We start from the raw sequence: 922,746 nt of genomic DNA on the forward strand, positions 1-922,746 counted from the left end.
TGTTATAGTTAGAACAACACAACCAATAAGAAGACAAGATGGATCATATATAAGATTTGATGATAACGCAGCAGTTATCGTAAAAGAAGATAAAAATCCTGTTGGAACTCGTATATTTGGACCTGTAACTAGAGAACTAAGAACTGGTGGTTATATGAAGATAATATCACTAGCTCCAGAAGTTCTTTAATGAAGGGAGGTTAAATTATGCACGTTAAAGTAGGCGACAAGGTAATTGTTATTGCCGGTAAAGATAAAGGAAAAACAGGTAAAGTTTTAAAAGCATTACCAAAGAAAGACCGTGTTGTTGTTGAAGGAATAAACATTCAAACAAGACACCAAAAAGCTCGTGGACCTCAAGAACCAGGTGGAATTATTAAATCAGAAGGAGCAATACATGTTTCTAACGTAATGGTTTATAATGAATCACTTAAAAAAGGTACAAGAGTAGGCTATAAAGTTTTGGAAGACGGCAAGAAAGTTAGATACATGAAAGCCGACGGAGAAACATTAGACAAATAAGGGAGGTAGAACGGATGGCTTCCAGACTGGAAACAAGGTACAAAGAAGAAATTGTGCCTCAAATGATGGAAAAATTAGGATATGATAATATAATGCAAGTTCCTAAGCTAGATAAAGTTGTTATCAACATCGGTTTAGGACACGCTAAAGAAAATCCAAAAGTTCTTGAAAGTGCCTTAAAAGAATTAGAGTTAATAACTGGACAAAAACCTGTTATTACACACGCTAAGAAATCTATAGCTAACTTTAAGCTAAGAGAAGGCATGAAGATCGGATGTAAAGTAACATTAAGAAGAGACAAAATGTACTACTTCTTAGATAAGTTAATGAACATCGCTCTTCCAAGAGTAAGAGACTTTAGAGGTGTCAGCAGCACTTCATTCGACGGTAGAGGAAACTATGCATTAGGTATTAAAGAACAATTAATCTTCCCTGAAATCATATACGATGAAGTAGATGAAATCAGAGGTATGGATATCATAATTGTTACTACAGCAAATACTGATAAAGAAGCAAAATTATTCTTAGAGCTTCTTGGTATGCCTTTTAGAAAGTAAAAGGAGGAAGTAGATGGCTAAAAAATCAATGGTTGCTAAGCAACAAAGTAAACAAAAATACAAGGTAAGAGAGTATAACAGATGCAAGATTTGCGGAAGACCTCATGGTTACCTTAGAAAATATGGAATTTGCCGTATATGCTTCAGAAAATTAGCATATAAGGGAGAAATTCCTGGCGTAAGAAAAGCAAGCTGGTAGAAGGAGGAGTGATGTAATATGATGACGGATCCAATCGCGGATATGCTTACAAGAATCAGAAATTCTAACTCACAAAAACACGATTCAGTAGATATTCCGAAGTCAAGAATTAAACAAGAAATCGCTCAAATACTTTTAGATGAAGGATATATAAAAGGCTTTGAAATCGTAGATGACAAAAAGCAAGGCATAATAAGAGTTGAACTAAAATACCTTCCAAACAAAGAAAGAGTAATTTCCGGTATAAAGAGAATTTCTAAACCCGGACTTAGAATATATGTAAATTCAAACGAAGTGCCTAAAGTATTAGGTGGATTAGGTATAGCAATACTTTCTACATCCCATGGTCTTATGACAGACAAAAAAGCTAGAGAAGACAAAGTGGGCGGAGAAGTAATCTGCTATGTATGGTAAAATTAGCTAGGAGGAGTAATAATGTCAAGAATAGGTCTTAAACCTATTACAGTACCTCAAGGCGTTGAAATTAAAGTTAATGACGGAGTAGTTACTGTAAAAGGACCAAAGGGCGAACTTAAAGAAAACATCTGTAAAGATCTTACAATCAAGATTGAAGATGGTATCTTACATGTTGAACGTCCAAATGATGAAAAGAAAATAAAAGCTCTACACGGCCTAACTAGATCACTAATCCATAATATGGTTACAGGTGTAACAGAAGGTTTCTCAAAAGAACTTACTATTATAGGTACAGGTTATAGAGCACAAAAGAATGGAAATAAATTAGCCTTAACACTTGGCTTTTCACATCCACTTGAACTAGAAGATCCAGAAGGAATCACAGTTGAAGTGCCAGAACAAGACAAGATAGTTGTTAAAGGACTAGACAAACAAAAAGTAGGACAATACGCTGCATACATCAGAACATTCAGAATGCCAGAACCATACAAAGGAAAAGGTATTAGATACACTGACGAGTATGTAAGACGTAAAGTTGGTAAGACTGGTAAGTAGGAGGATAATTAGATGATAAACAAAGAAGCAAAAAAAGTAAGTCGTCAAAAAAGACACTTAAGAATCAGATCTAAGATTTCCGGTACTCAAGAAAGACCAAGACTATGTGTATTTAGAAGTGATAAACATATATATGCACAACTAATAGATGACGTTAATGGTGTGACACTTGCTCAAAGCTCAACACTTGATAAGTCTTTAAATTTAGAGAAAACATCAAACATTGAAGCAGCTAAAGCTGTTGGAACAAAAATTGGTGAAATCGCTAAAGAAAAAGGCATAGAAGAAGTAGTATTTGACAGAGCAGGTTATATCTACCATGGTAGAATTAAAGAACTAGCTGAAGCAGCTAGATCAGCAGGTCTTAAATTTTAACGAAGGAGGGGAATTAATGGAACACTTAATTATTGATGCAGCAACTCTTGATCTTGAAGAACAAGTAGTTTCTATAAACAGAGTTGCAAAAGTAGTAAAGGGTGGTAGAAACTTTAGATTCTCGGCCTTAGTTGTTGTTGGAGACAGACAAGGACACGTTGGTGTTGGTATGAGTAAAGCACTTGAAGTACCTGAAGCTATTAGAAAAGCAGTACAAGACGCTAAGAAACACCTAATCGAAGTTTCGATAGTTGATACAACTATCCCACACGAAATTAAAGGCGTTTATGGCGCAGGTAAAGTATTCTTAAAGCCAGCTCCTAAGGGATCAGGTGTTAAGGCATCTTCTGCTATCCGTGCCGTATGTGAACTTGCAGGTATTGAAAATATTTCTGCTAAACGTCTTGGATCAAACAATCCTCGTAACATTGTAAACGCTACAATCAACGGACTTATGAACTTAAAGAAGGCCGAAGATGTTGCTAGAGCAAGAGGAAAATCAGTAGAAGAATTATTAGGATAGGAGGTTTAAGTATGAACACAATTAAAATTAAACTTAAGAGAAGTTTTATAGGTAAACCTTCTGATCATATAAAGGTAGTTAAAGCTATTGGTCTTAGAAAGATAGGACAAGTAGTAGAAAAGAACGATACCCCACAAATTAGAGGGATGATACACAAAGTAGACTACATGCTTGAAATCGTAGACTAATTAAGGAGGTGTAAAGATGAAGCTAAATAATTTACAAGCTCAAGAAGGCGGAAAGATCGGTAAAAAAGCTGCTCGTAGAGGTAGAGGTATTGGATCAGGCCTAGGTAAAACTGCTGGTCGTGGTACAAAAGGACAAAAGTCTAGATCCGGTGGAGGAGTAAGACCAGGATTCGAAGGTGGTCAAATGCCATTATTCAGAAGATTACCTAAGAGGGGCTTTACAAACATATTCAGAAAAGAATATGCTATAGTTAACATCTCCAGCTTAAATGTCTTTGATGATGGTGAGACTGTAGATACACAAAAACTTATCGAAAGAGGCTTAGTTAAGAAGAGCTTAGCAACAGCTAACGGCGTTAAGGTTTTAGGTAACGGAGAACTAGAAAAGAAAATCAATCTAAACGTTGAAAGAATAAGTGAAAGTGCTAAAGAAAAGGTTGAGGCAAAGGGCGGAAAGGTAGAGGTGAAATAATATGTTTAAGACTCTAAAGAACGCATGGGCAGTTAAAGAGATCAGAATAAAGATTTTATTCACTCTTGCTATGCTTTTCATTTATAGACTTGGAAACTTTATTCCACTTCCATTTGTAAACAGAGATGCTCTACAAAGCTTTTTCGCTGCAAATGACTCAAGCCTTTTAGGCTTTCTAGATATGATGGCTGGTGGAGCGTTATCAAGATTAAGTATATTTGCATCAAACATATATCCTTATATCAACGCATCTATCATCATACAACTTTTAACAGTAGCTATACCAAAGCTAGAAGAACTAGCTAAGGAAGGCGAAACTGGTAGAAAGAAAATTAACAGATACACAAGATACCTAACTATAATATTAGCTATAATTCAAGGTATCGGTACAGTATTTGGACTATTAAGAGGAACAATCACTGGCGGAACTTGGGCAAAATTACTTATGGTACTTTGCTTAGTAGCTGGTACACAATTCTTAGTATTCCTAGGTGATCAAATCACTGAAAAAGGCGTTGGTAATGGTATTTCCCTTATCATCTTCCTAGGAATCATCGCAAGACTTCCTGATACAGTAGGACAATACTTTAAATTAACTAAAGCTGGACAATATAGTCTAATCAACGTTATAGTTATGGTTATCGCTATGATAGCTATAGTTGCTTTCGTTGTAGCAATACAAGAAGGCGAAAGAAGAATTGGCGTTCAATATGCCAAAAGAGTAGTTGGTAGAAAGATGTATGGCGGACAATCAACACACATCCCTATCAAAGTAAACATGGCAGGCGTTATGCCAGTTATCTTCTCAACATCATTCCTTGGAGCTTTCCAAACAATCGGAATGATTACAGGAGGTTCATTTGGTAAGTTTATGGAAACATATTTAGGATATAATTCAGTAGCATTTGCTATATTAAACATCTTACTAATTATATTCTTCACATTCTTCTATAACGAAATTCAATTTAATCCAATTGAATACTCTAAAAATTTACAACAAAACGGTGGATTCATCCCTGGTATTAGACCAGGTAGACCAACTAGCGACTTCTTAGCAAAGATCGTTAGAAGAATTGGTCTTGTTGGAGCTATATCACTTGCAATACTTGCTACACTACCAATAGTGCTTGGAGCAATCTTAAAGATGCAAACACACTTTACTGGTACAGGTATCATAATCGTTGTAGGTGTTGTTATTGAAACAATCAAGCAAATCGAAGCTCAAATGATGATGAGACATTACAAGGGTTTCTTAAGCTAGGAGGTAGTAAATGAGATTATTAATTTTAGGACCTCCAGGAGCTGGAAAAGGAACTCAAAGTGATAAGATAGTTGAACATTATAAAGTAAAACACATCTCTACAGGAGATATGTTTAGAGAGAATATTAAAGGCGGTACAGAACTTGGTAAGAAGGCAACTGAGTACATGGATAAGGGACTTTTAGTTCCAGACTCACTTGTTAATGACATGGTTATGGATAGATTATCAAAAGATGATCTTAAAGAACATGGCTTCTTACTAGACGGTTACCCAAGAAATATAAGCCAAGCAGAAGCACTTAAAGACATGCTTACTAAGCTTGATATGCCGCTAGATGCAGTTATCAACATAGAAGTACCTTCTAAATTCTTAATCGATAGAATCACTGGAAGAAGAGTGTGCCCTAAGTGCCAAAGAAGCTATCACATTGCCAACAATCCTCCAAAGGAAGAAGGCATTTGTGATTATGATGGCGAAGCTCTTATTACTAGAAAGGACGACAACGAAGAAACTGTTAAAAACAGAATCGATGTTTACGACAACGAAACAAAGCCTTTAGTAGATTTCTACACAAAAGAAGGTATTATATTGAATATCGATGGAACTCTTTCTATTGATGAGACTTTTGAATCGATAAAATCTAAATTGGGTAAATAGGTGAAACGATGGAATCTACAAAAGATATTGTAGTAGGACAGCTGGTTAAATCTAAATCCGGAAGAGATATGATGAGACTGTTTTTAGTATACGATGTTGTTGATGATGAGCACGTGCTTTTAGTTGACGGCAAACTAAGAAGGCTAGAGAAGCCAAAGCTTAAGAAAATTAAGCACTTAATCGTATATCATACAATAGTTGAAGATTTTCAAAAGAAAGTTGAAGAAAATTCAAGATTAACAAACAGTCAAATAAGAAAGTATCTAGAACCTTTCTTGATAGAGGAACATTAGGAGGACAAAATGGCTAAAAAAGACATTATAGAGCTTGAAGGCGTAGTAGTCGATGCACTACCAAACGCTATATTCAAGGTGAAGCTTCAAAATGAACATATAATTACATGTCATATCTCTGGAAAATTAAGAATGAATTATATAAGGATTTTACCCGGAGATACAGTAAATGTCGAACTTTCTCCATACGATTTGGAGAGAGGTCGTATAACTTGGCGTAAGAAGTAAGGAGAGATAAAATGAAGGTAAGACCATCAGTTAAAAAAATTTGTGATAAATGCAAAATTATCAAAAGACACGGAAAAGTTATGGTAATTTGCGAAAATCCAAAACATAAACAAGTACAAGGTTAATAGGAGGTGTAGCTTAATGGCAAGAATTGCAGGTGTTGATATCCCTAGAGATAAAAGAGTTGAAATATCATTAACATATATATTCGGTATAGGTCTTTCAACTTCACAAAAAATATTAAGTGAATGCGGTATAAATCCTGATACAAGAGTTAAGGATTTAACAGAAGCAGAAGTAAATCAAATCAGAGACAAGATTGATCACATTAAGGTTGAAGGTGACCTAAGACGTGATGTTGCTCTAAATATAAAGAGACTTCGTGAAATAAACTCATACAGAGGAATTAGACATAAAAGAAATCTTCCTGTAAGAGGACAAAGAACAAAGACTAATGCTAGGACTAGAAAAGGCCCTAACGCAGGTAATAAGTAAGGAGGTAGAGTAAATGGCAGTTAAAAAAGGTACAAAAACTAAAACTAAAAGAAGAGTTAAAAAGAACATAGAAAAAGGCCAAGCTCATATTTCTTCATCTTTCAACAACACAATGGTAACTATTTCCGATATGCAAGGAAATGTATTATCATGGGCTAGTGCTGGACAATTAGGCTTTAGAGGTTCAAGAAAATCAACTCCATTCGCAGCACAAGAAGCAGCTGAAACAGCAGCTAAAAAAGCTATGGAACACGGTCTAAAAACTGTAGAAGTTTACGTAAAAGGACCAGGAGCTGGTAGAGAAGCAGCTATAAGAAGTCTGCAAGCAACAGGACTTGAAGTTAACATGATCAAAGATGTTACGCCTATACCTCATAACGGTTGCAGACCACCTAAGAGAAGAAGAGTATAATTATATATATACTTTTAGTCTAAGGAGGGGTTAATTGTGATTGAAATAGAAAAGCCACATGTACAAGTACAAAGTGCTACAAGTGACGGAACTTATGTAAAGATGATTATAGAACCTCTTGAAAGAGGCTACGGAGAAACACTTGGTAACTCATTAAGAAGAGTACTTCTTTCTTTATTACCAGGTGCAGCTATAAACAAAATCAAGATAGAAAACGTTTTACACGAATTTTCTACTATTGATGGAGTATTAGAGGATGTAAGCGAAATAATATTAAATATTAAGAGCTTAGTTCTTAAATACACAGGAGATGAACCGCAAAAACTACTTATCGATCAAAAAGGACCGAAAGAAGTAACTGCAAAAGACATAGTCGCATCACCTGAAGTTGAAGTTATAAATCCAGATCATCACATAGCAACTATAAATGAAGATGGAAAATTAAGTATTGAAATGGACCTTGTAAGAGGCAGAGGCTATGAACTAACAGATATATACAGAACTGGCGACGAAACAGAGGCTGAAATAGGCATTATCCCTATAGACGCATCATTCTCACCAGTAAAGAAAGTTAATATATCGATTGACAATACAAGAGTTGGACAAATAACAGACTTTGATAAATTAACACTCGAAGTATGGACTAACGGAACTATAAAAGCAGTAGACGCTGTAAGTTATGCAGCAAAGATCATTACAGAACACATGGGACTACTAATGGAATTATCCGACGGTATTGAAGATGTTGAAGTTATGATAGATGTTCCTAACAAGAAGAAAGATAAAGCGCTTGATATGCAAGTAGAAGAACTTGATCTTTCAGTTAGAAGCTACAACTGCTTAAAGAGAGCTAATATTAACACAGTTCAAGAGCTTGTTAGCAAGACTGATTCAGAAATGATGAAGGTAAGAAACCTTGGAAAGAAATCACTTGAAGAGGTAAAGAATAAGCTTGCAGAACTCAACTTATTTTTAAAGGAAGAAGAATAGGAGGAAGCTTATGGCACAATACAGAAAATTAGGCCGTAGAACTGACCATAGAAATGCTATGCTTCGTAACTTGGTAACATCACTTATAAAAGAGGGAGAAATAAAGACTACAGTTACACGTGCAAAAGAAACAAAGAGAATGGCTGATAAGATGATCACTCTTGCTAAAAGAGGCGATATGCATGCAATCAGACAAGCACAAAGCTACATCTATGACAAAGAAGTAAGTAAAAAATTATTTACAGAAATCGCGCCTAAGTACGCAGACAGACAAGGCGGCTACACAAGAATATTTAAACTTGAACCAAGAATTGGTGATGGCGCCGAAATCGCGTTATTAAGATTAATATAAGTTAAAGATGTATATAAAGTGGGCTTAACTAGTCCACTTTTTTACGCTTAAATTTTTAGAATATGAAAGATTTAAACAAAAAAAGAATAGTTTCCACTTGGAAAGGTGGTAAAACAACACAGCTTTGCATAGTACCAGAAAATGCCTCACTTCAAGAGAGAAACTTTGATTTAAGGATATCATCAGCGACGATTGATCTAGAGCGCTCAGAGTTTTCAGACTTTAGAGGCTATAGAAGATATTTAATGAAACTTGAAGGAGATATAACACTTTTAATAGATGATAAAACCATCATCATAAAGAGAGATGAAGCCTTTGAATTTATGGGAGATGAAAAAGTCATCTCCATCAGCAAAGAGCCATCACGCGACTTCAACGTCATCATTAAAAAAGATAAAAAAGCAGATATATCCATAAAAGAGAATGAAAAATTGAATACAAATAAGGGAGAATATATATTTTCCCTTGAAAAAGCTAAAATAAATGGCAAAGACGTAGATAAATATGCCCTATATGAAAGTGAAGAAGAGAACATTGAATTACAAGGCAAATTTATCTACATCAGATTACATCAATAGGAGAACTAATATGAAAAAATATAAACAAATACTAGCGTTAGTACTAGTTTTAATGCTAACAATAACATTATTCGCATGCAATAAAACAGAAAATAAAGAAGAAAACAAAGAGACAACAGAAACAACAGAAACAGAAAAGACAGAAGAAACAAAAACAGAAGATAAAGACGCCGAAGCAAAAGAAGGCGACGCTGAGCTTCCTCAAGATGCACTAAAATTAGAAACAAAAAAAGCAGAAAATTTAGACGAAAAATATAACAACGCATACGCACTTATGGACACAGAGAATCAAGACAACAAGGCAAAGTACGATGCCTTATATCCAAACGATCCATACAAGATAGACGTAAACGTTAAAGAAGCGGACGAAGCAAACAAGGCAAACTATCTAGGACTTCTAGAAAATTTAATCTATATGGATAGAAAATTAGATGAAGTGACAGAAGATAAACCTTACGATACAAATAGAAATAAAGGCGAAGCTGTTTTAACATATGTACTTTCAAACGAAGATGGCAAAGATTCAGTATTTTTCGCAAATAGAGACCTATATAACTTCTTAAAACTTGATTTAGAAACAGGCGACAAACTAAGAATTAAAGATTGGTCACTATTAATTGATGAAGCAACACACGTAATCTTAGGATACAATCAAAAAGACAGATACGAATTAGGCAAAACATACGAAATCGACTACTTCGGATCAAAGCTAAAAATTATGCCAGTTGGAGTAGCTAAAGAAGGCACAAGCTATGTTAATGGTAAAGGTGAAGAAATATCATTAGATAACACAATCATCGCTCCACTTAAATATGGTGATTCAAAAGAAATGCTTAACGAAGAACAATATAAAGAAATAATCGACAATGCATTGATATTATCACCAGAAGCTGATAAGGCAATGTATTTAGGTAATTATATTAGAGGTGCATATAAAGCAGTACACTTAAGTGATCTAATTTTGCGTTAAAATTGCCCCTAACACTTGTTCGCTTTTCGGTAATGCTCGAGTATCTTATATACGCTCCGCTTACCTCAAAGCTCCACTTCGTGTTATGAATCAATTTTTCCAGCAAAATTTGGATAGAGATGAATAAATAAAATTCAATCAAATAGTAAAAAAGCATGTGGGCTATATCTCACATGCTTTTTATTGCTTACTACATGTTTATCACTCATTTTAGATATAGCTAATTAGCCACCCGTAACACAATTTAGCGTATTATACTGTTTTAATATTTCTTGCAATGGGTATTTATACATAGGTGATTTTATGAATTTTGAATCTATTATAGATGAAGGTATAAATAATAATAAGGCGATGCAAGGCTGATTTTCGGGGCCGTTGAATAAAGACGGATCTAAAATTAAATTTAAGACTATAATCATGAAGGGCGAGGAGCATTTACAAATTGAAAAATTTATTGATAAAAAAGCTCTTCATGAGAATATTGCGATGAATGAAGCAAAAGAAAAAATTATCGCTCTAATGAATGATTACAAGCAGCTCTTTATAACGGTTGGTTCTGAGTCTTATCAAGTTTTTAATAACAAAGGGAAAATAAAGGCTTTAAGCACAAAAACTGATAAAAAAGCGAAGGCGCTTAGCCATGATAAAAAGAAAAATTACATAATTAATGAGGGCGACAGGGTCGATTTTCTAATTTATTTAAAGGTTATGAGCGAGGACGGCAAGGTCTACAATAGCTACTACGATAAATTTAAGCAAATTAATAAATATCTTGAAATTTTTGACAAGGCGCTCGATAAGATTGATACGTCCAAAAAGATACGCATCTTAGATTTTGGCTGTGGCAAGGCATATCTGACTTTTGCGGTTTATTATTATCTTAAGAATATCAGAAAACTTGATTTTTACATCGAAGGACTTGATTTAAAGGCTGATGTTGTCCGTGATTTAAATAAAATTAAGGACGCTCTTCATTATGATGAAATAAATTTTGTGTGCAAGGACATCAAAGATTATGATAAAAAAGACAATATCGACATCATGCTTACTTTGCACGCTTGCGATATAGCGACTGACATCGCTCTTAAGAAGGCGGTAGAGCTAAATGCGTCACTTATACTATCGGTTCCGTGCTGCCAAAAAGAGCTTTTCTCAAAGATTAAATCTGATGAATTAAATGGAATCCTTAAGCACGGCATACTCAAGGAGAGAGTCGCAGCCATTGTTACTGACTCACTTAGAAGCCTTTACTTAGAAAAGCATGGCTACAAATCTGAAATTATTGAATTCATAGACATGGATCACACACCAAAAAATCTTATGATTAGAGCATTTAAGGACAAGGTAAATCCACTCGCGATAGATGAATACGAAAAAATAAAGCATTTATTCGGCTTAGAAAATATTTTTATAGAAGGTTAGAAAATGATAGAAAATTTAATTTATTTTATAAATAGACCAAACAAAAACGCGCGAGATGCTCTATTTAGAAAGAAGACAGGCTACTTCGTTTCGATAACAGGAATTGTTTTTAACATAATTTTAAGTGTGGCGAAGGTACTTATTGGCCTCTTCGTTCACTCCATCGCCATCATGGCGGATGCGGTTAATAACATTTTTGATACGATTTCATCAGTGGTTACACTGCTTGGATTTAAATTATCAGAAAAGCCCGCTGACAAAGATCATCCTTACGGACATGGTAGGATTGAGTACATATCAGGACTTTTGATATCCATCATAGTTATCATCATAGGACTTCAATTCATAAAGTCATCTGTTTTAAGAATTTTAAATCCAGATATAGTTAAGTTCGACCACCTAAGCTTTTTCATCATGATTTTATCAATACTTGTTAAGGTTTTCATAACAATTTTGAATAAAAAGGCAGGAGATATGATAGACTCTAAAGCGATGAAGGCAACTAGCATTGACTCACTTGGTGACGTTTTTACAACCATGGTTGTTATAGTGCCTATGATCAGCTCATTGTTTACAAAGGTTCAAATCGATGGCTACTTTGGTGTTATCGTTTCACTTATGATTATTAAGAATGGTATTGAGATGATAAAGGAAACTATTGGCCCGATTCTTGGTGAGGAGCCAGATAAGGAACTTGTTGAAATGATACATAAAGACCTTGATGCAGAGCCACTTATCAAGAACGTACACGATTTTCACGCACATAACTATGGTCCTGACAATGTTTATATCTCTTTTGATGTTGAGATGCCAGCGCATCTAACAATTGAAGAAGCTCACAATGTCATAGATACTTGGGAGAGAATTCTTGAGGAAAAATATAACATTACCATAATTATACATGTCGATCCATATTTGGAAGAGGACAATTGCAATGAAATTTACAAAAAAATAGAAGAAGCAGTCAAATCTGATGGCAGTGTAGTTGCTCTACATGATTTTAGGATAGTTAGCAGCAAGTCTGGCAAAGATTTATTACTTTTGGATCTTGTTTTAAATGATATGCAAGGCAAGGACAAGGAGGCGCTTGCCGATGAGATGAAAAAACGTTTTGAAAAGGAGGTTTCAAAGGATTTCGACTACAGATTAAGAATAGTACCGAATTTTACTAATATAGGGGATGAGTAAATGATTAGAGATAAAATTATTGATTATATACGAAGTGGAGAAAAGTCTGAGAAGGACTACGCTATAGGTTTTGAGATAGAAAATTTTATAGTTGATAAGGACAATAGGGCTGTAACATACTGGGACGAAGGCGGTGTGAAGGACATCTTAGAGGATTTAATAGCTCTTGGCTACGAAGCGGTTTATCTAGATGGTGTTTTGCTTGGCGCGAAAAAAGGCAAAACTGAAATTAGTTTAGAGCCGGGCAGTCAATTTGAGTTATCCATAAAAAAGGCTTGGCGTATCAAAGATCTTGAAAGTGAGTATTTTGCGCGCATGGAAGAGATAAAGGACGTGGTAGAAAAAAGGGGCTATCATATCTTACAAAGAGGCTACCATGTAAAAACTAAGATTGATGAGATAAAGATACTTCCTAAGCAGCGCTACGACCTTATGTATAAGTATTTCTCAGAGACAGGGACTATGGGCCACAATATGATGAAGGGCACAGCAGCTTCCCAATCGTCAATCGATTACAAAGACGAAGAAGATTTTAGACGCAAGATGAGAGTATACAATGCACTCAGCCCAGTTTTTTACGCAATTTTTGAAAACGCAAATATTTTCGAAGGAAAGCCCTATAATGAAAACGGTTTAAGAATGAGTATATGGAAAAACACTGACAAAGACCGCTGTTCAATCATAAAAGAAGCTTTTGGCGATGATTTTTCATACGCTTCATACGCTGACTACATTGTGAATAGACCATGTATTTTTATACATAAGAACGGCAAAGACATTTACACAGGACATACTAAGATTAAAGACATAGAAGGGATAGACGAGGCAGATAAGGACCTTGTTGAACATGTACTCAGCATGTTCTTCCCTGACACTCGCGCGAAAAAATATATCGAGATTAGGATGATGGACGCAGTTCAAATTGAGTATCTACTTGCTTTAGTTGCACTAATCAAGGCTACAAGCTATCAAAATTTGGATGAAGTCTATGAAATGATTAAGGATGTGACTTATGAAGACGCTTTAAGGGCGCTTGGTTCATTCAAAGAGCACGGCATAAGAGGCAAATTAAAAGAAAAAAGCTTTTTAGATATAGCAAAAAAATTAATTTCACTTGCTAAATCATCTCTAGGAGATGAAGCACATTATTTAGACGCACTTGAAAAAGTGATTAATTCAGATAAATCGATAAGGGAGGTAAATTTTGAAAAATATGGATTATAATACCATTGGCAAAAGATACATTGACATAGTTAAAGAAGACCCTGAGAAATATTATGAAGATTATAAAAAATTATTAGCGAAGGTCGCAAAATCAACTGCGAAGTATAAAGGCGAGCCGGTTCCTGCCATTTATCAGCCATTTTTCGTATCAGAAGAGGACGAAGAAACTTTTAAATATATTTCTGATATGATGATGAGAATTTCTGACAAAATTACTAAAGCATACGTTGCCATATCTGCATTTAGAAATACTTTTGATTTTGACAATAAAATGAAGCAATTGCTTATACACAAGCCGCTTCTAGCTACATTCGTACCAATTTGTCGCTACGATATATTCTATAAATCGCGCGATGAATTTAAATTTTGCGAGCTAAATACCGATGGCTCCTCAGCCATGAATGAAGATAACGAGGTCGCTCCATTCATGCTTGAGCTTGAAGCGATGAAAGAGATGGAAAAGCGCTACGGATACGAATTTTCTTATTATGAACTTTTTGATTCGTGGGTAGATGAGTTCAAGGAGCTTTATAAAGAAACTACTGGCAAAGAAGATTTTAATCTTGCCATCGTCGATATCATGGAGAGCGCATCGCATGAAGAATTTGAAAAATTTAAAAAAGCCTTCGAAAAGAAAGGCATTAAGACAATCATTTGCGATGTGAGAGATATTAAGCGTAAAGATGGCCACATATATGCGGGCGATTTTAGAATAGATGCTGTTTATAGAAGATTAGTTACTTTTGAAGCGGTACAGCATTGGGACGAGATACAAGAATTTATAGATGGCTATTTAAACGATGAATTCGTGATGATAGGCTCATTTAAGAGTCAAGTTATGCACGACAAGAGGATATTTATCAAGCTTTTTGAAGATAGAGTAAAGAAATTTTTATCAAAGGATGAGCTTGAATTTATTGAAAAACACATTCCTTATACAGCCATGCTAACAAGTGAAACTTTTGACGAAGTTTTAAAGAACAAGGATAAGTACATCATTAAACCAGTTGATAACAATGCATCAAAGGGCGTTTACGTCGGCAAGGATCACTCGAAAAAAGAATTTGAGGCTATTTTGAAAAAATTTGTAGGCACAGGATACATTTATCAAGAATATATCGAACCATACAAAAGAGATGTCATTCTTTTTGATGAAAAAGGCAATTTAGAAGTGAAAAAGCTTAAATCCATTGTTGGTCTATTCATATATAATAAGAAGTTTAAGGGCCTATACACTAGATATGGTGAAGAAAACATCATTTCGAGCTTGCACCAATATTATCTTGGCGTAAATATTAAAGCAAAGGAGTCTTAAGATGAAAAAGAAAATAATTTTAATAATATCTATGCTAATGGTTTTGGCAATGATATTTACAGGATGCAATAAGCCTAAAACTGATGAGACAAAAGAAAATACAGCTCAAGACAATGGCGAGATAAGTGAAGAAGATAAGAAAAATGATGAGTATGTTGAACTTGTTAAAAAAACTAAGGGTGTTTCAGACCTTATAGAAGGCGATATAATTGCTCAATACGTCAAGATTGCAAAAGCAGAGGAAGAAGCTGATAAACTTACGCTAATACTGTCTTATACTGAGCTTGCTTATATTTATGAAGATCACGTTTTTACAAACACAGCTGGTATGCAAATGCCTTTAAAACTTGTTTATGAGAAGAACGGGGACGATTACGAGCTAAAAGAAAAAATCAGCCCAGAAGATGGAGACGGGTTTTATGATTCTTTAATGAAAATGGTGGACTCGGATAAAGAACTTGCTCAAGAGATTACTAGTCACAGCATGAGCGAAAGTTTTGGCGATATTATGAAAGATTTATACAAAAAAGCTGAAGAGGCAGGCTTAAAGGACTTTACGCTAGACCTTGACAATGTTCCTGGCTATCCAAAGGACGAGTCACTATTCTTAGAAGAGGTTCCTAATGAGCCTAAGAACAGCATTGTTATAGTTAATAAGGAAGAATACGAAAAAGCAAAGAAGAATGAGGAAAAAGAGAACTGGCCTCATGTAGAAGGCTTAGTTTACGATAAAGAAACAAAGATTGCGATAAAAGAAATTATCGATGATTTTACTAAATAATAAATAATTTTAGCCTTTCTAATTGAAGGGCTAAAAAAATTTATTGAAACCCTTGTATTTTTATTGACATTGGGGTATAATAAAAAGAAAGTCAAATACAAAGACTAAAAGAAAGGAGCGCAAGATGAAAGAATTTGAGTTAAAAGTCATGAGATCTGAGTCATCTAATGGTTTGTACATAGAGCTAGGTCAAGGGGTAATTGATTTTACTCGAGCTATCAAGGCAAAGATATACTTATCTGTTGATGACAAGAAAGTTGAAGCAAGCATGATTAAATTTCCAAAGGATAAATATGTAGTACCACTTAAAGAAAGACAATTAAAAGTACTTAAGGTCGAAGAGGGTAAGACATATAAGTTCACTATTGAAAATAGAAGATAATTTAATAAATTAAGTCCATAGAAATGTCTATGGACTTTTTCTTTTCAAAAATATAAATAAATTTAAAATGATTTGATTTAAATAATTCAAAAATATTTTCATAAACAAAAAATATTTTAAAGTATTTATAAAAAATCGCAAGAAAAAAGGCCTCACCTATGTGAGACCTTGAGATTCCCCTATGTCTAGTTTGGTTGTGGGGCATCTACTGGACAAACGCTGTTACATTGTCCGCAGTCGATGCATTTGTCTGCATCTATTATGTAGATTTCGCCTTCAGCGATAGCGTCAACTGGACACTCAGGTAAACATTGTCCGCATGCTATGCATTCTTCGCTAATTTTGTAAGCCATTCATTATCCCTCCCTTGTATTTTAATTATAATTTATATATGTCCATTTGTCAAGTGATTAGTATCACATCAGATACTTTTTGTAAATAAATAGCCACAGCACTGCCATGGTAGGCATGAGAGTTAAAAATTTAATCTTTTGCGTCTTATGTCTAAAGACTAGCATAGAGACCACTCCAAGTGGCGCTCCGCCAATCAGAGATAGTCCTAAAAGTACTTTCTCAGGCGTTCTGTGCTTGTAATCACCACTTGCCGCCTTGAATTTATCGAATCCAAATGCCAAGAAGCAAATTACGTTTATGCCATAGAATAAATATTTAAGCATCTTATCACCATTATTTATATACCCAAAATTGTTTGTTTTTAATCACAATAAATGATATAATATTTATAAGGAGGCTTTTATGGATCAAGTATCAGGCACAAATTTTTACATATATCAGGACAAAGATGATTTTTCTTTTGGTATAGACGCAGTGCTTTTATCTGATTTTACCAAGGCTAAGAAAAATCACATAGACCTTTGCACTGGTAATGGCATAGTCGCTTTAAGGCTTGCCTATTTATATGGTGATGCCAAGATCGTCGGAGCTGATATTGATCATAAGGCGATAGAACTTTTTAAAAAATCTATTGAGATAAATAAGCTTGATGAAAGAGTCAAGGCTATGGAAGTGGATATAAGAGAAATAGAAAAATATTTTAAAAAAAATACTTTTGATAGCCTCTCAGTTAATCCGCCATATTTAAATCCAAAGGATAACATAGCTTCTGGCGATTACAAAAGGCAAGAGCTTTTACTAAATTTGGACGATATAGCAAGAGCTGCGAGCTATTTACTTAAGCCATATAGCAAAATATTTATGGTTCACAGACCAGCAAGGCTTGTGGATATAATTTTAAGTTTTAAAAAATATGACATTAATCTTAGAAAATTAAGAGCGATAAAACCATTTGCAGAGAAAAAGTCGAACATGATACTTTTAGAGCTGGAAAAGTCAGAAAAAGAGGGCTTTGATTACATGAAGGAGCTAATCGTTTATAACAATGATGGCTCTTACACTGACGAGGTAAAGGAGATTTACTATGGAAATGAATAAAGGTACTTTATATATAGTCGCGACACCCATAGGTAACTACGAGGACATAACTTTGCGTGCGCTAAACGTACTAAAGTCTGTTGATTACATTGCTTGCGAGGACACAAGGCACACAGGAGTTTTACTTAAGCACTATGAAATAAAAAAGCCGCTCTTTGCTTATCACAAATTTAACGAAATTGACAAATCATCATATATAATCGAACTTTTGAGCGAAGGAAAGAGCATTGCCATAGTCTCAGATGCGGGAGCACCTGGCATATCTGACCCTGGAGTGATTGCGGCACGTGCTGCAAGAGAGGCTGGATACACCGTTACAGCCATACCGGGAGCGACAGCCTTTGTCACATCGCTGATGGCGAGTGGCCTAGACCTTAGTCACTTTGCTTTTATTGGTTTTGCACCTCAAAAGGACGCTAAGCGCAAAAAATTTATGGAAATCTACAAATCATATACCATGCCGCTCATTTACTACGAAGCGCCTCACAGGCTCATTGCCTTTCTAAATACTGCGCTTGAAGTTTATGGCGATAGAATGATTTTTATAAGTCGCGAGCTAACAAAAGTTTTTGAAGAAAATTTATATATGCGCATAAGCGAGGCCATAGCCCATTTTACAGAGAATGAGCCTCGTGGCGAATTTGTCATCACTATTACAGGTCTTGATAGTGATGATGATGGCGAGACAATTGACATAAACGAAGCTGCAAGAGCACTTATAGACGAAGGCCTAAGCATGAAGGATGCGACACACAAGTTAAAGGAACTAGGTTTTAAGAAGAATGACGCCTACAAGGCGCTGCTTGAGATAAAGGAAGAGTAAGATGTACGAAGAATTGCTCATAAAGATGAGAGATTTAAATAATTTAATAAAAGAAAAGTCCATGGACATAGATAAGAGGGGTAGAGAAGGTCTTAAGAAAGATATTTATAACGGTCTTGCAGATAAATACATGATAGAAGACGATATAGACCTTGAAAAGCTTGCTGATGAAGGCGGTCTCTGGGCTGTGGATGGCTCGCTGGGTAGGATAGGCTCACTTTATCCGCACTACATCAGCGTTATAGACGCTCTTGTGATATCGACAAAAAAGGGTTTTGAGCACAGAAAGAGCACTATATACTCGCCAATGCAAGGACAAGTGCAAGAGGAGGACGAATTTTCATTTGAGTCTGAAATGTATGTTAAAAAAGAGATGGCAAGACTTGAGGTGCGCGTCACAATTGAGGCTCTAGAAAAAGAAACGCCTAAGATGATATTCATGGATGGCGGTTTTATCCGCTACATCATCAGCTGTAAAGAAGATTTTGAAGAGCTTAAAAAAATTTGCATAGAGCGCGGAATAATTTTAGCTGGGGTCATCGAGGAGATAAAGACCTCAATACTTGGAAAAGAGCTTGATTTGAAGGCCTACGATAGAGAGATACTCTTTTCGCTACTTGATTATAAAGAGGCGATGCTTATAAAGGATGAGATCAATAACAAGGCTGAAGAAGGCATAACGAGTGCCTTTGTTCGAACATCGATGAAGCCTTATGCCATCGGCGTAGATATATCGACTGAGCAAAAAGATGCTATGAAGGATGTACTCAAAACTATGATAATGCTGACGCCAAAGGATTCAAGAGGCATACCTATAATCTTAGATATAGTTGACAAGAAGGTCAAAATTACAGATGAACTTAAACAGAGGGTTCTAGTCAAGGAGCTTGACAAGGACGTTTACGATAGATATTTTAACGAAGTGAGGAATTTTAGATGAAAGTCTTAGGTTTAACAGGCACAAGCGAGGTTTATTTGGCCTCGAATGAGAGAAATTTTAGAATAAATGAGTTTTTGCTCGTTGAAGACAAGGTTAAAAATTATATAGGCGAGGTAGTTGAAGCAAATACCTTCAATCGCTTTATGCCATTTGAAAAAGAAAATGATTTTGTTGATCAAAGCGTGATTGATTCCTTGTATAAATTGGGCTATGATGTGAATAACGAAGTCATCTACTTAGCTAAGCTTAGGCTTTTAGAGGAAGCGATGTACCCAATCATGGCAGGCTCTTCCGTTAGAGTGCCAAAATTTGACGAGATCAAGAATCTTATCATCAAGTCATCACCTAAAGATGGCTTAGTTCTCGGAGTTATCAAGAATACTGATGACCTTTATGAACATGCAGACGAAGAGCTAAAAAATATTGTATATACATTTGAAAATGGCGAGAGAAAAAATCAAAATGATCTTCCATACATCTTCAATGTGAGTGAATTCAGTCAATACCCACACATAGGTGTATTTGGAGGCTCTGGTTCGGGTAAATCATTTGCACTAAGAGTAATCATCGAAGAGCTTATGAAAAAGAGGATACCGACTATAGTTTTAGACCCTCACTATGAGATGGATTTTAAGCTAAAGACTTATGACGAAGCGCCTGACTACAGTAATTTATATCAAAGCTTTTTACTTGGTAAGGACGTTGGAGTTGATTTTAAGGACCTAAACGTGGGCGAGTTTAAAAATTTATTAAACGCAGCTGGCGCAATGACAGATGCGATGGATACCTCAGTTGATGAAGTTTTTAAGAGGGGCGAGAGCCTTGACTCATTTAGACTTAGACTAAGCGAAATACTTGAAGCGCTTGATAGAACTGAGGATGCTCTTAAGATGGATATGCAGACAGCTGAGCTTAATGGCGATGCAGCCGAAGCTGATAGGATAAAAAGATTACAAGGCTACCAAAATAAATATAGCCGCAAATTAAATGCATCGAGCTTAAAAGGAATTAGCTGGAGATTTAGAAGACTTGTTCAGGACAATGTATTTAGCAGCGATTCTGAAGCTTTAGAGGCAGCGCTTAGAAGCGGTAAACTTATTTCATTAAAGGGATCGACAAGATTACTAGAAGTTTATTCATCATATATACTTAAGAAATTTTATTATAAGAGAAGAGCCTATATGGACGCGAAATTACTCGGAACAAACGATGAAGACTACTTCCCACCATTTATAATAATCACAGACGAAGCACATAATTTTGCTCCGAAGGCCTTTGAGAGTGCATCAAAGCCTATTCTCAAGGAAGTTGCTCAAGAGGGAAGAAAATACGGTGTCTTCTTAATTTTGGCAACACAAAGGATAACACTGCTTGATGACACTATCACAGCTCAGCTCAATACAAAATTTATACTAAGAACAGTTAGAGAATCAGACATCAGTACCATAAAAGAGGAGACAGACATCAGTTCAGACGATGCAAAGAGGCTTCCTTACTTGACTACAGGCGATGCCTTTATATCAGAAGCCTCCTTTGGTAGAACCATATTCACAAGATTTCGTTTTGCCGACACCAAAGCCATAGACAAAGTAAATCCATTCTTAGAACTAAAGGGTGAGACAGAAGATAGGATGCTGGCTGTATTTGAAGAGATAAAAGACATTCTTCCAATAAGCGATTTTAATCTAACTCGTGAAGCGGCTAGACTTGAAAAGACAGTCGGCACCATGAGCACAGAAGAATTTAAGGATATACTTGAACGACTAGCACAAGACGGATATATAAATAAAAGAACAAATCCATTCGGACAAAATGAATATATAGAGAAGGAATAAATATGAGAATATTTTTTTTAGCAGCAGAAGTGAGTCCTTTCGTTAAAACAAGAGGACTTGCCGAGACAATGAGGTGCCTTCCACAAGAAGTCGCCAAAGAGGGCAACGACGTATACGTTTTCATTCCCTTACACAAGCCAATAAAGAGAGAATATCAAGAAAAAGTCGAGTTCATGTCATCCTACGGAGTCATGATGGGCGACGGCATTATTTACGCAAGCGTTTTTAAATACGAAGAAGCAGGCGTTAAATATATTTTTATAGCCAACGAAGATTATTTTGAAAGAGACAGGATATATGGCGAATTTGACGACGCCAAGCGCTACATCTTCTTTACAAAGGCAGTTTTGGAATTTATCAAGACCTATAGCATTAAGCCAGACATAATTCACGCGAACGACTGGCATACAGGGCTTGTGCCAATACTCTTAAAGCAGTACAAGAAAAGCGACAGCTATTACAAAGGGATTAGAACAGTTTTCACAGTTCATAATCTAAAATATCAGGGAGTTTTCAATCAAAATATCATAGCTGGCATAGTCGATACAGACCTTGAAGTACTAAAGGATCAAAATTATGAGTTCATCGACTCAATCAATATGCTTAAGGCAGGCATCGTCTCATCCGATATAGTTACTACCATAAGTAAGTCTTTTAGAGACGAGCTAATGGATCCACATTTCGGAGAGGGACTTGAAGAAGTTTTTAAGGAGTATAGCTATAAATTTCATGGCATTGTCAATGGTATAGACAACGAAAAATATAATCCGATGACAGATGAAGCCTTATTTAAAAATTACGATGTAAATGCTTTTAAATTAAAAAGATATAATAAGGAAGAAGTTCAAAACTATTATGGACTTAAAAAAGATGGAGACAAGCCTCTAGTTATTATGATCAGCCGTATGAAGCGTTCAAAAGGAATTAAGCTTGTAATTGGTGCGATTGAAGAGATGATGAAGCTTGATTGTAATTTCATCATCATGGGAACTGGATTTAAGAGCTACGAAGAAAAATTTAGAGAGCTTGAAGAAAAGTATCCAGACAAGATGGCGGCAAGAATTTATTATAATGAGAACGAAGCGAGAAGATTATACGCAGCATCGGACATACTCTTGATGCCGTCAGAGCTTGAGCCTTGCGGATCAGCACAAATGATTGCCATGCGATATGGATCACTTCCTTTAGTTAGAAAAGTTGGCGGACTCAAAGACACCGTCATTGCGTATAACGATGATAAAGACCATGCCAATGGCTTTGCTTTTGAAAATATCGACCAAAATGAAATGTATGAGGCACTGAATAGAGCCTTGAAATTATATTATCAAGATGAAGATGAGTTTAATAGGATTTTGAAAAACGCGATGAGAGTTGATAATGACTGGAAAAAGACAGCGGAGGAGTATATTGGGTTGTATCAAAATCTTTGCGACGAATAAATTTTGCTTTGGGCAAATAAATAAGAATAAAAAATCACAAACCTCTTTGCTTTAAGTAAAGAGGTTTTTTGTTTTATGCTATACGTTTGCTGAAGTAAAATTGCTAAACGTCTGACGAGCCCTTGAAGAAGTGAATTTACTTATCATATGTTAGGCGATTAAGTGAGCAAAACTATTATCGTGGCAAAACTATTAGCGTGGCAAGACCATTAGCAAAAAAATTTATAAAATATTTTTGAAGAGATAAAAATATTTCTTTCATATTTATCAAATTAAAGACTGTGATTCAAGTCACAATGAATTATATTTTCACTTAGCTTGCAAATACTTTAACGGATTAAAAAATTTAGTCTATAATCCCAGACTTAAGCGCTTGCAAGCTTTTCGATTATGTGTTAAAATGATGATGTAATTAAAATTCGGGAGGTAAGTCATGGAAGAAATCAAAAAAAGAATAGAAGCAGACTCTATTGGTGAGAAGGAAGTACCAGTAGACGCTTATTATGGCGTTCAAAGTCTAAGAGGTAAAGAAAACTTTCATATAACTGGCAGACACATTCATCCAGAGATGATTGTTGCTCTTGCTGAAATTAAAAAGGCTTGCGCAATCACTAACCAACAATCACGCCTTATGTCAAAAGAAAAAGAAGAAGCCATTGCCAAGGCTTGTGATATGGTTATCGAAGGAAAATATCACGACCAATTCATTTGCGATGCAATTCAAGGCGGAGCTGGAACTACAGCCAACATGAACGCTAACGAAGTTATCGCTAACCTTGCTAATGAGCTTATGGGCGGAGACCTAGGTACATATGACCACGTTCATCCAAATGATGACGTTAACATGTGCCAATCAACTAACGACGTTTATCCAACAGCTGGTAAGATAGCTGCTGTTAAGCTTGTTAACAAGACTATAGACCAATTAATGGACTTAATTAATGCTCTTGAAAAGAAATCAATTGAGTTTGACGACGTTATTAAGATGGGTAGAACACAGTTACAAGATGCAGTACCTATCAGACTTGGTCAAGAATTTCACGCATATCAAAGCGCTCTTCGCCGTGACGTTAGAAGAATTAAAAAGGCAAGAGACGTTCTAAAAGTTATAAACATGGGATCAACAGCCATCGGCACAGGCATAAACGTTGATGTTAACTATTATGTAAATATTACAGAAACACTTGCGAGAGTGACAGGACTTTCACTTAAACAAGCAGATGACATGATAGACGGCACACAAAATCTTGACGGAGTGGCTTTCCTATCAGCAACAATCAAGACTTGCGCAATAACATTGTCAAAGATGAGTAACGACCTAAGACTTATGAGCTCAGGACCAAGAACTGGTTTTGGCGAAATAATTTTACCGGCTAGACAAAACGGCTCATCCATCATGCCAGGAAAGGTTAACCCAGTTATTCCAGAAGTGGCTAGTCAAGTTGCTTTCTCAATCATCGGTAATGACATGTGCATCACTATGGCAGCTGAAGCAGGCCAACTTGAGCTAAACGCATTCGAACCAGTTATGTTCTACAAGCTTTTCGAATCAATCGAAACACTTGGAAACGCTTGCGAAACACTTAGAGTAAACTGCGTTGAAGGCATCGTTGCTGACAAGGACAGATGCAAGGCGCTACTTGACAACTCAGTAGGCATGGTAACAGCACTTGTACCACACATCGGCTACAAAAAATCAGCAGCCATCGCTAAGGAAGCACTTAAGACAGGTGAATCAGTTACTTCAATCATACTAAGAGACAATATACTTGATCAAAAAGAAATAGATGAAATCTTCAACCCATTCCAATTGACTAAACCGGGAATTGCAGCGAGGGAATTGATCCAAGAAAAAGGCGACAAGGAAGACGAATAAAATTTTGCGTTAAAATGCGCCCTTACGCTCATTCGCTTGTTCGGCAATGCTCGAGTATGACTAATACGCTCCGCTTGCTTCGTCAGTCCACGTCGCCCAATCATCTCGCTTGCTCTACGAAATTAACTCGGGGTATTAGATTATTTTATAGATCGCTTGCTTCGTCAGTCCACTTCGTCTTATCCATCGCAAGTGCGAAGCACCAAGGTTCTGGGGCACCCATTCAAAGCGAAGCTTTGCAAATGGGTCGGGTTCTTCCTTGATCTGCGAAATTTGTTTGGCAAATGTGAACAGTGATAATTGAAGGACAAAATTAGTTCGGAGTAAATAAACTATTTTAATAAATAAAACAAAATAAAAAAATTTATGGGGAGCAAATGCATTAAAAATTTGATGCAAATGCTCCCCATTTTTATTTGCAAATTTGTGCTATAATATAAGTATAAAAAACATAGGAGTAGATTTAGATGAATAAAAATAATAAAATCACTGCAATAATTTGCGCGATATTAGCAGCCGTCTTTTATGCACTTAATACACCATTTTCAAAAGTTTTATTAAAAAACATCTCGCCGACATTCATGGCGGCCTTCCTTTATCTTGGAGCGGGCATTGGCGTTGGTATCATGTATTTATTTAAATACAAAAACGAGGATAAGGACATGAGGCTGACAAAAAATGATTTGACATACACTATACTTATGGTGGTCTTAGATGTAATTGCGCCCATATTTTTAATGATAGGTATATCAATAGGTTCATCAGCAAACGCATCACTTTTAGGAAACTTCGAGATAGTTGCAACAAGCATCATCGCTCTAGTGATTTTTAAAGAAGATGTGTCGAAAAATTTATGGATTGCCATAGTATTTATCACGCTTTCAAGCATTATACTTTCATTTGAGGGTCAAGAATCTTTTAGATTTTCATATGGATCGCTTTTTGTAATACTAGCAACTATGTCTTGGGGTCTTGAAAATAACTGCACTAGAAAAATTTCAAACAAATCCTCTTATCAAATCGTGACCATAAAAGGACTTTGTTCAGGAATTGCTTCCTTAATTATATCTATAATCTTAGGAGAGAAATTTCCTGAGATCCGCTACACTATTTATGCACTTTTGCTTGGCTATGTGGCTTATGGACTAAGCATATTTTTGTACGTGCGCAGTCAAAGAGATTTAGGCGCAGCAAAGACCAGTGCTTATTACGCAATCGCCCCATTTATTGGAACGTTTTTGTGTTTTCTGGTCAATGGTGAAGCTTTAAGTGCTTCATATTTTGTTGGACTTATCTTGATGATAGTGGGAACAGTTTTTGTAGTTATTGACACTTGCTTAATTAAGCATACGCACTTGCACACACATACTATCACTCACACACATGATGGTTATACGCATACACATGTCTTGACACATGAGCACGAGCACAAACACTTTTTGAATGAAGACAAGCAAGGTCACAATGACTTTTTGAGCAGTGAAGAGCACATGAGATTGCATAAGAACAATTTATAGACATCATTGGGGAGCAAATGCATTAAAAATTTGTGCAAATGCTCCCCATTTTATTTTTTGATTTATGCTATAATATAATTATAAAATAAAAAGGAGTTAATTATGAACTGGATCAACGCATTTGAAATAATTTGTTACATAATCGTCGCAATATTTTTATTTGACGTTATCAAGAAGAAAAATTGGAACGAGCTATACATGTTTATATCTGCGGCAATAGCGGGATTTTCGCTTGAGCTACTTGCGGTGCGCCTAACAGAAATTTATCACTACTCAAACCTTTATTACATAATGATAGGCGTAGAGCCATATCAATTCCCATTCTTTGGCGGACTTATGTGGGGTGCAGTAGCCGTCTGTGCCTATAAACTTGCCAAGAAATTTAAACTCAGCCCAATAATGACAGCGCTTCTGTCAGGCTTTTTCGTCGTATCGATGGACCTCCTACTAGATGTAGCAGCCATAAGGCTTTCAGGCGGATTTTGGGTTTGGGAAGGAAGAGAGATAAATTTATCAGTAAATCACCATACCTTCATGTCAGTCATCTGGGTAAATTTCTTAGGATATATCTTCGAAACGCCATCGATAATTTATTATTCAGAAGCGTATTGGCACCGCAATGAAAAATCCATAATCAAAAATATAATTGCCGCCATAATCATAGGCCTTATGTCAGTCGCAACAGTTGGCGTTTTAAGCTTTATTTCACTTAAGCTAAACGATATAACAGACGAATGGTTTTCATTCATCGCATTTTTAATTTTGTGGATATATATATTTATAAGGCTGATTAGAGAAATATTTTTGAAAAGAAAAGATATAAAGATAAAATTTTTTGACCCAGCACTGACAATATTTTGGCTTGCTATCTACACTTACTGCATCGCAGGACTTGCACATTTAGGAGTTTTAAGTGCAATGCTAGTATATGCAGTCTTTGCAGCGTTTTTATTCATAGGAACTATTATGCTAACATTGATTAATTTTGAAAAAAATTATGAAGACAAGAAAGAAGGCTTGAGCAGGTAAGAAGATATAAGGCTGCATAAAAATAATTTATAAGTATTAATATAACATATAGAATATTTTAAATATGTTCTGGGTATATATACTATGGTGATGATATGAAAAAAATAGATACAAAACAATATGTTGATGAATTTTATAAAAAGATAGCCGAGGACAATCAGGTTTCGGACGAGGAAAGGCAAAGGGCGGTCGCCTATTCACTCGGCTACACTGATGAGGACATTGAGCTTGGTGGTGATTTAGGGCTTGGTTGTGGCAATCCCATACAAAATGCTAAACTAAAGGATGGCGAGTGGCTACTTGACCTTGGCTGCGGCAAAGGGGTCGATGTATTCAAGGCGGCTCGTGAGATGCACGGAACTGGCAAGGCTGTGGGTATTGACAGGCTTCCAGAGATGATTGAGCGTGCAAATTTCATTCGTGACAAGAGAGGCTTTGACAATGCCGACTTTTTAGTCTCAGACATTGACGATATTAATTTGCCTGACAATACATTCGACGTCGTTATATCAAACTGCGTTATTAATCTACTTGAAGACAAGGAAAAGGTCTATAAAGAGATATTCCGCGTGCTTAAACCAGGCGGACGTGTATCAATAAGTGATATCATTCAGATAAAAAAGCTTCCTGACGATATCATAGCCGATCCCATCTTTCACGCGACATGAGTAGGTGGATCCATCACTTCAGAGGCTCTGAAGAAAATTTTAGAAAAGGTTGGCTTCATGCCATTTACCATAGTAGAAGAGGACTTGACAGAGGAGTACTTAAACAAGTGGGGACACGAAGGCCTTGATGAATTTATCAAGCGTGGCAAAATACTTGCGATAAAACCATTTAATTAATTTAATAATCATGCTCTTGGATGTCTTTTATTAATGACATCCATTTTTTCGCATAATATTTATCTCTTTAGCAAAGTGACTTGACAATTAGATTATAAAGTGATAAGATTAATGTAGTGAATAGTTTATTATATTAACCCTCCCTCAACCTTTTTCTCCTTCGTTTGAGGGGGGGTATTTTAATTATTTTATAAATTTTATTTAGGAGGTGTTAATATGAGAGCAATTTTTAACACATACAAACTTGTACGTAAGCACACAGGCTCCACATACATATTTATTCTAATTGAATCTTTAATCACAGCGCTTGTTAGTCCAGCGATAATTTACGCTACAGCTATGGCTGTCGACTCGATTCTTAATTATGTACATGGAGAACGTAATTTATTTCCAGTCATTCTTTTGATACTTTTATTTGCTTGGGGAGAAGTATCTAAGTTCATTAGAAATATTTTAGACATAAAGCTTGAGCAAAAGCTTGAACTCAATTTAAACACGACAATCATGAATAAACTAGATAAAATATCTTTGGAAGAGATTGAAAAGTCTGGTTTTCAAGATAAGCTAAACAAGGTGAAGGACAGTCCTCACATGGCAGTGATTGAACTTTTTAACTCATCCATTGCCATAGCAGCTATTGTGGTGAAGGTAGTGGGTATTGCCTTTGTGTTCTTTACAATCTCTATTTATCTTGGCCTTGCTTATATGATAAGTGCTGCGCTTGATGTATTCTTCAGTTTTAAAGCAGTTAATAATATGAATCAGATGTTTGAGTACACCTCACATAATGAGCGTGAGATGGAAAATATTTTAAGGATACTTAAGGACAAGAACGCCATCTATGAGATAAAAGTTTTTCAAATGAAATCTTTATTTCTTAAGAAGTTTAAAAAATATTCCGAGGCTGTTTTTGATGAGAGACTTAAAACGACTATTGCAAGTCAAAAATATCTTTTGCTTAGCTCTTTTATAAACATAATTTGGATGGGCCTTGCAATACTTTTTGTAATATTAAAACTAATTCAAAGAGCAATTACTGTCGGTTCACTTACAGCTGTTATCACATCTGCGTCGACTACCTTAGATATGGCGGAGGACTTTGTTTATGAAGCCTCTAGCGTAGCTAATTCTGGCTACATCGCAGAAACTCTTTTATATATTCTTGATTATGACGAAAAAGAAATTATAGTACAAAACAAGAGTGATGAGAAAATCGTTTTTGATAAATTAAGCTTTAAATATCCACAAAGCGAAAATATCGTTTTAGATGATTTATCTTTAGCTATTGACAAGAATAAAGTTACTGCCATAGTTGGTGAAAACGGAGCTGGTAAGTCAACTATAATCAAGCTGATAGCTGGACTTTACAAGCCAAGTAGCGGGACTGTCAAGATCAACGGTACTGAGCCATACTATTTATCGAAAAAAGAATTGGCAGATAGCTTAGCAATAGTTTATCAAGACTTTCAAAACTATGAACTTAGTATAAAGGATAACATTTTACTTGGCGATGATAAGGATATTTCAGGCGATTTAGATTTAATGGAGCTTGATAAATACGATGCAAATACTAATTTAGGTAAACTTGAAGACGACGGCGTATACCTATCTGGCGGCGAAAGCCAAAGGCTTGCAATAGCTAGAGCCATCTCAAAGTCTTCTGATTTTCTAATCTTTGATGAGCCAACTGCATCCATGGATCCGATGATGGAAGCTAAAATGTATGAGGGCATAATCAAAGTGCTTAAGATGCGCGGTGCTATAATTATCACTCACAGACTTGTTTTATCAAAGCTTGCAGATGAGGTTTTAGTAATTGATAAGGGAAGGCTTATTGAACGAGGCACGCATGAAACGCTTATGGAAAAGGGCGGTAAATATGCAAAGATGTTCACTGAACAAGCGGCTTGGTATAAGGAGGCAAAAAATGACTAAGGTAATTAAAAAAGTTTTTAGCGTAACACCAATCGCGACCATATATGTCTTCATCTATCATATAATTTCAGGCTTCTTTGTCGCAGCAAAGTTATATGCCTCGATGCATATCATACAAAGCGGCTATGAATACATTAAAAATGTTAATGATATAGATGCTTTTATAAAATATGGCCTTATACTTTTAATCATCATAGCACTTGAAAGACTTCTTGAGTACTTATATGCGATAGCAATGAATGGATATTTGTTTGAAAAAACTGGCAGCTACTTAAATAGAGAGATGGCGGCAAAATTATCAAGGGTAGACTTAATTAATTTTGAGGATAGAGATTTTTTAACTATAGAAGAAAGAGCGGGGGCAGCAGTTGATGACGAAAGGCTAAGTAATTCAGTTAGGTTACTTGCTATGGCGCTAGGTCAAGGACTTGAAGTTATCTTTATACTAGCAACGCTTTGGACTTATAGCTCGTACTTAGTTGCACTAGCAGCATTAACAGTAGTGCCGTACCTAATAACAAGGCTTATACGTGGCAAAGCCTTTTATGATTTAAAGAGCATAGAAACCTTTGACGAGAGAAAACTAAATTATTTCTATAGCATATTTACAGATACTAAGACTAATAGAGAAATAAAATCATATAACAGCTCAAATTTTTTCTTAAGTAAATATACAAACGTATTTAAAGATACAAGTAAAAAATATTTTGATGAGAGACTAAAAGATGCTAAGTCACTACTTTTCTGCGACATACTAAGCGTCATAGCTTTCTCTATCGCCATAATTATAACGATAAAGCTTGCCTTTGATGGCAAGATACTCATCGGCATGATGGGTGCGGCTCTCATGGCTTATCAAAATATGCAAAACTCAAGTAAAGAGATGATAGTCACTGTCGGCAATTTACCGAGAAACATTTCCTTCGCAAGCGATTACTTTACTTTTATGGGCAGCAGTGAAGAGAAAAAAGCTTATGATGTAAATTTTGGCAAAATCGATGTCAATGAACTTACATTTACTTATCCAAAAACTGACAATGGTCTTCACGATATAAGCCTAAGTATAGATGAGGGCGAGAGCGTGGCAATAGTTGGCTACAATGGCTCGGGCAAGACTACATTTACAAAGGCTTTGACAGGAGTCTATGATGCCGTGGGCGAAATATCTTTTGGCGGAGTAAATATAAAGGGAAGAGGATTAAGTTTTGATGGTTACACAATAGTTCCTCAAGAAAGGACAGAGACTAATTTAAGTATAGCTGAGCATATCGCATCGCAAGAAACTTATGACGAAGCAAAAGTGAAGTCGCTACTTGATTATGTAGGATTAGACAAATTATATAAAGAGCATTCACTTGATACAAGGCTTGGCAAAGACTTTGACGGAGTAGAGCTATCTGGCGGCGAAAGGCAAAGGCTTGATATAGCGAGATCCATGTATAAGGATGCTAAACTAATTATACTTGATGAAGCAACATCGGCTCTTGACCCGATGCAAGAGAGCGAAATCTTAAAGAAGTTTTTAGACATATCAAAGGGAAGGACATCCATCATCGTTACGCATAGACTTGGAATTTGCAAAAGCGTTGATAAGATAGTAGTTTTTAAAGATGGTATAGTGGATAGCGTTGGCACAAATGATGAGCTATTAAAAAATTCGCCATATTATAGAGAGATGTATGAAGCACAAGCAAAATTTTATAAATAATAAATTAAATTAATCAAAGATTATATATAAATGGTCTTTGATTTTTTTGTCTCTTTATGCTATAATTAAGGGAAAAGGAGTTGAAAGAATGGAAAAATATTATTTGAGTACACCAATTTATTATCCAAGTGGTTACTTACACATAGGAAATACGTATACGACTATAGTTGCGGACATGCTTAAGAGGTATAAAGAACTTCAAGGCATGGATGTATATTTTGTTACAGGCTCCGACGAACACGGCGAAAAGATTCAAAAGAACGCTGAAAAGGCTGGCGTTACTCCACTAGAATTTGTTACTAATATTAATAAAGAAATATATAAGCTATGGGATTTACTTGACATTAGATATGATAAGTATATCAGAACTTCAGATAAATCTCATGATGAGATGGTTAAGAAGATATTTACAAGGCTTTACGAGCAAGGCGACATCTACAAGGGCGAGTATGAAGGTCTTTACTGCACTCCATGTGAGTCGTTCTGGACTGAGTCTCAACTTGTTGATGGCAAGTGCCCTGACTGCGGTAGAGAAGTGCATCCAGCTCATGAAGAAGCGTATTTCTTCAGACTAAGTAATTACAAGGACAGACTATTAAAATATTATGAAGAGCACCCAGAATTTATTGAACCAGAGTCTAAAAAGACTGAGATGATCAATAACTTCTTTAAAGAAGGCCTTCAAGATTTGTGCGTTTCAAGAACTTCATTTGATTGGGGCGTTCAAGTGCCGTTCGATCCAAAGCATGTTGTTTACGTATGGATAGACGCTTTGTCATCATACATTGACGCAGCAGGATATTTACAAGACGATGAAAAGTTCAAAAAACTTTGGCCAGCTGATATTCACTTGGTTGGTAAGGATATTTTACGTTTCCACGTAATTATATGGCCAGCACTACTTATGGCTCTAGACCTTCCACTACCTAAGAAAGTCTTTGCTCATGGCTGGATACTTTTTGAAAGTGACAAGATGAGTAAGAGTAAAGGCAATGTCATTTATCCTGAGCCAATAGTTAAGCTATATGGCAGAGATGCGCTTAAGTACTACGTTATGAGAGAGTTTAACTTTGGTAGCGATGGTAATTTCCAAAGCAAAAAGTTTATGGAAAGAGTTAACTCTGACCTTGCAAATGATCTTGGCAACTTGGTTTCAAGAACTATTGCCATGGCGGAAAAGTACTTTGGCGGAACTGTTAATAAAAAGAATTCTGATGATGCAATCGATAAGGATTTAATAGACGTGGCTCTAACAAGAAAAGCTGTTCTTGATGAAAAGATGGAACATCTTAACCTATCGGTAGCAATTGACGAAGTATTTAAGCTAATTAGAAGGTCCAATAAGTACATCGATGAAACATGCCCATGGACTTTAAACGATAACGAACACAAGGAAAGACTTGAAACTATCATATATAATTTACTTGAAGCATTAAGAATATCATCTGTATTACTTAGCCCATTCATCCCTGATACTGCTAAGAAGATCAGGGAAGCACTTGGTTTAAGTGAAGAAATGAAATATGAAGAATGCGACGAATTTGGTTTAGTTGATAAATATACTGTAAAGAAGATAGATACACTATTCCCAAGACTTGACGTTGATAAAGAAGTAGAGAGACTACTTGCAGAAAACGAAAATTTAATTAAGTCAAGAGAAGAAAAAGATGGCAAGGCAAAGGCAGAAGAACAAGACGCTAAGCCAGCTATAGAGTTTGATGACTTTGCAAAGCTTGATCTAAGACTAGGTGAAGTAATTGATTCAAAGGAACATCCTGAAGCTGACAAGCTTTTGATCAATACTGTAAAAATTGGTGATGAGACAAGAACTATTGTTAGTGGCATCAAAAAGTGGTATAAGCCTGAGGACATCATCGGCAAGAAGGTTGTCGTTGTATGTAATTTAAAGCCTAGAAAGCTTAGAGGCGTTGAATCTCAAGGCATGATACTTGCTTGCGAAAACGGCGATGACTTATCATTAGTTACATCGCTTGAAGATATGCCAAGTGGCTCAGTGATTGCGTAATGATATTCGTTGATTCACACGCTCATCTTGATGATGAGGCCTTTGATGAGGACAGAGACCAGGTCATAGCCGATATTTTATCGGGCGGAAACTATTTTTTCAATATAGCATCTGACCTTAAAACAAGCTACTCGAGCTATGAACTTGCCAAAAAATACGATCACGTCTACGCAGTTGTAGGAGTGCATCCGCATGAGGCAAAGGATTACACAGCAGAGACACGTGAGGCACTTAAAGAGCTATTGAAAAAAGATAAGGTTATGGCGATAGGCGAGATTGGTCTTGACTATCACTATGATTTTTCGCCAAGAGATGTACAAAGAAAAGTTTTTATTGACCAGATAGATTTGGCTAGAGAGATGGATGTTCCTATCGTTATTCACACGCGTGAAGCGATGGAAGAAACTTATGAAATACTTGAAAAATACGCTCAAGATATGAAAGTTCTTATTCACTGCTATACAGGATCCATAGAGATGGCGAGAAAATTTTTAAAATTAGGCTACAAACTAGCTTTAGGTGGAGCGCTAACTTTTAAAAATGCAAAAAACACAGTGGACGTCGCAAGGGAAGTTGATTTGAAAGACCTCCTTATAGAGACAGACTCACCATATATGACGCCAGTACCTTTTAGGGGCAAGAGAAATGACCCGAGAAAAGTAGTCTTGGTCGCAGAAAAACTTGCCGAGATCAAAGGCATCAGCACAGAAGAAGTATTAGAAGCGACAAAGAAGAACGCATTTGAATTTTTTGGAGTAGAAAATGATTAAAGAACTCATAGTTGTCGAGGGCATGGACGACATTGCCCAGATAAAAAATGCTATAGATGCCGACATAGTCGCGACACATGGATATAAAATTAAAAAAACACTCTTTGATGAGCTGAGAAAGGCCGTTAAAACGAGGGGAGTAATTGTATTTACTGACCCTGATTACGCCGGCAAGATGATTAGACGCACTATAAATGAAAATGTTAAGGGCTGCAAAAATGCTTATCTAAAGCAGTCAGATGCGATTAAGAAAGATGATATAGGTGTTGAAAATGCTTCAAAGGAAGCAATTATCGATGCCTTGATGAATGCAAGAGCCTCAACAGAGGAGAGAAAAGTTTTATACACAACGAAAGATTTGTATGAGACAGGTCTTATAGGAGCAGACGGTTCAAGCGAGAGACGCGAAAAACTTGCGAGCCTACTAAAAATTTCTAATTCAAACGCAAAAAAAATGCTCGACGCACTAAACTATTATCAAATTTCGAGAGAAGATTTCGAGGAGGCTATGAAAAAAATTGACTGAAAAAGGTTTATATAGCATAGCAAGACTCAAAGAGCTGCAAGAGAGCTTCGGTTTTGAATTTAAAAAAGCGCTTGGACAAAACTTTTTGATCGATGGCAATATAATAAGAAAGATTGCTGAAGAGAGCGGAATTACAAAGGATACTACTGTGATGGAGATAGGCCCTGGCATAGGCACTTTGACCGAAGAGCTAGCGAAGCACGCGAAAAAAGTCATTGCCTTTGAACTTGATGAATCACTTAGAGAAATTCACAAGGAGACACTCGGCCCGTATGACAATGCCCATGTAATTTATAAAGATTTTATGGACGCGAGTGAGGACGAGATAAAATCCTTGACAGGCGGAGCGTTCAAAGTGTGCGCAAATCTTCCGTATTATGTTACGACACCCATACTAACATTTTTGCTTGAATCAAAACTTGAGATAGATTCAATCACAGTTATGGTGCAAAAAGAAGTTGCTCAAAGGATAGTCGCCGATGAAAAATCAAAAGACTACGGCAGCATATCAGTCTTTACAAGGGCTTATGGAGATGCGCGCATTGCGTTTAATGTGTCAAAGGACTGTTTTTATCCAAAGCCAAAAGTTGATTCAGCAGTATTATATATAAAAAAGAAGAAAAAAGATTTAGCAAATGAAGAGCTATTCTTAAAAATAATTAGAGCTTCTTTTATGAAGAGAAGGAAAACACTTGCGAATGCTTTATTTAATAGCGAAGTGGGTATAGATAAAAAAGATACAGTGGATGCACTTAAGGCCATTGGTAAAGGTGAAAATGCAAGGGCGGAGGAGCTAAGCTTCGATGACTTTGTAAATATAACGAAAGACTTGGAGGGAATATATGGAAAATAAAGAATTAACTCAAGAAGAATTAGACGCGATTAAAAATGATACCATCGATTATAAGATAGTTGAAAGACTTGCAGATATCATGAAAGCGCTTAGCGAGCCTTCAAGAATACAAATCATACATGCGCTAAGCCTAAGTGAGATGTGTGTTACAGACCTTTCATACGCGCTAAACATGACACAGCCACTTGTTAGTCACCACCTAAGAATATTAAGAAACCTTGGCCTAGTTAAATACGAAAGAGACGGCAAGGCGCTGATATACTCACTTGATGACGAGCACGTTTTGATGCTGTATAAACAAGGCTTGGAGCACGCAAAAGAAAAAGTTCAATAAAGTATATATTATCTGTCACTTAGGTGGCAGATTTTTTTGTGTATTTGTTTATGCTTTTACCAATAATGAGATAATGAAACTAATAATTTATCTAAATAATGAAAAAGCACAAAAGACTTGTATTATTATGGGGGAGAGTGTATAAGTCTCTCCTTTTTTATACCTCGAACACTCTTATCATTTATAAAATTACACTTAACTATATTATTTATATGTGCTTATTGCCTTGCATTTTGCCATTCATAGTGATATAATTATATTGATACTGTTTAAGGGAAGTTTAAAAGACGCAGTCGCCGCTGCCGTTGGCGCACACTAAGTAAACACTTATGTCACTGTTATTCGTTTAATAATGGGAAGGCGTTTACAAGGGCTTAAAACGCTAGCCGGAAAACCTTACTTTATCAAGAAATACCTTCGGCAAAGAGAGGTTCTTTTCTAAATCAATCTGATTTTTAAAAGGAGTCTTTGCGTAGGAAAATAAAAGGAGGAATAATTTATGAGAAAGAAAAATTTCATTCTCATGGGTCTTTCACTAATTTTATTGTCCGCAGACGCTTATGCAATGCACATCATGGAAGGTTACCTTCCTAAAGAATGGTGCTTAATCTGGGGACTAATATCACTACCATTTATTATACTTGGTATTAGAAAAATTGCTAAAGACTCTGATTCAAACGAAAAGAAGGTTTTACTTGCACTTGCAGGTGGATTTATCTTCGTTTTATCTGCTATGAAGATCCCTTCAGTAGTAGGTAGTTGTTCACACCCAACAGGTACTGGTCTAGGTGCTATACTATTTGGACCTCTTCAAACATCTGTTTTAGGTTTAATTGTTTTAATTTTCCAAGCTTTGTTATTAGCTCACGGTGGTTTAACTACTTTAGGTGCTAATACATTCTCTATGGCTATAGCTGGACCTTTTGTCGCTTTTGCCATCTATCACTTATTGAAAAAACAAAATAGAAGTTTAGCAGTTTTCTGTGCAGCAACTATCGGTGACTTATTCACTTATGTTGTTACAGCTACTCAACTTGCTGTTGTTTACCATGAAGGCATAGGCTTTGCGGCTGCTTTAGGAAAGTTCTTATCAATCTTTGCTGTAACTCAAATCCCTATAGCTATAGTTGAAGGTTTATTAACTGTAGTTATAGTTAACCTTATGCTTAGATACAAAGGTGAGGGGGTACTTAATAATGAAAGACTATAAGAAAAGCAACTTAATCTTAATTATACTTGCGATTTTACTAGTAGTTTTACCTCTAGTTTTCGTACAAGGCGAATATGGCGGCTCTGATGACGCTGCAAGTGAACAGATAGAAGCATTAAAGCCAGGTTATGAACCATGGTTCGAATCCCTTTGGGAACCACCATCGGGCGAAGTTGAATCCTTGTTATTTGGTCTTCAAGCAGCTATCGGTGCTGGAGCTATTGGCTACATCATTGGCAGCTGGAAGGGCGCTGCAAGTAAGAAGGAAAAAGATAAATAAAGGAGCTAATACAAATTGCTACTCATTGATCAGTTCGCATATACGAACGGTTTAAGGCATGTTAAAGCTGGATATAAATTTTTATTTACATTAATTATGCTAGTTTTAGCACTTGGCCTTGACAATATTTACGTAAATTTATCCATATTTATATTAATAATAATTCTGGAACTCGCATTTGCAAAGTTTAAAGTGAGAAACGTCATATCATTTATCAAAATTCCTATAATTTTCATATTTTTAGGAACAGTGTTCTTGATAATTGGTTTTTCTAAGGAAAATCATTTTGTTTACTCAATAAATATTTTCGGTGTATACTTTGGTGTGATTGAAGGGCAAGAGATGCTATTTCTAAATGTTTTTTTTAGATCTCTTGCGGCGACCTCTTCGGTCATCTTCTTAAGTGTAACGACACCTATGGTCGATATTATCAGAGTTTTTAAGAGCTTGCACTTGCCAAATGTGTTTATTGAGCTGTTTATGCTGATATACCGCTTCATCTTTATAATTATAGAAGAAGCTCAGACAAATATAAACTGTCTTGAGATAAAATTTGGTTTTATCAATACGAAGACATCGTTTAAGTCAGTCAAAATTTTTGTTGAGAATATGATTTTAGGCATATTAAAGAGAAATGAAGAGATGATAAATGCACTAAATATCAAGCTTTACAATGGAGAATTCCCAGTTAGGTGATTATATGTTAGAAGTTAAAAATTTAGAATATACTTATGAGAGTGGAAAAAAAGTTTTGGATGGGATAAGTCTTTCGACTAAAAACGGTGCCATCACCATGGTAATTGGTGAGAACGGCGCTGGAAAGACTACTTTATTCAAAAACATCCTTGGTCTATTAAAAAGAGACAAAGGGGATATAATTGTCGATGGCGAAGAACTTCGCTATGACAAAAAAAGTCTTTTGAATTACAGAAAAAACGTGACTATGGTCTTTCAAGACCCGGATAATCAAATTTTTTACTCGAATGTTTTTGATGACACTGCTTTTACGCTTAGAAATCTTGGCTATGACGAAGAAACTGTCAAGGAAAGGGTTGACAATGCTTTAAGAAGTGCCAATGCATACGAACTAAAGGAGATGCCTGTTCACTTTTTGAGTTATGGACAAAAAAAGAGGGTTGCCATCGCTTCAGCGATTGCTTTGGGCGCTCAATACATCCTTATGGATGAGCCAACAGCTGGTCTTGACCCTGTTTCTATCGGTATACTTAAAAAGACTATCAGCTCTATTGCCAAAAACAGTTCACTCTTAATATCTACTCACGATATGGAGTTTTGCTATGAAATGGCAGATTACATTTATGTAGTAAAGGATGCTAAGATTATCAAAGAAGGAAGCAAATATGAAATTTTCAAGGATGAAGATGTCATTAAACGCGCCAATCAAGAGCTTCCTCTATGTGTTAGAGTGGCTAATGCATTGGGAGTTGATTTCTTTGATAATAATGATCAAATGATAGAGGAGTTAAAGGCTTATGCTAAGCATAGCTCTTAATATAAAGGATAGACCTGTTACCATAATTGGTGGCGGGTCTGTCGCTTTAAGAAAGTTTAAAACACTTATAAGTGAAGGCGCTAAAGTGAAAGTTGTTGCTAAAGACTTTATTGACGGCTTTATGGACCAAGGCGCTGAATTAATTAAGGACATTTATAAAAAAGAATACATAGAAGGAGCCTATTTAATTTTTATTGCAAGTGACGATGAAGAGCTCAATGCTCAGATTGAGATGGATGCAAAAGCTTTAGGAGTTTTGTATAATAGATGCGATAAAAGCTCTAGCAGTGATTTTATCTCCATAAACATGAAAAAGATTGGCGGGATAGACGTGTCTATATCAACTAGTGGAAGGCTTCCTGATTTAAACAAAACTATCATGGATGATTTAAAAAAGTATGACTCTTATGACGATGAATATTTAGATTTAGCGTCTAAACTTAGATCATACTATATCCATTATCAAAAACAAGATATGATAAAAAAGATAAAAAATTATACTAAGGAAGAAATTTTATCTTACATAAAGGAGTTTGAAGACTTTGAAAATAAGAGTGGGAACGAGAACGAGTAGGCTTGCTTTGAAGCAAGTTGAACTTGTTTTTAATAAACTTAAAGAATTTTATGATATTGATTACGAAGTAGTGGGCATAAATACGCTTGGCGACATCGACAAGAAGACGTCAATCAGTCAGATGGGCGGTAAAGGTGTCTTCGTTAGAGCGATTGAGGACGCTCTTAAAGACGGAAGGATAGATATTGCCGTTCACTCCTTAAAGGACATGACTTCTGAGATTGAAGAAGGTCTTGAAATAATTTATTTTGGAGAGAGAGCTAAAAGAAATGATATTATCGTTCTAAATGAAAAGCATAAGGGCAAGAATGAGCTTAGAAATGGCATGAGAGTCGCAACTGGCTCGCTTCGTAGGAAGTTTTTACTCGCTATGGAAGAAAAAAAGTTTAGCATTGCCGAAATACGTGGCAATATCGAGTCAAGGATAGCAAAGCTTGATACAGAGGGCTTTGACGCGATTATATTATCAAGAGCGGCTATTGATAGACTTGATTTAAGCGGTGGACTTGAGGGAAGAATCATAGACCTAGAGGAAGATGAGTTTTTGCCATCGCCTTGTCAAGGGGTTATTGCTCTTGAAATAAATAAAAATAACCACGAGCTTAAACAGATGCTTAAATCGATAAGAGATGAAAAAACTGATTTTGAGGTCGGCGTTGAAAGAGCATTTTTAAGCGAATCTGGTGCTTCGTGCAACAAACCATTAGGCATACATGTAGTTTCAGATGATAATAAGGCACATGTAAATGCTTTTATGGCGTCGGATGATTTAAAAAGATATAGATTTATAAATTTTGACACGGATAAAGAAAATTATTTAAAAGATGTAAAAAAATATACAGAGAGTATTAAAGGTGATATAGATGTCTAAGGTATACTTAGTAGGAGCAGGCCCTGGTGATGAGGGCCTAATTACTGTCAAGGGACTGAGACTTATACAAAAGGCTGACTACATAATTTATGACAGGCTCATCAATTATAATTTACTTAATGAAAAAAAATCAGACGCAAAATTATTTTATGTGGGCAAAGAGGGGATGAAGTCCTCTTGGAAGCAAGAAGAAATTAATAATTTGCTTCTTAAATGCGCTAGCGAAGAAGGAAAGATTACTCTTAGACTTAAAGGCGGCGATCCGCTTGTTTTTGGACGCGGCTCAGAAGAAGCACTTTTCTTGAAAGAGCATGGAATAGACTCAGAGATAGTTCCTGGTATCTCTTCGTCAATCGGCGGACTTATTTATGGGGGAGTGCCAACAACTCACAGAGAAGTCTCAAGAAGCTTTCATGTATTTACCGGTCACACTATGGATGGCCCAGCTGAGCTTGATTGGGAGAACTTAGCTAAGATGGAAGGAACACTAATCTTTCTTATGGCTATGAGCAATATCGAGACTATAGCAAATAAATTAATCGCGGCTGGCAAAGATCCAGATACAAAGGCAGCCTTTATATATAAGGCGACTAGATCAGATCAAAGGCGCTTTATTACTACACTTAAGGACGCTTACGAATGCAAATGCAATAATGATATAAAAAATCCATCGGTCTTTGTTATTGGAGACGTTGTCCAATTTGCTGATGATATAGACTTTTTTGCAGGTAGGCCACTTAAGGACAGAACATTTATTTTACTTAGAAAAAAAGAATTTAATCAAGATTTTAAAGATTTTCTTATAGATAATAAGGCAGAATTTTTAGAGTTAGAGACAATTAAGTACACGCCAATACATGATGATGATTTTGATAAGGCACTAAAAAATATCGAAGCTTATAAATATTTGATATTAACAAGCCGAAACGCAGTAGAATTCTTTTTCAAAAGAGCTCTTGAGCTTGGCATAGATTTTAGAAGATTTTATAATATTAGGATAGTTTCTATTGGCCAAAAAACTATGAAAGACATTGAGACTTATGGCTTTAAGGCGGACTACGTTTCTGAAAAATACACTTCAGATGAAATGATTAAAAATATCACATCAAAATTTGAAAAAGGCGCACAAGTACTTTATCCTCACTCAGATAAGGCAAAGGGCAATATCAGAGCTGCTCTTAGTGATTATGATGTGGATGCATTTGAAATATATAAAAACAGCGATGAAGCTTATGAAAAGATGTATTTAGAAGATAAGGTATATGATATATTTTTCTTCTCGTCATCAGAGGTCATTAGCTTTAATAAATTTTATCCAGAGCTAATGTCAAAGGCAAGGATATATTCAATAGGACCATATACAACAAAAAGTATAGAGGCCTTGGGATATAAAGTATATAAGGAAGCAAAGGTACATGACTCAGAAGGAATGATAGATTTAGTGAAAGAGGAGATTAATTATGAAGAATAGAATGAGAAGACTTAGATTAAATAGCAATATTAGAGAAGTTTTCGCCGAAACAGCATTAAGAAAAGAAGATTTAATATATCCGATTTTTGTAAAAGATGGAGCAAATGAGGTAGAAGAGATAAAAAGTTTAAAAGGACAAAAACAATACACAGTCGATAGGCTTGATGAAGTCATCAAAGAGCTAAAGGACTTGGGCATACGTTCTGTAATTTTATTTGGCGTGCCAGATCATAAGGACGCATGCGGTTCAGGCGCTTATGCAAAAGACGGCGTCGTTCAAAGAGCGATTAGAAAAATTAAAGAGATAGATAAAGATTTCCTAGTTATAGGCGATGTTTGCATGTGCGAATACACTGATCATGGTCACTGCGGCATACTTCACGGGGATTATGTTGATAACGACGAAACCGTTTCCTATTTACAAAAGATAGCCGTATCCATGGCAGAAGCAGGTGTTGACATAGTCGCTCCATCTGATATGATGGATGGACGCGTTGCAAAAATCAGAGAAGCACTTGATGAGGCGGGATATATAAATGTATCAATAATGAGCTATGCATCAAAATTTGCTTCGAATTATTACGGACCATTTAGAGATGCGGCTGGCAGCGCACCAAGTTTTGGTGACAGAAAACAATATCAAATGGATTATAGAAATAAAAAAGAAGCTCTTAGAGAAATACTTTCAGATGTAGACGAAGGCGCTGACATGCTTATAGTTAAGCCAGCTATGGCTTATGGAGATATAATTAAACTTGCTAGTGAAGAAACAAATTTACCTATAGTTGCTTACTCAGTTAGTGGCGAGTACGCTATGCTCTACGATGCTGTTAAAAACGGCCTTGTCAAAGAAGATATCATTATGGAGACAATGCTTTCATTCAAAAGAGCTGGAGCGAATTTAATCATAACATACTTTGCTAAATATTTGGCGGAAAGATTATAATGGCGAAGAAATATTATGCGGTTAAAGCTGGCCGAAATACAGGCATCTTCGAGACATGGGATGAGGCAAAAGAAGAGGTACATGGCTTTAAGAACGCAATTTATAAATCATTTAAAACTATGGAAGAAGCAGAAAATTACATGATGGGCGATGATTTTGAGGCAAATCACGACTTAGATGGCAAATTACTCGCTTATGTCGATGGAAGTTTTAGTAATATTTTAAAAAAATATTCTGCGGCAGCTGTTTTTGTAATGGACGGAGAAATTATTCACAAAGAATCAATGGCTTATGACGATAAAGAACATTTAGCGATTCGAAATGTGGCTGGCGAGATAAAAGCTTCGATGATGGCTATCAATTATGCGATTGAAAATAATTATAAAGAGATAAATATTTTTTATGATTATGAAGGCATTCGTAGCTGGGCGATGGGCTATTGGAAGACTAATAAAGACGAGACAAAGGCATATAAAAAATTTTTTGATGAAAAAAAAGAAAAAATTTTTATAAATTTTCATAAGGTTGAAGCCCACACAGGCGATAAATTCAACGAGATGGTTGATTCGCTTGCGAAGGAAGCACTTATAAAAATGTCTTGACATTTATATGTCCATAGTATATAATAAAAGTACTTGAATGACAAAATAAAATTATAGGAAAGGTGATTTTATGAATTTTGCAAAAAAATTAAGAAGATTAAGAGCAATGGAAGGCATGACACAATCTGACCTTGCTGAAAAACTTGGCGTATCACTAAAGACAATATCAAGATACGAAGTAGATGGTATGAGACCACGTAGTAGAGATATTTATAACCAATTGGCTAACTTATTTAGAGTGGACGCATCATATTTATTAGTTGATGATGACGACTACAAAGTTCCAGTAGAAGATAGAAATTATGATATGCTTGTTAATGGTGTGATGGGCCTATTTGCAGGTGGCACTCTTAGCGATGAAGACAAAAAGGCTGTAGTTGAAGCCATCACAGATGCTTATTATAAATCAAAATATCAAGGAACAGATAAAAAAGAGCAAGATTAGTGAGTGAAAAATATTTAGATGATGCACTCGCTTTAATTGAAGAACACGGGACTAACGATCCATACGAAATACTAGAAAACCTTGGCGTTGTGGTCATACCTATACACATAGGTGCGGCCTTCTTAGGCATGTTTAGAATTTTGGATGGCGTTAGTTATGTGATATATAACACTCATGCGGATGAGATTGTGATTAGGGAAGTGCTAGCTCATGAGCTAGGACACTTTCTTTATCATAAAGAATACGCAAGTGAGGCAGAGCTTGCGGATTTTGGATTAACTCAAGAGTCTTCCATCATCGAAGCCCAGGCCAATACTTTCGCGGCGCATCTACTTATTGATGAGGAAGAACTTTTAGACACTATGGAAGAAGGAATGAGCTATATGGAGCTTGCTCAAAGGCTCATGGTTGACGAGAATCTTCTTCTTTATAAGCTTAAGTCCATGAAAAAGAGAGGGCTTAAGATTAATTTAAGCGAGGCTCCAAGAAGCCAGTTCTTTCAAAATCTTGCGGAGCAAGCTAAAAAATATGATATCAACTAGTGGAGGATACTATGAAAAAGAAAATATTAAGCGTTGTAGCATTATTTATCCTAGCAAGCTTATTTTTATTTGCGTGCAATGGAAAAGATGCTGCTAAATTTACTATAAAAGAACATTACACAACAGCAGGAACAAACGGTGTATTAACATCTTATGATATTGATGGCAAAGAATATGTCATCTTCGACCAATTTTTAGAATTACTTAATCCAACAACACATAGAGTGGGCAATGTTTATGAGATGGTTGACGGCATTCCTACACCAAAAAAGTCAGAAGATGGATATTATTACCTTGACGATGGTATGTTATATAGCTCAGAAAAGCCTATAGAAGCATTTAGACTTGACAGCGAAACTTATAATAAGATGGAAGACGTAAAATTTCCTATATATTATAAGGACAAAACTATCGATCTAGAAAGCGGAGCTAAAAAACTTAATGATACAGTTCTTTATCCACTAGAAAAATTAGCAGAGGCATTTAGCTTTAAGATAGAAAATGGCGAATTTGTTTTTGCAGAAAAGGACGATAATGAATTAGAAGTTCTTAATCAAAAGGATTATGATTGGTATATAGACCAAAAAGAAACTGGTAAATACGCTGATAACAACTGCGGCCCAAGCTGCGCTGTAATGAGTTTGTATTTCCAAAAAGGATATGATAAAGCTGTAACAGCTGAAACTGCTAGAAACACTCGTGTCAACGATGGTGGTTGGTGGTTTACTAACGATGTTAGTGACTTTTTAAAAGATTCAGGCGTTAAGCATAGAATGAAATTTTACAAAAATCCAGACAGCTTATTAAAACCACTTAGAGAAGGTAAAATTTGCATAATCTGTATTGATTCATCAACACTTCGTTACAATCCAGATGCAAATTCACATTTTAACAAGTATTATACAGGTGGCGGCGGTCACTTCATCGTTGTTAACGGATATAAAGTTGTTGACGGAAGACTTTATTATATAGTAAACGATCCTAACTCTTGGGGTATGAAGTATGCTGACGGCTCATACATGGGTAAGGACAGATATTATGATGCCATTGACATAGACAAAACAGTTAGACAATGGTCAAAAGAATATTACGTTGTAGATAATAACTAGAGATAGACGGCTTAGGTCGTCTATTTTTTTGACTAAAAAAGGAGTGAGGTAGAAGTGGATATACTTGATAAACTTAAAAATAGAGAAGAAATATATTGCCCCATAAAAAGAAATAAAGATATAAATCTGCGTTTTAATTTATATGATGCATTTCTTGCGAAAAAAAGATTCGAGCGTTTTGCGCCTCTCTTTATGGAAGCTTTTGACGAGATAGATGGTCCTTGCTATTATAAAAGTGATTTATTAAAATCAAAGCTTGGTGATGAGCTTTATTTAAAACTTGATTCAGAGCTAAAAGTTGCTCACAGCGTCAAGGCAAGAGGCGGCTTCAATGAGGTCATGTGCAAGGTAGAGGACGTTCTTAAGAAAAATAATATGCTAGATAAATTTAATGAGCTAAGCCTTGATGATATAAGAAAAATTATGAGTGAGTATACAATTGAAGTAAGCTCGACTGGAAATTTAGGCTTATCCATAGGGCTTTGCGCTAAGGCTTTTGGATTTAAAGCCAAAGTTCACATGAGCCGCGATGCAAAAGATTGGAAGAAAAAATTACTCAGAGAAGCGGGCGCTGAAGTTATTGAGTATGACAATGATTATACTTACGCGGTTAAGATGGGTAGAGCTAGCGCAGAGAAAAATCCTATGAGCTATTTCGTTGATGATGAGATGAGTGAAAAGCTTTTTTTGGGATACGCTGCATCAATTTTTGAAACTACTGAAGAGGTAGAAGCGAGTGGAATGATTATAAATAGTGACGAGCCCCTTCATGTGTTTTTGCCATGCGGTGTAGGAGGCGCGCCTGGCGGCATTGCTTTTGCCTTGAGAAGCTTTTTTAGAGAAAATGTCCGCATTTATTTTATTGAGCCGACTGAATATCCATGTATGCTATATAGCTATACAATTGGCGAGGCGGCATCCGTCAATGATATTGGTCTTGGAGGGAAAACTGTTGCAGATGGACTTGCGTGTAGCGTGCCATCAAAACTTGTTTTTCCTATGCTAAACTCACTTGTAGATGGATTTTTCACTTTTAATGATGAGAGCATTTTGAGAGTAAAAAAAGCTATAGAAGAGAGTGACAAGAAAATTGTCGAAGCATCAAGCGCATCAGCTTTATTAGCTTATGAAAAATTAGGAAGACCAAAACATTCTGTGCTTTGGATTACTGGATCAAATGTTGATAAATAGTACTTAAACACTTGAATAAAACGAATATTAGTGATATAATTAAAATTTGGAGGGATATTATGAATTTATTAGTTGTTATTTTAAATGAAATGGATAAGCTTGATGAATTATTACTTGAGCTTTCTAAAAAATCAATCACAGGAGGAACTATACTTGACAGTCAAGGTATGGCCTCAACACTAGCTGATTGGCACAAAGAAATCGGTGCCTTCGGAGGACTTAGACAAATACTTAACGGTCAAAGACCATTCAACAAAACTTTACTTATGGTGCTTGACGATGAAAAACTTGTCGTTGCCAAAGAAGTTGTTAAGAGCGTTATGGGCAATATCAATAACGAAAACACAGGAATTATGTTTACTCTTGATGTAAAGAGCGTGGAAGGATTGACTAAATAGTATGAATTTCGAAATTTTATTACATCTTGGAACAATTTTACTAGTAGGCTTTATAGTAGCTAAAATACTAGGCTTATTCAAATTTCCAGAAGTTACTGGCTATTTGATAGCAGGTATACTTATAGGCCCATCGGTTTTGGGACTAATACCAGAAGAAGCAGTTAAGAGCTTCGATATAATCAGTGAAGTTGCTTTAGCTTTCATTGCCTTTTCTATAGGCGCTGAGCTAAAATTTGAAGATTTGAAAAAAGTGGGTACAGCAATCTTTGTAATAACAGTGCTAGAAGCATTAGTTGCATTTTTCATAGTAACAGTAGTTATGCTTTTACTTGGACAATCATTCCCATTCTCACTTGCAATAGGCTCAATCGCATGCGCAACAGCGCCAGCTGCAACACTTATGGTTATCAAGCAATATAAGGCCGAAGGACCACTAGTTAGAACACTTATACCAGTCGTTGCACTTGATGATGGTGTTTGTATCATCGCATTCGGTGTTGCTTCAACACTTGCTCAAAACATGATACAAGGCGGAGCTTTTTCAATGATGAACATGGTTGGAAAACCTATAATACAAATACTGGCAGCACTTGCACTTGGTGTTGTAGCAGGCATCATCATGGTTAAGTCCATGAGATTCATGAAAAATCAAGGACAAATACAAGTTGCTTTTATAGGCGTTATATTCTTACTTGCAGCTATATCACTACGTTTTGACCTATCAAGCCTTCTTACTATGATGGCTTTTGGTACAACAATCTGTAACACATCAAGAGAAGAAGTTAAAGTATTTAATGCAATCGAAGTTATCACGCCAGCCATCTTCCTATGCTTCTTCGTACTATCAGGCGCAGACCTTGATTTAGCAAGCTTAACAAAGGTAGGCCTTTTAGGAGGAGCCTATGTTGTGGCTAGAGTTATAGGTAAAGCCTTAGGCGCAGGAATTGGCGCGAAGATCGGCAAATTACCAAGTACTGTTCAACAAAACCTTGGTTTTTGTCTTGTTCCACAAGCCGGTGTTGCCATAGGTCTTTCACTTATAGCAAAAAGAATTATACCAGCACCACACGGAGCAGTAATCAGAGACATAATACTTTCAGCTACAGTTATCTATGAACTAGTAGGACCACTATTAACTAAGATGGCGCTACTTAGAGCTGGAGAAATCAAAAAGGAGAACTTATAATGAATATAAAAATTAAGTATTTTGACGAACTAAACACAACTGAGCTATATGAAATACTTAAGCTAAGACAAGCTGTCTTTGTAGTTGAGCAAAACTGCCCATATCACGATATAGATGAGTTCGATCCAGTCTCAGTTCATCTTATGATGATAGAGGGAGACGAACTTATTGGCTATGCAAGAATAACTGAGAAGGGTACTCGCTATCCAGAAGTTTCTATTGGCCGCTTCTTAGTGAAGAAGGACTTTAGAAAAGATGGCTATGGAGACAAATTATTTACAAGAGCGATTGATTTCATCAAAGACGACATGAAAGAGGATACTATCAAGATACAAGCGCAAACATATATGAAAAATTATTATGTGAAGAAAGGTTTTAAAGAGACATTCGAGCCTTATCTTGAAGATGATATAGAGCACGTGGATATGCTTTACAAAAAAGATTAGTATGTATAAAAAAATATTGGCCATGCTTATGGTTTTATGCCTAGCTTTAACAGGATGCGCTAAAGATGAAAAAACTAGTAAAGATGATAAAAAAGATTTAAGTATACTTTTACTTATCAATGGCACACTTGGCGATAAAAGTTTTTTCGATAGCGCTGAGGCAGGCATGAACTTAATCAAGGAAAAGTATCCAGAAATTACTACTAAAACTATAGAGATGGGTGTTGACGAGACAAAGTACAATGCGATAATCGAAGAAAATGTCAGCTCAAAGTCTTATGACATCATTGTAGTGGGCACTTGGCAGCTTAAGGATAAGGTGCAAAAAATTTCTGAAAAATATCCAGAGCAAAATTTTATACTTTTTGACGACAATGCCAACGACGGCGAGAAAAAGTATGATAATATCTACTCGATTCTTTATAAGCAAAATGAAGGCGGCTTCTTAGCTGGAGCACTTGCAGGACTTGTAGAGAATGGCGAGGGATATGACTTTGCTAAAAAAAGCAAAAATATCGGCCTAATTGGCGGCATGGATAATAAGATAGTTAAGGACTTTTTACTTGGCTTTGAAGATGGAGCAAAATACATTGACAAAGACATCAAAGTCTTGACAAGCTACGTTGGTAATTTTACTGATGCGATTAAGGCAAAAGATTTGGCTAATATCTTATACAAGGAGAAAAATGTTGACGTAATTTTCAATGCCGCATCCATAGCTGGTCTTGGCATAATTGATTCGGCAGCTGAGACAGAGCACTACGTCATAGGCGTTGACTCAGATCAAGCAGCTTTACTTGGCGAAGAAAAAGCAAAATACATCTTGACATCAATATTAAAAAGAGTTGATACATCATTATTAAGAGCGATTGACAAGTATAAAGCAGGTGAAAAGATATTCGGCACAACAGAATTTTTAGGCATAAAAGATGACGCCATCGGCATAGCTGACAATGATTTTTATAAAAACACAGTCAGCGAGGCAGATAGAGCCAAGATAAATGAGATTATTGAAGAGTTAAAAGCTGATAAAATTACTATCAGGAGCGAATTTAATGATTAAGATAAAAGATTTGAGCTTTGCTTATGGCGAAAATAAAATTTTTAATAATTTTAGCCTAGAGATTAATGAAAGACTTGCCTTTCTTGTGGGTAAGAACGGCGCAGGCAAAACGACTCTTCTAAAGCTCATTCATGGCGATTTAAAAAATTACACTGGCGAGATAATTTCTGACGATGCTTTCGTGGTGAGTCAAAGTTTTATGCTTTTTGATGAACTTAATGGCTATGACAATATCGCCATCGCCATAGGCCTAGCGGAAAAAGAAGTAAAAAATTTAGTGAAGACATCGCCATTTTATATAAATGGTCTTGAGCGCAAATTAAAATTTATGACGACTATAGAAAAACAAACGCTTGAGCTAATTGCGATGAGCCTAAGCGAAAAAAAGCTGATACTTCTTGATGAGGTGAGTGCACCGCTTGATGCTATAAGTACTGAAAAACTTATTGATTACATCAAGTCATCGAATAAGAGCTTTTTAATGGTTTCGCATGATGAGGATTTTATTCAAAATTTTGATGCTAGAAAAATTTTCTTAGATAAGCAAAAAGATATACTTGATCAAAAAAATGAGGTTCTAGAAAATAATACAAACAAAAAAATTATTGGCATATATATAAAAGATGATGCTAAAATAAACGAAGTACTTAAAAAATTCAAGCAATTTGCTTACGTTCCAAAGGATGTTAGAATGGCGCTCCTTATGGACGAAGCGGCATATAAGAACATCTTTATATATGATATATTAAAAAATATTAAGACTGATTATATAAAAAAAGCCGAGGATTTTATTGCAAAATACAAATTAAAGTTCAAGGCAAATGACATCACCAATACTCTCTCTGGAGGCAATTTACAAAAACTTGTCTTCTTTAGAGAGCTTGAGCGTGATGAGGACGTATACATTTTATATAATTACAAAAAGGGCATGGACTTCGAAGCGAAGGCCCTTGCTCAAGAGGCGATAATTAAGAGACGAGACGAGGGCAAAGAGATTTACATCATCTCGGACGATTACGAAGAATTAAAGGAGGATATAGTTGATGAAATCAAGATCATTTAAGAGATATTTCATTTTACTATATCCTTTTTTGATGCTTCTAACACTTTTTTTGGTGGCAATAGTCTCTCATATATCAATAAGCGAAATATTTATAGCGGCTGTAAAGCCATTCACTTCGCCTTTTTACAGAATAAGTTTTATCAAAGAATTTCTTATAGTCGGACTTTTGTCTCTTGCGATGAACCTTTCCTTGTCAATGGGCGAGATGAACTTTTCGCTTGAAGGCATTTTTCACATGGGTGTATTTTTATCAGCACTAGCTGCGATTTATTTAGGAAAAGCTTTTGCAGCTATAATTTTTTTGCCACTAATTTTATTTTTACTTTGGCAAGTGCCTAAAAAAGTTTCAAGAGGCGATGCGAATAAACTTATAATCTCATCACTTATATTTAACTATCTAATTTTAGGCCTTGTAAATTATTTGGTCTATACATTTTTCTCGGATGAAAATATTTCTTCAGCTGTTACGAAAAAATTTAGCTTTGCTCTTAATCTAAGATTAGGCATGCTTATAGCTGTAGCTGCTCTTGTTATTTTTATAATTTTTGCAATAAAATTCTCTCTAATAAATAAATTAAAAATAATTAAGGACGCGCCAAGCATCTTAGTATCGACTGGAACTGATATAAATAAAGAAAAGAGAGCAATTGACCTTTGCCTTGCTACGCTTACATCTGTGGCATCATTTTTATATTTATTTTTAAATTACGAGCGCTTTTCGCTTCAAGGCTTCACAGGCTACGGCTTTGACGCGATAACTGTGTCTTTACTTGCTCGCGGCGACTTTAAAAAACTTGCCTATCCAGCTATATTAATTACATACATAAGACTTTTAAGCCTTGTCATGCAGACCGAATTTTCATTCATCTCGTCTGTGATGTACTTAATGCAAGGCGTACTCATCTTTATATCGATATTGGAGGCGCGCGATGACAGAAATTCTTAGAGCATTTATACGCATATTTTTATTGTGCCTAGCCATCAATGCGATGCGAAACATTGGTCTTTGCCTTTTACACGCGGACGGCCTTGTCAATATCTCGGCAATAACTGCGCTTATAGTTTATAGTGAAACGCATTCTTTTGCTTTGACAATTTTTGCCGCGATATTCGTAACGCTTGCGATAGATACAAGTTTTATTTATTTAACAAAAAAGAAAGGCGCTTCAGATATTGTTTATGGCATAGCGATGAACCTTATTCTTCGCGGTCTATCTGGCTTTATGCTTTATCTATATGCTGGTGATCTCGCCATGTCGAGTTCTGTAAAGATTGATTTTAACGTAAATATTTTTGGCGTAGACATATTTATAGTTTTGGGATTATTACTAAGCCTTATCTATTATATATTTTTATATAAAACAAAATCAGGACTTGAGCTAAGAGCCGTGGGTCTTGACGAAAAAAAGGCTTTATTTAGAAAAATAGATATTGGAAGGGCAAATTTTACTGCCAATCTATTTGCTTCAGTTTTTGCAGCACTTGTGGGAAGCTTTTTATCGTTATCTTATTTTTCATACTTCACAGAAAATATTTCGCAAAACATGGGATTTATCTCTCTGGCGCTTGAAGGTTTCTCCACTATACATCCAGTATTAACGCCAATCGCAAGCCTTGTATACGCTGTATTTAATTATCTCGCGGGCTCTTTACAAAGCCTAGGTTTTATAAATTACAAACTTTTAGATTTAATTCCATACCTTGTGATTTTGCTTTTTTTATATTTTACAAAATATAGCAAAAAAATAGTCCAGTAAATACTTTTATGTAGATTTACTGGACTATTTTAAATTAAATTATAATTATTTAATTTCGTTTTCCTTTTTTACTTGTAACTCATCTTTCCCATACTTATACATTAAATATAATTCTCTTGCCATAGCAACATAAAAAGCTATCATAAGTATATTAGCTATTATTGATAAAGTGGGAATTGGAGATATAAGTTGCCTTTCAGCGTGAAGATATCCTGAGTCACCTAAAGGAACAGCGTTTGGATTATTAATCCTATCATTTATTATTTGTATTATCGTACTTATATCTTGTACTTTGCCAAAAATGAAACTATTAAATATTTCAAATGTAAAACACTTCATTATATAAATTGCGATAAACCTTTGGAATGATTTCATCATATTAAATACCTCCTCATAGTTAAATTAACAGTATACCCATACTTATATAGAGTTTAATTGCTGTTAAATTTTCAATCAATTTAGTTCATTAAATTAATACCCATGTAATAAAATTTTAAAACGAAAATTATAATAATTTTAAAATTGCTAAGAAAAAATTTTTATGGTATAATAAAAAAAGAGGTGAAAGAATGAAAAAGCTAATTAGAAATTTATTTATACTATCGATACTGCTTTTAGGCCTTATGAATATGAGCTCAAAGGCGGCATCACTTAATTTAATTATAGACGGAAATAACGTGACAAGGAACGCTAGTCCTATTGTTAAGAACAGAAGGACCTTAGTTCCACTACGTTTCATCGGGGAAGCTTTAGGCAAGGAAGTTCAGTGGAACAACGACGAAAAGAGCGTTACAGTTAGTGATAGTAGCAATAGTTTTAAGCTATATATCGATTCAAAGATTATTGATAATAGTGATGGCTCGCTTAAGTTTACTGACGCCAGTCCTTGCATTGTTAATCGCAAAACTTATTTACCATTAAGAGCCATAGCTGAGCTTATGAACATAGGTGTCGGCTACGATAAAGCTACAAGCACTGTTACTATTGATTCTAATAATTTTGATACAGTTTCGCCAAGTACTACAATAGTCGGTCTTGTGCCAAATCAAACAATATCAACTAAGATGAATTTTAATTTTATCACTAGTAAAAATTTTGCAAAGGCAAAGCTATTGTTATTAAATGACAAAAACGAAGGCTATATACAAGACGTAAAGACAAGTGCAGCTGAAACACTTGAGTTTATACCAAGCCTTAAGGACGAGGGAAGCAAAAAATTAGTTCTTGCTCTTTATGATGAAAAGGGCAGAGTAATTGACGCAGCAGGAGCAAAAATTAATTTAAATGTACTTCCAAGAGTAACTTACTCAGGCGTTGAAAACGGCGGCTTTGTTCAAGATGAGTTAAAGATTACACCAGATATAAACTTTATCGCATCAAAGATGAAGGCGACTGTAACTAATCTAACAACAGGCAAGACTGAAACAAAGGACAATCTTGATCCAGAGGGGGAATTTTTATTCAAGCCAAGTTATCTAGACGCTGGCAGCTACTCTATCATGCTATCTGCCTTCGATGAACTAGGCAATGAACACTTTGGCGAGACAAAAACTTTCACCATGAGCATAAATCCATACTTAAATATAACAGGCGTACCTAAAGATGGCATCATCGCAGGACAAGTAACGCTTAATGCGCAAAGAAATTTTGACGTAATGAGAACTGATTATGTTTTGAGAGACCCAGTGACAGGGGCTGAAGAAGTCGTTGAATCAAAATCCTATGGTGCTTGCAAGTTTTTCCCAAATATTAAAAATGCTGGTCAAAAAGAAGTTTTTGTAAGATGCATTGATGCGAGCGGAAAGACTATGGAGAGTGAACACAAACTTGTGATGATTAAGGGCGATTCAAAGCTTTTATTGCAAGGCGTTGCTCCAGGCAGCATAATCCACAAGTATATAGACTTAAATGCTGTGGCAAATGTTGGAGTGAACAGCGTTAACTACTATATCAAAAATCTTAGAACAGGAAAATCTAAGACCATAGCAGAAAATGTGCCTTATGGTGAAAAATATAGATACAATGTTAGCGCAGAAGATGAGGGCGAGAACGAAATTTATGCTACAGGCAATCAAATTGACGCTTTTATCAAGGGCGAGAGCATAAAATTTAGGATATACACAGGAAAAATTTATACAAAGCAGCCACTAATGGCAAAAGATAAATTCCTTGACTATACTAAAAAAGTGGCTAGACGCGAATTTTTAAGAACCGACCTAAGCGGCGCAATCACTACAGCGCAAGCTATACTTGAGTCGGGCTGGGGCCAATCAGTACCAGTTGATAAATACACAGGAAAATTTTCGAACAATCTATTTGGTATAAAAGGATCATCTTCAAACGGTTCTGTAACCATCACTACATCGGAAGTTTATAACAATGTCAAGGTGACTATTGATGACAAGTTTAGAGCGTATAAATCTGCGGACGAGTCCTTTACTGATCACACTGAATTATTCTTCGCAAAGAAATGGTACACACCTTTTAGAAAAGTTATGTTTAGCGATCAAAGAGGTGTATACGCAATCAAGAGATGCGGTTACGCAACTGACCCTAAGTATCCAGCAAAGCTTAAAGCTATCATCGATAAATATAATTTAAAAGAGCTAGATAAAGTTAATTTATAAAATATAGAGCAGGGCAGAAGCCTTGCTCTTTTTTGCTGCAGCATGAGGGAGTCGAACCCCCGACCTTCTGGTTCGTAGCCAGACACTTTATATAAGTTATTGACATCAAAAATCCTCTGGATTACACCAGAGGATTTATTTATATTATTCAGTAATTCTATAAGCTTTATAGCCTTTTGTTCTTAGCTTTGTTATTCTTACACCAGTTGTTTCAATTGATTCAGCGACCATACCATTACCAATATAGAGCATCATGTGCTGACCAGCATTATTTAGAATATCTCCTTTTTGTAATTGATTCATAGGTATTTCGACGAAAGATTCTGGATACCAATCAAGCGTCCACGAATAAAGTCCATCAGCTGGCACATCAAAGCCCGCTACTTGTATAGCTGACGACACAAGACCTGAGCAGTCTACAGCCGAATAAGGCGCTCCTAAAACTGAGTACACATAATCAATCATAGTCTCGATCTTTTCAGCTCTTGGTGGACTTTGATAAACAAATTCATTTGCGCTATCTATGATTATAGTTTTGCTTGGCACATCATAGCCGATTGAAAAATTCGCCGCACAAGCAATATCTCTAAGGCTCATGTAATTATAGTTATTAATATTATATGATTTAACTATCAAAGACGTATAGCTTGGTCTCATGCCTAAGTATTTAAATTTTGGGCTAACTTTAATTTTTTTGGCGCCAAGTTTAGCAAGCTCGCTGCCGTTCTCTTGATAAGTGCCTTCTCTTACAACAACGGGAGTGCCTTCATCAATCTCAACTGCAAAACCCTTTTGAGTACCCATCATAAGTTTAGCCACGTCCCTTAATTTGAAATAGCTATATCCCTTGATATTGTAGCAGCTAACGCTTTGAACATTGCCGTCAACACTTATATTTACATCTTTAACAGTGGCTACGTTACGCGCACTAGCTTTGCTTGTTAGTAAAAATATGCCTATCAGCAAAATAAAAATCTTTTTTCTCATAATAACCTCCCATAACTATTTTCCTATTACAATTATATATGTAAATGGTTTTTATAGCAAGTGCGAAATTTGTAAAAAAATAATTAAATTTAGTGTATTAATAGTTTAAATATGGTATAATTTAAAAAAGGAGGTATATATATGAATTACTTAGTTTTAATAGGCGTACTGCTAATAGTTGTCGGCTTTGCACTAAAGCTTGATGTTGTAGCAGTTGTTTTGATATCTGGCCTAGTAACTGGCTTGGTATCAGGTATGTCATTAGTAGAAGTTTTAGACTTGATTGGAAAGGGCTTTGTAACAAACAGATACATGTCACTATTCTTCTTAAGTCTACCACTAATCGCTATTATGGAAAGGTACGGACTTAAAGACAGAGCAGCTGAAGCCATTAGGAAGATTAAATCAGCAAGCGCAGGTGGCGTTGTTGGCTTATACATCTTAATTAGATGGGTGGCAGCTATATTATCTTTAAGACTAGGTGGACACGTTCAATTCGTTAGACCACTTATACTACCTATGGCTGAAGGTGCTGCAGCAAAAACTGTTAATCTTTCAGAAAAGAAATTAGAAGAGCTTAAGGGACTTGCAGGTGCCGCAGAAAACTACGGAAACTTCTTCGGACAAAACATATTCCCAGTTGCGAGCGGCGTTTTATTAATACAAGGTACACTAGCAGGAGCTGGCTACCAAGTAACAAACGCAGAAATCGCTCAAGGATCAATACTAGCCGGCGTTGCAATGGTGATTTTATCACTAGTACAATGCTACCTATTTGAAAGAAGTTTAAGAAAGGAGCTAAAGAATGTTTAAATTTATATATGCTAATTCAGCTATAATCGATGAAGTCATCTACATTTTATGTGGTATCGTCTGCATTATGACTGGAATTAGAGGATTAAAGAATAAAAAAGCTCCTATCGGTACATTTCTTTTCTGGACACTTTTAGGTATACTTTTTGGAGCAGGTAAGTTTATTATCGATAGCAATGAACATGGCGGAGCAATCGTTGGTGGCTGCTTAATGCTATTAGGCGCACTAACACTTACAAAACAAGTGCAAATAGGCGAGTTCAAGGCACAAGATGAAGAACAAAAAGAAGCTTATGGTAAGAAAGTTGGCAACAAGATATTTATTCCAGCACTTGCAATAGGAGTCATCGCCATGATTATGGCGCAATTCAAGAGCTTTAAATTAGCTGTTGACGTAAAAGATGGCGCAGATGTATTCTTCGGATTCACATCAGCTCAAACACTTGGTATTTCATCAGTACTTGCCATCATCATCGCACTTATCATAACAAAAGCAAAATACTCTGAAACAAAGGAAGATACAAGTAAGATGCTTATGCAAATAGGCAGTTCATCATTACTTCCTCAATTACTTGGAGCACTAGGAACAGTATTTGCAGCAGCAGGCGTTGGCGAAATCATTGGCTCAGGCGTTTCAGCTGTAGTTCCAGCTGAAGCAAAAGTTTTAGGCGTAATCGCTTATTGCGTTGGTATGGTAGTCTTTACTATGATTATGGGTAATGCTTTCGCGGCGTTTACAGTTATTACACTAGGAGTTGGCGTTCCATTTGTTATTGCCAATGGCGGTAATCCTGCCATCATAGGCGCACTTGGTATGACTTGCGGCTACTGTGGTACACTACTAACACCGATGGCTGCAAACTTCAATATAGTTCCAGGAGCAATACTTGAAACAAAAGATAAATACACTATAATAAAGGCACAAGCACCAGTTGCTATACCTTTAATCGTAGTACACATTATATTAATGTTATTAATAGGATTTAGATAAAATTTAGAAAAAAGAGAAAGAACTTGAAAGGAGACGATATTTTGAAGATATTAGTAACAGGCTTTGACCCCTTTGGCGGAGAAAAGATCAACCCAGCGATTGAATCAGTAAAGAAACTACCTGATACAATTGCCGGAGCTGAAATAATTAAGTTAGAGATACCTACTGTAATAGGTAAATCAGTAGATAAAATTAGAGAGAAGATTGAAGAAGTGCATCCAGATGTTGTTTTATCAATTGGACAAGCAGGCGGCAGACCTGACATCACTGTTGAAAGAGTCGGCATCAACTGCGACGACTGCAGAATAAAGGACAACGAGGGCAATCAACCTATAGATGAAAAAGTTGCTGAAGATGGACCAGCGGCATATTTCTCGACACTTCCAATCAAGGCCATGGTTAAAAATATACAAGATGGCGGAGTGCCAGCGAGCGTATCAAACACAGCAGGTACCTTTATCTGCAATCACGTACTATACGGTGTAGCACATATACAAGCTACTAAGCACAATGAAATGAGAACAGGCTTTATACACATTCCATTCCTACCAGAACAAGTTGTAGATAAGAAGAACATGCCATCGATGGCGCTTGATACTATTGTCAAAGGCTTGACACTAGCTATAGAAGCGATTGTAAATAATAAGGATGACATAAAAATAACAGGCGGCAAAACTCATTAATAAAAATAAAGAGATATTTATGATAATTAGAAAAATCGAAGAAAAAGATATTCAAAAACTGGCTAAGCTTATGAAGTCAGTTTATAACGAAGCGCCTTGGAACGACGAGTGGACAGAAGAGAGCGCTAGCGAAGCAATAAAGTGCCTTTTAGCCTTTCCAAACTTTTTTGGCCTTATCGCTTGTGATGAGGGTGATGCGCTCGGAGCCATCTTGGGAGATATTAGACCATATTCAAAGCAAAAAACTTATTATATAGATGAACTCTTTGTTTCTAGCGCCCATAGAAGACAAGGCATAGCAAAAAAATTATATGAGGGAGCAAGGGACGAATTAAAAAATATTGGTGTGAGCGGCGCATTTTTCACTACACTAAAAAATTCTGATGCATATAAATTTTATATAAAGGAAGGCGCTTTTGATTTAGATGATTCAGCAGTTTTCTATCATCCATTTAATTAAAGACAAAGACTAGATGAACTCTAGTCTTTTTTATGCGAAAACTATTGACAAAAAAATTAATCAATGCTATAATAATATTGAACATGGTTCAGTTAGGAGGACGCATGAACAATTCTCATACAACAAAGGATGCTATCTTAGCAAAAATTAGAGAAATAGTCGCAAGAGATGGTCTTAATGCACTTAGCATTAGAGGTCTTGCAAAAGAGCTTGATTCATCAGTTGGAATTATTTATTATTATTTTCCATCGAAGGACGAGCTTATAGTTGAAGCGATAGAAAGCGTATGGGAAGATATTTTTCAAATATCTGATGAAATACAAAATCTAAGTTTTTCAGCTTATATGAGTAAGATTTTTGAAAATATAATCAGTGGCACAAAGAAATATCCAAACTTTTTTACACTTCACACTATCATGCTTCAAACAGATGAAAAATCTAGAGCAAAGTCCATGATGCATATATATATGAATAAGCTAAAAAATAAGATGAGAGAAGTTCTGGATGGCGATAAAACCGTTAAAGACAGTGCTTTTACAGACAGCTTCACAGAAGATGATTTTATAAGCTTTATTATGTCAAACATCATGAGCCTTATACTCGATCCATCGTATAAAAAAGATTTTTTTATTAAACTTATAGATAAAATATTATATTAAAACCCGTCATTTTGTGACGGGTATATATGAAAGCTAGATTGAACATTGTTCAGTAACAAGGAGATGATATTATGCGAGCAATTTTTGAAAGTTTATTCGATGCAATTTATTTAATTACAGTTATTAGCATAGGCATAATCATGGTGAGAGAGGCAAAAGGCAGAAAAGAGTATCATCTCTTTGGGCTTATGGCATTAGTACTAGGATTTGGCGACGCTTTTCACCTAATCCCGAGGATGATAGCTTTACTAACAACAGGTGAAGAAAATTATGTGGCGCTTCTTGGCCTTGGTAAGCTCATCACATCCATCACCATGACAGTCTTTTACGTGATTCTTTATTATGTTTGGCGCCTTCGCTACAAAATTAGTGGTAGAGGCGAATTAACTATAACAATATATGGCCTAGCTTTGCTTAGAGTGCTTCTTTGTCTTTGCCCGATAAATGATTTTTTATCGCTTAATCCGCCATTGTCCTGGGCAATATATAGAAATTTACCATTTTTAATTCTAGGAATTATAATTATGATAATTTTTTATAAATCACAAAAGGAGCATAAGGACAAAAACTTTAGATATATGTGGCTAACTATAGTTTTAAGTTTTGCCTTTTATGCACCAGTTGTTTTATTCGCAGGTGAGCATCCAAACGTGGGACTGCTGATGATACCAAAGACTTGCGCTTATGTTTGGACAGTTTTGATTGGGTATTTTGACATGAAAGGAGAAAAGTATGAAAAAAAGATTAATTAATACAGCTTTTATATATGGTATATTAGGACTAGTCGCTGGAGCGTTCTATAGAGAATTCACTAAATTTATGGATTTTACTGGATTTACAAGACTTAGCTTAGTTCATCCTCATTTATTAGTTTTAGGCACGCTAGTCTTTTTGATAGCGGCATCATTTGCACTAAACATTGATTTTGCAGGCGATAAAAAATTCAGACGCTTTTACTGCTATTACAATACAGGACTTATAATAACAGCATCAACGCTATTTCTAAGAGGCATCTATGAAATTTTAGCACTTTCTAATAATACGTTTAGTGCAGCAATATCAGGCGTAGCAGGATTTGGACACGTTATTATCACAGTGGGAGTGGTATTTTTCTTCTTATCCTTGAAAGAGAAATAATTATTATATTTTGATAAATATTTAATAAGTATATAAGAACTCATAAATACAGAATATACTTTATTCTACCCCTCATTTCTTTTTTTAGCCTCATCAATTGATGGGGCTTTCCTTTTGATTAAATTTGTGTTACAAGGTGAAATTTTCATCTAAATGGTGGTATAATTATATCAAAGGAAGTGAGAACATGAATAAAAAACAATTTATGATACTTATAATATGTGTACTGCTTATTGCTTTAGCTGTAGTTTCTTTCTTATATATAAGACAGACAAACTTGCTTATAGAAAAAGAAAGGCGCATTAGATATCTTGAAGATCAATTAAGAGAAACAGAGAGAGAAAAAAATGAGCTAGAAGAAGCTAAAAGAAAAGACGAAAAAGACGATGAAGAGAGTAAAAAATATTCTGATTTATATGTGGCTATGGCAGAAAAATTAGGCATTAGTCTTAAGAATGATACGAAAAAAGCTATGGTAGTCCCTTTGGGCAGCGCTTATGACGAAGAGACTTTAAAAGAAGTTTTATCAAAGCTAAAGCTATGGAGCTCAGAGTACTACGATGTCAATGACATAAATAAGTTATTAGTTCTTGCCAAGGACGAAGGGGCTAATAATACTTATCTTATGGCTCAAGAGTTTTATATAGTGATCCCAAAGTACAGAGCAGCAAAAGTTTCACTCAAAGAGCTAGAACTTTTGGACACAGGAAAACTTTCACCAGTTAAAAATGATTTTTTAGATGGAAAATCCTTTACTGGCCCTGTTCTTATCTGTCAAAACATTTCAGATATAGCGCCAAATGGAGAAATTTGCATTGATGATGAAGAAAGAGAACTTAAGTTTAGTCCCTTTGTAAGTTTAAAGGACGGAGAATTAATACTTCCAGATGAAGTCTACAACGCATACGGAGCGCTTGATATGAAAAAATACGATAAAAATAATTATGATAAAGATTTATTTAATGAGATCAGTTCTTATTTTTATAGTTACGATTAAGAATAATTATTTTTATGAAATATAATGTTTAAAGTTTATAGGCGGCTAGAAAAGGTCGTCTATAAACTTTTTTATCTCAATAAAATTTAAAAAATTCTTGACATTTTCTTTTCGTTATTGTATAATATTCGTTGTTGGGACCTTTAGCTCAGTTGGTTAGAGCGTCCGGCTCATAACCGGCAGGTCCGGGGTTCGAGTCCCTGAAGGTCCACCAATTTGCCCAGATAGCTCAGTCGGTAGAGCAGTAGACTGAAAATCTACGTGTGGCTGGTTCGATCCCGGCTCTGGGCACCACGCTTAAGTTTTTACTTAAGCTTATTTTTTTGTCTGAATTTTTCATAGCTATTATAATAAGAAAATAAATGTTTATTTTAAATCTTTAGTGGGTATATTTATGACAGATGATACTTAGTGTAAAGAAAGGATGAATATTATGAATGACGTTCTTCTTATTAATAGGATAGATGTGCAGAAAGAATTCGACAAGAAAAAGAAGATCTTTTTTATTGTCGATTACAAGAGTGAAGATTATTCAGAATATAATATAGTCAAGCTATTATCTAGTTTAGAGAACATTAGATCTGAAGATATAGTCTTTAGATACAACGGTTTTCAAATACAAACTGAGATAAGGAACATACCAGCCATATTAAAGGCACTTATGGATGAAAAAGTTCCTGTATATAGCGTTTTTGAAATGTATACACCGGTGGTTTAGTATGACAAGGATAAATCAAAGGCAGAGGAGACTGCGTTTTTATAGAATTTTAGTATTTTTACTTATAGCTTTGATTGCGGTATATTTTTTCTTTTTCAGAAAGAAATTTATAGGTCTAAATAAAGAAGAAAGAGTTGACAATCTAAAGGCTTCCATCGAAGACATAGGAGACTTAGTAACGGTCGAGTACAATTACACAGACATATTAACATACAAAGACAGTTTAACTCTTATGGATATGAAGATACCTTTCACTGATAAAAGCTACATCATAAAGTACAATGGATACATCAAAGCAGGTGTTGACCTTAGTAAAGCTGTTGTTAAGGACATAAAAGAGACAAGTGTTGAGCTTGATGTGCCGGTTGCAACAATCACAGACAGTGTTTTAGATGAAAAGTCCATGGTCATACTTGATCAAAAGAACAATATATTTAATCCTTTAGACTTGGGTGATTACCAAGACACACTTAAAAAAGAATTGAACGCTCGAGAGCTAAAGGCTAAGAAAGATGGTTTACTTGAGAGAGCACAAGATAATGCTGATAAAATCTTAAGAAAATTGCTTCAAGGCCTTGGCTTTAAAGATATAAAAATTAATTACATTTAGGGGGGTATTTTGATATGAAAATTAGTAAGAAAGTTGTAGATGCTCTAGTAGAACAATACAATTTTGAATTGGAAAGTGGCTATGTATACTTAGCTATGGTACATGATTTAAAGGACAAAGCTTGGGATGGCTTCTCTCATTTCATGGATAAACAAGCTCATGAAGAATATGAACATGCTACTAAATTTAAAAATTTCATCGAAGAAATTGGTGAAAGAGTTGAATTAAAAGCTATTCCTGAACCAATGAAGGAATACAAATCAGTTCTTGAAATCTTTAAGACAGCTTACGCTCATGAACAAGAAGTTACAAAGAGAATCGAAAACATCTTTGATTTAGCACTTAAAGAAAAGAACTATGTAGTTGTAGAGTTCTTAAATTGGTTCTTAAAAGAACAAGTTGAAGAAGAAGACAACATGAGAACTATAGTTGAAGTATTAGAAAACTTAAAAGATGGCTACACTGGCTTATATCTATATGATAAGGAACTAGGTAGAAGAGAATAATCAAAGGTATTTAAGAGGGTGCTTAAGTGCACCCTTTAAATTGTATATAGCAAAGCTATAGAATATATATTAGGGGGAAAAATTATGAGAGCAATGACACAAACAAACCTTCAATCAGCATTTGGAGGAGAATCACAAGCGCACATGCGTTATCTTTATTGGGCAGGTGCAGCAGAAAAAGAAGGCTATAAGAACGTAGCTAGACTTTTTGAAGCAACAGCAGAAGCAGAAAGAGTTCACGCTCATCTACACTTTAGAGCAATGAAAGATCTTTCAGGAGACTTCTCAGTAACATCAGGCGCAGGATTTGGTGACCACGGTACATCCAAAAACCTAGAAGCAGCCGCAGGTGGAGAACATTTTGAACATACAGAAATGTATCCAAGCTACATATTAGTCGCTGAAGAGCAAGGCGAAAAAGCCGCTGTATCAGCAATGAAATTCGCAATTGAAGCAGAAAAAGTTCATGAAAAACTATTCTTAAAAGCAAAAGAATATGTTGACGCAGGAAAAGACCTAGACGTAGAAAAGATTTATCTATGTCCGGTATGCGGATTCATCTCATTAACAGGCGAAGAAGAAAAGTGCCCAATCTGTAGTGCACCAGCATCCAAATTCGTTGAATATTAATGAAAAAATTAAAAAAATATTTAAAAAATTCCTATACCATAAGCGTATAGGAATTTTTTTATAAAAATAGTAGAAATATTTGTTCATATGTGATAAAATAGTACTGATTAAATTAGAAAGAGGTATTTAATTGGCAAAATTACTTATAAAAGAATCGAGCCCTTTATTAGGAAAAGTTAGAGTCAGCGGCGCGAAAAATGCTGCACTACCAATACTTGCTGCGACTATACTTGGCACTGAAGACATCATCTTAGAAGATTTACCTAAGCTAAAAGATGTTGAGGTCATGTGTGAAGTACTTGAGTCACTTGGGGCAACGGTTGAGAAATTAGATGAACATAGAGTAAAAATAAATTCAAATACTATAAATAAATACGAAGTTGATTATCAATTGATGCATAAGATGAGAGCATCATTCATAGTTATGGGCGCTCTTATCGGCAGGATGGGTAAGGCAAGGTCATCAATGCCGGGCGGATGCGCTATCGGCGCAAGACCAGTTGATTTGCACTTAAAAGGTTTTAGATCACTTGGCGTAAACGTTGATGTTGAAGAGGCTGATGAGTACACAGATATATTTGCTCATGCAGATAATTTAGCTGGTAATAAGATATATCTTGACTTTCCATCGGTTGGCGCTACACAAAACATTATCTTAGCGGCAGTTCTTGCTCAAGGCGAGACAGTCATCGATAACGCAGCTATGGAGCCAGAAATCGTTGACATGGTAAACTTCTTAAACAAGATGGGTGCAAAGATATATGGCGCAGGCACTTCAACTATCCGTATAAGAGGCGTTGAAAAACTTTTAGGAGCGACTCATCAAATCATGCCAGATAGGATAGAGGCAGGCACCTTTATGGTCGCTGCAGCTGCAACACATGGAGACATCATACTAAATAATGTTATTGTTAGTCACATGAGACCGGTTATAGCTAAGCTTCGTGAAGCAGGCTGCGAAATATATGAAGAGGCTGACTCATTAAGAATCATAGCGACTAAAAAACTTAAGCCAATCAAGGTAAAAACGCTACCATATCCAGGATTTCCAACAGATATGCAAGCTCAATTCATGGCGCTTGAAACACTTATCGAAGGAAAGTCAGAGGTAATCGAAACTGTTTTTGAAAACAGATTTATGCACGTAGAAGAGCTAAGAAAGCTTGGTGCAGACATCGATGTAGAGGACAGAACAGCAACGATTAGAGGAGTAGAAAAACTTCACGCAGCAGAAGTGAAGGCAACAGACCTTAGAGCAGGAGCCGCGCTTGTCATAGCAGCGCTATGTGCTGAGGGAGAGACAACACTTTCAGATATATATCATATCGATAGAGGATATGAAGATTTTGAAGAGAAATTTAGATCATTAGGCGCAAAAGTCTATAGAGTAGAGGAATAAGGAGGATACGCATGGGATTAAGATCTGATGTAGGCATAGACTTAGGTACAGCTAGTGTACTTGTTTATGTAAAAGGCAAAGGTATAGTACTTAAAGAACCGTCTGTCGTAGCGATAGACCAATATACAAATAAATTCTTAGCAGTTGGCGAAGAAGCAAGAAAGATGCTTGGCAGAACACCGGGCAACATCGTTGCGATTAGACCACTTAGAGAAGGAGTTATCTCAGACTACAGTGTTACACAAAGAATGCTTAAGTATTTTATACAAAAGGCACTTGGCAGAATGCTTTTCAAGCCAAGACTTATTGTTTGCGTTCCAAGCGGCTGTACAGAAGTTGAGAAGAGAGCAGTTATTGAGGCTGCGAACGAAGCAGGCGCAATAAAAACTTATCTTATCGAGGAACCAATCGCGGCAGCTATCGGCGCTGGACTAGATATCACTCAGCCTAATGGTAACATGATTATAGATATAGGCGGAGGAACAACAGACATCGCAGTTATTTCACTTGGAGGCATCGTTGTAAGTAAGTCAATCAAAGTAGCTGGTGACAATTGTGACGAAGCAATAACTAAGTTTATTAGAAAGAAATTCAAGATGATGATAGGCGAAAGATCATCTGAAGAGCTTAAGGTAACTATAGGCTGCGCTTATCCACTTGAAGAAGAACAATACATGGAAGTAAAGGGCAGAAACCTAATGAGCGGTCTACCAATGAACGTGGTAGTATCTTCCTCAGATATGCTTGAAGCACTTAAAGAGCCAGTTCAAGAGATTATCGAAGCAGTTCATACAGTACTTGAAAGAACACCGCCAGAACTAGCAGCCGACATCTCTGGTAGAGGCATAATACTTACAGGCGGCGGAGCCTTACTAAAAGGCCTTGATACACTTGTTACAGAAAAAACAGGTATACCATGTAGAGTCGCTGAAGACCCTGTCGAATGCGTTGCCATCGGTACAGGAAAGTCACTTGATTGGGTAGAAATACTTGAAAAATCAAACAATAAGAGCGGAGCAAGCGTAAGATTTAGATAAATTTTTCTATAATTACAGCATAAACTATTGATATTATTTATACAAGAGCGGTTATGATATATCCGCTCTTTTTTTGGGTAAATAGCCTTAAAGACCATAATAATATTTAAGGAGGAATAAAAATGAGTCAATATTTTGAAAGAAAAGATTTACAAGAATTTGGTAGAGGTGCTTTAGGTGAAATAAATAAGGAACTATGGGATAATTTCATGGCTTATTACGGAAGTGTTTATCAAGATGGCAAGCTAAGCGGCAGAGAAAAATCACTTATCGCACTAGCAGTTGCACACGCAATTCATTGTCCATACTGCATAGAAGCTTACACAACAGCTTGTTTAGACCAAGGATACACTAAAGAAGAAATGATGGAAGCAGTTCACGTAGCTAGCTCTATAACTGGCGGAGCAGTCCTTGCTTACTCAACTCAAATGAAAAAACTTGCTGATGAGATGGAGATGTAATTGTCTTATCTAAAGAGTTTACAAGAAGCGGTTCAGCCATTTGCAAAGACAGTAGGCCATGATATACTTGCAAAAAACCCGAAGACACTTCAGTTAAATATAACGAGGAAGTGCAATTTGGCGTGTAAGCATTGTCACGTTGAGTGTTCACCTGCAAGAATAGAGGATATGCAGATGCGTACAGCCGAAAGAGCTATGAAGCTTCTTAGGGAGTGGGACTTTACTACGCTTGATATAACAGGCGGAGCGCCAGAGATGAGCAGGGTTTATAAATATCTTATCGATACAGCCTCATCCATGGGCAAAAAAATTATGACTAGATCAAATTTAACTATTTTTAATGATGATGAGTATAAAGATATACCAGAATTTTTAAAAGAGAGAAAAGTAGAGATAGTCGCTTCACTTCCGTTCTATGAAGAAGTAAAGACAGATAAAGTAAGAGGCATAGGCGTTTTTCACGACTCAATCGATGCACTTCAAAGGCTTTGTACACTTGGTTATGGAAGAGATGAGGCGCTTCAGCTAAATCTTGTATATAACCCCAGCGGTGCGATGATACCATCTAGTCAAGAAGAGCTTGAGGCAATATACAGAACAAAGCTTAAGGACGAGTACGACATAGACTTTAATAATTTATTCAGCATGACCAATTCGCCTATAGGACGCTTTGGCGAGTGGCTAGAGAGGTCAAACAACATGCAAAGGTATTTAACAAGGCTTTGTACAGCTTTTAATCCAGCTACAGTTGATGAGCTTATGTGCCTTGACACGCTATCGGTTGATTACGACGGCACTCTTCACGATTGCGATTTTAATTTAGCGCTCGGCATGAGCATAGCTGGTCCTCACAAAACCATTTTCGATATAGAAAAAAATGATATATTTGGACGAAAAATCAGAACTATGAACCACTGCTACACATGTACAGCCGGTAGCGGCTCGTCATGAGGCGGAGCATTGGAGTAGTTACTCACACGGGACTTCCTGTCATTGACGGGAAGTTTTTTTATAATTATATTTACTCAAATAAATATATGATTATAAATATAGTTTACAATTTATAAAAATATTTATAAAATACTCTTGCTTTTTATAAAAATATATTGTATAATGAATTCAGTTAGCAATGACTAACAAAAGGAGGTTTTTTATGAAAGCGAGCGTAATATACTGGTCAGGCACAGGTAACACAGAAGCCATGGCAAATGAAATTGCTGCAAAGCTAAAAGAGCTTGGAGCAGATACAAAGCTTGTATCAGTAGAAGAAGCAAGCCTTGATGATGCGAAAGAGGCAGAACTTCTAGCACTTGGATGCCCAGCTATGGGAGCAGAAGAACTTGAAGAGGACTATTTCAGGCCGTACTTTGATAGCATTAAAGACATAATCAAAGACAAAAAAGTTGCCATCTTCGGTTCATACGAGTGGAACAGTGGAGAGTGGATGGATCTTTGGAAAAACGAATGCGCTGATAGTGGCATATCAGTTGTAGACGCACTTATAGCATACGACCATCCAGATGCAGAAGCACTAGCAAAGTGTAGAGAGCTAGCAGAAAAATTAATGAATTAATTATCAAGGAGTGCTAAGCCCCCTTGGCGCCCCTTGTACATATATATAAAAACTGCCCACCAAGGCAGTTTTAATATTTAATCAATATTTAAAAATTATCCTAATAATATATCCAGTACCATCATTATGACAAAACCAAAGATGATACCATAAGTCGCTTCCCTCTCATAACCTTTTGAGTGCGTTTCAGGAATTATTTCATCACAGATAACGAAAAGCATAGCGCCCGCAGCCGAAGCAAGCACAACCGGTAGGACAGGTTTAAAAATATTAACAAGGCCAAAGCCAAGTACAGCGCCCACAGGCTCAACTAGTCCAGTTAGAGCCGCCACGATGAAAGCGTATTTCACAGAGTACTTTTCACGCATAAGACTTAAGGCAACAGCTAGACCCTCAGGCATATTTTGAATGCCGATACCAAGAGCAAGTGCAAGACCATCACCAATGTTTTCAGTACCAAAGCCAACACCAGTCGCCATACCTTCAGGGAAATTGTGAATAGTGATGGCTATGATAAATAGCCAGATTTGGCTAAGAGATGACGAGACACCCTCACGCCTTTTGTCAATAAGATGCTCATGCGGAGAGAATTTATCAATCATATCAATGATAAAAGCCCCCAAAATAATTCCAGCCGAAGTGATCATAACCGCCTTGAAGTCACCGCCGCCATATTCAATCGATGGCATAACAAGCGAGAAGCAAGTCGCCGACAGCATTATACCAGCAGCAAAGCCAAGCATAACGTCAAGAAGCTTTTGCGAAACATTTTTCGTGAAAAACACAGGGACAGCGCCTAAAGCAGTCATTAGACCCGGAAAAACGAGTCCGATAGCTATGATGGTCTCCCTAGTAAAATATTTATCCATTACATATCTCCTTTTTCAATAAATATAAAAAGATTATATTATATAGGCATTTAAAAGTCAAGAAAAGGGTAAAATGTAAAAGTGAAGGAGTTGATCAAATGTATTATATAAATACACTTATGAGCGAGCACGAGTACATAATTAAGCTCACAGACCATATATTAGCCGTTTCAAAAGAAATTTTACATGGCAATGTCAATGCAAGCGCCATAAAAACCATAACAGATGTGATTAAAAATTATGCCGATGGGTATCATCATAAAAAAGAAGAAGATTTAGTTTTTAAAGCTATGCTTGACAATCTTGGCGAGCTAGCAGAAAAACTTGTTACAAGCGGCATGTTAGTTGAGCACGACCTAGCTCGTTACGAACGAATGATGATAGAATTAAGTTTAGAAAATTATGAAAAAGATCATACAGACGAGGCACGCCTTGAACTTATCGGTCATCTTATGAGTTATCGCTCACTATTAATTCGTCATGCAGATAAAGAAAATAAAGTCGTTTATCCATTTGCCATGAAAAATCTTCCAGAAGAAATTCAAAAACATTTAGACGAAGAAACAAAAGTTTTTGAAGAAGAAAATAAAGAGCAAAGAGAGAAATATATTGACATTATAAATAAATTTTAATTATGACAAAATTGTAAAAATTTCAATACAATAAATCAAAAACGCTACTTAATGAGCACAAAGCTCCAAAGTAGTGTTTTTTTGAGCTTATATTGGTATTGAGCGCATTGCAATTAATTTCTAATAGTGATATAATATCTACTATTATAATAGGGATATTATAAAATATAAAAAAGGAAGGAGGGGAGAAAATGAACAGAAAAATAAGAGTAATAATACTCACTTTGGTTCTAACTGTTCTTATGTTTGGAGGCACTCGTTTGATGGCGCAAAATGAAAATAATGCAGTGAACCCTCAAACAACTCCCACAGAAGAAAATTTAGAATCAAATAACGAAGGTGAAAAAGGAGCATCTTTAGTTGAAGAAAGTAAAAATACTGATATAGATAGTAATGAAGCAGAAGCTAAAGAAGATGCAGGTAAAACTGAAAGTACAGAGGCAGAAGCTAATAAAAACACAAATACTGAAGTAAGTGAGCCTAAAGCAAATGAAGATGCACCTAAGGCAAAACAAGAGGAGAAAAAGACTGAAGCTAAAGAAGCTGAAAAGCCAGCTGCTAAAGAAGCTGAAAAACCAGCTGAAAAGCAAGCAGTAAAACCAGTAGAAACACAAGATGTAAAAGCAGCAGAAAAAACAGCAGCAGGAAATGGTCCAGAAGATGGTGCAAAGCCACAAGCAGCACCAGCAAAGGCACCAGAAGCACAAGGCACACCAGCAGGTGAAGGCAATGGTGAAGGCACTGGCACTGGTAAAGGCAATGATCCTAAAACACCAGCACCACCAACACCAGAAGTGGATACAAGCAAAGATGAAGAGCTAAAAGCTTTACAAGATCAAATCAATGCTGAACAAGACCAAAAGAAAAAAGCTGATCTTCAAAAAAAATACAATGAAAAGTATTTAGAAAAAGTTGAAGCAGCTGGAGCTGATAAGACTGACCCTAATATCCAAGAACGTTTAACTAAAGATGAAGATATAAAAAATTATAATATCATCAAAGCTAAACAAGAAGAGCTTAAGCAAAAAAAGGAAGCTCTTGAAAAGAAGATTGCTGAAGGCAAAGCTTCTGAAGAGGATATTGAAGCTTTTAAAAAGTCTATAGAAGAATACAACAATCTTTTAGGAGCTTTTAAACCACCTAGGGCATTGACTGATGAAGAAGCAAGGATCAAAAGCGAAATTTCCGCTAAGCCATATATCAATATTGACAAAGATAAGTCTTCAAATTATGGTAAGGATCAGTACGAAAAATACCTTGCAGCCAAAGAAAAACTAATGAAAGCTTTAGATCCTAAGAAGGATGGATTAACTGAAGCAGATTATAAGGAACTTCGGGAAAAGGGAATAAAAGTAAACAATCTTGCAGACCTGGAAAAAGAATTCTTAGCTTTAAATGATGAAGTGTTAAGATTAATTAAATCAACAAATGATAAAGAGAAAATCGTTCCAAAATTTACAAATGAAGACGGTTCACCAAAGATTGATATTTTCCCATATGACTTTACAGGATCTATAGACCTAGGAAAAAATCTTAATAAAGAAGGTGAAGACTATTACTATCTTCCAGATGGAACTCCACTTAAACTCTTTGTTCAAGTTGGTAGAGATAATCCAGAAAAAGGCAAAGAAGCCACTGAGATTACTTTTACTTTAACACCAAAGAAAATTGGAAATCCAACTGGCGGAGATGCAAGTCCAGATACTCAAGTTATAGTTCTAAATGGAGAGCCAATAGAGCTTAGTAAAGATAAAAATGGAAATTATACTTTTACAACTAAACAAGCTTTTGGCGTAGGACAATTTAAAATCGATATGTCATCTATGTATGGGGAACTTCACGAAGGTTTTACTCTTACGATGGAAGCTACAGGTGATGGAAAGACAACAAAAGTTGAAAAGAATTTCCTGATAACCAAAAAAGGTTATGACGAAAATCCAGAAACTGGAAATATCGGTAACACTGATAAAGAAAAACCACAAAAAGAAGATCCAGGCAAGATTGAAGATGGCAAAGTAAGTGATTATACTGAAAAGGTATTTGATATCTTTGCACTTCTTAAAAAATCCAATGGGTACATCGACAAGGTTTTAGTTAACTCAGTAAATGGTAAGGCACTTCCACTTTCTCATGTGAAAATTACTATGAATATTCCAAAAAATTCTGATGGTAAATTTGCAGAATATATTCATAAATCTGATCTTAAATATGAAGACCAAGGTAATGGAGTATATGTACTTGAACTAGAGAGAAAAGAATTTGAAAATAATCTTGTAGAAGAAAATGGCAAATTTTATCTGAAGAATAAAGATGGGGAAAAAGGAACTGAACTTACAAAAGCTGATGACCTTAACAATGCAGTCCTTGAAGGAAAAGACGGCAAAACTTATGTTGATAGTAATGGAGATGTTCATGAAGGCGTAAAAACTGTAGAAGTTAATGACGGAAAAGCAAATGATACAGAAGAGACTGAGTACAGACTAATTGGTGATCAACTCTCTAAAAAAGTTGTTGACCAAGACGGAAATATTTCCTATACAGATGTAATTAACTTTAATGGGAAGAAAATTGTAACCGAAGGTAATACAACCTATGAACTTCGTGGCGACACACTTCTTATCTACACTGATATAAAGGATGTCTACGACGGCCATGTATCAAACAAAAAAGATACTAAAGATGGAGATAAATTCAAAGCTGACAAACTAGTAACACCTACTGATAAAGGTAAACAAGTTACCGTAACAGAAGATGGCAAAACTGAAAAATCCTACGGTGGAACTATAGTTGAAAAAGGAATCTTTGATAAGACCACAAAAAAATATGTTGGCAAGTCAGGTACTACATTAGAAGGTGTAGCAGGAGATCAAGTTATTGACTCTGAAGGGAAAAAATCAACGGTAAAAAAACCAACTGATACTAGTAAAATTAAGTTTGAAAAAGATGGCGAAAAAGTACTTTATAAATACTTCCAAGATGATAAAGGAAATGTTTATCACATAGTTACTAATGCTGTATTTAATGGAGAATACATTGTTGATGGCTTAGAGTATAAAAAAGATGCTGTCCTTTTAGATAAATTTGGAAGTACAATGAAAGATATTACCGTAACAAAAGAAAAAGACGGCAGTTATACTTTCACTAAAAAAATTGTTGATAAGAATGGAAATCCAAAGGCTGATTTAGAAACCAAAACCACTAAACAACCAGATAATAGTTGCTCTGTAAATTATGATGGTAGAACTATAAAAGTTGATGGAAAAGTTAGACAAATTTTTGTCGATGAAAAGAACTATGTAATTGTCGATAATAATAATCAAATAATCACAAGCGATATGACCAGTGCTTACAATCCTATAATTGGCAAATACTATTACGATAAAGAAAATAAAAAGTTTGAATCTATTGAAGATAAGAAAGACAAAATTATCGATGATAAGTATTATGTTGGTCTAGTAAAAGCTAAGTTAAAAAAGAAAAGCTTTGAAACCTATACAAAGGATGGAAATACTCTTGTAGTTCCAGATACTGCACAAAGATATTTCGGTAGTGACAAAGTAGATGATTATTTTAAAGCTGGCAAAAAATACTATGCTAAACAAACAATTGGTTATGGCGAAGATGCAAAAACTATCTTTGTAAGTGGAGATGAAGTTTTAACTACAGAATCAATTACAAAAATTCTTCAAATTTTTAAAGACGGAAGTAAAAAAATTGTCGATGGAAAGGATATTTTTGAGGAAGTCAACAAGGCTAAATTTGGATTAAAATTCCCAGGATATTTGACAGGAAAAAATATAGTTTACAATCTAAAAACTGAAATTGCAGCAGACTATATCAGATACAATCCTTTAAAGAATGAGTCTGAGGAAGTTTCTATCTATACAGATGATAAAGGCAACCATAAAGAAGCTAGAGAATCTTTTAAAACAATTGATAAATATTTTTACTTTGAAAATAAAGAAGATAAAGACTTTGGATTCTTTAAAGAACATCCAGAAGCCTTAGAAAAAGTCTTAGACTATAGTTTCTTTAATATATTCTTTAGGGATGGATCCGATAGACTTAGAGATGCTTATGTAAAAGACTTATTAAAAAATGATAAGAATGGTAAGTATACTGACGAGGCTATAAAAAAGGCTACAGATGAAAAAGATAAGATTAAACTTATCGAAGAAAGAGATTTCTTAAATCTTTTAAAAGCTGAACTCAAAAAATTTAATGAGAATGCAGAATTTAAAATAGAAGATGATAATCTTAAAGTTGTTTACACAAAAGATGGTAAAACAGTTGAAGTAGATAGGACGCTTCTTTGGAAGGTAGGATTTACGTCAGATGGAAAATTATTCCCAGAAGATACTGATTCTGAAATCACAATCGAAGACCACAATATGGATAATCGTTTAGTTTATGATGAAATCATCATAAACGATAAAAAAGATGATTGGGAAGCAGCTAAAAAAGCTTGGGAAGAAGATAAAAACAATGCAGGCAAAAAATTTGCCGGCACTGATGAATATTTCTTCTTAGACCAATTAAAGAGAATCTTCTTAGGCGTAAACCCATATTATATTGATGAAGCTTTTGTACCAGCAGGAGAAAACTTTGTAATCACAAAGGAAGATATTGAGACTGCTCTTGGTCATAAAGTAGATACAAATAAATCAGTAGTTGATAGTAAGGGCAATGTTACAACTTATATATTCAAAAACAATGAACACTTTATTAAAAAAGGCGATATAGAATATAAAGTGACATACGATCCAAATACAGCTCAAATCAGAATCAAGGTTTTAAATGCATTCCACAAGTCACACAAACCAACTGGTGATGACAAGAATCATTTTGAAAGCCCAGTTCAAAAAGCTTATCAAGCTAGACTTGATAAAGTTAAAGGTGAAGTTAATGGACTTAACACAAGTGATCTTACTAAATTTAAAGATGGTTTTGATGGAATACTAAAAACAACATATACTGAAAACTCAGATTGCTACAAGACATTAAAGCACAAATTTGACAAGATGATGCAAAATGTTAAAAAGTTAAAAGCTGATGAGCAAAAAACTAAAATTGCTGAAATAACTCAAAAAATGCTTGCTGAAATGGCTAAGCAAAAGCTTGAATATCTTGATAAGGCTAAGGGTGAATACAAGTACGATGATATGCGTTTCAACGCTTTGAGATTTGAACTTGCACCTGGCCAATCAATTGGCGGCCCAATAGACGATGCAAAAAAGAAATATATCGGTATCAGCTCAGTTTTAGTTCCAGAAGTCGACATTCCATTTACAGATGAATTTGGAGACCTATTAACCAATAGGGATATGTATCTAAAAGAAGCCATTGAAGAGATTCTAGAAAATGGTATTAAAGTAGATGAAAATACGACTATAAATTTTGATAAGACTTGGAACACCAAAGAAGAAACTTATAAACAGGTTATGAAAGAAGCCTATGCAAGAGTAAACAAAAAAGAAATTGCTGAAAAAATAAAAACACTTGTAACAGTAAATGAAGACAAAAATAAAGTTGGCGTTGAAAAGTACACTGTTAAAAATGGTAGTGACTTTAAATATGAAGACTTTGCTATTGGCCAAGGAAAAGAGAGAAAGAGTCTGAAAGACAAGTCAGACAATCCTGTTAACCCATACTGGATTGGCGATGGTGAAAATTTTAAAACCATTGACAAAAATATTGACGCTCTTATGGAAAAGTATAAATATTCAAAAGAAAAGATGGAAGAATTTAAGAACTCTGAAGAATATAAGAGACTTACAAATCCTAAGATTTCAATTGGTGCATATTATATGCATGTAAAGGGTTATGATAGGGCAACTTTTGCCAATAAAGCAAACTACAAATTAAACAAGGTCCACCAAGGTCCTGGCGTATTTGGCGATGAAAGTCACTGGAAAAACAAAGTTTGTTATCCAGGCCCTATTGGCAAGTGTTTAGAAGAAGCTGGCGGAGACAAATTCCCAGATGAAGATGGCGCTAGCGTTAAAGATCAATTTAAGGGAAATAAAAATGATAAGTTTACAATAACTTATCCATCAACTGGCTACACACCTGATGGTGAATTTCCTAAATTTACTAAAACAGGAACTGAAAATGTTGAACTTTCTGGTCACGATTCAAAAGCTGAAGTTAATTATCAAGTTGACCTAACAGTCGACAAAGTAAAGTCTGATCAAAAGATCGGTGCAGGAGCAACTAAACCTGTCGATGATAAAACTGATGAAGATTCTAAAAATTACAATGAACGTGGTTACTTTGAATACAAAAATTCTTTAATTATCGACTTCTTACCAGAAATATTTAAATTCAAAACTGGTACAATAATGAAGCTAGATATTGATGAGGATGCATTAAAAGCAAATGGAGCTAATGAAAAACTTGATTTTGATAAATTCAAAAAAGATGCAAAACCAATCTATGTTGAAAATGTCTATGAATATTTAGAAAAATTAGACAAAACTAGTGCTCAATACAAAGCTCTTAAAGCAGCCATTGAAGTTGCTGAAAAACAAGGCAAGATTGACAAAGAAGCTAATAAACATGCAGTTCTTGCTTGGCTACCTGATTTTGAAGCACCTCACGGATCAAAGGGTCCACAATTTAGCTTAAAGCTTGAAAAGCTAGAAGTTGATAAGAAGAAATTTAAAGAATATGAAGAAAACAAGGGTAAGGGTGAAATTTTTACCAACCATGCAGTTTTTGATATATTCTATGCTAAGGTGCCAACAACCATCACCGATAAACCAGGCGGATCTGTTGACAAGACCATGAGAATCTATGATAAAGACGGCAATATTGTCAATGATAAGACTGCTAAAGAATGGTTTAGAGGTTATGTTGAACTTAAATTTGGTGATCAATATGATTACAAAATTAAATTCAAATATAACAAAGCTGGCTATGAAGACATCAACTCATCTAAAAGAGATGTGGATGCTTTCATTGTAGATATGTTTGGAAGTAAAGATAAAACTCACGGCTTTAGACCAGTACTCAGAGAATTACCAGATTTTAAGGGTAAATATGAAGGCTATATTGCAGAATATGCCCTTAACATTAAAGAAACTGACAAATTCTACTCAGAAGAAGAAATAGAAAAATTGTTGGCTGAAAAAGAAATCACTCTTGGTAATATAATTGGTGTTAAGATTAAACACAAAGCTGGTTTTGAAATCGGTGGCGATGTTGAATTTGTTTTACCGATGATGATTCCAAATCTTGATGCAAAAGTAGAAAACGGAGAAGTTTACTATATTGGTCAAGATGGCAAGAGAGTTGAACTTGGTAAGGCTGAAGATTTCTTTAAGCTAGATCAACTTAAAAAATCAGATAAAGACTCTGAAATGTATGCATTAAATAGTGTTGAAGGCTCTAATACCGTTACTGTATATCTTGATAAGGAAAGATTCATCAGAGTGTTCAAGGAATTTTTTGAATATGATGGTAAGACTGAAATCAAGAAGGACAGACCTGAAGTTAGATTTGAAATCAAGCAAATTGAAAAAGATGAAAACGGTAAGGTTGTTAAAGAAGTAATTCTTGTCGATAAAGATGGCAAGCCAATACAACTTGTAGTTAACGAAAAGAACAACTTCACAGACATGGTTGACCATTTACCAATCTTTAAGAAGACTACTAAGGTTGATGAAAAAGGAAATGTTACTGTCAAAAAAGTTGAATATGAATACAAGCTTGTAGAAAAGAATGCAGACGGCTATGATGTTGAGTATGAAATTCTTGATAATGGTAAAGACCAATTAGGTTTTGTAATCAAGGCCAAGAACACTGAAAAGCCTGAAACTCCTCCAGGAACTCCACCAGGAGAACCAGGGGACAATCCTAAGAATGTTAAGGTTAAAATTAGCGTTAACAAGGTATGGAAGGTTCTTAACAATGGTGAAACACCAAGTATTCAAGTTGAGCTATATGCTAACGGAAAGGCTACTGGCAAGATCATCACTTTAGGAGTTGACGGCTCATGGAGCGCAAGCTTTGAAAATCTTCCAGCTAAGGATAAAGATGGCAAGGACATCATCTACTCTGTTAGAGAAGTAGGCGAAGCTAAGGGCCTTACTAAGATTGGCGATAGATCATTTGAAGTAAGCTACAGTGATGCAGATGGCGTCTTCACTATAATCAATAAAGAAGTGCCACCAGAAAACCCTGAGCATCCTACACCTGAAGAGCCTGAACATCCTGAAGAACCTGAACATCCTGAAGAACCAGAACACCCAGAAGACAATCACGTCATTCCAAAGACTGGCGTTGCTGAAGATTTAGGCGCTATATACTTTGCCTTCGTATTATTACTCGGCTTAGTATTTATCAAAAAGAGATATCTTGTAAAATAAGGAGATTATATGAAAAGATCAAAGATATTAATCAATATACTGATTTTAATAACAAGTTTATTTTTAATATATAAGGTCTATTCATACATTGACTTGAAAAGGCAAGAGAAAGAGTCTGTGGATATCTATAAGGAGATTGAAGAAAAAGTTTCTAAAAAGGATAAAAAGGATGAGGACGATGCCAATGGTGATGCTGATGAAGCTGAAGAAGCGAAAAAAGTTGATTTTGATGCACTTGAAGCCATTAACAAAGATATAGTTTGCTGGCTAGAGTCTGACGAGGGAAGTATTGACTACCCTGTCGTTAAGGGCAAGGACAACTACTACTACCTTTATCGAGCTGCCAATGGCAAAAGGAATTTGGTCGGATCCATCTTTATGGACTACAGAAACGAATCGATTGAGGACCCCATGGTCATGATCTACGGACACATGATTAAAAATGGAACGATGTTCGCTTCGCTTCACAAGTTTAAAGATAATCCAAGTGAGACGGGCTTTACTATTTACACAAGAGAGCAAGATATTAGAACCACTTGCGTTCTTGCAGCCAGGATCTCGGGCGAAACTTATATCAATCCTAGGGATTACAAGACTTTTGAACAAAGAAAAAAATTCTACAATTTTCTCAAAAAACACGCAGTCTATGATACAGACTACGAGCTAAAAGAGGACGACAAGATTATTAATTTTGTTACTTGCACTTATGAAGCCAGAAATCAAAGGCTGATCGTGCTAACTATTGTAGATAGATAAAAGATGCCTCTATGTAGAGATACATAGGGGTATTTTTATGTCAATTGACAATAAAATTTATTTGATATAAAATATATTATAGAAATAAAATTATAATGATATAAGGAGTGATATACATGGGAGAATATAAAGAGACGCTTAAAATGGTTCTTGATGAATTTCAAGCTGAGGCGAATTTAAAAGAAGGCGAAATACTTGTAGTTGGCTGCTCGACTAGTGAGGTTGTTGGCGGACACATAGGCAAGGCATCGTCGATGGATGTCGCTAAAGAATTTATCGATGTTTTTATGGATTTTGCAAAAGAACATAAAATTTTCCTTGCTTTTCAATGCTGCGAGCACTTAAACAGGGCCATCGTCACTACAAGGGAGTGTATGGAAAAATATTTTCTTGAAGAGGTAAGTGTTGTGCCTAAGATGCATGCGGGTGGCTCTATGGCGACTATCGCTTATAAAAAATTAGCTGATCCTGTTGTGGTTGAAGCTATTCAAGCACACGCGGGTCTTGACATCGGAGACACTTTTATTGGTATGCACATAAAACCGGTTGCTGTTCCAGTTAGAGTCAGCGTGAAAGAGATTGGCGATGCGCACTTAACTCTTGTTAGAAGAAGACCAAAACTTATAGGCGGCGAAAGAGCACAATATAAATAAATGACGAGGAGCGATGCGCTCCTCTATTTTATATGATAAATTAATAAAATTTAATTAAATAATATTTTTTGATAAGTTTATCTACATAGAAAAATATTTTCTGGAAGAAATTATCACGGATAAAATTATTAAAATAATCATGCTCATTGCTTTACAAATAGCTAAATTTGTGATAAAATGATAGGAGAATAATTTTAATTATTATCAAAGGAGGATAAAATGTACGATATAATTGTAGTGGGCGCCGGCCCTGCAGGTGTTTCTGCTGCTCTATATGCTAAGAGCCGTGGCTTCAGTGTGCTTTTGTTAGAGAAGGATGAAGTTGGAGGTCTTATTAAAAGTGTTTCACATGTAACTCATTATGTGGGTTTATCTGAGGGCGAATCAGGTGAAACTTTCAGGGAAAAATTAGAAAATCAAATCGCAGAAGCTGATATTGAGCTAAAATATGAAGAGGTCATCGAACTTGACTTAAAATATGAGTTAAAAAAGGTAAAAACTAGACAAAACTCATACAATGCAAAGGCAGTAATCATCGCTATGGGATCTACTCCAAAGGATTTAGGACTTGAGAATGAAAAAGATATTGGAGTTGAACACTCAGCTTTAGGTCTTGATGATGAGATTGAAGACAGAATCATCTTCGTTGCGGGCGGTTCGGACGGAGCAGCTAAGGAAGCTCTATATCTTTCAAAGCTTGCTAAGAAGGTTTATTTAATCGAAGAAAAGGATGAGCTTGGCATGATTGACGAGTTCAAGGAAAAGATTGAAAATTCTGACAATATCGAGGCGATGACATCGTCTAAGATTGTTAGCGCAAGCGGAACAAGAGATAAAATAACTGAAGTTTGTGTATATGACTCAAATGAAAAGGAAGAAAAGATTTTTGAGAATGGCGAGGACGAATTCCTTATATTTGCCTACATTGGTCAAGCGCCAAACACTGAGCTAGTTAAGGACAGCCTTGAAATGTCAGGAGCATATATAAAGACTGATGGAGTTAAGACATCAATCCCAGGTGTATTCGCTTGTGGAGATATTATTGACAAGAAGATTAGACAGATAGCAACTGCTGTAGCTGAGGGCTGCACTTGCGCTATCGAAGCTCAAAAATATTTAGGATATTAAAAAATACAAAGAAGGGGTGTAAAGATGGAGTTTATTGGAAATGCATTAACATTTGACGATATACTGCTAGTACCAAATTTTTCGGAAATTTTGCCAAAAGAAACTAATACTGAAACTAGATTAACTAAAAAAATTAAGCTAAATATACCGATGATGAGTGCTGGCATGGATACTGTAACTGAATCAAAGATGGCTATTGCGATGGCGAGAGAAGGCGGTATTGGTATAATTCATAAGAATATGTCAATTGAGGACCAAGCTATCGAAGTTGACAGAGTTAAGAGAAGTGAACACGGTGTAATCACTGATCCGTTCTATCTATCTGCTGAACACAAGATTGCTGATGCTGAAGCTATTATGAAAAAGTACAAAATTTCTGGTGTGCCTATAACTGATGAAGACGGCAAACTTGTTGGTATCATCACTAACAGAGACATGAGATTTGAAACTAACATGGAAAAGAAAATTGCTGAGGTTATGACTAAGGATAATCTTGTAACTGGCAGAGAAGGTGTTTCCATGGACGAAGCTTTGGAAGTTATGAAGGTTCATAAGATTGAAAAGCTTCCAATTGTTGACGAAAACTTCCATCTAAGAGGACTTATCACTATTAAGGATATAGAAAAGTCTATCGAATTCCCTAATTCTGCTAAAGATGATCAAGGAAGACTTCTTTGCGGAGCAGCTGTTGGTATAACTGAGGATATGCTTGTAAGAGTTAAGGCTCTATATGATGCAAAAGTTGACGTTATCGTTCTAGATACTGCTCACGGTCATTCAAAGGGAGTGCTTGACGCTGTTAGAAGCATTAAAAAGGAATTCCCTGATTTACAAGTAATAGCAGGTAACGTAGCAACTTACGAAGGAACTAAGGCTCTTATGGATGCTGGTGCTGACTGCGTTAAAGTTGGTATAGGACCTGGATCTATCTGTACAACAAGAGTTGTAACAGGTATTGGCGTTCCTCAAGTAAGCGCTATCATGGAAGCTTATAGAGCATCTCAAGAAACTGGCGTACCTATAATTGCTGACGGCGGTATAAAATATTCTGGAGACGTTACTAAGGCGATAGCTGCTGGTGCTGACGTTGTTATGATGGGTTCATTATTCGCAGGTACTGACGAATCACCAGGAGAAGAAGTTATTTTCGAAGGCAGAAGATATAAAGAATACAGAGGCATGGGCTCACTAGCAGCGATGAAGGCTGGTTCATCTGACAGATATTTCCAATCAAAGGCTAAGAAGTATGTACCAGAAGGTGTTGAAGGAAGAGTTCATTATAAAGGAAAAGTAGGCGAAGTTATTTATCAATTACTTGGCGGATTAAAATCAGGTATGGGCTACCTTGGATGCAAGGACATTCCTACACTTAAGACAAATTCAAGATACGTTCAAATTACAAGCGCATCACTAATTGAAAACCATCCACATGATATCACTATAACTAAGGAAACTCCTAACTATTCACCAAAGAATAACAGGGACTAAGCCATGGATAAAATGAAAAAAGTTTTAGACAAAGGTTATGTAAGGCTTGTAAACCACTTAGGTAGCGACCTTACTGTAGTTAATGCGGCAAGAGTTTCTTATCAAAAAGAATCTTTTGAATTAGATCAAAATGACGAGAAATTAATTAGCTTTTTAGCTAAACATGATCACACATCGCCATTTAGACACGCTATGCTACAATTTGAAGTGTATGCACCGCTTATGGTAGCTAGACAATGGTGGAAATACATCGTTGGTTCATCTCACATGGAAGGCATTGGCGATACTATGAACGGCTGGAATGAATCTTCTAGACGCTATGTTACTGAAGAGCCAGTATTTTATGTGCCAAATGAAAATGAATGGAGAAGCATGCCTGACAATAAAAAGCAAGGCAGCGGCGAACCAGTTGCTACTGAATTAGGCAAAGAATATACAAAAGATTTACTTGAACTTATTGAAAAAGGTCAAGGATTATATGAAAAAGCTATGGAAGATGGCATTTGCTCTGAACAAGCAAGACTTTTCCTACCAGCTTATGGTTTATATGTAAGATGGTACTGGACAGCGTCACTTCAATCAGTTGCTCACTTTATTAAGCAAAGGATGGATGGACACGCTCAAAAAGAAATCAGAGATTACGCAAAAGTTGTTTATGACTTAAGCTTAGAGGATTTCCCAGTAGCAATGAAGGCTCTTATCGAGCACATGAATTAATGAAAATATATTTTACAAGACACGGTTTAACAGAATACAATAAGGAGAGGAGAATTCAAGGCTTACTTGATTCTCCTCTTACACTTGAAGGCAAAGAGAAAGCGAAGGAACTTGGTGCTAGATTAAAGGATGAAGGTATTGAAATCATATACTCATCTGATCAAAAGAGAGCTATGGATAGCGCTAAAATCATTAACGAGGCATTAAAGCAAGACATCATCCCAGATAGAAGACTTAGAGAGGTGTCTATGCTTAGCCATGAGGGCATGACTTGGGCGGAAAGCGTTGCTACTGACCCAGATAGAGAAGATTTAATCATGCAAAGGCCAGACCTTTTTAACGAAGGCGGCATATATCCATACAGAGATGCACTTGAAGACGCCATTGCTTTTATTTTTGAACTTATAAAAACTAATTATGAGAAAGTTCTTGTTATGACTCACGGAAGCAAGCTAAGAGTGATAACAACTGTCTTAGAAGGACTTGATTTAAAAGATACTAACAAGGTAGAGCTTATTAAAGGCTTGAGCCTTAAGATATATGATTATAATGAAGGAAAATTTAAGCTCCTTCATGATGATGAAGATTATGACAACTTTGTATAGGAGGCAAAATGACAGAAGATAGATATAATAATCCCTTGGTAAGAAAACCAATTTATCAATTATTAATAAAATATGCTGTGCCATCGATATTAGCATTTTTAGTTAGTGCTCTATACAATATTGTCGATCAAATTTTTATAGGCAACATTGTCGGTCACTTAGGTAACGCAGCTACAACAGTTAGCTTCCCCATATCTACCATATCCACAGCGATAGCTTTACTTTTAGGCATAGGAACAGCGTCAAACTACAGTATATATAAGGGCAGAGGCGATGATGAAAGAGCCGAAAGGACAGTTGCAACAGGAATTACGGGGCTACTTTTCTTTGCTGGGCTTGAACTCGCTTTAGTTATGACGTTCATAAATCCGCTTCTAAAGTTATTTGGAGCGAGTGAGAACATATTTCAATACGCTTATGATTACACATCGATCACATCCATGGCAATAGTATTTATAGTGTTTTCAATAGCTCTCTCACATATAATCAGAGCTGATGGATCACCAAAATACGCTATGATGCTGAATGTAGTAGGAGCAATACTTAACATTGTTTTAGACTACATATTCATGGTTCACTTAAATATGGGTATAAAAGGCGCTGCATGGGCGACATTCATAGGACAAGCGGTGAGCTTTTTATTAGCACTATATTATATATTCTTCTTGAAAGATAATCCAATCCGTAAAAAAGATTTCAAGATACATAAAGAAGAATTAGCCGCCATACTTAAACTTGGCTCAGCAGCCTGCATTAATCAATTGGCAATGGTTGTTGTGCAGATAGTTATGAACAATGTCATGACTCATTACGGGGCGATGAGTAAGTATGGACCAGATATACCGCTAGCTGCAGTCGGCATCGCGTCAAAGCTCTACATCGTGCTTATTGGCTTTAACATAGGTCTTGCTCAAGGCGGACAGCCAATCATCGGATACAATTATGGCGCCAAAATTTATAGACGTGTTAAGGACACATATCTAACAACAATTAAGATTTCAGTCATCTATAGTACAATATTCTTCTTGCTTGTTGAGATATGGCCACAAATTTTTGTAAATATCTTTGGTAAAGGCAATGATCTTTATATGGAGTTTACTACTATATTACTACGTATAACACTGATAATGACAGCCTTAAACGGTCTTCAACCAATTACAGCAAACTTTTACACATCCATCGGCAAGGCGCGTTTAGGAATATTCGTCTCATTAACAAGACAAGTATTATTCTATCTACCACTGATTATAGTTTTGCCACAATTCTTTGGCATATTAGGAGCGCTTTACGCAACACCAATCGCAGACTTCATAGCTTTTGTGCTAGCAATGTATTTTGTTGTTAGAGAGTTCAAAGCCATGAGCAAGGCGGGAGATGAGGTAATTTTAGATGCAGAAATTCATTAAGTATTTTAAAATAATATTAATATCGCTACTAGTTTTAATTTTATTCTTTGGACTTTATTATTACAATAAGCTTTCTAAAAAGGATAATAAATTAGTTATAGTCGATGAAACAAAGATAAATCAAAAGACTCAGGAGAAGCTTGAGGGTGAATTAGTCTTTGCCTTTTTTGGTATAGACGGGGAGAATGGTCTTGGATATATCAAGAAAAAACTTGCGAAGCTTGAAGGCAAAACTGGCGAAGACAGGTATTTTACTACAGGTAACCCATCTGACACCATGATGCTTGTTAAGATTGATAAAAAAACGGGCAAAGTTAATGTAGTGAGCGTACCGAGAGATACTAGAGTTAAGATAGTGGGCCACGAAGGTATGAGAAAGATCAATGCATCATTTGCAAAAGATGGTCCTTATGCAGCCATTGACACGCTTAGAGAATTTTCTAACGTTGATGTAACAAATTATATCGCAGTTGACTACAAAGGTGTTAAGGCCATAGTCGATATTATCGGCGGAATCGAGATAGATGTGCCATTTGATATGGACTACGATGACCCGACAGACTCGCCTCCTCTACACATTCACTTAAAGAAAGGTAAGCAAAAACTTGATGGCAAGGGAGCTATGGAGTTTCTTAGATTTAGAAAATCAAATCATGGCCAAGGCGATAAATTCTTAGGAGACGTAGGAAGAGTCACTCATCAACAGTATTTCATTAAAGAACTTATGAAACAAACACTTAGCGCAAATAACGTGACAAAGCTTCCACGTATGATACAAGCGGGACTTGAACACGTACTAACAAACATTAGCATAGATGAAATGCTTGAGCTAGCAAAAGTATTTACATCATATTCACAAGATAAGCTTACGATTGAGACAATACCAGGCACAGATAAATACGAGGGCGGCGCTTCTTATTTCATCGCAGATGAGGAAGAGACTGCTAAACTATTCACAAAGATATTTAAATAAGGGGAGGACGAAAGATGGACGCATTTTATTTTTATAATCCAGTAAAAATTCATTTTGGAGAAGGAGCAATTAGAGCACTAAAGGACGAGATGAAGCCATATAAGAAGGTTTTGCTTACTTATGGTAAAGGCAGCATCAAGAAAAACGGCATTTACGATAAAGTTATGGAAGCACTTGAAGGCAAAGAAGTTTATGAACTTTCAGAAATAATGCCAAACCCAAGAGTTGAGAAAGTTTATGAAGGCATCAAACTTGTAAAAGATCATGACATTGATTTCATCCTAGCAGTTGGCGGCGGCTCAACTATAGACTGCTCTAAGGCAATAGCTGCTGGCGCAAAAACTGACGAAGATTTTTGGAAGAAATATTTTATCAACAAAGACGAAGTTTTAGACGCAACACCATTAGGAAGTGTATTGACAATGGCTGGAACAGGCAGTGAAATGGATAACGGCGGCGTTATCACTAACTGGGAAGAACAATTGAAGCTAAGCTTCGGAGGTGACCCATGCTATCCAAAATTCTCAATCCTTGACCCAACATACACATACTCATTACCAAAGCATCACTTAATCAGCGGTACAGTAGATATGTTTAGCCATGTTATGGAAGAATATTTCTCAATGCCAGACGAAGAGAATACTACAGACGAAATAAGCGAAGCACTTATGAGAACCATAATCGAAAATATTTATATAGCCTTAGATGACCCAAGAAATTATAGAGCAAGAGCAAATCTTATGTGGGCATCAACACTTGCAATCAACGGACTTACATCACTTAGCAAACGTTCAGACTGGCTAAGCCACAGACTTGAACATACAGTATCAGCCTTCTATGACGTTTCACATGGCATGGGACTTGCAGTAATGCATCCAAATTATTTAAAATACGTATACAAAGGACATGAAAAGAAATTTAGAAGATGGGCAGAAAATGTTTGGAAGATGGACACATCAAAGATGACAGACGACGAAGCCGCAATCAAGTCCATAGAAAGATTACAAGAGTTCTTCAAATCCATCGGCGCGCCAACAACACTTAAAGAATTAGGAGTGCAAAGGGATAAAATTGAAGACATGGCAAAGAAGACAGGCGTTTACAAGACAAGCTATTCAGATTTAAAATTACAAGACGTAATTAAAATTTACGAACAAGCATACGAATAAAATATATAAAAATATATAAAAATATATAAAGGAAGATAATTTTAATTGAAAGACATTATTACACAGAGACTAATCTTAAGAGACGCAAGCGTAAGCGATGCCGAAGATATGTTTGAATACGCAAAGCTAGAAGAAGTGACAAAACATCTTTCTTGGAAGCCGCATCAAACAGTCAAAGACTCAGAAAAAATCCTTGATGCACTAAGCAAAGAAGCAAAGGAAAAAGACTCCTACGTATTAAAAGCCATAGTCCTAAAAGAAAATAATAAAATGATAGGAACCATAGACGCGAGAATCTTTGACGAGGGACAAAAAGATGCCGAGTTCGGTTACTGCCTAAATCCAAAGTATTGGAACAAAGGCTACACGAGCGAAGCACTTAAAGCCTTTATGCAAGCACTTCACAAAGAATGCAGCATTGAAAATATATTCGGCTCATTTGAAAGAGAAAATATAGCTTCAAAGAGAGTAATGCAAAAGAATGAAATGTATTATTACGAAACAGTGAAGAGGAACTTTAAAAACAAGGGGGAAGTGGAGCTCATACGCTATAAGGAACTTAATATTTCTTGCTAAGTGTGAAGCACTAAGGTTCTCGTACATTTATGTACGAGGTTCTTCTTTTATCTAAGAAATTAATGTGCATTGTATACAAAGTATAATAAAAATAAATAAGAAAATCATAGTAAGAAGCAGTGGACCAATGGCTCACTGCTTTTTTATGCTCATTTAAAAGCTATGTATCAAAGATAAATATCAATAAAAACTATTGTTAAGAAAAAAATAAATTTATTTAAAAAAAGTACTTGACAAAGTAAAAAATAAATGGTAGAATGGATAAGTCATCTGGAAAGACTCCAGAAGGCAAGCAAAACTGAATAAAAGTGAAAAGAACGATTTAAACCAATCAATTTTTTTATTGATTAAAAATAATTTCGAATTTAAGAGCCAAGGTTAACTTGGGATTAAATAAACCATTTAATCGAGAGTTTGATCCTGGCTCAGGACGAACGCTGGCGGCGTGCTTAACACATGCAAGTCGAACGATGAAAGAGAATCCGATCTCTTCGGAGTGAAGAATCTCTGGATTAGTGGCGGACGGGTGAGTAACGCGTGAGCAATCTGCCTTACACAAAGGGATAGCCTCGGGAAACCGGGATTAATACCATATGATATCTATTAACCGCATGGTTTATAGATTAAGGAATTTCGGTGTAAGATGAGCTCGCGTCCCATTAATTAGTTGGTGAGGGTAACGGCCCACCAAGATAGCGATGGGTAGCCGATCTAAGAGGATGACCGGCCACATTGGAACTGAGAAACGGTCCAAACTCCTACGGGAGGCAGCAGTGGGGAATATTGCACAATGGGGGAAACCCTGATGCAGCGACGCCGCGTGAGCGATGAAGGCTTTCGAGTCGTAAAGCTCTGTCCTATGGGAAGATAATGACGGTACCATAGAAGAAAGCCCCGGCTAATTACGTGCCAGCAGCCGCGGTAATACGTAAGGGGCGAGCGTTGTCCGGAATTATTGGGCGTAAAGAGTGCGTAGGCGGCAAATTAAGTCAGATGTGAAAACTAAGGGCTCAACCCATAGATTGCATCTGAAACTGATATGCTTGAGTCAAGGAGAGGAAAGTGGAATTCCTAGTGTAGCGGTGGAATGCGTAGATATTAGGAGGAATACCGGTGGCGAAGGCGACTTTCTGGACTTGAACTGACGCTGAGGCACGAAAGCGTGGGGAGCAAACAGGATTAGATACCCTGGTAGTCCACGCCGTAAACGATGAGTGCTAGGTGTCTGCTCATACGAGTAGGTGCCGTACGTTAACACATTAAGCACTCCGCCTGGGGAGTACGTACGCAAGTATGAAACTCAAAGGAATTGACGGGGACCCGCACAAGCAGCGGAGCATGTGGTTTAATTCGAGGCTACGCGAAGAACCTTACCAGGACTTGACATACCAAGGAAAGTTTTTAGAGATAAAAGCCCTAGATTTATCTACCTTGGATACAGGTGGTGCATGGTTGTCGTCAGCTCGTGTCGTGAGATGTTGGGTTAAGTCCCGCAACGAGCGCAACCCTTACATTTAGTTACTAACAGGTAGTGCTGAGGACTCTAGATGGACTGCCGATGACAAATCGGAGGAAGGTGGGGATGACGTCAAATCATCATGCCCTTTATGTCCTGGGCTACACACGTGCTACAATGGTCGGTACAAAGAGAAGCGAAATAGCGATATCAAGCAAACCTCAAAAAACCGATCCCAGTTCGGATTGATCTCTGCAACTCGAGATCATGAAGCCGGAGTTGCTAGTAATCGCAGATCAGAATGCTGCGGTGAATGCGTTCCCGGGTCTTGTACACACCGCCCGTCACACCATGGGAGTAGGCAATACCCGAAGCCTGTGAGCTAACCGTAAGGAGGCAGCAGTCGAAGGTAGGGTCAATGACTGGGGTGAAGTCGTAACAAGGTAGCCGTATCGGAAGGTGCGGCTGGATCACCTCCTTTCTAAGGAGAACATTAGTTCTTTTCACTTTGGGCTTTGCTTAAATAAAATATCCAAACAAAAGAAGATATGAAAAATATCTATTTATCCATGGGGGTGTAGCTCAGTTGGGAGAGCACCTGCCTTGCAAGCAGGGGGTCAGGAGTTCGAATCTCCTCATCTCCACCATGGCATTTCAAAAGAAAAGCCAAAACCAAATAAAACTTAATAACCATAATCAAATGAAAACGAAACGACATTTATAAAGAAAATAAATACAGTAAATTTTAACAATAAGCGTTAAAGGATTTTATAAAAAATAGGTCAAGTTACTAAGAGCGCAGGGCGAATGCCTTGGCACCAAGAGGCGAAGAAGGACGTAGAAAGCTGCGAAAAGCTCCCTAGATCTGCAAACAAGAAACGAAAGGGAGATATCCGAATGGGGCAACCCACTTAAGCAAACCTTAAGTATCTATATATGAATAAAATAGTATATAGAAGCAATACCGGGAGAACTGAAACATCTAAGTACCCCGAGGAAAAGAAAGAAACATCGATTTTCAAAGTAGCGGCGAGCGAAATGGAAAGAGCCCGCTTAAAGAAATACTAAAAAGATATCCGAATGATCTTGGAAAAATCATCCAAAGAAAGTGAAAGACTTGTAGGAAAAGATATTAGAATTTCAATAAGCTTAACGAGTACCACAAGGCACGAGAAACCTGGTGGGAACACGGGAGGACCACCTCCCAAGGCTAAATACTACTTGGTGACCGATAGAGAACAGTACCGTGAGGGAAAGGTAAAAAGAACCCCGAAAGGGGAGTGAAATAGAACCTGAAACCCTGCGTTTACAAGCAAAGAAAGCACGTGAAAAGTGCAATCTTGTACTTTTTGTAGAACGGGCCAGCGAGTTACTTTTGTAAGCAAGGTTAAGAAGTTAAGCTTCGAAGCCGAAGAGAAATCAAGTCTTAATAGGGCGAAATAGTTTACAGGAGTAGACCCGAAACCAGGTGACCTATCCATGAGCAGAGTGAAGTTAAAGTAAAATTTAATGGAGGCTCGAACCGGGTGTGGTTTAAAACACATCGGATGACTTGTGGATAGGGGTGAAAAGCCAATCGAACCTGGAGATAGCTGGTTCTCCTCGAAATAGCTTTAGGGCTAGCCTTTAGGATGTTTAATGGAGGTAGAGCTACTGACTGGTTGCGGGGTGTTTATACATTACCAAAACCTATCAAACTCCGAATGCCAAGAAAACAAACCTAAGGAGTCAGACATAGTGGGATAAGCTTCTATGTCAAAAGGGAAAGAGCCCAGACCATCAGCTAAGGTCCCCAAATACCGATTAAGTGGTAAAGGATGTGAAGTTACCCAAACAACTAGGATGTTGGCTTAGAAGCAGCCATACATTTAAAGAGTGCGTAATAGCTCACTAGTCGAGTGACCTTGCGCCGAAGATTTCCGGGGCTAAATCGGATACCGAAGCTGTGGACTCGTAAGAGTGGTAGAGGAGCATTGTGTAATAGATAGAAGCAGTATCGAAAGGCGCTGTGGACGAAACACAAGAGAGAATGCTGGCATAAGTAGCGAGAAGGAGTGTGAGAATCACTCCCGTCGAAAACCTAAGGGTTCCTGAGCAAGGCTCGTCCCCTCAGGGTAAGTCGGGACCTAAGGCGAGGCCGAAAGGAGTAGCCGATGGACAACTAGTAAAAATTCTAGTACTATCAAATATCGTATAAATGAAGCGGGGACACAGAAGGATAAGCTAAGCGTACCAGATGGACGAGTACGCTCAAATAAAAAGGCATGCCAGGACTAATAACCAGGCTAAGCTAATTTATGATGAGGATCGAAAACAAGTAGAGAAGTAGCCGATTTCACACTGTCAAGAAAAGCCGCTAAATAGATAAATGATACCCGTACCGTAAACCGACACAGGTAGGAAAGGAGAGAATCCTAAGACGCGCGGAAGAACCTTTGTTAAGGAACTCGGCAAAATGACCCCGTAAGTTAGCGAGAAGGGGAGCCAGAGCGATCTGGCCGCAGTGAATAGGCCCAAGCGACTGTTTACCAAAAACACAAGTTTCTGCTAAGTCGAAAGACGACGTATAGGAGCTGACACCTGCCCGGTGCTGGAAGGTTAAGGGGAAATGTTAGCAATAGCGAAGCATAGAACTTAAGCCCCAGTAAACGGCGGCCGTAACTATAACGGTCCTAAGGTAGCGAAATTCCTTGTCGGGTAAGTTCCGACCCGCACGAAAGGTGTAACGATTTGGGCACTGTCTCAACAAAGGATCCGGTGAAATTGAAGTAATGGTAAAGATGCCATTTACCCGCGACAGGACGGAAAGACCCCATGGAGCTTTACTGTAGGCTGACATTGGATTTCGGTAGTACATGTACAGAATAGGTGGGAGGCTTAGATCCTGGTACGCCAGTATCAGAGGAGCCGAAAAGTGGGATACCACTCCTGTAGTGCTGGAATTCTAACCTTGAGCCGTAATCCGGTTTAGGGACACTGTCAGTTGGGCAGTTTGACTGGGGCGGTCGCCTCCCAAACAGTAACGGAGGCGTTCAAAGGTTCCCTCAGCACGGACGGAAATCGTGCAAAGAGTACAAAGGCAGAAGGGAGCTTAACTGCGAGATAAACAGATCGAGCAGATGAGAAATCAGGACTTAGTGATCCGGTGGTACCACGTGGAAGGGCCATCGCTCAACGGATAAAAGCTACCCTGGGGATAACAGGCTTATCTCCCCCAAGAGTTCATATCGACGGGGAGGTTTGGCACCTCGATGTCGGCTCGTCTCATCCTGGGGCTGAAGTAGGTCCCAAGGGTTGGGCTGTTCGCCCATTAAAGAGGCACGCGAGCTGGGTTCAGAACGTCGCGAGACAGTTCGGTCCCTATCCGTCGTGGGCGTAGGAAATTTGAAAGGAGCTGTCCTTAGTACGAGAGGACCGGGATGGACAAACCAATGGTTTATGAGTTGTAACGCCAGTTGCATAGCTCAGTAGCTACGTTTGGAAAGGATAAGAGCTGAAAGCATCTAAGCACGAAGCCCCCCTTAAGATAAGATTTCCTTTAAGTAAGACACCTTGAAGACCACAAGGTAGATAGGCAGTAAGTGTAAGAGTAGTAATACTTTGAGCCTAACTGTACTAATATGTCGAAAACTTGATCAAAAGACGCTTATTTAAAGAATTATGGTTATTAAGAAATGTGGCAGCAATAGCAAGAGGGAAACACCCGTAACCATACCGAACACGGAAGTTAAGGCTCTTAACGCTGAAGGTACTTGGTTGGAGACGACCTGGGATAATAGGTAGCCGCCACTTAAAAATGCTTGTGTAGCTCAATGGCAGAGCAACCGGCTGTTAACCGGTAGGTTGTAAGTTCGAGTCTTACCACAAGCGCCAGATAAGCCGGGGTGGCGGAACTGGCAGACGCACAGGACTTAAAATCCTGCGACCCTTAAAGGTCGTATCGGTTCGATTCCGATCCTCGGCACCAAAAAAGAAAAGACATCGCGGGATGGAGCAGCTGGCAGCTCGTCGGGCTCATAACCCGAAGGTCGCAGGTTCAAATCCTGCTCCCGCAACCATAATTATTTGTATAATTTAGTTGCCTTAAAAATTAATACATGCTATAATACATTTACATGGCCCTATGGTCAAGCGGTTCAAGACACCGCCCTTTCACGGCGGTTACCCGGGTTCGAATCCCGGTAGGGTCACCATTTTTATTCAAGTTTAAGAATTTATTAATTTTATATTGACAAATTCTTAAAAATGTATTAATATAGAAGTGTAGTCAGTCAAGAGAAAACATTAACTCACGCACTTGATTACGCTGTATCATGGCGGAGTAGCTCAGTTGGCTAGAGCATTCGGTTCATACCCGAAGTGTCAGGAGTTCAAATCTCTTCTCCGCTACCAAGTTCTTTTTAGAACTAAAGTTAATAGATTTATAATCATGCATGGACGATTAGCTCAGCTGGGAGAGCATCTGCCTTACAAGCAGGGGGTCACAGGTTCGAGCCCTGTATCGTCCACCATGCATGGCCCGGTAGTTCAGTTGGTTTAGAATGCTAGCCTGTCACGCTAGAGGTCGTGGGTTCGAGCCCCATCCGGGTCGCCATAAAAGATTAGGCGACAAATATCGCCTAAGTTGCCGGCGTAGCTCAATTGGTAGAGCAACTGACTTGTAATCAGTAGGTTAGGGGTTCAAGTCCTCCCGCCGGCTCCATATCTTTTAGCATTTAGGAAGAGTACCCAAGTGGCTAAAGGGGGCGGACTGTAAATCCGTTAGCTAAGCTTTCAGTGGTTCAAATCCACTCTCTTCCACCATATGCGGGTGTAGCTCAGTGGTAGAGCCCCAGCCTTCCAAGCTGGTTGCGAGGGTCCGATTCCCTTCACCCGCTCCATAATTCAATATATGCGACTATAGCTCAGCTGGATAGAGCAACGGACTTCTAATCCGTGTGCCGGGGGTTCGACTCCTCCTAGTCGCGCCATTGTTGGGATGTAGCCAAGTCGGTAAGGCACCAGACTTTGACTCTGGCATTCCGTAGGTTCGAGTCCTACCATCCCAGCCATGCGGAGAGGTATCGAAGCGGTCATAACGAGGCGGTCTTGAAAACCGTTTGGGTGCAAGCCCACGTGGGTTCGAATCCCACTCTCTCCGCCATTTTTTTTATTTAAAATGGCTTATGCCGAATAATTTAATAAATATTGGAGAAGTACTCAAGTGGCTGAAGAGGCTCCCCTGCTAAGGGAGTAGGTCCTAATTTACGGGGCGCGAGGGTTCAAATCCCTCCTTCTCCGCCACAATGTGGACCTTTAGCTCAGTTGGTTAGAGCGTCCGGCTCATAACCGGCAGGTCCGGGGTTCGAGTCCCTGAAGGTCCACCAATTTAGGGGTTTAGCTCAGCTGGTAGAGCAACGGTCTCCAAAACCGTGTGCCGAGGGTTCGAAACCTTCAACCCCTGCCATAAGCCTTTTATAGGCTTATTTTTTTAGCTTTTTTATAATTTACTATAAAAATTATTTAGAATGGATGTGTTTTCATGAAGGCGCACGCTTTTTTTGAAACAATTGAAGAAATATTATTAGAGTCTTTAAAAGATGAACTTGATTTAACTCCTAAGCCTGGCTGTGTTGATAGAGATGACTGTGGTCCGCACTCAGACATGGATTATGATGTGTTTTTAAAAAGTATTTCATCTCTTAAAGGCTATTTTTTTGAGATAATGGAGGCATCAAATACAGAAAAAAGTTTTTCTGATACTTTCAATGCGATTAGACCCATTGGCATAAAATATGAAAAGAAGATGTATGAGGCAAGTGGGGGAGTCAATACACATAAGGGCGCAATATTCACTCTTGGCGTGATTGCTTCTGCTATTGGTAAAATTTATTATGACAACAAATACATTAGCGTAAATCTAATTAGTGAATATGTAAAAAAATTGTGTGCGAATATTTTTGACGATTTTAATAAAAAAGAAATGCTGGACTCGAATGGCGCTCGTATTTATAAAAATAATGCTAAGCACTCTGGCATTAGATATGAGGCGAAGCATGGCTTCATGACTGCTCTTGATGCTTATGATTTTTATAAAAACACGAAAGACTTCTTAAAGACTTATGTCTACATCATTTCAATTCTTGATGATACGACAACTATTAATAGAGTAGGTGAATCTGGCCTTAATTTTTCTAAAGATTATGCAAAAAAAGTATTAAATAGTGATAATTTTGATTATGAAATAAAGCTTATGAATAAAGTTTACACTAAGAAAAACATTTCAACTGGAGGCTGCGCTGACACCATTGAACTTGTTTACTTTTTTAAGCACATGGACGAATTTTTAGAAATCTATATGAATAATTTTTTAAATAACAAGGAAGATAGATGGAAAATTATTACAAAAGTTATTGAAGACTATAAAAAACCTATTATCACTCTTAATCTAAATATAAAGGGAATGCATAAGGATAAGGCTGAGTTTGAGCCTATTTACAAGGCTGCGAAAATGTTTTTATCTAATTATAAATTAATTTATGAGGATGAGGATAATTATTCAGCCATTTATCTAGCGAAAAATGATGGGGCTCATGAAAAGAAAAAATTTGTGAACTTAGAGGAAGAATATGATTTTATGCGCTTTGTTGATATTGATGTGATTGATACATCTCTTAAACCTATATCGAGATCTGATTTTGGTCTTCATAAAAGGTCTTGTATTGTTTGCGGAGGCGATAGATTTATTTGTATGCGTGAAGATAGGCATTCGCAAGAGGATTTCAACGCACGATTAGACAAAACTTTATTGAATCTTGACAAATAGGCTCATTTACTATATAATATTATCTATGGAAAAAAGGTTTATGAACATGGCAATCAGGGAGGCAATCAAGGCTTACAAGTTAGGCGAGGTGCCTGTTGGGGCTGTCGTTGTTAAGGATGGAGAAGTGATTTCTAAGGCCTTTAACGAGACCATCACCATGATTGATGCATCTGGTCATGCGGAGATGCTTGCTATAAGACGGGCATGTGAAAAGCTTGAAAACTACAGGCTCACAGGCTGCGATCTCTATGTAACGCTTGAGCCATGCATGATGTGCCTAGGAGCAATTTTGGAAGCGCGTATAAAAAATTTATACATTGGTCTACTTGATTATAAGAAGGGCGCTTGTATTAGCAAAATGCAGCTTCACAACTCATCTCTTAGCTATCACAAGTTAAATGTGTTTTATGAGGAGAGCAAAATTTATAAATTTCTTTTGCAAAACTTTTTCAAGACCTTAAGAAACAAATAGGGAGTGGTATCGAAGAGGTCATAACGGGGCGCACTCGAAATGCGTTAGGGGCCTTGCTCCACGTGGGTTCGAATCCCACCCACTCCGCCAATATAATATATGTGCACTAGTAGCTCAGTTGGATAGAGCAGCGCCCTCCTAAGGCGTGTGCCGGGGGTTCGATTCCTCTCTAGTGCGCCATTTTATTTTTTTTACAAGGAGGTACTTTAGTGAACTTTAAGATAAAAAAGCTTGGCATCATCGCAAGTGTGGCATTTATAGCTCTTGCCATGATCATACTTTTTGTATATAAGAATTTTTTCTCAAGGGTGGAAGTTTTTTCTTCTGGTAAATCTTTGGGTGTATACGCAAGTGTACATAAATTTAATGAAGCTATTGATAATTATAAATCCAAATATGAAGATAGATATGGAGTAGACCTTATAAAGGCAAAATATGAGTTTAATTCAAGTGACAAAGAGCTCAGAAACACTATATCTGAAGACGCTTTTGACATAGACGCTTATTCTATTTTAAAAAATGGTAGAAGCATTTATGCACTTAAGAATGAAGATGCTGCAAATGAGTTTTTGACAGATCTTGAAAACCATTACTATAGTGACAACACCGTGAGCGTAAAAATTAAGGACAATGTTGAAATAAAAAGAGAAAAGATGCCTCTAAGAGCTGTAAAGACTGTAAAAGCAGCGCTTGAAGAGGTATTAGAGAACAATAAATTAAAAAATGAAAACGCTATAAATGTATTACTAACTAAGAAGGAAAATACTGAAGAGGTCATCACTATGCCGGTTGAAAGCCAAGATGATCCATCTCTTCCAAGAGGTGAGACTGTTCTTTCAATGGATGGTGAGGACGGACTTAAAACTGTTAAGAGCATTTCTTATTACGAAAACGACGAGCTTATAAGCAAGGTTGTTTTAGAGGAGAATGTTAAGAAAAAGGCTGCTCCGAAGCTTGTTCTTGTTGGAACTAGAAAGGCTTTGGCTGATGGCAGCTTCATAAAACCTACCAGAGGTGGCTACTCATCAGGCTTTGGAAGAAGATGGGGAAGAATGCACCAAGGCGTTGACATAGACGCTGATTATGGCGACGATGTCTTCTCAGCTGATGGCGGCGTTGTAAGCTTTGCTGGAACTTTAGGTACTTACGGTAATCTTATCGAGATAGACCACCAAAACGGCTACAAGACTAGATATGCTCACCTAAGCAGTATAAATGTTTCCAAGGGAGACACTTTAACTAAGGGTGAGTTTATAGGCAAGGTTGGCGCGACTGGTAGAGTAACTGGTCCGCATCTACATTTTGAAGTTATTGTCAATGGCAAGGCTCAAGACCCAATGAATTACTTAAGAGGCAATTAAAATGAAGAAATTTATATTATTAGCACTTGTTCTTTTAATGAGCCTAAGTTTATTCTCGTGCACAAAGAAGATAGAATACAACGAAGCAAAGGACATAGCTCATAAGTATATGGAAGCACTTAGAAGTGCTGATGGTGACGTGCTTTTTGAAGCAGCTAAGCTTAAAAATCAAAAGCAAATTGAAAAAGAAGCTTTTCAAAGATCTTTGACTCAAACTCTTAAAAAGATAGGCGAGTTCAAAGAGGGCAAGGACGAAAAATTTGATTATATTGAAAATACTTATGTATTGTCAAGTGAAGACAGATTTACTTATAGGATGACTACATCCATTATAGAGCTTAACAAGTCAGGCGGCTTAAATAACGCATACTTTATGCTTAAAGAGCCAATTTGTGAAGATAATGACATTTTCAAAGAAGAAAGTTTTATTTTAGACAACGATGGAGCGAAGATGTATGGCGCTCTTACCATTCCAAAGGATTTTACTTCTAAGAAAGTTGTATTTATGATGCAAGGCTCTGGCCCACAAGATATGGACGAAACAGTTGGTCTAAACGGCAACAAGCCATTTAGAGATCTTGCGCATGGTCTTGCAAAGCTGGGTGTAGCAACGCTTAGAATTGACAAGAGATACGTAAATAACGCGCCCAAGGAATACACAGTTGATGAAGAAGTTTTATCGGACGCAAAACTTGCTATAGAGGAGCTTAAGAAAGACTCTAGATTTGATGATGTTTATGTACTTGGCCACTCACTTGGAGCGATGCTTGCACCAAGAGTTGCCAAAGAAGAGGGCTTGAATAAGGTAGCAATGCTTTCTGCATCGACTATGAAGTTTACTGACATAATTTATACGCAGCAAATGGAGTATCTTGACTCGGGCGAAGTAAGCCAATCTGTTGCTGATTTTCAAAAGAAAGAGATCACTAAGATTAAAGAGCAAATCGATGCGATGACAGAAAAGACTAAGGGTAACTTCTTTAGTATGCCTGCTTCTTATGTTTATTCAGTTAACCAAGTGAGTCCAGTAGATGACATAAAATCATCAAACTTTGACGTATTTATAGCGCATGGCTCAAAGGACTTCCAAGTGAAGAAAGATGAGCTTGATAAGTTTGAAAAAGCCTTGAATGGTAGAGAGCATGTCATATACAAGCTATACGAGGGGCTTAATCATCTTATGATGCCAGAGGATTCAGATGAGCTTTCAGTAGAAATATATGACAAAGAAAATCACATAAGTCAAGACGTAATCAATGATTTAGCAGAATTTTTTAAATAAGAGATTTTGGCGAATAGAGATATTCGCCTTTTTTAATAAGGAGGTCACATGTTAAAGGCGATTGCATTTGCATTAATATTCTTAGGAACATCCTTGCAGCTTCCTAGCAAGATTGAATCATATAAGAAAGAAAGAAACGCAGAAAATTTATTGGAGATGCTAGCTTATCTACTAATAGCGCTAGGATCGTTCTTACTAGCGCTTGGATATTGCTTTGGATAAAATTAATATATGTATATGAGAGACTATTGATGAGTCTCTTTTTAATGTCTTTGGGTATATATAAATAGCTTAGTATAAGAAGAGGTGTATTATTATGAAAACTGTAGAGAGACCTTGGTTTAAAGCATTTAAATTCTTAGGCATATGTTTCGGAATTCCATTAACAATAATTGGATTATTTACTTATATATATTGGAAGAATATTGCATTTTTAATAAATGGATTCATATGGTTATTTATTTCTATGGCCTTTTTGTGCAAAGCACTTATTGAATATTATAAATTAAAAAAATTAAAAGATAGTGGAGTTAAGTATAAGTGCACGATTAATAAAGTAATCCCTCTTAACTATATAAGATTTGTTCCATATATAGTATCAAAAGTTGAATGCACATATGAGATCGATGGAATTACATATGAAATTTTGGATGGACCATATCTTTTCCTTCCATTTGAAAAAGAAGAAAAACTATCAGCTTTTGCCTACATAGGAAAAAATAAAAGTATGCTTGTTTTGTCAAGGATATAGCGTAAGAAGCAATTTGCTTTTTACGCTTTTTCTTAACTATTAATAGCTTTTGGGTATATATAATTTAGGTGATTGTATGAAAAATATGAATGAAAATATAAATTTAGCTGATGAACTATACGATAAAATCGAGAAGGAACTTGGCAAGCTTAAGAAGGTGAAGATACTTGTACTAGGCAAAACTGGTGCAGGTAAATCGACTCTTATCAATGCCTTGTTCCGTGAGGATATATTAAGGACAGGCGTTGGATATCCCATGACTAAAAACATTGTCAAGGTAGAGAAGGACGGCGTGCCTCTTACTTTATATGACACACGTGGACTTGAGCTTGATAACGACTCGCGCCTTGAAGTATACAAGGAAGTCGCAAAATTCGCCCGTGAAATGCAAATGAAGGGTGATGAGGAAAAACTTAATCTCATCTACTTTTGCATCAATGCCCAAGGACTTAGGATAGAGAAGGAAGAGGAAGAGCTCATACGTACGCTTAGTAAAGAGAATAAAGTCATCATAGTGCTTACAAAATTCTTCTCTGAAGAGGCGAAAGATTTTTACTCTTTTATTAAAAATATGAATATGGGTGAGTTTGCCATAGCTCCAGTACTTGCAAAGAACCTTAAGATTAACCATGATAATATTATTTTAGCACATGGGCTTGATGACCTTGTTAAAATGAGTATGGACGCGCTTGAAGAGGAGTACCAAATATCTTTTAACAATGCCCAACATGCAGATTTAAAGCTAAAAGCAGAAAAGGCGCGCAGTTGGGCGAAAAAATACATTGCCTCAAGCTTTGGAGTTGGCTTCGTTCCAATACCATTCTCCGATGCATCGGTGCTGGTACCCATGGAGCTAACCATGCTTGCTCATATCACAGCCATATTTGGAGTGCCTGTTAATAAAAAGAGACTCGCTTCATTAGTCGCAGGTATCGGCGGAACCATGGGCGCAACCTATCTTGGTCGCTTCATAGTAAGTAACGCATTAAAATTCTTTCCAGGTGCGGGAACCGTTGTCGCTGGTCTAATAAGCGGCACAACTGCTTCAGCTATCATGGCTTCCCTTGCCTTTGCCTATATCGAAGTACTTACAGTTCTTCTTAAAAAAGCAAAGTCGGGTGACGACATAGATGATAAAGAATTAGAAGAACTATTAAAAAAGCTCTATAAAAATAATTTAAAGAATCACAAAAAGCTTAAATAAATTAAGACCTTAAGAGTTAATTCTCCTAAGGTCTTTTACTTTGCTTATAAAACTAATTATCTATAAATGAACCAAACTAAAACGTATCCGACTAAGACTGCTGTCAATGTGAACGGCACGCTCATCTTCATAAAGTCTTTGTTCTCAACAGTGTAGCCCGCTTCCTTAAGTATGCCAAGTGAAGCGATGTTTGCTGAAGCACCTATTGGCGTGATGTTTCCTCCAAGTGTCGCGCCGCTTAGTAGCCCGAAATAAAATACTGTCATGTCAAATGGCACGTGCGTTGAAATTACTGAAAGAACTGGCAGCATTGTCGCAACATAAGGGATGTTATCAACGAAGGCACTGATCAAGACGCTGCCCCAAACAAGTGCTGTATATAATAAAAGCGGTCTGTCTGCTAGCTTTATGAATAGCTTTGCGATTTCATCGATAACTCCAGCGTTTTCAATACCAGATATAATTATGAATAGTCCTGCAAGTAAGCCAAGTGTGTTGAAGTCGATTTCGCTTGCAACAGTCTTTATTATGGATGAATCTCTATGTCTTAGTAGGTGATAAATTACACCAAACACAGCTACGCCAACGCAGATAAGGCCGTTTAGTATATCTATCTTTTCTTCTTGCGGAATAAATGATGCGAAAATCAATAAAACTATCATAAGTATAACTAAGTATGTTGGCATCATGTCTTTAACTTTGGTTACTTCGATCGCATCAACCTTGCCCTTCATGTCTCTAATTGCAAAATAAATGAAGGCAGTAGCAACTATTGCCGAGATTTGAACTATCCAGAACATACCCATGTGTCCATGATATACGAAGAAGTCGAAGAAAGTCATGTTTAATGCACTTCCTAAAAGTATTGAAGATGTATCGCCAACCAAAGTTGCCGCACCTTGTAAATTTGATGAAATCGATATTGCTATAATCATTTTAACTGGCGATATCTTTAATTTTTTCGCTAAGCTCATCGCAACGGGTGCTATCATTAAAACGGTAGCAACGTTGTCGATGAAGGCTGATACAAAGCCAGCGAACAAGGATAAGAAAAGTATTATTAGCCTTATGTCCTTAACCTTGTTTATGATAAGGTCCGCAAGTCTTGTTGGCATCAAGCTTTCGGAGAACAAGGATACAAGCATCATAGTTCCACCTATCATTAAAAGTACGTTGAAATCGATAGCACCCCAAATTGTATTAACAGGCACTATATTTAAAATTATAAAAACAAGCGCACTTATGCCGACAACGAGCGGCCTATGATTAACAAATTTAATCATGAATATGTAAGTTATGATGAAAAGTGCAGCTGCGAGTATGAGTTTATCCATATTGTCCTCCTTTATATATATTAACTAGATTATTATATATATAATTATAAAAAATGTCAAGGAGTTCGCAGCTCATATTGATTTTTTCATGCATTTGCTGTATTATATTTATAGGTGAAATTATGTTAGAAGAATTAATTTATGAAGATATAGAAAATTTGAATAATATCGTCTTGGTCGATGTGAGAAGCGAAATTGAGTATAAAAACGCTCACATACCAGGCGCCATCAATATACCGATACTTGATAATGATGAGAGATGCGAGGTAGGCACACTATATGATAGGGTGTCTTATGAACTTGCTAAAATAAAGGCCGTTGAATACGTATCGAAAAAACTTCCTGAGCTTTATAAAAAATATTTAGATTTAGAAAAAAATTATGAAGAAATTGTCATATATTGTGATAGAGGTGGATATAGATCGACTGTGCTTGAGAAGACTTTTCGTGCACTTGGCATGCACATCTCAAAGCTTGGCGGTGGTTACAAAGCATACAGAAAATATATAACAAAAAAACTTGACGAATACCTAGATAGGATAAAGGTCCTTAGCTTATACGGTTTAACTGGTACGCATAAGACATATATAATTAGAAGACTTGAGGAAGATGGCATAAAAGTTTTGGATTTAGAAAAGTATGCGAATCATAGAGGATCCATCTTTGGATCAGTTGGCTTAAAGGAAAAAGTTTCGCAAAAAATGTTTGACTCATACATCTATGAAGCGATTAAAAAAGATCCTGATGCGACATACATTACAGAGGGCGAATCAAGAAGGATAGGAGACATCATTTTAGATGAAAAACTATATGCCAAGATGCTCAGCTCAGATAAAATACTTATAGAAGCGTCTCTTGATGAAAGAGCAAAAAACATTAGCGAAGATTATTTGCCAAAGGATAATGAAGAAGAAATACTAGAGACTTTTGAAGAATTTAAAAAATTCATTAGCAAGGAAAGATATGAAAAATACAAGGAGATGCTCCTAGCTAAGGATTACATAGAACTTATCAAAGATATGATGAAGAGCTACTACGATCCGAAGTATTCATATAAGAATTACGAGTACATCAAAACATTTAAAGACGCTAGCTACGAGGATATTAAAGAATTTGTCAAAAAGCACTTGACATTGTAATCTAGTTATGCTAAACTATGGATGTAGTATTAAATACTAAGTGGAGGCAATATGAGAGTTAAAATATTAAACAGTCTTAGCGAACTAAAGCTTCCAAGATACAAGGACTTGCCTGACTTTGGTATATATTCAGAGCAGCTAGTCGAGATAGTTAACAAAGCTTTGGAAGCAATGTTTGATGAGGATAACAAACTAACGAAGTCCATGGTCAATAATTATGTCAAGCACAAAATTATGCCGAGCCCAATCAAAAAGCGTTACTTTCGTAATCACATCGTTTATTGCATAGTGATTACTGTTTTGAAAAACATTTTGAGCATAGCAGAGATTGATGAAGGGATTTTGCATGAGCTTAATAAAAGCCCTATAGAAGAATCATACAATTATTTCTGCAATAAAATGGAAGAAGTGATGAGACTCGTTATAAGCATCTTGGATAGGCAAAGCAGCCCTGAAATTAAAGGCAGAGCATCTATTGATATAGATCTTGACAAGAGAAATGGCTTAACACTTGCCATAGTAAGCGTTTGCACCAAAGTTATTACACAAAAACTATTAAAATACGAGCTTTTAAATGCTAAGGAGGACAAATGAGTAAAGTAGGATTAATTATAGATACAGCCTGCGATGTACCTAAGGAAGCGTACGAAAAATTAAATGTAGCTATGCTACCTTTATGGGTTCATTTCTCAGACAAATCATATAGAGATATCTTAGATATAGAAAAAGGCGAGTTTTATGAGCTTCTTGATAAGGAGTTTCCTAAGACAAGTACACCATCGCCAGTAGAGATAAAAGATATAGTTGACAAAGAATTTGCAGACGGCGCAGATGAAGTCATAATCATCACACTATCGTCAAAGCTTAGCGGTGCTAATAACTTAGCAAACCTTATAGCTATGGACTACGATGGAAAGGTAAAAGTTTTTGATACAAAAAATATTGCAATCGGTGCAGGTTTTTACGCATATAGAGCAGCTGAGCTAAGAGATGAAGGCCACAGTGCTGATGAAATCATCAAGATAATGACAGATGATAGAGATAATATGAAGTCAAAGACATACTTTGCTATACCAGAATTAACTAATCTAATCAATGGCGGAAGGATAGGCAAGGTTCAAGGCGTTATCGGTCAATTTTTAAATATAAAACCAATAATCACATGCAATATGGACGGCGTTTACTATGCAATCGATAAAGTGAGAGGCTTTTCAAAGGCACAAAAGAAACTTATTGAGAGGATAAAAGAAGAGCTAAGTGGTGTAAAAGACTACTACCTAGCTATTTGCCATGGAGCAAATCCAGAAGCATTTAATTTAGTTAAGGAAGCGCTTAAAGACGAAGTAGCTAAGGCAAAAGTATATGTTGAAGAACAAATCGCGCCAACACTAGCAGTACACACAGGCAGAGGCCTTGTAGGCGTTGCATATTATAAATTATAGTTATTAAGCTTAGGAGATAAGTCTCTTAAGCTTTTTTGTTAATATTTTGTAAGATTTAAGTACTTGTATATGGCTTTTATAAGATATATAATATACTTAACGATATATCAGACGAAAGCACAAGGAAGGTGGTTTTATGAAAGCTATTAAGAAAAATATGTTTTTTGTTTTATGCTTACTAGTATCAAGCTTATTATTTATCAGCGCGTGCTCAAGTAATATCGCTTCAAAATTCCCAAAAGATGAGGACGGCTATCCAGAACAAAATTACGCAATGATTGATGGCGAAGTTTATGAGGTGGAAAAGAAAGAAGATATGTATGGAAAAGATGAAAGTGATAATCCAGATGAAAAGGTCATAGACATAAGCACAAATAAAGATGAAGTAGAAGTAGTCTTGCCAGCAGGAAATTGCTTTGACGAGTGGGTTATATCACCAAAGAACGAAGTAGCCGAAAAAACCTTAGTGGAATTTAAAGTAAAGGACGAATTAAAAGAAGGAGGCCCAGCGAATTTTGTAGACGTATATAAAGTTAAACTCAATGGCGATGAGACTATAGAGTTAAAGAAAGTAAACGTTATGAACGAAGAAGAGTATGAGGCGAAAAAGGCTTACTTTGTATTAAAAATTAGGGTAAAAAAAGAAAAGTAAATAGATTATATATAAGGGCTTATTGATTAAGTCCTTATATTTTTGTAAAAATATTTCTATAATGATTGAAAAATATTTTTCTTAGTGATATAATTAGAATGTAATTTTTAAGGAGGATGACGACATGGAAAAGTTAGAACAAGTTTATGAAGGTAAGGCAAAAAAGGTTTTCAAAACTGATGACCCTAAAAAGTTTATCTTATCTTACAAGGATGACGCTACTGCATTTAACGGCAAGAAGAAAGGCACTATAGTTGGTAAAGGTGTTGTCAACAACAAGATGAGTAACTTCTTCTTCCAAAAGCTTGAAAAAGAAGGTATACCAACTATATACCTAGAAGAACTAAACGACAGAGACACTTTAGTTAAGGCTGTTGAGATAGTTCCACTAGAAGTTATTGTTAGAAATGTAACTGCTGGAAGCTTCTCAAAGAGGATGGGTATTGAAGAAGGTAAGGAATTACTTCACCCAATAGTTGAGTTCTCATACAAGTCAGATCCACTTGATGACCCATTCATCAACGATGATTATGCAACAGCACTTGGTCTTGCTACTAAAGAAGAAGTAGAAACTATAAAAGATTATGCAAGAAAGGTAAATGAATACCTTTGCAAGCATTTTAAATCTGTTGGCATAAGATTAGTTGACTTCAAGCTTGAATTTGGTAGATATGATGGCAAGATCATCTTAGCTGATGAAATTAGTCCAGATACTATGAGACTTTGGGACTACGAAACTAACGAAAAGCTTGATAAAGACAGGTTCAGACGTGACCTTGGTAATGTTGAAGATGCATACCACGAAGTCATGAGAAGACTTGGACTAGAAAAGTAATGTTTGATAAAATACATGAGGAGTGTGGCGTTTTCGGAGCTTATTCGATTAAGCACGAAGACGTCTCGACTCTGATTTACTACGGACTATTCGCTTTGCAGCACAGAGGCCAAGAATCTTGCGGTATTGCTGTAACAGATACGCATAAGAGCCAAAATATCCAGGTTTATAAAAACATGGGTCTAGTTAATGATGTTTTTAATAAAGAAAATTTAGCTAAACTCAATGGCAATCTTGGCGTTGGCCACGTTAGATACTCAACTTCAGGGAATTCTACCGTTACTAATGCTCAGCCACTAGTTATAAACTATTGGAAAGGTACTTTAGCCATCGCTCATAACGGCAATATTGTTAATCAAAAATCACTTAAGGATGAACTTTCACAAACAGGAGCCATATTTCAAACGACTTCTGATTCTGAAATCATTCCTTATCTTATAGCAAGAGCTAGACTTGAGTCAAAATCTGTTGAAGAGGCAGTTGTCAAGGCTATGCCAAAGATAGTTGGAGCCTACTCACTAGCAATAGCAAGCCCACAAAAGCTTATCGCTGCAAGAGATCCAAACGGTTTTCATCCGCTTTGTATAGGTCAAAAAGAAGATACATACTTCGTATCGAGCGAATCATGCGCTCTTGATGCAGTTGGAGCAAAGTTCATAAGAGATGTTGAACCAGGTGAAGTCGTTATAATTACTGAAGAAGGCATTAAATCTGTATATAAATATGAAGCTAAAAAATCCACTTGTATATTTGAATACATTTATTTTGCAAGACCTGACTCAGCCATTGACGGTATCAGCGTTTACGAAGCAAGATTAAATGCAGGTAGGATGCTTCACAAGAGATATCCAGTCGATGCTGACGTAGTCGTTGGAGTTCCAGACTCAGGTACACCAGCAGCTTATGGCTATGCACAAGAGGCTAATATACCATTCTCAATCGCTTTCATCAAGAATAATTATGTTGGTAGAACATTTATCAAGCCTAGTCAAGATCAAAGATCACAAGGTGTTTCAATCAAGCTAAATATTCTTAAAGATGAGGTTAAAGATAAGAAGATAGTTTTAGTTGATGATTCAATCGTTAGAGGAACAACTATGAAAAATATTGTAAAGCAGCTTAAGGAGCTTGGCGCTAAGGAAGTTCATGTCAGAATATCCTCACCACCATTCTTACATCCGTGCTTCTATGGTACTGACGTGCCGACAAATAAGGAGCTAATCGCGTTTAAGTATACACAAGACGAAATCAGGGACTACATTGGCTGTGATACGCTTGGTTACTTAAAGGTAGAGGATCTTAAGGAACTTGTAGATGGCAGGTGTGATTATTGCAACGCTTGCTTTACTGGTAATTATCCAACAGAGGTGGAAGATGGACAAATATAATAAATATATATCGCCGTTCTCAGAAAGATATTCTTCAAAAGAGATGCAATATATATTTTCAGAAGAATATAAATTTAAAACTTGGAGAAAGATGTGGATAGCCCTTGCTGAAGCAGAAAAAGAGATGGGTCTAGACATATCAGATGAAGCTATCGAAGAGATGAAGGCTAATAAGGACAATCTTAACATCGAAGTCGCAAAAGAAAGAGAAAAGCTTGTGCGTCACGATGTTATGAGTCATGTCTACGCCTATGGTCTTCAAGCACCAAAGGCAAAGGCAATCATTCACTTAGGAGCAACTAGCTGCTATGTTGGTGATAACACTGACCTTATCACTATGCACGAGGCTCTTAAGCTTATCAGAAAAAAAGTTCTTACTGTTATGAAAAATCTAAGAGACTTTGCCATGAAGTATAAGGACCTTGATACGCTTGGCTACACTCACTATCAAGCGGCTCAACCAACAACAGTTGGCAAGAGAGCATGTCTATGGCTTCAAGACATATACATGGACCTAGAAGAGCTAGATAAATTATTAGCAGATTACAAATTACTTGGATCAAAAGGAACTACGGGCACACAAGCCTCCTTCATGGAACTTTTTGACAATGACGAAGAAAAAGTAAAGAAAGTCGATGAACTTATAGTTAAAAAACTTGGTTTCGATAAAGTTTTAACTATAAGCGGACAAACATATACAAGAAAGATAGATGCCAAGATACTTAATGTACTTAGCCTAATAGCTCAAAGTGCATATAAGTTCTCAGGCGACTTAAGATTACTTGCTAATTTAAAGGAAATAGAAGAGCCACTAGAAAAAAATCAAATCGGTTCATCTGCCATGCCATACAAGAGAAATCCTATGCGTGCAGAAAGAATCGCATCCATTTCACGCTACATCATAGTAAACTCACTTAATCCGCAAATAACTGCCGCAACACAATGGTTTGAAAGAACACTTGATGACTCGGCTAACAAGAGGATTGCTGTGAGCGAGGCCTTCCTAGCACTTGATGGTGTACTTGATATATACATCAACGTTAGCGACGGACTTATAGTTTATGAGAATGTTATCAAAAAGCACTTAAACGAAGAGCTTCCATTTATGATAACAGAAAATATCCTTATGGAATGCGTTAAACGTGGCGGAGACAGACAAGCCCTTCATGACAAGATCAGAGTTCATTCGAGAGAAGCTCAAAAGAGGATCAAAGAAGAGGGCAAGGATAATAATTTATTAAAGCTAATTTCTGAGGACAAAGACTTTAACTTAACTATGGATGACATAGAAGAGATAAAGTCTGATTCAAAGATTAGTGGTAGAGCATCTTCACAAGTTGAAGAATTCGTAAGTGAAACCATTGACCCGATACTTGAAAAGAACAAAGACAGCATCGGTATCAAGGTTGAACTCAATGTTTAGGAGGTATATATGATTACAGCTATAGTAGGAGCTAACTGGGGCGACGAAGGCAAGGGCAAAGTAACTGATATGCTAGCATGTGATGCAGATTATGTCGTTAGATTTCAAGGTGGAGCCAACGCTGGCCACACTATTATCAATAATTATGGTAGATTTGCACTTCATCTATTGCCATCAGGAATATTTAATGAAAACACTGTCAACATACTTGCAAACGGTGTTGCACTAAACATACCATTCTTCATAAACGAGCTTAAATCAATCATTGACGCAGGCGTTAAAGAGCCAAAAGTTTATGTATCTGACAGAGCACAAATAGTTATGCCATATCATATAGACTTTGATAAGTACGAAGAAGAAAGACTTAGCAAGGCATCCTTTGGCTCGACTAAATCAGGCATAGCATATATTTTTGCAGATAAATATCAAAAGATAGGCTTTGAAGTGAATGAGCTTTATGACGAAGAATATCTTTCAGAAAAATTAGATTTGATACTACCAATTAAAAATGCCATTCTTAAGGAGCTTTATCATAAAGAGCCGCTTAAGAAGGAAGATGTATTAAAGACACTTCTTGAATATGGCGAAATGATTAAGCCATATGTTAAAAACACATCCAAGATGCTTAGAAAAGCTATCAAAGATGGCAAGAAAATCTTATTTGAAGGCCAATTAGGTACACTTAAAGATACAGATCACGGCATATACCCAATGGTAACAAGCTCATCAACACTAGCTGGCTACGCAGCCATAGGAGCTGGAGTGCCACCGTATGAAATTAAAAACATCATCGCAGTAACAAAGGCATATTCATCAGCAGTAGGCGCAGGCGAGTTCGTTAGCGAAATCTTTGATGAAGAAGCAAATGGGTTGAGGACTCATGGCGGCGACAAGGGCGAGTTCGGCGCAACAACAGGTAGACCAAGAAGAGTTGGCTGGTTTGACGTAGTCGCAACAAAGTATGGCATAGAAATGCAAGGCGCAACAGATATCGCCTTCATGGTAGTAGACGCACTTAGTTACCTAGACGAGATACCAGTTTGTGTTAGCTACGACATAGACGGCGAGATAACAGATGAGTTTCCTAACACATCCAAGCTTAAAAAAGCAAAACCAGTTCTAGAAAGACTAAAGGGCTGGAAATGCGACATAAGAGGCATAACTAAGTATGAAGAGCTTCCAAAAGAAGCAAGGGACTACATCGAGTTCATCGAAGAAAAACTTGGCAAAAAATTCAAATACATTTCTACAGGACCAAAGAGAGAAGAAATGATAATTAGATAAAGATTAACTACGCTTGTGTATATGAGCGTAGTTTTTTGTTGCAAAAAATTGCATTTGTGATATAATAATTATGTTAAACTACAAGGGAGTACTTAATATGGAACTAAAAAAATCGAAAAAAGAAATGTTAAAGCTTGTTAATATACCTAGCTTTATCTTACTACTTGCACTTTGCTTATTATCAGCAATATTATTTGTAATAGCACCAATCACCTTAAACACGGTTATTGAAAATGTTGGCAAGATTGGTGTTTATGATATACTTAAAGTTATATCAATACTAGCACTTGGATACATAGTTGATTTTATCTCTGTTTTTACAAAGAATCAGCTGGTACAAGATTATCATACAAAAGGCGCTGGTCTTATATATAGCGATATATTTAAATTAGACTACGATAAATACATAAACGAGGGACCAACAGCACTTCGCGAGCTTGCTTATAACGCGGTTGAAGCATATGCTAGTTTTTATTTTGACGTCATACCAAATCTTCTTGTCAATATTGTAACTATAGTTGTAACGATAGCAGTTGCTTGGTCATTTAATTATATTGCAGCTCTATTTATGCTTGCAATCATCCCAATTCACTACTTCGGCTTTAAGGCACTTAATAAAAAACTATCTAAGCTATCAATAAATTTGCAAAGTACAAGTAGTGAATCATTCAAAAATATTAATTCACTTATTTCACAAGTTGATTTTATCAAACAAAACGCTGAGAATGAAAACTTATTACCAGCGATTGAAGATAATATTCATAAATCAGAGGGAGTTAGAAAGAAAGTTAACTACGTTGCTAACGGTGCATCAGGCTTACTTATTGGTTTAAATCAAATCATACAAAATTTGGTAATCATCTTCTTAGCCGCTCTTGCACTTAATGATAAGAACAATTTTGGATCAGTAATATTTGTTATGCTTGTATTTCCTTACTTTTCTAATGCTATTAGAGGTTTATCTTTTACAAATTTAGGCTTTGCTAATGTAAAAGCAGCTGATAATTTTTTAAAGACACTTATAGATTTTAAAGCAAAAGATGGTTCAAAGCCTATGCCAGAGAAAATTGAAAGCATAAAATTTGACATCGACAAGGTCAATATACTTGATAAAAATTTACTTAATAATGTAAAGATGGAGTTTAAAAAAGGAGATATAGTTGGCGTTATGGGCGAGAGTGGTACTGGTAAGAGCACTCTATTAAAACTTATACCAAAGTTTAGAGAAACAGATGGTATATATATAAATGATATTCCTATAAGTGAGATAAAAAATAAAGATTATCTAAGAAAAGTTTCTTATTACTCACAAAACACACCAATTATTACAGATACTTTATATAATAATTTAAATTTTGGACGCAAAAAAGTTTCTAAAGCAATATATGAAGCAATGCCGTTCTTAACTAAGTTTATAAATCTAGATGAAATGATAGTTGAGAATGGAGCGAATTTATCAGGTGGAGACAAACAAAGGATAGCTCTTTCTAGATATTTTACAGAAGATGCTGACATAGTTATACTTGATGAGCCTACATCTTCATTAGATAAAGAAACTGAAGAAGAGCTCATGAAAGAGATACTAAAAGATACTAAGGATAAGATTGTGTTTATAATTAGTCATAACAAAGAAATTATGAAGTATTGTTCACATCTTGTTGAAATAAAAAATAAAACAGCAACAGTTTTATAAAGATTAACTACGCTTGTGTATATGAGCGTAGTTTTTTTGTTGCAAATGGGGGGGGGGTACTTGTGATATAATAAAAAAAAGGGGTTGATAAAATGAAGAAGAAAATAGTTTTATTTCTTTTAGTGCTTTGTTTACTAATGAGTTTTGGCTGCACAAAAACAAAAAAAGAAAATAAAAATGATATTGAAACTAAGAATGAAACGACTGAAGAATCAAGAATAAGTGAATTAGAAGAAGAAAACAAAAAGCTTAAGGATAATCTTGCAAGCTTTTCACTATCACTTGAGGAAAATGAAGAGATACTTAAGTTTTATAGAAGCATATTTTCAAATATGAGCAAAAGAGATGATGAAGACTTAAAAAATAAAGTTAATGCAGATGTGCTTACACCAATGTTTTCATTTAAAGAAAGATTGCTTAATGAAGAAGAAGCTATATCTATAAGTAATCTCGATGACAAAGCGTTGACAATACACTTTACATATAAGAACTTGCCAATAAGTTTAAGACATGAGTATCAATTAGCATTCCAAGATGAGCTAATTAAGATAGATCCTGAAAAGATGCTTGAGATTAAAACTACTCATGATTATGATATTGTGAATAATAATGCTTACGGATTAAATGATGCAGCGATTACGATTAAAGACGTAAAAGCTGGTGACAGCATAAGCATAGTACTTAGTGATGAACTTGATAAGCTATGTGATTATAAGAGCGGCAGCATCACCATAAACATAATTGAGTAATATAAATTAAGGGGAAGTAGTCTCACTTTTCTAATCTATAAAGAAATCTTATTAAAAGAGAGAAGAAATGATAATAAGATAAAAATTAACTACGCTTGTGTATATGAGCGTAGTTTTTTATTGCGCATGGATGGATTAGAAAAAGTGAGCAAAGGACTAAAAAAATCTTGCAAGCTTTTATTTAAGATAAAGTGATTCTTAAGTTTTGATATACACATAGAAATCTTAGCATATCAATATTAGTATAATATATTAATATTAGTATAATATATTAATAAACCAAATACAAGTTTGATATTAATTTAACTTGATATAATAGTTAACATATGGTATACTATCAGTATAGAGAGGGTGTAAGTAAGAAAGAAAATGATATGGAGGTATGAAGATGAAAAAAATCGCTTTATTTCTTTGTTTATTATTAATGATTTTTAATATAAATATTAATGCTCAAAACGAACTTATAACTGAGACAACTAAGGGTAGGCTTTCATATAACTTATATCAGGCAAGACCAGTATCTATTACTGATGATAGTATATATTTTTACATAATTTACAAGCCTATATTTAAAACAAATCCTTATGCATTTTCCCCTAAAATCTTTAAATATGATTTAAAAACAAGTGGTGTTGAAAGCATATTTGCATTGGACAGAAATGAGACTGTTTTGAACTTGATAAGTGATGAAAGAAAAACTTTATTACTAAGTTATGATGGAGCTAGTATAATAATTAGAACAAGATCTAAAAAAGGGATTATAAAAAAAGAAATACTTTCGAGATCTAATTCTAAACCTTATACATTTACTACTGAAAAGAAAATATGTATTTGCTATGAAGACTCAAATAATAAAGAGAATATAGTTACAAAGTTTACAATATTAGATATTGATGCTAATCAATCAATCGTTAAAACTTGCGAATTAATAGGAAGCGATGAAGCTTATAATGGAGAGTATTTATCAGTTGTAGGTGGTAGTGATGGCGCAATATACGTATCTATAATAAGTATGAAAAACGGCAATTTCAAAGGTAAAAATGTTATAAGCAAAATATATGAATATGATGATAAGAGGAATGAGTTGGTAAAAACTGAAGCAGAATATAAGTTTTTAGTAAATGCTATATGTGGAGATTCTAAGTATATCATTATAGATGAGTATAATGAGGAAGATCCTAGTTCTCAAACCTTAAATATTTTTTGCATTAAAGAAAATAAAAATATTAATTTAGCTGAAAAGACTAATAAGATGAGAATTAAAAATATACTAAAAACAGAAAATAAATTTATAATTGAAGCCGATAAAGGTATATATGAACTTAATTTAACCCAATCCGTGCTAAAAACTATATACGACGAAGAATTAGATAGCTTATTATATCATCGTAATAAAATTTATTTATACAATTATGATTCTAATTATGAACAATTTATATTGAGGTTGATAAAATGAAAAGGAAATATGCATTAATTATTTTATTAGTTTTTTCTTTATTTTTAATTTCTTGCAACAAAGTCCAAGACAAAGAAATTAGTGATAATAATGAAAAAATGATAGCAAAAGAAGATGAAATTAAGAATTTAGAGGATAATATATTTAGTCTAAATATGGAAAAAGAAGAATATAGAAAGAATTATGAAGATATTGCAGAAAAATATATCGATTTAGAAGAAGTAACAAATTTTTATAAAAGAATTGCTTGTGAATTTACAGGAAAAGATGCTATAAGAAATAAATTTGCCTCAAATCTACTTGGCATAAGCTTGGGCATTGGCGACAATGAACTTGAAGATGGATATAAGGTGTCTTTAAGTGGACTTTATGGTCAGCCGTTAAGAATTGGTGTTTCATACAATATAATCTCAAATAAAGTAAGACATGAATATTCAAGTTATTTTGGAGAGTCTTTGCCGGCAATTAATTTAGCTTCTATGCTTGATATTAAGACAAGTGGAGACTACGTGATAGAAGGCACCAGCATTGATAAAATACAAAGCGATAAAATTATATTCAAAAATTTAAAAGCTGGTGACAAAGTAATTATTAAAATGAATAAGACTTTACAAGATCTTACTGATTATAAGTCGGATACCATCACCATAAACATAGTAGAGTAATTAAAATTAAGCGAGGCACTTGTCTCGCTTTTTACTTATCTATAAAGAAATCTTATAATAATATACACTTTTTTATAAAAAAATCTATATTTGTGATTCAAATCACATATTTAATATAAAATGACCTGTATAATTTAAACACAATATAATTCATCCAGAGAGGCGGAGGGACTGGCCCTATGAAGCCCGGCAACCTGTTTAAACAAGGTGCTAATTCCAGCGGTTATACCGAGAGATGACGATTTTTCATGATACTCTTTATCTTTTGGTAAAGAGTTTTTTTATTGGATTTATCCAAGGAAGGAGGAGCTTATGATAGAAGCAAAAAATTTAATTAAGACTTACAAGGTGGACGGCAAAGAATTTAACGCTGTTGATGGTGTAAGTTTTAAAGCAGAAAAGAAAGACATCTTAGCCATCATAGGTTTATCTGGTGCAGGTAAGTCTACTTTAGTTAGACTGCTCAATAGACTTGAGGAAGCTGACGGTGGCGAAGTAATCATAGATGGAGTGAACATATTTAACTTAAAGCAAAAAGAGCTCTTAGCTTTAAGAAAGAAAATCGCTTTTATCTTTCAAACTTTTAATCTTTTTAGTCAATACACAGTTCTAGACAATGTGATTTTTCCTTTAAACTTAAATGGATTTAAGGGTGACAAAAAGGTTGAAGCGAGAAAGTTTCTTGATTACGTTGGCTTACTTAATAAAGAGAAGGCATATCCAAGTGAATTATCTGGTGGACAAAGACAAAGAGTTGCCATAGCAAGAGCCCTTGTATCTAAGCCTGAAATTATACTTTCAGACGAAGCAACGAGCGCACTTGATCCAGAAAGCACTAGGATGGTCATAGATTTATACAAAAGAGCAAGAGATGACTTTGATACGACTACCATCATGATAACGCATCAAATGGAAGCGGCAAAGGATGCTTCGAACAAAATTGCTCTTATGGAAAATGGAAGAATTATAGAAGAAAACACTACTACAGAGCTTTTTAAAAATCCAAAGACAAAGCTTGCACAAAGCTTTATCAAAAAGGCGGCTCCTGATATTGAGCTTGATTACAGCGCTTTCACTGGCAAACTAATAAGACTTTCTTATTCAAAAGACACAGTTAAAACCCCTGTATTAAGTAACGCGATGAAAAACTTTAATGTTGATATCAACATCATTGACGGTAACATCAGTAACGTTTTGGATGAAGAGCTTGGTTACATGGTCGTTGAGCTTCGCGGCTCAGACGAAGAGGCGCAAAAAGTAATTTCTTATTTAAAAGCTAATTGCGCAGAGGTATCGGAGGTGATAGCATGAGATTCAAGGAAATAATGGACATAGTTTTACCAGCACTTCCTGAAACTATAATCATGATTTTGGTTCCGGCGCTCATCGCACTAATTATAGGACTTCCATGGGGCATATTAAGTTTTGTGACTAGACCAAAGGGACTAAGAGAAAATAAATTTATTTATACCATAACAAACGGTCTTATCAATATTTTTAGAAGTATGCCAGCCATCATATTAATTATAGTTCTAGCGCCATTATCAAGATTTATAATTGGTAAGGCAATAGGAACTGAGGCGGCTTTAGTGCCACTAACCTTTGCTGCAGCGCCTTTCATAGCAAGATTATATGAAGGATACTTCCTAGAAGTTGATTCAGGCGTCATAGAAGCAGCCAAATCAATGGGTGCAAGCAACTTTGATATAGTAAAGGTACTATTAAAAGAGACGGTACCAGCAGCTATACTTGGCGTAACAACTACAATCATTAACTTAGTTGGCTATTCAGCAATGGCTGGAGCACTTGGCGGAGGCGGTCTTGGAGACATCGCAATCAGATACGGCTACCAAAGAAATCAACTTGATATACTTTGGATATCAGTCGCACTCATAGTTATAATCGTACAAATTGTACAATTCACAGGAAACACTATTTACAAAAAAGTAAACAAAAAATAAATTTACAAATTTAAGGAGAGAATAAAATGAAAAATATATTTAAATTATTATTAGCATTAACTTTAGTAGCAACACTTGTAGCTTGCAATAATTCTACAGGAAATACAAATAAAGATAAGGCAGAGACAGGCTCTGAAACAAGTACAGAAACAAAGACAGACGATGATAACAAGATTATCATAGGTGTATCACCAGTGCCTCACGCAGAGATAACTGAAGCACTTAAAGATGAATTTGCAAAAGGAGGCCTAGACGTTGAAGTAAAGGTATTTGACGACTATGTTCAACCAAATCTTGCACTTGATCAAGGCGACATCGATGCAAACTATTTCCAACACATACCATATCTAGAAAATTTTGCTAAAGAAAGAGGACTTAGCTTAGAAAATCTTGGCTCAGTACACATCGAACCAATGGGATTATACTCAGACAAGATAAAATCACTTGATGAATTAAAGGACGGAGACGAAGTTTTAATTCCAAGCGATCCATCAAACGGACGTAGAGCTTTACTATTACTTGAAAAGAATGGTTTAATCACACTAAAAGACGATACTACAGAAGATATAACTGAAAAAGATATTGATCAAAACACAAAGAATCTAAAGTTTACACCAATTGAAGCAGCTAATATACCAAACGTTTATAAAGATGCAGCACTTGCAGCTATCAACACAAACTTCGCACTTGGCGCAGGACTTAACCCATCAGCTGATGCTTTAGCTCTTGAAGACAAGAACAGCCCTTACGCAAACATCATCGCTGTTAGAAAAGGTGACGAAACAAAAGATAAGTTCCAGAAGCTTATCAAAGTATTCCAATCAGAAGCTTGCAAGAAATTTATTGAAGAAAAATACAAGGGTGAAATATATCCTGCTTTTTAATTTTTAATGACAAGAGAAGTGATGGCTACGGCTATCACTTTTCTTTTGTAAAAATTTTATATTTTTTTCATAAATATATGTTATAATTAGTATAGATGTTTATGCGCGAAAATATTCACGCACTATGAATATTATAAATGCTTTTTTGAAAGGAAGATATTATGTGTGGTATAGTTGGATACTATGGCAAGAATGATGCGATAAATTATGCAATCAAGGGACTTTATAGTCTTGAGTATAGGGGCTATGACTCGTCAGGAATTGCTTTTATTAAAGATAATGATTTAAAAATATATAAAAGAGTTGGCAGGATAAAGGAGCTTGACAAGGTTTGTCCGAAGGAAGCTTCTGACATAGCTATTGCTCATACGAGATGGGCGACACATGGAGGCGTGAGCGAAACAAACGCGCATCCGCACCTTGATACGAGCGCTTCATACGCTATAGTTCATAACGGCGTCATAGAAAATTATCTTGAGCTAAAAAGATCTATGCCTGACTTTACTCCGAAGGGTGAGACTGACACAGAAGTTCTTGTTGAATACATCGCAAGAAATATGAAAGAAAACAATGTAAGTAGCTTTATGAAAGCACTTGAGGGAGTAAAAGGCAGTTATGCGATATTAATTTTGGATAAAAAGACAAAAAATTTATACTTTGCTAAGAATGGCTGCCCATTATTAATGAGCGTGAAAAATGATGAATATCTATTTGCAAGCGATATCTCAGCTGCAATTGAGCTAAGTAATGAAATTATTTATTTTGAAGATGGTGACATGGGCGTTTTAAATAGTGATGGCATCAAGATTTATAACTCAGGTAAAGAAGTTCATAGAGAAATTCAAAAATCAAATGTAAATATAGAAGAAACTCAAAAAGATGGCTACGAGCACTTTATGCTTAAGGAAATACACGAAGAGCCAAAGAAGTTCAAAGAATTACTTGATAGACACATTCGTGACGGCAAGGTATATTTCGATGAATTAGATGGGCTTAATCTAAATGATTTTGATAACATCTATGTCACAGGCTGTGGAACTGCTTATCACGCAAGTCTACTTGCGAAAAACTATCTTGAAAGGTTCTTAGAAAGGCCGATAATTGCTGAAACATCGAGCGAATTAAGATATTCATATAATTTCATTGGTAAGAAAACACTTCTTATAGCAATCAGTCAATCAGGTGAAACAGCTGATGTCATGGGCCTTGTGAAAGAAGCGAAAAAAAGCGGTGCGACAGTACTTGCCATTACAAATGTGATTAATTCATCGCTTGATAGGATTGCTGACTACAAGGTACACATCTTTGCTGGACCAGAAATTTCAGTTGCATCGACAAAAGCTTTTATGATGCAAATACTATGCATATATTTACTAGGAATATATTTTAGAGAAGGCCTTGCTGGCTACGACTGCGGTATGTATAGTCAAATTGTTGATGAACTTATTAAGATATCAAAAGAAATGGATTCAGAAATCACAAGACTTGAGCCTATTGCCAAAGAAGTCGCTAGCAAAATTAAAGATAAGGAAAAAATATTTTTCATCGGTCGTGACCTTGATTATATCGCGGCTCTTGAAGTTTCACTTAAGCTTAAGGAGATTAGCTACATCAATTCGATCGCTTTCAAAGCAGGCGAGCTAAAACACGGAAGCATAGCACTTATAGATGAAAAATCATCGGCCATTGCCTTTGCAAATGAAGGACAAATTTATGAAAAGACTAGAACTACTTTAGAAGAGCTAGTTGCTAGAGGCGCTGAGACTATACTCGTGACAAATCAAGACGAGGGCGAGGGTATAGTGACGCTAAAGAGAACGTTCACAATTTTTACGCCAATTTACAGCGTTTTATTTGGTCAACTTATGAGCTACTATACAGCGATGGTTTTAGGACGAGACATTGACAAACCAAGAAACTTGGCTAAGAGCGTAACAGTAGAGTAGGAGGATATATGATTAGAAAAGCAATAATACCCGCGGCTGGCTTGGGAACGAGGATGCTTCCTCAGACTAAAGCATCGCCAAAGGAGATGATACCAATCTTTGATAAGCCGACCCTGCAATATATAGTTGAAGAGGCTTATGAATCAGGCATCACGGACATACTGATTATAACTGGAAGAAATAAAAATTCTATAGAGGATCACTTTGATAGAAATATAGAGCTTGAGAAATCTCTTGAGGATTCGGGGAAATTCGAGATACTTAAGGAGATTAACAAAATATCTGACATGGTCAATATTTATTACATTAGGCAAAAGGCGCCGCTTGGTCTTGGACACGCGATTTTGTGTGCAGAGAGCTTTGCTGGCGGGGAAGATGTCGCAGTGCTTTTAGGCGACGACATCGTTTATTCAAAAGAGCCCTGCTTAAAGCAGCTGATGAACGCTTATGACGAGACGGGCAAATCCATCTTAGGTGTTGGCCTTGTAAATAAAGAAGATACATCAAAGTATGGCATCATAGCTTATGATGAGAAAGTGAATGAAAGATTATATAAGCTTAAGTCCATAGTCGAAAAGCCAGATATTGACAAGGCTCCGTCCAATATAGCTGTGCTTGGTAGATACATACTAAAAAATGATATCTTTAGCTTGCTTAAAAAGACTAAGCCGGGCAAAAACGGCGAGATACAGCTAACTGATGCTATTGATATGCTTTTAAAACAAGACGATATCTACGCTTATGTATTTGAAGGTCACAGATATGACTTAGGTAGCAAACTTGGATTTATACAGGCAAATCTTGATTTTGCTCTAAGAAGTGATATTCGTGAAGATGTTTTAAAATATATCAAGGATATAGTGAAAGATGATGCTTAAGGACTTTGAGGCAGCCATCTTTGACTTGGATGGAACTGTCTTTGACTCGATGAATGTTTGGAAGAACGTTGACCTAAGATTTTTCAATAGGCACTCGCTTTTCTTAACTGACGACTACTTTGATAATATCATGCACAAAACGCTCACGGACTCTGCAAAATACACAATAGAGCGTTACGCACTTAATATGACGACCGAAGAAGTCGTTAATGAGTGGACTCATCTAGCAAAGGAAGAGTTCGAGAACAATGTAGTGCCTAAGAAGGGCATCATTGATTATCTGAAGAAAATTAGAAAAAAAGGCGTAAAAACTTCGATTGCGACAGCAAATGAGAAGGACATATTTATTACTACGCTTAAAAAGTTTGATATGCACACGCTTTTTGATGACATAGTGACTCTATCTGAAGTCGGTTCAGATAAATCGTCGCCAATCATTTATTTAAAGTGCATTGCAAAATATAATATCATGCCGCAAAACACCTTAGTCTTCGAAGATTTGCCGAAAAATTTAAAAACTGCGAAAAAAGCAGGTTTTGTAACAGTTGGCGTACTTGATAACGAGGACTATCTGTCACATATTTCTAAATATAGCGACATCATCATTAGAGATTTTACAGAAATTTAGGAGGACATTATGAAAAAATTTATTTTAACACTAATTATTCTATCTATGCTTATGGCTTTAGTATCTTGTAAGCCAAAGGAAAAGGAAGAGCTTAAACTAGGCTTTGTGCCTTTAGTTGACCAAGATAAACTAGAAGATTTAACAGAACCACTAACAAATATACTTACAGACAAGCTTGGAACAAAAGTTTCTATGTTTACATCAACAAACTATGTTGGCGTAGTTGAAGCGCTTGGCTCAGGCAAGGTAGATTTTGCAATCATCCCACCATTTGCATATGTACTTGCAAATAAGAATGGCGGAGCACAAGTACTTTTATCAGCACTTAACAAGGATGGCAAAAATTATTATAGAAGTGAATTATTAGTTAGAAAAGATTCTGGCATCAAGGAAGCTTATGAAAAAGACGGCTACGAAGCACTTAAGGGTAAAAAGATTGCCTTCGTTGACCCAGAGAGCGCTTCAGGCTACATCTATCCAGGTGCTATGCTTGTCAAAGGCGGACTTGATCTTGAAAAAGATATCGAGTATATGTTTGCTGGCGGACATGATAAGGCTGTTCAAATGCTTTTAAATGGCGACGTTGACGTGTGTGCTACTTATGAAGGCGCTGAAAAGAAGCTTATGAAGGACTTTGATGGACTTGAAGGACTAGAAGTGCTTGAATATACTGACAAGATCCCATACGTATGCGTAGCAGCAAGCAAGGACCTTTCAGATGATATGAAGAAAAAGATAAAAGAAGTATTTCAAAATGATTTATCAAGCGGCGAAGGCAAAGAAGCCTGCGAAAAGATATTTAATTTAACAGGTTTTGTCGAAGCAACAAACGATGATTTCCGAAATGTTATCGATACAGCTAAGATTATGAATGTTGATTTAAGTAAATGATATTAGAATTAAAAGATATATCAGTACAATACGAAAAAAATATAGACGCAATCAAGGACGCCTCCTTTAATGTAGAGGGAGGCGACTTTGTCGCGCTTATAGGCCCATCAGGTGCAGGCAAATCAACTCTTTTAAAAGCAATTAACGCGCTTAATCCTCTTAGCAAGGGAAGCGTTATATATAAGGGCGAGGACGTTCATAGACTTCGCGCAAAAGATTTAAGAAGGCTTAGAAGAAATATTGCCTTCATTTTTCAGGATACAAGCATTATTGAAAATATTTCAGTTCTTGATAATGTTTTATTAGCACGTCTCGGCGAGAAGAATTTTTTTGAGGCAATGCTATCAAAGTTTACAAACGACGAGTATATGGATGCCCTCAAAGCCATCGAGATGGTTGGGCTTAAAGAAAAAACTTATGCACTTGCAAAAGATTTATCTGGTGGACAAAAGCAAAGAGTTGCCATAGCTCGCTCACTTTTTCAAAAGTCAGACCTTATCTTAGCAGACGAGCCTATATCTTCCCTTGATATAGAAACAAAGAGGTCAATCATGGATATTTTTAAAATGCTTAATACTGATTACAAAAAGACAATTATCATAAGCATGCATGACCTTGATTTATCGCTTGAATACGCAAAGAGAGTGATTGCAATCAAGGACCACAGAGTATATTTTGACAGGAGTGCAAATGAACTAAATTATGACTCAGTTAAAGACTTATTTATCTAAAAAGAGAAAAAAGAAAATTTTATTAGCAATGGCTTTTTTAGTCATGCTAGTGGCATCAGGCTTAGGATCACAAGTTTCCTTAAGCTCTTTTTTGCGTGGGCTGCCAGATATGCTTGACCTAGTCAGAAGGATGTTTACACTTGATTTTTCATATATAGTCTCGGTTATGGACCTAGTTTTCGAAACCTTTCTTATAGCTTTCGTTTCATCAGCCTTTGGCGTTTTTTTGGCGTGCATCATAACCTTCTTCCTTCCGTACAACACAAGCCCTTCACAAATAGTTTCAAAAGTATTAAGCGCAGTATTTTCAGTTTTTAGAACGCTTCCATCACTTATATGGGCAGCGCTACTTGTGAGTTTTTTCTCTGCTGGCCGCTTTTCAGGACTATTGGCACTAAGCATAATTTCATTTTTCATGTCAACAAAACTTATAAAAGAATACATAGAGGCCATGGACAAGGACGATTTTGATTTTTACAAGTCGCTTGGCATTGGCAAGGGCAAAATTTATTATAAAATAATACTTACTAAGATGAGAAAATTTATTGTATCGACTTTTTTACTTTGCTTAGAAAGTAACATAAGAAGCGCGTCAATACTTGGACTTGTTGGCGCAGGCGGCATAGGACAAAGACTTTGGCTTGAGTTAAATCACATGAACTACGATAGAGTCTCCTCAATAATCTTTATGCTGCTTATATTAATTTTCCTTATAGACTTAGTGAGTCAGAAGATAAGAGAAATAGATATAAAAAGTCCGATCAATGTTAATAATTTAGCTTCATACAAAAAAAACAATATACTTAGGGAGATATTATTCATAATTTTTTTGATAGCACTTTTCCTTATAATTAAATTTTCAATCAATATTACCTATGAACGCTTTACACTTGGTCTTAAACAAGGCAGTGTAATAATTAGAAAGATCCTAAGCCCAGATTTTGCTTATTTATCAAGGGCAGTGCCAGCAGCCTTTGAATCAGCTGCCATCGCCATATTTGCTTCACTTATGGGAGCCATCGTATCATTTATATTTACACCATTTACTGCGGTGAACATCGCTCCATCAAAAAAAGTTTCAGTTTTATTTAAAGTACTCATCAATGTAATCAGGACCTTCCCAGCCATCATCTCTGCTATAATTTTCTTCAGAGGCTTAGGACCGGGCCCCTTTGCAGGCGCACTCGCACTAAGCGTTTATACATCGGGTATGCTTAGTAAACTTTATTTTGAATACATCGAAGACATTCCAGCTGAAACAATCATGTCCATGAAGGCACTAGGCTTAAGTCCATTCACCATGTATGCGAAAATTATTTATCCAAAGACATATAGAAGTTTTTTAGGTTTTGTGCTATATAGACTCGAATCAAACGTTAGAAACTCGTCGATACTCGGACTTATCGGGGCAGGCGGTATCGGTACACTTCTTTCTATGAACATAGCGTGGCGCAATTGGAACAGAGTTGGCTCACTTTTATTAGTCAGCTCAATCATGATTATATTTTTTGATTATTTATCATCAACAATTAGAAAAAAATTATTATAATTAAGTGGGCAGACGCTCACTTTTTTTATTTTATATAAATTCAATGATATAAAAATATTTTTATAGGTTTATTAAAAAAGGTATTGACTTTAAATTATTTAAATAGTATAATTAGCTATAGCTAATAAAAGTTAGTTAAAGCTAATGATATATTGGCTGAGAAGGTTTATTTAATGGCGATTATATTTGCCAAATATTTTCGAAAGGAGGAACTATGAAAAAACTAAGCATTTTATTGGTGACAGCATTAATTTTTTTGATGTCCGTTACTAGTGTTTTTGCAGGTAATGCAGATAAAATATACAAAGACTGGGAAGACGTAAGTAAGGACATGGAAGTGGTTTTAAGGGATGCCCTTAAAATTTATGAAGCAGGCGGTCCAGATGCTGGCAAGGAAGGCTATGACAAAATTAACGAAGCTTATTTTAGATATTATGAAAAATTAGGCTTTGAAAAAATTGTTATGGGAACCATTTCTGGAAAGCGTGGATCAACTGTTGAGAACCAATTTTATTTGGCAAGAAAATCTATGCGTCAAAATGAAGATATCGATGTTGTTAAAGATGAAGTTGAAGTACTAATTAGATATCTACACGAAGATGCAAAGACACTTGACGGTATGAGAGGTAAAACCGGTTCTGGCTGGGGCGTTTTCTTTAGCGTTTTAGGACTAACTTTAAGAGAAGGTCTCGAAGCAATCCTAATTGTCGCAGCACTTATTGCTTATCTTGTAAAGACAAACAATTTAAAATACGTAAAAGGCGTCTATGTCGGCGCAATTTTAGGTATTGTTGCTTCAATAATTCTTGCGATTATTTTCAATATGATTGCTCAGAAATTTGGCGAAGACAGCAGTGGTGTTAGCCAAGAGATTTTTGAAGGATGCGGAATGTTTTTGGCTGTTATTGTTTTATTCTATGTATCAAACTGGATGCTATCAAAATCTGAAGTTGAAGTTTGGAATCATTACATCCAATCAAAGGTCGAAAGTTCAATTACAAAAGGAAGTGCTATGGCTTTAGCATTCAGCTCATTCTTAGCAGTTGCCCGTGAAGGCGCGGAATTGATTATTTTCTTCCAAGGTATGAGAGAAAATATTTCAAACAATCCAGCATACATGTGGGGCGGCTTAGCATGCGCAATCGTAGTACTTGCAATTGTATATGTATTAATTACAAAGATGAGCGTAAAGCTTCCATTAAAACCATTCTTCACAGTTACATCAATCTTGATGTTTGTACTTTGTATCTCATTTATGGGAAAAGGAGTCGCCGAACTTCAAGAAGCTGATCTTATCGGAAGGACAATAATTCCATGGATGAATGGATTTACGATTGAGATCTTAGGAATTTATGATAGGGTAGAAACTCTATTGCCACAAGTTATTTTAATAGTAATAACTATTGTAACAGTTATCGTTCAAATTAAACGTAACAAAATTAAAAGAGCAGAGCTCGAAAGAGATTATGCAAATAAGAACTAATAGGAGGTTTATTATGAGTTCAAAATTAAAAAAATTATTAGCACTAGCACTTGCAATTATGACAGTTGCAGCTTACGGATGTAATCAAGCATCAAAACCAGCTGATGACAACACAGCTAAGGTTGAAGACAAAAAAGACGAAGACACAAAAACTGAAGACACAAAAGCTGATGACAGCAAAGACGTTGCAGCTCCTGGTGAAGACGCAGGATTCGACGAATTCCCAATTGGCGACGAACAAGAATCAGGTCCTCTAGCAGTATCTGGTGTTTATTTCCAACCAGTAGATATGGAACCAGCAGGTAATTCATTATCAAAAGAAGAAGCTGACTGCCATATCGAAGCTGACATTTCAGCAACAGAAGAAGGTACAACTCTTGGTTACGGCGCAGGCGACTTTGTTCCTTGGTTAAATGTTAAAGCATATATCCAAAAGAAAGGTTCAGACAAGGTTCAAGAAATTGCTTTCATGCCAATGAACGCATCAGACGGTCCACACTATGGTGCAAATATAAAATTTGAAGAAGGTCTTGGCACATATGATGTTAAGTTTGAAATTTCTGCTCCAGGAAACGACTATCTATTACACGTTGACAAAGAAACAGGTGTAACAGGAAGATTCTGGACAGAGCCAATCGTTATTGAATGGCCAGAATTTGAATGGACAGGTCCAAAGTGGTAGAAAATAGTGGAAATGGCTTTTAGCCATTTCCTCCTTGTACATAGGAGGAATTATGTTAAAGATATTTATTAAAGTAATGGAAGCTGGCGTAGGATTCTCATTTATAATGGGTCTGGCGCTTGGATATCTAAGTACAGAAAACTTCAAAAGCAAATATAAAATTATTTTTGGTACAGTCTTTGTAGGCACTCTTGCGGCAATTATCTCTTCAATCATTAGAGAAATTCCAAATTTTGTCAACAGAAGCGCTTTGTCATTTTGGTCAATGGTACCAATAGTAATTGCTTTTATTGGAATTATCATTTTTTATTTTTTAAAAGAAAAATCCAGTATATATAAAAATATTTTTGTTAGTTTTTTGTCCCTTTATATCATAGCGTCATTTTTCTATTATATGCCGGCTCTTTTTGTTCAGCTAAACAATTTTGTTTATTATGGAGAATCTGCTGTATCTACCATGGTTCTATATAGAATCATTGGTTATGTATTTGCAGTTGTTCTGATGATTTTATCGAGTATTGCAATTTTCAAAATCGTTAGACGAGTTGACAAAATTTATAGGGATAAAATTTTAATGATCTCATTATCAATTTGGGGAATAAATCAAATATTTATTGTTCTTCAAAGACTATACGCAGTTGACCTTATACCGAGAAGTGCAAGTGTATTTAACACAATTGCTTGGGTAATAAACCATGCGCACTACATCGGATTTAGCCTAATGATTTTTTTAATAATCCTGCCAATAATCTTATATTTAAATAATATGAAGGTTAAGGAAACTTTTAAAAATCCTGCAGAATTGAGAAAAAAGAAATATCATATGAGATGCAATAGAAATTTAGCAAAATTTTTATTAATTTTAATCGTTATTAACGTTTTTAGTTTAACTTATTTAAGGGCTTATTCTGGACGCGAAATTCAGCTTTCAGAACCCGAAGAGTATGAAATTGAAGGCGATATGATTGTTATCCCACTGTCAGAACTTGAAGATATGAAACTCCACCGTTATCAATACACGGCATCTGATGGAGTTCACATGAGATTTTTCTTAATTAAAAAATCTCAGGGTTCATATGGAGTTGTGCTTGATGCTTGTGAAATTTGCGGGCCATCAGGTTATTATGAGCGTGGCAACGATGTCATTTGTAAATTGTGTGATGTTATTATGAATCGTGGTACAATTGGTTTTAAGGGCGGATGTAATCCAATCCCTATACCATACATTGTTCACGATGAAAAAATAAAAATCAACACGCAAGATCTTGATGCCAACAGCTTTGTATTTAAGTAGGTGACATATGTTTTTTAGAATGATTAAAGGTGCAATCTTTAGGCAAAAGAAAAAAATGGTCTTGATTGCATTTGTAGTAATGCTTGGCACTTGTCTTTCAACCGGCATGCTTAACACAATGCTTGGCATTGGTGACAAGGTCAACAGAGAATTAAAAGCTTATGGGGCGAATATAAATGTTGTCCCAAAAGAATCTTCCATGCTTGATGATATTTATGGAATTGGCGAGGATAGTCAAAAAAATTATTTGAAAGAAGATGAACTTGGTATGATAAAAACCATATTCTGGTCTTTCAATATCGTTGATTACACACCATATTTAAATATCAATGCGAAAGTTGATGGAGAATCTACAAGAGTTGTAGGAACATGGTTTTATTATCACATGGATCTTCCAACTGGTGAGTCTGTCGATACAGGTATGAGAAAATTAAAAACTTGGTGGAATATCGATGGCGAGTGGATTGAAGACAAAGATACAGACAAAGTCATGGTTGGTACTGTCTTTGCTCTTAGAAATAATTATAAGCTTGGCGATAAAATTAAAATCGAAGGTTCTTCTAAAACAAAAGAATTTACAATCGCAGGTATTTTTGATTCAGGTAGTGATGAAGACTCACACATTTATCTACCATTAAAAATTGCTCAAGAATTGGATGGGGTATCAAATGTAGTTTCTCGCGTAGAAGTTTCAGCCCTAACAACTCCTGACAACGATTTGGCAAGAAAAGCCGCAAGAAATCCAAAGTCTCTTACAATTAAAGAATGGGAGGTTTGGTACTGTACAGCTTATGTAAGTGCGATTTGTTATCAAATTCAAGAAGTTATGACTGATTCGATCGCAAAGCCTATTAGACAGGTGGCAGAAAGCGAAGGCGATATTTTAAATAAGACTACTTTGTTAATGGTTTTAATTACCGCACTAAGCTTAATTGGCGCAGCACTTGCAATTTCAAATCTGGTAACAGCATCTGTCATGGAAAGGCGTGCTGAGATTGGTCTGCAAAAAGCAATTGGTGCAAATAACACGAGAATTATTTCGAGAATTTTAGTTGAAAATATTAGCACAGGTATTATGGGTGGAACCGTCGGATATTTTATTGGACTTGGTCTTACTCAAATCATTGGTATAACAGTTTTTGGCTCTGGTATCCCGCCTACACCGATGGTAATACCTATTGTAATTATTTTGATTTTACTGGTAATTGTTTTAGGCTCCATACCAGCCATTAGATATTTGCTAAAACTTAATCCAACGGAGGTGCTTCATGGAAAAGGCTAAAAGAAAAAATGTACAATTCTTTTGGAAGATGGTTGAGTCATCGATAGCAAGAAGAAAGGCTCGTATGCTAACTGCGCTTCTAGCAATTGCAATGGGCGCAACGATTTTATCAGGTCTTGTTACAATCTATTACGATATTCCAAGACAATTGGGAAAAGAATTTAGAAGTTATGGAGCAAATATGATTGTTATTCCAAAATCTCAAGACGATAAGATTGGAGATAGTCATATTGATGAAATAAAAAAACTTGCAGGCGACAAACTTGTGGGAATTGCTCCTTATATTTATCAAAACGCAAAAATCAATGAGCAACCTTTTGTAATTGCAGCTACAAATTTTGAAGGCTTAAAAAAGAACAGTCCATTCTGGCTGGTCGATGGTGATTGGCCGAGCGAAAAAAGGACAGTTATGCTTGGTCACGAGATTTCAAAAAAACTTGGTTTAAAAATCGGCGATCCTTTTGTACTGAGCACTCCAAAAGAAAATTCACAAGAAATGAGAGACAGTGATTTTAAAGTTGCTTCAATTGTAACGACTGGCGGAAAAGAAGAAGATTTAATATTTATGTCTATTGAAGATATTAGATCTATTATGGGCGATTTAAATATCAATATCATCGAATGTTCAATTGATGCAAACAGTGAAGAGCTTCAAGCAATTGCAAATAAAATAAATGAAATCGATAGCACTGTTAGTGCCAGACTTGTTAAAAGAGTTACAGAATCACAAGGCGTGGTACTTGAAAAGCTTCAAGCCCTTGTATGGATTGTTACAATTATTGTTTTATTTATCATGATGATATGCGTTAGTACAACAATGATGGCTGTTGTAACTGAAAGAAGAAAAGAAATTGGTCTTAAAAAAGCCTTGGGCGCACACAATAAATCAATAATTTATGATTTCTTAGGCGAAGGATTTTTACTTGGACTAATGGGCGGAGCCCTTGGTTCTTTACTTGGATATTTATTTGCAAGTGAAGTATCAAGACGAGTTTTTGCAAGAGGCGTAAATTTTTTATGGGCTCTAGTTCCAATTACAATCATTGTATCAATAGCAATTACAATTGTGGCTTGTATTATACCAGTTAAAACTGCAACTGCAGTTGATCCAGCACTTGTATTGAGGGGGGAATAATGAATATATTAGAATTAAAAGATATCTCAAAGATATACGGAGATTTAAAGGCACTAGATAAAATAAACTTAAATGTGGAAAAAGGCGAATGGGTTTCAATCATGGGTCCATCAGGTAGCGGTAAAACAACAATGATGAACATCATCGGCTGTATGGATAAGCCTTCTATAGGTGAAGTTTTACTTGAGGGAATTGATGTTTCAAAATTAAATCAAAAGGAATTAACCGAGATTAGAAGAGATAAGATTGGACTAATTTTTCAACAATTCCACTTGGTAAACTATTTAACTGCCTTAGAAAATGTTATGATGGCCCAATACTATCACTCAATGGTAGATAAGGAAGAAGCCTTACAAGCCCTTGAAAGCGTTGGATTAAAAGATAGGCACAATCACTTACCTAATCAGCTTTCAGGTGGTGAACAACAACGTGTTTGTATCGCCCGTGCTCTCATCAACCATCCTTCACTCATCTTAGCAGACGAGCCGACAGGAAATTTGGACGAAAAGAATGAAATGCTTGTTTTGGATATTTTAGAAAGACTTCATAACAGCGGATCAACAATTGTAGTTGTTACTCACGACCAAGAGGTTGGTGTTGAGGCAGAAAGAATCGTTTTTCTAGAGCATGGAAGAATTGCTAGAGAAGAAAAACAAAAAAGACAAAGACCAATTTTGGAGGTTTAATATGAAAAAGACTTTATTATTACTATTGGCGCTTAGTTTACTGTTGACAGCATGCGCCAAGAAGCCTGACGATGCTTGTGCTGATGGCTCATGTAGTGATGCATATAAAGATGGCACATACCATGGAGAAAGCCAAGCTGATGAATGGGGCGGAAAGGTTACAACAGATATTACCATCAAGGATGGAAAAATTGTTGAAGCAAATTTAAAAAACTTGCTAGCTGATGGAAGTGAAAAAGACGAAAACTATGGAAAGGCCAAAGAAGGCGCAACAAACCAAGGCCTTTACAAGATTGCACAAGAAGCAGTTAAAAATTCGAAGGAATATCCAAAGCTTTTAATTGAAAAAGGTAAGATCGAAGATGTCGAAGCTATCTCTGGTGCGACTGTTACATTTAAATCTTTCACAGAAGCTGTAAATGATGCATTGAAGGATGCAAAATAAAATCTATTAAAAAAACCAGGAGGTCAATTATGAATAAAAATAAAATTTTTGGAATTCTATTTATAATATTTGGCGTATTAATTTTCTTAACACCAGGTACACTTGCTCCGGTATGCCCAGCAATGCCAGATGGAAAATTTATGAAATGTCATTGGATGGGACAAGCTATTAAAGGCATTGGCGGAGTTATGACTGTTCTAGGCCTTATTTATACAGCTATTAAATCTAAGAAGCAAATGTTTTTTACCCTAGCCATATCTAATGTAATAGTTGGTATTTATGCAATATTATTACCTGCAAAATTAATTGGTGGCTGCATGAAACCTGAAATGGCTTGTAGAGCAAAAACTATGCCTATGATTTATATTTTAGTAGGACTTTATATTCTTGTTAGCATTGTTGCTATAATTTTAAATAGGCCTTGCAATGAATCTAATCAATGTAAATAATTTATCCAAATCATTTAGACGTGGTGAGAGGGATTTTTTTGCAATTGATAATGTAAGTTTTGATGTTAACGAAAAAGATTTTATAAATATTATTGGTAAGAGTGGAAGCGGAAAAACAACGCTTCTTACTCTTTTATCTGCAATTATTGAACCAACATCTGGAGATATCTTTGTGGAAGGAAAAGATCTATCTAAGATGGATGATGAAGAAAAAAGTGGATATAGGAATGAATTTATAGGTTATGTCCCTCAATCACTTGGAACTTTACCAACCCTAAATGTACTTGACAATGTAAGGCTTCCTTACTTTTTTAAAAAACGCGAGGGAAATGGAGTAGAAAGAGCTAGGATGCTACTAGATATGTGCGGCATTTTAGATTTGGAAAATGATTTTTGCAAAAATTTATCTGGTGGCGAATTAAAAAGAGTTTTAATCGCAAGGGCTCTCATGAACGAACCAAAAATTTTAATTGCAGATGAACCAACTTCTGATTTGGACTCAAAAACTACAATTGAAATTATGAATATGCTAAAAGAAATTAATGAAAAAGGCACAACTATCATTATAGTAACCCATGACAATGATTTATTGAAATATGGGTCTCGCCTTCTTGAAATGACAGACGGTAAATTAAATGAGGTGAGCATATGAGATTAGACTCTAAACAAATTGCCTTTAAAAATATTCAAAACAAAAGCGTAAGAAGTGCTTTGCTAATAATCTTAACAGCAATTTTAACCCTTGTTTTATTTTTGTCAAGCTTTTTGATTTTGTCACTTAGAAATGGAATGAGCTCACTTGCCAATCGTATGGGTGCGGATATTATCGTTGTACCTGAGGGATATGATTCAAAGATTAGAGGCGCAATACTTCGCGGAGAACCAAACACTTTCTTTTTAGACAAGTCAGTTGTTGAAAAAATCAGAACAATCGATGGCGTTGAAATTGCAAGCCCACAATTATTTATTGCCACTCTTTCAGCTGGTTGCTGCTCATTTCCAATACAAGTTATTGGTTTTGATTCGGATACAGATTTTGTAGTAAAACCTTGGCTAGAGACTCAAGCAAAACTTCCTCTAGGAAAAGGAGAAATTTTGGTTGGTAACAATATTGTTGGCGATATGCACAAACACGTTAAATTTTTCAACCAAGAATTTATTATAAGAGGTAGACTTGCAAAAACAGGCATGGGATTTGACAATACTGTATTTGTAAATTTTGATGAAGCTAGAAGACTTGCCAAGGAATACGAAAAAATCCTTAAGCTTGAAGACAAGGACCATGAAAATATGATTTCATGTGTAATGATTAAGCTTAAAAAAAGCGTTGATCCAGTTGAAATTCAAAATAAAATTAGAAGCGAATTTAAGGGCGAGGGCGTTTATCCACTACTTTCACAATCAATGATGAACGAGGTCAGCACATCAACTCAAGATATGATTAAATATGTTTATATTTTAATCGCTCTAGTATGGCTCTTGGTCTTCCTTGTACTCACACTTGTTTATTCAATTACAATCAAAGAACGTAAGAGAGAATTTGCCACACTAAGAATTTTAGGAGCAAGCAAAAAACATTTGAGAAATATTATTTTATGGGAAATATTTACCATAAATCTTGCAGGATCTGCATGCGGAAGTGCACTAGGCTTGGTTATTTCAATTTTATTTGGAACTTGGTTTAGTCTAAGCTTTAAAATGCCTTTCCTTGCGCCAAAAGTTTTAACACTTGCAATAATATTTATTGCTGTATTTGCAATTGGCACAGTGATGGGACCACTTTCATCACTTAGCGCAATTAAAAAGATGAATGAAGAAGAACTGGGACTTTTATTAAGGCAAAACGATTAATATGTAATTTTAGATGTAAAATATTTATTGAATAATATCTATGGGGGAGCAAAAACCTCCATAGATATTTTTGTATGAAAATTTGTCAAAAAAAGCTCAAGATATGTCTTTGCAAAAAGAAAAAATTACTATTTAATTTATCTTGCTATTGACTAAGGATTTTATCTTGTGATATAATTATGTAGATCTTTACATAGGGGGTAATCTTATTGGCTAAACTAATTAAAAAGAAATTCACAAAAGAAGAGATCACTAAGATGGTCAAAGAGTACATATTAATATTATTTGGTGCTTTCATAGTCGCAGCGGGCATGTTTTTCTTCTTCAATCCGGCTCATTTATCAGTTGGCGGTGCCAATGGTCTTGCAATAGTACTAAACCACTACTTAGAGCTAGGCGTTGGTAACTGGATGTATGTGATTAACATTGGACTATTTATACTAGCCTTTTTAACAATCGGCTCACAATTTGGCGTTAAGACAATCATTGCATCGCTACTTACATCAGGCTTTTTCGATTTACTAGAAAAGCTAATGCCGCACTTCCAACCATTGACAGGAGATACCTTTGTTGAGCTATTCTTCGGCGTTTTTGTAACAGCGCTTGGCATGGCTATAGTATTTAATCAAGGCGCATCAACGGGCGGCACAGACATCATCGCAAAAATACTAAATAAATTTATCGGTATTGATTTAGGAAAAGGCGTTTTAATCTCAGACGTAGTAATCACACTTCTTGCAGGAAGCGCATTTGGAGCGAGAATCGGTATTTATTCATTATTTGGGGTTATTGTTAATGGATTCTTGATTGACTTTGTCATTGAAGGGATGAACATGAATAAAGAAGTCAAAATCATTGCCGAAGACACAAAACCGATAGAAGAATTCATAATAAAAGAGCTAGACAGAGGCGCAACCATTTACAAAGCTTACGGCATGTACACTAAGGAGCCAAAAGACATCATCATGGTTTTACTTGACAGAAAAGACTTCCTTAGACTTAAAAACTTCTTGAGAGATCTTGATCAAAAGACTTTCATTTCAGTTTCAAACGCATCAGAAGTTTTAGGATATGGATTTAAAAATTTAAAAGACTGATATATGAGAAAAGCCTTTCAAGTGAAGGGCTTTTTGCTTTTTTTAAAAAAAATATTACATACTTTACAATTTCTTAACAAAGAAGTATTACAATGATTATTATAAGGAGATAAAAATGAAATACGCACTAATTGATATAGGCAGTAACTCAATACGCCTAAATGTTTACAACAAAGACAATATTCAAAAGGAAGTCTTCTCAAAGAAGTACATGGCAGGTCTTGCAGGCTTAGTCGAAGACGGTAAGCTTAGCGACAAGGGCATCAAAAAGCTGATGAAGGTTTTATCCGCGCAAAAGATGCTGCTTGATTACCTACCGATTGACGAGATATATGTTTTTGCTTCGGCTTCGCTTCGTAACGTGGACAATGGCAAGGAGATTGTGAAAAAAGTCAAGAAAGAGCTCGATCTAAACATCGATTTAATATCGGCAGACGATGAGGCTTTTTATGGAGCTGAAGGTATGAAGATGGCATACGATTTTGATGATTACTACACCATAGACATAGGAGGCGGCTCGGCAGAGCTTTGCTATCTAAAGAATAAAGAGATTAAAGACATGGCATTTTTAAAGGCAGGATCCTTATCATTGTTCCGTGACTACGTTGAAAACACTATACCGAGCGTTAGAGAGTACGATGAGATGATAAACGCTATCGACAAGATGCTGGCTGAAAACGTTTCCACATACAAATGCACAAAACTAGTCGCTTCAGGCGGAACAGCAAGAGCACTTGGCAATATCTTCGAAGAGCTTTATGACAGTGATGACAAAGAATATACTATTGACGATGTAAAAAATTATATCTATGAGATGATAGACAGAAATAAAAAAATTATACGCACGACTGTAATGGTTGTGCCTGAAAGACTTCACAGCATAGTGCCAGGAGCTATCATGCTATATAGACTCTTAAAGCACCTTGGCATAGAAAAGGTCAATGTCTCAAAGCTTGGTGTGCGCGAGGGATATTTAAAGGATAAGATAATTAAGGAGTGAAATTATGGAAGAGTTCATGCAAAACCGCGAGTTGAGCTGGCTAAAATTTAATCAAAGGGTACTTGAAGAGGCGAGCGACGAGAGCGTGCCGCCACTTGAGAGATTCAAGTTCATATCGATATTCACATCGAACTTGGACGAATTTTTCATGGTTAGAGTCGGATCTTTGTTTGATTTGATGAAGTCTAAGAAGGAGTTCATCGACAAAAAATCGGGTATGACAGCTAAGGAGCAGCTTGATGCCATATACAAGACAATGCCCTACTACTACGAGATGAGGGACAAGATCTACAAGGATGTCATCAAAGAGCTAGATAAGTACAATATGCACAATAAAAACATGAAGTCTTTAAACGATGAGGAGCTAAGTTATGTAAAAAGCTTCTACCTTAGTAAGATTGAGCCATTAATTTCCGCGCAAATAGTTGACGCAGCACATCCACTTCCATTCTTAGAGAATAAAAAGTTATATATAGTGACTGAGATGTGGGACGCTGAAGGCAATATTGCGCATGGACTTGTAGCCATCTCAGACATATTCGAGCGCTATCTATCGCTGCCAGGCGATGAATTTAACTACATCAGAGTCGAAAAAGTGATTGAGCATTACGTTCCAACCATGTTCCTAGGCTATACAATTAAGGAGCAATCACTTGTTGCGGTCACTAGAAACTTTGATTTCGAAACAAATACTGAGATCGAAGAGGAGATTGCCGACTACAAAGACTTTATGAAGAAGGTCATCAAAAAGAGGACACGTCAAGAGGTTCTTCGCCTTGAAATTTCTAACACAAAGTCAAAGAGCATTACTGATTTTCTTAAGGCCGAGCTTGGTATTACGGATGAGATGATACTTGTGACAAAGAGTCCCATCAATATGAAGTACGTCTATGGTCTTGAGGACATCATTCCGAGCTCCGTTATCAAAAAAGTTTCTTACGAAGACTTTACTCCATTTAAAAAATATTCCTTAGAGCGCGGCTCTATCATTAAAAGAATAGAAGAGAAGGATCTTTTACTAAGCTACCCATACGACGATATCGACACCTTCCTCGATTTGATTAAGGAAGCGGCCGAGAGTGACAAAACCATATCCATAAAGATAACTATATATAGACTTGCCAAGCACTCGAAGCTTGTCGAATACCTAAAGAAAGCCTGTGACAATGGGATCGAAGTCACTGCACTTATGGAGCTAAAGGCGCGTTTTGACGAAGAGAATAACATTAATTATTCAGAAGAATTGTTTAAGGCGGGATGCAATATAATGTACGGCTTTGAAGAGTACAAGACGCACTCCAAGCTTTGCTTAATCACATACAAAGACGATAGGGAGAATATCAAGCACATCACGCAAATAGGTACCGGTAACTATAATGAAAACACATCGAAGATTTACACTGACTTTTCACTGATGACATCTAATGAAGAGATAGGACTCGATGCAAATGACTTTTTCAGAAATATGTCGCTAGCTAAGCTCAATGGCAAGTACCTACACCTACTACAATCGCCATCGACACTTAAGGCGAGACTACTTAAGGAGATGGACAAGGAGATAGCCAAGGGCAAGGACGGCTACATTAGATGTAAGATGAACTCACTAACCGATTATGAGTTTTTGGAAAAGTTTGCCGAAGCCTCACAAAATTCTGCCACTGTCGACTTGATTATACGCGGTATATGCTGCATAGTACCTAATGTGACTGGCTATACAGACAATGTTCATGTCTCGTCCATAGTCGGACGCTTCCTAGAGCATTCGAGGGTCTACCAATTTGGAAGAGGCAGTGATATGAGGATATATATCTCAAGCGCAGACCTTATGACTAGAAACACAGAGAAGAGAGTTGAGATAGCCTGTCCAGTACACGATGAAGAAGCAAGGGCAAGACTTGTAAGCTACTTAGATACACAGCTTAAGGATAATATTAAGAGAAGGATACTTGTTAACTCGGGTGACTACATCAAACCAGAGGTACAAGGCGAAGCGCTTATCGCTCAAGATTATTTCATGCATAAAGCAAATGAAAAGAGAGAAAAGTTTTACGAAGAGCTTGAGAGAGCTGAATCAGACGAAGCGCCTAAAGAAAACTTTTTTACTAAGATTAAAAAGATATTTACAAAGTAATATAATATTAAAGAGCCTTTCATTTTGAGAGGCTTTTACTTTGCCAAATTCATAGTGATTGAAAAATACGCTCAGCTGTGATATAATTAAAAAAGAGGTGATTATATGCATTATTTTGACAACGCATCGACAACATTCCCAAAACCAGAAAGCGTATATAAAAAATTTAATGAAGCTTTTAGAGAATATGGAGCCAATCCTGGAAGGAGCGGTCACAAGCTAGCTCTTAAAGCGATGGAAGAGATCATGAAGACAAGATTAAGTCTTGCAAAGCTATTTAACGTAGATAATCCACTAAATATAAGCTTTCATATGAACACAACATACGCTTTAAATACAGCCATCAAGGGTGCGCTTAAGAAGGGAGATCATGTAATCACAACATCTATGGAGCATAACTCAGTCTTAAGACCATTATTCGCACTTAAAGAAATGGGCATCATTGATTTAACAGTAGTTAAGGCAGACAAAACAGGTGAGGTAGGTAAAGATAAGATAGCCAAAGCTATAAAAGATAATACTAGAATGCTTGTAATGACACACTCATCTAACCTATTAGGAACGGTTGAAAACATAGATGAAATTTCAAAAGCAGTTAAAGCTATTAATAAAGATATAATTATATTAATCGATGCAGCTCAATCAGCTGGCATCATAGACATAGACCTAAAAAAGCTAGATATAGATATGCTAGCAACAGCTGGACACAAATCATTATTCGGCCCACAAGGCACAGGCGTTTTATATTTAAGAAATCCAGAGCTTGTTATGCACACGATTGAGGGCGGAACAGGATCTAGATCAAATGAAGTTTATCAGCCAATGGATATGCCGGATAAATTAGAGCCGGGCACTCCAAATGGCCACGGAATCATAGCATTGGGAGCAGGTGCTGAATATATTCTTGAAGAAGGTATAGACAATATAAGAAAACATGAAGAAACTCTAACAAAAACATTTATCGACGGACTAAAAACTATTGATGGAGTAGAAATATATGGCCTACTTGATGAAAAGAGAAAAACTCCAGTCGTTTCAATGAACATGGAAGGAGTAGACTCATCCATATTAAGCTATGTGCTTGATGATGAATATGACATACAAACTCGCCCAGGCCTTCATTGTGCGCCACTTGCACACGAAACCATTGGCACAATAAAAAAAGGTGCAGTTAGATTTAGTTTTTCTTGCTTTAATAAAGAAGATGAAATCATCTACGCAATAGAAACTTTAAAAAATATTAAAAAAGAGGCGAAAGATGGAAAATATCAATAAAATTATAAGCGCTAACTCCTTTATCATAGTTATGGTGCTCTCAGTAATTACAATTGTAGCCATTGTCTTAATAGTTATGCAAATGATTAAGCTAAAAAAACTTAAAGAAAGAGTAGATACATTTACACAAGGTATGGACGGAATTAGCGTGGAAAAGCTTTTAGCTACCTTTGGTAAAGACATCAAAGACATTCATAGAGACATGATACTTAATGAAGACAGATTCACAAGACTTGAGACAAATTTAAGTTTTTGTGTACAAAAAGTCGGCTACGTTAAATACAACGCCTTTCAAGATAGTGCTTCAGAGCTAAGTTTTTCAATTTGTTTTTTAGATAAATTTAACAACGGAGTTTTGCTTTCAGTTATACATGGAAGAGAGCAAAGTGTTAGCTATGGCAAGATGATTAAGAATGGCGAGAGCGTTGTGCCTATTTCAGAAGAAGAGCAAAGCGCGGTAGAAAAAGCAATCACAGGACTTTAGAATATTTATGCATATAGACTTGTTTAGGCAAGTCTATTTTTATGCGTGAAATTAGTTGAAAATAATTTTTAATTAATTTTATTTAAAAAAGATATTTTCTTCATAATTTTATATTATTTACATAAAGCCTCGTGATTGTAGTATAATATAGACAAAGCAATATTTTCACGAGGAGGGGATGTTCTTGAAACACAGTAAAAAAATTTTTGCTTTAATACTAGCTCTAATGATGTTATGCACAAGTTTTTCACAAAACACTTTTGCTAAAAAAGATGTGAATACTACTGAGGCTATGATTAAGGCAATACACACAAGAAAAAGACCTATTAATCAAAAAAGGGTCCTTAGCAAGAGCATAAATGCTAAAAGGGCAAAGAGCGATGCTAAGTCTATGAATGAAAGCGTAAGGCTTGTAGTTGAGCTTGACGAGGCGCCTCTTGTAATGCAAGAGAAGGGCGCTAAGGTTCTTGCCAACACTCGCAAAACAAAGGATGCGCTTAATAAGATTAAAAAATCTGAGGACAATGTTAAGGCTCTTATGCGTAAGGCTAAGATTGATTTTAAGGAATTGTACTCACTTGATACTTTTGTGAGCGGTTTTTCTATTTATACAAAGAGAAAAAATATCGCTGCTATTGAAAAGATTAAGGGCGTTAAGAGGGTTCATATATCTGAAAAATATACTTTGCCTAAGACTAATAAGGGCGACAAGCCACAAATGTATGCGTCTTTATCAATGATATCAGCTCCAAATGTTTGGGCTTCTAAAAAATATAAGGGCGAAGGACAAGTTGTAGCTGTGCTTGATACTGGTTTTGATATGAACAATCTTGAGAGCTTCAGACTTGATGACGATGCAAAAAAAGAGATTGCTCTTACAAAGAATAAAGTTAATGAACTTGAAGAAAAGTATGGCTTAAAGGGCAAATACATCTGTGAAAAGATTCCTTATGTTTATAATTATCATGATGAGACAGCTGATTTAGATGCTTTGCAAGATAGATACGGCTCAAGACATGGTCTTCACGTTGCCGGAACTATTGGCGCGAATGAAGCTGATGATTATAAGAATGCAAATAATCTTGCTAAAACACCAATCAAGGGTGTTGCACCAAATGCACAGCTAATAATTATGAAGGTTTTCTCTACATCTTTAACTGATTTAAACACTTATTCAGACGCTCAATGCAAGGCAATTGAAGACGCTTATAAGCTTGGTGCTGATGTTATGAACCTTTCACTTGGTTCACCTGCAGGCTTTATCACTGATGATGACATCGTTCAAGTCGCTATGCAAAATGCCATCAAAGCAGGCTGCTTAGTTGCTGTTGCCAATGGTAATGAAGGCACTTCATATTTTGATGCTGACGGCGCTATGAAGGCTCTTGAAGGTAACCCTGATTATGGTATGGCTGGTGCTCCTGCTACTGGCTGGGCGTCTACATCTGTTGCTGCCATAACAAATACTAAGTATTTAGTTTGTTCTTTAGATTCAAATAATGATAAGATAAAGAACATTAAATACACTTGGGGCTCTGAAATTACTCCTGAGAACTATACATTTAATAAATTTGTTTATGCCAATAAGGGCAAAGCAAGTGATATAAATAAGATTGAACCTGAAAAAATAAAGGACGCTTTAGTTTTAGTTGACAGAGGTGAATGCACTTTCAACGAAAAGGCAAGTAATGCTAGAGATGCTGGAGCGAAGGGTGTAATCGTTATCAATACTGATGATGAGCCTATGACTATGGTTGGATTTAACGATGTAAATTTCCCAGCTGTCATTGTTGGCAATACTGATGGTAAAAAAATTCTAAAATATATTGATGATAGTGGTCTAAGCATTTCATTTAATAAAGAGATGAGTGTTCAAGACAATCCAAAAGCTGGACAGATGGCGGACTTCACAAGCTGGGGACCAACACCTGATCTTACTATGAAGCCTGAAATCACTGCTCCAGGCGCTGATATATATTCAATCGACCAAGATTATAAATATCAAGTTATGAGCGGTACATCGATGGCAACACCTCATGTAGCTGGTGCGGCTGCGATAGTTATGCAATTTATCAAGGATAGAGACTCAATCTTTTATGAAGAAGCAAAAGATGCTTCTAAGAGAGAGGCTTTAACAAAGACTCTTCTTATGAACACTGCAATTCCTCAAAAGGACGAAGAAACATACTATCCAGTAAGGAGACAAGGCGCTGGCCTTATTGATTTAGCTAATCTAATGAAAGCAAAAGCAACTGTTAAGGCGACAGCTAAAAATGACAGAATGCTTGATGCTAAGGCTGAATTAAAGAGTTTTGCAGATAAAGAGTTCACTATTGACTACACTTTGAAAAATTATTCTGATGAGGACATTGCTTATACTCTTGAGCCAGCTATGCTTACAGAAAAATTTGTTAACGATAAAGATTTTGGTTCTGTATCAACAGAGACTGACAGAGATATGAACTTTAGTATTGACAAAAAATCTGTAATTGCAAAGGCTTCTAGCACTATCAAGTTTAGTGTTAAATTTAATTTTGCTAACGATGATATCAATTTAAATAATTATGTAGAAGGTTTCTTAAGATTTGTTCCAGAAGATACTGAAAAAGATGCGACTCTTACAGTTCCTTATCTTGGTTTCTATGGCGATTGGTCTAAACCAAGACTATTTGACGTATTTAGTCACGAATGGAGAGATGATTTAAAACCAAATATTTTAAATAAAGATACTAATGACGCTATGGGCGATGTTTTTGATTTTACAGAAGAAAGCGATGAGGCTGCTGGCGTTGATAACAAGGTAAACTCATTTGAATACAAGGGCAAGATGACTTATATCACAAATCATGATTCATCTGAACAAATCAAGATAAGATTTGGTCTCCTAAGAAACGCTGAATACATCAAGGCTAGAATTGAAGATGCATCTAATAAAATTCTTATGGACAATCTTATTGATTTAAGCAACTTTGCTAAATCAAGACTAGCTGAGAATGGCGGAGAAAATTGGATTAGCTTATTTAAGGAAGATTTTGCTGAAAATGATTTTGCCAAGGTAATTTTAAAGGGCAAGCTTAATACTGAAAAAGAAAATATTCAAGAAGTTTCAGTACCTATCTACTTTGATGATAATAAACCTATAATCAAGTCAGCTGAAATAATCAGCGAAGGCGATGCTAAATATGTTAAGCTAAGCGTCTCAGATGATATAGGCATAGATACTATAGGTGTTCAGCAAGTAAAAGAAACTGGCAAAGATGATGATGGCGAGCCTATATACAACAATCACAAGTATAATGAAGTGAGCGGACTTTATTATGGAAACATTGATTTTTACACTGAAGATGAAGCGAGAGTGACTGAACAAGATGAAAAAGTTACTAAGTCATTTGAAAAGCTTAAAGATTCTAAAAAATTAAATACAGTTTATGTAAAAGTTGATGACATTTGTGATATTGAAAAATTATGCGTATATGTTAAAGATATTGCAGGCAACTGGGCTGAAGAGAAGGTTCTTGACACTAATTACAAATCAAATGAAACTGTTAAGCTTAAGCTTATAGGCGAGAGCGCTGCTTTTTGGACAGAAACAACAAGTTCTGACAAGAGCAAGTGGAATGACAATATTTATAATATTCAAAAAGGTTCTTATGGTGAAGTTCAAATACAATTGCCAGATAATGACAAGGAATATGCCATCGGATCAGCTATAATCAATGGCGAAGAGTATGCCGATAAATTTGAATATGATCAAGATGCGAGACTTTATTACATGCCATATAGATTTGAAGATGATACTACATTTACTTCAAGAATATATGAGGTAAAACCAGCTGATGCAAAAGGCCTTCCTCAAGGCAATGGATATCCTTCCATATATCTAACACAACCAGAAAACGCATGGACTGTTAGTGAGAACGGACCTCTTAACGATCAAGGCGATGCGCCTGAGATTGAAGATGGCAAGCTAAATGTTATAGGAGCTGTGGCTTTCACTGATAAGAGCGATTTAGCTAAATTAACTCTTAGAATAATAGACGATGTAAATAAAAAAGTTTTATCAGAAAAAGATATTACAAATGAAGTTAAGCTTGAACAAACTGGCGAAATTAGCAATGCTGATGGCGTTATCTACGATGGACTTGCACTTGTATTCAAAACTTCCATCGATATGGTTAAGGGCTATAGCAATCTAAAATTACAAGTAGAAGCTGAAAATAAATCTGGCAAGAAAACTATCACAGCTGCTACAATTGCAGTTGATGAGAGTCCTGCTACATTTAACTACACTATTGACAAAAGAGGCATAGCTAGCGATAAAGCTACTATCAAGTACACTCTTGCTGATGATAACAAATCTACAGAGATTATTGTTGATAGAGTTACAAATGATGACAAGAATGAATTTATAGAAACAGTTTATAGAAAACTTTATGATAAGTTTGATATAGACAGGATAGATGCAGTTAGATACATTAACAAGGATAAGTTTACAGTAAAACTTAAACCAGGTTATAACAAATTTAAAGTTTCTATAAGTGAAGTGGGCACAGCTAGAGTAAATGAAAAATATATAATTATTTACAGACTAGACCCAAGTATCAAGCTTAAGAAGCTTAAATAAGGAGGCAGGGCATGAAAAAGAAATTAGCTATAATTATTTCACTAATCTTAGTCGCTATCTTTTCTGTAAATTTAGTTGCAGCCTCATATAAGGACCTTGATGGACACTGGGCAAAGGACTATATAGACGATGGCGGAGCGCTAGAATTATTTGATAAGCGTGAAGATGGAAGCTTTGGCGCAAATGAAAAGCTTAGCAAAGCTGAAGTAATTGGGGCGATAAACAGATTAACAGGAGTTATTGAAGAAAGTGATATTAGCTTTACTGACATAAAAGAGGATGACCCTTATTACAAAGAATATAAAAAGGCTGTTTACACAGGTTTTATTGAAGATAAAGCTGATAAGGCTGAGCCAAAGAAGTTAGTAAGTAGAAGTGAAGCAGTTGCAATGCTTGCCATTGTTTATGGTATAGACGCAAAAGAAGATAAAGGTGCTTTCACTGATCTTGAAGGAGTAAAGGAAGCTGGCTATATAAACGCATTGAATGAACTTGGCCTTCTTATCGGCTACCCTGACGGAACATTTAAGCCGAATGACAATATTACAAGAGCTGAGTTTATATCGCTTGTAGCAGTTATTTATAAAAGACTTGGTACACCAGTTAGATATCCAGCTAATTACAAAGACGCTGACAAGTCCGAGCTTAAGAAGCTATTAATGAATGGCATGGGCTATGCAAAGAAGGCAAGTGATGAGCTAGCAAAGGCTTATGAATTTGCTTATGCAAACGCAAAACTTGTTTTAAATAATAAAAAGGCAATAGTAAGTGAAATTGAAAGTGCTTGTGAAAAGCTTTCAGACGCGATAGATGCTATAAAAGAAGAAAATGCTGAGACTAAGAGTGATGAGGCTAAAGTTGAAGAGGCAAGTAGTGATAAAGATGAGCTTAAAGATTTAATCAAGATGGCAGACGCTATGATTAAGATGGATGATAGTGATTATTACAAGGATAATTACGAAAGAGCTCTAGAAAATTTAAAAACTGTTCTTAAAAATGCAAAAGAAATTTTAAAATATGACGAAATAAGTGAAGAGGACCTAGAAGGAGCAAAGACTGCTCTTGAAGATGGCATAAATGCTCTTTACGCAGATCAAAATGCAATTGACGAGATAAAGGATGCTATTAATTATCTAAAAGATCTTAATAAGGATATTAAAAATGCTGATGTAGATGGATTGATTGAAGAAGCTGAAAAGCTTATCGTATCAAAGCCAATGCATGATGAAGCTGACGCTATGGTCTATAAGCTTGATGACGCTATAAACATGCTTCTTAATACAATGGATGAAAATTCAAAATTAGCTGAGATGATGAAGGAAGCTCTAAAGAATTTAAAAGCCATCACTCAAAGCAGAATCAGTGATCTTGAAGATAAATCATATACTTTAATAAGACTTATCAATAGAAATAAAAATCATAAGGATGAGGACGAAAAAGAAAAGCTTTACAAGGCTTTAGATGATGCAAGCAAAGTTAAAGAAGCTTATGATAACGCAGTTCAAGACCTAAAAGATATGTCTGAAGAAGTAAAATACTACGAAGGACTTATTGAGGACTTTGGCCTAAATGAAAAAAATGAAGAAAGATTAGCCGTAGAAGAAATTTTAGCTCTTGCTAAAACAGCTTCAAGGGGCTATGGCAAGATAAGTACAGCTAAAATAAGTGAAATTTGGGATAAATTAGACAGCATTCAAGAAACACTTGCATCAGAAATTGATTTAGACACACAAATTTCAAAAGCAGAAGATTTTATTAAGTCAAATAAAATTAAGCTAAATAAAGATGACGCAGCTTTAATTGATTCAGCACCTGATATATTAACACAAGAAAAGCTAGTTAAGGAAGATATCGATACTAAGAAAAAAGCTCTTGAAGAATTAGTAACAAGATTGTACAAAGACATTAAAGACGTTAAAGATGCTAAAGAAAGTATAAAGACAGCTGATGATATACTAAAATATGATTCAAGTCTTAAGAATCTTATAAATAAAAAGAAGGCTCTTCAAGGCGCAATCGCAAGTAAAAATAATGCTGCCATCAAAAAAGCTAATAAAGAACTTAATTCTGAAATAGCAAAAATTTTACCAATCAAGTTTATTTACAATTCTAGAGATATTGAAGGACAAATAGTAAGCTTTGATATGAAGGGCGACATGACGATGGATGAGGTAAAAAGACTTGTTTACGCTATATATCCATGTGGCACAGGACTTAATTCACACGCTATGAAAATAAATGTAACAAGCGAAACAAATCAAGATCTTGCTGTTAGAGACGCTTCTAAAAAGATAGTTAAGTTTAGAAAGCCAAGCAACAAAGAAAAGATAAGAATTAAATTCTCTTATGATTTCGCTGGTAGGACTTATTCAGCAACACTTGAGTATAGACCAGAAGAAAAAGCAAAAAGATTTAAAAATATCTTAGGTATATATAGAGCGCTTGAGGGCGAAGCAATTGATGAAGAATTCTTCAAGACTTATGAAGGATCCGAGGCAGCCCTATTTGACACAGTTACATCAAAAGATGTAAGCGATGAACTTAAAGTTAAGGTAATGAAGGACGGAAAAGAAATAGAATTAAACGAAGAGACAAATAAGCTTAAAAAAGGCGAGTACGATTTAATATTCTATTATCTAGATGGTAAAGAAGAGATTGTCTACGAAGCAAGTTCAAAACTTATAGTTGATAAAACTCTTAACACAAAAGAATTACTTTATATATTCAATCCAGATGATGCATCTTACTTTGTTCCAATGAGGAATGCTGATGGAAGACTTGTCTTTGCTTTTAATATTAAGGACAAAAACTTTAAATTGCCAAGTACAGTTAAGATATTTAATCAAGATAGCGGAGAAGCTTTCTTAAACAAAGATGGCAAGAGCGATATCAAGATTAAATTCATCGACGCAGCTACTAAGGACATCAATAAAAAAGAAGATATTAAGGGACAAATATATCTAATGCTTCTTGAAGATGTTGAGGGCAGCTTAGGCGATAGAAAGATAACGCTTAAGACTGGAGATATAGCCGAAGTATCAGTAATTAAATAATTTAATATTAATTTATATGAGAGAGGCTTTTATAAGTCTCTCTTTTATTTTGCCTTGTGATGCATAAATATTTTTCATTGAAAGGGGTCAATCGATTTATATTTTTATTTTAGAAAAAAAATTTTGTAAACATTTTGTATAAATAATAATATCAATTTCACTTGCCTTTGTATTGATAAATCATCATTTTTGTGGTAAAATTAAGTTTAGAGGTTGATATAATGACAGAGCTTTTAAAAATTACTGATGATAATATAAAATTATGCGCTGAAGAGATCAAAAGAGGCGGTCTCGTTGCTTTTCCGACTGAAACTGTTTATGGTCTTGGTGCAGATGGATTAAATGCCGAGGCTGTTAAAAAAATTTATGAAGCAAAGGGAAGACAATCGGATAACCCTCTGATACTTCATATAGCGTCAAGAGAAATGATAGAGCCACTTGCTTATTATGAGAGTAAATATGATGATTTGCTTGATGCCTTTTGGCCAGGACCTATGACTATAATTTTAAAGAAAAAGGAAATTGTTCCAAGCGTTATCACTGCTGGACTTGATAGCGTCGCTATACGTATGCCATCAAGCGATGTGGCGAGAAAATTAATTGAGTATGCAGGCACACCTATAGCTGCGCCAAGCGCGAATATATCTGGCTATCCATCGCCAACCTGCGCTGAGCATGTATATAAGGACCTTCACGGCAAGCTTAATTACATACTAGATGGCGAAATGAGTGAAGTAGGCATCGAATCAACTGTCATTGACCTAAGTAGAGACAAGGTACGCATCTTAAGACCTGGAAAAATCTCATTAGAGGATTTACAAAAAATTCTTCCTGAATCTGAGTACGACGAGGCTATCACTGACGATAAAGAAGTGAAAAAACCAATCAGCCCAGGACAAAAATACACGCATTACAAGCCAAATGCAAAAGTAGTCATCATCATGGGCGAGGGCGAAGAGCTTATAAATAAGATGAAGGCCGAGTATGAAGTAAATCTTGATAAAAAACCAGTTATTTTTACGCTTAAGGAATATGAAGATGAGTTTAAGAATTTTAATACTATGCACTTAGGCTCAATCAAAGAGCCCATCAGTATATCGCACAATATATTTAACTTATTAAGAACTGCCGATGACAAAGGTTTTGGCTATATAATTTTGCAAGGATATGAGCGCAAAGGCATCTTCATGGCGATTATGAATAGAATCATCAAGTCGTCGGGCCACAATATAAAGTATTGAAAATAAAAATTTTATATGATAAAATTGTAAAGGAGAGGTATCATGAGAAAGATAGGCATAGCATCAGATCATGGAGGATTTGAATTAAAAGAAAAGTTAAAGAGCTACCTTAAGGAAAAAGGTATTGAAGTTATTGATTATGGAACTAATTCAACTGAATCAGTTGATTATCCAGTTTATGGCAAGAAGGCTGCAAATGGCGTTGTAGCTGGCGAAGTAGAAAAGGCTGTCGTTATCTGCGGCACAGGCATAGGTATTTCACTTGCTGCAAACAAGGTTGAAGGCATTAGATGCGCTCTTTGCACTAACGAATACATGGCGAAGATGTCTAGAAATCATAATGATGCGAACATGCTAGCTCTTGGTGCAAGAGTAATCGGTGACGAGCTTGCTAAGTCTATACTTGATACATTTTTAGCTGAAGAATTTTTAGCAGGAAGACATAAAAGGAGAGTCGATTTAATCGAAAATTGTTAGGAGGGTATTATGGTAACTGTATTTGATCATCCACTTATTAAACACAAACTAAGCATATTAAGAATGAAGCAAACTGGCACAAAGCAATTTAAGGAGATAGTTACAGAGCTATCTATGCTTATGGGCTACGAAGTAACTAGAGATTTACAATTAGAAGAGATGCCTATAGAGACACCTATATGCAAAACTACTGGCTATAGCTTAGCTGGCAAGAAGATAGCACTAGTACCAATACTTAGAGCTGGTCTTGGTATGGTAGACGGCATGTTAAGCCTACTTCCAGCAGCAAAGGTTGGCCACATAGGCCTATATAGAGATCCAAAGACTTATGAACCAGTTGAATACTATTGCAAGCTTCCTTCAGATATTGATAAAAGAGAGGTTATAGTACTTGACCCAATGCTAGCAACTGGCGGAAGTGCCACAGCTGCTATAGATTTCTTAAAGAAGAGAGGCGCAAAGCACATCAAGCTTGTAAACATCATCGCTGCTCCAGAAGGAGTTGAATACGTAAAGAGCCATCACCCAGATGTTGACATCTATGTAGCGAATGTTGATGAAAAGCTTAATGAACACAAATACATCGTTCCAGGACTTGGAGACGCAGGAGACAGACTTTTCGGAACTAAGTAGGTGAATTAATTGAGGAGAATATATTTTGCGGCATTTGTAAGTTTAGTTCTTGGACTAATATTTACAAAGCTTCAAATACGTTTGTCTAAAAAATTTGGCTTTATAGACGTTCCTAAGGATCAAAGACGCATGCATACTGATTCTATCCCGACTTGTGGGGGATTTGCTATGTATTTCGCAATCTTTATCCCATATATGATACTTTATAAGTTTACGCCAAGGAACACAGCTATATTCATAGGTGCTACGATCATCATGCTATCTGGATTTTATGATGACATTCATGACCTTAAACCGAAATATAAAGTATTATTTCAACTCATAGCTGCACTTATCGTTTATTTTTTAGGCAATATCAGGATAATGAACATAGGTAACCCATTTATAGATAATAATTTATTGAGCTTGGGCTTACTTTCTCTGCCTGTAACACTATTTTGGATAGTTGGCGTAACTAACATTATAAATTTAATAGACGGACTCGATGGTCTAGCGGGCGGCATTGTCTTTATCTCGTCAATGACTTTAGCTGTGGTATCTGTTTCGTATGAACAGTACTCACTTACAGCACTTTGCTTATGCGTAGGATTAAGCTACTTAGCCTTTTTAAAATATAATTTTGCTCCAGCAAAAATATTTATGGGCGATACAGGCGCTTTACTCGCTGGATTCATGCTTGCTGTAATCACAATACAAGGAGCAATGAAGGCAGTCGCAGCCATAGGTATCATAGTACCAATCATGATTCTTGGTCTACCTGTCTTTGATACAACATTTGCAATGATTAGAAGACTTCTTAGCGGAAGATCCATTGCTTCGGCTGATAAAGGCCACTTGCATCATAGACTTTTAAGAAAATATTCGACAAAAAAGACAGTTTTGATACTATATACGATATCAGCGATATTTTCAATCTTTGGCATACTTGTGATGAAGCTTAGAAATACTGTGTCTGTGCTTATGTCTGGAATTATATTTATGATAATAGTTTTTTTAGCATATAAGATTGGATTATTTAAGGATGGTGAAAATTGAAAGCTTTAGTAATATTTGGAACAAGGCCTGAAGGTATAAAGATGGCACCTATTATTAAAGAGCTTAAAAAAGCTGATGGCGTTGAGCTTGTAACATGCATAACAAGTCAGCACAGAGAGCTTTTGGACTCGGTAATAAAGGTTTTTGATCTTGAAATTGATTATGATTTGAATATATTTGAAAAAGGACAGACTTTGACTGATATAACTGTAAGATCCTTAAAGGGTTTGGAAGAAGTTATCAAGAAGGAAAAGCCTGATGTTGTCTTGGTTCAAGGCGATACAACAACTGTGTTTGCTGGAGCACTTGAGGCTTTTTATAATGGTGTTAAGATTGGTCACGTTGAAGCTGGTCTTCGTAGCGGCAATATTTTAAGCCCTTTCCCAGAAGAAGCGAATAGGAAGCTAACTGGCATCATGACTGACTTTCATTTCTGTCCAACACAGAGGGCAAAGGAAAACCTTATCAAGGAAGGCTATGACGAAAAAAAGCTTTACATAACTGGTAATACTGTCATAGACGCACTTTTAATGACTGCAGATAAGGTCGACTCATTTACAAGAGATGATTTAAAGAAGATAGATTTAAATAAAAGATTAATTCTTCTTACTTCACATAGAAGAGAGAATCAAGGCGAGCCCATGGAAAATATCTTCGGAGCTGTAAGGAAAATTGCTGATGAGTTTAACGATGTTAACATTGTTTTTCCTATGCATCCAAATCCAAGGGTTAGAGAGCTTGCTAAAAAGCATTTAGACGGAGCAGATAATGTAATTTTAACTGAACCGGTTGAGTATGAAGACATGGCTTATATACTTAAACATGCTTACATGGTAGTGACTGACTCGGGTGGACTTCAAGAGGAAGCACCAGCACTAGGTGTACCAGTTCTTGTTATTAGACGTGAGACTGAAAGGCCAGAAGGTATTGAGTACGGCACTGCAAGGCTTGTCGGAACTGAATTTGATAGCGTTTATGAAAATATGAAGACGCTACTAACAGATAAAGACGAGTACACTAAGATGCATAAGGCCATAAACCCTTATGGTGACGGCAATAGCGCCAAAATGATTAAAGATATATTAATAAGAGAGGTAAAATAATGAAATTAGGTTTAGTAGGACTACCAAACGTAGGTAAGTCAACACTTTTCAATGCCATCACAAAGGCGGGAGCAGAGGTAGCAAACTACCCTTTCTGCACCATAGATCCTAACGTTGGCGTCGTTGAAGTGCCAGATGAGAGACTAAAAATATTAACAGAAGTAAATAAATCAAAAAAAACTATACCAGCAGTGATTGAATTTTATGATATAGCTGGTCTAGTTAAGGGCGCATCAAAGGGCGAGGGCCTTGGCAATAAATTTTTATCACATATAAGGGAAGTAGAAGCCATAGTTCACGTGCTAAGAGTTTTTGAAGACGAAAACATCGTTCATGTTGATGGAAGCATTGACCCACTAAGAGACATAGAGACTATTAACCTAGAATTAATCTTCTCTGACCTTGATATGGTTGAAGCAAGAATACAAAAATTAACAAAGCAAGTGAAGGGCGATAAGTCTTTGCAAAGTGAACTTGATTTATTAAATGAAGTGAAAAAAGTTCTTGAACAAGGAAAGTCAGCGAGAGTGCTTGATCTGAATGATGATCAAAAGGCTATGCTTAGAGGTTTTAATTTGCTTAGCCAAAAACCTATAATTTATGTTTTAAATGTATCTGAAGATGATTACATCAATGATTTAAAGGACAATAAGTACGTTGATAAACTAAAAGCATTCGCTGCTGAAGAAGGCTCCGAGATAGTTCCTATCTCTGTTAAGATTGAAGAAGAGATGAGTGAACTTGATGATGAAGAAAGAAAAGCATTTTTAGAGGACATGGGCATAAAAGAATCGGGTCTAGATAAATTAATCAAAAAGAGCTACGAGCTTCTTGGTTTAATGAGCTTTTTAACAACTGGTGAAGATGAGACAAGGGCGTGGACTATTAAAAAAGGCACTAAAGCTGTTGATGCAGCTGCCAAAATTCACTCAGATATCGCTAGAGGCTTTATACGCGCGGAAGTTGTTAGCTACGATGACCTTGTTGCGAACGATATGTCCATGAACAAAGTAAAAGAAAAGGGTCTTATGAGACTAGAAGGCAAGGACTATATTATGCAAGAAGGAGATATAGTTTACTTTAGGTTTAATGTATAATGAAAATTTTAGAATATGATGAAAAATTAACTTTTAAGTCAAAGTACTACGATGAGGAAGCTGTTTTTCTTGATATTGAAACGACAGGACTTAGCCCCATGAGAAGCTTTATCTACCTCATTGGGCTAGTTTTTATTGATTTAAAGAGAAGGACAATGCATATAACTCAGCTCATAGCTGAGAATAAGGATGAGGAAGAAGAGATTCTTAAGCTGATGAACGAAAGGCTAGAGGGCTACAAGACGGTAGTTACCTACAATGGAAACTCTTTTGATTTGCCCTTCATCAGTAAAAGAGCTGAGCGCTACGGCATAGACGTCACTGAGCCAAAGTCCTTTGATATGTACGAAAAACTTAGGCTGCACAAGGACACCCTAAATCTCGATGGACTTAAGCAAAAGAATATTGAAAAGAAGCTTGGCATTACTAGAGAAGACCGTTACAATGGCGGCGAGTGCATCAGTTTTTACAAAGATTATGCAAAAAATAAAAATCAAGAAAGTTTTGATAGATTTGTACTTCATAACTACGATGACCTTTTATATATGCCAGCAACTATGTCTATACTAGACCTTTTAGATGAGAAGATCACCATCGACATAGACGGACGCAAATACAAATTCGATAAGCACAGCATAAAAAAAGATCTTTTGATGATTGATTTTACTACGGATATGGGTATCAATACCTATGTAGAGGAAGCGGATTATTTCATTGAAGAAAATGAAAGTCAAAGACACCTTGAGTTTACGCTAAAGACTGGCTATATGAAGGACGCACGTAAAGTTAAATACCTTGATAAGAGCTCCTTAGGCAGACTAGAAGGCGAGGACTTTGATGGAGAAGATTCACTTGAAGATGGCATAGTTCCTATACGCATACAAAATAAATTATTTATTCGAAATATAATTAAATTAGGTAGTATTTAGGAGGTTAAGATGAAATTAGAACTTTATTACAAGGCTGAGTGCCCATACTGTCAAAAGGTATTAAATTACATGATGGACAATTGTCAAATAAAGGATGTTCAATTAGTTGACATCAAAGAAGGAAACAATAACGAAGACTTAATTAAAAGAGGCGGAAAAGACCAAGTACCATGCTTATTCATAGATGGTAAGGCACTTTATGAATCGGATGATATAATTAAATATTTTAAAGAAAATTTTTAGGAGGTAAAATTATGGACTACAAAGATTTACCAGCACAAGAGGTTTTTCATTGGTTTAGAGAAATTAACCAAATTCCAAGAGGATCGGGCGACGAAAAAAGAATTTCCGATTTCCTATACAATTGGGCTAAGGAAAGGAATTTAGATGTATGGCAAGATAAGGCACTAAACATCGTTATACACAAGGGTGCTACTAAGGGTTATGAAAATGCTCCAAAAGTTATTTTACAAGGACACATGGATATGGTTTGCGAAAAAACTTTAGATAGTGATCATGACTTTTCAAAAGATCCAATCGAGATGATAGTTGACGGCGACTACCTAAGAGCAAATAATACAACACTTGGCGCTGACGATGGTATAGCAGTTGCTATGGCACTTGCAGTACTTGATGCAGATGATATCGAGCATCCAGCACTCGAAGCAGTATTTACAACAGCTGAAGAAACTTCCATGGTTGGAGCGCTTAATTTAACAAACGAACACTTAAGTGGAGACTACTTATTCAACATAGACTCTGAAGAAGAAGGCATATTCTTATCTTCAAGCTCAGGTGGAGTTAATAGTGAATCCAAATTCAAAGTAGAATACAAAGATAACGACAAAAAAGCTTTAGAAATAACACTTAAAGGCTTTACAGGCGGACACAGCGGCATGGAAATCATCAAGCAAAGAGCAAACGCTATCAAAGTTTTAGCAAGACTTTTAAATGAATGCAACTGCGATAAATTAAAATTAGTTTCAATCGAAGGCGGTACTAAGCACAATGCAATTGCCAACGTCTCAAAGGCTACTATAGTTCATACAGATTACGCTAAAGTTAAAGAAGCGATGAATGAATTATTCGGCCATATCAAAAAAGATTATCATGTAGAAGATCCAAATATGACGCTTGAATTTAAAGAAGTCAAAGCAGATAAACGCATGACAAAGAAAGATACAGATAGAATTATAAACTTCTTAATGCTTGCTCCACACGGCGTTATCTACATGTCTAAGGACATAGAAGGCCTTGTAATGACAAGCTGCAACGCAGCTATATTAAGAACTGAAGGTAATAGCGTGAACTATCTATGCTCAATCAGAAGCTCATCAGATGCAGCACTTGTTGAAGTAAGAGAACAAGTTAGAATCATGACAGAAGTACTTGGCGGCAAAGTTGAACTTTCGGAAAGCTATCCATCTTGGGAATTTGATGAAGACCCAGTACTAAGAGATTTAGTAAGTAAAGTATATAAGGAAGAAACAGGCAAAGACGCAGAAGTAAGCGCTATACACGCAGGACTTGAATGCGGTCTACTAAAACAAATCTTACCAGATACTAAGATGATAAGCTTTGGACCAAACATCTACGACGTTCATACAGCTAGAGAGCATCTAGATATTAAGTCAACTGAAAGAATGTGGAAGTTCTTAAAGGCGCTACTAAAAGCCGTTAAATAAGCTTATTCTTATCAAAATTGCGCCTAAGGCTCGTAACGAATGCCTCTATATCCTCGACGTGCAACAGCACGACTCCGGTATATCGCATTCTAGACTTCGCCTTTTGCATCATGGCGCAAAGGTTATCGTACATTTATGTACGATGCCTTCTTTTGCCTACAGAATACTTTCAAATTAAAACAGGCAAATCCATCTGTTTTCTCTTTGAAATAAGCAGGATAGATATATATAGAAAATATTTCCTAAGCAATTAGAGAAAAACTAAAATTAAATTATACGAAGGTAGTATGAAAAACATATTACCTTCTTTTTTTATTTGTGCTATAATATATTCAAGAAAGGAGTCAATATGAACTATATTACTTATGGAGATAAAAATAATGAGTCCTTAGTCTTTATTCATGGCCTTGCATCGACTGCTGAGCTATGTTTTGGAGCGCTTTTGCCATACTTAAGTGATTATTATGTAGTCTTATGCGAACTTGATTGTCATTATGATGAGAGCAAAAAAGATATTTTCTCAATGAATGATTGTATAGAAGACATTGAAAATTACATAATAAATAATTTATCAGGCGAAGTTTATGGTTTATGCGGTTTTTCAATGGGCGCGACCATGGCAGTTGATCTTGTTTCAAGAGCAAGTATAAGAGCAGAGAGACTTTTTCTTGACGCAGCCATCACCATAGAAATGGGTCTTGCGGCAAAACCATTCGCCTATGCTTTTGCTATAGGAACGGATAGGATTAAAAAAGGAAAATTTATACCAAAGTTCATGCTTGACTACTTTATGGGCAAGGGCAATGATAGCGCAAGTGAAATGATGTATACAAATATCACTAAGAAGACCATTTTAAACGCTTGTAAGACTTTGTATCACTATCATGTTTCAGATAATCTGAAAAATTTTAATAAGCCAGTTTCATTTTTGATGGGCAGCGAAGAAGCTATACCCAAAAAGAGCGAGGCAGTTTTGAAAAAATATTTACCGCAAATGAAGACCGAAGTTTTCGAAGGCAAGGGACACGGACAATTCTTGCACGAAGAACCTAAATTATACGCAGAAAAATTATTAGATTTTCTTAAATAAAAATATTATATATACAAAGAAATGCACCTCTCATGAAGTGCATTTTAAAATTTACTTTTTAATTTTCATAAGCTGCGATGGAAGGCAGCCTTTATATCTTTTGTAAAGTGTTGAGAACCTGCTTTGAGATGCATATCCAACAGATTTTGCGATAGATTTGGCATCAAGATCAGTAGTTAGTATCAGGTTTTCAGCGACATTCATCCTTTTTCTTTGAGTGAACTCAGTTATGCTCATACCGTATTTCTTTTTAAAAGTGTATTTAAGCTTAGTCGGGCTCATCATTGCAATTTTTGACAAAAGATCTTCTTTTAAATTCATGGAGAAGTGATCCTCGATATATTTTGCAACGCTGGTGATGGCTCTGTCATCGTCTTGAGGGAGTTTTACATTATCTTTTTCATCAGCTATAGCACTTAAAGATATTGCTATCCACTCCTTAGCTTTTTTTTCGAAAAATAATTTTGCGTCTTCCGCATCCAGCTTGCACTTAAGTATCTCCATCGCTATCTTTTCAATCTTTTTTGATACTTTTCCTTTATTTTCTACAAATATTGAAGCAATTTTTGTTTTATTAAGATTATTCCTTTTAAAAAATTCATCATCTAGAAAACTTTCTTTAATCTTTAAGCTCACAGCGCTATATCTAGAATTTTTATGCAAAACATATTTCATAACAGGCTTTGTCCTATCTATTATATATAAAGTTTTTGGCTCAACAACTTGATAAGGGTAGAAGGTTTCGCCCGAAGCAGATATGATGTATATAGATGAAATATAGAAAAAATTAAAAATATCAGGCACATCCTTATAAACAACATCATCAAGCATTGTTAAATCATTTATATCAAAAATAAAATCATCAGTTTCGTAGAACCAGTAGTAGCCCTTGATATCTTCTTCGTTTATCAAATAAGTTTCGCCAAGCTTTGGAAATTGCTTAGGATTTTCAATCCTTTCCTTAGCGTATAATTTAATTAAGTCTTTAAATTTATTCATAGCTTCAACTCCATTATCACAATTAGCCAATATATCAAAAAGATATATCTTTTAAATCTATTGTAGCACAGTTTGAATTATAGTACAATAGATACACATAAAAAAGTTAGCTATATATAACAAAAGTTTTACTTATTTATTTTTATATCTTATATGTCTAAATAAGATAGATAATGAAAGTTTTTTAAATCTCATAAAAATACCCTCCTTACTGGTTTGTCCAGTAAAGAGGGTACATATCATTACGAAGTGCATTTATTTTATATAAATTATTTAGTTTTTATGTCAATACCTTTTTCCTTAAGTTTTTTGTCCTTGTATATGCCAAGCAGTGTATATATAGTTGAAAATAACGGAACAAAGAGTATCATGCCTATGATACCAAAGAGTGCGCCGCCGACTGTGATTGCGACGATTACAAACATCGCTGGCAAACCAACCTTATTACCAACAATTCTTGGATAAGTGACGTTGCCATCAAATTGTTGTAAGCATAACATAAAGACCACAAACATCAAAGCCTTGAATGGCGATTGTAAAAGTATTAGAAGTGCGCCAGTTATAACCCCGATGTAGGCTCCAAGTATTGGCACTAAAGCGCCAAGACCCACGATTATGGATATGGCTGGAGCAAATGGGAACTTAAATATTAGCATGCCGACGAAACACATTGATCCTAATACAAGCGCCTCTATAAATTGTCCTGTGAAGAAATTGAAGAAGTTATCAAAAACTATTTCTCCAAATCTAACTAATTTATCAGCCCAAGTCTCAGAAAAGGCAGAGTATAGAAGCTCCTTAGTCTTTCTAGCCAAATCCTCTTTGGACGATAGAGCATATATAGCAAAGGTAAAGCCCATAAACACGGCAAATAGAGTATTTAAAACTGATCCAACCCTTGCGACTATAGTGTTAAATAAATCAGAGTTAGCGTTTTGAACGTAATTAATTAGCGCTCTTTGTGCGTTATAGATATTTAATTTAGAGAAAAATTCATGAATATTTTCCTCGTACTCCTTTAGTATAGGTAGCTTAACAAGCTGATCCTCAAACTCAGGAAGTTTTTGCGCAACACTTATAATTGATTCTTGCACACGAGGCGCAACGATGTAGCCAAGAAGGAACATAATCGCAATCAGTATGCATATAGTAAGAAGCATGCATATAGCGCGCTTAAAACCAATTTTTTTAGGCTTCCACTTGCCAAAAATTTTCTCCTCGAATAGTTTTAGCGGAATATTTAGTATAAAAGCCACAAAACCACCCGCTAAGAATGGCGTGATTATACCTAAGAAAATGTTTAGATATGACCAAAGCGACTTTAAATTAGAGAGTGCCACGTATAAAATGACACCAAAGGCAACTATTTTAAAATAAAAGAATAATGACTTTTTATTGTATTTTTCGTCCATATTTCTGCCTCCTTCATAATTTAATTATACAATAGAAAAAAATTTTATTCAAGGAAAAAGTAAAATTTACACAAATTTTACAAAGACTTAACCACAAAAAACACGATATGACTTATAATATAGTTGTAGAAATTTTCAAATCAACAAAAGGAGTGTGTTAAATGAGATTAATGTCACTAGCATTTTCACTTATTAAGTATCCGAATATTTATAAGAATGCGGACAAAATACACTTCAAGAAACCTCCAAATTAAAATTTACCTGGGAAAGAAGAGCTCGGCAGAGCTTTTCTTTTTTTATACATGATAATTTGTCAAATCAAGTGCAACATTCATACAAATACTCATCAAATAACTCTTGAGGTGTTTTATAGTTAATGCATTTTCTTGGTCTGTTATTGAGAAGTTTGAGGACATCTTAAACTTCTTTTTCGTTTGTCTTAAATAAATCCATATGTTTAGGATAAAACTCTCTTAGTAATCCGTTAGAATTTTCATTTCTTCCTTTCTGCCAAACACAATACGGATCCGCAAAGTATATTTTAGTATTTAATTCTTCTTTAATTCGTTTACATCCAGCAAATTCTTTTCCTAGATCGCAGGTTATTGTTTTTACAGCTCCGTTTGGCAAATCTTTTAGTAATTCTATTATGGCATTAGTAACTGTTTCTTCTTTTTAATCTGGAATCAATTTAATTAGATAAAGTCTTGCCTTTCTCTCTGCAAGAGAAACAAAACAGTACTTGCTTTTTAAAGTATAGTTGTTTATTTTACCTGAAACAACTGTATCTGCTTCCCAATATCCTAATGTATTTCTTTTAAACTCATATTCATTTCTTTAAAATTTGCTATACAAGCGCCTCCTTCTATGGTAATGTGTATAGTTCACATTTATTACTCCTTAATGTATGATTGGACACATACATTATATCATGAGTAGTAAATATGAACTCTTTTTTTTAATTTGCTGTGTGTTGCCCTTGTTATTATAAAATATCTTGACAAAAAAACCAAAAAGTGATAATATAATTATCAAAGATAATATAATTATCAAAACTTAAAAAACGAGAGGAGAAAATACATGTCGTATTGCTCAGATATAACGAAAAATAGAATTTTAGAATGTGCGAAAGAGGAGTTTTTAGATAAGGGCTTTGAGAAAGCACAGGTAGCTGAAATTGCTAAATTGGCAAATGTAACTACAGGAGCGATTTATCGTCATTTCAAAAACAAGGAAGCATTATTTTTTGCTCTAATTGAAGAGGAATATAATTATACGCTAGCTATTGTTTCTGATGTTGAAAAAAGGAGTGAACATAAAACTATTCAAATAGATTCTGATTCAGTCGATGATGAAGCGATTATAGAAAATTTATTTCTGGAAACAATGTTATTTGTTGATTATATGTATGCACATTTTGATAACTTTAAGCTGATCTTTGCATGTAGCAAAGGGTCTAAAGTGGAAAACTTTATTGAGGATATTACTGAAAGATATACAGCTAAAAACATGAAGCTTATTCATTTTAATGCTAAACAAGAGCAAATCAACACAGAAATTAAAGAGTTTGAAGTTCATATTATTACAAAAGGATATATCACATCCTTATGCGAGTGTGTTCTTCACGATATACCACATGATAATGTTAGTGAATATATTAAAAGCATTGTTGTTTTTCAATATTATGGTTGGCAAGGTTTAATGAAGAAATGCAATGAATAATTTTTAGCCTTGAGGTTAGCAAACGCTAACTTAATGGTCGAATGAAGGAGGCTTTATTCTTGGAAAATAAAAATAAAAGTGCTATTTCAGAGTTATTTAATTACGCTGGTAGCGAGAAAACACAATTATACAAATCAATTTTGTTAGCAATCATAGGGGAAGTATTTGGAATGATTCCCTTTTTAGCCATAGCAAAGTTGATAGAAAAAATATATCAATCTGAAGTGTCATTTAGAACAGTATTGTGTTTAACACTTATAGCTTTGTGTGGGCAAGTTTTAAAAGGTATTTTTACTTTATATTCAACAATAACCTCACACAAAGCAACATTTCATATTTTAAAAAACATACGAAGTTTATTAGCTGAAAAAATGCTAAAAGTACCTATGGGTATAATGATAGATACTCCCATAGGTAAATTTAAAAATTTAATTGTAGATACAGTGTCGAAGTTGGAAGATTCAATGGCTCATTTTATGCCGGAGATAACATCAAGTATAGTATCTCCTGTTTTATTTTTAGTTTTGATTTTTGCTTTGGATTATAGGATGGGGTTGGCTTCGTTACTTACAATTCCTTTAGGAATGCTTGGATATATAGGTATGATGAAGGATTATGAGTTTAGAAGCAAAACATATACTACAGCTCAAAATAATATGAATAGTACTTTGGTTGAATATGTTAATGGCATTGAGGTCATAAAAGCTTTTAATCATAGTACATCTTCATATGAAAAATTTACGAACGCAATTAACTTCTTTCATGATAGTACACTTGCTTGGTGGAAGCAAAGTTGGTTATGGTCAGCATTTGTTCAAGCAGTTATGCCATCCACACTTTTAGGAACTTTGCCGATAGGTGCATATCTGTATATGAATTCAGAAATATCGTTATCAAGCTTTATTGTGTGCATTATACTGCCTATTGGTTTTATTGCACATTTAATGAAAATTGGTAAATATTCTGAACAATTCAACATGGTTAAGGCAAGTTTAGACGCAATAGAGGAATTTCTATCGAAAGAGGAACTTAAAAGACCAAAAGAGAAGGTAATCTTTGATGACACTCTTTATCGTTTTGAAAATGTTTCATTTGCATATGATAAGGAACTTGTGCTAAAAAATATCAACTTTGAATTAAAACCAAATACAGTAACCGCATTGGTAGGAAATTCAGGTTCTGGAAAATCTACAATAGCAAAACTTATGGCTGGTTTTTGGAATCCGTCAAATGGGAGTATCTATTATGGTGGAAAGAAAATACCCGAAATTCCATTTGAACAACTAACAAATGAGATAAGCTATGTTGCTCAAGACAATTTCTTGTTTAATACAAGTATAAAAGAAAATATAAAAATGGGAAACCCAACTGCAAGTGATGAGGAGGTTATTGAGGTGGCTAAAGCTGCATCTTGCCATGATTTTATTATGGAACTTGAAGATGGATATGACACAAAGGTAGGTGATGCAGGAGGTTCTTTGTCGGGTGGAGAAAGGCAAAGAATTACCATTGCAAGAGCAATGTTAAAACAATCTAAGGTAATAATTTTAGATGAGGCAACTGCATTTGCGGATCCAGAAAATGAATATCTCATTCAAAGTGCAATTAACAATCTTATTAAAGGAAAGACTCTTATAGTGGTTGCTCACAGACTTTCTACTATTAAAAATGCTGATACAATCCTTGTTATGAAAGATGGAGAAATTGTAGAGAATGGAACTCATGAAAATCTTGTGAAAAAAGATGGAGTATATGCTTCCTTGTGGAAAAATTATGTGGGCAGACTAGATGACGGAAAGGAGGCGATTTAAGTGATTGCGATTGTAAAACGAATATTAAAAATATCAGGGGAATATCGAAAAAATGTAATCCTTGGTCTTATATTTAGTGGATTAAAATCATTTTTCGTTTCTTTGATGTTGTTGGCGGTTTTATTGATTATGATTAATCTTAAACAATTGAACATGACTATTATTATGCAGGCAACAGCGATTATAGTTGTGAGTATATTCGGCAGATTCATATTTCAGTATCTTTGCGATAGAAAACTTAGTGCTTCAGGCTACGAGATTTTTAAGGATAAAAGAATTGAAATAGGCGAAAAATTAAAGAAAGCTCCGATGGGATATTTTTCAGAAAAAAACTTAGGGACAATTCAAGCGGTTCTAACGACAACTATTTCCGACTTAGAAGCTATGGCAATGCTTGCGATGAACTTTATTGTTGGCGGATTTTTCCAAGCTCTAACTATGACAATCATGTTATTAATCTTTTGTTTCCCGGTAGGGATGGTGTCTTTAATTGCGATAATCCTTGGAATAGTTGTTCTTAAATTAATCACAAAGAAGACTGAAAAGTATTCTCCTATTATGCAAGATTCGCAGGAAATATTAGTTACAGAAGCAATTGAATATATCAGAGGAATTTCAGTGCTTCGTTCATTTAAGAAAGGGACTGATGGAAAAAATAAAGTTGAAAAAGCTTTTATGAGGAAATGCGAAGTTGATATAGAGGTCAATGAAGGTTCAGCTTATTTAATGAAATTATATGAAATGATTTTCAAGGTAGCAAGTTGTGCCTTAGTGTTTGTTGCTACGAGTTTATATATGAATTCACAAATTCCACTTTCATATGCACTGATGTTTATAGTATCTGCCTTTCTGATTTTTTTGGAATTGGAGTTGGTCAGCGATGGAGCTTTTTTAAGTAGGATGCTTGCAACACAACTTAATAGACTGGAATATATTTCGGATATACCTTCACTTGATGATGGTGGAAAAGAGATTGATTTGGATTCCTATGATATTGAATTGAAAGATGTTTGTTTCGGCTATGGAGAAAGGGAGATTTTGAATAATATAAACTTGCAAATAAAGTCTAATAGCAGTTTAGCCATTGTGGGTGCTTCAGGTTCCGGGAAAACAACGCTATGTAATCTGATAGCAAGATTTTGGGATGTAAAAAAAGGTGAAGTTCTTATTGGTGGACATAATGTTAAGGATTTTACTTCTGAAAGCCTTTTAAAAAATATCAGTATGGTATTTCAGAAGGTGTATTTGTTTAATGACACGATCGAAAACAATATAAAATTTGGAAATCCTAATGCTACACACCAAGAGGTGGTAGAGGCTTGCAAGAAAGCATGCTGTCATGAATTTATAACAAGCCTTAGTGATGGGTACGATACTGTTGTTGGTGAGGGTGGTTCTACTCTGTCAGGGGGAGAAAAACAAAGAATATCTATTGCAAGAGCAATTCTTAAGGATGCTCCAATTATTATACTTGATGAGGCAACATCAAGCGTAGATCCTGAAAACGAGTATATGTTAATCAGTGCAATTAAGGAATTAACAAAAAATAAAACGCTTATTAGTATTGCACATAGACTATCTACAGTAAGAGAAGCAGATCAAATTATTGTCATTGATAAAGGTAGAATTGTGCAACGAGGCAATCATAAGGAACTAATTGGTCAAGATGGAGTATATAAACATTTCATTGAAATTAAAAAACAATCTATTGGCTGGCAAATATAGGTGATGAAATGGAAAATGTAGTTATTGATTTTGAGAATGTGAGCTTCAGCTATGGGACACAAAAAGAAGGGTGTCTAAAGAATATAAATCTTAAAATTAAAGAAGGAGAATTTGTATTGCTTACTGGTCAGTCTGGTTCAGGGAAAACAACGGTTACAAGATTGATAAACGGCTTGATTCCTCATTTCTTTGAAGGAATTTTGACTGGAAGCGTGAAAGTAATAGGAGATGATATAAGGACTGTTACTCCCGGAGAAATGGGTAAAAATATTGCTTCTATATTTCAAAATCCACGAAGTCAATTTTTTACGACGAATAGTACCAATGAAGTGGCATTTGCTCTTGAGAATTATGGAGTAGATAGAGATGAAATGATAGATAGAGTAAATTGTTCGTTTCACGATTTTGAAGCTGAAAATCTTATGGATAGGGATATGTTTTCTTTATCTAGTGGTGAAAAACAGAAGATAGCGATTATAGCTGCAAAAACCTTGAGTCCTAAGATTTATGTTTTCGATGAGCCATCTGCAAATTTAGATATTCCTTCGATTCTTAAATTGAAGGAAATAATGGAAAGCTTAAAGAAACAAGGACATACAGTGATTGTTTCAGAGCATAGATTGTTCTACTTAAAAAATTTGGTAGATAAATGCTTGATAATGAAAGATGGAGAAATTGATAGGCAACTAAATCACGATGATATTGAAAATTTGGATGAAACGGATCTTCAAACATATAAACTTAGAACATTTAATTTGAGCAATATCAAGTATGGCTTAAAGAACAATGCACCTATTAGTAAGCAACAATCAGACTTTAAGGTGGAGAATTTATCATTTTCGTATAATGCAAATAATTCGATTTTAAATAATTGTAATTTAGAAGGAAATTTTGGTGAAACAGTAGCTATAGTTGGACACAATGGAAATGGCAAAACGACATTAGGAAAAATAATGTCGGGTTTACTAAAAGCAAAAAGTGGACAATTTTACATTGATGGTAAATTTGTAAAGCAAAAAGAATTATACAAAAATGTATATTTTGTGATGCAGGATGCAGATTATCAACTTTACTCTGATTCTGTCGTTTCCGAACTGATGCTTAGTTCTATGAATAGTATTAAGCAAAATGATGAAAAAATAGAAAATGCCATGACTTTATTGAATATTTCATCATTCAGAAATAGACATCCGCAAAGTTTATCAGGAGGGCAAAAGCAGCGAGTTACTATTGCAGCTGCTATAGCTTCAAATAAAAAAATTCTGATTTTTGATGAGCCAACCAGTGGACTTGATTATGAGAACATGAAAGGTGTATCGGAAGCAATAAATTATCTTCGCAAAAAGGGAAAACTGATTTTTGTTATTTCTCATGATTTAGAGTTTTTAAGTAAAGTAGCAAGTAAAGCAGTGTTTATAGAGAACAATACTATCATTAAAAGCATCAGCTTAAAGAGTAGTGATGATTTTGAAACGGTAAAAAAATTTTTATTACAGAATGAGAGATATGAAGAATGAATAAATCTTGCAAACAAAATGGAATAAGATATGATCCGAGGATTAAGTTGTTACAAGTTTTAATTATAGGGATTTTAGTATTTACATTGGCTGGTAAAAAGTATGAAGTTCTACTTTTTTTGTCAGTATTTGCATATGGAATGATAAGTGGAATTTACAAAACTTGTTTTAAATTCTTAGTTTTATATGTAGTGTTGTTTATGCTAGCAGAAATAAGTCCTTTATTTATTTCAACAACAATACACTACTTTATCCTTCCCTTTGCAACATTGACATTTGCGGCTATTAATATGAGTAGGACAAGTGATGTATCTGAAGTATTAGCTTCCTTGCAAAATATGAAAATCCCATACTATATCAACATTCCATTGGCTGTTATATTAAGATTTTTTCCTACCTTGAAACATGATTTTATTTGTATAAGGCAGGGAATTAAAACGAGAGGGATTGATATTTCCTTCCTTGGATTTTTAAAACATCCATTTAAAATTTATGAAATGATGTTGATTCCTATGTTAATGCGAATGTTATGTACTGCAACTGAGTTGTCGGCATCTGTTGAGACACGAGGACTTGGAGTTTCGTGCAAAAAAACTAGTTATACAGAAGTCAAATTTCGTATGCTTGATATGTTATTGCTAGTAATAATGATTGTATTTTATATAACTATCATCATTATGAAAATAAAAAATATTTAAAAATAAGGAGAATGATTATGGAAGAAAAAAAGAAATTTCAAATTAAAGATTTAATTATTACAGCACTAATGGTGTTATGCTCACAGGTTTTATACAGAGTATTAACCTTTTTGTTTGTAACGCCATATACAATGTTATTGGCTGTTCCAATATGGGCAATTATTGGAGCTATTGCTTATTTCTTAGTACCTTTTAAAACAAAAAATCCGTGGATGATTTTATTGTTCTGCATACTTACAGGAATTATAAGCTTTTATCCACCATATATAATTAGTTTGATAATCGCAGGAATTATTGCGATGGTAATTGCACAAACAAAGGGAATACAAAATTATAAAGGATTAACAATCGGTTATATAATATTTTGTATTCTTGCTGGTTTTGGTGGAATGTGTGTTCCATTTCTTTTCTATGCAGAGCAAACGATTAAATCTTATGAAAAAATGTTTGGCAGTGAATATATGGAAACTCTAACTAAACTTGTTTCCCCTATGACCTCAGTAATATTTCTTGTTGTTATAGCGATTTGTGCCTTGATTGGAGCAATAATCTCCAAGAAACTAATGAAGAAACATTTTGAAAAAGCAGGAATGATTTAGGATTTTTAATAGAAGAAATTGTGGAGGGATAATAATGGAAATGACAAGATATGACATTACGATCATTTAAGTTATTTCACCCTTCCTAAATTCAGAAATGCTTTTATATAGCAATAGTTTTTAAAAAACAGCTAAATAGAAAAAATAATAAAACATTAGTTTTTAAACCGAGAGGACTTTTTACGCCAAAGTGTAGGAGTCCTCCTTTTTTATTCAAGAAAAATCCATGAGACTTAACTCACGGATTCTTGTTTTATATTTCTGAAGCCACTTGGCAAGGTTACTACGCTTGGTTTTTCTGGCATCTTATTATTGAGCTTAAGGCCTAGGTAGCCAATTTTGTCTTTGCCAAATTTATTTCTAATTTCATTAAAAACTTTTTCGAGTCTATCGTCTTTAACAATTTGTTTTGGCACGAAGAGACTTATTTGCTCTGATTTTGTGTTTCTTGTAAGATTTATCGCGGATATTGTAAGGCTTCTTATACCTTCTTTGAAATCGTAGCGCTCTTCAAATAGTTCCATGGCTTTGTCGTTTAGTCTAAGCGCGCTGATGCTTGTCTCTGTAAAAACTTTTTGAAAGCTAAGTGTTTCAAGATTTTTATCTCTTATGGATATTCTCACGCCGCCTGCCTTAAGATTTTCTTCGATTAATTTTTTGCTCACGTCAATGGCGAGCTCCTCGAATATTTTTTTAACTTCATCGTATGAGTTTAAATCCGCCTTGGTGGTTACACCTCTGGATATGGACTTGATTTTATCGTGGTGGTAGTAGTCATAAACCTCACTATTATCGTATCCGTTGGCGTATTGCCATAGATATAGTCCTCTTAGTCCAAGCTTTCTTTTTAATAAATTTACATCTGTTTTAGCAAGTTCACCAAGTGTATTTATGTTCATATACATAAGTTTTTTCTTTGTTTTATTGCCTATGCCAATGATTTTATCTGTATCAAGTGGCCAAACTATCTCTTTAAAATGCTCTTTAGGAATGAGCGTCACCGCATCTGGCTTTTTAAGGTCGCTACCAAGCTTTGCGAATATCTTGTTGAAACTCACACCGATACTAACTGTGATGCCAAGCTCTTTTTTGATGCGCTCTTTGATCTCGTGAGCAATTTTTTCTCCGCTACCAAAGAGTTTCTCAGAACCGGTCACATCTAGCCAGCACTCATCTAAGCCGAAGGGTTCGACTTGATTGGTGTAGCTGTAATAAATTTTGTGCGCAAGTTTTGAGAACTTTAAGTACTCATCGTAATGAGGCCTAACAGCTACTAAATCGGGGCATTTCATTTTCGCTTCATAAAGGCTATCTCCTGTCTTGACTCCAAAAGCTTTTGCTTCGTAGCTCTTTGCTAAAACTATGGAGTGTCTGTCTTCGACTGAACCACAGACTACAAGCCGTTTTCCAACGAGAGATGGATCTAGTTTTCTCTCGATGGATGCGTAGCAGTTGTTCATGTCTGAATGAAGTATTGTTCTTGTCATCTTATCACCTGTCTTTCATCTACCTTCTTAAATATTATTACTACTTGAATGACTAAGACAATTATAGACTATTTACATGGGCTTGTCAATACTACTTTTGTAGTATTTTGACATTTTTTGTCATAAATATTTTGTTAATTTATATTCATTAATTTATTTTCGATTTATAAAAATTATAAAACTACTTAAATTATAATTAAGATAATCAAGCTAAATACCTTGTAAAATCGCGCCAAATATGGTATTATTAAATTTAGGTGATAGCATGATTAAATTTGAAAATGTAAGTTTTGCTTACGATAAAAATGAAAAAGAAAAAAAAGCTCTGGACGATGTGAGCTTTGAGATAAAGAAGGGTGAGTTTGTATCCATACTTGGCATGAACGGCAGTGGCAAGTCGACCATAGCGAAAATTATGGACGGAATTTTGCTTCCTACTGAAGGCGACGCGACTGTCATGGGCATGAACACGAAGAACGAAGAGAACCTTCTTGAGATAAGACAAAACTTAGGACTTGTTTTTCAAAATCCAGATAATCAAATCATAGCGACTATAGTCGAAGAGGACGTTGCCTTTGGCCCAGAAAATCTTGGCCTACCAACACCTGAGATTAGAAAAAGGGTTGACGATGCTTTGGAGATAGTTTCGATGACGGAATACAAAAAGCACGCGCCAAACCTATTGAGCGGTGGACAAAAACAAAGGCTTGCCATCGCTGGTATACTTGCTATCAACCCGAACATAATTGTATTTGACGAACCAACTGCCATGCTTGATCCGCTTGGCAGAAAAGAAGTCATGGATACTATTATCAAACTAAATAGACAATACGAAAAAACTATAGTGCTTATCACGCACTTTATGAGTGAAGCGGTTTTATCAGACAGGCTCATGGTTATGCATGAGGGCAAGCTGGTTTGGGACGATACACCTAGAAATATATTTTCCAATGTAAGAAAGGTGCACTCGCTTGGACTTGACGTGCCACAAGTGACTGAATTAAGTAATTTGCTTAAAGAGGACGGCTTCAATGTTACTGGTGATGAGCTTAGTATAGATGAATTGGTGGCAAAATTATGATTGAAATAAAAAATTTATCATTTATATATAATAAGGACACGCCATTTGAGGTGAAGGCGCTTGACGATATATCGCTTACTATCAAAGATCACAGCTTTATCGGTATCATTGGCCACACAGGCTCTGGCAAATCAACATTTATGCAGCAATTAAATGGTCTACTTAGGCCTTCATCAGGCAATATAATTATAGATGGGGTAGACATAACTCAAAAGGACATCAAGCTAAACAAGCTTCGCGAGAGCGTTGGGATGGTATTTCAATATCCTGAGTATCAGCTATTTGAAGAGACTGTTGCGAAAGACGTTGCCTTTGGACCAAAAAATCTTGGACTAAGCGATGAAGAAGTAGCTGAGAGAGTTAAAGGCGCAATTGAAGACGTTAGACTTGATTACGAATGGGTTAAGGATAGGTCTCCATTTGAATTATCAGGCGGACAAAAAAGGCGCGTTGCCATAGCTGGTATACTTGCTATGAGACCTAAGGTGCTTATACTTGATGAGCCAACTGCTGGACTGGATCCAAGAGCTAGAGAAGAAATTCTTAATGAGATATATGATATATATGAAAAAACGAAAATTACAGTAGTTTTAGTATCTCACTCAATGGAAGACGTTTTTACTTACGCAAATGAGATAGTTGTTCTAAGCAAGGGCAAACTTATAATGCATAAAAGTACTGATGAAGCAGTTAAGGAGCGCGAACTTCTTAAGAAATATGATGTTGGCGTGCCTGAGATAACTGAGTTTATGTTTACTTTGCAGGAGAAATATCCGGGTCTAAACCCTTATGTAAAAACTGTTGAAGAGGCGAGACGCAATATACTTGAGTATTTCGAGGTGAAGAAAAATGTTTAATAACGTATCCATAGGACAATATTTTCCGACAGATAGTTTTGTTCATAGACTAGACCCAAGAGTTAAACTTATCTTTGTCTTCGTATTTATGATAGCGATCTTCTTTGTTGATTCATATAGTATACTTGCTCTTGTTGGCATCACTATAATTTTACTTATACTAATGAGCAAGGTACCGCTAAAAATAATATTAAGAGGGCTTAAGCCGATGCGCGCGATTATCATAATGACACTCATCTTTAACATATTTTTTACACCAGGCACACAAATATTTCCAAATATTAAGTGGCCACAAATGTCATATGAAGGACTAAATACAGGTCTTTTCATGTCATTTAGACTACTCTTATTAATACTTGGTTCATCTCTACTAACATTAACTACATCACCAATAAGACTAACTGATGGACTTGAGTCACTTATGAGTCCACTGAAGCTTATTAAAGTGCCAACTCATGAACTAGCAATGATGATGACCATAGCACTAAGATTTATACCGACACTAGCTGAAGAGGCAAATAAGATAAAGATGGCGCAAGAATCAAGAGGCGCAAGCTTTGATGGCAAAAATATTATAGAGACGGCTAAAAAGATGCTTCCTTTAATGATACCGCTTTTCTTAAACGCACTTAAGAGAGCAGATGAACTAGCCATCGCCATGGATGCTAGATGCTACTCAGGTGGAGAGCACAGAGGCAAGCTAAATCCACTTATTTACACTACTGTAGATAGATTAGCTATACTTGTAATAATTATATACTTTGGATTTATAATATCAACAAAGTATTTATTTAATTTAATATGAAGAACATAAAATTAATTATAGATTTTGACGGAACAAATTATTCAGGCTTTCAAGCGCAAGACAATGCACACACAGTTGAGGACGCTCTGAACGCATCCATTAGCAAGGCTTTGGGTGAAGACATCAAAGTTATTGGCTGCTCGAGGACTGATAAGGGCGTTAGTGCTCATGGTTTTGTTTTGAATTTCAAGACTGAATCGGTTTGTCCGGCTGAAAAAATGATTTATCCAATCAATGACAAGCTTCCCGAAGATATTAGAGTACTTAAGAGTGAAGAGGCAGCGGATGATTTTCACGCGCGCTTCTCATCAAAGGGCAAGTACTATAGATATACGCTTGAGCACAGAAAATTTGGAAGAGCGACAGCTAGGCACTTTGCATATAATTTCCCATATAAGCTTGATTTAGATTTAATGCGTGAAGCAGCGAAATACATGGTCGGCGAAAAAGACTACAGAGCCTTTATGGCTATAGGAAGCGCTGTTGATACGACAGTTAGAACTATTCATTCAGTCGATATCATCAGAGATGGCGATTTTGTTTACATCGATGTAAAAGGAAGAAGCTTTCTATATAATATGGTAAGGATCATGTCTGGCACACTTGTTTTTGTTGGAACAGGAATTTTAGATATAGATTCTATGGCTAGAGCGATTGAAGATGGCGATAGAAGGGGACTTGCACCAACTTTGCCAGCAAAAGGACTTGTCTTAGAAGAAGTTTATTATTAATATGTATCTCTTGCCTAGAGCGAGAGATATTTTTTCGCCTAAACCACAAGAATCGCCTAAAATATGGAGTGAATTAGTCGATTTGAAATAAATTACACAAAAACCCAGCTCATTTGAACTGGGTTTCATATTTGATATATTATTTTTATAATTTTAAAAATTGTCTCCGCCTTTAAAGCCTCTACCTTTTACTTCGTTTGTGTCTTGTATAGTTATAAAGGCATTTCTATCGATGGAGTTAGTTATTTTTTTGACATCAACTATCTCTCTTGGTTTAACTAGCATGAATATAATCTTTAAATCGCTCTTTGACCAAGCACCGTACGAGTCGATGATGGTTGCTCCACGCTCAAGTTTATTCATAAGCTCATAAGAAAGTTTTTCGTAGTCCTTTGATATAATTAAAACACTCTTTGTCGCGTCGAAGCCTGTTTGCACCTTGTCAAGCACTTGATATGCAACAAACATCGATAAAACTGTGTAAAGTCCTTTTAACACACCAAATTTTATGCTCGCTAAACTTATTATAATGCCATTCATCGCCATAAGAGCACTTCCGATATTGATATTGTAGCGCTTTTTACATACTGCAGCAACTATGTCAAGACCGCCTTGACAAGCACCGTGCCTAAATAAAACACCCATGCCTATACCATTAAGCACACCACCAAAGATGGCGCTGATAAGTATGTCATCAAAAGTATTAAGCTTTTGCATTGGTCTAAAGAGTACCATAGTCGCGGATAAAACAAAAGTTGTTATAAATGCGTAAACTAAAAATTTCTTGTCAAGCTCTTTTAATCCAAACAAAAATATTGGTAAGTTAATCACGAATAGCATGATACCTGCAGGTAAGCCAGTAAGTAGTTCTATGATGATGGAGATACCACCGACACCGCCGGCAAGTAATTTATTTGGTATGAAGAAAAAGTTTATCGCAAAACTTGATAGCATACAGCCGATGATGATGGCTGTGATCGTTGTGAAGATTTCTTCGTTGTCGCCAAAGTATTCGTATCTGTCAAATTTCTTTTTCATTTTAATTTTATAAACTCCTTAAATATATTTATTGCTTCTCCATTATTATTCACAGCCATGGCTTCTGGATGAAACTGCACTAGATAGATATTTCTATGAGCATCATCCATTGCCTCGATAATTCCATCGGAAGACTTTGCTGTGACTTTAAAACCTTCCGCCACGTCCTTAACTGCTTGATGATGCTCTGAATTAACAAGCATCTTCTTTAATCCAGTCGCTCTGTGTAAAAAGCTTTGTTCTTTGATTGTGATGTAGTGAGCACCAGTCGCTATGGTATCGAAGTTTACGTGTTCTAGCTTAGCCTGATTGTCCTTGTATATATCTTGATATAGAGTTCCCCCTAAGCATGCATTTATCAGCTGCATTCCTCTACATATACCAAGCATTGGCTTTTTTAATCTGATTGCTTCTTCAATCAGTCTCATATCAAAAGCATCTCTTTCAGTCGATATACCTAATATGCCTTTTTGAAGTTCTTCGCCATATATAAGCGGATTTACATCGTGACCGCCTGTAAGTATGATTGCATCAGACATTTCAACGAGTTCACTTACTCCTTCAAGGTCAGTGTATGGAGCGATGAAAGGTACTGCGCCAGCTAATCTTACAGCTTCGGCGTAATTTCTATTGATTTGTACATAATTTCTCTTGCCATCTGAATATGGCTGAGAGCTTATCAAAATTTTTTTCATTTTATTCTCCAATCTATTTCTTTAATATTATGTGCTTTTAAATATGCATTCGTCTTTGAGAATGGCCTTGACCCGAAAAATCCTCTATATGCTGACAATGGCGATGGGTGAGCTGAAGTGATTACAAGATTTTTACTTGTATCGATGTAGTGCATCTTGCTTCTTGCATAAGCGCCCCATAGGATATAGACGACATTTTCTTTATTTTTGCAAAGCGTTTCTATAATTTTATCAGTAAAAATTTGCCAGCCAATGTCTTTATGTGAATTAGCATAGCCCTTGCGAACCGTTAATGTTGAGTTAAGTAGGAGTACTCCTTGCTTTGCCCACGCATCTAAATCACCAGTTTTATTAAGAATGCCTAAATCATCATAAAGCTCCTTATATATATTTCTTAAAGATGGCGGGAGAGCCACTCCGTCATTAACAGAGAAGGCAAGTCCATTGGCTTGATTTACTTCATGATATGGATCTTGACCCAAGATGAAAACTTTTGTATCTTTTAGTGGCGATAGCTCAAGCGCCTTAAATATTTCATAGTATTTTGGATATATAGTGTGCTCCTTGTACTCGCGGCGAAGCGCATCACGCATCTTGATGAAGTAGTCCTTAGTGTATTCATTTTGTAAAAATTCTTCCCAATCGCTATTTATGATCATGTTTCTTCATTTCCTTATATCTTGCGAGCTGCACCTCATCTTCTACCTCTAAGTCCCTGTAATTTGCGAGACCTTCCATGTGATGAGTGAACTCATGTTTTAAAACGTGGTAAATCATGTCCTTAATTTCACGCTCTGACCAGTCCCCATACATCTTCATAAAAGAGCCGTAGTAGATGTATATAGCTTTGCCCATGGCTGAGCGCTCATATTGACCTAAAATAAATAAGTCATCGTCAATTGCATCTGGAGAAATTTTTAAATCTTCTGAGACGACTACACCTAAATTTAAATCTCTAAAGAATATTTCAGGTAGTCTCTCGCAAGCTTCATCAGTCCAAGCTGTGAATGTATCAATGTCTGGCATCATAGGAATTTCGCTCCATCATTAAAGTCTAGTCCATTTTTGAAAATATCAAGAACCACATGAGCTGCCTTTAAAGCTATATTTTCTTGTTCATTAGTGATTTCAACGTGCTTATCAGTAACGCCTGTACCGTAGTTACCAACAACGTTTAAAGATGCGTATTTGATGCCTAGTTCGTTCATTAAAATAACTTCGGGTGAACCAGTCATGCCAACGACGTCTCCGCCGATTGATTTATAAAATTTATTTTCGATTTTGGTCTCAAATTTTGGCCCTTCAGTAGTTACCAAAACACCTGTACTAATCTTGCCATCGTATTTTTCTTCAAATAATCTATTCATCTCTAATGAATAAGGCTCATCCATGGCAATGAATTTAACGCCTTTATCAAGACCAGTAAAGAATGTGTAGTCCCTTTTTTTAGTAAAATCAAAAAAATCATTCGCCATAACTATAGTAAGAGGCTCTATCTCTTCTCTAAGCGAGCCAACTGAGTTGATGGCGTAGGCATACTCCACACCTAAGTCCTTCATCGCCTTAACATTGGCTCTGTAATTTATAAAAGTAGGGGGAACTGAGTAATTCATTCCATGTCTTGGAACAAAGATGGTATCTTCATTAAGAACGTTGTATTCGCAAACGCCATATTCATTCTCAATGCTTTTCGTTTCAATGCTCTTCATGCTTTTAAGAGCAGTTCCACCAATTATTGCGTATTTAAACATTTTTACCTCCTTGAGCACAGGATGAGACCAAAAATCTTCTCAAAGCCAGCGTCTTTCATAACGCGAGCCGAGTCCTTCATAGTCGTTCCTGTAGTTATTATATCATCAATTATTAGTACATTGCCACTTGCATCAGCACTTTTTTTAAAAATATTTTTCATATTAGCTCTTTCAGAGAAAGAAAGCTTGTGCATATCACGCTTTTGTAGCTTTTCATAATTATATATTTTTATACCCATGTCCTTAGAAATTATTTTTAAAATTTCACCCATGTGATCAAAACCTTTTTTTCTTAGTTTTTCTGTATTCATAGGGACACTTGTGATGTAATCAATTTTTTCATTTTGCATAATATTTTTTAACTCTTCTTCATATAAATAGGCGAGTGCAGATAAATATTTTTTCTGCATGCCAAACTTGTAGTTAAATAGATGCTCTCTAAAAAAGTCATTGTAGTAGACTATTGAGTGAAGCTCATCAAAACCATCGACATAAAAAGTTTTTCTGATTATCTCAATGTTAGCGCCGCAGCTAGAACAGTAGGGCATACCGCCGTCAAAATCTTCATTGCAAAATGGGCAGATTTTCATTTGAATACCTTCTTTAAATCACGAATTCTTTTTTCAAGGCTAGTGTATCTCTTCATGATGAAATTATTATCAATCATGAGTTTTAAATATTTTTCCCTGCCAACCAAGATAAGAAGTTTTTTTGCTCTAGTTATGGCAGTGTATAATAAATTTCTAGTTAGTAGCTTTTCATTAGCATAGGTAATGGGCATGACAACGCAGTCAAACTCACTTCCTTGAGATTTATGAACGGTTAGTGCATAGCTAAGTGAAAGCTCTCCAAGCAAGGAGAAATCATAAGTAGCGCTCTTACCGTCATCAAAATCTATATCTAGGGTCTCGTTATCTTTGTCAACGCTTTTAATTATACCTGTGTCGCCATTAAAAACGCCAGTAACTTCTTCGTATTTGCCGTTCTTGTATTCATGAGAAATTATATCATAATTATTTTTAGTTTGAATCACTTTGTCGCCAACACGAAATTCCTTGCCCATGGCTCTGACAGTTTCGCTATCAGCGCGTGAATTAAGTAAGTTTTGCAACATGTAATTTAGATTAACTGTGCCAAGCTTACCTTTTTTAGTTGGAGTAAGTATTTGCACGTCTTTGAACGGGTCGAGACCGAAGTAATTTATCAGCCTTTCATTTAAAAGATCAAGTATTTCTTCAAGTATATCATCATCAGAGTCTTTGCTAATGAAGAAAAAATCACTATCTTTTTTATTTACCTCAGGCATATTGCCTAAGCGTATCTCTTGTGAGTTAATAGCTATCATGCTGTTTTCACTTTGTCTATAAATATGCTCAAGCTCAGTTGTTTCAACCTCGCCAGAATTGATTAGATCTTCTAAAACATTGCCTGCACCAACGCTTGGGAGCTGATCTTTATCACCTAAAAGTAAAAGTGTCTTACCTGGCTCAATAGCTGCCAAGAGCTCACTAAATAACAGCGTATCCATCATAGAGACTTCATCCACGATAATGAAGTCAGCATCAATCTCTTCTGAGCTTTCAAAAAAATCCGCGCCATCGATAGGGGCGATATTTAAAAGTCTATGGAGCGTCATAGCCGCTTCACCAGTTTTTTCTTCCATACGCTTAGCGGCCTTGCCAGTTGGCGCCGCAAGTGCAAAAGATATATTAAAATTTTTAAGTATATTTATGATAGCTTCTATGATAGATGTTTTTCCGGTACCCGGTCCACCAGTGATGATGGAGATGTTATTGACAAAGGCTTTTTTTATAGCAAGTTTTTGTTTTTCATCAAAAATAATATTTTCAGCTGCTTCATATTTTTCTATAAGTTCGTCACAATCAAATACATAAGTCTCTTTAGCAGCATTTTTTATGTCATAAAGCCTCTTTGCACATTCAAGTTCTTTCTCGTAATAAAGACTTAAGTATACATTATATTCTTTACTGCGCTCCTTCTTAACAGCGATGCTGCCAGTCGTTGCGAGCTCTTTTATAGCTAAATTAAATTTATCTTCGTCCATAGTCATAAGAAATTTTAGTTCTTCATAAAGTCTATCCTTTGGTATGTAGGTAGAGCCTTGAGCAAGATATATGTTTAAAAGATAGATGATGGCTGCTTTTAACCTTTCAAGTCCATTGGCATCGACGCCTTCTTCTAAAGCAATCTTATCCGCAGTTTTAAAGCCTACACCGATTTTGTCATATATCAATCTATATGGATTATTTTTTAATATATTTATGGCCTCATCACCATAAATATTATATATTTTTAATAGTGTAGCCGTAGGTAAATTATATTTTGCAAGCTTTTGAAGTATTTCTTCACGCTCTTTATTTGATTTTATGTACTCTTTTATATCGGCAAGGGCTTTTTTTCCTATGCCTCTTACTTGAAGAAGTTTATCTGTTTCATTAAAAATTACTTTAATAGAATCAAGGCCGAAGAGGTCAATTATCTCTTCGGCTCTTTTTTCACCAATTTTAGGAATGCCACTTTTAATCAAGTAGCTTCTAATAGATTCAATTGTGTCTCTCTCTTTAAAAGAAAGCTTAGTAAAATTAATTTGCTCGCCATACTTTTCATGAAAGACAAGTTCGCCTTCAAGCTCAACATAGTCATGCTCCTTAACAGTCAGAGCAGTGCCAACGCAAGTAATAAGCTCACCATCAGAGTTAACTTGCATAACGGTGTACGCGTTTAAATCATTTCTATATACAATTTTAATTACTTCACCGTCTATAATCATATTAACTCCTTTAATAATTTTAATTATTCTTCAGTATTTTTTTCTTCGATTGAATTATTTTCTTCTTTTTTCGAATTTTCTATAAGTTCTTTTTCTTCCTTAGTAATAAGTCTTGTGCCAGCCTTTGACATCTTAGGGATATTGTTAATCTTATTTTTAAGTGCGTCAAATTTTTCATTAGTCTCTTTCATTAGATCCATGAATTTGTCATCAATATTTTTTGCCATATTATCACTTCCTTAAATTGTATTTGCTAATTACACCTAGTGAATAGAGAAGCTTTGTCAGTAAAAATCCAATAAATGATGTGATAGCGTTTACTGGTATGAAAAAACTTTTCAAAATTAGGTACATAGCTTGATTAATTATATTGAATATAAAATATTTCTCTGTAAATAGCTCTGCTTTTATATAAAATTTTGAAAAAATCAGCGAGGCTATAAATATGATTAGGCCTATAAATATGATTAAGTTGTACGATTTAAGCGCTTTATTTTTTCTATATTTTGTATTTACTAAAAATCCTGATAAATAGAATAGTATCAGTATTATTAATGAATAAAGTATCATTACTATCCTTAAAACTAAGGGACTAGTAAGCTTTTTTAGTGAAAGCATCATAAATACTGCCACTACTGTGATTAAAATATATGATAAAAGTGCTTTTATTGTGTTCTTAATCATTAGTTTGTTGCTCCTAAAGATTTGGAGTAGTGCTTAAGTCCATCTGTATAAAATTCAGTATTATCAAAGTTTATCCACAATGCTTCAGTGTCAGGGAAGTCCTTAATTGTTTCAGCGCCTTCTTCATAAGTCATTGTAAATAGTAGTGTTGATAAAAAATCAGCTATGCCTGAGTCTTTAGTGATTACAGTGACAGCTCTAAAATTTCTTGCGCTAGATAAAGTTCTTGTATCAATGATGTGATTGTATTTAACGTTGTCAAGTCCATAGAAATATCTTTGATAATCACCAGATGTAACTATTGATTTATCCATAGTATATAAAATATCATAAATTTCTGAGTCGCCTTCCTTCATCTCTGAAGCAGAGTAAGGATTTTCAACGCCTACAGTCCATTTTCTCTTAGTTTCTCCGTTAGGGTGGCCGATAGTTTTAACGTTACCACCAGCACTGATGACTACTGAATCAAAGCCTTCGTCTTTAAGCTCGTTACATATAAGTTCAACAGCGTAGCCCTTGGCAACTGAGCCAAGATTTATTTTAGTTCTCTCATCTGTTATATATACAGTACTTTCTTCTTTATCAATGATAATATTATTTAATGAAGCGTATTTTGCTCTCTCTTTTAGCTCGTCTATATCTGGTGTAGCTGCCTTTAATTCGTCATTTTCATAAGCTTCGGTCATACTCTTTTCCCAAAGCTCGATTATAGCGCCAAAAGCAATGTTTACGCGAGAATCATATTTTAAGCCAAGAGTTTTTGATTGAGATATAAGATTAATTAGTGCTTCATCAACCTTAACTTTTTCTTTGCCAGCCATCTTATTTATAGTATAGACATTGTTTAAGCCTTCATGTTCCTTGTGGCAGTCAAATAAATTATCATAATATTTTAATTTTTCAGCTAATTTTTTATCAAATTTATCTGCTTCTTCTTGAGTAAAGAAGTAGCCAGTCGCCTTAACTAAAGTATCGAAGCTATCGAAATAATCAAATGAAAATTTCATTCTTACCTTTGGTTTGCACGATGCTAGTAAGCTAAATAATAAAACTAGTGCTATCATTAACGATATTCTTCTTTTATTCATAGTTTCACCTCTAAGTATATAATACAACAAAAAGCTCGATTTTTCAAGATTTAATTAAGTCCGTTCACGCTGCCAAGAACTAAACATGTGTCAATTTCTTTTTCATGAACAAAATCATTGATATTTTGATTAAAGAAACGTTTGTCAATCATGTATATAGTTTTGAAATCATTTGTGAATAGACTTGCAACTGCGTTTGCGAATGAGTCCTTTATAATAAGTAGAGTTTTTGAAGAGGCTTCGTTGCCACTTATTTCAACAAGACCATAGTTACCACTAAAAAGTGCTTTGTATTTATCTTTGTTTTTGAATTCATCCTTGTTAAGCACTTTTATATCTTTATCGTCGCCTTTAACCTTGATCTCGTCATAATTTATTGGCAAGTAAAATAATATTTCATCTAGAGCGCTATTATAATAAGAAGACTTTGAATCAAGTGAGCCTCTAAAATTTTCACAAGTGACTTTTTCAATTGTCTTCATCTCATCAAGACCCATGGATTTAGCTATATCTTTATAAGCAAGGTAAGCGCCTTCACGCCAGTGGTGATCAGACTTGTAGAAGATGTATTCCTCTTTGTGATCCATCATAAGCTTATATAAATCGATGTAATTGCCTTTGATTTCATTTTTGTATCTATTTAGAACCATTGTTTCATCGCTAAATGTAGCGCCTTTCGGAAGATTTTCTCTATAAACTTCGCCTTTATCGGGGCAGATGGCTATGAATTTATTTTTTACATCGATATCGTTTATATACTTAATAAATTTATTCACTTTATTTGCATCATAAATATATTTTTCATAATAATTTTTGTCCGTGCCGATATAAACGCCGTTAAATTCTCTTTTGCCAAGAGCGTAGTCAAGTCTTGATCTTGCACCAACTAGAGCATCTTTCATTATAAATTGATCCTTGCAATAGGCCTCGAATTTTTTAGTGAAGTCACCATTTTTAAGTGAAAAAAATGAAAATTTTGGAAGTTCTTCTAAAACTCTATTTTCATTTTGGCTAAAAGTTTTATCTTTAGCAAAAATATTTGCGATTAAAACTGAGCTTATAAATATAAAGAATAATATTTTTAATAATTTATCTTTCATATATATCACCTAAAATCTAAAATACAAGAATGGGTTGTAGGACTCGCTAATTAGTGACATTGTCACAAGTATTAAAAGGATGAATAAAAAAGCAATTTCTAAATAAGATGTTTTTCTATCCTTATCAATAAGTTTTTTGCATACGCCAAGCGATAAAAGCGCACCAACGATTAGATAAAAACCATACTCTTTTAAGTAAAAATACGCTTCTAAGGATGAGAAATTTTTAAAATTGAACATTGCCTTTATAAATGGACCTATCTCAGTCACTTTAAACTCAAATATTACCCAGCCAATAATTATAAACAGAATTGCATATATATGTTTTATAAAATTTGGTGCCTTATCAAGTGCTTTTGCATAAACAAATTTTTCTAAAACTAGCAAAATAAAATAGTATAGACCCCATAAAATGAAGTTAAAGTCCGCTCCATGCCAAAAACCTGTTAAAAACCACGTGATAAATAAGTTTAGTATCTGTCTTGGTAATTTTACTCTGTTACCGCCAAGTGGTATGTAGACATAGTTTCTGAACCATAGTGATAAACTCATGTGCCAGCGTCTCCAAAACTCAGTTATTGACTTGGAAATGTATGGGAAATTAAAGTTTTCTAAAAAGTCAAAGCCAAGCATGCGGCCCAAACCTATTGCCATGTCTGAGTAGCCACTAAAGTCAAAATAAATTTGCAAGGTGAAGGCGATGATGCCAAGCCAAGCCATTGACGATGGTAGAGATGCTATCTCTTTCGCAAGAATTATTTTATATAGCTCACCAAGTTTATTTGCAATCAAAACTTTTTTAGCAAGACCATAAACAAACCTCTTTATGCCATAGGCGATGGAATTGTCAGAAAAGTCTCTATTTTTTAGTTGATTAAATATATCGATGTATCTAACTATAGGTCCAGCGACAAGCTGAGGAAACATCGCAACATAAGCGCTGTAGTCAAAAAAGCTGTTTGACGCTTCGACCTCGCCTCTATATACATCTATTGTGTAGCTAAGCGTTTGGAATGTATAGAAGGATATACCAAGAGGCAGACTTAAATTATTTGCGCTAATATTTAAATTAAATAAATAATTTAAATTATCAATCACAAAATTGTAGTACTTAAAGAAAAAAAGCAGACCAATATTGACAATTACACTCAATATAAGGACTGCTTTGCGTTTCCATTCATCTTTAAATTTATTTAAAAGTCTTCCATTGCAGTAATCAAATACACTGGAAAAAAGCATTATCCCTACATATATCGGCTCGCCCCACGCATAAAAGATGAGTGAGAGTATAAAGAGCGTGAAGTTCTTTATCTTTTTTGGCGATATATAGTATAAGAATAATGCAATTGGTAAGAATACGTATAAGAATAAAAGTGAAGAGAATACCATTACTTATAAAGCTCTGCTAAAGCCTTCTTAACATCTTCAGACTTTTCTGAAATTACTAGTACGATAGTCTTGCCATGTTCTTCATATACGCTGTCTTCAACAAGCTTTGCTTGATCAGGAGCGTAGTCTTTATAAATTTTTATAAGATTTTCTTTATATGCATCAATTTTTTCTTTAAATTCACTTGCATCACTTGCATTTTTTAGTCTTAACAATAGCACTGCGTTTGTATTTAAATTAGTTTGAGGACCATACATCTCATAAGAATCGATTTTTTCCGTATCAAAATCAAAAGTGTCCTTTAGATAAGAATCTTCTTCTTCCTTAGAAAAAGTAGAAAAATCAATAGTATCTTTAAGTTTGTCCTTAATATCATTAAGGCTTACGTCCTTACTAGAGCATCCCACCATAAATATCATAAGTGCTACGCTTAAAATTATTAATATCTTTTTCATAATAAACCTGCCTTTAACTGTTTATATTTTTAACTTCATTTAACCAAACCTTGTGGAATTTACTCTTTAAGTGCATTCCATCAGGTTCAAAGTAATTTTGATTCTCATTTAATAGATAAGAAAAATCTAAAAAGTCAAGTCCTCTCTCACTTGCTATAGATTTAATAACACTATTAAATGAATTTATCTTAGTATTATTTACCCTTGCATCTTCTTTCTCATCCAAAGCCTTGCTCACAGGGAAGATCGCTTGAAGATAAATTTTGGCATTAGGAAACTTAGCTTGAAGTGCATCAAGCATAGCCACATATCTTTCTTTAAACTTTTCCTCAGTTTTAACAAAGACAGAGTCATTAAGACCCATCATTAGATAAATATTTTTTGGCTCAATACCAAATTTTTCATTTGGAAGAAGCTTTCTAAGAGTATCAGTATTTAAACCAATCTTAGAAAAAACATTGTTTTCGTAAAGAAATTTATAGTATTTAAGCTCTTCAGTGATGGAGTCACCGATGAAAAGGTCATTTTTAAAGAATTCTGTATAAACCGATATAGGAACAGTATTTACAGAAGATTTAGCAACCTTAACATTTTTAAATGCCTTAGGATCAATTTCTTTACCCTTTTCAAGTAGCTTTGCAAGTTCTTCTTCCTTGACTTTTTTTCTATAAGCTAAAAGTTCTTTTTCTCTAATTGAAAAATTATAGTTATAAATTTCTTTATCTACTAAATTTTTAACAATATCTGCTTGTTTAATACCTTCAAAAACTTCATCAAGATTTATTTTTTCTTTTTTATTATTTAATTTATGATTATTATATAAAAAATATATTGCACCCAATATAATAAGAATAAATATTATTGAAGAAAATATTCTTCTTGATTTTCTTTTTTTTCTTCTATATTCAAAATTATCTCTCATTAATTACACCCCTATTTATTTCGAAATGATTTTTATGAAACAAAATTATATAATTTCATTTTTTTGAAATAATTTTATGCATAAAAATAAAGTTTTCATTCGAAATATCTCTTTCAATATTATATAATGTAAATGTAGAAAATTCAATACTCTTTGCCCAAATTATTGAAAAATGATATGAAGAATTTGTCATAAGTTGTAACATTTATGTCATAATTTAATTAAAAAACTTTAACTAGACATTTGTTAAAAATTTTGTTAAAATAAGACATACAATTTAGGAGGGACAAAATGAATAGGAAAAAATTTATTATTACATTTTTACTATTGTTTGTTTTTCTTTGTGGATATTTTTTAAATAGTACAGGAACTATGGCGCAAAGGGAAGATGAAAACAATCAAAACAATAATCAAGAAGATATAGATATGATTATTAACTACAATGAAGATGATATGGTAAATAAAAGAGATGGTGAGATGATTGCTAACATAGACGAACTAGTTTTAGTTATGGTAGAAGAAGAAAAGAATCTTACATACGATGTTTATCAAAAAACAAATTTAAGTGTAGAAGAGTTTAATAAAGTATTAGCAAAGACAGCACTTGCTGGACAAGGCGAAAGCTTTAAGGCACTTGAAGATGAGTTTGGAGTTAATGGCATATTTGCTATAGCTGTTTCAATCGCTGAAGCGGGCTGGGATGGCAGACAAGCTAATAAGAACAATTTTTACGGTATGAGAGGAGCCAACGGCTACCTAAGCTTTAATACACCAAAGGATAATATTTTATACTTTGGAGAATTAATTACAAAAAGCACATACAAGGGAAAAACATTAAAAACATTTGCAAAGATATATTGCCCACCACGTCACAAGAAGTGGCACTCAGACGTTGTTTGGATCATGGGTAAGTTAATGGAAGAAATTAAATAAGATTTAGAAGAAATTTATAAATATTAAATTAAATAGTAAAATAGTAAAATAGTAAAATGTAATAGATAAGCTTGCAATTATTTGCAGGCTTATTTTTTATGTGTAATTATATTTTAATCATGAAACTATATTTAATTATTAAAAAATTATTTTAAGATAATCATGATTAACTCATTATAAAAAAATTATTTAAAAGTCATGAATCATTAGTAAGAAATATATATTCGTTTTAAAAATTATAAATATATTAGTAATTTTTTAATGTATAATTATTATTGATAAATATAATTCATATGTGATATAATATCTAAAGAGGTGTGAGTATGAACGGAAAATATTTAATCAAAGCAGCATTTATAATTCTACTAGCATTTACAATAGCTAATGTAGTACATAAACCCATAGCGGGTTATACAGTTCCAGCACTAGCTATAGTTGATGTACTTTTGATCGTAGGCTTATGTACAAGTAAACCTGAGAGAAAGGAGAAAAAGACTGATGAAAAATAAATTATCACAGTTCTTAGTAGATGCAAAGGAATGCCTTTTAAAGACAGTTGACTTGCTTAGCAAGGACTTTGACTATGTATCGATACTTGCTACTGATACTGACTCTACTAATTATATGGTATCAAAGAGCATAACACGTGTCGGTGAAGGCATGGACAGCGAGAGAGGCTTCGTAGCACGTGTATATAACAATGATTATTACGGTGAAGTATCTTTTGATAAAATTCAAAGCCCAGAAGAGCTCTCCAAGAAGATAAAAAAAGAAATTACTGAAAATTATAATTTTTATAAGAAGAATAATTTTTCTATGAGAAAATACTCTTTAATAGATGAGGAAGAATTCGTAAAGGATTTTTCATCTGATTTAGAAATTTCTCTTGATGATATGAGTGTTCAAGAGAAAATAAATTATTTAACAGAAATTAAGGACAAGATGCTTAAAGAGTCTGATCTAGTTGTTTCTGCGAGAGCTATGTACATAGAAACTGAAGTTAGAAAGCTTTTTGTTTCTAAGAAGATGTGTTTAAATCAAGCATATACTTTTACTAGCGTCATGGCTGAAGCTGACGTTCAAAAGGACGACGACTTTAGATATGATTACAAGGGCGTAAGTAGATTAGGAGGTTTGGAAGTACTTAAGGAGCTTGACAAGATATATAAAGAAGTGGTTCATAATGCAATTGAACTTCTTGGATCAGAACTTGTTAAACCTGGTTACTATGATTTAATTAGTGCACCAGACATAACTGGACTACTTGCTCACGAAGCTTTTGGTCACGGAGTAGAGATGGATATGTTTGTTAAGGACAGAGCTTTGGCAAAGGACTATGTCAATAAAAGAGTGGCAAGTGACATAACTACAATGCATGACGGCGCCACAGCCATTGGCGAATGCTCAAGCTATAGCTTTGACGATGAAGGCACTTTAGCGTCTGATACTGTTATTATTGAAAATGGTATACTTAGAAGAGGTATGGCGGATAAGCTATCTGCAATGTCTTTAGGCGTAAAGCCAACAGGCAATGGCAAGAGAGAGTCTTTCAGAAGAAAGGCTTATACAAGAATGACAAATACTTTCTTTGAAGGCGGCAAGGACAGCGTTGACGATATGATTAGGTCCATTGACTACGGATTTTTGCTTGATGGCATGAACAATGGTATGGAAGACCCTAAGAACTGGGGAATTCAATGCACTGCAATGAAGGCGAGAGAGATAAAGGACGGTAAATTAACCGGAAAAGTATTTAGTCCAGCAACACTAACAGGCTATGTGCCTGATGTGCTTGAGTCTATATCTATGGTTTCTGGCGAAATCGAAATGAATGGCGCTGGTTACTGCGGCAAAGGATATAAGGAATGGGTTAAGACTTCAACTGGTGGTAGCTACTTAAAATTTAAGGGGAGATTAAGCTAATGGACAGAATTAAAAATATTATTGATATAATAAAAGAAAATAAAGAAATCTCTGATTTTAAGTTAATTAGAAAGAAAACATCTAGCAAGGAGCTTTTCTTAATAAGAGATCAGGTAGATATGGACAGAAGCGTTGAGACTGATGACGTGAGTGTGACTATATATGCTGATACTGAAGAAGATGGCAAAAAATTTAGAGGAGACTCTTCATTTAATACAGCTCCATCAGATAGTGATGAAGAAATTGCAAGAAAAGTAGCTCTTGCTTATGAAAGAGCAAAATTCATTAAGAATAAATATTTTCCTTTAGCTGAAGGAACTATATTGACAGATGAAAAAGATTATATAAACGAGCTTGAGACTATAAAAAAGGTGAAGGACATAGTATACAAGGATTATGGAACAAAATCCAAGATAAACTCATGCGAAATCTTTGTTAATAATATAGAAGAAAATCTTGTGAACTCAAAGAGCTGCGACTGCAAGTCTAAAAAGAGCGAGATAATCGTTGAATCAATTGCAGATGCATGTGGTGAAGCGGGCTCAATCGAGGTTTATAGAATGTTTACTTTTTCTAAGCTAAATGAAAAAGAATTTGAAGAAAATATTTATGAAGAGCTTAAAGAGGCAGAGGATAGAGCTATGTCTAAGCCAGCTGAGCCAATTGAATCAGTTGATGTAATCATCACTGGTCTAGATGTTCCAGCCTTCTTTAACTTTTATGATTATCAAGCAAGCGGCTCAACTCATTATATGAAGCTAAATAAATTAAAATTAAATGAAGAGGCTCATAAAGGAGCCAAGGGTGATCTTGTAAATATCACTTTAAAGCCTGAGATTGAAGGTTCCGTGCATAATAGCAAGTATGACAGCGATGGTGTTAAACTAAAAGAAACACAAATATTTAAGGACGGCAAGATGATAAATTTATCTGCTGGACAAAGATTCGCGTCATACATGGGCATTGAGCCTACAGGTAATTTAGTAAATATCGAAGTAGCTCCTGGATCTATGTCAATCGATGAGATGAGAAAGAATAGACACCTTGAGATAAAGAGTTTCTCAAGTTTCCAAGCAGATGCTTCCATCGGTATATTTGGCGGTGAGTTTAGACTTGCCAAGTATTTTGACGGCAAAGAAACAAAAATCATTAACAACGGTGCTTTTTCAGCTAATATCATGGAAAAAGGTTTGGATATGTATTTTTCTAAAGAGATGATTCATATAGATAATTACTATGGACCAAAATATATTTTAATTAAGGATGTGAACATAGGATAATGTCATACAAAGAAGATTTTATACATTTAATGCTTAAATCAGATGTTTTAAAGTTTGGCGATTTCAAGACTAAGTCTGGAAGGATGAGTCCATATTTCATAAACACTGGATTTTTTAATAATTCTGAAGAGATAGCTAAGCTTGGCGACTTTTATGCAAAAGCTTACATGGACAATATTAAATTAGATAAGCCATTGCTATTCGGCCCAGCATATAAGGGAATACCGCTAGTGGTTTCTTGTGCTGTAAGTCTTTACAAAAACTATGGCCTTGAGATTGGCTACTCATTTAATAGAAAAGAAGCAAAGGATCACGGCGAAAAAGGAATTTTTGTTGGAGAGACTCCAAATGCTGATTCAGATGTAGTTATCATCGAAGATGTAATCACTGCAGGAACTGCTGTTAGAGAGTCCATTGATATACTTAAACACTATGATGCAAAGGTCAAGGCTCTAATCGTCTCTGTTAATAGGATGGAGAGAGGTAGTGGCGATAAGTCAGCTATTCACGAGCTTGAAGACGATTATGGCGTTAAAGTTTATTCGATACTTGATATAAAATTTATCGCTGACTACTTAAGAAATAAAGAAATTGATGGTAAAGTATATATAGACGAAGAGATGTACGCAAAGATTATGAAGCATCTCGATACTTATAAGGAAAGATAATGCAAATAGAGAATAAAAATCTTGAGACGGCTATAAGTTTTGTAGTCTTAACGCTAACCATGTTTATAACAAGGTACTTAGGCATCTTTGCGATGCCATTCGTACTTGGAGCTTATCTAATGAATTCGATTGAGAATAAAGATTACAGCTCAATATATTTATACATGGCTTCACTTGGCGTCTTGGCAATATTTTTAGAGCCAGCGTTTATATTTGAAAAGGCCATATTAGGTTTGCCATTCTTAATAATAGCTGTCACTTTAATCAAAATGAAAATGAGAGGCGATAAGCTGCTTTTAGCGATGACGCTTACTTTGGTGGTCTCAAGTATAGTTTATATAATTTTCTTAAGAGATATTTTCAATATAAATCTCATAGAAGTTTTTAATAAAAGTTTAGACAAGCAAATGGAGCTCGTTAAATCTTATGAGGGCGAACTTATTTTTGACAAGGACATGGTGAGTCTAGCGTATCAAGAGTTTAAAAAGTACTTAGCAAGCACTGTCTTTTTTCTAGCATTTATAGCCTCTTTCATAGCTTTAAAACTGCCTCATTATATAATAAGAAAAAGAGGCGATGTCAATATAACAGAGCCATTTATTGAAGCATTAAAATTTAAAAGATCAGCATTTTATTTAATGCTAACAATTCTTTTGATTTTTATGCTAACAGATTTAGGAATAAATGAGCTTATAATTGACAATATATCTTTAATGATATTTATGAGCTTAGCTGTACAAGGACTTTCTTTTGTGATGTTTACATTAAAAATACGCTACAAAAAAACAGTCGCGGCAAATTTATATTTTGCCATATCCATATTTTTCTTAGGAATAATGTTTTTTATAAATATAATATTTGGCTTCATAGACGGTACTACAAGGATAAGGGGTGCATAAGATGTTTAAAAAAATCGAAGCATATGTAAAAGAAAATTTAATAGAAGTGATTTTTGAGCTTGCTTTAGTTATAATGCTTATGATATTAAATATCATCATAGGTTTTATTGCACTTGTAATCTTTGTTTCGCTACACATAAGATTCTTGCAAGATTTTGAAGACCAAACTACACTTATGCAAAAGAATTTTGAAAATATAGAGGAAACTATTGACTCGTTAACAAAACAAGCTGTATTTAAGATGCCATTTCCTATGGTTATCATTAATCAAGATGGTGAAATTAACTGGTATAACAGTAAATTTATCAAAATGCTTGAAATTGATGGCGAGCCTGAAGATAACATTCTTGACGCTATATCATCAATTAATCTAAATGAAATTTTAAGCGCAGGCGATGAGCCACTTAAAATTTTATATAGAGATAACTACTATCAAGTTTATGTTAATAAAGTTAAATCAAAAGACAGCAAAGACAGAGAAATGCTTCTTCTTTACTGGATTAACAGAACTGATTTAAAAGAAGCAAAGGACACTATTGACAAGGAAAAGATTGCGACTATACTATTATATATAGATAACCTTGATGAAGTTAAAAGCAGTGTTGAGGACAGTGCTAGAGCGACTATTACTGGTAATGTTGAGACTGAGATCATAAATTATTTTAATGCTTATGAAGCAACTGTTAGAAAATATGATGATGATAGGTATTTAATCATTGCAAATAATGAAAATCTTCAAAAGATTATACAAAAGAAATTTGATATTCTTGATAGGGTTCGTGATTTAAAAGTACAAAGTATAATACCACTAACTCTATCAATTTCAGCGACAACTGATGGAGAAACACCTCTTAAGCAATACGAGATTGCTAGAAACACTATGGATATAGCTTTAGGTAGAGGCGGTGACCAAGCAGTTCTTAGAAGAGGACACAATTACGAGTATTTTGGCGGAAAATCAAAAGCAGTTGAAAAAACTACCAAGGTTAAGGCCAGAGTTGTTGGTGGTGCACTAAGATCACTTATAGATGACGCATCAAACGTAGTTATCATGCCTCATAAAAACGCTGATATGGACGCAATCGGCTCAGCTATCGGCGTAGTAAAGCTTGTTAGAATGAGAGGTAAGACTGCCTATATCGCACTTAACTCAGTTAATATGAGTATTAGAAATATCATGGCTAGACTTAAAGAAGAAGAAAGTCTTAATGGTGTTGTAAGGACTGAGGCTGAACTTAGCTCACTAATTGATGATAAAACTTTACTTATAGTTGTCGATCATCATAAAAAATCAATCTCTGAGGCACCAGATTTAGTTGATCAAATTAGAGACAGGGTAGTTATAGACCACCACAGAAGAAGCGGTGAATTTATTGAATCGACTGAACTTGTATTTTTAGAGCCTTATGCATCTAGTACAGCGGAGCTTGTAACAGAGCTATTCACATATATGACTGACAATGTTGTTTTAAGCAAGTTTGAGGCAGAGGCATTACTTGCAGGAATTACAGTTGATACAAAGAATTTTACTGTTCAAACTGGTGTAAGGACATTTGAGGCAGCATCAATGCTTAGAAGGTTTGGAGCTGATCCTGAAGTAGTTAAGAAATACTTTAAAGAAGATTACATGGTTATTAAGAATAGGGCTGACATAGTCAGACAGTCAGAAATATTTATGGATGATACTATTATTGGTATACTTGAAGATAAGGTTGATAACTCAATACTTATAGCAGCACAAGCAGCAGATGAGATGCTAAGCATCAATGGCATGAAGGCTTCCTTCGTTGCGGTTAAGATCTCAAATAACGAAACACATGTATCAGCTAGATCACTTGGCGAGATAAGCGTGCAATTAATTATGGAAAAGCTTGGAGGCGGCGGCCACTTAAATCAAGCAGCTACTAGGATAGATTTATCAGTTGATTTGGCTGTTGAAGAATTAAAGAGAAAAATTAAAGAATATAAAGACGAAGAAAAAGAATCTAAGAAAGAAGAAGGTGTTAAATAATGAAAGTTATACTAATTGAAGACGTTAAAGGCCTTGGCAAAAAAGGTGAGATGGTTAATAGTAAGGACGGTTACGCAAGAAATTTCTTGTTTCCAAAAAAACTTGCTTTAGAAGCTACTGATGAAAACATAAAGCAATGGAAAGAAGAGCAAGCCGAACTAAAAGCTAAAATCGAAAAAGAAACTAAAGAAGCAAATGCGATCAAAGCAGATATAGAAAAGAAAGTTCTTAAGATGAAAGCTGAAGGCGGCGCGACTGGCAAATTATTTGGCGCAGTTACATCACAAGATATACAAAAGGCTTTGCTTGAAGAATTTGGTTTAGATATTGATAAAAGAAAGATAGAGATGAAGGAAAATATTAAACAAGCAGGTGTATATACTGTAGTTTTAAGACTTTATCCACAAATCACAGCTAATTTAAGAGTAAATATAAGTATATAGGGGAGTAATATGGAAGTTTTAAGAGAATTACCTAACAACTTAATAGTTGAGCAGGAAGTTTTAGCAAATGCAATGCAAAATAAAACTGCTGCTGTCAAAGCTATTGAAGGACTTTATGAAGCTGATTTTTATAACGAGCTTCATAGAAAGATTTTCAATGCGATTAGGACTTTATTCTCTTTAAACAAGCCCATAGACCTATTGACAGTAACAGAAACACTTGAAAGAAATGAAAAAATTGATGCTGATACAATAACTTATATTGCAAATATTTATGCAAATAACGAAGGACTTAGCTCAAATCAAGATGCTTATATAGATATACTTAAGGAAAAATCTATACTTAGGAGTCTTGCAGAATTTTCTGACGAGATAAAAGCCTTATCGCTTGAAGATAAATCGCCAGCTAAGAATGTGCTTGAAAAGGCTGAAAAAGAACTTTTTGAAATTTCTCAAGGAGGTCTTAGAAACTCATTAACTGCTCTTGAAGATATTATGAGCGAAACAGTTCAAACTATAATGAAGAGGGTACAAAACAGAGGCGAGCTTAGCGGTGTAACTACAGGCTTTACTGATCTTAACTCACTTTTAGGCGGTTTTCAAAAATCAGACCTAGTGTTATTAGCGGCGAGACCATCCATGGGTAAGACTGCTCTTGCGGTTAACCTTGCAGTAAACGCAGCCAAGGCGGGCAAAAAAGTTGCCATGTTCTCTCTTGAAATGAGTAAGACACAAATCGGTCAAAGAATTTTAGCGGCATTCGCTCAAATGAACTTATCTAGCTTATTCAAGGGTGAGCTTGAAGGTACAGACCTTGTCAATCTGATTACTGCTTCAAATGAATTATCAAATTATAATCTTCATATAGATGATACAGCAGCCATTTCTTTAATAGAGCTTAAAGCAAAATTAAGAAGGCTTAAGATGGAAGAAGGCTTAGATTTAGTTGTTATTGACTATTTACAACTTATGACAACTGGCGAAAGAATTGAAAACAGAGTTCAAGAAATTTCACAAATATCAAGAGGCCTTAAGGCTATTGCTAAAGAGCTAGACGTACCTGTTTTAGCACTTTCACAGCTATCAAGAGCACTTGAACAAAGACCAGATAAAAGACCAAAACTTTCGGACTTAAGAGAATCAGGAGCCATAGAACAAGATGCGGACATAGTTATGTTCTTATATAGAGACTATGTTTACAACAAAGAAACTGAAAATCCAAATTTAGCAGAAGTAATCGTTTCAAAGCACAGAAACGGTCCTATTGGCGTGGTTAACTTAATTTGGAAAGATGAATACACAAGGTTCTTTGACGTTTCAAAGAATGCGTATGAATAATAATAAATACAGGATAAAGCCTTTAGAGCTTGAAGACGCATACAAGTTTAGTGGCTGGGAGAGAGGCAATTACTATCTTTTAAATGATTATGACTTCATTTATGAAGAGGATTGGGAAATAAAAGAGTGGCTTAAAACTAAGAAGGGCATATTTAAGCGCTATTTTGCAATTTATTATGAAGATAAGGCTATTGCCTACATTGGACTGAAAGAGATAAATATTTTAAAAAAATCTGCTGAGTTATCTATAGTCATGGACGTACGCTATCAAAATCAAGGCCATGGCTATAAAATACTTGTAGAATTTTTAAATTTTGTCTTTACTGAACTAAAATTTAAAAGAATATGGCTCGATGTTAATGCGTTTAACGAGAGAGCCATACATTTATATAAAAAATTAGGTTTTACTAAGAAGGCATATTATCTAGATACATTTAATATTCAAGATATTGATAAAACTAGAGAGGAATACATAGAAAATGAAGAAGAGTTTATACAAAATGGCAGGGAGCTGCTTTCTTATGTATATACTTATGAGATAAAGAGAGGTGAGTTTTTTGAGCTTCACGCTAGAGAAAATTAATTCAAATTTATTAGACACATCAGTTAATAATATATTTATCAGTGAGTTTATGCCTCAAGCGGACGGAACCTTCGTTAAAGTTTATCTTTTAGCGCTAAGATTTGCGCAAGATGATGACATAGAGGCGAGCAACGAGAAGATAGCCGAAGTTTTAAAAATTCCTGTTATAGATGTCGTATCAGCTTGGAGATTTTGGAAATCAGTAGGTATAGTTGATTTCGATGACGATGGTGATAGCTTGAGTTTTAGTGTCTTATTTAAAGATTTAAGAGCTCTTTATCTTAGCGGCTCATCTCTTGATAAGAACAGCGCAAATATTGCTACTAGTCAAAATACTTATGATGACGAGCTTGATATAGATGAAGGAGACTTAAGTAGCGACACTAAATTAATTATTGAAGTAAATAAGGACGACGGCGTAAAAAAGATGTTCCAAGACGTCGCCCACATAGTCAGAAGGCCCCTTAATACACAAGAGAAGATTAAGATTATCAAGTGGCTTCGTGATTACAATATCAGCTGCGAAATGATATCGCACGCTTATTCATACGCTTATGATATACTTAAGAAGAAGTCACCAGCTTATGTTGAGACCATCATCATGAATTGGTACGATAAGGGTTTTACAAATCTTTCTCAAGTTATGAGTGATTTTAACGTGATGAACGATAGCCAAAGAAATTACAATAAACTTATGCAGTCACTAGCAATGCCATTTAAAAATGTATCTGATTTTGAAAAGAAAATCATAGACAAGTGGTACGACGATTTTAATTATGGCAATGATATAATTTTAAAAGCTGCTGAAAACTTTATATACACAGCTAAGCCTTCTATCGCATATCTTGATGCAATCTTAGAAGCTTGGCACAAAGAAGGCATAAAGACAGTTGAAGACGCTGAAAGAACGAATGAGCTTTATAGGTCCGATAGAAAAAATAATAATACTAAGAAGCCAAAGGCGAGAGTAAAGGACTTTGATGAGAGAGAGTACCCAGATGATTATCTAAGCGATACCTATGAAGGCAATTGGAGGAAGTAGCATGACTTTGTTAGATGATGTTTATAGACAAAAAGCGAATATTAAGAACATTAGAGAGAGGGAGAGAAGCGAGAGGATAGAAGCTATTTATAAAAAATATCCTGAGTTTTTAAGCCTTGAGAACGAAAAAAATTCTGTGCTTAATGATTTTGCGTCTATGAATTTTACAAATTATGAAGATATTAATAAAAAGATACTTGATATAGAAGCTAAAAAACAAAAACTTATAGAGACTTATGGTCTTAATGATGCTTTCAAAGTTCATTATGACTGTGAGAAATGTGAAGACACAGGCATTTATCAATCAAAGAGATGCTCTTGCATTGACGATATGCTAAGAGAAAAAATGCTTGAGACGAATGAACTAAATACTGAGATGAGAGAAAAAAGTTTTGAAAATTTTGATGCCAATATATTTTCAGATGATGTAAGAGATGAAATGATTGAGATAAAAAAGAGTCTTGAGTCTTATGCGGATAATTTTAATAAAGAGCACAGATCCATATTTTTCTTTGGAGACGTTGGTACAGGTAAATCATTTATGGCGGTATCACTTGCAAAGAGACTTATAGAAAAGCTTATCAATGTTACATACGTGGGCTCTTATGAAATGTGCCAAACCATTAACGAAGCTATATTTAAGGCCGATGGCGACGCTGTAACGAAGAGAGATTTATTTTATAACACAGACTTTTTAATCATTGATGACCTTGGAACCGAGATAGATACACAGGTTAGCTCGAAATCTATACTTGATTTGATAAATTATAGACTAAGTAAAAATTTAAAGACGCTAATCACAAGCAATTTAAATGTTGACGCAATAAAAGAAAAGTATGGAGAGAGACTATCGTCAAGGATATTATCAAATTATTATATATATCGCTTTAAAGGACGCGATTTAAGATTAAGATAAGGAGTGATTTTATGCTAGATATAAAAAGAATTAGAAAAAATCCAGAAGAAGTATTAGAAGCTTTAAAAAAGAGACACGGAAGTTTCCCAATTGAAGAACTTCTTGAAGAAGATAAGAAGAGAAGAGAGCTTTTAACTGTTGTTGAAACAATGAAGCAAAAGCAAAATGCCATTTCAAAAGAAGTACCTAAGCTAAAGAAGGCTGGGGAAGATGTCACTCACATTTTTGAAGAGATGAAAGAGCTTTCAAACGAGATCAAGGAGTATGACCAAAAAGTTAAGGAAATAGATGACAAAATATCTGAGTACCTACTAAGTATACCAAACGTTCCTAATAAAGATGTTGTTTTTGGCAAGGATGATAGTGATAACGTTGAAGTAAAGAAGTATGGCACACCAACTGAGTTTGATTTCGAGCCAAAAGCTCACTGGGACCTTGGAACAGACCTTGATATACTTGATTTTGATAGAGCTGGTAAGATAGCTGGATCAAGATTCTCTATATTTAAAGGCGACGGAGCAAGACTTGAAAGAAGCTTAATTCAATTCATGCTTGATCTTCATACGCTTGAACAAGATTATACTGAGATGAGCACTCCATTCATGGTTAATAGAGCGTCTATGCTAGGCACAGGACAATTACCAAAGTTTGAAGATGATATGTTTTATTTACCATCAAAAGACTTTTTCTTAGTGCCAACAGCAGAAGTACCTCTAACAAATATGCTTAGAGACGAAATTGTTGATGAGAGCGATTTGCCTATCAATATAACTGAGTACACACCATGCTTCAGACAAGAAGCGGGCGCAGCAGGTAGAGACAACAGAGGACTTATTCGTAACCATCAATTTGATAAAGTTGAACTTGTTAAGTTTGTTAAACCAGAAACAAGCTATGATGAATTACAAAAATTGTTATCAGATGCTGAGGCGGTTCTTCAAAAGCTTGAAATACCATACAGAGTTGTTCAATTATCAACAGGCGACTTAGGTTTTTCATCAGCAATGACTTATGACATAGAAGTTTGGATGCCAAGCTATGGTAGATACGTTGAAATATCAAGCTGTTCGAACTTTGAGGACTTCCAAGCAAGAAGAGCCAACATTAGATATAGAAACGAAGAAGGCAAATTAAACTTCGTTCACACACTTAATGGTTCAGGACTTGCAGTTGGTAGAACATTTGCAGCACTTGTAGAAAATTATCAAAATAAAGATGGCTCAATCACTATACCAAAAGCTTTACAAAAATATTTTGGCAAGGACCGCATCGAAAAAAAATAAATCAAAAATAAAATCAAAAAATTAATTTAAATAAAAATATTAGAGCTATGCATATCAATCGATGCGCATAGCTCTTTTTATAATTATATTTTATTCTTCATTCACATAAGCCTTTACTATTTCACCTATATAAACATAGTGAAAATCACGCTCTGGGTAGTTTTTCTTAAGTATGGATTGATCGATGAAGCCTTCCTCGTGCAAAACGCCCTTATAAACTTTTCTGCATACCAAAACCATTTTAGCTTCTTTAAAATAAACGCTTTTATCGCTAAAAACAGGTGTTAGAGATGTTCTAGCAAGTTTATCTTCATTGCGGCCACTATGAGTACCTAGATATAATAAATCAGTTTTATAATAAGGATCAAAAAAACTTAATGTGTAGTAATCATTCTTGTCAACAAATTCCCTCGTATATCTTTGTGGCCTTAAGTAAATAACTGACGTTGGCATATCGCCGTTCCATATTGCACCCAAGTGACCCCACTGAGCAGTCATTGTGTTAAACGCCTTCTCATTACCGGCGCTAACAAGCATCCATTCCTTGCCAATCAGCGTCATCGGATTAAAATTTAATTCTTTAATATCAATAGCTTTTAAGCTCATACCATCACCCCTTAGATAAATTATATCACAAAGACTATAAATTTATTACTTAAAATTTACCTTGCGAGTCTAGAAAAATATGTCTCTTTGTGATATAATAGTTTTTGGTGAGTATATGAATTTTTTAATCAAAATATTTTTAGTGTTTTTCAAGATAGGCCTCTTTAGTTTCGGCGGAGGCTATGCTATGATGCCACTTTTTGAAAAAGAAATCATAAATGGTCTTCACTGGATAAGCTACTCAGATTTTATAGATATAGTTGCCATCGCACAAACAACACCTGGCCCATTCGCAGTTAACTCAGCAACTTTCATCGGCAATAAATTAGCAGGTTTTTTAGGAAGCGTTGTTGCTACACTTGGAGTGACACTACCAAGCTTTATTATAATGAGTATAATATTTTTAACAATAAATAAATTTAGAGAATCAAATGCTGTAAAAGTCTCAATCAGAGGTATAAGACCAGTTGTTTTAGCGCTTGTATTAGCAGCTGTTGTAACCATTGGCAAGGGAGCGATAATTGATTACAAATCAGTAATTATAGCGATAATTGCCTTCATACTAGTTAGAGTGAAAAAACTAAACCCAATACTTATCATGGCTATAGGTTTTGTGGTCGGCATATTTATTTATAGGTGATGAGATGAAGATACTTAATTTATTTATAACATTTTTTAAAATAGGTGCCTTCACCTTAGGAGGCGGCTTTCCCATGCTTCCAATTATCGAGCGTGAGATAGTTACTAAGAAAAAATTAATGACAGACGAAGAGTACATAGACTCGATAAGCCTTGCGCAAACAGCACCAGGACCTATCGCAGCAAACATTTCCATACTAGTTGGCTACAGAATATATGGCTTTTTAGGCGCACTCGCTGCATTTTTAGGCGCAGTTTTGCCAAGCTTTATCATAATACTAGTTATATCGCACTTTTTTATGGGCGTTCAAGATAATACTTATGTGCAAGCGGCCTTCAAAGGCGTTAGACCAGTCGTATGCGCACTAGTGTTTGCAGCACTTGTAGGCTTAGTTGAAAAGGCACATTTAAATAAATTTGAATACGCAATAAGCGCTTTAGCTTTTTTAATAGTAGTATTTTTAGATGTCAATCCCATCTTCGTAATTATTGGCGGAGTTGTGATTGCACTTAGCAAGGATAAATTTATCAAGAATAAATAGGAGGTTATTATGGATTTATTTGAAGAATTAAAAGTTGAAGTAAAAGAAAAACATCCATCAATTGTTTTTCCAGAAGGTGAAGATGAAAGAGTTTTAAAGGCTGCTTTCAGATTAAAAGAAGAAAATATTTTAGAACCAATAGTTCTAGGTAAGAGAAGTGAGGTAGAGGGGGCTGCTAAAGCTATAGGCAAAGACCTAGCTAATATCAATTTCATCGACCCAGCTGAAGCTAAGGACATAGATGAGATGGCTCAAACATTTTTTGAAAGAAGAAAGGGTAAGATTACTTTAGAAGACGCTAAAGCATTACTTCTAAAGGACGTTAACTATTTCGGAACTATCTTAGTATATATGAAAAAGGCAGATGGACTTGTATCAGGCGCTGCACATGCAACAAGCGATACAGTTAGACCTGCACTTCAAATCATTAAGATGAAGGAAGGATACAAAAAAACTTCAGGCGTATTCGTAATGGTTAAAGGCGCTGAAAGATACATCTTCGCTGACTGCGCTATCAACATAGCACCTGACTCAAACGATATCGCAGAAACAGCAATTCTTTCAAACATGACAGCAAAGAGCTTTGGCGTTGATCCAAAGATAGCTCTACTAAGCTTCTCAACAAAGGGCAGCGCTAAATCAGATGAAACAGAAAAAGTTATAAATGCACTTGAAATAGTTAAAGAAAGAGATGCATCCATCGCTGTAGATGGTGAGCTTCAATTTGACGCAGCTTTTGTACCAACAGTTGCTGAAAAGAAGGCAAAAGGCTCAGCTATCGCAGGTCATGCTAATGTATTTATATTCCCATCACTAGAAGCAGGTAACATTGGTTACAAGATTGCTCAAAGACTTGGCGGATACGATGCTATAGGACCTATACTTCAAGGATTAAACAGCCCAGTTAACGATTTATCAAGAGGCTGTAACTCAGACGACGTTTACAAACTAGCTCTAATCACAGCAAAACAAGCAATATAATGATACTCGTAATGGCAGTCGACGCCAAATGGGCGATTGGCTACAAAGGGGACATGCTTACACGGATACCCGAGGACTTAAAGCGCTTTAAAGAGATGACCATGGGCGGAGTTTTACTCATGGGCAGAAAAACTTTTGACGCGACAGGCGCGCTTCCTGGCAGAGAAACTATTATCGTCTCGCGCTCACTCAAAGATGTGGATGGCGCTCACATTGCCCATGACCTTGACGAGTTAAAAAAGATTATAAAAGAAAAATTTTCTGACAAGAAAATATTTTTAGTTGGCGGAGCAAGTCTCATCGATCAGCTCATAGGCGAGGTGGACGAGGCAGAAATAACTTTTATCAAAAAAGATTTCAAGCCTTATGATACTGTTATGAGAAACTTGGATGAGGATGAAGCATTTGAGTTAGTTCAAACGAGCGAAGAACATACTTATCAAGATATGAAATTTGAGTATCGAAAGTATATTAGAAAGAAATAAAATTATCAATATAAACCCTCTTTACTAAATAAGTAGAGAGGGTTTTATTTTGCATATAGATTATTTACGAAGTGCATATTATTTAAAATAATTTATTAAAAAGTCACTTCTTATTTTGAATTATATAAAAAACTCTCAAGTATTACACTTAAGAGTTTTGATGAGAAATCTTAATTATCTACGATAAGTAAGATTGTATATGTTCATATCTTCATCGTAAAAAAAGTCATAATAAAGTATTGGTTTAGTAGCATCGCCCAAATACTTAATTAGTATCTCGATAGCTTTGCCTTGCATACTTTTATCAGCAAAAACATCCTTTGCTTCTTTTTCTGCAATATTAATTTGAGGCTTTGAGGAATTGCTATTTAATGAATCGATATCATTAAGAATCATATCATATAGATTTTTAATGTCTTCTTCTTTTGCACCTACATTACCAAAGTATGCTTTGAATGCTTCGTAGTCTTTAGACTTGACTGTGCCAATGACCTCAAGCGATTTATTTATAAATGCCTTGTATTTTTCTTTTAGCTCATCTTGATTTTCTTCAAAGTCTGCCGTACTTAGCTGGAAACTTATAAGCTGATTAGCAATATTTCTTGCAAGATTAAAATATATCTTTTTCTTTTCGCCTTGGCATAGCGCTTGGTAGATGTAAGCCTTGCTACCATCTCCATCTTGACCTGACTCCATTGATACCTTTTCAATCTTTACAATATCGCCAGAGATTTCTAGCGGCTTTAGCGCCTCTATAATTAGATTTGGATCTTTATCTACCGCAGTTTTTGCACTGCCGGCTAGGCTTGACTTTATCTTGTCAATATCCTTAGAACAAAGCAGTTTAACATTTTTTTCTATCCACTCTTTATCATTATCAGTCATTTCAACTTGCCATACAGTATCTTTGACTAGACTATCGTCATTTGCTTCATCATTTAAGCTTTCTTCAGATGTTTCATTTTTTTCGGTACTTGAGCTAGCTTCTTTTTTATCTTCACTCGCTATCTTTGTTTCACTATTTGTTTTAGCTTTGTCATTAGGCTTATCACTTGAGCAGGATGCGCAGATAAGCAACATAATAGTTAAGCTCATACATAAAAAAATTTTTTTCATAGATTTACACCTCCTATGATTGATTCATTATACATATATATTGTAAAGAAAAAGGCTAAAATATATTAATTAAGTGTAAAATTCATATATATATTTTTTATCTGCTCCTTATGGGGCAGATTTTTTATGTTTTAAGCCTTATTTATGATATAATTAATAAAAAGGGGGTCATCTTATGTCAAAATTAAACATTGATCAAAAGACTATTAAAGATTTATTTTCTGATAAAAAGAGCGATTTTTTAATACCTGATTATCAAAGGCCATACGCATGGGAAGAAAGTGAATGCCAAACTTTATGGGATGATATATTTGCATTTTCATTTCCTGATGGTAACGCCGATAATTTTGATTCAGAGAATGATGAATATTTTTTAGGCCCTATAGTTACCTTTAAGAATCAAGATACTGGCAAGAGTGAAATTATTGATGGTCAACAAAGAATTACTACGCTAATGTTATTATTGAGAGCGTTTTATGTAAAGCTTTTAAATATGAAGGATAATAATACTATTAAGACTAGAGATGCGATTGCTTCATGTATTTGGAAGGCTGATGAATTTGACAACCCTGATAAGACAAGACTAAAAATAGATTCTGAAGTCGCATCTGATGATGACAAGGAAGAATTTTATTATATCTTAATAAATGGAGAAGTAAAGAAAGATATGAAAAGCCGTTATGCAAATGCATTTAGGTTCTTTGAAGAAAAGATTCAAGTATTTTTAAACGAATTTCCATCTTATTTTGCCTTTTTACCAAATAGAGTTTTGAAAAATTGTATATTGCTTCCTATTGAGGCTGAGTCGCAAGATACAGCTCTGAGGATATTTTCAACATTAAATGACAGAGGAAAGTCACTATCTGATACAGACATATTTAAAGCTCAATTTTATAAATATTATGCATCAAAATCTGAGAAAGATGATTTTATTGCTAGATGGAAGGATCTTGAAACTTTATCTGAAAAGATTTTTAGTTCTCAATCAGGATCTGCCATGGATGAATTATTTACCGAGTACATGTATTATTTAAGAGCTAAACAAGGTATAAAATTATCTACAACAGAAGCTTTAAGAAAGTTTTTTGAGAAAAATAATTATTCGCTTCTTAAAAATGATGAAGCGCTTAATGATTTAGAAAAACTTGCAGATTTTTGGAGCGCGATAGAAACTCAAGATGAAGCCTTTTCTGAAAGGGTTTTAAAACAATTATTCATTTTAAATTACGCTCCAAATGGCATGTGGAGATACTTTCTTTCGGTTTATTATATGTCAAGAGGCGTTGATATAGTTAATTTGGATGAGGAAAAGCTTTATAATTTTTTAAATAAGACTATAGCGTTTATTTGGTCATATAATTTTATACGTCCAGGTGTCAATGCTCTTAGAACGCCTATTTATCCAGAGATGGTTAATCTTGTGAACGGAGAAGAAATTGATTTTAGAGAGTATTTATTTGATAAAAATGAACTTGAAACGAATATTAAAAGCTTTACTTATACAAATGGTAGACCAATTACAAAGTCAATGCTTGCTTGGTGGCTGTATCAAAATCCAGAGCAGAGCCTTATTAGTTTAGGGGAAAAACTTGAGGTGGAACATATATTTTCACGCAAGAGGCAAGAGATTGAAAATTCATTGTCACATAAAAATATTTTGGAAAAGTTAGGTAATAAAGCTTTATTAGAAAAAAATATAAATATAAGAGCCGCTGATTATCGTTTAGAAGATAAGAAAAAATATTATGAAGGATATACGAACGATAAGAATGTCAAAAAACATGGCACTAAAAACAAAGATTTATTAAACATTTCTAAAAACTATAAAAAATTTGATGAGGATGAAATTTTATCTAGAACTAATGATATATTTAGGGAATTTATAGACTTTGTCAGAAAACAAGACTTATTGAAATAGTGATAGTTAAATAAAAAGGGGGTCATATTATGAAAATCAATCTTATGTCTTTAGCGTTTAAGACTAAGGACCTTGAACATAACAAAAACATTATTATAAAATCTATGCGCGAATATGCTCAAAAGGCGGATCTACTTGTTTTTGGTGAGTCTTTTTTACATGGTTTTGAGGCTCTGTCTTGGGATTATGAAAAGGACAAGGCGATTGCCATAGATATAAATGATGATATTATTAATGAAATAAAAATTGCTGCGAAGGAAAATTCTATCGCTGTTAGCTTTGGCATGATTGAAAAATCTGATGACGCTCTTTATTCATCGATGATCACCATTGGCAAAACTGGCGAGATAATGGACGTTTTTAGACGCGTATCTGATGGTTGGAAAGAGCCAATTGCGGGACATCAATACAAGGAAGGCGATGGTTTTCACGCTTTTGATTTTGATGATAAAAAAATTCTAGTCGGCATCTGCGGTGATTTTTGGCACGATGAACTTATTCAAAAAGCGGCTGATATTGAAAAGGATTTAGTTCTTTGGCCTGTTTATACTGATTTCGAGCCGCGTGTTTGGAATGAAGAAGAAAAGTTTGAGTATGCAGTGCAAGCCGAGAAATTAAAATCACCTGTACTATATGTGAATTCTGTTTGCTACGATTTTGATGAGCCATACATATCTAAGGGCGGCGCTTGTTATTTTGATGGTGGCAAAATTATTAAAGAGGTGCCATCGGGCGCTGAAGCGGTACTTAAAATTGAAATTAATTAAGGAGGAAAATTATGAGAAGAGCAGATAGAGAAGTTACGGATATAAATGAAATACTTAGAATAATGAAAGACTGCGACGATGTAGTTCTTGCCTTTAACGATGAGAGCTCGCCATATATCTTAGCTGTTAATTTTGGCGTGAGCGAAGCCCAAGGCGAAATCACTTTATTCATTCACGGAGCAAGAGAAGGAAAGAAGTATGATTATTTAAAAGATGGCGCTGCTGTGAGCTTTCAAATGAGTGCAAATCATAAGCTTATTATGGACAAAGAGCGCGGCTACTGCACTATGAATTACGAATCAATTATAGGCAGGGGCGAAGTTTATGAAATTAATGATTATGACGAAAAAGAGGCGGCACTTGAAGTTTTAGTGCAAAAGTATCATATTCCGAGCGAAAAATTTGTTTATGCAAGAGCTGCTATACCTAGAACGCGTGTATTTAAAATTTGCGTGAAAGAATTAACATGCAAGGCAAAGGCATAAAATTATGATTTATAAAGATGTACTTTTTGAGCTAAAAGAAAATTCTGATGCAAAGTACAAGGATTTTATAGCTAAGCTCGTTCCAAATATTAATAAAGATACTATCATTGGTGTACGCATGGGAGCTTTAAGGCGTCTTTCTAAAAAAATCAAAAAAACTTGCAGTATTGAAATTTTTAACGAGGCAAAATTTTATTATAGAGAGGAAAAACTTTTATATGCGCTTTGCATATTTAAGATGAGTAGAAGCTTTGATGAAGCTATGGACACGCTTGATAAGTTTCTTCCATACATCGATAATTGGGAAGTAACGGACTTAATCGCAGGTGAAATAATTATTGATGAAGCGCATCGCGAAGAGATTTTTCAAAAGGCACTAAGCTATGTGCACAGTGAAGATGAATACAGCATTCGCCTTGGACTAGTTATATTAAATAAAAAATTTAATGACGAGGCTCACATAGAAAAAATTTTAGATGCAATAAAAATAATTAAGATTAATACCTATTATGTAAATATGGCGGCGGCGTGGCTACTTTGTGAAATTTATTTCAAAAATAAGGATAAGATAAATAAATATTTATCAAGTGCAAGTCTTAATGAAGATATAAAAAAGATGACTCAGCAAAAAATTCGTGAGTCACTCAAAAAATAATATATATTATATAGAAGAAGCCAGAGAATTATCTCTGGCTTTTATCTTATTTCTTAATTTGTGCGATAATCTTAACGACATCATCAAGGCTTGCTCCCTTATTTATTGTGAACTTACCTGATTTTAATTTTGTATCAAGTTTTAGCTCAACGCACTTGTTTACAAAGTCTGTTGCGCTTGATACAACGCCTTGTTGCTCAAGTATCTTACCTATCTCACCTGGTAAAGACTTAGCAGGTATATTAACCTCAACTGTTCCTGTTTGAACTGGCTTTTCTTCTGCCTTTTCAGCAGGTTTTTCCTCAGCTGGCTTTTCTTCAGTATCTTTTGCATCGCCTGCTGTTTCAACAGGAGCTTCTTCATCAGCTGGTTTTTTCTCTCCAGCTGTTTCTGCAGGAGCTTCACTATCTGCACCTTCTTTAACTTTTTCCCCGTTGTCTTCGTTAGTAGCTTCGTTATCTTGGTCGCCGTCTATATTTTCAACCACTTTATTATCTTCGTTATTATTCTCAATGTTTTTAGTTAGAGTTGAGTTAGCACCGTTGTTAACAAACAAGATGTCAAGTCTCCAACTGATTATGCATACAACAGCTATGATTACTATGAGCATGATTATGTAATCAATCGAGTTATACAAAAAGTCTTTAAATTTTTCCCAAAAATTCATTATTACACCTCTTATTATTAAACTTTCTTTTTTTTATACTTTGTATTATAATTATATCATATATTATAGAAAAATAAAAGGTGAAAATGATGAAAGAGATAAAAATTAATGAAAATGATAATGATCAAAGACTTGATCGCTTCTTAGTGAAATTTTTTCCAAATGCGACAAAGTCCTTTCTCATGAAAATGCTTAGAAAGAAAAATATAGTTTTAAACGGCAAAAAAGCGAGCGGTGACGAGAGGATTTTAACTGGCGACGTGATAAAAGTATTTTTCTCAGACGAAACTTTTGAAAAATTTAGCGAAGCGCCAAAAAAGTTTAACCCAAATATCATTGATTTGAATATAGTTTATGAGGACGAAAACATTGCCATCATTGATAAGGATGAAGGCGTCTTAAGTCACGCTACTAAGGAAGGCTTTGAGAAAAATGTTGTCGATAGCTTTATAAAGTATCTTATAGACAAGAAAGAATTCTCTCCACGTAATGAAAATACTTTTAGGCCAGCCCTTGCCAATAGGCTTGATAGGAACACTAAAGGCCTTTTGATTGGCTGTAAAAATTACGAAGCGCTTAAAGAGATGACTAAGCTTATTAAAGATAGAAAGATAAATAAATATTACAAAACTATTGTCAAAGGAAAATTTGATGTTGACGAAACTTTTGAAGTGAATTATGAAAAGAACGAAAAGAAAAATATGATGAAGCTATCTGATGACGGCTCTGAGATGATAACTCATTTTAAGTCCATTTACATGAAAAATAATTTTACTGAGCTCGAGGTACTTTTATTAACGGGTAAGACTCATCAAATACGTTTTCACCTAAAAACTTTAAAGCATCCAATTGTTGGCGATAGAAAGTACGGAGATGCCGCTATTAACGCAAGACTTGCAAATATAATAAATAATCAGCTTTTATATTCATATAAAATTTCTTTTCCAGAGCTAGATGGATTTTTTAATTATTTATCCAATAAAGAATTTTATGCGCATAACTGGGCTACTTACGATAAAGTCAAGGAGGTTTTGCTCAAGTGATATCCGTATATGAAATAAAGAAAGACGCTGCGAACCTCTTTAGCGCCATGCAAATGGATGAGGGCGGCAAAATATTAATTATAACAAAAAACACTGAGTATAAAGACTTTATTGTTCAAGAGGGTTTGAAAAATCTTGGAATGCTCCTAAACACAAGCGTTTTAAGCATAGATGAATTTTATTTAAGATATGCCAAGGGAAGCTACAAATTTTTATCTGATTTAAGCATGCGCCTTATAATTAAAAAAATTATTGAGATGAATAAAAGCGAGATGGAATTTTTATCTTATCCGTCGTATATGGATTTAATTTTCGAAGCGATTAAGGACGCTAGCAAAAAAGATATTGATTTAATTGTGCATGGCGGCGAATACAAGAAAATTTACGAAGACTACGAGTCTTTAATCAAGGAGGGTGGCTATCTTGGCATGAACGATACTGCTGAGCTTGACCCTTTAAAGATAAAAAATGCAGACGCCATATACTTTATTGGCTTTAATGAAATAAATAAAAAGCTAAGTTATTTGATTGATATGGCAAAGAAACTTGATAAAAAAACTAAAATTTTCATTGAAGAAGACTTTGCTTCAGATGATCTAATGGCTTATTTAAAAGAAAATGCTGATGAAGTTCATCTTGATGAGGATAATAGTGGCTATTTTGAAAAATTAGCAAAAAAATTATTTAATGAAGAAATTATTGATACAGATGGAATAAATTTTGTGCGTGCAGACTCAGTTGAGGCTGAGCTTGACTACGCTTTGACCGATATAAAAGAAAAAGTTTTAAAAGAAGGCTACGCTTATGGCGATGCACTCATCTATCTTATGGATAAATCAGAAGAAAGATCTCTTACTGAAATGCTTAATTCTTATGAGATACCCATAAATAAAAACAGCGTATTTAATCTTAAAGATATAGTTTGGCAAGAAAAACTTTATGCTGATATATTGGCAAATGAGTTTGAGACAAACGGTGTAACTCTTTTAGAAATGATAAATAAATACACAGCTGATGAGATGCTTTTAGATAAATTTGAAAAAATAATTGCAGCAATTGAAGAGATTTATGGCAAAACAATTAGCAATGAAAAGTGGATAGATTTATTAAAGATAGCTTTTAAATATGAAGTCTATAGAGAAAAAGACAGAGTGCCTTTTGGCGTATCTATATACACAGCTGATTTTGACACGCTTAGGCATTATAAACTAATCTACATAGTCGGAGCAAATATGGACAATTTTCCAAAGACCATGAGCGAAAACTTTTTGCTTGACAATATTTATAATGAGATTGGCTACGATAAAAGCGAGTACATGTCAAAGCTGTCGAAGAATTTGATGAAAAAACTGATTAAGGCGACTGATGAAAAGCTCACTATATCGTACTCAGCGAAGACTTTGTCTGATTCGGATCAAGGCGCTTCGTCTTTATTTAATGAGTTTTATATATTTGATGAAGAGAATAAAATTAATAAATGGATTGTACTTGATAGTCTTAATTCGATTAAAAAAAGCACTTCGCTTGCTACAAATCCTGAGCAAAAGAAATATATAGAAGCTTACAAAGGATTAAGCAAAACTAAATATCCTGATTACGACGAGATAAATAAGCTTAGAAATGAAGGCGAAGCATCAAAATACAACGGAAAGTTTGAAAATTATTCTACCATGGCAAAGGTTGATGAATTTTTGAATAATGGTTTTAGCGTTTCTTTCTTAGGTGCTTATGACACTTGTCCGTACTCTGCTCTTTTAGGCTACATCTACTGTATAGAGCCGGCTGAGGTCGATATGAAGGCAAGAAACATTGGCACTTACATGCATAAAGTTTTAGAAATTTATTATAGTAATTTTATTGGTAAAAAAGTTATATACGATGAGGCTCTGCTTGAAAAAACTATGGAATTAATCAAAAAGACTAACGAATATGCCGATGTTTATGGTTTTGAGCTTGAAAATATCGAGACATATATAAAAGATTTTATTATTTATGATGAAGAAAGAATGAAAAAATCAAACTATGTTGTTAAAGAGCTTGAGAAAAAAATAAAAATTTATGTCGATGGCTATGAAATTAGAGGAAAGATAGATAGGGTCGACGAGGATACTTTATCTGGAAAACTTTTATTAATCGATTATAAAAAAAGCTCTAGCACAAAGACACATGATTCGCAGCTCATCTCTTATTCCTTATATTACAAGCCAAGTGGCGTAGATATAGATGCAGCCTTTATAGGCATATCCAAATTTGATGATCAAATAGAAACTATGGCGCCAATACAAGATGACGCTGAAGAAGTTATTAGTGAGATAATATCAGGCGTGAAGAGCTATAATTTCCCTATAATCAAGAGCGGAAAGAAAAGTGATTGTCCTGCGTTTTGTGAGTTTAAAAATATTTGTAAGAGGGGGAGAGAGTGATGAAATTAAATGAAAAGCAAGCTTTGGCTGCTAATACCATAGATAAAAACGTTTTACTCGATGCCTCTGCAGGTACTGGAAAAACTACTGTCCTTGTCAATAGATATGTAAACATCTTAGACAAGGGGAAATTTGACGGAATAAAAAATGAGGATGTACTTTCTTCGGTAGTGGCTATAACATTTACAAAGAAGGCAAGTAATGAGCTTAAAGAAAGAATCTCAAAACTTATTTATGAAAAAGCAAAAACAGATGAAAGATTTAAAGCTTATTATAATAATATGCCTTTCGCAAGCATTTCGACCGTGCATCAATTTGCACTAAAGATGCTTAAATCACTGCCTTTGCTTGCAAAGATCGATCCGCGCGCCAAGGTAGCTGAAGAGGATGAGGCAAAATTATTACTTGATAGAGCGATAAGAGAAGCACTTGAAGAAAAAAATTATGATGATTTTTTTAAGGCGCTTGGAAAAAATTATGACGATGATTTTGTCTCTAGTCTTAATGCTATTGCAAATAAAACTATGGGCATGGATATAGCTAAATTATGCGATAACACAAAAGCTTTTCTTAAAGAAATAAACAACGAAGAAAAGATAAATGAAGCCATTAATACTATGCTAAATACAATCGCTGAGGTGAAGGGCAAATTAACAGATAGAGCTACTTTATTTAAAATGATTAAAAAGCATGAGGCCGCCTTAAATAATTTAAAGAACAATGGCGTAAGTGATAGCGATATTAATCTTATAAAGATTTTTGCTTATGAGATAGGACAAAATAAAAAATTAGAAGATAAGTACGATATCATTACAAATAGCGCAATTTATATACTCAGCGCACTTGAGATAGCTAAGCTAGACTATTATGATGAATTTTTTAATTTGCTTGAGTCTATTCACGAAAAATATAAAAGCATTAAAAAAGAAGAAGCGGTTCTTGATTTTAATGACCTAGAGATATTATTTAGAAATTTATTAAAGCAAAGAGAGCTACGCGAATTTATCAAATCAAAAATTAGCTACATCATGGTTGATGAATTTCAAGATACATCGCCTATACAAAAAGAAATTTATTATTTATTAAATGATATACTTGGCAAAAACAGACTTTTCGTCGTTGGTGATTTTAAGCAGTCAATATATGCATTTAGAGGAGCTGACGTGAGTCTATATAACTCAGTTAGAGAAGATTTTGAGAAAGATGATAAAAATTCCACTTGTATATTGATGAACGATAATTATAGGACTGGTAAAGAAATTATTTCAAGTGTAAATAAGCTATTTAATGCTAAAATGCCAGGCTATGTAGATCTTGAAGCAAAGGGAGATATTGTAAATAGTGAAGTTAAAATAATTAATTATATAAAGGACAGAGAAAGGGACGATGAGGCGCGAGCTATAGCAAATGAAATTATTGATTTGCACGAGAAGGGAGAGGCTTTTAAGGATATAGTTATACTAGTTCGTAACAATAACAGCTCAGAAGCCATAGAAAAGATGCTAAAGTTTGTGAATATCCCTGTTTATAACAATGCGAGCATATCGCTTAACTCAAGAGACGAGATTGAAGATATATATAATTTTATTCATTATTTAAGATATGAAGATGAACTTTCATTGATTGCGCTTTTAAGAAGCAGCGTCTACGCGCTCGATGATGACGAGATTTTCACGATTAAAGATAGAGATGAGTTTAAAAATTATAAAGAAGAACTAAATTTATATATATCGATGAAAGATGATGAAAGACTTGATGAAGTCATTAAGACTTTTATCAAAAATACTAATTACACCGAAAAAATTTTGCATAGAAATAGAGCTCCACAAGCTTATGCCAATATCCGCAGTTTTATAAATAAAATTTCTACTTATTATGACAGTGGCATTACAAATTTTGAAAATATTGCCGATGCTCTGCTTGCATCAAGAAATAGAAGTGCATCAGAGGCATCATATATCAGTGAAAATGATGATTTAGTGAGAATAATGACCATTCACAAGGCAAAGGGTCTTGAAGCAAAAGTAGTTATATGCGCAAAAACAAATTTTAGAAAGAATTTTGACAACGGTTTTGCAAAACTATCTGGAGACAAAATATTTTTAAGATTCAAAGATCTTTATGCAAATTTTAAATCTTCTCAAGAAGAAGATAATCTTCTTGATGAAGAAGAAAAGAAAAGAAATCTTTATGTTATGTTAACAAGAGCTAAAGAAAAGCTAATTATATTCAAATCTAAGGGCAGTGCTGGATTTACGCTACTTCTTGAGGGCATGGATGGCAAATATGAAGAAGCAAATATTGAAGAGAGAGTGCTTGAAGCAAAAAAATTAGATATAGAAGAGTCAATGGATGATCTCATTACTAAAGAAAAGCTTCAGTGGCAAAGCTTATATGCACCGCTACCATCTAGGGCTGCCTACGCTTATGACTTTAATTCCAACAGCTTTAAGGTGTATGATGACGAGAGAGATATTTTAGAAGAGGGTAGCGATAGAAAATCTCTTGGATCTGCTGCTCACAGATTTTGTGAGGCTTATGAGGGAAAAAACTTTGATGAGATTTTAAATGAATCAGCCGAAAGCTATAAACTTAGTGAAAAAGAAAAAGAACTACTAAATATATGCGCAAAAAATTATGAAAAGTTTTACAAAACAGTTACAAATGCAAAAACATATAAGGAATTCGAGTATTATTACATTAAAGATGATATAATATACACAGGAGTTATTGATAGATTAGATGAATACGAAGATCATGTAGAAATAATTGACTACAAGGTCACTAGCCTTGATGAAGATACTGTGAAAAATATTTATAAAACGCAGATGAAAATGTATGTGGATGCTGTAAAAAATATTTTCAAAAAAGAGGCGAAAGCAAAAATATTTATTCTATCAAGAGATAAATTAATCGATATGGAGTAGATTATATGAGTTACAGAGTACTTTTAGTCGAAGACGAAGCGGCTATACGCAAATTTGTTAAGATAAACTTAGTTAAGGAGGGCTACATCGTTAGTGATTTTCCAAGCGCAGAAGAGGCTCTCGAAGCGTGCAAAGAGGAAAGTTTCGATATAGCAGTTCTTGATATAATGCTTGAAAAGATGGATGGAGTCACACTTCTTAAGATACTTAGGGAAGTTTATCCAAACATGGCAATAATTATGCTAACTGCAAAGAGCGAAGACATTGACAAGATAAATGCTTTTGAATCAGGCGCTGATGATTACTTGTCAAAACCATTCAACCCGAAGGAATTAATTTTAAGAATTAAATCAATCAGCAGAAGGCTCATCGCTGATAAAAAAGAAGAAAAAGAAATTGTTCTAGGCAAGTTTAAGCTGGATTTGAATTTAAAAGATTTTTATCTTGATGATGAGCTTATTGAGCTAACACCAACTGAGTTTGGCATAATCAAATATTTAATCGAAAATGCTAATAAGCTTGTAAAGAGAAAAGAAATTGTCAAAACAGTTTGGGGCTACGATTATCTTATGGATACAAAGCTAGTTGATGTCAATATATCAAGGCTTAGAAAAAAGATAGAGAAGGATCCATCAAATCCTGAGCATCTAAAAACTATTTGGGGAGAGGGATTTACTTTTGAATACAAGGAATAGCTTAAAGAAGAGCTTGATGCAAAATTTCATCTTGCTTGTCTTTATTTCGCTTGTGCTTATAAATATTTTCTCGTCTTACATGTTCAAAAGATTTTATTATAATCAAACTATTAAAAATGCTAAGGATACCTTGAATATGTATGTTGATTACGATAGAAAATTTTATGGTTTTACAAGCAATGATAAAATAAAGGAAGCAATTAATCAGCATCCAAACCTCTTCTATAACAATATTGATCAAAGGCTCGAAATTTTGGACACGGATGGCACAGTGCTATTTGATTCGGAAGGCTATAAGTACACAACGGCTCCTGAGATGGAGGCTCTTATTAAGAACGGCAGCGCGACTTGGATAGGACGCGATGCGGCATCTGGCGAGAGGGTATTAACTGTTAGTACAGCTGTTAAACATAAAGATGAGCCTATATATTATTTAAGATTATTTTTCGGCTTAGGGCAAGTTGATGAATTTACTAGCAAACTATCTATCATCATAGCGGCAATAAGCCTTTTAGTCTTGCTTGTTTGTATTTTTATTTCAAATTTTGTAAGTGATTCAATTGTAAATCCAATAAAATATTTAACAAGGATAGCCATGCGCATGTCGAAAGGTAATTATAAAGAAAAATCAAAGCTTGAATTAAAAAATGAAATAGGAGCTCTATCTAACGCGATGAACACGCTATCTGACGAGATAATCAAGCATGATGAGTTAAAGAATGAATTCATCGCCAATATTTCGCATGAGTTAAGAACGCCTCTTACATCGTTAACTGGCTGGGCATATACACTTAAAGATGGAGGCCTTGATCAAGAGACGACAGAGCTTGCTCATGATATATTAATTAGTGAGAGCGAAAGACTTAGCTCACTTTTGGAAGAGCTTCTTGATTTTTCAAGACTCATCTCAGGAAAAATTTCTCTTAACAAAGATTATTTCGATTTAAAAATATGCGTTGAAAACATCACTAAGCAAGTATTTCCAAAGCTTGAGAAGAATAAAGAGACGATTGAGCTTAATGTTTCACCAGCTTCATATATTTATTATGGCGATGAGAACAGAATTAAGCAGGTCATGATAAATTTACTTGATAACGCGGTTAAATTTAATAAAGAGCGAGGTCTTATCACTGTTAATCTTTATCAAGATAAGGATAATTTCTTCATCGATGTTATTGACCAAGGTGTTGGCATTGATGACGATGAAATTAAATACATTTTCGAAAAGTTTTATGCGGGCAAAAAATCTAAATCACATACGGGTATTGGTCTTGCCATAGTTAAGGAGATAGTCACGCTTCACAAAGGAAGCGTTGAAATTGAGTCGAAGCCGGGAGAAGGCACTAAATTTACGGTAAGATTAGCTAAGGAGCTTAAAGATGAAAAAAATTCTTAGTTTTATCTCACTTATCATAATCATAATGACATTAGCTTCGTGCTCACCAAAAAAAAATATATCAAATCCAGACCTATATGGCGTTTGGCAAGTAAAAGAGATAAAAGATGTTGAAGAAAAACAAAAAGAGGTCGATGCTGCACTTAGAGTTGATGACTACATCTACATAAGTGAAGATGACTACATCATAGGTAACGACGTAATTAAAGGGGCAGATGTAAAATATAGAAAAGTATCTTTAAAAGATTATCTTTTCTTTAATTATAAGATAGAGCTAAATAATATTGATGGCGCAGATGCTGATGTTTACTCGATTTATGAAAATGGCAATTTTAGATACGACCTCATCATTAACGATGGCAAAATGATGATTAAACTTGGCAAATATCTTTACACGCTAACAAAAACTGATAAAAAACTTGACGAGATGCATCTTAAGGAGCTAGTTACACTTGTTGAAAGCACTCAAGACCTTGAAGGAGAAGTCATAGATGAAAATATCGGATTTTTGATGGGCGTGAGAGAAGATAACGGAGGTACTTATAAGTACAAAACCATATACATGCAGCCATATAAGGGCGAGGCATACGAGCTTGATTATTTATTAGTGCCAAGGCGCGACGGATTTGCAAGGATTGAAAATGTTAGCATTGACAAGGACGGCGTATATCAAGAGGACTTTTTAGTTATCAATGACCATGTCAATACTTTTAAATCTATAATTTTATATGATGCCGAAAAAGAAAAGAAACTTGATAGACTAAGAAAAATTTTATTCGTTGGCAATGATTATTTTTCTTACGAAATAGAGTCAAAATTTAATGACAACGGAGATATAGGTGTATATTTTCTTGATAATTACAGTCAAAACAACAAAGCCTCTCTACGTGAGTTAATTGAAGATGACGAAGCAGACAATACCAAGACCTATAGCATGGATGAGTTTAAAAATATTTTAAATGACGAAAGAAATTTAGCTGTTGAGAGAAACAACGGTTACTGGATACTTAAGAAGAGGGACTATGATATTAATCATCCTAGACTTTATAAGGATAGTTATGTTATGAAGAGGCCAAATAAAAATCTTGTGCGCTTTGATGAGCTTTATTTTAATTACGAAAGTCTTAAAGAAAAATTCCCTAAGCTTAAGGATGCCTTCAGTGCGCCTAACAAATCCATGGTCATGATATATAAGGACAAAACTTTCTCTGCCTATGAAGTTTTTAAAGATCATATATATGATGAAATCTTTTCGATAGATTTAAATTCAAATATAATTATGAATGAGTGGGCACTTGGTCAATACGGTGACATGTGGAAGGAAAAATTTATCTCGCTTGGTGCAAAAAAGATAAAATAATTAGGCTTGCAAATAGAGTCTGTATGTAGTATAATTAGTAATCATGGCGAGGGTGAAGTAATGGGTACTATAAAATCGATTTTAGAAAAAATACTTACAGAAGTAAAACCATATATGACAGAAACGTCACTTATATTTATAGTGGCACTTGTTTTTGCGGTTTTAGTTTTATTTTTGCATATAGCTTTTATGAAGTATAAATTTGTTAAATATATACCGACTATAAGCTTAATAATATTTGCTGTTTTTGTTTTATTGAAGGGTAATAAGAGAAGTATACTTCAAGCATCAATCATTGATATGAAGCTTGCAATCATTTCATTGACGGCTGCTTTTACCTCACTTTTTGTAGCTATAGCTATGGGTTCCATGGCAAAGAGAAGAAAGTCAAGAAAGACTAGAGTAAAAAGAAGTAAAAGTGAAGAAACAGATAAAGAAACAAGTAAATAAAATATAGAAAGAGTAGATATTTAAACCATCTACTCTTTTTTTGCGTCTTCTTCTATTAATTTTAATTTTGCTTCTTTATTAAGCTTTTTTATCGCTGCCTCTCTTTGCATTGCCTCTTCCTTGGTAAAAAAGCTCTCGTAGTGAACTAGCTCAAAGGGTCCGCGCCCTCTAGTGTATTTCGCACCTTTACCGCTTCTATGCTTTTCTATGCGCTTATAAATATTATCGGTGTAGCCAGTATAGATGGACCCGTCCTTGCACCTAAGCATGTATATATAATAAATCTTATTCATTATATATCGACTATGTTCTTTATGTCTGAGTAATCAAAGCCTCTGCTTATTAAAAAACGAATAATTTTATTTTTTCTCTTATACTCATCGGTCTCGCTCTTAGTTGCTTCAAGTTTTCTCTCGTAAGCTTCTTTAAGCGCATCATATTGCATATCACTTGCTTCTTCTATCGCTTCATTTATTTTATCGTCATCTATCCCTCTTTGTTTTAACTCGTAGACAATTTTTCTAGCGCCTTTATTTTTTATACGAAAACTATCTTCAACGAAAAATTTTACATACAAATCATCATCAACAAGGCCCACTTCTTCAATGTAGTCACAAACTTCACTCGTTTCTTCATCAGTAAAACCCTTTCTGATTAGATAATCATAGACATCTTTCTTCGTCTTAATGTTCTTTAAATATTTAATTGCATAATTATAAGCTTTTTCGTTCATAATACACCTCTAAATTAATTCTAACAGATTAGTAAATTTTTTTCAATATCCATGGCAAAAACTCTTCATTTGTGATAAAATAAAGATGAGGTGAAAGCTGTGGACTTTTTTTCAATATTGTCAATGATATTAAAATATATTTTTATAATAATTATATATCTTTTCGTTTTTCAAATAGCGAAGATGATTTTCCAAGATATAAAGTCTACTCAAGCTTCGAGGAAGGGCGCGTACTTAATGCTTTTAGGCGATGAAGAAAAAGATAAGATATATCCAATCAGAGAGAGCTTAAGCGTTGGCCGCGATAGATATTCAGATATAAGGCTTGATTATAATTTTGTATCAAAAAATCATTTTACAATTGAAGAAGATAGCGGAGAATATTATTTAAGTGATCTTGGTAGTAAAAACGGCACTTATGTCAATGGAACTAAGATTGATGATGAGGTCATCTTAGAGGACGGAGACATAATTGAGCTTAATGACATAAAATTTGTTTTTGTAAATAGGGAGCAATAAATGAGAAAAAAAGTAAAGATATCAAGTTCCTTATTGTTGGTCTTTATGTTTGTAATACTTGAACTTAGTTTATTTTTCTTCTACAAGGACATGAAGCCAACACAAAATTTTATATATTATACAGCTGGAGTACTTGTACTTATTTATCTATTAAATATTTTACTTATAAAGATATCACCAAAGGCGGATCGATATTTAAACCTTATCGTTTCAATGTTATTTTCAATAGGAACTTTTGAGATACTAAGGCTTGATGAGACGAGTGGCTTTAGACAAATTATTTGGATAAGTATAGGCATAATTGTATTTTATCTCGCCATATTTATATTAACGGCGATGAAAAATAAATTCAATAAGATGTTTTTTATAGTATTATCACTTATATACATACTATTTATAATTACACTTGTATTAGGCAAGACAAAGTATGGAGCAAGAAACTGGATCAGGCTTGGACCAATTAGATTTCAGCCGGGCGAGTTCATCAAGATATTATATATATTCTTGCAGGCGATTTATTATAAAAATTATAAGAGATACGCGTCAATTAAGTTTGGACCAGAGATATTTACTCTTATCTCATATAGCTTCATAATGTTTTTCTTCTTGCAAAAAGATCTTGGCTCAGCAGTTATCATCTACGGTATGATGATGTTTAGCGAATTTGTATTTGAGAAGAAAAAATATTTAAAGTATGTAAATTTACTTTTAGCAGTTGTGATGAGCGTCGCGAGCTATTATTTATTTAGTCACGTAAGAGTTAGGGTTTTAAGCTTTATCAATCCATGGGACTACATGGACGGTATTGGCCTACAAATAACACAGTCGCTCTTCGCCATCAGTTCAGGTGGTTTCGTCGGAACAGGAATTGGATTAGGACTTCCAAATACAATACCAGTTGCGACAAGCGATTTTATCTTCTCAGCTATATGTGAAGAGATGGGCACACTTGTAGGCATTGCAGTTATCATGCTATTTATAATGCTTATATCGAGAATGTTTAAAATATCACTAAAATCGAACGACACTTTTTATAAAGTTTTGAGCTTTAATTGTGCGGTATTATTTTCAATTCAATCGCTATTAATATTAGGCGGCGTTTTAAAATTGATACCACTAACAGGCGTTACGCTTCCTTTTGTTGCCTATGGAGGAACGTCAATTTTGGCGTCATTCATAGTACTAGCCATGGTGCAGCTTTCAAGTATAGAGGGTGAAGTCGATGGATAGAACGAATAAGAGAATTATAATTTCTTTAATAATATTTTTGGCGGCATTTTTTGGAATAATATTTTATTTAACATATTTCCAACTATTCTTGGCTAAGGACATAAAAAATAATCCTTACAACAGAAGAAATAGGGTCGACGAAGAAAATGTAATTAGAGGAACAATTTATGATAGGAAGGGTACGATCCTTGCTGAAACAAAAGTTAAAGGCGAAGAAAAGACCAGAATATATCCATTTGGACAAAGATACTCACACGTAATTGGTTACACTAGCAAAAAATATGGCAAGCAGGGTCTTGAAAGTACTTTCAACGATGTTTTGACGGGTACCGACAAAGACGATTATTTCAAAGATATAAGAAAGATTTTTAACGATAGAGCAGGTAAATCATTAGTTTTATCTATAGACAATGATTTAGAAGGCCTAATCGAGAAAAATTTTGCTAAAGATAAAGGCGCTGTCATTGTCATGGACAACAGGACTGGAGAGATACTTGCTATGCACTCAAACCCAGGATTTAATCCATCTACTATTGACCAAAACTGGGACGACTTTGTAAATTCAAATAACGGCGAGCTTTTAAATAGAGCAGCCCAAGGACTATATCAACCGGGCTCAACTTTTAAACTCGTGAGCGCTATGGCGATTTTAAAGTCAAAACAAGATTTAAATTATACAGATACAGGTAAAGAGTCGGTCGACTCATATATATTTAAAAATTCTGGCGGTAAAAAATATGGTAACATAGATTTAAACACAGCCATGAGCAATTCCATAAACACTTATTTTATTAATAAGATTATGAATATGGATAAAGATAAATTTTTTGATACGATTGAAGAATTTTATATCGATAAAGATTTTGATTTTGATTTAGTTTTTGCCAAATCAAAATTCAATAGAGATGCTGGCAAGACCGAGATAGCCTCTGACGCCATAGGTCAAGGCTCAATACTTGTTAGTCCACTCAATATGCTTATGATGACGAGCGCCATCGCTAAGGAAGGCGTTATGATTAAGCCATACATTGTTAAGATGGTCAAGGACAATAAAGGCACTTTGCTTGAATCGACTAAGAGTGAAATTTATAAAACTATTAGCAATAAAGAGGATGCAGATAAAGTTAAAGAGGCGATGATAGAGACAGCAAAGAGAGGTACTGCAAGCTCTTTACAAAGAAAAGGCTTTACAATTGGCGCAAAAACTGGTACAGCTGAGCTTGGCAAGGGCAAGTACAACGCATGGCTCGTAAGTTTCATTCAGTCGGATAAGCTTGATTATAGCATCTGCGTTGTGAGTGAAGACCAAAGAAAGATGGGTTACCAAATGCAAGGCATTGTTAAACTGATAAATAATTATTTAATAAAAAACTATAATAAATAGAAAGGGATGTTAACATGGACGAATTAAAAACAAGGGATCAAATTGAGGAACAATTTAAGTGGGATCTTACAAAAATCTTTGAAAGTGATGAAAAATGGCTTGAAGAGTACGAAAAGTTCTCTAAGGACTTTTTAAAGCTAAGTGATTATGAAGGAAAACTTGGTGAAAGCGCAAAGACTTTATTTGAATTTACTAAATTAAAATATGATCTTATTCATAGACTTGAATTAATTTATGTTTATGCAAGCTTAAAATTTTCACAAGACACTACAGATACAAAGAGCCAAGAGCTTGCTGACAAGGCACAATCAGTAGAAGTTAAGTTTTCAACAGTACTTGCTTTTGAATCACCTGAAATTTTAAAGATAGGAAGAAAGAAAATTGAAGAATTTATCTCTGAAGAAAAAGGCCTTGAAGAGTACAGAAAGACTTTTGAAGACATACTTAGATATGAAGCTCACACACTAAGTGAAAAAGAAGAGGCATTATTATCAAAAGCAGGCGATTTATATAGTGCACCAGATGATATCTACCAAATGTTCTCTTATGCTGATCTAAAATTTGATTCAGTTGCAGATAAAGATGGCAAAATGCATCCACTTAGCTCAGGTGTATTCACTAAGCTTCTTTCATCAGATGATGAAGTTTTAAGAAAAAATACATTTAACACATACTATGACAATTATGCTGATCATATCAATATGCTTGCAGCTACATTAAAGGCAGCTGTTAAGAAAAACATTTTTAGAGCAGAAGTTAGAAATTTCAAGAGCGCTAGAGAAGCGGCACTTTTTGCAAATGCTGTTGATGAAAAGATTTATGACAATCTAATCGAATCAGTTCATGATAAAATTCACTATCTTCATAGATATATGAAGCTTAGAAAGAAATACATGGGGCTAAAAGAACAACACATGTATGATATATACATGCCAATGCTTAGCAGCTTAAAATTTGAGATAGATTATCCAGAAGCAACTGAAATTATAAAAGAAGCAATTGCTCCACTTGGCAAAGAATATCAAGACATTGCTTATAAGGGATATCACTCAAGATGGGTTGACGTTTATGAAACAAAGGGCAAAAGAGGCGGAGCCTTCTCATCAGGTGTTAAGGGCACTTATCCATACATCTTATTAAATCATAATAAATCAGTTGACTCATTATTTACATGCTGTCACGAAATGGGTCACTCAATGCACTCGTACTTAACAAACACAAATCAACCTATTCAATATGCTAACTATAGTATATTCTTAGCAGAGATAGCTTCAACAATGAACGAAACACTATTAACTCATTACATGATTGACAATGCTAAGACTAAAGAAGAAAAATTATATTTCATAGATAATTATCTTGAATCATTTAGAACAACACTATATAGACAAGCGATGTTTGCTGAATTTGAAAATATAATTCACAAGTACGCTCAAGAGGGCGGCACATTAAACGCTGATTTCTTAAATAAAACTTACTATGACTTAAATAAATTTTATTATGGTGAAGATGTAGTTGTTGATGACAAAATCAAATACGAATGGGCAAGAATACCTCATTTCTACTACAATTTCTACGTGTTCCAATACTCAACAGGTATCAGCTGTGCTACAGAATTTGCTAGAAAAGTTCTTTCTAAAGAAGAAGGAGCAGTTGAAAAATATCTTGGCTTCTTATCAAAGGGATCAAGCGAGTACCCAATTGACATACTTAAAGAAGCTGGAGTAGATATGACTAAGAAGGACCCAATACTAAACAGTTTAGATACATTTAATGAATTTATGGATAAGTTTGAAGAACTTATGTAGGAGGACCTATGTTCGAACAAGTTAAGGATGTATTAGTAAATTTTAAACTAAGCTACCTTGTCGACATCACAATCATTGCCTTAATAATATATCAACTATATAAGCTTGTTAAGCAAACAAGAGCCGAGCAGCTAACAAAAGGCTTCTTGGCCTTGCTTATAGTTACCAAGCTAAGCGACGTTTTTCACCTATATACACTTAGGTGGTTAATCGAAAACCTATTCAATGTAGGTCTTATCGCTTTAGTTGTTGTGTTTCAGCCAGAATTGAGACGTGGACTAGAGTATATAGGAAGGATGAAGTTTTTTTCTAAATCCATTTCCGAGTTTAAAAAAGAAAATTTTTCAAGAACAGTTAATGAGATAGTTGACGCCTGCCTATCATTATCAAGGCAAAAGATAGGCGCACTTATAGTAATCGAGAGAAAAACTGGTCTTAACGAGATAGTTGATACAGGTACTGATATAGACGGACTTGTATCAAGTGACTTACTTATCAATATATTTATACCAAACACACCTCTACATGATGGTGCAGTAGTTATTAAGAGCGATAAGATTAGAGCTGCTGCTTGTTTTTTACCATTAACAGATAATCAAAACGTTCCAAGAGAATTAGGTACAAGACATAGAGCGGCACTTGGCGTAACAGAGATGAGTGATGCACTTGCAGTTATAGTATCAGAAGAGACAGGATCCATATCCACAGCAGAAGAAGGCGTTATTTCAAGATACTTAGACGAAAATACACTTAGAGAAAAATTATTAAGCGTTTATTTACCAGAAAGTAGCGAAGAAAAAGCATTATTTAAATGGAGGGCAAAAGATGAAGTTCAAGATGAAGAAGTTCAAGATCAAGAACAAGAGTAATATCATTGCAAAAGTAGTCTCAGTCATCGTTGCTATCTTCCTTTGGTACTATGTTATGGGACTTGTCAATCCAGAAGAAACAAGGACATATAGAAATATTAACGTAGCATTTAAAAATATTGAATACCTTAATAACACTAAACTTGTTAATCTTGGACCAAATGAGGCAAAAGTTTCAGTTCAAGTAAAAGGTAAAAAGAGTGAGCTTGATAATATTAACGAAAACAATATCAAAGCAGCCATAGACTTTAGAGGCTACGATTCAGGTCAAGTTAGGATACCAGTTAAAGCTGAAATTATCGGTCAATACAATACACTACAAGTAACATCAGTTGGACCATCAGAGGTAATTTTTAATCTTGACAGCGTTGAATCATATAAGAAGCCTATAGAAGTAAGACAAAAAGGCGAAGTTAAAGAAAATTGCGCCTTGTCAGACATATCCATGGACGTGGAAAATGTTAAATTGACAGGACCAGAAAGCTATTTAGCAAAAGTTGATAAAGTTATAGCCGAGATTGATTTAACAAATAAGGATAAACCATTTACAATATCAAGTAAATTATATGCAGTTGATATAAAAGATAATCAAATCGATCAAGTGAGTCTATATCCACAAGTGGTTAATATCAATGTACAGATAGATAAAACAAAATCGGTTCCTATAGAAACAGACTTTGTAAGTCATTTGCCAAGCAATTACAAAATTGTTAATATCAAAACTAATCCACAAAAGCTAGTTATCAAAGGACAAGACGATATCGATAGTGTTAATTCAATCAAGACAGAAAAGATAGAGGTAAGCGATGCAGTTGAGCCAAAAGATGGCGAATTAGTAGTTAAACCAATACTCCCACAAGGCGTTTCACTTCTTGATGATAGTGTAAAAATCACGGTGACATATGAAGTAGAAGAAGAGGCAGAAAAAGAAATTAAAGTGCCTATAGAAAATTTTGAGCTAGTTAATCTAAAAGATGATATGGAGCTAAGAGATACAAATGAAAAATTTATCACAATAAAATTAAAAGGATACAAATCCGTCTTAGACAAGATAGACGAAGAAACATTCAAGCTTAGGGCAGACGCATCAAACGTAACAATAGAGGGCAAACAACAACTTAGACTTGAGCTAGTAACAGACAAAGAGTATCTGGATTTAATTAACGACACTATTAGCCTAGACTTTGCAATGAAAAACAATTAAAAAAATAATATGAAGAAAAACTGAGTAAGATCTTACTCAGTTTTCTTTTTATATAAGAAAAATTTATAATAAACGAATAAAGTATAAAATTTACAAATATATATAATATTGCTTGCAAATTTTTAGGAGGGTGGTATAATGGATATAATAAGAATTTATTTTGATAAATCATTATAAGGGAGGGTCTTATGAAGTACAAGAAATTTTTTATAATCATGTTTATCTTGATACTGTGTTCATCGATATCAGCACTACTTGCGCCGATATTTATACAGCTATGGAAGGCAAATGGCACGTCACTTGATACAAAGAAGATAGTATTTATAGTCTTACTTATACTTGCATCAAAAGTGCTTACTATATTATTTACAATATTTAGAGAAAAGTTTGCAAAAGAGTATAATAAAGGCAATTTTATTTCTTACATAAAAAACATTTTCAATATGAACTACGATAGCATCATAGAAAAAGGCGCTATGAACTTACTAGAGAGGGCATCGATATCTGTTAACAGCATCTACTCCTTCATGATGAGTGGCTACATACAGATATTCTCCTCACTTTTAGTTGCCTTAGTATGTTTAATTTTAATTGCTAATGTAAATTTGTATTTAGCATTGATAATGCTTTTAGCGCTACCTATAAATTATTTTGGCTATAAATTATTAAATAAGAAGCTAAAGAAAAAGTCTGAAGAGATGCAAAAGAGCACGGGCATGGGATTTCAAGAAATACTTTCTTATGTACAAGAGGTTGACTATGTAAAGCAGCTATCTGATAGATCTGTGATATATAACAAATTAGAGCCAGCGACTGAAAAAGTTTATGGCAGCATGGCAAGGGTCAATGAGTACGCTCAGTCAATGACTGTAGTTTTAGAAGGTATTAACGAGATCATCAAAACACTTTTACTGCTAATAGTTGTTTATGATTACATGGCAAACAGCAGCAGCATTTACTCAATTATACTAGTTACACTAATCTTCCCTTTATATTTTGCTAATGTATCGACAATAACTAATTCAAATATTGAGAAGAGAAATTTTGATATAGCAAAAGATTTTGAAAAAGAACTTATTGCGAATAAAGAGGCCGATGGCAGTGAAGCAATTGACATGATTAATGATATAGAGCTTGATATCAGTAGCATAAATATTAAGGATATGAAGCTTGATTTTAATGCAAATGCAAAGCTTAAGAAGGGAGACATCGTTAGAATCAACGGAGCAAACGGTAGCGGTAAGAGTACTTTTGCCAAGGGACTAGTAAAGTTTAGAGACGTTAAGATAATTAAAGTGAATGGCATAGACATTGATAAGTGTAAAAATGAAGACATAAGAGATCGTATTGAATATGTTGTTCAAAACGCACCTATAGTCAACGGTTCACTAAGAAAAAATCTTCTACTTGATTTTGATGACGGAAGCCACATAGATTTAACACAAAACCAATTTATTAGATCCATACTTGAAAAGAAATCACTTGACGACGAGATACTTATTGGCGGCACAAACTTATCCGGAGGCGAAAAGCAAAAGATATCATTTGCAAGGTCTTTACTAAAAAATCCTGACGTACTCGTTTTGGATGAGATATGCTCAAACATTGACAAGGAATCGACGAAAGAGATATATGATTACTTAGATAAGACTAGAGAGGAAAGGATATGCTTCATCATTAGTCACGACGACTTGACAAGTGGCTTAATTAATGTTAATATAAACGCATAGTATGACTCTAATACCATTGTCATAGTAAAATATTTTTGCAAAATCAAAAAAAGTACTTGACAAATAATCTATATGAGTATATACTATATGAGTAATGAATAATAAAACAAGAAGAAAAATGCTTTCTCACCTTATAACCGGTTGTTCATAAGGTTAATTAATTGTATTGTACGGGCATTTTTTATGCCCGTTTTTTTAATGGAGGTGTAAACAATTAAAGAGCTACTAATCAACGAAGAGATTAGAAATCCGAAGATAAGACTTATTGGTGAAGATGGAACACAATATGGTATTGTCGATAACAGCAAGGCTTTAGAGATAGCAGAAGCTGCTAAGCTTGACCTTGTAATGGTTTCTCCAAATGCTGACCCTGTTGTTTGCAAGGTCATGGACTACGGTAAGTACAGATATGAACTGCAAAAGAAGAACAAGGAAGCTAAAAAGAAACAAAAGGTTATCAATATCAAAGAGATCAGAATGACTCCAAACATTGAAGAGCATGACTTAAATGTCAAGGTTAGAACTACACAAAAGTTTATTCAAAATGGGGACAAGGTTAAGGTATCCGTTCGCTTTAGAGGTAGAGAGATGGGACACACTGAGCTTGGTAAAGAAGTTCTTGATCAATTTCTTGAACTATTAGGTCCTGAAGCTATGGTTGAAAAAGCACCAAAGTTAGAAGGAAGAAACATGTCTATGACTGTTATTCAAAATAATAAAAATTAGGAGGAATACAAATGGCAAAGATGAAAACACACAGAGCGTCTGCTAAGAGATTTAAAAGAACTGCTTCTGGTAAATTAAAAAGATTTAAAGCATACAAGGGTCACTTAACAGGAAAGAAATCTGCTAAGAGAGTAAGAAATTTAAGAAAAGGATCATTAGTATCAAAGGGCGATCAAAAGAGAATCGACTCTATGGTAATGTAGTAGGAGGATAAATATGGCTAGAGTTAAAAGAGCAGTAAATGCTAAAAAGAATCATAAAAAAGTTTTAAAACAAGCTAAAGGATATTTTGGCGCAAAGAGCAAGCTATTTAGAACTGCTAACGAAGCAGTTATGAAGTCACTTAGCTACGCATATATTGGTAGAAAGAACAGAAAGAGAGACTTCAGAAAACTTTGGATAGCTAGAATTAACGCTGAATGCAGAGTAAACGATATGAGCTATAGCAAATTTATCGGTGGTTTAAAGAAATTAAATATTGACATAAACAGAAAAATGCTTTCCGAAATGGCTATTCATGATAAAGAAAGCTTTAAGAATTTAGTTGATATGGCAAAGAATGCTTAAAGTTCTCAATTTTGGGAACTTTTTCTTTTCTATATGGCAAAAATTCTTGATTTGTAGTAAAATATACTTATGGAAATAAGAAAAAAATTATTTAAAGACAAATTGAACCCGCCACAAGTTTTGGCGCTAGGTTTTCTATCCTTAATACTTATAGGTAGTATACTTTTAAATCTACCTATAGCTTCATCAAGCGGCAGCTCTATTGGCTATGTAAACAGTTTATTCACATCAGCATCGGCTGTGTGCGTAACTGGCTTAACAGTTCTTAATACTGCTAGGGACTTCACGCCTTTTGGTCAAGTCATCATCATCACTTTGATACAATTTGGTGGACTTGGTATAATGACTTTAGCTACTGTTGGCTATATCATTATGGGCAAGAAGATATCTTTCAAAGAAAGGCTTATGATTAAGGAGCAATTAAATACTGAATCAATACAAGGTATAGTTAAGCTAACCAAAAAGGTTATCGGCTACACTTTCTTTCTTGAGATGATGGGATCATTACTATTAGCCCTTCGCTTTGTTCCTATGTTTGGCTTTGAAAAGGGCTTAGCCTTTAGCATATTTCATGCGATAAGTGCCTATTGTAATGCTGGCTTCGATATATTTGGCGATTCTTTAATTATATTTCAAAATGATTATTATGTTTTGCTTATACTATCGCTACTAATTATATTAGGAGGCTTAGGCTTTACTGTTTATGCGGATTTATTAGCAAAAGATAAGCTAAGAAAGTTAACGCTTCATTCGAAGGTAGTGCTTATCATGACTGGATCGCTTTTAATCATAGGTACACTTAGCTTTTTATTATTTGAAAGCTCAAATCCTGGCACTTTGGGTTCTATGAACTTTCCATCAAGACTTGCAAACTCATTTTTCCAAAGCGTTTCGCCAAGAACAGCAGGATTTTATTCTGTAGATATGTCTAAGATTAGAGAAACAACCATATTCTCAACTATAATGCTTATGTTTATAGGCGGATCACCTGGATCAACAGCAGGTGGTATTAAGACAACAACATTTGCCTGTCTACTCCTTACGACTATATCTGTAGTAAAGGGAGAGGAAGATGTTAACTGCTTGAATAGAAGGTTACCATTCGAAACGATTAAGAGAGCTGTATCAATATTTTTAATTGGCTTAGCTATAGTTTTTTCAACAGCTATCATACTAACAATTACCGATAGCTCTTTAAAGTTTATCAACCTACTTTTTGAGTCAACATCGGCCTTTGGCACAGTTGGCTTAAGCGCAGGCATAACTGATAAACTTAGCACTCTAGGAAGGCTTGTAATCACTCTAACTATGTATATAGGTAGGGTTGGACCGCTTACTATGGCATACGCTTTTGCCAAGAGAAACAAAAAGAGAGACTTTAGAAACGCACCAGGCAACCTAATGGTTGGATAGGAGGATATATGAAATCATTTGTAATAATTGGACTTGGAAGATTTGGTATGGCTCTTTCGAAGGAGCTTTCGAGGATAGGTCACGAGGTCTTAGCGATAGACTATGACCCGGCTTTAGTAAGTGAAGTGGCTGACTATGTTACTCATGCTGTTGAAGCTGACGCAAAAAATGAGATGGCACTTAAAGAGATAGGTTTATCAAATTTTGATGTTGCTATCATAAGCATAGGCTCTGACCTTGAAGCGAGCATCATCGCTACGCTTACTTGCAAAGAGCTTGGTATCAAGACTATAATTGCTAAAGCTACTAGCGAGTCACATGGTAAAGTATTATCAAAGATAGGTGCAAACAAGATTATATTCCCAGAAAGAGACATGGGTACAAGGCTTGCACATAACTTGACATTCAAAAACATTATTGATTACATCGAACTTTCTAGTGAGTACTCAATCGCTGAAGTTAAGATACTTAAGTCATGGATAGGTAAGTCCCTACTTGACCTTAAGCTTAGAAATATTTATGGCGTCAACGTCATTGCTATTAAGAACGATGACAATATCGATGTGTCACCAAAACCAGATAAGGGTCTTGAACAAGGAGATGTTTTAGTTCTTCTTGGTCAAGTTGACGATATAAGTGCCTTGGAAAAGGACTCTCAAAATGAGCAATAGTCTGATCACATCCAAGGACAACAAAATTTATAAATTAATCAATTCCTTAAAGAAGCCCAAATATAGAAAGAAAAATTCTATGTTTATTCTTGAAGGAAAAAGATTGGTTTATGAGGCTATAGAACGCTCTGCGTCTATAGTGTACATAGTTATTAATGAAGACTTTGATGATGAAATCATATCTGATAAGTCTTATGAAATTGTTAAAATCGAGAATAATTTATTTAAAAATATACAAGATACAGTTACATCTCAAGGCATAATCGCAATTTGCAGAGAAAAATTAGATGAAGCTTATGATTTTGATGAAAAAACAGTTTTATACTTAGAAGATATTCAGGATCCGGGCAATTTAGGGACAATAATTAGAAGTGCGGCATCATTTGATGTGAAAACATTAATATTATCAAAAAATTCCTGCGATGTGTATAACGAAAAAGTTTTACGCGCATCCATGGGAGCCATATTTTTAGTTGATGTTCACTATGAAGATTTAAATATAATAAATACATTCAAAGAGCATGGCTACAAAGTTTACTCAACATCGCCAAGAGGCAAGGCCATAAGCTATACTGACGAAAAGGCTTTTATACTCATGGGTAATGAGGGCAATGGCTTAACAGAAGAAGCGTTTAAGATGAGCGACGAGACCATCACTATTGCTAACACTGGCAAGCTTGAATCACTTAATTTAGCTGTAGCAAGCTCAATTATCATATATGAAAGATATTTAATGCAATAGTAGCAATATGTGGTATAATATAAGTATCGGAGGAAGCATATGAAAGAAGAACTATTAAAAATTAAAGACGAAGCCAAAGCTTTGATTGAAAAAGCTGAGGATTTAAAGAGTTTAGAAGATTTAAGAGTTAAATTTTTAGGCAAGAAAGGTGATTTAACAGCCATACTTAAGATGATGGGCTCTCTATCAGCTGAAGAAAGACCTGTTATGGGCCAACTTGCTAACGAAGTAAGAGAAGACATTGAAGCTCTTCTAAAGAATAAATTTGACGACTTAAATGCTCTTGAAAGAGAAAAAAGATTAGATGAAGAGACTTTGGACATAAGTATTGATAAGGATTTAGTTTCACTAGGCCATGAGCATCCGCTAATCAAGGTTAAGGAAAAACTTGAAGATTTATTTATGAGGATGGGCTTTAAGGTTATAGAAGGACCTGAGATTGAAACTGTTGAAAATAACTTTGATCTACTTAACGCACCACAAGATCACCCATCAAGAGATATGTCTGATACTTTTTATATTGATAAAGAAAATTTGCTTAGAACACAAACATCGCCAGTACAAATTAGAGCGATGAAAAAGTATGGAGCACCGCTAAAGATGGTTTCTTGCGGAAGAACATTTAGGTTTGATGACGTTGATAACACTCACTCACCAATGTTTTATCAAATGGAAGGACTTGTAGTAGGCGAAAATATTTCTTTAGCGAATTTAAAATTTACTATAGATCAATTTGTTAGAGAACTTTTAGGTGAAAAGATACAAACTAGATATAGACCGCATCACTTCCCATTCACAGAGCCAAGCATGGAGGTTGACGTTACTTGTCACAAGTGTGCAGGAGAAGGCTGTGAATTTTGCGGAGGAACTGGCTGGTCCATGGAATTACTAGGCTGCGGCATGGTACACCCAAATGTGCTTAGAAACTGCGGCATAGATCCAAAGAAATACTCTGGCTTTGCCTTTGGTTTCGGAGTTGACAGAATCACTATGGTTTCGTATGGCATCAATGATATAAGATTGCTTTATGAAAACGATCAAAGATTTTTAGATGAGTTTTAGGAGGACGATATGTTATTACCAATTAGATGGCTAAAAGATTATGTAAATATTGATTGCGACAATAAAAAACTAGCTGAAGACATCACTTTAACAGGTTCTCACGTAGATGGCATCGTTGACTCATTTAAGGGCCTTGAAGGTGTTATAACTGTTAAGATTAAGCGCATAGAAAAGCATCCAGATGCTGATAAATTAAGAGTTTGCTATGTTGATGATGGCAAGAGCGAGATTGTTATAGTAACTGCTGCACCAAATGTTAAAGAAGGCGACATAGTGCCACTTGCTACAGTTGGAGCAATAATTGCTGGCGGAAACAAGATTGAGGAGCATGACTTTAGAGGAGTGGTTTCTTATGGTATGTTCTGCTCGTTAGCTGAGCTTGGATACGATACAAACGTAATCAACAAAAAAGTAGCTGAAGGAGTTTTAATTCTTGATGAAGATACTCCTATAGGCAAGGATATAAGAGAAATACTTAATTTAGAAGAAAAGGTTTTAGATATTGAGATTACACCAAACAGACCTGACTGCTTAAGCGTTTTAGGCATGGCAAGAGAAGCGAAGGCAACATTTAATAAAGATTTAAAAGAACCTGAGTATAAAGAAGCAAAAGACTCTGATGAAATTAAAAAATATATTAAAAATATATCTATCGATACAAAAGACTGTTTAAGATATTATGCAAGAGTCGTAAAAGATGTAAAGATAGCTCTTTCTCCACTTTGGATACAACAAAGACTTATGGAGTCGGGTGTTAGACCTATTAACAATATAGTCGACATTACAAATTATGTTATGCTTGAACTTGGCGAGCCGCTTCACGCTTTTGATGTAAATACTATTAAAACAAAAGAAATTCATATAAAAAATGCTAAAGAAGAAAAATTCACTACACTTGATGAAATCGAAAGAGATTTAAAGCCTGAAGATATCGTTATAACAGATGGAAGTGAAAATCTTGCTCTAGGAGGCATCATGGGCGGACTTGACTCTTCCATTACAGATGCTACTGAAACTATCATGCTTGAAGGAGCTAGTTTTAATAGATCTCAAATCAGATACACATCAAAGAGACTTGGCCTTAGAACAGAAGCTTCGAATAGATTTGAAAAAGGCATTTCTCCTTTAATGTCGAAAAAGGCAGTTGATAGAGCTGCTTATCTAATTGAGCTATTAGGCGTAGGTACTGTGGTTGATGGCTACTATGATATTGTTAACTACGAAGAAAAAGACGAAGTGATTAAGTCTGATCCAGCTAGAATCAATAATTTACTTGGTAGCGATTTAAGTGTTGAGACAATGCTTGATAATTTATCAAGACTTGGCATTGAAACAAAATATGAAGACGGCCTTTTAATTTCAAAGTCACCATATTACAGAACTGACCTTGCAATTGAAGAAGATATAGCTGAAGAAGTTGGCCGTATCTATGGTTTCCACAATATCGAAGCAAAACCTATCAAGTCTGAAACATCAGTTGGTATGCTTGATTACAAGAGACAAATCGATAAGCACATCAAGACATTGCTTATAGGACAAGGCATGGATGAGATACTAACTTATTCATTCATCAGTCCAAAGAATTATGATGCACTTAATTTAAAAGAAAATCATGAATTTAGAAAATATATTGAATTAATCAATCCACTTGGAGAAGACTTTAGAGCGATGAGAACAACACTTATTGCTAATATGCTTAAAGTTTTATCGCTAAATATCAACAACATGAACGAAAAAGGTGCTTTCTTTGAATTTGGAAATACATTTGAAAAAGAAGGAAGTAAATATATTGAAAACAAGACTATGTCCGTAGGTTTCTACGGATATGGTGACTTCTATATGATTAAGGATATCTTAGTAAAAATACTAGAAGGACTTGCTATAGAAGGATATGAAGTAAAGAGAAGCACAGAAACAAGCATATTCCACAAGGGTAGAAGCGCTGATTTTTACATCGGTGGCGAGAAATTTGCAAGCCTTGGTCAAATTGATTACGCTGTTTGCGATAATTTCTCCATAAAAACAGATGTTTATGTAATGGAGCTTGATTTAGAAAAGATATATCCACTAGTTAATCTAGAGAGAAAATATGTTAAGATAAATAAATTCCCAGCAGTTAAGAGGGATTACGCCATAGTTTTAGATGATAAAGTGCCATTTGGAGACGTTAAGAATGAAATTTTATCACATGGCTTTGAAATTGTTAAAGACGTACAAATATTTGATATTTACAAATCAGATAAGCTTGGAGCTGACAAAAAATCATTAGCTTTCAAGATTAAGTATCAAGGCGAAAAAACTCTTAAAGATAAAGATATACAAAAGGTTGAGAGCGAAATTTTGGCTTCACTTGAAGAAAAATTCGCTGCCATCTTAAGAAAGTAAGGAGGTAGGAAATGCCAGAGAGAGTAACCGTTCATATAAACGGCAGAGATTTTAATATTCGTTCGGAGTATGATGAAAAGTATGTTTCAGACATCGCATACTATGTTAATAAGTTAATAAAGGATCTTTTAGCTAATAATCCAAGGCTTGACTCGCTTATGGCAACAACCCTTGCGACTGTCAATGTTACAGATGAATTATTTAAAGCACAAAAAAAGCTTAGCGAGTATGAAAACACTCCTATAAATAAGTCGGCGGAATACATGGACCTTAATGAAGCTTATCAAGAAGCTCTTAAAAAGATAGAAAAGCTTCAAGAAGAGCTTAATAACAAGGCGGACGAACTTGTTAAGACTAAGCTAAATACAGAAGATCTTTATCAACAGCTTAGCCGCATCAAAGAAGGAACAAGTCAAGACAGTGACTCAAAAACAATAAAAAATAATAACAAGAAAAACAATAACAATAATAATGTTAAATAAAAAGACAAAAGTACTAAGCCCTGTCGGCACCTACGAAGCGTTCATTGCAGCGCTTAAAGCAGGTGCTGATGAGGTTTATTTTGGAAGTGAAAAATTTAACGCAAGGCGCTTTGCAAAGGGCATTACAGATGAAGAAATAAAATCTATGATAGAGCTAGCAAAGCTTTATGATATCAAACTTTGCATGACAGTAAACATTATTTTAGATGATAAAGAAGTAGTCGACGCACTTTTTTTGATAGAAGAGTATAGAAACATGGGTGTCGATGCCTTTATCATTACTGATCTTGGTTTAATATCGCTTGTGAAAAAATATTTGCCAGATGTCGAGGTGCATGCGTCAACACAGCTAAATATAGCGAATCTATCGAGCCTTGACTGGGCTATTGAGAATGGATTTCAAAGAGCGGTTATAGCGCGTGAAAAGGACTATAGATTTTTAGAAAAAGCATCTGAAAAAGATATAGAGCTCGAAGCCTTTGTTCATGGAGCACTTTGTTACGCAGTTTCGGGTCAATGTCTAATGAGCTCACTCATAGGCGAAAGGTCTGGTAACCGCGGCACATGCGCACAGCCATGCCGTAAGATGTATGATGTTTATAGCGAAGGAAAATTATTAAGAGAAAAAATTTATGCTATATCTGAGTACGATTTAAACACTTTAGATTCAATCGATAAACTTGTGGGCCGTGTTGATAGCTTAAAGATAGAGGGCCGCATGAAAAATCCGTCTTATGTTTATCTTATAACTAAGCTATACAAGGATAAAATTTTAGGCGTAGAAAATACTCATAGACCTGACGAAGTCTTTAATAGAGGCTTTACAAAGGGTCATATATTAAAAGATGGCATGAACAAAATGCTGGTCAAAGAGAAAAAGCACTTTGAAGGCGGTTTTGAGCTAGAAGATTTTTCATTTACAAAAAAAGATATAAGTTTCGATTTAAAAGCAAAAATTGGTGAAAAAATAATTTTAACCCTTAATTATATGGATGAAGAATATATTAAAGAGTCTGAATACATAGTTCAAAAAGCAAAGACAGCTTCAATTGATAGAGAAAAAATTATTGATCCAATCATTAAGACTGGAAAAGAATTTTTTAATGTTAGAGAAGTGAGATTAGATGTAGATGAAGATGCCTTTATACCGGTTAAAGAGCTTAAATCCTTAAGAAGAGAGCTTATAGACGAGCTTCTTAAAAAAGATTTTAAGGGCGTTAACATTAATACCAAGAAAAAAGATATCTTGGCTCCTTATGATAATAAAAAGAATAATAAGCAAAAAATTATTCTTAGAGCCTCATCTTATAAAGACCTTAATGGAATTGATATAAACAAGGCTGATACGATTAGCTTATATCTAAATAAAGATAATATTAAATTTTTAAGTAAAATAAATATCAATAAAGAAGTTTATACATCAAACGCAGCGAGCGACGAAGACCTAGACGAGTACTATGATTTAATTAATGAGTATGGTAAAAATATTGACTCAATCGAAATAAGTGAGCTAGGTGCATATCAAAAGTTAAAAGACTTTAATAAAAAAATTTATGCTTCATATATGATGAATATTTTTAATTCAGAAGCCGCTAAATACATGAGTGAAAGCCATTTCTCGGGCTTTACATACTCACTTGAGATGAGCTTAGCACAGATGGAAAAAATCATGAACTATGGTCTTGAAACAAGGCTATTTACTTACGGATATCCGGTCGTGATGATGAGCAAGGCTTGTCCACTAGCAAATATTAGGACTGATTGCAATCAAAGATGCGAGACTTGTCCTATAAACAAGGTAAATGAACTAGTTTATGAGGATAAAGAGCGTTTTATCTTTACTCGTAAAAATAATTACACAAAGATTTATAACTCGCAAAAAATTTTTATGCTAGACAAGATGGACGATGCTAAAAAATTAGGGTCAACAAGCATTATCATAGACCTTGACAATGAAAATGATAAGAAAAAAATTAATGAATATATTGATAGAATTAATAATGGAGATGGAATAGACGCGATAGAAAGTTTTACTAGAGCGCATTACTACAAAAAAGTTTTATAGGTGAATAAATGGACAAAGCACTCAAAGTTTTAGAATATGACAAAATAATAGAAATGCTACTAGACTTGACTCAAGGGGAGCTTGCAAGAGACTTGGTAGAAAATCTTGAGCCGTCAAATGACATAGATGAGATAAGGAGCATGCAAGAGGAAACATCAGAAGCCTACAGGGTTTTAGTGAGGTACGGAGACATAGATTACTCGGCTGCATCACATATAAAGCATCTTGTCTCAAAGGCAAGTCTTGGATCCATGTTATTTATAGAAGATTTATACGATATAATGCAAAACATCTTCTTAGTAAGCTCAATTAAGAGATATTTAAAAACATGTATAGAAGATGAAAATTTAAATTTAAATCACTTAAGAAATCTTTATGATAGTCTAGCTTCACTTGATGATCTTAAGAAAAAGCTTAGCATGACCATAGTATCAAGAGATGAAGTTGCGGACAGCGCTTCGAGCACTTTAAGAAGCATAAGGCGTAGCAAAAAACTTAAGAATCAAGCGATAGAAGATAAATTAAACTCATATATAACTAGTGATAAAACAAAAAAATATTTACAAGATGCCATAGTTACTATGCGTGAAGGAAGGTATGTAATTCCTGTTAAAAATGAGTACCGATCAAGCGTTGAGGGTATGATTCACGACATATCTCAAAAGGGATCAACAGTTTTTATCGAGCCGATGGCAGTCGTTAAACTAAATAACGAGCTAAGAGAGCTTGAAAACGAAGAGAAAAAAGAGATAGAAAGGATACTTTATGAGCTATCAAGCGAGGTCTCTGAGTACAAGGCCTATCTTGAAACGAATGAAGAAGCTTTAAAAAGCATTTCATTTATATTCGCAAGAGCAAGGCTTGCTAGAGAGATGAGGGCGACAGAACCGATACTTAACGATAAAGGCTATGTCAATCTAAAAAATGCAAGGCACCCATTGATACCGAGAGATAAGGTAGTACCAACAACAGTTGAACTAGGAGATGAGTATACATCACTTATAATCACAGGACCAAACACAGGCGGCAAGACAGTTAGCTTAAAGACAGTTGGACTTATTACGCTGATGGCAAAGTCTGGATTAAACATACCATGCGATAATAATTCATCGGTAGCGGTCTTTGATAGAGTCTTTGCTGATATAGGCGATGAACAATCTATAGAGCAGTCACTATCAACATTTTCTTCGCATATGAAAAATATTGTTCATATAGTTGAAAATGCTGAGTATAATGATTTAGTTTTATTTGACGAACTAGGTGCAGGCACAGACCCAACTGAGGGAGCGGCCCTTGCCATATCCATATTAAAGCTCTTTAGAGAGAGAAGAATCAGGACCATGGCGACGACACATTACTCGCAAATCAAATTTTATGCACTTACGAGCGAAGGAGTGAAAAACGCGTCGATGGAGTTTAATGTTGATACCCTTTCGCCAACATATAGGCTCATCATAGGCATACCGGGTAAGTCAAACGCTTTTGAAATATCAAAAAGGCTTGGATTAGATCAAAAGATTATTGATAGTGCAAAAGAGCTTCTTAATGAGAATGATACTCGCTTTGAAGATGTTCTTAAGGCTATCGAAGAAGATAGAACTGAGATTGAAAACAAAAGAATTAAAATAAATGAAGAGAATGAAGAGATAGAAAAGCTTAGGGAAAAGCTTGAGAATAAAAATAAAAAACTTGAAGAAAGACAAGAAGCCATCATAAACAAGGCGAAGGAAGAAGCAAGAGAGATAGTTAAGAAGGCAAAAAGCGAGAGCGCTTTCATTATTGATGAACTAAAAGATATATCATCTTTATCGAAAAAAGAGGACAGACGAAGGCTTCAAGAGGCGAAGGACTATCTAAGAGACCTTGAAGATGAAAACAGATTAAAGATAAAAGATAATAAAAAGCGTACAAAAGAAATTCCAAAGGATATTAAGCTCGGCGAAAGCGTCAGAATCATTAGCATAGACAAATTTGGCGAAGTAGAAACGCTTCCTGATGAGAAGGGTGACTTAAATATTCAAGTAGGAATTATGAGTGTTAGAAGTAATATTAACGACATAGAACGAAGTGAATCGAAAGAAGAAGTAAAGGCTGAGAAAAAAACTAGGTCCATTAACAAAGCTAAGTCAAAAAATATAAGTTCAGAAATAAATTTAATTGGAAGAACAGTTGATGAAGCGATAATTTTACTAGACAAATATCTTGATGATGCCTACCTTGCAAGGCTTAAGGAAGTTAGAATAATTCACGGAAAAGGTACAGGCACACTTAGAGATGCAATAAGAAAGTATTTACAAAATAGCAAACATGTTATAGAATATAGAGAAGCAGATTATACGGAAGGCGGTTCGGGAGCTACCGTAGCTGTTATTAAATAGGAGGTAATTATGATAAATTTTAAGGAAAAAGTAAGAGATGCGTTAAGCACAGTAATTGAGGGACTATCTAAAGAAGAGATAGAAAACCTAATTGAAACACCGCCATCGTTAGATATGGGCGATTACGCCTTCCCAGTATTTAGACTAGCAAAAACATATAAGAAGGCACCTAATTTAATCGCTGAAGAGATTAAAGAAAAACTATCACACAATGAATATTTTGACAAAGTAGAAAATGCAGGACCTTATGTAAATTTCTTTATCTGTAAAGAAAAACTTCTAGAAACAGTTTATAAAGAGATAGAAGAAAAAGGCGATATGTACGGTTCATCAGACATGGGTAAGGGCAAAAACGTTATCGTTGAGTTCTCGTCACCTAACATTGCAAAACCAATGCACATAGGTCACATAAGATCTACAGTTATTGGTAACGCTCTTTATCATATATTCAAGCACCTTGGCTATAACACAATCGCCATCAACCACTTAGGTGACTATGGTACTCAATTTGGTATGCTTATAGCAGCTTATAAATTATGGGGCGACAGAGAAGCTATCGAAAAGAATCCTATTGATGAACTTCTTGATTTATATGTAAGATACAATAAGCTTCAAGAGCTTGATCCAGCTGCAAGAGACACAGCTAGAGACTGGTTTAAAAAGCTTGAACAAGGCGATGAAGAAGCAACTGAAATATGGACTTGGATGAAGAAACTTTCTATAGTTGAGTTCGAAAAAGTATATGATATGCTTGGAATAAAATATGACTCATACAAGGGAGAGGCATTCTACTCAGACAAGATGCCAGCAGTTATCGAAGAGATAAAAGAAAAGAACATAGGCAAGATGGACGACGGCGCATACATTGTTGACTTAAAACCTTATGGACTAACTCCACTAATCATAGTTAAGTCCAACGGAACAACAACTTATGCGACAAGAGACATAGCTGCAGCAAGATACAGAAAGAAAACTTATGATTTCTACAAAAACATCTACGTAGTTGCCAGCGAACAAAATCTTCACTTCCAACAATGGAAGCAAGTTCTTAAGCTTATGGGAGACGAGTGGGCAGATGATTGTATACACGTTAACTTTGGCTTAATCTCATTAAAGGACGGCGCTTTATCAACTAGACAAGGAAGAGTATTAAAACTTGAAGACGTTTTAAACAAGGCAATAGAAAAAACTAGAGAAATTATTGAAAAGAGAAATCCAAATCTTGAAAATAAAGAAGAAGTTGCTAAGATGGTTGGTACTGGAGCAATAGTTTTCCAAGAGCTATTTAACCAAAGAATTAAAGATTATGTATTTGATTGGGATAAAACACTTTCATTCGAGGGAGAAACAGGTCCTTACGCTCAATACACTTATGCTAGATGCAAATCATTAATCGAAAAGAACGGCGGATTCGATCCAGCTAAAGTTGATTTTAATCTAGTTAAAGATGAAGCATACGAAATTTTAAAATATGTTTACGATTTACCAAGAACTATAGTTTTAGCTATGGAAAAATACGAAGCATTCTATATCACAAGAAACATCATCGACATAGCAAAAGCATTTAACAAGTATTACGCAGCAAATCAAATAATTACAGATGACGAAAAGCTTACAAATTCAAGACTTGCTATAGTTGACATAGTTCAAAAAGCAATTAAAGTAGGCATGAACTTAATAGGAGTACAAACTCCAGATAGAATGTAATGAAAGTCGTATTTGTAGGTATTAACGCAAAGTTTTCACATACAAATATTGCTATAAGATATTTAAACAATGAGCTTAAAGATATGGTGGATTCTTCATTTGAGGAATTTACCATAAACGAGCCTTTGGAGAAGATTGTCTATGAGCTTCATAAGAAAGACGCTGATGTACTTATGTTTTCGTCATACATCTGGAACATTGATCATATAAGAAAAGTAATTAATTCACTTAAAAAGATTAAGCCAAGCTACACTATAGTCCTAGGCGGACCTGAGGTAAGCTTTGAAAAAGAAAGCTTTCTTAGAACAAATCCAGACTGTGACTACATAATTTATGGCGAGGGCGAGAGAGCTATGAAAGAATTTATTCTTTATAAGCAAGGCGAGCTAAGCATTGATGAAGTTCACAATCTAGCCTATATTAATGATAATAGATACATTAAAACTGAAGAAGCACCCCTTATCGACATGAAGGATTTAAGCTTTCCTTATGAAGATGAAGAGGCTTTGGAGCATAGAACACTCTATTATGAAGCACAAAGAGGCTGTCCATATAGGTGTTCTTTTTGTTTATCTTCAGCAATAAAAGGTCTTAGATATAAGCCTATAGATTTAGTGAAGATGGATTTAGATAGGCTAATAGCTATGAAGCCGTCCATAGTTAAGTTTATAGACAGAACCTTTAACTCAAACGAAGACTTTGCCATAAATATAATCGAACACATTTTAGAAAATAATAAAACCAATACAAAATTTCATTTTGAAATCACTCTCGATAGGATGAGTGATAGATTTTACGAGACTTTAAAGAAACTTCCTAAGGATATGATTCAGTTTGAGATTGGCCTTCAGTCGATAAACCCGAAAACCCTTAAAGCGATTCAAAGGCACAATGACCTTGAAAAGATAAAAGAGCATTCACAAAAGATTAAGGATTTAGGTACTATACATCAGCATATAGATCTTATAGCTGGACTTCCTTACGAGGATTTTGAAAGCTTTAAAGAGTCTTTTAATTATCTTTATGATTTTAAGATAGAAAAAATTCAGCTAGGCTTTTTGAAAATGCTTAAAGGCTCTTTAGTTCGCTCGCAAGAGTTGATTTTTGACTACAAGTATACTGATTATGCGCCTTATGAAGTTTTGAAGAATGAATTTTTATCGACAGATGAAATAATTGAGCTAAAGAAAATTGATTATGTAGTTGACAAAATTTATAACGAAGGAAGCTTTAAAAGGACGTTTGACATACTTGAATCAAAGTATACAAGCCCATTTGCAATGTTTGAAGATCTAGCAAATTTTATAGATGAAAAATATGGCGTGGATAAAACTATTAAAAAAGAAAATTTATATAGACTAGTCTATGAATTTTTAAAAGCAAAAGACATTCTTTCAGATAAACTAATTGAGGCTTTAAGCCTTGATTATGCAGCAAACGTTAAATCACAGGCACCGCTAGATTTTATGCCATTTACAAAGCTTAGAGGCGACAAGCTTCATAGCCTTTTAAGAGATGAAGAGTTTAGAAAAACTTATTTATGGCAATATATAGAAGAGAAGAATAAAGATATTGTCAATAAAGTCGCTATCATACTTATGGATGGAGCGGCCTACCTTGTTGACGAGGACGTAGAAAGGATCAGTGATGATTATGTTCAAAGATATAATTTATACAAACACAGAAGCGTTTAAAAGGCTATTTGTAACAATTAAAGATAATTTTTTAGTTTTAATCATAACAATGCTTGGACTATTTGCCTTTGATTATGTGACAAATATAATAAGCATGGCACTTGCTATGGCTTTTGGCGGCGGTTTTACCATTATGCTTATAAGTTTATTTATGTATGTACTTATGCTCTTGAAATTTTCATTTATTGCGAGTCTTTTGTCAAGAATAGTGGAAGGCGAAAAAATAAGTTTAAATAGTATTTTTTATGGATATAAATACTACCTAACAAAGTTAATTAACTACGTTTTTATAACATATTTGTTTGGCTTAGCCTTAGATATGATTTTTAAAACAGGCTCATTTTACGATCCGTACCAAATAGACCATACTTTATTAATTCAAAAAATGATAGTGAATTTAATCGTTGTTTTCATTTTTAATGCATCGTTTGAAACGCTTTATCAAACAGGGAACAATAGCTTTGCCATCTTTACTTATGGAGCGAAATTTTTTGCAAAGAACTTTCTTCAATGGTTATTAGCGGCAATACTATTGATGCTTGCACTTAATAGTGATATATATGCAGATACAATTACATTGAGATATCTAGTGAGCTACATTATATTGCCAATCATCTTCATATATAGAGGTCACCTATTCAAATTACTTGACAATTCATCCATGAGGATGAGAGCATTCAGAAGGAGAATGAACTAATGAATATAGATAGCTTTAAATATTTATTAAGCGAAATATTTTTCATAGACTTAAAAGACGAAAGAGGCGCGTTTAAGAAAAATGTTGATTATCCAGTGCTTATCAAGGACATGAGAAATATTGTAAAAGAGAATAAAGAAGACATAGACGCAAAATTATTTTTAAAAGCCATGCCCATAGTTTTGGCACTTGATAATAGTTTTAAGCACAAAGCTGTTTATGAAGATGTAATCAAAAATGTGAAGGACTTTGACAAATTTTTATTACATGAAGCCTTAAATGAAGATACAGACATAGAGATAAGACTTATTTATGCCCATTATCTTAAAGAAAATTATGACGATATAAATTATGTATATTTATATGTCTCACTACTTGAAGAAAAATACAAAGACAAGGCCATTGACGAAGCTATAGAAATTTTTGAAAAGATATATCTTAATAATAAAGAAGCAAAATACGCTTTATACAAGCTAGGCTATTACTATAGATTTAAAAAAGATTATATCAGAAGCAAGGCATACTTTGAAAAATATCTGAAGCTTGAGAACGAGCTTGAGAAAAAAGAAGAAGTAGAGGGCATTTTGAGTCTTGACTATGAAGAGTATAAAATAGAACTAGCAGAGTACTTTATAGGCGTGAAAAAATTTAGAGAAGCATATGATATATTGATAGAAAACATTGATAATGCTAAGGACGACAGAGTGTTTTACTACTTAAGTGTTGTAATGACTATGACGGGCAATTTCAAAGAAGCACTTGACTATGCGATAGAGGCGAGCAAAGACAGACAAAGCGCTCAGTACATGGATCAGCTTGCGATATCAAACTACAATAGCGGCAATCTAGACAGCGCCATTGCTATACTTGAAAAGCAGATGAAGAAAGAAGACTATACTCCGAGCACCAAAGAGTACTTAGAGAAGATGAAAGAACAAAGAGATATGATGAATAAATAGATGAATAAATAATAGATGAACCCTCATTGACGAGTAAGCCAGTGAGGGCGTTTTTTTAGATTTATAAATAAAAATTGAAAATTTATTGCAAAAGATAATAATAGCTTATACTAAACAATACTATAGATAGTGGTAACAGAAACGTATTTACACAATTTTAAAAAAATTTTAAAAATTGTGTAAAAATATTCGCAAAAACCCTTGACAAAGTAAAAAATAAATGGTAGAATGGATAAGTCATCTGGAAAGACTCCAGAAGGCAAGCAAAACTGAATAAAAGTGAAAAGAACGATTTAAACCAATCAATTTTTTTATTGATTAAAAATAATTTCGAATTTAAGAGCCAAGGTTAACTTGGGATTAAATAAACCATTTAATCGAGAGTTTGATCCTGGCTCAGGACGAACGCTGGCGGCGTGCTTAACACATGCAAGTCGAACGATGAAAGAGAATCCGATCTCTTCGGAGTGAAGAATCTCTGGATTAGTGGCGGACGGGTGAGTAACGCGTGAGCAATCTGCCTTACACAAAGGGATAGCCTCGGGAAACCGGGATTAATACCATATGATATCTATTCACCGCATGGTTTATAGATTAAAGAATTTCGGTGTAAGATGAGCTCGCGTCCCATTAATTAGTTGGTGAGGGTAACGGCCCACCAAGATAGCGATGGGTAGCCGATCTAAGAGGATGACCGGCCACATTGGAACTGAGAAACGGTCCAAACTCCTACGGGAGGCAGCAGTGGGGAATATTGCACAATGGGGGAAACCCTGATGCAGCGACGCCGCGTGAGCGATGAAGGCTTTCGAGTCGTAAAGCTCTGTCCTATGGGAAGATAATGACGGTACCATAGAAGAAAGCCCCGGCTAATTACGTGCCAGCAGCCGCGGTAATACGTAAGGGGCGAGCGTTGTCCGGAATTATTGGGCGTAAAGAGTGCGTAGGCGGCAAATTAAGTCAGATGTGAAAACTAAGGGCTCAACCCATAGATTGCATCTGAAACTGATATGCTTGAGTCAAGGAGAGGAAAGTGGAATTCCTAGTGTAGCGGTGGAATGCGTAGATATTAGGAGGAATACCGGTGGCGAAGGCGACTTTCTGGACTTGAACTGACGCTGAGGCACGAAAGCGTGGGGAGCAAACAGGATTAGATACCCTGGTAGTCCACGCCGTAAACGATGAGTGCTAGGTGTCTGCTCATACGAGTAGGTGCCGTACGTTAACACATTAAGCACTCCGCCTGGGGAGTACGTACGCAAGTATGAAACTCAAAGGAATTGACGGGGACCCGCACAAGCAGCGGAGCATGTGGTTTAATTCGAGGCTACGCGAAGAACCTTACCAGGACTTGACATACCAAGGAAAGTTTTTAGAGATAAAAACCCTAGATTTATCTACCTTGGATACAGGTGGTGCATGGTTGTCGTCAGCTCGTGTCGTGAGATGTTGGGTTAAGTCCCGCAACGAGCGCAACCCTTACATTTAGTTACTAACAGACTTAAGCTGAGGACTCTAGATGGACTGCCGATGACAAATCGGAGGAAGGTGGGGATGACGTCAAATCATCATGCCCTTTATGTCCTGGGCTACACACGTGCTACAATGGTCGGTACAAAGAGAAGCGAAATAGCGATATCAAGCAAACCTCAAAAAACCGATCCCAGTTCGGATTGATCTCTGCAACTCGAGATCATGAAGCCGGAGTTGCTAGTAATCGCAGATCAGAATGCTGCGGTGAATGCGTTCCCGGGTCTTGTACACACCGCCCGTCACACCATGGGAGTAGGCAATACCCGAAGCCTGTGAGCTAACCGTAAGGAGGCAGCAGTCGAAGGTAGGGTCAATGACTGGGGTGAAGTCGTAACAAGGTAGCCGTATCGGAAGGTGCGGCTGGATCACCTCCTTTCTAAGGAGAACATTAGTTCTTTTCACTTTGGGCTTTGCTTAAATAAAATATCCAAACAAAAGAAGATATGAAAAATATCTATTTATCCATGGGGGTGTAGCTCAGTTGGGAGAGCACCTGCCTTGCAAGCAGGGGGTCAGGAGTTCGAATCTCCTCATCTCCACCATGGCATTTCAAAAGAAAAGCCAAAACCAAATAAAACTTAATAACCATAATCAAATGAAAACGAAACGACATTTATAAAGAAAATAAATACAGTAAATTTTAACAATAAGCGTTAAAGGATTTTATAAAAAATAGGTCAAGTTACTAAGAGCGCAGGGCGAATGCCTTGGCACCAAGAGGCGAAGAAGGACGTAGAAAGCTGCGAAAAGCTCCCTAGATCTGCAAACAAGAAACGAAAGGGAGATATCCGAATGGGGCAACCCACTTAAGCAAACCTTAAGTATCTATATATGAATAAAATAGTATATAGAAGCAATACCGGGAGAACTGAAACATCTAAGTACCCCGAGGAAAAGAAAGAAACATCGATTTTCAAAGTAGCGGCGAGCGAAATGGAAAGAGCCCGCTTAAAGAAATACTAAAAAGATATCCGAATGATCTTGGAAAAATCATCCAAAGAAAGTGAAAGACTTGTAGGAAAAGATATTAGAATTTCAATAAGCTTAACGAGTACCACAAGGCACGAGAAACCTGGTGGGAACACGGGAGGACCACCTCCCAAGGCTAAATACTACTTGGTGACCGATAGAGAACAGTACCGTGAGGGAAAGGTAAAAAGAACCCCGAAAGGGGAGTGAAATAGAACCTGAAACCCTGCGTTTACAAGCAAAGAAAGCACGTGAAAAGTGCAATCTTGTACTTTTTGTAGAACGGGCCAGCGAGTTACTTTTGTAAGCAAGGTTAAGAAGTTAAGCTTCGAAGCCGAAGAGAAATCAAGTCTTAATAGGGCGAAATAGTTTACAGGAGTAGACCCGAAACCAGGTGACCTATCCATGAGCAGAGTGAAGTTAAAGTAAAATTTAATGGAGGCTCGAACCGGGTGTGGTTTAAAACACATCGGATGACTTGTGGATAGGGGTGAAAAGCCAATCGAACCTGGAGATAGCTGGTTCTCCTCGAAATAGCTTTAGGGCTAGCCTTTAGGATGTTTAATGGAGGTAGAGCTACTGACTGGTTGCGGGGTGTTTATACATTACCAAAACCTATCAAACTCCGAATGCCAAGAAAACAAACCTAAGGAGTCAGACATAGTGGGATAAGCTTCTATGTCAAAAGGGAAAGAGCCCAGACCATCAGCTAAGGTCCCCAAATACCGATTAAGTGGTAAAGGATGTGAAGTTACCCAAACAACTAGGATGTTGGCTTAGAAGCAGCCATACATTTAAAGAGTGCGTAATAGCTCACTAGTCGAGTGACCTTGCGCCGAAGATTTCCGGGGCTAAATCGGATACCGAAGCTGTGGACTCGTAAGAGTGGTAGAGGAGCATTGTGTAATAGGCTGAAGCAGTATCGAAAGGCGCTGTGGACGAAACACAAGAGAGAATGCTGGCATAAGTAGCGAGAAGGAGTGTGAGAATCACTCCCGTCGAAAACCTAAGGGTTCCTGAGCAAGGCTCGTCCCCTCAGGGTAAGTCGGGACCTAAGGCGAGGCCGAAAGGAGTAGCCGATGGACAACTAGTAAAAATTCTAGTACTATCAAATATCGTATAAATGAAGCGGGGACACAGAAGGATAAGCTAAGCGTACCAGATGGACGAGTACGCTCAAATAAAAAGGCATGCCAGGACTAATAACCAGGCTAAGCTAATTTATGATGAGGATCGAAAACAAGTAGAGAAGTAGCCGATTTCACACTGTCAAGAAAAGCCGCTAAATAGATAAATGATACCCGTACCGTAAACCGACACAGGTAGGAAAGGAGAGAATCCTAAGACGCGCGGAAGAACCTTTGTTAAGGAACTCGGCAAAATGACCCCGTAAGTTAGCGAGAAGGGGAGCCAGAGCGATCTGGCCGCAGTGAATAGGCCCAAGCGACTGTTTACCAAAAACACAAGTTTCTGCTAAGTCGAAAGACGACGTATAGGAGCTGACACCTGCCCGGTGCTGGAAGGTTAAGGGGAAATGTTAGCAATAGCGAAGCATAGAACTTAAGCCCCAGTAAACGGCGGCCGTAACTATAACGGTCCTAAGGTAGCGAAATTCCTTGTCGGGTAAGTTCCGACCCGCACGAAAGGTGTAACGATTTGGGCACTGTCTCAACAAAGGATCCGGTGAAATTGAAGTAATGGTAAAGATGCCATTTACCCGCGACAGGACGGAAAGACCCCATGGAGCTTTACTGTAGGCTGACATTGGATTTCGGTAGTACATGTACAGAATAGGTGGGAGGCTTAGATCCTGGTACGCCAGTATCAGAGGAGCCGAAAAGTGGGATACCACTCCTGTAGTGCTGGAATTCTAACCTTGAGCCGTAATCCGGTTTAGGGACACTGTCAGTTGGGCAGTTTGACTGGGGCGGTCGCCTCCCAAACAGTAACGGAGGCGTTCAAAGGTTCCCTCAGCACGGACGGAAATCGTGCAAAGAGTACAAAGGCAGAAGGGAGCTTAACTGCGAGATAAACAGATCGAGCAGATGAGAAATCAGGACTTAGTGATCCGGTGGTACCACGTGGAAGGGCCATCGCTCAACGGATAAAAGCTACCCTGGGGATAACAGGCTTATCTCCCCCAAGAGTTCATATCGACGGGGAGGTTTGGCACCTCGATGTCGGCTCGTCTCATCCTGGGGCTGAAGTAGGTCCCAAGGGTTGGGCTGTTCGCCCATTAAAGAGGCACGCGAGCTGGGTTCAGAACGTCGCGAGACAGTTCGGTCCCTATCCGTCGTGGGCGTAGGAAATTTGAAAGGAGCTGTCCTTAGTACGAGAGGACCGGGATGGACAAACCAATGGTTTATGAGTTGTAACGCCAGTTGCATAGCTCAGTAGCTACGTTTGGAAAGGATAAGAGCTGAAAGCATCTAAGCACGAAGCCCCCCTTAAGATAAGATTTCCTTTAAGTAAGACACCTTGAAGACCACAAGGTAGATAGGCAGTAAGTGTAAGAGTAGTAATACTTTGAGCCTAACTGTACTAATATGTCGAAAACTTGATCAAAGACGCTTATTTAAAGAATTATGGTTATTAAGAAATGTGGCAGCAATAGCAAGAGGGAAACACCCGTAACCATACCGAACACGGAAGTTAAGGCTCTTAACGCTGAAGGTACTTGGTTGGAGACGACCTGGGATAATAGGTAGCCGCCACTTAAAAATGCTTGTGTAGCTCAATGGCAGAGCAACCGGCTGTTAACCGGTAGGTTGTAAGTTCGAGTCTTACCACAAGCGCCAGATAAGCCGGGGTGGCGGAACTGGCAGACGCACAGGACTTAAAATCCTGCGACCCTTAAAGGTCGTATCGGTTCGATTCCGATCCTCGGCACCAAAAAAGAAAAGACATCGCGGGATGGAGCAGCTGGCAGCTCGTCGGGCTCATAACCCGAAGGTCGCAGGTTCAAATCCTGCTCCCGCAACCATAATTATTTATATAATTTAGTTGCCTTAAAATTAATATATGCTATAATACATATAATATGGCCCTATGGTCAAGCGGTTCAAGACACATGCCGTTTTAATGACCTAAGCACATGAGAAGCGAGCATAGCGAGCTTACGAATGTCAGCTAGGTCAGATGCCAGTCTCGTTTCATTTTCCGTAGGAAAATGTCAGAAGCAGGCCACGGCGGAGCCGTGAAAGCACACAATTTAATATATAAATAAAAAATACATATAATATGGCCCTATGGTCAAGCGGTTCAAGACACCGCCCTTTCACGGCGGTTACCCGGGTTCGAATCCCGGTAGGGTCACCATTTTTATTTTTTAATAAAATTTTATGCATGGACGATTAGCTCAGCTGGGAGAGCATCTGCCTTACAAGCAGGGGGTCATAGGTTCGAGCCCTATATCGTCCACCATGTTGGCCCGGTAGTTCAGTTGGTTTAGAATGCTAGCCTGTCACGCTAGAGGTCGTGGGTTCGAGCCCCATCCGGGTCGCCATAAAAGATTGGCGACAGATATCGCCTAAGTTGCCGGCGTAGCTCAATTGGTAGAGCAACTGACTTGTAATCAGTAGGTTAGGGGTTCAAGTCCTCCTGCCGGCTCCAAATCTTTTATTATATAGCCTTATGGAAGAGTACCCAAGTGGCTAAAGGGGGCGGACTGTAAATCCGTTAGCTAAGCTTTCAGTGGTTCAAATCCACTCTCTTCCACCATATGCGGAAATGGCTCAGTGGTAGAGCATCGCCTTGCCAAGGCGAGGGTCGCGAGTTCGAATCTCGTTTTCCGCTCCATATTCTTTTTTAATACCGCAAAATTTGCGGGTGTAGCTCAGTGGTAGAGCCCCAGCCTTCCAAGCTGGTTGCGAGGGTCCGATTCCCTTCACCCGCTCCATACGTTACATGCGACTATAGCTCAGCTGGATAGAGCAACGGACTTCTAATCCGTGTGCCGGGGGTTCGACTCCTCCTAGTCGCGCCATAGCAGCAAAACTTAATATTCTTTTGCTGCTTTTTTTACATAAATATTATAACTCTATAGACCATCTGGCTACAAACCAGGCACCTTAGTTATGATATTACAATTAAATAAAATAATATGCGACTATAGCTCAGCTGGATAGAGCAACGGACTTCTAATCCGTGTGCCGGGGGTTCGACTCCTCCTAGTCGCGCCATTTAGTAAAATTTTAATAATTTTATTTACATGCATCATTAGCTCAGCTGGATAGAGTGTCTGGCTACGAACCAGAAGGTCGGGGGTTCGACTCCCTCATGATGCGCCACTTTAGGACTAAGTATTTTCAACTACTTGGTCCTTTTTCATATATAAATAACTATGATTATGGAGGGGGATTTATGTCAAAATTAAGATCAGCTATATAGGGTCTTAACTCTATACCAAAAGAGTGGATAGATAAGTTAAAGAATAAAGAATTGATTGAAGATTGTTTATTTGAATAGATTGTATTATGCTACTAAGTATTGTTACTTAGTAGCTTTTTTGTGTTTTAGCAAAATAAACAATATAATATAAAAGAAACTTAACAAAATATAATTTAACGTTAAAAAATACTTGACAGTTGAATTATTTTATGTTATCATATATTTAAAGATGGTAAGTGAGGTGAGAAAATGAAAGAAGTTCATATATTAAACACACTAGAAGAAATTAATTTAGTAAGTGATCCTATAAGACTAAAAATAATTACAACGCTTGGAACTACAGCAAAGACTGCGCAAGATCTTTCGGATGCCCTTGGAGTTAGCCGCTCGAAAATTCATTATCACTTAAGGCTGCTTGAAGACAATGGTATTGTAGAGGTTGTTCATACAGAGCTAATAAATGGAATAACGCAAAAATATTTTCTACCAGTAGCTAAAGCTTTTATACCTAAGAGCGATATTTTTAATAAGGAATCAAACGAAAATATTTTTAGCTTTAAAATTAATAAAGAAAAGTATAAAGAATTTAGTGAAGACTTAGATAAACTCATAAAAAAATATGGCGCTGGAGAAGGAGATAAGGAAACACTTCAAGTAGAAGTTTATAAATTAGATTAGTTAATGCCGGTAAGTAATATGCTTACCGGAAAAAAATAAGTAAACTGTAAAATAAAACTGAACGATAAATAAAAGGAGAATGTTAAAATGTTTAAAAAAGATAAAGAAAAAAAGAAATTTATAAGAAGTAAAGATTTTTATATCTTATTATTAGGTAGACTCATAACCAACTTTGGAGACAGCTTGTATGCGATAGCATCTACACTTCTTGTTTATAAGATGAGTGGCTCAACGTTTTATTCTGGTCTAACACTATTTCTCACATCATCCACGGCTATAGTGCAGCTACTTTTAAGTCCAATACTTGACAGAATAAATATGAAGAAATTTTTAATCAATAGTCAAATTATACAAGCTGTCTTAATTTTATTAATACCATTATTACACTCATTAAATGCACTTGAAGTATATCATATAATGATTATAATGCCTATTATATCACTGATAAATCAGTTAGTTTATCCTGGACAAATATCATTATTACCTAAGATACTTAGTGAAGACGAGCTAGTTACAGCAAATTCCTTAATGACAATGGCATATCAAGGGTCAAATGCAATATTTGATACCTTAGCCGGAATTACTATTTCGTCTTTTGGATTTATGGCGGCATTTTATACTGATTCTGTCACTTTTATAATAACTGCTATACTATTTACATTTTTATCTAGAAGCTTGAGCGAATACAATATAAACAAAAAGAAAGATAATGAAAACTTTATTAAAAATCATTTTGCAGAACTAAAGGAAGGCTTAGCACTATTTAAAGATTCTAGGATATATGCTTTAGTATTTGGAGTTGTCTTTATTAATTTTGCTGCAACAAGCATAAGCGCAGTATTACCTGCTTTTGCTAGTGATGAAATTTATTATTCACTTATGCTTGCGGCGATGGGAGCTGGCGTCTTAATAGGATCATTATTTTCAAGCTTTTCAATATTTAAAAAGTGCCCACTTGGTAAACTTTATATTTGTGGTATGCTAATTCTTAGTATATTTTGGTCAGATGTTTCATATTTTTCGAATAATATGATTCTAGCTGTTATATTATATGGACTTGGATGGTTTGTTGTTGGAGTTGTTAATGTATATGCTCAAACTATGGTGCAAATTTTAGTTCCAAGAGATAAATTAGGAAGTGCAATGGGAGCAATGGTTGGTATATCAACATTCATGGCACCTCTTGGTGCACTTATGGGCGGAGCCTTAGGTGAATACTTAGGAAGTCCTATGACAATTTTATTAGCTAGCTTTATAATACTGGCAGTAGCAGTATATTGGATATTTAATAATAGTATTAGAAAATTGCCTTCAGTTAATAATTTTCACGAAGTATTTTAATGTTATGTGGTATAACATATGTTACAAAAACAAATAAAATAAGAGAGGTATTCTGGTATAATAGGTTTGACAAATTATCGTGCCTATAAAAAATATTATAAAATACAAAATATGATTTAATGTTAAAAAATACTTGACTGTTGAATTAATTTATGCTATTTTATATTCAAAGATGGTAAGTAGGATGTGAAAATGAATGAGGTTCACATATTAAGCACACTAAAAGAGATTAATTTAGTAAGTAATCCTGCAAGATTGAAAATAATTACAACATTGGCACTACAGCAAAGACGGCACAAGACCTTTTAGATGCTTTATGAGTTAGCGGCTTAAAATACATTATCATTTAAGGCTTTTTGAAGAGAATGGAATTATTGAGTTTGTTTATACTGAGTTAATAAATGGAATAATGCAAAAATACTATAATTACCTGAAAAAAATCTAAATTATAAAAGGAGATAATAAAATGGGCTTGTTTAATTTATTTGGTGGCAAAAAAACAGTTGAGTTAGATAATGTAAAAAGCAATGAAAACAAAAATCGCATGAGAGAAATCTTTGATAATAAAGTAGATAATGGTTCGGAATATAAAATAGTTTATGCTTATTCAGAAGATATTGGTGGTGCGAATTTCGTAGTGCTTCGTACCGTTTCCTATAAATACAGAAGTTTTATACTTGGCTATAAGGAAGATGATTTAAGTTTAGTTTTTCTTGAAGTAAGCCCTGATTTAAATCAGGTTGGAGAAGCACTTTTGTATAAACCACAAGATGTAAAGAAAACCAATTTTACGAAAATGGTAGGTGCATATTATTTACAGTATGGAAGTTCGTTCAAGAAAGAATTTTTCAACTTTTTTGTTCCTGAGACTATTGACGATATAGTTAACCATGATTGGTATGATGAAGATACTTTTACTTACATTGACCAAAGAGAAGTACATGGCAGCTGGGTGGATTTTTGGAATAAATTTTGCAAATAAAAGGTAATTTATTATGAAATTAAAGCAAGCTTACACTGTTATTTACATCAAGGACAAGACTACTAATAAGTTTTTGTTCTTATACAGAAATAAAAAGAAAAATGATATTAATCACGGTAAATACATTGGCATTGGCGGCAAGATTGAGCCGGGAGAGTCGAAGGATGAGTGCATTATGCGTGAGGTGTATGAAGAGACGAATCTTACACTTAAGACTTTTTATTACATGGGCGAGGTTCGCTACATCGACATAGGTTCTAGTACTTATGAAAAAATGTATGTATATTACAGCGACGATTATAAAGGCGAGATAAAAGAATGTTCTGAAGGCACTCTTAAGTTTATGAGTGAAGAGGAATTTTACGCTAGTCCTCATTGGGAGGGGGATAAAATATTTCTTGATTATGCTCTAAAAAATAATGCATTTAAATCAATAAATTATTATTATAAAAATGGTCTTAATTTTAAAACTATATTATTAAATAGACAGGTGTAACAAAAATCAAGGGATAGACGTTTAGTCTATCCCTTTTATATTAGCAAAATCTCATTCTATTTGGATCATCTCTTACGATGTCTTCCCAAAATCTATCTATCTTTATAGAATTTTTCTCAGCGAGTATCGCTATCTTTTCTTTATCTTGTGCTTCATATATGATGCACAAACCACAGCAATGGTCTGCATTTCTTGGCGTTGGTGCTATGGTTACTTCAAATCCATTATCTTTAAGTAGATAGTATAGTTTTGTAGCCGAAGCTGAGTCGCCTAAAAGAATATAATTTCTTAGCTCTTTCATTTTATTAGTCAAGCATTTCTATGAAGGCACCGATTCTTGTCTTTAATTGTTCTGCGTCTTCATCTGTGTAGTCTGTTTCTATGCCCATAACTGGTATACCTAGCTTGTTAAGTTCTTTTTCTACGAAGTAGCCTTCTGTGTCATATAGGTTACAGAACTTAAGGTTAAGGTCGATAACGCCGTCTGCCTTATATTCTTTAGCTAGTCTTACGATATCGTCGATTCTTGCATGGTTTGGTGTGAAGCAAGCGCAGTTAATGCTGCCAAGGTATCTTTGTGCAAGATTATGAACCATAGTATCCATATCAGCGCCATCATCTTCTTCAACAAGTTTGTAGCTGTAACGAATTCCTGTACACATTTCTTCACAAACAACAGCTGCGCCTAGTGATTCGATGATGTGGTGCATCTTCCAGTTAGGTATTGAAAGTGGTGTACCTGTAAGAAGTATTCTCTTTGCGCCTGGTTTGTAAACTGACACTTTATTCTTAACTCTTTCTTCAAGTTCGTCACAAAGCTTATTAATCATTTGTGTAGTTCTTTCTGGATCGTCATAGAAAGCAACTTGAGTGATAATTAAAACGTCTTTACCGCTTATTGGAACTAAATCGTTCTTTCTAAATTCATTAAGTCTCTTTAATGCTTTTCTTTTATTGTTGACAATATGTATAGCCTTTCTTAGACCTTCTTCAGTAACTTTGTTACCTGTTAGTTCTTCGATTCTCTTGATGTAGCGTTTTATTTCTGCTTCCCATTTTTCGAAGTCTTCGTCTCTTTTCATTTGAGGTATGTCCATGATAAACATTGGTGCGTCTTCTGCAAGTATTTCCCAAGCTTTTTTCTTACCGTCACAAGTTGTTTCACCAACGAATAAGTCGGCTATTCTGAAGAATGGGCAAGTTCTATCAAATCTTGCACCTAGTGATGCTTTGATTAGTGGGCAAGTTGCTGTAGGAAGCTTCTTTTCTCCTCCTGGTACCCAGAATTGTGATCCACTGCAAAGTCCTGTAACTATTGCTCCTGCAGCTATAGGCACTTCATCTGGTACGTGTATACAGAATGTTCCAACTACTTTGCCACCGTTTTTTTGATGTTCGATTAATTCAGCTGGTCTAATACCGTGGATATCGCCAACTACCATGTTCCAGTAGTCCATACCCTTTGGTCTGTTTTCTTGGCTTAGGAATACGTCTCCAAAAGCTCCTGGTAAAACTTCACATAGCATATCATGTTTTTCAACGTCCATGCCTAGTTTGTTCCACATTTCATGATTCTTATCCATTTTGTCCTCCTTTTAATATACAGCCCTTGGGAGCTAGATCGATTTTTTTGTAGCTCTCACAAATTGGGCTCTTTAATGTATCCAGAATTATTTCTGGACAGGCTACATTAATACATTTATATTTAGTTTTATTAATGCCGTTAATATTATCCTCTAAAACCTTTTCTAAGATTTTAACCCTTTTTTGAGGTTCAGCCACATATCTAATATAGTATTTAACAATGTTATACTCATACGGCTCAATCTTTTTTTCTATCGTCTCTAAAAGTTCATCGATTTTAGAAAATGTTTTTTTATATTCTTTATATTTTTTCTCGTCAAAATTAAATCCATAAACAGATTTTATTATGCCGTCAATGTCTGTTCCTGCAATATCACCACTATATTCATAAATATATCTATCGCAATTAGCACTAAAGACTTCTGTAAATTTTTTACAAATATCTTCAATAAGAAAAATTTTTGATGAATAGATGAGTGGACACTTTTTTGTAGTCATGTAAATGGTAGTCGTGCTTATCATATCGCAGGTGTTATACTCGCCATATTGTAAAATCTCAGTGTCAGTCGATTCGATTGGGTAGGGAACGAGGCCGTAGCTCATTAAAAATGCTTCGTCGATGTCTTTGGCAAAGTAGCCAATGACGTTATTCTCGCTCATCTTAAAAGTGACGGCTTCGACATAGGCATTACGCCTTAATTCTTTAAAGAATTCTACGTCTATCATTATTTTGCGAGTAGTGCAGCGCCTATGGCTCCAGCAAATCTTGCGTCTTTATGAGTTTTTACTGGTCCACCAAGTTTTTGGCTAAGTAGTTCAACTGTAAATTCTGAGTCACAGAAACCACCAGTTAAGAAATAATTGTTTGAAGCATTTTTTCTATTGGCAAGTGCAGCTACTTTCTTAACTATTGAGTCAACAACGCCTCTTGCGATGTCTTCACGAGGAGTTCCTTTGCCCATAAGTGAAATTACTTCTGATTCGGCAAATACTGTACAAACAGATGATATGTTAACAGATTGGCCTCTTTTAGCAAATTCAAACATTTCTTGCAATGAAAGTCCAAGTCTATTAGCCATGACTTCTAAGAACTTTCCAGTACCTGCTGAGCACTTGTCATTCATGATAAAATCCATAACGTTTGAGTTTTGCACAATAATTACTTTAGTATCTTGTCCACCGATATCGATAACTGTCATGTCCTCAGGATTTAAGAAGTGAGCTCCTTTTGCGTGGCACGTAATTTCGGTAACAGTTCTGTCAGCATAAGGCACACTGATTCTGCCGTAGCCAGTCGCAGTGATTTTAACATCATCTTCGCCGTATCCTAGTGATTTGATCCATCTTTTAATCTCTTCACCAGTTTCTTTACTATTCCAGCCGCTCGGCATAATTTTTTCGTGCAATATGTTCTTTTTTTCTTCGTCTAGGATAACAGCTTTAGAAGCGGTTGATCCTATGTCAATTCCTATGTAATGCATAATACACCTCACTTAATATAGTTAATTTGATTATATCTCATTAAGAAGCCATATTCAATAAGTATAAAATAATTTAATACTTAGAGGCTTTATTATAAATATTTTTAATAATAATTTTTTATAATAAAGACTTAAACTATAAAATTTTCTTATAATAACGAAAAAGTCTTATAATTATGATATACTCATACAAAGGAGGAATATTATGAAGAAAAAACAAAACTTAATGATCTTTATTGGAGGCGCCATTATCGGTATAATCGGAGCCTTATTAATGCACTTCGGCAACCCTGGCAACATGGGTATCTGCGTTGCATGTTTCTTTAGAGACATAGCTGGAGCTTTAGGCTTACACGGAGCAAAGGGAGTTCAATATATAAGACCAGAAATTATCGGTTTTATATTAGGAGCTTTTATCATTTCCATGGCTACAGGCGAATTTAGAGCAAAGGGTGGCTCAAACCCAGCACTTCGTTTCGTTTACGGCTTCTTAATGATGATAGGCGCTCTAGTATTCTTAGGCTGCCCACTTAGAATGCTTCTAAGAATTGGCGCTGGAGACCTAAACGCTGTAGTTGGTTTACTAGGCTTTATAGGTGGTATATTAGTAGGTATTTTATTTATTAAAAAAGGTTATTCACTTGGTAGAAACCATGATCAATCAAAATTATCAGGACTTATTATGCCAATATTTGCTGTAATCCTTTTAGTTCTAGCACTAGCTAAACCTATGTTTATAAACCTCTCAGCAAAGGGACCTGGCTCAATGCACGCACCATTTGCGATGTCATTAGCAGCTGGACTTATAGTTGGAGCTATCTTACAAAGAACAAGACTTTGTACAGCAGCTGGCTTTAGAGATGCAGTTTTAATTAAAGACTACCATTTTTTATATGGCATCATTGGTATAGTTCTTGCAAACGCTGTATTAAACATGGCTTTAGGACAATTCAAACTAGGTTTTGCTGAACAACCGATCGCTCACTCAGAACACTTATGGAACTTCTTGTCAATGGGCTTAGTTGGATTAACAGCAGTTTTATTAGGCGGTTGCCCAATCAGACAAACAATACTTGCTTCACAAGGCGACACAGACGCATTCATGACAGTTATCGGTCTTATCTGCGGAGCTGCTGCATCACACAACTTCAACCTAGCTTCATCAGGTAAAGGCACTACACCATCAGGAAGAGTAGCTGTCATAGTTGGACTTGTACTAGTAGCTATCGCTGCTTGCTACATCATAGCTGAAAGAAAGAAAGGAGCTCACAATGGCAAATAATGTTATAGATGCAAGAGGACTTTCTTGTCCAGAACCAGTTATATTAACAAAAAATGAAGCTGATAAAGGCACAAAAAGCATCACAGTACTAGTTGATATAGAAGTTGCTAAAGAAAATGTATCGAGATTTCTTGAAAATGCTGGCTACAAAGTAGCAGTTAAGGAAAGTGGAGAAGATTTTGAAATCACAGCAACAAAATAATGTTGTCATAGTAACATTTTATTCAATATCATCGTGCCTTATGCTAAATAATAAACTCAAAGAGATTGGCATTGAATCGCTGATAATACCAACACCGAGAGATCTTTCTTCATCCTGTGGCAATAGTTTAGCCACTTCGATTAAAAATAGAGAAGCTCTTGAAAAACTTATAGATGAATTTGATTATGAAGTCGATAGAGTAGAGGATTATTGTTTATACGAAAGCGAAAAATTAAAAGAAATTTTATAATGGATTAACAGCTACATTATGTGGCTGTTTTTCTTTTACATATTTTTGATTTTTTCTTATGAATATGATATAATTTATTGTATATTATGGAAAATTTAGATTACGCTATTGATATCTTGAAAAGATTAGGAAGTTCCTCATACATTGTTGGAGGTGCTGTGAGGGACTATTTGCTATGCAAGGATGTCTACGACATAGACATTTGCACGGCAAAGAGGCCTGATGAGATAATAAATCTTTTAAGTGATTATGAGCTTGATACTAAATTTATGAAATATGGCTCTGTCAAGATTAAGGGCGAGAATGCGATTGAGATAACTACTTTTAGGCGTGAGGATGATTACGCTGATGGAAGGCACCCGAGCACTTTAAGTTTTACGAGTGATGTCAAAGAAGACCTTATTAGGCGCGACTTCACCATAAACACCATGCTAATGGATGAGAATAAAAATATTTATGATTTTCTTCAGTCAAAAAAGGATCTTGATGCGAAAATTTTAAGAACGGTGATTGATCCTTATGAAAGTTTTGCTAAGGACTACTTGAGAATACTGCGTTTAGTGCGCTTTGCGGCGAAGCTAGGTTTTGAGATAGAGGAAGAGACTTTTAAGGCAGCGAAAAAATATGCGCCTTTCATAAAAACTCTTTCGAAGGACAAATTTCGTGAAGAATTCAACAAGATTTTGCTTCTTGACAATGCCCAATACGCTTTTACTCTTATGCACGAGCTGGGCATTTTGAAGGAAGTGCTTCCTGAGATTGACAATGAATTTGACTACGACCAAAACAATCCTTATCATAGCTACGATTTATTTACTCATACGATGAAGGCAGTTGAAGCGACTGAAAAAGATTTGCCGACGCGTCTTGCAGCTTTATTTCATGACGTTGCAAAACCATTGACACGCTCTGAAGATGGGGACATCTCGCACTACTACGATCACGACAAGGTCGGCGCCGAGATGGCAGTAGATATTTTAAAAAAATTTAATTATGATAAGAAGACTATAAATTTGGTTCATGACCTTATTTTAAAGCACATGAAGCAGGATCCGAACTTTGGCATCAAGGCTGTGAGAAGGCTTTATAATTATTATGGCAAGGACAATATCTATCGCTATCTTGATTTAATTAGAGCAGATACTATTGCGACTAGACCTGGCAGAGAACTTGATAATATCGCAAAATTCGAGACTTACATAAAAGAGATTGAAGATAGTCTTGATAAAAGCGGCGAGCTGAAACTTGCTGTTAGCGGCGATGATTTGATTGCGATGGGCTATGCGCCAGGCAAAAAATTTGCACACGCACTTGGAAAAATTAAAGAAATGGTGAGTTTAGGCGAGCTTGAGAACGACAGAGAAACTTTGCTCCCACTTCTTAAAGAATATATGGAGGAAGAATAATGAAGAAATTATTTGGTACAGACGGCGTTAGAGGCGTCGCTGGCGAGTTTTTAACTAGTGAATTTTCATACAAATTAGGTAAATATATAGCAGACTACTTTATTGGCGGTGAGGGCAAAAAAGTTTTTATAGCGAGTGACACAAGAGAGTCAAAGGACATGATAAAACTATCGCTTGCAGCAGCCATCACATCTATGGGACTTGATGTATATGATTTAAACGTAACATCGACGCCAGAAGCAAGCTACATCATTAGCAAAAACGATTCTTTATTCGGCATCGTTGTCTCAGCATCTCATAACCCTTATGAATACAACGGCATAAAGGTTTTTAACAAGGACGGCTACAAGCTAGCTGACGAAGTTGAAGAAGCGATTGAAACGAATATGCTAAATGACAAAGAGCTAAAAAAGCCAGAACGCTTTGGTAATTTCATCACTGATGAGATTGATAAAACTGAGTACGTAAGCTATTTACGCACGCTTATGAAGGACTACAGCGGCCTTAAAATTGTTTGCGATATGTCAAATGGAGCAAACTATGTGACTGCGAAAGAAGTTTTAAACGCATCAGGCGCTGAGATGATATACATTCACGACGAGCCAAACGGCAGAAACATCAATAAAAACTGTGGTTCAACTCATCTGGAATCACTTACAGAAACTGTCAAAAACAATAAGGCAGATATAGGCATAGCCTTTGACGGCGATGCGGATAGATTATTAGTAGTTGATAATGAAGGCAAGATTATGGACGGAGACCATATATTAGCAGCGCTTGCGACATATTTGAAAAAACATGATAAGCTTAAGAAGAATAAACTTGTTGCGACTATCATGTCAAACATTGGCCTAAAGAAGTATCTTGATACTATTGGCGTAGAGCTTGATGTGACTAGCGTTGGCGATAGATATGTACTAGCTGAATTAATTAAGGATGAATTATCACTTGGCGGCGAACAATCGGGTCATATAATATTAAAGGATTATCAAAATACTGGAGATGGTCTTTTAAGTGCGATATTTTTAATAAATTCCATGGTAGAGCTTAAAAAGACAGCCGCTGAATTAAACGGACTTATGAAAACATATCCACAAGTACTTTTAAACGCAAAAGTTACTAACGAAATAAAAAATAAAGTTTTAGAGATTGAAAGCGTTAAAAACGCTATAGATGATTTAACAAAGAATAACCCCGACATGAGGGTAGTCATCAGACCATCAGGCACTGAGCCGCTTCTAAGGGTCATGCTTGAAGGTGAGGATGAAGATGAATTGAAAAGATTAGCTAAAGATTTAGTTGATTTGATAGAAAGAGAGACGAAATAGTTTGAAGAGAGTTTTAATAGCTTTATCGGGCGGGGTAGATAGCTCCGTCAGCGCATATTTACTAAAAAAGCAAGGATACGATGTAGTAGCTATCACATTTAACTTGTGCGACGATATTATTAAAGACAATTACACAAAGATGATAGAGGACGCAAAGAGAGTATCTGACTTCCTTGGCATAGAACATCACGTGGTTGATTACAAGGAAGATTTCAAAGAGAAGGTCATTGAGCCATTCATCCGCGAGTACGAGTTAGGCCATACGCCAAACCCTTGTATCTTTTGTAATAAAAATATCAAGTTCAAAAGATTTCACGATGAGATGAAAAATTTTGATGCTGATTTTATTGCAACTGGTCATTATGTTGAAAAATATGAAGAAAATGGCATTCATTATCTAGAAAAATCTTCAAACATCAGAAAAGACCAAAGCTATTTTTTATATAATATCAAGCAAAATCAATTAAAAGACGCGATATTCCCTGTTGGTGCTATGGACAAGGATAAAACTAGAGCCATTGCCAAGGAAGCCGGCATACCTGTTTATAATAAGAAGGATTCGCAAGAGATTTGCTTTATTGCAAATGATGATTATAAGGCATTTTTAAATAAATATTCAGAAAATATTAGCAAGAAGGGTCTTATTAAAGATAAAAGTGGTAAAGTTTTAGGTGAGCACGATGGTATTAGGAACTACACAATAGGCCAAAGGCGTGGACTAAATGTTGCTTTAGGTCAAAGAGCTTTTGTGACTAAGATAGATCCAATCCATAACGAGATTATTCTTGGGCCAGAAGAGGATTTATTTAAAAAGACTGCTATAATTAAAGACGTAAACTGGATTTCAATCGATGAGATTGATGAAGATAAGGTATATACAGCAAAAGTTAGATATAGATCGAATGATGAAAAAGCAAAAATAAAGAAAAATGAAGACGGTACTTACACGGTTACTTTTGAAGAGCCACAAAGAGCTATAACTCTTTCACAAAGCCTAGTTGTATACGATGGCAGAACTGTTGTAGGCGGCGGCGTTATATTGGATTAGCTATGTTTTATGTAGATAAAATAATTAAAGGCTCATCGAGCGAAAAGGCTCTTGAAGAATTTTTATTAGATAAAGAAGTTATCTATGAAGATGTTGATGCGAGCTACGTTATAAGAGATGCTGGTGATATAATCGCAACAGTATCAGTAAAGAAGAATCTAATCAAATTCTTCTACATCGATGAAGCGTATCAAGGCGAAGGACTAGCCATAGAGCTGATCAATAGTGCGCTTGAAGACATCATTTCCAAGGGATACAGAACTTATTTTGTGTTCACCAAGGCAAAAAATGAAAACATTTTCACTTCATTATCCATGGATGTTATTGAAAAAACTGAAGATGTCGTGCTATTAGAAGGCGGCTTCTTTAAATATGCTGATTGGATTCAAAATATTAAGAAAGACCTTGATAAAGATGAATATAGCGCAATCGTCATGAATGCAAATCCACTCACACTTGGTCACGAATATCTAGTAGATAAAGCCTTAGAAGAGGCTCGTGACTTAATAATTTTCGTTTTAGAAGAGGATGCATCATACTTTAGTACTAAGGATAGATATGAGATAGTTAAAAATCATTATCATAATAATGGCCGTGTACATGTGTATAAATCAGGCCCTTACATTATTTCAAGAGCGACATTCCCAACATATTTTTTAAAGAAGGATACAGATAAACTCAAGGTATATACAGAGCTTGACGCAAAGATATTTGCAAAGCGCATAGCTAAGGACTTAAATATAAAAAAAAGATATTTTGGCACAGAACCCATTGACAAAGTTACTGAAAAATACAATGAGATGATGAAGAAGATACTTTTTGAATATGGTGTTGAGAGCGAATTTATTGAGAGAAAAAAGATAAATGACGAGTATATAAGCGCATCAAAGCTTAGAGAAGGCATAGAAACTGATTTTGAAAGCATTAAAAAATACTTAAGCCAAGATGTTTATGAATATTTAAAAGAGAGGTGCTTGCATTGATAAGTATAAAAGAAGTCAATGACAAAAAAACACTAAATGATTTCGTAGATTTTATTTATGAAAATTATAAAGGAGATAAAAATTTTGTTCCGCCACTAAGAAGTGACTATATTAAGTACGTTCAAGGTGTTGACAACGACCTAAATGAAGCCGGACCAAATGCTAAGTACATCTGTTATGATGATGATAAAGTAGTTGGAAGACTTTTAGTTGGTGTGAATAATATTATTAATAATTATCACGGCTTTAAAGAAGGGTACATCTCTTTGTTTGAGTGCGTGGAAAATTATGAGTACGCTGAAAAACTTCTTGATAAGGCGATAGAATTTTTAAAATCTCATGGCATGACAAAGGTCAAGGGGCCTCTATCACTTCCAGGCGGCGAGGACAACAGAGGTTTTATCGTAGATAATTTTGATGCACAGCCATTTATCATGAACACATACAATAAAAAATATTATAATGACTTTTTTATAAAGTATGGATTTGAAAAGTATTTTGACTGCTATGCATACAAGGACACCATTGGAAATGCCGATATAGAGAGATATGAAAAGCTAGTTCCTTATGCAATGAAGAAATTTGATTTTAGAGTGGATAATATTGATCTTTCTAATGTAGATAAGGACGCCATGGATATTATGAACGTTCTAGAAAGAGCACTGCCACGTGAGTGGGACGACTTTGCTCCACCAAGAGAAGAAGAGATAAGAAAGATAGTTAAGCAGCTAGTACCATTTGCCGATTCAGATCTTATATTTATAGCGAGAGACAATAAAACAAACGAGCCAATCGGCTTCAATATAACACTTCCAGATTATAATCAAGCAATTAAAAAGATGAATGGAAAAATGTTCCCATTTGGATTTTTAAAATTCTTGTATTATAAGAGAAAGATCAATAGAATTAGATTTTTCGTTTTATTTGTAGTGCCAGAGTATAGAAAAAAAGGCGTTACAAGCGTAATGTACTTAAAAACTTATCTTAATGCACTAAAGAAGGGTTATACAGAGCTTGAAGGATCAACAATTTGGGAGTACAACAGAGATATGATGAACGACGTTGAAAGCTTTGGAGCAAAAATTAACATAACATATAGAATTTATCAAAAAGATATATAGTTTAGGGTGCCTAGCGCACCTTAAATTATTATCAAAGTTATATTTAGAGATATTCTGGGTAAAAATAATAAGTACGGGGATGAATTTTGGTTTCGACGGGGGTTTGGAATTTAGAATAGCGAGCCGGATCGATGGATACGTTACATCTGTCAAAAAAATATAAACGCAGAAAACAATAATTTTGCATACGCTGCCTAGTTAGGCATCTCTCAATATAGAGTTTTCTCGTACGGCTTTATATTGGGTCAACTTAGACGAGAAAATCTTTTAGCCAAGCTTAAAAGTTAAAAGATTATCTTAAAGCTAGCTAAGACTTTATTTTGCTTTTTAAATTGGTCTTAGTGAAAATTTATAAAAAGCTGCGCTCGGAGAAGTTCTTTAGGAAGGGCTTTCGGACAGGGGTTCGAATCCCCTCATCTCCACCATTGATATAAAACAGCTTGTAGAATAGATATACTACAAGCTGTTTTTATATGCTTATTTATAATCAAAAAGTTTTATTATTAGTAAATAACAAAAATCGTTAAGGATTTTTTATTGTCTTTCGCTTTTTTACTTCCTAAAATTTCCTTGACTTTTTATCTTTTAAGTGGTATTATAAAAATACAACCTCTTAAAAAGATAGAGTCTTTTTAAATGTGTTTGTTGTTTTGAGGACGCCTGTGCGGTTTGGTCATTGCTTGTGGGCGTTCTTTTTTTATCTTTACATGTATGCAACATCATAAGGTTCGAGTTTTGCCAATAGTTTTTTATTATATTTTATCTTTGTACTTGTCATCTTTTCTTAGGTCTTTTATTATTAATAAATAAATATAATCTGATAAGCTTCTTAGTTCATCTTTAGCTTTTTCTTGTGCTAATTTTTTTATATTTGGTGTGCTTGTAATTTGGATTAGTTCGCTTCTTAATTCTTCCACTTTTGTCACCTCCTGAAAATGTTCTTGATTTTACTCTTTTTGTGCGCTATAATATGTATGACTTAGGAAGAGAGCAAGAACTCCTTAAGCCTGTAATCTTGTTTGAAGAGTTATTATAATAACTCTTCTATTTTTTTGATTGCATCTTCTTTGTTGTCGCTGTCTTTGATAATTTGAATTATCATTTTTAATATTGTTGTTAGCTGTTTATCTGTCATGTTTTCGTCCATTTTGTACTCCTTTCTTTTGTTATTCTCGTCACCTAATTTCAACTATATTATATCATAGTATGATTAACATAACTAGTGGCTATTAATTATTTTTTAAATATTTTTATTTTTTTATATGTATAAGCAAGCTGTGGTAAGATTTTTGAAATACGACTTATGGAGTATTGATGCCTAGAAGTGGTGATCACAAAATCAAACTTAAAAATAAAAAGACTAAATATCTGTTGATATTGTAAACACTATATGCTATACTATAATCACATAAGAAAGTAATTATAGCATGCAAGTATGAAGGGAGGATTACTATGGCATATGTAAAGAAAAATAATATGGTTAGAAGTGAAAGAATTATGTTTAGATGCCCTAAGGAATTTAAAGAAAAATTAGAAATGCTCTCTAGGGAAGATAATAGATCACTTAGTGAATTTGTTTTAGTATCACTAATGAAATATTTTAAAGAAAAAGAAGCTGTAAATAATGACTAAAAATGTGATTGCATATATTAGTGATTTTATTTTCAAACAAGATAAGAGAAATAAATATAGTTTGGAAAAGCAAAAGGAAAAAATTATAAATTATTGCGAAAAATATGAGTTAAATATTTTAAAATGGTATTCAGATGAGTGTAATGCGCGTGTTGAAGAAAGAAGCGGATTAGAAGAAATAGTTTATGAAAATAATAATCCGCCTTATGAGGCTGTAATTGTAGCTTATTCAGATATAATAGACAGAGATATAAATATTTACTTTTATTACAAAAGCGCATTATTAAAAAAAGACATAGAGCTAATAAGCGTTTGTAAGGGATTTCACAAATTTAGAAAATATGTTCATATCTTAAATGATTTTATATCAATTTCAGCAGAGATGGATAGAATTGCTATAACAAAGAGAACTATGTCGGCACGCGAGGTTAAGTCTTCTAATGGCGGCTATAGTGGTGGTAGACCTGCTTATGGATATAGGTCTGTAGGTGGTAAGCTTGTAGTAGTACCAGAGGAGGCTGAGATAGTAAGAGAGGTATTTAATCTTAAGAATGATGGATTAACTTATAGAGCTATAGCCGAAATATTTAAAGATAAGGGATATAAAACTAGAAAGGATAAAGATTTTGCCGCAAGCACTATACAAGTAATTTATAATAACCAGAAACTATATTTAGGTTATTATAAATATGGTGATAATGATTGGGTATTGGGGGTACATGAAAGCATTTTATGATTGAAGCGATTATATTATTTATTATATGGGTGATTTACAAGTTTTTCAGACTTATTTACTTGATGATGAAAGGCTGTTTTATATTTATGTGTTTTTCTATAATATTTGGTATAGGTTTTATTTATAATTTTGTATATGTAATTTATAGCGTTATAACTCATAAAAAGATAGATTTTAAGAACAATGGATTTTTCAAATGGGTAAGAAAAAGACTAGAAATAAGAAGACAAAGAAAAATGAATACTGTGACTGTAGAAGAAACTTATTTTTTCTTCTAGTGAATTAAATTAAGACAATCAATATATTCCTGAAGCTGTGAGACAACGGCTTCTTTTTTATTAGTAAAGTTGCAAAACTAAAGTATATTTACAATGGACAGTGACTGCATATAAGAATAAGCAATTGCAAGCATCATAAAGCTTTATGAATAAAAGTTCATAAAGTTGTTTCATTTTTATCAAATTTGTGTTATAATATATTTGGTGATTCTATGGACATCGATAAAATCAAAAAAGGAATAAAAATATTTCTTATAATATTACTAATAATATTCTTTATAAATATGATGAATAAAGACTTTTTTAATCAAAATGAAAAAGATGTAAAAGTAGATAAGGCCTTTGATACGGGCTCTAAAGACTCTTTGGATGAAAGTGACGATGCTGATGCATATATTTATGCTCACATCACTGGCGAGATTAAAAAGCCTGGCGTATATAAGATGAAGTCTGGTACTCGTATAGATGATCTTGTGAAAGAAGCGGGCGGCCTTACTGAAGATGCTGACATAGACCAAATCAATCTATCTGAAAAGCTAGTTGATGAGGAGAGAATAATTGTCCCTGCTAAAGGTGAAGCTAATGAAACAGATGAGACAAGTCATGCAGCAAGCGCTGTACAGTCTAAGAAGATTAACATTAACAAGGCTGATTTATTTGAGCTAACTTCAATACCGGGTGTTGGCGAGAAGACTGCGCAAAAAATTATTGACTATAGAGAGAAGAAAAAGTTTAAAAAGATTGAAGATGTCATGAACATAGATGGAATCGGTGAAAATAAATTTAAAAATATGAAAGATTATATATGTGTAAATGGAAGGTGATTTTATGATTAATGATGCAGATGTAAAATTAACAAGTTTCGCTAAGACATCTGGTTGAGCGGCTAAAGTAAAACCGGAGGTTTTAGATCAAATATTAAAAGGGCTAGAAAAAAGTACACCAGATTCAAATCTATTGGTAGGGCTAGAAACAAGTGATGACGCAGCTGTATACAAGGTTAGCGAGGACAGAGCCATCATAGAAACATTAGACTTCTTTACGCCAATAGTTGACGATCCATATACATTTGGTCAGATAGCAGCAGCAAATTCACTTTCAGACGTTTACGCCATGGGCGGTGAGCCAATACTTGCGATGAATATCTCATGCTTCCCAAATTGTTTATCGCCAAATATATTAAAATTAATATTGAAGGGTGGTTTTGACAAGGTCAAGGAAGCAGGCGCCTTGCTTATAGGTGGACACACTGTTCAAGACGACGAGCTTAAATACGGCATGAGCGTTACAGGTTTTGTTCATCCTGATAAAGTGCTTAGAAATACTGGCGTTAAGGATGGAGACGTGCTTATATTAACTAAGCCTCTTGGACTTGGTATAATAAATACAGCTGTCAAGGGCGGCATCTGCGATAAAGACTCCTTAGATGAGGCGGTTTTAGTTATGAAGACTCTTAATAAGAAGGCAAAGGACGCTATGGATGGCCTTGATGTACACGCATGCACAGACATAACAGGATTTGGACTTATGGGCCACGTATACGAAATGCTTAGAAATACTGATGTAACAGTAGAAATTTATACAGAAAAACTTCCTGTGCTAAAAGGAGCACTTGATTATGCGATGATGGGCCTTGTTCCGGCAGGTGCTTATGACAACAGAGTTTTTGTTGGAGATAATTTTAGAATAGACGGTAAAATTAAAAGAGAGATGGAAGATCTTTTATTTGACCCACAAACTTCTGGAGGACTATTGATTTCACTATCAGAAGAGGACGCAAAGACATATATGGAAAGGATAGACCTTCCATTTGGTGTAAATATTATTGCAAAGGCAAAAAAATTCGACGATAAATATATTTTAATTAAGTAGGTGTGATATGAATTTATTTAGAATGATCCCAGGCGTTGATCAAGTCATGGAAAATGAAGAGATCAAGAAGCTTTTCGAGCTTCACGACGCTGGACTTATTAACGATACTATAAGAAATATCTTAGATGAGATGAGAGATGACATTAAGAAAGGACTTGATGAGGACTCACTTAGAGCTAGACTTAAAAATATTGATAAGACTGTTATAGAAAGACTAGCTGATGAGCTTAATTATAGTCTTAGACCCGTGATAAATGCTACAGGTGTCATCATTCATACTAATCTTGGCAGATCAAAATTACCTAAAACAGCTCAAGAAAATATTATGAGGCTATTATCAAGCTACTCAAATCTTGAATATGACCTTGAAAGAGGCGAAAGAGGACTAAGATATTCTCATATAGAAGAAAAGCTTAAGAAAATTACTGGAGCAGAGGCGGCACTTGTAGTAAATAACAACGCTGCAGCTGTTATGCTTGTACTTGATACACTTAGCAAGAACAAAGAAGTAATCACTTCAAGAGGCGAACTTATCGAGATAGGCGGATCATTTAGAATACCTGACGTTTGCGAGAGAAGCTTAGCGACACTTAGAGAGGTCGGCACAACAAATAAGACTCATCTAAGAGATTATGAAAACGCTATAAATGAAGAGACTGGCGCGATTTTAAAGGTACACACATCAAATTACAAAATTTTAGGTTTTACTGAAAGCGTTAGCGCGAGTGAACTTGCGACTATAAAGGGCGATTTACCTCTTATAGAAGACCTTGGCTCAGGCGTTTTAATTAATCTTGAGGATTATGGTCTTGAGCACGAACCTACTGTTATGGAATCAGTTGCAAGTGGCGTTGATGTAGTTACTTTCAGTGGGGACAAGCTTTTAGGCGGCCCACAAGCGGGCATCATTGTCGGCAAGGAAAAATACATCAGCCAAATTAAGAAAAATCAATTACTTAGAGCGCTTCGTGTAGACAAGATGACTATAGCAGCGCTTGAAACAATACTAAACTATTATATTGACAAGAACAAAACATTTGAGATACCGACTATAAAGATGATTACAGAGTCTTACGAATCAATAGAAAAGAGAGCAAAAAAACTATTCTCAATGCTTGAAGGCGTGAATGGAGCTGAATTAAGTATAGTTGAAACAGCTTCAGAAGTAGGCGGCGGCTCACTTCCAAACCAATTTATCAAGTCAAAAGCAATTGAAATCGATCCAAAAAATATATCGGCTGCAAAGCTTGAAGAAAAACTTAGACACCTTGAAATACCAATAATTGTAAGGATATACAAGGATAAGATACTGCTTGATTTAAGGACTATTGACGAAGAAGAATACGAAATTATTGTAAATGAAATTAGAGGGATTTTAGGAGAGTAATAGTGAAACATTTAATACTTGGAACTGCGGGTCACGTAGACCACGGGAAAACTTCTTTAATACGCGCGTTAACTGGCAGACAAACAGACAGGCTTAAGGAAGAACAAAAAAGAGGGATATCGATAGAGCTTGGCTTTACTTATTTTGATCTTGAAAAAGATTTAAGAGTAGGTATAGTCGATGTGCCGGGCCATGAGAAATTTATCAGAAACATGGTTCAAGGCGTTAGTGGCATGGATCTTGTTATGCTTGTTATAGCAGCTGACGAGGGCATAATGCCTCAAACGATAGAGCACTTAAACATACTTAAAATGCTTGGCGTTGAACACGGCTTTGTTGCTTTAACCAAGACTGATTTAGTTGATGAAGAGTGGATAGAATTAGTTACTTCAGATATCAGAGACGCTTTGAAAGGCACTTTTCTTGAAAATTCTGAGATAGTTAGAGTTTCTAACAAAACTTTAGAGGGCATAGATGATATTAAAAATATTTTAAGAAAACATGCCGATAGCTTTGAAAAAGAAGAAAAGAATGATACACCAAGACTTCCTATAGACAGAGTTTTTGTTATATCAGGCTTTGGAACCATAGTTACTGGCACGCTTATGGATGGCAAGCTATCTCTACAAGATGAGATCGAGATATATCCAGAGAGAATCAAGACTAAGATCAGATCCATTCAGGTGCATCAAGAGTCACAAGATGTGGCTTATGATTCACAAAGATGTGCTCTAAACATTCCTGGCGTTAAAAAAGAAGATATACATAGGGGCAGCGTAATAAGCCTTCCTGATGCACTTAAAAACACTAATCTTATTGACGTAAAGATCGAGTGTATTAAGGATCAAGAAAGAGCTATTAAGAATGGCTCAAGAGTCTTCTTATATATAGGCACAGAAGAAATTCTAGCTAGAGTTGTACTTTTAGATAGAGATGTGCTTAATCCTGGCGAAGAAGGCTACGCTCAACTAATTCTTGAGAGCGAAACAGTTTGCAAGAGGATGGATAGATTTATACTAAGATTTTACTCACCAATGTCGACAATAGCGGGTGGCATCATACTTGAAACTAATCCAAAGAAGAAAAAACGTTTCGATGAAGATGCTGTTGAAGAATTTAAAATAAATGAAAGCGGCTCAGATACAGATGTTCTTAACAATCTTATCTACACAAGACAAGATGATTTCTTAAATAAAAAAGAAATTGCTAAATTATTAAGTAAATCAGAAGATTTAGTAGATAAAGAGCTAAATGACTTAGTTAATGAAGGCACAATAAAAGTTTACGAGCTAAAGAACGGACTTTATCCTATATCCTTAAGATATATACAAAATGTGAACGAAGAACTTATAGTTCACCTAAATAAATACTATGAAAAATATCCACTTAGAAGAGGAATTTTTAAAGAAGAGATTAAGAATAGATTTTTCAAAAAACTTAATAACAATCAGAAGCTTTATGAATATGTTCTTGGACTTATACTTGATGAAGCAAGCCTAGAATTAAATGGCGAGCTAGTCTCAATCAAAGGATACGCACCAAGTTTATCGGATGAAGACAAAAAATCCATGGACATGGTATTAAACATGATAGAAGAAGCAAAATATGATGGCATCACAAAAGAAGAAATTCAAGAAAAAATTAAGATCAATCCAGAATTTTTAAATGAAGCACTACAAGATTTACAAGCTAGCAAGAGCATTTACAGGCTTCAAGATGACTATATAAGCTACAAAGCCTTCTTAAATGCAAGAGAAGATCTAATTAAGTTTTTAAATAATAATCAAGAGATAAGTTTAGCTGAGTTCAGAGACCTTATTTCGTCAAATAGAAAAATATCGCTTGCTTTGCTTGAAGATTTTGACAAAGCCAATTTAACTAAGAGGCTTGGCGATAAGAGAGTATTAAAAAGGTAGGAGTATATATGCAAAAGATTTTATTAATAGATAGTGATGAAACCTTTGTTCAGGGGCTCAAATACAGTCTAGAACAAGATGAGTATCTTATAGATACAGCATATAGCGCTGAAGAGGCACAAAAGCTTCTTAGGCCAAATGAGTACAATTTAATAATTATGGAGATAGACTTGCCAGACAAAAGCGGTCTAAACCTATGTCAAGACATTAGAAGAGACTCAAATGTCGGCATAATCATATCAACAAATAATAAGGAAGAAATAAAAAAGATACTTGCGCTTGAATATGGTGCAGATGACTTTTTAGTTAAGCCTTATAATATACTTGAGCTTAAAGCTAGGATGAAGTCCTTGTTTAGAAGAGTTCAAGGCGCAAGTGATGATTCAAAGAACAGTATACTTGAGTTTAATCACTTTACTATAAACACCATTGGCAGAAAACTTTTCAAAGATGGCGTTGAAATTTCATTAACAGGTAAAGAATTTGATTTACTATATATACTTGCTTCGAATAAAGAAGTTGTTTTCTCAAGAAAAGACCTTTTAGAAAAGGTTTGGGGCTATCAATTCTATGGAGATGAAAGAACCGTTGACGTTCATGTAAGAAGACTTAGAAACAAGATAGAAGAGAGCAGCAAGAGACCAAAATTTTTAAAGACTAAATGGGGGGTAGGCTACTACTTCGTAGATTAATATATGGAAAAGAAAAAAACAAATAAATTTTTTAAGAATACCTTTATTCTTGTTATAGCAGGAATTTTAGTTAAGATTATAGGCGCTGTATATAGAATACCTATAACAAATATCATCATGGATACAGGGATTGGCTACTATCAAGCGGCTTATCCTGTGTATCAAATACTCTTAACAATATCAACAGCAGGTCTACCTATAGCGGTTGCAAAGCTCGTTTCAGAAAATTATGCACTAGGCAGGATAAAGGCAGCTCATAAAGTATTCAGAGAGTCGACAAAGCTAATGTTCATCTTGGGCATAGCGAGTGCACTCTTTGTTTATGTGTTCAGTCACCAAATTGTTGGCTTTTTACAAAATGAAAACAGCTGGTACTCATTAGTTGCACTAATACCAGCACTTGTATTTGCGCCACTTATGTCATCATTTAGAGGCTTTTATCAAGGTAAGGACAATATGGTGCCGACAGCCATCTCACAAGTTATTGAACAGTTATTTAAATTAATATTTGGGCTTATACTAACAAAATATGCACTAAGTATGTATGGCGTAGCCGTTGCAGCAGGCGCAGCACAATCAGGCGGCTCAATCGGTGCCTTCTTTGGCTTTTTATTTTTGCTTATAGTATTTTTATTTAATTTTAAATCATATAAAGCAGAAGAAAAACTAGACGAAAGCGGCTTTATTTATGCAGATAAAGAAGTTATAAGAAATATCTTATCAATCGCAGTACCCATCACCATCGGCGCATCAATCAATCCTCTTATGGATTTTATCGATACAAAATTAGTTTTTATGAGACTAACAGATATCGGCTACACAATGAGCCAAGCAAATGATATGTTTGGATGGCTAAAGGGCATGGCGACAACACTTATTAATATGCCACAAGCTATATCCATAGCTTTGTCAATGAGTATAGTACCACTAGTTTCAGCGTACATGGTTAAAAAAGATAACGAAAAAATGCATCAAACAATATTTACAGGACTTAAGTTCACTTGTCTTTTTGCATTTCCTTGTGCACTTGGATTTATTGCCTTAAGTAAGCCTATAATATCATTAATTTATTATAATAATTCACCAGAAGCAATCAATGGAACGGCTGAATTATTAAGTATTTTATCGATAAGCCTTATCTTTCTATGCTTAATACAAATACTAACAGCTATACTTCAAGCGGTTGGTAAACCTGAAAAGCCAGTTAAAAACCTTGTAATTGGATCAATTGTAAAGATAATTTTAACATATATACTAACAGGAATTACATTCTTCAATGTAAAGGGCGCGGCTATAAGTACAAATGCTGCATTTTTAGTGGCGATGATACTAAATTATATCGATTTGGAAAAAATACTTGATAAAAAATATAATTTATTGTTCTATACATTAAAAGTTTTAGCTGTAAGCATATTTATGGCAATTTCGGTTAAGGTAGCTTATGAACTTTTAAGCATGAGATTTTCACTTTTAATATCAACATCGCTATCGATTTCATTAGGCATAATAGTTTATGGTGGCCTCGCACTTTTACTAAAATTGGTAAAAATTGAAGATTTTATATCAAAATAGCAAAAAAATCGCTATTTTTTCATAAAAATTTAAAAAAAATGCAAAAAAACCTTGATTTTTAGAGAAAATAGGTTATAATATAAGTATAGAAGAGCCACGAATGGCTTTTCAAGCACTTTTTAAAAGGAGGATTTATTATGAACAAATCTCAATTAGTTGCAGCTATGGCTGAAAAAACTGAAATGACAAAAAAAGACGTTGAAGCTTGTCTTAACGCTTTCACAGGTGTTGTTACTGAAACACTTAAGAGCGGTGAAAAGGTTCAACTAGTAGGCTTTGGTACTTTCGAAGTAAAGGACAGAAAAGCTAGAGAAGGAAGAAACCCTAGAGATCCTAAACAAAAAATAAAAATTCCTGCATCTAAAGCACCTGTTTTCAAAGCTGGTAAGACTTTAAAGGAAACTGTAAACACTAAAGGTAAAAAGAGAGCAAAATAGTCCCAAAAGGATATTTTCTTAAAACACAATAAGTAAAAAGTCAGGCTATGCCTGACTTTCTACGATGTACATAAGGGTGATTTCATGAGACTTGATAAGTTTTTAAAACTATCGAGAATTATTAAAAGAAGAACAGTAGCTAATGATGCTGCGAAGAGCGGCAAGATACTTATAAATTCAAAAGTAGCTAAACCGGGTGATGATTTAAAAGTTGGCGACATTATAACGACAACGTTTAATGAAGACCACAGAAGCTATGAAGTAGTATCCTTGCTTGAAAGTCCAAACAAGGATCAAGCTAAGCTGATGTATAAAGAGCTATGATTTGTAAGGAGTGATGATTATGAAGAAAAATAAAAAAGGTGGCATTACTGCATTTAAATTAGGAATTATATCTTTATTTTTAATTGTATCAATCCATTTTTATAATCAAATAGCAACTTACAATAAATTAGTGAAAGAAGATAAGGCAAAGCAAGAAGAGATTGCAGAACTTAAGGACGAAATATCAAACGTAAAGGTATTGCTTTCTAAGTCTAAAACTCAAGAATTTATTGAACTAATAGCTAGAGATGAATTAGGCATGATTAAGCCTAAAGAAATAAAAGTTGTTGACAAAGTCGACACAGATATATTTAAAGAAAACAAATAATAATTAAGGAGGATTTTGTTTTTTATGACGCTTTCAGTTGGAGACATCGTGAGTGGAAAAGTTGTTAATATAACTAATTTTGGAGCATTTATCGAGATAGAGGGTGGACAGAATGGTCTTGTGCATATCTCGGAGATATCAAATGATTACGTAGAAAATGTTTCAGATGTTTTAAAAAAGGGACAAGAGGTTAAAGCTAAAGTTTTGTCGAATGACAACGGAAAACTAAGTTTGTCAATTAAGCAAACTCTTCCAAAAAAGGAATTTGTTAAACAAAAAGATTTTAATAATAAAAAAGATTTTAATAATAAAAAAGATTTCTCAAAACCAAGAAGAGATTTTTCTAAGCCACAAGCAAGAAAAGCTTATACATGGGAAGGAGAAAGGACAGAATCTCAAGATTTAAGCTTCGAAGATAAAATTTCAAGGTTTTTGAAAGAAAGCACTGAAAAGATGGATCAAATGAAGTTTAAAGAAAACAGAAGAAGCAGTTATCATTCAAAAAAAGGTGACTATAGAAATTAATTGCTTCTGAGTCTAATAAGTATTTAGCAAGGTTGAACAATTGTTCAGCCTTTAATTTTCTTTATATTTTATCTATGGTAGAGGTTAGTATGAATAGTATAGAAAAATTTAGAAATTTCATCAAAGAAAATAATTTAATAAATAAATCAGATACCATAGTCAGCGCTGTATCTGGTGGCTCTGACTCTGTTTTTATGCTTGAAATGCTGCTTAGTATTAAAGAAGAATATAACCTTCACATTATAGTTTGTCACGTTAACCATGGTCTTAGAGGAGCAGAGGCACAAAGAGATGAGGATTTTGTAAAAAATCTTTCTGAAAAATATGGCCTTATATATGAAGTAGAGCACATTGACATGGCGGGCTATGCCAAGGAGCATTCATTAACTTGTGAAGAAGCAGGTAGAAAGTTAAGATATATCTTCTTTGAAGAGCTTAAAAATAAATACAAGGCAAATTCAGTTGCCATAGCTCACAATGAAAACGATGTAGCAGAGACCATGATGCTAAATATATTTAGAGGCACAGGACTTGACGGACTTGAATCAATTCCACTAAGAAGAGATTTTTACATAAGACCAATACTTTGCTTTGAGAAATCAGAAATTCTTGAATATTTAAAAGAAAATAATATTAATTACGTTGATGACTCGACTAATTTTACCAACGATTATAAGAGAAATCTTATTCGTAACGAGATGATACCATTTATTGAAAAGAATTTTAATGAGAATGTAATTGCATCTATGGCTAGACTTGCAGCCATCTCTAAAGAGAACAATGAATATATTGAAATTATTATAAATGATAAGTATAAAAGCATAGTCAAGGCGGGTAGCATTGACAGAGATGGTTTTAATAAGCTTCATCACTACGAAAAAACTATTATTTTAAGAAAATTTTTAAAAGAAAATTTAAAATATTTAAATAATATTAGCAAAGAAAATATTGAAGAGATGATCAATTTAATTTTGCTCGATTCGGGTAAAAGGTATGATATAGATAATAAACATTATCTTGTAAATGATTTTGATAAAACCACATTCAAAGTGCTTGATAACAATGAGTTTTCAGAAGAAATATCGCTTGACTTTAAATTAGATAAAGTATACAATATTTATGGAAGAAAATTTAAATTTGTCTTAAGTGATAAAATTCTTAGCAAAAAATATCTCGACTATGATTTATTAAATGGAAAGCTTAGTCTTAGAAATAGAAGAAGTGGCGACAGATTCAACCCCTTCGGCATGAGTGGCTCAAAAAAGATTAAGGACTACTTTATTGATAAAAAAATTTCTTCAGATGAAAGAGCTAAAATTTTATTTTTGACAAATGATGAGGACATAGCTTGTGTTATTGGCTACGACATAGCTAATAAATACAGAGCAAGCACAAAAACAAAGAACTATCTTAACATTATAATGGAGGATAATTATGGCTTATAGAATTAAAGAAATTATGTTCACTGAAGAACAAATTCAAGAAAAAGTTTTAGAACTAGCAAAACAATTAACAGAGGATTATAAAGGAAAGAGCCCAATCTTTGTTGGGATATTAAAAGGATCCTTTGTGTTTATGGCTGACCTTATTAAAAATGTTGACAATCACGAGCTTAGAGTTGATTTCATGAGAGCATCAAGCTATGGAAACAAAACTAAATCCGATGGCCAGGTCAATATCAAGTTAGATATGGAGTTTGATCCAAAGGGTGAGGATATACTTATCATTGAAGATATCATCGATTCAGGCTACACTCTTAAGTGTCTTCACGAGTACCTTTTAAACAAGGGTGCAAAATCAGTTAAGATAGTTACACTGCTTAATAAGAGTGAAAGAAGAGTTGTAGATATAAAGGTTGATTACGTTGGTTTCGAAATACCAGATAAGTTTATCATCGGCTACGGACTTGATTTTAACGAGCACTTAAGAAATTTACCATACATAGGAGTTTTAGATGAAACTTGTTTAGGTGAGGAGGAATAATTTGAAAAGATCTTCAATTAGAAATATAATTGTTTATGCATTTATATTGATACTTGTCTTTTTCTCTTTGAGATTTTTCTCGGGAAGTTTTTTCTCGGAGGATAGAGCCAATGTCAATACTTTCATAAACGATATTAAAGATGGAAAAGTAAAGAGAATTAGCCAAGAAGGCTATGGATTTAAATATACAAAAAATGACGGTAAAAGTGATTATGTTGAGGTAGATCCAAATGTTTGGCAGTCTATATATGATGATTATGTTAAAGATAGAGTTATAGCAAACAAGCTTCAATACGATGTGAGCATGCCTAAGGATAATTCCATGATGATAAATATACTTATGATGGCAGGATCTATGCTATTCTTCATATTTATCATGCGTGCGTTAATTGCACCGAGAGGACAAGATGGAACAAGTCCACAAAATTTTGGCAGATCTAGAGCGAGAGAATCAAAAACTGTCAATGGTAAGGTCATTAAATTTGCAGATGTTGCAGGACTTGTAGAAGAAAAAGAAGAATTATTTGAAATAGTTGACTTCTTAAAAAATCCTATGAAATATATAAAGCTTGGCGCAAGAATACCAAAGGGTGTTTTGCTTGTTGGCGAGCCAGGTACAGGTAAAACATATCTATCAAAGGCAGTTGCTGGCGAAGCAGGAGTACCATTTTATACTATATCCGGTTCTGACTTTGTAGAAATGTTTGTCGGCGTTGGTGCTTCAAGAGTTAGAGACCTATTCCAAACAGCAAAGAAGAATGCACCATGCATAGTATTTATAGATGAGATTGATGCAGTTGGTAGACAAAGAGGCGCAGGCCTTGGCGGCGGCAACGATGAAAGAGAGCAAACACTTAATCAATTACTTGTAGAGATGGACGGTTTCACTCAAAATGAAGGTATTATCGTTATGGCGGCAACCAATAGACCAGATATACTTGATAAGGCTTTATTAAGACCAGGTAGATTCGATAGAAATATATATGTTTCACTTCCTGATGTTAAGGCTAGAGAGGCAATACTTGAAGTTCATGCAAAGAATAAAAAGCTTGATGAAGATGTTGATTTAGAAAATATTGCTAAGAAAACAGTAGGATTCTCACCAGCTGACCTTGAAAATCTTCTTAATGAAGCAGCGCTATTAACAGCTAGAGAAAATCTTGACAAGATACCTATGAGACTTGTTCAAGAAGCGTCAATCAAGGTAGTTGCTGGACCAGAAAAGAAATCACAAACTGTTATAGAAAAAGAAAGAAAGATAGTTGCTTATCATGAAGCGGGTCACGCTATAGTTAGTCACTACACAGATGAATTATATCCAGTTAACATGATAACTATAGTTCCAAGAGGAAGAGCAGGCGGCTTCACAGAATATCTTCCAAAAGAAGATTTTAATTATACAACTAAGTCCATGATGGAGAATATGCTTAAATCACTACTTGGCGGTAGAATAGCTGAAGAGATTATATTTAAAGATATATCTACAGGCGCATCAAACGACATTGAAAGAGCAACAGATCTTGCGAAAAACATGGTTACTGTCTATGGTATGAGCGATAAGCTTGGACCAGTTTGCTATGACAATGAAGGCGAAAACGTTTTCATAGGCAGGGACTACGGAAGAACAAAAGTTTATTCAGAAGAAGTTCAATATGCTATAGATCAAGAAATAAAAGATTTTATCTTAAAAGCAAAAGAAGAAGCAACTCAAATACTTTTAGAGCATAAGGATAAGCTTGAAAAATTAGCTCAAACACTTCTTGAAAAAGAAACAATTAATAGAAAAGAATTCTTAGAAGTTCTTGGAGAAAATCAATAAGATTATTAAGCGGCTATAAATTTAGTCGCTTTTCTTATGCAAAAATATTATATTATCACAAAGAGACAAAATTATTACGATAACGAAAATAATTTACAATAAAAATTATAATAAACTTGAAAAAAACTTTCTAAAATGATATAATAACTATTGTAATAGTTTACTATAAAGGAGTGATTTTATGTTTTTAGCAAGTTTTATTTCGCCTGAAAACACTTGGGCTCTTTGGTCAGTTCTAGCATGTTCAGCTGCTTTAGCAATATTCCTAGAACAAAAATACAAATGGGCTAACAAAGTAACAGGCTGTATCTTAGCGTTAACTATCACTATGATACTTTCAAACGTTAACTTTATTCCAGCAGATGCACCAGTTTATAATGCTGTTTGGGACTATGTAGTACCTCTAGCAGTACCTATGCTATTATTCAAAGCTAATATTAAGAAAATTGCTAAGGAATCAGGAAGAGTATTTATTATTTATCTATTAAGTTCAGTAGGAACAATACTTGGTTCTTTCGCAGCATTCTATATCTTAAGAGGCGCTATAAATGACCTTGGTAGAATTATCCCTATGTTCACAGGAACATACACAGGCGGAAGCGTTAACTTCGTAGCTATGGCTGACAACTATGCAGTTGATCAATCAGTTACAAGCGCCGCTCTAGTTGCAGATAACTTATTAATGGCTATCTACTTCTTCGTTTTAATAGCTTTACCAGGAATTTCATTCATCAAAAAAGCTTACAAGCATCCATACATTGATGAACTTGAAAAGAACGCAGATCTTAAAGACAGCAGCAAGACTATGGCAGCTCAATATTGGGGAGCAAAGAATATATCATTACTTGATATAGCAACAGTAGTTGCAAGTGCCTTCCTAATCGTTACAGTATCTGACCTTATTGCTTCATTCTTAGGATCAGTTATACCAACAGGCAACTTTGTAATGCAATTATTCAACGGATTACTTGGTAACAAGTATCTAATCATGACAACTATCACTATGATACTTGCATCAGTATTTAGCTCTTTCTTCGAAAAGATTAACGGTAGCCAAGAAATCGGTACTTTCTTAATTTATCTGTTCTTCGCAGTAATCGGTGCACCAGCATCATTAAAGTTAATCATCGAACAATCTCCACTACTATTATTACTAGCAGCAATCATAGTATTCACAAACTTAATCGTATCACTTATATTTGGAAAGATTTTCAAATTCTCTATCGAAGAAATCATTATTTCTTCAAACGCAAACGTTGGTGGACCTACAACAGCAGCAGCTATGGCTGTATCTAAGGGCTGGCAAGCACTTATTGTTCCAGCACTATTAGTTGGTACACTTGGATACGTTCTAGGCAACTGGTACGGTATTTTAGTAGGTACAATACTTCAATAATTTTATTAATTAGTAAACTATAATTATTACAGGGTAAGCAGTCAGAAATGGCTGCTTATTTTGTTTAACTCTTGTTTAAGAATATGGTATAATAGTATTAATATATCTTTGATAATATATAGGAGGTATTATATGGTAGAAACAAGACAAACGATTTATAAAGACGGATGGCCAGTATTTAAGAACAATTTTAATGAAAGAATTAGTGGACAAGCCAATATTAATGGTAGAAAACAGACTATTTTTTTAGGACCTAATGAATATGCAAAGGAAGATGGTTTAACATATACACCACTAGATTCGAATCGCGAGCCAATGTTTTTATCACATGGCCGCTATGTTAATCGCGAGGGCAGTGAATATCATGAGGTGGTATCGGATTTGACTATAATACCGAAAGACAGCTACGGCAATCCTATGTATGAATTTTTCGGCCAATTTGTAAGTCCTCAGACAAGTGAGGTATTTATTAACTTTCAAGGACAAAACATAATCGATTCACATGGAAAACCAATGTATCTTGTTGGTGATATGTTTATAAGTGAAGATATGACTGAGTGTGTTTATTTTGATCAAAATGGTTTTAGCGAGCGCATCAGTCCACATGACAGTGACGGCAACCCTATGGAGTATGTTCCACCAGTATTTGTTTCAAGAAAGACTAACGAGTACTTTCATAGAGGCAGCATGAGAAAATTCGTTTTTCCAATAGCTGACAATGATTTATTGTTTACTGATAGAGATTTTTTAGGTGAGTTTATGAGCTATACTAGGAGAGACACAAGAAAGATATATCACTCAGCTGATTATGACCATTATGTTTTAGGACAAGAGCTTACTTGTGGAAGTATGTGGAAGGATGGGCCAAAGGACTCGAGGGGCTATAATATGCTTAAGTATGGCGACCTTATTTTTAGCTCGGATAAAACAGAATTTATCTTTGAAGAAAAGTTAAGACCAGCTATGGATGAAGATGGAACACCGTATGAATTTGTTTGTGGAGCCTTTTATGATAGGAGAAGAAACACTTTATACACAAGTCTTGGTGCATATGAACTAAAAAAGAACCCTGGCTTAAATGACATCTATATCGATCCTAGTGATTTTGATAATGAAGAGGACGTATCATTTTTTGAAATTTCATATAATAACGCAATTAATCATGGCATTGACGCACTTGATCCAGATGATGATCCTGAATACAGATTTAAAAGAGCATCGATAAGCGAGGACTTTTTGAGATATTATATGGATTACTGTGATCGCACGATTAAATCTATAAAAGCAAGACCTGTTTCTGGACCTTGTGACAAAAGAATTTATGATTATAATGAAGAGATGAATCTCGATTTAAGAGAAAAACTACTTGCAAGGCCATGGGATTCGCTTCATCCGCATGAAAAGTGGTTTATTAATAACAATGGTGGACTGCCAATGGATCACATAGATAACCCAAATCTATACAATATTGAATTTGCTAAAACATATACTTATACAGACAAGGACGGAACTCGTTATGAAAGAGGTCCAAGCGAGGAGCAGCTCGAAGCTATAAGAAGGGAAGATGAGTATCAAGACAATCTTAGTAGCTGGTCAAGCTATAGTGACGATGACGACGAAGAATGCATATATCATTTTAAAGATGAGAACAGATATGAAGATCTTAATGACGATGAAGAGGAAGAAAAAGATGATTTCGATGATATAAATTTCTGGCTAACGCTAGAATACGGAGACGATTGGGCTGACAAGATATAATAAAGAGAAATGCCAAGATATATTGGCATTTTTTATGTATTAAGCATAAATCATTGCAATGGATTTGTCTTTGTGCTATAATATTTAGCGTAAATCAAACGGTATCCTTAGTGAACCGGAATGGAGGTAATTTAATGAACATGAGCAAGAACTCGAAAAGAGTCGCTTTCGCAGCTATTTACATAGCTATAGTACTATTATTTGCATTTACACCGATAGGCTTCGTGCCAGTTGGTCTAACTAATGCAACAACACTACATATACCAGTTATATTGGCGGGCATACTAGAAGGTCCACTTATTGGGGCCATTGTTGGTTTTGTTTTTGGAATAACAAGCATAATCAATGCAATAATCAAGCCAAATCCTATATCACTAGTATTTTTAAATCCAATTATAGCTGTTGTGCCAAGAATTTTGATAGGATTAGTATCTGGTCTTGTCTTTAAATTTATGAACAAAAGAGATGAAAAAACAAATAAGGCAATCACTTTAACAGTATTTGCACTAATTTTTATCTATTATTTAAGATGGGTCATCCTTTTTATCGCAAGTCCTGAGATTAAAGTCATAAACAAGCTAGTTAACGTAGGATTTTTATTAATTACGCTAATGATACTCATCTTTATCATTAAAGGCTCAAAAAAGTATAGACTTGATCTAGTAGTGCCAGCATTTATTGGGACGCTTGCAAACACTGGACTTGTATTATCATTTATGTATTTAATTTATGGAAGCTTCATTGAAGGAGCGCTTGGACTAGAAGCAGGCGCTGCAAAGGGCTATATACTTGCAATTGCAACAACAAACGCAATACCTGAGCTCATCATAGCGATTGTGGCTGTGACAGTAATCGCTTCAAGAGTATTATCAATTGAGAGGAGATAATTATGCTATTAGCAATGGATGTCGGCAATACTAACATAGTTTTAGGCTTGTTCGACGATAATAATATGATAGAAAGCTTTAGACTATCCACAGATAAGGATAAAACTTTGGATGAATATGGCATTATTTTTCATGATTTTTTGAATTTTGCAAAAGTTGATGCAAAAGAAGTGAATGCAGCCATCATCTCATCGGTTGTGCCTCCTGTGACAGGACCACTTATTGATTCAATTAAAAAATATTTTAATGTTGATGCTGAACTTGTTGGCAAAAACTTAAAGACAAAGATCAACATTGTCATGGATAATCCAAAGGAGGTTGGCTCAGATAACATAGTAAACTCAGTAGCTGTAAGAGCCATCACAAATAAACCAGCTATAGTCATAGACCTAGGTACAGCAAATACTTATCACTACTTAAATGAAAAAGGTGACTACCTTGGAGGCATCATCACACCAGGCTTTAAGATATCGATGGACGCTCTATCCGAGAGAACATCAAAGCTTCCGCGCGTTGAGCTTGAAATGCCTGAGCACGTTCTTGGCAAAAATACTGTTGAGAGCATTAAAAGCGGTATTATGAACTCAAAAATCGGTGAGATGGACTACATTATAAAAAAGATTTTGGAAGAGATAGGTAAGACTAAGGAGGAGCTTCTAATCGTTGCAACTGGTGGACTTTCAGAAAAAGTTGCCAAATACAGCGAATATGTTAATTTAATCGAGCCAAATCTAACTCTTCTAGGTCTTTACGAAATATATAAGATGAATCATGCTTAAAATATCGAATTTTGAAATAAAAAATTCATTAGTCTTAGCACCGATGGCAGGTTTTACTGACTATGCATTTAGGCATATAGCTTGTGAACTTGGTGCTGGCATGACAGTCTCTGAGATGGTTAATGTCAAAGGCCTTGTTCATGATGACAAAAAAACTTTAGATTTAACTAAGAGAATAAAAGATGAAGCCATATATGCAGTACAAATTTTTGGAAGCAATGAAGATGACTATAAAAGAGCGATAGAGGAGCATCTAAACGCTATGGACGCGGGCATCATAGACATCAACATGGGCTGCCCTATGCCAAAAATTACGAAAAATGGCGATGGCAGTGCGCTTCTAAGAGATACAGAAAAAGTATATAAGGTAGTCAAAGCTGCAAAAAGTGCTTCAGCTAAACCAATTACCGTAAAAATACGTATTGGCTGGGACGATGATAACTTAAATGGCGTAGAGAATGCTAAGGCGATAGAAGAGGCAGGAGCAGATGCAATCACCGTTCACGGAAGGACTAGAGAAGCCTTCTACACAGGAAGCGCTAATTGGGATTACATCAAAAAGATTGTAGACGCAGTTGATATACCAGTCATTGCCAATGGCGATGTGGCGAGTCTTGATGATTACAAGAAGATACTTGAAGTGACAGGTGCAAGTGGAGTTGCCATAGGCAGAGGAGCGCTTGCAAATCCATTTTTATTTAAAGAGATAGACAGCTACTTAAAAGGCGAAGAGTATATTTCGGAAGAATACCAAAAGATAGACGTCGCACTAAGGCACATGGACTTAGATCTAGAGCTATATCCCAAGGAGCTATTAAAAAACAATATGAAGAAGCAGCTCTTACAGTACATCAAGGGACTAAGAAACGCTGCAAAAGTTAAGAACGCCATCTGCGAGAGCAAAGACTTTGATGAGATATATGAAATTTTATTAAAGTATAGAGAATATTTAAAAGATAATATTGAGTAATAATATATGCCAAGAGAAATCTTGGCTTTTCTCTTGCAATTATTTTCTATTTCTTATATAATAGAATAAAGTAAACGAAGAGGGGTAGATTTTATGAAGAAGAAAATATTCGCACTAGGCATGGCTATAATGCTTTTAGCTAGTCAAGTGAATATACTTGCCAAAACTGAGGTAAAACAAGTTAAGCTTAGAAATAGAAGCTGCAATGTAATTACTGTTACATCTGATAATACTACTGCTTTTAAGGTAGTTAAGCCAAATATGAAGCAAGTTGGTGTTACGAATTTTAAAAATTTTATTGCTTCATATAAGCCAAGAGCAGCGATAAACGCAAATTATTTTGAAGCGTACAAGGGCGGATTTTACCCTTATGGAACGCAAATGACTGAGGGCAAAATGATAAACATGTCAGGTAATCACGCGAGTCTACTTGTTTTTGATAAAAATAAATTTAAGATAGTACAAGGCTTTCTTCGTTACAATGGTTTTCTTGATGGACAAAGAGAAAATGACTGGATAAATAAAAAAGCAAACACTTTTGAAATTTGGAATGTAAATGGCAATCTAACAAGCGAAAAGACTGCTTACGTATACAATTCACACAGAAACGCTCCTACTAAGTTTGGCGGTGGAACTGTCATAGAAGTTGTTGATAATAAAGTAAGTAAAGTATATAAATCATCTGAGAACATGGTTTTGCCAAAGAATGGCTACATAATTTATTATGGTAAAGAAGCTTGTGACGATAAATACATTAATGATAGATTCCAAGAGGGAAGAACAGTTGAACTTGAATTAGTTTTGTCAAAGAAAACTAACGATGGCTTCGTGACTGAAACTGAGTTTGATTACAATGGAGAAAAAATTTCATATACAAAAGTTACTGAGATAATATCAGCTGGACCACTACTAATAGAAAACTCTAAGAGCGTGTACGAAACTTATGTTAAAGGCATGGAAGCGAAGATGACAACTGGCGCAGGAGCAAGAACACTAATAGGTATCAATAAATCAAATCAATTAGTCATGGTAACTACTTCAGGAACTATGGCGCAAGTCACAGGTATAATGCAAGACCTTGGCTGCACAGATGCTTTTAACCTTGATGGAGGTGCATCGAGCGCTATGTATGCTAACGGCAAGTACTTTAGAAATGCAGGTAGAGCGCTTAATACAGTATTTTTAGTACAAGATGTAAAGCCAGCTAAATAATTAAAGAAAAAATAATTTATTAAAAACATGGCGATGGCTTAGTCCATCGCCTTTACTATGCAAAAAAAGAGTGGGCATTAATTTGCTCACTCTTTTCTGATTTATATTTAGTTTTGTCTCATCGCTTCAAGTGCACTTAGCTTAGTTGCTTTCTTAGCAGGGAAGTAACCTGATACTATACCTATAAGTGCTGAGAAGACAAGGGATGCTAGTGCAAGCCAAACTGGTATGATTGACATCTTTAACTGAGATGGATCAAAGTCTGGTGAGAAGCCTCCTCCTGACATATTTCCTGCAAAACCATATTTCACGCCCAAGTAGTTTAAGAGTGTGCTTATCGCGTAGCTGAGGACTATACCTACCAAGCCACCAAGTAGACCGATGAAGGCTGATTCAGTTAAAAACATTTTCTTTATATCAGAGACGCTCGCACCTATAACCTTCATGACACCAATCTCTTTTGTTCTTTCATATATACTCATGACCATGGTGTTCGAGATACCGATAGCTGCGACTAGTAATGATACGGCACCGATGCCGCCAAGTATTAGTCTTTGTGTTTTAGATGAGTTATTGATTTCGACTAAGATATCGTTAAGCGAGCGAGGCTTAAGTCCCATCGCTTCGATTTGCTCTTGAACAATTTGAACATTGTCAACGTTATCGACCTTTACCTTGATGTTATTGTATTTATTGTCTTTATCTTCACGTCCGCCCATCATATATCCGCCATACATATTTTGATTGGCACCAGATTGTAATTTTTTGGCATCTTTTTTAATTTTTCTTAAATATTCTATCGGCATGACGATGTAATAATTATTTTCATAGTCGTCATCTCTAAATACACCAACTGCTTCGATAGGATATTTTACATTAGGCTTATTAGGCTCAGTACTTTGACCTTCTGGATCGTAGCTACCACCTGTATCTAAAGTAAGAAACATCTTAGTTGTAAGTGGATCTCTTTCTTGATCCTTCGAAGGACCGTTCATACGAGGCCTTTGCGGATTGCTTAGCCATCTAAGAACATCTCTTCCCATGACAACTTTGTTCATATCGCCTTCTTGAAGAAGTCTACCGCTATCTAGCTTTATATCAAATTTAGCGTACTCAGCAGGGTCTACACCGACTATTGAAGCATATCCTTGTAAATTTTTTACATTTATCTTCGCGTCAAATTGTTCAGTTGCTAAAACCGCATCAACATGAGGAATTTTTTTAAGCTGCTCAACGGTTGCATCATCAAGCTTAGCGACTTTATCAGTTTTTTTCTTCTTCTGATTGCCATCTTCATCCATATCGCCGCCATATCTATTAGCAGGGTAGATGTCAATCTGAGTTAAAGATCCCGCTGAAGCAAGTTGCTTTTTAGTTGAGTCTGTCATACCAAAGCCTAAGGATATCATCATGATGATGGATATAGAACCAATAACTACACCTAATACTGTTAAGAAGGTTCTTAATTTACGTCTATTAAGATTTCTTAAACTCATCAATATTAGATCTTTAGTCTTCATCTATCTTCAAATCCTTTTCTTTCTTTTTATTTTTAAGCTTTTTAAATACTACAAAGCCTATAGCTCCTAAAATTACAAGTGCCACTGGAATTATAAATAAAGGTTTTTTATACCAAGGAGCTTCTCCCATAGCTCCATCTGGCATTGGCATGCCGTCTGGTCCAGCGTTTTCATCTACTGGAGGAGCCTCTTCAACAGTTATATTGATATCTTCTTCTTTTTCTTTTACTTCACCAGTTGAGTCCTCATAAGTAAATTTAAGCTTACCTTTTATTTCACCTGGTTCATTTGGCATGATTGAGCCTTCATAAACGTCTTGTCCACCAGAGTTAAAGTTACCGATATAGTATGTGCCATTGTTAACAGTAGCATTATCAGCAGTTAGAGTTACTTTGAAGTTATATAGAGTAACCTTACCTGTGTTATAGAAATTTGCAGTAATTGGAATACTATCTCCAACCATGGCGTTTGTTTGATAATTTATTGGGTCTATATCAAGTTTTGATTCTTGATAAACTGGTACGCCAATGTTTTCACTTGATTTGTACTCGTTATTTTCATCGTCTTCATATTCAAAATTAGCTGTGATATTGTAAGTTTTTGCTGTTGCATCTGGAACGACAAACATTTTGATAGTTTTTTCAACTTTGCCGCTCGGAGCAATTCTACCGATATAGAATGTATTTGAACTATCAACAGGAGTGAATACTGATGAGCCAGCTGTGTTTGAGTCGCTTTTACTTGTGTCTTGACTTGTTAGGTCTATCTTAATATTCTTAACAGCTTTTTTAGCGTTTGTATTGTAGAATGATAGATTCATTTCAAATTCATTTCCAGCAAGTGGAAGTTTTGGCTCAAATTCGTATCTGTCAATGATTAGCTTAGGAGTTGATTTCTTAGCATCTTTGCCATCGCCAACATTTTCAGGATTATTTAAGAAAATGCCAACAATTTGTTCAACAGTTTTTGGTTCTTTGCCTTCAGTAAAATCATCAAGATATTCTATCTTAATATTGATAGGATAGTTCTTAGTCGAGCCGCCCTTTGTTGTAAAGAACTTGTAGCTAACTGTTTCTTCTTCGCCAGGAGCTAGATCTCTAACAAGTATGTCTGATACTGTTCTTGACACAACGCCCGATGGGTCATCGCTCTTAGCGCTTGCTCTGATCCTCTTAGCAACGGATTGACCTTGGTTTCTGATTTTAAAGCTTACATCGAATGTTTTGTTTACGCCAAGTGTTGCTGAAGGGAATTTTAAGTCTTGTATAATTAATTGTGAGTCTTGTGAAGCATCTCCGCCAATATTGATAAAGGCAGTTGTTTCTTCTTTGATTGGCTCTTTATTGAATTCACTTTCATAGCTTAGGTCAGTTTTTATCTCATAAGAACCAAATTTAGCAGTTTTTGCTACATTTAATTCATAGTATAAATAAATTTTCTTTCCTGATTCTATAGTTTTAACTTTTTGAGTAGTAGTGCCGCCTTTAACTGATAAGCCAGCTGCAGCAAGACCAGATATGTTTAATTCAACATTTTTAGCTAAAACATCGGAAATATTTTCAATTTCATAACCAAAGGCTACATAAGAGCCAGGAACTACGTTTGCTTCTGGAAGTATGTCAACTCTAGTAATTTTTAGCTGAGCTTTGTTTTGGCTGCCTCCGTTAACTCTTACATAAGCTTCACCCTCAACCTTAACAGGTGCACCATCACTAGCACCTCTGCGCTTTGCTTTACCAACAAGGCTAATCCTATAAGTACCTGCTTCTGCACTTTGTGGGATTCTAACTCTTACTTCAGCACCATTCATTCCGCCATATGAGTTAATAACATAGCAGTTATTGGGGCTATCGCTAGTAGCTCTTACTGAATAGATTTCATAATCACCAGCATAATTGTAATATCTACGATAACCAGGATTATCTTGTTCAAAATATATTGTAGTTTCATCACCAGGTTTTAATTCTTCAGTAGATGTTGATACCAAAAATAAATCATCCTCAACTACTGATGGCTCTGTGCTTGGTGGTGTTTGTGCACCTGGATTGGATGGGTTAGTTGGTTTACTTGGATTAGTAGGGCTACCCGCATACATATTTACACTCAAGGTGCTTATCATCATTATAGCAATTAATAAAATGCTAAATATCTTCTTCACTTAATTGTGCCTCCTTTTTATCTGTGTTCATCTCGTCTTTCTCAATCAGTCCGTCACGCACGTGAACTATCCTGTCCGAGTAGACTGCTGTTTCTAAGTCATGAGTTACTATGATAAGCGTTTGCTTGTCTTTTTTCGTCATAGTAGTCATTAGTTCCATAATCTCGACACTAGTCTTAGTATCAAGGTTACCTGTTGGTTCGTCTGCAAAGACTATCTTCGGTTTGTTTACAAAAGCTCTAGCTATACTTACTCTTTGCTGTTGACCACCACTCATCTCGCTTGGTTTGTGCTTCATTCTATCCTTTAGGCCTACCTTTTCGAGTAGATACGCGCTTCGTTCATCTCTTTCTTTTTTAGAAATGCCTTTAAATATTAAACCTAAACCTACATTTTCAAGTGCAGTTAGGGTAGGGATGAGGTTATACGACTGAAACACAAAACCAATGTTTAGCTGCCTAAACTTAGTTAGGTCATCCTCATTAAGATTCTCAATGTGTATGCCGCCGACAATTATCTCTCCCGACGTTGGCTTTTCAAGTCCAGCCATCATATTTAAAAGAGTAGATTTACCTGAACCAGATGGTCCAACAATGCATATCGCTTGCTCCTTATATAGAGTGAGGTCTATGCCTTTAAGTACAAGAAGACTTTCTTTACCGATCTTAAATGCTTTTTTTAATTTTTTTAGTTCGATAATTTCTTGCATGTTTCCTCCTTTATTATATATCTTGATTATAACATATAGAATCTAATAAATGTATACAAAAGTGTTAAAATAAATAAAAATATTTTAAAAAAAGTCTTGCATTTTAAATTAATTTGTGTTATATTATTATTAACATATAAATATATGTTTATGTGTTCATATTTATATATGGATGCAAAATAAAAATATTATAAAAATATATAGGAGGCGGCCATGGAAAAATTAATTTTAAATGGACTTAATTGCGCTAATTGCGCACAAAAGATAGAAAGTTTTGCAAAAAATCAAAAGTCTGTTGAAAGCGCAAGCTTAGACTTTATCAATTCTATTTTAACGATTGAGATGAAAGACGAAGCTGATGCTGAAAGCACTTTAAGAGAAATTACAAAATATGTTAATGACTTAGAGCCAGATGTTTTAGTTACACGCGGTGAAGCTGAGAGCGAAGAAGAGGAAGAAGGCTTTTCAAAAATATTTTTACTTAGGATAGCTTTATCACTTCTAGGACTTGCGGCATATTTATTCATTGACAGCCCATATAAGATGGTCTTTTTTGGACTATCATACATCATTATTTCATACGATATAATCATACACGGTGTTAAAGGTGCTCTTCGTGGCATACTTGCTGAAGAATTCTTGATGACGGTAGCAACAGTCGGCGCTATATTTATAGGCGAGTATCTAGAAGCGGTTTTAGTTGCACTTTTATATCAAATTGGTGAAATCATTAGTGACATTGCAGTTGACAAGTCAAAAGATAAAATTAAAGAGCTTATAGTTAAGACTCCAGTTTTTGCTACTCTTATTAATAATGGCAAAGAAATTCAAAGCGAACCATCTGAAGTAGCTGTTGGCTCTAAGATTATAGTTCGTGAGGGCGAGTCCATCGCCATAGACGGCATAGTCGTTGAAGGAAACGCAAAAGTTGATAACGCTCACATAAGCGGCGAGTCAGAACCAGTTTATGTAGATATCAATAGTGAGGTTTACTCAGGCGCTATAGTTAAGGAAGGCTACTTAATTATAGAAACTACTAAACTTGCTAAAAATTCGACAGCAGCTAGAATACAAGAACTTGTTAGAATCTCACAAAGCGATAAAGCTAATCTTGAGACAAGCGTTTCAAAATTTGCAAGAGTTTATACACCAATTGTCGTTTTCATCGCAGCACTTATTGCGCTTCTTGCACCAGTACTAAAAATAATGCCTCTTAAGGAAGCTCTTCACACTTGCTTTGCCTTTCTAATAGTTTCGTGCCCATGCGCAATCATCATTTCAGTACCACTAGCATATTTCTCTGGTATAGGTAAGATGAGCAAGAACGGTATTCTTTTCAAAGGAACAAAATACCTAGATCAATTTAGAAATATAAAAACTTTCTGCTTTGATAAGACTGGTACTTTAACTAGCGGTAAATTTAAACTAGTTCGTGTTGAAGCTATAGACATGGATGAAGAAAAGGCTCTTCACCTAGCTAGACTTGCTGAGTATCATTCAAAGCATCCTATAGCAAGTGCTATACTTGATAGTAGAGAGACAATAGGCAAAGAAGAGATAATTTCTTACACAAGCCTTAAGAATGGTGTTGCAGCTGAAACAAAATTTGGCAGCGTTAAGGTTATTACAAGTGAAAAGGAAAGTGAATACAAAGTTCTTGACACTTATCTTGACGATAAACTTATCGGTCATCTATATATAGAAGATGAAATTAAGGACGAGACTAAGAAACTTCTTAGTGAATTAAAAGAAAGAAATGTTAAGCCAGTTATGCTTACAGGCGATACTAAGATATATGCTGAGAAAGTTGCTCATGACTTAGGTATAGATTCATTCGAGGCAGAACTACTTCCTCAGGATAAGATAAAGTTTTTTGAGAAAGAGCAAGGTAAGGACGGTTTGGTAGCTTTTGTTGGTGACGGTATCAATGACTCGCCAGTTATTAAGAGAGCAGACATCGGTCTAAGCATGGGAGCACTTGGCTCAGACGCAGCCATAGAAGCATCGGATATAGTTATCATGGACGACAGAATTGAAAAGATAGTAAACATTTTCGATACATCGCACTTTGTTAATAAAATTATAAAAGAAAACTTATTTTTCACTGGTTTTGTTAAGGCGGCCATCATCATACTAGCTTTGTTCATACAATTACCTCTATGGTTAGCGGTTTTTGGCGATGTTGGCGTAACACTTATATCAGTTATAAACACACTAAGAATTAGATAATTTAATAAAATATTTAAGAAGTTCACAGTTAAGAGATAAATTCTCTATATGACTGTGAACTTCTTGACATATTGGCGTAAAATATATATAATAATAGAATAGACTTAAAAGGAGTGTTATATGATTTATTTAAAGACAAAGGATCAAATTAATAAAATGATTGATGCAGGCAAGATACTTATCAGCGTGCATCACGCCTTGAGAGACAAGGTTAAAGAGGGCGTAACAACTATGGAGTTAAACGATTTTGTTGATAATTTCATAGTAAGTCAAGGCGCTTATCCAGAGCAAAAAGGATACGAAGGTTTTCCTTATGCTATATGCGCATCAGTTAATGACGAGATATGCCACGGTTTTCCAAGCAAGGACGTAATTCTTAAGAATGGCGACATCATCTCCATCGATATGGTTGTTAATTACAAAGGATGGATGGCTGATTCATGTTGGTCATATCCAGTAGGAAAACTTTCTGAAGAGGATCAAAAACTTTTTGATCACACAAGAGAGGCAATGTACAAAGCCATCAGCATAGTTGATGAAAACGTTAGGATAGGCGAGATTGGTAAGTGCATCGAAGCTTTTACTAAACCAAAGGGATATTCAATAGTAAAAGAATTTATTGGTCATGGTATTGGCAAGAACATGCATGAAGACCCACAAGTTTTTCATTATGATGCTGGTATAAAAGGGCCAAGAATAGTTAAGGGCATGGCATTTACGATTGAGCCAATGATTTGTATGGGCTCAGCAGCTATGAAACTTGACAAGAACGGTTGGACTGCTAGAACAAAAGATGGTAGCAAATGCGTTCAATTCGAGCATACTTTAGCTTTAACTGACAACGGAGTAATAATTACGACTGATCAAGGAGATGTTTAGATGAGAGATACGAGAGACTTAACACAAGGAGAAATATCACCAATACTATTTAAACTTGCAATTCCTTTGATGGGTACCTCGCTCTTGCAAATGTCATATCAAATCACAGACATGTTCTGGCTTGGCAAAGTTGGTACACAGGCGGTTGCGGCCGTCGGCATAGTTGGTCAATACCTTTGGCTGATTAGCTCACTAATAATACTGTGCCAAGTTGGACTATCTGTTGGTGTTTCACAAAGCTTTGGTAAATCAGATTTAGAAAAAACTAAAGATTATATAAGCGGCGGTTTTAGATTAGGCCTTATAATTGCCATGACGATCACAGCTATATTTATAATTTTTCACAATGAGCTCATAGGACTATATTCATTCAAAGAGGGTGACGCAGCTGTTCAAGAGCTAGCAAGTGAATACATGGTAGCAATTGCCTTTGGTTTAGGATTTATGTTCTTAAATCCACTCTTTGCAGCAACATTTAATAGCATGGGTAACAGCAAGACGCCATTTATGATAAGCTCAATCGGTTTATTAGTAAACATGGTTTTAGACCCAGTCTTTATATTTGTATTTCACATGGGAGCTATGGGTACAGCAATCGCCTCAGTTATAGCAACTTTAGTAATATTCTTAATATATATTTACATAGGCTTTAAAAATGATTTAATTTATGTTAGAGTGAATTATCTTAAAAAAGTGCCAAGTGAAATAACAAATCACATACTTAAACTTGGCATACCAATGACGCTTATGGAAGCGTGTCACGCAGCGGTATCTATGGTATTAACAGGCTATTTAACAAAGCTTGGTGCTTATGCAGTTTCAGCTATGTCGATAGGCTCGCAGATAGAGTCAATATCTTGGATGACAGCAAATGGCTTCTCAGTTGCAAACACAGCTTTCACTGGACAAAACTTTGGTAAAGGTACTTATGACAGGATAGTTCTTGGTTTTAAGAAATCCATGAGAATTATGGCAACTCTTGGAACAGCTACATCTCTATTACTTATAGTATTTGCAACTCCGATATTCTCAGCGTTTTTACCAAATGACCCAGTTGCGATGCAGGCTGGAGCTGATTACTTAAGAATACTTGGCTATTCACAATTATTCATGGTTATAGAGATAGGCGTAACAGGATTTTTCAATGGCATAGGTAGAACGAAGGAGCCATCATACTCTGGAGTTATACTAAATTTAATGCGTATACCATTTGCAATATTCTTTATGAAATACTATGGACTAGATGGCGTTTGGATAGCAATTTCACTATCGTCAATATTAAAGGGGATAGTTGCTTATGTTTGGTTTAAGATTATACTTAAAAAAGAGATAGAACCGAGGGTGATAGCATGATGGTACAATGCGTCTGCTGCCCAGTTTGCTGCAGAATAAAAATTGATGGCGAAGAAATTTCTGGTAATCGCTGCGGAAGAGGATATAATTACGCAAAAAGCCTTCTTCAAGAAGAGGACGACTACGTTTATGGCAAGATTAGGATAGATAGTCTGATGGTTTCAGGTCTGCCAGTAAAAACTGATAAAAAAGTGAAGAAAATTTATCATCAAGCAATATTAAAAGAAATATTTAATTTGCGAGCAAAGGCACCTATAAACGTAGGTGATGTAATAAAGAAAAATATTTTAGGCTTGGATGTAAATATAGTTAGCCAAAAAAGAATACTTAAGTAGGAGGAATTATGAAAAAGATAATTTTATTATTATTAATGATGGCTATGTGCTTTAGTTTAACTGCATGTAGCAAAAAAAATGACAATGGTGGTGAGGGAGAAATGAAAAAAGAAAGAAGCGAAAGCGAAGTAACTACAGATGATGCAGAACTTGTTCAACTACAAAATCCTAAAGCAGGTGACAAGGTAGCAACTATAAAGACAAATAAGGGCGAAATCAAGGTAAAATTATTTCCTGAAGTAGCTCCAAAGGCAGTAGAGAACTTTACTAAGCACGCAGAAGATAAATATTATGACAATTTAATCTTCCATAGAGTTATAAATGGTTTTATGATTCAAGGCGGCGACCCAAATGGTAACGGAACTGGCGGAGAAAGCATATTTGGCGGACCATTTGAAGATGAATTTGATATAAATACAAGAAACTTCAGAGGCGCTCTATGCATGGCCAATGCTGGTCCTAACACTAACGGATCACAATTCTTTATCGTACAAGGCCAAGCTGTTCAAGATGATATCATTAAGCAAATGGAAGAAGCTGGTGAAGAAAAAGGATATCCAAAGGCTGTTGTTGACGCTTACAAAAAGATCGGCGGAGCATTCTGGCTTGATTATAAGCACACAGTATTTGGCGAAGTATATGAGGGTATGGACGTTGTTGACGAGATTGCAAAATCACAAGTTAACGAAAACGACAAACCTCTAGAAGACGTTGTAATTGAAAGTATTACAGTAGAAGATTATAAATAGGAGTGAGGGTATGGATATTAGAGAACTTTATAAGAGCTACAAGGAGCTTGACGGAAAAACTGTTGAGGTTCAAGCTTGGATAAAAAATTTAAGAGCACAAAAAGAATTTGGTTTTATCGAAATTAATGATGGATCCTTCTTTAGTAGTGTTCAAGTTGTTTATGATAACACACTAGAAAACTTTGAAAGAGTTTCAAAGCTATATCTAAGCGCATCAATCAGAGTAAAGGGCAAGCTAGTTCTTACACCAAACAATAAACAGGCTTTTGAGATAAAGGCAGAAGAGATTGAAGTCTTAGGTGATTCAACAGCTGATTACCCACTACAAAATAAGAGACACTCTATGGAATTCTTAAGAAGCATAGCTCACTTAAGACCAAGAGCTAACCTATTTAGAGCAGCTTATAGAATTAGATCACTAGCAGCCTTTGCTATACACAAATTTTTCAACGAACAAGACTTCATTTATGTGCACACACCAATACTTACAGCATCAGATGCTGAAGGCGCAGGAGAAATGTTCCAAGTAACTACACTTGACATAGATAATCCGCCAAGAACAGAAGATGGTGCAGTTGACTACAGCAAAGACTTTTTTGATAAGCCAACACATTTAACAGTATCAGGTCAATTAGAGGGCGAAACATTTGCCATGGCTTTCTCAAAAATATATACATTTGGACCAACATTTAGAGCAGAAAATTCAAATACAACTAGACATGCGGCAGAATTTTGGATGATAGAGCCAGAGATGGCATTCATGGATAACAATCAAAACATGGATGTAGCTGAAGCAATGCTTAAATACGTAATTAACTATGTTATGGAAAATGCCAAGGAAGAAATTGATTTTTGCAATCAATTCGTTGACAAAGGTCTAATCGATAGACTAAATCACGTTAGAAACTCTAATTTTGAAAGAGTTACTTACACTAGAGCTATAGAAATATTAAAAGAACATGAAGAAAAATTTGATGTTAAAGTTGAGTGGGGCATGGACCTACAAACTGAACACGAAAGATATTTAACTGAACAAATATTTAAAAAACCAATCTTCGTAACTGATTATCCAAAGGACATCAAGGCATTCTATATGAAGCTCAACCCAGACAATAAGACAGTTGCTGCTATGGACTGCTTAGTTCCTGGAATTGGCGAGATTGTTGGCGGTTCACAAAGAGAAGAAGACTATGCTAAACTTGAAAAGAGAATAAATGAGCTAGGACTTGATATGGACTCATACACTTGGTATATGGATCTAAGAAAATATGGCAGCGTAGTTCACTCTGGTTATGGTCTTGGTTTTGAAAGACTTATCATGTATATAACTGGTATTGAAAATATCAGAGACGTCCTACCATTCCCAAGAACAGTTCATCACTGTGAATTCTAGGAGGACACTATGAAAGAATATAACCATAAAGATATAGAAGGCAAGTGGCAAAAGATTTGGGCAGACAATAAAGCGTTTCATGCAGAAAACGATTCAGACAAGCCAAAATACTTTTTGATGGTTGAGTTCCCATATCCATCAGGAGAGGGTCTACACGTTGGTCACCCAAGGAGCTATACAGCACTTGATATAGTTGCTAGAAAGAGAAGACTTGAGGGATACAACGTTTTGTACCCAATGGGCTGGGATGCTTTTGGACTACCAACAGAAAATTATGCCATAAAGCACAAAATGAATCCAAAGGATGTTACTAAGAGAAATGTTGCTCACTTCAAGCATCAATTAACATCACTAGGACTTTCATTTGACTGGGACAGAGAGATAAACACAACTGATCCAGAATATTACAAGTGGACTCAATGGATATTTATACAATTATTCAAAAAAGGTCTTGCTTATAAAAAGGAAATGAATATTAACTGGTGCCCAAGCTGTAAGATTGGTCTTGCAAACGAAGAAGTTATTCAAGGACACTGCGAAAGATGCGGCCATACAGTAGAACACAGAGTTAAGACTCAATGGATGCTAGCTATAACTAAGTATGCTGACAGACTTATAGATGACCTTGACACAGTTGATTTCATCGAAAGAGTTAAGACACAACAAGTTAACTGGATAGGCAGAAGCCACGGTATGGAGCTTGATTTTGATATAGATGAAGTAGATGACAAGCTAAAAGTTTATACAACTAGACCAGATACCATCTTTGGTGTATCATACATGGTTATCTCACCAGAGCATCCGCTTATAGAAAAGTATAAAGATATTATCAAAAATATTGACGAAGTTCATGAATATCAAAATAAGGCAAAATTAAAATCTGATTTTGAAAGAACTGAGCTTGTTAAAGAAAAAACTGGCGTTAAGATTGATGGACTTACAGCAATTAACCCAGCTAATGGAGAAAAAATTGCCATATACGTATCAGACTACGTATTAATGACTTATGGCACAGGCGCAATCATGGCAGTACCTGGTCATGATCAAAGAGATTATGATTTTGCAAAAGCCTTTGGAGAAGAGATTAAGGAAGTTATTTCTGGTGGCGATATCAGTAAAGAAGCTTATACTGATACACAAAAAGGCATTTTAGTTAACTCAGACTTTTTAAATGGTCTTTCAGTTGACGAAGCAAAGAAAAAAATAATTAAATATTTTGAAGATAAAAAAGTAGGCGTAGTTAAGACAAACTACAAGCTAAGAGACTGGGTATTCTCAAGACAAAGATATTGGGGAGAGCCTATCCCTATGGTATACTGCGAAAAATGCGGTTGGGTGCCACTTAATGAAGAGGATCTGCCATTAACATTACCAGACGTTGAAGCGTACGAACCAACAGATACAGGTGAGTCACCTCTAGCTAAGATTGATAGCTTTGTTAATACAACTTGTCCTCATTGCGGCGGCCCTGCTAAGAGAGAGACAGATACTATGCCTAACTGGGCTGGATCAAGCTGGTACTTCTTAAGATATACTGATCCAAAGTGCAGTACAGCACCAGCATCTATGGATGCACTTAAGTACTGGATGCCAGTTGATTGGTACAACGGAGGTATGGAGCACACTACACTTCATTTACTTTACTCAAGATTTTGGAATAAATTCTTATACGACATCGGCGTAGTGCCAACAAGCGAACCATATCAAAAGAGAACATCACATGGTATGCTACTTGCTCAAGACGGAGAAAAGATGAGTAAGTCAAGAGGCAACGTAATAAATACAGATGACATAGTTGAAGAGTATGGCGCAGACACACTTAGAGTTTTTGAAATGTTTATGGGCGACTACGAAAAAGTTGCTATGTGGTCAGAGACAGGTATACAAGGCTCAAGAAAGTTCCTTGAAAGAGTTTATCGTTTGATGGACATATTAAATGACGACGAAAACTATTCTAAAGACTTAGAACAAGATTTTCATATCACTATCAAAAAAGTTTCAGAAGACTTTGAAAACTTAAAGTTTAACACAGCAGTTGCTAAACTTATGGAGCTACTTAACAAAATTACTTCAAAGGGAAGCATCACAAGAAAAGAGCTTAAGACATATATCACACTTCTTTATCCAATCGCACCACACATCACAGAAGAAATCAATGAGATGGTGGGCTTCGATACAGAGCTTTATAAATCAACTTGGCCAAGCTTTGATGAGGACAAAACCATCATCAAAACTATAGAGATACCAGTTCAATTCAACGGCAAAGTTAGATATACTGTTGAGATCGATAGAGATGCCTCTGAAGACGAAGTAAAAGAAAAAGTTTATTCACACGAACTTTTTGAAAAGTCAAAGCAAGGCAAAAATATCGTTAAAGAAATATATGTAAAGAACAAAATATTTACAGTAGTAATTAAATAATTTATAAAGAAAGATCTATTAGCTTAGGTCTTTCTTTTTTCGCGCAAATATTTCTAAATGTGATATAATTATCTTAAGTAAGGAGGCGTTCAATATGAAAAAGAAAACAATAATACTTATAATCATATTGGCAATAATCTTTTTTATTAGATTTGGAGTACTTAGCTTTCCATATACAAGTGATGTGAAAGCATTTGTATATAGAGATGGTAAGTGGAGCGAATCAACTTTGCACATGGATTTAAATTATAGGCACAAGTTTTTTGCTGCCGATGAATTTACTGGTAGCATCTACATTGATGATGTAGATATAATGAAGTATTGGAAAGATTATTCAAGAATTAGCTCATCAGCTAAGAGTGGCGCTTGGAATGTTAAAGAGCTTGTGTATAACGTCAAGAATACTTATCTTGATGGTGAGTATCAAAACTCTAGCTTTAATAAAAACTATACAAAGAGCATAGGAAAGATTTATTATAAAGACTTTCTTAAGTCTATAGTGATAGCAGTTAATGATTACAAGCTTGAAAGAAAAGCTGGAATTAATTATGTCGATACAAGTGAGATGAAGCCTATCATAATTACGGCGGGCAATGTGAGCTTGGATGATATTAAGAAGATTAAAGAGAACGATATAGTTTTAGATAATGTCGATAGAGATGCTATAGATGATATTAGCATAGAAAATAATATTAAGATGCCTATATTTAAAATTGAATTGACAAGGTGGAATGAAGGCAAAGAATATGCCCTTGAAAAAGAATATAAAGACTTTGATTGGAAAGCACCAAGCTCATTCGTCTCTGATGAAGACTTTAATAAAACTTTTGATGAAGTATATGACGAAGAGTACATCAAAGAAAAGATTGCAGAGCTTGAAAACTTTAAGTCTGGCTTCGTTAACGAGGTTAAACTTAATAAAAAGTCAGCACACAAAGAAGATGATATGATACTTACAGAAGTCACTTATGATATTAAAGATGGCCAATTATACTCCGTTCTACTTATGAATAGAGGCGGTAGTGACAAGGGCTACATCGTTCAAAGCGTTTATACCATAAAGATAGATGAAGATGGCAAGCAAGAATTTATTTCGGATAAGCTTGGTATATTTAGTAAGTAATATTGATATGAAGAAAGATCTTTTATAGGTCTTTCTTTTTTGATACAATTACTATTATATAAATAAAATTAAAATAAATTTTACTATTGACTTTAATAATGTTAAATGATATACTTAATATAGTCAAAGAAGAGGTGATCTTATGGCAATAAATATTGTTCCTGAATGGATGGCAAATCTTGAAGATGAAGACATTTCTTTCATAAAAAGATTTATACTAGCATCTGGATCATTAAAAGAGATTGCAAAACAATATGATGTTACTTATCCAACGGTTAGGCTTAGGCTTGACAGGCTTATACAAAAGATACAAATTAGTGAGGATGCTGAGAGAGAGCCATACATTTCTTTAATTAAGAGATTAGCTTTGGACGATAAAATTGATTTTGAAACAGCTAAGATATTAGTTTCAGAGTATAAGAAAGAAAAAGGGGTTGATTAATATGAAAAACATTTTGACTACTATGACAATAATTTTATTTGCTTTAATATTGTCGATATTCTTACAGGTATATTTATCAAAGCAAAAAAGTAAGTATTTTGGTTTAATTCTTCCTCTAATAAGTTTTGTATTTTCTTTGATTGTATTAGCAAATTATGTAGTGCCTAATGGATTGAAAATTGGACCATTTTTAATGAGCGTTTTAGGTATATTTTTATTCGCTAATACATTTACGTTAATTTACTTAGTAATTTATTTTACATTTAAACATAAAAAGAATTCAAGTTCCGAAATTGATAAGATGAATATTAAAGATTTGTAAAGTACTTTATAAAGAAAGATCTATTAGCTTAGGTCTTTCTTTTTTCTTGACAAAAATAGCCATTACCATTACAATGAAGATAAGATAAATTGCAAATATATCTGTAAAGGAGAAATGAAATGAGTAAAGTACAAAAGAAAATAGTTTTCGGTAGCTCTATGTGTCCAGGTTGTCCACCATTTAAAAAAGTTATGGATGAATCAGGGGTACGCTTCCTATATCTAGACATAACAGAAAACCTTGCTAACATGAAAAAATTTTTAGCAGCAAGAGACAGTATGAAGGAATTTGATGAGACTAAGAGAATAGGTAACATTGGTATACCATCTCTTATACTTGGTGACAACGAAAGAGCCATCCTAGATATAGATGAGCTAAAAGATTATCTAGACAGTTTAAAATAATTATTTGGGCCTTGTTAATGCAAGGCTCTGATTACATAAAGCGTTTAAAAAGATTATTATCGGGTAAAAATTGATAGAGGTGATGATATGGGGGCTATACTTATAGCTGATGACGATGAAAATATAAGAAACGTGCTCAAGGAGTACTCAGTCATTAATGGCTATGAGGTGATCGAGGCAGTTGACGGCATCGACGCTCTTAACAAAGTTAATAATAACGATATAGACCTTATCATCTTAGATATAATGATGCCAAAGCTTGATGGTTTCTCGGCTTATAAGAGGATTAAGGAAGTAAAGGACGTGCCAGTTCTTGTTCTTAGCGCAAAAGGCGAGGAGTATGACAAGCTTTATGGATTTGAGATAGGCATCGATGATTATGTTGTCAAGCCATTTAGCCCGCGTGAAGTTATGGCGAGGGTCAAAGCTATACTTGCGAGACACACAAGTGATGCAAGGGCAAATATTTATCATAACGGCAGCTTAAAAATAGATTTTGATGCGAGAGAAGCTTATCTTAATAACAAAAAATTAGATTTAACACCAAAGGAGTATGAACTACTTGTTTATCTAGCTCAAAATGAAGGCATAGCTCTATCGCGTGAGACTATACTTGAAAATGTTTGGGGGTATGATTTCTTCGGAGACAATAGAACTGTTGATACACACATAAAGATGCTTAGAAACTCACTTGGCTCTGAGAAGGAGATAATCAGTACAGTTCGCGGCTATGGCTATAAACTGGAGAAAAAAGATGAAGAATAAATCATTATTCACAAAGTTAATCAGCTATTTTTTAATATTCACTGTGCTGATACTATCAACAATGTGGCTATTTAACATAGTTTTCTTCAAAGAGATATACACGCAAAAGAAGAGGGAGCTAATTCAAAACACTGAAAAAGAAATTTCATCTTATTCAGGAAGAGATCTCGTCTCGTTTTTAAATAGTGTTGCAAGCAAAACTAGACTCGGCATAATTATTTTCGATGAGAATGGTTTGGTCTTGTACCCAAATTATCTACTTGAGCTTGATAAGGAAGACCTTGACTTTGTTAAAAGTAATGAAGATAGTGTAGACTATATCAAAAAGCATGACGATAGAGAATACCTTGTATTTTTAAAGAGATACGAAACAGTTAACGCAAAATTATATATGAAGCTTATTGACAATCTCGATGAAGATGGCTCGGTTAAGAAGATGCTAAAGGAAGAGCTTTTATACATAAGTCTCGTTGCAATAGTTTTGGCACTTGCTCTTTCATATTTTTCAGCAAAAAAACTTACTAAGCCAATCAAAAATCTTTCAGAAGCGTCCAAATTTTTGGGCACAAAGAGCTTTTCTGTAGAAGAAGAGGGCGGCTACGAAGAGATTGAGGAGTTAAAGAAGAGCCTTGAGAGTGCAAATGAAGATTTAAAGAGGACTATGGACTTTCGTGAGAATATCATTGCCAATGTATCTCATGACTTCAAAACGCCTCTAAGCGTGATTAAGTCTTACGCTGAGATGATTAAGGACATAACAGGAGATAATAAAGAAAAGCGTGGAGAGAATCTCGACACCATCATCGCAGAGGCAGACAGACTTAACGGCATGATTAACGAGATGCTTGAAGCGTCAAAGAACGTAAGCGCCCTTGGTGAACTTGAATTAAAAAGAGTTTCGCTCGAAGCTATTTCCAAGGAGATTATAGATAAATTAAATACTGCTGAAAATAGAGAAAGAATTAAATTAGACGTAAGTGGCTCTAGTATGGTCATGGCTGATGAGAAGAAGATTAGAAGCGTTATATATAATTACTTATCAAACGCACTGAACTACTCAAATGAGGATGAGGACGTTCTTGTAAGAATAACTGAAGAAGAAAAAGGCGTTAGATACGAGGTTATTGATCACGGCATGGGCATCAAAGAAGAGGACATCAAGAGGGTTTGGGACCGCTATTACATCTCGAGCGCGAACCATGAGCTTAAAAAGTACTCGACAGGCCTCGGCTTATACATCGCACGCGAAGTGCTTTTGCTTCACAAGGCAGAGTTTGGCGTAGAGAGCAGCTACGGAAAAGGATCGAATTTTTATTTTGTATTAAAAAAGGGAGTGTAGATATGAACTTTGATTTTTTAAAAGACATGAACATTGGTAATTTCAATAAGGATGAAGCCATGAACAAGATTGGTGACATCGGTGAAGCCATCAAAACAAATACTGATTTAGCAAAGTATCAAGACCTAATTAATGATTTTTTGGACCTTGTTAAAGATTATTACAATGGCCATTATAAAGGCATTGAAAAGAAAAATATGCTATTTATCATCTCAGGGCTACTTATAGTTTTGTATCCAAATTCATACAAGCAAAACGCTTTCTTCATCATAGCGTCGAAAATATTTGGTATATCAATATTAATAAAGGCGATAAGCGAAGAAGTGGCTAAATATAGAGAATGGAAGAAAAATTTAATTTCTATAGAGACTGATTTAGGAACTATTGAATACAACGAAGAGGAATTTTAAATGGCAAAGATAATGATATACGGCACGACATCGTCCGCAGGTAAATCGACGATAGCGACTGCTATGTGCAGGTATTATAAAGATAAGGGCTACAAGGTTTGCCCGTTTAAATCGCAAAATATGTCGAGAAACTCATTTAAGCTTCAAGACGGAAAACTTATTAGTAACGCTCAAGCGATACAAGCCTACGCCGCTGGAATCAAGGCTGACGAGTACATGAACCCAATACTTCTAGTGCCATCGTCTGACACAGGTAGCGACGTCTATGTGCTTGGCAAATTATATAAGCACATGAATACAAAGGAGTATTACTCGATTAAAAAAGAGCTAAAAGCGAAAGTAAAAGAAGTTTTTGAAAAACTTGAGAAAAAATATGACATCATGATTATAGAAGGAGCCGGCTCGCCAGCTGAGATAAATCTACTTGAAGATGACTTTGTAAATACTGGCATGGCTGAACTTGCCGATACTAATGCCGTCATCGTCGCAGACATTGACAAGGGCGGCGTCTTTGCTTCAATCTATGGCACTTACATGATACTTGATGAAAAAGATAGATTAAGAATAAAGGGTTACATCATCAACAAGTTTAGAGGCGATGCGAGCCTATTAGATGAAGGCATAAAAAAACTTCATGAGCTAACTGGCCTTGACTGCCTTGGCATAGTACCATACACAAAGCTTGAGATAGCAGACGAAGACTCGCTTCACGACTACGAGAAAAAAGTCAACGCCCACATGTCAGAGCACGATGCGATGAATAACGAGATCGATAGACTCGCTAAAGTATTTGAAGAAGCCATCGATATAGATAAGTTAAATGCAATACTTGGCTTATAAACTCATCGCCATACTTATAGGCGTTTTGCTTGATTTAATCTTAGGGGACCCTTATAACTTTTTTCATCCAGTTAAAGTCATGGGCAATATTATTAGCTTTGAAGAAAAATTAATTCGAAGGACAGGGGCGAGAGGCGGCTTTTTGAAAGTACTTGGCTTAGCTGCAGTATTATTCAACATTAGCCTTGCATTTTTGTTCGGCTACTTGGCAATAATATTATTTAAAATCAATAAATATTTGTATCTAATATACACTTCATACATGGTCTATGTGTGCTTAGCCGCACGATCACTTCACTTCGAGGCAGATATGGTCGTAAAAGAGCTAGACCATTCGCTAGAAAGAGGTCGAAAGAGGCTTTCCTACATAGTTGGCCGTGACACAAGTGAATTAAGCGAAGAAGAGATACTTAAGGCAACCATCGAGACAGTCGCTGAAAATACTTCAGATGGTGTCATAGCGCCGCTTATCTACATCGCGATATATACACCACTTGGACTAGTTTATAAATTTATAAATACCATGGACTCAATGTGGGGCTACAAGAATGAAAAGTATGGTGATCTTGGTTTTTTCGCGGCAAAGATAGATGACCTAGTCAATCTAGTGCCAGCAAGATTAAGTGCGCTTCTTATATTAATCACGAACATCTTTAATAAAAATATTTTCTACGCATGCAAAACATTTTTTAAGTATAGATATGCACACGCAAGCCCAAATAGTGCCTTCCTTGAAGCGCCCATAGCAGGTCTTTTAAAAATTCGTTTAGGTGGACCACACAAATATTTTTCTAAAATTGTCGATAAACCATATATTGGCGACTTAGATGAGAAAGTGAATAAAAATGGCGTTTATTTCACCATAAAAGCGATGTATAAGGCACTTGCCTTATTGATATTAGCAATCGTAGCTATATATTTAAAATTAATATTAAAATAAAAAAATGCAGTTATGTCAAAACAATTGTTTTACATCTCTGCATTTTTTTGTAAGCTAAATTTTTAGGAAATTATTTTTGAAAAAGTATGCACATATTATATAGCTCTAATTAAGTCATGTCCGTGTTTTGAATCACAAATAATAAAATTTATAAAAATTTATTATTACACTTGAAAAAAATTTTTATATATGATATTATATAGGTGTAATTTTTGAATGTTCAATATAAAGGGAAGCTGGTGTAAATCCAGCACAGCCCCCGCTACTGTAAATAGTGACGAGTCTATGTATACCACTGGGAAACTGGGAAGGTTTAGATGAGGTTGATCTATAAGTCAGGATATCTTTAGAACGTTCGTATAAAGTTACTTCTTCGGTGGGAAGGAAAAACTTACTAAATATGTATGTTTTATATCCTTGATACCCCTATTCAAGGATTTTTATTTTCCAAAAAACCGGCGAGAGAAAAGGCGCGCTTCTCCTATTTTTCCTTTTCTCTCGAGTACATATTATGGAGGTTCATATGAAAAAGGCAATATTACTTAGTTTTTTTGGCACAACAAGGCTTAGGGAACACGAAAGAGTCATTGATAAATTTCTTAATGGCTTTAAAAATGAATTTAAGGACTGCGATATAAAGATATGCTTCACTTCAAGGATAGTAAAGAAGATACTTGAAAAGAAGGGCATGTCTTTTGATGATGAGTGCGAGGCCATAAAGGCATTGAAAGAAGCTGGATACAAAGACATAAGAGTAGTTTCGACAAACATCATCCCAGGAGAAGAGTATAAGAAGCTTAAAAATGTTTCAAATAGACTGACTACGCCATTTATCAGTAATAGCAAGGATATAGCTAAGCTTATAGATGGAATGACTGCCTTTAAATTAAACGAAGGCGAAGAATTTATTTATGTGGGTCACGGTACTTATCATGTGGCTGATAGGATATACGAAGACATTGACAATGCTTTTAGAGAAAAGAACAATAAATATCACATGATGAGCATTGAGGGTGAACTTGATCTTGATAGCGTTGTAGAAAATTTATCTAAAGATACAAAAACAATTTATCTAAGACCATTTATGCTAGTTTCTGGTGTTCACATGCTTGAAGACATCGCTTCTGATGATGAGGATTCAATTAAATCAAGACTAGAAAAGCTTGGCTACGAAGTAAAACTTATTGACAAAGGTCTTGGAGAAGAAGATTATATCTTAAACGACTCTATAGAAAAAGTTAAGGCAATGGAAGAGCCGCAACTAAACATAGTTGGCGTTGGGCCTGGAGATGAAGATTTATTAACTGTCAAGGCTATACTTACTTTAAAAAATACAAACGCTGTATTTGTTCTTGACAACAGAGGTCGTAATCTTGCTCTTGACACAGTTATGAGCTATGTTAAAGATAAGCCAATCATCAAGATGCCTTTTGATATGAAAAGTGCTAACGAAGCTTTATATAATGAATTAAAAGTTAAACTGGAAGAGGCTTTAGCTGAGTATAGAGACGTGAGCTTTGTAACTATAGGCGATGCGGCAGTTTTCTCAACACCTATGAATCTAAGTAAGATACTTGATAAAAAGATAAATATAAATCTAATTAATGGTATGCCATCTTTCGTTGCACTGACTGCCATGAATAAAGAGCCGCTTATTGAAAAGGGCGAAAGTCTTGTGATAAGCGATAATACAGAACTTGTTGAGGCGGCAAAGCCTGACAGAGCTGTTATACTTAAGGGAACTCTTAACAAAGAAGCCGTTTTAAAGCTTAAAGATACTTACGAGGCTGAATATTTTAAGAGGATATCGATGCCGAATGAAATGTATCTTACAGATGAGGAAGAAATACGCAAGGATAACGATTATATATCGCTATTCTACTTAAAGAAAAGGAAGTAAATTATGCACGGAGCCAATTTTTATGATTACGACAAAAAACTCATAGATTTCAGCTCTAACATAAACGTATTTAATATGAACGAAAGACTTTTCTCAATTATCAGGGAAGATTTTGACCATGTCAATGTTTATCCTGACATAAAGGCGAGAGAAGCGATAGATAATGTAGCCACTTACTTGGCTTGTGATGCGTCTAATATTATCCTGGGCAATGGGTCTATAGAGATAATTGATAAGGCGATACACAGGGCGAGTCGAGTGGTTATTTTTGACCCTTCGTTTTACGAGTACGAGCTTAGAGCGAGTGTTTACAAAAAAGAACTGATTAGAATAAAATATAAGGATTTTAAAATAAATTTTGATGAATTAAATATTTTGAAGAAGGGTGACCTACTTATACTCACTAACCCAAATAATCCTAATGGCAGATTATTAAAAAAAGAAGAACTAATTAAGGCGCAAGAAATTTGCAAAGAGCATGGTGCGACACTTTTACTTGATGAGGCATTTATTGAGTTTACTTTGCATGATTATGACAGTATAAAACTATTTAAGGATGAAGACGTGATTATTGTAAGAGCTATGACAAAGACATTTGCTTTGCCAGGCGTGCGCTTTGGCTTTGCCTATGCGTTAAAAGACTTCAAAGACTACTACGATGAATTGAGTCTTGCTTGGTCGACTGGCTTTATACAAAATGAAGCAGCAAAATTATTGGCGGGTAGCGAAGAATATTTAAGTCAAACAAAAAAATATTATCAAGAAGAAAGAAATAGATTAAAAAATTTATACAAAGATTTTAAAAATTTTGAGATGATAGATAGTGATGCAAATTTCTATTTAATTAAATTAAAAAAACATAATGACGAAGAAATGTATATGATTATGCTAGAAAAGGGTATATTAATAAGAAGGATGCAAGGTTACAAGAATATCGGCAAAAATTATATTCGCCTTGCGATAAGAACTCGTGAAGAAAATGATTATTTAATCGAAAAACTAAGGGAGATAGAAAATTGAAAGGTATATGTATAGCCGCAATGAACTCAAATAGCGGCAAGACAACTATAAGTTTAGCTTTGGCAAGACTGCTTGCGAATAAAAATAATAAAGTGAAGTACCTTAAGAGTGGACCCGATTTTATCGATTCAAGGCTCGGCTCATTCGCATCTAAAGGTGATTATGGCAATGTTGACATCTTCATGCAAAAGAGTGGCGCGACTGAAGTAGGTGCAAGTGATGCGGACTACTGTGTTCTAGAAGGTGTTATGGGCTACTTAGACGGCATATATAATACGATGAAGGCATCAACTTATGCTAATGCAAAAGCTTTGGGACTAAAGACAGTTTTAGTACTTACACCAAAGGGCGAGATGTTTTCACTAATTGCTAAGCTAAAGGGATTCATGGACTACGCTGATAATATTGTTGGCGTCATATTTAATAAAACACATGCAAAATTATATACGATATATAAGGATCTAGTAGAAAAAGAACTTGGCTTAGAAGTTTTTGGCAATATCGAAATGGACGAGGACTTTCTTATAGAGGACAAGGACCTTGGACTAGAACTGCCAAGCGATATCAAGGCTTTTGATGAGAAGCTTGACAGAATAGCTGCAAAATTAGAAAAAGAGATAGATTTTGAAAAACTTTTAAAATATTTCGAAGCGGCAAAGACAGAAGAGAAAAAAGATTTTCCAAAATCAAAAACTAGAGTAGCGATAGCCTATGACAAGGCATTTAATTTCTATTACAAAGAGAATATTGATTTTCTAGAAAAATATTTTAATGTGAAATATTTTTCTGTGCTAGACGAGGAAGAAGTTCCTGAAGCTGATTTACTCTACATTGGCGGAGGCAATTTAAAAGATTATTTAGAGATAATCGAAAAATCAAAATCATTAGAAAGCATAAAAAAATATTATGATAATGGCGGAAAAATATTTACCGAAGGAGAAGCGACTTACTTTTTAGCTGAAAGCTTTAATGAGCACAAGATGCTTAGCCTTATAAAAGGTAAGGCTGTTAGTGAAAATAGGCTGCATAATTTTGGTTACGCTTATCTAAAAGCACTTAGAAAGAATTTTTTATTTGATCAAGACAAAATTTTCCATTCGCAAGAATTTCATAAGAGCAGCTTAAGTGATAACGAATTTAATTTATTTAAAGTTGAAAAACCATATAGAGATGACACTTGGACGAGCTCTTTTGCAAATGAAAGAGTCGTTGCGATTGAGCAAAACATTTCCTTTGTTCAAGATGAAGAATATTTTTATAAAAAGATAGATAGTTTAAGAGGTGAAAATGATGTATAATTACGACAACAACCCCATGAATATTGAAAACACAAGTATGGACATAATCGATAAGGAGCTTGAAGGAACAAAATTTACTGATACCGAAAAGCTTATAGTGAAGAGAATGATTCACTCGACAGGCGATTTTGATTATAAAAACATAATTGATATAAGAAATAATTTTCTTGATGAAGCACTTGATGCACTTAAAAAAGGTGCCAAGATTTATACTGATACAAGGATGACTATGGCAGGCGTGAATGAAACTAGCTTAAAGAAGCTAAACTGCGAAATTATTAATCACATTAAGGACGACGACGTAAGGGAGCTTGCTAAAGAAAAAGGAACAACAAGAAGCTACCAAGCGATAGAGAAGACTATAGGTGAAGACATCGCCATATACTCAGTAGGCAACGCGCCAACCGCTCTATATAGAATCATAGAACTGATTAAAGAAGAAAAAATTCATCCAAAGGCTGTTATTGGTGTGCCAGTCGGCTTTGTTGGAGCTGCTGAATCAAAGGAAGCGCTTAGAGAAGTAGGCATAGCACAAATCTCGACAGTGGGCAACAAAGGCGGTTCAAACGTAGCAGCATCAATAATTAATGCACTTTTATATATTTTATACAGAAAATGAATAAATACGATATAGTTGATGGCAAAAGCCTTAGATATGGCTACACAACTGGCACATGCGCGGCTGTTGCAACACATGCAGCGCTTATAAATCTATTGGATGCTCCAGTTAGTGAATATGATATAGACCTTCCTTGCAATGAGACTATTAACGTTGCTATCAACTCTAATGAAAAAGAGGGTGGCTACGCTATAAGCTCGGTTATAAAAGACGCTGGTGATGACCCAGATCAAACTAATGGTATAGAGATCTTTTCAAAAGTTTCTTTAAGAGATGATGGCAAGGTCATTATCAAAGGTGGCGAAGGCGTTGGCATTTATACAAATGATTCAATCTTCGGCAAGAAAGGCGAGTACGCTATAAATAAGGTGCCAAGAGAGATGATTACAAAAGAAGTCGAGCTTTTAACTGATAAAGGCGCTGACGTTACTATATTTACGCCCATGGGTGTAGAGATTGGCAAAAAGACTTTTAATCCAAACATTGGCATTGAAGGAGGCATCTCAATAATCGGCTCTACTGGGCTAGTTAAGCCTATGAGCGAAGATGCTCTTCTTAAAACTATAAATTTAGAGATAAAAACGCTTTATCTTGATAAATGTTCGAGAGAAATCGTTCTTACGCCAGGCAGTCACGGTCTTAAAGAGGCTAATAGCATAGGCATAAAAGAAAATGTCGTTTTAACTAGTAATTACATCGGCGACTCATTAAAGATGGCTTATGAAATTGGTTTTAGAAAAATTACACTCATTGGTCACATAGGTAAGTTTGCTAAGCTTTCAATAGGTGTATTTAACACGCACTCAAAGAACGCCGACACTCGTATGGAGGCTTTTGTGTATTATTTAGCGATGATGAACAAGCCTTATGAACTCATTAAAGAGGTGGATGCGTTTATCACAGCAGAAAAATGCTACAATTATCTTTATGATGCAGGCTACAAGGACGTTTTAGGCGCAATGGAAGAAGGCTGCGAAAAGCGTGTCAAGACTTATTTAAAAGATGATTCGCTTGAAATCGATGTAAAAGTATATTCGTTTGAAAAAGGGGTATTAGATTGTTAATAGTTATTGGAGTAGGACCAGGTAAAAGTGAATATATGAGCGTTAGAGCCTATAGGACTATAAAAAACGCCTCAAAGGTTTATGCGTTTAAAAGGGTCAAGGAAGAGCTTGAAGATGAATTCACTCATATAAACGAAATTTCTGTTAAAGATCTAAAAGATATTACAGAAGGCGTTTTATTATTATCTGGCGACCCATCATTTTTTGGCGCAGTTGATTATCTGAAGCGTGAGGGCATAGCCATTGACGAAGTAATTCCGTCTATAACAGCTTTTCAGTACCTAATGAGCAAGGCACAAGTTAATTGGAACGAGGCAAAAACATATTCTCTTCACGGAAGAGAGCTTGACGATGGATTCAAGACCATAGTCATGAATAATGATAAGGTTATAGTTTTATGTGATAAGGATAATAATCCAAAGGCTATAAAAAAATATTTGGACGAAAAAAATATTAAAAGAAAATTTATCGTTGGCACAAATTTATCTCAAAATGGAGAAATAATTAAGACTTACGATGCAGACGATGAGATTGATATAGAAAATAGTTTATCGGTGGTGATTATTATAAATGAAGTGGTTTAAAGACGAGGACTTTATCAGGGGCGAAGTGCCTATGACGAAGTTCATAAAGAGAAACGCAATAGTGAGCTTACTAGACGTGAGTGAAGATGACAAAATTTTAGAGATAGGTACGGGCACAGGCAGCGTCACTTGTCAAATGGCTGTCATTTGTAAAGAGGTCACTACGATTGAAAGAAATGACGAGGCTATAGAGGTAGCGAAGAAAAATTTTGAAAAGTTTGGCCTAAATAATGTTAAGCTCATAAAGGGCAAGGCGCCTGAGGGAATGGATGGAGCTGATTTTAACAAGGTTTACATCGGCGGCTCAGGAAAAAATTTAGAGAGTATTATGGATAAGCTTGATGAAAAAAATAATTTTACTGTAATCGCTAGTTTTATTATTTTTGAAAATGCTTATGAATTTAAAGATTTACTAAAAAAGAGAAATTATAAAAACATTGATACATACATGATAAATGTGTCTAGGGCGGAGAAGCTTGAGATGATGATAGCTGAAAATCCGGTGATTATTGTGAGAGGTGAAAAGAATGATTAGTTTTGTAGGTGCAGGACCTGGGGATAGTGATTTAATTACAGTTAAGGGACTAAAATTATTGAATGCAGCGGACGTGATTATATATGCTGGCTCTTTAGTATCGAAGGATATATTATCTGGAATAAAAGAGGGCGCAAAGGTATTTGACTCAGCTAAGATGACTTTGGAAGAAGTTATAGAAGAGTTTACAAAAGCAGAGGAAGCTGGCCTAAACACAGTTAGACTACATACAGGCGACCCAAGTATATATGGAGCAATTAAGGAGCAAATAGATACGCTGGACTTACTTGGATACAAATACGAAGTGATTCCAGGCGTTACAAGTGCTACAGCTGCTTGCGCTAGAATAGCTAAAGAATTCACTCTGCCTGAAGTGAGTCAAACGCTCATCATCACTCGTATGGAGGGGAGGACTAAGGTGCCTGAGACTGAAAAACTAGCCGAGCTAGCTAAGCACAAGACATCTATGGCAATCTATCTTTCGGCTTCATTAACAGAAAAGGTACAAGCAGCTCTATTAGAAGGCTACGAAGATCCAAACACACCAGTTGTCATCGCATACAAGGCGACTTGGGCTGACGAAAAAATTATTTATACAAACATCGCAAATCTTGTAAAAGATGCCAAAGAGCACAAGATTACTAAGCACGCTCTAATACTTGTCGGTAACTTTATTAATGCTCATTACGAAAGAAGTAAACTTTATGATCCAAGCTTCTCGACTGAGTATAGAAAAGCACATGAATAAGATCATTATCACCTACACCGAGGCCGGTCTTGCTATAGCAAAAACCATAGAAGCTAGCTTTGATGCAGAAATTTTTTATAAAGATAAAAATATTGATAAAGTTTTAGAAAAAGAATGGTCTTCAATTGAAACAATAATTTTCATTAGCGCTACTGGTATAGCGGTTCGTAAAATTGCTCATTTAATCAAGGATAAATACACAGATCCAGCAGTTCTTGTGATTGACGACAAGGCAAAGCATGTTATATCGCTTCTTTCTGGTCACATAGGCGGGGCAAATGAGCTTGCCATAGCTATAGCAAAGAAAATTGGTGCCGAGCCTGTCATTACAACAGCGTCTGACAATAGAGGTCTAGAAGCTCTTGATATTTATTTAAGAGATAATGATTTTGTATATAACTCAAGGGAAGCTCTTACCATAATTATGGGGGCTATAGTTAATAATAAAAAAATTTATTTAAAGGCAGATGAATTTAACTTTAAATATGATAAGTTCACGAACGATAGAAGTGAAGCTGACTACGCCATAATCCAAGATGAAAGCTACGATGGAAATTATGAAAAAAATACTCTTTATATCATCAAGAAAAAATACAATATGGGCATAGGACTAAGACGAGGAACGGACTTTGCTGTTTTAGAAAAAGCTTTTCAAGAAATTCTTAAAGAGATGGACATAAATTCAAAGGCAATTAAGCGCTTTGGCTCAATCGATATAAAAAAAGACGAAGAGGCACTTCTAGAGCTTTGCAAAAAATATGATAGAGAACTAATTTTTTATACAGCGGATGAACTTAACGAGGTAGATGTCTCAGAAAAGTCTGATTTTGTTAAGAAGATTACAGGTGCTTACTCAGTTAGTGAGGCGGCGGCGAAACTACTTGGCGGCAAAATTATTTTATCAAAAAAGATTATCGATTCAATAACATTTTCAATTACGGAGGAGATATAAAATGAATAAATTATATGTTGTGGGCATAGGACCCGGTTCAAAAGAAAATATGACTTTTAAGGCAGTGGACGCGATTAAAGAAGCGGATACAATAGTCGCATACACAAAGTACCTTGATTATGTAGAGGACTTTATAGCTGGCAAAGAAATTATCAAAACTGGCATGACTGGCGAAAAAGAAAGATGTCAGCTTGCTATCGATGAGTACAATAAAGGCAAGACTGTTGCCATTATTTCAACAGGCGACTCAGGTCTATATGGCATGGCTGGTCTTGTTTATGAAATAGATTCAAGTATAAATATCGAGGTAGTTCCTGGCGTGAGCGCTGCGTTCTCGTCAGCGAGCGTTGTTGGCGCGCCTTTAATGCATGACACAGCTTTAATCAGCTTATCAGACCTACTTACTGATTGGGATCTTATTCTAAAGAGGGTAAGGAACTGCGCTGATGCTGACATGGTTATCGCTCTATATAATCCAAAGAGCAAAAAGAGAGTAGATAACTTAAAAGAAGCGCTTGATATAATTAGAGAATATAGAAGTGCATCGACACCTATTGCCATGGTTAAAAACGCTCTAAGAGAAGGCATGGACTATAAGATAAGTACACTTGATGACGTTGATTATGATTTTTGCGAGATGAACACGACTGTCATCATTGGCAATAGCCAAAGCTATATTAAGAATGGCAAGTTCATTACGCCTAGAGGATACAAGCTATGATACTGATCATAGGTGGCACAAGCGAAGGCGAAGAGATATACGAAAGACTTAAGGACAAGTACGAATTATATCTGTCGGTAGCGACAGAGAGCGGAAAAAAACTTTATGCGTCTAAGGATTTAATCATGGGCAGAATGAATAAGGACGGCTTTAAAGATTTTATTTCGAAAAACAATATCGACATGATTATAGATGCGTCACATCCATTTGCTGTTGAAGTGACTAAAAATGCGAGTGAAGCTTCAAAAGAGATGAATATAAGCTACCTTCGTTATGCGAGAAGCGTTTTGGACTACGAAGAAAAAGATAATATAGTGAGAGTGCCATCTTATGAGGCGGCTTTTAAATATATTGACACGTTAAAAGATAAGGAAGAAAATTTTTTATTCACGACTGGTTCGAACAGGATAAAAGATTTTGAAAAAGTGAAGGGCAAGAATAGATTTATCTATAGAGTCTTGCCGAGTGCTGAGAGCATAAAGGTTTGCGACGACAATCATATCGAAATGAAAAACATCATTGCTCAGATGGGTCCATTCACACTTGAAGAAAATGTCGCTTTGATAAATAGGTACGATATAAAATATTTAGTGAGCAAAGAAAGTGGCAAGATAGGCGGAACTGACGCTAAACTTGATGCTTGTTTACAAACAAATATTATTTGTGTTATAATTACAAGAGAAGAAGAAAATGCTATACATAGCATAGATGAATTAATTAATTACGTGGAGGCTAATTATGGAAGATTCATATAGATTTTTTAATAACAAGAAATGTGCTTACATGCCTTGCCATAAAGTTGATAACACTGAGGATTTTAACTGCTTGTTCTGTTACTGTCCTTTATATCTAATGGAAGAGTGTGGCGGCAATTACAAGATGGCAGCTGGTATTAAAGACTGCTCTGACTGTTTATTACCTCATAGACCAAAGGGTTATGATTATATAATAAAAAAGTTTAGAGAGTACAATCAAAAAAAGGCAGAAGAATATATCGCAAATCTTGAAAAAGCAATGAATAAAGACAATGATTAAGCTTGTTTTAGGCGGAGCACGAAGCGGCAAGAGTGAATTTGCTGAAGATATTTATAAGGGTGTCGATGACGTGACATACATAGCCACAGCCAAAGGCATCGATAAAGAATTTGCAAATAGAATTGCACTTCATAAAGAAAGGCGCAATACTAAGTGGACTACCATAGAAGCTTATGATAATTTTGCGTCCATCGATATGAAGACTAAGTACTATTTCCTTGACGATGTGACAAATATGCTAACAAACATACTTTTTGATCATATTAAAGATAGGGACATTACTGATGAAGACGCATCTTTAGTAGAGAAACTTGTGATAGATGAATTTGAAGTTTTATTTAAAAATATAAAAGAAATGGATGCTGATTTAATTATCGTTTCATCAGAGCTTGGTGCAGGACTTGTGCCAGAAGCAAAATTATCGAGACTATTTAGAGACATGCATGGAAAAATCAATCAATACATCGCTAAAAATGCGGACGAGGTTTATTACGTTATCGCGTCCATAGGAGTGAAGATAAAGTGAAGGGACTAATACTAGCCTTGCAATTCTTAACTAGAGTGCCAATAAATATAGGAATTGATTTTAATAAGAAAAACATAGGAGCAATGCTATGTTTCTTTCCTTTTGTGGGCTTAATTATAGCTTTATTCACATTTGTTCCGACAATATTTTTGCGTGACAAAATATCCATGGATTTACTTGCATTACTAAATATAATTTTTTATCTGGCTATAACAGGCGCGCTGCACATGGATGGACTATCCGATACAGCCGATGCCTTTTTATCAAATAGAAGCAAGGACAGAATGAAGGCCATAATGAAGGATTCTACAGTCGGTACTTTTGGCGTAATAAGCATAGTCATAGTGCTTGCTGCGAAATTTTTTGCTTTTAGAGAGCTAGCTGTGCAAGGCTTTAAGTGGGACTACATATTTATATTTATTTACTCAAAAACACTTGCAATGAATGCTTTTATCTACTTTAAAAGCGCTGATAGCAGCACTTTATTCAAGACATTTAAAGATAGCAAAAATATTTTTCTAATAAATTTTATGAATTTTGTAATTATAGTAGCGAGCATTTTATTTGATTACAAAGTTTTAATGTATTTAATTATTGAAGCAATAATTTTTATAATATTATATATAATTTCACTTAAGAAAATAGATGGCGCGACAGGAGATATTATTGGCGCAGCCATAGAATTATCGGAAACAGTGAATTTATTCATCATATAGGGGGTAATATGAAATTTTATTTAATAAGACATGGCGAATCAGAAGACAATTTAAAAAAGATCACATCACGCGTCGATACTAAATTATCGGCTAATGGAAAGGCTCAGGTAAAGACATTAAGAGATGAGTACAAAGATATTAGCGATAAAAAAGTTATAGTATCAAATTTATTTAGAGCTCAAGAGACAGCTGATTTACTTGGCGTTAACGCATACGAAATTGATGAGCGAGTTAGGGAGATAGATTTAGGCGATTTTCAAGGACATTCATTTGATGAGCTTGAAAAATTATATCCAGAAGAGACAAAGAAGCGTTTTGAAGAGCCATATACATTTAAATTTCCTGGCGGAGAATCATTTACTGATCTAAGGAAGCGCGCAGAAGAATTTTACGAAGAGAAGTCAAAGCTTGATGAGGACATAGTTGTTATATCGCACGAGGGCTTTATCAAGACTATATTATCCATAGTTATCGGCAAGAAAGAAGCTTATTACAATTTTAAGATAGAAAACGCTAGAATATGCGAGATTGAAGTTATAGACGGCTTTCCTATCATTAATAAACTAAATTACGGAGATTAAAATGGAAGCACAAACAAAATTATTTGAAAATAAAAAAATTTGGGGATTAAATCAAACACAGCTTAAGTTTATAGCGATACTGTCAATGCTTGTTGACCATTTAGTATACGGAATTTTTGAAGTGGGCTTGTATCAAAATATAATCAGTGCTGCAAACATCACCATTGGCGGATCATACGTAACAGGCGAGATGATGGATAAAATTCACTTCTTTGGCAGGATAGTTATTGGCAGGATTGCCTTTCCACTCTTCTGTTTCTTCATAGTCCAAGGCTTTATGCATACAAGAAATAGAATGAAATATGCACTAAGATTATTTATATTCGCTTTTATTTCAGAAGTGCCATTTGACCTAGTAAGTTCAAACACAATTTTTGATCCAAACTATCAAAACGTATTCTTTACATTATTTTTAGGCTTAGCAGCACTTATCATCATAGAAAAATTTGCAAATCAGCCATTTATAAGAATAGCTGGCGTATTACTTTGTATATTTGCAGCCAAATTTTTAAGAACTGACTATGATATATTTGGCGTAATTTTAATAATCTTAATGTATTTTGTGAGATTCAATAAATTCCAAAACTTAATGGTTGGTATGTCAACACGCTTTTTCTATGGTTTTTATTATCAAATGACAGCCTTCGTACTAATGTATTTATATAATGGAGAAAGGGGAAAGGGTTTTAAATATTTCTTCTATGCATTCTACCCAGTTCATTTATTATTAATTTATTTCTTAAGAATGTATATAGCAAAAAACCCGATAGCAATATTCTAATGAAAAAGACGATAATTTTAATTGTAATAGCTATGCTAATAAGCCTTGCTTCACCTAGGCTCATGGCCCAGGAAGCTATCAAAACTATAAATATTAAATCAGCTAAATTTGAAAATAATAAAATCGAGATTGAAATCGATACTAATGAAGCTTATCAAAATTTGGAGCTTGACTACAAAATAGATAATCACAAATGGCTTAGCGAAGATTTTGACAATCTCATCACACTTGAATATAAAGAAAAAACTCGCAAATATGTACACAGTTTTAAAGAGGAAATAAAATTTTCTAAGAGCCTTGAAATTAGGATAAGACCTATAATAAATGCTAAAAAAGGTGATTTTTCAAACGTTATTATTTTTAACTATATTTTAAATGCGAAAAATTATGATTCGTGGGCGGCTGATTTTATTCATAAAGCAGATACACTTGGCTTGGTGACTGAATCGATGAGAGAGGATATGATGGCGAGTGCTACTAGACTTGAATTTATTGAATCACTAATCAAGGCGCTTGAGTACAAAAAGACAATTAAGGATTTTGAAAAAGAAGAAGTCAATGACACAAAATCCATTGCCGTGAAGAAAGCATATAAATTAAATTTATTAACTTATAATAAGGATAAAACTTTTGGACCAGATAGAAAAATTACAAGAGAAGAAGTAGCTGTAATCTTGGATAAACTCTCTAGCATAATCAAGGTGGAAGACAAGTTTGAGAATAAACTTAAATACGATGATGCGAGCAAATGGGCTCTTAGCGCAATTGATAGCGTTATTAAAAAGGGTATGCTTCTTGGCGACACAAAGCAAAGATTTAACCCAAAAAAGAATATGACAAGACAGGAAGTTTTAGTCACAGTTCTTAGATTAATTGAGATATAATTGTAACTGCTGAGCCATGTGCCAGCAGTTTTCTATATTATTTATAGATTTTTATCGTGTTGACAATTATATTTATCAAGTGTATAATATTTATTAGAGATTATTTTTTGGAGGTTATTATGAAAAAAATATTAATTTCATTACTATTAGCAATATCATTACTAAGCGTTGCTTGCTCAGCACCTAGCACTAAACAAGCAGAGAAGAAGACTGAAACTGCTAGTGAAGAAAAAACAGAGGAAAAAGATAAAGCTGATGATAAGGCTGAAGAAAAAGATGACAAAAAAGAAGCTGGAGATATGAAGGACAAGGTAAATATCAAGTATTTTGACGAATTTAAAGATGATGAAGTCCTTGCTATAGCAAACGTTACTTATAACAATGACAAGGAAGATTTATTTGCCGCATACAATGTAAAAGAATTACGTCTTAGCGAGAATGACGATGCTAAAGAATATCTAATCATACCAAAGGATGACAAGACTGATCTTGTGATTAAGTCAAGTGACTCTGAGGGAGATGGTGAATCATTTACTTTAGGTAAAAAATTTGGACTAAAGCTAGCTATATCAGACAGCGATCTTGATAAGTTCGTATTTACTGTTAAGAATGGCGATAAGACTAAGGACTTTAGCTTGAAGCTTAAAGAAGATGGAAGCTTAGACTTAGATAAAGAAATAATGGAGGTTGTATTTAAATAATGAAAGATAAAACCAAGGGTATATTATGTATGATAGCTTCTGCATTAGCATTTTCACTAATGCAGATAGCTGTTAAACTTACATCAGAAGGTGTAAGCATATTTTTACAAGTTGTTTTTAGAAATTTCTTATTATCAATATTTAGCATTGTAATGCTTAAAAAACATGGAGAAAGTCTAGTTCCTGTAAAAGAACATAGAGTTGCTCTATTTTTTAGAGGCTTTTTAGGTTTATTCGGTGCAGTTATGTATTTTTATGCGACAAAGAATTTGCCAACAGCAAATGCAGCTATTTTACAAAAGAGTTCACCTTTCTTTGTAATGATATTCGCGGCGATATTCTTAAATGAAAAATTAACAAGATTTCATATCATGTCGTTAGTCGTTGCTTTTATTGGAGCCTACTTAGTAACAAATCCATCGGGTAATTACAATCTAATTCCAGCACTATCAGGCATATTCTCAGCAGTTTTCGCAGCAGGAGCATATACTATAATAGGCTCGCTTGGAAAAACTGAGAACCCATATAGAATTATGCTTGCTTTTGGCGCAGTTACATGTGCTTGCTTAATTGTACCTTTAGTACTAACATATAAGAACCCACTTCCAATTGATTGGTTATGGTTAGTCCTTATAGGCGTGTTTGGAGGCTTAGGTCAATATTTATTAACAATTGCATATCTATATGCACCAGCAGGCGAGGTAAGTATATATAACTACACATCAGTTATATTCTCAGCGATACTTGGCTTTATAATCTTTAGAGACAAGATTGAACCGATAGAATATATAGGCATAGTTTTAATTTTAATGTCAGCTGTAATACTATTCTTATATAATCAAAAGAACCTTGGACGCTTAAAAAAACAAAAAAATTAAAAAAATTTAAAAAAACTATTGACAAAGATGGATAATAGTTGTATAATAAACGAGTGCTTGATGAGATTAGGCACTTACTAAATGATAGATAAAAGAAATTAATAAAATGTAAAGATTTTTTAAAAAAGGTCTTGACAAGCTCTCTTTTATTTGTTATAATAGCAAAGTACTTGTTAAGAGAACTGACTAGTTTGGCTGAACATAGTAAGTGATCTTAATTCCAGAGATATGGTGGGTATAGCCTAGTTGGTTAGGGCGCCAGATTGTGGCTCTGGAGGTCATGAGTTCGAATCTCATTATCCACCCCATAATTTTTTTAAAATTTGGTCCATTAGCTCAGCCGGCCAGAGCACCTGACTTTTAATCAGGGTGTCCCGCGTTCGAGTCGCGGATGGATCACCAACATGCGGGAGTGGCGGAATTGGCAGACGCGCTAGACTTAGGATCTAGTGTCAACGACGTGGGGGTTCAAGTCCTCTTTCCCGCACCAAAAGAAGTGTTCGCACTTCTTTTTTTTATACATAAATTTATATCTTTATAAATCCATTGAATAATCATCTCATAGTCATAAGTATAAATGATTAAAAACTATTCGCATCTATAGCTCAGTGGATAGAGCAGCCGACTCCGGATCGGCAGGTCAAAGGTTCGACTCCTTTTAGATGCGCCAAAAAATTCTTGACAAAGCAAAGTCTTTGTGATACTATATAATAAATTAATATTTAAAGATAATGAGAGGAAGAGTAGTATACTTAAGCTTATCAAGAGAGGGAATGCTGGCTGTGATTTTCCTATAAGCACTTATATGAAGACTAACCTTGAATCGGATCCGAAAGGAATCACGGAGTTGAGCACGTTATAGCTCTAGAAAAGAAGTAATTAGGGTGGAACCACGGTCTCATCGTCCCTTGAGGGATGGTGGGCTTTTTTTATTTCACCATTAATATTATAGGAGGTAAAAATGTCAAAAATTATTGTAACACTACCTGATGGCTCAAGTAGAGAGTATGAAAAAGGAGTCAAACTTTATGATGTGTGCAAAGACATATCAGAAGTATTATTAAGAGATGTATTAGGAGCCGTTGTTAATGGCACAACAATGGGTTTACAAGAAACGCTAGAAGAAGATAGTAAAGTAAAATTTGTTAAATTTGAAGACAAAGAAGGTAAGGCTATATTTTGGCATACATCAGCCCATCTTATGGCTTATGCAATACAAAGATTATACAAGGACGTTAAATTCGCGATAGGCCCATCAATTGACGATGGTTTTTATTATGACTTCGATACAGAACATAGATTTGTTCCAGAAGATTTTGAAAAGATAGAAAAAGAAATGACTGCCATAGTCAAAGAAGGCGGCGTTCTTGAAAGATATGAAATGCCTAGAAATGAAGCGATTGAACACTTCAAGAAACTTGGTGAAAAGTATAAGGTTGAATTAATCGAAGACCTGCCAGAAGATGCTCATATTTCATTCTATAAATTAGGTGACTTTGTTGACCTATGCAAAGGACCACACCTTTATGACATCTCAAAGATTAAAGCATTTAAACTACTTTCAATTGCAGGCGCTTATTGGAGAGGAGACGAGCACAATGAAATGCTTCAAAGAATTTATGCTGTATCCTTCCCTAAGAAGAAGATGCTTGATGAGCATTTAGCAAGACTTGAAGAAGCAAAGCTTAGAGACCACAGAAAGATTGGCAAGGAGATGGATTTATTCAGCATGCATGACGAAGGACCGGGCTTCCCGTTCTTCCATCCAAATGGAATGGTCGTTAGAAACGAGCTTTTATCATGGTGGAGAGACGTTTTAGCTAAAAATGGTTATGGCGAAATTTTAACACCTATCATCTTAAATGAAGACCTATGGCACAGAAGCGGTCACTGGGATCACTATAAAGAAAATATGTATTTTACTAAGATAGATGATAAAGATTATGCAATCAAACCAATGAACTGCCCAGGCTCAACTATAGTATACGCAAACAGCCAACACTCATACAAAGAGCTTCCAATTAGACTTTCTGAGTTTGGTCAAGTACACAGACATGAACTTTCTGGTACATTACACGGATTATTCAGAGTAAGAACATTTACTCAAGACGACGCTCACGTATACTGTTTGCCATCACAAGTTGAAGACGAAGTATTTAAGATGATAGACCTAGCAGACTATTTATACAGCACATTCGGTTTCAAATACTCAGTTGAATTATCAACAAGACCTGATGATTTCATGGGCGAGATAGAAACTTGGAATATAGCTGAAGCGGCACTTAAGTCAGCACTTGAAAAGAGAGGTATTAAATATACTATAAACGAAGGAGACGGCGCTTTCTACGGACCAAAGATTGACTTCCACCTAGAAGATGCTATCGGCAGAACATGGCAATGCGGAACTATTCAGCTAGATTTCCAAATGCCAATCAACTTCGATTTAACATACATTGATGAAAATGGTGAAAAGAAGAGACCAGTTATGCTTCATAGAGCTTTATTTGGCTCACTAGAAAGATTCTTAGGAATACTTATCGAACAATTTATCGGTAAGTTCCCACTATGGCTTGCACCAGTACAAGTAAAGATATTATCTATATCTGAAAAGTTCAACGACTATGCAAAATCTGTTTACGATGAACTAAAATCAAAAGGATATAGAGTTGTTCTTGATGATAGAAATGAAAAGATTGGTAAAAAGATTAGAGAAGCACAAGTTGAAAAAGTTGAGTATATGTTAATAATAGGTGAAGAAGAAGTAAATACAAAGACAGTTACTATTAGACACAGAGACTTAGGAGATCAAGGAAAAGTATCACTAGATGACTTTATTGCTAGAATAAAAAAAGAAATCGATACTAAAGAAATTGTAAAGAAAGAAGACAAATAACGTACTACTAAAGTATGATAATTAAGAAAAAATTAAAAAATTTATTTGATAATCAAGGGAAATTTAAGATTTTCCTTGATTTTTTTTTATATTTATTATATAATATCTAGTACCTAAGGGAGGTAATATAATGAAAAACTCAAATCACAGATCATGCGTCTTACTAGTTTCTTTATTTCTAATCTCATTGATCGGATTTAAAGACTATGGCGTTATGGTTAAACCTTTCGTTAGCAAAGATAATGTAAAATTCAGCGATAAAGAAATTGTTAACATAATAAATGAAGATAATGACTCATATACAGTTAGTAAAAGCGGAAAAGCTATAAAGCTTTCTAAAGATTGTTTGATAGTTACGCATAAAGATACAAAGATGTATAAAGTAGTGTCATTTACAGGTATTGTTGCGTCTAAAGGACTTGCTCCGTTTGACTACCTACTACCAGGAGACACTGTTGAGTTATTACAAAAAAGTGACGATGGATACATATTTGTAGACTCTAAGAAACGTGTTGGATTTATTGATATTAAAGATTTGGAAAATATCAAAGAAGCTAATTCAACACAAGCATATTCAAAGGTTAATAAGACTTTAAAGTCAGGAGATAAAACGCTTGCATTAAAGAGAAACGATAAGGTTAGTGTAATTGCTTATGACGGACAAACATTTACATTAAGTGATGGAACTAATTCATTTAAAGCTCATAAGAACGATATATCATTAACAGAAGTGAAAGAAGAAAAAGTAGAAGTAGACAGATCAGCATACGCTGGCAGAAACGATGTCGCTGGACTTATAGATTTTGCTAAATCGCAAATAGGTAAGCCATACGTATTCGCATCAGCTGGACCAGATAGCTTCGACTGCTCTGGTTTAGTTTATTATTGCTACAAGAACGTTTTAGATATAACTGTTCCAAGATCATCAGCAGCTCTTGTTTCATGCGGAGTTTCTGTTGAAAGAGAAGACTTGCTTCCTGGCGATATACTTTTATTCAACACATCAGGTTCTGGTATATCACATGCAGGTATTTATATTGGCGATGGCAAGATGGTTCATGCATCAAGTGGACAACTTATGAGCGTTGTTATTTCAGACATCGACTCAGGTTATTATTTGCCAAGATTTGTCGCAGCTAGAAGAGTAATTAAATAATTTATATTGAGCTCCTAGTATGGAGCTCTTTTTCATGTCGGGTGCATGAGATTATTTTCATGTATGATCCTCATTAAGAAAGGTCTAGATATATCTAGACCTTTTTCTTTGCTATTTTATTCGCAGTGATCACATTTTATCTCGTGGTGATTGCAAACTGAATTTCGTACTTCACTAGGAAGTTTTCCCTTATATCTTTTGTAATAAATAGAAAATTTGCTTGCAGATGTGTATCCAACAGACTCTGCTATCTCTTTTATAGGTAGTCCTGTGTTTAGTAGAAGTGTTTCAGCTACATTCATTCTTTTTCTTTGAGTAAATTCTGTAATGCTTTGACCATATTTCTCTTTGAATAGATTTTTTAATTTAGTCCCGCTCATTTTAGATATTTTTTCAAGCGTACCTTGATTTACATTTGTTGCGAAATGATCTTCTAAAAATCTTGCAACATCTTCAAGTGCTTTATCATCATCAATTTCAATTTTATAATTTTTTCTATTTAGGTAGGTATCTATTACAATGCTTATCCATTCATTTGCTTTGGCTTTAAAGAAAAAATCAGCGGCGGGTGCGGCCATTTTACAATTCAATATTTCCATTGCAACTTTTTCCAAGGCCTTTGTAAGAATTATTTGATTCGGTTGAAGTAAAGATGAATAAAATGATTCTGTATCTATGTTAATAGATGCTAGGTGGTTTTCCAAAAGTTCTCTTTTAAAGCCTATAGAAACAGAAAGATAATATGAATTCTCGTGCAATAAAAATAGAAAGTCATCTCTTATATTATCAAAATCAAAAGTGCATAAAGAGTTTGCGGTCAAAGTTTGATAAGGACTAAATTTTTCTCCGTTTGCACTGACTATGTAGCTTGAGTAAATTGATACATAATCTGCCATACTATATGTGCTATTTTGAATTAGTTCTTCTTTGATATAAAAATCATGTATATTAATAATGAAGCCGTCTCCTTCATAAAACCAAAACAGGCCTTCTCCATAAGTTGAGTCCTCTTTATTCCAACAAAAAGTGTGTCCTGCACTTGAATACTTTTTATTGTATTTGCATTCATCCACCTTCATATAATCTTTTACAAAATCATAATAAGTCATAATACACCTATCCCTTTTAGACAATATCCCTAATAGCCTTAGTTAGCCGCGGCTATTGCATTAATAATTATACCTGATGTATAATAAAAAAGCAAGGATAATATTTGCTAGCAAAGTAAATTTTATCTAAAAGGAATATCAAAGAAGGGAGATAATATTATGAAGATTTACAAAAAACTATTTGCTTATGTGCAGGATAAAAAATATCTTGGTTTTTTAGCTATAGTCTTTTCTGCTATATCTGCTGTACTTACGGTATATGGATTTTATTTAATCTACAAATTTCTGGATAATTTAATAATTAATTCAGATTTATCTGGTGCAGAGAGCATAGCATTAAAATCTGTTATCACACTAACATGTGGAGCAATATTTTATTCTGTTTCAGGAACATGTTCTCACATACTAGGTTTTAGGCTTGAAACAAATTTAAGAAAAAGGGGGATAGACGGCTTAGAGAAAGCAAGTTTTAGGTTCTTTGACTTAAATCCATCTGGTCAAATAAGAAAGATCATAGATGACAACGCCGCGCAAACTCATCAGGTTGTAGCTCACATGATTCCCGATAGTTCTCAGGCAATAGTTACACCCGTACTTGTACTTGCACTCGGCTTTATAGTAAGTATAAGAGTTGGCATAACTTTGCTTGCTCTTACCATAATCGATGGCTTAATTTTGGGGGCAATGATGGGCGAGCAAGAATTTATGAAGATATACCAAGAAGCTCTATCTAAACTAAGTGCAGAGACTGTTGAATACGTTAGAGGTATGCAAGTAGTAAAAATATTTAGAGCAAATGTAGAGTCATTTAAAAGCTTTTACAAGGCGATAAAAGATTATTCAAAGTATGCTTATGATTATTCACTATCTTGTAAAAAACCTTATGTTTTGTATCAATGGTTATTTTTTGGTTTAATTGCAATTTTAATTATTCCTATAGTTTATTTTATGACTAGCTTAGGCAGCACTAAGGTGATTTTACTTGAGCTTATCATGGTTTTGTTTTTATCAGGAGTTCTCTTTGTTTCATTTATGAGGATAATGTGGTACGCTATGTATATTACTCAAGGCAATTATGCAGTAGATACTTTAGAGGCACTTTACAATGATATGCAAAAAGATAAATTAGTGCATGGCAATGTCAATAATTTTAAAAACTACAATATAGAATTTGACAAGGTAAGCTTTGCTTATAACGACAAAGCCGTCATTGAAAATTTATCCTTTAAATTAGAAGAAGGAAAGTCCTATGCACTAGTCGGTTCATCTGGATCAGGCAAATCAACAGTAGCAAAACTTATATCGGGTTTTTACAATGTTAATGAAGGAAGTATAAAGATAGGCGGGATTCCAATAAGTGAATATTCTGACGAAGCCTTAATTAAAGCTATTTCCTTTGTTTTTCAAGATTCGAAATTATTCAAGAAAACTATTTATGATAACGTCGCTTTAGCTAATAAAAATGCAGGCAAAGATGACGTTATGAGAGCCTTAAAATTAGCAGGATGCGATTTGATACTAGACAAATTCCCAGAAAGAGAAAACACAGTCATAGGCTCAAAAGGAGTTTATTTATCAGGTGGAGAAAAACAAAGAATTGCAATTGCTAGAGCAATTTTAAAGGATTCTAAAATTATTATTATGGATGAAGCTTCGGCTTCTATTGACCCAGATAACGAGTTTGAATTGCAAAAAGCTTTCAAAAATCTGATGAAGGATAAAACGGTTATCATGATTGCACACAGACTATCTACAATTAAAGACCTTGATGAAGTTATTGTAATGGATAGTGGAAAAATTATAGAAAGAGGTTCTGACAAAGAATTAATGTCAAGTGATACAAAGTATAAGAGACTGCAAGAACTCTTTAACAGTGCGAATGAATGGAGGGTTTCAAATGAAGGAGTTTTATAAAAAAAGATTTGCTCTTACAGATAAAGGAGCAAGAAATTTAAGTAAAGCAACACTGGCTTCATTTTTCGTTTATTGTATAAACATGCTTCCTGCGATATTACTAATGATTTTTGCTCAGGAAGTTTTGGAAAATATTGTTAAAAGCAAGGGATTTTATATAGCATTCTCAGTTTTTACCTTGATAGTAATGTATATTTTGCTTTCTATCGAATACGATAAATTATATAGAACAACATATCAAGAAAGTGCGGACTTAAGAATAAGGACAGCAGAGAATTTATCAAAACTACCTCTATCATACTTTTCTAAACACGATATTTCAGACCTAGCACAGACAATCATGTCTGATATTGAAGGTATAGAGCATGCAATGAGCCACTCGATACCAAAAGTGGGCGGTATGGCACTCTTCTTCCCACTAATATCCATTATGATGCTAGTGAGCAATGTCAAGATGGGTTTAGCTGTAATTATTCCATCACTTTTAAGCTTTATATTTATACCTTTATCTAAAAAAATTCAGGTTAAGGGACATAAAAGATATTATGATATTCTAAGAAAAAACTCAGAAAGTTTTCAGGAAAATATCGAAATGCAAATGGAGATTAAAGCCTATGGCTTATCAGAGGAAATGAAAGAAAAGCTGTATGAAAAAATGGATAAAAGTGAAAAAGTGCACTTAAAATCGGAAATAATTACAATTTTAACTATGTCTATATCTTCAATATTTAGCTTCATATCTCTTGCTGTTGTAATACTTGTAGGAGTTAATTTAATTATCAATAAAGAGATAAGCCCTCTCTACCTTATAGGATATTTACTAGCAGCTATGAAGATAAAAGACGCTCTTGATGCATCTAAAGAGGGAATGATGGAGATATTTTATTTATCGCCTAAAATTGAAAGATTAAAAGAAATTCAAAATCAAGATTTACAAGAAGGCGATGACTATGAACTAAAAAAATTTGACATTGATTTAAAAGATGTTGAATTTGCCTACAATAAAGACACAAAAGTTTTAAATGGTGTAAGCTTTAAAGCTAAGCAGGGAGAGGTAACTGCTTTAGTAGGAGCAAGTGGCTGTGGCAAAACAACTATATTGAAACTTATATCAAGACTTTATGATTACGACGAGGGACAAATCTTAATCGATGGCAAAGATATAAAAGAAATATCAACAGAATCCCTTTTTGATAAGGTGTCTATTGTTTTCCAAGATGTAGTTCTATTTAATCAAAGCGTTATGGAAAATATTAGGATCGGAAAGCAAGATGCAAGTGACGAAGAAGTTAAAAGAGCAGCAAAACTTGCAAATTGCACAGATTTTATAGAAAAAATGGATAAGGGTTTCGATACAGTTATTGGTGAAAACGGTGCTGAACTATCAGGTGGGGAAAGACAGAGGTTATCAATAGCCAGAGCCTTCTTAAAAGATGCACCGATATTGATCTTAGACGAGATAGCAGCAAGCCTTGATGTTGACAATGAGAAAAAAATTCAAGAGTCTTTAAATAATTTAATTAAAGATAAGACAGTTGTTATCATTTCACACAGAATGAAATCCATAGAAAATGCAGACAAGATTGTAGTTCTTGAAAACGGAAAATTAGAAAGTGAAGGCAAGCATGAAGAGCTTTTACAAAAATCAAAAGTTTACAAGAATTTAATAGAAAAAACAAAAATGGCAGAAGAGTTTATATATTGAAGAAATTAAAAATGAAACAAAACATGAAAGAACAGTTATTGACCAAGAAGCCATTGTCTTTAATGTTTCAATTATCTATACCAGCAGTAATTGGCATGGTGGTTATAGGCCTATACCCACTTATGGATGGAATATTTGCTGGACAAATAATTGGTGAGAATGCTATGGCGGCTTGCTCAATAGCTATGCCACTTACCTTTTTTAATAATGGGATTGCAACGCTTATAGGGATAGGTTCGGCATCAATTTTATCAAGAGCCATGGGAAAGGGTGATAATAATACTATAGACAAGCTTATGGGAAATCTTATCTATTGGATTATATTTTTTTCAACAATCATAACAATAGGAGGAATGCTTCTAGGACCATATTTTTTAGATTTAATTGGAGCAACAGGAGAAATAAAGGCATTAGGTATAAGATATTTAAGAATAATATTTCTAGGCTCAATTTTTGTAAACTTTACCCAGTCAGCCAATATGGTTATGCGTGGTGAAGGGCTTATGAAAAGAGCAATGAGTATCATGGGACTCGGTGCCTTTATCAATATAGTTCTTGATCCAATACTAATGAAAGCAATGGGCGATTATGCCATTGAGGGAGCAGCTATAGCAACTGTAACAGCACAAATAATTCAAGCTGTTATTACTCTTTATTATTTTAAGAGTAAAAGTGAAAATGTAAAAATAGGGAAAATAAAAAAAGAAAAAGATATATCAAAGGAAATGTTTGGAGTAGGAGTATCAGCTATGATCATGCAAGTATTTTTCATGGTTCAACAAACATTGCTTTATAGACAAGCTTTTAGATATGGAGGAGATCCAAATGCAATATTAATGTCGGCAACTTTGAGATTTTATGGATTTTCATTTATACCAATTTGGGGAATGAGTCAGGGGTTACAGCCGATTATTGGTACAAACTTTGGAGCAAAACAATACGATAGAGTAAAGGAAACTATGAAGATATTTTCTATAGGAGGAACAGTACTTGCAGCAATTTTTTGGTTACCAGCACAAGTATTTTCAAAACAGTTACTTGGTTTATTTAAAGTAAGTCAGGATATAATTTCAAGCGGAGTTAATAATTTCAGAATATTCTATTCAGTATTTATTCTTTATGGAATTATGATTATGACAATCACTTTTTTTCAAGCGATTGGGGATGGAAAAAAAGCTGGAATGATTGTAATGCTAAGACAGTTAATACTACTTGTTCCAGCCTTACTTATATTGCCAAGAATATTTGGAGCAGGGGCTGTTTGGTGGGCAGAACCAGTTGTAGATTTTACTATGATAATGGTAGGTTTAGCAATGCAAGCCAAGGCTCTTTCAAATATGAATGTAAAAAATTAAAAATAAAATAAAGAAAAAAACAAAAATAGCAGAAGAATTTATTTATTAGGAGGACTAAAATGGACAACAAAAAATTAAAAGTAAAAGATTTAGTAAGCATCGGTGTTTTTGCCGTAATTTATTTCGTCTTATTGTATGGTGTTGGTATGATGGGTATGATCCCAATATTGTTTTTAATATACCCGACTGTATTAGCTATAGTTGCAGGAACTGTTGTTATGTTATTTATGACTAAGGTTCAAAAACCATGGGCGTTATTTATTTTTGGCATGATAGCACCACTTTTAATGTTTGCTATGGGACACACTTATGTATTGCTAGTGCTTTCATTAATAATAATGATAATAGCTGAGTTAATTAGAAAGATTGGTAACTATAATTCATTTAAATACAATATGCTTTCTTATGCAGTATTTAGCACATGGATATGTAGTTCTTTAATGCAGATGCTTTTATTAAAAGAAAAATATTTGGAAATGACTTTGGGAATGATGGGACAAGAATATGCTGATGCATTGGAAAAGTTAATAACTTATCCTCACATGGCCTTAGTAGCCTTAGGTGCTTTTATAGGAGGAATTATTGGAGCATATATAGGCAAGGCTCTATTGAAAAAACACTTTGAAAAAGCAGGCATTGTATAATGCCTACTTTTTCTTCAAGTGCTCCCTTTAATCCCAATCCCATAAGTAAGATATTAGCCGTATTTCTTACAGGCTTAACTGTTGTGCATAGCATAAATATCCGTTTTGAGCTAGCGATTGTTTGTCTTATTGGCATTTTATTTTATTTGAATGGGTACAAAAAAACATTTTTCAAATGGATAATTTTATGTGGGATACTTTACTCCTTGCCTAATTTTATGATTTTTTCTACATTAAACCCTATACTTAAAATGTTTTTGAGCATACCTATTGTCTTTAGAATGTTTTTATTGCCATTTATGGCAGCAAGCTTCTTGGTTAAAACTTCTGATGTAGGTACAATAATTTCATCGATGGATAAGATTAAAATTTCAAAAAATCTATCCATACCTATTGCGGTTATGTTTAGATTTTTCCCATCTTTTAAAGAGGAGAAGAAAAACATCAAAATGGCTATGAGAGTAAGAGGTATAAATTTTAAAAACCCAATCAGATATCTTGAATATGTTTCAGTGCCACTACTAATTATATCTTCAAACATTGCAGATGACATTTCAAAAGCAGCAGAAACAAAGGCAATAGAAAATCCAATTGCCAAGACTAGATATACTCGTGTAAAGGTACAGCTAATTGATTTTGTTTATGTTTTAGTAATTGCTGGACTTATTGTGGGAGGCTTAATATGGTAGAAATAAAAAATTTAAGCCTTGATTATGGCAAAGAACATATAATAGATGATATATCACTATCCATAGCTGAGGGAGAGTGTGTGCTATTTACAGGAAAAAGTGGAAGTGGCAAGTCATCTTTAATAAATTCAATCAATGGACTAGCTGTAAGGTATGATAACGCAAAGACAAAGGGCGAAATAATTATTGATGGTAAAAATATAAAAGATTTGGAGCTTTATCAAATCTCAATGCTTGTCTCAACTGTTTTTCAAAATCCTAAGACATATTTCTTTAATATAAATACGACATTAGAATTATTGTTTTATTTAGAAAATATTGGTCTTGCAAGAGAAGAGATGGACAAGCGTTTAAATGAAATGCTTGAAATATTCCCGATAAAAAATCTTTTGAACAGAAATATATTTAATCTATCGGGTGGCGAGAAGCAAATACTATGCATTGCCGCTTCTTATATAGCAGGCACAAAGATAATAGTTATGGATGAACCTTCATCAAATTTGGATATTAAAAGCATAAATGTTTTGACAAAGATGCTTAAAATACTAAAAAATAAGGGCATAAGCATAATTGTAGCAGAGCATAGAATTTATTATTTGATGGACATAGTTGATCGCGTATTTTTGATAGATAAAGGCAAGCTTAAAAAAATTTATGCAAGAAGTGAATTTTTAAAGCTAGATAAAAATGAATTGAACGCTTTAAGCTTAAGAGATAAAGAATTAAGTAAATTAGAAGTTCCGTATTTACAAGGCGGTGGAGAGTATCAGATAAAAAATCTTAGCTATAAATTTACTGATGGTGAGTGTTTAAGCATAAAAGATATTTCGTTCAAGCTTGGTAAAATATATGGCATAATAGGATCCAACGGACAAGGAAAGTCAACGCTATTAAGATGCTTAATTGGTCTTGAGAAAAAATCAAAAGAAGAAATTTATTTCAAAGGCGAGAAATTATCTAAAAAAGAAAGACTTAAAAACTCTTCACTTGTTATGCAAGATGTAAATCATCAATTATTTACAGATGAAGTATTCAAAGAGCTTAGTTTAGGTGTAAAGAATTTTGATGAAGAAAAGGCAAAAATCATTTTAAAAGATTTAGGCTTAGATGAATTTATTGAAAGACATCCAATGAGTTTATCGGGAGGACAAAAACAAAGACTTGCAATAGCGTCAGTTATGTGCAAAGACTCAACTTTTGTTTACTACGATGAACCAACAAGCGGTATGGATTATACCAATATGGAAAAAATATCTGAACTGATTAAAAAATACAAAGCTATGGATAAAATAATTTTTATCGTTTCACACGACATAGAATTTTTAAATGAAGTAGCTGATGAAGTTTATGAATTATAAAAAAGTTTATATAAAATTTAAAACAGCAATATTTATGAGAAGGGTCTAGTTATATCTAGGCCTTTTTCTTATTATACAATTGAGTACTTATATAATACGAAGCATTATAATCAAAACTTTAAGATTTTGTATATTACTTTTTTATATAGATTTTCTTTATAAAAAATGCTTTTAATATGAAGCAATTTATGATATAATAATTAAATATAGATAATGGGGTTATTGTATGCAAAAATGGTTTTTGAAAAATAGAAATGCTGAAAATTATACGGCAGTTAAAAATATAGTAAAAGATGATTTATTAGCAAAAGTTCTTTGCAATAGAGGTATTGTAGAAGAGGGAGAAGTAATTGATTACTTAAATGATGACTACTCTTTAATCTACAGAACAGAAGGCCTTCCGGATTTGGAACCGGCTCGTAAAACTATTAAGGACGCTATTGAGAATCACATGAAAATCAGAATCGTTGGCGATTATGACTCAGATGGCATCATGTCTACTACGCTTTTACTAAGAAGCCTTAAGACATTTGGAGCAGAGACTAGCTTTGAAGTGCCTGATAGAAAGCAAGATGGCTACGGCATTAACAAGCGCATTGTTGACGGCTGTATAAAAGACGACGTTTCTGTCATAATTACTTGTGACAATGGTGTATCAGCCTTTGAAGCTGTGAAATATGCGAAAGATAATGGCATCAAGGTCATTGTGACAGACCACCACTTACCAAAAATTGAAGATGGTAAAGAGATTTCTGTTGAAGCGGATGCAATAATTGACCCAAAAGTAGAAAAATCTTCATATCCATTCAAGGATATATGCGGTGCCTTTGTGGCGTTTAAGCTAATCACATATATTAGCAAGGACTATGAATTTAATGCGGATTTAATTGATGAGATTACGCAGTATGCTGCATTTGCAAGTGTTACTGACATTATGCCACTACTTGATGAGAACAGAGATTTGATTAAAAGAGGCTTAGAGCTAATAAATTCAAGACCAGCCAAGGCATTTTATCACTTGAAAAATGAGCTAAAAGTTGATAAGGAGATAAATGTATTTCATATCGGTTTTATTTTAGGGCCATCAGTAAATGCTATAGGCAGATTAAGCAATGCAAATCACGCGATTGCAGCTTTTGAGTCTTATGACGATGATAAGATTATAGCCATCTGCAAAGAGTTATACGCTTTAAATCAAGAGAGAAAAGATTTAACAGAGCTTGGTTATGAAGTAGCTATCAAAGAGATAGAGGCAGATGAAAATTTTCTTGATAAAGATGTAATAATTGTAAAATCAAAAGATATAGAAAGAAGCGTCGCGGGTATTGTAGCTGGAAGACTCAAGGAAAGGTACTATAGGCCAGCTATAGCTTTATACGAAGAAGACGGCGTTCTGTATGGTTCAGCTAGATCAATTGAAGAATACAATTTATTTGATGAGCTAAGCAAGGCGAAGGACCTTTTAAGTGGCTTTGGTGGACATAAGCTTGCGGCAGGACTTGAATTAAAACTTGATAATTATGACAAATTCGTCACATTTATAAATAACAATTCAAATTTAACGGACGAAGATAAGATAGAAAAAATTTACATCGACGCTTTTTATCCAATTGATTTTCAAAAGTTTTCGATTTTTGATACGATTGAAAAATTAAAACCATTTGGGGAGAAGAATCCAGATGTATTATTTGCAGACAAGGATCTTGTTTTAAAAGATATAAGCGTTTTCGGACAGAATCGCAACGTTATAAAGCTAAAATTTAGAACTAAGCTTGACAACATCATGACTGCAATACTATTCTACAAGGAAGATGAGCTTAAAAAAGACTACGAAGACGAGTTTAATTCGGATATTTACAGAGATTTAGCAAGTGGTAAAGAGATAATTATGGATATTTGCTACAATCTTAGAATTAATGAGTACATGAATAATAAAAATCTTGAAATAAATGTAAAGCACTTTAGATTTAGGAGGTGAGCTTATGATAGAAGATTTAATTAAAATTATTGAAAAATATATGACTGAAGAGGAAGTTGCCTTTGTGATGAAGGCTTATGAATATGCAAAATTAATGCATAAGGATCAAAAGAGAAAGTCTGGTGAGCCTTACATAATTCACCCTGTCAATGTCGCTATCATACTAGCTGACCTTGATATGGACGTCGAGACCATTGTGTCTGCTTTATTACACGACGTTGTTGAGGACACTCCAGCAACTTACGATGACATCAAAGAGATGTTTTCTGAAGATGTTGCGAAAATTGTTGATGGCGTAACTAAGTTAAACAAGCTTAATTACAAGAGCTCTGAGGCTTTTCAAGCAGAAAACCTTAGAAAAATGATTCTAGCTATGAATAATGATATAAGAGTCATTATAGTTAAACTTGCGGATAGACTTCATAATCTTCGTACGCTTGAGTACATGAATGAAGAGAAGAGAAAGCAAAAAGCTCAAGAAACTATAGAGATATATGCACCACTTGCTGGAAGACTCGGAATTTTCAAGATTAAGTGGGAACTTGAGGATTTATCACTTAGATATCTTGATCCAGAAGGATACTATGATTTGGTAGAGAAAATCAATAAAAAGAGAAGCGAACGTGAAAAAGAGATTAATGAGATTATTAAGAAGATATCAGCAGAGCTTGATAAGCAAGAGCTTCACTACGACATAAGCGGTAGGCCTAAGAATTTTTACAGCATATACAAGAAAATGAAGGGCAAGAGCAAAAGTTTTGAGTCCATATATGATTTGATTGCGGTAAGAATTTTGGTCGACACAGTTAAGGACTGCTATGCGGTTCTTGGCATAGTTCACTCCATGTGGAAGCCTCTTCCAGGAAGATTTAAAGACTACATAGCCATGCCTAAGCCAAACATGTATCAATCGCTTCACACAACAGTTATATCAGATACTGGCGAGATATTTGAAATACAGATTAGGACATATGAAATGCATGAAGTGGCCGAGTATGGTATCGCTGCGCATTGGAAATACAAGGGCGGTAAAACTCAGGGCAAAGACGTTGATAGCAAGCTTGATTGGTTAAGGCAATTACTTGAGTGGCAAAAAGATTTAAAGGATCCAAAAGAATTCATAGATACACTTAAGATAGATTTCTTCGATGATGAAGTATTTGTATTTACACCAAATGGTGATGTTGTCGACCTTCCAGAAGGATCAACTCCAGTTGACTTTGCTTACAGAGTTCACACAGGCGTTGGTAACACTTGTGTTGGCGCTAAAGTTGATTCAAGGATAGTTCCACTAAACTATAAGCTTAAGAATGGTAATATAGTTGAGGTTATCACACAAAAATCATCATCAGGTCCAAGTAGGGACTGGCTGAAATTTGTTAAGAGTCCAAGAGCTAAACAAAAGATAAAACAATGGTTTAAGTCTAAAGAAAAAGATATAAGCATAGAAAAAGGCAAGGAGCTATTTGACAGAGAAGCTAAAAAACTTGGCCTTGATACAAATATTTTAGATAATGAGAAAATTTATCAAAAATTAGCAAAAGAGCTGTCGATAAACTCGATTAGTGATTTATTTGCATCCATTGGATATGGTAATTTCAAAGAAAAATTAGTTATAAATAAAATTTTAAATATTAAAAATGCTATTGAAAATATTGGCTTAACAAAGAATGAGGATGATTATCTAAAGAGCTCATCATCTAAGAAAGATGCTACAGGCGTTAGGATAGATGGCCTTGAGGGCATGAAGATTAAGTTTGCTAAGTGCTGTAACCCAGTTCCTGGAGATGAAATCATTGGTTTTGTTACTAGGGGATACGGTGTTTCTGTTCATAGGAAGGACTGTACAAATATTGCTAATTATCTAGACTCGGACAGATGTTTAGAGGCTGAGTGGGATACTGAAGCTAGTGATAAATTCCTTGCAAATGTTACAATTAGAGCGGTTGACAGAACTGGTATACTATCAGAAATAACCGCCATGGCTAAAGAAGCCAATGTTGGTATACAGTCACTGAGTGCTAAGAGCAATACCATTAGCGATATATTTATATATTTGACGTTTGAAGTAGTAGGAAAGGATGAGCTTGATAAGATGATACAAAAACTTAAAACGATAAATGGAATTTTGGATGTTTACAGGGCATAGATATGAGAGCAGTTGTACAAAGAGTAGAAGAAACTCGTTTAGAAGTAGATGAAAAGCTTATAAGCGAAATAAATGGCGGTCTTTTAGTTTATATCGCTGTTGAGGACGATGATACAGAGGCAGATCTTGAATATATCTTCAAAAAAGTCACTAATATGAGAATTTTTTCTGATGAAGATGACAAGATGAATTTATCCGTTCAAGATGTTCATGGCGAAATACTTCTTGTTTCGCAGTTCACTTTATATGGTGACGCAAGAAAGGGCAATAGACCAAATTTCATGAGAAGCGCTAAGGCTGAGAAAGCTGAAAGCTATTATGAAATATTTAAAGAAAAATTAAAAACAAGTGGAATAAAATTTAAATCAGGAGTTTTTGGAGCAGATATGCACATACATGCGCATCTTTCTGGACCTGTGACAATATTATTGGATTCGAAGAAGGAGTTTTAAATGAATATTTTTAAGAAAAATGTTGGTGTATATGGATCAAATTCATACATTATTAGTAATGATGATGGTGATGCAATAATCATAGACGTTGGCGGCAATGCTGATGATTTATATGCTTATATGAAAGAACATAATTTAAATCTAAAAGCGATTTTACTTACACATGGTCACTTTGATCACGTTTTAGGCGTAAATGCGCTAAGAAAATTAACAGGAGCACCATCATATATATCAAAAGATGATTATGATATGACACAAAGAACAGATTTTATGCTAAATGACAAGATGAGAAATTACATAGATGAACCTATAAACATAGACCACACAATTGATAAAGAAGGTCCAATGAAATTTGGTAGCATTGAGCTTAATGTAATAAAAACTCCTGGACACACAAAGGGCGGATTAACTTATCAAATAGGTGACAACTTATTTGTTGGTGACACTATATTCTTCCACTCAGTTGGTAGAAGCGACCTTTATGGCGGGGATGAAGCTGAACTTATGGATTCAGTTAATAAAGTTTTGAATTTAGAAGGCAATTACACAATATATCCAGGACACAGCATGAACACTAGCTCAGAAGAAGAAAGGGCAAATAATCCTTACGTCAATGCTAAGAGAAGCTAGTATAAAGAGGATAAAAGAGCTCTTTTGGGAATTTCAAAATATCAAGCCTGGCATTATTTATGAAATTTTGGATGATGGTGTAAAATTTTCTATAGATGGCAAAGAGAGAACGCTAAGTGGTTTTGATAAATTGACAAATAATGAGATGAAATCTCTTATTTACAAAGAGTTTTTAAAAGAAGGCATAAATCTTCCTTGGGGCATACTTACTGGAATTAAGCCAATGAAGCTATATGCTAAATCAGATGATAAAGAGGCTTTTAAAGAAAAATTCTTTATTTCAGATGAAAAATTTGAGCTGATGGAGAAAACTTTTAAAAATCAAGTGCTTGGGTTCAATCCAAAATATAGTTTATATGTGCACATACCATTTTGCAAGGGGATTTGCTCCTATTGCTCATTTTATACAAATGACATCACAAAAAAAGATTTTGATTTTACAAAATACATTGACACAGTTATCGATGAGATGAAATATGAGAGTAAAATTAGAGATATATCAGAGCCTGATAGTATTTACATAGGTGGTGGAACGCCATCTGCGATTGATAAGGCCAATATAGGAAAACTATTAAAATACATTAAAGAAAATTATAAATTTAAAGAGCTAACATTTGAGTGCGGCAGAGCCGATACTATGGATAAGGAACTCTTTGATATACTTGATAAATATGGTGTTACAAGGATATGCATCAATCCGCAGACTATGAACGAAGAGACACTTAAGAGAGTTCATAGAAATGCGAGCCTTGATGAGCTTTATAAAGTTTATGAGCTTTCAAGGAACTATAATTTTGATATAAATATGGATCTCATCATTGGCCTTGAAGGCGAGAGGAGAGCTGATTACACCAATTCAGTTAAAAAGCTTATAGCTATGAGACCTGAGTCCATCACCATACACAATTTAGCACTAAAAAGAAGGGCAGTTCTTGCTCAGGAAGATTTTAAGCTTGAAAACATCGATTTATCAAAAGAAATTTACGTTATGCTTTATGCGGCTGGTTATGAGCCATATTATATGTACAGACAGAAGATGACAAACTCAAATCTTGAGAATCTTGCTTTTTCATTAGCTGGTAAGGCGTCCATTTATAATGTGATTTCGATGAATGATTTAAGTAGTATATACGCTTTTGGTGCTGGAGCCGTATCAAAATATATTGACAATGATAATTTAGAGCGAAAATTTAATTATAAAGACATTGATTTGTATATAAAAAACGTTTATAATAAAGATATATAGATTATTGGGAGGATATTTATGGAAACAATGGGAAACTTGCGCAGGAGTGACTACTGTGGCGAACTAAGAATGAAAGACATAGAAAGGGAAGTTATTCTAATGGGCTGGGTGCAAACTCAAAGAAACTTAGGACAACTTATCTTTGTTGATATAAGAGATATAAGTGGTATATCTCAAGTAGTTTTTGATGAGACTATCACTAAAGATGTCTTTGAAAAAGCTAAGGGACTTAAGGGCGAGTATGTTATTGCCGTTAGAGGAAAGGTTAGAGAGAGATCTCAAAAGAACCCACACATCCCAACTGGTGATATCGAAATTTTAGCCGAAGAGCTTAAAATACTTGATACAGCTCAAACACCGCCTATCTATGTAAAAGATGATGACAATGTTGGCGAGCAAATGAGATTAAAATACAGATTTCTTGATTTAAGAAAGCCATTTATGCAAAAAACTCTTATGACAAGAGCAAAAATTTACAAAGCTTTCAGAGACTTTTTAAATGATCACAGATTTATAGAGATAGAAACACCTATGCTTGGCAAATCAACTCCAGAAGGAGCTAGAGACTACATCGTTCCTAGTAGAGTTAATCCTGGAAAGTTCTTTGCCCTACCACAATCACCACAATTATTCAAGCAATTACTAATGGTTTCAGGCATGGATAGATACTATCAAATCACTAAGTGCTTTAGAGACGAAGACCTTAGAGCTAACAGACAACCAGAGTTTACTCAAGTCGATATTGAAATGAGTTTCGTTGACGAAGACGACGTTATGTCAATCAATGAAAAGCTTATAGCACATATATTTAAAGAAATTTTAGATATAGATATAAAGCTTCCTTTAAGAAGAATGCCATTTGACGAAGCAATGGATAAATATGGCGTTGATAAACCAGACTTAAGATTTGGATTTTTAATTCACGATGTGAGCAGCATATTTAAGAACAGTGGCTTTAAGGTATTTAAAGATACTGTTGATGCTGGCAATATGGTTAACGCAATCAACATAGACGGTTATCAAGAAAAATTTACAAGAAAAGATATTACTAAGCTGGAAGAATTTGCTAAGACATTCGGAGCAAAGGGACTTGCTTGGGTTAAGTATGTAGATAATGAATTTACTGGTCCTATAGCAAAATTCTTTACTGATGAAGAAAAAGAAGCTCTTATTAAAGAGATGGATATAAAAAATAACGATTTAATTTTATTCGTAGCAGATAAAAAATCTGTTGTTAAGAAAACTCTTGGCAACTTAAGAAATGAAATTGCTAAAGAATTAAATTTAAACGATCCAGATAAGTTTGAACTACTTTGGATAACAGATTTCCCACTATTTGAATACAGTGAAGAGGAAGGAAGATACATGGCTATGCACCATCCATTCACACATCCAAAAGTTGAGGATATACCATATATTGAGGAAAGAAAAGATACTGTTAAGGCAAAAGCATACGACATCGTTATCAATGGCGAAGAAATTGGCGGAGGAAGTATAAGAATCAATAACTCCGATTTACAAGAAAAAATGTTTAAGGCACTTGGCTTTACTAAAGAAAGAGCTGAGGAACAATTTGGCTTCTTCATCGAGGCCTTCAAGTACGGAGCTCCACCACATGGAGGAATTGCCTACGGTCTAGATAGATTCGTTCAATTGTTAACAAAGCATGACAATATCAAAGACGTTATCGCTTTCCCTAAGACACAATCAGCAACAGACCTATTAACAGGAGCACCAAGCGAAGTTGATGACAAGCAATTACATGAAGTATCTATAAAGGTAGATATAAATGAAGCCGCAAAGAACGATTAGGACTAGAGTTGTTTTAGGAGACGAAATTTTTAATAGTTTTAAAGATGTTAACATTTTAATTGTTGGTATAGGCGGTGTTGGTTCATTTACCTTAGAGTCCTTAGTTCGCTTTGGCATAGAGCATATCACTATAGTTGATTTCGACACAGTTAGCGAATCAAATATTAATAGGCAAATTTTAGCTCTCGATGATACCATTGGCAAGAAAAAAGTTGATGTGATGAGGGAAAGACTTCTTAAGATTAACGATGAACTTGATATAAGATGCATTGATAAGATTTATTCTAAAGAGATTAATGATGAAATTTTTGACAGGCAATACGATTATGTTGTTGACGCCATCGATATGCTTAAAAATAAAATTGAGCTAATCGAGACTTGCCTTGAAAAAAATATTAAAATTATTAGCGCAATGGGATGTGGCAATAAGCTTGATCCGACAAAACTTGAGATATCAACGCTTGACAAGACGAGAGTATGTCCATTAGCAAGAAAATTAAGACAAAAGATAGATAAAAGAGTACAAAAGAAAATTAACGTGGTTTATTCAAAAGAAGAACCTATAGAGAAGAAATTAAAGGATGATGGTAAGGTGGTGACAGGGTCTATATCCTTTGTAACAGCTACAGGCGGTTTATTAATCGCATCAAAGCTTGTTAGAGACCTATTAGATGGAAGAAAATGAAAGCATAGGAAGAATTATTAAGATAGAAGATGGCGAAATGCTTATATCTATGAAGAGAGACTCAGCATGTGGCTCGTGCGAATCGTGCGCAGCTGGATGCGATTCAAAAGAACACATAGTTAAAGCAAAGCCAAGAGCAAACTACAAGGTAGGCGACTTAGTATCTATAAGAGTTGATTCGAGAAAGATGCTTAGAGGGGTAATGATGGTATATTTAGTACCTTTACTGGCATTTTTGATAGGAATTTTTGCTTCAAACTACATTTTTAAAAAATTTAGCTTTAAAGTTCCCGACTTTTATAGTATAATATTAGGTGTAGTCCTATTAATAATATCTTTATTCATAGTTAAGTCTTATGACAAAAGATATTCTAAAGGAGACAATGATTTATTAATCATAAATAAGCTAAATTAATTTTATTTAAAGGGAGGAAATTAAGATGGATTTTGACAATCTAAAAAAGACAGACAAAGAGATTTTTGATGTCATTGAAAAAGAACACAATAGACAACAAGATCACTTTGAAATGATAGCATCTGAAAACTATGTTTCAAAAGCTGTTATGGAAGCAATGGGAAGTGAGCTAACTAACAAGTACGCTGAAGGATATCCAGGAAAAAGATATTATGGTGGATGCGAAGTAGTTGACATCGCTGAAAACATTGCTAGAGACAGACTTTGCAAGCTATTTAACGCTGAACATGCAAACGTTCAACCACACTCAGGAGCTAATGCTAACATTGGTGTTTACTTTGCTGTATTAAAACCTGGCGACAAGGTTTTAGGTATGAACCTTAGCGAAGGCGGTCACTTAACACACGGTTCACCAGTTAACATCTCAGGATCATTCTTTGATTTCGCTGCTTATGGAGTTGACTCTAAGACAGAAGTTATTAATTATGATACACTTAGAGAAATCGCTCTAAAAGAAAAACCAAAGCTAATAGTAGCAGGTGCAAGTGCTTATCCAAGAATTATTGATTTCAAAAAATTCAGAGAAATCGCTGACGAAGTAGGCGCTATGCTAATGGTAGACATGGCACACATCGCTGGATTAGTAGCTACAGGCTTACATCCATCTCCAGTACCTTATGCTGATTTTGTTACAACAACAACACACAAAACATTAAGAGGACCTAGAGGAGGAGCTATACTTTGTAGAGAAGAAAACGCTAAGAAACTTGACAAAGCTATATTCCCAGGAATCCAAGGCGGACCACTAATGCACGTTATAGCTGCAAAAGCAGTTGCATTTGGTGAAGCACTTAAACCAGAATTTACAGATTATTGTAGACAAATTTTAGCAAATGCTCAAGTACTTGCTAAAGAACTTGATAAATACGGATTTAGATTAATTTCAGGCGGTACAGATAACCACCTAATCTTAATCGATATTAAGAAGAAAGGCTTCACAGGTAAAGAAGCTGAAGCAATGCTTGGTGAAATCGGTATTGCAGTTAACAAAAACACAATTCCTAACGAAACAGAATCTCCATTCGTTACAAGCGGTATCAGAATTGGTACTCCAGCTTTAACAACTAGAGGATTCAAAGAAGACGAAATGAGAGAAGTTGCTGAAATCTTCAGAGATACATTTGATACATCAATCGACAGAAAGAAAATTAGACAAAGAGTATCAGATATCTGCAAGAGATTCCCAATGTACGAAGGAATATTCTAAAAAACGAATAAATATTATATTAGAAGCGAGAGATTATCTTTCGCTTCTTTTTTGTGTAAAAATTTTTATTGCATATTAAAAATTATTAATGAATGATATATTATTAATAAATATATTTTAATGAGAAAATATCTTTCTTAATACTTATTAAGTGTTGAAAACTGTTAATCTTTGTGTTATAATAATTAAGATAAGGAGGTGTCTGTATGAATAGAGCTGTAGTTAGTATAGTAGGTAAACCAAATGTTGGTAAATCAACTTTATTTAATAAAATTGTTGGTAGAAGAATATCTATCACTGAAGACACACCTGGTGTAACAAGAGACAGGATTTATGCTGAAGCAAGCTGGCAGCAACATGTTTTTGATGTTATCGACACAGGAGGACTTGATCCTTTTGACGATGACAAGATTATGTCAAACATCAGAAAGCAAGCGAACATCGCTATAGAAGCTTCTGACGTGATATTATTTATTGTTGACGGAAGAAATCCAGCGACAGCACTTGATCATGAGATTGCAAATATATTAAGAAAATCAAATAAAAAGATAATTTTAGTTGCAAATAAGACTGAAGGCAAAAGAAAAGATGAATTTTATAATGTTTATGAACTTGCCTTAGGTGAACCGATGTCAATATCTGCAGAGCAAGGACTTGGCATAGGAGATCTTCTTGATGAGATAATTAAGAATTTCCCTGAAGATAGAGACTTCGAAGAAAAAGAAAACTTATTAAAAGTAGCCTTCATCGGAAAGCCAAATGTTGGCAAATCATCTTTAACTAACAGAATTTTAGGTGAAGAAAGAGTTATAGTAACTGACATCGCTGGAACTACAAGAGATGCTATCGACTCATACATCAACATCAAAGGACAAGAGTTTATGTTCATCGATACAGCCGGTCTTAGAAAAAAATCAAGAGTAGATTCATCGGTAGAAGCTTATTCACAAGTAAGAACGCTTTCAAGTGTTGATAGAGCTGATGTATGCGTATTTTTGATAGATGCTGTAGAAGGATTTACTGAACAAGACTCAAAAGTAGTAGGATATGCTCACAATCAAGGGAAAGCGATAATTATCTGTGTAAATAAATGGGACATAGTGGAAAAAGATTCTAAGACTATGAAAACATTTACTGACAGTCTTAGAAATAACTTGCCATTCTTATCTTATGCGCCAATATTATTTATATCGGCTCTAACTGGTAAGAGGGTTGATGAACTTATTGACAAGATCATGGAAATTAATGAATCATACAGCCATAGACTTTCTACTGGTTTATTAAATGATATAATTTCTAATGCAACACTAATCAATCAACCGCCATCTGATAAGGGCAAGAGACTTAAGATACTTTATGCAACTCAATCAGGAACTAGACCACCAGAGTTTACCATCTTTGTAAATGATAAAGAATTAACACATTTTTCATACACAAGATTTTTGGAAAATCAAATAAGAAATGTTTATCCTTTCGAGGGAACATCTATAATTATAAACTATAAGAACAGGAGCGAGTAATGAAGGGCGTAGTACTAATTATCGTTACTTACTTAATTGGATCAATCTCTAATTCATACATCTTAGGCAAAGTATTTAAGATGAAAGACATTAGAGATTATGGCAGCAAAAATGCCGGCGCAACAAACATGATTAGAGTTTTTGGCGCAAAGCTTGGCATAATCACACTTTTTTTAGATGTATTTAAAGGCGTTCTAGCAGTATTTTTATCCAGATACTTTGAAGTGGATTTTGCTCAGTACATCGCTTTATTAGGAGTAGTACTTGGACATGACTTTCCGTTTTATCTAAATTTTAGCGCAGGAAAAGGCGTATCAACGACTATAGGCGGCTTATTACTAATAGACTACAAGTTCGCTCTAGCAGTGATGGTATCTATGTTTTTAATAGTTTTAATTACAAAATACGTTTCATTATCATCTTTACTTATGTTCTTAGCGTTTTTCATATACACTTGGCTTAAGTTTAAAGAGATAAATTTAGCAGTTCTAATAAGTTTTGCCATTGCTTTAATAGGCATAATAAGGCACTTTAAGAACATAACTAGACTAATAAAAGGCGAGGAAAATAAATTATATATATTTAAAAAGTGAGGCAGAGTTTTGAGAATTTCAGTAATAGGTGGCGGTAGCTTCGGCTCAGCCCTAGCTATACACCTAGCAAAGAGTCAAGAAGAATTAAGTCTATACATTAGAAATAAGGATTCTTACAATTTAATAAAAGAAACTCGAATGAACAAAAAATATTTAAAGGATGTTAAAATTCCTGAGAATATATTTTTAATTAATGACATAGAAGAAGCGGTTAAAGACGCTGATATCGTTGTGCTTGCGGTACCTAGTCAAGAACTAAGAAGTGTTTTAAAGACTATAGAAAAGTATATTGACGAAGAGAAAATTTTTGTAAATGTTAGCAAAGGCATTGAAATAAGTACGCTTAAGACTATGAGCGAAGTTTTTTATGACTTTAATCCAAAGGCAAGATTTGTTTCACTATCTGGCCCATCACATGCAGAGGAAGTTGCTGTTGGTATACCAACAACCATTGTCAGCGCATCAAAATCTGTTTCTGATGCAGAGCTAATTCAAGATATATTTTCAAATGACAATCTAAGAGTTTATGTCAATGATGACCTTTTAGGTGTTGAACTTGCTGGCGCAACTAAAAATATCATTGCTCTAGGAAGCGGTATATGTGAGGGAAGAGGCTACGGTGACAATACTAAAGCGGCTTTAATCACAAGAGGCATACATGAGATAACAAAACTTGGACTTGCACTTGGAGCTAAAGCATCGACATTCTATGGACTTGCGGGTATAGGCGACTTGGTTGTAACATGCACTAGTAGACACTCAAGGAACAAAACTTGTGGCGTGTATATAGGCGAAGGATTATCAGCAGAAGGCGCTATTGACAAGGTAGGCATGGTTGTCGAAGGCATAAAAACTACTAAATCAACTTATATGCTTAAAGAAAAATATTCGGTTGAAATGCCTATAGTTGATATGATGTACAAGCTTTTATACGAAAACTACCCTCTAGATAGCGTTGTTGCTGAGCTTATGGGTAGACCACTTAAGCATGAGATGGAAAAATATGAAGATAGATAAGAAGAACGGCAAGGGCTTTTCAAGCTTTTTAGGTGCGTTAGTAGCTTTCATATTCATAATAGTAGCATTTAATACTATAATTACATCATTTTTCAAAAAAGATGTCAAGACAGAAACACCTGTTGAAGAAGTTTTTTATAATTCTGTTGTGATGAATGCGGCATTAATCAAGAATGAAGAGGTTTATCAAGCAGGAAGAAATTCTTATTTCACAACTCAAGCCAAAGAAGGCGAAAAAGTTAAGAAAGGTCTTGAGAATTTAAGCGTAACAAAGAGCGCAAACGATGTGATTGATAAAAAATTAGCAGCAATAAATAAAAGACTTAAGGATCTTGATTATGATACATCTGATGATATTGGCTTAGATAACAAAGTGATGACATCAAAAATTAAGGCTTTACAGATAAGTATAAATCAAAAGAGATACGAGGATTTATCTCAAATTTTAAATAGCACTGAAGATGATGAGGATAAATACTACGAAAGTATTAAAAATTACTCCATTGACAAGCTTTTAGAGATGAAGGATGAACTACTTATAAATAAAAGAAGCGATGCACCATCAATTAGAGTGTCAATGTCAGGCATAGTTAGTTATTTTATCGATGGACTTGAAGATAAATACACAAACAAGAATTTTGATGCTATATTCGAAAAAGATTTACTTGAAGATAGCAAGAGCTACAGTATAAACAAAGCGCAGAGCAATGATAAGTTCAAGATATTTGATAATTTTTCTATGAACATCTTAGCTTTTTCTAACAATGAAAAACTTGAAGATGTAGGTGTAAACGATGTAGTCCTAATTGAGTGGGACTTGACTGGGACTAAAACTTATGCTAGAGTACTTAAGAAGGAAAAAGTTGATAAGACTTATAAATTTTTATTAAATATCAGAGAGAGAATATCAGAGCTTTATAAAGATAGATTTTCTAAGATGGAAATAATTTTTGATGAGTACAAAACTTTTAAATTGCCAAAGAGCGCTTTAATTGATAAAGGTAGCGAAAAAGGGGTATATATTAAAGACATAGATAATACCATTAGATATAAAAGGGTACTTTTAGTCGGCAGTGACAGAGATAACATATATGTGATGAGAACTGACGATAACGGGCTAATGAAGTATAAGAAGCTAAAATTTAGAAGTATAAAATATTATGACGAAGTTGTGGTATTCCCATCGACTGTAAAGGAGGGCGACATACTATAATGAGTGTAAAAGAAAATTTAATAGATCTTTTAGAATCTATTGATAAAGAAATAGATCTTGCTGGCAGAAAAAAGGACGAAGTAAAATTACTTGCAGTTACAAAAACTGTAGATATTAATCGAATCAAAGATATTAAAGAATTTGGTCTACACGAGATTGGCGAGAACAAAGTTCAAGAGATAGAAGAAAAGTATGACGCTTTAAAGGATGATTTCGAATTTCACATGATAGGCAGTCTTCAAAAGAATAAGATAAATAAGTTACTTGGTAAGATTAAGCTGATTCATTCGCTTGACAGCCTAAGCCTTATCGAAGCACTTGACAAGAGACTAGCAAGTAATAATATGGAATTAGACGGTTTGTTGCAAGTAAATATCTCTAAAGAGGAGTCAAAGAGCGGCTTCTACAAAGATGAGGTAGAAGAAGTTTTAGAAAAAATGCAAAAGTACAAGAACCTACATATACTTGGCTTTATGACTATGGCTCCATTTACAGAGGATGAGGCTGTTGTCAGAAGCACATTTAGAGGTCTTTACGAGCTAAAAGAAAAGATGGCTAGCAAAAAATTTGACAATGTCAATTTAAAATATCTATCCATGGGTATGACGCACGATTATAAAATAGCAATACAAGAAGGCTCAAATATTTTGAGGATTGGCTCAAAGATATTTGGCGAAAGAAATTATTAGGAGGTTTATTATGGGTTTTATGGACAAAGTTAAGTATTTCTTAGGATTCGGCGATGACGATTACGATGAAGAATACTATGACGACGAAGATGAAGTTGTAGAAGAAGAGCCACAAAAGGAAACATCTATCTTCTCAAGAAAAAAAGAAAAGGAAAATGTTGTTCCTATTCAAAGAAAAACTGGAGCAATGGTGATTACAGTACAAGAACCACTTGGCTACGATGAAGCGCCACTAATTATTGACGATTTAAGATTAGGCAAGGCAGTTGTTGTTAATTTCGAACAACTAGAAGCAAGTGTGAAAAGACAAATTTTTGACTTTATCAATGGCGGCATCTACGCTATCGACGGAAGCATTCAAAAAGTGACTAGAGACATCTTTGTTTTAGCACCAAAGAACATTGCAATAGACGGCTTAAAAGACGAACTTAAAAGCAGAGGCATGTTTCCATTTTAATGAATAAGTCAAAAAATTTAGATCATATCAGTACTGAGAACAAAGAAATTGCAAGAAGGGTTATAGATCTTTGTGAGATTGTGGCAAAGACTAGGTCTATACAGTGCACAGACTTCTACAACCCTTTTGAAGTGAAGGAGCTTTCTTCACTTATCAATACGTATGATACTATAAGTTTTAGCCTTATTGGGAATGAAGATTCTGAGAGTAAGGCTATTTTAATTTATCCTGATTACATGAATGAAGTAAACGCAGCTGATTTTGTAAGCCTTATACGCATAGATAAGAAGGATTATGATATTGCTCATAAAGATGTTTTAGGCTCGCTTCTTTCACTTGGCATCAAGAGGGAGAAGGTCGGTGACATAATTATTAATGACGAGGCTATATATTTTTATATTAGAAACGAAATTTTAGATTATGTTTTACTCAATTTAGAAAAGATAAAAAATTACGGAGTAGACCTTGAGGTGATTGATTTAGAAACGCCTCTAGCTCGCGCGATAGATTATGAGGAAAAGCTTGTGACGTGCGCATCAGCAAGACTTGATTTGGTATTGGCCAATGTTTATAATTTATCCAGAAGTGATGCAAAAAACGCCATAGAAGCAGGTCTTGTGAAAATAAACTATAAGGTTATATACAAGATTAGCGAAACACTTGATGTAGGCGACATGGTATCTATGCGTAGACGCGGACGCTTTATTGTAGGCGATTACTTGGGTCTTAGTAAAAAGGATAAACTTAAACTTATTATAAAAATTGTAAAGTAGGTGTTATATGATTTATTTTTTAATAGTGGTACTAGCGATTGCTTTGGATCAAGTCACAAAGTATTTTGCTAAACTTCATTTGGATGGCAAAGCTGCCTATGAAATAATTCCAAACTTTTTTTCTTTTGATTACGTTGAGAATAGAGGCGCGGCTTTTGGCATTATGCAGGGCAAACACATTTTCTTTTTTATAGTTACCTTCATTGCCATAGCAATAATTTTATATATTTTCATAACAGAGTATAAAACTCTTATGGTATATGAAAAAGTATTTCTATCGTTTTTCTTAGCAGGAATCATTGGTAATTTTATTGATAGAGCCTTTAGAGGATACGTTATTGATTTTATTTCGTTTAAGTTTGGCTCATACCAATATCCATGCTTTAACCTAGCTGATAGCTACATGTGCGTAATAATATTTTTATTCCTTGGATATTATATTTATAGAAAGATTAAAGAAATAAAATGCAAATAAAAGAAATTAAGATAGATGATCAAGATGCTGGTCAAAGGCTAGATGCATTTTTAGCAAATTTTGATGAGAGCAAGACGAGGTCCATGTACAAAAAGCTTATTGAAGAAGGATATGTTAGTGTTAATGGCAGCCTCTCAAAACCATCATACAAAATAAATGTAGGGGACATTATTGAAATAAAAGAAAAAGAGTCAAGGCGATTTGAAAAAGTGGCTATGGATATAAAAGTTCTCTATGAAGATGATGATATAGCTGTCATCGATAAACCAAGAGGTCTTATAGTTCATCCTACAAATGATGACGAGCTAAGTCTTGTGAATTTTTTATTATATAGATTTGACTCACTAAGTAGCATTGATGAATCAAGGCCGGGCATAATCCATAGGCTTGATAAGGATACTAGCGGCCTGATTATAATAGCAAAAAACAATGAAGCACATGAAAAGATGAAAGAGCTATTTAAGTCGAGAGAGATTTATAAAGAGTACATCACCATTGCCGTGGGTACTTTTAAGGATGAAGTGACTATAGTTGATAAGGGCATTATGCGCGACCCGATTAAAAAGATCAAGATGTGTACATCAGATGAAGGCAAAGAAGCTCACTCCGAAATCCATTTAATTAAACAAAACGATGAATATGCTTATCTAAGTGTTATTATCAAAACGGGAAGAACGCATCAAATTAGAGTTCATCTTGCTTATATTAATCATCCTGTTCTTGGTGACAAAACTTATGGATATAGAGGAAAAATAAAAATGGACGGACAAGTCTTACATTGCAGAAAAGTAAGTTTTATCCATCCAATTACAAATAATTTAATAACAATAGAAAGTGATTTGCCAGAATATTTTAAAGAGGCACTAATCAAAACGAATTTATATAAAGCTAAAGATCTACAGTGATAGTTTTGAAGTTCACATAATTAACGAGACCGGTCTTACCGCTTGGATGTTTTTTAACATTCTTTCTCGTAGTGAAGTCAACATCAACCTTGTTAGAGTCTTTGGCTTTTGAATTTTTTGCGGCAATTTCAGCCGCGAAGACTAAAAGCTCATCGCTTGGGTAGCCATCACACTTGATTACAACGTGTGATCCAGGAAAGCCTTTTACGTGCATCCATACATCGTTTTTGTCAGCGACTTTGAAAGTGATATACTCATTTTGCAAATTGTTCTTGCCATAATAAACTTTACTTGTATCGTCATAATCAATAGAGTGTATGGCGATTTTTTTTGGCTTATTTTTTATTTTTTTATCTTTTTTAATATAATTATTCTTTATTAACTCAAAATATATCTCATCAAGGTTCTTTACATCGTCAGTTCTGTCTATAGCGTCAGTTACAAGCTCAAGATAATTTATCTCATCTTCAGTATTTTCAATTTGCTTTTCTAAAACTATCTCTCTTTGCTTCATTTTTTGATATCTTTTGTAGTATTTTTGTGCATTTTGCACAGCCGATAACTTTTGATCAAGAGGAACCGAAATTTCATTCATATTATCATAAAAGTTTTCAAGCTTAATTTCTTTTAGTCCCTTAGAAATTTTGTGTATATTTGATGAGATAAGGTCAGCGTATACCTTGTATGCCTCTCTGTTAGCACTTTCAAGCATCTCTTCTTTTTGCTTTTGTAATTTATTTTTAGCCCTCTTAAGATTTGCACTTATAGTATGTCTCATGTTTTGCGAGCGCTGCGCTATTCTGTCTTTTTGGTCCTTTTCATAATAATATTTATCCAGAAGCTCACTTATGCTAGAAAAATTTTCTTTCTCAAGCGAAGCGTATTGATTTAAGTTGATGGCGTTGTAGGCACTCTTTCTTTCGCTTAGCTTATAAATATTGAAGCTATAATTTTTTTCTTTAACTTCTTCAAAAGTTTTTATAAAAGATGAAATAAATTTATTCGTATCATTCTCATCAAGATTTTTAAGAAGATTCTTATCATCTATTGCTGCGTCGAATATTATTTTATTCGCAATCTCAGTACTTAGGCCAAGGAAGGACCTCATTAAAAAGTCTCTTAGTTCAAGATCAGCGTTATTAGTCATCATATTTTTAAGATCTTCTTCATTAGCGTTTATAGGCGAGACTCTATCAAAGACAGGAGGCCTTTCATATATAAGACCTGGCTCTATCTCTCTTTTGCTAGACATGACATTAGAAACTCTTTTAATTGCATCAATAACCTTGTGATTTTCGTTGCAAAGAACTATGTTTGAGTACTTGCCCATGATTTCAACGACAAGATAATAAAGAGCTTCTTCATGAAATTCATTGTAGCCACTAAAAACAAATTGTGCGGCTCTATCAAAGCCAAATTGCTCGACCTTAACGAGCTTTGATCCAGATAGATTCTTTCTAAGTATCATAGAGAATAAAGGCGCTTCACTAGGATTTTCTTTACTAATCTTGCTCACATAAAAGCGCGGATTATTACTCGAAGCACTAACAAGTACTTTAAAAGAGCCATCTTTGCTTCTCATATTAATCATTATCTCATCTTTTTCAGTTTGATATATCTTGTCGACCCTTGCACCGATGTAATTATTATTGAACTCATCAGTCAAGGCTCTTGTTACTATTGCATCAAATGACATTTAATCACTCCTTATTTATATTATATACAAAGTTACTCTATTTAAATATGAAGAATTTGTCATATTCTATATATATTTTTTTAAATAAATGGTATAATATATGCATAAGGAGTGAGACTATGTTAAAGAGTATGACCTCATACGGTTCTAGCGAATATGTTTGTGAAAAATATAAAATAAAATTTGAACTAAAATCTGTAAACAACAGATATTTTGATTTAAACCTAAGAAGCCCGCGCTCGCTTATCGAGTACGAGGACAAGATTAGGCTTGCAATTAAAAAAAGAATATCCAGAGCAAAGATCGACTGCTTTCTAACAGTTGTCTTTCTAGAGGATGATCCTAACGATGTTGAAGTGGATTTAGTATTTTTAAGAAAATATATGAAGGCGCTTAGCTTAATTAAGGAAGAGCTTGGCCTTGATGACGAGATTAAGCTTGAAGACATAATCAGTCAACAAGAAGTTTTAAGCATAGTGAAAAATAATTACGAAAGTGATGAATTTTTAGATATAATGCTTGAAACACTTGAGAAGGCACTTGATAATTTTGACGACATGAGAATTAGAGAGGGAGAAAATCTTAAGAGCGATATACTAAATAATCTTACAGCAATTGAAGAAAATGTTGATAAGATTAAAGAGATTTACATTGATTATACAGATGAATACAAAGAAGATTTTATGAAGAAATATAATGAGCTTATTGAAGACAAGAGCATCATCGATGAAAAAAGACTTGAGTTTGAGCTTGCACTATTAGTCGATAAATACGCCATCGACGAAGAGATAGTTAGAATGTATAGCCACATATCTCAGTTTAAGTCCATGCTTAATTCAGACGAGGCCATTGGCAAGAAGATGGATTTTTTAATTCAAGAGATGAACAGAGAGTCAAACACTATACTTAGTAAGACTAAAAACATTGAAATATCTAAGATAGGCGTTGAGCAAAAGAACCTTATCGAAAAGATTAGAGAACAAATACAAAATATAGAGTAGGTGAATTATGGAATACATTAACGTAGGATTTGGTAATTTAATCAATAAACATAGAGTCATAGCTGTCGTTGGGCCGGAGTCTGCTCCTATAAAGAGATTAATTATGGAGAATCGTGACACAATCAGACTCATAGACGCGACTTGCGGCAAAAAAACTAGAAGCGTTATCATCATGGATAACGAGTCCATAGTTCTTTCAACGCTAGCAACTTCAACTATTAGCGAAAGATTGAATGGAGGTAATTAGATGAAAAGAGGTTTTTTGATAGTTCTTTCCGGACCTTCTGGCTGCGGTAAAGGTACTGTTGCTGACGAACTGTTTAGACGCAACGATGACATAGTCTTTTCAGTCTCAGCAACAACTAGAGAAGCTCGTCCAGGCGAAGTAGATGGCAAGAGCTACTTCTTCTTAAGCGAAGAAGAGTTTTTAAAGAAGGTAGAAAACGATGAGTTCTTGGAATATGCTAGCGTTCACGGACATTACTATGGAACTCCAAAAGATTTTATCACTAAAAAGATAGAAGAGGGAGAGATAGTACTGCTTGATATAGACGTTCAAGGTGCGCTTCAAATAAAACAAAAGATGAAAGAAGTAGTCTTTATATTTTTAGTACCGCCATCGATGTCTGAGCTAAAAAGAAGATTAGTTGGCAGAGCGACTGAGAGCGAAAAAGATTTAGAACTTAGAATTGCGAACGGTTTTAAAGAGATAAGCTTCGTCGAAGAATATGATTTCTTTGTAGTTAATGATTATTTAGAAGATGCCGTTAGAGATATAGAGGCCATAATCAAAGCTGAAAAGCACAGAGCAAAGAGATTCAAATATATAAAAGATAGAGTATTGGGGGAAAACAAATGATTTATATTAAAAATAAGGAAGATTTAGAAAAATTATCAAGATATGCCTTAGTTATGATACTTTCAAAGAGAGCTAGGCAAATAGTTGATGGAGCTGAAGCAAAAGTTGACACTGAGTCACACAATCCTGTATCCATAGCTATGGATGAGTATCTTGAAGATAAGATAGAATACGATATTTAAGATGAAGAAAAACATTGTAGTATGTGTCACTGGCGGCATAGCAGCTTACAAGGCGGCAGATCTTGTATCTAAGCTTTCAAAAGCACACAACGTAAGAGTACTTATGACGAGGGATGCCGTTAAATTTGTGGGCAGCGAAACGTTTAAGATACTTTCAAAAAATAATGTTTATACGGATGTCTTTAATGACGAGGCTAAACCTATGCACATAGAAATAGCTAAGTGGGCAGACATCTTTGTTGTGGTGCCTGCATCAGCAAATACCATAGCTAAACTTGCCAGCGGCATCTGTGATGATATGGTAACTTTAGCATTTTTAGCAAGCAAGGCAAAAAAACTTGTTGTTCCAGCCATGAACACAGCTATGCTTGAAAATTTGGCAACACAAGATAATATTCAAACGCTTAAGGATAGAGGCATAGATATACTTGATTCAGACAGCGGACTGCTTGCTTGTGGAGACGTAGGCAAGGGCAAAATGCCAGATCCAGATAGAATAATTGATCGAATTGACTATTTATTATCAGAAAAAGATCTTAAGAGGTATAAAATACTTGTAACAGCCGGTCATACAGTAGAAGCGATTGACCCTGTTAGATATATCTCAAACCGATCAACAGGCAAGATGGGTTACCAAATCGCTCTAAAAGCTTATAATAGAGGAGCGAATGTCACTTTAATCATCGGACCAAATGACCTTGATATAAAAGATCCATTCAATATCATCAATGTTGTTTCATCAAAAGATATGTATGAAGCGGTTAACAAAGAGTTTGAAGGAGCAGATGCCTTGATTATGGCGGCTGCACCAGCTGATTTCACTCCAGCAGAATACAGTCCTGAAAAGATTAAAAAAGATGATAGCGATAATCACGATATTAAAATAAAAAAGACTGATGACATAATCAAGTCGCTTAAAGATAAAAAAGATGACAAAGTCGTGATAGGTTTTGCGGCTGAATCAGAAAATGTTATTGCAAATGCAAAGAAAAAACTTTCTTCTAAGGGTGCCGATATGATAGTCGCTAACGATATTACACTAAAGGGATCAGGCTTTAAGAGCGATGAGAACAAAGTAAGTTTTGTATATAAAAATAAAAATGCGACATCATTTGATTTAATGAAAAAAAGCGAGCTAGCAGATATCATTCTTGACAATCTAGCTGTACTATTAAAAGATAGAAAGAAAAATTAATGTTTGCTCAAGTTGTTATTGACACAAAATCGAGAGTTTTAGATAGAGTTTTTACTTATGAGACTGACGAAGCCATCAGCGTTGGAACTAGAGTTTTAGTTCCATTTGGCAGGTCCAATAAGCCTAGCATCGCTGTGGTTTTAAACACTTGCGATGAAGTAGACATAGATGAAGCAAAGATCAAATCCATAATCAAAGTGCTTGATGAGAAGGCAATCATCGACGAGAAGATGATTGAGCTTGCTCTATGGCTTAGAAATAGATACATCTCGACTTATAATGACGCACTTAGACTAGTTTTTCCACCAGGAGGCATTAAGGAGCTAGAACTTTTTTATTATGCTAATGACGATGCGCATGGACTTGAAAAGGACAAGGCATATAAAAAAGATGATTTACTTAAAATCATGACGCTTAATGATTTTAATAAACTCGTTAAAGAAAATATTTTAATTGAAAAATATAAGATTAAGCAAAAAGTTAAGGAGCATTACGAAAAATACATTAGCCTTGTGACTTATGACGAGAAGGCGAGTGAAAAGCAAAGAGCTGTACTTGATTATTTAAAAGAGAATGATGGCATCGCTCTTGAAAAAAATATAATCACTAGCCTTAATATATCTTCATCACCTATAAAAACGCTTATAAAAAAAGGCTTAGTGAGAGAAGATTTTATTCAAGAATCAAGAAAAAGAGGCTACGATGTGTCTTCTTATGAAAAGATTAAGCTTAACAAAGATCAAGAAAAAGTTTATATGCGCATGGAACGCTCCATTGAGCATAATTTAGGTGAAAAATTTTTATTAAGAGGCGTGACTGGATCGGGCAAGACAGAAATTTACCTACATCTTGTTGAAAAATGTCTTCAAATGGGTAAAGATGCTATATTACTAGTACCTGAAATAAGTCTTACACCACAAACTATTAGACGCTTCATAGGTCGTTTTCAAAGAAAAGTACATGTACTTCACTCAAAACTAAGCTTATCAGAACGCTTTGATGAGTATGAGGATATAAAATCAAATTCGCCAAGCATAGTTATAGGCGCAAGGTCAGCGATATTTGCTCCGTGCAGAAACTTAGGACTTATAATCATGGACGAAGAGCACGATCAAAGCTACATATCAGACATGAATCCAAAGTATCAAACAGACGAAGTAGCTTATTATAGAAGCATGAGCGAGGGAGCAACGCTATTACTAGCAAGTGCTACGCCATCGATATCGTCTTACTATAATGCAAAGCATGGCATATATGAACTACTTGAGCTTGATAAAAAAGCAAAAGGACAAAAAGAAGCTGATATAGAGCTAGTCAATATGATAGATGAGCTTCAAAGAGGAAACATCAGTCAAATATCATCAAGATTTTATGAAATTATTGATGAGAATCTTAAGGCAAATAAACAAAGTATAGTTTTTTTAAATAGACGCGGCTATAACAAAGAAATATTTTGTAAAAAGTGCGGCTATACCTTTAATTGTGACAATTGTGATGTGAGCATGACTTATCATAAGGGTATAAACAAGCTTAAGTGTCACTACTGCGGTCTTGTGAAAAATATTCCAAAGACTTGCCCAAGATGTGGGGCAGAGGCCCTAAGCTTTGCTGGTTATGGAATAGAGAAGGTCGAGGAACTACTTAGAAAAACTTTTCCAGAAGCAAAAATACTTAGAGCAGATAGCGACACAATCAAAACAGAGGACGATTACATCAATTTATATAAAAAAATGAACTCAGGAGCAGTCGATATACTTATTGGCACTCAGATGATTAGCAAGGGGCTTGACTTTAAAAATGTTGATGCGGCGATCATCGTGTCAATCGATGCTAATTTAAATTTCCCGAGCTATTCGGCAAGTGAAGACACTTATAACTTAATCACTCAAGTTGCTGGCAGAGCTGGACGCGATGAAAAAGGCAGAGTGCTTCTTCAAAGCTACGCTAGCGATAACGAGACGATTAGCTATGCGATGAGGGGAAATTATGAGGCTTTTTATAGAAATGAGATTGCTCTAAGAAAAGAATTTTTGTATCCGCCATTTATCAATATGATATACATCGTTGGTACTAGTCTTGATAAAAACATCGTTCAAGCTGAGATGGATTACTTAAGAAGCGATATCGAGAGATATTTGAATAATAATGGCATCAGATGCAATGTCTCAAAGCTAATGCAATGCGCGATTGAAAAGATAAACGCAAGCTATAGATATCAAATAATTTTAAAATACACGAACACTTATTCAAAAGAGATAAAAGATTATATTCGCTTCATTTTATACAGAAGCAAATTTGCAAAGAACAAAAAAGTAAATTATAACATTTATATAAATCCAAAAAATTTTTTATAGGAGGTAAAGATGGCACTTAGAAATATTAGACACGATCAAGATGAAATACTTAGAAAACAATCAAAACTAGTTAAGGTTTTTGATGATAAACTTAAAGAATTAGCAGATGATATGATAGAGACAATGAATCATGCAGAAGGCGTTGGTCTTGCTGCAGTACAAGTAGGTATACTTAAGCAAATGATAGTCATAGACATAGGCGAAGGACCGATGGTCTTTGTAAATCCAGATATAATCGAAACAGCTGGTAGCTGCGATGATTACGAGGGCTGTCTATCAGTTCCAGGCTACTCTGGTGTGGTTGAAAGACCAGAAAAGCTTAAGCTTAAGTACCAAGACCTTGAAGGAAAAGAACATGAGCTTGAGACTGAAGGCTTCTTAACAAGAGTTATATGCCACGAGACAGATCATTTGAAGGGTATTTTATATACAGACAAAGCAAAAGAAATGTTTACAAATGACGAGCTTAAGGCAAAATTAGATAAAGAACATAAGATGGCAGAGGCTAAATAATGAAACTCATCTACATGGGAACGCCATTATTTAGCTTAGCTCCCTTAAAGGCTTTAAAAGATCATGGCTTTGAAATCACCTTGCTAATAACTCAGCCAGACAGAAGACGCGGTAGAAAGATGCAAATCACTTACTCAGAGCTAAAAACTTATGCTCTTGAGAATGATATAGAAGTTTTTCAGCCAGAGGACGTCAATAGCCATGAATCTGTAGAAAAAATTAAAAATACTGATGCTGATGTCATCGTTGTTGCTTCTTACGGTCAAATAATAAAAGAAGAAATACTTTATATGAAGAAGTATCATGCAATAAATATACACGCATCACTCTTGCCAAAATATAGAGGAGCGGCTCCTGTTCAAGCAGCCATCATTAACGAAGACAAAGTAACAGGCATCACTCTTATGAAGATGTCAAAGGGCCTTGATACAGGAAACATGCTGATGACAAGAGAGATAGCTATAGCAGATGATGATACAGCAGATACACTTACTATGAAGCTATCTAATTTAGGCGCTGAGATGATAGTAGAGTATTTAGCTGGTCTTGACACGCTTGATGAAGGCACTCCACAAGATGATTCAAAGAGCTCTTATGTTAGAATGATTAAAAAAGAGGACGCTTTTATCGATTTTAGTGAAAGTGCTTCAAAAACTGAGCATATAATTAGGGCTATGCAGCCATGGCCAGTTGCCTTCACTACTTATAAGGGTGAGAATATGAAGATATTCACGGCAGCCATAGTTAAAGATACTAGTGATAAAAAGGTAGGTACTATACTAAATGTTAATGAAGATGGTATTTTGATTAAGTGCAAGGACGATGCCATCATCATAAGTGAAGTACAAATGCCAAATAAAAAGAGAATGAAGGTTTCTGATTATATAAGAGGAAATAAGATTGAGATAGGTGAAAGGTTAGGAGATAGATAATGATAAATTTTTTAATGCTTACTGGAAGATATCATAATTATATAAGCTCATATTTTATATATATAATTCCAGCTATGCTACTAAGCTTATTCGCTCAATATAAGATACAGGCAGTATATAGAGAGTACTTAGGCAGAATTAGCTCACTTGGTAGAAGCGGTTCAGAGATTGCTAGAGCGATACTTGATAAGCATGGACTTAGAAATGTAAATATAAAGGAAGTTCCGGGCACTTTGAGTGATTTTTATGATCCGAGAGATAAAAGTCTTTCTTTGTCAAGAGATATATCTGCTGGTACATCCATCGCTTCAATTGCAGTTGCAGCTCATGAAGTCGGACATGCAATTCAAGATAAAGAGAGCTATCCAATGCTAAATTTAAGAAGCTTCATGGCACCGGCTGTAAGAATTTCAAGCAGCTTAGCAATGTATTTGATACTAGCAGGATTATTTTTTGATTTTACTAGATTATTTGATATAGGTATAATTTTATATGCAGTCATAGTTTTATTCACACTAGTGACACTACCAGTTGAGTTTAATGCATCAAGAAGAGCTTTAAACGAGATAAGATCAATGCCGGGAGTAAACGATGAGACCATATATGGTTCTAAAAAAGTTTTAAGGGCAGCGGCTCTAACATACGTTGCATCAGCTTTTGCGGCGCTAAGTGAACTACTAAGACTACTTTCAATGAGGAGAAGAGATGACTAAGATTAACGATAGATACAGAAGCTTTTTGATATTAAAAGATATTTTTGCAAGCGGAGCATACTCAAACATAAGCCTAAGAACTGAGCTAAATAAGATTGACAGCGAAGTATCTAAATCCTTCGTAACAAAGCTTGTTTATGGCGTTGTTGAGAGAAAAAACTATCTTGATTACATTATCTCAAAGCTATCGTCGACAAAACTAAGTAAGATGGATATAGACATAGTCATTATTTTAGAAATGGCTTTATATCAAATCATATACATGGATAAAGTGCCTGAGAGCGCCGCAGTCAATGAGGCAGTAAAGCTTGCTAAGATTGTTAATAAAAGGCTTTCTGGATTTGTTAACGCTAATCTTAGAAATTTTTTAAGAAATAAAGATGATTTGATGAAAGTTAATATTGATGATGAAGATGAAAGATTAGCTGTAAAATATTCAATTAATGAAGAATTTTTGGAGCTTTTAAAGAGTGATTATGATAAAGAAACTGTAAATAATTTTTTAAAGAGGTCCATGGATGAAAGGCTTCTTAATTTTAGAGTAAACACAAAGAAGACTACTAAGGATAGCATCAAAGCAGTTCTTGATAAATTTAATATTAAGTATGAAGAAAGCGATATATCTGTTGATAGTCTCATCATTTATGATAAAGTGAGCGATGTTGTAAAAAGTTTATTTAAGCAAGGATATGTTTCTTTTCAAGACGCGACGAGCTCCAGTCTTCAAGATTATATAAAGCTTGATAAGGGTGATAAGGTGCTTGATTTATGCGCAGCACCTGGAGGAAAATCCATGCACATGGCAGAGAAACTTGAAATGGGCTCAATCACAAGCTGTGATATATATGAGCACAAGATAAATCTACTAAAGAACGAAGCCAATAGACTTGGACTTGATAATATTAATTTTCAGATCAATGATGCCATGAAATTAAATAAAGAATTTATTAATAAATTTGATAAAGTATTGTTAGATGTACCGTGCTCAGGAAGTGGTATAATATCTAGAAAGCCTGAGATAAAATATCAAATCGATTTAAAAGAGCTAAAAGAACTTAACGATAAGCAGTGGAAAATATTAAATATTTCCAAGGACTATGTTAAAACAGGCGGGCTACTTGTATACAGTACTTGCAGTATACTTAAGCTAGAGAACGAAATTATGGTAAAAAAGTTTCTTGAAGAAAACAATGATTTTAATTTGGAAAAATTTATTAAACACATGCCAACAGAAAAGATTAACGATGGCTTTTTCATTTCATATCTAAGGAAGGAATAATTTGAATAACATTATTAATAATATGTATATTTCAGAGCTTGAGACATATTTTTTAGATCTTGGCGAGAAAAAATTTAGAGCAAAGCAGTTATTTGAAGCTATTCATAAGCAAAAGATAAAAAATCTAGATAAACTCACTACATTCTCACAAGATTTAAAAGATAAAATAAATAATAGCTCTGAGATATATGGAGTAAAAAAAGTTTTAGAACTAAAATCAAAACTTGACGAAACAAAGAAATATCTTTTTGAACTTCATGACGAGAATGTGATTGAAAGCGTTTTGATGAAGTACAAATATGGCTACACAGTCTGCATATCAACACAGGTTGGCTGCAAGATGGGATGCGCTTTTTGTGCTTCAACAAAGAAAGGTTTAATAAGAAACCTTTATGCATCAGAAATGCTTGACGAGATATACGAGATAGAAAGACTAAATGATATAAATGTATCAAACATTGTATTAATGGGTAGCGGCGAAGCACTTGATAATTTTGACGAACTTATAAGATTTATTGAACTAATTAGTGCTAAAGAGGGTAAGAATTTATCGAAGAGAAATATAACTATATCAACGTGTGGTCTTGCCGATAAGATTTTAAAATTAGCCGAATACGATTATCCAATAACACTAACGATATCATTACATAATGCAGACGAAGAAGAGAGAAAAAAGATTATGCCGATTACAAGGAAGTATCCTTTTGATGAGCTTATCCCAGCTCTTAAAGAGTATCAGGCAAAAATCAATAAAAGGATATCCTTTGAATACGTTTTAATCGATGGACTTAATGACTCTTATCAATCTGCTTTAGATATAAAAAATTTATTAAAAGATATTAAGTCACACATCAATTTAATTCCGCTTAATAAGATTAAAGAGTACGACGAAGAGCCAAGCACTTCTGAAAATATTAATAAATTTAAAAAATATTTAGAAGATTTTGGCTTTAACGTAACTATTAGGCGCGAGTTAGGAGCGGATATAAACGCTTCGTGTGGACAGCTTAGAAATAATTATCTTGAACAATAGGAGGTGGTCTATGTGAATCTTGGTTATGTATCAGATAAAGGCAAAACTAGAAGCAATAATGAAGATAACTTTTTTATCTACGATGATTATCCATTCCCATTCTTTGTAATTGCAGATGGAGTTGGTGGACACAAGGCAGGCGAATTAGCTAGCAAGATGGCGGTCGATACCATTGCCGATGTTTTAAAGAATAAAAATGATGCGGTTTGTATAGACGATGTTGAAGACGCTATAAGAACTAGCATTGTAAGCGCAAACAATTCCATTTACAAATATTCAAAGTTTAATAAAGAGTGTGAGGGCATGGGCACGACAATTTTGGTCTGCGCCTATTACAAAAACACTTGCCTTATAGCTCATGTAGGCGACTCAAGAGCCTACCTTATAAGAGAGCATGAGATAGCTCAGCTAACAGAGGATCATACCTTTGGTAACGAGCTAATAAAAAGGGCAGGAAGCAAGATTTTTAATGTTAAAAATATAGATAACAAAAACGCTTTAACCAGAGCTTTGGGAACAGAGAAGACTGTTGTCATCGACACTTACAAGTTTATTCACAGAAGTGATGACATAGTGCTTCTATGTACAGACGGACTAAACAAAGAGGTTGAAGATAACTCGATACTTGCAATAGTAGAGAAGAATAAAAATATCTCAATGCAAAAGGTAGCTGAAGAACTAAAGGATAGAGCTATACTTATGGGCGGAAGAGATAATGTTACTATAATAACTATAAAAGCTTAGGGGTGAAAAAATGGATAAGATGATAGGAAAACTTTTATCAGATCGATATGAAATACTAGAAAAAATTGGCGATGGAGGCATGGCAACTGTTTACAAAGCCAGATGTAGAGTTTTAGATAGATATGTTGCTATAAAAATTTTAAGACCTGAATATGCAAGCGACGAAGAATTTATAAAGAAGTTTAATAGAGAATCAAAGGCAGCTGCATCATTATCGAGTCAAAACATAGTTGGCATCTACGATGTAGGCACAGATAAAATTGATGAAGAAAGTATTTATTATATAGTTATGGAATATATAGACGGAACTACATTAAAGGATATAATCGATAGCAAGGGAAAACTTTCTGAAGATGATGCAATTGATTACTCAATACAAATACTTAGAGCCTTAAAGGATGCTCATGACCATAATGTTGTTCATAGAGATATAAAACCACATAATATTATGATTACTAAGCAAGGCACAGTTAAAGTAACTGATTTTGGTATAGCGAGGGCATCAACATCAACAACGGTTACAACAACATCAGATGTTCTTGGCTCAGTTCATTATATATCGCCTGAGCAAGCTAGAGGCGGCTATACTGATAATAAAACTGATATATATTCATTTGGTATAGTTTTATATGAGATGCTAACGGGAAAGAAGCCTTATGATGGGGACAATCCGATCTCAGTAGCGATGAAACAAATACAAGATGATATAATTCCGCCGTCCGAGTATATTCCAAATATGAATAAAAATCTTGAACAAATAATACTTAAGTGTACAAGAAAAAAACAAAGTGAAAGATATCAAAGCGTTGACGACATCTTATCGGACTTTTTATACTTAGATGATGAAGGCACTTTTAATTATAACAAGCAAAATGATAACTGGAATGACGAAACAGTCGTTTTAAAACAAGAAGATATAATTAGAGAAGAAAAAAATGAAAAGATTAAAAGAAATAGGGAGGAAAATATTTCTGAAATGAGACAATCAAACAGAAATCGCCGCAGAAGAAAAAAAGAAAATGGCTTAGTAGGCGTTTTCTTAGGAATAATAACAGCTCTAATATTAGTTGCTGGACTATTCTTTGGATATAATTACTTAAAGGGTGCTTTAAGCGGAGGCGGCTCAGATGAAGTAGCAGTACCAAATGTTGTGGGCGACGATTTAGATACAGCTAAATCAAAACTTGAAAAACTTGGACTTACTTATGAAGTTGTTGCCAAAGAAAAAACTGATGGCAAGGCAAATATTGTTACAAAGCAAGATCCAGAAGCGGATTTTAAAGTTAAAAAAGACTTTAAGGTATCATTAACTATATCCGAATCAGAAGATAGTGTTGAAGTACCAAATGTAGTTGGAGAAACAATCCTTGATGCAGAAAGCATTCTTTATAAATATGGTTTAAAATTAGCAGAACCAAGCTATGAAGAAGACAGCGAGCATGAAGAAGGCACTATAATTAGACAAGAGCCAAGCGAAGGCTCTGTAGCCGATAAGAATAGCTTGATAAAGGTTGTTGTTAGCAAAGGTGATTCTAATGCCATCGAAGTTCCTGACTTTGTAGGCAGAAATAAAGATGAAGTTATAAAAGAAATAACAGATTTAGGATTAAAATATAAAATAACAAGCAAAGACAGCGAAGATTATGATAAAGACATTGTTACAGAGCAATCAGTAACATCAGGCTCAACTGTACAAAAAGATGAAGTTATTTCGCTTGTAGTATCTAAAGGCAGAATAGAAAAGCCAGCAGAAGAAGAAAATACAGAAAACAATGATACAAATGAAAAAACAAAAGAAGAAGATAAAAAGCCAAAAGAAAATGCAGTAATTGTTATAGACATAGTTCTTCAAGCCGATCCAGACCTTGATCAAACACACTTCACTATAATTAAAAACTCTAATGGAGTTAAAGAAACTGTCTATGATCAAATGGTTAAAAGAGAAGACGGTCAAGTGAGATTTAAGTATAATGCAAAAGAAGGAGATACCTTCGATATTTATAAGAACGACACTTATATAACAACAAAACAAGCTAAATAATGAAGGGTAAGATAATTAAATCTATCTCTGGCGTTTTCTTTATCGAAAGTGAGGAAAATGTCTATGAGGCAAAGCAGTTAGGAAGCTTTAAAAAACTTAAAATGAAGCCACTTGTAGGCGATATTGCAAACTTTGTAGAAAAAGATGGCTCTTATTTAATAGAAAGCATTGAAGAGAGAAAAAATGAGCTTATAAGGCCAATCGTAGCAAACGTTGATAATTTACTAATAGTCATGACTATATCAACACCGAGTATAAATTTACTCTTGCTTGATAAATTTTTAGTCATGGCTGAGTATAATCACATCAGGCCTATAATTATAATAAACAAAAAAGATATCAAAATTGATGAGCTTATATATAATATGTATAAAAATATTGGCTACGATGTTTTTGAAACAAGCATATATGATGATAAATCCATCCATAAGGTATTAGAGGAAATAAAAGGACAAACTTCTGTTTTATCGGGACCATCAGGTGTTGGCAAATCATCAATCATGAATTATCTCAATAAAAATAAGCTGATTAAAACACAAGAGATATCAATGAAACTAAATAAGGGTAAGCAAACAACAAGGTCTGTGCAGTTATATTCGATCGATGAAGCGACAAGCATCATAGATACGCCAGGTTTTACATCACTTGAACTTGACTTTTTGCAAGAGGAAGATGAGTTAAAAAATTATATAAGAGAGTTTAATAAGTATAAGAACAAATGCAGGTTTGCATCGTGTGCACATATCAATGAACCAGATTGTGAGATAAAAAAACAATTAGAAGAAGAAAATATTTCTCACATTAGGTATAAAGATTATCTACTAATGTATGAAGAAATAAAAGCAAAGAGGAGGTATTGACTTGAGAGAGATAGCACCATCATTATTGTCGGCAAACTTTTATAATTTGCAAGATGATTTAGAAAGACTTAAAAAATCAGGCATTAAGTATTTGCATCTTGATGTTATGGATGGAAACTTCGTTCCAAACATATCTTTTGGTCTGCCAATCATTAAATCAGTAAGAAAAAATACAGATTTTATTCTTGACTGCCACTTAATGATTGAAAAACCTGAAAGATATTTGGAAGATTTTAAAAATGCCGGAGCAGACATATTAACAGTGCATCAAGAGGCGACTATACACTTACAAAGAACGCTTGCTGAAATCAGAAGACTTGGCATGAAGGCGGGCGTTTCGCTAAATCCATCGACAAGTGAAGAAACACTTAAATATATCATGGATGACCTTGATTTAATACTGATTATGTCAGTTAATCCAGGTTTTGGAGGTCAATCATACATAGAAAGTGTTAATGAAAAGATTAAAAGAGTGAGAAAGATGATTGATGAGAGCGAAAGAGACATCATATTAGAGGTCGACGGAGGAGTCAACAAGGATAATATTAAAGAATTAGAAGATTTAGGAGTAGATTTATTTGTTGCTGGCTCAGCAGCATTTAAAAATTCAGAAATAGAAAAGAATATAGGAGGATTAAGAGATGATAAATAAAGTAGCGATAGTATTAAATGGACCAATTGATTGTTTTTTAACAGGAAGCATAAGAGATTATGCCTTTGTTATAGCTGTTGACGGAGGTTTGAATCATTTAGTTAAATATGATATGGATGCAGATTTATTCATAGGTGATTATGATAGCGTTAATGATGATGCAAAAGGATATATAGAAACAAGTAATATAACACATGTAGATTACAATGAGGATAAGGATAAGACTGATTTTGAACTTGCCTTAGAATATGTTAAAGAAAAGTGCAAGATAAAAACTGTTGATATTTACTGTGCTATGGGCGGAAGAGAAGACCATACAATGACAGTATTAAATAATGTTTTAGCTTATAGTAAAGATTTAAATATAACTGTTTATGGTGGCGACCAAGCAGTAAAAGTACTTAACGAAGGCGATGAGATTAAAGTTGTAAACAGAATCGATGTTACATCATTCTCAATGGTACCAGTTGATGAAGAATTTACTGTATCAATAAAATCAGCTAAGTGGGAGCTTGATCACGAAACTGTTTCAAGATCTAGTTCATTACTTATGAGCAACAAGGCGATGGGCGATCACGCATTAATCACAGCACATAAGAACAGAGCATTTTTATTCATAACATTGTTCATATAATTAAATAAAAAACACAAATATAAAATACCGATGCATAAATTTGATATGCATCGGTATTTTATGTATTGAGCAAAAAAAATTGCAGTAAGTCTGCAATTTTTATTCGGCTCTTTGCACCTTGCCTGATCTAAGGCATCTAGTACAAACATTTATTCTTTTTACAGTTCCGTTAACGTTTGCTCTAACTCTTCTTAAGTTTGGCTTCCAAGTTCTTCTTGAGTGTCTTAAAGAGTGAGATACTTTATTACCGGCAATTTTACCTTTACCACATATATCGCAAACTTTTCCCATTTTCTTACCTCCTCTCAAGCTTTAACTACTTAATTATAGCAAAGTTCATTACAAAAATCAAGCTTTTTTTATAAAAAACAAAAAAAATTTAAATAAAATGTCAAAAAAACATAAAATTTGCATATATATCTTTAAAAAAAAGCTATTTAATGATATAATATAATTAATTATGGACACAAATAATTAAAACTAAATGAGAAAATAAATTTATTAATTGAATGGAGGGAGATTTATGCCTTGTCAATATACTAATGATTTAGGAACTATTAATATTGCCGACAATGTTATCGCTAAGATAGCAGGACTATCTGCCATGGAAAGCTATGGTATAGTAGGTATGAGTGCAATTGATGCAAAAGACGGTTTTTACAATTTACTTAATATGGAAAATTTATCTAAGGGCGTAAAGGTAAGTACAGACGGACAACACGTTGATATATCTTTATACGTTGTATTAGAGTTTGGAGTAAAAATTTCAGTTGTTTGTGACAACATTATTGAAAAAGTTAAATACAATGTTGAAAAGCAAACAGCTATGTCTGTTAAAAATGTCAATGTTTTTGTCCAAGGACTAAGAATGAATGACAAAAAGTAGGAGGTAAATGTGAGTACTAATAGAATTGACGCAATTGTTTTAAAGAAAGCATTGATTGGAGCACTTAATTCTCTTGGCGAAAATAAAGAGATAGTTGACGCTTTAAATGTATTTCCTGTTCCAGATGGAGATACGGGTACAAACATGCTTCTAACAATGAAGTCAGCAGTTACAAATGCAGTTAAAGAAGAAAATAAAACTATAAAAGAAATAGCAAACGCTTTAAGCAAGGGAGCTCTTCTTGGAGCGAGAGGAAACTCTGGTGTAATTTTATCTCAGCTTCTTAGAGGTTTTAAAGAAGCTATAGAAGATAAGGAATACATTGACATCGAAGGACTTATGGAAGCCTTTGTTAAAGCAAGTGAAGTTGCTTATAAGGCTGTTATGAGACCTACAGAAGGCACTATACTGACAGTTTCAAAAGATTTAGCAGGTTTTGGATTAAAGAATTATAGAAATTATACAGAACTTTCTAAATTTGCTGATGATGCACTTATAGCTTTGGAAGAATCACTTAACAGAACACCAGAATTACTTAGCGTATTAAAAGAAGCTGGTGTAGTTGACGCTGGTGGTAAGGGTCTTTACTTTATAGTTAAAGGTGCAATTAAAGGTGCTAGAACTGAAAAATTAGAAATTACAGTTCAAGATATAAATAAGACTAAACAAACAGCTAATAGAAAAGAAATTTCTACAGATAATATTAAATATGGTTATTGCACTGAATTTATCATAACTGGTGATACTAGTAAGGTTGATGAGTTTAAGGAAACTATATCAAAGATAGGCGACTCAATGGTTGTCGTTGCTCTAGATGATATAATCAAGTGCCATATACACTCAAACAATCCAGGACAAGTTATCGAAGAGGCTTTAAAACTTGGTTATCTAAAAGATATCAAGATTGATAACATGCGTCTTCAACACCATGAGATATTATTTAGCGAAGAAGAGTATAAAAACAGCAATAAAGAAGAAAAAGCAAAAGAACACAAAAAATATGGCTTCATAGCTGTAAGTTCAGGTGATGGCTTTACTAAGATATTTAAGGACTTAAAGGTTGATGAAGTTGTCACTGGCGGCCAAACTATGAACCCTTCAACAGAAGATTTCATGGAAGCTATTGACAATATCAACGCAGACGATATATTCATATTCCCTAATAACAAAAACATCATCATGGCAGCTAAGCAAACTATTGATCTAAGCGATAAGAATATCCATGTTGTTGAAACAAGAAACATGCCAGAAGCCATCAGCGCTATGATTACTTTCGATGAAGAAATGAGCGCAGATGAAATTCTTGAGAGCATGAAGGAAGCTATAAGCGAAGTAAAAACTGGTGAAGTTACTTTTGCTGTAAGAGATACTACTATTGATGGTAAAGAGATAAAGAAGGGTAATTACCTTGCAATTAGCTCATCTAAGATACTTGCAAGCTCAGCTAATTTAAATGAAACTACTATGGCTATGCTTGATGAACTTATCGATGAAGATACATCTTTAGTAACTTTATATCTAGGCGAAGATGCTGAAAAATCTCAAGCAGAGGAATTAATCGAAGAACTTGAAGAAAAATATCCTGATATAGATTTTGAAGCTATTGAGTCTAAACAAGCTTTATACTATTATATAATTTCATTGGAATAATGAAGCTAAAAGAAGTCAAGGGAGTAGGAAGCAAAACTGAAGAGTATTTAAACAGACTCGGTTTATATACAGCTGAAGATGCACTTTTAAATAGACCCAGAAGATATGAGGACAGGAAGAACCTTAGATATATATCTGATGAGAGTTTATCTGATGCGTCTTTGTTTAAAGTTAAAATCATATCTTCGCCTATAATGAGACAGAGAAATATGATGATGTTTGATGTTTGTGATGAGAAGAATAACGCAAAAGTCTTTTTCTTCGGCATGAATTTTTACAGAAACATATTTAAGCCAGGCAAAACATTTTACTTCTTTGGCAAATTAAATAAAAATAAATTTGGTTATAGTTTTTCTAATCCTGAGTTTTACAACAGCTTAAACACAGACAGACTTGGCTATATTGGTCCAATATACAATCTTGTAAAGGGTCTATACAATTCAAAGCTAGTCTCAATAGTAAGTGAATTACTTAATACAAAAGGCTTAGTAAAAGAGATAATTCCAGAGATTTTAATACGTGATTATAATCTATACGGCATAGATGAAGCGCTAAAAGAACTTCATTTTCCAACATCTCACGAGACTTTGGAGAAGGCAAGAAGAACTTTAGCTTTTAGAGAAATATTTACCGTTGAATATGGTTTTAAAATCTTAAGAAAAGAAGTACAGGATGAAAATTTTGTAAAATTCAAGCACTTTGATGAAGAAGATAACTTTATTAAAGGTCTTGGCTTTGAGTTAACACCTGATCAAAAAACTGTTATAGATGAGATCAATGCTGATATGCAAGCTGATAAGAGGATGAACAGACTCGTTCAAGGAGACGTTGGTAGCGGTAAGACCATAGTCGCTGTATATGCCATGTACAAGGCATATCTCAATGGTTATCAAGCAGCTATGATGGCTCCGACTGAAATCTTAGCTAAGCAGCACTACGAGAGCCTTAAAGATATTTTTAAAGATAAAGATATAAAAGTAGCACTGCTATCATCATCTATATCAAATAAAGAAAAAAACGAGATTTATGATGGATTAGATAGCGGAGAGATTGACATAGTTGTCGGAACTCACTCAATAATTCAAGATAAAGTAAATTTTAAAAATCTTGGCCTAGTCATAACTGACGAGCAGCACAGATTTGGTGTAAAGCAAAGGGCTAATCTAACTAATAAATCGGTATACGCAGACACCCTTGTAATGAGCGCAACACCTATACCAAGGACTATGTCCTTAATTTTCTATGGCGACCTTGATATATCAACTATCAAGACCATGCCGCCAGGAAGAAAAAAGGTAGAGACATACGCTGTGCCTTATTCTTATAAGGAAAGAATTTTTAATTTTATAGAAAAAGAATTAAAAAATTCAAAGCAGGTCTATGTTGTTACACCTCTAATCGAAGAGAGCGAGTCGCTTGACTTATCAAACGCAAATGATGTATACTTAGAGCTAAAGGAGCACTTTAGGAACTATAATGTTGCTCTGCTTCATGGAAAAACTTCAAACGAAGAGAAGAACAAAATAATGTCTGCTTATGAAGAGAACAAAGTTCAAATACTTGTTTCAACTACTGTTATAGAAGTCGGTGTAAACGTTGCCAATGCTAATCTTATGGTCATATTAAACGCAGAAAGATTTGGCCTATCTACACTTCATCAGTTAAGAGGAAGAGTAGGAAGAAGCTCTGATCAAGCGTATTGCGTCCTTGTTTATGATAAGCTAAATGACATTAGCTACGAAAGATTAAAATTGATGCAAGAGACTGGCGACGGCTTTGAAATATCGAAAAAAGACTTGATACTAAGAGGACCAGGAGACTTCTTTGGAACAAAGCAGCACGGAGCCATAGATTTTAAATTTTTTGATTTTGATAAAGATACCGAGATGATTAATGATATTAACAAAGAGGTTTTATCAATATTAAGAGGCGACATTGAATACGAAAAAGACAGATATGACGCTTTGTTAAATAATATGGATTCAGTTTTTTATGACAGTAAACAAGATATCATCTTAAATTAAGAGGCAAGAGATGAGAGTTATATCAGGCAAATTCAAATCAAGAAAATTAATTGCGCCAAAGGGCCTTAATACGAGACCGACTTTGGATAATATAAAAGAAACAATATTTAATATCATATCGCCAATAACGATAAACGCAAAAGTCTTGGATCTTTTTGGTGGCACAGGACAGATTGGCATTGAGTTTTACTCAAGAGGTGCGAAGGAAGTATATTTAGTAGATTCATCGCACGAGGCCATAAGCGTGATAAATAAAAATTTAGAAAGCTTAAAGCTTGATGACGAGATAAATGTCATGAAGATGGATGCCATAAGAGCCTTAAAAGGGCCTCTTAAGGAGAAAAAATTCGATTATATCTTCTTAGATCCACCATATAAAAAGCATGAGCTACTAAATGAAGTACTTAAGCTGATTATCTCACATGATTTAATTGATGAAGGTGGCACTATAATCATTGAAGAGAATAAAGACTATGATTTAGAAGAAATAATTAGCACAGATGATTTTGATATTGATATAAGAATGATTGGCGATAAGAAAATATTTTTTATTAGAGGTGTTAAATGAAAGCAATTTACCCAGGTAGCTTTGATCCTATAACCAATGGACACATTGACATCATCAACAGATCTAAGGACATCTTTGATGAATTGATTATAGGTATCACTACTAATGTACAGAAAAAACACTTATTCACTATTGATGAAAGAAAAAAGATGATAGAAGAAATTTTTAAAGATGAGAAGAAGATTAAAGTAAAAACTTTTGATGGACTTCTTACTTCATTTTGTGAAGAAGAGAAGACAAACTATGTTATCAGAGGACTTAGAGCCGTTTCAGACTATGAATATGAACTTCAGATGGCTATGGCGAACAAGTCACTTAATAAAAATTTAGAGACTATATTTTTAGTTGCTTCACACAAGTTTAACTTTTTAAGTTCTTCTATAGTTAAGGAAATTGCTTACTATCATGGAGATATATCGGCACTAGTGCCAAAAAATGTTGAAATTAAATTGAAAAACAAATACGAAAGGGGTTAAAAAATGGATGTATTAGGTCTTATTGATGAGATTGAGGATATTGTTGAATCAGCAGGTTCTCTACCTCTAACAAGTAAGGTTTTAGTTCAAAAAGAAGAATTACTAGATATAATCAGCGAGTTAAGAATAAAACTTCCAGATGAAATAAAACAAGCTGCATGGATTAAAGAAGAAAGAGAAAGAATTATTAGCGAAGCAAATAAAGATGCAGAACAAATTATTAAAGAAACAAGATTAAAACTTGAAGAACTTGTAAGCAAGGAAGAAGTTTTAAAAGAAGCAAACGAAAGAGCAAAGGATCTTATGAACAAAGCACAAATCGCTTCAACAAATTTAAAACGCTCTTCACTTGAATATTCAGACAAGCTTCTAATGAACGCTCAAGAGAATTTAAAAGATATGATTACTACTTTAAATGAAAACAGAACAGAGCTTAGAAAGATGTCTGCTAGCGTTAATCAAGAAAATCAATTAGCAAAAGAAAAAGAAGAAAAGTAAAAAAATAAATGCGAAAGTACATAAATTACCTTCGCATTTATTTTTTATTTTTTATAAAATTATTTTGCCATAGGTGAGTTTGTTGACTTGCCTTCAAGTGTTTCTACTGCATCCTTAAATACTTCGGCAATAGTTGGGTGAGCATATATCATATTTGATAAATCTTCAACGCTTAAACCATTGGCCATAGCTATAACAGCGTAGTGAATCAATAGGTCAGCGTCTTTACCAATTATGTGGCAGCCTAAAATCTTTTTATGGTCTTTTGTTGATAGTATCTTTATAAAGCCTTTAGTTCCACCAACTGCAAGCGCTTTACCATTTGCTTGGTACATGGACTTAGCTTTATCATATTCAATACCTTCTTTTTCAAGATCTTGTTCAGTTTTACCAACTTGAGCAAGTTCTGGAACTGTGTATAAAACAGCTGGTACTATGGATAAATCAGTTTTTGGCTCAATTCCAGATAATTTTTCAACTACGTGGAAGCCTTGAGCTGTAGCGAAGTGAGCAAGTTGAGTGTTTTTGTATATAACGTCGCCGATAGCGTAGATATTGTCATTTGATGTTTTTAAGTTTTCATCAACTAAAACGCCGCCGTCCTTTGTTTCAACTTTAGCTGCTTCAGTGTTAAGACCGTCAGTATTGCTTGCTCTGCCTAGTGCAACTAGTACGTATTCAGCTTCATACTCTTTTAAAGTATCTTTGCCAACCATTTGAGTAGTTACCTTAAGCATATCGCCAGCTTGTTCAATCTTCTTAGAGTGTTGCTTTGTAGCGAACTTTAGATTTGGATTCTTTAATATTGATTGTAATCTCTTTTGTATTTCTACATCAGCTGTCTTGAACATATTGTTACCAATAACAGTTACTTCAGTACCAAAACTTGCATATATAGTAGCAAATTCAAGACCTATAACGCCTGTACCTATAACTATCATTGACTTAGGTATTTCTTTTAAGCTTAATAGAGTAGTCGAGTTTAAAACCTTTGGCAAATCACAGCCTTCAAGTGGCTTGATATCCTTTGATCCAGTAGCTATGATACATTTATCGAATGTAACATTTTCTTCGCCACCTTCATTTAAAACTACTTTTACTTCATTTTCACTAACGAATGAAGCAGTACCCTTTAAAAGCTTGATATTGTCATAAGTTGAGATTAAATATTCGATTCCGTCTCTAAGTTTACTCATGACATCTTGTTTTCTTTGGTAAATTTTTTCAGTATCAAGGCTATAGCCATCAACTTTTACGCCAAATTCTTCCGAATTTTGTACTTCGCTATAAAAATCAGCTATCTTTACCATAGTCTTAGTAGGTATACAGCCAATGTTTAGGCAAGTACCACCAAGTAAGTTCTTTTCAACAAGAACTACATCATTTCCTAGTTGAGCAGCTCTGAAAGCGGCTTCGTATCCGCCAGGACCTGCACCGATAATTAGTAATTTCATTTATGTCCTCCTTTATTTTATTTATTATATTATTCTTAACATTTTAATTATATCATATAATTAGCTAATTTTTATAAAATTTTAAACGCTTAATAAATTTATTTTATACGCGTCTTTTACATCCATGCCTTTCATCATATAATAAATTTGATCATTGTTTATCAATATCTCAAGGTCTAGCTTGCTCTCATGACTCAAATTATCAAGATCTTTGTACTTGCTAATAATATTTACATCGCTATGTTTTTTTATCTCTTTTAAAACTTTTTTCCCTATATCGTTAGCGCATAAAGGAATTATGAAGTCATATTCTTTGTCCCTTGAAACATTATCTTTATATATATTTAATAGCATAGCAAGCATGAATCTATTGATCTTGCTTTTTGAAAAGTTTTTTCTTGAGACCATATCCATAAATTCATTATAGCCCTTCGCTTCATAGATGTGCTTTTTAATATAGTTTACAGTATCTTCATCGTATTCAAAATACATTTTAAAATTCTTTTCTCTTATAAAAATAGACTTAATATAGGAAAAATATTTTTCTAAATCAATAATTTTTTCATCGGGCAGTGCTGGTACAAAATTATTTACATCCTTACCTTTATATATCAGGTCCCTTATATGAGTCGCACTCGCAAAATCATTCTCATCATGAGTATCGTTGTAGCTTGGGCCATGTCTTTGAAGGGCAAAAGCTTTTATTTTGCTCTCTGTTTCATTAAGAGCACTTATATAGTTATAAGCGAGAATATTATTTGATTTATTCATAATATCTGTAGATGTAAGCTCATTAAAGCTTAAAGCATAAGCCCTTGAAAAAGAAAGGCCACTCGACAAATGCTTTTTAAGTACTTCATCAAAAGCATTTTTATTTTTTATCATTAAATTAAGTGCCTTATCAAGCGTTTCTAAGCCATCTTCACTTCCAAAACTTAAGTAGTCTATCACATTTAATTTATTTAATATATTCACAGCATTTTTTGCAAATATATCTGCAGGCGCTATCGAAGAGAAAATAGGCAGCTCAAGAACTAGGTCACAGCCATATTCACAGGCAATCTTGGCTCTTTCATATTTAGAAAAAGCACTAGGAAGACCCCTTTGAACAAAATTACCACTCATTAAAGCAACGACAGCATCAATGCCTAGAGCTTCTTTTGTCTTATTTATATGATAGAGGTGACCATTGTGAAACGGATTATATTCACAAATAATTCCAGCTATTTTCAACTTTTTCCCTTCTTTCTTAAAAAACACTTGAAATTTTCTATATTTTATTATATCATATATGTATATGATTTGTTAAATATTTAGGGAGGTAAAAATGAAAATATTAGTAATTAATTGCGGATCATCATCATTAAAGTATCAATTAATGAACATGGATGATGAAAGCGTAATCTGTAAAGGTTTAGTAGAAAGAATAGGTATCGAAGGTTCTAAGCTTACTCACAAAGTTGAAGGAAGAGAAAACTTTGTAGTTGAAGAAGCTATGAAAAACCATAAAGATGCCATGAAACACGTATTTGATGCACTTGTTAGTAAAGAACATGGAGTTGTTGCTTCACTTGATGAAATCGACGGTATTGGTCACAGAGTACTACACGGTGGAGACATAATAACTGACTCAACACTAGTAACTGAAGACGTTAAGAAAACTATCGAAAAGTTCATCTGCTTCGGACCACTTCACAACCCAGCAAACCTTATGGGTATAGAAGCTTGCGAAGAACTTGTAAAGGGCAAACCAAACGTTGTTGTTATGGATACAGCCTTCCATCAAACAATGCCAGCTAAGAACTACATGTACGCTATTGACTACGATCTATACGAAAAGTACAGACTTAGAAAATACGGTTTCCACGGAACTTCTCATAAATATATAGCACATAGAATGGCTGAAATACTTAATAAAGACTTATCAGAACTAAACATAATTAACTGCCACTTAGGTAACGGCTCAAGTTTAGCTTGCATTAAGAATGGTAAAGTTTATGATACATCCATGGGTGTTACACCGCTTGAAGGACTTGTAATGGGAACAAGATCAGGCGATATTGACCCAACAGTTGTAACATTCCTTTGTGAAAACGAAAATATTACTCCACACGAAGCTAACCAATGGTTAAATAAAAAATCAGGCGTACTTGGCGTTTCTAAGTTAAGCTCAGACTTTAGAGACCTTGAAGAAGCAAGAGACAAAGGCAATGAAAAAGCAGGACTTGCACTTGATATGTTCACAAATAGAGTTAAAAAATACATTGGCGCTTACATGGCACAAATGCCAGAGCTTGATGCAATCGTTATGACAGGTGGTATTGGTGAAAACTCAGACACAATGAGAAGAGAAATTCTTCACGGACTAGAACACCTAGGAATTGAACTAGATGACAAGAAAAACGACGGAACAAGAGCAAAAGAAGTTAACATCGCTAAAGATGGCGCTAAGATTAAGATCTACATTTGCCCAACAAATGAAGAATTAATGATAGCAAGAGACACAAAAGAAATTATTTCAAAATAATTTAAAATAAAATATAAAAAGTCTTGACAAATAGATAAAAAAACAGTATAATTGTAATGTTATAAAAGCGAATTAGTAAACAAATACATTTACTGTAAATTAAGGAGGTGTTTTTAATGGCAGTACCTAAAGGACGTACATCAAAACAAAGACGTAATAAAAGAAGAGCTTCATCTTATACATTAAGAAAAGCAACATTCGTTGAATGTCCTCAATGTCATGAAATGAAAAGACCACACAGAGTTTGCATGAGCTGTGGTTATTACAATGGTGAAAAGGTTTTAGATGTTGAATAAAAAATACTCAGGTTAATTCCTGAGTTTTTTTATTTTTTATTGTTCCTACTAGGTTCAAAGGAGCTTGGAGCAGTTTCAAGTGGGACAATGAAAAAACTAGGACTATCTCAATAAATACTAACGCAAGCACAAGTATTAAATTGACTTTTAAACTGATGTATGCTATAATTTAAGGCAAGATTTAATATAAGTTGATGGTTGATCATTTTTGATAGGATGTGCAGTTGTCGCTTGTATTGCACTTTTTGGTCTAGGAGTATATAATGGATATAAAGATACTAAGGATCAAAAAAATAAACCGTTATAGATTGGAGGTGACTTTTTTATGAAATTTTTAGGAAAATCAATGGATTCTTATCCTAGATATTATAAAATAGTAGGTATTCTTATACTCATGTTTCTTTTATATAAGTTTGGGTATTTAATTGGCAAGTTTGTTGCAAATATCAATTTATAAACTGTGTACTGATTATTTTTAAAGCTCAGCATATTTGTAAAGGAGAATAAATGAAAACAGAAATACTTAGAGTTTTTAAAATTGTATTGCTATTTATTTCATTATTTGTGATTAATATTATATTCTTTAAAATTATTTCACTTTTAGGGTTTAGTATTATTATGACAGATTTAAGCTATTTGGTGCCTCCGTTATTTGCAACAATTGTATTGTTATTAATTAATAAATATAAAAAAACTAAGTAATTATTTAATTTGTATTGTTTTTTAGATTAATTATATATAAATACTGAAAATACAAATAACTACATGCATTTAACGGAAATTATTATAAATAATTAAATTTTTAATTTTAATAATTTATGGAGTTATCTAATCAAATAAATAGTCTGACTCAGGCTAATGCCTGAGTTTTTTTATTTTTATGGTGTTCCTACTAGGTCCAAAGGATTTGGAGCAGTTCCAAGTGGGACAAGGAAAAAAACAAGGACTATCTCAATAAATACTAACGCAAGCACAAGTATAAAATAGGCTAAATTGACTTATCGGTCTATTTATGATATAATATATCTTAACAATTAAACGGATAAGGGGTAATAATATGGCAATTTCTTATAAACCATTATGGCACTTATTGATAGAAAGAGAAATGAACAAAGAAGACTTAAAAAGAGCTGCAACCTGTAGATCCATTGAAAGAGGTATTAGATATCCTGATTAACTATAGTAATAATATTTATTCAGACAGGAGGAAATAAAGTGAGTCAAGAAAATAAGATAAATCAATCTTGCTGAGGTTCAATACAAAAAACCACTGGTACAGTGGAAGAAAAAGCAAATTGCCCCAAATGTCACAAAATAGGAGAAAAGGTTAAGAATATAACTGTAAAGCATATGGTATCAGAAAACCTTATGGGAAAGGTTGTAGATGAAGAAACTTACTATTTATGTATGAATGAAGATTGTGATGTCGTGTATTATAACTTAAACAATGAAAGAGTTTTTTATAAGGAAGACGTAAAAGTTCCTATATGGTTTAAAAAGGATGCAAATCCCAAATATATATGCTATTGCAACCAAGTTACAGAGCAACAAATTATAAATGCTGTTTTAGATGATGGTGCAAAGAATATTAAAGATATTATTAGACTTACAGGGGCAATGAAAAATGCAAAGTGCGAAATTAACAATCCTTTGGGTAAATGCTGTAGTCCTTTTATTCAAGAAACCATAAATAAAGCATTAAATAGCAAAAAATAGTTTGCGACAAATAATTTATAAAGTACGTCATAACAGTAATAAAATTAAAAATAATAAAAAACTATATAATTAAAATTTTAGAGGTTCAGATGTAAAAGTCTGGGCCGCTTTTTTATTTTCCCCGGAAAGGAGGTCACCTATATGGTAAATGATGAAGTTAATAATAAGGCTATAAATATTGAGATAAAAGTGGCTCAGTATTCAGCAAAGGCTATTTTAAAAGCTATGAAAAAGATTATAGAAGATGCCAATGAAAAAAGTCAACAACTTGCAGATTATATTAGTGAAAAAAGAAAAACCAATTCAAGGAAACTTAAGGATATGGTAAAGAAAGGTCATCTGGAAAATATTGATAAGCAAATCGAAAATAAATTCAATGCTTTTAAGGATTACGCATAAAGGCGTAAAATAAATTGGGGGTTTGTTAGAGATAAAGATACAAGACTTTATATTAACAATACAAACTACACAAAAGAAATGAATAATGAAAACTGTAAAAGGCTGGAAGATTTATTTTAATGCGTTGTTGGATGACAAGAAATTTAATAATGAAACTTTTAAAGAGATAGCATAAATGTTAACTCTTTTTATTACAAGAAAGGAGTTATATATGAATAAATTAGAACAAATAAGACAAGAGTCAAAAGAAATAAAAGACAAAATTGATGATACAGAAGAAAGACTAAGGCAACTAAAAAATTAAGAAAAGAAAATATTAAAACAAGACATAGTAAAAAGAAGAAAAGAAAGAACTCATAGACTCATAACAAGAGGAGCAATCTTAGAAAGCCTTATAGAAAATGCAGAAGAACTAACAGATGAAGAAATAAAAATTCTACAAGAAGAGGCAACAAAGACAATTTTTTTAATCTCTGATTTCCATGTACATAAAGTTAAAATATAAAAAACTTGATTTAATAGGCAAAATAATGTATAATAATTATGATTTAGAACGGAGGAAATTATGAAATTATTAATTGATACACAAGGCGGAGACAAAGCTCCTATAGCTATGTTAAATGCTGTGCAAATGGCAAAGAAAGAAAATAATTCTTTAGATTTTGTTTTATTTGGCGATAAAAAAGATATTGAAGAAGTTTTAGGCGCTGACGCAAAAAATTATGAGATAGTTCAAACTGAAGACATCATTACAAATGAAGACGAAGCGGCTCTATCCATTAGAAAAAAAGATAAAGCTTCCATAGTTTTAGCATCAAAGTACTTAGTAGAGCATGAGGACGCTGATGCATTTATATCAGCTGGTTCAACTGGCGCGCTACTTGCAGCAGCTATGCTTATAGTAAAGAGGATAGATGGCTTCAAAAGAGCGAGCATACCAACATTCTTGCCAGGATTAAAGGGACCAACACTACTATTGGACTCAGGAGCAAATGTTGACTGCGAACCAGAATTTATTTATGAGTTTGCAAAACTAGGCTCAAAATATGTAGAAAAGCTACTTGGCATTCAAAATCCAAAGGTTGCTTTAGTATCTAACGGTGCTGAAGCAAAAAAAGGCAATGAATTAACTAAGAAGGCTCATGAAATTCTTAAAAATTCAGAACTTAATTTTATTGGTAACATTGAAGCGAATGAGATACTTACAACTGAAGCAGATATAATTGTTCAAGATGGCTTCGTTGGCAATGTAATCTTAAAAGAACTTGAGGGTATGAGCAAAGTTTTTGTAGGCAATGTTAAAAACTTTATTATGCAAGATAATAAATATTTCTCATCAGATGAGATGAAGATGTTATTTATGAAAGATTTGATGTCTCTTATGGGACTAACTAAATATGGCGGATCACCTGTTTTAGGTGTAAATAAAGCGATAATCAAGGCACATGGCAACAGTGATGAGAAAGCTTTTTATCTAGCTATAAAAAATACTGTTGATTTTGTAAATTCTGGAGTTATAGAATATTTAAAAGAAAATTAGGAGGAACTATCGTGGAAGAAAAAATTAAAGAGATAATTGCTAAACAATTTAAAGTTGATGTAAAAGATTTAAAAGATGAAACAACATTTAAAGAAGATTTAAAGGCAGATTCCATAGCCATAGTTGAATTAATAATGAATTTAGAAGACGAACTAAATGTAAGCTTAGATGATGACAAGGTTACAAGCGTTAAAACTGTTGGAGAGGCAATCGCATTAGCCAAAGAAGCAATTAAATAATGAAAAGTTTTGATATATCCGATGCTCGCGAAAAGCTCAATAGCTTGCAGGCGATTATCGGATATACTTTTAATGATGAAAATTTGCTCTTCACTAGCTTGGTTCATAAGAGCTCGGAGGAGGCAAAATTTTTAACTAAAGCGTATAATGCTCAGAGCCTAGAGTTTTTAGGTGACAAGGTGCTTTCTTATGTTTTGGCGAAATATTTATTCACTAAGTACATAGACAAGGACGAAGGCACTTTATCTGAGCTTATTGCTATGCTTGGAAAGGCTTCGTACCAAAATATGGTTGCTAAAGACCTTCATTTAGACGAGTACATCTATATGGAGACTAATCTAAGGCTAAATCTCGATAAGACATCAATACTTGCTGATCACTTAGAAGCTTTGATAGCAGCTATTTACTTAGATTCAGACATTGACACAGCTGAAAAATTTATTTTGGATAAATATTTAAGGCATGCATATAAAGTTTTGGATGCAAAGAATGATTTTATAAACTATAAGAATATTTTAATTGAACATGCTCAAAAATATAATCTAGACTTAATATATACGCTTTTAAATGAATATGGACCTGATGATGACAAAAGTTTTGAGTATAAAGCTGAGCTTGATGGGCACAAAGCAATTGCCACAGCGAAGACAAAGAAGGCTGCTCAACAAATGGCAGCGAAAAAACTTGCGATTGAGATGAATTTGATACAATGAAAAAAAACTATATAATACCAATTTTTATACCGCATCTAGGCTGCCCGAACGATTGTATTTTCTGCAATCAAAAGAAGATTGCTAAGGACTATGATGCGCAAAAAGAAGAAAATATAAAAAATGATATAGAAAAATATTTGGCACTATATGAAGGAAAGAAGGATATAGAGCTTGCTTTTTATGGCGGAAGCTTTACTGCGCTTGATTATCCGCTTATGCTTAGCTACTTAAAGCTTGCAAATACATATATCGAGCGCGGTTTAATAGATAGCATAAGGATATCGACAAGGCCCGACGCTATTAGCGAAGAAATTCTTGATGAGCTTGAAAAGTATAAGGTAAAAATAATTGAGCTTGGTGCTCAGTCAATGAATGATGAGGTTTTAGCTGCACTAAAGAGAGGGCACAAGGCGCTTGATACTATTCGCAGCGCTAAAATGATTAAGGATAGAGGCTTTACTCTTGGACTACAGATGATGACAGGACTATATAAATCCACTAAAGATATGGATATAGCTACAGCTGAAGCGATAGCTGCGCTTGAACCAGACTTTGTAAGGATATATCCAACGCTTGTTATAAAAGAAACAGAACTATTGGATAGACTTGAAGATGGCTCATACAAGCCCTTAAAAGTTGATGAAGCAATTGATACGCTTAAGAGCATCGTTATAATATTTGAAGCAAAAGATATAGAGATAATTAGGATAGGTCTTCAAACTACTGATAATATTCAGCTAGGTAAGGACGTAGTGGCAGGGCCATTCCACCCGGCGATACGCTCGTTAACATACGAGGCTATCTACCTTGAAATCATAGAAGAATTTATCAAAATGAATAAAATTACTAGTGATTTTGCTATATCTTCTTCTAAAAAAGTAGCTTCTTATCTAAGTGGTTCGAATAAAGCTAATAGGCAGAAAATATATAATAAATATAAAATTAATTACGAGATAAAAGGCATTTTTGATGAGGATGACAGGCTATTGTTTTACGATGGAAGCCCACAAAGTTACTCATTTAAAGAGCTTATAAAGAACAAGTACGAAAGGGGCAAATATTTTGCGTTTAAATAAATTAATATTGAAGGGCTTTAAATCCTTCGCAAATAGAACTGAAATAGTCTTTACCCCTGGAGTTACAACGGTTGTAGGTCCTAATGGCAGCGGTAAGAGTAATATATCTGATGCTGTTAGATGGGTTTTAGGTGAGCAAAGTAATAAATCACTCAGAGCGAACAAGGCGAGTGACGTTATTTTTCAAGGAACTGAAGAGAAAAAAGCGCTTGGATACGCTCAAGTAAGCATAATATTTTCAAATGACGATAACGCATTACCTGTTGAATACCAAGAGGTTGAGGTCACAAGGCGCATGTATCGTTCAGGTGAGAGCGAATTTTTGATTAATAATAAAAAAGCTAGGATGAAGGACGTTAGAGAACTTTTCCTAGATACAGGCGTGGGTAAAGACGGCTACTCCATCATTGGCCAAGGAAGGATAGATGAAATTCTTTCAAATAAGCCAGAAGACAGAAGAGCCATCTTTGAAGAGGCATCAGGCGTTAGTAAATATAGATACAAAAAAGAAGAATCCTTAAGAAAGCTTGAGAAGACTGAAGCAAATTTACTCAGAATAAAAGATATTCTTTATGAGATAGAGCAAAATGAAGCGAGACTTAAGGGCGAATCAGAAAAGGCTAGGGAGTACAAAGGCCTTATGGAAGAGTACAAAAAGGTCGATGTATCTATATCATATAATGCTTATGAAAAAATCGAGAAAAATTTACTTAAATTTACTGCAGATAAAGATAGACTCATTGATGATTTAAAATTAAGCGAAATAAAGAATAAAGAAGTCGAAGAAAGCGCAGCGCCACTACAAGCTGAGCTTAAGAAATATGAGGCACTTATTGATGAGATTAAAGAGCAAAGAAATAAAGATCTAAGAGACTTTGATATCAACAGGCAAAAACTTGAAATAAACAAAGAAAAACTTAGATCAATCGAAGATAAAGTGCTTGACAATAAACTTAAAGAGAAAGAACATGAGAATAAATTATTAGAATCAGAAGAAAAGATAAAAACATTAACTCTTGTTAAAAAATCTAGCGAAGAAACTCTTTTGAATTTAGCAAATGAGCTTGAAAAGCTTAAAAATGAAAACGCTAGCTTTGACAGAACTAGCTATGATGACGCTATAAACATGGGTATGGAGCTTGATAAAAAGATTGAGGCGCTAAGATTAAGCATAGAAAATTATAAAAATAATAAAAATAGTCAAAACCAAAAACTTAAAGACATAGAGAAAAAGATTCGCGATAAAGAAAATGATTTAAACAAGCAAAATGATGAATTTAAAAAATATAATGAAGAGCTTAATGATTTAAATAATTTATTTAGCAAAAAAGAAGAGCTTTATAAAAAAGCTAAAGATGATATCACAGAAAAAGTAGATGATTTAGCGAAGTCTAAGGAAAATTATTTTGCTATGGAAAATGACCTTAGAGTTTTACAAAAAAGTTATGAGATGCACAAGAATCTTGAAGAAAACCTTGATGGCTACTACAGAAGCGTTAAAGAGATATCTAAAGCAGCAAAGAAAAATTATTTTAAATCAAATTCAAGACTTGTAGTTGATATATTTAATTGTGATGAAAAGTATTCACTTGCAATAGAATCAGCGCTACAATCGAATTTGCAAGCTATAGTCATAGATAGAGACGACGATGCCAAAGAATACATCGACTTTTTAAAGAAAAATAACTATGGTAGAGCAACTTTCTATCCACTTAATAGATATAATTTTAAATCTAATGAAAATTATAATATTAATGATAAAGATGCTATAGGTTTTGCGAGTGAACTTATTAACTATGATAAAAAATATGATAATTTATTTAATAGCCTTCTTCAAAGAACAGTTGTAACGACGACATTTGACGCTGCACTTAGAATATCGAAAGCTCATAAGCAATATAGATATGTTAGTTTGGATGGACAGATAATTAATTCATCTGGATCAATAGTTGGCGGTAGCCAAGTTAAATCTTCATTTATTTCGCGTAAACACATGCTTAATAAACTAATGGATGAGATAAATGAGAAGAAAAATGCTCTAGAAGATGCCAAAAAGCTTCTTATTAATAAGGAAGAAGAGATTAAATCAGAAAAAATCTCTTATGACAAGCTAAATGAAGATATATTAAGTATCAATGAAAAGATAAATACAGCTAAAAAAGAAATTAATTCACTTGAGATAAATATTACTTTTGCTCAAAGAGATATAAGCGAAGCAAAAACTCAAGTTGAAGAAATAAATAAGTCATTTGAAGCGCTTGATGAACACATTAGTCAAGGAAATAATGATTTAGATGCGCTTAATAAAGAAAAAGAAGAGCACGAGAAGAAGATAGAGCAAGAAAAAGAACTTATTAAGGGCTTTGAAGAAGAAAAAGAGAGACGAAATGAAAAGCTTCTTCAAATAAGCGTAGAAAAATCTACTTTAGAGCTAAAGCTTGAAAAAACGGTTGAAGATATCGCTTTTTCTGAAGAATATATTGCTAGATCAAATGATATAAAAGAAAGCCTTGCAAATGACTATAAAGAACTAAACCAAAATAAAGAAGCACTTGAGAATGAAAATACTAGCATCATGGACTTCTTGAAGAAAAATGAAGAGCTTGAGCAAGAATACATTGACAAGATCAATCAAAAGACAGATGAAAAAGAAAAGGTTTTATCCAAGATTTTTGATTTGCAAAATGAAATTAAGGCTTGTCAAGAGGGCATAATCGCCATCAAAGATGAGATTAACAAAAATGAGGTCCTACTTGCTCGTAACGAAGTAATGAAGGATAACATCAAAGAAAAGTTATCAAATGATTATTTTATAAATGTTGAAAATATTGATAAAGAAAGTCTTGTTAAGGCTAGTACAAAAGATTTAAAAGAGCTTCAAGAAAAGATTGATGCACTTGGCGATGTATCGTTATCATCTATAAAAGAGTATGAAGATACATTAACAAGATTAGAGTTCTTAAGAAAGCAATATGATGACATGCAAGATTCTAAAGAGGACCTACTAAATATAATTGATGATATCGATGAAACTATCAAGATAAAATTTAAAGATAATTTCAATATCATTCAAGGATATTTCTCAGAAATATTCCAAAACTTATTTGGTGGCGGTGAAGCGAAAATATATATAAGCGATGAAAATGACATACTTAACTCAGGTATTGAGATAGAGGCACGTCCACCAGGAAAGAGCATGCAATCACTAAGCCTACTATCAGGTGGAGAGAAGACATTAACGGCGATAGCACTATTATTCGCGGTACTAAAATCAAAGCCATCGCCATTCTGTATACTTGATGAGATAGACGCGGCTCTTGATGATGCCAACATAAGTAAGTACACGGCCTACCTTGACAGGATTAAGGACGAAACACAATTTATCCTTATTACTCATAGAAAGGTAACTATGGAGATATCGGACGCTATATACGGAATTACTATGAAAGAAAAGGGTATAAGCTCGATACTTTCGATGAAATTAACTTAAGAGGTGAAATATGTTTAACTGGTTTAAAAAGAAAAATAAAGATGAAGATAAAAAAGTTCAAGAAGAAAAAATTGATATATTGACAGAAGATGCTGATGCGGCGCAAATAAACGAAGATGCACATGAAAATGAAAAAATAAATTTCAATCAAGATGCGCAAAGCATTAATCAAAATCAAGGTAATGAAGAAAAAGTACAAGAAAAGCCCGAAGAGGTCAAAGAAGAAAAAACATCTTTCTTTAAAAGAATGTTTTCTGGACTTGAAAAGACAAGACAAAATCTAAATTATAAGCTTCAAACAGTATTCAAAGGAACTGACATTAATGATGATTTTTATGATGAGCTTGAAGAAGTTTTAGTCACATCAGACATTGGCGTTGAAACTGTTATGAATATTATCGATAATCTAAAAGAAAGAATCGTTAGAGAAAATGTTCTAGATAGAAAAGATGCTCTTCCTTTACTTAAAGATGAAATAAAAAGGATAATGAATGACAATATTACAACGAGAGATCTAAAGCTTGAGCCATCGCCAGCCATACTTTTAGTTGTTGGGGTCAATGGTGTTGGCAAGACGACTACCATAGGCAAGCTTAGCTACCAATTTAGACAAGAGGGTAAAAGTGTTTTAATCGCCGCTGCAGATACATTTAGAGCAGCTGCCATTGAACAGCTTAAAGAGTGGGCCAATAGAGCAAACGTTGATATCATTGCTCATGAAGAGTCAGCTGACCCAGCAAGCGTTATTTTTGATGCAATCATGGCGGCTAAGGCGAGAAAGACTGATATACTTATCTGCGACACAGCAGGCAGGCTTCATAACAAGCAAAACCTAATGAACGAGCTTAATAAAATTAAAAGAGTTATCGATAGAGAATTTCCAAACGCAGTTAAAGAGAATTTATTGGTTCTTGATGCGACAACTGGTCAAAACGCAATCATTCAAGCAAAATCATTTAAAGAAACAAGTGATATAACAGGCGTTTGTGTTACTAAACTTGATGGAACTGCAAAGGGGGGCGTAATCATCGCGCTTGAAAGTGAATTACACTTGCCAGTTAAGATTATAGGTGTCGGAGAAAAAATTGAAGACCTTCAAGCGTTTAACGTGGATGACTTCGTTGAAGCATTATTTTAAAAATATTTAAATAATTTTAAAAAAAGTATTGACAAAAGTCAATCTATATAGTATTATATTAACTGTCAAGTAAATAGCTTGACAGTTTTTTATGTGATAGCACTAAGAAAGAAACGAATTTTATAAGGAAAAAGATAAAATGAAAGTATTAGATGATTATATATATATCGGAAGGCTATTAGATTTTTATGGAAGCCTCTTAACAGAGAGTGAGTCAAAATCAGTTGATTACTACTACAACGAAGACTACTCATTAACAGAGATAGCTGAACTTCTTTCAATATCTAGACAAGCGGTGAGCCTTAACATTAAAAGAGCTATAGACAAATTGAAGTCTTTTGAGGATGCACTTAAGCTTATAGAAAAGTTTGAAAAGAAAAAAGAGGATAAAGAAAAATTAGAAATTATTTTTAAAGGTCTTTCAAGCTGTGACGATATAGATGAAATTAAAGGAAGAATTAAAGAAGCTGAAGAGATTATAAAAGAGATGTAAAAGGAGCAAGAATGATATTCGAGAGCTTATCAGAAAAACTACAAAAAACATTAGATGGCTTAAGGGGCAAGGGCAGACTTAGTGAAAAGGATGTTGACGCAGCACTTAGAGAAGTAAAGCTAGCCCTTTTAGAAGCAGACGTTAATTATAAAGTAGTTAAAAAATTTATAGATAATTTAAAAACAAGAGCCATTGGTTCAGAAGTTATGGAGAGCTTAACTCCTGGTCAACAAGTTATTAAGATAGTTAATGAAGAATTAATCAATCTTATGGGCAAGACAAAGGAAGGCTTAAATCTTAGCAAAAATCCAAGCATTATCTTGATGTGCGGTCTTCAAGGTGCAGGTAAGACAACAACAACTGGTAAACTTGCCATAAACCTTAGAAAGAAAGGCAGAAGACCACTTTTAGTTGCTTGTGACGTCTATAGACCAGCAGCTATTAAACAGCTAGAAGTAGTTGGTAAGTCAGTTGACGTGCCAGTATTTTCTATGGGAGATAAAATAAAGCCGCTAGATATAGCTAAAAGCGCTATAGAGCACGCTAAGAAGAATGGTAACGACATAGTTATAGTCGATACAGCAGGACGTTTACACATAGACGAAGTACTTATGGATGAGCTAAAAGGTTTAAAAGAAAATCTTGATCCATCAGAAATACTTCTTGTACTTGACTCAATGACAGGACAAGACGCAGTAAACGTTGCTAAATCATTTGATGATGCACTTGGCATAACTGGTGTTATCTTAACAAAACTAGATGGCGACGCTAGAGGCGGTGCGGCACTTTCAATTAGAGCCGTAACTGATAAACCAATCAAATATGTTGGTATGGGCGAAAAGATGGATGAGCTTGAAGAGTTTCATCCAGACAGATTAGTTTCAAAGATACTTGGTATGGGAGACGTACTTACTCTTATTGAGAAAGCACAAAGCAATATTGACCAAAAGAAGGCTATGGAGCTAGAGAAAAAACTAAGGGAAGAAACATTTACTCTTGATGACTTCCTAGGTCAAATAGCTCAGATGAGAAACCTAGGACCAATTGAAAATATACTTCAAATGATACCAGGAATGAATTCAAAAGCCTTAAAGGGCATTAATGTAAGTGATAAAGATATAGGCAGAGTTGAAGCCATCATCAGAAGTATGACTATGAAGGAGAGAATGACTCCAAATATAATCAATGCTTCAAGAAAAAAGAGAATTGCACTGGGAAGTGGCACGACAACTAATGATGTTAACAAGCTTCTAAAGCAATTCGAAGATACAAAGAAGATGATGAAACGCTTTGGTAGCATGGAAAAGTCTATGAAAAGAAAAGGAAAATTCAATTTTCCATTTAATATATAATTTTAAGGAGGTGAGATTGTGGTAAAAATTCGTTTAAAAAGAATGGGATCAAAAAAGAATCCATTTTACAGAATCGTTGTAGCTGATTCAAGAAGAGCTAGAGATGGCAAGTTCATCGAACAACTTGGTTATTATGACCCATTAACTGAGCCAAAGACAATTAAATTTGATCAAGAAAAGGCTGAACAATGGATAGCAAATGGAGCTAAAGCAAGTGAAACAGTTCAAAGATTATTCAAATCTCAAGGATATGATATAACAGCAAAAACTGCTAAGAAAGCTGAAGCAACAGAAGAAACAGAAGCTGCAGAAGCTTAGGATGTGGGGGTTAATATGAAAGAATTAGTTGAATTTTTAGCAAAATCTATTGTTGATAACAAAGACGATGTTAAAGTTACAGTTAATGAATCAGCAAACGAGGTCAACATTGATCTATATGTAAATCCAGATGATATAGGCAGAGTTATTGGTAAAGGCGGTAAGGTTGTTAAAGCAATCAGACTTATTGCTGGAGCTACTCTTAAAGACTCAAGAAGAATTAATTTAGAAATAAGGGAATAAATCTTGGATCTTATTAAGATAGCAAAGATTGTCTCTAGCCATGGCTTAAATGGAGAGGTAAAAATCTTTCCATACACAGATGATTTAAATGGTTTCAAAGAGTACAAAAAAATCTATGTCGATGGAGAAGAGCTTGAGATTATAAGTCAAAAGATAGCTTCAAAATTTATTGTACTTAAGTTAAAGGGCTTTGATTATATTGATGATGTCAAAAGACTTATTGATAAGGATACTTTTATTGATAAAGCCCAAATGCCTTCACTAAATGAAGGCGAGTACTATATTCATGAGCTTATAGCCATGGAAGTATATAGTGAGGCTAACGAATTTATTGGCACTGTTAAAGATGTCATGGAAACTGGCGCAAATCATGTGCTTGTTATTGATCATGACGGAAAGGAAGCACTTATTCCTTTTGTTAAAGCCTTTATCAAAGAACTTGACTTGAAAAATAAAAAGATCAAAGTCAAACTCATAGAAGGTATCTTATGATAAAGTTTAACGTCTTAACGCTATTTCCTGAGATGTTTACAGCACTTACTGATTTTAGTATAATCAAAAGAGCTATAGATAATGAACTTATAGAGATCAATCTTATTAATTTTAGAGATTATTCTAAGGACAAGCACAATAAAGTTGATGATTACCCTTATGGCGGCGGCAGCGGCATGCTTTTAAGAGCTGATGTTCTTAAGAACTGCTTAGAAGACATTAAGCCAAAAAGGCTTATCTATCTTTCACCAAAGGGCAAATTATTCAATCAAGACTTGGCTAAAGAATATTCAAAACTTGACGAGATAACAATTCTTTGTGGGCACTACGAAGGTTTAGATGAGAGGATCATCAAAAACTATGTCGATGAAGAGCTATCTATTGGGGATTATGTATTGACTGGTGGTGAACTACCCGCTATGGTAATCATAGATACTATATCGAGGTTAGTTGATTCAGTAATAAAAGAAGATTCGTATTCAGACGAAACTCACATGTCAAATTTTTTAGAATATCCTCAGTATACCAGACCTTATGATTTGGACGGGGACAAGGTTCCAGAAGTATTACTTAGCGGAAACCATCAAGATGTTGATGACTTTAGACTCATTGAGTCATTTAAGGCAACTGTTAGAAACAGGATAGATTTACTTGATTTTGCTAAGCTAGATAAAAAGGAAATGAAAAATTTGAGAGAAATTTTAAATAAACTAAAGAAGGAGGACTAAGATGGACTATATAAAGATGCTTGAAGCACAACAATTAAAAGACAACATTCCTCAATTTCATGTAGGTGATACTATTCAAGTACACTATAAAGTTGTAGAAGGTACACGTGAAAGAATCCAAGTGTACGAAGGTACTGTAATTAAGAGACAAAACGGCGGAGCTAAAGAAACATTTACAGTAAGAAGATTGTCTTATGGTATTGGTGTTGAAAGAACATTCTTACTACACTCTCCAAGAATTGACAAAATCGTTCTTGTAAGAAAAGGTAGAGTTAGAAGAGCTAAACTTTATTACTTAAGAGACAGAGTTGGTAAGTCTGCTAAAGTTAAAGAAAAACAATCATTTTAATTAAGTTAAAGACATTCTATATGAAGAGTGTCTTTTTTCTTTGCAATATTTATTTACATTGACTATTTTTTGTGATAATATAGAAGATAGTTAGGAAGGTGTATGTTATGAACATAAATTGGTACCCTGGACACATGAAAAAGACCAGAGAGTCTTTACTAGAGATGTCAAAGTTAGTCGATATAGTTATAGAGCTAATAGATGCAAGAGCGCCTATGTCGAGCACTAACCCAATAATTAAAGAAATTACAGAAAATAAAGCTAAAATAATATTATTAAATAAAGCTGACTTAGCAGACGATAAAGTGAATAAGAAGTGGATAGCTCATTTTAAGGACGCAAAGTGCATTGAGTTTAACGCGAAAAATAAATCAAACGTGAAGAAAATTATTGACTTATCGCGCAAGGAGGTTGATAAATATCATGAGGAGCATAAACAAAGAGAGCACTTCGGACCTATCAAGGCCATGGTTGTCGGTATACCAAATGTTGGCAAGTCTACTTTTATTAATTTAATGAACAATAGAAAGAGCCTAAAGACAGGCAATAAACCAGGTGTAACGAAGAAAAATCAATGGATCAAGGTAGATAATGACTTTATGCTGCTGGATACACCAGGCGTTTTATGGCCAAAATTCGAAAGCCAAGAGATAGGCTTGAACCTTGCCTTCATCGGCTCAATCAAAGATGAGATACTTAATAAAGACGATATAGCCATCGCTTTAATTAAATTTCTAAAAGAGCATTATAGCGGTGCGCTTAATGCGAGATACAAGGTGAATGAAGACGCTACAGAGCTTGAAATACTTGAAGAGATAGCGAAAAACAGAGGCTTTATACTTAAGGGCAATGAACTTGATGTATACAAAGCCATAAATATATTAGTAGATGAGTTTAGAAATGGACTTTTAGGAAGAATTTCGCTTGAGGAGCCATTAGATGAATAAAGATTATGAAAACAAACTTTTTGATGAAGGTCACAAAATTGTACTAGGCATAGATGAAGTAGGTAGAGGCCCCTTTTTTGGAGATGTACTTGCTTGCGCCATAGCTTTTGACAAGGACTTTTTTATGGAAGAAGTTAATGATTCTAAAAAACTCAGTCAAAAAAAGAGAGAAAAACTTTATAAAGAGCTTGTTAAAAATGCTATCGGCATTGGTATTGGCAAGGCGAGTCCTGAGGAAATTGATGAAATAAACATCAAAGAAGCAACTCATCTAGCTATGCAAAGGGCAGTAGAGGATTTTCATGACAAGATGAATAATAAAGTTACGCCTGATATAATTTTGATTGACGCAGAAAAAATTAAGGTAGATATAGAGCAAAGAGCTATTGTCCATGGCGATGCTACTGTATTTACTATAGCTGCGGCAAGTATTGTTGCAAAAGTTTTAAGAGACGCTGAGATTACTTATTTAGCACAGAAGTATCCAGAGTATGACCTTGAGAATAATAAGGGCTATGGCACTAAAAAGCATAGAGAGGCCATTTTAAAATACGGTCCAACGCCGCTACATAGAAAAACTTTTTTGAGAAATCTTTTGGGTAATAATGATGCAAAATAATTTTAATAGAAAAGACAATAGAAAAAAAGGGAGATTTGGCGAAGAAGAGGCTAAAGAATTTCTTCAAAATGAAGGCTACTTTATACTCGATCAAAACTATCAAGTAAGAGATGGCGAGATTGACATAATTGCAAGAGACGATGAGTATCTAATTTTTGTTGAAGTTAAGGCAAGAAACAAGATGGACTACGGTAGGCCCATGGAGGCAGTTACTAAATCCAAGCAAAAGAAGATAATCAAAACTGCCGAGTATTATTTGTATGAGCATCAAAACTTAAATTATCAGCCAAGATTTGATGTTATTGAAGTAAATTTTTCTACGAATAAAATAAAGCATATTAAAAACGCATTTTGGATAGGAGATTGAAGATGTATTCTAAAGTAAATACTTGTGTTTTACAAGGCTTGAACGCAAGGATAATTAATGTTGAGAGCGACTTATCAAGTGGCTTACCACAATTTAATATCGTTGGACTTGCTGATACCGCAATAAAAGAGTCCAAAGAAAGAGTTAGAACGGCAGTAAAAAACTCAGATATAGAGTTTCCAATCAAGAGGATTACCATCAATTTAGCGCCAGCTAATGAAAAGAAAGAGGGTTCTCAGATGGACCTTGCCATCGCCGTAGGTATTTTACTTGCTAATGGTGATATTGACAATCAAGATACAGATGATATGGTCATTATAGGTGAGCTTGCTCTTGATGGCACAGTAAATTCTGTTCAAGGTGCTCTACCAATGCTTATATCTATGCGCGATTTGAATGTTAAAAAATGTATAGTACCTGATGCTAATAAAAAAGAATGCGCAATAGTTGAAGATATAGAGATAATTCCTGTGAAAAATTTAAGGGAAGTGGTTGACTATCTTAATGGTCAAGCTGTGATAGAGCCTTATAAGAATGAAGAAGAAGAAATTATAAATACAGTTGATGATAGTGTAGATTTTTCAGATATGAAGGGTCAAGAAGGCCTTAAGAGAGCGATGGAGATAGCTGCCGCTGGTGGACACAATATGCTTATCATAGGCCCACCAGGTTCAGGTAAGACCATGGCTGCAAGAAGACTTGCAACAATACTACCTGATTTAACTTTTGAAGAAGCTATAGAGATTACTAAAATTTACTCTATATCAGGCTTATTAAAAGACGAAGGTCTTGTAAAGAGAAGACCGTTTAGGTCACCTCATCACACATCATCAGATGTTGCCTTGATAGGCGGAGGAAGAATACCAAAACCAGGCGAGGTCTCACTTGCACATCACGGCGTTTTATTCTTAGATGAGTTGCCAGAATTTCCTAGAAAAGTTTTAGAAGTATTAAGACAGCCGATTGAAGATGGCGAAGTAACAGTTTCACGTGTTAACGCAACTTTTAAATATCCATCCAAGTTTATGTTTGTTGCTTCAATGAATCCATGTCCATGTGGTTACTATGGCGATGAAACTCATCAATGCACTTGCACTCAAAGTCAAATCGATAGATATTTAGGTAAAATTTCTAGCCCCTTACTTGATAGAATAGATATTCATATCGAAGTAAAACCTGTTAAATACGATGAACTAAGCTCAAAAACTGAGTGCGAATCATCTGAAACTATTCGAAAGAGGGTTAACAGGGCAAGAAAAAGACAGCTTGAAAGATATAAAAACGAAGGAATCATTTCAAATTCAGAGCTAACAAATAAAATGATTAAAAAATATATCAAACTTGATGAAAAAGCTCAAGAAATTATGGAATTTGCTTTTAAGAAATTTAATTTTAGCGCTAGAAGCTATAATAAAATACTTAAACTTGCTAGAACTATAGCCGATTTAGCTGACAGCGACTTAGTTTTAGAAAAGCATGTGCTTGAAGCAATTCAATACAGAACTTTAGATAAAAAATACTGGAGATAAGATGGATACTAGAGATATACTTTTGTATTTAAACAGCATTTACGCTGATAGAGCCGCAGTATTTAGTTTGTTTGATCTAAATATTGAGCTAACTAATATTATGAATATGGATAGAGCTTCATTAAAAAAGTTAAATTTATTTTCTGATAATATTATAAATAAAATTCTTAATGATGATAAAGAAGCTATAGTATATAGAATCAAGGAAAAGCTTGATAAGATTGACGCTGATTTTATGACTTTTCTCGATAAAGATTTTCCAAGCAGATTACTTTTTATAGATGATCCACCATATTTATTGTTTTACAAAGGAAAGATTATAGATGACGACTCAAACTCAGTAGCCATAGTCGGCGCAAGAAAATCCACAAGCTATGGTCAGCTCGCTTGTAAAGAGATTGCTCGAGATTTATCTATGAAAAAGATTTGTATAATATCAGGTCTTGCGCTTGGCATTGACTCAATCGCTCATCAAACAGCCCTTGAGAATGCTAACAGAACTATAGCCGTCATTGGCAATGGCATTGACCAGATATATCCAAGGAGAAATGAAAGACTTTATTCTGAAATTGCTGATCACGGAGCAGTCATCTCAGAGTTTCCTCTTGGTGAGCAGCCGCTTAAATTTAATTTTCCAGTTAGAAATAGAATTATAAGCGCTTTATCAAGATTAGTTATAGTTGTCGAAGCGCAAAAAAGAAGCGGCTCACTAATTACAGCGAGACTTGCTCTTGAACAAGGAAGAGATGTTTATGCTGTGCCAGGAAACATTTTCTCGGCTAATAGTGAGGGTTGCAACATGCTTATTAGGGATGGAGCAGGCATATACACAAATGCAGATGACCTAATTGAAACTAGTGGTCTTGTGGACAATTCCATTAGCATGAACAAAGAAAATTTAGATTTAAGTGAAGATGAAAGAAAAGTTTATGATATAATAAAAAATGGCGATGTAAATTATGAGATAATACTCGCAAAAGCAGGACTTGATAGCGCATCCTTATCGGCTCTACTAACTATACTTGAGCTAAAGGGAGTAATAACAAGTCAAGGACAAAGAACATACTATGCGAACAGAAGGTGATGAAAGATGGATTTAATTATAGTTGAGTCCCCAACGAAGGCAAAGACCATATCTAAGTTTTTGCCAAAGACTTATAAGATTATAGCTTCGAAGGGACATTTAAGAGACCTACCTAAAAGTAGGTTTGCGATTGATGTAGAAAATAATTTTGAACCAGAATATATTAATATACGAGGAAAAGGACCTGTTATTAATGAGCTTAAAGATCTAGCTAAAAAAGCTGATAGAGTTTATCTTGCAACCGACCCCGATAGAGAGGGAGAGGCAATTAGCTATCACTTAGCCTACATATTGGGTATAGATCTTAAAGATCTTGATAGAATTGAGTTTCACGAAATAACAAAAAATGCTGTAACTAAGGCTATAATTGAGCCTAGAAGCATTGACATGGACTTAGTTGATGCTCAGCAAGCAAGAAGAGTTCTAGATAGAATTGTTGGTTACAAGATAAGCCCTATCCTTTGGAAGAAGATAAGATCTGGCTTATCAGCAGGTAGAGTGCAATCGAGTGCGCTTAAACTTATTGTTGACAGAAAAAGAGAAATAGATGCCTTTGTTCATGAAGAATACTGGAACTTAAAAGCTTTATATAAGCATGGAAATGAAGAGTACGAAGCAAAATTTGTAGGCACAATGGATGGCAATGGCAAAGTTAATAAACTTGATGTTCATAACGTAAAAGAAAAGAATGCCATAGTTAAAGAGATAAAGGCTTCTGAACACATTTGTGAAAGCGTTAAAAAATCTCTTTCATCAAGAATGCCAAGTCCGCCATATACAACAAGTACGCTTCAACAAGATGCATCGAGGATATTAAATTTCTCTTCATCAAAAACAATGAAGGTCGCTCAAAGCCTTTATGAAGGTATAAACATAGGCAAGGGCTCGCAAACTGGTCTTATCACATACATGAGAACAGACTCAACAAGGCTTTCTGACGAGGCATGCGGCGCTGCTCAAAGCTATATAATTAGTAAATTTGGCAAAGAATATTACAAGAAGAATAATTATGCACATAAGCAGTCAAAAAACGCACAAGACGCGCATGAAGCAATTAGACCTGTTAATATAAATATAAATCCGAGCGAAATTTCAAAATATTTATCACAAGATGAATTAAAACTTTATAGATTAATCTGGCAAAGATTTCTAATGACACAAATGGCGAGCGCAAAATTTGATACCTTGACAATAGATTTTGCCTCAGGTAAATATATATTTAGAGCAAATTATAAGAGCTTAAAATTTGATGGTTTCTTAAAAGTATCTTCTTATGAAAAATTTGACGAGAAAAAAGATGTCAAGCTTAAAGCAAATGATAAAGTTGATTTAGAAAAAATTGAAGGCGAGAAAAAATTTACTCAGCCTAAGAGTTATTATACAGAAGCAACTTTGATAAAGGCACTTGAAGAGCTTGGTATAGGTAGACCAAGTACTTACTCACCAACTATATCTACGCTAATTAATCGTAATTATATCGAGATAGAGAAGAAAATGTTTATACCGACTGAACTTGGTATATCAGTAACAAAACTTTTGGAAGATAACTTCAAGTCTATAGTCGATGCAAAATTTACTGCTTATCTTGAGAGCAAACTTGATGATATATCAGTTGGCAAGCTTGAGTGGAAGGACGTTATAGCTAGTTTTTATAAAGATTTTATCAAAGATGTAGAAAAAGCTGAAAAAGAAGCTAAAGATTATGAACTTAAAGACGAAGTGAGCGACGTAAAATGTAAATTATGCGGAAGACCTATGCTTATAAAGAGATCGAGGTATGGCAAGTTCCTTGGCTGCTCAGGTTTTCCTGAGTGCAAATACACAGAAGCAATCGTTGAAAAGACTGGAGCTGTGTGCCCTAAGTGCGGTCACGACATTATAAAGAAAAAATCAAAGACAGGCAGAATTTTTTATGGCTGCTCAAACTATCCAAACTGTGATTTTGCTACCTTTGATGAAGTTTATTCAAAACCATGTCCTAAGTGTGGAAAGTATAGAACAATAAAAAGAAAAAGCAAAGAAAACGTTATTACGTGCCCAAATTGCGGCTTCGAAGAAGTGATTGAGAAGAAAAAAAGCTAAAATATAAAAAATATTGAAAAAAAGCTTGACATTTTCATCATTTCTGATATAATAGTTAGGTAAACCGCACAGAATTGGTTTTAAGTTAATCACCAATAATGGCGAGACTAAATTAGAGGAGGTATTAGACTTGTACGCAATAGTAGAAACAGGTGGAAAGCAATACATGGTTAAAGAAAACGATGTAATCCACGTAGAAAAGTTAGAAGCTAACGAAGGCGACGAAATTAGCTTAGAAAATGTGCTTTTCGTCTCTAATGATGGGGATAACAAAGTAGGTAAACCTTACGTTGAAGGTGCTAAGGTTACTTGCAAAGTTTTGAAACAAGGTAAATCTAAAAAGATTATCGTTTTCAAATATAAACCTAAAAAGAACGAAAGAAAGAAAAAAGGTCACAGACAACCATTTACAAGACTAGAAGTAACTAAGATCGAAGCTTAGTTATGACTACAGTAACTTTTTTCGAAAAGGATGGCAAGATATTAGAATTTGAATTTGATGGACATGCAAATTACGCACATGAAGATGGCATAGTTTGTGCGAGTCTTTCAGCACTTTCAATATCGACAGTCAATTCTTTAGAAGAAATAGCAGGATTAAATGAAAACGAAGAATATTTCGTGGAAATTTATGAAGATGAAGATAAAGACGAGGTTAAATTAAATTTTAAGTATAAGACAGATGATCCTGACAAGGACTACATAAGTCAGATACTACTTAGGTCTTTATTACTAAGCGTTAAAAATATATATAAGGAATACTCTGATAGAGTAGCTTTATATGTGAAGGAGGTAAAGAAATGTTAAAAATTAATTTACAATTATTCTCCTCTAAAAAGGGACTTGGTTCTTCAAAAAACGGTAGAGATAGTAAGCCAAAAATGCTTGGAACAAAGCGTGGAGACGGCCAATTCGTTCTATCAGGTAACATTCTAGTAAGACAAAGAGGAACAAAGATTCATCCCGGTAATAATGTCGGTAGAGGAAAAGACGATACACTTTTTGCTATGATTGATGGCGTTGTTAAATTCGAAAGAAAAGACAAGAAAAGAAAACAAGTAAGTGTATATCCAAAAGAAGTTTTAGCATAGTTTGAAGGAACCGGTACACGGTTCCTTTTTTTAAGGTGGTGATAATGTGTTAGACATGGTAGTTTTAGAACTAAAAGCTGGCAAGGGCGGCGACGGCATGGTTGGCTGGAGAAGAGAAAAGTTTGAACCTGCTGGAGGACCATACGGTGGCGATGGAGGCAAGGGAGCATCCATAATTTTAAAAGCTGACTCAAATATGAGAACGCTTATAGATTTTAAACATAAAAGAATATTTAAGGCTGATAATGGCGAAAACGGCAAGAATAAATTGCAATATGGTAAAGATGGCGAGGACATGATACTTAAGGTTCCTGTTGGAACACTTGTTAAGGAGTTTAATTCAAAGGGACTTATTATGGACTTAAAAAATGATGGCGACGAAGTCATCATAGCTAAAGGCGGCAGAGGCGGCAGAGGTAATGCGAAATTCAAAAACTCTGTAAGGCAGGCACCAACATTTGCAGAGCCAGGTAAAAAAGGTGAAGAGATAAAAGTAATACTTGAGTTAAAGCTTATAGCAGACGTTGGCTTCATAGGCTACCCAAACGTAGGTAAATCGTCACTTTTATCGGTGATTTCAAGAGCAAAACCAAAGATTGCTAACTATCACTTTACAACACTTGAGCCAAATCTTGGAGTAGTTACAACAAAGGATAACAACAGCTTTGTTGCAGCCGACATCCCAGGACTTATTGAGGGCGCACACGAAGGACTTGGACTTGGCCATAGCTTTTTAAAGCATATAGAAAGGACTAACGTACTTGCTCACGTCGTTGATGCATCAAGATCTGAAAGAGAAAATCCGATTGAAGATTTTAAAAAGATAAATGAAGAATTATTTTCATATAATGAAAAATTAAAAGATAAAAAGCAATTAGTCGTATTAAATAAGGCTGATTTAGTTTATGAAAAAGAAGAGCTAGAAAAGCTTCAAAATGAGTTTAAACAGATGGGCTACGATAGCGTTATTACAAGCAGCGCAACACTTGAAGGCGTTGAGATGCTTAAGTATAAGCTATATGACATCATTAAAGACATGCCAAGAAATGTTAACGAAACATTTGATGATACTGTATACATTAAAGAAGATACAGATATTCCAGTTCATGTATATAAATCAAATGGCATTTATTTCGTTGAAGGAACTAAGGTAGAAAACGTTTTAGCTGGCGTTTATGCAGATAATATAGATTCGCTAAGATATTTCCAAAGATTCCTTGAAAAAGAAGGCATCATGGATGAACTTAGAGAGCTTGGACTAGAAGACTCAGATACAGTCGATGTATGCGGCTTTGAGTTTGATTATTATAGTTAGGTGATATTATGACAGGAAAAGAAAGAGCAAAATTAAAATCAATCGCACAAAATTTAAAAGCAACATTTCAAATAGGTAAGGATGGTATTTCGGCTGAATTTATCAATCAAATCGATGATTATTTAGAAAAGAATGAAATTGTTAAAATTAGAGTTTTAAATAATTCATCAGAAGATGTTAAAGAAGCACAAGCTTTTCTTATGGAAGAGTTAAACTGTGAATTTGTTCAACAAATTGGCTCAATATTTGTAATTTATAGAGAGTCATTAAAAAGACCTAGACTTTTACAAGATGAAAAATAAGATACTTATTTTTGGCGGCACATTTAATCCCATTCACAATGGACATTTAATCTTGGCTGAAAACTCAATCAATGAAGAGGGCTTTGACAAAGTAGTCTTTATCCCAACTATGAATCCATATTATAAGGATACACTTGATTTTGATACAAGACTTAAAATGTTAAAGATGGCGATAAAGGATAATGATAAATTTGCCTACTCAAGCATAGAGAAAAAATATAACTTAGAGGGCAAACTTTATTTAATACTTCAAAAAATTTCAAAGCTTAGTGATGATGACATCACTATACTTATAGGCTCAGACAGTCTTATGAATCTTGATTGGTGGTACAAAATAGATGAAATACTTAAAAAATATAAAATACTAGTACTAAGAAGAGATGACGAAGATGAGGCCATTGAGATGAAGATTAATGAGTACAAAGAAAAGTATGGAGCAGATATAAAAGTATTAAATAACAAAAGAGTAGAGATATCATCAAGCATGATACGCGAGATGATTAAAGAAGGAAAGTCAATTAAATATCTTGTCACTGATGAGGTAGAAAAGTTTATAAAGGATGAGAACTTATATGTATGATATTGAAAAGTTTAAAGAAAAACTTAAAAGTGAAGTAAAAGAGTCAAGGTATGAGCATTCTTTATCAGTTATGAATTTTTCTGTTGAACTTGCAAAATATTACGGCGTAGATGAAGAAAAAGCAAGGGTTGCAGGACTTTTACACGACTGTGCAAAATATAAAGATACTGATAAGATATTGCAAAAGGCAAAAGAATTTGATATAATAATTAGTGGTGATTTAAGTCACACAATAAAAGTACTTCATGCTTTACTTGGATACTATATAGCAAGAGATGAGTACGGAATAAAAGATGAGGAAATACTTTTAGCAATAAAAAATCACGCTCTTGGAAGAGAAAATATGAGCGATTTAGAAAAAATTGTGTTTTACGCAGATTTTGCAGAACCTTTAAGGACTTATGCTATGGCTGAAAAGCTTAGAGAGTTTAAATATGAAGGCCTATCAAAAGCGGCGTATGAAGCAGTTAACTATAACCTATGCTATTTATTAGAAGAGGGTTTATATGTTCATCCACAATCATTAAAAACAAGAAATTCTTTATTATTGGAATTGAAAGGAGAATAATTTTTGGAAATTAAAGAGAAATTAGAAATAATTCAAAATGCAATTGAAGCTAAGAAGGGCTTTGATATTGATACTATATTTATAGGAGAAAAAAGCTCTATTGCTGATTATTTTGTAATCTGTTCAGCCAATAATAAATCACAAGCTGAGTCAATCATGGACGAGGTAGACGAAAAACTTGCTGTGCAAGGAATTTTGCCAAGACGCGTTGAAGGAAAGGTAACAAGCAATTGGATAATTATGGATTATGAAGACATAATCGTTCACATATTTTTAAGTGATGACAGAGAGTACTATAATCTTGAAAGATTATGGAAAAATTTAGAAATAGAAAGTGAGGAATAACCATGAGTCTAAAAACTGTAGACACTAAAAAAGCACCAGGTGCTGTAGGACCATATTCTCAAGCGATTGCTTTTGAAAGATTTTGTTTCACATCAGGACAATTACCAATAAATCCTGAAACAGGAGAATTAATCTCTGATGATATTGAAAAAGCTACTGAACAATCAATTAAAAATGTTGAAGCAATTCTAAACGAAGCTGGCTTTACATTAGAAGATGTAGTTAAGACAACTATCTTTGTAAAAGATATGAAAGATTTTTCAAAAGTTAATGGCGTTTACGAAAAATACTTCTCAAGTCATAAACCTGCAAGATCTTGCGTAGAGGTATCAACTCTACCTAAGAATGGGCTTATCGAAATAGAAGCAATTGCATACAAATAGGAGGAAGAAATGAGAAAAGTATTAGTTACTGGAGCTTTAGGACAAATCGGTTCTGAACTTGTAAAGAGATTTAGAAAAGAATATGGCGACCACAATGTTATTGTATCAGATGTTAGAGAATTACCTGAAAGAAAAGACATCATCGATGCAGGTCCATTCGAATTAATCGACGTTACAGATGGCAATAGAATTAAAGAAGTAGCCGATAAATACAAAGTAAACACTATAGTTCACTTAGCAGCACTTCTTTCAGCAGTTGGTGAAAAAGTGCCACAAAAGTGCTGGCAAATAAACATGGGCGGTTTATTCAACGTTCTTGAAGTTGCTAGAGAAAATGAATGTCAAGTATTTACACCAAGTTCAATCGCTTGCTTTGGACCAGATACACCAAAGGATAAAACACCTCAAACAACACTACAAAGACCAACATCTATGTACGGTGTAACTAAGGTAGCTGGAGAAAACCTTTGCGATTACTATCACTTAAGATTTGGTGTTGACACAAGAGGAGTTAGATTCCCTGGCATCATCTCGTACGATACACTTCCAGGCGGAGGAACAACTGACTATGCTGTTGATATCTATTATGATGCAATTAAAAAAGGTTCATACGAATGCTTCATCAAAGAAGGTACATACATGGATATGATGTATATGCCAGATGCTTTGAACGCAGTAATTCAACTTATTGAAGCTGACGGATCAAAACTAATACACAGAAATGCATTTAACATCGCTGCAATGAGCTTTGAACCAGAAGAAATTAAAAAGTCAATACAAAAATTCATGCCTGAATTTACTATGACATACAATGTTGACCCAGTTAGACAAGCAATTGCAGATTCATGGCCAAACTCATTAGACGATAGCTGTGCAAGGGCAGAATGGGGCTGGAAGCCTGAGTATGACCTTGACACAATGAGTAAAGACATGCTTGAAAAGCTAAAAGAAAAATTAAAATAGTTAATAAAATTTACAAAGCAGAGTGAGAGATCACTCTGTTTTTTATGCATGATAAAGCTTTATTTTTTACTGGACTTATTATATAAAAATAGTATAGGAAATAAAGTCAATTTACAAAGGAGGATTAAGATGGGAAATATATCAAATGCATTTGGATCAGTAGTATTAAAATTTAAAAAAGGAAAAGAAATTAAAGACAAGAAAGAAATGGGTGAATTCACTAAGCGATTTAAAAATGTTCTTAGTGAAATTTCATGCATGAATCAAGCTAGTGTTTCAGCCTTTGGAAGCGTTAATTCAATATCTTTTGGCGCGTATGGAAGAGGCGACTTTAAAGGAAATTTGTGGCTTTTAACAGATAAAGATGAAAAATTCGCAAAAGAGTGCTATAAAATATTTGAAGATTTTGACATTGAAGAGATAAAACTTGAGATTAGAGATTACGAAATTGGCTCTGGCGCTATGCTATATAATGCAACATTAAAGCCTAATATGAACGATAAGTGCATAGAGCTTAGCATTGATGATATTTATGAACTTGATGAATTCCCGCAATCTTGTTATGAAGGTGATGAGCTTCAAGAATCTTTAATAGAAAGTTATCTAGAAGATTTGTGGAGAAATAAAGATAATTTAGATTAATCTTGGAGGTGCCCAGTGAGTAGTATAGAATTAAATGCAAAGGCGCTTGCTGAAAAAGCTCATTCAAAGCAAAAGAGAAAAACTTCAAGAGAGCCATTTATCACTCATCTAATTGGAGTAAATAATATACTAAAGAAGCTAACAGATGATGAAGAAATACTTGCAATCGGCTGGCTTCACGACCTTGTAGAAGATACTGAATATGAACTAAGTGATTTGAAAGATTTTCCAGATAGAGTAATTCAAGGAGTTAAGGCAGAGTCAGAAGATAAATCATTATCTTGGAAAGATAGAAAAACAAAGCAAATTGAAGAGCTGAAAAAGGCGGATGAAACTCCTTTATTAGGTGAAAATGTACTTATGGTAACTTTTGCTGATAAACTTGCCAACATGAGAGATCTTTTGTCTTTGTACAATAAATTTGGACTAAATAATATGTTTAATGATTTTAATGAGAAAGATATTAATGAGCAATATTGGTATTACAATTCATTTTACGAAATATTTTCAGAGCATAAACATTTATTTACAAATGAGCTTATGAATGAATATAAATCAATATTATCAGAAATATGGGGTAAATAATTCAAAAAATATATAAGTATTATAAAAAATTGATTTGGGAGGAAATTATGGATAAAAAATATATAGTAATATACGTAGAAGATGCAAAAAGAATATTTGATTTATTTAGCTTTGAGGGCGAAGAAGATTTTAAAGAACAAGTTAAATCCTATGTCGAAGAATATTTAGACTCGTGCAGAGATTTTCTTTACGAAAATTATTTATACTATTATTATGAAATAAAAAATCCTGAAACTGCGCCAGATTATCATGATGAGTTTGATTCTTTTACAAGAACATCTATAAATAAAGACAATGGTTATACTTTTCTTAGATGATATATCTATTTATCCATATGAGATAGATGAAGAGCTATACAAAGAGATTAGCGAGGGAGATTATCTTAAATTTAAATTCGATACAAAAGGAGCACATGTGCTTGGAAAAGTAGATAGCGATGGCAAATTGAAATAAAAATTATTAAGAATAATAAATTAGAAAGATGGGTAGATATTTTATGCTAGCCCATCTTTTTTGTTATTTTAAATAATGATTTGGGTATAATGAATCAGAAGCTTAAAATAAATTAATTTATAATTATAAGCATATATTGAGGCTTTTAATATTGTAAATTTTTATACTTGAGAAAAAAATTTCGTGCGGCTTGACAAAAAATATTATATATAATATAATATAAATACAATTGAATATAAACATATACATATTACAGGCCAATCATATTACATAAATAATTTTATTATCACATACATATACATATAAAAATAAAATAGGGATTTTTTATTTTTGTATGATTTTATAAAAGGGGGATTATGATGGGCTTTATTTATTTGGATAATGCTGCAACAACAAGAGTTAGAAAAGAAGTTATAGATGCTATGCTTCCATATTATGGAGAAAAGTACTTCAACGCATCAAGTCTTTACTCACTAGCAACTGATGTAAAGAAGGATGTGGTAGAAGCAAGAGACAAGATTGCATCATACTTTAACTGCAAGGCAGATGAAATATATTTTACAAGCTGTGGCTCAGAATCAGACAACTGGGCTTTAAAGGGATGTGCTTTTAAGTACAAGGACAAAGGTAGACACATAATTACAACAAAGATTGAGCACCCAGCTATACTTAACACATGCAAATTCCTTGAAAAGGAAGGTTTTGAAATAACATACCTAAGCGTTGATTCAGACGGTTTTATTGATCTTAAAGAGCTTGAAAACGCTATAAGAGAAGATACTATACTTATTAGTATAATGTTTGCAAATAATGAGATAGGAACTATTGAGCCAATCAAAGAAGCTGCTGCTATAGCTCATAAGCACAATGTCTTCTTCCATACAGACGCTGTTCAAGCAGTTGGTAATGTTAGGATAGACGTTCAAGACTTAGGTGTTGACATGATGAGTTTATCAGGACATAAACTTTATGGACCAAAAGGCATAGGTGCTTTATACATCAGAAAAGGTGTTAATATTGACAATTTAATTCATGGTGGTGGACAAGAAAGAAAGAGAAGAGCAGGAACTGAAAACACTGCTGAAATCATCGGTCTTGCAAAAGCTATAGAATTATTATATGACAATTTTGATAAGCACAATAATTATCTAAGAGATAAAAGAGATAGATTAGTTAAAGAAATTATGGAAAAAATTCCATATACACTATATAATGGAAGCAAGGACGAAAGCAAGAGATTACCAGGAAACGCTTCATTCTGCTTTAAGTACGTTGAAGGCGAAGCTCTTCTACTAATGCTTGACGCTTCTGGCATAGCTGGCTCAACAGGTTCTGCATGTGCATCAGGTTCACTTGATCCATCACATGTATTACTTGCTATAGGCTTACCACACGAAATTGCTCACGGTTCTTTAAGATTAACATTCTCAGAAGAAATCACTGATGAAGATGTAGACTACGTTGTAGATAGTCTTGTAAAGATTATAGAAAGATTAAGACAAATGTCTCCTCTATATGATGAGGCTATTGCGAAAGGAGAAATATAATGTTATATTCTGAAAAAGTTATGGATCACTTCATGCATCCAAGAAATGTAGGAGAGATGGAAAACCCAAGTGGTGTTGGCGAAGTTGGTAACGCAAAGTGCGGCGACATCATGAGGATGTACCTTAAGATAGATGAAAACGATATAATTACAGATGTTAAGTTTAAGACTTATGGCTGCGGTACAGCTATCGCATCATCATCAATGGCTACAGAACTTATTAAAGGAAAGTCAATAAATGATGCTATAAACCTATCTAACAAGGAAGTTGCTGAAAATTTGGATGGACTACCACCAATTAAGATGCACTGCTCAGTACTTGCTGAAGAAGCTATCAAGGCAGCACTTTATGACTACCAACAAAAGTCTGGTCACAAGGTAAAAGGTCTTGAAAATTACGAACCACCAAAAGATGATTTACATGACCACGATCATGTAGAACTAGACTAAAAAGATGAACTTATTAACAAGTACAAGTAACGAGAACATTATTAGTTTGATAAATCAAGGAGGAGCCTTAAATGGTATCCTCCTTGGTTTGCAAATAATAATATTAGCTTTGGGCATATATTATCTTATTAATATAGGTAACAGACACGTTGAAGACGGCGAAAGACTTATATTTTCTAAAACTGTAATCATAAAATTTATTATAGCAGTTTTGGCGGTGCTTTTCTTCATATACATATACAAGAGCTTCCTTATGGTAAGAACGGTAACACTATCTATACTAGTCGCGGCAATGCTTGCGTACTTTTTAAACCCTATGGTGAAAAGCGTGCGTAAAAGACTTAAGATTTCGGAGACTCTTGCGATTTTAACTGTTTTTCTAATAGTTGTTCTTATATTTTTAATCTTAGGATTCACAGTATTTCCTAAGACTATTTCTGATATCAAAAATCTGATAATTAAATTCCCAGAGTATTATGAACAAACGCTTAAATCAATCAATGAATTTTTAAGTCAATATGAAATTCTTAAAGGAATAAATCTTGATAATAAGCTTATAGTTGATAATTTATCAAAAATTTATAAAACACAAACAGCCAACGCGGGCAATTTTTTACTTGCTTCTGCTAAGAATGTTATGAGTTTTGTATTTTCTTTGGTGCTAACACCAATATTTGCTTTTTACTTTTTAAAAGACAAAGAGCAAATAAAGAATAGATTCAAAGGACTTTTACCAGAATCTAAAAAAGAGAGACTACTAAGACTATTCTCAAACATTCATGATGATATGACTAAGTATGTCATTGGCAAGATTAAGATGGCAATTTTCGTTGGATTTGCAACATTTATAATGCTTCTTATCTTAGGGGTTGAATTTTCTTTTGTTATAGGTATAATTACTTGTGTTGCTGACATAATTCCTTATGTCGGACCACTTATGGGTTTAGTGCCAGCCTTTGTTTTTGGTTTTATAGAAAGTCCAATAAAAGCACTTTGGATACTTATTATGTATTTATTCCTTCAATGGGTAGAAAATAACATAGTCGGACCAAAGATATTATCAGAAGAAACTGGCTTTCATCCAATAGTTGTTTTATTCCTTTTAGTATTAGGAGCGTCACTATTCGGATTTTTAGGTATGATACTAGCTGTACCTATTGCACTTGTTATAAAAACGGTGTATAATGAGTATATTGTAAATAAAAATAATTAGAGGTGTATACATGAAAAATTTATCTTTAGACCAAATAAGAGATGAATACTTAAATTTCTTTAAAAATCAAGGTCACTTAGCTGAAAAAAGTTTTTCGCTAATACCAAAGGATGATAAATCATTATTATTAATAGGTGCTGGTATGGCACCACTTAAAAAGTTCTTTACAGGCGAATTAAGTGCTCCATCGAAGAGGATGACTACTTGCCAAAAGTGTATCAGAACTGGCGATATTGATAACGTTGGTAAAACTGATAGACACGGAACTTTCTTTGAAATGCTTGGAAACTTCTCTTTTGGAGATTATTTCAAAAAAGAAGCAATTCATTGGGCATGGACTTTACTTACAGAAAAATTTGAAATAGAACCTGAAAAGCTATGGATCACAGTATTTAAGGATGACGACGAAGCCTTTGATTTATGGGTAAAAGAAGGTCAAGATCCAAAGAGATTAGTGAGACTCGGCAAAGAGGATAACTTCTGGGAGCTAGAGACAGGTCCATCAGGTCCATGTACTGAAATTTTCTACGATAGAGGAGAAAGCTACGGCACATTAAAAAACTTTGATGACGGAGTAGAAAATGAAAGACTTATAGAAGTTTGGAACCTAGTATTTACTCAATTTGATAGAAAATCAAAAGATGAATATGAACCGCTAAGCCATCCTAACATAGATACTGGCATGGGTCTTGAAAGAATGGCATGCGTTATGCAAGGTGTTCACTCAATCTTCGATATTAAAGAAATTAGAAGCATTATTGAAGAGATTGAAAGACTTTCAAATAAAAAATATAAAGAAAATGAAAAAGACGACATATCTATAAGAATAATCGCTGACCACGTAAGAAGCATGACATTTATGGTTTCAGACGGTATTATACCATCAAACGAGTCAAGAGGTTATGTACTTAGAAAGATAATCAGACGTGCGATCAGACACGGCAAGCTTCTTGGCATAGACAGACCATTCTTAGCTGATCTTGTTCAAAAAGTTATCGATGGCTGGTCATATCACTATACAGAACTTGCTCAAAATAAAGACACTATAATCAAGATTATAAGCGCTGAAGAAGCTAAATTTGAAGAAACTATCAATCAAGGTATGAACATATTAAACTCATACATTGATGAGCTTAAAAAAGAAGGAAAGAAGAGTCTTTCCGGCGAAAAAGCTTTCATTCTATATGATACTTATGGCTTCCCATTTGATATAACTAAGGAAATTCTTGAAGAAAATGGAATTTCTGTAGATGAAGATGAGTTCAACAAGAACATGCAAGAGCAAAAGCTTAGAGCAAAAGAAAATGCTCATATAGAAGACTCTGGCTGGAATAGTGACCTAAATCTTGATATTTATGAAAATTATAAGAATGAATTTATCGGCTATGAATTCAATGTTAATGATGATGCTAAGGTAAACGCTATAGTTAAGGATAAGAATCTTGTTGACTCAATAAAGGAAGGCGACAAAGCCATAGTTATACTTGATAAAACACCTTTCTACGGTCAATCAGGTGGACAAGTTGGTGACGTCGGTACGCTTAAAAATGATAAGGCTACTTTAAGGGTAATCGATACAAAGAAGACTAAGACTGGACTTGTGCTTCACGAAGTTGAAGTAGAAAAAGGCGAATTAAAAACTGGCGATAAGCTAGACGCTGAGATTGATTACAAGCTTAGACAAGATACACGCAAGAACCATACTGCAACTCACTTATTACACAAAGCTTTAAAGATGGTTTTAGGCACTCACGTTAATCAAGCAGGTTCCTTAGTTAGCCCAACAAGACTTAGATTTGACTTTACACACTTCCAAGCAATGACTGCTGAAGAAATAAAACAAGTTGAAAACATTGTTAATGAAAGCATTTTTGATGCTATAGACGTTGATACATCAGTAGTTAGCTTAGAAGAATCCAAAAAGATGGGCGCAACAGGTCTATTTGAAGACAAATACGGCGATTTTGTAAGAGTAGTTAAAGTTGGCGATTTCTCAATGGAATTATGCGGTGGTACTCATGTTAAAAATACTTCCGAAGTAGGAATATTTAAGATAGTTCAAGAAACTGGTATAGCAGCAGGTGTTAGGAGAATCGAAGCTTTAACAGGCAGAAACACATATAAATACTTAAATGATAATGAGGCTGAATTAGATAAGCTTAGCGAAACATTTAAAACTAATAAAGATGACCTTATTAATAAGGCTGAACAAACAATTACAGATTTAAAAGATAGAGAAAAAGAAATAAAAGATTTAAAGAACAAGATACAAAATGCAGAGCTTAAAAATCTTGATAGTGAAGTGAAAAATATTAACGGTATCAATTATATAATTAGTGTGATTGATGCTGGCAACATGAACGAATTAAGACAAGCAGGTGACAAGCTTAAAGATAAAGTTAAATCAGGTATTGTTATGGTAGCTGCTGATATCGGAGGTAAAACATCATTTATCATAACACTTACAAAAGATATTGTAAGCAAGGTAGTTACAGCAAACATCTTGATGAAAAACATCGCTCCATTACTAGATGCTAAGGGCGGCGGAAGAGATGACATGGCTCAAGCTGGTGGCGGCAACTCAGATAAGCTTAAAGATTTTGAAAAAAGGGCTGAAGAAAAATTAAAAGAGATATTAGGCTAATTATTATAAGAAATAATCATTGAAGACTTCGCTCTTTTATGATATACTATAGGTAGAGGTGATAGTATGGATAAGAAATTTGATGAGACAATGAAATTTAATATTCAAAAGGAAACAGTTCAATCACCAAAAGAAATATTAAATAAAGTTTGTGAAGCTCTAGAAGCTAAAGGATACAATCCTATCAACCAAATTATAGGATATATCTTATCAGGCGATCCGACATATATAACAAGCTACAACGATGCCAGATCGATGATTATACAAATGGAAAGAGATGAGCTTTTGGAGGCAATACTCGTTGATTATTTGAAATGATTAATAGGGGCTTATAACCCCTATTATTTTTAGGTGAAATTATGGAAAGAATTTTAGCTTTAGATGTTGGCGATAAAACAGTTGGTCTTGCGATTTCAGATGAATTGCAAATCATTGTCACAACACTAAACACAATTTTTAGAACTTCAAAATTAGAAGATAGAGACAAATTAAAGGAAATCATTGATCAGTACGGCGTAAAAACTTTAGTTGTTGGCCTTCCTAAGAACATGGATGGAAGCCTTGGACCACAAGCAAAAAAAGTAAAAAAGTACATGGATTTTATGAGAAAAAACATAGAAAATATTGAAATTGTCTATGTTGATGAGAGACTAACTACAGTTAGTGCGACAAGAGTTTTAATTGATACGAATGTGCGCAGAGAAAACAGAAAAAAGTATGTTGACTCAATCGCTGCGAATTATATTTTGAGAACATATTTAGATATGCAAAGGGGAAAAAATGGAGAATAAAATATTGCTTCATGACGATAACGGAAAAGAGATAGAATTTATCGTAGAAGCTACATTTGAGATAGATACTGAAAAGTATATAGTAATGTATGAAACAGAAGAAGATGAAGACTACTATATAATGAAGTATACTGAAGATAAAGAAGGAAATTTAGTATTCATAGGCTTAGACGATGAGGAGCTAAGAGAAGCTCAAGAAGCTTATGAAGAATTAGATAAAACAAATTAATAAAGGAGGAAAAGATGTTAAAGAGTAACAAACTAAGGATTATCCCGCTGGGAGGCCTTAATGAGATCGGAAAGAACATTACTCTTATTGAATGTGATAACGATATAGTTATATGCGATTGCGGTATGACATTTCCAGAGGACGAGATGCTGGGCGTGGATATCGTAATTCCAGACATCACATATTTAGAAAAAAATAAAGAGAGAATTAAAGGTATAGTCCTAACACACGGTCACGAGGACCACATAGGAGCTATACCATACGTCTTAAAGAAGATAAATGTGCCTATTTATGGTACTAGACTAACTTTAGGACTACTAGAAAATAAATTAAAGGAACACAATTTAAAACCAAAGATGCACGTTGTGAACTTTAATGATAAGGTTAGATTAGGTAAGATTGTTGTTGAATTTATTAGACAATGCCATAGTATACCTGACTCAGCGGCACTAGCATTTCACACACCTGCAGGCGTTATAGTTCATACAGGTGACTTTAAGATTGACTTTACACCAATCATGGGTGGCGTCAATGACTTAAACAGATTTGCTGAGCTTGGCGATAAAGGAGTTCTTTGCTTAATGGCAGAGAGTACAAACGTTGAAAGAAAGGGCTATACTCTAAGTGAAAGAGTAGTTGGCGAGACATTTAGAACCATTTTCCACGAGTATACTGAGAATAGAATCATAGTTGCGACATTTGCATCAAATATACAAAGAATACAACAAATTATTGAAGCGGCTGAAAAACATGGCAGAAAGATAGTTTTATCAGGCAGATCTATGATAAACAACGTTAATGTCGCTAAAGATTTAGGCTACTTAAGAGTTAAAGACTCAAGTCTTATTGATATAAATAAGATGAATAAGTACGATGACAGAGAGCTTTGTATAATAACAACGGGTTCTCAAGGTGAGCCAATGAGTGCACTTACAAGGATTGCTTATAACGAGCACAGAAAAATTCAGCTTACACCAAATGATTTAATCATACTTTCAGCTCATCCAATACCAGGCAATGAAAATGCCATTTCAAAGGTAATTAACAAGCTTATAGAGCTTGACGCAAAGGTTATATACGAATCACTTGGAGAGATACACGTTTCAGGACACGCTTGTCAAGAAGAGCTTAAGCTAATACACTCACTTATTAAGCCAAGATATTTTATTCCAGTTCATGGCGAACAAAGACATCTTAAGATACACGCTTCACTTGCAGAGAGCATGGGCATGAACCCTAAGAATATTTTCATCATGAAAAACGGCGATGTGCTTGAACTTGACAAGAGAAAGGCAGAAATTGTTGATGAAGTCACATCTGGCAATGTTTTGGTCGATGGTCTTGGCGTTGGTGATGTTGGTAACATCGTTTTAAGAGATAGAAAACATTTATCTGAAGACGGTTTAATCATAGTAGTGTTAACATTAAGCAAAGAAGACGGCTCAACTATAGCTGGACCAGACATCATCTCCAGAGGCTTTGTCTATGTTAGAGAAGCAGATGATCTGATGGAAGAAGCAAAGAACAAGGTTGTTCTTGCTATCGAAGATTGTCAAAGAAGACATATATCAGACTGGTCAAGCATCAAAAATGCAATTAGAGACAGTTTGAAGAAGTATATATATCAAACTATGAAGAGAAATCCTATGATACTTCCTGTAATTATGGAGGTATAATATAAATTTTACACTAGGAGGAACTATGAAGAATTTAGAAAAATCATATAATCCAGCTGATTTTGAAGATAATATTTATAAATTTTGGATGGACAATGAGTACTTTAAGCCAAGTACTGATGATAGTAAAGAGTCTTTTACCATTGTTATGCCGCCACCAAATGTAACAGGTAACCTTCACCTTGGTCATGCACTTAATGGCACAATTCAAGATATAGTTATCAGATACAAGAGAATGCAAGGCTACAACGCACTTTGGCTACCGGGAACTGATCACGCATCCATTTCTACTGAAGCAAAAGTAGTTGAAAAGCTTAAAAAAGAAGGCGTTAAGAAGAGCGATTTAACAAGAGAAGAATTTTTGGAAGAAGCTTGGGACTGGACTCATAAGTACGGCGGAAATATCAAAGAGCAGCTAAAAAAATTAGGTTCATCATGTGATTGGTCTCGTGATAGCTTTACGCTTGATGAGCACTTAACAAAAGCTGTTTACGAAGTTTTTGAAAGATTATACAAAAAAGATTATATTTATAGAGGCATGAGGATAGTTAACTGGTGCCCACATTGTCATACAGCTGTATCAGATACTGAAGTTATACATGAGCCACAAGAAGGAAAGATGTGGTATATAAAGTACCCATACTCAGACAAGACTGGCTTTGTAACTATTGCAACTACTAGACCAGAGACACTTTTAGGTGACTTAGCAGTAGCTGTTAATCCAGACGATGAAAGATATACTGATTTAGTTGGCAAAACACTTGATCTACCATTAACAGATAGACAAATACCTGTTATTGCTGATGAATACGTTGATTCATCCTTCGGTACAGGCTGCGTTAAGATTACACCATCACATGACCCTAACGACTTCGAAGTAGGCGCTAGACACAATCTTGGCCAACTAATCGTTATAGATGAAGATGCTAAAATTAATGAAAATGGCTACGCTTACAAAGGACTAGATAGATACGAAGCAAGAGAGAGAATAATCAAAGACCTTGACGAACAAGGCCTACTAGTAAAGGTAGAAAAACACGAAAACTCTGTTGGTCACTGCGAAAGATGCAATACCATCATCGAGCCACTAGCTTCACTTCAATGGTTCGTTAAGATGGAAGAGATGGCTAAAAAAGCGCTCGAAGCATATAGAGAAAACAAAGTAAATATAATTCCTGAAAGATTTGGTAAAATTTATGAAAATTGGCTTGAAAACATCAGAGATTGGTGTATTTCACGTCAATTATGGTGGGGACACAGGATTCCAGTTTATTATTGCGACGACTGCGGTGAATACATCGTGAGTAAGGAAAAACCAGAAAAGTGCGACAAGTGCGGTTCAGAACATCTAAGACAAGATGAAGACACACTTGACACTTGGTTCTCATCAGCACTTTGGCCATTCTCAACACTTGGCTGGCCAGACACAGACTCAGATGATTACAAGAGATTTTTCCCAACAGACCTATTAGTAACAGGCTATGACATTATATTCTTCTGGGTAAGTAGAATGATATTCTCATCCTTAGAACAAACAGGCGAAGTACCATTCAAAGACGTTTTATTAACAGGTCTTATCAGAGACGTACAAGGCAGAAAGATGAGTAAGTCACTAGGTAACGGCATTGACCCACTACAAGTAATTAGTGAATATGGCGCCGATGCGCTAAGATACTCACTTATAACAAATAACGCTCCAGGTAATGACATTAAATATAGCGTTAAAAAAGTTGAGCCACAAAGGAATTTTGCCAATAAATTATGGAACGCATCAAGATTTGTTCTTATGAACCTTGATGATAGAGATGACTATAGCGCCCGCTATGACAAATTAGAAAGAGAAGATAAGTGGATCATCTCAAGACTAAAAACTGTTGTAGATGAAATTAACAATAACCTTGACAAGTACGAGATAGGTATAGCAGCTGCTAAGGTACAGGACTTTATTTGGGAGGACTTCTGCGACTGGTATATAGAACTTGTTAAGACAAGATTATACGATAGAGACAATATTAACGCACAAAACGTTATTTTATATATCTTAGAAAATATATTAAAGATACTTCATCCATTCATGCCATTTATTACAGAAGAGATTTGGAGCTACTTACCAAATAGAAAGACTCCACTAATCATCAGCGATTGGCCAAAGGATATAAAATATTACGAAGAAGAGCTTAATGATTTAGAACTAATCAAAAATGCTATCAAAGCAATTAGAAAGATGAAGACAGATATGAATATCGAGCCATCAAAACATTTCTCTATGCTTGTATATCCAAACGATGAAGCGGCAGGAAAACTTTATAGCGACAGTGCTAATTATTTTAAAGACCTTGAACATATAGATAAGATAACTATACTTGATAATAAGGATGCCATAAACAAAGATTTCACATCGATAATGATGACAAATGCGGAAATTTTCTTCCCATTAAACGAGTTAATAGATTTTGAAAAAGAAAAACAAAGACTTAAGGAAGAAAAAGAAAAATTAGATTTTGAAGTAGAAAGACTTGAGAAAAAACTTTCGAATGAAAAATTTGTTAGCAAAGCACCAAAAGATGTTGTTGACAAAGAGAAAGAAAAACTAGAAAATTACAAAGACTTATTAGATAAAACTATAAAGAGACTAGAAGAACTAAAGTAGGTGAGAGATGTATAAAGAAAATAAATTAAACAAAACCGGTATAGACATCAATAAAGCTTCGTGGCTATATACAGTACTTTTTATTGCATACATCTTCCTAGGCTCAATGCTTCAAACAGTAGACCTTTACCTAGGTTTATTCGCAGGCGAAGTGCTGATACTTTTAGTTCCAGTCTTAGTTTATGTTAAGCAAAAGAAAGTTAATTTCAAAAGATATTTTAGACTAAATAAAATCACAGGCAAAGAAGCACTTACATCAGTACTTTTAACACTTTTAGTTTATCCACTAGTTGGAATAAGCTCGGCACTTTTAATCAAGTTCTATAGCCTATTTGGCGAGGTAAGAGTGCCTCAAATCAATGTCAAATCAGGCGGACTATCAAGTATATACAGCGTTTTAATTATAGGCGTGCTACCAGCCATTTGCGAAGAATTTTTCGTAAGAGGCCTACTAAGCGCACCAGCCAAAAAATCAAAGGGAAGAAAATTCACATACTTTTACACAGCATTATTATTTATGCTAATGCATGTGAATCCATTCAACATAGTCGCGCCATTCATACTTGGATACGTATTTTCAGTTTTAAACGAAAAAACAAATTCACTTTACTCGTCAATGCTAGGCCACTTCACATTCAATACCTGCTCAGTTATACTTAGCATATTCCAAAAAGATTTGCTAGATAGCGCATCAGCTAGCGATATGAACGTACTAACACTTGGCGAAGCAGATTTAAACATAAGTCTTTTACAAGGCATCTTCATGGTACTCATAGCCATAGTCATAATTTTTGTACTATATAGAGTTTTATCAAAAATGAAGACAAAAGAAGTGACAGAAGAAACAGATTGCACAATGGATACAGAAGAAACAAAGTTTTCATACTTGCCACTTGCCTTTAATATACTGATTTGGGTCATCATGGCAGGATTGCCTCTACTTATGTCACTAGGCATGATAAAAAATTTAAGCTTATAATATTAAGAAAAACTTAAATAAATATTAAAAAAGTCTTGACAATTAAATCAATTTATAGTATCATAGACTAGTCAGCATGAGCTGACTAGTGTGCCCAGATAGCTCAGTCGGTAGAGCAGTAGACTGAAAATCTACGTGTGGCTGGTTCGATCCCGGCTCTGGGCACCACTTGCGGAAATGGCTCAGTGGTAGAGCATCGCCTTGCCAAGGCGAGGGTCGCGAGTTCGAATCTCGTTTTCCGCTCCATTTTTTTGGCGGCATAGCCAAGTGGTAAGGCACAGGTCTGCAAAACCTTGACCACCAGTTCAAATCTGGTTGCCGCCTCCACAAACTTGAAGCGTGTTTGAAGCACGCTTCTTTTTTTGCGCCTAAAATGCTTTTTGTGATATAATTATCTTAGGTGATTAAATGATTGCTATAGTTGACAGCGCTTATTACGATATTCTTCGAGATAAGCTTAGTGAATTTAATATAAAAGTCTATCCATCGTTTGAGAGCAAAATTTTGAAAGGGGCGGTCAAGACTCATCCTGATATGTCGCTTTTTAAATATGATGAAGAGACTTTATTTGCGAGCCGCGAATCGTTTGATTATTATAATGAAATTTTTAAAGGGACTAAGATAAAAATCATCAATGCAAATGAAGATTCTCATGAAAAATATCCATGTGATGTTAAGTTTAATTCGCTTCGTGTAGGTGAGCACTTGATTTGCAAGAAAGCTGTTTGTGCTGATGCCATAATAAAACGTTTTGATGATAATAAAATTATTAATTCGTCTCAAGGCTATGTGAAATGCTCTGTGATTGACATAGGAAGCGAATATTTTGCAAGTGATGACAAATATTTATATGAAATTATAAAATCTTTGGGCAAAAAATGCATTTTGCTAGACAAGGGTTTTGTAAAGATTAAAGATTATGACTATGGATTTATAGGCGGAGCAAGTGGATATGCGCGTGATAAGATATTTTTAACGGGTAAAATTATTAGCGAGGCTAATAGGATTCGCTTGGAAGAATTTGCACGAGAAATCAATAAAGAATTGATTTATTTGACGGAATATGATATATTTGATATAGGAACTTTGATGATTATGGAGGAATAATATGATAGTAAAACCATCGATATTGCCGGGTACTATGGAACTTTTACCTCATGAGCAATTGATTTTTAATAAAATGAAGGACATAATTAGAGAAACTTATGAACTTTTCGCATTTTTACCTATTGATACGCCTGCTTTGGAGAAGACTGAGATACTTCTTGCTAAGGGCGGCGGCGAAACTGAAAAGCAAATTTATAATATTGCAAATACATCGACTGAGACATCTTTGCGCTTTGATTTGACCGTGCCTCTTGCAAGATATGTTAGTATGCATGAGCATGAGCTTAAATTTCCATTCAAAAGATATCAAATTGCCAAGGTTTATAGGGGCGAGAGGAACCAAAAGGGTAGATACAGAGAGTTTTACCAATGTGACTGCGATATCATAGGCGACGAAAAGCTTTCAAAATTCTATGATGCAGAGCTTGTTAAAATCATCAGTATTATATTTAGAAAGTTTGGTTTTGATAAATTCACTATCATGATTAACAATAGAAATATCATGAATGGTTTCTTAAAGAGTCAAGGTGTTGAAGATACTGTAGAGGCTGTTCGTGCGCTTGATAAATATGACAAGATTGGAAGAGATAGCCTTGAGGAGCTTCTTATTAATCAAGGTATAAAGGCGGATTCTGTTAAAAATATTATAGATTTAATCGAGTTTGAAGGAACAAATGAAGAGACTATCGCTCACTTGGAAGGGCTTGGTATTGATAACGAAATTTTCTTAAAAGGTCTTGCTGAGATGAAAGAAGTTTTGGAAAATATCAAATTATTTAATGTTGATAAAAATAATTATAAATTCACTTTAAAATTACAAAGAGGACTTGATTATTACACATCAACTGTTATTGAGACTGTTCTTGATGATTACAAGGAGCTTGGCAGCGTCGCTGGCGGCGGTAGCTATGAAAATCTTACTCAGTTCTACTCAAAGAGAGAGCTTCCAGGCGTTGGTATATCCATCGGATTAACAAGATTATTCTTCCAATTGAGTGAAAAGAACATTCTTCCAAAATTTGAAAGTGAAGAAAAATCTTTCTTGGTCGCTCCACTTGATATTGACATGAGCTACGCCATAAGCGTGTTAAATGAATTACATGAGCTAGGCGCTAACTCTGAAGTACTTTACTCCAAGATGAAGATGAAGAAAATTTTTGATTTTGCCGAAAGCTATAGCTTTGACTATATCATCTTCCTAGGACAAGAAGAGCTTGAGAATAAGAAATTGTCAGTAAGAGACCTTAATAGTAAAGAGAATATAAGCATTAGCATAGACGAATTGAAAACTTTAATAAAATAAATCAATCCCTATACGAATAAGTATAGGGATTTTTACATTTGTTAAAGTACTACTTGAATGTAGCAGGTCTTTTGTGGTATAATAATTTTGAGGTGGTATGATGAAAAAACTTTTATTAATAGTTTTATCTGCTCTTATGTTTTTCATGAGTTTTAATTCTTATGCAAAAAATATTGATGAGTCAAAAATAAATAAAATATCTGGCCTAGTTAACTCTGATTTCGAGGATAAAGTTCTCGAAATACAAGGAGCTAAGAAGGACGCAGCGAAAGCTTTATTCATACCAGCAAGAGAGGTATTTACAAAGCTAAACTTTGATATATATTGGAACGGCGAGGACAAGTCTTGCTATTTCAAAAAAGGTATAAAGAATATAAAGGTTAAGCTTGGATCGAAAAATTATATTACATCAAATAATAATAAGATCGAGCTTGATTATGCTCCTGTGCTCGTAGATATGAAGATGTATCTACCTATAGACGTATTGTACTATTTACTTGATTATGATACATTTGTAGTCGCTGATACAATTTATATAAGAAATGCGATTGATGGCATAAAGACTGGTATAGTGAACGAAGCTAAGTACAGCCTTGCTTATCCAGTATTTTTCAGCACTGAAGATGTAAAAAGAGCTTATAGAAATAATATTAATGAGCAAATCAAAAAATTTGTTGACGAGCACGTTGAAAAAGCTAAGAATGATGCTAATCTTAAGAAGATGTATTTTACTTATGATATAGCAAGGTCTGACGAGAGATTAGTATCTTTATGTTTTTATATCAATAGTGTTTACAATGATGATTCTACAAACAGCGAATTTTATACAAAAACTTTTAACTTCAATAGTGCTGAAGAGATTAAATATGAAGATTTAATTAAAAAAGATCAAAATGTTAGAGAGACGATACTTGAGGATTTAACTAAGACTGAAGAAGAAAAGAACAGCATTAGAAATAATATCAAGAATTATTATATCGTTGATAATTCTATAATCTTGTATTATTACAAGGATACGATTGGAAGTTCCAATATAGGATCTCACTACGTTAGAAGCGAGGACCTAAAATTTTATATAAATGAGGAATATTTAAAATATTTTAATTAAAGGAGTGTAATTATATGAAGGTTGCATTAGTAATGGGCAGCATCTCTGATAAAGAGGTTGTTGAAAAATCACAAAAAGTACTTGATGATTTTGGGGTTGAGTATGAGACAAGGGTTATCTCAGCTCACAGAACACCAGAAGTAGCATTTGATTTTGCTAAAAACGCAAAAAACAATGGTATCGAGGCAATTATAACATTTGCAGGTAAGGCTGCACACTTAGGAGGAGTCATAGCAGGACTTAGTACTCTACCAGTTATAGGAGTTCCTGTAAAGAGCTCTTTAATGGATGGACTTGATTCACTTCTTTCAATTGTTCAAATGCCTAAGGGCGTTCCAGTTGCTACAGTTGCTGTCAATGGCGCAGAAAACGCAGCGATACTAGCTGTTCAAATTTTAGCCATCAAATACGATGAACTTGCTAAGAAACTTGAAGACTACAAAGTTAAGATGAGAGATGACATCGTTAAAATCGATGCAGAACTTAATAAGTAGGTAGAGCTATGGGATTAACATATAAAGACGCTGGTGTAGATAAGACTAAGGGCTACGAAGAAGTAAAACTTATCAAGAGCCTTATAAAATCTACAAACAGAGACGGAGTTTTAAACGATATAGGAAATTTTTCAGGTTTATTCAAGATAGATCTTAAAAAATATGATAAACCAGTATTAGTAAGCGGTACAGATGGTGTAGGAACAAAATTAAAGCTTGCATTTATCTTAGATAAGCACGACACAATCGGTATAGACGCTGTGGCAATGTGTGTTAACGACATCATTTGCCAAGGCGCTGAACCACTTTTCTTCCTTGATTACATCGCTTCATCTAAGCTTATCCCTGAAAAGATGGCTGAGATAGTCTCAGGTGTTGCTGAGGGATGCAAAATGAGTCATGCTGCGCTTATAGGCGGAGAAACAGCTGAAATGCCAGGCTTCTACGGGGAAGGCGAGTACGATATAGCTGGTTTTGCTGTAGGTGTAGTAAATGAAGATAAAATTATAGATGGCTCAAAGATTGAAGATGGTGACGTTATCATCGGTCTTAGATCAAGTGGTGTTCACTCAAATGGTTTTTCACTAGTTAGAAAAATTATTTTTGATAATGATAAAGTTGATGTAAACAAAAAATATGACGGACTTGACGATACTTTACTAAATGTATTACTTACACCAACAAGAATTTATTACGATCCAATGATGGATATCATCGAACATGTTAATGTTAAGGCAATCTCACACATAACAGGTGGTGGCTTCTATGAAAACATTCCTAGAATGATTAAAGACGGCTACACAGCTGTTATAGATCTAAAAGATTATGAAATACCACAAATTTTCAAATATTTAATGACTTGGGCTGACGTTCATATAGAAGAAATGTTCGGTACATTCAATATGGGTATAGGCATGGTATTTGCTGTATCTAAGGACGAATTAGCAAAAACTGAAGAACTTCTTAAGAAACATGGCGAAGATTATATATTACTAGGCCATATTGAAGAAAAAGAAACTAAGGAAAAGATATGTCTAAATTTAAAATAGCCGTTCTAGCATCAGGTTCTGGCACGAATTTTCAAGCCATAATTGATGCGGTTAAAGAAAAAAAGCTTGATGCTGAGATAGTTTGTCTTATAAGCGATAGAAAAGTTGCCTATGCACAAGAAAGAGCTAAGGACAATGGTATTGATACCTACTACTTTAGTATTAAAAAATATGCTGACAGCGATGAATTTAATCACGCAATCGTAGAAGTACTTGATAAGTACGAGCCAGATTTAATCGTACTTGCAGGATACTTAAAGATTTTATCGCATGAATTTATACAAAAGTATAGAGGCAAAATCATCAACATACATCCATCACTAATACCAAAGCATTGCGGCGATGGTTTTTGGGGCATGAAAGTTCATGAGAGCGTTATAAAAGCAGGCGATGAGTACTCTGGAGCTACAGTTCATTTTGTTGATGAAGGAACAGATACGGGCAAAATTATTATACAAAGAAAAATCAAGCTAGCTGAGGACGAAACGGCAGAATCTTTGCAAAAGAAGATTTTAAATGAGATAGAACACAAAATTTTGATTGAAGCGATAAATAAAATAATAGGGGGCAAAATTAATGAAAAAAGCATTGATTAGCGTTTATGACAAAACAGGCATCGTTGAATTTGCTAAAGAGCTTGAAAATTTAGGCTACGGTATAATTTCAACTGGTGGAACTTATAAAAAACTCATAGACGCTGGCTTAAAAGTAGAAGAAGTTACTGAAGTAACTAATTTTCCAGAATGTTTAGATGGCAGAGTAAAGACATTAAATCCATACATTCACTGCGGTATACTTTATAGAAGAGACTTAGAAGAGGATAAGGACTTTGTTAAAAAGATGAATATATCAGATATTGACATCATAGTTAACAATCTATATCCATTCGAAGAATATGTTAATGACCCAAGCAAAACTCACGAAGAAATTATCGAAAAGATAGATATAGGCGGACCATCTATGATTAGAGCGGCTGCTAAAAACTATAAATTCGTGACAGTTATCATGGATCCAAGCGATTTTGATCTAGTATTAAAAGAACTAAAAGAAAATAAAGAAACATCACTAAAGACAAGAGAGTATCTTGCTGGAAAAGTATTTAACTACACAGCTTATTATGACTCACTAATTGCTGCTTACTTTAATAAAAAAGAAGGAATTGATTTTCCTGAGTATTATACTAAGGGCTACAAGAAGATTAGTTCACTTAGATATGGCGAAAACCCACATCAAAAAGCAGCTTTCTATAAAGAGTCAAAAGTTGAAGAAGGCTCTTTAGTATCAGCAAAGCAATTACATGGCAAGGAATTATCATTTAATAATATTAACGATGCTAATGGCGCACTTGAAACATTAAAGATGTTTACAGAAAAACCAACAATAGTTGCCGTTAAGCACACAAACCCATGTGGCGTTGGTTCAGCAGATACTTTAGCTGAAGCATTTAGAAAGGCTCGTGACTGTGACGACCAATCAATCTTTGGTGGCATCATAGCATCAAATAGAGAGATTGACGCCGAAACAGCTGAAGAGATGAGAGACATCTTCTTAGAAGTAATCATGGCTCCATCATATACAGAAGAAGCATTTAAAATATTAACAGACAAAAAGAAAAACAGAAGAATATTAACAATTGAAAATATTACAAATAATGAGTATACATCAAAGGATATGAAAAAGGTATTATCTGGAATGATACTTCAAGACAGAGATACAGAACTTTTTGAAGACTTTGAATGCGTTACTGATAGAAAACCAACAGAAAAAGAAATAGAAGACCTTAAATTTGGATGGAAAGTAGTTAAGAACTGCAAGTCAAACGCAACACTACTTGCAAAAGACTCAGCTACAGTCGGCATAGGTCTTGGCAGTGTAAACAGATTCTTCACTGTAGAAAGATCAGTTAAGATGGCGGGAGACAAGGCAAAAGGAGCAGTGCTTGCATCAGATGCTTTCTTCCCATTCACAGACTCAGTTGAATTACTTGCAAAACAAGGCGTTACAGCCATAATTCAACCGGGCGGATCAGTAGCAGACGAAGACGTTATAAAGTGCTGCAACGAACACAATATAGCAATGATATTTACTCATATGAGACATTTTAGACATTAGGAGGTAAAAAATGGAGAAGTTTTTTGAATTAAAGAAAAACGGAACAAACACAAGAACCGAGATAGTTGCCGGTATTACTACATTTATGACTATGGCATACATCCTAGTAGTAAACCCAATTATTTTAGGATCAACAGGCATGGATCAAAACGCAATTTTTACAGCGACAGCACTATCAGCAGCAATCGCTACATTAATCATGGCATTATACGCTAAATATCCATTCGCTTTAGCACCAGGCATGGGCCTTAATGCATATTTTGCATACTCTGTAGTAGCTAACCAAGGACTTTCTTGGGAATTTGCATTAACAGCTGTATTGATAGAAGGTATTATATTTATCGCTCTATCATTTTTCAAAGGAAGAGAAGTAATTTTCGACGCTATACCATTGACACTAAAAAAAGCAGTTTCAGTAGGTATAGGCTTATTCATTTCTCTAATCGGTCTATCAGGATCAGGCATAATAGTTCACCCTGAAGGAACAATCGTTGGACTAGGAAACATTAAAGAAGGCACAGCATTATTAGCACTTATTGGTTTATTAATTACATTTATACTAGTAATTAGAAAAGTTAAAGGCGCATTATTACTTGGAATTATTTTAACAACAATCATCGGTATTCCTATGGGAATAACAACAATACCTGAAGGATTTAAAATATTCTCACTACCACCATCAGTTGAACCGATAGCATTTAAATTTGATTTTTCACAAGTTTTCTCAACACAAATGTTTATGGCAGTATTAACATTCTTATTCGTAGATATGTTCGATACAGTAGGTACACTAGCTGGTGTTGCATCAAAATCAAATATGCTTGATAAAGATGGCAAATTACCTAGAGTAAGTAAGGCTTTCTTCGCTGACTCAGTAGGTACAGTAGTTGGTTCAATGCTTGGTACTTCAACAGTAACAACATTTGTTGAATCATCAGCAGGTGTAGCTGAAGGCGGAAGAACTGGTTTAACATCACTAACAACAGCAGTTATGTTCTTATTAGCATTATTCATCGCACCAATATTTACACTAGTACCAGCAGCAGCAACAGCTCCAGCACTTATTACTGTTGGTATGTTCATGATGGAACCAATCATGGATATAGATTTTAGAGATTATACAGAAGCAATCCCAGCATTCTTAACTATAGCTATGATGCCATTTGCATATAGCATCGCTGAAGGTATCTTCTTTGGTATGATTAGCTACACAGTATTAAAGACAATTGCTGGCAGATATAAAGAAGTTTCTCCACTTATGTGGATACTTTCGATATTATTTGTATTAAGATATATATTTATAGTATAAATTAGTTTATTAAATCGTTAAATGTGGTATATATAATACTGTAGAGTATAAAATAAATTTACAATATTATAAAGGAGGTACAAATGAAAACAGACGTACAAATTGCTCAAGAAGCAAAAATGAAAGACATAACAGAAATCGCGGCACACTTAAATATTGATGATGAGGACTTAATACAATATGGTCACTACAAAGCCAAGGTAGACCTAAGAGTTTTTGACAAACTAAAAGACAAAAAAGATGGTAAACTTATCTTAGTTACAGCTATCAACCCAACACCAGCAGGTGAAGGAAAGACAACTGTTAACATCGGTTTATCAATGGCTTTAAACAAATTAGGTAAAAAAGCTATCTCAGCTCTAAGAGAACCATCATTAGGACCATCATTTGGTGTTAAAGGCGGAGCAGCAGGCGGCGGCTATGCACAAGTAGTTCCTATGGCCGATATAAACCTACACTTCACAGGAGACTTCCACGCAATAACATCAGCTAACAACTTAATCTCAGCTATGTTAGACAACCACATTCATCAAGGCAATGAACAAGGCATAGATATAAGAAGAGTTGTTTGGAAGAGATGCGTTGACTTAAACGACAGAGCTTTAAGAAACGTTATAGTTGGTCTAGGCGGAAAACCTAATGGCTATCCAAGAGAAGACGGCTTTGACATAACAGTAGCTTCAGAAATCATGGCTATATTATGTCTATCAACTAGTCTTGAAAACTTTAAAGAAAGAGTATCAAGAGTAATTATCGCTTATAGACGTGACGGATCACCAGTTTATGTTAAAGACATCAAGGCACAAGGTGCAGTAACATTACTTATGAAAGACGCTATCATGCCAAACTTAGTACAAACACTTGAAAATACACCAGCACTAATCCATGGTGGACCATTTGCTAATATCGCTCACGGTTGTAACTCAATTATGGCAACAAAACTTGGTATGAAGCTAGCTGATTACACAGTTACTGAAGCAGGCTTCGGCGCTGACCTAGGAGCAGAAAAGTTCTTAGACATCAAATGTAGATTTGGTGATTTAAAACCATCAGCAGCAGTTATAGTTGCTACAATAAGAGCTTTAAAACATCACGGTGGAGCTACAAAAGAAAATTATGATAAAGAAGATTTAGTGGCACTTGAAAAAGGCTTTGCAAATCTTGAAAAACACATAGAAAATATTAAGAAATTCGGACTACCAGCTATAGTTTCTATAAACAGATTCCCAAGCGATACTGAAAATGAAATTAAGTTTATTGAAGACAGATTAGCTAAGATGGGCGTTGAATGCTCACTTACAGAAGTATTCGCAAAAGGCGGAGACGGAGCATTAGATCTAGCTGAAAAAGTTATCAAAGTATGCGATGAAGACAAAGCAAACTTCAAACCATTATACGATGTTAACCTTTCAATCAAAGAAAAACTTGAAATAATCGCTAAAGAAGTTTATGGAGCTGACGGAGTAGAATTTACTGTACCAGCAATGAAGAACGTCAAGAACTTAGAAAAATTAGGCTTAGACAAGATGCCAATCTGCGTTGCTAAGACACAATATTCATTATCTGATAACCCAGACTTACTTGCAAGACCTGAAGGCTTCCACATAGTAGTTAGAGAAGTAAAAGTATCAAATGGCGCTGGATTCTTGATAGCACTTACAGGCAGCATAATGACAATGCCAGGTCTACCAAAGGTACCAGCAGCAGACAACATTGACATATTACCATCAGGAGAAATTGTAGGATTATTCTAAATAATAATATAGAGGGGGAAAAGAAATGGCTTACAGTTCAAAATTAAAAAGCGAACAAACAGACGGCTTCTTCGAAGCAATCTTATCGCTAGAAACAATGGAAGAATGCTACAGATTCTTTGAAGACATCTGCACAATCAAAGAAATTCAAGCAATAGCTCAAAGACTTGAAGTAGCAAAACAACTTAAAGAAAACAAAACTTACAACGAAATCGAAGTAGCAACAGGCGCTTCAACAGCAACAATCTCAAGAATCAACAGATCACTTAACTATGGTGCTGACGGTTATAAGTTAATATTCAAGAAATTAGGCTTAGAAGACTAATATAAATAAGGCTCCTTTATGGAGCCTTATTTATTTACATATATTAATTTTTTAGGGGGTACAATATGATTGATTGGTTTAAAGCATTTATAATTATGTTTAAAGCACATAAAGGTCAAAAAGATAAAGGAGGAGGGGCATATTTTTTACACCCACTAAGAGTATCTCTTAATATAAAAGACAAAAGAGCAAAGGTGATAGGCCTATTACATGATGTGATTGAAGACAGCGATAAATATAAGCTAAGTGATTTTAATTTTTTAGATGAAGAACAAGTGGAGGCGCTTAAAACTCTAACTCATGATAAGTCTGTTCATTATTTTGATTATATAGATAAAATTAAAAAGAATCCATTGGCACGAAAAGTTAAGCTATCTGATTTGAAGGATAATATGAATTTAAAAAGACTTAAAGAAATTACCGAGAAAGATAGAGAAAGATTTGCTAAGTATGAAAAGGCGAGAAAAATACTTTTAGATGCAGAGGAATATAATATATAATTTATTTTAATTAAATTAAGAATTTAAAATATTTTTTCTTGATTTTTACTTTAAAGTATGTTAATATATATAGGTAAGCCGAAATGATGGAATTGGCAGACGTACAGGACTCAAAATCCTGCGGTAGCAATACCGTGCGGGTTCGACCCCCGCTTTCGGCACCAATATTATACTCTATAAACAAGTAGTTAAGCGCTACTTGTTTTTTTGTGCAAATTTTAACTGAGTGTTAATCATATCTATTTTCATATAATTAAAAGAAAAAAGAGCTCTCGTTATTGAGAGCTCATCTTGTATCTAAAAAATATTTTAATTATTTATCTAAAAATTCTTCATATAATCTTTGTGCTGTTTCTGTACCAGCTATACCACCGATGGCTGTTTCTTTTAGTGCAACTGGTAGTTCTTTACCAACATTACCCATAGCGCCGACTGTTTCATCAAAAGGTATTAGTGCTTCAACGCCTGCTAGTGCAAGGTCTGCTGATATGATTGCGTTTACAACGCCTGATGCATTTCTTAAATTACAAGGGTATTCAACAAGACCACAAACTGGGTCGCATATAAGTCCCATGATGTTTTTAAGTGCAAAGCTTGCCGATGTAAATATTTGTTCTATGCTTCCGCCTTTTAGTTCAACGATTGCAGCAGCAGCCATCGCAGCGGCAGCACCGCATTCTGCTTGACATCCGCCTTCAGCACCTGATATAGTTGCGTTAACTGCGATTATCTCACCAACTGCTGAAGCTGTTAGTAGGGCATTAAATATTTCTTCGTCTGTATGATTAAATTCTTCTTGCATAGTAACTAGTGTTGCTGGCAAAATTCCTGATGCACCTGCTGTAGGAGCGGCAACTATTCTACCCATGGATGCGTTTATTTCTGATGTAGATAAAGCTCTTGCCATAGCCTTATTGATTAACGAGCCAGATACTGAATTGCCGCTTTCAGCATATTCATTAACTTTAAAAGCGTTTTTTCCAGTCATTCCGCTCATTGACATGATTGGTGTTTCAAGACCAGCTGTAGCTGATTTTTTCATAATTTCATAAGTTTTTCTTAAGTACTCATAAACATCTTCTTTACTTAGCTCTTCAGCTTCCATCTCTTCTTGTAGTTGTAATTCATATATTTTTTTATTTTGTTCTTTGCATGCGTCCATCATGCTTGAAGCGCTTGTATACATATTAATTATCCTCCTTAACAGGGTTTAAATACTTAACGAATAAGAAATCATCGATTCTACTAATATCATTTATAGTTGCTTCATCAAAGTCAGAGTCAAGTTCGCATATAAGTGTAGCGACTTTACCAGTTCTGTCTACATGTAAATCGGCAATGTTCATGCCTGATATTGCAAATGTAGCTGTGATTCTTGATATAATACCTTTTTTGTCAATGTACTTAGCAACTAGAGTAGGTTTTTCTCCTGAGAATTCAACGTCAGCGCCATTGATATCTTTTATAAGTATGCTTCCACCGCCGATTGAGCTGCCTTGAACGTAGAAGTCATCGTGATCATCGTAATGAAAGACCATCTTAACTGTGTTTGGATGAACATAGCCAAGGTCTGACTTGATAAATTCATACTCAAGACCTCTTTCTTCTGCTATGTCGAATGAGTGTTTAATTTCTTCACTATCTGGGAAGAAGTCCATAACCCCTGCAAGTATGGCTTTATCAGTACCGTGTCCTTTATATGTCTCTCTAAAAGAGCCATGTAAGTAAAAAGAGACTTTTTTGAATCCCTTTGGTGCTAGCTTCATTGCAATCCTTCCTAATCTTGCTGCTCCAGCTGTGTGTGAGCTTGAAGGACCTATCATAATTGGTCCTAAAATAGATTTTAAATTATAATTTTCCATTTTTTCTCCTCTTTTTCTTCTTTAATGTATTTAATACGAAGGCTACAATTAACGCTGAGAATATGTATGACATAATTATGTAGCTTGCTTTAATTATTAGCGGTGTACTTTCTTTTTTTTCAACTGAATCTGTTGTGTCTAGCATTTTTGAGTTATTGCTAGTCTTAATGCTTATGTGATCTTCATTTACATCACATTTAAAATAGTTTTGAAATAATTTCATTATATCTTCTAAAGGAATTATAAGTGTATTATTATAAGTTATTGCTTCTTTTGTTAAGTGAACTTTTTCAGCTCCTAAGCCAGCCTCGTTTGTGCCTAGCTCAAGATTAATTAAATTACCAATAGTATATTTACCATTCGCCTCGTTTTTATAAACAAGATTTAGTGGTTTTATTATTTCTTCTAAACTTACATATTTAATTCCATCGATTATATATGCGTTTTCAAGAGCGGTGCTCTTTGTGACATCAGTTTCATAACTTATATCAAATTTTTTAATATCGTCTGTTTTTTCTAAATTATTTATAATAAAAGATTTAGCTCCATTTTGATTGTTCTGTCCGTGATTAAAAGTTACTATGCCATTATGAACAAGATATTTTACGCCAAGACTTGGTTTAACGCTGTTAATATTTGAATTGATACTGATTTTTTTTGCATCAATTGTTAAGAATGAGGCGCTTTGACCCACTTCAATTGTTGATGCACTCATGTATTTATCCAAATTAAGCACTTTGTATGGCATGTAGCTTAATTTATTCGCTATCTCAATACTGTCTATGTCTAAATCTCTTGCTAGTCTGATATACTCTAGAAATGAGTTAACATTGACAGGGTAGAGCTTAGTCGATGTATTTGCAAGATTTGGGTTACTTGCAATAAGCGAATATTTTGATTTAATCATAATGCCTATGTCTGAGTCGTTAAGCGCGTCGTGTATAATAACATCTTCCTTAGTATTGATTATGTCCTTATACTGATGAATTTGGTAGAACATATTTGAGCTTGCAAGTTGAAGCTTTGATGTATTATTATTATATTTTTTAACCACATCGATGTTGTCTTTATAATTTGTTAAAACAATGTATTTGAACGGATTAAAAGTGTAATAAAGATTTTCATGTTCTTCGTTATGTTTATTTATCAAGTTATTAATAGCAGAAATTTTATCTGGACCAGCAAAGTCATTCATATCGCACAAGACAAAATGATTTTTGCTATCTTTGATAATATCCATAATTTGATTTACAGTTTGTATTATGTTTTCGTGTTTGATTTTGCTAAGCTTAATATAATATACAAAGTCATCATCATTAACAGATTTCATCGTATTTATTAAAAGATTAAGATCATTCGCTTCCTCTATAGATATTTTAACTCCAGCAGATTTTGCTTCTTTTTCCTTTAATATGGCTTCAACGATTTGTTTGATTGCTTTATCGTCATATTTGTTTTCATTTTCTTCAAGTATAGCTTTTTTAATACTTTCTGAATCTGTTATTGATAGATAATCGTTAGTAGTTAAGATGCCTTCAACGCTCTTTGACCAAGCGTCGATATCAGCTGTGTTAGTTCTAACGCTTTTACCTATACCGTCAGCAGATTTCATAAGGTCAATATCACGCGATGCGTTAGTGCTGTCCATATCGATAAACTCTCTTAGAAGCATTGCGCCTTCACCATCTATCACTCTGTTGGCTTTAACTTCGCCTTTAGTAATCTGTTTAATTTTTCCTCCGCTGATAGCAATATTATATTTATATAAAATTTCATTTCTAGCTGGATTAACTATATTAACATTTTTTATTGCTAAATCATAATTAAATACAAAGCTCGCCGTTTTATTAGGATCTTCACTTTCTTTAGTAGATTCGCTCGCATAAACATTAATACTTGTAATGATTAAAGATAAAAGCAATAAAAAAGAGAATAATTTTTTTGACAAATTAATCACCTCTGCTATATTATATACTAAATAATAGTATAAATAAAGCTTTTTTTACAATTTATGAAGAAATATTTATGAATTTGTTGTATAATATATATAGAAGAGGAGGCAGAAAGATGATTTTATTATTAAATACTGACTTAATTAGATATAAAGCTTTGGGTTTAGATAAGCTTTATCTTGCATCTAAAAACTCAGCGGATATACTTAATGATTCGTTCTATGGTTCAAACTATCTTGCTAGTGAAATCTTCCACAGATTGAAAGAAGATTACAGAGTTATCTCATTTGCAGGCGGTTATGCTTCGATGAAGTATAGAAATTATTTAGAAAGCTATCTTTCGGATTATTATCTTATTAATATAAAGGATGAGGCAAGAACAGTTATCGATATAAAAGAAAATACTAGAACCACTAGAATTATTGAAAATGCTCCTCGAATTACAAGAGATGATGAACTTAATTTTATTGATAAATTTGATGATGTTCTTTATGACACAAGAGTTACAGTGCTTATGGAAGATTTTGATAATAATATTAGCCCTGATTTTTATCAAGGACTTATAGATGTTTCCAATAGATACATGAAAAAACTTTTTGCTTCAGCGTCAAAGAGTACGATGAAATTATGTATTGACTCAAACGTCTTTGCTATGTCCATGGATTATAAAGATTTAAGCGATATACTTAATCTAAGATTGAATTCACTTGACGATATTGTTAGTGTAGTTAAATTTATGGCGATAGACAAGGACAGAATCATTCTTATTAAATTCAATGACAATTTAATCATATTTACTAAGGATTGCTACTACTTATATGATTATGAGAAGAAGCCATTTATACACATAGACAAGAATATGGCTCTACTAGGACTCGCTATTGCTTTTGAAAGAAAATATGATTTAGATACCTCACTTAAAATAGCAAGCAGCTTTTCGATTTTTAATAAAAAAGATAGTGCTGATTTTGATTTTTCTATCATTAAAAAAATTATGTCTGAAACTGATTTAATTAGGTATAGCTATGTTTATTAATAAATTTATTCACGCAGCAGATTTGCATCTTGGCTTCAAATATAAAAATAAAACGCTTGGATCAAGGTCTGACGAGAGAAAAAATGAGCTTTTCATAACATTTGAAAGGCTTATTAATTATGCGAATGAGAATAAAATCGATTTAATAATTATTAGCGGAGATTTTTTTGAAAGAGATGCTCTTACATATACCGAGACAAAGCACTTGATGAGCATCATTGATACTTACTACGGAAACATAGTTTTATCATGCGGCAATCATGATTTTTATAGCGATGATTATTTATTCAATAATTTTACTAAGAATCTTCATGTTTTTAAAACAAATAGCTTTGAGCGTATAGATATAGCTGATAACGTTGCTATATATGGTGCGTCTTGGCTAAATGAGCATGATAATGGATTTGATACTAATAAAATAAATCTTGATAAAAATAAATTTAATATAGCTAGCCTTCATGGCGACCTTAGTGATGGCAAGTACAAGATAGATATAGAGCCTCTTTTAGCATCAGGTTTTGATTACATCGCCTTGGGACACATACATAAAAAAGGACAAGTGGCAGATAAGACTTTTTATGCAGGATCACTTGAGCCTCTTGACTTTGGTGAGCTTGGTGAGCATGGCTTTTATGAGGTCGATACACTTAGTGGAGACGCAAAATTTGTGCCCTTTGCCCTGAGAGAATTTATTATAAAAGAAATAATAATTAAAGAAGACGATGAATTTCTTGATATAATCACAAAATTTGATGAGCTTATAGATAAGGATAAGAATTTCTATAGAATTATATTAAAGGGAAGCATAAGTGCTGATTTAAATATAAATAAAATTATAAACCTAGTTAAGGATAAATTTTATTATCTTGAAACTATCAATAATCTATCAGAAAGAGTTAGCGTTTCTAATGAAATTTATCAAAAAATACTTGAAAAGGCAAAAAATTATCCGGATGAGATTAGGCAAGATGCGATAAACATCGCGCTTAAAGCAATGCAAAGTACGGAGCGCTACTATGAAGATTAATAGCCTCGATTTAATTAATTTTGGTAAATTTAATAATTATCATTTAGACTTTGACGACTCATTTAACCTTATATATGGGCTTAATGAAAGTGGTAAGTCTACTATGCATGCCTTTATCGGCTTTATGCTCTTTGGCGTGAATAAAGCAAATACTAAGAGAAAGACTAAGATAAAAGATTATCTAAGATACAAGCCAATAAACAAAAATGAATACAGCGGTAGAATGATTTTTGAAAAAGATGGTTTTACTTATGAAGTATACAGAGATTTTTTAAATGATACTTATTTTGTAAGCAAAAACGGTCTTGACATCACAGATGATATAAAAAAAGAAAATTCTATAAGCAATAAATCTATCGGAGAGATAATTTTAGGCTTTTCTCGTAATGTTTTTACTGCAAGTACCTACATCAGTCAGTCTAAGGATCTTTATTTTGATGATTTTGACGATATTAAAGAGCTATTACTTAAGCTAAAGACAAACGATGAGGGCGAGTACAACTTAAGTGGGGCGAAAAATAATATTGATAATGAAATTGCCATGATTGGTACGGAAAATGCCAAAACAAAGGAGTTATATGCTCTTAAGAAAGAAATTACAAGCCTAGATAGAGATATATCTGGTCTTGAAGCATCACTTGAAGATACTATGACTATGCTTAACAATAAAGATGATTTAAATAAAAAGAAAAATGAATTAATTTTAAATAATAAAGATTTTTTAAATGAATATAATAAAGCTAAAGAATATTATAAAAAAGAAAATTTATTAAAGATAGAAGAGCTTAAAGAAAAGAAAAAAGATTTTTTGCAAAATGATAAAAATATTACTAGTGACGATTATGAAGAATTTATTAAGATTATAAATAGACTTGATGCTATAAATAATAATGAATCTAGAAAAAATGCGCAAAAAAAATTATCCTATGCATTTCTTTTACTAAGTGTATTTAGTTTTATATATTATTATATTAAGTCAAGTGAAATTGCTTTTAATATTGGAGCTGCTTTTATAATAATTTTTCTTATAAGTTTTATATTTGATAAAGTGAAGAAAAGTGATAAGGCTAAAGAAAAATTAATGATTGATAAAAAAGCTATTTTAGATAAATATAATATATCTAGCGATAATGATTTCATCAGTGAATATAATATTGAAAGATCAAGCGAGATGAATCAAAACTATTTACAAAGCTTTGATGAATTTTTAAAAACATATACTGAAAAGAATTTTGATGAACTAAGTGAAGAAAAAGTTATTGAATATTTAGAAAAAAACAATAAAGAGCTCTATGATAAGTACAAGAACTACTCCATAAGCGCTTGTGAAGATGAAATCACTAGGATTGATTTAGAGCTAAGCTCTCTTGAGACTAAGCTTAATTATAATGACAAACTTTCACAAAGGGCCTACGAACTTGGCTTAAGGCGCGATGAGCTTGACGCTAGAATGAAGGAGCTTTACAGAAGAAAAAGCGCCTTAAGTGCCGCGAGCGAGATAATTTCTAGTCTTATTAATGAAATTAATACTAGTTACATGCCAAAAATAATTAATTATGCAAATAAATATTTAGAAATGTTTTCTAATGATAAATATAATTTTTTCTTGCTCGATGAAAGTTTTAAAATTATGCTTAAAGACAAAAAAACTAGTCTTGTATATGAAGAAGAAAACCTTAGTAGACAAGTCTTATCTATGTCATACCTTAGTCTAAGACTTGCTCTTGTTGAAGCGCTTGATATTAATCTATCACTTATTTTTGACGAAAATTTAGTATTTTTTGATGAAGAGCGTATGAGAACCGCACTAAAAGTTTTTGCCTTTTTAGCAAAAGAAAAGCAAGTATTATTATTTACGAGCAGTAAAGACGAAAAAAGTGTTCTCTCAGAGCTTAATCTGTGTTATAATTATATACAGTTATAGAGGTGAGAAAATGATTTATGCTATAGGCGATTTACATTTAGATTCAACAGACTTAAAACCTATGAGTATCTTTGGCGGCAACTGGCAAGATCATGACAAGAAAATCAAGGCAAGTTGGCTTGAGAACGTCAAGGAAGACGATTTAGTTTTGCTACCAGGCGATACATCATGGGCAATGAGATTTAGTGAAGCTATAGACGATTTAAAATTTATAGATGAATTGCCGGGCAAGAAACTTATTAGCAAAGGCAACCATGATTATTGGTGGACAAGCATATCCAAGATGAATGGCTTTGGATTTAAATCAATTCACTTTTTGCAAAATGATTCATATACTTATAAAGACTTTGCCATCTGCGCTACAAGAGGCTGGATGCAAGAGGATAATGACAAGTATGACGAAGAAAATGATAAAAAGATAACTGATAGGGAGCTAATTAGATTATCTTTATCGCTTGAAAAGGCTGATAAAGATAAAAAAATTATAGTGATGCTTCACTATCCGCCATTTAATATGGATCTAGAGCCAAATCAGTTTCATGATCTCATGAAAGAAAATAATGTATATAAATGCATATATGGTCACTTGCACGCGGGGGGACATAGATACAGACGAGAAGGCTTGATAGATGGCATTGATTACTCATTGGTCTCAAGCGACTACTTAAATTTTAAACTTAAATTAATAGAGAGGTGTTAGTATGAAGGTTATAGTTTGCAAAGATTATGACGAGATGAGCAAAGAAGCTGCTCAAATATTTATTAAACAAATTCAAGAAAAACATGACAGTGTATTAGGTTTGGCAACAGGATCAAGCCCTATCGGCATGTATAAAGAGCTTATCAAAGCAAATAAAGAAGGTAGTATTGATTTTAAAGATGTAATTACATTTAATCTAGATGAATACGTTGGCTTAAACAAAGATCACCCAGCAAGTTATTATTATTTCATGAATGAGAATTTATTTGATCATATTAACATTGATAAAAAAAATACACATATACCACACGCTGAGGGAACAGACTTAGAAAAGGCAGCAAAAGAATACGAAGAAAGTCTATCACATTATGAAATTGATTTACAAGTCTTAGGCGTTGGTAAAAACGGTCACATTGGTTTTAATGAACCAGGAGACGACCTAAGCTCTGTAACTTATGTGCAAGAGCTATCAGAGTCCACAAGGGTTGCAAACTCAAGATTCTTTGATGATATTGACGACGTGCCAAAATTTGCCATCACTATGGGGGTTGGCTCTATATTTAAAGCTAAAAAAATAGTTTTAATTGCAAGCGGCACTCAAAAGAGCTTCGCCATAGATTATTTATTAAATTCTAAAAAGATATCATCTAAGGTACCAGTATCACTACTAAACTTACATCCAGACGTTACTGTAATCATAGATGAAAAATTAGCAAGCTTAGTTATAAAATAATGATAGAAAGAGAAAAAGAAGTAAAAGTTTTTAATCTTGACTTAGATGCTCTTAAAAGGGAACTTTTATCAAAGGGAGCAGAACACTTAGGAGAAGAAAAACAAATAAATCACATACTAAAAGTTGATTTAGATGAAAATTCAAAGCTAAAGTCGCTTCTTAGATTAAGAGAAGTAAATAAAAGTGGCAAAGAAGCTTTTTATTTAACATACAAAATTAAAGGCAAGGACACAGGCGGCTTAAGAAACTCAGAAGAGATTACAAGCGAGATAAAAGATAAAGACTCTATGCTTAAGATACTTGAAATGCTTGGTGTAAGCGTAATTGAATTAAATTACAAGACAAGAGACTCATACCTTTATAAAGATGCACGCTTTGATTTTGATGAACTTGATAAAAAAACATTTGATGTGCCTTATCTTGAAATTGAAGTTAAAGATGATGAAAAACTTGAAGAAATCATAAAAGAATTTAATATTGACAGAAAAAACATTACGACGAAAAATATTACAGAATTAAGGAAAAACAAAGATGAAATTTATTAAAGATAATGCTATAGATATAATTATCGCTTTAGTCTTAATAGCTTTAAGTCTAGGGATGAATTTTGGCTTAATGAAGCTAAACAAAGGCTTTAACGAATATCTTGTAATACTGCTGTTTACATATATAGCTGTATTTGCGCTAGATATAAAATTTTCGGTGCCGAGCGTTTTATTGATATTTATATTAAATTTATTATTTAGAAAAAATTTAAATTTTGACATGAGAACGCTTATGATATTTATAGAAGTAGTTTTTGGTTTTGCTATTGGATATATAAGCCATAAAAAATTTAATATATCATATATATTTTCACTTCTTGTATCTATAGTAATTTCAAAGATACTTAGCTATATCATAGCGCTAATAATTGCAAACGCAGCTCATATATATAATATAGATAGAATTATAAAAGTAAATTTAGTAGCATCACTCTTAAGCATAACAGCTTGTCTAGTTATAGTGCCGCTGCTTGTTTATACAAAAGAGAATTTCACATATCTATAGGAGGTTAAGATGATACTAATAAAAAACATCAAGTATATTGACGTAGAAGAATCAATTGTTAAGGGTACTTGCGATATTTTAATCGATGGCAATAGAGTTAAAAAAATTGCTAATAATATTGAAGAAGCGAGCGCTTATGTTATAGACGGCGCTGATAAATTATTGATGCCAGGCCTATTTAACACGCATAATCACGTAGCTATGAGCGTTTTTAGAAATTATGCTGATGATATGGAGCTAATGGATTGGCTACAAAATAAAATTTGGCCACTTGAGTCAAAACTTACTGCTGAAGATATTTATTGGGCAAGTCTATTAACATTCATAGAGCTTGTAAAAACTGGAACAACAGCATTTAACGATATGTATATGTTCTGCGAAAGAGTCTTTGACGCAGCTAGTGAAATAGGTATGAGAGGTCTTATCGCAAGAGGCATGACTAATGACGCTTTTAATAAAGAAAGAGAAGCAAACATCAGGGATATGTATGAAAAGTACCATCAAAAGGACGGACTGCTAAGGTTAGCCATCGCGCCTCATGCTATATACACAACTGGACTTGATTATTTAAAGAGCTGTATAGACCTTGCTAAAGAATTAGATTTAATCATTCATACACATGCGAGTGAAACTTTAACTGAAGTAAATAATTCTTACAAGGAATATAGAAAGAGCCCTATAAAGATATTTAAAGAGCTCGGAATGTTTGATCAAAAAACTATACTTGCTCATTGCGTTCATTTGTCTGAAGAAGATATGGATATAATTGCAAAAAATAATGCACTAGTAAGTTTAAATGTATCATCAAACATGAAGCTTGCAAGCGGCATACCTGATATTAAGAATATGTTTGTGCGCGGAGACAAGCTAGCCATCGGTACTGATGGAGCTAGTTCAAATAATATGCAAAATATGTTTACTGAGATGAGAGCGGTTTCACTAGCAGCTAAAGCTCGCTCGCTTGATCCAAAGGTGATGAGTGCAGGAGAAGTACTTAAGCTAGCAACTATAAATCCATATAAATATATATTTGATGAAGATGTAAACATAAGTGAAGGATCACTTGCAGATTTAATTCTAATAAATCTTGATAATACAAATTTAAAACCACAAAATAATTTAATTAGTGCTATGGTTTATTCGATGAACGGAAGTGAAGTTGACACGACTATAATCAATGGCAAGATAATTATGGAAAATAAAAAAATTAAAGGCATTGATGAGGATTTAGTTGTTAGAAAAGTTGAAGAAATTATTAAAAATATCTAGGGGTTGATGAAATGAAGTGGAGAGGCAGAGAGAAATCTACTAATGTTAACGATAGAAGAGGTCAATCTGGCGGCATGCCAAACTTTGGCGGATTCAAGATGGGTACAGGCGGAGTAATACTTTTACTGGTACTATACTTAGTATTTGGCGATGGTATCTTTGGCGGCCCAAGTGGTCCTGGAGCTGGCATACAAAATGGTCAAGGCACGCCGATAACAAGTGAAAAAGAAGAAGAGTATAAAGAATTCATCTCAGTAGTTTTAAAAGATACTGAAGATGTTTGGCATGAAGTATTTAAGGACAATGGCTTAGAGTATGAAGAACCACAATTAACACTATTTAATGGTAGCATTAACTCTGGATGCGGTTTTGCATCTGAGCAGATGGGTCCATTCTATTGCTCTGTCGATAAAAATATCTACATAGACCTTTCATTTTTTGATCAGCTTAAAAATGAATTCGGAGCAAAGGGCGATTTCGCCATGGCCTATGTATTAGCACATGAAGTTGGTCATCACGTACAAAAGTTATTGGGTACTCTTGATAAAGTTCATGCATTACAAGGAAAAATTTCTGAAAAAGAATATAATAAATACTCTGTTAAGCTTGAATTGCAAGCAGATTATTACGCTGGAGTCTTTGCAAAGCACATACAAGATAGAGGTATCTTAGATGAAGGCGATTTTGAAGAGGCGATAAACGCAGCATCAAAGATAGGCGATGACACACTTCAAGAGAAATATCAAGGAAGAGTAGTTCCAGATAGCTTTACGCATGGAACTAGTGAACAAAGAATGAAGTGGTTTAAAAAAGGCTTTGAAAAAGGCACTATTCAAGACGGAGATACTTTTAACGGAGAAATTTAATAAAATAAAGGAGATATAATATGGATAAAAAAATAGCATTTAGCGCTATACAGCCATCAGGTGATTTAACCATAGGTAATTATTTAGGCGCTTTAAAAAATTTAGCAAAACTTCAAGATGATTACAATTGCTTATATGCAGTTGCTGACCTTCACAGTATAACTGTACCAAAAGTTCCAAAAGAACTTAGGAAGAAGACTTATGAAATATTTGCGATGATGTTAGTTAGCGGCGTTGATCCAGAAAAAAGCGTTTTGTTTGTTCAATCGCATGTACCTGAACACGCTATGCTTGGATGGATACTTGATACCATCTCATATATCGGTCAGCTTAATAGAATGACTCAATATAAAGATAAATCCAAGAAGTCTCCTGAAAACTGTAACGCAGGATTATTAACATATCCAGTACTAATGGCGGGCGATATACTTTTATATCAAACAGATTTAGTACCAGTTGGCGAAGACCAAACACAGCACATGGAACTTGCTAGAGACTTAGCAATCAGATTCAATAGTAAGTATTCAGACACATTTAAGGTGCCTGAAGCCTACATCGCTAAGACAGGAAAAAGAATTATGTCGCTACAAGATCCGACTAAAAAGATGAGTAAGTCAGATGAAGATCCAAACAGCTTTATTTACATTATGGATAGCAAAGATAAAATTTACTCAAAAATCAGAAAAGCTGTTACTGATAGTGAAGCAAATTTTGCTTATGACCCAAACAGAGCCGGTTTATATAATCTTATAAATATTTATAGCTCATTCACTGGCATGAGCACTGATGATATTGTTAAAAAGTATGATTCACTTGGATACAAAGAATTCAAAGAGGATTTAGCGGATATTATTTATGAAGATTTAAAAGATTTTCAATACAATTTTAATGAAGTTATTCAAGATAAAGAAGGTCTTGAAAAGCTTATGGCACAAGGAAGAGATAAAGCTAGATACCTTGCTAATAAGACTTTAAGAAAAGTTATGAAAAAAGTTGGCTTTGTACAAATATAAGGAGTTAGCTATGAAGATATTAATTATAGGCAGCGGCGGACGAGAGTATGCCATCGCTTCAAAAATTAAAGAAGAAGATAATTCTGTAGAAATAATTTTTGCTCCAGGAAATGGAAAAACTGAGAGTGAATTCAAAAATATTGACATAGGGGTCATGGATTTTGATAAGCTAATTAATTATGCTAAGGATAATGAAATTGACTACACCATTGTTGGACCTGAAGATCCGCTATGTTTTGGCATAGTCGATAAATTCGAGGCAGAAGGACTTAAGATATTTGGACCAAAGAAAGAAGCTGCCATGTTTGAGAAGAGCAAGGCATTTTCAAAGAGGTTTATGGAGAAATATCATATAGATACCGCTAAGTATCTTGAGACTGATAGCATTGATGAAGCAAAGAAATACGCTTATGAACTAATTAGTGAATCAAAAGTAAATAAAGTGGTACTAAAGTATGATGGACTTGCTCAAGGCAAGGGAGTTATCATAGCTTCAAGCGTTGATGATATTGATGAAGCTCTTAATGAATTATTACTAGATAAAAAATTTGGTGATGATAAGATTATAGTCGAAGAATATATTGACGGCTTTGAAACATCTGTTCATGTACTTATTTCAAATGGTGAATATATAATGCTTCCGAGCGCTAAAGACCATAAAAAAGTCTATGAAGGCGAAACAGGTGAAAATACTGGTGGCATGGGCTCATACTCACCGAACCTTATGGCACTACCATATTTAAAAGATATAGAAGAAGAACTGGTTAAGCCATTCATCAAAGGTCTTAAAGCAGAGGGCATTGACTATAGAGGAGTATTATTCGCAGGTCTTATGATAAATTCGGATGGAATAAAAGTTTTAGAGTTTAACACAAGATTTGGAGATCCAGAAACTGAAGTTATCCTAGAAAGAATTGATTCTTCGCTATTAGATGCACTTATTAAGACAAGTGAAGCAAAACTTAATGAATATAAATTAAAAGTAAATGATAAAAAGATAGTTAATGTAGTACTAGCATCTGGTGGCTATCCAGCGAAGTATGATAAAGGCTACGAAATAAAAGGCTTAGACAAATTATCAGAAGATGTTAAAGTTAATTACGCAGGCGTTAAGGCAAGTAGCAAAAAGCTATTGACCAATGGCGGCAGAGTATTAAATATACTTTCTAAAGCTGATACATTTGAAGAAGCGTATAAAAAAGTTTATGATGAGATCCAAAAGATTTCATTCGATAAAATGCATTATAGGAGGGATATTGGTCCAGTGGTTAAGAGAGTTTATGTTTGTAAAAAAGATGAATTTGATGCTGAGTCAAATGGTTTAACAAGAGAGATTAAAGATTTTCTTAAGATAAATATTGACTCAATCAAAGTTTATAACAGATATGATATTGAATTACTTTCTGATGAAGAAATTAATAAGATATCAAATACTATTCTGTGCGAAAAACCAGTAGATAATATATATTTATTGGATGATGCTTTAGAAATGGAAAAGAACTTGAAGAATGCCTTTGTTGTTAGATACAAAAAAGGACAATTTGATCAAAGAGAGCAAGGACTAAAGGATACAATCAAGGTCACTCTTGGTAAAGACGATGTTTTAGCAAGATGCGAAAAAGTTTATGACATCAAAGGAGATGTATCTGAAGAAGATATTAAAAAGATTAAAAAATATCTTATAAACACTGTTGACCAAGCAGAAGGAGTATTGATTGGCATACCAACAACACTTAAGGAAAGCTTCGACATGAATATCGAGTCAATAGTTTATGATGGATTTATAAAGCTTGATGACGAAGGATTAAAAGATTTCCATGAGAAAAATTCTCTTGCCATGTCTATAGAAGACTTAAAAGTGTTCCAAGACTATTTTATCAAAGAAAATAGAGATCCAAGCCAAACAGAGCTTAAGTTAATTGATACTTATTGGTCAGACCACTGTAGACACACAACATTCAATACACAATTGACAAATATTAACTTTGAAGGAGAAAATGACTTCATAGAAGTAATTAGAAATACACTTAATGAGTACTTAAAGGCAAGAAATCAATTCTCTAAAAAAGACTTAACTCTTATGGACTTAGCAACTATAGTTACTAAAAAGCTTAGAGGCTTAGGCAAGCTTAATGACTTAGAAGTAAGTGAAGAGATAAACGCTTGCTCAGTTAAGATTAAAGTTAGTATAGACGGAAGACTTAGAGACTACTTACTAATGTTTAAGAACGAAACTCATAACCATCCAACTGAGATTGAGCCATTTGGTGGCGCTCAAACATGTCTTGGCGGAGCAATAAGAGACCCATTATCAGGCAGAAGCTATGTTTACCAAGCAATGAGAATAACAGGAGCGGCAGACCCAAGAGAAGCTATTGAAGATACTATTGAAGGAAAACTTCCTCAAAGAAAGATAGTTTTAGACGCAGCTAGAGGATATTCTTCTTATGGTAATCAAATCGGTTTAGCAACAGGCTATGTTGATGAAGTATATCATCCTGGATATAAAGCAAAGAGGATGGAAGTAGGCGCAGTAATCGCTGCAGCACCTATGGAAAATGTTTTTAGAGGTGTACCAGCTAAGGGCGACATCATAATTTTACTTGGTGGCAAGACTGGTAGAGACGGTATTGGAGGAGCAACAGGAAGCTCTAAGATACAAACAGACAAATCAGTTGAAGACTCAGCAGCTGAAGTGCAAAAAGGAAATGCACCAACAGAGAGAAAGATACAAAGATTATTTAGAATACCTGAATTAGCTAAAATGATCAAGAGATGTAATGACTTTGGTGCAGGTGGAGTCAGCGTTGCTATAGGTGAATTAGCTGATTCATTATTAATACACTTAGAAAAGGTACCACTAAAATACCAAGGACTAAGCCCAATGGAGATAGCTATATCTGAATCACAAGAGAGAATGGCTGTAGTTATCGCTAAAGAAAATTATGAAAAGTTTAAAGAATATGCAAATGCAGAAAACCTTGAAGCAACAATAGTTGCCGAAGTTACTGATTCTGAAAGACTTATTATGATGTACAATGATATAGAAGTATGTAATTTAAAGAGAGAATTCTTAAATTCAACTGGTGCACCAAGAAAGCAAGATGTTATCTTTAAGCCAGAAGAAGTAGAATTATTTAATGAAGATTTGGCAGATGATTTTACATTAGAATTGAAGAAGAGACTTGAAGATATCAATGTGGCGTCTAAAAAATCACTTATTGAAAGATTTGACTCTTCAGTTGGTAGAGGCAGCGTAGTTCAGCCACTAGGCGGCAATAATCAACTATCACCAGAACAAGCTATGATAGCTAGAATACCAACAACTAAAGGCGAATCATCAACAGCAAGCATAATGACTTATGGATTCGATCCATATCTATCAGAAAAGAGTCCATTCTTCGGAGCTTATTATGCAGTTGTTGAATCACTTGCTAAAATTGCTTCACATGGAGCAAGTCCATTCAAGGCAAGATTAACATTCCAAGAGTATTTTGAAAAATTAAATGACGATCCATATAAGTGGTCAAAACCATTCGAGGCATTGCTTGGAGCGTTCAAGATTTGCAACGATTTACAAATACCTTCAATTGGTGGAAAAGACTCAATGAGTGGTACATTTAATGATTTAAACGTACCACCAACATTAATTTCATTTGCAGTAACTACTATGAATATTGAAGATGTTGTAACACCTGAATTAAAGGGCAATATGAAGCTTGGTTTAATAAGAACTAGTATTAACGATGACAATACTCTTGATTTAAATGAATTTAAAAAGAATAGCGTTGAACTTGTAAGCTTAATTTCAAGAAAGAAAGTTAGAAGTGCAATTGCTATCAATAGAGATACAACACTTCCTCTTCTTATGAAGATGGCATTTGGTAATGACATCGGCTTTAACATCAACATGGACGCTGACATCATGTTTAAGGAGCTTTACGGTTCATACATCGTTGAATACACTGAAGATCTACCAAGCATTGAATATCTTGGAACTACTAATACAGATGCAAGCATCATTATCAATGGCAGACGCATAGATCTTGAAGAATATAAAGAAGCCTATGAAAAACCACTTCTTGATATATTTGGACAAGAAAATAGAGTGGCTAAAACTGAAAACAAATTTATAGAAAAAGAATTTGTGCACAAATCTAAAAAACCAGTTGATGAAGTTAAGGTTATCATACCAGTATTCCCTGGAACAAACTCAGAATATGATTCAAAATACGCTTTCGAAAAAGAAGGAGCAAAGGTTGATGTCTTTGTATTCAATAACTTAGATAATGATCACATTGATAAATCTATCGATGACTTAGCAAAGAAAATCAAAGAAAGCCAAATATTATTTATTCCAGGAGGCTTCTCATTATCAGATGAACCAGACGGATCAGGTAAATTTATTGCCAATGTACTAAGAAATACAAAGGTTAAAGAAGCTGTAGAATATCTTCTTGAAGAAAATGACGGTTTAGTTCTAGGTATTTGTAACGGTTTCCAAGCTTTAGTCAAGACTGGATTATTACCTTTTGGTAAGATTAAAGACATAGACGAAGATGACCCAACATTAACATATAATAATATTGCTAGACACGTAGCAAGAATCGTTAAGACAAAGGCATTAACAACATCATCACCATGGCTTAAGTACATCGATAAAGATAAAATTTATAGAGTACCTATTTCACATGGCGAAGGAAGACTTTTAATTAATAAAGAACTTTACGAAAAATTAAGCGATAACGCTCAACTAGCTTTTGAATATCTAGATAATCCTAATGGATCAAACTTTGATATCGAGTCAATGTTATCACCAGATGGAAAGATACTTGGCAAGATGGCTCACTCAGAAAGAGTTGAAACAGACACATTTAAGAACGTTTCTGACATTGAGATTCAAAATATTTTCAAAGCAGGCGTAGAATTTTTTAAGAAAGATTAATAAAATATTAATAAATCGTAAATTATTGAATAATACTTCCCGATGTGGTATAATTTAGGTGGTGATTTTCTATGGATGTAAATAAATCTTTTGCTTATGCAATTGAAAATGATGACGGCAAAACATTTGACAATATTTCAAGTGCGGATGTGATTATCTTAGGACCATCAAGGTCTGGCAAGACACCTCTTTGTTATTATCTTGCTTCTTTAGGATTAAACGCGATAAATATACCGCTTGTACCAGAGGTTGATCAATTTGATATGATCAAAGACTTAGACAGATCAAAAATGATTGGCCTTATACAAGATGAGGAGTATTTATCCAAAATAAGAAGAGAAAGAGACAAAGACTTAGGAATAACAGGCGTATCTAAGTACTCATCACTTGAGAGAGTATTTTTTGAAAATGAATACGCTCGCGAGATGTATAGTAAATTAGGGATACTTGTTATATCCATGTATGGAAAATCAATAGAAGAAGTTTCTAATAGCATTGTTAGATATCTTCAAAATTAAAAAGCAATAGGAGGATACAGATGGAAAAGTATGTTTATAGCTTTAAAGAGGGCAATAAAGATATGCGCGATTTGTTAGGAGGCAAGGGAGCTAACTTAGCAGAGATGACTAATTTAGGCCTACCAGTACCTAACGGTTTTACCATTACAACACAAGCGTGCAACAGGTTTTATGAAGAAAATGAAGAATTATGGCAAGATTTAAAGGAAGAAATCAGAAAAGGTATTGAAAATGTTGAAAAGATCACAAATAAGGGCTTTTCAGACAAAGAAAATCCGCTACTTTTCTCAGTTAGAAGTGGTGCTAAAATATCAATGCCAGGCATGATGGACACAATATTAAATCTTGGCTTAAACGATGTGACAGTAGAAGGCCTTTCAAAGAAGACTAATAATGAAAGATTTGCCTACGACAGTTACAGAAGATTTATACAAATGTTTTCTGATGTTGCCATGGGTATCCCAAAAGCTGAATTTGATAAAATTTTAAACAAACAAAAAGAAAAAAGAAATATTGAAAGCGATATCGACTTAAATACTGATGACTTAAAAGAAATTGTTAAAGAGTATAAAGCAATTTATAAAAAATACATCGGAGAAGAATTCCCACAAGATCCAAAGGTACAACTATTTAACGCAGTTAGAGCAGTATTCATGTCATGGAATACACCAAGAGCTAAGACATACAGAAAATTAAATGAAATTTCTGATACACTTGGCACAGCTGTTAACGTTCAAGAGATGGTATTTGGTAACATGGGCATGAACTCTGGTACTGGTGTTGCTTTCACAAGAAACCCAGCTACAGGAGAAAATGTTTTATTTGGTGAATTCTTAATCGATGCTCAAGGCGAAGACGTAGTTGCAGGTGTTAGAACACCAGAACCAATAGCTAGACTTGAAAATGAATTACCAAGCGTTTACAAAGAATTCAAGGAAACTGTTGAAAAGCTAGAAAAACATTATAAAGACATGCAAGATATTGAATTTACAGTTGAAAATGGTAAGCTTTTCATGCTTCAATGTAGAAATGGTAAGAGAACAACAAAAGCAGCTATAAACATAGCAGTTGATCAAGTTAATGAAGGCTTAATCACTAAAGAAGAAGCGATATTAAGAATTGAACCTAAATCAATAGATCAAATACTTCACCCAACATTTGAAGAAAAAGATGTTAAGAGCAAAGAAGAAATTACAAAAGGTCTTCCAGCTTCACCAGGAGCTGCATCAGGCGTTGTAGTATTCTCACCAGATAAAGTTATTGAATATCATAAGAATAATCTTAAAACTATATTAGTAAGAGAAGAAACTTCTCCAGAAGATATAGACGGCATGGTTTATGCTGAAGGTATATTAACAGCAAGAGGCGGTATGACATCACATGCTGCAGTTGTTGCAAGAGGTATGGGTAAGTGCTGTGTTGCTGGCTGCTCTGAACTAAGAGTAGATGAAGAAGATAAAGTAATTAGATACCATGGCGGCGAAATTAAAGAAGGCGACATGATTTCTATAGATGGTTCAACAGGCTATGTATACTTAGGAGAAATTAAAAAAGTTACACCTGAATTAAGTGGTAATTTTGCTAAGTTTATGGAATGGGCCGATGAATTTAGAACTCTAGAAGTAAAAGCTAATGCTGATAATCCAAGAGATGCTAAGCAAGCACTTGACTTTGGTGCACAAGGCGTTGGTCTATGCAGAACAGAACACATGTTCTTTGATGATAAGAGAATTTTCCAAGTAAGAAAGATGATTCTTTCAAAGACATTAGAAGAAAGAGAAAAAGCTCTTGAAAAACTTCTTCCATATCAAAGAGGAGACTTTGAAGGAATATTTAAAGTAATGGAAGAAAAAGGAGTAGTTATAAGACTTCTTGACCCACCTCTACATGAGTTCCTACCTAAGACTAAAGAAGATATCGAAAGCCTTGCTAAAGATATGGGCATAACAACTCAAGTAATTGAAGACAGAATTGAAGATATGAAAGAGTTTAACCCAATGCTTGGTCATAGAGGATGCAGACTATGTGTTACATGGCCGGAAATTTATAAAATGCAAGTTAGAGCCATCATGGAAGCAGCTATAAACGTAAGCGAAGAAATCAAAAAAGATATCAAGCCTATGATTATGGTTCCATTAATTGGCGAGTTAAAAGAACTTGAATTTGTTAAAGGACATTTAGTAGAAGAAATAAATAAAGTTTTTGATGAAAAGAACAAAAAACTTGCTTATGAAATCGGTACTATGGTTGAAGTTCCAAGAGCTGCGCTACTTGCTGACGAAATAGCAAAAGAAGCAGAATTCTTCAGCTTTGGTACAAACGATATGACTCAAATGACTTGGGGCTACTCAAGAGACGACTACGGTAAATTTGTTAACGCTTATATTGATAATGGTATTTATGAAAGAAGTCCATTTGACTCACTTGATACTGAAGGCGTAGGCAAATTACTTGATATGGCAACTAAGCTTGGCAGACAAACAAGACCAGATATACATGTAGGTATATGCGGCGAACACGGTGGAGATCCAAGATCAATCGAATTCTGTGACGCAATTGGACTTGATTATGTAAGCTGCTCACCATATAGAGTGCCAATCGCAAGACTTGCAGCAGCACAAGCAGCTATAAAGAGAAAAAGTAAATAATATCAGTTTTGATATTTATTTAAATATTTAAAATAAAATTATGCCATATAGTATTTACTCTTAATTTAATATGTAGATATTATATGGCATTTATTTTCATATTTTGTTTATTAATAAGATAAAAATAAGGAGTAAAAATGAATCGTAATAAAAATATTTTTGAACCTATAACATGGGAACAATATAGTGAGAATAGAAAGCGTTATGGACATGTCTGTACGTGGACCTTATATAATGATAAAGTGCTTGATGTAAAAAAATGCTAGGCTGAATATGATTTTCCATTAAGGAAAGAATTAATTATTGCAAATACTGAAAAAGAATTTATAGAAAAGAAACTTAGTGAAAAATTAAACAAAAATGTTATAATTTTAGCTTTAAATTTTTCTGGCCCACAAAGTATGGAAAAAGCGAAAAACAATAAAATGCATCAAATTTTAGCAAAGTATAACGAAAAGTATCTTAAAAACAATATGGAAAAAAGTATCGAAGATCAGAAAGAAAGATATAGAGAACTTTCCGAACTTGCTAAAGAAGATGAAAAGTATCTTTTTTCAAATATTTACAGTCCTCTTGGGAAGGGCACTAAATCGTATGGATATTATAAAGTAATGAAAAACAATAAAAAAGCTAATGAATTACTTTCTGGTGCATATATAACAGATTTAATTAAATTTGCACCTACTGATAAAGAGATTATTAGCTGCGGCATTTCTCAAGCTGATAGTACTAATAAAAAAGTTACTAATCTTTTAAAAAAAGAAAATATAAAATCTCAATTCCTTGGTCTAAAAGATGAACTAGATACGCTTGGAGTTACAAAACCAATATTTATCTTACTTCATAGCGCTTTAAGAAGAAAACATATTTTAAACAAACTGAAAGAAATGTTTGGCGATGATACAGGTGTATACTATCTTCCTCATTATTCACCATGGCATATGACATATAACCGTAAAAAGTATAAAAATTATGAAGATATGTTCTGCGAAACAACAAGTCATGTAATAGACGAGATAGAGAAAAAATATAAGTAAAATAATATTTAATATATATAATTTTGCATTAAAAATCATGATTAGGCGGGTTTTACTCGCCTTATTTTTATGCGCTTTATTAAATAATTAAATTTTATTCAAATAATAAAAATTATATGTGAGTATAATTAAAAATTTTGATCAATTAAATTCTTTAGTCTTATTATTACTTCTTGACTTTAAGCGCTTAATGTACTATAATCGTAATAAGGAGTTGATTTAATGATTTCAAATTATTTTGACAAAAACAAAACATATTACATACATCATTTCGAAACACCTTTTGGCGAAATGACAGCAGCTGCTGATGATGACGCGCTAGTATATTTACACTTTGGTCATCAAAACATATTTGGAAGTAGAAAAGAAATTAATCATATTATAGATAAAACTCTTAGACAACTTAATGAATATTTTAATGGAGAAAGAAAAGAATTTGACATACCTCTTAAAGTAAAGGCAAAAGAGTTTCAAAACATGGCTTTAGAAGAGATTAAAAACATAAAATACGGAGAGACATGTACATACGGCGAAATCGCTGAAAAACTTGGCAATAAGACATATTCACGTGGCGTAGGAGCTACTTGCAGAGGCAATACCATAGCTATAATTATTCCTTGTCATAGAGTTGTTATGCTTAATGAAAAAGGTTACTATAACTACTCTGGAGGAAATGAAGTAAAAAAATCTCTTCTTGAATTAGAAGAAAAGTATGCTAATAATTAAAATTTTTATAAGATAACAAGCTTTATGCTTGTTATTTTTTTCGTTAAATGGGTAATAATCAAATAAAGGAGTGATGTTATGAAAGATATCTTAGTAAATCGTTTTATTAAATACGCAAAGATTGACACAAAATCAAATGAGGAGTCTCAAACTTGTCCAAGCAGTCCTAAGATTATGGAGTTTGCTAAAAAATTAAGAGATGAACTTATTGAATTAGGCTTAGAAGATGTTGAATTAGATGAAAACTCTTATTTATATGCCACACTTCCAGCAAATACAGATGAAAAGAAGGATGTTTTAGGACTAATTGCACACATGGATACATCTCCTGACATGAGCGGTGAGAATGTTAAGCCAAGAATCGTTGAAAAATATGACGGCAAAGACATAGTTCTTAATGAAAAAGAAAATATTATTTTAAGTCCAAATGATTTTCCTGAGCTAGATGATTATGTAGGCGATGACCTTATAGTTACTGATGGTACAACACTATTAGGAGCTGATGATAAGGCTGGAGTTGCTGAAATTGTCACAGCCATGGAATATTTTATCGAAAATCCTGAGATAAAGCATGGTAAGATTAGAATTGCTTTTACACCAGATGAAGAAATCGGTAGAGGCGCAGACCTTTTCGATGTTAAGAAATTTGGTGCAGATTATGCTTTCACTATCGATGGCGGACCACTTGGTGAGATTGAGTATGAAAACTTTAACGCAGCTTCTGCTAAAATTACTATAAAGGGTAGAAACGTTCATCCAGGCTCAGCTAAGAATAAGATGATTAACTCACAATTAGTTGCTATGGAGTATAACGCTATGCTTCCAGTTAACGAAAGACCAGAGTATACAGAGGGATATGAAGGCTTTATATTACTAACAAATATGAAGGGTACAGTTGAAGAAACACAAATGCACTATATCATCAGAGATTTTACTAAAGAAGGATTTGCTTCAAAGAAGTGCCTAATGAAAGATGCTCAAGACTATATTAACTATAAATATAATGACGCCATGGAGCTTGATATAAAAGATTCATACTACAATATGTATGAAAAGATTGAGCCAAGACTAGAGATAGTTGAGCTTGCAAAGAAAGCCATGCTAAATGCAGGCGTTGAGCCATTGGTTACACAAGTTAGAGGCGGAACAGATGGAGCTAGACTTTCATTTATGGGTCTTCCTTGTCCAAACATCTTCACAGGTGGAATGAACTACCACGGAAGATATGAGTACGCATCAATACAATCAATGGAAAAGGCATTTAAAACAGTTGTAGAGCTAGTTAAACTTGTATGATAATTAATTCATGCGAATTAGAAGCAATTTATGGAGATATTTTTGATCTAGATGTAGAGTGCATAGTAAATCCTGCGAATAATTCCTTATTAGGAGGAGGCGGACTAGATGGACTTATACATCAAAACGATGGTGAAGATCTTTTAGATGAGACAGTAAAGCTTGCGGGGACATACACAGGTGGAGCTAAAATTACTCGGGCGCATAAGCTTAAGAACGACTACATCATACATGTAGTTGGACCTATGGATTCAAATAAGAAAAAGAATAAGCTTTTAGAAAAAACTTATTTAAACCTTTTAAGCTTAGCAGATGAGTATGAGATTAAAAGTATTGCAATACCAGCGATTTCGTGCGGAGCCTTTGCTATGGATATAAAAGATGCGAGCAAAATAGCCGTCAATGCAATAAAGTCATATCTTCAAAATCATAATTCTAATATAAAGAAAATCTATATCAGCCTTAATAATTATAAATTTTTTGAAGAATATAAAAAATTATTAGACGAGTAAAAAGAAAATAAAATTTTTTAATCAAGTCTACATCAAGCCTATATTAATTGTTAAGTTTTCGACATAACTTAATTATTTTTTCTTAATATATTTTCACTCAAATATGTAGTATAATTGAAATAACAATTAACGGAGGTAAGAAAATGCAAGTTGAGATTTCAAAATCTCATATCTGTGTTGGATTAAAACATAATTTTCTTTATAGAGGTGACATAGATTCGCTTAAGTCCTTAATGAGCTTCTACGATATAAACATGGGAGTTCAAAATATATTTCCAAAGTATGTTTCAATGGGCATACTTAGAAAGAAAATTGCTAAAGCTATAGCCTATAGGACAGATGCACACTGCATATCAAGATCATTATCATTACAAATACATGAAGATATCAACAGGTTAGAACTATACATCTACCTAGATGGATACATTCAAGGATTTAACAGCGCTAATCAAGCTAATGCTTTGGAGAAGGAGGCTCTTAAGTATTATAACAGCAAAGACTTAGCAAATAAAAAATACTTGTTCCAATTTAAAAATTTGAATAGAGAGATAAGAACATTTAAGAAAAGATTAAGAAGTGAACTAATTAAAAGAGAGAGAAAGAGTGAAAAAGTTTTAGCAACTGTCTATGAATTCTCAAATAAAATAATCAAAGACAAGACATATTCCTTGAACAAATATGTAGATAGGCAATTAGAGCTTGACAGAGACGGCATCAATCCTGCAAGCGTTATGATTCCTAGAGAAGATTTAAAGATAATATATAAAGAAACATTTAAATTTATTTTAAATACATGTACCAATTTGTATATAGATGCTTATTGGAACGGATTAAATGAAAGAGTTTTAAAAAGATACAGATAGGGGGTAGTATTATGTACGTAAGGAACTATATGATTCCGAAGGAGAAACTTACAACAGTAAAATCAAGCGAAACTATAGCTGAGGCTATCAAAAAGTTTGAAGAAGGAGACTTTTTGAGTTTACCGGTTGTAGATGGCGATAAACTAATCGGTATTTTACACAAAGAAACTATATTTAGATCTTATTATGAATGGTCTTGCACAGACAAAGATAAATTTTTAGGAAAATTAGTTTCTGATTTTAATGAACAAAGATATGAAAAAATATCTATTGGTGAAAACATAGAACAAGCATCTTATGCGCTTGGAAAACTATCTATACCATTTTTAGCTGTTTTCGATGAACAAGATAAATTTGCTGGCATTCTAACACACAAAGCTATATTTGATGCTTTTAGTGAAGTATTTGGTATTAATAAAGGCAAGAGAATTGTTGTTCACATATTTGATATGCCAGGACAAATCTCAAGACTTGCAGGTATTATAAGAGACCAAGGTATCAACATTATCAGTATGGTAGTAACTAGTGCAAAAGTTATGGGACTACTTAAAGTTATCTTGAGAGTAGAAGTAGAAGATGATACAAACATCACAAAAGTATTGTCTGAAGCTGGCTTAAGAGTTGGTGAATGGTAATATAAATTAAAATGATTTTAAAGCTACCTAGATAGGTAGCTTTTTTAATGTGCATAACAGTTTAAAAAATAATTGCAAGTATGTAGATAGAATCAATATTCTAAATAAAACAATTATAAAGATATAGATAAATTCAATATTTTAATTAAAACTATTTTCAAAGGCTTGAATTTATGCGACTTTTGTAGTATAATAGAATTTATAATGGAGTAGTAGGAGGAAAAATGAGAATTTTAGGCATAGACCCAGGCATCGCTATAGTTGGTGTGGGCATCATTGATTACGACGGCAACAAGGCTCGCGATGTGTTTTACGACGCGATTACAACGCACAAAGACCTTAGCTTAGATAAAAGACTTGAGAAAATTTATTTTGAGCTTGGAGCTATAATAGATAAGTATGACCCAGATGAGGCGGCAATCGAAGAACTTTTTTATTTTAAAAATCAAAAAACAGTTATACAGGTCGCTGAAGCAAGAGGAGTAACGCTACTTTGCTTAAAGCACAAGGGTTTAGCTACATACGAGTACACTCCACTACAAATTAAACAAGCTGTTACTGGCTATGGAAGGGCTGAGAAAAAGCAAATGCAAGAGATGGTTAAAACTTTTCTTCATTTAGAAAAGGTACCAAAACCTGACGACGTTGCCGATGCTTTAGCGGTTGCTCTAACTCATAGCGCAAGTATTAATTTTAAAGATCAATTTTTATTGAGGTAAATATGTTTGAGTATATGATTGGACAAGTCGTAGATAAGAAGAAAGATTACATAGTTTTATTAGTAAATAACATTGCTTATAAAGTATTTACATCTAAAGAAACTATGGAGAGCGATATCTACGATGGTGAAGTAAAAATTTATATGAATTTAGTAGTTAGAGAAGATGACATGAGTCTATATGGCTTTGCTAATAGATATGAGCTTGATTTTTTCAGTTTAATTACAACTGTTAATGGAGTTGGACCAAAGACTGCCATAGGTATTTTATCTGAACAAAAAGTTATAGATTTACAAAAGGCAATTGTAACAAATGATGAAAAAGCTTTAATGAAGGCTCATGGCATAGGCAAAAAAACTGCTCAAAGAATAATTCTTGAGCTTAAGGATAAAGTTAGTAAGGGAAGTGAATTTGAAGACATTGCGAGTGTTGTAAGCGTTGGAAGCAACCTAAATGAAGCGATAGAAGCACTATGTTCTCTTGGCTACAATAAATACGAAATCACAAGCATTGCAAAAGGTTTAGACGAGACTATGGAAGTAGAAGATTTAATTAAAGAGCTATTGAAAAGGCTTTCAAAGTAGGTGTTTAAGTGGAAGAAGATAGATTAATAACGACTGATTTAAGATCAGGAGAAGAAAATTTTGACAATTCATTGAGACCAAAGTGGTTTAATGACTACATTGGCCAAGACAGCGTTAAAGAAAAGCTTAAAATTTTCGTTAATGCTGCAAAGATGAGAGGCGAGCCACTTGACCATGTTCTCTTATATGGACCACCAGGACTTGGAAAGACTACACTTGCGAATATCATTGCAAATGAAATGGGTGTAAATATCAAGATAACATCAGGTCCTGCGATAGAAAGACCGGGAGATTTGGCATCAGTACTCACAAATTTAAAAGACGATGACGTATTATTCATTGACGAGATACACAGAATTTCACGCTCTGTAGAAGAAATTTTATATCCAGCAATGGAAGACTATTCACTTGACTTAATCATCGGCAAGGGACCATCAGCAAGGTCAGTAAGGATAGACCTTTCAAGATTCACTCTTATAGGTGCAACTACAAGAGCAGGACTTTTGTCATCACCGTTAAGAGATAGATTTGGTGTGATATTAAATTTAGATTTATACGACGAAGAGTCTTTATGTGAGATAGTTACAAGATCTGCTGGCATTTTAGATGTAAATATTGATGAAGAAGGCGCAAGAGAGATAGCCAGAAGATCAAGAGGTACACCAAGAATTGCAAACAGGCTTCTTAAAAGGGTTAGAGACTATTCTCTAGTTCTTGAAGATGGTTCAATTACAGGTAAAATTGCAAAAAAAGGTCTAGATATACTAGAGATAGATCACTATGGACTTGATAAAACAGACAGAAAGATACTTGATGTAATGATAAATACTTATGGAGGCAATCCTGTTGGCTTAGATACGCTTGCAGCATCATCAAATGAAGAGAGGACTACGGTTGAAGATGTTTACGAGCCATACCTAATTCAGCTTGGTTTCATCGCAAGAACACCAAGAGGCAGAATTGCAACAAAGTTAGCTTATGAACACATGGGCTACAAGTATGATAAAGGAGATACAGATGAAGAATAAAATATTATTTATACTAACAATATTTTTATTAATGTTTTCTATGAGAAGCGCTAAAGCCGAAACTGGATATGAGCATATAACTAATGTTGATGTAAAATTAGGCATAAGCGAGCAAAACATGAATGAATTAAAATTATCTAGTAATGATGGTTTTGAAATAAGAGATATGTTCTCAAATTTAAGTTTATTTCAAAGTTTTGAGAAAAATATTGTTTTAAAATTAAATGGCCAAAATTATGATATATACGACTCTTTAGGAAACTATTTATCAAGTATGGCAACAAATAAAACTATGAAGATTTTATCTCCTGGAGCTAATCCTATCAAGATAAATAATAAAAGATACAGAGGTTATTTAACATTTGCTTATATAGACAATCAATTGTCTATCATAAACAATCTTGGACTTGAAGAATATCTTTATGGCGTTGTTCCAAGAGAGATGCCAAGCACTTTTTCGTACGAAGCACTTAAGGCACAAGCTGTAGCGGCTAGGTCTTATGCTGTTTGTAGCGTTACAAGAAATAAAGATAAATCATTTGATTTATACGATACTGTATCTAGCCAAGTTTATGGCGGTTTTGATGCCGAAAGGGATAATGTGAGAAAAGCGGTTGATGAAACTAGAGGACAAATCTTACTATCTGATGGAAAAGTTGTTAACGCAACATACTCATCGTCAAATGGCGGATACACAGCGGATGCTAATGATGTTTGGGGAACTAAATTTAAATATTTAATTTCTAAAGAAGATAAATATTCAATAAATGAACCAAATTATAACTGGAATTTTGAAATTTCAGCAAATGATTTGATTAATGGGCTAAAAAAACAAGGCATTAATGTTAAATCAATTAATCAAATATATGTTAAAGAAAACAATATTAGCAAGAGAGCAAAAACTATTGCTATAAAAGATGGCAATAAAGAAGTTCTTGTTGATAATAATAAATTTAAAAACGCTATTGGTGCGAACAAATTCAAGAGTAGTATGTATACTATTGAAATTAGTGGTTCTGCTACAAATAATGTTAAGGTTGAAAAGAAAGAAGATGAGGATGTAACAGTTATTTTTGAAGGTGATGTAGCTATATTTATAAACAACGAAACAAGCAAAAATACTGATACAAAACCATCATTAAATACTGACGCAAAGGTTAAAATATCTGGTCATGGCTGGGGTCACGGTGTTGGACTAAGTCAATGGGGTGCTAATAACATGGCTAAGGCTGGACTAAAATATGATGAAATACTAAAATTTTACTATGACGGAGCTGAAATAAGTAATGGAAACTAAAGATTTTTACTATGATCTACCTGAGGAGCTGATTGCTCAGCACCCAATAGACAAGAGAGATGAATCGAGACTTATGGTCTTGGATAGAAAAACTGGCAAGGTCGAGCACATGATTTTTCATGACATAATAAACCTTCTTCATGAAGGCGATGTGCTAGTCGCAAACGATAGCAAGGTAATACCTGCGAGACTTTTTGGTAATAGACCTGGAAAAGAAGAAAAGATTGAAGTACTTTTGATTTCACAAACTGAGGAAGATACTTGGAAGACGCTTGTTAAGCCAGGCAAAAAAATGAAAATAGGCGCAGAAATTGAATTTGGTCACGGCCTATTAAGAGCAGAAGTTGTTGATATCGATGACGACGGCGTTAGATATATAAAATTTAAATACGACGGAATATTTTTAGAAATATTGAATGAACTAGGCGAAATGCCTCTTCCACCATATATTAAGGAAAGGCTAGAAGACAAAGACAGATACCAAACTGTTTATGCCAAAAATCTTGGCTCGGCAGCTGCACCAACAGCTGGGCTACACTTTACTAAGGAGCTTTTAAAAGAGCTTGAAGAAAAGGGAGTGAAGATAGTTTATTTGACACTTCATGTTGGACTAGGAACATTTAGACCAGTGAAGGTAACAGATGTTGAGAAACATAAGATGCATAGCGAGTTTTATAATCTTTCTGAAGAGGCAAGCGAGATTATAAATAAAGCAAAAAAAGAAGGAAGAAGAGTTATAGCTGTTGGAACTACTACAGTTAGAACGCTTGAAACAATAGCTGCAAAAGGCGAGATAAAAGCTAGTCACGGATGGACTGATATATTCATATATCCGGGCTTTGAATACAAGGCAGTTGACGCGCTAATCACAAATTTCCACTTACCAGAGTCAACGCTAATTATGCTTGTAAGTGCCTTTGCATCAAAAGAGATGATACTTAACGCATACGCAGAAGCTGTCAAAGAAAGATACAGATTCTTCAGCTTTGGCGATGCAATGTTTATATTGGATAGATAATATGGAATTTGAATTAATTAAAAAAGATAGTAAAACTAAAGCAAGAGCAGGCCTAATGAAGTTAAAGCATGGAGTGGTTGAAACACCTATCTTTATGCCAGTTGGTACTAGAGCGACAGTAAAGACTATGACACCTGATGAACTAAAGGACTTAGGTGCTCAGATCATTCTTTCGAACACATATCACTTGCATTTAAGACCGGGAGAAGATATAGTTCAAAAAGCTGGTGGACTTCACAAGTTTATGAACTGGGATAAGCCAATCTTAACTGATAGCGGTGGTTTTCAAGTATTCAGCTTAGGCGAGATGAGAAAAATTACTGAAGAAGGCGTTGAGTTTCGCTCACATATAGATGGCTTAAAGCTGTTTATATCTCCAGAGAAATCGATTGAGATACAAACTAAGCTTGGCAGCGATATAATGATGGCCTTTGATGAGTGTGCTCCATATCCTGCTAGTAGGGAATATATTATAAACTCAATGCACAGAACGACTAGATGGCTTCAAAGATGTAAGGAAGCTTGGACTGATAGAGAAAATCAAAATTTATTCGGAATTATCCAAGGAGGTCTTTATAAGGACCTTCGTAAAGAGCATGCCAAAGAAATTTGTTCAATTGACTTACCTGGTTATGCTGTTGGCGGATTATCTGTAGGCGAGCCAGTCGAGCTAATGAACGAGGTTCTTGATTATGTAACTGATTACATGCCTGAAAATAAACCAAGATACAATATGGGCGTTGGTACACCGTTATATTTATTTGAATCAGTCGAAAGAGGTATAGATATGGCTGACTGCGTTCTTCCAACGAGAATATCAAGAAACGGAACGCTTATGACATCACATGGAAGACTAGTAATAAAGAACGCTAAATACAAAGAAGACTTTACAAAGCCAGATCCTGAGTGCGATTGCTACACTTGTAGACATTACTCAAGAGCTTATTTGAGACATTTATTTAATGTCGACGAGATTCTTGCTTATAGACTCGCAACTATTCATAATTTAACTTTCTTATTAAAGATGATGAAAAATATTAGAGAGTCAATCTTAGGAGATTATTTCTTAGAGTATAAGCATGAATTTTATAAAAAATATGGATATTTAAAGTAATATAGTGTATAATAGTATTAACACTAGAGGGAGGTTATATAATGACATTAACATTTTTAACAGGAGCTGCACAAGCAAACGCAAGCGGATCATTACTAAGCATGATAATACCTTTTGTATTATTCGGAGCATTCGCGTACTTCTTTTTAATCAGACCACAAAAGAAACAAGCACAAAAGTTACAAGAGTTAAGAGATTCACTTAAAGTTGGAGATCAAATTGTAACAATTGGCGGTATTTTAGGTAAAATTGTTCAAATCAAAGAAGATGTTTATGTAATCGAAATAAGTCAAGGACAAAACATGGAGATTGCAAAATGGGCTTTTAGAGATAGAGCAACAAGAAAAGAGATTAAAAACGTAGAAAAATCAGAAGATTTATAAAATGCAAAGGCTGGTCATAGTGGTCAGCCTTGATTTTTTTTGATTAAATACGAGTATTTTGGGTAAATATACTTAGGTGGTGATTTAATGCGAAATATATTTTTATTAGCCAATGCAGATGTTTTTCTACTTACAGATATTGCAGCATTTTTATTAGTGTTAATAGGCATGTTCTTTTTAAGCCTCGCCTTAATCAATAAGAAACAAACAGCTTACATAACATTATTTTTCTTAATACATCTAATTTTGTTTGGATCTAGAATACTATGTCAAACAAATAATTTTTATCCGCTAGCAATATTTATATTTGGCTGTATATTTATAGTTTTAGAAATATTTATACCAGGATTCACATTAACAGGAGTCATTGGTATATTAGGCTATCTAACATCTATAATTTTAGCGTTTAGTGATTATAAATATGGCTTATTAGCAATAATTATTTCTCTTAATTTAAATGTAACTTTTATTAGATTTATGTTTAAAAAGGGCTACACATTAAAAGGTTTAACACATTTTGTTTTAAGTACACAGTCAAATTTAAAAGAAAATAAAGAAGAAATAGATGAATTAGAAAAACTAATTGGCAAAGAAGCAAAATCAATAAGTTCACTTGGACCAACAGGTTTTGTCCTGGTAGACGAAGTAAAATACAACGCTATAAGCTACGATGGATATCTTGATAATAATCTTGATCTTAAGGTTATAGCAGTTAAAGGAAGATATTTAATAGTTGACAAGGAGGTTAAGTAAAATGTTTTTATTAGGAAATTTAATTAATGGAATTTTATCAGGAGGATTTATATTTATAATACTTGGTCTTATAGTGCTAAGTATGTTCTTTTCATTCGTGCCAATAGGCTTATGGATAACAGCATTCTTCTCAGGAGTTAAGGTTAGCATGGCTACACTTACTGGTATGAGACTAAGAAGAGTTGCTCCAAGCAAGATTATTAACCCAATGATTAAGGCTACAAAGGCTGGACTTGATATAAAAGTTAACGAACTAGAAGCACACTACTTAGCTGGTGGTAACGTAGATACACTTGTCGACGCACTTATAGCAGCACAAAGAGCTGATATACCACTAGACTTTACAAGAGCAGCAGCTATAGATCTAGCTGGTCGTAATGTGCTTGAAGCTGTTCAAGTAAGTGTAAACCCTAAAGTTATTGAAACTCCTTCCATATCCGCGGTTGCTATGAATGGTATCGAAGTTGTTGTAAAAGCAAGAGTAACTGTTAGGGCCAATATCGAGAGATTAGTCGGTGGTGCTGGAGAAGAAACTATCATCGCAAGAGTTGGTGAAGGTATTGTAACTACAGTTGGTAGCGCGGATACACATAAGGCCGTGCTTGAAAATCCTGATAGCATTTCAAAGACAGTTCTTAAAAAAGGTCTTGATTCAGGAACAGCTTTTGAAATACTTTCTATAGATATTGCAGACATTGACGTTGGTAGAAATATCGGAGCTAAATTACTTATGGATCAAGCAGATGCCGATAAGAAGATAGCTCAAGCTAAGGCAGAAGAAAGACGTGCCATGGCCGTTGCTAGCGAACAAGAAATGAAGGCTGAAGTACAAAAGATGAAATCAAAAGTTGTTGAAGCTGAAAGAGAAGTTCCTCTAGCTATAGCTGAAGCACTAAAGAATGGTAATTTGGGCGTTATGGATTATTATAAGATGAATAACATAAACTCAGATACTGATATGAGAAAGTCAATATCCGACACACAAAAGCTAGATAAGTAGGATAATATGGATGGATTGTTTGTATTAGCTTTTTTATTCGTGTTCATATCTTCGATATCTACGGTTTTAAAAGAAGCCAACAAGAAAAAGCAAAATGATGAATTAGATAAAAAGATTGAAGATATTTACAAAAGGACTATGCAAGATAATAATAAGAATAAAAAGCCTAATAAGATTAAAAAAGATGAGAATGTTAAAAAGATAGGTAATTTAGAAAAGCACTATGACGAAGCCATAAGAGACGATTATAAAGAGATGGCTGAGGATTACTTTTCTGATAAGAGAAGAAAGCTAGATGAGTATCTTTCAAGAGACATCAAAGATAGGCTTCGCGAGTATAAGGAAAATAAAGAAATAAAGCTTAATCAAGAAAAAGAAGAAAAAATTGATTTATTAAACACAGAAGAAAATTGTCCTTATAATCAAATTGAAAGCGAAGAAATTGGAGAAAAAAATATACAATTTTCTAGAAATAACTTGGCAAAATCTATTGTTATAAAAGAAATACTAGATAAACCACTAGCACTAAGGAGGATTAATGAGTAGAGAACTTAATTTTGACAGCAATAAGCAAGAGGCATTAGCTGGAAATTTAGATACAAATATCAAAATAATTGAAAAAGAATTAGATGTAAAGCTTGATATGAAGTCTGACAAGATAATCATAGCGTCAAATGATGAAGATAAAGAGACTATGGCAGAAAGACTTATTAAGGCTTTGTCGGCACTTATCGATACGCAAAAATCACTTAGTAAAGAGGATATTTATTATTCAATCAATCTAGTGAAAAAGTCTAAAGAAAATCTTTTATATGACATTCAAAAAGATGTCGTTGCTATAACTAGTGAAGGCAAAACCATAAGACCAAAGACTATAGGTCAAAAAAGATATGTAGACATGATTAGAAAGTCTGGTATTACTTTTGGCATAGGTCCAGCAGGAACTGGAAAGACTTATCTTGCCATCGCTATGGCTGTTAATGCTTTTAAAAATAAAGAAGTATCAAAGATTATACTAACAAGACCAGCTGTTGAAGCAGGGGAAAATCTTGGCTTCTTACCTGGAGACCTTAAAGAAAAAGTAGACCCATATCTAAGACCGGTTTATGACGCTTTATATGAAATCATGGGCAAAGATCAATATGAAAAAAATGCTGAGAGAGGCTTAATTGAAGTTGCTCCACTTGCTTACATGAGAGGTAGAACCTTGGACAAAGCATTTATAATCCTTGATGAGGCGCAAAATACTACAGAAGAGCAAATGAAGATGTTTTTAACTAGGATGGGCTTTAACTCTAAGGTTATAGTTACTGGTGACATAACACAAAGAGATTTACCAAAAGGTAAAAAATCTGGCCTTATAGCAGCTAGCCATATCTTAAGAAATATTAGCGGCATTAGTTTTATTGAACTTACTCAAACTGACGTTGTTAGAAACATATTAGTACAAAGAATTATTGAAGCATATAATATTTACGAGAGCAAAAAGCTTGAAAAAGAAAGTAAAGAAAGAGAAGAAAAAGATGGACATAGTGATAAATAACGAAAATAATTATCCGATTGAGGCCTCTTATGAAGATACTATGAAGAAGATTGCCTCGCTTGCACTAGAAAAAGAAAGTCTTGATGATAACTATGAAGTGGGCCTTACTTATGTATCAAAAGAAGAGATAAAAGATTTAAATAGAGATTACAGAGACATAGACAAGGTTACAGATGTATTATCATTTCCATTGATAGAAGATTTTTCATCTGATGAAACTCTTTTAGGCGATGTTGTCATCTCATACGAAGTTGCCCAGGAGCAAGCTAAGGAATATGGTCACAGCCTTGAAAGAGAAATAATGTTTTTATTCACTCATAGCATTTTGCATTTGCTTGGATACGACCATATTGAAGATGACGAAAGACTTATTATGGAACAAAGACAAAGAGAGATACTTGATGAGCTTAAAATCATGCGTTAGTATTGAAATTATAGCCAAAATATTGTATAATAAAGATTCGGGGGATATATAATGGATAATAAAAAACTTATTGAATCTGCCTTAAGCGTTTTAGATAGATCATATTCCATTTATTCAAAATATAAAGTAGCCGCAGCTGTTGAAATGGCCGATGGAACCGTGTATAAAGGCGTCAATATTGAGAATGCATCGTATGGCTTAACAATATGCGCTGAAAGAAGCGCCATAGCAAACGCTATTACAAATGGTGATTCTAGAACAATAAAGAAGATAGCAATTCTTAATAAAGATTCATATCCATTCCCATGTGGAGCGTGCAGACAATTTATAAGTGAATTTACAAAAGACGCTGAGATAATTGTTGCTAAGAGCTCAGATGATTATAAAGTTTTTAATATAAAAGATTTATTACCTGAATCTTTTTCATTAGATGATAATTAGAGGTGAAACGATGGAATTTAAATCAGGCTATGTAGCTGTTGTTGGTAGACCAAACGCTGGCAAATCAACGCTACTAAACAAACTAGTTAAATTTAATATATCGATAATTTCAGATAAACCGCAAACTACAAGAGATATAATCAATTTTATATATACAGATGATGATGCACAAATCATCTTTATGGATACACCTGGATATCAAATCGCTAGAAATAAGCTTGGCGACTACATGGACAAAGCCATGAGATCAGCTTTAGAAGATGCTGACATGATTCTTTATATTATTGATGGCTCAGTACAATTTAAGGCTGGAGAAAAAGAGCTTATGGACATAGTTACAAGCGCAAATAAAGACGTAGTCATCGCTATAAACAAGATAGATAAAAAAGAATCACATATAGATGAAATTATTGCTGAGATTAACTCAAGAAATCTTAAATCAATCACAGTGCCTATAAGCGCTGGCAATGACGAGAACTTAGATAAATTATTAGACGAGATAAAAAATATTCTAAAACCAGGTCCAATGTATTACGATGGTGAGTATTTAACTGATAAACCGATGAAGTTTATTGTCTCTGAAATAATTAGACAAAAGTGCCTTTTGTACTTATCTGAAGAAATACCTCACGGTATCAATATTGAGATACTTAAGTATGAAGAGCTTGAAGATAGTGTTAATATAGATGCTATCATATATTGCGAAAGAGATAGTCACAAGGGCATAGTCATTGGTAAAGATGCTTCTATGATTAAAAAGATTAGACTTGCTGCTAAAAAAGATATCAAGGCAATGCTTGATACAGAGGTTAATCTTAAGCTAAATGTAAAAGTTGCCAAAAACTGGAGAAAGAACGAGGATAAGGTGAAGTTTTTTGGATATAAATAAGTCCGAAAAGTTTAGAGGCATTGTAATTGCAAGCAAGAGTGATCACAAAAGCGGAAAGATACTTGATATATACACAGTTGAACTAGGACGTATCAAAGCTTATGTGCGAAGTGCTTATGATTTAAGAGATAATGTTTCGAGAAGCTCCTTTGTATTTACTGAATCTGAATTTAGCCTATCGCAATATAAAGACATTTTTATGGTAAACGATTCAAAAGTTTTGTATGCACCAAAGCTTCTTGATGGCGATTTAAAAAAGATTCAAGATTTTGCTTTTTTATCAGAACTTCTTATGACTTTATTAAATACACAAGAGGGCGACGATTATATCTACACTATGATAATTACAATGCTAAACGTCATGGACATATATCCAGAAAAAGCTAAACTAATAATATTAGCCTTTATTTTGAAACTAATATACATACTAGGCTATTTCCCTAGAATTCAAATAAAAGATGAAATTAATACTTATAGCTTTAACTATGAAGATGGCATGATTATCGCAAGAGACAAAGAATACTCAAATAAATCAATAACAATAAAAGAAATAAACTTTATGAATTATTTATTAAATAGCAAATTTAAAGATTTAATAAGTACAGAATATGAAGAAAAATATATATTAAATTTAAAAAGATTGTTTATAAATTATATTTTATATATATTTGATAAAGATGAATTTAAGACTCTTAAAGTCAAATATTGAGGAGGAAAAAATGTATTTTCAAGATTTAATGATGAATCTACTAAATTATTGGAAGGATAAAGGCTGCTTAGTAATGGAGCCTTATGACGTTGAAAAAGGCGCAGGAACGATGAATCCACACACATTCCTTAGGTCACTTGGACCTGAACCATGGAGAGTTGTTTATGTAGAGCCATCAAGAAGACCAGCAGACGCAAGATATGGTGAAAACCCAAACAGAGTCTATCAACACCATCAATTACAAGTAATTCTTAAGCCATCGCCATACGATGTGCAAGATTTGTATCTAGACAGCTTAAAAGCAATAGGCATAGCCCCATTGAAACACGACATAAGATTCGTTGAAGACAACTGGGAATCACCCACACTTGGAGCGTGGGGACTAGGCTGGGAAGTTTGGCTTGACGGGATGGAAATAACTCAATTCACATATTTCCAACAAGTTGGTGGACTTAATTTAGATTTAGAATCCTCAGAATTAACTTATGGACTAGAAAGAATAGCTATGTATTTACAAGATGTTGACAATGTATATGATATACAATGGAACGAAAACTTTACTTATGGAGACATATTCAAAAAGGCTGAGTACGAGCATTCTGTATATAGTTTTGAACTTGCTGACAAAGATTTATTACAAGAAATGTTTGAAAGATATGAAGCTGAATGCAAAAGAATTATCAAGAAAGGACTTATACTTCCAGCTTATGATTATGTACTTAAGTGCTCACACACATTTAACGTGCTTGACGCGCTTGGAGCTATATCCGTTTCACAAAGAGCAAATTATATACTAAAGGTTAGAAGCTTAGCTAAGCTGATAGCAAGTAAATATGTAGAGCAAAGGGAAGAGATGGGATTTCCTTTTACTAAGAAAGTAGGTTTTAATAATGGCAAATAGATATTTATTGGAAGTAGGCATGGAAGAACTACCTGCTAGCTACTCAAAATTAGCTATAGAACAATTTAAAAATGCTTTTGAAAAATTATTAAATGAAAACTCATATAAAGACTTTGAAGTTAATGTTTATACAACACCAAGACGAATTACAACTATAATTGACAATATCATTGAAAATGAAAGCATTGAAAAAGAAGAGATAAAGGGACCATCTAAAGCTATATGCTTTGACCAAGATGGTAATCCTAGCAAAGCTCTTCAAGGATTTTTAAAATCAAAAGGTCTAAGCTTTGATGACATCTTTTATAAAGAATTAGGCGGAACAGAATATGTATTTGCATCTGTTGAGCACAAGAGTTTAAGCTTTACTGAGCTTATTGAAGCGAACGTAGAAAGCATTATAAGAAAGATAGTTTTCCCTAAATCAATGAAATGGGGCGGAAGAGATTTAAGATTTGCTAGACCAATCAGATGGATAGTCTCACTTTACAATGATAAAGTTGTTAAATTTAATTTAGAAGATATCAGAGTATCAAATTTAACAAATGGCCATAGATTCTTGTCAAGGAAAGACATTGAAATACCAGATGCTCATGATTATATGAAGATTATGGAAGATAGCTTTGTTATTGTTGATAACAGCGAAAGAAAGGCTAGAATAAGACTAGAATCAGAAAGACTAGCAAAATCAGTTGGTGGATCAATACAAAATGATGATGCGATTATTGATCAAGTTAATAATCTAGTTGAGTATCCTACACCACTACTTGGAACAATTAAGGATCAATATCTAGAGCTTCCAGACGAAGTAGTTATCACACCAATGAAAGATCACTTAAGATACTTCCCAGTAGTTGACTCGAAGAACAGACTTATGAATCATTTCATCACAGTTAGAAATGGTGATGACAAATATATAGACATAGTTAGAAAGGGCAATGAAAAAGTTCTTGCTGCTAGACTTGAAGATGCAAAATTTTTCTTCAATGAAGATAGAAAGAAAAATCTTGAAGACTATGTTGAAGATTTAAAAACAATAGTATTCCAAGATAAATTAGGAACGCTTTATGATAAGACCATAAGAAATATGAAACTTTCTGAAAAGATTTGCAATGACTTAAACGTAGGCGAAGAAACTCTTGAAACTACTAAGAGAGCTGCATATCTTTCTAAAGCAGACCTTGCTACAAAGCTAGTAGTTGAATTTACTGAATTACAAGGCGTTATGGGTAAGATCTACGCGAAATTATCAGGCGAGCCAGTAAGCGTTCAAGAAGCAATCTATGAGCATTATTTACCAAGATTTGCTCAAGACTCGCTACCAACAACAACTGCCGGTGTTGTACTTGCAATGGCTGATAAACTTGATACTATTTCAGGATTATTCTCAATTGGCACTAAGCCAAGCGGATCACAAGACCCATTTGGTATAAGAAGAGCTACTTTGGGTATTATTAATATAGTATTAGAAAAATCTTTGGATATATCTATCGATTCACTAGTTGAAGAAACTTTATATAACTATGTTAATGTTAATGAGCTTAAATTTGACTATGATGAAGTAAAGAAGAGCGTTCTAGACTATATAGAAACAAGATTTATAGGTATATTACAAGATAATAATTATAATATAAATTTAATAAAAGCAGTTATGAATAAAAATAAAGATTTAAATTTATTAAATATAAAACAAAGTCTTGCTAAACTTGATAGCATTAAAGATAGCAATGAATTTGTTGATGCGATAGCTGCATTTAGAAGAATATATCAAATATCTAAAGGTAAAGAATTCGAAAAAGTTGACCCTAATCAAGATATCATGGAAGAAAGCGAAAAAGAATTATTTAATTTATATTCAGATTTAAAGACTAAAAATATTAATTTAACCGTGATAGATATAGTTGAAGCAATTAAGGTGCTTGCAAGATTTAAGTCTAGCATCGATAAGTTCCTTGACTCAACTATGGTCTTAGTTGACAACAAACTTATAAAAAACAACAGACTTTCATTGATATCACTAGTTCTTAATGAATTTAACTCTGTATTAGATTTTAAAGAAATAGAGGAGATTTAATTGAACGATATAACTATATTTGTAATTTCAGACTCTATAGGCGAAACAGCTGGTAAGATTGCAAGATCATGTATTAAGCAATTTTCTCCAGATGCTTACGAGATTAAGAGATTCCCTTATGTCGATAGCAAAGACAAGATATTTAATGTTTTTGAAAAGGCAAAACTTGTTCCTTCAGTAGTTATTTTTACTACTGTACTTGAAGAGCACGCCCAATATATTGAAGCTTTAGGAAAAAAGTACAATATACCTACAGTTAATGTAATGAGTAAAGTTTTGGAATCTATTGAATCAGTATTACATCAAGCGCCTATTAGAGAAGCAGGACTAATCAGAAGACTCGATCAAGAGTATTTTGACAAAGTTTCTGCCATAGAATTTGCAGTTAAATATGATGACGGCAAGGACCCAAGAGGTATAATCTTAGCGGATGTAGTTTTGCTAGGTATATCTAGAACGTCTAAAACACCGCTTTCTATGTATTTAGCAAATAAAAATTACAAAGTAGCCAATGTTCCGCTACTTCCTGAGATAGAACCGAGCGAATTTTTATATGATAAGGACAAAAGAAGAATTTTCGGTTTAATAGCTTCTGATAGAAAGATTAATGAAATTAGAGTCGAGAGAATGAAGTCCTTAGGAATCGAAGACATAGGCAACTATGCTTGTACAGACAGAATTAATGAAGAGCTTAGATATTCTAAGGAAATCATGGACAAGCTTGGCTGCCAAGTTATTGACGTTACAAATAAAGCTATAGAAGAAACAGCTTCTATCATTATTGATAGCTTAACTAGGGACTTTGGTGAGATTGATGATTAATTTTAGAGAAAATTACGAGGCTTTTCAAAATTCTTACCTTTCTGAATATGCTTGTAAGTGTTCAGACACAAAGGGAAGAAAGATTAAAGAGGAAAAGTGCAATATTAGAACTGATTTTCAAAGAGACAGAGACAGAATACTTCACTCAAAAGCGTTTAGAAGACTTAAACATAAAACACAAGTATTCTTAGCGCCACAAGGAGATCACTTTAGAACAAGACTTACTCATACACTAGAAGTTAGCCAAATTGCTAGAACCATAGCGAGAGCTTTAAGACTAAACGAGGACCTTGTTGAAGCCATTTCTTTAGGCCACGACTTAGGCCATACACCATTTGGCCATGCTGGCGAGAGCGCTCTTAATGAAAGATGTAAGGAATTTGGAGGATTCAAGCACTATGAGCAAAGCTTAAGAGTAATTGATGTACTTGAGAAGAGAAATGGTAAGTTTGGCCTAAATCTTTGTGAAGAAGTAAGAGATGGTATACTTAATCACAGCGGTCAAAATGAAGCTTTTACACTTGAAGGAAAATTGGTTAAATTTGCAGACAGAATCGCTTATATCAATCATGACATAGATGATGCTATCAGAGCAGGAATACTAGCGGAAAAAGATATACCAAAAGATTTAATAGAAATTTTAGGTGATTCACACTCAAAAAGAATAAATACACTTATTACAGATATACTAAAGGAAAGCTACGGACAAAATCATATTGCCATGTCTAATGAGATAGGCGAGGCGATGGAAGCCTTAAGAGCTTTTATGTTCAAAGAGGTTTATTTCAGCCCGCTTACTACTAAAGAGCATAATAAAGCAAAAAGTTTAATATCAATGCTATATGATTACTACGAAGAGCATCCTGATAAATTACCTGACAATATTAAAGAGATACAAGCAAGCGTAAATCAACAAATTTGTGACTACATCGCAGGAATGTCTGATATATACGCGATTAATGAGTTTAACAAGATATATGTACCACAAACTTGGAAGAGTGAGGTTATAAAATGAAAGTAATTAATGCAGCAGTCATTGATAAAATTAAAGAATTTAATAACATAGAAGATGTAATCGGAGAAAATATTAAACTTGAGAAAAAAGGTACATCTTATACTGGCTTGTGCCCATTTCACAAGGAAAAGACTCCTTCTTTCCATGTTAATAGCAAAGACGGCTACTACAAATGTTTTGGTTGCGGAGAAGCTGGGGACGTTATTACTTTCATAGAAAAGTATAAAAATTATTCTTTTCAAGAAGCAGTTGAATATCTTGCAGATAGAGCAAATATAACTCTTCAAGAAGCTTCAGTTAAAAAAAAACTGAAAATGATCTCATAGAGAAATTTTATGATATCAATAAAACAGCTCTTGATTTCTTTCAAAATCAAATACTTAAGTCAAAAATTGCTATTGACTATTTGATGAAGAGAAAATTAAATAAAGATACTGTTTTAAAATATCAACTAGGCTATGCACCAAACGAGTGGACAGCACTTAAAGATTATTTATTAAGCAAAGGATATAATGAAGAATTTATTATAAGAGCAGGCCTTGCTAAGAGAAAAGAAGGCAAAGACAGCTCTTATGACACTTTTAGAAATAGACTAGTATTTCCTATAGTTGATTCACATAACCATGTTCTTGGCTTTAGTGCTAGAAGCCTTGATAACAGTATGCCTAAATATCTAAACACAAGCGAAAATATTGTGTTTAAGAAAAGAGAATTATTATTTGGTTACAATATATATAAAAAAGAAGCAGATAGAGATAAGATTTTATTAGTTGAAGGAAATATCGATGTAATGAGTCTTTATCAAGCAGGTGTTAATTATGCTGTAGCTAATCTTGGCACAGCCTTTACGATTAACCAAGCTAATCTGCTTAAGAGAAATGCAAAAAAGATTTACATTTGCTACGACGGCGATAAAGCAGGCAAGAACGCAACTCACAAGGCTATAGAGATACTTAGGTCCATAGACGCAAAGTCAAATGTGGTCACACTACCAGAGGGCCTTGATCCAGATGATTTTATTAAAAAATATGGCCTTGCAGGATTTACGGCAAAATTAAATGAAGCAAAAAATTCAGTAGAGTATGAAGTTTCTGAGCTTATGGAGCTTTATGATGTCAACGACCCAGAAAGTCTTCTTCAGCTTATAAATGAAATTTCAAATCTATTATCAAAGATAAATGATAAGATTGAAAGAGAGATTTACATAGACTATATTTCAAGAGTCTACTCTATAGATAAAAGTCTTTTGACAAATCAAGTCTCAAAAACAAAATACGTTAACAAGTATAAAGAGAAATATACTGTACCAGAGGTACCAAAAATTAAAAAATTAGATATAGAAATTATCGATGAGAATCTTTTGATATATGCTTTAGCAGATATTAAATATTTTAAATATATAAATAAGGAAATTTCTATAGATAATTATAGTAAAGTGTTTAAAATTAATATGCCACTACTGAAGTCCAAATACGAGGGCAATGCCGATATAGAGCTTGATGACTTTGATATAGCTGATAAAGAAAATGCGCTTTTGGAGATTGATAGTATTAGAAAGAAATCTGAAGAATCTGCTTATACTAATCTCAAAGAATTATTAGAAAAAAGAGAAAAGCTAAAATCAAAGAACTATGTAAGCGATTTATTGAGTCAAATTAGTGATGGCAAAGGTGATGCCATGGAGCTTTTAAAATTAATAAAAAAGCACCGTGATAATGAATGATGAAGGGAAGTGTTCTTATGAAAAAAGCGAAGAATACTAAGGCAAATAAAATTCAAAAAGAAAATCTAAATGATGAGGCAATAAAGATTATTGATGACAACGTGAGTGAAGAAAAAAGACAGGCAATGTATGATCTTCTTAATGAAGGAAGACAAAAAGGTTTTGTCAACTACAAAGATATTGAAGATGGCCTTGATAAATTCGATGTAACAGAGGATGAGGTAATATCTTTCTATGATGCATTGGATGCGGCTCAAGTAAGTATTATTGATTCAAAAGAAAATGAGGACCAAGACATTCTTATAGATGAAGATTTTGATATAGATGAAGAAGATGATGATGAAAATATTGATTTAGACGAGATAAGGTCTTTTGAAGAAGAATTGAGCAAAGAAGAAAAACTTGAGGCAATTAAAGAAAAAGGGAAAAATAAAGTCATCATAACTGATGATCCAGTAAGGACATACCTTAAAGAGATAGGCCGTATACCATTACTTACATTTGAAGAGGAAGTTGATCTTGCTAAGAGGATTGAAGAAGGCGATGAAAGAGCCAAAGATCAATTGGCAGAAGCAAATCTTAGACTAGTGGTAAGTATTGCTAAGAGATATGTTGGTAGAGGCATGCAATTTTTGGATTTAATTCAAGAAGGAAACATGGGTTTAATCAAGGCAGTTGATAAATTCGAGCATAAAAAAGGCTTTAAGTTTAGTACTTATGCTACTTGGTGGATTAGACAAGCAATAACAAGAGCCATAGCTGACCAAGCAAGAACAATTAGAATACCTGTTCACATGGTAGAGACTATAAATAAACTTGTTAGAGCACAAAGACAATTGGTTCAAGAACTTGGTAGAGACCCACTTCCAGAAGAAGTTGCTGAACTTATGAACATGGATGTAGAAAAGGTAAGAGAAGTTCAAAAGATTGCTCAAGAGCCAGTTTCGCTTGAAACACCTATTGGCGAAGAAGAAGATTCTCACTTAGGAGATTTTATTCCAGACGAAGAAATACTTTCACCATCGGACGCGGCGACAAACACTATGCTTAGAGAGCAATTAATCACAGTTTTAGATACTCTTACAGATAGAGAAAGAAAAGTATTAGCTTTAAGATTTGGCCTTGATGACGGCAGAACAAGAACACTTGAAGAAGTTGGTCAAGCATTTGATGTTACAAGAGAAAGAATTAGACAGATTGAAGCAAAGGCTTTAAGAAAGCTAAAACATCCAAGTAGATCTAAAAAGCTAAGAGACTTCCTTGAACTATAATGAATTATTCATATAGATTAATTGAGATTGCAAAATCAGTTAAACAAGGCTCGTCACTAGTGGATGTTGGCTGTGATCACGGCTACATTGCTAAGATGCTTTTAGACTCAAATACAATTGATAAAGTTATAGAGAGCGATATTAGCGAAAAATCACTAGAAAAGGCTCAGATGCTTTTATCAGGAGAAAAGTATAAAGACAAAGTTAAATTCATTGTAAGTGATGGACTAGCTAATATTGATACAAGTGAGTACGATACTCTTTTAATCGCTGGTATGGGTGAAGAAACTATAATATCTATACTTAATACAAGCATTGAAAAAGTAAGATTCTTTAGTAATATCATTTTGCAAGCTATGGGCGAAGGCTCAAATATTAGAAAATATTTTAAAGAAAATGGCTTTTTTATAAAAAAGGAGCGTCTTTTTATAGAAAAAGATAAGTACTATAGGCTCTATGAGCTAAGTAACAAGGAAACCAATATTATAGACTATAAGTTTCCTGTAAACTTTGATGTTAATGACGTTCATTTTTTAAAAGTTTATTATGACAATGAAGTCAAAAACATTAAGAATATTTTAAAAAATATTAATAAAGAGAAAAACTTAATAAAATATAATGAACTAAACGAAGAATTAAATAAAATTTTACAATACATGGAGAAGATCAATGAAAAAAGATAAAATTATTGAAACAATAGAAAGCATCTTCCCAAAGGAGCACGCAGAGCCTTGGGATAATTCAGGATTGATTATAGATGCCGACAAAGAAGATATTAATAAAATTTATTTAAGCGTTGATCTCTTATATGATAATATTAATGAACTGGATGATGTGGATATGGTCATAACGCATCATCCTTTAATTTTTAAGGAAATAAAAGAGATTGACATGAGCGCTAGCTCTAAGCTTATTAAAAAGATGGTTAAGAATGACATAGTTTATTATAGTGCTCACACTTCTTTTGATATACAAAGAGTAGGCTTTTATAAATTTTATGAAGATGAATTAAAAATGAAAAACACTGACTTTGCCATAAAAGTAGATGATGATTTAGGTTATGGGATAAGAGGAGAAATTAGCGATTTATCTTTAAATACTTTAGCTGAAAAAATAAAAAATATTAATAAGGCAAAGTATATACAAGTTTATAAGAATAACGATAAAAATACTAAAATAATGATTTTAAATGGTAGCGGCAAAGATTTTTTAGACAATGTTCTTGAGTCTATGCCAGATACACTTGTTACATCAGATTTAGGTTATCATGACGTACAGGCACTAAGAAATGCAAAGATTAATCTAATCATGCAAGATCACAACAGCAGTGAATCTGCTTTTGTAAACATTATGGAAGATATTCTTAAAAAGAATTTTAGAGACATAGAAATAATTAAAAATTTCTCATCATTTACTGATAATATTGAAATTTTATAGAAATATTATAGAATTTTTATAATTTTTGTAGTATAATTAAATTTGTAATGAGTAAACCAGATGGTTGCGTGCTTAGGCATGAGGAAAGTCCGTGCTCCATAGAGCAGAATGCTGGATAACGTCCAGTGAAGGCGACTTCAAGGATAGTGCAACAGAAATAAACCGCCATTATTGGTAAGGGTGGAAAGGCAGTGTAAGAGACTACCTACTTTTAGGCGACTAAAGGTGACATGTAAACCCCATTCGGAGCAAAACAAACAAGGGTCAAAGGTTATTGCTCGTAACCTCCTGTAAGGTAAGTTGCTTGATTTTAGTGGTAACACTAAAACTAGATAGATAACCATCTAATACAGAACACGGCTTATAGGTTTACTCATTTACATAAAATTTTCAGCAAGGGAGCTATTAAATGAAAACAAAAACAAACACTATTACAAAAGCGGCGATAATCGCCACACTTTACACAATACTAATACTTTTACAAACGGTATTACCATTTCAACAATTGACATTTGGACCAATACAATTAAGATTAGCCGAAGGACTTACAGTTCTTCCTCTAATGGAGGCTGCAGCTGTACCTGGACTTTTCGTAGGATGCTTAATTTCTAACATATTTTTATCATTTATGTCAGGTTATGGCATGATAGATATTATATGCGGAAGCTTAGTAACATTACTTGCAGCTTATTTAACAAGAAAATCAAAATCTAAATACTTAGCAATGCTACCACCTATTATATTAAATGGATTTTTAGTATCAATCTGGGTATCATATTTCTCAAATATACCATATTTCACTACAGTTTTAGGAATCATGGGCGGAGAAGCAATAAGTGTTGCAGTATTTGGATCATTAATTTATTATATTTACGATAAAAGAATTAAAAAGGTGATTTAATGAAAAAAAGAAGAATAATTACAATAACTGTATTAATATTTATACTTATTGCGATTATATGGAAGATAAACTCATGTGTATCATGGATGTATAAGCCTTATGACCCTAATGACGACACTGAATATACTATAGAGATACCAGAAGGCAGTGGCGCTTCTTATGTAGCGAAAGAGCTTTATGATAAAAAAATAATTAGAAATGGAACTGCTTTTAAAGATGTGCTTAAAGACAATGATCTTGAAAAACACATAAAGAGCGGTACTTTTAAGGTGAAAAAATCTATGACTTTGCTAGAAATTGCGAATATTATAGCTGGTGAAGGAGAAGCTCCAAAGGGCGAAACTGTTAAAGTAACAATACCAGAGGGCTTTGAGCTTACTCGTATTGCGCAAAGACTTGAGGAAAAAGGATTAGTCTCTAGTGAAGACTTTTTAAATGAATGCAAAAATGTTGATAAATATAAAGAAAAGTATGAATTTTTATCTAATATAAATAATGAAACTTTAGAAGGATTTTTATTCCCAGCAACTTATGATATTGCTATGGGATCAAGCAGCGAGGAAATCATAACTATGATGCTTAATGCTTTTAATAATATTTATAGCAAAATTAGCTCTGAAGTTGATGATTTAAATAAGCTTATCACTTTAGCTTCAATTGTAGAGAGAGAAGCTAAACTTGAAGAAGAAAGACCTATCATAGCAAAGGTATTTTTAAATAGAATTGATAAAAACATTAGGCTTCAATCATGCGCTACAATTCAATACGCGCTTGGCGAAAGAAAGCCAAAGCTTTCAAACGAAGACTTAAAGATTGACTCACCATACAACACATATACACATGATGGACTCCCTCCAGCACCTATTTGTAATCCTGGTGAAGCATCGATTGTTGCAAGTCTTCATCCAGCTGATGTTGACTACTTATACTTTGTAGTTAAACCTGGCTCAGACGGCGCACATAATTTCTCTTCTGATTATAATAAGTTCTTAAATGATAAAAAGGATTACAAGAGCAACAATGATTAGTCAATTTATAGATGAGGATGTTTTTAAATATATAGAAAATTTTTCCTCTGAAAGAGAGAATTTTAAAGAGCTTGTTGATTATGCTGAAAATAATAGAGTGCCTATTGTTTCACAAGATGTGGCAAGATTTATAGAGCTTTTGCTTAAAATTATTAAGCCTAAAAATATTTTAGAGATAGGTTCAGCTATAGGCTATTCGTCTTTAATTATGTCCAAAGCATCAGATGCTAATATATTAACCATAGAAAAAGATGAGGAAACTTTTAAGATATTAAAAGAAAATCTTAAGAAATATGATACGGATAATAAAATAAAAGCTATCAATGACGATGCTATAAGCGCATTGAAATCTATGGATAAAGAAGAAAAATTTGATTTTTGCTTCATTGATGCGAATAAATCACAATATGAAGAGTATTTAAACTTAGTATATGATTTAACAAGAGACAACGCTCTCATACTTATAGATAATATTTTATTTAGAGGCTTTGTGGCAAAAGATGAAGACAATAAAAGATATAGAACTATAATAAAGAATTTAAAAAAATTTATAGAAGATGTTAAAAGCGATAAGAGATTCACAGCAAGTTTACTTACTGTTCACGACGGCTTATTGCTTTTAAGGAAGGAGTAAGATGAAAAAAGTAGAATTACTAGCACCAGCAGGTGATTTAGAAAAGTTTAAAACTGCTATACAATATGGAGCTGATGCTGTTTACTTAGCTGGAGACAAGCTAGGTTTAAGAACTGCTTCTAAAAATTTTAGTTTAGATGATATAAAAGAAGCAACTAAAATTGCTCATGATTTAGACAAAAAAATTTATTTAACACTTAATGTTATATCGCACAACAAAGACTTAGAAGGTGTTGATGAGTATATACAAAGTTTAGATGAGGCTGGCGTAGATGCTTTTATAGTCTCAGACCCAGGTATATTTCAAAAAGTTAAAACTCTTGCGCCAAGTAAAGAAATTCATATAAGTACTCAAGCAAATATTACAAATACTGCTACAGTTGAGTTTTGGAAGAGTCTTGGAGCAGATAGAGTTATACTTGCTAGAGAATTAAGTTTAGAGGAAATAAAAGAAATAAAGGACGAAGTAAGAGATAGCATCATGATTGAAGCCTTTGTCCATGGAGCGATGTGCATGAGCTACTCGGGTAGATGCCTTTTATCAAACTTCATGACAGGAAGAAGTGCTAACATGGGCGACTGCGCTCATCCATGCAGATATAAATACTATCTTATGGAAGAGACAAGACCTGGCGAGTACTATCCTATAACAGAAGATGAGAAAGGATCATACATCATGAACTCAAAGGATCTTTGCATGATTAACTATATTCCAGAGCTAATTGAAGCTGGGGTTGATTCATTCAAAATCGAGGGTAGAGTAAAGTCTGAATACTATGTTGCTACAGTCATTAATCAATATAGAAGAGCTATAGATGATTATTATGAAGATATTGAAAAATATAAATACAATAGAGACAATAACATTTATTTAGAAGAGATAATGAAGGTTAGTCACAGAGACTTTACTACAGCATTCTTCTTTGGAGATGTTAAGGAAGCGTCACTAACTTATGACAACTCTTCGTATATTAGGCTGTATGACTTCATTGCAAGAGTTTTAGACTACGATGAAGATAAAAAGCTTATGAAGGTTCAAGAGAGAAATAAATTCTCCATCGGAGACGAAGTAGAGATATTTGGACCAAAATTTTATGATAAATTTACCATAAATAAAATTTATGACGAGAACATGAATGAGGTAGATAATATAAACACACCTATGAAGGAAGCATATATACCTTATGATAAAAAAGTCGAATATAATTATATGATTAGAAGGAAGGCAAATGAATAAATTATCTTCTTTATATGACGATAAGGGCATACTAGAGATACAAAGTAGTAAAGCTGAAGAATTTATTAAAAATACAATTGACTACGCCATTAATAATAGAGCTAGCGATATACATTTTGAACCTTATGATAAATATATATTGATTAGACTTAGAATTGATGGCGAACTTGTGTTTTTTAAAAAGATTAATAAAAATGCTTATCAAAACATTGTCAATATAATTAAAATTAAGTCTGAGTGTGATACTGCGATTAAATTTGCACCACAAGACGGAAGATTTAGCCATGGCGATGTTGATCTAAGAGTTTCCTTTATCGATGCTATATATGGAGAGAAAATTTGTATTAGAATTCTAAACAATAAAGAGATGTTTACTATTGACAATATAGGTTTGTCAGAGAAAGCAAAAGAATTATTTAATAAGATTGTTAAGTATAAATATCAAATGACTATAATAACTGGACCAACTGGATCAGGTAAAAACTCAACTATGTACACTATGCTTAATAACTTAGATAAAAAGCGTCTAAGTATTGTTAGCGTTGAGGACCCTGTTGAGTATAGAGTTAATGATATTGATCAAATTGAAATACATGATTATAAAGATATAACATTTGCAAATACACTTAGGGCCATACTAAGACAGGACCCTGATGTCATAGCCATTGGCGAAATAAGAGACGAAGAATCTGCACAGATAGCTGTAAGAGCTTCTCTAACTGGTCACAAAATAATTACGACTCTTCATAGTATGAGCCCTGTAACTAGCATTAACAGACTATTAGAGATGGATGTAGAGGCTTCGTATTTATTTACTTCATTAAACGCCATAATAAATCAAAGACTTGTTAAGCGATTAAAGTCATCTTATGAAGACATAGATTTTGAGGATGATGGCGACAAATACTTTGGCAGAATTGCTGTTTTCGAGATAATGCTTATCAATGATAAGATAAGAGACCTATTACTAAAGAATAATACTAAGCTAAGCAGTGAAATTTATAATGAAATGAAAAAGCTTTCTGATTACGTTAGCTTTGAAGACTCGATAAATTACTTACTTGAACATAAGTTTATAGACGAGAAAACTTATGAAGAGTTCAAAGAAGGCGACATCAATGAAATTTGAAATAATTTTTGAAAATAATAAATCTGAAAGCATAAGTGCAAAAAATATTTATGAAGCTTTTCAAAAATCTAAAGAAAAAGAAATAGATTTCATGGATGTAAAATATTTTAGGCCTGCTAAAATATATAGAATTTTTAAGATAAATAATGTTAGTAAAAAGCACATAGCAAATTTTTTTAGAATAATTGCTTTCAATCTTAAAATAAGTAATAATTTACCTCAGATTTTGGAGCAAATGTATCAAAACTCATCAGCTCTAAGTGATCCATTGAAAAATTATTATCCATTAATTAAGGAGCTTATTGAGCACGGCTTTACCTTGTCAGAGATATTAGCAAAGCTTGATATACTTGATAATTTATCATTACTTAGTTTAAGAATAGCTGAAAAGTCTGAGCATATAAAATCAAGCAAAAACTCAAAAGACCTCTCAGAGCAAATTCTTGAGATAAGTGAAAATCTTTATGAACAAGAAGAGTATAAAAATACCATAAACAATATAATGATAAAACCAAAATTTTTAATGGCGGCTTTACTAGCGTTTATTATCATGATTATAGTATTTTTAGTTCCACAGTTTTCATATCTTTTTGATAATGACATGAATTTGATGCCAGATAGTCTAAAACTTTTACTTATTGTAAGTAATTCCATCAAATATAATTATATATATTATATACTTGGTATAATAATATTATTTATTGCCTTTGCTATACTAAATAAAAACGATGGCTACTTATATGTAAAGCAAAGATATTTACTAGAATCGAAAAATGGCTTATACAAGACAAGGATAAACTACAGAATTTTATATTACATGCTTAGCATGCTTAGATCAGGAAGCAAAATAAATGAGATATTTGATTTCTTTTCAAAAAATTTTGATCTTATATATCTAAGGAAAGAATTTGAAAGAATGACTAAGATGCTAAACGAAGGAGAGACGCTTCATAATGTGCTTGATTCAAGCCATATATTCTTAGACGATGTAAAGACCATACTCATAACTGGATATGAAGCAGAAAATTTAGCCGAGATCATCGAAAATGTCTTGTCGCTATACAAGAGAGATTTAAAGAGAAGACTTGATAAATTTGTAAACTCAATTGAGCCAATAATGACCATAATTATGGGACTAGTTATAATGCTGATACTTTTAATGGTATTTAAGCCAATGTATGATTCAATGACAAGTATTATTTCATAGAGGGAGGAAGTTCTTATGAAAAAGTGTAAAATGAAAAAAGGATTTACTTTTGTAGAGATAATCATCTCTATAGCTATAGTTGCTATACTTATTGCTGTTGCAATACCAGCTTATAAAGCAATCAAGACAAGCGCTGAAAGAACTGCGCATAATGCAAATGTTGACCAAGTAAGTTCAGTTGCTTTATTATATTTTACAGATTTTCCTAAAGAAAAGAGCGTTACATCGGAAGTTTTATTCAAGCAAGGCTACTTAAAGAATGATGTTAAGGTGCCTTCATCAATACCTGCAGGAACTGGAAATGATAGTAAGATATATACAGTTACTGTTGATGACAACGGTGTAATAAAAGTTAGCCCAGATAAAGTTGAAGCTAAGAAGACAACAGGCGAATAAGATATATCAATGCTCATAGCTTTATATACAGTTCTAACACTTATACTTTTATATATTTCTTATAAAGATATAAAAGAAGCTCAGTACAATAATTTTTATTTCTATTTATTAATAATTATAGTCTCAGCTATTGCGATATCAACAAATCTTTCATATATAAAGATAGGTCTGATATACTTAGCTTTATTTCTTTCGCATATTTTTAAGGATAAGTATATAGAATATATTGGCGATGGAGACGTTGATCTATATATTTTGCTTTTTATGATATTTTCATTTCAAAAGTATTTAATTTTAATAATAATTTCTACCATAAGCGCAATAATTGTAAATCTTATCAAAAATCATGTCAATAAGAAAAATGATAGAGCAGTTAGACTTGTTCCATATATAAGTTTTGCGTTTTTAATTATTATGCTCTTTGATTTATTTAAGGAGAAGATCCTATGAAAAATATTATGTATATTGATTCATCATATATTTTACTTAATAATAATAAAATTAAAATTGCAGAAAAAATTAACTATGATGATACTGATAAAAAAGCTAGCCTTAAGTATTTATTTAAAAAATTTAAAGACAATAAATATTTGAACAAGGACACATCTTTGTTAAAAATTAATGATTATGATGAAGATTTATCTGAATATATCAGCAGTTTAAACAAAATTGATTTATTAGCATTAAATTTGAAAGATTATAAGATTTCAAAAATGATTACAGATGAGGCTCTATATAAGTATGACGAGATAAGTGCTTCTTATGAAAGAACCGGTTTTGATATTAATTTATATAATTTAGATAGTGAGCAGCTTGAAAATTATTTATTAAATCAAGCAAATAATACAGATGGCAAGGTACTTGTACTTTTAAAGACAAAAAAATTAGAAGAAGCGGAAAATCTTGTATATCTTAGAGATTTATTTGAATTAATAAGCCCAAAATATAAGAGCAAGTTTAATACATCTTTATTTATAAATATCGCGCTAGACATCACTATTCTAGCTTTATTTTTATTGTTAATTATGAGGTTTATTAGATGAGAAAGTACATAAATAAAGGCATAATTATAACATTACTAATAATAGCAAATTTATTTTTAAAGGCAAACAAAGAAATGCCTAATTATGAAAAAAGTGAGATTAAGAAGAGATTTACTCTTACTAGTGAAAAGAATGAATCACATCTTAAAAGAGCCAAAAAAATAAATATTGCAAAGCATGATGATACGCTAAATAATATAAGCAAAAATGAAATAATTAATAAGGTTTTGATGTCTACAAGCACTAGCTTTATTCCAAACTATCAAGATTACGATGAAGATCCTTTTGATTTAATGAACGAAGATGCTGGTTTTATTGATGACATAGATGAGTATGACGCTGAGGCAATAGTACTAGATGCAGGCAATGAAAATTCAATAAAAGAAAAGTGGTCTTCTAGCAATGCTAGTCTTTATTATGAAGATGAGAAGAATATTATTTATTCTAATAATGAAGGCTCTAATATAATTTTAACTCCAAATAGCTCAGCTATTATAAATAAAGAATATGTAAAAATTGATTTTAATGGCTGTAGTGATGCGAAATTAAAAATAATTAAAGATGGTCAAATTAAAGAAATAAACTTAAGCGGCGCGTCAGATTTTAAATATTTCTATATTGGAAAGGAGCTAAAGGGTTCAAGTATTGTATCAATTGAGTTTATTAGCGATGTTAAGAAGGCTTTTTATCTATCTATAGGTGAGATTGATTATGAATAAAAAAGGATTTACATACATCGATACAGTTATTTCTCTATGTGTGGCAGCATTAATCATATCGATGTTTATACTAGCTTATTTGCATTTTACTAAATATAGCGAAAGAGCAGAGATGAAAAATATTGTTCAAATAATTAAAAAGTCAAGGCTTAGCGCTATAATGCAAGGCGCGGACATCGATATAGTTTTGGATGATGATGAAATTATTATTACAGATGCAAATAAGTTTAAAAAAGTTTATAAGCTTAAACATCTTAAATTTCAGTCTAAGGAGCATTTTTATTTCACTAGTGAAGGTGGAACAAAAAGTTTTATGGAAAAATTTTATGCAATTGTACTATCAAAAAATTCTAAAAAACAATATAAAGTAATAATTGCAGCGGTTGGAGGACAGGTTAGGTATGAAGAAATATAAAAAAGCGCTTACAATGCTAGATATTGTAGTTTCTTTTGCTATACTTTCTTGCTTTATACTTTTTCTGTCTATTTTTTTGAAAAATTTTATGGCTTTGGAAAAAGATAATAAAAAACTTAGACAAGCCGATAATTTTGCAAGCAACGCTATGGAGATACTTAGATCAGATGAATCTAACGATGTATATGCAATTACTGATAAGATAAAAGCAAATTTAGGCGAAGATACTAAATTTAATCTTGTCAAAGAAGCATATACAGGCGGTCTATATACATTTACACTATACATTAATGATAAAGAAGGAAATACTTATGAAGAATATCAGATCATCAAATAAGAGAGCTGAGTCCTTAATAGAGCTTGTAATGGCACTATTTCTTTTATCATTAGTGCTTTTTGAGGCGAGTTCACTTTTAAAAAATTTTACAAGCTTTTCTCAAAGATATGAAAAAAATCTTGAAAGTGAAGATGATATCAATCTATTCTTTTCATTTATGGAAAATGATTTTACTCTATATAGCACTGTAAGCGTCAAGAGCGATTCCATACATTTTGAAAATAAAAATAAAAGTGGTCTTAAGTCCTGCGATTACATCATTAGCAATGCTAAAATAAAAAGAGTCGCCGGAACTAAATTGACAGGAATAACATACTTTTTAAACGATGTAGAAGATATTTCTTTTACATATAATGAATATGATGGCATCATTATTATGCAGATAAAAGTTAAGGACAAGGAATATAAAAAGATTTTCAGCACAAATGACGTAGAGGTGATAAAATGAAGAAGGGCAGCGCAAGTTTGGTCGTTTTATCTATAATGTTTTTGCTAACAGCTCTTTTGATTTATCTTTTTGAATACGTTAGCATTGAAAGAATGATGTATAAGAATAGGTCTCAGATGAAACAATTTATTTATAATAAAGAATCTGTAGAAAATATAATTACTAAAGACATAGAAGCCACTTATCTCAATGGCGGCGACATAAGTGATATTATAAATAAAGATTACTCAGTATTTGAAGGACAAAAAGTAAAAATCTCTCTTAATGATGTAACAAAAAATAGCGCAATAGTGGTTAATTATTCAGAGCTTATGCCAAATAATAAAGAAAAGATTAAAGAGACAGAATATTCACTTCTCAACAGAATATTTTTAAATGATCATATAACAAAGAAAGAAAAAGAAGATTTTTTAAATTTAATTAAAGAAAATGAAATGCAAGAATTTACTGTAGAAGAGATAAATAATTATTTTGCTAATAAAAATGAAAGAGCAAAATATTTTGATTATGGAGATGCCATAGTAAAAATATCACAAGATTCTAGCGAGCATGATATCAAAGCTAATATTATTGGCTCAGGAATATTAATTATTGAAGGCGATATAAATATACATGGTATGGTAGATTTCGTAGGATTAATAATCATAAATGGCAAGCTAAATATAGATGGCGATAGCGATATCTATGGAACAGTGATTGACATTGAAAACAATTCTAAACTTAATTATATAAATTCACTTAATACTACGTATAAAAATTGTAAAAAATACAAGGGAATAATTAAACTTACTAAGTCGAACTATTAATGCTTCGACTTTTTATATAAAAATATTAATATTATTAAAAAAATACTTGTTAAATTACAAAATTACTGATATAATAGACTTAGATTATAATATAGGAGGAAATATATGTTATCAGCAAGTGATTTTAGAAATGGCGCCACATTCGAATGGGATGGAGACGTTTATCAAGTTTTGGAATTCCAACATGTAAAGCCAGGAAAAGGAGCAGCTTTTGTTAGAGCAACTATCAGAAGTGTTCTTAGTGGTGCTACAAAGGAACTTACATTTAACCCAACTGAAAAATTTAACGACGCACAATTAGAAACAAAGGAAATGCAATATCTTTACAATGATGATGCACTTTACTATTTTATGGACAATGAAACATATGAGCAACTTCCACTAAACAAGGACGAAGTTAGTGAAGCAATTCAATTCTTAAGAGAAAATGACACAGCAGTTATCAGATTCTACAAGGGAAAAGCATTTTCAGTTCAAGCACCAAACTTTGTTGAACTAGAAGTTACTCAAACAGAACCTGGTGTTAAAGGTAACACTACTACTGGAGCAACTAAACCAGCTACTGTAGAAACAGGCTTTACATTAAATGTACCACTATTTGTTAATATTGGTGATAGAATTAAAATTGACACAAGAAGTGGAGAATATTTATCAAGAGTTTAAGGAGGTAGAAAAATGTACGAACTATCAAAGAGAGTTTCTTATTTAAAGGGACTTGCAGAAGGCTTAGGCTTGAATGAAGAAAGCAAAGAAGAAAAGATTTTAAGTGAGATCATTGACATACTAGATGAGATGGCTGAAACAGTTTGCGACAACGAAGTTGCAATTGAAGACCTAGAAGACTACATCTTCGAAGTTGATGAAGATCTTTCATACTTAGAAGATGATGTATATGGCGATGATTACGAAGATTATGATGATGACGATGACTACGATTTCGATGATGATTATGACTTCGATTATGATGACAATGATTATTTCGAATATCCAGATGAAGATGAGGAGGAAGACTCTAAGTAGAGTAATATATGGAAAATAACAATATTGGAAAGATTAATATTTCTGATGATGTTATAGCAACTATAGCTAGCAAGGCAACTTGCGAAGTTGAACATGTTTGCTCATTATCAGCAGGTATTGGATCGAACATTACTGATTTATTAGGAGTAAAAAATTTTAATAAACCAATTAAAATTGAAAGCAGTGAAGAAGGATGCATAATTGACATATATGTTGACATCGAATACGGCTCAAAGATTGACAAGGTTGGATACGATATTCAATCAAGTGTAAAAACAGCTGTTGAAGAGATGACTGACATACATGTAATACAAGTTAACGTTTATGTAAAAGGCGTTAAAGAAGCACCAAAGGCTAATAAATAATTTGATTAAACTCCAGTAATTGCGCTGGAGTTTTTTTAAAGACTAAGTGAGGGATAATATGTCATACGATAAGACAAGATTAAACTTAATGAATTCAATATATCAGCTTGATCTTAATAAATACAGCACGGTTAATGATTTAGATGGATTTTTTGAAACGCTTGAGATAAGTGATGAGAATAAAATCAAATTAGCAAAGAGAGTAGAAAATTTTATTGATAATAAAGAAAAAATCGATACAGAGTTAAAGAGTGTTCTAAAAGATGCTAAGCTTGAAAGACTATCATACATTGACAGAAGCTTATTAAGGCTTGCCATCTTTGAAATTATTATAGAACAAGATATTGCTTATCAAATTATTATTAACGATATAGTTGAAATTGCTAAAAATTTCTCAGACGATAACTCATATAAATTTATAAATGCAATTTTAGGCGACTACGTAAGGAATTATTATAATGAATAAATTCACTGTAACTGGCCTTAACGACTACATAAAGGATGTTTTGGCAAATGATTTTCTTTTGCAGGAGATATATGTTGAGGGCGAAGTAGCGGATTATAAGAAAAATAATTCGGGACACTTATACTTTTTGATTAAAGATGAGAGCTCTAAGATTAAATGTGCATTTTACTGTTATAAAAATGAAGAAGAGATTACGCTTGAAAATGGCATGAAGGTCTTTATCAAGGGAAAGATTTCGACTTACGACCAAAACAGCACCTATCAGATCAATGTTGACTATGTGGAAGAGCTTGGCATAGGTAAACTTAAAAGAGAGTTTAGAAAAACGCTTGAAAAGCTTGAAAAAGAAGGCCTATTTGACGAAGAGCATAAAAAAGAAATACCAAAGTATCCAAGAAGGCTTGGTCTCATCGCTTCATCAACGAGCGCAGGCTTTAGAGATATAGTCAAGGTGCTTAGACGAAGGACCAATATGATTGACATAATTCTATATGATTCCTTCGTTCAAGGGGATATGGCTGTAGCTAATATCAATAGGGGACTTGATTATTTTAACCAAAAGAATGATGTTGAATTGATACTCATCGCAAGAGGCGGTGGCAGTTACGAAGAGTTAGCAGTTTTTAACGATGAGAGCATGGCGAGAAAGATATTTGCATCCAAGATACCTGTAATGACAGCAATTGGCCACCAGATAGATAGCTTTATAGCAGACCTTGTAGCAGACAAAAGATGTGCAACACCATCAGAAGCGGCTGAAATTATATCAAAGTACTACTATGAACTACCAGATTTACTAGATCAAAGCATAATACAGATAAGTTTTTTAATGAATCACTATATTTCAAGTGAAGAAAGCAATTTAAAAAACAAAAGAGATTTGATTAATAGCTTGAATACCAAGACTCTAATTGATAATTTTTATTCAAAGACAAATAATCTTATGATATTAATTAAAAAAGAGATGGATAAGTACATTTATTTTAAAGAGAAAAAAGTCGATATGCTCGCTTCAAGGCTAATTTATTCATCAGTTAGCAAAAGGATAGATGAAGCGAATAACACTATTGAGAAGAGAATTGTCAATATCAATCAAGCTATGAATAACAAGCTAAGCGCAATGACAGAAGATTTACAAAAATTTAAGCTAAGGCTTACTATTAACGATATTTACAAGACTTTAAGAAGAGGTTATTTCTTAGTAAGTGATTTAGATAATAAAACCATAAAAGATGCTAATGATATAAAAGTAGGCTCGGATATATTTATTAAGTCGTACAATAGCAGTATTAAAGCTCATGTGTTGGAGGTAAATAATGACATTAAATTATGAAAAAACATTAGATAACTTAGACGATATTCTTGAAAAACTACAAAGTCAAGAGCTAAGTTTAGATGAAAGCATAGATGAATTTGAAAAAGCGGTAAAACTTTATAAAGAATTGAATAAAAAATTAAGCGAAGCTAAGATGAAGATCAAAAAGATTGAGATAGACGATTTAAATCTATCAAAAGAGATTGATTATGATGTTGAGGACAATGATTTTGAAACCATTGACTCATTCAAAGACTTTGGCGAAGCACACGACGACGATTTGGACTACGACGATGATGAATATTAATACATTCAAGGAAAACTTTGATAAGAGACTCCCTATGGAGCTAAAGCCATATCTTAATGACGACGTCATCTCAGAGGCCATAGAATATGCTTCATACGACGCAGGCAAGAGACTTAGGCCATTTATTCTACATAGCCTTGGAAGCGAGCTAGAACTTGATAAAAGACTTGTAAATGCTTTTGCGGTTGCGCTTGAGTTAATACACAATTACTCCTTAGTTCATGATGATTTGCCAGCTATGGATAACGATGATTATAGACGCGGTAAATTCACAGTTCATAAAAAATATGGCGAGGCAAATGCAATTTTGTGTGGCGACGCGCTTTTGAACTTGTCAATGGAGTATTTAGCTCACAAGCTTAGAGACAATGATAATAAAAACATTTTAAAAGCAATGAGCTATATGTATAGGTCATCAGGCGTTAAAGGCATGATACTTGGCCAGTCAGAAGACATTCGCATGGAGAGTGGCGATATAGGCGAATATACTTACGATGATTATAAAACGATGATACTTAATAAGACAGGAAGACTTTTTAATATAGCTTTTCTAGTTCCATGTATATTAGCTGATAAAGATGAAGATACAATGAAAAATGTTTTAATCTTCTCACGTTTATTCGCAATGAGCTTTCAAATAAAAGACGACCTAGATGATTTGAAAGAAAATAAAGAGATAGATGGCAATAATATACTTAAGTTTCATTCACTTGAAGAGGCAAAAGAGATACTTGAAGAAAATTTAAAGAAGATGAAGGCGCTTCAAGCAAAGCTTAATTACGAAACAACAAAGTACTCATTAGAATTAATTAAATAATTATATCTAAAGACATAATAATTTTAAAATTACTATGTCTTTTTTTATGATCTAAGTTGATTATTAATCAGCATGTGATATAATGAATATAGATATAAGTTGCGTGGAAGGGGATATAAATCATGAAAAAGAATGCTATCATATCATTTTGTCTTATAATGCTTTTAGTAATAGTGTCAATTTTTTCTTACAATTTCTATATTAACACTAAGACAAATGACATAAGGGCAATTAATTTAAAAGACTTGGAGCATAAAGAATTTAATTTAAGCAAAGAGGATTACATAGAAGATTTTAATTTCGCATACAATACCTTGAAAGAGCATTATCCATTCTTTGAAGTTAATAAAAAATTATATGGTGTTGATTGGTTAAGCAATAAAGAAAAGTATGAAGCATATATTGCTAAATCAAAAAACGACGCAGACTTTTTTAGTAGAATGACTTATGTTTTAGCCGAGCTTCATAATGGACATACTCATTTAATGCCAGAAGATTTTGCAATGCATATGTATGTGCTTTACTACACTTTCCCAAATAGCTCCTGGAGACATGATATCGCTAAAATGTATGAGAAAGACAATGTTAGAAGAAGATACAATATTAATAACGAAACAGTAAAGAAATATGTTGCTGAAAATATAAAGAGCGACGATGAAGTAAATAAGACTTATTCTAAAAATCTTATGACTGAAAATATAATTAAAGATAAACTCGCATATATCAGAATTAGCTCACTTATAGGTGAGCAATACATCAATCAAGATAAAGATATTGTTATTAATTATCTTAATGAAATAAAAGATTATCCTTTCTTGATAATAGATATAAGAGGCAATGGCGGTGGTGATAGCAGATATTGGCAAGATTTTTTAATTCCAAAAATAATAGATAGAAAATATGAAACAAAAAATTATCTCTTAATTAAATCGGGAAAATTATATGAAAAAATGTTTAAACAGCTACAATTTAAAAATGATGTAAAAACTTTCTTAGATAATTCCTCATTTAACAATGATGTGAAAAAGATTCTTAGTGATTTTGATGGATACGGTATCTCGGACATGTCTATTGAACCAAAAGAGGACTCTATTCACTTCAAAGGAAAGATATATCTTTTAGTAGATAATGGAGTTTATTCTTCAGCTGAGATGCTTGCATCATTTTGTAAAGAAACTAAGTTGGCTACCTTAGTTGGAAGCAGAACTGCTGGAGACGGTATTGGCATTGATCCAATGCAAGTAGACCTACCTAATACTGCTTTTGTTATGAGGTTCTCAAATGTAATGGGCTTAACAGGATCTGGTTCTATTAATGAATTAGATCAAACAGTGCCAGATATAATTGTTCAAGAGAGTGAAGAGGACAAGACAGGCTATCTTGAAAATCAAAGGATAATAAAAGCGGTGATGAGAGATGCTGGTCTTAGTAAATAGATGTAAAGCAATATATAGTCTTTATTGTAAGAAAATTTATAAAAATTTATAAAAACTACTTGAAATATCGATACTTATATGATATAATCTAGTGGTTAATGTGATAAGAGAGGTGAAAAAAATGAAAAAGGACATACATCCAGAATTTAAAGAAGTAACTGTTACATGCGCATGTGGCAACACATTTGTTACAGGATCAACAAGAGACGAGTTAAAAGTAGAAGTTTGCTCTGAATGTCACCCATTCTTTACAGGTAAACAAAAGTTTACTGAACGTGGTGGCCGTGTAGAGAAATTCAAGAAGAGATACAAAAAAGATGAAAATTAGCAGACTTTTTTCTGCTAATTTTTCATTATACAGGTGAAAAAATGAAAAAGAATTTTAAAACAAGTATAGGTGGACAAGCTTTAATCGAAGGTATACTTATGAAGGGACCAGAGAAGACTTCTATTGCTGTTAGAAAACCTGATGGTAAGATAGAGGTAAGTGTAAAAGATGATAGCAAGAAAAATAATAAGCTCATCTTTAAGATTCCATTCATAAGAGGCATATCCAAGCTAGTGGACTCAATGTCTGAAGGCACTAAAGCTCTCTATTATTCTGCTTCTTTTTATGACGATGAAGAGGATAAAAAAGAAACTAGTAAATTTAAGGATACTTTGTTTAATATTTTTACTTTTGTTTTTTCTTTTTTTATAGCTATAGCACTTTTTGTTGTAATTCCAACATTCATAGCTAACTTCTTAAAGGATAAAATCAATAATATATTCTTACTAAACTTTGTTGAAGGCTTAATAAGGATATCTATATTTTTAGTATATATAAGTTTAATATCGAATCAAAAAGATTTAAAGAGAGTATTCATGTACCACGGCGCTGAGCACAAAACCATCTTCGCTTATGAGAATGGTCTTGACTTAACTGTAGAAAATGTTCAAAAGATGAATAAGTATCACCCAAGATGCGGAACAAGCTTCTTATTTATGGTTATGCTTGTATCAATTATTGTTCTATCGTTCTTTGGATGGCCATCGCCACTAATGAGGATAGTGTCAAGAATTATTGCGTTACCAATTATAGCAGCAATATCTTATGAAATTAATAGATTCATAGGTAGGTACGATAATGTTGGCGTTTGCAGATTGGTTGCTAAACCAGGACTTTGGCTACAAAAGATAGCTACGGTTAAAGAGCCTGATGATAGCATGGTCGAAGTAGCGATAGCTGCTGTTAAAGAGGTAATACCTAGTGAAGAAGGTTTAGACGCTTGGTAGTTAAAGATATTATAAGGAAAGCTTTAGCTGATATTGAAGCATCAGGAAAAAATATTCCTAATCCTATGGGCGAGATATATATGCTTTTAGAGCATGTAAGTGGCAAAGATAAGCTATTTTTAACTTTGAACAAAGATTTTGAAGTAAACGAAGAAGAGTTTTTTGAACTTCTTAATAAGAGGCTAAACGACACGCCCATGGCCTACATCATAGGCAAGAAGCATTTTAGAGATATTATTCTAAAAACTGACGAAAGAGCCTTAATACCAAGATTTTGCACAGAAGAATTAATTGACATTGTTAATGGATTCATAAAGCCAGACGATTGTGTATTAGATATGTGCACTGGAACAGGAGCCATAGCTCTTGCTATTAAGGAAGAAAATCCTCTAATTCATGTAGCTTGCTCAGATGTTTCTGAAGATGCGCTAAATTTAGCAAAAGAAAATGCTAAATTAAATAATTTATCCATAAATTTCATTTTATCGGATTTATTTGAGAATATTAATGAAACTTATGATATACTTATATCAAATCCACCATATATTTCAAGTGAAGAATATATGGGACTAGATAAGGATTTATTTAAAGAACCAAAGCTTGCCTTAGTTGGCGGCGATTTAGGGTATGAATACTACGAAAAAATCATTAAACAGGCTAGAGAAAAGATTAAACGCATGATATTTTTTGAGATTGGATACGATCAAGGAAATATTGTAAAAGAAATATTAGAAAAGTATAAATATAAAGATATTAAAATCTATAAAGACCTTGAAGGTTTTGATAGATTTGTTTCTGCCTGCATTTAGGAGATGAGAAAATGTTAGAAAAATTAAATTTTATTGAGGACAAGTATAAAGAACTTGGCGAAAAAGTCATGGATCCAGATCTTTTGAAGGACATGAAAGAATATCAAAAGACTATGAAGGAATACGCTGACTTAAAGCCAATTGTTGATAGATATAAAGAGTATCAAACTTACTTAAGTGAGCTAAAAGATACTGAAGAGATGCTTGGCGAGAACCTTGACGACGAGATGAGGGAGCTTGCTAAGGAAGATTTAAAGAATTTACAAGAAAATATTGAAAAGGCTGAAGAAGACCTTAAGATAATGCTTATACCGAAGGACCCTAATGATGAAAGAAACGTTATTATGGAAATAAGAGGCGGTATTGGCGGTGAAGAGGCTGCACTATTTGCTGGTGACTTATTCAGAATGTATTCTATGTACGCTGACAAGAGAGGCTACAGAACTGAAATTATGAGTACAAACGAAACAGGTATAGGCGGCTTTAAAGAAGTTATCTTTATGATAACTGGTAAAGGTGCTTACTCAAGACTAAAGCATGAATCAGGCGTACACAGAGTTCAAAGAGTGCCTGAAACAGAAGCATCTGGTCGTATTCATACATCAGCAGCAACTGTTGCTGTTATGCCAGAAGCAGATGACGTTGAGATTGAAATCAATGAAAATGATATAAAGACAGATGTTTATAGAGCAAGTGGACACGGTGGACAATGCGTTAACACTACAGACTCGGCAGTTAGACTAACACATATACCTACAGGACTTGTTGTTACTTGTCAGGATGAAAAATCACAATTAAAGAACAAAGAAAAAGCAATGAAGGTTCTTAAATCAAGACTATATGACAAGATGCTACAAGAACAAAATGATGAACTAGCAAAGCTTAAGAAGGGCCAAGTAGGTTCAGGAGACAGATCTGAAAGAATTAGAACATATAACTTCCCACAAGGAAGAGTAACTGATCATAGAATCAATTTAACTTTATATAGATTGGAAGACTTTTTGAACGGGGATTTAGATGAGATGATAGACGCTCTACTAACTCACGAACAAGCAGAAAAATTAAAAGAATTGGAGGCATAAGATGAAAGCATCTCTTAGTATTAAGAAATCGATTTTAGCTTTACAACACTTGATTGCTATGTTTGGAGCTACAGTTTTAGTTCCTATACTTACAGGACTTGATCCATCAGTTGCACTTTTCAGTGCTGGCTGCGGTACACTTATATTTCACTATTGCACAAAGAAAAAAGTACCAGTATTTTTAGGATCATCATTTGCATTTATACCAGTTATAGTGCAAGTAGCATCAAAGTACGGCGATCTTAGATACGCTCAAGGTGGTATGTTGGTTGCAGGTTTAGTATATGTATTATTTTCATTCTTTATCAGGGGTATAGGTATAGAAAAAATACAAAAGATACTACCACCACAAGTAATTGGACCTATGATTATAGTTATAGGCTTCAATCTATTACCAACAGCGTTTAATATGGCAAAGACATCATATATAGTAGCTGGACTTACTCTAGCTCTTGCTGTAGCTTGGCCATATCTAGTAAAAGGTTTCTTAAAGCAAATATCAATACTCGTTGCAGTTATATTTGGCTATGTACTATCAGTTGCTTTTAAATTAGTTGACTTCACAGCGATAAATAACGCTCAATATTTTGCAGTGCCAAACTTTACTTTGCCACTATTTGATATTGAAGCAATTATAATTATAGTTCCTATAATATTCGCAGTATTTATGGAACATCTAGGAGACATAACTACTAACGGAGCAGTAGTTGGTCAAAACTTCATCGAAGATCCAGGTCTTAACAGAACTTTACTTGGCGATGGCTTAGCTACAGTATTCGCTTCACTTATAGGCGGACCAGCTAATACAACTTATGGCGAAAATACAGGTGTATTAGCAATTACAAAGAATTATGATCCATCAATACTAAGACTTGCAGCAGTATTTGCAATTATCCTAGGTTTTGTTGGTAAGCTTGGCGGCTTCTTAAGAACTATACCGCAAGCAGTTATGGGTGGTATATCAATTATGCTATTCTCAATGATAGGTTTCATTGGAATTAGAAATATTAGAGATAATCATGTTAAATTTAATATTAAAAATATAATAGTTATGGGATCGATTTTATTTATAGGATTCTCAGGTGGTTTATTTAAAGAACTATTTGGATTTTCTATAGAGCTTCCAATAACAGCTAATATCAGCCTTAATGGTCTTAGCTTAGCAGCTATAGTTGGTATTTTATTAAACGCAATTTTAAACGGAGTAAAGAGGGATGCTTGATATTGACCTATTAGTTCAAGAAGTAAAAAAATCAAAGCACATGGTATTCTTTGGAGGTGCAGGTGTATCGACAGAGAGTGGTATACCTGACTTTAGAGGATCTGGTGGTCTTTATACAGAAAGACTTTATGAAGGATATGAACCAGAAGTAGTTTTAAGCAATAAATTTTATCATGCACATCCAGATATATTTTTTGACTTCGTTAGGGATAAAGTTATTTATGAAAATGTTAAGCCAAATGAAGGTCACAAGGCACTTGCTAGACTTGAAGAGATTGGTATACTTAAGGCAATTATCACTCAAAACATAGATAATCTTCATCAAGATGCTGGCAGTAAGAGAGTTATTGAGCTTCATGGCAATATTAACAGATCTTATTGCACACATTGCGATAAAGAGTTTGATGCAATGTATATCAAGCACTCAAAAGGTGCTTGCACTTGTGATGAGTGCGGTGCATTGATTAAGCCTGATGTAGTTTTATATGGAGAGGCTCTAGATAATAATGTTATGGCTGAGGCTATAAGCGAAATATCTAAGGCAGATTTACTTTTAGTCGCTGGAACATCACTTAAGGTGTATCCGGCAGCTGGTTTGATTAGATATTTTAGTTCGGATAATCTAGTAATTATAAATAAAGATAAAACATATTATGATAGATATGCAAAGCTTGTGTTTAATGAAGGCTTTGGAAAGATATTAAAAGAAGTGGTGGATAGAATTGATATATGATGCTATAGTCATAGGAGCAGGTGCAGCGGCACTATTTTTTGGGGCTCTTAATAAGGATAAATTAAATATACTTATGCTCGAGAGAAACGATAGAGTTGGCAAAAAGCTTCTAACAACTGGCAATGGCAGATGCAATTACACTAATACTAAGCTTAATGAAAATCCATACAACGATAAAGATTTTACTTTATATATGATAGAAAAGTATGGCTATGAAGCTATAAAAAATAAATTTCAAGTCATGGGTATATATCCTTATATAGAAGAAGATAGAGTTTATCCCATGTCATTGCAAGCATCGAGTGTACTTGATGTACTTAGATATGAAAACGAAAGAAACAATGTCAATATAAAAACTGATGTCTTTGTAAAAAGTTTTCATAAAGATGGTGATATATTTTTAATTAAGGATCAAAACGCAAATATTTATAAGTCCAAGAGCCTTGTAATTGCATGCGGCGGCGCAGCTATGCCGAAATTTGGCTCGGACGCAAATTTATATAAACAAATAAAAGAGCTAGGTATATCAGTTATTGATACAAAGCCAGCTCTAGTGCCTTATGAATGTGATTATAAGTACTTAAAGCACCTAGACGGGCTTAGAGTAAAAGCAAAATTAAGCTTAAAAAAAGCAGGTAAAATTATAAAAGATGATGTGGACGATGTTTTATTCACAAAATATGGTCTATCTGGCCCAACAGTTTTTCAATTATCTAGATATATTAGTGGGAAAGAAAGTGCTTACAAATTTAGCGTAGACTTTTTTTATACTTTTAATGAAGATGAATTATTTTCAAGTTTAAGCGATAGAAGAAAAGATATCGGATATAAAAGTCTAGATGATTTTTTCATTGGCTTAATTCACAAAAGACTTATAATTCCAGTACTTGATAGACTTGGACTTGTAAAAGAAACTAACGCAAAAAACTTAAGCGATAAGGATTTACATAAAATAATAAATATTTTAAAAGATTTTGAATTAGATATTATAAAGAATAAAGGCTATGGCATTGGTCAGATAAGTCTTGGCGGAGTAGCTACTAAAGAGATAAATGCTAAGACTATGGAGTCAAAGAAAATTAATGGCTTGTACTTTATTGGAGAAGTTATTGATATTGATGGCCCATGCGGTGGCTATAATCTAAGCTTCGCTTGGCTATCAGCTATGGCAGCTTATGACGATATAAAATTGAGGTGTAAGGCTTGATAAATTATCAAAAAAAGTTTTATGAATATAAAGAAAAAGGTAAAAAGATAAACGTTTCCTTACTAGGAGCAGGCTTCATGGGCAAGGCGCTAGTGAGTCAATATATACAAAGCAAAGTTTTAAATCCTTTACTAATATCTTCAAGACACATCGAAGATGCGATTGATGCTTATCTTGCAGCGGGAATTGTTAGAGAAGATATAATTAAAATTACAAGTGCTGATGAAATAAAAGATTTAAATAAATATTATATATGTGAAGACAAAGAGCTATTATACAAATCAGAGCACATTGATTATGTAATTGATGCGACAGGCGAGCCAATTGTCGGTACAGAAATAAGTTACAATGCTCTTATGAATGGCAAAAATGTAATTACATTTAACTTAGAGAGCGATGTTTGCGTAGGAACCATTCTTTCAAAGATTGCTAAGGAAAAAGGACTTATATACACAGGCATAGATGGTGATGAGCCAGGAACAGTGCTTGAGCTTTATAATGAAGCCAAAATTATGGGCTTTGATGTCTTAGCCATTGGCAAAGGAAAGAATAATGAAGTCGATTTAGAAGCTAATCCAGACACGGTAAGTGAATCTGCTAAAGAAAAGGGCATTAAAAAAGAGATGCTTGCAAGCTTTGTAGATGGCACTAAGACCATGGTTGAGATGGCGACTATGAGTAACGCAACTGGATTTAGAGTGGATGTCGATGGCGGACACGGGATTAAATCTGATATAAAAACACTTGACAAGAAACTTTGCCTTAAATCAGAAGGCGGCGTTCTTAATTCGTACGGAATTGTCGATTATGTCAATGGTATTGCTCCAGGTGTCTTCGTCATAGTAAAGAGCGATTTAAAAAAGATTGATCACCTAATGAGATTTTTAAAGATGGGTGACGGACCAAACTATGTTTTATATAGACCATATCACTTAACTAGCATAGAGACTATAAACACAGTATTAAAAGCACACTTCGACAAGCTTGAAGCAATAAAGCCTATCTCTGATTTACCTTATTCAGATGTAGTAGCAATTGCGAAGAAGGATATGAAGAAGGGCGATAAACTTGATTATATCGGCGGATACACTTTTTATGGTAAGTGTATAGACTTTGAAAAATCAAGAGAAAAGAATTTAGTGCCTATATCTGTAATTAACGAAGGTGCAATCCTTAGTAGAGATATAAAAAAAGGCGAATGTATTGATTATGATAGCGTAGAACTTGATGAGACAACGCTTGTATATAAACTTAGAAAAGAAATAGAAGCAAAGTACGAGGCTTCAAGGAGGTAATTATGGACTTAAAAGCTTTATCAAATGATCGCGTAGCCGATAGAGAACACAAAATATCTGAATATTGGAACAGTATTGATTTGCTTAAACTAACTAACGAAAAAAGAGATAAGGACAATAGATATGTTTTCTTTGAAGGACCGCCAACTGCTAATGGTAAACCTGGTATTCATCACGTTAGTGGTAGAACTTTAAAGGACTCTGTCTGCAGATATAAAGTAATGCAAGGCTATTATGTAAACAGAAAAGCCGGTTGGGACACACACGGACTTCCTGTTGAAATAGAAGCGGAAAAACAATTAGGACTTCACAATAAGCAAGACATAGAAAAGTATGGCGTAGAAGAATTTAATGAAAAATGTAAAGAGTCAGTATTTAAATATGAGTCATTATGGAGAAAGATGACTGAAAAGATGGCCTATCTCATAGATCTTGACCATCCATATATAACTCTTGATAATGATTACATTGAATCAACTTGGCACATTCTTGATAAGATGTTTAAAGATGGACTTATATACGAAGGCCATAAGATTATGCCTTATTGCCCAAGATGCGGTACAGGACTTGCTTCACATGAAGTTGCTCAAGGCTATGAAATGATAAAAACTGAATCAGCTTATGTTAAGTTCAAAAAGAAAGGCACTGATAACGAATATTATCTTGCATGGACAACAACACCATGGACACTACCTTCAAATGTAAGTTTAACAGTTAATAAAGATTTTGATTATATTAAGATAAAACATAAAGAAACAGGCGAGATACTTTATCTAGCTAAGTCACTTCTTAAACAAGCTCTTGAAAAAGATGCTGAAAACTATGAAATTATAGCTGAAATGAAAGGCTCGGACTTAGTCGGTGAAGAATACGAACAATTATTACCATATTTACCATGTGATAAAAAAGCTTTCTATATAACAGAAGCTGACTATGTTACTATGGAAGACGGTACTGGTATAGTTCACACAGCACCTGCCTTTGGTGAAGACGACTACAATACATCAAGAAGATATGATTTACCAGTTCTTAATCCAGTTGATGAAGAAGGTAAATACACTGATACACCATGGAAGGGCATGTGGGTTATGGATGCTGATCCATTGATCATTGAAGAATTAAAGAAAGAAAATAAATTATATAGAAAACAAAAAATTGAACATAATTATCCACATTGCTGGAGATGCCACACACCACTACTATATTATGCAAAACCATCGTGGTATATAGAAGTTACTAAGTTTAAAGACAAAATTGTTGAAAATAATAAAACAGTTAACTGGTATCCAGACTATGTTGGCGAAAAAAGATTTGGTAACTGGCTTGATAATCTAAAAGATTGGGCTTTATCTAGATCAAGATACTGGGGAACACCACTACCAATTTGGAAGTGTGATGAATGCGGCCACATGGAAAGCGTTGGCTCAAGAAAAGAGCTTAAAGAAAGAGCAATTGAAGATATCGATGAAAATATCGAGCTTCACAGACCATATGTTGACGATGTTCATCTAGAGTGTCCACATTGCCACGGCAAGATGACTAGAGAAAAAGATGTTATTGACGTATGGTTCGACTCAGGCGCAATGCCATTTAGCCAATGGCACTATCCATTCGAACACACTGAAGACTTTGATCATAAATTCCCAGCAGATTTCATCTGTGAGGGTATAGACCAAACAAGAGGCTGGTTCTACAGCTTACTTGCTATATCAACATATATGACAGGAAAGTCACCATATAAGAACGTCCTTGTTAATAACTTGGTACTTGATAAGTACGGTAAAAAGATGAGTAAGAGCAGAGGCAATACTATAGACCCATTCGAATTATTCGAAGAATATGGCGCAGATGCTGTAAGATGGTATCTATTATATGTTTCACCAGCATGGACAACTAAAAAGGTTGACGTTGATGGACTTAAGGATATTAGCTCGAAATTCTTCAATACACTAAGAAATGTTTATAATTTCTTCTATATGTATTTACAAACTGATGGCATTGATCCAAAAACTTTAGATGTGCCATATGAAAAGAGAAGCGATATTGATAAATGGATACTTGCTAAGTACAACAAGCTTCTTGAAAGAATTGAAGAAGAGATGGATAAGTTCGAGCTAACAAACGTTGTTAGAATGATACAAGACTTTGTAGTTGAAGATATATCTAACTGGTATATAAGACGTTCAAGAAGAAGATTCTGGGCTACAGAGCTTGATGATGATAAAAAGGCAGTGCTACAAACAACTTATGAAATACTTCTTGGTGTTTCTAAGATCATAGCACCATTTGCTCCATATACAGCTGAAGAGTTCTATCAAAGACTTGGCGATTTAGAATCAGTTCATATAGACTATTATCCAAAGGCAAATAAAGATTTAATCGATGAAAAACTTATATTCAAGATGGATCTTGTCCGTACACTTGTTAAACTTGGCAGATCTTCAAGAGAAAATGCCAAGATTAAGGTAAGAATACCTCTTAACGAGATAGTTATAGACGGTAAGTACAAAGAAGACCTTAAGGACTTAACTGACTTAATCAAAGAAGAACTTAATGTTAAGAACGTTTATTACGAAGATGATTTGAAGAAGTATATGAACTTTAGCTTAAAGCCAAACTTCAAAGTTGCTGGTTCAATACTTGGTGCAAAGATAAAAGATTTTACAAAATATCTATTAAATGTTAATAGCATGGACTTTGTAGATAAACTTGATCACGCTGATCAACATGTTGAGCTAAACGGAGAAGATACTGAAATTAAAAAAGATTATGTTGATGTAAGAATCGAATCAAAAGAAGGCTTTAACGTTGAAATGGAAAATGGTGTATTCATCATACTTGATACTAAATTAAATAAAGAGCTTCTTGATGAAGGTTATTTAAGAGAATTTATATCAAAGGTACAACAACTAAGAAAGCAAAATGATTTTGACGTTCTTGATAAGATAAAAATTTCTGTTGAATCAAGTGATGATTTAAAAGAAATTTTTGATAAATTCAAAGACTTTATATTGAAAGAAACTGTTGCTGATAGTATTGAGTACAAGAAACTTGGTATTGAAGATACAGACTTAAACGACAAAACTATAAAGATATTTGTTGAAAGAATATAAATAATTAAGACTAGGGCAGATGCTCTAGTCTTATTTTATGCATGAAAAAGCCAGGGCAAATGCTCTGGCTAAAATTTTGTTTCAATTATAATTTTTTCTTTAGTGTATTCATTATGTCTCTTGCAACAGTTTTACCTATTTGATAAGTAAAGGCGCTGAAAACTCTTTTTATAACCTTATCGGCCATGCCTTCATTTCTTTTCTTTTGATTTTGCTTTGTTCTATATTCTTTTTGAGCTTCTTTTTCTGTCTTTTCTGCTTCCATCTCTTCATTAATCTTAATGTATCTTTCACTAAGTATTTCGTAAGCAGATTCTCTGTCTATCGGTTCTTTATATTTTTTATTAAAATCAGAATTTTTTACTATATCATTAAATACAGCCTCGTCTATCATACCAATCTTTGACATAGGTGGTCTTATAAGAGTTATCTCAGCCATACTTGGTTCGCCATCTTCATTAAGTGTCGATACTAAAGCTTCACCAGTTTTTAGATTTAATATAGCTTTTTCGCTATCAAAATTTGGATTCTTTCTAAAACTATCTGCAGCGTATTTAACATTTTTAATTTCGTTTGGAGTGTAGGCTCTTAAAGCATGTTCAATTCTATTTGATAATTGACTTAAAACTTCTTCTGGTATATCCTTAGGATTTTGTGTAACGAAGAAGATGCCAACACCCTTAGATCTTATAAGCTTGATTATGGTAACGATATTTTCAAGCATCTTTTTATTTAAGTCCTTAAAAATTAAATGAGCTTCATCTAAGAATAGTACTAGTTTAGGTTTATCAAGGTCACCAACTTCTTCAAGACTTGTAAATATTTGACTAAGTAAATAGATTACAACTGATTGATACATCTTTGAGTTAAGGTAGAGCTCAGTACAGTTAAGTATATTAGCTGTGCCTTTTTCACCATTTTTAAGAAGTAAATCATCAACATCAAAGGATGGTTCACCAAAGAAATCTATAGCGCCTTCATTCTCAAATCTAATTAGAGTTCTTTGTATAGCGTTTATACTTTGCTTAGCCACATTGCCATACTTATTTGAAATATCACTAGAGAAGTCCGCCATATATTTAAGCATAATCTTTAAATCTTTAAAATCAATAAGCTTAAGACCATTCTCATCGGCGATTTTATACATAACATCAATGACGCCGCTTTGTACTTCGTTTAGACCAAGCATTTTTGATAAAAGTACTGGACCTATATCAGTAACAGATGCTCTAAGCGGAACACCTTTTTTATATATATCAAAAATTTCAACAGGGAAGCTATCAACTTGGTAATCACTCAAGCCAAGCTTTTCGATTCTTTCGTCAATCTTGTCATTTCTCTCGCCATTTTCAGCAAGACTCATAATATCGCCCTTAACATCAGTAATAAATGTATTTATGCCGTCATTATTAAGCAATTCACTAATTACCTTTAAAGTAACAGTCTTACCAGTACCAGTGGCTCCAGCTATAATTCCATGTCTATTTAACATCTTTGAATTTAAATAAACTTTTTCATTTTCTCCACCTAGTAAATACTTCATAAAATCACCTCTCATAACTATTATAACACATTTACAAGAATAAAAATAGTCTTGCAAAATAACAATTTATATGATAATATAAATATGTGAAAGATTATAATTTAAGGAGGATATTTTGGAAATAAATAAAGAGATTGTCGCTAAAGTTTGCGGCAAAGAAATTAAAAAAGAAGATGTTGTTAACTTTGCGAATATGCTTGGGCCACAACTAACTATGCAGTTCCAATCAAAGGACGGAGTTAAGAAATTGGTTGAAGAGATGGTTAATCAAGCTATGTTATATAATCAAGCTATTGATGAAAAGCTAGATGAGAGCGAAGAGTATAAGAGAGAAATTGCCAAAGCTAAAGAAAATATCTTAACTAATATGGCATTTAAAAAAGCTCTTGAATGTGATGAAGCAACAGATGAAGAGCTTAAAAACTATTATGAAGAGTTTAAAAATGAATTTTCTGAGCCTGAATCAAGATCAGCAAGCCACATCTTAGTTGATAATGAAGCTAAGGCTAAAGATATCAAGGCTAAGATTGACAAGGGTGAAGACTTTGCTAGTCTTGCTAAAGAACACTCTGCTTGTCCATCAAAGGCTAATGGCGGCGATTTAGGAACATTTCATAGAGGACAAATGGTTAAGGAATTTGACGATAAAGTTTTCTCAATGAATATTGGAGAAATTTCTGAACCAGTTAAAACTCAATTTGGATATCATATAATCAAGCTTAATAAGATTAATGAAGCAAAAAATAAATCATTTGACGAAGTTAAAGATGAAGTGCGTGCTCATGTTATGCAAATTAAACAAATGAACGCATTTAAAAAAGTTATAGACAGTTTAAAGGATAAATACAAACCAGAAATATTTGTTTAATGAAAGGATATGAGAGCTGATGAGGCTTGAATTATTTGATTTTATAGATGACACTATAGATTTACTAGAAAAGAATAACGATAAACTAGAAGAAATATTAGAGATTTTAGAAAACTTTTTTGCTAATACCTTCTGTGCTAAGGATCACTTTCTTGCTGCTAGAGGTAGAGTTAAGGAAGCTACATCACTTAGAGAGAAGATACTTAGAAACAATCTCTACACTATGTATAAGACGCCTGAAAATCTTATGGAAAATATCTCAGATATCATCGGTGTTAGAATTGAGTGTAGATTTATTGATGATGAAAAAAAGATATATAGAGATTTATTAAATTTATTCAATTATAAAGAGGACAGAGGATACTACTCAAGTCATATCAATAAAAAGATATTTCTTAAGTTATCCGAAGAGCAGCCACAACTGCAAAAGAATGGTTTTGAGATCTACAAGATTGACGGTAAGTATGTTGATGATGATGGCAAGAAAATTCATTTTGAGCTTCAGATCAAATCACTTGTTAATGTGTTCTGGGGAGATATAGATCACAAAGTCTTGTATAAGAACTATAACTATGTTCTTACAGAAGATTTCTTTATAGATATCATGGCGACTATCAAAGATAATTTAACTATGGTTGATAGACAGCTTATGAGTGTTTACAATCATTTGAATAGGACTGATTCTACTATACAGGTAAATAAGAAGAAACAGCTTGTAAAGCTTGTATCTAAGACTATTCACGATATATTTAAATCTAAAGTAAAGAGCGATTTAGGATATATAATCGATTACAAAGACTCTTGCGACATGATAAGCGAATACTTGTTTATGAAGGCAAGAAAAAAATCAGCCAAAGATATATCTCAGGAATTTGTTGATTTAGTTGGAAGACTATCTGATATACAAGAAAATCTTGGACCACTAACTAATTATATAGAGTTTGAGAGAAAACCTATATTTAATGATACATTTACACAAAGTTTAGGTAACGAGATACTTAGTCTTATTAATACAGATTTTAAGTGGAACCTATTCTTTAGAATAATATTTATTATCGAAAAGGGAACAAATGTTGAAGATTTCGAAGGTTTTATTATATTCTTAAGATATAAATTCTATGAATCAGTTGCTTTAAGTGTTAGAAATAAGGATATGTCTAAGGAAGAGAAGGAGTTTTTGATTAATTACTACCTTGATCAAATTTCTTATGATTTTAAGAAAAATCCTCAGCTTTCCTTTATAACTGATGAAAATATAAATGAAATTAATAAAAATATAAGTTTGGAATTGGTAAATATATCTAATTTTGAAGACTTTTCCGAACAAATTTTAGAAAGAGGAGATAAAGATGAGTAAAGATAAAGATTTTATCGATGAACATGATTGCTGCTGCCACGATGAAGGCTGCGGATGTGGACATGACCACGACCATGAACATGATGATTGTGACTGTGAAGACACAATGATCATCACTTTAGATGACGGAACAGAGCTTGAATGCGCTGTACTTGATCTATTTAATTACAAAGGAGACGACTATATATTCTTATTCCCACTAGATGTGGAAGAGGAAGAAGAGTATGTTTATCCATATAAGTACATTGAAAACGAAAACGGTGTAGATGTTGAACTAGAAGTAGTTGACGACGCTATCGTAGATGAACTTATGGAAGAATTTTACAAGAAAAATGAGGTAGATGAGTAATATTATTAGCTTTGAGGATGAGAAAAAACTCTATAGAGTCTACTCAGAATACTTAAGTAATAAATTTCACACTAAAGTTTATAAATTACCTATCAGTCTAAATATAACTTGTCCGAATAGAGATGGTTCAAAGGCTTATGGCGGCTGCATCTTTTGTACAGCAGAAGGAGGCAGCTTTGAGAATTTATCTAATAATCTATCTGTCAAAGAGCAGATTGAGCAAAACAAGATAAATATCACAAAAAATCATAAGGCAACGAAGTTCATAGCATATTTCCAAAACTTTTCTAATACTTATATGCCACTAGATAAATTCAAGGAAAATATAATTAACGCTATAGAAGAAGATGTTGTGGGTATAAATATATCAACGAGACCAGATCTTATTTTTGATGATTACATGAAATTTTTAAAAGATGTTAAGGACGAGTATAATCTTGAGATAACTGTTGAGCTAGGCTTACAAAGCTCAAACGATGAAACGCTTAAGATATTAAATAGATGTCACACAACTAATGACTATATAGATGCGTGTGAAACATTATCTAAGTATGGCATAAGAAAAGCAGCTCACTTGATACTTGATTTACCGTGGGATAGTCTTGATGATGTTTACAATGATGCAAAACTCATTAACATGACAAAGACTGACGAGGTAAAACTACATAGTTTATATATTATGGAAGGAACTAGGATAGCCAAGATGTATAAAGCTGGCGAGTTTAAACTATTAAACAGAGAAGATTATGTAGACAGAGTAGAAATTTTCTTAACTCATATTAAAGATGATATAATTATACAAAGATTGGTCGGCAGATCTGATGAAGAGGGAACTATTCATTGCAACTGGGGCGAATCTTGGTGGAGAATAAAAGATTCCATATTGGAACAGATGAAAAGAAAATCAAATTACCAAGGTAAATATTTTAAGGAGGATGATTTTTATGGTTAAATTAATCTTAGGAGCAAAAGGCGCAGGAAAAACTAAGTGGTTAATCAATGGTGCTAACGATGACATTAAGTCAGGTAACGGCAACATTACGTTCTTAGATGTTGAGGACGAACACATATTTTCTTTAGATACTAATGTTAGACTTATTAACTTAAGCGACTATAGTATAAATACTATTGAAAAGTTCTACGGCTTCTTGCTTGGCATGCTATCAATGGACTTCGACCTAGAAAAGATCTATATAGACAGTGTTTATAAGATTATTGATATTAAGAAAGAAGATTTAAAATGCTTAGTAAAGAATTTGGAAGAAATTTCTGAAAAGCATGATGTAGACATACTTATCAATGTTGACTACTTAGCTGAAGATGTAGATAGTGACTTAAGGAGCTACGTAGAAGAAGTTAAATAATTAGAAAGTGGTATTTAATGCTTTATGTAAAGAGGAAGAATCTTTTTGAGGTGTTTTTTGAGAAGAGACATTCTTTGATCATACAGTTTAATAACGGTGACTTGACAAAGAAAGAATTTCTTAAAGAAAATTTTAATTTTATTACTAGCTTAAACATAAAACCTTTTATTAAGATTGATTCATTTGAAAAGGGCATGTTTAACTACCAATACTACAATTCACTTGCTAAGTATTATTTAATGCTTGCAAATGAGATAAAAAATACAAATAAACACAGAAAGTATTTTGTTGAATACAAAAATACTGGATTAAGTTTGTACCATCAAAAAGATTTAACAACTATAAGCATACTAAGGCTGGTTGACTTTGAGAATGTTGACGCATACTACGTTAAAACGAATTCAAAGTTCTTAAATGGTAAGCTTTATGAGATAGTCTTAAGTGATTACAAAGAAGCGATATTTCATTCGAAAGCTTTGTGGCTTATAGATATTTTGAGAGAGAAGAACGTATTTAGTGAAAAGAAGAAAGAGTCGGTAATAGATTCGTATATAAATAAACTCTACTAATTTTAGTAGAGTTTGTTTTTTTATTAAAATAACATTTGCTCTCTTTTATTAAAAAAAGCTTTATAAGCAAGAGAAGTAAATATACTTGTAGTTATACCAACAGTTCCGACTATGGCTATCATTATCGTTATTTGATAAAGTATAGCAGACATCGGATCTGTGCCTGATAGTATCTGACCTGTCATCATACCGGGCAATAGTACTATGCCCATGCCAAGCATTGAGTTAAGCGTTGGTAGTATGGCAGAGCTAAAGGCTTCTCTTGAAATTTTTGAAACGGCATCTTTTGGTTTAGCACCAAGCATCAGCGCTGCTTCGATTTTATCTCTTTGATCATTAAGTGCATTTTTATACGAATTGATAGCAAGGCTCATACCTGTCATGGTATTGCCTATAAGCATTCCGCATATTGTGATAAAGTATCTCGGATCGTACCAAGGCTTAACGGCAAGTACAATTATTATGTAATAAAAAATTGAGACAAGGCTCGAGCCGACAAAACAAATTGCAACAATCTGTTTAAGCTTATTTTTATTTACCTTGCTTCTCTTATATACATTAAATATTGCAAATGCTTCCATTATTACTAGTATCAATAGAGTTATCCATGAACTATCACTCTTTAGTATGTACTGAAGAAGATAGCTTGTTATAAGTAGCTGCACAGTCATTCTTAGCGAAGCAACTATGATTAAGACTTGATTTGACAAACCTTTTAACTTTGATATTATTAACAAAACTAATATAAAGGCAAAGGATAAAATTAATTGTGTTGTTGAAATATCTCTTAACATATTAAGCCTCCTTGATAGATGCTGTATTATTATTTATTTCTATAACTTGCTCAGCAAGGGAAAATAGTTTTTCTGAGTGCGATACCATAACTATCTTTTTATTTTTTTCTTTTAGATATTGAATCACTTTATTTATAAGATTAAATTCTGTTTCATCATCAAGAGACGATGTTGGCTCATCAAATAGATAGACTTCAGCATCCATAGCTAAAACTCTTGCAATTGAGAGCCTTGTTTTTTCTCCACCAGAGAAATATTTTGGATCATCATCAAGTTTTTTATCTAGTAAAACTATATTAAGCAGTTCTTTTAGATTTGCATCATCAAGAGGGGCTAATCCACTGAATTTTCTCGCTATATTTAAATTATCTCTTACATTTCCTTCAAAGATGGCAGGGAATTGCGATTGCATAATAATTTTTCTTCTTAGCTCATGCGCTTTATATGAGCTAATATTATCACCTTTATATAAAATCTCGCCGTTATCAGGACTAATTATATCATCAAGCATTTTAAGAAGAGTTGATTTACCGCTGCCGCTCGGTCCTATAATCATAGTAAGACCACTATCATCAATAATTAAGTTATCTATATTAAGAATATTTTTAAATTGTACATTTTTTAGCTCGAACATCTTATTCCTCCATATAAATAAGCTCTTCGTATAAGGAGTCAAGCTTTTCATCAATCTCAGTGAGCTTAAAATTCAAATCGTTAACTCTGTCTATATCGTCGTAAATATCAGGGTTTGCTAGCTCATTATGAATATTGTTTTTATGTTTTTCAAGTTCAGAAATTTCTTTTTCAATAGCATTCTTAGCTTGTTTTTCTTTTTTTAATCTTTCTTTTTCTTCTCTCTCTCGCTTTTTATTAAGTTTTGCTTGAGTCTTTGTGATTTCTTCAGGTTCTTCTAGAAAGGCTTCTTCTTCACGCATACGCTTTTTCTTTTCTAGATAATAATCATAATTACCTAAATATTCGTGAATACCATCAGCTTTAAGCTCAAGTACTTTATTTACAACTTTATTTAAAAAATATCTATCATGGCTAATTACAAGCAAAGTTCCTTCGTATGAGTTAAGAGCCTCTTCCAAAACTTCTTTCGACTCTATGTCCAAATGATTAGTCGGTTCGTCTAAAACAAGGAAGTTTACATCAGAAAGCATTATTTTACATAGAGAAACTCTAGCTTTTTCTCCTCCAGATAGTTCATCAATCATTTTATATATATCGTCATCAATAAATAAAAATTTAGCAAGAGCCTTTCTTAGTTCAAAATAAGTAAGTCGAGGGAAGCTATCCCATATCTCTTCGGCAATGGATTTATTCACATCAAGTTTTTCTAGCTCTTGATCAAAGTAGCCAACATTGACATTAGTTCCAAAGCGTATTTCGCCAGAGTCATGACTTTCTTCACCAAGAATTATTTTAAATAGAGTTGACTTTCCAATGCCATTAGCACCTATGATGCCTACGTGTTCACGCTTATATATATTAAAGTTTATATCGTTTAAAAGTTTAAAATCGCCAAAGCTTTTATTGATATTTTCAACAGACAAAACATCGTTACCAGACTCTACCTTCATTCTAAACTTGAAATTAATCTCACTATCATCATTAACATCGCTTAATAGCTCAATCTTAGCAAGCATCTTTTCACGCGATTTTGCCTTTATAATGCTCTTTTCAGTAGCGTAGGACCTATATCTTCTGATAATTTCTTTTTGTCTTTCAATCTCTTTTTGCTGATTGATATAAGCTTTCTCTTGAATCGCTTCATTTATCTTTCTTTGCTTGATATATTGTTCATAGCCCATATTATACTCGTGAGTACTGTGATCCTTTATAAGTATTACCTTATTACAAGTAGCATTTAAAAAATATCTATCGTGGCTGACCATAACAACAGTCTTTGAGAATGAATTGATGTAGTCTTGAAGGAATTCCATTGAGTCAATGTCAAGATGGTTAGTCGGCTCGTCCAAGAAAAGTATGTCAGACTCTTGTATAAGTGCCTTAGCTAGCATTAGCTTAGACTTTTGTCCACCACTTAGAGAGTTAAATGCTTGATCAAACTGTTCTTCGCCAAAGCCAAGACCAGTTAAAACCTTTTTTATCTCAGCATCGTATGTATATCCACCTTTCTTTTCAAAGTCTTCAAGTAAAAAGGCGTATCTATCCATATTCTCTTGACTAGGGTCCTTTGCAATGATATCCTCAAAATTTCTAAGCTCCTCTTCAAGATCAGTCAAGTGCTTCATAGACTTTTTCATCTCATCATAAACACTTAAATTACTTCTGATAGTTGTATTTTGCTCAAGATAGGCAATCTTAGTGTCTTTAGAAATAAATATATCGCCTTCATCATAATTAAGCATACCAGATAATATGTTTAGTAAAGTTGACTTACCAGTACCATTCATACCAACTATAGCAACTTTTTCGCCTTCATTTATATTAATAGAAACGTTTTCAAAAATTAATTTGTCTATAAAAATTTTTTTTATATTATTACACGCTAGTATAGTCATAAAAACACCTCGACTATATTATAACATATTTTACAAGATGAAAATAAGATAAAATTGCAGTTTTTACTCATGAATTTTGATATTAATCAATATATAATCAAATTACAAATAATACATAGGAGGTTTATTATGAATATTATTGAAGTAAAAAATATGAGCAAAAATTTTAAGAAGAAAAAGCTATATAATGATTTTTCATTAGAGATAGAAGCTAACACGGTTCATGCAATTGTTGGACCAAATGGCTCTGGCAAAACGTCTTTACTAAGAATATTAACAGGATTATACAAAGAAGACAAAGGTAGTGTTATTGTTAATGGTGACCATGCTATGCTTCTTGAGAATGATTACTTGTATGAAGACAAAACAGGTATAGAAAATATTAAAATTTATGGTTTGTACTTTGGATATGCAAGCAATGTATATAAAAAGTATAGTGATTTATTAGGAATAAGTGATGATTTAGATAGAAAAGTATCAACTTATTCAAAAGGAATGAAAAGAAAATTGTCGTTATTAATTATAGTTCTTATGAATCGAGATATAGTTTTTTTAGATGAAGCGACTAGCGGAGTAGATCCTATATCTAGAGTACAAATAAGAGATTTAATAAAGACACTTAAAGATAAAGGTAAAACCATAGTAATAACAAGTCATGATTTATCAGAGATAGAAAAGATTGCGGATAAGGTTACTATGATAAAAGATGGAAAAATTTTGTTTACAAAAAACATTGATGACATCAAGGGAGAAAGCCTTGAAGAATTATTTATTGAGGAGGGAAGAAAATGAACGATAATTTAAATATCAATAAAGCTTGTAGAAAATATTTATTAAAAGATACTGATGTACGTTTAAATATAATTTTAACATTATTGATAGCAATTGGATTTAATTTTTTATTATACAAAAACGTATTTGCCTCTCGTGGTGATGCTTATGTGTTATTAATGCTATATGTATTTATACTTGGTTTTACAATAATTGGCTCTAACGCAATGGTTGTTAATTTAACAGCGAAAGATAAATTAAATAAGCGTATTGAATTTATACTTGCCTCTGGATTTGACATAAAAGATATAATAAGATCATATACTAAAGAAATGTGGGTTATTTCTTCAATTCCATCATTTGTTTTATTTTTTATGACTTACGTTGTATACGATTTTAAAATTGATTTTAAATTAATATTTGCAGTATATATCAGTTTATTTATAATGCTGTATTTTGAAGTGCTTTTATTTAATATTATAAGCTTATATCAAAAAAATTTTAAGTTTTTCAAAAATTTAGTTTTCTTTGCTTCAAGTTTATTAATTTATTTAGTAGCTTCTTTTTCAAAGCATATTATAGAGTTTATAGATAAGCATAATGTAAACTTAGTATATGTTTTATTAGGGATAAATATTGTACTTATAATAATATTTGCATCTTTGTCAATAATTAAATATAAAAAATTAAGTAACGAAGCTGTTATAAATAAGGAGGGCACATGGTCTTAGACTTAATAAAAAACGATATAGAAAAAATTCTTGATAAGAATGCACTTCTAATGGCTTTTATGGCATTTATTTTTACTCTAATACCTGCTTTAATTGGAGAAAGTGCCATTAATAATGAGATGATTATGCAGATATTAAAAAGCGATGGCTTAGTTATGATGTTTATAATATTCGCGATTGAACTAACAAAGTCAACAATTGTAAATGATAAGATCAGTAAAAGAATTGAGTTTATCTTAGCTAATGGTGTTTCGAAAAATAAAATCATTATAAATTATATAGCATCATTATATTTTTCAACACTTATAATATTAGCTCCGTCAATAGTTTTAAGCATATACACAATGAGTTTATCAATTTATTTAATTTTTAATACACTCATAACAAGTTTAATATATACTTTACTTATTATATATACAATACTTTATATTACAAATATGAACAAAATAAATAGCTTGCAGATAAGTTTGGCTATTTTGCATATAATTATTTTAAGCGCATCTTATGTTACTTATATATTTACAAATATTTTAGCACTATATTTTATAATAAAAGCTTTAATACTCATTGTCTTAATTGTATTATTGGGTATAAATACAAAAAATGAAAGGATACTTACTACTTATTATTAAATTATGTATAAAAAATTATTAAAAATTATATTAGCTCATTTAGCGGTAATTATTTATTGGGGAATATTATATAAATTAAATTTAAGTATAGAGGATGCTCCTATAATAAACTTTGTATCATTTCTATTGATTTTTACAATATATATATTTATTTACACTGAGCTTTCAAATAAGAATATTGGAAAGAAATATACAATTATATTTTCTTTCTTATCTATAGTGCCCATAGCATTAAGTTTACAAAAGAATATTGATTATAAATATATTTTGATTATACTTAGTCTTGTATCTTCATTTATTTACGCGAAAAGATATTTACTTATAGATCACGCTAAAGATATAAATATCTTACCAATATCTAAAGCTTCAGCACAGGTGTTTACGATTCTTCTAGCTATCTTATCTTTATTGATGATATATTTATTTGATATAAGTTCATTTGTAATTAATATCTTTATGCATACAATTATGCTTCTGATTGAAAGCTTTTTCCTTATATTTATCAAAGAAAAAGAGCTTAGCTATGAAAAAACATATAAACTATATTATTTGGCAGAGTATATGAGCGAGGAAAGAGATGATTTTGCAAGAGTTATACACGATGAGATTATACAGGATATTTATGCAAGTATAAACTATCTTTCACTTAAAAATCCTAATGTCGAATATGCAAAAAATGTTTTATCTAATCTTGAGTCTAAATCAAGACAAATAATGAAACTATATCAAGCAAATCTTTTTGAAAGAGCTGATATAAATACATCAATAAAGTCAATTATTGATAATGTTTCATCATTATATAATAAAAGTTTGTATATTAATTTAAATATTGATGAAAAATTATTTAGTGAAAGCGATGTAAAACTAATTAAACTTGTATCAGTAGTGTCAAAGGAGCTTATTAACAATATTTACAAGCATTCAAAAGCAAGCTTTTTAAATTACAATTTATATAGAGAAGAAAAAAACATTATTATTGAAATTGAAAGCGATGGCGCCAGTGATGAAGATTTCAAACGGATTAATGATTCAAAAAGAGGACTGCTTTTATTAAAGCTTTTAATTGATATGAACTCTGGTAGTCTTGATCATGAATTAAATAAGGATATATTAAAAACAAAAGTAATTTTGGAGGTAAATGATGAAGATAATATTATTAGATGATCATAAATTATTTGGCTCTTCGATAAAATTACTTCTTGAAGAACAAGATGAAATTGAGTTTTGCGATTATGTATCGACAATAGACGATTTATTCAAGTATTTACAAATAAAAAATTATGACATAGCACTTTTAGATATAAATTTAAAATCAGAAAAAACAGGCCTTGATTTAATAGGTGAAGTGCTTGAAATTTATCCGGATATTAACGTTGTTATACTAACATCTTATGACCTTAAGAACTATAAGGAGACCGCTTATAAACTAGGTGTTAAAGATTTTATCAATAAATCAGTTGAAATTGATGATTTGATTGAAAGACTAGTTAGAGTTAATGAAGGGAAAAATAAAATTTTTAATATCAATGACAAGCCTTTATTAACAGATAGTGAGAAAATAGTTTTGAAAGAGTTAGTTAAAGGCAGTAATAAAAAAGATATAGCAAATAAATTATTTATTAGTGAAAGAACTCTATATAATCATATATCTAATATATATTCAAAGCTAGGAGTAAACAATGCTATAGAAGCATTTAATAAAGCTATGGAGCTTGGTTACATAGACCCGCTTATGTAAAAAAATATTGCTAAGAAAATCTCTATATGTTATACTATATTTGTTATAATAATGAAAGGTGTGGACATATGGCTCGTGATATTACAATTAATGCAATTAAAAGATTACCCATATACTATGTGATTTTTGAAGACCTATATGCAAGGGGCGTACATAGGGTCTCTTCGAGTGAGCTATCAGCGTACACTAAATTTACTTCGTCTCAAATTAGGGCTGATTTAAACACTTTCGGCGCTGAGGGCAGACAAGGTTATGGCTATCACGTTGAGACCATATATATGGACCTCAAGGGCGTTCTTGGTCTTGATTATAAAAAGAATTTAATTTTAACTGGCGTTGGTAACATTGGTCAAGCGATAATACAGTCGCGTGAGTTTGAATCAAGCGGCTTTAAGTTTATTGGCCTATTTGATAGTAACCCTAATATGATTGGCCTTAGCTTTAATGGTATCAAGGTTAGAAATATTTCTGAGCTTGAAGATTTTGCTAAAAACAATACTATTGATATAGGTGTAATTGCTGTTACTAGTAATAGTGCGAGGGACGTTGCCAGAACTTACGAAAAAATTGGTATAAAAGCGATATGGAACTTTGCTCCGACTGTGCTTGATTTAGATAAGGACATCATAGTTGAGAATGTACCTTTATCAGAGAGCTTATTCACGCTAAACTATTTACTTAAATGCAAAAATGACGGTACTTTTACAAGTGATGACTATGTCAATAGAGCAAAAGATATTGTTTACGATAAAAAATTAGGACAATATAGAGAGTCAAAAAAGAGGGGCAGACCCAGAAAGGAGAATAATTAATGAAACTAGAATTAATTGATATTAAAAAATCCTTCGCTGGAAAAGAAGTTTTACACGGAATTAACTTAGAGACTAGTTCCGGTAGTTCAACTGCTTTTTTAGGAAGGAATGGTGCTGGTAAGACGACTACCATAAGGATACTTATGGACGTATTTAAAGCTGATAGCGGAGAGATACTGATTGACGGCTCGCCAATTGATAGAAAAGAGATTAAACTTGGATATTTGCCTGAAGAAAGAGGTATGTACGCAAAAACTGCTATACTTGATCAGCTTATTTACTTTGGAAGAATAAAGGGACTTTCTAAAAAAGAAAGTCATGACAATGCTATAGAGCTGCTTGAAAAAGTTAAGCTAAGTGAATATAAGGCAAAAAATCTTGATACCTTATCAAAGGGTAATCAACAAAAGATACAAATCATACAAACTTTTATTAATAAGCCTGACATCATTATTCTTGATGAGCCATTCTCTGGTCTTGACCCAGTTAACTCACAAATACTTATTGATCTAATCAAAGAGGCCGTTAATGAAGGCACTTTATTAATATTCTCATCTCATCAAATGAGTCATGTTGAAAATTTCTGTGACAATATTGCTCTTATTAAAGATGGAAGCAATGTTTTGACTGGTAATCTTAAGGAAATTAAGAAAAATATGGGCGAGGGAAGATTAAGACTAAGTTTTTACAATGATGCTGTAAATTATTTACAAGATATTTTTGATATGGTCGGACAAGATAATGTCAAGATTAGTGACAATGACATAATTGTAAGAACATCTGATAAAGCTAGTGAACTAGCTAATTACGCTATAAATAAAGATAATTTTAGAGCTATAGCTAAATACGAACCAAGTCTTGAAGAGATATTTATAGAAGCGGTAGGTGATAACGATGCTAAATAAGATAAAACTAATAAGTTCATTTGAGTTTAAACAGCTTATAAAAAATAAATCATATAAAATCACTACTGCTATATTCTTTGCTTTAGCCTTGCTTGCAGCTTTTGCACCAAGACTTATTCAAGGTAATTTATTCAAATCCATCACTGAAGAATTTAATAAGACTCAAAAGCTAGGAATAATCATAAATGATGATGGTATTGATGAAAGTGAATTAAAATCTTTTTTAAGTAATTATGAAGTTCATTTATATACTGATGAAGAAAAGCTAAAAGATGATGTATTAAGTAAAGAACTTGATAGAGGGGCAATTATCGATGCTGCCTCAATTCAAAAATTTGTATTAAACTCTAAACTTACTGATATGGGCGATAGCTTAGATGGGGCTTTAAATGAATACAGATATAAAAAACTTATTGAAGCTGAAGGCTTGGATTATTCTAAAATAAAAGCCTTAGAAGCTAATCAATATCAAATAAATGAAGTCATCTTAGGAAAAGATTCTAAGCAAAACTATTTTATAATTTATATCTTGTTATTCTTATTATATATGATTATATTAACTTATGGTCAAATAACTGCAACATCAGTAGCTAAAGAAAAGAATGACAGAACTATGGAGCTTTTAATCACGTCAACTAAACCAAAGTACTTGATACTAAGCAAGGTCTTAGCAACAGTATTTAGCGCTGTACTTCAAGTTTCAGCTATATTTATAGGTTTTGCCGTTGGATATGTATTTAATAAAGAATACTGGTCTGATATATTTAGCATTACAAGTGCACCTATACAATTGGTTGTAACATTCATCTTGTTTATGATAGCGGGCTTCTTCTTATACTTGTTTATATTTGCAACACTTGGAGCACTAGTTAATAAGATAGAAGAAGTTAGTCAATCAATATCATCGGCGACTATTTTGATAGTACTTGCTTATTTTGGAGCTATATTTGCATTAACTACTGGATCAGAATCAAGCTTTGTTACATTCTTATCATACTTCCCACTAACATCACCATTTGTCATGTTTATAAGGGCAGGTATGCTAAATATATCAATCGCTGAGGTAGCTATATCATTTGCAATACTTGTAATATCAGCATATTTAATTTATAAATTAGCTTGTGACATATACAGATTAGGTACACTTCAATACGGAAACAGAATGACACTAAAGCAAGCGTTTAAAGCATTAAGAGAGGATAAGAAGAATAAAAATAATGAATAAGATAATATTAAAGGGACAGACTAGCTTTGTCCCTTCTCATATATTTGAGTGCGGTCAAGCATTCAGATGGAAAAAGCTAGATGATGAGGCATATAGGTTTATATTTAGGGACATGGTTTTGGAAGCACGTTCTATAGATGATAGTATCGAGATACTTGGCGATTTTTCAGATAAAAATGAAATTTTAAACTATTTTGACTTAAATACTGATTATGATGCGATAAAGGCAAAGCTATCTCTAAATGATGAGATTTTAACAAAGGCAATTAGTTTTGGTGGAGGTATGAGGATACTTAAGCAAGATCCATTTGAAACATACATATCATTTATAATAAGTGCTAATAATCAGATAAAAAATATAAAAAACACAATAAAAAAACTTTCACAGATGTATGGCAAAAAATTAAATAATCCATTCGATGATGAAGAGTACTATGCCTTTCCGACTCAACTTGAACTTTCTAATGCTAAACCTGAAGACATAAAAGAATACGCAAGAGCTGGATTTAGATCAGAAAGAATTGTAATTGCTTCAAAAATGGTTCAAGAGGGTATAATTAATTTTGATGAGCTGAAAGAAAAAAATATAGATGATATTAGAAAGACCTTATTAGAGGTTCCTGGTATAGGCGAAAAAGTTTTTCAATGCATATTGCTCTTTGGATTAGGCAGAACTGATTCATTCCCAGTAGATGTTTGGGTAAAAAGGGTCATGGAAGAGCTTTATTACGGTGGAGAAGAGAGAAATAAGAAACTTATACAAGAAGATGGCTTAAGAAGATTTGGCGATTTATCAGGCTATGCTCAGCAATATCTCTTCTACTATATGAGAGAAAATTTCAAAAAGATGAAAAAAGAAGAGAAAAACGTAGATAATAAATAAAATTATTAAATAAAAGCATTTAAATTAAATTATATTATCTTGTATATTTACTATATATTGACTACAATATAATTGTTAGCACTCAATAGTGATGAGTGCTAACAAGAAAATGATAGATATATATTTAAGGAGGAATAGATTATGAAATTAAGACCATTATCCGATAGGATAGTTATCAAAAAACTAGAAGCAGAAGAAAAAACTAAATCAGGCATAGTACTACCAAGCGCTTCAAAGGAAGCACCTGTTATGGCTGAAGTTATAGCTATAGGCGCTGACATTACAAATGACGAGAAAAAAGCTAAAGAAATTAAAGTAGGAGATAAGGTTATATTCTCAACTTATGCGGGAACAAACGCAAAAATCGACGGAGTAGAATATACTGTACTAAAATTTGCTGACATCGTAGCAGTAGTTGAAGACTAGGAGGTATTAATATGGCAAAAGAAATAAAATTCAATGCAGAAGCAAGACATAAAATGGAAGAAGGTATTAACATTCTTGCTAATACTGTAAAAGTAACACTTGGACCAAAGGGAAGAAACGTTGTTCTTGACAAATCTTTTGGCTCACCATTAATCACAAACGATGGTGTTACTATTGCTAAAGAAATAGAACTTGAAGATAAATTTGAAAACATGGGAGCACAATTATTAAAAGAAGTTGCTACTAAGACAAATGATATCGCAGGTGACGGTACTACAACAGCAACACTTCTTGCTCAAGCAATAATTAGAGAAGGACTTAAGAATATCGCTGCTGGTGCAAACCCAATGATATTACAAAACGGTATCAGAAAAGCTGTTGAAAAAACTGTTGAAAGCATCAAATCATATTCAAAGAAAGTTGAATCATCTGATGCTATCGCACAAGTTGCTTCAATTTCAGCTGGAGACAAAGAAATAGGTAAGCTTATTGCAGATGCTATGGATAAAGTTGGTAACGACGGCGTTATAACTGTTGAAGAATCAAAATCTATGGGCACAACACTTGAAGTTGTTGAAGGAATGCAATTTGACAGAGGATACGTTTCAAGCTACATGGTAACTGATACAGATAAGATGGTAGCTGAACTTGACAATCCTTATATCTTAATCACAGATAAGAAAATTACTAATATACAAGAAGTACTTCCTGTACTTGAAGAAATTGTTAAACAATCAAAACCATTATTAATAATCGCTGAAGACATTGAAGGCGATGCAATGGCAACACTTGTTGTTAACAAGCTTAGAGGTACATTCAACTGCGTTGCAGTTAAGGCACCAGGCTTTGGCGACAGAAGAAAAGAAATGCTACAAGATATAGCTATATTAACAGGAGCTAAAGTTATCTCTGAAGAACTTGGTTATGATCTAAAAGAAGCTACAATCGATATGCTAGGAACTGCTCAAAAAGTAAAAGTTGATAAAGAAACTACAGTTATTGTTAATGGAGCAGGAAGCAAAGATGAAATTGAAGCAAGAGTAAAACAAATCAAGACTCAATACGAAGCATCTGACTCAGACTTCGATAGAGAAAAACTTCAAGAAAGATTAGCTAAATTAACTGGCGGCGTAGCAGTTGTTCAAGTTGGTGCAGCTAGCGAAATTGAGTTAAAAGAAAGAAAATTAAGAATAGAAGATGCTCTATCAGCTACAAGAGCAGCTGTTGAAGAAGGTATAGTACCAGGAGGTGGAACTGTACTTGCAGACTCAATCAAAGCACTAGAAGCTATAGTTGATGACTTTGAAGGAGACGAAAAGACAGGCGTTAAGATTATATTAAGAGCACTTCAAGAACCAGTAAGACAAATTGCTGAGAATGCAGGCTTAGAAGGATCAGTTGTAGTTGAAAACGTTATGAACGAAAAACCTGGCGTTGGTTTTGACGCGCTTAACAACAAATACGTTGATATGATTAAATCGGGTATAGTTGACCCAACAAAGGTAACTAGATCAGCTCTTCAAAACGCAGCATCAGTAGCATCAATGATACTAACTACTGAAGCAGCAGTAGCAGACATCCCTAAAGATGATGCTCCAATGGCTGGTGGCATGCCTGGCGGAATGCCAATGATGTAGAATCAAATAAATAAATTATAAAATAACTCATGGCCTTGGCTGTGAGTTATTTTTATGTGCAAACTTTCAAAACATTAATAAAGTTAAAATAAATAATTTTTCCTTTTGCTTTATCACTGTTATTTGAATGCACCTAACAGCACTAACAATAATACTTTACAACGTTACAAAATGCTAAAAATATATTTACTTTACTTAAGAGATATAGTATAATATCTATGGTAATGGAGGGATAAACGTGAAAAGAAAACAAATCATTGACACTATGGTAGTAGGTTTTGCATTATTCGCAATGTTTTTAGGTGCTGGAAATTTAATTTTCCCACCAACATTAGGAGCCATATCCGGAGATAAATGGTACTTAGCGATGATAGGATTTATGATGACAGGTATAGGCTTGCCAATACTTGGGGTAGTTGCAGCGGCTAAAGCAGGAGGAAGACTTGATGATGTTGCGGGTAAGGTAAATAAAACATTCTCGATTCTATTCGGTTCATTAATAATGATATGTATAGGACCACTACTAGCTATACCAAGAACATGTGCCACTACATACGAAATAGCGATTCAACCATTATTTGGAAACATTAGCCCAATACTTGTTTCAATAATTTTCTTTGGTATCACGCTATTCTTTACATTAAATCAATCAAAAGTAGTTGATAAGATTGGTTCAATACTAACACCAATACTATTAGTCATACTATTTACAATAATTGTAACTTCAATAATTAATCCTATAGGCACACCAAAAAATACAGGCGTCGCACTTAATTTTGTTAACGGCTTTAAAGAAGGTTATCAAACAATGGATGCCATCGGCTCTATAATCATGGCGACTATAGTAATCAGCAGTGTTAAGAAAAGAGGTTATACAAGCCAAAAAGATATGTTTAAGATGACGGTTATATCTGGTATTATAGCTGCATGCTGCCTAGCTTTTGTTTATGGCGGACTAGTTTATATCGGAGGAACTGGCAGCGAATATCTTAATATAGATATAGAAAATCCAAATAGAGTTGCTAATTTAATATTTATGGTTGATAAGATCATGGGCCAATACGGAACTGTGGCTCTAGCCTTAACAGTTGCTTTAGCCTGCTTAACTACATCCATAGGCTTAACTGCAACAGCAGGAGAATTCTTCTCAGACTTAACTCATGGTAAATTAACATATAAGTCCATAGTTATATTTACATGTCTTTTCAGTGCAATAGTCGCAACAAATGGCGTAGACTCAATTATAACATTCTCAGGTCCAATACTTTCAGTTTTATATCCAGTTGCCATAGTAATAATCTTATTAAATATATTTGACCATAAGATTAAATATAAGGCAATATATAAAGGAGCTACACTTGGAGCCTTCATGGCAAGTTTATTAGATACAATTGCAAATATCGGTAAATTCGAGCAAATCAGAAGCTTTCTTGACAGAATTCCTCTTGGATCAGAAGGTTTTGCTTGGGTAATACCAGCAGTAGTATTTGGTTTTGCATTTATAGTTCTTGAGATGGCTCTTAACAATAGTTATCAAGATGGTGTTCTTTAGTGAAAAAGTTTAAAAAATTTTTAGATCCAATATATTCCTTAGAAAATTGGCTTAATAAACAAGGCGAGGAAAATTATAAATTAACTAGCCTAAGGGGTTCGTTTTTTGAATTTGATAAAACAGAAGCAAAATATGAATATAAAGTTTATTATTTTAAAGGACCTGAAAAAGATGTTAGATCATTTTTAACTTATGCCAGAAAAAATGATATAGAAATTTTTCAGTACCCAATAAGTGCTTCTCAAATATCATTATTTTCTTTCATGGCTGCTACATTTGACAGTAATTCACAAGATATTAATTATAAGGCAAGCTTATTTGCAACACATATCTATGTACTTATGAAACCAAAGGTGGCTGAGAGCATTGAAGAAATTTTAGGCGAGGATGATAATCTTTATTATTATAAAAGACAGATGGAAAATAAACTCATACTTGCCATAATACTAATGATACCATTGTTACTATCATATTTTAGACTGCTTGGAGGAAGTTTTGAACAAAATAAATTTTTTGTTCAAGTTATGATAGCAGTTGAAGCATTGATTTTATTGTTTATATTATTTTTAAACATCAAGAGGAATATATATATTAAAAGTAAAAAAAGCTAAATAAAATAATAAAAAAATTAGGCTCATAAACATGGGCCTATTTGCTTTTAAATATTGAAAATTTAATTGTTTTGTGATATTATATACTTATATTTAAGTACTTAAATTTATTTTTAGGAGGGATTTAAAGTGTACGAAATTATTGAAAAAAAAGATATTGCTTTAAATACATTTCTTATGTACATAAAAGCTCCAGATATTGCTAGAAAAGCAGAACCTGGACAATTTTTAATTATTATTATTGACGAAAAGTCAGAAAGGTTACCTCTTACTATTTGTGATAGTAATCCAGAAGAAGGCACAGTTATGATAGCTGTACAAATGATTGGTTCAACTACACAAAAGCTTGGAGCACTTAATGTAGGTGACTCACTAAAGGATGTTTCTGGCCCACTTGGTAGACCTAGTGATTTTATAAATATTCCACTAGAAGATCTTAAAAAAGAATCAATCATATTCCTAGCAGGTGGTTTAGGAACTGCAGCTGTTTATCCACAAGTTAAGTGGATGCATGACCATGGTGTTGATGTTGATGTTATAATCGCTGCAAGAAATAAGGATCTGATCATACTTGAAGATGAGATGAAAAAAGTTGCTAAGAACGTTTATGTAGCAACAGATGACGGAACTTATGGCTTTAGCGGACTTATTACAGACTGCCTTGAAGATTTAATTACAAATAAAGGCAAAAAATATACTTATGCGATTGTTGTTGGTCCCATGATAATGATGAAGTTTGCTTGTTTAAAGACTAAGGAGCATAATATTAAAACTATTGTATCAATGAATACAATTATGGTTGACGGAAGCGGTATGTGCGGTGCATGCAGATTGACTGTTGATGGCAAGACTGTATTCGCTTGCGTTGATGGACCTGAATTTGATGGCCACTTGATTGACTGGAACGAAGCTTTAAGAAGATCTAGACAATATTCTAAGATAGAAAAAGAAGGTAAACACTTCTGTAATTTGATAGGAGGATTGAGATAATGGATAGATTTAAAAGAACTGAAATTAAATATCAAGATCCTAATGAAAGAATCAATAATTTTAACGAGGTATGCTATGGTTACACTGAAGAAGAATGCATTATAGAAGCAAAAAGATGTCTTCAATGCAAGAATCCCCAATGTGTCAAGATGTGCCCGGTAAATATTGATATACCAGCTTTTATACATAAACTTGCTGATAATAATCCAAAGGAATCCGCAGAAGAATTATTTAAGTACACTACATTGCCAGCAGTGTGCGGAAGAGTTTGCCCTCAAGAGAGCCAATGCGAAATGACATGTATTCTTGGAAGAAAGGGTGAACCTATCGCTATAGGTAAACTAGAGAGATATGCTGGCGATTATGCTTTGAAAAATGGCATTAGACTTACAAAGAATGCTAAAAATAATGGCAAAAAGGTAGCTGTAGTAGGTAGCGGCCCTTCTGGAATCACTTGTTCAGCTGATTTAGCTAAACTTGGCTATGATGTGACTATGCTAGAATCTCTTCATGAAGCAGGAGGCGTATTAACTTATGGTATTCCTGAGTTTAGATTACCTAAAGATGCTGTTGTTAAGAGAGAGATAGAAAATATTAAGTCCCTAGGAGTTAAGATTAAACTAAATACTATAGTTGGAAGAACAGTAACAGTTGATGAATTATTAGATGAATACGATGCTGTATTTATCGGTACAGGAGCAGGACTTCCAGTATTTATGAACATTCCAGGCGAAAACTATAACGGAGTTTTCTCTGCGAACGAGTATTTAACCAGAACAAATCTAATGAAGGCGTATTTAGAAGATACAGCTACACCTATAAGAGTAGGTGTTAACACGGTTGTAGTTGGTGCAGGTAACGTAGCGATGGACGCAGCTAGAACAGCTAGACGTTTTGGCTCAAATGTTACAGTTGTCTACAGAAGAGAAGATAAAGACATGCCTGCTCGTAGAGAAGAGATTGAAAATGCTAAAGAAGAGGGCATCAATTTCATGTTCTTAACTAATCCAGTAGAAATTTTGGCTGATGAAAACGGTGATGTTAATAAAGTAAGATGCATTAAGATGGAGCTAGGAGAACCTGATGCCTCTGGTAGACAAAGACCAGTTAAGATTGAAGGATCAGAATTTGAAATAGAAGCAGACGTTGTAATTATGGCGTTAGGAACAAGACCTAATCCACTTATTAAAGAAACAAGTACTGGAATTAAATTTAACGAAAAAGGCGGCATTATAGTTAATGAAGGAGAAAAAACTTCTCGTGACTATGTATATGCTGGCGGAGACGTAGTAACAGGTAGTGCTACAGTTATTGAAGCCATGGGTGCTGGTAAAAAAGCTGCTAAAGCTATTGACGAGGCACTTTCAAAATAATTATTTAAGGTAGTGGTGAGAAAATGTTTGTAGATGTAAAACACATGTATAAGAGATATAAGATGGGTGATAGCGTTATTGTTGCTAATAATGACATCAATTTTTCATTCAATAAAGGTGAATTAGTTGTTATAGTTGGTCCATCAGGAGCTGGTAAATCAACTCTATTAAATATTATCGGAGGTATGGATACAGCTGATGAAGGGGAAATTATAATTGATGGCAAAGACATACAAAAATACAACGAAAAAGAACTTACCACTTACAGAAGATATGATATAGGCTTTGTATTTCAATTTTATAACTTAGTTCAAAACTTAACTTGCCTTGAAAATGTTGAACTAGCTAGTCAAATAGTTAAGGACGCCATTGATCCAATGCAAGTATTGAGAGACGTTGGTCTAGAGGATAGAGCAAATAACTTCCCATCACAAATTTCAGGTGGCGAGCAACAAAGAGTTGCTATAGCAAGAGCTATTGCAAAAAATCCAAAGTTATTATTATGTGATGAACCAACGGGAGCACTAGATTATCATACAGGCAAAAAGATATTAAAATTATTGCAAAGAAGAAGCTTGGAAGACGGAAATACAGTTGTTATCATTACTCACAATAAAGCCATCACTCCAATTGCTAACAGAGTTATAGAGATTAATGACTCAAAAGTAAGAAATATGTATGTGAATGAGAATATTCAATCCATAGATGAGATAGAATGGTAGTGATCTTATGAAGAAAAAAGCATTATGGAAAGATATATTTAGAGAGATAAAAAATTCTACTGGTAGATTCATTTCTATAGTCCTTTTAATCACTCTAGGCGTTTTTGTTTATACTGGTTTAAAATCTGTTGGACCTCTTATGAGAAAAACAGCAGATACTTTTATAGACGAGTCGAATCTTGCGGATGTTTATTTAAATTCACAATTTTCTCTAGAAGATAAGGATAAGGATATAATAAAGTCTGAAGCTGATATTAAAGACATTGAATATGTTTATAGTGAGGATGTACTTGAAAAAGGCAGCGAATCTATAATAAACCTTGAATCGCTTCCTGAAAGAATTTCTATGCCTAAACTTATTGAGGGCAGAATGCCAGAAAATAATGAAGAGATAGTTGTTGATGCCTATCCTATAAAAAACGCTTTTAATATAGGGGATACTATAGAGTTTGATAGTAAAAAGTCTAAATTTGATTTTGAAAGCAAAAAAATTCTGAAAAATTATAAATTTAAAGTAGTTGGTAAAGTTGTTTCTGCTGAGAATATGTCAACTGTCATGAAAGGTACAAGCAAAAAAGGCTTAGGCGACTACGATTCGTTTGCCTATGTACTTAAGAGCGCTTTCAATGATACTGATGAGAGCAAAGCAAGAATCATTTTAAATGGCTTAGATGGTTTAAAGACAACAGATAGAGAATATAAAGACATTGTTAGTAAAAACAGAAGAAGCTTAATAAGTGCTTTTAATGAAAGATCTATAGAAAAATTTGAAAGCATTAAGGCTGATATTAAAAAAGAAATAGATGACGCTGATGAGAAGATAGTAGATGCTGAGAAAAAACTTACTGATGCTAAGAAAGAGCTTGACGATGCTAAAGTAAAACTTGCTGACGCAAAAAAATCATACAACGATGGCAAAAAGAAATATAATGACTCCATTAGTGAAGCCGAAAAAACATTATCTGACAATAAAAAGACTTTAGATGAGAGTAAAGAAACACTTGATAAAAATAAAGCTGATTTAGACGACGCAAAGATAAAATTAGATGAATTAAAATCTAAATTAGATGAACTAAAAGAAACTTATGAAAGCTCTATGGCTGAGTATACAGCTAAAAAAGAAGAGATGGACAAGGCATTAGAAGCTATGTCTGGATTACCTCAATCTAGCATCCCTGCTGATAAGGCCGAAGAGTTCAAGAAGGGCAAAGAAGAGCTTGAAAAAGCAAAAGCTCAATTAGACGAATTAAAAGAAACAATAGATAAGCTTGAAATAACTTATATACAAAACAAAGCAAAATATGATGAAGGCATAATTAAGTTAAATGAAGGCTATGATAAATATAACGATGGACTTGAAAAATATAATACTGGTCTTAAAGAGTTCGAAGATAAAAAATTATCAGGATTAAAAGAATTAAATGATGCTAAGAAGAAAATTTCTGATGGTCAAAAAGAATATGACGATGGCGTAGAAAAATATGATTCAGAAAAAATTAAAGCTGATAAAAAGATAAAAGATGCTAAGAACGATTTAGACGAAGCTAAAAGAGTTCTTAAAAACATGAAGAGACCAACCTTCAATATTATAGACAGAGAAAATATTGAAGGCCTACAATTGTTCTACGATTCAGGACATAGAATGGATATACTTGCCTTAGTATTCCCAGCGTTTTTCTTCCTTATCGCATCAATCGTTGCTTTAACAGCGCTTATGCGTATGGCAGAAGAAAGAAGAACTCAAATTGGTACTTTTAAGGCACTTGGTTACAATAACTTTGATATTTATAAAAAATATCTATTCTATGGTTTTGTAGCGACTACCATAGGAGTAATCATAGGTATTGCTCTAGGACAAAATATATTAACTAAGATGGTATTTAGAACATATTCCGCATCGTTTACGCTAAAAAAACCAATTCCATATTTTAATATCAAATTCCCATTGATAAGCGTTTTTATATCATATTTCTCAATAGTGGTTCCTGTGAGCATAGTTTTATCTAAATATTTAAAACAAAACTCAAGTGAACTTATGAGACCAAAGGCACCTAAAGCTGGATCAAAGATATTCTTAGAAAAAATTCCATTCTTCTGGAAGAGATTAAGCTTTTTATATAAGGTTACATTTAGAAACACATTTAGATACAAGTCAAGAATGTTCATGACACTTCTTGGCGTTGCTGGATGCATGAGTTTATTGTTCTTTGGTTTTGCCATACAAGGAGCTGTTGCCCAAGTAATTGATAGACAATATGGACGCGTATTTAATTATGACCTAATCGTTAACTATGATAAAGATTTTTCTAAGCATCAGCTAAAAGAATATACAAATTTTATTGATGGTAATGAAGATATCAAAGATAGAATGACACTTAGAACTGAAAATTTGGTAGCTGATACAGTTGATATGCCAGATCAAAATGTAGTTGTCATGGTTATCGAAGATGAAAAGAAATTTGAAAATTATGTTCATTTACTAAATAAAAATAAAAAGATTGATTTACCTAAAGAAGGTATAGTAATAAATAGAAAGCTATTAGACTCAGTTCACAAAGAACCTGGTGATGATATTGAGCTAAGAGATGCATATAATAAATATTACTCAATGAAAGTTATAGACACAAATGAAAACTATTTAGGTCACTATGCCTACATGAGCAAAGATTATTATGAAAAAATATTTAATAAAAAATATAAAGATAACTCAGATATAATAAAATTAAGCTCAGATAGTAAAGAGGCGAAAGATACTTTTATTAAAGAATTAAATAGAATTGACAGCGTTATGTATGTCTTTGATGTATCCAAGACCATAAGCGTTGCAAACGATTGGCTATCTAATCTAAATTATGTAATTATATTGATTATATTAACATCGGCTACACTTGCTTTTGTAGTTTTATATAATCTAAATAATGTTAACATATCTGAAAGAATTAGAGAGGTAGCTACACTTAGAGTTTTAGGCTTCTACCCAAGAGAGCTAACAAGTTATATTTATAGAGAGACGATACTTTTATCAACATTAGGTATTTTGCTTGGATATGCAGGTGGTATTGGTTTAACACATCTTATACTTAAATACATTACACCAAGTAATATACAGTTAGTATCGAATATCCAATGGTATAACTATATAGTTTCAGCCGTTTTAACTTATTTATTTATATTCATGGTTATGATCATAGTTCATAAAAAGTTAAAAGGCACAGATATGGTTGGAGCACTAAAAGCATACGAATAAGGAGAAATTATGATAGAAAAACTAAAACCTTTAGCCTTAGTTGGTCAAATTGGCATAGACATAGTATCAAGTATAGTTATTTCCTATCTAGTTGGCTATGGATTGGACAAATTATTTAAGACAAATGGAGTTTTTTCTATAATTTTTATCATCATAGGAGTATTGGCAGGTTTTTATAATTTTTACAGAAGTGTTAAATATTATTTTAAGAAGAAAGACAATAAAAAGTCTGAGATAGATAAAAATGAAAAAAGATAAAGATTTTACGTATAAGTATATAAGAGTAGCTATAATTTTAGCTATACTTTCTAGCCTTATTATTGTAATTTTTTTCGGATTCAAGAAGGATTTACTATTAGGCTTGTGCTTAGGAACACTTGTAAGTGTCTTGTTTTTCAGGCTTATGTATAGAAATGCTATAAAGGCTGTAGAAAAAGATGCCAACGCTAGCAAAAGATTTACTTCAAATAATTATTATCTAAGACTATTATTATATGGTATAATACTATATGCGGCATATAAAAATCCGAATTTTAATTTTTATACTACTGCAATCGGTTTTACCATGATCAAATTTTCAATAATCATAGTTGAATTATTTGGCATAGGTAAATAAATTCACAAATCAATCGATTTGAATATAAAAGAAGGGGGTAATAAGATGGAATTGTCGATAAGCTTTCAGATAGGTAAGAATGTGTATTCACTAACACCTAGTGTTATCAACTCAGTTATAGCTGTTTTTGCTTTAGTCATATTTATCTTTTTTTGCTATAGTAAGATAAAAAAGACAGATTACAAAGCAAGACCAAGTGGCTTAGTTAATGTTTTAGAAATTTTGGTCACTTCAATTGATTCACTAATCGAACAGACTATGGGCAAGAACAGAGAAGGCTTTGCACCATACATTCTTAGCTTGATGATGTTTTTATTGACAGCGAATCTGATGGGATTATTTGGCTTTAAACCACCAACATCAGATCTTAATGTTACACTCACATTAGCGCTAATCACTTTTGTCTTGATTCATTACAATAAGATAAAAGTTAACGGCTTAAAAGATTCCATAAAAGGTTATTTTGAACCAATCTTTATACTATTCCCAATAAACATCATAGGCGATATTGCTCTTCCAATATCACTTTCATTCCGTTTATTTGGTAATATCGTAAGTGGTTCATTAATCATGGCACTTGTATATGCTGCGCTAGGCTTTGTAAGTAATTTACTTACACCAATAGTTGCACCATGGTTTCACATCTACTTCGATGTATTCTCAGGTGTACTGCAAACGTTCATATTCGCAATGATAACAATGATCTACATTGCAATGGGTATGGGACAAGAAGAAAATTAAATTTGAAAGGAGAAATTTTAAATGCAAGGAATTTCAGGTCACGATTTTATTTTAGGTATGTCAGCTTTAGGAGCTGGTATAGCAATGATAGCAGGTTTAGGCCCTGGTATTGGTCAAGGTATTGCAGCTAGTAAGGGAGCTGAAGCAGTTGGTAGACAACCAGAAGCTAAAGGCGATATCATTCAAACAATGATTTTAGGACAAGCTGTTGCCGAAACAACAGGTATTTATTCACTAGTTATTGCCCTAATTCTTATCTTAGTTAAACCTTTAGTATAGTTTATATGGAAGGCTTAAATGTAAGCGTTGACTTTAATTTAGTCAATATGCTTGTTCAGCTTACAGCCACTCTCGTATTGTATTTTATTTTACGTAAATTTTTATATTTTCCTATAAAAGATTTATTAAATAAAAGACAAGACTATATAATGAAGAATGTTGAAGATAGCGAGAAAAATAATTTGAAATCTCAAGTAGCACTAAGAGACTACGAGCTTAAATTAAAAGAAGCTAAAAAAGAAGCAAACGAAATCGTTGATCAAGCTAAGAAGAGAGCTGACGATATCGTTAATAAGTCTGTTAGCGATGCTAAAGAAGAGTCAAGAAAAATTATGGAAAAAGCTGACAAAGAACTTGCTAATAAAAAGTCAATGGCAATGGACGAAATGAAAGGCGATATGGTTAATATTGCCATCTTAGCTGCTGAAAAACTAATTGGTGAAAATATTAGCACAAAGAAAGACAAAGAAATCATAGAAAAATCTATTGAAGAAGTAGGTAAAGAACAATGGAAGAACTAGCTACTACTTTATATGCAAAGTCTATGTTTGATGCATCTAAAGAAGATGATTGTCTTAAATTAGTTTATGAAGAGCTAAATTTAGTAAAAGAAACTATCGATTCAAATCCTAGGCTTATGGAAGTATTTAAACATCCATTGTTATCAAACAATGATAAGAAAAATGCAATTAAAGATATCTATGAAAAAAACTTAAGCAAATTAACAATGAACTTTTTATATGTTTTAATTGATGCTAAAAGATTTGACATGATATCATCTATTATAGATGAATTTAATAATTTATATGATATTGATAATAATATTTTGAATGGAACAATAATTACTAAAAATAGCCTAAGCGATGATGAAATTAGTAAATATGAAAAAAAATTGACTACGTCTTTAAAATCTCATGTAAAGCTAAAAAATGTTTTAGATGATACTTTTATAGGCGGTGCAATTGTTAAGATCGGTGATAAACTTATCGACTCAACACTAAAAGGTCAATTAAACGAATTAAGAAAAGAATTAATAAATAATAGTGAGGTGAGTATCTAAATGGGGTTAAAACCAGAAGAAATTAGCTCAGTTATAAAAGATTTAATAAAAAATTATGACAAAAAATTAGATACGGTTGAAGTTGGATCTATTATTGAAGTTGGAGACGGTATAGCTAGAGTTTATGGACTTGACAATGCTATGGCTGGTGAACTACTTGAACTACCTGGCGGCGTTTACGCTATGGCACTAAACCTAGAACAAGATAATATCGGTTGTGTACTTTTAGGTAGTGATAAGAACTTAAAAGAAGGAGACCCAGTTAAAAGAACTGGTAGAATCGTTGAAGTTCCAGTAGGTGAAGCACTTATTGGCAGAGTAGTTAACTCACTAGGACAAGCTATCGATGGCAAAGGTAAAATTGAAAGCAATAAGTACAGACCTATCGAAGCTAATGCGCCAGGTATTATTGACAGAAAGTCTGTTTCTGAACCGTTACAAACTGGTATCAAGACTATTGACTCCATCATCCCTATAGGTAGGGGCCAAAGAGAGTTAATTATAGGCGATAGACAAACAGGTAAGACTGCCATCGCCATAGATACAATAATAAATCAAAAGGATCAAGACGTAATATGTATATATGTTGCTATTGGTCAAAAGAACTCAACTGTAGCTCAATTAGTTAATGTACTAGAAGAGCATGGTGCGATGGACTACACTATAGTAGTAAGTTCATCAGCAAGTGAGCTTGCACCATTACAATACATTGCTCCATACGCTGGAACAGCTATGGCTGAAGAATTTATGTACGCAGGTAAAGATGTACTTATAATCTATGATGACTTATCAAAACATGCGGTTGCTTATCGTTCAATGTCTTTACTACTTAGAAGACCACCAGGACGTGAAGCTTACCCAGGAGACGTTTTCTATCTACATTCAAGACTACTTGAAAGATCAGCAAAACTTTCTGATAAATTAGGCGGAGGATCAATAACAGCTCTTCCTATCATAGAAACACAAGCTGGAGACATTTCAGCTTATATACCAACTAACGTAATATCAATTACTGACGGACAAATTTTCCTTGAAGGACAATTATTCTTCTCAGGACAAAGACCAGCTGTTAACGCAGGCCTATCGGTATCACGTGTTGGTGGAGCTGCACAAATCAAGGCTATGAAGAAGGTTTCAAGCGGTATTAAACTAGAACTTGCTCAATACAGAGAATTATTAGCATTTGCTCAATTTGGTTCTGAGCTTGATAAAGATACTGCTGACAAGCTAAATCACGGTCAAAGAATCATGGAAATACTTAAGCAAGCACAATATAAACCTTTAAAAGTCGAAGAAGAGGTTATGATTTTATTTGCTGTTACTAATAGATATCTTGATGATATCCCTGTAGACAGAGTTAAGGCTTTTGAAAACGATTTTCTAGAGTACATGGAAAATACTTCTAGTGATACAGCTAAGAAAATTTTAGAGAAGAAAGAATTAACTGATGAAATAAAAGAAGAGCTAAAACTAAAGATAGAAGAGTTTAAAAAGACTTTTAATTAGAGGTTTATTATGGCTGAACAAAGTAAAGAAATTAAAAGAAGAATAAAAAGTGTATCTAATATAAAGCAAATTACTAGAGCTATGGAATTAGTATCTACTTCAAAACTTCGTAAATCAAGACAAAAGCTTGAGCTTACAAGACCATATTATAACACTGTTGAATCAAGTATTAGAGAAATACTCGCAAACACTAAAGGTGTTAAGTATGATTTGCTTGAAAGAAGAGAAGTTAAAAACAGACTCATAATTGTTTTAACATCAGATAGAGGCTTAGCTGGCGGATATAACATAAATGTTATAAGAAAAGCTGAATCATATATCGATGATAAAGTAGGAACAAAGTTTATACTTGTTGGTGTTGAAGCAAGAGAGTACTTTAAAAGAAGATACGATGGCATAGTAAAAGAATTTTCATATATTTCAGAAGAACCTTCATTTAACAATGCTGCTAAGATAGGTAACATCTGTTATGATTTATATAGAAAAAAAGAAATTGATGAAGTTCTATTAGTTTATACTCATTTTTCTACAGTACTAAGCCTAGTGCCTAGTATGGTTAAACTGTTGCCAGCCGAATCTATTGAAAAAGAAGGCAATATGGAAAACAGACTTATTGAGTATGAACCATCTGCTGAAGAAGTATTAAACAGATTAGTTAAAGATTATATATCCATAACTATATTTGGAGCAATGATTGAATCAGCAGCTTCAGAGCAAGCATCAAGAAGAAATTCTATGAAGAATGCTACTGATAATGCTAACGATATGCTTGAGAGCTTGTCACTTAGATTTAATAGAGCAAGACAAGCTCAAATCACACAAGAAATTACTGAGATAGTCTCAGGTGCAAATGCATTAAATTAGAAGGGGTGAAATTATGGAAAATCAAAATATTGGTAAAGTTGTACAAATAATTGGACCGGTTCTTGATATAAGATTTAAACAAAATTCTCTACCAAACCTTCTTAACGCGATTAAAATTGATTTAAATGGTAAAGCTCTTATAGCTGAGGTAAGTCAACACATAGGTGACGATATAGTTAGATGTATATCGATGTCATCAACTGACGGACTAGTTAGAGGCGCTGAAGCTATAGATACTGGAAGCCCAATAAAGGTGCCTGTTGGGGATAAAACTTTAGGTAGATTATTCAACGTTTTAGGTGAAAACATTGATGAAGACGCTAAAGCTAAGTATGATAGATACGATCCAATACACAGACAAGCACCAAGCTATGATGAACAAGTTACAAGTAGAGAGATCTTTGAAACTGGTATAAAAGTTATCGACCTTATAGCGCCTTATGCTAGAGGAGGTAAGATAGGTTTATTCGGTGGTGCCGGTGTTGGTAAGACTGTATTAATACAAGAGTTAATCAACAATATTGCTAAGGAACATGGTGGACTTTCAGTTTTTGCAGGCGTTGGGGAAAGAACAAGAGAAGGTAATGACCTTTATTATGAAATGAAAGAGTCTGGCGTTATTAACAAGACTGCTTTAGTATTTGGTCAAATGAATGAACCGCCTGGAGCAAGAATGAGAGTTGCTCTAACAGGATTAACTATGGCTGAATACTTTAGAGATGAAAAACATCAAGACGTTTTGCTATTCATTGACAATATATTCAGATTTACTCAAGCGGGTTCAGAAGTTTCTGCACTTCTTGGCAGAATGCCATCAGCAGTAGGTTATCAACCAACACTTGCTACTGAGATGGGTCAATTACAAGAGAGAATAACATCTACAAAGAATGGATCCATCACATCAGTACAAGCTGTTTACGTACCTGCCGATGACTTAACAGACCCTGCACCAGCAACAACATTTACACATCTTGACGCGACAACAGTACTATCACGTTCAATTTCAGAATTAGGTATATATCCAGCTGTAGACCCACTTGATTCAACATCAAGAATTTTGGATCCACAAGTAGTTGGAGAAAAACACTATGAAGTCGCTAGACGTGTTCAAGAAATACTACAAAGATATAAAGAGCTTCAAGATATCATCGCAATACTTGGTATGGATGAATTATCAGAAGATGATAAATTAACTGTTGCTAGAGCAAGAAGAATACAAAGATTCTTGTCACAACCGTTCTCAGTTGCTGAACAATTCACAGGAATTCAAGGTCAATACGTTCCTATAGCTGAAACTATCAGAGGTTTTGAAGAAATTCTCGATGGTAAACATGATGATTTACCAGAATCAGCATTCTTATTTGTTGGAACAATTGATGATGCTGTTAAAAAAGCTGAGAGTATGAGGCAAAATAATGACTAGATTATATCTTAAGGTTGTTACACCTGATAAATTGTTTTTCGAAGGCGAAATTGATATGCTTGTCGCTAGAACAATTGAAGGAGACGTAGGAATACTTCTTAATCACTCTCCCTTGGTAACAATACTTGATATTGGTAGACTTGTTATTAAAAATGGAGATGAAAGAAAAGTTGCTGCCTGCGCTGGCGGTTATATTGACGTGAGAAATAATAATATAACTGTTGTTTCAGACGCTTGCGAGTGGGAAGACGAGATAGATATCAACAGAGCTGAGAGAGCTAAAGAAAGAGCAAGTAAAAAACTTGAAGACAAAGATACTGATACATTCAAGGCAGAGCTTGCACTTAAGAAGGCAATCAACAGAATTAATGTTGGAAATAAAAGTTATTAAAAGAAGGTAGCGATTTGCTACCCTCTTTTTTGAAAGGGGAGGAACAATATGAAGTGGGATTTATCCGCATACTACAAATCATTTACTGATCCTAAGTACAAAGAAGATTATGACAATATTTTAAAAGAAATAAAGAATTTAAGCTTATTTATAAATGAAAATTTTGATGATAAGAAGAAAGTTTTAATTAAATATGTAGATAAGGCAAATATCATTGATAATTATGCTGCAAGACTATTTGGATACGTATCCTTAAATTTAAGCGAAAACGTTAATAACAAAGAAGCACTTGCAGAAAAATCTAAGCTTATCGCTGTTCGTAGAGAGTTTATCGAACTTGGAGTAAGTTTTGATAAATTTTTAAAGAGTATTGATGACATAAATAATATTATAGATGAAGAGGACGCTCTAAAAGAATATAGATTTATTTTAAATGAGGGCTGTGATAATGCAAAGCACTCGCTTAGTGACGATGTAGAGATAGCTGTTGCTCGTATAAAAGAAACAGGTTCATACGAATGGAACAGACTTCATTCAAATTTAACAAGCAAAGTTACTAGTAAGGTAGAATTTTCTGATGGAGAAGTAAAAGAAATAAATTTACCAGCTATTAGAAACTTGCAATATGAAGATGATAAAGAACTTAGAAGAAAAAGTTTTAAAGCTGAAGAAGAATGTTATGAAAAAATTAGAGATTCAATCGCAATGTCACTTAGCTCAATTAAGGGCGAAGTTATTAATGAATGTGAATTAAGAGGCTATGAAAGCCCATTAGCAAAAACATTAATTGATTCAAGATTTGATAAAGAAATTCTTGACGCTATGTGGTCATCAGTTAGAAAATATTTACCTGATTTTGTTAAATATTTCAAAAGAAAAGCAAAATTACTTGGATATGATAAGCTTCCATACTATGAAACATTTGCTCCAGTTGGCAAGGGAAGTATCACTTATACATTTGATGAAGCAAAAGACTTTGTTATCAAGCAATATTATTCATTCTCAGATAAATTAGGCGATTTTGCTAAACACGCTTTTGAAAATAATTGGCTAGATACAGAGCCAAGAGAAGGCAAGGTTGGCGGAGCATTCTGCTCAAGCTGCTCAGCCATAAAAGAATCAAGAGTTTTAGCTAACTTTGGTGGTACATTTGATTCAATGATAACCTTTGCTCATGAGCTTGGTCATGCTTATCACGGAAGAGTTATTTTCCAAGAAGAACCTATTAATCAAGACTATACTATGCCGATAGCTGAGACAGCATCGATATTTGCAGAGACAATAACATATAACGCTGCACTAAAAGATGCTAAGAATGATGACGAAAAGATATTTATACTTGAAAACATTATTTCTGGTGCTGCTCAAACAGTTGTTGACATATATTCAAGATTTTTATTTGAAGATGAAGTATTTAGAAGAAGAAAAGATGGCGCGCTTGATGCAGATGATTTCGATGAAATTATGATGAATGCACAAAAAGAAGCATTTAAAGATGGACTAGATCCAGAAAAGCTTAATAAAGGTATGTGGATATGCAAGTCCCACTACTACAGTAGCGACCTTGGATACTATAACTTCCCATATTGCTTCGGACTATTATTTGCGAGAGGCTTATATAGTATATATAAGAAAGAAGAAGACGCTTTCATTGAAAAATATGATACGCTTCTAAGAAACACAGGAAAGATGAGCATTAAAGATTGCTGTAAATCAGTTGGTATAGACGTTACTAAAGAAGAATTCTTTGACGCTTCACTAGAAACTATAAAGAAAGAAATTGATGAGTTCCTAAAATTAACTGAATAAAATAATTAATAAATATTATTAAACCTCTTTACTAAATTAAGTAGAGAGGTTTTTTTACATAAAATTTACGCAATACATATTTATATTTAATATATAATAATTATAATAAGCACAAGAAAGGGGAGAATTTCATGAAAAAAAATTTTAAATTTCTTGTATTATTTTTAGCACTTCTTATGTTTGTATCAAGTTTTTCATTCTTGGGCGGAACAAGCTTTGCTGAAAGTAAAAATGCCAAAAAGGCTAAGTATGTATTTTTATTTATAGGTGATGGTATGGGTGCAGCTCAAGTAAATGCTGCTCAAATTTATGCTGGCGACAAAAAGAAAGTAGAGATAAAACCATTAGAGTTTTATAAGTTTCCAACAGTTGGTCTTGTTAACACAGAAGATTCTACAAGCTTCTGTCCCGACTCAGCTTCAACTGCAACAGCTATCAGCTCAGGAACTAAGACTCATTCTGGTGTTATAGGTAAGACAAGTGATCTTCAAAAAAATGTTACAACTGTTGCTGAAAAGATGAAAGAACAAGGTAAAAAGATTGGCATCATATCAACTGTTACATTAAATCACGCAACACCAGCAGCATTTTATGCTAATGTAACTTCTAGAAAACAATACTATGAAATTGGCAAACAAATGGCTACAAGCGGATTTGACTACTTTGCAGGTGGATCATTGGCTCACAGAACTGGTGATGACAAGAAGAAAAAAGAAAAAGATCTTTATGATATTTTAAAAGCAAATGGCTATACAGTAACAGAAACTAAGAAAGATTTTGAAAAAATTAATAAAAATACTGGTAAAGTGTTTGCTGTAACAGAAAGAATTCAAGATGAGGGAGCTATGCCATATACACTTGATCAAAAGAAAGGTGATATGACTTTAAGAGATACTGTTAGAAAAGCGATAGAAGTACTTGATAATGAAAATGGCTTCTTTATCATGGCTGAGGCTGGTAAAATTGACTGGGCATGTCATGCTAATGATGCTTTATCATCTATACACGAAGTACTTGCGCTTGACGATGCAGTTCAAGAAGCTATAGAATTTTATAAAAAACATCCAGACGAAACTCTAATCCTAGTTACTGCTGATCATGAAACAGGTGGATTAAGCCTTGGCTATCAAGGAACAGGATATGACACACACTTTGAAATATTTGACAAACAAAAATTAAGTTACGTTGAATTTGACAAGAAATTTGAAGAATTAAAGAAAAACAATAATAATCTTAAGTTTGAAGACGCTCTAAAATTAGTTAAGGAATCATTTGGCCTAATAGTTAAAGATGAAAATACTAAGAAGGAAGATGAATTATTCGTATTAAATGATTATGAACTTGGCAAATTAAAAGCAGCTTTTGCTGAATCAATGAAAGATAAAGACAAGAGAACTAAATCTATAGAAACAAACTTACTATATGGTGGATATGATCCATTTAGTGCAACATTAACACATATAATTGATAACAAAGCTGGTATAGGCTGGTCAACATTTGCTCATACTGCAGTTCCAGTTCCTATATACGCATTAGGCGCCACAGCAGAATTATATGAAGGAACATATCATGACAGCGAAATCTATAGTAAACTTATGGAATCTTTAGGAGCAAAATAATAAATTAAAATAAAATAAAATTAGCTTACACATGAAAATAGGGAGCCGAAGCTCCCTATTTTTTATGTTTATTATTTAATAAATAACCTTATAAAATACTTTTTTACCTTTTTTAATTAGTAGTTCGCCATCTTTAAAGTCATCTAGCGTAATTACTTTTGAAGCATCACTTTCTTTTTCACCATTAAGAAGTATACCGCCTTGTGAAATAAGCTGTCTTGCTTCTGAGTTTGACTTTGTTAAGTTAAGTTCTTTAAGTAAGTTTAATAAGCCAATTCCATCTTCAAATAACTTTTTATCCATAGTAGTGCTTGGAATGTTTTCTGAATCTGCTGATCCACTGAATAATGCACGGCTTGCCTCAAGTGCTTTGTCCGCATCTTCTTTACTGTGAACGTCTTTAGTAATTTCGTATGCAAGTATTTCTTTTGCTTTATTAATTTCGTTATCTTTTAGTTTTGCTAACTCATTTATCTCTTCCATAGGAAGCATAGTTAATAGCTTTAAGAATTTAATAACGTCTCTGTCATCAACATTTCTGAAGTATTGGAATAATTCGTAAGGAGTAGTTTTTTCTCTATCTAGCCAAACAGCGCCTGAAACAGTTTTACCCATCTTAACACCATCAGCATTAGTTAATAGCTTTAAAGTCATTACATAAGCTTGTTTACCTTCAAGTTTATTGATTAGCTCAGTTCCTTCAAGCATGTTAGCCCATTGGTCTGAACCGCCAACTTGAAGTACACAGCCATATTTTCTATATAGTTCTAAGAAATCATAAGCTTGCATTAACATGTAACCCATTTCAAAGAAAGTTAAACCAGAAGAAATTCTGTTCTTATAACAATCATAAGCTAGCATCTTAGAAACATTGAAGTTAACGCCTATAGTTCTCATAAAATCAAGGTACTTTACATCGCGAAGCCACTCTTTATTGTCAACGTGCAATGCTTTACCATCTTTAAAATCAATGAATCTTGATAATTGTTCAACGAAGATTCTAGCGTTTTCATTGATAGTTTCTTCTGTAAGAAGCTTTCTCATATCTTGCTTACCAGATGGGTCACCAATCATAGTTGTAGCGCCACCAGTAAGGCAGATAGCTCTGTGACCAGCTGCTTGTAAGTGTTTCATAACCATAAGAGTAATGTAGTGACCTACAGTTAGTGAGTTTGCAGTTGCATCATAACCAGTATAGAAAGTTATCTTCTCTTTATCTAATAATTCTCTTAATTCATTTTCGTAATTACAATTATCGATATAACCTCTTTCTTTTAATACGTCAAAAACGTTCATATAATCACTCCTTTAAATTGCCTTGATTATAACATATTTATAAATAATTTGTCAATCTAAAAGCATGAAAAAAGACATGAAAAAAGATGGGAAATAACCCCATCTTTTAAAAGTCAAATTAAATTTCTTCTGTGTTTTCCCATAAACCATGGATATTGCAATAGCTTAGTGCAAGTAGAGTGCCCTTAGCGTTTGCTTTTAATTTAACGCTCATAGAAGGTTCTGTAAATAGATCTGATTCTCCGTGAGCTGATGCAACATAGCTAGCTACTTCAACAGGAATTTGTTTTCCTTCTGGAACGAAGAATAACTTCATCCATGCTATGTGGTGTTCAAGTGTATTTGGATGAGCAATCTCATCTCCAACGCTTACGCAAACCTTTATATCGTCTGCTTCCTTTGCAACGTGTATAACTGGAACATGTTTTTCACTCTTCCAGTCAGCGCTTTTAATTAATTCTGATAATTTCATTTTATCAACCCCCTTGTGAAACATATATACCCAAAGATTATTTTTAATACACACTTATTTAAAATTATTCAAAATATATTCATTGTTTAATAAGCTAATATGTGTTATAATTATGTAGGAAGTGATATTATGTACGAATTAATTGCAACAAGTTCATTTGGCCTTGAGGCCATAGTAAAGAGAGAACTTAATGATTTAGGTTTAGAAGTAACTAAGACTGATAACGGTCATATCTATTTTAATGGTGATGCGATTGATATAGCAAGAGCAAACATTAATCTTAGATGTGCTGACAGGGTACTTATAAACTTAAAGAGCTTCAAGGCTGAGAGCTTTGAAGAGCTTTTTGATGGCATATATGAACTTCCATGGAACGATATTTTAGATGACGATTCTAATTTTATTGTTGAGGGTAGATCTCACAAATCAAAGCTATTCTCAATATCTGACTGCCAAAGAATTACTGAGAAGGCTATTATTAAAAAACTTCAAATGAAGCATGATATAAGTAGATTCTCAAAATCATCACATAGACACAGACTTGAAATATCTCTTTTAAATGATATTGCAAGCATAACTCTTGATACATCAGGGGATAGTCTACACAAGAGAGGATATAGAGATAAACAAGTAGTCGCTCCGCTAAAGGAGACTATGGCAGCGGCACTTGTAAAATTATCTTTTTACAAAAAGGATAGACCTTTCTTTGATCCATTCTGTGGTTCGGGAACCATACCTATAGAAGCACTTCTAATCGCGAGAAACATAGCTCCTGGACTTGATAGAGACTTTGATAGCATGAACTTTAAATTTTTAAACAGTGATTTATATAAAAAAGCTAGGATGGAAGCGATGGAAAAAATTGATTACAAATCAAAGGTTTACATCGATGCGAGTGATATCTCACACAAATCCATTGCCATAGCAAAACACAATCTTGAAAATCTTGGCTTAAGTGACGACATACGATTTTTTGTAAAAGATTTTAGAGATGTAGATATTAAAAATAATTATGGTGTAATGATTACTAATCCGCCTTATGGCAAGCGTCTTGAAGAAGATAATCTAAGGTCTCTTTATACTGATTTTGGTAAGAAGATTAAAAACTTAGATACATGGTCCATATATGTTTTAACATCTTATGAACAGATAGAGAGGGATTTTGCGAGAAAGGCTGACAAGAACAGAAAGCTTTACAACGGAAGTTTAAAAACTTATTATTACCAATTTTATGGTAAGAAGCCGGACAAATAGGAGTTGATACTGTGGAACTAAAAAGAAAAGATGAAATTTTAGATAAAATACTTTCAGTTGAAGTCCTTGATGCCATGGCTGATTGGGTTAAGGTAGTTAATATTAATGGCAAGATTCTTTACGCAAATCAAGCTCTCAAAGATGCTGTAGGCTATGATCCGACTGGCAGCAACACAGATGATTTAGATGATTTTTTAAAGCTTGATACTAGTGAAACTGCTAGCGCTATTGAAAAGAATGAAATAATACAAAAGGAGCTAAATATTGGTGAAAATTATTATCAAGTAAAGTGCTCGCCAATATATGATGACAAGATGAATCCCATCGCCATAGTTGAAGTATTTAGAGATGTAACTAGAGAAAGGGTTCTTGAGCTTCAGCTTATTCAAAGCAATGAAAATGTTTTTCATGATATGGAAATTACTAAGAGGATTCAAAAGAGTATACTTCCTGTTAAAACAAAATATAAAAACATTGCCATAGACTACTTATATGAAGCAACTGAAACGCTCTCTGGCGATATGTTTGATATATTTGAGATAGAGAAGGATACTTATGTAATTTATATTGCGGATGTTGCTGGACATGGTATCGCTGCTTCAATGCTTACTATGTTTATTAGACAAACGGTAAGAAATTTAAATAAAGATAATTATGAACCAGAACTAGCTCTAAAATATATTAGTGATAAATTTTTGGAACTAAATTTACAAAGTGATAGATACATCACGCTATTTTATGGAGTTTATTATGCAAAGACAGAAGAATTTGTTTATGCAAACGCTGGACACAATTCTATGCCTATCATATTTAATGATAATAAGATATCTGTTCTAGAAGCAAAGGGCAGACCTATAATGAGCGTAGACTTAGGAAATAACTATGAAGTAAAGAAAACTGATCTAAGAGCAGGTGACAAATTGTTCTTATATACAGATGGTATAGTTGAGAGCAAAAATGTTCATGGAGAAGAATTTGGCTTAGATAGACTTATAAAGACAATACTAAGTAAACCTAACAAATTACTTAAGGCAATAGACATAGCCGTGCTTCAATATTCCTTTGGTGATCAAAGAGATGACTTCGCTATGCTTTTAGTGGATATAGATAAAATGAAATAAAAAAAGCAAAAGCTCTTCTTAAGCAAGAAGAGCTTTTAATATGTCTTGAAAAACTTTTTCTTTATTTAATTCATGAATTAGATCGTGTTTTAAATCATCGTATTCGATTAGTTCTAAATTTTCTATACCAATACTTCTAAATAGGCCATATATTTGTTTTATTCCTTGTTCAAAATTTGATAGTGAATCTTTTTTTCCAGAGAATAAATATATAGGTAAGTTCTTTGGAATATAGTCAAGATTATCTCTACTACAAGCTTTATCAACACCATGTATAAGCATTTGGAAAAAACCGTTACTATACTTAAGCATGCAATATTCATCACATAAGAAATTTTCTGCTTCTACAGGATCAGATGTTAAAATATTTTCTCCAGCACCTTTACCTAAAAAGTCAAAAGATTTTTGATTTAACGAATCATTTTTAGCGTCATAGCCTTCCTTAGCTATAACAACTTTTAAAAACACCTTAAACAATTGATTTAAAAATACTGGCGTTTTAACGCTAGATAGAAGTATCATCTTGTCAATTTGATCTCCATATTTATAAGCATAAGTCCTTGCAAGTATTGAGCCCATAGAGTGACCAAGAAGAGCAATCTTCTTATCTGGATTTTCTTTTTTAATGATTGAACTAAGTACGTCAATATCGTCGACCATCTTCATCCAAGCATTATTTTCAGGCGCTAGGCCTAAGTGCTCTTTGTCAGCGGCTGTCATTCCATGACCTCTTAGATCAAGAGCGTATGACGAAATGCCATTAGCTTGTAAAAATCTAGCAAACTCATCATATCTCATAGCATGGTCGTGCATGCCATGAACAATCTCTACACAAAATTCAGGGTTTTCAGCTTTCCATTCTAAATACTTAATTTTCTTCTTGTCCTTTGCTGTAAATTCTAAATAATTTTTTTCCATATACCTCACCTTTAAATTTATTACTTCCCCTTTCAGATATTATACTATATTTATTTCTAATAATCAATAATTATCATATTATACGACAATTTATGATATAATACAAGTAATATAATCAAATAGGAGGGATAATTATGAAATATACTCTAGAAATTTGTTCTGATTCATTTGAATCAACACTTATAGCGCAAAGAGCGGGAGCCGATAGAGTTGAATTAATCGCATCAACTGTTTTAGGCGGAATAACACCATCGTATGGTTTGTGTAAAAAAGTTTTAAATGAGCTAGAAATACCTTTCGTTGCCATGATAAGACCAAGACAAGCTGGCTTTTCATACTCGAAATATGACCTTGATGTAATGAAAGAAGATATCATAGCTCTAAAAGAATTAGGTGTACAAGGCTTTGTTTTTGGATGCTTAAATGACGATGGAAGTATCAATATGAAAGCAAATGAATATCTACTAAAGTACTGCGAAGGCATGGACAATGTTTTTCATAGAGCCTTTGATATAGATCCAGACCTAGATGGCAATTGCAAAAAACTTATAGATATGGGATTTAAACGCGTACTAACAAAGGGCGGAGATAACAAAATCACTGACACATATAAAATAATAAATGAATTGTATGAAAAGTACCATGATAAGCTTGAATTTATTACTGGAGGAGTAAGGGAGAATAATATTGATTTTATAAAAGAAAATTTATTAGTAGATCAGCTTCACATATCATCAAATAAGGCTTGTATTGACAAATCAACACTTGCAAACAAAAAACTTTTCTTTGGAACTAATCCAAACGAAGAAGAAGGAACATATTATTTAGCAGATGAAGAATATTTAAAGAGGGTAATAAAAGCATTTAGATAAATATGACAAAAATTTAACAATTATTTTTGCAAGTAATATTTTTTTAATTGCAAAAATGTTAAAAATATTCATATTTTTATTACCTTAATGACATATTTTGAAAATTAACATTATTTTTATTCATTGACGATTTTAAGGCCTTCAAAATGAGTTTTTACTCTTTAAAAATCTCTGTACTTATGATAAAATGAGTATACTATTTGAATAGGAGGAGTACTATGAAAGAAAAAAATGGTAAGACAATCGTCCTAGGGGTAATCGGATCAGATTGTCACGCAGTTGGTTTAACTATATTGGACCATGCTTTTACAAACGCTGGATTTAATGTAGTTAACATTGGTGTTTTATCACCTCAAGAAGACTTCATCAACGCAGCAGTTGAAACTAATGCTGACCTTATCTGTGTATCATCTCTATATGGTCAAGGAGAAATTGACTGCAAGGGCATGAGAGAAGCGTGCGATGAAGCAGGTCTTAAAGACATTCCACTATATGTTGGCGGCAACATCGTTGTTGGTAAGCAAAAGTGGGAAGAAGTTGAGCCAAGATTTAAAGATATGGGCTTTAACAGGGTTTATCCACCAGGAACAAGTCCTGAAATTACAATAGCAGACATGAAAAAAGACTTAGGAATTAATTAAATGAAAGCATATCTTTTTATTGATTTTGGAAGCACATTTACAAAATTAACTCTAATAGATATCGAAAAAGAAGAAATAATTGCAACAGCAAAAAGCTACACAACAGTTGAAACTGACGTAGCTGAAGGATATCACAACGCTTATAAGGAATTAATGTCACAAGTAACAGGGGAAATTGACATAATCAAGAAACTTGCATGTTCATCTGCAGCTGGAGGCTTAAAGATAGCAGCTATAGGCTTAGTACCAGATTTAACTGCAGAAGCAGCAAAGAGAGCAGCCTTAGGAGCAGGAGCTAGAGTTATTAAGACATATTCATATAAGATGAACAATCATGAGGCTGAAGAGCTTAGAGATTCTAACGCTGATATGATTCTATTAGCAGGCGGAACAGATGGAGGCAACACTGAAGTAATTCTTCACAACGCACAAATGATAACTGATTTTGGCATCACAAAGCCAGTTGTAGTTGCTGGCAACAAAAGTAGCTACGACGATATCGAAAAAGTGTTTAAAGATAAAGTTGAGTATAGACTTACTGAAAATGTTATGCCAAAACTAAATGAAATCAACGTTAATCCCGCCAGAGAAACAATCAGAGATATATTTATGGAAAGAATCACTAAAGCCAAAGGCATGACTCACATCGAAGATGATATTTCAGGCATACTAATGCCAACACCACAAGCCGTTTTAAAGGCTGCAGAAGCGCTTAGCTTAGGCACACCTGATGAAGATGGCGTTGGTGACTTAGTCGTAGTTGACATAGGTGGAGCAACAACAGATATTCACTCAATAGCTGATGGAGCACCTTCTAAACCAGGAGTAATCTACAGAGGTTTGGAAGAACCACTTTCAAAGAGAACTGTTGAGGGCGATTTAGGAATGAGATATTCATCTGAAAGCGTATATGAAGCATCTGGATTAAGAATGATCAAGAAGTACTTAGATGTTAGTGAGTATGATGTAGAAGATGAATTTAAAAAGAGATACAATCATACTGATTTAGTTTTCACGGATGAAAAAGAAATAAAATTCGATGAAATGATGGCAAAGATTTGTGTCGATATATCAATGAAAAGGCACTGCGGCTATGTAGAAGCAGTATATTCACCTCTAGGAACAATGTATCAACAAATAGGTAAAGATTTAACAGAGCTTCACCTAATGATAGGCACTGGAGGAATACTTGTAAATTCAGAACATCCACAAGAAATATTAAAAGCTGGTTTATATGACAACGAAGATTTAAACTCATTAAAACCAAGATATCCTGAATTTTCAGTAGATAAAAGATATATTCTATCTGCAATGGGTCTATTAACTATGGTTGACAAAAACATGGCAGTTAGAATGATGAAGAAATATATAGTTATATAGGGGGAAGCTATGAAAGTACAAAATAAAAGATGGACTGATGAAGAATTTTTCACAGAGCGCGAAAAAGTTCTTAAACAATGGCCCACAGGAGCTGAAGTTGATTCACAAGAAGCAATTGACTTTTTGAAAAAAATTCCTGAAGAAAAGAATTTTGCTGACGTTATGGCAAAAGCAAAAAGAGAAGGAAAAACTCTTGCTCAACCAAGAGCAGGTGTTGCTCTAATCGATGCTCACATTGAATTGTTAACATTTTTAACAGATCAAGGAGGAGCAGATTTACTTCCATCAACAATAGACTCATATACAAGACAAAATAGATACGATGAATGTGAAGTTGGTATTAAAGAATCATTAAAAGCAGGAAGATCATTATTAAACGGATTCCCAGCTGTTAACCATGGTGTTAAAGGCTGTAGAATGGTTTATAATGCTGTCTCTAAACCACTTCAAGCAAGACACGGTACACCAGACTCAAGATTATTAGCTGAAATAATTCACGCAGGTGGATATACTTCAAATGAAGGAGGCGCTATAAGCTATAACGTACCTTATGCAAAATCAGTACCAATAGATAGATGCTTACATGATTGGCAATATTGCGATAGATTAGTTGGCTTTTATGAAGAAAATGGTGTTCATATCAACAGAGAACCATTCGGACCATTAACTGGTACACTTTGCCCACCATCAACATCAAACGCTGTTGCTATAGTTGAAGCATTGCTTGCAGCTGAACAAGGCGTTAAGAATATAACAGTTGGTTACGGTCAATGCGGTAACTTAATTCAAGACGTTGCTGCCATTAGATCACTTGAAGAACAAGTAAATGAATACTTAAAGAAATTTGGATACAATGATGTATTGATAACAACAGTTTTCCACCAATGGATGGGAGGCTTCCCTCAAGATGAAGCTAAGGCATTTGGCGTTATTTCTTGGGGCGCAGCAACTGGTTCATTAGCAGGAGCTACAAAAGTTATCGTTAAGACACCTCACGAAGCTATTGGTATTCCAACTAAGGAAGCAAACGCTGAAGGTATCAGAGCTACAAAGATGGTTCTAAACATGACTGAGGGACAATTACTTCCAGAAGGAAAAGAATTAAGAGCAGAGATTGATTTAATTAAAGCAGAAACAAGATGTATCATTGAAAAATTGTTCGAATTAGGCAAGGGCGACTTAGCAGTAGGTACTGTAGAAGGCTTTGCACAAGGAGTTATGGACGTACCATTTGCTCCATCAAAATACAACGCAGGTAAGATGATGCCAGCAAGAGATAATAACGGTGCCGTTAGATATTTATTTACAGGCAATTTACCATTCACAAAAGATATACTTGATATCAATAGAGAAAAACTTGAAGAAAGAGCAAAATTTGAAGGACGTCCAGTAAGCTTTGACATGACAACTGACGATATATTTGCTGTTGGCTTCGGTAGATTAATTGGTAGACCAAAAAATAATTAATATATTAAAGGAGATGCGATTATGAAAATCAAAAAAGTTATCTGTTCAGCAGGTAAGACAGGTTTTTACTTTGATGACCAAAAGGCTATCAAATTAGGTGCAAAACATGATGGAATGTTCTATTTAGGAGATCCAGTTACACCAGGATTTAAAGCAATAAGACAAGCTGGTGAAGCAATATCAGTTATGTTAGTTCTTGATGACGGACAAGTTGCACTAGGTGACTGCGCAGCAGTTCAATACTCAGGAGCAGGTGGAAGAGACCCACTTTTCCTAGCAGAAGATTTTATTGAATTTATCAATAAAAACATAGCACCTAAGCTAGAAGGTAGAGAAATAACTACTTTCAAAGAAATGGCTGAAGAATTTGACCAAATGCATGTTGATGGCAAGAGACTTCATACAGCTATAAGATATGGTATTACACAAGCTTTACTTGATGCAGTTGCTAAAACTAACAAGGTAACAATGGCAGAAGTAGTTAAAAAAGAATACAACACTGGCGTTGAAATTAAGAGAGTACCTATCTTTGCTCAATCAGGTGACGATAGATATCTAAACGCAGATAAAATGATTATAAAAGAAGCTGACGTTTTACCACACGGTCTATTCAATAACGTTGAAGAGAAAACTGGTAAAAACGGTGAACTTTTAAGAGAATATGTTGTTTGGTTAAGAAATAGAATTCTTGAACATAGACATAATGAATCATATAACCCAATTTTCCACATCGACGTTTATGGAACTATAGGTGATGCTTTCAATAACGATGTTGATAAGATGGCTGAATACCTAAAGACTCTAGAAGAAGCAGCTAAACCATTCAAGCTAAGAATTGAAGGACCTATGGATATGGGTGAAAGAACTAGACAAATGGAAGTTCTTAGAGACTTAACTAAGAAGCTTGATGATGAAAAAATCAATGTAGAATTAGTTGCTGACGAATGGTGCAATACTTATGAAGATGTTGTTTACTTCGTTGATAATGGAGCTGGACACATGATTCAAATCAAGACTCCAGACTTAGGCGGTATCAATAACACTATTGAAGCTGTTAAATACTGTAAAGATCACCACGTAGGCGCATACTGCGGTGGTACTTGCAACGAAACTAACAGATCTGCTGAAGTTTTAGTAAATATTTCTATGGCTACAGGAGCTGACCAACAATTAGCTAAACCAGGTATGGGTGTTGACGAAGGTATCATGATCGTTAATAACGAAATGAACAGAGTAGTAGCACTAGTTAATAACAGATAATAATTTTTCATTGAAAGTAGCAATAATTTTATTGCTACTTTCATATTATACATAGGGGGTAAAATTTTGAGAGAAATAAAAAGTAGTGATATCACTAAAAAATTGAAAGAAGGACTTTTGGAGATAGCTTCAGTATTGCCAAGAGATGTAATGGATAGACTAGTTGAACTAAGAGATAAAGAAAAGTGGCCTCTTGCTAAAGAAACAATTTCAACTATTATAGATAATGACAATTTAGCACAAAGAGATAGCGTTCCTATGTGTCAAGATACAGGTATGGTTATTTGCTTTGTTAAGATTGGTCAAGATGTTCATGTTGATGGATCTATAAATGATGCTATAAACCAAGCAGTAAGAGAAGCGTATACTGATGGTTACCTAAGAAAATCTGTAGTTAAAGATCCAATTGACAGAGTCAATACAAAAGATAATACTCCAGCTATCATTCATTATGAAATAGTTGAAGGAGATGTATTTGAAATATCTTTTGCGGCTAAAGGCTTTGGCTCAGAAAATATGTCTAAACAAAAGATGCTTAAACCTGCTGATGGACTTGAAGGTGTTAAGAAATTTATTCTAGAAACAGTTGAAACTGCTGGACCAAACCCATGTCCACCTATAGTTGTAGGTGTTGGTATTGGTGGAGACTTTGAAAAATCATGCATTATGGCAAAGAAATCTCTTATGAGAGATATTGATGATTATAATAAAGACCCATTCTATGCTGATCTTGAGAAAGAATTACTTGAAAAAATTAATGAATTAGGTATAGGTCCTCAAGGTTTTGGCGGCAAAACAACAGCTCTAAGAGTATTTATAAATACTCATCCAACTCACATAGCCGGCTTGCCAGTAGCTGTTAATATTCAATGTCACGCTGCAAGACATAAAGTTATTTCATTATAAGGGGGATATAATTATGGCTATAGAAATTAAAACACCATTTACAAGAGAAACACTTAAAAATTTAAAAGCAGGAGACAATGTATTAATAACAGGAACTATATATACAGCTAGAGATGCTGCTCATAAAAGATTAGTAGAACTACTTAACGAAGGAAAAGAATTACCTTTTGATCCAAAAGGAGCTTGTATATACTATGTTGGACCATCACCAGCAAAGCCAGGCAGAGTCATAGGCTCAGCAGGACCTACAACAAGCTATAGAATGGATCCATACGCTCCACAAATGATGGACGCTGGCGTTATGGGTATGATAGGTAAAGGCAAGAGAGATGACAATGTTAAGGCTAAAATCGTTGAGCACGGCGCTTGTTATTTCGCCGCTATAGGCGGAGCTGCTGCAATAATCGCAGATAGGATTAAAACCGCTAAAATTATTGCTTATGAAGATTTAGGCGCTGAAGCTTTAAGAGAAATAACTGTAGAAAAATTTCCAGCAACAGTTATAGTTGACCCTACTGGTAAAGATTTATATATAGAAGGTAAGAAGGAGTATTTAGAATGGAAAGAAAAGAACGAGTAATTAGCAAAGCTGCTAAGGCTGGCTCGCTTGAATCAAACGATTTGATGATAATGATAGAGCCTTCAGATAAACTCGATATCACATTGAACTCTGTAGTTAAAGAACAATACGGTGATATGATTTTGAAGGCTGTTAACGAAGTTCTTGAAGATGAAGGAGTTACTAAGGCAAACATCGTTATTGACGATAAAGGTGCATTAGACTTCACTATCAGAGCAAGAATGAGAACTGCAATCGAAAGGAGTCAAAATGAACTATAGAACAATGTTATTTATGCCAGGCAATAATCCAGGCATGCTTCAATCGTCTGACATATTAGGTGCAGATGCTATAATTATAGACTTAGAAGATGCAGTATCATTACCTGAGAAAGACGCTGCAAGAGAGCTTGTTAAAGAATATTTAAAAACATTTAAATCTGAAGATAAAGGCGGCTCAGATATATATGTAAGAGTTAATCCTCTTGATACTGATTATTTTTATAAGGACTTAGATGCACTTAAAGGCTTAAATTTTGATGGAATCATGCTTGCAAAAGCATCTCAAGAATCAGTTGAAGCACTTTCAAAATATTTAGATGAAAATAATCAAAAATATGATATATTTTGCTTAATTGAAACATCTCAAGGCGTTGAAGATGCAAGAAATATCCTTGCAAAATCAAAAAGAGTTAAAGGCGTATTATTAGGAGCAGAAGATTTAACTTTAGACTTAGGAGCAAAAAGAACAAAAGAATCAGATGAAATTAAATACTCAAGAATGAGGATAGTTTCATGCGCAAAATCACTTGGCCTTCAAGCAGTTGACACTCCTTGGACAGACACAGATGATATCGAAGGCTTAATTATGGATACTAAGAAAGCTAAAGCCATGGGTATGACAGGTAAAGCACTAATATCTCCAAGACACGTTGACCCAGTTAACGAAATATTCTCTCCAAGCAAAGAGGATGTTAATCATGCAGTCAGAGTTATGGAAGCTCTTAAAGATGCTAAAGAAAAAGGCCTTGGAGCGTTCTCACTTGACGGTAAGATGGTTGACAGACCTATAATTTTAAGAGCAATAAATACATTAAAGATGTCTGGCAATTATAAGGAGGAATATGATGAGCTTTTATAATGATGATATTAAAATATTAGATAAAAAAGATTATCCTAAAAAAGAATCAAAGCCAAGTAAAGTTTATGAAAGCATTAAAGATTTATTCGATAAGCTTGATTTGAAAGACGGTATAACAGTTTCTTCACACCATCACTTAAGAAATGGTGATGCAGTATTAAATATGATGATGCTTGAGCTTCAAAGAAGAGGTATCAAAGATATAACACTAGTTGCTTCATCTTTATTCCCAGTTCATAAAGAACTTATTCCTTTGCTTGAAGATGGCACTATAACAAATATAATTACTTCATATATATCAGGTGATTTAGCAAAAGCTATTTCAAAAGGAAAATTAAAAGGCAAAATACTAATGCAATCACATGGCGGAAGAGCTAGAAGTATAATTGATAAAAACGTTGTGATTGATTACGCTTTTATCGCAGCGCCATCTTGTGACCCTATGGGAAATATCTCTGGAGTTAATGGCGAAGCGTCTTGCGGATCTATGGGATACGCTATAGCAGATGCCATTTATGCTAAAAAGAAAATTGCCATTACAGACACAATAGTAGCTTATCCTAATTATCCAAGAGATATTACTGAAGATTATGTTGATTATATCTTAAAAGTTGATAGCATAGGCGATAAGAATGGTATCGTATCCGGTACAACAAAAGTTACTAAAGACCCAGTAGGATTAAAGATTGCCAAAGATACACTTAAGGTTATGAAAGCGTCTGGCTTACTTAAAGACGGTTTTAGCTATCAAAGTGGCGCGGGTGGAATTTCACTTGCCGTTACCGACTTTTTAAGAGATTACATGATTAAAGAAAATATCAAAGGATCATTTGCAAGTGGCGGTATAACTGGATATTTAACAGATATGCTTGAAGAAGGATTATTCACATCACTTTATGATGTACAATGCTTTGACCTTAAAGCAATTGAATCCATTAAAAAGAATGCTAATCACTTAAGAATGAGCGGTTCTGAATATGGTAACCCAGAGGTTTCAGCAGTTGTTGATAACCTTGATGTAGTTATATTAGGTGCTACTGAAATTGACCTTGATTTTAATGTCAATGTTATAACAGGAGCAGATGGGGTCTTAATGGGCGGCTCAGGCGGTCACCAAGATACAGCAGCTGGAGCAAAGATGTCAATAATCGTTTCAAAACTATTCTCATCAAGACTACCAGTTATTAAAAACAGAGTAGATGTAATTGCCACACCAGGTACAACAATAGACGTACTTGTAACTGAAAGAGGTATAGCAGTTAATCCATTAAGACAAGACTTAATAGAAAAGTTTAAAGAAAACGATTTAAATGTTATGACTATACAAGAACTAAAAGCAATCGCAGATAATTTTATGGGTGAGCCTAAAGAAATAAAGAAGAAAGATAGAATTATTGGCTACAGTGAATATAGAGACGGATCTATATTAGACGAAATTCATGAGGTGTAATATGGGATTATTTTCAAAGAAAAAAGAACTTGATTTATACGCTCCAATCACAGGAGAGCTTATAGACATAACAGAAGTTAAAGATCAAGTTTTTTCACAAAAAATTCTTGGTGATGGCATAGCAATCGAACCAAAGGAAGGCGTTTTATATGCACCATTTGATTGTGAAGTCGTTCAATTGTTTCATACGCTTCACGCTATAGGATTAAAAGCAAAAGATGTTGAAATACTTATTCATATAGGCATGGATACAGTTGAGCTTAACGGTGAAGGCTTCAAAGGCTTTGTCAATGAAGGCGACCATGTTAAAAAAGGTCAAAAACTTATAGAATTTGATATCGATTATATCAAGTCTAAAGGTAAAGAAACTACTACACCTATAGTAATTACAAATATGGATCAAGTTAAATCTCTTGATAAAAGTGATAAAAAGGACGTCGTTGCTAATCAAGATATAGCAGTTAAAATAAATTTATAAATATAAAATAATTTGAGCGAGGCATATATGTCTCGCTTTTTATTTTAGATGTTAATCTATATATGACTAACATCTATTTTATTTTTTAACAAAAAGAAAATATCTTTTATAAATAGAAAATACTTGTAATTTATAAACTTATATGTTATAATTGATTAGTAAAAATATGCACACTTCACGATGTACGTCTCAGGTGCTAAACTTTAGTTAAGGCGGCAGGTGAATGAAGTGTAAAGAAAAAAAACTTGGAGGTAGAAAGACATGGCAGTAATTGCAATGAAAGACTTATTAGAAGCAGGTGTTCATTTCGGACACCAAACTAGAAGATGGAACCCTAAGATGGCTAGATTCATATTTACAGAAAGAAACGGAATCTATATCATCGACCTACAAAAAACTGTTGATCAAGTTGAAAAAGCATACAAATTGGTCAAAGATGTTGTTGAAGAAGGCGGAAAGGTTTTATTCGTAGGAACAAAGAAACAAGCTCAAGAAGCTATCGAATCTGAAGCTAAAAGATGCGATATGTACTACGTTAACCAAAGATGGTTAGGCGGTATGCTTACTAACTACAACACTATCAAGGGTAGAATTAAAAAACTTGAAGAGTACAACAAGATGGAAGAAGACGGCTCTTTAAGCGTTTTACCTAAGAAAGAAGTAGCTACTATCAGAGCTGAAAGAGAAAAATTAGCTAGATATCTAAACGGTATCAAAGATATGGACGGAATGCCACAATTAATATTTGTAGTAGACCCTAAGAAAGAAAAGATTGCTATAAACGAAGCTAAAATTCTTGGCATACCAGTTGTTGGTTTAGTTGATACTAACTGCGATCCAGATGAAGTTGATATAGCTATCCCTGGTAACGATGACGCTATCAGAGCGGTTAAGTTAATAACTGAAACTCTAGCAAATGCTGTTATCGAAGGAAAACAAGGTAAACAAGAGCATTCTGAAGAAAAAGTAGAAGAAAAAGAAGAAATAAATAACGAAGAAAACTAGGAGGTAAATATGGCTATAAGTGCACAATTAATTAAGGAATTAAGAGAAAAAACTGGAGCAGGCATGATGGACTGCAAGAAGGTTTTAGTTGAAACAGATGGCGACATCGATAAAGCTATAGATCTTTTAAGAGAAAAAGGATTAGCTTCAGCTGAAAAGAAAGCTTCAAGAATTGCGTCTGAAGGCTTAGTTGCTTCTTATATTCACTCAGGAAGAATTGGTGTTTTAGTTGAAGTTAACTCAGAAACTGACTTCGTAGCTAAGACAGATGAATTCAAAGAATTTGTAAAAGATATAGCTATGCAAGTAGCTGCATCAAACCCTGAATATCTATGCGAAGAAGATGTTCCTCAAGAAGCTATTGATAAAGAAAAAGAAGTTCTTATTCAACAAGCTATAAACGAAGGAAAACCTCAAAATATCGCTGAAAAGATGGTTGAAGGTAGAATGCATAAATTCTATGAAAGAGTATGCTTATTAGATCAACCATTCATCAAAGATCCAAGCATAACTGTAAATGATTTATTAAAAAATAAAATCGCTAAGATTGGTGAAAACATCAAGATTAGACGTTTCGTTAGATACGAAGTTGGTGAAGGCTTAGAAAAGAGAGAAGAAGATTTTGCTGCTGAAGTAGCAAAACAAATGGGTCAATAATATATGGCTTTTAAAAGGATCGTTTTAAAATTAAGTGGTGAAGCTTTAGCTGGTAGTGCAAAGACTGGTATTGATAATGAAGTTATTAAGTCAATCGCTAAAAGAGTAAAGACTGTCACTGAAATGGGTGTTGAAGTCGGTATAGTTGTAGGCGGAGGAAACTTCTGGAGAGGAAGAGACTCATTAAATATACAAAGAGCAACATCTGACTATATGGGCATGCTAGGCACTGTCATGAATGCACTTGCACTTCAAGACGCGCTTGAAAAGATGGATGTACTAACAAGAGTACAAACATCTATCGAGATGAGAGCTGTTGCCGAGCCATATATAAGAAGAAGAGCAATTAGACAACTAGAAAAGAAGATGGTTGTCATATTTGCTGCAGGAACTGGAAACCCTTATTTTTCAACTGATACGACAGCTGCGCTTAGAGCTGCTGAAATCAATGCAGAGGCTATACTATTAGCAAAAAAGGGCGTAGATGGTATCTATGACAGCGATCCAAAACAAAATAAAGATGCTAAAAAGTTTGAAAAACTATCTTATCTTGATATACTAAGTAAGAATTTAAAAATTATGGATGCAACTGCAACATCTTTATGTATGGATAATAATATACCTCTTGTAGTATTTGGTATAGATGATCCGGATAATATTATAAGGGTTATTGAAGGTGAAAAGATAGGAACTATTGTAAAGGAGGATTAATATGCCTGATAGATTTAGTCAAGAATATGAACCGAAGATGAATAAAACAATAGAAGTTTTTAAAGAAGATCTTAATTCAGTAAGAGCTGGCAGAGCTAACCCAGCATTACTTGATAAACTTATGGTTAGCTATTATGGTGTTATGACTCCATTGCAACAGCTTGCAAACGTTTCAGCACCTGAAGCAAGATTACTTGTTATTCAACCGTATGATGCATCTACAATACCTGATATTGAAAAAGAAATTCAAAAATCAGACTTAGGCATCACTCCATCAAATGATGGCAAACTAATTCGTTTACCGTTCCCTCAATTAACAGAGGATAGACGTAAAGAATTAACTAAGATAGTTTCTAAAAAAGGTGAAGATACTAAGATTATTATAAGAAATCTAAGAAGAGACCTAATGGATTCTATTAAAAAGGCTGAAAAAGATGGAGATATCAGTGAAGATGACAGAAAGACATTTGAAGATGATGCACAAAAATTAACTGATAAATACACTGAAAAGATTGATGCAATCACAAAAGATAAACAAGCAGAATTAATGGAAGTGTAAAATATTAACCCCCCTCTTTATAGGGGGGTTATTTACAAGGAGATAGTTATGATTCCAAATCACGTAGCAATAATTATGGATGGCAATGGTAGATGGGCAAAAAAGAGAAATATGCCAAGAACTTATGGACACAAAGAAGGTATGAACAGAGTTATAGAAAATGTAAGGTATGCCTCAGATGCAGGTGTTAAATATCTTACTTTATATGCCTTTTCTAAAGAAAACTGGAAAAGGCCAAAAGAAGAAGTATCTTTTTTGATGAAGCTAATAATTATTTATATCAATAGCCAAATTGATGAACTTGATAGAAACAACGTTAAAATAGTTGTATCTGGTGATTTGGATGAGATATATCCTGAATCAAAAAAAGTTATTGATGGAGCCATAGAGAGAACTTCAAAAAACACAGGGCTTATTCTAAATATCTGCTTAAATTATGGCTCAAGAGATGAAATTATTAGAGCTATAAATCTTGCTCAAAAAGATGGAAGAGAAATTAATTCTTATGAAGATCTTAAAGAATATTTTTATAACTCATATATACCAGATCCTGATTTAATAATCAGAACGAGTGGGGAAGAAAGACTATCAAACTTTTTACTTATGCAATCAGCTTACAGTGAGCTTTATTTTACAGATAAACTTTGGCCAGACTTTCATAAAGAAGATTTTGCTGAAGCATTAAAAAATTTTGCCGGAAGACATAGAAGATACGGAGGAATATAATGAAGAGCTTTTACAAAAGACTAATAACAACAGTAGTGGTACTTCTACTACTAGGCCTTGTAATCTATGATATGAATCATATCTATAGATTTGCCATCTTTTTATTTGCTTCGTTAGCTTCATATGAAGTTTTGCACATGATGACAGACTCAAGGAAAAAACTTACATGTATTCTAGCTATTATGCTAAATCTCATCCTATACATTAATATATACACATCATTTATGCCAAATATGCATATTTTTGTTTTGATGCTTATATTATTTTCAATAATAAGTGTTTTGGATAAAGAATTTTCATCTAGAAGCTTTATTAGCTTAATTTTTACTACATGTTTTATAATTATGCCATTTACAATGTTTTACGATATTGCAGATAGAAGTAAACTTATACTTGTATTTTTAATATCTACATCAAGCGATATCTTTGCTTATGTATTTGGCTCACTCTTTGGTAAACATAAACTAATAGAAAGAATCAGCCCTAATAAAACAATTGAGGGTTCTGTTGGCTCGTACATAACAAGTCTAGCTATAACATATCTTTATATTAGCTATTTTAATTTAAAAAGCAATCCTTATTATATAATTGGTTTAATTTTAGCACCTATAGTTGCTCAATTTGGTGATTTAATTTTCTCTAAGCTTAAGAGATATTATAATATTAAGGACTACGGATACATATTCCCAGGACATGGAGGCATAATGGATAGATTTGATAGCATTTTATTAGTATGCCCCTTTGTAATAATCTGTTTTTTTTAAGGAGCAATGATTTATGAGTATAATAGTAGCATTTTTAGTATTTTTAACTTTAGTAACAATTCACGAGTTTGGTCATTTTATTATGGCTAAGTGGGCTGGCATCAAGGTCAACGAGTTTGCTGTTGGCATGGGTCCAGCTATATTAAAGAAACAAAAAGGTGAGACTCTTTATTCACTTAGAATTTTTCCTCTTGGCGGTTACTGTGCCATGGAAGGTGAGGATGAAGACAGCGCTGACGAAAGAAGTTTTGATAATGCTAAAGCATATAAGAGGCTTGTAGTTATACTAGCAGGAGCTTTTATGAACATGCTGTTAGCGGTAGTGGCTTTTCTTATTGTGAATATGCAAAGTGGCTTCACTGACTTAAGTATTGATAAAATTGAAGCTAATTCTCCAGCATATATTGCCGGTATACAAGAAAATGATGAGATAATTTCATATAATGGTAAAAAGCCATTATTATTTTTAGAATTAAGAAATATGATAATTAATTCTAAAAATGAGAGTGATACACTTACTTTGAAAAGAGATGGAAAGCTAATAAACGTAGAAATAAAACCAGAGCTAGCAACTATAGAGGATAACGGAAAAACTATCGAATATAAAAAGATTGGTATAATGCCTAAGGTGCGTTATGACTTTATTGGTGCTTTTAAAGAGAGCATCAATACATGTAGATACGCCTTTAGATCAATGTTTGATTTTTTAGGCAGAGCCTTTAAAGGGAACGTCAAGAAAAATGAAGTTTCAGGACCCGTTGTCATAATTAAAACTATAGCAAGTGCAGCTAAAGTTGGTTTTAGCTCAGTTATGTTTTTATTGGGACTAATAAGCATAAACCTTGCTTTCTTTAATCTATTACCATTCCCAGCATTAGATGGTGGCAAGGCGGTTTTTATCTTATTTGAGATGATAACAGGAATTAAGCCGAATAAAAAAGTTGAGTATATTGTAAATATAGTAGGATTTTCATTACTAATACTTTTATTCTTATTTGTGACTTATAATGATATCAAAGGATTGATTAGATGATAGAAAGAAAAAAAACTAGAAAGATTTTTGTTCGTGATGTAGCTATAGGTGGCGATGCTCCTATAACTATACAATCAATGACAAATACTGATACGAAAGACGTTGAAAATACAGTCAAACAAACTATAGAGATGGAAGAAAATGGCCTAGATATAATAAGGATGGCTGTTAATGATGAAGAAGATGCTAAGGCTATAAAAGAAATTAAGAAAAAAATTCATGTGCCAGTAATAGCTGATATACAATTTGATTATAAACTTGCTCTAATGGCGGCAAGGGAAGGCTATGATTGCATAAGAATAAATCCAGGCAATCTTAATTCAAGTTCAGAGCTTAGAGAAATAGTAGATATTTGCAAAGATAAAAATTTACCTATAAGAGTAGGAGCAAATTCAGGATCTATTTCTAAAAAAATATTAGATAAATATAATGGCGTTAATAAAGAGTCACTTGTTTATGGAGCGCTTGAGCAAGTTGAGATGCTTAATAAGCTTGATTTTTATAATATAAAAGTATCTATAAAGTCATCCGATGTAAATACTTGCATAGATGCAAATAGAATGTTTTCATCAATGTGCGATTATCCGCTACATTTGGGACTAACAGAAGCTGGATCGCCATCTGTTGGTATAGTTAAATCATCTATAGCCATAGGAACACTTTTAAAAGATGGTATAGGAGACACAATACGTGTTTCTCTAACATCAGACCCACTAGAAGAAGTTATCGCCGCTAAGAAGATTTTAAACGCTTTAGGCATACGCAGAGACTCTGTGAACCTTGTTTCTTGTCCAACATGCGCTAGAACTAAGATAAATATCATACCTATAGTAGAAGAGCTTGAACCTTTACTAGCAAATATAAAAAAAGATATCACAGTAGCAGTTATGGGATGTCCTGTTAATGGACCAGGTGAAGCAAAAAATGCTGATATCGGGATCAGCATGAGCAAAGAATACGCTTATCTATTTAAAAAGGGTAATGTTATTAAAAAACTTGATAGAAATGAAGTAGTTGAAGAATTGTTAAAAGAAATCGAAAGAATGTGAAGCAATGATAAAATTATTTAAACCTGAAGAACTGAATATAAATATAGATTTTCTTTCAGATGATGATAAGATATTTTTCGAAAGTCCTGTTCTTAATGAAAAGACACTTAAAATAACTTATTATTATAATTTGAAAGAGCAAAGTCTAGCTCCAAAAGTAGATGAATTAATTAAGTCTACTTTTTTAAAATTCTCTTTATCAGATGTAAATATTAATGCAATACAATATACAAAGTGCAGCGAATATTTCAATTCAATAAGAAATGAATTCACTGATATCGATGAAAAAGCATTAAGCTATGAAGAAGATGATGCATCATATACATTTACACTTGATAATCAGCTAATACTAGATAGCTTCAATGCAAATCCTTTCCTTGAACTGATGAGATCTTTGTGCACAAACTTTGAAAATAAGGCTATAAAGACTAAATGCAAAGAAATTGTTATCAATAAAGAAGAATTTATTGATCAATTAAAAAATAACGCTGAACAAATAAGTGAAAGCTTTAAAATTGTTAAAGAAGAAAAGAAAAAGAGCGAAGCAAGTGCTGAAAACGGCGATAAAAAATCATTTTTCAGAAAGAAAAAAGAAATTGATAAAAATAAATGCATCAAAATAAAAGATATCACTTCTGATATGGACTTTATTACAATACAAGGAGAAGTCTTTGCTTATGAGTTTGTTGACAGAGATGATTATGCCTTAGTTAAATTTGCTGTAGATGACGGTGAAGAGGCTATCAGAGTTAGTAAATTCATAAGAAAAAATAAAGAAGGAAAATATGATTACGAATATGATATAGATAATGGAGTTAAATTATACCTTTGTGGTAATGTTAATCTTTTCCAAAATATTATGAGCATAAAGATTTACAGCTATGAAATAATTAATGAAGAAAAAACAGATGAAGAAACAGAAGATATAAAGAGGGTAGAAATAGGACTACACACTAAGATGTCAAGTCAAGAAGGATTTATATCAGCTAAAGAATATTTTAAAGAAGCAAAAAAGAGAGGCTATGATTCGCTAGGCTTCATGGACAAAAATGTTGTTCAAAGCTATCCAGAAATTATGGATGCAGCTATAGAAACAGGTATTAAACCTTTATATGGTGTAGAAGCGAATTTATTTGACGATACAAAAACTTTAGTAAACAATTACAAAGGCGATAACAAAAACACCTTTGTTGTTTTTGACGTAGAAACTACAGGCTTTTCAGCAACTGACGATAGAGTTATAGAAATGGGTGCCGTGAAGATAAAAGATGGCAAAGTTATAGATAATTTCTCAGAATTTACTGATCCTGGTTTTCATATACCGTATAGAATTACAGAATTAACTACAATTGATGATGCTACTGTAGCTGGCTGCCCATCATTTGATGAAATATTAGAAAAATTTATGGACTTTTGTAAAGATTCAGTCTTAGTCGCTCATAACGCTGAATTCGATATTTCTTTTATCAAAAGCTCTATGCACAGAAAAGGAATCAAATTTGATTATGAATATATAGATACACTTGAACTTTCTAGATATTTATTGCCAGATTTGAAAAAGCATAGACTAGATACATTAACAGCTCTATTTAATATCAATCTAGAAAATCATCATAGAGCAATAGATGACGCGACAGCTACAGGTTTTGTGTTCTTAAAGCTTTTAGATTTATTAAAAGAACAAAATTGCAATAATCTTGATGATATGTCAAAAATAAAATCACAAAATTATTATAATGTTCACAATATTTCAATATTTGCTACAAATTTAACAGGTTTAAAAAATTTATATAGACTGATTTCTCTATCTCATATTGATAATTACAATAGACAGCCAATTGTTTATAAAAGTCAAATAGATGAAAACAGAGAAGGCCTTTTAGTAGGAGGAGGCTCTTACAACGGCCCTATATACAACGCCTTAATTAGATGTGAAGAGATCGATAAACTTAAAGAAATGATCAAATACTATGACTTTGTCGAGCTTCACCCAATGGACCAATATCTTTATTTAATCGAAGATGAGAGCCTTCACGAAATGGATTCAATTAAAAATATTAATAGAAGGCTATATGATGCTGCAAAAGAAGTAAATGTTCCAGTACTTGCTAATGGCGATGTTTATTATATTGATCAAAGTGATAGTGTCTATAGATCAATTTTAGTCTTTAACAGAAAAAATTTTGTAGGAAGCAGAAAAGAATGTAATAACACAGATCATTATTTTAAAACTACAAAGGAATTATTAAATAGTTTTCCTTACTTAAGCGAAGAGGAAACAAAAGAAATTGTTATTGATAATACTTTAGCATTTGCAGAGAAATTTGAAAATATAAGGCCAATTCCTAAAGATACCTTCCCGCCATTTATTGAAAATTCAGATAAGGACCTTAGAGACTGCTGCTACAATAAAGCTACAAGCATATATGGAGATCCACTTCCAGAGATAGTTAAAAAGAGGCTTGATAAAGAGCTCGATTCAATAATTGGCAATGGTTATGCAGTTTTATACATCATAGCAAGAAAACTTATTTTACAATCAAATGCCGATGGCTACGTTGTTGGTTCAAGAGGCTCTGTTGGCTCATCATTTGCAGCTACTATGAGCGATATAACTGAGGTTAATCCACTTATACCTCATTATGTTTGCCCAAATTGTAAGCACAGTGAATTTGTCGATGATCCAAAATATGATTCAGGCTTTGACCTTCCTCGTAAAAATTGTCCAATATGTTCACATGAAATGAATAGAGACGGACAAAAGATACCATTCGAAGTATTTTTAGGCTTTAATGGCGATAAAGAGCCCGATATAGATCTAAACTTTGCTGGCGATTATCAATTGACAGCGCATAAGAATACTGAAAAAATATTTGGAGAAAACTTTGTATTTAGAGCCGGAACTATAGGCACACTAGCTGATAAGACTGCTGCTGCTTGCATCTTGGATTATCTTGAAAAGAAAAATAAAAATATTTCATATTTGCACGCTATGTTTTTAAGTAAAAGAATAAAAGGCTCGAAGAGAACAACTGGCCAACACGCCGGCGGGGTAATGGTAGTTCCTAAAAATAAGAGCATACTAGATTTTACTCCAGTTCAAAAACCAGCTGATGACATGGGAACAGATATAATTACAACGCATTTCGATTATCACTCCATAAGCGGTAAAATACTTAAGCTTGACCTTCTTGGTCATGATGTTCCTAACATTATAAAAAATCTTGAAGACCTAACTAATACTAAAATTGAGGATATACCATTTGATGACGAAAAAACATTGTCAATATTTTCATCAACTGACGCCTTAGGTATTGATAAAGATGATTTAAAATTTGGCGTAGGAACCATAGCTATACCAGAATTTGGTACAAACTTTGTTAGAGGCATGCTTAAAGATACAAAGCCAAAAACATTCTCAGATCTTGTAAGAATAAGTGGTCTTTCACATGGAACAAACGTTTGGAATAGTAACGCAGAAAAACTTGTAAATGAGATGAATGTACCTATGTCAGAAGTTATTTCGACTAGAGATGACATCATGAACCAGTTAATTGATGCAGGTATGGATAAATCTACAGCATTTAAAATAATGGAGTTTGTTAGAAAAGGTAAACCATTAATACAAAAGAAAATTGTTGATAATGAAACTATAATTATAAATTATGAAGATGAAATAAAGAAGTATCCACTACCAGAGTGGTACCTAGATAGCTGTCATAAAATTTCATATCTATTTCCAAAAGCACATGCTGCTGCCTATGTTATGATGAGCTACAGACTTGCTTGGTACAAAATTTATTATCCAGCCGCATTCTATGCAACATATTTTACTCAAAAGATAAATGATTTTGATTATGACGCTCTTGTTCAAAAAATTGATAATTTAGATGCGTTGATAAGAGAAATTTCTCAAAACCCACAAGCAAAGAAAAAAGATGAAGATCTGTTATCTTTAGCAGAGGTAGTTAAAGAAATGCAGCTCAGAAATATAAGTATTGCGCCAATAGATTTAGATAAATCACTAGCAACAAAATTTACTGTTATTGATGGTGAAATCATTCCACCATTTACAGTAATTGCTGGACTTGGTAAAGATCCAGCTAATAACATAATTAGAGAGAGAGAACTTAAAGAGTTTAACTCAATTGAGGACTTTCAAAAAAGGACTCAGGTCAACAGCACAGTAATTGCATATTTAAAATCTATAAACTTTTTTAAAGATATGCATGAAACCAACCAGATAAGCTTATTTTAATTGACAAAATACCACTATTATAGTATAATCAAATTAGTGGTGTAGTATTCTAGTCAGTATTCTATATCATGAAGGCGGGGCTAAAAATCCGCCAAAGAGCGTATCGATGAAGTTCTTGATTTGTGCTTGTGACGCCCAGTCATGGGCATTCTTTGAGAGTAAGACAGATGGGGCGATCTACAACGGCATGTAGGCGTTGACCCTGCTGTCGCGGAGGCGTAAGATTTATCTTATGTAGACCTATTTTTTATAAATAGTGTAGCTTGCCTTGAGTGGTCTAGTGCGGATGATAAGGTCTTTTTATTGAACTTGTGGCCAGAGAACAATAAAAAAAGTTATCGAAACCTAAATTGCAAAAGAGGCTAAGGATATAAAATACTGTTTGGGAAAACTTCTAGACTAAATCGTAAGATGACTAAAAAGGGATTACAGTGCGGACTAAGTGGCAATCCAGTATTATATTTGGCAACAGTATAATTACTAAATTAATGGGAAACCGCTATGATTGGTGACATATAGCCTTAGTAAGGGAAAACCAACTGGACCTAAGCCGTAAGATTTACTTTTTTAGTTGCCACTATAGCTGATAGGTAACTATCAGCTTTTATTGTGAATTAATGTTTTTAATATTATCAAATTAGGTAATATATAATAAGCCTAAACTTATAGGAGAATATTTTGAAACTAAAAAATAAATATAAAGAAAAAAGTATAAATAAAATAGAAAAAAATAAAAAAAGCAAGACGTCTAAAACAGATTATAGGTGGACAATGCTCATAACCATGTTTACATTTATTATGTCTGTCGCCTTATCGTTTTTACTAGACCATTTACTTAAAGACGTAAATATTTTCGTCGGTGTTATTATGCTTCTTTCCGTTATACTTATCGGTATAATATTTGATATTATAGGCGTGAGCGTAACAAGTGCAGATCAAAAACTATTTCATTCAATGGCCGCAAACCGCATACAAGAGGGAAAAGTAGCTATTGATTTAATTAAAAATGCTGATAAGGTATCAAGCTTTTGTAATGACGTAATCGGTGATATGGCAGGCATCATTTCAGGTGCCTTAGGTGCGAGTCTTCTTAGCAAAATTTATGATAAATTTAACGATATAAACATAGCTCTTATAGGTACTTTAATTACAGCATCAGTCGCTGGTTTTACAGTCGGAGGCAAATCTTTAGGTAAATCCGTTGCAATAAATAAATATAGAGAAATAATATTTTTTATTTCAAAGATAATTTTAAAATTTAGAAATATTTTTAAAAATAATAAATAATATGAGATTAGATAAGTATTTAAACGAATTTAAAGATATTGATAGTAGGACCAAAGCTAAAAAGTTAATTCTTGGTTCATTTGTCTATGTCAATGGCAAAATTATTCTTAGCCCAAGTTATGATGTTGATGAAAATGATATTGTAGAAATAAATGCAGATAATGATATAACTAGATACGTATCAAGAGGTGCACTTAAGCTAATTAAGGCGATAGATGCATTTAAATTAGATATTAATGATAAGACATGTATTGATATAGGAGCATCTACAGGAGGCTTCACAGACGTTTTAGTAAAGAATGGGGCACGTTTAGTTTATGCTGTAGATGTTGGCAAAGATCAACTTCACCCATCTTTAAAAGACAATAAAAGAGTTATATCTATTGAATCTTTTGATGCAAGAAACATTAAAGAGGATACATTTAATGAAGATTTTGATATAATAACGTCAGATTTAAGTTTTATATCATTAACATTATTAGCTGATGCTTTTAATTTGCTTGTAAATGAAAAAAGTAAACTTGTAGCTTTAATTAAGCCACAATTTGAATCAGGCAAAATAAAGAGAAAAAATGGCATATTTAATGATGCTAAATTACATATAGATGCAATAAATAAAGTGATATTATCTTTTCATGCAAAAGGCCTTTATTTAAATGATATATGCAAATCGCCTATAGAAGGCGGGGAAGGTAATATTGAGTACCTTGCATTATTTACAAGAAAAGACATTGCAAGAAATATTGATATTAAAAAATTAGTAAAAGATTCTTTAAGTAGGTGAATATATGCTTAAAAAATTATATATTAAAGATTTTGCTATAATTGATTCATTAGAACTTGACTTTGACAATGGTTTTTCCGCTATATCAGGTGAAACTGGTAGTGGTAAATCCATCATTGTTGACGCCTTAGCTGTTGTGCTTGGTGCAAAAGCGAGCAAAAATCAAATTAGAGATGGTAAAGAATTTTCAAGTATTGAAGCTCATATTGATTTAGATAATAAAAAATTAAGCAAAATTAATCAAATTTTGAATGCAAAACTAAAAAGTCCTATAATTCTAAAAAGAATTATATATAGAGACAAATCAAGTGAGAATTATATTAATGATATGAGTATAACGCTTAAAGATTTGAGTGAAATAAGCAATATTAGCATTAATATATTAGGACAAAAAGAGCAATTTACTCTATTAGATAAAAATGAACACATATATATACTTGATTATTTTGGAGATAATGAATATAAATCTTTACTTGGTGAAATTGAGGATCTGTATAATAAAATAGATAAAACAAATAAGCGTTTAAAAGAGCTTCCTAGAAATCAAAAAGAAATTGATAATCAGATAGATTTTATTGAATTTCAAAAAAATGAGATCGATAAAGCTGAAATTTTGGAAGGCGAAGACGAAGAGCTAGAGGCCGAAATAAAAAGGCTTAACTCTAGTGAGGATATAAAGAAAACATCTTATAAGATAAATCAAATTTTAAGAGAAAGTGAAAACTATAGCGTTGATACCTTGCTCTCAGATGCAAGTAACCTTGTAGATGATTTAAAAGAGTACTCAAAAGATGCCGCATCTTGGTACGAAAAACTTATGGATTATCAAGAGCTTATAAAAGATATAAATGAAGAGATAAATTATTTTTCTGACTCAATAGATTATGATCAAGAAAGGTTATATGAGTTAAATAAAAGAATTGATGAGATAAACAAGATTAAATATAAATATGGCAACACAATTTCAGATATTAATATATATAGGGAAGACCTGGACAAAAAACTTAAAGAAATAAAAAATATTGAGATAGAACGAGAAAATTTAGAGAAATCTTTAATTGATTATAAAAAAACATTTGACATAAAAGCAGATGAATTAAGCACGAAAAGAAAAGCACTAGCGAAAAAGATTTCAAAGATGCTAGAAGATGAATTAAAAACACTAAATATGAATAATATTCAGGTCGAGATATCGGTCGAGGCAAAGAAGGCCATGAAAGATTATGGCTATGACGAAGTAGAAATACTTATGAGCGCAAATAAAGGTCAATCTGTTAAGCCTATCAGTGAAATTATATCTGGTGGTGAAATGTCAAGACTAATGCTTGCCATAAAAAATTTAGGAGCTGATTTTGACAATATTGACACTATTATCTTTGATGAGATAGATGCAGGACTTAGCGGCTACACAGCAAGCTGCCTTGCAAATAAATTAAAAGAATTGTCAAATAAATACCAGATAATATCTATATCACATTTGCCACAAATTTTAGCTAAGGCAAAAGAACATTATCTAGTAGAAAAAGCTAATGAGAACGAATCTACCATAAGCCATGTTCGTAGACTTGACTATGATGGAAGAGTTTTAGAGCTAGCAAGGCTATTAAGCTCAGGTAAAATTAGTGATATAGCTATAAAAAATGCTAAAGAATTATTAAAAAGTGAGGAATAGAATGGAAAATATTGAAGTAGAAACAACGTTAAAAAGCGAAAAGATTTATCAAGGCAAAATACTAAGTTTGCGCATTGATACTATTGAAATGCCTAATAAAAAATATTCTAAAAGAGAAATAATTGAGCATAAACCTGCTGTTGTAATTATTGCAATAAAAGGAACTAAGCTTTTAATGGTTAGACAATACAGAAAGGCGGTTGAAAAAACTTTATTAGAAGTACCTGCTGGTCTTGTTGAAGTTCAAGAAACGCCTGTACAAGCTGCCACTAGAGAGCTTGAGGAAGAAACAGGTTATTTATGCGAAAACCCAAAATATATCATGGAGTTTTACACATCACCTGGATATTCTGACGAAAAAATCGATTTATTTTTGGCAGAAGATTTAGTAAAAACAGAACAACACCTTGATGATGGAGAATTTTTAGAAGTAGAAGAGATTGAGATAGAAGAGCTAAGAAAAAAAGTTTTATACGGAGAAGTTCAAAACGCAAGCTCAATCATTGCTATTAACTATGCTTATGATTATTTAAAAAATAAAAATGAACATAATTAACATAATTGAAAAGAAAAGAGATAAAAAATTATTAAATAAAAACGAAATTGACTTTTTTATCAGGGGTATATTAGATGAATCCATTGCTGACTATCAAACATCTAGTCTACTTATGGCAATTTTTTTGAATGGACTTAACGATGAAGAGACATATTATTTAACTAAGGCAATAATAGACAATGGTGAATATGTAGATTTTAAAGGTATTGACTCAGCTATACTCGATAAGCACTCAACTGGAGGTGTAGGAGATAAAGTAAGCCTAATACTTGGTCCAATACTTGCTTCTATGGGATATAAATTTTTAAAAATGAGTGGCAGAAGCCTTGGATTCACAGGAGGTACTTTAGATAAGCTTGAGTCTATACCAGGTTTTAAAGTTAATCAAAGTGATGAATGGATCAAAAAAACTGCTAATGATTTAGGCTTTTTTATAATAAGTCAATCAGAAAATATAGCTAAAGCCGATAAAATTCTTTATGCCCTTAGAGATGTATGCGCAAGTGTTGACTCAATACCCTTGATAGCTTCATCGATACTTAGTAAAAAATTTAGCTTTAGAAATGACTCCTTAGTAATTGATGTTAAGTGTGGTAGCGGCGCTTTTATGGAAAATATTGACAAAGCTAGAGAGCTTTGCAAAACAATGCTAGCTATATCAAAGGCTTTCCAAAGAAAAACTACTTGTATAATAAGCTCAATGAATAAGCCTCTTGGTAAAAGAGTTGGCAATAACCTAGAAATTATTGAAGTAATAGACTTTTTAAAAGGCAATTACAAAGATTATGATGACTTGTATGATGAGATAAATCATATAGTTTATGAATTAATTCTCAATATAGAGAACGTAGAATATTCTTTTGTCAAAGAGAAAATTAAAAATGTTTTAGATAAGGGCTATGCTTTTGAAATGTTCTTAAAGTTTGTTCACAATCAAGGTGGAGACATATCCTATATTGAAGATATAAATAAATTTGATAAAGCTAAATTTGAAACTGAAATTTTAGCTGATGCTTGTGGATATTTAAGTTCATATAAGCTAAAAGATATTGCCAAAACGCTTAATGAGCTTGGCGCAGGTAGATTAAAAAAAGAGGATATTATTGATTACACAGTTGGATTAATAAATGAAAAGAATATTGGAGACAAAATCAGTAAAGGTGATTTGCTATTTACTATAAGATCAAATAAAGAACTAAATTCGAGTCAAATAAAACTCTTAAAAGATAGTATAGTTTATACAGATAAATCAGTAAAAGATAAACATATTTTAGAGGTGATTAAATAATGCTTCAAAATATAAATTTACAAGAAATTATTATTAGGTCAATAGCAGTGCTAGTGACCATAATACCTCATGAAATGGCACACGGCTTTGCAGCTTATCTATGCGGTGATGAAACTGCTAAAAATGATGGTAGACTTTCACTGAATCCACTTCATCATCTTGACCCTATAGGAACTATATGTTTAATATTATTTAAATTTGGCTGGGCAAAACCGGTTATGATTAATCCAAATAATTTTAGAAATAGGAAAAGAGGTACATTTTTTGTATCTATAGCTGGTGTATTAACAAATTTTATCCTAGCAATCATTTCTGTTATTATATTGAAACATACAAATCTAAATGGTTTTATGCAAGAATTATTATTGAGCACCTTTTGGTTTAATATAATCTTAGGCGTATTCAATCTTATTCCAATACCACCACTAGATGGCTCTAAGCTAATATTTTCATTTTTACCAATAAAGTATGAGTATTATCTAGCGAAATACGAAAGATATGGCTATATTTTACTCTTACTACTTATAACTAGTGGTGCATTAGATAAAATTCTAATACCAATGGTTACTTTTATGATTAATTTGATTGGAAAGATAGTATAATGTATAATGTTGAAATAAGTAACTACAAAGGTCCTTTTGACGTTCTATTAGAATTAATAGATAAAGAAAAGATGGACATCTTTGATATACCAATAAATGAAATAACCGAAAAGTTTCTTGACTATATCAATACATCTGATGAGATTGATGTAGAGATGAGTAGCGATTTTCTTGTAATGGCTTCAAGACTTCTTGAGATAAAATCTAAGATGCTTATACCAGTTGAAAAAGATAACGTAGAAGAAGATCCTAGACTTGAACTAAGCAAAAATATTTTAGAATATAAAATATATAAAGATGTGTCTTTATATTTAAACTCTATGTACGAAGAATCAAATAATTTTGTGTTTAAACCTATGGATGAGATAGATGAGAAAGAAGAAGTTTTAGATTTAAACTTTGATTTAGAAAATTTATCAAAGGTGCTTGTGGCGCTGCTTACCACAAAAAGAACAATTATAAAACAAGAGCCAAGCAGTATACGTAGAGAAAAATTCAGTGTTAAAAAAATGACGCATGATATAGTTAAAAGGTTTAAAAAGAATAAAAATTTAAAATTAAGTGAATTTATTCCAGAAATTGTTGACGTAGCTTATGTAATCACATTATTTATAAGTGTACTAGAACTTATTCAAAACAAAGTGATTAACTATGAGCAAGAAGAGACATTCTCTGATATAAACTTCACATACATGGGTGATACTAATGAATAATATAAAACAAATTGTTAAAGCACTTTTATTTGCATGGGGAGACCCACTTGATATAAAAGTAATTAGTGAGATATGTGAAATAGAGCTTGATGAAGCAGAAACTATGATAGAGCAATTAAGAAATGATATGGACTCAAGTAATGATGGATTAAAAATAATTCGAATGAATAGCACATATCAGCTTATTAGCAGAGATATATATTTTGATTATGTAAAAAAATTACTTAGTGATAAAACAAAGAATAGTTTAAGTAACGCATCTATTGAAACACTATCTATCATCGCATATAAACAGCCCGTAACTAAGATGGAGATAGAAAAGATTAGATCAGTTAAGTCCGACGGTCCTGTAAATACATTACTTGATAGAGGACTTATAGAAGAAGTAGGAAGACTTGATACACCAGGTAAGCCTATACTTTATGGGACTACAGATATTTTCTTAAGAAGCTTTGGCATAGAAGATTTATCTGAGCTTCCAAATATAAACATGGATATTGATATAGAAAGGCAAGATAATGGAGAAAGTGAGATTAAATAAGTTTATAGCTGAAAACGCAGAAGTATCTCGCAGAAGAGCAGACGAACTTATTGAAAAAAAGAAAGTAACAGTAAATAATAAAGTGGTTGAGAAAATGCCGTGTTTTGTCGATCCTGAAAATGATATAGTTAAATTAAATGGAGATGTAATTAGCATTGATAAAGACAGAAAGATATACATAGCTCTAAATAAACCGCTAGGTTACGTGACTACATTAAAAGATAAATACGCAAAAAAAATAATTTCAGATCTATATGACTATAAGATAAAAAAGAGAATATATCCTGTTGGAAGACTTGATGCAAATACAACTGGTTTATTGCTTTTAACAAACGATGGTCAATGGTCTAATGGAATTATGCATCCAAAGCATGAAATATATAAAGAATATATCGCAAAGTTAGATAAGGCGCCTAATAAAAATGATCTTAATAAGCTAAGAACTGGTGTATATCTTGATGGCGTCAAAACTGCGCCAAGCATTGTAAAGGTGCTTAATGTTTATGATGAGAGCTCTTTAGTATCTATATCAATATGCGAGGGTAGAAATCATCAAGTTAGAAATATGTTTAAAGTATTAGGATATAAAGTACTTATGTTAAAAAGAGTTAAAATTGGTAATTTAGAACTAGGACCACTAAAGGTCGGAGAATTTAGAAAATTATCAAGGGAAGAAGTTGAATCATTTAGATGAAATATAAATTCTTAGATAACACTAATCATTTTATTGATTATATATTAAAAACTTTTTTGAAAGATAAAAAGATACTAGTAGATATGACTTGTGGCAATGGTCACGACAGCCTAAGAGTATTGCAAAATGCTCCAAATTATGAAAAATTATATCTTTACGATGTTCAAATCAAAGCTATAGAAAACACAAAATCTTTATTAGATTCATACGCATATAAGAACTGTATCTATCTTAACAAAAGTCATGATGATTTATCAGATATACATGAAGATATTGATTTTGCAATATATAATTTAGGTTATCTACCTGGAGCTGATAAAAAGCTTGTCACCAATTCAAAAAGCACAATAAAATCAATAGAATTACTATTAAAAAAGCTAAGTTTTGGAGCAATTATTATGATAACTACATATCCAGGTCATGAAGAAGGAAGTGTAGAAGATATTAAGATTTATGATTTTTTAAATAGTTTAGATCAAAAAATTTTTAATGTTATTAAGCTAGAATTTATTAATCAGAAAAATAAGCCATGTAAAACGTATATTTTAGAGAAGAGGAGTGAGGATGATGGAGAAAAATTTAATCTATAGAATTGAACAAAATAAAAAGCAATTTAGTAAAGGGCAGAGGTTAATTGCCGACTACATTCTTAACAATTTTCATAAATCAACCTTTCAAACTGCTCAAAAACTTGCTGTAGAGCTTGGTTTAAGTGAATCAACCGTAGTAAGATTTGCTACATTACTTGGTTATGACGGATACAAAGAGCTTAAAGACGATATTCATGAGCTGGCTAAAATAAGTCTATCTAATATAGACAGAATTAAGCTAAGACAAATAAAAACCATGGATGAACTCGTTGAATCATGCTTAACAACTGATGCACACGACGTAAAAAGATTAAAAACTGATCTTGATAAAGAAAAACTTTATGAAGGCATAAATATTTTAAATAAAAGCAGAAAAATTTTCGTTCTTGGTTTAAGAACATCATCTTTCTTGGCAAATTATTTCTGCTTCTACTTAAAATTAATGGGTAAAGACGCTATCATAATTAATTCAGATGACGATATAGTTTATGAAAATATGTTACACATGAACGAAAAAGATACATTCTTTTGCATTAGCTATCCAAGATACTCTAAAAAATCAGTAAGCATTCTTAAATACGCTAAATCAAAGGGAAGTAAGGTTATTTCTCTAACAGACAATACAAATACAACTATTGCTAAAAACAGCGATTTAGTTTTAGTTGCAAAAAACGATATAATTCTATTCATAGATTCATTCGTCGCTCCACTATCGCTTATAAACATAATCATAGCTGGATTAAGCTTTAAAAACTTAGAGTCAACTCAAGATTATTTAACAGAAATGGAAAGGATTTATAAGTCTTATGACATATATGATTTTGATCCTTATGAAGATAAATAAATGAATAATATATATGATGTAGCCGTAGTCGGTGCAGGAGCTGCAGGTCTTATTACTGCTGTACATTGCGCTAAGAATGGTAAGAAAGTTATTTTATATGACAAGAATAAATATCCAGGTAGAAAGCTTAGAATAACAGGAAAAGGTAGATGCAATATCTGCAACTACTCTGATAATGAGAATATACTTAAAAATATTGTTCACAATTCAAAATTTATGTATAGTTCATTAAATAATTATTCAGCAATTGATCTTATTAAATTTTTTAATGACAACGGCATAAAAACTAAAGTTGAAAGAGGCAATCGTGTTTTTCCTCAGTCTGATGATGCTATGGAAATCATAGAAATGTTTAAAAATCTCATAAAAGATTTAAATATAAAATTTAAAAATGAAACAATAGTTAAAGATATAGAAAAAGTCGATGAAACTTTTAAAATTATTACTAGCTCTGGAGCGGATTATGCAAAAAATCTTGTAATAGCTTGTGGTGGTATGAGCTACAAAATAACTGGCTCTAATGGAGATGGATATAATTTAGCTCAAAAATTTGGACATAGTATAAAACCTATCAAGGCATCATTAGTTGCGATGAATACAAGTCTAGATAAAGATGACAGACTTGAACTTATGGGACTATCTCTTAGAAATGTAGAAGTAAGTGTTATAAATGAAAAAAAGAGAAAAATTTTTAAAGAGTTTGGTGAAATGCTTTTCACTCACTTTGGTATATCTGGACCAATAATACTTAGTGCTTCATCATATATGAGTACAAATGAAGCTTATAAACTCATCTTAGATTTAAAACCTGCCTTGAGTGAGGATCAATTAGATAATAAATTAATTTTACTTTTTGAAGAAGAACATTTAAAATCCATTGGAAAAGTATTAGAAAATCTATTGCCAAAAAAATTAATAAATATATTTTTAAATTCGATAAATATAGACTATTATAAAAAAGCATGTGATATAACTAAGTCTGAGAGAGCATCTATTATCAACAATTTAAAGCACTTCGATTTAAAATATGATTCTTTAAGAGATATAGATGAAGCAATAATTACAGCTGGCGGGGTAAATGTGAAAGAGATTGACCCAAAGACTATGGAATCAAAATTAGTAAAAAATCTCTACATAGTAGGAGAAGTCTTGGATATAGATGCTTTAACAGGTGGATATAATTTACAGATAGCGTTTTCAACAGCATATCAAGCAGCCATGAACATTGAGTAGGTGAGAGTATGATAGCGATTAGAGGAGCAGTAGATGCTCAAAATACAGCGAGTTCAATAATTAATCAAAGCAAAATTTTATTAGAGGAAATAATAAAATTAAATAAATTAGATAAAACAGAAATAAAATGTATTTTATTTACAGCGACTCAAGATATTGATAAGGCATATCCAGCACTTGCAGCGAGATACATTGGTCTTAATGATACAGCACTTATATGCTTAAATGAAATGCTTGTAGAAGGCCAAATGCAAGGTGTTATAAGAACTACTGTATTTTATAATGATGATATAAATAAAACCGATATTTATTTAGGCAAAACAAAATCTTTAAGAAAGGATAAATACATGGACAATAATATTAAAATCGCAATAGACGGACCAACTAGTGCTGGCAAGAGCACTATAGCAAAGTTATTAGCACAAAAACTTAAAATAAACTATGTAGACACAGGTTCAATGTATAGAGCTTTAACATTGAAGGTTCTAAATAATAATATTGATCCTAAATCAGAAGAAGATGTTACGTCTATAGCTGATAAGACAAAGATAGATTATTTTGAAAATCACATCTTTCTCGATGGACTTTGTGTTGACGATAAAATTAGAAATGAGCTAATTGATAAAAATGTTTCTTATGTTTGTCAATATAGAGACGTAAGAAAAAGATTAGTTAGCCTTCAAAAAGAAATTGCTTCAAAATCATCTGTAATCATGGATGGACGTGACATTGGTACAGTTGTTTTAAAGGATGCTAATTACAAGTTTTTTTTAACTGCATCTGCTGATGTTAGAGCAAAAAGAAGATATAAAGAATATCTAGAAAAAGGCTTAGAAGTTAATTTTGAAGATATAAAGAACGATTTAATTCGTAGAGATGACTATGACTCACATAGAGAAGTAGACCCATTAGTAAAAGCGAGTGACGCTATTGAAGTTAACACAGATGATAAAAATATTGAAGAAACAGTAGAATTGATGCTATCGTATATTAATGGAGATAAATAATGTATAAAATAATTAGATTTATTGGTATAATAATCGGACACTTATGCTTTAGATTTGATATTAAAGGTAAAGAAAATTTGAATCAAGAAAATAATTTTATATTGGCTGGTAATCATAGATCAAATTGGGACCCAATATTTTTAGCTATGAATCTTGGAACCAATGTGGCTTTCTTTGCAAAAAAAGAGCTTTATGAAAATCCATTTATGAGATTTGTGCTTACTAAGTCAAACGCTATAAAAGTTGATAGAGAAAAAGCAGATATCAAAGCAATAAAAGATGTTATGAGAACACTTAAGAATGGTAATAATTTAATTTTCTTCCCAGAAGGCACTAGAAATGTTGATGGAACAGCCAAAGCTAAAGAAGGAATACACTTAATTGCTAAAAGAACTGGCACAAATATAATTCCATGCCATATTGAAACAAACTATAAACTTTTTTCTAAAGTAAAAATTACTTTTGGAGAAATAATTAATGTAGATGAATACGAACAATTGGAAGGAGATTTCTCTGAAAACTTAATGAAAAGGATATTGTCATTATAATGAAGATATATTTAGCAAAATATTATGGTTTTTGTTCTGGCGTTCGTTTAGCTGTAAAAAAAGCGAATGATTTCTTGGAAAAGCATAAAGATGCAGAAATTGTTGGTGATTTAGTACACAATAAAACTGTGATTGATGAGTTTAATCGTCTAGGACTTAAACAAATTGATGATTATAAAAAAATTTTTTCAAATAATATTATCATACGCGCACATGGTGAAACAGTTGAAAATACTAAGTTTTTAGAAGAAAATCATAAAAATATTTGTGATACAACTTGTATAAAAGTAAAAAAAATTCACGAATTAGTGGAAAAATATTCAAATATAGGTTATAATATTATTATAGCTGGTGATAAAGAACATCCAGAAGTAAAAGCTATAGTATCTCATTCAAAATCAAAGGCAATAGTAATTAAAGATTTTGATGAAGCAAAAGATATTATTGGCTTAAAGCATCTTGCAGTTTTTGCTCAATCAACATTTATTTATGATAAATTTGATCAGATGTCAAAATACATAACGGAGCATAATGAGGATGTACTTGTATTTAACACTATATGCAATGCTACTGAAAACAGACAAAATGCAGTTAGAGAGCTTGCAAAGAAAGTAGATGTAGTTTTGGTCTTTGGATCAAATTTTAGCTCAAATACAAAAAAGCTATATGAAATCTCAAAGAATATAAATCCAAAAACATATTTACTTGAAAATATTCATGAGCTGGACATGAGTTTAATAAAACCAGATTATAAAATTGGTATTACAGCAGGTGCTTCGGCGCCTGATGATATAATTAAGGAGGCAATTAAAGTAATGGAAAATTTAAACCACGAAGAAACAATGAAAAAGGAGGATGCTAAAGAAACAAAAAAAGATGAAATGATAAAGGCAATTGATGATTCTTTCAAAAGAATATCAAGAGGCGAAATCATTGAAGGCGAAGTTCTTTATGTAACTGACAACGATGTTAGTGTAAACATCAACTTCAGAAGCGACGGTATTATTAAAAAAGAAGACCTAGCTGAAGAAGACGTTAATCCAAAGGATCTATATAAACAAGGTGATAAGATCAAAGTTTATGTAGTTAAGATTGACGACGGTGAAGGTAATGTTGTTCTATCAACTAAGAAATTGAAAGAAATGGAAGTTTGGGACAAGATTGAAGAAGTTAAAGACAGAAACGAAATAGTTTCTGTAAAAGTTAAATCACTTACTAAGGGTGGTTTGATTGTTAGCTATGAAGGAATTCAAGGATTTATACCAGCTTCACTAGTATCAGTTAGATATAAAGAAAATCTTGAAGAATTTGTTGGACAAACTTTAGACGTTGTAATTATTGACGTTGATATAAATAAGAGAAGATTAGTATTCTCAAGAAAAGCTGTTGAAAAACAAGAGCTTGACAAGAAGAGAGAAGAAGCTTGGGAAAATATTAAAGAAGGCGAAATAATTAAAGGAACTGTAGCAAGAATCGTTGATTATGGTGCTTTCATAGACCTAGGCGGAGTTGATGGCTTAGTTCACATCACAGACCTTACATGGGGCAGAATTAGAAATCCTAAGGATGTTTTAAAACAAGGCCAAGAAATTGAAGTTAAAGTCTTATCAGTAGATAAAGAAAAGAACAGAATTTCACTTGGATTAAAACAAACAGTACCTGAACCATGGTCAGTATTTACTGAAAAATACCATGTAGGTGATGTTGTTGAAGTTGAAGTTGTTAATATTGAATCATATGGCGCTTTCGTTAGAATCATGGAAGGCGTAGACGCTTTACTACACGTTTCACAAATTTCTCATAAGAGAGTTAATGATCCAAAGGATGTATTAAAAGTTGGCGATCGCTTCGATGTTATGATTACAGAAATTCATGACGACAAAAAGGTAAGTGTATCTAAGAGAAGACTTGAAGAACCAGTTCAAGAAGAACATGAAGAAGAAGCTCCAGTAGCTGAAGAAGTTCATGAAGAAGAAAAACACGAAGTTGAAGAAAAACACGAAGTAAAGGAAGCTGAAGCAAAAGAGTTACCTGTACAAGAAGATGATTTATCTGAAGATATGGGTGCGTTATTTAAAAATGCAATAGAAAATTCTGAATCTGAAGAACAATAATAATTGATTTTTAAAGGCACGCCTAGGCGTGCCTTTAATTAGTTAGGAGTTAGACAAATATTGAAAAGTATATTAAAATATATAAATGATTATCAAAATAAATACAATAAATCACCAAGTTTTATGATTAGAACTTATGGCTGCCAAATGAATGAACGCGACAGCGAATCCATAAGCTGGATTTTATCTAAAGAAGGTTTTGTAGAGACTAACAATATGGAGGATGCTGATATAGTCATATTCAATACCTGTGCCGTCAGACAAAACGCTGAAAATAAACTTATAGGTAATCTTGGTGATTTAAAACATACAATGGAAGCTAAAAATTTAGAAAAGATTATCATGGTTTGCGGCTGTGTTATGGAAATCGACTCATCGAGACAATTCTTAGAAGATAAGTTCAAGCATGTAGATATCATATTTGGAACTAATTCCATTGCAATATTAGAAGATTTGCTTGAAGAGCATCTATCTACTAAAAAACAAGTTGTTAACATTGATTCCATTAATCTAAAGACAAGAGAAACAATTGGCCAAAATAGAAAATATAATTTCAAATCTTATGTCAATATTATGTATGGTTGCGATAATTTTTGTACATATTGCATTGTACCATACACAAGAGGCAGGGAGGTATCAAGAGACGCAAAAGATATAATCGCTGAAGTCAAGCATCTTGTTAATAGTGGCGTTAAAGAAGTAACTCTACTTGGACAAAATGTTAACTCTTATGGAAAAACTTTAGACCCTCAAATTTCTTTTGCTGAACTTATATATAAAATTGCTGATATAGATGGGCTTGAAAGAATCAGATTCATGACATCGCATCCTAAGGATATATCTAAAGAACTTATATATGCTTTTGATGAGATAGATAAGTTAATGCCATTTTTGCATATACCTGTGCAATCAGGCTCTGATAGAATACTTAAGCTTATGAATAGAAAGTATACTAGAGAAGATTATTTAGAAAAAATTGATATGATAAAGTCTCTAAAAAGAGATATAGCCTTATCAACAGACATCATCGTTGGATTTCCTGATGAAAGTGATACTGATTTTGATGATACCATTGATTTAATTAAAAGGGTAGGCTATGATCAAGCATTTACTTTTATATACTCAACTAGACCTGGTACTCTTGCTGCTAAGATGAAAAATCAAGTTCCTGATGATATTAAAAATGCAAGACTACAAAGACTTATTGAAGTGCAAAACGATATTAGCTTAGAAAAAAATAAAAAATATTTAGGCAAAACACTTAATGTATTAGTAGAAGGAACTTCTTCAAAAGATGACAATTTCTACTCAGGTAGATCTGAAGAGTTTAAATTAGTTAACTTTAAAGCTAATGAGGAAGACATTGGCAATATTGTTAAAGTAAAAATAAATGATGTTAAATCATTTTCTTTAAATGGTGAGAAAGTTGAAGATAGATAAAGACAAATTATCTCCTATGATGAGGGAGTATGTAGAACTTAAGGAAAAGAATCAAGATGCTATAGTTATGTATAGGATTGGTGATTTTTTTGAAATGTTTTTTGACGACGCGATTGAAGCGAGCGAGCTGCTTGATTTAGTCTTAACAGGACGTGACTGCGGACTAGATGAGAGAGCTCCTATGTGCGGTGTGCCAGCTAAAGCAGTTGATTTTTATATCAATAAACTTGGTCAAATGAGTAAAAAAGTTGTTATAGTTGATCAAGTTGAGGACCCAAAGCTAGCTCAAGGCCTTGTCAAAAGAGATATTGTTAAGATAGTTACACCAGGTACTTCATCAAGCGGAGAAGAACTTAATAAATATATAATTTACCTTTATATTGACGATATGGGTGCATCAATAGTTAAGTGTGACTACTTAACTGGTGATATCGATGCTCATGATTATAAGCTTAAGAGCAGCGTTTATGACATAGTTGACAGCATATTCAAGTATAATGTTGCCGAAGTTTTTATTAATGATGATTATCCAGAACTTGAAAACCTTATTAAGTATTTCGGCAAAAAGTCACTAGAATATGTAAAGACTTATAAGATTGATAATAATCTTGATGATATCATATCTATCTTAAAAGAAAATCACAATATAAATCTTAAGAAAAATGATTATAGAAAGATAATTGCTATATATTATCTTATATCTTATCTTGAATATACTCAAAAAAATGATTTGAAGCATTTTAAATTTGAAAATATCAATGATGATGTTAAAACCATGATTCTAGATGATCAAACTAGACTAAATCTTGAGATAGATTCATCATACAATACTAAGTCAAAAACTTTATTTGATATACTTAATGATACCAAAACGGCTATGGGTCTTAGATATCTCAAAAATGCTATGCTTAAGCCACTTATTAACGCTAGTGATATAAACGAAAGACTTGATTTAGTAGAGTATTTTTATAAAAATGAAATAGAAATGACTGGTATTAGAAATTATCTTAAAAATATTCGTGACGTAGACAGAATTTCTAACAGAATCAATGAGATGACTGTTACAAAACAGGATATGCTAAGGCTTAAAGACTACATTATATATTCTGAAAATGCTGTAGCGCTTATAAAAGATGAAAATATTCGAAATAATTTTAAATTTTTTGCCTTAGATGACATAGTTAAGCTTATAGATATCGCTATAGATTCTATGGATAGTGACTATATAATTAAGCTTAATTACAACTCAGAGCTTGATAAATACAGAAGCCTTCAAAATGATTCTTTAAAGGAAATACTTTTACTTGAGGATAAAGATAGAAAAAATACTAAAATTAAAAATCTTAAAATAAAATACAATAAAATTCTTGGATATTTCTACGAAGTAACTAAATCAAATTTAAATATGGTTCCAGACTACTTTATTAAGAGAGCTACTCTTGTTAATAGTGAAAGATTTATTACCGAAGAGCTTAAGGCGCTTGAAACAGAGATACTTACAGCGAAAGATAAATTTGAATCGCTTGAAAAAGAGTTATTTAATGATATAAAGAATAAATTATTAGATAGCTTATCTAGAATAAAAAATTTAAGTGAAAAAATTGCTTATCTTGATTTTATAGTTAATCTTGCATATATTGCAAGAAAAAATAAATATGTAAGAGCAAGTATATCTGATGACAATCTTGTACTAAAAAATTCAAGACATCCTGTAATTGAGAAGAACCTCAAAGATACAGCCTTTATAGAGAACGATGCATACTTTGATACCAATAAGTATATAAAAGTCATCACAGGGCCAAATATGAGCGGTAAATCGACTTATATGAGGCAGATTGCAATATCTTTATATCTAAATCAAATAGGAAGCTTCGTTCCAGCGAGTGAAGCGAAACTACCTATTGTAGATAGGATATTTACTAGGATAGGTGCTTCAGATGATATATCAAGAGGTAACTCAACTTTTATGGTTGAGATGAAAGAAGTAAATGAAATATTAAAATTTGCTACAAAAGATAGTTTCATCGTTCTAGACGAAGTTGGTAGAGGCACTAGCACTAACGATGGCTTATCCATAGCCTTTGCAATACTTGAGTATATATCTAAGAAAATCAAGGCTAAAACAATTTTCAGTACTCATTACCACGAAATACCTCATTTAACTGAAGGCTTTAAAAATGTTGAGCAAATATCTATGGATATATTAGAAGATGGCGAAGATTTAATATTTTTAAGAAAGATAAAGAATGAAGCGCAAGATAAAAGCTACGGTATATATGTAGCAAAGCTTAGCGGTATCAATGATGACGTTATTTCAAGCGCTCAAGAGATGATGGATAGACTTGAATACCAAGACCTAAGTGTTAGAAAAAAAGAGAAAGAAAGTACAAATATTAGCTTAGATGAATACAAATACAGATCTTATGTAGATTCAATCAAGGCTATAAACATAAATTCAATGACTCCAATGGATGCTCTAAACGAGTTAAATAAGATAATTGAAAAAGCAAAAAAAATAGGTGATTAGATGATAAAAGTATTATCAAAAGAAACTGTTGATAAGATAGCTGCTGGCGAGGTTATAGAAAGACCAGTCTCAGTTGTCAAAGAACTTGTTGAAAATTCAATAGATGCTGGCGCTACTAATATCATTATCAAGATATATGATGGTGGCAAGAGAAAGATATCAATTTCTGATAATGGCAGCGGAATTAACAGAGAAGACGTTAATCTTGCCTTTATTAAGCACTCTACAAGCAAAATCGAAAATGTTGATGATTTGTATAGGATACACACTATGGGCTTTAGAGGCGAAGCTTTGGCGAGCATCAAGGCTATAAGCAATGTTAGCTTGATAAGCAAGACTGAAGAAGAAGAGATTGGCTCTAAAATAAGCTTTTTTAATGGGAATAAAAGGATAGAAAATATATCCACCAATAAAGGCACATCAATCATTGTCGAAGATATCTTCTATAATATTCCTGCAAGAAAGAAGTTTTTGAAGAAAGATACTTATGAATCAAATCTTATAAATGATCTTCTTTATAAACTTGCTATAGCAAATCCAGCTATTGGCTTTAAATATATGAATAATGATAAGGTCATCTTTGATTTATTTAGTAATCAAAGCTTATACGAAAGGATTAACAGTCTTTATGGCTATGATACGGCTATTAATATGAAAGAAGTTAATATTAGTAGCGATAAATTTAAAATTAGAGGATATATTTCAAATAATCTTCTATATAGAAGCAATAAAAAGAATCAGCTTTTATATATAAACAATAGAACTGTTAGGAATGAAACTATTAATAAAGTAATAAACGAAGCGTATAAATCTACTATACCACTAAATAGATTTCCAGTCTTTTTCTTATTTATAGATATAGACCCAAGTATGCTTGATGTTAACATACATCCAGCTAAGACTGAAGTTAAAATACAAGATATGGATGAGCTACTAGTCTTATTAAACTCAAATCTAAAACGTATAATAAATAATGATGTTGAGCTTAAAATTGCCTTTTCAGATAAAAAAGATGAAAGGGAAGAGGAGACTAAGCTAAATATAGTGGAAAAAGATGAAGAAAAAAGTGATGATGCAGTAAAAATTACTTATGAAGAGGATATTAATGATATAGATAATACAAATTATGCTAAATCTAATGATGATATATATGACGATGAATTTACTGAGGGTGAAATAAATAATTTAGATGAAAATAATGCAGATATACCAGTTTTTGATGATGAAGAGTTCATAAATGACATAAATTTATTGCAAGATAGAAATAATAATATTAAAGAATCTAAACAAAATTATGAAGAGTTTTTAATATTTGATGATGAAGCTAAAGAAGATAATAATAAAATACTTATGGACGATATCAATATACTTGACGCGTATAAGATAGAAGGCGTTTTGTTCAATACTTTTATACTGCTTTATGACTACAATAACGACTTCGTTGTTATGATTGATCAACATGCTGCTCATGAGAGGATATTATATGAAGAGTTCACTGAAAAGTTTAGAAATTCTAAGGTAAATTCACAGTTTATAGAAGCTGTCTCTCCAGTGAAACTAACAGTTAACGAAGAAGAAACTATAAAAGAAAATATGGCTCTACTTAATAAGTTTGGTTTTACTATAGATATATATCCTGATCATAATGTAGTTGTTAGAAGTATGCCTATAATATTTGGTGGTAATTATAGCCTAGACTTAATTAAAGATATAATCGGTATACTTGATGATGAAAAAACTAATATCTATGACTATAAGGTTGAAAAGATTATGAAGTATGCTTGTAAAAACGCTATCAAAGCTGGAGATAAAATATCAAACATCGAGATAGACAAACTTATTGAAGACCTTAAGAAATGTAAATATCCGACAACATGTCCTCACGGTAGACCAAGTATGGTTATACTGAAGAAGAATATGATTGAAAAGATGTTTTTTAGGATACAATAATGAAAGAAAAAATAATAGTAATTTCAGGCCCGACTGGTATTGGTAAATCAAAGGTCGCTGTTGAGCTTGCTAAAAAACTTGAAAATGCTGAGATAATCTCATCAGACTCAATGCAAATATATAAAGAAATGAGCATAGGTACAGCAAAAGTTACTGATGAAGAGATGTCTGACGTTAAGCATCACATGATAGATGAAGTTAGCATTCATGATAATTTCTCTGTATACGATTATCAAAAGAAGGCAAAAAAGCTAATTAGTGATATGAATGAGCGTGGAATAATCCCTATAATCATAGGTGGAACAGGTTTATATATTAATTCCTTATTATATAAGCTTGATTTTAGCAGCGAAGCTGAAGATAAAGAGCTTAGAGAAAAAATAAATAATGATGCAAATAAATATGGCAATGAATATTTATATAATAAATTAAAAGAGCTAGATCCAGAATGTGCAGAAAAGCTCAGCATAAACGATACTTTTAGGATCATTAGAGCTTTAGAGGTTATATATAAGAGTGGCAACAAGTACAGCGAAGAAAATAAAAATTTCAGAGAATACAATGATGACTATGATAAGCTTATATATATACTTCAAACAGATAGAGAACTTTTATACGATAGAATAAACAAAAGAGTCGACAAAATGCTTGAAGCTGGTCTTTTAAATGAAGTTAAATACATTATCAAGGATATGAGTCCAAATGAAATCGCTTCAAATAGAGCTCTTTTAGCTATTGGATATAAAGAACTTATAAGCTATCTACAAGGAGAAATTACTTATGAAAGAGCTGTTGAACTTATCAAGCAAAAGTCTAGGAACTATGCAAAAAGACAATTAACATGGTTTAGACGTGAAGGCGAAGCTAATTTCATTGATATGAACTTTGATGATATAGAGCAAACAGTCCAAACAATATATAAAGATATTAAAAAAAGGTGGAAGAATGAATAATATTTACAAAAAGTACGATTTGTCAGACGCTGTCATAAATTTAGTTAATGACGCAAGTGATGAATTGAGTGAAACATATAAAGAATATGAAAAGAATAAAGAGATTAATCAAATAAAGGTTATACATGCCATGCAAAAAAATAACCTAGCTGCATCAGACTTTTATTTTGCTACTGGCTACGGTTATGGTGACATCGGTAGAGATAAAATTGAAGAGATTTTCAAAGACATCTTTAATGCAGAAGATGCTTTAGTAAGAACTTCTATAGTTTCAGGCACTCACGCTATATATATAATGCTTGCTTCAGTTTTAAACTACGGAGATGAATTTATATACGTTACTGGAGCTCCTTATGACACTATACAAAAAAGTATAGGCTTAGTTGGCGATTTAAGTGACTCTTTAATGAAGAAAGGTATAATGTATAGCCAAGTAGAACTAAAAGGCGCTACGATTGATTTTGAGGCCTTAGAAGCGAAAATAAGTAAAAATACCAGAGCAATTGTTGTGCAAAGGTCGATTGGATACGAATTTAGAAAAGCTATCAATCTACACGCAATAAAAGATGATATGCTTAAGTTTAAAGATAAGCATCCGGACATTGTTATCATGTATGACAATTGTTATGGTGAATTTACTGACAGTATTGAACCAACAGATATCGGCGCAGATATCATAGCTGGATCACTTCTTAAAAATCTTGGTGCCGGCATAAGTTTAGGAGGTGGCTACTTAGTAGGTAGAAAAGATTTAATAGAGCTAGCTGCAGACCGCTTATATGCGCCTGGCTTGGGTAAAGAACTTGGCTTATCTTACGGAACTCTTAGAACAACACTACAAGGCTTATACATGTCTCCAAGAGTAGTATGTGAAGCATTAAAGACACAAAGTTTATTTTCTTATGTATTTAAAAAGCTTGGCTTTGATTGTACACCAGAATTTGACGAGCACAAATCAGACATAGTTTGCGCAATAAAGTTCAAAGATCCAGATATACTTATTAAGTTCTGTAAATCAATACAAAAAGCAGCTTGCGTTGACTCATTCTTAACACCTGAGCCTTGGGACATGCCCGGCTATGAGAACAAGATAATCATGGCTTCTGGTAGCTTTATAGATGGCTCTTCCATAGAGATATCAGCAGATGGTCCGATAAGAGAGCCATATATCGCATATTTCCAAGGATCAATGTCATTAGAACAAGGTAAATTAGGCCTTATGATAGCCTTACAAGACCTAGTAGACGCAGGGAAGATATCCTTATAATATAATATGAGAAAAATAAAAGTATTAGAGCGAATCTAATACTTTTTTCTATTGGCAAGTGGATTATTTTCAATTGATTTCTTAAGAGTACTGTTATCAAGATGTGTATATATCTGTGTTGTGGCAACTGATGTATGGCCAAGTATCTCTTGAAGTGACCTTATATCAACCGAGCCATACTTATACATAAGGGTAGCGGCAGTATGTCTTAATTTGTGCACAGTAAACTTATTTTTATCAAGACCAGCCTCCAGTAAATACTTATCAAACATGTACTGAACTGCGCGATTTGACATACGAACCTTCTTTTGAGAGATGAATAGGGCGTGTTTATCGCTTTCTTTGACATCTTTTGGTCTTAGTTCTATATAGTCCTTTATTGCACTAAAAGTAGCATCATTTAAATATAATTGTCTTTCTTTATTGCCTTTACCAACTACATTGATGTATCTATTCTCATTAATAGAGTCTAAATTAAGGCTAGTAAGCTCAGAAATACGTAAACCGCAGTTTAAAAACAGCATAATTATGGCATAATCACGATTACGCATTTCATTATTTTCATTTTTCATAATAGTATTTAATAGTGTTTCGCATTGATTTAGAGTTAAATATATGGGTAGACGCTGATCAATTTTAGGCATTTCTAATTCATTTGCAACGTTATTATCAATTAGATTAACCTTCATTAGATAAGAGTATAGAGCATGAACTACAGCAGCTTTTCTATATTTACCATAATTAGTATTATCAAGATCTTCATCAGCATAGGATATAAAAGCATATAGGTCATTAATTTGAAGCCTTTTAATATCATCAATAGTGACAGATGTATAATAATATTCATCGTTTTGATCTAAAATTTCTAGACGAATAGCGACAAAGTTAAGGAAAGATTTTAAGTCGTAATAATAACTTTGGATAGTATTAACAGATAAACCTTTAACTGATTTTAAATATCCTAAAAAGTCTTTTATATAGTTAGGATCATTTTTTTGTGTAATTGCCATATATTTGGAGCCCCTTTCGATATTATGTATTTATGTCACTAAATTTATATTTAGCGACATTTTATTTATTTCTATTATACCACCCTTTTATATAAATGTCAAAACTTTTTTATCAAATTTTATAATTATAGATATTTACTTTTAGTATAAATTTATAATTTATACTTTATTATTTATTATTTAGACAAACAAAAAATGTGTAGACATTTCATCTACACATTTTATTTAAATACTATTTAGCGTAATCAGTACTTCTTGTTTCTCTAATGACAGTAACTTTTATTTGACCTGGATATTCCAAATTTTCTTCAATTTGTTTAGCAATATCGCGGCTCATTAAAAGCATTTTATCTTCATCTATAACTTCAGGTTTAACCATTATCCTAATTTCTCTACCAGCTTGTATAGCATAAGATTTTTCGATACCTTCGAATGAGTTTGCTATACCTTCTAGTGTTTCTAGTCTCTTGATGTATGATTCTAATGTTTCTCTTCTAGCACCTGGTCTTGCAGCGGATATTGCATCTGCGGCTTGAACTATAACAGCTTCGACTGTTGTAGGTTCTTCATCGCCATGGTGTGAACCGATAATGTTTAGAACTTCTTTGTTTTCCTTATATCTCTTGCAAGCATTTACACCTATTTCAACATGACTTCCTTCCATTTGTTGGTCAATGGATTTACCTATATCATGAAGTAAACCTCCTCTTCTAGCAAGTCTTATGTCTGCTCCTAGCTCTTCTGCAATAGTTGCTGATATTTTAGCAACTTCTATAGAATGTTCTAGAACATTTTGACCATAACTTGTTCTAAATTTAAGTCTACCTAATAGTTTTACTAGCTCAGGATGTAAGTTACGTACACCAGCTTCGATAACGGCTCTTTCTCCTTCTTCTTTTATAACTGTCTCTACCTCGACCTTAGCCTTGTTGACCATCTCTTCAATCCTAGCTGGATGAATTCTTCCGTCAGCTATAAGTTTTTCCAAAGCAATTTTGCAAATCTCTCTTCTAATTGGGTCAAAACTTGATAATACTACTGCTTCCGGTGTATCGTCTATAATTAGATCTACCCCAGTTAAAGTTTCTAGTGTTCTTATATTTCTACCTTCTCTACCGATGATTCTTCCCTTCATCTCATCATTTGGTAGATTAACAACATTGACACTAACTTCAGTTACATAGTCTGAAGCGTTCTTTTGAATAGCATCTGCTATGATTTCTCTAGCATTCTTTTGTGCTTCTTCTTTTGCATCGTAAGTTGCTTGCCTAATATAAGCAGCACACTCGTGAGTCATTTCTTTCTTAACTTCATCCAAGATTATGTCTTTAGCCTCTTGAGTAGTCATTTTAGAAACGCGCTCAACTTCTTTTCTTCTTTCTTCAATTAATTGTTCAACTTCTTCTTCCTTCTTGCTTAATGAGTTCATCTTGTTTTTAAGTTGTTCTTCTTTCTTTTCATAAGATTGTGTTCTCTTATCAAGATTTTCTTCTTTGTTGATCAATCTTTTTTCCGATTTTTTCAGTTCGATTTCTTTTTCTTTTGCTTCTTTGTCGAGGTCATTTCTTAGTTTGTGAATTTCTTCTTTAGCGGATAGTATCTTTTCTTTTGCCTCTTGACTTGCCTTTGTCTTTGCTTCTTCGATAATTCTACTTGATTCAATTTCAGCGCTTTTAATCTTCTTTTCGCCTATAATCTTTCTAAGTATATATCCTATGATAGCTCCGACTACTATTGCAAGAAGAGCTGCAATCAATACTTCGCCTGATAAAAACTTATCCAAACTTAAAACACCTCCTATTAAATTTTATTGGTTTTAAGCATCACGCTTAAAGTTATTATACCACATATTCTTTATTTAAGCAAGGTTTTATATGATAAACATAGATATTTTTTATAGTTTAATTAGTATTTATACAATAAAAAGGACTATAAATTATAGTCCTGGTGATAATAATCTTGATATTGATTCCTTTATTTTAACGATTCTACTTCTCTTATTATACTTTTCAAGTGTTAATAAAGATGATTTTTCAATATCTTTCAAAAACTGTTCGCTAAGTAGTTTATTTGTATTTTGATCATAAAATATTAGATTAGCTTCAAAATTTAGTGAAAAACTTCTAATATCAAAATTAGCTGTTCCAACTGTACATATATCATCATCTTTTATAACTTGCTTAGAATGTAAAAAACCGTTCTCATATTGATATACCTTGATGTTATCTTCTAATAGCTGTCCTACATGACTTAGTGTTGCCCAATAAACAAAGATGTGATCAGGTTTATTTGGTATCATTATTCTAACATCAACACCTGATAAAGCAGCTATCCTTATCGCCTCAAATATTGAATCATCCGGAATAAAGTACGGACTTTGTATCCAAAGTCTAGTTTTTGCAGTACTTATCATTTTTAGATAAACGTTCTTTATGTTTTCAAACATTGAGTCTGGTCCTGAGGTTACAAGCTGCATACTGTTTAAAGTCTTCTCATCATGGTCTTTATAATATTCTCCATCAGCTTTAATTCCAGTTGCAAATCTATAATCAAAGTTAAACCTTCTTAAATACTCTTCAACTATATCCCCTGTTAGTCTAAAATGAGTATCTCTCCAGAAACCAAATTTTTTACTTTTGCTTATATATTCATTGCCGACGTTAAAACCGCCACTATATGCGATTTTACCATCTATTATAACTATCTTTCTATGATTTCTATAGTTAAATCTTGTTGTAAATTTAGAGAAGAACAATGGAAAGAATGAGTCAATCTGTCCTCCAAGCTTTTTAAATTCTCTAAAATACTTCTTTCTAATGCTTCTTGATCCAACAGCATCAACTAAGATTCTAACTTCTACCCCTTCTTTAAGCTTTTGATTTAGAAGATTGATAAACTTTCTTCCTAATTTATCTGTCTTAAAAATATAATATTCTATATAAATATACTCTTGAGCCTTAATTACGTCTTCAAATAAATCTTTAAATTTATCTTTTCCATCGAAATAAAATTTTACATCATTATAATCAGTAAAAGTAGCATCGCATGTTGATAGGCACAAATTTATAAGCTCTTTTTGATCTGAATTTAAATCCTCAGACTTTGTAAGCGCAAAAAATTTCTTTTGATTTTCAACAATTTTTTTCTCTTTCTGATCAAGCATCATCTTTTCATCAAAAGTTTTCATTTTTCTGTAATCAAGGCCAAAGAACATATAAAGTATAAAGCCAACAAATGGCAAATACAGTAGTATCATTAACCACAGCCATGTTGACTTTATATTCTTTCTTTCCTTAAAAACAATAAACAATCCTAAAAGCAAGTTTAATATATAACCTATCAAAACTTGTAATGAGATATCCATCGCATTATCTCCTATTTCTTAGTATTCTTTGATTTGTACCTCTTATTAGTATCTAGTATTTTCTTTCTTATTCTTATAGACTTTGGTGTTACTTCAATAAGTTCGTCATCTTCAATAAATTCAAGTGCTTCTTCAAGTGATAGTATTCTTGGAGGGCTAAGTCTGATTGCATCATCTGAGCCTGCAGCTCTTGTATTTGTCATTTGTTTTTTCTTAGTAACGTTAACTTCTATATCAAGGCCCTTTGGATTTTCTCCAACTACCATGCCTTCATAAACTTCAGTTTGTGGTCCAATAAATAATATACCTCTTCCTTGAGCTATATTTAGTCCATAGCTTGATGCTACACCAGTTTCAAAAGCAATAAGTGAGCCAGTTGTTCTTGTAGGTATTTCTCCCTTGTATGGCTCATATCCCAAAAAGATTGAGTTAATAATGCCTTCACCGTGTGTATCAGTCATAAACTCGCTTCTATATCCAATTAAGCCTCTTGCAGGCATTTTAAATATAAGTCTCGAGTAGCCAGCTGAGTTTTCTTTCATCTCTTGTAATTCAGCTTTTCTTCTTGATAATTTATCTATAACTGCTCCAACAAATTCTTCAGATACGTCTACAGTAACTTTTTCCATTGGCTCAAGTTTTTTGCCGTTCTCATCAGTTTTAAATAATACTTGTGGTTTTGATAATTGAAGCTCATATTCTTCTCTTCTCATTGTTTCAACTAAAACTGATAAGTGAAGCTCCCCTCTTCCTGATACCTTAAATGCATCCGTCGAATCAGTTTCTTCAACTCTTAAAGATACATTTGATTGTAATTCTTTTTCAAGTCTTGCTTTTATTTGTCTTGATGTTACATATTTACCTTCTCTTCCTGCAAATGGTGAATCATTTACTATGAAATTCATAGAGATGGTTGGCTCAGAGATTTTAACAAAGTCAAGAGCTTCTGGACATTCAGGATCAGCTATAGTGTCGCCTATAGATATATCTTCAATACCAGTAACGGCAACAATTGCCCCGCCCTTTTGCTCATTTGTTTCGACCTTATCAAGACCAATGAACTCATATAATTTACCTATCTTAACTTTTCTTTTCATTTCTGGATGAAGCTTATTAACTAAGACAGCCTCAGCACCATTTTTAATAGTACCTCTTTCAATTTTACCTATACCGATTCTACCTACATAGTCATTGTAATCGATAGTAGATATAAGTAATTGTAGTGGCTCTTCTTCATTGGATTCAGGAGCTGGTATATGCTCAATAATTGCATCGAATAAATCATCCATATTATCTTTTTCTATAGTAACTTGATTTGTAGCATACCCTTTTTTAGCTGATGCAAAGATAAAAGGTGCTTCTAGTGCTTCATCTTCAGCGCCTAATTCTATAAATAAATCTAAAACCTCATCAACAACTTCAACTGGTCTAGCTTCTGGTCTATCTATCTTGTTTATACAAACTATAACAGGTAGATTAAGTTCGAATGCCTTCTTTAATACAAATTTTGTTTGTGGCATAGGTCCTTCAAAAGCATCAACAACTAAAACAACACCATTAACCATCTTTAAAACTCTCTCTACTTCTCCTCCGAAGTCAGCATGGCCTGGTGTATCTATGATATTTATCTTTTTACCGTTATGTATAACGGCTGTATTTTTTGAAAGTATAGTAATTCCACGCTCTTTTTCAAGGTCACCAGAGTCCATAACTCTGTCTTGTACAACTTGATTTTCTCTAAATGTACCTGATTGTCTAAGCATTTGGTCAACTAGGGTTGTTTTGCCATGGTCAACGTGAGCTATGATTGCTATATTTCTTAAATCTTCTCTTAACATATTATTCCTCCTAAACACTACCTTTTATTATAATACTTTTTTATAATAATTACAAGTATTTTAGCTCCTATGATCAAGAAAGCTTGAAAAAATAGTGCACTTTATTCCATGGTCGAGTCTAGCCACTTTATCCGTCAAAGCCTCAACTATCTTAAGACCTCTTCCTCCAAGATTACAAACTTCTTTGTTTGAACAAATACTTAAAGTGCCAGCGCCCTCATCCTCTACTCTTAATTTGATAGTCTCATTATCTATTGATATGTATAGTTTAACCTTCTTGTCCTTGCTGTATTGATTGCCATGTGATGCTGAATTTAACAAAAGCTCATTAAGAACAAGCCTAATGTTAAAAATCATTTCATTAGGCAGATACTCATATAGATTTTCTACTATTCTGTCAACAAATACTTCAACACTCTCAATATTTGAAGATACCGTTCCATAAAATTTATACATTATATCATTCCTCTACTAGTCTATTTATACCCGCTAAAATAAATTAATAACATATTGTTAGAAATAATATCTTTTGGGTATAAATATCTCGAAAGGAAGGAGGTAGCATTATGGACAAATACGAATGCGATGCATGCGGTTACGTTTATGATCCTGAAGTTGGTGATCCAGACGGAGGTATAGCTCCAGGAACAGCTTTCGAAGACATCCCTGATGATTGGGTATGCCCAGTTTGCGGTGTTGGTAAAGACATGTTTACTAAAATGTAACTAAAATTTAAAAGCTGAAACGATTCGGTTTTTATCAATATGTACCTAGTACATAAAAAGGTCAGGCATTATTGCTTGACCTTTTTGCGTTATAAAAAAGACGATCAAAACGATCGCCTTAATTATTAGATTATTTCCTCAAATTTATTTAAAACTTCTTTTACTCCCCTTTTATCTTGCGAGGAGAATGGTATTAAGCTATCCTTTTCAAGATTAATTAAAGATTTCTTAATAATGCTAATTTGTTTTAATATCTGTGATGATTTTAGTTTATCAAGCTTATTAGCAATGATGAGATAATCAGTACCTGTTGATTGAATATAATCATACATCATCAAATCTAATTTTGTTGGCTCGTGCCTAACATCAATTATTTGACAGATTAAAGCAATATTTTGTGATTTAACAAGGTACTCTTCGATAATTTTCTTCCATTTTTCCCTTTCGCTCATCGATATCTTAGCATAACCATATCCGGGAAGGTCAACAATTCTAAACATATTATCAATATTATAAAAGTTTATGGTTCTAGTCTTTCCTGGTGAAGATGATGTATATGCAAGTTTTTTTCTGTTAGTAAGTGCATTTATAAATGAGCTCTTTCCAACATTACTTCTGCCAACTAAAACGATTTCTTTAAGTCCATCTTTTGGATAACTTTTCTCATCAACAGCCATCCTCTCTAGGAATGGTTCATTAATCTTAAGCATCTTTATCACCATCTATAAATATAATTTTACTAAGTTCTTTAAAATTATTAACATAGTGTACATTTAAGCTTTCTTTAATATTTTTTGGAAGTTTTTCAAAGTCCTTTTTATTTTCCATTGGAAGTATAAGGTCCTTTATCTTCATTCTCTTAGCTGCAAGAGCCTTTTCTTTTAGCCCGCCAATTGCAAGTACGTTTCCTAAAAGTGTAATTTCGCCTGTCATTGCAAAGTATCTGTTAATCTTTTGATCTGTAAGTGCAGATAATATCGCTGTAGTTATTGTAATACCAGCGCTTGGACCATCCTTTGGTATGGCTCCTTCTGGAACGTGAACATGTATATCAAAGTCTTTAAACTTTTTCTTATCAATATTATAATATTCATAATTTGCCTTTAAGTAGCTGATGGCTAATTGACAAGATTCTTGCATAACTTTTCCAAGATTACCAGTAATATTTAATTTACCATCGCCCGGCATTAATTGCGCCTCTACGTTTATGGTATCGCCACCTACCCTAGTCCAAGCAAGTCCCACAGCTTTGCCAACACTATCTTTTTTGTCAACTAAGTTATATTCAAATATTGGTCCTTCTAATAATTTATCAACAGTTTTTACATCAACTTTTTTGATTAAATCATCTTCCATATATTTTTTATAAACTAATTTTCTAATTATAGATTGAACTTTTCTTTCAAGCTCTCTCACACCAGACTCTCTTGTGTAATTATCGATAAGTCTATAAAGTGCTTCATCTTCAAATTTTATCGCATCTTTATTTAGTCCAGCATTTTCTAAAGATTTTGGTACTAGATATTTTTTAGCTATATTAAGTTTTTCTTCGTCAGTATAGCCTTCTATCCTTATAATTTCAAGTCTATCTAGTAAGGCTTCTGGTATAGTATCTAACGAATTTGCAGTTGTAATAAATAAAACTTCTGATAAATCATAAGGAAGCTCTAAGTATCTATCAGTAAAATCACTATTTTGTGAGCTGTCAAGCACTTCTAGTAAGGCGCTTGATGGATCTCCTCTAAAGTCTTGGCCAATCTTATCAATTTCATCAAATAAAAATACTGGATTTTTTGACCTAGCCTTCTTCATTAAAGAAATTATTCTTCCTGGCATAGATCCCACATAAGTCCTCATGTGGCCCCTAATGTCAGCTTCATCCTTGATGCCGCCTAGTGACATCCTAACAAAATTTCTATTAGTTGCATTCGCTATAGAATTAGCAATAGAAGTCTTACCAACTCCTGGAGGACCAACAAAACAAATTATTGATCCCTTTATAGCCTTCTTATTATTAAGTATTGCAAGGTACTCAAGTATCCTGTCCTTAACATCTTTTAAGCCATAGTGATCTCTGTCAAGGATTTCCTTAGCTAGTTTTAAATCTTTTGTATCCTTAGTTCTAGTGTTCCAAGGAAGATCCTTAATTAGCTCAATATATTGAAGCGTTGAAGGATAATCAGGCGATGTTAGTGGTGTTTGCTCGAGCTTTTCTATCTCCTTAAAAGCCTTCTCCTCAACTTCTTTTGGAGCTTTTAGCTTTTTGATATCATTTCTATAAGCATCGAAAATATTTTTAGCTCCTGATTTATCAGCATTTAGTTCATTTTTAATAATTTTTAATTGCTCATGAAGGATGTAATCTTTTTGATTTTTGTCCATAGCATCTTTAGTTTTATCTTGCAGTGTTTTTAATACTTCTACAGTAACTATGGATTTATTTATAGTATCAATAACTATCTTAGTTCTTTCTTTTTTATCGTTAGCATTGATATATTCTTGAGTAATTTTTTTGTCAATATCTAGTCTTGAGAATATACTATCCAAAAATACATTATAATCTACAGTATTTGGCTCTATCCTGTCTTTACTTGATTGATTCTCCATAATCAAGGCATTTAACTTGTCAAGAGCACTTTTAACAACTCCAGAATATGTAATATTTTCAGGATTGTCAAATGAATAGTCATTCTCATCATTTAATTTAATAAGATGACCATAAACAATGCCATCGCTCTTAAAAACATCACTTAAATAAACCTTAGAAAGAGTTCTAAAGTTCATCTTCATATATTTATTATTTGGAACTATGGATTCAATCTCAGCAAGTACGCCAATTTCGTAGACAGACTTAGTACTAGATATAGTCTTTCTGTTTGCTTTTAGCTGATAAACAGCAAATATGCCATTAGTCTTAGATGCTTTAGCAATAGAATTTACCAAGTCTTCATTATCTAAATTTACACTGTAAAAGTTATTACTAACTAGATTTAAGTTCTCTATAGAAACGATTGGAGCCTTGATTCCATCTTCTCCATAGTCATCATCAAATGAAAAATTATCGATTATTTCTTCATAATTATCCATATCTTTCTCCTTTAATAAAAGGCCGAAACAATTATGTCCGGCCTTATTAAGCTTCTAAATAAGCAGTCTGCTTTATCTATGAAACAATTTTTTCTTCTTTTCCTTTATCCTCGTTTGGATAAGTTAATTTTTTCTTTCCATCTATAATAGAAGCATCAATTTTTAAAGTTCCATTGTACTTTTTAGATGGAAGTTCATACATTATATCAAGCATTACTTTTTCGATAATGCTCCTTAGTCCTCTTGCACCAGTCTTCATTTCAATAGCTTTTTGAGCTATCCTTCTAACTGCATCGTCAGTAAATTCAAGTTCAGCGCCGTCCATCCTTATAAGCTCTTGATATTGCTTGATAAGAGCGTTCTTTGGCTCCCTAAGTATCTTAACCAAATCATCTTCTTTGAGCTCATTAAGTGAGACAGTTACAGGAAGTCTACCAATAAGCTCTGGAATTAGACCAAATTTCATTAAATCTTCGCTTTCAACATGTTTTAAAGCTTCAGATTTTTGTTTTGATTTGTCAAAAATTTCTGATCCGAAACCGTAAGATTTTTTATTGGTTCTCTTGGCAATGATATCGTCAAGTCCTTGGAAGGCTCCTCCAACTATAAAAAGTATATTGCTTGTATCAACTTGAATAAACTCTTCTTGAGGATGCTTTCTTCCGCCTTGTGGTGGAACATTGGCAATAGTTCCTTCTAAAATTTTTAGAAGCGCTTGTTGAACGCCTTCACCACTAACATCTCTTGTAATGGAAACGTTTTCGCTCTTCTTAGCAATCTTATCAATCTCATCAACATAGATAATGCCTCTTTCAGCTCTATCTATATCATAATTTGCGTTTTGAATAAGCTTAAGTATGATGTTTTCAACATCTTCTCCAACGTATCCTGCTTCAGTAAGAGTAGTTGCATCACATATAGCGAATGGTACGTTAAGTATTCTTGCTAATGTCTCAGCAAGAAGTGTTTTACCGCTTCCTGTTGGACCAAGTAGTAATATATTACTTTTCTTTATCTCTACATCTTTATCTACAGTATCCTTTGTGATTCTCTTGTAATGATTATAAACAGCAACGGATAAAGTCTTTTTTGCGTCATCTTGTCCGATGACATAATCATCCAAAGACTTTTTTATCTCCATTGGTGTTGGTAAAACCATATCTTCAAAATCAAAAGTATCTTCATTTAATAAGTGATCTTCTTCCAAAATATCCATGCAAACGTTTATACATTCATCACAGATATATACATTTGGTCCAGAAATTAATCTTTTGACTTCATTTTGAGTCTTACCACAAAAGGAACATCTTATTTCATCATATTTAGACATCTATTAATGTTTCTCCATAACTTTATCTATTAGACCGTATTTAACTGCTTCTTCAGCATTTAAGTAATAGTCTCTGTCAGTATCTCTGTTGATAATATCAATATCTTGACCAGTTTTTTCTGACAAAATCTTATTAATTCTCTTTCTTATTTCAAGAATCTTTTCAGCTTGAATACGAATATCTTCAGCTTGTCCTTGTGTTCCACCAAGTGGCTGATGAATCATAATATCAGCGTTTGGTAAGGCATATCTCTTGCCTTTAGCGCCTGCTGCCAATAAGAAGGCACCCATAGATGCTGCTAAGCCAACGCATATAGTTGATACATCGGGTTTTATATATTGCATTGTATCATATATGGCAAAGCCAGCTGATACTGAACCTCCTGGTGAATTTATATAGATTTGTATATCTTTATCAGGGTCTTCTGCTTCAAGGAATAATAGCTGAGCAACTATAAGGTCAGCCATCTCATTGTGTATTTCTCCTGACAAGAAAATAATTCTTTCTTTTAAAAGCCTTGAGTAGATATCATATGACCTTTCTCCTCTGGAACTTTGTTCTACAACCATAGGAATTAATGCCATTTTATCACCTCATTAAATATATTTTACTTTTTTCTTTATATCATCTATTGATTTTGAGTTTAATATGCCTCTATCTAAAAATTCTAAAGAGCCTTCGCTCATTGATTTTTTAAATTCTTCTTTGTCTTCAGCTTTGTACATTTCTGCTAATTTGTCCAATTCTTTGTCATAATCTCTCTTAGTGGCTTTTATCTTATTGTCTTTTGCATATTTTTCAAGTATTAAACCAAGTTTAACTCTCTTTTCAGCTGGCTCTTTGAATGTTTCTTTAATCTCGTCATCTGTTTTGCCAGTATATTTCTTGTAATCATCATAGTTAAGTCCTTGAGCTTGTAATCTGTATTGGAAATTTCTAAGCTCATTTTCAACTTCATCTTCAATCATTCTGTTTGGAACGTCAAATTTTGTTTCTTCGATAACTTTATCTAGAACCTTGTTTTCTCTTTGAGTATCAACCATTTCATTGAATTGAGCTTTTAATTTCTTTCTAAGGTCAGCTTTGAATTCTTTTAATGTATCAAATTCAGAAACGTCTGAAGCAAAGTTATCATCAAGTTCAGGTAATTCTTTAACCTTGATTTCATTTATCTTGCAAATAAACTTAGCGTCTTTGCCTTTTAAATCTTCAGAATGATATTCTTCAGGGAATTTAACATTTACATCAAATTCTTCGCCTATAGCTCTATCAATTAATTGATCTTCAAAGCCTGGAATAAATGAGTTAGAACCAATTTCTAGTTCGTAATCCTTAGCTTCTCCGCCTTGGAATGCTTCATTATTAACATATCCTTTGAAATCAAGCTTAACAATATCGCCTTTTTTAGTTTTTCTATCTTCAACAATAGTGTATCTAGCATTTTCATTTCTTAATCTTTCGATTTCATTTGTCACTACTTCTTTATCGAATTCTTCTTTAACGTCTTCAACTTCCATTTCTTCAAAGTTTGGTAATTCAAACTCAGGAACTACTTCTACTTCAAAAGTAAAGTTGATTTTTTCATTTTCCTTAAAGTCTTTTACATCAACATCTGGTTGATCAACAACTTTTAAATCTAGTTCTTCTAATGCCTTTGGATAGATTTCTTGCAAGCAAATGTTTATAGCTTCATCATAAAATACTTGAACACCATAGTTTTGTTCAATAATCATCTTAGGCACTTTGCCTTTTCTAAATCCAGGAATATTGAATTTAGATCTCATCTTCTTATAAGCCTCGTCTATCTTAGGCTCAAATTCTTTCCAATCTACGTCTACATTGAAGTAAACTTTATTTTTTTCTTTTTTGTCAAAATTAACTTTCACTTAATTCACTCCTTAAAATTACTTATGTTGTTATTATATCACTAAAATAACTATAAGTAAATAAATATTTTACATAATACACAAGAAAAAGCCAAACGCGATTAAAGTTTGACTTTTAATTAAATTATTTACCAAAATCAACGCTTGGTGCGTTCTCTGCTCCTGCTTGAGCTTCAAATGTTTTAAATTTATCAAAGCCTAGCATCGATGCAAAGATATTGTTAGGAAAAGTCCTAACTGATTTATTAAACTCAGTTGCTTCGTTATTAAAGTCACGTCTTGCAACTGCTATCCTATTTTCAGTTCCAGCTAATTCATCTTGTAAGCTTAAGAAATTTTCATTAGCTTTTAAATCTGGATAGTTTTCTACAACTATGTTAATGTTTTTAGCTAACTCTGTATCAAGCTTTTCATAATCTTCAGGTGTTTTTGCATCTGTGTATCCACTTCTAAGTTTAGCAATGTTTTCAAGTGTTTCCTCTTCGTGTTTAGCATAACCTTTTACTGTTTCAACTAAGTTTGGTATAAGGTCTGCTCTTCTTTGATATTGAGTTTGAACTTCAGCCCAAGTTTTATTAACATTTTCTTGCTTGTTAACTAGTCCATTGTACTTAGATGCTACTAGTGCGCCTAGAGCAATTACTATTACTAGTATAATTAAAAGTGGTGAAAATCTACCTCTTCTTTGTCTTTTTTCTTCCATAATTATTCTCCTTTATCTAAATTTTACCAAGATCCAGATGCGCCACCGCCGCCAGATGATCCGCCGCCAAAGCTGCCACCACCTGATCCGCCGAAGCCACCAAATCCTCCTGATCCGCCAGAACCTCCAAAGAAGCCGCCGAATGGATCATCATCATCGAAAAATATATTTCTGCGTCCTCGTCTATACATTCTTCCTCTTCTGCCATGTAAGTATCTATATCTATTAAGTCTAGATGTGAGTATTAAAAAAATAAAAATTATTAGTATTATCATAGGTAGGCTTATTGAAAAATCATCTTCAAGTCCTAATTCATTAGGATCTATATCCTGAATCTTTACGTTATATTCTTCACCAATGTAATAAATAATGCTATCAAAAGCATCTCTGATGCCCTTGTCATAATCTTTTGCTTGAAAATTTGGTCTAATTACATTTCTTATAATTCTTCCTGCTTTAGCATCATTAATCGCGCCTTCTAGTCCATAACCAACTTCTATCCTTATCTTTCTATCATTTAAACTAATTACAAGAAGTACTCCGTTGTTCTTTTTCTTGTCGCCAATACCCCATTCTCTAAAAACTTTATTAGAAAATGATTCTATGTCTTTGCCGCCTAAGTCCTTAACAGTTAGTACAGCGACCTGGCTGCCATAATCTTTCATCTTTCTATTAGTTTCATTTATATAGCTAATAGTTTCCTGTGAAATAACATTCGCTTCGTCTAAGACAAAGCCATTGTCAGGTTTGGACATAGCTTTCGCATTGAAAACTCCTATGAAAAGTATTTGAACTATAAATATTATTATAAATTTTTTAAGAAAGCTCTTTTTCATAAATACCTCCGTATATAAAATATACCCGAAACGTCTTGCTTTTAATCTAATTAAAGCTTTCCTTCTTTTTCAAATATTTCTTTCAAAAATTTTCCTGTGTAAGAATTTTTATTTTTAGCTACTTCAATTGGTGTTCCAGTAGCAACGATAGTTCCGCCCATGTCTCCACCTTCAGGGCCAAGATCTATGATGTAGTCTGATTGCTTTATAACATCAAGATTGTGTTCAATTACTAAGACAGAGTTATTTTGATCAACAAGTGTATTTAATACCTTTATAAGTTTAGAAACGTCATGCGAGTGAAGTCCTGTAGTTGGTTCATCAAGTATATATATAGTTCTGCCAGTTGATTTTTTAGAAAGTTCTGTCGCAAGTTTAACTCTTTGTGCTTCACCGCCTGATAATTCTGTTGAGCTTTGACCTATCTTTATATATCCAAGGCCCACATCGTAAAGCGTTTGTAATTTTTTTGCTATACGCGGTTGATTTTCAAAAAACTTTAATCCTTCCTCAACTGTCATATCAAGTACATCGGCTATAGTTTTATCTTTAAACTTAACTTCAAGCGTCTCTCTATTATATCTTTTACCTTTACATACCTCACATGGCACATAAACATCGGGCAAAAAGTGCATTTCTACCTTTAATATTCCATCGCCTTTGCATGCCTCACAGCGACCGCCCTTAACGTTAAAAGAAAATCTTCCCTTTTGGTAGCCTCTCATCTTTGCTTCTTGCGTCATGGCAAAGACATCTCTGATAAGATCAAAAGTGCCAGTATATGTCGCCGGATTTGATCTTGGCGTTCTGCCTATTGGGCTTTGGTCAATAACTACGACCTTATCAATATTTTCAATGCCTTCAACAGCTTTTCTCTTGCCAGGTTTGTATTTTGATTTATTAATCTTTTGTGCTAGTGATTTATAAATAATTTCATTAACAAGTGTTGATTTGCCCGATCCTGAAACGCCTGTTACTGTTACAAACTCGCTCAAAGGCACTTCTACATCTATGTTTTTAAGATTATTCTCACTTGCACCTATTACTTTTAAAACATTATCTTTATCAGTCTTTCTATACTCATCCTTTAGTGGAATTTTCTTTCTTCCAGATAAGTAATCACCAGTAATAGACTTTTTACATTTCATTACCTTATTGATATTGCCCTGAACAACAAGATGACCACCATGTATACCTGCTCCTGGACCAATATCTATGATTTCGTCACAATGGTGCATGATTTCTTCGTCATGCTCTACTACAAGTAAAGTATTACCTGCATCAGTTAGCTCTCTAAGAGCTTGTATCAGCTTTAAATTGTCTCTTTGATGTAAACCTATGGACGGCTCATCTAAAACGTATATAACGCCAACTAGCGCTGAGCCTATCTGTGTGGCCAGTCTAATTCTTTGTGCCTCGCCACCTGATAAAGTTTTTGCCATTCTTGATAAATTTAAATAATCAAGTCCTACAGTTATTAAGAAAGATAATCTCTTTTTTATCTCGATTAAAATTTGTTCAGCAATTTTTTCTTCTGTTTTATTTAGTTTTAAATTATTTATATATTCAAGCTCATCTTTTATACTTAATTGAGTAAATTCATAAATATTTAAATCGCACACTCTAACAGCAAGTGCTTCCTTTTTAAGTCTTGCACCGTGACATTCAGGGCATTCAATCTCTTCTACATACTCTTCAGTATTATCTCTAATTGCTTGAGACATAGAATTTGTAAGTCTATCCATCATCACGGATAAAACTCCTGGCCATTTTTTGTTAAATTCCTTAGAAGTCTTGGTAAATAACGAGTCATACTTAAATCTTACATTATAATCAGTACCATTTAGTATATCATCTATCATCTTCTTAGGTGCCTTAGTAAATGGCTCGTCCTCTTTAAAATCATATTTATCTAAAATAAATTTAAATATTTTATAATAATAAGTGCCCTTCTTTGAATTTTTAAATGGTTCTATAACCCCCTTTTCAAGTGAAAGTGAATAGTCTGGTATAACTAAGTCCTTGTCAATACTTCTAAAATATCCTAGACCGTTACATCTCTCGCACATACCAAAGGGACTGTTGAATGAAAATAATCTTGTAGATAGCTCATCGAATGATAAGCCACAGTCAATACAAGCATACTTTGTTGAATAAGATTTTTCATATAAATCTAAATAATTTATCTTAACAAGTCCATTAGAATAATGTACTGCAGTCTCAAGCGAGCCTGTAAGTCTCGATAAAATGCCATCTTTGATAACTAGTCTATCTATAACTATGTCTATATCATGTTTCTTATTCTTATCAATCTTAACTTTATCGCCAATCTCATGCATTTCACCATCTAAGATATATCTAACAAAACCATCTTTTTGAATTTGTTCAAGAACTTTTTTGTGCTGACCCTTTTGTCCTCTAACAACAGGTGCTAAAACATAAATCTTTTGTCCTTCTTTATGGCTCATGATAATATCAGCAATTTGATCAATTGTTTGTGATGTAATCTTTTTGCCACAGCTTGGGCAATATATTTGGCCAATTCTAGCATATAAAAGTCTTAGGTAATCATAAACTTCTGTAACTGTTCCTACAGTTGATCTTGGATTGTTACTAGTAGTTTTTTGGTCTATTGATATAGATGGACTAAGTCCGCTTATAAACTCAACATTTGGTTTTGTAGTATTACCTAAAAACATTCTAGCATAACTAGAAAGGCTCTCTACATATCTTCTTTGACCTTCAGCGTATATTGTATCAAAGGCAAGTGATGACTTACCTGAGCCAGAAAGTCCAGTTATAACCACAAATTTATTTCTTGGTATATCAATATCTAAGTTTTTTAAATTGTTTTCATTGGCACCTCTAATAATAATTTTATTCTCCAATGAATAGCTCCTCCTTCTTCAATTCTTCAATCATATCTCTATATTTAGCTGCTTCTTCGAAATTTAAATCCTTAGCTGCCTTGTTCATCTTCGTCTTAAGTTTCTTTATCTTATCTTGAACGCCTTTAGCGCTATAAGTATATTTTTCGCCCTCATCCATCGCTTTAGTTACTTCAATAACATCTCTAATGGATTTTTTAATAGTCATAGGTGTTATATTGTTATCTTCATTGTATTTCATCTGTATCTTTCTTCTTCTAGCTGTTTCATTAATAGCATTCTCCATAGACTTAGTTATAGTATCAGCATACATAATAACTAATCCGTTTGAGTTTCTCGCAGTTCTTCCTGCAGTTTGAACTAAAGACGTTTCACTACGAAGGAAGCCTTCTTTGTCCGCGTCAAGTATAGCTACTAAAGATACTTCTGGTAAATCCAGTCCTTCTCTAAGAAGGTTTATTCCTACTAGGCAATCAAATTTCTTTTCTCTAAGATCCTTTATAATCTGCATTCTATCGATCGCAGTAACATCTGAGTGCATATAAGTAACATTGATTCCTAATTGATCAAGATACTTAGTTAAGTCCTCAGCCATCTTCTTAGTAAGTGTTGTGATTAAAACTCTTTCATCTTTTTTAGCTCTAATTCTAATTTCTTTTATTAAATTATCAATTTGGCCCTTAGTTGGCCTTACTTCTATAAGTGGATCAAGTAATCCAGTTGGCCTAATAACTTGTTCTACTGTATTTTTAGACCTCTCTAGCTCATATTGAGCAGGCGTTGCGCTGACATATATAACCTGATTCATCATAGATTCAAACTCAGCGAATTTAAGTGGTCTATTGTCAAGTGCGCTCGGTAATCTAAATCCATAATCAACTAGAGAAGTTTTTCTTGATCTATCTCCCTCGTACATCGCTCTGATTTGCGGTACGCTAACATGTGACTCATCTATAAAAGTTATAAAATCTTTTGGAAAATAGTCTATCAAGGTATATGGCCTTGATCCAGGTTGTCTTTGTGATAAGTGTCTTGAATAATTTTCTATGCCTGAACAAAAACCTATTTCATTAAGCATTTCCAAATCATAATTAGTTCTCTCTTTTAGCCTTTGTTCTTCAACAAGCTTGCCGTGCTCATGAAGCCACTTAAGTCTATCATCAAGCTCGAGCTTAATGCTTTCAATGGCTTTTTTAACTTTATCATCTGTTGTCGCATAGTGAGACGCTGGGAATATTGATACATGCACTCTAGTGCCAATAATTTCTCCAGTTAATGAATCTATTTCAAGAATTTTGTCAATCTCATCGCCAAAGAACTCAATCCTAAATGCATTAGTCTTTTCTGATGCTGGGAATATGTCAAGTATATCTCCCCTAACTCTAAATGTACCTCTGATAAAATTTATGTCATTTCTAACGTATTGTATACTAATTAATTTTTTAATTACATCGTCTCTAGAAACTTGCATCTCAGGTCTGAGTGATACCATCAGTTTCTCATAATCAATAGGGTCACCAAGGCCATATATACATGAAACAGACGCAACAATGATTACATCTTTTCTTTCAAATAAAGCAGCTGTAGCAGAGTGTCTTAACTCATCTATATCATCGTTAATCTGACTATCCTTAGCGATATAGGTGTCAGTTGCTGCTACATAAGCCTCTGGTTGATAATAATCATAATAACTTATAAAGAACTCAACTGAGTTTTCTGGAAAAAACTCTTTAAACTCACTGTATAACTGATACGCAAGAGTCTTGTTGTGTGCAATGACCAAAGCTGGTCTTTGCGTTTCTTTTATTATATTTGCCATAGTAAAAGTTTTGCCGGAGCCTGTTACGCCCAGCAAAACTTGATCCTTATATCCTTTTTTTATTCCATCAGAGAGTGACTCTATCGCTTTTGGCTGATCACCAGTAGGAATATATTCTGATTTTAGATTGAATTTCACTATATATCACCTTTGCTAATATCTATCTCATAAATTATCCTCTTTGTATAGTTCTTGTCTATAACCTTAGTGCTCTTAAATAATTTCTTTAAATCATTTGTCAAATATAAATTTAAATTGTCCACGTTTTCAAAAAGTATTTCCTCTTTAAGATTATTATCCAATTTGTGCAATATTAAATCATAAGACTCGTGATTTATATCTTTTTTTGCTAAAATATAGTCATCGTTAATTTTTTTAATGTATGAATAATCACCGTTAATTATCATCTTATAAAATCTTTCACTTAAATTATAGGTATATAGGCTTATACCTTCAACTTTATTATCACTTCTATATACAAAGGAATTATCATCAGCGTAATAATAATTTTCTACCTCATCAATGAAGTCATAATCCTCAAAATCTTTAGTGATATATAGCATTTGATTTACATCATACTTTGATAAATATACATAATAACCGTTGATGTACGAAGCTTTTATGATATTATCTTCAGCGCTAAACAATTCTAGATAATTATCGTCATTAATATCAAAGTCATATAGCTTTGTTATATTTGCTTCAGCTTTGCTAATGACTAATAAAGAACTCTCGCTCTTAAAGCTTGCATCTATGACATTTACATCGTTTTTATATTCAATAAACTTATATTCATCTTTGCTAGCAAAATAAACTACACTACGTAAATCTGATGAAGTATCTTTATAATTTATAATTATGTCGTCGCTCTTATTATTTTTGTAAATAGATTTGATTGAACCATCAAAAGATAAAATTTTCTTAGATTTTTGTTTTTTAGTGCTATAGATATATATATTATTTGTTTCGTTAGATTTTTTGTTGTAATAAATCACCTTTTCTGTGTTAATCGCGAAAATATTGCCATTGTCAATAAATTTTGATATGTCGTCTTCATTTATAGCTAGTACTTTACCTTCATTGGCATCAAAATCTATGCTAATATTTTTTATTGGATGCTCATAATCGCTCTTATCATAGACAAACTTATACTTTATTTGCCAAATAGGTTTATCTATATAAACTAATTCCGCTGAATCTGGTAGGTTCGTAATTAAATTATACTTTTGCTTAACAAAATTTATTGCATTATCCTTAGTGTATTTTATATCTATAGTTTTAATATTTTCTTTGTCAATAACAAAGTCATCCGCTTCAATGTCTTGTGGAAGCTTTTTAAGAAGTTTAATGCTTATATATGGTGCACAAACATTCTTAGAGCTTTTCTTGGAAGAAAGCGTAATATGAAACTTACCTTTTTTGTAAATAAGAGAGGAAACCTCTATATCATCAGTTAAGCATGGCTTAATTACCATGCTTAATAATGAAGTATCGTTTTTATCAATTTCAACCCTGTCATTTTGCACATCAATCTCTTTTAAATAATTGATTTTTCTAAGTACAAAAGCAAGCTCTTTATTTTCACTTAATTCAATCTCTTCTCCTTCTTCTATAGGAGAATCAATGTCATCAAAGCTATAGCGCTTGTCGTTGTCCTTGATAAATAGTGGACCGTTTGAACAAGCGCTTAACAAAATTATTGAGATAAATATAATTAATAAAGATATATTTTTTCTCATCTAATTAATTTATATTTCTTCGTCTTCGCTAGACTCATCATCTGAGCCTAAGTCTATATCATTTAATAAGTCTCTTAATTTTCTTGCTTCAGCGTGTGTTAGGGATATGCCCTTTCCCATCCTGCTGTGATCTTCTTTCCAGTTTCTTATGTCAACCTTGCCGTCAGCACCATTCCATGAAATAACATTCACTTCTTTAACCATGCCTCTGCCATTGTTAGAAAATTCTCCTAATTGTTCTAGTATTTCGTATTCAAAATCTTTTGCCATTTTAACTCTCCTATTTATTTAATATTTCTATAGCTTTTTGTATTTGATTATCTTTTGCAAGATTATCTATAGATATAGTTTTTACTTCTTTATTTAATTCTACTTTAATATCTGGGGCTATGCCCTTACCATGTATATTAACTCCACTAGGTGTGTAATATGCACTTGTTGTTAGCTTTAAGCCTTCTCCATCTGGCATATTGAAAACTGTTTGAACTATGCCTTTACCAAAAGTTTGTGTACCGATTATAGTAGCTCTCTTTCTGTCTTTAAGTGCCCCAGCAACTATTTCTGAAGCTGATGCAGAGCCTTTGTTGACAAGAACAACTATCTTGATATCATCTGCGCCCTTAGTTGCGTTTATTGTTTCCTTGTTGTTTTGCTTATCAAGTGTGTACATTATTAGTCCGCCATCAAGAAAAGTGTTAACTACTTGTGTTGATGTTGTTAATAGTCCTCCTGGATTGTTTCTTAAATCAAGTATAAGTTTTTTCATGCCTTGTTTTTTAAGCTCTTTGTATTGCTTGTCAAAATCATTATATGTTGGTGTATCAAAACCAGATATACTTATATAGCCAATATTATCTTTTAAAAGCTTTGATGAGACAGTTTGTACTTTTATAATCTCTCTAACTATTTCAAAGTCAATAAATTTCGCTTTGCCATTCTCATCTCTTCTAAGTACTGTTATTTTAACCTTTTCACCAGGTTTTCCTCTCATAATCTTAACAGCATCATCCATCTTATCAGCAGTAAAATCTTTTCCATTGATCTTTATAATCTTATCATCAGTTTTTAATCCTGCTCTATCTGCTGGAGTGCCTTTCATTGGAGCAACAACTGTAATTAAGTTGTCATCTATGGATCCACTTACGTATATACCAAGTCCAGCAAACTCTCCATCAGTCTCTTCGTTGAATTTTTTGTATTCATCTTCAGTCATATAGTATGAGTATGGATCTTTTAAGCTATTTACAGCTCCTTTTAGCATACCTATAAGAACGTCGTAATCATCAGCTTTCTTATAGTAGTTTTTATCTATCATACGCTTTACTTCATTTATTCTTTCTAATACGTATTCATCATTAATTTTTTTACTTGACTTTTCATTATCATCTTTTTTTGCAATAATCTTCTTATCAGCAAGTTTTTTGCTAGAATTACCAAGGTTATATGAAATAACATTGCTAGTTAAAAATAATGCTAAGACCAATATAGTTATTAGTATCTTTTTTAATTTCATTGTATCCTCCATTATCTAACCCAATTAATAGGGTTTGTGAAATTACCGTTCTTTCTTACTTCAAAGTGCAAGTGCGCTCCTGTTGAAAATCCAGTTGATCCAACTTTTGCTATCGCTTGACCCTTAGTAACTTTTGCTCCTTTGCTTTTTAAAAGTCTTGAGCAATGCGCATAACCTGTAACTATCTTTCCGCCGTGGTCAACTAAGATTAAGTTGCCATATCCGCCATACTTACCTGCAAAGATAACTGTACCGCTTGCTGCAGCAACAATATTTGTTCCAGTAGGTGCAGGTATATCTATACCCGAGTGTAATCTTCTTATATTAAGTATAGGATGTGTTCTATAGCCATAGCCAGAACTGATTCTTGTATAACCTGGTAGTGGCCATCCAAGTTTACCTCCTACAAATTTCTTAGTATTTGATTGAAGTTTAAGTATTTGTGCACTAAGATTTCTAGAATCTCTTTCTAATTTTGCAAGACTCTTCTTTGCTTTTTCTATATCATTTTTTAATATAGTAAATTGTTTTTCTTGTTCTATCTTTAATTTTGAAACTTCATCTTTTTGACTTGATAGTTTATTTTTATTTTGAACTTGAGTCGTTTTTAGATTTTCTAATGTAGTTTTTATCTTGACAATGTTGTCAACTTCGCCTTCTATGCTCTCTATAAGCTTCTTATCCCTCTTAGCCATCTTTTGAACCATGTTTTTCTTGGACAAATAATCATCTAAAGATTTTGATGAAAGAAGTACTGTAACATAGTTATCGTCACTGTTCATATACATACTTCTAAGTCTTTTTCTGAATAAAGAATCATTTTCTTTTAATCTTTCTTTAGCATCTTCAAGCTCAGAACTTTTTTGAGCTATCTTTTTGTCGGTATCAATTATGGCAGTATTAAGATTAACAATGCTAGTATTAAGTATTGATATATTGTTGCCATATTTTAATATGGTATTATATACGCTTGTAGACTCTTTTTGTTTTATATTAATCTCAGTTTTAGTATCTTTTATCTTCTTGTCAATATTTTTCTTTTTGTTCTTTAGCTTTCCTGCTGCAAAAACACTTTGAAAGCTTAGAATTATGATCAATAAAACAATAATAAATCTCTTTCTATTAAACAAAAAATCACCTATACTTTCAATAACTTCTTCAATGAACCAATGCTGCCAAGCATACCAATACCTACAGCTAATGTAATAAATATTATGCTGAAGTCATCTAATATACTATCTGGGCTTACAATTGCCTCGTTTAGTAGGCTGCTATTTGAAACTGCAATGTATTCATAGATGTACGAGTAACCAAATTTCACTACCATTATAGCTAGTACAGCTGCAATAAGACCAATCAATATACCTTCAAAAACATAAGGGCCTGTAATGTAGCTATTTGTAGCCCCAACATATTTCATTATCTCAATTTCTTTCTTTCTTGAACTAATTGATAATTTTATAGTATTTGATATTAAAAATATTGATATAAATATCAAAGCTACAATCAAACCAAAGCCGCCTATTTGCATGTACTTAGATATTTTAAGTAGATGAATTACTTCCTCAGATAAGAATCTTACATCCTCAACACCTGGTATGAGCTTTATATTAGCTGCAACATCGTTTATCTTTTCTATATCTTCAACATTAACTTTAAAAGCATTTGGAAGCGGATTATCTTCTTTGTATTCCTCCAATAAATAACTTTTGTTCTCCCATTGTTCAAACATACTTTCAAGGCCTTCATCTTTAGAGATAAACTTTACATCTTTAACATCGTCTATATCTTTAATTTTGCCTTCAAGTTCCTTAATTCCCGCATCGTCAACGCCATCTAGCAAGAATACCTTAACTTCATTTATCTTTTCTTTAGTATCGCCAACAACTTTATTTACACTTAAAACTATTATTAATACAGTTGAAAGTATTAATAATACCGACAATATTGATATTATCGATGCAAAAGCCATGCTAAAGTGTCTTGCTATCCCTTTAAAACCATCTTTTATAATATTTATCAATTCTCTAGATTTCACAGTAATACCCACCTTCATACATATCACTAACAACGCTTCCGTGGTTTAAAGTGATTACTCTTTTCTTCATCTCGTCAACTATGTTTTTAGCATGTGTCGCCATGACTATGGTTGTGCCTCTATTGTTAATGTCTTGCAATAGATTCATTATCTCCCATGCAGTATCTGAGTCAAGGTTACCTGTTGGTTCATCTGCGATGATAACATCAGGTTTATTAACCAAGGCTCTAGCAATGGCTGTTCTTTGACACTCTCCTCCAGATAATTGATGCGGATAAGACTTAGCCTTGTCGCTTAAACCAACCATGCTTAGTATAATTGGCACACTTCTTCTAATCTCTCTAGGTTTCTTGCCAATGATTTCCATAGCAAATGAAACGTTCTCATAAACAGTTTTATTAGGCAAAAGTCTAAAATCTTGAAAAACAACGCCTATATATCTTCTGATATAAGGTATCTTTCTATTGCTAACATCTGTAATATCTTCGTTATTCAAATATATCTTGCCGCTTGTGGGCCTAATCTCTTTTAATATTAATTTAGTTAAAGTTGACTTACCTGCTCCAGATGGTCCTATTAAAAATACAAACTCACCCGGTTTTATATGTAAGTTTATATCGTTTAGAGCAAGGACTTCGCCATACTTTTTACTAACGTTTTCTAATCTAATCAAAAAAATAACACCTCTTGTCATTTATATTCATTTTGTGGTAAAATATACATATATATTATAATACAAAACAGATAAAAAATAAAGGGGGAATTTCTTTGAATAAGAAAACACTAAGATCTCAGCTCTTAGAGATAAGAAACAATATCTCCGAAACAGATAGAATTAATAAATCAAAGATAATTATTGATAAATTGATGGCGACTCATGAATATAAAAACGCTACTAATATCATGGCTTTCGCAAGCTTTGGCACTGAAGTTAATACTCATGACTTTATAAAGACAGCGCTTAGTAGCGGCAAGAGGATTATCTTACCTATTTCAATAAAAGAAGATAGAAGCCTTTTTTTACAAGAAATTACAAATTTTGATGAATTAAAACCATCGACTTATGGTATACTAGAACCGGAGAAGAAAGAAAATTTCGATAGAAAAAAACTCGACTTAGTTATAGTTCCAGGGGTTGCCTTTGATCACAGAGGCTTTAGGATGGGCTATGGCGGCGGTTATTACGATAGATTCCTAGCTTCTCTTGATAAAAGAACTAAGATCGTTGCTATAAATTTTGAAGAGCTTTATGTATATAGAGTTGTTATTAGTAGATTCGATATGAAGGTTCCTGTTCTTATAACAGATAGAAAAATTAGAAATTTCCAAAGGAGAGTATTATGAAAAGATATATTGGTACAAATGTAATGGGTTTGAGATGCCCTATAATTACAGCAGAAAATAATATTGTAGACATCGCTGTTGATACTATATTAAAAGCTAGTGAGGCTGGAAACTTTAAAATCGATGATAGAGATGTTGTTGGTTTAACTGAATCTATAGTTGCTAAGTCAATGAATAACTTTGCCACAATTGATGATATAACTAATGATGTTAAAAATAAATTTAACTGTGATGAAGTTGCTCTAATTCACCCTATTATGAGCAGAAATAGATTTGCAATTTGCCTAAAAGGTATTGCTAGAGCTTTTAAAAAAGTATATGTTTTATTAAGCTACCCACACGATGAGGTTGGTAACCACCTTTGTGACCCAGATGAGCTTGATAACTTCGACATCAATCCTTATGGTGAGATAGTTGAAGAAAAAGAATTTAAAAAATGCTTTCCTGATACTAGACATATATTTACAAAAGTTGACTACATTGAATATTACAAAGAACTTATTGAAGAAGCTGGTGCAGAAGCAGTTATGCTTTTTGGAAATAATGAAAGAAATGTACTAAAATATACTAAAAATATCTTAGTTTGTAGCATACACACTCGCATTAGAACTAAAGAAAAACTTAAAAATGCTGGTGCTGAAAAGATTTTCTGTCTATCAGAAATTTTGAATGCTCCTGTCAATGGATCTGGATATAATGAAAAATATGGTCTACTTGGTTCAAACAAATCTACTGAAAACAAGATAAAGTTATTCCCAAGGGATTGTGACAATGTCGTATATGCTATACAAGAAAAAATTAAAGAAAAAACTGGCAAAAAGATTGAAGTTCTTGTTTATGGCGATGGTGCATTTAAAGACCCAATCGGAAAGATTTGGGAGCTAGCAGACCCTGTTGTATCCCCTGCCTTTACTGATGGCTTAAAAGGTACACCAAACGAGATAAAACTTAAATATATCGCTGACAATAGTTTTGCTGGACTTAAAGGCGAAAAGCTAGAAGAAGCTATAAAAGAAAAAATTCATAATAAAGGAAATAATTTAGTTGGTTCAATGGAATCACAAGGAACAACACCAAGACAATTAACAGACCTTATTGGCTCACTATGCGACCTAACAAGTGGTAGCGGCGATAAAGGTACACCTATTGTTTATATTAAAGGTTATTTCGATAATTTCTCAGAAGAATAATATTAAGAAATTTTAAAGGCGATTAGAGATAATTCTAATCGCCTTAATAATGTTTTCCAATCGTATTGAGTAAAAACTAATTTGTAAGTTTCTCCTCTGCATTTATTACTTTACCATCTTTTGTTTCAACAATATAAATTCTATTTGCTAAATCCTCGTTTGTTTTAAACAAGGAAGCAAAATCTTTAAAGCTTTCAAAAGTATATTTTCTATCGCCCTTTGTATCTTTAGCATACTTTTCCTCAACATCAATAATCGTTACTTTTGTATTTTCATCAGCTTTAAGAGTCTCCTTATTGTCTAATTCCTTATAATAAAAGCCACCTGGATATTCATCTTCAGGTATTTCTAACCTTTCTAGTTCCTTTTTATCTTCTTCTAGAAATGAATTTAACAGAATAACTTCTTGAGCTTCTATCTCTGTTTCATTTACTTTAAGGAATTTGTAAGTTTTAACTACACTTTCCTTAGAGTCCCCATTATCATTATTTGATACATCCCTATTGCAAGCAAATAATGAAAGTGTAAAAATTAGTATTGTTGTTAATAATAATATTTTTTTCTTGTTCATAATAATCCTCCTTTTGTTAACAATCCAATCATAAATTTTATATAATATAATTAATTATCAGTCATGCACCCCCATATCACTATAGTTTTTTTTATTTAAACAATTATAATTATAGCTAGCATTATAAAATTATAATTGTATTAGTATTAAAATATGAAAAAACTATTCTTTATAAACATTTATGCTAATTCTTCCAGTTAAAACATTAGTTGATTTATTACTTATTAATACTTCATATTTACATCCTTCCATTGTCTTCATTTTAATTATCACGTTATCATTAAACTCATTATCATAAACTAATTTATTATTTTCCATAATAATAATATTGTATTTAATTCCACCATTACAGCTTAAGTCAGATAAATTAAGTGCAAAACCATTATAATTTAATCCTCCTAAATTAGAATTATCAAACAAATAATTAGTATATTCTAATTTTCCAAGTCTTAAATTATTATTCACATTTACAGATTTTAATTGTGCTGTATATATGTCATTTAATTTTAGTTTACTATATTCTTCTTCACTTATAATATGAATTCTTCCATCAGAATTGTCAACACTTTGAAACTCTACTTCTGTTCCAATAACTTCTATTCTATCTTTCTCTAATTTAACTACACTAGCAAAAACTGGCATACTAAAAAGAAATGTTAAAGCGAAAATAAATGTGCCTAGTATTGTTTTTTTGTAATTTTTCATTATAATCATCCTTTCTAAATTTGGATTAAGTTTTAAACTTACTTCATCTCTTTTTACTGAATTGCTCATAAGTTGAAACATTGACTTACAGTAGCCTTTTCTTGATTCTAAAGTATCTCCCAATCTTGAAATGACCTCTTTGTCTGTAAAGATTTCGATATCTTGCTCTAGATATTTCAAACTAATAATAAGTAGTGGATTGCACCAGAAAACACAAGCTACAAAATTTACTATATGATTAAATAAGATATGAAATTTTTTTATATGTGTTAGCTCATGAATCATGACATACTTTAATAATTCTTCATCTTTTAGTATATATGACTGGAGAATTATTTTAGGCTTCAATAAGCCATACGTCACTGGAGTTTTTAAATTATTATTTATATAAATACTGACTGTCCTTCTTAATTTAAAAGACTTTATATAATCTATGCACTTATTTTCATGTATTATTTTTGAGTCCTTCATAATTTTATCAAATTTTATATATTTATATAGAACATAGCACAAAATAATCACTGTTACTATATAACGATTAATTGGATATAATACATAACTTGCCTTCTGTGACATTAATCTTATAACTGAGTCCATAAAACTTAAAATGTATAATATAAAATTAAATACTTTATTTGAGTTAAATTCTTCAATTTTAATTAAAATTTGATATGGACATATTAAGTATACAAATAAGATCGCCCACAAAATAATACTTGCTGATTTAAAAGCTTTTTTGTTTAAAGATTTTCTTACAAGTAATATTAATATTATTAGTAAGAAACTTTTAAAACTTTTTAGCAAAGCATATTCATTATATATGTCTACTAGCACCTTTACTGTCCTCTACTTCAAAATTTTCTAATAAGTTTTTCATTTCTTCAAGTTCTTCTTCTGAAACTTTTTCTGTGCTTAAAAATGTTTTACACATATTTACAAGAGATCCTTTAAATAATTTTTGAAACGCTTCTTTTTGCTTGCTAAGTAAAGCTTCTTCGCGTGACATAATAACACTAATCGTATATTTTGGATAACGCCTATCTAAGACCCCCTTTTCAATGAGCCTACCTATAAATGTATAGGCAGAAGTTTTACTAATTCCATATTTCTGTTTTAAAATTTTGGACAATTCTAAAGCTTGTATTTCTCCGTTCTCATCTAAAACATCTCCTTGCCATAGAAGCTCCATAACTTGTAATTCACCATTCGATAAATCCATACTGTACCTCCTATTTCATTTTCATTTATTTTAATATTTTCACTTCGAATATATCATATTTAATATTAAAAGTCAAGTACTTTCTATTAACTAATATCTATATTTATATAAGCAAATTGCATAAAAATACCCTCTCTACTCATAATGAGTAAAGAGGGTTTTGTAATTTTAACTATTTTTCTATAAGTTTGCTTACTTCTTCTTCAACGTGTTCTTTAGTGATTCCGTATTTTTCGAATAAGACTTTTCCTGGTGCTGATGAACCGAATCTATCGATACCGATTGCAGTACCTTCTAGACCAACAAATCTGCCCCATGGCATTGTTGAAAGTGCTTCTACTGATACTCTAGCTTTAACATTTGATGGAAGTATCTTTTCGATATATTCTTTGTCTTGATTTAAGAATATTTCTTGTGATGGCATACTAACAACTCTTATTGACTTACCTTTTGCTTCTAAATCTTTTGCAGCGTCTATTGACAAAGCTACTTCTGATCCAGTAGCTATGATTATAGCGTCAATTGCATCTTTTATTTCTTTATGAACTATATAAGCGCCTTTTAAAGCCTCCTCTGATGAATTATCAAGAAGTTTTAATCCTTGCCTTGAAAGTATCAAGCATGTTGGTGTTTCTTTGCTCATTAAAGCTGCTTGCCAAGCGTAGCAAACTTCTCTTGAGTCAGCAGGTCTAATTACATTGATGTTTGGTATGCTCCTAAGCATTGCTAAGTGCTCTATAGGTTGATGAGTTGGTCCGTCTTCGCCAACGCCTATGCTGTCATGAGTTAATATATATATTGCAGGTAAATTCATTAGTGATGCAAGTCTTATTGATGGCTTCATATAATCTGAGAAAACCAAGAATGTTGCTGCATAAGATCTTAATCCGCCATGAAGTAAAATTCCGTTAACAATGGCTCCCATTGCGTGCTCTCTGATACCGAAGTGTATGTTTCTTCCTTCTGGACATTCGCTTGAGAAGAATTTTTCATCATTCATAACTGATTTATTTGATGGACCTAGGTCAGCTGATCCGCCCATAAGATTTTCTAATACGTGACTTACCTTGTTAAGAACCTTGCCTGATGAGCTTCTTGATGCATCATCTTTTAGTTCTATATCAGTACATGCCTTTAGTACTTCTTCACTTAATTCTTTATCGTAGAAGCTCATAAGCTTGTCATAATCAGCTTTGTATTTAGCTTTGTATGCTTCTAATTTTTTGTACCAATCTTCTTCATATTTTTCTAGCTCTACGCTCTTTTCTTTCATATAGTCAAGAACGTCTTTGCTCACATTGAAGCCTTCTTCTTCATATGAAAGATTTTTTCTAAGTGCAGCTAGTGATTCAGCTCCTAAAGGTGCTCCGTGAGCGTCAGCGCTTCCTTCTTTGCCAGTAGCGCCATAACCAATCTTAGTCTTAATTTCAATTAATGTTGGTTTATCAGTGCTTTTCTTTGCTTCAGCTATAGCCTTGGATATAGCCTCGATATCATTACCATCTTCAACGTATAGAGTGTTCCAGCCAAGTGCTTCATATCTTGCTCTAACATTTTCAGTGAAAGCAAATTTTGTATCGCCTTCTATAGTAATGTTATTTGAATCATATAAAACAACTAATTTATTTAGCTTAAGTGTTCCAGCTAAAGATGATGCTTCGTTTGAAATACCTTCTTGTAGACATCCGTCACCGCAAAGTATATAAGTCATGTGGTCAATAAGTTTATTGTCATCTTTATTGAATAAAGCTGCTAAATGTTTTTCAGCTATAGCCATACCGACGCCCATAGCAATACCTTGTCCTAGTGGTCCAGTACTTGCTTCAACGCCCTTTGTATGCATATACTCAGGGTGACCTGGTGTAAGTGAGTCAAATTGTCTGAAATTTTCTAAGTCTTCAATCTTTAGTCCATAGCCATATAAATTAAGTAATGAGTATAGAAGCATTGATCCATGTCCTGCAGATAAGATGAATCTGTCTCTGTTTATCCAATCAGGATTCTTTGGGTTGTGCTTTAAGTGCTCATTAAATAATGTAAATGCCATTGGCGCTGCTCCTAGTGGCAAACCAGGATGGCCTGAATTAGCTTTTTCAATAGCTTCCGCCGATAATACCCTAATAGTATTTATTGCCTTTTGTTTAACGTCCATATTAACCTCCTATTTTAATTTATATACTCTACTGCGTTTTTTGTAAAAATTATCTTCATTAAAAATTTTGGTATGTCCAGTTGTCTTTTAAATCGTTTTGGTTCCTTTATGAGTCTATACAGCCATTCCATACCTATCCTTCTTATAAAAGCTGGCGCTATCTTGACATTGCCAGCTAATACATCTATGACACCGCCATTAGCAATTGCAAGCCTTGATTTAATTTTATCTTTATTATAATAGATAAATTTTTCTTGATAGCCCGCTCCCATGCCTACAAAGATGGCGTCCGCCTTTGAATCATTTATCTTTTTTATCAAAGCTTCTTCTTCATCGCAAGATGCATTGCCATTGTGACTACCTTTAAAATACCCGTTGTTATAGCCTGCTACGACTATGTTTGGATAATCATTATTAATCTTCTCTATAGCTTTCTCAGCTATACCAGGCTTAGCGCCTAACAAAAACAGTGAGAGACCTTTTTCGTTCATTAACTCCAATATCTTGATAGACGTGTCATAGCCTGTAACTCTTGATTTGAGCGGCTTTTTCTTTAATTTTGATGCTATCATTAGACCAATTCCATCGCATAAATTTAGTGATGCTGAGTTAATTATTTCTTTAAATTCATCATCTCTTCCAGCTCTCATAACTATCTCTGGATTTGGTGTGTAAATATAATTAAGTTTATCATTATCAAAAAATTCATTAATCTTCGCAATGGTTTCTGACATGTCAATATTATTTATTCTTACACCTAAAATTTTAATGTCCATAAGCATCATCCTTTAAAAGTTCTAGTGCAAGCTTGCTTGCTTCTATTGCCTTTTTCTTATTTTCTTCATTAATAGAACTTAATTTATTTATAAAATCTTTTCTATTATTACTAATGTATTCATAAGCTTTAGTTAAATCATCATAATTAATACCATCTACGTCAATATTTATGCTCTCATCAAAATCTTTTAGAAGTGTCTCAGTCTTTGGATCATAAGAAAGTCCAATAAATGGCAAGTTTTGATGAATTGCATATATCATAGCGTGTAGTCTCATAGCAACGATAAAATCAGCGTTTTTCATAAGATTCATAAGTATTTCAACTGGATATTTTTCATCGATTATCTTGCTTGATTTTAAATTTGCTGCAATTTTTTCTGATATAGTCGTATCTCTTGGCATCTGCATTGGCATGAAAACAATATTTTTTCCTTGATCAATAAGATAATTTAAAAATTTAACTAGCTCATCTATAAGTTTTTCGTCATTCATCCATGACCTAACCGAAACTAAAACTGTATCTTTATTTATATCAAATTTCTCACGAATGCTTTCATCACTTGCCTCTTTTAGATTAAAGACTGGATCTGATAAAACTTTTACATTTTGATTATTGACACCAATTGATTTAATGAAATTATATGAATCAATATCTCTGAGCGTGATATAATCAACTTTGTTAAGTACTCTTCTTGTGAAATTTCTGTTGAATTTTTTATTTATCGGTCCAACACCATTCGAATAAACAAAAACTTTTTTCTTATAGTGCTTAGCAAGCTTCATTATTAATAAATAGTACCAAATTGATCTGGAGCTTGTCTTGTCTTGTAAGAGGCTTCCGCCTCCGCTTATAAGCATGTCAGATGCTTTAATGCTCTTAATTACATCAAAGAGCTTAAATCTATCAACAGCTGGAACACCATATTCCTTCTCTGTTAGACCAGGATCCTTTGACAGTACTTTTATATTTAGATTTGGATCCAAGGCTTTAAAAGACTCAAGTATTGACTTTAATATAGCGTCATCGCCTGAGTTTGAAAAACCAAAGTAGCCTGACATAATAACATGCTTTGCTAGAATCTTCTTATAAATTTCTACGTGCTTCTCAGCCATCTTTATATGAGTGAAATTATCAATGATTCTAGTATATAAATTTTCACCAAGTTTTTTACGCTCATCAGAATTATTTTTTAGCTTAAGTATATCTGCAGCAAGAGCCTTATAATCTTGCTTTTCAAATAGCTTTCCTGTTTCGCCATCTAAAATTATCTTAGGTATGCCGCCAACTCTTGACGCTATAGTAGCTTTTTTAAGTGAGCCACCCTCCATTATGACATAAGGAAATGATTCACTTAAGCTGCATAAGACGTTTATATCAATTGCATTAAGAAAATCATAAGGATGCGTCTCATTACCTAAGAAATAAACATTATTCTCTAAATCAAGCTCTTTTCTTAGACTTAATAAGTGTTCCTTATCTTGTCCGTCACCTGCAATTAAGAATATTACTGATTTATCTTTATCAATCACTTCTTTTGCCGCTCTTAGAAATGTTTCATGGTCTTTAACTTTGTCAAGTCTAGCTAGTATGCCAACTATAAACTTATCTTTGTAATCAATATTTTTCTCTTTTAAATAGCTTTCTTTATCTTTTATTATTTTATCTTCTAAAAATATACCATTGTATATAGTAAATATCTTATCCTTATCAAATCCTCTACTTACTAGCATGTCCTTAAAACTATCGGAAACTGCTATGTAATTGTCAAATCTTTTTAAGGCAAATTTATTAAGATTGGTAAAAACTATATTTTTATAAAAATTATCTTTAAAATCTAATAAATAATCGCTGTGAACAGTAGTTATGAACTTAGCAGCTACTTTTTTCTTTAAAAAGTAGCTTATAAGATTAGCTCTAGCTCCATGTGAGTGAACTATCTCAAAATTTTCACTCTCTATGAGGTCCTTTAGCTTATTTACAACAGAGAAATCAAATCTGCTTTTTTGCTCTATAACTTCAACATCTATGCCATGCTTTTTTAAATCGTCAGCAAAAGGTCCTTTGATAAAGCAAACTAATTTTACATCTACTTTATCTTTTAAACCGCAAAGTAAATTTATGATGTGAGTCTTGGCTCCGCCAGTATCTCCGCCACTAATTAGATGAAGTACTTTCATAATCAATTCCTTTGTTTCTTAATCCCATGATTAGTGCTGCATACATAACAAAATATATAATCATGGCTGGGAACTCAAAAATATTTTCTACAGAATTTTGTATTAAAACACCTAATGCGCCGCAAAAAAGTCCGCATGCTAATATTTTGTTATCTAAATTCTTTTGAGTGAAAACTACTTTTAATGTAGATATTAAAAATCCAAGTATCATAAAGCCAATCGCGCATACGCCATAGTAACCTGTTTCAACCAAGGTCTTCAAATAATAATTATCTAAGTAGAATGGTGATAAATCATTGTTTATAGCAACTGCTCCGCCATATCTACCAAGGCCAACGCCCCAGAATTTATGCTTTGACCAAACTTTTAAACCTATAGTCCATCTATAGATTCTGCCTCCACTAGCTGATTTAAACATATATTCTGGTGTTAACATATATAAAAGTCTTGTTGATAATGAATTTCCTGAGACTATAAATAAAGATCCAAGTATCACAAATGGAGTTAATACTCTAACGTTTGTAAATAAAATGAATACAAGCATAGCTAACGCAAAAGCTATCCACGCTCCTCTTGAGTATGTTAATAACAAACCTAAAAGCATTACCATAGTCTCGATAAAATATACTGCTTTAATCTTTTTATTCTTTTCAATTAAAAATAATGATATTACCAATGGTAAAATTAATACAAATATAACACCAAGTATATTAGGCGAACCAACTATAGAAAAGGCTCTTACCTTTATCGATTCGCTTGAGTCTATCCAATTGCCTGGCATTTTCACTTTAAATATAAATTGATATATGGCATGAAGACCAAGTAAAAACCCGCCATGTGATATAAATTTTGACACAGTCTTGACAATATCTTCGCTTGTGAAGAATTGTGCAAAAATGTAGTACCACAAAACATGTTGAAACATTGCTCTAAAGCCTTCTATAGCTATCTTAGTGTTTGGTTGAACTACAAGTACATGTATTATTCCTAGAATAAAATATATAGCTAGAACAAAACCAAATGGAGTGAAATTATACTTAATGCTGCCATTTGAGTTCATCCTTCTCATTGCTAGATAAAAAATCATAAATAAGAAATAAAATTCATCCCAATAGTTTGCAAATGAGCTAAGTCCAGGAATTTTTCTGATAATGTAGTCAGTTAATATATAAAAAACTATTACTAAGACAAAAATAAAGCCAAAGTATTTTACACCTGTTAGCTTAATAAAGCCCTTGTAAATGATTGACTCATGAAATGAATTATTAAATTTATCGACTAAAACATGAATAAAGCTATCTCTATAAACCGTGTTAAGTTTTTTATAAAATACAGACATCCTTGCATCAATCTTATTTAATAACTTATATAAAAAGCTTCCCTTTAGACTGTCACTATATGTCCTTTGTTTATATTGCGGCTTTGTGTAGTCAAATAGAAAGCTTGATCTAAGTAGAGAAAGTATATAGACATATAATCTATATAAAAAACTCTCTTTAAATAGTTTTTCCATTTTAATCAACTTTCTTTCTATCAGCTATAAGAGCACTAAGTCTGTAGTTATCAGACTCTAAGAATATTGTTGAGCCAAGTCTTAACTCTTGCTTGCCAAATTTAAGTGAATTGCTTACATTAGAAAAATTACCTTCTATAGTAACTACAGTTTTTTCTTTAAGTGGATCAATCACTTTTTTAATCTCACCATTGTTATCAACTGTGTTTACGTAGTAGTCTTCTCTTTTGACATCTTTAACAAAGATATCGAAGTGATTTTTCATCTCTCCTAGTTGATCGCCAATTCTTATGCAATCAGTATTGCCTTTATTTTCATATAAATAAAGTGTTGCCTCATACTTTTCAGTAGTTTTACCTAAAGTTATATCAGCTACATCTTTTCTCATTAGTTTAAGTGAAGCAAAGAAAACTAAGCCTATTACAATCAATACTGCTAGTATATCTAATAAACTTATTTTGCCAAATAATCTTAATTTATTATCTATTATTTTCATCTACTTCCTCCACATTTGTTATATAGCCAAGATATGCATGGTCCTTTGTTTTAACGTACATATCAACACCTGCTTTTATCTCTTGTCCGCCTAAAGACATGTATGGTCCTGTATAGTTAACATTTGCCTTAATCTTAACTATAGGGTTAACAAATTCTGCGTCATCAACAACGATTATTTCGCCATTTGTCTTTACCAATTCATTCTTTCTAGCTTGAATATCAACGCTAATAATTTCTCCGTCTTGAAATGTTTCTTGAGCGAATAATTTATCTCCCGGCTTTAAATCTTTGATTGAATCTCTAGTAATATTATCTTTAGCTTCTGCTGTGATTATAACTGTTCTTTTTGCTTCTTTACCTATGCTAGACTTAATATTCTTTCTGTTTATAAGTAAAAATACAAGTAATAACAAGATTAATATAATAAATATATCAAATATATTTATCTTGAATTTCTTCTTCATTTATTCCTCCAAAATTTTGTTTATAATGTTATTAAGCTCTTCTGCTTGTGCCTCTCTTGAATATTTTTTGATAAGCTCTTTATTGCCATAATAATTATTCTCGCTTTTATAGTTTTCATATAGCTTCATTATAGCGTTTTTAATCTCTCTAGTCTCTCCCGGCTCAGCAACAACGCCAGTCTTTGTCTCTTCTATAAGCTCTCCTGCTGCTCCGTGCTTTGGAACTATGGCTAAAATATTTTTGTAAGCTCTTAGATATTCAAAAACTTTTCCTGTATAAAAATTCTCAGAACCTTTGCCCTTGCCTATTAAAAGCAAAAGTACGTCTGCCTCAAGAAGTTTTCTTATTGATTCTTCATGAGCTAGATAAGATAAATAATTAATTTCTTTTTCTAAATTATAAGTCTTTTTATACTCTTCTATCTGAGAGTCTTTTACATTGCCAGCTATATTTATCCTAATATCGCTCTTATCAATTTTGCCTTCATCAATAAGCTCTTTCAAAGCTGATAAAAATTCATGCAAATTCCTTCTTCCATATAAAGCACCTGTGTGAATAAAGGTAAATTTATCGCTCTTTTCTTTTGGATATATGCCTAAAAAGTCCTCTTCATCGTAACCATTGGGTATATATGTGGACTTACTCTTAAGCTCAGGCAAGTCAGCAATAAAATTATCAAGCATAAATCTAGTATTTGTAATGAAATAATCGCATTTAGAATTTATTTCAAGCTCAGTCTTTTTTGATAATTTCATCTTTATTCTTGATGAAAAGCTATCTAGGTGGAATGGATTATTCGTCCACTCATCTCTATAGTCGACTATCCATTTCATCTTAGGAAATTTCTCCTTTAGATATAATCCAAATAAATGTTCTGAATAAGGATAACTTGTAGTATATATAACATCTGGATTAAATTCTAGAGCAATCTTTTCAATTTCTTTTTTATTAAATTTATACCAAAAAACTTCAGCATCCGGAAGCGCAAAAAACTTAGCATAGACTTTTTTAATAAGACCGCTATTGTTAATGTCATGTGCCTTAAGTCTGATGACTCTCACATTTTCAGGAACATCATTTAATAAGCTGTCATCTTTTAAGTCTTTGCTAGCGTCTTTTGATACGACTAAGACTTCATTGCCAAGCCTTGATAGATACTTTACAAATTTTAAACTTCTTTGCACACCACTTCCACCTATTGGCGGGAATTGATTTGCAATAAATAATATCTTACTCAAGTTCTCCACTACCTAATAAATAATAATTAAATCCTAGTTCTTCAACTTTTTCTCTATCAATAAAGTTTCTTGTGTCAAAAATATTCTTTTTATTCATAACTTTCTTTATTTCTTTATAGTCAAGAAGTTGGAATTGATTATGATTTACGCCTAAAACCAATAAATCTGCACCTGTAATTACTTCTCTAATATCACCATAAAGTTCATTAAATTCAAGTATTTGATCGTTTTTGAATGGATCATAGACAGCTACATTATAATCATCATTTAGTAAAGCAATAAGATGAGTTATTGGACTTTCTCTAAAGTCATCAATATTTGGCTTAAATGATGAGCCAAGTATAGCTATCTTAGAGCCTTTTTCTACTATCTTCTTTATCTCATCAGCTGTAAATTTAGGCATAGAGTCATTTATATCTCTTGCTTGATGAATTAGTTTCGAATTTTCTTTATCCGCTGTTACCAAGAACCATGGATCTACTGAAATACAATGTCCACCAACTCCTGGTCCAGGAGTATGAACATTTACTCTTGGATGTTTATTAGCTAATTCAATTAGTTCCCATACATTTACACCTAGTGTATCACATATCTTAAGCATTTCATTTGCAAGAGCAATATTTACATCTCTAAATGTGTTTTCAAGTAATTTACATACTTCAGCTGTAGTTGCATCTGTTGTAAATACTTCTGCGTCAACAAATGTCTTATATACATCTCTAACGATTTCAGCAGATTTTTTGTCAACGCCGCCCACTACTCTATGGTTATTTTTAAGCTCATATAAAATATTTCCTGGAATAACTCTTTCAGGGCTGTGAGCTAAATATATGTCTTCAGACACTTTTAAGCCAGACTTTTCAAGTATAGGCTTAACAACATCTTCTGTAGTACGTGGTGGAGATGTTGATTCTAAGACAACTGTATCGCCTTTCTTAAGAACTTTTAAAACATCGTGACATGCATCCTTAATATATTTTAAATCGCAGCTCTTGTCTTCATTAAAAGGTGTTCCAACACAGATGATATACATATCAGCTTCATGAATCCTATCTGAAACCTCTATCTTGCCCTCTTCTAGAGCTTTGTCTAAAATTTCTTTAAGACCTGGTTCATCAATCTCTAAAGTTCCATTTTTAATCTTTTCGATTTTATCTTTTACTGGATCATATCCAAATACTTTGAAATGATCACTTAATATTGTGGCTGTTGGTAAGCCAATATATCCTAATCCTAATACGGAAATGTTTTTAATACTCATTTTATCCTCCTATAATTTATATGTAAAATAAAATTATTTATTTAACGCTAAACTTATCTTTAAACCGGCATCAACCTTAGCCATCAGCTTATCAGTTACGGTTCCAATTTTTTCTCTCAATCTTTTCTTATCAATAGTTCTGATCTGCTCAAGTAAAATAACACTATCTTTAGGCAAGCCAAATTCCGGTCCATCTATTTCTATATGGGTCGGTAGTTTAGATTTGTTAAGTTGACTTGTAATTGCAGCTACTATGATGGTTGGTGAATACTTGTTACCTACATCGTTTTGAATAACAATGACTGGTCTCACACCACCTTGTTCAGAGCCTATGACAGGTGATAAATCTGCATATATAATATCACCTCTTTTTATCATATTCTCACATCCTTTCTGATAAGTAAGACAATTATATTATAATTTAAAATCGCTTATAAGTCAATAACTTTACCAGTTTAAGCTATATATCTTTATAATTATGTGAGCTTATTTCTTTATCATTGTAATAATATTTTCTAGAAATTCTATCTTTCATATCTGTTAGCACTTCATAATTAATAGTGTCTTCAATTTTAGCAATATCATCATAAGTCATAGCCTTGTTAGTACCGTCACCTATGATAGTTACTACATCAGCTACTTGAGCATCTGTTCCTGTAGCATCAATCATAAATTGATCCATACAAATGTTTCCAATGCTATTTAAAAGTTTATCTTTGTATAAAACTTTTAGTTTGTTTTGTAAAAGTCTTCTCACTCCATCTGCGTAACCTACTGGAATAGTAGCAACTTTAGTCTTTTTATCAGCAATGAAAGAAAAAGTGTAGCTAACGCCATCTCCTGCTTCTATTTCTTTAACATTGGATATGCATGCTTTTAATTGCATTAATTTTTTTAAAGGTAAATTTTCTTTTATAACTTCATCCGATGGGTAGTAACCATAAAGAATTATGCCTGCTCTAACATAATCAAGGTTTAATTCCTTTAAATCCATGATGGATGCTGAGTTAGAAACGTGTTTTATCCTTATCTTAAGTCCAGAATCTTCGAGCATGGATACAGTTTTTTTATAGTTATCATATTGCTTTTCTGTTAAAGTCTTATCTTTGATATCTGCATTAGCAAAATGTGTAAATATACCTTCTATATCGATATTATCAAGTTTTGCAATACTTAAAATATCTTCTACAGACTTTGCTCTGTGTACTTCATCTGCTTGAAAGCCAATCCTTGACATACCAGTATCTAAAGCGATATGTATCTTAGCCACTTTATTTTGTCTTATAGCTTCATCACTAAGTTTTTTTGCCTTTTCATAGCTAAATATGGCGCTCGTTAAATTATATTTAACCACTTCTTCTAAATAATTGTCCTCTAAGTAGTTAAGCATAAGTATATCCTCTTCAATGCCTGCTTTTCTAAGCTCCATAGCCTCGCTTGCAACGGATACAACAAATCTGTCAATACCTAAGCCTTCCATAAATTTTGCAAGAGCTACAGCTCCATGACCATAAGCATCAGCCTTAATAACTGGCATAATCTTCGTTTCAGGTCTGATAGCTTTTTTAATAGAATTGATATTGTACTCAAGATTGTTTAAATTAATTTCAAGCCAAGCGGCTCTATTGCCATTCATTTATTTTACCTCCATCAACTTAATAGCCTTAGGTATAAACTTGATTATATCGCTCGCTATTAAAGAATATTCTGTGTATTTTTCTTTTGCAAGATCCCCTGCTAAGCCATGTAGATATACTCCAAACTTTGCTGCGTTAAAGACTTTAAAGCCTTGAGCAATAAGCGATGCTATAATTCCAGATAACACATCACCGGAGCCTGCTGTCGCCATGCCAGGATTTCCTGTATTATTTATGTATTCAATATCTTTATCCATGACAATAGTATTGTGACCTTTTAAAACTACCACCACTTCGTATTTATCACTAGCGATGCGCGCATATTTTTTAGGATCTTTTATAATTTTTTCTATATCAACGTCTAATAGTCTTGCAAGCTCAGCAAAATGCGGTGTGATAACAGCTCTATAAGCTAATTTATCTGCATACTTCTTTAAATAATGAAGACCATCTGCATCGATCACAAGTTTTTTATTTGAAGCAATTATATCTTTATAAATTTTATCTCTATCGTCAAAGAATGACCACGCTGGCCCAAAAAGTACAGCGTCCATATCGGCTAAATCATAATTATCATTAGTTCTAATTATTGTTTCAGATAGCTTCACGCTAAGTATATCTTGTATATCCTTATCAATGTATAAATAAGATAGACCGCAGCCAGTCCTCATCGCAGCGAGCGACGCAAAATAAGGCGCTCCAGTCATAGACAAAGAACCAGCAAATATGGCAAGCTTGCCGTAATCGCCTTTATGTGTAAAATCATTCCTCTTTTTAAATATTTTAAATTCATCATCAATATTTATTTTATAAGTATTTTCGTCAGTACTTGCAACGCTTATAGCATAATCTGCATCGTGTGAGATTGAGACAAAAAAATTTATACCATTCACATAAGCAAATGGTACATCGTTTTTTCTCTCTATAGAGATATCTTTATATTGTAAGTCAGCTAAATTGCCGTTCAAAGCCTTAATAATAGCTTCTTTAGCCGCAAAAATTCCAGCACAAGTTTCATCAGCCTTAGCTGATGATTCTATATAGCTTATCTCTGCATCACTAAAGAAGCGATTCAAAAACTTTTCATTTTTCATTAATTTTCTAATTTTAGATATTTCAAGTATATCTACGCCTATACTCATTAAATTATTCCTCTAATCTCTTCAAAACTTTCTATCTTATTATCGTTCATGTATTTTTCTAAATCTTCTACCATATTTGCCATAATCATAGGCTCAGTAAAGTTCATAGTTCCTACTTGAACTGCACTTGCGCCAGCCATGATGAATTCGATGACATCTGTGTAATTTCTGATGCCTCCCATGCCAATAACTGGTATATTAACGGCTTTTGCCACTTCATATGTCATTCTTAAAGCTATAGGCTTGATTGCTGGACCTGATAAACCTGCAGTTTTGTTATTAAAAATAGTTTTGCGTCTGTCTATGTCTATAGCCATAGCGTTAAATGTGTTAACAAGGCTTAGTGCATCTGCGCCGACTTCTTCGCAAGCTTTAGCCATCTCAACTATATCGTTAGCATTGGGTGAAAGTTTTACTATAAGTGGTTTATCTGTTATGTCTCTAACTTTTTTAACAACATCTTTTGCAACGCATGTTTTTATGCCAAAAGCCATGCCACCGCTTTTGACATTTGGGCATGAAATATTAAGCTCTATCATTTGAGCCTCTGTTTCAGATATTAATCTAACTGCTTCTAGATAATCTTCTATGTTATTGCCGCCAATGTTTACAAGTGTGATAAGATCTTTTGATAGTAAAAAATCTAGTTCCTTATCTATAAAAGCTTGTATGCCTGGATTTTCTAAGCCGATGCTATTCATAAGGCCACTTGGTGTTTCAAAAAGTCTAATGCCTTCATTGCCGTCTTTTGGGTTAAGTGTAAGTCCTTTAGTTGAGACGCCGCCTAGTTTTGAGATATCGTAGTATTCTTCATACTCTTTACCAAAACCAAAGGTACCGCTCGCAGCTACAAGTGGGTTTTTAAATTCAATATCAGCTATTTTAACTCTTAAATCAGTCAATTAAAAACACACCTCCTCCAAATATTGGACCGTCCTTACAAACGCGTCTCATACCAACCTTAGTCTTTATACTGCATCCTCTACATGTACCAACACCACACGCCATTCTTGATTCCATGCTAACTAAGACTTTATTTCTATTGTGAGCCTTTAATAATAAAGCCTTCATCATTGGGAATGGTCCGCATGTATAAATCTTATCATATTTTTCACTCTCAATTATGTCTATGATGTAGCCTTTATAGCCAACTTTTCCGCTTTCAGTAGATATGTATGTGTTTTCAACATATTCTTCGAAATCTTCAATAAGATATGGATTATCTCTAAAACCAGCATAATAATCTATATTTTTAGTAATATTTTGTATAGATCTAGCAAGGTACTTTAGAGGCGCTATGCCAACAGAACCACCAACTAAAGCTATTTTTTCATCTTTATTAGGTAGAGGAAACTTATTTCCAAGTGGTCCAAGAAGATATAATTTATCGCCTTTTTTAAGCTTCATCATCATATCTGTTCCTCTGCCAACATTTGCTATAAGTAGATAGATATTGCCATCCTCATCTATATCATAGATGCTTATAGGTCTAGCTAGAAGAGGGTCTGTTCCTTGCCAAGATTTAATCATATAAAATTGTCCAGGTGCACCTTCAAACGGTCCACTAACTTTTAAAACGTAGATATTATCAATAATGTGATTGTTTTCTAATATCGTACCCTCTTTGTATGCATTTCTAGCCACAAATATCCTCCTTCATCTTTAAAACAGCTTCTCTAATATATTTTGTATAATTTTTATCATCATAATCAGCTTCATCTTTGTGCTTAATATGGCTTGTTATTATTCCTCTAGATGAGTTTACAACTCCGCCGTTAAGCTCATTTAATAATTTTCTAACAGTTGAAGCCTTTCCGCCTTGAGCGCCATAACCTGGAATTAAGAAAAATGTTCTTGGAAATCTCTTTCTTATATCATCTTGCTCGCCGCTGTCCATGATATTATCACCAACAACGAAACCTAGAGATGAGTATCCGTAGTCACCAATGTATTTTTCAGCAATCTTATCAAGATTGTCTCCTATTATATTATACAATGTTTCGCCTTTACTTTCAAGATATTCTATATCTAAAGCGCCAGGATTTGAAGTTCTTAGTAAAACAAATATTCCTTTTTCTCCACTTTCCAAATAACTTAGATATGGTTTTATACTGTCATATCCCATAAATGGTGAAAGAGTGATAAAATCCGCTTCAAAATCTCCTTCAAAGTGTGCTTTAGCATACATTTCGGCAGTCTTAGCAATGTCAGATCTTTTGATGTCACCTATGCTTAATTTATTTTTTCCTCTTAGATATTCAAGAGTTTTTTTGTATGCCATAAGTCCTTCAACACCTAGTGCCTCATAGTATGCAATTTGAAGTTTATAAACAGCCACTAAATCCTTTGTTGAGTCGATTATATCTTTATTAAACTTAAATACTCTATCTGCAATACTTTCTATACTATTTAAATGTTCTGGAATATAGGACAAATCTGTGTCTAAACCGACACAGATTGGGCCCAATTTTTGAACTTCTTCAAATAATCTATCTATAATCATATTATTCGCCATAAACATGATCACAGTATGCACATTTGTATTTGCCTTTTTCTTTATCAACTAAGACAAACTTATGTGGTATATTTCTTTCAACAGATGTTATACAACGAGGATTCTTGCATTTTATAACGCCTTCAACAATTTCTGGAAGAGTTAAATTAATCTTTCTTTCAATCTTTTCATCTTTGATAACATTTACTGTGATGTTTGGGTCTATAAAGCCTAGTGCAGATAAATCTAGGTCTATTTCGTTTTCTATCTTAATCATATCTTTTCTGCCCATCTTTTCGCTGTGAGCGTTCATGATTAAAGCTACAGTGTAATCAGCTTCTCTAAGATTAAGATATTCAAATATCTGTATGCCATGTCCAGCTTGTATGTGGTCTATAACTATTCCCTTTGAAATACTATTAATACTTAACATTATTTAACCCCCAATAACTTTGCTATAAGTGCCATTCTTATATACATACCGTTCTTAACTTGTCTAAAATACCAAGCTCTTGGATCGTCGTCAACTTCAACTGCTATCTCATTAACTCTTGGTAGTGGATGAAGAATTGCTAAATCTTTCTTAGCATTTTTAAGTTTTTCAAGATCAAGTACGTAGCTGTCTTTTAATCTTACATAGTCAGCTTCATTGAAGAATCTTTCCTTTTGTACACGAGTCATGTATAGTACGTCTAGGTCATCAATTACATCTTCAAGTCTTTCTACTTCTGTATATGGTATAGATTTTTTATCAAGAACTTGTTCTTTGATGTAGTTTGGAACTTTTAATTCATCTGGTGATATAAGTACAAACTTGTTATTACTATATCTAGACATTGCCTTGATTAGTGAGTGAACTGTTCTACCAAACTTTAAGTCGCCGCATAAACCTATAGTCATACCATCAAATTTGCCTTTAGCGCTAAGTATTGTGAATAGGTCTGTAAGTGTTTGAGTTGGATGTTGATGTCCGCCATCGCCTGCATTAATTAGTGGTACTGTACATGCGTTGTGTCCATATTGAGGAGCACCTTCCTTTGGATGTCTCATAGCAATGATGTCTGAGTAGCAGCTAACAGTTCTTAATGTATCTGCTAGTGTTTCACCCTTTGCTACAGAACTAGAGCCCGGCTCCGAAAAACCAATAACACCTCCGCCTAATCTTAACATAGCGGCTTCAAATGAAAATCTGGTTCTCGTGCTGGGCTCATAGAATAGAGTAGCTAGGATTTTACCGTCACAAACGTGAATAAAATCCTTTTCATTTTTTACAATTTCTTTACCTAGATCAAATAGCTCATCTAGCTCCTCTAGGCTTAGATCTTCCGGATCAATATAATTTCTTCCCTTAAGCATAATATCCTCCCTATATTTTTTTATCTTTATAATCATACTACTAATAAAATTAAAAGTCAAGAACTTTTTTTACTTTTTTTCAAATTTTATAAACTTGTATGCTTCGTCAATTTTTTTGATGATATCAAGTCTAATTTTCTCTAGTTCTTCATCATCTTCTTGCTTGGAAAGTATTGACATAAGATAATTATACCTCATATCAATAAGTTCACTATTAGTATTATCATCAGAATAAAGAGCACTTAAATTATTATAATATTTAAAGCTCTCGAAATTTTCAAGCGTATAATTTTCAATTAATAATTTATCATTGTATTTGAAATTCTTAAAAAACTTTTCTTTCTTAGCTAATTTAGCATTGCTGATATGTGCAAGAATAATTATATACATTATAAATATAATCGTCATAATTATAGTATATTTAATAAAATAATGATTAGTATAAACATCAAGACTTCTTTTAACTAGTAAGCGAATTATGATAAAGTGTAAAAAAGCCCTTCTAGTTGCGTTGCTAGCTATAATTCTAAAGACATAAAATGTTTGTGTATCTTTGACTCTTGGTCTTATGATTAAGTAATAAAAAATCAATGATACACTTAAAGCTATATCAAGCCTATGTACCTTAGATACAGGTAGCAAAATAAAATTAAGTATCATTAAAGAAAAACTTGATAATTCTATAATAGATCTTAGGTCCATAATATATTCATTAAAGTATTGTTTATTTTTTTCCATAGTATCACCAAGTATATTATACCATTAAATCATAAGTTTTTCATACCTTTTATAATATATTTATACTAAAACATATACATTTTTTGCAATATTTTCAATAAACTAAATTAATCACATAATTATCATAAAATTTTTGCATAAAAAAATGAGGCTTGCGCCTCATTTTATTAGCAATTTGCATCACTTGTTATATATCCAGCTTTTGTTAAAACTTCTTTAGCTTTATCAAGGTTCTTTGCACTTACCATGATAACTGGTCCTGTACAACCCATACCGCTTTCAGCATAGATGCCTTCTTTCCAAAGTGCTTGAACTGAATCTTCTAGTTCTAGTATATCGATACCAGCAATAGCTTCTTCAACAACTTCCTTCGGTGGAGCTGCAACAGCTTCCTTTGGTCCGTCATCTTTCTTTTCATTTGCTTTATTTAATGATGCTAAAACATCTTTTAATCCAGCTGCATTAGCTGCTTCAAAAGTCTTCTTAGCTACCTTGTGTAAATTACCTTTAACAAGGCCTGCAGCATATGTTAAAGCGTTAGCTACAACAGGAACTCCTGATGCTCTAGAAACTATAAGGATAGTTCTGTCAAATCCTTCGCCAATACCAGGTCCATATCCAAAACCATTAGCTTCGTATGATCCACCTGTTGTGAATGATGAGAACATCTTCATAAGGATGTTACCTGTTAGTGAGTCATTAACTACAACGTCGCATGAAGCTTGTAATAAGTCGTTTCCTCTCATTACATCTCCACCGTCAGCTCTGTGTGACTCAGCAAATTTTATATTAAATCCGTTATCATTTAATTGTTTAAAAGCTCTTTCAACTTGTCTAGCTCCGTCAACATTTAGTATACCAAGACTTGGATCTTGATTTCCTAATGCTTTAGCTACTATTAAGCCATAGATACCATTAAGAACCATTGCTTCTACTCTGTGTGCAGAAGATGTTCCTGTAGTTGTTGCTATAAGCATTTCTTTACCAAATCCAGGAGTTATTGCTCTACCAACAGTTGATACTCCGATTGGGAAATTGTAATGCATAGTAACGCATGCATCTATCTCTCCAGCATCTAGTAGTTCTTCCATCTTCTTATATCCTTGATCTTCATCAGAAACTTCATATTGAGTTAAATTTGTTTCTGCTTTAGGACCGATAAGAACAACTTCTATTGAAGAATCTCTAGATTGAGCAAGTTCTGCAGCTTTAACTAAGTTTTCAGTACCATGTTCGCTACCAAAACTTGTTAAGCCAACACGTACTTTTTTACCGAATGAACCAGTTTCTAATCCATCTGCGATATCATTAAAAACTTGTCCAATCATTTTCTTAATGTTGTCTGACATATCGTCACCTCTAATTTTCTTCTGTGAATGATTTAGCGAAATCTCTCATTGCATCTGCTACATATTTCTTAATAGTTTCTTCAGATGCTGCACCTTCTTCGCTAACCTTTCCTGGGTTCTTTTCGATTACTATAGAAACACCGTCGAATAGGTTTGTCATTCTACCTAAGAATAAGCTTCCCTTACCAACAATCATAGCTCTTTTTACTGCTCCGCTCTTGATATCATCTATAACAAATCCAAGATAAGGTGCTCCTGAAGGTATATGGCCTTGAGTTGGAGCCCAACCTTTCATACCATGTTCAACGATAAAATCAGGAAGTGCAGTTCTTTCAATTTCGCCATTCTTTACAGCTAAAGCTCCTATCATCTTAAAGTTAGCTTCAGGAACGTCACCTGCTCCAGCTGGTCTTGTTATATCTGGATTTTGCATTTCTACTGAATATTTATCTACATCTATGATTTTTAATCCAGCTTTTGTTAGTGGATTTGTAACTAAAGAAGTGATAACTGCTTGTGGTGATGAACCAGTGCCAACTGTATGTCTGCCGACAATATCAGTTCTTATTATTGGATGTTCTCCATCATTTTGAGAAACAACAAATGCAAATCCTGCAACACAGTCTTCGATTATTGGCATTTCCTTCTTAACATGGTCTCTTCCGTTCATGCCAAGTTTAGCACTAGAACCACCAGCTACTACCATTACATTCTTAAATGTTCCAGCTTGTACTAAAGAAGCAGCTGAAATTAAAGAGTGAGTAGGTGCAGCACAGAAACCTCTTACGTCTGAACCTGATGCGTTAACTAAACCAGTTAATTCTGCTATAGATTTAGCAAAGTTACCGCCACCTCTTTGATTCATATCGCCACATGCTTCTTCTGAACATTCAATCACATATTCAATTGATGCAGGGTCTATGTGGTTCTTTTCTATACAGTTTAAAGCAGCAAATATACCTGATGCTTTAACTACTAAGTTTTCAAACATTACGTGAGCAGATAAGTTTTGGTCAACATCATGTGCTCTCTTTACACAACCTACGATTTTGTCTTCGTTCATGATTGCTTCAGCACCGTGATCATTGATTAAGCCTTCAATTTCTGCTAATTCAGTACCTTTTCCTAATCTAGCAATTAATTCATCATTGATTAGCGGATGTTCTTCGAATTCTTTTCTAACTTGATCAGTAAATTCTGAAGTTAAGAAAACTAACTCAAAAACATCTGCAACTTTCATCATACCTATAAGTTCAGATTGTGGAAGAATTTCACCCTTAACACCGTGTCTGTCTGCGCCAGATAGTAAGTGTTCATGCCATGGCTCAGGTACTTCTCTTAATTTTTCAGGAACTTCATTACCTATATAAATTTGGTTAGGTAAATAGTTAACACAGTCTTCGAAACTTCTTAAATGTTTTGGAACTGCCTTTAGATACTCTGAATCTGGATGTAGAGTTCTTTCTGTTGTTTGTGTAGTTCCATTGTGGATTACCATATCAGGTGCTTGTAACAATACATAAGCTGCACCCTTTAATACTGAATAATTCATCCATACACCTCCGTAATATTTTTTTATTATGAATTATCTATAACATAGCAATACTATGACATAAACTAATTATGTACTTCGCCCTTAATTGAAAGGGCGAATTATAATTATCTAAAATAATTATTTATCGAAAACAGTTTGTCCATCAACTTCAGTTTCTAAAGCATGTAATGCTTTTTCAACTAATTTTCTTCTTAGAGAAACTTCTTCATCATGATCAAGTTTTGGATCTCCAAGAGGATGTGGAATAGCTATTGTAGGAACTATTCTGTTAGCACCTACTGTTAATGAAATTGGAACTACTGTACACATGTGAACTACAGGGATTCCTGCACGTTCAATTTCTTTTACCATTGTTGCACCGCAACGTGTACAAGTACCTCAGGTACTAGTTAATATAACTCCATCAACATGGTTTTCAACTAATTCTTTTGAGAATTCTGATGCAAATTTCTTAGCGTTTGCAACGGCAGTACCGTTACCAACTGTTGTGAAATATGCATTGTATAGCTTACCAATTTTACCTTCTTTTTCAAATTCTCTCATGATATCAAGAGGTAAAACTCTGTTTGGATCTTCGTTTGCATATACAGGGTCATATCCACCGTGAGCTGTTTGAGCATTTTCACTTGTGAATGCGTCTATACCTGTAATATCATATCTTCCGTATTTAGAAGCTGATGATGCTTCAATGTGATCTGGGTTTCCTTTTGCACAAATACCGCCAGATGTAACTAAAGCGATAGTTGCGTGAGCCATATCTTTTATAGCTGGATTTGGATCAACTCTGTCGAAGTTAGGCATTGGATATTCTGTAACAAATTCTTCACCTTTTAACTTCTTAAGCATCATGTCAACAGCTCTTCTTGCTCCTCTTTCTTCTACGAATAGATTGTATCTTACTCCTCTTTCGATGTATCCTTCTTCTGCTGGAGTACCGATCTTTTCTTTCTTAGCTAATTTAAGAGCTAATGGAGCCATGTGTTTAACAGCATCAACCATACCAGCTGCACTGTTCTTTGTGCTTACTATATATACTGATTTCTTGAACATATCAGCACCTGGGTTTTCAACGTACATACCAGTTACTGCTGGAATTCCAAGTTCATTTTGTACTGCGTCAGTAATTGTAGCGCAAGCTACACCGTATCTTCCTGCGTTAAATGCAGGTCCTGCGATGAATAGATCCGGTTCATATTTTTTAACCATTTCTAGTATAGCTGCTTTTGCTTCTTCTATGTTTTCTCCGAAATATGAGTCACCACATACTATAGTCGCAACAATTTCAGCTTCTCCTTTAAATTGGCCATTTAAAGCCATACCAGGACCCATAACCTTTTCTTCAACGTAAGGTTTTATATCAGCTTTTTCTTCTCCACCAACACCGGCAAAGAATTGGTTAATATAATGAACTACTTTTAATTTACTCATCATATTTCCCCCCTTTTACTAAAATTTTTGGGCACTATTTATATTGAGTGTACTCATCTCTGATATTTTTGATTTCACTAGTAATAGCGTCAACGTCTAATACCATTTCCATCATGCCTATTTGTTCGTCATAAACACCTGCATCTACACTTTCCTTAAATTCAGGTTCTAATGCATGGTATACCTTAAGTCCCAACGAGACTCCGGCTAAAGGACCAGCCCATGTAGGGTCACCTGCTGTAACAGTTTCAGCTGCTAAGCCTGCTGTTTCAGCTTCTCCTCCACCAAGTAAAACAATTATATTTTCTGCACCGTATTTATCAACGGCTTCTTTTACTCTGTTTTGGTTTTCTAGGTCCATAGCGCCAGCTGCAGTTCAGACAAAACACTCAGTAGCTGAGAATACAACTTCTGCTGGAGTTGTCTTTACACACTCTTCCATAGCAGGACCAGGAATACCGTCTCTGTCGCCAATTATAACAACTTTTGAATTTTCATTAAATATTGACATTCAAAAACTCTCCTTTCCTATTTTTTAATTTTAAAATTTTTAATTAATTATTTGCCTCTTGCTGTTAAATATCCGAAACCTACTTCAGAAGTAGCTCCTGTTATAGCTTGGATTTCAACTGTTACTGAACCATCAGCCTTTAATGAACCGTCAAATCCACCTGCGATTGTATCGATAAATTCAGGGTGACCTATAACTTTGTCCATCTTAGGTAGTTCAATTAATTCATTTGCGTTACCGCCAGTAATAACTGCATCTGCAGCCTTGTCAGCGTCTGCTAATGATTGAGAAGCACCGTCTCTACCAGCGTATTCGTCTGTAATGATTACAGTTTTAACGCCTTGTCCTTCGATCTTCTTGCAGTTCATGATTAAGTCTGTATCTGGGTTACCAAAACCTTCTTGTGAAACAACAGCTCCATCAAGATCTAGATATCTAGTTAATTTTGCAGTCCAGTTTGAGCTTCTTTCCTTATCTGCAAGATAAACGTTTTCGTTAGTGATAATCATACCAACAAAGTTGATAGTTTTACCGTGTTCTTTGTACAATTCTTTAACAACTGGGTTGTTCATGTGTACATAAGATGGGTTCTTATCGCATGATGATACGCAGTTACCACTGATTATAGCTCCGTCAAAAACTTCAGTTGGGTATAAAATTGTAGGAACTATTTGTTTTGCATCGACACCATAAACATATGTGTCATGTAGAAGTCCTTGAGATTGTAGCATTTGAACATATGCAACTCTTGGAAGTCCTTTGAACTTTTCAGCACCTTCCATTAAAGGTAATGTTTCATAAACTTCTGTTTCATCTGGAGTCAAGTTTCTTGCTGCTTCTGCTAAGTAAGCTGCAGTCTTGAATCCACAATATCTTAGAGCTTTTTCATGTTCGTGTTGCTTTAAACCATCAATTGGTTCAGCAATGACAACGATGTTGTTAGTTTTTGAGAATGGTGTATATTGAGCACCTGGGCCTGTCATGTCGACAATACCTTCTTGGAAACCAACAATTTTACCTGTTGTCATTACTGCACAACCTTTAAGAACGTTTGTTTTACCTGAACCAACTACATCAACTTTTGAAAGAATTCCAGGGAATACTCCGCCAGGTCCTTCAACTTTAACTCTTGGTTCAACAACATCTTTAACCGGTGTGATTCTAACACTTTCTCCCGGTCTAGCGATTTCTACGTCTACAGATTTAATGTGTTCATCTTCCTTGCAAAGGTTGATGATGTCTTCTTTATTTACATATAGAACTCCATTTTCTACCTTTGTCTCTTGGCCGAATTGAACATCTTTAATAAGCACGTTGCCTATTTCTAGACGCATAATCTCACCTCCCTTAAAATTTTAAATATATTTAACTATATAATAGTAAATAAACTTTAGTTATATTTTTCTAACATTTCTCTAACTGATTCTTTAGTAGCGTCTTCTTTAACTCTTGAATCAACTTGAGAACCATCTTTATAGATAGCAATTACTGGTAAACCCATAACTTTTTCGCCAATTGCTAATCTTCTTCCTTTTGAAATATCGAATGACGTGAATTTAACGTTTTTGAATTCATCTTCCATAGCGTGGATGTGTGGCATTAAAGCCTTGCATGGTTCACATGTAGGTCCCCAGAAATCCACTAATACATATCCTTCAGCTTGTTTAACTTCTTGTTCGAAATTGTCCTTTGTTACTTCTAACATTGCGATTCCCCCTTAAAATTTCTCTAAATTCTTTAATTTATACTTCAGACTATTAGTCTGCAAAGTGCTCGTTAATATACTTTTCAGCTTGTGTAGCTGCTATAGCTCCGTCTGCTGTTGCTGTAACAACTTGTCTTAATTCTTTCTTTCTGTTATCTCCAGCTGCAAATACTCCAGGGATATTTGTGTGCATGTTTTCATCTGTTACGATGTATCCGCCTTCCATATCTAGTAAGCCTTCAACTATATCGTTCTTTGGTGTATATCCTACGAATACGAATAAACCAAATGTTCCGTCGTTTTCGTCAGCAAATATTTCTCTTCTTTCTTTTGTCTTAGTATCTTCAAGTACTATGCTTGTTAGAATACCATCACCTTTTACTTCTACAACTGTTGCGTTCCAGATATAGTCAAGTTTTGGATTCTTGTATGCTTTTTCCTTAATACTTTCAGCTGCGCGTGCTTCATCTTTGCCTTTTCTGTAAACAAGTGTAACTTTTCTAGCAAATTTAGATAGATACATTGCTTCTTCGAAAGCTGAGTCTCCACCACCAACAACATAAACTTCCATGTCTTCAAAGAAGTTAGCGTCGCATGTTGCACAGTAGCTTACGCCTCTGCCTGTGAATTCTTGTTCGCCTGGGCAACCAATCTTTCTTGGTGTAGCGCCTGTAGCAACTATAACAGTTTTGCCTTCATAAGTTTTGTCTTTGCAAACAACTTTTTTAACTTTATCGTTAAGTTCTAGTTTTTCAACTGTGTCTATAACGAATTCTGCGCCAAAGTTGTCTACTTGATCTTTCATTCTCTTAATTAGGCTTGGGCCTGAAGCTTCTTCAACTGAACCAGGATAGTTAGCAACTTCATCAGTTATAACTATTTGTCCGCCTGCTTTTTCCTTTTCTAGGATAAGAGTTTTAAGTCTTGCTCTTGAAGCGTATAAGCCAGCTGCAAGTCCTGCAGGGCCTCCTCCAATAATAATTACATCATACATTATGATATTCCTCCTTATACTACATATTGTTTATTAATAAATTGTCCGTAAATTAAAAAACAGAAAACAAGCCACTCTTGTTCTCTGTCTATAACCTGTGAGATTCTCTTAAACAAGATTGCTCCATCGGTGCTAAAAGCTTTCCAGAGTACTGTCAAAATACGGTTCTTTTACCTGAGACTTTTGAATTAGAGTAGTGAGCTCAAATTCTTTACCCTTCGGTGACATACGTTCTCTCCCGCATCTGTCGTCCAGTTCTTTACTAACTATATTATACTACAAATAGTATAAAATTGCAAGCTTTTCTGTATTTTATTTTTTTATATCTGAATTAAAAAATCTTTGCTACTATTCTATAGTTTTATAATTTATTCAAAATGTTTTAATATATATCCTGCGATATTGTCTGCATGGTCACCTATTCTTTCAAGGTTCGATATTGTATCTAAGAATATAATGCCTTGCTCTTCTTCGCATTCATTTGACATAAGTCTTCTAAAGTGTTTCTCTCTAAATTCTTTTTCGCATACGTCTATCTTCTTTTCTACTTCAACTATATCATACGCCATATCTTCAGACATCGCTCTGTATGCGCTCATTGTAAGTGTAAATACTTTTACTGTTAAATCATACATTTCGTTAAGTTCTTTTTTGCCTTCTCCAGTAAAATGTATATCCATGTTTATTCTTTCTTCACTTAGTTGAGTAATATTTTTAACATGGTCTCCAGCTCTTTCAATATCGTTTACTATAAAGAATAAATCGTCGACTGTTTCGTGTTGTTCTTTAGATAGTCCCGAAGTTGATACCTTTACTAAATAATCTATAATTTCTTTTTGTAGACTGTTTATAAGATCTTCTCTATCGTAAATAACTTCCATAAGCTCAATTTTTTTGTTAATTAATAAGTTTCTTGAATCTTCTATGTTTTGTAAAACTAAATCATTCATTCTTGTCAATTCATCCATAACTGTTCCTATGGCTAAACCTGGTGTAGTTAATATACGATAGTCTAGGTGAATAGCATACTTATCTTCTTTATTGTCACTTTCTGGTATAAGTTTTTGTGCAATCTTAACCAAAACTTTGGCAAATGGCATCATCCAAAGTACATTTATTACGTTAAAGAATGTATGTGCCATAGCGATTTGTGTTGTAGCTGAACTAAAAGTATTGACTACATAAGCTTCTATTGGATTCTTTAAGAAAAGTAAAAATACTATGGAGCCAAACACATTAAAAATAAAGTGAATAAATGCCGCTTGCTTTGCTGTCCTGCTTGCGCCAATACTTGAAATAAGTGCTGTTGTTGTCGTTCCTATGTTTTGTCCAAATAATATTGGGAAGGCTATGTGCATATTGATAATGTTTTGTGATGCAAGTGCAAGTATTATGGCTTGTGCAGCTGATGATGATTGAAGTATTGTTGTCATTACAATGCCGACTAAAAGTCCTAACCATGGATTAGTTAATTTTGCCATTAGATTAGCATAAACTGTACTTTCACCTAATGGCCTCATCGCATCGCCCATTGCTGCCATACCAAAGAATAGTATACCAAGTCCTAAAACAATTTCCGCATAGCTTTTTATTTTTTTCTTTTTACCAAGCATAAATAATAAAACACCGATGAATATCGCTATTGGTGCGTATCTAGAAATATTTAGAGCTAGCATTTGGCCTGTGATTGTTGTACCAATATTTGCTCCAAAGATGATTCCAACTGCTTGATATAGGTTCATTAGTCCTGCGTTTACAAAGCCGACAACCATAACTGTAGTTGCCGATGAGCTTTGTATAATCATTGTTACTACAGTACCAACCAATATACCCATGAAGGTATTTTTAGTTAAAGCACCAATAATATTTTTTAATTTGTTTCCAGCTGCCTTTTGAAGTCCGTCTCCCATAAGACTCATTCCGTATAGGAATAAACCAAGGCCACCCATAAGTCCTAATAAATAATCCATAACATCACCTATATAAGATTCATAAAATCAAGCTGTCTTAATGCTTCATACAATATAACCGTACAAGAGTTTGCTAGGTTTAACGATCTTTTTAAATCTTTAATCATTGGTATTCTTATTGCTCTTTCGCTATATTTTTTAATCAAATCCTCTGGTAAACCAGCTGTTTCTTTGCCGAAGAAAATAAAATCGCCATCTTTAAATTTAACATCAGAGTAAATATTATTGGTCTTTGTGGTTGCCAAATAAAAATTTATATCTTTATTCTTTTCGAAAAAATCGTCTAAATCTTCATATATTGTAAGATCTAGATACTTCCAATAATCAAGACCAGCTCTTTTTAAATGTTTGTCGTCTAAATCAAATCCAAACGGCTTAATCAGATGCAATCTTGAGTTTGTTAAAACGCAAGACCTCGCTATCGCTCCTGTGTTGTGCGGTATCTCTGGTTCATGTAAAACTATATTGATCGCCATGAGTTCCTCCTAGAAATATTGTTTTAAGAATTTCATTATGCCGTCATGATCATTGTCATAATCAGTTATGAAATCTGCTTTTTGTTTTAACTCGTTAGTAGCATTACTCATAGCAACACCAACTTTCGATTCTTCTATCATTTCTATGTCATTATTGTTGTCTCCAAAGGACATTAAATTATTTAGATCCAATCCTAAGTTTTTACACAGATATTTTAATGATTTAGCTTTATTTACCCCTTCTGGAACAATTTCAATATTATTAGTCCAAGAACTCGATATTTTAATTTTATCAATTTTGCTTAGCTCTTGTCTTACTTCTTCAATATATTTTTTATCTTCTTCTACTAGTAATACTTTAAAATAAGAATTGTTCTCGCATGACTCTTTAATTTCTTTTATGTTATTATATTCAATTATATCTATAGTGTCTTTTATATTTTTAGGCACTCTTGAGTATGTGTTTAGTGATGTAGTGCCTTTGAGCCTATAAAACTCATTCACTCCGTAAAAATGAAAGTTCATCTTATAATCATATAATAAGTCAACAACTTTTATAAAAGCATCTGTATCGATTGGTTTTTCATAAACCCTTCTGCCTTCATAGTCTGTGACCACGCTTCCATTTGTGGCTACAATTGATGTTTTAAATGGCAGTATGTGTGCATAAGCTTCGATTGATTTATGAAGTCTACCGCTTGAGAGAACTATTTCAACTCCATCATTACTTAATCTTTCAAGCTCCAGTGATGTGCCTCTACTCACCATTTTTTCACTATTTAATAAGGTGCCATCCATGTCAAAGGCAAGTATTTTTATATCTATCATGGCAAAATCACCGCATCGTTATTCCCACTGTCTTGGCCAGAGCTATCAATATCTGCAGATTTTTCAGAAACTCTAACTATTGTATCTCTCTTTGGATAATAGTTTTTTGTAAATTGTTTATTTGAAATAACTTTTCCATCTTTAGTAATAATTTTATTAGTTACTACTCTATATCCATCATAACCCTTGAAATCAACTACTCTCTCTCCTGGTTTAAGAGTAGTATCAACTTTTTCAATGGTTTCTGATTTAATTACTTCAACTATCTCTGATTTGAAGCTTATATCGTAATCTTTTTTAGTTTTGTCTCCATATACATAAAATGTTACTTTGTTTTTTGTCACACTTGAGTCTATATATATAGGAAAATCAAAATCATTTTTAAATCTTAAATTCTTTGTTCCTCTCCAAACTGCACAATCTTGTCCCTTTGGTACATAAGCAGCTGCTCTTGAATGAGGGTGTCTTTCAATAATTTTAACTCCAGCTCTTATAAGAGCGTTATATAGTGTTGTTGAAGTTTGACACATGCCTCCTCCTAAGCCATCCTCATATTCTCCGCCCTTTAATACATGAGCATTTTTATAACCTTTTGCTGTAGTTACTTCTCCTATAGCATTATTAAAATTGAAAGACTCTCCAGGAAGCAATAATTTCTTTGAAACAGTATCTGACGATACTCTTATATTTGTCTTTCTCTCGTTTGAGCTAGTACTGATGTCTGTTGTAAATGAACCTATAAGTCCATTAATTTTCTCTAACTCAGAATGTTTTTTCTCTGGCTCAATAGTCTCAACACTTGCAGTAACTGTTTCTTTGCTATTGTTTATAGCATCAATTATATCATTTTTTAATTTTTCTGAATTTAATTTTTTTCCTTCTTTACTCTCAGTAGAAGTTATTTTGCCATTGTTCACACTAAATTCTGCATTTACTGCGTCCGAATTAGTTTCGCTAGCAATTTTGGATACAAATTCATCAACGTGTGAGTAATCAATTTCTTTATCAATATTGATATTTAGTGGATTTTCTTTAAGCGTCTCAAATTTATTGTATCTTTCTTCTAGCTCTCCTTCTCTTGCATAATCGTATGCTTCGTTAACTGCTTTATCAACGTCCATCTTATGATCTAGATTTTTTAACTCAAAGTTATAATTTTTGTCTTCAACAGTTACGTTGATATTTTTTCCTTCTAATTCACTCGCTTTTGCTGTAAGAATTTTTTCTTTTGCCTTTTCTTTTGAAAGTCCTCCAACATCAATTCCATCAATGGTGATGCCTGAGTAAATATTATCTCCTTGTAGCGCTTCTTCCATAGCTTCTATCCTTTTAAGCTCTTTATATTTTGTATATCCAAAATATCCTCCGCCTAAAATTAATATTAGGACTATAAATATTGCTAATCCCTTTTTCATTTATCCATTCCCCTTCTATATAAACAAATCTCGCTCAAATTGCATTCCAAGCACAATGGTCTTTGTGCCTTGCATACTCTTCTTCCATGAAATATCAAAAGATGATGAGCAAGTGACCAAGTGTCCTTTGGAAGCTTTTTCATAAGTGCTTTTTCAGTATCCAATACATTATCTTCATGAACTAAACCAATTCTGTTTGAAACTCTAAATACATGAGTATCAACAGCTATCCTTTGTTCGCCAAACGCATTTGATAATACTACATTGGCAGTTTTTCTTCCTACTCCTGGTAGTTCTACTAGCTCTTCAAAAGTTTTTGGCACCTGGCTATCGTATTTATGTACTAATATATCGCAAGTCTTTTGTATGTTTTTTGCCTTATTTCTGAAAAAGCCTATGGATTTAACCATATCTTCAATTTCAGAAAGAGGTCTTTCTATGTAATCAACTGGTTCTGGCATGATTTGAAACATCACATCAGTAACCTTATTGACTTGCTTATCTGTTGTTTGAGCTGATAATATCGTTGCTATCAAAAGCTCAAATTCATTTCTAAAATGCAGTTCAGGACCTGCGTCGGGATAATCCTGACGCAGTATGTCCAAAACTGTATTTACTTCTTTTTTATTTAATACTTTTTTCATAACTATACATCTCTTTATCTATGTTTGTAATTTCAACCCTATCGTCATTATCGATAAAGTTTATAATTTTCTCGATAGTTTTCTCGTTATATTTACTTTCATTTGAAACGAAGGAAAATCCTAAATCACTTACCTGCCACTTATCGTTATCTGCAGCTTCGCAAACAGAGACGTTAAACCTTGACCTTATTCTTTCTACGATGGATTTAACAACCATGCGTTTATCTTTTAAGCTCAAAGCATCATATATAGTTATGCTGATAAGCATATTCGTAACGAACATTATTGTAAAATGTTCATTTCCTTTCCTACTTTTTCAAATATTCTGCATGCTTCATCAAGTTGTTCTTTTGTATGAGCTGCTGTAACCATGCATCTTACTCTACCAGTTCCTCTTGGTACTGTTGGGAATACTATAGCTGAAACGAATACTCCGTTTTCAAGTAATTTTCTTGAGAATTCCATAGCTTTTGCTTCTTCGCCAATAATTACTGGAGTGATAGGTGTTTCGCTGTGACCTGTGTTAAAGCCAAGCTTACCTAATTTTTCCTTGAAGTATCTAGCGTTATCCCAAAGTTTATCAGTATATTCACTGCTTTCCATTAGCATCTTGATAGCTTCAGTTATAGCTCCAACTGATGCTGGTGTTAAGCTTGTTGAGAATAATACTGGTCTTGCTCTGTGGATAAGCCATTCATACATAGTTTCTGAACCAGCTACATAACCACCGATACAGCCAATAGCTTTTGATAAAGTACCGATTGAGAAATCAACTCTTCCATGTAAATGGAAGTGGTCAACTGTACCTCTACCATTTTCTCCAAGAACTCCTGATCCGTGAGCATCGTCAACATAAGTCATACATTCGTATTTTTCAGCTAAATCAACGATGTCAGGAAGCTTAGCTATATCCCCGTCCATTGAGAAAACACCGTCAGTTATAATAAGAACATTTCTATAATCTTTTCTCTTTTCTTTTAAAACATCTTCCAAGCTATCCATATCAGAGTGCTTAAATATAGCTCTATCTGCTTTGGAAAGTCTTGAGCCGTCGATGATTGAAGCGTGATTTAACTCATCAGAGATTATTAAGTCGCCTTTTTCAGTTACCGCTTGGATAGTACCTGCGTTACAGTTGAATCCTGATTGATAGATGAAGGCTCTTTCTTCTCTTTTGAACTCTGCTAAAACTTTTTCAAGTTCTTCATGGATATCCATGTTACCAACTATGGTTCTAACAGCTCCTGAGCCTGCCCCGTATTTTTCTACCATTGCGATAGAAGCTTTTTTAATTCTAGGGTTGTTAGCAAAACCTAAGTAGTTGTTTGATGATAAGTTTATTACCTTCTTACCATTTAAAATAATTTCAGCGTCATCAGGTGAGCTTAATATAGGTAATTTTCTATAAACTCCTTGATCTTTTAACTCTTGGATTTTGTCTTTTAAAAATCCTAATTCGTGTACATTTGACATAATACCCTTCCTTTCATTTGACTATATCATTTTTATTATTATCTATAATATTTGCATTTCTTTCGAGGATTTTTTTGCCTCGCCATAAGGCTGCCATGGCTTTATATTTTTCTTTAAATTCTCTATTGCTTAAGTTAAAATCATCTTTATATACAAGTCCATAGTCATCCAATTCATGAAACTCTTCATGATAAACTTTTTTGGCATTTTTATTATAAGGGCAGACTTCCTGGCAAATGTCACAGCCATATATGTAAGTCTTTATATTTTTCTTTTCAAATTCACTTAAGTCGCCCTTTTTTTGAGTGATATACGATAGACACTTTGTCATCTGCATCTTATAGCCGCAAAGTGCTCTATTTGGACAAGCTCTCTCACATATATCACATGCGCCGCAATCAATTTTTAGACTTTCATCAAAAAAATCACTAGGCTCATTACTTATTATATACCCAATAAAGATAAAAGAACCCAAATTTGGATTAATAATGCATGTGTTTTTACCTAAAAATCCTAATCCTGATTTTTTTGCAAGAAGTCTTTCAATCAAAGGACCTGTGTCAACAAAGACATGACTTTCACTTTTCTCATCTAAAAATAATTCTTTATCAATTTTATCAAGCTTTTCCTTGAAAATTTTGTGATAGTCATATCCATAAGATGACCTTGATAATAAATAAGTGCCATCTTTTTTCTCTGCTTTTTTATAATTATAACTTAAGCCAAAAACAATTATACTTTTAGCATTCGGAAAAAGAGTTTTTGGATTTAATCTTTCTTCCTTATTGTACTTAGTAAATTCATTTGATGCATCTCCAAGCAAATCTAATCTTGATGCATCGGTAATCCTAAATGCATCAACGCTGTATTTTTTTTTTAATTTATCAAGTTCACTGTGTTTTATGATCATTTTAATAATTCAAAACTATCGTCAGTAAATCTTTTTGCTCCTCTATTATAATTAACAGAAAGAACTAGACCTATACACGCAAGGCCTGTTAATTGGAAGGTTCCTGCATAGCTTATAAATGGTAGAGGAATTCCTGTAACTGGTAAAATTCCTAGTATCATACCTATGTTTTGCACTATATGAAATAAAAACATACCTAAAAATCCTGATACCATTGCTGAACCAAATACATTGTCAGAATTTTTAGCAATATTGATCATTCTGTGTAGCATAATATAATATAAAAATATCATTATTGCTCCGCCTAAAAATCCCGTTTCCTCTCCAACTATAGCAAATATTGAGTCTGTGTGTTTTTCTGGAACATATTTATATAAGTTTTGTGTGCCCTTAAATAAGCCTCTGCCAAAAAATTTACCCGAGCCCAAGGCAATCTTCCCTTGAATAACTTGTCTACCTGAGCCCATAGCATCTCTTGTTGGATCAAGAAAGTCATATATTCTGTTCTTTTGATATTGGTTCATTGAAAACCATAAAGCTGGTATTGATAAAATTCCTAAGCCTATGGCGTACATAACATATTTTAAAGAAATTCCTTGTGAAAATATCATTATGAAAATGAAAAATACATATACAATTGCTGTACCAAAATCTGGTTGTAAAAGTATCAAAAAAACTGGTAAGAATGCAAATGCAAGTATTTTAAGTAAAACAAATGGATTATTTAAATTTTCTATATTTTTATCTATGTACTTTGCAAGTGATATTATTAAACCTACCTTTACAAACTCTGATGGCTGAAAAGAAAATCTAGATCCTATCTGTATCCAGCTTTTCGCATCGTGAACAGTTTTTCCAAATATAAGTGTTGCCACTAATAATAAGATGCATCCAGCATATATAAAAAGGTATAGCTTGCCCCATATATTGTAATCGATTATCATCAAAGTAAACATCACAACTAGTCCTAATGCTAAAGACAAAAAATGTGTTTTCATTAAGCCGTTTTGTACTGGCTTTGCAAATGATAGTGTAGTTGAATATACCATGATGGTGCCAAAAGCAAGTAGCGCCAGTATTGACATTACTAAAATTATATCTATTCTTAACTTAGGTTTTTTAATCATATTTTTCTCCTTTGCATACATATTTATTATAAAATAAATATTTCTCTAAGTCAAGAAGTATACTGATTATAATTTACTTTTTAATTAAATAATTTTATACAAAATAAAAAGCCTCGCTACTCTTAACGAGCGGCAAGGCCATATAAACAATATTATTCGTTGTCTGCTTCTTCTTTTTCTTCTTTACCTACTACAGGTACATCAGCTGCTGAAGTTTCAACTGCTTCTTCTTCTTTTTCTTCTCTTGGTGCTGATAATGAACATACAACTTCATCTAGATCTATAAGTACTTCAACATCTTTGTTGTCACCAACTATATCCTTAACTGTGAATGAGTCATCATATTCCATGTTTTGAACATCAATTGAGAAACTATCTGGAATGTTACTTGGTAATACAAGAACTTCGATAGTATCAAGTTGTTGATTTAATACAGATGGTTGTTTTCTGATTTCATCTCTGTTAAGTAATTCAACTGGAACTTCGATCTTAATCTTTTCATCCATGTTAATTCCTTGGAAACCAACATGTAGAATTTGATTTTTGAATGGGTGTCTTTGAATTTCCTTAATGATAGCTGGTCTAACAGCTCCATCGATGTCAAGATCTATGATACTTGTCATACCTGCTTTTTGGTATAACATTTTGAATTCTAGATCATTGATAGTAATGTGTTCTGATTCTTTTCCTTTTTGGAAAATTGCTGCTGGTAATTGTTCATTTTGTCTAATTTTATCAACTTTATTTTTTCCTACAGCTTCACGCTTTTGTGCTTTTAATTTGTATTCAGCCATAATATCCTCCTTAAATTTATTACTTATTTATTATCTGATTTGTCTTCAGCTTCACTGTCATCTTTTGTTTCAGTGTCTTTGCTGTCGTCTTTAGTATCAGCGTCTTTGTTATCAGCATCTTTTGCTTCATCGTCTGTCTTTACATCGTCATCTTTAATTTCTGGTAAATCCATCTTCTTAACGTCTGCATTTGCTCTAAGCTCTTTCATGTATCCAACAAATTTTTGAGTTTTTAATGTTTGTTCTATCTCAGCTTTTAAATCTTCAAGTTGATCTTTTTTATCTTCAACTTTTACTATGTGATATCCCATATCACTCTTAAATACTTTTGAGTAAGAACCGATTTCAGTTGAGCTAACTGCATTTAAGAACTCTTCTGGCATTGATGATGCTTGAACTTCGCCCATCTTACCGCCATTTGATGCTGAGTAAGTATCACTTGATTCTTTCTTAGCTAGTTCAGCAAAATCTTCACCAGCTTGAAGTCTATCGTAAAGCTTTTTAGCGTCATCTTCATTGTCCGCCATGATTTGGCTTAAGCTATACTTTATAAGCTTATCCTTGTTAGAATCATAGAATTCTTTGATTTCTTCATCAGTAATCTTATTGTCCTTATAAAAAGATTCTTCTAGTTTTTGTTGCTTATAATCTTTTTTGATGCTATCTTTAATGAAATCATCTGTTATATTTTGTTGTTTCAAGAATTGTTCGTATTGTTCTTTACCGCCCATATCCTTGATTGTTTGTTCATATAACTTGTTTACTTCTTCATCTTCGATAGCAATCTTCTTCTTATCGATTTCTTGATTAATAAGTTCATCAACTATAAGTTTTTCAAGTATATTATCTTTAAGCTTATCCTTAAAAGAAACACCGTCTTTATCAGTTTTCTTTAGCGCTTCTTCTCCAAGTTGTTGCTTATACATACGTTCATATACTTTATAGTTTTCTGTGAAATCTTTTTCACTTATTGCTTTTCCGTTAACTGTTGCTACTGCATCTTCATCTGCTTTTTTACAAGATGTAGCAAATAAGATTGACATCACAGTTAAAACAAGCAAAATAATTTTAATGTTTTTCTTCATCATATCTCCCCTTAATTTTTACTCATAGAATTATTATATATCTTTTTAAATAAATTTTCAAGCTTTTTTTATCTATTTACTCATTTTAAATAAAATTAATATATCTTTTATGAGTTTTATCTTGTTTTCGCCCTCTATAGATATTCTTATAACGTTCATATATCTCTTGTTTATATAAAGTCTGTTCTTATATTTCTTATATATATCAGCTATCCATTGAGGATTGATAACTTTATCGTTTAAAAATTCTATCCTGAAATCTCCACCGACCTCATTAATTGATGTTATTGAAAATTCTTTTGCCATGGATCTAATCTCGCTTATATCGATTAGATTAACTATTGATTTAGGTATATCGGCAAATCTGTCAACGATTTCATCTATAAGCTCGCTCTTCATCTCTTCGTTTTCAACTGCAGCTATCTTTTTATATAGATCCATCTTAATGTATTCGTCAGGAGCAAAATCATCTGGTATATAAGCATCAACGGTGATGTCGACTCTTGTGTCAATATCTTCTTTAACCTCATATCCTCTAAGCTTCTTTATAGCAAGATTTAAATATTTAATATATAAATCATAACCAATCGCAGCGATGTGGCCGTGTTGAGACGTTCCTAATAAATTACCTGCGCCTCTAATTTGCAAATCACGCATAGCAATTTTATATCCACTTCCAAGCTCAGTAAACTCTTTTATTGCCTTTAATCTCTCTTCTTGTGTTTCAGTAAGAACTTTATTTTCTTTATAAGTGAAATAGCCGTAAGCAATTCTATTCATTCTGCCTACTCTTCCTCTTAACTGGTAAAGCTGGCTTAGGCCCATATTTTCTGAGTTATAAACAATAATTGTATTTGCGTTTGGTATGTCTAGACCTGTCTCGATTATGGTTGTCGATAGCAAAACGTCATATTTATGATACATAAAATCCATCATAACTTTTTCAAGTTTTGACTCAGTCATTTGTCCGTGACCGATGGCAATTCTTGCTTCAGGAACTAAATTTTGTAATTCATTATACATTTTTTCAATGTTCTCAACATTATTAAAGACAAAAAACACTTGACCATCTCTATCCATCTCTTTAAGTATCGCATCTCTAACTAGACTCTTATTATACTCCAATACATAGGTTTGTATAGGATATCTATCTTGAGGCGCTTCCTCTATAACAGACATACTTCTTATGCCTGACAAAGCCATATGCATGGTTCTAGGTATTGGTGTAGCTGAAAGTGATAAAACGTCAACATTTTCCTTAAGTTTTTTAATTTTTTCTTTATCTCTAACACCAAATCTTTGTTCTTCGTCTATGATTAATAAGCCTAAATCTTTAAATCTAACATCATCTGATAATAATCTATGCGTTCCAACGACTATGTCTATGCTATGAGTTTTAAGTTCTTCGGCTGTTTGCTTTTGCTCTTTACTTGTTCTAAAGCGAGACATCATAGCTGAACGGATTGGATATTTATTAAATCTCTCAATAATTGTCTCATAATGCTGCTGACAAAGTATAGTTGTTGGGCATAAGAAAGCAACTTGCTTACCATCCATGATGGCTTTGAACGCTGCTCTAAGGGCTACTTCGGTTTTGCCAAAACCAACGTCCCCGCATAAAAGCCTATCCATCGGTTTATTTGACTCCATATCTCTCTTTATGTCAATAATTGCTTCGAGCTGTCCCTTCGTCTCTTCATATGGGAAAGACTCTTCAAAGTCTCTTTGCCAAGCAGTATCTTTTGAAAAGGCATAGCCCTCTTTTTCTTTTCTTATTGCATATAGCTCAACTAAATCTTCCGCCATCTTTTCAATAGCCTTCTTTGATTTTGATTTTTGCTTGATCCAGTCATTTGTCGATAATTTATTTATCTTAACGTCTTTGCTATCTTTATCAGAAAACTTCTGTATCCTATCCATCTGAGCGATTGGTACATAAAGTTTGTCCTCGCCCTTATACTGTATATATAAGAAGTCTTTTTTTACGCCAAGCACTTCTAGCTTAACTATGCCCTTATATATACCTACGCCGTGATCTTCGTGAACTATATATGTTCCTTCAGATATATCTGAAATATCAAGCTTCTTGGAAGATTTTTTCTTTCTAATCTTTTCTTTTTGTGAGCCATAAATATCATTTTCAGATAAAACTATAAATTTATTTTCACTAAAAACAAAACCTCTAGTAGATGAATCATTTCTTAATAAGAGTTGATTTGATAAAATCTTGTCATCTATCTCATCCTCTTGTATAAAAGCAATATCATTATCTTTTAAAAGAGAATAAACTCTGTCGTATCTTTCAATGTCTTTTATAGACAAAAGTATCTTATAGCCTCTAAGCTTATAGTGCCTTAAATCATCAAGAAGCGCTTCATACTTAGAATTATATTTTGTTACAGAATTTAAATGTAAATTGTAAATTGCTTTTGGATTAAAATCTTTTGTATTTAATAAAATATTTGACAGTAAAACTAAATTATTCTTTTTAATCCTATTAAGAACGTCACCATATGACATGATGGCGTTAAACTCTTTTAGAAGTATCTCGCCATTTTTATATAAGGACTCCATCTCTTGAGAGTGAAAATTTATGTACTTATCATACTCTTCTTCAAGTCTTTTACTCTCATCTAAATAAATATAAGTATTTTCATCAAAATAATCAAAGATGCTGCACTTAAATTTATCAGGAATATATCTTAATAGTAGAGATCTGTTCTTATCAAAACTATCTTCTTTAAGCATCTCAAAATATTCTTTAAACTTCTCATTCATAAGTGAGTATGAGCTTTTGTTAGCTTCTTTTGTCTTGTCAAAATCTTTTTTTAAATTATCAATAATATTTTTTTTGTATTTATCAAGAATTAAAATTTCTCTCGCCGGATTAATTGTAATTTCTTCAGTCGTTGCAATAGTTTTCTGTGTGTCTTTATCAAATATTCTTATAGAATCAATTTCATCAGAAAAAAACTCTATCCTAAATGGCATATCAGAAATCGAGTCAAATATATCCACAATAGAGCCTCTAAGAGCAAACTCACCTTTATTAGAGGCGATGCTTGCTCTTTTGTATCCAAGCTCTGTTAAAGAACTGGTTAATTCATTAATATTAACGACTTGACTAGTCTTTAAGCTAAAACTTAGACTCTTATAGATATCTTGGCTGATAAGCTCTTCATCAAGAGTTTTTACATCCATTATCAAGATAGAGTTTTTGTCCTTAAGTACAGACATAAGCGTCTGTATCCTTGAATATTCAGTTTCTAAAGAGGAGTCGCTAACATTATAAAAAAGCATCTCTCTCTTTTTTAAATAATATACATTGGCATGAGAATTTTTTAAATCCTCATAAATTCTTCTTGCTCTTGCTTCATCATATGTGATGATGATTGAGCTAGTATTTGTTTCATCTTGGATAGTTTTAACGCTAATGCCTATAGCTTCTTCTACAAGACCATTGATAAATATAGGATTTAAAGCATTTTTAACGTCCTTAACTATATCTTTGTATTGAAAAGCTAATAAGCCTTTTTGTAAAATATCCATGTTCCACCTATTTTCCGTTGTACATATTCATCGCATAATCTTCGCCTTTATCAAGTATACAAAGGCACGCTTTTGCTGCGTTTTTATATGTTTTTTCTATATCTACTTTTTCTTCTTTAGAGTATCTAGACAGAACAAAGTCTGCCAGATCAAAATGTTCTGGTTTATTGCCCACGCCAATCTTTACGCGAGTAAATTTATCGTTGTTAAGCTGATAAACAATTGACTTTAAACCGTTGTGTGTGCCAGCACTTCCTGACTTTTTTATCCTAAGCGTAGCAAAATTTATATCGATATCATCAACTATTACAATTAAATCTTTGATATCAAGTTTATAATATGCCATAAACTCTCTTATAGCAATGCCGCTCTCGTTCATATATGTCATAGGCTTCATTAGATAAAGCTTATCTCCATTATATGTCGTGTAGCCAAATTGTGCATGAAACTTAGCATTGTTTAGCTTTACATTTAGTTCGTCCGCTAATATATCTATAGTCTCAAAGCCAGCATTATGCCTAGTTCCGTCAAACCTATCGCCAGGATTGCCTAGTCCTACTATGAGTTTCATTAATCAAATATCGAGCTTATTGATTCGTTGTTATGAATTCTTTCGATTGCCTTAGCTAGTTGATCAGCTATGCTTACAACTTTAATCTTGTCAGTAACGTTACCAATGTTTAGTGGTATTGTATCTGTAATTATAAACTCTTCAAGCTTACTAGAGATAAGTCTTTCAATAGCTGGTCCAGATAGTACACCGTGAGTTGCGCAGCCATAAACTTTCTTTGCTCCGCCCTTTTCAGTTAAATATTCAGCTGCATGACAAATAGTTCCTGCTGTATCTATGATGTCATCAACTAAGATACAAGTTTTGCCTTCAACGTCGCCTATAACGTTCATAACTTCTGATACGTTTGGCTTTGGTCTTCTCTTTTCAATTATAGCGATAGGAGCGTCTAATTCATTAGCAAAATTTCTTGCACGAGTAACTCCGCCAAGGTCTGGTGAAACTACTACTACATCATTAAGATTCAATGACTTGAAGTACTCTGCTAAGTGTTTTATAGCTGATAGATGGTCTACTGGTATATCAAAGTAGCCTTGTATTTGTCCTGCATGAAGGTCCATAAGAACTGCTCTATCTGCTCCTGCTTTTTCAATTAGATTAGCAACTAATTTAGCTGTGATTGGTTCTCTTGGTTTAGTCTTTCTATCTTGTCTTGCGTATCCGTAGTATGGTATAACAGCGTTGATTCTGCCAGCTGAAGCTCTTTTACATGCGTCTATCATGATTAAAAGCTCCATAAGGTTATCATTAACTGGTTCATGTGTTGGTTGAATGATAAATACGTCAGCGCCTCTTACTGTTTCTTTGATATTTACAGCTATTTCTCCATCTGAGAAATGTGTAACTTCAGAATCAATAAGCTCTGCACCTAAGTGCTTGCATACATCTTTTGCTAATAGTCTATTAGCGTTTCCTGTTAAAACTTTTAGTTGTCCTAGAAATGAATTCATTTTTCTTCCTCCATATTTTTTTTATTTTTTACCCAATCTATCTTATCAACTTGTCTAGCTCTTGCTATTGACAAAGAATCCTTTTTAACTTCTGTTATTATGGTTGAGCCAGCAGCTACATAGGCGTTCTCGCCTATCTCAACTGGAGCAACTAAATTAGAATTGCTGCCTATAAAGGCATTATCTTCTACTTTTGATCTATATTTATTCTTGCCATCATAATTTGCAAATATTACGCCGCAGCCGATATTGACATTGCTGCCAACATCTGCGTCGCCCACATACGCTAAATGACCAGCTTTCGTGCCATCGCCTAAGCTAGCATTTTTTATTTCAACAAAGTTACCAACTTTACAATCTTTGCCAATTTTTGAATTTGGTCTAAGGTGTGCGTTTGGTCCTACCTTTGTCCTCTCATCAATAAATGAGTCTTCAATTAATGAGCTCTCTATCGTGACACCCTTTGCTATATGTGAATTATTTATCCTAGTGTAGCCATATATCTTTACATTGTCCTCGACTATCGTATTTCCTTCAAGTATAACGTCTGGATATATCTCTACGTCTCTGCCAATTTTAACATTTTCTTCTATATATACACTAGATGGATTTTTAAAGTAAACACCTTCTATCATCCATTTTGTAATAATTTTCTTTCTTACAATTCCTTCAATTTTGGATAAATCTAATTGATTGTTAACGCCTAGAGCAATATTTTGATCATCGCTTATATATGCGTCAACCTTTTTATTTTTACTCAATAGATAAGCAACAGCATCTGTAAGATAATATTCTTTTTTAACGTTATCATTCTTCAAATTGTTTATTGCGTCTAAAAAGTCTTTGCCTTTGAAGCAATATATACCTGAATTAACTTCTTTTATCTTAAGCTCCTCATCGTTTGCATCTTTTTGCTCAACTATCTTAGTAAGATTATTATCTTTATCCCTAAGTATCCTGCCATAACCATCACAATTGTCTAAGATGGCACTTAATATGGTCATATTATTATCGTTGTCTTTATGAAATTTAAGAAAATCTTTTAATATCTCTTCATCAACTAGTGGTGTGTCTCCAAAAATAACTAATACGTTATCATCAGTTTTTATATGGCCCTTGGCAAGTGATGCTGCATAACCAGTACCATAAGGCTCACCTGGCCCCATTTTTTGTTCGATAAACTCTATGCTTTTATCTGAAGAAAATTCTTCGATAACCTTATCTTTGTTGTTGCCAACAATTAAGTACCTCTTGTCAAAACCAGCTCTTTCGGTCGCATCTAAAACGTACTTTAACATTGCCTTTCCGTTTATCTTGTGTAAGACCTTAATCAGAGATGATTTCATTCTAGAACCTTCGCCAGCCGCTAAAATTATAGCTTGATTCATTAGATTATATCCCCTTTCCAATTACCTTTTTTATATAGTATGTAGCCATACAATGATGTACATAAATTTGATAAACTCATCGCAAGCCATATTGCAATAGGTCCCATCATAAATATGTGTTTAAATACTAGTATCATAGGTATTCTTAATACCCATAGTCTACCAAGTAGCATCTTCATCGCAAGATCAGTTTTGCCTGAGCCTTGGAAAAGTCCTTGATAAACATTATATAAGCCCATGCAGAAATTTGTTAGCAAGATGAAAAACAAATATTCTCTTGAAAGAGTCATAAGTTTTTCGCTTGCATTATTTAAAAATATTCCTAAAACTTGATCTCTGAATATCCAAACAAGTATTGACCCTAGAATGCAAATAAAGTTTGACATATTACAAGCCGTTCTAAATGCGAGTTTTACTCTGTCATAATTTTTAACGCCCTTGTTTTGACCAACTATACTTACTATTGATTGGCCTATACCTCCTGGTGGCTGTGATATGATTGATGTAACCCTGTTTATTGTTACAAAAGCAGTTAGTGTGTCTTGACCGTATGATAAAACAAAAGTATTTAGTATGATAAAACCTAGTGCTTCACCTGATTGGCCTACGCATGACGGAATACCTATGGAAATAATCTTTTTACAAGCAGCGCTATCAAATTTATATTTAAAAAAATTTATATCAATTAAACCTTTTTTAATTGCACTTATAATTAAAATTATTGCCATAAAGGCTTGTGATAATATAGTCGCAAGCCCTGCTCCCTTAATCCCCATGTTAAATCCTTGTAAACCTATGAATGGAATTTTATCATATATAAATATAGGATCAAGTATAGCATTAATTATTGTTGACAAACCGCTAACTATGGTTGGAGTCCTTGTGTCTCCAGCTGATTGGAACATAGAATTCGTCGAGAAAAATATAAATACAAAGGGTATTCCTAAATATAAAATATCTAGATAAGCCTTGCTCTCTTCGAATAATTTTCCTTCTGCGCCCATTAGCTTAAGTATAGTCGAAGAAAAAACTATCCCTATACTTACTAATAAGATGGACAGTATAAGAGTTAATATATAAACATTTTCTTTATATGTTTTTACTTTTTGAACATCGCCTCTACCAATAAGCTGGGAAATAAGACTCGTCGATGCTATTGATAAACCTATACCGATAGATATAAACAAAAACATAACAGGCCAGATAAATCCAGTCGCTGCAAAACTTATCTCGCCAATACCTGATACCCAATAAGAATCAACTAGATTGTAAAGCGTTTGTATTATGTTGTTTAAAACTATGGGTGTTGCGAGCGTTATTATTGTCTTTTTCATGTCTCCATGAAGAATTAAGTCTCGTCTTTCATCTAAATCTATTGCTTTCATTGTTTCCCCTATTTTTTAAGTAAGTATATTAGTGCTCCTAAACCAATTAATGAATATAAATATATAAATGGTGTGTTTAAAAATATAAGTAGGGCATTTAATCCAGTAAGCACAGCTGTTATAAACATAGCCGCAATTCCTGCCCAGAAATATCCTTTTTGCCCATTTTTAATTTTTGCAACGTCCATCGAGAATGGTATATTCTTAAGCATAAGGTCTGAAGCTATAATTTCTGATAACATTATAAATATTATTGGATTGATGTAGTCAATAAACCAAGCATTTTTTACAAATAATGACATAAGCATTGCATTTATCAAAACTGGCACAAATATGAAAGAAAATAATCCTCCTTTTTTCACGCCATTTCTAAATTCTTTAAGTCTTAGATTGCCTGTGATTAAATGTATTATAGATGCTTTATAATTTGTTGCATAATTTAAAATCTGCCAAATGCTCATAGCCATCATAGCTGACATATAATTAATTAAAGTCACGAACCTCGCATGATCTTTTAAAACCATATCAGCCATTGGGTCACTGCCCTTTTTAAACGCAGCAAATAAAAAGATTAGTGGATAAACAATTATCATAAGTGATATAGAACCTAATTGAAATTTTAGTTTTTCATCAGAGCTCTTCATCCAGAAAACCATGTTTACTCCAGCTCTTTCCATATCATTCTTGGCAAAAAACTTATTTGTTAGTCTTTGTAAGAAGCTTGACTTTTTATTTATTATAACTTTATCTTTCTTAGATAATATCTCTTCAAAATCCTTTGAAATAGCTGTGTTTATAGCAATAAGTCCAATGAAAAATACAATTAATAGTCCTGTATAAATTATATTTATTGTTTCAAAATTGCCATATAGTAATTCGAATGGTCCTGTAAACCACATTGGTATAAATAAATATTTAAAAGCTTCACTTGAAAATATTTTCAGTGCCATCTCTTTATCAACAAGATGCCCAAAAACTTGAAAGCCTATCATAAGCACAACAAAGATAAGTACTTGTACTGTTGTTATTATAGACTTTATATTAAGATTTTTAAATATTCTAAATAATACATAATAAAATATATATTCAAACATTACAAGGCTTACAGATAGCATAACTACCTCAACTAGTAGTATAGGCACTTCTTGTGGCCTTTTAACTATAGTTACCAAAAGTGCTGGACCAAACATAATTAAGGCTAATTTCACTACATATATTATTAGTGATATTAACCTTGCTAAATTTATTTCTTTTTCGCCAACAGGTTTATAAAGTAAAATGTCTCTATCTCTTGTATCTATAAGGACTTCAGTGAAGTCAACGATGATTCCTGCGAAGAACAAAAACATTCCTACAGCGAAAAGCGCTGTGTACCTAAGCTTTATATCCTCCGCTCCATAGCAAAGTCCTGCTAGTATTAGTCCATAAATTAAAAATAATATATAGCCTCTTTTGAAAAAATTGCTATTTTGAAAGAATTGTGATATTTTACTATTGCTTTCTTGACCCGAAAAGCTATTGGAAAAAGCAGATGTTCTTCTGTTTTCCATGATGAGCTTAGCCTTAAGTATCGCTCTAAGCTTGTCGTAGTCAACTTTCAGTCCTTTAAAAAGCGGTTTGAATAAATCAAGCACTTTTAGCGAGAATAATTTAAACATCACTCTCACCCATGGCTTTAACGAATTCTTCCGCTAATTCTTTATGATTTGTAAATCCAGTTACTTCATTGAATATATTTTCAAGCGATTCATCACTACCTTCATTATTATTAAGAGTCTTTTTAATATTGTCAATGCTGTCATTTAATATAACTTTTCCATTTTGCAGTAAAATTATCTTATCTGATAGTTTTTCAACTACTTCTAATATATGTGATGAATAAAATATAGTTTTGCCTTTATTTTTAAGCGAGGCAAGTATTTCTTTTATTACTAAAACTGAGTTTGCGTCAATACCGCTTAGTGGCTCATCTAAGAATACTATGTCTGGGTCGTGCAATAAGGATAAGACAAATAGATACTTTTGTCTCATACCCTTTGAGAATGATGATATTTGCGAATCCATCACATCTTTCATCTCAAGCACTTCTAGCATAGTCTTAGCTCTTTGAACAGCGCTTTCAATATCAATTTCATAAAGAGCTGCGTTTAGCTCGATATTTTCAACTGCTGTCAAATTCTCATAAACTTCACTCGCTTCTGGCACGTAGCCTATCTTTTTCTTATAATCAAGTGAATCCTTAATATTTTTACCAAAGACAGATACTTCTCCATAGTAGTCTCTATTAAGGCCCATGATTATCTTGATAGTTGTTGATTTACCAGCACCATTGGGTCCTATATAGCCAATTATCTCTCCAGAATTAACTGTAAAATTTACATCTTTTAAAATTTCTTTTCCATCAAAAGCATTTGATAAGTGCTCTACTTTTAATATCTCCATACTGCCTCCTGATGTTTTATTAATTATTTGCCTTGAACTAAATCAAGAATATAGTCTTTAAAGTCTTTACCGTTAACTGTAACTGCTCCTGTTCCTCCGAAAATATCTACATTTATCTTAAAGAAGTTCACTACTATAGTGTCTCCATCGATATATTTTTCTTCTAAATGACCTGGAACGAAAATTAGCGTCTTATTTGAATCTATCCCATCTAGGTTAAGCTTCTTAATTGGCTCAACCATCATATTTACAACGCCTAAATCTTCTGTCATCCACATATTATTGTTCCAGAACTTCTTTTCTTCTTTAGATGCGTCGCTTAATAATTCGTTATTTGATATAGCTGATAGTACCTTTCTTACTGATTCTTCATTGAATCCTTCGCAGAAAGTGTATTTCATCTCATCTCTTTCTGCTACGCTTCTGATGTAATCTTCAGAAACCTTTTCTCTTTCTGAAATGCTTTGCCAAAAGAAAAGCATCATTTCAATTACTTCTGTGTTAATTTTTACTGACATATTAATCCTCCTTAATTTCTATGGAATCGTCATTAATAATTATTTTTCTTTGTCTATATAAAATGGCGATTGCCCTTTTAAATGATGACTTACTCATATTAAATACTTTCCTAATCTCATCAGGATCGCTCTTATCTGCGTAATTCATCTTACCCTTATGCTTTAATAAAATTTCATATACCTTAATCGAGTCACTCTTGTGCTCGTCATAAGCTGATTTTTCAAGTTTAGTGCTTAATAAAAGCCTTCCGTCATCACGAACATTTTGTACCCTAAACTTCATTCTCTCGCCTACTTCATAGTCTTCGAAGACATCCTTCTTTTGAACCATGGCTTCATACTTGTCATCAATTGCTACAAATAAGCCAAATTCTCTTGATATATTATAGATAATACCATCAACAATATCGCCTTTTTTAATATTATCAGACCTCTCTAAAGTTTTTCTTATCTTCATAGTAGTTGCTAGTCTGCCAGATTTGTCTATATATAGCTTTACTAAAACCATGGAGTTAAGCTTTGGATCTCTAATAGTTTCTGAAAATGGTAGCAAGACGTCCTTGTCAAGTCCCATGTTTAAAAAGTATCCTATCTTAGTTTTGCTCACTACTTTTAGCTCTTTTATCTCGCCCACTTCTATAAATGGCAATTTAAAAGATGATACAATCTCATTATCAACTGGATAATTAAATATCTTAACTGTATCGCCTATATCATGGTGCTTTTCTTCTGACTTAACTTTATAAGTGTTCTTATCAAAGTCTTCTAGTGTATATTCGCTTTCATTTTTAGCAATTATTTTTGCTTCAATTGTTTTTCCTAAATTTTTCATTTAATACCTCTTCATAAAATTTCATGATAATTATATCATAAACAATAATTTTTTTCAATATAAGTCTAGTCAATATAAGAACTATAATAGAGCTAATAAAATCACATCTAACATGAAAAACACCTCTAATAATAGAGGTGCATCATCTTATTTATCTCTATAAGCAATCATTATGTCTTCAAGTATCTCTGGCGATGTTTTTGGTGTGTATGAAAGACAGTTTGCTCCTGCATTTATTGTCTCAAGTATATGCTCATCGCTGTGACCGCCTGTTGCTATGATAGGAAATTTCTCTCCGACTATCTTTCTTACGTGTCTAATTAAATTTGCTGTTTCTCTTCCGCCAGCTATATTAAGTATTCTTGCTCCAGCATTGATTTTGCCTTCAATATCGTCATTAAATGAAGCGATTGAAGCAATTACAGGTATATCTATATACTCAGACATCTCTTTAATAACTTCATTTTTCATAGGAGCATTTACAACTACGCCAAAAGCTCCGTGAAGCTCTGCTTGAAAAGCTATCTGTATGCTTCTTTGGCCAGTAGTCAATCCTCCGCCAACACCAACAAAGACTGGTCCCGGTGAAACATCAAGTATCGCCTTTGTTATTGATAACTCTGGTGTGAATGGATATACAGCTATAACTCCATCTGCATTAGTATTTCTGATGATGGCAACATCAGTTGAAAATACTAAGGACTTAATCCTTCTTCCCATGATGTTTATGCCTGAGCATCTATAAACTGCTTCAGGAACTTTTTGTACATGTCTTCTAAGAACAGTGTCAACACTTGGTATATACTTTTTTTCTTCGTTATTCATTTCTTTCTACCTCTTTATCTGATTTGAAATTAACTGTAAAGAACGCTCCAACTATGATTGGCGCATAAAATGTAAATACTCTCCAAAGTATTACAACTATAGCAATGGATGAGATATTTTTGTATAGTGGCCCAAATATTCCTAAAAAAGCTCCCTCTGCTCCTAGAGCAGCTCCTGGTAGAGGCACATAGCCTGATATCAAAGCGACCATACAGGCAGCGCAAACACTGAGTACTGCATCACTTGTTACTCCTCCAAAGGCTGAGAAAACTACGTGAGGTATTGACCATAATGATATATTTTGAAGTGCTACAAAGATTGCACACGGTAAAAGTTTATATAAGCCTTCACTTTTAAACACTCTAAATGAGTCATAAAATGAATCTATCTGTCTATCTAATCTTTCTATTTGCTCTTTAGGGTTTTTCTTGTTAAAAAATCTTACTATCTTAACTATAAGCTCTTTACTCTTCCTTGGAAATATTATTACGCTCGCTATTAAAAATGTTACTAAAACACTTAAAGCAACACCAAGTATCATCATAAGGCCAGTGAACCATGCCTTTCCTAAACTATGATATGAATAATATATCGAGAATAGCCCTAAAATAAGTGTAACTACATTATTTATTATAAGTAATAAAATTACTACTGACGATGAAAGTCCTGGAGCTAAGCCAAAGTCTCTCATGCGCATCACTTGCATAGGCTGTCCACCCGTTGATGATGGTGTGATTGCGTTAAAGAAGGCTCCTGTCATAGTTACCTTAAATGCATCAACTGGCCTAAGTTTTGCACCCAACACTTTTAAAAGTGCATTAAGAGAAAGTGAGCCAAAAAACCAAAATAAAAATATCAAGAAGGCTGCTAGTAGCAAATAAAATCCATTAGCTTGCCTCACTGTTGATATGATTTTCTCTGGTCCGTCAATAAAGTATGCACTTAAAAGTACTATTACTATAGATAAAGCAATTACGATTACAGAAAAGATTTTAGTCTTTTTACCCTTCATTATTTAAAAAATTCTGTGAATATCTTATACAAGTTATAATGATCTTCAACGCTTCCAAATTCTCTAACTGAGTGCATACCAAGTATTGGGTTACCGATGTCAACTGATTTTATATCTAATTGAGTTGAACTGATTGGGCCAATAGTTGATCCGCCACGAACGTCTGATCTATTTAAGAAGGCTTGTACCTTTGCTCCAGCATTTTCTGCAAATTGCTTAAATACAGAAGCTGACTCAGCGTCCGATGTATAGCTTTGATTTGCAGCGTACTTAATACAAACGCCTTCGCCCATCTTAGGCATGTTTGTTATATCGCACTTTTCTGGATAATTAGGATGATAAGCGTGAGCAAGGTCAGATGAAATCATAAATGATTTTGCCTTTACTCTATAAAATTCTTCATCATCTAAACCAAGGGCTAAAATTATTCTTCTCATAACATTCTTTAAGAATGGACTGTTTGCACCTTGTTTAGTCATTGAGCCTACTTCTTCATTATCAGAAACATAAATTAAATTTATTGCCTTTGAAGCCTTATTAGCAACAAGCGCCTTATATGATAGATGAGCCATCGCTAAGTTATCAAGTCTGCCAACTTGAACAAATTCATCGTTTAAGCCGACAATCTTGCCGCCTTCTCTGTCATATAAGAATAAATCAAAATCAAGAATATCTTCTCTAGATACTTTTAATTCCTTTGCTATGATATCTTCTAATTTAAGTTTTTCCATAGTATCGTTAATTAGCTCAAGAATTGGAAGAGTATCCTTTTGAGCGTTTATATCGAAACCCTTGTTTACTTCCCTGTTTTGATGTATGCAAAGACTTACTATACTCATAAGATCCTTGTCAATATTAATTAAGTGCATCTTAGGATGAAGTGCATCTTCTTTATTCTTTGTATATACTCTACCAGCTAGCGATAAAGCTCTATCGAACCATGTGTGCAAGATAGCTCCACCATAAACTTCAGTATTTAGCTTGTGATAGCCGTTTTGATAAATATCTGGTTCTGGTTTAACTCTAAAACATGGACTATCAGAGTGAGAAGCGATGATCTTAAAAGCAAGATCCTTTTTAGTATTTGGTAATTCAAAAGCTAAGATGGCTGAATCATTTTTCTTTACAAAATACTTTCCTCCTAAGCTTAAATCCCACTTGTCTTCTTCTTTTAATTCTTTATAGTCACTCTTATGTAGTTCTTCTTCCATCGCCTTAACAGCAAAAAAAGCACATGGACTTGCATCAATAAACTTGATTAAATCCTTTGCTAAAGTTTTTGAATTCATATCGATTCCTCCCTTTTTATAATACAATTATAAACTATGCTATATTTTATGTCAAGAAAAAGAAAAATAGAGCTTTTTAAATATTTATGTAAATATAATAATATAAAAACTGTTACTAATTTGTAAAGCTTAACTAATTGACAATTAAATTTTAGTGAACTATAATTTTACATGAGGTGATTATATGAAAAATATATTAAAAATACTATTAACTATGTCTATGGTGCTTATACTTGTATCATGCTCACCTAAGACTAATGATGCTAATCAAGAGACAGCTCCTAATGATAAGCAAAGTGTGGAGCCAAGCGATAAAGACGACGATACTATTATGTATACTAATCTTTCAAGTAATGAAACTAAAGAGGAGTTAAAAAAGGCACTTATTGATAAAGGTCTTAATGAAGGTGATGTAGATTCATTTATGAGTAATCTTGATACTTATAATGAAAGTGCTGACGCGAATGAACTAGCACCTGGCTTTAATAAATATAGTGACGATGTAGCTTATAATAATAGCATGGATAAATTTACTGAAAAGAATCCGGATTTTCTAGGTATAAACTGCAGAATAACCACATTTTCACTTATGAAAAACAGCATGGATATAAGTAAAGAGCTTGAAGATAAGTCCTCAGTTTTAGATTTTGATAAAAAAGCAATTAGTGATAAGTCGCTATTAAGCGAAGCTGAGATGAAAAAATTCATTACTTACTATGCTCCAATCAATGTTAAGGACGAAAACGCAAATTATGAAGATTTAATTACTAAAGAATTTAGTGAAAGAGGCATTAAATTTAATAACGATATGGTAAAAGTTATTTCTGTCTACTTAAATTCAAAAGACGAAATCGATGGCAACATACTCTTTATTGGCCACACTGGTCTAATGTATGAAGATCAAGGCAAATTCTATTTCTTAGAAAAATTAAGTTTTCAAGAGCCATATCAGCTGTTAAAATTTAATTCAAAAAAAGAAATTTACGACTACTTAATGAAGAAATATAATCAAGACATGGGTGAAGGCACTCATGAGGCTATAGTTACAGAAAACGATAAAGTATTCACATACTAAAAAAGACGGACTAATCCGCCTTTTCTAAAATAAAATAAGTATTTACAATGAAAAAGCTCTCAGTACATGTACTGAGAGCTAATTTATTAATGAGAATAATATTCTACTACGTAAACGTCTTCGATTTCTATTGGAATTTCTTCTCTTTCTGGTAGTCTAGATAAAACTGCTTCAAATTTATCAACATCTTTTTCAATGTAAGGATATGAGTTTCCAACAACTGTTTGGAAGTTTTCCTTGAACATTTCATTTGATCTTGATTTTTCTTTTAAGCTGATCTTTTGGCCAACTTGTAATTGATAAGCTGGTTTGTCAACTCTCTTACCATCAACAAGGATGTGTCCGTGAACAACCATTTGTCTTGCTTGTCTGATTGATTGAGCAAATCCTGCTCTAAGAACAAATGCATCTAATCTTGTTTCTAGTAATTTGATAAGAGCGTGACCTGTTTGATCCTTAGATTTCTTAGCCTTTAAGAATGCCTTCTTTAATTGAACTTCTGGCACTCCGTAGTAAGCTCTTAATCTTTGTTTTTCTAGTAATTGAAGTCCGTAGTTAGATAATTTCTTATCTGAACGTGCAGCTCCCTTTTTCATACCTTTTGTAGCTTTCGCTAATCCATAGACATTTAAGCCTAATCTTCTGACCGTTCTTACTCTTGGTCCGTTTAAACTTGACATTAAAACACCTCTAAAAATATATTTGCCGCGGTATATTTTTAACATTCATAGTTTATCACAAATGTTTTAGCTTGTCAACTACTTTTTTAATTTTTTATGTAAATATTCATATTTCATTGAAAAAGTACAAATAATGATATATAATTATTTATATCATATAAAAAGGATGAAAAATATGAAATTTGATGAAATTAAAAAACTTTATAAAAGAATAGATATAATTAGTGAAGCAAATCTAATTAATTTTTATGCTAATCGCCTCGCTAGAACTAAAAGTTTTGATGAAAAAAACTCTATAATCAGAGAGGTTGATATTATTAAAAGACGATACGATAGCTTCTATGAATACGTATTTATCAGGTTTGCACAGGATAGCAGCGATAAGTTTTTTAATGGTGAGTTCAAATACATTGAGGACAATGAAGATGAATTTAAAAAAGCATGCGTAAAATTTGCTCAAACCTTGCTTGATGACGATGACTTAGATAAACTTAAAAAAAGATGGGGCAAATATTTCTTTGATAAGCTTGAAATAAAGCAAAACTTATTTTATAAGGATGTAATCGGTTTAAACATAAATGAAAATAAGATATTGAAAGAGATTAGCGATCGTAGAAATGCTATATCAATTTCTATTGATAATGAAATTGTTACTAGCAGAAACCTAATTACTCATCTTACATCACCAGACAGAGAAAAAAGGAAAAAAGTTGCCCTTGCTATGAATAAAAATAATGTCAAGAGCAAAGACTTTTATGCGGAAAAATATAGAGACCTTGTTGTCATTAGACACAAGATAGCTAAAAGACTTGGTTTTGATGGCTATCTTGACTTTTCAGATAAAGACAGATGCAGGATTGATTACGACCACAACGATATTATTAATTTTAGAAATTCGATTAAAAAGCATCTTGCAAGTAATATGCATATAATTACGGATATACAAAAGAAAAAACTTGGCGTAGATAGTTTATATACTTATGATATGAGGGTCTACTTTAAAGAACACAATACAATCCCAATAAAAGATCCATATCTACTGTTAAAGAAAATATCTGAAAATTTAAAAAATGACAGTCCTTTCTTATCAAAGGTAATTGATAAAATGTTTAATGATAATTCACTTGATTTAAATCCGAGGAAAGACAAGGCAAAAATTACTTTTGCTTCTTATCTGCATAACTTTGATACTTCTTTTATATTTACTAATTATGAGGCTAATCACTCAGAATTCAATAAATTTATCACTTGCCTAAGCTATGCCCTTCTAAACTATCAAAGTTCTTATAATGAAATCATAGAATATACAAGTCCTGAGGATGACATCATTCGTGCATATACAACAGCTTTTTCATTTATTGTGATGAATTTTATTAATGAACTTTTTCTTAATGATGCAAAGAAATATGCTACAGCTTATAAAATCAAAGTTTTATATGATATTCTCTTCTATTGCTTAATTAGTGAATTTGAAGAGAGCCTTTATCTTGATATAAAAACTGATATTGATGAGAGATATGAAATATTTAGAAAACTTCATGCCGAGTACTTCCCTTTTATCTCGGTTGATAAAAATGAGTTTGATGTTGGTATGTGGTGGCTCAACTACAATAACTTGTTTAATACACCAATGCTTTCAATTAACTATGCTATAGGCGATATTAGTGGACTTGATTTTTGTAATAATTTTTTAGATGACAAAAAAGATGCATTTAAAAAGATGAACACGCTTATGGATAACGCAAGCAAAGAAGACTTTTTGACAAGTATTAAACTAAGTGGACTTAAAAATCCATTCATTGATGATAATGTAAAGGATATCACAATTAAATATATAGAAAATTTAGCTAATGAATACAAAAAAATATAGAGGCTCATACCTCTATATTTTTCTTTTTATATTAATTTAATGCTTTTATCTCTTCAATCGATTTCTTAAAACTACTTACTAAGAAATCAATAATCTCTCTTGGATAAGCTAGATTTATTCTAACTGATTTTTCATCCCCAAACATTGCTCCGTCTGATAAGAATATCTTATTCTTTACAAATATTTCATGCATTTTCTTTGGCTCGCAGTTTAAACCTGATAAATCAATCCAGATTAAATAAGTCCCTTCAGGCTTTTCAAATTTAATTCCATCTATCTTAGAAAATTCTTCCGAGACATAATTTATATTTCTTTCAAGGTACTTAATCATCTCTTTATACCAAGCTCTGCCATCATTATACGCTGCTTTTAATGCGCATAAACCAAATGTATTAACTGCACCCATTAAAGATCTACTAGAAATATCGTTTATCTTTTCTCTAAGCTTGTCATCAGGTATTATTGCATAAGCAGTATTAAGACCTGCTATATTAAATGTTTTTGATGGTGCCATAAATGAAACTACTTTTTCATAATTTTTAAACACTCTCATCATAGGTGTATAAGAATTGCCATTAAAAGTAAAATCTTGATGCATTTCATCGCTTATCACATATAAATTATATTTATAAGCAATTTCAGAAATTTTTTCAAGTTCAGGCTTAGTCCATACTCTTCCAACTGGATTATGAGGATTACATAAAACTATAGCTTTTGCCTCTTTTGCTTTTTCTTCTAAATCTTTGAAGTCTATCTTATATTTACTGTCTTCAAAAATGAGTTTATTTTGGAGTATCTCCATATTTTTTAAATTTGAGAAATTAAAAAATGGTGGATATGCTGGCGTTTGTATGATTATCTTCTCACTATCTTCAATAATGCTTCTGATTACAAGATCTAGTCCTGGAACAGTTCCTGGCGAAAAAACGATCCAATCTTTCTTTATATCAAGTTCATGCATATCCTTTTGCCAATTGATTATGGCTTCATACACATCATCGCTTGGAACAGTATAACTATAGAAGTCTCTGTCAGCTCTTTTTAAGCAAGCAGCTTTAACTTCAGGAGCTGTTGCAAAATTCATATCAGCAATTGTAAATGGTATGACAGTTTCATCATTACCTGCTTCGCGTGAAGTTTCATACTTGGCACACGACAAACCACTTCTGTCGATTACTTCATCAAAATTAAACATAGTACCTCCAAAATTTATTAGTCAGAAATATTCCTCCATCTAAAACCATAAACCTCACTTGCGTTCATAACAACCAAAAAAGAGTTAGGAGCGTTCTTTTCAATAAATCTTTTCAAAAGCAAATAATCTCTTCTTGAGCAAACAGTCATAATAACAGTGCGCTCAATGCCTGTGTATGCGCCTACTGCTTTATAAAGATTTGCTGAGTGATTAAGCTCTTTAACGATGTAGTCCTTAACTAATTCTGGTTTTTCAGTGTTTATGATGATATTTTTAGATGTATTCAAACCATCTATAGTAAAATCTATAATAAGTCCATTCATTATAATACCAAGTAAGGAGTATAGTCCTATCTTCAGTCCGAAAACTATACCTACAAACAATGTAATTACAAGGTCACATAAAAGTACACCCTTGCCTAGATCAAGTCCTGTAAACTTATTTATAATCTTTGATAAGATGTCTGTGCCGCCAATCGAAGCGTATTGATTAAGTATAATTGCCATACCTACAGCTGATACGATAACCGCTATAATCATTTGAAGTAATAAATCATCGATTATAGGTCCATCTAGTGGAACAATTTTTTCTAAAATAAATATAATAAGTGATATGCCTAGTGAAGTAAGCACAGTTTTTACTCCAAACTTATTACCGATGAATAAAAATCCTAAGGCGAATAAAACAATGTTTGTCGCAAATAAAACATAACTCATTGGTAAATGTAATAAATACGATAAGACTATGGCAATGCCTGTTGCTCCTCCTATAGTCATATTAGTTGGAGTTAAAAAGAAATAAACGGCTATGGCAACCATAAAGGCTCCCAAAACTATTAATAAATTAGACTTTAATTTTGCGTTCATATTATACCTTCCTACAAAATTTTATGTATTAGGGGCACTTACACGTGCCCCCATATATTACTTACTATTTTTCTTCTTTTGTATATGTTAAAACTGGTGTTCTAGCTGCCAATGTTTCATCTGGTCTAGATACCATTGTTGTTAATGGTGCATTTAGTAAGTCTTCTGGATTTTCTTTAGCTACTTTAGCAATATCGTTAAGAGCAGCTGCATAAGCATCCAATGTTTCTTTACTTTCTGTTTCAGTAGGTTCAATCATTAATGCTTCATGAACTATAAGTGGGAAGTATACTGTTGGTGGATGGAATCCTCTGTCGATTAGTCCCTTAGCAACATCAAGTGTTGTTACACCTGTTTCAGTATTCTTAAGTCCGCCTAAAACAAATTCATGCATACAAATTGTATCGTATGGAACATTGTAGTTTTCTTTTAATTGGCTTAATAGATAGTTTGCGTTTAAAACAGCGTTTGTTGATGCTTTTCTTAAGCCATCTGAACCCATTGTTAAGATATAAGTGTAAGCTCTTACTAGGATAGCAAAGTGTCCGTAGAAGTCCTTAACCTTACCTATACTTTGTGGTCTGTCATAATCTAAGAAGTATTTATCACCGTTCTTAGCTATAACTGGCTTAGGTAAGAATGGAAGTAATTCTTTCTTGCAACCAACTGGTCCACCGCCTGGTCCTCCACCGCCGTGTGGTGTAGAGAATGTTTTGTGAACGTTGTAGTGAACAACGTCAAATCCCATGTCTCCAGGTCTTGAGTGACCCATAACTGCGTTCATGTTAGCGCCATCGTAGTATAATAGACCGCCTTTTCTATGAACTATCTCAGCTATCTTTTCAATATTTTTATCAAATAAACCTAATGTGTTTGGATTTGTAAGCATTAGACCAGCAACTTCTTCAGTCATAGCTGCTTCTAGTGCTTCAAGGTCAACTAAACCATTTTCATCTGATTTAATTTCTATAGGAGTAAATCCGCCCATAGAGCAAGTTGCAGGGTTTGTACCATGAGCAGAGTCAGGAATAATCATCTTATTTCTGTTCATATCTCCTCTTGCTTCATGATATGCTCTAATTAGAAGAACACCTGTTAACTCTCCGTGAGCACCAGCTGCTGGTTGAAGAGTTGCTCCGTCCATGCCTGAGATTTCAGCTAAATCGTTAGCAAGGTCATACATTAATTTTAAAGCGCCTTGTGTGCATCCGTCTCCTTGGTATGGATGAAGATCTCTAAAGCCTTCAAGTCCAGCCATTTCTTCGTTTATCTTAGGGTTATACTTCATTGTACATGATCCAAGTGGGTACATGCCAGTATCAAGTCCGTAGTTTTTCATTGAAAGATTTGTATAGTGTCTTACTACGTCAACCTCAGATAATTCAGGTAAATCAAGTTCTTCATTATTTAAATAATCACTTGGAATTACGCTATCTAATTTTAAATCATCAACGTCAAGATCTGGTAAATTGTATCCAGTTCTACCGGGTCTTGAAATTTCAAATATTATTTTGTCATATCTATCTAACATTCAACACCCTCCAATACCTTAACTAATTTATCCATTTCTTCTTTTGTTCTCTTTTCAGTAACAGCAAGCATAAATGTGTTCTTGTATTCATCTCCGTAGAACCAAGAAAGCTTAAATGCATCCATGAAACCGTTAGCTTTAAGAGCTTCATTAATCTTATCTACACAAATATCGCTAGTAATAACGAATTCTTTGTAGAATGGTTTATTGTATAATAATTTAAATTTACCAGATTTGCAAAGTTCTTTTTGTAGATAATGAGCTTTTTTAGCGCATTGTTCAGAAACTTCTCTTAAGCCCTTCTTGCCCATAAGTGCCATGTAAATTGTTGCGCAAAGTACGTTTAAGCCTTGGTTTGAGCAGATGTTTGAAGTAGCTTTATCTCTTCTGATATGTTGTTCTCTAGCTGTTAATGTTAGTACCCAGGATCTCTTACCATTTCTATCTACTGTTTGACCAGCGATTCTGCCTGGTAATTTTCTCATAAACTTATCAGTTGATGAGATAAATCCTAAGTATGGTCCACCATAAGATAGTGGTATACCAAAGGCCTGCGCTTCACCAACAACGATGTCTGCGCCGTAGTCGCCAGGTCTTTGAAGTATACCTAGTGAGTTAGTGTCAACGTCAGCGATGAAGTATGTTTTCTTGTACTCATGAGTTAAGTCGCAAGCAGCCTTCATATCTTCGATAACACCGAAGAAGTTTGGATTTTGCATGATTACACATGCAGCATCATCACTTAGTTTATTCTTAAGATCGTCTAAATCAGTAGCGCCGTCTTTAATATCAATTTCAACTACTTCTATGTTATGGCTGTGTGTATATGTGTCTAAGACCATTCTAGCTGATGGGCTTAGTGCTTTTGATACTATAACTTGTTTCTTACGAGTTGTATTGCAGCACATAAGAGCTGATTCAACAACACCATTAGAATTGTCATATAGTGAAGCGTTTGTAATAGGTAGTCCTACTAAATTACTCATCATTGTTTGGAACTCAAATATCATTTGAAGAGTTCCTTGAGATACTTCTGGTTGATATGGTGTATATGAAGTGTAGAATTCACTTCTTGAAGCTATAGCTCCAATTACTGAAGGAATGTAATGGTCATATGCTCCTGCTCCTAAGAAACAAACTTTCTTATTTGTTGAGCAGTTCATATCTGCAAGTTCAGTCATGATCTTTCTAACTTCTAATTCTGATTTGTGTTTAGGTAGATTTAATTCACCTTTAAATCTAACACTTTCAGGAATACAGTCAAATAAATCTTCTTCAGACTTTACACCTATCTTGTCAAGCATCTCTTTTACATTTTCGGGAGTTTGACTAAGATATGGATACATATTAGTCCTCCTTAGCGAATTCAGCGTATTTTTCGTCGTCCATTAAATCGTCTAATTCAGATGGATCGCTCATTTCAATCTTGAATATCCAAGCATCATAAGGTCCTTCGTTGATTAGAGCTGGCTCATCATCAAGAGCTTCGTTAACTTCAACGATCTTTCCGCTAGCTGCTGTGAAAACTTCTGAAGCTGCTTTAACAGATTCAACTGATGCTACTGCGTCTCCTTTTGAAAATTCATCATCAATTTCAGGTAGTTCAACATAAACTATGTCGCCTAAGTTGTGTTGTGCATAGTCAGCTAAACCAACAGTAGCAACGTTTCCGTCAACCTTAACCCATTCATGATCTTCTGTGTAAAGTAATCCTTTTTTAATTTCCATAATAATTTCCTCCTGTGATTTTATATTTATTTTTTAACTTCTTTTAAGAATTTTCTGCTAATTTGTTTAGCTTTTTGAGCTTTTCCTCTGATGATAACATCAAATTCTGCGCCCATTTCCTTATAAGATGCATCGATTAAAGCGTTACCGATCTTTTTACCAAGTGTTGGTGATAGATATCCAGTTGTAACGTAGCCAATCTTCTTGCCATCTTTTTCAATTTCATATCCTTCTCTTGGTATAGCTTTGTCAATCATTTCAAAGCCAACAAGTATTCTCTTGTTATCAGCTTTGATCTTCTTAAGAGCTTCTTTACCAATAAAGTCAGCTTCTTGATCAAGTTTTACAAAGAAGTTTAATCCTCCTTCTACTGGTGAAACATCTTGTGATATTTCATGACCGTATAATGGTAGCATTGCTTCGAATCTAAGTGTATCTCTACATCCTAGTCCGCATGGTTCGATTCCGAACTCTTCGCCAGCTTTTAATACTTCCTTGTAAAGATGTACTATTGAATCATTGTCAGTGTAAATTTCAAATCCGTCTTCGCCAGTATAACCTGTTCTTGAAATTAATACTTTTTTACCAGCTAGCTCAAATCCATCAACAAAGTGGAAGAACTTTATTGTGTCTAAATCTACATCTGTTAATTTTTGTACAGCTTTTTGCGCAAGTGGTCCTTGAACAGCTATTTGAGATGTTTGATCTGAAACGTTTTCAACCTTAACATCAAAGTTTTTAGCTTGTTTTGTAATCCATTCAAAGTCTTTTTCAACGTTTGCTGCGTTGATTACTAAGAAGAACTTTTCTTGGTTATATCTGTAAACTAGTAAGTCGTCTACAGCACCACCATTGTCGTAACACATAATGTTGTATTGTACTTGACCATCTTCAATAGCGTGTAAGTCATTAGTAATTAGATGATTTACAAAATCAAATGCATCCTTACCTGTAACCCAAACTTCACCCATGTGAGATACATCAAATACCCCAAGTTTTTGTCTTACGGCATTGTGTTCTTCGATTAAACCTGCGTATTGAACTGGTAGTAACCAGCCAGCATAATTTACGATTTTGCCACCTAGTCTTACGTGTTCATCGTATAAAGCAGTTTTTTTGCCTTCCATTTTTTATCCTCCTTAATCTACTATTATAACATACAATATTTTTATTATTACAAGGAATATTACGTCTCATGCTAAAGCTAAGAACATAATATAAGGCCTCCATGTAAAACAATATTGTTAATTATTGAAACTAATGAAGATATCTCCTAAAAAACACTTTACTTTGTTCTCTAGACAAACCTTCATCATTATTATACCATATAAATTTAATTTTTACCATTATTTTCAAATTTTCTTTATTTATTTTCAAAAAATTTTAATTATTTCTAAATAAACACAAAAATATTATAATTTTAAAAAGTTTTGATTAAATAATTAGTAATTTAGATAAAATATTTATAGTATCTAGTTCAATTTTTTATTTAAATTTAAGTAGACGCACATAAAAAGACCTTGCATTTGCAAGGTCTTTCGTAATATATAGTAATAAAACTATCTCTTTGAGAATTGTGAACTCTTTCTAGCTTTCTTGAATCCGTATTTCTTTCTTTCTTTCATGCGTGGATCTCTAGTTAAGAATCCTGCTTTCTTTAAGATTGATCTGTATTCCGGATCAACTTCAAGTAAAGCTCTTGATAAGCCGTGTCTTATAGCTCCAGCTTGTCCTGTAAATCCGCCACCGTTTACTAAAACGTATACATCAAATTTACCAAGTGTATCAGTTAAGTTAAGAGGTTCACGAACAATGTTTTTTAACAATTCTTCTTTTAAATATTGATCAATATCTCTGTGGTTGATAGTAAATTTACCATCTCCAGGCACTAATCTTACTCTTGCTACTGAAGATTTTCTTCTGCCTGTTCCTTGAATAAGTTTTTCCATCTATTCGTCCTCCTTCCTAAAAATCATACTTTTCTGGCTTTTGAGCTTCGTGGTTATGTTCTGGGCCAGCATATACTTTTAATTTTCTAAACATTTGTCTTCCCAATCTGTTTTTTGGAAGCATACCTTTAACAGCTAATCTGATAGCCATCTCTGGATTGTTTTGCATCATATCTTGGTAACTGATTTCTCTAAGTCCTCCAGGATAACCTGTGTGATAATAGTGTTTCTTTTGTATTAATTTCTTTCCTGTTAATTTCACCTTATCAGCGTTTACGATGATAACGAAATCACCTGTGTCTACGTGTGGTGTAAAAGTTGCTTTGTGTTTTCCTCTTAAGATCTTAGCAACTTCGCTTGCTAGTCTACCTAGGACTTTGCCTTCAGCGTCTATAAGTAACCATTTTCTCTCAATATTTTGAGCATTGGCCATAAATGAACTCATTTTCTTCCTCCTTTAAAAACATTGTTTTTAAAAAAGTTTCCGGGTCTTTTTTAAAACACTAACAAGTATTTTAATACAAATTTATATAATTGTCAAGTATTTTCATTGATTTTTTATAAATTTTTACTTAATTCTTCAATTTTATCAACTATTGATGAAATATATTCTATAGTCTTCTTTAGTGAGTCTATATTTGTTATATCTACGCCTGATAGTTTTGCCCACTCAACCGGATTGTATAAACCGCCTTGTCTTATTGCGTTTAACCAGTCTTTAACAGCTTTCTCGTCGCCTTCAAGTATTTTTCTTGAAACATTTGTAGCTATCGATAAGCCGGCTGAGTATGTGTATGAATAAAGTCCTGAGTAGTAGTGTGGCTGTCTCATCCAAGTCATTTCACAGCCTTCATTTAATTCGACTTCACCTTGCCAGAACTCTTCAAGTGTTTCCTTAAATAATCTATTTAGTGTATCTGCATCTAAATTTTGTCCCTCATCAACTAAATTATATGCCTTTCTTTGGAAATATGCTTCTAAGAAGTGTGTAACAAAATTATGATAATATGTTTTAGCAATGATTGAGAAATAAATCCATCTAAGCATTCTTGGATCTTCAGTCTTTTTCATAAGGTAATTTGCAAGCATCATCTCATTCATTGTCGATGGTGACTCTGCATAGAACATAGCTGTGTTAGCATCAAAGTATGATTGATACTTTTGTGATAACATAAAGTTTCCAGCATGACCAAGCTCATGAATCATAGTAAATACGCTGTCCATCTTGCCTGTCCATGTCATTAGTATATATGATGGGAAACCAGCTGGTGTTGCGCAGTACGCTCCAGTGTATTTACCTTTGTTTTCAACGTAGTCGATATTTTTGCCTTCTAAAACTTTTTTGATTTGTTCTAGATATTCATCACCCAATACATTTAATGCGCTATAGATATAATCTTTTGCTCCATCAAGTGTTATCTCTGGATCAAATTCTGGATCTATATTTGCTTTTAAATCATAATAATTTATCTTTTCTAGTCCTAGTCCTTCTTTTAAAGTTCTTGCAAACTTTCTCATAACTGGTGAAAGCTCTTTCATAATTGTGTCAAGATGATTTTCATAAATATCTCTAGGAACTTCTTGATTAGCAAGTAAATAATCTGTTACGCTCTCGTAGCCTCTTAGCTTTGAGATGATTTTATCTTTTTGCATGTTTAAGTTAAATGCTGCAGCTGTGCTATTGACAGTTTTTGATAAATCTTTATAGAAGTGCTTGAATGATTCTCTTCTTAAGTCTTTATCTTCATCGTATTCATATTTTTCTTCAAATAAAGCGTATGAGTTATTATATTTTTTGCCATTGACCTCAAACGGTTCAAATGTCAAGTCTTGAAGCTTGATTGTGTTATACAATTGCTCTGGAGCCATTGTTAATGGTGTAAAAGCTTGTATAACTTTTTCTTCCGCATCGCTTAAATAAGTTTTCTTCTTTAATATAACGCTATGGAAATATGCTTTTAATCCATCTACCTTCTCTAGCTTTTCAAGCATTGGAATATCAAGCTTTGCTATCTCAAGTTCTACGAACAATGTGTTTTCATCTAGTTTATTATACATGTTTAGTAGCTCGTAAAAGAACGCTAACTCAGATGAATTTGTTAAGTCAACGTCTTTATTAAGATATGCATAATCAATAACTAAAGAAAATCTTTCTATTAGTTTTTCATACTCTTTAAAAGCTTTAACTATTGTGTCAAATTCATTTAATTTGCCTTCATAATTTTCTTTTAATTTTAATGATGCTTCTAAAACAGTATCTGCTTCTTTTTTAGCATCTTCCTTTGATTTAAATATAGCTGATGTGTCCCATGTCAGACTCTTATCAACTTCGTTTCTATTTAGTATTGTCATAAATCTCTCCTATTATTTTAATTCTGATGTGCAGTTAGGGCATCTTGTAGCGTTTATGTCTATAGTTGATTTGCAATAAGGGCATTCCTTTGTTGTTGGTGCTGCTTCTGGTTCAGGCTTCTTAGTAAGTGATCTAGCCTTGTTTACAGCCTTAACCATTAAAAATATTACAAAGGCTATAATTAAGAAGTTTATTACTTGTGTAATAAATAAACCGTAATTTAGTGTAGCTGCCCCAGCTTCTTGAGCTTCGGCAAGTGTTGCGTATTTGCCGCCATCTAGTGTAAGGAAATAATTGCTCATGTCTGTGCCACCAAGTATAAGTCCTATAAGTGGCATAATTACGTCATTAACAAGTGAGCTAACAATCTTTCCGAAAGCTCCACCAATGATAACACCTACTGCTAGGTCCATAACATTACCCTTTGAAATGAATTCCTTAAATTCTTTTAACATTTTCTTCTCCCCCTGTTTTAAATTTTTTAATTTATATCCACATTTAATTGAATGTGTTCAATATGATTTTTATCGAGTAGCTCTAGTGCGTACTCATCTACTCTGTATGCATTTGAATAATAAATCTTACTTATTCCTGCTTGTATCAAGGCTTTTGTACAATTTAGGCATGGGAAATGGGTTACATAACACACACAGCCATCGACCTTGATGCCTTCTTTCGCACAATAAAGTAATGCGTTCATCTCAGCATGTATAGTCGCTATGCAGTGACCGTCCCTCATTGTGTGGCCTATTTCAGAGCAATGCGGATTGCCTTTTATGCTGCCGTTGTAACCGCTTGAGACTATTCTGTTATCCTTATTAACTAATAAACAGCCAACGAACGCTCTATCACAGGTAGATCTTTTAGCTATCATATGAGCAATTGACATAAAATACTCTTGCCACGAACTTCTTGTGTCTGCCATTAAATCACTTCCTCTTCATTAAATATTTTTCCTTCGTAAATTTCTCCAGTTGCTGCGTCAATGCTAATTATATCGCCAGTTTTAATACTGTTGATAGCTTCAGATGTGCCAACAACTGTTGCTAGATGATAATTTATGCCAACTATTGCGCCTTGACTAGTTAAACCGCCTTCGACTGTAATTATACCTGATGACTTTTGTATAAATGGTAGCATATCCTTATATACCCCTATCGTTACTATTATATCGCCATCTAAAAAGTTTTTTTCTAAGTCTTTAGCATTTTTTGCAACACATGCTCTTGCACTTATCTTGTGCTTGCCTATGCCCATGCCTTTACACAATATCTTTCCAACTGTCTTTACCATCATAATGTTTGTTGAACCAGTCTTTCCAAGCGGCATACCAGCCGTCAATATGACTAGTTCTCCCTCCTTTACAAATTTTATATTTTTTAATATATTTACAGATTCATAAAATAATTCATCTATGCTTGAAGCAAGTTTTGCTCTGATTGGGTAGACGCCCCACTCGATTGATAATTGTCTTCTGACTTTTTCGTTTGTAGTTGCTGCGATGATTGGTGATTTTGGTTTAAATTTTGAAATGTTTCTTGCTGTAAGCCCTGATGATGTTGCGGCTATAATCACTTTTGCGTTTAAATCATAAGCTGCTTCTCTAGTCGCTTTGGCGATGGAGTTTGTGATATTGATCTCGTGTTCATCGTTTGTGCTATCAACTAAAATTTTATAATCAAGACTATCTTCAATCTTTAAAGCAATTTTTCTCATCATCTTACATGCCTTAACTGGATAAGCACCTGCTGCCGTCTCGCCTGAGAGCATTATCGCGCTCGAACCATCTAAGATAGCGTTGGCAACGTCAGTTACCTCTGCTCTTGTTGGTCTTGGGTTTCTAATCATTGAGTCAAGCATCTGTGTCGCTGTTATAACAAATTTACCTTTAAGATTGCATTTTCTAATTATATCTTTTTGCACTAAAGGTATATCCTCTTCATCAAGTTCAACACCCATATCTCCTCTAGCTACCATTATGCCATCAGATACTTCGATTATTTCGTCAATATTTTGAACGCCTTCTAGATTTTCTATCTTTGAAATTATTTTAATGTCTTCTCCGCCATTGCTCTCAAGAACTTTTCTTATCTCTAATACATCTTTTGCGCTTCTAATAAATGAAGCAGCAATGAAGTCTACATCATTTTCAATACCAAAGATTAAATCCTCTATATCTTTTTCTGTAAGCGTTGGTAAATTTACTTTAACTGAAGGAAGATTAACTCCTTTTCTATCGCTTAGCTCGCCCGAGTTAACAGCCCTCATATAAACATTGTTATCATCGACTGATTTTACAGTGAACTCAACAAGGCCGTCGTCAATAAGTACTCTGTCATTTGCCTTTAAATCCTTGGCAATGTCTTTGTATGTGACAGAAACCTTTGTATCATCGCCATCTATGTCCTCGCTCGTTAAAATAAAATCTTGTCCTTGCTCTATCCTAATCATGCCATCTTTAAAAGTTTTTATCCTAATCTCAGGACCCTTTGTGTCAAGCATAACTCCAATCGGTTCATCTAAGTCATCTCTAAGCTTTTTTATAGTCTCTATCCTTTTTTTATGCTCTTGATGAGTGCCATGTGAAAAATTTAGTCTAGCCACATTCATGCCCTCATTTACAAGTGCTTTTAAGACTTCATAAGTATCAGAGCTTGGTCCAATTGTACAAACTATCTTAGTTTTTTTCATATTTTCTCCTAAATTGATAATATATCAACCATGTTTAATAAATCTTTGTTAAATTCTTTTTTTGCTTCAAGTGCTTCATCTATATCTAATTCTATAATCTTGCCATTTTTATATCCTAAAACTAGTCCTGACTTGCCACTTATTAATAAATTCACAGCATCATAACCAAAGTCACTTGCTAAAATCCTATCTTGAACTGTTGGTACACCGCCTCTTTGAACATAACCAAGAACAGTAACGCGAGTCTCTATGCCTCCCTTTTCTTCGATAATCTTTTCAAGCTCGTAAGCATCAAGTGCTCCTTCAGCTGCAACGATTATATGGTGCTTTTTGCCTCTCTTCTTACCATTTTTGATCTTATTAATAATAGCATCTATATCTAATTTAACTTCTGGTACAACGATTGATTCAGCACCGCCCGCTATACCTGAGTATAGAGCGATATCGCCGCAATTTCTTCCCATTACTTGAAGCACTATTGCCCTGCCATGTGATTCAGATGTGTCTCTTAATTTACTTATAGCAGAAACAGCCGTCTCAACCGCAGTCAAAAAGCCGATAGTGTAGTCAGTATAGCCAAGATCGTTATCTATAGTGCACGGAATGCCTATAACTTTAATGCCTCTTTTAGCTAGTTCCCTAGCTCCTCTAAATGTTCCGTCGCCGCCAAGAACCACTATGGCATCTATTTTAAATTTTTTAATCACATCAAGAGCCTGAGTCATTCCTTCTTCAGTCATAAATTCTTCGCTTCTAGCAGTTCTAAGTATAGTTCCGCCTCTGTGAATGATGTCCGCAACGCTTGATAGTGTCATCGTTTCAATATCGCCCTTAATAAGACCGTTGTATCCTTCTTTTATTGCTAGAACCTTTAAATCGTTATATATAGCAGTTCTCACAACCGATCTTATTACAGCATTCATGCCAGGTGCGTCGCCACCACTTGTTAGTATAGCAATAGTCTTCATTCTTCCTCCTATTTTATAACTATATCATCTTCATCTAAATACATTTTTAAATCTTCGTATAGCTTTTCATTGTCTATGTCAATGGCCGTGCTATCGTTTGATTCAATACTTGATTTTGTCTCTTCAAAGTAGACAACAACCGGATTGTCTCCCTTATATTTCTTTAATATATCTAAAATATTTTTCTTTTCATCTTCGCCTAAATCTTTTTTTATTCTTAAATAAAGAGTTTCTTTTCTTTTTTCAAGTTTTTTCACTCTATCAGCAATGATGTTTATCTCGTCATTGGCACTTATTTGCAGTCTTCCCTTGACTACGACATTTTCCCCTTCTTTAATAAGATTTCTATAATTTTCATAAATTCTTGGGAATATAACTACTCTTATGCTATCATAAAGGTCTTCAAGCTCAATAAATGCCATCATTTGATTGTTTTTAGTAACTTTCTTTGTGACAGATGAAATCATTCCTGCATAAGAAATAAGCATATTATCTCTAAGGTCTGTATCCGTCTCGTCAAGAACTTTTTCCTTCATCTCAATAGAGCTAAAATCACTGTTTGTTCTAAGCTCCTGAGTAAATTCTTCAAGCGGATGACCTGAGAAATATATACCCGTCATCTCTTTTTCTCCATCGAGAAGCATAAATTTCGATAGCTCTGTTGCATAAGGTATTTTGTACCCGACATTTGAAGATGTATCTTCACCAAGGCCGAATAAGCCCATCTGTCCTTGAGCATTGTTCTTTGCATCTTTTTGTATACTCTTTAAAATATAGTCGTATGAACCAAGCATTTGACTTCTATTGAGTCCTAAAGAATCAAGTGCTCCAGCCATAATCAATGACTCAACCGACTTTTTATTCATAGCAGTTTTGTCTACAGCGTTTGTCTTTGTTAAAAAATCTTCAAATGATGTGAAGCCATCAATTTTGCCTCTTGCCTTAAGTATCGAGTCTATAACGTTTGTGCCAACATTTTTAATTGCTGAAAGGCCAAATCTTACGCTATCATCCTCTGTTGTAAATTTTCTAAATGATTTATTTATATCTGGTCTTAAAACTTCTATGCCAAGTCTTTTACACTCTTCAAGATATTTTATAACATCTGTTGTATTGCCCATAACTGAGCTAAGTAGACTTGCCATATATTCTTTTGGATAATAATATTTTAGATAAGCGGTCCTATAGGCAACGACTGAATAAGCAGCTGAGTGAGATTTGTTAAAAGCGTAATTAGCAAAATCAAGCATATAATCAAAAATTTGATTAGCTACGTCTTCTTTAATTCCATTTCTCACAGCGCCTTTGATTATAACCTCATCTCCATCGTCCTTACCATAGATAAAGTTTTTTCTCTCTTGCTCCAAGACCTTCATCTTTTTCTTGCTCATGGCTCTTCTAACTATGTCAGCGCCGCCAAGTGAGTAACCAGCAAGGTTTCTAAATATTCTCATAACCTGCTCTTGATATACTATGCATCCGTATGTCTCTTTCAAAATAGGTTCAAGATGCGGATCAAGATATGTTATCTTCGATGGATCGTGCCTTGACTCAACAAACTTTGGTATAGATTGCATAGGTCCTGGCCTGAATAATGAGTTAGCAGCGATTAGGTCTTCAAACTTTTGCGCTTTAAGCTCTTTTAAGAACCTTCTCATACCTACTGATTCAAATTGAAATACGCCTATGGTCTCTGCGTTTGTAAATAAATTTATTACATTTTCGTCATCGCATTCCATGTGGTCAAAATCAACTTTAGTTGCATAGTTTTTCTCTATCATATCAAGAGCGTCTTGAATCACAGTTAAGTTCCTTAGTCCAAGGAAGTCCATCTTCAAAAATCCTAATTCTTCAAGCTCTGTCATTGTGAATTGAGTTGATATTGATTCTTTATTTTTAACTAGTGGCAAATGATTTGTAATGGTTTCTTCTGTTATTAAAATACCAGCTGCGTGAGTACCTATGTTTCTTGGCAGACCCTCTAATTGCCTTGATATATCGATAATTTTTTTTGCTTCTTCATCTTCATCGTAGGCTTTTTTAAATTCTGGATTTCTCTCTAGTGCTTTGTCGATGGTGATGTCTAGATCCCTTGGAACCATCTTAGCAAGTGTATCTGCCTTATTAAGTGGCACATCTAAAGCTCTAGCAACGTCACGAATAACAGCTCTTGCAGCAAGTGTACCAAAGGTAATTATCTGGCTAACTTTATCTTCTCCATATTTATTAATAACATAGTCAATTACTTCAGATCTTCTCTCGTAACCAAAGTCAACATCTATATCGGGCATGGAAACCCTTTCTGGATTTAGAAATCTTTCAAAAAGTAAATCATACTTTAGTGGGTCAACGTCAACTATGCCTAAAGCGTATGAAACGACGCTTCCTGCAGCCGAGCCTCTTCCTGGTCCAACTGGTATGCCATTTTCTTTAGCATACATGATAAAGTCTCTAACTACTAAGAAGTAGTCAACATAACCCATGGAGTCAATAATTTTAAATTCAGTCTCCATCCTATTTTTAATATCTTCACTTACTTCACCATATCTCTTTACTAAGCCCTCTTCACAAAGTCTGTGTAAGTATTCAGAATGAGTGATGTCCTCATCTATCTCAAAATTTGGCAAATGTTTTTGATGAAATTCAATTTCTATATTGCATCTATCTTTTATAATTTCTGTATTTTTTATCGCCTCAGGAACATAAGAGAATAATTTTTCCATCTCCTCAGGACTTTTTACATAAAACTCTTCGCTTGGAAAGCGCATTCTGTTCTCATCGTCAATTTTAGAAAGAGTTTGTATACATAAAAGCACGTCATGAACCTTGGCGTCCTCTTTTTTTAAGTAATGGCAATCGTTTGTTGCAACTAAGCCAATATTTAATTCCTTTGACAGTTCAATCAAATAATTATTCACATAAGCTTGCTCTTTTATGCCATGATCTTGAAGCTCTAAGAAAAAATTATTTTCTCCAAATATATCTTTATACCTAAGAGCCGCTTTTTTTGCTCCATCCATGTTTTGATCAAGTATCATCTTTTGTACTTCTCCGCCTAAACATGCTGAAAGTGCAATAAGTCCTTCGCTGTGCTCATAAAGATATTTAAAATCAGTTCTCGGCTTATAATAATAGCCATTGATAGAGGCGTCTGAAACTATCTTTATAAGATTTTTGTATCCTTTTTCATTTTCACAAAGAAGTATCAAGTGATAATAAGGTGTTTCCTTGTCTTTAACAAGTTTATCATCACAAACATAGACCTCACAACCAATGATTGGCTTGATGCCTTTTGCCTTTGCTTCTTTATAAAATTTGATTACGCCATACATATTACCATGGTCAGTTATAGCACATGCATCCATACCAAGCTCTTTTACCCTATCAATAAGCTCACTTATCTTGTTAGAGCCGTCAAGCAAGGAGTATTCAGTATGTAAGTGTAAATGCGTAAAACTCATAAAATCACCTCTATTATTTATTATACCATATATTTTATAAATTTAATATTCTTATTCTTGTAATTTTTCTTTCTTTTATGTATAATATTTATTAATTGGGTATATAATAATATAGGAGGGATAATATGAATAACAATTATGAAGATAATAATTTCAATGAACAAGAAGTTTTAAGTGAAGAAGAAATAAAACAAAGACAAGAAAGAAAAAGAGCTAAAGGTCAATACTATGATTACAACAGAAACGACTATAACTATAGGAATAATGCTGGATATGACAGTGGCACTAACAAGGGCATGACATCCTTAGTTCTTGGTGTTATATCATTATTTTGTATTTTCTTAGGTCAAGCATCTTTTATAGGAACTATACTTGCCATAGTTGGCTTGATTATGGGTGTTGACGCAAGAAACAAAGGTGACAGAACTTATGCAAAGACAGGCATAATACTTAATACTATAGGTATTGCAGCTACTTTATTAGTTACAGTTGCTTGCATCGCTTGTATATCATGCATTGGCTGCTCACTAATGAATTATATGTGGTAGACTATGAAACCATTTTACACAATATTTGGAATAAGACTTGCTAGTTACGGCTCGCTTATAGCTCTTGGCATCGTTGTGGCAAGCCTTGTTTATTGGTATAGAAAAAAAGAATATCCAGCAGATAAAGAAACTATTTTTTATTCAATTGTCTATGGTATGATAGGAGGCTTCATAGGAGCTAAGCTTCTCTATCTGATTACAGACTTTAACTTTGTTATAGAAAGTTTTAAGAATTCAAAAGATATATTTACAACGCTAAGTAATATACTAGCTGGCGGCTATGTTTTTTACGGCGGTATCATAGGCGCTCTCATAGCTTTATATATTTACGCTAAAAAATACAAGCTTAATTATCTAGATATAACAGACTCGATGGCTCCAGAAGTACCACTTGCTCATGCATTTGGCAGAATCGGCTGCTTTATGGCTGGTTGCTGCTACGGAATGCCATGGGATAGTAAATTTTACGTGATATTTCCAAAGGAAAGCGTTGGGCTAAGCGGCGTAAAGCTCTTCCCTGTTCAATTATTAAGCTCTTTAGGCAACGTGATAATATTTATAATATTATTTATTTACTCAAAAAAAGACAGATCAAAGGGTAAGGTCACAGGTCTTTATATGATGCTTTATGGCGTAGGAAGATTTTTAGTTGAATTTTTAAGATACGATGACGTAAGAGGACACTTCTTATTCTTCTCAACATCACAATGGATATCGATAATACTCGTTCCATTAGGCTTTATACTATACAAAAAAGGTGAAAACTTATGCAAAAAAATGCAAAAATAAAAGAGATAATGCTCTTTCAAAACATTGACTACAAAGGCCTTGAAGAGCATCTTAATAATTTAAGAAAAGAAGGATACAAGATTAAAGATATTAAAAAAGCATCGATTAGCTTAGAAAAAGCTGTCGATGCTAATAATTTTGAATATTTTTGTGAAAGCTATCCATTTACAAAGTCTAGAAAGAACAAATTCGGTGCCTTCTCCACTCATCTTTATGATATGGAGAGCGCTGGATTTAAATTCGTATGCGGCTTTAAAGATATAAACATATTTGAAAATCACAAGGCTAGCAAAAAAGCAGTAAATGACGCTGATGAGAGTAGCTGGAAGAACATCTCAAACATAAGATTCTTCTCAATCTCAGTTTTTATATCATTATTCATGATATTTTTAGCTAGCAGCATATTTTTATTCTGGCCAAACATCGATAAGTTTATAAATCTAAAACAGTTCATGTTTATGGTCTTCATACCGCTAATATTCTTAACTTTGTCAATTATGTACTTAAGAAGAATCATCTACTTTTACTCAAAAACCTTGCGTAAAAAATTTAACAGCGATAAAGCTTTTAAATTCGGTAGAGTTTTGATGATTATCCTAATCACGCTTATAATACTTATGGGCCTTTCTTATATGGGACTTGATATTTACAATTATTCAGTAGGAAACATTACTTTGATTAAATTATTCTCGTCATACTTTTTCCTAATCGGCTCAGCCCTAACATTTTTATTGTATAAATTACTTATTGAGAAAGTTTTTGATAAATTTTTCCCAAGATTCTTATTCATTGCAATATCTTTGTTTATGGTAACAAATTTACAGACAAAACTTTTAGATATGCCCATAAACAACGCTATGGATCAAGAAATATTTGAAGTTGATAGCAATATTAGCAAACACTCTTATTACAATAACAATAAATCCATCAGCAAAAACTTTTTTATAGACAAGTATACAAAAAACTATAGCTACACTACCGATAAGAACAATATCGGTGAGGTTTTAACCATGACTAGCGAACACTACCACGGCAAAAAAACTCAGATACTTGACTATATCTACAAAGTTATTAAAGATAGAAACATTTTTAATAATCAAGGCGAGATCGAATATTTAAATTTTGATAAATTTGATGATGAATATGTAGAAGCATATATCGCGAGCGTACATCACATATCGACTCTTGTATTTAGATTTAAAGATGATATCTACCTTGTTGATGGTAATTTCAGAAAAACTAACGAAAAGGTTATTGATGAAGCAGTTCAGTCTATATTGAAAGATAGAGAAAATAAATAAATTAAAGGCAGAGCTTAGTACTCTGCCTTATCTTATGTAAAATGCCTCACAGGAATGTTATGAGGCATTTTTAATTATTAAAATTTTAATTAAACTTCAAATTTAACTTTTCTAACTCTAAAAGCTTCTACTATAGCTGTAAGAATGAAGTACACTAAGAATATTTCGATAGTGTTCTTTAGTATTCTTGCTGTCATTAGTGCTACTAGTGCTTTTCCCATATATATGTGTAAAAGCGCTGAATTACAAATAATGTTAATAAATATTGCTCTGAATAAACTTGTTGATATAATTACTTTATTTTGTAGTTTTCTGTCATTAAGCATAGCTGAGAAACCTTCGCCTTTTGATAATTTCCAAAGAATAAATCCTGGGAACCATCCTAAAAGTCCTTCTAATATTGTAAAGAAGACGTTAAAACCAAATTGGCTTGGTGATAGCATAAATTTAATAACGTCCGAAACTATACCCATCATGAAACCATAATAAGGTCCTAAAACCATACCACCAAACATTAGTGGGTATCCTCCAAACGAGAAAACTAATCCAGTAGCAATTTTAATCTTCAAAAATTTAGACATTAAAATTGTTAATGTAACGAACAATGCACTTAGAACTAATTTCTTAGTCGTAAATCTTCCTTTTTGCATAAAAAAATCCTCCTAAAATAAAATTCCAGAGGCTGTTCTAAATAATATAATATTTATACAGCGGAAGCGAAGAAATACCGCGGCTCAATGCCATTCGTTTAAAAGCTACATCCCATCTTTTAACACTAGCGCATTTCCTCTACTCTGTAATTCATATTATATCATTATTATTTATAATTTACAAGTCTTTTATAAATATTTTTTATAATTAAAGAAATATTTCCTTTAATCCATCTTCATCTTGGTATAAACCTATGCGTTCAAGGTCAATATCAAGTTCATCCATATTTATATTTGTATAATTATTTAGTATATCAAAGATAAGTGCTGGCTTCAATGATCCATTCTCACTCATTTTGATGTATGCATATATAGCATCATCTTTAAGCTCTAAGCGCTTAAGATACTCTTTTGCATTTTCTTTAACAAAAATTCTTCTTTTACCTTTTTTTCTCTTTCTTTCAATTTCAACTATGTCCATGGAGTTGATTTTATAAAGTTCTTTAGCTATATCAATATTTTTATTTTTATCAAAAAATGTATTTAATAATTTAAAGGCATATACAACTGATTTCACTTTATTAGATATGGACTCATCGTCATCATACATTGCTTCAACAATCTTAATTCCAGCTGGTAGTCTCTCATTCATCTTTATCAAAAAATCTTTTAAATCAATCCTTGAATTAAGATAAATTTCCATATATTCACTGTTTGACTCAATTCCAAGTGGCAAAGGATATGCTATAGACATCCTTGGATGCGGATTGAAGCCTTCTGAGAATTTTACGTCAACCTTATTTTGAAAAAGTGTTCTTTGAAATAAATCTACAAGGTCTAAGTGTGAGATGAATTTTAAGTATCCGAGTTTTGTAAATTTACACAAAATTTTCATGCTTACCCCTCATTTCACAATTCTTTATACCACAAGCGTTACAAGAAATTCTACAGTCCTTTGTAGTTTCTGCCTTAACTGATTTTTCGTACTCTCTTTTCAAAAATTCTTTGCTAACACCAACATCAATTATATCCCAAGGCAAAACTTCATCAAAAGATCTCTCACGTCTCGCATAAAAGTCTGGATCAAGATTATATTTTTTAAATGCACTTAAATAATTTTCATAAATGAATTCGTTGTCTAGTTTTTCTGCTTTTTTCTCTTCTTTATATGCATAAATAAGTGCATCTGATAATTTTCTATCGCCCCTTGCTAAAACTGCTTCGATGTAGCTAAGCTCTGGATCGTGATAATTATACTCGACCTTTTTATCTTTAATAATTGAGCGAAGTATGCCAATCTTTTCATAAAATTCATCTATGCTGTCTTGCTTAAACCATTGGAATGGTGTAAATGGCTTCGGTACAAAGCATGATGTGCTCACAACAAGCCTAAAATCGCCCTTAATATCTTCCCTATCTCTCTTGAAAAATAGGTCTCTAACTAAATAAGCCAGTTCTTTTATGCCTCTAATATCTTCTTCTGTCTCAGTTGGAAGGCCTATCATGAAATATAATTTTATCTTGGACCAGCCTTCGCCAAAAACATAAGTCATTACATCAACTAAATTTTCTTCAGTAACATTTTTATTTATAACGTCTCTAAGCCTTTGACTGCCTGCCTCAGGAGCAAATGTTAAAGAAGACTTTCTTACGTCTGAAAGGTCTTTTAAAACATCTATGCTCGGCGAATCCAGTCTTAATGATGGCAGCGAAACACTTACATTATTTTTCACAAAATACTCTTTCATCTCACCCGCCACTTCTCTAAGATTAGTGTAATCACAAGTACTTAGCGAAAATAAACTAACATCGTCGTATCCAGTGTTATCTATCATAGTTTTTGCAATATTTTTAATATTTTCTTCAGATTTTTCTCTGATAGGTCTATAAAGCATGCCTGCTTGGCAGAATCTGCATCCCTTTGTGCATCCTCTAAATATCTCAACTACAGCTCTTTTATGAACCACGTCGATGTATGGAACTATCATTCGATCGATTTGGAACATCTTGTCAACGCTTGAGATATAATTTCTTTTCACTCTGTCTTTGCAATTTGGATTTAATTTTTCATAATTTTTTATAGTTCCGTCCTCATTGTAATGGGGTTTATAGAATTTTGGCACATAAAAGCCATCTTCTTTAGCAAGCGTTTCAAGAAATTCATCTTTGCTTTGATTTTTTTCTTTTTTAATCTTTAAAAGCTCCAAGAATCTTAGCATCATCTCTTCGCCTTCACCTATTTGAAATACGTCAATAATTTCAGCTATTGGCTCAGGGTTTACTGCGCAAGGGCCTCCAGCTACTATGATTGGATCACTTTCTTTTCTATCTGAGCTTTTTAATTCTAAATTAGCTAAATCTAGCATTCTTAATATATTAGCAAAGCTCATCTCATATTGCAAAGTAAAGCCTACTGCGTCAAAATTTTTAAGCTCTTCTTTATTTTCAAGCGAAAAAAGTTCAAGATTTTCTTCTCTCATCATTTTTTCCATATCATAGTTAGGCAAAAAAGCTCTCTCACATAGATAATCCTCATTTTGATTTATCAAGAAATAAAGTATATGAAGTCCTAAGTAGCTCATTGCAAGCTCATAATTATCTGGAAAACAAAAAGCAAACTTCACCTTAGTTTTTTCAAAATCTTTAACTATTGAGTTTTTCTCCATACCTATATATCTTGCTGGTTTTTCCACAAGCTTAAGTATTTTTTCCAATTTCTTTCTATTAATCAATATATTCTCCTTACTTTAAGACCTTTGTTACAAGTGGTAGGTCATTTGAAATATTTTCTTTATTCATGCCAAGGTACTCTGCTATGGCTTCTCTTACCATAGGTCCAGCATTTATACCCATGCCGCCTTGGAAAACTAGTGCACTTACAGCTATCTCTGGTTTTTCATAAGGCGCAAAAGCCACAAACCATGAGAATGAGTCGTATGGCTTATTTGTGTATGGATTTACACCATTCTTTTCAGCTGTACCAGTCTTACATCCCACATTGATAGGGAAATTTTGGAAAAGTGGTTTTGCCGAACCAAACTTACTTACCTTGTACATACCATTTTTAACAACATCTAATTCGCTTTTACTCTTTAGTCCAATATCCTCAAATTTTCTTTCAAAATTATAGACATCTTCAAGTCCATCATATGACTTAATTGAGTCAATCAAAGTTAATTTATTGCGTTCACCGCCATTGGCAATGGTAGCAACATAATTTGACATCTGTATTGGTGTATATGATGAATCACCTTGTCCGATAGTTACATAAAGTGTATCAGCAAGGTTCCACTTAGCTTGGTTTAAATAAGTGTACTTGATTATATCTGCTATGCCCTCACGCTTGCCATGAAGCTTCTTTTCTGTATCAAAACCAAGCTTATCAAGCTCTTCAATAACTTGATTTCTTGTCATATTTGGTCCCTCTTCAAGCCAAGATAATATTTCATTTATCGCCTTGTCTCTAAAAACTTCATCGTATCTAACGCCATTTTTCACATAATTTGCAAGATTGTCATTCAAATAGTTTCTTAAATAAAATCTCATGTTTTGTAATTTCTTTTCAGGATTTGGAACGCCACCAGAAAATTCGTTTGGAACGTTAATCTCAATACCTGTTTTGTCATTAAGGCCAAATCTTTTCGCCATATCAACAATATCATCAATTGATAGCTTTATTTCAAGTTTCTTTCCTAATCTTTGGTTCTCTCCCATTGCTAGAGAATAGAAAAAGTAGTTACAAGAAACTTTTAAGGCATCACTTAAATTGACATCGCCATGCGTCCTGTGATAATCAGTCCATAAAAGGCATCTAAATTTCTTTGTACCAAGCTCTGCGTATCCCATGTCCCTAATTTTTGTCTGAGGGCTAAGACCTTTCTCAAGTGCCGCAAGTCCAGTACACATCTTAAATATAGAACCCGGTTGCACCGCAGTTTGTGTCGCTACATTTAGTAGCGGTCTTGCTGCTAATGGGTTTTTAACTTCTATAGGGCCCAAGCTGTCCCAGTCACTTTTGCTAATACCTGTTGCGAATAAATTTAGATTATATCCAGGATAGCTTGCCATAGTCAATACTTCACCTGTGTTCGGATTATTTAAAACGATGGATCCAGAGCTTGTATTATCATACGTTCTCTTTCTTTTTCTGTCCCACTCCATCTTGAAATCGCCGTACTTACTAGCAAATGTTCCGCTTCTAGGTATAGTCTTTATAGTTCTTTCTAGAAGTTTCTCACACTTCTTTTGTAGTTGTGCATCAATACTTAGATAAATTGTATTGCCCCTAATAGGTTTTGTCTCTGAAATAACTCTAGTTTTGTTACCAATTCTATCGACTTCGACAACCATCTCTCCGTCTTTACCTTTGAGTACATCTTCATAAGATTCTTCAATACCTGTTTTGCCTATGATGGCATCAGGCAAATATTTCTTTTGATTTATATATTTTTCAATTTCGGCATCGGTTGATATCTTTCCTAAAGAGCCTATAACGTGACACATTACAGATCCCATAGGATAATATCTTATCGGTTCTATGGATATATTGATACCTGTATTTAAATATAATTTTTCTTCGATTTTAGCAACTGTTTGTGGTTTAATGCCATAAGCAAATTTTATCGGTTGATATGCAAGTTGACCTTGCTTTAAAAATAATTCATATATGCTAAGTAGAGTCTTTGCTTCATAACGAGCATAATCCTCGTCAATGCTGTATTTTTCCATAGCTTTGCGAAGTGTTTCTTCTGGAGTTTTGTCCTCAAATTTATCTTTAAACTTAAAAATTCTCTCCAAGAATGTCCTGTACTGAATTAAATCCACATACTCAAAATCACCTGCTATAGAAATCCTTGTTTGTACTTCATCTTCAAGTAAGCATTTTTGAGCATAAGGCCTAATTTTATTATTACTAATAAACTGATCCATAATTTCCTTATTGTCTGCTTCTTTAATAAGTTCATCAATAGCTGGTGTATCTGAATCAAATTTTTCGTCTTTATATCTATATAAAACATCTAAGCTATCTGGATTAATTATAGCCTCAACCTTTGTTTCGATATTCTTAGACCTGATTAGATCAATCAAAATCTTTCCTGGAGCAATAATTTCGTCATCTTCGTTCTTATATGCTTTTCCCAGCATATTCTTTAGTGATGTATTTTTGAAAATATTGATAAAATCGTCTTTAGCACTTGTGTCATAAGTAATAAAATTTGGATACTGCTTCATAAGTGCTCTTTTTTGCTCAAGATATGACTCATAATATGTGTTTACACAGTCCTTAAGCGCAATTTTTTCAAGACCATTATCTTTAAATTTTTCATAAACAAGCTTTCTAATCATAGGATGAGATAGTATTCTGCTAAGAATTGTGTCATCACTAACTATGATCTCAGTAACTAGCCCTCTTGGGCTAAGTCCTTCATTAAATTCGTTCTTTTGCTTAAAATCAAGAAATTTATCATTTGCTACGAATTCATATTTGTCTCCAGTATTTTTATATTCAACTGGAAAGTCAACAAATTTTGATTTTATCGCATATAAAGCTCTATTAGCAAGTCTTACATCGTAACTCTTCTCATCATTATTAAAAGTCATGTACATGTCTAAACAGCTATCTAAAACATCTTTATTTTTTATAAAATCTATCACAGTTTTTATAGGTGACTTGTCTTTGCTTATATAGTCAGCATCATCCTTATACGCAAAATAATTAAAATCTATAGGAAAGTCATTTTGATATATGACTCCATCCTCCTCAAGACTTGTTGCTAGTTCAAGAAGAGCTTTATTTCTATCTTCAGCCTCTAAGTTTAGCATATCATCCTTAAAAATTTGCACAGTAAAAGAAGGAAGATTGCCAGCTATTAACCTTCCGTACCTGTCTCTAATCTCGCCTCTCGGAGCTGTAACAGTTATCGTTCTAATTTTAGAATTATCAGAAATATACCTGTAGTGATCGCCTTCAACTAAAGTTAAATGAGCAAGCTTTAATACTAAAATGCTCAAAATAAATATAATCACAAAATTTATAAATGTATATCTCTTATTCTTTTCAAGATTATTCATGATATCACCTAGATGTCGTAATTTTTATACCTAAATATCCTCTTTGATATTAGATAGCTTAGCACTCCATATAGCGCTACAAAAACTATCTTTATAGAAAAGATATTTTTAGCAAGCTGTGCAATACCTATATTTACACTCATAAAACTTAAAAGTATATATGAAAAAGTAATATAAAATAAATACACTACAATATTTACTATAGCTATACTTAATAAATTTTCCATATTAATGTTATCTCTAATAAAATATATTAGCAGATAAACTATAGTGAATAAAAATAAATTTAAAAACAATACTTCATGAGCAAGCAAATCATTTAATACCGCGACAACTATGGTCCAAATTAAACCTTCTCTGCTCTTTGCTAATAATGCAAGCGACACGACTAAGCAAAGCGTCATGTTAAATATAAAATTAATTGGCAAAAAGTTTGGTAATATGGCTGCTTTTAAAATATAGTTTATAAATAAAAAAATTAAAAACGCTAAAACTTTCATCTCATTACCTTTTAATTATAAATACATTTGAAACATCTTTTATATCTACTGCCGCCTTTACCTTTATAAGCTTCTTTAAATTTGATTCATCGTTTATAACTTCAACTACTTCCCCTAAATAAATATTTGGTGGGTACTCATCTGATGAACTTGATGTGATAAGCTTGTCTCCAACTAAAACATCGGCGTTTGAATCAAACATGTAGCCTTCAATCTTAGAATCGAAGGTTCCGCCCATAACGCCTGACTCATTGTTTCTAAGTATATTAAAACTTACTTTAAACTTATCATCATTAAGAGAAATAACTCTTGATGAATCCTTTGATGCGTCTGTGATTTTACCCAAAAGTCCTTCGATGTATACGTTGTTTTGTATTTCAGAAGCGCCTATAACTATATCGCCGTCTTTAACACCATCTTTTTTCCCTTTGTTTATGGTAAATCTCTTGTACCATTCATCAGGATCCATGGACGCTATCTTGGCCTTTGTTAAATCGTATTTTGTATTTTGCAATAAATTGTATTCTTTTTTAAGATATGATGACTTCATAATCACAGTTTCGAGCTCTCTGTTCTTATCTTCAAGTATACTTACTTTTTCTTCAAGCTCTTTTATCTTGCTCTTTGAATCATCTTTTGAAAATAAACCTTTGAAGCCATTGGAAATTCTGTTCGCGCCGCCATAGAAAAATGATGATATCTTTGACATAATATCACTAGGCGCAGACTCAATGCTATTAAGAGACTTTTTCTTATTATTTATAGTAATAATAATAACAATGGCTAATAGCAAAACTAAAATTGTTAAAATTACTTTATGTTTTTTAATAAAATTCATTATATCACTCCATGAGATTATGTTCTTTAAAACTAAAGAAAGTATCTCCAATAATTAAATGATCTAAAATAGATATACCAATAATTTTCGAGCACTCTACAAGTCTATTCGTTAGCAGTTTATCCTCGTGTGATGGACTCGAATCACCACTTGGGTGGTTATGAATAAGTATGCAGCTACTTGCATTGCACTTAACTAAATCTCTAAACACATCTCTTGGATGCACTTGAGTTGAGTTTACTGTGCCTTTTGAAACTTCAATTATTTTAATTAGTTTAAGTTTTGTATCAAGTGCAAGAACTATAAATTTTTCTTGAGGTTCGTTCATAAACTCATTTCTATATGCTCTGTAAACTTTTTTTGGATCGTTTAGACTTTCAGCTTCATATAAACTTGATGGACCAGTCAGTCTTCTAGCAAGTTCAAGCGCAGCTATAATTTGACAGGCCTTCGCCTTGCCAATGCCGCTAATTTCAGTTAAGTCCTCTACCTTTAAAGATGCGTAGCCATTTAAATTGTTAAACCTTTTTAAAATCTCTTTAGATAAATCAATCGCACTATAGTTTGTTGTGCCTGTGCCAATGATTATAGCTAAGATTTCAGCAAGTTCAAGTGCTTCTCTACCACGGCTTATAAGCTTTTCCCTTGGTCTGTCGTCAAGCTTAATGTCTTGCATCATTATTTTTTTCTCTTCTATATTATTCATTGATAAACCCTCTTATATTTTTAAATCTATTGATAAAAAGCTCTGCAATTTTGGCAATTACTATAGATGCAAATGTTCCTATGATGACTAGTATTGGTAAATATGCAAAAATAATCTTATTTGATAATATTATTGATGCGCATAATATTTGTCCAAAATTATGAAAAAAGGCTCCTACAGCACTCACACCATAAATGCTAAAATACTTATTTAAGTATCGCTTAAATATATACATAAATATAACGCTTAATATGCCTCCACTCATCGACATCAAAAAAGCGATGATGTTTCCAAATTGAAGAAAAACTAAAATATTCTTTATGAGTATTATAAATAAGCCGTATTTAAAAGAGTATAGATACAAAACTGCAAGAACTGCGATGTTTGCAAGACCTATCCTTAGGCCTGGTATGCTAAAAGATAGCGGTATGAAGTTTTCTATGATGCTTAAAACTACTGCAAATACAGTGAATAAAGCAATATAAATAAAATCTTTCGTCTTCATCATTTAATCACTGCATCCAATTCTTCACTATCTTTTTTATCTGTCATTGACTTTATCTCAATGATCATTCTATTTGGTATACAAACTATACTTTGATTAATTGAATGTATCTTTCCTTGTAAAACATCAAGTTTATTTGGACAGTCAGCCTCTAAGACTCTTACATAGTCCTTAGCAATTTCTATCTTGTTAAATCCATACTTAGTCTTTAAAGGATATATGTATGTTTTATCCTTAAATTCAAGATTTTTATATTCTTTGCCATCAACAGAGATGGCTATGTACTTATCATTTGAATTAGACGCGAAAAATTTATCTTTAACGATAAAGATAAATGAAAATAATATTAAAAAAATTATTAAAACGACATCTAATTTTTTCATTTAATAAACCTCTTTTTATCGTTTTAAGGGTATGGCTCTACCATACCCTTAAAAGATAATTATCTAATTATGCTTCTTTATTAGTAGTTTCAGCTTCCTTTGCAGGAGCTTCTACCTTTGGAGCCTCAGCCTTTGGAGCCTCTGCTTTTGGTGCTTCAGCCTTAGGTGCTTCTGCTTTTGGTGCTTCAGCCTTAGGTACTGCTGGCTTTTGAGCTGCTGGCTTTGGTTTTAAATTCTCAGCATGAATTGCCTTTGTAGGACATTTTTGTGCACATATAGTACAGTTAATACATCCTTCGTAAACAATGTGAGCCAAGTTATTTTCAAAAGCAATAGTATCTTTTGGACAGTTCTTAACACAAATCTTACATCCGATACATCCTATACCGCATGCTTCTTTAACTTTTTTGCCCATGTTAGTGTTTTTACACTTAACAAATACCTTGCTCTTATATGGAACCATCTCAATAATTTTCTTTGGACAAGTTCCAACGCAAATCTTACATGATTTACATTTTTCTTTTAATACATGAGCAACGCCATTTATCATCTCGATAGCATCGAATGGACATGCTTTTACGCATGAAGCGCATCCAACGCAGCCAAATTCGCAAGACTTTGGTCCGCCTGAGATTTGTGATGCAAATGAACAGCTTTCTATGCCCTTGTAATCATATTTTAATTTAGTTTTATCGCAGTCGCCTTGGCATAATACGTTGGCAACCATCTTTTCAGCGCTACCTGCGTCAACACCAAGTATTGCAGCTATCTTGCCTGCGCATGTTGCTCCACCTACTGGACACGTGTTAACAGGTGCTTCTCCCTTTGCAATTGCATTAGCAAGTCCTTCACATCCTGGAAAACCGCAAGCACCGCAGTTAGCTCCTGGTAGTGCAGATAAAACTTTATCTACTGTTGGATCTAGTTTCACTTCAAAAACTCTTGAAGCTATTGATAGTAAAACAGCGAAAATCAAGCCTATGATACCACAGACTGCTATAGGTATTAAATATACTTCCATAGTGTACCTCCTATACTAGTCCTGAGAAGCCCATGAACGCGATAGACATAAGTCCAGCTGCGATCAATGCAAGAGGCATTCCCTTAAGTGGCTCAGGTACATCAACAAGCTCTAGCTTTTCTCTTAGTGATGAAAGTAGTATTAGTGCTAGACCAAAACCAAGTGATGCGCCAATAGCGTTTGTTATTACTTCAAAGATGTTGTATCCACTTTGTATGTTAAGTATTGCAACACCTAGTACCATACAGTTTGTTGTAATAAGTGGTAGGAAAACACCCATCGCTCCATAAAGAGCTGGAGAAATTTTCTTTATAACCATTTCAACAAATTGTACTAGTGATGCTATGATAAGTATAAAAACTATTGTTTGTAAATATCCTAAATTAAATGGATCTAATAATAATTTTTGTACATAATAAGTAATGATTGAAGCAAGTGTTACTACGAATGTAACGGCTACACTCATACCTGTCGCTGTTTCTACTTTACTTGAAACACCTAAAAACGGACAAATTCCTAAGAATTGAGCGAAAACGTAGTTGTTTACAAAGATTGTAGAAATCAAAATCTTAAATATTGTTCCCATCTAGTTTTCCTCCTTCTTCTTTTTCAATAAGTATATGTTAAAGATTGCTACAAATATACCTAGAACAATGAATGCTCCTGGAGGTAGTACAAATAGAGAAGCTCCATGGAATATTTGATTACCCCATATAGAACCTGCGCCTATTAACTCTCTAACAAAACCTAATGCACATATTGCAATAGCATAACCTAAGCCCGATGCTAAGCCGTCAATTATCGAGTAAAAAACATTGTTCTTTGATGCAAAGCTTTCAGCTCTAGCAAGTATCATACAGTTTACTACTATAAGTGGGATAAACAAGCCCAATTGCTTGTACATATCTGGTAAATATGCATGCAATACTAAGTCAATGATAGTAACAAATGTTGCTATGATAACTATATATATAGGTATTCTTATCTTTGAAGGTATTACCTTTCTTAATAAGGATATGAAAAAGTTCGAAAGAATTGTAACTATTAAAACTGCAGCTGCCATTGTAACTGAGTTTTTTAGAGTACTAGAGATGGCAAGTACTGAGCATAGACCAACTAATTGTGATAATATTGTATTATTATCAATCATACCGTTTTTAAATATTTTTGATATTTTCATCTCGCACCTCTACTTTAACTTACTCAAAGCGTCAATTGCTTGATTAACAGATTCTACAGTTGCTCTTGAAGAAATTGTTGAGCCTGATATAGCTTGTATCTCTTCTCCAGAAGCGCTCTTTGATAAAACTAGTTCATGACTTGCATCTTTATCAACAAATTGATCTTTAAACTCATCATGTTCGATTCTATCTCCTAGTGATGGTGTTTCTTTGTGTGATAAAACAAGTATCTTTGTAATTTTATCTTCTGCAATGCCTGTTAATATAACAACGTCTCCGCCATAACCTGATCCAGCAGTTTTGAATGTATATCCAATTACTGAACCATCTTTCTTTGCTTCATATATATCTTGTATTTTTTTATTTTCACTCTTTAAGCTTTCTAATTTTGCTGCGTCAAGCTCATCAAAACTGTCAGCATCTGGAATTAGCTCTTTAAATGCAGCTTGAGTTTCTTCGTATTCTCTTTCGTCAATGATAGGTTTAGTTAAACTGTTTGTATAAGATAATATTCCTCCTGAGAAAGCCGCAATGATAAATAATATTAAACCAAGTTTTATTGTTTCTTTCATTTGCTCTTAACCTCCCCAAATACCTTAGGTGTAGTTAATGACTCGATTAGAGGTGTAGCTGTGTTCATAAGTATGATTGCGTATGAAACACCTTCTGCCATACCGCCATACACTCTGATTATAGCTGTAATTATACCGCATCCTATAGCAAATATAATTCTTCCGTTTGGTGTTACTGGACAAGTAACGAAGTCTGTTGCCATAAAGAAGGCTCCTAAGATAAGTCCTCCACCAAGTATATGGTATGGCAATAAGCTTATGTCAACGCCAAATGCTGCTAATAATACTGTTGTTGTTAAAATGTATAGGCAAGGTATCTTCCAATCAATAACTTTCTTTACTATTAGATAGATTCCTCCTAAAACTAATAGTATTGAACAAGTTTCACCTATAACTCCACCGATATTACCAATTGCCATATCCATAAGTGATGGCAATTCACCTGTTGTTCCAGCTTTCATTAATTGAAGTGGTGTAGCTGATGCTACTCCATCAGGTGTAATGTAATTAGTAATTAGTCCTGGCCAAGATGCCATGATTGCTGCTCTTGCGGCAAGTGCTGGGTTCATAAAGTTTGAACCGATTCCACCGAAGATTTGCTTTGCTATGCATATTGCGAAGAATCCGCCAAATACAGGCATCCACCAAGGTGCACTTGCAGGTAAGTTAAATGCTAGTAAAATTCCTGTAATTACAGCTGATAAATCGCTTACTGTAACTTTCTTTTTGAATAATTTTTGCATAAATACTTCTGCTACAACGCATGAAATAACTGATACAACAGTTAACATCAAAGCGTTCATGCCGAAGAAGTAAATGCTTGCTGCTAGAGCTGGTAACATAGCTATGATAACGTCTAGCATCATCTTTTGTGTAGTAGACTTAGAACGCAAATATGGAGCTAAGCTTACTCTATAAAGCTTTTCACTTTGAACATTTTTATTTGTTTCCATATTTCCCTCCTATCTAGATCTTCTTAGAGACTGTTTTATCTCTCTCTTTGCTACTGAAATTCTTTCAGCTAAGAATCTCTTTGCAGGGCAAACGAATGAACAAGATCCGCATACTATGCAGCTTTGAGCGTTGTACTTGTCACACATCTTTAAATTGCCTAACTCTTGATATCTTGAGATATAAAGTGGCATTAAGTGTACTGGACAAGCGTCAACACATTTACCACATTTAATGCATTGGCTTTCTTCTTGATCTTTATAGTCGTTATCAGTTAAAAGGATTATGCCTGATGTGTTCTTAGATATAGGTGTATCTAATGAATATTGTGCAACACCAGTCATTGGTCCACCAACTATAACTTTTGTAACGTCTCCATTGAATCCGCCAGCTTCTTCAACTAGGTCTCTAATAGATGTTCCAACGTATGCGTTGATGTTCTTTGGCTCTTTAACACCGTTACCTGTAACTGTAACTACCCTCTTATGTGATGCGTGACCAAATGTTACTGCATCGTAAATAGCAACGAATGTACCAACATTACTTACAAATGTGTTAACATTCTTAGTTCTTCCTCCTTGAGGAACTTTTCTTCCTAAGATTGAGTCAACCATTCTGTAAGCGTCTCCTTGAGGGAACTTTGTCTTAAGTACTGCTACTTTGATAAACTTATCGTCTTTAAGCTTTTCTTCTAGTAGGTCAATAGCGTCTTTTTTATTATCTTCAATTCCTATGTAAGCACTGCTAACGTTAAGATATTTCATAACTATCCTAAGTCCGCCTATCATTCTGTCTGAATATTCAAGCATCATTCTGTGGTCACATGTCAAGAACGGCTCACATTCAGCAGCATTGATGATTATAGTGTCTATGGTTCCATCGTCAGACGATTGTATTTTTGCAAACGATGGGAACGCTCCTCCACCCATACCTATAATTCCTGCTTCTTTAATTAGTTCGATGATTTTTTCTTTAGATAGATTTCTAAAGTCACCGTAACCCTCCATTAAAAGTTCACTACAATTTGGATTGCCTAAGGCCTCTAATTCTTCATCACTTGCTTTTTCAATAGTAATTGAATTTACAAGCCAGCCTCCAGTAGTGTAAACTTTGCCAATATCTCTAACTATACCAGAAATACTAGCATGAACAGGTGCAAATAAAGATGCATCACTGTCACCAATCTTTTGGCCTTCTCTAACGAAGTCGCCTTTTTTAACAAGTGGTGTACATTCAGCGCCTACGTGTTGGTTTAGTGGAATAACAACTTTACTTGGCTCTTTTTGCTCTTCAATTGCTTGTTTTTCTGATAGTTCCTTATACTCGGGCATATGAACGCCTCCAGCAAAGGTCTTAAGTATTGACATAAAATCACCCCATTTCACAAATAAATATTATAACATTAAATTCGAATAATATCAAGACTTTGCGCTCACAATAATTAAATCTTTTATCTTCGAATAAACATTTTGAAAATTAATTTTGCCATCATAAATCATATTTTCTTTAAGAACTAAAGCATTCTTCTCATAACCAAGCGGTATATATATCTTTTCATTTTGAAGAAAATTATTTATTTCTTTGTATTCAATCTTGTTAGTATATAAATTATTAAGTAAAGCTTCATATCTATCGTCAGAGTAACTAGTAAAATTTGCTTCTGACCTGTTTGAAAATCTATAGTTTAAATCAAATGAATTATTTACTAAATACTCTCCTACATAGATGTCGTAGTTTTCAGTAAAGCTAATGTCATTCGCATTTTTACCAAGCATCTCAACCTTAAATCCAGCGTTATCAAGCTGTGTATAAATTATGTTGGCTATAGCTCTTTTCTTGGCATCGTTTTTGTTATAAAGTATATTTAATTTAATAATTTTATTGTTTTCATCGACATACTGATGATTTTCATTCTTTTTAACGCTAAGCTTAGATAAATCTTCTTTCTCTTTTATATCGTGTAGACCAAATACTGATTCTTCAGGATAAAATCCTTTGCAAAGTGATAAATTAGTAGAAAAAACTTCCTTATTTATTATATCTTTATTTATACTAGCCTCAATTACTTTTCTTAAGTCAAGTGATGGATTCTTCTTATAATTAAATCCTATATAATAAAGCTTATTCGATGGAAACTCAAGTGCAGTATACTTAGAGCTGTTTAAAAACTCTGAGTAATTTGTATCAAAAGCCGTGTATATATCAAGTTTTCCTGTTTCAAAAATGCCTTCAAAGTTACTAGGATTATCTATGACAATGCCTGTAACTGTATCAATTGATGCTTGACCATTGAAATAAGATTTATTTTTCTCCAAAATAAGCGTCTTGTTATTTTCATAAGACTTAAACTTGAATGGTCCTGTGCCATTAGGCGTATAATTTTTATAATCATCAGCCGATGAAATTATAGGAAAAGTTAATTTATATAAATTATTTTTACTTGCGCTTGCAAATCTCACTTCTACAGTGTTATTATCAACTCTATTCATAGCAAAGTTTTGCGAACCATTAAAAATTTTATTTGACTCGTCATTAATCAAGTTATAATAAAATGATCTATCCTTATTATTTAAAATATAATTATATGAGAAAATTACATCATCTGCGCTTAAAATTTTGCCGTTATGAAATTTAACGCCTTCTCTTAACTTTATTCTATAAGTTCTGTCGTCAATTTTTTCGACTGAACTTGCTAACAAATTATTTAGCGATGAATCGTCATTAATCTCTAAAAGGCTTGAATAAATCAAATCTTTGAAATAAAAATAATACAAGTTATCATTAAGTATTGGATTAAATGTTTTAAATGGTGTTAGCGGCAGATTGATATTGCCTCCTTGTGACAATAAATATGCTTCTCCGCCCTCTTTATTCACATCTTCTTTATCATCACTTTTATTACAAGCTACAAAATTGATACAAAGCGCAAAAACCATTATTAATAAAAATATTTTCTTTTTCATCTTACGTAATCCTCCAATAAATTTGAAAGCTCACCAAGAAAAATACCATATTTATCCATAAAACTAATTATATTTTTTGTTAATTTGATTTCTCTAACATATTTTCTTGTTTCGTTAAAGTCAACATAGTTGTCCATATCTTCTTTACTGTATCCTTCAGAATTGACCCAGCGTTTAGCATTTTCTGGTCCTGCGTTGTATGCAAGAAGCGCGTGCTCTTCATCTGAGTCCATAAGGTTCATTAAGTATGACAAATAATATGTTCCTAGCCTAATGTTATTGTCGGCAGACTCTATCTTATAATCTTCTATCTTTAGCTTGTTCATAAGCCAAAGCGCTGTCGACGGCATTAACTGCATAAGGCCGATTGCGCCTTTTGATGAAACTGCAGTCTCTTTAAAGCGTGATTCCTTGAATATAACCGCTTTAACTAAGGATCTATCGACATTATATTCAGACGAGTATTTATCAATAATATCGTCATACTTTTTGGGTATGAAGTATAGATAAACTAACTCCACCAGAAATATTATTATAAATAGCTTTATTATAAATTTAATTAGCTTTTTCATTTATTCTCTCCAAAGTTTTCAAGACTTCTCTCTTTAAATCATCTTCTGAGGCATTGTTATTTATGATATAATTAGACGCTTTAATCTTTTCTTCGCTAGTAACGCGAGTGTCTATCATAGCTATAGCCTCTTTTTCACTAATTTTATTTCTATGCATAAGTCTTGAAACTTGTATTTTTTTATCAATATTTACAAAGATAATGCCTTTAATCTCAATTTTAGAATCAAGAAAATATTCACGTGCCTCAAAAAACATTGGCACTTCGATGAAATTAAATCCATCTAAAAGCATTTCTTTTATTTTTTTATAAACAAGTGGATGCACGAAGGCTTCTACTCTATTTTTTAAGGATATGTCTTTAAATATAGTCTCTCTTAATTTATCTTTGTCAAGCTTTTTATCAATTGTAAAAAATTTTTCGCCAATTTCTATTTTAAAGCTCTTCAAAAACTCTTCGTCCTCGTAAAGCTCCTTCACTACATCATCCGCGCTTATGGTATTGTATCCTTCTTCAGCTATAATCTTTAAAACTGATGATTTTCCTGAAGCAATAGACCCAGTCAATATATAATTATTTTGCATCGTACCAATTATCCGCTTGATTTATATCAACTTTTAGATTCATATCAAGTCCATCGATATCTTCCATAAGAGTCTTAATAATCTTTCTAACCTTGTCCACTTCTTCATTCTTTGCTTCAACAACGATTTCGTCGTGAACAGTAACTATGATGTGCGCATCAATACCTAATTCTCTAAATTTATTAAATATCTTAACTATGGCAATCTTGATTATGTCCGCGCTAGTGCCTTGTATAGGCATATTTAGCGCAACTCTCTCGCCAAAAGCTCTTATATTGTAGTTTGAATTTTGAAGCTCTGGTATATTTCTTCTTCTATTGAAAAGTGTCTTAACATAGCCATCTTCCTTAGCTTTTTCAACTACATCATTCATATATTTGTGAACGCCTGAGAATTTTTCAAAATAGTTGTCGATATATTCTTTAGCTTCTTTTCTTGAAATCTTTAGGTCTTGTGACAATGAATAATCGCTTATACCATAAACAATACCGAAGTTAACAGCCTTTGCTCTGCTTCTGTGCTCACTATCAACCTCATCAAATGGTATGTTAAATACTTCTGACGCAGTTTTTCTGTGTATGTCAAAGCCCTCTTCAAACGCGTGAAGCATCTTTTCATCTTTTGCGATGTAAGCAAGTATCCTTAGCTCGATTTGTGAGTAGTCGCTGTCAACTAGTGTGTATCCATCCTTGCTCACAAAAGCTTTTCTAATCTTTCTACCAGCCTCAGTCCTTATAGGGATGTTTTGAAGATTTGGATCTTGCGATGAAATCCTTCCAGTAGCTGTATTTGTTTGATTGAAATAAGAATGAATTCTGCCTGTATCGTCAATTAAGTCCTTAAGACCGTCAATGTATGTTGATTTAAGTTTTTGATAAGTTCTGTACTCAACAATCTGGTCAGCAATTGGATGTTTGTTTGAAAGCTTCTCTAAAACCTCAGCATCAGTTGAATAGCCAGTCTTAGTCTTTTTGATAGGCTTTATACCAAGTTTATCAAATAATATTTCAGATAACTTTTTAGGCGAATTTATATTAAATTCTTCACCTGCTAAGCTAAATATAATTCTTTCCTTTGCCTTAATAAGCTCGTCGTATTCGTCTCCAAGCCTTAAAAGCTCATCTCTATCGACCTTAAATCCAGTAAATTCCATGTCTGCCAAAGCCTCGCTAAGCGGAAGCTCTATGTCGTAGAAAAGAGTTCTTTCGTCTAAACTATCAATCTTTTCCTTAAGTATTGGATAAGCATCTTTTATAGTTTTAATCTCGTTACTTAAAACTTCACTTGCCACATCCATGTCAATGGCTGAGACCCTTTTATCTCTAATTTTTTCCTTTTTATATATATCGTCAAAAGCATTAATTTGTCTTTGCAAATAGTCCATAGCCATGTTTTGTATACTATAGTTTGATTTGTTTGAATCAATTAAATAATAAGCGATGGCAGTATCAAAAGCAAAATTTTTGATCTTGATGCCTTCTTTTTGCGCTAAAACATAAGCTTTTTTTATGTCATGTGAAACTTTTTTAATATTTTCGTCTTCTAAAATATTTTTTATACAAGATAAATTATCAGTTTTGATGATATAAATTTTATCTAGTATAAAAGTGATATATAAAATATCTGAAGTGAAATATTTATCAGTATCAGTAGTAATACTAAATATAAATTCATTTTTAACATTTTCAAGAGCCTTTAAATTATTTTCATCAATAATTTCCACATCTAAATTATTTTCTGCTACCTCTATTTTTTTGCTGCCTTCTAAGGAATTTAATCTTGAATTTAGTTCCAATTCTTCAAAAATTTCTCTAAGTGCATCATTATCAGCATCATTAATTTTGTAATCATCGATATTCATCGGTATATCAACATCTTTAACGATAGTCGCAAGCTTTTTAGATAAGAAAGCCATGTCCTTACCATCAATTATCCTTTGATTAGTCTTGTTAATTTTAAGCTCGTCAATGTGATTATAAAGATTTTCTATAGTCCTATACTCGCTAAGAATTTTAAGAGCAGTCTTTTCACCAATACCATAAATACCAGGGATATTGTCCGATTGATCACCCATAAGAGCCTTTAGATCGATGAATTCATCAGGGCTTAGTCCATAAACCTCGTTCATCTTTTCAATATTATATGTATCAAACTCACTAACGCCCTTCTTAGTGATAATAACGTCTGTATCATCTTTAATTAATTGTAGATAGTCCTTATCACCAGTTATTAAAAGCTTCTTAATATCTTTATCATCAATCATAGTTAATGTGCCTGCAAGGTCATCTGCCTCAAAGCCAGCCTTGTCCAAAACCTTAATACCCGTCTTTGTAAGTATATCCTTAAGTATTGGGAATTGAACACTTAGTTCATCAGGGAACTTCATTCTATTGCCCTTGTAATCATCATAAATATCTTTTCTAAAAGTTTTTTCTTTTCTATCAAAGACCACGCACATATATTTTGGCTCGTAATCAGCCGTAATTTTATCAAGCATGTTTAAAAAGCCATAGATACCGTTAGTAAATATGCCTTTTTTGTTACTTAATAATCTAATTGCATAAAAAGCCCTGTTAAGTAGGCTCGAACCATCTATAATTACAAAATTCTCCATTATAATCACCTGATAATATCTTAACATTAAATGGGGTATTTGTCAATTGCTTAGAATCACAAATACGCTCAATTATTATACTTATTAATAAATATAAGCATAAAAAAAGAAACGTGCAATAACACGTTTCTTCGTGGTGGACCATTAGGGACTCGAACCCTAGACCCACTGATTAAGAGTCAGTTGCTCTACCACCTGAGCTAATGGTCCAAAACTACTTTACTATTATACAACAAGATTTTTGATTTGTAAAGGGTTTTTTAAAAATTTTTTAAAAAATTTAAAATTAGTTAAAAGAGACAATAAGGTCTCTTTTAACTAAACAGCCTTATTTAACTTGTGAGTTAATCTACTCATCTTTCTAGCAACTTTATTCTTGTGGAATAAGTTTCTTTGTTCTGCTTTCTTTAACTTTTTATCTATAACTTTAAGTACTTCTCTAGCTTCGTCTGTTTTGCTTTCACTAACCAATAATTCAAATCTCTTTATAAGGTTCTTAAGCTCAGTTTTTCTAGATTTATTTACTAAAGTTTTATTCTTAATAACTGATATTCTTTTCTTCGCAGATTTAATGTTTGCCAATAATCTCACCTCCAAATTTCATAACATTGATATTTTACCATAAATTTTTGGAAATAGCAAGACTTTTTTTAATATTTATTGATTTTTTATAAAAATTCTCATAATAAATATAAATAACTTGTAAATTCATATCAATTATGCTATAATATATAGGTCTGGGGGTAGATGAGTCCTGGTGGGCTCTCCGGTCTTCAAAACCGTGCATGTGGGGTTTGTAGCTTCATAGGTGTGTTCGATTCGCACATACTCCCGCCATATATTGATCAAACTATTGTAGTTTGATCTTTTTTTATTGTTTATCTTCCCTATATGTATTATAATATATACAAAGGAGTGATTTAATGAGCAAAATTTTGAAATTCAAAAACAGCGATAACGATATAAATAAAAATAAATCATATACACAAATCATAACAACTAAGCCTTACTGCTTCACTTACGCTAATTATAAAAGCGGACTTATTCTTTCTTATATATATATAAATGGAAAAGCTTATGAGGTAAATAGCTATTACGAAGCGTATGAGACTTTGCTTAAGGTTCTTACTTATTATTATAAAGATAGTGTAGACATGTATTTTGATGAGAATAATCTTTCATCTACTAAGAGCTCTGATTTTAAAAGACCTTACAAGCTTGTGAATGTCTACATAGAAACGAACTATGCAAGCAAAAAACTTCTTAATATAATGGATGATCTTACAAGGATTTTTAATATGAAATATTATTTGCTCTCAAATAAAAAGAAAATTAGAACTAATAGTACTAATGACAAATACAAAACTTGGCTTTCGTATTCAAGTTTAAGTAGCGATGACGATGCTCTTCTTAAAAAGATGAGTGAAGATGAAATTAAAAATAATTTTGCGACCGACCTAGTATTTGGAACTGCTGGTCTTAGAGGTAAGCTTGGTCTTGGCACAAACATGATGAACGTATATACAGTGAAGCTTGCCGCCAAAGCCATCGCCTTAGTATTAAAAGAAAAGTTTGATGCGCCATCTGTTGTTATTGGCTACGATACAAGGCACATGTCTCGTGAATTTGCTCATCTTAGCAAAAACATTTTCACAAAAGAAGGCATTACGGTTTATCTTTTTGATGATGCGTTGCCAACGCCTTTCGTGAGCTATGGCATAAGGCATTACAAGGCCTCCTGTGGGGTCATGGTAACTGCGAGCCACAATCCGAAGGATTACAACGGCTACAAAGTTTACAATGAGCACGGATCGCAAATTCTTGAAGATATGGCTGAGCTTGTGCAAAGTAAGATGAAGACTATAAATTTTGATAATATTTCTATTACAGATAATGATGAAAAATATCTTAAAATGATTGATGATGAGTTTTTTGACTCTTATTATAAGGATCTCTACTCTATTAAACTTGATGTAGATATGGATGAAAATTTAAATTTTGTCTACACACCTCTCAATGGTACTGGTCTTAAGCCAATTGTTAAAGTGATAAAGGATTTTGGCTTTAAAAATTATCATATACCTAAAATTCAAGAGCATCCAGACCCTGACTTTACTAGCTGTCCTTACCCTAATCCTGAGTTTAAAGAGGCTTTTAACGAGGCGATAAAGCTGGCTAAAGAAAAAAATGCAGATGCGATATTTGCAAGTGACCCTGACTGCGACAGAATCAATATGGCTGTGAGAAAAGATGAGAATTATGTAATTTTGGATGGCAATAGGCTTGGCGCGCTTATGCTTGACTTCATTCTTAATCACTCAAAGGCCGCAAAGACTTCATATCTTGTCAAGTCTATCGTTACATCGGATTTTGCAAAAGCCATCGCCAAAGATCATGGCCTTGAATCTGCTGACGTTTTGACTGGTTTTAAAAACATTTGCAAGCTTGCTAATGACTTTGAAAATGTGAATGACAAGCACTTTTTCTTCGGCTTTGAAGAAAGTATCGGCTATGTTTATAAAGATTTTGTAAGAGACAAAGATGCTGTAAACGCTTTTATGATACTTATTCAAATGACTTCTTATTATAAAAAGCACAATATAAATATCTTGGATCACTTAAATGAACTATACAAAAAATATGGCTACTTTGTTCAATCGCAAGAGTCTATAGTCTTCGAAGGACTTGATGGCAAGGACAAGATGGCTAAGATTATGGATAATTTTAGAAAAAATTATAAAACTGAGATAGATGGGCTTAAATTTATTAAAAGGATTGACTACTTAAATGACGATACCGGTCTTGATAAATCAAATGTACTTAAGTACTACATCGATGACTACTCATGGATAGCGATAAGGCCATCTGGCACAGAACCTAAGATTAAATTCTATTTCTCGATAAGAACAAAAAATGAAGACGAGGCGGAAAAAGAATTAGATAGAATTAAAAATATATTTTTAGAAAAAATTAAATAATTTTGCAACATAAAAGGCTATGAGTTAACTCATAGCCTCTTATATAATGCAGCTTAATTATTTTGTAATTTTAATAGTTTTATAAGCATATCAAGTGTATAAGCAAGTTCACCTCTAGTAAATTCAGATTCAGGTGCGTACTTGCCTTTTGGCTCAACTTGAAGTAGTCCAGTCTTTTTAATCGCTATAACTGCTTCTTTTGACCATTGTGGTAGGTTTTTAAACTCATTTTCATCTACACTAACTACATCATATAATTTTATATTGTTTATCTTAATAAGATTGTATAGCATAACTATAAACTCTTGTCTAGTAACTTTCTTTTCTGCTTTAACAGTTCCGTCACTATAGCCGTTTATTATACCTTTAGATGTAGCCCACAATATAGATTCGTGATACCACTTATCATTTTCTAAATCGGTAAATGTATTCACAGCGTTTATATTTTTATCTAAAGATATAGTCATGAATACTTTTGTTACCATGGCTCTAGTAATGCTTAAATCTGCTTTAAACTCACCATTGCCCATACCTTTTAGAACGCCTCTTTCTACCATGTTTCTTATAGCTTCATCTTTTGGCTCATTTGAAACGTCTTTAAGATTAACTACTTGTTTAGGGTATTCGATTATAATACCTTCTTCCTTCTTTGTTTCAATAGGTTTAGTAGGAATGTTATCTTGAGTTTTATTTTCAATAGGCTTAGTGCTAGGTGTTTCTTCTTTAATCTCAGTTTTTGGTCTAGGTCTATATGGCCTAATTGGTTTTTCATCATTTTCTGGTAATGGTAATGGCCTTGGCTCTGGTTTTGGCTCTGGTTGTGGCTCAGGTTTTGGCTCTGGCTGTGGTTCTGGCTGTGGTTCTGGCTTAGGTACTACTTCCTCTTCTTTTTCCCATTTCGCATAAACAGTTGTATCTGTGATAGGTCTTTCTGAGTCAAAATCAAAAATTTCCGTACATTCTTTATCTTTATACCATCCAATAAATTTATAATTTTCTTTACTAGGATTTGGATTTGGTTTTACCAGCCCATCGATTCTTGAAGAGCCCACTCTTACAGTTTGATCTTCAATAACTGTGCCGCCAAATGTTTCAAATTTAATTTTTGATACAATTTCAATAATATATAAAGCGTTCATGACATAATCATCACTAGATACTATGTGAAGTCTTAAATCTTTATATCCTCTTGCTGAAATAATAATCTCATCATCTCTTTCAAAGAAAGTTTTATTTGTAAATACAAGATTTAAAATATCTTGTCCGTTCATATCTTGTCCTGCTTCTTGAGTAAATAGATAATTATTTATTTCTCCACTCTTTCTTTTTATACTTATTTCTCTGATAGCATCAAGATATTCCTTTTCGCTTGGCTTATATGCAATGAAGTGCTTACAATTTTCTTTTTTATAAGATGGGTCTTTTGATTTTATTTCTTCTAGAATTGGTTCAGAAGGATTTTTTGTATTAAGTGATAAATCATACCACATAGCCTTAATCTCAACATTTTTATCTAAAACAATCTTTTGACCTGGAAGTAATTTTTCATTATCTAATTGCCAATAATCAAATACTTTTCCATCTGGAGCTGTAAATTTTGCTTCAGGTACAATGAAGTCTTCATTTGCATACGCTTTAGCATCTTCCATAGAACCACTAGCTTCGCCAGGATTGAATTTTACGTCAAAGCTTTGATCGGGTATTTTCTTCCATAGAGCTTTTACTGTTACATCGCCATTTATTTGATATTTATGTCCTGGCTCTGCTTTTGATCCCTTATATTCCCAAGCATCAAACTCATAACCAGTAGGTGCTGTAAAGCTGCACTCAGGAAGCTCGTATATATCTCCATTATCAATTTTGACATCTTTCATAGTACCGCTGCCTTCATTTGAATCAAATTTAATTGTCCAGATTGTTTTTTGTCCCTCAATCTCTGAACTAATCGAATAATAAATATCAGTTCCCGCGTTTGTATTAGATTTTATACTTATTATAAGATTTTTGTACTTCTTTGATACTAATTTTATTGTATCTCCTTCTTTTAGTTCGGCGCTGTATAGGAATTTTAATTTCTTTATACTATTTGATGCATAATCAACGTCATCAATTATGCTGAAATTACTTATTTCACTTGTAGCACCATTATGATTTACAATTATCTTATCTAAATCGTCTAAATAGTTTTTAGCTTCATCGCTAGCAGCATATTGAATAAAGTGAGTAAAATCACTTGCATTTGCGCTTGCCAATTGAGAATTTGGCTTTATTGGATCAAGTTTTTCAGTCTCTTCCTCATTTTTCTTATCTTTTTCTTTCCATAAGGCTTTTATTGTGATATCTTCGAATATATGTTGCTCTTCTCCAGGGTTCATCTCTTTAGTATAAACTTGCCAAGCCTTAAACTCTTTATTTTCTGGCGCATCGAAAGTACATTTAGGAAGTGTATACGTTGATCTCTTTTCAACTTTTACTGGATTCATCTTGCCTTTGCCAGTATTTGCATCAAAAGATATAGTGCACATCTCTTTATCGCTTAGCTCATCTAGTTTAGCTCCTATCATATATGTTCCCTTTGTTGCTGGCTCAATCCAAGCATTATTAAACATTTCATATGATAAACCGCTTTCCATCTTATTGTCAATGCCAAGAGCTAAGTCACCATCAAGCTTTGTGAATGCTACGTAAAAATCACCATCAACTTGTACGTTAGTGATATCTAGTTTGTTCCAACCTTCTTCTTCGAAGCTTAAATCCTTTGTAAATAAAATACGTCCTGGCAGTAAATCATTGTCATCCTTATCATAGATAGAAATTCTGTACTTGCTGCCAATAAGGTCAACGTTCTTTGTCTTTGTTATATAATAAGATACTTCTTTAATCTCTCCTAGCTTATCATTTTTGATCTTATTGGCAAAAGCTCTACCCTTTAAGTCTTGTCCAGCAATTTCGTCAGAAGTTTCATTTTGATATCCAAGATCTTTTGTGCCAAGATTAAATACCTTAGGACCTAGGTTTATACTTACAGGTCCAGTAGGCACAGTAAATTCTCTCACGGTAGATTTATATCCTGCTTTGCTAGCGATGGCAACATATTTACCTGGAGTTAAGTTCTCGAAACTAATAGAATTACTATCAATTTCTCCAAGTATATCACTCTCATCTTGTTTATATAGTTTTACATTGATATTGCCACTGATTTCTCCGCCATTTTCATCATAAACATTTACAGATACAGTTTTCTTTTCCGCTTTATCTAAGTATATATCTTCTTTTTGGTCTCCGCCTTTAAGGGTAAAACTAATCTTTTTATCACTATATCCTTCAGCACTTGCAAGGGCTGTATAATCACCTTTTGGAAGTTTTATCTCAAAGTAGCCGCTACCTGCTTCGCTATCAACATAAGTATTAGTCTCATTGATATAAACTCTTCCGCTAATAGGTATTATTCCTTGTCCTTCTTCGCCAGATGAAAGTCTCTCCATATTTTCTAATCTAAATGGGCTTAGTCTATCAGCCTTTGTTATTATATTTGTGTCAGTTTTCTTTGTATTTATGCTTACATCGTCAATATACCAACCGCCGCATTGCTCTGGATTAAATCTCGAATCATCGCTTCCAGCGTCTAAAACAAATTTAACTTTAAATTTATCGCTTAAATATTCTTTAGCAATATCGACTTTATTTGTAAACCAAGAGTTTTTAATGTGTTTATCTACTTCATTTTCGTTAAGTGTATAAACTTTTTCCCAGCTTGCTCCATCGTCTTTAGAAAAATAAATTTCACCTATATCTTGATTGTAAGTGTCATAATCATCTGAGCGTCTTCTACCACTAGAGCAGAACCAGTTTTGGTAGTAAAGACAAGCGTTATCTAATCTACTTAAGTCCATGCTAGGTGAAACTAAAGTATATTTTGTTTTTGCCTTTCTGTAATCATTCATTGATGTTGACCACATCTTCATTCCAGGGTTTTTACCTAGTGAGTTTACTGTAGCAGGTTTTTTATAATTATGGTCATTTGCATCAGCTAACTCAAGCTCGCCATACTCCCAAGGAGTACTGCCACTTTCACTTGTCCAGCCTTGCTCGTCACTTTCAAAGTCATATACTAAATACTCTTTACCTTCTGTAAATGTATGGCTTAAAGTTTTTGATGCTTCGCTTGGCACATCACCAATCTTGGCTACAGCATAGTAATAATAAGTTCCTTTTTGTGGTTTAGGTATATCAACTAGGTCAATCGAATACTTTCCAAAGCCTTTATCTTTATCTTTTTTATTTAATTTTAACACACAATCAAATGGTCCATTGGGATCACTTGATCTATATAGCTCATAATCAGTAATTTTATCGTTTTCAACTGGTGAAAAACTATATACTAATTTACCGTCTTTTTTATCGGTTAATTTTATATATTTACTTGGTGCTTCTGGTATTTCTTTAGATACTTCGTCTATCTTTATATCATCAATATACCAGCCTTTGCCTTCAGTATTATACTCGCCATTTGGTCTAAAGCCAAACATTATGCATATCTTTTTGCCTTTATAAGCACTAAGGTCTATATACTCGTCTTGCCACTGTTCCTTTGATGAGTTTTTATATGATCTTAATAGCGTCCATTTTAAGTTATCTGCGTCGCTGTCTTCACGAGCCTCAGCTATCCATACTTCAGCTTGATCAAAGAAGGCAAAATCCGAATTTCCTAAGTCATAGTAATGCTTAAAGCTTATAGCTGCATTTCTAGTCTCCTTGCTTAAATCTATTGGAGGCATAACAAGTATTGAGCCTGTTCTGATTTTTTTGTATGGTGCTATACCAACAACTTTATTGTTTGGCTCATCTTCTTTTATATTGCCCCACTTAAATAGTTTTGATTCTCCTCCAAATTCAAAACCTGAGATATCTCCTTCAAAGTTTTGATTATATCCAATGCCAATGCCTTTTTCAACTGTAAAATTAAATTCATCAGTTTTAAAAGTTTGTCCATTGATATCTTTTGCTTCTATATAATAAGAACCACTATTTACTGATGTAAATGTGCTTATAGCAACGCTAACTGAGTAGTATCCACTAAGTTTAGAGCCTCTCTTTAGTTGCATTGGATAAGCCACATATTCATCTGTAGTTTTTAAATATAAAGTAACACTGTCAACACCAGCGTTATCGCTTACATCTGCATCAAAACTTGTTTTATATGTTGTAAATATTTTGTTTATAGGATTGTGAACTAACTTAGGTCCTTCTGTATCTTCTCCATGTGCTAGTAATCTTCCTGAGAATATTGCCATAGAGCTATCATTTACTTCATTGCCTTTTTCTTGTCCCTTTGCTAGTTCAACTGCTAAAGCAGCATTTACCTTGCCGTAGCCATAGCCATGGTTAGGACTACTTGTGTAGTCTTCATCTTTTAAAGGTGTTGCTGTTGAATTTAATATCTTTTCAATTTGATCAACGCTTAGATCTTTATTAACAGAAAGCATAAGTGCAACTACACCTGTTACGTGTGGACCAGCCATAGATGTTCCAGTCAAGATCTCATATTTATTGCCTGGCATTGATGAAAGAATATTAACGCCAGGGGCAACTATATCTGGCTTCCATTTATCAGTGTAATTTGATTTGCCTCTTAATGAAAATTTGGCTACATGCTCATCTTTTCTAATGGCACCAACAGCATAACTTTCAGGATATGATGCAGGAGTACCTATAGAATTTTCTCCGCCGTTGTTAAATTGACTAACGTTTCCCGCAGAAAATACTGGGAATATGCCAGCTTTTCTCCAAGCCTTAACTATATCTTGATAAAAACCGTCTGTTGAATTGCCGCCCCATGAGTTATTTACAACATTAGGAGCATATTTTGGATCTCCATTAGGAGCCATAATCCATTGGCCTGCTTTAATTAATTTTGCGTTATCTGTCTCGCCATCGTCATCAAATACTTTAACAGCCATCCACTTAGCTTTTGGTGCAACACCTAAAAGTGAATTATCCCTACTTCCTAATATAGTTCCACATACGTGTGTGCCGTGGCCTCTTGAGTCACTTGGTATCTCTTGAGATCCGTCTTTGCCAGTAATTGTGTTGTACCATGAATATGCAGCTAAACTTGCATCCTTACCTCTGTAATTGTCTTTTATAGCTGGATGAGTGCCATCAACACCAGAGTCAATGATAGCTACTACCACTTCATTATTTGATGAATTTGCAAGTTCTTGAGCCTTATCAGCAGCAATAGCTTTTAAGTTCCACGGAACATGTTTTCCGTTTGCTGAGTTCATTGAATAAGTTCTTACCTCAGGTGCGTTCTTTTCTTTTTTATCAGCTTTTATTTTTTTATTTAAAACTATCTTTTCAACTTCACTTCTTTTAGCTAAACTAGATAGTAATGATTTTTTAGCAATTACATTAATACAGTTTATTATATGAAATGACTCGTAAAATTTGACTTGTCCTGTCACTTTTTCGCTTTCAAGTATATCTACTATACTTTTTTGTGAGTTTTCAGCAAGTCTTTCAGATTGTTCGACAATCTCCTCTCTGATTGCGTCTTGAATCTCTTCTTTGGATTTTCCATAGCTTTTGTTTTGAACAAAGCTATCTATCCTAGAATAATCAAGTTCCTTGTTTAGTTTAATAATTGCGTCTACGAATTCATTATCGTCTATCTCTTTAAGTTCTACGAGTTTTTCTTCATAGCTTTGCGCATTATTTTCAATTGCAAAAACATCTACAAAGCTTGTTAACATAAGTCCTAGAACGAGAAATAAAGATAAAATTCTTTTAATTTTGCTCATATTTTACCTCCTATGATAATATTGGTTAGCAAGCGCTAACTTATTAAGTCTAGCATAGATATTATCTTTTGTCAACAAAAAACGCTATCACGATAAGACATATTTTGAAATTATTATTTTTTATAATTTTAATATATATCATAAAAAATCCTATATAAAACATAGGTTTGTGCTTTATATAGGACATCTTTTACTATTAACTTAATCATCTATAAGTGCATCTAGCTCCTCAAGTCTATCTATCCAAGCTAGGTCATCAGTCTTATCTCGCTTTTTATTTTTCTTTTTCTTCTGCTTTACACAATTTTTATCACTAAACAAAGATAAAATTAATATTATTGGGAAAAAGGCTATCATGAAGATTATCTTAACTAAGCCAATTAAGATCTTAATAATCATAAGCCTACTTCTCCACTACTTCCGAAACATTATCGCGCTTAATTACTTCAAAGGTCTTATCACCTATGTTTGATAGATATTTTGAGTGCGTAACCATAATTATCTGCCTCTTAAAGCTTTCGCTCACCTTGGATAAAAATTCTGCAACATTGTAAATATAATCTTCTGAAACGAATTTTGCTGGCTCGTCAAGCAGTATCGGTCCTTCAATCTTTGGATTGAATACTTCAATCATGGCGAAGCGAAGTGCAAGTGAGATGATGTCTACATATCCACCGCCTCTTTGCTCCTGCGGATCAGTAAGAACTTTTTCGCCATCTACTTCATCTTCTAGAAAGAAGTCTACAGCGACCTTACCATTGATGCTTTTCTCTTCAATCACGAACTTGCTTTGCGAGGCAAAAATTTCATGAAGCGCACCTGTAACCATACTCTCGATGCTCTTAATTGCTTGTTTTCTTGCGTAGTCACTAGTTTTTTCTAAAAGCAGCTTTGTTTTTTCGAAGACCATGTTCTTCTCATCTAGGCGCTCTGCTTCTTTTGTAAGCGAAGCTTTTTTATCAAGAAGCATATCTCTCTTGGTTTTATCTTGCAAAATTTTATTTTCTAGAGACTTATTAAATTTTTTAATCTTTTCAATCTCTAAAGCATAATTAATCATTGTCTTTTAAAAGCTCCTCTGCCTTTGTAATTTCACTAGCTATTTTATTTTCTAAATTTTTTATCTCTGCTTCAAGGTTTTCAGGCTCTATGCCAAGTGCTTTTATCTCTTTAATGATGTTCTCCCTATCATTAAGAAGGATGTTAAGCCTCTCCTCATACTTAACCTTGTTCAGTTTTGCCTTGTCTAAACTGTCTTTCAAGGCCTCAAGTCTATTTGTATAATCCATAATATCACCTTTTATAAATATTCTTTCACAATCAAGTCGATGTGTGCCTTGTCAACGTCCGAGTTGCAATATGGGCACTTCTTTAGCTTGATAAGTAGTTCTGTGTATTCTTTTAAGTCTTTATTTAAATTGTCATCGTTTTCCTTAATGAAGTACTTACCTTTTTCAATTGACACATTTAATTCGTTTAAACGTTTTTTTAATTCATTAAACTTATTAAATGCATTTAAATTTTTAATTATGGTATTGTCTATATCAAGTTTTTCTGTTATATTTTTACTTTTCTTGTAAATGGCTTCGGTTTTATCGATATCTAATTTTATCAAAGCTAGTTTATTTTGATAAGATTTATATTTATTTAAAATTTCATAAGACTTAAAAATATTTTCTATAAGCGCTTCATTAGATAAAATTTTATCGAAATCCTTTATCTTTTCAATTAAATAGTCTTTATTTTTCTTGTTCTCATCAAGTTTATTTTTAAGTGAATTTATTAAATTTAGCTTTTCTACTGATTCTTCTATATTTTTTGTAAGTGTCTCTCTATCTTTAAGTAATTGTTCTTCTTTTTCTATATCTTTATATATTAAAATTTTTTCATCAAGCTCTTTAATTTCTTCATTTATCCTCTTGATATCAGACTTTTGTGATTTTATATCCTTGTTCGTATCATCAATAGCTTTGTCAACTACATCTAAATTATACATCTTACCGATAAGAGCTGACTTTTGTGTCGCTGTATAGCTAAACATAAAAGGCCCATCGTGCTGAAACTGTATATTGAAGTTTATGTCACTCGCCTTATCAAGCGTAATCTTTTTTATCTTCATCACGTTTGATACTTCTGGTGGAAGTCCTGTTCTTAAGCTGTTAAACTCTTGAACTTCGCCAGTCTTCTCATTATATATGATATATAAATTTTCTTTTTTCGAACGCTTTCTCTCAACTGAGTAATCATTATTAAAATAAATTCTGACAGATACAAAATCTTCGTTATTTCTAAGCATACCAAGTCCTTGCGGCTCATTGAAGAATACCCAGCGTATTGCTCTTAGTATCGATGTTTTGCCGTTGTCAGATGGTCCGACGATTACGTTTAGTCCATCCGCAAAATCAAGCGAAGTAAATTTATGCGATTGAAAATTAATTAGATCTATCTTTTTAATCTTGACCATGAATATCTTCCTCCGCCTTCTCTAAGCGCTTTTTCGCCTCGTCTATAACTTCTTTCTCTACATTATCAGACTTAATAATCTCTTCTAAAACGCTGTAGTAGTCATACTTATCAAAGTCTGCCGCTTCTTTTATGGTGTTTTCAAAATTAAGAACTTCTAATTTATCATTCTTGTGCTTTTCGATGTATTCTCTGTCTAAAACTTCATAGCCAGGTTTTGCGCACTTCACATCAATAAGCTTGATATCTGGTTTTAGGTCATCATTTATCTCGATTAGAGCGTACTGAGGCATCCTCTTGTACTCTTCTGTCGTATTTGAACACCTTGTAAGCGAACCAGGATTTAAAAATATTCTATCGTTAAGGCTTATTATTCCAAAACCTGTGTGGTAGTGACCTGATAATGTTAAATCCGCCTTAGTGTTGATTATATCGGTTACAACGGTGTGTTCTATCTCTTTTATAAATGGTTTTTCTAATAGCATGCCATGAACGACATTTATCAGAAACTCGCCATCTTTTTTATCATATTCACTAAGTAGATAGGCTTCTTTATCTTCAGCGTCCATCTTGTATATATATGGTGTGCCAATAATTTTAACGCTATTGCCATTAGAAAATTTTTCTTCAATGGTATTTTCTCTATCAAGCATCTCAATAGCGCCAAATGATTCGAGTAGACCTAGGTGCGTTCTTGGAAGCGTATCGGGATTGCGGCCATATATATCGTGATTACCACTAACCACATAAAATTTTATATTATTCTCTTTTAAATAAAAAAGAATCCTATTAAATTTGACAAGACAAATAGTTGAAACGGTTGGAGTATCAAAAAGATCTCCACCGTGAACTATAAAATTGGCTTTGTTTTCAACTGCAAAATGAGCAGCCTCGTCAATCTTATTTATTACCGTTTCAAAATAATTATCAAGTCTATTTATAGGATTTTTTTCTTTTATATGTGTATCTGTTATAAATACAAATTTCATTATATCAACTTTATTCTTCTGTATTTTCTTCTGCTTCTAAAGCTTCGTCTTCTTTTTTACTTGCTTCTCTAACCTTTAATTCTATCTCTTCCATAAGCTCAGGTTTTTCTTTGAATAATTGTTTAACATTTTCTCTTCCTTGGCCAAGTTTTTCACCGTTATATGAGAACCATGCGCCAGCTTTTTCAACTATACCTCTATCAACTGCAACGTCCAAGATATCGCCTTCCTTAGAGATTCCTGTTCCATACATAATATCAAATTCAACTACCTTAAATGGAGGAGCAACTTTATTCTTAACAACTTTAACACGAACTCTGTTACCTACGATGACATCTTCTTTTTTGCCAACAGCTGTCTCTTCTTTTTGCTTGATTACATCAAATTTTCTTATGTCAAGTCTTACTGATGAATAGAATTTCAATGCCTTACCACCAGTAGTTGTCTCAGGACTACCAAACATGATACCAATTTTTTCTCTTAATTGGTTAATAAATACTACTGTTGAATTTGTTTTTGATATAACGCCTGATAATTTTCTCATCGCTTGAGACATAAGTCTTGCTTGTAAACCGATTGTTGCGTCGCCCATAGCTCCTTCGATCTCAGTCTTAGGTACAAGTGCTGCAACTGAGTCAACAACAACTAAATCAACAGCGCCGCTCCTAACAAGTGCTTCTGCTATGTCAAGGCCTTGCTCGCCATTATCTGGTTGAGATACTATAAGTTTATCGATGTCAACGCCCAAGTTTCTTGCATATTGTGGGTCCAAAGCGTGTTCTGCATCTATAAAAGCTGCTGTGCCGCCTCTTTTTTGACATTCAGCAATAATGTGTAGTGTTAATGTAGTCTTACCACTTGATTCTGGTCCGTAGATTTCAATGATTCTTCCCTTAGGTATACCTCCTATACCTAAAGCCATGTCAAGTGATAAGCATCCAGTTGGAATGCTTTCAATATTTAGCTTAGCGTGATCGCCAAGTCTCATTATTGAACCTTTACCAAAATCTTTCTCAATCTTTTTCAAAGCTTCATCAAGAGCTTTTTCTCTTTCGTTCATGTCCATTTCTTCACCTCTATTATTTAATTATTATTTCTAAAATTAAATCGATTAAATCGTTCTTTGCTTCTTTTATTATATCACATCTTGGGCCTGTATAAACCTTTTTATGTAAATATTGATGATTTTTATAGCTTACACCATAGTAAACAAGTCCAACCGGAATCCCATCATATGACGTTGGCCCAGCGCTTCCTGTTATGGCGTAAACGATGTCAGTATCAAATAAATTCTTCGCTCCATCAAGCATGGAAGATAGTACCGCAATAGATACTGGTGTGTATTTATCAATCAATTCGCTATCAACCTTTAGTGTATTTATCTTAACTGATGATTGATAAGAAACAAGTGTGCCGCGAAAAACATCAGATGCGCCAGAGACTTTAACAAGTTCGCTTGATATTAGTCCACCTGTTATTGACTCTGCTCCTGATATGCTTAAATTATTATTTTTTAAAATTTCAATAATTTTATTGCATTGTTCCATTGAATACTTCCCTATTTTTATATAGATAATTTATCATCGATAATATTGTTAGAGCTACTGAGACGTATAATAAAACTTTTCCTATTATATACATATTTCTATTTATCAATATAATTGTTAAGAAGAAAAATATTACCGAAAAAAACTGTGTTGTCGTCTTAAGCTTACCGAAGATATCGGCAGCTATAGATATATTTTTCTTTGCAGCAAGCATCCTAAAACCTGAGATAAGTAATTCTCTAAATAAAACTACTATGACTACCCATGGCTCAACGAAGCCCCTGTCTATTAACATGATGAAGGCGCTTAAAACAAGTATCTTATCAGCTATAGGGTCTATAAACTTGCCAAAATCTGTGATCATATTGTATTTTCTAGCTACGTACCCATCTAAAAAATCGCTAAATGATCCAAGTAAAAATATTAGTAGGCTAGAAATGCCGCTTTGATCACAGTAACAGCTTAAAACAAAAATTGGCAGCAAAAATATTCTAAACATTGTTATTTTATTTGCTAGGTTCATAAATTTCACCTCTTAAATCATATTCAAGCGCTTCAATAATTTTTACATCTACAAAGCTTCCTATCTCTAGGTCTTTATCGCTCGTTACATAAACTTGTCCATCTACATCAGGTGCATCCATAAAGCTTCTTAGAGTGTATTCGCCAGCGTCCCCATCTTCAACTAAACATTTCATCACGGTTCCAACTCTTTTTTCAAGGCTCGCTCTTGAGATATCCATTTGCGCGTCCATAATTTTTTCTCTTCTTTCAGCTTTTGTCTTTTCATCAAGTTTTTCATTGAAAGAGTAGCTCCTTGTACCCTCTTCGTCGCTATATTCAAAAACGCCAAGCTTATCAAATTTTTCTTTTTTAATAAAATTAAGTAACTCTTCAAAATCTTCTTCTCGCTCACCTGGAAAGCCGACTATGAATGTAGTTCTTAAAACTAGATCAGCTATCTTAGTTCTTAATTTTGTGATTAATTCATGAATTTCGTCTTTATCAATATGTCTATTCATCATCTTAAGAACGTGGTCTGAAGCATGTTGAAGTGGTATGTCCATATACTTAAGTATTCTTTCTGATGAATTAAATGTTTCGATTAAATCATCTGTGATATTATCTGGATATAGATACATAATTCTTATCCAAGGCATCTTGGTCCTCTCAAGTATTGCTTTTAAAAGCATATCTAAAGATGGCCTTGAATATATGTCCATGCCATAATCTGTTGTGTTTTGTGCGATAAGAATAACTTCTTTAGTACCAAGCTTATGTAGATGATTGATCTCATTAACTATATCATCAATGGGCCTTGATCTAAGTCTGCCTCTAAGCTTTGGTATTATGCAGTAAGAGCAGTTATTGTTACAGCCCTCAGCAATTTTTACGTATTCTGTCACGTCTGCAACATCTTTTTCTATATATTCAATATCTGCGTTGATGTTATCTATATAAACATCATCTTTATTATTTTCTTCGTATTCTTTAATTATTTCAGAAATATTTTGAAAATTACCTGTACCAACTATGATGTCTATCTCAGGAATCTCTTCTTTTAGCTCTTTTGAGTATCTTTGAGCAAGGCATCCGCTAACAATAATCTTAGCTCCATCCTTCTTTTGATTAATCATATCAAATATAGCGTCTATGGACTCTTCTTTCGCTGCATTTATAAATGAACAAGTGTTTATGATGATATAATCAGCATCAGATGGATTATTTATTATAGTATAGTCATTATTCTTTAGTTTATATGCCATAGTCTCTGAGTCTACATCATTTTTTGAGCAGCCCATAGTAAGTATAAATACTTTATTCAAGTCCTTCACCGCTTTCACCGTATAAATTTTCTAAATCTTCTTCTTCAATTAAAACTTTTCTTGGCTTAGATCCATCGTAGCCGCTAACAACGCCCATCTCTTCCATTTGGTCAACGATTCTTGCAGCACGTGAGTAGCCTATCTTAAGTTTTCTTTGTAAATATGATATAGATGCTTGTCCATCCGCTACAACCAGCTTAACTGCTTCATCATACAGATCGTCCTTATCATCTTGCATTGTTTGACTAGTATTATTCGTGCTTATGGATTCAACCGCATCTTGATTATAATTTGCTTCACCTTGATTTCTTATGAAATCGCAAACTCTCTTAACCTCTTTATCGCTGACAAAGGCGCCTTGAACTCTAATTGGCTTTGAAAGGTTCGATGGATAGTAAAGCATATCGCCCTTGCCTAATAATTTTTCAGCACCACTCATGTCAAGTATAGTTCTTGAGTCAATTTGCGAAGAAACTTGGAAGGAAATTCTCGAAGGAATGTTCGCTTTTATAGTTCCTGTAATAACATCGACCGATGGTCTTTGAGTCGCTACAATTAAATGCATGCCAGCTGCTCTCGCCATTTGAGCAAGTCTACAGATAGCGTCTTCGACCTCTGTTGCAGCAACCATCATTAAATCAGCAAGCTCGTCTATAATGATGACTATCTGAGGCATTTTTTCTGTGATAGTATCAAGTTCATTATAGCTTTGCATGTCCTTGACATTGTTCTTAGCGAATAATTGGTATCTCTTCTCCATCTCTTGAACTGCCCAGTTTAGTGAGAATTGCGCTTTTTTAGCGTTTGTCACAACCGGTATCAAAAGATGAGGAATATTATTATAAACATTTAACTCAACAACTTTTGGGTCAATCATAATTAATTTTACTTCATCAGGTCTTGCCTTATAAAGTATACTCATGATTATGGTGTTGATACAAACACTTTTACCTGAACCTGTTGCACCAGCGATAAGTAAGTGTGGCATATTAGCAATGGAGCTGATGATGGTATTACCTGTAACATCTTTTCCTAAAGCAAGCGGCAATTTTGATTTTAAATTTCTAAATTCATCGCTATCCAAAATTTCTTTTAATAAAAGCGTATCCTTATTCTTATTAGGCACTTCTATGCCGACTGCACTCTTGCCTGGTATAGGTGCAAGTATCCTTATATCAGTCGTTGCAAGCGCTAGAGCTAAGTTATCTGATAGACTTAGTATCTTGCTAACTTTAACGCCAGCAGCTAAACTTATCTCGTATGAGGTAATAGTTGGGCCGCTGTTAACCCCAATAACCTTAGCATCAACGCCAAAATTGTTAAGCGTATCTTGAATAATCTTGATATTGTCCTTAATCTCTTTACCTTTTGAGCTTATGTTAGTAACTTCAACCTCTTTTAATAGATCAAGTGACGGAAACTCATAATGAACTATATCTTCCTTATGAATTTCTTTTTCAATATCAATTTCTTCGTTATTATCTTCTGTCTCTTCAGTTTTTTGAGTTTTTTCTATCTCTTTTTTAATAGTCTTAGGCTTTTTATCAGTTTTTGGATTTTCTTTAGCCTTAAGATCGTCTTCTTTTTTATCTACTGCTTCTGTATTTTTAGTATTTGATGAATCGTTTATCTTTATATCGATAAAATCATCGTCAAAGCCTTCAAGATTGATATCATTTGTGTTTGTAATGGTATTCATATCTGATTCACTATTTATAGTCCTGATATCATCTTCATAATTAAAGATATCATCTGAAGAAAATATCTTTTTATTTCTCATCTCTTGTCTCTTAATTTTAATTTTTTCAACACTATTTTCAATTCCATCTTGAATTTTATTCATAGTGTCATCAGTTTTTTGGATAATATCAGCTCTTTTAATGCTTGTTAGTGTATAAATGTTGATTATATTAATAATAACTAAAATGATAACAGTACCAACGCCACCAAATAGTCTATAAAAAAGAAAACCAAATACACCGCCTATTAGTCCGCCAGAAGCAAGATCTCCTGCTGATTCAGTCGCTTGAGAAACGTGTGCTGAGAATGAACTCATAAGTGATGTAGATGAATCAAAAATAATTAAAAGACTTAAAAATATAATGCTTAATGATATTATTAATTTTTTTGCAAATGGTCTAGACTTTGGTATCAATAAAACCAAAGCTATTACCAATAGATAAAATAAAAATATATTGTATCCAAGTGAAAAAAGGTAGACAAGACCACTCTTTATCCATCTGCCAAAAACACCAGTTGCGTCGCTATTTGCAAAAATTAGCAAAAATATGGACGCAAAAAGTATTATTAGGCCTGATATCAATAAAGATTCGTTCTTATCTACCTTTTTATTTATTTTGCTCTTATTTTTTATATTTGTTCTTTTTTTTGTAGTTTTCATACAATCCCTTCGCTTACATCTCTTTTATAAGTAGTTTGCTACTATACAAACAATTCCTAGTACTACTAAGTAATAAGAAAATACATGGAATTTCTTATTATTAGCAAGTACTTTTATTAATCTAATCGCTAGTACTCCTGTTATAAAGCTTACTATAAGTCCGACTATCGCGTTTAAATCAAAACTTACAGTCGCTCCCTCTTTATATATATCTTTTAATCCAAGTATAAATCCACCAAACATAGCAGGTATTGCTAGTAAAAACGAAAAATCGACTGCATCCTTTTTATTTATTCCTAATGCATGTGAAATAAATATAGTTGAGCCTGATCTTGATATGCCTGGCAGTGCAGCAATGCCTTGTACTGCTCCAATTGCAAGCACTCTTGGCGCTCCTGCCTTAGTGATTCTCCTTGTTTTACTATACAAATTAATATCAATATAATATATCAATATTGCTGTTATTATAAAAAATACACCAATAAGTGATAACGACATATATAATTGATCTAGATACTTTTCTATATATAAAGCGATGAAAACTGTAGGTATAGTCGCTAGTATGATGTATAGAGCTAGTTTTTGATAATGGTTTAGCTCTATTTTTTCTCTTTTGATTAATGAAGCAAGCATCTTAAAAAACTCTACTATCATGTTTATAACTTGTTTATGATAAACAAGCAAAATTGAAAGTAAGGTTCCAAAATGCAAAACCTGTGAGAAAAATACATTACCTTCTTTTATATTAAATAAAATTTGAACTATGGCCAAGTGGCCTGATGAGCTTATTGGCAAAAACTCTGTTATGCCTTGAATTATAGCGAGTATTATTGCTTTAATTAATGTCATTATTTAACTCCTGTTGAACCAAATCCGCCATCTTGTCTTTCAGAGTCTGAAAGCTCATCTACTTCTTCAAAATTTATTTTTTCGTATTTTGATAAAACCATTTGAGCGATTCTCATACCATTTTCAATAGTAAAATCTTCTTTCGAAAAATTTATTAGAGGAACCTTTATTTCACCTCTATAGTCACTATCGATAGTGCCGATACCATTGACAAGGCCAATGCCGTGCTTAATGCTAAGTCCTGATCTTGCTCTGATTTGAACCTCGTAAGAAGAAGGTATCTCTAAGTAGATACCTGTACTTACTAGTTTAAACTCACCAGCTTTTAATACAAGGTCTTCATCAAGTGAAGCTCTTATGTCAACGCCAGCTGAATTTTCTGTTTGGTATTTTGGTATTTCATTTTTACTCTTATTTATTATCTTAATAGTTGCCATAATTTTATCCTATTATTTTGATTCCCCGTCAGAATTTTCTACCAAGGCCTTTCTTGAAAGATTGATTCTGCCTTGTTCATCAATAGATGTAACCTTAACCATGATTTCATCGCCAAGCTTTAATACATCTTCAACTTTATTTACTCTGTCTTTAGAAATTTGTGAAATGTGTAATAAACCTTCTTTGCCATTTAACACTTCAACAAAAGCTCCAAAATTAGTTATTCTATTAACTTTACCAAAATAAACTTCGCCTACTTCAACTTCTTTGACGATGTCTTCTATCATCTTCTTAGCACCGTTAAGTCCTTCAGTAGTATCAGCTGAGATGTATACGTCACCGTCATCAGTTATATCAATCTTAGCACCAGTTTCTTCGATAATCTTGTTAATTACCTTTCCGCCTGAGCCTATAACATCTCTAATCTTATCTGGATCTATCTTGATTGTTGCAATCTTTGGTGCATATTCAGATAATTCTTTTCTTGGTTCACTAATAGCTGATGTAATTACATCAAGTATTTCAAATCTAGCTTTCTTAGCTTGTTCTAGAGCCACTTTCATGATCTCTTCATCTATACCTTGAACCTTGATATCCATTTGCATAGCTGTGATACCATCTTTAGTACCAGCTACTTTAAAGTCCATATCTCCAAGGTGATCTTCAAGTCCTTGAATATCTGTTAATATCTTTGTATTTGCATCTGATTTAATAAGTCCCATAGCAATACCTGCTACTGGTTTTTTAATTGGTACACCAGCATCCATAAGAGCAAGTGTTGAACCGCATATACTTGCTTGTGATGAAGAGCCGTTTGAGCTTAGTACTTCTGATACAAGTCTTATAGTGTATGGGAACTCTTCAAGTGTTGGTATAACTGGAACTAAAGCTCTTTCGGCAAGGGCTCCATGACCTATCTCTCTTCTGCCTGGGCTTCTAAGCGGTCTAACGTCTCCAACTGAATATGGAGGGAAATTGTATTGATGCATATAGTGTTTTTCGCCCTCTTCAACCAAGCCGTCCTGTGATTGACTGTCGCCAAATGATCCAAGTGTAGCTATAGTTAAAACTTGAGTTTGACCTCTTTTGAATAATCCTGATCCATGAGCTCTAGGTAATAAGCCAACTTCTGCAGAAAGTGGTCTGATTTGTTCAGTATTTCTTCCGTCAGGTCTTAAATTTCTTTCAAGTATGCCTTTTCTGAACTCTTCGCTAGTGATATCATCAATAGTTTTAAGTATGCTCTTTTGATCTTCTGGATATTTTTCAAGATATTTATTTAGTATAGTATCCTTAAGTGATTCGCTGTTTTCAATTCTTTGGATCTTGTCAGCTTCAAATATAGAGTCTTTAATGTCTTCTCTAAACTCTTTATCGATTTCATTAAAAATTTCTTCTTTTGCTTCAAATTTTTCAAATGAATATTTTTCTTTACCTATCTTTTTGATAATTTCTTCTTCAAATTCACAAATTTCTTTGATAGCTTCGTGTCCCTTTAGTATAGCCTTTATCATTTGATCTTCAGAAACTTCATTTGATCCTGATTCTACCATCATGATAGCGTCCTTTGTGCCTGAAATACATAGGTTTATATCAGACTTTTCCATCTCTTCTTGTTTTGGGTTGATAACGTATTCACCATCTATAAGTCCAACGTAAACAGCTGCTGTTGGTCCGTTAAATGGTATATCAGAAATACATAAAGCTACTGATGAACCGATCATAGCAGCAATTTCAGGACTATTGTCCGGATCAACTGAAAGTACTGTTGCTATGACTTGTACATCATTAAAAAAGCCCTCAGGAAATAAAGGTCTAATTGGTCTATCAATCAGCCTTGAAGTTAAAACTGCTTTCTCTGAAGGTCTTCCCTCTCTTTTTATATATCCTCCTGGTATCTTGCCAACAGAATAAAATTTTTCTTCGTAATCAACACTTAATGGGAAGAAGTCTACCCCTTCTCTTGGTGCTTTTGTGCTTGTCGCATTAACTAAAACATAAGTATCTCCATACTTAACTAAGCAAGAGCCACCAGCTTGCTCGCACATCTTTCCTGTTTCAATTTCTAAAGGTCTACCTGCTAAGGTAGTTTTAAAATTTTCTTGCATCTCACATCTCCTTTAATCTAATAAAAGAGCGGGATATCCCCGCCCTCTTTATCCTCTGATATTTAATCTGTCTATCAATTCACGATATTTTTCAATATCTGTGTTATACAAATATTTTAAAAGACCCTTTCTTTGACCGATCATTTTAAATAAACCTCTTCTTGAGTGATGGTCTTTCTTGTGTGTCTTTAAGTGTTCTGTAAGGTCATTGATTCTCTTAGTAAATATAGCTATTTGTACTTCTGTAGAACCAGTGTCCCCTTCGTGCATTTTAAAATCATCAATGATTTTTGATTTTTCTTCTTTTGATAACATTTTGTTTCCCCCTTAATAATATTTGCCTCAGCCAAGTGTATCGACGGGAACGATATACATAGCATAAGGTACCTATATTAGTATATCATGAACTTTAGCATTTGTAAAGCATTTTATACTCATAATTATAAATAATCTTCAAATTTTTTTGCAAAATCTATATCGCTCTTGATTTGCTTAATCAAATCATCTTTATCTTCAAAATTTAACATATCTCTGATCCTATAAGTAAAGTATAATCTTACAGTATCATCGTATATGTCATCTTTAAAATCGAAAATGTTTGTCTCAACGCTTACAAAATCTTCATTAAAACTTAAGTTTTTGCCAACGCTAGTAACTGATTTATATATTTGGTCTTTAATCTTAATCTTTGTTACATATACGCCTTGATATGGAATGATGTAGCCTGTGTTTATATTTAGATTTGCTGTTGGTATGCCAACTGTTGAGCCATATTTCTTGCCATGGATAACTTTTGACTTAATCGAATAGTACCTTGATAATTCTTTGTTTGCACTCATCACTTCGCCCGATAGTATCAATTTTTTAATATTGCTAGATGAAATTTTTTGCATTTTTTCGTCTAGTTCAAAATTTAATACTATGGCTTCGCCGCCACTCTCTTTCATCATATCTTTAAGAAGGCCTGTGTCTCCTAATTTGTCAAGTCCAAAAGTATAATCCTCTCCTGAATAAGTTTTTTTCGCTTTTAACTTATCTAATAATATATCTTTAACAAAGGCTTTTGGCTCTGTTCTTTTCAGTTCATCTGTAAAATCAATCACATAGACTGTATCTATACCAAGCTCTTCAAGTATCTTGATCTTATCATCTATAGTCGTTATGCTTTTTGCATTTTTAAAATCGAGTAATAAAACAGATGATAAAACTTTATCTCTTTTAGCATCACTTATACAAGTTTTGATTATTTTTAAGTGCCCTAAGTGCATGCCATCAAAATAACCAAGCGCTATATAACATTTTTCACTTGTAAACTCATCTTTTAAGTTAATTATCCTCATATTTATAAACCTTTTTCATATAAATATTCTTTCTGCCACTCTCATCTTTTTTTACATAGCCAACGCCGCAAAATTTATCAGCGCAGTAAACCTTGTAATATTCTTCATTGTATGCATCATTCACATAAGAATTCATACCATTTTGAACGGCTTTAAACCTTTTTTCATTAAGTTTTAGTACAGGCAAATCTATAAGCGTATCGACTGGAATAAGGTCATCCTCTTCCATATCATCTATGCATATAGCCTCATCAATTTTTAATGGACCGCTATAATACCTCATAAGATAATCTATATATGATATAGTTCCTAATTTTTGCGCTATATCAAAGGCTAGCGTTCTGATATAAGTTCCTGTTGAGACATCACTCATAACTATGGCATAAAATTTTTCTTTGTTAAATTTCAAAAGTCTGTTTTTATAAATTTGAACAGTTTTTGCTCTTGAAGCTGTATCTATGTCTATGTTTTCTCTGGCTAGCTTATACATAGGCACTCCATTAATCTTTTTAGCAGAATATTTTGGCGGAACTTGCTCGTAAGCGCCTTCAATCTCATCCAAGACTCTTAATAAATCACTTTTTTCAAAGTCCCATGCTTCTTCATCGGTAAATTCTCCTTCAGCATCTAGAGTCTCTGTTGTTTTGCCAAAAATTATTCTATATATATAAGCTTTTTTATCAAAATTCAGAAAATCTATAAACTTAGTTGCTTCACCGACCGCTATGGGAAGCACGCCAAAAGCCATAGGATCTAAGGTGCCTATATGTCCGGTCTTCATCTTGCTTAGATGCTTTACCTTATTTGTATAATATCTACTAGACTTGCCTTTTTCCTTAAAAACATTGACTACTCCGCTAGTTTGCATTGTCAACATATCCTTTCAATCTCTTAACTAGCTCATCTAAACTGCCTTTATAAGTTAATCCAGCAGCGTATTTATGTCCGCCGCCATCAAAGTCTTCTCCAATGCTGCCTACATCGTATTTGTACTTGCTTCTTAAAGAAACTTTGTAAATATCTTTAACTTCTTTGATTATGGCAATCATGTCATAATCTTCAAGTCCTTGTAAAAATGCAAGTATATCGTCAGTATCGTCCCTGCTTGTATTAGTCTTAAGAAAATCATCATTCTCCAAAACTAAATAAGCAAAATCTTTATAGAAATTTATTTTATTAATAGCAAGTTTATATAAATCAAAAATATTTTTACTCATGCTTCTATAAAGCTTTATATTTATCTCATTTATATCAATGCCATAGCTCATAAGCTTAGAAACTTTTTGCATAGTCTCATCTGTTGTCGACGAGTACATAAACCTTCCTGTGTCAGTATCTATGCCGATGTAGAGCATAGTGGCAATTTCTTTATTCATAGGTAGCTCAAGTTCTTTTATGATATCATAAACTATCTCAGCGCTTGATGAATACTCTTCTAGAACATAATTTATATCGCCAAAATACTTATTGCTCTTGTGATGATCTATGTTGATAATTTTTTTCGCAAATTTTAAATTATCTTCATTAAGAAGTCTTCTCTCGTCAGCGCAATCAATTACTAAAAGCACATCGCACTCGCTCATGTCATCATTATAAAACTTTGTTTCTTCGATAAACTTGTATTTACTAGGAATATCATCTGGCTTAATTATATTTATAGTTTTATTTTTATATTTTTCTTTAAGTGAAAGATAAAGGCCAAGCGTTGACCCCATGTTGTCCCCGTCTGGAGATTTGTGAGAGATAATGTTTATGCTAGATGCATTTTCAATCGCTAGACCAATATCTTTTATACTGTTATTACTCTTCATCTTCTTTTTGCTCTTCGTTTGATTTTTCTTCGCTCTCTAAGTTTAATTTATTTAAAATCTTTTGAATTTCTATACTATATTCAACGCTTTCGTCAATTTTAAATCTAAGTTCAGGAACTTGTCTGATCTCTAAAACTTTTGCAAGACGCGATCTGATATAGCCCTTAGCATTTTCTAAGGCACTTAAGGTATCTTCTTTAGTTTTTTGGCTGCCATAAATCGAGAAATATATAGTAGCCACAGAAGTATCATTAGATAGCTCAACCTTAGATACGCTAGTCATTTGATCAATTCTAGGATCCTTAAGTCCTTCGATTAGTAACTCAGAGATAATTCTTTGTATTTCAGATTGTACTCTATATAATCTTCTCTTGTCCATAATATCACCTATTAAGCCTTAACTTCTTCTATGATGTAGGCTTCCATTTCGTCGCCTTCCTTGATATCGTTGTAATTTTCAAGTCCTAGACCGGCTTCATATCCAGTAGCTACTTCTTTAGCGTCATCTTTAAATCTCTTTAATGAAGAAATGCCTCCGTCATGAATAACCACATCGTCTCTAAGAAGTCTTATGCTTGAATTTCTTGTAATCTTTCCGTTGTCAACATAGATACCAGCAATGCTTTGTCCGTTAGGTAATCTAAATGTAGCACGTACAGTTGCTCTACCTAAAACAGTTTCCTTAGTCTTTGGTTTTAGCATACCCTTAACAGCGTTTTTGATATCATCTATGATGTCGTAAATAACTCTATATGTCTTAACTTCAATGCTTTCAGCGTTTGCTAAGTCCATCGCACCATTGTTTGGTCTTACGTTAAAGCCTATGATGATGGCGTTTGATGCGCTAGCAAGCATTACATCAGACTCACTGATTCCTCCTACACCGCTGTGTATAACGCTTACCTTAACTTCTTCGTTTGAAAGCTTAGTAAGTGATGAGGCAATGGCTTCGATTGAGCCCTTGTTGTCTGCCTTAATGATTATATTTAAATCTTTTAGCTCGCCTTCTTTGATTCTGTCAAATAGATTGTCCAAAGAAACTTTTTGAGTAGCCGTAATCATTTCTTCTCTTTGCTTTTCTTTTCTCATCTCAGCAATGGCTCTAGCCTTCTTTTCAGATTCAACTGCGTAGAAAAATTCGCCTGCTTCAGGAACTTCGCTTAAGCCCATGATCTTAACTGGTGTACTTGGTGTTGCCTTCATGATGCCCTTACCGTTATCATCAACCATAAGTCTAATTTTACCGCAAGATGTTCCTGATACAACATAGTCGCCCTTCTTAAGAGTTCCTTTTTGTACTAGAACAGTCGCTGTAGGTCCTTGTCCTTTATCAAGTTGAGCTTCAATTACTGTACCCATTGCTCTTCTGTTAGGATTTGCCTTGATGTCTTCCATCTCAGCAACTAGAATAATCATTTCAAGTAGTTCATCTATATTGATTCTCTTCTTTGCAGATACTTCTACTGTAATAGTTGATCCACCCCATTTTTCTGGAAGTAAATCATTATCTGCTAGCTCTTGATATATTCTTTCAATATTTGCTTCTGGTCTATCTATCTTGTTAATAGCTACGATGATAGGTACGCCAGCTGCTTTACTGTGAGAGATGGCTTCCTTTGTTTGTGGCATGATACCGTCATCTGCTGCGACAACTATTACTGATATATCAGTGATTTGTGCTCCTCTAGCTCTCATTTGCGTAAAAGCTTCGTGGCCTGGTGTGTCTAGGAAAACTATTTTTTTGCCTTTAACATTGATGCTGTAGGCACCAATTCTTTGAGTGATACCACCTGCTTCGCCAGCTTGTACCTTAGTTTGTCTAATCGCATCAAGAAGTGATGTCTTGCCATGGTCAACGTGTCCCATAACTGTAACTACTGGTGGTCTAGTAACTAAAGTGTCTTCACTGTCTTCAAAATCAAGTTCTAGTGCTTCTTCTTCTGATTGAGGTACTTCTAATTCAACTTTTACGCCAAATTCATCGGCCATAAGTGAAGCTGTATCGAAGTCAATGCTTTGGTTTTGATTAAGCATAAGTCCAAGCATGATAAGCTTAGTAATTAATTGATTTACACCAACGCCAAGCTTTTCAGCAAGGTCCTTAACAACGATAGGATCAGTGATATAAACCACTTCATCTTTAGCTTTTTTAGCTTCTACTTTTTCTTCTTTTACTTCTTGAGCTTTATTGTCATTTTTCTTGTTTTGCTTACTTGTGTTCTTGTTTGCGTTTTTCTTGTTTCCAGCGTTTGCTTGTCTATTATTGTTTTTATTATCCTTATTTTTATTCTTATTCTCAGCGCTTTCCTTTTTTGCTTCTGGCTCTGTTTCTTTCTTTATTTCATGTCTTTTTGCTTCTGGCTTTTTAGCCTCTTCCTTTTTAGCTTCCGCCTTCTTTAATTCTGGCTTTTTAGACTCAGTTTTCGCGCTCTTCTTTGCTTTATTTGCTTTTTTATCTATTATTTCACTTTCTTCTTTAATTTTGTGTATCTTTTTCTTTGGTTTTTCTTTGACAGCTATTTTATCTTCTTCTATAAAAAGATCTCTTATCATATTAGCTGTTTCTTCATCTACACCACTTAAGTGAGTCATTGGCGGTAGATTTAGTTCTTGGAGTTTATCTAGTAGTTCTTTTGTTTCCATATTCAATTCTTTCGCTAATTCGTAAACTCTTGTCTTCATATAATCACTCCTTCTTTACATTTCTTAGCTCCTCTAAGGTTTCATTATCTATATTACATTTTAAAGATTTTTTAAATAAATTCTTTTCAATTGCATGATTAATGCATTCTTCGTTATTGCACACATAGCTTCCGCGGCCTTGTATTTTTTGATCTTTGTCAATAAATACGCCCTCCTCAGTCTTAGCTAGTCTAAGCATTTCATATTTATTGTGAAATGACCTGCATGCGACGCATTTTCTTTCGAAAGTTTTATTCTTCGTCATTTCTAAATAAATCAATTAATGAATCATTTAATATCTCTTGATTGTCAGCATCGTAGTACGGCTCACTTGTTGGTCCTGTAAATGTGCTAGGATCTTCTGGATGAATATCTATCTTCCAAGTAGTAAGTCTAGCAGCTAGTCTTACGTTTTGTCCTTGCTTACCTATAGCTAAACTGATTTGTGAGTTAGGTACTATGGCGATGGCTGATTTTTCTTCTTCGTTTATTTCGCAGCTAACTACATCTGCTGGTGATAGAGCATTTTTTATAAATATCTCTGGATTTTCATTGTAAATAATTATGTCTATCTTTTCTCCATTTAGCTCTTCAACTATGGAGTTAACTCTTTGACCCTTTTGTCCAACGCAAGCGCCTAGTGGATCTATGCTATCATCTTTTGCGTAAACAGCAATCTTTGATCTAGATCCTGCTTCTCTAGCGATAGAGTAGATGTCAATAAGTCCTTCTGATATCTCAGGAACTTCAAGTTCAAATAATCTTCTAACTAAGATAGCCTTTGCTCTTGAAAGAACTATTTGTGGTCCTTTACTAGTCTTTCTAATCTCTGATATAACTAGCTTTAATCTGTCTCCCATCTTGTAGACTTCATTTGGAATTTGTTCGCTCGGTGGAATTATACCTTCTACCTTGCCCATATCTATGAAGATGTTTTTGTTTGAGATTCTTTGTATTTGTCCTGTGATAATTTCGCCTTGCCTTACTATAAATTCATCATGAATTCTTTCTCTCTCAGCGTCCTTTATCTTTTGTATTACAACTTGCTTAGCTGTTTGAGCAGCTATCCTGCCATATTCCTTTGGAGCTTCTTCAAAATTAACAGTATCTCCAACTTTATATTTAGAGCTAATCTTCTTAGCATCTTTTAAAGATATTTCATTGACATCGTCTTCTACTTCGTCAACAACAGTTTTTTGCGAATAAAGTTTTATATCTCCAGTCTCTCTGTTGATGTCAACTACAACATTTTGCTCAGTTTGGAAATTTTTTCTAAAGCTTGATACTAATGCAGTTTCCAAAGCATCAAAAATAACATCTTTAGATATACCCTTGCTTTTTTCTAATTCGTCTAAAGCTTCTATAAACTCTTTGTTCATCATACCCTCCTAAAATTCTATAGCCTGCGTAAGTTTTTTTACATCGGCTCTTTTGATTTCAATAATTTTTCCATCACAATCAAGTGTGAATGATTCTTCATCGTATTTTTTAAGTATGCCTATGTGCTTTTCGTTATTTTTTAGTTTTGCATCGAGTTTCATGTCCATGTTTCTTCTAAAATCATCATCCGTCTTTATAGGTCTATCTATACCCGGAGATGATATTTCTAAATAATACTTGTCCTTGAGTTCTTTTTCTGCTTCAAAAATTGGATCTAGCTTTTCTGATGCCTCTTGAAGTAGGTCTATATCAAGACCATCCTTCTTGTATACAAATACAGTTACCGTCATCTCGCCTTTTTGTCTTGTAAAAGCAATATCAACTAGCTCCGCCTTTAAATCTTCAAGCGCTTTAGCTACACTTGGACTAAGTTTTTCTTTTAAACTTTTGTAATTCATATCTCTCACCCCTCATTATAAAATAAAGAGTGGCGAGCCACTCTTCAATGCAAAATATTACCTTATATATTATATCATATAATAAGACCATTTACAAGTCTTTTATAAAATTAATCATTCTTAATTAAAGCTTTGTCTAAACTGTTAACAAGTTCCTTATTAGATGATGTATTTGTCATGAATTTACGTAAATATTCAACCGCGTATTCATTGCCGTTCTTATTCATCAAGGCTCTAAACTTTCTTTGAATCTTTAAAGTTTTTTCATCTAATAATAATTCGTCCTTCCTTGTGCCTGAATTTAATATGTCAATGGCTGGAAAGAGTCTCATGTTTGATAAATCTCTATCTAAGTAGAGCTCCATGTTGCCAGTACCTTTAAACTCTTCGTAAATAACTTGATCCATCCTCGAGCCAGTATCAATCAAAGCAGTTGCTAGTATACTTAGACTGCCTTTATCCTTAAAGTTTCTTGCCGCTCCAAAAAATTTCTTCGGTCCAAATAAAGCTCCTGGATCCAAACCTCCCGATAGCGATCTACCTGTTGGCGTTATCATCATGTTATATGCTCTGGCAAGTCTTGTGATGCTGTCAAGAAGTATAACTACATCCTTTTTATGCTCGACAAGTCTCTTCGCTCTCTCAAGCGTCATTTGCGATACCTTTATATGATTTTCAAGATCTTCGTCAAAAGTCGAGTAAATCACATCGCCATTGATGCTTCTCTTAAGATCGGTAACTTCTTCTGGTCTTTCATCAATTAAAAGAACTATAAGTTTTATCTCTGGATGATTTATATTAATGGCGTTGGCTATCTTTTTGATTAAAGTAGTCTTACCAGCCTTTGGTGGCGCAACGATAAGTCCTCTTTGTCCCTTGCCTATAGGTGAGATTAAATCAATAAACCTTGTTGATAGTTCATCTTTAGTCGTTTCAAGCTTAATAAGCTCATCTGGATACTCTGGAATCAAATCATCAAAGTCTGCTCTCTTAAAGCAAGTATCAAGACTATCGCCATTGACCTTATTGATATAAACTATGGCATTTTTAGAATTTTCTTCATTTGATTCGTCTTTTTTTCTGACCTTGCCAGTGATTTCATCGCCTTGTCTTAATAAAAACTTTTTTATATAAGTTGGCGAAACATAATAATCATTATCGCTTTGCGAATAATTTTCTCTTCTTAAAAATCCAAAACCATCTGGAAGTATCTCTAAGATGCCCGTCACTTCAACAGTTTCAATACCATCTATAGAGTTATCTTTAGTTGTTTTTGAATCAGTTTTTTCTTCTTTTGATTTATTTTTATCAATACATGCGCTGCCATTATTAATTTTTTCAAAAAATTCATCCAAATTCTTACACGACTTAAAAGCATCCTCATCATGATTTGTGCGGATGCTCTTAAGAATATATTCGATAAGCTCAAGTTTTTTTAACTTAGTAAAGTTTTTTAGCCCATAGTTTTTAGCAAAATTTTGTAGCTCTACTAATTTATAATCATCTAAGTGATTATCTACAATCATTTAGCGTACTCCGGCTTTTTATCTAGTATATGAGTTGCTTTGATAAATCTAATTGTGCCTGTTTCAGCTCTTAGTACTAGTGTTTCTGTCTCACAAACGTTTTTCTTGATAAATTTAACTCCATCAAGTAATTCGCCGTGTGATACACCTGTTGCTGAGAAAGCAATTTCATCGCCTTTAACAAGATCGTCAAGATGAAGTATTTTATCTGGATTTATGCCCATCTTGATGCATCTTTCTTTTTCTTTCTCATCTTTTGGTAAAAGTTTACCTTGCATTTCGCCGCCCATGCACTTAAGTGCTGCTGCAGCTAAAACTCCTTCTGGTGCACCGCCGCTACCAAGAAGCATATCAACGTTAGTATCTTCAAAACAAGTTTGTATTGCAGCGATAACGTCGCCATCATTTATAAATTTAATTCTAGCGCCATTGTCCCTAAGTTCTTTAACTATAGCGTCGTGTCTTGGTCTGTTTAGCATAACTACAGTTGTTTCAGAAACTTCTTTGTTAAGCGCCTTAGCAACTGCTTTTAAATTTTCTGTAACAGACTTTTCTATATCAACAACGCCCTTAGCCTTAGGTCCAACAGCAATTTTATTCATATACATGTCAGGAGCGTGTAATAGGCAGCCAGCTGGTGCAACAGCTACAACTGATATAGCGTTTGGCATACCATTGGCGATGGAATTTGTTCCATCTAGTGGGTCAACAGCTATATCAACTTTAAGTGCTCCGTCCTTGCGATCACCAATCTTTTCGCCTATATATAGCATAGGTGCTTCATCAATCTCGCCCTCGCCTATAACTACAGTACCGTCTATGTCAACAGTATCGAACATTCTTCTCATAGCTTCAACTGCAGCGCCGTCAGCAGCGTTCTTTTCGCCTCTTCCAAGCCATGGAGCAGAGCTTAATGCAGCTGCTTCAGTAACTCTGGCTAAATTCATTACTAAATTTCTATCCATAATTCTCTCCTATTTAACACTTTCCCAATCTTTTAAAAATCTTTCTATACCACTATCTGTTAATGGGTGGTGAAGCATTTGTTTAAATACCTTATATGGCACTGTAGCTATGTCACAGCCAAGTCTAGCGCACTCAACTACATGCATTGGATGTCTTACAGATGCTGCTATAACTTCAGTATCATAATCATAGTTATCAAATATGTCCATAATTTCTTCGATTAAATTAAGTCCGTCTGTTGATATATCATCAAGTCTACCTAAGAATGGGCTTACATAGCTAGCTCCAGCTTTTGCAGCTAGAAGTGCTTGTGTTGAAGTAAATACAAGTGTTACGTTTGTCTTTATGCTCATAGCGTGTAATTCTTTAACAGCTATAAGTCCTTCTTCAGTCATAGGTACTTTTATAATTATGTTTTTGTGTATCTTAGCAAGTTCTTTTGCTTCTTCTACCATCTCATCATGTTTAAGTGAAACAACTTCTGCAGATATAGGTCCATCTACAATGCCAGTTATTTCAGTAACAACTTCTTTAAAATCTCTTTTTTCTTTAGCGATAAGGCTTGGGTTTGTAGTAACTCCATCAACTACTCCCCAATTAGCGATCTCTCTAATTTCATTAACATTAGCTGTATCAATAAATAGTTTCATATTTCCTCCTATAGCCTAATCTTTGCTATCAATCTAAAGCCGTCAACAAGCTCTTCGTCTTCAGCTAGTTCCCACATGTTTTTGTCATTTCTCATAAGCAGCATACTTCTTAAGTAGTACATCATGATACCTGCGTCAACATATGATGGCTTTCCATTGTTATCGTCAATATATAGATAAACATAGCTTCCTTTGATTATAAATCTCCATGGTTGAAGGTTTGATGTTGATGGTGCAAATCTTGCATAATAGAAAACATCGTCTAAACCTAAGTTTTCAAGCATTTCTATATCCATGCTGTTAGCAAAACTGCCATCGAAAACGATTTCTTCAACTGGTTTTCTTTCAGAATATTTATCAAGGTCGAATGGGTTTGATGGTTTTTCATATCCAATAGCTAGAATGAAGTCTGAATTGTTTGCATACATATCAAAAACTTCTCTCTTTTTATCTTCGGATACACCAAATAAACCAACCCAGCAAGTAGCAATGTCAAGACCATGTAGCTTTGTGATTAAACTTTCTGTGTAATAACTTTGCAAGATCATTGATTTTGCTGAGTCATCGCTTCTATTGATAACGATATAGTGAGGTGATTTAATCATAACACCTGAGTAGCCAGCGTGACCATCTAAAGCTTCGTAAACCATTTTTCCGTCCTTAACAATGTTAAAGCTTACAGAGCTTTGTCCATCTTCCTTAGATGTTTCAGAGCATATAGCTTTGATTTTAACAAGTGTATCATCGCTTAGCGGCTTAAGTTTAAAATCTCTCACTGATTTTCTAGTTTTTAGAAAATTATTCATTAACAAAATATATCTCCCCCTTAAAATAATATGTAAAATTATGACTTACGCTTTTATTATACCACATGTGGACTTACTTAGCAAACCTTTATTTTTCTTTAAATTTGTTATATAATATCTATGGTGATTAAATGAAATTAAATCCAAATCAGCTCGAAGCATCTAGACATGATAAAGGCCCCGCCCTTGTCCTAGCTGTTCCTGGCTCTGGCAAAACTACTGTTATAGTGAATCGTATTAAATATCTTATCGAAGATAAAGGCATTAGCCCATATAAGATTCTTGCTATAACCTTTGCTAAGTCCCAGCAGCTTGATATGCAAAGAAGAATACTTGAAGCGCTTGACGAAAATTATTCAAAAGAGGTCGGCGTCTTAACCATTCATGCCCTGTCATACAAAATTATTAGAGAGTTTGAGAGATATAAAAAAATTAAATACACCCTACTTGATGTTGAAAATGCGCCTAAATCGAGAAATATTCTTAGAAAGATATATGTGGATAAGCTAAAAAATTATCCAAGCGAAGAGGATTTAGATAAAATACAATCTATACTTGGTTATATTAAAAACACCAACGAAGATTATACAGATGCAGATGGACCTTTTGAATACAAGGTCGTGGTCGATGATTTTGAAGCTTATAAAAAGAAAAAGCGTCTCATAGATTTTGATGATATGCTTGTGATGGCAAATGATTTACTTGAAAAAGATAGACATATTATTTCAAAATTTAAGGACAAATACGAATACATCCTTCTTGATGAGGGCCAAGATACCTCGTCCATACAGTTTATGATACTTGATAAGCTTATTAATAAAGATAATAATTTTTTCGTTGTTGCTGATGATGACCAATCTATATATAGGTTTAGAGGCGCTTGCCCTGAGAGGATACTAAATTTTGAAAAGCATTATAAAGGTGCTCATATCTATAGGCTTAGTGAAAATTATAGGTCTACGCCAAGCATAATCACTGCTTCTAATAGACTGATTAAGAACAATAAGCTAAGATATGTAAAAGAATTAAATGCGTCTAAAAAAGGAAGTGCTCCTGTCAATGTGAAACTCTTTGGCAAAGACCTCGACGAGTACCGCTATATTGCAAAGTACTTGAAGGACGCGTCTGGCACTGTAGCTGTTTTATATAGAAATAATATTTCTCAAATACCGCTTGCTGAATACTTAGAGCGCTACATGATTAATTTTACGTCTTATGATAAAAAAGATAGATTTTTTAGTCACTGGATTATTGAAGACATCTTTGATATCTATAATTTTTCTCAAAATATGAATGACGCTAGTCTATTTAGAAAGATTTATTATAAAATTAAAGGATATTTATCAAAGCAAGACATAAATGAGATATACACATTAACTGATGTCGATGTTTTAAAGACTCTGTATAGATCCGAAGCGATTCAAAGCTATAAAAAAGATTATATTCTTGAACTGATGAAGGACTTCAAAACCATAAGAAAGATGAAGCCATCAAATATCATTGATTATATTCAAAATGACATGAATTACAGAGGCTACTTGAGAACAAAGGGCCGTGACAACAGTGAGTCTTTTAACAAACTTTTAACTATGCTCTACTTTTTAAAGCAAATTGCTCTTTATACTAAAAATATAGATGAGCTTAAGCTAAGGCTCAATGTTTTGAAAAATAAAATTTACTCACAAAATGAATCGAATGTGATACTGTCAACAATACACGGCGCTAAAGGTCTTGAATTTGACACAGTGTTTTTGATTGATATAGTTGATGATGAAATACCTGGCTCAAATAATGCGAGCGATGCAGAACTTGAAGAAGAAAGAAGAATTTTCTACGTTGGAATGACTAGAGCGAAAGAAAATTTAAATATCTTCGCTTTTAAAGAGAGAAACAACACGGACTACGATATAAGTCCATTTATAAATGAAATTAAGGGATAAAACAAAAAGAAAAGGTCAAAGAAATAAACTTTGACCTTAATTTTTTAATTAATTTGTTTGCGGCTTCCGTCGCTATTAAAAATATTTTTTAGCTTTAAGTCTATATAAAATATTGAGCCTAGCAATAATGCCTCTTGTACTAGCATAAGAATTAAGACTAAATTTCCTGTGTAGTCTCTATCTTCACTATATAGTAAGAAAAGTATGATAAGGCTAAGAGGAAGTATTGCTCTTCCTAATTTTATCCAAACTTCTGGGAAAAGTTTTTGTGCACAGTCCCAAGTGTCTTTATTCTTCATAGAAAACTTTGTTCTAAAGCCTATAGCAATGTTTGGCTCTTTGCTTGGATATTTTGCAAATATCTTCCCTATTACTATCAGTAAAAGTGGAATAAAAGCTGTAGATATCAGCATAATTAACTTGTATAAAAACATGTACTTACCCCCCCCTATAAATTCTTTGACTAATTTAGGCTAAAAATCTCCTTCATCATAATCATCATCTGTCTTTTTTGCTTTTTTCTTCTTTATTGTACCTTTCTTTGAAGACATCTTCATTAAAACAAAGTAAGCAGCTACTACTAATAAAACTACTAGTATAAGTATGATTATTAGCTTAACTGGGCTCTTTTTATCAGATTTTTTAGCTTCTACTGGCTTAAATAATGGTACTTGATCAGTCTTATATGGCTCGCCTTTCTTAAGATTTTCAACAGTTAATTCCATGTCGGCTATCTTATTTTGCTTAATTTGCTCATAAACATCTTTAGTTTCAAGTATTGCATCTTCGGCCTTTGTATTATTTTTTACTCTATCATTTAATAAATCAACTGCTATCGCCTTATTGACCTTACCTTCGCTCGCAAGTAATATGCTTGGTTTGCTTGTTTGATCAATGCTTAGATATCTAACATTGCTCATGTTTTTTGATTTAACCAAAGTTATGGCTTCAAGCAGTCCATCACTGATGTCTGAATATGTCTCAACTATAAGTCCCTTATTTGATTTGACTAGTCCAACTTGCATAAATGGTCCAATCTTGTCCTTTATTATCATAATGGCGTTTCCTTTATTGACAAAGGAATCTTCTAATGTTTTATTAGCGTTGTTAAATAAGTACTCTGTAGAAAGATTATATACTGGTATTACATATCCAACTAAGTCTTCTCTTTCGTTGTTTTCTTCTTTCATCTTATTGTTAATGACTAAGTTAAGTCTTTCTACTTCTGCATTATTTAGCACATAGCCATTCGGCACGCTAACTTTAAGATCAGCAGCATAAGCTACGTTCGTAAACATAAGTAATAATATTAATAATAAACATACTTTCCTTTTCATAAGAAAACCTCCTTTAATCTTATTCTTTATTTACCCTTAATCGCGTTAAACTAAACAAGAACTAAAAATTTTATCTACATCTCATAAAATATTTTCTTAAAAAATAAAGCTACGATCACTCGTAGCTTTACTCTTTATCTTGGTCTAGTTAATATTAAAATTATAATCAAAACTATAAAGATTGGTCCGAATACTTTGGCTGCCGCTAAAAACATAGCAGAAACATCGCCTTTTTCAGTTTCTTCTTGCTCAGTATGAATTAAGTTTCCTTTTTCATCATACTTGCCAGATTTTTTCTTTAGCTCATCGAATGCACGATCAATTTTCTTTTGAAAAAACATTATTTATCCAAATTTAGCTTATGATGACATGCAACAAAGTGTCCAGGTCTTACTTCTTCGAATACTGGAACAACTGTTTTACACTCTTCAGTAGCATATTTACATCTAGTGTGGAACTTACAGCCCTTAGGTGGATTGATAGGACTTGGTATATCTCCTTCTAGAATTTGTATTTCTTTCTTAGAATCAGTAGTTGGTATTGCGCCTAAAAGTGCTTCTGTATATGGATGCACTGGTCTAGCATATAACTCCTTAGAGTCAGCAAATTCAACTATATTTCCTAAGTACATTACACCGACCTTATCAGAAATGTATTTAATAACTGACAAGTCATGTGATATGAATAGATATGTTAGATTTTCTTTTTCTTTTAAATCAATCAATAGATTTATAATTTGTGATTGAATAGATACGTCTAGAGCTGATACTGCTTCGTCGCAAACGATGAAGTCTGGCTTTAAAGCAACACTTCTAGCGATACCAATTCTTTGTCTTTGACCGCCAGAGAATTGGTGAGGATATCTATGAATAAAGTAATGAGCTAGACCGCAGTCTTGCATAACTTTTACAACGTAATCTTGTAGAGCCTTATCTTTTCGTTTGTAGATATCGTGAGCTACTAAACCTTCAGATATAATTTGTCCTACAGTCATACGAGGGTTAAGTGATGAGTATGGGTCTTGGAAGATAAGTTGCATATCTTTTCTTAAGTGTCTCATCTCTTCATATTCAAGTTCAGCTAGGTTTACACCGGCATCTCTATATCCCTCAGCTTTTTCGTATTCAGCATGTCCCTTAACTTCTTCTCTAAGAGAATCAAGCTTTGCTTCAACATTTTTTAATTCGCTCTCAGATGCTGAATCTTCTTTTCCATCTTTCTTTGCAAGAAATATTTTGTGATTTAATTCTTGTTCCTTTGAAAGTAAAGATTTAATTTCACTTTCATTGTCATGATATATTAAAGCTCCAGCTATTTGTGCAAGGTCTTTGTAAAGAAGTTTATATTGCTTTTCAGCTTCTCTAAGCTTATTTAAAGCTTCGCCCTTTTCTTTTCCTTCAGCAAGTGCTTCATAAGCAGATGTATCCTTCTCAATCTCAGCTTTAAGCTCTTTTAGTTTATTCTTATGGCTAGCGAAACCATTTATTAATTTATATACATATTTAGGATTAACTTCCCATCTAGTTCTACCATAATAAATAGTTCTACCGTCAGTTTGTTTGTATAATTGTAGTAATGTTCTACCAAAAGTAGATTTACCGCAACCAGATTCACCAACTAAGCCGATAGTTTCTCCCTTGTAAATATCCAATGAGATATCATCATTAGCCTTTACATATTTAACTTCCTTACCTACTTTTTGTACAGGGAAGTATTGTTTTAAGTTTTGTATTCTAAATAGTAATTCTCTATTTTCCATCGGATCTTACCCCCTTTTCAGGATAGAAACATCTTACTTCATGATTTTCATCTACTTTAACTAAATCTGGTTGATAGTTATCACACTTTTCAGTTCTATATTTACATCTAGGCGCAAATTTACAGCCCTTAGGTAAATTTAGTGGATGTGGAACAGCTCCAGGTATTGCATCTAGCTTCATGCCTTGAGGAGTATCCAATCTTGGTATAGATACCATAAGTCCTTCTGTATATGGATGCATGAATTTACTCTTTCCTTCGAAGATAATATCTCTTGATGCTTTTTCAACTACTTGACCACAATACATAACAGCAACGTCGTCAGCCATTTGGTTAATAACGCCAAGGTCATGAGTGATAAATAGTATTGAAGTACCAATTCTCTTCTTAAGATCATTCATTAATCTAAGTATTTGAGCTTGAATTGTAACGTCAAGAGCAGTTGTTGGTTCGTCAGCTATAAGAAGCTTAGGAACACAAGCAAGTGCCATGGCGATCATAACTCTTTGTCTCATACCACCTGATAATTGGTGAGGATATTGTTTAGCAACAGTCTCTGGATTTGGTATCTTAACCATGCTAAGCATTTCAACAACTTTTTCAGCTGCTTCTTTCTTGTTCATTCCTTGGTGAATAATGAACGGTTCACTAACTTGTCTTTCAACAGTAAATACTGGGTTTAGTGAAGTCATTGGCTCTTGGAATATAACAGAAACATCATTACCTCTGATATGACCCATCTTGTTCTTAGGTATATCAGTAATATTTTCTCCGTTAAACCAAATTTCACCACTGTCAATATATCCGTTACCATCAAGCAGTTTAATGATACTCATGGCAGAAACACTCTTACCACTACCACTTTCTCCTACTACTCCTAATGTTTTACCTTGTTCTACTGAATAGGAAACGCCATTAACAGCTTTGATTATTCCCTTTTTTGTTGTAAAAAAGGTATGCAAGTCTTTTAATTCTAATAATGCCATTAATCTTACCTCCTATCTTTCAGCTGATCTAGGGTCGATAGCATCTCTTAGGCCATCACCTATTAAGTTAATACAAATTACACAAACACCTAGTATGATAGAAGGGAATACCCATCTCCACCAGTATCTTTGAATAATTATAGAGTTATTAGCACCGTTAAGCATATTACCCCAAGTTGGATATGGTGCTGGAACACCAAAGCCTAGGAATGATAGTGATGCTTCAGTAAGCATACTTGATGCGAATGATAGTGTAGCATTAACTATAATTATAGATATAGTGTTTGGTAATATATGTTTAAATATAATGTTCTTTTCTTTAATACCTAGTGATCTTGCAGCAACAACGTATTCTTGCTCTCTAATTGAAAGTACTTGAGCACGAACAAGTCTTTGAAGTCCTGTCCAAGATAGTAAACCAAGTATAATCATGATCATAAAGATCTTTTGGTCGGCAGTCATTGTTTGGCCAACAAGTGCTGATAATATCATCGCAAATGGTAGGAATGGTAGTGAACCTATCATTTCAGCAACCCTTTGTAATACGTTATCAACCCAGCCTCCAACGAAGCCTGAAATACCACCAACGATTACGCCGATGATAGTCGAGATTATAACTGCGATAGCACCTATAGTCATAGATTTTCTACCACCGTTTAGAATTCTGTTCCAGATATCTCTGCCTAGGTCATCAGTACCTAGTAGATAACCTTTGTGACCATAGCTATATACCTTTCCAGATTGGTCAACAACATGTGTTTGATAGAAACCAGTATAAACTTTATCTACTTTTTTACCTCTAAGTTCTTGAGGTACATTAAGTTGTCCTAGTGAGTTAGAACCCCATTCAACGATAGTATCATCGTTTAACTTAGCAAGATATGAATATCTTTGTCCGTATATATTCTTAACCTTACCTTCTATGTCTTCAGGAACGTCCCACTCACCAGTTGTAGTTGGGTTACCCCACATATACATCTTGCCTGATTCTCCTACAGCTACAAATGTATTGTATGAAGAAGCAAGGTCAACAACTTTTTCATTAATTTCAGGTATCTTAGATAAACCTGACTCTTGAGCACCTAAGTGAACAACTTTACCATCTTTTGTGATAGCGCAAGCTGTATTAGGGTTTGGAACTATCTTAGCAATATTTCCTTTATATTCATGACCTTCTTTGTAGTCATTAACGCCCATGTTACCCCAAGCGTATGTGTCTCCATCTTCATCTAAAGCATAAGAAACTTGGTCTGAAGCAGCGATATCAACAATTTTTGTTCCAAGTAATTCTGCTGGTGCCTTAGCTTGTTGTAGTCTGTTATTACCCCAGCCAAGAACTTTACCATCATCAGTAAGAGCTATTACATGGTCAGTACCACAAGCTACTTTAATGATGTTTTTTCCAGCCTTCTTTACTTCTTTAGGTATTTTTCTAATATCAACCTTTTTGGAGATATTAGTTTTGCCCCAAACAAAAATCTTACCATTCTCATCAACAGCAGCACTAAATGTAGATCCAACACTAAGTGTCTTGATATTCTTAAGTCCATTTGGCAACGGAAGTATATCAAAACCTGGAGCAATGTTTGCTTGTGTTGTTTCAACATATGATAAGTCTAAAGGATTGAATAAAGGTCCTATCAATACTAATAAGAATATACCAAAGAAAATGAAAAATGCAGTCATTGCTACCTTATTTGAAAGGAATACGTTTAAAATGGTTCTAAAAGGAGTTTGAATGTCATCCTCAACCATAACGTCTTTTTTCTTTTTCTTAAATAAACTAAATCCTTTTTTCTTTGGAGGTATTTGGTTTGTTTCTTTTAAGTCTTTTTTATCTTTTTCCATTGTAACCTCCTAATTTTCTACTCTAACTCTAGGGTCAACTAAGCCGTATGTCAAGTCAGTAACTAAGTTTCCGATTAGAGTTATTATTATATAGAATAACTGAATTGCAAGTGCTAAGTCATAGTCCTTCTTGTTTAAAGCATCTATGTAGAACTTACCCATACCATTTAAATTAAACATTGATTCAATAATTAGTGATCCAGAGAATATACTCATAAACCAGCCAACAATTAGTGTAACTACTGGTAAAAGTGCATTTCTCCATGCGTGTGAATAAATTACAGCTTTTTCCTTTAAGCCCTTTGCTCTTGCAGTCTTAATATAATCCATGCTTAATGCGTCATCCATAGCAGCTCTGACATATCTTGTCATACCGCCAAGTGAGCCAACTGTCATGATTATTAAAGGAAGTGCAATGTGCTTAAAGATATCTACTGTATCTTTAATACCTGTATAATTCTTACCTGCAGTTCTCATACCACTTACTGGGAACCATTGTAACTTAACACTAAAGACATATATAAACAATAGTGCTGTGATAAATACTGGTATAGAATAACCTATAACAGTTAATACTTGTGTTACTTGGTCGAAAACTGAATTCTTTTTAACGGCACACGCAATACCTAAAGGTATAGTAATGCCTAGACCTATAATTATTGCAAAAATATTAATAAATATAGTAAGTTTTAAAGGTTCTTGTACAACGTTTACAACCTTGTCTTTATATACTCTTGAGTCTCCTAAGTCGCCTTGTAGTAATCTACCAAGCCACTTGCCATATCTAACTATCATAGGATCGTCAAGACCATATTGTTTTCTTAAGTCTTTGTATCTCTTATTATACTCTTCTACTTTTAATTTTGCCTTCATTGGTTCAAGCTCTGCTCTAGCCGGGTCAGAAGGTATCATGTTATATAAGAAGAAAAGTAAAATAGACATAACAAAGAATACAAATACCATGTAAAGTATTCTTTTTATAACATATTTTCCCATCATCATCCACCTTATCTGTATTTTTATAGAAGGCAATATTTCTATTGCCTTCCACAAAATGTTTTTTTAATTTTAATCTTTACTATTCTGTTACCCAAGCATCTAGTATAGTTGCTGTTAATCCCTTCATTTCTGAAGTTACCCAATGTTTAAGTTTAGCATTGTAGAAGTCATGGTATTGGTTAGAGTATAGTGGTAGGTCAGGAAGCATTTCGTTCCATCTAGTTACAAATTTAACGAAGTTGTCCTTGAATACGTCTCTTTGATCTGGAGAGATCATTACCATGTCTGTAGCAGCTTGTTCTAGTTCTTTATCGAAGATGAAGTTAGTGTTGTAACCCATCTTGATCATTTCTTCTTTTGTTGAGTAAGTGTATTTTTGATCATACCATGGAGTGAATCCTGTAGCTAGGTTGAACATGTTATATGTTGGAACTCCGTATTTAGCATCTTGTGATGCGTCTCTGTATAACCAGTTTAGTAATTCGTCAAAGCTCATTGCATCTCTTTGAATCTTAACACCTGCTTTTACAAGGTCAGGGTTTTCAGCTAGTTTAACAACTAGTAGGTCAGATACTTCGTTGTTTTCAGTAGATGCCCATTTGATTTCTAGTGGCATTAACTTACCGTCATCCATCTTTTTGTATCTGATTCCGTCGCCTTCTTTAAATTCAGCGCCTGATTCGTTTAGAGTGAAACCAGCTTTTTCCAATAATTCTACAGCCTTAGCTGGGTCATATGGATAAGAGTTAAGCTTTTCATCAAGTTCTTTCTGTGTTTCTTGATAGAACCATTGAGCAGTACCATAAGGTCCGTTTACAACAGAACCGTATCCGCCTGTAAATTGTTTAGCGAAATCGTTTCTGTCTAGTAAGTAAGCAAGTGCTTGTCTTACTTCTACGAATTGAGTTGGTCCAACGTCGCAAGAGAATGCGATCTTACCATAACCAGCTCTTGGATAGTCAGTGTAAGCAAATCCTTCGCCTTCTGTTAAGTCCATACCAGCGTTGATTGTCTTACCATCACCGATGTTTTTGATTATATCAACACCACCAGTTTTTAAGTCGTCGATTTGAGTAGCTTGAGTTATCTTCTTAAGAATAACTTTTGAAATTAGAGGTTTTCTACCAACTCTATCTCCTTGGAAGTTAGGGTTGATAACCATAGTTGCTAATTGTTGTGCTTCATCGTATTTTTCTAACATATATGGACCGCTTGAAGGTAGAGTCTTTTTATCTCTTGCAGCTTTAACTGCGTTTTTGAACTCTTCAGTATTAATATCTTCAACAAAGTAACATCCATCGCCGTCATCTTTAATGTCTACATCTTTGCCTAACCAAAATTCTAGATCTTCTGGGCCTGCACCTACAGAGTTTAATTCATAGAAATATGGTGTATTATCAGGATTAATAGTTGCTGAGAATGTGTAATCATCAATTAGATGAATACCAGTAAACTCTTTCTTTTCACCCTTACTAAATGCATCATAACCTACTAGGTCGATACCTGCTGTGTTTTTACCACCGCAAAAGTCTGGTCCAATAAGTCTTGAAGCCCATAGCATTGTTCCTGCTACATAGTTCTTTGCTGTGATTTCTTTACCGTCAGCAAATTTAAGACCTTGCTTGATTGTGAAAGTGTAAGTTTTTGACTTATCTTCGTTTTCTTTAGTATCATACTTTTCAACGATTGAGTCGTCAATTACGTATTCACCTTCATCAGTTTGATCAACTGTACCGTAGCCTTGAACTAAACGTCTAACGTCAGCGTCTGATGCGTTGTTTTGCCATACTCCTGAGAAGTCTCCACTCATTTCAGTAGTAGTACCAATGATTAATTGGCCACTTGGCTCAGTTGGTCTTTCAGCTGTTTCGTCATCTGCTGGTTCTTCAGCATTTTCGTCATCAGCTGGTGCTTCTGTTTCAGTATCATTTTCTGCTGGTTCATCAGTCTTCTTACCACATGCGAATGCGAAAGCTGATAATACCATAGAAAGTACTAATAAAAACACTAATGTCTTTTTAAGTTTCATTAATATTCCCCCTTAAAATTTTTTTCATATAATAACGGCTATATGTTACATATATATTACACTATTTTTTATAAAAATGCAAGCTTTATTTCTAAAAATTCATATTTAGATTTATGTTTTTAAATAAAAAAATTTTAATTTTCTTTATAATTTATTATGTCTAAACCGTGTGAAGTGCCGATAACATCAGCACCTGCGCTAATGAATTTAATCGCAGTTTTATAATCAGAAATTCCTCCGGAGGCTTTTATTTTTATTTTCTCTCCAAAATTTTCTTTTATAAATTTTATGTCTTCTAAATTTGCTCCGGACTTCGTAAAACCTGTTGATGTTTTCACAAAGTCAGCCCCTTCTTCTACTAAAATATTTGTTATAAAATATATATCTTCCTTGTTAAGAAAGGATGTTTCTATTATAAATTTGATTACATGGTCTTTACAAGCTTCTCTTAAACAATTTACCTCTTTACTCAGATATTCATAGTCTCTCATCTTGATTCTTCCGATATTCGAAACAATATCCAAATCGTTTGCTCCATTTTTAATCGCATCTTTTGTTTCAAATATTTTTGATTCAGTCGTAGCATAACCGTTAGGAAATGCTATCACTGTACTTAAGTAAATATTTTGCAAGTTTTTACGAGCAACTTGCAAAAACGACGGTGCTATGCATAGTGATCTGAAATTATATTTTCTTTGCTCTTCTACAAGCTTTATAATATCAGATTCACTTGCGTCCTGTTTTAAATTGGTTTGATCTAAAAATTTAGCTATATCTAACATTTATGAATTTTATACTCCCTTCTTCTTCATTTTACTACTACATCTCGCTACATAGTAAAAGCTACAAATATGAATAACGAATATCGATACTGTATAGTAGGCTAATATTTTTATGAAGCCATTAATGAAAAACTCTTCTGGCATTAGTCTAATTAAAAGGTCTGTGCTTGGGTCGAGCTGCCATAGTTGATTATCAAAGAATATCTCATGAAATTTTACGAAGGCTCCAGAAAAGTCTGTTAAATATAGAGCTCCAAAAATTATTGGCACTAAGTATCCTATAAATAAAGTATTTCTTAGCTCTTTAAACTTAAATACGTTAATCTTTTTCCAAGCGTATAAGAGTATTATAAATAAAGTTATTGCTGCAGATATAATTTTAATAATGTTTAGTACTTTATATATATGTCTTACGTCTCTCATGTGGCTTATTTCTTTTTCGTTTAAGCCAATTAAGCTTAGGTGCTCATCTGCATTTTGTCCTCTTAGGTAGCCTGCTATAATTTTTGAAGCAACTAAGACTTCTTCCTCTGATCTATCGATATAATCAAAGTCATCTAAATGCTTTGCGTTCATATAAACAGCGTTTTCATCATAGGAAACTGTTTGAATTGCTTGACATAATATAAGTGCTATTATATTAAGGGTTAATATAATAGCAACTGATAATTTAATATTCTTCATTTTAATCTTCTAAGTTATGTGAAACGCTTTGAACGTCGTCTGATTCTTCAAGGTCATCAACCATCTTTTCAAACTTAATCGCTTGTTCTTCGTCAAGTTTTACTGTTGTTTGAGGTATGTTTGATAGGTCAAAGTCACTTAGCTTGTAGCCTCTGTCCTTTAGTCCTTCTACTACCTTGTTAAAATCTTCAACTGATGTGTAAATCTCATAGCCTTCTTCAAAAGCTTTAAAATCTTCTGCACCTAAGTCGATTGCGTCCATAGTTAATGTGTCTTCATCAACTGAATCGTCTTTTTCTATGGCGATAAAGCCTTTTTTATCGAATAGATATGATACGCAGCCTGTTGTTCCCAAGTTTCCGCCGTGTTTATCAAAGGCGTGTCTTACGTCTGAAGCTGTTCTATTTCTATTGTCTGTTAAGCAGTCAACTATAACAGCAACACCACCAACGCCGTATCCTTCATATACAACGTTTTCGTAGCTTGCATCGCCTTCGCCGCCTTCACCTTTTTTGATAGCTCTTTCAATGTTGTCGTTAGGCATGTTCTCAGACTTAGCTTTTTCTATCGCTGATTTAAGTGATGGATTAAATTCTGGATTTGCTCCTCCCTCTTTAACCGCTACAGTGATGTATCTAGCAAGTTTTGTAAATACTGAGGCTCTTCTTTGGTCTTCTTTACCTTTCTTAGCCTTTATTGTTTTCCATTTTGAATGTCCTGACATTTTATTCCTCCTAATATATGTTTTTAAAATAATCTATATCCGATCTTTTATGTTCGGTTGAATTATATAGCTTTTTTATTCTTTCTTCTTTTTCTATGGCAATGGCCTCGCCCTCGAAATATTTTTCAATATCATCGTAAGAAACGCCTAATTCGTCCTCATCGCTTTGGCCTTTCCAAAGTCCTGCCGATGGTTTTTTGTTTATTACCTCATCTGGCACGCCTAAAACTTTGGCGATTTCATAAACTTCTCTTTTATAAAAATCTCTTAATAAATATATATCGCATGCGCTATCTGCCCACTTAGTGAAGTAGCCGACTAGGTACTCACTTTTGTTTGATGAGCCGACTACCATGTATGATAAATTTTGTCCATATAGATATAAATTTGTCATCCTAAGTCTTGGTTTTATATTTGATAAACTCATCTTAGAAAAGTCATCTGCCTTTGCACTTTTAACAAAATCGTCATAAGTACTTGTTAAATCAACCCTTGCAGTTTTTATACCAAGCTTATCCGCGACTAATTTTGCATCTACTTCGTCTTCTTCAAGTGAGTGTATCGGCATGACTATAGCTAAGTGATCATCACCAAAAGCAAGTTTTGCAAGACCTGCGACAACTGCTGAGTCAACTCCACCTGAAAGCCCGAAAACTGCTCCTTTTAAACCAGTTTTATCCCTTTTATCTCTTAGCCAAGATACCATGTCTTGAACTATTTTTTCATAATCTTTCAATTATTTCACAATCCTTTTATCAATATGCGCTTTAATATATTCATCTGCAAACTCATAATCAAGCTCGCGATTAGAAAGATTTTTAAGCGTTTCCAAAAGTTCTTCGCTGTCCTCTTCCTTTATGTATATGTCCGCACTAATATTTTCCATGTACTTTAAATTATCTAAATCATAAACTGTATGTGATAAATAGTTTTTAATTTTATCAAATTCTGCGTATGGAAAAGTCAATCTATACTTAAGAAAGCTGCCATAGTCATATATTTGGCCTTCAATGCTCTTCTTAAACGCGCCTGAGTAAGCTCTTACAAGGCCTCCAACGCCTAACTTAATGCCTCCAAAGTATCTAGTCACAACGCAGACGATATTTGAAAGCCCCTCCATCTCCATAACCGAAAGTATGGGTCTTGCAGATGAGCCTTGTGGCTCGCCGTCTTCATCGTAGCGCTTTGTAGGAATATTACTATTAATAATATAAGCGCTAACGTTATGAGTCGCGTCCTTGTATTTATCCTTCATCTCGTTAATGAAGGCTATGGCCTCTTCCTCGCTCATAACATGCTTTGTGTTTGCTATGAACTTTGATTTATTTATCAGATCCTCGGCGCTTACTTGCTCCAGGACCGATCTATACTCTTTATTCGCACACATATTCTTTATATTTATTGTAATCTTTTTGAGAAAGCTTCACTTTTATGTACATCGAAGCTTCGTCGTACTTTGTAACTTCTACAGCATAGCTCTTTTTAAGCCTATCGATGATGGCACTATCCTTAAAAGCAAGCCTCATCGTTACCTCTTTATAATCCTCTTTAATGATTGCCTCTATCTTATCAATAAGTTTTTTTACATCGTCATCATTTTTTGCTGATATATAAATTGTATCTTCAGCATCTTTTAAGGATGATCTTCTATGCTCATCAAGTTTATCTACCTTATTATATACCCTTAAAACTTTTTTGTCCATAAGTCCTAAAGACTTCATCAAATCAAGTGTAGTCTCAATTTGTAGATGCATGTTCTCATCTGATATATCTACCACGTGTAAAATTAAATCCGCATATTTTAGCTCTTCTAGAGTGCCTTTAAATGCTTCAACTAGTTTTGTAGGTAAATTTGATACAAAACCAACAGTATCTGAGGCAATAAATTCAGAGCCAGAAGAGAATTTTATCTGTCTAACAAAAGTTTGAAGTGTGGCAAATAACATATCCTTAGCCAAAACTTCCTTAGCACCACTCTCAGATAGCCTAATCATGCTGTTTAATATAGTAGATTTACCGCAGTTAGTGTAACCGATGATACTCACATAAGGAACATCGCTTTCATTTCTTTTTTTAGAAATATTGTCCCTTGATTTTTGAGCTTCCTTTAATTTATTTTTAATTCTATCAATTTGCTCTTGTATGTGACGTCTGTCAGTTTCAAGTTTTTGCTCACCGGGTCCTCTAGTGCCGATGCCGCCTCCCTCTCTTGATAGATAATTATTCATACCAACAAGTCTTGGCAGTCTATATGATAGCTGAGCAAGCTCCACTTGTAGTTTCGCTTCAACAGTTTCAGCCCTTAGAGCAAATATATCAAGTATAAGATTAGTCCTGTCGACCACTTTTATATCGAGTTCGTCCTCTAAGTTTCTCGTTTGAACGCCGCTTAGCTCGTCATTAACAACAAGTAAGTCAATATCATTCGCTTCTATAAGCGTTTTTATCTCGTCAAGCTTACCCTTGCCCATATAGTAGCGAGGGTTTAAAACGTCCTTACTTTGTTTCACTCTGACAATGGCCTCAGCATCGCACGCCTCAAGAAGCGCTTCAAGCTCATCAAGATACTCGTCAGTCTTTGAATCAAATTCAATTGTATATATAATTGCTCTCTCCATATAGCACCTCTTTGTAATTATACCAAAGCCCGAGTTAAATGTCAAAATATTTATTGTATATAAAAATAGCGTAGACAAAATTATCTACGCTAATCGTTTAATTCTTTTCAATCATCTTTTTATATAGTTTCATAAGCTCAGCAACACACTCCGACTCGCTCATCTTTCTCCAGTCAAAGCCATATGCTTCCATAACTGTCTTGCCTTAAACTATTCAAAATGGATACAATTTAATGCTTATAAATTAGAGTAAAAATATTCGCTATTTGCACCCTTTTCTTTCAAAACATTAAAAAGTATCCAATAAAAAAAGACGGCATTTCTACCGTCTTAAATAACATATTTTACATCTTAACTTTTAGCACTATTGGTTAATCAAATCATAAAACGTCAATTCATCTATAATGTCTATATCATTACCTTCTAGTTTTAATTTTTCAGCTTTCTTATGTTTTGATGACTTCTCACCTTTTAGTATTGCATTATAATCGTTATCTCCAAGTATTAAGTAGTTAGTTTTATTATTCACACTACTATCAAGTATTCCTCCTAAATTAACAATTATCTGCATCGCATCTTTTCTTAACATCTTCTCTAGCTTTCCTGTAAATACAACGTGCCTATTGTAAAAAAAGTTGTCTTCATCTATCTCAACTACATCTGGTGTTATTGAGTTTATATCAAATTTAGTCCTTGTAGTTTTCCACAGATCATTAATAGCAATATTGTTTGCATTCATGTGCTTTTTAATGCAATCATAAAGTTCCTTTGTTGAAATACAATCTGCGATAGAGCGATGCTCATTATTGTGTAGATTTAAGTATTTTGTCATATCAGAAAGCCTATGATGTTTCAACTCTGGATACAGCTTTCTAGAAAATTGCATTGTATCCATGTATTTATTATCAAGCTCTGTTTTAAGGCCACAATTTAAAAACCTAATATCAAAAGATGTATTATGACCAATAATTATATCGTCGCCAATAAAGTTTAGTAATTTTTCTTTAATATCTAATATAGATGGCATGCCTATAAGCATATCATTAGTAATGCCTGTTAGAGAAGTTATAAAATCATCAACTTCATATTTTGGTTTAATGAGTTGTGAATAATTTTCTACTATTTCATTATTTCTAACTCTTAACACACCTACTTCTATAATTTCATCATAATAAGATGATAGGCCAGTTGTTTCTGTGTCTAACACACAATAATCATCTATTATTTCTTTTGTATAATTTTTACTGCATGGCATAAAATCACTCCTTTAATATCAAAGTTTACATTTATTATACCATATAAATAGACTAGGTGAAAATAATAAAAGCTCATAAGCTATTTTAGCTTATGAGCTTTTATTTTATGATACTAAATCTAGTTCCTTGTATGATGAGTTTATTGTATCAATATTTTCAGGTTTATTTTTATTATTATCATCAGCATTGTTATTATCATCAGCATTATTATCATCTTTTTTTGGACTTCTATTTATCCCACCAATAATTTTTATGTTTTTGTCTTCATCTTCATAGATGTTATTGCCAAATGAAGAGTCTGAATATGAACAATCTGGAGGTAAATATATTGTTGAAGCCTCAAATGTTGTAAAAGTTGAACTTTTAAAAGCATTGTCTTCAATATATTTTAAAGTCTTAGGAAATCTTATATCGCCTTCAAATTTGCAGTCAAGAAAAGCGTCTTCTTCTATTCTTTCTATCTTAGAGTTTTCAAAATCTATTTTATTTGAAAATTCAAAATTACTAGAAGTACACATCTCACCTGACGAGAAGAAAACTCCTGAAAACATTCCTTTTGAAATAACTTTTACATCATCAGAAAAAGTAATTTTCTCTATAGGATTAAATCCAAATGCTTCATTAGATATTTCTTTTAAACTTGAAGGAATCTCAACGCTTGTTATTTTATTAAAACCAAAAGCATGAATCGATAATGTTTTTAATGTTTTCGGAAGTTTTAACTTTCCGCTAAAACCAGCACTAGAAAATCCGCTATTGCATACTTCTTCTATATTTGAATCTACTAAATTCATCTTATCTCCAAATCCACAATAAGCAAACATTGATGTATCAACTTTTTTAAAGTTTGGAGCGAATGTTAATTCTTCAATAGGATTCTTATTAAACACAGCCGCTCCATATCCATCTTTTATACCTATTATTCTCAATACTTTAATCTTATTGTCATTAAAAGCTTCAGATCCAACTTTTTCTAGTGAATCTGGCAAAACAAGCTTACTAATTTTGTTTTGTTCAAAAGCAACTCTTCCTATTTTTTTAAGAGTTTTTGGAAGTTTTAATTCACCCTCAATATCAGCATTATAAAATGCTCCATCTTCGATTTCTTCTATTTTAGAGTCGCCTAATTTTATCTTTGAACCAAAGCCGCAACTTGCGAACATATTAAATGGTACAATTTTAAAATCATCAGCAAATGTTATTTCTTCAATAGGATTACCATTAAATATGAAGGTTCCATAACCATTTTCCAAATAAGGTAACTTAACTTTCGTAATAGAATTGTCTCTAAACGCATCACGCTCAATTCTTTTTAATGTTCTAGGTATTTTTAACTCGCCTCTAAATCCAGCGCTAGCAAAAGCCGATGAACCAATAGTTTCTACTGTCGAAGGCAAATCTAATAGATTAAATTTCATAACACTATTATTTGCAAATGCATCCGCATATATGCTTTTTAATTTTGAACCTTTTTCGAATTTTAGACTTTGTATTTCAGCCTCTTTAAACACTCCATTTCCAATGTTTAAAACTTCTATGCCACCAATTTTTGCAGGTATAACAATATTGGCATACTTTTTACCTTTATAGCCAGTTATTGTTTGTGTCTTTTTATCGAAAATAAAATCTCCATTGTAGTTTACAAAATCAATTTCAGCTATTACAGTTGGATGGAATATATTAATAGGTTTATAAATTAAATCTATTTTACTATCAACGCTATCTGCAACAGATTCAATTGAATTTTTAATCTTGTCTATTTCAGCTATCAATTCATTATTTAAATCTAAAGAAGAATTAATAGTCTCATCTGCTCCTTCTTTAATTTTTCTTAGATTTTTAGATGCCTTGTCTAAATTGTTAATTGCAGAATTTACTTTATTAGATTTAAGATATCTATTTATACTTCTAGCTTTGCTAGCAATCTTGTTCACGCAAGTAATCATTGTGTCTATCTCATCTAAGTTGCTATCAGCACTGCTTATAATATTATTTACTTTATCTAGTATTCCAACTAATTCTTGATGAATTTCATTAACTTGTCCTTTCAAGTCCTTAGTTTGCTTCTTCATTTTTTCAGCAATGTCTTGCATAGTTTTATCTTTACCTGGTTTATTAGAGTAGTCAAGAAGTTCATAATATAAATCTCCATATAATGTAGCCTTATAATGCATTTCTCCTTCTTTTACTGTTTTTTCGTTTTCAACAACCTCTCCATTCTTTGAGTAAGTAGATGTTTCTTTCTTGTAATTTCCAGCTAAAAGTAGATTATTATTAACACCAATATCTAGCACCAATGGAGTGAATCCCAATACTACAAAATCAATTTGTGCTCCTACATCTAGTCCGATATTTAACTTAGCATCAATTTCTGTAGAAGTCGTTTTACTATGTTCTTTATGGCAATTAATGAAAAGCTTGTACGAGCCAGGTAAATAATATTTTTTCATACTTTCTTTATTCTCATAAATATTTTTATAAATTTGTATTTCATCGTGTTGTTTAGCTTCATTTTCAAAGTCATCTTTAGCAATTAGCATAGCGGTAGTAATTTTATATATTTCATCAGATTTTCCATCATATTTTATCTCTAACTTTCCATCTGCAGCTACATATAATGAAGCTCTTAAACATATAAAATCTCTTAAATCTAAATTTACAAGTTCTCCATTTTTACTTCCTTTAATCATAAAATGTTCGCCTGGTTTAATTTTAAATATTATAGATCCTAAATAGAATGGTTCGCCACTTGATTTATATGAAGGATTTCCTATGTCATGATATCTTTTATCTATACTAGTACCTTTGTTAGCTCGTTTTATCATGCTGTCTTTAATAAGTCCAGTAATATCGCCTTTTAATTCAAATTCCAAATGTTCTTTAACTTCTTCTAAACTACCGTATGAAATCGCCCCATACACCATTTTTAATTCAGCAAGATCAAAAAATCCAGCATTTTCTTTTCTAGCAGTTTGTATAGCTACTTCAGATGTTAGTTCATATTGTTTTGAATGTCCATAGGAGCCTTTGCTTTTTATTTTTACTTTATCATTTGCTTTTGAAGCATTATATTCAAATCCACTCTCAAATCCCATTTTGAATACAGCTGAATTCTTATATTCTTTGTAAAAACCATTAACAAGTTTATCTGCTAGCTCAAATATAGCATATCCACTTTGAATTTTAAGACTCGTTGTAGCTATTTCAGAAATTTTATTCCATACTTTCTCCCAAAAAGGTTTTTCAACTGGGGGTAATCCCAATACATGTGCATTTAAAGCAACACTTATATTATTATCTTTATTGCCTTTATCTTTTATTTTTGCATCAGCCACTAATTTTTTACCTTTTAACGAATACTTCTCTCCATCTACAAGTATTGAATTTACATTTTCTTCGTAATCTTCAATTTTGAAGTCTCCATCATATTCTGTTTTCCTGTTAGCTCGTGCAAATGACATCATTCGGCTTCTCATTTGCCTTTCTTCTTGTAGCTCTTGATATTTTTTTAGTCCCTCTAAGTCATAGTTTATTACAACATTGTCTTCTGTTGGCTCAAACTGACTTGCATATATATTTACATTGCCTGAAGCTATATCACCTAAATTGCCATTTTTAACAACATAATATAATAAATTTGAATCATTATTAACTTTATTGTTTGTTAATTTTAAAGCTTCTTCAAGTGTAAGTTCTTTTTCTATGTGTTTAACTTCATAATATCCAAGGTTTATAATTATAGACTTAACTCCAGATTCTATCTGATTAGCAACGCTACTACCTTTTCTTACAGCTAGAAGCTCTGCACCGCCATCAGCACTATACAAGCCTTCTATGTCGTCAGTACTATCTTGCTTTGCTTTGTCTGTTGCATAAATTACGTCTTCTTTAATTTCTATCTCTTTACTAAACCTTTCAATAAAGAAGGTCTTTTCTACTAACTCCCCATCTTCAAGCACTGCATATACATTCACTTTATTTGAACCAACTTTAAAGTCATTAAGATCAAATGAAAATTTTTTATTATCTATTGTAACACTTGACTCAAGATTGCTTTCTTTACTAACATCCACAATATAAGCACCCATCCTGACAATGTTCTTATCAGTAATAACCTCACCTGTTATATGCTTACTTTCGTCTTGAGTAACCATTGAATAGTCTGAATCAATATTATTAATTATTATTTTTGAATTATTTAATTTTGAATTTAAATACAATGGATCTTCTTTTTCTTTTTGTTCTTCAGCCTTTTCTTTTATAATATCCTTAGCTTTTTCTTCAGTCATCTTTTCTTCAGGCTTTTTACCATCAAGCTTATTATATGTGTCTATAATTTCATTAATAAGATCTTTCACGTCACTATCGCTCGGATTATCTACACCTACAAGTATCTTAGCTTTCTCAATAGCTTCAACATATGGAGCTTTTACTTCTTCACTTGCAAAAATAAACCTATCAGAATTTACAACCTCATCGTCATGCTTTTTAATAAGCTCTTTTAATTTTTCTAAAGTTTTCTCATTCTCAGGAATATCAAGTTTGTCATCTTTTCCTATATTTGGCTTATTAGGGTCAACTGGATCAATTGGCTTATTAGGGTCAACTGGATCAACTGGATTGTTAGGTTTATATGGCTTTTCTTCTCTTTCATTAGAATTGTTTTCATCATAATTACGTCTGTATCTTCTATTGTTAGTTGGCACCTTGTTGTTATCAATATTTTCTTCATTGTTTTGTGTATCAGTTTCATCTGTATCATTCAATTTATGATACATGTTTATATCTGTACCAAGTTTCTCAATAATTACTTTTAAAATCTTACAAACTTCAGCTCTAGTTATATTGTTATTTGGATTTATTTTACCTTTAGTATTGCCACAAACAACATTAAGTTTAACTAACTCTGCTATCTCTTTCTTGCTTGTAATATCACTATAATCGTGGAATCTAGCTAATACGCTCTCATCGCCACTTAACTTGTATAAACCAGCTAAAATTCTAAAAGCTTCATCACGAATCATAGGCTTTTCTGGATAGAACTCTCCCTTGCCGTCTAAAATGCCTAAACTTACAATATTTTGTAAATCATCATAATACCAATCACTAGATTTAACATCAGTATAACTAATATTTGCCTTTCTCATAAATCCTGTGATATTGCTCATAACTTTGATATATTCATTTCTTTTTATCAAAGCATCTGGTTTAAAAGTACCATCTGGATAACCTTTAAAATATCCTTTTTCTATGCACCATTTAATATATGGTTCTGCCCAATGGCCAGTAATATCTGATTTTACTTCATTGTTTGCTAGTAATCCTACTGGAAACATTGTTATTAGCATTAACACTGACATAAATAGTGCTATAAACTTTTTCCTCATTTGAAATCCTCCCTTATATTTTTTATTGCTTTATTTAATTATAATATAATTGCATATAAAAAACAAGTCTTTTGTTAAATAAAAAAAGCCTAATGAAACACACAGTCCCATTAGGCTTTTTTGCTCACTATTTAATTATTTCATTTACCTTTTTCTGTATATCATAATAATCATATCCTTTTCCTGCCCATTTCTCTGCAAATTCTTTTGCTCTTTTCCTTTGCTCTCTTTGTGTTAACATAATCCACCTCTATAAGTAATTCTTATTCTTATGTTTATTATATCATAAATCTTTTCTTATTATAATATATAAATAAATTATCTTTATTTATCATTTAATTTATATATCCACGTCTCTGTAATCTCATCTACTCCGCCAATAAAAATATTTTTCAAGTGCATGGCACTTTCATCTACATCGTCTGCTTCGAAAAATATCTCTTCATAGTCATTAAAAAGTTTTTCGCAAAGGCTTTTAAAAAATTCATCCGCCTTATCTAAATCGCTTGTGTAAACATAGGCAATTTCATTATCTTCTACAAAAGCTAAGTTCATCCCACTCTCATCGTTATAATAAACTTCTTTTGTTAAAATTTCTTTAGATTCGTCAAAATCAACGCTTAGTGGATTGATGCTCTCATGTGTTTTTTTATAATAATCAAAATATATCTTTGCTAATTCATCGTAAATTGTCTCACCTTCTTTTGCGTGAAGAAGTTTTAGCCCCGAGATATCTTTTGAAAGCATATCACTTTTTCTTACTGTCATGCTATAGCAAACTCTTGCCCTCTTAAAACCATGTTCTTGAATAAAATTTCTCTTTTCTGTCTCACTACCATCTATCATCATTTGCAAGGGTGCATGATTTTCTTTACTAATCGTTTTAAATGTATCTGTATTAATATTTTTCATATCTTCAAGATCAAATTCTAGATATATATTTTGATTATGAAAATGGTTTTTATATGTGCTTATCATATATTTCCTCCTAAATTAATAAATATTATATCATAAAGACGATAATTATATTAATATTTTATTAAAATATATACTAAAATCTCTTATATGTGGTATAATACAAGTATACTTAATATTAGGAGTGATAATATGTCTAATAATAAATATAGAAGAAAGCCGAGGTTTACGCTGAAAAAGCTTTTGGTCATCACGCTGATGACTATACTTATATCCTTGACTTTATTTGCTGGCAGCGTGGGGCTTGCTTTTGTTAATATACTTACTACTGCCCCTGAGATTGATCCATACTCAATTAACAGCGGCTTTGAAGAAACTTCTCTTATCTTTGATAAGGATAAGAATTTACTAGAAAAGGTAGAGACTGCTGAGTACAGAACTTTTGTTAAATTAAATAAGGTTCCTCAATATTTGAAGGATGCCTTTATAAGTATTGAAGACGAAAGATTTTATGAGCACCCTGGCGTTGACCCTAAGGGTATTTTGTCATCGCTTTACGAGAATTTTAAGGCTGGTGGCGTTGTTCGTGGTGCTTCAACTATAACTCAGCAGCTAATTAAAAATACATTTTTATCAAATGAACAAACTCTTACAAGAAAACTTAAAGAAATTTATCTAGCTCTTAACTTAGAGACAAAACTTAGCAAAGACCAAATTCTTGAGTCTTATCTAAATATGATTTCTTTAGGACAAAACTCATACGGTGTTCAAGAGGCTTCAAGAACATATTTCTCTAAGAATGTTGACGAGATCAATATCGCTCAAGCTGCTCTACTTGCTGGCATTGTAAAGGGTCCTAACATCTATCAACCGTTCTACAGGGTTAGTCCTCTTAAGTTTGATGAGGCTACTATGAGAAAGATTGGTGAGACTGAAATTTTAGGCGAAAAATATATTCTTGTATTTAACACAAAATCTGTTCAAAGACAAAAAGTTATACTTAAAAAGATGCTTGAACTTGGCAAGATTAATAAAACTGAATACGATGAAGCGATAAATTTTGATGTTGTAGCAAGCTTAAAGCCAAGTGCAAAGAAAGAATCCGAAATTACAAGCTATGCGACTGATTATGTTAAGAATCAAGTTGTTGAAGACCTTATGGAAAAGTATCAAATCACTAAGCAAAAGGCTCAAGAAAGATTATTTACAGGCGGTTTAAGAATATACTCAACCATCGATACAAAAGTACAAAAGGATCTTGACGAGGTCAATAGGAATTTTAACGGGATACTTTTAGGCGATCTTAAAAGATACAAAGCTCCTCTACTTGTTGATAGAAACTTAGATAAAGCTGGTAATATCGTTGATAAAGATGGCAATTTAGTTTATTACAAAAAAGAAAATCTACTTACTGACGATGGTTATCTATTTATTCCAAAGGGTGAGTTTAGTATAAATGCCAACGGTGACTTAGCGATTACTAGCTCAAGAATATTGGCATATAAAAAATCAACTGACATACAAGATTACTATACTATTGATGGTGCGAAAAACCTTCTAACTCATAGAGTCGGTGGTCTTGCAGTTCCTGATGCATATTATTTAAGACAAGCAAGACACAGCCTTATCATAAAAGCTGAATTTTTCGAAAAGAACGATAAATTCTACAAAGTTAATGAAACTGGAAACTTATTTATAAACCCAGAATATTTCTATAATAATAAAACTGGTTTGGTTCAGCCGCAATCAGCAACTGTGATTATGGATTACAAAACTGGTCACATCGTTGCTATGATTGGTGGACGTGATGTAAAGGGTTCAAGAATTTTAAATAGAGCAACTGACACAGCTAGACAGCCAGGCTCATCTATGAAACCACTTGCGGTATACTTACCTGCTCTTGACAATGGCTTTACTGCTGCCTCACCTATACTTGATATACCGATGATTACAGCTGATGGAAAGGTATGGCCAAACAACGTTTATACTGGTTTTAAAGGTATCACAACTCTTAGAGAATCACTAATCTACTCCATAAACGTAAGTTCTGCTAGAACTTTGAAAAAGATTGGTATACCAACATCAATAAAATATTTGAAAAAATTAGGTATAATAAATGAAGAAAATCCTTCTAAGGATAATTTTGTTCAATCTAGTGAAAACAAAACTCACAACGATGAAAACCTTGCTTCTTTAGCTCTTGGTGGTATGACAAAGGGTGTTAGCCCTCTTGATATGACTGCTGCCTACAGCGCTATCGCAAACGATGGTGTTTACAATGAACCGATTATTTACACTAAAGTTTTAGACAAGGACGGAAACATTGTTCTTGAAAAAGAAGCTAAGCAAAGAAGGGTTGTTAGCCCACAAATTGCTTATGTAATGAAAGATATACTTAGATCGACTGCTTATGAACACACTGGCAAAAACGCCATCATAAAAGGTCAAGCAAGTGCTGGTAAAACTGGTACAACTGACTACAATGCTGACTTCTGGTTCGTTGGCTTCACTAATTACTATGCAGCAGCCACTTGGATGGGTAATGACTCACCAAAGATTACCATAACTCAAAACTCGTGGTTAGCAGCAAAACTTTGGGGCCACATAATGACGAAAATTCATCAAGACAAAGAAAGCAAACCTCAATTTGCTCAGCCAGATGGCATAGTAAAGGCTTATGTATGTACTAAATCTGGTAAAAAACCAAATCAATTTTGTTCATCTGACCCAAGAGGCGTCGTCAGAGAGGAGATATTTGCTAAAGGAACTGAGCCTACTGAGACTTGTAATGTGCACGTAGCCTTAAAAGTTAACTCATCAAACAATAAGCTAGCAACTGAATTTACTCCAGAGGAGCTAAAAATTACTAAGGTCTTCACTGCTCTAAATCCTGCTTATAATCCTGCCGAACACAACGGCATCTTGCCAAAAGACTACAGTTACTACCCTCCAGTTCAATCAGATACTCAAGAAGATTTGAATAATTATAATCAAGAACATGGCATTGATCTTAACGAAGAAGGTATTAATTGGAACGATGTCATAACAGATATAATTAATACAGAGAAAAAAGATGATAAAAAAGAAGAAAAGAAAAATGATGATAATGAGGTAAAAATACTACCATAGATTAAAATAGATAAACAAGGCTTATATTAGGCCTTGTTTTTTTATCTATACTTTTGCCTTTTTATATAAAAATTTACAATGATAATACATTAAAATTTTGGGTATAATTTAGTATGAAAGAATTAATTTTATAAAGGAGATGGGCTTATGAATAGTGAGAAATCATTAAGAAAATATTGGCTAGTACTTGCAATAGTGCTGATTGTAGCTGCTATAGCTATATATTTTATATCAAAATCAAATAAAATAGATTATGCTAGAGTTTCGAAGGAGATGAAAGACTTTGCCTCACTTGAAGAGCCAAGCATAGAGAAATTTATAAAGAAGGGCTACGTAGACATTACTGAGCCGCTTGAACATGATGCAGGTATCAATCTTAGAAACAGTCTTGGAGGACCAAGTGTATATGTAAAAACTGTAAGACTCGATGATAGCGGTAATTACTATGGCGCTATATACTGGAAAAACAGAGGCGAATATAAACTTGCAAAGCAAGAATTTTCTACAGACGATAAAGATAGAATAAGTATATATGATGCAAATCCAGTAGTTTTAAAAGAGATATTAACAAAAGAAGAAGATGGGTTAAACAAGGTATATGCAGTCACTATGGCAATAAATCAAGATGTGACTAGCGAAGAAATATATCTTTTCTCATTTAAATAATTTAATATGCATATAAAAAGTGCTAGGCATAAAATTTTGCTTAGCACTTATTTTTTATTCTTCTATTTATTTTTTATTTATTTTGTTTTTCTACCGCCTTTAGTACTTGATTTAAAAGTATTGTAGTTGTTATGCTGCCTACTCCTCCAGGTACTGGTGTAATCTTTGCAACATAATCAACTAGAGCATCGTAATCAGCGTCGCCACTAATCTTGCCTTCCTTATCCATACTTACACCAACGTCTATAACTATAGAGTCTTCATTGAAGTAAGACTTATCAAGCATCTTCGCTCTGCCAAGCGCTGTGAATACAACGTCAGCGTTTTTGCAAACTGCCTTTAAGTCCTTTGTCTTTGAGTGACAGATAGTAACTGTGGCATTTTCATTTAGTAGCATCATAGCAAGTGGCTTACCAACTACCATGGAACGGTTGATTATGGCAACATTCTTGCCTTGGTAATCATATCCAGTTCTTCCTAAAATTTCAACAGCTGCTCTTGGTGTAGCTGGTTCAAAGCTATCTTTCTTTCCTTCAAATATAGCTTCAAGATTAATTGGGTTCATGCAGTCAATATCCTTATCTGGATTGATAAAATTAACAACTCTTTCTGCATCAATTTGTTTAGGAAGTGGTCTAAACACAAGTATACCATGTATCTTAGTATCATTATTTAGCTTATCCATAAGTGCAAGAAGCTCTTCAGTTGTTGATTCTCTAGGTATATTAAATACTTCTGAATCAATGTTTAAGCTCGCACTCACCTTAAGTATTGCTTTTTCGTATGATATATCGCTTGGGTCCTCGCCTAGTCTAACTACGGCAATCTTTGGAGCAATGCCTTTCGCACGAAAAGCCTCAATCTTCTTAGTCATGTCAGCCTTAATCATGTCTGCAACTGGTTTACCTTTTAAAATTTCTGTCATAATAACCTCCTTATAATATAGCAATATGATATAAATTTCTTATACCAATGCTCTTTATTATTCGCATTTCTAGAATATTGATACCCAAATCACAATAATTTTAATACCATATTATATTTTTATAAAAAAAGAGGAGACATCTCGTCTCCCCTTATATAAATTTAATTAAGCTCTTTTGTTTTTTGCGCCGTGACCAAAGTTCTTTTCAAGTAGTCCCCATGTGTATGGTGCGATGAATGTTGATGATAACATACCTTCAATGATACCAACAAGTAGTGGGATACAAAGTGCCTCGATTACGTGACCACCTAGAACGTATAGAACAACAACTGCGATAAGTGTTGTAATTGTTGTTAATACTGTTCTTCTGAATGTTGAGTTAAGTGATGACTCAATAAGCTCACTATTATCCATCCTTGGATGCATTCTCTTGTTTTCTCTGAATCTATCAAAGATAACTATAGTTGCGTTGATAGAATAACCTACGATAGTTAGTGCTGCCGCGATTAGTGATGAATCGATTTGTAGGTTAAATATGCCGTATGCAGATACTATAACTAAAACGTCAACGATTAGAGCAAATACAGCTGCAACACCATATTTCCATTCAAATCTAAATGTTATATAGATAAGCATTAAGATAGATGCGATAATGATGGATATAACAGCTTTTTGTCTAATTTCTCTACTGATTGATGGACCAGTAGTTGTGTCTTCGATATTGTTTCTGTCAACCTTGTATTCTTCTTCAAATGCACGGCTGATTTGATTCTTTTGCTCGTTTGTTAAAGCAAGTGTAGATTTTATAACGATAGTTTCTTTGTTAGCACCAGCATAAACAACGCTTGCGCCCTTATCAACTTTACCAACTATGTCATAAACTTTTGCTTCTTCAATAAATTGTCCAGCATTAACTCTCATGATAGTACCACCTGAGAAGTCGATACCGTAGTTAAAACCATGAATGCAGAATCCTATGATACCTGCGATGATAACTATAAATGGTATTGGAGCAAAAAACTTTTTCAATTTGTTAAAATTAATCATATTTACCTCCTATGCTCCATATGCCTTTTTATTTTCATTAGATGTTATTTGAGCAAAATTCTTTAGTAAGAATTTTGTCAATACAACTGCTGTCAATAATGAAATTACTATACCTATGATAAGTGTAATACCAAAACCTCTGATTGAACCGATACCATAAACATAAAGTACAACACCAGCTATGATAGTTGTGATGTTTGAGTCCATGATAGTTGCGATAGCTTTCTTAAAGCCTGCATCAACAGCTGATCTTACTGTCTTACCATTGATTAATTCTTCTCTAATTCTTTCATATATAATACAGTTAGCATCTACTGCCATACCTATTGATAATAGTAAACCGCATATGCCTGGTAATGATAACTTGATATGGAATACTATAAATGCTAGTAAAACTAATAGTGTATACGCAATTAATGAAATTGATGCTACTAGACCTGGAATCTTATATACTACGATTAATAGTAAACTGATTAAAAGTATTGATATAAGTATAGCCATCATTGAGTTGTGGAAAGCGTCGATACCTAGTGAAGCTCCGATGATTTCTGATCTAACTTCCTTAAGTTCGATAGGAAGTGCACCGGCTCTAATTAATGTAGCTAATTTTGATGCTTCATCAACTGAGAATCCTTTTGAACCACCTTCGATAATAGGCTTACCATCTGTAATTGGTGAATTTTGTACTATAGGTGCAGAAATTACTTCACCGTCTAGAACTATCTTTAAGATTTTCTTTTCAGGAACTGTTTCATTATAAAGCTTTGTTGTTGCTTCAGCGAATTTCTTTGTTCCTTCTTCGTCAAACTCCATTGAAACAACTGGTGTTGACTTACCTAAGTTATCTTGTGTATAAACAACTTTTGATTCTTTAATGTTTTTACCTGTTAAAATTACATTGTTATCTGGATCGATAAATTGTAATTGAGCTGTTTTACCTATTGTTTCGATAGCGTCTTGTGCATTTTTAGCACCAGCTAGTTCGATTGAGATTCTGTTTGAACCTTCTATAGATATGTTTGGTTCAGAAATTCCTAAACCGTCAACTCTTTGTTGAATAATTGCCTTGGATTGTTCCATAGCCTTGCTAAGCTCTTCACCTGTTTTGTCTGTATCAGCTTCAAGAAGTACATATACCCCACCAGCTAAGTCAAGACCTAAGTTGATAGAGTCTTTAGCACTCTTAATTTGATATCCAGCAAAATCAAAGCCGAATACAGCTACTAATCCGAAGCAGGCAATTAAAATGACTGTTATCACAATCTTAAGTGTGCTTAACTTTTTCATTTTGGCCTCCTAATCTAAATTTGCAATAACTGAGATTGCACATTCTATTCTTTTTCTTTCTAATTCACAGCCTATCTCAAATACACCGTTTATGTCGCCTGTATTGTAGTATGAATTAGCATGACAGCCTCCTGAACAATAGAATTTTGCCCAGCATTCATGGCAGTCTTTTTTATTAAATACGTTTGATTTTTTAAATTCTTCTCTTAAATCAGTTTTGGTAACGCCTTCAAAAACATTACCAACTTTAAATTGTTCTTCGCCTACAAACTGATGACAAGGATAAAGGTCTCCCTTTGGCGTTACAGCAAGATATTCGCATCCTGCTCCGCATCCTATTGCTCTTTTGATTAAGCATGGTCCTTGATCAAGGTCTATCATAAAATGGAAGAATAGAAAATCATCATCTTTTTTCTTAATTTTGATGTATTCTTTTGATAATTTTTCATACTCTTTCTTAATTCTCTCTACATGTTCTGGTCTTATGGCATAAGGTTCTTTTTGGTCTGTTACAACCGGTTCCATAGATGTCTTTTTAAAACCGTTTCTGTAGAAATCCAATACGTCTTCTGAAAAATCTAAGTTTTCTGATGTAAATGTACCTCTAATGTAATAGTCCTTATCGCCTCTTTTTTCAATGAAGCGTTTAATCTTTGGAACGATTAAATCATAAGAACCTTTTCCATTAGTAGTTGGACGCATCTCATCGTTAACAGATTTTCTACCGTCTATACTTAGAACTACGTTTGACATATTTTCATTTAAATAATCAATAATTTCATCGTTTAATAAAACACAGTTTGTAGTTAAAGTGAATCTAAAATTCTTATTGTATTCTTTTTCTAAACTTCTTCCGTAAGTAACAAGCTCTTTAACAACGTCAAAGTTCATTAGTGGTTCTCCTCCAAAGAAGTCAACCTCTAAATTTCTTCTATTGCCAGAGTTTTGTACTAAAAACTCTAAAGCTTTCTTACCTACTTCTACGCTCATAAGCTCTCTTTTGCCTTTAAAATCGCCTTGTGACGCAAAACAATACTTGCATCTTAGGTTACAGTCATGTGAAACATGTAGGCAAAGAGCCTTTACTATGTTGTATTTACTTAAGTCTAGCTGAGTTGCCTCTATAGGCTCAGTAAATAACAACTCTTCTTTGTGTAATTCTTCTACTTCCTTAAAAGCAGTTTTAATATCACAAGCTTCATACTTAGTAGATAATGCCTTAACAGCTTCATCTAAGCCCTTAGACATGTAATCAACTAAGTCGTATATAATCTCATCTACTACGTGTACAGCACCACTATATATGTCTAAGATTACATACTTATCATTTAGATAGAACTTATGTATTAAATTAGTATCGTACATCAAAGTCTATTTATGATTTTTCTTATTTTCGCACTTTTGGTTACCAACTGTACAAGATGTCTTACAAGCTGATTGACATGAAGTTTGGCATTCGCCGCATCCGCCGTGCTTAGCTGTTTTTAATAAGTTTCTTTTGCTTAAAGTTTTTACAAATTTCATAATATCCTCCCTTTTATATAAAATATACTGTGAGCTAAGGCTCATCACAAGAAAAAACCGATGCTATTTTGCACCGGCTAGATATTCTTTAACAAGATTTGTAACTAATGATCCATCTGCCCTGCCCTTAACTTTTGACATCATAGTCTTCATGACTAAGCCAAAATTTGTTTTATTGTCTCCAAGTTCTTCGCAAGTACCTTTAATCATAGTTTTTATCTCTTCTTCAGAAAGTTCCTTTGGTACGTACTCCATAAGAATTTCTATTTCTTTTTTAGTTTGTTCAACTAAATCTGCTCTATGGCCTTGTTCAAACTCAGCTATAGCGCCTTTCTTTTCCTTTATTTGCTTTTGTATTATTGCTATAATGTCTTGGTCACTTAGTTCTTTTCTTTGGTCAACTTCAATTTGCTTTATAGCTGAGTTAACCATCATGATAGTGTTTTTAATGATTGTATCTTTATTTTTCATAGATTCTATATATCTACTTTTTAGTTCGTTTTTAAGGGACATCATACACCTTCTATCTTTACAAATAAATTTAAATTAAAACTTTTGATGTTTTTTCCTTCTTGCTGCTTCAGATTTTAGTTTACGTCTTACGCTTGGTTTTTCATAGTGTTCTCTTTTTCTAACTTCTCCTAAGACGCCTGATCTTGCGCATGATCTTTTGAATCTCTTAAGTGCATTATCAAGTGATTCGTCTTCTCTAACTCTTATTTCTGTCATAGTATCCCTCCCCTCATAAAACAGTTACTATCATTTATGACTAAGTTACAAATATTATACAACAAAATTAAAGCTTTTTCAAGGTTTTTTTAATCTTTTTTGCTAATTTTCTTGTTTTTAACCTGCTGGCCAATTAAGCTTTCTGCCGCCAATTAAATGCATGTGTAAATGTTTTACGCTTTGTTGACCGTCTTCACCTGTATTGATGACTAGTCTGTAGCCATTGTCAAGGCCCATAGTCTTAGCTATATCCTTAACTTTTAGCATCATGTGAGAAATTACTTCTTCATCGCCTTCTTTTAAATCATCAAGGGATGAGATATGCTTTTTGGGTATCATAAGCACATGAACTGGGCATGTTGGGTTGATATCTTTAAAGCAAAGCATCATGTCGTCTTCGTAAATTTTTTCAGAAGGAATGCTTCCTTCTATAATCTTACAAAATAAACAATCCATAAAATCAAATCCTTTCTACTAATATTCCGTCTCTAAATTTTTCTACTGCCTTTACTTTTATTATTTGGTTATGAAGATTTTCATCTGTCTTAAGATAAGCTCTGATATAATTTGATGTGTAGCCTTCAAAGTATTCATCTTTTTTCTCTTCAAACAAAACTTCAAATTCATTCCCAATAAATTTATTTATAAATATATGTCTCGAAGCTTCTTGATACTCTTCTAAAATTTCTGCTCTGTCTTTTTTTACGCTCTCAGCAATTTGTCCTTTCATATCGTAAGCTTTTGTGCCTTTACGCCTTGAATATCTAAAAACATGAACCTTTAAGAAATTTATTTTTTTCACTATGTCAATGGACTCTTTAAAATCTTCATCATCTTCCTCTGGGAAACCAACGATAATGTCTGTAGTTATGGCAGAGTCCGGCATTGCCTTATATATCTTACTTGTATTTTCAATATAATCTTCTCTCGTGTACTTTCTATTCATTAGCTTAAGCACTTTATTTGAGCCGCTTTGTAAGGATAAATGGAACTGGTGCTGCAAGTGCTTTAGTTTGGCTAGTCTTTCTACTGTTTCATCTTTCAATAATTTTGGCTGAATCGAACCAAGTCTCACTCTTTCAACGCCAGGCACTTCATCTATCATTTCTAATAATTTTATTAGGTCGATGTCATTATCTTCATAATCAGTTATCTGTATGCCTGTGATAACAAATTCTTTGTAGCCATCTTTAGCGAGCGTTTCTATCTCTTTAATGATGCTATCTGCCTTTCTCGAGCGCACTCTTCCTCTTGCGTATGGAATTATGCAGTATGAACAAAAATTATTACATCCATCTTCTATTTTAATAAAAGCTCTAGTGCTATCGAAATTTTTATCAAAAAGAAGCTCTTCATAATTTTTGTCAATATTATCCTCAACATAATTTTTCTTTTCGCCAAGGTTTAAATATTCTTCTAAGTAGTCAGCTATCTTGTTTCTGCCTTGTGTGCCGACTATAATGTCCGCTATATCCATCTCTTCTATCTCTTTAGAATTAATCTGGCTATAACAGCCACAAATAATTATTATAGCATCTGGATTTTTCTTCTTGACTTTAGATATCATCTGCCTTGACTTTGAATCCGACTTATTTGTCACGGTACAAGTATTTATCACATAGACATCGATATCGTCAAAATCTTCCTTGACCTCATAGCCTCTTTGCTCGAAAGAATTTTTTATCGCTTGAGCTTCATATAAATTTACTTTGCAGCCCAAATTTTGTACATAAACCTTCATCATAAAAGACCACTTCCGTTAAATTCGTAGTAAAGCATAGTAAGTAGCGCAATTGGCGCTGTTTCTGCTCTAAGTATTCTCTTTCCTAGGCTAATGGATTTGTAGCCAAATTTCTTAAGCTCATCTATTTCACCTATATCGAAGCCGCCCTCAGGTCCTACGACGATGGCGATATTCTTTTTGTCTTTGATATCATAATTTTTTATGCTATTATCAAGTTCATCTTCATAAGCAATTAAAACTAGATCAAAGTCATCTAAAATTTCTTTTGCTTCGCTAAGTTTCATCGCATCAGATACAGATGGTATAAACTCGCGCTTTGACTGCATCGCCGCCGCCTTTGCGATATTTTTATATCTTTCCAGTTTTTTATCTTTTATATCTTTTTTCTTTACAATGGACCTCTTAGTCTCTATAGGAACTATGCTATAAACACCCATTTCTATAGCTTTTTGTATTATGAAGTCCATCTTATCAGACTTTACTAGGCTTTGAAATAAGCTTATTTTTAGCTCAGACTCATATTTTTCTTTTATTTCAGAAATTATCTTAAGAGATAGTTCATCCTTGGTATATGAGTTAAGAACAGCGATATAGCCAGCGCCATCAATATAAACTTCAACTTCTTCGTCATCTTTTATTCTCAAGACGTCTTTAAAGTGCTTTATATCTTCCTTTGCTAAATATAAAAGATTTTCAGCTCTTTTTTCTGCGAAAAATCTATGCATGTTTAGCTACGATTGAAGTCCATTCGTTTAGGTCTTCGACGTTTAATATCTCAAAGCCATTGGCTTCAAGTGAGTCGATAACCATGGCAGACTTAACTTTTAAAATTCCTGAAGAAATGAAAATTCCGTTCTTGTTCAAAAATTTGTGTAAATCACCTGTCATTGTAACTATAACTTCTGCAAGTATATTTGAAACGACTATATCATACTTGTCTTTAACCTTTGAAAGAAGGTCTCCGACTATGAATTCAGCGTTTTTAACTTCATTTAATTTTTTATTTTCATTGGCGATGTATACGCTCATCGGATCTATATCAACGCCTAAAACTTCGCTAGCGCCTAGCTTTGACGCTGCAATCGATAGTATGCCGCTACCTGTACCTATGTCTAGAACTTTCATTCCTGGCTTCATGTGCTCTTCAAGCTTCTTTATGCAAAGTGATGTTGTCTCGTGTGAGCCAGTACCAAAGGCCATGCCGGGCTCTAGCTTTATGATTTCTTCTCCATCTTTCTTTTCATACTCTTCCCAAGTTGGCACTATGACTATAGTTTTGTTTGGCTTTAAAACCTTAAAAAATTTCTTCCAATTATTCTTCCAATCGCTATCATCAATTATTTCCTTAGAAAATTCTCCGCCAATTTCTTCAATGTAAGCCTTAATTTTGGCTTCTCTCTCATCATTGTCAGAGATATCGTCTAGGTATATAGTAAATCTAATAAAACCTTTTTCTAATTTTATAAGGTCATCATCGTATAGGTCCCAAGCATTTTGTCTTTCTTGGAAAATCTTTAAATCTTCTGGATCTTCAATCGCCATATTGTCAATGCCTAAGTCTGATAAGAAAATTTCGACTCTTTCTTCATTTTCTTTTTTAAATTTTAATTTAATTTCTCTAAAATTCATATTAACTCCTAAAATTTTTCTTTTATTTTTTCAAAAATATTTTTCTTCTTTGGTTCGTAATCAAAATTCATGTCTTTAAAGTGCTTTATTAATGACTCTTTTTGCTCGTCATTCAAATTCTTTGGCACATCAACCTTGACTACAACGTATAAATCGCATCTATAATTCTTGTGTAGTGGATATAGTCCCTTGCCTGCAATTTTAAACTTCGTATGACTCTGAGTTCCCTCAGGTATAGTTAATTTAACCTTGCCATCAAGCGTATCAACTTCAATTTGGTCACCTAAAACCGCTTGTAAATAATTTATGCTAACGCTTGTATATAAATCATCGCCACTTCTTTTGAATTTATTATTATCTCTAATGTCTACGTAAACGTTTAAATCACCGTTTGGTCCGCCATTCTTACCAACACTTCCTTCGCCTCTTATGCTGATGACGCTATCTTCACGAACGCCCTTTGGCACCTTAACAAGTATTTTTTTCTTTTTCTTCTCAGTTCCATTGCCATGGCAATGTGGGCATTCTTCAGTAATTATCTCGCCTGCGCCTTGACAGTCAGGGCAAACTTCAGTTTGAACGAATACGCCAAAAGCTGTTCTTCTCTCTTTTCTAACGCTTCCTCTGCCAGAACAAGTCTTGCAAGTCTTCTTGCTGTCCTTATCTTTTGCTCCGCTTCCGTGGCAATGCGAGCACTCTTCGACTCTCTCTATCTCAATCTCTCTTTGAGTTCCATTTAAAACATCTTCTAGGTCTATGGTAAGGTTATATCTTACGTCCTCGCCATACATTGGACGTTTGCTTTGTGCAGCACCTGATGAGAAACCGCCAAAACCGCCTCCAAAAATATCAAAGATATCACTAAATATATCCTCAGAAAAACCGCCGTATCCTGCAGCTCCTGTGCCACCATTTTGAAACATCGATTCGCCGTATGTATCATATTGCTTTCTCTTCTCAGCGTTGCCTAAAACTTCATAAGCGGCAGATATCTCCTTAAATCTTGCTTCAGCCTCTGCATCTCCTGGATTTAGGTCTGGATGATATTTTTTAGCAAGCTTCCTATATTGAGTTTTTATCTCAGCTTCAGTCGCAGTTGATTCTATCTCTAAAACTTCGTATAAATCTTTCAAAACTTACACCCTTTCTAAAATGTAAAATATTTTTCATATACATTATATTATACCAAAAATGTGAGAAAAATAAAAGCCTAATGAAATTCTTTTATTTTATGTAAAAAAAGAAGAATGAAGCTTTTCTCCATTCTTCTTAATCAAAATCTAATAAATTTATTTATCGTCGTCAACTACTTCGTAGTCACCATCAACTACGTCATCGTCACCTTTGTGTTCTTCAGAGCCTTGTGCGCCTGCTTCAGCTCCAGCTGCACCTGCTTCTGCATTTTGTTTATAAAGCTTTTCAGAAACTTTATAGAAGGCTTGTGTTAAATCTTCTGTCTTCTTCTTCATATCGTCATAGTCTGAGCCTTCGCTAGCTTTCTTAAGATCAGCAAGTTTTGCTTCGATGTCTTTCTTTTCATCTTCAGAAATTTTGCCTTCAAGGTCCTTCATAAGTTTTTCTGTTTGATATATCATTTGATCCGCATTATTCTTTACTTCAATATTTTCTTTTTTCTTCTTATCTTGTTGAGCAAATTCTTCTGCTTCTTTAACTTTTTTATCAATATCTTCTTTTGATAAGTTAGATGAAGCTGTGATAGTAATCTTTTGTTCCTTACCTGTACCTAAATCCTTTGCTGATACATTAACAATACCATTGGCGTCGATATCAAATGTTACTTCGATTTGAGGGATTCCTCTTGGTGCTGGTGCTATACCTTCTAGTTGGAAGCGGCCAAGTGTTGTATTGTCAGCTGCCATCTCTCTTTCACCTTGAAGTACATGTATATCAACTGATGTTTGTGAGTCAGATGCTGTTGTGAATATTTGTGATTTCTTTGTTGGAATAGTTGTGTTTCTTTCGATAAGTCTTGTAGTTACTCCGCCAAGTGTTTCTAGACCAAGTGATAGTGGTGTTACGTCTAGTAATAATAAGTCTTTAACTTCACCTGTTAATACGCCGCCTTGGATTGATGCACCGATGGCAACGCATTCATCTGGGTTGATGTCCTTTTGAGGATCTTTGCCGATGATTTGTTTAACTGCTTCTTGAACAGCTGGGATTCTTGTTGAACCACCAACTAATAATACTTTGTCGATGTCTTTTGCTTCAATACCAGCATCTTTTATAGCCATTCTAACTGGTTCAGTAGTTTTTTCAACTAAGTCATGAGTAAGTTCATTGAACTTTGCTCTACTTAAGTCCATGTTCAAGTGAAGTGGACCAGCTGCTGTAGCAGATATGAATGGTAAGTTGATGTTTGTTGTCATTGTAGTAGAAAGCTCTTTCTTAGCCTTTTCTGCTGCTTCTTTTAATCTTTGTAGGCTCATCTTGTCTTGAGTTAAGTCTACGCCATTTTCCTTTTTAAAGTTTTCTGCTATATAATTTATAATTCTTTGGTCAAAGTCGTCTCCACCAAGCTTGTTATTACCTCTAGTTGCTAGTACTTCGAAAACGCCGTCGCCTACTTCTAGGATTGAAACGTCGAATGTACCTCCGCCAAGGTCATATACCATAATCTTGTGTTGACCATGTTCTTTGTCCATACCATAAGCAAGTGCTGCTGCTGTTGGCTCGTTAATGATTCTCTTTACTTCAAGGCCAGCGATCTTGCCAGCATCCTTTGTAGCTTGTCTTTGAGCGTCTGTGAAATATGCAGGAACAGTGATAACTGCTTCTGTAATTTTTTCTCCCAAATAGCTTTCTGCGTCTGATTTTAATTTTTGTAATATCATTGCTGATATATCTTGTGGTGTATAATCTTTTCCGTCTATGTCAATCTTATAGTTACTGCCCATCTCTCTTTTAATTGATGATATAGTTCTATCTGGATTTGTTATAGCTTGTCTTTTAGCTGTTTCTCCTACTAATCTTTCTCCGTCTTTTGTGAAAGCAACTACTGATGGAGTGGTTCTGTTACCTTCAACGTTAGGAATGATTATAGCTTCTCCACCTTCCATTACTGATACACAAGAGTTTGTTGTACCTAAGTCAATACCAATTATTTTTCCCATAATATATTTCCTCCTTAATAATTTTCTTATTTATTTACAATAACCATGGCATGGCGAATAACCTTGCCATTGTATTCATAACCTTTTAATAAAACTTCTATGACTTGATTTTCTTTGTATTCATCGTTGTGGCCCATAGATACCGCTTGATGAAAATCGGGATTGAAGTCCTCGCCTAGTGCTTTTAACTCAACTATGCCCTTTGCTTTGAGAGCATTTTTTAATCCTTCGTAGATAAGCTCCATGCCTTCCTTAAACGAAGCGCTGTCACCTTCATGCTCCAAGGCTCTTTCAAAGTTATCTATGACAGGAAGTATTTCATTTGCAATACTTACAACGCCTATCGATACTAGGTCGTCCTTTTCTTTTTCTACTCTCTTTTTATAATTTTGAAAGTCTGCTTGAAGTCTCACAAGCTTTGTTTGAAGATCATTTATTTCAGATGACACGCCATCTTGCTCTTCACTTACAGCTTTCTCTTGACTTTCTTCAGCTTCTTCATTTATAAGCTTTTCTTCATCCATATCTATTGTTTTATCTTTTTTCATCTAATCCCTCCTAAAATAAATCATCCATATAAAAATCATCAAATATAGAAAGAACTTTTTTGTAATCAATTCTCATTGGTGCGATTAAACCAAAAGTAACTTCATTATCCAAGATGTTTACATTCTTAAGAACTAAGGCAATATTATCAAATATGTCGATATCATTCTCATTACCTATCTTAATAACAAGATCTTTATCCAAATTTTCGCTCTCAAGTAAATTTAGTAGGCCCTTTTTGTCTTCGAGAAGCTCGATTAATTCTTTTGCCTTATCAAAATTTGAATACTCTGGATAATTTAAAATCTTATTTATTCCTTCTAGGAATATGCTATTTGCATTATTCTTTTCGTCTTTTTGTGAAAACTTTTCTAAAACGCTATCTAAAATGCTTCTGTATTTAAGAAGGCTGTCCTTTTCATATTTAAGTGTGTTAAAATCAACCGAGTTTATGGACTTGCCTGCTAAGTTTTTATTTAAAATCTCTTTAAAATAATTAAGTTCTTCTTCATTTATATCTTCATTAAGCGTTATCAATTTCTTGTCAATGGCAAAGTCTTCATATACAAAGATGGCAAGAATTTTATTTTCATCAACTTTTAAAAGCTCCAAGCTCTTTAACTTTGTCTCGCCACTCTTCCTTATATAAGCAAGTGATGTAAAATCAGTTAAGCTTGACAAAACTTTTGACATCTTTCCTATCATACTATCTAAGTTCTTTGACTTGTCCTTTATATCATCTAAGAAAAATTTCTTTTCTGATGAAGATAATTTTTCGAAGTCTTTTTGAAGTACCATGTCAACATACAAGCGATATGCCTTTTGCGATGGCACTCTTCCGCTAGAAAGATGAGTTTTGATTAAGTAGCCCGCTTCTTCAAGGTCTTGCATCTCGTTTCTAATAGTTGCTGAGCTAAGACCAATGGAGTCGTCTTTGGCGACAAGTCTCGAGCCAACCGGTTCACCAGTTTCATTGTATGAGCTGATTATAGCTTTTAAAATCTTTAATTTTCTCTCATCCAATTGATCACCTTCCATCGTTTTTGTTAGCACTCTTACTCAGTGAGTGCTAACTCTATTTCTATTATACCCAAAATAATAAAAAAATCAAGCTTTTTTCAAAAATATTTACTTTTTTTTACAATTTTTATAAAATTTTTTCAAAAAGCATAAAAAAAGACGATAAAATCGCCTTTTCTACAGATATTTATTTTTTATAGCTAAGCTCAGCATTTATTTCTGATAAAAATTCTTTCATAAAGCTATCTCTTTTTTGGGCGAGCCTTTTTGCTTCGTCAGTGTTCATCATGTCTTTTAATAATAATAGCTTTTCATCGAAGTGCTTTAATGAGTCCTCTATGCCGCGTTCATGTTTGCCGCTATACATAAAAGTCCTCGCAATGCCTATTGCGCCTATCGCGTCAAGCCTATCAGCATCTTGTACTATGCATGCTTCAAGTGTTTTTGGCTTAGTACCTTTATTTTTTGTAAATGAAACTGAATTGATTATCTCAACAATATCTTCAATTGCTTCACTATCAAAATCATTTTCAACTAAAAATTTTCTTGCGTTTTCATTATTTTTATTCTTAAATAGCTTATGATCGTCGACGTCATGAAGCAAAGCTCCAAGGTCTACATAAAGCTCATTGCATTCATAAGCTTTTCTTATCAAAGATGCATTATTATAAACTCTTAGGCTGTGATCTGCGCCGTGTCCGTCCGAGTTGCCATTAAAAATATTTTCTAGGTACTCAATCGCTTTTTTAATTATATCAATCATAGCCTCTCCTTATACAAAAAGTATTTCTACTTGGTTAGCAAGGTCCCTGCCAAGCTCTGTGTAAGAATATCTTCCGCCATCTTTTTTTAATAGTTTTTCAAGTGTCGCTTTTTTTAATTCTTCCTTATATATATCTTCAAAATCTATATCGAAATTTTTATTGATCTCATTTATAATTATGCCTTCATTCGTCCTTAATTTAAAAATTATATACTCAGTAATTTTATCTTCTTTTGATAAATTTTCTTCATCGTGATAAATATTTTTCTTCACATCGTTAAAGTACTCATTAAATGTGCTCGCATTAAAAAATCTTTTATTTTTAATAAATGAGTGTGCCGCCATACCTAGGCCTAGATACTCATCCATGGACCAGTATTTGTAATTATGCCTTGAATAGCGATTGTCCTTAGCAAAGTTTGAGATTTCATATTGCTTGTAGCCAAGTTTTTCCAAGTGCTCGCTTGCTTTTCTATATATGAGCCTATCTGTCACTTGATCATTCACTCTATAAACGCCTCTGTCTACCAAAGTGCTAAGTTTAGTCCCTTCCTCAAGTATAAGTGAATAAAGCGATACGTGCGTCGCGCCTAGTTCCTTTGCTATGTCAATGGAATCGATTACATCTGATAAAGTTTCTGTCGGTAGTGAAAAAATAAAATCAAGACTAAGATTGTCAAAATATTTTTTCGCTAATTTAATTTTTTCTCTCGCTTCTTCACCTGTATGAAGCCTACCAATAATTCTAAGTAGTCTATCGTTAAAGCTTTGCACCCCTATAGAAATTCTGTTTATTCCTAAATTTTTATAAGCTATTAATTTTTCTTCACTTATTGAGTTTGGATTTGTTTCTATGGTAAATTCATAATTTTCATCTAAGTTTATAGCCTCATTTAAACCATTCACAAGGCTAGTAATTTCATCTATGCTTAATAAAGATGGCGTGCCTCCACCTATAAATATAGTATCGACAATATAATTTTTTAATAGCTCTTTATTATTTTTTATCTCTAATAATAAATGCTCTACATAATCCTTCATTCTGTCTTGATTAAAAATAGAAGATGTAAAATCGCAATATTTACATCTTCTTTCACAGAAAGGAATATGTATATATATTCCTAATTTATTCATTATTTCTTTTCCTTGTACTTTAATACTGAAAGGAAAGCCTCTTGAGGTAGTTCTACTGAGCCAATTTGGCGCATCCTCTTCTTACCTTCTTTTTGCTTTTCAAGTAATTTTTTCTTTCTTGAAATATCGCCGCCGTAGCATTTCGCAAGAACGTCTTTTCTAAGCGCTTTGATAGTTTCTCTCGCTATAATCTTTGAGCCGATAGCCGCTTGTAAAGGTATTTGGAATTGATGTCTTGGTATAACGTCCTTTAGTCCTTCGACAATGGATCTACTTCTTTCATAAGCGTTTGACTCGTGTAAAATCAAACTGAACGCGTCGATAAGGTCTCCGTTGATAAGTATGTCGACCTTAACAAGCTCACTTCTTTGATAGCCTGAGATTTCGTAATCAAGCGATGCATAGCCCTTTGTATTTGATTTAAGTGCATCGAAGAAATCATATATAACCTCATTTAGTGGCATTTTATAATGAAGTGTAACCCTTGTTTGATCAAGATATTCCATATTTATAAATTCACCACGCCTATTTTGACAAATATCCATGATGGCGCCTACATATTCCTTTGGAGTCATGATCTCAGCGTTAACGACTGGCTCTTCCATATAATCTATTTCACTTGGATCAGGAAGATTGGATGGGTTTTGTATAAATATCGTTGAACCATCTTTTTTATGAACTTCATAAATAACTGATGGTGCAGTTGTGATTATATTTAGATTAAATTCTCTTTCAAGTCTTTCAGTAATTATCTCCATGTGAAGTAGTCCTAAGAAGCCGCATCTAAAACCAAAGCCTAAGGCAACTGAATTTTCTGCTTCAAAAATAAGTGATGCATCATTAACTTGAAGTTTTTCAAGAGCCTCTCTAACGCTGTTAAAGTCCTCGCCCTCTGCTGGATATATACCGCAATAAACCATTGGTACAACTTTTTTGTATCCGCTAAGTGGCTCAGCTGTTGGATTGTCAAGATAAGTGATAGTATCACCAACTCTTGCGTCCTTCACATTTTTAATCTGCGCAGTGAAATAACCTACTTCGCCTGCTTCAAGAGTGTCTTTCTTTAATAAAGATGTGTTATTTACGCCAACTTCATCAACTTCAAATACAGAGCCTGTCTGCATCATCTTAATCTTTGTACCTTTTTTAATAACGCCATCGAAAACTCTGATGTAGCAGATAACACCTCTGTAAGCATCATATATTGAGTCAAATATTAGCGCCTTAAGTGGCTTGTTCTTGTCACCATTTGGTGGTGGAACATTTTTAACGATGTCCTCTAAAACGTCTTCTATGTTAAGGCCGCTCTTTGCGCTAATTAGAGGCGCTTCACTAGTGTCAAGGCCTATGATGTCCTCAATCTCTTCCTTAACTTCATCTGGTCTTGCGCTTGGTAAATCCATCTTATTAATAACAGGAAGTATCTCCAAATCTTGATCTATAGCTAAGTACACGTTTGATAACGTTTGCGCTTCAACGCCTTGAGTTGCGTCAACAACAAGTACTGCGCCTTCACACGCCTTAAGAGACCTACTTACTTCGTAGTTGAAGTCGACGTGACCAGGAGTGTCTATCAAGTTAAAAATATAGTCCTGTCCATCTTTTGCCTTATAAATCAAGCGTATCGCCTTTAATTTAATTGTTATTCCTCTTTCTCTTTCAAGATCCATGCTATCCAAAACTTGTGATTGCATCTCTCTTTGAGTAAGTAATCCAGTCTTTTCAATGATTCTATCAGCCAAAGTAGATTTACCGTGGTCGATGTGCGCTATGATTGAAAAGTTACGTATATATTTTTGATCCATCTTATCATCCTATCTAAATAATTTTAATTTATTCAAAGGCCAAAATCTAAATAAGGCCTTACCTTGTAAATATGATTTCTTTATCGGTCCAAAACTTCTTGAATCGTAGGAGTTGCCTCCTTCTCTATTGTCCCCCATAACAAAGTATGAGTCCTCTGGTACAACCCAGTGATTGCCGTTTTGCTCACTAGTTTTTCTGTCTAAATACGGTTCGTCGAGCTTATCACCATTGACATAAACTTCTCCATCAATTATGTCTATAACATCACCTGGAAGACCGATTAGTCTCTTGATATAGTGGTCACCGTTAGTTTTTTCGCCCCTAATAACAACAATTTCTTGTCTCTTTGGCTCCTTGAAGTACTTAAATAGCTTCCATTCGAAGACCCTATCGCCTGTATGTAGAGTCGGCTCCATCGATATGCCCTCAACCCTTGTTAGGGCAAAAACAAAGTTTACTAAAAATAAAGTGATGGCGACTGTTACAACTATTGAGAATATCCACGACTTGATGTCATCTTGTTTTGCCTTAGCCATCGCCTCTGCCGCTTCTAATACTTCATTTTCACTAGCTGCCTTTACTTCTTCGTTTATATCAATATTTTCATTTATATTATTATCATTAAAATTGTTCTCCATAAAAAAACCTCCTTTATAATTATATCATATTTTGACCACGAATTACAAAGAATGATGAAAATTTTTATTATTATGCAAGTAGTCTCAGTTTATGTTATAATGTTTATAGATTAGTAATTATAGAAAGAAGTTGATAAATTAGATGTCAATATTAAATTTAAACGATGCAAATGAAATAAAGTGCTACGATGAATTCGTAAAAAACTCTAAATATAGCTTTTTAACTCAAGACAGAGCTTGGGCGAAAATTAAAAATAATTGGTATGAAGACTATGTTTATTTAGAAGATGGTGGAGAGATAATTGCTGCTATGAGCATTTTGTCTATCAAAGCAATAGATGGAAAGTGGCTTCTTTATGCCAATCGTGGACCTGTCTGTGATATATATGATAAAGATACTGTATTAGCCTTAGTTAATGAAGTGAAAAAATTAGATAAGTTTAAAGACGCATTTTTATTAAGATTCGACCCAGCCATTGCCTATGATGATAAACTTACCCGTTTATATAAGGATACAGAATTAAAAATAAGAACGAGAGGCGCTGATGAACACAGCTTTATTCAGCCAAGGCGAAATGCCATCATCGATATAAATAAAAGTGAGGACGATGTTTTAGCAGGCTTCCACTCAAAGACGCGCTACAACATACGCCTAAGCTACAGAAAAGGCGTTACGACAAGGATCTCACAAAGTGATGAGGGCCTAAATACCTTCTTTGAAGAGACTAAGGTCATGGCTGAGCGTAACGGTATCACTTATAGACCAAAAGAATATTTCAAAAGGCTTATAGATAATTACGACGCTAAGATATTTTTATCAGACTATGAAGGAACTCCTCTATCGAGCGCAATACTCATTATGTATAAGGACTACGCTTGGTATATGTATGGCGCTTCAAACAATCTTCACAGAAATTTTATGCCAAACTATCAAATGCAGTGGGAAATGATTAAATATGCGAAGGAGCATGGCGCTAAGAAATATGATTTCGGCGGCATTTTTAAGCTTGACGATGAAGATGGTCTATATAGATTCAAAAGAGGTTTCTTAAACGAAGAAGACTTTACCGAGTTTATTGGTGAGTTCGATTTAGTTTTAGACGAAGAAGCATATAAAAAATATTTAAATAAATAATTTTGCATAAAAAAGCTCTTCTCATATCAAAATGAGAAGAGCTTTAACTTTATCTAAATAATTATTAGCAAGTGTGTTCAGAATTTATTAAATAATAAAGTGTCTTAACAGGAACGCCAGTTGAGCCTTTTTTATATTGTGCGTAGTCCTTTGAAGTATCTGAAGTTCCCGCTATGTCCATGTGTATCCATGGAGTTCCTTCCTTAACGAAGTTTTCAAGGAACATACCAGCTGTAATCATGCCAGCGCCGCCAGGTACTGAATTAAGTAAATCTGTCATAGTTCCCTTAACCATGTCTTTGTACTCGTCGTCATTAGGCATTACCCATAGCTTTTCATCAGCTTTTTTAGATGCTTCGTCCATTTCATTCATAAACTCATCGTTATTTGTTACAACTCCAGTTCTATATGAACCAAGTGCAACTACACAAGCGCCTGTAAGTGTAGCTAGGTCAACTATCCTATCAGCTTTAAGCACTTCGCCTGCATAATAAATTGCGTCAGCTAGTGTAAGTCTACCTTCAGCGTCAGTATTAGCTACTTCTATAGTCTTTCCAGACATTGATCCGATTAAGTCGCCAGTCTTGTATGCCTTGCCTGAGATTAAGTTTTCGCATGAAGCAACGACTGCTACAACGTTCTTCTTAACTTTGTTCTTAGCGATAGCGTGCATTGCACCTATAACTGCACCTGCTCCGCCCATGTCCATGTGCATTGTAGCCATGCCTTGTGGATGCTTGATGCAATATCCGCCTGAGTCATATGTTAGGCCCTTACCAACAAGTGCAGTAAGTTTATCGCCTGCTTCACCATTCATATATTTCATAACAATTAGCTTAGGCTCTTTGTCTGAACCAACTGCAACTGCTAAGAATGCCTTCATACCAAGTTCTTCTATCTCTTTCTTACCATAAACTTCAACAGTAACTCCAAGCGGCTCAAGGTCTTCCTTAGCTCTATTAGATAAAACTTCTGGATACATGTCAATTGCTGGTGTATTGACTAAATCCTTTGTTAGTGAATATCCTTCGGCAATGTTAAGAGCCTCTTCAACAGCTTCCTTAGCCTTATCTTTTTTGTTCTCAATAACTTCTATATTTATAGTTCCAAGCTTTGTTGGCTTATTATCATCAGATAAATATTTATCAAAATCATAATCAAAGCATGCAAGGCCATCAACTATAGCTTTCATAGTAGTCTTGTAGCAAAGGCCATCAAGCTTTTTATTGAAAATGATGTTTGCGTCTTTAATCTTGTACTTTCTAAGTGCCTTTGCTAATTCAAAGAAAGCTACTATAATTTTCTTTGTAGTAATCTCAGCTTTTTTGCCAAGACCAAGATATATTATCTCATCTTCTCCAAGCTTTGCAAATACTTCGCTTGCCTTGCCTGTAAAGTATTCTTTTTCTACTAAAGTATCAAGTCCTACTGATTTTTCAAAAAAATCTCTTTCATCTTCAAATACTGGTAATACCTTGATACCATTTTTTTCATTTAGTGTAATTTTCATTAAATCATCTCCTCTTTCTTAAATTGACTTTCTACATAATCCAAAACAAAATCATACATTTCGTCTGAATATATCTTTATAGGTGCCATCCTCTTAAGAACGGCTTCCTTTGTTATCTTGTGATCTTGCCAAGAGTGCGAGTTAAATGCAAAATGCATCAAAAGTGGTTGGAATCTATCAAGAGCGTTTGCATATTTTGCCTCGTTTGTCTCAGCCGCCTCAAACTCTTCCCAATATTTTCTAAGCTCAGCGCCTAATGAATCAAGTTTTGAATATAATTTATCAGCCGCTTCGCTCTCTCTTTGCTTCTTGCTCTCATTGCCCTTTACATCATAGCAATAGGTGTCGCCAGCGTATATCTCAATCAAATCATGATACAAAAGTAATACCGCCGTTTTATTTGCATCAACCTCAAACTTGCCCATGTCCTTAAATACTGGCGCAAGTACTGCTGCGTGAAAACTGTGTTCAGCGTCATTCTCTCTTCTTGAGCCATCAGCAATCTTATTTACTCTGAAAATATTTTTCATCTCATCAAGTGTCAAAGCAAAGTCTACTTTTTTATATAGCTCCTTGTGTTTTTCTTCAAGTAAGATCTTTTCCTTAATATCTTCTAGGGCTCTTTTTCTGTGTGAAAACTTATTTTTCTCTTCAGTACCTATCTCAGCATAAGTCTTGTCATGACCCTTTGGTAAAAAGAGTGGATCGTAGCCAAAACCGCCTGTGCCTCTGTATTCAAAAAGTATCTCACCATCTACATTGCCATGGCCATAGAAAACTTTATTGTCTTCATCTATAAAACAGATGACACTCTTGAAATGAGCTGTTCTGTCTCTGCCCTCAAGATTTTTGAGTAAAAGCTCGTTGTTCTTATGATCATCGCCGTGCTCACCAGCGTAGCGAGCAGAGTAAATGCCTGGCTCGCCATAAAGTCCATCGCAGAAAAGGCCTGAGTCGTCACTAATTACAGCGCAATCTACCATATCACGAAGAGCCTTTGCCTTGATGTAGGCATTCTCCTCTAATGTAGTACCTGTCTCATCGACATCGAAATCATCTATGCCAGCCTCTTTTTTAGAAAGAACTTCGTAACCTAGCTCGTGAAATATTAATTTTATTTCTTTTAATTTGTTTTGATTGTTTGTTGAAACAATAACTTTTTTCATAAATAACCTCTAATAATAATTGTTCAAATAATCTACGATGCCGTTAAATAAACCATCAACCATCTTATCAAGGTAGGCTTGGCTCTTTAAAAGTGCTAGCCCCTTCTTACTCGATAAGAATTCCATCTCAAGCAGAGCTGCTGGCATATTTGTATTTCTTGTAACAACATAGGCGCCTTCTTTAAGACCGCGTCCCTTGTTGCCAACAAGTTCACCAACAGCATTTAAAATGCAATTTGCAAATTCAGTTTGCTTTCTAGTCTTGTTCTTATGCTTTGCTTCACTCGAGTAAAGAACCTCAAAGCCAGATGCAGCTGGTGAATCAGCAACATTCGCATGAATGCTTATAAATACATCTGCGTTAACACTATTAGCCATCTTAGCTCTTTCAAAAATATCAACATATTCATCGATAGTATCATTAGTTTTCATGACATTGTAGCCTGCAGCCTTAAGTTTTGCCTCCAAAGCTCTAGCAACTATCGGGATAAAGTCAACTTCACTAGAACCATCAATCTTTGATACTCCTCCTGGGTCCTTTCCTCCGTGACCTGGGTCAATCATGATTAGATAATCAGATGGCTTGCTATTAACTATCCTACTTAGCCTTAGACTATAGTCAGCGTCCCTGTCATCACTTTTTTCTACAAGTGCATTTCTCACTAGATTTATGGTGAATGTATATCCATTGGCCGCTTTTTCAATCACAAGCGAGCTTATAAATGGATCCTTAAATTTCTCAGTACCAGTCTCTATATCTTTATTAGTCTCAACGCTCATGGTAATAGTTTTTCTTAAATCATCATAAGTATGCTCAGAGACCCTTCCCTCAGTATTTTTTATAGCAAAATTTCTGCCATCGTATGAATAAAAGCTCTTCATCGATTTTTTGATATAAAATACAAGTCCATCGTTCGTTTCATCAATTTGATAATCTATGGCATTGTCTTCAATATCCATAACTATCCTAACATTCTTATCAGACTTAGATGTGTCATTGTCAGCGAATTGACTCGCTCTAATGCCTTTGATGCCATTCATTACAATACTGTATTCCCTATAAAGCTCTGGATCATCAAAGATTGCTTTTTCAAAATCAAGTACAAGCCTATCTGGATTATCAAGCTTAGTCACTTTGTACTTGCCCTTTAAGCCTTGGAATAAGACCGCGTCTTTGTCATTATATCTAGTTAAAACTACATTCGTTAGATGAGCATAGCCATCCGGATTAGGTTTTATGCTTGGATTGTCATTTGCATTAGGATTTGGTTTTATCGCATCATTGTCAGGCTTGATTTGATCAGGCTCGTCGTCCCCGCTCGGTAAGATGATAACATCATTTGTATCCTCTTCAATGATCGTATTTGTATTGATTATGGCAGTTTGAGATTTATTGTTCCATGATACATCATAGCCAAAAAGTTCAGATATAAGTCTTAGAGGAACATAAGTTCTTGCACTTCCACCATTAACCCTAACAAGCCTTGGTGTATAAGCCTTTTCAATAGGTTTAGTAACACCATTAATTATTGCCTCAGCTTTATCAATGGTTAAGACTATGCTTTTATCTGCCAAGGATATAGTAGCCGCTTGAGTTTTGCTGTTCCAGTCAACAATAGCTCCAAAAGTTTCAGATAAAAATCTAATCGGAACAAGAGTTCTCTTTTGATAGATAAAACTTGGCATCTCCTTACTTACCTTGTTTTCTCCATCTACCTTTACATTAATTAATGTTGCCTTATAATTTTTATTTGATATCTTTATATTAATGTTTTTTGCATAAGCACTTTTTGTAGTAAAAACGCAAAAAATAAAAATCAGTCCTAAAATAATTTTTTTCATAGCTATGCCTCCTATTAATATGTTAACATCAATTATGCTAAATTGCAAGTATTTAGATAGACTGTTACATAAATTTAATAAATTAAATTGCTTATATTAAATAATTTTAAATTATTATCCTCTTGCGATTATTTTTCTTTCAAAATTATCAATCACAAGGCATAAAAAAGACACACCTTTCGATGTGCCTTTCATGCTATACTATTAATTTAGTTTTTTATTTAATAATTCGTTTATTATTTGTGGGTTGCCCTTGCCCTTCATCTCTTTCATTACTTGACCAACTAAGAAACCAAAGGCTCTCGACTTGCCATTCTTAAAGTCTTCGATTGATTGTGGGTTTGCTTCAAGAACTTTATCAACTACTGCTTCTATAGCTCCTTCGTCTGTTACTTGAACTAGTCCAAGTCTCTTTACGATGGCTTCAGGATCTTCTGGTGCCTTGAACATCTCTTGTAAAACTTTCTTTCCAGCGTTATTATTAATCTTGTTTGTCTTAACAAGTGTAAGTAGTTTTTCAAGATCATTTATTGCAAATGGCATTTGATCTATGCTCTTGTTATCTTCTTTAAGTCTTCTTAGTACGTCGCCTAGTAGCCAGTTAAGGGCTAGAGCGTTGTCGCCAACTTTCTTTGCAAGCTCTTCGTAATAATTTGCAAGGCTCACATCAAGGCTAAGTGTCTTAGCGTCGTCTTTACTTATGCCATAGTCTTTCATTAGTCTAGTGATTTTTTCATCAGGTAGTTCTGGCATATCTTTTCTAACTGCGTCTATCATTTCGTCAGGTATATCCATTGGCGGAATATCGCCATCTGGTGCGTATCTATAGTCATTTGCCTTAATTTTTTCTCTCATCAAGATAGATTCGCCCTTAAGTTCATCCCATCTCCTTGTTTCTTTCTTAGTGTTTTCGCTTTTTTCAAGAAGTGCGATATGTCTTGACACTTCAAATTCTATGGCTTTTTCAACGCCTCTGAATGAACCAATATTTTTAATTTCTGAGATATTTGTCTTAACTCCAGTTTCTGTGTCGGCCACATTGACATTAACATCGCATCTTAGTGAACCTTCTTCCATCTTACCATCAGAAACGCCTAGATAAATAACTGTTGCCTTAAGTTTTTCCAAAAATTCTCTCGCTTCTTTAGCTGAGTTCATGTCTGGATAAGTAACTATCTCTATAAGAGGAACTCCGCTTCTATTGTAATCAAGAAGTGTTTCGCCTTTATCAGTGTGAAGTGACTTGCCTGTATCTTCTTCGACGTGTATTCTAATTAATCTAATCTTTTTGTCATTGCCATCTTCATCCTCGATATTTATATGACCTTCGTAGCATAAAGGAAGCTCATCTTGTGTTATTTGGTAGCCTTTTACAAGGTCTGCGTAAAAATAGCTCTTTCTATCAAATCTAGTATGCTGATGAATTTTGCAATTCATGGCAAGGCCTGCCTTGATTGCGAAATTGATTGCCTCTTTATTAACTTGTGGCAAAGCTCCTGGAAGTCCTAGACATATAGGACAAACATTGGTGTTTGCTTCTTCACCAAATTCATTCTTACAATGACAGAACATCTTTGTCTTTGTCTTTAGCTCGACGTGTATCTCAAGTCCGATTATAGTTTTATAAGCCATCTACTTCACCAACCCTTCATAAGCATAAGCAATCTTTAAAAGCTTATTGTCTTCTAAGTTATCGCATATAAATTCCATGCCTGAATTTAATATATGTTCTTTAGTGCTTGGCACGGATATAGCGCAGTTACCTGCTATATTAACAGGAACTGTGTATTTGTCTGCGTTATACATCTTGATTGGATCGTTAATATTTGTTCCAATTTCAAATGGCATTATAGGCGATGTAGGTACCAAGATGGTATCCACCATTTTAAATGCTTGTTTAAAATCATTTATAAGAAGTGTTCTAGCCTTTAATGCGTTTTGGAAATAGTCTCTGTCCTTATCTTGGCTAAGTATATATGTTCCAAATAATATTCTTCTCTTAACTTCAGGGCCAAAACCTTCGGCTCTAGTCTTAATATACATCTCTTCAAGGCTTTCCGCATCAAAGTCTCTAAGACCATATTTAACGCCATCAAATCTTGAAAGATTTGAACTTGCTTCTGCATTCATGATTATATAATATGTTGCAACCGCATATTTAAGATCTTTTAAGTCAATTTCAACGATCTCTACACCATTATTCTTTAATAAATCGATGCTATCTCTATATGCTTTTTCGACTTCATCATCTTTTTCATCTGCTAGAACTTCTTTTGGCACGCCAACTTTAAGTGTTTTTAAATACTTGATGGCATCGTCATATGTGTAAGTGATTTCGTCAATAGGATTGGAAAGACTTGTTAAGTCTCTGTGGTCCTTGTGAGCGATGGCACTTGTGATAAGTGCTACGTCCTTTACATCGTTTGCAAATGTTGATACTTGGTCAAGTGTGTTTGATAAAGATACTACCCCGTTTCTTGAAACTGTTCCATAGCTTGGCTTAAATCCAACGCACGCGCAATAACTAGCTGGTTGTCTAACTGATCCACCTGTATCTGTACCTAAACTTAGAGGTACTTGTCTTGATGAAACTGCTGCAGCTGAACCGCCTGATGAGCCGCCTGGGACTCTCTTTAAGTCAAGTGGGTTATGAACTGGACCAAAGTATGATGTTTCGTTTGAACCTCCCATAGCAAATTGGTCCATGTTTAATTTACCTATGATAATACCATTCTCTTCATTGATATGTTCAATGCAATTCGCATCAAAAACAGCTTCGTAATTTTCAAGTATCTTCGATGCACAAGTGTTTTTCATACCCTTAACAGAGATATTATCCTTAATCCCTATTGGTAGACCGAATAATTTACCGCTTGGTTCTTTCTCATCTAGTGACTTTGCCTTTGCTAGCGCTCCTTCATAGTCATGTGATGTAAATGAATTGATATCTTTGTCTATATCTTTGCTTCTATTGATAAAAGCTTCTGTTATCTCTGAAACTTTTAGCTCCTTATTAGCGATTTTTTCTTTTAATTGCCATGCTTTTAAATTCGTAATATCCATAAATAACACCTATAACTACCCTTCTACTACTCTCTTTAGTTTGAAGAAGCCAAATTTTTCTTCAGGCGCATTCTTAAGCGCGTCCTCTTTTGATAATGAGTATTCACTATCGACTTCATCCTTGCTTAATAAGCTCTCCTTGTACTCATTAACTTGATAAGTCTTTGGAATGTCCTTATCATCAAGCTCGTTAACAACTGATATCATTTTGATTATATCATTAAATTTTTTGGTGAATGTATCCATGTCCGACTCGTCTATGGCAAGTCTAGCTGTGTAACATAGATTTTCGATGTCCTTCTTCTCCATCATATCAACTCCTTCAAATCATTTTCATGTAGTATCTTTATATTTAAAGTCTTTGCTTTATCAAATTTTGAACCAGGGTTTTCGCCAACAACTACATAGTCTGTCTTTGATGAGACAGAGCCTTGTACCTTGGCGCCTTTATTTTCAAGAATGTTTTTTAATTCATCTCTAGTATAATTTTCAAGTGTTCCAGTCAAAACAAATTTAAGTCCTTCAAGTGATTTATCGCCGCTATCTTCTACGTCTAAAACTTTTATTCCGTGATCAAATAGACTTTGTATAGATTTTTTACTAGTTTCGTCTGTTAAGAATGAAACTATCTCATTAGCAGTTATATCGCCCACGTCTTCGATAGCCACTAGATCATCAAAGCTTGCATTTAAGAAATTATCTATAGTTTTATAATGCTCTGCTAAATCACGGCTCGTCTTAACGCCAACATTGGCAATGGATAAAGCGTAAATAAAATTTTTAAGCTCTACTGTCTTTGAATTTTGTATAGAACTTATTATATTACTTGCTTTTTTCTCTTTAAAGCCATCTAGTTTAAGTAAATCCTCTTCTTTAAGGTCATATAGCATTGACACTTGATCTATATTTAGCTTTTCTAAGAATAATTCTGCAGTTTTTTCGCTAAAGCCATCTATATTCATGGCCTCTTTCGAAGCAAAGTGAACTATGGTCTTAACTAGTTGCGGTTTGCATCCCAAAGTATTCGGGCAGAAATAATGAACGCCCTCTTTATAAAGTTTGCTGTGACAATATGGACAATACTTTGGCTGCTCTATGTCATAAACTTCTTCGTCTGTCTTTAGTGGACCCATAATCTCAGGAATAACGTCATTTGATCTTCTAATCAAAACTCTTTCGTTTAAATGAAGTTTTTTCCTCTTGATGTCATCCAAATTATTAAGTGTCGCTCTCTTTATGGTAACGCCGCCTATATCAACCGGCTCTAGTAGTGCAGTTGGCGTAACTTTAGCACTTCTACCAACATTCCACTCAACACCAATGATTCTAGTAGATGTTTCAAGTGCCTCAAATTTATATGCAATCGCAAATCTTGGGAATTTATTAGTGTAGCCCATAAGTTTTTGCGTTTTAACATCGTTTATCTTGATAACCATGCCATCTGTAAGAAAATCTTGCTTAAGTCTTTCTTCTTTTTGCACTTCTATCTCTTTTAATAAATCTTCCATATTAGAAAATTTTTTGTGATATTTTGAAACTGGCAGTGCATTATCTTTTATAAAAGCGACTATCTCTTCTTGCGTTTGAAATTCTTTGCCTTCTATGTAAGCAATATTGTAAAGATAAGTGATTAAGTGCCTTTTTTCAGTCTCTTTCACATCAAGGTTACGAAGTGCACCAGCCGCCGCATTTCTTGCATTCTTTAGCTGGACTTCGTTGTTTTCGTTATATTCTTTAAGTTTTGATAGTGGCATAAGGCCCTCACCTTGAACCTCAAACTTGCCTTTGTATTTAACCCTTAGTGGTATTGACTTAATTGTAAGGACTTGCTCGTAAATCTCTTCGCCAACTTCGCCAGTACCTCTCGTTGCCCCCATCTTTAAAATGCCTTCATCATAAGTTAGATTAATAGTAAGACCATCGAATTTATATTCAAGTATATACTCAGGTTTTGGAAGTTTATCGCTATGCGTTTCATTGTATCCTTCTATAAAACGAAGATTCTTCTCGCGCCAATCTCTGAGCGCATCAAAACTTTGTGCTTTATCAAGGCTCCAAAGCCTTCCAAGATGAGTATGCTTAACAAATTTATCAAGAACAGCGTCGCCAACTCTTTGTGTTGGAGAGTATGGTAAATGAGTTCCTGTCTCGTTTTCAAGCTTCACTAGCTCATCATATAACTTGTCATATTCTTTATCAGAAACTATCGGGTCATCGAGTACATAGTAATGATAGTTGTATTCCTCAAGCTTCTTGATTAATTCTTCCATCCTATCCATATCAATCTATCCTTTTTATTGGTGCAAAATCAATATTCAAAATCTTAATACCCTTATTTGGAAAACTTATAGTTAAGTTCTTGCCATTGACAGAAACAACCATGCCTTCGCCAAAAGCTTTGTGCTTAATCTTGTCTCCTGCCTTGATGTCTTTTTTATCACTCGGCGCACTATCTGTGCCAACATATGATTTAAAGCGTGAAACAGTTTTATCAAAGCCCCTTTCCTTATAAATGCTCTTATTCAGGCTAGCATTTTCAAGTATAGGTCTTTCGTCAAATTTATCTGATCTGTAGCTCACTACTTTGATTGCGTCCTCTGCTTCGTCAATGAACCTCGAAGGTTTTGAGATGATACTTTGACCATAAACTCTTCTTTCTTTTGCTAAACTTAAGAATAGTTTTTTCATTGCTCTAGTTAAAGCAACGTAGCAAAGTCTTCTCTCTTCTTCTAGACTACCTTCTTCTATGGCTCTTTCGCTTGGGAAAAGGCCATCTTCCATGCCAACTATGAAGACTATATTATATTCAAGACCCTTAGCGCTGTGCATAGTAATCATGGTTACTGCATCGCCGCCCTTGTCCTCAGTCTTGTCAAGGTCAGTTAAAAGTGATATCTCTCCTAAAAAGTCCTTAAGAGTGATATTATCATAGTTATCTTCATAATCAAGTAATAGGTTTCTAAACTCATCTAAGTTTTCTATCCTAGTTCTTGCTTCAACAGTATTTTCTCTCTCTAGTGCGTTTAAATAATCAGTCCTATCAAGAACTAAATCATATAGCTCTGACAGAGTAACATTGTCTTTAAGTTTTTTGATTGACTCAATCACTTCAAAAAATTCTTTTATCTTTTTATTCGTGCTAATCGATAGTGCATCATAAAGGCTGATATTTTTACTAATCATATCACCCGTGATGCTCTCAATGCTTTTATCACCAATACCTCTCTTTGGTGTATTGATAATTCTCTTAAGAGAGATAAAATCATTTGTATTATCTAAAAATTTAAAATAGGCAAGTATGTCCTTAATTTCTTTTCTGTCATAGAACTTTACTCCGCCAACAATATTATATTTAATTCCAAACTTCAAAAACATATCTTCAAAGGATCTCGATTGAGCGTTTGTTCTGTAAAGTATAGCAAAATCACTCTCTTTATATCCCTCATCCAATAGTTCTTTTATCTTTTGCGCTACAAAGTAACTCTCTTCGACATTGCTTTGTGTTATGTAGCAGTAAACATCGTCCCCGTCTTGATTGTCAGTCCAAAGATTCTTCTCTTTTCTCTCATCGTTGTTCTTGATAACCTTGTTAGCAGCCTTTAAAATATTCTTAGTCGATCTATAATTTTGTTCAAGAAGTATGGTCTTAACATTCTTATAATCTTTTTCAAAATTTAAAATATTTCTAATGTCAGCGCCTCTCCAGCCATAGATACTTTGGTCAGCGTCACCAACCACGCAGATGTTTTTGTAAAGATCCGAGAATAACTTTGCCATCTTATATTGCATAAAATTTGTATCTTGATACTCATCGACAAAAACGTATTTAAATCTTTCTTGATAGATTTGTCTTACGTCTTCATTTTCTTCTAAAAGTCTTACACAATTTACTATCATATCGTCAAAGTCCATCGCGTCATACTCAAGCATCTTCTTTTGATAACGTCTATAAACTTCTGCATCAGTTTTCTTTCTATAGCTATCAGAAATGCTTTCATATTCGTCAGCATCCATATTTCGCATCTTTAAATTAGATATAAGCGCTATGAAATATGATGGGACATAAGTCTTAGGATCTAATTCAAGCTCCTTTAGTATGTCCTTAATAAGTGTTATTTGATTGTCTCTATCATAAATAGTGAAGCTGTTTGTGTATCCAACAAGGTTTGCGTGGCGTCTAAGTAGTCTTAGCGCTATCGAGTGAAAAGTGCCTATCCACATTGGACTTACATCCTTATTTAAAAACGATGCCACTCTATCTTTCATCTCTTTTGCCGCTTTGTTCGTAAATGTTATCGCAAGTATTTCATTTTCGCTCGCAAAACCATTCTCAATAAGATAAGCTATCTTATATGTAACGACCCTTGTTTTTCCCGATCCAGCTCCAGCCATGATTAATAAGGGACCACTGTTATATAAAACAGCTTCCCTTTGGCTCGCGTTTAGTCTATCTAAAATATTATTCATTACCTTTATTAACTAATTCCTTTATTTTATCAAATGTAACTTGGCTTATAACGTGCTCAACCCTACAAGCATCATCATTTGCAGTCTCATGGTCAACGCCAATATTTTCAAAGAAAGTTCTAAGTGTACAGTGCCTATCATAAACAAGTTTTGCTAGCTTTTCGCCTTCCTTTGTAAATGTTAGCTCGCCATCGTCTTGAACTTCGATATAACCATCTTCTTTTAATATACCAACTGCTCTACTAACGCTTGGCTTAGAAAAATCAAGGGCCTTCGCAACGTCTGTACTTCTAACCTTAATGCCTTTGTTTTGTAGCATTAGTATCATCTCTAAATAATTTTCTCTTGATTCACCGATTTTCATTTGCTTACCTCCTAGATTTTATACTTTCTATCAATACTTCTTTTAATGTCTTTTTCTCTTTGGCTCTCTCTTTTGTCATAAAGTTTTTTACCTTTAGCAAGTGCTATCTCAAGCTTGGCTCTGCCATTCTTAAAATATAGTCTTAAGGGAACTACCGTAGCTCCAGCTAGTTTCACCTCTTGAGAGATTCTTCTAATTTCACTTTTATTTAACAATAGCTTTCTCGTTCTTAATGGGTCTTCGTTAAATATGTTTCCTTCTTTATAAGGACTTACATGCATACCAAATACAAAGATTTCGCCATCTTTCACTATGACATAGCTTTCTTTTAAATTCACTCTGCCTTGTCTTATGGATTTAACCTCTGTTCCCTTAAGAACTAAGCCTGCCTCATATATCTTTTCAATAAAATAATCGTGTCTCGCTTTTTTATTATTAGCTACAACTTTTAAATCTTCGTCTTTCATTCAACCACTCCAAGAATTTTAAAATCAATAGTTCTTGTCTCTTTTGATGCGTCAACGACTGCCACCCTAACTTTCATGCCTATCTTGTATTCATTTAAAGAGTCCTTGCCGATAACTTTGTATTCTGTTTCATCAAAGTAATAAAAATCATCGTCCATATTTGAAAAGTGACAAAGTCCTTCTATAGTATTTTCAAGCATTACATAGACGCCAAAGGATGTTAATGAGGAAATTTCTCCGACATAAACATTACCAATTTTATCTTGCATGTACTCAGCGCACTTCATTTGAACTATATCGCGCTCTGCCTTTTCTTGAACTAATTCAGTCTCAGATATATGTTTTGTCATTTGATCAAGATTTTTCTCGTAATAAACGATTTTACTTTCCTTAAGTCTACCATTGATAAAATCTTTGATAATTCTATGAATAATAAGGTCTGAGTATCTTCTGATAGGCGATGTAAAGTGAGAGTAATACTTTGATGCAAGGCCAAAGTGGCCAAGCTCTTCATAAGTGTATCTCGCCTTTTGCATAGTTCTTAGAACGATATTTGATATAAGTGCCGACTCTTTTTTGCCCTTAAGCTGATTCAATACGTTTGCTATATCAGCCGAAGTAACATTATCTGGATTAATGTATAAATCGAAGCGTTTCAAAAATTCAGCAAGGTAGAACATCTTCTCTCTCTTTGGCTTTTCATGCACTCTGTAGACGAAGGGTAAATCTTTCATAAAATATTCTTTAGCTACAGTTTCGTTCGCAGCTATCATAAACTCTTCTATAAGCTTGTTAGCAACGCGTCTTTCTTCTGGTTTTATATCAATAACTTTGCCTTTTTCATCTAAAATTACTTTTGTCTCGACTATATCAAAATCAATATTGCCCCTTTTATTTCTTTTTTCGTTAAGAATATTCATTAGCTCTTGCATATTCTTAAGAGTCTCTTCTAATCCTTCAAGTCCAAGCTCATTTGCCTTCTTTTTGCCTTCTAGAAAATCTGAAACTTGCGGGTAATTAAGCCTATAATCAGAATTAATTATTGCTTCAGAAATCTTATGGCTAAGGACTTCACCGTTTTTATCAAAGTCTATCCTAACCGAAAGAGTTAATCTATCTTCATTTGGATTAAGTGAGCAAATCCCGTTCGAAAGCTCCTTTGGTAGCATTGGTAAGACCCTATCAAGCAAGTAGTAGGAGTTGCCTCTTAAGTAAGCTTCCTTGTCTAAATAAGTGCGCTCTTTGACATAGTTTGCTACGTCAGCGATATGCACATACAAAGTATATTTATCATCATTTTTCACTAAGCTGATGGCATCATCTAAATCTTTTGAGTCAACGCCATCTATAGTAATAGTTAATAAGTCTCTGTAATCGACTCTGCGAGCTATCTCATCTGAATTTATCTCATAATTTATTTCTTCTAATTCATCTTTTACTCTATTTGGAAAATATTCTCTAAGGTCATAAGACTTAATTATCGAAGTTATGTCAATGCCTGGATCATCTTCTTTGCCGATGATTTCAACGACTCTTCCTTCTGGATTTTTATTTTTGTCTGGATACTTAATAATCTCGGCAACTACTTTATCGCCATTCTTGGCGTTTTTCGATGCACTTTTATTGATAAAGACATCATAAATTATCTTTACATCGTCACATCTAATAAAACCAAAGCTATCATTATCTTGATAAGTGCCGACAACTCTCTTAGTTGCTCTATTAAGTATCTTAATGATTTTGCCTTCGAAATTGCCATCCGGCTTTTTATCTGTAATTATCGCGCATACCTCATCAGAGTCCATGGCGTACATTGAATTTTCAAATCTAATAAATACATCAAATTCATCGCCAATAACAAAACCAAATCCACGCTTATTAGCCTCATACTTTCCTGTAATAACACGGGAACTATTGTAAGTGTAATATTTATTGTTGCTGCAAATAATTTTTTTATCTTTTTCTAATGATTTAAGTAATTTTTCAAATATTTTTTTATCTTTCTTCGTAATCTTAAAAGTTCTTAATAAATCCTTCTTGCTTTGAGGAACATAATCCTCTCTGCTGAAATAATTCATTACAAGTTCCCTGATTTTCATTCTATCACCTATAATTTCTTTCCATATTGGATACGTTTAAAGAGCTCTGCATCGTAAGAGTAAACAGTTTCCTTCTTCATAGTGTCAACTGCTTGAGCTATCTCTAGCATCTTTGTTATAAGATCCTTAAACGAATATCCTTTTGGCTCCCATAGATAAAAGGCAACTGAACCAGGGATTGTGTTTATCTCATTGATATATACCTTTCCAGTATCTTTAGATACAAGTAAGTCTACTCTAGCGTTACCTGATGCATCAATCGATGTAAATGCCTTTGTAGCTAGTCTTTCAAGCTCATCTCTTAGTGGTTCATCCTTTTTAAGTAAATTTCTCATTGTTTTTGTGCCAGGAGTCTTTTTATTTGATACATATTTATCATCAAATGTTAATAATTCTTTAAAATCTAATGGTTCTTCCAATTCTGATGTTTCAACATTTTCTTCATAGCCCATTACAGCACAGTTAATTTCTCTTGCGTTTTCAACTGATTCTTCAACTATGACTTTTTTGTCATAACTAAAGGCTATCATCAAAGCTTCTTCTAGATTGTCCTTATTTTTTACCTTTGATATGCCGATTGAAGAGCCAAGGTTTGATGGCTTTATAAATAATGGATATTTTAAATTCTTTTCAATATCTGCCATAACTTCTTCTTTTGAGCTTCTCCACTTGCTTCTGTAGTAATATTTGTAATTAACTACAGGAAGACCGTTGGCTCTATAAACATCCTTCATTATAACCTTATCCATGCCAACTGATGAGCTTAAAACATTAGTTCCTGTATATGGAAGTCCAACTGTTTCAATAAGTCCTTGGCATGATCCATCCTCACCATTGGTTCCATGAAGAGCAAAGAAAACCATATCTAATGTTTCATAAACCTTTTTATCAAACATTGACTTTGATTCTGGATTTATATAAAGGTTAAAATCGCCATAGTCACAGCCAAGCATAACGTTCTTAGCTGAAGAAAAGTCTCCATCTTTAAATGTTTTAAAATTTTTGAAGGATTCGGAGCTTAGCCACTTACCTTCTTTTGTAATATATATTGGAATTGGAAGAAATTTTTCTTTATCCATGTTCTCAATAACTTGCATTCCTGTAATTACTGAAACTTCATGTTCAACGCTTCTTCCGCCAAATATAACGCCTACTTTTAGCATTCTATCAACTCCTAATAATTATCAGGCAAATCGTTTTCGAATAAAATCACGTCGCCTGCTTGACATATTTTTTGTAAAATTAATTGTGCATCACTTAAACTTGCTGACTCATGTATAAATCTTTCATCGAGGCCGCCTTCTATAAGACCGTCTTTAATTGCTTTTTTATTTACTTCAGCAACTATGATGAAGTGATCTACAACAGCTGCTGCATTCTTACCAAATTTTTTATTCTCTTCGTATTGTAAATCTCCTAATTCAACCATACCCGGTGAGATAACAATCTTTTTACCCTCTTTAAACTCAGAGACTACATCAAGTGCCGCTTGTGCGCCGCTTGGATTACTGTTAAATGCATCGTCAATGATTATGAGATTATTTGGATTTTCTACTAAAGAAAGTCTATGCTCAACTTGATTAACATCAAGAACTGCCTTAACTACATCTTCCATGGACATGCCTAGCTCGTGAGCTGCCGCCACAGATAAAAGCACGTTATAAATATTGTGCTTGCCAAGTAATTTTGTCTTTAGCTTGTACTCATTATTTTTGTAAATAAGAGTAAATTCAGTACCAAATTCTCCTACGCTTATATCTTTAGCAAAATAGTCACAAGCGTCGTCTTCAAGCGAAATGTAAACCTTTCTAGTCTTGACCTCAGCCGCTTTTTCTTTAATATATGGATTATCGTAGTTAAATATAGCTAGACCGCCTTCTTTAAGCGAATCGATAAGCTCAAACTTTGTCTTGACAATATTTTCCATAGAGCCAAAAGTTTCTATGTGACATGGGCCTATGTTTGTGATGATGGCGATGTCTGGCATAACAAGATCAGCCACTTCTTTAATTTCGCCCACATATCTTGCCCCAAGCTCAGATATAAAAACTTCAGTTCCGCTCTCAAGCTCATTGTTAATTACTTTTGAAATACCCATAGGTGTATTGAAAGAACTTGGTGTTGCATATGTCTTTAAACTATTCTTTACAATGTCATTTAAAACAAGTTTTGTCGATGTCTTGCCATAGCTGCCAGTTATTCCAACAACTTTTAATTTATTTTCTTTTTCTTTTTTTATTTTATTTTGCGCCTCAACGTAAAAACCGTGATTAATTTTATTTTCAATTGGAAGTGCTAGTATATTTGCACATTTAACGCTTCTTGCTCTTATGATATATAAAATAAAGGCAAGTACTAGTAAATATGCTAACGCAATTTTTTCTCCAAATATTAGATAAGCGATGATTGATGTATACATGATAATTACATTAAATAAAGCAAATATCTTCATCATCCTCTTCATCCTATCAGTAAAGACTAAAGGCTTTTTATCGCCAGGTTTTAATTTTTTTAAAGCGTTCTTTAGCCAGCCAAAATTTTTAAGCCAAGCTTCGTATTCGCTTGAAATATACATATTTAATTGCATTATTTGGAAAAATGCTAAAGAGTGTATATATATTAAAACTGTTAATAAAATTGGCAAGAATATAAATATAGCTATCATAGTTCCTCCTTACTAAGATAAGATCTAATTACTCGTGAAAATATTTGATAATCATCTGCATAAGAGAAGTGTCCGCCCTCAAGTTCAACCAGAGCAGAATTTTTTATCTTCTCATTCATAATTTTACCCATATATAATGGAGTTGTATCATCATCTTTGCCCCACAATATAAGGGTATCGTTCTTGATAGAATCCAGTCTATCAAGAAGAGACTCGTTAACGACCTTAACAAAGGTCTTTCTCATGATGCCACTTGTGTTTTTGTAATCGTCAGAGCCAAATTTCTTTGAAAGCTTTTTCATAAGCTCTTCTTCACTCTTGTAAAAAAAGATTAGCCTATAAAGCTTTTTAAAGAATTTATATGTATAAACTTTTAAATAATATGAAAGACTTCTCTTAGGAAGTATCCCTGAAGCATCGATAAGAACCATCTTATCTAGTCTTTCATAGCCTTCAGAAGCAATTTGTATCAAAGTTTTGCCGCCAAAGCTGTGACCAATGCCGTCAAATATTTTAATACCAAGCTTCTCTACAAAGGCCTTAACAATGTTTGCATAGTCCTCTCCACCAAAAACTCTATCTGGTTCAGATGACTTGCCATGACCTGGTAAATCTATGGCGATAACTCTTCTTGTGTCCTTCAAAGCGTTAACTATGCCCATGACTGCTTCGATTGAAGCGCCCCAGCCATGAAGTATAAGTACAGGCTTTTCTGATTCACCTTCTATTATGTAATTAATTTTAATATTGTCAATTGTTATTTCCATAAAATCACCCATATTATAAATGAAGCTCCCCTTATTTAATAGCATCGCTCATTAAAATCAAGGGGAGTCCAATTACAATTTTATCTTATTTTATAATAAGTCCACCGTAGCTAACAAATACTTGTGCAAATACTAATGCTACTATTGTCATTAATTTAATTAGTATATTTAGAGATGGTCCTGATGTGTCTTTGAATGGGTCACCAACAGTGTCTCCTGTTACTGCTGCCTTGTGAGCATCTGATCCTTTTCCACCATGAACTCCTGATTCAATATACTTTTTAGCATTGTCCCAAGCTCCGCCTGCGTTTGACATGAATATCGCCATAAGAACGCCTGTTACTAATGAACCAGCAAGTAGACCGCCTAGAGCTTCTGTTCCTAGAAGTACACCAACAAGTACTGGGCATACAACAGCTAGAAGTCCTGGGATAACCATTTCCTTAAGAGCTGCCTTAGTAGAAATGTCTACGCATTTGCCGTAATCAGGTTTTGCAGTTCCTTCCATGATACCAGGAATTGATTTAAATTGTCTTCTAACTTCTTCGATCATTTGGTTAGCAGCTTTACCAACTGCATCCATAGTTAATGATGAGAATAAGAATGGTAGCATACCACCGATGAATACACCTGCTATTGTTAATGGATTTGTTAAGTCAATCTTTTCAAGTCCAACTGCTTGAGTATATGAAGCGAATAATGCTAGAGCTGTAAGTGCAGCTGAAGCGATGGCAAAACCTTTACCAACTGCTGCTGTTGTGTTACCAACTGAGTCTAGCTTATCTGTGATATCTCTTACGCTTTCTGGAAGACCGCACATTTCAGCGATACCACCAGCGTTATCAGCAACTGGGCCGTAAGCGTCAACTGCGATAGTTGTAGCAGCTGTTGCTAATAGACCTATAGCTGCTAGTGAAATTCCGTAAAGACCATTTACTGGGCTTGCTGCGCCGCCTGCTAGGAAGAATGCAACTAGTATACCTATTGAAATAACTATCATAGGGATAGCTGTTGACATCATACCTACTGATAAACCAGCGATAATGTTTGTTGAAGCACCTGTTTCTGATTCTTCAGCAACTTTTTGAACTGGCTTATATTCAGCAGCTGTATAATATTCTGTTACTTTTGCTATAATTAATCCAACAACAACACCTGCTACTATAGCATAGAATGGTTGGATTGAGCCTAATATCTTTGTAGATAAGAAGTAAGAAGCGATTATAGTGATTAATGAGCTTCCCCAAGTTGCCATATCAAGAGCTTTTTGAGGGTTCTTATCGCCTTTTACAAATAATGTACCGATGATTGATGCAACGATACCAACTGAGCATAGTGCTAATGCGAATGAAATACCATTGTCGCTAAATGCTAGTGCACCTAAAGTAATAGCTGAAATAATTGCTCCAACATATGATTCAAATAAGTCAGCGCCCATACCTGCAACGTCACCAACGTTATCACCAACGTTATCAGCGATAACAGCTGGGTTTCTTGGGTCGTCTTCTGGTATACCAGCTTCAACCTTACCAACTAAGTCAGCACCAACGTCTGCAGCTTTTGTATAGATACCGCCACCAACTCTTGCAAATAAAGCGATTGATGAAGCACCTAAACCAAAACCTGTAACGATGTTTGCATCTTTGAATATCATCCAAACAATGCTAGTACCTAGTAAACCTAAACCTACAACGCACATACCCATAACAGTACCGCCTGAGAAAGCAACGTTTAGAGCCTTGCCCATACCGCTTTCCTTAGCTGCGTTTGCAGTTCTTACATTAGCTTTAGTAGCTACTGTCATGCCGATGTATCCAGCACAGATTGAGAATACAGCACCTATTAAATAACATACAGCTGTACCGATGTTGATTAATAGAGCTAGAATTACAAATAATACAACGATAAATATTGCTAAATATTTGTATTCTCTTGTTAAAAATGCAAGAGCGCCTTCTTGAATGTAACCAGCAATCTCTTTCATTCTTTCGTTACCAGCTTCTTGCTTAGTAACAAATAGAGCTTTAACTAAAGCAAATAATAGTGCTATAGCTCCGATTATAGGAGCTATGATTAAAATTTTGTCCATTTCTTCCTCCTATTTTATTATTATAAAGCTGCTAATATCAAAGTTGTTACCATAAACACAACTGATGAAACTGTTGTTATTCTTTTTAAAACAACATTTCTTGTAGGATTTTTAGAGCCCCAAATACTTTCAGAACCGCCTAATGCTTGTAAGCCTTGATCATCCCCTTCAGTAGCTGCTACTGATATAGTTAATACTAAAGCTGAAATTGCAACTAGTGCATACAATACGTAATTCATACACACACCTCCATTCTCTCTTATAACATATCTATTTTACCACAAGAGCATTTATTTTGCAATGCTTTTTTCTTATTTAATATCTTTTATAAAAATTCATTTTTAATATCTTTATACTGAGTTCATATCGTTTCGCTCATTAAATGAATTTTATAAAATTTTTTATTCTTAAATTTTTTCTATCTTAATAGTGAGGCAAAATAAAATGGGATGAGCGCATATAACTCATCCCATGTAAAATATTTTATTAAATTATTTTTTTAATATGCTCTTGCCTGCATAAATGGCTGTATCATCAAGCATGTACTCGATTCTTAGAAGTTGATTGTATTTAGCAACTCTTTCTGATCTAGCTGGTGCACCTGTTTTGATTTGTCCTGTGTTTAGTGCAACTGAAAGGTCTGCGATTGTTGTATCTTCTGTTTCACCTGATCTGTGTGAAATAACTGCTGTGTAATGATTTCTGTGAGCCATTTCGATTGCTTCGATAGTTTCAGTTAATGTACCGATTTGGTTAAGCTTGATTAAAACTGAGTTAGCTGTGTGAGCTTCTATACCTTTTTTGATTCTCTTTGTATTTGTAACATAAAGGTCATCACCAACTAATTGAATCTTATCTCCTAATCTTTCAGTTAATTTCTTCCAGCCGTCCCAGTCATTTTCATCTAAGCCATCTTCGATTGAGTAAAGTGGATATTTATTAACTAATTTTACGTAGTAATTAATCATTTCTTCGTCTGTTAGCTCTGCGTTATCGCTCTTTAGATAATATTTTTTAGTATCTGCGTTATATAATTCGCTCGCAGCAACGTCAAGAGCTAAATAGATGTCCTTGCCTGCTTCATAACCAGCTTTTTCAATAGCTTCGATTATAGTTTCGATTGCTTCTTCATTGCTTGATAAGTCTGGTGCATAACCACCTTCATCACCAACGCCTGTAGCTAATTTTCTTTCTTTAAGAACATTCTTTAAGCTGTGATAAACTTCTGATCCCATTCTAAGTGCATCTCTAAATGTTTCTGCGCCTATTGGCATAATCATAAACTCTTGTATATCTACGTTGTTATCTGCATGTTGACCACCATTCAAAATATTCATCATAGGTACTGGTAAAACTTTTGCATTAGTTCCGCCGATATATCTATAAAGCGGCATATTTAATTCATTTGCAGCGCATTTAGCAACTGCTAGCGAAACGCCAAGTATAGCGTTTGCACCAAGTTTGCCCTTATTTTCTGTTCCATCTAGGTTTATCATTAATTTATCAATTGATACTTGGTCTGTTACTTCCATATCAAAAATTTCTGGTGCGATAACGTTGTTTACATTGTCAACTGCCTTTAACACGCCTTTCTTAGCGTATCTCTTTGGATCTCCATCTCTAAGTTCTACGGCTTCGTGTTCGCCAGTAGATGCTCCTGATGGGACTATAGCTGATCCGATTGCTCCTGATTCAGCTAAAACTGTTACTTCTACAGTTGGGTTAGATCTTGAATCTAAGACTTCCATAGCAAATACATCAATAATTCTACTCATTTTATTCCTCCGATACCAATAGGCTCTCGCCTGTCATTTCTTTTGGCTTTTCTATATTTAATATATCTAATAGTGATGGTGCTAGGTCTGCTAGCACGCCATCTTTAAGCTTATGCTTTCCGTCGTTAAAAAGTATTACAGGGACTGGGTTTGTCGTATGTGATGTGATTGGTTTACCATCTTCATCAAACATTGCCTCGCAGTTGCCGTGATCCGCTGTGATTATGGCTGTAAAACCGCATTCCTTTGCCTTTGCTAACAGTTTTGCAAGGCAGCTATCAACTGTTTCTACCGCCTTGATTATGGCTGGAACAACTCCTGTGTGTCCGACCATGTCTGTGTTTGCATAGTTTAATATGATTAAATCATAATCTGCCATAACGCTCACTAGCTTATCTGTAAGCTCATAAGCGCTCATCTCAGGTTTTAAATCGTATGTCGCTACCTTTGGTGAATTTATCAAAATTCTGTCTTCATCAGCAAATTTTTCTTCGCGGCCGCCATTGAAAAAGTATGTTACATGAGCGTATTTCTCTGTTTCGGCTATACGCAATTGCTTTAAGCCATGTTTTGAAACAACTTCTCCAAGTGTGTTCACTATCTCTTCATCTTTATAAGCGATATGAACATTTTTAAAGCTTGAGTCATAATTTGTCATGCACACATAATAAATGTCATCCAAAAACTTTCTTTCAAATCCAGAAAAATCTTTATTAGTGAAAGCATCTGTAATTTGTCTTGCTCTATCCGGTCTAAAATTAATAAAGATAATGCTGTCTCCCGATTTTACTTCATTCACTTCACCAGCATTTTTAATTGCGCATGGCAAAATGAATTCATCTGTGACATCTTTTTCGTAAGATTTTTTAATCGTATCTATAGCATCATCCGAAACAAGTTCAGGCGTCTTAGATGTGACAGTTTTGTAATATTTTTCTGTTCTGTCATAGCGCTTATCTCTGTCCATGGCATAGTATCTGCCGCTGATTGAAGCAAGATGAGCGCAAGAATTATTTTTCATGTAAGCAATAATTTCGCTCACATCGTTCTCAGCTGAGTGTATGCCTACATCTCTTCCATCTAAGATCGCGTGTAGATAAGTTCTATCGCCCACGCCCTCTTTTTTGCATAAATCAAGAAGTGCCTTGATGTGATCGATGTGCGAGTGAACTCCACCATAGCTTAGTAGACCCATCAAATGAAGATTTGTATTATTTTTCTTTGCGTGCTCAATCGCCTTAAGAAATTCTTCTTTTTTAAAGAAATCTCCGTTCTTAATGTCTCTATTGATCATAGAAAGATCTTGATAAACAACTCTTCCTGAACCTATGTTTAAGTGACCAACCTCGGAGTTACCCATCTGGCCATCGGGTAGGCCTACATATTCGCCGCTCGCTTGTAATTTCGCATTAGGACAATCTTTAAATAATTTATCGATTGTCGGCGTATTGGCTCTATATACAGCGTTTGCGTCGTTATCTTTACCGATTCCAAAACCATCTAATATTATTAATATAGCTTTTGACATCTTATATCTCCTTAGCAATGGCTTCAAAAGACTCAGTCTTTAGTGAAGCGCCACCGATTAAGAATCCATCGATATTTTCTTCTTTAGATAAATCAGCTGCGTTTGCCCCTTTTACGCTGCCGCCATAAAGCACTCTAAGCTTTGCTTCAAGATTTGGATTCATTTCCTTAACTTTTTCTCTAACAAAGCGGCACATCTCTTCAGCGTCTTCCTTAGAAGCGCTCTTGCCTGTACCTATTGCCCAGATTGGCTCGTAGGCGATGGCGAAGTTATCTAATTTAGCTGCGTCTACGCCTACTAGGTCAGCCTTTAATTGTTTTTCAATCTTTTCAAAGTGCTTTTCATCTTCTCTTTCAGACAAAGTCTCGCCAACGCATAGAATTACTTCTACATCATCATCTATCGCCTTCAAAACTTTTTTATTAATCATCTCATCGCACTCACCGAAAATTTCTCTTCTTTCAGAGTGACCGATGATGACAAAATCCGCTCCACATAATTTAATCATAGAAGTACTAATCTCGCCAGTAAAAGCTCCCTTGTCTTCAAAGTAGATGTTTTGAGCACCTATCTTTATTTCATTAAATTTTTTTGTTTTATTTGCTAAATAAATATCTGTAAATGGAACTGCAACATAAACGTCATAAGAGTCATTTGGCTTTAGGCTCAAATCCTTGAAAAAGCTTTCTGTCTCTTTTACGTCCATATTCATCTTCCAGTTTGCAGCAAGTAAAAATTTTTTCAAATTTGTCTCCTTATTTATCATTAATAGCAGCTATGCCAGGAAGCACTTTTCCTTCCATTAGCTCAAGTGAAGCGCCTCCGCCAGTTGAAACATGTGTAATTTTTTCTTCGTAGCCAGCTTTTTGAACAGCGCTCGCACTATCTCCTCCGCCGACTATGGTAGTCGCATCAGAGTTTGCAAGTGCCTTAGCGATGGCATTAGTGCCGTTTTTAAATTTATCCATTTCAAATACGCCCATAGGTCCGTTCCAAACTATAGTTTTTGCTCCCAATAATTTTTTAGTAAAAACATCGATAGTTTCTGGTCCTATGTCAAGGCCCATCAAATCTTCTGGTATATGATTTACTTCATAGCATTCAGCTTCAGCATCTTCTTTTATCTCTTTAGCGCATAAAGCGTCAACTGGTAGAACCAAATCAACTTTCTTTGCATCAGCCTTTTTTAATAGTTCAAGCGCAAGATCTAACTTGTCGTCTTCAACTAAGCTCTTACCAACGTTCATGCCCTTTGCCTTTAAGAATGTAAATGCCATAGCGCCGCCAATAAGTATCTTATCAGCCTTATTTAATAGGTTTTCTATTACGCCAATCTTATCAGATACCTTTGATCCGCCAAGTATAGCGATAAATGGATGCTTAGGCTCGTCAAGCTCTTTCGCCATGATATTCATTTCTTTTTCAACTAAAAAGCCTAGTGCTGATGGTAAAAATTTACTTACACCAACGTTTGATGCGTGAGCTCTGTGTGAAGTGCCGAAAGCATCATTAACATAGATATCTGCAAGGTCTGCTAACTCTTTAGAAAAAGCTTCGTCGCATTTTTCTTCTTCTTTTCTAAATCTAGTATTTTCTAGTAAAAGAAGCTCTCCTTTTTTAAGATTTTTAGCTGCTTCTCTAACTTCGTCATTAACTACTTCAGGGCAAGAGATGAATTTTACATCTCTTCCAAGAAGTTTTTCAATCTCGTCCCTAACTGGCTCTAAAGTATATTTTAAATTATATTCGCCCTTTGGTCTGCCCAAGTGGCTCATCATAATTACTTTTGCGCCATTATCAAGAAGGTGCTTGATTGTAGGAAGAGACTCAAATATACGTTTATTGTCAGTGATAACACCATCCTTCATTGGTACGTTAAAATCACATCTCAATAAAACTGTTTTATCATCAAAATTATAATCTTTTAATGTTTTTTTCATTATTTTATCCTTTTATAATAATTATTCTTGATCAGCAATGTATTTTGCTAGGTCAACTACTCTGTGGCTGTAACCATATTCGTTGTCATACCATGAAACTACCTTTACAAGATTGCCATCTATAACTAAAGTTAAGAATGGATCAAAGATTGATGAGTGTCTGTCGCCAACGTAGTCAACAGAAACAAGTTCTTCTTCGGCGTATTCAAGTATGCCCTTTAATTCGTTTTCGCTCGCTTTTTTAACAGCTTCGTTGATTTCTTCCTTAGTAACATTTTTGTTTAATTCAAAAACAACGTCTGTAAGAGAAACTGTTGGAACTGGTACTCTAACTGCATATCCAGTTAATTTATCCTTAAGTGATGGGATAACTAGTGCAACTGCCTTTGCTGCGCCTGTTGTTGTAGGCACCATAGACATAGCTGCTGCTCTTGCTCTTCTGATGTCTTTGTGTTTGTGGTCAAGTAAAACTTGGTCAGAAGTATAAGCATGGATAGTTGTCATAAGGCCTCTTTTGATACCAAAATTATCTTCAATAACCTTTGTTAATGGTGCAAGACAGTTAGTTGTACAAGATGCGTTACTGATAACATTGTGTTTATTCTTGTCATATTCTTTTTCATTTACACCCATAACGATAGTTTTATCGATTTCGCCCTTTGCAGGTGCAGTTAAAATAACTTTTTTAGCGCCGCCCTTTTCTATGTGTTTGTAAAGAGTTTCGTTGTTTTTAAATGCTCCAGTAGAGTCGATAACGATGTCTACTCCATAGTCCTTCCAAGGAATTTCTGCCGGATCTCTAAATTGAGTGTTTGTAATCTTCTTGCCATCAATCATGAAGCCATCTTCACAAGCTTCACAAGAAACTGATAATCTACCGTATAGAGAATCATTTCTAAATAGATGAGCAAGTGTCTTTAAATCACCTGAGGCATTGATGTGAACTAATTCTAAGCCGTTGTTCTCTTCAACAAGAATTCTAGCTACATCTCTACCAATCCTACCAAAACCATTAATACCAACTTTCATTTGTTGACCTCCTTAATTATTGTTAAAATATTTTTTATCTTCTAAACCTTCAGGCAAATAATTTTGCTCAGGCTTTTTATCCTTATAATTATGCGGATATTTGTAGTCCGCGTGATCGCCAAAGACCTTCTTGTCATTGTTGTGAGCATCTCTTATATAAAGAGGAATTTGGAATTCTTTGATTTTATCGACATCCGCCATAGCTTTGTTAATAGCAACATAGGTCGAGTTATTCTTATCAGCCAGTGCCATGTAGATGGCTGCGTTGCTTAAAATGATGCGCGCTTCTGGCATGCCAATGGCTTTAACCGCGTAAAATGCTGACGTCGCTAGTGTTTGTGCGTTTGGATCAGCAAGTCCTATGTCTTCTGAAGCAAATATCACTATGCGTCTCGCTATGAAGAGCGGGTCCTCACCATTGTTTAGCATGTGAGCTAAGTAAAAAACTGTTGCGTCTGGATCTGAGCCTCTCATGCTCTTGATAAAGGCTGAGATTGTGTCGTAATGCATGGTCGAGCTTTTATCATAGGAGTGAGCTCTCTCAAAAACTAAGCCTTTGACATCCTCGAACTTGATATGACGAGTTAAATCCGCTTCTGGATCTTGGCTTAAAACAGCTATCTCTAAAAAATTTAGCATGTTTCTCGCATCACCATTAGAAATTCTAACTAGATACTCAAGTGCGTCGTCATCTATGCTTGGCTTTAATGAAGCAAGTCCACTGAGCTCATCACTTAAAGCTTTCTTAGCAAGCTTAATTAAATTTTCTTCGCTCATTTTTTCAAGCCTAATTATGAAGCATCTCGATATAAGTGCGCTATTGACCTCAAAATATGGATTTTCAGTCGTTGCACCTATGAGAGTCACGGTCGAATCTTCAACGTATGGAAGCAAAAAATCCTGCTGAGCCTTGTTAAACCTGTGTATTTCATCAACAAAGAGTATGGTTTTTTTATTCTCTTCCAAAAGTCTCTTGGCTTCTTCAACTGCCTTCTTTAAATCGCTCACCCCGCTACCCACAGCACTAATTTTGATAAAATTCGATTTGCTCGTGTTAGCAATGACGTTCGCAAGTGAAGTCTTACCAGTACCTGCAGGTCCATATAGTATAAGCGATGGAAGTCTGTCTGCCTTGATAGCTTTGTATAGAAAAGAGTTCTTATTAATAACCTTCTCTTGACCAATATAGTCATCAAGACTCTTCGGCCTAAATCTTTCAGCTAAATTTTGACCCAGTTTTAAATTTTTTTCTCTTTCCATGTCAAACAAATTCATTTTCTCACCATTTTTATTATATCAAATAAGTTTCAAGATGTCCACTCTTAAATTATTTAATTTTTATATTAATATTTTTAAAGTAATTATAAATATTTTTAAAATATTTTAAAAATTATATTGACATATTTAATTTGTAGATGTATAATCTTAATAAAGGAGGACCTTATGATTAATAAAGCATTAAATGAATGTCCTGTTTGCGGTTCAAAACTATACATAGAAAGGCTAGTTTGTGACAATTGCAACACGACTATAGAAGGAAGATTTGAAAATAATTCATTTTACAAGCTCAGCAGCGAGCAAATTGACTTTATCAAAACTTTCTTATTAAAGAGAGGCAATATTAAAGAGATTGAAAGAGCCTTGGGTATTTCCTACCCTACTGTAATTAAAAAACTCGATCAAATCAACGAGATTATCTCTGATCAAAAGAGTTCTACTAGCGAGAAAGAAATTCTTGAGCTCTTAAATAGCGGTACAATTACAAGTAGTGAAGCTGAAAAGATGCTTCTAGAATTAAAGGAGGGTTAAAATGTCTGAAGAAAAAATTATGATCCTTAAGATGTTAAAGGACGGCAAGATTAGTGAAGAAGAGGCGCTAAAACTTCTTAACGCTGTTAGTGAAAAGAAAGGCGAAAAAGCTTATAAGCCAAATAAAAAAAGAAATGAAATTCATATCGAAGCAGATGACTACGATGTCTTCGATGCATCGGATAAATTTGCGAGCAAAATCTCAAACTTTGTTAATAAGATAGTAAGTAAATCTTTACAAACGGCTGAAGAAGGTATGAGAAATGGCCGTGTATACGCAAACTTTAGCTTTGATGACAGCAAGAGCTTTAAAAATAAAAAATTTGCTACACTTAAGCTAGACTTAGACAAAAATAAAAAATACAATTTAATTATAAATAATACAAATGAAAAGATAGAGATACTTCCATCAAGCTCTGATCAAATTGAAGTCTATGGCAAAATTTATTATACAAATAAAAAAGATATTCCAGAAAAATATGAGTTTATTAACTGCTTTATCGATGATAAAGAAATACTTATCGAACCAAACTACTCAGAGCTAACAAAAAAAGATTTTGCTGTTAGTCTAAAAGTTTTAGTGCCTGCACAAGACTTTGCCACTGTAAAAGCAAGCACAAGCAACGATAAAATTAAACTTGACTCAATTATCTGCGATGAGCTTTATTTAACAACAAGTAACGACTACATCAGAATCGAAGACTCCATCGTCAGCAAGTCAGAGCTAAAAACTACTAATGATTCAGTAAAAATTAAAGACTCAAAGTTTAGTGATTTGCTTATAAATACAACAAATGCAGAAATAACTTTAAATAACACTCCATTCGTTAATTTAGAAGCGCATACAACAAACGCTTATGTCGATGTTAAAGACATATTCAACTCTGCTGAAAATATCATAGTTACTAATAGCAATGGACCTGTTACACTTGAATTAGAAAGCGTAAGTAAAAATGTTAAATTAAATTTAAGAGGCCTTAATAAATACACATGTCCAGTCATCTTTGATGACGACAGATTCAAGCTTGACAAAGACAATGACGAGCTTACAACTGCCTCACTAAATAACGATTCAGAACTTACTCTATTCGGTGATATAAAAACAAGCAACGGACCTATCATTATAGAGTAGGTCAAATATTCCCATCATTATCCTGGCCATAAATTGGTCAGGATTTTTCTTTATAAATCATTTCAAATCTGTTAAATCTCTTGTAAATCTAAATCTTTTAATGTATAATTATAATGTTAAAATTAAAAAGATATAAAATATATAGGAGTAAAATGATGAAGATAAAAAGAATAACAAAAATTAATATATTTGTACTTTTACTAGTCTTAAGCGTGCTAACACTTGTTTTAAGCTTTAAAAATACAGCTTATGCTGAAGAAAGTAAAGAGACTGAGGAAACTAAAGAGAATGAGAAAAGTAAAGAAGAAAAAGATACTAAAGAGACTAAGGACGATGGTTTTGAATTTAATGGTGCCAAACTTAAATTTATCACAGGAACTTTTGATGGCAAAGACAGTTTAGATATTGATTTTCCAATTGAAATAAAAGATGCAAACGCTGAATATATCGATGAAAAAGCAAAAATAATCAATACAGAAAAAAAAGCTTTTACTCTTAAAAATCCAAACATACTTGTTTTAAATAATGGCAAAAAATACTATGTAATCACAGCCATTAACGCATATAAAGATGTACAAGACAATATTATTGATAAGGTAAATATTGAGAGCGAAATTTTATATGACAAATCAAAGCTACAAATAAAATTAAAGCTAAAGGATATAAAAGATGAACAAAAAAATATTAAATATAGCATTTGTTACGCTAGCATGGATGAAAAAGCTTTTCAAACGCCTGAAGCATTTAAGCTTGTTGATTCGAAATTTAGAATTCCTAAGCACTGTATAACACCTGATGGATACTTCTATCAAATGAATCCGCGCTCAGTACCATATAAAGAAAGCTATTTCTTTATGCAAGGCGCTATATACATTGCAAACTCTCTTTTAGATGTGATTGATAGTAAATTTGCTCAAGTGATAACAGCAAAACTTGTTGACGATACAGCTAAAAAGCTAAATGAAGACGGTTACTATCCTATCCCTTATAGAAGCGAGTGGCTAAAGGCTGACTACAACATCGGCAAAGGCTACTTCGATACGAGATGGAACCTTGATTACGCTTACATTTGCTTAAGAATGTATAGTATGTTTAAGGATGAAAAATATATAAATATCGCGGACAAAGTTTTAACTTATTATAAGAAATATGCTGAACAAAATGCGATTAAAGTTCCATATATCGATGATGCATTTCTAGTTATGGACTACGGTGCTGAATATTACATCGGCATGACGCACTCATCACTAAACCATCACTTAATGGGGCTAAAGGCTCTAATGTATGAAGATATTCTTAAAAAAGAAAATAAAAACAGCGCCTTTATTAAAAAGATGATAAAAGGTGTTGAAGCAACTTGCGATATGTGGATTAAAAAAGATGGCAATCTTGAATATGCAAGATTTGTTGATGGTACTTATGGACTAAAAGATTATCCAGATTTAACTCTAAATGATTTAAAGGACTGTCAAGCGCTTCACGAAAATCTTTATAAGTGCAAAAATGCAGTTTTTGAAAAACTGATAAATTCAAAACAAAAATGGTATGACAATGTATACCTAAAAAATAAATAAAAAAAATAAATAAATATTATTATAAATAGAAAATGCCTTTCTTGGAAATCCAAGAAAGGCATTTATTATGCTTAATTGTTTTGTTCGTCTATTATCTTTTGGAGCTCTTTCATAAATGATTGAGTATCTTTAAACTCTCTATATACTGAAGCAAATCTTACATAAGCTACTTGGTCTATCTCCTTAAGACCTTGCATAATAAGCTCACCTACTTCGTTAGATGAAACTTCTTTTTTCATCGTACTCATAAGTTTTTCCTCAACACTATCTGCCAAGCCTTCAATTTGGCTTAAGCTAACAGGTCTTTTTTCGCAAGATTTGATTACGCCCTTTAATATCTTACTTCTGTCAAATGTCTCTCTGTCTCCGTTTTTCTTGACAACTATTAAAGGTGTTTCTTCAATTTTTTCGTATGTTGTAAATCTTTTTTTACAGCGAAGACACTCTCTACGTCTCCTAATCGCAGTACCCTCATTAGTAGGTCTTGAATCTAGTACTTTTGAATCTTCGTAAGAACAAAAAGGACACTTCATAATTAATTATTCTTTAAAAAATCAGGTACTAATAAAGAATCGTCGAAGCTTGAAGTATTTTCACTTCTCTTTTCTTCGTCCTTTTCTTCTACTTCTTCAGAATCCTTTTTAGAATCTTTTTTAGCAGGTTTAGATCCATCTTCAAATTCTGTAGCGATAACAGTTATCTTAATAGAATCGCCAAGACTTTCATCGATACCAGCACCGAAGATGATGTTTGCATCGTCAGCAACCGATTGTCTGATTAAGTCAGCAGCTTCATTTACTTCGAACATGCCAAGGTCTGTACCACCAGTGATATTTAATAGAACAGACTTAGATCCTTCTATAGATGTTTCTAGTAGTGGTGACTTGATTGCAAGCTTAGCTGCATCTGTTGCTCTGTTGTCTCCTTGAGCAAAACCTATACCCATGTGAGCAATACCCTTTTGTTCCATGATAGTCTTAACGTCAGCAAAGTCAAGGTTAATTAGATTTGGTACACTGATTAGGTCAGATATACCTTGTATACCTTGTTTTAATACTTCGTCAGCCATGATGAATGCATCTTTTAATGATGTTTTCTTGTCAGCTATTTGAAGAAGTCTATCGTTTGGTATAGTTACTAGTGTGTCAACTACTTCTAGTAATTGGCTAATACCTTGAGATGCGTTTTTAGCTCTCTTCATACCTTCAAAACCAAATGGTCTTGTAACAACGCCTACAGTTAATATGCCTTGTTCCTTAGCTAATTGCGCAATGATAGGTGCAGCACCAGTACCTGTTCCACCGCCCATACCAGCTGTGATAAATACCATGTCTGTGCCTTTAAGCATTTCAGTAATGCCTTCTTTATCTTCAAGAGCTGCTTGTGAGCCAACTTCTGGATTTGCTCCAGCGCCTAAGCCCTTTGTAACCTTATCACCTATTTGAATCTTATTTTGTGCCTTTGATGATGCTAAAGCTTGTCTATCTGTGTTAACAGCTATAAACTCAACACCTTTTACGCCTGCATCAACCATTCTGTTAACAGCGTTGTTTCCTGCTCCACCAACACCTATAACTTTAATTTTAGCAAATTGGTCAATTTCTACATCAAAATCAATCATTTACGAATCCTCCTTTTATACTAATTATATAATTATTTACTATATTACTTATATTTTACCACAAAATTTACATTTTGTTTAGTATTTTTCTTCTAATTGTTGCAAAATTGTTAAAAATTCTTCCTCCGAAGACGAAAATCGCCGCATAATATAGTGGAATACTAAGATTATCTCCAAGCCAAGTCAATAATGCAGCTATAATTGAGTTACCAATAAGACCTGATAAAAAAAGTTTATTGTTAAATTTCTTATCCATGTAAGCATTAATACCGCCAAAAACTGAGTCAATCGCAGCAAGTAAAGCCATGGATATATATAGTGAATAATATGGATTGTAGCTATACGGTACTACATAGCCAATAATCACACCAATTATTATACCTATGATTGCAATAATCATTTTTTATCCTCTCCCGTCAAGTTCTGTGAATATATAATTTTGTCATCGTCTATCTTTTTCTTAATTAAAACTTTTTCACTTTGTTTTATATCTAGCTTAATTGGATTTATGGTCTCTAAGATGCTAGCAAAAGTGCCTGGTGACTTAAGTGCTGAGTATAATTTATCGCCATTACCTATCGCCTTTATCACGAATGGTGCTCCCTTTGTTCTGCCGTTTAGCCTAACAACTGGTCCATTGCACTTAACTCCAGTCCTCGAATAAACTCTTAAATCGTTTATCGATACAGCTTCTGCTCCAGATGTTCTTAAATCGTTAATTATTCTTAATAAATCGCTATCGTGAATAACGTCAGTTCTCTTAACTGGTCTATCGACACTCTCTTCAGTGATAGTCACGACTATGCCTGGTCCCTCAAGGTCAACGTCGCCCGATATCATCTCATAAAAAAGCTTTTCATCTTTTAAAAAAGCTAGAAAATCGCTGTCATTTTTAACAAGCTTATCCAAAGTTTCAAGCTTTTTATTCTGTTTATCAAGCTCATCATTAATACTTTTAATCTCAGTTTTTAAATTTTTTATCTTTATGCTTGTCTCTTTCATCTTGTTTATACTTAAAGGTTCAAAAAATTTTTTGTCTGTCTTTAAGTATAAACCTAAGAATATGCCTATAAGTAGATAAATTATAACAAGCGCAACACGTTTAATCTTATGCATCATTCTTGCACTTCATAAACAGGCTTTGCATATAAAAAATCTATGCTCTTCTTACATCTTGGTATAACTATATCGTCCTTTACAGTTAAAATAACTTGATAGTTATAATTTTGCAGTTCATCTTTAATTCCGCCTTTAAACTCAATCGCTGATTGCATCGTGCCCGCGTCTCCTATAGCCTTTATTACAATAGGCGCGGATGTGCTAACGCCACCAACCTCAATATGTTTACCTGCGCTTACTATCTCTGTAAATGATGTGTATCTCTCTTCATTTATGGATATAGCCTCTGCTCCAGCGCTATTTAAAACGCTTATTGCGCTTAAAAGCAAATCTATATCGTTTTGTATGCCAAAGCTCACTTCTCCATCGGCAAGTTTTGGTTCATCAATAGTTAGTATTATGCCCTTGCCTTTTAAGTCAGTGTAGCCAGCTATCATTTTATATTTTTCAGTTTCTTCGTATAATTTTTTTGCTACCTCGTTATTGCTCGAACCAGGTTTTTCATAATCTCTAAGCTTATCTTCTGCCTCGTCAAGCTTTTGCAATAAGCTGTCTCTTTCCTCTTCAAGTGATTTTACTCTTTGAGCAAGCTCTTGAACCCTCTTTACATTAAGAGGGTTGCCAACAGTTTTTTTAACCGTCTTAAGCTGCATAGTTATTGCAAAGCCTATAAGTACACATGCAGCGAAGAATAATATCTTTTTCTTATCTATCTTCATCTACTCACCCGTATCTAAAACTACAACAGGCGCCTTGCCCTTGTTAAACATGATCATCTTAGGCACTTGTCCTTTGTCCTTAAGCTTAGTCATAATCTCATTTAAAACCTTCATCTTGTATCTAATATCCTTTAATTCGCCAAGCTGAACAACAAGCCCACTCCTATAATTCATAGAAACTTCTAAATCAGCGTTCTTTTCTATAGTCTTGATATCTTTAACTAAGTTATTCGCACTTATTTCAGTTATCAGCTCTTCAAGCGAAGCGCCAACCTCAGTATTATAAAAGTTTTCGCCTTGTTCAAGATGAGTCTTGTCAAAATTCTTTATAAGCGGATAACCTTCCTTATAAGAAGTGCTATTCTCAAGAACTGTGCCCTTATCATCTATGTAAATGTACTTTGAGTCGCTAAAAAATTCTGCCGCTATCAATCTTTCCTTAACCTCAATCGTTACAGTATCCTTTGAAGATCTGGATAGGTGAACGTCATCTACATAAGGATTTGTCTTAATCTTAGCTTTTGCTTCTGTTAAGCTTTGTTTAAGAATGTTCTCGCCAATTTCAAGTTCACTCGCCTTAATAATGTTATCAGCAGATAAATTTTTATTGCCAACAACTTTTATATGCTTTAGTCCAAAGAGTTTTGTATTGAATATAAATAGAATAAACGCAAAAACAATAACACTTATTACGAAAAATCTCATCAGACTTCTCCTTCTTTGTCTTTGTCTTCTTATTCTGTTTCTCCTTATATCCTTTTTACTCATTGGTTCCATAATTTCACCTTTAAACAGTTTTTATAATTATATCATATATTTCATCAATTGCGTTTTTGTGAAATATCTTTTTAAGTCCTTCTTGCATTGACTTGTAAATATCGTCGTTATGAAGTATTTTATTGACCTCATCAAAAAGCACTTCTTCGTTAAGATCTTTTTCTAAAATCATCTTAGCAGCGCCCATATCTTCAAAATAGCGTGCATTGTACTCTTGGTGATTTTCAACGACATAAGCCTTAGGAATGATTATGACTGGTTTAGCTACGCATGAAACTTCATTAAGAGTAAGTGCTCCAGCGCTTGTAATAACCATGTCAGCGTCAATCAAAGCCTTTGGCATGTCATAAAGATACTCACCAACACGAACATTTGATTTTGTATAATCAATCCCGTCCTTTTCTAGTTCTTCCTTAAACCAGCTGTATGAATAAGTTCCACTCACGTGAAAGATGTTGAAGTCCATATCTTTGTAATGTTTCTTGATCATGTCAAGAACATTTTCATTGATGGATTTTTGTCCACCGCTTCCGCCAAAGGATAAAACTACTTTTTTATCATTGTCAAAATCATAATAAGACTTATGATCAGCCTTGTCGTGAATGTCATCAAATTCTTTTCTAATCGGTATGCCAACTATATTTGTAATATCTTCTTTATTAAGAAGCTTTTTTGTGTTTTCGTTAGTAACAAGTATTCTAGTCGCTCTTTTCTTTAAAAGCCTTGTAGTTATACCAGCGTGAACGTTTAGCTCAAATATCATTGATTTTATTTTTTTCTTTTGCGCAGCATAAACAAGCGGACCTGAAACGTATCCACCTGTTCCTATTACAAGGTCGGGCTTAAAATCTTTGATTATCTTTTTACATTCGCCAAGAGATTTGAAAAGCAGTCTCAAAAATTTAAAAGCATCTTTTGGATTTTTCTTAGGTATTTTAACTATGTCAATGCCTTTAAACTCAATATTTTCTTTAGCTACCAGTCTTTCCTCAAGACTTCCCTTTCTGCCAACGTATATAACATCATGATTATTTTCAATTAATTTCTTTGCTATGGTCATGGCTGGGTATATGTGTCCACCAGTGCCACCACCAGTTACGATAAATCGCATTATTTCACCTCTGAATTTGCATTCTTAGAAATATTTAACAGTACCGCTGTTAGTACCATGTAAATGATTAGTGATGTGCCTCCATAGCTAATGAATGGAAGTGTTATTCCTTTTGAAGGAACTAAATTTACTGATACTGCTGCATTAATCCAAAATTGTATAGCTATCAGTGAGCTGATACCACTTGCTAGCATTAAGCCATATCTGTCTTTTGTTCTAGCAGCCGTTAAATATCCTTTAATAATTATAACAGAAAATAGGGCAACAATGCAAATCATACCTAAAAATCCTAATTCTTCACCGCAAACAGCTAAGATATAGTCATTATAAACTTCTGGTATATAAAAGAATTTCTGTGTACTATGGCCAATTCCAACACCTGATAGACCGCCATTGGCATAAGCAAATAAACTTTGTGCTGGCTGCCAACCAGTATCTTTGATGTTTTTAATTGGATCTAGATAAGCAAAAAATCTATTTCTTCTAAATTCATTTCTATATATCGCTAAATATATACCAATACCAGCAAGTCCAAGTGCTGGTGGTATTATTCCTAGTGGCGCTCCGCCTATAAAGTACATAATTGATAAGGCTCCAGCAACTGTAACAGCTGTGCCCAAATCCTTTTGTATGTATATTAATAAAGTAAAGAATAATATGATAGCTACTGGTACTACGACGATGTTTTGTAAATTTCTTCTACGTAAATTAATTTTGCTCATGTATGATGCCATACAAAATACTGCCGCTACTTTGATTATATCAGATGGCATAAATGAAAAACCGCCTAAATTAATCCATCTTCTTGATCCTTTACCAAAGTCTGTACCTAGTGGTGTAAACTTTAGTAATAATACTAAGACTATGCTCGATATAATCATAAAACTAACAAAAAATCTTGTATCATACTTTTTGTAGTCAATCCTATAAGCAATTAAAGATAGTATTGCCCCTGCCAAAACAAAGACTAAGTGCCTTGTAAGGAAGTATACTCCGCCATATTTACCGCCTTCAAGCTTGTAGCTATAAGGGTAAGAGCTTGTATACACAAGTATGATACCTAAAATTATTAGGCATACTACAGATATTAAAATGTGATAATCAGGTGCATTACTCTTTTTCATTTATTTCAACTCATTTACTAATTTTTTAAATTCTATTCCACGTTCTTTATAATTTTTATATATTCCCCAGCTAGCGCATAATGGTGATAGTAAAACTATATCTCCTTTTTGTGCGTGTGATCTAGCTACGCTAACTGCTTCACTCATGTTTTTAACCATAGTTATATTGTCATAACCTACATTTGTGAAGGCTTCTTTTATTTTGTCCTTAGTTTGTCCAAATAAAATTAGGCTTCTAAGTTTATTTTTTGTTTTAAAGGCAAAATCTTCAAACGGTATGTTTTTGTCATAACCGCCTGCGATTAAAACTATGCTTTTATCAAAGGCTTCAACCGCCTTGAGTGAAGCATCAGGATTAGTTCCTTTGGAGTCATTGTAATAACTTATTCCATCAAGTTCCCTAACAAATTCAATTCTGTGTTCAACGCCTTTAAAATCTTTTATCTCTTTAACAATATCTTCTCTTTTTACGCCAAAAACTTCTAGCGCAAGTGTCGCTGCCATGAGATTCTCATAGTTATGACGACCCTTTATAAATATATCGTCCTTGTTTATGACAATGTTTTTATCTTTATCCACAATGTTTGGTGCGATATAATTCATATCCACTATATCTTTTTCTTTTGATGAGAAATATAGTATATTTGTGTCTTGCTCTACCTTATTTAAGGCGATATCGTCATAATTAAGTATCAAATATGAAGATTTGTCCATATTTTGATAAATTTTCTTTTTTGCTTCTTCATAAGCCTTGAATGAACCGTGCCAATCCAAATGATCTGGTGTGATATTTAGTATGATGGCGATGTTTGGCTTAAAATCTTTTGTGTACTCTAGTTGGAAGCTTGATGCTTCTATGACATGTGTATCGTAATTAGCTGCTTCAAGTAAAGGGGAAACGCCAATATTGCCTATAACATTGACATTGTATCCAAGGTCTTTTAAAACTTTTCCAATAAAAGTCGTTGTAGTTGTCTTGCCATTGGTTCCTGTGATAACTATAAACTTATGATTTTTAAAATCTCTGTATAAAATTTCTATATCAGAGACTATCTCTACGTTTTTGTCTACAAGGTAGCGAATTATATCTGATGACGGCTTTATTCCAGGACTCTTTAATACAAAGCTAAAATCAATCGAGTCAAGCTCAGTTCTTGTTAAAAATTTAATATCGTCTAGGTTTTCATTTGCTCTGTCTTTTAAAATTTGATCCATGTTGTCGTCGTAAACATAAACATTAGCTCCTTTACTTATAAAGTATAAAGAAGCTCCATAACCAGATATTCCATATCCTAAAATCAGAATATTTTTACCTTTGTAGTCCATAATATCACCTCAAAAATATTATTAGCGATGCGACGCATAAAACTAGTGTCCATGCGCAAAACATCATAACAACTTTAGTCTCTTTCATGCCTTTCATCTCAAAGTGATGGTGAAGTGGGCTCATAAGAAAAACTCTTTTGCCTGTCTTTTTAAATACTAATACTTGTATTATTACTGAAAGTGTTTCAAAAATTAATACAAGCGCATAAATAATCATATAGAAGTGCAAGCCTAGTAATATTGTGAGTATCGCTAGTACGCCTCCTACGAATAATGAGCCTGTGTCGCCCATAAATATTTGTGCTGGATATTTATTAAAGATTAAAAAGCCTAAAAGTGATGCAAACATAATTATTGAGTAGGCATAAGTAGTCATATTTGAAATCTTTAATGAAAATATCGCAAGTGTCAATAATATGATTGACATAACACCTGTTGCAAGTCCATCAAGTCCATCGGTTAAGTTAACTGCATTTGTGCTGGCAACTAATATAAAGAAGTTTAGTAAAATTACCCACTTGCCTAAATCGACTTCTTTATAAAATGGTATAAATACCTTTGTACCCACAAGTTTATATGCAAAATAAGCTATAAGAGCCGAAAAAATCATTTGCAAGAATAATTTTTGATATGCTCTCAAACCTAAATTTCTATGCATAAAGAATTTTATATAATCATCTAAAAAGCCTACAAGGCCATAGGCAGTGCTGCCTAAAGCCAGTAAGATAATTTCTTTTGTAAAAACAAAGCCTAAAAGTTTAGATACAAGCACGCTGATTAAGGAGCTTAGTACAAATAATATGCCTCCCATAGTTGGTGTGCCTGCCTTTTTTAAGTGAGACTTAGGTCCTTCTTGTCTTATATTTTGTCCAAGCTTGTACTTTCTTAGCTCAGGTATGATAATTTTCGCAAGTATGCATACCAAAGCAAAGCTTAGTATTGCTATGATTACACTATATACACTTATATTTTTAATCATCTTAGTCCCCCAATTTTAATTCTACTATAGAATTCTTCCTAAGTTCTTTATCTGGTTCAGGTCTTTGCTCTTTAACAAGTCCATCGCCCTCAATTTTCAGCTTAAGCCCAACTTTTTCAGCAAGTCCAAAAGCTTCGTCTCTCGTCATGCCTTTAAAATCAGGCGTCAATATAGTATCATCTTTTTTTACTTCAACATCAAGCGTTATAACTGTTCCCTTGTCTACGAAAATGCCTGGCTTGATGCTTTGTGAAATGATTAGCGATTCATCTGTATATTCTTTGTAATTAGTGTCAAAGCTTAAAGATAGGTCTGCAAGCTCAAGTCCTGCCTCTCCCATGGTCTTGTCTTTAAGGTCTGGCACTTGTACTTTTTCATTTTGAACGCTGCTTACTTCACTTGCTGGTGGTATCTTATAGTAATCAATAATAAATTTAGCTACATCTTGAAAAATAGGTGTCGCTACCAAAGAACCATAAACAATACCACTTCTTGGCTCATCTACAATTGCTAATACAACAAATTCTGGATTATCAATCGGAAATGCCCCAACGAAGGATGATATATAGGCGTTCTTTTTGTATTTTCCGTCAACAATTTTTTGCGCTGTACCAGTCTTACCGCCAATTCTGTAGCCTTCTATTCTAGATCTTTTGATGTAACCGTCTCTAACAACGCTTTCAAGGAGCTTTTTCATGTGCTCGCTTGTTTCTTTAGAAATAACTTTTCTTCTAACAACGCTCTTTGGTGTGTCTATAACATTTCCAAAGTCATCAACTGTTTTTAAAACTAATTTTGGCTTATAAAGTGTTCCGCCATTAACAACAGCGCAAATTGCATTCGCCATTTGTATAGGTGTAACCGCAAGGCCATGACCATATGACATAGTCGCAAGTTCAACTGGACCTATGGTATTTGGATTTGTTGGAAGTATACCTAAACTTTCACCTGGAAGGTCAACTCCACTTTTTTCGCCAAAACCAAAGGCTTTAGCGTATCTAAGTATATCATTTTTGCCTAAAATATTACCAATTTGAACAAAGGCAACGTTACACGAATTGTTAAGTGCCTGTGATATATTTTGTGTGCCGTGCGCCATGTGCTCAGCGCATGACAAGGTTCTTCCAAAAACATCTATTGAGCCTGTACATGAAAAAGTCATCTTGTCATTAAGCTTGCCCTCTTCAAGACCAGCAGCTAAATTTATGACCTTATATACTGATCCTGGCTCGTACGAGTCACTTATCGCGTTATTACGCCATTTATCAAATAAAATTTGGTTTCTCTCTTCATCTTTAGCTTCGTCCCAAACTTCTTCTTCAACATCGTCAGGTTTTTTTCTTGGTTCGTTTAAATTGTATCTACCAGTATTCGCTAGCGCTAGTATTGATGAATCTCTCGGATCCATAACTATGATGGATACTGACTCAGCACTTTGTTTTTCCCTTGCCGCATCGGCAATCTTCTCTACTTCTCTTTGAAGTTTTTCGTCTATAGTTAAAACTACGTTGACACTCTTTTTGCCCTCAATTATTCTCGCCTCTTGATTTGGAAGCGCGTTAACCATGTTGGCTTCAAGCTGTTGAACCTTTCTAGCAGCTCTTCCCTCCAAAGCATCGTTAAGTTTTACTTCAAGGCCGTTGATACCCACGTTGTCAATGTTGTTAAAACCTATAAGCTGTGATGCTAAATCATTGAACGGATAATATCTCTTTGCCTTTTCTTCTACTTCAAGTACTGTTCTGAACTTTACTTTGCCCATGCTTTCCTTGAATTTTTTATAATCATCTAACTCCATCTCAGGAACGACTCTAATTCTGCTCTCGTATGTAATTTTGTCATATACATCTCTTGAGTCTTCTCCAGTCATTTCAGCTATCTTAGATGCGACTTCTTCGGCTATCTCTTTATAAGTTTTTTCTCTTTTTAATTTAGCCTCTTCTTTTTCATTCTCATCTTCTTTGAATGGAACACTCCAAAAAGTAACTATATTTTTGTTAACAGCTAAAGGTTTATTGTTTCTGTCGTATATAAAGCCTCTTTGATTACCAAGGCTCACCGCCTTAGTCCATTGGCCTACAGCGTACTCCTTATATCCTTTTGCGTCAGATATTTGCACTTTAAATAGCTGTATTAAAAATAATGTAATTATTAATCCAAAAAAAGCCAGAACAGTCAAAATCCTATTATACTTGTTAGGAATTTTAGACTTGCCTGTCTTTTTCGGTCTTCTATGTCTATCGCTTGTCGGCGTTTTCATTTTCTTTCACTTTCTTCTATATTTTTATCGATATCTGAATCAAGACTAACAATAACTTTATCATCAATCTCTTTTTCTTCTTTACTATTAGTATTTATGTTTAAAATTTGGGCTTCGTTAGGGTATATCATTCCAAGCTTAGTCCTAGCTTCGAATTCGATTGCACCTGCATTTTTAAGGCTTTCAAGCTTTGCTGTCTCGTCTATAAGAGTAGTTTTTAGCCTATTGATCTCAGCGTTACTATGATTTATGGAGTTTTGTACTCTAGTCACTCTATCTGCGCAAAAAACAAGCATAGTAAAAACAATTCCAAGAGCTATAGCACATAAAACAGTTCTTACGAAAGATACGTTGATAACTCTCTCCTTTGCTTTTGTTCTACGCTTTAAATTCTTTTTAACTAGTGGCTTACTTATTGTTCTTTCTTGCGAATAAACTGGACTATCATATAATTTTCTCGCTGCAGATGACATAATATACCTCCCTATACTCTTTGAGCTATCCTAAGTTTAGCGCTTTCACTTCTTGGGTTAGCTTCTAATTCCTCTTTACTTGCCACAAGTGGCTTATTATTAACAAGTTTTAACTTTCTCTTGTGATTGCATGTACATATAATGCTCTCTGGCGGACAAATGCAATCAAGCGTGTTAAATTTGAATATATCTTTAACAATTTTATCTTCCATCGAATGAAATGTTATTACAGCTATCCTTCCACAGATATTTAAAATGTCGATAGCGTCTTGCAAGGCAGCGTTTAATGCGCCAAGCTCGTCATTTACCTCTATCCTTAAGGCTTGAAATGTCTTTTTAGATGGATGTTTGTTCTCCCTAGCCTTTTTTGGTATTGCTCTCTTAATTACATCAGTCAGTTCAAATGTAGTCTCTATCGGCTTTTCTTCTCTGTATTCACAGATGAATTCAGCTATCCTTCTAGCCCATCTTTCTTGTGAATACTTGAAAATTATCTCTTCTAATTCTTCCTTAGTATATGTATTGACGATGTCGTAAGCAGATTTGCCGCTCTCTTGGTCCATACGCATATCAAGTTTCGCGTCCAGTCTGTAAGAAAAGCCTCTGTCCTTGTTGTCTAGCTGATAAGACGATACGCCTATATCAAGAAGTATTCCGTCTAAATGATTGACTCCTAAGTTTTGGCAAATGGCTTTAATATTTCTATAGTTGTCGTGAACTAATTTAAAATTGCCGCCAACGCTTGATAATACTTCGTTTGCTTTATTAAGAGCTTCCCTGTCTCTATCAACACCTATTAATAGGCCGTCTTCATTAAGTCTCTTAAGAATCTCTTGTGAGTGACCCGCTCCGCCAATGGTACCCTCTAAGTAAATGCCGTTTGGCTTTATGTCAAGGCCATTTATCACTTCATTAAGCATTATGGGTATGTGTTTAAACTCCATAACTACGCTCTCTTTATGTTATTTGCAAGCTCTTCAAGAGGTGCAACAGTTGCCTTGTAGTTCTTATAAACTTCTGTATCCCAAATTTCAATTCTCTTTCTAACACCGATTATATAAACGTCGCCCTTTATATCCATCATGTCTCTAAGCATCTCAGGTAGCATAACACGGCCGTTCTTGTCCATGTTTGCTTCGTTCATGTAAAGGAACATCTCACGTTCAAATTTTCTGTTTTCTAGAACAGTATCAGGTAAATCATCGAATTGCTCAAGCTTTTTCTCATAAGTTTCACGGTTATAAACGTAGATGCATCTGTCGTATCCCCTAGTGATTATGAAGTCTTTACCAAGTTCATCACGCATTTTAGAGGGTATGATAACCCTCCCATTTGAATCAATACTATGTTTAAATAAACCCATGAACATTGATAACACCTTCTTAATGCTTTTCTAAACATTAATAACCATTTTGAACCATTTCTATGTTCTTTACAACCATTTTAAACCATTTTCACACATTTTGCTAGTAATATTACAATCATGTTACACAAATGTCCAAAAAATACTACTAAAGTAGTATTTTTTGATAGTATTTAAAAATTTTTTAATAAAAAATGACTAGCTTTTACACTAGTCATTCATTTAAATTTAATATGGCTCAAGCATTTTTCGCCTGAGCCATATTTTATTCTGTCATCTTATATATTAAATTTTTTATCATCATAGTACTATCTTTGCTTGTATTTTTCAAACTTATATCTAAATCTTTTAGCTCATTCATAAACTTTAGTAAAAACTTATAATTATATGAGTGCGCTAGGCTTGATAGCTTTTTGTACTCGTATGGCGATATTTTTAATAAATCTTTTTTCTCAACTTCGCTTTTTTTCTCTATATCACAAATTTTTAATTCTAAAAGGAGTCTTACGTTTCTAAAAATCATATATGAGGTCTTTATGTCTGCTTCGTCATTTCTTAATAGCTTCTCATATTCATTAAGTGCCGCAGCCGTCTTTTTATTATTGATTGCGTCTATCATGGCAAAGATATTGTCAATGGTATTTTCCTTAACTACATTTTCAATTGCGCCTCGAGTGAGTCTGCCCTTGCCTATGTAGCTTGCAAGCTTCTCCACTTCTGATTCAAGGCTATACATATTGACGCTTTCGTCGCTATAAAAGCCGAGCCTATCAATCAAAAACCTTGATTCGGCAAAGCCCGCCTCAATGCCCAGCTCGTTAAATTTACGCGCCGTCCACTTTACAAGGTCCTCTATCTTTTCCTTATCAAAATTTACTATGCGGCCCGTCTTCTTGAAATATTTATAAAATTTAAGCGTCTTTTTTATGCTATCGTCCTCATCCATAAATATGATTATGCTCGCATCAGACATTTTCTCAAGCTCCCCAAGTAAATCGTCATCGTTAAGCGTCTTGATGCTCTCATTTGCTTTTCTCACAACTGTGATTTTTTTCTCAGCCATGAGTGGAAGCATAGTGATATTAGCTTTGATATCTTTAATCAAATTCTCAGAGTACTTAAGGTCTGCTAGGTTCATAAGTCTTTGATTGCTGTCAAGATAATTATTTATCAGCGCATCCAAGGTCTTGTCCATGAGGTAGCACTCTATGCCCATGAAAAGATAAGCGCCGCTGACATTATTCATTTTTACTTCATTTAAAAAATTTCTATAGTTCATAAATCATGTCTCCATATTTTTTATACTCATCAATTATTATACTTATTATATAAGAAAATATTATAGATATCAAGGTCAATAAGAAAATGTATTTTTTCATATAATCAAGATATTTGTAATATTCTTTATAAAAAGTTTCTATCTCATATCCGTTACCTTTGAAGACGACACTAATCATGCCTTGCCTGTCGGTTCTGTAAAAATTCGCGCCAACGGCCTTGAAGTTCTCAAGCGTTTCCTCATGTGGATGTCCATAAGAGTTATTCAGCCCTTGCGAGCTAATTGCGTCTTTTGGCATAGTTTTTTTAAGAAAATTAATTGATGAACTAGTTTTTGATCCGTGATGAGGGACTTTTAATATGTCAATTTTAGATAGTTTATCGATATAATAATCTTCAGCTTCTCTCTCAATATCGCCAGTAAATAGAGTTTTTGTACCATTCGCCTTTAGTACGAATAAAAGTGAGCTGTTATTGCTATCAAAATCTCTGTCTCTGTGTACAATCTTGATGTAATTATCATTACCAAGGTCAATACCATTAATATTATTTGGATTTATATAATTAATTCCTCGAGAAATTATCTCTTTTTTAATAAATTCTGGAGCTAATTCCTTGTAAAAACAGATGTTCTTTACCTTAAAATCATCTAGTAAATAGATGAGGTTACCATAGTGGTCGCTGTCAAAGTGCGAGATGAAAATTATGTCTAGTGAGTTTACGCCCGCATTCTTGAGGACTTCTCTAAGCGTTCTATCGTATGAAAATGATGTGCCCATGATATCTCCTGCCACATCGACCATAATTTTCTTATTATTTATATCTAAAAGCATCGCCTCTTCTTGACCTATGCTAATCATATTGAGCGTGTCATAATGCTTTTGATTTTTCATATATATGAAGCTACCTGTGAATGTGATTATAGCCATCATCATAAGCATGAACTTCACTAGCTTTGTCTTCATGTAGCTAAAATTATTAGCAAAATAAAAAGCTATAAGCAAGACGAAATAAGCTAAGATAAGCGCATCTTGATTATATAGCGAAACTTTTAAAATATCGACTCTTGCGATAAATAATAAAATTTTGTATAGACCGCTTAGTATATAGTCAATGAGTAAAAATAAGATAGATAATGGGCTTATAATTATTGAAATCACAAGTATTATAAAGCTTGCTGTGATTATGGCTGAGTAAATCGGAAGTAAAATTAAATTTGTGATTAGTGAAATAAAATTAAACTCGTGAAATGTATATAGCTGAATTGGTGCTAAAACCAAGTTAATCGCAAGAACAAAGAGCACCCCTTCTTGAAGCTTATTCTTCTTATCGCCAAGTTTTTTAAGTCTTCTAAAAAGAATTTCTATCGCATAAGCTGCTCCATAAGAAAGATGAAGCGAAACCGAAAATACATAGAATGGATTTATTAAAAGCGTTATGATTAGCGCAATCGAAATGATTTCGACGCGTTCTATGTTTATATCGTAAGCAAAGGCTAGATCAAGCGCGATAAATAATATCATGGCTCTTAAAAATGATACTGGATAATTGATTACAGCGCCATAAATGATTAAAAATATTATGCAAATTCTGCTCGCCTTTCTTTTAGAAACTCCAAGACCCACGAGTATAAATATGATGGCAAAACTTATTAAGGATACGTGAAGGCCAGAAACTGCAAGTAAGTGGCCGAGACCAACCGATCTATAAGTTCCAAGCTCATCTTCATCAAGATAATTTGTATTTGACATAAATATCGCCTTGAGAAAGTTCGAGTTACTTGCCTCCATCTTATTTTCTGTTAACGTATCAAGCTTCTTTTCAAAAGCAAGATTCATTTTTTCTGCCAAAAACATTTTCCAAGAAATTTTTTCAAAATCCTTAAACTTTGCCTTGTACTTAATATTTTTTGTTAAATAATACATCTTTTCGTTGAAAAGATTTGGATTCGCATTTATCCTTATATCTTCAAGCTTAGAACTTACTTTAATAGTATCAAAATTAGCCAGTGCTTCTTTTCCTGAGTAGTAGCACTTAAGCCTTTCATTAAAAATATTGCCATCAATATTTTTCACAGTACCAAAAAAAGTATAGTATCCATCATATTCCTTAAGATTTTGCACTCTAATTATGTATTCTTCACGCTCATTCTTATACTTTTTAAAAACGCTCTGTCCCCTATAATTAGTGTAAATAGCTGTTAGGAAAAATACAATCACAGACAAAAGCAAATAAAGCCTTGTACGATTTTTTGCAAATATGCTTAGGCCCAAAATTATACCAAGGGTTATTAAAATATAGCTATTGATATTAAAATAATAAGTGTAAATGGCTGCGAGAACCATAATACACGCAAAAAACGAATATTTTCTTCTCATAGTTCCTCAATAGAATTATATCACTTATATATAATTATTAAAAGAATTTACTCAAAATAAGTGACTTTTTTACAAAAATATATTATAATATACTTGGTGATTATATGGAAAATATTACAGATACTTATATTGAACGCAGAAAAATTTATAATATAGCACTGAAAACGGCTGAGCTACTTATTAGAAATGGCTCGGAAGTTTCAAGGGCAAACGACACAGTTAAGAGGATACTTTCAAGTCATGGCTACTTCGATATACCTTTATTCCTTTCGCCTACCGTCATCATTATAGGCGACAACAGTGATAATTCCTCCTTCTATCTTGTAAAAAATATAGAAACTAGAGGCAATAACATTGGCAGGGTCAATATGATTAATGCATTTTCAAGAGATTTTTGTGCAAAGAATATAGAAGTAGATGATGCTATGAAAAAGCTTGAAGAAATAGAAAAAAGCAGCGAATATAGTTTTACCATGATACTAGTTATGGCATGCATAGGCTGCGCTGTATTTACACTAATGCTTGGAGGCAGCCTAAGTGACTTTATTTGCTCAATATTTACATCAGCGCTTGGTTTTGTTGTGAACGAATATATACTAAAGCTTTCAAAGACGCCTTTCTTAGGTAATTTTATATCTTCTTTGGTAGCAACACTTGCGGCAGTTTTACTTGTTAAGCTACATCTAGGACACAATTTAAACATGATAGTTGTTGGATCCATACTTCCACTAGTACCGGGAGTTGCCTTTACATCAGGAATTAGAGACTTTTTAAGTGGCGACTTAATCTCAGGTACAGCAAGAAGCTTCGAGGCAATCTTTGTAGCGGTAGCCATAGCCTTCGGCGTTGGTAGTGTATTAATGCTTGTTTCACTAATGGGAGGTATATAATGAACTACATCATCAAACAATTTTTACTAGCAACAGTTTCATGTGCAACCATATCCGTCTTATTCAATATACAAAAGAAAAATATATTCTTGTGCGCAATCAATGGTGCAATTTGCTGGACTTTATATATGTTCCTAACAAAAAATAATTTCAGCTATATATTCTCTTCATTATTATGCTCATTGTTATGCGGCATACTTGGAGAATTTTTTGCAAGGTGGCAAAAAACACCAGTTAATTGCTACTTCATAATCGGCGTAATACCACTAGTTCCTGGACTTAAGATATATCAATCGATGAACTATTTTATAACAGATAATTTAAAAAGCGGAGCAACAGAAGCAGTCCAATCACTCTTCATGGCTATAGCAATAGCTGTTGGACTAATGATAGCATCTTCAGTAAGCAAAATATTTAGAAATATAAGAGCACAAAAAGAACTAAGAAAGCTAAAAGTATTTTACAAAAACAAAAATAAATAATATATCTAGATAAAAAAAATCCACCCAAGTAAATGGTTGGATTTTTTTATACTCTTATTATACACAATATACTACAAAATGTTTAAATCAATCCTATATATATTAACATTAGTGTAGCCTTGTTTACGTAAATCATGATCTTGAGGAACATCTTTTACTTCTATCAGTTCTCCGCCAAGAAGTTCACAAGTGCGATACGAAGGTATGTTATCAGGTTTGCAAGCAATTATCAAATAATCCATCTCATGCTTTTTAGCTAAATTGAACAATAGCTTACACGCCTTCATCGCATAGTGATGACCTCTGTAAGGTTCGTCAACCACATAACCGATGTTGCCACCAATATATGTATTTGAATTGTGACCAATTCTTAAGTCGCATACACCAACTTTAGTTCCATCTAAGAGACAGATATCAAAGTAGTAAGCAGGGAGCCAAGCCTTTTCAGGCTGTGCACCGCATGTCTTTCTAAGATGTAAATATATTTCATTGTCTTTTAAATCATCAGTGTTGCAAAACATTTTATTTTCCTTTCTTTTAGATAAATCTTTTAGATAAAAAAATAGCTCATATTAAATATGAGCTATTTTTTAAGTGGCGGCTACCTATTATCCCAGGTCGTCTCCAACCAAGTACCTTCAGCGTTAAGAGCCTTAACTTCCGTGTTCGGTATGGTTACGGGTGTTTCCCTCTTGCTATTGCTGCCACATTTCTTAATAACCATAATTCTTTAAATAAGCGTCTTTTGATCAAGTTTTCGACACATTAGTACAGTTAGGCTCAAAGTATTACTACTCTTACACTTACTGCCTATCTACCTTGTGGTCTTCAAGGTGTCTTACTTAAAGGAAATCTTATCTTAAGGGGGGCTTCGTGCTTAGATGCTTTCAGCTCTTATCCTTTCCAAACGTAGCTACTGAGCTATGCAACTGGCGTTACAACTCATAAACCATTGGTTTGTCCATCCCGGTCCTCTCGTACTAAGGACAGCTCCTTTCAAATTTCCTACGCCCACGACGGATAGGGACCGAACTGTCTCGCGACGTTCTGAACCCAGCTCGCGTGCCTCTTTAATGGGCGAACAGCCCAACCCTTGGGACCTACTTCAGCCCCAGGATGAGACGAGCCGACATCGAGGTGCCAAACCTCCCCGTCGATATGAACTCTTGGGGGAGATAAGCCTGTTATCCCCAGGGTAGCTTTTATCCGTTGAGCGATGGCCCTTCCACGTGGTACCACCGGATCACTAAGTCCTGATTTCTCATCTGCTCGATCTGTTTATCTCGCAGTTAAGCTCCCTTCTGCCTTTGTACTCTTTGCACGATTTCCGTCCGTGCTGAGGGAACCTTTGAACGCCTCCGTTACTGTTTGGGAGGCGACCGCCCCAGTCAAACTGCCCAACTGACAGTGTCCCTAAACCGGATTACGGCTCAAGGTTAGAATTCCAGCACTACAGGAGTGGTATCCCACTTTTCGGCTCCTCTGATACTGGCGTACCAGGATCTAAGCCTCCCACCTATTCTGTACATGTACTACCGAAATCCAATGTCAGCCTACAGTAAAGCTCCATGGGGTCTTTCCGTCCTGTCGCGGGTAAATGGCATCTTTACCATTACTTCAATTTCACCGGATCCTTTGTTGAGACAGTGCCCAAATCGTTACACCTTTCGTGCGGGTCGGAACTTACCCGACAAGGAATTTCGCTACCTTAGGACCGTTATAGTTACGGCCGCCGTTTACTGGGGCTTAAGTTCTATGCTTCGCTATTGCTAACATTTCCCCTTAACCTTCCAGCACCGGGCAGGTGTCAGCTCCTATACGTCGTCTTTCGACTTAGCAGAAACTTGTGTTTTTGGTAAACAGTCGCTTGGGCCTATTCACTGCGGCCAGATCGCTCTGGCTCCCCTTCTCGCTAACTTACGGGGTCATTTTGCCGAGTTCCTTAACAAAGGTTCTTCCGCGCGTCTTAGGATTCTCTCCTTTCCTACCTGTGTCGGTTTACGGTACGGGTATCATTTATCTATTTAGCGGCTTTTCTTGACAGTGTGAAATCGGCTACTTCTCTACTTGTTTTCGATCCTCATCATAAATTGGCTTAGCCTGGTTATTAGTCCTGGCATGCCTTTTTATTTGAGCGTACTCGTCCATCTGGTACGCTTAGCTTATCCTTCTGTGTCCCCGCTTCATTTATACGATATTTGATAGTACTAGAATTTTTACTAGTTGTCCATCGGCTACTCCTTTCGGCCTCGCCTTAGGTCCCGACTTACCCTGAGGGGACGAGCCTTGCTCAGGAACCCTTAGGTTTTCGACGGGAGTGATTCTCACACTCCTTCTCGCTACTTATGCCAGCATTCTCTCTTGTGTTTCGTCCACAGCGCCTTTCGATACTGCTTCTATCTATTACACAATGCTCCTCTACCACTCTTACGAGTCCACAGCTTCGGTATCCGATTTAGCCCCGGAAATCTTCGGCGCAAGGTCACTCGACTAGTGAGCTATTACGCACTCTTTAAATGTATGGCTGCTTCTAAGCCAACATCCTAGTTGTTTGGGTAACTTCACATCCTTTACCACTTAATCGGTATTTGGGGACCTTAGCTGATGGTCTGGGCTCTTTCCCTTTTGACATAGAAGCTTATCCCACTATGTCTGACTCCTTAGGTTTGTTTTCTTGGCATTCGGAGTTTGATAGGTTTTGGTAATGTATAAACACCCCGCAACCAGTCAGTAGCTCTACCTCCATTAAACATCCTAAAGGCTAGCCCTAAAGCTATTTCGAGGAGAACCAGCTATCTCCAGGTTCGATTGGCTTTTCACCCCTATCCACAAGTCATCCGATGTGTTTTAAACCACACCCGGTTCGAGCCTCCATTAAATTTTACTTTAACTTCACTCTGCTCATGGATAGGTCACCTGGTTTCGGGTCTACTCCTGTAAACTATTTCGCCCTATTAAGACTTGATTTCTCTTCGGCTTCGAAGCTTAACTTCTTAACCTTGCTTACAAAAGTAACTCGCTGGCCCGTTCTACAAAAAGTACAAGATTGCACTTTTCACGTGCTTTCTTTGCTTGTAAACGCAGGGTTTCAGGTTCTATTTCACTCCCCTTTCGGGGTTCTTTTTACCTTTCCCTCACGGTACTGTTCTCTATCGGTCACCAAGTAGTATTTAGCCTTGGGAGGTGGTCCTCCCGTGTTCCCACCAGGTTTCTCGTGCCTTGTGGTACTCGTTAAGCTTATTGAAATTCTAATATCTTTTCCTACAAGTCTTTCACTTTCTTTGGATGATTTTTCCAAGATCATTCGGATATTGTTTTAGTATTTCTTTAAGCGGGCTCTTTCCATTTCGCTCGCCGCTACTTTGAAAATCGATGTTTCTTTCTTTTCCTCGGGGTACTTAGATGTTTCAGTTCTCCCGGTATTGCTTCTATATACTATTTTATTCATATATAGATACTTAAGGTTTGCTTAAGTGGGTTGCCCCATTCGGATATCTCCCTTTCGTTTCTTGTTTGCAGATCTAGGGAGCTTTTCGCAGCTTTCTACGTCCTTCTTCGCCTCTTGGTGCCAAGGCATTCGCCCTGCGCTCTTAGTAACTTGACCTATTTTTTTATAAAAATCCTTTAACGCTTATTGTTAAAATTTACTGTATTTATTTTCTTTATAAATGTCGTTTCGTTTTCATTTGATTATGGTTATTAAGTTTTATTTGGTTTTGGATCTAAAAGGATTTGCACCTTTTTTAAGTTCTTCAAGATCCATATTCATTTAGCTGATATATTATATCATAAAAAATATACCTTGTCAAGGTTTATTTGGTGGACCTGGATGGACTCGAACCATCGACCTCACGCTTATCAGGCGTGCGCTCTAACCACCTGAGCTACAGGTCCATAAAATATTTTGTTTAAAGCAAAGCCCAAAGTGAAAAGAACTAATGTTCTCCTTAGAAAGGAGGTGATCCAGCCGCACCTTCCGATACGGCTACCTTGTTACGACTTCACCCCAGTCATTGACCCTACCTTCGACTGCTGCCTCCTTACGGTTAGCTCACAGGCTTCGGGTATTGCCTACTCCCATGGTGTGACGGGCGGTGTGTACAAGACCCGGGAACGCATTCACCGCAGCATTCTGATCTGCGATTACTAGCAACTCCGGCTTCATGATCTCGAGTTGCAGAGATCAATCCGAACTGGGATCGGTTTTTTGAGGTTTGCTTGATATCACTATTTCGCTTCTCTTTGTACCGACCATTGTAGCACGTGTGTAGCCCAGGACATAAAGGGCATGATGATTTGACGTCATCCCCACCTTCCTCCGATTTGTCATCGGCAGTCCATCTAGAGTCCTCAGCTTAAGTCTGTTAGTAACTAAATGTAAGGGTTGCGCTCGTTGCGGGACTTAACCCAACATCTCACGACACGAGCTGACGACAACCATGCACCACCTGTATCCAAGGTAGATAAATCTAGGGTTTTTATCTCTAAAAACTTTCCTTGGTATGTCAAGTCCTGGTAAGGTTCTTCGCGTAGCCTCGAATTAAACCACATGCTCCGCTGCTTGTGCGGGTCCCCGTCAATTCCTTTGAGTTTCATACTTGCGTACGTACTCCCCAGGCGGAGTGCTTAATGTGTTAACGTACGGCACCTACTCGTATGAGCAGACACCTAGCACTCATCGTTTACGGCGTGGACTACCAGGGTATCTAATCCTGTTTGCTCCCCACGCTTTCGTGCCTCAGCGTCAGTTCAAGTCCAGAAAGTCGCCTTCGCCACCGGTATTCCTCCTAATATCTACGCATTCCACCGCTACACTAGGAATTCCACTTTCCTCTCCTTGACTCAAGCATATCAGTTTCAGATGCAATCTATGGGTTGAGCCCTTAGTTTTCACATCTGACTTAATTTGCCGCCTACGCACTCTTTACGCCCAATAATTCCGGACAACGCTCGCCCCTTACGTATTACCGCGGCTGCTGGCACGTAATTAGCCGGGGCTTTCTTCTATGGTACCGTCATTATCTTCCCATAGGACAGAGCTTTACGACTCGAAAGCCTTCATCGCTCACGCGGCGTCGCTGCATCAGGGTTTCCCCCATTGTGCAATATTCCCCACTGCTGCCTCCCGTAGGAGTTTGGACCGTTTCTCAGTTCCAATGTGGCCGGTCATCCTCTTAGATCGGCTACCCATCGCTATCTTGGTGGGCCGTTACCCTCACCAACTAATTAATGGGACGCGAGCTCATCTTACACCGAAATTCTTTAATCTATAAACCATGCGGTGAATAGATATCATATGGTATTAATCCCGGTTTCCCGAGGCTATCCCTTTGTGTAAGGCAGATTGCTCACGCGTTACTCACCCGTCCGCCACTAATCCAGAGATTCTTCACTCCGAAGAGATCGGATTCTCTTTCATCGTTCGACTTGCATGTGTTAAGCACGCCGCCAGCGTTCGTCCTGAGCCAGGATCAAACTCTCGATTAAATGGTTTATTTAATCCCAAGTTAACCTTGGCTCTTAAATTCGAAATTATTTTTAATCAATAAAAAAATTGATTGGTTTAAATCGTTCTTTTCACTTTATTCAGTTTTGCTTGCCATCTGTCTTTCCAGATGACTTATCCATTCTACCATTTATTTTTTACTTTGTCAAGGGTTTTTTTAAAGTTTTTTAAAAAATTTTAAAGTTTTTTGTAAATATTTTTACTTTTTATTTACAATCCGCCCCATGTAGTTGTCAAGTAAATTGCTTTACACAAATTTTTTATTCGTCTACATACTTCAATTGCTTTTTCTTTTTTCATGTGCTATAATTTTCTTGGTGATTATATGAAATTTATTGATTTAAACTCTATGAGTGATGAAGAAAGAATCCCTTATATAAAGGAAGTCTTTTCAGGTAAATACACTGAGGCATCAAAAAAGCATCCTGATATCCTTAGTCTTATTAAATTAAATAACAATTCAAGGCCAAACCCATTAAATGAGATTGCTCTTGAAGGTGTTTGGGGACTGAATTTGATTCTTAAGTACAATAAGAAGCTTAATTACTTGGTCATCTGTCCTGAGTACATAAAAACTGCTGAGGCGCAAAGCCTTGTTGCTGAAGCGTTTGAAAGAGATGCCAAGCTTTATTTCGTCTCGAAGAAAACTTTTGATTACTTAAGTGAGGAGAAAAACCCTCAAGGCATCATCACGGTCTTCTTTATGAATGAAGGCAGCTTCAAATCCATTGACCCAGCTAAGCCTCTCGTTGTGCTTGACGGTCTTGAAATTCATGGCAATATTGGCACTATACTTAGAACGCTTGATGCGCTTGCCATCTATGATGTTGTCTTTATCAATAGAAAGGTCAGAATCAATCACCCAAAACTTGTTCGCTCCTCTCTGGGTAGCTTTCTTAATATGAATATTATTGATACAAATTTCGATGAACTTTATTCTTATCTAATGGATAATGGCTATACCATTTACTTAACTGATACTGATGCTAAGGCCATATACATGGATACTGAATATAAGGACAAAGTTTGTTTTGTAATTGGTAGCGAAAAATATGGTATATCGCTTCCTTGGTACGAAAAGCAATATGAGATGATTAAGATACCGATGAATGGTGACTGTGATAGCTTAAATGTTTCAATAGCGACGTCAATAATTTTGTATGATTACATGATGCGTTATAAAAGATAGACGTAAAAAAGTGACTATACCTAAATGATATAGTTACTTTTCTTATTTGTCGGATTTTTCTAATTCTGTATAAATTAATATTCTTTTGTCGTTCTTTGGATATGGGTGGCAAGCCATGAGTATAAGCCTTGATTTGTTCTCATCCCTCGTAAATTTACTCCAGTCGTCTGCTTCTATGACCTCCGAACCTGTCACTTTGTAGACGAGGACTTCATTCTCTGTCGTCACTTTAACTTCGTCGCCAATCTCTAACTGGTCAATATGAAGAAATGACAGCTTTTCGTTCTTGCCGCCTCTATGTCCAGCTATTGCTGAGCAAGTGTCTAGAGAGGACGATGGCATATCTGTTGTTTCAATCACGCCAACGCCCTTTAGTAGCGTTTTTTGCCTATCGTTATCAAAGATTTGTGCTAGTACACCCAATTTGTCTATCCTAATTACGCCTATGGCTTTGTCATTCGTTATCTCATCTCTGTCTATGCTTTCATCTTCGCCATTATTTTCTGGCTCTTCTGAGCTAGCCGGTGGCTCTTCCACATCCTCATCAAGAGCTTTATTTTGAAATTCTTTTTCTAATTCAAGTGCCTCTTGCCTCATGCGATTCTCTCTTACCTTTATAGAGCCAAGCCATATGGCCGAGGATATTATTAATAATACACCGATTATTAATAGTATTTTTCTACTTTTCATCTACAATATCGTTCTTTTTCTTTTTAGCTCCAATGGCCAATAGTGCTGAACCGATAAGGCCCATAGTGTATCCATAGAATGATCTATTCATGCCGTCGCCTGTCTTTGGTAATTGTTTTGTCTTATTAATTTGATCTGTCTTTGACAAGTTTTTGTTATTATCGCCTGCGACACGGCCATCTTCATCATCATTTTCTACTGAATTATTATTTTCTTCACTAATTTCTGGATTTTTTTCTTCTTTTTCTACGCTTGTTTCTGGCTTAGTTTCTGGATCCTTTGTCTCTTCACTTAGTGTTTCACCTGTGCCGCCTTCGCTTGGTTTAGCTGGATTGCTAGGTGTATTAGGTTTATTTGGATCTTCGTTGTCTGATTTGCCTGGCTGGTTTTGATTGTTATTATCTCCACCTGAAATATCTAAATCTGAATCGCTTCCAGGATTATTTGGATGATTTGGATTATATGGTTTCTCTGGATATTCTTTACCTGGTTTATCTGGATCAGGAGCTGGACACATATTTTCTGTTGGTTTTGTGCCGACTCTTACGATCTTGTTAACTGGAGCTACTTTACTATCAGCATCTTCCACGCTTACAAATTTTCCAGATTCTTTATCAAAGTAAGTTTTTACTGTTACACTACCAGCCTTTCCTGGATGATCTTTATCTTCTACCACAGTCCCAGCATCAATATTTTTGTCATATACATATTCTGTATTAAATGGAATTTCCACTATCTTTTCTACTGGTTTTGTACCAATCTTAACAATTTCCTTCACTGGTTCTTTTGTTGTTACTTCTTCAGTGTATTCTTTGTTAGCTAATTCTCCGTTTGTGAATTTTTGAGTAACGGTTTGTTCGACATTTCCGGTTACACCTTTTTGGGTAACTTTTTTTGTTCCAGCTTCCATTGTGTCGTCATATTGAATTTCTGTTTCAAATGGAAGAGTTTTATCTATTTTGTGGCTAAATTCTCCAGTAAAATCTTTTGTACCAACAATAATTTTTTGTTTTGCTGGGGTTACAACAACTTTTTCTTCTGTACTAACTTTACCAGTTTCTGGATCATATTTATTGACAATCTTTCTTTCAACCTTACCAGGAGTTAACTCTCCCTTATTTACAGTTCCTTTATATAAAGTATTATCTTCAACATATTCTACATCAACTTTTACATCATCGTTATAGTTTTCGTTGTTTGTCTCAACCTTGGTACCTACAACTATGACTTCGTTAACAGGAGCTTTGTACTTATCTGTCACTTCTCTTGTATTTAGGTCTCCATCAAACTTACCATTTATAAGATTTCTATAATACTCAGTTGTCTTACTGCCTGCTTGTCCCGGAGTTTCTACACGAGTTGTTCCAGCTACCATAGTATTATCGTATTTTATTTCTACCTTATATGGTATTTCTTCTGTGATTTCCTTAGATATATGTTCTGTTACAGTCTTAGTACCTACTTTAACAATACGATTTTGTGGTTGTTTTTCACTTACAACTTCTTCCTTGACTTCACCTGGGACACCATTTTCGAATTTTTGTGTGTACTTAGTTGTCTTAGATCCTCTTACACCTTTTTGAACTTCTTTAGTTTCTCCTACCGGCAAATTCGGATCTTCTTCAACTATTGTTATATATTTTGTTTCTTCTGTTACTTCATGACTTGTTTCACCGGTGAATTTTTGGTCGCCAACTCTTATTATAGCCTTAGTAGGTGCGGTTTCTTTGACTATTGGATCTCCTACAATTTTTGAATTTACAATATTATAAGTAGTAGTTTTGCTACCAGGTTTACCTTCCTTATCAACTACTTGTTCCCCTGGTTTTAATGAAGAGTCAAATTTAACTTCATATTCGAAAGGAATACTTTCTTCGTGGACTATAGTATTTTCTGTCTTAGTGCCGATTAGTATTTTTTTGTTTTTAGCTTCTTTAGTTGTTTCTTTTGTTGTAGTTATTTCTCCAGTTTCAGGGTTCCTACTTGTAGTAACTGTTACTTCGCCATCTTCACCAGCTTTATCTAACTGGATTGTGCCTTTTTCTAAAGAGTCACTAGTTTCATAATCAGTATCAGACGGTATTGTTACAGTGGTTTTTGCTGGTTTTGTACCAATTCTAATTTCTGCATCAACTTTTTCGGTTATAGTTTTAGTTTCAACAGCTTCCTTATCTTTTACAAAATTACCGTTTTCGTCAATGATTCCTTTTTCACCGTTAATTACTACTTGTTTGAAAGTGGTTTCAGTTTCTCCAATCCTACCTTCAGTTTTTACAACCTTACCTATTTCTAGGGTGTCATCGTAAATTACTTTGGTTTCAAAAGGTATTTTTCTATTGAAAGTCTTAGATACTTCTTTTTTATACTTAGGTCTAGCTATAAATTGTGCCTTTACAATTTCTTCTTTTGGCTGACCACTCTTTTTATCTGTATACTTAACTTTAACATTTACGTATAAGTTTTCTCCGCCCTTGATGTCAGCATCTTTAGGTACTGTTGCTGTTACTACACCAGTTTTAGGGTCAACTTTAATATCTGTCCATTCGTTACCTGCACTATCTTTGTATTTACTACCATCTTCTGGCATCACTAATTCATATGATTCAGGTTTGTTTTTGTGAGTGTCTTCTGGAATATCTTCTGGAGTGTTCGTTAGAGCATCTCCCTTGTATCCAACTTCTGCGTGGTATTCTGGTTTATAGTTATCAGATTCCTGAACGACAAAGTGGAACCAGTGGACGTCCTTAGACCCGTTTGTGTAGGTATATTCTACAGGGATGGCTACAAAGTCACCAGCTTCTGCAGATTTTGGTGGAGTTACGGTGAAACTAGAAATATCATTTGGATTTACATCTACCTTCCACTTATCCTCATCTTTTTTGCCTTCATTTGCCTTATTGATAAAATCTAAATTTATCTTGCCTGCAGCTTCTCCTTTACTTTCAGCCTTATTCATATCTAGTGCAGATTTGTCAGTTTCCGTTGGATCATTTGGTTGTACAATTTTAACATTAAAATCTTCACCCGGTTTTACAGCTGAAGATGTTATCGTAGAAGTATCTTCTTTATTACCGTCTTCAAATCTTTGGTCGTAGTAACGAGTGTCGTCCAGGTTTATCTTAAGCTTACCGATGAGGTTGTAGTGGTCGTAGCGGTCTATGCCTTGCTTGTCGATAGTTACATCTGTTCCCTTGTGGTTGATGATGCCAGAACCTGCCCCTGTTTCTACATAGGTACCTGTTTCGCCATTTTTGTCCGGTGTTTCAGCAATAGCTTTAAATTCTTCTAAAGTTCTTGGACGAGCAAAGAATTTAACATCCAGGTTTTGGATGCCTTTGTAGTCAGGTGTGTTGAAGATTGAGCCTTCATTGATGACAGTCTTGCCATTCTCATCCTTCTTTAGGGCGCCTTCCGGCATTTGGATGTGGATATTTCCATTATCTCCAATATAGGCTCTTGCTCCCGGAACAATCGCTCCTGTAATAGGGTTATAGACTTGGCCTACTAGTCTATCCTTGGCGTTTGCGTCAATATTGTCTACCTTTACACCAGTGTCGATGTCTTGACCTTGGACAAATACTTTTTTATTGTATTCGCCATTTAGCTTCATTAATTGAAGCTTGTCATTTTCATTTGGCCATGGGTTGACCTTGTAGGTTATGGCGAAATTATCTCCAAAAAACTTAACTCCTGGATTATCTTTAGTGTAGTTATCCTTCATACCTATAACAGTGGATTCATTGTCCTTGCTGTTGATATGCTTTAGGGTTTCTTCGCTAGCTTCATAGTCGTATGATGCTTGCCTACCTGCTGTAGCTTCACCATCTTCATTTGGTTTATAAGTTACAGCAGGAGATTCTGGAGTTAATTTTTCTCCATCACCCATAAATGGCTTATCCCCTCCTTTTATAGGAGCACGACCGGAATCTGTTACGTTAATCTTGGTATAGGTCCTTTGGCCGGTCTTCTTGTCGATAGTAATCTCGTAACCGTATGCCTTCTTGTCTGGGGAACCTGCTGACGGGTTTAAGGTATCAAACTTAAACCCATCTTTTTCTTTTCCCTCATCTGTATTAACGTTCTCGACTATTGTAGAGCCTGGTGTAAGGTCAGTTTTCTTATAGTGCTCGCTGTCACTGTAGTCTTTTATATTCTTTTCTTCTTCAGAATAGTTTGGCTCAGTAGATGCTTCAGCTCCTGCCTTATGAGGATCTTCTAGCTTATTTTCTGATACGTCTAATTTTTCATCCTTATTATAAAGAGCTTTAATGCCATCAAGGTTAATTAAATCATCAAGTGTACTCTCATCTTTATTTTCTGTACTAGCATCTACTTTATTGATATCATTTAAAACTTTATTTGTACTAGCATTTGTAGTAAGGCTTATGTTTTCAACACTTGCTTCTTCCGTCTTTGATTTTGCTCTAAGATTTTGCGTTCCTAATTCAGCATCATTCGTTTTCTTTTCTTTAGATGTAAGAATCTCATCTATCATCAAAGAAAGTTCTTTCTTGTCATTTACGTTTTGCGCATCAACTGTTTGTACTACAGCTTCTGGTTCTTGAACAGATTGTGCTTTAACACTTTGTCCACCAGCAATCATAAACCCTGCAATTGAAGCACCTAATACAGCCTTAGCTGCATTTGTTTTAATCTTTCTGATAGTTTCATCAGACATAGGGATTACTATCTTGTATTCACTTATGTCTTTATTTGCGTCTAATTTTTTATTCATACTTCCTCCTATTCTTTTGGCTATATCGCCATCACTGCTTCTATATTAAATCCTCTTAATTTTATTTTTTAATTATTTAGAGTGTATATTCACCTTACAATAAAGTATACCCGTCTTAAAATATTTTAACACCTTTTTTGAAAAACAATTCAAACTTCTAATATTTATTGATAACACTTTATATTCATAAAATATTCTCATATATGCAAATAACTGGGATCAGTATATACTAATCCCAGTTATTTATAATATTTTTTCTTCTATTAAATTTTTATATATCTAATATAATTTTGCTCCTGCTGGTATATGATTATCTACCATTAATAAATGAAGCTTTTCTTTGCCTTCTTCTTCGTGTATTGCTGATAAAAGCATGCCGCATGAGTCTATACCCATCATGGCTCTTGGTGGTAGGTTAACTATTGCGATAAGTGTTTTGCCTACTAGCTCTTCTGGCTCGTAGTATTCATGTATACCGCTTAGTATAACTCTGTCTTCGCCTGTTCCGTCGTCAAGAACAAATTTTAATAATTTCTTTGACTTAGGTACCGCTGAGCACTCTTTTACCTTAACTGCTCTAAAGTCTGATTTAGAGAATGTATCAAAGTCTACCATATCTTTAAATAATGGTTCTATCTCAACTTTTGAAAAATCAATCTTTTCATCTGCTTTAGTGCTTGCCTTTGGTGCTGCTTCTGCGTTAGGATCAGCGCCAATTGGCTTCATTGTTGGGAAGAAGATTACGTCTCTTATGGATGCTTGATTTGTTAATAGTATGATTAATCTATCTACACCTATGCCAAGTCCGCCTGTTGGTGGAAGACCAACTTCTATAGCGTTTAAGAAGTCTTCGTCCATTGGATGAGCTTCGTCGTCGCCATATTCTTTTTGTCTTAATTGCTCTTCAAATCTTTCTCTTTGATCGATTGGATCGTTTAATTCTGAGAATGCATTTGCAATTTCCCAGCAATTAGCAAAGGCTTCGAATCTGTTAGTAATTCTTGGGTCATCTGGATTTCTCTTTGCGAGTGGAGAAATTTCTACTGGATGGCCAATGATAAATGTTGGTTGATCCATATATTGTTCGCAGAATTCTTCGAACATTTCACTAATAACGTGTCCTCTAGTCATACCTGGCTTAATTTCAAGTTTATGTTCTTTAGCTACTTCTAAAGCTTCTTCATCTGTATTTATCTTGTCAAAGTCAACGCCTGTATGCTCTTTAACTGCGTCTTGCATTTTGATTCTTCTCCAAGGTGGAGTAAAATCAATAGTTTTGCCTTGATACTCAACTTTTGTAGTTCCTAAAACTTCTTTAGCTACATAAGCAACAAGATTTTCAGTAATTTCCATCATATCGTTATAGTCAGCGTATGCTTCGTATAGTTCGATATTAGTAAACTCTGGATTGTGTCTTGCGTCCATACCTTCGTTTCTGAACATCTTACCCATTTCATAAACTTTGTCGAAACCACCGACTATAAGTCTCTTTAGATAAAGTTCGTTCGCTATTCTAAGTGACATATCGATGTTTAGTGCGTTATGATGTGTTAAGAATGGTCTTGCGTTTGCACCACCAGCAATATTGCCAAGTATAGGTGTTTCTACTTCTAAGTAGCCTAAATTGTCTAAGAATTCTCTAATCTTTTTTATGATTTTATTTCTTAATAAGAATGTTTCTTTTACTTCTGGATTTACGATTAAATCAACGTATCTTTGTCTGTATCTAAGGTCTGGGTCTTTTAATCCGTGCCACTTTTCAGGTAGTATTTGTAAGGATTTGGAAAGTAATGTAAGCTTTTTAGCTTTTATACTGATTTCTCCTGATTGTGTTTTAAAAACTTCGCCCTCAACGCCAACGATGTCGCCCATATCTAAGTATGAGATAATCTTGTAGGCTTCTTCGCCTAATTCGTCAATTTTTGAAAGGATTTGTATTCTGCCTTTCATATCTTGTATGTCCATAAATGAGATCTTACCGTGACCTCTCTTTGACATAACTCTACCAGCTAAGGTAACTTCTTTGCCTTCAAATTCTTCAAAGTTATCAGTAATATCTGTTGTGTGATGATCAGGATTGAACTTTTCAATCTTAAATGGGTTCTTGCCTTGATCTTGTAAATCTTTTAACTTTTGTCTACGAATTTGAAGCATTTCATTTAAATCTGTGTTTTGCATCTTTCAACTCCTATGATATCTTTGTTATTTTATATTTCTTAATACCCGATGGCGCTTCTACTTCAACAACTTGATTTCTTTTTCTGCCTATCATGGCTCTGCCAACAGGGCTTTCATTTGAGATCTTGCCGTTAAATGGATCCGCTTCTACAACACCAACGATTTGGTATTCTAAAAACTCGTCTGTATCCATGTCCTTGAACCTAACATTCGAGCCAACCTTTACCGATTTATTGTCTGTATCTCCTGCTTCGTCTATAAGTACTGCATTTCTAAGTATGTTTTCTAGTTTAGCAATTTTTTCTTCAAGTGCTGCTTGATCATTTTTAGCTTGATCATATTCAGCGTTTTCACTCAAGTCTCCGTATCCTAGAGCTATCTTGATCTTTTCGGCAACTTCTCTTCTTGCGACCGTTTTAAGATACTCAAGCTCTTCTTCCTTTTGTTTTAAACCCTCTTCTGTTAAGTATTGTTCTTTGGCCATACATCTCTCCCCTTACATATATATTAACATTGTTATTATATTAGATTTAATCATAATTGTCAAGCATTTTAATCACAATTGTTATCACATTAGCAATGTATATAGACTAAAAAAGATCTAAATAAAACTTAGATCTTTATAATTTTATTTATCTGTTCTTAAGCTCTTCTTCGATAGCCTTTCTTAAGCCAGCCTCATCATCTGGTAGGTCTTCATTAAATGATGGATCAAGCACAAATAATATACTTGAGTCTTTTTTAAGAATGATGCACTCACCATCTTCAGAGTCTGAATAATCTCTAAAGGCCTCAATGCCCATGTCATCAAGTATCTTAAATACAAGGTCGAGCTTTTTGTTGCGTCTTGTAACATAATCTTCAAGTTCATCTGTGCCAATGGCATAAGCGCCAATCACTTGATATTTATCATACATGCCCTTATATTCATTTAGAACGGGATACTCTTCGACATCGACATAAAGATATTCTCTATTTAAAAATATGTCTCTTGATAAAATAAAATCGGCATCGTTAAATTTTAGCTTTAAAAGTGCTGGAAAACCATCTAAATATATTCTGTAGTTGTAGCCATCTTCTTCAGCTTTACACGATGGAATGCTTTTTAAAAATTTTTTATAATCTTTTTCTTCTTTAAACATGCCTATTGAATAGACAAGATCAAAATCTCTGTATAATCTTAATAAATACATATAATCAACTCCTTAAAATATATATACCCAATTATAGCTTTATCCAGTATCTTTTTGTTGAATGAAGTTCATCTTCTTTAATAATATTTTCGAGCTTGCCGCCACACGCCTCTATGGTCTTAGCAGATGCTATGTTATTTACATCGCATGTAATAAGAACTCTTTCATAGCCGTGATTTTTATAAAACTTAAGTCCTTCTTTAAGCATAGCTTTTGCATTACCTTTGCATCTTTCATCTGGTGCGATGGAGTAGCCTATGTGTCCACCAAACTTCATTAAAAAATCATTTAGTTCAAGTCTTAAATTTATCATGCCAATAACTTTGCTCTCATCGTCATCAGTATAAATATATTGCATCGCAGGGACTATTCCATCTGGACATGTGCTTTTATTTTCTATTGACTTATTTCTTTCAAGCCACTCATCAAAATCAAGTCTTTCAAGTCCACTAACCCCACAAAATCTTTCGCCTGTTTCAATTATTTTTTCTTTAAATTCTAAAACTATATCTTTATGATTTTTATTTACTTTAATAAGTTTCATCTCTTCACTTCCTTTTATATATTATAATTTATTGAGGTGTGAATTGCAACAAAAAAGATGCGAAGATTTCTCCTCGCATCTCATTAAATATATTTATTTAAATTATTTATCTAAGCCAGCCATTCTCTTGTAGTTTGCAAGTCTATCTTTTGAAGCTTCTTCAGCGGCTTTGAATAAGATTTCTGCTTCTTCAGGGAAATCCTTTTGAAGTGATGTGTATCTTACTTCGGAGCCTATGAAGTCTTGGAATGATTCTGTTGGATCTTTTGAATCTAGTACGAATGGATTCTTTCCTTCTTTTTCAAGTCTTGGATCGAATCTGTATAGATGCCAGTAACCAGCAGCAACAGCTTGTTTTTCTCTGTTAACGCTCTTGCCCATACCGCATTTTAATCCGTGGTTGATACATGGAGCGTAAGCGATGATGATTGATGGTCCATCGTATTCTTCCGCTTCTTTAATTGCTTTTAATGCTTGGTTCATGTTAGCGCCTAGAGCGATTTGAGCAACGTATACGTAGCCATAGCTTGTCATCATTAGACCAAGGTCTTTCTTTCTGATCTTCTTACCAGATGCTGCGAATTTTGCAACAGCTGCTGTTGGAGTAGCTTTTGATGATTGTCCACCTGTATTTGAATAAACTTCTGTATCGAATACAAATACGTTGATGTCTTTACCGGATGCTAATACGTGGTCAAGTCCGCCAAAGCCTATATCATAAGCCCAGCCGTCTCCACCGAATACCCAAACAGATTTTCTAATCATGTAATCTCTTAATTCATCAAGTTGTTCTAGTATTTCGTCTTGAGCTGCGTCTCCAGTTTTCTTATCTAATTTCTTAGCCATCTTAGCATAAGCTTCTTTGCTTACTCTTTCGTCTCTCATATCTGATAACCAAAGTTTGAATGCTTCTTCTAGTTCAGAATCTTTATTGTCTAGAGCGTTGTAGCTTTCCATTAGAGACTTAATTCTCTTTCTATTAACTTCGTCAGCTAAAGCAAAACCGTAACCATATTCAGCGTTATCTTCAAATAGTGAGTTAGCCCAAGCAGGTCCCTTACCGCATTTGTTTACGCAGTATGGAGTTGATGGAGCTGAACCTCCCCAAATTGATGAACATCCTGTTGCATTTGCAATGATCATTCTGTCGCCATATAGTTGAGTAATTAGTTTAGCATAAGCAGTTTCACCGCAACCAGCGCAAGCGCCTGAGAATTCAAGAAGTGGTTGTTGGAATTGAGATCCTTTAACGCTAAACTTATCCATAACGTCGTCTTTTACTTCAACTTCGTCCATAGCGAAATCCCAATTTTCATTTTCTACTTCAGCAATGTCTTCAAAGTGAACCATTTCTAGTGCTTTTTCCTTAGCTGGACAGATGTCAGCACAGTTACCGCAACCTGTACAGTCAAGTGATGAAATTTGCATTCTATATTGTAATCCTTCTAAGCCTTTGCCTTTAGCAGCGACTGTTTCAAATGTATCAGGAGCCTTAGCTGCTTCTTCTTCATTTAAAAGTATTGGTCTAATTACAGCATGTGGGCAGATGTATGAACATTGGTTACATTGGATACAATTTTCTTTCTTCCAATGTGGTAGGTTAACAGCTATAGCTCTCTTTTCAAACTTAGCTGTACCATTTTCAAAAGTACCGTCTTCAATACCTATAAACTTAGATACTGGAAGAGTGTCACCCTTTTGAGCGTTCATTACTTCAGCAACTTCTTCAAAGAATTTAGTAGTTTCTTTCTTTTCTTCTTTTTCGTCTTTTAAGTCTTTCCAGCTTTGTGGATATTTAATTTCTTTTAATTCTTCAATACCCTTATCAACTGCTTGGTAGTTCATGTTAACTACTTTTTCACCCTTACGTCCATAAGATTTAACAATAGAGTCTTTTAAGTGAGCAATTGCTTCATCAAGAGGAAGTACTTCAGATAATTTGAAGAAGGCAGCTTGCATGATCATGTTAGTTCTTCCGCCTAGACCGATTTCTTCAGCTATTCTAGTTGCGTTTATTGTGTAGAACTTAGCATTGTGCTCAGCAATAGAGCGTTTTAAGCTGTTAGGTAAGTTTTCTTCAAGTTCTTTTTCGTCCCAAATGCAGTTTAATAAGAATGTTCCGCCATCTTTAAGTCCATCTAGCAAATCATATAGATTGATGTAAGATTGTTTTGAACAGCTTATGAAGTCTGCGTGACTGATTAGGTATGTTGATTTGATAGGTGATTTACCGAATCTTAAGTGAGAAACTGTAACACCACCTGACTTCTTAGAGTCATAAGCAAAGTAGCCTTGTGCATATAAATCAGTGTTATCACCGATAATCTTGATAGCTGACTTGTTAGCACCTACTGTACCGTCTGAACCGAAGCCCCAGAATTTACACTTGATAGTTCCTTCTGGTTCTGTATTTATAATTTTCTTAATTTCTAGTGATTTATGAGTAACGTCATCATTGATACCAATAGTGAAACCATTGATAGGGTCTTTTGATGCTAAGTTTTCATATACAGATAAGATTTGTGAAGGAGTAGTATCCTTTGAACCTAAACCGTATCTACCACCAACGATAAGTGGCTTAGTATCTGCATCGTAGAACATTGATTTAACATCAAGGTATAATGGTTCGCCTAGAGCGCCTTTTTCCTTAGTTCTATCTAGAACAGCGATTCTCTTAACTGTCTTTGGATATACATCGAAGAAGTATTTCTTAGAGAATGGTCTGTATAGTCTAACTTTGATAAGACCAACCTTTTTGCCGTTGCTGTTTAAATAATCAACAGTTTCTTCAACTGTATCAGTTACAGAACCCATAGCAACGATGATGTCTTCAGCATCTTCAGCTCCGTAGTAGTTGAATGGTTTGTATTCTCTTCCTGTAATCTTTGAAAGTTCCTTCATGTAGTCAGCAGCTATCTCTACGATATCTTCATAGTGTTTGTTAGATGCTTCTGCAGCTTGGAAATAGATATCAGGGTTTTGAGCAGTACCTCTTGTTACTGGATGTTCAGGGTTCAAAGCGTTTTCTCTGAACTTTCTTAAAGCGTCCTTGTCAAGAAGTTTCTTTAGATCTTCATAGTCGATTACTTCAATTTTTTGAATTTCGTGAGAAGTTCTAAAACCGTCGAAGAAGTGTAAGAATGGTACTCTTCCCTTGATTGCTGAAAGGTGAGCAACACTTGCAAGGTCCATAACTTCTTGTACTGAACCAGATGCTAACATAGCAAAGCCTGTTTGACGGCATGCCATAACGTCTTGGTGGTCACCAAATATGCTTAGAGCGTGTGATGCTATAGCTCTAGCTGATACGTGGAATACACCTGGAAGTAATTCACCAGCGATCTTATACATATTAGGTATCATAAGTAGAAGACCTTGTGAAGCTGTATATGTAGTAGTTAATGCACCTGCTTGTAATGATCCGTGTACAGCACCTGCTGCACCAGCTTCAGATTGCATTTCTTGAACTAAAACTCTTTCGCCAAATATGTTTGTCTTGCCATGAGCAGACCAACTGTCAACAGCTTCAGCCATATTTGATGAAGGAGTTATTGGGTAGATGGCAGCAACTTCTGTAAATGCATATGATACATAAGCAGCGGCTGTGTTACCATCCATGGTTTTAAATTGTTTTGCCATTTTTATTCCTCCTATTAAAATTATTATCTTTTACATGTTCAATTATATATCAAAGGTAAAAGTTTTGCAAGAAAATTTTATAAATGTGATTTAGATCACCTATAAGATTTACTTATAGATTCTGTACTGTTTATAAGTTTACTTTATTTGTGAAAAAGGCCTCAAATTAATTGAGGTCTTAAGAATATTAAATATTCAATAATCTTTTTATAAAGTCGTGATTCTCTTCATCTATGTTTGAAAGCATAAGGCTAGTATCACTTGTTGTTATTAGATATGAAACGTCTCCTTCGTCATCCATCCTTGGTATTAATGTTACTGATCCTGTTAGATTTATAGTGCTATCTAAGTTTCCTAGCAAATAAATGTACTTATTCATAAAGTCCACATAATTACTTTGAATCATGGTAATATATTCAGCAATGTCAATATCTGGATTTATAAATAAATACTTGCGCTTTACATCAGCTTTTGCTTTAGATAAAATCAAGTTTTTAATCTCTTGAACTTCTTCATCTGTAAAAACATCATCAAAATTATTAAGTATATATTGCCTTAATAAAGCCGCTCTAAATATTGGATAGCTTGATTGATTATCTACTTCCATCTCGTTGTTTGAGATAACAACTGTGCCATGAACTAATTCATACCATTTCTTACGATTTATTTTAGAATTTTCTTCCATAAATCTTGTGATAAAAGCTACATGGCTTTCTGATTGCTCGATAACGCTGCGGCTCTCATCAGCTACGCCATTACCAATATTATGAATTACTTTACCATCGTTTTTTACTGTGATAGAACCTGCCATATAGTTTTTTACTTCTATGGTGAATATGCCTTTATTGCTAATAAGAATTAAATCGTTTTCTCTTTGTTCGCCATCGAAGGCAACGTTTACATTTCTAAGTAGTTCCCAATCTCTTGGAAGCACTTTTCTTAGGTATTCATAAGCAAAGTCTTCTCCATCTTTTCCTCTAGAAAGCCCCTTATATAAATTATTGTTTGCTTCAATGCTTTCAACAATCAATTTTAATTTGTTTAAATAACTATTTCCTAAAATCACAAAGTGGTCATATAGGCTCTTTAATTCTTCAAGAGCATCCTCGTTGCCTTCAAGATAAAAGGCTCTTATCTCTGGGTCCAGCTCTTCATAAGTGTAATCTCGATTAATCATTACGTGGTCTAATGGATTTTCACTTGAATAAATTTTATTTTTATAATCTTCGAATTCTGAATATCTATTCGCAATTGTTGATATATATTCCGTGTCGTTTTCATCAGTATTTTTATATGGATATGCAAAAAAGATGTACTTAAATGCAGTAGCTAGGGCGTTCTCTAGACTAACTTCGTTGTATTTAAGAAAATCGTGATATGATCTTCCAAAGCCTGTGCCTATCAAGTGATAGCAAATAATCTCGTGTACTGTCCTTGTTAGTATGAATGTCGTCTCTAAAAATGATGCAGCTGTGATAAAAGCACAAGCCTCTTCTACAGCATAAGCTTTAAGATTATCAAGTACATCAGCAGGACCATAGCTCTTGTAAAATTCTAAAAATTCATCATTACTAAGATATTGTTCTTGATACAATGCACTTTCATCGGTATTATATATATCAGAATTATATATTATTTTATCAATTTCGCTAAGCTCCCAAGCAATATCATATGTGTTAAAACCTAATTCTGCTTTATATGCATTAGCTTTTTTTAACTCAAAAATTAAAAACTTATACATAATATCATCAATGTCATCTTTATCAAATAACCGATACCTTTGTATTCCATCAGCATTAACTTTATCATACTTTGCTTTAGGGTATTCGCCAAGACTTAGAGATACAATTATATTTGATGCTAATGATATCTGTTTAAAAGACTCTCCGCCCTTTTTTAATAAGCCAAATCCCATATCTAAGAGTTTAAATGTCCCCTGTCTTATTTTTGAATCAATATATTCTTCTAAATAATCCATAATATCTTCCTTCCTACACTACTATTTGCCAGAAATTATATCAAAACTATTGATGTATTCGTCAAAATCATACTTATAAAAACTATGTCGACCATCCTCTGTTTCTTCGTCTTGTACTTCAGTTTCACTTTGATCTACGTAATATTCTTCTAAATCACTTTTGTCTTCATAAGCTTGATTATATACATGCGCTTCAGTGGCATCTTCTTCAGATTTATTAGTGTACGTCTCATTTCTATCAGCTGCCCTAGCTTCTAAGAGCTCATCTTTATAAGGGTCGTCAATTATCTCAAGAATTTCTTTAAAGATTTTATCTTCAGATATCTTATAAATATTTTCAGGATCAGATAAGCCTATGCCATAGGTATATTTATCAAAAACTTTAAGTATGCTATTAAAAATATTCACAATATCTCTATCGTAGTCAAATTCATATCTATCTTTATTTTCACTCCATTGCTTAAACGTCAATTGAAGTATCTCATCTCTGTTGACATCATAAAATCTTTCAGCATCTGCATTTATGTAAGCATCTTGTGCTACTAAGAACTTTATATATATCTCTTTTATCGCTATTAAATACGGTCTATAATCAACGTTACTAATCTCAAAATCGCTAGAAGCGCCTCCAAATTCTCTAAGTATGTCATAAAATTCATTAAAACTGAATTGCAAATTGTAAAGGCCTAAGACATCTTCGGCTATCGTTGGTAAATTAGCTTTTACTTCATCTAAGCTAAGTTTTATATCATCACTAGACATTTTGAATCCTCCTTTATCATTCTTAATTAAATTATATCACATATCTAAATATTATTTACAAAAAAAAGATACTTTAATCAACTAAGTATCTTTTCTAAAAATTCATATATATCTTTTTATTTTCTGGGCTATGCCGACTATCTCATTAATTATAGAGCAAATATTTAAAACTACCAAAACCTGTCAGTCTCGTTTTTTATTGCTAATCCATGGTATTACTCTATTTACTTCTTTTAAATATTCTTCATATTCTTTGCCGAATTCATTTTTTAACCATTTTTCTTCTGTGTTTTTCATTAATATTGTTAAGAAAGCCCAAAAAACTAATGGCAGTATTAATAAAATACAATTTGATGTAAATAAAAGTATAGCTGTGAATATAAATAAAAATGCTGAATAGACGGGATTTCTTACAATACTGTATACTCCCGTCGTGATTAATTTATTCTTTTTAACTTTTTTATTTATTTTCTGAACTATAACCGCTTCTATCCATAAATATAGTCCGAGCATTATAAAGAGAATTCCTATTATAATAATATTATATAATAAATATTATTTTCCCTTTACTGAGTTCTCCTTGGTATAGGTATCCTTTAAGATGAAGGCATATTCCTAATATTGTAAGAATTAAACAAGTAATTACATATATAGGTCCAACGCCAAATGAAGGCATTTTAGACTCTTTCGATTTCATTTTGTCCCCAGGCTATTGCTTCAACAATTCAATAATTTCATCTTGTGCTTCTCTTCCTTCTCTAAAAAATCTTAAAAGTGGATAACAGTGGCACATTCCTTTGCCTACAATAATTTCGTATGGAGCTTTGTATTTTTCCATTGCTTTTTTAAATTCGTCCGCAAAGGCATAGAGGCATTCATTTTCGCCGTAATAAAAATATGTTTTCGGAAAGTCGCTAAAATCTCCTACAGTTCCGTCAAGCATATACTCAGGTATGTCTGCATCGCCTTTTGTGATTTCTCTTGCAGTTTTAATATAGGTAGGATCAATGATTACGTCCTTGTGATTAAGGGCATTTACTCTTTCCCATATATCTTTATGCTCACTTAGTGTTACATCGGGTATGCCGCCAGGTGAAACTGAAATAATTTTGCCAGCCATTTTAATAGGTCTACCTATTGCATTGTTATGCAAAAATATTCCTATTGCCAGACAAGCTCCTGATGAAAATCCAAGTACGCTTATGTTCTCCGCCTTATAAGTTTCGGTCATCAGCTTATAGGCTTCAAAGGAAACTTCGTATGTCTTATTTATCTGTACATCTTCCGAGCAAAGGGGATAGAATAAAAACCAAACATCTTTGCCGGTTTGTTCCATTATTCTTTCCGCCAAAGCAAAATCCAATTTGTCCGGCATTGTAATCATTCCTCCGCCAAAGAAATAAAGGACTGCCCCCTCTGCATGATTCTTATTTTTTTGATAAGAAAGCAGCCTATATCCCATAACGTCTCTTACATTGAGATAGTAATTTTTTCTCTCTGCTCTTTTCTTTGCCTTATCTAAATCAAATACCGCCTTTGCATTTTCTTTCTTTGCATATTCAAGCATTTCTTCTTTGTTTTTTAAAAACATTTTTTTGACACCGACAAGTCTTACTATTGTAGATGCAATTTTATAAGTTAAACTCATTTTATTCCCATCCCTTAATAATCAATTAATCACAATTTACAAGTTTTCACCAATACTTATCCATATAACTTCGCTTCATTCTCTATCGCCTGTGATGAAATAATCGCAACAATCTGCTCCATTTGCTATAGTATCTTTTCTGTGAAGTACTCCATGCTCAAGGCTTATCATAAGCTCATCAAGTTCACAGAATAGTGGCATTAATTCATCTACCCCCAGCTTCTTTGTATAAGCACAAATGGGACAACGAGTAATTCTGTAATAACAAGCACCCTTATATGGTTCTCCAACAAAATCAACTTTAAATGACGTAGGATATAGCCTTTCTTTTTCCTCTGTATACCACTTGTAATACTTAAGAATATTTTTCTTATTGGCCTCTTTTCCTCTCTTAGTATTGAGATTAGTCAAGGAAAAATACCATTTGACAGAATAAAGAGATTGGCGCATCATTTCCTGAATGGTTTCTGGTGGAATGTTTTTCTCACTTGCTATATAAGGAGCAACAAAGGAAAGGGCGAACATCTCATTGTATGCCATAGGATTGTCATTGCCTATATCATCTGCTTCTTCTATTAATTTTTGATAAATTATTTTGCTCTTTTTAATAATTTCTGAAGCATATGCTTTATCATACTTCTCTATAAGAACTTTTTTCATCGGTCTTTTAAATAACCAAAAATAAAAACCATTGTACTTCATCTTGCATACCTCATTAATTTTCTAAAATTTTTATACTAATTTATATACAAATTTATTTTCTCCCAATAAGAAGCGTCGAACCAGAAAGTCCAAGCAAGATAGCTTCTTTGTGAGTCATAAAAAGACCATTTGTTGTATCAATTAATTGCACATCTTCGTAGCCATCTTTTTTAAGCTTTTCCATAAATTTATTCATATCTCCATATCTTGACTTGCTCATCAAATCATGAATAACAAAAACTCCACCTTTTTTAAGTACACGAAATGTTTCCAGTAAAAGTTTTTGTTTGTTTTTTCCTACAATGTTGTGATAAACATAGTTGCTTGTCACTGCATCAAAACTTTCATCTTCAAATGGAAGATTCACTGCATTTCCTTCTTCAAATCTCACATTTGCTACTCCCTCAGCCCTAGCATTGTCCTGACAGAGCTTCTTTGAAAATTCGCTCTTGTATGGACCACTCCATATATCACAGCCCACCATGATCGCCCCTGGATTTTTCTTGGCACAGGCTATAGTAAGAGCCCCACTGCCGCAGCCCACATCTAAGCCCACTCCACCATCTTGGATTTTTACATAGCCCGCAGTCCCTTCTATTATGACTTTAGCGAGCTTTCTTTTACCCTTGTAATCAAAGCTCTTATATAAGATGCATAACCAGACAGTAATAAAAAGAAGTATTAGGCATACTAAGCCTAGGATAATCCCACAGATAAGCCTTGGCCTTCCTTGAAGAACTAGGTCACTTGCACCAAATATGATAAACAAAATAAGACTTACTAGAGTTTCACCAATCTTAGCAACCAAGAGTCTTTTAGGCATCCAGTTTTTGTAGTCAGCTTTTATTTTCTTGTCATCATTAAAATCAAATTGTTTCATAAGATTTTCTCCTCATGATAAATAATTTAATAAAATTTTCCTTTATCTTCTAATATGATAATTTAATTCATAGCTTTATAATGTTATTATAAATATATGTTAGCACTAGCTAATTAATTTGTCAAGTGCTTTATCTAAACAGTTAAATAGAATTTAAATTTGCATAAAAAATAATTACTACAATAAGACTCTTACAAGATTTTTAATTTTTTAACTCTTCATTTTTATTTTAAGCGATACTTCATTAAAAAAAGATACTTAAATTAACTAAGTATCTTTTCTGAAAAATTCATATATATCTTTTGCGTTTGTCTTTGATATGCCCTTGACTGACTCAAGCTTTTCAAGGCTTGCTCTTCTGATTGCATCTATATCATCGAAGGCTTCGTATAATATCTTTTTCTTTTTTGGACCGATGCCAACTATCTCATCAAGTATCGACTGATTGATATTTTTTTCTCTTAAGGACCTATGATATGTGATGGCAAATCTGTGTGCCTCGTCTTGTATTCTTGTGAGTATTTTAAAAAGTTCTGAGCTTTTATCAATTTTTATTATCTCACCCATATAAGCGAGTGAATCGGTTCTGTGATGGTCGTCCTTTTTTAAACCAACAACTGGTATCTCTATACCAAGGCTATCCAAAACCATCTGCGCGCTTGATGCTTGACCAAGGCCTCCATCTATAAGAATTATGTCTGGCAGCGCTGCGAATGAGCCTTCTTTATCCTTCATACTCCTTAAAAATCTTCTCTCAAGTACTTCTCTTAACGAGCCGTAATCGTCTGGACCGATTATGGTCTTGATCCTAAAGCGTCTGTACTCATTTCTTTGCATATCGCCGTTTTCGTAGACAACCATGGATGCGACTGAATTTTGTCCCATGGTATTTGATATGTCGTAGCACTCAAGCCTATTTGGCACGTCTTCAAGCCACAAGAGGTCCTTAAAACGCTGCATCGCCATGTCTTTTAAAGCTTTCTTCCTTATATATCTATCTGCATGTTTTTCAACCATGTCGATGGCATTTTTCTTCGTCATAAGCACCAAGGCTCTCTTCTCGCCTCTTTGCGGCACATGTATATCAACCTTATGATTTGCTATCTTTGATAGTGCCTCAATCATTTCGTCCTTGTCAGGAAAATCTATCTCCGAAATGATTTCATTTGGCATATCGATGTTGGCTGAATAATGCTGCGAGATAAATGCTTTGAAAATATCTTTTATATTGGTTTTCTTTTCATTTTCGAATAAATAATAGTTTCGCTCAACGATTTTACCATCACGAATGATAAATAATTCTAGTATAACATCTGAAATTCCTTCAGCATAAGCAAGGACGTCTCTATTGATGGCGTCTGGCGAAGTAATTTTTTGCTCCTTATGTATGTCATTAAAAGCATTGACCACGTTTAAGTATTCGGCTGCTTTCTCAAACTCAAGATTTTTAACCGCTTCATCAAGCTTCGATTTATATTTTTCCAGAATAGATTTATCTTTGTTTTGCAAAATTTTCATCGCTCTATCAACAAGTTCAGCGTATTCTTCCTCAGTGACATCTGCTTTGCAAGGCGCAATGCACTTGCCGATGAAATAATTTAGACAAGGCCTTATCTTTCCTTTGACTTTTTCAATATTTAGATTGCAATCTCTTAATTTTAGCTCTCTATTGATAATATCTATCGCGATGTTGACGCTAGCTGCGTTTGGATACTGACCAAAGTATTTTGCTCCGTCTTTTCTAAGTAGACGAGTTTTTAATATGCGCGGATATTTTTCATTAGTCGTTACCTTTATATATGGATAACTTTTATCATCACGCAAAACTATATTATACTTAGGCACGTAACGTTTAATAAGGTTGGACTCTAAAATTAGAGCCTCAACCTCATTATCAACAATTATATATTCAAACTCGGCAATGTTTTTTACCATAGCCTTAACTTTTTCGGAGTGATTAGCGCTGCTTCTAAAGTAGCTTCTCACTCTATTAGATAAATTTTTCGCCTTGCCTACATAAATTATCTCGCCCTTGTCATTTTTCATAATGTAAATGCCAGGGTTTTTAGGCAGCTTTTTTATCTCTTCTTCAAAGTTAAACATTAAATTTCACTTGTTGCCTTTTTTAGCCAAGCTTTTTCATCTTCATTTAAAAGTGGGCTTATTTTTTCATAAACAGCTTTATGATAATCGTTTAGCCATGATATTTCTTCAGCTGTAAGCATGTCTTTATCTATAGCGTCCTTATCTATAGGAGCGTATGTTAATGGCTCAAGTCTAAAGAATTCGCCGTATTTACTTGTTCCTGCGTCTTCAACATAAACTAAAACTTCAGTTCTAACGCCATATTTACCGTCTTCATAAACGCCTGGCTCAACACTGAAAATCATATTTTTAACTAGGTCAATGTCATTGTATCTTGATGAAATATTGTGCGGTCCTTCATGAACATTTAGTAAATATCCAACACCGTGACCAGTTCCATGAAGATAATCCATTTGGTGCTTGTAAAGATCAAGTCTTGCTAAAAGGTCTAAGGATGAACCCTTAGTGCCTTTCTTAAATACAACGCTCATAAGTCTGATGAAGCCTTTTAATACAAGAGTAAAGCCTTTTTTCTCTTCATCAGTTAATGCGCCCATAGCCATGGTTCTAGTAACGTCAGTTGTTCCAAAGCGATATTGTCCGCCGCTGTCAACTAGTAAAAGTCCTTTATTATCAAGCTTTTTGTTAGTTTCTTCACTTGACATATAGTGAACGATGGCAGCATTATCAGCATAACCACAGATAGTCTCGAAACTTTCTTCCAAGAAATCTTCTGACATTGCTCTAAAATCATGAAGTTTATTTTGAACAGTAAGTTCGTCAAGAGTTTTTTTGTCAGACTCTTTAAGCCACTTCATAAATCTTGCAAGTGCCACACCATCAGTAATATGCGCTTTCTTTACATTTTTAATTTCAGTATCATTTTTAACTGCTTTAAACTTAGTAGTGATGTTTATATCACCTATAACATAGTTATCATCTTCAATAAGCTTGAACATGTATCTATTAATCTTATTTTCGTCTAGATAAATAGTTTTGTCTTTAATCTTTCTTAAATCATCTTCAAATGCTTCATATTTTTTAACTTCAACGCCTTGTGCATTAAGCGCCTTGATTATGTCATCATCAAGCTTATCAAGATCTGTATAGATGGCTGCCTTGTCAAAATCAACGTAAGCGTATGAAATTAATACTGGTGAGTCTTGTATATCATTTGCTCTTATGTTATATAGCCAGCAAATGTCATCAAGTGAAGCTATGATGCTAAGGTCAGCGCCTTCTTCTTTTAATTTGGCTCTTACTCTTGATAATTTATCCTTAGTGCTCTCGCCTGCTTCTTCACTAGATAATATAAAGGCTTTGTCCTTTTTAAGTGCAGGTCTATCAGTCCAAATTTCTGAGATTAGATCAACATCGTCAACAAATTTAACATCTCTGTCATCAACAAGGTCCTCTATCCTTTCAAACATTGCTTCAGAGAAAGTTTTTCCGTTAAAACCAATCACTTCGCCTTCTTTAACGTTATCTCTTAAGTATTCCATAAAGGTAGGAACACCTGGTTTGCCCCATTTATATAATTCATAAGAAGTGCCCTTTAATTGATTTTCAGCTTGAACGTGATATCTTCCGTCTGCCCAAAGCATTGCCTTATCCATAGTTATGATGACATTGCCTTGTGAGCCAGTAAAACCTGATATGAAGACTCTATCCTTGTAATGATCGGATAAGTACTCGTTCATGTGTGGGTCAGCTGTGGCAACTATATACATAGTTATACCATTTTTCTTCATTAATTCTCTTAAACTTTTAACTCTATCGTCAATTGACATAATAAAACCTCCCTTATGAACTTATTATACCACAAAAATATATTTTTTTGTACTCTTTGTATTAGTCTTAGCTAATTATTACGAAAATGATAATATTTTAGCTTGTCTTTAATTATTTTATATGATATAATTAACAAATGAGAGAGGTAAAAAATGACAAAAATTATAATTGATAGTGCGAGTGATTTCACTCAAGAAGAAATTAAAGAATTTAATCTAGAACCCCTTTATGTAAGTGTTATTGATACTGATGACATAGAAAATATTTATCGTGACGGACTTGATATAAAAACGTCGGAAATATATAAAAACATGAGAAATGGCAAGATTTACAAAACTAGTCAAATAAATCTTAACCAGTACTTAGAGGGTTTTGAAAAAGTATGTAAAGAAGGCGAAGACTTCATATACATCTGTCTTTCATATGGCTTAACTACTGCTTGGGACTCATCTTGCATGGCTATACAAATGCTAAAAGAAAAGTATCCAAACATTAAGATGGTGTCTATAAATTCTAAATCCATGACTATAGGTGAGCAGCTTATCGTTAGAGAGATTATCAAGATGAATAATGAATGTAAATCGATTGAAGAGCTTGAAGAGAGAGCAAAGTTCTTAGCTGGCAAAGTTAACCACTTATTTACTGTTGAAAATCTTGAGTATCTATATAGAGGCGGAAGGATTTCTAAAGCTGTTAAATCAGTTGGTCAAGTCTTAAATATTAAGCCTTTACTTGCAAATGATACTGAGGGCGCTTTAATCTTAAAGGACAAGGTACGCGGCGAAGCAAAACTATATAAGAAAATACTTAGTATTTACTTAGATGATGCAAGACGCAATCCTGATATACTTAAGCATACCATCATTGGCCACACTGATAACTTAGCAAACGCTCAAAAGCTTTATGAGATGATTAATGAAGAGTTCGATGCAAAGGATATACTTATAAGAGAGATAGGTACCGCAATAGGCGCACACGTTGGACCAGGCTGCTTAGCAATCTCCTACATTGATGAAACAATAAAGTAAATTTTAGGGTCAAGATTTTTTAACTTGACCTTTTTTATGGCTCATTTAGATAAAAGAAACTCCTAATCGTTTGATTAGGAGTTTTTATTGCGATAAAATTATTTATTAAATATTTTACTCTGATTAATAATTTTACTCTGATTAATAATTTTTTACATCAAAAAAGTTTTTTAAATCTATTAAAATTTTGTATCGATATAGTCGCTTGTTAAGTCAATATTTAATTTTCTGAATAATTCTATATCAGTTAAATTTAACATAGCTGTTGAGTGAGCTCTTAAATTTCTTATCTTAGAAAGATTGTCTATACAAAGCTTAGCGCTTGGATTAAACATCTTTGATGTTGCAAGGCAAATTAAAACCTCTTCAACATTTAGTAGTGGGCTCTCTTCTTTTTCGATTATCCCCTTAACTTCAATGATTGGCTCAAGTATAGCCTTGTCAATCAAGTGCAATTCATCAGGAAGCTTTGATATATACTTAAGAAGATTAAGTACAGCAGCCGCAGCTGAGTCCATAAGCTCGCCGTCTCTACCAGTTATGATAGTATCTTCATATTCGATGGCAGTTACATTTGAGTTAGTGATGCCTTTTTTAAGAAGCTCTTCCTTTTTATTTCTAGCAGCAACCAAAGATTTTCTGTCCTCTACCTTAAGATTTAATTCTTCCATAAGAGTCTTGATTCTTTGAGCTTCGTCCTTCTTTTGATTAGTCATCTTATAAGTAAGAAGCGCCTTTAGATATCTTCTGATAATTTCTTGTCTTGATGCCTCTTTAACGACTTCTTCGTCAATGATACCGGACTTAATTCTATTCACACCCATATCAGTTGGAGATTTATAAAATTCTTCGCCCATAATTCTATCAAGAATTTTCTTTAATATAGGAAAGGCTTGTACGTCTCTGTTATAATTTACAGAAATTTCTCCATAAGCTTGCAAATGGTATGGATCAATTTGGTTAACATCACTTAAATCAGCAGTTGCAGCCTCATAAGCAAGATTTAGCTCGTGCTTTAGTGGAAGATTCCAAACTGGGAAAGTTTCGAATTTTGCATAACCAGCTTTAACTCCGCGTTTATATTCATGATAAAGTTGAGATAAACATGTAGTCATCTTACCGCTGCCTGGGCCTGGGCCAGTAACAACTATGATAGGCATAGTAGTCTCAATGTATGGGTGCTTACCAAAACCATCTTCAGAAAGAATTTTGTCAACATCATTAGGGAAGCCCTCAGTCTTGTCATGAAGATAAACTCTCATGCCTCTTGCTTCCATGTATTCTTTAAATTTATCAACATTTTCATCTTTCTTGTAACGATTGATAACAACGCTGTTAATCTTAATGCCCTTCGCCTTTAATCTCTCGATAAGTCTAATTGCTTCTCTCTCGTAAGTCAATCCAGTATTGTTATTAAGCTTATTTGATATGATGTCTTGAGCGTGTATAGTTATGATGACTTCCATCCTGTCCTTTAATTTTTCAAGTAAAACAGTTTTTACGTCCTCATCATAGCCTGGCAAAACCCTTTGCGCATGCTTATCGCCAATTAATTTACCGCCAAACTCCATATAAAGCTTCTCAAACTTTCCAACTCTTTTTAAAATATAGTCACTTTGTTCCTTTATATATAGTTCATTTGAAAAACCTAGTTTCATGTTTTCACCTCGTTAAGATTATAACACACGAGAAAAATTATTACAATTATTTTTTTTCGTATAGAGAAAAATTTTTTAATAGATTTGCATTTAATTAGAAATGATTTAAAACGCTTTTAACGCAAAAAAATCTTAGGACAAATTGCCCTAAGATTTTTTTTATTTTGATTTAACTAATCGAATTATTTGTAAATCTTTATGCTACTGATATATCCACTACTATTTGATGTTATATCAGCCATTAAACCTTCAATATATCTACTATCTGCATCTCTCAATTCATAAAAATCCCTATAATATCCAGATACAGTAGTTTTGCTATCTATATAATATTTGTTTCCATTACTATCTGTCAAATCTATTGAGTTTCTGCTGCCAAATGACCAAAAGCTTTTAATCGTTATTCTTTTGTCATATCCATACCTGCCATCATATCCGCTCGGTGTTGTAGTTGTTGGGTTAGATTGTAATTTTGAATCTCTTATTTCAAACCAGTATGGTTTACCAATAACTAATCCACTCACACTTGCGTTATTAATATCAACTGTTATTCTAGACGATGAGTTATCTGGTAAAATTGTAACTGTATAATTACCCTTATCCACTAATGTTCCATAAACCCAATTGCCATAGCTATATCCTCTATTATCTTTTGTATCAATAACCATGATCTTCTTAATAACGTCTTTGTCCTTTTCAAGAATAACAACTCTTGATCCTTCGCCTATATCTCTTACTCTTACATCTCTTCTTGAGTCAAAACTATCTGCTCTTAAATCGTAATCGTAGTAATAAGTTTCTCTGTCTCTATAGCTATTTGATGAATTCTTTGGATATAATTCCATTTGCCATTGGTCACGGTTTCTACCTCTATCATTATTTCTATATACAATGTATTCGTTGTCAAAACCATCGCCAACTTCTATCGATACAACTTCGTCGTCATATTTAACATCTGTTTCTATTTCAACATATACTGATCCAAGTCTTGCTAGTTCATCATATGTCAATTTGCGTTCTCTATAAGATCTTCTAGAGTTGTCTCTACTGTCATAAATATCATAGTCTCTTTCGCTTCTTGGAAGCTTATATGTGTTTTCTCTACCATTTAATGAAACTATAGTAATTTCTCTTGAATTTAATCTCTTGATATATCCTTTGTAATCATCTGAAGATGCTGTTACTTCAAGTGTCTTAACCTTATCATTGTAGATAGTTGCTTTAACTTGAGAACCTCTCTTAACATCAACTAAATCTCTAGTTCTGTTGTTAATTGTGATTGATGAATCAGAATCAACTTTAAATACTTTTGAAACTTTATTCTTTGTGCTGTCTGTATAAGTAATTTTGATTTCTTTGTTTGAGCTGTCAACGTTTGTTACTTCACCTTCAAGGCTGAATTGAACGCCCTTTGCGTTTATTGACTTAGCTTGCATTGCGCCTAAAGATGAGTCAGCAGTAACTGTTACATTTTGACCAACTAATAAGCTTGATAGATTACCAATGCTTCCATCTACTGTTATAACTGTTGATGGATTTATAGAGAATACCTTGCCATTGGCTGTGTTATCGTTAACTAGCATTATAGCTGTAACTCCTGTGATACCAATTTCTTTAATAGTACCTGTAACAACTGTTGGTGTTGGATTAACTGGAGTTACAGGGTTTACTGGATTTACTGGATTAACTGGGTTAACTGGATTTACATTGCTTGCATTTTTTGCTTGATACTCAAGTGCTGCATAAACCATCCTAGCAACTTGATCTCTACTAACTGCTCTTTTTGGATAGAACATTCCTTTTCCAGTACCTTTTTCAGATATAACGCCAGCGTCTATAAGTCCAGCTACATAAGCTCTTAGACCTTCTGGAATATCGTTTACGTCTTTGAATGAAAGTGCGATAACTGGATCAGTTGACTTAACTGCCATAGCCTTTGCAAAAAATTCAGCAAGATTAACTCTGCTTACTGCTTTATTTGTTGTAAACATCTTATTCTTTTTAGCTGCTTGAAGTGTGTTCATGTTTACAGCACCCTTAGCTAAGCACTTAACAACGTTGTCTTGTGCCCACTTTGGAACGCCTAAGGCTTGTACTTGCTTTAACCAAACTCCTCTTGCTGCTTGAAGTGCACTTTCATCATATTGTGAAAGTATAGCGGCAAATCTCATTGCTTCTAAGAAAGTAATGTTCTTGCTTGGTCTAAATGTTCCATTTGGATAACCTTGTATATATCCTTTGTTACTCATCTCGTCGATGTAATTGTATGCCCAATGACTCTTAGGCACGTCTTTAAATGTTTTTGCGCTTACTGTATTTGTAGGTATGAATGTCATACATAACATAAATACAAGCACTAAACTAAATACTCTTTTTAAGTTATTTTTCATGTTTTTGCTCCTTTCATAACTATTTTACTAGTTCTTATGTAATTATTATACCATATAATATGTGTTTTAAATATTACAATCTAGTTAAAAATTCGCATTTTATACACAATTATTGATAAAAATATATTTTTGTAACACGAACTTAACATATTAAATGTGATTTATGTAGTATAATATAAGTGGAGTGGTATGTATGAAGAAAAAATTTATACTCTTCTTATGCCTTTTCTTAATTTTATTTAATAGCACAAATCTATGTGCAAAAAATTTAAACAGTAAATATAAGAAGAGTGCCGAAGAGCTTAAGTCATACAATATAATACAAGGTGATTCGTCAGGTGATTTGATGCTTGATAAGAATCTTAAGAGAGAAGACCTCATAGTTATACTATCGAGGCTTATGAACGATGAAGAAAGAGCAAAAAAGTTTAGTTCTGAAACAAAGTTTACTGATCTTAAGAGTGCGAGCAAGGTATACTTGCCTTACATCAACTGGGCTGTGTCAAATGGCTACATACACGGCATAACTAAGGATAAGTTTGGTTACGGAACTTTTGTTACTGTTAGGCAGTATCAAGCAATACTACTTAGGATACTTGATTATTCATCTGAGGCGAAAAAGTGGGACATGGTCTCTGACTATGCAGTGACTTATGGTCTTATGGATGGTCTTGATCTAAAGCCTGATGACTATCTAAATCGTGGTGAGATGGCTTTGATGACGACGAACGCACTAAAAACTCCAAAAAAGGGTTCGACACTAAATTTATTAAAAGTTTTAAACTTAAAAAAATAATTTGAAATTTTGGTCAAGCTTAATTGCTTGGCTTTTTTTATTAGCGAAAAATATTTTTTATAATAATTTATTTTTTATTTTTTCATAAATTTATTTCTAAACTATTTTTCATTTTCAAATTTTATTTTCCAATAATATTTTATATGCAAAATATTTTTAAAATTATCATCAGATAATATTTTATAAATAAATATCCCCCGGCCTAGCCGGTGGTTTTTCTCATGCGGCCCAAAGGGCCTGTATTACTAGCCACGCCTCAAGGACGTTGGTTAATCTGTCACTTGCAAATTATACTAGCTACCCTTTAAAAGGGTCTATTGCATCAAATGTCAGCTGTTCACTAAGCTGGTCTTGTTTCAATTGATTTTGTATATACTCTTGTATGATTTTTGTATTTTTTCCTGCTGTATCTACATAATAACCTCTACATCAAAATTGACGTCCTCTGTACTTATATTTTAAATTGCCCCATTTTTCATAAATCATTATACTGCTTTTTCCTTTTAAGAATCCCATGAAGCTTGATACTGCTAATTTGGGTGGTATTTCTACCAACATGTGTACATGATCTGGGCAAACTTCTGCTTCTATTATATTAACTTCTTTCCAACTACATAATTCTCTTAAAATTTGTCCTATTTCAAGTCTTTTATCTCCAAAAAATTCTTTCCTTCTATACTTGGGTGCAAACACTATATGGTATTTGCAATTCCATTTAGTATGTGATAAACTATGTGTGTCATTTAATGACATTTTTAATTCCTCCCTTATTTGATTTTATATTGCAATTGACAGATTACAATTATATTATATCAAATAGGGAGGTTTTTTGTTTGTTTATCACCGCTAAAGCTAAACTGAACCCCCAGTCTAACTGGGGGTTTTCTAATACAAAAAAGAAGAACAATATAAACTGTTCTTCCATATAAAAAATATACTATTCTTTATAAGCGTAATAATAAAATGTTATTAGTATCATGCCGCCCACGATATTACCTAGCGTAACCGGAACTAAATTATGAAGCACGGCTAATATATCACATGTGCCGCTAATCATCATAGCTATCGGTAAATAAAACATATTGGCAACGCAGTGCTCGAAGCCGCATATAATGAATATTGCAACTGGAAAAGCTGATGCAAAAACTTTTGCTGTTATCTCTTTACTAGCTGTCGCAAGCCAAACTGATAAGCAAACTAATATGTTGCAGCCAATTCCTTTAACGAAAAGCTCTAAAAATCCTTGTGATGTCTTTGCATTATAAATATTTACAAAAAGCTCTTTTGTTCCATCTGATAAAATATTTGAATAAAATACTATAGCTACAATTAAAAGTGCTCCGATAAAATTATATAAATATACTTTTAGCCAATTGTATAATAAATTACCAAGTTTTGTTCTTTTATCAAGTGTTGCGCCAAACATGAGTATATTGCCTGTGAATAATTCTGCTCCGCCAACAACTACAGCTACTATGCCGATGGTGAAGGTTAATCCAACAAGTATTTTTGTGATTTGCGGGTTAAATCCTTTGCCAAGATTATTCACTATAGTTGATGAAGCGCCACCAAGTGCTATATACATACCTGCCAATACACCTAAAAAGAACTGCGCTCTCGTCTTAAGCTTAGTCTTATTGACCCCATTGGCCAAGGTCATGGACAATATCTCTTTTGGGCTGAAATTTTCTTTTTCCATAAATATACCCCCTATGCTTTATATTATACAAGCATAGAGGGCTTTAGTCAAGATTATAAATTTTCTTTTAAGAAATCTTCCACCTTTTTTATTGCTTCCTCTTCATCTGCGCCTTCAATTATAAACTTGATTGCCTCGCCTTGTTTTGCTTGTAGGCCCATAAGTCCTAAAATTGATTTAGCATTTACAATTTTTTCTCCTTTAGCTACTTTTACATCGCTTTTTATAGCTGCTAGTAATTTTACAAGTAAACCAGCCGGTCTTGCGTGTATACCTATCGGGTCTGTGATTGTGTATTCGAATTCTTTCATTTTGTCCTCCTTACGAATTTATTATTCTATCCTTTAATTCAAGTATTTGTCCAGGATTAACAGATAATTTATCAAATTTATTTTTTATATAAAACTCAGTTAAATCTGGATCGCTTCCAAGCTCACCGCAAACACTGATCTTGACACCGTTTTTCTTTGCGTTAGCCGCAGTCATCTCCATAAGTTTTAAAATAGCTTTGTGATGAATGTCTCTGTGTCTTGCTATCTTTTCATTTTGTCTATCAACTGCAAGAGTGTATTGAGTTAAATCGTTTGTGCCTATACTGAAAAAGCTTACTTCCTTTGCAAGATCATCACTAATTATGGCTGCTGCCGGTGTCTCAATCATGATACCTACTTCAATATCTTCATTGAATGGGATATTTTTTTCTTTTAGCTCATTAAATATTTCTTTAATAAGCTCTTTTGCTTTTTTCACTTCCCAAACGTCATTTATCATAGGAAGCATAATCTTGATATTGCCATAATGAGATGCTCTAATTATTGCTCTTAGCTGAGATTTGAATAAATCAGTATCATCAAGGCATATCCTTATCGCTCTATAGCCAAGCGCTGGATTTTCTTCTTCAGGTAGGTTTAAATAATCAACTTTTTTATCCGCACCTATATCAAAGGTCCTGACTATAACTTCTTTGCCTTCCATCGCTTCAGCAACGTATTTATATTCCTTAAATTGCTCTTCTTCAGTCGGAAGTGAATCTCTGCCAAGATATAAAAATTCTGTTCTGAATAAACCTATGCCTTCTGCTCCATTCTTTAAAGCAAGCGGCAAGTCCTTTGAATTGCCAATGTTTGCGTAAACACTTATATATGTTCCGTCCTTGCTAATGGCTTTGGCAGTTTTTAATTTTTCAAGCTCTAATTTTCTTTTTTCTTCTTTTTCTATTCTTTCTTTTACATCTTTTAATAATTTTTCATCTGGATCAATGATTAGAGCGCCTTCATAAGCATCAAGTATGGCAGTTTTGCCATCAATTGATTTATCAAAAGCGCTATCAAGATTCACAAGCGAAGCTATGTTCATGGACTTGGCAAGTATTGCTGTGTGTGATTGCGTCGAGCCTTTCACTGTGACTATCGCAAGAAGTTTATCCTTATCAATATTTAGCGTTTGACTTGGTAAAAGATCTTCTGCGTACAAAATAACTTTTTCTTCAAGACCCTCGTTAAATGAATTTTTTATACCTAAAATATTTTTAATAAGTCTTTGAGATATATCTTTGATATCCTTTGCCCTTTGGCTAAAGTATTCATCGTCCATGCTATTAAAAATTTCGTAAAATTTTTCTTCAGCAAGACTTACTGCATAAGCGGCACTATCTTTTTCTTCGTTAATATTTCGCCTAATTTCATCTTGGTACTCAATATCATCGATCATCATCTTGTGTACTTCAAATATCTGTGCCTCTTCTTCGCCTGCATCAACTTTTGCTTTTTCAAATAATTTATCTAGCTCATCTATTGATTTTTTTACTGCTGCATCTAATTTATTGATTTCACTAGCTGTATCATTAATTTTTTCTTTGCTAATATTTATTTTTTCATCATAGAAAACTTTTATCTTGCCTAAAACAAGACCTTTATTAGCTATAGTTCCTTTAATTGTTTTCATTAACTCCACCTATTTTTTTGCCTCTTATATATACATCAATTATGTTTAAATCTTTATCAACTACAACAAAGTTAGCGTATTTGCCTACTCTTATGCTGCCATATTTATCATAAATACCAGCTTCTTTGGCTGAGTTAACAGCAGCTGATTTAACAAGCGATTCGAATGGAACACCGATTGAGTAAGCGTATCTAATGCAGTCAAATAAATTACTTGCGCTGCCAGCTATAGTTCCCGACTCAAGTGTAGCCTTCTTGCCTTTTACATAAACGTCTTGACCGCCTAAGCTGTATTTGCCGTCTGAAAGACCAGTTGCCATCATAGAATCAGATATTAAGATTACTCTGTCGTCGCCAAACATCGCATATATCATCCTTATTACTGATGGATGTATATGAACGCCATCTGTTATGAGCTCAACCATGACCTCAGGGCTGTCAAAGGCTGCTCCGCACACACCAGGGCTTCTGTGTTTGATATCATTAAGCGCGTTAAATAAATGTGTTACCGATCTTGCTCCTAAATCAAAGGCTTCAAGCGCAGTGTCATAGTCACAATCAGTATGGCCAACTGATATAACGACCTCATCAGCTCTTTCTTTGATGAATTCTTTTGCTCCATCAACCTCAGGCGCTATAGTGATCTTTTTTATTCTATTATTAGAAAGTTTTTGATATTTGTCAAAATGCTCAAGACTTGGCATAGCTAAGTACTTAGGGTTTTGCGCACCGATCTTGTCCTTGGATATATATGGTCCTTCCATGTGCACGCCAATAAACTCAGCTCCCTTAGTTCCATCGTATTCGCCAATCGCTTTGAATATTCTTTCTAGCTCTTCATCTGCCAAGGTCATAGTAGCTGGAATGACTTGAGTAACGCCATTTTGCGCTTCGTACTCGCATATCGCTTCTATAGACTCTTTTGTTCCATCGCATAGGTCCTTGCCCATCGCACCATGGAAATGAATATCTGTTAAACCTGGAATGATGTAAGCATCTGAATAATCTTTAACGATGTCATCATTGCTATAAACAGTGAATATCTCTCCACTTACAGCAATATCCTTTCTAATAAATTTACCGTCGCAGTAAACATTAGCCCCTTTTATAAGCATAGTAACACCTCCCTGATATTTTATACTTAATTATAAGTATGCTTATATTCATTTTACAATAAATATAGTATTTTTGCAAACTATTTTTTAATAAGTATTTTTATTTTCGTAAGAATGTGGTATAATATAAACAATAATAGTAATTATTATTTAATTTTTATTAAGGAGGTCATTATTATGATGAAAAAACTTCAAAACCTAGGTAAGGCTTTGATGCAACCAGTAGCTATACTTCCAGTTGCTGCTTTGCTAATGGGTATTGGTTATTGGATTGACCCAACAGGTTGGGGTTCTAATAGCATTATCGCAGCATTCTTAATCAAGACTGGTGCAGCCATACTTGACAACTTGGGAATTATTTTCGCAGTAGGTGTTGCTTATGGTCTATCTAAGGATAGGAACGGTGCAGCAGGACTTTCTGGTCTAGTAGCATTCTTAATAGCAACTACACTTCTATCAGCAGGAACAGTAGCTATATTCAAGGGTGTTGATGCATCTGAACTAGCTTTAACTGATGGCTGGCAAAAAATGAATAACGGAAACGTATTCGTTGGTATCATCTCAGGTCTTGTAGCTGCATTTGCATACAACAAGTTCTATCAAGTACAACTACCTGATGCATTTGCATTCTTCAGCGGTAGAAGACTTACTCCTATCATGACATCATTATTCATGATTATAGTATCAGCAATACTTTACTATGTATGGCCAATACTATTTAGCGCTCTAGTAGCTTTTGGTGAAGGTATTGAAAGCTTAGGTGCAATAGGTGCAGGTATTTATGCATTCTTCAACAGATTATTAATACCAACTGGACTTCATCACGCACTAAACTCAGTATTCTGGTTTGATATCGCTGGTATCAATGATATCCCTAACTTCTTAGGCGGAGCAGCTTCTCTAGAAGCAGGAACTGCTGTTAAAGGTGTAACAGGTATGTATCAAGCAGGTTTCTTCCCTGTAATGATGTTTGGTCTACCAGGCGCAGCTCTTGCTATGTATCAAGAAGCTAAACCTGAAAAGAAAAATGTTGCTAAATCATTATTAGTTGCAGCAGCATTCGCATCATTCTTCACAGGCGTTACTGAACCTCTTGAATTCGCATTCATGTTCTTAGCACCAGCTCTATATGTAGTTCATGCATTATTAACTGGTATTTCAGTTGCCATCGCAGCAGCTTTCCATTGGACAGCAGGCTTTGGTTTCTCAGCAGGTTTTGTTGACTACTTCTTATCACTAAGAAACCCAGTAGCTAACAATCCTTGGATGTTAATCCCACTTGGACTAATATTCTTCGTAATCTATTACCTAGTATTTAGATTCTTCATTAGAACATTCAATCTAAAGACTCCTGGTAGAGAAGATGACGACATTGAAGCAACAGCTGATACAGCTTCAGTTAAGAATGACTTTGACGAAGTGGCTGCCATCATCATCGAAGGTCTTGGCGGAAAAGAAAATATCGAAGACATTGACTACTGCTCAACTAGACTAAGAACTAGCCTTGTTGATGGAGCAAAAGTTAACGAAGCAAAAATTAAAGAAGCAAAAGTTTTAGGTCTTATCAAACCTGATAAGGATTCAATCCAAATCATTATTGGACCACAAGTTCAATTCGTTTATGATAAGATTCACGAAAATATTGGTAAATAATTTAAAATAATTACTATAGGGACTCCGATTAAATTCGGAGTCTTTTTTTGTATGAAAATTCTTGTCTAAACGCATAAAAAAGACGGGCACACTCACCCGTCTTCTTACGTTTATAATTTTTTATTTTTCTAAGTAAGCTTTTAATAATTTTTCAGTATTGTCAATCGCTTTTATATTTGTTCTTTCGATATGATGTGATGCATCTGTGCCAACGCCTATACAAGCGAAGTTTAGATTAAGTCCAGCGACTGCACCTAGTGAACCGTCTGAGCCATATCTTTGATGAACATCTATAACGTAATCGATTTTATTTTTTATTGCTAAATCTTCAAGCCTATCTCTAAAATCGATTGGATAAGGTGTTCTTGAATCTTTTGCAACAATTGTTACCTTGTCTTCAGCTGAATTATTTTCATAACTAACTATACCTATATCAAGAGCAAGTACTTCGTATGCATGCTCTGGCACATAGCTTATGCCGTGTCCAAGCTCTTCAAAGTTTGTGAAATAAAACATTGTATCGCATGCTAGCTCAATATTTTTCTTAAGAACTTCCTCCATCACATAGATCATGATAGCAGCGTGTATCTTGTTATCGATGAAGCGTGATACCAAAAAGTTTTCTGTCACTCTTGTGCGCGGCTCAAAAGCAACGAAGTCTCCAACATTAACGCCGCTCGCTAAAGTTTCTTCCTTTGAAGAACTTTCAATATCAAATCTTATTTCAGTCGAGTGCCTTTCTCTTGGAAGAGTCTTTTCTCTTTCATCCTCCATAGTGTGAACGCTAGCCTTGTTAGGTAAAACTGTTCCAGTAACTACGCCCTTCTTAGTATAAGTTCTAACTAGTTCTCCCTCAAGCGATGCATACATAAATCCGCCAATATTTTCAAATTCCGCCCTGCCGTTGTCCTTTACTTTTGAAACGATTCCGCCAAGTGTATCAACGTGAGCAGTTACTATTCTAAGCTTAGATGAATCTTTTCCCTTCAATATAGCATAAAGAGCATTCTTATTTGTTTTTTCTAAGCTCAATTTTCCCTTAAAATGCTCTTCTATATAAGTATTCACCATCTGACACATGCCCGATGGTGAATCTATTTTTAATAATTTTTCTGCTATATCGAGAATTCTTTTATTCGACTCCTTCATAGTCTTCTACTTCGTATCCAAGGTCTTCGATAGCTTTTTTAGCCTTTGCTAAATCAAATTCTTCTTTGCTTTCAATATCAACGTGGCCTGATGCAAAATTTGCTGTTACTACATCAATCTCATCAAATTTTTCTAAAGCTTTTTCAATAGCTTCGCTACATCCTTCACATTTCATTCCGTGTACTTTTAAAATTCTTTTCATTACTTAATCGACTCCTTATAAATTGAATTTATGGATTCTTCCATATGTTTATTAAATTCTTCATCTGTCATGCTAGCTTTTGCTCCTTCAGTTAGTGCTCTTGAGAAGGATGCAACTACTCTGTGGTTTCTGCCAAGTCTTTCGTTAGACTCTTCTCTTGTGTATCCGCCTGAAAGTGCAACTATCCTTAGAACGTTTTCATAATCATATAATGGTAAGTATAGATTATCTTCTTCAGGTAGTGTTAGCTTTAACATGATGAAGTCATCTTTAGCTAATTTTTCTATATTTTCTTTTAATTCGTTTAATAATATTTTTTCGATTTCGCCCTTATATTCAGCGTGTATGTCAACTTCTGGTTCTATGATAGGAACAAAGCCTTTTGCGATGATTTTCTTAGCATAATCAAATTGTTGTTTTACTACTTCTTTTATGCCTACGCAGTCAAATTCTTTTATAACTGATCTCATCTTAGTACCAAAGATGCCTCTTTCTTTTGCTCTTTCAAGAAGCGAGTCAAGCTTAGTCATCTCTTTCATAAGCTGAACGCCATTGTCAAGATCTGCTAGACCTTGGTCAACCTTAACGAACGGAAGTATTTCTAATTTGTTCCATAGATAATCAGCTGTCTTCATCCCATCGATCTCTCTATCGATAGTTTGTTCAAAAAGTATTGCTCCAAGTATATGGTCCTTGTTAAAGCTTGGTGCCTTGATGATTCTTGTTCTCATTTCATGAACAAGCTTAAACATTTCATCTTCTGATGAATACTTGTCCTCATCAATACCATATAGTCTCAAAGCCTTTGGTGTTGATCCACCGCTTTGGTCTAAGGCAGCTATGAAACCCTTTCTGTTTCTAGCGATGTCTAGTTTTTTACTATCCATAAATTTCCTCCTCAATTATATTTCTATTTGTATCTTAATCTTAATGAGTTAGTTACTACGCATACTGATGAAAACGCCATCGCAGTTCCTGCAAGCATCGGTGTTAGTAGACCTAGTATGGCAAATGGTATGCCAACCACATTATAAAAGAAGGCCCAGAATAAATTTTCTTTGATAATTTTCATGGCTGCTCGTGAAAGCTCAAGTGCTCTTTGAACGCCGCCGATGGAGTTATTCAAAAGACTTATATCGCTCGCTTCTAAAGCAACATCTGTGCCTGAAGCGATTGAATAACCAACATCTGAGCTTGCTAAGCTTGGTGCGTCATTGACGCCATCGCCAACCATGGCAAGTTTTGCACACGATTTTTTAATCTCTTCAATTGCTTTTAATTTATCTTCTGGAAGAAGTTCTGCTCTAAACTCATCTATGCCAAGTTTTTGAGCTACGTTCTTAGCTACAATATCATTATCCCCTGTAAGCATATAAGTTTTTATGCCCATGGACTTAATTTTAGCAATGGCTTCTTTACTGTCACTTCTTAAACTATCTTCAATCGCAAAATAGCTTACAGCTTTTCCATCTATTGCCATGACTATGACAGTAGCGCCCTCGTTCAAAAGTTCTTTCATCAAAGCTTTGTCATAATTTATGCCAAGCTCATCAAAATATCTTTCGTTTGATAAAATTATTTCTTTGTCATCAAGTTTTGCACGAACGCCCTTTGAGTGTATCGCTTCAAATTCATCAGCTTCAAGATATTCTATGCCCTTATCTTTAGCAAATGATGATATCGCCTCGCTTATTAGGTGCTCTGATTGATTTTCAGCGCTATAAGCATATCTTAAAATATCTTTATCGCTAATATTTGAAGTATTGATAAATTTTGTAAGAGATAATTTCCCCTCAGTTAATGTACCAGTCTTGTCAAAACAAACTGCATCAACTTTTGCATTTGCTTCCAAAACTTCGCCTGACTTGATTAGTACGCCCCCTTGAGCCGCTCTACCTGTCGCAACCATGATTGCTGTAGGTGTTGCAAGACCCAAGCTACATGGGCAAGCGATAACCAAAACGCTTATCGCATTAATGATCCCTGTGTTAGCGTCCTTAAATATAGTATAAATCAAAAATGTCAAAAATGCAATAGCCATTACCGACGGAACAAAGATGTTGGCAATCTTGTCTGCCATCCTTTGTACCGGCGCTTTCGAGCTAGCCGCGTCGTCAACCATCCTTATGATATTGGCAAGCGTTGTATCTTCGCCAACTTTAGTGACCTTAAACTTAAAAGTGCTTGGTCCATTGACAGTTGATCCTATAACTGCGTCGCCAATCGTTTTATTCACAGGAAGACTCTCACCAGTTATCATCGCTTCGTTGATTGACGCTTCTCCTTCAGTGATTACACCATCTGAGGCAAGTCTTTCGCCCGGTCTAACTAAGACTATGTCATCTATCTCAAGCTCATCTATGCTAATGGTTTTTTCTTCTCCCTCTCTAATTACAGTCACTTCGTCAACTTTTAAACTTTGTAATTTATCAACAGCTTCATTAGTCTTGGCTTTTGCCTTTGCTTCCATAAGTTTACCTAATAAAACTAAGGTAATAATTACTGCTGATGATTCAAAATATAAATGAGGATTATCTATAAACATATTGTAAATGCTATATAGATACGCAGCTGTCGTTCCCATAGAAACAAGTACGTCCATATTAAAAGTTTTGCTTCTTAATGAACTTATTGCGCCTTTATAAAATCTGTGCCCACCAAAAATTTGAACAAGCGTTGCAAAAGCAAATTGCCATCTGGCATCTGCGTAAAACACTTGTATATGTGCCATGTGTAAAAACATTACTGAAAATAATGGCAGTGCAAAAATTAATGAGATTAAAAAATCGCGTTTAAGTGTTTTTATCTCTTTTTCTCTAAGCTCTCTCTCCTTTTCTATATCGCGGCTTTCTTGATAGTAGCCAGTAAAGCCCGCTCTTGAGATGACAGCCAAAATATCGTCACGAGAAATTACATTTTCGTCATAAATAACTCTTGCTCTATTTGACGATAAATTTACATTGGCTCTTGATACGCCATCTTGCCTTGATAAAACTTTTTCAAGCCTTGCTGAACAAGCAGCACAGCTCATTCCTTGAATTAAAAAATTGTCTTTCATATAATCACCATAATTATTATACCCAATTTTGTGGTATAATAATTATATGAAAGGACGTGATGATATGGACGCAATAGAAATGCTATTGACAAGAAGAATTATAAGAAAATATAAAACTGATGAAGTGCCAAAAGATTTGCTTGAAAAGATAATCGAGTGCGCAAAGGCTTCGCCAACAGGAATGAATAAACAAGAAAGACTTTTTACTGTTGTGACTAAAGATGAAGATATACAAAGACTAGCAAGTGCCATCGCAAAGTCACTTGATAGAGATGATTATCATATATATTATGCAAAGGCCTTGATCATAGTGACTGTGCCTGAAGATTTAAAATTAGGCGACGCAGACACATCAACTGCTATGCAAAATATTTACTTAGCATCTCACGCGCTTGGACTTGCTTCTGTTTGGATCAATCAATTAAGAGGCAATAAGGACGAAGGCGTAAGAGAAGTTTTGTCTTCATTTAAAATACCAGAAAATCACATTTCTTATGGTATGATGGCTATAGGCTACGCTGATGAAGTTCCTAAGGCAAAAGAAAGAACAGAAAAGGTAGTTTATCTATAATGAGAAAAAAAATTGGTTTTATTAGCGACACACATGGCGGCATAGAGGAGACGCTTAGAGCACTTGAGGTGCTTAAAGACTGTGAAATTATATATCACTTAGGCGACGTTTTATATCACGGACCAAGAAATGCTCTTCCAAGTGATTACAATCCAAAGGATTTAGCAGCGTATTTAAAGAAATGTGATAATATTATTTACGTGCGTGGCAATTGTGACAGCGACGTCGATCAGATGGTTACCGATAAAGATCTCACACAAAAAGCTCGTATTACAGATATCAATGGACTTAAGACGCTTCTTATTCATGGCTACGAAGAAACAGAATTTTCTAGAATAGAATACGCCAAAGAATCTGGCATCAAGATGATAGTTACTGGTCACACACATATAAAAGTTTTAGACGTAAAAGACGGAATAATCTTATTAAATCCTGGCTCAACAACTATACCAAAAGATGGCAAAGCATCTGTTGCCATGATGGACGACAAAAAAATTATGCTCATAGATATTTATACTGGAGAAATATTAAAAGAATTAAAATACTAGATCAAAAAAGAAGTCTACGTTTAAATTACGCAGACTTCTTTTTCTTTATTAAAAATTTTAGAAAAACCATTAAATTAATTACTATAAAAATTATTATTATAATATTTTTAAATAGCTCTATGTTCATATCTATATGCATCGCATCTCTTAGTTCGTACATAGTTCTCATAAACTTGCCCAAAAATAAAATTAATGCTATAGATATAAATTCTATAATTAAAAAGACTTTTTCATTTGCTCTGTCCATAAATAGTGAAGCTATAGCCGCAAGTGCGATAAAAGCGTAGTATATATGCCTTGAATGCACCCTCATATCTAGCCAAAGGCTTAAACTAATAAGACTTGAAAAAATCGATGCGGCTAAAATCCCCACTACAATTGCAAGGAGTAAATTAAAGAATTTTTTCAACTATTTTACTGTGTATGTGATTGCTACTGGAGTTCCATCTTCTGGTGCTTTGTCAGCATCTACAGAAAAAGAAACTTCTTTTGTTTCTTCGATAGCACCTAGAGGGTATTCACCGTTACTTGTGATACCTACAAAGCAAGAGTCAAGACAAGAGATACAGCCAGTGTTGTATTCCTTTGATGGATCAATATTTCCAGAAAATCTCATGTCGATAGCTTTTCCGTTAGAATCTTTAACTACATCATCAATGCCTACTGAACCTTCTTGTCCAGCCCAACATAAACTTATTTCAAGCTTAGAACCTTCTGATTTAGTAGTTGATGCGTTATCAGCTGTCATGTTATTACCAGCTTCTGCACCAACTTCTACTAAAGCGTTGTAAAAGTCTGTTGGTGATACGTATGATGAGAAGATTGATTTGTCGCTTAATTTACCATCTTTACAGATAACTAAGTGTCTTGTAGCTTCTGTTTCAAATTTTCCGTTGTACTTAGTGTAGATTGTTACGCTCTTAGCATCTTTATCCACCTTTAGTGGATTTTCTTCTGTAACGCCATTTAATGTTGCAGCATCTTTATCATCTGTTTTTTCTTCTGTATCAGTTGTTTCAGTTGATTCAGCTGTCTTAGTTTCTTCTTTATTATCTGTTGTTGTGTCTGTCTTATGACCACAAGCAACTAATAATAATGAAACCATCAATAGCATTGCTAAAAATTTAATTTTTTTCATTTCTTTTTCTCTCCTTTTATATAGGCTTTCTAAAATTAACACATATATTATTATAACACTAATACATGTAATTTATTATTGAAATGTTTTATAATTTTTTATGCTTTTTTATAAAATTATCAATATTAAATTAGATCTTGCTAATAATGCACATAAAAAAAGGACTCTTATGAGTCCTTCTAATATTTATTAGTTTCTTTTAAAAATGTCCATTACCTTAGATATAACATTTTCAGCAAAGCTTTTTGATTTCATCTTCTTGTCGTAGATGGAATCTTTTACATTGCCAAGTATTCCGTTGACAGCTGAATAAGCGTTATTAGCTGTGTTTGAAACTTGCGATGTGATTCTATTAACAGTACTAATCGCGCTATCAGTAATACCCATAGCTGTATTTGTTAATCTGGAAACATCTGATGTAACACCGTTTATGTTGTTCATGATGCCAGCGATATTTGGTCTTACGTCATTAACTAATCTACTTACATCATTAGTAACGCTCTTGATGTTTGGTCCAAGATCTCTAACAAGATCCTTTGTTTCAAGTGTTATATCTTTTATATCTGGTCTTATGTCATCAACAAGTCCATTGACATTACTAGTAATGCCGTTTACATTGTTCATCACTTCAGGAAGTTTAGCTACTGTTTGTCCGATGTTAAGTCTATTTTCTTCCATCATGTTCTTCATAGTGCTAATTGATGAAGCAATTTTAATGAATAGATAAGCTAATGAACCTAGTGCTGCTATGCCAAAAACTATCAGCACACATTTTAATATATACATTGCGTCCATTATATCACCTATTTCACAATATTCTTAAATGCGTTTTCTACATCCTCTTTAATTTCTTTAGCTTTGTCTACTGCTTCATCTTTTACATTTTCAGCAGCATCTTTAGCTTCGTCAATCTTTTTTTCAGCTTCGTTCTTTAGTTCGTCAGCCTTTTTAGCCGCTTCGTTCTTTAATTCTTCAGCTTTTTTAGCTGCTTCATCTTTAATTTTGTCAAAATCTATGCCCATATTATCACCTATTTCTTAGCCTTTTCTACTTCTTTTTCTACGTCCTTTTTAACGTCATTAGCTTTCTTTTCTACTTCTTTCTTAGCATCGATAGCCTTATCTTCAGCTTTGTCTTTTAGTTCTTTTGCTTTGTCTTCAGCTTCTTCTTTAAGTTCTTCAGCTCTTTGAGCAGCTTCTTCCTTAAATTCTTTAGCTTTTTCTAAAGCACTTTGGCCTAGTTCTTTTGCTCTTTGAGTTGCATTTGCGATACCATCTCTCATATCACAATATGTTTCTTTGCTCTTTTTAGCGATCATCTCTCTAGTTTCTTCACCGCTTCTTGGTGCAAATAAATAACTAGCTACAGCACCTGCTGCTAATCCTAATAAAGTACCCATGGCAATGTTGCCTGCGTTTTTCATTCTTTCTTTTCTTTCTTCTTCTCTTGCTTTTGCTGATATGAAATCAAATAATCCCATAATATCACTCCTTTTTAATATTTTGCCATTATTTATATACCCAATAATATTAAAAGATAAACAAAAAGAGAAACCAATAAAAAATTAGCTTCTCTAAAATTTTTACTTATTATATTGTAGTCTATATAAATCGTAATAAAGCCCCTTCTTGTCAAGTAGCTCTTGATGTGTACCCTCTTCTCTGATTGTGCCGTTCTTGATGACGATTATCTTGTCAACGTGCTGTATTGTTGAGAGTCTATGCGCTATAGCGATGCATGTTCTTCCTTTGATTAGTTTTTTAACCGCATCTTGAATTAATAGCTCTGTCTCTGTATCGATGTTGGCTGTTGCCTCATCAAGCACAAGTATCTTTGGTTCATAAACCAAGGTTCTCGCAAAACTTAAAAGCTGTCTTTGACCTGACGATATTGTCGACGCTCTCTCCATAACTGGCTCGTCGTATTTACCAGGAAGTTTTTGTATAAATGAATCAGCGTTTACATATTTTGAAATTTTAATAATTTCTTCGTCAGATATATCTTTATTGAGCTTGATATTGTCTCTGATAGTTCCTGAGAACAAGAAAACATCTTGTAAAACGACTCCAATGTTCTTTCTTAAATCTTCTTTTCTTACGCCCTTTATGTTTATGCCATCGATTAATATCTCGCCCTCATCTATATCATAAAATCTTGTTAATAATGATATGATGGACGTTTTGCCTGAACCAGTTGGCCCAACAAAAGCAACTGATTCGCCTTTTTTGATCTTAAATGAAATATTTTTAAGAACTGGCTCGCCTTTAATGTAACTAAAACTAACATTTTTAAACTCAATCTCGCCTTGAACATTATCAAATGGCACTGGATTTTCAGGATTTTTAATCTCGCTCTCATCATCAAGTATTGCGAAAACTCTTTCAGCTGAAACCATTGCCGATTGAGTGATATTATATTTTTCAGTTAAGTCCATGATAGGCATAAAGAATTTCTTTAAGTAGTCAATAAATAAATATAACATACCAAAATACATTGTCTCGTTCAAAACTTCTTTTGCGCCGAAGTATATAAGGCTTGCTATGGCTATGTTTCTGATGATATCTATCGCCGGTCTATATATTGAAAATATCTTGACCCTTCTAAGCATAGTGTCTCTGTAGTCAGCGTTTGCTTCATCAAACTCTCTATTTATTTTATTTTCTTTACCAAAAATATGGATTAGTCTCATACCAGAAATATTCTCACTTAGTTTTGAATTGATTAGTGATAATTTTTTTCTAGATAAGGCAAGTATCTTTCTAATTTTTCCTCTAAAATATATTGATATTGCAAATATAAATGGCAGCGTGATAAAACTTAGTATACTTAGTTTTAAATCCATCGACATCATAAAGACCATGATGCCCGCAAGCATGAATATATCTTTAAAAAGAGTTATCATAACATCTGTATACATCTCCGCCACAGCTTCGATGTCATTGGTTAGTCTTGTTGTCAATCTGCCGATTGCGTTTCTATCGAAAAAGCTTAAGGACCTTGACAAAACATGATCAAATACTTCTGTTCTCATGCTATATATCATTTTTTGCGATGCTATGGTGATTGACATCGTTTGCAAATAATCAAGAACAAAAGTTAATATCACTGCTAATAAAAATATTAAGCTTAATTTGTTAATAGCTTTGAAGTCTTTATCTCTATAAGCCTTAAACTCAGCGCTTGATACTTCATATATTGCTTTTTTATTCTCATCGCCTGATTTGTAAATATAAGCTCCGTCAGCATCTTGTCTTAGATGAAAAGCTTCTTTGTTTTCATATTTAGCTTTTTCTTCTTTGTTTAAATCTGTCTCTCTAATGAAATAATGAAAATCATTTGACATATTTTCTTTAGTATTTTCAATCTTGATAGTTTTTTCAGTCGCCTCGGGGTACTCATACATCTTAATTTTTTCGATCTGTATGTGCTCATCGATGGCAACTTTGATTAAATATGGGCTTACTAGAGCCAAACCGGTTAGCGCAACTATCATCAAGAATGTTATTACTAACTGAAATGTATATGGCTTTGCGTATGAGAGCATCCTTCTAAAGGTGTGTTTGGAATTTTTGCCTTGATAAGCGATATCGTCTATGTTTCTTTCCATTATTCATCACCTCTATTTATCTTTTGTTCAAGTAATTGATCTTCGTATAATTTTTCATATCTGCCGCCAAGTTTAACTAGCTCATCGTGTGTGCCTCTCTCAACTATGGCTCCATCTTCAATAAATAGTATTTCATCAGCATTTTGTATAGTTGAAACCCTATGTGAAATGATAATTTTTGATACATGTCCTTCGTCTTGGCTTAAATTTTTTAATATTTTTTCTTCAGTTTGTGTATCAACTGCAGATAAAGAGTCGTCCATGATTAAAACATTCTTTTCTTTTGCCAAGGCTCTCGCAATAGAAACCCTTTGTTTTTGGCCACCAGATAAAGTTACTCCTCTTTCGCCTAAGATAGTGTCGAAACCATCTTTAAAGTCAATGACATCGTCGTAAACGCCAGCTATCTTTGCATATTTCTCAATCATTGCCATATCAAGCTCTTCTTCGTAGTGAAACTCAATATTTTCCTTAACAGTTTTTGAGAATAAAAAGTCATCTTGAGGCACATAAGAAATATTTTCCCTTAAAGAATTAAGCGTAAGGTCCTTAATATTGTGACCATCAACAAGAATTTCTCCCTGATCAAGATCATATAGCCTTAGTAAAACGTTCACAATACTTGACTTACCGCTACCAGTTCTTCCGAGTATGGCAAGTGTTTTTCCCGGCTCAATCTTAAAGCTTATATCTTTAAGTGCATAAGGAAGATCTTTAGCGTATTTGAATGAAACATTTTTAAATTCAATCTCGCCTTTGATATTATCAAGTTCAATAGCATCAGCTCTATCAACTATTTCTGGCTGAGTTTTGAAAATATTTGTAAGTCTGTCCATGGATGCAGCGCCCTTTTGCATGAAAACTATAACCATGCCAAGAGCTCTAGCTGGCCACATCATTAGTCCTAGATAAGCGTTAAAAGCAATAAATTCGCCTAAAAGCATAGTGCCCGCCATAACTTCTTTTGCTCCGAAGAACAATAAGAAAAGATAGCTTAAATTGCTTAAAACTTGTATAAATGGGTTGAAAAAGCTTTGTAATTTGGCTAGTTCAATGTTTTTGTCATAATACTTTTGATTTTCTTCTCTAAATAATTTTTCATTCTCTTCTTCTTGTCCAAAGGCTTTAATAATTCTAATTCCAGAAAAATTTTCTTGAGCTCTATCAGTTATCTTACCATATTGGGCTTGAACTGCTTTGAAGTATGAGTGAATGACTCCGCCAAATCTTGTTACTAATAATATAATTAATGGTATTGTGAATAAAACTTTTGATGCAAACAAAACATTTGTAGTCACTATCATCATAATAAGGTTTAGTATAAGTAAAAAAGTTGAGTCGATAAACATGATGATACCTTGACCAAGAGTCATCCTAACAGCGTTTATATCGTTTGTCGCAAGACTCATTAGGTCTCCTGTTTTGTGCGTATTAAAAAAATTTTGAGAAAGACTGGTTAATTTCCAAAAAAAATCTTTTCTCAAATCATAGTCAACTCTCATTGAGTTACCAATAATGAAATTTCTCCAAAAATATCTCGCTACAGCAACCATCAGTCCTGTTACTATGGTTAATATGGCATACTTAGTCGCCGAGGCCATAGTCAAAACTCCCCTTTGATAGTCGTTTGCGAAGTACTTTAGTATTTGAGGTATGTACAGCTGAACAACGTCGATGAACAGTAGGAAGAATATTCCTAATATGTAACCCCACTTGTACTTTTTGAAATATTTTAAAAGAGGTTTTAGTGATTTAAACATAGTGCGCCCCCTTTGCAAATGTTTTTTCATAAATATTTTAAATATTTCGTATCCCTAAATATATTATATCACTCCTTGATTTTTTGTCAAGGAGTGATATCAATTTTATTTTATCAATTTTACAAATGTATTGGATAAGGTCTTCTCTTCTTATATATATACAAATATTTAAAACCTTTTTCTTTTAGATACTTTTCCGCATCTTTTATACCATAAGCAAGATCTTCTTTATAATGAGCATCTGAGCCAACTGTGATCAGCTCTCCTCCCAATGATTTATACATATCAAGTATATCATCTTGTGGATGAAAGCTCTTCATATTAAAGCGAAGCGCAGCAGTATTTATCTCCAAGGCTTTTTCCTTGTCAATAATTACCTTTAATATCTCATAAACAATTTCCTTAGCTGCATCTGTAAACTTATATTCAATGTCATTGTATTTGTAGTACCTGTCTATGAAATCTATGTGAGCAAGTGAGTCGAAGCTATCAAAATTTTTCAAAACCTCTAGCATCTCTGTGTAGTAGCGTACTTGACCAGCTTCATAATCTTTATCAAAGCTCTTTTCCCTGGAGAAAATTCTCTCGCCATCTATGCTGTGAATTGAACATAAAATGAAATCAAATGGATTTTTGCTTAATTCATTATACTTATCAATCAAGCCAAGCTGAAGGCCAAACTCAACTCCTTTTAAAACTTCTATCTCATTTATGTATGTGTATTTTAATTTATTTATCTCTTTAATATAGTCCTCAATATTAAAAAGAACGTTTTTACTTTTATCTTGGTCAAGCGATAGGTCTATGTGATCAGTAAAGCAAATCGCTTTCATACCCATCTTTATAGCCTCTTTGACCATGTCCTCCGGCGGAACCTTGCAGTCAACTGAAAAATTTGAATGCAAATGAAAATCGTACATCTATGCCTCCTATAAAAATTTATCTTTTAAATTATTCCAATAATTATTCTTTGAAAATACTATTCTATATATTTTCTTATAGCTCATATCTATCTCAATAGTCTTAACATCTTTGAAAATGACTTCTTCACCATCGTTAAGAAGTACAATCTCGCCTTCATATCTCTTCTTTGGCTCAAGCCTAACTATAAAATTTGGTGGTATGACTAATGAGTTTTGTAGTGATCTAAAAGCCTTCGAGTTTATCGGCGCAAGTGGCGTCATTTGAAGACACTCAAGCTTCGGATGCACTACGCTTCCACGAACTGAGTAGTTATATGCAGTGCTACCAGCTGGCGTTGATACAATAAGTCCATCCCCAAAAAATCTTTCTAAATGATCAGAATTTATAAATACATCAAGCTCAACTGCCTTTGAATAATTTGCCTTGACAACCATTTCATTAACAGAAAATAATCTTTCTGAGCCGCCTTCATAAGTAACGTTTGTCTCGATTAAGTGTAATGACTCTTGCTTAAAATCTCCTGCGATATAGCTTTCTACAAATTTATCGACATCGTCAATTGAAAGCTCTTGAAAAAAACCTAAGTGGCCAGTATTAAAGCCAAGAAAAGGCACTTCAGGAAAATCATTTTGATGAACATTTCTTAAAAAAGAGCCGTCTCCCCCTATTACGATAGAGAGTTCAGCATCTTTATTAAAATCTCTTGAACAAATAAAATTATTCGCATGAAGTTTATCTTCAAGCTCTAATAATATTTTTTTGCTAAGTTCATCGTCTTTTGCAAGTATATTTATAATTCTCTCACTCATTTCGTCACCTCTATAATAATTAATTATACAACAAAATTAGTATTTTTTCAATGCATATAGGCCTTTACTTGTAAAACTTGTGAAAATATAATATAATTATTTTGGTGATACAATGATTAACGATGAATACAATATTAGCTTTGTCGCGAACAAATCTTATGATAAGATAAGTGATATGATTGATGAACTTAAAATTTCAAAAAGACTTTTTAGGCGTTGCTACTTAAATAAAGATATTTTTGTGAATGAAAAATTTAGGCGCAAGGACCTTCCAATTGTAAAAGGTGAAATTTTAAGAATATACATGCCCGAAGAAGAGACTGAACCTGATAATTTTAAATGTGATATAGATATAATTGACGAAACAATTGACTACATGGTCATAAATAAAGAGAAAAATATTCTTGTTCACGAAACAAAAAATAATCAAGGCAACACTCTTTATAATGCTCTCATAAATTTATTTCAGTCACGCGGCCTAAAAAGGCGTGTTCGCCTTGTCAATAGGCTTGACATGAATACAACTGGACTTATGGTTGTCGCTAAAAATCCATTTGCCCACTATAGTCTTATGCAAGAGATGGAAGATGGCAGCTTTAAAAAGAAGTATCACGCTGTGGTTGATGGCTCTTTTCCTTATGATGAGATTACAGTAGAGAAAAATATCAAAACTGATGAGGATGATCATATAAAAAAGATGATTTGCGCTGACAATGAAGGTGATTATGCAAAAACCATATTCAAAAAAGTAAAAGTGGGTGAAAAATTTTCTATAGTCGAGGCTGAGCTCATCACAGGAAGAACGCATCAGATAAGACTGCATCTAGCTTACTTAGGTTTCCCAATCGTTGGCGATACGCTTTATAACGGCAAAACTTATGAGGGCGTAGATAGACAATTGCTTCACTCTTTTGAAATAAGTTTTAAGGATCCAAGAACTAATGAGGAGAAACACTATGAAGTAATTGACCACGCTGATATAATAAAATTTTCTAAAAATTTTGTGTAAATCACTTGCATTTTTAAAATATTTGAGATATAATATATTTAAGATATCCTGTAGTGCGCGCTTTTCATATTAATTTAACCGACAAAAATAATATGGGACCGTGATTTTTTTGCAATCGATAATATGCCTTAAGTGGACATTAGACGTTGTGAATAACGAACCCACCTCGTATATGCGGGGATAAATTACTTATGAAAAACGGCACATAATGGGATTACATAGTAAAAGGTCAAGCATTTGCTTGACCTTTTTTGTGTGTATAAAATTTTTTTAATAGTTTTTCTAATATTTTTCTTTATTATTTTTATATAAAATTTCTTGACGTAAAAATTTTTTAATATAATAATATTTTTTATAAATTTTGTTATAAATATTTTTGCCAATACAATATTTTCATTTGAAAAGGCCCTCAATTATGAGAGCCTTTTACTATCTACAGCATTTCGATAAACGCTTCGATTCTTGTGTTTAATTGGCCCAAGTCTGAATCTGAATAATCAGTTTCTACTTGGATATAAGGAGTTTCTTTTTCTTTTGTGACAAAGTCTCTAATCGTCTTTGTTTCTACTTGAAATGGGGTGCACGCTTGTAAGTGCATATCAATAACACCTTCGACTTTATAATCATCTATCATTCTAGATAATAAATTTAATCTCGGTGTATTAGGGCTAATACATGCGCAGCCAATGTTTAGATACTTTTTAGCAAGTGCATCATATATATCCGGATTGTCTAAATCAACGTTTTCATCAATTGCCTTAGCTCCCCCGCAATTTTCATAAGCAACTACAATTCCGCCGTTATTTTCAACAGCTTCGATAACTTTTTCAGTCGCTCCACCTATTGGGCATCCTGTGATAAGTATTCTTTTTTTGCCTGTGATATGTTTATTCTCACTAAATATCTTTTCTTTAAGTTTTTTAAGCTCATCAGGTACAGCCTTTTTATCAAATTCAAATTGCACTCCATTTAAGACGTGCCACAAATCTAAACCCATGATAGGAAGTTCATCGGCCTTCATTATTCCATAAAAGTCTTTAACTGCACTTCTCTCAGCATTTTTAATTACAGTTGCTTCTCTAAGTTTTTCTTCTGTAATCTCTACGCCAAACTCTTTTGATACAAATTTAGCAAGTTTTTTTATCTCAGCCGTCCACAATTGAAGGCTCTCAGCTGATCTTTTTTGTGGAAGCTCCATAACATAAACATTTTTTATTTCACCTAAGTACTCATACATCTTCTTCTTACCATCGCAAGTAGTTTCTCCGACTATAAGGTCTGAAAAATAGAAGAAGGGGCACTTATTTGTTATAGCAAAACCATAGCTTGCCTTAATAAGTGGACAAAGATTTGTTGGTAAATCTCTTTCAGCGTCTTTAATTGTTTCATCAGATGTCGAGCACAGTGAAACAGATGTTGCTCCTGCTGCAAGAGCTATCTCTTGAGGGAAAAATGTGCAGAATATACCTATTACCGGTATATTTTTATCCTTAATCTCTTTTACTTTTAAAAATGATTCTCTTCTCTTATCTTTAAATTCATCAAAAATCTCGGGTAAATCTTTTCTAATGTTAATCACGATTGTCTTCCTCTCTTTAGGTTTTTTTAATATATTACTATGCTTCTTCTACTTTGTCAAGCTCGAAGTTCCATTTAGTCTTAAGATCAGCATATCTAAAAAAGATTGATAAAACTGCAAATACTAAAAGTATCATTGGATACCAAATATATGGAACTAATTCAACTGGTGATACAGCTCCTTCAGTAAAGCCTGAAGCGATAAGGATTTGTGCTCCATAAGGGATAAGTCCTTGTGTTATACAGCTGAACATATCAAGAAGTGATGCTGTTCTTCTTGGGTCAACTTTGAATTTATTAGAAATTCTCTTAGCGATAGGACCGCAGATGATGATTGATACTGTGTTATTAGCAAGAGCAGCGTTTGAAATCATTGTTAATAGTGCTGTAGAAAGTTCTGCTGAATTTTTGTCCTTAGCCATCTTAGCTATCTTTAATACTAGCCATTCAATACCGCCGTTAGCTCTAACCATATTAGCAAGACCGCCAGTTAACATTGAAAGTAAAAATATTTCAAATTGTCCTGAAAAACCTTGGAAAATATTTTGGCAAAGTTCAAGTCCATTGTATGAACCAGTTCCAATACCAACGCCACCAGCGAAAACTATACCAAGTGTAAGTACTACGAATACGTTAACGCCACATAGAGCAGCTATAAGTACGAATAGATAAGGTAAGATTAAAACAAAATTATATTTTAAATCTCCTAGATCGACAGGACCTGATGATCTACCTACTATTAATAAGATAATTAGTGTAACTATTGCAGCTGGTAGCGCTACTTTGAAGTTTGCTCTAAACTTATCTTTCATGTTAACATTTTGTGTTCTAGTCGCAGCGATAGTTGTATCGGAAATAACTGATAAGTTATCACCAAACATTGATCCGCCAACTAGTGCTCCTAAAACTAAAGCTACTGGTAGACCTGCTTTTTGCGCGATACCTACAGCGATTGGACCAACTGTAACTATAGTTCCAACTGATGTACCTGTTGCAATTGATAAGAAGCAAGCGATTACAAATATACCTGCTGTTATGAATTGAACTGGTATTATGCTTAGACCTAAGTTAACAACTGAGTCAACAGCTCCAGATGCCTTAGATAGTGTTGCGAAAGCACCAGCTAAGATGTAGATTAGACACATAATGATGATGTTGTCATCACCGCATCCTTTAACGAATACGTCAAATTTAGAATCTATCGAGCCCTTAAACATTAAGAACGCAACGATAGTTCCAATAAGTACGGCGATAGGTGATGGTATTTGGTAGAATGCCATTTCTACACCCATCTTGTCTAAAATGATTCCTGATAATAAGAAAAAACCTATAAATACAATGAATGGTATCAGTGCCAATCCATTAGGTTTGATTGATGTTTGTTCGTCCATCAAAAATTCCTCCTACTTTTTAATTTATTTTTAATAACTCCTTAGCAGCTTTAACGGCTTCAATCGCATCGATAGTATATTTATCGGCGCCAATCTTGTCCGCGAACGATTGTGAAATAGGTCCTCCGCCTATCATAACTTTATATTTATCTCTTATGCCTCTTTCTTCAAGAATTTCAACAACTCTTCTCATATTTCTCATAGTTGTTGTCATAAGTGTTGACAAACAGATGATTTCTGCGCCATGCTCTTCAGCAGCGTCAACAAATTTATGAACTTCAACGTCTCTTCCTAAGTCTATAACTTCAAAGCCTTGTGTTTGAAACATAGTTTTAACTAAGTTCTTGCCAATGTCATGCGTATCTCCTTCAACTACACCTATAACTACAGTATGATTGTGCTCTAGCTCATTTTTTTCTAAGTGTGGTTTTAATACATCAAGCGCATTATTCATCGCATCTGAACAAAGTAGTAAATCTGTTACAAAATATTCCTCTTCTTGAAAAGCGTCCCCTGCCCTCTTCATTCCAGGAACTAATCCATGTAAAATCGCATCGAGTGCATCATAACCTTCATCAAGATAGTTCTGAGCGACTTCGGCAATTTTTTCGTCTTCATACTCATAGACATAATCGTCTAGAATTTTGTAATACTCTTCTTTTGTCATATTTACCTCCTATTTAAAATATGAACAGTCAATAAAAGCTTTTTGGTAGTTTTCATCATAACTTAGCTCCAAAAACTTTATCTTCTTACTTAAACTTAAAAGATTTTCCCTCTTTTTCTTTGATAATACTACGCTGATCGCGCCATCAAGCGAAGTATTTTTAAGATAAGAAATCTTTTCTTCTGATATCTTCGGTATAAAATAAGTATCTAATAGCATGTCCTTTGATAAGTGATAACCAAATTGACCTGCGATGAATAAATCATCAACTTCATCAGCGCTCATGCCAAGCTTATTAAATAATAAAACTATGCCGGACATAATCGCACTTTTTGATAACTGAATATTTCTTATATCTTTCTTAGTCATGTAGATATCGCCTAAATCGATAACAGTTTTTCCATCCACTTCCTTTAAGAATGGTCTTCTCTTGTCATCTTCATCAAGGTCTTCTAGTTTAATTAATCTTCCCCTATAATCAATTAAACCTATCTTTAAGGCTTCACGTATCACAGCTAAAACACCTGAGCCGCAAATGGATTTAGCTTTTTCTTTGCCAATGACGACGATATTTTTATTTCCGCTATCAAGATCAAAGAAAACATTTTCAATCGCGCCAAGCTCAGCTCTAGAACCGAATTCAATATTCATGCCCTCAAGTGCTGGTCCAGCCGCACAGCTGCTAGCATAGTAATGATCTTTATACTTAAGTACTAGCTCTGTATTTGTACCTATATCTATAAACATAATGTTTTTATCAATGTGCTCTATATCTATATGATTAACGCCGCTAAGTATGTCAGCGCCTACATAAGACGAGATCGATGGTATTGTAAATGCTTTTGTGTACTTACCAAGCTTCATGCCAATCTCTTTTGCATCTATCTCAAAATTAAAATAACTTACAATTTTATAAGGTGCTATGCCAAGACTAGTTGGGTCGACTCCCATAAGTATATGCATCATAACTGAATTAGCTGAAAAAACAATTTCATATAAACTATCTATATCAAGTTTATATTTATTAAATATTTTTAATATTGCTTCTTCGATGGCCTTAGTGATTTGCTCTTGCATCTTATAAAGATTTTCTTTTAAATCGATGGCGGCGCTCATTCTTGACAAAACATCTAGTCCGAAACTTATCTGCGGATTGACAAAGGATGCTCTTTCAATAACTTTTCCGTGACTTAGGTCAAGAACAGATATTGCAACGCTTGTAGTTCCTATATCGACTGCAGCCGCATATATCTTGTCATCACTTTTATCGCGAATGGCTATCAATTCATCGTTTAGATATATCGCATGCTTCTCGCCTTTTGAAAAATTTGTGTTTTTCAAAACATTAAATGAGATATGTCCAAAGATTTTTTCGTACTCATCTTCCCAAGAGCTGTCAGTGTCTCTATTATCCTCAAAAAAATGAGTCTTCATAGTAAATACTGAATCACTTGTATCAAAATTATCTATATCGGATGTAAGTAAATTTTCTGCCTTGCCCTCATCAAAAAAAGCTAGGTCTATATCCTTATCTACTTTGTACTCACATGAAAGAACTGTCTCTTCACTTAAACCGTCTATTATTTTTACTTTGCATTTTTTACAAGTGCCCATGCCATTGCACGGCGCTTCGATAAAGTAACCATTATCCCTTAATACATCTAATAATGTTTTTTCTCCATTCGTTGTAATTACATTGTCATCACTTAGTATGTGAATTTTAGGCATCTTCTACTCCCTTTAATATTGCTTTAACATTTTCAAGTGGCGAGCCCATACCCAGTCCACAGGCTGGTGCAATGATGTCCACGCCATCTTTTACTCTGTTTTTAGCAACTTTTGAAATTTGTTCTGGTTTTTGATTTTCGATTAAATATGTTGACACATTACCCATAACAGGCTTGTGTATATGTTCTTTTGCTTTTTTTAGATTAACTATCGCATCGAATGAATAAGCATCAGCATGAATTTTTTCAACTATGTCGATAACGCTCTTCATATCGCCACAGATGTGTATAATTATCGGCACTTCCTTATGTGCTTTGATTTTATCTATGATGTAGTTAACATAATGAATCAGATACTCTTCGAAATATTTTGGTCCAAGTATCTCAGCTGTACCGCTTGGATCAGCGATTGCGATTAAATCTGCTCCTGCGTCTACCTCTTTTATAGCAAGATCTGCTATCACATCAGAAATATAATTCATAAAGGATTCAAAAGCTTCTTTATTCTTCTTAAGTCCAACATAAACCTCTCTTGCTTCAACTACGCTAGTTGCGACTGAGAATGGTCCAGTAATATTGCCAATAACAGGGATATCATCATTCTTAAGAAGTTTTATCGCGCCGATTAAAGCATCTTCCCTGCTAAATTCGACCTTAATATTCTTTAATTTATTTATATCTATCTTATCCATGGCATATTCAATGATGTGAGCTTCCTCTTCATTAGTGCCATAGACGCATTTTGCGCCAAGCATCTCTGATTCAACACTCATGCAGAATGGAACAGCGTAATTCTCAAAAAGATTCTCTTCAACTACAAATTTGGATAGCTTAGCCATCTCTTCAGCGTTTGAATTTGCTTTTGCAAAATCAATGCCATACTTTTCAATAAGCTCTGTTACACATGGATTCATCATGCCTCCTGGGCAGATAACTGCTGGTCTATCAGCCTTTTCACCATGAAGTATCTTTAATAATCTTTCCTTTTTATTCATAATTTCCCCCTAAAACCGTAATCGTTTTAACTTTTCCTAAAATTTTGAAGCATCTATTAGTAAAAATTCTATAAGACGAGTTTATAAGCGCTTCTTGATAACTCATCTCGTCACATTCTAGCTTCATTTCATTATATAGTCCTAAATCTGACAAGGCAAAGCCTAATTTAGGACAGATATGTAATTTAAAATTTGTAAAATTTAATACATCATTAATAAGAGGGTAATAAAAATCATTCACTAGTTCTTTAACTACCTTTGGTCCAACAGTTTCAACGCTTAGTATAGGATCAGCTAGACAAATCATTTTGACCTTATTTTCATCAAGCTTTAATAATAAATCTAAAACATTTCTTCTATAGTAAGCATAAATTTTTTCTTTGTCTAATTTTTTTCTAAATGCAAGAAGAAATTTTGATATATCTATCACTTGAGAAATAAATGATAAAAGACCGTTTAATTTAAAACAAATAGGAGCCTCTTCACTCGCCATGGCTTTTTCCATTGTGATAAAGTGCTCCAAATTAAAATCAAAATCTTTTAAATTATATAATTCATCAATGCTGTCAAGCTCCATGAATCTTCTAAGATTAGCGTTTTTATCAAGCATCATGCCAGCTAATTCGCCTTCCATAGTGCCTACAATTGGATAAAAAATTACATCAAAACCAAGACTCATTCTTTGAGCCACATCTTTATAAAGATTTGCATCAGTGAATAAGTCTTCTTCGTTTATATCCAAATTTAAATCAGTATACTCTTTTTCATTTGTTGCAGTGCATGAGTACACTCTAATATCTCCTATCTTTTTCACGCTCTCACCGTTAAATATTATACAACAGCTAGAAAACTTAATCAAATCCATGTAATTAAGGGGTATTCATGAAATTTATACAATAAAAATGTGCATATAGCTTAGCTACACGCACATTGTTTATAAAAAATATTTCTGTTATCGAAAGTCTATAAAAAAATATTATACTAATTTTGATGTATCCATAGGCATTTTACCGTAATATCTGCCCCACTTCATGAATGAATCGATGTTTTCTATAGGACTGTTCTTTGGAATTTGGCAGCCGGTACACAAAATGTATCCCTTTGGTGAGTCCCAAGCCTTTGCAACGCATTTTTTAACTTCTTCTTTAATAATATCGTCGTTGCCTAGATAAATCGCATCAACTGGCGGAACATTACCTGTGATAACTACTTTGTCACCCATAATTCTTTTTGCTTCGGCAAGGTCTTCGCAGTTATCTATAGAGAAGTTACCAACACCAGCGCTAACAACATCTTCCCAGATATCTTTTGATTTACCACAAATATGAATTGTAGGAGCGCCACCGCAATATTTTTTAACATCTTCAACATTTCTCTTAAAATATGGCAGAGAAAATTCTCTGTATTGAGCAGGTCTAATCATAGATGTTGATGATACCGGATCGCAAAAACCTGTTCCGAAGCCAATTTTGCCAAGAGCTTTGATATATTCAGCGTTATTTCTTGTGATTATATCCATAAGTCTGTGAAAAGCTTCTTTTTTCTTAACAATCCATCTAAGCATATTCTCAGTGCCAAGTACTGATGCGGCTACTGTGAACGGTGCAGTCATTGATGCACCTATATCAGCTACATCGCCAAGAGCGTCTCTAATTTTTTCAAGCGCCTCTAGTAATACATGTAGGTGACCATCCTTCCATGGATCGATAAGCTCGAGTTTATCGATGTCTTCTTCTGTTTTAACAACTGGCTCTCTTAAATTAGAGATATTGTCATCAGGATAATTCATTACCGAGCCCATGGCTTCAGCCATACCCCTAAGTGTTGTTGACACACAGATGTTGTCATGATGAAAGCGATTGAATAAAGCAATTTCAGTCTCTGTAATTACATCCGATGATGTGTAATAATCATTAGTCTTCTTACCTATGTACCATGCCATAGTAACCCCCATATCTGGCACTACAGGTATTCTGTCAATTGCTTCGCCCTTTGAAAAGGCAATCATCCTTTCTTTTGGTGTCATTTCATCTTCAAAATACATTAAACCATCTCCTATTTATATAATTCATTAAAATCGTTTAGGCTTTCTAATAATTTTGCTTTTATTTGATTAAATCTGTCCACTTTAATCTTTCCATCAAGAGCATCCTTCACAGGAATAACATTGTAGTGGCTCTTACCATTCGCACGGTACTTGTCAACCCAAAGTGGATGTGCTTCGAATTTTTCTATGCTTACGCCGTCTTTGTCCTTCTTTACTATCACTTCCATCATAAGCTCACTCTCGCTAAAGCGCTGTCCCATGCCCTCTCTTCTCTGATTCGATACAAAATTACCCATAGAGTAGCAAACATAAGTTTTTTTGCCATTCGCTTCGATAATATCTGATTTTTGTATAACATGTGGGTGCGAACCTAAAATCAAATCCACTCCCAAAGCATTTAACTCGTTTGCGACCTTGATCTGACTTTGATGCGGTTTGCGCTGATACTCGTTGCCCCAGTGCATATAAACAAGTTTTACATCAACATCATTCTCAATCATATAAGCAATATCTTTTTTAATCTTATCCATGTCTATGAAATTTATCGCATAAGCCTTGTCAGTTCCTTGAACTTTTTTCTCAAAGCCATTAATTGAATAGGTATAAGCCGATATACCAAATTTAATGCCATTGACCTCTTTTATCAGTGGCATATTATTATTGTCTTTGTATGTGCCAATATTGTCCATCTCATATTTTTTAATCGTGTCAATGGTTTTGTTAACACCAGCGAAGCCCTTATCAAAAGCGTGGTTATTAGCAGTACAAATCACGTCAAAGCCTTGATTTTTAAGAGCTTTAATACTATCTTCAGGCGATGAAAACATTGGATAAGTAGTGAGCTTGCCATTGGCCGAAACAGTTGCCTCATAATTAATCATTGCCATATCCGCATTTTTAAAGTGCGGCAAATATTTAAAATACTCGTCAAAATTATAAGTGCCGTCGCTTTGCTTAGCACCCGAAAGTTGTGGACCGTGAAGCATAAAATCACCAGCTGCAAATATTTGCACTTTGCTTGTCTTTATAGGCTCTTCTTTTTTCTGAATTATAATCGGAATTTCTTTTACATCATAAACATAAGTTAAAGACTTGTCCTTGTTAATTTCTTTTGCTTTTTGCTTGCAAGCGACTGGCCCTAAAACCATATTTATGAAGCAAAGAAGAAAAATTGTAAATTTTCTAAATAACATCTAAGATCTCCTCTTCATCACATCTTCAACAAGCATAAACAGTCCAAGCGATAGAAATATATCGCCAATGCTAATTATAGTCCTAAAGCTAGTAAACTTGCCAAGTGGAATAGTGTCAGCAAGTGCGTTAAAAGTTTTTCCGCTCACAGAAAGCGTATGCGTCATCGATAAAGATTTTTCTAAAAAGCCAAGCTCACCAGCAGAACCGTTATATACAAGAGCATCCTTCACCACCGGCATAAAGCCTCCATAGTTAATCATCGCTATCAAATTAAGCGCAAGACCGATCGCCACTATGTTAAAGGCAAAGTACTTGTTATTAGCAATCGCAAAAAATATCATTACAAAAAATGTAAAAATATTGATATATGGATATATCATGATCAATTCGCGTCTAAAAATAAAATTAAATCTTGTGATATAAACAAGAACAGCGATATTTATAATAGCTGTTAGCAATAAAAACCATGTATACCTTAAATTCATTTTAAATAAATTATTTATCTTTCCGCCATTGATAAGCGAAATAACTATGGCGAAGACAATTACAAATAAAGCCATCTTACACCTCTTTCTTCACTTGGATAAGAAGTCTTTCAATCTCGAAATTAATCCTATCCCTTATGTATATAGCATAGAGCTTCTTCTCATTAACCTTTGTATAATAAATACTAAAGAGCATGCCGATGACTATGGCGCTCAAAGCAAAAGCAAAAAATGTTTTTAATGTAACACCAAAAATCTCTTCAATCTTGAAGTACTTTAACGACTTAGCACTTAAAAAGAAGGTCATAAAAGATATGGCAACCGGTAAAAGTATCCTCGATAGTGGCGCAACAAAGCTTCTAAAATCAACCGCCTTGTACTTCGTCTCCAAATAAACACTTATCTTAGCCGCACTTAAATTTAATGACTTAAGCAAATCATCATCATAAACAAAAACATCATTTACAATCTCATTAAGAGCTTCTTCCTTGACCTTGCCATAAATCTTTTTCTTCAAAGCACCATCACTCGTCCAAAAAAGAGATTTTATTTCTTCTTCAAAATCTTTTTTATATTTTTCAATACAATCCTTCGTCTGCATATAACTCTCCTTATACCATCATTAATATTATATCATATAATATCTGTTTTACACTTAAAGATTAATCTATACATAGTGGGTCTTGTATAGATTAAATTTATCTATATTATAGCATAAAAAAACTGAGCTAGTAAATAGCTCAGTCTATATACAATATTAACTTAGATAAATCTTCTCCATTTTTCACCAAGTATCTCGTTTGCGCTGCTTGTTACGACGAAGGCTGTTGGGTCCGCGTCATTAACAAACTCTTTTAGTCTGATGTACTCGCGTGTTGAAACTGCTGTTTGTATCAAAACGTTGTCCTTCTTTGAATAAGCGCCCTTATACGGGATAAGGTTTGCGGATCTATCTAGGTCTTCTATGATAAACTTTGATACGAGTTCGACTTCTTTTGTATTGATGTAGCAAAGCTTACTTGTGTTAAGACCGCTAATTGTGATGCTAACAACTGCTCCGTTGATTATAACGCCCATAACTGAATATAAAAATATATTCATACCAAAGGCAGAGCCAGCGAAGATACTAACGACAAGGTCCGCAACAACACAACCTATACCTAAGTCAAGTCCTAAAAACTTTTGCATAATTTTAGCAATAATATCTGTACCGCCTGTTGATGTGTATTGATTAAGTACCATACCCACGCCTATACCTTGAATTATCATGCCTAGTGTTATCAGTAAGAACAAGTCGTCTGATAGTGGCTTTGGATTTGGAAATATTATTTCAAATAGCCAAACTAGTCCTGACAATGCAAGTGTAACTATGATGGTTCTTGTACCAAAGTCTTTACCGATGAAGATGAATCCCATGATGAATAAAACTATGTTTACTAAGATAAATAATGGTCCGACTCCAAGTGGTATGTAATGACTTAAAACTATGGCGATACCTGATGCGCCTCCTGATGTTAGGTTCGATGGCACTAGGAAGAAATGTATCGCTGAGGCAACTAGTATTATGCCTATGATGATGAGTACTATCTCTTTCCAGTTGTATTTGTGTTTTATTTTGTCTTTCTTTAAATTTTGCACTTCATTGACTATGTTCATATTTTTCCTCTTTTCTATAGATATTTCTTATATATATATTTATTAAACATAAAATTAATTATATCACAATATAGATAGTTCTTCAAGCATTTTTAATTGATTTTGATAATATTTATCTGTGCTCAACCGCAAACCCCGCTTTACAAAAAATTTTATTTGATATATAATAAATGTATCATAAAAAAGAGGGGGTATTTTTATGAAATTAAAAGGAACTAAGACATGCGAAAACCTTATGAAGTCATTCGTTAACGAATCACAAGCTTCTATAAGATATGGTTATTACGCATCTCAAGCAAAAAAAGATGGCTATGTACAAATACAAAACATCTTTTTAGAAACATCTCAAAATGAGGAACAACACGCTAAAAGATTCTACAAGTTCTTAAAGGACGAGCTAGATGGCGAAACTATCGAAGTATCTGGTACTTATCCAGTAGCTCTTCAAGATACTTTAGCTAACTTGAAGGCTGCTGCTGAAGGCGAAAATGAAGAGTGGACTAATATTTACCCTGAATTTGCCAAAATTGCAAAAGAAGAAGGCTTTAATGAAATAGCCGCTGTATTTACACACATAGGTGAGGTTGAAGAAGCTCACTACAACAGATACAAAAAGCTTATCGAAAATATCGAAGCTGGCAAGGTATTCAAAAGAGGCGACGTTTACATATGGAAGTGCTTAAACTGCGGCTTCTTGTATGAAGGCAAGGAAGCTCCTAAGAAGTGCCCTGCATGTGATCACCCACAAGCTCACTTCGAAATATTTGTAGAAAATTATTAAAATTAATTTTGAGTAAAAATAATGATGTAGATTTTTTGTCTACATCATTATTTTTATATAAATTCTTAAATTTTAATTAAATCTTCTTCTCAACCCATTTACCTTGTTTAAATCTTGTGCTCATAAAGATGTATCTTGAGAATTGATCTGATAAAACGCCCATCCATATACCCATTAATCCTAAGTGGAATACATTTACAAGTATATATGTCATTACGCTACGAATTATACTTACGCTGATTATGGATGCGATAAGTGTGTATTTTACATCGCCTGCCGCTCTTAAGCAGCCGCCATAAATTATTTGCGATATTTGGCAAATAACTATGACTGTTATGAAGCGGCCAATCATTACACCGTAGTTAATAACTGCTTCATCTTGGAAGAATGCTCCGAAAATGTATTTACCGAATAATAATAAAACTGCCGATAAAACGAGCGATATAACGAAACCAACTTTTTGACAAGTTTTGCCATAAGTTACTGCGTCGTCATATTTTTTAGCGCCAAGTGCTTCACCTGATAGGGCAACGGCTGCGACCTGCATTCCATCAGCAAAAGCAAAGCCGATGCTTAGTACGTTCATACCGACATTGTGTGCCGCGAACTGATCTGTTCCTAGTGATGCTGCCATAAGAGCTGTTGATAAGAATCCGACTCTCATCGCAAGATTTTCAGCAAACATATTTAATCCAAGCTTAATTATTTTTATTAGTGCTTCAAAAGCTGGTTTTATCTTATATTTTATAATAAATGGTAAATTTACATAAGAATCTTTCTTGAATAATGATCTGATACTCATGATACTCGCAACGAAGGTACCTAAGATGGTCGCTATAGCTGCGCCTCTTACGCCCATGGCTGGAAAACCAAATTTACCATTGATTAGTATGTAGTTAAAAGAAATATTTACTACGCTTGAAACTAAATTAGTAGTGAAGGCAATTTTAGTGTTGCCACTACCTCTTTGAGCTGCGTTTATAACTATGCTAATAATATTAAATACGCTAAAGCCCATGATGATGTCGAAGTATTCTATCGCATACTTGTGTGTATCTGTCTTGCTTCCGGCTAATTTTAGTATTGGATCGGATAATGTCACCATGATAGTCGTTATTATTAAACAAAGCAGCATAGCAAGTATAAATGCTGTTACTAAAACTTCATTTGCAGATCTTCTGTCCTCTTCACCTTTTCTTCTCGCAACGAGCGCCGAGACAGCTATGCTTATCGAGAAGAATATCGCAAGCCCAATAAATTTTGGCTGCGTTGTAAGACCAACCGCCGAGATAGCGTATGTACCTAAACTTGATACCATGTAAGTGTCGATAATGCCTGCTAGCGCTATAAATACACTCTCAAGTACCGATGGCCATGCTACTTTAAAAACTCTTTTCAAAAATTTATTATCTATCAATTAATCACTTCCATATCTCATATCTATATCTTTTTATAAAACATTTAATTTATTATAACATATATTTTTAACTCATACAAGGAAATAGCTGTTTTTATTTAGAAAAGCGAAATATTTTTTAATAATTCTATAACAATATCTAGGTCTAGATAAATAAAAAAAGAAGCTCACAATCGTGAACTTCTTTGCATAAATATTTAATTAAAATTTGATTACTTCTGGATCTTTGCCATGACTCATAAGGTTCATCACGGCATCTTTTAAATAGAAAACAGCTGTATCATCATCGTCTGCAGCGTACTTGCCCTTACATGCATCTACATTGTCATTCACAAGTTTTTCTCTTGCTTCACGTCTATCATCTTCAACAAGCTCTGCAAATACTCTATAGTAGTCCTTGCCAATAGATCTTGCTATAGCTACATGTGGATTAGCTTTGATCTCCTTATATACATTCTTATGCTTCTTAGTAACAATGTATATCTTGTCCTCAAACTCGCAGTGCACGTCAAATGGTCTTACATTTGCCTTGCCTTCAGCAGCTGTTGCTAAATAAAATTCATCTTCACTTCCCAGTATCTCTAGTACTCTCTTAATATTTTCTTTCATATAAATACCTCCTCTACGAGTCTATTGTACCCAAAGAGGAGGTATTTATAACTAGATATCTAAAATTTTAATTCCTGTCTCGTCATCAATCTTTCTTTGATAAGCGTTTTCGCACTCGTCGATGCGTAGCTCGCATGTGCCGCTTATGATGCACTTATTAAGGTGACCACCAACAGTGATACCCATACCAAAAGTTAAGCCGCCAGCAAGCACCATGCCGTCTGAAATCATGATGTGTAGGTGTATATATGGCTTATCGCCGTCTCTAGTGATATTGCCATTTAAAGAAAGAATTTCAAATTCGCCATCGTATTTGTATTTGCTATACTCTCTCTTTTTTACGCTATAAACACCTAGCTCTACTTCCGAGCAAGCGCCTATACCTGTGATGCTTCCCGCCTTTAAATCTGTTTCTTTAACAAATTCGTTTAATTTATCTAAAACTTCTTCGCCTCTATCGATCCTAACGATATATGATTTGCCGTCTTTGATGTATTTCATAAATTTCTCCCTTTTTATTAATATAAACTTTCTACTTTGTTTGTAAATAATTCTTTCTTAAAGAATGGTTCTATCTTGTCTTTTTCGCCTTCATCATAAATTGGAAGCATTTCTTTGAACTCATTGTTATCAAGTCTATTTTCAGAATAAAATTCATAATAGTTCATTACAGAGCCGCTGCCTAGATAATACTTGCCATTAAGTCTATAAACTACATATATAGTCGAGAATCTTCCTGAACCTACTTCTAAGAATGATCCTTCTGGCTTATCAACCACGTTTGAGCCAATTCTTTGAATGTCAGCAACATTGGCTGTGTCTCTATCAACTGGAGGAATTTCAAATTCCTCTCCGCTTTCATCTTTGTTAAACGCTATAAAGATGTTTTCCATCTCTCCGCCAATCACTTTAAGTCTTTCATTATCTTCATCGCTAGTAGTTTCGTCCTTTAGCTCTTCTATACTTACCTTGATTAAAAATTCAAGCATATCATCAAAATCTTTTAATCTTGCTTTTTGCTCATCATTTAATAAAGAATATTTTTCATCCGCATCCATAGTTGAGCCCACTAAGTACTTAACTCTTCTATATAGATTAACATTTGGTTCAACATAGTGCCTCATGTCCATAGGTTCGTCGCCGCCACACTCAGCGCCAAATTGTTTTGCATACAAAATTGTATCATGCTTTAATTGTGCCCAAGATGCAAGTGCTGTGTTTAGGTCTTTGTATTGCCATTTTTCACTTCTCATGAAATCTGGATAACCTTCACCATATTCGTTATTAAATGCTTTTAAAACCCATAGCCATGTTCTATAAATATTTGCTTTTTCTTCTTTATCTGTTCTCGCATCAACCATAGCCTTTGTTTCTTCGTATTTTTCTTTAAACTTATCCCACTTCAAGTTTTCTTCGTTTGTAAGAGTAAGTCTCTCAGCAAGACTATTGCCAAGAAGTGCCATAAGGTCTACGCCTGAAACAACCGGTCTTTTGCTTTGTGGATCAGTGTCCACTAATTTTTGTAGCCAAGTGTTATCGACAACTGCTCTTTGTGGCAAGAAGGCAAAAACTTTTCCTGAATCTGGTTTAATCTTTGGATCTTCTTTATTTGCGATATCGTCAGCAACAGCATTTACAACATTTTTCTCAAGTATTGCCTCTACTGAATTATCTTTAGTAGCTTTACTAATGCTTTTGTATATGTCGATAGGGGTAGTATCTTCAGTATTTTCAACTAAAAAGCTAATTGGTTTATATATGTCTTGCCATAATTTAAAACTAGCTTCGTCCTTAAGCATATGTCTTGAGATAAGCATAGCTTGCTTAACTGCTTCTAGATTTATGGATTTATCAGGATTTTCTAAATGAATTAACTCTTGTGAATAAAGCATGTTAACTTTAAAATATTTTTTCAAGTTTTCATTTTTACTGTAATTGCCACGAACCTTAAATTGTGAGTAATCAATTTCTTTTCCTGTTATGTTTGAAGTAGCAGTTCCTTCTGCTTTGATATTTTCAAGCTCTTTATCAGCTAAGTCTCTTACTTCACTTGGCACTTCTCCATCATATTTAGCTTCAAGTAAATCAACTGCGCATAAGAATAATGACGCGTTTTTCATAAGTATTTCTTTTTCTTCGCCCTTTGCTACATTGTAATCATTAATAGCGTTATCCAAGCAATTTTTTGAAAGAGCCATTAGTTTTTGCTTTAATGAATTTTGCTCCATGTCCTCCATCATTCCAAGATAGATGATGTGATATAAGTGAACGATGGAGTCAGTAGTAACAAAATTGTTATTGCCACAATATTGATTAATTTCATAAATACCAAATGGCTGTTGCATTTTTTCGTAATCTATAAAAAATCCATCATCTTCAAGATTTTTCATAATTTTAGCGTTATATTCTCCAGTATATTCACCTTGATCAAAACCGCCAATACTCTTAGAATCCTTCGGAACATCATAAGGCTTAACATTTGCTTCGATATCAATATCTTCAAAATCCTTTACTTCTTCTGTGTTTAATAATTTTTCCGCATCGTATCCAAGCAAAGCATTTAAGTCTGCTTCACCTGCTTCAATGTTTTCATTTTTACCATCGTCTTTAATATTCTCATTATTTTCGTCTTTACCCAGCTTATTAAGTGGCAAAGAGCATGCGCTTAAGCTCATCACCAATATTAAAATCACTGCTAATAATCTTTTTTTCATTTTAAATCAATACCCTCCTTTGAAAATTTAATTTCTCTTTTTATATTTATACCCTCTATATATAATTTTTTATCTTTCACTAATTTAGTTGGGCGAAAATTTATTTTTTTAGTCGCGATTCGCTCTATGAGCATATTATACTGCTTATAAATGCCGATCGAGTAAACGCCTTTATATTTTTCAATAGAAACGACTTCATCATAACTATCACCATCGATATCATACAAGATAAAATCATACATTGGATTGATTAGCCTCGAGCAGCGAAATTTTGGTTTTAAATCCAAATCCACTACTTTGTATAAAAATACTCGCTTCGACGGCGTTCTGTGCCAAGGAGCTATCGAGTAAACACCAAAAGCGATGTCAAATTTGTTCTCGTCATTAACTCTGCCGAGGTCGACCTTGTATATGTTTAGCTTGTACTTGCCATCAAAATTTTTTGTTTTAGATAAATTATCTTTTGTAAAAGTGACTTTATTATAAAATCTTGCAAATATTGGTTTAGATAAAGTCATCTCTACTTCGCCAAATTTTTCATCTATAACTTTGTATTTTTCAGTAGTCTCTATGCGTGAAAGAGCTAGAAGTGCTAGCAATATTACAATCGCTAGAGCAAATATTTTCTCCTTCATTATTTATTTAAATCTACAAAATGAACTTCGTAACCCATGTTCTTAAGCATTTTAAATAAATCTTCAGTCTTGAAGAATAATGTCTGTGTGTTAATATTTGGATGAAAAGTCATTATCTCTTCATTTAATATAGAGTTGTCAAAATAAAATTGAACTTCTTTTTCTTCATCATTAATTAGTCCAAATGGTGAGACGCATCCCGCTTCATTGCCAAGTTTATTGAATAAAGTCTCTTCCGAAGCCATCTTTATTCTTTTTTCACCTACAATTTCAGCGAACTCCTTCATATCAAGCCTGTCCTTGTCGTCCATAACAAGCATGTAAAAGCGTCTCTTCTTTTGATCAGTCATAAACATAGTTTTTGTTCTGCATCCGATTTTACCCTCGATATACTTGTCAGCGTCTTCAGTCGTAAATGCTGGTGGATGCTTAACTGATTCATACTCAATACCGTTGTCCTCAAGAACTTTGATAGCGTCCTCGTATTTGTTCTTCATATCATCCCCTCCATTATGTATACATTTTATCACAATCAAGTGAAAAAATCAATTATCAAAGAAACATTATGTGCAAAAAAGGACTTAATGCAATTGCCTCAAGTCCTTTAATCAAAATATTTTTTATTTATTATCTTTAAAATGTTCTTTAGCAAAATTCATTTCTTGAACTAATTCCATAGTGCCAAGATATTTACCGGCCTCATCTCTTACTGCCATGTATAAAACATAACAGTCATGTCCTTCCTTATTCATCCATATACAAAGCTGATCCTTTGCCCCGCTCTTAAACATAGCTATTATTTCTCTAACCATGGCCTCAATCTTTGGCGGATGACAGCTATATACATCACGTCCAATGGCTGTCATTGGTCTTTTGAATAATTTTTCTCTTCCATTGTCATTAAAGAAAGCGTTTATATCGTTCGCATCAACAAAGGTAATCTCGTAAGGCATCGTATTTAAAAGCGCTTCAAGC

General features: G+C 33.9%; 869 protein-coding genes, 46 tRNA genes, 9 rRNA genes, 3 other RNA genes, 5 pseudogenes, 4 riboswitches and 1 other annotated feature (2 of these 937 cut by a window edge). Of the genes and pseudogenes, 614 read left to right on the top strand and 318 right to left on the bottom strand.

The window, feature by feature from the left end; all coding sequences use genetic code 11:
• From rplN to M1R53_RS01200, 27 genes are all read left to right on the top strand, one after another.
• Positions 1-190, top strand: the 3' portion of a protein-coding gene (gene rplN, locus M1R53_RS01070; protein WP_019214295.1) for a 50S ribosomal protein L14. 179 nt of this gene lie to the left of the window's left edge; the window shows 190 of its 369 coding nt (coding positions 180-369); its start codon lies beyond the left edge, outside the window; the stop codon is at positions 188-190.
• A gap of 17 nt (positions 191-207) precedes the next feature.
• A complete protein-coding gene (rplX, locus tag M1R53_RS01075) occupies positions 208-522 on the top strand; it encodes a 50S ribosomal protein L24 (protein ID WP_019214296.1) in 315 nt (104 codons plus the stop codon).
• 14 nt (positions 523-536) lie between these two features.
• Positions 537-1,079 carry a 50S ribosomal protein L5 gene (gene rplE, locus M1R53_RS01080; protein WP_019214297.1) on the top strand — a complete coding sequence of 181 codons (543 nt, stop codon included), beginning with the start codon at positions 537-539 and terminating at the stop codon, positions 1,077-1,079.
• A 13-nt stretch (positions 1,080-1,092) separates the two neighbouring features.
• Complete coding sequence (locus tag M1R53_RS01085; protein ID WP_019214298.1) at positions 1,093-1,278, top strand: type Z 30S ribosomal protein S14; 186 nt, start codon at positions 1,093-1,095, stop codon at positions 1,276-1,278.
• Between the two features lie 21 nt (positions 1,279-1,299).
• On the top strand, positions 1,300-1,692 hold the full coding sequence (gene rpsH / locus M1R53_RS01090; protein WP_283162619.1) for a 30S ribosomal protein S8: 393 nt from the start codon (positions 1,300-1,302) through the stop codon (positions 1,690-1,692).
• 21 nt (positions 1,693-1,713) lie between these two features.
• Complete coding sequence (rplF, locus tag M1R53_RS01095; RefSeq protein WP_019214300.1) at positions 1,714-2,250, top strand: 50S ribosomal protein L6; 537 nt, start codon at positions 1,714-1,716, stop codon at positions 2,248-2,250.
• Between the two features lie 12 nt (positions 2,251-2,262).
• Positions 2,263-2,625, top strand: a complete 363-nt coding sequence (gene rplR / locus M1R53_RS01100) for a 50S ribosomal protein L18 (protein ID WP_019214301.1) — start codon at positions 2,263-2,265, stop codon at positions 2,623-2,625.
• 16 nt (positions 2,626-2,641) lie between these two features.
• Positions 2,642-3,148 carry a 30S ribosomal protein S5 gene (gene rpsE / locus M1R53_RS01105; protein ID WP_249242779.1) on the top strand — a complete coding sequence of 169 codons (507 nt, stop codon included), beginning with the start codon at positions 2,642-2,644 and terminating at the stop codon, positions 3,146-3,148.
• 11 nt (positions 3,149-3,159) lie between these two features.
• Positions 3,160-3,336: a 50S ribosomal protein L30 gene (gene rpmD, locus M1R53_RS01110; RefSeq protein WP_019214303.1), complete on the top strand. Its 177-nt coding sequence runs from the start codon at positions 3,160-3,162 to the stop codon at positions 3,334-3,336.
• A 16-nt stretch (positions 3,337-3,352) separates the two neighbouring features.
• A complete protein-coding gene (gene rplO, locus M1R53_RS01115) occupies positions 3,353-3,808 on the top strand; it encodes a 50S ribosomal protein L15 (protein ID WP_019214304.1) in 456 nt (151 codons plus the stop codon).
• Position 3,809: 1 nt separating this feature from the next.
• Positions 3,810-5,069, top strand: coding sequence for a preprotein translocase subunit SecY (secY, locus tag M1R53_RS01120; RefSeq protein WP_249242780.1), 1,260 nt, complete (start codon positions 3,810-3,812; stop codon positions 5,067-5,069).
• A 10-nt stretch (positions 5,070-5,079) separates the two neighbouring features.
• Positions 5,080-5,727 (top strand): adenylate kinase, encoded by a 648-nt coding sequence (locus M1R53_RS01125; RefSeq protein ID WP_019214306.1) that lies wholly within the window; start codon positions 5,080-5,082, stop codon positions 5,725-5,727.
• A gap of 68 nt (positions 5,728-5,795) precedes the next feature.
• Positions 5,796-6,020 carry a KOW domain-containing RNA-binding protein gene (locus M1R53_RS01130; protein ID WP_249242781.1) on the top strand — a complete coding sequence of 75 codons (225 nt, stop codon included), beginning with the start codon at positions 5,796-5,798 and terminating at the stop codon, positions 6,018-6,020.
• A 9-nt stretch (positions 6,021-6,029) separates the two neighbouring features.
• Positions 6,030-6,248 (top strand): translation initiation factor IF-1, encoded by a 219-nt coding sequence (infA, locus tag M1R53_RS01135; RefSeq protein ID WP_019214308.1) that lies wholly within the window; start codon positions 6,030-6,032, stop codon positions 6,246-6,248.
• Positions 6,249-6,259: 11 nt separating this feature from the next.
• Positions 6,260-6,373, top strand: a complete 114-nt coding sequence (rpmJ, locus tag M1R53_RS01140) for a 50S ribosomal protein L36 (RefSeq protein ID WP_019214309.1) — start codon at positions 6,260-6,262, stop codon at positions 6,371-6,373.
• Between the two features lie 16 nt (positions 6,374-6,389).
• Positions 6,390-6,743, top strand: a complete 354-nt coding sequence (gene rpsM / locus M1R53_RS01145) for a 30S ribosomal protein S13 (protein ID WP_019214310.1) — start codon at positions 6,390-6,392, stop codon at positions 6,741-6,743.
• A 13-nt stretch (positions 6,744-6,756) separates the two neighbouring features.
• On the top strand, positions 6,757-7,155 hold the full coding sequence (rpsK, locus tag M1R53_RS01150) for a 30S ribosomal protein S11 (RefSeq protein ID WP_019214311.1): 399 nt from the start codon (positions 6,757-6,759) through the stop codon (positions 7,153-7,155).
• A gap of 36 nt (positions 7,156-7,191) precedes the next feature.
• The gene (locus tag M1R53_RS01155; RefSeq protein WP_249242782.1) at positions 7,192-8,145 is read left to right on the top strand and encodes a DNA-directed RNA polymerase subunit alpha; all 954 of its coding nucleotides are present in this window, start codon (positions 7,192-7,194) and stop codon (positions 8,143-8,145) included.
• Positions 8,146-8,155: 10 nt separating this feature from the next.
• On the top strand, positions 8,156-8,497 hold the full coding sequence (gene rplQ, locus M1R53_RS01160; RefSeq protein ID WP_019214313.1) for a 50S ribosomal protein L17: 342 nt from the start codon (positions 8,156-8,158) through the stop codon (positions 8,495-8,497).
• Between the two features lie 62 nt (positions 8,498-8,559).
• Entirely contained in the window at positions 8,560-9,075 is a 516-nt protein-coding gene (locus M1R53_RS01165) for a HutD family protein (RefSeq protein ID WP_249242783.1), read from the top strand.
• Between the two features lie 10 nt (positions 9,076-9,085).
• Positions 9,086-10,045, top strand: a complete 960-nt coding sequence (locus M1R53_RS01170) for a hypothetical protein (RefSeq protein WP_249242784.1) — start codon at positions 9,086-9,088, stop codon at positions 10,043-10,045.
• Between the two features lie 375 nt (positions 10,046-10,420).
• Complete coding sequence (locus M1R53_RS01175) at positions 10,421-11,467, top strand: class I SAM-dependent methyltransferase (RefSeq protein WP_249242785.1); 1,047 nt, start codon at positions 10,421-10,423, stop codon at positions 11,465-11,467.
• Between the two features lie 3 nt (positions 11,468-11,470).
• Positions 11,471-12,655 carry a cation diffusion facilitator family transporter gene (locus tag M1R53_RS01180; protein WP_249242786.1) on the top strand — a complete coding sequence of 395 codons (1,185 nt, stop codon included), beginning with the start codon at positions 11,471-11,473 and terminating at the stop codon, positions 12,653-12,655.
• Entirely contained in the window at positions 12,656-13,879 is a 1,224-nt protein-coding gene (locus tag M1R53_RS01185) for a glutamate--cysteine ligase (protein WP_249242787.1), read from the top strand.
• Positions 13,869-15,194: a glutathionylspermidine synthase family protein gene (locus M1R53_RS01190; RefSeq protein ID WP_487317987.1), complete on the top strand. Its 1,326-nt coding sequence runs from the start codon at positions 13,869-13,871 to the stop codon at positions 15,192-15,194. The genes M1R53_RS01185 and M1R53_RS01190 overlap by 11 nt, the downstream gene beginning before the upstream one ends.
• A 1-nt stretch (position 15,195) precedes the next feature.
• Positions 15,196-15,975 carry a hypothetical protein gene (locus M1R53_RS01195; RefSeq protein WP_249242789.1) on the top strand — a complete coding sequence of 260 codons (780 nt, stop codon included), beginning with the start codon at positions 15,196-15,198 and terminating at the stop codon, positions 15,973-15,975.
• A 124-nt stretch (positions 15,976-16,099) separates the two neighbouring features.
• Positions 16,100-16,357, top strand: a complete 258-nt coding sequence (locus M1R53_RS01200; protein WP_249242790.1) for a hypothetical protein — start codon at positions 16,100-16,102, stop codon at positions 16,355-16,357.
• A 185-nt stretch (positions 16,358-16,542) separates the two neighbouring features.
• Here M1R53_RS01200 and M1R53_RS01205 read toward each other — a convergent pair whose 3' ends face one another.
• Entirely contained in the window at positions 16,543-16,710 is a 168-nt protein-coding gene (locus M1R53_RS01205; protein ID WP_019214322.1) for a 4Fe-4S binding protein, read from the bottom strand.
• Positions 16,711-16,773: 63 nt separating this feature from the next.
• The gene (locus M1R53_RS01210) at positions 16,774-17,034 is read right to left on the bottom strand and encodes a DUF1294 domain-containing protein (RefSeq protein ID WP_019214323.1); all 261 of its coding nucleotides are present in this window, start codon (positions 17,032-17,034) and stop codon (positions 16,774-16,776) included.
• 79 nt (positions 17,035-17,113) lie between these two features.
• Between M1R53_RS01210 and M1R53_RS01215 the strand changes: the two genes are divergently transcribed.
• The 36 genes from M1R53_RS01215 to M1R53_RS01390 all read left to right on the top strand — a co-directional run bounded on the left by M1R53_RS01215 (position 17,114) and on the right by M1R53_RS01390 (position 52,932).
• A complete protein-coding gene (locus M1R53_RS01215; protein ID WP_249242791.1) occupies positions 17,114-17,809 on the top strand; it encodes a tRNA1(Val) (adenine(37)-N6)-methyltransferase in 696 nt (231 codons plus the stop codon).
• Positions 17,796-18,632 carry a 16S rRNA (cytidine(1402)-2'-O)-methyltransferase gene (gene rsmI, locus M1R53_RS01220; RefSeq protein ID WP_249242792.1) on the top strand — a complete coding sequence of 279 codons (837 nt, stop codon included), beginning with the start codon at positions 17,796-17,798 and terminating at the stop codon, positions 18,630-18,632. The genes M1R53_RS01215 and rsmI overlap by 14 nt, the downstream gene beginning before the upstream one ends.
• A gap of 1 nt (position 18,633) precedes the next feature.
• Positions 18,634-19,572, top strand: coding sequence for a DNA double-strand break repair nuclease NurA (locus M1R53_RS01225; protein ID WP_249242793.1), 939 nt, complete (start codon positions 18,634-18,636; stop codon positions 19,570-19,572).
• Entirely contained in the window at positions 19,569-21,407 is a 1,839-nt protein-coding gene (locus tag M1R53_RS01230) for an ATP-binding protein (protein WP_249242794.1), read from the top strand. Before M1R53_RS01225 ends, M1R53_RS01230 begins: the two co-directional genes overlap by 4 nt.
• A gap of 2 nt (positions 21,408-21,409) precedes the next feature.
• Positions 21,410-22,846: a glycogen synthase gene (locus tag M1R53_RS01235; protein WP_249242795.1), complete on the top strand. Its 1,437-nt coding sequence runs from the start codon at positions 21,410-21,412 to the stop codon at positions 22,844-22,846.
• Positions 22,847-23,279: 433 nt separating this feature from the next.
• Positions 23,280-24,722 carry an aspartate ammonia-lyase gene (locus M1R53_RS01240; protein WP_249242796.1) on the top strand — a complete coding sequence of 481 codons (1,443 nt, stop codon included), beginning with the start codon at positions 23,280-23,282 and terminating at the stop codon, positions 24,720-24,722.
• 467 nt (positions 24,723-25,189) lie between these two features.
• Positions 25,190-26,239: a DMT family transporter gene (locus M1R53_RS01245; RefSeq protein WP_249242797.1), complete on the top strand. Its 1,050-nt coding sequence runs from the start codon at positions 25,190-25,192 to the stop codon at positions 26,237-26,239.
• A 102-nt stretch (positions 26,240-26,341) separates the two neighbouring features.
• The gene (locus M1R53_RS01250) at positions 26,342-27,268 is read left to right on the top strand and encodes a carotenoid biosynthesis protein (protein ID WP_249242798.1); all 927 of its coding nucleotides are present in this window, start codon (positions 26,342-26,344) and stop codon (positions 27,266-27,268) included.
• 95 nt (positions 27,269-27,363) lie between these two features.
• Entirely contained in the window at positions 27,364-27,936 is a 573-nt protein-coding gene (locus tag M1R53_RS01255; protein ID WP_249242799.1) for a methyltransferase domain-containing protein, read from the top strand.
• A 393-nt stretch (positions 27,937-28,329) separates the two neighbouring features.
• Positions 28,330-30,048 (top strand): ABC transporter ATP-binding protein, encoded by a 1,719-nt coding sequence (locus tag M1R53_RS01260; protein WP_249242800.1) that lies wholly within the window; start codon positions 28,330-28,332, stop codon positions 30,046-30,048.
• On the top strand, positions 30,041-31,756 hold the full coding sequence (locus M1R53_RS01265; protein ID WP_249242801.1) for an ATP-binding cassette domain-containing protein: 1,716 nt from the start codon (positions 30,041-30,043) through the stop codon (positions 31,754-31,756). The genes M1R53_RS01260 and M1R53_RS01265 overlap by 8 nt, the downstream gene beginning before the upstream one ends.
• An 88-nt stretch (positions 31,757-31,844) precedes the next feature.
• Entirely contained in the window at positions 31,845-33,782 is a 1,938-nt protein-coding gene (metG, locus tag M1R53_RS01270) for a methionine--tRNA ligase (protein ID WP_249242802.1), read from the top strand.
• On the top strand, positions 33,782-34,552 hold the full coding sequence (locus M1R53_RS01275) for a TatD family hydrolase (RefSeq protein ID WP_085839457.1): 771 nt from the start codon (positions 33,782-33,784) through the stop codon (positions 34,550-34,552). The genes metG and M1R53_RS01275 overlap by 1 nt, the downstream gene beginning before the upstream one ends.
• On the top strand, positions 34,545-35,078 hold the full coding sequence (gene rnmV / locus M1R53_RS01280) for a ribonuclease M5 (RefSeq protein ID WP_249242803.1): 534 nt from the start codon (positions 34,545-34,547) through the stop codon (positions 35,076-35,078). Before M1R53_RS01275 ends, rnmV begins: the two co-directional genes overlap by 8 nt.
• Positions 35,071-35,931: a 16S rRNA (adenine(1518)-N(6)/adenine(1519)-N(6))-dimethyltransferase RsmA gene (gene rsmA / locus M1R53_RS01285; RefSeq protein WP_249242804.1), complete on the top strand. Its 861-nt coding sequence runs from the start codon at positions 35,071-35,073 to the stop codon at positions 35,929-35,931. Before rnmV ends, rsmA begins: the two co-directional genes overlap by 8 nt.
• Complete coding sequence (locus M1R53_RS01290; RefSeq protein WP_019214338.1) at positions 35,921-36,265, top strand: ArsR/SmtB family transcription factor; 345 nt, start codon at positions 35,921-35,923, stop codon at positions 36,263-36,265. The genes rsmA and M1R53_RS01290 overlap by 11 nt, the downstream gene beginning before the upstream one ends.
• Positions 36,266-36,764: 499 nt before the next feature.
• Positions 36,765-37,475, top strand: a complete 711-nt coding sequence (locus M1R53_RS01295) for an energy-coupling factor ABC transporter permease (RefSeq protein ID WP_070599401.1) — start codon at positions 36,765-36,767, stop codon at positions 37,473-37,475.
• Positions 37,462-37,755 carry an energy-coupling factor ABC transporter substrate-binding protein gene (locus tag M1R53_RS01300; RefSeq protein WP_106018170.1) on the top strand — a complete coding sequence of 98 codons (294 nt, stop codon included), beginning with the start codon at positions 37,462-37,464 and terminating at the stop codon, positions 37,753-37,755. The genes M1R53_RS01295 and M1R53_RS01300 overlap by 14 nt, the downstream gene beginning before the upstream one ends.
• 15 nt (positions 37,756-37,770) lie before the next feature.
• The gene (locus M1R53_RS01305) at positions 37,771-38,451 is read left to right on the top strand and encodes a CbiQ family ECF transporter T component (RefSeq protein WP_249242805.1); all 681 of its coding nucleotides are present in this window, start codon (positions 37,771-37,773) and stop codon (positions 38,449-38,451) included.
• Positions 38,452-38,455: 4 nt separating this feature from the next.
• Positions 38,456-39,268, top strand: a complete 813-nt coding sequence (locus tag M1R53_RS01310) for an energy-coupling factor ABC transporter ATP-binding protein (RefSeq protein WP_249242806.1) — start codon at positions 38,456-38,458, stop codon at positions 39,266-39,268.
• Positions 39,249-39,842: a precorrin-2 dehydrogenase/sirohydrochlorin ferrochelatase family protein gene (locus tag M1R53_RS01315; protein WP_249242807.1), complete on the top strand. Its 594-nt coding sequence runs from the start codon at positions 39,249-39,251 to the stop codon at positions 39,840-39,842. The genes M1R53_RS01310 and M1R53_RS01315 overlap by 20 nt, the downstream gene beginning before the upstream one ends.
• On the top strand, positions 39,811-40,713 hold the full coding sequence (gene hemC, locus M1R53_RS01320) for a hydroxymethylbilane synthase (protein ID WP_249242808.1): 903 nt from the start codon (positions 39,811-39,813) through the stop codon (positions 40,711-40,713). Before M1R53_RS01315 ends, hemC begins: the two co-directional genes overlap by 32 nt.
• Positions 40,706-42,184, top strand: coding sequence for a uroporphyrinogen-III C-methyltransferase (cobA, locus tag M1R53_RS01325; RefSeq protein WP_249242809.1), 1,479 nt, complete (start codon positions 40,706-40,708; stop codon positions 42,182-42,184). Before hemC ends, cobA begins: the two co-directional genes overlap by 8 nt.
• Positions 42,174-43,130: a porphobilinogen synthase gene (gene hemB / locus M1R53_RS01330; RefSeq protein ID WP_249242810.1), complete on the top strand. Its 957-nt coding sequence runs from the start codon at positions 42,174-42,176 to the stop codon at positions 43,128-43,130. The genes cobA and hemB overlap by 11 nt, the downstream gene beginning before the upstream one ends.
• A complete protein-coding gene (locus M1R53_RS01335; protein ID WP_249242811.1) occupies positions 43,130-43,732 on the top strand; it encodes a ribonuclease H1 domain-containing protein in 603 nt (200 codons plus the stop codon). Before hemB ends, M1R53_RS01335 begins: the two co-directional genes overlap by 1 nt.
• A gap of 70 nt (positions 43,733-43,802) precedes the next feature.
• Positions 43,803-44,177, top strand: a complete 375-nt coding sequence (locus M1R53_RS01340) for a helix-turn-helix domain-containing protein (protein ID WP_249242812.1) — start codon at positions 43,803-43,805, stop codon at positions 44,175-44,177.
• Positions 44,177-44,719, top strand: coding sequence for an ImmA/IrrE family metallo-endopeptidase (locus M1R53_RS01345; protein WP_019214349.1), 543 nt, complete (start codon positions 44,177-44,179; stop codon positions 44,717-44,719). The genes M1R53_RS01340 and M1R53_RS01345 overlap by 1 nt, the downstream gene beginning before the upstream one ends.
• A gap of 11 nt (positions 44,720-44,730) precedes the next feature.
• A complete protein-coding gene (locus M1R53_RS01350; RefSeq protein ID WP_249242813.1) occupies positions 44,731-45,828 on the top strand; it encodes a hypothetical protein in 1,098 nt (365 codons plus the stop codon).
• 54 nt (positions 45,829-45,882) lie between these two features.
• Entirely contained in the window at positions 45,883-47,019 is a 1,137-nt protein-coding gene (dsdA, locus tag M1R53_RS01355) for a D-serine ammonia-lyase (RefSeq protein WP_249242814.1), read from the top strand.
• A gap of 59 nt (positions 47,020-47,078) precedes the next feature.
• Entirely contained in the window at positions 47,079-47,417 is a 339-nt protein-coding gene (locus M1R53_RS01360; protein WP_019214352.1) for a hypothetical protein, read from the top strand.
• A 1-nt stretch (position 47,418) separates the two neighbouring features.
• Complete coding sequence (locus tag M1R53_RS01365; protein ID WP_249242815.1) at positions 47,419-48,603, top strand: cation:proton antiporter; 1,185 nt, start codon at positions 47,419-47,421, stop codon at positions 48,601-48,603.
• On the top strand, positions 48,603-49,049 hold the full coding sequence (locus M1R53_RS01370) for a GNAT family N-acetyltransferase (RefSeq protein WP_249242816.1): 447 nt from the start codon (positions 48,603-48,605) through the stop codon (positions 49,047-49,049). Before M1R53_RS01365 ends, M1R53_RS01370 begins: the two co-directional genes overlap by 1 nt.
• Position 49,050: 1 nt before the next feature.
• Complete coding sequence (locus M1R53_RS01375; RefSeq protein WP_249242817.1) at positions 49,051-50,112, top strand: BMP family ABC transporter substrate-binding protein; 1,062 nt, start codon at positions 49,051-49,053, stop codon at positions 50,110-50,112.
• The gene (locus M1R53_RS01380) at positions 50,105-51,175 is read left to right on the top strand and encodes an ATP-binding cassette domain-containing protein (RefSeq protein WP_249242818.1); all 1,071 of its coding nucleotides are present in this window, start codon (positions 50,105-50,107) and stop codon (positions 51,173-51,175) included. Before M1R53_RS01375 ends, M1R53_RS01380 begins: the two co-directional genes overlap by 8 nt.
• Positions 51,153-52,121 carry a hypothetical protein gene (locus M1R53_RS01385; RefSeq protein WP_249242819.1) on the top strand — a complete coding sequence of 323 codons (969 nt, stop codon included), beginning with the start codon at positions 51,153-51,155 and terminating at the stop codon, positions 52,119-52,121. Before M1R53_RS01380 ends, M1R53_RS01385 begins: the two co-directional genes overlap by 23 nt.
• Positions 52,105-52,932, top strand: coding sequence for an ABC transporter permease subunit (locus M1R53_RS01390; RefSeq protein ID WP_249242820.1), 828 nt, complete (start codon positions 52,105-52,107; stop codon positions 52,930-52,932). The genes M1R53_RS01385 and M1R53_RS01390 overlap by 17 nt, the downstream gene beginning before the upstream one ends.
• Positions 52,933-52,977: 45 nt before the next feature.
• Here the strand turns inward: M1R53_RS01390 and M1R53_RS01395 are convergent, their stop codons facing one another.
• Positions 52,978-53,310 carry a hypothetical protein gene (locus tag M1R53_RS01395; RefSeq protein WP_106018153.1) on the bottom strand — a complete coding sequence of 111 codons (333 nt, stop codon included), beginning with the start codon at positions 53,308-53,310 and terminating at the stop codon, positions 52,978-52,980.
• A 191-nt stretch (positions 53,311-53,501) separates the two neighbouring features.
• Here M1R53_RS01395 and M1R53_RS01400 point away from each other — a divergent pair, with 191 nt between their 5' ends.
• Positions 53,502-55,559, top strand: a complete 2,058-nt coding sequence (locus tag M1R53_RS01400) for a glucosaminidase domain-containing protein (RefSeq protein WP_249242821.1) — start codon at positions 53,502-53,504, stop codon at positions 55,557-55,559.
• 144 nt (positions 55,560-55,703) lie between these two features.
• On the opposite strand, the gene M1R53_RS01405 is transcribed toward M1R53_RS01400, so the two are convergent.
• Complete coding sequence (locus M1R53_RS01405; RefSeq protein WP_249242822.1) at positions 55,704-56,546, bottom strand: C40 family peptidase; 843 nt, start codon at positions 56,544-56,546, stop codon at positions 55,704-55,706.
• 141 nt (positions 56,547-56,687) lie between these two features.
• Between M1R53_RS01405 and M1R53_RS01410 the strand changes: the two genes are divergently transcribed.
• From M1R53_RS01410 to M1R53_RS01500, 19 genes are all read left to right on the top strand, one after another.
• Positions 56,688-57,359 carry a DUF969 domain-containing protein gene (locus M1R53_RS01410; RefSeq protein ID WP_249242823.1) on the top strand — a complete coding sequence of 224 codons (672 nt, stop codon included), beginning with the start codon at positions 56,688-56,690 and terminating at the stop codon, positions 57,357-57,359.
• A complete protein-coding gene (locus M1R53_RS01415) occupies positions 57,352-58,350 on the top strand; it encodes a DUF979 domain-containing protein (RefSeq protein ID WP_249242824.1) in 999 nt (332 codons plus the stop codon). Before M1R53_RS01410 ends, M1R53_RS01415 begins: the two co-directional genes overlap by 8 nt.
• A gap of 41 nt (positions 58,351-58,391) precedes the next feature.
• Positions 58,392-59,033, top strand: coding sequence for a pyroglutamyl-peptidase I (pcp, locus tag M1R53_RS01420; RefSeq protein ID WP_070599363.1), 642 nt, complete (start codon positions 58,392-58,394; stop codon positions 59,031-59,033).
• Between the two features lie 19 nt (positions 59,034-59,052).
• Positions 59,053-59,493, top strand: coding sequence for a GNAT family N-acetyltransferase (locus M1R53_RS01425; protein WP_249242825.1), 441 nt, complete (start codon positions 59,053-59,055; stop codon positions 59,491-59,493).
• 104 nt (positions 59,494-59,597) lie between these two features.
• On the top strand, positions 59,598-60,152 hold the full coding sequence (locus tag M1R53_RS01430; protein ID WP_249242826.1) for a TetR/AcrR family transcriptional regulator: 555 nt from the start codon (positions 59,598-59,600) through the stop codon (positions 60,150-60,152).
• 71 nt (positions 60,153-60,223) lie between these two features.
• The gene (locus M1R53_RS01435; protein ID WP_249242827.1) at positions 60,224-60,904 is read left to right on the top strand and encodes a hypothetical protein; all 681 of its coding nucleotides are present in this window, start codon (positions 60,224-60,226) and stop codon (positions 60,902-60,904) included.
• A complete protein-coding gene (locus M1R53_RS01440; RefSeq protein ID WP_249242828.1) occupies positions 60,885-61,289 on the top strand; it encodes a DUF2871 domain-containing protein in 405 nt (134 codons plus the stop codon). Before M1R53_RS01435 ends, M1R53_RS01440 begins: the two co-directional genes overlap by 20 nt.
• A gap of 187 nt (positions 61,290-61,476) precedes the next feature.
• Positions 61,477-62,286, top strand: coding sequence for a hypothetical protein (locus M1R53_RS01445; RefSeq protein ID WP_249242829.1), 810 nt, complete (start codon positions 61,477-61,479; stop codon positions 62,284-62,286).
• Between the two features lie 137 nt (positions 62,287-62,423).
• Positions 62,424-62,500 (top strand) — tRNA-Ile (locus tag M1R53_RS01450).
• Positions 62,501-62,504: 4 nt separating this feature from the next.
• A tRNA-Phe gene (locus M1R53_RS01455) sits at positions 62,505-62,580 on the top strand.
• A gap of 139 nt (positions 62,581-62,719) precedes the next feature.
• A complete protein-coding gene (locus M1R53_RS01460; protein WP_106018142.1) occupies positions 62,720-63,004 on the top strand; it encodes a hypothetical protein in 285 nt (94 codons plus the stop codon).
• 1 nt (position 63,005) lies between these two features.
• Positions 63,006-63,614, top strand: a complete 609-nt coding sequence (locus tag M1R53_RS01465) for a DUF4230 domain-containing protein (protein ID WP_249242830.1) — start codon at positions 63,006-63,008, stop codon at positions 63,612-63,614.
• Positions 63,615-63,628: 14 nt separating this feature from the next.
• Entirely contained in the window at positions 63,629-64,120 is a 492-nt protein-coding gene (locus M1R53_RS01470) for a ferritin (RefSeq protein WP_249242831.1), read from the top strand.
• A gap of 84 nt (positions 64,121-64,204) precedes the next feature.
• The gene (locus M1R53_RS01475) at positions 64,205-64,750 is read left to right on the top strand and encodes a rubrerythrin family protein (protein WP_106018139.1); all 546 of its coding nucleotides are present in this window, start codon (positions 64,205-64,207) and stop codon (positions 64,748-64,750) included.
• A 130-nt stretch (positions 64,751-64,880) separates the two neighbouring features.
• The gene (gene murA, locus M1R53_RS01480; RefSeq protein ID WP_249242832.1) at positions 64,881-66,149 is read left to right on the top strand and encodes a UDP-N-acetylglucosamine 1-carboxyvinyltransferase; all 1,269 of its coding nucleotides are present in this window, start codon (positions 64,881-64,883) and stop codon (positions 66,147-66,149) included.
• Positions 66,150-66,160: 11 nt separating this feature from the next.
• Positions 66,161-67,186 carry a rod shape-determining protein gene (gene mreB / locus M1R53_RS01485; RefSeq protein ID WP_019214375.1) on the top strand — a complete coding sequence of 342 codons (1,026 nt, stop codon included), beginning with the start codon at positions 66,161-66,163 and terminating at the stop codon, positions 67,184-67,186.
• Between the two features lie 122 nt (positions 67,187-67,308).
• Positions 67,309-67,647 (top strand): arsenosugar biosynthesis-associated peroxidase-like protein, encoded by a 339-nt coding sequence (locus tag M1R53_RS01490; protein WP_070600252.1) that lies wholly within the window; start codon positions 67,309-67,311, stop codon positions 67,645-67,647.
• Positions 67,648-68,598 (top strand): arsenosugar biosynthesis radical SAM (seleno)protein ArsS, encoded by a 951-nt coding sequence (gene arsS / locus M1R53_RS01495; RefSeq protein WP_249242833.1) that lies wholly within the window; start codon positions 67,648-67,650, stop codon positions 68,596-68,598. It begins immediately after the preceding gene.
• A gap of 202 nt (positions 68,599-68,800) precedes the next feature.
• Positions 68,801-69,220 (top strand): flavodoxin, encoded by a 420-nt coding sequence (locus M1R53_RS01500; RefSeq protein WP_019214378.1) that lies wholly within the window; start codon positions 68,801-68,803, stop codon positions 69,218-69,220.
• Between the two features lie 95 nt (positions 69,221-69,315).
• Here the strand turns inward: M1R53_RS01500 and M1R53_RS01505 are convergent, their stop codons facing one another.
• Positions 69,316-70,089, bottom strand: coding sequence for a ZIP family metal transporter (locus M1R53_RS01505; RefSeq protein ID WP_249242834.1), 774 nt, complete (start codon positions 70,087-70,089; stop codon positions 69,316-69,318).
• A 98-nt stretch (positions 70,090-70,187) separates the two neighbouring features.
• Between M1R53_RS01505 and M1R53_RS01510 the strand changes: the two genes are divergently transcribed.
• The 41 genes from M1R53_RS01510 to M1R53_RS01710 all read left to right on the top strand — a co-directional run bounded on the left by M1R53_RS01510 (position 70,188) and on the right by M1R53_RS01710 (position 101,892).
• The gene (locus M1R53_RS01510) at positions 70,188-70,721 is read left to right on the top strand and encodes a hemerythrin domain-containing protein (RefSeq protein WP_249242835.1); all 534 of its coding nucleotides are present in this window, start codon (positions 70,188-70,190) and stop codon (positions 70,719-70,721) included.
• 191 nt (positions 70,722-70,912) lie between these two features.
• Positions 70,913-79,090, top strand: a complete 8,178-nt coding sequence (locus M1R53_RS01515; RefSeq protein WP_249242836.1) for a Cna B-type domain-containing protein — start codon at positions 70,913-70,915, stop codon at positions 79,088-79,090.
• 9 nt (positions 79,091-79,099) lie between these two features.
• The gene (locus M1R53_RS01520) at positions 79,100-79,846 is read left to right on the top strand and encodes a class B sortase (protein ID WP_249242837.1); all 747 of its coding nucleotides are present in this window, start codon (positions 79,100-79,102) and stop codon (positions 79,844-79,846) included.
• Between the two features lie 116 nt (positions 79,847-79,962).
• A complete protein-coding gene (locus M1R53_RS01525; protein ID WP_249242838.1) occupies positions 79,963-80,499 on the top strand; it encodes a TIGR01440 family protein in 537 nt (178 codons plus the stop codon).
• A 219-nt stretch (positions 80,500-80,718) separates the two neighbouring features.
• The gene (locus M1R53_RS01530) at positions 80,719-81,627 is read left to right on the top strand and encodes an NAD(P)/FAD-dependent oxidoreductase (RefSeq protein WP_249242839.1); all 909 of its coding nucleotides are present in this window, start codon (positions 80,719-80,721) and stop codon (positions 81,625-81,627) included.
• A gap of 24 nt (positions 81,628-81,651) precedes the next feature.
• Positions 81,652-83,115, top strand: coding sequence for an IMP dehydrogenase (gene guaB, locus M1R53_RS01535; RefSeq protein WP_249242840.1), 1,464 nt, complete (start codon positions 81,652-81,654; stop codon positions 83,113-83,115).
• 3 nt (positions 83,116-83,118) lie between these two features.
• Positions 83,119-83,832 (top strand): FAD-dependent thymidylate synthase, encoded by a 714-nt coding sequence (gene thyX, locus M1R53_RS01540; protein WP_070600236.1) that lies wholly within the window; start codon positions 83,119-83,121, stop codon positions 83,830-83,832.
• Positions 83,832-84,437: a histidine phosphatase family protein gene (locus M1R53_RS01545; protein ID WP_249242841.1), complete on the top strand. Its 606-nt coding sequence runs from the start codon at positions 83,832-83,834 to the stop codon at positions 84,435-84,437. Before thyX ends, M1R53_RS01545 begins: the two co-directional genes overlap by 1 nt.
• An 8-nt stretch (positions 84,438-84,445) precedes the next feature.
• A complete protein-coding gene (locus M1R53_RS01550; RefSeq protein WP_249242842.1) occupies positions 84,446-85,843 on the top strand; it encodes an MATE family efflux transporter in 1,398 nt (465 codons plus the stop codon).
• The gene (locus M1R53_RS01555; protein ID WP_106018129.1) at positions 85,827-86,816 is read left to right on the top strand and encodes an LCP family protein; all 990 of its coding nucleotides are present in this window, start codon (positions 85,827-85,829) and stop codon (positions 86,814-86,816) included. Before M1R53_RS01550 ends, M1R53_RS01555 begins: the two co-directional genes overlap by 17 nt.
• Positions 86,817-86,830: 14 nt before the next feature.
• A complete protein-coding gene (locus tag M1R53_RS01560; RefSeq protein ID WP_249242843.1) occupies positions 86,831-87,985 on the top strand; it encodes an iron-containing alcohol dehydrogenase in 1,155 nt (384 codons plus the stop codon).
• Positions 87,986-88,030: 45 nt separating this feature from the next.
• On the top strand, positions 88,031-88,561 hold the full coding sequence (locus M1R53_RS01565; RefSeq protein ID WP_249242844.1) for a GNAT family N-acetyltransferase: 531 nt from the start codon (positions 88,031-88,033) through the stop codon (positions 88,559-88,561).
• 402 nt (positions 88,562-88,963) lie between these two features.
• A 16S ribosomal RNA gene (locus M1R53_RS01570) occupies positions 88,964-90,498 on the top strand.
• Positions 90,499-90,588: 90 nt separating this feature from the next.
• Positions 90,589-90,664 (top strand) — tRNA-Ala (locus tag M1R53_RS01575).
• Between the two features lie 133 nt (positions 90,665-90,797).
• Positions 90,798-93,656: ribosomal RNA gene (locus M1R53_RS01580) — 23S ribosomal RNA — on the top strand.
• A 36-nt stretch (positions 93,657-93,692) separates the two neighbouring features.
• A 5S ribosomal RNA gene (gene rrf, locus M1R53_RS01585) occupies positions 93,693-93,809 on the top strand.
• A 6-nt stretch (positions 93,810-93,815) separates the two neighbouring features.
• Positions 93,816-93,890: transfer RNA gene (locus M1R53_RS01590), tRNA-Asn, on the top strand.
• Between the two features lie 5 nt (positions 93,891-93,895).
• Positions 93,896-93,984: transfer RNA gene (locus M1R53_RS01595), tRNA-Leu, on the top strand.
• Positions 93,985-93,999: 15 nt separating this feature from the next.
• A tRNA-Met gene (locus M1R53_RS01600) sits at positions 94,000-94,075 on the top strand.
• A gap of 59 nt (positions 94,076-94,134) precedes the next feature.
• Positions 94,135-94,210: transfer RNA gene (locus tag M1R53_RS01605), tRNA-Glu, on the top strand.
• Between the two features lie 122 nt (positions 94,211-94,332).
• Positions 94,333-94,409, top strand: a tRNA-Met gene (locus M1R53_RS01610).
• Between the two features lie 43 nt (positions 94,410-94,452).
• Positions 94,453-94,528: transfer RNA gene (locus M1R53_RS01615), tRNA-Val, on the top strand.
• A gap of 5 nt (positions 94,529-94,533) precedes the next feature.
• Positions 94,534-94,611, top strand: a tRNA-Asp gene (locus tag M1R53_RS01620).
• Positions 94,612-94,643: 32 nt separating this feature from the next.
• Positions 94,644-94,719 (top strand) — tRNA-Thr (locus M1R53_RS01625).
• Between the two features lie 16 nt (positions 94,720-94,735).
• Positions 94,736-94,820, top strand: a tRNA-Tyr gene (locus M1R53_RS01630).
• A 3-nt stretch (positions 94,821-94,823) separates the two neighbouring features.
• A tRNA-Gly gene (locus M1R53_RS01635) sits at positions 94,824-94,897 on the top strand.
• Positions 94,898-94,910: 13 nt separating this feature from the next.
• Positions 94,911-94,987, top strand: a tRNA-Arg gene (locus M1R53_RS01640).
• Positions 94,988-94,991: 4 nt separating this feature from the next.
• Positions 94,992-95,068, top strand: a tRNA-Gln gene (locus M1R53_RS01645).
• 3 nt (positions 95,069-95,071) lie between these two features.
• A tRNA-Ser gene (locus M1R53_RS01650) sits at positions 95,072-95,160 on the top strand.
• Positions 95,161-95,206: 46 nt separating this feature from the next.
• Positions 95,207-95,300: transfer RNA gene (locus M1R53_RS01655), tRNA-Ser, on the top strand.
• A 6-nt stretch (positions 95,301-95,306) separates the two neighbouring features.
• A tRNA-Ile gene (locus M1R53_RS01660) sits at positions 95,307-95,383 on the top strand.
• A gap of 4 nt (positions 95,384-95,387) precedes the next feature.
• Positions 95,388-95,463: transfer RNA gene (locus tag M1R53_RS01665), tRNA-Trp, on the top strand.
• Between the two features lie 75 nt (positions 95,464-95,538).
• Positions 95,539-96,822, top strand: coding sequence for a triphosphoribosyl-dephospho-CoA synthase (locus M1R53_RS01670; protein ID WP_249242845.1), 1,284 nt, complete (start codon positions 95,539-95,541; stop codon positions 96,820-96,822).
• Positions 96,823-96,862: 40 nt separating this feature from the next.
• Positions 96,863-97,294, top strand: a complete 432-nt coding sequence (locus M1R53_RS01675) for a nucleoside deaminase (RefSeq protein ID WP_249242846.1) — start codon at positions 96,863-96,865, stop codon at positions 97,292-97,294.
• Positions 97,295-97,384, top strand: a tRNA-Ser gene (locus tag M1R53_RS01680).
• Positions 97,385-97,397: 13 nt separating this feature from the next.
• Positions 97,398-97,474, top strand: a tRNA-Arg gene (locus tag M1R53_RS01685).
• Positions 97,475-97,503: 29 nt separating this feature from the next.
• A complete protein-coding gene (locus tag M1R53_RS01690) occupies positions 97,504-98,655 on the top strand; it encodes a peptidoglycan DD-metalloendopeptidase family protein (protein WP_249242847.1) in 1,152 nt (383 codons plus the stop codon).
• Between the two features lies 1 nt (position 98,656).
• On the top strand, positions 98,657-99,937 hold the full coding sequence (locus M1R53_RS01695) for an alpha/beta hydrolase family protein (RefSeq protein ID WP_249242848.1): 1,281 nt from the start codon (positions 98,657-98,659) through the stop codon (positions 99,935-99,937).
• Between the two features lie 48 nt (positions 99,938-99,985).
• A complete protein-coding gene (locus M1R53_RS01700) occupies positions 99,986-100,159 on the top strand; it encodes a hypothetical protein (RefSeq protein WP_249242849.1) in 174 nt (57 codons plus the stop codon).
• A gap of 94 nt (positions 100,160-100,253) precedes the next feature.
• Complete coding sequence (locus tag M1R53_RS01705; RefSeq protein WP_249242850.1) at positions 100,254-100,688, top strand: hypothetical protein; 435 nt, start codon at positions 100,254-100,256, stop codon at positions 100,686-100,688.
• A gap of 76 nt (positions 100,689-100,764) precedes the next feature.
• A complete protein-coding gene (locus M1R53_RS01710; protein ID WP_249242851.1) occupies positions 100,765-101,892 on the top strand; it encodes a YcjF family protein in 1,128 nt (375 codons plus the stop codon).
• Positions 101,893-101,948: 56 nt separating this feature from the next.
• On the opposite strand, the gene M1R53_RS01715 is transcribed toward M1R53_RS01710, so the two are convergent.
• Positions 101,949-103,226 (bottom strand): ArsB/NhaD family transporter, encoded by a 1,278-nt coding sequence (locus tag M1R53_RS01715; RefSeq protein ID WP_249242852.1) that lies wholly within the window; start codon positions 103,224-103,226, stop codon positions 101,949-101,951.
• A 122-nt stretch (positions 103,227-103,348) separates the two neighbouring features.
• Between M1R53_RS01715 and mnmH the strand changes: the two genes are divergently transcribed.
• The 48 genes from mnmH to M1R53_RS01955 all read left to right on the top strand — a co-directional run bounded on the left by mnmH (position 103,349) and on the right by M1R53_RS01955 (position 157,681).
• Positions 103,349-104,365, top strand: a complete 1,017-nt coding sequence (gene mnmH / locus M1R53_RS01720) for a tRNA 2-selenouridine(34) synthase MnmH (protein WP_249242853.1) — start codon at positions 103,349-103,351, stop codon at positions 104,363-104,365.
• A 51-nt stretch (positions 104,366-104,416) separates the two neighbouring features.
• Positions 104,417-104,959, top strand: coding sequence for a DUF1836 domain-containing protein (locus tag M1R53_RS01725; protein WP_019215041.1), 543 nt, complete (start codon positions 104,417-104,419; stop codon positions 104,957-104,959).
• A complete protein-coding gene (locus tag M1R53_RS01730; RefSeq protein WP_085840613.1) occupies positions 104,956-105,807 on the top strand; it encodes a DegV family protein in 852 nt (283 codons plus the stop codon). Before M1R53_RS01725 ends, M1R53_RS01730 begins: the two co-directional genes overlap by 4 nt.
• A 136-nt stretch (positions 105,808-105,943) precedes the next feature.
• Positions 105,944-106,459 carry a hypothetical protein gene (locus M1R53_RS01735; protein ID WP_249242854.1) on the top strand — a complete coding sequence of 172 codons (516 nt, stop codon included), beginning with the start codon at positions 105,944-105,946 and terminating at the stop codon, positions 106,457-106,459.
• Between the two features lie 124 nt (positions 106,460-106,583).
• Positions 106,584-107,294, top strand: a complete 711-nt coding sequence (gene purC / locus M1R53_RS01740) for a phosphoribosylaminoimidazolesuccinocarboxamide synthase (RefSeq protein ID WP_249242855.1) — start codon at positions 106,584-106,586, stop codon at positions 107,292-107,294.
• Positions 107,294-108,682, top strand: coding sequence for an amidophosphoribosyltransferase (purF, locus tag M1R53_RS01745; protein WP_249242856.1), 1,389 nt, complete (start codon positions 107,294-107,296; stop codon positions 108,680-108,682). Before purC ends, purF begins: the two co-directional genes overlap by 1 nt.
• Positions 108,669-110,105, top strand: a complete 1,437-nt coding sequence (gene purB, locus M1R53_RS01750; RefSeq protein WP_249242857.1) for an adenylosuccinate lyase — start codon at positions 108,669-108,671, stop codon at positions 110,103-110,105. Before purF ends, purB begins: the two co-directional genes overlap by 14 nt.
• 9 nt (positions 110,106-110,114) lie before the next feature.
• The gene (locus M1R53_RS01755) at positions 110,115-111,389 is read left to right on the top strand and encodes an adenylosuccinate synthase (protein ID WP_019215053.1); all 1,275 of its coding nucleotides are present in this window, start codon (positions 110,115-110,117) and stop codon (positions 111,387-111,389) included.
• Between the two features lie 97 nt (positions 111,390-111,486).
• On the top strand, positions 111,487-113,082 hold the full coding sequence (locus M1R53_RS01760) for an ATP-binding cassette domain-containing protein (protein WP_019215054.1): 1,596 nt from the start codon (positions 111,487-111,489) through the stop codon (positions 113,080-113,082).
• 92 nt (positions 113,083-113,174) lie between these two features.
• Positions 113,175-113,831 (top strand): hypothetical protein, encoded by a 657-nt coding sequence (locus M1R53_RS01765; protein WP_249242858.1) that lies wholly within the window; start codon positions 113,175-113,177, stop codon positions 113,829-113,831.
• 388 nt (positions 113,832-114,219) lie between these two features.
• Positions 114,220-115,287, top strand: coding sequence for a hypothetical protein (locus M1R53_RS01770; protein WP_106018103.1), 1,068 nt, complete (start codon positions 114,220-114,222; stop codon positions 115,285-115,287).
• Positions 115,284-115,952 carry a hypothetical protein gene (locus tag M1R53_RS01775; protein ID WP_249242859.1) on the top strand — a complete coding sequence of 223 codons (669 nt, stop codon included), beginning with the start codon at positions 115,284-115,286 and terminating at the stop codon, positions 115,950-115,952. Before M1R53_RS01770 ends, M1R53_RS01775 begins: the two co-directional genes overlap by 4 nt.
• Positions 115,953-116,099: 147 nt before the next feature.
• A riboswitch (SAM riboswitch) is annotated at positions 116,100-116,194 on the top strand.
• Between the two features lie 70 nt (positions 116,195-116,264).
• Positions 116,265-117,263 (top strand): methionine ABC transporter ATP-binding protein, encoded by a 999-nt coding sequence (locus tag M1R53_RS01780; protein ID WP_249242860.1) that lies wholly within the window; start codon positions 116,265-116,267, stop codon positions 117,261-117,263.
• A complete protein-coding gene (locus M1R53_RS01785; protein WP_249242861.1) occupies positions 117,260-117,913 on the top strand; it encodes a methionine ABC transporter permease in 654 nt (217 codons plus the stop codon). The genes M1R53_RS01780 and M1R53_RS01785 overlap by 4 nt, the downstream gene beginning before the upstream one ends.
• A gap of 26 nt (positions 117,914-117,939) precedes the next feature.
• The gene (locus M1R53_RS01790; RefSeq protein WP_249242862.1) at positions 117,940-118,797 is read left to right on the top strand and encodes a MetQ/NlpA family ABC transporter substrate-binding protein; all 858 of its coding nucleotides are present in this window, start codon (positions 117,940-117,942) and stop codon (positions 118,795-118,797) included.
• Between the two features lie 161 nt (positions 118,798-118,958).
• Positions 118,959-120,743 carry a glutamine--fructose-6-phosphate transaminase (isomerizing) gene (glmS, locus tag M1R53_RS01795; protein ID WP_249242863.1) on the top strand — a complete coding sequence of 595 codons (1,785 nt, stop codon included), beginning with the start codon at positions 118,959-118,961 and terminating at the stop codon, positions 120,741-120,743.
• A gap of 8 nt (positions 120,744-120,751) precedes the next feature.
• Positions 120,752-121,621, top strand: a complete 870-nt coding sequence (galU, locus tag M1R53_RS01800) for a UTP--glucose-1-phosphate uridylyltransferase GalU (protein ID WP_249242864.1) — start codon at positions 120,752-120,754, stop codon at positions 121,619-121,621.
• Positions 121,611-122,249: an HAD family hydrolase gene (locus M1R53_RS01805; protein ID WP_249242865.1), complete on the top strand. Its 639-nt coding sequence runs from the start codon at positions 121,611-121,613 to the stop codon at positions 122,247-122,249. The genes galU and M1R53_RS01805 overlap by 11 nt, the downstream gene beginning before the upstream one ends.
• Before the next feature lie 9 nt (positions 122,250-122,258).
• Entirely contained in the window at positions 122,259-123,140 is an 882-nt protein-coding gene (locus tag M1R53_RS01810; RefSeq protein WP_249242866.1) for a phosphate/phosphite/phosphonate ABC transporter substrate-binding protein, read from the top strand.
• Entirely contained in the window at positions 123,137-123,871 is a 735-nt protein-coding gene (gene phnC / locus M1R53_RS01815; RefSeq protein ID WP_249242867.1) for a phosphonate ABC transporter ATP-binding protein, read from the top strand. Before M1R53_RS01810 ends, phnC begins: the two co-directional genes overlap by 4 nt.
• Positions 123,843-125,420 (top strand): PhnE/PtxC family ABC transporter permease, encoded by a 1,578-nt coding sequence (locus M1R53_RS01820; RefSeq protein ID WP_249242868.1) that lies wholly within the window; start codon positions 123,843-123,845, stop codon positions 125,418-125,420. Before phnC ends, M1R53_RS01820 begins: the two co-directional genes overlap by 29 nt.
• A gap of 214 nt (positions 125,421-125,634) precedes the next feature.
• Entirely contained in the window at positions 125,635-126,903 is a 1,269-nt protein-coding gene (locus M1R53_RS01825; protein ID WP_249242869.1) for an FTR1 family iron permease, read from the top strand.
• Between the two features lie 13 nt (positions 126,904-126,916).
• Positions 126,917-127,585, top strand: a complete 669-nt coding sequence (locus M1R53_RS01830; protein WP_249242870.1) for an iron transporter — start codon at positions 126,917-126,919, stop codon at positions 127,583-127,585.
• A gap of 52 nt (positions 127,586-127,637) precedes the next feature.
• Entirely contained in the window at positions 127,638-128,879 is a 1,242-nt protein-coding gene (locus tag M1R53_RS01835; RefSeq protein ID WP_249242871.1) for a DUF2318 domain-containing protein, read from the top strand.
• 7 nt (positions 128,880-128,886) lie between these two features.
• Positions 128,887-130,161: an ABC transporter permease gene (locus tag M1R53_RS01840; protein WP_085840588.1), complete on the top strand. Its 1,275-nt coding sequence runs from the start codon at positions 128,887-128,889 to the stop codon at positions 130,159-130,161.
• Complete coding sequence (locus tag M1R53_RS01845; RefSeq protein ID WP_085840587.1) at positions 130,148-131,296, top strand: ABC transporter permease; 1,149 nt, start codon at positions 130,148-130,150, stop codon at positions 131,294-131,296. The genes M1R53_RS01840 and M1R53_RS01845 overlap by 14 nt, the downstream gene beginning before the upstream one ends.
• On the top strand, positions 131,296-131,982 hold the full coding sequence (locus M1R53_RS01850; protein ID WP_019215072.1) for an ABC transporter ATP-binding protein: 687 nt from the start codon (positions 131,296-131,298) through the stop codon (positions 131,980-131,982). The genes M1R53_RS01845 and M1R53_RS01850 overlap by 1 nt, the downstream gene beginning before the upstream one ends.
• 1 nt (position 131,983) lies before the next feature.
• Positions 131,984-132,427, top strand: coding sequence for an FMN-binding protein (locus M1R53_RS01855; protein ID WP_106018095.1), 444 nt, complete (start codon positions 131,984-131,986; stop codon positions 132,425-132,427).
• Between the two features lie 29 nt (positions 132,428-132,456).
• A complete protein-coding gene (locus M1R53_RS01860) occupies positions 132,457-132,876 on the top strand; it encodes a DUF4418 family protein (protein WP_249242872.1) in 420 nt (139 codons plus the stop codon).
• Entirely contained in the window at positions 132,854-133,528 is a 675-nt protein-coding gene (locus tag M1R53_RS01865) for an ABC transporter ATP-binding protein (protein WP_249242873.1), read from the top strand. The genes M1R53_RS01860 and M1R53_RS01865 overlap by 23 nt, the downstream gene beginning before the upstream one ends.
• Positions 133,525-134,727, top strand: a complete 1,203-nt coding sequence (locus M1R53_RS01870) for an ABC transporter permease (RefSeq protein ID WP_070599293.1) — start codon at positions 133,525-133,527, stop codon at positions 134,725-134,727. The genes M1R53_RS01865 and M1R53_RS01870 overlap by 4 nt, the downstream gene beginning before the upstream one ends.
• Positions 134,728-134,936: 209 nt before the next feature.
• Positions 134,937-135,824 carry a YitT family protein gene (locus tag M1R53_RS01875; RefSeq protein ID WP_085840583.1) on the top strand — a complete coding sequence of 296 codons (888 nt, stop codon included), beginning with the start codon at positions 134,937-134,939 and terminating at the stop codon, positions 135,822-135,824.
• 115 nt (positions 135,825-135,939) lie between these two features.
• On the top strand, positions 135,940-136,824 hold the full coding sequence (locus M1R53_RS01880) for a Ppx/GppA phosphatase family protein (protein WP_085840582.1): 885 nt from the start codon (positions 135,940-135,942) through the stop codon (positions 136,822-136,824).
• A 4-nt stretch (positions 136,825-136,828) separates the two neighbouring features.
• Positions 136,829-138,955, top strand: coding sequence for a polyphosphate kinase 1 (gene ppk1, locus M1R53_RS01885; protein ID WP_249242874.1), 2,127 nt, complete (start codon positions 136,829-136,831; stop codon positions 138,953-138,955).
• 105 nt (positions 138,956-139,060) lie between these two features.
• A complete protein-coding gene (locus tag M1R53_RS01890; RefSeq protein ID WP_249242875.1) occupies positions 139,061-140,230 on the top strand; it encodes an aminotransferase class V-fold PLP-dependent enzyme in 1,170 nt (389 codons plus the stop codon).
• Entirely contained in the window at positions 140,214-140,714 is a 501-nt protein-coding gene (locus tag M1R53_RS01895; protein WP_249242876.1) for a DUF4446 family protein, read from the top strand. The genes M1R53_RS01890 and M1R53_RS01895 overlap by 17 nt, the downstream gene beginning before the upstream one ends.
• 184 nt (positions 140,715-140,898) lie before the next feature.
• Positions 140,899-145,338 carry a S8 family serine peptidase gene (locus tag M1R53_RS01900; protein ID WP_249242877.1) on the top strand — a complete coding sequence of 1,480 codons (4,440 nt, stop codon included), beginning with the start codon at positions 140,899-140,901 and terminating at the stop codon, positions 145,336-145,338.
• A gap of 11 nt (positions 145,339-145,349) precedes the next feature.
• Positions 145,350-148,391 (top strand): S-layer homology domain-containing protein, encoded by a 3,042-nt coding sequence (locus M1R53_RS01905; protein ID WP_249242878.1) that lies wholly within the window; start codon positions 145,350-145,352, stop codon positions 148,389-148,391.
• A gap of 221 nt (positions 148,392-148,612) precedes the next feature.
• Positions 148,613-149,632 carry an L-threonylcarbamoyladenylate synthase gene (locus tag M1R53_RS01910; protein WP_085840576.1) on the top strand — a complete coding sequence of 340 codons (1,020 nt, stop codon included), beginning with the start codon at positions 148,613-148,615 and terminating at the stop codon, positions 149,630-149,632.
• A 42-nt stretch (positions 149,633-149,674) separates the two neighbouring features.
• Complete coding sequence (gene rpiB / locus M1R53_RS01915; RefSeq protein WP_085840575.1) at positions 149,675-150,109, top strand: ribose 5-phosphate isomerase B; 435 nt, start codon at positions 149,675-149,677, stop codon at positions 150,107-150,109.
• A 9-nt stretch (positions 150,110-150,118) separates the two neighbouring features.
• A complete protein-coding gene (upp, locus tag M1R53_RS01920; RefSeq protein ID WP_070599272.1) occupies positions 150,119-150,742 on the top strand; it encodes a uracil phosphoribosyltransferase in 624 nt (207 codons plus the stop codon).
• A gap of 9 nt (positions 150,743-150,751) precedes the next feature.
• Positions 150,752-151,777, top strand: a complete 1,026-nt coding sequence (locus tag M1R53_RS01925) for an MraY family glycosyltransferase (RefSeq protein ID WP_085840574.1) — start codon at positions 150,752-150,754, stop codon at positions 151,775-151,777.
• On the top strand, positions 151,774-152,880 hold the full coding sequence (gene wecB / locus M1R53_RS01930) for a non-hydrolyzing UDP-N-acetylglucosamine 2-epimerase (RefSeq protein WP_085840573.1): 1,107 nt from the start codon (positions 151,774-151,776) through the stop codon (positions 152,878-152,880). The genes M1R53_RS01925 and wecB overlap by 4 nt, the downstream gene beginning before the upstream one ends.
• Positions 152,880-153,977 (top strand): redox-regulated ATPase YchF, encoded by a 1,098-nt coding sequence (gene ychF / locus M1R53_RS01935; RefSeq protein ID WP_070599267.1) that lies wholly within the window; start codon positions 152,880-152,882, stop codon positions 153,975-153,977. Before wecB ends, ychF begins: the two co-directional genes overlap by 1 nt.
• Positions 153,977-154,906: a ribonuclease H-like domain-containing protein gene (locus tag M1R53_RS01940; protein ID WP_085840572.1), complete on the top strand. Its 930-nt coding sequence runs from the start codon at positions 153,977-153,979 to the stop codon at positions 154,904-154,906. The genes ychF and M1R53_RS01940 overlap by 1 nt, the downstream gene beginning before the upstream one ends.
• A 9-nt stretch (positions 154,907-154,915) precedes the next feature.
• Positions 154,916-155,149, top strand: coding sequence for a glutaredoxin family protein (locus tag M1R53_RS01945; protein WP_085840571.1), 234 nt, complete (start codon positions 154,916-154,918; stop codon positions 155,147-155,149).
• An 11-nt stretch (positions 155,150-155,160) separates the two neighbouring features.
• Positions 155,161-156,591 carry an aminoacyl-histidine dipeptidase gene (locus M1R53_RS01950; RefSeq protein WP_085840570.1) on the top strand — a complete coding sequence of 477 codons (1,431 nt, stop codon included), beginning with the start codon at positions 155,161-155,163 and terminating at the stop codon, positions 156,589-156,591.
• 349 nt (positions 156,592-156,940) lie between these two features.
• Positions 156,941-157,681 (top strand): alpha/beta fold hydrolase, encoded by a 741-nt coding sequence (locus tag M1R53_RS01955; RefSeq protein WP_085840569.1) that lies wholly within the window; start codon positions 156,941-156,943, stop codon positions 157,679-157,681.
• Positions 157,682-157,732: 51 nt separating this feature from the next.
• On the opposite strand, the gene M1R53_RS01960 is transcribed toward M1R53_RS01955, so the two are convergent.
• From M1R53_RS01960 to M1R53_RS01970, 3 genes and pseudogenes are all read right to left on the bottom strand, one after another.
• A complete protein-coding gene (locus M1R53_RS01960; RefSeq protein WP_249242879.1) occupies positions 157,733-158,680 on the bottom strand; it encodes a helix-turn-helix domain-containing protein in 948 nt (315 codons plus the stop codon).
• 269 nt (positions 158,681-158,949) lie between these two features.
• Positions 158,950-160,092: an AI-2E family transporter gene (locus M1R53_RS01965; RefSeq protein ID WP_249242880.1), complete on the bottom strand. Its 1,143-nt coding sequence runs from the start codon at positions 160,090-160,092 to the stop codon at positions 158,950-158,952.
• A 417-nt stretch (positions 160,093-160,509) separates the two neighbouring features.
• Positions 160,510-160,752, bottom strand: a pseudogene (locus tag M1R53_RS01970) (IS30 family transposase); the annotation flags it as partial.
• Between the two features lie 420 nt (positions 160,753-161,172).
• Here M1R53_RS01970 and M1R53_RS01975 point away from each other — a divergent pair.
• From M1R53_RS01975 to M1R53_RS02000, 6 genes are read left to right on the top strand one after another with little or no spacing between them, the layout of a single operon-like run.
• Positions 161,173-161,814, top strand: coding sequence for a TetR/AcrR family transcriptional regulator (locus M1R53_RS01975; RefSeq protein WP_249242882.1), 642 nt, complete (start codon positions 161,173-161,175; stop codon positions 161,812-161,814).
• Between the two features lie 59 nt (positions 161,815-161,873).
• Positions 161,874-163,625, top strand: coding sequence for an ABC transporter ATP-binding protein (locus tag M1R53_RS01980; RefSeq protein ID WP_249242883.1), 1,752 nt, complete (start codon positions 161,874-161,876; stop codon positions 163,623-163,625).
• Positions 163,626-165,350, top strand: coding sequence for an ABC transporter ATP-binding protein (locus M1R53_RS01985; RefSeq protein ID WP_249242884.1), 1,725 nt, complete (start codon positions 163,626-163,628; stop codon positions 165,348-165,350).
• Between the two features lie 8 nt (positions 165,351-165,358).
• Complete coding sequence (locus M1R53_RS01990) at positions 165,359-166,867, top strand: ABC transporter ATP-binding protein (RefSeq protein ID WP_070599252.1); 1,509 nt, start codon at positions 165,359-165,361, stop codon at positions 166,865-166,867.
• Positions 166,864-167,565, top strand: a complete 702-nt coding sequence (locus M1R53_RS01995) for an energy-coupling factor transporter transmembrane component T family protein (protein WP_070599250.1) — start codon at positions 166,864-166,866, stop codon at positions 167,563-167,565. Before M1R53_RS01990 ends, M1R53_RS01995 begins: the two co-directional genes overlap by 4 nt.
• 17 nt (positions 167,566-167,582) lie before the next feature.
• A complete protein-coding gene (locus tag M1R53_RS02000; RefSeq protein ID WP_249242885.1) occupies positions 167,583-168,164 on the top strand; it encodes an MptD family putative ECF transporter S component in 582 nt (193 codons plus the stop codon).
• A 233-nt stretch (positions 168,165-168,397) separates the two neighbouring features.
• Here M1R53_RS02000 and dinB read toward each other — a convergent pair whose 3' ends face one another.
• Entirely contained in the window at positions 168,398-169,651 is a 1,254-nt protein-coding gene (dinB, locus tag M1R53_RS02005) for a DNA polymerase IV (protein WP_249242886.1), read from the bottom strand.
• Positions 169,652-169,916: 265 nt separating this feature from the next.
• On the opposite strand from dinB, the gene M1R53_RS02010 reads away from it, so the two are divergent.
• Genes M1R53_RS02010 through truA form a run of 4 tightly spaced genes read left to right on the top strand, consistent with a single transcriptional unit; the run spans position 169,917 to position 173,125 of the window.
• Positions 169,917-170,732 carry an energy-coupling factor transporter ATPase gene (locus M1R53_RS02010; protein WP_085840565.1) on the top strand — a complete coding sequence of 272 codons (816 nt, stop codon included), beginning with the start codon at positions 169,917-169,919 and terminating at the stop codon, positions 170,730-170,732.
• Positions 170,726-171,589 (top strand): energy-coupling factor transporter ATPase, encoded by an 864-nt coding sequence (locus M1R53_RS02015; protein ID WP_026880714.1) that lies wholly within the window; start codon positions 170,726-170,728, stop codon positions 171,587-171,589. Before M1R53_RS02010 ends, M1R53_RS02015 begins: the two co-directional genes overlap by 7 nt.
• Positions 171,582-172,394: an energy-coupling factor transporter transmembrane component T family protein gene (locus tag M1R53_RS02020; protein WP_249242887.1), complete on the top strand. Its 813-nt coding sequence runs from the start codon at positions 171,582-171,584 to the stop codon at positions 172,392-172,394. The genes M1R53_RS02015 and M1R53_RS02020 overlap by 8 nt, the downstream gene beginning before the upstream one ends.
• Positions 172,391-173,125, top strand: a complete 735-nt coding sequence (truA, locus tag M1R53_RS02025; RefSeq protein WP_019214914.1) for a tRNA pseudouridine(38-40) synthase TruA — start codon at positions 172,391-172,393, stop codon at positions 173,123-173,125. Before M1R53_RS02020 ends, truA begins: the two co-directional genes overlap by 4 nt.
• A gap of 153 nt (positions 173,126-173,278) precedes the next feature.
• Here truA and M1R53_RS02030 read toward each other — a convergent pair whose 3' ends face one another.
• The 14 genes from M1R53_RS02030 to M1R53_RS02095 are packed head-to-tail and all read right to left on the bottom strand — an operon-like array spanning position 173,279 to position 185,038.
• A complete protein-coding gene (locus tag M1R53_RS02030; RefSeq protein WP_070599240.1) occupies positions 173,279-174,163 on the bottom strand; it encodes a YitT family protein in 885 nt (294 codons plus the stop codon).
• Complete coding sequence (locus M1R53_RS02035) at positions 174,160-174,858, bottom strand: gamma-glutamyl-gamma-aminobutyrate hydrolase family protein (RefSeq protein WP_249242888.1); 699 nt, start codon at positions 174,856-174,858, stop codon at positions 174,160-174,162. The genes M1R53_RS02030 and M1R53_RS02035 overlap by 4 nt, the downstream gene beginning before the upstream one ends.
• A complete protein-coding gene (locus M1R53_RS02040) occupies positions 174,855-175,517 on the bottom strand; it encodes a uracil-DNA glycosylase (protein WP_249242889.1) in 663 nt (220 codons plus the stop codon). Before M1R53_RS02040 ends, M1R53_RS02035 begins: the two co-directional genes overlap by 4 nt.
• Positions 175,504-175,887 carry a metallopeptidase family protein gene (locus M1R53_RS02045; protein WP_249242890.1) on the bottom strand — a complete coding sequence of 128 codons (384 nt, stop codon included), beginning with the start codon at positions 175,885-175,887 and terminating at the stop codon, positions 175,504-175,506. The genes M1R53_RS02040 and M1R53_RS02045 overlap by 14 nt, the downstream gene beginning before the upstream one ends.
• Positions 175,884-176,609 (bottom strand): MTAP family purine nucleoside phosphorylase, encoded by a 726-nt coding sequence (locus M1R53_RS02050; protein WP_249242891.1) that lies wholly within the window; start codon positions 176,607-176,609, stop codon positions 175,884-175,886. The genes M1R53_RS02045 and M1R53_RS02050 overlap by 4 nt, the downstream gene beginning before the upstream one ends.
• A gap of 2 nt (positions 176,610-176,611) precedes the next feature.
• Positions 176,612-177,199, bottom strand: a complete 588-nt coding sequence (locus M1R53_RS02055) for a ComF family protein (RefSeq protein ID WP_249242892.1) — start codon at positions 177,197-177,199, stop codon at positions 176,612-176,614.
• Positions 177,196-179,400 (bottom strand): SF1B family DNA helicase RecD2, encoded by a 2,205-nt coding sequence (gene recD2, locus M1R53_RS02060; protein ID WP_249242893.1) that lies wholly within the window; start codon positions 179,398-179,400, stop codon positions 177,196-177,198. The genes M1R53_RS02055 and recD2 overlap by 4 nt, the downstream gene beginning before the upstream one ends.
• Before the next feature lie 23 nt (positions 179,401-179,423).
• The gene (locus tag M1R53_RS02065; RefSeq protein WP_085840557.1) at positions 179,424-179,627 is read right to left on the bottom strand and encodes a hypothetical protein; all 204 of its coding nucleotides are present in this window, start codon (positions 179,625-179,627) and stop codon (positions 179,424-179,426) included.
• A 4-nt stretch (positions 179,628-179,631) separates the two neighbouring features.
• Positions 179,632-180,084: a hypothetical protein gene (locus tag M1R53_RS02070; RefSeq protein WP_249242894.1), complete on the bottom strand. Its 453-nt coding sequence runs from the start codon at positions 180,082-180,084 to the stop codon at positions 179,632-179,634.
• Positions 180,084-181,172 carry an FAD:protein FMN transferase gene (locus tag M1R53_RS02075; protein ID WP_249242895.1) on the bottom strand — a complete coding sequence of 363 codons (1,089 nt, stop codon included), beginning with the start codon at positions 181,170-181,172 and terminating at the stop codon, positions 180,084-180,086. The genes M1R53_RS02070 and M1R53_RS02075 overlap by 1 nt, the downstream gene beginning before the upstream one ends.
• 50 nt (positions 181,173-181,222) lie before the next feature.
• Positions 181,223-182,272 (bottom strand): DHHW family protein, encoded by a 1,050-nt coding sequence (locus M1R53_RS02080; RefSeq protein ID WP_249242896.1) that lies wholly within the window; start codon positions 182,270-182,272, stop codon positions 181,223-181,225.
• Between the two features lie 9 nt (positions 182,273-182,281).
• Positions 182,282-183,661: an MBOAT family O-acyltransferase gene (locus tag M1R53_RS02085; RefSeq protein ID WP_249242897.1), complete on the bottom strand. Its 1,380-nt coding sequence runs from the start codon at positions 183,659-183,661 to the stop codon at positions 182,282-182,284.
• Complete coding sequence (locus M1R53_RS02090) at positions 183,661-184,116, bottom strand: DUF4358 domain-containing protein (RefSeq protein WP_085840553.1); 456 nt, start codon at positions 184,114-184,116, stop codon at positions 183,661-183,663. Before M1R53_RS02090 ends, M1R53_RS02085 begins: the two co-directional genes overlap by 1 nt.
• Positions 184,117-184,129: 13 nt before the next feature.
• Entirely contained in the window at positions 184,130-185,038 is a 909-nt protein-coding gene (locus tag M1R53_RS02095; protein ID WP_249242898.1) for a GDSL-type esterase/lipase family protein, read from the bottom strand.
• A gap of 291 nt (positions 185,039-185,329) precedes the next feature.
• On the opposite strand from M1R53_RS02095, the gene M1R53_RS02100 reads away from it, so the two are divergent.
• The 13 genes from M1R53_RS02100 to serS all read left to right on the top strand — a co-directional run bounded on the left by M1R53_RS02100 (position 185,330) and on the right by serS (position 198,357).
• Complete coding sequence (locus tag M1R53_RS02100; RefSeq protein ID WP_249242899.1) at positions 185,330-185,971, top strand: hypothetical protein; 642 nt, start codon at positions 185,330-185,332, stop codon at positions 185,969-185,971.
• A gap of 323 nt (positions 185,972-186,294) precedes the next feature.
• Entirely contained in the window at positions 186,295-186,480 is a 186-nt protein-coding gene (locus M1R53_RS02105) for a hypothetical protein (protein WP_249242900.1), read from the top strand.
• Positions 186,470-187,894 (top strand): TldD/PmbA family protein, encoded by a 1,425-nt coding sequence (locus M1R53_RS02110; protein WP_249242901.1) that lies wholly within the window; start codon positions 186,470-186,472, stop codon positions 187,892-187,894. Before M1R53_RS02105 ends, M1R53_RS02110 begins: the two co-directional genes overlap by 11 nt.
• Positions 187,894-189,174, top strand: coding sequence for a metallopeptidase TldD-related protein (locus tag M1R53_RS02115; protein ID WP_249242902.1), 1,281 nt, complete (start codon positions 187,894-187,896; stop codon positions 189,172-189,174). Before M1R53_RS02110 ends, M1R53_RS02115 begins: the two co-directional genes overlap by 1 nt.
• On the top strand, positions 189,174-189,842 hold the full coding sequence (pyrE, locus tag M1R53_RS02120) for an orotate phosphoribosyltransferase (RefSeq protein ID WP_249242903.1): 669 nt from the start codon (positions 189,174-189,176) through the stop codon (positions 189,840-189,842). The genes M1R53_RS02115 and pyrE overlap by 1 nt, the downstream gene beginning before the upstream one ends.
• On the top strand, positions 189,842-190,741 hold the full coding sequence (locus tag M1R53_RS02125) for a DUF2232 domain-containing protein (protein WP_249242904.1): 900 nt from the start codon (positions 189,842-189,844) through the stop codon (positions 190,739-190,741). Before pyrE ends, M1R53_RS02125 begins: the two co-directional genes overlap by 1 nt.
• A 1-nt stretch (position 190,742) precedes the next feature.
• Positions 190,743-192,752 carry a DHH family phosphoesterase gene (locus M1R53_RS02130; protein ID WP_249242905.1) on the top strand — a complete coding sequence of 670 codons (2,010 nt, stop codon included), beginning with the start codon at positions 190,743-190,745 and terminating at the stop codon, positions 192,750-192,752.
• On the top strand, positions 192,752-193,195 hold the full coding sequence (gene rplI / locus M1R53_RS02135; protein WP_019214935.1) for a 50S ribosomal protein L9: 444 nt from the start codon (positions 192,752-192,754) through the stop codon (positions 193,193-193,195). Before M1R53_RS02130 ends, rplI begins: the two co-directional genes overlap by 1 nt.
• Positions 193,196-193,204: 9 nt before the next feature.
• Positions 193,205-194,533 carry a replicative DNA helicase gene (gene dnaB / locus M1R53_RS02140; protein WP_249242906.1) on the top strand — a complete coding sequence of 443 codons (1,329 nt, stop codon included), beginning with the start codon at positions 193,205-193,207 and terminating at the stop codon, positions 194,531-194,533.
• Positions 194,526-195,116 (top strand): GNAT family N-acetyltransferase, encoded by a 591-nt coding sequence (locus M1R53_RS02145; protein ID WP_249242907.1) that lies wholly within the window; start codon positions 194,526-194,528, stop codon positions 195,114-195,116. The genes dnaB and M1R53_RS02145 overlap by 8 nt, the downstream gene beginning before the upstream one ends.
• Positions 195,091-196,158 (top strand): DnaD domain protein, encoded by a 1,068-nt coding sequence (locus M1R53_RS02150; RefSeq protein WP_249242908.1) that lies wholly within the window; start codon positions 195,091-195,093, stop codon positions 196,156-196,158. Before M1R53_RS02145 ends, M1R53_RS02150 begins: the two co-directional genes overlap by 26 nt.
• Before the next feature lies 1 nt (position 196,159).
• Complete coding sequence (locus M1R53_RS02155) at positions 196,160-197,074, top strand: ATP-binding protein (RefSeq protein WP_249242909.1); 915 nt, start codon at positions 196,160-196,162, stop codon at positions 197,072-197,074.
• Positions 197,075-197,085: 11 nt separating this feature from the next.
• On the top strand, positions 197,086-198,357 hold the full coding sequence (gene serS / locus M1R53_RS02160) for a serine--tRNA ligase (protein ID WP_249242910.1): 1,272 nt from the start codon (positions 197,086-197,088) through the stop codon (positions 198,355-198,357).
• 90 nt (positions 198,358-198,447) lie between these two features.
• On the opposite strand, the gene M1R53_RS02165 is transcribed toward serS, so the two are convergent.
• Complete coding sequence (locus M1R53_RS02165; protein ID WP_106018051.1) at positions 198,448-198,963, bottom strand: flavin reductase; 516 nt, start codon at positions 198,961-198,963, stop codon at positions 198,448-198,450.
• A gap of 115 nt (positions 198,964-199,078) precedes the next feature.
• On the opposite strand from M1R53_RS02165, the gene M1R53_RS02170 reads away from it, so the two are divergent.
• Genes M1R53_RS02170 through M1R53_RS02185 form a run of 4 tightly spaced genes read left to right on the top strand, consistent with a single transcriptional unit; the run spans position 199,079 to position 201,610 of the window.
• Positions 199,079-199,603: a chromate transporter gene (locus M1R53_RS02170; RefSeq protein ID WP_019214942.1), complete on the top strand. Its 525-nt coding sequence runs from the start codon at positions 199,079-199,081 to the stop codon at positions 199,601-199,603.
• Between the two features lie 4 nt (positions 199,604-199,607).
• The gene (locus tag M1R53_RS02175) at positions 199,608-200,144 is read left to right on the top strand and encodes a chromate transporter (RefSeq protein WP_249242911.1); all 537 of its coding nucleotides are present in this window, start codon (positions 199,608-199,610) and stop codon (positions 200,142-200,144) included.
• A 9-nt stretch (positions 200,145-200,153) separates the two neighbouring features.
• Entirely contained in the window at positions 200,154-201,125 is a 972-nt protein-coding gene (pta, locus tag M1R53_RS02180; protein WP_249242912.1) for a phosphate acetyltransferase, read from the top strand.
• Entirely contained in the window at positions 201,125-201,610 is a 486-nt protein-coding gene (locus M1R53_RS02185; RefSeq protein ID WP_249242913.1) for a dihydrofolate reductase, read from the top strand. The genes pta and M1R53_RS02185 overlap by 1 nt, the downstream gene beginning before the upstream one ends.
• Before the next feature lie 174 nt (positions 201,611-201,784).
• On the opposite strand, the gene M1R53_RS02190 is transcribed toward M1R53_RS02185, so the two are convergent.
• On the bottom strand, positions 201,785-202,726 hold the full coding sequence (locus M1R53_RS02190; protein ID WP_249242914.1) for a hypothetical protein: 942 nt from the start codon (positions 202,724-202,726) through the stop codon (positions 201,785-201,787).
• Positions 202,727-202,901: 175 nt separating this feature from the next.
• On the opposite strand from M1R53_RS02190, the gene M1R53_RS02195 reads away from it, so the two are divergent.
• Genes M1R53_RS02195 through M1R53_RS02210 form a run of 4 tightly spaced genes read left to right on the top strand, consistent with a single transcriptional unit; the run spans position 202,902 to position 206,551 of the window.
• Positions 202,902-204,644, top strand: coding sequence for a DUF262 domain-containing protein (locus tag M1R53_RS02195; protein WP_249242915.1), 1,743 nt, complete (start codon positions 202,902-202,904; stop codon positions 204,642-204,644).
• 29 nt (positions 204,645-204,673) lie between these two features.
• Positions 204,674-205,411: a carbon-nitrogen hydrolase family protein gene (locus tag M1R53_RS02200; protein ID WP_249242916.1), complete on the top strand. Its 738-nt coding sequence runs from the start codon at positions 204,674-204,676 to the stop codon at positions 205,409-205,411.
• An 11-nt stretch (positions 205,412-205,422) separates the two neighbouring features.
• Positions 205,423-205,896, top strand: coding sequence for a pyridoxamine 5'-phosphate oxidase family protein (locus tag M1R53_RS02205; RefSeq protein ID WP_249242917.1), 474 nt, complete (start codon positions 205,423-205,425; stop codon positions 205,894-205,896).
• Positions 205,897-205,900: 4 nt separating this feature from the next.
• On the top strand, positions 205,901-206,551 hold the full coding sequence (locus M1R53_RS02210) for a DNA alkylation repair protein (RefSeq protein ID WP_249242918.1): 651 nt from the start codon (positions 205,901-205,903) through the stop codon (positions 206,549-206,551).
• A 46-nt stretch (positions 206,552-206,597) separates the two neighbouring features.
• Here the strand turns inward: M1R53_RS02210 and M1R53_RS02215 are convergent, their stop codons facing one another.
• Positions 206,598-207,218: an MltG/YceG/YrrL family protein gene (locus tag M1R53_RS02215; RefSeq protein ID WP_249242919.1), complete on the bottom strand. Its 621-nt coding sequence runs from the start codon at positions 207,216-207,218 to the stop codon at positions 206,598-206,600.
• A gap of 89 nt (positions 207,219-207,307) precedes the next feature.
• On the opposite strand from M1R53_RS02215, the gene M1R53_RS02220 reads away from it, so the two are divergent.
• The 7 genes from M1R53_RS02220 to M1R53_RS02250 are packed head-to-tail and all read left to right on the top strand — an operon-like array spanning position 207,308 to position 217,512.
• Entirely contained in the window at positions 207,308-208,261 is a 954-nt protein-coding gene (locus tag M1R53_RS02220; protein WP_249242920.1) for a pseudouridine synthase, read from the top strand.
• Positions 208,258-210,684, top strand: a complete 2,427-nt coding sequence (locus tag M1R53_RS02225; protein ID WP_249242921.1) for a PD-(D/E)XK nuclease family protein — start codon at positions 208,258-208,260, stop codon at positions 210,682-210,684. Before M1R53_RS02220 ends, M1R53_RS02225 begins: the two co-directional genes overlap by 4 nt.
• Positions 210,684-213,611: a UvrD-helicase domain-containing protein gene (locus tag M1R53_RS02230; RefSeq protein WP_249242922.1), complete on the top strand. Its 2,928-nt coding sequence runs from the start codon at positions 210,684-210,686 to the stop codon at positions 213,609-213,611. Before M1R53_RS02225 ends, M1R53_RS02230 begins: the two co-directional genes overlap by 1 nt.
• Before the next feature lie 5 nt (positions 213,612-213,616).
• Positions 213,617-214,306, top strand: coding sequence for a response regulator transcription factor (locus tag M1R53_RS02235; protein WP_249242923.1), 690 nt, complete (start codon positions 213,617-213,619; stop codon positions 214,304-214,306).
• Positions 214,290-215,702: a sensor histidine kinase gene (locus M1R53_RS02240; protein ID WP_249242924.1), complete on the top strand. Its 1,413-nt coding sequence runs from the start codon at positions 214,290-214,292 to the stop codon at positions 215,700-215,702. Before M1R53_RS02235 ends, M1R53_RS02240 begins: the two co-directional genes overlap by 17 nt.
• Positions 215,686-217,062, top strand: a complete 1,377-nt coding sequence (locus M1R53_RS02245; protein ID WP_249242925.1) for a hypothetical protein — start codon at positions 215,686-215,688, stop codon at positions 217,060-217,062. The genes M1R53_RS02240 and M1R53_RS02245 overlap by 17 nt, the downstream gene beginning before the upstream one ends.
• Positions 217,063-217,122: 60 nt before the next feature.
• Positions 217,123-217,512, top strand: a complete 390-nt coding sequence (locus tag M1R53_RS02250) for a hypothetical protein (RefSeq protein ID WP_070599170.1) — start codon at positions 217,123-217,125, stop codon at positions 217,510-217,512.
• Between the two features lie 29 nt (positions 217,513-217,541).
• Here the strand turns inward: M1R53_RS02250 and M1R53_RS02255 are convergent, their stop codons facing one another.
• Together M1R53_RS02255 and M1R53_RS02260 are read right to left on the bottom strand one after the other, a co-directional pair.
• Positions 217,542-217,805, bottom strand: coding sequence for a GIY-YIG nuclease family protein (locus M1R53_RS02255; protein ID WP_249242926.1), 264 nt, complete (start codon positions 217,803-217,805; stop codon positions 217,542-217,544).
• A complete protein-coding gene (locus tag M1R53_RS02260) occupies positions 217,805-218,245 on the bottom strand; it encodes a regulatory protein RecX (RefSeq protein ID WP_249242927.1) in 441 nt (146 codons plus the stop codon). The genes M1R53_RS02255 and M1R53_RS02260 overlap by 1 nt, the downstream gene beginning before the upstream one ends.
• Before the next feature lie 99 nt (positions 218,246-218,344).
• Between M1R53_RS02260 and M1R53_RS02265 the strand changes: the two genes are divergently transcribed.
• The 43 genes from M1R53_RS02265 to M1R53_RS02475 all read left to right on the top strand — a co-directional run bounded on the left by M1R53_RS02265 (position 218,345) and on the right by M1R53_RS02475 (position 254,925).
• Entirely contained in the window at positions 218,345-218,764 is a 420-nt protein-coding gene (locus M1R53_RS02265; protein WP_249242928.1) for an FHA domain-containing protein, read from the top strand.
• Positions 218,765-219,994, top strand: a complete 1,230-nt coding sequence (locus M1R53_RS02270; RefSeq protein WP_249242929.1) for an FtsW/RodA/SpoVE family cell cycle protein — start codon at positions 218,765-218,767, stop codon at positions 219,992-219,994.
• Positions 219,987-221,378: a peptidoglycan D,D-transpeptidase FtsI family protein gene (locus M1R53_RS02275; protein WP_249242930.1), complete on the top strand. Its 1,392-nt coding sequence runs from the start codon at positions 219,987-219,989 to the stop codon at positions 221,376-221,378. Before M1R53_RS02270 ends, M1R53_RS02275 begins: the two co-directional genes overlap by 8 nt.
• A gap of 14 nt (positions 221,379-221,392) precedes the next feature.
• Positions 221,393-223,186: an oligoendopeptidase F gene (gene pepF, locus M1R53_RS02280; RefSeq protein WP_085840525.1), complete on the top strand. Its 1,794-nt coding sequence runs from the start codon at positions 221,393-221,395 to the stop codon at positions 223,184-223,186.
• 8 nt (positions 223,187-223,194) lie between these two features.
• Positions 223,195-224,055 carry a diadenylate cyclase CdaA gene (gene cdaA, locus M1R53_RS02285; protein WP_019214964.1) on the top strand — a complete coding sequence of 287 codons (861 nt, stop codon included), beginning with the start codon at positions 223,195-223,197 and terminating at the stop codon, positions 224,053-224,055.
• Positions 224,012-225,259 carry a CdaR family protein gene (locus M1R53_RS02290; RefSeq protein ID WP_249242931.1) on the top strand — a complete coding sequence of 416 codons (1,248 nt, stop codon included), beginning with the start codon at positions 224,012-224,014 and terminating at the stop codon, positions 225,257-225,259. The genes cdaA and M1R53_RS02290 overlap by 44 nt, the downstream gene beginning before the upstream one ends.
• A gap of 188 nt (positions 225,260-225,447) precedes the next feature.
• Positions 225,448-226,989: an ATP-binding cassette domain-containing protein gene (locus M1R53_RS02295; protein WP_249242932.1), complete on the top strand. Its 1,542-nt coding sequence runs from the start codon at positions 225,448-225,450 to the stop codon at positions 226,987-226,989.
• A gap of 213 nt (positions 226,990-227,202) precedes the next feature.
• Positions 227,203-227,715, top strand: a complete 513-nt coding sequence (infC, locus tag M1R53_RS02300) for a translation initiation factor IF-3 (protein WP_026880720.1) — start codon at positions 227,203-227,205, stop codon at positions 227,713-227,715.
• Between the two features lie 11 nt (positions 227,716-227,726).
• The gene (rpmI, locus tag M1R53_RS02305; RefSeq protein ID WP_019214968.1) at positions 227,727-227,918 is read left to right on the top strand and encodes a 50S ribosomal protein L35; all 192 of its coding nucleotides are present in this window, start codon (positions 227,727-227,729) and stop codon (positions 227,916-227,918) included.
• A 13-nt stretch (positions 227,919-227,931) separates the two neighbouring features.
• Positions 227,932-228,282 (top strand): 50S ribosomal protein L20, encoded by a 351-nt coding sequence (gene rplT / locus M1R53_RS02310; RefSeq protein ID WP_019214969.1) that lies wholly within the window; start codon positions 227,932-227,934, stop codon positions 228,280-228,282.
• Positions 228,283-228,351: 69 nt separating this feature from the next.
• A complete protein-coding gene (locus M1R53_RS02315; RefSeq protein WP_249242933.1) occupies positions 228,352-229,695 on the top strand; it encodes a TrkH family potassium uptake protein in 1,344 nt (447 codons plus the stop codon).
• 8 nt (positions 229,696-229,703) lie between these two features.
• Positions 229,704-230,366 (top strand): potassium channel family protein, encoded by a 663-nt coding sequence (locus M1R53_RS02320; protein ID WP_019214971.1) that lies wholly within the window; start codon positions 229,704-229,706, stop codon positions 230,364-230,366.
• A complete protein-coding gene (locus M1R53_RS02325) occupies positions 230,356-231,108 on the top strand; it encodes a TrmH family RNA methyltransferase (RefSeq protein ID WP_249242934.1) in 753 nt (250 codons plus the stop codon). Before M1R53_RS02320 ends, M1R53_RS02325 begins: the two co-directional genes overlap by 11 nt.
• A 39-nt stretch (positions 231,109-231,147) precedes the next feature.
• A complete protein-coding gene (pheS, locus tag M1R53_RS02330) occupies positions 231,148-232,170 on the top strand; it encodes a phenylalanine--tRNA ligase subunit alpha (RefSeq protein ID WP_249242935.1) in 1,023 nt (340 codons plus the stop codon).
• Positions 232,171-232,179: 9 nt separating this feature from the next.
• A complete protein-coding gene (gene pheT, locus M1R53_RS02335) occupies positions 232,180-234,555 on the top strand; it encodes a phenylalanine--tRNA ligase subunit beta (RefSeq protein ID WP_249242936.1) in 2,376 nt (791 codons plus the stop codon).
• 11 nt (positions 234,556-234,566) lie between these two features.
• Positions 234,567-235,037, top strand: coding sequence for a cell division protein ZapA (locus tag M1R53_RS02340; RefSeq protein WP_106018028.1), 471 nt, complete (start codon positions 234,567-234,569; stop codon positions 235,035-235,037).
• The gene (locus tag M1R53_RS02345; protein WP_249242937.1) at positions 235,027-237,102 is read left to right on the top strand and encodes a U32 family peptidase; all 2,076 of its coding nucleotides are present in this window, start codon (positions 235,027-235,029) and stop codon (positions 237,100-237,102) included. Before M1R53_RS02340 ends, M1R53_RS02345 begins: the two co-directional genes overlap by 11 nt.
• Positions 237,103-237,110: 8 nt before the next feature.
• Positions 237,111-239,480, top strand: coding sequence for an endonuclease MutS2 (locus tag M1R53_RS02350; RefSeq protein WP_249242938.1), 2,370 nt, complete (start codon positions 237,111-237,113; stop codon positions 239,478-239,480).
• 12 nt (positions 239,481-239,492) lie between these two features.
• Positions 239,493-241,187 carry an arginine--tRNA ligase gene (gene argS / locus M1R53_RS02355; protein ID WP_428979551.1) on the top strand — a complete coding sequence of 565 codons (1,695 nt, stop codon included), beginning with the start codon at positions 239,493-239,495 and terminating at the stop codon, positions 241,185-241,187.
• The gene (locus tag M1R53_RS02360; protein WP_249242940.1) at positions 241,187-242,881 is read left to right on the top strand and encodes a B12-binding domain-containing radical SAM protein; all 1,695 of its coding nucleotides are present in this window, start codon (positions 241,187-241,189) and stop codon (positions 242,879-242,881) included. The genes argS and M1R53_RS02360 overlap by 1 nt, the downstream gene beginning before the upstream one ends.
• A complete protein-coding gene (locus M1R53_RS02365; RefSeq protein WP_249242941.1) occupies positions 242,841-243,578 on the top strand; it encodes a hypothetical protein in 738 nt (245 codons plus the stop codon). Before M1R53_RS02360 ends, M1R53_RS02365 begins: the two co-directional genes overlap by 41 nt.
• On the top strand, positions 243,578-244,537 hold the full coding sequence (locus M1R53_RS02370) for a tetratricopeptide repeat protein (protein WP_249242942.1): 960 nt from the start codon (positions 243,578-243,580) through the stop codon (positions 244,535-244,537). Before M1R53_RS02365 ends, M1R53_RS02370 begins: the two co-directional genes overlap by 1 nt.
• A 373-nt stretch (positions 244,538-244,910) precedes the next feature.
• A 16S ribosomal RNA gene (locus M1R53_RS02375) occupies positions 244,911-246,446 on the top strand.
• A 90-nt stretch (positions 246,447-246,536) separates the two neighbouring features.
• A tRNA-Ala gene (locus M1R53_RS02380) sits at positions 246,537-246,612 on the top strand.
• 133 nt (positions 246,613-246,745) lie between these two features.
• A 23S ribosomal RNA gene (locus M1R53_RS02385) occupies positions 246,746-249,604 on the top strand.
• 35 nt (positions 249,605-249,639) lie between these two features.
• Positions 249,640-249,756, top strand: a 5S ribosomal RNA gene (gene rrf / locus M1R53_RS02390).
• Positions 249,757-249,762: 6 nt separating this feature from the next.
• Positions 249,763-249,837: transfer RNA gene (locus M1R53_RS02395), tRNA-Asn, on the top strand.
• A gap of 5 nt (positions 249,838-249,842) precedes the next feature.
• A tRNA-Leu gene (locus M1R53_RS02400) sits at positions 249,843-249,931 on the top strand.
• 15 nt (positions 249,932-249,946) lie between these two features.
• Positions 249,947-250,022: transfer RNA gene (locus M1R53_RS02405), tRNA-Met, on the top strand.
• Positions 250,023-250,281: 259 nt separating this feature from the next.
• A tRNA-Glu gene (locus M1R53_RS02410) sits at positions 250,282-250,357 on the top strand.
• Between the two features lie 29 nt (positions 250,358-250,386).
• Positions 250,387-250,462, top strand: a tRNA-Val gene (locus tag M1R53_RS02415).
• Positions 250,463-250,466: 4 nt separating this feature from the next.
• Positions 250,467-250,544: transfer RNA gene (locus M1R53_RS02420), tRNA-Asp, on the top strand.
• 31 nt (positions 250,545-250,575) lie between these two features.
• Positions 250,576-250,651 (top strand) — tRNA-Thr (locus M1R53_RS02425).
• Positions 250,652-250,674: 23 nt separating this feature from the next.
• Positions 250,675-250,759: transfer RNA gene (locus tag M1R53_RS02430), tRNA-Tyr, on the top strand.
• A 3-nt stretch (positions 250,760-250,762) separates the two neighbouring features.
• Positions 250,763-250,837 (top strand) — tRNA-Gly (locus M1R53_RS02435).
• 26 nt (positions 250,838-250,863) lie between these two features.
• Positions 250,864-250,937: transfer RNA gene (locus M1R53_RS02440), tRNA-Gly, on the top strand.
• A gap of 10 nt (positions 250,938-250,947) precedes the next feature.
• Positions 250,948-251,024: transfer RNA gene (locus tag M1R53_RS02445), tRNA-Arg, on the top strand.
• Positions 251,025-251,143: 119 nt separating this feature from the next.
• Positions 251,144-251,220 (top strand) — tRNA-Arg (locus M1R53_RS02450).
• Positions 251,221-251,251: 31 nt separating this feature from the next.
• Positions 251,252-251,328, top strand: a tRNA-Arg gene (locus M1R53_RS02455).
• Between the two features lie 349 nt (positions 251,329-251,677).
• Positions 251,678-252,106 carry a winged helix-turn-helix domain-containing protein gene (locus M1R53_RS02460; protein WP_249242943.1) on the top strand — a complete coding sequence of 143 codons (429 nt, stop codon included), beginning with the start codon at positions 251,678-251,680 and terminating at the stop codon, positions 252,104-252,106.
• A gap of 87 nt (positions 252,107-252,193) precedes the next feature.
• Positions 252,194-253,447 carry an MFS transporter gene (locus M1R53_RS02465; RefSeq protein ID WP_249242944.1) on the top strand — a complete coding sequence of 418 codons (1,254 nt, stop codon included), beginning with the start codon at positions 252,194-252,196 and terminating at the stop codon, positions 253,445-253,447.
• Between the two features lie 466 nt (positions 253,448-253,913).
• Positions 253,914-254,429 carry a hypothetical protein gene (locus M1R53_RS02470; RefSeq protein ID WP_249242945.1) on the top strand — a complete coding sequence of 172 codons (516 nt, stop codon included), beginning with the start codon at positions 253,914-253,916 and terminating at the stop codon, positions 254,427-254,429.
• A gap of 13 nt (positions 254,430-254,442) precedes the next feature.
• On the top strand, positions 254,443-254,925 hold the full coding sequence (locus M1R53_RS02475; protein WP_249242946.1) for an NUDIX hydrolase: 483 nt from the start codon (positions 254,443-254,445) through the stop codon (positions 254,923-254,925).
• A gap of 40 nt (positions 254,926-254,965) precedes the next feature.
• Here the strand turns inward: M1R53_RS02475 and M1R53_RS02480 are convergent, their stop codons facing one another.
• The 4 genes from M1R53_RS02480 to M1R53_RS02495 are packed head-to-tail and all read right to left on the bottom strand — an operon-like array spanning position 254,966 to position 257,990.
• The gene (locus M1R53_RS02480; RefSeq protein WP_249242947.1) at positions 254,966-255,226 is read right to left on the bottom strand and encodes a putative Se/S carrier protein; all 261 of its coding nucleotides are present in this window, start codon (positions 255,224-255,226) and stop codon (positions 254,966-254,968) included.
• Positions 255,227-255,230: 4 nt separating this feature from the next.
• On the bottom strand, positions 255,231-256,508 hold the full coding sequence (locus M1R53_RS02485) for a double-cubane-cluster-containing anaerobic reductase (RefSeq protein ID WP_249242948.1): 1,278 nt from the start codon (positions 256,506-256,508) through the stop codon (positions 255,231-255,233).
• Complete coding sequence (locus M1R53_RS02490) at positions 256,501-257,235, bottom strand: hypothetical protein (RefSeq protein ID WP_249242949.1); 735 nt, start codon at positions 257,233-257,235, stop codon at positions 256,501-256,503. Before M1R53_RS02490 ends, M1R53_RS02485 begins: the two co-directional genes overlap by 8 nt.
• A complete protein-coding gene (locus tag M1R53_RS02495) occupies positions 257,235-257,990 on the bottom strand; it encodes an acyl-CoA dehydratase activase (RefSeq protein ID WP_249242950.1) in 756 nt (251 codons plus the stop codon). Before M1R53_RS02495 ends, M1R53_RS02490 begins: the two co-directional genes overlap by 1 nt.
• A 205-nt stretch (positions 257,991-258,195) precedes the next feature.
• Here M1R53_RS02495 and yedE point away from each other — a divergent pair, with 205 nt between their 5' ends.
• The 9 genes from yedE (at position 258,196) to ssrA (ending at position 266,035) form a co-directional block, all read left to right on the top strand.
• Positions 258,196-259,272, top strand: coding sequence for a YedE family putative selenium transporter (gene yedE / locus M1R53_RS02500; protein WP_249242951.1), 1,077 nt, complete (start codon positions 258,196-258,198; stop codon positions 259,270-259,272).
• Complete coding sequence (locus M1R53_RS02505; protein ID WP_070598661.1) at positions 259,262-259,474, top strand: sulfurtransferase TusA family protein; 213 nt, start codon at positions 259,262-259,264, stop codon at positions 259,472-259,474. Before yedE ends, M1R53_RS02505 begins: the two co-directional genes overlap by 11 nt.
• Positions 259,452-259,724 carry a putative Se/S carrier protein gene (locus M1R53_RS02510; protein WP_249242952.1) on the top strand — a complete coding sequence of 91 codons (273 nt, stop codon included), beginning with the start codon at positions 259,452-259,454 and terminating at the stop codon, positions 259,722-259,724. The genes M1R53_RS02505 and M1R53_RS02510 overlap by 23 nt, the downstream gene beginning before the upstream one ends.
• Positions 259,725-259,810: 86 nt before the next feature.
• Positions 259,811-261,130 carry a CCA tRNA nucleotidyltransferase gene (locus M1R53_RS02515; RefSeq protein ID WP_283162608.1) on the top strand — a complete coding sequence of 440 codons (1,320 nt, stop codon included), beginning with the start codon at positions 259,811-259,813 and terminating at the stop codon, positions 261,128-261,130.
• On the top strand, positions 261,130-262,458 hold the full coding sequence (gene glmM, locus M1R53_RS02520; RefSeq protein ID WP_249242954.1) for a phosphoglucosamine mutase: 1,329 nt from the start codon (positions 261,130-261,132) through the stop codon (positions 262,456-262,458). The genes M1R53_RS02515 and glmM overlap by 1 nt, the downstream gene beginning before the upstream one ends.
• A gap of 1 nt (position 262,459) precedes the next feature.
• Entirely contained in the window at positions 262,460-263,506 is a 1,047-nt protein-coding gene (mnmA, locus tag M1R53_RS02525) for a tRNA 2-thiouridine(34) synthase MnmA (protein ID WP_249242955.1), read from the top strand.
• 2 nt (positions 263,507-263,508) lie between these two features.
• Entirely contained in the window at positions 263,509-264,489 is a 981-nt protein-coding gene (locus M1R53_RS02530) for a GNAT family N-acetyltransferase (RefSeq protein ID WP_249242956.1), read from the top strand.
• Complete coding sequence (locus M1R53_RS02535; RefSeq protein ID WP_249242957.1) at positions 264,477-265,610, top strand: hypothetical protein; 1,134 nt, start codon at positions 264,477-264,479, stop codon at positions 265,608-265,610. Before M1R53_RS02530 ends, M1R53_RS02535 begins: the two co-directional genes overlap by 13 nt.
• Positions 265,611-265,685: 75 nt before the next feature.
• Positions 265,686-266,035, top strand: a transfer-messenger RNA (tmRNA) gene (gene ssrA, locus M1R53_RS02540).
• Positions 266,036-266,362: 327 nt separating this feature from the next.
• Here ssrA and M1R53_RS02545 read toward each other — a convergent pair.
• The gene (locus M1R53_RS02545; RefSeq protein ID WP_249242958.1) at positions 266,363-266,527 is read right to left on the bottom strand and encodes a hypothetical protein; all 165 of its coding nucleotides are present in this window, start codon (positions 266,525-266,527) and stop codon (positions 266,363-266,365) included.
• A 535-nt stretch (positions 266,528-267,062) separates the two neighbouring features.
• On the opposite strand from M1R53_RS02545, the gene M1R53_RS02550 reads away from it, so the two are divergent.
• The 22 genes from M1R53_RS02550 (at position 267,063) to M1R53_RS02655 (ending at position 288,113) form a co-directional block, all read left to right on the top strand.
• Complete coding sequence (locus M1R53_RS02550) at positions 267,063-267,242, top strand: hypothetical protein (protein WP_249242959.1); 180 nt, start codon at positions 267,063-267,065, stop codon at positions 267,240-267,242.
• Entirely contained in the window at positions 267,235-267,978 is a 744-nt protein-coding gene (locus M1R53_RS02555) for a recombinase family protein (protein ID WP_249242960.1), read from the top strand. The genes M1R53_RS02550 and M1R53_RS02555 overlap by 8 nt, the downstream gene beginning before the upstream one ends.
• Positions 267,975-268,256 (top strand): hypothetical protein, encoded by a 282-nt coding sequence (locus tag M1R53_RS02560; protein WP_249242961.1) that lies wholly within the window; start codon positions 267,975-267,977, stop codon positions 268,254-268,256. Before M1R53_RS02555 ends, M1R53_RS02560 begins: the two co-directional genes overlap by 4 nt.
• Positions 268,257-268,468: 212 nt before the next feature.
• On the top strand, positions 268,469-269,080 hold the full coding sequence (locus tag M1R53_RS02565; RefSeq protein WP_249242962.1) for a DUF655 domain-containing protein: 612 nt from the start codon (positions 268,469-268,471) through the stop codon (positions 269,078-269,080).
• A gap of 4 nt (positions 269,081-269,084) precedes the next feature.
• The gene (gene selD, locus M1R53_RS02570; protein ID WP_249242963.1) at positions 269,085-270,128 is read left to right on the top strand and encodes a selenide, water dikinase SelD; all 1,044 of its coding nucleotides are present in this window, start codon (positions 269,085-269,087) and stop codon (positions 270,126-270,128) included.
• Positions 270,129-270,135: 7 nt separating this feature from the next.
• Positions 270,136-271,515 (top strand): L-seryl-tRNA(Sec) selenium transferase, encoded by a 1,380-nt coding sequence (gene selA / locus M1R53_RS02575; RefSeq protein ID WP_249242964.1) that lies wholly within the window; start codon positions 270,136-270,138, stop codon positions 271,513-271,515.
• Between the two features lie 2 nt (positions 271,516-271,517).
• Complete coding sequence (gene selB / locus M1R53_RS02580; RefSeq protein ID WP_249242965.1) at positions 271,518-273,431, top strand: selenocysteine-specific translation elongation factor; 1,914 nt, start codon at positions 271,518-271,520, stop codon at positions 273,429-273,431.
• Positions 273,432-273,439: 8 nt separating this feature from the next.
• Entirely contained in the window at positions 273,440-274,123 is a 684-nt protein-coding gene (locus M1R53_RS02585; protein ID WP_249242966.1) for a response regulator transcription factor, read from the top strand.
• Between the two features lie 3 nt (positions 274,124-274,126).
• On the top strand, positions 274,127-275,695 hold the full coding sequence (locus M1R53_RS02590; protein ID WP_249242967.1) for a putative polysaccharide biosynthesis protein: 1,569 nt from the start codon (positions 274,127-274,129) through the stop codon (positions 275,693-275,695).
• Between the two features lie 137 nt (positions 275,696-275,832).
• Positions 275,833-276,132 carry an HU family DNA-binding protein gene (locus M1R53_RS02595; protein ID WP_249242968.1) on the top strand — a complete coding sequence of 100 codons (300 nt, stop codon included), beginning with the start codon at positions 275,833-275,835 and terminating at the stop codon, positions 276,130-276,132.
• 84 nt (positions 276,133-276,216) lie between these two features.
• Positions 276,217-276,456 carry an RNA-binding S4 domain-containing protein gene (locus M1R53_RS02600; RefSeq protein WP_019214577.1) on the top strand — a complete coding sequence of 80 codons (240 nt, stop codon included), beginning with the start codon at positions 276,217-276,219 and terminating at the stop codon, positions 276,454-276,456.
• Between the two features lie 19 nt (positions 276,457-276,475).
• On the top strand, positions 276,476-276,784 hold the full coding sequence (locus M1R53_RS02605) for an FtsB family cell division protein (protein ID WP_019214578.1): 309 nt from the start codon (positions 276,476-276,478) through the stop codon (positions 276,782-276,784).
• 24 nt (positions 276,785-276,808) lie between these two features.
• Positions 276,809-277,309: a S1 RNA-binding domain-containing protein gene (locus M1R53_RS02610; RefSeq protein WP_019214579.1), complete on the top strand. Its 501-nt coding sequence runs from the start codon at positions 276,809-276,811 to the stop codon at positions 277,307-277,309.
• 89 nt (positions 277,310-277,398) lie between these two features.
• The gene (tilS, locus tag M1R53_RS02615) at positions 277,399-278,754 is read left to right on the top strand and encodes a tRNA lysidine(34) synthetase TilS (protein ID WP_249242969.1); all 1,356 of its coding nucleotides are present in this window, start codon (positions 277,399-277,401) and stop codon (positions 278,752-278,754) included.
• Complete coding sequence (gene hpt, locus M1R53_RS02620; protein ID WP_249242970.1) at positions 278,744-279,292, top strand: hypoxanthine phosphoribosyltransferase; 549 nt, start codon at positions 278,744-278,746, stop codon at positions 279,290-279,292. The genes tilS and hpt overlap by 11 nt, the downstream gene beginning before the upstream one ends.
• A 1-nt stretch (position 279,293) precedes the next feature.
• Positions 279,294-281,111, top strand: coding sequence for an ATP-dependent zinc metalloprotease FtsH (gene ftsH, locus M1R53_RS02625; protein WP_249242971.1), 1,818 nt, complete (start codon positions 279,294-279,296; stop codon positions 281,109-281,111).
• A gap of 181 nt (positions 281,112-281,292) precedes the next feature.
• Positions 281,293-282,507, top strand: coding sequence for a DUF819 family protein (locus M1R53_RS02630; protein WP_019214583.1), 1,215 nt, complete (start codon positions 281,293-281,295; stop codon positions 282,505-282,507).
• Positions 282,508-282,639: 132 nt separating this feature from the next.
• Positions 282,640-284,265, top strand: coding sequence for a hypothetical protein (locus M1R53_RS02635; protein ID WP_249242972.1), 1,626 nt, complete (start codon positions 282,640-282,642; stop codon positions 284,263-284,265).
• 134 nt (positions 284,266-284,399) lie between these two features.
• A complete protein-coding gene (locus M1R53_RS02640) occupies positions 284,400-285,152 on the top strand; it encodes an ECF transporter S component (RefSeq protein ID WP_070598646.1) in 753 nt (250 codons plus the stop codon).
• Positions 285,153-285,154: 2 nt separating this feature from the next.
• Positions 285,155-285,931: a type III pantothenate kinase gene (locus M1R53_RS02645; RefSeq protein ID WP_070598645.1), complete on the top strand. Its 777-nt coding sequence runs from the start codon at positions 285,155-285,157 to the stop codon at positions 285,929-285,931.
• A complete protein-coding gene (gene dusB / locus M1R53_RS02650; RefSeq protein ID WP_249242973.1) occupies positions 285,924-286,901 on the top strand; it encodes a tRNA dihydrouridine synthase DusB in 978 nt (325 codons plus the stop codon). The genes M1R53_RS02645 and dusB overlap by 8 nt, the downstream gene beginning before the upstream one ends.
• Before the next feature lie 93 nt (positions 286,902-286,994).
• Positions 286,995-288,113, top strand: a complete 1,119-nt coding sequence (locus M1R53_RS02655; protein WP_249242974.1) for a phosphodiester glycosidase family protein — start codon at positions 286,995-286,997, stop codon at positions 288,111-288,113.
• A 107-nt stretch (positions 288,114-288,220) separates the two neighbouring features.
• Here the strand turns inward: M1R53_RS02655 and M1R53_RS02660 are convergent, their stop codons facing one another.
• The 3 genes from M1R53_RS02660 to M1R53_RS02670 are packed head-to-tail and all read right to left on the bottom strand — an operon-like array spanning position 288,221 to position 292,500.
• Positions 288,221-289,633, bottom strand: coding sequence for an ABC transporter permease (locus M1R53_RS02660; protein WP_249242975.1), 1,413 nt, complete (start codon positions 289,631-289,633; stop codon positions 288,221-288,223).
• On the bottom strand, positions 289,623-291,791 hold the full coding sequence (locus M1R53_RS02665) for a COG1361 S-layer family protein (RefSeq protein WP_249242976.1): 2,169 nt from the start codon (positions 291,789-291,791) through the stop codon (positions 289,623-289,625). Before M1R53_RS02665 ends, M1R53_RS02660 begins: the two co-directional genes overlap by 11 nt.
• Positions 291,775-292,500 (bottom strand): ABC transporter ATP-binding protein, encoded by a 726-nt coding sequence (locus M1R53_RS02670; protein ID WP_283162610.1) that lies wholly within the window; start codon positions 292,498-292,500, stop codon positions 291,775-291,777. Before M1R53_RS02670 ends, M1R53_RS02665 begins: the two co-directional genes overlap by 17 nt.
• Before the next feature lie 213 nt (positions 292,501-292,713).
• On the opposite strand from M1R53_RS02670, the gene M1R53_RS02675 reads away from it, so the two are divergent.
• The 40 genes from M1R53_RS02675 (at position 292,714) to M1R53_RS02870 (ending at position 328,036) form a co-directional block, all read left to right on the top strand.
• Positions 292,714-294,729 (top strand): heavy metal translocating P-type ATPase, encoded by a 2,016-nt coding sequence (locus tag M1R53_RS02675; protein WP_249242977.1) that lies wholly within the window; start codon positions 292,714-292,716, stop codon positions 294,727-294,729.
• A gap of 120 nt (positions 294,730-294,849) precedes the next feature.
• Positions 294,850-295,608, top strand: a complete 759-nt coding sequence (map, locus tag M1R53_RS02680) for a type I methionyl aminopeptidase (RefSeq protein ID WP_019214592.1) — start codon at positions 294,850-294,852, stop codon at positions 295,606-295,608.
• Entirely contained in the window at positions 295,609-296,961 is a 1,353-nt protein-coding gene (locus M1R53_RS02685; protein WP_249242978.1) for an MATE family efflux transporter, read from the top strand. It begins immediately after the preceding gene.
• On the top strand, positions 296,958-297,296 hold the full coding sequence (locus tag M1R53_RS02690) for a DUF1667 domain-containing protein (protein ID WP_249242979.1): 339 nt from the start codon (positions 296,958-296,960) through the stop codon (positions 297,294-297,296). The genes M1R53_RS02685 and M1R53_RS02690 overlap by 4 nt, the downstream gene beginning before the upstream one ends.
• Positions 297,297-297,304: 8 nt before the next feature.
• Complete coding sequence (locus tag M1R53_RS02695; RefSeq protein WP_249242980.1) at positions 297,305-298,045, top strand: peptidylprolyl isomerase; 741 nt, start codon at positions 297,305-297,307, stop codon at positions 298,043-298,045.
• Positions 298,046-298,055: 10 nt separating this feature from the next.
• A complete protein-coding gene (gene asnS, locus M1R53_RS02700) occupies positions 298,056-299,438 on the top strand; it encodes an asparagine--tRNA ligase (protein WP_249242981.1) in 1,383 nt (460 codons plus the stop codon).
• A gap of 9 nt (positions 299,439-299,447) precedes the next feature.
• A complete protein-coding gene (gene leuS, locus M1R53_RS02705; RefSeq protein WP_249242982.1) occupies positions 299,448-301,859 on the top strand; it encodes a leucine--tRNA ligase in 2,412 nt (803 codons plus the stop codon).
• Between the two features lie 94 nt (positions 301,860-301,953).
• On the top strand, positions 301,954-302,982 hold the full coding sequence (locus M1R53_RS02710; protein WP_019214598.1) for a hypothetical protein: 1,029 nt from the start codon (positions 301,954-301,956) through the stop codon (positions 302,980-302,982).
• A 142-nt stretch (positions 302,983-303,124) separates the two neighbouring features.
• Positions 303,125-303,424 (top strand): DUF2089 family protein, encoded by a 300-nt coding sequence (locus M1R53_RS02715; RefSeq protein WP_019214599.1) that lies wholly within the window; start codon positions 303,125-303,127, stop codon positions 303,422-303,424.
• Positions 303,425-303,865: 441 nt separating this feature from the next.
• Complete coding sequence (locus tag M1R53_RS02720; RefSeq protein WP_019214601.1) at positions 303,866-304,150, top strand: glutaredoxin domain-containing protein; 285 nt, start codon at positions 303,866-303,868, stop codon at positions 304,148-304,150.
• 87 nt (positions 304,151-304,237) lie between these two features.
• Positions 304,238-304,915, top strand: a complete 678-nt coding sequence (locus M1R53_RS02725) for a response regulator transcription factor (protein WP_249242983.1) — start codon at positions 304,238-304,240, stop codon at positions 304,913-304,915.
• On the top strand, positions 304,905-306,254 hold the full coding sequence (locus M1R53_RS02730) for a sensor histidine kinase (RefSeq protein ID WP_249242984.1): 1,350 nt from the start codon (positions 304,905-304,907) through the stop codon (positions 306,252-306,254). Before M1R53_RS02725 ends, M1R53_RS02730 begins: the two co-directional genes overlap by 11 nt.
• A gap of 2 nt (positions 306,255-306,256) precedes the next feature.
• Positions 306,257-306,664: a hypothetical protein gene (locus tag M1R53_RS02735; RefSeq protein WP_249242985.1), complete on the top strand. Its 408-nt coding sequence runs from the start codon at positions 306,257-306,259 to the stop codon at positions 306,662-306,664.
• Entirely contained in the window at positions 306,665-307,504 is an 840-nt protein-coding gene (locus tag M1R53_RS02740) for a cobyric acid synthase (RefSeq protein ID WP_249242986.1), read from the top strand.
• Entirely contained in the window at positions 307,485-308,444 is a 960-nt protein-coding gene (gene cbiB, locus M1R53_RS02745; RefSeq protein WP_249242987.1) for an adenosylcobinamide-phosphate synthase CbiB, read from the top strand. Before M1R53_RS02740 ends, cbiB begins: the two co-directional genes overlap by 20 nt.
• Positions 308,445-308,635: 191 nt before the next feature.
• Positions 308,636-308,807: riboswitch (cobalamin riboswitch) on the top strand.
• Positions 308,808-308,967: 160 nt separating this feature from the next.
• Positions 308,968-310,344, top strand: coding sequence for a sirohydrochlorin cobaltochelatase (locus M1R53_RS02750; protein WP_249242988.1), 1,377 nt, complete (start codon positions 308,968-308,970; stop codon positions 310,342-310,344).
• A 3-nt stretch (positions 310,345-310,347) separates the two neighbouring features.
• Positions 310,348-311,364 carry a pyridoxal phosphate-dependent aminotransferase gene (locus M1R53_RS02755; RefSeq protein ID WP_249242989.1) on the top strand — a complete coding sequence of 339 codons (1,017 nt, stop codon included), beginning with the start codon at positions 310,348-310,350 and terminating at the stop codon, positions 311,362-311,364.
• Positions 311,361-312,662: a cobyrinic acid a,c-diamide synthase CobB gene (locus tag M1R53_RS02760; protein ID WP_249242990.1), complete on the top strand. Its 1,302-nt coding sequence runs from the start codon at positions 311,361-311,363 to the stop codon at positions 312,660-312,662. Before M1R53_RS02755 ends, M1R53_RS02760 begins: the two co-directional genes overlap by 4 nt.
• Complete coding sequence (locus tag M1R53_RS02765) at positions 312,652-313,281, top strand: precorrin-8X methylmutase (RefSeq protein ID WP_249242991.1); 630 nt, start codon at positions 312,652-312,654, stop codon at positions 313,279-313,281. The genes M1R53_RS02760 and M1R53_RS02765 overlap by 11 nt, the downstream gene beginning before the upstream one ends.
• On the top strand, positions 313,278-314,345 hold the full coding sequence (gene cbiD / locus M1R53_RS02770; RefSeq protein WP_249242992.1) for a cobalt-precorrin-5B (C(1))-methyltransferase CbiD: 1,068 nt from the start codon (positions 313,278-313,280) through the stop codon (positions 314,343-314,345). The genes M1R53_RS02765 and cbiD overlap by 4 nt, the downstream gene beginning before the upstream one ends.
• Positions 314,339-314,929 carry a precorrin-6y C5,15-methyltransferase (decarboxylating) subunit CbiE gene (gene cbiE, locus M1R53_RS02775; protein WP_249242993.1) on the top strand — a complete coding sequence of 197 codons (591 nt, stop codon included), beginning with the start codon at positions 314,339-314,341 and terminating at the stop codon, positions 314,927-314,929. The genes cbiD and cbiE overlap by 7 nt, the downstream gene beginning before the upstream one ends.
• Positions 314,916-315,464 carry a bifunctional cobalt-precorrin-7 (C(5))-methyltransferase/cobalt-precorrin-6B (C(15))-methyltransferase gene (locus M1R53_RS02780; protein ID WP_249242994.1) on the top strand — a complete coding sequence of 183 codons (549 nt, stop codon included), beginning with the start codon at positions 314,916-314,918 and terminating at the stop codon, positions 315,462-315,464. Before cbiE ends, M1R53_RS02780 begins: the two co-directional genes overlap by 14 nt.
• Positions 315,457-316,212, top strand: coding sequence for a precorrin-4 C(11)-methyltransferase (cobM, locus tag M1R53_RS02785; RefSeq protein WP_249242995.1), 756 nt, complete (start codon positions 315,457-315,459; stop codon positions 316,210-316,212). Before M1R53_RS02780 ends, cobM begins: the two co-directional genes overlap by 8 nt.
• On the top strand, positions 316,205-317,164 hold the full coding sequence (locus tag M1R53_RS02790; RefSeq protein WP_249242996.1) for a cobalt-precorrin 5A hydrolase: 960 nt from the start codon (positions 316,205-316,207) through the stop codon (positions 317,162-317,164). The genes cobM and M1R53_RS02790 overlap by 8 nt, the downstream gene beginning before the upstream one ends.
• Before the next feature lies 1 nt (position 317,165).
• Complete coding sequence (cobJ, locus tag M1R53_RS02795; protein WP_249242997.1) at positions 317,166-317,885, top strand: precorrin-3B C(17)-methyltransferase; 720 nt, start codon at positions 317,166-317,168, stop codon at positions 317,883-317,885.
• Positions 317,882-318,640 (top strand): precorrin-6A reductase, encoded by a 759-nt coding sequence (gene cobK / locus M1R53_RS02800; RefSeq protein ID WP_249242998.1) that lies wholly within the window; start codon positions 317,882-317,884, stop codon positions 318,638-318,640. The genes cobJ and cobK overlap by 4 nt, the downstream gene beginning before the upstream one ends.
• Positions 318,624-318,920, top strand: a complete 297-nt coding sequence (locus M1R53_RS02805) for a cysteine-rich small domain-containing protein (RefSeq protein WP_249242999.1) — start codon at positions 318,624-318,626, stop codon at positions 318,918-318,920. Before cobK ends, M1R53_RS02805 begins: the two co-directional genes overlap by 17 nt.
• Positions 318,913-319,446 carry a bifunctional adenosylcobinamide kinase/adenosylcobinamide-phosphate guanylyltransferase gene (gene cobU / locus M1R53_RS02810; RefSeq protein ID WP_249243000.1) on the top strand — a complete coding sequence of 178 codons (534 nt, stop codon included), beginning with the start codon at positions 318,913-318,915 and terminating at the stop codon, positions 319,444-319,446. Before M1R53_RS02805 ends, cobU begins: the two co-directional genes overlap by 8 nt.
• Complete coding sequence (cobS, locus tag M1R53_RS02815) at positions 319,443-320,162, top strand: adenosylcobinamide-GDP ribazoletransferase (protein WP_249243001.1); 720 nt, start codon at positions 319,443-319,445, stop codon at positions 320,160-320,162. The genes cobU and cobS overlap by 4 nt, the downstream gene beginning before the upstream one ends.
• 8 nt (positions 320,163-320,170) lie before the next feature.
• The gene (locus M1R53_RS02820) at positions 320,171-320,743 is read left to right on the top strand and encodes a histidine phosphatase family protein (protein ID WP_249243002.1); all 573 of its coding nucleotides are present in this window, start codon (positions 320,171-320,173) and stop codon (positions 320,741-320,743) included.
• Between the two features lies 1 nt (position 320,744).
• A complete protein-coding gene (locus tag M1R53_RS02825; RefSeq protein ID WP_070598615.1) occupies positions 320,745-321,524 on the top strand; it encodes a TraX family protein in 780 nt (259 codons plus the stop codon).
• The gene (locus M1R53_RS02830; RefSeq protein ID WP_249243003.1) at positions 321,524-322,408 is read left to right on the top strand and encodes an S-layer homology domain-containing protein; all 885 of its coding nucleotides are present in this window, start codon (positions 321,524-321,526) and stop codon (positions 322,406-322,408) included. The genes M1R53_RS02825 and M1R53_RS02830 overlap by 1 nt, the downstream gene beginning before the upstream one ends.
• A gap of 119 nt (positions 322,409-322,527) precedes the next feature.
• The gene (locus M1R53_RS02835) at positions 322,528-323,109 is read left to right on the top strand and encodes a hypothetical protein (RefSeq protein WP_249243004.1); all 582 of its coding nucleotides are present in this window, start codon (positions 322,528-322,530) and stop codon (positions 323,107-323,109) included.
• Entirely contained in the window at positions 323,109-323,987 is an 879-nt protein-coding gene (locus M1R53_RS02840; protein WP_249243005.1) for a DMT family transporter, read from the top strand. Before M1R53_RS02835 ends, M1R53_RS02840 begins: the two co-directional genes overlap by 1 nt.
• A 231-nt stretch (positions 323,988-324,218) precedes the next feature.
• Positions 324,219-324,295: transfer RNA gene (locus M1R53_RS02845), tRNA-His, on the top strand.
• A 17-nt stretch (positions 324,296-324,312) separates the two neighbouring features.
• Positions 324,313-324,389, top strand: a tRNA-Lys gene (locus M1R53_RS02850).
• A 4-nt stretch (positions 324,390-324,393) separates the two neighbouring features.
• Positions 324,394-324,477: transfer RNA gene (locus tag M1R53_RS02855), tRNA-Leu, on the top strand.
• Between the two features lie 104 nt (positions 324,478-324,581).
• Positions 324,582-324,657, top strand: a tRNA-Arg gene (locus tag M1R53_RS02860).
• Between the two features lie 291 nt (positions 324,658-324,948).
• A complete protein-coding gene (thrS, locus tag M1R53_RS02865) occupies positions 324,949-326,880 on the top strand; it encodes a threonine--tRNA ligase (protein WP_249243006.1) in 1,932 nt (643 codons plus the stop codon).
• Between the two features lie 130 nt (positions 326,881-327,010).
• Positions 327,011-328,036, top strand: a complete 1,026-nt coding sequence (locus tag M1R53_RS02870; RefSeq protein ID WP_249243007.1) for a C40 family peptidase — start codon at positions 327,011-327,013, stop codon at positions 328,034-328,036.
• Between the two features lie 116 nt (positions 328,037-328,152).
• On the opposite strand, the gene M1R53_RS02875 is transcribed toward M1R53_RS02870, so the two are convergent.
• Positions 328,153-329,145: a helix-turn-helix domain-containing protein gene (locus M1R53_RS02875; protein WP_249243008.1), complete on the bottom strand. Its 993-nt coding sequence runs from the start codon at positions 329,143-329,145 to the stop codon at positions 328,153-328,155.
• A 159-nt stretch (positions 329,146-329,304) separates the two neighbouring features.
• Here M1R53_RS02875 and M1R53_RS02880 point away from each other — a divergent pair, with 159 nt between their 5' ends.
• From M1R53_RS02880 to M1R53_RS02995, 24 genes are all read left to right on the top strand, one after another.
• Positions 329,305-331,059, top strand: a complete 1,755-nt coding sequence (locus M1R53_RS02880) for an ABC transporter ATP-binding protein (protein ID WP_249243009.1) — start codon at positions 329,305-329,307, stop codon at positions 331,057-331,059.
• Complete coding sequence (locus M1R53_RS02885) at positions 331,043-332,764, top strand: ABC transporter ATP-binding protein (RefSeq protein ID WP_249243010.1); 1,722 nt, start codon at positions 331,043-331,045, stop codon at positions 332,762-332,764. The genes M1R53_RS02880 and M1R53_RS02885 overlap by 17 nt, the downstream gene beginning before the upstream one ends.
• Complete coding sequence (locus tag M1R53_RS02890; protein ID WP_428979550.1) at positions 332,761-334,119, top strand: MATE family efflux transporter; 1,359 nt, start codon at positions 332,761-332,763, stop codon at positions 334,117-334,119. The genes M1R53_RS02885 and M1R53_RS02890 overlap by 4 nt, the downstream gene beginning before the upstream one ends.
• 59 nt (positions 334,120-334,178) lie before the next feature.
• Entirely contained in the window at positions 334,179-334,763 is a 585-nt protein-coding gene (locus tag M1R53_RS02895) for an MptD family putative ECF transporter S component (protein ID WP_249243011.1), read from the top strand.
• The gene (locus M1R53_RS02900) at positions 334,763-335,452 is read left to right on the top strand and encodes an energy-coupling factor transporter transmembrane component T family protein (RefSeq protein WP_249243012.1); all 690 of its coding nucleotides are present in this window, start codon (positions 334,763-334,765) and stop codon (positions 335,450-335,452) included. Before M1R53_RS02895 ends, M1R53_RS02900 begins: the two co-directional genes overlap by 1 nt.
• On the top strand, positions 335,446-336,810 hold the full coding sequence (locus tag M1R53_RS02905; protein ID WP_249243013.1) for an ABC transporter ATP-binding protein: 1,365 nt from the start codon (positions 335,446-335,448) through the stop codon (positions 336,808-336,810). The genes M1R53_RS02900 and M1R53_RS02905 overlap by 7 nt, the downstream gene beginning before the upstream one ends.
• A gap of 226 nt (positions 336,811-337,036) precedes the next feature.
• Positions 337,037-338,788: a single-stranded-DNA-specific exonuclease RecJ gene (gene recJ / locus M1R53_RS02910; RefSeq protein ID WP_249243014.1), complete on the top strand. Its 1,752-nt coding sequence runs from the start codon at positions 337,037-337,039 to the stop codon at positions 338,786-338,788.
• 4 nt (positions 338,789-338,792) lie between these two features.
• A complete protein-coding gene (locus M1R53_RS02915) occupies positions 338,793-340,937 on the top strand; it encodes a RelA/SpoT family protein (RefSeq protein WP_070598677.1) in 2,145 nt (714 codons plus the stop codon).
• A 2-nt stretch (positions 340,938-340,939) separates the two neighbouring features.
• Positions 340,940-341,389 carry a D-aminoacyl-tRNA deacylase gene (gene dtd, locus M1R53_RS02920; RefSeq protein ID WP_249243015.1) on the top strand — a complete coding sequence of 150 codons (450 nt, stop codon included), beginning with the start codon at positions 340,940-340,942 and terminating at the stop codon, positions 341,387-341,389.
• Positions 341,390-342,019: an MBL fold metallo-hydrolase gene (locus M1R53_RS02925; protein WP_019214639.1), complete on the top strand. Its 630-nt coding sequence runs from the start codon at positions 341,390-341,392 to the stop codon at positions 342,017-342,019.
• On the top strand, positions 342,003-343,265 hold the full coding sequence (gene hemZ / locus M1R53_RS02930; RefSeq protein WP_249243016.1) for a coproporphyrinogen dehydrogenase HemZ: 1,263 nt from the start codon (positions 342,003-342,005) through the stop codon (positions 343,263-343,265). The genes M1R53_RS02925 and hemZ overlap by 17 nt, the downstream gene beginning before the upstream one ends.
• An 18-nt stretch (positions 343,266-343,283) precedes the next feature.
• Positions 343,284-345,077, top strand: coding sequence for an aspartate--tRNA ligase (aspS, locus tag M1R53_RS02935; protein WP_249243017.1), 1,794 nt, complete (start codon positions 343,284-343,286; stop codon positions 345,075-345,077).
• On the top strand, positions 345,055-345,762 hold the full coding sequence (locus M1R53_RS02940) for a tRNA threonylcarbamoyladenosine dehydratase (RefSeq protein WP_249243018.1): 708 nt from the start codon (positions 345,055-345,057) through the stop codon (positions 345,760-345,762). Before aspS ends, M1R53_RS02940 begins: the two co-directional genes overlap by 23 nt.
• Positions 345,749-346,177 carry a SoxR reducing system RseC family protein gene (locus M1R53_RS02945; RefSeq protein WP_249243019.1) on the top strand — a complete coding sequence of 143 codons (429 nt, stop codon included), beginning with the start codon at positions 345,749-345,751 and terminating at the stop codon, positions 346,175-346,177. Before M1R53_RS02940 ends, M1R53_RS02945 begins: the two co-directional genes overlap by 14 nt.
• 25 nt (positions 346,178-346,202) lie before the next feature.
• A complete protein-coding gene (gene glyA / locus M1R53_RS02950; RefSeq protein ID WP_249243020.1) occupies positions 346,203-347,444 on the top strand; it encodes a serine hydroxymethyltransferase in 1,242 nt (413 codons plus the stop codon).
• Positions 347,445-347,650: 206 nt separating this feature from the next.
• On the top strand, positions 347,651-348,964 hold the full coding sequence (gene der / locus M1R53_RS02955) for a ribosome biogenesis GTPase Der (protein WP_019214645.1): 1,314 nt from the start codon (positions 347,651-347,653) through the stop codon (positions 348,962-348,964).
• Positions 348,964-349,557 carry a glycerol-3-phosphate 1-O-acyltransferase PlsY gene (gene plsY / locus M1R53_RS02960; RefSeq protein ID WP_249243021.1) on the top strand — a complete coding sequence of 198 codons (594 nt, stop codon included), beginning with the start codon at positions 348,964-348,966 and terminating at the stop codon, positions 349,555-349,557. The genes der and plsY overlap by 1 nt, the downstream gene beginning before the upstream one ends.
• A 9-nt stretch (positions 349,558-349,566) precedes the next feature.
• Positions 349,567-350,574: an NAD(P)H-dependent glycerol-3-phosphate dehydrogenase gene (locus tag M1R53_RS02965; RefSeq protein WP_106017955.1), complete on the top strand. Its 1,008-nt coding sequence runs from the start codon at positions 349,567-349,569 to the stop codon at positions 350,572-350,574.
• On the top strand, positions 350,561-351,787 hold the full coding sequence (locus M1R53_RS02970) for a biotin/lipoyl attachment domain-containing protein (RefSeq protein WP_106017954.1): 1,227 nt from the start codon (positions 350,561-350,563) through the stop codon (positions 351,785-351,787). Before M1R53_RS02965 ends, M1R53_RS02970 begins: the two co-directional genes overlap by 14 nt.
• On the top strand, positions 351,787-352,476 hold the full coding sequence (locus tag M1R53_RS02975; protein ID WP_249243022.1) for a YggS family pyridoxal phosphate-dependent enzyme: 690 nt from the start codon (positions 351,787-351,789) through the stop codon (positions 352,474-352,476). Before M1R53_RS02970 ends, M1R53_RS02975 begins: the two co-directional genes overlap by 1 nt.
• A 10-nt stretch (positions 352,477-352,486) precedes the next feature.
• Positions 352,487-352,933, top strand: a complete 447-nt coding sequence (locus tag M1R53_RS02980; protein ID WP_249243023.1) for a cell division protein SepF — start codon at positions 352,487-352,489, stop codon at positions 352,931-352,933.
• Positions 352,933-353,706 carry a YlmH family RNA-binding protein gene (locus M1R53_RS02985; protein ID WP_249243024.1) on the top strand — a complete coding sequence of 258 codons (774 nt, stop codon included), beginning with the start codon at positions 352,933-352,935 and terminating at the stop codon, positions 353,704-353,706. Before M1R53_RS02980 ends, M1R53_RS02985 begins: the two co-directional genes overlap by 1 nt.
• A 7-nt stretch (positions 353,707-353,713) precedes the next feature.
• Entirely contained in the window at positions 353,714-354,181 is a 468-nt protein-coding gene (lspA, locus tag M1R53_RS02990) for a signal peptidase II (protein WP_249243025.1), read from the top strand.
• The gene (locus tag M1R53_RS02995; RefSeq protein ID WP_249243026.1) at positions 354,172-355,086 is read left to right on the top strand and encodes an RluA family pseudouridine synthase; all 915 of its coding nucleotides are present in this window, start codon (positions 354,172-354,174) and stop codon (positions 355,084-355,086) included. Before lspA ends, M1R53_RS02995 begins: the two co-directional genes overlap by 10 nt.
• Here the strand turns inward: M1R53_RS02995 and M1R53_RS03000 are convergent.
• Entirely contained in the window at positions 355,070-356,782 is a 1,713-nt protein-coding gene (locus tag M1R53_RS03000) for an Rqc2 family fibronectin-binding protein (protein WP_249243027.1), read from the bottom strand. The two genes, M1R53_RS02995 and M1R53_RS03000, sit on opposite strands and share 17 nt — an antisense overlap.
• Before the next feature lie 119 nt (positions 356,783-356,901).
• Here M1R53_RS03000 and M1R53_RS03005 point away from each other — a divergent pair, with 119 nt between their 5' ends.
• The 16 genes from M1R53_RS03005 to M1R53_RS03080 are packed head-to-tail and all read left to right on the top strand — an operon-like array spanning position 356,902 to position 371,774.
• On the top strand, positions 356,902-357,783 hold the full coding sequence (locus tag M1R53_RS03005) for a YicC/YloC family endoribonuclease (protein WP_249243028.1): 882 nt from the start codon (positions 356,902-356,904) through the stop codon (positions 357,781-357,783).
• 7 nt (positions 357,784-357,790) lie between these two features.
• Positions 357,791-358,030 (top strand): extracellular matrix/biofilm biosynthesis regulator RemA family protein, encoded by a 240-nt coding sequence (locus M1R53_RS03010; protein WP_019214657.1) that lies wholly within the window; start codon positions 357,791-357,793, stop codon positions 358,028-358,030.
• Positions 358,031-358,642: a guanylate kinase gene (gene gmk, locus M1R53_RS03015; protein ID WP_019214658.1), complete on the top strand. Its 612-nt coding sequence runs from the start codon at positions 358,031-358,033 to the stop codon at positions 358,640-358,642. It abuts the gene before it with no gap.
• Positions 358,639-358,824, top strand: coding sequence for a DNA-directed RNA polymerase subunit omega (rpoZ, locus tag M1R53_RS03020; RefSeq protein WP_019214659.1), 186 nt, complete (start codon positions 358,639-358,641; stop codon positions 358,822-358,824). The genes gmk and rpoZ overlap by 4 nt, the downstream gene beginning before the upstream one ends.
• A 1-nt stretch (position 358,825) precedes the next feature.
• On the top strand, positions 358,826-360,019 hold the full coding sequence (coaBC, locus tag M1R53_RS03025) for a bifunctional phosphopantothenoylcysteine decarboxylase/phosphopantothenate--cysteine ligase CoaBC (RefSeq protein WP_249243029.1): 1,194 nt from the start codon (positions 358,826-358,828) through the stop codon (positions 360,017-360,019).
• Positions 360,019-362,373 carry a replication restart helicase PriA gene (gene priA / locus M1R53_RS03030; RefSeq protein WP_249243030.1) on the top strand — a complete coding sequence of 785 codons (2,355 nt, stop codon included), beginning with the start codon at positions 360,019-360,021 and terminating at the stop codon, positions 362,371-362,373. Before coaBC ends, priA begins: the two co-directional genes overlap by 1 nt.
• A 9-nt stretch (positions 362,374-362,382) precedes the next feature.
• The gene (gene def / locus M1R53_RS03035) at positions 362,383-362,886 is read left to right on the top strand and encodes a peptide deformylase (RefSeq protein ID WP_019214662.1); all 504 of its coding nucleotides are present in this window, start codon (positions 362,383-362,385) and stop codon (positions 362,884-362,886) included.
• Entirely contained in the window at positions 362,886-363,818 is a 933-nt protein-coding gene (fmt, locus tag M1R53_RS03040) for a methionyl-tRNA formyltransferase (protein WP_249243031.1), read from the top strand. Before def ends, fmt begins: the two co-directional genes overlap by 1 nt.
• A complete protein-coding gene (locus M1R53_RS03045; protein WP_249243032.1) occupies positions 363,818-364,531 on the top strand; it encodes a zinc metallopeptidase in 714 nt (237 codons plus the stop codon). The genes fmt and M1R53_RS03045 overlap by 1 nt, the downstream gene beginning before the upstream one ends.
• The gene (gene rsmB / locus M1R53_RS03050; RefSeq protein WP_249243033.1) at positions 364,524-365,810 is read left to right on the top strand and encodes a 16S rRNA (cytosine(967)-C(5))-methyltransferase RsmB; all 1,287 of its coding nucleotides are present in this window, start codon (positions 364,524-364,526) and stop codon (positions 365,808-365,810) included. Before M1R53_RS03045 ends, rsmB begins: the two co-directional genes overlap by 8 nt.
• A 1-nt stretch (position 365,811) precedes the next feature.
• Positions 365,812-366,843, top strand: coding sequence for a dual-specificity RNA methyltransferase RlmN (gene rlmN / locus M1R53_RS03055; RefSeq protein ID WP_019214666.1), 1,032 nt, complete (start codon positions 365,812-365,814; stop codon positions 366,841-366,843).
• A 12-nt stretch (positions 366,844-366,855) separates the two neighbouring features.
• On the top strand, positions 366,856-367,587 hold the full coding sequence (locus tag M1R53_RS03060) for a Stp1/IreP family PP2C-type Ser/Thr phosphatase (protein WP_249243034.1): 732 nt from the start codon (positions 366,856-366,858) through the stop codon (positions 367,585-367,587).
• A gap of 10 nt (positions 367,588-367,597) precedes the next feature.
• On the top strand, positions 367,598-369,628 hold the full coding sequence (gene pknB, locus M1R53_RS03065) for a Stk1 family PASTA domain-containing Ser/Thr kinase (protein WP_249243035.1): 2,031 nt from the start codon (positions 367,598-367,600) through the stop codon (positions 369,626-369,628).
• Positions 369,628-370,488: a ribosome small subunit-dependent GTPase A gene (rsgA, locus tag M1R53_RS03070; protein WP_249243036.1), complete on the top strand. Its 861-nt coding sequence runs from the start codon at positions 369,628-369,630 to the stop codon at positions 370,486-370,488. The genes pknB and rsgA overlap by 1 nt, the downstream gene beginning before the upstream one ends.
• A gap of 1 nt (position 370,489) precedes the next feature.
• Entirely contained in the window at positions 370,490-371,140 is a 651-nt protein-coding gene (gene rpe, locus M1R53_RS03075) for a ribulose-phosphate 3-epimerase (protein ID WP_085840313.1), read from the top strand.
• Positions 371,130-371,774 carry a thiamine diphosphokinase gene (locus M1R53_RS03080; protein ID WP_249243037.1) on the top strand — a complete coding sequence of 215 codons (645 nt, stop codon included), beginning with the start codon at positions 371,130-371,132 and terminating at the stop codon, positions 371,772-371,774. The genes rpe and M1R53_RS03080 overlap by 11 nt, the downstream gene beginning before the upstream one ends.
• A 99-nt stretch (positions 371,775-371,873) precedes the next feature.
• On the opposite strand, the gene rpmB is transcribed toward M1R53_RS03080, so the two are convergent.
• Complete coding sequence (gene rpmB, locus M1R53_RS03085; RefSeq protein ID WP_019214672.1) at positions 371,874-372,065, bottom strand: 50S ribosomal protein L28; 192 nt, start codon at positions 372,063-372,065, stop codon at positions 371,874-371,876.
• Positions 372,066-372,297: 232 nt separating this feature from the next.
• Here rpmB and M1R53_RS03090 point away from each other — a divergent pair, with 232 nt between their 5' ends.
• The 6 genes from M1R53_RS03090 to M1R53_RS03115 are packed head-to-tail and all read left to right on the top strand — an operon-like array spanning position 372,298 to position 377,876.
• Positions 372,298-372,660 carry an Asp23/Gls24 family envelope stress response protein gene (locus M1R53_RS03090; RefSeq protein ID WP_019214673.1) on the top strand — a complete coding sequence of 121 codons (363 nt, stop codon included), beginning with the start codon at positions 372,298-372,300 and terminating at the stop codon, positions 372,658-372,660.
• 9 nt (positions 372,661-372,669) lie between these two features.
• The gene (locus tag M1R53_RS03095; protein WP_249243038.1) at positions 372,670-374,310 is read left to right on the top strand and encodes a DAK2 domain-containing protein; all 1,641 of its coding nucleotides are present in this window, start codon (positions 372,670-372,672) and stop codon (positions 374,308-374,310) included.
• A complete protein-coding gene (recG, locus tag M1R53_RS03100) occupies positions 374,310-376,334 on the top strand; it encodes an ATP-dependent DNA helicase RecG (RefSeq protein ID WP_249243039.1) in 2,025 nt (674 codons plus the stop codon). The genes M1R53_RS03095 and recG overlap by 1 nt, the downstream gene beginning before the upstream one ends.
• A gap of 10 nt (positions 376,335-376,344) precedes the next feature.
• The gene (gene rsmD, locus M1R53_RS03105; RefSeq protein WP_249243040.1) at positions 376,345-376,902 is read left to right on the top strand and encodes a 16S rRNA (guanine(966)-N(2))-methyltransferase RsmD; all 558 of its coding nucleotides are present in this window, start codon (positions 376,345-376,347) and stop codon (positions 376,900-376,902) included.
• The gene (gene coaD, locus M1R53_RS03110; RefSeq protein ID WP_019214677.1) at positions 376,899-377,378 is read left to right on the top strand and encodes a pantetheine-phosphate adenylyltransferase; all 480 of its coding nucleotides are present in this window, start codon (positions 376,899-376,901) and stop codon (positions 377,376-377,378) included. The genes rsmD and coaD overlap by 4 nt, the downstream gene beginning before the upstream one ends.
• 3 nt (positions 377,379-377,381) lie before the next feature.
• Positions 377,382-377,876 carry an ATPase gene (locus M1R53_RS03115; RefSeq protein ID WP_249243041.1) on the top strand — a complete coding sequence of 165 codons (495 nt, stop codon included), beginning with the start codon at positions 377,382-377,384 and terminating at the stop codon, positions 377,874-377,876.
• Positions 377,877-377,935: 59 nt separating this feature from the next.
• Here M1R53_RS03115 and lpdA read toward each other — a convergent pair whose 3' ends face one another.
• Positions 377,936-379,330: a dihydrolipoyl dehydrogenase gene (gene lpdA / locus M1R53_RS03120; RefSeq protein ID WP_085840309.1), complete on the bottom strand. Its 1,395-nt coding sequence runs from the start codon at positions 379,328-379,330 to the stop codon at positions 377,936-377,938.
• Positions 379,331-379,411: 81 nt separating this feature from the next.
• The gene (locus M1R53_RS03125; RefSeq protein ID WP_249243042.1) at positions 379,412-380,563 is read right to left on the bottom strand and encodes a tRNA(Met) cytidine acetate ligase; all 1,152 of its coding nucleotides are present in this window, start codon (positions 380,561-380,563) and stop codon (positions 379,412-379,414) included.
• A 94-nt stretch (positions 380,564-380,657) separates the two neighbouring features.
• On the opposite strand from M1R53_RS03125, the gene M1R53_RS03130 reads away from it, so the two are divergent.
• The 63 genes and pseudogenes from M1R53_RS03130 to M1R53_RS03440 all read left to right on the top strand — a co-directional run bounded on the left by M1R53_RS03130 (position 380,658) and on the right by M1R53_RS03440 (position 433,697).
• Complete coding sequence (locus M1R53_RS03130; protein ID WP_249243043.1) at positions 380,658-381,857, top strand: acetate kinase; 1,200 nt, start codon at positions 380,658-380,660, stop codon at positions 381,855-381,857.
• A gap of 116 nt (positions 381,858-381,973) precedes the next feature.
• A complete protein-coding gene (rpmF, locus tag M1R53_RS03135; protein WP_019214681.1) occupies positions 381,974-382,153 on the top strand; it encodes a 50S ribosomal protein L32 in 180 nt (59 codons plus the stop codon).
• 507 nt (positions 382,154-382,660) lie between these two features.
• The gene (locus tag M1R53_RS03140; RefSeq protein WP_106017934.1) at positions 382,661-382,855 is read left to right on the top strand and encodes a hypothetical protein; all 195 of its coding nucleotides are present in this window, start codon (positions 382,661-382,663) and stop codon (positions 382,853-382,855) included.
• A gap of 555 nt (positions 382,856-383,410) precedes the next feature.
• Entirely contained in the window at positions 383,411-383,869 is a 459-nt protein-coding gene (locus tag M1R53_RS03145) for a Csac_0668 family 2Fe-2S cluster-binding (seleno)protein (RefSeq protein ID WP_479723591.1), read from the top strand.
• A 141-nt stretch (positions 383,870-384,010) separates the two neighbouring features.
• Positions 384,011-384,268, top strand: coding sequence for a hypothetical protein (locus M1R53_RS03150; RefSeq protein WP_019214686.1), 258 nt, complete (start codon positions 384,011-384,013; stop codon positions 384,266-384,268).
• Between the two features lie 211 nt (positions 384,269-384,479).
• Positions 384,480-384,773 (top strand): annotated as a pseudogene (locus tag M1R53_RS03155) (DUF3847 domain-containing protein).
• A 60-nt stretch (positions 384,774-384,833) separates the two neighbouring features.
• Entirely contained in the window at positions 384,834-385,808 is a 975-nt protein-coding gene (gene plsX, locus M1R53_RS03160) for a phosphate acyltransferase PlsX (protein ID WP_249243044.1), read from the top strand.
• Between the two features lie 11 nt (positions 385,809-385,819).
• Positions 385,820-386,047 (top strand): acyl carrier protein, encoded by a 228-nt coding sequence (locus M1R53_RS03165; protein ID WP_019214689.1) that lies wholly within the window; start codon positions 385,820-385,822, stop codon positions 386,045-386,047.
• Entirely contained in the window at positions 386,047-386,760 is a 714-nt protein-coding gene (locus tag M1R53_RS03170; protein WP_249243045.1) for a ribonuclease III family protein, read from the top strand. The genes M1R53_RS03165 and M1R53_RS03170 overlap by 1 nt, the downstream gene beginning before the upstream one ends.
• Entirely contained in the window at positions 386,757-387,836 is a 1,080-nt protein-coding gene (locus tag M1R53_RS03175) for an elongator complex protein 3 (RefSeq protein ID WP_249243046.1), read from the top strand. Before M1R53_RS03170 ends, M1R53_RS03175 begins: the two co-directional genes overlap by 4 nt.
• Positions 387,823-391,326, top strand: a complete 3,504-nt coding sequence (gene smc, locus M1R53_RS03180; RefSeq protein ID WP_249243047.1) for a chromosome segregation protein SMC — start codon at positions 387,823-387,825, stop codon at positions 391,324-391,326. Before M1R53_RS03175 ends, smc begins: the two co-directional genes overlap by 14 nt.
• 247 nt (positions 391,327-391,573) lie before the next feature.
• On the top strand, positions 391,574-392,464 hold the full coding sequence (ftsY, locus tag M1R53_RS03185) for a signal recognition particle-docking protein FtsY (protein ID WP_346428869.1): 891 nt from the start codon (positions 391,574-391,576) through the stop codon (positions 392,462-392,464).
• Between the two features lie 139 nt (positions 392,465-392,603).
• Entirely contained in the window at positions 392,604-392,957 is a 354-nt protein-coding gene (locus M1R53_RS03190; RefSeq protein WP_070598715.1) for a sigma factor-like helix-turn-helix DNA-binding protein, read from the top strand.
• Between the two features lie 11 nt (positions 392,958-392,968).
• The gene (gene ffh / locus M1R53_RS03195) at positions 392,969-394,309 is read left to right on the top strand and encodes a signal recognition particle protein (protein ID WP_249243049.1); all 1,341 of its coding nucleotides are present in this window, start codon (positions 392,969-392,971) and stop codon (positions 394,307-394,309) included.
• 15 nt (positions 394,310-394,324) lie between these two features.
• Positions 394,325-394,627, top strand: a complete 303-nt coding sequence (rpsP, locus tag M1R53_RS03200; RefSeq protein WP_249243191.1) for a 30S ribosomal protein S16 — start codon at positions 394,325-394,327, stop codon at positions 394,625-394,627.
• 15 nt (positions 394,628-394,642) lie between these two features.
• Complete coding sequence (locus tag M1R53_RS03205; protein ID WP_019214697.1) at positions 394,643-394,870, top strand: KH domain-containing protein; 228 nt, start codon at positions 394,643-394,645, stop codon at positions 394,868-394,870.
• 3 nt (positions 394,871-394,873) lie between these two features.
• Positions 394,874-395,362, top strand: a complete 489-nt coding sequence (gene rimM / locus M1R53_RS03210; RefSeq protein WP_249243050.1) for a ribosome maturation factor RimM — start codon at positions 394,874-394,876, stop codon at positions 395,360-395,362.
• Positions 395,362-396,090, top strand: coding sequence for a tRNA (guanosine(37)-N1)-methyltransferase TrmD (gene trmD, locus M1R53_RS03215; RefSeq protein WP_487317988.1), 729 nt, complete (start codon positions 395,362-395,364; stop codon positions 396,088-396,090). The genes rimM and trmD overlap by 1 nt, the downstream gene beginning before the upstream one ends.
• A gap of 1 nt (position 396,091) precedes the next feature.
• On the top strand, positions 396,092-396,439 hold the full coding sequence (rplS, locus tag M1R53_RS03220) for a 50S ribosomal protein L19 (protein ID WP_249243052.1): 348 nt from the start codon (positions 396,092-396,094) through the stop codon (positions 396,437-396,439).
• A gap of 107 nt (positions 396,440-396,546) precedes the next feature.
• Positions 396,547-397,386, top strand: coding sequence for a ribosome biogenesis GTPase YlqF (gene ylqF / locus M1R53_RS03225; protein WP_106017927.1), 840 nt, complete (start codon positions 396,547-396,549; stop codon positions 397,384-397,386).
• A complete protein-coding gene (rnhB, locus tag M1R53_RS03230) occupies positions 397,379-398,005 on the top strand; it encodes a ribonuclease HII (RefSeq protein WP_249243053.1) in 627 nt (208 codons plus the stop codon). The genes ylqF and rnhB overlap by 8 nt, the downstream gene beginning before the upstream one ends.
• Positions 397,992-398,372, top strand: a complete 381-nt coding sequence (locus M1R53_RS03235; RefSeq protein ID WP_249243054.1) for a YraN family protein — start codon at positions 397,992-397,994, stop codon at positions 398,370-398,372. The genes rnhB and M1R53_RS03235 overlap by 14 nt, the downstream gene beginning before the upstream one ends.
• Positions 398,373-398,374: 2 nt before the next feature.
• On the top strand, positions 398,375-399,901 hold the full coding sequence (locus tag M1R53_RS03240) for a YifB family Mg chelatase-like AAA ATPase (protein ID WP_249243055.1): 1,527 nt from the start codon (positions 398,375-398,377) through the stop codon (positions 399,899-399,901).
• A gap of 1 nt (position 399,902) precedes the next feature.
• The gene (gene dprA, locus M1R53_RS03245; protein WP_249243056.1) at positions 399,903-400,985 is read left to right on the top strand and encodes a DNA-processing protein DprA; all 1,083 of its coding nucleotides are present in this window, start codon (positions 399,903-399,905) and stop codon (positions 400,983-400,985) included.
• Between the two features lie 6 nt (positions 400,986-400,991).
• Positions 400,992-403,067 (top strand): type I DNA topoisomerase, encoded by a 2,076-nt coding sequence (gene topA, locus M1R53_RS03250; protein ID WP_249243057.1) that lies wholly within the window; start codon positions 400,992-400,994, stop codon positions 403,065-403,067.
• Between the two features lie 53 nt (positions 403,068-403,120).
• Positions 403,121-403,186: a sequence feature (ribosomal protein L21 leader region), on the top strand.
• Between the two features lie 11 nt (positions 403,187-403,197).
• Entirely contained in the window at positions 403,198-403,509 is a 312-nt protein-coding gene (rplU, locus tag M1R53_RS03255) for a 50S ribosomal protein L21 (protein WP_019214706.1), read from the top strand.
• A 2-nt stretch (positions 403,510-403,511) separates the two neighbouring features.
• Positions 403,512-403,874: a ribosomal-processing cysteine protease Prp gene (locus M1R53_RS03260; RefSeq protein ID WP_019214707.1), complete on the top strand. Its 363-nt coding sequence runs from the start codon at positions 403,512-403,514 to the stop codon at positions 403,872-403,874.
• The gene (gene rpmA, locus M1R53_RS03265) at positions 403,868-404,158 is read left to right on the top strand and encodes a 50S ribosomal protein L27 (RefSeq protein WP_019214708.1); all 291 of its coding nucleotides are present in this window, start codon (positions 403,868-403,870) and stop codon (positions 404,156-404,158) included. The genes M1R53_RS03260 and rpmA overlap by 7 nt, the downstream gene beginning before the upstream one ends.
• 55 nt (positions 404,159-404,213) lie before the next feature.
• Positions 404,214-405,473: a GTPase ObgE gene (gene obgE / locus M1R53_RS03270; RefSeq protein ID WP_249243192.1), complete on the top strand. Its 1,260-nt coding sequence runs from the start codon at positions 404,214-404,216 to the stop codon at positions 405,471-405,473.
• Positions 405,474-405,481: 8 nt separating this feature from the next.
• On the top strand, positions 405,482-405,775 hold the full coding sequence (locus M1R53_RS03275) for a YhbY family RNA-binding protein (protein WP_083304631.1): 294 nt from the start codon (positions 405,482-405,484) through the stop codon (positions 405,773-405,775).
• On the top strand, positions 405,765-406,355 hold the full coding sequence (nadD, locus tag M1R53_RS03280; RefSeq protein ID WP_249243058.1) for a nicotinate (nicotinamide) nucleotide adenylyltransferase: 591 nt from the start codon (positions 405,765-405,767) through the stop codon (positions 406,353-406,355). The genes M1R53_RS03275 and nadD overlap by 11 nt, the downstream gene beginning before the upstream one ends.
• Positions 406,348-406,923: a bis(5'-nucleosyl)-tetraphosphatase (symmetrical) YqeK gene (yqeK, locus tag M1R53_RS03285; protein ID WP_249243059.1), complete on the top strand. Its 576-nt coding sequence runs from the start codon at positions 406,348-406,350 to the stop codon at positions 406,921-406,923. Before nadD ends, yqeK begins: the two co-directional genes overlap by 8 nt.
• 3 nt (positions 406,924-406,926) lie before the next feature.
• Complete coding sequence (gene rsfS, locus M1R53_RS03290; RefSeq protein WP_070598725.1) at positions 406,927-407,268, top strand: ribosome silencing factor; 342 nt, start codon at positions 406,927-406,929, stop codon at positions 407,266-407,268.
• A gap of 2 nt (positions 407,269-407,270) precedes the next feature.
• Positions 407,271-407,651, top strand: a complete 381-nt coding sequence (locus tag M1R53_RS03295) for a RidA family protein (RefSeq protein WP_019214714.1) — start codon at positions 407,271-407,273, stop codon at positions 407,649-407,651.
• Positions 407,652-407,660: 9 nt separating this feature from the next.
• The gene (locus M1R53_RS03300; protein ID WP_019214715.1) at positions 407,661-408,614 is read left to right on the top strand and encodes an L-threonine 3-dehydrogenase; all 954 of its coding nucleotides are present in this window, start codon (positions 407,661-407,663) and stop codon (positions 408,612-408,614) included.
• A gap of 129 nt (positions 408,615-408,743) precedes the next feature.
• A complete protein-coding gene (locus M1R53_RS03305) occupies positions 408,744-409,256 on the top strand; it encodes a hypothetical protein (protein ID WP_249243060.1) in 513 nt (170 codons plus the stop codon).
• 15 nt (positions 409,257-409,271) lie between these two features.
• Positions 409,272-409,841, top strand: coding sequence for an HD domain-containing protein (locus M1R53_RS03310; RefSeq protein WP_249243061.1), 570 nt, complete (start codon positions 409,272-409,274; stop codon positions 409,839-409,841).
• 47 nt (positions 409,842-409,888) lie between these two features.
• Positions 409,889-410,158, top strand: a complete 270-nt coding sequence (locus M1R53_RS03315; RefSeq protein ID WP_249243062.1) for a hypothetical protein — start codon at positions 409,889-409,891, stop codon at positions 410,156-410,158.
• 495 nt (positions 410,159-410,653) lie between these two features.
• On the top strand, positions 410,654-411,841 hold the full coding sequence (nifS, locus tag M1R53_RS03320; protein ID WP_249243063.1) for a cysteine desulfurase NifS: 1,188 nt from the start codon (positions 410,654-410,656) through the stop codon (positions 411,839-411,841).
• The gene (nifU, locus tag M1R53_RS03325) at positions 411,841-412,290 is read left to right on the top strand and encodes a Fe-S cluster assembly scaffold protein NifU (RefSeq protein ID WP_249243064.1); all 450 of its coding nucleotides are present in this window, start codon (positions 411,841-411,843) and stop codon (positions 412,288-412,290) included. Before nifS ends, nifU begins: the two co-directional genes overlap by 1 nt.
• Before the next feature lie 4 nt (positions 412,291-412,294).
• Positions 412,295-413,503, top strand: a complete 1,209-nt coding sequence (locus tag M1R53_RS03330; protein WP_083304633.1) for an AI-2E family transporter — start codon at positions 412,295-412,297, stop codon at positions 413,501-413,503.
• Between the two features lie 10 nt (positions 413,504-413,513).
• Complete coding sequence (gene alaS / locus M1R53_RS03335; RefSeq protein ID WP_249243065.1) at positions 413,514-416,147, top strand: alanine--tRNA ligase; 2,634 nt, start codon at positions 413,514-413,516, stop codon at positions 416,145-416,147.
• Between the two features lie 66 nt (positions 416,148-416,213).
• Entirely contained in the window at positions 416,214-416,465 is a 252-nt protein-coding gene (locus M1R53_RS03340; RefSeq protein ID WP_019214720.1) for an IreB family regulatory phosphoprotein, read from the top strand.
• A 41-nt stretch (positions 416,466-416,506) separates the two neighbouring features.
• Positions 416,507-416,938 (top strand): Holliday junction resolvase RuvX, encoded by a 432-nt coding sequence (gene ruvX / locus M1R53_RS03345; protein ID WP_249243066.1) that lies wholly within the window; start codon positions 416,507-416,509, stop codon positions 416,936-416,938.
• Complete coding sequence (locus M1R53_RS03350) at positions 416,928-417,167, top strand: DUF1292 domain-containing protein (protein ID WP_106017915.1); 240 nt, start codon at positions 416,928-416,930, stop codon at positions 417,165-417,167. Before ruvX ends, M1R53_RS03350 begins: the two co-directional genes overlap by 11 nt.
• A gap of 14 nt (positions 417,168-417,181) precedes the next feature.
• Positions 417,182-418,843: a ribonuclease J gene (locus M1R53_RS03355; RefSeq protein WP_249243067.1), complete on the top strand. Its 1,662-nt coding sequence runs from the start codon at positions 417,182-417,184 to the stop codon at positions 418,841-418,843.
• Positions 418,844-418,868: 25 nt separating this feature from the next.
• Positions 418,869-421,493 carry a valine--tRNA ligase gene (locus tag M1R53_RS03360; protein ID WP_249243068.1) on the top strand — a complete coding sequence of 875 codons (2,625 nt, stop codon included), beginning with the start codon at positions 418,869-418,871 and terminating at the stop codon, positions 421,491-421,493.
• A gap of 7 nt (positions 421,494-421,500) precedes the next feature.
• Positions 421,501-422,472 (top strand): CPBP family intramembrane glutamic endopeptidase, encoded by a 972-nt coding sequence (locus tag M1R53_RS03365; RefSeq protein ID WP_249243069.1) that lies wholly within the window; start codon positions 421,501-421,503, stop codon positions 422,470-422,472.
• Positions 422,473-422,564: 92 nt separating this feature from the next.
• Positions 422,565-422,640: transfer RNA gene (locus tag M1R53_RS03370), tRNA-Phe, on the top strand.
• A 3-nt stretch (positions 422,641-422,643) separates the two neighbouring features.
• Positions 422,644-422,718 (top strand) — tRNA-Gly (locus M1R53_RS03375).
• Positions 422,719-422,725: 7 nt separating this feature from the next.
• A tRNA-Cys gene (locus M1R53_RS03380) sits at positions 422,726-422,799 on the top strand.
• Between the two features lie 81 nt (positions 422,800-422,880).
• Positions 422,881-423,579, top strand: a complete 699-nt coding sequence (locus M1R53_RS03385; protein ID WP_249243070.1) for a DUF6873 family GME fold protein — start codon at positions 422,881-422,883, stop codon at positions 423,577-423,579.
• A 1-nt stretch (position 423,580) separates the two neighbouring features.
• Entirely contained in the window at positions 423,581-424,882 is a 1,302-nt protein-coding gene (gene hisS / locus M1R53_RS03390) for a histidine--tRNA ligase (RefSeq protein WP_249243071.1), read from the top strand.
• A 100-nt stretch (positions 424,883-424,982) separates the two neighbouring features.
• Positions 424,983-425,990, top strand: coding sequence for a copper amine oxidase N-terminal domain-containing protein (locus M1R53_RS03395; RefSeq protein ID WP_249243072.1), 1,008 nt, complete (start codon positions 424,983-424,985; stop codon positions 425,988-425,990).
• Positions 425,991-426,004: 14 nt separating this feature from the next.
• The gene (gene purE, locus M1R53_RS03400; RefSeq protein ID WP_070598739.1) at positions 426,005-426,484 is read left to right on the top strand and encodes a 5-(carboxyamino)imidazole ribonucleotide mutase; all 480 of its coding nucleotides are present in this window, start codon (positions 426,005-426,007) and stop codon (positions 426,482-426,484) included.
• 8 nt (positions 426,485-426,492) lie between these two features.
• Complete coding sequence (gene purM / locus M1R53_RS03405) at positions 426,493-427,533, top strand: phosphoribosylformylglycinamidine cyclo-ligase (protein WP_249243073.1); 1,041 nt, start codon at positions 426,493-426,495, stop codon at positions 427,531-427,533.
• Positions 427,515-428,129 (top strand): phosphoribosylglycinamide formyltransferase, encoded by a 615-nt coding sequence (purN, locus tag M1R53_RS03410; protein WP_249243074.1) that lies wholly within the window; start codon positions 427,515-427,517, stop codon positions 428,127-428,129. Before purM ends, purN begins: the two co-directional genes overlap by 19 nt.
• Entirely contained in the window at positions 428,110-429,645 is a 1,536-nt protein-coding gene (purH, locus tag M1R53_RS03415) for a bifunctional phosphoribosylaminoimidazolecarboxamide formyltransferase/IMP cyclohydrolase (RefSeq protein WP_070598742.1), read from the top strand. Before purN ends, purH begins: the two co-directional genes overlap by 20 nt.
• A 10-nt stretch (positions 429,646-429,655) precedes the next feature.
• A complete protein-coding gene (locus M1R53_RS03420; RefSeq protein ID WP_085840276.1) occupies positions 429,656-430,954 on the top strand; it encodes an NCS2 family permease in 1,299 nt (432 codons plus the stop codon).
• Between the two features lie 83 nt (positions 430,955-431,037).
• Positions 431,038-432,708: a formate--tetrahydrofolate ligase gene (locus tag M1R53_RS03425; RefSeq protein ID WP_249243075.1), complete on the top strand. Its 1,671-nt coding sequence runs from the start codon at positions 431,038-431,040 to the stop codon at positions 432,706-432,708.
• Between the two features lie 25 nt (positions 432,709-432,733).
• Positions 432,734-433,033: a YerC/YecD family TrpR-related protein gene (locus M1R53_RS03430; RefSeq protein WP_019214736.1), complete on the top strand. Its 300-nt coding sequence runs from the start codon at positions 432,734-432,736 to the stop codon at positions 433,031-433,033.
• Between the two features lie 65 nt (positions 433,034-433,098).
• The gene (locus tag M1R53_RS03435) at positions 433,099-433,533 is read left to right on the top strand and encodes a GTP pyrophosphokinase (protein WP_249243076.1); all 435 of its coding nucleotides are present in this window, start codon (positions 433,099-433,101) and stop codon (positions 433,531-433,533) included.
• A gap of 77 nt (positions 433,534-433,610) precedes the next feature.
• Positions 433,611-433,697, top strand: a tRNA-Leu gene (locus M1R53_RS03440).
• 149 nt (positions 433,698-433,846) lie between these two features.
• Here the strand turns inward: M1R53_RS03440 and sdaAA are convergent.
• From sdaAA to M1R53_RS03455, 3 genes are read right to left on the bottom strand one after another with little or no spacing between them, the layout of a single operon-like run.
• Complete coding sequence (sdaAA, locus tag M1R53_RS03445) at positions 433,847-434,719, bottom strand: L-serine ammonia-lyase, iron-sulfur-dependent, subunit alpha (RefSeq protein WP_249243077.1); 873 nt, start codon at positions 434,717-434,719, stop codon at positions 433,847-433,849.
• A gap of 1 nt (position 434,720) precedes the next feature.
• Complete coding sequence (sdaAB, locus tag M1R53_RS03450; RefSeq protein ID WP_249243078.1) at positions 434,721-435,395, bottom strand: L-serine ammonia-lyase, iron-sulfur-dependent subunit beta; 675 nt, start codon at positions 435,393-435,395, stop codon at positions 434,721-434,723.
• Complete coding sequence (locus M1R53_RS03455) at positions 435,382-437,343, bottom strand: hypothetical protein (protein WP_249243079.1); 1,962 nt, start codon at positions 437,341-437,343, stop codon at positions 435,382-435,384. Before M1R53_RS03455 ends, sdaAB begins: the two co-directional genes overlap by 14 nt.
• A 119-nt stretch (positions 437,344-437,462) precedes the next feature.
• Here M1R53_RS03455 and M1R53_RS03460 point away from each other — a divergent pair, with 119 nt between their 5' ends.
• The 76 genes and pseudogenes from M1R53_RS03460 to ileS all read left to right on the top strand — a co-directional run bounded on the left by M1R53_RS03460 (position 437,463) and on the right by ileS (position 508,052).
• Positions 437,463-438,383, top strand: a complete 921-nt coding sequence (locus tag M1R53_RS03460) for a carbohydrate kinase family protein (protein WP_249243080.1) — start codon at positions 437,463-437,465, stop codon at positions 438,381-438,383.
• Positions 438,373-439,410, top strand: a complete 1,038-nt coding sequence (locus M1R53_RS03465; RefSeq protein WP_249243081.1) for a metallophosphoesterase family protein — start codon at positions 438,373-438,375, stop codon at positions 439,408-439,410. Before M1R53_RS03460 ends, M1R53_RS03465 begins: the two co-directional genes overlap by 11 nt.
• A complete protein-coding gene (locus M1R53_RS03470) occupies positions 439,400-441,334 on the top strand; it encodes an ATP-binding protein (RefSeq protein ID WP_249243082.1) in 1,935 nt (644 codons plus the stop codon). The genes M1R53_RS03465 and M1R53_RS03470 overlap by 11 nt, the downstream gene beginning before the upstream one ends.
• A 10-nt stretch (positions 441,335-441,344) precedes the next feature.
• A complete protein-coding gene (locus tag M1R53_RS03475) occupies positions 441,345-442,034 on the top strand; it encodes a metallophosphoesterase (protein ID WP_019214743.1) in 690 nt (229 codons plus the stop codon).
• 1 nt (position 442,035) lies between these two features.
• Complete coding sequence (gene nagB, locus M1R53_RS03480) at positions 442,036-442,767, top strand: glucosamine-6-phosphate deaminase (RefSeq protein ID WP_070598752.1); 732 nt, start codon at positions 442,036-442,038, stop codon at positions 442,765-442,767.
• The gene (locus tag M1R53_RS03485; protein WP_249243083.1) at positions 442,767-443,312 is read left to right on the top strand and encodes a class IV adenylate cyclase; all 546 of its coding nucleotides are present in this window, start codon (positions 442,767-442,769) and stop codon (positions 443,310-443,312) included. The genes nagB and M1R53_RS03485 overlap by 1 nt, the downstream gene beginning before the upstream one ends.
• Positions 443,299-443,817: a hypothetical protein gene (locus M1R53_RS03490; RefSeq protein WP_249243084.1), complete on the top strand. Its 519-nt coding sequence runs from the start codon at positions 443,299-443,301 to the stop codon at positions 443,815-443,817. The genes M1R53_RS03485 and M1R53_RS03490 overlap by 14 nt, the downstream gene beginning before the upstream one ends.
• 9 nt (positions 443,818-443,826) lie before the next feature.
• Positions 443,827-445,086, top strand: a complete 1,260-nt coding sequence (locus tag M1R53_RS03495; protein WP_249243085.1) for an amidohydrolase — start codon at positions 443,827-443,829, stop codon at positions 445,084-445,086.
• Positions 445,087-445,097: 11 nt separating this feature from the next.
• Positions 445,098-445,952 carry a KPN_02809 family neutral zinc metallopeptidase gene (gene ypfJ, locus M1R53_RS03500; RefSeq protein WP_019214747.1) on the top strand — a complete coding sequence of 285 codons (855 nt, stop codon included), beginning with the start codon at positions 445,098-445,100 and terminating at the stop codon, positions 445,950-445,952.
• Between the two features lie 20 nt (positions 445,953-445,972).
• Positions 445,973-446,965: a tryptophan--tRNA ligase gene (trpS, locus tag M1R53_RS03505; protein ID WP_019214748.1), complete on the top strand. Its 993-nt coding sequence runs from the start codon at positions 445,973-445,975 to the stop codon at positions 446,963-446,965.
• A 10-nt stretch (positions 446,966-446,975) separates the two neighbouring features.
• Positions 446,976-448,214 (top strand): annotated as a pseudogene (gene purD, locus M1R53_RS07585) (phosphoribosylamine--glycine ligase); the annotation flags it as partial.
• Entirely contained in the window at positions 448,203-451,910 is a 3,708-nt protein-coding gene (locus tag M1R53_RS03510) for a phosphoribosylformylglycinamidine synthase (RefSeq protein WP_346428870.1), read from the top strand. The pseudogene purD and the gene M1R53_RS03510, both read left to right, overlap by 12 nt.
• 71 nt (positions 451,911-451,981) lie before the next feature.
• A complete protein-coding gene (locus M1R53_RS03515; protein ID WP_019214750.1) occupies positions 451,982-452,428 on the top strand; it encodes a kinase/pyrophosphorylase in 447 nt (148 codons plus the stop codon).
• Between the two features lie 14 nt (positions 452,429-452,442).
• Positions 452,443-455,076, top strand: a complete 2,634-nt coding sequence (ppdK, locus tag M1R53_RS03520; protein ID WP_428979552.1) for a pyruvate, phosphate dikinase — start codon at positions 452,443-452,445, stop codon at positions 455,074-455,076.
• 401 nt (positions 455,077-455,477) lie between these two features.
• Positions 455,478-456,113, top strand: coding sequence for a hypothetical protein (locus tag M1R53_RS03525; protein ID WP_249243088.1), 636 nt, complete (start codon positions 455,478-455,480; stop codon positions 456,111-456,113).
• Between the two features lie 222 nt (positions 456,114-456,335).
• Positions 456,336-456,839, top strand: a complete 504-nt coding sequence (locus tag M1R53_RS03530) for a methylated-DNA--[protein]-cysteine S-methyltransferase (RefSeq protein WP_249243089.1) — start codon at positions 456,336-456,338, stop codon at positions 456,837-456,839.
• Positions 456,840-456,917: 78 nt separating this feature from the next.
• The gene (gene pepT / locus M1R53_RS03535; protein ID WP_249243090.1) at positions 456,918-458,135 is read left to right on the top strand and encodes a peptidase T; all 1,218 of its coding nucleotides are present in this window, start codon (positions 456,918-456,920) and stop codon (positions 458,133-458,135) included.
• Positions 458,132-458,647 carry a macro domain-containing protein gene (locus M1R53_RS03540; RefSeq protein WP_249243091.1) on the top strand — a complete coding sequence of 172 codons (516 nt, stop codon included), beginning with the start codon at positions 458,132-458,134 and terminating at the stop codon, positions 458,645-458,647. The genes pepT and M1R53_RS03540 overlap by 4 nt, the downstream gene beginning before the upstream one ends.
• Before the next feature lie 143 nt (positions 458,648-458,790).
• Positions 458,791-459,510, top strand: coding sequence for a hypothetical protein (locus tag M1R53_RS03545; protein WP_019214755.1), 720 nt, complete (start codon positions 458,791-458,793; stop codon positions 459,508-459,510).
• Between the two features lie 11 nt (positions 459,511-459,521).
• Positions 459,522-460,145, top strand: coding sequence for a CBS domain-containing protein (locus M1R53_RS03550; RefSeq protein WP_106017893.1), 624 nt, complete (start codon positions 459,522-459,524; stop codon positions 460,143-460,145).
• A 224-nt stretch (positions 460,146-460,369) separates the two neighbouring features.
• Positions 460,370-460,864 carry a crossover junction endodeoxyribonuclease RuvC gene (gene ruvC / locus M1R53_RS03555; RefSeq protein ID WP_019214757.1) on the top strand — a complete coding sequence of 165 codons (495 nt, stop codon included), beginning with the start codon at positions 460,370-460,372 and terminating at the stop codon, positions 460,862-460,864.
• A gap of 2 nt (positions 460,865-460,866) precedes the next feature.
• Entirely contained in the window at positions 460,867-461,448 is a 582-nt protein-coding gene (gene ruvA / locus M1R53_RS03560) for a Holliday junction branch migration protein RuvA (RefSeq protein WP_249243092.1), read from the top strand.
• 8 nt (positions 461,449-461,456) lie between these two features.
• Positions 461,457-462,476 (top strand): Holliday junction branch migration DNA helicase RuvB, encoded by a 1,020-nt coding sequence (gene ruvB / locus M1R53_RS03565; RefSeq protein WP_070598764.1) that lies wholly within the window; start codon positions 461,457-461,459, stop codon positions 462,474-462,476.
• Positions 462,466-463,773: a SpoIID/LytB domain-containing protein gene (locus tag M1R53_RS03570; protein ID WP_249243093.1), complete on the top strand. Its 1,308-nt coding sequence runs from the start codon at positions 462,466-462,468 to the stop codon at positions 463,771-463,773. Before ruvB ends, M1R53_RS03570 begins: the two co-directional genes overlap by 11 nt.
• Positions 463,763-464,791 carry a tRNA preQ1(34) S-adenosylmethionine ribosyltransferase-isomerase QueA gene (gene queA / locus M1R53_RS03575; protein ID WP_249243094.1) on the top strand — a complete coding sequence of 343 codons (1,029 nt, stop codon included), beginning with the start codon at positions 463,763-463,765 and terminating at the stop codon, positions 464,789-464,791. Before M1R53_RS03570 ends, queA begins: the two co-directional genes overlap by 11 nt.
• Position 464,792: 1 nt before the next feature.
• Positions 464,793-465,905 (top strand): tRNA guanosine(34) transglycosylase Tgt, encoded by a 1,113-nt coding sequence (gene tgt, locus M1R53_RS03580; RefSeq protein WP_249243095.1) that lies wholly within the window; start codon positions 464,793-464,795, stop codon positions 465,903-465,905.
• A 41-nt stretch (positions 465,906-465,946) separates the two neighbouring features.
• Positions 465,947-466,288, top strand: coding sequence for a preprotein translocase subunit YajC (gene yajC / locus M1R53_RS03585; RefSeq protein WP_019214763.1), 342 nt, complete (start codon positions 465,947-465,949; stop codon positions 466,286-466,288).
• Positions 466,289-466,375: 87 nt separating this feature from the next.
• Positions 466,376-467,041: an NfeD family protein gene (locus tag M1R53_RS03590; protein WP_249243096.1), complete on the top strand. Its 666-nt coding sequence runs from the start codon at positions 466,376-466,378 to the stop codon at positions 467,039-467,041.
• 1 nt (position 467,042) lies between these two features.
• Complete coding sequence (gene floA / locus M1R53_RS03595) at positions 467,043-468,041, top strand: flotillin-like protein FloA (RefSeq protein WP_019214765.1); 999 nt, start codon at positions 467,043-467,045, stop codon at positions 468,039-468,041.
• Positions 468,042-468,047: 6 nt separating this feature from the next.
• On the top strand, positions 468,048-468,587 hold the full coding sequence (locus tag M1R53_RS03600; protein WP_249243097.1) for a hypothetical protein: 540 nt from the start codon (positions 468,048-468,050) through the stop codon (positions 468,585-468,587).
• Positions 468,580-469,584 carry a PhoH family protein gene (locus tag M1R53_RS03605; RefSeq protein WP_249243098.1) on the top strand — a complete coding sequence of 335 codons (1,005 nt, stop codon included), beginning with the start codon at positions 468,580-468,582 and terminating at the stop codon, positions 469,582-469,584. Before M1R53_RS03600 ends, M1R53_RS03605 begins: the two co-directional genes overlap by 8 nt.
• Complete coding sequence (gene ybeY, locus M1R53_RS03610; RefSeq protein ID WP_249243099.1) at positions 469,532-470,008, top strand: rRNA maturation RNase YbeY; 477 nt, start codon at positions 469,532-469,534, stop codon at positions 470,006-470,008. Before M1R53_RS03605 ends, ybeY begins: the two co-directional genes overlap by 53 nt.
• A gap of 51 nt (positions 470,009-470,059) precedes the next feature.
• Positions 470,060-470,449 carry a cytidine deaminase gene (gene cdd / locus M1R53_RS03615; protein ID WP_249243100.1) on the top strand — a complete coding sequence of 130 codons (390 nt, stop codon included), beginning with the start codon at positions 470,060-470,062 and terminating at the stop codon, positions 470,447-470,449.
• A gap of 10 nt (positions 470,450-470,459) precedes the next feature.
• Positions 470,460-471,338 (top strand): GTPase Era, encoded by an 879-nt coding sequence (gene era / locus M1R53_RS03620; RefSeq protein ID WP_249243101.1) that lies wholly within the window; start codon positions 470,460-470,462, stop codon positions 471,336-471,338.
• On the top strand, positions 471,325-472,047 hold the full coding sequence (gene recO, locus M1R53_RS03625; protein ID WP_249243102.1) for a DNA repair protein RecO: 723 nt from the start codon (positions 471,325-471,327) through the stop codon (positions 472,045-472,047). The genes era and recO overlap by 14 nt, the downstream gene beginning before the upstream one ends.
• 10 nt (positions 472,048-472,057) lie before the next feature.
• Positions 472,058-472,948 carry a glycine--tRNA ligase subunit alpha gene (gene glyQ, locus M1R53_RS03630; RefSeq protein WP_249243103.1) on the top strand — a complete coding sequence of 297 codons (891 nt, stop codon included), beginning with the start codon at positions 472,058-472,060 and terminating at the stop codon, positions 472,946-472,948.
• Positions 472,938-475,022, top strand: coding sequence for a glycine--tRNA ligase subunit beta (gene glyS, locus M1R53_RS03635; RefSeq protein WP_249243104.1), 2,085 nt, complete (start codon positions 472,938-472,940; stop codon positions 475,020-475,022). Before glyQ ends, glyS begins: the two co-directional genes overlap by 11 nt.
• A complete protein-coding gene (locus M1R53_RS03640) occupies positions 475,023-475,844 on the top strand; it encodes a pyruvate, water dikinase regulatory protein (protein WP_249243105.1) in 822 nt (273 codons plus the stop codon). It begins immediately after the preceding gene.
• Positions 475,840-476,859, top strand: coding sequence for a deoxyguanosinetriphosphate triphosphohydrolase (locus M1R53_RS03645; RefSeq protein WP_428979553.1), 1,020 nt, complete (start codon positions 475,840-475,842; stop codon positions 476,857-476,859). The genes M1R53_RS03640 and M1R53_RS03645 overlap by 5 nt, the downstream gene beginning before the upstream one ends.
• Positions 476,856-477,185, top strand: a complete 330-nt coding sequence (locus M1R53_RS03650) for a CHC2 zinc finger domain-containing protein (protein ID WP_249243107.1) — start codon at positions 476,856-476,858, stop codon at positions 477,183-477,185. Before M1R53_RS03645 ends, M1R53_RS03650 begins: the two co-directional genes overlap by 4 nt.
• A gap of 14 nt (positions 477,186-477,199) precedes the next feature.
• Positions 477,200-478,582: a DNA primase gene (gene dnaG, locus M1R53_RS03655; protein ID WP_346428871.1), complete on the top strand. Its 1,383-nt coding sequence runs from the start codon at positions 477,200-477,202 to the stop codon at positions 478,580-478,582.
• 17 nt (positions 478,583-478,599) lie between these two features.
• Positions 478,600-479,853: an RNA polymerase sigma factor RpoD gene (gene rpoD / locus M1R53_RS03660; RefSeq protein ID WP_249243108.1), complete on the top strand. Its 1,254-nt coding sequence runs from the start codon at positions 478,600-478,602 to the stop codon at positions 479,851-479,853.
• A complete protein-coding gene (locus M1R53_RS03665; RefSeq protein WP_249243109.1) occupies positions 479,853-480,536 on the top strand; it encodes a class I SAM-dependent methyltransferase in 684 nt (227 codons plus the stop codon). The genes rpoD and M1R53_RS03665 overlap by 1 nt, the downstream gene beginning before the upstream one ends.
• Complete coding sequence (locus tag M1R53_RS03670; RefSeq protein ID WP_249243110.1) at positions 480,523-481,290, top strand: Nif3-like dinuclear metal center hexameric protein; 768 nt, start codon at positions 480,523-480,525, stop codon at positions 481,288-481,290. The genes M1R53_RS03665 and M1R53_RS03670 overlap by 14 nt, the downstream gene beginning before the upstream one ends.
• A gap of 48 nt (positions 481,291-481,338) precedes the next feature.
• An RNA gene (gene rnpB, locus M1R53_RS03675) (RNase P RNA component class A) lies at positions 481,339-481,670 on the top strand.
• 29 nt (positions 481,671-481,699) lie between these two features.
• Positions 481,700-482,191 carry a QueT transporter family protein gene (locus M1R53_RS03680; protein WP_019214781.1) on the top strand — a complete coding sequence of 164 codons (492 nt, stop codon included), beginning with the start codon at positions 481,700-481,702 and terminating at the stop codon, positions 482,189-482,191.
• Positions 482,191-483,219 carry an endolytic transglycosylase MltG gene (gene mltG, locus M1R53_RS03685; RefSeq protein ID WP_249243111.1) on the top strand — a complete coding sequence of 343 codons (1,029 nt, stop codon included), beginning with the start codon at positions 482,191-482,193 and terminating at the stop codon, positions 483,217-483,219. The genes M1R53_RS03680 and mltG overlap by 1 nt, the downstream gene beginning before the upstream one ends.
• Positions 483,212-483,853 (top strand): O-methyltransferase, encoded by a 642-nt coding sequence (locus tag M1R53_RS03690; protein WP_249243112.1) that lies wholly within the window; start codon positions 483,212-483,214, stop codon positions 483,851-483,853. Before mltG ends, M1R53_RS03690 begins: the two co-directional genes overlap by 8 nt.
• Before the next feature lies 1 nt (position 483,854).
• Positions 483,855-485,090: a peptidase U32 family protein gene (locus M1R53_RS03695; RefSeq protein ID WP_249243113.1), complete on the top strand. Its 1,236-nt coding sequence runs from the start codon at positions 483,855-483,857 to the stop codon at positions 485,088-485,090.
• On the top strand, positions 485,083-486,219 hold the full coding sequence (locus M1R53_RS03700; RefSeq protein ID WP_249243114.1) for a GspE/PulE family protein: 1,137 nt from the start codon (positions 485,083-485,085) through the stop codon (positions 486,217-486,219). Before M1R53_RS03695 ends, M1R53_RS03700 begins: the two co-directional genes overlap by 8 nt.
• On the top strand, positions 486,182-487,426 hold the full coding sequence (locus M1R53_RS03705) for a type II secretion system F family protein (protein ID WP_249243115.1): 1,245 nt from the start codon (positions 486,182-486,184) through the stop codon (positions 487,424-487,426). The genes M1R53_RS03700 and M1R53_RS03705 overlap by 38 nt, the downstream gene beginning before the upstream one ends.
• 15 nt (positions 487,427-487,441) lie before the next feature.
• Positions 487,442-487,822, top strand: a complete 381-nt coding sequence (locus M1R53_RS03710) for a prepilin-type N-terminal cleavage/methylation domain-containing protein (protein WP_070598783.1) — start codon at positions 487,442-487,444, stop codon at positions 487,820-487,822.
• A 9-nt stretch (positions 487,823-487,831) separates the two neighbouring features.
• The gene (locus M1R53_RS03715) at positions 487,832-488,272 is read left to right on the top strand and encodes a prepilin peptidase (RefSeq protein ID WP_249243116.1); all 441 of its coding nucleotides are present in this window, start codon (positions 487,832-487,834) and stop codon (positions 488,270-488,272) included.
• Positions 488,269-488,865, top strand: coding sequence for a hypothetical protein (locus M1R53_RS03720; protein ID WP_249243117.1), 597 nt, complete (start codon positions 488,269-488,271; stop codon positions 488,863-488,865). The genes M1R53_RS03715 and M1R53_RS03720 overlap by 4 nt, the downstream gene beginning before the upstream one ends.
• Positions 488,862-489,584, top strand: a complete 723-nt coding sequence (locus M1R53_RS03725; RefSeq protein WP_249243118.1) for a hypothetical protein — start codon at positions 488,862-488,864, stop codon at positions 489,582-489,584. The genes M1R53_RS03720 and M1R53_RS03725 overlap by 4 nt, the downstream gene beginning before the upstream one ends.
• Positions 489,577-489,999, top strand: a complete 423-nt coding sequence (locus tag M1R53_RS03730; protein WP_249243119.1) for a hypothetical protein — start codon at positions 489,577-489,579, stop codon at positions 489,997-489,999. Before M1R53_RS03725 ends, M1R53_RS03730 begins: the two co-directional genes overlap by 8 nt.
• Complete coding sequence (locus tag M1R53_RS03735) at positions 489,986-490,336, top strand: type II secretion system protein (RefSeq protein WP_249243120.1); 351 nt, start codon at positions 489,986-489,988, stop codon at positions 490,334-490,336. The genes M1R53_RS03730 and M1R53_RS03735 overlap by 14 nt, the downstream gene beginning before the upstream one ends.
• Positions 490,311-490,784 (top strand): hypothetical protein, encoded by a 474-nt coding sequence (locus M1R53_RS03740; RefSeq protein WP_249243121.1) that lies wholly within the window; start codon positions 490,311-490,313, stop codon positions 490,782-490,784. Before M1R53_RS03735 ends, M1R53_RS03740 begins: the two co-directional genes overlap by 26 nt.
• Positions 490,781-491,590 carry a hypothetical protein gene (locus tag M1R53_RS03745; RefSeq protein ID WP_249243122.1) on the top strand — a complete coding sequence of 270 codons (810 nt, stop codon included), beginning with the start codon at positions 490,781-490,783 and terminating at the stop codon, positions 491,588-491,590. Before M1R53_RS03740 ends, M1R53_RS03745 begins: the two co-directional genes overlap by 4 nt.
• A gap of 105 nt (positions 491,591-491,695) precedes the next feature.
• Positions 491,696-492,253, top strand: coding sequence for an elongation factor P (gene efp, locus M1R53_RS03750; RefSeq protein WP_019213476.1), 558 nt, complete (start codon positions 491,696-491,698; stop codon positions 492,251-492,253).
• A 12-nt stretch (positions 492,254-492,265) separates the two neighbouring features.
• Entirely contained in the window at positions 492,266-492,610 is a 345-nt protein-coding gene (locus tag M1R53_RS03755; protein WP_249243123.1) for a CD1247 N-terminal domain-containing protein, read from the top strand.
• A gap of 8 nt (positions 492,611-492,618) precedes the next feature.
• The gene (locus M1R53_RS03760; protein WP_019213478.1) at positions 492,619-492,975 is read left to right on the top strand and encodes an Asp23/Gls24 family envelope stress response protein; all 357 of its coding nucleotides are present in this window, start codon (positions 492,619-492,621) and stop codon (positions 492,973-492,975) included.
• A gap of 58 nt (positions 492,976-493,033) precedes the next feature.
• Positions 493,034-493,441, top strand: coding sequence for a transcription antitermination factor NusB (nusB, locus tag M1R53_RS03765; protein WP_249243124.1), 408 nt, complete (start codon positions 493,034-493,036; stop codon positions 493,439-493,441).
• Entirely contained in the window at positions 493,434-494,774 is a 1,341-nt protein-coding gene (gene xseA, locus M1R53_RS03770; RefSeq protein ID WP_249243125.1) for an exodeoxyribonuclease VII large subunit, read from the top strand. Before nusB ends, xseA begins: the two co-directional genes overlap by 8 nt.
• The gene (xseB, locus tag M1R53_RS03775) at positions 494,758-495,063 is read left to right on the top strand and encodes an exodeoxyribonuclease VII small subunit (RefSeq protein WP_249243126.1); all 306 of its coding nucleotides are present in this window, start codon (positions 494,758-494,760) and stop codon (positions 495,061-495,063) included. The genes xseA and xseB overlap by 17 nt, the downstream gene beginning before the upstream one ends.
• Positions 495,050-495,880 carry a polyprenyl synthetase family protein gene (locus M1R53_RS03780; RefSeq protein WP_249243127.1) on the top strand — a complete coding sequence of 277 codons (831 nt, stop codon included), beginning with the start codon at positions 495,050-495,052 and terminating at the stop codon, positions 495,878-495,880. The genes xseB and M1R53_RS03780 overlap by 14 nt, the downstream gene beginning before the upstream one ends.
• 122 nt (positions 495,881-496,002) lie before the next feature.
• On the top strand, positions 496,003-497,316 hold the full coding sequence (locus tag M1R53_RS03785) for a S41 family peptidase (RefSeq protein WP_249243128.1): 1,314 nt from the start codon (positions 496,003-496,005) through the stop codon (positions 497,314-497,316).
• A 121-nt stretch (positions 497,317-497,437) separates the two neighbouring features.
• On the top strand, positions 497,438-497,644 hold the full coding sequence (gene rpmE / locus M1R53_RS03790; RefSeq protein WP_019213484.1) for a 50S ribosomal protein L31: 207 nt from the start codon (positions 497,438-497,440) through the stop codon (positions 497,642-497,644).
• A gap of 41 nt (positions 497,645-497,685) precedes the next feature.
• On the top strand, positions 497,686-498,591 hold the full coding sequence (locus tag M1R53_RS03795) for a DUF1385 domain-containing protein (protein WP_249243129.1): 906 nt from the start codon (positions 497,686-497,688) through the stop codon (positions 498,589-498,591).
• Positions 498,585-499,400 (top strand): peptide chain release factor N(5)-glutamine methyltransferase, encoded by an 816-nt coding sequence (gene prmC / locus M1R53_RS03800; RefSeq protein WP_249243130.1) that lies wholly within the window; start codon positions 498,585-498,587, stop codon positions 499,398-499,400. The genes M1R53_RS03795 and prmC overlap by 7 nt, the downstream gene beginning before the upstream one ends.
• 11 nt (positions 499,401-499,411) lie before the next feature.
• Positions 499,412-500,482: a peptide chain release factor 1 gene (gene prfA / locus M1R53_RS03805; protein ID WP_019213488.1), complete on the top strand. Its 1,071-nt coding sequence runs from the start codon at positions 499,412-499,414 to the stop codon at positions 500,480-500,482.
• A gap of 1 nt (position 500,483) precedes the next feature.
• On the top strand, positions 500,484-501,704 hold the full coding sequence (locus M1R53_RS03810) for a uracil-xanthine permease family protein (RefSeq protein ID WP_249243131.1): 1,221 nt from the start codon (positions 500,484-500,486) through the stop codon (positions 501,702-501,704).
• Positions 501,697-502,437: an NAD-dependent protein deacylase gene (locus M1R53_RS03815; protein ID WP_249243132.1), complete on the top strand. Its 741-nt coding sequence runs from the start codon at positions 501,697-501,699 to the stop codon at positions 502,435-502,437. The genes M1R53_RS03810 and M1R53_RS03815 overlap by 8 nt, the downstream gene beginning before the upstream one ends.
• Complete coding sequence (locus M1R53_RS03820; protein ID WP_249243133.1) at positions 502,427-503,644, top strand: aminoacetone oxidase family FAD-binding enzyme; 1,218 nt, start codon at positions 502,427-502,429, stop codon at positions 503,642-503,644. The genes M1R53_RS03815 and M1R53_RS03820 overlap by 11 nt, the downstream gene beginning before the upstream one ends.
• Positions 503,641-504,939: an NAD(P)H-dependent oxidoreductase gene (locus M1R53_RS03825; protein ID WP_249243134.1), complete on the top strand. Its 1,299-nt coding sequence runs from the start codon at positions 503,641-503,643 to the stop codon at positions 504,937-504,939. The genes M1R53_RS03820 and M1R53_RS03825 overlap by 4 nt, the downstream gene beginning before the upstream one ends.
• A gap of 2 nt (positions 504,940-504,941) precedes the next feature.
• Positions 504,942-508,052: an isoleucine--tRNA ligase gene (ileS, locus tag M1R53_RS03830; protein WP_249243135.1), complete on the top strand. Its 3,111-nt coding sequence runs from the start codon at positions 504,942-504,944 to the stop codon at positions 508,050-508,052.
• A gap of 85 nt (positions 508,053-508,137) precedes the next feature.
• On the opposite strand, the gene M1R53_RS03835 is transcribed toward ileS, so the two are convergent.
• Positions 508,138-509,595 (bottom strand): helicase HerA-like domain-containing protein, encoded by a 1,458-nt coding sequence (locus M1R53_RS03835; RefSeq protein ID WP_249243136.1) that lies wholly within the window; start codon positions 509,593-509,595, stop codon positions 508,138-508,140.
• 115 nt (positions 509,596-509,710) lie between these two features.
• Here M1R53_RS03835 and M1R53_RS03840 point away from each other — a divergent pair, with 115 nt between their 5' ends.
• The 6 genes from M1R53_RS03840 to M1R53_RS03865 are packed head-to-tail and all read left to right on the top strand — an operon-like array spanning position 509,711 to position 514,102.
• Positions 509,711-510,463: a peptidylprolyl isomerase gene (locus M1R53_RS03840; RefSeq protein WP_070598804.1), complete on the top strand. Its 753-nt coding sequence runs from the start codon at positions 509,711-509,713 to the stop codon at positions 510,461-510,463.
• Positions 510,464-510,482: 19 nt separating this feature from the next.
• On the top strand, positions 510,483-511,820 hold the full coding sequence (locus M1R53_RS03845) for a GTP pyrophosphokinase (protein ID WP_249243137.1): 1,338 nt from the start codon (positions 510,483-510,485) through the stop codon (positions 511,818-511,820).
• Positions 511,813-512,169 carry a DUF1292 domain-containing protein gene (locus tag M1R53_RS03850; protein WP_249243138.1) on the top strand — a complete coding sequence of 119 codons (357 nt, stop codon included), beginning with the start codon at positions 511,813-511,815 and terminating at the stop codon, positions 512,167-512,169. The genes M1R53_RS03845 and M1R53_RS03850 overlap by 8 nt, the downstream gene beginning before the upstream one ends.
• A complete protein-coding gene (gene mnmL, locus M1R53_RS03855; protein WP_249243139.1) occupies positions 512,162-513,121 on the top strand; it encodes a tRNA modification radical SAM protein MnmL/YtqA in 960 nt (319 codons plus the stop codon). The genes M1R53_RS03850 and mnmL overlap by 8 nt, the downstream gene beginning before the upstream one ends.
• On the top strand, positions 513,114-513,533 hold the full coding sequence (locus tag M1R53_RS03860) for a hypothetical protein (protein ID WP_070598807.1): 420 nt from the start codon (positions 513,114-513,116) through the stop codon (positions 513,531-513,533). The genes mnmL and M1R53_RS03860 overlap by 8 nt, the downstream gene beginning before the upstream one ends.
• A 17-nt stretch (positions 513,534-513,550) precedes the next feature.
• Positions 513,551-514,102: a DUF6648 family protein gene (locus M1R53_RS03865; RefSeq protein ID WP_019213505.1), complete on the top strand. Its 552-nt coding sequence runs from the start codon at positions 513,551-513,553 to the stop codon at positions 514,100-514,102.
• Between the two features lie 23 nt (positions 514,103-514,125).
• On the opposite strand, the gene M1R53_RS03870 is transcribed toward M1R53_RS03865, so the two are convergent.
• The 3 genes from M1R53_RS03870 to M1R53_RS03880 are packed head-to-tail and all read right to left on the bottom strand — an operon-like array spanning position 514,126 to position 517,427.
• Positions 514,126-514,896 carry an ABC transporter permease gene (locus M1R53_RS03870; RefSeq protein WP_249243141.1) on the bottom strand — a complete coding sequence of 257 codons (771 nt, stop codon included), beginning with the start codon at positions 514,894-514,896 and terminating at the stop codon, positions 514,126-514,128.
• Position 514,897: 1 nt separating this feature from the next.
• Entirely contained in the window at positions 514,898-515,530 is a 633-nt protein-coding gene (locus M1R53_RS03875) for an ABC transporter ATP-binding protein (RefSeq protein WP_249243142.1), read from the bottom strand.
• A 1-nt stretch (position 515,531) separates the two neighbouring features.
• Positions 515,532-517,427, bottom strand: a complete 1,896-nt coding sequence (locus M1R53_RS03880; protein ID WP_249243143.1) for an ABC-F family ATP-binding cassette domain-containing protein — start codon at positions 517,425-517,427, stop codon at positions 515,532-515,534.
• A gap of 129 nt (positions 517,428-517,556) precedes the next feature.
• Between M1R53_RS03880 and M1R53_RS03885 the strand changes: the two genes are divergently transcribed.
• The 29 genes from M1R53_RS03885 (at position 517,557) to M1R53_RS04025 (ending at position 545,990) form a co-directional block, all read left to right on the top strand.
• Entirely contained in the window at positions 517,557-518,219 is a 663-nt protein-coding gene (locus M1R53_RS03885; protein WP_249243144.1) for an ABC transporter ATP-binding protein, read from the top strand.
• Positions 518,216-518,929 carry a hypothetical protein gene (locus tag M1R53_RS03890; RefSeq protein WP_249243145.1) on the top strand — a complete coding sequence of 238 codons (714 nt, stop codon included), beginning with the start codon at positions 518,216-518,218 and terminating at the stop codon, positions 518,927-518,929. The genes M1R53_RS03885 and M1R53_RS03890 overlap by 4 nt, the downstream gene beginning before the upstream one ends.
• Positions 518,920-519,561, top strand: a complete 642-nt coding sequence (locus tag M1R53_RS03895; RefSeq protein WP_249243146.1) for a hypothetical protein — start codon at positions 518,920-518,922, stop codon at positions 519,559-519,561. The genes M1R53_RS03890 and M1R53_RS03895 overlap by 10 nt, the downstream gene beginning before the upstream one ends.
• A gap of 126 nt (positions 519,562-519,687) precedes the next feature.
• Complete coding sequence (locus M1R53_RS03900; RefSeq protein WP_249243147.1) at positions 519,688-520,725, top strand: sensor histidine kinase; 1,038 nt, start codon at positions 519,688-519,690, stop codon at positions 520,723-520,725.
• Positions 520,703-521,299, top strand: a complete 597-nt coding sequence (locus tag M1R53_RS03905) for a response regulator transcription factor (protein ID WP_249243148.1) — start codon at positions 520,703-520,705, stop codon at positions 521,297-521,299. The genes M1R53_RS03900 and M1R53_RS03905 overlap by 23 nt, the downstream gene beginning before the upstream one ends.
• Before the next feature lie 68 nt (positions 521,300-521,367).
• A complete protein-coding gene (locus M1R53_RS03910) occupies positions 521,368-522,111 on the top strand; it encodes a redox-sensing transcriptional repressor Rex (RefSeq protein WP_249243149.1) in 744 nt (247 codons plus the stop codon).
• Positions 522,111-523,016 (top strand): ABC transporter ATP-binding protein, encoded by a 906-nt coding sequence (locus M1R53_RS03915; RefSeq protein WP_070599733.1) that lies wholly within the window; start codon positions 522,111-522,113, stop codon positions 523,014-523,016. Before M1R53_RS03910 ends, M1R53_RS03915 begins: the two co-directional genes overlap by 1 nt.
• Entirely contained in the window at positions 523,006-524,241 is a 1,236-nt protein-coding gene (locus M1R53_RS03920; RefSeq protein WP_249243150.1) for an ABC transporter permease, read from the top strand. The genes M1R53_RS03915 and M1R53_RS03920 overlap by 11 nt, the downstream gene beginning before the upstream one ends.
• Positions 524,234-525,124, top strand: coding sequence for a DNA-3-methyladenine glycosylase family protein (locus tag M1R53_RS03925; protein WP_249243151.1), 891 nt, complete (start codon positions 524,234-524,236; stop codon positions 525,122-525,124). Before M1R53_RS03920 ends, M1R53_RS03925 begins: the two co-directional genes overlap by 8 nt.
• Before the next feature lie 141 nt (positions 525,125-525,265).
• Positions 525,266-525,550, top strand: a complete 285-nt coding sequence (locus M1R53_RS03930) for a co-chaperone GroES (protein ID WP_019213512.1) — start codon at positions 525,266-525,268, stop codon at positions 525,548-525,550.
• Positions 525,551-525,561: 11 nt separating this feature from the next.
• Positions 525,562-527,187 carry a chaperonin GroEL gene (groL, locus tag M1R53_RS03935; protein ID WP_019213513.1) on the top strand — a complete coding sequence of 542 codons (1,626 nt, stop codon included), beginning with the start codon at positions 525,562-525,564 and terminating at the stop codon, positions 527,185-527,187.
• Positions 527,188-527,425: 238 nt separating this feature from the next.
• Complete coding sequence (gene brnQ, locus M1R53_RS03940; RefSeq protein WP_249243152.1) at positions 527,426-528,739, top strand: branched-chain amino acid transport system II carrier protein; 1,314 nt, start codon at positions 527,426-527,428, stop codon at positions 528,737-528,739.
• Positions 528,739-529,350 (top strand): DUF2812 domain-containing protein, encoded by a 612-nt coding sequence (locus M1R53_RS03945; protein ID WP_249243153.1) that lies wholly within the window; start codon positions 528,739-528,741, stop codon positions 529,348-529,350. The genes brnQ and M1R53_RS03945 overlap by 1 nt, the downstream gene beginning before the upstream one ends.
• Positions 529,351-529,479: 129 nt before the next feature.
• Positions 529,480-530,340: a sulfide/dihydroorotate dehydrogenase-like FAD/NAD-binding protein gene (locus tag M1R53_RS03950; RefSeq protein WP_070599741.1), complete on the top strand. Its 861-nt coding sequence runs from the start codon at positions 529,480-529,482 to the stop codon at positions 530,338-530,340.
• Positions 530,340-531,713, top strand: a complete 1,374-nt coding sequence (gltA, locus tag M1R53_RS03955) for an NADPH-dependent glutamate synthase (protein ID WP_249243154.1) — start codon at positions 530,340-530,342, stop codon at positions 531,711-531,713. The genes M1R53_RS03950 and gltA overlap by 1 nt, the downstream gene beginning before the upstream one ends.
• A 23-nt stretch (positions 531,714-531,736) precedes the next feature.
• The gene (locus tag M1R53_RS03960; protein WP_019213518.1) at positions 531,737-532,435 is read left to right on the top strand and encodes an ABC transporter ATP-binding protein; all 699 of its coding nucleotides are present in this window, start codon (positions 531,737-531,739) and stop codon (positions 532,433-532,435) included.
• A gap of 7 nt (positions 532,436-532,442) precedes the next feature.
• On the top strand, positions 532,443-535,682 hold the full coding sequence (locus M1R53_RS03965; RefSeq protein WP_249243155.1) for an FtsX-like permease family protein: 3,240 nt from the start codon (positions 532,443-532,445) through the stop codon (positions 535,680-535,682).
• A 9-nt stretch (positions 535,683-535,691) separates the two neighbouring features.
• Positions 535,692-535,940 (top strand): AtpZ/AtpI family protein, encoded by a 249-nt coding sequence (locus M1R53_RS03970; protein WP_019213520.1) that lies wholly within the window; start codon positions 535,692-535,694, stop codon positions 535,938-535,940.
• Positions 535,927-536,298, top strand: a complete 372-nt coding sequence (locus tag M1R53_RS03975; protein ID WP_249243156.1) for an ATP synthase subunit I — start codon at positions 535,927-535,929, stop codon at positions 536,296-536,298. Before M1R53_RS03970 ends, M1R53_RS03975 begins: the two co-directional genes overlap by 14 nt.
• 45 nt (positions 536,299-536,343) lie before the next feature.
• Complete coding sequence (atpB, locus tag M1R53_RS03980) at positions 536,344-537,039, top strand: F0F1 ATP synthase subunit A (protein WP_249243157.1); 696 nt, start codon at positions 536,344-536,346, stop codon at positions 537,037-537,039.
• A gap of 21 nt (positions 537,040-537,060) precedes the next feature.
• Positions 537,061-537,318: an ATP synthase F0 subunit C gene (gene atpE, locus M1R53_RS03985; protein WP_019213523.1), complete on the top strand. Its 258-nt coding sequence runs from the start codon at positions 537,061-537,063 to the stop codon at positions 537,316-537,318.
• 47 nt (positions 537,319-537,365) lie between these two features.
• Positions 537,366-537,839 (top strand): F0F1 ATP synthase subunit B, encoded by a 474-nt coding sequence (atpF, locus tag M1R53_RS03990; RefSeq protein ID WP_249243194.1) that lies wholly within the window; start codon positions 537,366-537,368, stop codon positions 537,837-537,839.
• Positions 537,827-538,378 carry an ATP synthase F1 subunit delta gene (gene atpH / locus M1R53_RS03995; RefSeq protein ID WP_249243158.1) on the top strand — a complete coding sequence of 184 codons (552 nt, stop codon included), beginning with the start codon at positions 537,827-537,829 and terminating at the stop codon, positions 538,376-538,378. Before atpF ends, atpH begins: the two co-directional genes overlap by 13 nt.
• Positions 538,379-539,884 (top strand): F0F1 ATP synthase subunit alpha, encoded by a 1,506-nt coding sequence (gene atpA, locus M1R53_RS04000; RefSeq protein ID WP_249243159.1) that lies wholly within the window; start codon positions 538,379-538,381, stop codon positions 539,882-539,884.
• Between the two features lie 9 nt (positions 539,885-539,893).
• Entirely contained in the window at positions 539,894-540,748 is an 855-nt protein-coding gene (gene atpG / locus M1R53_RS04005) for an ATP synthase F1 subunit gamma (protein ID WP_070599756.1), read from the top strand.
• 13 nt (positions 540,749-540,761) lie between these two features.
• Entirely contained in the window at positions 540,762-542,171 is a 1,410-nt protein-coding gene (atpD, locus tag M1R53_RS04010) for a F0F1 ATP synthase subunit beta (RefSeq protein ID WP_019213528.1), read from the top strand.
• Positions 542,164-542,562, top strand: coding sequence for a F0F1 ATP synthase subunit epsilon (locus M1R53_RS04015; protein WP_249243160.1), 399 nt, complete (start codon positions 542,164-542,166; stop codon positions 542,560-542,562). Before atpD ends, M1R53_RS04015 begins: the two co-directional genes overlap by 8 nt.
• A gap of 48 nt (positions 542,563-542,610) precedes the next feature.
• The gene (locus M1R53_RS04020; RefSeq protein WP_249243161.1) at positions 542,611-544,371 is read left to right on the top strand and encodes a M3 family oligoendopeptidase; all 1,761 of its coding nucleotides are present in this window, start codon (positions 542,611-542,613) and stop codon (positions 544,369-544,371) included.
• Positions 544,372-544,502: 131 nt separating this feature from the next.
• A complete protein-coding gene (locus M1R53_RS04025; RefSeq protein ID WP_249243162.1) occupies positions 544,503-545,990 on the top strand; it encodes an alkaline phosphatase in 1,488 nt (495 codons plus the stop codon).
• A 75-nt stretch (positions 545,991-546,065) separates the two neighbouring features.
• Here M1R53_RS04025 and tyrS read toward each other — a convergent pair whose 3' ends face one another.
• The gene (tyrS, locus tag M1R53_RS04030; protein ID WP_249243163.1) at positions 546,066-547,286 is read right to left on the bottom strand and encodes a tyrosine--tRNA ligase; all 1,221 of its coding nucleotides are present in this window, start codon (positions 547,284-547,286) and stop codon (positions 546,066-546,068) included.
• A 118-nt stretch (positions 547,287-547,404) separates the two neighbouring features.
• On the bottom strand, positions 547,405-547,758 hold the full coding sequence (locus M1R53_RS04035; RefSeq protein ID WP_070599769.1) for a class II SORL domain-containing protein: 354 nt from the start codon (positions 547,756-547,758) through the stop codon (positions 547,405-547,407).
• 129 nt (positions 547,759-547,887) lie between these two features.
• On the opposite strand from M1R53_RS04035, the gene M1R53_RS04040 reads away from it, so the two are divergent.
• Both M1R53_RS04040 and M1R53_RS04045 read left to right on the top strand, forming a co-directional pair.
• Positions 547,888-549,012, top strand: coding sequence for a THUMP domain-containing class I SAM-dependent RNA methyltransferase (locus M1R53_RS04040; RefSeq protein WP_106017829.1), 1,125 nt, complete (start codon positions 547,888-547,890; stop codon positions 549,010-549,012).
• Positions 549,013-549,023: 11 nt separating this feature from the next.
• Entirely contained in the window at positions 549,024-550,133 is a 1,110-nt protein-coding gene (locus M1R53_RS04045; RefSeq protein ID WP_249243164.1) for a SpoIIE family protein phosphatase, read from the top strand.
• Between the two features lie 18 nt (positions 550,134-550,151).
• Here M1R53_RS04045 and M1R53_RS04050 read toward each other — a convergent pair whose 3' ends face one another.
• Positions 550,152-551,051: an alpha/beta fold hydrolase gene (locus M1R53_RS04050; protein WP_249243165.1), complete on the bottom strand. Its 900-nt coding sequence runs from the start codon at positions 551,049-551,051 to the stop codon at positions 550,152-550,154.
• Positions 551,052-551,185: 134 nt separating this feature from the next.
• On the opposite strand from M1R53_RS04050, the gene M1R53_RS04055 reads away from it, so the two are divergent.
• The 40 genes from M1R53_RS04055 (at position 551,186) to M1R53_RS04255 (ending at position 594,576) form a co-directional block, all read left to right on the top strand.
• Positions 551,186-551,923, top strand: a complete 738-nt coding sequence (locus M1R53_RS04055; protein ID WP_249243166.1) for a copper homeostasis protein CutC — start codon at positions 551,186-551,188, stop codon at positions 551,921-551,923.
• Positions 551,924-552,141: 218 nt separating this feature from the next.
• On the top strand, positions 552,142-552,564 hold the full coding sequence (gene glmS, locus M1R53_RS04060) for a methylaspartate mutase subunit S (RefSeq protein ID WP_019213538.1): 423 nt from the start codon (positions 552,142-552,144) through the stop codon (positions 552,562-552,564).
• Positions 552,565-553,944, top strand: coding sequence for a methylaspartate mutase accessory protein GlmL (glmL, locus tag M1R53_RS04065; RefSeq protein ID WP_249243167.1), 1,380 nt, complete (start codon positions 552,565-552,567; stop codon positions 553,942-553,944).
• A gap of 9 nt (positions 553,945-553,953) precedes the next feature.
• Complete coding sequence (locus M1R53_RS04070; protein WP_249243168.1) at positions 553,954-555,411, top strand: methylaspartate mutase subunit E; 1,458 nt, start codon at positions 553,954-553,956, stop codon at positions 555,409-555,411.
• Between the two features lie 21 nt (positions 555,412-555,432).
• Positions 555,433-556,671, top strand: coding sequence for a methylaspartate ammonia-lyase (locus M1R53_RS04075; RefSeq protein WP_249243169.1), 1,239 nt, complete (start codon positions 555,433-555,435; stop codon positions 556,669-556,671).
• A 66-nt stretch (positions 556,672-556,737) separates the two neighbouring features.
• On the top strand, positions 556,738-557,577 hold the full coding sequence (locus tag M1R53_RS04080; protein WP_019213542.1) for a fumarate hydratase: 840 nt from the start codon (positions 556,738-556,740) through the stop codon (positions 557,575-557,577).
• Positions 557,578-557,590: 13 nt separating this feature from the next.
• Positions 557,591-558,157, top strand: a complete 567-nt coding sequence (locus M1R53_RS04085; RefSeq protein ID WP_019213543.1) for a Fe-S-containing hydro-lyase — start codon at positions 557,591-557,593, stop codon at positions 558,155-558,157.
• Complete coding sequence (gene citD, locus M1R53_RS04090) at positions 558,136-558,417, top strand: citrate lyase acyl carrier protein (protein WP_019213544.1); 282 nt, start codon at positions 558,136-558,138, stop codon at positions 558,415-558,417. The genes M1R53_RS04085 and citD overlap by 22 nt, the downstream gene beginning before the upstream one ends.
• Positions 558,407-559,276, top strand: a complete 870-nt coding sequence (locus M1R53_RS04095; RefSeq protein WP_019213545.1) for an HpcH/HpaI aldolase/citrate lyase family protein — start codon at positions 558,407-558,409, stop codon at positions 559,274-559,276. The genes citD and M1R53_RS04095 overlap by 11 nt, the downstream gene beginning before the upstream one ends.
• On the top strand, positions 559,263-560,726 hold the full coding sequence (citF, locus tag M1R53_RS04100) for a citrate lyase subunit alpha (RefSeq protein ID WP_249243170.1): 1,464 nt from the start codon (positions 559,263-559,265) through the stop codon (positions 560,724-560,726). The genes M1R53_RS04095 and citF overlap by 14 nt, the downstream gene beginning before the upstream one ends.
• 1 nt (position 560,727) lies before the next feature.
• Positions 560,728-561,204, top strand: coding sequence for a PTS sugar transporter subunit IIA (locus tag M1R53_RS04105; protein ID WP_249243171.1), 477 nt, complete (start codon positions 560,728-560,730; stop codon positions 561,202-561,204).
• Positions 561,205-561,465: 261 nt separating this feature from the next.
• Positions 561,466-562,209 (top strand): 30S ribosomal protein S2, encoded by a 744-nt coding sequence (gene rpsB / locus M1R53_RS04110; RefSeq protein WP_249243172.1) that lies wholly within the window; start codon positions 561,466-561,468, stop codon positions 562,207-562,209.
• 9 nt (positions 562,210-562,218) lie between these two features.
• Complete coding sequence (gene tsf / locus M1R53_RS04115) at positions 562,219-562,866, top strand: translation elongation factor Ts (protein WP_019213549.1); 648 nt, start codon at positions 562,219-562,221, stop codon at positions 562,864-562,866.
• A gap of 3 nt (positions 562,867-562,869) precedes the next feature.
• On the top strand, positions 562,870-563,577 hold the full coding sequence (gene pyrH, locus M1R53_RS04120) for a UMP kinase (RefSeq protein WP_249243173.1): 708 nt from the start codon (positions 562,870-562,872) through the stop codon (positions 563,575-563,577).
• Position 563,578: 1 nt separating this feature from the next.
• Positions 563,579-564,136 carry a ribosome recycling factor gene (gene frr / locus M1R53_RS04125; protein ID WP_249243174.1) on the top strand — a complete coding sequence of 186 codons (558 nt, stop codon included), beginning with the start codon at positions 563,579-563,581 and terminating at the stop codon, positions 564,134-564,136.
• 48 nt (positions 564,137-564,184) lie between these two features.
• Entirely contained in the window at positions 564,185-564,862 is a 678-nt protein-coding gene (uppS, locus tag M1R53_RS04130) for an undecaprenyl pyrophosphate synthase (RefSeq protein WP_249243175.1), read from the top strand.
• Positions 564,862-565,626, top strand: a complete 765-nt coding sequence (locus M1R53_RS04135) for a phosphatidate cytidylyltransferase (protein WP_249243176.1) — start codon at positions 564,862-564,864, stop codon at positions 565,624-565,626. The genes uppS and M1R53_RS04135 overlap by 1 nt, the downstream gene beginning before the upstream one ends.
• A gap of 13 nt (positions 565,627-565,639) precedes the next feature.
• Entirely contained in the window at positions 565,640-566,659 is a 1,020-nt protein-coding gene (locus M1R53_RS04140) for a M50 family metallopeptidase (RefSeq protein WP_249243177.1), read from the top strand.
• Entirely contained in the window at positions 566,659-567,708 is a 1,050-nt protein-coding gene (ispG, locus tag M1R53_RS04145) for a flavodoxin-dependent (E)-4-hydroxy-3-methylbut-2-enyl-diphosphate synthase (RefSeq protein WP_487317989.1), read from the top strand. The genes M1R53_RS04140 and ispG overlap by 1 nt, the downstream gene beginning before the upstream one ends.
• Before the next feature lie 4 nt (positions 567,709-567,712).
• Complete coding sequence (locus tag M1R53_RS04150; RefSeq protein WP_249243179.1) at positions 567,713-571,966, top strand: PolC-type DNA polymerase III; 4,254 nt, start codon at positions 567,713-567,715, stop codon at positions 571,964-571,966.
• Between the two features lie 678 nt (positions 571,967-572,644).
• The gene (locus M1R53_RS04155) at positions 572,645-573,253 is read left to right on the top strand and encodes a hypothetical protein (protein WP_019213557.1); all 609 of its coding nucleotides are present in this window, start codon (positions 572,645-572,647) and stop codon (positions 573,251-573,253) included.
• A gap of 1 nt (position 573,254) precedes the next feature.
• The gene (locus M1R53_RS04160) at positions 573,255-574,037 is read left to right on the top strand and encodes a TlyA family RNA methyltransferase (RefSeq protein ID WP_249243180.1); all 783 of its coding nucleotides are present in this window, start codon (positions 573,255-573,257) and stop codon (positions 574,035-574,037) included.
• A 4-nt stretch (positions 574,038-574,041) separates the two neighbouring features.
• Positions 574,042-575,709: a DNA repair protein RecN gene (gene recN / locus M1R53_RS04165; RefSeq protein WP_249243181.1), complete on the top strand. Its 1,668-nt coding sequence runs from the start codon at positions 574,042-574,044 to the stop codon at positions 575,707-575,709.
• 1 nt (position 575,710) lies between these two features.
• On the top strand, positions 575,711-576,265 hold the full coding sequence (locus M1R53_RS04170) for an NUDIX hydrolase (RefSeq protein WP_070599809.1): 555 nt from the start codon (positions 575,711-575,713) through the stop codon (positions 576,263-576,265).
• Positions 576,252-577,553, top strand: a complete 1,302-nt coding sequence (locus tag M1R53_RS04175) for a thymidine phosphorylase (protein ID WP_249242083.1) — start codon at positions 576,252-576,254, stop codon at positions 577,551-577,553. Before M1R53_RS04170 ends, M1R53_RS04175 begins: the two co-directional genes overlap by 14 nt.
• Positions 577,553-578,155, top strand: a complete 603-nt coding sequence (locus tag M1R53_RS04180; protein ID WP_249242084.1) for a site-2 protease family protein — start codon at positions 577,553-577,555, stop codon at positions 578,153-578,155. The genes M1R53_RS04175 and M1R53_RS04180 overlap by 1 nt, the downstream gene beginning before the upstream one ends.
• Positions 578,155-578,868 (top strand): segregation and condensation protein A, encoded by a 714-nt coding sequence (locus tag M1R53_RS04185; RefSeq protein ID WP_249242085.1) that lies wholly within the window; start codon positions 578,155-578,157, stop codon positions 578,866-578,868. The genes M1R53_RS04180 and M1R53_RS04185 overlap by 1 nt, the downstream gene beginning before the upstream one ends.
• The gene (gene scpB / locus M1R53_RS04190; protein WP_249242086.1) at positions 578,861-579,409 is read left to right on the top strand and encodes an SMC-Scp complex subunit ScpB; all 549 of its coding nucleotides are present in this window, start codon (positions 578,861-578,863) and stop codon (positions 579,407-579,409) included. The genes M1R53_RS04185 and scpB overlap by 8 nt, the downstream gene beginning before the upstream one ends.
• On the top strand, positions 579,396-580,103 hold the full coding sequence (locus M1R53_RS04195) for a pseudouridine synthase (protein ID WP_164993643.1): 708 nt from the start codon (positions 579,396-579,398) through the stop codon (positions 580,101-580,103). Before scpB ends, M1R53_RS04195 begins: the two co-directional genes overlap by 14 nt.
• Complete coding sequence (gene mnmM / locus M1R53_RS04200; protein WP_249242087.1) at positions 580,100-580,693, top strand: tRNA 5-(aminomethyl)-2-thiouridylate-methyltransferase MnmM; 594 nt, start codon at positions 580,100-580,102, stop codon at positions 580,691-580,693. The genes M1R53_RS04195 and mnmM overlap by 4 nt, the downstream gene beginning before the upstream one ends.
• Positions 580,671-581,537 carry a MurR/RpiR family transcriptional regulator gene (locus M1R53_RS04205; protein WP_249242088.1) on the top strand — a complete coding sequence of 289 codons (867 nt, stop codon included), beginning with the start codon at positions 580,671-580,673 and terminating at the stop codon, positions 581,535-581,537. The genes mnmM and M1R53_RS04205 overlap by 23 nt, the downstream gene beginning before the upstream one ends.
• Positions 581,538-582,770: a BaiN/RdsA family NAD(P)/FAD-dependent oxidoreductase gene (locus M1R53_RS04210; RefSeq protein WP_249242089.1), complete on the top strand. Its 1,233-nt coding sequence runs from the start codon at positions 581,538-581,540 to the stop codon at positions 582,768-582,770. It abuts the gene before it with no gap.
• Positions 582,771-582,778: 8 nt separating this feature from the next.
• On the top strand, positions 582,779-583,777 hold the full coding sequence (gene cmk / locus M1R53_RS04220) for a (d)CMP kinase (protein WP_346428859.1): 999 nt from the start codon (positions 582,779-582,781) through the stop codon (positions 583,775-583,777).
• Entirely contained in the window at positions 583,777-584,325 is a 549-nt protein-coding gene (locus M1R53_RS04225; RefSeq protein ID WP_249242090.1) for a lysophospholipid acyltransferase family protein, read from the top strand. Before cmk ends, M1R53_RS04225 begins: the two co-directional genes overlap by 1 nt.
• A complete protein-coding gene (locus M1R53_RS04230; protein ID WP_249242091.1) occupies positions 584,325-586,439 on the top strand; it encodes a bifunctional 4-hydroxy-3-methylbut-2-enyl diphosphate reductase/30S ribosomal protein S1 in 2,115 nt (704 codons plus the stop codon). The genes M1R53_RS04225 and M1R53_RS04230 overlap by 1 nt, the downstream gene beginning before the upstream one ends.
• Positions 586,440-586,520: 81 nt before the next feature.
• On the top strand, positions 586,521-587,879 hold the full coding sequence (gene miaB, locus M1R53_RS04235; protein ID WP_428979554.1) for a tRNA (N6-isopentenyl adenosine(37)-C2)-methylthiotransferase MiaB: 1,359 nt from the start codon (positions 586,521-586,523) through the stop codon (positions 587,877-587,879).
• On the top strand, positions 587,866-590,406 hold the full coding sequence (gene mutS, locus M1R53_RS04240) for a DNA mismatch repair protein MutS (RefSeq protein ID WP_249242093.1): 2,541 nt from the start codon (positions 587,866-587,868) through the stop codon (positions 590,404-590,406). The genes miaB and mutS overlap by 14 nt, the downstream gene beginning before the upstream one ends.
• Positions 590,407-592,356, top strand: coding sequence for a DNA mismatch repair endonuclease MutL (gene mutL / locus M1R53_RS04245; RefSeq protein ID WP_249242094.1), 1,950 nt, complete (start codon positions 590,407-590,409; stop codon positions 592,354-592,356).
• Entirely contained in the window at positions 592,356-593,309 is a 954-nt protein-coding gene (miaA, locus tag M1R53_RS04250) for a tRNA (adenosine(37)-N6)-dimethylallyltransferase MiaA (protein WP_249242095.1), read from the top strand. The genes mutL and miaA overlap by 1 nt, the downstream gene beginning before the upstream one ends.
• Entirely contained in the window at positions 593,302-594,576 is a 1,275-nt protein-coding gene (locus M1R53_RS04255; RefSeq protein WP_249242096.1) for a methionine gamma-lyase family protein, read from the top strand. Before miaA ends, M1R53_RS04255 begins: the two co-directional genes overlap by 8 nt.
• Positions 594,577-594,611: 35 nt before the next feature.
• Here the strand turns inward: M1R53_RS04255 and M1R53_RS04260 are convergent, their stop codons facing one another.
• The 5 genes from M1R53_RS04260 to M1R53_RS04280 form a co-directional block, all read right to left on the bottom strand.
• Positions 594,612-595,586 (bottom strand): tyrosine recombinase XerC, encoded by a 975-nt coding sequence (locus M1R53_RS04260; protein ID WP_070599841.1) that lies wholly within the window; start codon positions 595,584-595,586, stop codon positions 594,612-594,614.
• 232 nt (positions 595,587-595,818) lie between these two features.
• Positions 595,819-597,369: a ribonuclease Y gene (rny, locus tag M1R53_RS04265; protein WP_249242097.1), complete on the bottom strand. Its 1,551-nt coding sequence runs from the start codon at positions 597,367-597,369 to the stop codon at positions 595,819-595,821.
• A gap of 153 nt (positions 597,370-597,522) precedes the next feature.
• Positions 597,523-598,950, bottom strand: a complete 1,428-nt coding sequence (gene cls, locus M1R53_RS04270; RefSeq protein WP_249242098.1) for a cardiolipin synthase — start codon at positions 598,948-598,950, stop codon at positions 597,523-597,525.
• An 11-nt stretch (positions 598,951-598,961) separates the two neighbouring features.
• Positions 598,962-600,788 (bottom strand): translational GTPase TypA, encoded by a 1,827-nt coding sequence (gene typA / locus M1R53_RS04275; RefSeq protein WP_249242099.1) that lies wholly within the window; start codon positions 600,786-600,788, stop codon positions 598,962-598,964.
• A gap of 60 nt (positions 600,789-600,848) precedes the next feature.
• Positions 600,849-601,244, bottom strand: a complete 396-nt coding sequence (locus M1R53_RS04280; protein WP_085840159.1) for an ATP-binding protein — start codon at positions 601,242-601,244, stop codon at positions 600,849-600,851.
• Between the two features lie 110 nt (positions 601,245-601,354).
• Here M1R53_RS04280 and rd point away from each other — a divergent pair, with 110 nt between their 5' ends.
• On the top strand, positions 601,355-601,513 hold the full coding sequence (rd, locus tag M1R53_RS04285; protein ID WP_249242100.1) for a rubredoxin: 159 nt from the start codon (positions 601,355-601,357) through the stop codon (positions 601,511-601,513).
• A gap of 125 nt (positions 601,514-601,638) precedes the next feature.
• Here rd and yihA read toward each other — a convergent pair whose 3' ends face one another.
• The 15 genes from yihA to ftsE form a co-directional block, all read right to left on the bottom strand.
• Positions 601,639-602,223, bottom strand: coding sequence for a ribosome biogenesis GTP-binding protein YihA/YsxC (gene yihA / locus M1R53_RS04290; protein WP_019213584.1), 585 nt, complete (start codon positions 602,221-602,223; stop codon positions 601,639-601,641).
• Positions 602,216-604,600: an endopeptidase La gene (lon, locus tag M1R53_RS04295; RefSeq protein ID WP_249242101.1), complete on the bottom strand. Its 2,385-nt coding sequence runs from the start codon at positions 604,598-604,600 to the stop codon at positions 602,216-602,218. Before lon ends, yihA begins: the two co-directional genes overlap by 8 nt.
• A 76-nt stretch (positions 604,601-604,676) precedes the next feature.
• Positions 604,677-605,930 (bottom strand): ATP-dependent Clp protease ATP-binding subunit ClpX, encoded by a 1,254-nt coding sequence (clpX, locus tag M1R53_RS04300; RefSeq protein ID WP_085840156.1) that lies wholly within the window; start codon positions 605,928-605,930, stop codon positions 604,677-604,679.
• Between the two features lie 3 nt (positions 605,931-605,933).
• Positions 605,934-606,515, bottom strand: a complete 582-nt coding sequence (clpP, locus tag M1R53_RS04305; RefSeq protein ID WP_019213587.1) for an ATP-dependent Clp endopeptidase proteolytic subunit ClpP — start codon at positions 606,513-606,515, stop codon at positions 605,934-605,936.
• Between the two features lie 12 nt (positions 606,516-606,527).
• Positions 606,528-607,817 (bottom strand): trigger factor, encoded by a 1,290-nt coding sequence (gene tig / locus M1R53_RS04310; protein ID WP_249242102.1) that lies wholly within the window; start codon positions 607,815-607,817, stop codon positions 606,528-606,530.
• Between the two features lie 124 nt (positions 607,818-607,941).
• Positions 607,942-608,520 carry a LemA family protein gene (locus tag M1R53_RS04315; RefSeq protein WP_249242103.1) on the bottom strand — a complete coding sequence of 193 codons (579 nt, stop codon included), beginning with the start codon at positions 608,518-608,520 and terminating at the stop codon, positions 607,942-607,944.
• Between the two features lie 23 nt (positions 608,521-608,543).
• Complete coding sequence (locus M1R53_RS04320) at positions 608,544-609,356, bottom strand: TPM domain-containing protein (protein WP_249242104.1); 813 nt, start codon at positions 609,354-609,356, stop codon at positions 608,544-608,546.
• A gap of 50 nt (positions 609,357-609,406) precedes the next feature.
• Positions 609,407-612,244 (bottom strand): excinuclease ABC subunit UvrA, encoded by a 2,838-nt coding sequence (gene uvrA, locus M1R53_RS04325; protein ID WP_249242105.1) that lies wholly within the window; start codon positions 612,242-612,244, stop codon positions 609,407-609,409.
• Positions 612,234-614,201, bottom strand: a complete 1,968-nt coding sequence (uvrB, locus tag M1R53_RS04330) for an excinuclease ABC subunit UvrB (protein WP_487317986.1) — start codon at positions 614,199-614,201, stop codon at positions 612,234-612,236. The genes uvrA and uvrB overlap by 11 nt, the downstream gene beginning before the upstream one ends.
• Positions 614,201-615,802 carry a hypothetical protein gene (locus tag M1R53_RS04335; RefSeq protein ID WP_249242106.1) on the bottom strand — a complete coding sequence of 534 codons (1,602 nt, stop codon included), beginning with the start codon at positions 615,800-615,802 and terminating at the stop codon, positions 614,201-614,203. The genes uvrB and M1R53_RS04335 overlap by 1 nt, the downstream gene beginning before the upstream one ends.
• A gap of 9 nt (positions 615,803-615,811) precedes the next feature.
• The gene (locus tag M1R53_RS04340) at positions 615,812-616,072 is read right to left on the bottom strand and encodes a YdbC family protein (RefSeq protein WP_019213594.1); all 261 of its coding nucleotides are present in this window, start codon (positions 616,070-616,072) and stop codon (positions 615,812-615,814) included.
• Positions 616,073-616,082: 10 nt separating this feature from the next.
• Positions 616,083-617,315 (bottom strand): S41 family peptidase, encoded by a 1,233-nt coding sequence (locus tag M1R53_RS04345; protein WP_106017784.1) that lies wholly within the window; start codon positions 617,313-617,315, stop codon positions 616,083-616,085.
• A gap of 11 nt (positions 617,316-617,326) precedes the next feature.
• Complete coding sequence (locus M1R53_RS04350; protein ID WP_249242107.1) at positions 617,327-618,445, bottom strand: murein hydrolase activator EnvC family protein; 1,119 nt, start codon at positions 618,443-618,445, stop codon at positions 617,327-617,329.
• Positions 618,446-618,453: 8 nt separating this feature from the next.
• Positions 618,454-619,353 carry a permease-like cell division protein FtsX gene (gene ftsX / locus M1R53_RS04355; RefSeq protein ID WP_249242108.1) on the bottom strand — a complete coding sequence of 300 codons (900 nt, stop codon included), beginning with the start codon at positions 619,351-619,353 and terminating at the stop codon, positions 618,454-618,456.
• Entirely contained in the window at positions 619,343-620,026 is a 684-nt protein-coding gene (gene ftsE / locus M1R53_RS04360; RefSeq protein ID WP_085840149.1) for a cell division ATP-binding protein FtsE, read from the bottom strand. The genes ftsX and ftsE overlap by 11 nt, the downstream gene beginning before the upstream one ends.
• Before the next feature lie 95 nt (positions 620,027-620,121).
• Between ftsE and M1R53_RS04365 the strand changes: the two genes are divergently transcribed.
• Positions 620,122-620,697 (top strand): 5-formyltetrahydrofolate cyclo-ligase, encoded by a 576-nt coding sequence (locus M1R53_RS04365; protein ID WP_019213599.1) that lies wholly within the window; start codon positions 620,122-620,124, stop codon positions 620,695-620,697.
• Entirely contained in the window at positions 620,694-621,887 is a 1,194-nt protein-coding gene (locus M1R53_RS04370; protein ID WP_249242109.1) for a coenzyme F420-0:L-glutamate ligase, read from the top strand. Before M1R53_RS04365 ends, M1R53_RS04370 begins: the two co-directional genes overlap by 4 nt.
• A gap of 76 nt (positions 621,888-621,963) precedes the next feature.
• On the opposite strand, the gene M1R53_RS04375 is transcribed toward M1R53_RS04370, so the two are convergent.
• From M1R53_RS04375 to M1R53_RS04620, 50 genes are all read right to left on the bottom strand, one after another.
• Positions 621,964-622,458 (bottom strand): hypothetical protein, encoded by a 495-nt coding sequence (locus M1R53_RS04375; protein ID WP_249242110.1) that lies wholly within the window; start codon positions 622,456-622,458, stop codon positions 621,964-621,966.
• Positions 622,459-622,620: 162 nt separating this feature from the next.
• Positions 622,621-623,997, bottom strand: a complete 1,377-nt coding sequence (locus M1R53_RS04380; RefSeq protein ID WP_249242111.1) for a M56 family metallopeptidase — start codon at positions 623,995-623,997, stop codon at positions 622,621-622,623.
• Complete coding sequence (locus M1R53_RS04385) at positions 623,978-624,382, bottom strand: BlaI/MecI/CopY family transcriptional regulator (RefSeq protein WP_249242112.1); 405 nt, start codon at positions 624,380-624,382, stop codon at positions 623,978-623,980. Before M1R53_RS04385 ends, M1R53_RS04380 begins: the two co-directional genes overlap by 20 nt.
• Positions 624,383-624,554: 172 nt before the next feature.
• Positions 624,555-626,534: a transketolase gene (gene tkt / locus M1R53_RS04390; protein WP_249242113.1), complete on the bottom strand. Its 1,980-nt coding sequence runs from the start codon at positions 626,532-626,534 to the stop codon at positions 624,555-624,557.
• A gap of 14 nt (positions 626,535-626,548) precedes the next feature.
• Positions 626,549-627,310 (bottom strand): WecB/TagA/CpsF family glycosyltransferase, encoded by a 762-nt coding sequence (locus M1R53_RS04395; protein WP_249242114.1) that lies wholly within the window; start codon positions 627,308-627,310, stop codon positions 626,549-626,551.
• A complete protein-coding gene (csaB, locus tag M1R53_RS04400; protein WP_249242115.1) occupies positions 627,300-629,489 on the bottom strand; it encodes a polysaccharide pyruvyl transferase CsaB in 2,190 nt (729 codons plus the stop codon). Before csaB ends, M1R53_RS04395 begins: the two co-directional genes overlap by 11 nt.
• Entirely contained in the window at positions 629,467-631,002 is a 1,536-nt protein-coding gene (locus tag M1R53_RS04405) for an O-antigen ligase family protein (RefSeq protein ID WP_249242116.1), read from the bottom strand. The genes csaB and M1R53_RS04405 overlap by 23 nt, the downstream gene beginning before the upstream one ends.
• 1 nt (position 631,003) lies before the next feature.
• Positions 631,004-631,498: a DUF4330 domain-containing protein gene (locus tag M1R53_RS04410; protein ID WP_019213606.1), complete on the bottom strand. Its 495-nt coding sequence runs from the start codon at positions 631,496-631,498 to the stop codon at positions 631,004-631,006.
• Complete coding sequence (locus M1R53_RS04415; protein WP_249242117.1) at positions 631,482-631,964, bottom strand: DUF4330 family protein; 483 nt, start codon at positions 631,962-631,964, stop codon at positions 631,482-631,484. The genes M1R53_RS04410 and M1R53_RS04415 overlap by 17 nt, the downstream gene beginning before the upstream one ends.
• Complete coding sequence (locus M1R53_RS04420; RefSeq protein ID WP_249242118.1) at positions 631,965-633,149, bottom strand: glycosyltransferase; 1,185 nt, start codon at positions 633,147-633,149, stop codon at positions 631,965-631,967.
• Between the two features lie 46 nt (positions 633,150-633,195).
• Positions 633,196-634,464 (bottom strand): nucleotide sugar dehydrogenase, encoded by a 1,269-nt coding sequence (locus M1R53_RS04425; protein ID WP_249242119.1) that lies wholly within the window; start codon positions 634,462-634,464, stop codon positions 633,196-633,198.
• Between the two features lie 33 nt (positions 634,465-634,497).
• A complete protein-coding gene (locus M1R53_RS04430; RefSeq protein WP_019213611.1) occupies positions 634,498-634,842 on the bottom strand; it encodes a type II toxin-antitoxin system PemK/MazF family toxin in 345 nt (114 codons plus the stop codon).
• 82 nt (positions 634,843-634,924) lie between these two features.
• Positions 634,925-636,100 (bottom strand): alanine racemase, encoded by a 1,176-nt coding sequence (gene alr, locus M1R53_RS04435; protein WP_249242120.1) that lies wholly within the window; start codon positions 636,098-636,100, stop codon positions 634,925-634,927.
• Positions 636,101-637,243, bottom strand: a complete 1,143-nt coding sequence (locus tag M1R53_RS04440; protein ID WP_249242121.1) for an NAD(P)H-hydrate dehydratase — start codon at positions 637,241-637,243, stop codon at positions 636,101-636,103.
• Positions 637,243-638,145, bottom strand: coding sequence for a dihydroorotate dehydrogenase (locus M1R53_RS04445; RefSeq protein ID WP_249242122.1), 903 nt, complete (start codon positions 638,143-638,145; stop codon positions 637,243-637,245). Before M1R53_RS04445 ends, M1R53_RS04440 begins: the two co-directional genes overlap by 1 nt.
• Positions 638,138-638,887: a dihydroorotate dehydrogenase electron transfer subunit gene (locus M1R53_RS04450; protein WP_070599906.1), complete on the bottom strand. Its 750-nt coding sequence runs from the start codon at positions 638,885-638,887 to the stop codon at positions 638,138-638,140. The genes M1R53_RS04445 and M1R53_RS04450 overlap by 8 nt, the downstream gene beginning before the upstream one ends.
• Positions 638,880-639,746, bottom strand: coding sequence for an orotidine-5'-phosphate decarboxylase (gene pyrF, locus M1R53_RS04455; RefSeq protein WP_249242123.1), 867 nt, complete (start codon positions 639,744-639,746; stop codon positions 638,880-638,882). Before pyrF ends, M1R53_RS04450 begins: the two co-directional genes overlap by 8 nt.
• Position 639,747: 1 nt before the next feature.
• Positions 639,748-640,170, bottom strand: coding sequence for an aspartate carbamoyltransferase regulatory subunit (locus M1R53_RS04460; RefSeq protein ID WP_019213617.1), 423 nt, complete (start codon positions 640,168-640,170; stop codon positions 639,748-639,750).
• The gene (gene pyrB / locus M1R53_RS04465; protein ID WP_019213618.1) at positions 640,170-641,093 is read right to left on the bottom strand and encodes an aspartate carbamoyltransferase; all 924 of its coding nucleotides are present in this window, start codon (positions 641,091-641,093) and stop codon (positions 640,170-640,172) included. Before pyrB ends, M1R53_RS04460 begins: the two co-directional genes overlap by 1 nt.
• A gap of 69 nt (positions 641,094-641,162) precedes the next feature.
• Positions 641,163-641,831 carry a hypothetical protein gene (locus M1R53_RS04470; RefSeq protein ID WP_070599914.1) on the bottom strand — a complete coding sequence of 223 codons (669 nt, stop codon included), beginning with the start codon at positions 641,829-641,831 and terminating at the stop codon, positions 641,163-641,165.
• A 167-nt stretch (positions 641,832-641,998) separates the two neighbouring features.
• Positions 641,999-643,180, bottom strand: a complete 1,182-nt coding sequence (grdD, locus tag M1R53_RS04475) for a glycine/sarcosine/betaine reductase complex component C subunit alpha (protein WP_249242124.1) — start codon at positions 643,178-643,180, stop codon at positions 641,999-642,001.
• Positions 643,181-643,190: 10 nt separating this feature from the next.
• Complete coding sequence (gene grdC / locus M1R53_RS04480; RefSeq protein WP_085840133.1) at positions 643,191-644,732, bottom strand: glycine/sarcosine/betaine reductase complex component C subunit beta; 1,542 nt, start codon at positions 644,730-644,732, stop codon at positions 643,191-643,193.
• A 120-nt stretch (positions 644,733-644,852) separates the two neighbouring features.
• Positions 644,853-646,163, bottom strand: a complete 1,311-nt coding sequence (gene grdB / locus M1R53_RS04485; protein WP_249243197.1) for a glycine reductase complex selenoprotein B — start codon at positions 646,161-646,163, stop codon at positions 644,853-644,855.
• Between the two features lie 34 nt (positions 646,164-646,197).
• Complete coding sequence (gene grdA / locus M1R53_RS04490) at positions 646,198-646,674, bottom strand: glycine/sarcosine/betaine reductase complex selenoprotein A (RefSeq protein ID WP_083304710.1); 477 nt, start codon at positions 646,672-646,674, stop codon at positions 646,198-646,200.
• A gap of 47 nt (positions 646,675-646,721) precedes the next feature.
• On the bottom strand, positions 646,722-648,008 hold the full coding sequence (locus M1R53_RS04495) for a glycine/sarcosine/betaine reductase component B subunit (protein ID WP_249242125.1): 1,287 nt from the start codon (positions 648,006-648,008) through the stop codon (positions 646,722-646,724).
• A gap of 56 nt (positions 648,009-648,064) precedes the next feature.
• Complete coding sequence (trxA, locus tag M1R53_RS04500) at positions 648,065-648,379, bottom strand: thioredoxin TrxA (RefSeq protein WP_019213627.1); 315 nt, start codon at positions 648,377-648,379, stop codon at positions 648,065-648,067.
• Positions 648,380-648,431: 52 nt separating this feature from the next.
• The gene (trxB, locus tag M1R53_RS04505) at positions 648,432-649,373 is read right to left on the bottom strand and encodes a thioredoxin-disulfide reductase (protein WP_249242126.1); all 942 of its coding nucleotides are present in this window, start codon (positions 649,371-649,373) and stop codon (positions 648,432-648,434) included.
• A gap of 152 nt (positions 649,374-649,525) precedes the next feature.
• A riboswitch (glycine riboswitch) is annotated at positions 649,526-649,624 on the bottom strand.
• A 117-nt stretch (positions 649,625-649,741) separates the two neighbouring features.
• Positions 649,742-651,343 carry a Na/Pi cotransporter family protein gene (locus tag M1R53_RS04510; protein ID WP_249242127.1) on the bottom strand — a complete coding sequence of 534 codons (1,602 nt, stop codon included), beginning with the start codon at positions 651,341-651,343 and terminating at the stop codon, positions 649,742-649,744.
• 8 nt (positions 651,344-651,351) lie between these two features.
• Positions 651,352-651,819, bottom strand: coding sequence for a tRNA (cytidine(34)-2'-O)-methyltransferase (locus M1R53_RS04515; protein ID WP_085840130.1), 468 nt, complete (start codon positions 651,817-651,819; stop codon positions 651,352-651,354).
• A gap of 9 nt (positions 651,820-651,828) precedes the next feature.
• Entirely contained in the window at positions 651,829-652,647 is an 819-nt protein-coding gene (locus tag M1R53_RS04520) for a Cof-type HAD-IIB family hydrolase (protein WP_249242128.1), read from the bottom strand.
• Positions 652,644-654,062 (bottom strand): VanW family protein, encoded by a 1,419-nt coding sequence (locus tag M1R53_RS04525; RefSeq protein ID WP_249242129.1) that lies wholly within the window; start codon positions 654,060-654,062, stop codon positions 652,644-652,646. The genes M1R53_RS04520 and M1R53_RS04525 overlap by 4 nt, the downstream gene beginning before the upstream one ends.
• Positions 654,059-654,706 carry an endonuclease III gene (nth, locus tag M1R53_RS04530; RefSeq protein WP_249242130.1) on the bottom strand — a complete coding sequence of 216 codons (648 nt, stop codon included), beginning with the start codon at positions 654,704-654,706 and terminating at the stop codon, positions 654,059-654,061. The genes M1R53_RS04525 and nth overlap by 4 nt, the downstream gene beginning before the upstream one ends.
• Positions 654,687-654,989, bottom strand: coding sequence for a DUF503 domain-containing protein (locus M1R53_RS04535; RefSeq protein ID WP_019213635.1), 303 nt, complete (start codon positions 654,987-654,989; stop codon positions 654,687-654,689). The genes nth and M1R53_RS04535 overlap by 20 nt, the downstream gene beginning before the upstream one ends.
• Entirely contained in the window at positions 654,989-656,179 is a 1,191-nt protein-coding gene (locus tag M1R53_RS04540) for a glycine C-acetyltransferase (RefSeq protein WP_085840127.1), read from the bottom strand. Before M1R53_RS04540 ends, M1R53_RS04535 begins: the two co-directional genes overlap by 1 nt.
• A 13-nt stretch (positions 656,180-656,192) precedes the next feature.
• Positions 656,193-657,089, bottom strand: a complete 897-nt coding sequence (queG, locus tag M1R53_RS04545) for a tRNA epoxyqueuosine(34) reductase QueG (protein WP_249242131.1) — start codon at positions 657,087-657,089, stop codon at positions 656,193-656,195.
• A complete protein-coding gene (rodA, locus tag M1R53_RS04550; protein ID WP_249242132.1) occupies positions 657,086-658,216 on the bottom strand; it encodes a rod shape-determining protein RodA in 1,131 nt (376 codons plus the stop codon). Before rodA ends, queG begins: the two co-directional genes overlap by 4 nt.
• Positions 658,217-658,368: 152 nt before the next feature.
• Positions 658,369-659,010, bottom strand: a complete 642-nt coding sequence (locus M1R53_RS04555) for a 50S ribosomal protein L25 (RefSeq protein WP_085840124.1) — start codon at positions 659,008-659,010, stop codon at positions 658,369-658,371.
• A gap of 23 nt (positions 659,011-659,033) precedes the next feature.
• A complete protein-coding gene (locus M1R53_RS04560; RefSeq protein WP_164993635.1) occupies positions 659,034-660,095 on the bottom strand; it encodes a peptidylprolyl isomerase in 1,062 nt (353 codons plus the stop codon).
• Between the two features lie 72 nt (positions 660,096-660,167).
• Positions 660,168-663,644, bottom strand: a complete 3,477-nt coding sequence (gene mfd / locus M1R53_RS04565; RefSeq protein WP_249242133.1) for a transcription-repair coupling factor — start codon at positions 663,642-663,644, stop codon at positions 660,168-660,170.
• A gap of 7 nt (positions 663,645-663,651) precedes the next feature.
• Positions 663,652-664,215 (bottom strand): aminoacyl-tRNA hydrolase, encoded by a 564-nt coding sequence (gene pth, locus M1R53_RS04570; protein ID WP_249242134.1) that lies wholly within the window; start codon positions 664,213-664,215, stop codon positions 663,652-663,654.
• The gene (locus M1R53_RS04575; RefSeq protein ID WP_249242135.1) at positions 664,215-665,165 is read right to left on the bottom strand and encodes a ribose-phosphate diphosphokinase; all 951 of its coding nucleotides are present in this window, start codon (positions 665,163-665,165) and stop codon (positions 664,215-664,217) included. Before M1R53_RS04575 ends, pth begins: the two co-directional genes overlap by 1 nt.
• Positions 665,162-666,553: a bifunctional UDP-N-acetylglucosamine diphosphorylase/glucosamine-1-phosphate N-acetyltransferase GlmU gene (glmU, locus tag M1R53_RS04580; RefSeq protein ID WP_249242136.1), complete on the bottom strand. Its 1,392-nt coding sequence runs from the start codon at positions 666,551-666,553 to the stop codon at positions 665,162-665,164. Before glmU ends, M1R53_RS04575 begins: the two co-directional genes overlap by 4 nt.
• The gene (locus M1R53_RS04585; protein ID WP_249242137.1) at positions 666,553-667,938 is read right to left on the bottom strand and encodes an MATE family efflux transporter; all 1,386 of its coding nucleotides are present in this window, start codon (positions 667,936-667,938) and stop codon (positions 666,553-666,555) included. Before M1R53_RS04585 ends, glmU begins: the two co-directional genes overlap by 1 nt.
• An 8-nt stretch (positions 667,939-667,946) precedes the next feature.
• Positions 667,947-669,596 (bottom strand): hypothetical protein, encoded by a 1,650-nt coding sequence (locus M1R53_RS04590; RefSeq protein WP_249242138.1) that lies wholly within the window; start codon positions 669,594-669,596, stop codon positions 667,947-667,949.
• Positions 669,589-670,380, bottom strand: a complete 792-nt coding sequence (locus M1R53_RS04595; protein WP_249242139.1) for an ABC transporter ATP-binding protein — start codon at positions 670,378-670,380, stop codon at positions 669,589-669,591. Before M1R53_RS04595 ends, M1R53_RS04590 begins: the two co-directional genes overlap by 8 nt.
• 23 nt (positions 670,381-670,403) lie before the next feature.
• Entirely contained in the window at positions 670,404-670,898 is a 495-nt protein-coding gene (locus M1R53_RS04600; RefSeq protein ID WP_249242140.1) for a TDE2712 family protein, read from the bottom strand.
• Position 670,899: 1 nt separating this feature from the next.
• Positions 670,900-671,730, bottom strand: coding sequence for a CvfB family protein (locus tag M1R53_RS04605; protein ID WP_249242141.1), 831 nt, complete (start codon positions 671,728-671,730; stop codon positions 670,900-670,902).
• 147 nt (positions 671,731-671,877) lie between these two features.
• The gene (locus tag M1R53_RS04610; protein ID WP_019213650.1) at positions 671,878-672,555 is read right to left on the bottom strand and encodes a hypothetical protein; all 678 of its coding nucleotides are present in this window, start codon (positions 672,553-672,555) and stop codon (positions 671,878-671,880) included.
• Positions 672,548-673,567 (bottom strand): lysylphosphatidylglycerol synthase transmembrane domain-containing protein, encoded by a 1,020-nt coding sequence (locus tag M1R53_RS04615; protein WP_249242142.1) that lies wholly within the window; start codon positions 673,565-673,567, stop codon positions 672,548-672,550. Before M1R53_RS04615 ends, M1R53_RS04610 begins: the two co-directional genes overlap by 8 nt.
• A complete protein-coding gene (locus M1R53_RS04620; RefSeq protein WP_249242143.1) occupies positions 673,567-674,856 on the bottom strand; it encodes a M18 family aminopeptidase in 1,290 nt (429 codons plus the stop codon). The genes M1R53_RS04615 and M1R53_RS04620 overlap by 1 nt, the downstream gene beginning before the upstream one ends.
• A 184-nt stretch (positions 674,857-675,040) precedes the next feature.
• Here M1R53_RS04620 and M1R53_RS04625 point away from each other — a divergent pair, with 184 nt between their 5' ends.
• A complete protein-coding gene (locus tag M1R53_RS04625) occupies positions 675,041-675,931 on the top strand; it encodes a DUF4300 family protein (RefSeq protein ID WP_249242144.1) in 891 nt (296 codons plus the stop codon).
• 86 nt (positions 675,932-676,017) lie between these two features.
• Here M1R53_RS04625 and rpsD read toward each other — a convergent pair whose 3' ends face one another.
• On the bottom strand, positions 676,018-676,611 hold the full coding sequence (gene rpsD, locus M1R53_RS04630; protein WP_070599965.1) for a 30S ribosomal protein S4: 594 nt from the start codon (positions 676,609-676,611) through the stop codon (positions 676,018-676,020).
• 175 nt (positions 676,612-676,786) lie between these two features.
• On the opposite strand from rpsD, the gene M1R53_RS04635 reads away from it, so the two are divergent.
• Complete coding sequence (locus tag M1R53_RS04635) at positions 676,787-678,481, top strand: M3 family metallopeptidase (protein WP_249242145.1); 1,695 nt, start codon at positions 676,787-676,789, stop codon at positions 678,479-678,481.
• Between the two features lie 31 nt (positions 678,482-678,512).
• Here M1R53_RS04635 and M1R53_RS04640 read toward each other — a convergent pair whose 3' ends face one another.
• The 14 genes from M1R53_RS04640 to M1R53_RS04705 form a co-directional block, all read right to left on the bottom strand.
• Positions 678,513-679,676, bottom strand: a complete 1,164-nt coding sequence (locus tag M1R53_RS04640; RefSeq protein WP_249242146.1) for a MalY/PatB family protein — start codon at positions 679,674-679,676, stop codon at positions 678,513-678,515.
• Positions 679,677-679,693: 17 nt separating this feature from the next.
• Positions 679,694-680,542, bottom strand: a complete 849-nt coding sequence (locus M1R53_RS04645) for a YitT family protein (protein ID WP_249242147.1) — start codon at positions 680,540-680,542, stop codon at positions 679,694-679,696.
• Positions 680,543-680,606: 64 nt separating this feature from the next.
• Positions 680,607-682,073, bottom strand: a complete 1,467-nt coding sequence (gene gcvPB / locus M1R53_RS04650; RefSeq protein ID WP_019213658.1) for an aminomethyl-transferring glycine dehydrogenase subunit GcvPB — start codon at positions 682,071-682,073, stop codon at positions 680,607-680,609.
• Entirely contained in the window at positions 682,067-683,419 is a 1,353-nt protein-coding gene (gene gcvPA / locus M1R53_RS04655) for an aminomethyl-transferring glycine dehydrogenase subunit GcvPA (RefSeq protein WP_249242148.1), read from the bottom strand. The genes gcvPB and gcvPA overlap by 7 nt, the downstream gene beginning before the upstream one ends.
• Position 683,420: 1 nt before the next feature.
• On the bottom strand, positions 683,421-683,801 hold the full coding sequence (gene gcvH, locus M1R53_RS04660) for a glycine cleavage system protein GcvH (protein ID WP_019213660.1): 381 nt from the start codon (positions 683,799-683,801) through the stop codon (positions 683,421-683,423).
• Positions 683,802-683,827: 26 nt separating this feature from the next.
• A complete protein-coding gene (gene gcvT / locus M1R53_RS04665) occupies positions 683,828-684,928 on the bottom strand; it encodes a glycine cleavage system aminomethyltransferase GcvT (RefSeq protein WP_019213661.1) in 1,101 nt (366 codons plus the stop codon).
• A 432-nt stretch (positions 684,929-685,360) separates the two neighbouring features.
• Positions 685,361-685,750, bottom strand: coding sequence for a 30S ribosomal protein S9 (rpsI, locus tag M1R53_RS04670; RefSeq protein WP_019213663.1), 390 nt, complete (start codon positions 685,748-685,750; stop codon positions 685,361-685,363).
• A 16-nt stretch (positions 685,751-685,766) separates the two neighbouring features.
• Positions 685,767-686,195, bottom strand: a complete 429-nt coding sequence (gene rplM / locus M1R53_RS04675; RefSeq protein ID WP_019213664.1) for a 50S ribosomal protein L13 — start codon at positions 686,193-686,195, stop codon at positions 685,767-685,769.
• A 113-nt stretch (positions 686,196-686,308) separates the two neighbouring features.
• Complete coding sequence (gene pepF, locus M1R53_RS04680; protein ID WP_249242149.1) at positions 686,309-688,102, bottom strand: oligoendopeptidase F; 1,794 nt, start codon at positions 688,100-688,102, stop codon at positions 686,309-686,311.
• A gap of 12 nt (positions 688,103-688,114) precedes the next feature.
• Positions 688,115-688,558: a large conductance mechanosensitive channel protein MscL gene (mscL, locus tag M1R53_RS04685; RefSeq protein ID WP_249242150.1), complete on the bottom strand. Its 444-nt coding sequence runs from the start codon at positions 688,556-688,558 to the stop codon at positions 688,115-688,117.
• A 26-nt stretch (positions 688,559-688,584) separates the two neighbouring features.
• Positions 688,585-689,028 carry a deoxycytidylate deaminase gene (locus tag M1R53_RS04690; RefSeq protein ID WP_249242151.1) on the bottom strand — a complete coding sequence of 148 codons (444 nt, stop codon included), beginning with the start codon at positions 689,026-689,028 and terminating at the stop codon, positions 688,585-688,587.
• Positions 689,028-690,794, bottom strand: a complete 1,767-nt coding sequence (pyk, locus tag M1R53_RS04695; RefSeq protein ID WP_249242152.1) for a pyruvate kinase — start codon at positions 690,792-690,794, stop codon at positions 689,028-689,030. The genes M1R53_RS04690 and pyk overlap by 1 nt, the downstream gene beginning before the upstream one ends.
• An 8-nt stretch (positions 690,795-690,802) precedes the next feature.
• Entirely contained in the window at positions 690,803-691,762 is a 960-nt protein-coding gene (gene pfkA / locus M1R53_RS04700) for a 6-phosphofructokinase (protein ID WP_249242153.1), read from the bottom strand.
• A gap of 8 nt (positions 691,763-691,770) precedes the next feature.
• On the bottom strand, positions 691,771-695,223 hold the full coding sequence (locus tag M1R53_RS04705; protein ID WP_249242154.1) for a DNA polymerase III subunit alpha: 3,453 nt from the start codon (positions 695,221-695,223) through the stop codon (positions 691,771-691,773).
• Positions 695,224-695,348: 125 nt separating this feature from the next.
• On the opposite strand from M1R53_RS04705, the gene M1R53_RS04710 reads away from it, so the two are divergent.
• The 3 genes from M1R53_RS04710 to M1R53_RS04720 are packed head-to-tail and all read left to right on the top strand — an operon-like array spanning position 695,349 to position 697,861.
• Positions 695,349-695,771, top strand: a complete 423-nt coding sequence (locus tag M1R53_RS04710) for a DUF4190 domain-containing protein (RefSeq protein WP_249242155.1) — start codon at positions 695,349-695,351, stop codon at positions 695,769-695,771.
• Between the two features lie 3 nt (positions 695,772-695,774).
• Positions 695,775-696,560 (top strand): prolipoprotein diacylglyceryl transferase, encoded by a 786-nt coding sequence (gene lgt / locus M1R53_RS04715; RefSeq protein ID WP_249242156.1) that lies wholly within the window; start codon positions 695,775-695,777, stop codon positions 696,558-696,560.
• The gene (locus M1R53_RS04720) at positions 696,539-697,861 is read left to right on the top strand and encodes a hypothetical protein (protein WP_249242157.1); all 1,323 of its coding nucleotides are present in this window, start codon (positions 696,539-696,541) and stop codon (positions 697,859-697,861) included. Before lgt ends, M1R53_RS04720 begins: the two co-directional genes overlap by 22 nt.
• A gap of 89 nt (positions 697,862-697,950) precedes the next feature.
• Here M1R53_RS04720 and M1R53_RS04725 read toward each other — a convergent pair whose 3' ends face one another.
• From M1R53_RS04725 to rpsT, 21 genes are all read right to left on the bottom strand, one after another.
• Complete coding sequence (locus tag M1R53_RS04725) at positions 697,951-698,511, bottom strand: folate family ECF transporter S component (protein ID WP_019213675.1); 561 nt, start codon at positions 698,509-698,511, stop codon at positions 697,951-697,953.
• A gap of 56 nt (positions 698,512-698,567) precedes the next feature.
• A riboswitch (THF riboswitch) is annotated at positions 698,568-698,660 on the bottom strand.
• Between the two features lie 59 nt (positions 698,661-698,719).
• Positions 698,720-699,406 carry a TIGR03936 family radical SAM-associated protein gene (locus M1R53_RS04730; RefSeq protein ID WP_249242158.1) on the bottom strand — a complete coding sequence of 229 codons (687 nt, stop codon included), beginning with the start codon at positions 699,404-699,406 and terminating at the stop codon, positions 698,720-698,722.
• The gene (locus M1R53_RS04735) at positions 699,390-701,240 is read right to left on the bottom strand and encodes a TIGR03960 family B12-binding radical SAM protein (RefSeq protein ID WP_249243198.1); all 1,851 of its coding nucleotides are present in this window, start codon (positions 701,238-701,240) and stop codon (positions 699,390-699,392) included. The genes M1R53_RS04730 and M1R53_RS04735 overlap by 17 nt, the downstream gene beginning before the upstream one ends.
• Before the next feature lie 13 nt (positions 701,241-701,253).
• Positions 701,254-704,583, bottom strand: coding sequence for a penicillin-binding transpeptidase domain-containing protein (locus M1R53_RS04740; protein ID WP_249242159.1), 3,330 nt, complete (start codon positions 704,581-704,583; stop codon positions 701,254-701,256).
• Positions 704,584-704,591: 8 nt separating this feature from the next.
• Positions 704,592-705,083 carry a hypothetical protein gene (locus M1R53_RS04745; RefSeq protein WP_249242160.1) on the bottom strand — a complete coding sequence of 164 codons (492 nt, stop codon included), beginning with the start codon at positions 705,081-705,083 and terminating at the stop codon, positions 704,592-704,594.
• A gap of 4 nt (positions 705,084-705,087) precedes the next feature.
• On the bottom strand, positions 705,088-705,921 hold the full coding sequence (gene mreC / locus M1R53_RS04750) for a rod shape-determining protein MreC (protein ID WP_249242161.1): 834 nt from the start codon (positions 705,919-705,921) through the stop codon (positions 705,088-705,090).
• 4 nt (positions 705,922-705,925) lie between these two features.
• Positions 705,926-706,627 (bottom strand): RadC family protein, encoded by a 702-nt coding sequence (gene radC, locus M1R53_RS04755; protein WP_019213680.1) that lies wholly within the window; start codon positions 706,625-706,627, stop codon positions 705,926-705,928.
• Complete coding sequence (locus M1R53_RS04760) at positions 706,620-707,135, bottom strand: Gx transporter family protein (protein WP_249242162.1); 516 nt, start codon at positions 707,133-707,135, stop codon at positions 706,620-706,622. The genes radC and M1R53_RS04760 overlap by 8 nt, the downstream gene beginning before the upstream one ends.
• Positions 707,132-707,515 carry a NusG domain II-containing protein gene (locus M1R53_RS04765; protein ID WP_249242163.1) on the bottom strand — a complete coding sequence of 128 codons (384 nt, stop codon included), beginning with the start codon at positions 707,513-707,515 and terminating at the stop codon, positions 707,132-707,134. Before M1R53_RS04765 ends, M1R53_RS04760 begins: the two co-directional genes overlap by 4 nt.
• Positions 707,516-707,582: 67 nt before the next feature.
• The gene (locus tag M1R53_RS04770) at positions 707,583-708,536 is read right to left on the bottom strand and encodes an RnfABCDGE type electron transport complex subunit B (RefSeq protein WP_249242164.1); all 954 of its coding nucleotides are present in this window, start codon (positions 708,534-708,536) and stop codon (positions 707,583-707,585) included.
• 10 nt (positions 708,537-708,546) lie between these two features.
• The gene (gene rsxA / locus M1R53_RS04775) at positions 708,547-709,122 is read right to left on the bottom strand and encodes an electron transport complex subunit RsxA (protein WP_249242165.1); all 576 of its coding nucleotides are present in this window, start codon (positions 709,120-709,122) and stop codon (positions 708,547-708,549) included.
• Positions 709,123-709,716, bottom strand: a complete 594-nt coding sequence (rsxE, locus tag M1R53_RS04780) for an electron transport complex subunit RsxE (protein ID WP_019213684.1) — start codon at positions 709,714-709,716, stop codon at positions 709,123-709,125.
• 9 nt (positions 709,717-709,725) lie between these two features.
• Entirely contained in the window at positions 709,726-710,289 is a 564-nt protein-coding gene (locus M1R53_RS04785) for an RnfABCDGE type electron transport complex subunit G (protein ID WP_070600001.1), read from the bottom strand.
• Positions 710,286-711,242, bottom strand: coding sequence for an RnfABCDGE type electron transport complex subunit D (locus M1R53_RS04790; protein ID WP_249242166.1), 957 nt, complete (start codon positions 711,240-711,242; stop codon positions 710,286-710,288). Before M1R53_RS04790 ends, M1R53_RS04785 begins: the two co-directional genes overlap by 4 nt.
• Positions 711,243-711,251: 9 nt before the next feature.
• Complete coding sequence (gene rsxC / locus M1R53_RS04795; RefSeq protein ID WP_249242167.1) at positions 711,252-712,607, bottom strand: electron transport complex subunit RsxC; 1,356 nt, start codon at positions 712,605-712,607, stop codon at positions 711,252-711,254.
• A 51-nt stretch (positions 712,608-712,658) separates the two neighbouring features.
• A complete protein-coding gene (locus M1R53_RS04800) occupies positions 712,659-714,203 on the bottom strand; it encodes an ABC transporter substrate-binding protein (RefSeq protein ID WP_249242168.1) in 1,545 nt (514 codons plus the stop codon).
• Complete coding sequence (locus tag M1R53_RS04805) at positions 714,200-714,775, bottom strand: lytic transglycosylase domain-containing protein (RefSeq protein WP_249242169.1); 576 nt, start codon at positions 714,773-714,775, stop codon at positions 714,200-714,202. The genes M1R53_RS04800 and M1R53_RS04805 overlap by 4 nt, the downstream gene beginning before the upstream one ends.
• Entirely contained in the window at positions 714,759-715,358 is a 600-nt protein-coding gene (gene coaE / locus M1R53_RS04810; protein ID WP_249242170.1) for a dephospho-CoA kinase, read from the bottom strand. Before coaE ends, M1R53_RS04805 begins: the two co-directional genes overlap by 17 nt.
• Complete coding sequence (polA, locus tag M1R53_RS04815; protein WP_249242171.1) at positions 715,348-717,972, bottom strand: DNA polymerase I; 2,625 nt, start codon at positions 717,970-717,972, stop codon at positions 715,348-715,350. The genes coaE and polA overlap by 11 nt, the downstream gene beginning before the upstream one ends.
• 134 nt (positions 717,973-718,106) lie before the next feature.
• A tRNA-Lys gene (locus tag M1R53_RS04820) sits at positions 718,107-718,182 on the bottom strand.
• A 108-nt stretch (positions 718,183-718,290) separates the two neighbouring features.
• On the bottom strand, positions 718,291-718,554 hold the full coding sequence (gene rpsT, locus M1R53_RS04825; protein ID WP_019213692.1) for a 30S ribosomal protein S20: 264 nt from the start codon (positions 718,552-718,554) through the stop codon (positions 718,291-718,293).
• Positions 718,555-718,711: 157 nt separating this feature from the next.
• Between rpsT and M1R53_RS04830 the strand changes: the two genes are divergently transcribed.
• Together M1R53_RS04830 and M1R53_RS04835 are read left to right on the top strand one after the other, a co-directional pair.
• Positions 718,712-718,809 (top strand) — tRNA-Sec (locus tag M1R53_RS04830).
• Between the two features lie 86 nt (positions 718,810-718,895).
• Positions 718,896-720,950 carry a phospho-sugar mutase gene (locus M1R53_RS04835; RefSeq protein ID WP_249242172.1) on the top strand — a complete coding sequence of 685 codons (2,055 nt, stop codon included), beginning with the start codon at positions 718,896-718,898 and terminating at the stop codon, positions 720,948-720,950.
• 53 nt (positions 720,951-721,003) lie between these two features.
• On the opposite strand, the gene M1R53_RS04840 is transcribed toward M1R53_RS04835, so the two are convergent.
• From M1R53_RS04840 to M1R53_RS04970, 27 genes are all read right to left on the bottom strand, one after another.
• The gene (locus tag M1R53_RS04840) at positions 721,004-727,753 is read right to left on the bottom strand and encodes a S8 family serine peptidase (RefSeq protein WP_249242173.1); all 6,750 of its coding nucleotides are present in this window, start codon (positions 727,751-727,753) and stop codon (positions 721,004-721,006) included.
• A 201-nt stretch (positions 727,754-727,954) separates the two neighbouring features.
• On the bottom strand, positions 727,955-728,152 hold the full coding sequence (locus M1R53_RS04845; RefSeq protein WP_249242174.1) for a hypothetical protein: 198 nt from the start codon (positions 728,150-728,152) through the stop codon (positions 727,955-727,957).
• 4 nt (positions 728,153-728,156) lie between these two features.
• Positions 728,157-728,813 carry a P-loop NTPase family protein gene (locus M1R53_RS04850; RefSeq protein ID WP_249242175.1) on the bottom strand — a complete coding sequence of 219 codons (657 nt, stop codon included), beginning with the start codon at positions 728,811-728,813 and terminating at the stop codon, positions 728,157-728,159.
• The gene (locus tag M1R53_RS04855) at positions 728,806-729,042 is read right to left on the bottom strand and encodes a hypothetical protein (RefSeq protein ID WP_019213696.1); all 237 of its coding nucleotides are present in this window, start codon (positions 729,040-729,042) and stop codon (positions 728,806-728,808) included. The genes M1R53_RS04850 and M1R53_RS04855 overlap by 8 nt, the downstream gene beginning before the upstream one ends.
• Before the next feature lie 11 nt (positions 729,043-729,053).
• The gene (locus M1R53_RS04860) at positions 729,054-730,217 is read right to left on the bottom strand and encodes an AAA family ATPase (protein ID WP_249242176.1); all 1,164 of its coding nucleotides are present in this window, start codon (positions 730,215-730,217) and stop codon (positions 729,054-729,056) included.
• Complete coding sequence (locus tag M1R53_RS04865; RefSeq protein WP_070598898.1) at positions 730,204-731,205, bottom strand: metallophosphoesterase family protein; 1,002 nt, start codon at positions 731,203-731,205, stop codon at positions 730,204-730,206. Before M1R53_RS04865 ends, M1R53_RS04860 begins: the two co-directional genes overlap by 14 nt.
• Positions 731,206-731,215: 10 nt before the next feature.
• Positions 731,216-732,265, bottom strand: a complete 1,050-nt coding sequence (gene recA / locus M1R53_RS04870; protein ID WP_070599113.1) for a recombinase RecA — start codon at positions 732,263-732,265, stop codon at positions 731,216-731,218.
• Positions 732,266-732,284: 19 nt separating this feature from the next.
• Positions 732,285-732,752 (bottom strand): CinA family protein, encoded by a 468-nt coding sequence (locus tag M1R53_RS04875; RefSeq protein ID WP_249242178.1) that lies wholly within the window; start codon positions 732,750-732,752, stop codon positions 732,285-732,287.
• Positions 732,736-733,275: a CDP-diacylglycerol--glycerol-3-phosphate 3-phosphatidyltransferase gene (pgsA, locus tag M1R53_RS04880; protein ID WP_249242179.1), complete on the bottom strand. Its 540-nt coding sequence runs from the start codon at positions 733,273-733,275 to the stop codon at positions 732,736-732,738. Before pgsA ends, M1R53_RS04875 begins: the two co-directional genes overlap by 17 nt.
• Positions 733,259-734,578, bottom strand: a complete 1,320-nt coding sequence (gene rimO / locus M1R53_RS04885; RefSeq protein WP_249242180.1) for a 30S ribosomal protein S12 methylthiotransferase RimO — start codon at positions 734,576-734,578, stop codon at positions 733,259-733,261. The genes pgsA and rimO overlap by 17 nt, the downstream gene beginning before the upstream one ends.
• Positions 734,571-736,979, bottom strand: coding sequence for an FtsK/SpoIIIE family DNA translocase (locus M1R53_RS04890; protein ID WP_249242181.1), 2,409 nt, complete (start codon positions 736,977-736,979; stop codon positions 734,571-734,573). Before M1R53_RS04890 ends, rimO begins: the two co-directional genes overlap by 8 nt.
• A 24-nt stretch (positions 736,980-737,003) precedes the next feature.
• Complete coding sequence (locus tag M1R53_RS04895) at positions 737,004-737,828, bottom strand: undecaprenyl-diphosphate phosphatase (RefSeq protein WP_249242182.1); 825 nt, start codon at positions 737,826-737,828, stop codon at positions 737,004-737,006.
• Complete coding sequence (gene dut, locus M1R53_RS04900; protein WP_106017712.1) at positions 737,828-738,265, bottom strand: dUTP diphosphatase; 438 nt, start codon at positions 738,263-738,265, stop codon at positions 737,828-737,830. Before dut ends, M1R53_RS04895 begins: the two co-directional genes overlap by 1 nt.
• 12 nt (positions 738,266-738,277) lie before the next feature.
• The gene (locus M1R53_RS04905; RefSeq protein WP_249242183.1) at positions 738,278-740,374 is read right to left on the bottom strand and encodes a polyribonucleotide nucleotidyltransferase; all 2,097 of its coding nucleotides are present in this window, start codon (positions 740,372-740,374) and stop codon (positions 738,278-738,280) included.
• 48 nt (positions 740,375-740,422) lie between these two features.
• Positions 740,423-740,689, bottom strand: coding sequence for a 30S ribosomal protein S15 (gene rpsO, locus M1R53_RS04910; protein WP_019213707.1), 267 nt, complete (start codon positions 740,687-740,689; stop codon positions 740,423-740,425).
• A 125-nt stretch (positions 740,690-740,814) separates the two neighbouring features.
• Positions 740,815-741,714 (bottom strand): bifunctional riboflavin kinase/FAD synthetase, encoded by a 900-nt coding sequence (locus tag M1R53_RS04915; protein WP_249242184.1) that lies wholly within the window; start codon positions 741,712-741,714, stop codon positions 740,815-740,817.
• Positions 741,701-742,582, bottom strand: a complete 882-nt coding sequence (gene truB / locus M1R53_RS04920) for a tRNA pseudouridine(55) synthase TruB (protein WP_249242185.1) — start codon at positions 742,580-742,582, stop codon at positions 741,701-741,703. The genes M1R53_RS04915 and truB overlap by 14 nt, the downstream gene beginning before the upstream one ends.
• Positions 742,572-743,525 carry a DHH family phosphoesterase gene (locus tag M1R53_RS04925; RefSeq protein ID WP_249242186.1) on the bottom strand — a complete coding sequence of 318 codons (954 nt, stop codon included), beginning with the start codon at positions 743,523-743,525 and terminating at the stop codon, positions 742,572-742,574. Before M1R53_RS04925 ends, truB begins: the two co-directional genes overlap by 11 nt.
• The gene (gene rbfA / locus M1R53_RS04930) at positions 743,515-743,904 is read right to left on the bottom strand and encodes a 30S ribosome-binding factor RbfA (protein ID WP_070598922.1); all 390 of its coding nucleotides are present in this window, start codon (positions 743,902-743,904) and stop codon (positions 743,515-743,517) included. The genes M1R53_RS04925 and rbfA overlap by 11 nt, the downstream gene beginning before the upstream one ends.
• 11 nt (positions 743,905-743,915) lie before the next feature.
• On the bottom strand, positions 743,916-746,207 hold the full coding sequence (infB, locus tag M1R53_RS04935; RefSeq protein WP_249242187.1) for a translation initiation factor IF-2: 2,292 nt from the start codon (positions 746,205-746,207) through the stop codon (positions 743,916-743,918).
• Between the two features lie 4 nt (positions 746,208-746,211).
• Positions 746,212-746,487, bottom strand: a complete 276-nt coding sequence (gene rnpM / locus M1R53_RS04940) for an RNase P modulator RnpM (protein WP_249242188.1) — start codon at positions 746,485-746,487, stop codon at positions 746,212-746,214.
• A complete protein-coding gene (gene nusA, locus M1R53_RS04945; RefSeq protein ID WP_249242189.1) occupies positions 746,459-747,586 on the bottom strand; it encodes a transcription termination factor NusA in 1,128 nt (375 codons plus the stop codon). Before nusA ends, rnpM begins: the two co-directional genes overlap by 29 nt.
• A 9-nt stretch (positions 747,587-747,595) precedes the next feature.
• Positions 747,596-748,045: a ribosome maturation factor RimP gene (locus M1R53_RS04950; RefSeq protein WP_249242190.1), complete on the bottom strand. Its 450-nt coding sequence runs from the start codon at positions 748,043-748,045 to the stop codon at positions 747,596-747,598.
• 110 nt (positions 748,046-748,155) lie between these two features.
• On the bottom strand, positions 748,156-749,571 hold the full coding sequence (gene rho, locus M1R53_RS04955) for a transcription termination factor Rho (RefSeq protein ID WP_249242191.1): 1,416 nt from the start codon (positions 749,569-749,571) through the stop codon (positions 748,156-748,158).
• Positions 749,568-750,536 carry a class II fructose-bisphosphatase gene (gene glpX, locus M1R53_RS04960; protein ID WP_249242192.1) on the bottom strand — a complete coding sequence of 323 codons (969 nt, stop codon included), beginning with the start codon at positions 750,534-750,536 and terminating at the stop codon, positions 749,568-749,570. Before glpX ends, rho begins: the two co-directional genes overlap by 4 nt.
• Before the next feature lie 9 nt (positions 750,537-750,545).
• Positions 750,546-751,187, bottom strand: a complete 642-nt coding sequence (gene fsa / locus M1R53_RS04965) for a fructose-6-phosphate aldolase (protein WP_249242193.1) — start codon at positions 751,185-751,187, stop codon at positions 750,546-750,548.
• Between the two features lie 8 nt (positions 751,188-751,195).
• Positions 751,196-751,993, bottom strand: coding sequence for a nitroreductase family protein (locus tag M1R53_RS04970; RefSeq protein ID WP_249242194.1), 798 nt, complete (start codon positions 751,991-751,993; stop codon positions 751,196-751,198).
• A 131-nt stretch (positions 751,994-752,124) separates the two neighbouring features.
• Here M1R53_RS04970 and M1R53_RS04975 point away from each other — a divergent pair, with 131 nt between their 5' ends.
• Positions 752,125-753,933, top strand: coding sequence for an ATP-dependent helicase (locus tag M1R53_RS04975; protein ID WP_249242195.1), 1,809 nt, complete (start codon positions 752,125-752,127; stop codon positions 753,931-753,933).
• Between the two features lie 44 nt (positions 753,934-753,977).
• Here M1R53_RS04975 and M1R53_RS04980 read toward each other — a convergent pair whose 3' ends face one another.
• From M1R53_RS04980 to M1R53_RS05060, 17 genes are all read right to left on the bottom strand, one after another.
• Entirely contained in the window at positions 753,978-754,367 is a 390-nt protein-coding gene (locus M1R53_RS04980) for an SdpI family protein (protein WP_249242196.1), read from the bottom strand.
• A gap of 39 nt (positions 754,368-754,406) precedes the next feature.
• Positions 754,407-755,270: a hypothetical protein gene (locus M1R53_RS04985; protein ID WP_249242197.1), complete on the bottom strand. Its 864-nt coding sequence runs from the start codon at positions 755,268-755,270 to the stop codon at positions 754,407-754,409.
• 134 nt (positions 755,271-755,404) lie between these two features.
• On the bottom strand, positions 755,405-755,611 hold the full coding sequence (locus M1R53_RS04990; protein ID WP_070598949.1) for a hypothetical protein: 207 nt from the start codon (positions 755,609-755,611) through the stop codon (positions 755,405-755,407).
• Entirely contained in the window at positions 755,611-757,029 is a 1,419-nt protein-coding gene (locus tag M1R53_RS04995; RefSeq protein WP_249242198.1) for an oligopeptide/dipeptide ABC transporter ATP-binding protein, read from the bottom strand. Before M1R53_RS04995 ends, M1R53_RS04990 begins: the two co-directional genes overlap by 1 nt.
• A complete protein-coding gene (locus tag M1R53_RS05000; protein WP_249242199.1) occupies positions 757,019-758,014 on the bottom strand; it encodes an ABC transporter ATP-binding protein in 996 nt (331 codons plus the stop codon). The genes M1R53_RS04995 and M1R53_RS05000 overlap by 11 nt, the downstream gene beginning before the upstream one ends.
• 12 nt (positions 758,015-758,026) lie before the next feature.
• Positions 758,027-759,862, bottom strand: a complete 1,836-nt coding sequence (locus M1R53_RS05005; protein ID WP_249242200.1) for an ABC transporter permease subunit — start codon at positions 759,860-759,862, stop codon at positions 758,027-758,029.
• Between the two features lie 9 nt (positions 759,863-759,871).
• Complete coding sequence (locus M1R53_RS05010; RefSeq protein ID WP_249242201.1) at positions 759,872-760,858, bottom strand: ABC transporter permease; 987 nt, start codon at positions 760,856-760,858, stop codon at positions 759,872-759,874.
• Between the two features lie 82 nt (positions 760,859-760,940).
• Complete coding sequence (locus M1R53_RS05015; RefSeq protein ID WP_249242202.1) at positions 760,941-762,890, bottom strand: ABC transporter substrate-binding protein; 1,950 nt, start codon at positions 762,888-762,890, stop codon at positions 760,941-760,943.
• Between the two features lie 134 nt (positions 762,891-763,024).
• A complete protein-coding gene (deoC, locus tag M1R53_RS05020; protein ID WP_249242203.1) occupies positions 763,025-763,672 on the bottom strand; it encodes a deoxyribose-phosphate aldolase in 648 nt (215 codons plus the stop codon).
• A 9-nt stretch (positions 763,673-763,681) separates the two neighbouring features.
• Entirely contained in the window at positions 763,682-764,356 is a 675-nt protein-coding gene (locus M1R53_RS05025) for a TIGR01906 family membrane protein (protein ID WP_249242204.1), read from the bottom strand.
• 1 nt (position 764,357) lies between these two features.
• Positions 764,358-765,080, bottom strand: a complete 723-nt coding sequence (locus M1R53_RS05030; RefSeq protein ID WP_249242205.1) for a YebC/PmpR family DNA-binding transcriptional regulator — start codon at positions 765,078-765,080, stop codon at positions 764,358-764,360.
• 10 nt (positions 765,081-765,090) lie between these two features.
• On the bottom strand, positions 765,091-765,816 hold the full coding sequence (gene nadE / locus M1R53_RS05035; protein WP_249242206.1) for an NAD(+) synthase: 726 nt from the start codon (positions 765,814-765,816) through the stop codon (positions 765,091-765,093).
• Positions 765,817-766,467, bottom strand: coding sequence for an IMPACT family protein (locus M1R53_RS05040; RefSeq protein WP_283162597.1), 651 nt, complete (start codon positions 766,465-766,467; stop codon positions 765,817-765,819).
• Entirely contained in the window at positions 766,454-767,698 is a 1,245-nt protein-coding gene (gene hflX / locus M1R53_RS05045; RefSeq protein WP_019213736.1) for a GTPase HflX, read from the bottom strand. The genes M1R53_RS05040 and hflX overlap by 14 nt, the downstream gene beginning before the upstream one ends.
• A 364-nt stretch (positions 767,699-768,062) precedes the next feature.
• The gene (locus M1R53_RS05050) at positions 768,063-768,953 is read right to left on the bottom strand and encodes an exonuclease domain-containing protein (RefSeq protein ID WP_249242208.1); all 891 of its coding nucleotides are present in this window, start codon (positions 768,951-768,953) and stop codon (positions 768,063-768,065) included.
• 105 nt (positions 768,954-769,058) lie between these two features.
• Complete coding sequence (locus M1R53_RS05055; RefSeq protein WP_249242209.1) at positions 769,059-774,341, bottom strand: leucine-rich repeat protein; 5,283 nt, start codon at positions 774,339-774,341, stop codon at positions 769,059-769,061.
• Positions 774,342-774,665: 324 nt separating this feature from the next.
• Positions 774,666-775,319, bottom strand: a complete 654-nt coding sequence (locus tag M1R53_RS05060) for a hypothetical protein (protein WP_249242210.1) — start codon at positions 775,317-775,319, stop codon at positions 774,666-774,668.
• A 129-nt stretch (positions 775,320-775,448) separates the two neighbouring features.
• Here M1R53_RS05060 and M1R53_RS05065 point away from each other — a divergent pair, with 129 nt between their 5' ends.
• Positions 775,449-778,385: a transglycosylase domain-containing protein gene (locus tag M1R53_RS05065; protein ID WP_249242211.1), complete on the top strand. Its 2,937-nt coding sequence runs from the start codon at positions 775,449-775,451 to the stop codon at positions 778,383-778,385.
• A gap of 147 nt (positions 778,386-778,532) precedes the next feature.
• Positions 778,533-779,051: a hypothetical protein gene (locus M1R53_RS05070; protein WP_249242212.1), complete on the top strand. Its 519-nt coding sequence runs from the start codon at positions 778,533-778,535 to the stop codon at positions 779,049-779,051.
• 73 nt (positions 779,052-779,124) lie between these two features.
• On the opposite strand, the gene M1R53_RS05075 is transcribed toward M1R53_RS05070, so the two are convergent.
• The 19 genes from M1R53_RS05075 to lepB all read right to left on the bottom strand — a co-directional run bounded on the left by M1R53_RS05075 (position 779,125) and on the right by lepB (position 796,977).
• Positions 779,125-779,976: a bifunctional 5,10-methylenetetrahydrofolate dehydrogenase/5,10-methenyltetrahydrofolate cyclohydrolase gene (locus tag M1R53_RS05075; RefSeq protein ID WP_249242213.1), complete on the bottom strand. Its 852-nt coding sequence runs from the start codon at positions 779,974-779,976 to the stop codon at positions 779,125-779,127.
• Positions 779,977-780,141: 165 nt separating this feature from the next.
• Entirely contained in the window at positions 780,142-781,023 is an 882-nt protein-coding gene (gene secF, locus M1R53_RS05080) for a protein translocase subunit SecF (protein WP_249242214.1), read from the bottom strand.
• 9 nt (positions 781,024-781,032) lie between these two features.
• Positions 781,033-782,310: a protein translocase subunit SecD gene (gene secD, locus M1R53_RS05085; RefSeq protein ID WP_249242215.1), complete on the bottom strand. Its 1,278-nt coding sequence runs from the start codon at positions 782,308-782,310 to the stop codon at positions 781,033-781,035.
• A 9-nt stretch (positions 782,311-782,319) separates the two neighbouring features.
• The gene (gene scfB, locus M1R53_RS05090; protein WP_249242216.1) at positions 782,320-783,675 is read right to left on the bottom strand and encodes a thioether cross-link-forming SCIFF peptide maturase; all 1,356 of its coding nucleotides are present in this window, start codon (positions 783,673-783,675) and stop codon (positions 782,320-782,322) included.
• Between the two features lie 6 nt (positions 783,676-783,681).
• The gene (gene scfA, locus M1R53_RS05095) at positions 783,682-783,834 is read right to left on the bottom strand and encodes a six-cysteine ranthipeptide SCIFF (protein WP_019213752.1); all 153 of its coding nucleotides are present in this window, start codon (positions 783,832-783,834) and stop codon (positions 783,682-783,684) included.
• Positions 783,835-783,897: 63 nt separating this feature from the next.
• Positions 783,898-784,347 carry a GatB/YqeY domain-containing protein gene (locus M1R53_RS05100; RefSeq protein ID WP_249242217.1) on the bottom strand — a complete coding sequence of 150 codons (450 nt, stop codon included), beginning with the start codon at positions 784,345-784,347 and terminating at the stop codon, positions 783,898-783,900.
• Between the two features lie 33 nt (positions 784,348-784,380).
• The gene (rpsU, locus tag M1R53_RS05105; protein WP_019213754.1) at positions 784,381-784,563 is read right to left on the bottom strand and encodes a 30S ribosomal protein S21; all 183 of its coding nucleotides are present in this window, start codon (positions 784,561-784,563) and stop codon (positions 784,381-784,383) included.
• Between the two features lie 117 nt (positions 784,564-784,680).
• The gene (locus M1R53_RS05110) at positions 784,681-785,019 is read right to left on the bottom strand and encodes a histidine triad nucleotide-binding protein (protein WP_019213755.1); all 339 of its coding nucleotides are present in this window, start codon (positions 785,017-785,019) and stop codon (positions 784,681-784,683) included.
• Positions 785,020-785,023: 4 nt separating this feature from the next.
• Positions 785,024-786,307, bottom strand: coding sequence for a tRNA (N(6)-L-threonylcarbamoyladenosine(37)-C(2))-methylthiotransferase MtaB (gene mtaB / locus M1R53_RS05115; RefSeq protein ID WP_249242218.1), 1,284 nt, complete (start codon positions 786,305-786,307; stop codon positions 785,024-785,026).
• Positions 786,304-787,032, bottom strand: a complete 729-nt coding sequence (locus tag M1R53_RS05120) for an RsmE family RNA methyltransferase (RefSeq protein ID WP_249242219.1) — start codon at positions 787,030-787,032, stop codon at positions 786,304-786,306. Before M1R53_RS05120 ends, mtaB begins: the two co-directional genes overlap by 4 nt.
• Positions 787,025-787,936 carry a 50S ribosomal protein L11 methyltransferase gene (gene prmA / locus M1R53_RS05125; RefSeq protein ID WP_249242220.1) on the bottom strand — a complete coding sequence of 304 codons (912 nt, stop codon included), beginning with the start codon at positions 787,934-787,936 and terminating at the stop codon, positions 787,025-787,027. Before prmA ends, M1R53_RS05120 begins: the two co-directional genes overlap by 8 nt.
• A gap of 8 nt (positions 787,937-787,944) precedes the next feature.
• A complete protein-coding gene (gene dnaJ / locus M1R53_RS05130) occupies positions 787,945-789,069 on the bottom strand; it encodes a molecular chaperone DnaJ (protein ID WP_249242221.1) in 1,125 nt (374 codons plus the stop codon).
• A gap of 156 nt (positions 789,070-789,225) precedes the next feature.
• Positions 789,226-791,070 (bottom strand): molecular chaperone DnaK, encoded by a 1,845-nt coding sequence (gene dnaK / locus M1R53_RS05135; protein WP_019213760.1) that lies wholly within the window; start codon positions 791,068-791,070, stop codon positions 789,226-789,228.
• A 26-nt stretch (positions 791,071-791,096) separates the two neighbouring features.
• Positions 791,097-791,618 carry a nucleotide exchange factor GrpE gene (gene grpE, locus M1R53_RS05140; RefSeq protein WP_249242222.1) on the bottom strand — a complete coding sequence of 174 codons (522 nt, stop codon included), beginning with the start codon at positions 791,616-791,618 and terminating at the stop codon, positions 791,097-791,099.
• 10 nt (positions 791,619-791,628) lie between these two features.
• Positions 791,629-792,639: a heat-inducible transcriptional repressor HrcA gene (gene hrcA, locus M1R53_RS05145; RefSeq protein ID WP_249242223.1), complete on the bottom strand. Its 1,011-nt coding sequence runs from the start codon at positions 792,637-792,639 to the stop codon at positions 791,629-791,631.
• Between the two features lie 184 nt (positions 792,640-792,823).
• A complete protein-coding gene (locus M1R53_RS05150; protein ID WP_249242224.1) occupies positions 792,824-793,399 on the bottom strand; it encodes an HD domain-containing protein in 576 nt (191 codons plus the stop codon).
• 9 nt (positions 793,400-793,408) lie between these two features.
• Positions 793,409-794,533 (bottom strand): radical SAM family heme chaperone HemW, encoded by a 1,125-nt coding sequence (gene hemW, locus M1R53_RS05155; RefSeq protein ID WP_249242225.1) that lies wholly within the window; start codon positions 794,531-794,533, stop codon positions 793,409-793,411.
• Positions 794,533-796,338: a translation elongation factor 4 gene (lepA, locus tag M1R53_RS05160; protein ID WP_249242226.1), complete on the bottom strand. Its 1,806-nt coding sequence runs from the start codon at positions 796,336-796,338 to the stop codon at positions 794,533-794,535. The genes hemW and lepA overlap by 1 nt, the downstream gene beginning before the upstream one ends.
• A gap of 9 nt (positions 796,339-796,347) precedes the next feature.
• On the bottom strand, positions 796,348-796,977 hold the full coding sequence (gene lepB / locus M1R53_RS05165) for a signal peptidase I (RefSeq protein WP_249242227.1): 630 nt from the start codon (positions 796,975-796,977) through the stop codon (positions 796,348-796,350).
• 142 nt (positions 796,978-797,119) lie between these two features.
• Between lepB and M1R53_RS05170 the strand changes: the two genes are divergently transcribed.
• Positions 797,120-798,112, top strand: a complete 993-nt coding sequence (locus tag M1R53_RS05170) for a lipid II:glycine glycyltransferase FemX (protein ID WP_249242228.1) — start codon at positions 797,120-797,122, stop codon at positions 798,110-798,112.
• A gap of 64 nt (positions 798,113-798,176) precedes the next feature.
• Here the strand turns inward: M1R53_RS05170 and M1R53_RS05175 are convergent, their stop codons facing one another.
• The 23 genes and pseudogenes from M1R53_RS05175 to M1R53_RS05285 form a co-directional block, all read right to left on the bottom strand.
• A complete protein-coding gene (locus M1R53_RS05175; RefSeq protein ID WP_249242229.1) occupies positions 798,177-799,622 on the bottom strand; it encodes a leucyl aminopeptidase in 1,446 nt (481 codons plus the stop codon).
• Positions 799,622-800,167, bottom strand: a complete 546-nt coding sequence (locus tag M1R53_RS07620; protein WP_283162622.1) for an HD domain-containing protein — start codon at positions 800,165-800,167, stop codon at positions 799,622-799,624. The genes M1R53_RS05175 and M1R53_RS07620 overlap by 1 nt, the downstream gene beginning before the upstream one ends.
• A gap of 60 nt (positions 800,168-800,227) precedes the next feature.
• Positions 800,228-800,788: pseudogene (rdgB, locus tag M1R53_RS07625) on the bottom strand (RdgB/HAM1 family non-canonical purine NTP pyrophosphatase); the annotation flags it as partial.
• A gap of 9 nt (positions 800,789-800,797) precedes the next feature.
• A complete protein-coding gene (locus M1R53_RS05190) occupies positions 800,798-802,630 on the bottom strand; it encodes an N-acetylmuramoyl-L-alanine amidase (RefSeq protein WP_249242230.1) in 1,833 nt (610 codons plus the stop codon).
• Positions 802,631-802,834: 204 nt separating this feature from the next.
• Positions 802,835-804,262 (bottom strand): Asp-tRNA(Asn)/Glu-tRNA(Gln) amidotransferase subunit GatB, encoded by a 1,428-nt coding sequence (gatB, locus tag M1R53_RS05195; RefSeq protein WP_249242231.1) that lies wholly within the window; start codon positions 804,260-804,262, stop codon positions 802,835-802,837.
• Positions 804,263-805,693, bottom strand: a complete 1,431-nt coding sequence (gene gatA, locus M1R53_RS05200; protein ID WP_249242232.1) for an Asp-tRNA(Asn)/Glu-tRNA(Gln) amidotransferase subunit GatA — start codon at positions 805,691-805,693, stop codon at positions 804,263-804,265. It abuts the gene before it with no gap.
• Between the two features lie 15 nt (positions 805,694-805,708).
• The gene (gatC, locus tag M1R53_RS05205) at positions 805,709-806,005 is read right to left on the bottom strand and encodes an Asp-tRNA(Asn)/Glu-tRNA(Gln) amidotransferase subunit GatC (protein WP_249242233.1); all 297 of its coding nucleotides are present in this window, start codon (positions 806,003-806,005) and stop codon (positions 805,709-805,711) included.
• Positions 806,002-807,972: an NAD-dependent DNA ligase LigA gene (gene ligA / locus M1R53_RS05210; protein ID WP_249242234.1), complete on the bottom strand. Its 1,971-nt coding sequence runs from the start codon at positions 807,970-807,972 to the stop codon at positions 806,002-806,004. The genes gatC and ligA overlap by 4 nt, the downstream gene beginning before the upstream one ends.
• A gap of 1 nt (position 807,973) precedes the next feature.
• Positions 807,974-810,160: an ATP-dependent helicase gene (locus M1R53_RS05215; RefSeq protein ID WP_249242235.1), complete on the bottom strand. Its 2,187-nt coding sequence runs from the start codon at positions 810,158-810,160 to the stop codon at positions 807,974-807,976.
• Entirely contained in the window at positions 810,153-810,524 is a 372-nt protein-coding gene (locus M1R53_RS05220) for a metal-dependent transcriptional regulator (protein WP_249242236.1), read from the bottom strand. The genes M1R53_RS05215 and M1R53_RS05220 overlap by 8 nt, the downstream gene beginning before the upstream one ends.
• Positions 810,525-810,535: 11 nt before the next feature.
• A complete protein-coding gene (gene smpB / locus M1R53_RS05225) occupies positions 810,536-810,991 on the bottom strand; it encodes an SsrA-binding protein SmpB (protein WP_019213778.1) in 456 nt (151 codons plus the stop codon).
• Complete coding sequence (gene rnr / locus M1R53_RS05230) at positions 810,988-813,090, bottom strand: ribonuclease R (RefSeq protein WP_249242237.1); 2,103 nt, start codon at positions 813,088-813,090, stop codon at positions 810,988-810,990. Before rnr ends, smpB begins: the two co-directional genes overlap by 4 nt.
• A gap of 8 nt (positions 813,091-813,098) precedes the next feature.
• Entirely contained in the window at positions 813,099-814,253 is a 1,155-nt protein-coding gene (locus M1R53_RS05235; RefSeq protein WP_249242238.1) for a D-alanine--D-alanine ligase family protein, read from the bottom strand.
• 11 nt (positions 814,254-814,264) lie between these two features.
• Positions 814,265-815,755, bottom strand: a complete 1,491-nt coding sequence (locus M1R53_RS05240) for a UDP-N-acetylmuramoyl-tripeptide--D-alanyl-D-alanine ligase (protein ID WP_249242239.1) — start codon at positions 815,753-815,755, stop codon at positions 814,265-814,267.
• Positions 815,752-816,522 (bottom strand): alpha/beta fold hydrolase, encoded by a 771-nt coding sequence (locus M1R53_RS05245; RefSeq protein WP_249242240.1) that lies wholly within the window; start codon positions 816,520-816,522, stop codon positions 815,752-815,754. The genes M1R53_RS05240 and M1R53_RS05245 overlap by 4 nt, the downstream gene beginning before the upstream one ends.
• An 85-nt stretch (positions 816,523-816,607) precedes the next feature.
• Entirely contained in the window at positions 816,608-818,611 is a 2,004-nt protein-coding gene (locus tag M1R53_RS05250) for a sodium-translocating pyrophosphatase (protein ID WP_249242241.1), read from the bottom strand.
• A gap of 20 nt (positions 818,612-818,631) precedes the next feature.
• Positions 818,632-818,850: a preprotein translocase subunit SecG gene (gene secG / locus M1R53_RS05255; RefSeq protein WP_019213784.1), complete on the bottom strand. Its 219-nt coding sequence runs from the start codon at positions 818,848-818,850 to the stop codon at positions 818,632-818,634.
• Positions 818,851-819,102: 252 nt separating this feature from the next.
• On the bottom strand, positions 819,103-820,386 hold the full coding sequence (gene eno / locus M1R53_RS05260) for a phosphopyruvate hydratase (protein WP_249242242.1): 1,284 nt from the start codon (positions 820,384-820,386) through the stop codon (positions 819,103-819,105).
• A 1-nt stretch (position 820,387) separates the two neighbouring features.
• Complete coding sequence (gene gpmI, locus M1R53_RS05265) at positions 820,388-821,914, bottom strand: 2,3-bisphosphoglycerate-independent phosphoglycerate mutase (RefSeq protein ID WP_249242243.1); 1,527 nt, start codon at positions 821,912-821,914, stop codon at positions 820,388-820,390.
• A gap of 1 nt (position 821,915) precedes the next feature.
• A complete protein-coding gene (gene tpiA / locus M1R53_RS05270) occupies positions 821,916-822,659 on the bottom strand; it encodes a triose-phosphate isomerase (RefSeq protein ID WP_249242244.1) in 744 nt (247 codons plus the stop codon).
• A gap of 10 nt (positions 822,660-822,669) precedes the next feature.
• On the bottom strand, positions 822,670-823,854 hold the full coding sequence (locus tag M1R53_RS05275; protein WP_249242245.1) for a phosphoglycerate kinase: 1,185 nt from the start codon (positions 823,852-823,854) through the stop codon (positions 822,670-822,672).
• Between the two features lie 21 nt (positions 823,855-823,875).
• Positions 823,876-824,883: a type I glyceraldehyde-3-phosphate dehydrogenase gene (gene gap / locus M1R53_RS05280; RefSeq protein ID WP_070599071.1), complete on the bottom strand. Its 1,008-nt coding sequence runs from the start codon at positions 824,881-824,883 to the stop codon at positions 823,876-823,878.
• A gap of 12 nt (positions 824,884-824,895) precedes the next feature.
• A complete protein-coding gene (locus M1R53_RS05285) occupies positions 824,896-826,158 on the bottom strand; it encodes a replication-associated recombination protein A (protein ID WP_249242246.1) in 1,263 nt (420 codons plus the stop codon).
• 168 nt (positions 826,159-826,326) lie between these two features.
• Between M1R53_RS05285 and M1R53_RS05290 the strand changes: the two genes are divergently transcribed.
• The 3 genes from M1R53_RS05290 to M1R53_RS05300 all read left to right on the top strand — a co-directional run bounded on the left by M1R53_RS05290 (position 826,327) and on the right by M1R53_RS05300 (position 829,398).
• On the top strand, positions 826,327-826,692 hold the full coding sequence (locus M1R53_RS05290; RefSeq protein WP_249242247.1) for a DUF2089 domain-containing protein: 366 nt from the start codon (positions 826,327-826,329) through the stop codon (positions 826,690-826,692).
• Between the two features lies 1 nt (position 826,693).
• Complete coding sequence (locus M1R53_RS05295) at positions 826,694-827,824, top strand: SHOCT-like domain-containing protein (protein ID WP_249242248.1); 1,131 nt, start codon at positions 826,694-826,696, stop codon at positions 827,822-827,824.
• Positions 827,825-827,979: 155 nt separating this feature from the next.
• A complete protein-coding gene (locus tag M1R53_RS05300) occupies positions 827,980-829,398 on the top strand; it encodes a hypothetical protein (protein ID WP_249242249.1) in 1,419 nt (472 codons plus the stop codon).
• Between the two features lie 71 nt (positions 829,399-829,469).
• On the opposite strand, the gene nrdR is transcribed toward M1R53_RS05300, so the two are convergent.
• From nrdR to M1R53_RS05380, 16 genes are all read right to left on the bottom strand, one after another.
• The gene (nrdR, locus tag M1R53_RS05305) at positions 829,470-829,931 is read right to left on the bottom strand and encodes a transcriptional regulator NrdR (protein ID WP_019213796.1); all 462 of its coding nucleotides are present in this window, start codon (positions 829,929-829,931) and stop codon (positions 829,470-829,472) included.
• Between the two features lie 2 nt (positions 829,932-829,933).
• Positions 829,934-831,019: a cell division protein FtsZ gene (gene ftsZ / locus M1R53_RS05310; protein ID WP_249242250.1), complete on the bottom strand. Its 1,086-nt coding sequence runs from the start codon at positions 831,017-831,019 to the stop codon at positions 829,934-829,936.
• Between the two features lie 67 nt (positions 831,020-831,086).
• On the bottom strand, positions 831,087-831,419 hold the full coding sequence (locus tag M1R53_RS05315; RefSeq protein ID WP_249242251.1) for a small basic family protein: 333 nt from the start codon (positions 831,417-831,419) through the stop codon (positions 831,087-831,089).
• Positions 831,416-832,138 (bottom strand): DUF881 domain-containing protein, encoded by a 723-nt coding sequence (locus M1R53_RS05320; protein ID WP_249242252.1) that lies wholly within the window; start codon positions 832,136-832,138, stop codon positions 831,416-831,418. The genes M1R53_RS05315 and M1R53_RS05320 overlap by 4 nt, the downstream gene beginning before the upstream one ends.
• The gene (locus M1R53_RS05325) at positions 832,135-832,857 is read right to left on the bottom strand and encodes a DUF881 domain-containing protein (RefSeq protein ID WP_249242253.1); all 723 of its coding nucleotides are present in this window, start codon (positions 832,855-832,857) and stop codon (positions 832,135-832,137) included. The genes M1R53_RS05320 and M1R53_RS05325 overlap by 4 nt, the downstream gene beginning before the upstream one ends.
• Positions 832,858-833,634: a cell division protein FtsQ/DivIB gene (locus M1R53_RS05330; protein WP_249242254.1), complete on the bottom strand. Its 777-nt coding sequence runs from the start codon at positions 833,632-833,634 to the stop codon at positions 832,858-832,860. It abuts the gene before it with no gap.
• Between the two features lie 10 nt (positions 833,635-833,644).
• Entirely contained in the window at positions 833,645-834,745 is a 1,101-nt protein-coding gene (gene murG / locus M1R53_RS05335; RefSeq protein WP_249242255.1) for an undecaprenyldiphospho-muramoylpentapeptide beta-N-acetylglucosaminyltransferase, read from the bottom strand.
• On the bottom strand, positions 834,745-835,869 hold the full coding sequence (locus M1R53_RS05340; RefSeq protein ID WP_019213803.1) for an FtsW/RodA/SpoVE family cell cycle protein: 1,125 nt from the start codon (positions 835,867-835,869) through the stop codon (positions 834,745-834,747). The genes murG and M1R53_RS05340 overlap by 1 nt, the downstream gene beginning before the upstream one ends.
• Positions 835,870-837,195: a UDP-N-acetylmuramoyl-L-alanine--D-glutamate ligase gene (gene murD, locus M1R53_RS05345; RefSeq protein WP_249242256.1), complete on the bottom strand. Its 1,326-nt coding sequence runs from the start codon at positions 837,193-837,195 to the stop codon at positions 835,870-835,872. It abuts the gene before it with no gap.
• Between the two features lie 4 nt (positions 837,196-837,199).
• The gene (mraY, locus tag M1R53_RS05350; protein WP_249242257.1) at positions 837,200-838,174 is read right to left on the bottom strand and encodes a phospho-N-acetylmuramoyl-pentapeptide-transferase; all 975 of its coding nucleotides are present in this window, start codon (positions 838,172-838,174) and stop codon (positions 837,200-837,202) included.
• A 1-nt stretch (position 838,175) separates the two neighbouring features.
• The gene (locus M1R53_RS05355) at positions 838,176-840,434 is read right to left on the bottom strand and encodes a PASTA domain-containing penicillin-binding protein (protein ID WP_249242258.1); all 2,259 of its coding nucleotides are present in this window, start codon (positions 840,432-840,434) and stop codon (positions 838,176-838,178) included.
• Entirely contained in the window at positions 840,431-840,907 is a 477-nt protein-coding gene (locus M1R53_RS05360; RefSeq protein WP_249242259.1) for a hypothetical protein, read from the bottom strand. Before M1R53_RS05360 ends, M1R53_RS05355 begins: the two co-directional genes overlap by 4 nt.
• 11 nt (positions 840,908-840,918) lie before the next feature.
• The gene (gene rsmH, locus M1R53_RS05365; protein WP_249242260.1) at positions 840,919-841,851 is read right to left on the bottom strand and encodes a 16S rRNA (cytosine(1402)-N(4))-methyltransferase RsmH; all 933 of its coding nucleotides are present in this window, start codon (positions 841,849-841,851) and stop codon (positions 840,919-840,921) included.
• Between the two features lie 2 nt (positions 841,852-841,853).
• The gene (mraZ, locus tag M1R53_RS05370; protein WP_019213809.1) at positions 841,854-842,276 is read right to left on the bottom strand and encodes a division/cell wall cluster transcriptional repressor MraZ; all 423 of its coding nucleotides are present in this window, start codon (positions 842,274-842,276) and stop codon (positions 841,854-841,856) included.
• Positions 842,277-842,535: 259 nt separating this feature from the next.
• A complete protein-coding gene (gene holA / locus M1R53_RS05375; RefSeq protein WP_249242261.1) occupies positions 842,536-843,549 on the bottom strand; it encodes a DNA polymerase III subunit delta in 1,014 nt (337 codons plus the stop codon).
• Complete coding sequence (locus M1R53_RS05380; RefSeq protein WP_249242262.1) at positions 843,539-845,926, bottom strand: DNA internalization-related competence protein ComEC/Rec2; 2,388 nt, start codon at positions 845,924-845,926, stop codon at positions 843,539-843,541. Before M1R53_RS05380 ends, holA begins: the two co-directional genes overlap by 11 nt.
• A gap of 104 nt (positions 845,927-846,030) precedes the next feature.
• Between M1R53_RS05380 and M1R53_RS05385 the strand changes: the two genes are divergently transcribed.
• Both M1R53_RS05385 and M1R53_RS05390 read left to right on the top strand, forming a co-directional pair.
• The gene (locus M1R53_RS05385) at positions 846,031-846,816 is read left to right on the top strand and encodes a threonine/serine exporter family protein (RefSeq protein WP_249242263.1); all 786 of its coding nucleotides are present in this window, start codon (positions 846,031-846,033) and stop codon (positions 846,814-846,816) included.
• Entirely contained in the window at positions 846,816-847,298 is a 483-nt protein-coding gene (locus tag M1R53_RS05390) for a threonine/serine exporter family protein (RefSeq protein ID WP_070599112.1), read from the top strand. Before M1R53_RS05385 ends, M1R53_RS05390 begins: the two co-directional genes overlap by 1 nt.
• 71 nt (positions 847,299-847,369) lie before the next feature.
• Here the strand turns inward: M1R53_RS05390 and M1R53_RS05395 are convergent, their stop codons facing one another.
• The 5 genes from M1R53_RS05395 to M1R53_RS05415 all read right to left on the bottom strand — a co-directional run bounded on the left by M1R53_RS05395 (position 847,370) and on the right by M1R53_RS05415 (position 852,785).
• Positions 847,370-847,819: a GNAT family N-acetyltransferase gene (locus tag M1R53_RS05395; RefSeq protein ID WP_249242264.1), complete on the bottom strand. Its 450-nt coding sequence runs from the start codon at positions 847,817-847,819 to the stop codon at positions 847,370-847,372.
• A gap of 71 nt (positions 847,820-847,890) precedes the next feature.
• Positions 847,891-848,007, bottom strand: a 5S ribosomal RNA gene (gene rrf / locus M1R53_RS05400).
• A gap of 36 nt (positions 848,008-848,043) precedes the next feature.
• Positions 848,044-850,902 (bottom strand): 23S ribosomal RNA (locus M1R53_RS05405).
• 213 nt (positions 850,903-851,115) lie between these two features.
• Positions 851,116-851,192: transfer RNA gene (locus M1R53_RS05410), tRNA-Ile, on the bottom strand.
• A 57-nt stretch (positions 851,193-851,249) separates the two neighbouring features.
• A 16S ribosomal RNA gene (locus M1R53_RS05415) occupies positions 851,250-852,785 on the bottom strand.
• Between the two features lie 344 nt (positions 852,786-853,129).
• Between M1R53_RS05415 and M1R53_RS05420 the strand changes: the two genes are divergently transcribed.
• Entirely contained in the window at positions 853,130-853,993 is an 864-nt protein-coding gene (locus tag M1R53_RS05420) for a TrmH family RNA methyltransferase (protein ID WP_249242265.1), read from the top strand.
• A gap of 42 nt (positions 853,994-854,035) precedes the next feature.
• Here the strand turns inward: M1R53_RS05420 and M1R53_RS05425 are convergent, their stop codons facing one another.
• The 15 genes from M1R53_RS05425 to M1R53_RS05495 all read right to left on the bottom strand — a co-directional run bounded on the left by M1R53_RS05425 (position 854,036) and on the right by M1R53_RS05495 (position 876,817).
• Positions 854,036-854,590 carry a class C sortase gene (locus M1R53_RS05425; RefSeq protein ID WP_249242266.1) on the bottom strand — a complete coding sequence of 185 codons (555 nt, stop codon included), beginning with the start codon at positions 854,588-854,590 and terminating at the stop codon, positions 854,036-854,038.
• An 82-nt stretch (positions 854,591-854,672) separates the two neighbouring features.
• Complete coding sequence (locus M1R53_RS05430) at positions 854,673-859,418, bottom strand: G5 domain-containing protein (protein ID WP_249242267.1); 4,746 nt, start codon at positions 859,416-859,418, stop codon at positions 854,673-854,675.
• A 279-nt stretch (positions 859,419-859,697) separates the two neighbouring features.
• Positions 859,698-861,596: a lysine--tRNA ligase gene (lysS, locus tag M1R53_RS05435; protein ID WP_249242268.1), complete on the bottom strand. Its 1,899-nt coding sequence runs from the start codon at positions 861,594-861,596 to the stop codon at positions 859,698-859,700.
• A gap of 10 nt (positions 861,597-861,606) precedes the next feature.
• Positions 861,607-862,080 (bottom strand): transcription elongation factor GreA, encoded by a 474-nt coding sequence (gene greA, locus M1R53_RS05440; protein ID WP_070600272.1) that lies wholly within the window; start codon positions 862,078-862,080, stop codon positions 861,607-861,609.
• A 148-nt stretch (positions 862,081-862,228) separates the two neighbouring features.
• Complete coding sequence (locus M1R53_RS05445; RefSeq protein ID WP_249242269.1) at positions 862,229-862,789, bottom strand: hypothetical protein; 561 nt, start codon at positions 862,787-862,789, stop codon at positions 862,229-862,231.
• Positions 862,790-862,820: 31 nt separating this feature from the next.
• Entirely contained in the window at positions 862,821-863,333 is a 513-nt protein-coding gene (locus M1R53_RS05450; protein ID WP_249242270.1) for a GNAT family N-acetyltransferase, read from the bottom strand.
• A gap of 102 nt (positions 863,334-863,435) precedes the next feature.
• Positions 863,436-866,972, bottom strand: coding sequence for a pyruvate:ferredoxin (flavodoxin) oxidoreductase (gene nifJ, locus M1R53_RS05455; RefSeq protein ID WP_249242271.1), 3,537 nt, complete (start codon positions 866,970-866,972; stop codon positions 863,436-863,438).
• Positions 866,973-867,159: 187 nt separating this feature from the next.
• Positions 867,160-868,950 (bottom strand): nuclease-related domain-containing protein, encoded by a 1,791-nt coding sequence (locus tag M1R53_RS05460; protein WP_249242272.1) that lies wholly within the window; start codon positions 868,948-868,950, stop codon positions 867,160-867,162.
• Between the two features lie 21 nt (positions 868,951-868,971).
• On the bottom strand, positions 868,972-869,712 hold the full coding sequence (locus M1R53_RS05465; RefSeq protein ID WP_249242273.1) for a hypothetical protein: 741 nt from the start codon (positions 869,710-869,712) through the stop codon (positions 868,972-868,974).
• Positions 869,713-869,895: 183 nt separating this feature from the next.
• On the bottom strand, positions 869,896-870,225 hold the full coding sequence (locus M1R53_RS05470) for a methyltransferase family protein (protein ID WP_249242274.1): 330 nt from the start codon (positions 870,223-870,225) through the stop codon (positions 869,896-869,898).
• Positions 870,226-870,421: 196 nt separating this feature from the next.
• On the bottom strand, positions 870,422-871,360 hold the full coding sequence (locus tag M1R53_RS05475; protein ID WP_249242275.1) for an alpha/beta hydrolase: 939 nt from the start codon (positions 871,358-871,360) through the stop codon (positions 870,422-870,424).
• A 75-nt stretch (positions 871,361-871,435) separates the two neighbouring features.
• On the bottom strand, positions 871,436-872,062 hold the full coding sequence (locus tag M1R53_RS05480; protein WP_249242276.1) for an L-2-amino-thiazoline-4-carboxylic acid hydrolase: 627 nt from the start codon (positions 872,060-872,062) through the stop codon (positions 871,436-871,438).
• Positions 872,063-872,114: 52 nt separating this feature from the next.
• Positions 872,115-872,942, bottom strand: coding sequence for a class I SAM-dependent methyltransferase (locus tag M1R53_RS05485; protein ID WP_249242277.1), 828 nt, complete (start codon positions 872,940-872,942; stop codon positions 872,115-872,117).
• Positions 872,943-873,209: 267 nt separating this feature from the next.
• Positions 873,210-875,045, bottom strand: a complete 1,836-nt coding sequence (gene uvrC, locus M1R53_RS05490) for an excinuclease ABC subunit UvrC (RefSeq protein ID WP_249242278.1) — start codon at positions 875,043-875,045, stop codon at positions 873,210-873,212.
• Positions 875,045-876,817, bottom strand: a complete 1,773-nt coding sequence (locus tag M1R53_RS05495; RefSeq protein WP_249242279.1) for an aminopeptidase P family protein — start codon at positions 876,815-876,817, stop codon at positions 875,045-875,047. The genes uvrC and M1R53_RS05495 overlap by 1 nt, the downstream gene beginning before the upstream one ends.
• A gap of 153 nt (positions 876,818-876,970) precedes the next feature.
• Here M1R53_RS05495 and M1R53_RS05500 point away from each other — a divergent pair, with 153 nt between their 5' ends.
• Positions 876,971-877,846 (top strand): DegV family protein, encoded by an 876-nt coding sequence (locus M1R53_RS05500; protein ID WP_249242280.1) that lies wholly within the window; start codon positions 876,971-876,973, stop codon positions 877,844-877,846.
• Positions 877,847-878,025: 179 nt separating this feature from the next.
• Here the strand turns inward: M1R53_RS05500 and M1R53_RS05505 are convergent, their stop codons facing one another.
• Together M1R53_RS05505 and M1R53_RS05510 are read right to left on the bottom strand one after the other, a co-directional pair.
• On the bottom strand, positions 878,026-879,504 hold the full coding sequence (locus tag M1R53_RS05505) for a DUF1846 domain-containing protein (protein WP_249242281.1): 1,479 nt from the start codon (positions 879,502-879,504) through the stop codon (positions 878,026-878,028).
• Between the two features lie 182 nt (positions 879,505-879,686).
• Positions 879,687-881,894: an S-layer homology domain-containing protein gene (locus M1R53_RS05510; protein ID WP_249242282.1), complete on the bottom strand. Its 2,208-nt coding sequence runs from the start codon at positions 881,892-881,894 to the stop codon at positions 879,687-879,689.
• Between the two features lie 193 nt (positions 881,895-882,087).
• On the opposite strand from M1R53_RS05510, the gene M1R53_RS05515 reads away from it, so the two are divergent.
• The gene (locus tag M1R53_RS05515; RefSeq protein WP_249242283.1) at positions 882,088-882,690 is read left to right on the top strand and encodes an S-layer homology domain-containing protein; all 603 of its coding nucleotides are present in this window, start codon (positions 882,088-882,090) and stop codon (positions 882,688-882,690) included.
• A 297-nt stretch (positions 882,691-882,987) separates the two neighbouring features.
• Here the strand turns inward: M1R53_RS05515 and tnpA are convergent.
• The 5 genes and pseudogenes from tnpA to nagA all read right to left on the bottom strand — a co-directional run bounded on the left by tnpA (position 882,988) and on the right by nagA (position 887,447).
• Positions 882,988-883,443 (bottom strand): annotated as a pseudogene (tnpA, locus tag M1R53_RS05520) (IS200/IS605 family transposase).
• 184 nt (positions 883,444-883,627) lie between these two features.
• Positions 883,628-884,389: a formate/nitrite transporter family protein gene (locus M1R53_RS05525; RefSeq protein WP_249242284.1), complete on the bottom strand. Its 762-nt coding sequence runs from the start codon at positions 884,387-884,389 to the stop codon at positions 883,628-883,630.
• A gap of 53 nt (positions 884,390-884,442) precedes the next feature.
• Complete coding sequence (locus M1R53_RS05530) at positions 884,443-884,700, bottom strand: HPr family phosphocarrier protein (RefSeq protein WP_085839405.1); 258 nt, start codon at positions 884,698-884,700, stop codon at positions 884,443-884,445.
• Between the two features lie 10 nt (positions 884,701-884,710).
• Positions 884,711-886,333: a phosphoenolpyruvate--protein phosphotransferase gene (gene ptsP, locus M1R53_RS05535; protein WP_249242285.1), complete on the bottom strand. Its 1,623-nt coding sequence runs from the start codon at positions 886,331-886,333 to the stop codon at positions 884,711-884,713.
• Positions 886,320-887,447 (bottom strand): N-acetylglucosamine-6-phosphate deacetylase, encoded by a 1,128-nt coding sequence (gene nagA, locus M1R53_RS05540; protein ID WP_249242286.1) that lies wholly within the window; start codon positions 887,445-887,447, stop codon positions 886,320-886,322. Before nagA ends, ptsP begins: the two co-directional genes overlap by 14 nt.
• Positions 887,448-887,624: 177 nt before the next feature.
• Here nagA and nagE point away from each other — a divergent pair, with 177 nt between their 5' ends.
• On the top strand, positions 887,625-889,100 hold the full coding sequence (nagE, locus tag M1R53_RS05545; protein WP_249242287.1) for an N-acetylglucosamine-specific PTS transporter subunit IIBC: 1,476 nt from the start codon (positions 887,625-887,627) through the stop codon (positions 889,098-889,100).
• A 120-nt stretch (positions 889,101-889,220) separates the two neighbouring features.
• On the opposite strand, the gene M1R53_RS05550 is transcribed toward nagE, so the two are convergent.
• The 4 genes from M1R53_RS05550 to M1R53_RS05565 are packed head-to-tail and all read right to left on the bottom strand — an operon-like array spanning position 889,221 to position 893,509.
• Complete coding sequence (locus M1R53_RS05550; RefSeq protein ID WP_249242288.1) at positions 889,221-890,249, bottom strand: zinc-binding metallopeptidase family protein; 1,029 nt, start codon at positions 890,247-890,249, stop codon at positions 889,221-889,223.
• Complete coding sequence (locus tag M1R53_RS05555; RefSeq protein WP_106018647.1) at positions 890,233-890,451, bottom strand: heavy-metal-associated domain-containing protein; 219 nt, start codon at positions 890,449-890,451, stop codon at positions 890,233-890,235. The genes M1R53_RS05550 and M1R53_RS05555 overlap by 17 nt, the downstream gene beginning before the upstream one ends.
• Positions 890,451-891,338: a fructose bisphosphate aldolase gene (locus tag M1R53_RS05560; RefSeq protein ID WP_249242289.1), complete on the bottom strand. Its 888-nt coding sequence runs from the start codon at positions 891,336-891,338 to the stop codon at positions 890,451-890,453. Before M1R53_RS05560 ends, M1R53_RS05555 begins: the two co-directional genes overlap by 1 nt.
• A 23-nt stretch (positions 891,339-891,361) precedes the next feature.
• Positions 891,362-893,509 carry a heavy metal translocating P-type ATPase gene (locus M1R53_RS05565; RefSeq protein ID WP_249242290.1) on the bottom strand — a complete coding sequence of 716 codons (2,148 nt, stop codon included), beginning with the start codon at positions 893,507-893,509 and terminating at the stop codon, positions 891,362-891,364.
• A 64-nt stretch (positions 893,510-893,573) separates the two neighbouring features.
• On the opposite strand from M1R53_RS05565, the gene M1R53_RS05570 reads away from it, so the two are divergent.
• Both M1R53_RS05570 and yfcE read left to right on the top strand, forming a co-directional pair.
• Positions 893,574-894,080, top strand: coding sequence for a nitroreductase family protein (locus tag M1R53_RS05570; RefSeq protein ID WP_249242291.1), 507 nt, complete (start codon positions 893,574-893,576; stop codon positions 894,078-894,080).
• The gene (yfcE, locus tag M1R53_RS05575; RefSeq protein WP_249242292.1) at positions 894,080-894,628 is read left to right on the top strand and encodes a phosphodiesterase; all 549 of its coding nucleotides are present in this window, start codon (positions 894,080-894,082) and stop codon (positions 894,626-894,628) included. The genes M1R53_RS05570 and yfcE overlap by 1 nt, the downstream gene beginning before the upstream one ends.
• A 25-nt stretch (positions 894,629-894,653) precedes the next feature.
• On the opposite strand, the gene M1R53_RS05580 is transcribed toward yfcE, so the two are convergent.
• From M1R53_RS05580 to M1R53_RS05620, 9 genes are all read right to left on the bottom strand, one after another.
• Positions 894,654-895,037, bottom strand: coding sequence for a hypothetical protein (locus M1R53_RS05580; RefSeq protein WP_249242293.1), 384 nt, complete (start codon positions 895,035-895,037; stop codon positions 894,654-894,656).
• Positions 895,038-895,766, bottom strand: a complete 729-nt coding sequence (locus M1R53_RS05585; protein WP_249242294.1) for a YdjY domain-containing protein — start codon at positions 895,764-895,766, stop codon at positions 895,038-895,040.
• A 189-nt stretch (positions 895,767-895,955) separates the two neighbouring features.
• Entirely contained in the window at positions 895,956-896,561 is a 606-nt protein-coding gene (locus tag M1R53_RS05590; protein ID WP_249242295.1) for a hypothetical protein, read from the bottom strand.
• A gap of 8 nt (positions 896,562-896,569) precedes the next feature.
• Positions 896,570-896,788 carry a YtxH domain-containing protein gene (locus tag M1R53_RS05595; protein WP_019213851.1) on the bottom strand — a complete coding sequence of 73 codons (219 nt, stop codon included), beginning with the start codon at positions 896,786-896,788 and terminating at the stop codon, positions 896,570-896,572.
• Between the two features lie 8 nt (positions 896,789-896,796).
• Positions 896,797-897,246, bottom strand: coding sequence for a YtxH domain-containing protein (locus tag M1R53_RS05600; RefSeq protein ID WP_249242296.1), 450 nt, complete (start codon positions 897,244-897,246; stop codon positions 896,797-896,799).
• A gap of 102 nt (positions 897,247-897,348) precedes the next feature.
• A complete protein-coding gene (locus tag M1R53_RS05605) occupies positions 897,349-899,373 on the bottom strand; it encodes an ABC transporter ATP-binding protein (protein ID WP_249242297.1) in 2,025 nt (674 codons plus the stop codon).
• Positions 899,373-901,133: an ABC transporter ATP-binding protein gene (locus tag M1R53_RS05610; RefSeq protein ID WP_249242298.1), complete on the bottom strand. Its 1,761-nt coding sequence runs from the start codon at positions 901,131-901,133 to the stop codon at positions 899,373-899,375. The genes M1R53_RS05605 and M1R53_RS05610 overlap by 1 nt, the downstream gene beginning before the upstream one ends.
• Before the next feature lie 119 nt (positions 901,134-901,252).
• Entirely contained in the window at positions 901,253-902,053 is an 801-nt protein-coding gene (locus M1R53_RS05615; protein ID WP_249242299.1) for a histidinol-phosphatase HisJ family protein, read from the bottom strand.
• Between the two features lie 9 nt (positions 902,054-902,062).
• Positions 902,063-902,866 (bottom strand): NAD(+)/NADH kinase, encoded by an 804-nt coding sequence (locus M1R53_RS05620; RefSeq protein WP_070600329.1) that lies wholly within the window; start codon positions 902,864-902,866, stop codon positions 902,063-902,065.
• 112 nt (positions 902,867-902,978) lie between these two features.
• On the opposite strand from M1R53_RS05620, the gene M1R53_RS05625 reads away from it, so the two are divergent.
• The gene (locus M1R53_RS05625) at positions 902,979-903,875 is read left to right on the top strand and encodes an RluA family pseudouridine synthase (RefSeq protein WP_249242300.1); all 897 of its coding nucleotides are present in this window, start codon (positions 902,979-902,981) and stop codon (positions 903,873-903,875) included.
• A gap of 42 nt (positions 903,876-903,917) precedes the next feature.
• A non-coding RNA gene (gene ssrS / locus M1R53_RS05630) (6S RNA) lies at positions 903,918-904,094 on the top strand.
• A 214-nt stretch (positions 904,095-904,308) separates the two neighbouring features.
• Here ssrS and M1R53_RS05635 read toward each other — a convergent pair.
• The 11 genes from M1R53_RS05635 to M1R53_RS05685 form a co-directional block, all read right to left on the bottom strand.
• Entirely contained in the window at positions 904,309-905,451 is a 1,143-nt protein-coding gene (locus M1R53_RS05635; RefSeq protein ID WP_249243200.1) for a double-cubane-cluster-containing anaerobic reductase, read from the bottom strand.
• Positions 905,452-905,491: 40 nt separating this feature from the next.
• Positions 905,492-906,844, bottom strand: a complete 1,353-nt coding sequence (locus M1R53_RS05640; RefSeq protein WP_249242301.1) for a Na+/H+ antiporter NhaC family protein — start codon at positions 906,842-906,844, stop codon at positions 905,492-905,494.
• Positions 906,845-906,863: 19 nt separating this feature from the next.
• A complete protein-coding gene (locus M1R53_RS05645; RefSeq protein ID WP_019213860.1) occupies positions 906,864-907,511 on the bottom strand; it encodes a corrinoid protein in 648 nt (215 codons plus the stop codon).
• 9 nt (positions 907,512-907,520) lie between these two features.
• Positions 907,521-909,239 (bottom strand): ASKHA domain-containing protein, encoded by a 1,719-nt coding sequence (locus M1R53_RS05650; RefSeq protein WP_249242302.1) that lies wholly within the window; start codon positions 909,237-909,239, stop codon positions 907,521-907,523.
• Positions 909,232-910,233 carry a uroporphyrinogen decarboxylase family protein gene (locus M1R53_RS05655; protein ID WP_249242303.1) on the bottom strand — a complete coding sequence of 334 codons (1,002 nt, stop codon included), beginning with the start codon at positions 910,231-910,233 and terminating at the stop codon, positions 909,232-909,234. The genes M1R53_RS05650 and M1R53_RS05655 overlap by 8 nt, the downstream gene beginning before the upstream one ends.
• Positions 910,226-911,047 (bottom strand): uroporphyrinogen decarboxylase/cobalamine-independent methonine synthase family protein, encoded by an 822-nt coding sequence (locus M1R53_RS05660; RefSeq protein WP_249242304.1) that lies wholly within the window; start codon positions 911,045-911,047, stop codon positions 910,226-910,228. Before M1R53_RS05660 ends, M1R53_RS05655 begins: the two co-directional genes overlap by 8 nt.
• A 162-nt stretch (positions 911,048-911,209) precedes the next feature.
• A complete protein-coding gene (locus M1R53_RS05665) occupies positions 911,210-912,277 on the bottom strand; it encodes a uroporphyrinogen decarboxylase family protein (RefSeq protein WP_249242305.1) in 1,068 nt (355 codons plus the stop codon).
• A gap of 11 nt (positions 912,278-912,288) precedes the next feature.
• On the bottom strand, positions 912,289-913,473 hold the full coding sequence (locus M1R53_RS05670; protein ID WP_249242306.1) for a CapA family protein: 1,185 nt from the start codon (positions 913,471-913,473) through the stop codon (positions 912,289-912,291).
• On the bottom strand, positions 913,474-914,034 hold the full coding sequence (locus M1R53_RS05675; RefSeq protein ID WP_249242307.1) for a DUF5317 family protein: 561 nt from the start codon (positions 914,032-914,034) through the stop codon (positions 913,474-913,476). It lies immediately after the preceding gene.
• A gap of 1 nt (position 914,035) precedes the next feature.
• Positions 914,036-914,560, bottom strand: a complete 525-nt coding sequence (locus M1R53_RS05680) for a hypothetical protein (protein WP_249242308.1) — start codon at positions 914,558-914,560, stop codon at positions 914,036-914,038.
• Between the two features lie 161 nt (positions 914,561-914,721).
• A complete protein-coding gene (locus tag M1R53_RS05685) occupies positions 914,722-915,615 on the bottom strand; it encodes a YitT family protein (RefSeq protein ID WP_019213868.1) in 894 nt (297 codons plus the stop codon).
• A 199-nt stretch (positions 915,616-915,814) separates the two neighbouring features.
• Between M1R53_RS05685 and rbr the strand changes: the two genes are divergently transcribed.
• A complete protein-coding gene (gene rbr / locus M1R53_RS05690; RefSeq protein WP_070600350.1) occupies positions 915,815-916,396 on the top strand; it encodes a rubrerythrin in 582 nt (193 codons plus the stop codon).
• Between the two features lie 76 nt (positions 916,397-916,472).
• On the opposite strand, the gene M1R53_RS05695 is transcribed toward rbr, so the two are convergent.
• The 7 genes from M1R53_RS05695 to M1R53_RS05725 all read right to left on the bottom strand — a co-directional run.
• A complete protein-coding gene (locus M1R53_RS05695) occupies positions 916,473-917,813 on the bottom strand; it encodes an MATE family efflux transporter (protein WP_249242309.1) in 1,341 nt (446 codons plus the stop codon).
• Positions 917,814-918,014: 201 nt separating this feature from the next.
• Positions 918,015-918,422, bottom strand: a complete 408-nt coding sequence (locus tag M1R53_RS05700; RefSeq protein WP_249242310.1) for a pyridoxamine 5'-phosphate oxidase family protein — start codon at positions 918,420-918,422, stop codon at positions 918,015-918,017.
• 51 nt (positions 918,423-918,473) lie between these two features.
• A complete protein-coding gene (locus tag M1R53_RS05705; RefSeq protein WP_249242311.1) occupies positions 918,474-918,923 on the bottom strand; it encodes a PPC domain-containing DNA-binding protein in 450 nt (149 codons plus the stop codon).
• A gap of 17 nt (positions 918,924-918,940) precedes the next feature.
• Positions 918,941-921,136 carry a DUF3160 domain-containing protein gene (locus M1R53_RS05710; RefSeq protein ID WP_249242312.1) on the bottom strand — a complete coding sequence of 732 codons (2,196 nt, stop codon included), beginning with the start codon at positions 921,134-921,136 and terminating at the stop codon, positions 918,941-918,943.
• Positions 921,133-921,771, bottom strand: coding sequence for a hypothetical protein (locus M1R53_RS05715; protein WP_249242313.1), 639 nt, complete (start codon positions 921,769-921,771; stop codon positions 921,133-921,135). Before M1R53_RS05715 ends, M1R53_RS05710 begins: the two co-directional genes overlap by 4 nt.
• Positions 921,771-922,268, bottom strand: a complete 498-nt coding sequence (locus M1R53_RS05720) for a prolyl-tRNA synthetase associated domain-containing protein (RefSeq protein ID WP_249242314.1) — start codon at positions 922,266-922,268, stop codon at positions 921,771-921,773. The genes M1R53_RS05715 and M1R53_RS05720 overlap by 1 nt, the downstream gene beginning before the upstream one ends.
• Positions 922,269-922,391: 123 nt before the next feature.
• Positions 922,392-922,746, bottom strand: the 3' portion of a protein-coding gene (locus tag M1R53_RS05725) for a DUF438 domain-containing protein (protein ID WP_249242315.1). The gene runs 1,031 nt beyond the window's last position; the window shows 355 of its 1,386 coding nt (coding positions 1,032-1,386); its start codon lies off the right edge, out of view; its stop codon occupies positions 922,392-922,394.

It is taken from the genome of Fenollaria massiliensis, from assembly GCF_023347705.1.
Taxonomy (GTDB): Bacteria; Bacillota; Clostridia; order Tissierellales; family Peptoniphilaceae; genus Fenollaria; species Fenollaria massiliensis.

What these genes read in the sequence shown, in the direction of transcription:
- M1R53_RS04095 (WP_019213545.1), top strand. Translation starts at nt 558,407, where the DNA reads ATGAACTATAGAACAATGTTATTTATGCCAGGCAATAATCCAGGCATG.
- purE (WP_070598739.1), top strand. Translation starts at nt 426,005, where the DNA reads ATGAAGGTTGCATTAGTAATGGGCAGCATCTCTGATAAAGAGGTTGTT.
- M1R53_RS03650 (WP_249243107.1), top strand. Translation starts at nt 476,856, where the DNA reads ATGAAAGTAATTAATGCAGCAGTCATTGATAAAATTAAAGAATTTAAT.
- hemZ (WP_249243016.1), top strand. Translation starts at nt 342,003, where the DNA reads ATGCTAAGAGAAGCTAGTATAAAGAGGATAAAAGAGCTCTTTTGGGAA.
- M1R53_RS02790 (WP_249242996.1), top strand. Translation starts at nt 316,205, where the DNA reads ATGAATAAGATCATTATCACCTACACCGAGGCCGGTCTTGCTATAGCA.
- gatB (WP_249242231.1), bottom strand. Translation starts at nt 804,262, where the DNA reads ATGGCTTATAAAACTATAATCGGACTTGAGATACACGTCGAGCTAAAG.
- hemB (WP_249242810.1), top strand. Translation starts at nt 42,174, where the DNA reads ATGAAGAATAGAATGAGAAGACTTAGATTAAATAGCAATATTAGAGAA.
- M1R53_RS01855 (WP_106018095.1), top strand. Translation starts at nt 131,984, where the DNA reads ATGAAAAAGACTTTATTATTACTATTGGCGCTTAGTTTACTGTTGACA.
- M1R53_RS02590 (WP_249242967.1), top strand. Translation starts at nt 274,127, where the DNA reads ATGGAAAAGAAAAAAACAAATAAATTTTTTAAGAATACCTTTATTCTT.
- coaE (WP_249242170.1), bottom strand. Translation starts at nt 715,358, where the DNA reads ATGCAAAATAATTATATATTGACTGGGTCTATTGCTTCAGGAAAATCA.
- M1R53_RS04970 (WP_249242194.1), bottom strand. Translation starts at nt 751,993, where the DNA reads ATGAATAATTTTCTAAAAACTAGAAAATCAGTGAGAGATTTTAAACTT.
- M1R53_RS01130 (WP_249242781.1), top strand. Translation starts at nt 5,796, where the DNA reads ATGATGAGACTGTTTTTAGTATACGATGTTGTTGATGATGAGCACGTG.
- pepF (WP_249242149.1), bottom strand. Translation starts at nt 688,102, where the DNA reads ATGACAATACTAAATAGAAACGAAGTTGATAAGAGTCTGACATGGGAC.
- M1R53_RS02555 (WP_249242960.1), top strand. Translation starts at nt 267,235, where the DNA reads ATGACTAAAAATGTGATTGCATATATTAGTGATTTTATTTTCAAACAA.
- rd (WP_249242100.1), top strand. Translation starts at nt 601,355, where the DNA reads ATGGACAAATACGAATGCGATGCATGCGGTTACGTTTATGATCCTGAA.
- coaBC (WP_249243029.1), top strand. Translation starts at nt 358,826, where the DNA reads ATGAAGAAAAACATTGTAGTATGTGTCACTGGCGGCATAGCAGCTTAC.
- M1R53_RS01205 (WP_019214322.1), bottom strand. Translation starts at nt 16,710, where the DNA reads ATGGCTTACAAAATTAGCGAAGAATGCATAGCATGCGGACAATGTTTA.
- M1R53_RS04990 (WP_070598949.1), bottom strand. Translation starts at nt 755,611, where the DNA reads ATGTTTTTTCAAAAGAAAATTGATCGTGCATTCGATGAGCTAAAGAAA.
- M1R53_RS01300 (WP_106018170.1), top strand. Translation starts at nt 37,462, where the DNA reads ATGAAAGACTATAAGAAAAGCAACTTAATCTTAATTATACTTGCGATT.
- M1R53_RS02230 (WP_249242922.1), top strand. Translation starts at nt 210,684, where the DNA reads ATGAAATTAAATGAAAAGCAAGCTTTGGCTGCTAATACCATAGATAAA.
- M1R53_RS04905 (WP_249242183.1), bottom strand. Translation starts at nt 740,374, where the DNA reads ATGCAAGAAAATTTTAAAACTACCTTAGCAGGTAGACCTTTAGAAATT.
- M1R53_RS04340 (WP_019213594.1), bottom strand. Translation starts at nt 616,072, where the DNA reads ATGGCAAAAGATTTTGAATACGAAATACTAGAACAATTAGGAGAATTT.
- M1R53_RS04690 (WP_249242151.1), bottom strand. Translation starts at nt 689,028, where the DNA reads ATGGCAGACACAAGAAGTTCGTGGCAAGAGTATTTTATGTCAATTGCT.
- M1R53_RS05040 (WP_283162597.1), bottom strand. Translation starts at nt 766,467, where the DNA reads ATGTGTGCGAATAAAGAGTATAGATCGGTCCTGGAGCAAGTAAGCGCC.
- M1R53_RS03355 (WP_249243067.1), top strand. Translation starts at nt 417,182, where the DNA reads ATGTTAAAGAGTAACAAACTAAGGATTATCCCGCTGGGAGGCCTTAAT.
- M1R53_RS05385 (WP_249242263.1), top strand. Translation starts at nt 846,031, where the DNA reads ATGGAAAATATTACAGATACTTATATTGAACGCAGAAAAATTTATAAT.
- csaB (WP_249242115.1), bottom strand. Translation starts at nt 629,489, where the DNA reads ATGAAAGTACTTCATCTAATTAGTGGCGGAGATACTGGCGGAGCCAAG.
- M1R53_RS01525 (WP_249242838.1), top strand. Translation starts at nt 79,963, where the DNA reads ATGGGAGAATATAAAGAGACGCTTAAAATGGTTCTTGATGAATTTCAA.
- M1R53_RS04055 (WP_249243166.1), top strand. Translation starts at nt 551,186, where the DNA reads ATGAAATATACTCTAGAAATTTGTTCTGATTCATTTGAATCAACACTT.
- obgE (WP_249243192.1), top strand. Translation starts at nt 404,214, where the DNA reads ATGGTAGTTTTAGAACTAAAAGCTGGCAAGGGCGGCGACGGCATGGTT.
- M1R53_RS04985 (WP_249242197.1), bottom strand. Translation starts at nt 755,270, where the DNA reads ATGAAAAGGAAAGTATGTTTATTATTAATATTATTACTTATGTTTACG.
- M1R53_RS02765 (WP_249242991.1), top strand. Translation starts at nt 312,652, where the DNA reads ATGATGTATAATTACGACAACAACCCCATGAATATTGAAAACACAAGT.
- M1R53_RS05585 (WP_249242294.1), bottom strand. Translation starts at nt 895,766, where the DNA reads ATGAAAAAAATTAAATTTTTAGCAATGCTATTGATGGTTTCATTATTA.
- M1R53_RS01240 (WP_249242796.1), top strand. Translation starts at nt 23,280, where the DNA reads ATGGAAGAAATCAAAAAAAGAATAGAAGCAGACTCTATTGGTGAGAAG.
- M1R53_RS04140 (WP_249243177.1), top strand. Translation starts at nt 565,640, where the DNA reads ATGAGTATAATAGTAGCATTTTTAGTATTTTTAACTTTAGTAACAATT.
- xseB (WP_249243126.1), top strand. Translation starts at nt 494,758, where the DNA reads ATGACATTAAATTATGAAAAAACATTAGATAACTTAGACGATATTCTT.
- M1R53_RS01440 (WP_249242828.1), top strand. Translation starts at nt 60,885, where the DNA reads ATGAAAAAAAGATTAATTAATACAGCTTTTATATATGGTATATTAGGA.
- M1R53_RS03835 (WP_249243136.1), bottom strand. Translation starts at nt 509,595, where the DNA reads ATGAAGTATTTACTAGGTGGAGAAAATGAAAAAGTTTATTTAAATTCA.
- glmL (WP_249243167.1), top strand. Translation starts at nt 552,565, where the DNA reads ATGAAAGCATATCTTTTTATTGATTTTGGAAGCACATTTACAAAATTA.
- M1R53_RS02085 (WP_249242897.1), bottom strand. Translation starts at nt 183,661, where the DNA reads ATGGTATTCTCTTCACTTTTATTCTTATACGTATTCTTACCAATTGCA.
- M1R53_RS02685 (WP_249242978.1), top strand. Translation starts at nt 295,609, where the DNA reads ATGAGAGATACGAGAGACTTAACACAAGGAGAAATATCACCAATACTA.
- M1R53_RS03740 (WP_249243121.1), top strand. Translation starts at nt 490,311, where the DNA reads ATGAAGAATATCAGATCATCAAATAAGAGAGCTGAGTCCTTAATAGAG.
- dusB (WP_249242973.1), top strand. Translation starts at nt 285,924, where the DNA reads ATGCTTAAAATATCGAATTTTGAAATAAAAAATTCATTAGTCTTAGCA.
- secD (WP_249242215.1), bottom strand. Translation starts at nt 782,310, where the DNA reads ATGAAAAAGTTAAGCACACTTAAGATTGTGATAACAGTCATTTTAATT.
- M1R53_RS03530 (WP_249243089.1), top strand. Translation starts at nt 456,336, where the DNA reads ATGATTTCAAATTATTTTGACAAAAACAAAACATATTACATACATCAT.
- M1R53_RS05465 (WP_249242273.1), bottom strand. Translation starts at nt 869,712, where the DNA reads ATGTCTAGTGATGATATAAAACTTAGCTTAGATGAAGTAAAAGCTAAT.
- lpdA (WP_085840309.1), bottom strand. Translation starts at nt 379,330, where the DNA reads ATGAAATTACTAATTATCGGTGCAGGTCCTGGCGGATACGAAGCCGCT.
- M1R53_RS04425 (WP_249242119.1), bottom strand. Translation starts at nt 634,464, where the DNA reads ATGAGTATTAAAAACATTTCCGTATTAGGATTAGGATATATTGGCTTA.
- rpsE (WP_249242779.1), top strand. Translation starts at nt 2,642, where the DNA reads ATGGAACACTTAATTATTGATGCAGCAACTCTTGATCTTGAAGAACAA.
- M1R53_RS02670 (WP_283162610.1), bottom strand. Translation starts at nt 292,500, where the DNA reads ATGCAAGAAATTATCGAACTAAAAAAATTAAAAAAAGCATTTAAGATC.
- rpmJ (WP_019214309.1), top strand. Translation starts at nt 6,260, where the DNA reads ATGAAGGTAAGACCATCAGTTAAAAAAATTTGTGATAAATGCAAAATT.
- atpH (WP_249243158.1), top strand. Translation starts at nt 537,827, where the DNA reads ATGGAAGAACTAGCTACTACTTTATATGCAAAGTCTATGTTTGATGCA.
- M1R53_RS02250 (WP_070599170.1), top strand. Translation starts at nt 217,123, where the DNA reads ATGGGTACTATAAAATCGATTTTAGAAAAAATACTTACAGAAGTAAAA.
- M1R53_RS02145 (WP_249242907.1), top strand. Translation starts at nt 194,526, where the DNA reads ATGAATAATAATAAATACAGGATAAAGCCTTTAGAGCTTGAAGACGCA.
- ftsY (WP_346428869.1), top strand. Translation starts at nt 391,574, where the DNA reads ATGTTTTCTGGACTTGAAAAGACAAGACAAAATCTAAATTATAAGCTT.
- M1R53_RS01260 (WP_249242800.1), top strand. Translation starts at nt 28,330, where the DNA reads ATGAGAGCAATTTTTAACACATACAAACTTGTACGTAAGCACACAGGC.
- M1R53_RS01225 (WP_249242793.1), top strand. Translation starts at nt 18,634, where the DNA reads ATGTACGAAGAATTGCTCATAAAGATGAGAGATTTAAATAATTTAATA.
- nrdR (WP_019213796.1), bottom strand. Translation starts at nt 829,931, where the DNA reads ATGAAGTGTCCTTTTTGTTCTTACGAAGATTCAAAAGTACTAGATTCA.
- M1R53_RS05705 (WP_249242311.1), bottom strand. Translation starts at nt 918,923, where the DNA reads ATGAAATACATCAAAGACGGCAAATCATATATCGTTAGGATCGATAGA.
- deoC (WP_249242203.1), bottom strand. Translation starts at nt 763,672, where the DNA reads ATGTTAGATATAGCTAAATTTTTAGATCAAACCAATTTAAAACAGGAC.
- M1R53_RS03545 (WP_019214755.1), top strand. Translation starts at nt 458,791, where the DNA reads ATGCAAGTTGAGATTTCAAAATCTCATATCTGTGTTGGATTAAAACAT.
- M1R53_RS01165 (WP_249242783.1), top strand. Translation starts at nt 8,560, where the DNA reads ATGAAAGATTTAAACAAAAAAAGAATAGTTTCCACTTGGAAAGGTGGT.
- M1R53_RS02105 (WP_249242900.1), top strand. Translation starts at nt 186,295, where the DNA reads ATGAACGGAAAATATTTAATCAAAGCAGCATTTATAATTCTACTAGCA.
- rpoD (WP_249243108.1), top strand. Translation starts at nt 478,600, where the DNA reads ATGAAAAAAGCGAAGAATACTAAGGCAAATAAAATTCAAAAAGAAAAT.
- M1R53_RS02470 (WP_249242945.1), top strand. Translation starts at nt 253,914, where the DNA reads ATGGGCTTGTTTAATTTATTTGGTGGCAAAAAAACAGTTGAGTTAGAT.
- M1R53_RS05655 (WP_249242303.1), bottom strand. Translation starts at nt 910,233, where the DNA reads ATGAATAAAAAGGAAAGATTATTAAAGATACTTCATGGTGAAAAGGCT.
- M1R53_RS04520 (WP_249242128.1), bottom strand. Translation starts at nt 652,647, where the DNA reads ATGATAGATATAAAAATACTTGCCTTTGACATGGATGGCACCTTATTA.
- M1R53_RS04075 (WP_249243169.1), top strand. Translation starts at nt 555,433, where the DNA reads ATGAAAATCAAAAAAGTTATCTGTTCAGCAGGTAAGACAGGTTTTTAC.
- rnr (WP_249242237.1), bottom strand. Translation starts at nt 813,090, where the DNA reads ATGAAAATCAGGGAACTTGTAATGAATTATTTCAGCAGAGAGGATTAT.
- M1R53_RS02645 (WP_070598645.1), top strand. Translation starts at nt 285,155, where the DNA reads ATGCTATTAGCAATGGATGTCGGCAATACTAACATAGTTTTAGGCTTG.
- grdC (WP_085840133.1), bottom strand. Translation starts at nt 644,732, where the DNA reads ATGAATTATTCAGTATTAAAGGGTGCAGCTTATGTATTGTTACAAGCA.
- M1R53_RS03460 (WP_249243080.1), top strand. Translation starts at nt 437,463, where the DNA reads ATGATTTTATTATTAAATACTGACTTAATTAGATATAAAGCTTTGGGT.
- M1R53_RS02460 (WP_249242943.1), top strand. Translation starts at nt 251,678, where the DNA reads ATGAAAGAAGTTCATATATTAAACACACTAGAAGAAATTAATTTAGTA.
- M1R53_RS02475 (WP_249242946.1), top strand. Translation starts at nt 254,443, where the DNA reads ATGAAATTAAAGCAAGCTTACACTGTTATTTACATCAAGGACAAGACT.
- fsa (WP_249242193.1), bottom strand. Translation starts at nt 751,187, where the DNA reads ATGAAACTATTTATTGATACAGCTAATGTTAATGAAATTAGAGAGATC.
- frr (WP_249243174.1), top strand. Translation starts at nt 563,579, where the DNA reads ATGCCTGATAGATTTAGTCAAGAATATGAACCGAAGATGAATAAAACA.
- M1R53_RS05395 (WP_249242264.1), bottom strand. Translation starts at nt 847,819, where the DNA reads ATGTTTTGCAACACTGATGATTTAAAAGACAATGAAATATATTTACAT.
- M1R53_RS01255 (WP_249242799.1), top strand. Translation starts at nt 27,364, where the DNA reads ATGAAAAAAATAGATACAAAACAATATGTTGATGAATTTTATAAAAAG.
- M1R53_RS01760 (WP_019215054.1), top strand. Translation starts at nt 111,487, where the DNA reads ATGGAACTAAAAAAATCGAAAAAAGAAATGTTAAAGCTTGTTAATATA.
- rpmA (WP_019214708.1), top strand. Translation starts at nt 403,868, where the DNA reads ATGTTAAAAATTAATTTACAATTATTCTCCTCTAAAAAGGGACTTGGT.
- M1R53_RS02675 (WP_249242977.1), top strand. Translation starts at nt 292,714, where the DNA reads ATGGAAAAATTAATTTTAAATGGACTTAATTGCGCTAATTGCGCACAA.
- ylqF (WP_106017927.1), top strand. Translation starts at nt 396,547, where the DNA reads ATGAACATAAATTGGTACCCTGGACACATGAAAAAGACCAGAGAGTCT.
- M1R53_RS03865 (WP_019213505.1), top strand. Translation starts at nt 513,551, where the DNA reads ATGCTTTATGTAAAGAGGAAGAATCTTTTTGAGGTGTTTTTTGAGAAG.
- nagA (WP_249242286.1), bottom strand. Translation starts at nt 887,447, where the DNA reads ATGCTTATAAAAGGGGCTAATGTTTACTGCGACGGTAAATTTATTAGA.
- M1R53_RS02325 (WP_249242934.1), top strand. Translation starts at nt 230,356, where the DNA reads ATGAGCAATAGTCTGATCACATCCAAGGACAACAAAATTTATAAATTA.
- M1R53_RS05485 (WP_249242277.1), bottom strand. Translation starts at nt 872,942, where the DNA reads ATGAAACAATTTGATTTTAATGATGACAAGAAAATAAAAGCTGACTAC.
- M1R53_RS05235 (WP_249242238.1), bottom strand. Translation starts at nt 814,253, where the DNA reads ATGCTAAAAGTAGGCGTTATATTTGGCGGAAGAAGCGTTGAACATGAA.
- rplI (WP_019214935.1), top strand. Translation starts at nt 192,752, where the DNA reads ATGAAAGTTATACTAATTGAAGACGTTAAAGGCCTTGGCAAAAAAGGT.
- M1R53_RS02000 (WP_249242885.1), top strand. Translation starts at nt 167,583, where the DNA reads ATGGAAGAAAAAAAGAAATTTCAAATTAAAGATTTAATTATTACAGCA.
- M1R53_RS03720 (WP_249243117.1), top strand. Translation starts at nt 488,269, where the DNA reads ATGAAAAATATTATGTATATTGATTCATCATATATTTTACTTAATAAT.
- M1R53_RS03540 (WP_249243091.1), top strand. Translation starts at nt 458,132, where the DNA reads ATGATAATTAATTCATGCGAATTAGAAGCAATTTATGGAGATATTTTT.
- pgsA (WP_249242179.1), bottom strand. Translation starts at nt 733,275, where the DNA reads ATGAACCTAGCAAATAAAATAACAATGTTTAGAATATTTTTGCTGCCA.
- rbr (WP_070600350.1), top strand. Translation starts at nt 915,815, where the DNA reads ATGAAATTAAAAGGAACTAAGACATGCGAAAACCTTATGAAGTCATTC.
- M1R53_RS04585 (WP_249242137.1), bottom strand. Translation starts at nt 667,938, where the DNA reads ATGAAAGCAATAGATTTAGATGAAAGACGAGACTTAATTCTTCATGGA.
- dinB (WP_249242886.1), bottom strand. Translation starts at nt 169,651, where the DNA reads ATGACAAGAACAATACTTCATTCAGACATGAACAACTGCTACGCATCC.
- M1R53_RS04835 (WP_249242172.1), top strand. Translation starts at nt 718,896, where the DNA reads ATGAGCAAAATTTTGAAATTCAAAAACAGCGATAACGATATAAATAAA.
- M1R53_RS05070 (WP_249242212.1), top strand. Translation starts at nt 778,533, where the DNA reads ATGAATAGTGAGAAATCATTAAGAAAATATTGGCTAGTACTTGCAATA.
- M1R53_RS05530 (WP_085839405.1), bottom strand. Translation starts at nt 884,700, where the DNA reads ATGAAAGAATTCGAATACACAATCACAGACCCGATAGGTATACACGCA.
- M1R53_RS03845 (WP_249243137.1), top strand. Translation starts at nt 510,483, where the DNA reads ATGAGGCTTGAATTATTTGATTTTATAGATGACACTATAGATTTACTA.
- M1R53_RS04635 (WP_249242145.1), top strand. Translation starts at nt 676,787, where the DNA reads ATGAAATTTGATGAAATTAAAAAACTTTATAAAAGAATAGATATAATT.
- M1R53_RS01295 (WP_070599401.1), top strand. Translation starts at nt 36,765, where the DNA reads ATGAGAAAGAAAAATTTCATTCTCATGGGTCTTTCACTAATTTTATTG.
- M1R53_RS04210 (WP_249242089.1), top strand. Translation starts at nt 581,538, where the DNA reads ATGAATAATATATATGATGTAGCCGTAGTCGGTGCAGGAGCTGCAGGT.
- M1R53_RS04035 (WP_070599769.1), bottom strand. Translation starts at nt 547,758, where the DNA reads ATGAAATTATCAGAATTAATTAAAAGCGCTGACTGGAAGAGTGAAAAA.
- citF (WP_249243170.1), top strand. Translation starts at nt 559,263, where the DNA reads ATGAGCTTTTATAATGATGATATTAAAATATTAGATAAAAAAGATTAT.
- M1R53_RS04980 (WP_249242196.1), bottom strand. Translation starts at nt 754,367, where the DNA reads ATGTTTTTATACAAGTTAATTATGCTGATATCTACAGCTTTTATTCCA.
- nusB (WP_249243124.1), top strand. Translation starts at nt 493,034, where the DNA reads ATGTCATACGATAAGACAAGATTAAACTTAATGAATTCAATATATCAG.
- M1R53_RS03795 (WP_249243129.1), top strand. Translation starts at nt 497,686, where the DNA reads ATGAAAAAGAATTTTAAAACAAGTATAGGTGGACAAGCTTTAATCGAA.
- glyQ (WP_249243103.1), top strand. Translation starts at nt 472,058, where the DNA reads ATGTATTTTCAAGATTTAATGATGAATCTACTAAATTATTGGAAGGAT.
- M1R53_RS03735 (WP_249243120.1), top strand. Translation starts at nt 489,986, where the DNA reads ATGAAGAAATATAAAAAAGCGCTTACAATGCTAGATATTGTAGTTTCT.
- M1R53_RS03885 (WP_249243144.1), top strand. Translation starts at nt 517,557, where the DNA reads ATGAATATTATTGAAGTAAAAAATATGAGCAAAAATTTTAAGAAGAAA.
- M1R53_RS04760 (WP_249242162.1), bottom strand. Translation starts at nt 707,135, where the DNA reads ATGATGAAGACGAAAGATTTTATTTATATTGCTTTATTCACTGTATTT.
- M1R53_RS01210 (WP_019214323.1), bottom strand. Translation starts at nt 17,034, where the DNA reads ATGCTTAAATATTTATTCTATGGCATAAACGTAATTTGCTTCTTGGCA.
- M1R53_RS03890 (WP_249243145.1), top strand. Translation starts at nt 518,216, where the DNA reads ATGAACGATAATTTAAATATCAATAAAGCTTGTAGAAAATATTTATTA.
- M1R53_RS02565 (WP_249242962.1), top strand. Translation starts at nt 268,469, where the DNA reads ATGGACATCGATAAAATCAAAAAAGGAATAAAAATATTTCTTATAATA.
- M1R53_RS03905 (WP_249243148.1), top strand. Translation starts at nt 520,703, where the DNA reads ATGAAGATAATATTATTAGATGATCATAAATTATTTGGCTCTTCGATA.
- M1R53_RS04800 (WP_249242168.1), bottom strand. Translation starts at nt 714,203, where the DNA reads ATGAAAAAGAAAATATTTTTATTAATAATGGTTTTTGCGCTTTGTATC.
- M1R53_RS02175 (WP_249242911.1), top strand. Translation starts at nt 199,608, where the DNA reads ATGAAGATACTTAATTTATTTATAACATTTTTTAAAATAGGTGCCTTC.
- M1R53_RS03715 (WP_249243116.1), top strand. Translation starts at nt 487,832, where the DNA reads ATGCTCATAGCTTTATATACAGTTCTAACACTTATACTTTTATATATT.
- M1R53_RS04785 (WP_070600001.1), bottom strand. Translation starts at nt 710,289, where the DNA reads ATGAAAGAAACAATAAAACTTGGTTTAATATTATTTATCATTGCGGCT.
- M1R53_RS02715 (WP_019214599.1), top strand. Translation starts at nt 303,125, where the DNA reads ATGGCAATAAATATTGTTCCTGAATGGATGGCAAATCTTGAAGATGAA.
- M1R53_RS04315 (WP_249242103.1), bottom strand. Translation starts at nt 608,520, where the DNA reads ATGGAAGAAAAAAGACAAAGAAGAGGTAGATTTTCACCACTTTTAATT.
- M1R53_RS04150 (WP_249243179.1), top strand. Translation starts at nt 567,713, where the DNA reads ATGATAAAATTATTTAAACCTGAAGAACTGAATATAAATATAGATTTT.
- floA (WP_019214765.1), top strand. Translation starts at nt 467,043, where the DNA reads ATGTTTTTATTAGGAAATTTAATTAATGGAATTTTATCAGGAGGATTT.
- M1R53_RS02805 (WP_249242999.1), top strand. Translation starts at nt 318,624, where the DNA reads ATGGAAGATTCATATAGATTTTTTAATAACAAGAAATGTGCTTACATG.
- M1R53_RS01245 (WP_249242797.1), top strand. Translation starts at nt 25,190, where the DNA reads ATGAATAAAAATAATAAAATCACTGCAATAATTTGCGCGATATTAGCA.
- M1R53_RS04205 (WP_249242088.1), top strand. Translation starts at nt 580,671, where the DNA reads ATGGAGAAAAATTTAATCTATAGAATTGAACAAAATAAAAAGCAATTT.
- M1R53_RS02065 (WP_085840557.1), bottom strand. Translation starts at nt 179,627, where the DNA reads ATGGCAAAAAATATTGATGACAAATTCATGGATCTAATGAAAGAGACT.
- M1R53_RS04470 (WP_070599914.1), bottom strand. Translation starts at nt 641,831, where the DNA reads ATGGAAAAAAATAAACAATACTTTAATGAATATATTATGGACCTAAGA.
- M1R53_RS05380 (WP_249242262.1), bottom strand. Translation starts at nt 845,926, where the DNA reads ATGAGAAGAAAATATTCGTTTTTTGCGTGTATTATGGTTCTCGCAGCC.
- M1R53_RS02115 (WP_249242902.1), top strand. Translation starts at nt 187,894, where the DNA reads ATGGACAGAATTAAAAATATTATTGATATAATAAAAGAAAATAAAGAA.
- M1R53_RS01515 (WP_249242836.1), top strand. Translation starts at nt 70,913, where the DNA reads ATGAACAGAAAAATAAGAGTAATAATACTCACTTTGGTTCTAACTGTT.
- M1R53_RS02195 (WP_249242915.1), top strand. Translation starts at nt 202,902, where the DNA reads ATGTCAAAATTAAACATTGATCAAAAGACTATTAAAGATTTATTTTCT.
- pth (WP_249242134.1), bottom strand. Translation starts at nt 664,215, where the DNA reads ATGAAACTCATAGTAGGACTAGGCAATCCTGGCGATAGGTTTGACGGA.
- M1R53_RS04135 (WP_249243176.1), top strand. Translation starts at nt 564,862, where the DNA reads ATGAAGAGCTTTTACAAAAGACTAATAACAACAGTAGTGGTACTTCTA.
- M1R53_RS04805 (WP_249242169.1), bottom strand. Translation starts at nt 714,775, where the DNA reads ATGAAAAAGCTAATTAAATTTATAATAAAGCTATTTATAATAATATTT.
- M1R53_RS02205 (WP_249242917.1), top strand. Translation starts at nt 205,423, where the DNA reads ATGAGAAGAGCAGATAGAGAAGTTACGGATATAAATGAAATACTTAGA.
- M1R53_RS05065 (WP_249242211.1), top strand. Translation starts at nt 775,449, where the DNA reads ATGTCTAATAATAAATATAGAAGAAAGCCGAGGTTTACGCTGAAAAAG.
- M1R53_RS03850 (WP_249243138.1), top strand. Translation starts at nt 511,813, where the DNA reads ATGAGTAAAGATAAAGATTTTATCGATGAACATGATTGCTGCTGCCAC.
- M1R53_RS03260 (WP_019214707.1), top strand. Translation starts at nt 403,512, where the DNA reads ATGACTACAGTAACTTTTTTCGAAAAGGATGGCAAGATATTAGAATTT.
- M1R53_RS02730 (WP_249242984.1), top strand. Translation starts at nt 304,905, where the DNA reads ATGAAGAATAAATCATTATTCACAAAGTTAATCAGCTATTTTTTAATA.
- M1R53_RS05515 (WP_249242283.1), top strand. Translation starts at nt 882,088, where the DNA reads ATGAAGAAAAAATTTATACTCTTCTTATGCCTTTTCTTAATTTTATTT.
- nadD (WP_249243058.1), top strand. Translation starts at nt 405,765, where the DNA reads ATGAAAAATAAGATACTTATTTTTGGCGGCACATTTAATCCCATTCAC.
- secG (WP_019213784.1), bottom strand. Translation starts at nt 818,850, where the DNA reads ATGAATTACGTATTGTATGCACTAGTTGCAATTTCAGCTTTAGTATTA.
- M1R53_RS05295 (WP_249242248.1), top strand. Translation starts at nt 826,694, where the DNA reads ATGTCTGAAGAAAAAATTATGATCCTTAAGATGTTAAAGGACGGCAAG.
- metG (WP_249242802.1), top strand. Translation starts at nt 31,845, where the DNA reads ATGGAAAAATATTATTTGAGTACACCAATTTATTATCCAAGTGGTTAC.
- mraY (WP_249242257.1), bottom strand. Translation starts at nt 838,174, where the DNA reads ATGATTAAAAATATAAGTGTATATAGTGTAATCATAGCAATACTAAGC.
- cobM (WP_249242995.1), top strand. Translation starts at nt 315,457, where the DNA reads ATGATTAGTTTTGTAGGTGCAGGACCTGGGGATAGTGATTTAATTACA.
- yqeK (WP_249243059.1), top strand. Translation starts at nt 406,348, where the DNA reads ATGTATGATATTGAAAAGTTTAAAGAAAAACTTAAAAGTGAAGTAAAA.
- M1R53_RS03880 (WP_249243143.1), bottom strand. Translation starts at nt 517,427, where the DNA reads ATGACTATACTAGCGTGTAATAATATAAAAAAAATTTTTATAGACAAA.
- M1R53_RS05390 (WP_070599112.1), top strand. Translation starts at nt 846,816, where the DNA reads ATGAACTACATCATCAAACAATTTTTACTAGCAACAGTTTCATGTGCA.
- M1R53_RS05505 (WP_249242281.1), bottom strand. Translation starts at nt 879,504, where the DNA reads ATGAAACTAGGTTTTTCAAATGAACTATATATAAAGGAACAAAGTGAC.
- mnmH (WP_249242853.1), top strand. Translation starts at nt 103,349, where the DNA reads ATGTTAGAAGAATTAATTTATGAAGATATAGAAAATTTGAATAATATC.
- M1R53_RS01190 (WP_487317987.1), top strand. Translation starts at nt 13,869, where the DNA reads ATGGATTATAATACCATTGGCAAAAGATACATTGACATAGTTAAAGAA.
- M1R53_RS04895 (WP_249242182.1), bottom strand. Translation starts at nt 737,828, where the DNA reads ATGACATTAATTAAAGCAATAATACTCGCTATAATTCAAGGCATAACA.
- M1R53_RS03395 (WP_249243072.1), top strand. Translation starts at nt 424,983, where the DNA reads ATGAAAAAACTTTTATTAATAGTTTTATCTGCTCTTATGTTTTTCATG.
- pepF (WP_085840525.1), top strand. Translation starts at nt 221,393, where the DNA reads ATGGACGAATTAAAAACAAGGGATCAAATTGAGGAACAATTTAAGTGG.
- cdd (WP_249243100.1), top strand. Translation starts at nt 470,060, where the DNA reads ATGGATAATAAAAAACTTATTGAATCTGCCTTAAGCGTTTTAGATAGA.
- M1R53_RS01415 (WP_249242824.1), top strand. Translation starts at nt 57,352, where the DNA reads ATGTTTAAATTTATATATGCTAATTCAGCTATAATCGATGAAGTCATC.
- M1R53_RS05450 (WP_249242270.1), bottom strand. Translation starts at nt 863,333, where the DNA reads ATGAAACTTATTAAAGTAAATAAAAATCATAAAGATATAGTTTTAGAA.
- M1R53_RS02055 (WP_249242892.1), bottom strand. Translation starts at nt 177,199, where the DNA reads ATGAAAATCTGCCCATTTTGCAATGAAGATTTTGACGGCGGTATGCCC.
- M1R53_RS02125 (WP_249242904.1), top strand. Translation starts at nt 189,842, where the DNA reads ATGCAAATAGAGAATAAAAATCTTGAGACGGCTATAAGTTTTGTAGTC.
- tkt (WP_249242113.1), bottom strand. Translation starts at nt 626,534, where the DNA reads ATGGACGTTAAACAAAAGGCAATAAATACTATTAGGGTATTATCGGCG.
- M1R53_RS02040 (WP_249242889.1), bottom strand. Translation starts at nt 175,517, where the DNA reads ATGATCATAAATAGCGATTGGGAAGAATTTTTACAAAATGAATACACT.
- M1R53_RS02900 (WP_249243012.1), top strand. Translation starts at nt 334,763, where the DNA reads ATGCCTACTTTTTCTTCAAGTGCTCCCTTTAATCCCAATCCCATAAGT.
- M1R53_RS05300 (WP_249242249.1), top strand. Translation starts at nt 827,980, where the DNA reads ATGAAGATAAAAAGAATAACAAAAATTAATATATTTGTACTTTTACTA.
- sdaAB (WP_249243078.1), bottom strand. Translation starts at nt 435,395, where the DNA reads ATGGAAAATTATAATTTAAAATCTATTTTAGGACCAATTATGATAGGT.
- M1R53_RS02695 (WP_249242980.1), top strand. Translation starts at nt 297,305, where the DNA reads ATGAAAAAGATAATTTTATTATTATTAATGATGGCTATGTGCTTTAGT.
- nusA (WP_249242189.1), bottom strand. Translation starts at nt 747,586, where the DNA reads ATGAACAAAGAGTTTATAGAAGCTTTAGACGAATTAGAAAAAAGCAAG.
- mreC (WP_249242161.1), bottom strand. Translation starts at nt 705,921, where the DNA reads ATGAATTTTATTAAAAAACATAAAGTAATTTTAACAATTTTAGTTTTG.
- M1R53_RS02050 (WP_249242891.1), bottom strand. Translation starts at nt 176,609, where the DNA reads ATGTTTAAATACGCAATAATTGGTGGAACTGCTCTTAAAAGCATGAAG.
- M1R53_RS04185 (WP_249242085.1), top strand. Translation starts at nt 578,155, where the DNA reads ATGTATAATGTTGAAATAAGTAACTACAAAGGTCCTTTTGACGTTCTA.
- M1R53_RS04625 (WP_249242144.1), top strand. Translation starts at nt 675,041, where the DNA reads ATGAAAAATATATTAAAAATACTATTAACTATGTCTATGGTGCTTATA.
- M1R53_RS03915 (WP_070599733.1), top strand. Translation starts at nt 522,111, where the DNA reads ATGAAACTAGAATTAATTGATATTAAAAAATCCTTCGCTGGAAAAGAA.
- M1R53_RS02550 (WP_249242959.1), top strand. Translation starts at nt 267,063, where the DNA reads ATGGCATATGTAAAGAAAAATAATATGGTTAGAAGTGAAAGAATTATG.
- gmk (WP_019214658.1), top strand. Translation starts at nt 358,031, where the DNA reads ATGAAAAGAGGTTTTTTGATAGTTCTTTCCGGACCTTCTGGCTGCGGT.
- scfA (WP_019213752.1), bottom strand. Translation starts at nt 783,834, where the DNA reads ATGAAATTTGTAAAAACTTTAAGCAAAAGAAACTTATTAAAAACAGCT.
- M1R53_RS03305 (WP_249243060.1), top strand. Translation starts at nt 408,744, where the DNA reads ATGGGAAATATATCAAATGCATTTGGATCAGTAGTATTAAAATTTAAA.
- M1R53_RS04225 (WP_249242090.1), top strand. Translation starts at nt 583,777, where the DNA reads ATGTATAAAATAATTAGATTTATTGGTATAATAATCGGACACTTATGC.
- M1R53_RS02010 (WP_085840565.1), top strand. Translation starts at nt 169,917, where the DNA reads ATGATTAAATTTGAAAATGTAAGTTTTGCTTACGATAAAAATGAAAAA.
- rplF (WP_019214300.1), top strand. Translation starts at nt 1,714, where the DNA reads ATGTCAAGAATAGGTCTTAAACCTATTACAGTACCTCAAGGCGTTGAA.
- M1R53_RS01890 (WP_249242875.1), top strand. Translation starts at nt 139,061, where the DNA reads ATGCATTATTTTGACAACGCATCGACAACATTCCCAAAACCAGAAAGC.
- M1R53_RS04180 (WP_249242084.1), top strand. Translation starts at nt 577,553, where the DNA reads ATGCTTCAAAATATAAATTTACAAGAAATTATTATTAGGTCAATAGCA.
- M1R53_RS01370 (WP_249242816.1), top strand. Translation starts at nt 48,603, where the DNA reads ATGAATATAAAAATTAAGTATTTTGACGAACTAAACACAACTGAGCTA.
- M1R53_RS03365 (WP_249243069.1), top strand. Translation starts at nt 421,501, where the DNA reads ATGTATAAAGAAAATAAATTAAACAAAACCGGTATAGACATCAATAAA.
- ftsZ (WP_249242250.1), bottom strand. Translation starts at nt 831,019, where the DNA reads ATGATTGATTTTGATGTAGAAATTGACCAATTTGCTAAAATTAAAGTT.
- M1R53_RS01700 (WP_249242849.1), top strand. Translation starts at nt 99,986, where the DNA reads ATGTTAAAGGCGATTGCATTTGCATTAATATTCTTAGGAACATCCTTG.
- M1R53_RS01395 (WP_106018153.1), bottom strand. Translation starts at nt 53,310, where the DNA reads ATGATGAAATCATTCCAAAGGTTTATCGCAATTTATATAATGAAGTGT.
- M1R53_RS05715 (WP_249242313.1), bottom strand. Translation starts at nt 921,771, where the DNA reads ATGAAGGAGAAAATATTTGCTCTAGCGATTGTAATATTGCTAGCACTT.
- M1R53_RS05445 (WP_249242269.1), bottom strand. Translation starts at nt 862,789, where the DNA reads ATGTATTTATTAAGATTATACAGAGATTTTGATCTTGTCTATTCAATA.
- mreB (WP_019214375.1), top strand. Translation starts at nt 66,161, where the DNA reads ATGGGATTAAGATCTGATGTAGGCATAGACTTAGGTACAGCTAGTGTA.
- M1R53_RS04850 (WP_249242175.1), bottom strand. Translation starts at nt 728,813, where the DNA reads ATGATTAATTATGCTTTAGAGATTGAAAAGATTAAAAAATTTAATAAG.
- M1R53_RS04705 (WP_249242154.1), bottom strand. Translation starts at nt 695,223, where the DNA reads ATGAGTTTTACGCATTTACACTTACATACTGAATACTCCTTGCTTGAC.
- recJ (WP_249243014.1), top strand. Translation starts at nt 337,037, where the DNA reads ATGCAAAAATGGTTTTTGAAAAATAGAAATGCTGAAAATTATACGGCA.
- rpsH (WP_283162619.1), top strand. Translation starts at nt 1,300, where the DNA reads ATGACGGATCCAATCGCGGATATGCTTACAAGAATCAGAAATTCTAAC.
- rplE (WP_019214297.1), top strand. Translation starts at nt 537, where the DNA reads ATGGCTTCCAGACTGGAAACAAGGTACAAAGAAGAAATTGTGCCTCAA.
- rsxA (WP_249242165.1), bottom strand. Translation starts at nt 709,122, where the DNA reads ATGGGAACAATATTTAAGATTTTGATTTCTACAATCTTTGTAAACAAC.
- M1R53_RS03435 (WP_249243076.1), top strand. Translation starts at nt 433,099, where the DNA reads ATGATTGATTGGTTTAAAGCATTTATAATTATGTTTAAAGCACATAAA.
- citD (WP_019213544.1), top strand. Translation starts at nt 558,136, where the DNA reads ATGGAAAGAAAAGAACGAGTAATTAGCAAAGCTGCTAAGGCTGGCTCG.
- M1R53_RS01520 (WP_249242837.1), top strand. Translation starts at nt 79,100, where the DNA reads ATGAAAAGATCAAAGATATTAATCAATATACTGATTTTAATAACAAGT.
- rplX (WP_019214296.1), top strand. Translation starts at nt 208, where the DNA reads ATGCACGTTAAAGTAGGCGACAAGGTAATTGTTATTGCCGGTAAAGAT.
- groL (WP_019213513.1), top strand. Translation starts at nt 525,562, where the DNA reads ATGGCAAAAGAAATAAAATTCAATGCAGAAGCAAGACATAAAATGGAA.
- M1R53_RS04640 (WP_249242146.1), bottom strand. Translation starts at nt 679,676, where the DNA reads ATGTTTAATTTTGATGAAGTAATCGACAGAAGTGGTTTGTCGTGTGCC.
- M1R53_RS01475 (WP_106018139.1), top strand. Translation starts at nt 64,205, where the DNA reads ATGAGAGCAATGACACAAACAAACCTTCAATCAGCATTTGGAGGAGAA.
- M1R53_RS01805 (WP_249242865.1), top strand. Translation starts at nt 121,611, where the DNA reads ATGATGCTTAAGGACTTTGAGGCAGCCATCTTTGACTTGGATGGAACT.
- M1R53_RS01340 (WP_249242812.1), top strand. Translation starts at nt 43,803, where the DNA reads ATGAATTTTGCAAAAAAATTAAGAAGATTAAGAGCAATGGAAGGCATG.
- M1R53_RS02345 (WP_249242937.1), top strand. Translation starts at nt 235,027, where the DNA reads ATGTTAAATAAAAAGACAAAAGTACTAAGCCCTGTCGGCACCTACGAA.
- M1R53_RS03495 (WP_249243085.1), top strand. Translation starts at nt 443,827, where the DNA reads ATGATACTAATAAAAAACATCAAGTATATTGACGTAGAAGAATCAATT.
- ligA (WP_249242234.1), bottom strand. Translation starts at nt 807,972, where the DNA reads ATGGATAGGATGGAAGAATTAATCAAGAAGCTTGAGGAATACAACTAT.
- M1R53_RS03140 (WP_106017934.1), top strand. Translation starts at nt 382,661, where the DNA reads ATGAAAACAGAAATACTTAGAGTTTTTAAAATTGTATTGCTATTTATT.
- M1R53_RS01405 (WP_249242822.1), bottom strand. Translation starts at nt 56,546, where the DNA reads ATGAGAAAAAAGATTTTTATTTTGCTGATAGGCATATTTTTACTAACA.
- M1R53_RS03130 (WP_249243043.1), top strand. Translation starts at nt 380,658, where the DNA reads ATGAAAATATTAGTAATTAATTGCGGATCATCATCATTAAAGTATCAA.
- M1R53_RS05355 (WP_249242258.1), bottom strand. Translation starts at nt 840,434, where the DNA reads ATGAAAACGCCGACAAGCGATAGACATAGAAGACCGAAAAAGACAGGC.
- tsf (WP_019213549.1), top strand. Translation starts at nt 562,219, where the DNA reads ATGGCTATAAGTGCACAATTAATTAAGGAATTAAGAGAAAAAACTGGA.
- ruvC (WP_019214757.1), top strand. Translation starts at nt 460,370, where the DNA reads ATGAGAATTTTAGGCATAGACCCAGGCATCGCTATAGTTGGTGTGGGC.
- M1R53_RS01335 (WP_249242811.1), top strand. Translation starts at nt 43,130, where the DNA reads ATGGCGAAGAAATATTATGCGGTTAAAGCTGGCCGAAATACAGGCATC.
- M1R53_RS01880 (WP_085840582.1), top strand. Translation starts at nt 135,940, where the DNA reads ATGAAATACGCACTAATTGATATAGGCAGTAACTCAATACGCCTAAAT.
- gpmI (WP_249242243.1), bottom strand. Translation starts at nt 821,914, where the DNA reads ATGTCAAAAGCTATATTAATAATATTAGATGGTTTTGGAATCGGTAAA.
- M1R53_RS02275 (WP_249242930.1), top strand. Translation starts at nt 219,987, where the DNA reads ATGGATAGAACGAATAAGAGAATTATAATTTCTTTAATAATATTTTTG.
- uvrC (WP_249242278.1), bottom strand. Translation starts at nt 875,045, where the DNA reads ATGTTTAACTTTGAAGAAGAGATAAAAAAGCTGCCTAAAAACCCTGGC.
- M1R53_RS01375 (WP_249242817.1), top strand. Translation starts at nt 49,051, where the DNA reads ATGTATAAAAAAATATTGGCCATGCTTATGGTTTTATGCCTAGCTTTA.
- M1R53_RS05475 (WP_249242275.1), bottom strand. Translation starts at nt 871,360, where the DNA reads ATGAGTTTAACTTATAAAATTGCATCTACAATAGTAAGACTTGTCGGT.
- M1R53_RS01785 (WP_249242861.1), top strand. Translation starts at nt 117,260, where the DNA reads ATGAGATTCAAGGAAATAATGGACATAGTTTTACCAGCACTTCCTGAA.
- plsX (WP_249243044.1), top strand. Translation starts at nt 384,834, where the DNA reads ATGAAATTATTAATTGATACACAAGGCGGAGACAAAGCTCCTATAGCT.
- M1R53_RS01170 (WP_249242784.1), top strand. Translation starts at nt 9,086, where the DNA reads ATGAAAAAATATAAACAAATACTAGCGTTAGTACTAGTTTTAATGCTA.
- lgt (WP_249242156.1), top strand. Translation starts at nt 695,775, where the DNA reads ATGAAACCATTTTACACAATATTTGGAATAAGACTTGCTAGTTACGGC.
- M1R53_RS05175 (WP_249242229.1), bottom strand. Translation starts at nt 799,622, where the DNA reads ATGAAAATTACACTAAATGAAAAAAATGGTATCAAGGTATTACCAGTA.
- M1R53_RS01545 (WP_249242841.1), top strand. Translation starts at nt 83,832, where the DNA reads ATGAAAATATATTTTACAAGACACGGTTTAACAGAATACAATAAGGAG.
- M1R53_RS03710 (WP_070598783.1), top strand. Translation starts at nt 487,442, where the DNA reads ATGAAAAAGTGTAAAATGAAAAAAGGATTTACTTTTGTAGAGATAATC.
- lysS (WP_249242268.1), bottom strand. Translation starts at nt 861,596, where the DNA reads ATGCAAAACACAGATTTAAATGAAATGCTTCAAATTCGTAGACAAAAG.
- M1R53_RS02075 (WP_249242895.1), bottom strand. Translation starts at nt 181,172, where the DNA reads ATGAATAAAAGAAGAATATCGTTAATGATAGCACTAGTTTTATTATTT.
- alr (WP_249242120.1), bottom strand. Translation starts at nt 636,100, where the DNA reads ATGAATGGCAATAGAGCCGCTTGGCTTGAAATTAATTTAAACAATCTT.
- M1R53_RS01870 (WP_070599293.1), top strand. Translation starts at nt 133,525, where the DNA reads ATGAGATTAGACTCTAAACAAATTGCCTTTAAAAATATTCAAAACAAA.
- M1R53_RS01905 (WP_249242878.1), top strand. Translation starts at nt 145,350, where the DNA reads ATGAAAAAGAAATTAGCTATAATTATTTCACTAATCTTAGTCGCTATC.
- M1R53_RS02995 (WP_249243026.1), top strand. Translation starts at nt 354,172, where the DNA reads ATGCAAATAAAAGAAATTAAGATAGATGATCAAGATGCTGGTCAAAGG.
- M1R53_RS02190 (WP_249242914.1), bottom strand. Translation starts at nt 202,726, where the DNA reads ATGAAAAAAATTTTTTTATGTATGAGCTTAACTATTATGTTGCTTATC.
- M1R53_RS02905 (WP_249243013.1), top strand. Translation starts at nt 335,446, where the DNA reads ATGGTAGAAATAAAAAATTTAAGCCTTGATTATGGCAAAGAACATATA.
- M1R53_RS04255 (WP_249242096.1), top strand. Translation starts at nt 593,302, where the DNA reads ATGAATAATATTTACAAAAAGTACGATTTGTCAGACGCTGTCATAAAT.
- M1R53_RS01560 (WP_249242843.1), top strand. Translation starts at nt 86,831, where the DNA reads ATGGACGCATTTTATTTTTATAATCCAGTAAAAATTCATTTTGGAGAA.
- M1R53_RS01435 (WP_249242827.1), top strand. Translation starts at nt 60,224, where the DNA reads ATGCGAGCAATTTTTGAAAGTTTATTCGATGCAATTTATTTAATTACA.
- upp (WP_070599272.1), top strand. Translation starts at nt 150,119, where the DNA reads ATGGTAACTGTATTTGATCATCCACTTATTAAACACAAACTAAGCATA.
- M1R53_RS05420 (WP_249242265.1), top strand. Translation starts at nt 853,130, where the DNA reads ATGAAATTTATTGATTTAAACTCTATGAGTGATGAAGAAAGAATCCCT.
- cmk (WP_346428859.1), top strand. Translation starts at nt 582,779, where the DNA reads ATGATAGCGATTAGAGGAGCAGTAGATGCTCAAAATACAGCGAGTTCA.
- M1R53_RS03760 (WP_019213478.1), top strand. Translation starts at nt 492,619, where the DNA reads ATGGAAAATAACAATATTGGAAAGATTAATATTTCTGATGATGTTATA.
- gcvPB (WP_019213658.1), bottom strand. Translation starts at nt 682,073, where the DNA reads ATGTTAGATAGATATGACAAAATAATATTTGAAATTTCAAGACCCGGT.
- rplQ (WP_019214313.1), top strand. Translation starts at nt 8,156, where the DNA reads ATGGCACAATACAGAAAATTAGGCCGTAGAACTGACCATAGAAATGCT.
- M1R53_RS05560 (WP_249242289.1), bottom strand. Translation starts at nt 891,338, where the DNA reads ATGGATAGTAAAAAACTAGACATCGCTAGAAACAGAAAGGGTTTCATA.
- M1R53_RS05555 (WP_106018647.1), bottom strand. Translation starts at nt 890,451, where the DNA reads ATGAAAAGAATTTTAAAAGTACACGGAATGAAATGTGAAGGATGTAGC.
- M1R53_RS02560 (WP_249242961.1), top strand. Translation starts at nt 267,975, where the DNA reads ATGATTGAAGCGATTATATTATTTATTATATGGGTGATTTACAAGTTT.
- M1R53_RS01250 (WP_249242798.1), top strand. Translation starts at nt 26,342, where the DNA reads ATGAACTGGATCAACGCATTTGAAATAATTTGTTACATAATCGTCGCA.
- rplT (WP_019214969.1), top strand. Translation starts at nt 227,932, where the DNA reads ATGGCTAGAGTTAAAAGAGCAGTAAATGCTAAAAAGAATCATAAAAAA.
- M1R53_RS01400 (WP_249242821.1), top strand. Translation starts at nt 53,502, where the DNA reads ATGAAAAAGCTAATTAGAAATTTATTTATACTATCGATACTGCTTTTA.
- M1R53_RS04770 (WP_249242164.1), bottom strand. Translation starts at nt 708,536, where the DNA reads ATGGAAGTATATTTAATACCTATAGCAGTCTGTGGTATCATAGGCTTG.
- M1R53_RS03080 (WP_249243037.1), top strand. Translation starts at nt 371,130, where the DNA reads ATGATAAATAAAGTAGCGATAGTATTAAATGGACCAATTGATTGTTTT.
- M1R53_RS03895 (WP_249243146.1), top strand. Translation starts at nt 518,920, where the DNA reads ATGGTCTTAGACTTAATAAAAAACGATATAGAAAAAATTCTTGATAAG.
- purB (WP_249242857.1), top strand. Translation starts at nt 108,669, where the DNA reads ATGGACAAATATAATAAATATATATCGCCGTTCTCAGAAAGATATTCT.
- M1R53_RS05025 (WP_249242204.1), bottom strand. Translation starts at nt 764,356, where the DNA reads ATGAAGAATATTAAATTATCAGTTGCTATTATATTAACCCTTAATATA.
- atpD (WP_019213528.1), top strand. Translation starts at nt 540,762, where the DNA reads ATGGAAAATCAAAATATTGGTAAAGTTGTACAAATAATTGGACCGGTT.
- guaB (WP_249242840.1), top strand. Translation starts at nt 81,652, where the DNA reads ATGGAGTTTATTGGAAATGCATTAACATTTGACGATATACTGCTAGTA.
- M1R53_RS01290 (WP_019214338.1), top strand. Translation starts at nt 35,921, where the DNA reads ATGGAAAATAAAGAATTAACTCAAGAAGAATTAGACGCGATTAAAAAT.
- M1R53_RS03430 (WP_019214736.1), top strand. Translation starts at nt 432,734, where the DNA reads ATGGCTTACAGTTCAAAATTAAAAAGCGAACAAACAGACGGCTTCTTC.
- xseA (WP_249243125.1), top strand. Translation starts at nt 493,434, where the DNA reads ATGAATAAATTCACTGTAACTGGCCTTAACGACTACATAAAGGATGTT.
- M1R53_RS02155 (WP_249242909.1), top strand. Translation starts at nt 196,160, where the DNA reads ATGACTTTGTTAGATGATGTTTATAGACAAAAAGCGAATATTAAGAAC.
- M1R53_RS02045 (WP_249242890.1), bottom strand. Translation starts at nt 175,887, where the DNA reads ATGATGCCAGACATTGATACATTCACAGCTTGGACTGATGAAGCTTGC.
- M1R53_RS05120 (WP_249242219.1), bottom strand. Translation starts at nt 787,032, where the DNA reads ATGCATAGATTTTTCGCAGAAAAAAGAGCTGAAAATCTTTTATATTTA.
- M1R53_RS01725 (WP_019215041.1), top strand. Translation starts at nt 104,417, where the DNA reads ATGAGAGTTAAAATATTAAACAGTCTTAGCGAACTAAAGCTTCCAAGA.
- M1R53_RS03350 (WP_106017915.1), top strand. Translation starts at nt 416,928, where the DNA reads ATGGAGAATAAAATATTGCTTCATGACGATAACGGAAAAGAGATAGAA.
- M1R53_RS02585 (WP_249242966.1), top strand. Translation starts at nt 273,440, where the DNA reads ATGCAAAAGATTTTATTAATAGATAGTGATGAAACCTTTGTTCAGGGG.
- M1R53_RS01460 (WP_106018142.1), top strand. Translation starts at nt 62,720, where the DNA reads ATGAATGACGTTCTTCTTATTAATAGGATAGATGTGCAGAAAGAATTC.
- M1R53_RS03960 (WP_019213518.1), top strand. Translation starts at nt 531,737, where the DNA reads ATGTTTGTAGATGTAAAACACATGTATAAGAGATATAAGATGGGTGAT.
- dnaK (WP_019213760.1), bottom strand. Translation starts at nt 791,070, where the DNA reads ATGGGAAAAATAATTGGTATTGACTTAGGTACAACAAACTCTTGTGTA.
- ypfJ (WP_019214747.1), top strand. Translation starts at nt 445,098, where the DNA reads ATGAAGTGGAGAGGCAGAGAGAAATCTACTAATGTTAACGATAGAAGA.
- rsmH (WP_249242260.1), bottom strand. Translation starts at nt 841,851, where the DNA reads ATGGAGTTTAAACACATACCCATAATGCTTAATGAAGTGATAAATGGC.
- thrS (WP_249243006.1), top strand. Translation starts at nt 324,949, where the DNA reads ATGTCAAAAATTATTGTAACACTACCTGATGGCTCAAGTAGAGAGTAT.
- atpE (WP_019213523.1), top strand. Translation starts at nt 537,061, where the DNA reads ATGCAAGGAATTTCAGGTCACGATTTTATTTTAGGTATGTCAGCTTTA.
- M1R53_RS03295 (WP_019214714.1), top strand. Translation starts at nt 407,271, where the DNA reads ATGAGTCTAAAAACTGTAGACACTAAAAAAGCACCAGGTGCTGTAGGA.
- M1R53_RS02350 (WP_249242938.1), top strand. Translation starts at nt 237,111, where the DNA reads ATGGACAAAGCACTCAAAGTTTTAGAATATGACAAAATAATAGAAATG.
- M1R53_RS05590 (WP_249242295.1), bottom strand. Translation starts at nt 896,561, where the DNA reads ATGGACGCAATGTATATATTAAAATGTGTGCTGATAGTTTTTGGCATA.
- M1R53_RS02490 (WP_249242949.1), bottom strand. Translation starts at nt 257,235, where the DNA reads ATGATAGACGTAGAATTCTTTAAAGAATTAAGGCGTAATGCCTATGTC.
- nagB (WP_070598752.1), top strand. Translation starts at nt 442,036, where the DNA reads ATGAAGGTTATAGTTTGCAAAGATTATGACGAGATGAGCAAAGAAGCT.
- mfd (WP_249242133.1), bottom strand. Translation starts at nt 663,644, where the DNA reads ATGGATATTTTACAAAAAGGCTTATTAGCTTTTCAATACAAAGATATA.
- queA (WP_249243094.1), top strand. Translation starts at nt 463,763, where the DNA reads ATGGAAACTAAAGATTTTTACTATGATCTACCTGAGGAGCTGATTGCT.
- coaD (WP_019214677.1), top strand. Translation starts at nt 376,899, where the DNA reads ATGAAAGCAATTTACCCAGGTAGCTTTGATCCTATAACCAATGGACAC.
- ruvX (WP_249243066.1), top strand. Translation starts at nt 416,507, where the DNA reads ATGGAAAGAATTTTAGCTTTAGATGTTGGCGATAAAACAGTTGGTCTT.
- hisS (WP_249243071.1), top strand. Translation starts at nt 423,581, where the DNA reads ATGATAGTAAAACCATCGATATTGCCGGGTACTATGGAACTTTTACCT.
- mltG (WP_249243111.1), top strand. Translation starts at nt 482,191, where the DNA reads ATGAAAAAAAGAAGAATAATTACAATAACTGTATTAATATTTATACTT.
- nifJ (WP_249242271.1), bottom strand. Translation starts at nt 866,972, where the DNA reads ATGGCAAAACAATTTAAAACCATGGATGGTAACACAGCCGCTGCTTAT.
- M1R53_RS02690 (WP_249242979.1), top strand. Translation starts at nt 296,958, where the DNA reads ATGATGGTACAATGCGTCTGCTGCCCAGTTTGCTGCAGAATAAAAATT.
- M1R53_RS05720 (WP_249242314.1), bottom strand. Translation starts at nt 922,268, where the DNA reads ATGAAGAACAAATACGAGGACGCTATCAAAGTTCTTGAGGACAACGGT.
- mraZ (WP_019213809.1), bottom strand. Translation starts at nt 842,276, where the DNA reads ATGTTCATGGGTTTATTTAAACATAGTATTGATTCAAATGGGAGGGTT.
- yfcE (WP_249242292.1), top strand. Translation starts at nt 894,080, where the DNA reads ATGAGAAAAAAAATTGGTTTTATTAGCGACACACATGGCGGCATAGAG.
- M1R53_RS03705 (WP_249243115.1), top strand. Translation starts at nt 486,182, where the DNA reads ATGAAGAGTTCAAAGAAGGCGACATCAATGAAATTTGAAATAATTTTT.
- M1R53_RS04720 (WP_249242157.1), top strand. Translation starts at nt 696,539, where the DNA reads ATGCAAAAAAATGCAAAAATAAAAGAGATAATGCTCTTTCAAAACATT.
- M1R53_RS03700 (WP_249243114.1), top strand. Translation starts at nt 485,083, where the DNA reads ATGAATAAATTATCTTCTTTATATGACGATAAGGGCATACTAGAGATA.
- M1R53_RS03115 (WP_249243041.1), top strand. Translation starts at nt 377,382, where the DNA reads ATGGATGTATTAGGTCTTATTGATGAGATTGAGGATATTGTTGAATCA.
- M1R53_RS03515 (WP_019214750.1), top strand. Translation starts at nt 451,982, where the DNA reads ATGGATGTAAATAAATCTTTTGCTTATGCAATTGAAAATGATGACGGC.
- M1R53_RS02480 (WP_249242947.1), bottom strand. Translation starts at nt 255,226, where the DNA reads ATGAAAGAGCTAAGAAATTATATTCTTTTAGGCGACTCAGCTTCGGCT.
- M1R53_RS03300 (WP_019214715.1), top strand. Translation starts at nt 407,661, where the DNA reads ATGAGAAAAGTATTAGTTACTGGAGCTTTAGGACAAATCGGTTCTGAA.
- rplO (WP_019214304.1), top strand. Translation starts at nt 3,353, where the DNA reads ATGAAGCTAAATAATTTACAAGCTCAAGAAGGCGGAAAGATCGGTAAA.
- M1R53_RS04430 (WP_019213611.1), bottom strand. Translation starts at nt 634,842, where the DNA reads ATGATAAAAAGAGGTGATATTATATATGCAGATTTATCACCTGTCATA.
- M1R53_RS03175 (WP_249243046.1), top strand. Translation starts at nt 386,757, where the DNA reads ATGAAAAAAAACTATATAATACCAATTTTTATACCGCATCTAGGCTGC.
- M1R53_RS02530 (WP_249242956.1), top strand. Translation starts at nt 263,509, where the DNA reads ATGTTTTATGTAGATAAAATAATTAAAGGCTCATCGAGCGAAAAGGCT.
- M1R53_RS02875 (WP_249243008.1), bottom strand. Translation starts at nt 329,145, where the DNA reads ATGACTTATTATGATTTTGTAAAAGATTATATGAAGGTGGATGAATGC.
- M1R53_RS05525 (WP_249242284.1), bottom strand. Translation starts at nt 884,389, where the DNA reads ATGGAAAAAGAAAATTTCAGCCCAAAAGAGATATTGTCCATGACCTTG.
- M1R53_RS03340 (WP_019214720.1), top strand. Translation starts at nt 416,214, where the DNA reads ATGGATAAGAAATTTGATGAGACAATGAAATTTAATATTCAAAAGGAA.
- gcvH (WP_019213660.1), bottom strand. Translation starts at nt 683,801, where the DNA reads ATGGAAATTAAAAAAGGATTACTTTACACAGAAGATCATGAATGGGTT.
- ychF (WP_070599267.1), top strand. Translation starts at nt 152,880, where the DNA reads ATGAAATTAGGTTTAGTAGGACTACCAAACGTAGGTAAGTCAACACTT.
- M1R53_RS02165 (WP_106018051.1), bottom strand. Translation starts at nt 198,963, where the DNA reads ATGAGCTTAAAAGCTATTGATATTAAAGAATTAAATTTTAATCCGATG.
- glmU (WP_249242136.1), bottom strand. Translation starts at nt 666,553, where the DNA reads ATGAATCAAGCTATAATTTTAGCGGCTGGCGAAGGTTCTAGAATGAAA.
- pyrB (WP_019213618.1), bottom strand. Translation starts at nt 641,093, where the DNA reads ATGCTTAAGGGAAGAAATTATATTGATCCGGAAGATCTAAGCCTAGAG.
- M1R53_RS04515 (WP_085840130.1), bottom strand. Translation starts at nt 651,819, where the DNA reads ATGGCGATCAATATAGTTTTACATGAACCAGAGATACCGCACAACACA.
- M1R53_RS02925 (WP_019214639.1), top strand. Translation starts at nt 341,390, where the DNA reads ATGAATATTTTTAAGAAAAATGTTGGTGTATATGGATCAAATTCATAC.
- M1R53_RS05005 (WP_249242200.1), bottom strand. Translation starts at nt 759,862, where the DNA reads ATGGAAAAAGATAAAAAAGACTTAAAAGAAACAAACCAAATACCTCCA.
- M1R53_RS02130 (WP_249242905.1), top strand. Translation starts at nt 190,743, where the DNA reads ATGTTTAAAAAAATCGAAGCATATGTAAAAGAAAATTTAATAGAAGTG.
- dnaB (WP_249242906.1), top strand. Translation starts at nt 193,205, where the DNA reads ATGGAAGTTTTAAGAGAATTACCTAACAACTTAATAGTTGAGCAGGAA.
- M1R53_RS05170 (WP_249242228.1), top strand. Translation starts at nt 797,120, where the DNA reads ATGTCAATATTAAATTTAAACGATGCAAATGAAATAAAGTGCTACGAT.
- M1R53_RS05570 (WP_249242291.1), top strand. Translation starts at nt 893,574, where the DNA reads ATGGACGCAATAGAAATGCTATTGACAAGAAGAATTATAAGAAAATAT.
- M1R53_RS05665 (WP_249242305.1), bottom strand. Translation starts at nt 912,277, where the DNA reads ATGTATTTTGAAGATGAAATGACACCAAAAGAAAGGATGATTGCCTTT.
- M1R53_RS05215 (WP_249242235.1), bottom strand. Translation starts at nt 810,160, where the DNA reads ATGAATAATATTTTAGATAGACTAAACGCGAGCCAAAGGGAAGCTGTT.
- rplS (WP_249243052.1), top strand. Translation starts at nt 396,092, where the DNA reads ATGGACTATATAAAGATGCTTGAAGCACAACAATTAAAAGACAACATT.
- M1R53_RS01865 (WP_249242873.1), top strand. Translation starts at nt 132,854, where the DNA reads ATGAATCTAATCAATGTAAATAATTTATCCAAATCATTTAGACGTGGT.
- M1R53_RS03965 (WP_249243155.1), top strand. Translation starts at nt 532,443, where the DNA reads ATGAAGAAAAAAGCATTATGGAAAGATATATTTAGAGAGATAAAAAAT.
- ileS (WP_249243135.1), top strand. Translation starts at nt 504,942, where the DNA reads ATGGACTTAAAAGCTTTATCAAATGATCGCGTAGCCGATAGAGAACAC.
- M1R53_RS04495 (WP_249242125.1), bottom strand. Translation starts at nt 648,008, where the DNA reads ATGCGTCTAGAAATAGGCAACGTGCTTATTAAAGATGTTCAATTCGGC.
- M1R53_RS03875 (WP_249243142.1), bottom strand. Translation starts at nt 515,530, where the DNA reads ATGTTCGAGCTAAAAAATGTACAATTTAAAAATATTCTTAATATAGAT.
- M1R53_RS05320 (WP_249242252.1), bottom strand. Translation starts at nt 832,138, where the DNA reads ATGATGCATAAGATTAAACGTGTTGCGCTTGTTATAATTTATCTACTT.
- M1R53_RS01425 (WP_249242825.1), top strand. Translation starts at nt 59,053, where the DNA reads ATGATAATTAGAAAAATCGAAGAAAAAGATATTCAAAAACTGGCTAAG.
- M1R53_RS01390 (WP_249242820.1), top strand. Translation starts at nt 52,105, where the DNA reads ATGACAGAAATTCTTAGAGCATTTATACGCATATTTTTATTGTGCCTA.
- M1R53_RS05275 (WP_249242245.1), bottom strand. Translation starts at nt 823,854, where the DNA reads ATGAAAAAAACATTAAAAGATTATAATTTTGATGATAAAACAGTTTTA.
- M1R53_RS02090 (WP_085840553.1), bottom strand. Translation starts at nt 184,116, where the DNA reads ATGAAAAAGATATTAATAATTTTAAGCGTAGCACTTATGATATTTATG.
- tyrS (WP_249243163.1), bottom strand. Translation starts at nt 547,286, where the DNA reads ATGAACGTTTTTGACGTATTAAAAGAAAGAGGTTATATCGATAATTGT.
- M1R53_RS02980 (WP_249243023.1), top strand. Translation starts at nt 352,487, where the DNA reads ATGGGTTTTATGGACAAAGTTAAGTATTTCTTAGGATTCGGCGATGAC.
- purF (WP_249242856.1), top strand. Translation starts at nt 107,294, where the DNA reads ATGTTTGATAAAATACATGAGGAGTGTGGCGTTTTCGGAGCTTATTCG.
- M1R53_RS02885 (WP_249243010.1), top strand. Translation starts at nt 331,043, where the DNA reads ATGAAGGAGTTTTATAAAAAAAGATTTGCTCTTACAGATAAAGGAGCA.
- M1R53_RS04950 (WP_249242190.1), bottom strand. Translation starts at nt 748,045, where the DNA reads ATGAATTACAAAAGTTTAAAAGAAAAACTTAGTCCAAGTGTAGCTAAA.
- M1R53_RS04560 (WP_164993635.1), bottom strand. Translation starts at nt 660,095, where the DNA reads ATGAAGAAAAACATTAAAATTATTTTGCTTGTTTTAACTGTGATGTCA.
- M1R53_RS01710 (WP_249242851.1), top strand. Translation starts at nt 100,765, where the DNA reads ATGAAAAATATGAATGAAAATATAAATTTAGCTGATGAACTATACGAT.
- M1R53_RS05220 (WP_249242236.1), bottom strand. Translation starts at nt 810,524, where the DNA reads ATGAAAATCGGTGAATCAAGAGAAAATTATTTAGAGATGATACTAATG.
- truA (WP_019214914.1), top strand. Translation starts at nt 172,391, where the DNA reads ATGAAGAACATAAAATTAATTATAGATTTTGACGGAACAAATTATTCA.
- M1R53_RS01695 (WP_249242848.1), top strand. Translation starts at nt 98,657, where the DNA reads ATGAAGAAATTTATATTATTAGCACTTGTTCTTTTAATGAGCCTAAGT.
- M1R53_RS02485 (WP_249242948.1), bottom strand. Translation starts at nt 256,508, where the DNA reads ATGGATAAGAATCATGAAATGTGGAACAAACTAGGCATGGACGTTGAA.
- efp (WP_019213476.1), top strand. Translation starts at nt 491,696, where the DNA reads ATGTTATCAGCAAGTGATTTTAGAAATGGCGCCACATTCGAATGGGAT.
- M1R53_RS03745 (WP_249243122.1), top strand. Translation starts at nt 490,781, where the DNA reads ATGAAGAAGGGCAGCGCAAGTTTGGTCGTTTTATCTATAATGTTTTTG.
- M1R53_RS04510 (WP_249242127.1), bottom strand. Translation starts at nt 651,343, where the DNA reads ATGGATTATTTATTAGGACTTATGGGTGGCCTTGGTTTATTCCTATAC.
- M1R53_RS05495 (WP_249242279.1), bottom strand. Translation starts at nt 876,817, where the DNA reads ATGTCAATTGACGATAGAGTTAAAAGTTTAAGAGAATTAATGAAGAAA.
- tilS (WP_249242969.1), top strand. Translation starts at nt 277,399, where the DNA reads ATGAATAGTATAGAAAAATTTAGAAATTTCATCAAAGAAAATAATTTA.
- M1R53_RS03385 (WP_249243070.1), top strand. Translation starts at nt 422,881, where the DNA reads ATGATTGCTATAGTTGACAGCGCTTATTACGATATTCTTCGAGATAAG.
- M1R53_RS01350 (WP_249242813.1), top strand. Translation starts at nt 44,731, where the DNA reads ATGAAAAAGAAAATATTAAGCGTTGTAGCATTATTTATCCTAGCAAGC.
- M1R53_RS02245 (WP_249242925.1), top strand. Translation starts at nt 215,686, where the DNA reads ATGAAAAAAATTCTTAGTTTTATCTCACTTATCATAATCATAATGACA.
- M1R53_RS01430 (WP_249242826.1), top strand. Translation starts at nt 59,598, where the DNA reads ATGAACAATTCTCATACAACAAAGGATGCTATCTTAGCAAAAATTAGA.
- infB (WP_249242187.1), bottom strand. Translation starts at nt 746,207, where the DNA reads ATGAAGACAAGAGTTTACGAATTAGCGAAAGAATTGAATATGGAAACA.
- M1R53_RS03930 (WP_019213512.1), top strand. Translation starts at nt 525,266, where the DNA reads ATGAAATTAAGACCATTATCCGATAGGATAGTTATCAAAAAACTAGAA.
- M1R53_RS02610 (WP_019214579.1), top strand. Translation starts at nt 276,809, where the DNA reads ATGACGCTTTCAGTTGGAGACATCGTGAGTGGAAAAGTTGTTAATATA.
- M1R53_RS01195 (WP_249242789.1), top strand. Translation starts at nt 15,196, where the DNA reads ATGAAAAAGAAAATAATTTTAATAATATCTATGCTAATGGTTTTGGCA.
- M1R53_RS04395 (WP_249242114.1), bottom strand. Translation starts at nt 627,310, where the DNA reads ATGGACATTAAAATTTTAGGTGTAAGAATAAATAATATTGACATGTCA.
- M1R53_RS03970 (WP_019213520.1), top strand. Translation starts at nt 535,692, where the DNA reads ATGATAGAAAAACTAAAACCTTTAGCCTTAGTTGGTCAAATTGGCATA.
- M1R53_RS01275 (WP_085839457.1), top strand. Translation starts at nt 33,782, where the DNA reads ATGATATTCGTTGATTCACACGCTCATCTTGATGATGAGGCCTTTGAT.
- M1R53_RS03860 (WP_070598807.1), top strand. Translation starts at nt 513,114, where the DNA reads ATGGTTAAATTAATCTTAGGAGCAAAAGGCGCAGGAAAAACTAAGTGG.
- topA (WP_249243057.1), top strand. Translation starts at nt 400,992, where the DNA reads ATGGATTTAATTATAGTTGAGTCCCCAACGAAGGCAAAGACCATATCT.
- M1R53_RS02095 (WP_249242898.1), bottom strand. Translation starts at nt 185,038, where the DNA reads ATGAGAGATAATTTTGAATATAGAAGAAAAAAAAGAAAATCAAGAAGA.
- M1R53_RS01955 (WP_085840569.1), top strand. Translation starts at nt 156,941, where the DNA reads ATGAACTATATTACTTATGGAGATAAAAATAATGAGTCCTTAGTCTTT.
- M1R53_RS02735 (WP_249242985.1), top strand. Translation starts at nt 306,257, where the DNA reads ATGAACTTTGATTTTTTAAAAGACATGAACATTGGTAATTTCAATAAG.
- rpmF (WP_019214681.1), top strand. Translation starts at nt 381,974, where the DNA reads ATGGCAGTACCTAAAGGACGTACATCAAAACAAAGACGTAATAAAAGA.
- M1R53_RS04175 (WP_249242083.1), top strand. Translation starts at nt 576,252, where the DNA reads ATGAACATAATTAACATAATTGAAAAGAAAAGAGATAAAAAATTATTA.
- M1R53_RS04160 (WP_249243180.1), top strand. Translation starts at nt 573,255, where the DNA reads ATGAGATTAGATAAGTATTTAAACGAATTTAAAGATATTGATAGTAGG.
- M1R53_RS03360 (WP_249243068.1), top strand. Translation starts at nt 418,869, where the DNA reads ATGAAGAATTTAGAAAAATCATATAATCCAGCTGATTTTGAAGATAAT.
- holA (WP_249242261.1), bottom strand. Translation starts at nt 843,549, where the DNA reads ATGAACTATAGAAATTTTTTAAATGAAGTAAAAATGAATAATGTCAGC.
- rpmB (WP_019214672.1), bottom strand. Translation starts at nt 372,065, where the DNA reads ATGGGAAAAGTTTGCGATATATGTGGTAAAGGTAAAATTGCCGGTAAT.
- M1R53_RS03475 (WP_019214743.1), top strand. Translation starts at nt 441,345, where the DNA reads ATGATTTATGCTATAGGCGATTTACATTTAGATTCAACAGACTTAAAA.
- M1R53_RS04345 (WP_106017784.1), bottom strand. Translation starts at nt 617,315, where the DNA reads ATGAAATTAAAAAAGATACTAATAACTATATTGGTCTTAGCATTATTT.
- gcvT (WP_019213661.1), bottom strand. Translation starts at nt 684,928, where the DNA reads ATGGAAGGCAAAAAAACTGCTTTATACGATGAACACGTAAGACTAGGT.
- rpmD (WP_019214303.1), top strand. Translation starts at nt 3,160, where the DNA reads ATGAACACAATTAAAATTAAACTTAAGAGAAGTTTTATAGGTAAACCT.
- M1R53_RS03670 (WP_249243110.1), top strand. Translation starts at nt 480,523, where the DNA reads ATGAAAAAAGATAAAATTATTGAAACAATAGAAAGCATCTTCCCAAAG.
- alaS (WP_249243065.1), top strand. Translation starts at nt 413,514, where the DNA reads ATGAAAAATTTATCTTTAGACCAAATAAGAGATGAATACTTAAATTTC.
- M1R53_RS05055 (WP_249242209.1), bottom strand. Translation starts at nt 774,341, where the DNA reads ATGAGGAAAAAGTTTATAGCACTATTTATGTCAGTGTTAATGCTAATA.
- M1R53_RS03275 (WP_083304631.1), top strand. Translation starts at nt 405,482, where the DNA reads ATGACAGGAAAAGAAAGAGCAAAATTAAAATCAATCGCACAAAATTTA.
- M1R53_RS04025 (WP_249243162.1), top strand. Translation starts at nt 544,503, where the DNA reads ATGAAAAAAAATTTTAAATTTCTTGTATTATTTTTAGCACTTCTTATG.
- M1R53_RS05050 (WP_249242208.1), bottom strand. Translation starts at nt 768,953, where the DNA reads ATGCCATGCAGTAAAAATTATACAAAAGAAATAATAGATGATTATTGT.
- M1R53_RS03605 (WP_249243098.1), top strand. Translation starts at nt 468,580, where the DNA reads ATGAGTAGAGAACTTAATTTTGACAGCAATAAGCAAGAGGCATTAGCT.
- yihA (WP_019213584.1), bottom strand. Translation starts at nt 602,223, where the DNA reads ATGCTTAAGATTAATGAACCATTCCTAGAGAGGATGGCTGTTGATGAG.
- rnmV (WP_249242803.1), top strand. Translation starts at nt 34,545, where the DNA reads ATGATTAAAGAACTCATAGTTGTCGAGGGCATGGACGACATTGCCCAG.
- glmM (WP_249242954.1), top strand. Translation starts at nt 261,130, where the DNA reads ATGAAGAAATTATTTGGTACAGACGGCGTTAGAGGCGTCGCTGGCGAG.
- M1R53_RS03170 (WP_249243045.1), top strand. Translation starts at nt 386,047, where the DNA reads ATGAAAAGTTTTGATATATCCGATGCTCGCGAAAAGCTCAATAGCTTG.
- prmA (WP_249242220.1), bottom strand. Translation starts at nt 787,936, where the DNA reads ATGAATTTTAGAGAAATTAAATTAAAATTTAAAAAAGAAAATGAAGAA.
- M1R53_RS02830 (WP_249243003.1), top strand. Translation starts at nt 321,524, where the DNA reads ATGAAAAAGACGATAATTTTAATTGTAATAGCTATGCTAATAAGCCTT.
- glmS (WP_249242863.1), top strand. Translation starts at nt 118,959, where the DNA reads ATGTGTGGTATAGTTGGATACTATGGCAAGAATGATGCGATAAATTAT.
- M1R53_RS05425 (WP_249242266.1), bottom strand. Translation starts at nt 854,590, where the DNA reads ATGAGGCAAGAGGCACTTGAATTAGAAAAAGAATTTCAAAATAAAGCT.
- cls (WP_249242098.1), bottom strand. Translation starts at nt 598,950, where the DNA reads ATGGATATCTCATTACAAGTTTTGATAGGTTATATATTAAACTTGCTT.
- yedE (WP_249242951.1), top strand. Translation starts at nt 258,196, where the DNA reads ATGAAGAAAAAACAAAACTTAATGATCTTTATTGGAGGCGCCATTATC.
- M1R53_RS02100 (WP_249242899.1), top strand. Translation starts at nt 185,330, where the DNA reads ATGAATAGGAAAAAATTTATTATTACATTTTTACTATTGTTTGTTTTT.
- gcvPA (WP_249242148.1), bottom strand. Translation starts at nt 683,419, where the DNA reads ATGTATCCATATCTTAGTCAAACTCCCGAAAATGTAAAAGAGATGCTT.
- cobJ (WP_249242997.1), top strand. Translation starts at nt 317,166, where the DNA reads ATGAATAAATTATATGTTGTGGGCATAGGACCCGGTTCAAAAGAAAAT.
- M1R53_RS02720 (WP_019214601.1), top strand. Translation starts at nt 303,866, where the DNA reads ATGAGTAAAGTACAAAAGAAAATAGTTTTCGGTAGCTCTATGTGTCCA.
- atpF (WP_249243194.1), top strand. Translation starts at nt 537,366, where the DNA reads ATGCTTGTTCAGCTTACAGCCACTCTCGTATTGTATTTTATTTTACGT.
- M1R53_RS04320 (WP_249242104.1), bottom strand. Translation starts at nt 609,356, where the DNA reads ATGAAAAAGAGCTTTCTTAAAAAATTTATAATAATATTTATAGTTCAA.
- M1R53_RS05060 (WP_249242210.1), bottom strand. Translation starts at nt 775,319, where the DNA reads ATGATAAGCACATATAAAAACCATTTTCATAATCAAAATATATATCTA.
- der (WP_019214645.1), top strand. Translation starts at nt 347,651, where the DNA reads ATGAATAGAGCTGTAGTTAGTATAGTAGGTAAACCAAATGTTGGTAAA.
- M1R53_RS04620 (WP_249242143.1), bottom strand. Translation starts at nt 674,856, where the DNA reads ATGAATTCAAAAACTTTAGCAAAGGATTTAATCAAGTTTATTGATGCA.
- M1R53_RS04440 (WP_249242121.1), bottom strand. Translation starts at nt 637,243, where the DNA reads ATGAGTATAGGCGTAGATATACTTGAAATATCTAAAATTAGAAAATTA.
- ppk1 (WP_249242874.1), top strand. Translation starts at nt 136,829, where the DNA reads ATGGAAGAGTTCATGCAAAACCGCGAGTTGAGCTGGCTAAAATTTAAT.
- rsxC (WP_249242167.1), bottom strand. Translation starts at nt 712,607, where the DNA reads ATGTCAATACTTAAGACCTTTGCTGGAGGCGTTCATATGCCCGAGTAT.
- pta (WP_249242912.1), top strand. Translation starts at nt 200,154, where the DNA reads ATGGATTTATTTGAAGAATTAAAAGTTGAAGTAAAAGAAAAACATCCA.
- M1R53_RS02970 (WP_106017954.1), top strand. Translation starts at nt 350,561, where the DNA reads ATGAAGATAGATAAGAAGAACGGCAAGGGCTTTTCAAGCTTTTTAGGT.
- M1R53_RS03870 (WP_249243141.1), bottom strand. Translation starts at nt 514,896, where the DNA reads ATGTTAAGAGATATTTCAACAACACAATTAATTTTATCCTTTGCCTTT.
- M1R53_RS04540 (WP_085840127.1), bottom strand. Translation starts at nt 656,179, where the DNA reads ATGTCAAATGTACACGAATTAGGATTTTTAAAAGACAAAATCCAAGAG.
- M1R53_RS04015 (WP_249243160.1), top strand. Translation starts at nt 542,164, where the DNA reads ATGACTAGATTATATCTTAAGGTTGTTACACCTGATAAATTGTTTTTC.
- M1R53_RS02895 (WP_249243011.1), top strand. Translation starts at nt 334,179, where the DNA reads ATGGACAACAAAAAATTAAAAGTAAAAGATTTAGTAAGCATCGGTGTT.
- M1R53_RS02840 (WP_249243005.1), top strand. Translation starts at nt 323,109, where the DNA reads ATGAAAGATAAAACCAAGGGTATATTATGTATGATAGCTTCTGCATTA.
- hpt (WP_249242970.1), top strand. Translation starts at nt 278,744, where the DNA reads ATGGCTTATAGAATTAAAGAAATTATGTTCACTGAAGAACAAATTCAA.
- M1R53_RS03785 (WP_249243128.1), top strand. Translation starts at nt 496,003, where the DNA reads ATGAAAAAGAATGCTATCATATCATTTTGTCTTATAATGCTTTTAGTA.
- pyrH (WP_249243173.1), top strand. Translation starts at nt 562,870, where the DNA reads ATGGCTTTTAAAAGGATCGTTTTAAAATTAAGTGGTGAAGCTTTAGCT.
- M1R53_RS01765 (WP_249242858.1), top strand. Translation starts at nt 113,175, where the DNA reads ATGAAGAAGAAAATAGTTTTATTTCTTTTAGTGCTTTGTTTACTAATG.
- M1R53_RS04280 (WP_085840159.1), bottom strand. Translation starts at nt 601,244, where the DNA reads ATGTATAAATTTTATGGAACGGTATCTTCAAATATTGAGAGTGTTGAA.
- M1R53_RS05030 (WP_249242205.1), bottom strand. Translation starts at nt 765,080, where the DNA reads ATGTCAGGACATTCAAAATGGAAAACAATAAAGGCTAAGAAAGGTAAA.
- priA (WP_249243030.1), top strand. Translation starts at nt 360,019, where the DNA reads ATGTTTGCTCAAGTTGTTATTGACACAAAATCGAGAGTTTTAGATAGA.
- M1R53_RS03090 (WP_019214673.1), top strand. Translation starts at nt 372,298, where the DNA reads ATGCCTTGTCAATATACTAATGATTTAGGAACTATTAATATTGCCGAC.
- atpG (WP_070599756.1), top strand. Translation starts at nt 539,894, where the DNA reads ATGGCTGAACAAAGTAAAGAAATTAAAAGAAGAATAAAAAGTGTATCT.
- M1R53_RS04610 (WP_019213650.1), bottom strand. Translation starts at nt 672,555, where the DNA reads ATGAATAACGAAGAAAAAAAGTATATACCAAGTGTTGACACTGTTCTT.
- tgt (WP_249243095.1), top strand. Translation starts at nt 464,793, where the DNA reads ATGGAATTTGAATTAATTAAAAAAGATAGTAAAACTAAAGCAAGAGCA.
- M1R53_RS02340 (WP_106018028.1), top strand. Translation starts at nt 234,567, where the DNA reads ATGCCAGAGAGAGTAACCGTTCATATAAACGGCAGAGATTTTAATATT.
- M1R53_RS01215 (WP_249242791.1), top strand. Translation starts at nt 17,114, where the DNA reads ATGGATCAAGTATCAGGCACAAATTTTTACATATATCAGGACAAAGAT.
- M1R53_RS04385 (WP_249242112.1), bottom strand. Translation starts at nt 624,382, where the DNA reads ATGGATTTATCGAATGGTGAATTACAAGTTATGGAGCTTCTATGGCAA.
- M1R53_RS02295 (WP_249242932.1), top strand. Translation starts at nt 225,448, where the DNA reads ATGAAGTACAAGAAATTTTTTATAATCATGTTTATCTTGATACTGTGT.
- M1R53_RS03045 (WP_249243032.1), top strand. Translation starts at nt 363,818, where the DNA reads ATGATAAATTTTTTAATGCTTACTGGAAGATATCATAATTATATAAGC.
- M1R53_RS05315 (WP_249242251.1), bottom strand. Translation starts at nt 831,419, where the DNA reads ATGATTATTGCAATCATAGGTATAATAATTGGTGTGATTATTGGCTAT.
- recG (WP_249243039.1), top strand. Translation starts at nt 374,310, where the DNA reads ATGAAGCTAAAAGAAGTCAAGGGAGTAGGAAGCAAAACTGAAGAGTAT.
- sdaAA (WP_249243077.1), bottom strand. Translation starts at nt 434,719, where the DNA reads ATGTATACAAGCGCTTCAAGCATGATGGACGCATGCAAAGAACAAAAT.
- M1R53_RS04460 (WP_019213617.1), bottom strand. Translation starts at nt 640,170, where the DNA reads ATGTTAAGTATTAATAGTATTTCAAAGGGAATAGTTATAGACCACATA.
- M1R53_RS05685 (WP_019213868.1), bottom strand. Translation starts at nt 915,615, where the DNA reads ATGAACATAGTCAATGAAGTGCAAAATTTAAAGAAAGACAAAATAAAA.
- M1R53_RS02290 (WP_249242931.1), top strand. Translation starts at nt 224,012, where the DNA reads ATGAAGTTCAAGATGAAGAAGTTCAAGATCAAGAACAAGAGTAATATC.
- M1R53_RS03425 (WP_249243075.1), top strand. Translation starts at nt 431,038, where the DNA reads ATGAAAACAGACGTACAAATTGCTCAAGAAGCAAAAATGAAAGACATA.
- murD (WP_249242256.1), bottom strand. Translation starts at nt 837,195, where the DNA reads ATGGACTACAAAGGTAAAAATATTCTGATTTTAGGATATGGAATATCT.
- M1R53_RS05600 (WP_249242296.1), bottom strand. Translation starts at nt 897,246, where the DNA reads ATGGGATTATTTGATTTCATATCAGCAAAAGCAAGAGAAGAAGAAAGA.
- M1R53_RS05615 (WP_249242299.1), bottom strand. Translation starts at nt 902,053, where the DNA reads ATGTACGATTTTCATTTGCATTCAAATTTTTCAGTTGACTGCAAGGTT.
- M1R53_RS02640 (WP_070598646.1), top strand. Translation starts at nt 284,400, where the DNA reads ATGAACATGAGCAAGAACTCGAAAAGAGTCGCTTTCGCAGCTATTTAC.
- M1R53_RS01940 (WP_085840572.1), top strand. Translation starts at nt 153,977, where the DNA reads ATGAAAATTTTAGAATATGATGAAAAATTAACTTTTAAGTCAAAGTAC.
- M1R53_RS02945 (WP_249243019.1), top strand. Translation starts at nt 345,749, where the DNA reads ATGGAAGAAAATGAAAGCATAGGAAGAATTATTAAGATAGAAGATGGC.
- M1R53_RS01200 (WP_249242790.1), top strand. Translation starts at nt 16,100, where the DNA reads ATGAAAGAATTTGAGTTAAAAGTCATGAGATCTGAGTCATCTAATGGT.
- M1R53_RS05460 (WP_249242272.1), bottom strand. Translation starts at nt 868,950, where the DNA reads ATGGATTATTTAGAAGAATATATTGATTCAAAAATAAGACAGGGGACA.
- M1R53_RS02505 (WP_070598661.1), top strand. Translation starts at nt 259,262, where the DNA reads ATGGCAAATAATGTTATAGATGCAAGAGGACTTTCTTGTCCAGAACCA.
- M1R53_RS01505 (WP_249242834.1), bottom strand. Translation starts at nt 70,089, where the DNA reads ATGGATAAATATTTTACTAGGGAGACCATCATAGCTATCGGACTCGTT.
- M1R53_RS04765 (WP_249242163.1), bottom strand. Translation starts at nt 707,515, where the DNA reads ATGAAAAAATTAGATGTCGTTTTAATAATTTTTTTAATATTATTTTCA.
- plsY (WP_249243021.1), top strand. Translation starts at nt 348,964, where the DNA reads ATGAAGGGCGTAGTACTAATTATCGTTACTTACTTAATTGGATCAATC.
- M1R53_RS05680 (WP_249242308.1), bottom strand. Translation starts at nt 914,560, where the DNA reads ATGCAGACGAAGGATTGTATTGAAAAATATAAAAAAGATTTTGAAGAA.
- M1R53_RS03470 (WP_249243082.1), top strand. Translation starts at nt 439,400, where the DNA reads ATGAAGATTAATAGCCTCGATTTAATTAATTTTGGTAAATTTAATAAT.
- pyrE (WP_249242903.1), top strand. Translation starts at nt 189,174, where the DNA reads ATGTCATACAAAGAAGATTTTATACATTTAATGCTTAAATCAGATGTT.
- gltA (WP_249243154.1), top strand. Translation starts at nt 530,340, where the DNA reads ATGGATAGATTTAAAAGAACTGAAATTAAATATCAAGATCCTAATGAA.
- M1R53_RS03590 (WP_249243096.1), top strand. Translation starts at nt 466,376, where the DNA reads ATGCGAAATATATTTTTATTAGCCAATGCAGATGTTTTTCTACTTACA.
- M1R53_RS05340 (WP_019213803.1), bottom strand. Translation starts at nt 835,869, where the DNA reads ATGAAAAAGAGTAATGCACCTGATTATCACATTTTAATATCTGTAGTA.
- M1R53_RS02495 (WP_249242950.1), bottom strand. Translation starts at nt 257,990, where the DNA reads ATGCATTACATAGGAATTGACATAGGATCAACCGCTTCTAAAGCTGTT.
- hemW (WP_249242225.1), bottom strand. Translation starts at nt 794,533, where the DNA reads ATGAATAAATTAGGAATATATATACATATTCCTTTCTGTGAAAGAAGA.
- M1R53_RS03925 (WP_249243151.1), top strand. Translation starts at nt 524,234, where the DNA reads ATGAATAAGATAATATTAAAGGGACAGACTAGCTTTGTCCCTTCTCAT.
- M1R53_RS04020 (WP_249243161.1), top strand. Translation starts at nt 542,611, where the DNA reads ATGAAGTGGGATTTATCCGCATACTACAAATCATTTACTGATCCTAAG.
- M1R53_RS03330 (WP_083304633.1), top strand. Translation starts at nt 412,295, where the DNA reads ATGAACTTATTAACAAGTACAAGTAACGAGAACATTATTAGTTTGATA.
- M1R53_RS02270 (WP_249242929.1), top strand. Translation starts at nt 218,765, where the DNA reads ATGAGAAAAAAAGTAAAGATATCAAGTTCCTTATTGTTGGTCTTTATG.
- M1R53_RS03490 (WP_249243084.1), top strand. Translation starts at nt 443,299, where the DNA reads ATGAAATTTATTAAAGATAATGCTATAGATATAATTATCGCTTTAGTC.
- M1R53_RS04865 (WP_070598898.1), bottom strand. Translation starts at nt 731,205, where the DNA reads ATGAAATTTGTATTTATAACAGATACACATATAAAAGAAAAAAATCCT.
- M1R53_RS05470 (WP_249242274.1), bottom strand. Translation starts at nt 870,225, where the DNA reads ATGCTCGGACTATATTTATGGATAGAAGCGGTTATAGTTCAGAAAATA.
- M1R53_RS01555 (WP_106018129.1), top strand. Translation starts at nt 85,827, where the DNA reads ATGCAGAAATTCATTAAGTATTTTAAAATAATATTAATATCGCTACTA.
- M1R53_RS02750 (WP_249242988.1), top strand. Translation starts at nt 308,968, where the DNA reads ATGAAAAAGGCAATATTACTTAGTTTTTTTGGCACAACAAGGCTTAGG.
- gap (WP_070599071.1), bottom strand. Translation starts at nt 824,883, where the DNA reads ATGAAAGTTGGTATTAATGGTTTTGGTAGGATTGGTAGAGATGTAGCT.
- uppS (WP_249243175.1), top strand. Translation starts at nt 564,185, where the DNA reads ATGATTCCAAATCACGTAGCAATAATTATGGATGGCAATGGTAGATGG.
- M1R53_RS02220 (WP_249242920.1), top strand. Translation starts at nt 207,308, where the DNA reads ATGAAAGAGATAAAAATTAATGAAAATGATAATGATCAAAGACTTGAT.
- rpiB (WP_085840575.1), top strand. Translation starts at nt 149,675, where the DNA reads ATGAGAAAGATAGGCATAGCATCAGATCATGGAGGATTTGAATTAAAA.
- M1R53_RS02940 (WP_249243018.1), top strand. Translation starts at nt 345,055, where the DNA reads ATGAAGCCGCAAAGAACGATTAGGACTAGAGTTGTTTTAGGAGACGAA.
- M1R53_RS05700 (WP_249242310.1), bottom strand. Translation starts at nt 918,422, where the DNA reads ATGAAAGAAAATATTAAGAGAGTACTAGAGATACTGGGAAGTGAAGAT.
- M1R53_RS01445 (WP_249242829.1), top strand. Translation starts at nt 61,477, where the DNA reads ATGAATAAAAAACAATTTATGATACTTATAATATGTGTACTGCTTATT.
- recN (WP_249243181.1), top strand. Translation starts at nt 574,042, where the DNA reads ATGCTTAAAAAATTATATATTAAAGATTTTGCTATAATTGATTCATTA.
- clpP (WP_019213587.1), bottom strand. Translation starts at nt 606,515, where the DNA reads ATGGCATTAATTCCTATGGTTGTAGAACAAAGTTCCAGAGGAGAAAGG.
- cdaA (WP_019214964.1), top strand. Translation starts at nt 223,195, where the DNA reads ATGTTCGAACAAGTTAAGGATGTATTAGTAAATTTTAAACTAAGCTAC.
- M1R53_RS02985 (WP_249243024.1), top strand. Translation starts at nt 352,933, where the DNA reads ATGAATAAGTCAAAAAATTTAGATCATATCAGTACTGAGAACAAAGAA.
- M1R53_RS04725 (WP_019213675.1), bottom strand. Translation starts at nt 698,511, where the DNA reads ATGCAAAAAGGAAGATTTACGACTAAGAAATTAGTTCTAAGTGCATTG.
- rodA (WP_249242132.1), bottom strand. Translation starts at nt 658,216, where the DNA reads ATGATTAAAAAACCTAAGTTAAGAATAGATATAATTTTAGTAATGTCA.
- trxA (WP_019213627.1), bottom strand. Translation starts at nt 648,379, where the DNA reads ATGTTAGAAGTAACAAAGGACAATTTCGAACAAGAAGTTAAACAAGCT.
- map (WP_019214592.1), top strand. Translation starts at nt 294,850, where the DNA reads ATGATTTATTTAAAGACAAAGGATCAAATTAATAAAATGATTGATGCA.
- M1R53_RS02255 (WP_249242926.1), bottom strand. Translation starts at nt 217,805, where the DNA reads ATGAATAAGATTTATTATATATACATGCTTAGGTGCAAGGACGGGTCC.
- clpX (WP_085840156.1), bottom strand. Translation starts at nt 605,930, where the DNA reads ATGTCTAAATATGATGAAATAAGATGTTCCTTTTGTGGTAAGACTCAA.
- M1R53_RS04730 (WP_249242158.1), bottom strand. Translation starts at nt 699,406, where the DNA reads ATGAAAATTTTGTGTAAATTTACAAAACTCGGATACTTAAAATTCATC.
- M1R53_RS01830 (WP_249242870.1), top strand. Translation starts at nt 126,917, where the DNA reads ATGAGTTCAAAATTAAAAAAATTATTAGCACTAGCACTTGCAATTATG.
- M1R53_RS03525 (WP_249243088.1), top strand. Translation starts at nt 455,478, where the DNA reads ATGGAAAAAGCGAAAAACAATAAAATGCATCAAATTTTAGCAAAGTAT.
- M1R53_RS01230 (WP_249242794.1), top strand. Translation starts at nt 19,569, where the DNA reads ATGAAAGTCTTAGGTTTAACAGGCACAAGCGAGGTTTATTTGGCCTCG.
- lepB (WP_249242227.1), bottom strand. Translation starts at nt 796,977, where the DNA reads ATGGAGAACAATTTTAATGATAATAATATAAATGAAAATATTGATATA.
- M1R53_RS04790 (WP_249242166.1), bottom strand. Translation starts at nt 711,242, where the DNA reads ATGGAAACAAATAAAAATGTTCAAAGTGAAAAGCTTTATAGAGTAAGC.
- M1R53_RS01945 (WP_085840571.1), top strand. Translation starts at nt 154,916, where the DNA reads ATGAAATTAGAACTTTATTACAAGGCTGAGTGCCCATACTGTCAAAAG.
- M1R53_RS02315 (WP_249242933.1), top strand. Translation starts at nt 228,352, where the DNA reads ATGGAAATAAGAAAAAAATTATTTAAAGACAAATTGAACCCGCCACAA.
- M1R53_RS04915 (WP_249242184.1), bottom strand. Translation starts at nt 741,714, where the DNA reads ATGAGGATAATTAACTTAAAAGATGAGTTTACAAGTGAAAAATGTTAT.
- rsgA (WP_249243036.1), top strand. Translation starts at nt 369,628, where the DNA reads ATGAAGGGTAAGATAATTAAATCTATCTCTGGCGTTTTCTTTATCGAA.
- miaA (WP_249242095.1), top strand. Translation starts at nt 592,356, where the DNA reads ATGAAAGAAAAAATAATAGTAATTTCAGGCCCGACTGGTATTGGTAAA.
- rpsU (WP_019213754.1), bottom strand. Translation starts at nt 784,563, where the DNA reads ATGACAGAAATAAGAGTTAGAGAAGACGAATCACTTGATAATGCACTT.
- M1R53_RS01960 (WP_249242879.1), bottom strand. Translation starts at nt 158,680, where the DNA reads ATGAATAAATTTAAAGACTTAATTAAATTATACGCTAAGGAAAGGATT.
- recD2 (WP_249242893.1), bottom strand. Translation starts at nt 179,400, where the DNA reads ATGATTATAGACGGTGAAGTAATTAAAATTGTATATAGAAATGATTTA.
- atpA (WP_249243159.1), top strand. Translation starts at nt 538,379, where the DNA reads ATGGGGTTAAAACCAGAAGAAATTAGCTCAGTTATAAAAGATTTAATA.
- M1R53_RS03420 (WP_085840276.1), top strand. Translation starts at nt 429,656, where the DNA reads ATGGAGAAGTTTTTTGAATTAAAGAAAAACGGAACAAACACAAGAACC.
- rpsD (WP_070599965.1), bottom strand. Translation starts at nt 676,611, where the DNA reads ATGTCAAGTTTAAACGGACCAAGAGTAAGAACGGTCAGAAGATTAGGC.
- cobK (WP_249242998.1), top strand. Translation starts at nt 317,882, where the DNA reads ATGATACTGATCATAGGTGGCACAAGCGAAGGCGAAGAGATATACGAA.
- pyrF (WP_249242123.1), bottom strand. Translation starts at nt 639,746, where the DNA reads ATGATTATAGATAGATTATTTGAAGAAGTTCAAAAATTGGGCCCAATC.
- M1R53_RS04405 (WP_249242116.1), bottom strand. Translation starts at nt 631,002, where the DNA reads ATGGAAAAACTATTTAAAGAGAGTTTTTTATATAGATTATATGTCTAT.
- rpsB (WP_249243172.1), top strand. Translation starts at nt 561,466, where the DNA reads ATGGCAGTAATTGCAATGAAAGACTTATTAGAAGCAGGTGTTCATTTC.
- M1R53_RS05245 (WP_249242240.1), bottom strand. Translation starts at nt 816,522, where the DNA reads ATGGAAATAACAATTGACAATATTAAAATTAATTACATAATAGAAGGT.
- murG (WP_249242255.1), bottom strand. Translation starts at nt 834,745, where the DNA reads ATGCGATTTATCGTAACTGGTGGTGGCACTGGTGGACACATATACCCA.
- M1R53_RS04590 (WP_249242138.1), bottom strand. Translation starts at nt 669,596, where the DNA reads ATGTTTAAATTATTCTCGCTAAAAGTGCTTGATTTATTCAAACCGCTT.
- yajC (WP_019214763.1), top strand. Translation starts at nt 465,947, where the DNA reads ATGACATTAACATTTTTAACAGGAGCTGCACAAGCAAACGCAAGCGGA.
- M1R53_RS04410 (WP_019213606.1), bottom strand. Translation starts at nt 631,498, where the DNA reads ATGAAAATAATAGATAATAAATTAAGATTATTTGGCAAAATAAGTTTA.
- M1R53_RS01360 (WP_019214352.1), top strand. Translation starts at nt 47,079, where the DNA reads ATGAATTTATTAGTTGTTATTTTAAATGAAATGGATAAGCTTGATGAA.
- M1R53_RS02170 (WP_019214942.1), top strand. Translation starts at nt 199,079, where the DNA reads ATGAATTTTTTAATCAAAATATTTTTAGTGTTTTTCAAGATAGGCCTC.
- M1R53_RS04105 (WP_249243171.1), top strand. Translation starts at nt 560,728, where the DNA reads ATGGGATTATTTTCAAAGAAAAAAGAACTTGATTTATACGCTCCAATC.
- mutL (WP_249242094.1), top strand. Translation starts at nt 590,407, where the DNA reads ATGATAAAAGTATTATCAAAAGAAACTGTTGATAAGATAGCTGCTGGC.
- prfA (WP_019213488.1), top strand. Translation starts at nt 499,412, where the DNA reads ATGTTAGAAAAATTAAATTTTATTGAGGACAAGTATAAAGAACTTGGC.
- M1R53_RS04260 (WP_070599841.1), bottom strand. Translation starts at nt 595,586, where the DNA reads ATGGCAATTACACAAAAAAATGATCCTAACTATATAAAAGACTTTTTA.
- M1R53_RS02740 (WP_249242986.1), top strand. Translation starts at nt 306,665, where the DNA reads ATGGCAAAGATAATGATATACGGCACGACATCGTCCGCAGGTAAATCG.
- M1R53_RS05100 (WP_249242217.1), bottom strand. Translation starts at nt 784,347, where the DNA reads ATGTCCCTTAAAAACGAACTAAAAAGTAGATATATAGAATCTATGAAA.
- M1R53_RS02320 (WP_019214971.1), top strand. Translation starts at nt 229,704, where the DNA reads ATGAAATCATTTGTAATAATTGGACTTGGAAGATTTGGTATGGCTCTT.
- M1R53_RS01845 (WP_085840587.1), top strand. Translation starts at nt 130,148, where the DNA reads ATGGAAAAGGCTAAAAGAAAAAATGTACAATTCTTTTGGAAGATGGTT.
- M1R53_RS05510 (WP_249242282.1), bottom strand. Translation starts at nt 881,894, where the DNA reads ATGAAAAATAACTTAAAAAGAGTATTTAGTTTAGTGCTTGTATTTATG.
- M1R53_RS01715 (WP_249242852.1), bottom strand. Translation starts at nt 103,226, where the DNA reads ATGGATAAACTCATACTCGCAGCTGCACTTTTCATCATAACTTACATA.
- M1R53_RS01835 (WP_249242871.1), top strand. Translation starts at nt 127,638, where the DNA reads ATGTTAAAGATATTTATTAAAGTAATGGAAGCTGGCGTAGGATTCTCA.
- M1R53_RS02630 (WP_019214583.1), top strand. Translation starts at nt 281,293, where the DNA reads ATGTTTTTAGCAAGTTTTATTTCGCCTGAAAACACTTGGGCTCTTTGG.
- scpB (WP_249242086.1), top strand. Translation starts at nt 578,861, where the DNA reads ATGAATAATATAAAACAAATTGTTAAAGCACTTTTATTTGCATGGGGA.
- M1R53_RS02235 (WP_249242923.1), top strand. Translation starts at nt 213,617, where the DNA reads ATGAGTTACAGAGTACTTTTAGTCGAAGACGAAGCGGCTATACGCAAA.
- M1R53_RS01820 (WP_249242868.1), top strand. Translation starts at nt 123,843, where the DNA reads ATGACTCAGTTAAAGACTTATTTATCTAAAAAGAGAAAAAAGAAAATT.
- M1R53_RS05595 (WP_019213851.1), bottom strand. Translation starts at nt 896,788, where the DNA reads ATGGGCATAGATTTTGACAAAATTAAAGATGAAGCAGCTAAAAAAGCT.
- glyA (WP_249243020.1), top strand. Translation starts at nt 346,203, where the DNA reads ATGGATTTTGACAATCTAAAAAAGACAGACAAAGAGATTTTTGATGTC.
- M1R53_RS03690 (WP_249243112.1), top strand. Translation starts at nt 483,212, where the DNA reads ATGATTAGTCAATTTATAGATGAGGATGTTTTTAAATATATAGAAAAT.
- M1R53_RS02030 (WP_070599240.1), bottom strand. Translation starts at nt 174,163, where the DNA reads ATGAAAAAGAAATTTGACAGATACGAATACTTTGGCGACAACGAAGAA.
- M1R53_RS05645 (WP_019213860.1), bottom strand. Translation starts at nt 907,511, where the DNA reads ATGACAAAAGAAGAGTATTACAAAATTCTAGACGATTATGTCTATGAG.
- trpS (WP_019214748.1), top strand. Translation starts at nt 445,973, where the DNA reads ATGGATAAAAAAATAGCATTTAGCGCTATACAGCCATCAGGTGATTTA.
- M1R53_RS02210 (WP_249242918.1), top strand. Translation starts at nt 205,901, where the DNA reads ATGATTTATAAAGATGTACTTTTTGAGCTAAAAGAAAATTCTGATGCA.
- M1R53_RS02835 (WP_249243004.1), top strand. Translation starts at nt 322,528, where the DNA reads ATGAAAAAAATATTAATTTCATTACTATTAGCAATATCATTACTAAGC.
- M1R53_RS03600 (WP_249243097.1), top strand. Translation starts at nt 468,048, where the DNA reads ATGGATGGATTGTTTGTATTAGCTTTTTTATTCGTGTTCATATCTTCG.
- M1R53_RS01895 (WP_249242876.1), top strand. Translation starts at nt 140,214, where the DNA reads ATGGAAAATATCAATAAAATTATAAGCGCTAACTCCTTTATCATAGTT.
- M1R53_RS05075 (WP_249242213.1), bottom strand. Translation starts at nt 779,976, where the DNA reads ATGACAGAAATTTTAAAAGGTAAACCAGTTGCAGACATGATTAAGGCT.
- M1R53_RS01235 (WP_249242795.1), top strand. Translation starts at nt 21,410, where the DNA reads ATGAGAATATTTTTTTTAGCAGCAGAAGTGAGTCCTTTCGTTAAAACA.
- selA (WP_249242964.1), top strand. Translation starts at nt 270,136, where the DNA reads ATGAATTTATTTAGAATGATCCCAGGCGTTGATCAAGTCATGGAAAAT.
- M1R53_RS02185 (WP_249242913.1), top strand. Translation starts at nt 201,125, where the DNA reads ATGATACTCGTAATGGCAGTCGACGCCAAATGGGCGATTGGCTACAAA.
- M1R53_RS04845 (WP_249242174.1), bottom strand. Translation starts at nt 728,152, where the DNA reads ATGATTATTAAGATCTTAATTGGCTTAGTTAAGATAATCTTCATGATA.
- M1R53_RS04890 (WP_249242181.1), bottom strand. Translation starts at nt 736,979, where the DNA reads ATGAAAACTACAAAAAAAAGAACAAATATAAAAAATAAGAGCAAAATA.
- trxB (WP_249242126.1), bottom strand. Translation starts at nt 649,373, where the DNA reads ATGTATGATGTAATTATTATTGGAGGAGGCCCTGCAGGACTTGCAGCT.
- nifS (WP_249243063.1), top strand. Translation starts at nt 410,654, where the DNA reads ATGGGCTTTATTTATTTGGATAATGCTGCAACAACAAGAGTTAGAAAA.
- ruvA (WP_249243092.1), top strand. Translation starts at nt 460,867, where the DNA reads ATGTTTGAGTATATGATTGGACAAGTCGTAGATAAGAAGAAAGATTAC.
- eno (WP_249242242.1), bottom strand. Translation starts at nt 820,386, where the DNA reads ATGAGTAGAATTATTGATGTATTTGCTATGGAAGTCTTAGATTCAAGA.
- M1R53_RS01810 (WP_249242866.1), top strand. Translation starts at nt 122,259, where the DNA reads ATGAAAAAATTTATTTTAACACTAATTATTCTATCTATGCTTATGGCT.
- mtaB (WP_249242218.1), bottom strand. Translation starts at nt 786,307, where the DNA reads ATGATGAAGGTTTATGTACAAAATTTGGGCTGCAAAGTAAATTTATAT.
- M1R53_RS04050 (WP_249243165.1), bottom strand. Translation starts at nt 551,051, where the DNA reads ATGGAAAAAAATTATTTAGAATTTACAGCAAAGGACAAGAAGAAAATT.
- M1R53_RS05150 (WP_249242224.1), bottom strand. Translation starts at nt 793,399, where the DNA reads ATGATTGATATAATTAAAAAAGCGATTGAGTACCTAGAAAATATTTTT.
- M1R53_RS03910 (WP_249243149.1), top strand. Translation starts at nt 521,368, where the DNA reads ATGGCTCGTGATATTACAATTAATGCAATTAAAAGATTACCCATATAC.
- M1R53_RS01910 (WP_085840576.1), top strand. Translation starts at nt 148,613, where the DNA reads ATGACAGAGCTTTTAAAAATTACTGATGATAATATAAAATTATGCGCT.
- M1R53_RS01365 (WP_249242815.1), top strand. Translation starts at nt 47,419, where the DNA reads ATGAATTTCGAAATTTTATTACATCTTGGAACAATTTTACTAGTAGGC.
- purM (WP_249243073.1), top strand. Translation starts at nt 426,493, where the DNA reads ATGGGATTAACATATAAAGACGCTGGTGTAGATAAGACTAAGGGCTAC.
- M1R53_RS02725 (WP_249242983.1), top strand. Translation starts at nt 304,238, where the DNA reads ATGGGGGCTATACTTATAGCTGATGACGATGAAAATATAAGAAACGTG.
- M1R53_RS02655 (WP_249242974.1), top strand. Translation starts at nt 286,995, where the DNA reads ATGAAGAAGAAAATATTCGCACTAGGCATGGCTATAATGCTTTTAGCT.
- M1R53_RS03550 (WP_106017893.1), top strand. Translation starts at nt 459,522, where the DNA reads ATGTACGTAAGGAACTATATGATTCCGAAGGAGAAACTTACAACAGTA.
- pheT (WP_249242936.1), top strand. Translation starts at nt 232,180, where the DNA reads ATGTTATTACCAATTAGATGGCTAAAAGATTATGTAAATATTGATTGC.
- M1R53_RS02215 (WP_249242919.1), bottom strand. Translation starts at nt 207,218, where the DNA reads ATGAATTTTTGGGAAAAATTTAAAGACTTTTTGTATAACTCGATTGAT.
- M1R53_RS04170 (WP_070599809.1), top strand. Translation starts at nt 575,711, where the DNA reads ATGGAAAATATTGAAGTAGAAACAACGTTAAAAAGCGAAAAGATTTAT.
- M1R53_RS04710 (WP_249242155.1), top strand. Translation starts at nt 695,349, where the DNA reads ATGAATAACAATTATGAAGATAATAATTTCAATGAACAAGAAGTTTTA.
- M1R53_RS04370 (WP_249242109.1), top strand. Translation starts at nt 620,694, where the DNA reads ATGAAAAGATATATTGGTACAAATGTAATGGGTTTGAGATGCCCTATA.
- M1R53_RS01180 (WP_249242786.1), top strand. Translation starts at nt 11,471, where the DNA reads ATGATAGAAAATTTAATTTATTTTATAAATAGACCAAACAAAAACGCG.
- ptsP (WP_249242285.1), bottom strand. Translation starts at nt 886,333, where the DNA reads ATGAAAACAATTAAAGGAACTATAGCTAATAAAGGTCTTGTTTTAGGC.
- M1R53_RS03485 (WP_249243083.1), top strand. Translation starts at nt 442,767, where the DNA reads ATGATAGAAAGAGAAAAAGAAGTAAAAGTTTTTAATCTTGACTTAGAT.
- M1R53_RS05285 (WP_249242246.1), bottom strand. Translation starts at nt 826,158, where the DNA reads ATGAATTTGTTTGACATGGAAAGAGAAAAAAATTTAAAACTGGGTCAA.
- M1R53_RS05190 (WP_249242230.1), bottom strand. Translation starts at nt 802,630, where the DNA reads ATGAAAAAAATTATTTTAGGACTGATTTTTATTTTTTGCGTTTTTACT.
- M1R53_RS01125 (WP_019214306.1), top strand. Translation starts at nt 5,080, where the DNA reads ATGAGATTATTAATTTTAGGACCTCCAGGAGCTGGAAAAGGAACTCAA.
- M1R53_RS01840 (WP_085840588.1), top strand. Translation starts at nt 128,887, where the DNA reads ATGTTTTTTAGAATGATTAAAGGTGCAATCTTTAGGCAAAAGAAAAAA.
- M1R53_RS04600 (WP_249242140.1), bottom strand. Translation starts at nt 670,898, where the DNA reads ATGTCAGTAAAAATTAACACAGAAGTAATTGAAATGATGCTTTTCTTT.
- M1R53_RS03510 (WP_346428870.1), top strand. Translation starts at nt 448,203, where the DNA reads ATGCATTATAGGAGGGATATTGGTCCAGTGGTTAAGAGAGTTTATGTT.
- M1R53_RS01500 (WP_019214378.1), top strand. Translation starts at nt 68,801, where the DNA reads ATGAAAGCGAGCGTAATATACTGGTCAGGCACAGGTAACACAGAAGCC.
- glyS (WP_249243104.1), top strand. Translation starts at nt 472,938, where the DNA reads ATGGCAAATAGATATTTATTGGAAGTAGGCATGGAAGAACTACCTGCT.
- M1R53_RS05500 (WP_249242280.1), top strand. Translation starts at nt 876,971, where the DNA reads ATGACAAAAATTATAATTGATAGTGCGAGTGATTTCACTCAAGAAGAA.
- lon (WP_249242101.1), bottom strand. Translation starts at nt 604,600, where the DNA reads ATGGATAATTATGAAGAAATAATCGATAATTTTTCATTTGATGATGAC.
- pknB (WP_249243035.1), top strand. Translation starts at nt 367,598, where the DNA reads ATGGATAAGATGATAGGAAAACTTTTATCAGATCGATATGAAATACTA.
- fmt (WP_249243031.1), top strand. Translation starts at nt 362,886, where the DNA reads ATGAAACTCATCTACATGGGAACGCCATTATTTAGCTTAGCTCCCTTA.
- rpsK (WP_019214311.1), top strand. Translation starts at nt 6,757, where the DNA reads ATGGCAGTTAAAAAAGGTACAAAAACTAAAACTAAAAGAAGAGTTAAA.
- M1R53_RS05330 (WP_249242254.1), bottom strand. Translation starts at nt 833,634, where the DNA reads ATGGAACCAATGAGTAAAAAGGATATAAGGAGAAACAGAATAAGAAGA.
- M1R53_RS05290 (WP_249242247.1), top strand. Translation starts at nt 826,327, where the DNA reads ATGATTAATAAAGCATTAAATGAATGTCCTGTTTGCGGTTCAAAACTA.
- M1R53_RS01735 (WP_249242854.1), top strand. Translation starts at nt 105,944, where the DNA reads ATGAAAGCTATTAAGAAAAATATGTTTTTTGTTTTATGCTTACTAGTA.
- M1R53_RS05710 (WP_249242312.1), bottom strand. Translation starts at nt 921,136, where the DNA reads ATGAAAAAAAGATTATTAGCAGTGATTTTAATATTGGTGATGAGCTTA.
- M1R53_RS05650 (WP_249242302.1), bottom strand. Translation starts at nt 909,239, where the DNA reads ATGCCTAAAATTCACATACTAAGTGATGACAATGTAATTACAACGAAT.
- rpsM (WP_019214310.1), top strand. Translation starts at nt 6,390, where the DNA reads ATGGCAAGAATTGCAGGTGTTGATATCCCTAGAGATAAAAGAGTTGAA.
- hflX (WP_019213736.1), bottom strand. Translation starts at nt 767,698, where the DNA reads ATGGAGAGAGCAATTATATATACAATTGAATTTGATTCAAAGACTGAC.
- M1R53_RS01315 (WP_249242807.1), top strand. Translation starts at nt 39,249, where the DNA reads ATGCTAAGCATAGCTCTTAATATAAAGGATAGACCTGTTACCATAATT.
- gatC (WP_249242233.1), bottom strand. Translation starts at nt 806,005, where the DNA reads ATGATGGAGAAGAAGGACATCGAAAATCTATGTTACACAGCTAGACTT.
- M1R53_RS05110 (WP_019213755.1), bottom strand. Translation starts at nt 785,019, where the DNA reads ATGGATTGTTTATTTTGTAAGATTATAGAAGGAAGCATTCCTTCTGAA.
- M1R53_RS05565 (WP_249242290.1), bottom strand. Translation starts at nt 893,509, where the DNA reads ATGAAAGACAATTTTTTAATTCAAGGAATGAGCTGTGCTGCTTGTTCA.
- M1R53_RS01990 (WP_070599252.1), top strand. Translation starts at nt 165,359, where the DNA reads ATGGAAAATGTAGTTATTGATTTTGAGAATGTGAGCTTCAGCTATGGG.
- dtd (WP_249243015.1), top strand. Translation starts at nt 340,940, where the DNA reads ATGAGAGCAGTTGTACAAAGAGTAGAAGAAACTCGTTTAGAAGTAGAT.
- mscL (WP_249242150.1), bottom strand. Translation starts at nt 688,558, where the DNA reads ATGTTAAAAGAATTTAAGGAATTCATTTCAAAGGGTAATGTTATGGAC.
- M1R53_RS04335 (WP_249242106.1), bottom strand. Translation starts at nt 615,802, where the DNA reads ATGAGAAAAAATATATCTTTATTAATTATATTTATCTCAATAATTTTG.
- M1R53_RS03240 (WP_249243055.1), top strand. Translation starts at nt 398,375, where the DNA reads ATGTATTCTAAAGTAAATACTTGTGTTTTACAAGGCTTGAACGCAAGG.
- rpsO (WP_019213707.1), bottom strand. Translation starts at nt 740,689, where the DNA reads ATGTTATCAAAAGAAGAAAAATCAAAAATCATTGATGATTTTAAAATG.
- pyk (WP_249242152.1), bottom strand. Translation starts at nt 690,794, where the DNA reads ATGAAAAAAACTAAGATAGTTTGTACAATTGGACCAAGCTCTGATACT.
- purN (WP_249243074.1), top strand. Translation starts at nt 427,515, where the DNA reads ATGTCTAAATTTAAAATAGCCGTTCTAGCATCAGGTTCTGGCACGAAT.
- era (WP_249243101.1), top strand. Translation starts at nt 470,460, where the DNA reads ATGGAATTTAAATCAGGCTATGTAGCTGTTGTTGGTAGACCAAACGCT.
- M1R53_RS05620 (WP_070600329.1), bottom strand. Translation starts at nt 902,866, where the DNA reads ATGAGTGAGAGAATTATAAATATACTTGCAAAAGACGATGAACTTAGC.
- rbfA (WP_070598922.1), bottom strand. Translation starts at nt 743,904, where the DNA reads ATGGACAAGAGAAGATTATATAGAGTACAATCTGAAATACAAAGAATT.
- M1R53_RS01790 (WP_249242862.1), top strand. Translation starts at nt 117,940, where the DNA reads ATGAAAAATATATTTAAATTATTATTAGCATTAACTTTAGTAGCAACA.
- rsxE (WP_019213684.1), bottom strand. Translation starts at nt 709,716, where the DNA reads ATGAAAATATCAAAAATATTTAAAAACGGTATGATTGATAATAATACA.
- M1R53_RS05675 (WP_249242307.1), bottom strand. Translation starts at nt 914,034, where the DNA reads ATGGCTTTATTTGTAATTGTCTTCGCCATAGTTATTTCGCTTATCAAT.
- M1R53_RS02915 (WP_070598677.1), top strand. Translation starts at nt 338,793, where the DNA reads ATGATAGAAGATTTAATTAAAATTATTGAAAAATATATGACTGAAGAG.
- M1R53_RS03235 (WP_249243054.1), top strand. Translation starts at nt 397,992, where the DNA reads ATGATGCAAAATAATTTTAATAGAAAAGACAATAGAAAAAAAGGGAGA.
- atpB (WP_249243157.1), top strand. Translation starts at nt 536,344, where the DNA reads ATGGAATTGTCGATAAGCTTTCAGATAGGTAAGAATGTGTATTCACTA.
- M1R53_RS05670 (WP_249242306.1), bottom strand. Translation starts at nt 913,473, where the DNA reads ATGTTATTTAGAAAATTTACAATTTTTCTTCTTTGCTTCATAAATATG.
- dut (WP_106017712.1), bottom strand. Translation starts at nt 738,265, where the DNA reads ATGGCAACTATTAAGATAATAAATAAGAGTAAAAATGAAATACCAAAA.
- M1R53_RS02595 (WP_249242968.1), top strand. Translation starts at nt 275,833, where the DNA reads ATGAACAAATCTCAATTAGTTGCAGCTATGGCTGAAAAAACTGAAATG.
- glpX (WP_249242192.1), bottom strand. Translation starts at nt 750,536, where the DNA reads ATGGATAGAAATTTAGTAATGAATTTAGCCAGAGTTACTGAAGCAGCT.
- M1R53_RS05240 (WP_249242239.1), bottom strand. Translation starts at nt 815,755, where the DNA reads ATGATAGCTATATTTATATTCTTGCCAATTTTATTAACAGTTTTAATA.
- M1R53_RS02755 (WP_249242989.1), top strand. Translation starts at nt 310,348, where the DNA reads ATGCACGGAGCCAATTTTTATGATTACGACAAAAAACTCATAGATTTC.
- M1R53_RS05325 (WP_249242253.1), bottom strand. Translation starts at nt 832,857, where the DNA reads ATGAAGATAGATAAGAAAAAGATATTATTCTTCGCTGCATGTGTACTT.
- M1R53_RS02035 (WP_249242888.1), bottom strand. Translation starts at nt 174,858, where the DNA reads ATGAAAAAAATTTTGATAAGCTCTCAGCCATATTCAGATGGCAAGAGA.
- serS (WP_249242910.1), top strand. Translation starts at nt 197,086, where the DNA reads ATGCTAGATATAAAAAGAATTAGAAAAAATCCAGAAGAAGTATTAGAA.
- M1R53_RS02660 (WP_249242975.1), bottom strand. Translation starts at nt 289,633, where the DNA reads ATGAAGACTAAAGATCTAATATTGATGAGTTTAAGAAATCTTAATAGA.
- M1R53_RS03680 (WP_019214781.1), top strand. Translation starts at nt 481,700, where the DNA reads ATGAAAACAAAAACAAACACTATTACAAAAGCGGCGATAATCGCCACA.
- M1R53_RS05360 (WP_249242259.1), bottom strand. Translation starts at nt 840,907, where the DNA reads ATGTCATCTGCAGCGAGAAAATTATATGATAGTCCAGTTTATTCGCAA.
- scfB (WP_249242216.1), bottom strand. Translation starts at nt 783,675, where the DNA reads ATGTACGATACTAATTTAATACATAAGTTCTATCTAAATGATAAGTAT.
- rsmB (WP_249243033.1), top strand. Translation starts at nt 364,524, where the DNA reads ATGACTAAGATTAACGATAGATACAGAAGCTTTTTGATATTAAAAGAT.
- M1R53_RS05550 (WP_249242288.1), bottom strand. Translation starts at nt 890,249, where the DNA reads ATGAAGGAGTCGAATAAAAGAATTCTCGATATAGCAGAAAAATTATTA.
- M1R53_RS01995 (WP_070599250.1), top strand. Translation starts at nt 166,864, where the DNA reads ATGAATAAATCTTGCAAACAAAATGGAATAAGATATGATCCGAGGATT.
- M1R53_RS01950 (WP_085840570.1), top strand. Translation starts at nt 155,161, where the DNA reads ATGGACTACAAAGATTTACCAGCACAAGAGGTTTTTCATTGGTTTAGA.
- polA (WP_249242171.1), bottom strand. Translation starts at nt 717,972, where the DNA reads ATGGAGAATTTTGTAATTATAGATGGTTCGAGCCTACTTAACAGGGCT.
- M1R53_RS04555 (WP_085840124.1), bottom strand. Translation starts at nt 659,010, where the DNA reads ATGGCTGAATACAAATTAAAAGCACAAAAGCGTGAAGCTGTAGGAAAA.
- lspA (WP_249243025.1), top strand. Translation starts at nt 353,714, where the DNA reads ATGATTTATTTTTTAATAGTGGTACTAGCGATTGCTTTGGATCAAGTC.
- M1R53_RS03465 (WP_249243081.1), top strand. Translation starts at nt 438,373, where the DNA reads ATGTTTATTAATAAATTTATTCACGCAGCAGATTTGCATCTTGGCTTC.
- thyX (WP_070600236.1), top strand. Translation starts at nt 83,119, where the DNA reads ATGGATAAAATGAAAAAAGTTTTAGACAAAGGTTATGTAAGGCTTGTA.
- M1R53_RS03150 (WP_019214686.1), top strand. Translation starts at nt 384,011, where the DNA reads ATGGTAAATGATGAAGTTAATAATAAGGCTATAAATATTGAGATAAAA.
- M1R53_RS04740 (WP_249242159.1), bottom strand. Translation starts at nt 704,583, where the DNA reads ATGAATAATCTTGAAAAGAATAAGAGATATACATTTATAAATTTTGTG.
- rplM (WP_019213664.1), bottom strand. Translation starts at nt 686,195, where the DNA reads ATGAGTTCATTTATGGCCAATGCTCAAAATATTGAGAGAAAATGGTTA.
- M1R53_RS05605 (WP_249242297.1), bottom strand. Translation starts at nt 899,373, where the DNA reads ATGGAAAGAAACATAGACGATATCGCTTATCAAGGCAAAAATTCCAAA.
- M1R53_RS03190 (WP_070598715.1), top strand. Translation starts at nt 392,604, where the DNA reads ATGAAAGTATTAGATGATTATATATATATCGGAAGGCTATTAGATTTT.
- M1R53_RS04230 (WP_249242091.1), top strand. Translation starts at nt 584,325, where the DNA reads ATGAAGATATATTTAGCAAAATATTATGGTTTTTGTTCTGGCGTTCGT.
- M1R53_RS04925 (WP_249242186.1), bottom strand. Translation starts at nt 743,525, where the DNA reads ATGAAGAGTAATAACAGTATAAAAGATATTGGTCTAGCGATTGAAAAT.
- M1R53_RS04645 (WP_249242147.1), bottom strand. Translation starts at nt 680,542, where the DNA reads ATGAACGCAAAATTAAAGTCTAATTTATTAATAGTTTTGGGAGCCTTT.
- rpoZ (WP_019214659.1), top strand. Translation starts at nt 358,639, where the DNA reads ATGATTTATATTAAAAATAAGGAAGATTTAGAAAAATTATCAAGATAT.
- M1R53_RS04855 (WP_019213696.1), bottom strand. Translation starts at nt 729,042, where the DNA reads ATGGATTATACAAATAGACTTGAGGCCTTGAAAGACAGTTTAGACAAG.
- M1R53_RS04040 (WP_106017829.1), top strand. Translation starts at nt 547,888, where the DNA reads ATGTACGAATTAATTGCAACAAGTTCATTTGGCCTTGAGGCCATAGTA.
- M1R53_RS02465 (WP_249242944.1), top strand. Translation starts at nt 252,194, where the DNA reads ATGTTTAAAAAAGATAAAGAAAAAAAGAAATTTATAAGAAGTAAAGAT.
- M1R53_RS02780 (WP_249242994.1), top strand. Translation starts at nt 314,916, where the DNA reads ATGAAGTGGTTTAAAGACGAGGACTTTATCAGGGGCGAAGTGCCTATG.
- M1R53_RS04525 (WP_249242129.1), bottom strand. Translation starts at nt 654,062, where the DNA reads ATGAAAAAGGGATTAGCAATATTTATAGTCCTAATATTAATTTTAGGC.
- M1R53_RS03570 (WP_249243093.1), top strand. Translation starts at nt 462,466, where the DNA reads ATGAAGAATAAAATATTATTTATACTAACAATATTTTTATTAATGTTT.
- M1R53_RS02080 (WP_249242896.1), bottom strand. Translation starts at nt 182,272, where the DNA reads ATGAAAGATAAATTATTAAAAATATTATTCTTTATATTTATAAGCTCA.
- M1R53_RS01850 (WP_019215072.1), top strand. Translation starts at nt 131,296, where the DNA reads ATGAATATATTAGAATTAAAAGATATCTCAAAGATATACGGAGATTTA.
- rho (WP_249242191.1), bottom strand. Translation starts at nt 749,571, where the DNA reads ATGATTGTAGATAATCACTTAGATGATTATAAATTAGTAGAGCTACAA.
- lepA (WP_249242226.1), bottom strand. Translation starts at nt 796,338, where the DNA reads ATGGATCAAAAATATATACGTAACTTTTCAATCATAGCGCACATCGAC.
- aspS (WP_249243017.1), top strand. Translation starts at nt 343,284, where the DNA reads ATGGAAACAATGGGAAACTTGCGCAGGAGTGACTACTGTGGCGAACTA.
- M1R53_RS02365 (WP_249242941.1), top strand. Translation starts at nt 242,841, where the DNA reads ATGTTCAAAGATATAATTTATACAAACACAGAAGCGTTTAAAAGGCTA.
- queG (WP_249242131.1), bottom strand. Translation starts at nt 657,089, where the DNA reads ATGATCATAAAACACAGTGAACTTGATAAATTAAAAAAAAAATACAGC.
- M1R53_RS02200 (WP_249242916.1), top strand. Translation starts at nt 204,674, where the DNA reads ATGAAAATCAATCTTATGTCTTTAGCGTTTAAGACTAAGGACCTTGAA.
- mnmM (WP_249242087.1), top strand. Translation starts at nt 580,100, where the DNA reads ATGAAATATAAATTCTTAGATAACACTAATCATTTTATTGATTATATA.
- M1R53_RS02110 (WP_249242901.1), top strand. Translation starts at nt 186,470, where the DNA reads ATGAAAAATAAATTATCACAGTTCTTAGTAGATGCAAAGGAATGCCTT.
- M1R53_RS01470 (WP_249242831.1), top strand. Translation starts at nt 63,629, where the DNA reads ATGAAAATTAGTAAGAAAGTTGTAGATGCTCTAGTAGAACAATACAAT.
- M1R53_RS02370 (WP_249242942.1), top strand. Translation starts at nt 243,578, where the DNA reads ATGAATATAGATAGCTTTAAATATTTATTAAGCGAAATATTTTTCATA.
- M1R53_RS01265 (WP_249242801.1), top strand. Translation starts at nt 30,041, where the DNA reads ATGACTAAGGTAATTAAAAAAGTTTTTAGCGTAACACCAATCGCGACC.
- M1R53_RS04070 (WP_249243168.1), top strand. Translation starts at nt 553,954, where the DNA reads ATGAAAGTACAAAATAAAAGATGGACTGATGAAGAATTTTTCACAGAG.
- M1R53_RS02870 (WP_249243007.1), top strand. Translation starts at nt 327,011, where the DNA reads ATGAAAAACTCAAATCACAGATCATGCGTCTTACTAGTTTCTTTATTT.
- nagE (WP_249242287.1), top strand. Translation starts at nt 887,625, where the DNA reads ATGATGAAAAAACTTCAAAACCTAGGTAAGGCTTTGATGCAACCAGTA.
- phnC (WP_249242867.1), top strand. Translation starts at nt 123,137, where the DNA reads ATGATATTAGAATTAAAAGATATATCAGTACAATACGAAAAAAATATA.
- M1R53_RS03205 (WP_019214697.1), top strand. Translation starts at nt 394,643, where the DNA reads ATGAAAGAATTAGTTGAATTTTTAGCAAAATCTATTGTTGATAACAAA.
- M1R53_RS04615 (WP_249242142.1), bottom strand. Translation starts at nt 673,567, where the DNA reads ATGAAGGGTAAAAAGACTAAAATCTTTTCTGTAATCGTAATTGCTTTA.
- M1R53_RS01550 (WP_249242842.1), top strand. Translation starts at nt 84,446, where the DNA reads ATGACAGAAGATAGATATAATAATCCCTTGGTAAGAAAACCAATTTAT.
- M1R53_RS02600 (WP_019214577.1), top strand. Translation starts at nt 276,217, where the DNA reads ATGAGACTTGATAAGTTTTTAAAACTATCGAGAATTATTAAAAGAAGA.
- M1R53_RS01085 (WP_019214298.1), top strand. Translation starts at nt 1,093, where the DNA reads ATGGCTAAAAAATCAATGGTTGCTAAGCAACAAAGTAAACAAAAATAC.
- radC (WP_019213680.1), bottom strand. Translation starts at nt 706,627, where the DNA reads ATGAATAATATAGAAGAGAAAAAAATAATGATGCAAGACATTAAGCTT.
- M1R53_RS01670 (WP_249242845.1), top strand. Translation starts at nt 95,539, where the DNA reads ATGAAGGCGCACGCTTTTTTTGAAACAATTGAAGAAATATTATTAGAG.
- M1R53_RS05430 (WP_249242267.1), bottom strand. Translation starts at nt 859,418, where the DNA reads ATGAATAAAAAATTAGACGCAAATAAAGACATAAGTGAATACAAGATA.
- M1R53_RS05480 (WP_249242276.1), bottom strand. Translation starts at nt 872,062, where the DNA reads ATGAAGTACAATGGTTTTTATTTTTGGTTATTTAAAAGACCGATGAAA.
- M1R53_RS04875 (WP_249242178.1), bottom strand. Translation starts at nt 732,752, where the DNA reads ATGGAACAATGCAATAAAATTATTGAAATTTTAAAAAATAATAATTTA.
- M1R53_RS04605 (WP_249242141.1), bottom strand. Translation starts at nt 671,730, where the DNA reads ATGAAAAATTTAGGAAAAACAATTGAAGCAAAAATAATTGCTAAAAAT.
- grpE (WP_249242222.1), bottom strand. Translation starts at nt 791,618, where the DNA reads ATGAAAAAAGATAAAACAATAGATATGGATGAAGAAAAGCTTATAAAT.
- rpsI (WP_019213663.1), bottom strand. Translation starts at nt 685,750, where the DNA reads ATGGAAAAACTTATTCAAGGAACAGGCAGAAGAAAATCTTCAGTAGCA.
- M1R53_RS04575 (WP_249242135.1), bottom strand. Translation starts at nt 665,165, where the DNA reads ATGAATTCATTTCTAGGACAACTAAAAGTTTTAACAGGAAACGCTAAT.
- M1R53_RS02825 (WP_070598615.1), top strand. Translation starts at nt 320,745, where the DNA reads ATGGAAGCACAAACAAAATTATTTGAAAATAAAAAAATTTGGGGATTA.
- truB (WP_249242185.1), bottom strand. Translation starts at nt 742,582, where the DNA reads ATGCAAACTAGCGGAGTAGTCAATGTTTTTAAGGAAAAAGGCAAGTCT.
- secY (WP_249242780.1), top strand. Translation starts at nt 3,810, where the DNA reads ATGTTTAAGACTCTAAAGAACGCATGGGCAGTTAAAGAGATCAGAATA.
- M1R53_RS04535 (WP_019213635.1), bottom strand. Translation starts at nt 654,989, where the DNA reads ATGTTCGTTACGAATATGCTTATCAGCATAACTATATATGATGCTTTG.
- M1R53_RS02820 (WP_249243002.1), top strand. Translation starts at nt 320,171, where the DNA reads ATGAAATTTTATTTAATAAGACATGGCGAATCAGAAGACAATTTAAAA.
- M1R53_RS05640 (WP_249242301.1), bottom strand. Translation starts at nt 906,844, where the DNA reads ATGGACGAACAAACATCAATCAAACCTAATGGATTGGCACTGATACCA.
- ffh (WP_249243049.1), top strand. Translation starts at nt 392,969, where the DNA reads ATGATATTCGAGAGCTTATCAGAAAAACTACAAAAAACATTAGATGGC.
- smpB (WP_019213778.1), bottom strand. Translation starts at nt 810,991, where the DNA reads ATGAAAGACGAAGATTTAAAAGTTGTAGCTAATAATAAAAAAGCGAGA.
- glmS (WP_019213538.1), top strand. Translation starts at nt 552,142, where the DNA reads ATGAAAGAAAAAAATGGTAAGACAATCGTCCTAGGGGTAATCGGATCA.
- rpmE (WP_019213484.1), top strand. Translation starts at nt 497,438, where the DNA reads ATGAAAAAGGACATACATCCAGAATTTAAAGAAGTAACTGTTACATGC.
- M1R53_RS05625 (WP_249242300.1), top strand. Translation starts at nt 902,979, where the DNA reads ATGATTAACGATGAATACAATATTAGCTTTGTCGCGAACAAATCTTAT.
- rplR (WP_019214301.1), top strand. Translation starts at nt 2,263, where the DNA reads ATGATAAACAAAGAAGCAAAAAAAGTAAGTCGTCAAAAAAGACACTTA.
- cobA (WP_249242809.1), top strand. Translation starts at nt 40,706, where the DNA reads ATGTCTAAGGTATACTTAGTAGGAGCAGGCCCTGGTGATGAGGGCCTA.
- purH (WP_070598742.1), top strand. Translation starts at nt 428,110, where the DNA reads ATGAAAAAAGCATTGATTAGCGTTTATGACAAAACAGGCATCGTTGAA.
- M1R53_RS05610 (WP_249242298.1), bottom strand. Translation starts at nt 901,133, where the DNA reads ATGTTTAAATCACTAAAACCTCTTTTAAAATATTTCAAAAAGTACAAG.
- M1R53_RS03815 (WP_249243132.1), top strand. Translation starts at nt 501,697, where the DNA reads ATGCTTGATATTGACCTATTAGTTCAAGAAGTAAAAAAATCAAAGCAC.
- M1R53_RS05010 (WP_249242201.1), bottom strand. Translation starts at nt 760,858, where the DNA reads ATGGGAAAATATGTTATAAAAAGAATACTTTACATGGTATTTGTATTC.
- galU (WP_249242864.1), top strand. Translation starts at nt 120,752, where the DNA reads ATGATTAGAAAAGCAATAATACCCGCGGCTGGCTTGGGAACGAGGATG.
- infA (WP_019214308.1), top strand. Translation starts at nt 6,030, where the DNA reads ATGGCTAAAAAAGACATTATAGAGCTTGAAGGCGTAGTAGTCGATGCA.
- M1R53_RS02515 (WP_283162608.1), top strand. Translation starts at nt 259,811, where the DNA reads ATGGAAAATTTAGATTACGCTATTGATATCTTGAAAAGATTAGGAAGT.
- M1R53_RS01780 (WP_249242860.1), top strand. Translation starts at nt 116,265, where the DNA reads ATGATAGAAGCAAAAAATTTAATTAAGACTTACAAGGTGGACGGCAAA.
- M1R53_RS01490 (WP_070600252.1), top strand. Translation starts at nt 67,309, where the DNA reads ATGAGTCAATATTTTGAAAGAAAAGATTTACAAGAATTTGGTAGAGGT.
- M1R53_RS01185 (WP_249242787.1), top strand. Translation starts at nt 12,656, where the DNA reads ATGATTAGAGATAAAATTATTGATTATATACGAAGTGGAGAAAAGTCT.
- cbiB (WP_249242987.1), top strand. Translation starts at nt 307,485, where the DNA reads ATGCAATACTTGGCTTATAAACTCATCGCCATACTTATAGGCGTTTTG.
- M1R53_RS01705 (WP_249242850.1), top strand. Translation starts at nt 100,254, where the DNA reads ATGAAAACTGTAGAGAGACCTTGGTTTAAAGCATTTAAATTCTTAGGC.
- dprA (WP_249243056.1), top strand. Translation starts at nt 399,903, where the DNA reads ATGGATACTAGAGATATACTTTTGTATTTAAACAGCATTTACGCTGAT.
- M1R53_RS01410 (WP_249242823.1), top strand. Translation starts at nt 56,688, where the DNA reads ATGAATTACTTAGTTTTAATAGGCGTACTGCTAATAGTTGTCGGCTTT.
- rnhB (WP_249243053.1), top strand. Translation starts at nt 397,379, where the DNA reads ATGAATAAAGATTATGAAAACAAACTTTTTGATGAAGGTCACAAAATT.
- purC (WP_249242855.1), top strand. Translation starts at nt 106,584, where the DNA reads ATGGAAAAGTTAGAACAAGTTTATGAAGGTAAGGCAAAAAAGGTTTTC.
- M1R53_RS04840 (WP_249242173.1), bottom strand. Translation starts at nt 727,753, where the DNA reads ATGAGCAAAATTAAAAGAATTTTATCTTTATTTCTCGTTCTAGGACTT.
- M1R53_RS01380 (WP_249242818.1), top strand. Translation starts at nt 50,105, where the DNA reads ATGATTAAGATAAAAGATTTGAGCTTTGCTTATGGCGAAAATAAAATT.
- M1R53_RS03755 (WP_249243123.1), top strand. Translation starts at nt 492,266, where the DNA reads ATGTACGAACTATCAAAGAGAGTTTCTTATTTAAAGGGACTTGCAGAA.
- M1R53_RS01310 (WP_249242806.1), top strand. Translation starts at nt 38,456, where the DNA reads ATGTTAGAAGTTAAAAATTTAGAATATACTTATGAGAGTGGAAAAAAA.
- rsmI (WP_249242792.1), top strand. Translation starts at nt 17,796, where the DNA reads ATGGAAATGAATAAAGGTACTTTATATATAGTCGCGACACCCATAGGT.
- typA (WP_249242099.1), bottom strand. Translation starts at nt 600,788, where the DNA reads ATGTTAAGAGAAGATTTAAGAAATATAGCAATCATAGCTCACGTTGAC.
- rsmD (WP_249243040.1), top strand. Translation starts at nt 376,345, where the DNA reads ATGAGAGTTATATCAGGCAAATTCAAATCAAGAAAATTAATTGCGCCA.
- M1R53_RS03975 (WP_249243156.1), top strand. Translation starts at nt 535,927, where the DNA reads ATGAAAAAAGATAAAGATTTTACGTATAAGTATATAAGAGTAGCTATA.
- M1R53_RS03810 (WP_249243131.1), top strand. Translation starts at nt 500,484, where the DNA reads ATGAAAGCATCTCTTAGTATTAAGAAATCGATTTTAGCTTTACAACAC.
- M1R53_RS03315 (WP_249243062.1), top strand. Translation starts at nt 409,889, where the DNA reads ATGGATAAAAAATATATAGTAATATACGTAGAAGATGCAAAAAGAATA.
- M1R53_RS04860 (WP_249242176.1), bottom strand. Translation starts at nt 730,217, where the DNA reads ATGGTCAAGATTAAAAAGATAGATCTAATTAATTTTCAATCGCATAAA.
- M1R53_RS04595 (WP_249242139.1), bottom strand. Translation starts at nt 670,380, where the DNA reads ATGGAGATATTAAAAGTAGAGCACTTATCAAATGCTTTTGATGGAAAA.
- M1R53_RS04375 (WP_249242110.1), bottom strand. Translation starts at nt 622,458, where the DNA reads ATGAACAAGAAAAAAATATTATTATTAACAACAATACTAATTTTTACA.
- M1R53_RS03010 (WP_019214657.1), top strand. Translation starts at nt 357,791, where the DNA reads ATGGAATACATTAACGTAGGATTTGGTAATTTAATCAATAAACATAGA.
- M1R53_RS04995 (WP_249242198.1), bottom strand. Translation starts at nt 757,029, where the DNA reads ATGGAAAATAGAGAATTACTATTTAGAATACAAAACTTAAAACAATAC.
- M1R53_RS01775 (WP_249242859.1), top strand. Translation starts at nt 115,284, where the DNA reads ATGAAAAGGAAATATGCATTAATTATTTTATTAGTTTTTTCTTTATTT.
- M1R53_RS03730 (WP_249243119.1), top strand. Translation starts at nt 489,577, where the DNA reads ATGAATAAAAAAGGATTTACATACATCGATACAGTTATTTCTCTATGT.
- gatA (WP_249242232.1), bottom strand. Translation starts at nt 805,693, where the DNA reads ATGGATATTACGAATTTAAAAGCATGGCAATTAAAAGAAAAAATCGCT.
- M1R53_RS01730 (WP_085840613.1), top strand. Translation starts at nt 104,956, where the DNA reads ATGAGTAAAGTAGGATTAATTATAGATACAGCCTGCGATGTACCTAAG.
- M1R53_RS02070 (WP_249242894.1), bottom strand. Translation starts at nt 180,084, where the DNA reads ATGATTAAGAACACAATAAAAGCACTTTTATCATATATTTTAATCACA.
- M1R53_RS04745 (WP_249242160.1), bottom strand. Translation starts at nt 705,083, where the DNA reads ATGAAAGTTTTAGCGTTTTTAATTTTTTTATTTATAAACTATATTTTA.
- M1R53_RS02635 (WP_249242972.1), top strand. Translation starts at nt 282,640, where the DNA reads ATGGTAGAAACAAGACAAACGATTTATAAAGACGGATGGCCAGTATTT.
- M1R53_RS04085 (WP_019213543.1), top strand. Translation starts at nt 557,591, where the DNA reads ATGGCTATAGAAATTAAAACACCATTTACAAGAGAAACACTTAAAAAT.
- secF (WP_249242214.1), bottom strand. Translation starts at nt 781,023, where the DNA reads ATGATTAATTTTAACAAATTGAAAAAGTTTTTTGCTCCAATACCATTT.
- M1R53_RS01755 (WP_019215053.1), top strand. Translation starts at nt 110,115, where the DNA reads ATGATTACAGCTATAGTAGGAGCTAACTGGGGCGACGAAGGCAAGGGC.
- nth (WP_249242130.1), bottom strand. Translation starts at nt 654,706, where the DNA reads ATGAAAAAAGTATTAAATAAAAAAGAAGTAAATACAGTTTTGGACATA.
- M1R53_RS01510 (WP_249242835.1), top strand. Translation starts at nt 70,188, where the DNA reads ATGTATTATATAAATACACTTATGAGCGAGCACGAGTACATAATTAAG.
- M1R53_RS01530 (WP_249242839.1), top strand. Translation starts at nt 80,719, where the DNA reads ATGTACGATATAATTGTAGTGGGCGCCGGCCCTGCAGGTGTTTCTGCT.
- M1R53_RS03725 (WP_249243118.1), top strand. Translation starts at nt 488,862, where the DNA reads ATGAGAAAGTACATAAATAAAGGCATAATTATAACATTACTAATAATA.
- M1R53_RS03000 (WP_249243027.1), bottom strand. Translation starts at nt 356,782, where the DNA reads ATGTCATTTGATGCAATAGTAACAAGAGCCTTGACTGATGAGTTCAAT.
- M1R53_RS02880 (WP_249243009.1), top strand. Translation starts at nt 329,305, where the DNA reads ATGAAGATTTACAAAAAACTATTTGCTTATGTGCAGGATAAAAAATAT.
- M1R53_RS05250 (WP_249242241.1), bottom strand. Translation starts at nt 818,611, where the DNA reads ATGGACAAAATTTTAATCATAGCTCCTATAATCGGAGCTATAGCACTA.
- M1R53_RS01770 (WP_106018103.1), top strand. Translation starts at nt 114,220, where the DNA reads ATGAAAAAAATCGCTTTATTTCTTTGTTTATTATTAATGATTTTTAAT.
- M1R53_RS02020 (WP_249242887.1), top strand. Translation starts at nt 171,582, where the DNA reads ATGTTTAATAACGTATCCATAGGACAATATTTTCCGACAGATAGTTTT.
- M1R53_RS02360 (WP_249242940.1), top strand. Translation starts at nt 241,187, where the DNA reads ATGAAAGTCGTATTTGTAGGTATTAACGCAAAGTTTTCACATACAAAT.
- cobU (WP_249243000.1), top strand. Translation starts at nt 318,913, where the DNA reads ATGATTAAGCTTGTTTTAGGCGGAGCACGAAGCGGCAAGAGTGAATTT.
- greA (WP_070600272.1), bottom strand. Translation starts at nt 862,080, where the DNA reads ATGGCCAAAGAACAATACTTAACAGAAGAGGGTTTAAAACAAAAGGAA.
- pheS (WP_249242935.1), top strand. Translation starts at nt 231,148, where the DNA reads ATGAAAGAAGAACTATTAAAAATTAAAGACGAAGCCAAAGCTTTGATT.
- M1R53_RS05015 (WP_249242202.1), bottom strand. Translation starts at nt 762,890, where the DNA reads ATGAAACTTAAAAAGACATTAGTGTTTTTATTAGTACTTTCTATGGTA.
- cbiD (WP_249242992.1), top strand. Translation starts at nt 313,278, where the DNA reads ATGAATAAATACGATATAGTTGATGGCAAAAGCCTTAGATATGGCTAC.
- M1R53_RS01825 (WP_249242869.1), top strand. Translation starts at nt 125,635, where the DNA reads ATGAAAAAACTAAGCATTTTATTGGTGACAGCATTAATTTTTTTGATG.
- leuS (WP_249242982.1), top strand. Translation starts at nt 299,448, where the DNA reads ATGAAAGAATATAACCATAAAGATATAGAAGGCAAGTGGCAAAAGATT.
- M1R53_RS02605 (WP_019214578.1), top strand. Translation starts at nt 276,476, where the DNA reads ATGAAGAAAAATAAAAAAGGTGGCATTACTGCATTTAAATTAGGAATT.
- M1R53_RS04415 (WP_249242117.1), bottom strand. Translation starts at nt 631,964, where the DNA reads ATGAAGAAGAAATTCAAGATAAATATATTTGATATATTTATTATATTA.
- M1R53_RS03780 (WP_249243127.1), top strand. Translation starts at nt 495,050, where the DNA reads ATGATGAATATTAATACATTCAAGGAAAACTTTGATAAGAGACTCCCT.
- M1R53_RS01965 (WP_249242880.1), bottom strand. Translation starts at nt 160,092, where the DNA reads ATGGACGAAAAATACAATAAAAAGTCATTATTCTTTTATTTTAAAATA.
- M1R53_RS02710 (WP_019214598.1), top strand. Translation starts at nt 301,954, where the DNA reads ATGAAAAAGAAAACAATAATACTTATAATCATATTGGCAATAATCTTT.
- recA (WP_070599113.1), bottom strand. Translation starts at nt 732,265, where the DNA reads ATGAACGAAAGAGAAAAAGCTCTTGATGAAGCTTTGAAAAAGATTGAG.
- pepT (WP_249243090.1), top strand. Translation starts at nt 456,918, where the DNA reads ATGAAAGATATCTTAGTAAATCGTTTTATTAAATACGCAAAGATTGAC.
- pfkA (WP_249242153.1), bottom strand. Translation starts at nt 691,762, where the DNA reads ATGAAGACTATTGCTATACTAACAAGTGGTGGCGACGCACCTGGCATG.
- M1R53_RS03920 (WP_249243150.1), top strand. Translation starts at nt 523,006, where the DNA reads ATGCTAAATAAGATAAAACTAATAAGTTCATTTGAGTTTAAACAGCTT.
- M1R53_RS02975 (WP_249243022.1), top strand. Translation starts at nt 351,787, where the DNA reads ATGAGTGTAAAAGAAAATTTAATAGATCTTTTAGAATCTATTGATAAA.
- mnmL (WP_249243139.1), top strand. Translation starts at nt 512,162, where the DNA reads ATGAGTAATATTATTAGCTTTGAGGATGAGAAAAAACTCTATAGAGTC.
- M1R53_RS01860 (WP_249242872.1), top strand. Translation starts at nt 132,457, where the DNA reads ATGAATAAAAATAAAATTTTTGGAATTCTATTTATAATATTTGGCGTA.
- M1R53_RS03665 (WP_249243109.1), top strand. Translation starts at nt 479,853, where the DNA reads ATGAATTATTCATATAGATTAATTGAGATTGCAAAATCAGTTAAACAA.
- grdD (WP_249242124.1), bottom strand. Translation starts at nt 643,180, where the DNA reads ATGTCAGACAACATTAAGAAAATGATTGGACAAGTTTTTAATGATATC.
- M1R53_RS01675 (WP_249242846.1), top strand. Translation starts at nt 96,863, where the DNA reads ATGAACATGGCAATCAGGGAGGCAATCAAGGCTTACAAGTTAGGCGAG.
- def (WP_019214662.1), top strand. Translation starts at nt 362,383, where the DNA reads ATGGCACTTAGAAATATTAGACACGATCAAGATGAAATACTTAGAAAA.
- rpmI (WP_019214968.1), top strand. Translation starts at nt 227,727, where the DNA reads ATGGCAAAGATGAAAACACACAGAGCGTCTGCTAAGAGATTTAAAAGA.
- M1R53_RS05000 (WP_249242199.1), bottom strand. Translation starts at nt 758,014, where the DNA reads ATGGCATTATTAGAATTAAAAGACTTGCATACCTTTTTTACAACAAAA.
- asnS (WP_249242981.1), top strand. Translation starts at nt 298,056, where the DNA reads ATGGATATTAGAGAACTTTATAAGAGCTACAAGGAGCTTGACGGAAAA.
- M1R53_RS03695 (WP_249243113.1), top strand. Translation starts at nt 483,855, where the DNA reads ATGAAAAAAGTAGAATTACTAGCACCAGCAGGTGATTTAGAAAAGTTT.
- M1R53_RS01975 (WP_249242882.1), top strand. Translation starts at nt 161,173, where the DNA reads ATGTCGTATTGCTCAGATATAACGAAAAATAGAATTTTAGAATGTGCG.
- M1R53_RS01465 (WP_249242830.1), top strand. Translation starts at nt 63,006, where the DNA reads ATGACAAGGATAAATCAAAGGCAGAGGAGACTGCGTTTTTATAGAATT.
- M1R53_RS02260 (WP_249242927.1), bottom strand. Translation starts at nt 218,245, where the DNA reads ATGAACGAAAAAGCTTATAATTATGCAATTAAATATTTAAAGAACATT.
- M1R53_RS03005 (WP_249243028.1), top strand. Translation starts at nt 356,902, where the DNA reads ATGTTAAAGAGTATGACCTCATACGGTTCTAGCGAATATGTTTGTGAA.
- M1R53_RS04975 (WP_249242195.1), top strand. Translation starts at nt 752,125, where the DNA reads ATGAAATTAAATCCAAATCAGCTCGAAGCATCTAGACATGATAAAGGC.
- nifU (WP_249243064.1), top strand. Translation starts at nt 411,841, where the DNA reads ATGTTATATTCTGAAAAAGTTATGGATCACTTCATGCATCCAAGAAAT.